The 896082-nt window shown below is 73.4% G+C and carries 825 protein-coding genes, 11 tRNA genes, 2 rRNA genes, 1 other RNA gene, 13 pseudogenes and 2 riboswitches (2 of these 854 running past the window's edge); of the genes and pseudogenes, 522 read left to right on the top strand and 330 right to left on the bottom strand.

Features of this window, described 5'->3' with window-relative positions; translation table 11 throughout:
- The 3 genes from ACQ452_RS27340 to ACQ452_RS27330 all read left to right on the top strand — a co-directional run.
- Positions 1-1724, top strand: a 23S ribosomal RNA gene (locus ACQ452_RS27340) (it extends 1383 nt beyond the left edge of the window).
- A gap of 85 nt (positions 1725-1809) precedes the next feature.
- Positions 1810-1926, top strand: a 5S ribosomal RNA gene (gene rrf, locus ACQ452_RS27335).
- A gap of 180 nt (positions 1927-2106) precedes the next feature.
- Entirely contained in the window at positions 2107-2844 is a 738-nt protein-coding gene (locus ACQ452_RS27330) for a hypothetical protein (protein WP_433388547.1), read from the top strand.
- A 123-nt stretch (positions 2845-2967) separates the two neighbouring features.
- On the opposite strand, the gene ACQ452_RS27325 is transcribed toward ACQ452_RS27330, so the two are convergent.
- Positions 2968-4800: a VanW family protein gene (locus ACQ452_RS27325; RefSeq protein ID WP_433394445.1), complete on the bottom strand. Its 1833-nt coding sequence runs from the start codon at positions 4798-4800 to the stop codon at positions 2968-2970.
- A gap of 156 nt (positions 4801-4956) precedes the next feature.
- Here ACQ452_RS27325 and nudC (ACQ452_RS27320) point away from each other — a divergent pair, with 156 nt between their 5' ends.
- Positions 4957-5877 (top strand): NAD(+) diphosphatase, encoded by a 921-nt coding sequence (nudC, locus tag ACQ452_RS27320; protein WP_433388545.1) that lies wholly within the window; start codon positions 4957-4959, stop codon positions 5875-5877.
- 9 nt (positions 5878-5886) lie between these two features.
- Here the strand turns inward: nudC (ACQ452_RS27320) and ACQ452_RS27315 are convergent, their stop codons facing one another.
- On the bottom strand, positions 5887-7116 hold the full coding sequence (locus tag ACQ452_RS27315; protein ID WP_433388544.1) for a polysaccharide biosynthesis protein: 1230 nt from the start codon (positions 7114-7116) through the stop codon (positions 5887-5889).
- 183 nt (positions 7117-7299) lie between these two features.
- Here ACQ452_RS27315 and ACQ452_RS27310 point away from each other — a divergent pair, with 183 nt between their 5' ends.
- The gene (locus tag ACQ452_RS27310) at positions 7300-8055 is read left to right on the top strand and encodes an FkbM family methyltransferase (protein ID WP_433388542.1); all 756 of its coding nucleotides are present in this window, start codon (positions 7300-7302) and stop codon (positions 8053-8055) included.
- A 15-nt stretch (positions 8056-8070) separates the two neighbouring features.
- On the opposite strand, the gene ACQ452_RS27305 is transcribed toward ACQ452_RS27310, so the two are convergent.
- Entirely contained in the window at positions 8071-9966 is a 1896-nt protein-coding gene (locus tag ACQ452_RS27305; RefSeq protein WP_433388541.1) for a hypothetical protein, read from the bottom strand.
- Positions 9967-10073: 107 nt separating this feature from the next.
- On the opposite strand from ACQ452_RS27305, the gene ACQ452_RS27300 reads away from it, so the two are divergent.
- The gene (locus ACQ452_RS27300) at positions 10074-11813 is read left to right on the top strand and encodes a hypothetical protein (RefSeq protein ID WP_433388540.1); all 1740 of its coding nucleotides are present in this window, start codon (positions 10074-10076) and stop codon (positions 11811-11813) included.
- Positions 11810-11977, top strand: coding sequence for a hypothetical protein (locus tag ACQ452_RS27295; protein WP_433388538.1), 168 nt, complete (start codon positions 11810-11812; stop codon positions 11975-11977). The genes ACQ452_RS27300 and ACQ452_RS27295 overlap by 4 nt, the downstream gene beginning before the upstream one ends.
- Positions 11978-12028: 51 nt before the next feature.
- On the opposite strand, the gene ACQ452_RS27290 is transcribed toward ACQ452_RS27295, so the two are convergent.
- Complete coding sequence (locus ACQ452_RS27290) at positions 12029-13186, bottom strand: glycosyltransferase family 4 protein (protein ID WP_433388536.1); 1158 nt, start codon at positions 13184-13186, stop codon at positions 12029-12031.
- 250 nt (positions 13187-13436) lie between these two features.
- On the opposite strand from ACQ452_RS27290, the gene ACQ452_RS27285 reads away from it, so the two are divergent.
- The 5 genes from ACQ452_RS27285 (at position 13437) to ACQ452_RS27265 (ending at position 22990) form a co-directional block, all read left to right on the top strand.
- On the top strand, positions 13437-15104 hold the full coding sequence (locus ACQ452_RS27285) for a substrate-binding and VWA domain-containing protein (RefSeq protein ID WP_433388534.1): 1668 nt from the start codon (positions 13437-13439) through the stop codon (positions 15102-15104).
- Positions 15101-19333 (top strand): alpha-(1->3)-arabinofuranosyltransferase domain-containing protein, encoded by a 4233-nt coding sequence (locus tag ACQ452_RS27280; RefSeq protein WP_433388533.1) that lies wholly within the window; start codon positions 15101-15103, stop codon positions 19331-19333. Before ACQ452_RS27285 ends, ACQ452_RS27280 begins: the two co-directional genes overlap by 4 nt.
- Positions 19330-20157 (top strand): class I SAM-dependent methyltransferase, encoded by an 828-nt coding sequence (locus tag ACQ452_RS27275; RefSeq protein WP_433388531.1) that lies wholly within the window; start codon positions 19330-19332, stop codon positions 20155-20157. Before ACQ452_RS27280 ends, ACQ452_RS27275 begins: the two co-directional genes overlap by 4 nt.
- A 65-nt stretch (positions 20158-20222) precedes the next feature.
- The gene (locus ACQ452_RS27270) at positions 20223-21329 is read left to right on the top strand and encodes a DUF3068 domain-containing protein (RefSeq protein WP_433388529.1); all 1107 of its coding nucleotides are present in this window, start codon (positions 20223-20225) and stop codon (positions 21327-21329) included.
- A 356-nt stretch (positions 21330-21685) separates the two neighbouring features.
- Complete coding sequence (locus tag ACQ452_RS27265; protein WP_433388528.1) at positions 21686-22990, top strand: hypothetical protein; 1305 nt, start codon at positions 21686-21688, stop codon at positions 22988-22990.
- 136 nt (positions 22991-23126) lie between these two features.
- Here the strand turns inward: ACQ452_RS27265 and ACQ452_RS27260 are convergent, their stop codons facing one another.
- Positions 23127-24797 carry a DUF885 domain-containing protein gene (locus ACQ452_RS27260; RefSeq protein ID WP_433388526.1) on the bottom strand — a complete coding sequence of 557 codons (1671 nt, stop codon included), beginning with the start codon at positions 24795-24797 and terminating at the stop codon, positions 23127-23129.
- A 161-nt stretch (positions 24798-24958) separates the two neighbouring features.
- Between ACQ452_RS27260 and ACQ452_RS27255 the strand changes: the two genes are divergently transcribed.
- Entirely contained in the window at positions 24959-26053 is a 1095-nt protein-coding gene (locus ACQ452_RS27255) for a DMT family transporter (RefSeq protein ID WP_433388524.1), read from the top strand.
- Positions 26054-26109: 56 nt separating this feature from the next.
- Here ACQ452_RS27255 and ACQ452_RS27250 read toward each other — a convergent pair whose 3' ends face one another.
- The 3 genes from ACQ452_RS27250 to ACQ452_RS27240 all read right to left on the bottom strand — a co-directional run bounded on the left by ACQ452_RS27250 (position 26110) and on the right by ACQ452_RS27240 (position 31122).
- The gene (locus tag ACQ452_RS27250; protein WP_433388522.1) at positions 26110-27177 is read right to left on the bottom strand and encodes a PHP domain-containing protein; all 1068 of its coding nucleotides are present in this window, start codon (positions 27175-27177) and stop codon (positions 26110-26112) included.
- A 65-nt stretch (positions 27178-27242) separates the two neighbouring features.
- On the bottom strand, positions 27243-30167 hold the full coding sequence (locus tag ACQ452_RS27245; RefSeq protein WP_433388521.1) for a glycosyl hydrolase: 2925 nt from the start codon (positions 30165-30167) through the stop codon (positions 27243-27245).
- A gap of 172 nt (positions 30168-30339) precedes the next feature.
- Positions 30340-31122, bottom strand: coding sequence for a M23 family metallopeptidase (locus tag ACQ452_RS27240; RefSeq protein WP_433388519.1), 783 nt, complete (start codon positions 31120-31122; stop codon positions 30340-30342).
- 361 nt (positions 31123-31483) lie between these two features.
- On the opposite strand from ACQ452_RS27240, the pseudogene ACQ452_RS27235 reads away from it, so the two are divergent.
- From ACQ452_RS27235 to ACQ452_RS27220, 4 genes and pseudogenes are all read left to right on the top strand, one after another.
- Positions 31484-31846, top strand: a pseudogene (locus ACQ452_RS27235) (hypothetical protein); the annotation flags it as partial.
- Positions 31847-31964: 118 nt separating this feature from the next.
- On the top strand, positions 31965-32168 hold the full coding sequence (locus tag ACQ452_RS27230) for a hypothetical protein (RefSeq protein WP_433388518.1): 204 nt from the start codon (positions 31965-31967) through the stop codon (positions 32166-32168).
- Positions 32169-32289: 121 nt separating this feature from the next.
- Positions 32290-32817, top strand: a complete 528-nt coding sequence (locus ACQ452_RS27225) for a tRNA adenosine deaminase-associated protein (RefSeq protein ID WP_433388516.1) — start codon at positions 32290-32292, stop codon at positions 32815-32817.
- 184 nt (positions 32818-33001) lie between these two features.
- Positions 33002-33454 (top strand): nucleoside deaminase, encoded by a 453-nt coding sequence (locus ACQ452_RS27220; protein ID WP_433394443.1) that lies wholly within the window; start codon positions 33002-33004, stop codon positions 33452-33454.
- Between the two features lie 73 nt (positions 33455-33527).
- Here the strand turns inward: ACQ452_RS27220 and ACQ452_RS27215 are convergent, their stop codons facing one another.
- The 3 genes from ACQ452_RS27215 to deoD form a co-directional block, all read right to left on the bottom strand.
- Complete coding sequence (locus ACQ452_RS27215) at positions 33528-33995, bottom strand: acyl-CoA thioesterase (protein WP_433388514.1); 468 nt, start codon at positions 33993-33995, stop codon at positions 33528-33530.
- Positions 33992-34630 carry a TetR/AcrR family transcriptional regulator gene (locus ACQ452_RS27210; RefSeq protein ID WP_433388513.1) on the bottom strand — a complete coding sequence of 213 codons (639 nt, stop codon included), beginning with the start codon at positions 34628-34630 and terminating at the stop codon, positions 33992-33994. The genes ACQ452_RS27215 and ACQ452_RS27210 overlap by 4 nt, the downstream gene beginning before the upstream one ends.
- A 118-nt stretch (positions 34631-34748) precedes the next feature.
- A complete protein-coding gene (gene deoD, locus ACQ452_RS27205; RefSeq protein WP_433388511.1) occupies positions 34749-35456 on the bottom strand; it encodes a purine-nucleoside phosphorylase in 708 nt (235 codons plus the stop codon).
- A gap of 75 nt (positions 35457-35531) precedes the next feature.
- Here deoD and ACQ452_RS27200 point away from each other — a divergent pair.
- Positions 35532-35618: transfer RNA gene (locus ACQ452_RS27200), tRNA-Ser, on the top strand.
- 184 nt (positions 35619-35802) lie between these two features.
- Here ACQ452_RS27200 and ACQ452_RS27195 read toward each other — a convergent pair.
- Positions 35803-36120 carry a hypothetical protein gene (locus ACQ452_RS27195; protein ID WP_433388510.1) on the bottom strand — a complete coding sequence of 106 codons (318 nt, stop codon included), beginning with the start codon at positions 36118-36120 and terminating at the stop codon, positions 35803-35805.
- 253 nt (positions 36121-36373) lie between these two features.
- Between ACQ452_RS27195 and ACQ452_RS27190 the strand changes: the two genes are divergently transcribed.
- The gene (locus tag ACQ452_RS27190) at positions 36374-37555 is read left to right on the top strand and encodes a glycosyl hydrolase family 28-related protein (RefSeq protein WP_433388508.1); all 1182 of its coding nucleotides are present in this window, start codon (positions 36374-36376) and stop codon (positions 37553-37555) included.
- Between the two features lie 171 nt (positions 37556-37726).
- Here the strand turns inward: ACQ452_RS27190 and ACQ452_RS27185 are convergent, their stop codons facing one another.
- The 6 genes from ACQ452_RS27185 to ACQ452_RS27160 all read right to left on the bottom strand — a co-directional run bounded on the left by ACQ452_RS27185 (position 37727) and on the right by ACQ452_RS27160 (position 43278).
- Positions 37727-38278 (bottom strand): DUF5872 domain-containing protein, encoded by a 552-nt coding sequence (locus tag ACQ452_RS27185; protein WP_433388506.1) that lies wholly within the window; start codon positions 38276-38278, stop codon positions 37727-37729.
- A gap of 102 nt (positions 38279-38380) precedes the next feature.
- Positions 38381-40927: a hypothetical protein gene (locus tag ACQ452_RS27180; protein ID WP_433388505.1), complete on the bottom strand. Its 2547-nt coding sequence runs from the start codon at positions 40925-40927 to the stop codon at positions 38381-38383.
- 139 nt (positions 40928-41066) lie between these two features.
- Positions 41067-41561: a hypothetical protein gene (locus tag ACQ452_RS27175; RefSeq protein WP_433388503.1), complete on the bottom strand. Its 495-nt coding sequence runs from the start codon at positions 41559-41561 to the stop codon at positions 41067-41069.
- 32 nt (positions 41562-41593) lie between these two features.
- A complete protein-coding gene (locus ACQ452_RS27170) occupies positions 41594-42208 on the bottom strand; it encodes a hypothetical protein (RefSeq protein WP_433388502.1) in 615 nt (204 codons plus the stop codon).
- Positions 42209-42328: 120 nt separating this feature from the next.
- Positions 42329-42520 (bottom strand): DUF397 domain-containing protein, encoded by a 192-nt coding sequence (locus tag ACQ452_RS27165; protein WP_433388501.1) that lies wholly within the window; start codon positions 42518-42520, stop codon positions 42329-42331.
- Positions 42511-43278, bottom strand: coding sequence for a DUF5753 domain-containing protein (locus tag ACQ452_RS27160; RefSeq protein ID WP_433388499.1), 768 nt, complete (start codon positions 43276-43278; stop codon positions 42511-42513). The genes ACQ452_RS27165 and ACQ452_RS27160 overlap by 10 nt, the downstream gene beginning before the upstream one ends.
- A gap of 310 nt (positions 43279-43588) precedes the next feature.
- Here ACQ452_RS27160 and ACQ452_RS27155 point away from each other — a divergent pair, with 310 nt between their 5' ends.
- Both ACQ452_RS27155 and ACQ452_RS27150 read left to right on the top strand, forming a co-directional pair.
- A complete protein-coding gene (locus tag ACQ452_RS27155) occupies positions 43589-43837 on the top strand; it encodes a flavin reductase (RefSeq protein ID WP_433388498.1) in 249 nt (82 codons plus the stop codon).
- Positions 43838-43923: 86 nt separating this feature from the next.
- Positions 43924-44286 (top strand): SCO4402 family protein, encoded by a 363-nt coding sequence (locus ACQ452_RS27150; RefSeq protein WP_433388496.1) that lies wholly within the window; start codon positions 43924-43926, stop codon positions 44284-44286.
- 161 nt (positions 44287-44447) lie between these two features.
- Here ACQ452_RS27150 and ACQ452_RS27145 read toward each other — a convergent pair.
- A tRNA-Ser gene (locus ACQ452_RS27145) sits at positions 44448-44532 on the bottom strand.
- 82 nt (positions 44533-44614) lie between these two features.
- Here ACQ452_RS27145 and ffs point away from each other — a divergent pair.
- The 9 genes from ffs to ACQ452_RS27100 all read left to right on the top strand — a co-directional run bounded on the left by ffs (position 44615) and on the right by ACQ452_RS27100 (position 55386).
- An RNA gene (gene ffs, locus ACQ452_RS27140) (signal recognition particle sRNA small type) lies at positions 44615-44704 on the top strand.
- A 107-nt stretch (positions 44705-44811) separates the two neighbouring features.
- Positions 44812-47766 (top strand): DNA polymerase III subunit gamma and tau, encoded by a 2955-nt coding sequence (locus ACQ452_RS27135; protein ID WP_433388495.1) that lies wholly within the window; start codon positions 44812-44814, stop codon positions 47764-47766.
- Positions 47767-48015: 249 nt separating this feature from the next.
- Positions 48016-48324, top strand: coding sequence for a YbaB/EbfC family nucleoid-associated protein (locus ACQ452_RS27130; RefSeq protein WP_433394441.1), 309 nt, complete (start codon positions 48016-48018; stop codon positions 48322-48324).
- Positions 48325-48331: 7 nt separating this feature from the next.
- Entirely contained in the window at positions 48332-48925 is a 594-nt protein-coding gene (gene recR, locus ACQ452_RS27125) for a recombination mediator RecR (RefSeq protein ID WP_433388493.1), read from the top strand.
- Positions 48926-49246: 321 nt separating this feature from the next.
- Positions 49247-50911 carry an ABC transporter substrate-binding protein gene (locus tag ACQ452_RS27120; protein ID WP_433388491.1) on the top strand — a complete coding sequence of 555 codons (1665 nt, stop codon included), beginning with the start codon at positions 49247-49249 and terminating at the stop codon, positions 50909-50911.
- A 77-nt stretch (positions 50912-50988) separates the two neighbouring features.
- Positions 50989-51993: an ABC transporter permease gene (locus ACQ452_RS27115; RefSeq protein WP_433388489.1), complete on the top strand. Its 1005-nt coding sequence runs from the start codon at positions 50989-50991 to the stop codon at positions 51991-51993.
- Complete coding sequence (locus ACQ452_RS27110; protein WP_433388487.1) at positions 51990-52949, top strand: ABC transporter permease; 960 nt, start codon at positions 51990-51992, stop codon at positions 52947-52949. Before ACQ452_RS27115 ends, ACQ452_RS27110 begins: the two co-directional genes overlap by 4 nt.
- 182 nt (positions 52950-53131) lie before the next feature.
- Positions 53132-54286: an ABC transporter ATP-binding protein gene (locus ACQ452_RS27105; protein WP_433388485.1), complete on the top strand. Its 1155-nt coding sequence runs from the start codon at positions 53132-53134 to the stop codon at positions 54284-54286.
- Entirely contained in the window at positions 54283-55386 is a 1104-nt protein-coding gene (locus ACQ452_RS27100) for an ABC transporter ATP-binding protein (RefSeq protein ID WP_433388483.1), read from the top strand. Before ACQ452_RS27105 ends, ACQ452_RS27100 begins: the two co-directional genes overlap by 4 nt.
- Before the next feature lie 50 nt (positions 55387-55436).
- Here ACQ452_RS27100 and ACQ452_RS27095 read toward each other — a convergent pair whose 3' ends face one another.
- Both ACQ452_RS27095 and ACQ452_RS27090 read right to left on the bottom strand, forming a co-directional pair.
- A complete protein-coding gene (locus ACQ452_RS27095; protein WP_433388482.1) occupies positions 55437-55883 on the bottom strand; it encodes a hypothetical protein in 447 nt (148 codons plus the stop codon).
- Positions 55880-56527 (bottom strand): HNH endonuclease family protein, encoded by a 648-nt coding sequence (locus tag ACQ452_RS27090; RefSeq protein WP_433388480.1) that lies wholly within the window; start codon positions 56525-56527, stop codon positions 55880-55882. Before ACQ452_RS27090 ends, ACQ452_RS27095 begins: the two co-directional genes overlap by 4 nt.
- Before the next feature lie 107 nt (positions 56528-56634).
- Between ACQ452_RS27090 and ACQ452_RS27085 the strand changes: the two genes are divergently transcribed.
- Complete coding sequence (locus tag ACQ452_RS27085) at positions 56635-58071, top strand: MFS transporter (protein ID WP_433388479.1); 1437 nt, start codon at positions 56635-56637, stop codon at positions 58069-58071.
- Between the two features lie 62 nt (positions 58072-58133).
- Here the strand turns inward: ACQ452_RS27085 and leuA are convergent, their stop codons facing one another.
- The 3 genes from leuA to ACQ452_RS27070 form a co-directional block, all read right to left on the bottom strand.
- The gene (gene leuA, locus ACQ452_RS27080) at positions 58134-59885 is read right to left on the bottom strand and encodes a 2-isopropylmalate synthase (RefSeq protein WP_433388477.1); all 1752 of its coding nucleotides are present in this window, start codon (positions 59883-59885) and stop codon (positions 58134-58136) included.
- A 238-nt stretch (positions 59886-60123) separates the two neighbouring features.
- Positions 60124-60678: a nitroreductase family protein gene (locus ACQ452_RS27075; RefSeq protein ID WP_433388476.1), complete on the bottom strand. Its 555-nt coding sequence runs from the start codon at positions 60676-60678 to the stop codon at positions 60124-60126.
- 86 nt (positions 60679-60764) lie between these two features.
- The gene (locus tag ACQ452_RS27070; RefSeq protein ID WP_433388475.1) at positions 60765-61589 is read right to left on the bottom strand and encodes a hypothetical protein; all 825 of its coding nucleotides are present in this window, start codon (positions 61587-61589) and stop codon (positions 60765-60767) included.
- A gap of 225 nt (positions 61590-61814) precedes the next feature.
- Between ACQ452_RS27070 and ACQ452_RS27065 the strand changes: the two genes are divergently transcribed.
- Together ACQ452_RS27065 and ACQ452_RS27060 are read left to right on the top strand one after the other, a co-directional pair.
- Positions 61815-63080, top strand: coding sequence for an aspartate kinase (locus ACQ452_RS27065; protein ID WP_433388474.1), 1266 nt, complete (start codon positions 61815-61817; stop codon positions 63078-63080).
- 5 nt (positions 63081-63085) lie between these two features.
- Entirely contained in the window at positions 63086-64147 is a 1062-nt protein-coding gene (locus tag ACQ452_RS27060) for an aspartate-semialdehyde dehydrogenase (RefSeq protein WP_433388472.1), read from the top strand.
- 12 nt (positions 64148-64159) lie between these two features.
- On the opposite strand, the gene ACQ452_RS27055 is transcribed toward ACQ452_RS27060, so the two are convergent.
- Complete coding sequence (locus ACQ452_RS27055) at positions 64160-65581, bottom strand: diguanylate cyclase (protein ID WP_433388470.1); 1422 nt, start codon at positions 65579-65581, stop codon at positions 64160-64162.
- 213 nt (positions 65582-65794) lie between these two features.
- On the opposite strand from ACQ452_RS27055, the gene ACQ452_RS27050 reads away from it, so the two are divergent.
- The 3 genes from ACQ452_RS27050 to ACQ452_RS27040 all read left to right on the top strand — a co-directional run bounded on the left by ACQ452_RS27050 (position 65795) and on the right by ACQ452_RS27040 (position 68019).
- The gene (locus ACQ452_RS27050; protein WP_433388468.1) at positions 65795-66574 is read left to right on the top strand and encodes a phosphodiesterase; all 780 of its coding nucleotides are present in this window, start codon (positions 65795-65797) and stop codon (positions 66572-66574) included.
- 24 nt (positions 66575-66598) lie between these two features.
- Positions 66599-67231, top strand: coding sequence for a histone deacetylase (locus tag ACQ452_RS27045; RefSeq protein WP_433388466.1), 633 nt, complete (start codon positions 66599-66601; stop codon positions 67229-67231).
- 332 nt (positions 67232-67563) lie between these two features.
- Positions 67564-68019, top strand: coding sequence for a lamin tail domain-containing protein (locus ACQ452_RS27040; protein ID WP_433388464.1), 456 nt, complete (start codon positions 67564-67566; stop codon positions 68017-68019).
- Between the two features lie 80 nt (positions 68020-68099).
- Here ACQ452_RS27040 and ACQ452_RS27035 read toward each other — a convergent pair whose 3' ends face one another.
- The gene (locus ACQ452_RS27035) at positions 68100-69383 is read right to left on the bottom strand and encodes an MFS transporter (RefSeq protein ID WP_433388462.1); all 1284 of its coding nucleotides are present in this window, start codon (positions 69381-69383) and stop codon (positions 68100-68102) included.
- Positions 69384-69516: 133 nt separating this feature from the next.
- On the opposite strand from ACQ452_RS27035, the gene ACQ452_RS27030 reads away from it, so the two are divergent.
- Positions 69517-69990: a hypothetical protein gene (locus ACQ452_RS27030; RefSeq protein WP_433388461.1), complete on the top strand. Its 474-nt coding sequence runs from the start codon at positions 69517-69519 to the stop codon at positions 69988-69990.
- A 483-nt stretch (positions 69991-70473) separates the two neighbouring features.
- On the opposite strand, the gene ACQ452_RS27025 is transcribed toward ACQ452_RS27030, so the two are convergent.
- The gene (locus ACQ452_RS27025; protein WP_433388459.1) at positions 70474-70746 is read right to left on the bottom strand and encodes a hypothetical protein; all 273 of its coding nucleotides are present in this window, start codon (positions 70744-70746) and stop codon (positions 70474-70476) included.
- A gap of 3 nt (positions 70747-70749) precedes the next feature.
- The gene (locus tag ACQ452_RS27020) at positions 70750-71088 is read right to left on the bottom strand and encodes a hypothetical protein (RefSeq protein ID WP_433388457.1); all 339 of its coding nucleotides are present in this window, start codon (positions 71086-71088) and stop codon (positions 70750-70752) included.
- Between the two features lie 147 nt (positions 71089-71235).
- On the opposite strand from ACQ452_RS27020, the gene ACQ452_RS27015 reads away from it, so the two are divergent.
- Complete coding sequence (locus ACQ452_RS27015) at positions 71236-72651, top strand: helix-turn-helix domain-containing protein (protein ID WP_433388455.1); 1416 nt, start codon at positions 71236-71238, stop codon at positions 72649-72651.
- 3 nt (positions 72652-72654) lie between these two features.
- Here the strand turns inward: ACQ452_RS27015 and ACQ452_RS27010 are convergent, their stop codons facing one another.
- Entirely contained in the window at positions 72655-73221 is a 567-nt protein-coding gene (locus ACQ452_RS27010; protein WP_433388453.1) for an NUDIX hydrolase, read from the bottom strand.
- 132 nt (positions 73222-73353) lie between these two features.
- Positions 73354-73752: a hypothetical protein gene (locus tag ACQ452_RS27005; protein ID WP_433388452.1), complete on the bottom strand. Its 399-nt coding sequence runs from the start codon at positions 73750-73752 to the stop codon at positions 73354-73356.
- A gap of 406 nt (positions 73753-74158) precedes the next feature.
- On the opposite strand from ACQ452_RS27005, the pseudogene ACQ452_RS27000 reads away from it, so the two are divergent.
- The 3 genes and pseudogenes from ACQ452_RS27000 to ACQ452_RS26990 form a co-directional block, all read left to right on the top strand.
- Positions 74159-74434 (top strand): annotated as a pseudogene (locus ACQ452_RS27000) (tyrosine-type recombinase/integrase); the annotation flags it as partial.
- 495 nt (positions 74435-74929) lie between these two features.
- Entirely contained in the window at positions 74930-76042 is a 1113-nt protein-coding gene (locus ACQ452_RS26995) for a DUF262 domain-containing protein (RefSeq protein ID WP_433388451.1), read from the top strand.
- The gene (locus ACQ452_RS26990) at positions 76039-76680 is read left to right on the top strand and encodes an MAE_28990/MAE_18760 family HEPN-like nuclease (RefSeq protein ID WP_433388449.1); all 642 of its coding nucleotides are present in this window, start codon (positions 76039-76041) and stop codon (positions 76678-76680) included. Before ACQ452_RS26995 ends, ACQ452_RS26990 begins: the two co-directional genes overlap by 4 nt.
- A 179-nt stretch (positions 76681-76859) precedes the next feature.
- On the opposite strand, the gene ACQ452_RS26985 is transcribed toward ACQ452_RS26990, so the two are convergent.
- Genes ACQ452_RS26985 through ACQ452_RS26975 form a run of 3 tightly spaced genes read right to left on the bottom strand, consistent with a single transcriptional unit; the run spans position 76860 to position 79926 of the window.
- Entirely contained in the window at positions 76860-78146 is a 1287-nt protein-coding gene (locus ACQ452_RS26985) for a hypothetical protein (RefSeq protein WP_433388447.1), read from the bottom strand.
- Between the two features lie 60 nt (positions 78147-78206).
- Positions 78207-78755 carry a cysteine hydrolase gene (locus tag ACQ452_RS26980; RefSeq protein WP_433388446.1) on the bottom strand — a complete coding sequence of 183 codons (549 nt, stop codon included), beginning with the start codon at positions 78753-78755 and terminating at the stop codon, positions 78207-78209.
- Between the two features lie 4 nt (positions 78756-78759).
- Positions 78760-79926 (bottom strand): hypothetical protein, encoded by a 1167-nt coding sequence (locus tag ACQ452_RS26975; protein ID WP_433388444.1) that lies wholly within the window; start codon positions 79924-79926, stop codon positions 78760-78762.
- 718 nt (positions 79927-80644) lie between these two features.
- Between ACQ452_RS26975 and ACQ452_RS26970 the strand changes: the two genes are divergently transcribed.
- From ACQ452_RS26970 to ACQ452_RS26895, 16 genes are all read left to right on the top strand, one after another.
- Positions 80645-80893: a DUF6284 family protein gene (locus ACQ452_RS26970; RefSeq protein ID WP_433388442.1), complete on the top strand. Its 249-nt coding sequence runs from the start codon at positions 80645-80647 to the stop codon at positions 80891-80893.
- Positions 80893-81267, top strand: coding sequence for an RRQRL motif-containing zinc-binding protein (locus ACQ452_RS26965; protein ID WP_433388441.1), 375 nt, complete (start codon positions 80893-80895; stop codon positions 81265-81267). The genes ACQ452_RS26970 and ACQ452_RS26965 overlap by 1 nt, the downstream gene beginning before the upstream one ends.
- Before the next feature lie 26 nt (positions 81268-81293).
- Positions 81294-81611 carry a hypothetical protein gene (locus ACQ452_RS26960; RefSeq protein ID WP_433394439.1) on the top strand — a complete coding sequence of 106 codons (318 nt, stop codon included), beginning with the start codon at positions 81294-81296 and terminating at the stop codon, positions 81609-81611.
- Positions 81608-82288, top strand: coding sequence for an NUDIX domain-containing protein (locus ACQ452_RS26955; RefSeq protein WP_433388439.1), 681 nt, complete (start codon positions 81608-81610; stop codon positions 82286-82288). Before ACQ452_RS26960 ends, ACQ452_RS26955 begins: the two co-directional genes overlap by 4 nt.
- The gene (locus tag ACQ452_RS26950) at positions 82285-82464 is read left to right on the top strand and encodes a hypothetical protein (RefSeq protein WP_433388436.1); all 180 of its coding nucleotides are present in this window, start codon (positions 82285-82287) and stop codon (positions 82462-82464) included. Before ACQ452_RS26955 ends, ACQ452_RS26950 begins: the two co-directional genes overlap by 4 nt.
- On the top strand, positions 82461-83447 hold the full coding sequence (locus tag ACQ452_RS26945) for a DUF2637 domain-containing protein (RefSeq protein WP_433388433.1): 987 nt from the start codon (positions 82461-82463) through the stop codon (positions 83445-83447). Before ACQ452_RS26950 ends, ACQ452_RS26945 begins: the two co-directional genes overlap by 4 nt.
- Positions 83448-83538: 91 nt before the next feature.
- Positions 83539-84006: a DUF3307 domain-containing protein gene (locus tag ACQ452_RS26940; protein ID WP_433388431.1), complete on the top strand. Its 468-nt coding sequence runs from the start codon at positions 83539-83541 to the stop codon at positions 84004-84006.
- A 28-nt stretch (positions 84007-84034) separates the two neighbouring features.
- Entirely contained in the window at positions 84035-84205 is a 171-nt protein-coding gene (locus ACQ452_RS26935) for a hypothetical protein (protein ID WP_433388428.1), read from the top strand.
- Positions 84206-84293: 88 nt separating this feature from the next.
- Positions 84294-84491 (top strand): hypothetical protein, encoded by a 198-nt coding sequence (locus ACQ452_RS26930; RefSeq protein WP_433388426.1) that lies wholly within the window; start codon positions 84294-84296, stop codon positions 84489-84491.
- Positions 84492-84585: 94 nt separating this feature from the next.
- Complete coding sequence (locus tag ACQ452_RS26925; RefSeq protein ID WP_433388425.1) at positions 84586-86739, top strand: cell division protein FtsK; 2154 nt, start codon at positions 84586-84588, stop codon at positions 86737-86739.
- Positions 86740-86875: 136 nt separating this feature from the next.
- Positions 86876-87151 (top strand): hypothetical protein, encoded by a 276-nt coding sequence (locus tag ACQ452_RS26920; RefSeq protein WP_433388424.1) that lies wholly within the window; start codon positions 86876-86878, stop codon positions 87149-87151.
- Positions 87148-87447, top strand: coding sequence for a hypothetical protein (locus ACQ452_RS26915; RefSeq protein ID WP_433388423.1), 300 nt, complete (start codon positions 87148-87150; stop codon positions 87445-87447). The genes ACQ452_RS26920 and ACQ452_RS26915 overlap by 4 nt, the downstream gene beginning before the upstream one ends.
- 179 nt (positions 87448-87626) lie before the next feature.
- Complete coding sequence (locus tag ACQ452_RS26910) at positions 87627-88586, top strand: bifunctional DNA primase/polymerase (RefSeq protein ID WP_433388421.1); 960 nt, start codon at positions 87627-87629, stop codon at positions 88584-88586.
- Positions 88583-90142 (top strand): hypothetical protein, encoded by a 1560-nt coding sequence (locus ACQ452_RS26905; RefSeq protein ID WP_433388419.1) that lies wholly within the window; start codon positions 88583-88585, stop codon positions 90140-90142. Before ACQ452_RS26910 ends, ACQ452_RS26905 begins: the two co-directional genes overlap by 4 nt.
- Before the next feature lie 429 nt (positions 90143-90571).
- Entirely contained in the window at positions 90572-90787 is a 216-nt protein-coding gene (locus ACQ452_RS26900; protein ID WP_433388416.1) for a helix-turn-helix domain-containing protein, read from the top strand.
- Complete coding sequence (locus ACQ452_RS26895; protein ID WP_433388414.1) at positions 90787-91950, top strand: site-specific integrase; 1164 nt, start codon at positions 90787-90789, stop codon at positions 91948-91950. Before ACQ452_RS26900 ends, ACQ452_RS26895 begins: the two co-directional genes overlap by 1 nt.
- A gap of 65 nt (positions 91951-92015) precedes the next feature.
- Here ACQ452_RS26895 and ACQ452_RS26890 read toward each other — a convergent pair.
- A tRNA-Pro gene (locus tag ACQ452_RS26890) sits at positions 92016-92092 on the bottom strand.
- Positions 92093-92255: 163 nt separating this feature from the next.
- Positions 92256-93149 (bottom strand): metallophosphoesterase, encoded by an 894-nt coding sequence (locus tag ACQ452_RS26885; protein WP_433388412.1) that lies wholly within the window; start codon positions 93147-93149, stop codon positions 92256-92258.
- A gap of 25 nt (positions 93150-93174) precedes the next feature.
- Between ACQ452_RS26885 and ACQ452_RS26880 the strand changes: the two genes are divergently transcribed.
- Complete coding sequence (locus ACQ452_RS26880) at positions 93175-93630, top strand: GatB/YqeY domain-containing protein (protein WP_433388410.1); 456 nt, start codon at positions 93175-93177, stop codon at positions 93628-93630.
- 81 nt (positions 93631-93711) lie between these two features.
- On the opposite strand, the gene ACQ452_RS26875 is transcribed toward ACQ452_RS26880, so the two are convergent.
- Positions 93712-96132 (bottom strand): penicillin-binding protein, encoded by a 2421-nt coding sequence (locus tag ACQ452_RS26875; protein ID WP_433388409.1) that lies wholly within the window; start codon positions 96130-96132, stop codon positions 93712-93714.
- A gap of 403 nt (positions 96133-96535) precedes the next feature.
- Here ACQ452_RS26875 and ACQ452_RS26870 point away from each other — a divergent pair, with 403 nt between their 5' ends.
- Positions 96536-96856 (top strand): WhiB family transcriptional regulator, encoded by a 321-nt coding sequence (locus ACQ452_RS26870; protein WP_089003040.1) that lies wholly within the window; start codon positions 96536-96538, stop codon positions 96854-96856.
- Positions 96857-96862: 6 nt separating this feature from the next.
- On the opposite strand, the gene ACQ452_RS26865 is transcribed toward ACQ452_RS26870, so the two are convergent.
- The 3 genes from ACQ452_RS26865 to ACQ452_RS26855 are packed head-to-tail and all read right to left on the bottom strand — an operon-like array spanning position 96863 to position 99689.
- Positions 96863-98014: an ArsA family ATPase gene (locus ACQ452_RS26865; RefSeq protein ID WP_433388408.1), complete on the bottom strand. Its 1152-nt coding sequence runs from the start codon at positions 98012-98014 to the stop codon at positions 96863-96865.
- A gap of 53 nt (positions 98015-98067) precedes the next feature.
- Positions 98068-99045 (bottom strand): ArsA family ATPase, encoded by a 978-nt coding sequence (locus ACQ452_RS26860; protein WP_433388406.1) that lies wholly within the window; start codon positions 99043-99045, stop codon positions 98068-98070.
- Positions 99046-99071: 26 nt separating this feature from the next.
- Positions 99072-99689, bottom strand: a complete 618-nt coding sequence (locus ACQ452_RS26855) for an Rv0361 family membrane protein (RefSeq protein WP_433388404.1) — start codon at positions 99687-99689, stop codon at positions 99072-99074.
- A 309-nt stretch (positions 99690-99998) separates the two neighbouring features.
- On the opposite strand from ACQ452_RS26855, the gene ACQ452_RS26850 reads away from it, so the two are divergent.
- The 7 genes from ACQ452_RS26850 to ACQ452_RS26820 all read left to right on the top strand — a co-directional run bounded on the left by ACQ452_RS26850 (position 99999) and on the right by ACQ452_RS26820 (position 107898).
- On the top strand, positions 99999-100481 hold the full coding sequence (locus tag ACQ452_RS26850) for a hypothetical protein (RefSeq protein WP_433388402.1): 483 nt from the start codon (positions 99999-100001) through the stop codon (positions 100479-100481).
- A 47-nt stretch (positions 100482-100528) separates the two neighbouring features.
- Positions 100529-100684, top strand: coding sequence for a hypothetical protein (locus tag ACQ452_RS26845; protein WP_433388400.1), 156 nt, complete (start codon positions 100529-100531; stop codon positions 100682-100684).
- Positions 100685-100748: 64 nt separating this feature from the next.
- On the top strand, positions 100749-101210 hold the full coding sequence (locus ACQ452_RS26840) for a RidA family protein (protein WP_433388398.1): 462 nt from the start codon (positions 100749-100751) through the stop codon (positions 101208-101210).
- Positions 101211-101331: 121 nt separating this feature from the next.
- A complete protein-coding gene (locus tag ACQ452_RS26835) occupies positions 101332-102159 on the top strand; it encodes an MBL fold metallo-hydrolase (RefSeq protein ID WP_433388395.1) in 828 nt (275 codons plus the stop codon).
- On the top strand, positions 102156-105740 hold the full coding sequence (locus ACQ452_RS26830; protein WP_433388393.1) for an adenylate/guanylate cyclase domain-containing protein: 3585 nt from the start codon (positions 102156-102158) through the stop codon (positions 105738-105740). Before ACQ452_RS26835 ends, ACQ452_RS26830 begins: the two co-directional genes overlap by 4 nt.
- A gap of 132 nt (positions 105741-105872) precedes the next feature.
- Positions 105873-106343, top strand: coding sequence for a hypothetical protein (locus ACQ452_RS26825; RefSeq protein ID WP_433388390.1), 471 nt, complete (start codon positions 105873-105875; stop codon positions 106341-106343).
- Positions 106344-106374: 31 nt separating this feature from the next.
- On the top strand, positions 106375-107898 hold the full coding sequence (locus tag ACQ452_RS26820; RefSeq protein WP_433388387.1) for a protein kinase domain-containing protein: 1524 nt from the start codon (positions 106375-106377) through the stop codon (positions 107896-107898).
- Here ACQ452_RS26820 and ACQ452_RS26815 read toward each other — a convergent pair.
- The gene (locus ACQ452_RS26815) at positions 107875-108219 is read right to left on the bottom strand and encodes a hypothetical protein (protein ID WP_433388385.1); all 345 of its coding nucleotides are present in this window, start codon (positions 108217-108219) and stop codon (positions 107875-107877) included. The genes ACQ452_RS26820 and ACQ452_RS26815 overlap by 24 nt on opposite strands.
- Positions 108220-108509: 290 nt before the next feature.
- Here ACQ452_RS26815 and ACQ452_RS26810 point away from each other — a divergent pair, with 290 nt between their 5' ends.
- Positions 108510-110309: an alpha/beta hydrolase gene (locus ACQ452_RS26810; protein ID WP_433388383.1), complete on the top strand. Its 1800-nt coding sequence runs from the start codon at positions 108510-108512 to the stop codon at positions 110307-110309.
- Between the two features lie 247 nt (positions 110310-110556).
- On the opposite strand, the gene ACQ452_RS26805 is transcribed toward ACQ452_RS26810, so the two are convergent.
- The 9 genes from ACQ452_RS26805 to ACQ452_RS26765 form a co-directional block, all read right to left on the bottom strand.
- A complete protein-coding gene (locus ACQ452_RS26805; protein WP_433388381.1) occupies positions 110557-111747 on the bottom strand; it encodes an acyl-CoA dehydrogenase family protein in 1191 nt (396 codons plus the stop codon).
- A gap of 16 nt (positions 111748-111763) precedes the next feature.
- Positions 111764-113740 (bottom strand): biotin carboxylase N-terminal domain-containing protein, encoded by a 1977-nt coding sequence (locus ACQ452_RS26800; protein ID WP_433388379.1) that lies wholly within the window; start codon positions 113738-113740, stop codon positions 111764-111766.
- Between the two features lie 49 nt (positions 113741-113789).
- The gene (locus tag ACQ452_RS26795) at positions 113790-115391 is read right to left on the bottom strand and encodes an acyl-CoA carboxylase subunit beta (protein WP_433388377.1); all 1602 of its coding nucleotides are present in this window, start codon (positions 115389-115391) and stop codon (positions 113790-113792) included.
- Positions 115388-116527, bottom strand: coding sequence for an acyl-CoA dehydrogenase family protein (locus ACQ452_RS26790; RefSeq protein WP_433388375.1), 1140 nt, complete (start codon positions 116525-116527; stop codon positions 115388-115390). Before ACQ452_RS26790 ends, ACQ452_RS26795 begins: the two co-directional genes overlap by 4 nt.
- Entirely contained in the window at positions 116524-118254 is a 1731-nt protein-coding gene (locus ACQ452_RS26785; protein WP_433388374.1) for an acyclic terpene utilization AtuA family protein, read from the bottom strand. Before ACQ452_RS26785 ends, ACQ452_RS26790 begins: the two co-directional genes overlap by 4 nt.
- A complete protein-coding gene (locus tag ACQ452_RS26780) occupies positions 118251-119081 on the bottom strand; it encodes a TIGR03084 family metal-binding protein (protein ID WP_433388372.1) in 831 nt (276 codons plus the stop codon). Before ACQ452_RS26780 ends, ACQ452_RS26785 begins: the two co-directional genes overlap by 4 nt.
- A 26-nt stretch (positions 119082-119107) precedes the next feature.
- On the bottom strand, positions 119108-119710 hold the full coding sequence (locus ACQ452_RS26775; protein ID WP_433388371.1) for a TetR/AcrR family transcriptional regulator: 603 nt from the start codon (positions 119708-119710) through the stop codon (positions 119108-119110).
- 442 nt (positions 119711-120152) lie between these two features.
- The gene (locus tag ACQ452_RS26770) at positions 120153-120896 is read right to left on the bottom strand and encodes a metallophosphoesterase family protein (RefSeq protein WP_433388369.1); all 744 of its coding nucleotides are present in this window, start codon (positions 120894-120896) and stop codon (positions 120153-120155) included.
- Between the two features lie 221 nt (positions 120897-121117).
- A complete protein-coding gene (locus tag ACQ452_RS26765; RefSeq protein WP_007466162.1) occupies positions 121118-121795 on the bottom strand; it encodes a Crp/Fnr family transcriptional regulator in 678 nt (225 codons plus the stop codon).
- Between the two features lie 217 nt (positions 121796-122012).
- On the opposite strand from ACQ452_RS26765, the gene ACQ452_RS26760 reads away from it, so the two are divergent.
- From ACQ452_RS26760 to ACQ452_RS26735, 6 genes are all read left to right on the top strand, one after another.
- Complete coding sequence (locus tag ACQ452_RS26760) at positions 122013-122675, top strand: adenosylcobinamide amidohydrolase (RefSeq protein ID WP_433388367.1); 663 nt, start codon at positions 122013-122015, stop codon at positions 122673-122675.
- A 56-nt stretch (positions 122676-122731) separates the two neighbouring features.
- On the top strand, positions 122732-123886 hold the full coding sequence (locus ACQ452_RS26755; protein ID WP_433388365.1) for a CapA family protein: 1155 nt from the start codon (positions 122732-122734) through the stop codon (positions 123884-123886).
- Positions 123887-123919: 33 nt separating this feature from the next.
- A complete protein-coding gene (nth, locus tag ACQ452_RS26750; RefSeq protein ID WP_433394437.1) occupies positions 123920-124738 on the top strand; it encodes an endonuclease III in 819 nt (272 codons plus the stop codon).
- Positions 124735-125355 (top strand): TlpA family protein disulfide reductase, encoded by a 621-nt coding sequence (locus ACQ452_RS26745; protein WP_433388363.1) that lies wholly within the window; start codon positions 124735-124737, stop codon positions 125353-125355. Before nth ends, ACQ452_RS26745 begins: the two co-directional genes overlap by 4 nt.
- On the top strand, positions 125352-126044 hold the full coding sequence (locus tag ACQ452_RS26740; RefSeq protein WP_433388361.1) for an NUDIX hydrolase: 693 nt from the start codon (positions 125352-125354) through the stop codon (positions 126042-126044). The genes ACQ452_RS26745 and ACQ452_RS26740 overlap by 4 nt, the downstream gene beginning before the upstream one ends.
- A 63-nt stretch (positions 126045-126107) precedes the next feature.
- Complete coding sequence (locus ACQ452_RS26735; RefSeq protein ID WP_433388360.1) at positions 126108-127286, top strand: MarP family serine protease; 1179 nt, start codon at positions 126108-126110, stop codon at positions 127284-127286.
- Between the two features lie 4 nt (positions 127287-127290).
- Here ACQ452_RS26735 and ACQ452_RS26730 read toward each other — a convergent pair whose 3' ends face one another.
- From ACQ452_RS26730 to eccCa, 3 genes are all read right to left on the bottom strand, one after another.
- On the bottom strand, positions 127291-128055 hold the full coding sequence (locus ACQ452_RS26730) for a phosphatase PAP2 family protein (protein WP_433388359.1): 765 nt from the start codon (positions 128053-128055) through the stop codon (positions 127291-127293).
- A gap of 30 nt (positions 128056-128085) precedes the next feature.
- Positions 128086-129480: a type VII secretion-associated serine protease mycosin gene (gene mycP, locus ACQ452_RS26725; RefSeq protein WP_433388357.1), complete on the bottom strand. Its 1395-nt coding sequence runs from the start codon at positions 129478-129480 to the stop codon at positions 128086-128088.
- A gap of 74 nt (positions 129481-129554) precedes the next feature.
- Positions 129555-133538, bottom strand: coding sequence for a type VII secretion protein EccCa (gene eccCa / locus ACQ452_RS26720; RefSeq protein WP_433388355.1), 3984 nt, complete (start codon positions 133536-133538; stop codon positions 129555-129557).
- 101 nt (positions 133539-133639) lie between these two features.
- Between eccCa and eccD the strand changes: the two genes are divergently transcribed.
- On the top strand, positions 133640-135040 hold the full coding sequence (eccD, locus tag ACQ452_RS26715; protein ID WP_433388354.1) for a type VII secretion integral membrane protein EccD: 1401 nt from the start codon (positions 133640-133642) through the stop codon (positions 135038-135040).
- Positions 135041-135071: 31 nt separating this feature from the next.
- Here eccD and ACQ452_RS26710 read toward each other — a convergent pair whose 3' ends face one another.
- Positions 135072-135578, bottom strand: coding sequence for an inorganic diphosphatase (locus ACQ452_RS26710; RefSeq protein ID WP_433388352.1), 507 nt, complete (start codon positions 135576-135578; stop codon positions 135072-135074).
- Between the two features lie 541 nt (positions 135579-136119).
- On the opposite strand from ACQ452_RS26710, the gene dacB reads away from it, so the two are divergent.
- The 4 genes from dacB to ACQ452_RS26690 all read left to right on the top strand — a co-directional run bounded on the left by dacB (position 136120) and on the right by ACQ452_RS26690 (position 141407).
- Positions 136120-137559, top strand: coding sequence for a D-alanyl-D-alanine carboxypeptidase/D-alanyl-D-alanine endopeptidase (dacB, locus tag ACQ452_RS26705; protein ID WP_433388350.1), 1440 nt, complete (start codon positions 136120-136122; stop codon positions 137557-137559).
- 69 nt (positions 137560-137628) lie between these two features.
- Positions 137629-138693, top strand: a complete 1065-nt coding sequence (locus tag ACQ452_RS26700) for a zinc-dependent metalloprotease (RefSeq protein ID WP_433388348.1) — start codon at positions 137629-137631, stop codon at positions 138691-138693.
- A 16-nt stretch (positions 138694-138709) separates the two neighbouring features.
- A complete protein-coding gene (tilS, locus tag ACQ452_RS26695) occupies positions 138710-139702 on the top strand; it encodes a tRNA lysidine(34) synthetase TilS (RefSeq protein WP_433388347.1) in 993 nt (330 codons plus the stop codon).
- A 70-nt stretch (positions 139703-139772) separates the two neighbouring features.
- Complete coding sequence (locus ACQ452_RS26690) at positions 139773-141407, top strand: gamma-glutamyltransferase family protein (RefSeq protein ID WP_433388345.1); 1635 nt, start codon at positions 139773-139775, stop codon at positions 141405-141407.
- Positions 141408-141444: 37 nt separating this feature from the next.
- Here the strand turns inward: ACQ452_RS26690 and ACQ452_RS26685 are convergent, their stop codons facing one another.
- Positions 141445-142404: a GlxA family transcriptional regulator gene (locus ACQ452_RS26685; RefSeq protein ID WP_433388343.1), complete on the bottom strand. Its 960-nt coding sequence runs from the start codon at positions 142402-142404 to the stop codon at positions 141445-141447.
- Positions 142405-142446: 42 nt separating this feature from the next.
- Between ACQ452_RS26685 and ACQ452_RS26680 the strand changes: the two genes are divergently transcribed.
- From ACQ452_RS26680 to folE, 4 genes are all read left to right on the top strand, one after another.
- On the top strand, positions 142447-142692 hold the full coding sequence (locus ACQ452_RS26680; protein WP_433394499.1) for a hypothetical protein: 246 nt from the start codon (positions 142447-142449) through the stop codon (positions 142690-142692).
- 100 nt (positions 142693-142792) lie between these two features.
- Positions 142793-143368 carry a hypoxanthine phosphoribosyltransferase gene (gene hpt / locus ACQ452_RS26675; RefSeq protein WP_433388341.1) on the top strand — a complete coding sequence of 192 codons (576 nt, stop codon included), beginning with the start codon at positions 142793-142795 and terminating at the stop codon, positions 143366-143368.
- Between the two features lie 524 nt (positions 143369-143892).
- Positions 143893-145920 carry an ATP-dependent zinc metalloprotease FtsH gene (gene ftsH / locus ACQ452_RS26670; RefSeq protein ID WP_433388338.1) on the top strand — a complete coding sequence of 676 codons (2028 nt, stop codon included), beginning with the start codon at positions 143893-143895 and terminating at the stop codon, positions 145918-145920.
- Between the two features lie 38 nt (positions 145921-145958).
- Positions 145959-146624, top strand: a complete 666-nt coding sequence (gene folE / locus ACQ452_RS26665) for a GTP cyclohydrolase I FolE (RefSeq protein ID WP_433394435.1) — start codon at positions 145959-145961, stop codon at positions 146622-146624.
- 19 nt (positions 146625-146643) lie between these two features.
- On the opposite strand, the gene ACQ452_RS26660 is transcribed toward folE, so the two are convergent.
- Both ACQ452_RS26660 and ACQ452_RS26655 read right to left on the bottom strand, forming a co-directional pair.
- Positions 146644-147396 (bottom strand): hypothetical protein, encoded by a 753-nt coding sequence (locus ACQ452_RS26660; protein WP_433388337.1) that lies wholly within the window; start codon positions 147394-147396, stop codon positions 146644-146646.
- A complete protein-coding gene (locus tag ACQ452_RS26655; protein ID WP_433388335.1) occupies positions 147393-149942 on the bottom strand; it encodes an FtsK/SpoIIIE domain-containing protein in 2550 nt (849 codons plus the stop codon). Before ACQ452_RS26655 ends, ACQ452_RS26660 begins: the two co-directional genes overlap by 4 nt.
- A 186-nt stretch (positions 149943-150128) precedes the next feature.
- Here ACQ452_RS26655 and ACQ452_RS26650 point away from each other — a divergent pair, with 186 nt between their 5' ends.
- Positions 150129-150692 carry a hypothetical protein gene (locus ACQ452_RS26650; RefSeq protein ID WP_433388333.1) on the top strand — a complete coding sequence of 188 codons (564 nt, stop codon included), beginning with the start codon at positions 150129-150131 and terminating at the stop codon, positions 150690-150692.
- Between the two features lie 4 nt (positions 150693-150696).
- On the opposite strand, the gene ACQ452_RS26645 is transcribed toward ACQ452_RS26650, so the two are convergent.
- The 7 genes from ACQ452_RS26645 to ACQ452_RS26615 are packed head-to-tail and all read right to left on the bottom strand — an operon-like array spanning position 150697 to position 159096.
- Positions 150697-151299 carry a hypothetical protein gene (locus ACQ452_RS26645; protein WP_433388331.1) on the bottom strand — a complete coding sequence of 201 codons (603 nt, stop codon included), beginning with the start codon at positions 151297-151299 and terminating at the stop codon, positions 150697-150699.
- A 13-nt stretch (positions 151300-151312) separates the two neighbouring features.
- On the bottom strand, positions 151313-152482 hold the full coding sequence (locus tag ACQ452_RS26640) for a M23 family metallopeptidase (protein ID WP_433388329.1): 1170 nt from the start codon (positions 152480-152482) through the stop codon (positions 151313-151315).
- Positions 152479-153036 carry a hypothetical protein gene (locus ACQ452_RS26635; RefSeq protein ID WP_433388327.1) on the bottom strand — a complete coding sequence of 186 codons (558 nt, stop codon included), beginning with the start codon at positions 153034-153036 and terminating at the stop codon, positions 152479-152481. Before ACQ452_RS26635 ends, ACQ452_RS26640 begins: the two co-directional genes overlap by 4 nt.
- Positions 153033-154985 carry an MFS transporter gene (locus ACQ452_RS26630; RefSeq protein WP_433388324.1) on the bottom strand — a complete coding sequence of 651 codons (1953 nt, stop codon included), beginning with the start codon at positions 154983-154985 and terminating at the stop codon, positions 153033-153035. The genes ACQ452_RS26635 and ACQ452_RS26630 overlap by 4 nt, the downstream gene beginning before the upstream one ends.
- A gap of 1 nt (position 154986) precedes the next feature.
- Positions 154987-158355 (bottom strand): ATP-binding protein, encoded by a 3369-nt coding sequence (locus ACQ452_RS26625; protein WP_433388322.1) that lies wholly within the window; start codon positions 158353-158355, stop codon positions 154987-154989.
- 49 nt (positions 158356-158404) lie between these two features.
- Positions 158405-158767, bottom strand: a complete 363-nt coding sequence (locus tag ACQ452_RS26620) for a hypothetical protein (protein ID WP_433388320.1) — start codon at positions 158765-158767, stop codon at positions 158405-158407.
- 14 nt (positions 158768-158781) lie between these two features.
- Entirely contained in the window at positions 158782-159096 is a 315-nt protein-coding gene (locus tag ACQ452_RS26615; RefSeq protein WP_357094713.1) for a hypothetical protein, read from the bottom strand.
- A gap of 345 nt (positions 159097-159441) precedes the next feature.
- Between ACQ452_RS26615 and folP the strand changes: the two genes are divergently transcribed.
- The 7 genes from folP (at position 159442) to ACQ452_RS26580 (ending at position 164046) form a co-directional block, all read left to right on the top strand.
- On the top strand, positions 159442-160362 hold the full coding sequence (gene folP, locus ACQ452_RS26610) for a dihydropteroate synthase (protein WP_433388318.1): 921 nt from the start codon (positions 159442-159444) through the stop codon (positions 160360-160362).
- Positions 160359-160724, top strand: a complete 366-nt coding sequence (gene folB, locus ACQ452_RS26605; RefSeq protein WP_433388316.1) for a dihydroneopterin aldolase — start codon at positions 160359-160361, stop codon at positions 160722-160724. Before folP ends, folB begins: the two co-directional genes overlap by 4 nt.
- Positions 160721-161248, top strand: a complete 528-nt coding sequence (gene folK, locus ACQ452_RS26600) for a 2-amino-4-hydroxy-6-hydroxymethyldihydropteridine diphosphokinase (protein ID WP_433388314.1) — start codon at positions 160721-160723, stop codon at positions 161246-161248. The genes folB and folK overlap by 4 nt, the downstream gene beginning before the upstream one ends.
- Positions 161245-161787: a DUF3180 domain-containing protein gene (locus tag ACQ452_RS26595; RefSeq protein WP_433388312.1), complete on the top strand. Its 543-nt coding sequence runs from the start codon at positions 161245-161247 to the stop codon at positions 161785-161787. Before folK ends, ACQ452_RS26595 begins: the two co-directional genes overlap by 4 nt.
- 120 nt (positions 161788-161907) lie before the next feature.
- Positions 161908-163119: an ABC transporter permease gene (locus ACQ452_RS26590; protein WP_433388310.1), complete on the top strand. Its 1212-nt coding sequence runs from the start codon at positions 161908-161910 to the stop codon at positions 163117-163119.
- A gap of 54 nt (positions 163120-163173) precedes the next feature.
- Complete coding sequence (locus ACQ452_RS26585) at positions 163174-163488, top strand: hypothetical protein (RefSeq protein WP_433388309.1); 315 nt, start codon at positions 163174-163176, stop codon at positions 163486-163488.
- A gap of 60 nt (positions 163489-163548) precedes the next feature.
- On the top strand, positions 163549-164046 hold the full coding sequence (locus tag ACQ452_RS26580) for a hypothetical protein (protein WP_433388307.1): 498 nt from the start codon (positions 163549-163551) through the stop codon (positions 164044-164046).
- A 10-nt stretch (positions 164047-164056) separates the two neighbouring features.
- Here ACQ452_RS26580 and ACQ452_RS26575 read toward each other — a convergent pair whose 3' ends face one another.
- The gene (locus tag ACQ452_RS26575) at positions 164057-165058 is read right to left on the bottom strand and encodes an ABC transporter ATP-binding protein (RefSeq protein WP_433388305.1); all 1002 of its coding nucleotides are present in this window, start codon (positions 165056-165058) and stop codon (positions 164057-164059) included.
- 2 nt (positions 165059-165060) lie between these two features.
- Here ACQ452_RS26575 and ACQ452_RS26570 point away from each other — a divergent pair, with 2 nt between their 5' ends.
- From ACQ452_RS26570 to ACQ452_RS26555, 4 genes are all read left to right on the top strand, one after another.
- Positions 165061-165747: an ABC transporter permease gene (locus tag ACQ452_RS26570; RefSeq protein ID WP_433388303.1), complete on the top strand. Its 687-nt coding sequence runs from the start codon at positions 165061-165063 to the stop codon at positions 165745-165747.
- Complete coding sequence (locus ACQ452_RS26565) at positions 165744-166466, top strand: ABC transporter permease (RefSeq protein ID WP_433388301.1); 723 nt, start codon at positions 165744-165746, stop codon at positions 166464-166466. Before ACQ452_RS26570 ends, ACQ452_RS26565 begins: the two co-directional genes overlap by 4 nt.
- A 319-nt stretch (positions 166467-166785) precedes the next feature.
- The gene (locus tag ACQ452_RS26560; protein WP_433388299.1) at positions 166786-167790 is read left to right on the top strand and encodes a glycine betaine ABC transporter substrate-binding protein; all 1005 of its coding nucleotides are present in this window, start codon (positions 166786-166788) and stop codon (positions 167788-167790) included.
- A gap of 87 nt (positions 167791-167877) precedes the next feature.
- A complete protein-coding gene (locus ACQ452_RS26555; RefSeq protein WP_433388297.1) occupies positions 167878-169359 on the top strand; it encodes a hypothetical protein in 1482 nt (493 codons plus the stop codon).
- Between the two features lie 81 nt (positions 169360-169440).
- On the opposite strand, the gene ACQ452_RS26550 is transcribed toward ACQ452_RS26555, so the two are convergent.
- Together ACQ452_RS26550 and ACQ452_RS26545 are read right to left on the bottom strand one after the other, a co-directional pair.
- Complete coding sequence (locus ACQ452_RS26550) at positions 169441-170610, bottom strand: NADH-quinone oxidoreductase subunit D (RefSeq protein ID WP_433388295.1); 1170 nt, start codon at positions 170608-170610, stop codon at positions 169441-169443.
- On the bottom strand, positions 170607-171683 hold the full coding sequence (locus tag ACQ452_RS26545) for an SAM-dependent methyltransferase (protein ID WP_433388294.1): 1077 nt from the start codon (positions 171681-171683) through the stop codon (positions 170607-170609). Before ACQ452_RS26545 ends, ACQ452_RS26550 begins: the two co-directional genes overlap by 4 nt.
- Before the next feature lie 512 nt (positions 171684-172195).
- On the opposite strand from ACQ452_RS26545, the gene ACQ452_RS26540 reads away from it, so the two are divergent.
- The 11 genes from ACQ452_RS26540 (at position 172196) to ACQ452_RS26490 (ending at position 185525) form a co-directional block, all read left to right on the top strand.
- A complete protein-coding gene (locus tag ACQ452_RS26540; RefSeq protein ID WP_433388291.1) occupies positions 172196-173149 on the top strand; it encodes a Rossmann-like and DUF2520 domain-containing protein in 954 nt (317 codons plus the stop codon).
- A gap of 50 nt (positions 173150-173199) precedes the next feature.
- A complete protein-coding gene (gene panC / locus ACQ452_RS26535; RefSeq protein WP_433388288.1) occupies positions 173200-174048 on the top strand; it encodes a pantoate--beta-alanine ligase in 849 nt (282 codons plus the stop codon).
- A gap of 36 nt (positions 174049-174084) precedes the next feature.
- The gene (panD, locus tag ACQ452_RS26530; protein ID WP_433388285.1) at positions 174085-174510 is read left to right on the top strand and encodes an aspartate 1-decarboxylase; all 426 of its coding nucleotides are present in this window, start codon (positions 174085-174087) and stop codon (positions 174508-174510) included.
- 105 nt (positions 174511-174615) lie between these two features.
- Positions 174616-175509 (top strand): septum formation family protein, encoded by an 894-nt coding sequence (locus ACQ452_RS26525; protein WP_433388282.1) that lies wholly within the window; start codon positions 174616-174618, stop codon positions 175507-175509.
- A gap of 108 nt (positions 175510-175617) precedes the next feature.
- Positions 175618-177312, top strand: coding sequence for an L-aspartate oxidase (locus tag ACQ452_RS26520; protein ID WP_433388281.1), 1695 nt, complete (start codon positions 175618-175620; stop codon positions 177310-177312).
- A complete protein-coding gene (nadC, locus tag ACQ452_RS26515; RefSeq protein ID WP_433388279.1) occupies positions 177309-178205 on the top strand; it encodes a carboxylating nicotinate-nucleotide diphosphorylase in 897 nt (298 codons plus the stop codon). Before ACQ452_RS26520 ends, nadC begins: the two co-directional genes overlap by 4 nt.
- Positions 178206-178237: 32 nt before the next feature.
- A complete protein-coding gene (locus ACQ452_RS26510; RefSeq protein ID WP_433388278.1) occupies positions 178238-178996 on the top strand; it encodes a type III pantothenate kinase in 759 nt (252 codons plus the stop codon).
- A 162-nt stretch (positions 178997-179158) separates the two neighbouring features.
- Entirely contained in the window at positions 179159-180667 is a 1509-nt protein-coding gene (gene lysS, locus ACQ452_RS26505) for a lysine--tRNA ligase (protein ID WP_433388276.1), read from the top strand.
- Positions 180668-180776: 109 nt separating this feature from the next.
- A complete protein-coding gene (locus ACQ452_RS26500) occupies positions 180777-181127 on the top strand; it encodes a histone-like nucleoid-structuring protein Lsr2 (RefSeq protein ID WP_433388274.1) in 351 nt (116 codons plus the stop codon).
- Between the two features lie 460 nt (positions 181128-181587).
- On the top strand, positions 181588-184119 hold the full coding sequence (locus ACQ452_RS26495) for an ATP-dependent Clp protease ATP-binding subunit (RefSeq protein ID WP_433394433.1): 2532 nt from the start codon (positions 181588-181590) through the stop codon (positions 184117-184119).
- A gap of 764 nt (positions 184120-184883) precedes the next feature.
- The gene (locus ACQ452_RS26490; RefSeq protein WP_433388272.1) at positions 184884-185525 is read left to right on the top strand and encodes a C39 family peptidase; all 642 of its coding nucleotides are present in this window, start codon (positions 184884-184886) and stop codon (positions 185523-185525) included.
- Between the two features lie 119 nt (positions 185526-185644).
- On the opposite strand, the gene ACQ452_RS26485 is transcribed toward ACQ452_RS26490, so the two are convergent.
- Positions 185645-186577 carry an A/G-specific adenine glycosylase gene (locus tag ACQ452_RS26485; protein ID WP_433388271.1) on the bottom strand — a complete coding sequence of 311 codons (933 nt, stop codon included), beginning with the start codon at positions 186575-186577 and terminating at the stop codon, positions 185645-185647.
- A 133-nt stretch (positions 186578-186710) separates the two neighbouring features.
- Here ACQ452_RS26485 and ACQ452_RS26480 point away from each other — a divergent pair, with 133 nt between their 5' ends.
- The 3 genes from ACQ452_RS26480 (at position 186711) to ACQ452_RS26470 (ending at position 188656) form a co-directional block, all read left to right on the top strand.
- Positions 186711-187223 carry a glycine cleavage system protein R gene (locus tag ACQ452_RS26480; RefSeq protein WP_433388269.1) on the top strand — a complete coding sequence of 171 codons (513 nt, stop codon included), beginning with the start codon at positions 186711-186713 and terminating at the stop codon, positions 187221-187223.
- The gene (locus ACQ452_RS26475; RefSeq protein WP_433388267.1) at positions 187220-187798 is read left to right on the top strand and encodes a peptide deformylase; all 579 of its coding nucleotides are present in this window, start codon (positions 187220-187222) and stop codon (positions 187796-187798) included. Before ACQ452_RS26480 ends, ACQ452_RS26475 begins: the two co-directional genes overlap by 4 nt.
- A gap of 135 nt (positions 187799-187933) precedes the next feature.
- The gene (locus ACQ452_RS26470) at positions 187934-188656 is read left to right on the top strand and encodes a hypothetical protein (RefSeq protein WP_433388266.1); all 723 of its coding nucleotides are present in this window, start codon (positions 187934-187936) and stop codon (positions 188654-188656) included.
- A 120-nt stretch (positions 188657-188776) separates the two neighbouring features.
- Here the strand turns inward: ACQ452_RS26470 and disA are convergent, their stop codons facing one another.
- The 4 genes from disA to ACQ452_RS26450 all read right to left on the bottom strand — a co-directional run bounded on the left by disA (position 188777) and on the right by ACQ452_RS26450 (position 193377).
- Positions 188777-189958 (bottom strand): DNA integrity scanning diadenylate cyclase DisA, encoded by a 1182-nt coding sequence (disA, locus tag ACQ452_RS26465; RefSeq protein ID WP_433388265.1) that lies wholly within the window; start codon positions 189956-189958, stop codon positions 188777-188779.
- Between the two features lie 141 nt (positions 189959-190099).
- Positions 190100-191554, bottom strand: a complete 1455-nt coding sequence (radA, locus tag ACQ452_RS26460; RefSeq protein WP_433388263.1) for a DNA repair protein RadA — start codon at positions 191552-191554, stop codon at positions 190100-190102.
- Between the two features lie 88 nt (positions 191555-191642).
- Positions 191643-192398: a hypothetical protein gene (locus ACQ452_RS26455; protein ID WP_433388261.1), complete on the bottom strand. Its 756-nt coding sequence runs from the start codon at positions 192396-192398 to the stop codon at positions 191643-191645.
- Positions 192399-192537: 139 nt separating this feature from the next.
- On the bottom strand, positions 192538-193377 hold the full coding sequence (locus ACQ452_RS26450; protein ID WP_433388259.1) for a UbiA family prenyltransferase: 840 nt from the start codon (positions 193375-193377) through the stop codon (positions 192538-192540).
- A gap of 45 nt (positions 193378-193422) precedes the next feature.
- Between ACQ452_RS26450 and ACQ452_RS26445 the strand changes: the two genes are divergently transcribed.
- The 4 genes from ACQ452_RS26445 (at position 193423) to ACQ452_RS26430 (ending at position 197274) form a co-directional block, all read left to right on the top strand.
- The gene (locus ACQ452_RS26445) at positions 193423-194181 is read left to right on the top strand and encodes a methyltransferase domain-containing protein (RefSeq protein ID WP_433388258.1); all 759 of its coding nucleotides are present in this window, start codon (positions 193423-193425) and stop codon (positions 194179-194181) included.
- A 43-nt stretch (positions 194182-194224) separates the two neighbouring features.
- On the top strand, positions 194225-195391 hold the full coding sequence (locus ACQ452_RS26440; RefSeq protein ID WP_433388255.1) for an acyl-CoA dehydrogenase family protein: 1167 nt from the start codon (positions 194225-194227) through the stop codon (positions 195389-195391).
- 88 nt (positions 195392-195479) lie between these two features.
- Positions 195480-196538, top strand: coding sequence for a type III polyketide synthase (locus tag ACQ452_RS26435; RefSeq protein WP_433394431.1), 1059 nt, complete (start codon positions 195480-195482; stop codon positions 196536-196538).
- Positions 196539-196569: 31 nt separating this feature from the next.
- Positions 196570-197274 (top strand): hypothetical protein, encoded by a 705-nt coding sequence (locus tag ACQ452_RS26430; protein ID WP_433388254.1) that lies wholly within the window; start codon positions 196570-196572, stop codon positions 197272-197274.
- Positions 197275-197340: 66 nt separating this feature from the next.
- Here the strand turns inward: ACQ452_RS26430 and ACQ452_RS26425 are convergent, their stop codons facing one another.
- Positions 197341-198027, bottom strand: coding sequence for a hypothetical protein (locus tag ACQ452_RS26425; protein ID WP_433388252.1), 687 nt, complete (start codon positions 198025-198027; stop codon positions 197341-197343).
- Positions 198028-198354: 327 nt separating this feature from the next.
- Between ACQ452_RS26425 and ACQ452_RS26420 the strand changes: the two genes are divergently transcribed.
- From ACQ452_RS26420 to ACQ452_RS26405, 4 genes are read left to right on the top strand one after another with little or no spacing between them, the layout of a single operon-like run.
- Positions 198355-198840 (top strand): CarD family transcriptional regulator, encoded by a 486-nt coding sequence (locus tag ACQ452_RS26420; protein WP_091626665.1) that lies wholly within the window; start codon positions 198355-198357, stop codon positions 198838-198840.
- A gap of 54 nt (positions 198841-198894) precedes the next feature.
- Positions 198895-199590, top strand: coding sequence for a 2-C-methyl-D-erythritol 4-phosphate cytidylyltransferase (gene ispD, locus ACQ452_RS26415; protein ID WP_433388250.1), 696 nt, complete (start codon positions 198895-198897; stop codon positions 199588-199590).
- A 16-nt stretch (positions 199591-199606) separates the two neighbouring features.
- Positions 199607-200089, top strand: a complete 483-nt coding sequence (gene ispF, locus ACQ452_RS26410) for a 2-C-methyl-D-erythritol 2,4-cyclodiphosphate synthase (protein ID WP_433388248.1) — start codon at positions 199607-199609, stop codon at positions 200087-200089.
- Between the two features lie 10 nt (positions 200090-200099).
- Complete coding sequence (locus ACQ452_RS26405; protein ID WP_433388246.1) at positions 200100-201125, top strand: tetratricopeptide repeat protein; 1026 nt, start codon at positions 200100-200102, stop codon at positions 201123-201125.
- 354 nt (positions 201126-201479) lie between these two features.
- Here the strand turns inward: ACQ452_RS26405 and ACQ452_RS26400 are convergent.
- A pseudogene (locus ACQ452_RS26400) lies at positions 201480-201980 on the bottom strand (alpha/beta hydrolase); the annotation flags it as partial.
- 484 nt (positions 201981-202464) lie between these two features.
- On the opposite strand from ACQ452_RS26400, the gene ACQ452_RS26395 reads away from it, so the two are divergent.
- Positions 202465-203589 (top strand): sensor histidine kinase, encoded by a 1125-nt coding sequence (locus ACQ452_RS26395; protein WP_433388244.1) that lies wholly within the window; start codon positions 202465-202467, stop codon positions 203587-203589.
- A complete protein-coding gene (locus ACQ452_RS26390; RefSeq protein ID WP_433388242.1) occupies positions 203586-204230 on the top strand; it encodes a response regulator in 645 nt (214 codons plus the stop codon). Before ACQ452_RS26395 ends, ACQ452_RS26390 begins: the two co-directional genes overlap by 4 nt.
- 127 nt (positions 204231-204357) lie before the next feature.
- Here ACQ452_RS26390 and ACQ452_RS26385 read toward each other — a convergent pair whose 3' ends face one another.
- A complete protein-coding gene (locus ACQ452_RS26385; RefSeq protein ID WP_433388239.1) occupies positions 204358-205524 on the bottom strand; it encodes a homogentisate 1,2-dioxygenase in 1167 nt (388 codons plus the stop codon).
- Between the two features lie 95 nt (positions 205525-205619).
- Here ACQ452_RS26385 and ACQ452_RS26380 point away from each other — a divergent pair, with 95 nt between their 5' ends.
- The 5 genes from ACQ452_RS26380 to ACQ452_RS26360 all read left to right on the top strand — a co-directional run bounded on the left by ACQ452_RS26380 (position 205620) and on the right by ACQ452_RS26360 (position 210162).
- Complete coding sequence (locus ACQ452_RS26380; protein WP_433388237.1) at positions 205620-206489, top strand: hypothetical protein; 870 nt, start codon at positions 205620-205622, stop codon at positions 206487-206489.
- Between the two features lie 76 nt (positions 206490-206565).
- Positions 206566-207765 (top strand): fumarylacetoacetase, encoded by a 1200-nt coding sequence (gene fahA, locus ACQ452_RS26375; RefSeq protein ID WP_433388236.1) that lies wholly within the window; start codon positions 206566-206568, stop codon positions 207763-207765.
- A gap of 240 nt (positions 207766-208005) precedes the next feature.
- The gene (locus tag ACQ452_RS26370; RefSeq protein ID WP_433388234.1) at positions 208006-208215 is read left to right on the top strand and encodes a DUF397 domain-containing protein; all 210 of its coding nucleotides are present in this window, start codon (positions 208006-208008) and stop codon (positions 208213-208215) included.
- Positions 208216-208317: 102 nt separating this feature from the next.
- A complete protein-coding gene (locus ACQ452_RS26365) occupies positions 208318-208791 on the top strand; it encodes an SRPBCC family protein (RefSeq protein WP_433388233.1) in 474 nt (157 codons plus the stop codon).
- 117 nt (positions 208792-208908) lie between these two features.
- A complete protein-coding gene (locus tag ACQ452_RS26360) occupies positions 208909-210162 on the top strand; it encodes a PQQ-binding-like beta-propeller repeat protein (protein ID WP_433388231.1) in 1254 nt (417 codons plus the stop codon).
- Positions 210163-210341: 179 nt separating this feature from the next.
- On the opposite strand, the gene hisC is transcribed toward ACQ452_RS26360, so the two are convergent.
- From hisC to hppD, 4 genes are read right to left on the bottom strand one after another with little or no spacing between them, the layout of a single operon-like run.
- A complete protein-coding gene (hisC, locus tag ACQ452_RS26355; protein WP_433388229.1) occupies positions 210342-211445 on the bottom strand; it encodes a histidinol-phosphate transaminase in 1104 nt (367 codons plus the stop codon).
- On the bottom strand, positions 211442-212479 hold the full coding sequence (locus ACQ452_RS26350) for an RDD family protein (RefSeq protein ID WP_433388227.1): 1038 nt from the start codon (positions 212477-212479) through the stop codon (positions 211442-211444). The genes hisC and ACQ452_RS26350 overlap by 4 nt, the downstream gene beginning before the upstream one ends.
- Positions 212480-212501: 22 nt before the next feature.
- Positions 212502-213257 (bottom strand): RDD family protein, encoded by a 756-nt coding sequence (locus ACQ452_RS26345; RefSeq protein WP_433388226.1) that lies wholly within the window; start codon positions 213255-213257, stop codon positions 212502-212504.
- A gap of 11 nt (positions 213258-213268) precedes the next feature.
- Positions 213269-214474 (bottom strand): 4-hydroxyphenylpyruvate dioxygenase, encoded by a 1206-nt coding sequence (gene hppD, locus ACQ452_RS26340; RefSeq protein WP_433388225.1) that lies wholly within the window; start codon positions 214472-214474, stop codon positions 213269-213271.
- A gap of 150 nt (positions 214475-214624) precedes the next feature.
- On the opposite strand from hppD, the gene ACQ452_RS26335 reads away from it, so the two are divergent.
- The 3 genes from ACQ452_RS26335 (at position 214625) to ACQ452_RS26325 (ending at position 218367) form a co-directional block, all read left to right on the top strand.
- Positions 214625-215113 (top strand): Lrp/AsnC family transcriptional regulator, encoded by a 489-nt coding sequence (locus ACQ452_RS26335; RefSeq protein WP_433388224.1) that lies wholly within the window; start codon positions 214625-214627, stop codon positions 215111-215113.
- 115 nt (positions 215114-215228) lie between these two features.
- Entirely contained in the window at positions 215229-216632 is a 1404-nt protein-coding gene (locus ACQ452_RS26330; RefSeq protein ID WP_433394430.1) for a PQQ-binding-like beta-propeller repeat protein, read from the top strand.
- Positions 216633-216699: 67 nt separating this feature from the next.
- Positions 216700-218367: a fumarate hydratase gene (locus ACQ452_RS26325; protein ID WP_433388222.1), complete on the top strand. Its 1668-nt coding sequence runs from the start codon at positions 216700-216702 to the stop codon at positions 218365-218367.
- Between the two features lie 60 nt (positions 218368-218427).
- On the opposite strand, the gene ACQ452_RS26320 is transcribed toward ACQ452_RS26325, so the two are convergent.
- Positions 218428-220296 carry a hypothetical protein gene (locus ACQ452_RS26320; RefSeq protein WP_433388220.1) on the bottom strand — a complete coding sequence of 623 codons (1869 nt, stop codon included), beginning with the start codon at positions 220294-220296 and terminating at the stop codon, positions 218428-218430.
- A gap of 182 nt (positions 220297-220478) precedes the next feature.
- Here ACQ452_RS26320 and ACQ452_RS26315 point away from each other — a divergent pair, with 182 nt between their 5' ends.
- Positions 220479-221888 (top strand): class II fumarate hydratase, encoded by a 1410-nt coding sequence (locus tag ACQ452_RS26315; protein ID WP_433388218.1) that lies wholly within the window; start codon positions 220479-220481, stop codon positions 221886-221888.
- A 349-nt stretch (positions 221889-222237) separates the two neighbouring features.
- On the opposite strand, the gene ACQ452_RS26310 is transcribed toward ACQ452_RS26315, so the two are convergent.
- Positions 222238-222783: a CGNR zinc finger domain-containing protein gene (locus tag ACQ452_RS26310; protein WP_433388215.1), complete on the bottom strand. Its 546-nt coding sequence runs from the start codon at positions 222781-222783 to the stop codon at positions 222238-222240.
- Positions 222784-222857: 74 nt separating this feature from the next.
- Between ACQ452_RS26310 and ACQ452_RS26305 the strand changes: the two genes are divergently transcribed.
- Together ACQ452_RS26305 and ACQ452_RS26300 are read left to right on the top strand one after the other, a co-directional pair.
- Positions 222858-223823: an EamA family transporter gene (locus tag ACQ452_RS26305; protein WP_433388213.1), complete on the top strand. Its 966-nt coding sequence runs from the start codon at positions 222858-222860 to the stop codon at positions 223821-223823.
- 130 nt (positions 223824-223953) lie between these two features.
- Positions 223954-225642 (top strand): S8 family serine peptidase, encoded by a 1689-nt coding sequence (locus ACQ452_RS26300; RefSeq protein ID WP_433388212.1) that lies wholly within the window; start codon positions 223954-223956, stop codon positions 225640-225642.
- Positions 225643-225719: 77 nt separating this feature from the next.
- On the opposite strand, the gene ACQ452_RS26295 is transcribed toward ACQ452_RS26300, so the two are convergent.
- Positions 225720-226823 (bottom strand): hypothetical protein, encoded by a 1104-nt coding sequence (locus ACQ452_RS26295; RefSeq protein WP_433388210.1) that lies wholly within the window; start codon positions 226821-226823, stop codon positions 225720-225722.
- Positions 226824-226949: 126 nt separating this feature from the next.
- The gene (locus ACQ452_RS26290) at positions 226950-227597 is read right to left on the bottom strand and encodes an IclR family transcriptional regulator (RefSeq protein ID WP_433388208.1); all 648 of its coding nucleotides are present in this window, start codon (positions 227595-227597) and stop codon (positions 226950-226952) included.
- A 63-nt stretch (positions 227598-227660) separates the two neighbouring features.
- Here ACQ452_RS26290 and cysS point away from each other — a divergent pair, with 63 nt between their 5' ends.
- Together cysS and rlmB are read left to right on the top strand one after the other, a co-directional pair.
- Positions 227661-229076, top strand: a complete 1416-nt coding sequence (gene cysS, locus ACQ452_RS26285; protein WP_433388207.1) for a cysteine--tRNA ligase — start codon at positions 227661-227663, stop codon at positions 229074-229076.
- Positions 229076-230224, top strand: a complete 1149-nt coding sequence (gene rlmB / locus ACQ452_RS26280) for a 23S rRNA (guanosine(2251)-2'-O)-methyltransferase RlmB (protein WP_433388206.1) — start codon at positions 229076-229078, stop codon at positions 230222-230224. Before cysS ends, rlmB begins: the two co-directional genes overlap by 1 nt.
- A 77-nt stretch (positions 230225-230301) precedes the next feature.
- On the opposite strand, the gene ACQ452_RS26275 is transcribed toward rlmB, so the two are convergent.
- Positions 230302-231393 carry an ABC transporter ATP-binding protein gene (locus ACQ452_RS26275; RefSeq protein WP_433388205.1) on the bottom strand — a complete coding sequence of 364 codons (1092 nt, stop codon included), beginning with the start codon at positions 231391-231393 and terminating at the stop codon, positions 230302-230304.
- Positions 231394-231723: 330 nt separating this feature from the next.
- On the opposite strand from ACQ452_RS26275, the gene ACQ452_RS26270 reads away from it, so the two are divergent.
- Positions 231724-231800, top strand: a tRNA-Thr gene (locus tag ACQ452_RS26270).
- A 401-nt stretch (positions 231801-232201) separates the two neighbouring features.
- On the opposite strand, the gene ACQ452_RS26265 is transcribed toward ACQ452_RS26270, so the two are convergent.
- Both ACQ452_RS26265 and ACQ452_RS26260 read right to left on the bottom strand, forming a co-directional pair.
- Positions 232202-233095, bottom strand: a complete 894-nt coding sequence (locus tag ACQ452_RS26265; RefSeq protein ID WP_433388203.1) for an IS5 family transposase — start codon at positions 233093-233095, stop codon at positions 232202-232204.
- Between the two features lie 366 nt (positions 233096-233461).
- Positions 233462-233833 (bottom strand): MerR family transcriptional regulator, encoded by a 372-nt coding sequence (locus tag ACQ452_RS26260; protein ID WP_433388201.1) that lies wholly within the window; start codon positions 233831-233833, stop codon positions 233462-233464.
- Positions 233834-233884: 51 nt separating this feature from the next.
- On the opposite strand from ACQ452_RS26260, the gene ACQ452_RS26255 reads away from it, so the two are divergent.
- Positions 233885-234784, top strand: a complete 900-nt coding sequence (locus ACQ452_RS26255; RefSeq protein ID WP_433388199.1) for a polysaccharide deacetylase family protein — start codon at positions 233885-233887, stop codon at positions 234782-234784.
- A gap of 98 nt (positions 234785-234882) precedes the next feature.
- Here the strand turns inward: ACQ452_RS26255 and ACQ452_RS26250 are convergent, their stop codons facing one another.
- The 3 genes from ACQ452_RS26250 to ACQ452_RS26240 form a co-directional block, all read right to left on the bottom strand.
- The gene (locus ACQ452_RS26250; protein WP_433388197.1) at positions 234883-235179 is read right to left on the bottom strand and encodes a PIN domain-containing protein; all 297 of its coding nucleotides are present in this window, start codon (positions 235177-235179) and stop codon (positions 234883-234885) included.
- Between the two features lie 105 nt (positions 235180-235284).
- Positions 235285-235485 (bottom strand): hypothetical protein, encoded by a 201-nt coding sequence (locus tag ACQ452_RS26245; RefSeq protein ID WP_433388196.1) that lies wholly within the window; start codon positions 235483-235485, stop codon positions 235285-235287.
- An 86-nt stretch (positions 235486-235571) separates the two neighbouring features.
- Positions 235572-235877, bottom strand: a complete 306-nt coding sequence (locus ACQ452_RS26240; RefSeq protein WP_433394497.1) for a hypothetical protein — start codon at positions 235875-235877, stop codon at positions 235572-235574.
- Positions 235878-236278: 401 nt separating this feature from the next.
- On the opposite strand from ACQ452_RS26240, the gene ACQ452_RS26235 reads away from it, so the two are divergent.
- The 3 genes from ACQ452_RS26235 to ACQ452_RS26225 all read left to right on the top strand — a co-directional run bounded on the left by ACQ452_RS26235 (position 236279) and on the right by ACQ452_RS26225 (position 237856).
- On the top strand, positions 236279-236725 hold the full coding sequence (locus tag ACQ452_RS26235) for a helix-turn-helix domain-containing protein (RefSeq protein WP_433388194.1): 447 nt from the start codon (positions 236279-236281) through the stop codon (positions 236723-236725).
- 10 nt (positions 236726-236735) lie between these two features.
- Positions 236736-237155 carry a VOC family protein gene (locus tag ACQ452_RS26230; RefSeq protein WP_433388193.1) on the top strand — a complete coding sequence of 140 codons (420 nt, stop codon included), beginning with the start codon at positions 236736-236738 and terminating at the stop codon, positions 237153-237155.
- A gap of 71 nt (positions 237156-237226) precedes the next feature.
- Positions 237227-237856 (top strand): histidine phosphatase family protein, encoded by a 630-nt coding sequence (locus ACQ452_RS26225; protein ID WP_433388192.1) that lies wholly within the window; start codon positions 237227-237229, stop codon positions 237854-237856.
- Positions 237857-237940: 84 nt separating this feature from the next.
- Here ACQ452_RS26225 and ACQ452_RS26220 read toward each other — a convergent pair whose 3' ends face one another.
- A complete protein-coding gene (locus ACQ452_RS26220; RefSeq protein WP_433388190.1) occupies positions 237941-238870 on the bottom strand; it encodes an SMP-30/gluconolactonase/LRE family protein in 930 nt (309 codons plus the stop codon).
- Positions 238871-238946: 76 nt separating this feature from the next.
- Here ACQ452_RS26220 and ACQ452_RS26215 point away from each other — a divergent pair, with 76 nt between their 5' ends.
- Positions 238947-239939 (top strand): ArsR/SmtB family transcription factor, encoded by a 993-nt coding sequence (locus ACQ452_RS26215; RefSeq protein WP_433388188.1) that lies wholly within the window; start codon positions 238947-238949, stop codon positions 239937-239939.
- Here ACQ452_RS26215 and ACQ452_RS26210 read toward each other — a convergent pair.
- From ACQ452_RS26210 to ACQ452_RS26200, 3 genes are all read right to left on the bottom strand, one after another.
- The gene (locus ACQ452_RS26210) at positions 239917-240480 is read right to left on the bottom strand and encodes a TetR/AcrR family transcriptional regulator (protein ID WP_433388186.1); all 564 of its coding nucleotides are present in this window, start codon (positions 240478-240480) and stop codon (positions 239917-239919) included. The two genes, ACQ452_RS26215 and ACQ452_RS26210, sit on opposite strands and share 23 nt — an antisense overlap.
- On the bottom strand, positions 240477-242099 hold the full coding sequence (locus ACQ452_RS26205; RefSeq protein ID WP_433388184.1) for a succinic semialdehyde dehydrogenase: 1623 nt from the start codon (positions 242097-242099) through the stop codon (positions 240477-240479). The genes ACQ452_RS26210 and ACQ452_RS26205 overlap by 4 nt, the downstream gene beginning before the upstream one ends.
- A 121-nt stretch (positions 242100-242220) precedes the next feature.
- Positions 242221-242727 (bottom strand): hypothetical protein, encoded by a 507-nt coding sequence (locus ACQ452_RS26200; protein ID WP_433388182.1) that lies wholly within the window; start codon positions 242725-242727, stop codon positions 242221-242223.
- A 182-nt stretch (positions 242728-242909) separates the two neighbouring features.
- Here ACQ452_RS26200 and ACQ452_RS26195 point away from each other — a divergent pair, with 182 nt between their 5' ends.
- The 3 genes from ACQ452_RS26195 to ACQ452_RS26185 all read left to right on the top strand — a co-directional run bounded on the left by ACQ452_RS26195 (position 242910) and on the right by ACQ452_RS26185 (position 246916).
- Entirely contained in the window at positions 242910-245303 is a 2394-nt protein-coding gene (locus ACQ452_RS26195) for a M4 family metallopeptidase (protein ID WP_433388180.1), read from the top strand.
- Positions 245304-245427: 124 nt separating this feature from the next.
- Positions 245428-246198, top strand: a complete 771-nt coding sequence (locus ACQ452_RS26190) for an enoyl-CoA hydratase/isomerase family protein (RefSeq protein WP_433388179.1) — start codon at positions 245428-245430, stop codon at positions 246196-246198.
- 109 nt (positions 246199-246307) lie between these two features.
- Positions 246308-246916: a hypothetical protein gene (locus ACQ452_RS26185; RefSeq protein WP_433388178.1), complete on the top strand. Its 609-nt coding sequence runs from the start codon at positions 246308-246310 to the stop codon at positions 246914-246916.
- A gap of 85 nt (positions 246917-247001) precedes the next feature.
- Here ACQ452_RS26185 and ACQ452_RS26180 read toward each other — a convergent pair whose 3' ends face one another.
- From ACQ452_RS26180 to ACQ452_RS26165, 4 genes are all read right to left on the bottom strand, one after another.
- On the bottom strand, positions 247002-247445 hold the full coding sequence (locus ACQ452_RS26180; protein ID WP_433388176.1) for an HNH endonuclease: 444 nt from the start codon (positions 247443-247445) through the stop codon (positions 247002-247004).
- Between the two features lie 247 nt (positions 247446-247692).
- Positions 247693-248868 carry a hypothetical protein gene (locus ACQ452_RS26175; RefSeq protein ID WP_433388173.1) on the bottom strand — a complete coding sequence of 392 codons (1176 nt, stop codon included), beginning with the start codon at positions 248866-248868 and terminating at the stop codon, positions 247693-247695.
- A 102-nt stretch (positions 248869-248970) separates the two neighbouring features.
- Positions 248971-250530, bottom strand: a complete 1560-nt coding sequence (locus ACQ452_RS26170) for a hydroxysqualene dehydroxylase (RefSeq protein ID WP_433388171.1) — start codon at positions 250528-250530, stop codon at positions 248971-248973.
- Between the two features lie 83 nt (positions 250531-250613).
- On the bottom strand, positions 250614-251102 hold the full coding sequence (locus tag ACQ452_RS26165; RefSeq protein ID WP_433388169.1) for an MSMEG_6728 family protein: 489 nt from the start codon (positions 251100-251102) through the stop codon (positions 250614-250616).
- 91 nt (positions 251103-251193) lie between these two features.
- Between ACQ452_RS26165 and ACQ452_RS26160 the strand changes: the two genes are divergently transcribed.
- Entirely contained in the window at positions 251194-252984 is a 1791-nt protein-coding gene (locus ACQ452_RS26160; protein ID WP_433388166.1) for an NAD-binding protein, read from the top strand.
- A gap of 39 nt (positions 252985-253023) precedes the next feature.
- On the opposite strand, the gene ACQ452_RS26155 is transcribed toward ACQ452_RS26160, so the two are convergent.
- Together ACQ452_RS26155 and ACQ452_RS26150 are read right to left on the bottom strand one after the other, a co-directional pair.
- The gene (locus ACQ452_RS26155; RefSeq protein WP_433388163.1) at positions 253024-254262 is read right to left on the bottom strand and encodes an APC family permease; all 1239 of its coding nucleotides are present in this window, start codon (positions 254260-254262) and stop codon (positions 253024-253026) included.
- Between the two features lie 9 nt (positions 254263-254271).
- Positions 254272-255039 (bottom strand): phosphatase PAP2 family protein, encoded by a 768-nt coding sequence (locus tag ACQ452_RS26150; RefSeq protein WP_433388161.1) that lies wholly within the window; start codon positions 255037-255039, stop codon positions 254272-254274.
- Between the two features lie 113 nt (positions 255040-255152).
- Between ACQ452_RS26150 and ACQ452_RS26145 the strand changes: the two genes are divergently transcribed.
- Positions 255153-256382, top strand: a complete 1230-nt coding sequence (locus ACQ452_RS26145; RefSeq protein ID WP_433388158.1) for a DUF4032 domain-containing protein — start codon at positions 255153-255155, stop codon at positions 256380-256382.
- Between the two features lie 199 nt (positions 256383-256581).
- On the opposite strand, the gene nagA is transcribed toward ACQ452_RS26145, so the two are convergent.
- From nagA to ACQ452_RS26130, 3 genes are read right to left on the bottom strand one after another with little or no spacing between them, the layout of a single operon-like run.
- Positions 256582-257691: an N-acetylglucosamine-6-phosphate deacetylase gene (nagA, locus tag ACQ452_RS26140; protein ID WP_433388155.1), complete on the bottom strand. Its 1110-nt coding sequence runs from the start codon at positions 257689-257691 to the stop codon at positions 256582-256584.
- Positions 257691-258623: an ROK family protein gene (locus tag ACQ452_RS26135; protein ID WP_433388154.1), complete on the bottom strand. Its 933-nt coding sequence runs from the start codon at positions 258621-258623 to the stop codon at positions 257691-257693. The genes nagA and ACQ452_RS26135 overlap by 1 nt, the downstream gene beginning before the upstream one ends.
- A complete protein-coding gene (locus tag ACQ452_RS26130; protein WP_433388152.1) occupies positions 258620-259549 on the bottom strand; it encodes an SIS domain-containing protein in 930 nt (309 codons plus the stop codon). The genes ACQ452_RS26135 and ACQ452_RS26130 overlap by 4 nt, the downstream gene beginning before the upstream one ends.
- A gap of 192 nt (positions 259550-259741) precedes the next feature.
- Between ACQ452_RS26130 and ACQ452_RS26125 the strand changes: the two genes are divergently transcribed.
- From ACQ452_RS26125 to ACQ452_RS26085, 9 genes are all read left to right on the top strand, one after another.
- The gene (locus ACQ452_RS26125; protein ID WP_433388150.1) at positions 259742-260527 is read left to right on the top strand and encodes a DeoR/GlpR family DNA-binding transcription regulator; all 786 of its coding nucleotides are present in this window, start codon (positions 259742-259744) and stop codon (positions 260525-260527) included.
- A gap of 274 nt (positions 260528-260801) precedes the next feature.
- A complete protein-coding gene (locus tag ACQ452_RS26120; RefSeq protein WP_433394428.1) occupies positions 260802-261725 on the top strand; it encodes an ATP-binding cassette domain-containing protein in 924 nt (307 codons plus the stop codon).
- Positions 261722-262738: an ABC transporter permease subunit gene (locus ACQ452_RS26115; protein ID WP_433388147.1), complete on the top strand. Its 1017-nt coding sequence runs from the start codon at positions 261722-261724 to the stop codon at positions 262736-262738. The genes ACQ452_RS26120 and ACQ452_RS26115 overlap by 4 nt, the downstream gene beginning before the upstream one ends.
- 245 nt (positions 262739-262983) lie before the next feature.
- On the top strand, positions 262984-263556 hold the full coding sequence (locus ACQ452_RS26110) for a DUF3263 domain-containing protein (protein ID WP_433388144.1): 573 nt from the start codon (positions 262984-262986) through the stop codon (positions 263554-263556).
- Positions 263557-264323: 767 nt separating this feature from the next.
- Positions 264324-265016: a hypothetical protein gene (locus ACQ452_RS26105; protein ID WP_433388141.1), complete on the top strand. Its 693-nt coding sequence runs from the start codon at positions 264324-264326 to the stop codon at positions 265014-265016.
- Complete coding sequence (locus ACQ452_RS26100) at positions 265013-265405, top strand: phage holin family protein (RefSeq protein ID WP_433388139.1); 393 nt, start codon at positions 265013-265015, stop codon at positions 265403-265405. The genes ACQ452_RS26105 and ACQ452_RS26100 overlap by 4 nt, the downstream gene beginning before the upstream one ends.
- Positions 265406-265426: 21 nt before the next feature.
- The gene (locus ACQ452_RS26095) at positions 265427-266068 is read left to right on the top strand and encodes a DUF3618 domain-containing protein (RefSeq protein ID WP_433388137.1); all 642 of its coding nucleotides are present in this window, start codon (positions 265427-265429) and stop codon (positions 266066-266068) included.
- Complete coding sequence (locus ACQ452_RS26090) at positions 266037-266930, top strand: hypothetical protein (protein ID WP_433388135.1); 894 nt, start codon at positions 266037-266039, stop codon at positions 266928-266930. Before ACQ452_RS26095 ends, ACQ452_RS26090 begins: the two co-directional genes overlap by 32 nt.
- Before the next feature lie 167 nt (positions 266931-267097).
- Positions 267098-267607, top strand: coding sequence for a GNAT family N-acetyltransferase (locus tag ACQ452_RS26085; protein ID WP_433388132.1), 510 nt, complete (start codon positions 267098-267100; stop codon positions 267605-267607).
- 45 nt (positions 267608-267652) lie between these two features.
- On the opposite strand, the gene ACQ452_RS26080 is transcribed toward ACQ452_RS26085, so the two are convergent.
- Genes ACQ452_RS26080 through ACQ452_RS26050 form a run of 7 tightly spaced genes read right to left on the bottom strand, consistent with a single transcriptional unit; the run spans position 267653 to position 276101 of the window.
- Positions 267653-269998: an AAA family ATPase gene (locus ACQ452_RS26080; protein WP_433388130.1), complete on the bottom strand. Its 2346-nt coding sequence runs from the start codon at positions 269996-269998 to the stop codon at positions 267653-267655.
- A 22-nt stretch (positions 269999-270020) separates the two neighbouring features.
- The gene (locus ACQ452_RS26075; RefSeq protein WP_433388128.1) at positions 270021-270566 is read right to left on the bottom strand and encodes a hypothetical protein; all 546 of its coding nucleotides are present in this window, start codon (positions 270564-270566) and stop codon (positions 270021-270023) included.
- A gap of 42 nt (positions 270567-270608) precedes the next feature.
- Complete coding sequence (locus tag ACQ452_RS26070) at positions 270609-271346, bottom strand: GTP-binding protein (RefSeq protein WP_433388125.1); 738 nt, start codon at positions 271344-271346, stop codon at positions 270609-270611.
- Complete coding sequence (locus tag ACQ452_RS26065; RefSeq protein ID WP_433388124.1) at positions 271324-271797, bottom strand: DUF742 domain-containing protein; 474 nt, start codon at positions 271795-271797, stop codon at positions 271324-271326. The genes ACQ452_RS26070 and ACQ452_RS26065 overlap by 23 nt, the downstream gene beginning before the upstream one ends.
- Entirely contained in the window at positions 271794-272264 is a 471-nt protein-coding gene (locus tag ACQ452_RS26060) for a roadblock/LC7 domain-containing protein (RefSeq protein WP_433388122.1), read from the bottom strand. The genes ACQ452_RS26065 and ACQ452_RS26060 overlap by 4 nt, the downstream gene beginning before the upstream one ends.
- Complete coding sequence (locus ACQ452_RS26055; RefSeq protein WP_433388120.1) at positions 272261-274990, bottom strand: nitrate- and nitrite sensing domain-containing protein; 2730 nt, start codon at positions 274988-274990, stop codon at positions 272261-272263. The genes ACQ452_RS26060 and ACQ452_RS26055 overlap by 4 nt, the downstream gene beginning before the upstream one ends.
- A complete protein-coding gene (locus tag ACQ452_RS26050) occupies positions 274977-276101 on the bottom strand; it encodes a hypothetical protein (protein WP_433388118.1) in 1125 nt (374 codons plus the stop codon). Before ACQ452_RS26050 ends, ACQ452_RS26055 begins: the two co-directional genes overlap by 14 nt.
- Before the next feature lie 404 nt (positions 276102-276505).
- On the opposite strand from ACQ452_RS26050, the gene ACQ452_RS26045 reads away from it, so the two are divergent.
- Both ACQ452_RS26045 and ACQ452_RS26040 read left to right on the top strand, forming a co-directional pair.
- On the top strand, positions 276506-279361 hold the full coding sequence (locus ACQ452_RS26045) for an alpha/beta fold hydrolase (RefSeq protein WP_433388117.1): 2856 nt from the start codon (positions 276506-276508) through the stop codon (positions 279359-279361).
- Positions 279358-280233: an ABC transporter permease gene (locus ACQ452_RS26040; protein ID WP_433388116.1), complete on the top strand. Its 876-nt coding sequence runs from the start codon at positions 279358-279360 to the stop codon at positions 280231-280233. The genes ACQ452_RS26045 and ACQ452_RS26040 overlap by 4 nt, the downstream gene beginning before the upstream one ends.
- On the opposite strand, the gene ACQ452_RS26035 is transcribed toward ACQ452_RS26040, so the two are convergent.
- The 5 genes from ACQ452_RS26035 to ACQ452_RS26015 all read right to left on the bottom strand — a co-directional run bounded on the left by ACQ452_RS26035 (position 280230) and on the right by ACQ452_RS26015 (position 283535).
- The gene (locus ACQ452_RS26035; protein ID WP_433388112.1) at positions 280230-280847 is read right to left on the bottom strand and encodes a DUF4232 domain-containing protein; all 618 of its coding nucleotides are present in this window, start codon (positions 280845-280847) and stop codon (positions 280230-280232) included. The two genes, ACQ452_RS26040 and ACQ452_RS26035, sit on opposite strands and share 4 nt — an antisense overlap.
- Before the next feature lie 128 nt (positions 280848-280975).
- Positions 280976-281557 (bottom strand): hypothetical protein, encoded by a 582-nt coding sequence (locus tag ACQ452_RS26030; protein ID WP_433388111.1) that lies wholly within the window; start codon positions 281555-281557, stop codon positions 280976-280978.
- Entirely contained in the window at positions 281554-282195 is a 642-nt protein-coding gene (locus tag ACQ452_RS26025; RefSeq protein ID WP_433388108.1) for a hypothetical protein, read from the bottom strand. Before ACQ452_RS26025 ends, ACQ452_RS26030 begins: the two co-directional genes overlap by 4 nt.
- Positions 282196-282338: 143 nt before the next feature.
- A complete protein-coding gene (locus ACQ452_RS26020) occupies positions 282339-282602 on the bottom strand; it encodes a hypothetical protein (RefSeq protein ID WP_433388106.1) in 264 nt (87 codons plus the stop codon).
- A gap of 189 nt (positions 282603-282791) precedes the next feature.
- Complete coding sequence (locus ACQ452_RS26015; RefSeq protein WP_433388103.1) at positions 282792-283535, bottom strand: hypothetical protein; 744 nt, start codon at positions 283533-283535, stop codon at positions 282792-282794.
- 179 nt (positions 283536-283714) lie between these two features.
- A riboswitch (SAM riboswitch) is annotated at positions 283715-283850 on the top strand.
- A 10-nt stretch (positions 283851-283860) separates the two neighbouring features.
- Between ACQ452_RS26015 and thrC (ACQ452_RS26010) the strand changes: the two genes are divergently transcribed.
- Positions 283861-285147, top strand: coding sequence for a threonine synthase (gene thrC / locus ACQ452_RS26010; RefSeq protein WP_433388100.1), 1287 nt, complete (start codon positions 283861-283863; stop codon positions 285145-285147).
- 580 nt (positions 285148-285727) lie between these two features.
- Here thrC (ACQ452_RS26010) and ACQ452_RS26005 read toward each other — a convergent pair.
- Both ACQ452_RS26005 and ACQ452_RS26000 read right to left on the bottom strand, forming a co-directional pair.
- On the bottom strand, positions 285728-286240 hold the full coding sequence (locus ACQ452_RS26005; protein WP_433388098.1) for a hypothetical protein: 513 nt from the start codon (positions 286238-286240) through the stop codon (positions 285728-285730).
- A 2-nt stretch (positions 286241-286242) separates the two neighbouring features.
- The gene (locus tag ACQ452_RS26000) at positions 286243-286791 is read right to left on the bottom strand and encodes a M57 family metalloprotease (RefSeq protein ID WP_433388097.1); all 549 of its coding nucleotides are present in this window, start codon (positions 286789-286791) and stop codon (positions 286243-286245) included.
- Positions 286792-287006: 215 nt separating this feature from the next.
- Between ACQ452_RS26000 and paaN the strand changes: the two genes are divergently transcribed.
- On the top strand, positions 287007-288680 hold the full coding sequence (paaN, locus tag ACQ452_RS25995; RefSeq protein WP_433388095.1) for a phenylacetic acid degradation protein PaaN: 1674 nt from the start codon (positions 287007-287009) through the stop codon (positions 288678-288680).
- Positions 288681-288761: 81 nt separating this feature from the next.
- On the opposite strand, the gene ACQ452_RS25990 is transcribed toward paaN, so the two are convergent.
- Positions 288762-289295, bottom strand: a complete 534-nt coding sequence (locus tag ACQ452_RS25990) for an N-acetyltransferase family protein (RefSeq protein WP_433388093.1) — start codon at positions 289293-289295, stop codon at positions 288762-288764.
- A gap of 210 nt (positions 289296-289505) precedes the next feature.
- Between ACQ452_RS25990 and ACQ452_RS25985 the strand changes: the two genes are divergently transcribed.
- The 3 genes from ACQ452_RS25985 (at position 289506) to groL (ACQ452_RS25975) (ending at position 292800) form a co-directional block, all read left to right on the top strand.
- Positions 289506-289709, top strand: a complete 204-nt coding sequence (locus tag ACQ452_RS25985; protein ID WP_121656584.1) for a cold-shock protein — start codon at positions 289506-289508, stop codon at positions 289707-289709.
- A gap of 89 nt (positions 289710-289798) precedes the next feature.
- Positions 289799-290902, top strand: a complete 1104-nt coding sequence (locus tag ACQ452_RS25980; RefSeq protein ID WP_433388091.1) for a hypothetical protein — start codon at positions 289799-289801, stop codon at positions 290900-290902.
- A gap of 272 nt (positions 290903-291174) precedes the next feature.
- Positions 291175-292800: a chaperonin GroEL gene (gene groL / locus ACQ452_RS25975; protein WP_433388090.1), complete on the top strand. Its 1626-nt coding sequence runs from the start codon at positions 291175-291177 to the stop codon at positions 292798-292800.
- A 57-nt stretch (positions 292801-292857) separates the two neighbouring features.
- On the opposite strand, the gene ACQ452_RS25970 is transcribed toward groL (ACQ452_RS25975), so the two are convergent.
- From ACQ452_RS25970 to ACQ452_RS25960, 3 genes are all read right to left on the bottom strand, one after another.
- Positions 292858-293034 carry a hypothetical protein gene (locus tag ACQ452_RS25970; protein ID WP_433388087.1) on the bottom strand — a complete coding sequence of 59 codons (177 nt, stop codon included), beginning with the start codon at positions 293032-293034 and terminating at the stop codon, positions 292858-292860.
- An 89-nt stretch (positions 293035-293123) separates the two neighbouring features.
- Positions 293124-294050 (bottom strand): GNAT family N-acetyltransferase, encoded by a 927-nt coding sequence (locus ACQ452_RS25965; RefSeq protein WP_433388085.1) that lies wholly within the window; start codon positions 294048-294050, stop codon positions 293124-293126.
- A 45-nt stretch (positions 294051-294095) separates the two neighbouring features.
- The gene (locus tag ACQ452_RS25960) at positions 294096-296552 is read right to left on the bottom strand and encodes a S8 family serine peptidase (RefSeq protein WP_433394426.1); all 2457 of its coding nucleotides are present in this window, start codon (positions 296550-296552) and stop codon (positions 294096-294098) included.
- A 263-nt stretch (positions 296553-296815) separates the two neighbouring features.
- Here ACQ452_RS25960 and ACQ452_RS25955 point away from each other — a divergent pair, with 263 nt between their 5' ends.
- The gene (locus tag ACQ452_RS25955) at positions 296816-298648 is read left to right on the top strand and encodes a glycerol-3-phosphate dehydrogenase/oxidase (RefSeq protein ID WP_433388083.1); all 1833 of its coding nucleotides are present in this window, start codon (positions 296816-296818) and stop codon (positions 298646-298648) included.
- A gap of 9 nt (positions 298649-298657) precedes the next feature.
- Here ACQ452_RS25955 and ACQ452_RS25950 read toward each other — a convergent pair whose 3' ends face one another.
- Positions 298658-300058, bottom strand: coding sequence for an FAD-binding oxidoreductase (locus tag ACQ452_RS25950; protein WP_433388082.1), 1401 nt, complete (start codon positions 300056-300058; stop codon positions 298658-298660).
- A 192-nt stretch (positions 300059-300250) separates the two neighbouring features.
- Between ACQ452_RS25950 and ACQ452_RS25945 the strand changes: the two genes are divergently transcribed.
- Together ACQ452_RS25945 and ACQ452_RS25940 are read left to right on the top strand one after the other, a co-directional pair.
- Positions 300251-301435, top strand: a complete 1185-nt coding sequence (locus ACQ452_RS25945; protein ID WP_433394424.1) for an FUSC family protein — start codon at positions 300251-300253, stop codon at positions 301433-301435.
- 118 nt (positions 301436-301553) lie between these two features.
- Positions 301554-302969: a PrsW family intramembrane metalloprotease gene (locus tag ACQ452_RS25940; protein WP_433388080.1), complete on the top strand. Its 1416-nt coding sequence runs from the start codon at positions 301554-301556 to the stop codon at positions 302967-302969.
- Between the two features lie 71 nt (positions 302970-303040).
- On the opposite strand, the gene ACQ452_RS25935 is transcribed toward ACQ452_RS25940, so the two are convergent.
- Positions 303041-303208: a hypothetical protein gene (locus ACQ452_RS25935; protein ID WP_165947924.1), complete on the bottom strand. Its 168-nt coding sequence runs from the start codon at positions 303206-303208 to the stop codon at positions 303041-303043.
- A gap of 94 nt (positions 303209-303302) precedes the next feature.
- The gene (locus ACQ452_RS25930; RefSeq protein ID WP_433388078.1) at positions 303303-303641 is read right to left on the bottom strand and encodes a GroES family chaperonin; all 339 of its coding nucleotides are present in this window, start codon (positions 303639-303641) and stop codon (positions 303303-303305) included.
- A gap of 122 nt (positions 303642-303763) precedes the next feature.
- On the opposite strand from ACQ452_RS25930, the gene ACQ452_RS25925 reads away from it, so the two are divergent.
- Positions 303764-305122, top strand: a complete 1359-nt coding sequence (locus ACQ452_RS25925; RefSeq protein ID WP_433388076.1) for an AI-2E family transporter — start codon at positions 303764-303766, stop codon at positions 305120-305122.
- A gap of 194 nt (positions 305123-305316) precedes the next feature.
- On the opposite strand, the pseudogene ACQ452_RS25920 reads toward ACQ452_RS25925, so the two are convergent.
- Positions 305317-306006, bottom strand: a pseudogene (locus tag ACQ452_RS25920) (ATP-dependent DNA helicase); the annotation flags it as partial.
- 123 nt (positions 306007-306129) lie between these two features.
- Positions 306130-307556 (bottom strand): annotated as a pseudogene (locus ACQ452_RS25915) (ATP-dependent DNA helicase); the annotation flags it as partial.
- 69 nt (positions 307557-307625) lie between these two features.
- On the opposite strand from ACQ452_RS25915, the gene ACQ452_RS25910 reads away from it, so the two are divergent.
- The 3 genes from ACQ452_RS25910 to ACQ452_RS25900 all read left to right on the top strand — a co-directional run bounded on the left by ACQ452_RS25910 (position 307626) and on the right by ACQ452_RS25900 (position 310107).
- Positions 307626-308132 (top strand): DUF402 domain-containing protein, encoded by a 507-nt coding sequence (locus ACQ452_RS25910; RefSeq protein WP_433388075.1) that lies wholly within the window; start codon positions 307626-307628, stop codon positions 308130-308132.
- A gap of 339 nt (positions 308133-308471) precedes the next feature.
- Positions 308472-309098 carry a DUF47 domain-containing protein gene (locus tag ACQ452_RS25905; RefSeq protein ID WP_433388074.1) on the top strand — a complete coding sequence of 209 codons (627 nt, stop codon included), beginning with the start codon at positions 308472-308474 and terminating at the stop codon, positions 309096-309098.
- Positions 309099-309102: 4 nt separating this feature from the next.
- Positions 309103-310107, top strand: coding sequence for an anion permease (locus ACQ452_RS25900; protein WP_433388072.1), 1005 nt, complete (start codon positions 309103-309105; stop codon positions 310105-310107).
- 44 nt (positions 310108-310151) lie between these two features.
- Here the strand turns inward: ACQ452_RS25900 and ACQ452_RS25895 are convergent, their stop codons facing one another.
- The gene (locus ACQ452_RS25895) at positions 310152-311120 is read right to left on the bottom strand and encodes a Gfo/Idh/MocA family protein (protein ID WP_433388070.1); all 969 of its coding nucleotides are present in this window, start codon (positions 311118-311120) and stop codon (positions 310152-310154) included.
- 71 nt (positions 311121-311191) lie between these two features.
- Between ACQ452_RS25895 and ACQ452_RS25890 the strand changes: the two genes are divergently transcribed.
- Positions 311192-312025 (top strand): NUDIX hydrolase, encoded by an 834-nt coding sequence (locus ACQ452_RS25890; protein ID WP_433388068.1) that lies wholly within the window; start codon positions 311192-311194, stop codon positions 312023-312025.
- Between the two features lie 4 nt (positions 312026-312029).
- Here ACQ452_RS25890 and ACQ452_RS25885 read toward each other — a convergent pair whose 3' ends face one another.
- Positions 312030-312986 carry a helix-turn-helix transcriptional regulator gene (locus ACQ452_RS25885; RefSeq protein ID WP_433388066.1) on the bottom strand — a complete coding sequence of 319 codons (957 nt, stop codon included), beginning with the start codon at positions 312984-312986 and terminating at the stop codon, positions 312030-312032.
- Positions 312987-313047: 61 nt separating this feature from the next.
- Between ACQ452_RS25885 and ACQ452_RS25880 the strand changes: the two genes are divergently transcribed.
- Positions 313048-314235, top strand: coding sequence for an epoxide hydrolase family protein (locus ACQ452_RS25880; RefSeq protein ID WP_433388065.1), 1188 nt, complete (start codon positions 313048-313050; stop codon positions 314233-314235).
- A gap of 90 nt (positions 314236-314325) precedes the next feature.
- On the opposite strand, the gene pstB is transcribed toward ACQ452_RS25880, so the two are convergent.
- From pstB to ACQ452_RS25845, 7 genes are all read right to left on the bottom strand, one after another.
- On the bottom strand, positions 314326-315102 hold the full coding sequence (gene pstB, locus ACQ452_RS25875; RefSeq protein WP_433388063.1) for a phosphate ABC transporter ATP-binding protein PstB: 777 nt from the start codon (positions 315100-315102) through the stop codon (positions 314326-314328).
- A 20-nt stretch (positions 315103-315122) separates the two neighbouring features.
- Positions 315123-316211 (bottom strand): phosphate ABC transporter permease PstA, encoded by a 1089-nt coding sequence (gene pstA / locus ACQ452_RS25870; protein ID WP_433388062.1) that lies wholly within the window; start codon positions 316209-316211, stop codon positions 315123-315125.
- Positions 316208-317299 (bottom strand): phosphate ABC transporter permease subunit PstC, encoded by a 1092-nt coding sequence (gene pstC / locus ACQ452_RS25865; protein ID WP_433388060.1) that lies wholly within the window; start codon positions 317297-317299, stop codon positions 316208-316210. The genes pstA and pstC overlap by 4 nt, the downstream gene beginning before the upstream one ends.
- Before the next feature lie 44 nt (positions 317300-317343).
- A complete protein-coding gene (gene pstS, locus ACQ452_RS25860) occupies positions 317344-318438 on the bottom strand; it encodes a phosphate ABC transporter substrate-binding protein PstS (protein ID WP_433394422.1) in 1095 nt (364 codons plus the stop codon).
- Between the two features lie 223 nt (positions 318439-318661).
- Positions 318662-319588 (bottom strand): mycothiol synthase, encoded by a 927-nt coding sequence (mshD, locus tag ACQ452_RS25855; RefSeq protein WP_433388058.1) that lies wholly within the window; start codon positions 319586-319588, stop codon positions 318662-318664.
- A gap of 58 nt (positions 319589-319646) precedes the next feature.
- Entirely contained in the window at positions 319647-320519 is an 873-nt protein-coding gene (locus ACQ452_RS25850; protein ID WP_433394420.1) for a polysaccharide deacetylase family protein, read from the bottom strand.
- A gap of 149 nt (positions 320520-320668) precedes the next feature.
- Positions 320669-321388, bottom strand: a complete 720-nt coding sequence (locus ACQ452_RS25845; RefSeq protein ID WP_433388056.1) for a winged helix-turn-helix transcriptional regulator — start codon at positions 321386-321388, stop codon at positions 320669-320671.
- Positions 321389-321634: 246 nt separating this feature from the next.
- On the opposite strand from ACQ452_RS25845, the gene ACQ452_RS25840 reads away from it, so the two are divergent.
- The 6 genes from ACQ452_RS25840 to ACQ452_RS25815 all read left to right on the top strand — a co-directional run bounded on the left by ACQ452_RS25840 (position 321635) and on the right by ACQ452_RS25815 (position 326090).
- Entirely contained in the window at positions 321635-322696 is a 1062-nt protein-coding gene (locus tag ACQ452_RS25840; protein ID WP_433388054.1) for a hypothetical protein, read from the top strand.
- Between the two features lie 81 nt (positions 322697-322777).
- A complete protein-coding gene (locus tag ACQ452_RS25835) occupies positions 322778-323572 on the top strand; it encodes an LmeA family phospholipid-binding protein (protein WP_433388053.1) in 795 nt (264 codons plus the stop codon).
- Between the two features lie 83 nt (positions 323573-323655).
- Positions 323656-323733, top strand: a complete 78-nt coding sequence (locus ACQ452_RS25830; RefSeq protein WP_342672298.1) for an Ms5788A family Cys-rich leader peptide — start codon at positions 323656-323658, stop codon at positions 323731-323733.
- A 201-nt stretch (positions 323734-323934) separates the two neighbouring features.
- Entirely contained in the window at positions 323935-324783 is an 849-nt protein-coding gene (locus ACQ452_RS25825; protein ID WP_433388052.1) for a sulfurtransferase, read from the top strand.
- A 3-nt stretch (positions 324784-324786) separates the two neighbouring features.
- Complete coding sequence (locus ACQ452_RS25820) at positions 324787-325110, top strand: DUF1416 domain-containing protein (RefSeq protein WP_433388050.1); 324 nt, start codon at positions 324787-324789, stop codon at positions 325108-325110.
- A gap of 125 nt (positions 325111-325235) precedes the next feature.
- The gene (locus tag ACQ452_RS25815) at positions 325236-326090 is read left to right on the top strand and encodes a hypothetical protein (protein WP_433388049.1); all 855 of its coding nucleotides are present in this window, start codon (positions 325236-325238) and stop codon (positions 326088-326090) included.
- A gap of 40 nt (positions 326091-326130) precedes the next feature.
- Here the strand turns inward: ACQ452_RS25815 and ACQ452_RS25810 are convergent, their stop codons facing one another.
- Positions 326131-326505 (bottom strand): DsrE family protein, encoded by a 375-nt coding sequence (locus tag ACQ452_RS25810; protein ID WP_433388047.1) that lies wholly within the window; start codon positions 326503-326505, stop codon positions 326131-326133.
- Between the two features lie 12 nt (positions 326506-326517).
- Here ACQ452_RS25810 and mtfM point away from each other — a divergent pair, with 12 nt between their 5' ends.
- Both mtfM and ACQ452_RS25800 read left to right on the top strand, forming a co-directional pair.
- Entirely contained in the window at positions 326518-326622 is a 105-nt protein-coding gene (mtfM, locus tag ACQ452_RS25805; RefSeq protein WP_267897534.1) for a small membrane protein MtfM, read from the top strand.
- 55 nt (positions 326623-326677) lie between these two features.
- Positions 326678-327271 carry an FABP family protein gene (locus ACQ452_RS25800; protein WP_433388045.1) on the top strand — a complete coding sequence of 198 codons (594 nt, stop codon included), beginning with the start codon at positions 326678-326680 and terminating at the stop codon, positions 327269-327271.
- Positions 327272-327307: 36 nt separating this feature from the next.
- On the opposite strand, the gene ACQ452_RS25795 is transcribed toward ACQ452_RS25800, so the two are convergent.
- Positions 327308-328156: an aminotransferase class IV gene (locus ACQ452_RS25795; RefSeq protein ID WP_433388043.1), complete on the bottom strand. Its 849-nt coding sequence runs from the start codon at positions 328154-328156 to the stop codon at positions 327308-327310.
- Positions 328157-328267: 111 nt separating this feature from the next.
- Here ACQ452_RS25795 and ACQ452_RS25790 point away from each other — a divergent pair, with 111 nt between their 5' ends.
- The 5 genes from ACQ452_RS25790 to ACQ452_RS25770 all read left to right on the top strand — a co-directional run bounded on the left by ACQ452_RS25790 (position 328268) and on the right by ACQ452_RS25770 (position 332586).
- Positions 328268-328696 carry a Fur family transcriptional regulator gene (locus ACQ452_RS25790; RefSeq protein WP_433388041.1) on the top strand — a complete coding sequence of 143 codons (429 nt, stop codon included), beginning with the start codon at positions 328268-328270 and terminating at the stop codon, positions 328694-328696.
- Positions 328693-329805: a YgfZ/GcvT domain-containing protein gene (locus tag ACQ452_RS25785; protein ID WP_433388039.1), complete on the top strand. Its 1113-nt coding sequence runs from the start codon at positions 328693-328695 to the stop codon at positions 329803-329805. Before ACQ452_RS25790 ends, ACQ452_RS25785 begins: the two co-directional genes overlap by 4 nt.
- 93 nt (positions 329806-329898) lie before the next feature.
- Positions 329899-330741: a 3-keto-5-aminohexanoate cleavage protein gene (locus ACQ452_RS25780; RefSeq protein WP_433388037.1), complete on the top strand. Its 843-nt coding sequence runs from the start codon at positions 329899-329901 to the stop codon at positions 330739-330741.
- A 96-nt stretch (positions 330742-330837) separates the two neighbouring features.
- Positions 330838-331797, top strand: coding sequence for an asparaginase (locus ACQ452_RS25775; RefSeq protein ID WP_433388035.1), 960 nt, complete (start codon positions 330838-330840; stop codon positions 331795-331797).
- 144 nt (positions 331798-331941) lie between these two features.
- Positions 331942-332586, top strand: a complete 645-nt coding sequence (locus ACQ452_RS25770) for a dihydrofolate reductase family protein (protein WP_433388034.1) — start codon at positions 331942-331944, stop codon at positions 332584-332586.
- 55 nt (positions 332587-332641) lie between these two features.
- Here the strand turns inward: ACQ452_RS25770 and ACQ452_RS25765 are convergent, their stop codons facing one another.
- Positions 332642-333439, bottom strand: a complete 798-nt coding sequence (locus ACQ452_RS25765) for an alpha/beta fold hydrolase (protein WP_433388032.1) — start codon at positions 333437-333439, stop codon at positions 332642-332644.
- Positions 333440-333482: 43 nt separating this feature from the next.
- Positions 333483-334157, bottom strand: coding sequence for a GNAT family N-acetyltransferase (locus tag ACQ452_RS25760; RefSeq protein ID WP_433388031.1), 675 nt, complete (start codon positions 334155-334157; stop codon positions 333483-333485).
- 175 nt (positions 334158-334332) lie between these two features.
- Here ACQ452_RS25760 and ACQ452_RS25755 point away from each other — a divergent pair, with 175 nt between their 5' ends.
- The 4 genes from ACQ452_RS25755 to ACQ452_RS25740 all read left to right on the top strand — a co-directional run bounded on the left by ACQ452_RS25755 (position 334333) and on the right by ACQ452_RS25740 (position 337023).
- Positions 334333-334968, top strand: coding sequence for a helix-turn-helix domain-containing protein (locus tag ACQ452_RS25755; RefSeq protein ID WP_433388029.1), 636 nt, complete (start codon positions 334333-334335; stop codon positions 334966-334968).
- Positions 334965-335756 carry a hypothetical protein gene (locus tag ACQ452_RS25750; RefSeq protein ID WP_433388027.1) on the top strand — a complete coding sequence of 264 codons (792 nt, stop codon included), beginning with the start codon at positions 334965-334967 and terminating at the stop codon, positions 335754-335756. Before ACQ452_RS25755 ends, ACQ452_RS25750 begins: the two co-directional genes overlap by 4 nt.
- 68 nt (positions 335757-335824) lie before the next feature.
- Positions 335825-336139, top strand: coding sequence for a DUF2516 family protein (locus ACQ452_RS25745; RefSeq protein WP_433388025.1), 315 nt, complete (start codon positions 335825-335827; stop codon positions 336137-336139).
- Entirely contained in the window at positions 336136-337023 is an 888-nt protein-coding gene (locus ACQ452_RS25740; protein WP_433388023.1) for an alpha/beta fold hydrolase, read from the top strand. The genes ACQ452_RS25745 and ACQ452_RS25740 overlap by 4 nt, the downstream gene beginning before the upstream one ends.
- Positions 337024-337065: 42 nt before the next feature.
- On the opposite strand, the gene ACQ452_RS25735 is transcribed toward ACQ452_RS25740, so the two are convergent.
- Positions 337066-337968 (bottom strand): GNAT family N-acetyltransferase, encoded by a 903-nt coding sequence (locus ACQ452_RS25735; RefSeq protein ID WP_433388020.1) that lies wholly within the window; start codon positions 337966-337968, stop codon positions 337066-337068.
- Positions 337969-338238: 270 nt separating this feature from the next.
- Entirely contained in the window at positions 338239-338994 is a 756-nt protein-coding gene (locus ACQ452_RS25730) for a nucleotidyltransferase domain-containing protein (RefSeq protein ID WP_433394418.1), read from the bottom strand.
- A 76-nt stretch (positions 338995-339070) separates the two neighbouring features.
- On the opposite strand from ACQ452_RS25730, the gene ACQ452_RS25725 reads away from it, so the two are divergent.
- The gene (locus tag ACQ452_RS25725) at positions 339071-339985 is read left to right on the top strand and encodes an SDR family oxidoreductase (protein ID WP_433388018.1); all 915 of its coding nucleotides are present in this window, start codon (positions 339071-339073) and stop codon (positions 339983-339985) included.
- On the opposite strand, the gene ACQ452_RS25720 is transcribed toward ACQ452_RS25725, so the two are convergent.
- Positions 339931-341001 carry a helix-turn-helix transcriptional regulator gene (locus tag ACQ452_RS25720; protein WP_433388016.1) on the bottom strand — a complete coding sequence of 357 codons (1071 nt, stop codon included), beginning with the start codon at positions 340999-341001 and terminating at the stop codon, positions 339931-339933. The two genes, ACQ452_RS25725 and ACQ452_RS25720, sit on opposite strands and share 55 nt — an antisense overlap.
- Before the next feature lie 154 nt (positions 341002-341155).
- Here ACQ452_RS25720 and ACQ452_RS25715 point away from each other — a divergent pair, with 154 nt between their 5' ends.
- Positions 341156-341947 (top strand): EI24 domain-containing protein, encoded by a 792-nt coding sequence (locus ACQ452_RS25715; protein WP_433388015.1) that lies wholly within the window; start codon positions 341156-341158, stop codon positions 341945-341947.
- Position 341948: 1 nt separating this feature from the next.
- Positions 341949-342464, top strand: coding sequence for an O-acetyl-ADP-ribose deacetylase (locus ACQ452_RS25710; RefSeq protein ID WP_433388013.1), 516 nt, complete (start codon positions 341949-341951; stop codon positions 342462-342464).
- A 72-nt stretch (positions 342465-342536) separates the two neighbouring features.
- On the opposite strand, the gene ACQ452_RS25705 is transcribed toward ACQ452_RS25710, so the two are convergent.
- The 8 genes from ACQ452_RS25705 to ACQ452_RS25670 all read right to left on the bottom strand — a co-directional run bounded on the left by ACQ452_RS25705 (position 342537) and on the right by ACQ452_RS25670 (position 350828).
- On the bottom strand, positions 342537-343433 hold the full coding sequence (locus tag ACQ452_RS25705; RefSeq protein WP_433388011.1) for a GNAT family N-acetyltransferase: 897 nt from the start codon (positions 343431-343433) through the stop codon (positions 342537-342539).
- Between the two features lies 1 nt (position 343434).
- Positions 343435-343884: a RidA family protein gene (locus tag ACQ452_RS25700; protein WP_433388010.1), complete on the bottom strand. Its 450-nt coding sequence runs from the start codon at positions 343882-343884 to the stop codon at positions 343435-343437.
- A gap of 323 nt (positions 343885-344207) precedes the next feature.
- The gene (locus ACQ452_RS25695) at positions 344208-345215 is read right to left on the bottom strand and encodes a LacI family DNA-binding transcriptional regulator (RefSeq protein ID WP_433388009.1); all 1008 of its coding nucleotides are present in this window, start codon (positions 345213-345215) and stop codon (positions 344208-344210) included.
- Positions 345216-345234: 19 nt separating this feature from the next.
- Positions 345235-346614 carry a GH1 family beta-glucosidase gene (locus ACQ452_RS25690; protein ID WP_433388007.1) on the bottom strand — a complete coding sequence of 460 codons (1380 nt, stop codon included), beginning with the start codon at positions 346612-346614 and terminating at the stop codon, positions 345235-345237.
- Positions 346611-347444, bottom strand: coding sequence for a carbohydrate ABC transporter permease (locus ACQ452_RS25685; protein ID WP_433388006.1), 834 nt, complete (start codon positions 347442-347444; stop codon positions 346611-346613). Before ACQ452_RS25685 ends, ACQ452_RS25690 begins: the two co-directional genes overlap by 4 nt.
- On the bottom strand, positions 347441-348451 hold the full coding sequence (locus ACQ452_RS25680; RefSeq protein WP_433388005.1) for a carbohydrate ABC transporter permease: 1011 nt from the start codon (positions 348449-348451) through the stop codon (positions 347441-347443). The genes ACQ452_RS25685 and ACQ452_RS25680 overlap by 4 nt, the downstream gene beginning before the upstream one ends.
- Before the next feature lie 73 nt (positions 348452-348524).
- Positions 348525-349829 (bottom strand): ABC transporter substrate-binding protein, encoded by a 1305-nt coding sequence (locus tag ACQ452_RS25675; protein ID WP_433388003.1) that lies wholly within the window; start codon positions 349827-349829, stop codon positions 348525-348527.
- Positions 349830-350066: 237 nt separating this feature from the next.
- A complete protein-coding gene (locus ACQ452_RS25670) occupies positions 350067-350828 on the bottom strand; it encodes a maleylpyruvate isomerase N-terminal domain-containing protein (RefSeq protein ID WP_433388002.1) in 762 nt (253 codons plus the stop codon).
- 69 nt (positions 350829-350897) lie between these two features.
- Here ACQ452_RS25670 and ACQ452_RS25665 point away from each other — a divergent pair, with 69 nt between their 5' ends.
- Positions 350898-351989, top strand: coding sequence for a UDP-N-acetylmuramate dehydrogenase (locus tag ACQ452_RS25665; RefSeq protein WP_433388000.1), 1092 nt, complete (start codon positions 350898-350900; stop codon positions 351987-351989).
- An 18-nt stretch (positions 351990-352007) separates the two neighbouring features.
- On the opposite strand, the gene ACQ452_RS25660 is transcribed toward ACQ452_RS25665, so the two are convergent.
- A complete protein-coding gene (locus ACQ452_RS25660; RefSeq protein WP_433387998.1) occupies positions 352008-352808 on the bottom strand; it encodes a class I SAM-dependent methyltransferase in 801 nt (266 codons plus the stop codon).
- A 23-nt stretch (positions 352809-352831) separates the two neighbouring features.
- Complete coding sequence (locus ACQ452_RS25655; RefSeq protein ID WP_433394417.1) at positions 352832-353593, bottom strand: SDR family NAD(P)-dependent oxidoreductase; 762 nt, start codon at positions 353591-353593, stop codon at positions 352832-352834.
- A gap of 206 nt (positions 353594-353799) precedes the next feature.
- On the opposite strand from ACQ452_RS25655, the gene mshA reads away from it, so the two are divergent.
- The 3 genes from mshA (at position 353800) to ACQ452_RS25640 (ending at position 356844) form a co-directional block, all read left to right on the top strand.
- A complete protein-coding gene (gene mshA, locus ACQ452_RS25650) occupies positions 353800-355164 on the top strand; it encodes a D-inositol-3-phosphate glycosyltransferase (protein ID WP_433387997.1) in 1365 nt (454 codons plus the stop codon).
- A gap of 50 nt (positions 355165-355214) precedes the next feature.
- A complete protein-coding gene (locus ACQ452_RS25645; protein ID WP_433387995.1) occupies positions 355215-355781 on the top strand; it encodes a YbjN domain-containing protein in 567 nt (188 codons plus the stop codon).
- Between the two features lie 73 nt (positions 355782-355854).
- Positions 355855-356844 (top strand): hypothetical protein, encoded by a 990-nt coding sequence (locus ACQ452_RS25640; RefSeq protein ID WP_433387993.1) that lies wholly within the window; start codon positions 355855-355857, stop codon positions 356842-356844.
- A 400-nt stretch (positions 356845-357244) separates the two neighbouring features.
- On the opposite strand, the gene ACQ452_RS25635 is transcribed toward ACQ452_RS25640, so the two are convergent.
- Positions 357245-358534, bottom strand: coding sequence for an MFS transporter (locus ACQ452_RS25635; protein WP_433387991.1), 1290 nt, complete (start codon positions 358532-358534; stop codon positions 357245-357247).
- Between the two features lie 100 nt (positions 358535-358634).
- Complete coding sequence (locus ACQ452_RS25630) at positions 358635-360011, bottom strand: MDR family MFS transporter (RefSeq protein ID WP_433387989.1); 1377 nt, start codon at positions 360009-360011, stop codon at positions 358635-358637.
- A gap of 150 nt (positions 360012-360161) precedes the next feature.
- Here ACQ452_RS25630 and ACQ452_RS25625 point away from each other — a divergent pair, with 150 nt between their 5' ends.
- Positions 360162-360929 carry a phosphoglyceromutase gene (locus tag ACQ452_RS25625; RefSeq protein ID WP_433387988.1) on the top strand — a complete coding sequence of 256 codons (768 nt, stop codon included), beginning with the start codon at positions 360162-360164 and terminating at the stop codon, positions 360927-360929.
- Between the two features lie 60 nt (positions 360930-360989).
- Here ACQ452_RS25625 and phoU read toward each other — a convergent pair whose 3' ends face one another.
- The gene (gene phoU, locus ACQ452_RS25620) at positions 360990-361643 is read right to left on the bottom strand and encodes a phosphate signaling complex protein PhoU (RefSeq protein WP_433387987.1); all 654 of its coding nucleotides are present in this window, start codon (positions 361641-361643) and stop codon (positions 360990-360992) included.
- 190 nt (positions 361644-361833) lie between these two features.
- On the opposite strand from phoU, the gene ACQ452_RS25615 reads away from it, so the two are divergent.
- Both ACQ452_RS25615 and ACQ452_RS25610 read left to right on the top strand, forming a co-directional pair.
- Positions 361834-363084, top strand: a complete 1251-nt coding sequence (locus ACQ452_RS25615; protein WP_433394415.1) for a sensor histidine kinase — start codon at positions 361834-361836, stop codon at positions 363082-363084.
- Between the two features lie 22 nt (positions 363085-363106).
- Positions 363107-363790 (top strand): response regulator, encoded by a 684-nt coding sequence (locus tag ACQ452_RS25610; RefSeq protein WP_433387986.1) that lies wholly within the window; start codon positions 363107-363109, stop codon positions 363788-363790.
- Positions 363791-363843: 53 nt separating this feature from the next.
- Here the strand turns inward: ACQ452_RS25610 and ACQ452_RS25605 are convergent, their stop codons facing one another.
- Positions 363844-364653: a hypothetical protein gene (locus tag ACQ452_RS25605; protein ID WP_433387984.1), complete on the bottom strand. Its 810-nt coding sequence runs from the start codon at positions 364651-364653 to the stop codon at positions 363844-363846.
- A gap of 74 nt (positions 364654-364727) precedes the next feature.
- On the opposite strand from ACQ452_RS25605, the gene ACQ452_RS25600 reads away from it, so the two are divergent.
- Both ACQ452_RS25600 and ACQ452_RS25595 read left to right on the top strand, forming a co-directional pair.
- Entirely contained in the window at positions 364728-365684 is a 957-nt protein-coding gene (locus tag ACQ452_RS25600) for a Ppx/GppA phosphatase family protein (RefSeq protein WP_433387983.1), read from the top strand.
- Between the two features lie 217 nt (positions 365685-365901).
- Complete coding sequence (locus ACQ452_RS25595; RefSeq protein WP_433387980.1) at positions 365902-366708, top strand: sugar phosphate isomerase/epimerase family protein; 807 nt, start codon at positions 365902-365904, stop codon at positions 366706-366708.
- Between the two features lie 18 nt (positions 366709-366726).
- Here ACQ452_RS25595 and ACQ452_RS25590 read toward each other — a convergent pair whose 3' ends face one another.
- Genes ACQ452_RS25590 through ACQ452_RS25580 form a run of 3 tightly spaced genes read right to left on the bottom strand, consistent with a single transcriptional unit; the run spans position 366727 to position 368756 of the window.
- Positions 366727-367299, bottom strand: a complete 573-nt coding sequence (locus tag ACQ452_RS25590; RefSeq protein WP_433387979.1) for a CGNR zinc finger domain-containing protein — start codon at positions 367297-367299, stop codon at positions 366727-366729.
- Positions 367300-367318: 19 nt separating this feature from the next.
- Complete coding sequence (locus tag ACQ452_RS25585; protein WP_433387978.1) at positions 367319-368485, bottom strand: glutathionylspermidine synthase family protein; 1167 nt, start codon at positions 368483-368485, stop codon at positions 367319-367321.
- 1 nt (position 368486) lies between these two features.
- Positions 368487-368756 (bottom strand): hypothetical protein, encoded by a 270-nt coding sequence (locus ACQ452_RS25580; RefSeq protein ID WP_433387977.1) that lies wholly within the window; start codon positions 368754-368756, stop codon positions 368487-368489.
- Positions 368757-368887: 131 nt separating this feature from the next.
- On the opposite strand from ACQ452_RS25580, the gene ACQ452_RS25575 reads away from it, so the two are divergent.
- From ACQ452_RS25575 to ACQ452_RS25550, 6 genes are all read left to right on the top strand, one after another.
- Positions 368888-369808, top strand: coding sequence for a proline dehydrogenase family protein (locus tag ACQ452_RS25575; RefSeq protein ID WP_433387976.1), 921 nt, complete (start codon positions 368888-368890; stop codon positions 369806-369808).
- Positions 369809-369848: 40 nt separating this feature from the next.
- The gene (locus ACQ452_RS25570) at positions 369849-371252 is read left to right on the top strand and encodes a hypothetical protein (protein WP_433387975.1); all 1404 of its coding nucleotides are present in this window, start codon (positions 369849-369851) and stop codon (positions 371250-371252) included.
- 373 nt (positions 371253-371625) lie between these two features.
- Positions 371626-371835 carry a helix-turn-helix domain-containing protein gene (locus ACQ452_RS25565; protein ID WP_007465625.1) on the top strand — a complete coding sequence of 70 codons (210 nt, stop codon included), beginning with the start codon at positions 371626-371628 and terminating at the stop codon, positions 371833-371835.
- Positions 371836-372051: 216 nt separating this feature from the next.
- Positions 372052-372153, top strand: a complete 102-nt coding sequence (locus tag ACQ452_RS25560; RefSeq protein WP_007465623.1) for a 30S ribosomal protein bS22 — start codon at positions 372052-372054, stop codon at positions 372151-372153.
- Positions 372154-372275: 122 nt separating this feature from the next.
- Entirely contained in the window at positions 372276-373349 is a 1074-nt protein-coding gene (locus ACQ452_RS25555; RefSeq protein WP_433387973.1) for an NAD-dependent epimerase/dehydratase family protein, read from the top strand.
- A 38-nt stretch (positions 373350-373387) separates the two neighbouring features.
- Entirely contained in the window at positions 373388-374272 is an 885-nt protein-coding gene (locus ACQ452_RS25550) for a lysophospholipid acyltransferase family protein (protein WP_433394413.1), read from the top strand.
- Between the two features lie 78 nt (positions 374273-374350).
- On the opposite strand, the gene ACQ452_RS25545 is transcribed toward ACQ452_RS25550, so the two are convergent.
- From ACQ452_RS25545 to ACQ452_RS25535, 3 genes are all read right to left on the bottom strand, one after another.
- A complete protein-coding gene (locus ACQ452_RS25545; RefSeq protein WP_433387972.1) occupies positions 374351-375226 on the bottom strand; it encodes an HAD family hydrolase in 876 nt (291 codons plus the stop codon).
- A gap of 136 nt (positions 375227-375362) precedes the next feature.
- On the bottom strand, positions 375363-376256 hold the full coding sequence (locus ACQ452_RS25540) for a DUF5667 domain-containing protein (RefSeq protein WP_433387970.1): 894 nt from the start codon (positions 376254-376256) through the stop codon (positions 375363-375365).
- Positions 376257-376538: 282 nt separating this feature from the next.
- Complete coding sequence (locus ACQ452_RS25535) at positions 376539-377498, bottom strand: ECF subfamily RNA polymerase sigma factor, BldN family (RefSeq protein WP_433387969.1); 960 nt, start codon at positions 377496-377498, stop codon at positions 376539-376541.
- A gap of 556 nt (positions 377499-378054) precedes the next feature.
- On the opposite strand from ACQ452_RS25535, the gene ACQ452_RS25530 reads away from it, so the two are divergent.
- Genes ACQ452_RS25530 through ACQ452_RS25520 form a run of 3 tightly spaced genes read left to right on the top strand, consistent with a single transcriptional unit; the run spans position 378055 to position 380686 of the window.
- The gene (locus tag ACQ452_RS25530; protein WP_433387967.1) at positions 378055-379770 is read left to right on the top strand and encodes an AMP-binding protein; all 1716 of its coding nucleotides are present in this window, start codon (positions 378055-378057) and stop codon (positions 379768-379770) included.
- Positions 379763-380014, top strand: coding sequence for a glutaredoxin family protein (locus ACQ452_RS25525; protein ID WP_433387965.1), 252 nt, complete (start codon positions 379763-379765; stop codon positions 380012-380014). The genes ACQ452_RS25530 and ACQ452_RS25525 overlap by 8 nt, the downstream gene beginning before the upstream one ends.
- A gap of 21 nt (positions 380015-380035) precedes the next feature.
- Positions 380036-380686, top strand: coding sequence for an HAD family hydrolase (locus ACQ452_RS25520; protein WP_433387964.1), 651 nt, complete (start codon positions 380036-380038; stop codon positions 380684-380686).
- 16 nt (positions 380687-380702) lie between these two features.
- Here the strand turns inward: ACQ452_RS25520 and ACQ452_RS25515 are convergent, their stop codons facing one another.
- Together ACQ452_RS25515 and ACQ452_RS25510 are read right to left on the bottom strand one after the other, a co-directional pair.
- The gene (locus tag ACQ452_RS25515) at positions 380703-381356 is read right to left on the bottom strand and encodes a response regulator transcription factor (protein ID WP_433394411.1); all 654 of its coding nucleotides are present in this window, start codon (positions 381354-381356) and stop codon (positions 380703-380705) included.
- 85 nt (positions 381357-381441) lie between these two features.
- Entirely contained in the window at positions 381442-382743 is a 1302-nt protein-coding gene (locus ACQ452_RS25510; RefSeq protein WP_433387961.1) for a sensor histidine kinase, read from the bottom strand.
- A gap of 397 nt (positions 382744-383140) precedes the next feature.
- Between ACQ452_RS25510 and ACQ452_RS25505 the strand changes: the two genes are divergently transcribed.
- The 6 genes from ACQ452_RS25505 to ACQ452_RS25480 all read left to right on the top strand — a co-directional run bounded on the left by ACQ452_RS25505 (position 383141) and on the right by ACQ452_RS25480 (position 390435).
- Positions 383141-383911 carry a redox-sensing transcriptional repressor Rex gene (locus tag ACQ452_RS25505; protein ID WP_433387959.1) on the top strand — a complete coding sequence of 257 codons (771 nt, stop codon included), beginning with the start codon at positions 383141-383143 and terminating at the stop codon, positions 383909-383911.
- Positions 383908-385329, top strand: coding sequence for a glutamyl-tRNA reductase (locus ACQ452_RS25500; RefSeq protein WP_433387957.1), 1422 nt, complete (start codon positions 383908-383910; stop codon positions 385327-385329). The genes ACQ452_RS25505 and ACQ452_RS25500 overlap by 4 nt, the downstream gene beginning before the upstream one ends.
- Positions 385326-386321 (top strand): hydroxymethylbilane synthase, encoded by a 996-nt coding sequence (gene hemC, locus ACQ452_RS25495; protein ID WP_433387956.1) that lies wholly within the window; start codon positions 385326-385328, stop codon positions 386319-386321. Before ACQ452_RS25500 ends, hemC begins: the two co-directional genes overlap by 4 nt.
- A complete protein-coding gene (locus ACQ452_RS25490) occupies positions 386318-387898 on the top strand; it encodes a uroporphyrinogen-III synthase (RefSeq protein ID WP_433387954.1) in 1581 nt (526 codons plus the stop codon). The genes hemC and ACQ452_RS25490 overlap by 4 nt, the downstream gene beginning before the upstream one ends.
- A 25-nt stretch (positions 387899-387923) precedes the next feature.
- A complete protein-coding gene (gene hemB / locus ACQ452_RS25485; protein WP_433387952.1) occupies positions 387924-388907 on the top strand; it encodes a porphobilinogen synthase in 984 nt (327 codons plus the stop codon).
- A 1003-nt stretch (positions 388908-389910) separates the two neighbouring features.
- Positions 389911-390435 (top strand): helix-turn-helix domain-containing protein, encoded by a 525-nt coding sequence (locus ACQ452_RS25480; protein ID WP_433387951.1) that lies wholly within the window; start codon positions 389911-389913, stop codon positions 390433-390435.
- A gap of 70 nt (positions 390436-390505) precedes the next feature.
- Here the strand turns inward: ACQ452_RS25480 and ACQ452_RS25475 are convergent, their stop codons facing one another.
- The 3 genes from ACQ452_RS25475 to ACQ452_RS25465 all read right to left on the bottom strand — a co-directional run bounded on the left by ACQ452_RS25475 (position 390506) and on the right by ACQ452_RS25465 (position 396355).
- Complete coding sequence (locus ACQ452_RS25475; RefSeq protein WP_433387950.1) at positions 390506-393784, bottom strand: lamin tail domain-containing protein; 3279 nt, start codon at positions 393782-393784, stop codon at positions 390506-390508.
- Between the two features lie 96 nt (positions 393785-393880).
- Positions 393881-394897 carry a GNAT family N-acetyltransferase gene (locus ACQ452_RS25470; RefSeq protein ID WP_433394409.1) on the bottom strand — a complete coding sequence of 339 codons (1017 nt, stop codon included), beginning with the start codon at positions 394895-394897 and terminating at the stop codon, positions 393881-393883.
- A 72-nt stretch (positions 394898-394969) separates the two neighbouring features.
- Positions 394970-396355, bottom strand: coding sequence for a lytic murein transglycosylase (locus tag ACQ452_RS25465; RefSeq protein ID WP_433387948.1), 1386 nt, complete (start codon positions 396353-396355; stop codon positions 394970-394972).
- A gap of 56 nt (positions 396356-396411) precedes the next feature.
- Here ACQ452_RS25465 and ACQ452_RS25460 point away from each other — a divergent pair, with 56 nt between their 5' ends.
- Together ACQ452_RS25460 and ACQ452_RS25455 are read left to right on the top strand one after the other, a co-directional pair.
- Positions 396412-396630, top strand: coding sequence for an FmdB family zinc ribbon protein (locus ACQ452_RS25460; protein WP_433387946.1), 219 nt, complete (start codon positions 396412-396414; stop codon positions 396628-396630).
- Between the two features lie 186 nt (positions 396631-396816).
- Positions 396817-399618, top strand: coding sequence for an ATP-binding protein (locus ACQ452_RS25455; protein ID WP_433387945.1), 2802 nt, complete (start codon positions 396817-396819; stop codon positions 399616-399618).
- A 205-nt stretch (positions 399619-399823) separates the two neighbouring features.
- On the opposite strand, the gene ACQ452_RS25450 is transcribed toward ACQ452_RS25455, so the two are convergent.
- Positions 399824-401485 (bottom strand): glycoside hydrolase family 10 protein, encoded by a 1662-nt coding sequence (locus ACQ452_RS25450; protein WP_433387944.1) that lies wholly within the window; start codon positions 401483-401485, stop codon positions 399824-399826.
- Between the two features lie 311 nt (positions 401486-401796).
- On the opposite strand from ACQ452_RS25450, the gene ACQ452_RS25445 reads away from it, so the two are divergent.
- The gene (locus tag ACQ452_RS25445) at positions 401797-403335 is read left to right on the top strand and encodes an amino acid permease (protein WP_433387943.1); all 1539 of its coding nucleotides are present in this window, start codon (positions 401797-401799) and stop codon (positions 403333-403335) included.
- Positions 403336-403365: 30 nt separating this feature from the next.
- Here the strand turns inward: ACQ452_RS25445 and ACQ452_RS25440 are convergent, their stop codons facing one another.
- The 3 genes and pseudogenes from ACQ452_RS25440 to ACQ452_RS25430 form a co-directional block, all read right to left on the bottom strand.
- Positions 403366-404091 carry a methyltransferase domain-containing protein gene (locus ACQ452_RS25440; RefSeq protein WP_433387942.1) on the bottom strand — a complete coding sequence of 242 codons (726 nt, stop codon included), beginning with the start codon at positions 404089-404091 and terminating at the stop codon, positions 403366-403368.
- A gap of 142 nt (positions 404092-404233) precedes the next feature.
- Positions 404234-404479, bottom strand: a pseudogene (locus ACQ452_RS25435) (hypothetical protein); the annotation flags it as partial.
- Between the two features lie 38 nt (positions 404480-404517).
- The gene (locus tag ACQ452_RS25430) at positions 404518-406155 is read right to left on the bottom strand and encodes an ABC-F family ATP-binding cassette domain-containing protein (RefSeq protein ID WP_433387939.1); all 1638 of its coding nucleotides are present in this window, start codon (positions 406153-406155) and stop codon (positions 404518-404520) included.
- A gap of 355 nt (positions 406156-406510) precedes the next feature.
- Here ACQ452_RS25430 and ACQ452_RS25425 point away from each other — a divergent pair, with 355 nt between their 5' ends.
- The 3 genes from ACQ452_RS25425 to ACQ452_RS25415 all read left to right on the top strand — a co-directional run bounded on the left by ACQ452_RS25425 (position 406511) and on the right by ACQ452_RS25415 (position 408249).
- Positions 406511-407281: an ROK family protein gene (locus ACQ452_RS25425; RefSeq protein ID WP_433387937.1), complete on the top strand. Its 771-nt coding sequence runs from the start codon at positions 406511-406513 to the stop codon at positions 407279-407281.
- Positions 407282-407388: 107 nt separating this feature from the next.
- Entirely contained in the window at positions 407389-407757 is a 369-nt protein-coding gene (locus tag ACQ452_RS25420; RefSeq protein ID WP_433387935.1) for a tetratricopeptide repeat protein, read from the top strand.
- 237 nt (positions 407758-407994) lie between these two features.
- Positions 407995-408249, top strand: a complete 255-nt coding sequence (locus ACQ452_RS25415; protein WP_117664998.1) for a Smr/MutS family protein — start codon at positions 407995-407997, stop codon at positions 408247-408249.
- Positions 408250-408322: 73 nt separating this feature from the next.
- Here ACQ452_RS25415 and ACQ452_RS25410 read toward each other — a convergent pair whose 3' ends face one another.
- Positions 408323-410698, bottom strand: a complete 2376-nt coding sequence (locus tag ACQ452_RS25410; protein WP_433387933.1) for a M28 family peptidase — start codon at positions 410696-410698, stop codon at positions 408323-408325.
- Positions 410699-411003: 305 nt separating this feature from the next.
- On the opposite strand from ACQ452_RS25410, the gene ACQ452_RS25405 reads away from it, so the two are divergent.
- The 7 genes from ACQ452_RS25405 to ACQ452_RS25375 all read left to right on the top strand — a co-directional run bounded on the left by ACQ452_RS25405 (position 411004) and on the right by ACQ452_RS25375 (position 419739).
- Entirely contained in the window at positions 411004-412182 is a 1179-nt protein-coding gene (locus ACQ452_RS25405; protein ID WP_433387931.1) for a PP2C family protein-serine/threonine phosphatase, read from the top strand.
- A complete protein-coding gene (locus ACQ452_RS25400; RefSeq protein ID WP_433387930.1) occupies positions 412179-413939 on the top strand; it encodes a sensor histidine kinase in 1761 nt (586 codons plus the stop codon). Before ACQ452_RS25405 ends, ACQ452_RS25400 begins: the two co-directional genes overlap by 4 nt.
- Positions 413936-414388: a response regulator gene (locus tag ACQ452_RS25395; protein WP_433387929.1), complete on the top strand. Its 453-nt coding sequence runs from the start codon at positions 413936-413938 to the stop codon at positions 414386-414388. Before ACQ452_RS25400 ends, ACQ452_RS25395 begins: the two co-directional genes overlap by 4 nt.
- Positions 414381-415193: an inositol monophosphatase family protein gene (locus ACQ452_RS25390; protein ID WP_433387927.1), complete on the top strand. Its 813-nt coding sequence runs from the start codon at positions 414381-414383 to the stop codon at positions 415191-415193. The genes ACQ452_RS25395 and ACQ452_RS25390 overlap by 8 nt, the downstream gene beginning before the upstream one ends.
- 180 nt (positions 415194-415373) lie before the next feature.
- Entirely contained in the window at positions 415374-416387 is a 1014-nt protein-coding gene (locus ACQ452_RS25385) for a coiled-coil domain-containing protein (RefSeq protein WP_433387925.1), read from the top strand.
- 36 nt (positions 416388-416423) lie between these two features.
- Positions 416424-417977 (top strand): fused MFS/spermidine synthase, encoded by a 1554-nt coding sequence (locus ACQ452_RS25380; RefSeq protein WP_433387924.1) that lies wholly within the window; start codon positions 416424-416426, stop codon positions 417975-417977.
- Positions 417978-418047: 70 nt separating this feature from the next.
- Positions 418048-419739 carry a protein kinase domain-containing protein gene (locus tag ACQ452_RS25375; protein WP_433387922.1) on the top strand — a complete coding sequence of 564 codons (1692 nt, stop codon included), beginning with the start codon at positions 418048-418050 and terminating at the stop codon, positions 419737-419739.
- 11 nt (positions 419740-419750) lie between these two features.
- Here the strand turns inward: ACQ452_RS25375 and ACQ452_RS25370 are convergent, their stop codons facing one another.
- The 3 genes from ACQ452_RS25370 to ACQ452_RS25360 all read right to left on the bottom strand — a co-directional run bounded on the left by ACQ452_RS25370 (position 419751) and on the right by ACQ452_RS25360 (position 422770).
- Complete coding sequence (locus ACQ452_RS25370) at positions 419751-420419, bottom strand: potassium channel family protein (protein ID WP_433387920.1); 669 nt, start codon at positions 420417-420419, stop codon at positions 419751-419753.
- Positions 420409-421743, bottom strand: a complete 1335-nt coding sequence (locus tag ACQ452_RS25365) for a TrkH family potassium uptake protein (RefSeq protein ID WP_433394407.1) — start codon at positions 421741-421743, stop codon at positions 420409-420411. The genes ACQ452_RS25370 and ACQ452_RS25365 overlap by 11 nt, the downstream gene beginning before the upstream one ends.
- Before the next feature lie 193 nt (positions 421744-421936).
- Positions 421937-422770, bottom strand: coding sequence for a hypothetical protein (locus ACQ452_RS25360; RefSeq protein WP_433387919.1), 834 nt, complete (start codon positions 422768-422770; stop codon positions 421937-421939).
- A 97-nt stretch (positions 422771-422867) separates the two neighbouring features.
- On the opposite strand from ACQ452_RS25360, the gene ACQ452_RS25355 reads away from it, so the two are divergent.
- A complete protein-coding gene (locus tag ACQ452_RS25355; RefSeq protein WP_433387917.1) occupies positions 422868-425003 on the top strand; it encodes a DEAD/DEAH box helicase in 2136 nt (711 codons plus the stop codon).
- A gap of 118 nt (positions 425004-425121) precedes the next feature.
- Positions 425122-426141 (top strand): hypothetical protein, encoded by a 1020-nt coding sequence (locus ACQ452_RS25350; protein ID WP_433387916.1) that lies wholly within the window; start codon positions 425122-425124, stop codon positions 426139-426141.
- 27 nt (positions 426142-426168) lie between these two features.
- Here the strand turns inward: ACQ452_RS25350 and ACQ452_RS25345 are convergent, their stop codons facing one another.
- The 3 genes from ACQ452_RS25345 to ACQ452_RS25335 all read right to left on the bottom strand — a co-directional run bounded on the left by ACQ452_RS25345 (position 426169) and on the right by ACQ452_RS25335 (position 429961).
- Positions 426169-426585: a helix-turn-helix transcriptional regulator gene (locus ACQ452_RS25345; RefSeq protein ID WP_433387915.1), complete on the bottom strand. Its 417-nt coding sequence runs from the start codon at positions 426583-426585 to the stop codon at positions 426169-426171.
- Between the two features lie 132 nt (positions 426586-426717).
- Positions 426718-427899, bottom strand: a complete 1182-nt coding sequence (locus ACQ452_RS25340) for a class I SAM-dependent methyltransferase (protein ID WP_433387914.1) — start codon at positions 427897-427899, stop codon at positions 426718-426720.
- Positions 427900-428233: 334 nt separating this feature from the next.
- Positions 428234-429961, bottom strand: a complete 1728-nt coding sequence (locus tag ACQ452_RS25335) for a DEAD/DEAH box helicase (protein WP_433387913.1) — start codon at positions 429959-429961, stop codon at positions 428234-428236.
- A 315-nt stretch (positions 429962-430276) separates the two neighbouring features.
- Between ACQ452_RS25335 and ACQ452_RS25330 the strand changes: the two genes are divergently transcribed.
- Entirely contained in the window at positions 430277-430921 is a 645-nt protein-coding gene (locus ACQ452_RS25330) for a ferritin-like fold-containing protein (RefSeq protein WP_433387911.1), read from the top strand.
- Between the two features lie 71 nt (positions 430922-430992).
- Here the strand turns inward: ACQ452_RS25330 and ACQ452_RS25325 are convergent, their stop codons facing one another.
- Positions 430993-431220 carry a DUF3107 domain-containing protein gene (locus tag ACQ452_RS25325; protein WP_433387910.1) on the bottom strand — a complete coding sequence of 76 codons (228 nt, stop codon included), beginning with the start codon at positions 431218-431220 and terminating at the stop codon, positions 430993-430995.
- Positions 431221-431285: 65 nt separating this feature from the next.
- Positions 431286-431924 (bottom strand): TetR/AcrR family transcriptional regulator, encoded by a 639-nt coding sequence (locus ACQ452_RS25320; RefSeq protein WP_433387909.1) that lies wholly within the window; start codon positions 431922-431924, stop codon positions 431286-431288.
- A 1749-nt stretch (positions 431925-433673) separates the two neighbouring features.
- On the opposite strand from ACQ452_RS25320, the pseudogene ACQ452_RS25315 reads away from it, so the two are divergent.
- The 5 genes and pseudogenes from ACQ452_RS25315 to moeZ all read left to right on the top strand — a co-directional run.
- Positions 433674-435074: pseudogene (locus tag ACQ452_RS25315) on the top strand (hypothetical protein); the annotation flags it as partial.
- A 51-nt stretch (positions 435075-435125) separates the two neighbouring features.
- Positions 435126-436100, top strand: coding sequence for an alpha/beta fold hydrolase (locus tag ACQ452_RS25310; protein ID WP_433387907.1), 975 nt, complete (start codon positions 435126-435128; stop codon positions 436098-436100).
- Positions 436101-436243: 143 nt separating this feature from the next.
- Positions 436244-437092, top strand: coding sequence for a DUF3152 domain-containing protein (locus ACQ452_RS25305; RefSeq protein WP_433387905.1), 849 nt, complete (start codon positions 436244-436246; stop codon positions 437090-437092).
- Between the two features lie 119 nt (positions 437093-437211).
- The gene (locus ACQ452_RS25300; RefSeq protein WP_433387904.1) at positions 437212-438063 is read left to right on the top strand and encodes a DUF3152 domain-containing protein; all 852 of its coding nucleotides are present in this window, start codon (positions 437212-437214) and stop codon (positions 438061-438063) included.
- Between the two features lie 40 nt (positions 438064-438103).
- Entirely contained in the window at positions 438104-439354 is a 1251-nt protein-coding gene (moeZ, locus tag ACQ452_RS25295) for an adenylyltransferase/sulfurtransferase MoeZ (protein WP_433394405.1), read from the top strand.
- Between the two features lie 75 nt (positions 439355-439429).
- Here the strand turns inward: moeZ and ACQ452_RS25290 are convergent, their stop codons facing one another.
- From ACQ452_RS25290 to proB, 8 genes are all read right to left on the bottom strand, one after another.
- Entirely contained in the window at positions 439430-439945 is a 516-nt protein-coding gene (locus ACQ452_RS25290; protein ID WP_433387902.1) for an SUKH-4 family immunity protein, read from the bottom strand.
- A gap of 70 nt (positions 439946-440015) precedes the next feature.
- Entirely contained in the window at positions 440016-440636 is a 621-nt protein-coding gene (locus ACQ452_RS25285) for a hypothetical protein (protein WP_433387900.1), read from the bottom strand.
- Complete coding sequence (locus ACQ452_RS25280; protein WP_433387898.1) at positions 440633-441250, bottom strand: hypothetical protein; 618 nt, start codon at positions 441248-441250, stop codon at positions 440633-440635. The genes ACQ452_RS25285 and ACQ452_RS25280 overlap by 4 nt, the downstream gene beginning before the upstream one ends.
- Entirely contained in the window at positions 441243-441737 is a 495-nt protein-coding gene (locus tag ACQ452_RS25275; RefSeq protein WP_433387897.1) for a hypothetical protein, read from the bottom strand. The genes ACQ452_RS25280 and ACQ452_RS25275 overlap by 8 nt, the downstream gene beginning before the upstream one ends.
- A 27-nt stretch (positions 441738-441764) precedes the next feature.
- Positions 441765-442091, bottom strand: a complete 327-nt coding sequence (locus ACQ452_RS25270) for a WXG100 family type VII secretion target (RefSeq protein WP_433387895.1) — start codon at positions 442089-442091, stop codon at positions 441765-441767.
- 2 nt (positions 442092-442093) lie between these two features.
- Positions 442094-442492, bottom strand: a complete 399-nt coding sequence (locus ACQ452_RS25265) for a YbaB/EbfC family nucleoid-associated protein (protein WP_433387894.1) — start codon at positions 442490-442492, stop codon at positions 442094-442096.
- Positions 442493-442574: 82 nt separating this feature from the next.
- Positions 442575-443816, bottom strand: a complete 1242-nt coding sequence (locus ACQ452_RS25260; protein ID WP_433387892.1) for a glutamate-5-semialdehyde dehydrogenase — start codon at positions 443814-443816, stop codon at positions 442575-442577.
- An 11-nt stretch (positions 443817-443827) separates the two neighbouring features.
- The gene (gene proB, locus ACQ452_RS25255; protein ID WP_433387891.1) at positions 443828-444985 is read right to left on the bottom strand and encodes a glutamate 5-kinase; all 1158 of its coding nucleotides are present in this window, start codon (positions 444983-444985) and stop codon (positions 443828-443830) included.
- A gap of 13 nt (positions 444986-444998) precedes the next feature.
- Here proB and ACQ452_RS25250 point away from each other — a divergent pair, with 13 nt between their 5' ends.
- From ACQ452_RS25250 to ACQ452_RS25240, 3 genes are read left to right on the top strand one after another with little or no spacing between them, the layout of a single operon-like run.
- A complete protein-coding gene (locus tag ACQ452_RS25250) occupies positions 444999-445310 on the top strand; it encodes an MGMT family protein (protein WP_433387889.1) in 312 nt (103 codons plus the stop codon).
- 32 nt (positions 445311-445342) lie between these two features.
- The gene (locus ACQ452_RS25245) at positions 445343-446812 is read left to right on the top strand and encodes an MFS transporter (protein ID WP_433387887.1); all 1470 of its coding nucleotides are present in this window, start codon (positions 445343-445345) and stop codon (positions 446810-446812) included.
- A complete protein-coding gene (locus tag ACQ452_RS25240; protein ID WP_433387885.1) occupies positions 446809-448311 on the top strand; it encodes a pyridoxal phosphate-dependent decarboxylase family protein in 1503 nt (500 codons plus the stop codon). The genes ACQ452_RS25245 and ACQ452_RS25240 overlap by 4 nt, the downstream gene beginning before the upstream one ends.
- A 40-nt stretch (positions 448312-448351) precedes the next feature.
- Here ACQ452_RS25240 and ACQ452_RS25235 read toward each other — a convergent pair whose 3' ends face one another.
- A complete protein-coding gene (locus tag ACQ452_RS25235) occupies positions 448352-449539 on the bottom strand; it encodes a hypothetical protein (protein ID WP_433387883.1) in 1188 nt (395 codons plus the stop codon).
- On the bottom strand, positions 449532-450098 hold the full coding sequence (locus ACQ452_RS25230) for a SigE family RNA polymerase sigma factor (RefSeq protein WP_433387881.1): 567 nt from the start codon (positions 450096-450098) through the stop codon (positions 449532-449534). Before ACQ452_RS25230 ends, ACQ452_RS25235 begins: the two co-directional genes overlap by 8 nt.
- 210 nt (positions 450099-450308) lie before the next feature.
- Here ACQ452_RS25230 and ACQ452_RS25225 point away from each other — a divergent pair, with 210 nt between their 5' ends.
- Positions 450309-450899, top strand: coding sequence for an NADH-quinone oxidoreductase subunit B (locus ACQ452_RS25225; RefSeq protein ID WP_433394404.1), 591 nt, complete (start codon positions 450309-450311; stop codon positions 450897-450899).
- Positions 450900-450954: 55 nt separating this feature from the next.
- On the top strand, positions 450955-452271 hold the full coding sequence (locus ACQ452_RS25220; RefSeq protein WP_433387879.1) for a DUF2252 domain-containing protein: 1317 nt from the start codon (positions 450955-450957) through the stop codon (positions 452269-452271).
- Positions 452272-452277: 6 nt separating this feature from the next.
- Here ACQ452_RS25220 and ACQ452_RS25215 read toward each other — a convergent pair whose 3' ends face one another.
- Positions 452278-453324 carry a glucose 1-dehydrogenase gene (locus ACQ452_RS25215; RefSeq protein WP_433387877.1) on the bottom strand — a complete coding sequence of 349 codons (1047 nt, stop codon included), beginning with the start codon at positions 453322-453324 and terminating at the stop codon, positions 452278-452280.
- A 103-nt stretch (positions 453325-453427) separates the two neighbouring features.
- Between ACQ452_RS25215 and ACQ452_RS25210 the strand changes: the two genes are divergently transcribed.
- Positions 453428-454198: an NADH-quinone oxidoreductase subunit C gene (locus ACQ452_RS25210; protein WP_433387875.1), complete on the top strand. Its 771-nt coding sequence runs from the start codon at positions 453428-453430 to the stop codon at positions 454196-454198.
- Complete coding sequence (locus tag ACQ452_RS25205; RefSeq protein WP_433387873.1) at positions 454198-455160, top strand: complex I subunit 1/NuoH family protein; 963 nt, start codon at positions 454198-454200, stop codon at positions 455158-455160. The genes ACQ452_RS25210 and ACQ452_RS25205 overlap by 1 nt, the downstream gene beginning before the upstream one ends.
- Positions 455161-455188: 28 nt before the next feature.
- Here ACQ452_RS25205 and ACQ452_RS25200 read toward each other — a convergent pair whose 3' ends face one another.
- Positions 455189-456247, bottom strand: coding sequence for a glutathione S-transferase family protein (locus ACQ452_RS25200; protein ID WP_433387871.1), 1059 nt, complete (start codon positions 456245-456247; stop codon positions 455189-455191).
- Between the two features lie 200 nt (positions 456248-456447).
- On the opposite strand from ACQ452_RS25200, the gene ACQ452_RS25195 reads away from it, so the two are divergent.
- The 9 genes from ACQ452_RS25195 (at position 456448) to ACQ452_RS25155 (ending at position 466080) form a co-directional block, all read left to right on the top strand.
- Positions 456448-456882, top strand: a complete 435-nt coding sequence (locus ACQ452_RS25195; RefSeq protein ID WP_433387869.1) for an ester cyclase — start codon at positions 456448-456450, stop codon at positions 456880-456882.
- 106 nt (positions 456883-456988) lie between these two features.
- A complete protein-coding gene (locus tag ACQ452_RS25190) occupies positions 456989-457606 on the top strand; it encodes a NuoI/complex I 23 kDa subunit family protein (RefSeq protein ID WP_433387867.1) in 618 nt (205 codons plus the stop codon).
- Complete coding sequence (locus ACQ452_RS25185; protein ID WP_433387865.1) at positions 457603-458190, top strand: NADH-quinone oxidoreductase subunit J family protein; 588 nt, start codon at positions 457603-457605, stop codon at positions 458188-458190. The genes ACQ452_RS25190 and ACQ452_RS25185 overlap by 4 nt, the downstream gene beginning before the upstream one ends.
- Entirely contained in the window at positions 458187-458510 is a 324-nt protein-coding gene (nuoK, locus tag ACQ452_RS25180) for an NADH-quinone oxidoreductase subunit NuoK (protein WP_132230874.1), read from the top strand. Before ACQ452_RS25185 ends, nuoK begins: the two co-directional genes overlap by 4 nt.
- Positions 458507-460468 (top strand): NADH-quinone oxidoreductase subunit 5 family protein, encoded by a 1962-nt coding sequence (locus ACQ452_RS25175; protein ID WP_433387862.1) that lies wholly within the window; start codon positions 458507-458509, stop codon positions 460466-460468. Before nuoK ends, ACQ452_RS25175 begins: the two co-directional genes overlap by 4 nt.
- The gene (locus ACQ452_RS25170; RefSeq protein WP_433387860.1) at positions 460465-461970 is read left to right on the top strand and encodes a complex I subunit 4 family protein; all 1506 of its coding nucleotides are present in this window, start codon (positions 460465-460467) and stop codon (positions 461968-461970) included. The genes ACQ452_RS25175 and ACQ452_RS25170 overlap by 4 nt, the downstream gene beginning before the upstream one ends.
- A 76-nt stretch (positions 461971-462046) precedes the next feature.
- Positions 462047-463648: an NADH-quinone oxidoreductase subunit N gene (locus ACQ452_RS25165; protein ID WP_433387858.1), complete on the top strand. Its 1602-nt coding sequence runs from the start codon at positions 462047-462049 to the stop codon at positions 463646-463648.
- Between the two features lie 155 nt (positions 463649-463803).
- Positions 463804-464679 carry a zinc metalloprotease HtpX gene (gene htpX / locus ACQ452_RS25160; protein ID WP_433387856.1) on the top strand — a complete coding sequence of 292 codons (876 nt, stop codon included), beginning with the start codon at positions 463804-463806 and terminating at the stop codon, positions 464677-464679.
- A 141-nt stretch (positions 464680-464820) separates the two neighbouring features.
- Entirely contained in the window at positions 464821-466080 is a 1260-nt protein-coding gene (locus tag ACQ452_RS25155; protein WP_433387854.1) for an MFS transporter, read from the top strand.
- Positions 466081-466545: 465 nt separating this feature from the next.
- Here the strand turns inward: ACQ452_RS25155 and ACQ452_RS25150 are convergent, their stop codons facing one another.
- A complete protein-coding gene (locus ACQ452_RS25150; protein ID WP_433387852.1) occupies positions 466546-467040 on the bottom strand; it encodes a YajQ family cyclic di-GMP-binding protein in 495 nt (164 codons plus the stop codon).
- A 148-nt stretch (positions 467041-467188) separates the two neighbouring features.
- On the opposite strand from ACQ452_RS25150, the gene ACQ452_RS25145 reads away from it, so the two are divergent.
- From ACQ452_RS25145 to ACQ452_RS24845, 61 genes and pseudogenes are all read left to right on the top strand, one after another.
- Positions 467189-467272 (top strand) — tRNA-Tyr (locus ACQ452_RS25145).
- A 781-nt stretch (positions 467273-468053) separates the two neighbouring features.
- On the top strand, positions 468054-469388 hold the full coding sequence (locus ACQ452_RS25140) for an MFS transporter (RefSeq protein WP_433387851.1): 1335 nt from the start codon (positions 468054-468056) through the stop codon (positions 469386-469388).
- Between the two features lie 201 nt (positions 469389-469589).
- Positions 469590-470120, top strand: coding sequence for a GNAT family N-acetyltransferase (locus ACQ452_RS25135; protein ID WP_433387849.1), 531 nt, complete (start codon positions 469590-469592; stop codon positions 470118-470120).
- A 434-nt stretch (positions 470121-470554) separates the two neighbouring features.
- The gene (locus ACQ452_RS25130) at positions 470555-470728 is read left to right on the top strand and encodes a hypothetical protein (RefSeq protein ID WP_433387847.1); all 174 of its coding nucleotides are present in this window, start codon (positions 470555-470557) and stop codon (positions 470726-470728) included.
- A 62-nt stretch (positions 470729-470790) separates the two neighbouring features.
- A complete protein-coding gene (locus tag ACQ452_RS25125) occupies positions 470791-473319 on the top strand; it encodes a putative bifunctional diguanylate cyclase/phosphodiesterase (protein WP_433387845.1) in 2529 nt (842 codons plus the stop codon).
- Between the two features lie 96 nt (positions 473320-473415).
- Positions 473416-473488: transfer RNA gene (locus tag ACQ452_RS25120), tRNA-Thr, on the top strand.
- A gap of 25 nt (positions 473489-473513) precedes the next feature.
- Positions 473514-473586: transfer RNA gene (locus ACQ452_RS25115), tRNA-Met, on the top strand.
- 132 nt (positions 473587-473718) lie between these two features.
- A complete protein-coding gene (gene rpmG, locus ACQ452_RS25110; RefSeq protein ID WP_013288652.1) occupies positions 473719-473886 on the top strand; it encodes a 50S ribosomal protein L33 in 168 nt (55 codons plus the stop codon).
- Between the two features lie 128 nt (positions 473887-474014).
- A complete protein-coding gene (locus ACQ452_RS25105; protein WP_433387843.1) occupies positions 474015-474461 on the top strand; it encodes an FAS1-like dehydratase domain-containing protein in 447 nt (148 codons plus the stop codon).
- A gap of 1 nt (position 474462) precedes the next feature.
- Complete coding sequence (locus ACQ452_RS25100; RefSeq protein WP_433387841.1) at positions 474463-474855, top strand: MaoC family dehydratase; 393 nt, start codon at positions 474463-474465, stop codon at positions 474853-474855.
- Between the two features lie 128 nt (positions 474856-474983).
- Positions 474984-475056, top strand: a tRNA-Trp gene (locus ACQ452_RS25095).
- 213 nt (positions 475057-475269) lie between these two features.
- Positions 475270-475677 (top strand): preprotein translocase subunit SecE, encoded by a 408-nt coding sequence (gene secE / locus ACQ452_RS25090; protein ID WP_433387839.1) that lies wholly within the window; start codon positions 475270-475272, stop codon positions 475675-475677.
- A gap of 38 nt (positions 475678-475715) precedes the next feature.
- On the top strand, positions 475716-476438 hold the full coding sequence (gene nusG / locus ACQ452_RS25085; protein ID WP_433387838.1) for a transcription termination/antitermination protein NusG: 723 nt from the start codon (positions 475716-475718) through the stop codon (positions 476436-476438).
- 187 nt (positions 476439-476625) lie between these two features.
- Positions 476626-477057 (top strand): 50S ribosomal protein L11, encoded by a 432-nt coding sequence (gene rplK, locus ACQ452_RS25080; RefSeq protein WP_433387836.1) that lies wholly within the window; start codon positions 476626-476628, stop codon positions 477055-477057.
- Positions 477058-477141: 84 nt separating this feature from the next.
- A complete protein-coding gene (rplA, locus tag ACQ452_RS25075) occupies positions 477142-477858 on the top strand; it encodes a 50S ribosomal protein L1 (RefSeq protein ID WP_433387834.1) in 717 nt (238 codons plus the stop codon).
- Positions 477859-477934: 76 nt separating this feature from the next.
- Positions 477935-478789: an ATP-binding cassette domain-containing protein gene (locus ACQ452_RS25070; RefSeq protein ID WP_433387832.1), complete on the top strand. Its 855-nt coding sequence runs from the start codon at positions 477935-477937 to the stop codon at positions 478787-478789.
- Positions 478786-479475, top strand: a complete 690-nt coding sequence (locus ACQ452_RS25065; protein WP_433387830.1) for a hypothetical protein — start codon at positions 478786-478788, stop codon at positions 479473-479475. The genes ACQ452_RS25070 and ACQ452_RS25065 overlap by 4 nt, the downstream gene beginning before the upstream one ends.
- Positions 479476-479859: 384 nt before the next feature.
- Entirely contained in the window at positions 479860-480405 is a 546-nt protein-coding gene (rplJ, locus tag ACQ452_RS25060; RefSeq protein WP_433387829.1) for a 50S ribosomal protein L10, read from the top strand.
- Positions 480406-480459: 54 nt separating this feature from the next.
- Positions 480460-480846 (top strand): 50S ribosomal protein L7/L12, encoded by a 387-nt coding sequence (gene rplL, locus ACQ452_RS25055; protein ID WP_433387827.1) that lies wholly within the window; start codon positions 480460-480462, stop codon positions 480844-480846.
- 585 nt (positions 480847-481431) lie between these two features.
- Positions 481432-484863, top strand: a complete 3432-nt coding sequence (locus ACQ452_RS25050; protein WP_433387825.1) for a DNA-directed RNA polymerase subunit beta — start codon at positions 481432-481434, stop codon at positions 484861-484863.
- An 84-nt stretch (positions 484864-484947) separates the two neighbouring features.
- On the top strand, positions 484948-488835 hold the full coding sequence (locus ACQ452_RS25045) for a DNA-directed RNA polymerase subunit beta' (protein ID WP_433387824.1): 3888 nt from the start codon (positions 484948-484950) through the stop codon (positions 488833-488835).
- A gap of 111 nt (positions 488836-488946) precedes the next feature.
- Positions 488947-489318 (top strand): hypothetical protein, encoded by a 372-nt coding sequence (locus ACQ452_RS25040; RefSeq protein WP_433387822.1) that lies wholly within the window; start codon positions 488947-488949, stop codon positions 489316-489318.
- Between the two features lie 427 nt (positions 489319-489745).
- Positions 489746-490093, top strand: a complete 348-nt coding sequence (locus ACQ452_RS25035; RefSeq protein ID WP_433394402.1) for a hypothetical protein — start codon at positions 489746-489748, stop codon at positions 490091-490093.
- A gap of 512 nt (positions 490094-490605) precedes the next feature.
- Complete coding sequence (gene rpsL / locus ACQ452_RS25030) at positions 490606-490980, top strand: 30S ribosomal protein S12 (protein ID WP_014440718.1); 375 nt, start codon at positions 490606-490608, stop codon at positions 490978-490980.
- Between the two features lies 1 nt (position 490981).
- Positions 490982-491452 carry a 30S ribosomal protein S7 gene (gene rpsG, locus ACQ452_RS25025; protein ID WP_433387820.1) on the top strand — a complete coding sequence of 157 codons (471 nt, stop codon included), beginning with the start codon at positions 490982-490984 and terminating at the stop codon, positions 491450-491452.
- Positions 491453-491527: 75 nt separating this feature from the next.
- Complete coding sequence (fusA, locus tag ACQ452_RS25020; protein WP_433387818.1) at positions 491528-493624, top strand: elongation factor G; 2097 nt, start codon at positions 491528-491530, stop codon at positions 493622-493624.
- Positions 493625-493840: 216 nt separating this feature from the next.
- The gene (gene tuf, locus ACQ452_RS25015; RefSeq protein ID WP_433387817.1) at positions 493841-495034 is read left to right on the top strand and encodes an elongation factor Tu; all 1194 of its coding nucleotides are present in this window, start codon (positions 493841-493843) and stop codon (positions 495032-495034) included.
- A 349-nt stretch (positions 495035-495383) separates the two neighbouring features.
- Positions 495384-495692, top strand: coding sequence for a 30S ribosomal protein S10 (gene rpsJ / locus ACQ452_RS25010; RefSeq protein ID WP_007073037.1), 309 nt, complete (start codon positions 495384-495386; stop codon positions 495690-495692).
- A gap of 11 nt (positions 495693-495703) precedes the next feature.
- Positions 495704-496369: a 50S ribosomal protein L3 gene (rplC, locus tag ACQ452_RS25005; protein WP_433387815.1), complete on the top strand. Its 666-nt coding sequence runs from the start codon at positions 495704-495706 to the stop codon at positions 496367-496369.
- A complete protein-coding gene (gene rplD / locus ACQ452_RS25000; RefSeq protein ID WP_433387813.1) occupies positions 496366-497016 on the top strand; it encodes a 50S ribosomal protein L4 in 651 nt (216 codons plus the stop codon). Before rplC ends, rplD begins: the two co-directional genes overlap by 4 nt.
- Entirely contained in the window at positions 497013-497315 is a 303-nt protein-coding gene (gene rplW, locus ACQ452_RS24995; protein ID WP_088998352.1) for a 50S ribosomal protein L23, read from the top strand. Before rplD ends, rplW begins: the two co-directional genes overlap by 4 nt.
- A gap of 12 nt (positions 497316-497327) precedes the next feature.
- On the top strand, positions 497328-498167 hold the full coding sequence (gene rplB / locus ACQ452_RS24990) for a 50S ribosomal protein L2 (RefSeq protein ID WP_433387811.1): 840 nt from the start codon (positions 497328-497330) through the stop codon (positions 498165-498167).
- A 12-nt stretch (positions 498168-498179) separates the two neighbouring features.
- Positions 498180-498461 (top strand): 30S ribosomal protein S19, encoded by a 282-nt coding sequence (gene rpsS, locus ACQ452_RS24985; RefSeq protein WP_088647003.1) that lies wholly within the window; start codon positions 498180-498182, stop codon positions 498459-498461.
- A gap of 40 nt (positions 498462-498501) precedes the next feature.
- The gene (gene rplV / locus ACQ452_RS24980; protein ID WP_433387809.1) at positions 498502-498960 is read left to right on the top strand and encodes a 50S ribosomal protein L22; all 459 of its coding nucleotides are present in this window, start codon (positions 498502-498504) and stop codon (positions 498958-498960) included.
- On the top strand, positions 498960-499817 hold the full coding sequence (gene rpsC / locus ACQ452_RS24975; protein ID WP_433387808.1) for a 30S ribosomal protein S3: 858 nt from the start codon (positions 498960-498962) through the stop codon (positions 499815-499817). The genes rplV and rpsC overlap by 1 nt, the downstream gene beginning before the upstream one ends.
- A 3-nt stretch (positions 499818-499820) precedes the next feature.
- Positions 499821-500246, top strand: a complete 426-nt coding sequence (gene rplP, locus ACQ452_RS24970) for a 50S ribosomal protein L16 (protein ID WP_007465292.1) — start codon at positions 499821-499823, stop codon at positions 500244-500246.
- Positions 500246-500482 carry a 50S ribosomal protein L29 gene (rpmC, locus tag ACQ452_RS24965; protein WP_074472523.1) on the top strand — a complete coding sequence of 79 codons (237 nt, stop codon included), beginning with the start codon at positions 500246-500248 and terminating at the stop codon, positions 500480-500482. The genes rplP and rpmC overlap by 1 nt, the downstream gene beginning before the upstream one ends.
- Complete coding sequence (gene rpsQ, locus ACQ452_RS24960) at positions 500479-500757, top strand: 30S ribosomal protein S17 (protein WP_433387805.1); 279 nt, start codon at positions 500479-500481, stop codon at positions 500755-500757. The genes rpmC and rpsQ overlap by 4 nt, the downstream gene beginning before the upstream one ends.
- Positions 500758-500854: 97 nt before the next feature.
- Positions 500855-501223 carry a 50S ribosomal protein L14 gene (gene rplN / locus ACQ452_RS24955; protein WP_007465279.1) on the top strand — a complete coding sequence of 123 codons (369 nt, stop codon included), beginning with the start codon at positions 500855-500857 and terminating at the stop codon, positions 501221-501223.
- Positions 501220-501540: a 50S ribosomal protein L24 gene (gene rplX / locus ACQ452_RS24950; protein ID WP_433387803.1), complete on the top strand. Its 321-nt coding sequence runs from the start codon at positions 501220-501222 to the stop codon at positions 501538-501540. Before rplN ends, rplX begins: the two co-directional genes overlap by 4 nt.
- Positions 501540-502109 (top strand): 50S ribosomal protein L5, encoded by a 570-nt coding sequence (gene rplE, locus ACQ452_RS24945; RefSeq protein WP_433387801.1) that lies wholly within the window; start codon positions 501540-501542, stop codon positions 502107-502109. Before rplX ends, rplE begins: the two co-directional genes overlap by 1 nt.
- A 1-nt stretch (position 502110) precedes the next feature.
- Positions 502111-502296 carry a type Z 30S ribosomal protein S14 gene (locus ACQ452_RS24940; protein WP_433387799.1) on the top strand — a complete coding sequence of 62 codons (186 nt, stop codon included), beginning with the start codon at positions 502111-502113 and terminating at the stop codon, positions 502294-502296.
- 118 nt (positions 502297-502414) lie between these two features.
- Complete coding sequence (rpsH, locus tag ACQ452_RS24935; protein WP_091451909.1) at positions 502415-502822, top strand: 30S ribosomal protein S8; 408 nt, start codon at positions 502415-502417, stop codon at positions 502820-502822.
- Between the two features lie 16 nt (positions 502823-502838).
- Entirely contained in the window at positions 502839-503381 is a 543-nt protein-coding gene (rplF, locus tag ACQ452_RS24930) for a 50S ribosomal protein L6 (RefSeq protein ID WP_433387797.1), read from the top strand.
- Positions 503378-503767, top strand: coding sequence for a 50S ribosomal protein L18 (gene rplR, locus ACQ452_RS24925; protein WP_433387796.1), 390 nt, complete (start codon positions 503378-503380; stop codon positions 503765-503767). The genes rplF and rplR overlap by 4 nt, the downstream gene beginning before the upstream one ends.
- Before the next feature lie 33 nt (positions 503768-503800).
- On the top strand, positions 503801-504415 hold the full coding sequence (gene rpsE, locus ACQ452_RS24920) for a 30S ribosomal protein S5 (protein ID WP_132230907.1): 615 nt from the start codon (positions 503801-503803) through the stop codon (positions 504413-504415).
- Positions 504415-504597 carry a 50S ribosomal protein L30 gene (rpmD, locus tag ACQ452_RS24915; RefSeq protein WP_074314584.1) on the top strand — a complete coding sequence of 61 codons (183 nt, stop codon included), beginning with the start codon at positions 504415-504417 and terminating at the stop codon, positions 504595-504597. Before rpsE ends, rpmD begins: the two co-directional genes overlap by 1 nt.
- Complete coding sequence (rplO, locus tag ACQ452_RS24910; protein ID WP_433387794.1) at positions 504597-505040, top strand: 50S ribosomal protein L15; 444 nt, start codon at positions 504597-504599, stop codon at positions 505038-505040. Before rpmD ends, rplO begins: the two co-directional genes overlap by 1 nt.
- A 234-nt stretch (positions 505041-505274) precedes the next feature.
- A complete protein-coding gene (secY, locus tag ACQ452_RS24905) occupies positions 505275-506603 on the top strand; it encodes a preprotein translocase subunit SecY (RefSeq protein WP_433387792.1) in 1329 nt (442 codons plus the stop codon).
- Complete coding sequence (locus ACQ452_RS24900) at positions 506604-507257, top strand: adenylate kinase (protein ID WP_433387790.1); 654 nt, start codon at positions 506604-506606, stop codon at positions 507255-507257.
- Positions 507258-507348: 91 nt separating this feature from the next.
- Positions 507349-508200, top strand: coding sequence for a type I methionyl aminopeptidase (map, locus tag ACQ452_RS24895; protein WP_433387788.1), 852 nt, complete (start codon positions 507349-507351; stop codon positions 508198-508200).
- A 124-nt stretch (positions 508201-508324) separates the two neighbouring features.
- Positions 508325-508870 (top strand): annotated as a pseudogene (locus tag ACQ452_RS24890) (DUF1707 SHOCT-like domain-containing protein); the annotation flags it as partial.
- 585 nt (positions 508871-509455) lie between these two features.
- Complete coding sequence (infA, locus tag ACQ452_RS24885; RefSeq protein ID WP_007073013.1) at positions 509456-509677, top strand: translation initiation factor IF-1; 222 nt, start codon at positions 509456-509458, stop codon at positions 509675-509677.
- Positions 509678-509770: 93 nt separating this feature from the next.
- Positions 509771-509884: a 50S ribosomal protein L36 gene (gene rpmJ, locus ACQ452_RS24880; RefSeq protein ID WP_012184307.1), complete on the top strand. Its 114-nt coding sequence runs from the start codon at positions 509771-509773 to the stop codon at positions 509882-509884.
- Between the two features lie 266 nt (positions 509885-510150).
- A complete protein-coding gene (rpsM, locus tag ACQ452_RS24875; RefSeq protein WP_433387786.1) occupies positions 510151-510531 on the top strand; it encodes a 30S ribosomal protein S13 in 381 nt (126 codons plus the stop codon).
- A 17-nt stretch (positions 510532-510548) separates the two neighbouring features.
- Entirely contained in the window at positions 510549-510956 is a 408-nt protein-coding gene (rpsK, locus tag ACQ452_RS24870) for a 30S ribosomal protein S11 (protein WP_020513613.1), read from the top strand.
- Between the two features lie 13 nt (positions 510957-510969).
- Positions 510970-511596 carry a 30S ribosomal protein S4 gene (gene rpsD / locus ACQ452_RS24865; RefSeq protein ID WP_433387784.1) on the top strand — a complete coding sequence of 209 codons (627 nt, stop codon included), beginning with the start codon at positions 510970-510972 and terminating at the stop codon, positions 511594-511596.
- Between the two features lie 98 nt (positions 511597-511694).
- A complete protein-coding gene (locus ACQ452_RS24860) occupies positions 511695-512717 on the top strand; it encodes a DNA-directed RNA polymerase subunit alpha (protein WP_091079335.1) in 1023 nt (340 codons plus the stop codon).
- A 34-nt stretch (positions 512718-512751) separates the two neighbouring features.
- Positions 512752-513330: a 50S ribosomal protein L17 gene (rplQ, locus tag ACQ452_RS24855; RefSeq protein ID WP_433387783.1), complete on the top strand. Its 579-nt coding sequence runs from the start codon at positions 512752-512754 to the stop codon at positions 513328-513330.
- Between the two features lie 67 nt (positions 513331-513397).
- Positions 513398-514228, top strand: a complete 831-nt coding sequence (gene truA / locus ACQ452_RS24850; RefSeq protein ID WP_433387781.1) for a tRNA pseudouridine(38-40) synthase TruA — start codon at positions 513398-513400, stop codon at positions 514226-514228.
- Between the two features lie 91 nt (positions 514229-514319).
- On the top strand, positions 514320-515372 hold the full coding sequence (locus ACQ452_RS24845) for a P1 family peptidase (protein ID WP_433387780.1): 1053 nt from the start codon (positions 514320-514322) through the stop codon (positions 515370-515372).
- A gap of 52 nt (positions 515373-515424) precedes the next feature.
- Here ACQ452_RS24845 and ACQ452_RS24840 read toward each other — a convergent pair whose 3' ends face one another.
- A complete protein-coding gene (locus ACQ452_RS24840) occupies positions 515425-516537 on the bottom strand; it encodes a hypothetical protein (RefSeq protein ID WP_433387778.1) in 1113 nt (370 codons plus the stop codon).
- 128 nt (positions 516538-516665) lie between these two features.
- On the opposite strand from ACQ452_RS24840, the gene ACQ452_RS24835 reads away from it, so the two are divergent.
- From ACQ452_RS24835 to ACQ452_RS24820, 4 genes are all read left to right on the top strand, one after another.
- On the top strand, positions 516666-517271 hold the full coding sequence (locus ACQ452_RS24835) for a class I SAM-dependent methyltransferase (protein ID WP_433387776.1): 606 nt from the start codon (positions 516666-516668) through the stop codon (positions 517269-517271).
- A 41-nt stretch (positions 517272-517312) separates the two neighbouring features.
- A complete protein-coding gene (locus ACQ452_RS24830) occupies positions 517313-518992 on the top strand; it encodes an ABC-F family ATP-binding cassette domain-containing protein (protein ID WP_433387775.1) in 1680 nt (559 codons plus the stop codon).
- Positions 518989-519786, top strand: coding sequence for a nucleotidyltransferase domain-containing protein (locus tag ACQ452_RS24825; RefSeq protein ID WP_433387773.1), 798 nt, complete (start codon positions 518989-518991; stop codon positions 519784-519786). The genes ACQ452_RS24830 and ACQ452_RS24825 overlap by 4 nt, the downstream gene beginning before the upstream one ends.
- 193 nt (positions 519787-519979) lie before the next feature.
- Positions 519980-520942 (top strand): aldo/keto reductase, encoded by a 963-nt coding sequence (locus ACQ452_RS24820; protein ID WP_433387771.1) that lies wholly within the window; start codon positions 519980-519982, stop codon positions 520940-520942.
- A 228-nt stretch (positions 520943-521170) separates the two neighbouring features.
- Here the strand turns inward: ACQ452_RS24820 and ACQ452_RS24815 are convergent, their stop codons facing one another.
- Positions 521171-521443 (bottom strand): hypothetical protein, encoded by a 273-nt coding sequence (locus ACQ452_RS24815; RefSeq protein WP_433387769.1) that lies wholly within the window; start codon positions 521441-521443, stop codon positions 521171-521173.
- A gap of 209 nt (positions 521444-521652) precedes the next feature.
- Positions 521653-521763, top strand: a riboswitch (TPP riboswitch).
- Here ACQ452_RS24815 and thiE point away from each other — a divergent pair.
- The 7 genes and pseudogenes from thiE to ACQ452_RS24780 form a co-directional block, all read left to right on the top strand.
- Positions 521758-522384: a thiamine phosphate synthase gene (gene thiE / locus ACQ452_RS24810; RefSeq protein ID WP_433387767.1), complete on the top strand. Its 627-nt coding sequence runs from the start codon at positions 521758-521760 to the stop codon at positions 522382-522384. Its footprint overlaps the riboswitch before it by 6 nt.
- A complete protein-coding gene (gene thiO / locus ACQ452_RS24805; protein ID WP_433387765.1) occupies positions 522378-523487 on the top strand; it encodes a glycine oxidase ThiO in 1110 nt (369 codons plus the stop codon). The genes thiE and thiO overlap by 7 nt, the downstream gene beginning before the upstream one ends.
- Positions 523478-523678: a sulfur carrier protein ThiS gene (gene thiS, locus ACQ452_RS24800; RefSeq protein WP_132230919.1), complete on the top strand. Its 201-nt coding sequence runs from the start codon at positions 523478-523480 to the stop codon at positions 523676-523678. Before thiO ends, thiS begins: the two co-directional genes overlap by 10 nt.
- A 4-nt stretch (positions 523679-523682) precedes the next feature.
- Positions 523683-524453, top strand: coding sequence for a thiazole synthase (locus tag ACQ452_RS24795; protein ID WP_433387764.1), 771 nt, complete (start codon positions 523683-523685; stop codon positions 524451-524453).
- Between the two features lie 107 nt (positions 524454-524560).
- A complete protein-coding gene (locus ACQ452_RS24790; RefSeq protein WP_433394400.1) occupies positions 524561-525196 on the top strand; it encodes a thiamine phosphate synthase in 636 nt (211 codons plus the stop codon).
- Positions 525193-525981: a bifunctional hydroxymethylpyrimidine kinase/phosphomethylpyrimidine kinase gene (gene thiD / locus ACQ452_RS24785; protein WP_433387762.1), complete on the top strand. Its 789-nt coding sequence runs from the start codon at positions 525193-525195 to the stop codon at positions 525979-525981. The genes ACQ452_RS24790 and thiD overlap by 4 nt, the downstream gene beginning before the upstream one ends.
- A 16-nt stretch (positions 525982-525997) precedes the next feature.
- Positions 525998-526245, top strand: a pseudogene (locus ACQ452_RS24780) (phosphomethylpyrimidine synthase ThiC); the annotation flags it as partial.
- A 159-nt stretch (positions 526246-526404) separates the two neighbouring features.
- On the opposite strand, the gene ACQ452_RS24775 reads toward ACQ452_RS24780, so the two are convergent.
- The 4 genes from ACQ452_RS24775 to ACQ452_RS24760 form a co-directional block, all read right to left on the bottom strand.
- Complete coding sequence (locus ACQ452_RS24775; protein WP_433387760.1) at positions 526405-528777, bottom strand: hypothetical protein; 2373 nt, start codon at positions 528775-528777, stop codon at positions 526405-526407.
- A gap of 76 nt (positions 528778-528853) precedes the next feature.
- Positions 528854-529156: a cupin gene (locus ACQ452_RS24770; protein ID WP_433387758.1), complete on the bottom strand. Its 303-nt coding sequence runs from the start codon at positions 529154-529156 to the stop codon at positions 528854-528856.
- Positions 529153-530103 carry an LLM class F420-dependent oxidoreductase gene (locus tag ACQ452_RS24765; RefSeq protein WP_433394398.1) on the bottom strand — a complete coding sequence of 317 codons (951 nt, stop codon included), beginning with the start codon at positions 530101-530103 and terminating at the stop codon, positions 529153-529155. The genes ACQ452_RS24770 and ACQ452_RS24765 overlap by 4 nt, the downstream gene beginning before the upstream one ends.
- Before the next feature lie 2 nt (positions 530104-530105).
- Positions 530106-530891: an ABC transporter ATP-binding protein gene (locus tag ACQ452_RS24760; protein WP_433387756.1), complete on the bottom strand. Its 786-nt coding sequence runs from the start codon at positions 530889-530891 to the stop codon at positions 530106-530108.
- A gap of 266 nt (positions 530892-531157) precedes the next feature.
- Between ACQ452_RS24760 and ACQ452_RS24755 the strand changes: the two genes are divergently transcribed.
- Both ACQ452_RS24755 and ACQ452_RS24750 read left to right on the top strand, forming a co-directional pair.
- The gene (locus tag ACQ452_RS24755) at positions 531158-532189 is read left to right on the top strand and encodes an ABC transporter substrate-binding protein (RefSeq protein WP_433387754.1); all 1032 of its coding nucleotides are present in this window, start codon (positions 531158-531160) and stop codon (positions 532187-532189) included.
- 97 nt (positions 532190-532286) lie between these two features.
- Complete coding sequence (locus tag ACQ452_RS24750; protein ID WP_433387752.1) at positions 532287-533144, top strand: ABC transporter permease; 858 nt, start codon at positions 532287-532289, stop codon at positions 533142-533144.
- 57 nt (positions 533145-533201) lie between these two features.
- Here ACQ452_RS24750 and ACQ452_RS24745 read toward each other — a convergent pair whose 3' ends face one another.
- Complete coding sequence (locus tag ACQ452_RS24745; protein ID WP_433387751.1) at positions 533202-534383, bottom strand: ABC transporter substrate-binding protein; 1182 nt, start codon at positions 534381-534383, stop codon at positions 533202-533204.
- A gap of 446 nt (positions 534384-534829) precedes the next feature.
- Here ACQ452_RS24745 and ACQ452_RS24740 point away from each other — a divergent pair, with 446 nt between their 5' ends.
- From ACQ452_RS24740 to ACQ452_RS24725, 4 genes are all read left to right on the top strand, one after another.
- Positions 534830-537991, top strand: a complete 3162-nt coding sequence (locus ACQ452_RS24740; RefSeq protein ID WP_433387750.1) for a nitrate- and nitrite sensing domain-containing protein — start codon at positions 534830-534832, stop codon at positions 537989-537991.
- A complete protein-coding gene (locus tag ACQ452_RS24735; RefSeq protein WP_433387748.1) occupies positions 537988-538395 on the top strand; it encodes a roadblock/LC7 domain-containing protein in 408 nt (135 codons plus the stop codon). The genes ACQ452_RS24740 and ACQ452_RS24735 overlap by 4 nt, the downstream gene beginning before the upstream one ends.
- Positions 538396-538484: 89 nt before the next feature.
- On the top strand, positions 538485-538850 hold the full coding sequence (locus tag ACQ452_RS24730) for a DUF742 domain-containing protein (RefSeq protein ID WP_433387746.1): 366 nt from the start codon (positions 538485-538487) through the stop codon (positions 538848-538850).
- Positions 538831-539454 carry a GTP-binding protein gene (locus tag ACQ452_RS24725; RefSeq protein WP_433387745.1) on the top strand — a complete coding sequence of 208 codons (624 nt, stop codon included), beginning with the start codon at positions 538831-538833 and terminating at the stop codon, positions 539452-539454. The genes ACQ452_RS24730 and ACQ452_RS24725 overlap by 20 nt, the downstream gene beginning before the upstream one ends.
- 27 nt (positions 539455-539481) lie before the next feature.
- Here the strand turns inward: ACQ452_RS24725 and ACQ452_RS24720 are convergent, their stop codons facing one another.
- Positions 539482-540570, bottom strand: coding sequence for a uroporphyrinogen-III synthase (locus ACQ452_RS24720; protein WP_433387743.1), 1089 nt, complete (start codon positions 540568-540570; stop codon positions 539482-539484).
- On the bottom strand, positions 540571-540714 hold the full coding sequence (locus ACQ452_RS24715) for a hypothetical protein (protein ID WP_433387741.1): 144 nt from the start codon (positions 540712-540714) through the stop codon (positions 540571-540573).
- Positions 540715-541036: 322 nt separating this feature from the next.
- Here ACQ452_RS24715 and ACQ452_RS24710 point away from each other — a divergent pair, with 322 nt between their 5' ends.
- The 5 genes from ACQ452_RS24710 (at position 541037) to glmM (ending at position 544229) form a co-directional block, all read left to right on the top strand.
- On the top strand, positions 541037-541294 hold the full coding sequence (locus ACQ452_RS24710) for a DUF6364 family protein (RefSeq protein ID WP_433387739.1): 258 nt from the start codon (positions 541037-541039) through the stop codon (positions 541292-541294).
- Positions 541284-541577: a type II toxin-antitoxin system PemK/MazF family toxin gene (locus ACQ452_RS24705; RefSeq protein ID WP_433387738.1), complete on the top strand. Its 294-nt coding sequence runs from the start codon at positions 541284-541286 to the stop codon at positions 541575-541577. Before ACQ452_RS24710 ends, ACQ452_RS24705 begins: the two co-directional genes overlap by 11 nt.
- A gap of 253 nt (positions 541578-541830) precedes the next feature.
- Positions 541831-542274: a 50S ribosomal protein L13 gene (rplM, locus tag ACQ452_RS24700; protein WP_433387737.1), complete on the top strand. Its 444-nt coding sequence runs from the start codon at positions 541831-541833 to the stop codon at positions 542272-542274.
- 20 nt (positions 542275-542294) lie between these two features.
- Positions 542295-542759 carry a 30S ribosomal protein S9 gene (gene rpsI / locus ACQ452_RS24695; protein WP_433387735.1) on the top strand — a complete coding sequence of 155 codons (465 nt, stop codon included), beginning with the start codon at positions 542295-542297 and terminating at the stop codon, positions 542757-542759.
- A 114-nt stretch (positions 542760-542873) separates the two neighbouring features.
- The gene (gene glmM / locus ACQ452_RS24690; protein WP_433387734.1) at positions 542874-544229 is read left to right on the top strand and encodes a phosphoglucosamine mutase; all 1356 of its coding nucleotides are present in this window, start codon (positions 542874-542876) and stop codon (positions 544227-544229) included.
- 172 nt (positions 544230-544401) lie between these two features.
- Here glmM and ACQ452_RS24685 read toward each other — a convergent pair whose 3' ends face one another.
- Together ACQ452_RS24685 and ACQ452_RS24680 are read right to left on the bottom strand one after the other, a co-directional pair.
- Positions 544402-545148, bottom strand: a complete 747-nt coding sequence (locus tag ACQ452_RS24685) for an ABC transporter ATP-binding protein (RefSeq protein WP_433387732.1) — start codon at positions 545146-545148, stop codon at positions 544402-544404.
- Between the two features lie 2 nt (positions 545149-545150).
- Entirely contained in the window at positions 545151-547979 is a 2829-nt protein-coding gene (locus ACQ452_RS24680) for an FtsX-like permease family protein (RefSeq protein ID WP_433387730.1), read from the bottom strand.
- Between the two features lie 97 nt (positions 547980-548076).
- On the opposite strand from ACQ452_RS24680, the gene ACQ452_RS24675 reads away from it, so the two are divergent.
- Positions 548077-548682: a helix-turn-helix transcriptional regulator gene (locus ACQ452_RS24675; protein ID WP_433387729.1), complete on the top strand. Its 606-nt coding sequence runs from the start codon at positions 548077-548079 to the stop codon at positions 548680-548682.
- 64 nt (positions 548683-548746) lie between these two features.
- Here the strand turns inward: ACQ452_RS24675 and ACQ452_RS24670 are convergent, their stop codons facing one another.
- Positions 548747-549937 (bottom strand): pyridoxal phosphate-dependent aminotransferase, encoded by a 1191-nt coding sequence (locus ACQ452_RS24670; protein ID WP_433387728.1) that lies wholly within the window; start codon positions 549935-549937, stop codon positions 548747-548749.
- Positions 549938-550141: 204 nt separating this feature from the next.
- Here ACQ452_RS24670 and glmS point away from each other — a divergent pair, with 204 nt between their 5' ends.
- A complete protein-coding gene (gene glmS / locus ACQ452_RS24665) occupies positions 550142-552055 on the top strand; it encodes a glutamine--fructose-6-phosphate transaminase (isomerizing) (RefSeq protein ID WP_433387726.1) in 1914 nt (637 codons plus the stop codon).
- Positions 552056-552111: 56 nt separating this feature from the next.
- Here the strand turns inward: glmS and ACQ452_RS24660 are convergent, their stop codons facing one another.
- Both ACQ452_RS24660 and ACQ452_RS24655 read right to left on the bottom strand, forming a co-directional pair.
- Positions 552112-553872 (bottom strand): alpha/beta hydrolase, encoded by a 1761-nt coding sequence (locus ACQ452_RS24660; protein WP_433387724.1) that lies wholly within the window; start codon positions 553870-553872, stop codon positions 552112-552114.
- The gene (locus ACQ452_RS24655) at positions 553869-554165 is read right to left on the bottom strand and encodes a type VII secretion target (RefSeq protein WP_433387723.1); all 297 of its coding nucleotides are present in this window, start codon (positions 554163-554165) and stop codon (positions 553869-553871) included. Before ACQ452_RS24655 ends, ACQ452_RS24660 begins: the two co-directional genes overlap by 4 nt.
- Positions 554166-554340: 175 nt before the next feature.
- Here ACQ452_RS24655 and ACQ452_RS24650 point away from each other — a divergent pair, with 175 nt between their 5' ends.
- The 13 genes from ACQ452_RS24650 (at position 554341) to ACQ452_RS24590 (ending at position 567947) form a co-directional block, all read left to right on the top strand.
- Entirely contained in the window at positions 554341-554709 is a 369-nt protein-coding gene (locus ACQ452_RS24650; protein ID WP_433387722.1) for a holo-ACP synthase, read from the top strand.
- A gap of 52 nt (positions 554710-554761) precedes the next feature.
- On the top strand, positions 554762-556231 hold the full coding sequence (locus ACQ452_RS24645) for an NAD(P)H-hydrate dehydratase (protein ID WP_433387720.1): 1470 nt from the start codon (positions 554762-554764) through the stop codon (positions 556229-556231).
- 156 nt (positions 556232-556387) lie between these two features.
- The gene (gene alr, locus ACQ452_RS24640) at positions 556388-557506 is read left to right on the top strand and encodes an alanine racemase (protein WP_433387719.1); all 1119 of its coding nucleotides are present in this window, start codon (positions 556388-556390) and stop codon (positions 557504-557506) included.
- Positions 557503-558606, top strand: coding sequence for an alpha/beta fold hydrolase (locus ACQ452_RS24635; protein ID WP_433387717.1), 1104 nt, complete (start codon positions 557503-557505; stop codon positions 558604-558606). Before alr ends, ACQ452_RS24635 begins: the two co-directional genes overlap by 4 nt.
- Positions 558591-559073: a tRNA (adenosine(37)-N6)-threonylcarbamoyltransferase complex ATPase subunit type 1 TsaE gene (tsaE, locus tag ACQ452_RS24630; RefSeq protein ID WP_433387715.1), complete on the top strand. Its 483-nt coding sequence runs from the start codon at positions 558591-558593 to the stop codon at positions 559071-559073. The genes ACQ452_RS24635 and tsaE overlap by 16 nt, the downstream gene beginning before the upstream one ends.
- 104 nt (positions 559074-559177) lie before the next feature.
- Positions 559178-559879 (top strand): uracil-DNA glycosylase, encoded by a 702-nt coding sequence (ung, locus tag ACQ452_RS24625; protein WP_433394396.1) that lies wholly within the window; start codon positions 559178-559180, stop codon positions 559877-559879.
- A 310-nt stretch (positions 559880-560189) separates the two neighbouring features.
- On the top strand, positions 560190-560867 hold the full coding sequence (gene tsaB / locus ACQ452_RS24620) for a tRNA (adenosine(37)-N6)-threonylcarbamoyltransferase complex dimerization subunit type 1 TsaB (protein ID WP_433387713.1): 678 nt from the start codon (positions 560190-560192) through the stop codon (positions 560865-560867).
- Positions 560864-561331: a ribosomal protein S18-alanine N-acetyltransferase gene (rimI, locus tag ACQ452_RS24615; RefSeq protein WP_433387711.1), complete on the top strand. Its 468-nt coding sequence runs from the start codon at positions 560864-560866 to the stop codon at positions 561329-561331. Before tsaB ends, rimI begins: the two co-directional genes overlap by 4 nt.
- Positions 561324-562370, top strand: a complete 1047-nt coding sequence (gene tsaD / locus ACQ452_RS24610) for a tRNA (adenosine(37)-N6)-threonylcarbamoyltransferase complex transferase subunit TsaD (RefSeq protein ID WP_433387709.1) — start codon at positions 561324-561326, stop codon at positions 562368-562370. Before rimI ends, tsaD begins: the two co-directional genes overlap by 8 nt.
- Positions 562371-562388: 18 nt before the next feature.
- The gene (locus tag ACQ452_RS24605) at positions 562389-562643 is read left to right on the top strand and encodes a hypothetical protein (RefSeq protein ID WP_433387707.1); all 255 of its coding nucleotides are present in this window, start codon (positions 562389-562391) and stop codon (positions 562641-562643) included.
- Between the two features lie 111 nt (positions 562644-562754).
- Positions 562755-564455, top strand: coding sequence for an ABC transporter transmembrane domain-containing protein (locus ACQ452_RS24600; protein ID WP_433387706.1), 1701 nt, complete (start codon positions 562755-562757; stop codon positions 564453-564455).
- Positions 564455-566224 carry an ABC transporter ATP-binding protein gene (locus ACQ452_RS24595; RefSeq protein WP_433387704.1) on the top strand — a complete coding sequence of 590 codons (1770 nt, stop codon included), beginning with the start codon at positions 564455-564457 and terminating at the stop codon, positions 566222-566224. The genes ACQ452_RS24600 and ACQ452_RS24595 overlap by 1 nt, the downstream gene beginning before the upstream one ends.
- 145 nt (positions 566225-566369) lie before the next feature.
- A complete protein-coding gene (locus tag ACQ452_RS24590; RefSeq protein WP_433387703.1) occupies positions 566370-567947 on the top strand; it encodes a Na+/H+ antiporter in 1578 nt (525 codons plus the stop codon).
- A 34-nt stretch (positions 567948-567981) separates the two neighbouring features.
- Here ACQ452_RS24590 and ybaK read toward each other — a convergent pair whose 3' ends face one another.
- Together ybaK and ACQ452_RS24580 are read right to left on the bottom strand one after the other, a co-directional pair.
- The gene (gene ybaK, locus ACQ452_RS24585; RefSeq protein WP_433387701.1) at positions 567982-568461 is read right to left on the bottom strand and encodes a Cys-tRNA(Pro) deacylase; all 480 of its coding nucleotides are present in this window, start codon (positions 568459-568461) and stop codon (positions 567982-567984) included.
- 97 nt (positions 568462-568558) lie between these two features.
- Positions 568559-569800 (bottom strand): THUMP-like domain-containing protein, encoded by a 1242-nt coding sequence (locus ACQ452_RS24580; protein ID WP_433387699.1) that lies wholly within the window; start codon positions 569798-569800, stop codon positions 568559-568561.
- Positions 569801-570050: 250 nt separating this feature from the next.
- On the opposite strand from ACQ452_RS24580, the gene groES reads away from it, so the two are divergent.
- The 3 genes from groES to ACQ452_RS24565 all read left to right on the top strand — a co-directional run bounded on the left by groES (position 570051) and on the right by ACQ452_RS24565 (position 573775).
- A complete protein-coding gene (gene groES / locus ACQ452_RS24575) occupies positions 570051-570365 on the top strand; it encodes a co-chaperone GroES (RefSeq protein WP_433387698.1) in 315 nt (104 codons plus the stop codon).
- A gap of 70 nt (positions 570366-570435) precedes the next feature.
- Complete coding sequence (gene groL, locus ACQ452_RS24570) at positions 570436-572082, top strand: chaperonin GroEL (protein ID WP_433387696.1); 1647 nt, start codon at positions 570436-570438, stop codon at positions 572080-572082.
- A 115-nt stretch (positions 572083-572197) separates the two neighbouring features.
- On the top strand, positions 572198-573775 hold the full coding sequence (locus ACQ452_RS24565; RefSeq protein WP_433387694.1) for a molybdopterin-dependent oxidoreductase: 1578 nt from the start codon (positions 572198-572200) through the stop codon (positions 573773-573775).
- A gap of 88 nt (positions 573776-573863) precedes the next feature.
- On the opposite strand, the gene ACQ452_RS24560 is transcribed toward ACQ452_RS24565, so the two are convergent.
- On the bottom strand, positions 573864-574247 hold the full coding sequence (locus ACQ452_RS24560) for a WhiB family transcriptional regulator (protein WP_433387692.1): 384 nt from the start codon (positions 574245-574247) through the stop codon (positions 573864-573866).
- 252 nt (positions 574248-574499) lie between these two features.
- Between ACQ452_RS24560 and ACQ452_RS24555 the strand changes: the two genes are divergently transcribed.
- Positions 574500-575318, top strand: coding sequence for a response regulator transcription factor (locus tag ACQ452_RS24555; protein WP_433387691.1), 819 nt, complete (start codon positions 574500-574502; stop codon positions 575316-575318).
- Between the two features lie 72 nt (positions 575319-575390).
- On the opposite strand, the gene ACQ452_RS24550 is transcribed toward ACQ452_RS24555, so the two are convergent.
- A complete protein-coding gene (locus tag ACQ452_RS24550; RefSeq protein WP_433387689.1) occupies positions 575391-575801 on the bottom strand; it encodes a DUF5319 domain-containing protein in 411 nt (136 codons plus the stop codon).
- A 186-nt stretch (positions 575802-575987) separates the two neighbouring features.
- Between ACQ452_RS24550 and guaB the strand changes: the two genes are divergently transcribed.
- The 4 genes from guaB (at position 575988) to ACQ452_RS24530 (ending at position 581754) form a co-directional block, all read left to right on the top strand.
- The gene (gene guaB / locus ACQ452_RS24545) at positions 575988-577550 is read left to right on the top strand and encodes an IMP dehydrogenase (RefSeq protein ID WP_433387687.1); all 1563 of its coding nucleotides are present in this window, start codon (positions 575988-575990) and stop codon (positions 577548-577550) included.
- Between the two features lie 28 nt (positions 577551-577578).
- The gene (locus ACQ452_RS24540) at positions 577579-578697 is read left to right on the top strand and encodes a GuaB3 family IMP dehydrogenase-related protein (protein WP_433387686.1); all 1119 of its coding nucleotides are present in this window, start codon (positions 577579-577581) and stop codon (positions 578695-578697) included.
- 49 nt (positions 578698-578746) lie between these two features.
- A complete protein-coding gene (locus tag ACQ452_RS24535; protein WP_433387685.1) occupies positions 578747-580156 on the top strand; it encodes a M1 family metallopeptidase in 1410 nt (469 codons plus the stop codon).
- Between the two features lie 134 nt (positions 580157-580290).
- On the top strand, positions 580291-581754 hold the full coding sequence (locus tag ACQ452_RS24530; RefSeq protein WP_433387683.1) for a M1 family metallopeptidase: 1464 nt from the start codon (positions 580291-580293) through the stop codon (positions 581752-581754).
- Positions 581755-581760: 6 nt separating this feature from the next.
- On the opposite strand, the gene ACQ452_RS24525 is transcribed toward ACQ452_RS24530, so the two are convergent.
- A complete protein-coding gene (locus ACQ452_RS24525) occupies positions 581761-582879 on the bottom strand; it encodes an LCP family protein (RefSeq protein ID WP_433387681.1) in 1119 nt (372 codons plus the stop codon).
- A gap of 136 nt (positions 582880-583015) precedes the next feature.
- Here ACQ452_RS24525 and ACQ452_RS24520 point away from each other — a divergent pair, with 136 nt between their 5' ends.
- Positions 583016-584713 (top strand): FAD-dependent oxidoreductase, encoded by a 1698-nt coding sequence (locus ACQ452_RS24520; protein ID WP_433387679.1) that lies wholly within the window; start codon positions 583016-583018, stop codon positions 584711-584713.
- A gap of 135 nt (positions 584714-584848) precedes the next feature.
- Complete coding sequence (guaA, locus tag ACQ452_RS24515) at positions 584849-586402, top strand: glutamine-hydrolyzing GMP synthase (RefSeq protein ID WP_433387678.1); 1554 nt, start codon at positions 584849-584851, stop codon at positions 586400-586402.
- Between the two features lie 6 nt (positions 586403-586408).
- Here guaA and ACQ452_RS24510 read toward each other — a convergent pair whose 3' ends face one another.
- Complete coding sequence (locus ACQ452_RS24510) at positions 586409-586687, bottom strand: PspC domain-containing protein (protein ID WP_433387677.1); 279 nt, start codon at positions 586685-586687, stop codon at positions 586409-586411.
- Between the two features lie 144 nt (positions 586688-586831).
- Between ACQ452_RS24510 and ACQ452_RS24505 the strand changes: the two genes are divergently transcribed.
- The 3 genes from ACQ452_RS24505 (at position 586832) to ACQ452_RS24495 (ending at position 590083) form a co-directional block, all read left to right on the top strand.
- Positions 586832-587779: an NUDIX domain-containing protein gene (locus ACQ452_RS24505; protein ID WP_433387675.1), complete on the top strand. Its 948-nt coding sequence runs from the start codon at positions 586832-586834 to the stop codon at positions 587777-587779.
- Positions 587780-587829: 50 nt separating this feature from the next.
- Positions 587830-588798: an NUDIX hydrolase gene (locus tag ACQ452_RS24500; protein ID WP_433387673.1), complete on the top strand. Its 969-nt coding sequence runs from the start codon at positions 587830-587832 to the stop codon at positions 588796-588798.
- A 364-nt stretch (positions 588799-589162) separates the two neighbouring features.
- Entirely contained in the window at positions 589163-590083 is a 921-nt protein-coding gene (locus tag ACQ452_RS24495; RefSeq protein ID WP_433394394.1) for a CDP-alcohol phosphatidyltransferase family protein, read from the top strand.
- 58 nt (positions 590084-590141) lie between these two features.
- On the opposite strand, the gene ACQ452_RS24490 is transcribed toward ACQ452_RS24495, so the two are convergent.
- From ACQ452_RS24490 to ACQ452_RS24480, 3 genes and pseudogenes are all read right to left on the bottom strand, one after another.
- On the bottom strand, positions 590142-591395 hold the full coding sequence (locus ACQ452_RS24490; RefSeq protein WP_433387671.1) for a phosphatidylserine decarboxylase: 1254 nt from the start codon (positions 591393-591395) through the stop codon (positions 590142-590144).
- 540 nt (positions 591396-591935) lie between these two features.
- A pseudogene (locus tag ACQ452_RS24485) lies at positions 591936-592119 on the bottom strand (hypothetical protein); the annotation flags it as partial.
- A complete protein-coding gene (locus ACQ452_RS24480; protein WP_433387669.1) occupies positions 592116-593738 on the bottom strand; it encodes a PspC domain-containing protein in 1623 nt (540 codons plus the stop codon). The pseudogene ACQ452_RS24485 and the gene ACQ452_RS24480, both read right to left, overlap by 4 nt.
- Before the next feature lie 241 nt (positions 593739-593979).
- Here ACQ452_RS24480 and ACQ452_RS24475 point away from each other — a divergent pair, with 241 nt between their 5' ends.
- The 8 genes from ACQ452_RS24475 (at position 593980) to ACQ452_RS24440 (ending at position 603647) form a co-directional block, all read left to right on the top strand.
- Positions 593980-595176, top strand: a complete 1197-nt coding sequence (locus ACQ452_RS24475; protein ID WP_433394392.1) for a PspC domain-containing protein — start codon at positions 593980-593982, stop codon at positions 595174-595176.
- The gene (locus ACQ452_RS24470) at positions 595176-595862 is read left to right on the top strand and encodes a response regulator (RefSeq protein ID WP_433387667.1); all 687 of its coding nucleotides are present in this window, start codon (positions 595176-595178) and stop codon (positions 595860-595862) included. Before ACQ452_RS24475 ends, ACQ452_RS24470 begins: the two co-directional genes overlap by 1 nt.
- Before the next feature lie 188 nt (positions 595863-596050).
- Positions 596051-597241, top strand: coding sequence for a Cys-Gln thioester bond-forming surface protein (locus tag ACQ452_RS24465; protein WP_433387665.1), 1191 nt, complete (start codon positions 596051-596053; stop codon positions 597239-597241).
- A gap of 664 nt (positions 597242-597905) precedes the next feature.
- Entirely contained in the window at positions 597906-599546 is a 1641-nt protein-coding gene (locus ACQ452_RS24460) for a peptide ABC transporter substrate-binding protein (RefSeq protein WP_433387663.1), read from the top strand.
- A 149-nt stretch (positions 599547-599695) separates the two neighbouring features.
- Positions 599696-600622 (top strand): ABC transporter permease, encoded by a 927-nt coding sequence (locus ACQ452_RS24455; RefSeq protein WP_433387661.1) that lies wholly within the window; start codon positions 599696-599698, stop codon positions 600620-600622.
- Positions 600615-601592: an ABC transporter permease gene (locus tag ACQ452_RS24450; RefSeq protein WP_433387659.1), complete on the top strand. Its 978-nt coding sequence runs from the start codon at positions 600615-600617 to the stop codon at positions 601590-601592. The genes ACQ452_RS24455 and ACQ452_RS24450 overlap by 8 nt, the downstream gene beginning before the upstream one ends.
- A gap of 26 nt (positions 601593-601618) precedes the next feature.
- Positions 601619-602641, top strand: a complete 1023-nt coding sequence (locus ACQ452_RS24445) for an ABC transporter ATP-binding protein (RefSeq protein WP_433394390.1) — start codon at positions 601619-601621, stop codon at positions 602639-602641.
- The gene (locus ACQ452_RS24440; protein WP_433387657.1) at positions 602634-603647 is read left to right on the top strand and encodes an ABC transporter ATP-binding protein; all 1014 of its coding nucleotides are present in this window, start codon (positions 602634-602636) and stop codon (positions 603645-603647) included. Before ACQ452_RS24445 ends, ACQ452_RS24440 begins: the two co-directional genes overlap by 8 nt.
- Before the next feature lie 104 nt (positions 603648-603751).
- On the opposite strand, the gene ACQ452_RS24435 is transcribed toward ACQ452_RS24440, so the two are convergent.
- Both ACQ452_RS24435 and ACQ452_RS24430 read right to left on the bottom strand, forming a co-directional pair.
- Positions 603752-604144, bottom strand: coding sequence for a chorismate mutase (locus tag ACQ452_RS24435; RefSeq protein WP_433387655.1), 393 nt, complete (start codon positions 604142-604144; stop codon positions 603752-603754).
- Between the two features lie 282 nt (positions 604145-604426).
- On the bottom strand, positions 604427-606277 hold the full coding sequence (locus tag ACQ452_RS24430; RefSeq protein WP_433387653.1) for a bifunctional metallophosphatase/5'-nucleotidase: 1851 nt from the start codon (positions 606275-606277) through the stop codon (positions 604427-604429).
- A 211-nt stretch (positions 606278-606488) separates the two neighbouring features.
- Here ACQ452_RS24430 and pcrA point away from each other — a divergent pair, with 211 nt between their 5' ends.
- Positions 606489-608894, top strand: coding sequence for a DNA helicase PcrA (gene pcrA / locus ACQ452_RS24425; protein WP_433387651.1), 2406 nt, complete (start codon positions 606489-606491; stop codon positions 608892-608894).
- A gap of 115 nt (positions 608895-609009) precedes the next feature.
- Here pcrA and ACQ452_RS24420 read toward each other — a convergent pair whose 3' ends face one another.
- Positions 609010-609894 carry an NAD(P)-dependent oxidoreductase gene (locus ACQ452_RS24420; protein ID WP_433387649.1) on the bottom strand — a complete coding sequence of 295 codons (885 nt, stop codon included), beginning with the start codon at positions 609892-609894 and terminating at the stop codon, positions 609010-609012.
- A gap of 49 nt (positions 609895-609943) precedes the next feature.
- Here ACQ452_RS24420 and ACQ452_RS24415 point away from each other — a divergent pair, with 49 nt between their 5' ends.
- Positions 609944-610360: a MerR family transcriptional regulator gene (locus ACQ452_RS24415; protein ID WP_433387647.1), complete on the top strand. Its 417-nt coding sequence runs from the start codon at positions 609944-609946 to the stop codon at positions 610358-610360.
- A 127-nt stretch (positions 610361-610487) separates the two neighbouring features.
- Here ACQ452_RS24415 and ACQ452_RS24410 read toward each other — a convergent pair whose 3' ends face one another.
- Positions 610488-611267 carry a M23 family metallopeptidase gene (locus ACQ452_RS24410; RefSeq protein ID WP_433387645.1) on the bottom strand — a complete coding sequence of 260 codons (780 nt, stop codon included), beginning with the start codon at positions 611265-611267 and terminating at the stop codon, positions 610488-610490.
- A gap of 273 nt (positions 611268-611540) precedes the next feature.
- Positions 611541-612257, bottom strand: a complete 717-nt coding sequence (locus ACQ452_RS24405) for a M23 family metallopeptidase (protein WP_433387643.1) — start codon at positions 612255-612257, stop codon at positions 611541-611543.
- A gap of 415 nt (positions 612258-612672) precedes the next feature.
- On the opposite strand from ACQ452_RS24405, the gene ACQ452_RS24400 reads away from it, so the two are divergent.
- From ACQ452_RS24400 to ACQ452_RS24385, 4 genes are all read left to right on the top strand, one after another.
- Positions 612673-613077, top strand: a complete 405-nt coding sequence (locus ACQ452_RS24400; protein ID WP_433387641.1) for a cobalamin B12-binding domain-containing protein — start codon at positions 612673-612675, stop codon at positions 613075-613077.
- 482 nt (positions 613078-613559) lie between these two features.
- Complete coding sequence (gene sucC / locus ACQ452_RS24395; RefSeq protein ID WP_433387639.1) at positions 613560-614738, top strand: ADP-forming succinate--CoA ligase subunit beta; 1179 nt, start codon at positions 613560-613562, stop codon at positions 614736-614738.
- Between the two features lie 2 nt (positions 614739-614740).
- On the top strand, positions 614741-615628 hold the full coding sequence (sucD, locus tag ACQ452_RS24390; RefSeq protein ID WP_433387637.1) for a succinate--CoA ligase subunit alpha: 888 nt from the start codon (positions 614741-614743) through the stop codon (positions 615626-615628).
- A gap of 228 nt (positions 615629-615856) precedes the next feature.
- Positions 615857-617113, top strand: a complete 1257-nt coding sequence (locus ACQ452_RS24385; protein WP_433387635.1) for a cell division protein PerM — start codon at positions 615857-615859, stop codon at positions 617111-617113.
- A 60-nt stretch (positions 617114-617173) separates the two neighbouring features.
- Here the strand turns inward: ACQ452_RS24385 and ACQ452_RS24380 are convergent, their stop codons facing one another.
- A complete protein-coding gene (locus tag ACQ452_RS24380; protein ID WP_433387633.1) occupies positions 617174-617803 on the bottom strand; it encodes a DUF4190 domain-containing protein in 630 nt (209 codons plus the stop codon).
- 20 nt (positions 617804-617823) lie between these two features.
- Positions 617824-618123, bottom strand: coding sequence for a CD225/dispanin family protein (locus tag ACQ452_RS24375; RefSeq protein WP_433387631.1), 300 nt, complete (start codon positions 618121-618123; stop codon positions 617824-617826).
- A 180-nt stretch (positions 618124-618303) separates the two neighbouring features.
- On the opposite strand from ACQ452_RS24375, the gene purN reads away from it, so the two are divergent.
- Together purN and purH are read left to right on the top strand one after the other, a co-directional pair.
- A complete protein-coding gene (gene purN / locus ACQ452_RS24370; RefSeq protein WP_433387629.1) occupies positions 618304-618924 on the top strand; it encodes a phosphoribosylglycinamide formyltransferase in 621 nt (206 codons plus the stop codon).
- Positions 618921-620492: a bifunctional phosphoribosylaminoimidazolecarboxamide formyltransferase/IMP cyclohydrolase gene (gene purH, locus ACQ452_RS24365; protein WP_433387627.1), complete on the top strand. Its 1572-nt coding sequence runs from the start codon at positions 618921-618923 to the stop codon at positions 620490-620492. The genes purN and purH overlap by 4 nt, the downstream gene beginning before the upstream one ends.
- A gap of 47 nt (positions 620493-620539) precedes the next feature.
- Here purH and ACQ452_RS24360 read toward each other — a convergent pair whose 3' ends face one another.
- From ACQ452_RS24360 to ACQ452_RS24340, 5 genes are all read right to left on the bottom strand, one after another.
- The gene (locus tag ACQ452_RS24360; RefSeq protein ID WP_433387625.1) at positions 620540-621568 is read right to left on the bottom strand and encodes an ABC transporter ATP-binding protein; all 1029 of its coding nucleotides are present in this window, start codon (positions 621566-621568) and stop codon (positions 620540-620542) included.
- Positions 621552-622589, bottom strand: coding sequence for an ABC transporter ATP-binding protein (locus ACQ452_RS24355; protein WP_433387623.1), 1038 nt, complete (start codon positions 622587-622589; stop codon positions 621552-621554). Before ACQ452_RS24355 ends, ACQ452_RS24360 begins: the two co-directional genes overlap by 17 nt.
- 231 nt (positions 622590-622820) lie before the next feature.
- Positions 622821-623777, bottom strand: coding sequence for an ABC transporter permease (locus ACQ452_RS24350; RefSeq protein WP_433387621.1), 957 nt, complete (start codon positions 623775-623777; stop codon positions 622821-622823).
- 17 nt (positions 623778-623794) lie between these two features.
- Complete coding sequence (locus ACQ452_RS24345; protein WP_433387619.1) at positions 623795-624733, bottom strand: ABC transporter permease; 939 nt, start codon at positions 624731-624733, stop codon at positions 623795-623797.
- 84 nt (positions 624734-624817) lie between these two features.
- Positions 624818-626422 carry a peptide ABC transporter substrate-binding protein gene (locus ACQ452_RS24340; RefSeq protein WP_433387617.1) on the bottom strand — a complete coding sequence of 535 codons (1605 nt, stop codon included), beginning with the start codon at positions 626420-626422 and terminating at the stop codon, positions 624818-624820.
- Between the two features lie 430 nt (positions 626423-626852).
- On the opposite strand from ACQ452_RS24340, the gene ACQ452_RS24335 reads away from it, so the two are divergent.
- Together ACQ452_RS24335 and ACQ452_RS24330 are read left to right on the top strand one after the other, a co-directional pair.
- Complete coding sequence (locus tag ACQ452_RS24335) at positions 626853-627713, top strand: bifunctional methylenetetrahydrofolate dehydrogenase/methenyltetrahydrofolate cyclohydrolase (protein WP_433387615.1); 861 nt, start codon at positions 626853-626855, stop codon at positions 627711-627713.
- A 187-nt stretch (positions 627714-627900) separates the two neighbouring features.
- Entirely contained in the window at positions 627901-628851 is a 951-nt protein-coding gene (locus tag ACQ452_RS24330) for a malate dehydrogenase (protein WP_433387613.1), read from the top strand.
- A gap of 58 nt (positions 628852-628909) precedes the next feature.
- Here the strand turns inward: ACQ452_RS24330 and ACQ452_RS24325 are convergent, their stop codons facing one another.
- Entirely contained in the window at positions 628910-629716 is an 807-nt protein-coding gene (locus ACQ452_RS24325; RefSeq protein ID WP_433387611.1) for an MBL fold metallo-hydrolase, read from the bottom strand.
- A 137-nt stretch (positions 629717-629853) separates the two neighbouring features.
- On the opposite strand from ACQ452_RS24325, the gene ACQ452_RS24320 reads away from it, so the two are divergent.
- Complete coding sequence (locus ACQ452_RS24320; protein WP_433387609.1) at positions 629854-631071, top strand: NADP-dependent isocitrate dehydrogenase; 1218 nt, start codon at positions 629854-629856, stop codon at positions 631069-631071.
- A gap of 506 nt (positions 631072-631577) precedes the next feature.
- Here the strand turns inward: ACQ452_RS24320 and galT are convergent.
- Both galT and cysC read right to left on the bottom strand, forming a co-directional pair.
- Positions 631578-632654, bottom strand: coding sequence for a galactose-1-phosphate uridylyltransferase (gene galT / locus ACQ452_RS24315; RefSeq protein ID WP_433387607.1), 1077 nt, complete (start codon positions 632652-632654; stop codon positions 631578-631580).
- Positions 632655-632896: 242 nt separating this feature from the next.
- Positions 632897-634426: an adenylyl-sulfate kinase gene (gene cysC / locus ACQ452_RS24310; RefSeq protein ID WP_433387605.1), complete on the bottom strand. Its 1530-nt coding sequence runs from the start codon at positions 634424-634426 to the stop codon at positions 632897-632899.
- Between the two features lie 216 nt (positions 634427-634642).
- Between cysC and ACQ452_RS24305 the strand changes: the two genes are divergently transcribed.
- The 5 genes from ACQ452_RS24305 to ACQ452_RS24285 all read left to right on the top strand — a co-directional run bounded on the left by ACQ452_RS24305 (position 634643) and on the right by ACQ452_RS24285 (position 638844).
- On the top strand, positions 634643-635557 hold the full coding sequence (locus tag ACQ452_RS24305; protein ID WP_433387603.1) for an ABC transporter ATP-binding protein: 915 nt from the start codon (positions 634643-634645) through the stop codon (positions 635555-635557).
- The gene (locus ACQ452_RS24300) at positions 635550-636434 is read left to right on the top strand and encodes an ABC transporter permease (protein ID WP_433387601.1); all 885 of its coding nucleotides are present in this window, start codon (positions 635550-635552) and stop codon (positions 636432-636434) included. Before ACQ452_RS24305 ends, ACQ452_RS24300 begins: the two co-directional genes overlap by 8 nt.
- Positions 636431-637387: an ABC transporter ATP-binding protein gene (locus ACQ452_RS24295; RefSeq protein WP_433387600.1), complete on the top strand. Its 957-nt coding sequence runs from the start codon at positions 636431-636433 to the stop codon at positions 637385-637387. Before ACQ452_RS24300 ends, ACQ452_RS24295 begins: the two co-directional genes overlap by 4 nt.
- Before the next feature lie 4 nt (positions 637388-637391).
- The gene (locus tag ACQ452_RS24290) at positions 637392-638102 is read left to right on the top strand and encodes an ABC transporter permease subunit (protein ID WP_433387598.1); all 711 of its coding nucleotides are present in this window, start codon (positions 637392-637394) and stop codon (positions 638100-638102) included.
- Between the two features lie 91 nt (positions 638103-638193).
- The gene (locus tag ACQ452_RS24285) at positions 638194-638844 is read left to right on the top strand and encodes a hypothetical protein (RefSeq protein WP_433387597.1); all 651 of its coding nucleotides are present in this window, start codon (positions 638194-638196) and stop codon (positions 638842-638844) included.
- Positions 638845-638867: 23 nt separating this feature from the next.
- On the opposite strand, the gene ACQ452_RS24280 is transcribed toward ACQ452_RS24285, so the two are convergent.
- Positions 638868-639368, bottom strand: coding sequence for a methylated-DNA--[protein]-cysteine S-methyltransferase (locus tag ACQ452_RS24280; protein WP_433387595.1), 501 nt, complete (start codon positions 639366-639368; stop codon positions 638868-638870).
- The gene (locus ACQ452_RS24275; RefSeq protein WP_433387594.1) at positions 639365-640888 is read right to left on the bottom strand and encodes a DNA-3-methyladenine glycosylase 2 family protein; all 1524 of its coding nucleotides are present in this window, start codon (positions 640886-640888) and stop codon (positions 639365-639367) included. The genes ACQ452_RS24280 and ACQ452_RS24275 overlap by 4 nt, the downstream gene beginning before the upstream one ends.
- Positions 640889-641029: 141 nt before the next feature.
- Here ACQ452_RS24275 and ACQ452_RS24270 point away from each other — a divergent pair, with 141 nt between their 5' ends.
- From ACQ452_RS24270 to ychF, 3 genes are all read left to right on the top strand, one after another.
- Complete coding sequence (locus ACQ452_RS24270) at positions 641030-641512, top strand: hypothetical protein (protein ID WP_433387592.1); 483 nt, start codon at positions 641030-641032, stop codon at positions 641510-641512.
- A 22-nt stretch (positions 641513-641534) separates the two neighbouring features.
- The gene (locus tag ACQ452_RS24265) at positions 641535-642302 is read left to right on the top strand and encodes a Type 1 glutamine amidotransferase-like domain-containing protein (protein WP_433387590.1); all 768 of its coding nucleotides are present in this window, start codon (positions 641535-641537) and stop codon (positions 642300-642302) included.
- 258 nt (positions 642303-642560) lie between these two features.
- The gene (ychF, locus tag ACQ452_RS24260) at positions 642561-643646 is read left to right on the top strand and encodes a redox-regulated ATPase YchF (RefSeq protein ID WP_433387588.1); all 1086 of its coding nucleotides are present in this window, start codon (positions 642561-642563) and stop codon (positions 643644-643646) included.
- A gap of 109 nt (positions 643647-643755) precedes the next feature.
- Here ychF and ACQ452_RS24255 read toward each other — a convergent pair whose 3' ends face one another.
- Both ACQ452_RS24255 and ACQ452_RS24250 read right to left on the bottom strand, forming a co-directional pair.
- Positions 643756-644121, bottom strand: a complete 366-nt coding sequence (locus ACQ452_RS24255) for a hypothetical protein (protein WP_433387587.1) — start codon at positions 644119-644121, stop codon at positions 643756-643758.
- A 113-nt stretch (positions 644122-644234) separates the two neighbouring features.
- Positions 644235-645167: an MBL fold metallo-hydrolase gene (locus ACQ452_RS24250; RefSeq protein WP_433387586.1), complete on the bottom strand. Its 933-nt coding sequence runs from the start codon at positions 645165-645167 to the stop codon at positions 644235-644237.
- A gap of 140 nt (positions 645168-645307) precedes the next feature.
- Here ACQ452_RS24250 and ACQ452_RS24245 point away from each other — a divergent pair, with 140 nt between their 5' ends.
- Positions 645308-646957: an FAD-binding dehydrogenase gene (locus ACQ452_RS24245; RefSeq protein WP_433387584.1), complete on the top strand. Its 1650-nt coding sequence runs from the start codon at positions 645308-645310 to the stop codon at positions 646955-646957.
- Between the two features lie 6 nt (positions 646958-646963).
- Here ACQ452_RS24245 and ACQ452_RS24240 read toward each other — a convergent pair whose 3' ends face one another.
- Positions 646964-647299 carry a YnfA family protein gene (locus tag ACQ452_RS24240; RefSeq protein ID WP_433387583.1) on the bottom strand — a complete coding sequence of 112 codons (336 nt, stop codon included), beginning with the start codon at positions 647297-647299 and terminating at the stop codon, positions 646964-646966.
- A gap of 66 nt (positions 647300-647365) precedes the next feature.
- On the opposite strand from ACQ452_RS24240, the gene ACQ452_RS24235 reads away from it, so the two are divergent.
- From ACQ452_RS24235 to ACQ452_RS24220, 4 genes are all read left to right on the top strand, one after another.
- A complete protein-coding gene (locus tag ACQ452_RS24235) occupies positions 647366-648415 on the top strand; it encodes a hypothetical protein (protein WP_433387582.1) in 1050 nt (349 codons plus the stop codon).
- A gap of 7 nt (positions 648416-648422) precedes the next feature.
- Positions 648423-648938, top strand: a complete 516-nt coding sequence (locus ACQ452_RS24230) for a pyridoxamine 5'-phosphate oxidase family protein (protein ID WP_433387580.1) — start codon at positions 648423-648425, stop codon at positions 648936-648938.
- 99 nt (positions 648939-649037) lie between these two features.
- Complete coding sequence (locus tag ACQ452_RS24225; protein WP_433387579.1) at positions 649038-649373, top strand: YciI family protein; 336 nt, start codon at positions 649038-649040, stop codon at positions 649371-649373.
- The gene (locus ACQ452_RS24220; protein WP_433387577.1) at positions 649366-650655 is read left to right on the top strand and encodes an RNA polymerase sigma factor; all 1290 of its coding nucleotides are present in this window, start codon (positions 649366-649368) and stop codon (positions 650653-650655) included. The genes ACQ452_RS24225 and ACQ452_RS24220 overlap by 8 nt, the downstream gene beginning before the upstream one ends.
- A 26-nt stretch (positions 650656-650681) precedes the next feature.
- Here the strand turns inward: ACQ452_RS24220 and ACQ452_RS24215 are convergent, their stop codons facing one another.
- From ACQ452_RS24215 to ACQ452_RS24205, 3 genes are all read right to left on the bottom strand, one after another.
- Positions 650682-651416 carry a class I SAM-dependent methyltransferase gene (locus ACQ452_RS24215; RefSeq protein WP_433387576.1) on the bottom strand — a complete coding sequence of 245 codons (735 nt, stop codon included), beginning with the start codon at positions 651414-651416 and terminating at the stop codon, positions 650682-650684.
- Between the two features lie 206 nt (positions 651417-651622).
- Complete coding sequence (locus tag ACQ452_RS24210) at positions 651623-651985, bottom strand: PH domain-containing protein (protein ID WP_433387574.1); 363 nt, start codon at positions 651983-651985, stop codon at positions 651623-651625.
- 87 nt (positions 651986-652072) lie between these two features.
- On the bottom strand, positions 652073-652957 hold the full coding sequence (locus ACQ452_RS24205; protein ID WP_433387572.1) for a LysR family transcriptional regulator: 885 nt from the start codon (positions 652955-652957) through the stop codon (positions 652073-652075).
- Between the two features lie 85 nt (positions 652958-653042).
- Here ACQ452_RS24205 and ACQ452_RS24200 point away from each other — a divergent pair, with 85 nt between their 5' ends.
- Together ACQ452_RS24200 and ACQ452_RS24195 are read left to right on the top strand one after the other, a co-directional pair.
- Complete coding sequence (locus ACQ452_RS24200; RefSeq protein ID WP_433387571.1) at positions 653043-653171, top strand: hypothetical protein; 129 nt, start codon at positions 653043-653045, stop codon at positions 653169-653171.
- Entirely contained in the window at positions 653168-653560 is a 393-nt protein-coding gene (locus ACQ452_RS24195) for a VOC family protein (protein ID WP_433387569.1), read from the top strand. The genes ACQ452_RS24200 and ACQ452_RS24195 overlap by 4 nt, the downstream gene beginning before the upstream one ends.
- 69 nt (positions 653561-653629) lie before the next feature.
- On the opposite strand, the gene ACQ452_RS24190 is transcribed toward ACQ452_RS24195, so the two are convergent.
- The gene (locus ACQ452_RS24190) at positions 653630-653932 is read right to left on the bottom strand and encodes a hypothetical protein (protein WP_433387567.1); all 303 of its coding nucleotides are present in this window, start codon (positions 653930-653932) and stop codon (positions 653630-653632) included.
- Positions 653933-654114: 182 nt separating this feature from the next.
- Positions 654115-654420: a 4a-hydroxytetrahydrobiopterin dehydratase gene (locus ACQ452_RS24185; RefSeq protein WP_433387566.1), complete on the bottom strand. Its 306-nt coding sequence runs from the start codon at positions 654418-654420 to the stop codon at positions 654115-654117.
- Between the two features lie 182 nt (positions 654421-654602).
- Between ACQ452_RS24185 and ACQ452_RS24180 the strand changes: the two genes are divergently transcribed.
- Positions 654603-655040 (top strand): (deoxy)nucleoside triphosphate pyrophosphohydrolase, encoded by a 438-nt coding sequence (locus ACQ452_RS24180; RefSeq protein ID WP_433387564.1) that lies wholly within the window; start codon positions 654603-654605, stop codon positions 655038-655040.
- 130 nt (positions 655041-655170) lie between these two features.
- Here the strand turns inward: ACQ452_RS24180 and ACQ452_RS24175 are convergent, their stop codons facing one another.
- From ACQ452_RS24175 to ACQ452_RS24165, 3 genes are read right to left on the bottom strand one after another with little or no spacing between them, the layout of a single operon-like run.
- Positions 655171-656268: a succinate dehydrogenase/fumarate reductase iron-sulfur subunit gene (locus ACQ452_RS24175; RefSeq protein WP_433387563.1), complete on the bottom strand. Its 1098-nt coding sequence runs from the start codon at positions 656266-656268 to the stop codon at positions 655171-655173.
- A 4-nt stretch (positions 656269-656272) separates the two neighbouring features.
- Positions 656273-658222, bottom strand: a complete 1950-nt coding sequence (locus ACQ452_RS24170) for a fumarate reductase/succinate dehydrogenase flavoprotein subunit (RefSeq protein WP_433387561.1) — start codon at positions 658220-658222, stop codon at positions 656273-656275.
- Positions 658223-658235: 13 nt separating this feature from the next.
- Positions 658236-659042 (bottom strand): hypothetical protein, encoded by an 807-nt coding sequence (locus ACQ452_RS24165; protein WP_433387560.1) that lies wholly within the window; start codon positions 659040-659042, stop codon positions 658236-658238.
- Positions 659043-659598: 556 nt separating this feature from the next.
- On the opposite strand from ACQ452_RS24165, the gene ACQ452_RS24160 reads away from it, so the two are divergent.
- The 5 genes from ACQ452_RS24160 to ACQ452_RS24140 all read left to right on the top strand — a co-directional run bounded on the left by ACQ452_RS24160 (position 659599) and on the right by ACQ452_RS24140 (position 665671).
- Positions 659599-660654, top strand: coding sequence for an ABC transporter ATP-binding protein (locus ACQ452_RS24160; protein WP_433394388.1), 1056 nt, complete (start codon positions 659599-659601; stop codon positions 660652-660654).
- A 114-nt stretch (positions 660655-660768) separates the two neighbouring features.
- Positions 660769-661818 (top strand): ABC transporter ATP-binding protein, encoded by a 1050-nt coding sequence (locus ACQ452_RS24155; protein WP_433387558.1) that lies wholly within the window; start codon positions 660769-660771, stop codon positions 661816-661818.
- Entirely contained in the window at positions 661815-662819 is a 1005-nt protein-coding gene (locus ACQ452_RS24150) for an ABC transporter permease (RefSeq protein WP_433387556.1), read from the top strand. Before ACQ452_RS24155 ends, ACQ452_RS24150 begins: the two co-directional genes overlap by 4 nt.
- A 12-nt stretch (positions 662820-662831) precedes the next feature.
- Entirely contained in the window at positions 662832-663818 is a 987-nt protein-coding gene (locus ACQ452_RS24145; protein WP_433387555.1) for an ABC transporter permease, read from the top strand.
- A gap of 107 nt (positions 663819-663925) precedes the next feature.
- The gene (locus ACQ452_RS24140) at positions 663926-665671 is read left to right on the top strand and encodes an ABC transporter substrate-binding protein (RefSeq protein WP_433387553.1); all 1746 of its coding nucleotides are present in this window, start codon (positions 663926-663928) and stop codon (positions 665669-665671) included.
- Between the two features lie 178 nt (positions 665672-665849).
- On the opposite strand, the gene ACQ452_RS24135 is transcribed toward ACQ452_RS24140, so the two are convergent.
- Positions 665850-667985: a prolyl oligopeptidase family serine peptidase gene (locus tag ACQ452_RS24135; protein WP_433387551.1), complete on the bottom strand. Its 2136-nt coding sequence runs from the start codon at positions 667983-667985 to the stop codon at positions 665850-665852.
- Between the two features lie 87 nt (positions 667986-668072).
- On the opposite strand from ACQ452_RS24135, the gene mshB reads away from it, so the two are divergent.
- The 3 genes from mshB to ACQ452_RS24120 all read left to right on the top strand — a co-directional run bounded on the left by mshB (position 668073) and on the right by ACQ452_RS24120 (position 670003).
- Entirely contained in the window at positions 668073-668999 is a 927-nt protein-coding gene (gene mshB / locus ACQ452_RS24130; RefSeq protein WP_433387550.1) for an N-acetyl-1-D-myo-inositol-2-amino-2-deoxy-alpha-D-glucopyranoside deacetylase, read from the top strand.
- Between the two features lie 17 nt (positions 669000-669016).
- Positions 669017-669457, top strand: coding sequence for a hypothetical protein (locus ACQ452_RS24125; protein ID WP_433394386.1), 441 nt, complete (start codon positions 669017-669019; stop codon positions 669455-669457).
- 78 nt (positions 669458-669535) lie between these two features.
- Complete coding sequence (locus ACQ452_RS24120; protein ID WP_433387548.1) at positions 669536-670003, top strand: hypothetical protein; 468 nt, start codon at positions 669536-669538, stop codon at positions 670001-670003.
- Between the two features lie 116 nt (positions 670004-670119).
- On the opposite strand, the gene ACQ452_RS24115 is transcribed toward ACQ452_RS24120, so the two are convergent.
- Positions 670120-671076 (bottom strand): GNAT family N-acetyltransferase, encoded by a 957-nt coding sequence (locus ACQ452_RS24115; RefSeq protein ID WP_433387547.1) that lies wholly within the window; start codon positions 671074-671076, stop codon positions 670120-670122.
- Between the two features lie 79 nt (positions 671077-671155).
- Between ACQ452_RS24115 and fdxA the strand changes: the two genes are divergently transcribed.
- From fdxA to ACQ452_RS24080, 7 genes are all read left to right on the top strand, one after another.
- Positions 671156-671482, top strand: a complete 327-nt coding sequence (gene fdxA / locus ACQ452_RS24110; protein WP_091422126.1) for a ferredoxin — start codon at positions 671156-671158, stop codon at positions 671480-671482.
- Positions 671479-672585, top strand: a complete 1107-nt coding sequence (gene dapC, locus ACQ452_RS24105) for a succinyldiaminopimelate transaminase (protein ID WP_433394385.1) — start codon at positions 671479-671481, stop codon at positions 672583-672585. The genes fdxA and dapC overlap by 4 nt, the downstream gene beginning before the upstream one ends.
- Before the next feature lie 160 nt (positions 672586-672745).
- A complete protein-coding gene (locus ACQ452_RS24100; protein WP_433387544.1) occupies positions 672746-673726 on the top strand; it encodes a prephenate dehydratase in 981 nt (326 codons plus the stop codon).
- Between the two features lies 1 nt (position 673727).
- Positions 673728-674339 (top strand): hypothetical protein, encoded by a 612-nt coding sequence (locus ACQ452_RS24095; RefSeq protein WP_433387543.1) that lies wholly within the window; start codon positions 673728-673730, stop codon positions 674337-674339.
- Complete coding sequence (locus tag ACQ452_RS24090; protein WP_433387541.1) at positions 674339-675364, top strand: prephenate dehydrogenase; 1026 nt, start codon at positions 674339-674341, stop codon at positions 675362-675364. The genes ACQ452_RS24095 and ACQ452_RS24090 overlap by 1 nt, the downstream gene beginning before the upstream one ends.
- 68 nt (positions 675365-675432) lie before the next feature.
- Positions 675433-676080, top strand: coding sequence for an SIMPL domain-containing protein (locus tag ACQ452_RS24085; RefSeq protein ID WP_433387539.1), 648 nt, complete (start codon positions 675433-675435; stop codon positions 676078-676080).
- Entirely contained in the window at positions 676080-676727 is a 648-nt protein-coding gene (locus ACQ452_RS24080) for a nucleoside/nucleotide kinase family protein (protein ID WP_433387537.1), read from the top strand. The genes ACQ452_RS24085 and ACQ452_RS24080 overlap by 1 nt, the downstream gene beginning before the upstream one ends.
- A gap of 4 nt (positions 676728-676731) precedes the next feature.
- Here ACQ452_RS24080 and ACQ452_RS24075 read toward each other — a convergent pair whose 3' ends face one another.
- Together ACQ452_RS24075 and ACQ452_RS24070 are read right to left on the bottom strand one after the other, a co-directional pair.
- Entirely contained in the window at positions 676732-679341 is a 2610-nt protein-coding gene (locus ACQ452_RS24075) for a hypothetical protein (RefSeq protein WP_433387535.1), read from the bottom strand.
- A 114-nt stretch (positions 679342-679455) separates the two neighbouring features.
- Positions 679456-680013: a sugar O-acetyltransferase gene (locus tag ACQ452_RS24070; RefSeq protein WP_433387534.1), complete on the bottom strand. Its 558-nt coding sequence runs from the start codon at positions 680011-680013 to the stop codon at positions 679456-679458.
- A gap of 98 nt (positions 680014-680111) precedes the next feature.
- Here ACQ452_RS24070 and ACQ452_RS24065 point away from each other — a divergent pair, with 98 nt between their 5' ends.
- Positions 680112-683492, top strand: coding sequence for a S8 family serine peptidase (locus ACQ452_RS24065; protein ID WP_433387532.1), 3381 nt, complete (start codon positions 680112-680114; stop codon positions 683490-683492).
- A gap of 51 nt (positions 683493-683543) precedes the next feature.
- On the opposite strand, the gene dapD is transcribed toward ACQ452_RS24065, so the two are convergent.
- The gene (gene dapD, locus ACQ452_RS24060; RefSeq protein ID WP_433387530.1) at positions 683544-684500 is read right to left on the bottom strand and encodes a 2,3,4,5-tetrahydropyridine-2,6-dicarboxylate N-succinyltransferase; all 957 of its coding nucleotides are present in this window, start codon (positions 684498-684500) and stop codon (positions 683544-683546) included.
- Positions 684501-684606: 106 nt separating this feature from the next.
- Between dapD and dapE the strand changes: the two genes are divergently transcribed.
- Complete coding sequence (dapE, locus tag ACQ452_RS24055) at positions 684607-685680, top strand: succinyl-diaminopimelate desuccinylase (protein ID WP_433387529.1); 1074 nt, start codon at positions 684607-684609, stop codon at positions 685678-685680.
- Positions 685681-685794: 114 nt separating this feature from the next.
- Here dapE and ACQ452_RS24050 read toward each other — a convergent pair whose 3' ends face one another.
- The gene (locus ACQ452_RS24050) at positions 685795-685956 is read right to left on the bottom strand and encodes a hypothetical protein (protein WP_433387527.1); all 162 of its coding nucleotides are present in this window, start codon (positions 685954-685956) and stop codon (positions 685795-685797) included.
- A gap of 213 nt (positions 685957-686169) precedes the next feature.
- Here ACQ452_RS24050 and ACQ452_RS24045 point away from each other — a divergent pair, with 213 nt between their 5' ends.
- The 7 genes from ACQ452_RS24045 to ACQ452_RS24015 all read left to right on the top strand — a co-directional run bounded on the left by ACQ452_RS24045 (position 686170) and on the right by ACQ452_RS24015 (position 696949).
- On the top strand, positions 686170-687030 hold the full coding sequence (locus ACQ452_RS24045; protein WP_433387525.1) for a TIGR00730 family Rossman fold protein: 861 nt from the start codon (positions 686170-686172) through the stop codon (positions 687028-687030).
- Position 687031: 1 nt separating this feature from the next.
- Entirely contained in the window at positions 687032-687577 is a 546-nt protein-coding gene (locus tag ACQ452_RS24040) for a TIGR00730 family Rossman fold protein (protein WP_433387523.1), read from the top strand.
- Positions 687578-687637: 60 nt separating this feature from the next.
- The gene (locus ACQ452_RS24035; protein ID WP_433387521.1) at positions 687638-691183 is read left to right on the top strand and encodes an ATP-dependent helicase; all 3546 of its coding nucleotides are present in this window, start codon (positions 687638-687640) and stop codon (positions 691181-691183) included.
- 16 nt (positions 691184-691199) lie between these two features.
- Entirely contained in the window at positions 691200-694646 is a 3447-nt protein-coding gene (locus tag ACQ452_RS24030) for an ATP-dependent helicase (RefSeq protein ID WP_433387520.1), read from the top strand.
- Positions 694647-694844: 198 nt separating this feature from the next.
- On the top strand, positions 694845-695048 hold the full coding sequence (cspE, locus tag ACQ452_RS24025) for a transcription antiterminator/RNA stability regulator CspE (RefSeq protein ID WP_007464836.1): 204 nt from the start codon (positions 694845-694847) through the stop codon (positions 695046-695048).
- Between the two features lie 221 nt (positions 695049-695269).
- On the top strand, positions 695270-696568 hold the full coding sequence (locus ACQ452_RS24020; RefSeq protein WP_433387518.1) for a DEAD/DEAH box helicase: 1299 nt from the start codon (positions 695270-695272) through the stop codon (positions 696566-696568).
- 192 nt (positions 696569-696760) lie between these two features.
- Positions 696761-696949, top strand: coding sequence for a hypothetical protein (locus ACQ452_RS24015; protein ID WP_433387517.1), 189 nt, complete (start codon positions 696761-696763; stop codon positions 696947-696949).
- Positions 696950-696982: 33 nt separating this feature from the next.
- Here ACQ452_RS24015 and ACQ452_RS24010 read toward each other — a convergent pair whose 3' ends face one another.
- From ACQ452_RS24010 to ACQ452_RS23995, 4 genes are read right to left on the bottom strand one after another with little or no spacing between them, the layout of a single operon-like run.
- Positions 696983-697234 carry a hypothetical protein gene (locus ACQ452_RS24010; RefSeq protein ID WP_433387516.1) on the bottom strand — a complete coding sequence of 84 codons (252 nt, stop codon included), beginning with the start codon at positions 697232-697234 and terminating at the stop codon, positions 696983-696985.
- Positions 697235-697254: 20 nt separating this feature from the next.
- The gene (locus ACQ452_RS24005; RefSeq protein WP_433387514.1) at positions 697255-698139 is read right to left on the bottom strand and encodes an ABC transporter permease; all 885 of its coding nucleotides are present in this window, start codon (positions 698137-698139) and stop codon (positions 697255-697257) included.
- Positions 698129-698908 (bottom strand): ABC transporter ATP-binding protein, encoded by a 780-nt coding sequence (locus tag ACQ452_RS24000; protein ID WP_433387512.1) that lies wholly within the window; start codon positions 698906-698908, stop codon positions 698129-698131. Before ACQ452_RS24000 ends, ACQ452_RS24005 begins: the two co-directional genes overlap by 11 nt.
- A complete protein-coding gene (locus ACQ452_RS23995; RefSeq protein WP_433387511.1) occupies positions 698905-699969 on the bottom strand; it encodes an ABC transporter substrate-binding protein in 1065 nt (354 codons plus the stop codon). The genes ACQ452_RS24000 and ACQ452_RS23995 overlap by 4 nt, the downstream gene beginning before the upstream one ends.
- A 263-nt stretch (positions 699970-700232) precedes the next feature.
- Between ACQ452_RS23995 and ACQ452_RS23990 the strand changes: the two genes are divergently transcribed.
- From ACQ452_RS23990 to nudC (ACQ452_RS23980), 3 genes are all read left to right on the top strand, one after another.
- Entirely contained in the window at positions 700233-701543 is a 1311-nt protein-coding gene (locus ACQ452_RS23990) for a M16 family metallopeptidase (protein WP_433387509.1), read from the top strand.
- A 116-nt stretch (positions 701544-701659) separates the two neighbouring features.
- Positions 701660-703012, top strand: coding sequence for a M16 family metallopeptidase (locus ACQ452_RS23985; protein ID WP_433387507.1), 1353 nt, complete (start codon positions 701660-701662; stop codon positions 703010-703012).
- Positions 703009-703947 (top strand): NAD(+) diphosphatase, encoded by a 939-nt coding sequence (gene nudC, locus ACQ452_RS23980; protein WP_433387505.1) that lies wholly within the window; start codon positions 703009-703011, stop codon positions 703945-703947. Before ACQ452_RS23985 ends, nudC (ACQ452_RS23980) begins: the two co-directional genes overlap by 4 nt.
- A 164-nt stretch (positions 703948-704111) precedes the next feature.
- On the opposite strand, the gene ACQ452_RS23975 is transcribed toward nudC (ACQ452_RS23980), so the two are convergent.
- The 3 genes from ACQ452_RS23975 to ACQ452_RS23965 all read right to left on the bottom strand — a co-directional run bounded on the left by ACQ452_RS23975 (position 704112) and on the right by ACQ452_RS23965 (position 705917).
- Complete coding sequence (locus ACQ452_RS23975; RefSeq protein ID WP_433394383.1) at positions 704112-704414, bottom strand: hypothetical protein; 303 nt, start codon at positions 704412-704414, stop codon at positions 704112-704114.
- Between the two features lie 212 nt (positions 704415-704626).
- Complete coding sequence (locus ACQ452_RS23970) at positions 704627-704863, bottom strand: DUF397 domain-containing protein (RefSeq protein WP_433387503.1); 237 nt, start codon at positions 704861-704863, stop codon at positions 704627-704629.
- Positions 704864-704936: 73 nt separating this feature from the next.
- Positions 704937-705917 (bottom strand): helix-turn-helix domain-containing protein, encoded by a 981-nt coding sequence (locus ACQ452_RS23965; RefSeq protein ID WP_433387501.1) that lies wholly within the window; start codon positions 705915-705917, stop codon positions 704937-704939.
- Between the two features lie 222 nt (positions 705918-706139).
- Here ACQ452_RS23965 and ACQ452_RS23960 point away from each other — a divergent pair, with 222 nt between their 5' ends.
- Positions 706140-707462, top strand: coding sequence for an MFS transporter (locus tag ACQ452_RS23960; RefSeq protein ID WP_433387499.1), 1323 nt, complete (start codon positions 706140-706142; stop codon positions 707460-707462).
- 60 nt (positions 707463-707522) lie between these two features.
- Here the strand turns inward: ACQ452_RS23960 and ACQ452_RS23955 are convergent, their stop codons facing one another.
- Positions 707523-707765 carry a mycoredoxin gene (locus ACQ452_RS23955; RefSeq protein WP_433387497.1) on the bottom strand — a complete coding sequence of 81 codons (243 nt, stop codon included), beginning with the start codon at positions 707763-707765 and terminating at the stop codon, positions 707523-707525.
- A 91-nt stretch (positions 707766-707856) separates the two neighbouring features.
- Between ACQ452_RS23955 and ACQ452_RS23950 the strand changes: the two genes are divergently transcribed.
- The 3 genes from ACQ452_RS23950 (at position 707857) to ACQ452_RS23940 (ending at position 710903) form a co-directional block, all read left to right on the top strand.
- Positions 707857-710019 carry an ATP-dependent DNA helicase UvrD2 gene (locus tag ACQ452_RS23950; protein ID WP_433387496.1) on the top strand — a complete coding sequence of 721 codons (2163 nt, stop codon included), beginning with the start codon at positions 707857-707859 and terminating at the stop codon, positions 710017-710019.
- Positions 710020-710146: 127 nt separating this feature from the next.
- Positions 710147-710404, top strand: coding sequence for a hypothetical protein (locus ACQ452_RS23945; RefSeq protein WP_433387494.1), 258 nt, complete (start codon positions 710147-710149; stop codon positions 710402-710404).
- Positions 710405-710537: 133 nt separating this feature from the next.
- On the top strand, positions 710538-710903 hold the full coding sequence (locus tag ACQ452_RS23940) for a WhiB family transcriptional regulator (protein WP_433387492.1): 366 nt from the start codon (positions 710538-710540) through the stop codon (positions 710901-710903).
- 359 nt (positions 710904-711262) lie between these two features.
- Here ACQ452_RS23940 and ACQ452_RS23935 read toward each other — a convergent pair whose 3' ends face one another.
- The 3 genes from ACQ452_RS23935 to ACQ452_RS23925 all read right to left on the bottom strand — a co-directional run bounded on the left by ACQ452_RS23935 (position 711263) and on the right by ACQ452_RS23925 (position 714172).
- Positions 711263-712609 carry an ABC1 kinase family protein gene (locus tag ACQ452_RS23935; RefSeq protein WP_433387490.1) on the bottom strand — a complete coding sequence of 449 codons (1347 nt, stop codon included), beginning with the start codon at positions 712607-712609 and terminating at the stop codon, positions 711263-711265.
- Between the two features lie 68 nt (positions 712610-712677).
- Entirely contained in the window at positions 712678-713730 is a 1053-nt protein-coding gene (locus ACQ452_RS23930; protein ID WP_433387488.1) for a hypothetical protein, read from the bottom strand.
- A gap of 274 nt (positions 713731-714004) precedes the next feature.
- Positions 714005-714172, bottom strand: a complete 168-nt coding sequence (locus ACQ452_RS23925) for a DUF5679 domain-containing protein (protein WP_012014940.1) — start codon at positions 714170-714172, stop codon at positions 714005-714007.
- Positions 714173-714688: 516 nt separating this feature from the next.
- Between ACQ452_RS23925 and ACQ452_RS23920 the strand changes: the two genes are divergently transcribed.
- Both ACQ452_RS23920 and ACQ452_RS23915 read left to right on the top strand, forming a co-directional pair.
- The gene (locus ACQ452_RS23920; protein ID WP_433387486.1) at positions 714689-715219 is read left to right on the top strand and encodes a M48 metallopeptidase family protein; all 531 of its coding nucleotides are present in this window, start codon (positions 714689-714691) and stop codon (positions 715217-715219) included.
- 97 nt (positions 715220-715316) lie between these two features.
- Positions 715317-715931 carry a hypothetical protein gene (locus tag ACQ452_RS23915; RefSeq protein WP_433387484.1) on the top strand — a complete coding sequence of 205 codons (615 nt, stop codon included), beginning with the start codon at positions 715317-715319 and terminating at the stop codon, positions 715929-715931.
- A 158-nt stretch (positions 715932-716089) separates the two neighbouring features.
- Here ACQ452_RS23915 and ACQ452_RS23910 read toward each other — a convergent pair whose 3' ends face one another.
- Positions 716090-717394 carry a zinc-dependent metalloprotease gene (locus ACQ452_RS23910; RefSeq protein WP_433387482.1) on the bottom strand — a complete coding sequence of 435 codons (1305 nt, stop codon included), beginning with the start codon at positions 717392-717394 and terminating at the stop codon, positions 716090-716092.
- Between the two features lie 113 nt (positions 717395-717507).
- Between ACQ452_RS23910 and ACQ452_RS23905 the strand changes: the two genes are divergently transcribed.
- The 5 genes from ACQ452_RS23905 to ACQ452_RS23885 all read left to right on the top strand — a co-directional run bounded on the left by ACQ452_RS23905 (position 717508) and on the right by ACQ452_RS23885 (position 723207).
- Positions 717508-718521 carry a YlbL family protein gene (locus ACQ452_RS23905; protein WP_433387481.1) on the top strand — a complete coding sequence of 338 codons (1014 nt, stop codon included), beginning with the start codon at positions 717508-717510 and terminating at the stop codon, positions 718519-718521.
- A gap of 190 nt (positions 718522-718711) precedes the next feature.
- A complete protein-coding gene (locus tag ACQ452_RS23900; protein ID WP_433387480.1) occupies positions 718712-721747 on the top strand; it encodes a UPF0182 family membrane protein in 3036 nt (1011 codons plus the stop codon).
- Between the two features lie 247 nt (positions 721748-721994).
- A tRNA-Met gene (locus ACQ452_RS23895) sits at positions 721995-722071 on the top strand.
- A gap of 668 nt (positions 722072-722739) precedes the next feature.
- Positions 722740-722816 (top strand) — tRNA-Met (locus ACQ452_RS23890).
- Between the two features lie 142 nt (positions 722817-722958).
- Positions 722959-723207 (top strand): hypothetical protein, encoded by a 249-nt coding sequence (locus ACQ452_RS23885; RefSeq protein WP_433387478.1) that lies wholly within the window; start codon positions 722959-722961, stop codon positions 723205-723207.
- A gap of 129 nt (positions 723208-723336) precedes the next feature.
- On the opposite strand, the gene ACQ452_RS23880 is transcribed toward ACQ452_RS23885, so the two are convergent.
- Complete coding sequence (locus tag ACQ452_RS23880; RefSeq protein ID WP_433387477.1) at positions 723337-724668, bottom strand: ABC transporter substrate-binding protein; 1332 nt, start codon at positions 724666-724668, stop codon at positions 723337-723339.
- Between the two features lie 165 nt (positions 724669-724833).
- On the opposite strand from ACQ452_RS23880, the gene ACQ452_RS23875 reads away from it, so the two are divergent.
- Positions 724834-725667, top strand: coding sequence for a phosphoribosylaminoimidazolesuccinocarboxamide synthase (locus ACQ452_RS23875; RefSeq protein ID WP_433387475.1), 834 nt, complete (start codon positions 724834-724836; stop codon positions 725665-725667).
- An 80-nt stretch (positions 725668-725747) separates the two neighbouring features.
- Here ACQ452_RS23875 and glpK read toward each other — a convergent pair whose 3' ends face one another.
- Positions 725748-727232, bottom strand: a complete 1485-nt coding sequence (gene glpK, locus ACQ452_RS23870) for a glycerol kinase GlpK (protein WP_433387473.1) — start codon at positions 727230-727232, stop codon at positions 725748-725750.
- 89 nt (positions 727233-727321) lie between these two features.
- Between glpK and ACQ452_RS23865 the strand changes: the two genes are divergently transcribed.
- Positions 727322-728260 (top strand): ribose-phosphate diphosphokinase, encoded by a 939-nt coding sequence (locus tag ACQ452_RS23865; protein ID WP_433387471.1) that lies wholly within the window; start codon positions 727322-727324, stop codon positions 728258-728260.
- Positions 728261-728301: 41 nt separating this feature from the next.
- Here the strand turns inward: ACQ452_RS23865 and ACQ452_RS23860 are convergent, their stop codons facing one another.
- On the bottom strand, positions 728302-728769 hold the full coding sequence (locus tag ACQ452_RS23860) for an ATP-binding protein (protein ID WP_433387469.1): 468 nt from the start codon (positions 728767-728769) through the stop codon (positions 728302-728304).
- Positions 728770-728885: 116 nt separating this feature from the next.
- On the opposite strand from ACQ452_RS23860, the gene macS reads away from it, so the two are divergent.
- Positions 728886-730010: a MacS family sensor histidine kinase gene (gene macS, locus ACQ452_RS23855; protein ID WP_433387468.1), complete on the top strand. Its 1125-nt coding sequence runs from the start codon at positions 728886-728888 to the stop codon at positions 730008-730010.
- Positions 730007-730672: a response regulator gene (locus tag ACQ452_RS23850; protein WP_433387466.1), complete on the top strand. Its 666-nt coding sequence runs from the start codon at positions 730007-730009 to the stop codon at positions 730670-730672. Before macS ends, ACQ452_RS23850 begins: the two co-directional genes overlap by 4 nt.
- A gap of 49 nt (positions 730673-730721) precedes the next feature.
- Here ACQ452_RS23850 and ACQ452_RS23845 read toward each other — a convergent pair whose 3' ends face one another.
- The 3 genes from ACQ452_RS23845 to ACQ452_RS23835 all read right to left on the bottom strand — a co-directional run bounded on the left by ACQ452_RS23845 (position 730722) and on the right by ACQ452_RS23835 (position 733188).
- Positions 730722-731294, bottom strand: coding sequence for a DUF5709 domain-containing protein (locus ACQ452_RS23845; protein WP_433387465.1), 573 nt, complete (start codon positions 731292-731294; stop codon positions 730722-730724).
- A 107-nt stretch (positions 731295-731401) separates the two neighbouring features.
- The gene (locus tag ACQ452_RS23840) at positions 731402-732130 is read right to left on the bottom strand and encodes an ATP-binding protein (RefSeq protein WP_433387464.1); all 729 of its coding nucleotides are present in this window, start codon (positions 732128-732130) and stop codon (positions 731402-731404) included.
- Positions 732131-732189: 59 nt separating this feature from the next.
- Positions 732190-733188 (bottom strand): SDR family oxidoreductase, encoded by a 999-nt coding sequence (locus tag ACQ452_RS23835; protein ID WP_433387462.1) that lies wholly within the window; start codon positions 733186-733188, stop codon positions 732190-732192.
- 204 nt (positions 733189-733392) lie between these two features.
- Between ACQ452_RS23835 and ACQ452_RS23830 the strand changes: the two genes are divergently transcribed.
- Entirely contained in the window at positions 733393-734592 is a 1200-nt protein-coding gene (locus tag ACQ452_RS23830) for a glycosyltransferase (protein ID WP_433387461.1), read from the top strand.
- On the opposite strand, the pseudogene ACQ452_RS23825 reads toward ACQ452_RS23830, so the two are convergent.
- The 4 genes and pseudogenes from ACQ452_RS23825 to aroA form a co-directional block, all read right to left on the bottom strand.
- Positions 734547-735489, bottom strand: a pseudogene (locus ACQ452_RS23825) (hypothetical protein). The gene ACQ452_RS23830 and the pseudogene ACQ452_RS23825 overlap by 46 nt on opposite strands.
- Positions 735490-735548: 59 nt before the next feature.
- Complete coding sequence (hisN, locus tag ACQ452_RS23820; protein ID WP_433387460.1) at positions 735549-736367, bottom strand: histidinol-phosphatase; 819 nt, start codon at positions 736365-736367, stop codon at positions 735549-735551.
- A gap of 25 nt (positions 736368-736392) precedes the next feature.
- Positions 736393-737514 carry a ribosome small subunit-dependent GTPase A gene (rsgA, locus tag ACQ452_RS23815; protein ID WP_433394381.1) on the bottom strand — a complete coding sequence of 374 codons (1122 nt, stop codon included), beginning with the start codon at positions 737512-737514 and terminating at the stop codon, positions 736393-736395.
- Between the two features lie 18 nt (positions 737515-737532).
- Entirely contained in the window at positions 737533-738834 is a 1302-nt protein-coding gene (gene aroA / locus ACQ452_RS23810; protein WP_433387459.1) for a 3-phosphoshikimate 1-carboxyvinyltransferase, read from the bottom strand.
- A 102-nt stretch (positions 738835-738936) separates the two neighbouring features.
- Between aroA and ACQ452_RS23805 the strand changes: the two genes are divergently transcribed.
- The 5 genes from ACQ452_RS23805 to rsrA all read left to right on the top strand — a co-directional run bounded on the left by ACQ452_RS23805 (position 738937) and on the right by rsrA (position 742351).
- On the top strand, positions 738937-739647 hold the full coding sequence (locus ACQ452_RS23805) for an SOS response-associated peptidase (RefSeq protein WP_433387457.1): 711 nt from the start codon (positions 738937-738939) through the stop codon (positions 739645-739647).
- A 194-nt stretch (positions 739648-739841) separates the two neighbouring features.
- Positions 739842-740234: a WhiB family transcriptional regulator gene (locus ACQ452_RS23800; RefSeq protein WP_433387456.1), complete on the top strand. Its 393-nt coding sequence runs from the start codon at positions 739842-739844 to the stop codon at positions 740232-740234.
- A 158-nt stretch (positions 740235-740392) separates the two neighbouring features.
- Positions 740393-741007, top strand: a complete 615-nt coding sequence (locus ACQ452_RS23795; RefSeq protein ID WP_433394379.1) for an alpha/beta hydrolase family protein — start codon at positions 740393-740395, stop codon at positions 741005-741007.
- A 230-nt stretch (positions 741008-741237) separates the two neighbouring features.
- The gene (locus tag ACQ452_RS23790) at positions 741238-742062 is read left to right on the top strand and encodes a sigma-70 family RNA polymerase sigma factor (protein WP_433387455.1); all 825 of its coding nucleotides are present in this window, start codon (positions 741238-741240) and stop codon (positions 742060-742062) included.
- A 1-nt stretch (position 742063) separates the two neighbouring features.
- Positions 742064-742351 (top strand): mycothiol system anti-sigma-R factor, encoded by a 288-nt coding sequence (rsrA, locus tag ACQ452_RS23785; RefSeq protein ID WP_433387453.1) that lies wholly within the window; start codon positions 742064-742066, stop codon positions 742349-742351.
- Positions 742352-742493: 142 nt separating this feature from the next.
- Here the strand turns inward: rsrA and ACQ452_RS23780 are convergent, their stop codons facing one another.
- The gene (locus tag ACQ452_RS23780; RefSeq protein WP_370461611.1) at positions 742494-742568 is read right to left on the bottom strand and encodes a 50S ribosomal protein bL37; all 75 of its coding nucleotides are present in this window, start codon (positions 742566-742568) and stop codon (positions 742494-742496) included.
- Positions 742569-742787: 219 nt separating this feature from the next.
- On the opposite strand from ACQ452_RS23780, the gene ACQ452_RS23775 reads away from it, so the two are divergent.
- Both ACQ452_RS23775 and ACQ452_RS23770 read left to right on the top strand, forming a co-directional pair.
- Positions 742788-743009: a biotin/lipoyl-binding carrier protein gene (locus ACQ452_RS23775; protein WP_433394377.1), complete on the top strand. Its 222-nt coding sequence runs from the start codon at positions 742788-742790 to the stop codon at positions 743007-743009.
- Entirely contained in the window at positions 743006-743515 is a 510-nt protein-coding gene (locus ACQ452_RS23770; RefSeq protein WP_433387451.1) for a GNAT family N-acetyltransferase, read from the top strand. Before ACQ452_RS23775 ends, ACQ452_RS23770 begins: the two co-directional genes overlap by 4 nt.
- Here ACQ452_RS23770 and ACQ452_RS23765 read toward each other — a convergent pair.
- Positions 743502-745310: a tetratricopeptide repeat protein gene (locus tag ACQ452_RS23765; RefSeq protein ID WP_433387449.1), complete on the bottom strand. Its 1809-nt coding sequence runs from the start codon at positions 745308-745310 to the stop codon at positions 743502-743504. The two genes, ACQ452_RS23770 and ACQ452_RS23765, sit on opposite strands and share 14 nt — an antisense overlap.
- A gap of 189 nt (positions 745311-745499) precedes the next feature.
- Here ACQ452_RS23765 and ACQ452_RS23760 point away from each other — a divergent pair, with 189 nt between their 5' ends.
- Together ACQ452_RS23760 and ACQ452_RS23755 are read left to right on the top strand one after the other, a co-directional pair.
- The gene (locus ACQ452_RS23760) at positions 745500-746531 is read left to right on the top strand and encodes an SIS domain-containing protein (RefSeq protein ID WP_433394375.1); all 1032 of its coding nucleotides are present in this window, start codon (positions 745500-745502) and stop codon (positions 746529-746531) included.
- A 25-nt stretch (positions 746532-746556) separates the two neighbouring features.
- Positions 746557-748143: a histidine kinase N-terminal domain-containing protein gene (locus tag ACQ452_RS23755; RefSeq protein WP_433387448.1), complete on the top strand. Its 1587-nt coding sequence runs from the start codon at positions 746557-746559 to the stop codon at positions 748141-748143.
- Positions 748144-748288: 145 nt separating this feature from the next.
- Here the strand turns inward: ACQ452_RS23755 and ACQ452_RS23750 are convergent, their stop codons facing one another.
- Entirely contained in the window at positions 748289-749755 is a 1467-nt protein-coding gene (locus tag ACQ452_RS23750) for a glycosyltransferase family 39 protein (RefSeq protein ID WP_433394374.1), read from the bottom strand.
- Positions 749756-750379: 624 nt separating this feature from the next.
- On the opposite strand from ACQ452_RS23750, the gene ACQ452_RS23745 reads away from it, so the two are divergent.
- The 4 genes from ACQ452_RS23745 (at position 750380) to ACQ452_RS23730 (ending at position 753907) form a co-directional block, all read left to right on the top strand.
- On the top strand, positions 750380-752095 hold the full coding sequence (locus ACQ452_RS23745; RefSeq protein ID WP_433387447.1) for a nitrite/sulfite reductase: 1716 nt from the start codon (positions 750380-750382) through the stop codon (positions 752093-752095).
- On the top strand, positions 752092-752250 hold the full coding sequence (locus ACQ452_RS23740) for an IS1 family transposase (protein WP_121399684.1): 159 nt from the start codon (positions 752092-752094) through the stop codon (positions 752248-752250). Before ACQ452_RS23745 ends, ACQ452_RS23740 begins: the two co-directional genes overlap by 4 nt.
- Complete coding sequence (locus tag ACQ452_RS23735) at positions 752247-753032, top strand: phosphoadenylyl-sulfate reductase (protein WP_433387445.1); 786 nt, start codon at positions 752247-752249, stop codon at positions 753030-753032. The genes ACQ452_RS23740 and ACQ452_RS23735 overlap by 4 nt, the downstream gene beginning before the upstream one ends.
- A 134-nt stretch (positions 753033-753166) precedes the next feature.
- A complete protein-coding gene (locus ACQ452_RS23730; RefSeq protein ID WP_433394373.1) occupies positions 753167-753907 on the top strand; it encodes a sirohydrochlorin chelatase in 741 nt (246 codons plus the stop codon).
- Between the two features lie 96 nt (positions 753908-754003).
- Here the strand turns inward: ACQ452_RS23730 and ACQ452_RS23725 are convergent, their stop codons facing one another.
- Complete coding sequence (locus tag ACQ452_RS23725; protein WP_007072794.1) at positions 754004-754261, bottom strand: WhiB family transcriptional regulator; 258 nt, start codon at positions 754259-754261, stop codon at positions 754004-754006.
- Positions 754262-754710: 449 nt separating this feature from the next.
- Positions 754711-755661 (bottom strand): diacylglycerol/lipid kinase family protein, encoded by a 951-nt coding sequence (locus ACQ452_RS23720; RefSeq protein ID WP_433387444.1) that lies wholly within the window; start codon positions 755659-755661, stop codon positions 754711-754713.
- Positions 755662-755704: 43 nt separating this feature from the next.
- Between ACQ452_RS23720 and ACQ452_RS23715 the strand changes: the two genes are divergently transcribed.
- On the top strand, positions 755705-756094 hold the full coding sequence (locus ACQ452_RS23715; protein WP_433387443.1) for a hypothetical protein: 390 nt from the start codon (positions 755705-755707) through the stop codon (positions 756092-756094).
- Between the two features lie 28 nt (positions 756095-756122).
- Here ACQ452_RS23715 and ACQ452_RS23710 read toward each other — a convergent pair whose 3' ends face one another.
- Both ACQ452_RS23710 and sodN read right to left on the bottom strand, forming a co-directional pair.
- Complete coding sequence (locus ACQ452_RS23710; RefSeq protein ID WP_433387441.1) at positions 756123-756533, bottom strand: anti-sigma regulatory factor; 411 nt, start codon at positions 756531-756533, stop codon at positions 756123-756125.
- A gap of 181 nt (positions 756534-756714) precedes the next feature.
- Positions 756715-757119, bottom strand: coding sequence for a superoxide dismutase, Ni (sodN, locus tag ACQ452_RS23705; protein ID WP_088998581.1), 405 nt, complete (start codon positions 757117-757119; stop codon positions 756715-756717).
- An 87-nt stretch (positions 757120-757206) separates the two neighbouring features.
- Here sodN and ACQ452_RS23700 point away from each other — a divergent pair, with 87 nt between their 5' ends.
- The 3 genes from ACQ452_RS23700 to ACQ452_RS23690 all read left to right on the top strand — a co-directional run bounded on the left by ACQ452_RS23700 (position 757207) and on the right by ACQ452_RS23690 (position 759901).
- The gene (locus ACQ452_RS23700; RefSeq protein ID WP_433387439.1) at positions 757207-757557 is read left to right on the top strand and encodes a S24 family peptidase; all 351 of its coding nucleotides are present in this window, start codon (positions 757207-757209) and stop codon (positions 757555-757557) included.
- A gap of 141 nt (positions 757558-757698) precedes the next feature.
- Complete coding sequence (locus ACQ452_RS23695; RefSeq protein ID WP_433387437.1) at positions 757699-758874, top strand: NAD(P)-dependent malic enzyme; 1176 nt, start codon at positions 757699-757701, stop codon at positions 758872-758874.
- A gap of 64 nt (positions 758875-758938) precedes the next feature.
- Positions 758939-759901 carry a zinc-binding dehydrogenase gene (locus ACQ452_RS23690; protein ID WP_433387436.1) on the top strand — a complete coding sequence of 321 codons (963 nt, stop codon included), beginning with the start codon at positions 758939-758941 and terminating at the stop codon, positions 759899-759901.
- A 164-nt stretch (positions 759902-760065) separates the two neighbouring features.
- Here ACQ452_RS23690 and ACQ452_RS23685 read toward each other — a convergent pair whose 3' ends face one another.
- The 11 genes from ACQ452_RS23685 to ACQ452_RS23635 all read right to left on the bottom strand — a co-directional run bounded on the left by ACQ452_RS23685 (position 760066) and on the right by ACQ452_RS23635 (position 774425).
- Positions 760066-761070, bottom strand: a complete 1005-nt coding sequence (locus ACQ452_RS23685) for a poly(ethylene terephthalate) hydrolase family protein (protein ID WP_433387435.1) — start codon at positions 761068-761070, stop codon at positions 760066-760068.
- A gap of 321 nt (positions 761071-761391) precedes the next feature.
- Positions 761392-761925, bottom strand: a complete 534-nt coding sequence (locus ACQ452_RS23680; RefSeq protein ID WP_433387433.1) for a nucleotidyltransferase domain-containing protein — start codon at positions 761923-761925, stop codon at positions 761392-761394.
- A 445-nt stretch (positions 761926-762370) separates the two neighbouring features.
- The gene (locus tag ACQ452_RS23675; protein WP_433394372.1) at positions 762371-763252 is read right to left on the bottom strand and encodes an alpha/beta hydrolase family protein; all 882 of its coding nucleotides are present in this window, start codon (positions 763250-763252) and stop codon (positions 762371-762373) included.
- A gap of 279 nt (positions 763253-763531) precedes the next feature.
- Positions 763532-764695, bottom strand: coding sequence for an acetate/propionate family kinase (locus ACQ452_RS23670; RefSeq protein WP_433387432.1), 1164 nt, complete (start codon positions 764693-764695; stop codon positions 763532-763534).
- Positions 764692-766764 carry a phosphate acetyltransferase gene (pta, locus tag ACQ452_RS23665; RefSeq protein WP_433387430.1) on the bottom strand — a complete coding sequence of 691 codons (2073 nt, stop codon included), beginning with the start codon at positions 766762-766764 and terminating at the stop codon, positions 764692-764694. The genes ACQ452_RS23670 and pta overlap by 4 nt, the downstream gene beginning before the upstream one ends.
- A gap of 130 nt (positions 766765-766894) precedes the next feature.
- A complete protein-coding gene (locus ACQ452_RS23660; RefSeq protein WP_433387429.1) occupies positions 766895-767074 on the bottom strand; it encodes a DUF6104 family protein in 180 nt (59 codons plus the stop codon).
- 153 nt (positions 767075-767227) lie between these two features.
- Positions 767228-770968, bottom strand: a complete 3741-nt coding sequence (locus ACQ452_RS23655) for a multifunctional oxoglutarate decarboxylase/oxoglutarate dehydrogenase thiamine pyrophosphate-binding subunit/dihydrolipoyllysine-residue succinyltransferase subunit (protein WP_433387427.1) — start codon at positions 770966-770968, stop codon at positions 767228-767230.
- A gap of 308 nt (positions 770969-771276) precedes the next feature.
- Positions 771277-772089, bottom strand: a complete 813-nt coding sequence (locus ACQ452_RS23650) for an ABC transporter permease (RefSeq protein ID WP_433387425.1) — start codon at positions 772087-772089, stop codon at positions 771277-771279.
- Positions 772086-773021 (bottom strand): ABC transporter ATP-binding protein, encoded by a 936-nt coding sequence (locus ACQ452_RS23645; protein ID WP_433387423.1) that lies wholly within the window; start codon positions 773019-773021, stop codon positions 772086-772088. Before ACQ452_RS23645 ends, ACQ452_RS23650 begins: the two co-directional genes overlap by 4 nt.
- Positions 773022-773149: 128 nt before the next feature.
- Positions 773150-773812: a hypothetical protein gene (locus tag ACQ452_RS23640; RefSeq protein WP_433387421.1), complete on the bottom strand. Its 663-nt coding sequence runs from the start codon at positions 773810-773812 to the stop codon at positions 773150-773152.
- On the bottom strand, positions 773802-774425 hold the full coding sequence (locus ACQ452_RS23635) for a TetR/AcrR family transcriptional regulator (RefSeq protein WP_433387419.1): 624 nt from the start codon (positions 774423-774425) through the stop codon (positions 773802-773804). Before ACQ452_RS23635 ends, ACQ452_RS23640 begins: the two co-directional genes overlap by 11 nt.
- Positions 774426-774548: 123 nt before the next feature.
- Here ACQ452_RS23635 and ACQ452_RS23630 point away from each other — a divergent pair, with 123 nt between their 5' ends.
- The gene (locus tag ACQ452_RS23630; RefSeq protein WP_433387417.1) at positions 774549-775463 is read left to right on the top strand and encodes an SDR family NAD(P)-dependent oxidoreductase; all 915 of its coding nucleotides are present in this window, start codon (positions 774549-774551) and stop codon (positions 775461-775463) included.
- A gap of 134 nt (positions 775464-775597) precedes the next feature.
- Here the strand turns inward: ACQ452_RS23630 and ACQ452_RS23625 are convergent, their stop codons facing one another.
- Both ACQ452_RS23625 and ACQ452_RS23620 read right to left on the bottom strand, forming a co-directional pair.
- The gene (locus ACQ452_RS23625; protein WP_433387415.1) at positions 775598-775798 is read right to left on the bottom strand and encodes a DUF397 domain-containing protein; all 201 of its coding nucleotides are present in this window, start codon (positions 775796-775798) and stop codon (positions 775598-775600) included.
- Positions 775789-776586 carry a helix-turn-helix domain-containing protein gene (locus ACQ452_RS23620; RefSeq protein WP_433387413.1) on the bottom strand — a complete coding sequence of 266 codons (798 nt, stop codon included), beginning with the start codon at positions 776584-776586 and terminating at the stop codon, positions 775789-775791. Before ACQ452_RS23620 ends, ACQ452_RS23625 begins: the two co-directional genes overlap by 10 nt.
- A 307-nt stretch (positions 776587-776893) precedes the next feature.
- On the opposite strand from ACQ452_RS23620, the gene ACQ452_RS23615 reads away from it, so the two are divergent.
- From ACQ452_RS23615 to ACQ452_RS23590, 6 genes are all read left to right on the top strand, one after another.
- Positions 776894-777232, top strand: coding sequence for a hypothetical protein (locus ACQ452_RS23615; RefSeq protein ID WP_433387411.1), 339 nt, complete (start codon positions 776894-776896; stop codon positions 777230-777232).
- Between the two features lie 53 nt (positions 777233-777285).
- Positions 777286-777669 (top strand): hypothetical protein, encoded by a 384-nt coding sequence (locus ACQ452_RS23610; protein WP_433387410.1) that lies wholly within the window; start codon positions 777286-777288, stop codon positions 777667-777669.
- Between the two features lie 80 nt (positions 777670-777749).
- Entirely contained in the window at positions 777750-778451 is a 702-nt protein-coding gene (locus ACQ452_RS23605; RefSeq protein WP_433387408.1) for a response regulator transcription factor, read from the top strand.
- Positions 778448-780004: a sensor histidine kinase gene (locus tag ACQ452_RS23600; RefSeq protein WP_433387406.1), complete on the top strand. Its 1557-nt coding sequence runs from the start codon at positions 778448-778450 to the stop codon at positions 780002-780004. Before ACQ452_RS23605 ends, ACQ452_RS23600 begins: the two co-directional genes overlap by 4 nt.
- A gap of 66 nt (positions 780005-780070) precedes the next feature.
- Positions 780071-781642 (top strand): trypsin-like peptidase domain-containing protein, encoded by a 1572-nt coding sequence (locus ACQ452_RS23595; protein WP_433387404.1) that lies wholly within the window; start codon positions 780071-780073, stop codon positions 781640-781642.
- Positions 781643-781895: 253 nt separating this feature from the next.
- Positions 781896-782954, top strand: a complete 1059-nt coding sequence (locus tag ACQ452_RS23590) for a glycosyltransferase family 4 protein (protein ID WP_433394370.1) — start codon at positions 781896-781898, stop codon at positions 782952-782954.
- 7 nt (positions 782955-782961) lie between these two features.
- Here the strand turns inward: ACQ452_RS23590 and ACQ452_RS23585 are convergent, their stop codons facing one another.
- Positions 782962-784590, bottom strand: coding sequence for a protein kinase domain-containing protein (locus tag ACQ452_RS23585; RefSeq protein ID WP_433387403.1), 1629 nt, complete (start codon positions 784588-784590; stop codon positions 782962-782964).
- Between the two features lie 158 nt (positions 784591-784748).
- Between ACQ452_RS23585 and ACQ452_RS23580 the strand changes: the two genes are divergently transcribed.
- Positions 784749-785471, top strand: a complete 723-nt coding sequence (locus tag ACQ452_RS23580) for a VOC family protein (RefSeq protein WP_433387401.1) — start codon at positions 784749-784751, stop codon at positions 785469-785471.
- Positions 785472-785490: 19 nt separating this feature from the next.
- Here the strand turns inward: ACQ452_RS23580 and ACQ452_RS23575 are convergent, their stop codons facing one another.
- Entirely contained in the window at positions 785491-785925 is a 435-nt protein-coding gene (locus tag ACQ452_RS23575; protein WP_433387400.1) for a VOC family protein, read from the bottom strand.
- Positions 785926-786200: 275 nt separating this feature from the next.
- On the opposite strand from ACQ452_RS23575, the gene ACQ452_RS23570 reads away from it, so the two are divergent.
- From ACQ452_RS23570 to ACQ452_RS23550, 5 genes are all read left to right on the top strand, one after another.
- Positions 786201-787034 carry a patatin-like phospholipase family protein gene (locus tag ACQ452_RS23570; RefSeq protein ID WP_433387399.1) on the top strand — a complete coding sequence of 278 codons (834 nt, stop codon included), beginning with the start codon at positions 786201-786203 and terminating at the stop codon, positions 787032-787034.
- On the top strand, positions 787034-788050 hold the full coding sequence (locus ACQ452_RS23565; protein WP_433387398.1) for a 1-acyl-sn-glycerol-3-phosphate acyltransferase: 1017 nt from the start codon (positions 787034-787036) through the stop codon (positions 788048-788050). Before ACQ452_RS23570 ends, ACQ452_RS23565 begins: the two co-directional genes overlap by 1 nt.
- 9 nt (positions 788051-788059) lie before the next feature.
- On the top strand, positions 788060-788380 hold the full coding sequence (gene cutA / locus ACQ452_RS23560) for a divalent-cation tolerance protein CutA (protein ID WP_433387396.1): 321 nt from the start codon (positions 788060-788062) through the stop codon (positions 788378-788380).
- Positions 788381-788427: 47 nt separating this feature from the next.
- Positions 788428-792201: an SCO7613 C-terminal domain-containing membrane protein gene (locus tag ACQ452_RS23555; protein WP_433387394.1), complete on the top strand. Its 3774-nt coding sequence runs from the start codon at positions 788428-788430 to the stop codon at positions 792199-792201.
- 148 nt (positions 792202-792349) lie between these two features.
- On the top strand, positions 792350-793399 hold the full coding sequence (locus ACQ452_RS23550; RefSeq protein ID WP_433387393.1) for a fatty acid desaturase family protein: 1050 nt from the start codon (positions 792350-792352) through the stop codon (positions 793397-793399).
- Positions 793400-793463: 64 nt separating this feature from the next.
- On the opposite strand, the gene ACQ452_RS23545 is transcribed toward ACQ452_RS23550, so the two are convergent.
- The gene (locus tag ACQ452_RS23545; RefSeq protein WP_433387391.1) at positions 793464-794237 is read right to left on the bottom strand and encodes a hypothetical protein; all 774 of its coding nucleotides are present in this window, start codon (positions 794235-794237) and stop codon (positions 793464-793466) included.
- A gap of 193 nt (positions 794238-794430) precedes the next feature.
- On the opposite strand from ACQ452_RS23545, the gene ACQ452_RS23540 reads away from it, so the two are divergent.
- Positions 794431-794724: a 4a-hydroxytetrahydrobiopterin dehydratase gene (locus ACQ452_RS23540; protein ID WP_433387389.1), complete on the top strand. Its 294-nt coding sequence runs from the start codon at positions 794431-794433 to the stop codon at positions 794722-794724.
- Positions 794721-795872: an FHA domain-containing protein gene (locus ACQ452_RS23535; protein WP_433387388.1), complete on the top strand. Its 1152-nt coding sequence runs from the start codon at positions 794721-794723 to the stop codon at positions 795870-795872. The genes ACQ452_RS23540 and ACQ452_RS23535 overlap by 4 nt, the downstream gene beginning before the upstream one ends.
- Positions 795873-795933: 61 nt before the next feature.
- Here the strand turns inward: ACQ452_RS23535 and rocD are convergent, their stop codons facing one another.
- From rocD to ACQ452_RS23520, 3 genes are all read right to left on the bottom strand, one after another.
- Positions 795934-797148, bottom strand: coding sequence for an ornithine--oxo-acid transaminase (rocD, locus tag ACQ452_RS23530; protein ID WP_433387387.1), 1215 nt, complete (start codon positions 797146-797148; stop codon positions 795934-795936).
- Positions 797145-797966 carry a dimethylargininase gene (gene ddaH / locus ACQ452_RS23525; RefSeq protein ID WP_433387385.1) on the bottom strand — a complete coding sequence of 274 codons (822 nt, stop codon included), beginning with the start codon at positions 797964-797966 and terminating at the stop codon, positions 797145-797147. Before ddaH ends, rocD begins: the two co-directional genes overlap by 4 nt.
- Positions 797967-798464: 498 nt before the next feature.
- Positions 798465-799388 carry a thrombospondin gene (locus ACQ452_RS23520; RefSeq protein WP_433387383.1) on the bottom strand — a complete coding sequence of 308 codons (924 nt, stop codon included), beginning with the start codon at positions 799386-799388 and terminating at the stop codon, positions 798465-798467.
- 138 nt (positions 799389-799526) lie between these two features.
- Between ACQ452_RS23520 and ACQ452_RS23515 the strand changes: the two genes are divergently transcribed.
- Positions 799527-800366 carry an Fpg/Nei family DNA glycosylase gene (locus ACQ452_RS23515; RefSeq protein WP_433387381.1) on the top strand — a complete coding sequence of 280 codons (840 nt, stop codon included), beginning with the start codon at positions 799527-799529 and terminating at the stop codon, positions 800364-800366.
- Positions 800367-800634: 268 nt separating this feature from the next.
- On the opposite strand, the gene ACQ452_RS23510 is transcribed toward ACQ452_RS23515, so the two are convergent.
- The 4 genes from ACQ452_RS23510 to ACQ452_RS23495 all read right to left on the bottom strand — a co-directional run bounded on the left by ACQ452_RS23510 (position 800635) and on the right by ACQ452_RS23495 (position 804361).
- The gene (locus ACQ452_RS23510) at positions 800635-800775 is read right to left on the bottom strand and encodes a hypothetical protein (protein ID WP_433387379.1); all 141 of its coding nucleotides are present in this window, start codon (positions 800773-800775) and stop codon (positions 800635-800637) included.
- 69 nt (positions 800776-800844) lie between these two features.
- Positions 800845-801780, bottom strand: a complete 936-nt coding sequence (locus tag ACQ452_RS23505; RefSeq protein WP_433387377.1) for an aminoglycoside phosphotransferase family protein — start codon at positions 801778-801780, stop codon at positions 800845-800847.
- A 103-nt stretch (positions 801781-801883) separates the two neighbouring features.
- Positions 801884-803302: a WGR domain-containing protein gene (locus ACQ452_RS23500; RefSeq protein ID WP_433387375.1), complete on the bottom strand. Its 1419-nt coding sequence runs from the start codon at positions 803300-803302 to the stop codon at positions 801884-801886.
- A 105-nt stretch (positions 803303-803407) separates the two neighbouring features.
- Positions 803408-804361, bottom strand: a complete 954-nt coding sequence (locus ACQ452_RS23495; protein ID WP_433387373.1) for a helix-turn-helix transcriptional regulator — start codon at positions 804359-804361, stop codon at positions 803408-803410.
- A gap of 64 nt (positions 804362-804425) precedes the next feature.
- Here ACQ452_RS23495 and ACQ452_RS23490 point away from each other — a divergent pair, with 64 nt between their 5' ends.
- Entirely contained in the window at positions 804426-805580 is a 1155-nt protein-coding gene (locus ACQ452_RS23490; RefSeq protein WP_433387372.1) for an epoxide hydrolase family protein, read from the top strand.
- 46 nt (positions 805581-805626) lie between these two features.
- Here ACQ452_RS23490 and ACQ452_RS23485 read toward each other — a convergent pair whose 3' ends face one another.
- The gene (locus ACQ452_RS23485; RefSeq protein WP_433387370.1) at positions 805627-807003 is read right to left on the bottom strand and encodes an FAD-dependent oxidoreductase; all 1377 of its coding nucleotides are present in this window, start codon (positions 807001-807003) and stop codon (positions 805627-805629) included.
- A 13-nt stretch (positions 807004-807016) separates the two neighbouring features.
- Positions 807017-808168 (bottom strand): carboxylate-amine ligase, encoded by a 1152-nt coding sequence (locus ACQ452_RS23480; RefSeq protein WP_433387368.1) that lies wholly within the window; start codon positions 808166-808168, stop codon positions 807017-807019.
- A gap of 202 nt (positions 808169-808370) precedes the next feature.
- On the opposite strand from ACQ452_RS23480, the gene ACQ452_RS23475 reads away from it, so the two are divergent.
- The 3 genes from ACQ452_RS23475 (at position 808371) to ACQ452_RS23465 (ending at position 810991) form a co-directional block, all read left to right on the top strand.
- Positions 808371-808670: a DUF6412 domain-containing protein gene (locus ACQ452_RS23475; RefSeq protein WP_433387366.1), complete on the top strand. Its 300-nt coding sequence runs from the start codon at positions 808371-808373 to the stop codon at positions 808668-808670.
- Positions 808671-808766: 96 nt separating this feature from the next.
- The gene (locus tag ACQ452_RS23470; protein WP_433387364.1) at positions 808767-809510 is read left to right on the top strand and encodes a YidC/Oxa1 family membrane protein insertase; all 744 of its coding nucleotides are present in this window, start codon (positions 808767-808769) and stop codon (positions 809508-809510) included.
- Between the two features lie 62 nt (positions 809511-809572).
- Positions 809573-810991 carry a chitinase gene (locus ACQ452_RS23465; protein WP_433387363.1) on the top strand — a complete coding sequence of 473 codons (1419 nt, stop codon included), beginning with the start codon at positions 809573-809575 and terminating at the stop codon, positions 810989-810991.
- Between the two features lie 57 nt (positions 810992-811048).
- On the opposite strand, the gene ACQ452_RS23460 is transcribed toward ACQ452_RS23465, so the two are convergent.
- A complete protein-coding gene (locus ACQ452_RS23460; protein WP_433387361.1) occupies positions 811049-811717 on the bottom strand; it encodes a DedA family protein in 669 nt (222 codons plus the stop codon).
- 85 nt (positions 811718-811802) lie between these two features.
- Complete coding sequence (locus tag ACQ452_RS23455; protein ID WP_433387360.1) at positions 811803-812405, bottom strand: DUF1349 domain-containing protein; 603 nt, start codon at positions 812403-812405, stop codon at positions 811803-811805.
- 183 nt (positions 812406-812588) lie between these two features.
- Between ACQ452_RS23455 and ACQ452_RS23450 the strand changes: the two genes are divergently transcribed.
- The 3 genes from ACQ452_RS23450 to fabG all read left to right on the top strand — a co-directional run bounded on the left by ACQ452_RS23450 (position 812589) and on the right by fabG (position 816554).
- The gene (locus tag ACQ452_RS23450; protein WP_433387359.1) at positions 812589-813929 is read left to right on the top strand and encodes a M23 family metallopeptidase; all 1341 of its coding nucleotides are present in this window, start codon (positions 812589-812591) and stop codon (positions 813927-813929) included.
- Positions 813930-814042: 113 nt separating this feature from the next.
- Positions 814043-815695 carry an alpha-amylase family protein gene (locus tag ACQ452_RS23445; protein WP_433387357.1) on the top strand — a complete coding sequence of 551 codons (1653 nt, stop codon included), beginning with the start codon at positions 814043-814045 and terminating at the stop codon, positions 815693-815695.
- A gap of 100 nt (positions 815696-815795) precedes the next feature.
- Positions 815796-816554, top strand: a complete 759-nt coding sequence (gene fabG, locus ACQ452_RS23440; RefSeq protein WP_433387355.1) for a 3-oxoacyl-ACP reductase FabG — start codon at positions 815796-815798, stop codon at positions 816552-816554.
- Here the strand turns inward: fabG and ACQ452_RS23435 are convergent.
- Positions 816527-817012, bottom strand: a pseudogene (locus tag ACQ452_RS23435) (hypothetical protein). The gene fabG and the pseudogene ACQ452_RS23435 sit on opposite strands and share 28 nt — an antisense overlap.
- The gene (locus tag ACQ452_RS23430) at positions 817005-817400 is read right to left on the bottom strand and encodes a hypothetical protein (RefSeq protein ID WP_433387353.1); all 396 of its coding nucleotides are present in this window, start codon (positions 817398-817400) and stop codon (positions 817005-817007) included. Before ACQ452_RS23430 ends, ACQ452_RS23435 begins: the two are co-directional and overlap by 8 nt.
- A 206-nt stretch (positions 817401-817606) precedes the next feature.
- Between ACQ452_RS23430 and ACQ452_RS23425 the strand changes: the two genes are divergently transcribed.
- Both ACQ452_RS23425 and erm read left to right on the top strand, forming a co-directional pair.
- Positions 817607-818512, top strand: a complete 906-nt coding sequence (locus ACQ452_RS23425) for a Gfo/Idh/MocA family protein (protein WP_433394368.1) — start codon at positions 817607-817609, stop codon at positions 818510-818512.
- A 436-nt stretch (positions 818513-818948) separates the two neighbouring features.
- On the top strand, positions 818949-819746 hold the full coding sequence (gene erm / locus ACQ452_RS23420; RefSeq protein ID WP_433387351.1) for an ErmE/ErmH/ErmO/ErmR family 23S rRNA (adenine(2058)-N(6))-methyltransferase: 798 nt from the start codon (positions 818949-818951) through the stop codon (positions 819744-819746).
- 97 nt (positions 819747-819843) lie between these two features.
- On the opposite strand, the gene ACQ452_RS23415 is transcribed toward erm, so the two are convergent.
- Positions 819844-820035, bottom strand: coding sequence for a DUF2795 domain-containing protein (locus ACQ452_RS23415; protein ID WP_433387349.1), 192 nt, complete (start codon positions 820033-820035; stop codon positions 819844-819846).
- Positions 820036-820160: 125 nt separating this feature from the next.
- Here ACQ452_RS23415 and ACQ452_RS23410 point away from each other — a divergent pair, with 125 nt between their 5' ends.
- On the top strand, positions 820161-821417 hold the full coding sequence (locus tag ACQ452_RS23410) for an erythromycin esterase family protein (protein ID WP_433387348.1): 1257 nt from the start codon (positions 820161-820163) through the stop codon (positions 821415-821417).
- A gap of 142 nt (positions 821418-821559) precedes the next feature.
- Here ACQ452_RS23410 and ACQ452_RS23405 read toward each other — a convergent pair whose 3' ends face one another.
- The 4 genes from ACQ452_RS23405 to ACQ452_RS23390 all read right to left on the bottom strand — a co-directional run bounded on the left by ACQ452_RS23405 (position 821560) and on the right by ACQ452_RS23390 (position 825438).
- Positions 821560-823767: an MMPL family transporter gene (locus tag ACQ452_RS23405; RefSeq protein WP_433387346.1), complete on the bottom strand. Its 2208-nt coding sequence runs from the start codon at positions 823765-823767 to the stop codon at positions 821560-821562.
- 39 nt (positions 823768-823806) lie between these two features.
- Entirely contained in the window at positions 823807-824352 is a 546-nt protein-coding gene (locus tag ACQ452_RS23400) for a TetR/AcrR family transcriptional regulator (RefSeq protein ID WP_433387344.1), read from the bottom strand.
- 214 nt (positions 824353-824566) lie between these two features.
- On the bottom strand, positions 824567-824947 hold the full coding sequence (locus tag ACQ452_RS23395; protein ID WP_433387343.1) for a YccF domain-containing protein: 381 nt from the start codon (positions 824945-824947) through the stop codon (positions 824567-824569).
- A gap of 62 nt (positions 824948-825009) precedes the next feature.
- Positions 825010-825438, bottom strand: coding sequence for a winged helix-turn-helix transcriptional regulator (locus ACQ452_RS23390; RefSeq protein WP_433387341.1), 429 nt, complete (start codon positions 825436-825438; stop codon positions 825010-825012).
- A gap of 78 nt (positions 825439-825516) precedes the next feature.
- Between ACQ452_RS23390 and ACQ452_RS23385 the strand changes: the two genes are divergently transcribed.
- Positions 825517-826968, top strand: coding sequence for an MFS transporter (locus ACQ452_RS23385; RefSeq protein ID WP_433387339.1), 1452 nt, complete (start codon positions 825517-825519; stop codon positions 826966-826968).
- A 113-nt stretch (positions 826969-827081) separates the two neighbouring features.
- Positions 827082-828035 (top strand): annotated as a pseudogene (gene ligD, locus ACQ452_RS23380) (non-homologous end-joining DNA ligase); the annotation flags it as partial.
- 163 nt (positions 828036-828198) lie between these two features.
- Here the strand turns inward: ligD and ACQ452_RS23375 are convergent.
- The gene (locus tag ACQ452_RS23375; RefSeq protein WP_433387337.1) at positions 828199-830424 is read right to left on the bottom strand and encodes a PQQ-binding-like beta-propeller repeat protein; all 2226 of its coding nucleotides are present in this window, start codon (positions 830422-830424) and stop codon (positions 828199-828201) included.
- A gap of 438 nt (positions 830425-830862) precedes the next feature.
- On the opposite strand from ACQ452_RS23375, the gene ACQ452_RS23370 reads away from it, so the two are divergent.
- Positions 830863-831402 (top strand): hypothetical protein, encoded by a 540-nt coding sequence (locus tag ACQ452_RS23370; RefSeq protein ID WP_433387335.1) that lies wholly within the window; start codon positions 830863-830865, stop codon positions 831400-831402.
- 69 nt (positions 831403-831471) lie between these two features.
- Here ACQ452_RS23370 and ACQ452_RS23365 read toward each other — a convergent pair.
- The 4 genes from ACQ452_RS23365 to ACQ452_RS23350 all read right to left on the bottom strand — a co-directional run bounded on the left by ACQ452_RS23365 (position 831472) and on the right by ACQ452_RS23350 (position 834344).
- Positions 831472-831546: transfer RNA gene (locus tag ACQ452_RS23365), tRNA-Arg, on the bottom strand.
- A gap of 351 nt (positions 831547-831897) precedes the next feature.
- The gene (locus tag ACQ452_RS23360; protein WP_433394367.1) at positions 831898-832590 is read right to left on the bottom strand and encodes a winged helix-turn-helix domain-containing protein; all 693 of its coding nucleotides are present in this window, start codon (positions 832588-832590) and stop codon (positions 831898-831900) included.
- A gap of 237 nt (positions 832591-832827) precedes the next feature.
- Positions 832828-833493 carry a DUF305 domain-containing protein gene (locus ACQ452_RS23355; protein ID WP_433387333.1) on the bottom strand — a complete coding sequence of 222 codons (666 nt, stop codon included), beginning with the start codon at positions 833491-833493 and terminating at the stop codon, positions 832828-832830.
- 8 nt (positions 833494-833501) lie between these two features.
- The gene (locus ACQ452_RS23350) at positions 833502-834344 is read right to left on the bottom strand and encodes a DUF3105 domain-containing protein (protein WP_433387331.1); all 843 of its coding nucleotides are present in this window, start codon (positions 834342-834344) and stop codon (positions 833502-833504) included.
- 102 nt (positions 834345-834446) lie between these two features.
- On the opposite strand from ACQ452_RS23350, the gene argS reads away from it, so the two are divergent.
- From argS to ACQ452_RS23305, 9 genes are all read left to right on the top strand, one after another.
- Complete coding sequence (argS, locus tag ACQ452_RS23345) at positions 834447-836111, top strand: arginine--tRNA ligase (RefSeq protein WP_433387329.1); 1665 nt, start codon at positions 834447-834449, stop codon at positions 836109-836111.
- 57 nt (positions 836112-836168) lie between these two features.
- Positions 836169-837581, top strand: a complete 1413-nt coding sequence (gene lysA / locus ACQ452_RS23340) for a diaminopimelate decarboxylase (RefSeq protein WP_433387327.1) — start codon at positions 836169-836171, stop codon at positions 837579-837581.
- A gap of 8 nt (positions 837582-837589) precedes the next feature.
- On the top strand, positions 837590-838903 hold the full coding sequence (locus ACQ452_RS23335) for a homoserine dehydrogenase (RefSeq protein WP_433394366.1): 1314 nt from the start codon (positions 837590-837592) through the stop codon (positions 838901-838903).
- Positions 838904-839049: 146 nt separating this feature from the next.
- Entirely contained in the window at positions 839050-840099 is a 1050-nt protein-coding gene (thrC, locus tag ACQ452_RS23330; protein ID WP_433387325.1) for a threonine synthase, read from the top strand.
- A 158-nt stretch (positions 840100-840257) separates the two neighbouring features.
- Positions 840258-843563, top strand: coding sequence for an efflux RND transporter permease subunit (locus tag ACQ452_RS23325; protein ID WP_433387323.1), 3306 nt, complete (start codon positions 840258-840260; stop codon positions 843561-843563).
- A 117-nt stretch (positions 843564-843680) separates the two neighbouring features.
- The gene (locus ACQ452_RS23320) at positions 843681-844913 is read left to right on the top strand and encodes an MFS transporter (protein ID WP_433394365.1); all 1233 of its coding nucleotides are present in this window, start codon (positions 843681-843683) and stop codon (positions 844911-844913) included.
- Positions 844914-845088: 175 nt separating this feature from the next.
- On the top strand, positions 845089-846033 hold the full coding sequence (gene thrB / locus ACQ452_RS23315) for a homoserine kinase (protein ID WP_433387321.1): 945 nt from the start codon (positions 845089-845091) through the stop codon (positions 846031-846033).
- Positions 846034-846328: 295 nt separating this feature from the next.
- Positions 846329-848554, top strand: coding sequence for a transcription termination factor Rho (gene rho, locus ACQ452_RS23310; protein WP_433387319.1), 2226 nt, complete (start codon positions 846329-846331; stop codon positions 848552-848554).
- Positions 848555-849058: 504 nt separating this feature from the next.
- Positions 849059-852553, top strand: a complete 3495-nt coding sequence (locus tag ACQ452_RS23305) for a phosphodiester glycosidase family protein (protein ID WP_433387318.1) — start codon at positions 849059-849061, stop codon at positions 852551-852553.
- Between the two features lie 110 nt (positions 852554-852663).
- On the opposite strand, the gene ACQ452_RS23300 is transcribed toward ACQ452_RS23305, so the two are convergent.
- Positions 852664-853560: an AAA family ATPase gene (locus ACQ452_RS23300; protein ID WP_433387317.1), complete on the bottom strand. Its 897-nt coding sequence runs from the start codon at positions 853558-853560 to the stop codon at positions 852664-852666.
- 299 nt (positions 853561-853859) lie between these two features.
- Here ACQ452_RS23300 and rpmE point away from each other — a divergent pair, with 299 nt between their 5' ends.
- Together rpmE and prfA are read left to right on the top strand one after the other, a co-directional pair.
- On the top strand, positions 853860-854084 hold the full coding sequence (rpmE, locus tag ACQ452_RS23295) for a 50S ribosomal protein L31 (protein WP_088998650.1): 225 nt from the start codon (positions 853860-853862) through the stop codon (positions 854082-854084).
- A gap of 93 nt (positions 854085-854177) precedes the next feature.
- Positions 854178-855266: a peptide chain release factor 1 gene (gene prfA, locus ACQ452_RS23290; protein WP_433387315.1), complete on the top strand. Its 1089-nt coding sequence runs from the start codon at positions 854178-854180 to the stop codon at positions 855264-855266.
- 54 nt (positions 855267-855320) lie between these two features.
- Here prfA and ACQ452_RS23285 read toward each other — a convergent pair whose 3' ends face one another.
- On the bottom strand, positions 855321-856871 hold the full coding sequence (locus ACQ452_RS23285) for a GGDEF domain-containing protein (protein ID WP_433387313.1): 1551 nt from the start codon (positions 856869-856871) through the stop codon (positions 855321-855323).
- Positions 856872-856953: 82 nt separating this feature from the next.
- Between ACQ452_RS23285 and prmC the strand changes: the two genes are divergently transcribed.
- The 4 genes from prmC (at position 856954) to ACQ452_RS23265 (ending at position 861376) form a co-directional block, all read left to right on the top strand.
- Complete coding sequence (gene prmC, locus ACQ452_RS23280) at positions 856954-857892, top strand: peptide chain release factor N(5)-glutamine methyltransferase (RefSeq protein ID WP_433394363.1); 939 nt, start codon at positions 856954-856956, stop codon at positions 857890-857892.
- On the top strand, positions 857892-858536 hold the full coding sequence (locus ACQ452_RS23275; protein ID WP_433394361.1) for an L-threonylcarbamoyladenylate synthase: 645 nt from the start codon (positions 857892-857894) through the stop codon (positions 858534-858536). The genes prmC and ACQ452_RS23275 overlap by 1 nt, the downstream gene beginning before the upstream one ends.
- A complete protein-coding gene (locus ACQ452_RS23270; RefSeq protein ID WP_433387311.1) occupies positions 858537-859148 on the top strand; it encodes a phosphotyrosine protein phosphatase in 612 nt (203 codons plus the stop codon).
- Positions 859149-859264: 116 nt separating this feature from the next.
- Complete coding sequence (locus ACQ452_RS23265; RefSeq protein WP_433387310.1) at positions 859265-861376, top strand: transglycosylase domain-containing protein; 2112 nt, start codon at positions 859265-859267, stop codon at positions 861374-861376.
- A 12-nt stretch (positions 861377-861388) separates the two neighbouring features.
- Here the strand turns inward: ACQ452_RS23265 and ACQ452_RS23260 are convergent, their stop codons facing one another.
- Positions 861389-862879 (bottom strand): SDR family oxidoreductase, encoded by a 1491-nt coding sequence (locus ACQ452_RS23260; protein ID WP_433387308.1) that lies wholly within the window; start codon positions 862877-862879, stop codon positions 861389-861391.
- 35 nt (positions 862880-862914) lie between these two features.
- Between ACQ452_RS23260 and ACQ452_RS23255 the strand changes: the two genes are divergently transcribed.
- The 13 genes from ACQ452_RS23255 to ACQ452_RS23195 all read left to right on the top strand — a co-directional run bounded on the left by ACQ452_RS23255 (position 862915) and on the right by ACQ452_RS23195 (position 872777).
- Complete coding sequence (locus ACQ452_RS23255) at positions 862915-863115, top strand: hypothetical protein (protein WP_433387306.1); 201 nt, start codon at positions 862915-862917, stop codon at positions 863113-863115.
- On the top strand, positions 863112-863543 hold the full coding sequence (locus ACQ452_RS23250) for a hypothetical protein (RefSeq protein WP_433387305.1): 432 nt from the start codon (positions 863112-863114) through the stop codon (positions 863541-863543). Before ACQ452_RS23255 ends, ACQ452_RS23250 begins: the two co-directional genes overlap by 4 nt.
- Positions 863544-863707: 164 nt before the next feature.
- Positions 863708-863929 carry a hypothetical protein gene (locus tag ACQ452_RS23245; RefSeq protein ID WP_433387304.1) on the top strand — a complete coding sequence of 74 codons (222 nt, stop codon included), beginning with the start codon at positions 863708-863710 and terminating at the stop codon, positions 863927-863929.
- Entirely contained in the window at positions 863930-864751 is an 822-nt protein-coding gene (gene atpB / locus ACQ452_RS23240; protein WP_433387303.1) for a F0F1 ATP synthase subunit A, read from the top strand. It abuts the gene before it with no gap.
- 90 nt (positions 864752-864841) lie between these two features.
- Positions 864842-865069 carry an ATP synthase F0 subunit C gene (atpE, locus tag ACQ452_RS23235; RefSeq protein ID WP_088998660.1) on the top strand — a complete coding sequence of 76 codons (228 nt, stop codon included), beginning with the start codon at positions 864842-864844 and terminating at the stop codon, positions 865067-865069.
- A 31-nt stretch (positions 865070-865100) separates the two neighbouring features.
- On the top strand, positions 865101-865628 hold the full coding sequence (locus tag ACQ452_RS23230) for a F0F1 ATP synthase subunit B (protein ID WP_433387302.1): 528 nt from the start codon (positions 865101-865103) through the stop codon (positions 865626-865628).
- Complete coding sequence (locus ACQ452_RS23225) at positions 865628-866449, top strand: F0F1 ATP synthase subunit delta (RefSeq protein ID WP_433387301.1); 822 nt, start codon at positions 865628-865630, stop codon at positions 866447-866449. Before ACQ452_RS23230 ends, ACQ452_RS23225 begins: the two co-directional genes overlap by 1 nt.
- 90 nt (positions 866450-866539) lie before the next feature.
- The gene (gene atpA / locus ACQ452_RS23220) at positions 866540-868183 is read left to right on the top strand and encodes a F0F1 ATP synthase subunit alpha (protein ID WP_433387299.1); all 1644 of its coding nucleotides are present in this window, start codon (positions 866540-866542) and stop codon (positions 868181-868183) included.
- A 10-nt stretch (positions 868184-868193) separates the two neighbouring features.
- A complete protein-coding gene (locus ACQ452_RS23215; RefSeq protein ID WP_433387297.1) occupies positions 868194-869123 on the top strand; it encodes a F0F1 ATP synthase subunit gamma in 930 nt (309 codons plus the stop codon).
- Entirely contained in the window at positions 869123-870577 is a 1455-nt protein-coding gene (gene atpD / locus ACQ452_RS23210) for a F0F1 ATP synthase subunit beta (RefSeq protein WP_433387295.1), read from the top strand. Before ACQ452_RS23215 ends, atpD begins: the two co-directional genes overlap by 1 nt.
- A gap of 215 nt (positions 870578-870792) precedes the next feature.
- On the top strand, positions 870793-871935 hold the full coding sequence (locus ACQ452_RS23205; RefSeq protein ID WP_433387293.1) for an LCP family protein: 1143 nt from the start codon (positions 870793-870795) through the stop codon (positions 871933-871935).
- 89 nt (positions 871936-872024) lie between these two features.
- Positions 872025-872309: a F0F1 ATP synthase subunit epsilon gene (locus tag ACQ452_RS23200; protein WP_433387291.1), complete on the top strand. Its 285-nt coding sequence runs from the start codon at positions 872025-872027 to the stop codon at positions 872307-872309.
- A gap of 12 nt (positions 872310-872321) precedes the next feature.
- Positions 872322-872777 carry a DUF2550 domain-containing protein gene (locus ACQ452_RS23195; RefSeq protein WP_433387289.1) on the top strand — a complete coding sequence of 152 codons (456 nt, stop codon included), beginning with the start codon at positions 872322-872324 and terminating at the stop codon, positions 872775-872777.
- Positions 872778-872999: 222 nt separating this feature from the next.
- Here ACQ452_RS23195 and ACQ452_RS23190 read toward each other — a convergent pair whose 3' ends face one another.
- Positions 873000-873572: a cob(I)yrinic acid a,c-diamide adenosyltransferase gene (locus ACQ452_RS23190; protein ID WP_433387287.1), complete on the bottom strand. Its 573-nt coding sequence runs from the start codon at positions 873570-873572 to the stop codon at positions 873000-873002.
- Here ACQ452_RS23190 and murA point away from each other — a divergent pair.
- Entirely contained in the window at positions 873571-875013 is a 1443-nt protein-coding gene (gene murA, locus ACQ452_RS23185; RefSeq protein ID WP_433387286.1) for a UDP-N-acetylglucosamine 1-carboxyvinyltransferase, read from the top strand. The two genes, ACQ452_RS23190 and murA, sit on opposite strands and share 2 nt — an antisense overlap.
- 145 nt (positions 875014-875158) lie before the next feature.
- Positions 875159-876007, top strand: a complete 849-nt coding sequence (locus tag ACQ452_RS23180; RefSeq protein ID WP_433387285.1) for a 3-hydroxyacyl-CoA dehydrogenase family protein — start codon at positions 875159-875161, stop codon at positions 876005-876007.
- Between the two features lie 48 nt (positions 876008-876055).
- Here ACQ452_RS23180 and ACQ452_RS23175 read toward each other — a convergent pair whose 3' ends face one another.
- Complete coding sequence (locus ACQ452_RS23175) at positions 876056-876901, bottom strand: ABC transporter permease (protein WP_433387284.1); 846 nt, start codon at positions 876899-876901, stop codon at positions 876056-876058.
- Positions 876898-877746, bottom strand: coding sequence for an ABC transporter ATP-binding protein (locus ACQ452_RS23170; protein ID WP_433387282.1), 849 nt, complete (start codon positions 877744-877746; stop codon positions 876898-876900). The genes ACQ452_RS23175 and ACQ452_RS23170 overlap by 4 nt, the downstream gene beginning before the upstream one ends.
- 152 nt (positions 877747-877898) lie before the next feature.
- Between ACQ452_RS23170 and ACQ452_RS23165 the strand changes: the two genes are divergently transcribed.
- Positions 877899-879929, top strand: a complete 2031-nt coding sequence (locus tag ACQ452_RS23165; RefSeq protein ID WP_433387280.1) for a protein meaA — start codon at positions 877899-877901, stop codon at positions 879927-879929.
- Here the strand turns inward: ACQ452_RS23165 and ACQ452_RS23160 are convergent.
- Entirely contained in the window at positions 879914-880216 is a 303-nt protein-coding gene (locus tag ACQ452_RS23160; RefSeq protein WP_433387278.1) for a DUF1540 domain-containing protein, read from the bottom strand. The genes ACQ452_RS23165 and ACQ452_RS23160 overlap by 16 nt on opposite strands.
- A 60-nt stretch (positions 880217-880276) precedes the next feature.
- Positions 880277-881218 carry a polysaccharide deacetylase family protein gene (locus tag ACQ452_RS23155; protein WP_433387277.1) on the bottom strand — a complete coding sequence of 314 codons (942 nt, stop codon included), beginning with the start codon at positions 881216-881218 and terminating at the stop codon, positions 880277-880279.
- A 645-nt stretch (positions 881219-881863) separates the two neighbouring features.
- Between ACQ452_RS23155 and ACQ452_RS23150 the strand changes: the two genes are divergently transcribed.
- Complete coding sequence (locus ACQ452_RS23150) at positions 881864-882451, top strand: hypothetical protein (RefSeq protein ID WP_433387275.1); 588 nt, start codon at positions 881864-881866, stop codon at positions 882449-882451.
- Positions 882452-882552: 101 nt separating this feature from the next.
- On the opposite strand, the gene ACQ452_RS23145 is transcribed toward ACQ452_RS23150, so the two are convergent.
- On the bottom strand, positions 882553-883170 hold the full coding sequence (locus ACQ452_RS23145; RefSeq protein WP_433394359.1) for a DUF4126 domain-containing protein: 618 nt from the start codon (positions 883168-883170) through the stop codon (positions 882553-882555).
- 71 nt (positions 883171-883241) lie between these two features.
- Here ACQ452_RS23145 and nucS point away from each other — a divergent pair, with 71 nt between their 5' ends.
- Entirely contained in the window at positions 883242-883901 is a 660-nt protein-coding gene (gene nucS / locus ACQ452_RS23140; protein WP_433387273.1) for an endonuclease NucS, read from the top strand.
- Positions 883902-883945: 44 nt separating this feature from the next.
- Here nucS and ACQ452_RS23135 read toward each other — a convergent pair whose 3' ends face one another.
- Complete coding sequence (locus tag ACQ452_RS23135) at positions 883946-884623, bottom strand: methyltransferase domain-containing protein (RefSeq protein WP_433387271.1); 678 nt, start codon at positions 884621-884623, stop codon at positions 883946-883948.
- 68 nt (positions 884624-884691) lie between these two features.
- Entirely contained in the window at positions 884692-886188 is a 1497-nt protein-coding gene (locus tag ACQ452_RS23130) for an aldehyde dehydrogenase family protein (RefSeq protein WP_433387270.1), read from the bottom strand.
- A 215-nt stretch (positions 886189-886403) separates the two neighbouring features.
- On the opposite strand from ACQ452_RS23130, the gene ACQ452_RS23125 reads away from it, so the two are divergent.
- The 6 genes from ACQ452_RS23125 to ACQ452_RS23100 all read left to right on the top strand — a co-directional run bounded on the left by ACQ452_RS23125 (position 886404) and on the right by ACQ452_RS23100 (position 891736).
- Complete coding sequence (locus ACQ452_RS23125; RefSeq protein ID WP_433387268.1) at positions 886404-886856, top strand: FHA domain-containing protein; 453 nt, start codon at positions 886404-886406, stop codon at positions 886854-886856.
- Positions 886857-887092: 236 nt separating this feature from the next.
- A complete protein-coding gene (locus ACQ452_RS23120) occupies positions 887093-888883 on the top strand; it encodes a 3-hydroxyacyl-CoA dehydrogenase family protein (RefSeq protein WP_433387266.1) in 1791 nt (596 codons plus the stop codon).
- 40 nt (positions 888884-888923) lie between these two features.
- Positions 888924-889418, top strand: coding sequence for a SigE family RNA polymerase sigma factor (locus ACQ452_RS23115; protein WP_433387265.1), 495 nt, complete (start codon positions 888924-888926; stop codon positions 889416-889418).
- Positions 889415-890467 (top strand): hypothetical protein, encoded by a 1053-nt coding sequence (locus tag ACQ452_RS23110; protein ID WP_433387264.1) that lies wholly within the window; start codon positions 889415-889417, stop codon positions 890465-890467. The genes ACQ452_RS23115 and ACQ452_RS23110 overlap by 4 nt, the downstream gene beginning before the upstream one ends.
- A gap of 66 nt (positions 890468-890533) precedes the next feature.
- The gene (locus ACQ452_RS23105) at positions 890534-890860 is read left to right on the top strand and encodes a hypothetical protein (protein WP_433387262.1); all 327 of its coding nucleotides are present in this window, start codon (positions 890534-890536) and stop codon (positions 890858-890860) included.
- Positions 890861-890926: 66 nt separating this feature from the next.
- On the top strand, positions 890927-891736 hold the full coding sequence (locus ACQ452_RS23100) for an alpha/beta hydrolase (protein WP_433387260.1): 810 nt from the start codon (positions 890927-890929) through the stop codon (positions 891734-891736).
- A 73-nt stretch (positions 891737-891809) separates the two neighbouring features.
- Here ACQ452_RS23100 and ACQ452_RS23095 read toward each other — a convergent pair whose 3' ends face one another.
- The 3 genes from ACQ452_RS23095 to ACQ452_RS23085 all read right to left on the bottom strand — a co-directional run.
- Positions 891810-893120, bottom strand: a complete 1311-nt coding sequence (locus ACQ452_RS23095) for an AI-2E family transporter (RefSeq protein ID WP_433387258.1) — start codon at positions 893118-893120, stop codon at positions 891810-891812.
- Between the two features lie 485 nt (positions 893121-893605).
- Positions 893606-895891, bottom strand: coding sequence for a hypothetical protein (locus ACQ452_RS23090; RefSeq protein WP_433387256.1), 2286 nt, complete (start codon positions 895889-895891; stop codon positions 893606-893608).
- 175 nt (positions 895892-896066) lie between these two features.
- Positions 896067-896082: the 3' end of a cell division protein DivIVA gene (locus ACQ452_RS23085; protein ID WP_433387255.1), read on the bottom strand. 1247 nt of this gene lie beyond the right edge of the window; only the last 16 of its 1263 coding nucleotides appear in the window; its start codon lies beyond the right edge, outside the window; the stop codon is at positions 896067-896069.

Below are 896082 nucleotides of genomic sequence, written 5' to 3'. Positions count from 1 at the left end.
TAGCGAAAGAAGGGTGAGAAACCCTTCCGCCGGATGACCAAGGGTTCCAGGGCCAGGCTAATCCGCCCTGGGTGAGTCGGGACCTAAGGCGAGGCCGAGAGGCGTAGTCGATGGACAACGGGTTGATATTCCCGTACCCGCGAAAGAGCGTCCCTGATGAATCTCGTTGTGCTAACCACCCAAACCAGTTTCGGCCTTCGGGTTGAGGTTGGGGAGCGTGGGAACCTGGCGGGTAGTAGTCAAGCGATGGGGTGACGCAGGAAGGTAGCTGAGCCCGGCCGGTGGTTGTGCCGGGGTAAGCGTGTAGGCCGTACCATAGGCAAATCCGTGGTGCATGAGGCTGAGACGTGATGCCGAGCCGATTCAGGTGAAGTCAGTGATCCTATGCTGCCGAGAAAAGCCTCTAGCGAGTTCTTAGCGGCCCGTACCCCAAACCGACACAGGTGGTCAGGTAGAGAATACCGAGGCGATCGGGCGAACTGTGGTTAAGGAACTCGGCAAATTGCCCCCGTAACTTAGGGAGAAGGGGGGCGGAGACGTGAAGCCCCATGCGGGTGGAGCGTTGTATGGCCGCAGAGAGCAGGGGGAAGCGACTGTTTACTAAAAACACAGGTCCATGCGAAGAAGTAATTCGATGTATATGGACTGACGCCTGCCCGGTGCTGGAACGTTAAGGGGACCTGTTAGCTCTTCGGGGCGAAGCGGAGAACTTAAGCGCCAGTAAACGGCGGTGGTAACTATAACCATCCTAAGGTAGCGAAATTCCTTGTCGGGTAAGTTCCGACCTGCACGAATGGCGTAACGACTTCCCCACTGTCTCAACCACAGGCCCGGCGAAATTGCATTACGAGTAAAGATGCTCGTTACGCGCGGCAGGACGGAAAGACCCCGGGACCTTTACTATAGCTTGACATTGGTATCCGAATTAGTTTGTGTAGGATAGGTGGGAGCCGGTGAAGTCCATACGCCAGTATGGGTGGAGGCAATCTTGAAATACCACTCTGGTTGATTTGGGTATCTAACTTCGGACCGTTATCCGGTTCAGGGACAGTGTCTGGTGGGTAGTTTAACTGGGGCGGTTGCCTCCTAAAAGGTAACGGAGGCGCCCAAAGGTTCCCTCAGCCTGGTTGGCAATCAGGTGTTGAGTGCAAGTACACAAGGGAGCTTGACTGTGAGACTGACAGGTCGAGCAGGGACGAAAGTCGGGACTAGTGATCCGGCACTTGCGAGTGGAAGCGGTGTCGCTCAACGGATAAAAGGTACCCCGGGGATAACAGGCTGATCTTCCCCAAGAGTCCATATCGACGGGATGGTTTGGCACCTCGATGTCGGCTCGTCGCATCCTGGGGCTGTAGCAGGTCCCAAGGGTTGGGCTGTTCGCCCATTAAAGCGGTACGCGAGCTGGGTTTAGAACGTCGTGAGACAGTTCGGTCCCTATCCGCCGTGCGCGTAGGATACTTGAGAAGGGCTGTCCCTAGTACGAGAGGACCGGGACGGACGAACCTCTGGTGTGCCAGTTGTCCCGCCAGGGGCACGGCTGGTTAGCTACGTTCGGAAGGGATAACCGCTGAAAGCATCTAAGCGGGAAGCTTGCTTCAAGATGAGGTATCCCACCCACTTTGTGGGGTAAGGCCCCCAGCTAGACGACTGGGTTGATAGGCCGGAAATGTAAGCCCGGTAACGGGTTCAGTTGACCGGTACTAATAGGCCGAGGACTTGACTACTAAGCTGCTACGCGTCCACTGTGCAACTCTAGACAAACGAACAACACACCCCTGTGTGTGGTGTTGTTTGATATGTCTATAGAGTTACGGCGGTCATGGCGGAGGGGAAACGCCCGGTAACATTCCGAACCCGGAAGCTAAGCCCTCCAGCGCCGATGGTACTGCACTCGGGAGGGTGTGGGAGAGTAGGACACCGCCGGACAACTTTTCGGTTCAGGGTCACCCTTCGGGGTGGCCCTGAACTGCGTTACGGACCCTTTTCACGGCTCACAGGGCCGGAAGAAGGCAGCCGACCCTACGGAGAAACCGAACACCACAAACGGAACACGCCGACCTGTCGACCAGCGGCAAGGACGCGCGGGACCGTCGCGGAGAGGGCGCTGTGCGGACCGTCGTGGAACCCCTGAAGGCCCGGCCGCGGCCTGACGACCAGATGCAGCGGCTGTTCTCCGGTGGCTGGCCGGCCTTCATCGGCGCCGACCGGGAGGCGGGTCGTCATCTTGGCCGCGTACGAGAGGTGTTCGCCGACCTGGAACTGGTGCTGCTCGACGGCGACGACCAGTTGGTGGCCGCGGGATGGGGTGTGCCGATCCGCTGGGACGGCGACCCTGCGCGGCTGCCCGAGGGATACACCGGCTCGCTGCGGCAGGCTCTCAGCGGCCACGACAGCGGCGAGAGCCCCGACACACTGGTGGTGACGGCCGCCCAGGTCCGCCCCGACCTACGCGGCCGAGGGCTGGCCGGTGACCTGCTCACGGCCCTGCGGTCGCTGGCCGAGCAGCGGGGTTGGCCGCGGGTCGTCGCCCCGGTGCGGCCCACGCTCAAGGCCCGCTACCCCCTGACCCCGATCGAGCGGTTCGCCACCTGGACCCGCGAGGACGGCGCCCCGCTCGATCCCTGGGTGCGTACACACTGGCGCCTCGGCGCCCGGCTGATCGCCACGGCACCCCGGTCGCAGACGATGACCGGCACCGTCGCCGAGTGGGAGCAGTGGACCGGCATGGTCCTCCCCGACAGCGGCGACTACGTCATCCCCGACGGGCTCGCCCCGCTGCGGGTCGACCGCGAACTCGACCAGGGCACCTACACCGAACCCAACCTGTGGTTCCGGCACCGGTAGGGCAGGCGTAGGTACCGGCCGTGGCACCCCACGGAGGCCGCCACGCGATGCGCGTACGACAGGGGGAAGCCCCGCCGGCGACCTGGCCGGCGGGGCTTCCCCGAGCGTGGGGTCAGGCGGCCGTCAGGAGGGCTCGGGACCGCAGATGAAGCGCGGCTCGGCGGAGTAGCGCCAGGTGAACTTCTCCCGCTTGACGACCTTGCCGTCCTTCTTGATGACCCGGAAGGCGTCCTGGGTGAAGCCCTGGCTGCCGCTGGCGGGGATGCAGGTCGGGCCCGGTTCCAGGTAGACCGTCTTCGGCTGGGTGATGCCGCGCCGGGGGCCGTACTCGGTCTTCACGCTGTCCCAGATCTTGGTGCTCCAGATCGAGACGGTGATGGAACTGGAGGTGTAGGACGTGTCGATCAGGACGCCGTGCTGGGTGTTGTTGCGGAACTTGAAGTCCAGGTCCGGCCAGAAGATGGTCGACTCGATGACCGCCGGGTACCGGCTGAACCAGTACGAGTGCGGCTTGTGCTCGACGTCCTCCAGCCCGGCGTAGTACGAGGCGTTGAAGAGCGTGGTGGTGAACTGCGAGGTGCCGCCGCCCACCCCCGGGACCAGCTTGCCGTCGAGAATGACCGGCGCGTCCCGGTAGCCCTGGGCGTAGCCGCGCTCGCCGGTGTGCCCGTTGAGCGAGAACGTCTCGCCGGGCAGCACGACCGTGCCGTCCACGTCCTTGGCGATGGTGACGATGTTCTGGCTGCGCGGCGAGGAGAGCCCACCGGTGAACCGCGTGGTGAAGGTGGAGACCCGCTCCTTGATGCCCAGACCGGCCAGCTTCTCGGCGGTCAGCTCCGGCTGCGCCGGCTTCAGCTCGCCGGTGACCCTCCGGTCGTCGGCTTTCGGCAGGACGGAGAGCAGGTCACGGCCGAGGGCCGCGCCGTCGAGCTGCTGCCCGGGCCTGCCGTCGACGACCTTCGGCTTGCCGCCGGAGATGGTCATCCGGGCGTCCCTGGGCGGCTCCTCGATCTTGGTCAGGTCGTCGCCGAGCGCGGTGCGCAGCCGCTTCACGTCGACCTGCGGCGTCAGCTTGCCGGCCTTGTCGGCGGTGAACCGGAGACTGCTCGCGATCGCCTTCGGCGGGATCCGCACCGAGCCCTTGCCGGTGGTCAGCGTGACCGGCGCGGCGACGGCCGGCTTCGCCAACTCGGCGACGAGCCGATCCACCTCCTCGGCGGTGGTCGCCGGGTGCCGCTCGACCAGCGGTACGGTCACCGGCTGGTCGCCCAGCCAGCCCTCGCGTACGGCCTGCGCGGAGCGCTCCGGATCCAGCGCGAGGCTCGGCTTGGGGTGCACCGCCTTCGGCGTGGTGCCCTTCCAGGTGATCGCCGGCATGGTCATCCTGCGGCCCTGGTCGCCGACGATCTTCTCGAGGGCGGCGTCGAGCCGGGCGGCGTCCACGGTCACCACGGGTTGCACCACCCGGGACCCGACGAGCCGGTCGACCGCGTGTGCCTCGGCCTCGGCCGCCGCGGCCACGGTGGCGTCGATGTCGACGGCCAGACCGACGGCGGCGGGGTCGATCGTGGCGCTCCGCTCGCCCACGCGTACCGACAGCGGGGCGGTCAGGGCCGCGGCGCGGCGTTCCAGCTCCGCCCGCAGCTCCCGGGTGGCGTCCGCGCGGCTCCGGCCGCCGAGCTCCGTGCCGAGCACCGTCGTGCCGCGCGGCACGTCACCGGCGTACGTGTAGGCGCCCACCCCCACCACGGAGGCCAGCACCACCGTGGTGACCCCGGCGGCCAGCAGCAGCCGGACCCGGCGCGACCGTGACCCGCCCGAGCCACCCGAACCGGCCGGGCCGCTCGCCGGCACGGCCGGCTCCGGCTCGTCGCCGGGCCAGGTCACAGCCTTGACCCGCACGGTGGGCCGGTCGTCGGCGGGTGGAGTCTTGTCGCCGTACAGCGTCACGGTCACCTCGATCGGACGTGCCACAACGGGGGAGTGCGCCTCCGCCCGGGAAGACAACTACGGTAACCGGCGCTCCGGCGGGACGTGCACCTGCCGCCGCACCGCGTGTCCGGGGACATCAGCCGGTCGTGACGTGACGGTCGGGTGTGACACGGTGGGGACATGCGGGCGGACGAGGCGGTTCTGGCGTACGGGGGCGGTTGGCTGGACCGGACGGGCGGCCTGCGTGACGATCCGGAACGGATCGCCGCGCTGCTCGCGGACCCGGCGAGCACCCTGCTGCCGCTCTGGCGGGACCGCTGCCTGGTGGCCGGCGACGTGCCGGTGCGCCTGACCGGGGACCGGAAGGCCGAGGCGATCGCCGTCGCCGACGAGACCGTCTTCCTGGGCATGGGCGAGGGCTCCGCCGTATTCGCCGTGGACCTCTCCGGGCTGCCCGAGGCCGCCGCCGTCGAGGTGGCGCGGGCGGGTGCCGCCGTGGACGTCCGGGCGTTGGTCGGCCGGCTCGACCCGGCCGAAGCCGCCGTCCAGGCGTACGCCCGGGGGCTGCTGCACTGGCACCGCCAGCAGCGCTTCTGCGGCACCTGCGGGGCACCGACCGTGGCCCGGGGCGGCGGACACGTCCGGTCGTGTGCGCGGGCGGACTGCGGCCGGCTCCTCTTCCCCCGGATCGAACCGGCGGTCATCGTGCTGATCGAGGCGCCCGGGGCCCCGGACCGTTGCCTGCTGGCCCGGCACGCGGGCGCGCCCGAGGGGGCATACTCCACGCTCGCCGGCTTCGTCGAGGTCGGCGAGAGCCTGGAGGACGCCGTCCGGCGGGAGATGGCCGAGGAGGCGGGGGTGACCCTGACCGACGTGGCGTACGTGGGGTCGCAGGCGTGGCCGTTCCCGGCCGGTCTGATGGTCGGCTTCCGGGCCACCGCCACGTCCGAGCAGGTGCGGGTGGACGGCGAGGAACTGTTGGAGGCGCGCTGGTTCACCCGGGACGAGCTGCGCCAGCGGGCAGCGGCGGGCCGGCCGCTGGGCCGCGCCGACTCGATCGACCATCACCTCCTGCGTTCCTGGCTCGCCGCCGGCGACTGACCCGCGCCGCTACGGCGTGCCGGTGTCGCCGGGCGCCGGGGCGCGGAAGGTCAGCCAGGCCATCACCGAGGCCGTCACGACGGCGGTGCCGAGCGCGCAGAGCAGCACGCCCTCGACCGTGCGCGGGGCGACGAGCAGGGCGGCCCCGGCGAGGCCGGCGGTGGCCACCCACAGCGGCGCGGCAGGCCACCGGGCACCCGTCGCCACCCGGTCGTTGACCAGCATGAACACCACCGCGTAGAGGGCGCCGACGGCGGCGAAGAGCGGCGCGACGCCGGCCAGGTGCAGGTAGCCCGCGCCGCCGGCGAGGCGGAACGCCAGCTCGCCGGCGAACCCGGAGGCGCCGACGAGGACCGCCCCGCTGGCCAGGATCAGCGCCAGCGCGGCGATCCGGGCCCGCCGGTCGCCGCGGGCGAGACGGGGCAGCACCAGCACGGTGACCACCTGAGGTGCCCAGAGGGCGCCCTTGGTGAGCACCGACCCGACCGCGTACCCGCCGGAGGCGTCCCCGGAGAGTAGTTGCCGGGCGAGGAGCAGGTCCGCGTACGAGATGGTGAGCATCGCCAGCGACGCGCCGCACGCCGTCATGACGTGCCGGGCGGTGAGGCGGCGCTCCACCGCACCGCCCGGGGCGGGTGCGGTGGCGGGCGCGGCCGGGCGGGCGAGGCGGGCCAGCAGGGGCAGGACGGCCAGCCCGGTGAGCGTGGCGAGCAGCAGGCAGCCCACCGGCCCCCGGCCGAGGGCCAACCCGAGGACGAGCCCGCCGTAGCGGCCGGCGGCGAGCACCGTCATCGCCGTGGACAGGCGCAGGAACCGCTGGTCGCCCTGGAGTTCACCGAGCCACCGGCCGGCCAGCACGGTGGCGAACGTGGTGGCCGCTAGCAGCAGGGTCAGCGCCACCGGAAGCCGCAGCGCCGCGCCGAGCAGCGGTGCGGCCAGCGCCGTCACGCCGGCGGTGAGCGCGGCGGTGCGCACCGCCAGCCGGGTGGTGCCGCCGCCGCCCCACCGGGCGCGGTGCGCGGCCACCGCGATCTGCAGGCCGAAGCCGGGCACCGCCGCGATGGCGGCGAGGGCCAGCACCGTCGCCAGCGCGCCCAGCTCGGCGGGGGCCAGCCGGCGGGCGCCGAGCACCGGAACCAGGTACGCCAGCGCGTTGGTCAGCATGGTGGCGACGGTGACGGCGGCACCCGCCGCACCGAGCCGGATGGCCCCGGCGTCCCTGCCCGTGGTCCGGGTCATGTCACCCCACGTCCCGCTGCTTTCCGCGCTCCCGTCGCACGCGTGCCCCGCCGCGGGCCGTGGCCGGCGGCGCGGCCGGGACCCGGCCCGACCGGGGTGACGGTACCGGTCGGCCGGTCGGCTCGTCAGCCCCGCTGCCGTGCCCCTGCCCACCGGGCCGGAAAACGTCTACTGTGCTGGGCCATGGCGTCGACGCGCGTGGCCTCCGCAGCCACCTCCGGTCTGGCAGCGGTCCTTCCCGAACGGTTCGTCGCGGCCGCGATCCGGCGGGTCTACCCCCGGGTCGAGCCGGAGCTGGCCCGGCTGGCCGGGTTCGTGCCGCGCGGCGGCACGGCCGTGGACGTCGGCGCCTGGTACGGCCCGTGGACGGCGCGGCTGCTGCGGCGTGCCGACCGGGTGGTCGCGGTGGAGCCCACCCCGCCGCTGGCCCGGCAGCTGCGGGCGGCGTTCCCGACCGTCGAGGTGGTGGAGGCGGCCGTGTCCGACCACGACGGCACCGCGTCGCTCTATCTCCCCCCGGGCGGGGCGATCGTCGGCACCTCGTCGCTGGAGGATCCGCGGCAGGGCGACCCGCTGGAGGTGCGGCGGATCACCCTCGACTCGCTCGGCCTGACCGACGTGCGCTTCGTGAAGCTGGACATCGAGGGGCACGAGCTGCCGGCGTTGCGGGGCGCGGCGGAGACGGTCCGCCGGGACCGGCCGGTGCTGCTCATCGAGGTCGAGGAGCGCATCCAGCCGGTGGGCCCGCTGCTGGAACTGCTCGGGGGCTGGGGCTACCGGGGCCACGTGCTGCCGGGGCGGGACTGGGTGCCGCTGGCCGACTTCGACCTCGGCGGTCACCAGCGGGCGGCCATCGCCCGGGTCGGCCAGAGCTTCGCCCGCCGGGTGCTCTGGCCGCGCCCCCGCTACGTCAACTCGGTGCTGTTCCGCCCCGAGTGACGGCACCGCCCCGGCTCACTGCTGCGGCATCGGGGTGCCGACGACGACCTCGTTGGTGCAGACCGTCACGCCGTGGCTCGGTAGGGTCAGCTCGACGGTGTCGCCGCCGCCGGTGAACTCGAAGAAGTACTGGTGCAGGCCCTGCTTGACGGGGAACTCCCGGGACGTGTCGCCGAGCCGGAAGACGGCGGTGGTGTCCGCGGAGCTGAGGTAGCCGACCCGCACCACCCAGAACCAGTCGTCGCGGGGCGCGCTGAGCGGCATCCGTACGGTCCGACCGCCGACGATCTTGTAGCCGCAGCCCTCCTCGGGACCGGGTCGCACGGCCGGGCCCACGACGCGGACCGGCGCGACGTGGCCGCTGGCGTCGAAGATCGAGGGCGCCTCCGCCCCCGGGACGAAGACCGGGCCGTCCGCCATCGCCTGGAAGAACTTCGACTGCCGGTTGTACGGGGCGGAGAGCGCCGGCACCACGTCGCCCGGCACCGGCTGGTCGAGGAAGACCGTCCCGGGCGGGGCGGCGGCCAGCTCGGCCCGCGCCGTCTCCAGGAAGGCCCGGCCCCGCTTCACCGCCCACTCGTCGCCGTAGCGGGCCGTGCTCCAGGCGGCGCCGAGACCCCCGGCGAACAGCACGACGACCAGCACCGTGCTGACCGTCTCGCGGTGCCGGGCCAGCACCGCCGGCGGCGGCGGATCGCCCGCGTCCGGGTCGTCGGGCGTCCCGCCCGCGCCCTCCGGCGGCCGGCCGGCGGCGGGGGCGGCCAGGCCGAGCAGGGCGACGCCGATGCAGAGCGCGGCCACCACGACCACGTCGCTGACGTACCGGGGCACGGTGCCGGCCACGGCGCTGTAGATCGAACCCAGCCGGGTCGCGCCCAGCAGCGCCATGACCAGGACCAGGTACGCCCCGAGCAGCACCCACGCCCGCGCGGCGACGCGACGCATCCGGACGGTCGCCACGACCAGGGCCAGGAAGACGGCCCAGGAGAGCCAGCGAGCCAGCTCCGGCGGGGCGGTGACCGGGGCGCCGTCGTCCGCCGGCATCCACCGCAACGGCCCGCCGAGCAGGCCCGGCACGACCGTCGATCCGATCAACTGCCACAGGAACGACAGCACCTCGCCCAGGGAACCCGGCTGGCGCAGGGACGACTCCGAGCGGGTCAGGTAGAGCCCGGCGAAACCCAGCGACACGGCGGTGAGCACCGCCCACGACGGCCAGTAGCGACGCACCGTCTCCCACACCGCCCGCACCGGTGGACCGCCGACGAGCAGGCACGCGGTGAGCAGGAAGACCAACGGCACCACCAGCAGGGCCTTCTCGAAGAAGAGCAGCCCGAACACCACCGCCGCGCCCAGGCTGACCAGGTGCCGGCGGCGGCCGGTGCGGACGTACCGGAGTTGGGCGCCGACGGCCAGCACCATGGCGATCTGCATCGGCAGCATGTTGACGCCCACCGCCCACCAGGACGTCGCCTCCAGGGTGAGCGGGCTGAACAGGAGGACCGCGAGCGGCACCAGCAGCGCCCAGCCGGGCCGGACCAGGGTGCGCAGCAGCCGGAAGAAGGTCACGGCCAGCACCGCCTGGCCGGCGGTCATCAGCAGGACGTACGGCCAGTAGGCGAGGCCGACCACCCGGGTCACCAGCCAGGTGATCAGCAGGGCCGCCGGCATGAAGTGGTTGTTGTAGAGGGTGAGCAGGAAGCCGGGCGTGAGGTCGGACTCCGCCGCCCGGCTGATCAGCACCCAGTCGTCGACCGCGAGGTGACCCCGGGACGCGAGCTGCGCCCGCCAGGCCACGCTGGCCACGATCAGCACGATGCCGATCGCCCGCACCGGGTCGGCGCGTACCCAGCCGCCGATCAGCCCGCTCTCGTCACGCTGGGCGGTCACCTCGGACCCGGTCGATGCCATGGCGGGAAGACTGCCACACCGCCGGGTGGTGCTCCAATAGGTCGACGGGTGGTCCGGGTGGCGTGCCGTCCGCGTACAGTGGCCGCCACCAGCGCGGCGGTTCGTCGGTGTGGGCAGTGGTGGGGGCGGGCATGCGGGAACGGCTGGTGCCGCACGGCGTGGCCGCCGCCGTGACGGCGCTGGTGCTCGCCCCGCTGGCCCTGCCCGGCTACGTGCTCCGCTACGACATGCTCTTCGTGCCCCGGGCGGTGCTGAGCTGGGAGTCGATCGTCCCGGCCTCGGCGCTGCCCCGGGCCGTCCCGCAGGACGCCGTGGTGGCGCTGGCCGGTCAGGTGGTGCCCGGCTGGCTGCTGCAACGGCTGGTGCTGGTCGCGATCCTGTACCTGGCCGCGCTGGGCGCCGCCCGGTTGGTGCCCACCGACCGGGTCGCGGTGCGGGCCGTTGCCGCTGTCGGGTACGCGTGGACGCCGTACCTGGCCGAACGGTTGCTCGTCGGGCAGTGGGGGCTGCTGATGGCGTACGCCGCGTTGCCCTGGCTGGTGCGGGCGGCGCTCGACGTGCGGGCGGGGCGGTCCGGCGGGCTGCGCCGGCTGCTGCTCGCGGCGGCGGCGTCGGCGATCACGCCGACCGGGGGGATGCTGGCCCTGGTCGTGGTCGCGGTGCTGCTGCCGGGGCGGTATCCGGCGGCGGCCCGGTCGACGTGGCTGGGTGTGGGGCTGACGGTGCTGCTCAACGCGCCGTGGCTGGTGGCGGGCGTCGTCAGTGGCGACGCCGGCCGGTCCGATCCGGCCGGGGTGGCGGCGTTCGCGGCGCGCGCGGAGAACTGGGCCGGTCCGCTGGTGGCGCTGGCGGGCACCGGCGGGATCTGGAACGCGCAGACCACCCCCGCGTCCCGGGCGGTGGTGCTGGTGCCGGTGGCCACCGTGCTGCTGCTGGCCGTGGCGGGGTACGGCGTGCCGCTGCTGCGGCGGCGCTGGCCGTCGGTCGCCGGCCGGTTCGGTGCGCTCGCGGCCGGTTCGTGGCTGGCGGCGGCGCTCGGGGTGCTGCCCGGCGGCGCGGAACTGCTCGGCTGGCTGGTCGCCGCCGTGCCCGGCGCCGGCCTGGTCCGCGACGGGCAGAAGCTGCTGGTGCCGTACGCGCTGGCGCTGGCGGTCGCCGGCGCGCTCGGCGCGGAGCGGCTCGCGGGGCGGCTGGCGGACCGTTTCGACGCGACGACGGCGGGGGTGGTGCTGGTCGGGGCGGCGCTGCTGCCGGTGGCGCTCCTGCCCGACCTGGCCTTCGGCGGCGCCGGCCGGCTGCGGCCGGTGCACTGGCCGGCGGACTGGGCGACGGTGGCCGGGCTGACCGCCGGTCGGCCCGGGGAGGTGGTCTCGCTGCCGTTCCAGGAATACCAGAGCCACCCCTGGAACCACGGCCAGGTGGTGATCGACCCGGCACCCCGGTATCTCGCCGTGCCGGTGCTGATCGACGACACGCTGCGGGTCGGCGGGCTGGCGGTGACCGGCGAGGATCCGCGCGCCGCCCGGGTGCGGGAGGTGCTCGCCGCCGGCGCGCCCCTGTCGACCACGGGTGCGCGGTGGGTGCTGGTGCAGCGGGCGGCCGGCCCGGCGCCGCACCCGGCGACGCTGGCCGGGTTGCGGACCGTCCACGCGGGACCGGAGCTGACCCTCTACGAGAACCCGCACTGGTCGCCGCCGCCGACGTCGGCGCGGTCCGGGCCGGTGGGGTTGGCCCACCTGTCGGCCGCGGCGGTGGTGATGATGATCGTTCTTTCGGGCGCTGCGCGGGCAGGCTACCGCGTGGTAGCGTCCCGGCACGCGAGTCCCGCGGAAGGAGAAGGTGGATGAGAAACCTACCCGCGTTCGTCGCCGTCGGGGTGCTCGGGGTCGTGCTCGGCCTGCTCGGGAGCGTCGGACTGGCGAATGTGCTGAGCCCGTCCGCCCAGGAGGCCGCCAACAGCACCACGGTGAGTGAGCAGGGGACCGAGGCTCCGCTGTACGGCACGCGCTGAACCACCACCCGAAAGGCACCCGCGACGCGGGTGCCTTTCGTCGTTCCCGGCTCAGCCGCGGGCGGCCACCTGCGTCACCAGGCGGGCGAAGCGGGCACCGGTCGCCGCCCAGGTGAAGCGGGCCGCGTGCGTCAACGCGGCCTCGCCCATCGCCTTGCGCCGCACGTCGTCGGCCAGCAGTTCGCGTACGACGTCGGCGAACTGCGCCTCGTCGTCGACGAGCAGGCCGGTCTCGGCGTCGACCATCGCCTCCGCCACGCCCCCGGCGTAGCGGAAGGCCACCGTCGGGGTGCTGCGGGCGGCGGCCTCCACGATGGTCAGCCCCCACCCCTCCTTGAGCGAGGGGGTGAGCGCGACCCACGCCGAGCAGAGCGCCGCGTGTTTCTCCGCCTCGCTGATGAAGCCGGTGAACCGGACGTGGCCCGCGATGCCCAACGATTCGGACAGCTCCCGTAGCGGCTGCTCCCACCAGCCGTGGCCGGCCACCACCAGCTCCAGCTCGGGCAGCTCGGCGACCAGCCCGGCAACCGTGCGCAGGGCGATCTCCACCCGCTTGTGCGGCACCAACCGGCCGAGCACCAGCAGCGACGGGTGTGCCGTGCGCGGCAGTGACGGGCCGGTCACCGGCGGCGTCCCGTTCGGCACCACGTCGATGCGGTCCGCGTCGACCCCCAGGGCGGCCAGCTCCGCCCGGCTCGCCTCGGAGACTGTCACGTAGCGGCAGCGGCGGTAGAGCCGGACCGCCAACCACGACTCGATCCACCAGCCCAGCCGGGCCATCCACGGGCCGAAGACCACCGGCCACTGCTCCCGGTGCACGTGGTGCACCAGGGCGAGCACCGGGCGGCCGGCGTAGAGGGGGGCGAAGAACGGCACCCCGTTGCAGACGTCCACGACCACGTCCGGCCGGCCCAGGCCGCGCCGGCTCAGCGGGCCGAGACCGAGCCGCCCGGCGAGGCAGGTCAGCGCCGCCCGCGCGTAGACCGTCATCCGGGAACCGCGCCGCAGCACGCGTACGCCCTCGGGGGTCGTCGCGGCCGGGCCGCCGTTGTCGTGTGCCGCGCAGAGCAGCGTGACCCGGTGGCCGGCGGCGACGAGTTCGGCGGCGATGCTCTCGACGTAGACCTCCGAGCCGCCACCCTCCGGATTGGCGGTGTCGCGCCAGTTGAGGAACAGGACGTGGCGCGAGGGGGTGCCGGAGATGTCCACGCTGCTCCTACCGAGGAGTAACTGAGCACGATCGCGCCACCTTAGGGCGACGTGGGTCACATTCGCAATGGGTGCTCCGCCGGTGGCAGGCCGGGGACGCCTGCCCGTACGGGGGGTTTGCCGGCGGCGGGAAACCTTGGCAGGGTGTGCAGCGCGACCGCGTACGGTGTCCGGCGTCACCCGGCGCGGGGCGGCGCTGCCCGCGGCCGGACGACCGGCGTTCCCGGTGACGACGAGGAGGTGAGCGGCCGTGCTGCGCGACGGTTCCGCAGCGCTGCGGCGTCTGTTCCGGCGGTCGCCGGTGGTGCTGCTCAGCGCGGCGCTCGCCCTGCTGCTGGCCGGCTGGGCCACTGTGGCGTACGTGCGGTCGGACCGGGCCGTCCCGGAGTGCCGGGACCGGGCCCGGCTGCGGGTGGCCGCGGCCCCGATGGTCGCGCCGGCCCTGGACCGGATCGTGCGGGCCAGCGTCGGCGCCCAGCCCTGCGTCTCGATCGAGGTCCGCGCCCGGGATTCCGCAGCCGTCGCCACTGAGGTGGCCAATGGTGTGGACGTCGCCGACGCCTGGGTGCCGGAGTCCACGTTCTGGTTGCGCCGGGCCCGTGCCGCCGGCGCGTTCGAGGTGCCGGCCGAGGGCACGTCGGTGGCGAGCACCCCCGTCGTGCTGGCGGTGACCGAGCCGCTGGCCCGCCGGCAGGGGTGGCCGGCGAAGCCGCTGACCTGGCGGTCCCTGATCGGCCCGAAGGCCCGCGGCGTCCAGGTGGGACTGCCCGACCCGGCCGTCGACCCGGCCGGTGTCGGGGCGGTGCTAGGGGTGCGCGCACTGGCCACCGGCGAGCGCGACCCCGCCGGGTCGGTCGCGGCGGTGCTGCGCCGCCTCGCCGACCGGACGTTCACCCCCGGCCCCGGCGGAAGCCTGCCAGCCGGAGCGGGGCTGCCGGGCGGGGTCGACGCGGTGGCGATCGGCGAGCAGGCCGTGCTCGGGCACAACGCGCTGGCGGGCGGCGGCAAGCTCGTCGCCGCGTACCCGGAGGTCGCGGTCCCCGCGCTGGACCTGCCGTACGTGGTGCTGCCCGCCGCCCGTGGCCCCGTCCGCGACGCCGCCGGTGGCTTCCTCGCGAACCTGCTCACCGTGGCGGCCCGGGAGGCGCTCAGCGGGTACGGCTTCCGCACCGCCGCCGGCTTCCCGCCGGCGGTGCCCCGCGACGGCCGGCTGTCGCCGGAGGTACGCGAACCGGCGCCGCTGCCCGCCGAGGAGACCGTCACCGAGGTGCTGACGGGCTGGAGTGGCGTGCAGCGCAGCGCCCGCATCCTCACCGTGCTCGACATCTCCGGCTCGATGGCGGCCCAGGTGCCCGGCTCGGCCGAGACCCGGCTCAGCGCCACGCTCAAGGCCGCCCAGGAGGGCTCCGGTCTGCTGCTCGACAACAGCGAACTCGGGGTGTGGGTCTTCTCCACAAAGGTCGACGGCGACCTCGACCACCGGGAGATCCTGCCGGTCGGGCCGCTGGGCGCGCGGCGGCAGCGGCTGGCCGAGCGGCTGGCCGCCGTGCGGGTGAAGCCCCGGGGCGGCACCGGCCTGTACGACACGACGCTGGCCGCGTACCGGGACGCCCGGCGGAACTGGACGCCCGGCCGGATCAACCTGGTGCTGATCATGACCGACGGGCGTGACGAGGACGAGGCGACCGTCGGCCGCTCCAGGCTGCTGGCCGAGTTGGCGGCCCTGCAGGACCCGCGCCGGCCGCTGCCGATCGTCTTCATCGGACTGGGCCGCGACGTCGACCCGGACGAGTTGAGGACGATCGCCGAGGTCACCGGCGGTCAGGTGTTCCGCACCGAACAGCCAAGCGGGATCCGGCAGATCTTCTTCTCCGCGCTCGCCGACCTGAGCTGCCTGCCCCCGGAGTGCCAGCGGTGAGCCCGGTGCGCGGCCTCGTCCGGTCGGTGCGCGCGGCCCCGGGCACGGCCCTGTCGCTGCTGCTGCTCACCGTGCTCGCCTTCGTGCAGCGGCCCGGCCAGGTCACCTTCGACACCAAGCTCGACCTCGCCGCCAACCCGGTGCACTTCATGGCCCGCTCGCTGCACCTGTGGAACCCGGAGGCCACCTCGGGGGAACTGCAGAACCAGGCGTACGGCTACCTGTTCCCGATGGGGCCGTTCTTCGCCGGCGGGCAGCTGCTGGGCGTACCGCCGTGGATCACCCAGCGGCTGTGGACGGCGTTGCTGCTCGCCGCCGCGTTCTACGGCCTGCTGCGGTTGGCCCGGGCGCTGGGCGTCGGCACCGAACCGACCCGGTACGCGGCGGCGCTCGGCTACGCGCTGGCCCCCCGGATCCTCACCGAGATCGGTGCGCTCTCCTCCGAGACGCTCTCCGCCGCGATGCTGCCCTGGGTGTTGCTGCCGCTGGTCCTCGTGCGCCGGATCGGGTCCCCGCGCAGGGCGGCCGCGCTCTCCGCGCTGGCCGTGCTCGGCATGGGCGGGATCAACGCGGCGGTGGTGCTGCTCGTCCTGCTGCTGCCCGGCGTCTGGCTGCTGACCCGCCGCTGGGACCGCGAGCACCTGCGGCTGGTGGGCTGGTGGTGCCTCTGCGTCGTCGGGGTCTGCCTCTGGTGGATCGTGCCGCTGCTGCTGCTCGGCGAGTACAGCCTGCCGTTCCTCGACCACATCGAGTCGTCCACCACCACGACGGCGGTGGCGTCGCTCTTCCAGGCGGTGCGCGGCACCAACCAGTGGGTCGCGTACATGGTGCAGGGCGACCCGTGGTGGCCGGCCGGCTGGCTGCTGATCGACGAGCCGGTGCTGATGACGCTCACCGCGGTGATGGCGCTGGCCGGGCTGGCCGGGCTGGCCGGCAACCTGATGCCGCAGCGGCGGTTCCTGGTGCTGGGCTTCCTCACCGGGCTGACCCTGCTCACCATGGGCTACGTCGGCAGCCTGGACAGCCCGCTCTCGGCGCAGGTGCGGGACCTGCTGGACGGCCCGCTCGCGCCGTTTCGCAACGTGCACAAGCTGGACCCGGTGCTGCGGCTGCCGCTGATGCTCGGCTTCGCGCACGGCGTCGACGCGTGGGTCACCCGGCTGCACCGGGCCACCGTCCGCCGCCGCCCCGCCCTCAGGTTGCGTCCGCTGCTGTTCGTGCCGGTGCTGCTGCTGGTGCTGGGGGCCGCCGCGCCGGCCTGGCTGGGCCAGTTGCGGCCGGGGCCGGGCTGGTCGGACCTGCCGCCGCACTGGCGGGCGGCGGCGACGTGGCTGGCCGAACGGGACGCCGTGGCCCGCACCCTGATGGTGCCGGGCTCCGGCTTCGGCCAGTACGAGTGGGGACGGTCCGTCGACGAGCCCCTGCAGGCCCTGGCCGGCGCGCCCTGGGCGGTGCGCTACCAGATCCCGCTGGGCTCGGCCGGCAACACCCGGATGATGGACACCGTCGAGTCCGTCCTGTCCCACGGTCGGGGCTCGACCGGCCTGGCCGACTTCCTGGCCCGGTCGGGGTTCCGGCACGTGCTGCTGCGCAACGACCTCGACCGTACGCAGGTGGAGGCGCCGCCGGTGGCGGTGCTGCGCCGGGCGCTCGCCGCCTCGCCGGGCATCACGCGGGTGGCGACCTTCGGCAGCACCAGCTCCTTCGGCCGCACGCCGGGCAGCCCCGTCGACGAGGCCACCGGCCCGCTGCCGGCCATCGAGGTGTACGAGGTGCAACGCCCGGTGCCGGCCGCCTCGGCGGTGCTCGCCGCCGACGTGCCGACGGTCAGCGGCGGACCGGAGTCGCTGCTGCCGCTGCTGGAGCAGGGGCTGGTGGAACGGGACCGGCCGGTGGTGCTGGCCGGCGACCGGGCCGGTTTCCGCGACGGCGGCGACGGGCCGTGGATCGTCACCGACGGGCTGCGCCGCCGGGAGCGCGACATCGGCCGGGTCCGGGACAACCTCAGCCAGACGTTGACGGCGGACGAGGCGGGCCGCCAGGGCCGGGTCGCCCTGGACCTGCTGCCGTTCCCCGGCGACGAACACCAGACGGTCGCCACCTACCAGGGCGTACGCCGGGTGACGGCCTCCACGGCGGCCAGTTTCGTGGCCAACCTGTCGGCGGCGGACATGTCGTACCTGCCCTTCGCGGCGGTCGACGGCGACGACCGCACCGCCTGGCGGTCCGCGCCGCTGGCCGGGCCGGTCGGCCAGTGGGTCGAGGTGGACCTGGACACCCCGCGCGCGGTCGACCGCGTCACGCTGGCCTTCGTCGACGACCTCGGCGTGGGGTGGCCGGTGACCCGGTTCCGGCTCACCACGGACCGGGGGTCGGTGGACCACGAGGTCGCCCGCACGTTGGGCGCGCACGCCTACTACGTGCTGCCGGGCTCCACCAGCCGGGTGCGGGTCACGGTCCTGGCGGTGGCCGGTGGGCGGCTCGACGGCGGGGTCGGCGTCCGCGAGCTGACCATCCCCGGCACCACCGCGCGCCGGGCGCTGCGCACCCCCGCCGACGTGCCGGCGGGCTTCGCCGGCCCGGTCGCCTGGTCGTTCAGCCGGGGGCCGGCCGACCGGCCCGCCTGCTTCCCGGTCGCCGCCGACTCCGGCTCGGACGCGGCACCGGCCACGGGCTCCGGCCCGCGGCCGGCCGGGACGGTGATCCGGTGTGACCGGTTCCTGGCCCGCGTCGGCGAGGAACCGCTCGGCGTGGACCGGCTCTTCGACAGCGCGACACCGGGGACGTTCCGGTTGGCCCTGACCGCCGTGCCCCGGGCGGGCGGCCGGTGGACGCTGCCCGGGGTGCCGGTGCGGGCCGACGCCTCCTCCCACCTGGCCGGCGACCCGGCCGTGGCCGCGTACGCGGCGGTCGACGGCGATCCGGGGACGGCCTGGCTGGCCGACACCGGCGACCTGCTGCCCACCCTGCGGCTGAGCTGGTCGGGGCCGCGACGCATCTCCGAACTGCGGCTGCTTCCGGCGGAGCTGCCCGTCGGCTCCCTGCCGGAGTCGGTCGAGGTGCGCACCCCCGGTGCCGAACGGGTGCTGCCGGTCGGCGCCGACGGCGTGGTCCGGTTCCCAACGGTGCGGACGGACCGGATCGAGATCGTGGTGCGCGGCTCCGCGGAGCGGGTGGCCGACCGGCGCGGCAACGGGTGGACGGCGACCCCCGGCATCGCCGAGGTGCGCATCCCCGGCCTGGACGGCCTGCTCCGCCCGCTCACCGGCACGACGCGCGTCGTCGAGCCGTGCGGCTCGGGGCCCACCGTCGAGCTGGACGGGCTTCGCCATGACACGTCCGTCGCCGGCACCCTCGCCGACGTGCTCGCCGGCCGGCCGCTGCCGGTCACCGTCTGCGGTGGCACCGGCGCGGTGGTGGACCTGCCGGCCGGCCGGCATCGCCTGGCGACCACGCCGTCGGCCGGCTTCGTCGTGCAGGACGCGGCGTTGCGTCCGGAGGCGGCGCCCGCCGCGCCCCGGCATCGCGACGTGACCGTGCTCGCCTGGGAACCGACGGACCGGCGGGTGCGGGTCGCCGCCGGCGAGGAGGCGTTGCTCGTGGTGCCGGAGAACGCGAACGCCGGCTGGACGGCCACCGTGGCGGGTCGGCCCCTGCGGAGCACCCGGGTCGACGGCTGGCAGCAGGCGTGGGTGCTGCCAGCCGGTGGGGGCGGGGAGGTCCGCCTGGTGTTCACCCCGGACGGGACGTACCGGGGCGGGCTGGCCGCGGGGGCGGTGACGGTGCTCGGGGTGCTGCTGCTGGCGGTCCTGCCGGTACGCCGCCGGGTGCCGGCCGCCGTCGCCCCGGCCCCGCCGGACGTGCTCCCGGCCGAGGGCCCCGCCTGGGTTGCCGGCGTCCTGCTGGTGGTGCTGCTCGCCGCGCTGGGCGGCGTGCTGCCGGTGGCCGTCGTGCTGGCCGCGATGCTGCTGCGGCAGTTCGTCCGCCGGGCGCTTCCGGTGGTGGTGTTAGGCGCGCTGACCGTCGCCACCGTGACGTCCGTGGCGGGGCGGTTGCGGGGCCACGGGCAGGAGTGGGCGTACGGCCCGTGGGTGCAGGGCGCGATGCTCGTCGCCGTCGCCGCGGTGGTCGCCGGGGTGCTTCCCGTGCCCGGTGTCCCGCCGGATCCGCCGGGCGGCGGGGGCGGGCGGCCGACCAAGGATCTCGACGAGGAAGGGACGGCGGCATGAGGGGTGCGGCGCACGACGGGGCCGGTGGGCGGGCGGCCCCGCGCCGGTTCGCCACGCTGGGCCGGTCGGTGGCCCTGTTCCGGGCCTTCCTGGTCGAACAGAGCGACCCGGACCGCTTCTACGGCCTGCTCGCCGACGATTCCGTACGCCAGGTGTCCGGTTACGCGGCGCTCGCGGGACGGACGGTGCTCGACGTCGGCGGCGGTCCCGGCTACTTCGCGGCGGCCTTCCGCGCCGCCGGGGCCCGTTACGTGGGACTCGACCCCGACGTGGGTGACTTCTCGGCGGCCGGGGAGCAGATCGCCGGCATGTTGCGGGGCAGCGGCACCGCCCTGCCGGTCCGTTCCGGCGGTGTCGACGTCACGTTCTCGTCCAACGTGCTCGAACACGTCTCGGAGCCGACCCGGATGCTCGACGAGATGGTCCGGGTGACCCGGCCGGGCGGGGTGCTCTTCGTGTCGTTCACCCCGTGGCTCTCGCCGTGGGGCGGGCACGAGACCGGCCCGTGGCACTACCTCGGCGGCGATCGGGCCCGGCGGCGCTACCAGCGCCGCCACGGTCGGCCCCCGAAGAACCGGTTCGGGGAGACGCTCTTCGCGACCTCGATCGCCCAGACGCTGCGGTGGGCCCGGGACAACGACGCGGTGGAGTTGCTGGACTACCTGCCGCGCTACCACCCGTGGTGGGCCCGCTGGGTCATCCGGCTGCCCGGTGTCCGGGAGGTCGTGGCATGGAACTTCCTGCTCGTTCTGCGCCGCGCCGGGGCGGATGCGGGCGGCACGGTGGAAAAAACAGAGCTGACCGGGGGTCGCGTGGCTATGTGACTAGGTAGTAACCTCGCGGCCAACTCATCGACAGCGGCGAAACTGAGCTCCTCCAGGGAGGAAACATGAAGCACCGCGCCATAGGTGCCGTGCTGTTCGGCGGCGGCGCACTGCTCCTGGCGCTTGCCGCCGGGCTTGTGTTCGTGGTCAAGCCTGCGATGGCCAAGCTGCCCTACGATCTGGAGGCGTCGACCTCGGTCGCCGAGGCGCGGGGCGCGACCTTCCTCCAGATCACCAACGGCACCATCGCGATCAACCGTGCCGACCTGAGGTCCACCGTCCGGGTGTCGCCCAATGCGAAGACGACCGATGAGCTCTCCGGTGACCTCGACGGCAAGGCCGTCGTCTGGCAGGTCGGGCAGACCGTGGAGCGCACGGACACCAAGGAGCTGATCAACGCCTACGGCGCGGCGCTGGCGCTCGACCGGGTTTCCGGTGCCGCGCTCGGCTGGAACGGCCAGTACCTCGACGACACCGGTACGCGGGAGAAGGTGCAGTTCTCCGGCCAGATGTACAAGTTCCCGTTCGGCGCGGAGAAGAAGACCCACGAGATCTACGACCGTGACCTGCGTGCCGTGCGACCGGCGCAGTTCAAGGGCACCGAGGACGTCAAGGGCATCGAGTCCTACCGCTACGAGCAGGTGATCACCGACGAGCAGCTCAACCTGCCGGCGGAGCGGGTCTCGCTGCTGCTCGCCCCGCTGGCGCCGGGCGCGACGTCCGGCCGGGTCGTCTACAGCAACACGCGGACCGTCTGGATCGACCCGGTGACCGGGTCGTTCCTCAAGGTGCGTGAGGTCCAGCGCAAGACCCTGATGCCGGACGTCGGCGCGCCGGCGACGCTGCTGGATGCCGACTTCTCGTACACCGAGGACACTGTCGCCGCCTCGGTGAAGCGGGCGGAGGAGAGCCGGCGGAGCCTGACCATGCTCAGCGTGTACGCGCCGGTCGGCCTCGCCCTGCTCGGCCTGGTGCTGCTGGCGGCCGGTCTGCTGGTGGTGCGGCGCGGCGAGGGTCGGGTGGCTACGGACGCCCGGCACCGGGTCGACGCCACCGCCGAGCAGCCGACCGTCGCGGACCGCGACGCGGTCCCGGCATCGGCGGACCGGCGTGCCGACGGTCCGTCGGTGCCGGGTCAGCGACCTGCGCCCGGCGAGGTGGACCAGCGCTGACCGTGCGGTGAGTGGGACGCGAAGGGGCGGGCCGGATGGGCCCGCCCCTTCGGCGTCTCCGCATCCGACGCCGCCGTTATCAAATCGTGATACATGGATGTGCTGATACCGAAGGTGATCGATGTCCGCCGGATCGCTCGATTTGCGGGCTTCGTCCCCCGGCGCGGGCCACTTTCCGTGACGCTGCGGCCCTGCCGGGTGAACCGGCTGTTACCGGCGGGTAGTCCGGGTCTTGTGACCCGCGCGCCACGGGGGCAGCATCATCGGCAGTTCGCTACCCGCCGGTAATGGGGCGAGGGTCGAGGTGCCGCCCGTCGGCGACCGGCCGCCCGCGCGACACCCCCTGAGGAGGAACCGTGCACGATCGGTTCGACCACCAGGGCCGGACCCGGGAGGCGCGGCGCGGCCTGCTCCGGGAGCAGCCGCCGGCGGCTGCCGGGCCGCGCGATCCCCGAACGTACGCGGCGCTCGCGGTGCTGCTCGGTCTTGCCGCCGCGATGGCCCTCGTCGCGCCCGGCCTGGCGCCGGTGCACGCCGCCCCACAGGCGTCGGCGCCGGCCTGCCCGACCGCGATCCCCACCCCGACCGCGATCCCCACCCCCACCGCGACGCCTGCCCCGACCGCGACCCCCACCGCGAGCCCCGCCCCGGCCGCGACCTCCACCCCGAGCGGGCCGCCGCCCTCGCGGCCGGGACCGACCGACGCGCCGAGCCCGACGCCGGTCAGCGCGCCCCCGGCCCCGGCCGGCCCGACGGCGGCGACGCCGTCGCCGTCGGCTCCGGCCAGGGCGGTGCCGGTCCAGGCCGGTCCGGTCCGGCCCCCGTCGGCGGCTGTCGGGCGCATCGTCGTCACTGACGTCGCGTACCACGTCGGGGACCTGTTCGGCGGTGGTCGCAGCGACGGCGAGGAGCGCGCGGCGGCGGTGCCGGTCGCGCCGGGCGCCGGCCCCTCGGCCGCCCCGGCCGCGCCGGCCGTGCCGACCGTCGACCCTTCGGCCACGCCGACCGCCCGCGCCTCGGCCACGCCGACCGCCCGCGCCTCGGCCGCGCCGACCGCCTCGGCCCCGCCGACCACCGCCGGCCCCACGGTGGAGCCGAGCGTCCGCCCCACGGCCACCGGCCCGTCCGGTGGCCCGTCGCCCACGCCCGGGGCGTGTGCCCCCGCCAGCCCGGAACCCGACCGCCCCGGGGACGTGGTGCCGGGCAGGCCGCTGCCGCGGATCCCGGCCGATCCCGGGCAGCCGTGGGTGGCGCCGGTCCCGTCCGAGCTCACCGCTTCGAAGGTGACCATGACGCGGCTGCGGTTCGAGGGCATCGTCGATCTGCCCACGGCCGGGGGCAGCCTCAGGGCGTTGAAGTTCACGATGGACCAGGCGGTGAACGACGACTTCCTGCTCCGCTCGCCGGCGTCCAACGGGCGGACGTCGCGGTTGGCCACCGAGCAGTTGACGGTGAGCGGGGACGTCGCCTTCTATGCCACCCGGTTCGTCGGGCGGCTCATCGGTGTCAAGATCACGCTGACCCCGGAGCTGCCGTTCCCCGACGGGCTCCCGATCACGTCGCCGGTGCCGATCGCCTTCACCGACGTGGTCATGGACCTGGCCTTCGTCAGCAGCGACGCGCTGACCGCCTCGTCGGGGCTGAAGCTGACCCTCCCCTGAACCGCCCCCGCGCGACGCGAGTGCGGGGCCGCATACCTGAGCCACCCGCGCCGAACCTTCGCCACCCCGCGGCGACACCGGTCCCCGCAGAGGCTGGGCCGGACCGGGCTGTCCGCCCGGCCCGGCCTCCGCACCGTCAGAGGCGGGCGAGCGCCTTACGCAGCGGGTCGAGCCCCAGCGAACCGAGGTCGAGCGCCTGGCGGTGGAACTCCTTGAGGTCGAAGTCGGCACCCTTGCGGGCCTTCGCCTCGTCGCGGGCCTGCAACCAGATGCGCTCGCCCACCTTGTACGAGGGGGCCTGCCCCGGCCAGCCGAGGTAGCGGTTGAGTTCGAAACGCAGGTTCTCGTCCGGCACCCGGCAGTGCGCCCGCATGAACTCCCAGCCCAGCTCCGGCGTCCACCGCTCGCCGGGGTGGAAGCCGAACGGGTTGCCCTTCGGGATCTCCAGTTCCAGGTGCATGCCGATGTCGACGATCACCCGGGCCGCGCGCATGGCCTGACCGTCCAGCATGCCGAGCTTGTCGCCCGGGTCGTCCAGGTAACCCAGCTCGTCCATCAGGCGCTCGGCGTACAGCGCCCAGCCCTCGCCGTGCCCGGAGACCCAGCAGAGCAGGCGCTGCCAGCGGTTGAGCAGATCGGCCCGCATGGCGGTCTGCGCCACCTGGAGGTGGTGACCCGGGACGCCCTCGTGGAAGACGGTGGTCACCTCGCGCCAGGTGGAGAAGTCCGTGATGCCCTGCGGGACCGCCCACCACATCCGCCCCGGGCGGGAGAAGTCCTCGCTGGGGCCGGTGTAGTAGATCGCGCCGTCGCTGGTGGGGGCGAGGCAGCACTCGATGCGGCGTACCTGCTCGGGGATGTCGAAGTGGGTGCCGTGCAGGTCACCGATGGCCCTGTCGGCGAGCGCCTGCATCCAGTCCCGGAACGCCTCCTTGCCCCGGATGGTGCGGGCCGGGTCGGCGTCCAGCGCCTCGACCGCCTCGTCGATGCTCGCGCCGGGGCCCGCGATCCGGCCGGCCACCGCCCGCATCTCGGCCTCCAGCCGGGCCAGCTCCTCGAACCCCCAGGCGTACGTCTCGTCGAGATCGACGCGGGCGCCGAGGAAGTACTGCGACGCCAACTCGTAGCGTTCGCGACCCGCGGCCTGCTTCTCCCGCCCGAGCGGGGCCAACTCGGCGCGGAGGAACTGACCGAACTCCGCAGTCGCCGCAGTCGCCGCCGCCGCGCCCCGCCGCAGCTCGGCGCCGAGGGTGCCGTGGGCGTCCAGCCGCTCGACCAGCCCGTGGAAGAAGTTGTCGCCGTCCGGGTCGACCCAGACGTCGCACTGCTTGGCGACCTCGGTGAGCTGCACCCGGGCGCTGACGTGGCCGGCGGCGGCCGCCTCGCGCAGCGTCGTCTTGTAGCCCTCCAGGGTGCCCGCGAAGCGGTTGAGCCGGGCGGCCACGTCCGCCTTCGCGTCGTCGCTGTCGGTCGGCATGAGGTCGAAGACCATGCGGACCTCGTGCAGGCCGCTGGAGATCACGTTGACCTCGCTGCTCGCCTCGCCGGCGTCGTAGCGGGCGAGGTCCAGGCCGAGCCGCTCCTGCATGGCCTCCTTGGCCGTCCGCTCGGCCTCGGACTCCGGCTCGGTCACCTCCAGGTCGGTCAGCGTCCGCCGGATCAACTCCGCCCGGGCGACGTAGCCGTCGGGTGACAGGTCGTCGAGCTGGTCGTCGTAGCCGGTGATGCCGACGTAGGTGGCGCCGATCGGGCTCAGGGGCGCCCACTCGGCGACGTACCGGTTCGCGAGGTCATCGATTCGTCCCACGTTGCGACCCTACGTGACCGGGCAACCAGCCTGCCGACCCCGTGTTCGCCGACGGTGGCCCGCCCCCGTGGGAGGCGCCGGTCGGCCCGGCCATCGTGGCGCCCGACACGTCGCCGGAAAATCGGGGGACATTGTCGTACGGCTGCCGCAGAGTGTCATGGGTGGACCCCGAATTGACTCCTGACCGGGCGGCGCTGCGAAGCTGGCTGCCCGGGTTCCTGGCGCTGGCCGCTATCTGGGGCTCCAGCTTCCTGTTCATCAAGATCGGCATCGGCGAGCTGCACCCGCTGCACCTCACCCTCTACCGGGTCGGTGCCGGCGCGGTGACCCTGCTGCTGGTGCTCGCCGTGCTCCGCGTGCGGCTGCCCACCGAGCCCCGGGTCTGGGCGCACCTGACGGTGGTCGGCGCGTTCGGCGTCGCGGTGCCGTTCACCCTCTTCGGCTACGGCGAGCAGCGCGTCGATTCGATGCTCGCGGGCATCTGGAACGCCACCACCCCGCTCGTCGTACTGCCGCTGGCGGTGCTGGTGTTCCGCACGGAGCGGCTGACCGCGCGCCGGGCGGCGGGGATGGCGTTGGGCTTCGCCGGGGTGCTGGTGGTGCTCGGGGTCTGGCAGGGGGTGGGCGGGACGCACTTCACCGGGCAGCTCATGTGCCTGGGTGCGGCGGCCTGCTACGGCGTCGCCATTCCTTACCAGAAGAGGTTCCTCGCGGGCACCGCGCACTCCGGGCTCTCGCTCTCGGCCGGGCAGTTGTTGACCGCTACCGCCCAGCTCGCGGTGGTCGCGCCGCTGGTGGCCGGGGCGCCGCCGGCACCGACCGGCCTGTCGGCCGAGGTGCTCGCCAGCGTGCTCACGCTCGGCGCGCTCGGCACCGGGCTCGCCTTCGTCATCAACATGCGCAACATCCGGGTCGCCGGGGCGAGCGCCGCCTCCACCGTGACCTACCTGATCCCGGTGTTCGCGGTGCTGATCGGCGTCCTGGTCCTCGATGAGCGGCTCACCTGGCACCAGCCGGTGGGTGCGCTGATCGTGCTGCTCGGCGTCGCCGTCTCGCAGGGCCTGATCGGCCGCCGCCGCCCGCCGACCGCCGTCGCTGTCCCGCCGCCCGCCGCGGACGTCCCGTCCACTGTCGCCGGACCGTCCACTGTCGCCGGACCGTCCGCTGTCGCCGGACCGTCCGCTGTCGCCGGACCGTCCGCTGTCGCCGGACCGTCCGCTGTCGCCGGACCGTCCGCGCCGTCCGCCCTGCGCTGAGCGGTTCGCGGGGCCGGCGGGGCCGGCGCCACCCGGGGCGTGGCGACCCCGCCGGCTCAGCGCCCCCGCGCCCAGTCGACCAGCCGGTCGGCGGACCAGGTGTTGACCACCCGGTCGGCGGGCACCGCGCACAGGGCGGCGCGCTCGCAGCCGAAGCGCTGCCAGTCGAGCTGGCCGGGGGCGTGCGCGTCGGTGTCGATGGCGAAGTGGCAGCCCGCCTCCAGCGCCCGGCGGATCAGCCGCTTCGGCGGGTCCTGCCGCTCCGGCCGTGAGTTGATCTCGACGGCGACCCCTCGTTCGGCGCACGCGGCGAAGACGGCGTCCGCGTCGAAGTCGCTCTCCGCCCGGGTACGCGGCCGGTGTGCCCGGTCGCCCGGCCCCTTCACCCCCGCCGGGCGGGACGCCACCATCCGGCCCGTGCAGTGGCCGAGGATGTCCAGGTGCGGGTTGGCGATCGCGGTCAGCATCCGGCGCGTCATCTTCGCCCGCTCGTCGTTCAGGCCGCTGTGCACCGAGCCGACCACCACGTCGAGGCGGGCCAGCAGCTCGTCGTCCTGGTCGAGCGACCCGTCGGCGAGGATGTCCACCTCGATGCCGGTGAGGATCCGGAAGCCCTCCGGCAGCGCCTCGTTGACCTTCGCCACGTGGTCGAGCTGCCGGCGCAGCCGGTCGGCGGTCAGACCCCGGGCCACCTTGAGCCGGGGCGAGTGGTCGGTCAGCACCACGTACTCGTGGCCCAGCTCGACCGCCGCGAGCGCCATCTCCTCGATCGGTGAGCCGCCGTCGGACCAGTCGGAGTGGGTGTGGCAGTCGCCGCGCAGGGCGGTACGTAACGCGGTGGCCGCCGCGTCGAGGTCGGTGCCCTCCGTGGCGAGCAGCCGGCGCAGGTAGACCGGCTCCTCGCCGGCGAGGGACTCGGCAACGCAGCGGGCCGTGACGTCGCCGACCCCGGGCAGCTCGGTGAGCTTGCCGGTGCGGGCCCGCTCGGTGAGTTCCCCAGCCGGCAGGGCGGCCAGGGCCGTGGCCGCCGACCGGAAGGCCCGCACCCGGTAGGTCGCCTCGTTCGCCCGTTCCAGCAGGAAGGCGATCCGACGCAGGTCGGCGATGGGGTCGCGGGCGCTCATGCCTTGGAAAATACGCCTGTGCGCCGCCGGTCGGGAGACGACCGGCGGCGCACAGGCGCACGGGATCAGGAGTGCGGCAGCCGCACCAGCGACCGGTCGCCGATGCCGAGCGTGCTCGGGTGGTTCCCGATCGCCGACCAGACCTCCACCCGCACGGTGCCGTTCGACAGGTTGCCGAGGGTGCCGGTGGCGGAGTGCAGGCCGCTCTGCTGGGTGTAGCGCTCGTAGCCGGGGACCGGGTCGGTGGCGAAGTAGCGGTAGGTCTCCACCCGCTCCCAACTGCCGTTGCCGGTCAGGTCGTAGGAGATCCGCACCTGCACCCCGTTGCCGACGGCGCTGCCGGCGTCCAGGGAGAGGTCGAAGGCGCTCTGCCCGCCGCCGTACGTCAGGTCGAGGCCCGTCGCGGTGAACACCTGCGGGTTCGTCGGGGTGCCGTCGCGGTTCGTGCCGCCCGCACCGGCGACCGTGCTGGTCGCCGGGCCGCCGGCCGCGCCGAGTCCGCCGCCGGGCAGCAGGTACCGGGTGGGGAGGTCCGACGAGGGCGGCGGGGTGGTGGGCGGCGGGGTCGTCGGCGGGGCGGTGGTGGGCGGCGGGGTGGTCGGCGGGGGCGTCGTGGGCGGCGGGTTGCCGATGACCCCGCCGGTCGCGGTGCCGCCACTCCAGGCGTACGCCCCGCTGGTCGCCGTCTTCCCGGCGGGCACGTCGAGCCGGGTGCCGTCGGAGAAGGTGACCGTCAGCGGCGCGGCGGTGATGTTGCTCGCCACGTAGGTGCGGGCGCCGTTGCGCTGGAACACCGAGGCCAGCGGGTGGTTGGCGGTGATCCCGGTCTGCACCAGCCCGAGGGCGGCGAGGTTGCGGACCCAGTGGAAGGTGTGCGCCCGGCTCTCGCCCTCCTCGGGGGTGTAGCCGGGGTTGGCGCGCAGCTTCGCCAGCGCCGCGTCCGGGTCGCCGAGCGCCAGGAACTGCCAGAGGATGTCCTGCCACACGGTCGGTTCCCCGCCGTTGTTGCGTACCAGCTCCTGGTAGTTCGCCCGGTTGGAGGCGGGGTGGTGGCCCAGGTAGAGGTGCCCGCCGGTAACGGGGAGCATGTTGATGCCCTGGATCATCTCCGGGTCGGCGCTGAACCAGGTGGAGTACGCGCCGCCGTCGCCCCAGACCATGCCGACCGTGGAGTGCCCGAACGCCGCCGGGTAGTTCTCGTCGGTCACGTCGAACCAGTACTCGTGGATCGCCGCGGCCTGCGTGGTGTGGATGAAGATGCCGGCGTCGCGTACGGCGGTGTTGCCGGTGGCCTGCCCCCACTGGATGAGGGCGTTGGCGAAGTTCATCCCCTCGGACGAGGACTCCTGGTTGTTGCCGGCGTGGAACGAGCCGTGCCCGGCGGCCCAGTCGTGCCCGGCGTAGATGTCGAAGTCGCGCAGGTACGGGAAGCGGTTGTCCGCGCGGTCGTAGTTGTTGGCGTCCCGGATCAGCAGGTCGATCATGCCGCCGTACTGGTCCTGCCGGGCCCAGGTCGGGTCGAACTTGGCCAGGGTCGCGGCGGCGGCGATGTAGTAGCCGTAGTGGAAGTGGTGGTCGTTGAGTTCCTGGTCGGAGCCGTAGGAGGCCGGGTAGCCGATCAGGGTGCCCCAGTTGCGGTCGTAGTGGAAGACGCCCTCGGTCTCCCCGGGGGTGGCGGTGAGCCAGTCGTTGAGCGTGCCGCGGATGGCGTTCAGCGCGGCGGTACGCGTCTCGGCGTCGCCGACCTGGTCGGCGATCTCGGCGAGCCGGGCGGCCCGGCCCAGGCCCTTGCCCGTCCAGTAGGTGTCGCCACCGCGCTGGTCCATCGGGTTGCCCCGGACCGCTGCCAGCTGGCTGCGCAGCGTCGTCAGGTCCGCGCCGTTGCCGGTGGCGACGGCGGGGACCTCCGGCAGTACGCCCTGGAACTTCATCGAGGTGCGGAACTGGTCGACGCCGGCGAGCACCTTCATCCGGCCGCGCGCCGACGGGTAGGTGGGCGTCAGCGGGGTGGCGCCGGTCAGCGCCCGCCACTGGTGCGGGTAGAGGCTGACGACCGTCCGGTTCGCGCTGCCCTCCCGGGCGGTGGTGGTGAAGGCGTACGTGGTGTTCACGGTGCTGCTCGCCGGGTCGTACGCGTACGCGACCCGGGTGCCGGTGACGTGGGCGTGGGCGTACTGGCCGTAGGTGGCGGCCAGTTCGGCGCGGGCCGTGGCGCCGGTGCTCGGCGTGGTGGGCAGCAGGGCGACCGAGAAGTAGCCCCGCCCGGCCAGGTTGGAGGTGATCCGGGTGCCGTTGACGGACCAGGTGGCGCCCGTGGGCGCGTACGCGACGTAGTCGTGGCCCCGGACGGTGAAGCCGATCGTGGCGCCGCTGTTCGACCAGACCGTGGCGCCGCCGCCGGTGGCGTTGATCAGGGCGTCGCCGCCGCTGGTGCGGAAGTACGCGAACGGCAGGCCGTGGCCGATGGTGGCCCGCATGGTCCGGGGGCCGTCGTTCCAGTACGGGGTGACGGTCCAGTCGGTCCAGCCGTCGACCTTGACGACGGGGGCGGCGAGCGCGGCGATGCCGACGCGGATGTCCTCGGCGTAGGCGTACTTGTATTCGCCGACGCCGGTCGCGGTGCCGCTGATGGTGGGGGTGGAGGTGGCCGAGAGGCCGAGGCCGTCGCCGAAGGGCTGGTAGGAGACCGGGTGCGCGTGCAGCGGCTCGCTGTAGGTGCAGTTGGTCCGCTTCCACAGCAGCGACGACCACCAGTCGTTGGTGGGGATCGCCCCGGCGGGGGCGTCGGCGGTGGCGAACTGCCGGGGGTTGTTGGTCATGTCGCCGCAGCCGGTGGGCAGGGGGCCGACGCGGTCGGTGGTGTAGCTGCCGGCGCCGACGGTGGCGGCCTGCGCGGGGGTGGTGGTGACGACGGCCAGGCCGCCGAGGGCGAGGGCCAGGGCGGAGGTGGCCGCCACGGCCCAGGTGCGGCGTGTCGCGCGAGGTGTCACAGTGCCTCCGGTCGGGGAGCGCCGGTCGGGGCCGGGCGCGATCTTCGGGGGTTTTGTGAGGAAAGTTGCGTCAGAGAGCGCTCTCTTCGGACGGGACGCTAGCCGAGCGTCGAGACATCCGTCAATGTTTCCCCGCGATGAACCACTGATGACGACAAATGGGCGCGGTTCGTCAGCCGTTCGCGGGCGCCTTCGGGCAGCCGTGCCGCCGGTGCCAGGCGGCCACCTCGGCGGCCGGTTCCTTGTTGCCCTTGCGCCGCCACGAGTTCAGGTACGGCGCCGGCCAGACCACGCCCCGCCGGATCCACCAGCCGTCCCGGCCGTCACACGGCGGGGAGATGCCGAAGTGCAGGTGACAGACGTTGTTGGCGTTCCCGGTCCGGCCCACCTCGCCGAGCCGCTGCCCGGCACGCACGCGCACCCCGGCGTCGACGCCGTCGGCGATCCGGCTCAGGTGCGAGCCGTAGTAGCGCACCCCGTCGTCGCCGAGCAGCGACACCGACAGCCCGCCGTTGTGCGGCCCGCGCGGCCCGCGCCTGTCGAACCGGTCGACGCGGCTGACCTCCAGGAGCACGCCGTCGGTCACCGCCACGACCGGCTCGCCGCAGTCGGCGAAGATGTCCGTCCCCGGGTAGGCCGAGTGCGTCGGGTGGTAGTCGACGTTCGTCGCGCGTACCGGGAAGACGTGCGGCAGCCCGGCGCGTGCCGGCGAGCCGGTCGGTGCGGCGGCGCCACTCGGTGCGGCGGTGCCACGTGGGTCGGCGGTGCCAACCGGGCCGGCGGCGCCGCCGGGGGTCGCCACCGGCTGCCCCGCCGTCGCCGGCGGGCTCGCGCCGGCCGCGTCGGGCGCCGGCCGGGGCCGGGTCGTCGCGCAGCCGGCGGCCAGCACCGGCAAGAGCAGCAGCAGGACGGGGTACGCCGCCCGCGCGCGGCGTCCGATCGTCGGCGAGGGCATCCGGTCATCCTGACAGAGTCGGTACGGTGGGACGAGGCCGACGGCAGGAGGGGGATCGGTGACGACCGGACGGTACGCCTTCCCACCCGACGGATCCCGGCCACCACCGCCCGCCGGGCTCCCACCGGCACCGCCCGGCCACCCGGCCAACTTCCCGCCCGGACACCCGGCCAACTTCCCGCCCGGCCACCCGGCCAACTTCCCGCCCGGCCACCCGGCCAACTTCCCGCCCGGCCACCCGGCCAACTTCCCGCCCGGCCACCCGGCCAACTTCCCGCCCGGCCACCCGGCCAACTTCCCGCCCGGCCACCCGGCCAACTTCCCGCCCGGCCACCCGGCCGGACTCGCGCCGCCGCCGTTCGACCCGTCCGCCGGGTTCCGGCCGCTCCCGCGCGTCCCCTCGGGGCTCTTCCCGTCCGGCCCGCCGACCCGGCCCACCTACCGCGAACCGCACCCCGTCACGGGCGCGGGCGTCGCGACCGGCGCCGTCATGGCCACGGCCTGGCTGGTCCTGTTCGGGCTGCTCGGCCACGGTGTGTCCGGCTACGCCTGGTGGACGCTGGTGGGCGGGGGGCTGGCCTGGTTGGCCGCGCTGCTGCTGGTCCGCGCCGGCGACCGGGGCGTCGCCACCGGGGCCGCCATCGTCACCGCCGGCGGGTGGAGCATCGCCGCCGCCATCGTGGCGGCACGGTGGGCGTCGAGCGGAGACTGGCCGCTCTGGTGAACGCCTTCCCCCGGCCAGCCCTCCCGCCGGGCGAAGGCGGGGCGGGAGCGCTTCGGCCCGGTTGCGCCCCATTGGCCGCTGCGCTGAGTGGTGGGCCGGCTGCGCAGCGGATCGCGCCTTGACGTGGCCGCCCGAACTCGGCACCCTCGGCGGTATGGCCTGGACCGTTCCGCGGCTCGACCCCGAGCGCAATCGTCGTCGCCAGCAGCTCCTCGCCGAGTTGGCGGGAGCGCGGGCGGTACGCCAGCGCGTACGGCCGCACCGGGTGCGCAGCGAGCGGCTGCGGGAGTTGATCGCCACCCGCCGCCGGGTCGCCGGCTGACGACCGGCACACTTTCCCCAGGATTGACCGGCCCTTCGGGGCGTTGACCGGTCACCCGCCGACCCGACGGGCTAACGTGCACGCGTAACGGGTCGGCCTGCCGAGGCATTTTGGGGGAACGGTGTCGTACTTCGCTGCGGCCGTCGTGCGTGACGAAAGTGGTTGGACGGCCGCCGAGGTGAACCTACGCGGCGTCACCGACATCGAGGACGTCGCCGACCGACTGCGCGACGTCGACCAGGACGCCGACCTGTCGCTGCTCTTCGTCGAGGCGGACGACGCGTACCTGGTGATCATGCGCCTGGACGAGGGGGAGGACCTGCGGGTCTTCGGCTCCGACTCGGCCTTCGCCGAGGAGTCCCGGCTGGGCGCGCTGCTGGTCGGCGACCTGAAGACCTCGGTGACGGGGCTGGACGACGTCGAGGAGCCCCGCCCGGCCGGTCGCGGCGACGAGGACACCGAACAGCCCGCCGTCGACCCGGAGGCCGACCCCGTCGGCGAGGCCGACCTCCTGGCCGACCTGGGCATCCCCGCGCAGAAGCTGCTCAACCTCAGCGCGCAGGAGGGCATGATGCCGGCCGACGTCACCATCGAGGTGTGCCAGGTGCTGGGCTGCGTCGACCAGGTCGAGGAACTGCGTGAGGTCTGAGCCCACCGGTCCGGGCCGGGCGGGGGCGGGCGGTGCCGAGCCGGCCGACGCCACCGACCTGACGCTGGGCACCGTACGCCCCGGGCAGCCGACCCCGGGCGCGCCCGGCCGGGCCGGCCCCGGCGCCAGCGAAGGGCTGGCCGACCCGGACGGCGAAGGCCGGCGACAGCGGCACGAGCTGTGGATGCGCCGCGCCCTGACGGTCGCCGTGACCGGCCCGGACAGCCCCGGCGGCGCGGGCCCCGACGGCGTCGACGACATCCCCGTCGGCGCCGTGCTCTACGGCCCCGACGGCACGGAACTGGCGATCGGCCGCAACGAGCGGGAGCTGACCGGCGACCCGACCGCGCACGCCGAGGTGCTGGCGTTGCGCCGGGCCGCCGAGCGGCTGGGCCGCTGGCGACTCGACGGCTGCACGCTGGTCGTCACCCTGGAACCCTGCACGATGTGCGCGGGCGCGTTGGTGCTGGCCCGCGTGTCCACGGTGGTCTTCGGCGCGTGGGAGCCCAAGACGGGGGCCGCCGGCTCGCTGTGGGACGTGCTGCGCGACCGCCGGCTCAACCACCGCCCGGAGGTCTACGGCGGCGTCCTGGAACCGGAGACCGCCGCCGTGCTGCGCGCCTTCTTCCGGGCGTAAGGAAGGGCACCTTGTCAACTTCTGCGGTATGCGAAGGTGCCCTTCCTGACACCTCGGGCGGGGCGCTCGGCGCTCAGGCGCTGGTCGGGGCGGGCCGGAGCAGGGTTGCGGCCACCGCGCAGGCGGTGTCGGTCCACGGGGCGGGGCGCAGGGTCGCCGGGTCGAGCCGGACGATCGCCCGCACACCCTCCGCGTGCACCGTGCCCCCGTCCACCGAGTGGAACCGGTAGCCGTAGCGGGCGCTGCTGGTGCCGAAGTGGTCGAGCCAGAAGTGCACCGCCACGGGCCCGGTGCCGGTGACCGGGGTGTGGTAGGCGATGGTGAACTCGCGTACGGCGTGGAACACGTCGGGAGAGCTGCGCCGCCCGCCCTGGAAGGAGACGCCGTGCTCCGCCCAGTATCCCGTGAGGGCCCGTTCGAGCAGCACCGCGTACCGGGCGTTGTGCAGGAGGCCGAACGCGTCGAGGTCGTCGAAGTGCACGGCGACGTGCGCGACGCGACCGAGCTCCACGGCGGGCTGGTCGACGGTGGCAGGGTTCATGAGATGCCTTCCGGTAGCAGGGTCGGATCGGGGCACAGCGCCCGCAGGCGGTTCAGCAGACCCTGGCGGGCGTGCCGGTAGGCGGCGTCGGGGTCCAGCAGCCGGGAGCGCACCGCGGCGGCCATCCCCAGCGCGTCGATCTCGTACGCCAGTTGCGGGACGTCCACGTCGGCGGGCAGCTCGCCGGCGGCGACCGCCTCGCCGACGAGGTGTTCGAGGAAGGCGGTCCATCGGCCGAACACGTCGGCGAGCCGGTCCTGGACCGGGCCGGGCCGGGCGTTGTACTCGAAGTCGGCGCTGGCGAAGAAGCAGCCGCCGGGAAGCACCCGGGCGGCGAAGAAGTCGATCCGGGCCTCGTGCAGTGCCCACAGCCGCCGTACGCCCCGGGGGGCGCGCAGGGCCGGTTGGATGATCCGTTCCTGCTGCTGCTGCACCGCCCGCTCGACCGTGGCGAGCTGGAGGGCCTCCTTGGACCCCCAGTGCGCGAAGAGGCCGGACTTGCTGACCCCGAGCGTGTCGGCGAGCTGGGCGAGGGAGAGCCCGTGCAGGCCGACCTCCGTGGCGAGGACCACGGCGGTGTCCAGTGCGGCGGCGCGGGTCCGGTCGCCCCGCGCGACGCGTCCGTCGACTGTCATGGGGTGAGGCTAATAAAAAAGAACGACCGTTCGTATTTATTCAGGAGTGACGTCGGTCACGAAACAGGACGCCGCCCGCCATCGCAGGATGACGGGCGGCGACGAAGCCGACGACGGGTCAGGCGATGATCGTGTCCAGGGCGATCTCGACCATCTGGCTGAAGGTCTGCTCACGCTCCTCGGAGGTGGTCTTCTCGCCGGTCTTGATGTGGTCGCTGACGGTCAACAGGGTCAGCGCGCGGGCCTTGAACCGGGCAGCGATCGTGTAGAGCGCCGCCGACTCCATCTCCACGGCCAGCACGCCGTACTCGGCGAGGCGGTCGTAGAGATCCGGGCGGTCGGTGTAGAAGGCGTCCGCCGCCAGGATCGGCCCGACCCGCATCGAGATGCCGCGCCGCTCGGCCACCTCGACCGACGTACGCAGCAGCCCGAAGTCGGCCACCGGGGCGTAGTCGATCAGCCCGTCGAAGCGCATCCGGTTCATGTTGGAGTCGGTGGACGAGCCGATCGCGGCGATCACGTCGCGCAGCCGCAGATCCTCGGTGAGGGCGCCGCAGGAGCCGACCCGGATCAGGCTCTTCACGCCGTAGTCGTTGACCAGCTCGTGGGCGTAGATGGAGGCGGAGGGCATGCCCATGCCGGAGCCCTGGACGGAGACCTCGACGCCGTTCCAGCGGCCGGTGAAGCCCAGCATGCCCCGGACCGTCGAGTAGCACCGCGCGCCCTCGAGGTAGGTCTCCGCGATCCACTTGGCCCGCAGCGGGTCGCCCGGCATCAGGACCCGCTCGGCGATCTCTCCCGGCTTTGCGCCGATGTGCGTACTCATGGCAACGATCCTGCCAGGCCGGTGCCGGGCATACCGGTTCGGCGTCCGAACCCGGGGTCCTGTACCCTTCTCGGCGGTGGCGTGTCCGAGTGGCCTAAGGAGCACGCCTCGAAAGCGTGTGAGGGTTAACGCCCTCCGAGGGTTCAAATCCCTCCGCCACCGCCGCTAAACAGGCTAAACGCCTGGCAGTCCCGAACGGGCCTGCCAGGCGTTCCGTCTTGTGGCCTGAGTACGGTCTCGGTCGTGGTCTACGCCAGCAGGGCCTAGCCGCGGATCCTATGGCGCCCCTGCACTGCCGGCTGCGATCGGCCCCGAAGTGCGCCGTAAGCGGCCCTGCCGACTGCCGTCAGGGCAGCAAGCGGCGCAGGGTGGGCGCAATGGCGGTGGCGATCGTGCTGTCATCCGGCTGGTGAACTGCCCAGTTGAGCGCACCCAGTGCCACGGTCGGCTCGCCTGTGGCCGCTGCCGTGGTGATGCTCGACTCAGGCAGCGTGGCCAGCAGTCGACGTACGAGCGCGCCTTCTCCCCACAGCGCCTCCGTGGGATACGGAAGTCGCCCCAGCCAGTTCAGCAGCGTGTCAGCGCGGGCACGTGGATCTGGTTCGGCGCCCGCGAGGTTCCGCGCGAGCGCGCGCACTCGGACGGTCAGGGGCCGCTCCAGCACTGGTCGTTGTCGGTGTCGACGTTGGCACGGCGAGCCAACTCCGGTTGGGCGAGGGACACACGGATCGTCGATTCATTGCAATGATGACCTCCGATGGCGCCCGAGACGGCGTCTCCACGGGGGAGTCCAGACGGAGATGGCACCACCCACCCCCGGCGCACGCGCCGGGGGTGGTCGTCGGCCGCTCCGCTTTCTCGTGCCCATCCTCACTTCGACCTGCCTGAACGAGGTCGGTCCACCCTCAGGAGGAAGCATGCAGGAGAAGCGTTCACAGCGCCGCCAACTGTTCCGGGCCGCGGCGGTCACCGCTGGTGCGGCCGTGGCCGCGCCGATGCTGGGAGGCGTCACGCCCGCCCAGGCCGCCGCTCTCGCCACCACCGGCGCCATCCCCTGGGTCGGCCCGGCGGGCTCCGGTGCCACGTTCGAGGTCGACGAGACCTTGGGCGCCCAGGCCGCCATCAACGCGGCGCTGGGCACGAGCAGCCGGCGGGCCGTCTACGTCGCCCCCGGCAGCTACGCCCTCAAGGCCCCGGTGGTGCTCGGTGACAAGCAGGCCCTGATCGGTGCCGGTCCGCTGGTCACGTTGCTGACCGCGGCCGCGGGCTTCAACGGGGCGGCCCTGGTGGTCAACCCGTGGTCCGGCACCCACGCGGGCGCGAGCCGGCAGTGCGTGACCGACATCGGGCTCGACGGCGTGAACCGGGTGGCCAACGGGGTCAACTTCCAGATGAACGCCGAACCGGCCTCGTACGGGCCGGACCCGGCACCGTGGCTGACCCGGGTCTTCGTCACCCGGACCACCGGCGACGGGTTCTTCCTCGGCGGCACGTACGCGGGCGGGCAGCGGGAGTTCAAGATCACCGACTGTCGGGTCGAGAAGGCCGGTGGCTGGGCGTACAACTTCCAGGCGTCGGACGGATTCGTCAGCGGATGCTCGGCCCAGGGTTGTGCGGGCGGCGGTTACCTCCTCGGGGGTGGCAACATCAAGATGTGGGGCAGCAAGGCGTACGGCATCGGCACCGCGGCCGCCTCCGCCCCCGCGTTCCGGATCGACTCCGCGCGTGCGACAGTCGTCGGCTGCGAAGCCCAGGACACCATCGGCAACGGCTTCGAGATCCGCGCCGCCAACGCGACGCTCTCCGGCTGCACCGCCGACTCGACCGGGCGCGGCAGCACCGGCACTGACTCGGAATCTGCCGGCTTCTACGTGGCCGCCTCCGCGGTGAGCCTGGAGGGTGGCGCGTTCCAGCGGTCCAACGGTGGCGCGAAGTGGATCGTGAGCACGGATCCGGGCATGCGGTGCGCCCTGTACCTGGCCGCCGGCGTCGACTTCCTCTCCGTGCGGCTGGTCACCGGAGCGGGCCGGCCCACGCCGTTCCAGCGCCTGATCACCGGCACGGTCGGCGCCGGTTCGTCGGTCTCGGTCCTCGGCTGACTGGGTAGGTAGGTCGAAGGGCCGACCCGGTGGGGTCGGCCCTTCGACCGCACGACGACCCGCGGGGGCGGTCCAGCAGACGAGGTGCCTGCCGGAAGTTGCCCCGGTCTGGGTGGGGGCCGCACCGGCGCTGCGCGGGGCCGGCCAGGGTGCGGTGGCTTCCGACGCCGGTCAGCGCCGGGCGAGGGTCGACTCCAGCCGCTGGATGAGCGTCTTCCGTGCCTTCCCGTCGCGTTCCTGCCGCAGCGCCGTCCTGAGCTGGCCCGTGTCGAGGCCGCCGACGAGCTTGGCCGCCTCGGCGACCGGCAGTTCCGAGAGCCGTTCGGCCGACGTGGCGTTGCGGCGGGCGCGTTTGGCCGGCCCGGTGTTGGCGACGTACTGCTTGCCGGACTTCGACGCCTTCCGCTTCTTGGCGTCGGTTTCGCGCCGTTGCTTCTCGGAGAGCTGGTCCCAGGCCTTTTCGGGCAGGTAGCGGCCCGTCTCGCCCGCCTTGCGCGCGCGGGCGTCGCCGTCCCTGGTCTGCCAGTGCTCGTTGCCCCAGCGTTGCAGGGACTTCTGGCGTTCGTCCTTCGGGCCCTCGAAGCCGCCGCCGCGCTTCTTGTACTCCTGGGTGAGCAGTTGCGACTTGCGCGCCGACCACTGCCCCGGTCTGCCGCCCTTGTCGGAGGCCTTGATCTCCTCCTTGACCTGCTCCCTGAGTTCGGGCTTCGTGTATCGCGCCATGTCCGGCGGTTACCCGGCGCCGGGAGGGCCATGCGGCCGGCGACGTGACCCGCCCGGGGGTGCGGCTGACGGGCCGGCCGGGTTGGCCGGCCCGTCAGCGGGTCATGCGGTCGGCGGGGTGCCGTCGCGGTGGGTGAGCTGGTAGGTGGCGTCGACGCCGTCCGTCTCCAGCAGCACAGTCACCGGGCCCACCGGCAGCGTGCAGGTGATCGTCCGGGTGACGGCGTAGCCGGTCGGGCCGCAGTAGCGCACGCCGGTCGCGTCGAGGACCGACAGGCGGGCGCGACCGGTGCCCGAGGTCCGGGTCCAGGTGAAGGTCTCCTGGGCCGCGTGCTGGTCGGCGGGGATGGCGAAGCAGGCCGCGAACGAGCCCGCACCCGTCGTCACGTCGGTGCCCGTGGCGTCCTGGGGGAGCACCGGGCAGGCCGGCGGGCCGTCGACCCGCGCGAAGCCCACCGCGTACGCGCCGGTCGGGGCCTCGCCGGGGGCGCTGAGCACGGCCGAGAACGGCGCGGTACCGGTCAGCTCGCAGCTGTACTGGCGCAGGCTGTAGATGTCACAGACGTAGGCGCCGGTGGCGTCCACGACGGTGATCTCCGGGCTGGCCGCTCCGGTCGCGTCGCCGGCCTGTAGGCGTACCACGCGGGCGCCGGCCGGGCTGGGCAGTTGCAGGCAGTCGTACTGACCGGCGGCGGCGAAGGTGCCCTGGTGCGGGGGCTGCCCGTGGGCGTCGGAGACCGGCGTGCAGCCCGAGGGGGCCTTGGGCAGCAGGGCGACGGCGTACTCGACGTCGTTGTCGATCACCCTGGTCGTGACGTTGCCGGCCAGCACCATCGTGTAGCGGCCGGGCGCCCCGAACTGGCAGTGGGCGTTCGCGCAGACCCGCAACCCGGCGGCGTCGTACACCTGGGCGTAGTCGGGTCGGTTGTCGGCGCGTACCGCCTGGACGAGGTAGTCGCCCGCCGCCGCGATGTCCAGCGTCCGGCAGCGGATGCCGCCGAGGGACCCGGCCGGCGCCGCGCCGTAGCTGCCGGGCGTGATCGTCGGGCAGCCGACGGCCGCCGACAGCCGGCGGACCTGGAGCGCGTACGTCAGGTCGGTGCTGTCGGTCTCCCACCAGTGCAGGAAGCTGACCATGCGGTACGTGCCGGTGGCGGGCAGCACGCAGCCGTCCTCCTCCGACCACTCCGTGCACAGCGGGGTGCCCGCCTGGTCGACCAGCCACATCGACAGGTCGTTGTAGGCGGTCGGTGCCCGGTATGCGATGACCCGGTCGCCCGCCTCGCCCTGGAACGGCTGGCAGTTGGTCTGCACACCCGAGGTCTGGTGCACCAGGAGGGCCGGCTGCTCCCAGGTCGTCGCGGTCGTCGCGGCGCACCGGGCGGCACTGTGCAGCGCGGTCACCGCCACCTGGTAGGTGAAGGCCTCGTGCGAGTCGTTGTCGTTGCTGACCAGCAGCGTGTAGGAACCCGCGGCGGGCAGCGGGCAGTGCCGGGAGTTCGTGTACTCGTCGCAGATCTGCTGGCCCGCGGCGTTGTGGACAGCCCAGTTGAGGTACTGGTCGTGGTATCGGTTGAAGCGGACCGCGACCGCGCCGGCGGTGGTGGTCGTCAGCTTGTGGCAGGCGTAACCGTCGTGCTGGATGGTCGCGGAGCCGACGGCGGCCCCCGGGTCACCGAAGGCGACCAGCGGCACCACGGGGCAGCCGACCGGGTTCGAGAGCCGGGGCATCCGCAGCGTGTAGTTGCTCTGCGCGCCGTAGAACTCCTGGAGGAAGAGCCGGTACGGTCCCGGTTGGCTCAGGGTGCACTGGTTGGTGCCGTCCGCCCGGCAGATCGGCTGGTGGGCGGCGTCCAGGATCTCCCCCCGGATGTCGCCGCTGCCGCCCGGGTCCATGATGTGCAGCACGGTGCCGGTGGGCTGGTTGAACGAGAAGCAGCGCGCCGCCAGGCCGGCCGGCAGGGTGCCGGTGCGGCCGGTGGAGGCGAAGGAGAAGACGCTCGTTGGCAGGGCCGTGCACGTCGACGGCCGCCGGGTCGACTCGACCGAGAGCCGGTAGCTGCCGGTGCCCGAGCCGTAGTACACGTACGCGGTGATCGTGTAGGTGCCGGCGGCGGCGAGGCGGCACTCGCTGCCATAGCTGGAGAGGTAGCAGTGGTAGGTGCCGTCCGGGCCGTGCAACTCGGCGCTGACGCCCTCCCCGGACACCTGGGTCAGCCGGCCGATGACCAGGTCAGAGGCCACAGTGGTGGTGAACGACCAGACGTTTCGCTCCTCGCCGGAGACGGCCGGGCAGGTCACGATCCTGCCGAGGGCGAGCGTGCCGCCGCAGCCACCGGTCCCGGTGGTCGACGCCGCGGGGCGGCCACCCGGGCGCGTGGACCCGTTGGTGGCCGGGGCCTTCGGCGCGGCGGACGTCTCGGGGGCCTTCGGCGCGGCGGACGCTTCCGGGGCCGGGGCCTTCCGGGCGGCGGGCGTGGGCGGGGCGGGGGCCTTCGGCGGGGCGGTCGGCTCGGCGACGGTCGGCGTCGGACCGGCGTTGGCCGGTGTCGCGGCGGCCGGGTTCGGCGCCGGGGCCGCCGAGGCCGCTCCCGGGCCGATCAGGACGGTGGCGGCCAGCGCGGCGACAGCCGCCCCGACCAGGGCCAACCGTTTCTTACTGGGACTTTTCGGGCGCGCAGGCAGGGATGATCTCACGTCGACTCCCCCGTGTGGTGCCGTGCGATCTGCGCGGCAGCCAGATGATTCCACGGGCATCGATGACCGGGCAATCAGCTTCCCGGGCGTGTCAGCAGGGGCTGTGGCCCTCGTGGAAGAGGCGCTGGGCCCAGTCGGCGTATCCGACGATGATCTTCTTGACCGCCCGGCCGTCGTGCAGGAAGAGGTACGCGCGGTCGCCGTGCCGGGCCAGTAGCCCGTCGAGCCGGTACATCCCCTGTGGGGCGTCCAGCTCGCGGGCGGCCGGATACCGGGCGCGGGCCTGTCCGATCGCCATGCCCGCGGTGACCCCCTGCGGGGTGCGCGTCGCCTCGCCGAGCCAGAGCAGCACCAGCCGGTCGCCGACGAAGATCGGGCTGGTCGCGTCGTACCCGACGAGCGTCGGGCCGCAGGCGTCGACGTCGGAGCGCAGGATGCCCCGCCGGCTCAGCTCGGTCTCGGTGTCGCCGAACTCGACGTCGCGCAGGCCGTTGAGGTCGACCACCTCGACGACCCCGACGGGCCGGCCGCCCAGCCCCGTCGACGGCGGGTGCGCCCCGCTGCCCGAAACCCAGGCAGCCGTCATCAGCGCCGCGATAAAAGCAAATTGTCGCAATTTCATGGAATCCCCCAGTCCCCAACGGGACCGGGGCGCTCAGGTTGCTGCCCACCGGCAGATTGCCGGTTTTCCCATTCCTCGGCCAGCTCGTCCCAGTAGTCCGCGCTCAGCCGCCGGCGCCCGTGCGCCAGCCATCCGGCGGTGCTCCGCTCGACGTGCAGGCCCAGCTCGGCGAAGGGGTCGATCCACGCGCCGGGCTCCACCCCGAGCCGGATGAGCGCGGCGTTGACCGGCCACTGTGGGCGCGGCCCGTCGAGGCGGTGGTCGAACGCGGGCCCCCAGCTCACCCCGCCGCCGAGCCACACCAGCGCCGACTGGTAGCCGGCCCCGCCGGCGAACTCCGCCTCCAGGTATGCCACCGGGCCCGACCGGGACCAGCGCGCGAGGACCTCGGTGAGCGCCGCCGAGAACACCAGGCCGAACGGCTCCTCCGCCGACCGCTCCGTCACCGAGTAGTCGGGTGGCGCGCCGGTCAGCTCCTCGACCAGTTGCGGGGTGGCCGGCAGCAACGCGAAGTCCTGACGCAGCTCACCGAGGACCGCGTGGTCGAGGTCGGCGGTCTGCTCGCGGAGCAACTCGGCGTCCGCGACCACCGCGCTGAGCTGGTAACCCATGGAAGCCCTCCGCCGTCCACAGCCTGTGGATGGAACATGTGTACGACGTCCGGAGCGGGCCGGCGTGCGGGCTGCTCCCGCCGCCGCGCCGGGCGCGTCTCTGACGTCGGCGGACCCAGGTCAGGGGCGCTCGGCGACGGTGGCGACGAACGCGCGCCACGCCGCCGGTGCGAAGGCGAGCGCCGGGCCGGCCGGGTCCTTCGAGTCCCGCACGGCGACGACGCCGGGCAGGTTGTCGGCGACCTCGACGCAGTTGCCGCCGTTGCCGCTGCTGCGGGTGCTCCTGCGCCACCGCGCGCCATTCAGCTCCATGACTCCGCCACTTCCGTGATGAGATCGACAGACTGCCAGTGGGAGAGCGCCTCGCCGCGCACGTTCTCCCACGCAGTCATCATGGCGGCAATGTCGCCCGGGTCGCTAACCAGTTGGCCCTGGAGCTGGTTGTCGAGGTAGCCGGCGAGGCGGTGGTCGCGGCTGTCGGCGAGCACGAACGGCCCGTTCAGGCCGGCGTACGCGCCGACGGACGACGGCACCACGTGCACCCGGACGTGCGGCTCGGCGCACGCCGCGACCAGGGCCCGGAGCTGCTCGCACATGGTGGCCCGGCCGCCGACCGGCCGGCGCAGCACCGCCTCGTCGATCACCGCCGTGAACAGCGGCGGCTCGTCCTGCCGGAGGATGCCCTGGCGGGCGAGCCGGGACGCCAGGTGCCGCTCGACGTCGCCCCGGGGGAAGAGGCCGCCGCCGGTCAGCACGGCCCGGCCGTAGGCCTCGGTCTGGAGCAGGCCGGGCAACACCACCGACTCGTACGACCGCAGCGACACCGCCTCGCGCTCGATCTCCTGCCAGGGACGGAACCAGATCGGGTCACGACGTCTCGAAGTGTCCGGCCAGATGTCCGAAACGTCCCGACGGAGGGCCTCCGCCGCGGCCAGCCGGTGCCGGGCGTGCGGGATGCGGTCCTCGGTCAACCAGCGCCCGACCGTCTTGGGGTCGACACTGACGGTCCCGGCGAGGGATTCGATCGTGTGCCCGGTGTCGCTGAGCGCCACCCGTAGCGCGTCGTTCACGGGTCCTCCCATCGGACGTCCCAAATATCTGGGCACCATAGCCCTACGGGCTGTATCTGTCTGCTTACTACCGGCATGTTGGGGTGCGAAGACGGCGCGGCCGGTGGAGGCGAAGGAGCCCGGCGGTCGGCGTCAGTCGTGGGCCGCCCCGGCGGGGAGGACGGGGGCGGCCCGCTCCAACCCCCTCCCGTCCCCACCGGGACCCCTGCCGAGCCGCCGAGGAGGTACCGCCCGTGCGTACCCGTCGCACCCCAGTCCCGAGCAGCGAGCCGGCGCCCACCGGCGTCGACCCGGGCGGGTCGGGGTCGCGGTGAGCCGCCGCCGCGAGCACACGCCGAGCCGGCCGACGTGGCGCTGCCGGGTGTGCGGCATCGCGTGGCCCTGCTCGGCGGCGAAGCTACGCCTGCTCGGCGAGTACCGCCACGACCGCGCCGCGCTCACCGTCCACCTGGCGACCCTCCAGGCCGAGGCCGTCGAGGAACTCGCCGCGCTGGATCCCGACGTGAGCCCGGCCCACCTGGCCGACCGGTTCCTCTCCTGGGCGCGCGCCCGCGCGTGACGACGCGCTAACCCCGACGGCGCGGCGTCTCCGGGCACGCCGTGACGGGCATCATGGCTGGTGCAGAGGGGTAGGAGCTGACACACATGACTGCCATCGCCCGGCCTGACCGCAGGTCCGACATCATCAATGCCCTGTCCATCCTCGCGACCCTGCAGCCCCACGGTGTCAGGTCGTGGCCCGGTCTGACCGAAGCCGTGCACTGGCTCGTCGACGACACGTTCTGGGACGACCGCCACCCCCGCGACGACATCGGAACTGTCCTCGCCGACACCAGCGGGGCCGAGGCCGTCAGCGCAACACTCGAGCCCCTGCTGGCCATCCTCGACGAACTCGGCCCCACCGCCCCCGACGAGCACTACCTGACTCACCCCAGATGGCCCGAACTCGCCCAGGCCGCTACCGGAACTCATCAACTCATGGCCGGCAGAGCCCCAGCCCGACCCTGAACGGGAACAGCGGTCCACGGCTCTACACCCACGGGACGCGGCCACCGAGCGGCGGGCAGCTGGACGGGCCGGAGCGGCGCAGGTGCGACGAGAGCGACCGTAGGGACGACTCAGGGCCGGTCCCCGTGGGGCCGACCCTGTCGTTCGTGCTGCTCAGCGAGCGGAGGATACGAGATTCGAACTCGTGAGGGTGTAAACCCAACACGCTTTCCAAGCGTGCGCCCTAGGCCTCTAGGCGAATCCTCCGCAGACGAGGATACAGGTCCCGGGCGGACCGGCCACCCCACCACCCCCTGAAGATCGACCGGCCGTCGGGTAGGGTGGGGATCACCTCCCGTGCGGCGGTATCTCGTGAACCTCCCCAGGGCCGGAAGGCAGCAAGGATAAGCGGGCTCTGCCGGGTGCACGGGAGGCCTTTTTGTCTCCGGGGCCAGGTAACGTCCCTGCGGGCCGGGTCACGGGGTGGTGGGTGGTCACCCGCGCCCGACCGGCGCAGAATGGCTCGGTCGAGAGGAGGCGGGACGAGTGGCACTGGCGCTCTACCGCAAGTACCGGCCGCGTACCTTCGCCGAGGTCATCGGGCAGGAGCACGTCACTGAGCCGCTGTCGCAGGCGCTGCGCAGCGGGCGGCTCAACCACGCCTACCTCTTCTCCGGCCCACGCGGCTGCGGCAAGACCTCCAGCGCCCGGATCCTGGCCCGCTCGCTCAACTGCGAGCAGGGCCCCACCCCGGAGCCGTGCGGGCAGTGCGACTCCTGCCGCGAACTGGCCACCGACGGCGGCTCGATCGACGTGCTGGAGATCGACGCGGCCAGCCACGGTGGCGTCGACGACGCCCGCGAGCTGCGCGAGAAGGCGATCTTCGCGCCGGCCAAGAGCCGCTTCAAGATCTACGTCATCGACGAGGCCCACATGGTCTCGTCGGCCGGCTTCAACGCCCTGCTCAAGCTGGTCGAGGAGCCGCCGGAGTACGTCAAGTTCATCTTCGCGACCACCGAGCCGGAGAAGGTCCTCGGCACGATCAAGTCGCGGACCCACCACTACCCGTTCCGGCTGATCCCGCCGAAGGTGGTCCGCCCCTACCTGGAGCAGCTCTGCGAGACGGAGGGGGTCGCCGTCGAGCCGGCGGTCTTTCCGCTGGTGGTGCGCGCCGGTGGCGGCAGCATGCGGGACAGCCTCTCGGTGCTCGACCAGCTCATCGCCGGGGCCGGCCCGGAGGGGGTCACCTACTCCCGGGCCACCGCCCTGCTCGGGGTGACCGACGCCGCCCTGATCGACGAGATGTGCGACGCGCTGGCCGCCGGGGACGGCGCGACCGCGTACGCGACAGTCGACCGGGTCGCCGAGGCGGGGCACGACGCGCGCCGGTTCGCGTCCGACCTGCTGGAGCGGCTGCGCGACCTGATCGTCCTCCAGCAGGTGCCGGACGCCGCCACCAAGGGCCTGATCGACGGCCCGTCCGACCAGATCGAGCGGATGGCCGCCCAGGCCCAGCGGCTCGGCCCGGCGACGCTGTCCCGCTGCGCCGACATCGTGCACAACGGCCTGGTGGAGATGCGCGGCGCCACCGCACCCCGGCTGCTGCTGGAGCTGATCTGCGCCCGGATGCTGCTGCCCGGTGCCGACGACTCCACCGGTGGCCTGCTCCAGCGCCTCGAACGCATGGAGCGCCGGCTCACCCTCGCCGGCACCGACGCGCCGCCTGCCGCCGCCGGCCCCGCGCCGGTCGCCGCTCCTCCTGCCGTACGCCCCGACCCCGCCCACCAGGCGTATGCCCCCGGTGGATCGGCCGACGTCGCCGGCGCGCCCGCCTCCACGGGATCCGCCGGCAGCCCGGACGGCGCGGCGACGGCCACTCCGACGTCCCCTGCGGGCGCGGGCGGTGCTCCGCCGTCCCCGGTCGGTGCGGGCGGCACCCCGACGTCCCCCACCGTCACGGGCGGTGCTCCGGCGTTCCCGGCCGCTGCGCCGGTTTCGCCGGCGGTGGCCGAACCGGCTGCTGGTGCGCCCCACCGGGTGGTGCCGTCACCGTCGGCGGTGATGCCCGACCCGGCCACTCCCGCCCCGCCCCGGCCCGGGGCGCGAGCGACAGGTGAGCTGGACGCCGTCGCGGTACGCCGGGTCTGGCCCGAGGTGGTCGGCAAGGTCAACCGGACCAACAAGCGGATCGCGGCGCTGATGCGCGACGCCGTGGTCCGCGACCTCGACGGCGACACGCTCGTGGTGACGGTGAAGTCGTCGGTACTGGCGAAGATGATGGCCGACCACGCTCAGGTGCTCACCGACGCGCTCTACGAGGAGTTGGGCGGGCGCTGGCAGATCCGCTGCGAGGTGGCCGGCGAACGCGGTGGCGTGTCACTCGGTGGGCCCGCCCGCTCCGCCGCAGCCCGTCCGGCGTCCCCGTCGCCCACGGCCCCCACCCCGCAGCCGCCGGCCGGCGCGACCGGTGGCGGCCCGAGCGGGGATCCGCCCGGCGGCCGGAGCCACCCGCAGGGTGGCCCGCCCGCTGCCGGCCCGGACACCGGTGCCGCGCCGCACGGCGGGGCGCCCGACGGCGCTGCATCTCCGAACGGTGCTGCGTCTAGCGGCAGTGCTCCGAACATCGGCGCTTCCCAGGGCGCTGCTTCGAACGGCGCTGCTTCGAACGGCGCTGCTTCGAACGGCGCTGCTTCGAACGGCGGTGCTCCGCGGGGCGGGGTGGCCGGCGGGTCTGGTGGCCCGGGTGGCGACGGCGTGGACGGCGGTTTCGCCGGTCCGGGTGGTCCGGCCAGTGGTGGTACCGCAGGGGGATCGAGTCGCCCGGCCGCAGGTGCGGGGTCTGCCGCTGCTGCTGTCGCCACCGCTGCGGCCGAGGACTGGCCCGAGCCGGCCCGTCCCGGTGGTGCCGCCGACGGTGACGAGAGCTGGCCGGAGGCGGCCCGCCCGGGGGGCGCCGCGACCGCTGCGGCCAGCGAGGACGACTGGCCGGAGCCGGCCCGACCGGGCGGCACGGCGGCCACCGACACGTCCAGCAGCGGCACGTCGTCCACCGCTCCGACCGTCGGCAGGTCCGCCGCGTCGTCGGCCGGCCGGCCGACGGCCACCGGCGCGCCCGCCGTACCGAAGCCGGCTGGTCCCTCGGCGGAGCCGCAGCGGGCCGCGCCCGCCGGGCCTCCGGTGAGCAGTGCCATCGCGGCGGCGCGGGCCGCTGCCGCCGGACGTGGCCCGCGTGCGGGGCAGGCGGCCCGCAGGACCGCGGATGCCGACTGGGCCGGTGAGCCGCCCTACGACCCCGACTTCGACGGCCCGGTGCGCGGCGGTGGCGGGCGTCCGGACGCCCGGCCGGCGGCTGCGAACCTGGAGGGCTTCGACCCGGGCGACGAGCCGCTGGACGAGGTGCTCGACGAGCGGACGGCGCGGGAATCCAGCGAGGAACAGGCGGTACGGCTGCTCCGCGAGGTGTTCGGCGCCGAAAAGATCAACGAGGTCGACGCCCGCTGACCCGTGCCTGACCCCACCACGGTGGCGGACGCCTGCCGGGTGACGGGTACGGGCGGAATCTTGGTGCGAGACGGCCCCTCCAGGGGCCTTTCCCCGTTTCGCTCCGGTCGTCCCCGCGATCGCCCGGGTGGCCGGCGGAGCAGGGAAGTACCGGGCGGGGCGAGGCTGCTTACAGCGGATAGGCTCAGTGGCGGCCGAGCAGACGAGTGCGAGAAGGAGCCATCCGTGCGCCCAGGTGGACAGCCGAACATGCAGCAGATGCTGAAGCAGGCGCAGAAGATGCAGCAGCAGATCGCCACGGCGCAGGCCGAGCTTGCCGAGGCGGAGCTGACCGGCACCGCCGGCGGTGGCCTGGTGACCGCGACCGTCGCCGGCACCGGCGAGCTGAAGTCGATCAGGATCGACCCGAAGGCGGTGGACCCGGAGGACGTGGAGACCCTGGAGGATCTCGTCGTCGCGGCCATGCACAACGCCGCCGAGGCGGCGAAGGAGCTGACCGAGAAGAAGATGGGTCCGGTCACCGGCGGCATGGGCGGCCTCGGCCTGCCCGGTTTCTGAGCGGCAGATGTACGAGGGCGCCATCCAGGATCTGATCGACGAGTTGGGCCGGCTGCCGGGCGTGGGCCCGAAGAGCGCCCAGCGGATCGCGTTCCACGTCCTGTCCGCCGACCCGGCCGACGTCAACCGGCTGGCCGGCGCGCTGCGCAAGGTCAAGGAGCTGGTGCGGTTCTGCACCAGTTGCTACAACGTCGCCGAGTCCGACCGGTGCCGGATCTGCCGCGACCCGCGCCGCACCGACGAGGTGCTCTGCGTGGTCGAGGAGCCGAAGGACGTGGTGGCGGTCGAGCGGACCGGTGAGTTCCGTGGCCGCTACCACGTGCTCGGCGGGGCGATCAACCCGCTGGAGGGGATCGGGCCGGACAATCTGCGCATCCGCGAGCTGATGACCCGGCTCAGTGCGGGCACGGTGCGGGAGTTGATCCTGGCGACGGATCCCAACACCGAGGGCGAGGCCACCGCGACGTACCTGGCGCTGATGGTCAAGCCGATGGGCATCGCGGTGACCCGGTTGGCGAGCGGCCTGCCGGTGGGCGGCGACCTGGAGTACGCCGACGAGATCACCCTCGGCCGGGCCTTCGAGGGGCGTCGCGCCGTCTGAGTGGCCGCACGGCCGGCACCGGGACTCCCGGTGCCGGCCGTCGTCGTTTCCGGGTCTCCGCGCCCCCGGGTGTTCTGACATGTGGACGATTCCGGCGACGATCGATGTAACAAATCCGCAACGGACAATTGCGGCGCAAACGCGTCATTGGCGGCGGTCTGGAGCGGCCTTCGGGGCGCGGCGCTTCGCTTAAGACACGATCCGATACCAACCGGTTCCTCGATGGTTTCCCGTCGGTCCGAACGGGGGCTAAGGTCACGGCGTTCGGTGACCCCTGTCACCACGATTGTTCGTACCCCGAAGGACGAGGTGAAGCACCCCATGCGTGCATCCAGGCCGAAGGTTGCCATCGCGGCCATCGCGGTCGCGGCTCTCGCGGTAGCAGGCTGCGCCGAGAGCGACCGTGGCGACAGCTCCGGCGGTAGCAAGAAGGACACCATGGTCTTCGGCGTCGCCGGAGACCCGAAGGTGCTCGACCCGAGCTTCGCCAGCGACGGTGAGTCGCTGCGCGTGGCGCGTCAGGTCTTCGAGACCCTGGTCCGCCCGGAGGAGGGCGGCACCAAGGTCACCCCCGGCCTGGCCGAGACCTGGACCCCGGACGCCGCGGGCACCACGTGGACCTTCAAGCTGCGCTCGGGCGTCAAGTTCCACGACGGCACCGAGTTCAACGCCGAGGCGGTCTGCAAGAACTTCGACCGCTGGTACAACGCCAAGGGCCTCATGCAGAGCCCGGACGTGACGCCGTACTGGCAGGACGTCATGGGTGGCTTCGCCAAGAACGAGAGCGCGGACCTGCCGCCGAGCCTCTTCAAGTCCTGCACCGCCAAGGACGCGGCCACCGTCGACCTGGCCTTCACCCGGGTCTCCAGCAAGATCCCGGCCGCGCTGATGCTGCCGTCGTTCTCGATCCACAGCCCGACCGCGCTGGAGAAGTACGACGCCAGCAACGTGGGCGGCACCGCCGAGGACATCAAGTACCCGGCCTACGCCACGGCGCACCCGACCGGCACCGGCCCGTTCAAGTTCAAGTCCTGGGACGTCGCCAACAAGACGCTCACCATCGAGCGCAACGACGACTACGCCGGCGACAAGGCGAAGCTGAAGACCCTCATCTACAAGACCATCTCGGATGAGAACGCCCGCAAGCAGGCGCTGCGCTCCGGCGACATCCAGGGGTACGACCTGGTCGGCCCGGCCGACGTCGAGCCGCTCAAGGGCGAGGGCTTCAACGTCCTGACCCGCCCGGCGTTCAACATCCTCTACCTGGCCATCAACCAGAAGGGGAACCCGAAGCTCGCCGACGTGAAGGTCCGCCAGGCCATCGCGCACGCGCTGAACCGGCAGGCTCTCGTCGACTCGAAGCTGCCCCCGGGCGCCAAGGTCGCCGACAACTTCATGCCGGACACCGTCGAGGGCTGGAACGGCGACGTCACCAAGTACAACTACGACCCGGCGAAGGCCAAGGCGCTGCTGGCCGAGGCCGGCGCGACGAACCTGACCCTGCGGTTCCACTACCCCACCGAGGTCACCCGGCCGTACATGCCGAACCCGAAGGACATCTTCGAGCTGCTCTCGGCAGACCTCAAGGCGGTCGGCGTCACCGTCCAGGCCATCCCGCTCAAGTGGAGCCCGGACTACCTGAACGCCACCACCGCGGGCAACAAGCACGACATCCACTTCCTCGGCTGGACCGGTGACTACGGCGACGGCTACAACTTCATCGGCACCATGTTCGACCGCCAGAAGGCCGAGTGGGGCTTCAACAACCCGGCCCTGTTCGACCAGTTCAAGGACGCGGACGCCACCGCGGACGTGGCAGCCCGCACCGAGAAGTACAAGGCCCTCAACAAGGCCATCATGGACTTCCTGCCCGGTGTCCCGGTGTCGCACTCGCCGCCGGCGATCGTGTTCGGCAAGGACGTGACCGGGGTCAAGGCGAGCCCGCTCACCGACGAGCGTTTCGCCACCGCCGAGTTCAAGTCCTGACCTGACGCTCCGACCGCGGGCGGGCGCTGTTTCGACAGCGTCCGCCCGCGACCCTCCGTACCCCTTTCGAGGCCGCCGTGTTCCGGTTCATCGTCAGACGCCTGCTTCAGCTGATACCGACGCTGTTCGGGCTCTCCCTCCTGCTCTTCATCTGGCTTCGCCGACTGCCCGGTGGTCCCGAGACCGCCATCCTCGGTGAGCGTGGGACGCCCGAGATGCGCGCCGCGATCCGGCGCAACATGGGCCTCGACGAGCCGATCCTGGTGCAGTACGGCCGGTTCGTCCGGCGGCTGCTCCGCCTGGACCTGGGCACGTCGACCTCCACCAAGCGCAGCGTCGTCACCGAGTTCATCGAACGGTTCCCCGGCACGGTGGAACTCTCCGTCACGGCGATGCTGATCGCGGTCGGGCTCGGCATCCCGCTGGGCTACCTGGCGGCCCGCCGCCGCGGCCGGATGCTGGACCATCTCTCGGTCGGCGGCTCGCTGATCGGCATCTGCATCCCGGTCTTCTTCCTCGCGTACGTGTTCAAGGCGATCTTCGCGGAGAACCTCGGCTGGTTCCCGGCGAGCGGCCGGCAGGACCCGACGCTCGGCGCGACCCGGGTCACCAACTTCTTCGTCCTCGACGGGCTGATGACCCGGGAGTGGGACGCCGCCGCCGACGCGCTCTGGCACCTGGTGTTGCCGGCCGTGGCGCTGGCCAGCATCCCCCTGGCGATCATCGTCCGGATCACCCGGGCCAGCGTCCTGGAGGTGCTCAACGAGGACTTCGTCCGCACCGCCGAGGCGAAGGGGCTGACCGAGCGCACCGTTCGCAGCCGGCACGTGCTGCGCAACTCGATGCTGCCGGTGGTCACCTCGATCGGCCTGCTCACCGGTGGCCTGCTCTCCGGTGCGGTGCTCACCGAGACCGTCTTCGCCTTCGGTGGCATCGGCGCCTTCATCTACGAGGCGATCAGCCAGCGTGACTATCCGGTGCTGATGGGCTTCATCCTGATCATCGCGGTGGTGTATGTGCTGGTGAACCTCCTGGTCGACCTCTCCTACAGCCTGATCGACCCGAGGGTGAGGGTCCGATGACGATCACCAGTAGCAAGAAGGAAAAGATCGACCGGCTCTCCGAACTGGCGGCCCGGGACGACGAGCGTGGCGTCAGCCTCTGGAAGGAGGCGTTCCGCCGGCTGCGGCGCAACCCGGCCGCGATCGTCGGCGCGGTGATCCTGAGCCTGTTCCTGCTGGTCGCGCTCGTCGGGCCGTTCCTCGTCCCGTACGCGCCGGACGCCCAGCTCTGGAAGGGCGAGATCCGGGACAACATCGGTTACTTCCCCGGCCCCCGGGCCGAGAACTGGTTCGGCGTCGACCACATCGGCCGCGACGAGTTCAGCCGCATGATCGTCGGTGCCCGGCAGACCCTGCTGGTCGGGGTGATCTCGACCCTGATCGGCCTCGCCGTCGGCTCGCTGATCGGCGGCGTCGCCGGTGCCGCCGCCGGCCTCGGCGGCCGGTGGGGCCGGGCGGTCGACAACGTGCTGATGCGCTTCATCGACATGCTGCTGGCCATGCCGAGCCTGCTGCTGGCGATCAGCATCGCCGCGCTGCTCGGCTCCGGCCTGACCACGGTCATGATCGCGGTCGGCGTGGTGTCGGTGCCGGTCTTCGCCCGGCTGCTGCGCGGCTCGATGATCTCCCAGGCGAACAGCGACTACGTGCTGGCGGCGGTCTCGCTGGGCGTGAAGAAGCCGAAGATCGCGCTGACCCACGTGGTGCCGAACTCGCTCGCCCCGGTCATCGTGCAGGCCACCCTCACCCTGGCCACGGCGATCATCGAGGCTGCGGCGCTCTCCTTCCTGGGGCTCGGCAACAACGACGCCTCCATCCCCGAGTGGGGTGTGATGCTCGCCGACGCGCAGCGCTACATCGATGCCGCGCCCCGGCTGGCAGTCCTGCCCGCCCTCGCCATCATCGTCACCGCCCTCGGCTTCACGCTGCTCGGCGAGGCGATGCGCGAGGCACTCGATCCGAAGCTGCGGAAGTAGGTCCCTTCGATGTGTGAAGCGCGAGGAGTGAGCTTGCGAGCCCCGCAGTCGCGAACGAAGGGTCGGTTGTGTGAAGCGCGAGGAGTGAGCTTGCGAGCCCCGCAGTCGCGAACGAAGGGTCGGTTGTGTGAAGCGCGAGGAGTGAGCTTGCGAGCCCCGCAGTCGCGAACGGAAGGTCGGTAATGGCACTGCTCGATGTGGACGACCTCTCCGTCACGTTCGCCCGGCGCGGTCAGCGCACCGTGCACGCCGTCGACGGGGTCTCCTTCTCCGTCGACTCCGGCGAGGTGGTCGGCCTGGTCGGTGAGTCCGGCTGCGGCAAGAGCGTCACCTCGCTGGCGATCATGGGCCTGCTGCCGAAGCAGCCGGGCCTGCGCGTCGGCGGCAAGGCGGTCTTCGACGGCACGGACCTGCTCCAGCTCGACGACCGGTCGCGGCGGGACATCCGTGGCCGGGACGTCGCGATGATCTTCCAGGATCCGCTCTCGTCGCTGAACCCGGTGATCCCGATCGGGTTGCAGGTCACCGAGGTGCTCACCCGGCACCGCGGCATGAAGGGGGCGGCGGCCGAGAAGGAGGCGGCGGCGCTGCTGGACCGGGTCGGCATCCCCGACCCGAAGCGGCGGCTGAAGGAATACCCGCACCAGCTCTCCGGCGGCATGCGGCAGCGCGCCCTGATCGCCATGGCGGTGGCCTGCCAGCCCCGGCTGCTGATCGCCGACGAGCCGACCACGGCCCTGGACGTCACCATCCAGGCGCAGATCCTGGAGCTGCTCAAGGAGCTGGTCCGGGAGTCGGGTACGGCCCTGGTCATGATCACGCACGACCTGGGCGTGGTCGCCGGCATGTGCGACACCGTCAACGTGCTCTACGGCGGCCGGGTCGTGGAGACCGCCCGCCGCCGCCCGCTGTTCCGTCAGCCCCGGCACCCGTACACCGTGGGGTTGCTCGCTTCGGTGCCGCGCCTGGACGCGGGGCGCGGCGAGCGGCTGAACCCCATCCCCGGCTCGGTCCGCGACCTGCTGCCCTGGTCGGACGGCTGCGCGTTCGCGCCGCGTTGCGAGCGGCGGGTCGACGAGTGCGTGGGGGAGCCGCCCGCGCTGGTGCTGGCCTACGACGGTCGCAGCTACCGCTGCGTCAACCCGGCGCCGACGCCCGGCGCCGAGCCCGCCCCGGCCGCCACCGGTCCGGCGACGGGCGCCCCGCCCGCCGGCGAGCCGGCGGTCAGCGACCCGGCACCGGCCGCACCGGCCGCGACCGGGCCGGCCAGCACCGGTCCGGCGACGGACGGGACCACGGGCCAGGTGCCCGCCCCGCGCGAGGAGGAGAAGCCGTGACCGAGAGCGACATCCTCGTCGAGGTCCGCGACCTGAAGGTGCACTTCCCGATCCGTCGGGGGGTGGTCTTCGACCGGACGGTCGGCCACGTGAAGGCCGTCGACGGCGTCGACCTGAGCATCGCCCGCGGGAAGACGTACGGCCTGGTCGGCGAGTCCGGCTGCGGCAAGTCGACGCTGGGTCGGGCGCTGCTCCAGCTCAACCCGCCCACCAGCGGAGAGGTCAGGTTCGACGGCGTCGAGCTGACGACGCTGCCGGCGGGCAAGCTGCGGTCGATGCGCCGCCGGATGCAGATGATCTTCCAGGACCCGATGTCGAGCCTCGACCCCCGGCAGAACGTCGAGTCGATCCTCACCGAGGGCCTGCAGGCCCACGGGATCGGCGGCGACCGGGACGAGCGGCGGCGGATCATCGGCGAGACGCTGGACGCGGTGGGGCTGCCGCGCTGGGCGCTCTCCCGCTATCCGCACGAGTTCTCCGGCGGGCAGCGGCAACGCATCGGCATCGCGCGGGCGCTGGTGCTCGGGCCCGAGCTGATCGTGGCCGACGAGCCGGTCTCCGCGCTCGACGTCTCGATCCAGGCCCAGGTGGTGAACCTCCTCGACGAGCTTCAGGAGAGCCTCGGCCTGACCTACCTGGTGATCGCGCACGACCTCGCGGTGGTGCGGCACATCTCCGACACCGTCGGCGTCATGTACCTGGGTGCGCTGGTCGAGGAGGCGCCGAGCGACCGGCTCTACACCGAGCCGATGCACCCCTACACGCGGGCGCTGATGTCGGCGGTGCCGGTGCCGGACCCGGACGTGGAGGACCGGCGGGAGCGCATCCTGCTCGCCGGCGACCTGCCCTCGCCGGCCAACCCGCCCTCGGGCTGCCGGTTCCACACCCGCTGCCCGTGGGCGCAGCCGACCCGCTGCGCCGACGAGCGTCCCGTGCTGCGGGAGATCCGCGGCAGCAGGGTCGCCTGCCACTTCGCGGAGCCGATCGCCAGCGGGGAGTTGCGCCCCCACAAGGTGAGCGTGCAGCTCACCCGCCCGATGGGCGAGGGCGACGACCCGCACGTGGTCTCCGCGCCCAGCGAACCCGGCTCGTACGTCTGATCCGTGTCACGGGCGCGGCCCTCGTCCGGGGGCCGCGTCCGCCGTGGCCGTCAGCCCTCGGGGCGGTGCAGCAGGGCGACGGCGACGCCGTGCACCGCGTCCAGCCCGGCCGGATCGGCCAGCGCCACCCGGCCGCCGGTGACCGCGTACCACTCGTCGGCCTCCCGGTATTGCACACTCAGCGTCACCTGGCCGTCCTCGTAGCCGGTGCGCAGGGTCAGCTCGCCGGTGACGACACCGACCTCGTCGGTCATCACCCCGCCCGGGCCGGGCACGATGTCGGCCGTGCGCTCCCGGGTGACGCCCGACGCGCCCCCGGCGTCGGCGGACATCCCCGCCCCCGGCACGCCGGCGGTCGTGCCGGCCGCGCCGTCCGCCGTCATGCCGGCCGTGGTGGGCCCGGCCGGTGCGCCGCCCGGCGCCGCCGGGTCCTGCCCGGTGGCGGCCGGCGTCGGCTCGGGGGCGGGTGCCGCCCCCGGCGCGGCTGTCTCGCTCATCTGCAGCCCTCCAGCATGTCGGTCAGGGCGGCCTTCTCGGCGGTGGTCACCGTGAGCCGCCAGTGGTGCTTGACCGTCACCCAGTTGTCGGCGTACTGGCACCAGTGCGACTGGTTCGCCGGCTTCCACTGGGACGGGTCCTGATCACCCTTTGCCCGGTTGGAGGAGGCGGAAACCGCGAAGAGCTGCGGCCGGTCCAGGTCGTTGGCGAACTCGCCGCGCTTCGTGTCGTCCCACTCGTCGGCGCCCGAGCGCCACGCGTTGGCCAACGGCACCATGTGGTCGATGTCCACGCCCGACGGGTCGGTGAAGGCCCGGCCGTCGTAGACGCTCTCCCAGCGACCGCCGACCACGTTGCAGCCGGAGAGCTTGATGTCCTCCCCGTCGCGCTGTAGCACGCTGTCGCGCACGTCGCAGTTCTTGCCGGTGTCCCGCCAGTGCGGGAAACGCTGCCGGCTGTAGCCCTTCATCGACCCCGCGCCGGCCACGGTGAGTTGCCCCAACTTCTGCGCGGCGTTGCCACCGCCGTCACCGGGCGGCGGGGCTGGCGGCTCGTCGACGGCGGCACAACCGGCCGCACCGAGGGCCAACGCCGCGGCGAGCGCGGCCGTCACAGCGGCAAGCGGTCCTGATCTGGTACGCACAGACGACACCTCTCCAGCTTGCGGGCTTCCGGCGATCCCGCACAGTACCCGGGGGTGGTTTTGGCATTTCGTGGCGTCTCTCATACCGGCCGGGCAGATTGGACGCCATGACCGACACCGCACCCGCGCTCCGCCTCGGCACCACCCGCGGGCGGGGCACCCTGCTGGCGGCCGTCCTCGCCTCCGGGATGGTCTTCCTGGACAGCACCGTGGTCAACGTGGCGCTGCCCCGCCTCGGCGCGGACCTCGACGCCACCGTCGCGGGTCTCCAGTGGACGGTCAACGGCTACCTGTTGACGCTCGCCGCCTTCGTGCTGCTCGGCGGCGCGCTCGGCGACCGGTTCGGACGGCGGCGGGTCTTCCTGCTCGGGGTGCTGTGGTTCACCGCGGCGTCGCTGCTCTGCGGCCTGGCCCAGGACACCGGGTGGCTCATCGCGGCCCGGTTCCTCCAGGGCGCCGGGGGCGCGCTGCTCACCCCCGGCTCGCTGTCGGTGCTCCAGGCCAGCTTCCACCCCGACGACCGGGGGCGCGCCATCGGCGCCTGGTCGGGGCTGTCCGGCGTCTCGACCGCGCTCGGCCCGTTCCTCGGCGGCTGGCTGATCGACGCGCTCTCCTGGCGGTGGATCTTCTTCCTGAACCTGCCGCTGGCCGTGCTGGTGGCGCTGGCGGCGCTGCGCTGGGTGCCGGAGAGCCGGGACGAGGCCGCGTCCCGCACGCAGGGGCCGGGGCGGGGCCGCCGCCGCTTCGACGTGGCCGGGGCGCTGCTCGGCGCGCTCGCCCTGGCCGGCGTCACGTACGCGCTGATCGACGCCCCCGTCCGGGGCCTCCGTTCGGTGCCGGTGCTCGTCGCCGTGCTGGCGGGGGTGGTGGGCGCGGTCGCCTTCGTGCTCGTCGAGCGGCGCCGGGGGGACACGGCGATGCTTCCCACCGGCCTGTTCGGCAGCCGGCTCTTCTCCGTGCTGAACGTCTTCACCGTGCTCGTCTACGCGGCGCTCGGCGGTTTCACCTTCTTCTTCGCCGTCTACCTGCAGAACGTCCTCGGATGGTCGGCCCTGCTCACCGGGGTCGCGCTGCTGCCGATGACGGTGCTGCTGCTGGTCGGCTCGGCCCGGGCCGGCGGGCTGTCGGCGCGGATCGGGCCGCGGCTGCCGCTGACCGTCGGGCCGCTGGTCGCCGCCGCCGGGCTGGTGCTGCTGCGCGGCGTCGGCCCCGACGCGTCGTACTGGCGGGACGTGCTGCCGGGGGTGGCGCTCTTCGGCGTCGGGCTGACGTTGGTGGTGGCGCCGCTGACGGCGTCCGTGCTGGCGGCCGTCGACGACCGGTTCGCGGGGGTGGCGAGCGGCTTCAACAACGCCGCGTCGCGGGCGGGCGGCCTGCTGGCGGTGGCCGCGCTCCCGTTGCTGGTGGGGCTCACCGGTGCCGGCTACGCGCAGCCGGCGGAGCTGACCGGCGCGTACCGGGGCGCGATGCTCTGGTGTGCCGGCCTGCTGGTGGCCGGGGCGGCGCTGGCCGCCCTGCTCATCCACCGTCCGCCCCGGCGCTGAGGGCCGCCGGCCGGCAGGGTCCCCGCCGACATCAGGTGTCGGCGGGGAGCCCGCCCGCCAGCTCAGGCGCGGGCGCGGTTGACGGCGCTGGTGACGGCCTTGATCGAGGCGGTGACGATGTTGGCGTCGGTGCCGACGCCCCAGACGGTACGGCCGTCGACGTCGCACTCCACGTACGCGGCGGCGTGCGCGTCGCCGCCGGAGGAGAGCGCGTGCTCGTGGTAGTCGAGCACCCGTACCGCCACGCCCACCGACTGGAGCGCGTTGACGTACGCGTCGATCGGGCCGTTGCCGACGGCGGCCAGCGGGCGCAGGTCCCCGCCCAGGCCGACGCGGGCCTCGATCTCGACCTTGCCCTCGGTGGTGCCGATGGTGTACCCGGCCAGGGTGAGCGCCGGGTCGACCTGGTGGTCGAGCAGGTAGTGCCCGGCGAAGATCTCCCACATCGTGGCGGGGCCGACCTCACCGCCGTCGTGGTCGGTGACCTGCTGCACCACGCCGGAGAACTCGATCTGGAGCCGGCGCGGCAGGTCGAGCTGGTGCTCGCTCTTCATGATGTACGCGACGCCGCCCTTGCCGGACTGCGAGTTGACCCGGATGACCGCCTCGTAGGTGCGGCCCAGGTCCTTGGGATCGATCGGCAGGTAGGGCACCGCCCAGGTGTGCTGGTCGATCGGCACCCCGGCCGCCGCCGCGTCCCTGGCGAGCGCGTCGAAGCCCTTCTTGATGGCGTCCTGGTGCGAGCCGGAGAAGGCGGTGTAGACGAGGTCGCCCGCGTACGGGTGGCGCTCGTGCACCGGGAGCTGGTTGCAGTACTCGACGGCCCGCCGTACCTCGTCGATGTTCGAGAAGTCGATCATCGGGTCGACGCCCTGGGAGAAGAGGTTGAGCCCCAGCGTCACCAGGTCGACGTTGCCGGTGCGTTCGCCGTTGCCGAACAGGCAGCCCTCGATCCGGTCCGCGCCGGCCAGCAGCCCCAGCTCGGCGGCGGCGACGCCGGTGCCCCGGTCGTTGTGCGGGTGCAGGCTGAGCACCAGGCTGTCGCGCCGGGGCAGGTGCCGGTGCATCCACTCGATGGAGTCGGCGTAGACGTTCGGCATGGCCATCTCGACGGTGGCCGGCAGGTTGATGATCAGCTTGCGGTCCGGCGTCGGGTCGATCACCTCGATGACCTTGGTGCAGACCTCCAGCGCGTACTCCAGCTCGGTGCCGGTGTAGGACTCGGGCGAGTACTCGTAGTGGATGTCCGTGTCCGGGGTGTGGATCTCCGCGTACTTGCGGCAGAGCCGCGCGCCCTGGGTGGCGATGTCGGCGATGCCGTCGCGGTCCAGCCCGAAGACCACCCGACGCTGGAGGGTGGAGGTCGAGTTGTAGAAGTGCACGATGGCCCGGCGCGCGCCGCGCAGCGACTCGAAGGTGCGGTCGATCAGGTGCTCCCGGCACTGGGTGAGCACCTGGATCGTGACGTCCTCGGGAATCAGGTCCTGCTCGATGAGCTGCCGCACGAAGTCGTAGTCGGTCTGGCTGGCCGAGGGGAAGCCGACCTCGATCTCCTTGTAGCCCATCTGCACCAGCAGCTGGAACATCCGGCGCTTGCGCTCCGGCGACATCGGGTCGATCAGCGCCTGGTTGCCGTCGCGCAGGTCCACCGCGCACCAGCGCGGCGCGGCCTCGACGTGCCGGGCCGGCCAGGTGCGGTCGGGCAGGTCGAGGCGGAACTGCTGCTGGTACGGCTGGTACCTGTGGTGAGGCATCCGGCTGGGGCGCTGCCGGGCGATCGGGTCGGTCTCAGTGCCGGTGACGGGTTGAGCCATGACGGAGTGCTCCCTGGAACATGTGGCGTCAGCAATCGGAAGGTGTCGGGCGGGTGCCGGGCGACGGTGCCCGGGCGGTTGCCGATGGGATGGTTCGGATGTGCTGGACGGCGCGGTTCGACCCCGCGACGAGGTGCCGGCCTTCAGGCCTCGTCGCGGCGAACAAGGAGAAGCTGCGCCCGCCACATGACGAGGTAACCCTACGTGGTGGGGCGGGGCGCGGGAAGGTGGGTCCGGACTATGGGACGTACCTCGCTGCCCGGCCGGTCAGCAGGAGCGCGGCCAGGGGGAGGCGGTGGCGCAGCCCGGTCTCGGCGCGCAGCAGGTCGGCGGGGAGGCTGAGCGGGTCGCCGAGCCGCCCCACGGCGATCACCACGTGCGGGCGTACGTGCGCCGGCAGGTCGAGGTCGGTGACCAGGCCGGCCCGGTCGAGGTCGCGCAGTTGGCGTACGTGCAGGCCGAGCGCGGTGGCCTGCACGGTGAGGTGGGCGACGGCCTGCCCCAGGTCGTAACCGGCCCGTTCCGCGTCGCCGCCGGCCCGCGCGGCCAGCACCAGCGCGGCGGCGTGCCGTGCCCAGCGCTGGTCGCCGCCGGGGAGGCTGACCAGGATCCGCTTCCAGGTGTCGTCGTCGCGGTGCCCGAGGGCGAACCGCCAGGGCTGGGAGTTGTCGGCGGAGGGCGCCCAGCGGGCGGCCTCCAGCAGTGCGGACGCGTCCTGCGGGGACAGTTCCGCGGTGTGGTCGAAGGCCCGGGGGCTCCAGCGGAAGGCGAGCAGCGGGGTGAGGTCGGCCATGGGGGTCAGTGTCCCCTAAGGGCGATTAGGCACTTAAGGGAGGGATGTCCGGATGTGGGGAACGGCACCCGTAACGTCACCCGGGGTCACGGCGTTGCCGCGTCCGGGCTCGCGGACCCCCCGGTCGGCTCCGGTTCCGCCGTGCCCAGCGGCTCGCCGGCGACCACCGGCCCGGCCAGCCGCACGGTGGCCGGCGCCGGGGCGGGCGTCCCGACCAGGAGCAGCGTGCCGAACGCGGTGTGCACCGCCGTGGGCGTGCCGTCGGGGCCGTAGCAGTAGATCCCCACGTCCAGCGGCGCGTTGATCGACGCCGAGGTGGTCTCGACCGAGTAGCAGGCACCGGACGCGCCGGTCGGCGGCTGGGCGGGCGACACGGCGAGCGGGGCCCGCCGGTCGGTCAGCACGGCCAGCCAGTCCGTGAACGGGTGCTGCACCCGGGGATCGAGCCGCCGGGGCACGGCCTCGTCGCGGTCGCCGAGGCGTACGCAGGTCGCCGGCTCGGGCCGCGCGGCGGAGGGCAGGGCGCACTGGAACAGCCCGTCGACGGTGGCGGCGAGCGAGACGTCCACGGTCCCGCCCAGCGCGCCGCCCGGCACGTCGACCCGCCAACTGCCGTCGTCCGCGCTGGTCACCAGGATGGTGCGGTCCGGGGCCCCCGGGGCGCGCAGCGTGTAGCTGGCGACCAGGTGCCGGTCCCGCGCGGCGGCGGCCAGCGCGGCAAGTTCGTCGCGCGCCGCGTCCAGCCCCGCCGGGACCGGCCTCGCGGTGGGCGTGGGCCGGGCCGCCGGCTGGTCGGCGGTGCAGGCGGTGACGAGGAGCGCCGGCAGGACGAGCGCGAGCGGGCCGGCGAGGCGCCGGCCCGGACGCGCGGGCCTCGCGGCGGGGCCGGCTGGGCGGAGGTGGGCGTGCACGGAGCCATTCTGCGGCCCGCGGGGACGCGCGCGGGGCCGCACGGCGTGCGACGCCCCGGCGTGTCGCGGGGCACGCCTGGCGCGGCGGCCGGGCCGGATCGTGGGATCACCCGACCCGGCCGGACCCGGCGACCGATACCCTGGGTGCGTCTGACACCCGCCGTCGGTTGAGATGCCGGCGGCGTCGGCACGCTCAGGGTCGTCGCTGGGAGGGAGCGCACCGTCGTGGCACTCGTGGTGCAGAAGTACGGCGGGTCCTCCGTCGCCAACGCGGAGCGGATCAAGCGGGTGGCCGAGCGCATCGTCGCCGCGCGCAAGGCCGGCGACGACGTCGTCGTGGTGGTCTCCGCCATGGGAGACTCGACCGACGAGCTGCTCGACCTGGCCAACCAGGTCAGCCCGCTGCCCCCGGGCCGCGAGCTGGACATGCTGCTCACCGCCGGGGAACGGATCTCCATGGCGCTGCTCGCCATGGCGATCCACAACCTGGGATACGAGGCACGCTCGTTCACCGGTTCGCAGGCCGGTGTGATCACCACGTCGGTGCACGGCCGGGCGCGGATCATCGACGTCACGCCGGGCCGGCTCAAGGGCGCCCTCGACGAGGGCGCGGTGGTCATCGTCGCCGGCTTCCAGGGCGTCTCGCAGGACACCAAGGACGTCACGACGCTGGGCCGGGGCGGGTCCGACACCACCGCCGTGGCGCTCGCCGCCGCGCTGCACGCGGACGTCTGCGAGATCTACACCGACGTCGACGGCGTCTTCACGGCCGACCCGCGGATCGTGCCGGACGCGCGGCACATCGCCCGGATCACCTACGAGGAGATGCTGGAGCTGGCCGCCTGCGGCGCCAAGATCCTGCACCTGCGCAGCGTGGAGTACGCCCGCCGGGCGGACTTGCCGATCCACGTCCGTTCGTCATACTCGACCAACACCGGCACGATGGTCACCGGATCGATGGAGGACCTTCCCGTGGAGCAAGCACTGATCACCGGGGTCGCCCACGACCGCAGTGAAGCGAAGATCACGATCGTGGGGGTGCCCGACGAGCCGGGAGCCGCCGCGCGGATCTTCGACACCGTGGCCGGCGCCGAGATCAACCTCGACATGATCGTGCAGAACGTCTCCACCGAGGGCACGGGCCGCACGGACATCTCCTTCACGCTGCCCAAGGCCGACGGCCCCACGGCCATGGCCGCCCTCAGCAAGATCCAGGAGCCGGTCAAGTTCAAGGGCCTGCTCTACGACGACCACGTCGGCAAGGTCTCGCTGATCGGGGCAGGGATGCGCTCGCACCCCGGCGTGGCGGCCGGCTTCTTCGCCGCCCTCGGCGCGGCCGGGGTCAACATCGAGATGATCTCCACCTCGGAGATCCGGGTCTCCGTGGTCTGCCGCGACACCGACCTCGACGCCGCCGTGCGCGCCATCCACGAGGCCTTCGACCTCGGTGGCGACACCGAGGCCGTCGTCTACGCGGGGACGGGACGGTAGCCACCGTGTCGCCGCTGCCCACCCTGGCCGTGGTCGGGGCGACCGGTGCCGTCGGCACGGTGATGTGCGAGCTGCTCAGCGGGCGGAAGAACGTCTGGGGCGAGATCCGGCTGTTCGCCTCCGAGCGTTCCGTCGGCCGGCGGCTGCGCTGCCGGGGCGAGGAACTGACCGTGCAGGCGCTGACCCCCGAGGCTTTCGACGGGGTCGACGTGGCGATGTTCGACGTCCCGGACGAGGTCTCCGCCCGGTGGGCGCCGATCGCGGTCGGTCGCGGCGCCGTGGCGGTGGACAACTCCGGCGCCTTCCGGATGGACCGCGACGTCCCGCTGGTGGTGCCTGAGATCAACCCCGAGCATGTACGCAACCGCCCGAAGGGCATCATCGCCAACGCCAACTGCACCACCCTCGCGATGATCATCGCGATCGCCCCGCTGCACCGCGAGTACGGGCTGCGCGAGCTGGTCCTCGCCTCCTACCAGGCGGCCTCCGGCGCGGGCCAGCCCGGCGTGGCCGCCCTGCACGACCAGCTCGCCAAGGTCGCGGGGGACCGCGTGCTGGGCTCCCGCCCCGGCGACGTGCGCCAGGCGGTCGGCGACGACCTGGGCCCGTTCCCCGCGCCGCTGGCGCTCAACGTGGTGCCCTGGGCGGGCTTCCTGGCCGACGCGGGATGGTCGTCCGAGGAGATGAAGCTGCGCAACGAGTCGCGCAAGATCCTCGGGCTGCCCGACCTGAAGGTCTCCGCCACCTGCGTACGGGTGCCGGTGGTGACCGGCCACTCCGTCGCGGTGCACGCGGTCTTCGCCACCGAGGTGGCCGCCGAGGGCGCCCGCGAGGTGCTGCGCAACGCCCCCGGCGTGATCCTGGTCGACGACCCGGCCGCCGGCGAGTTCCCGATGCCCATCGACGCGGTCGGCACCGACCCCTCCTGGGTGGGCCGCATCCGCCGCGCCGTCGACGACCCCCGCGCCCTGGACTTCTTCGTCACCGGCGACAACCTGCGCAAGGGCGCCGCCCTCAACACCGCCCAGATAGCCGAACTCATCGCCAAGGAACGCCGCGCCCGCTGAGCCGGGGTCCCGTCAGGCGGCGGCCAGGCGGACGCCGTCGCGACCGTGCCGCTTCACGCCGTAGAGCGCCTGGTCGGCGCGGCGCAGGGTGGCCTCGGGAGGCTCGCCGGAGCGCGGGAGGGCCACCCCGACGCTGATCGTGCGGCCGATGAGCCGCGCCGCCTCGGCCAGGCGCTCGGCGATCCGGACCGCCTCCTCGGGGCGGCTCACCTCGATCACCGCCACGAACTCGTCGCCGCCGATGCGGTACAGCTCGTCGCCGTGCCGCAGCGCCCCCTCCAGGGCCCGGGCCAGCCGGACGAGCACGCGGTCGCCGGCCTGGTGGCCGTACGTGTCGTTGACGGTCTTGAAGCCGTCCACGTCGATCGCCAGCAGGGCCGTACGCCCCGGGGTGGCCGCCGCGATCCGCCGGCCGAATGGCCCCGTGTGCCGCAGCCCGGTCAGCGGGTCCGAGTTGGCCCGTTCGTGCAGCCGGGCCAGGGTGCGCAGCCGGTCCAGGCAGGTCCACGCCTGGTTGGCGAGCAACTCCAGCAGGTTGACGGTGGTCGGGTCGGGGCGCAGCAGCAGTTCGTCGGCGACCAGCAGCACGCCGCCGCCGTCGGGCGGGCCGAGCGGCACCGCGACGAGGGTGCGTACGCCGGCCCGGGTCAACGGCCGGTGCTCGGGGATCGCCGGGTGCCCCGCCTCGCCGAGCGTGTGACCCACGCCGTGGCGGTGGGCGCGGCCGACCAGCCGGCCCAGCGCGGCCGGTCCCGACTCGATCAACTCCGCCCGGATCCGGGCCTCCAGGTCGTCCGGGGTGGCCGCCGGCGTCGCCAGCCGGGGCCCGTCCGCACCGGCGAGGACCAGCACCGCGGCGGTGAGGGTGGAGACGTCCCGGGCCGCGGCGATCGCGGCGGCGAACAGGTCCGACTCCGTCGACGCGGAGGTCAGCGCGGCGGCGTGCCGCAGGAGCTTCTCGCTGCGGCTCTCCGGCGGCGGTCCGCCCAGGGCCACGATCCGGGCACCGAGCCGGGTCGCCAGCCGTTCGGCGGTGTCGCGCCACGGGGCCAGGTCGGTCGGGCCGCACCACTGGAGATCGAGTACGCCGATGGGCCGGCCCGCCGGGTCGAGCACCGGCACGCACACCTCGGCGGTGACGTCGGGGCGTACCGGGATGTAGTCGGGGTCCTCGGCGACGTCGGGGACGACGGCGCTCCGGCCGGCGGCGTACACCCGGCCCACGATCCCGGCCTTCGGCGGCACGGTGGAGAAGACCTGCCAGGAGCCGGTGGCGGCGACGCAGCGGAGCCGGTCGTGGACCTGGAGCAGGACGGAGATGGTGGCCGGCGCGTGCCGGGCGAGCGCGGCGACGGCCAACTGGCACGCCTCCACCACGGTCGACGCCATGGGGAGGCGGACCGTGACGTCACGGATGACTCGCTCGTGATCCACAGGGCACGTCGTTCCAGGTAGGGAGGGGTGCGGCCGGCGGACGGCCCGCGATCAAGCGTACTCAGCGGGGCGCGGAACCGCCTGCGTGCAAGATCACCGAAAGCTTCGTACACACGTGCTATCCACAGGCTGTGGACAGCGCCTGTGGGTTGAGCGCACCCCGCGCGGGGGCGCGCGGCGATAGCGTGGGGATCCCGGTCGAGTGGAGGCACGATGCTCATCGCCCAGCTCAGTGATCCGCACCTGACCACCGGCGTGCTGGCCGCCGAACCGGCCGCCGGCCTGCACCGGGCCCTCGGCCGGGTGCTGGCGCTCGACCCCCGGCCCGACTGCGTGGTCATCACCGGCGACCTGGCAGACCGGGGCCGACCCGACGAGTACGCGGCCCTGCGCGAGATCATCGGCCGGTTTCCGCTGCCCCTGCACCTGGTCGCCGGCAACCACGACGACCGGGAGTCGCTGCTGGACGCGTTCGGGGGCACGCCGTGGCTCGGCGGCGGCTACTCGGCGCACTACCACGTCGACCACCCGGAGACGACCGTCGTGGTGCTGGATTCCCTGATGGCGGGCAGCAGCGCCGGCTGCCTCGGCGCCGACCAGCTCGGCTGGCTGGACGGGGTGCTGGCGGGTCGCCCCGACGTGCCGGCCGTCGTCTGCCTGCACCACCCGCCGGCACCCGTCGGCATCCCGGCCGCCGACGATGTCCGGCTGACCGACGGCGACGAACTGGCCGAGGTGATCGCCCGGCATCCACACGTCGTACGGGTGATCGCCGGGCACGTCCACCGGGCGGTCACGGTGACCTTCGCCGGCACGGTGCTCAGCATCGCGCCGAGCACCTGGCGGCAGAGTTCGTTCACCACCAGCGCGGACGAGCAGACCGGTTGGGTCGCCGAGCCGACCGGCTTCCTGCTGCACCGCCTCGCCCCGGGCGGCTGCGCGACGCACCTGGTGCAGGTCAGTCACGCCGCCGGCATGGTCTGCGGGTTCTGATCGCCCCGGGGGGACGTGTCGACGGTGACGGGCGAGGTCTGGTACGTCGCGTACGGGTCGAACCTGCACGCCGCCCGGCTCGGCTTCTACCTGGCCGGTGGCTGCCCGCCCGGCGTACGGCGGACGTATCCGGGCTGCCGGGACCCGCGACCGCCGCGGCGGACCGTGCCGGTGTCGCTGCCCGGCGGCGTCTACTTCGCCGGCGAGTCCCGGGCCTGGACCGGCGGGATGGCGTTCTACGACCCGACGCTCCCCGGCGCGGCGGCGGGCCGGGCCTACCTGCTCGACGTCGGGCAGTTCGCCGACGTGGCCGCCCAGGAGATGTACCGGGAGCCCGGCGCCGATCTCGACCTGATCGGCGCGGCCGTCGCCACCGGCAGGGCCACCCTCGGTCCCGGCCGGTACGAGACGCTCATCTGCCCCGGCCGGCTCGACGGGCTCCCGCTGCTTACCTTCACCGCCGGCTGGACGGCGGCCGACGTGCGGTGGCGAGCCCCGGCCCCCGCCTACCTCGCCATGATCGCCCGTGGCCTGCGCGAGTCGCACGGCTGGGACGCCGACCGGATCGCCGCCTATCTGGGCGGCCGGCCGGGAGTCGACGGCGGATGGGAGCGGGACGCGCTGGTCCCGCTGGTGCGTCAGGCCGTCGCGGGCTGACCCGCGCTCCGGGCGGTCGGATCGTCGTCGGGGGCCGGTGGGTCGGGCCCGCGATCCGACATGTCTGCCACACCGTCCGGCTGCGGGCACCGAAAGCGGGTGGGAGTGGAACGGTCGGGTCCCGCGCCACGCCGCCTGGTTCCTGCGGCGGTCGGTCGGAGGACCGGGGCCGGTCCCGCCGGACGGGAGCTGATCAACCAGGCGTACGCAATTGCCGATGCCGCCGTCGAACCGTCCACTTTGGTCGCCGAAGATCGATAACCTCAGCCGGCCGTGCACGTACGCGGCTCATCCGCCGGCTCCACGTCCGGCCGTCCGTGTGGGGGAATCGCATGAGAAGAAGGCTTATCGGTCTCGCGGTGACGTGCGCCATCACGGTGGGAGTATCGCTGAGCACCGCCGGCCCGGCCCAGGCCGCCACCCCCGCCGTCCAGATCACGAAGGTCTACTACAACTCGCCGGGCACCGACAACCGCTCGAACTCCAGCCTGAACGCCGAGTACGTCAAGCTGACCAACCGGCGGTCGACGGCCGTCAACCTGAAGAACTGGACGCTGCGCGACAAGTCCAACCACGTCTACAAGTTCTCCGGCAACGTACGGCTCGGCGCCCGCGCCAGCGTCTACGTCCACACCGGGAGGGGCGGCAACACGTCGACCCACCGTTACTGGGGATCGGGCGCCTACGTCTGGAACAACACCGGCGACAAGGCGTACCTGCGTAACTCGGCCGGCACCTTGATCGACTCCTGCTCCTGGGGAAGCAAGGGCAGCTACACGAACTGCTGAGATCGGCGCCGGCCCCGGGCGACCGGGGCCGGCGACGCGGCGGGGGCCGTCCGCCGGCCCGCTCGCGGCGTCCGATCGGGTCAGGCCTTGGCGGGGGCCGCTTCCGTGGTGGCCGGCGTGGGCGGCACGCGACCGTCCTGGGCCGGGGTGAGCAGCCGCCGCAGGGAGAGCGCGACGAGCGACGCCACCAGACAGCCGCTGACGACCACCACCACCCAGATCCGGCCGTTGGCCGCTCCGATCAGCGGACCCGCCGTCACCGGCCCGATCACGCCGCTGATGCCGAAGATCATCGAACTCATGGCGTTGTAACGGCCGCGTAGCGCGTCCGTGGCGAGCGCGTTCGTCAGCGCCGGCATCACCGGCGACAGCAGCGTCTCGCCGAAGCCGAAGATCGCCGAGCAGGCCACCACGCAGAGGGCGGCGGCCAGCGCGTTGCCCGGACCCACCACGCCCCCGGCCCCCAGGACCAGCCAGGCGAGGGCGAAGACCCCGCCCACGACCGCCAGCGCGCCCGTCCGGCTGCGCCCCTCCATCCGCCGGATCACCAGCAACTGCGACAGCACGATCATCACCGTGTTGCCGGCCAGCGCCCAGGCGACCACGCGCGGCGTCACCTCGGCCACCCGGATGGCGTACGCGGTGAAGCCGACCTCGATCTGCGCGTAACCGCAGGTGGTCAGGACCAGGCCGAAGATGACCAGCCGCCGGAACGGGCGGTCCCGCAGCACGGTCAGGTAGCCGCCGGCCGACGTCCGCTCCTCGGCCGGCCCGGCGGCGACCCGGCGGCCCACGTGCGGCAGGGTCAGCAGGATCAGCGCCGGCATCAGGTAACTGATCGCGTCGAGCACGTAGATCGCCTGGAAGGTGATCTCGCGGGCGGTGTCGACGATCGCCCCGGAGGTCAGGCCGCCGAGACCGATGCCGAGATTGAGCAGGGCGAAGTTGAGCCCGAAGACCCGCTGCCGCTCATCGGCGTCGGTGAGTGAGGCGAGGATCGTGTTCTGCCCGGACCAGATGACGGAGCTGCCCATCGCGACCAGCGTCATCACCCCGAACGCCGAGGCGGTCGAGTCGACCAGCGCCAGCGACCCGGTGCCGACCGCCTCGAGCAGCAGACCCGGCAGCAGGACCCGGCGCGCGCCGAACCGGTCGATCAGCGTGCCGCCGACCGGCGACAGCACCAGGGTGACCACGCCGTACCAGCCGATCACCAGGCCGGCGCGGGCGTCGGTGAGGCCCCGCACGTCGGTCAGGTAGATGAACAGGAACGGCAGGGTGAGGCCGCGCCCGATCGCCGACAGCAGCGTGCCGACGAGCATCCGTCGGGCTTCCGGTCGGCGGGGCAGGGCGCGACTGAGCATCCCCCGATTCTCTGCTCTGGGTGTGACACGACGCGAGCCCATTTGCCCCCGGGTTTCACAACTGTCGAACGCCCGGCAGCACGTCGCCGACGCGCGCGGCGGGACGTCGTACCCCTCTGGGATGCTGGACGGGATGACCACCACCTGGCGGCACCTGCCCGCGCCGGCCCGCGAGATCGCCACCGCCGCCACCGGGGCGGTCGCCGCCGCGCGCGAGCGCGACCCCGTGGCGTACGACGTCGCGGTGGCCCGGCTCGCCGCGGCCGAACGCTCCGGCCTGGTGCTCGGCGCGGTGGTCCGCCTGCTGCTGGAGGAGACCCACCCCGACGGCCTGGACGGCGACGATGTCCGTCAGGTGCTCGAAGGCTGCGTCCGTGGGGCGGCACCCTGGCAGCCCGACGTCGACCCGCACGTGGTGCTCGTCCTGCTGGCGGGCGCCCTCGGCGTCTACGAACCGGGCGACGACGAGTCGCCCCCCGACCCGACCGCCGTGGCGCGGCACGCGCCGCTGCTCGTCGCCGACCTGCTCGCCGGGACGGGCCGGCCCCTCGACGGCTACCTGAGCGCCGCGTTCACCGAGATCGCCCGCACCGAGCGGCAGGACTGAGCCGCCCGGTAGCCCCTCGGCTGGTGCGTCCTCCCTGCGTTGGCCGGATGATCGGCATCCGCGCGGGTGGCCCGCCGGGTCGAGGAGCCGCCCGCGGGACGCTACGGAGCTGATGTCGTAGACGATTCACCGGCCGGCCGGCCGTGCCCACGGCGGCCCACAGCACAGCCATCGCCTGATGTCGTAACCGATTCAGCTCCAAAGCGTGCGCACAAGGACTGGACGTTCCGGCACCGACGATTCATCGCCAGGGGCGCCGCAGGGCGCCACCGCCGATGACGGAGATCTATTCGCAGGCGTCCTCGGACGCCACCCGCGACGCGCTCAAGCGCCTGGGGGCCCGCAGTGACCGCCGCTGCTGTACGAATGCATCAGGGGCCACTCTCATCGATGGAGAGTGGCCCCTGACCTCGGTCGGGGTGGCCGTATTCGAACCGACGACCTCTTCGTCCCGAACTGGCGGCAGGCCGGTCGGATCGGGTGTCATCCGAGGTCATCCGGCCTGCTGGGGTCGCGCTGGGTTGGGTGTGGTCGGCTCGGTTGCTGTACTTCGTTGCTGTACTGCTCGTCGACGAGGAACTGCCGGAAGTGGGTGCGCATCTCCAGCCAGTGGCGGTGTTCGTCGCAGGGGTGGAGTCGGCCGCAGCGGCACAGGCTCAGGGTTGACTCGGCGTGCTTGGTCAGCAGGATGTCCGCGTAGGCCACCTGGGCTTTGGCGTACTCCTGGAAGGCTGCCGAGGTGTAGAGGGCTCCCATTGGTCACCGCCCTGCCCTGGGGGTGTGGCGGCGGTGCCAGAGGGCCTCGGCGACGGCGTCCATGGGGTCGATCTCGCCGGTGGCCAGGCGCTCGCGGATGACGGCGATCCAGGGCGGCGAGGCGTTGGTGGCTTCGCCGCAGGCGGTGCGCATCCCCTCCTGGGCGAGTCGGGCCAGTCGGCAGGGGTCACGCTGGTTCGTGTGCCAGCAGCCGGTGGCTACGCAGAAGCCGGTGCTGTCGGGCCTATGTGCTTCCCAGAGGGCGCGGGCCAGTCGCCACAACAGACGGTGCTGGCAGTCGGCGGGTGGCTCTTCGGGCGGGTTGTCGACATCGAAGGACATGCGCCGACCATCGCGTCCGACGGCGGGCCGTTCCATGGCCAGCGGTCATGTCACGGTGACATGGGACGGCTCGACCAGCGCGAATGGTCGCCCTAGGCTGTCGACCTGAACACCTTGAGTAGTCGGAACGCGACGCTGGGAGCTGCCGTGCTGCTCGATCCGCTGCGGATTCCGGAGGATGCGTGGTCGCACGGCGAGGTGCTGGCCGTCCTGGCCGCCCGCGACATCGGCGGGCTGTTCCGCTGGATCACGAACCTCACCGGGGCGAGTCAGAGCCGGATCGGGGCCGCTGTCGGGCTGGAACAGGGCTACGTCAGCCGGATCATGGCCGGACGCAAGGTCACCTCGATCGACGTGCTGGAACGGATCGCCGACGGATGCCGGATGCCCGACCAGGCGCGCACCACGATGGGCCTGGCACCCCGACAGGCCGCACCATCGGCCGCCGCCCCCAGTCGGCGCGTTCCCGACGCGCCGCCTTTGCAGCGGACCTGGCGCGATGACGTGCGCAGTGCCGCAGAACTTTGGCGAGGTGACGTGAACCGTCGAGACGTACTCCGGGAGGTGGCTTTCAGCTCCGCCGGCTACACACTGCCGGCGCTGCGTTGGTTTACCGCCCCCGCCCCGGCTCCGGTCACCCAACCCGGTCGCAGCGCGGTCGGTCAACCCGCGATTGACACCATCCGGGCGATGACGGCGACCTACCGCCAGTTGGACAACCAGTACGGCGGCGGGCACGCCCGCGACACTGTCGCCCGCTACCTCCACCAGGAGGTGACGCCGCTGCTCACCGACGGCCGCTACGATCATGGCACCGGCCAACGGCTGCTCAGCGCCGCCGCCGAACTGGCCCAACTCGCCGGCTGGCAGGCGTATGACACGGCCGAGCACGGCATCGCCCAGCGGTACCTCACCCTTGCCCTGGACTTCGCCCACGCTGCCGGAGACGACGGCCTGGGCGCGGAGATCCTCGCCGCGATGAGCCACCAGGCCACCTACCTCGGCCACACCGCCACCGGCCTCGACCTCGCCCGCGCCGCCGGCCGGACCGCCCGCCGTGCCGGGGTTGCCGTCCTGACCGCCGAAGCTCACGTCATGGAAGCCCACGCCTTGGCCAAGGCCAACGACGAACGGGCCTGCGCTGCCGCCCTGCATCAGGCGGAACAGGCTCTCGACCGAGCCGACCGCAGCAGCGACCCGCAATGGCTCAGCTACTTCGATGAGGCGTACCTCTCGGCCAAGTTCGGCCACTGTTTCCACGCCCTCGGCCGCACCACCCACGCCGAACGCTTCGCTGCCCGATCGCTGCACATGGACAACCGGTACGTACGCGGCCGAGCCTTCAACCTGGCCCTGCTCGCCAGCGTCCACGCCCAACAGGGCGAACCCGACCGGGCCTGCGCTATCGGCGCGGAAGCCCTGACCCTGACTAACCAGCTTCGTTCGGCCAGGGCCAGTCGCTATGTCCGCGATCTGCAAGCGCAGCTCGCCCCACATCGGCGGCTACCCGCCGTCCGGCACTTCACCGGCCGCGTTGATGCCACCCTCGGCCCCCGACGCTGACCGTCACAGCTCTCCCCGGGCCTTGCGCGCCACCAACTCCAGCACAGCGATCACCGTCCCGGCACCGACGATCTCACCCCGGGACACCAGCGCGTATGCCTCTTCGAGCGGAATCCAGGCGACCTGCTCGGCCTCGTTCACGTCCGTGGGTGTGCCGATGTGTTCGGCGTGCCGGGCCAGGAAGAGCAGGTTCTCGGCGTCGGCAGTGCCGACCCAGGGTTGGAAGGACAGCAACGGCTCCACCGCCTGGAGTCGCCAACCGGTTTCCTCCTCGACTTCCCGCACCGCGCACGCCGCCGGCTGCTCATCGTCGTCGACGTAACCGCCAGGCAGCTCCCATACCCACCGGTCGAACACGAAGCGGTGCCGTCGCATCAACAACAGCCGCCGCTGACCGTCGAGCACGGCGACCATGGCCGACTGGGGAGCCCGGATCACGTACTGCTCGAAACGGACCCCGTCCGGCAACTCCACCTCGGCGATGCTCAGCCGTGCCCGGCGGGTGTCGTCCACCACGCGCTCGCCGTGGATGGTCCACCGGGTCAACTCCGTCGCCTGCTCCTCCATCACCCCGCCAGTATCCGCGCCGAACCTCACCATGCGCTGCGGACCCGATGCGCGCCGGGTAGAGAGCTGAACGGCCCGAGCGCATCCGTTCTGGAAGACAAGGACCTACCCTGCACCTGCTCGCCGCATAGTTGGTCAGGCCTTCCCAGCAAACTGCCCAGCAACGCTGATCGCCGTGGCCGCGATCGCCGAGAGCATCCCCACGATCGCGCCCAGGGTCGTCAGTCCTTCCCTAGGCGAAGCCCAAAGCCCACGGTTCATCTGACGCCAGGCATGCGGAGCGATGGTCATCTTGAGCTTCTGCCACTTGTGCTGCCGCTTGCTACATCCGAGTAGAAGGCCAGCCGAGTTGTTTCGGCACAGGGTCCCGTCCCGGTTGACGGCGCAGCACCACACTGGAGCTTGAAACAGGAAGAAGCTGGTCACCAGCAGCGACAGCACCAGCAGCGCCACCGGCCCCACAGAGCGAGTCCACCACGCCGTAACGAGGATGATGAACGCCAGATAGCCCCAGTATCGCCCCAGATCCTTCATGGTGATCGAAAGTAGCGGACTGCCCGCCCACAGTAACCACCATCTGTCCGGCACCCGACTCGCAGCCCGCCAGCCGCCACTTGGCGTTGAACTGGCACGGGATGCCAGGCGAACCGGACAACGGTCGCCGATCATTAGCCTGATCTGCACAAACACTCGGCATCGAGTGTCGTCGTTAGTCTCCGCTGGTTGACGTCCTACGGCCTGGCGACGGCCTGAGCCAGCCTCGCCAATGGGGCGCTTCGACCCCTCGCTTGTAAGCTCTGCGCGCTCCGTCCGGGCGCGTCCGCGCACGTCTCTGACGTCGAGCGTTGATCTGTCGCCGGCCGGCTTCGACTCTCACCTCCGCCAGCAGACGAGGAAGAACGACCGTGATCAGGCGGGCATCGCCTGGCAGGGCTCCCGGCTGCTGTTCACCACCCGCTACGGAACGCCGGTCGAGCCGCGCAACTTCAATCGCTCCTGGGACGCCCGCTGCGCCCGCGCCGGGGTCCGGAAGATCACCGTGCACGACGCCCGGCGTACCTGCGCGACCCTGCTCGTCGACCTGGACGTGCACCCGCGCGTCATCATGCAGGTGCTTCGGCACGCGGAGGTGTCGGTCACGATGGAGATCTACTCGCAGGCGTCCTCGGACGCCACCCGCGACGCCCTCAAGCGCTTGGGGGAGAGCCTGCGGTGACCGCCGCTGCTGTACCCGGCTGCTGTACGAATGCATCAGGGGCCACTCTCATCGATGGAGAGTGGCCCCTGACCTCGGTCGGGGTGGCCGGATTCGAACCGACGACCTCTTCGTCCCGAACGAATAATCATGGCCGACCGGCCAGCCAGCATCGCGCGTTCTACCTCGGTATGGAGTCCCCAACAGTTCGGTAGCGTCCGCTGGTGTGCGTGCCGGTTGTCACTCACTTGGTCACGCAGCGAGCGCTTCGGCTTGGGCAGCATGAGACACCACCTGGCATGCCTGCCCCAGCTGCCTTCACACGCTTTCGAGGTATGTGTCCCACGGTCACCGTGATGCCCCTTGCCACTGCCTTCTTGGACCGGTGCGGCTGTCACCAGGCGGTCGGCATGCCCTCGTGCACCTTGGCGTCCCGATGTCCGGCATAGCTCACCGCGGCGACGTGCCCTAGGCTGGTTGCGACACGCAAATACGTCAGTACGGGACGGACTCAGGATGACCAGTCTTCAGGAAGAAATTGAGGAGGGGCGGTCCACCGTCAAGGCCGATGCCCTCTCGATGTCAATCGGCGAACTGGTGAATCTCTACAAGAGCCGCGAGTTGGTGATTCGCCCGGAGTATCAGAGGCTCTTCCGGTGGCCTCTCGAGAAAAAGTCGAGGCTGATAGAGAGTATATTGCTCGGAATTCCGCTTCCATCGATATTTGTAATGCAGCGCCACGATGGTATTTGGGAAGTAATCGACGGACTGCAGCGGATCTCAACGATCCTGGAATTTATGGGCGAGTTGATTGACGAAACTACCGGCGAGGCATTTCCTGCGAGTTCGCTGACGGCGACAAAGTACTTACGTTCGTTGGCTGGCATGACTTTCGAATCCGCCGAGGAGCCAACGCTGACACCCGGGCAGCGGATCGGTCTCAAGAGAAGCAAGATAGACGTGAAGATTTTGCTGCCGGAAAGTGATGACAGGGCGAAATATGAACTCTTCGATAGACTAAATTCCGGTGGAGAGAGCGCATCGGACCAAGAGGTCAGGAATGTTCAACTCCTGATGGCCGATCGCTCCTTCTTTCAATGGCTTACCGAGCTTAAAGAGAACGATGACTTCAAGGAGTGCACGCTCGTCACCAGCAGGCAGGGCGAACACCAGTACGATCTCGAACTGGTGTGCCGATTCCTTGCCCTGCTGGGCAGTTCTCAAGACGCACTGAAAGGAATGCTAGACGTCGATACCTTCCTCACCGAAAGGATGCTTGCGTTTGCAACCGATGCATCTTATGATCGGGATTCTGCGGCGGATACCTTTTCTGGGACGTTCGCTCTCTTGAATGAGGCGCTCGGTGCCGAGTGTTTCCGGCGGTACGACTCAACGAAGGGGCGCTTCGTCGGAGGGCTTTCTGTGTCTGCATTCGAAGCCGTAACCACCGGAGTCGCCTCGAATCTTGAAGCCTGGCGCGCAAACAGGGACCATAAAGCGGAATTGCGCCAGAAGGTCACGGAGTTGTGGGGGCTTTTGGAGTTCAGAAACCAGGCACGTGGTGGCGTGAGAGGAACTACTCGGATAGCAGCCGTTGCGCCCGTAGCGAGGGCTCATTTTCGGCCATGAAGATCCGCACGCTCGCCGAATTGGATGGTGCGATTTCAACAGACCTGGCATGGCGGAAGAAGGAACTGTCGGTCTTCCGGAACCAGGTTCATGGGGCGGAAAGTATGGTGCAGCGGGCGTTACTTCGCGGAGCAGTGGCATTGCTTTATGCCCATTGGGAGGGATTCGTGAAAAATTCCGCCCATGCATATCTGTCCTATCTTTCCCGGCAGAATTTAACCTGGGGTCAACTGCGGCCAGAAATCGCTGGCCTAACGATGCGCGCAAGCCTGACTGAATTCGGCCAGACATACCGCTCGCGTTTCCATGCCGAGGTAGTCCGCCAGATGAGGGAAGGAGCATCCGAGCTAGCACGCATTCCCGATACGCGGGACGCAGTCAGAACAATGGCAAATCTGAACTATGAGCGCCTAGAAGACATCCTCGTGTCAATCGGCTGCAAGTGCGACGGCTACGAAAAGTATCGAGACATGATCGACGAGCAGCTCCTCGCCTCCCGGAACCGTATCGCACATGGCGAGCAAGACTTCATCGCACTCACGGACTGGGTGGACCTCCGCACAGAGATTTTAAGCATCATGGACGACATCTACAGACAGATATCCAATGCTGCAGCTCTCAAGGAATACCGCATCTAGACAACGTACGGACAGGGCTGCAGTGGGCTGTAGCCCAGCCGTCTACCATCTGCCAGGGCTGCCGCCCCCTCCAGCAGCAGCTCTGGCAGAATGGAAAGAGATGGCCGCGTGCCCCTCAAAGATGTCTGTACAAGGCCACCTGGCTCCGTTGAGAGCCTGTAGCCAAGAACCAGCCAGAATTACTGCGATGTCTCACCGCCCGCGGAGGCTTCTTTGGTCCCGTCTCTGTCAGCAACCGAGCTATCCCACTCTGGCTCTCCACTATCGTGACCCACAAGGACATCATCCGCTGTCGCTGCCATAGCGTCGCCAAGTCCTAGGACTGTCGTAAGGAGGGTTGTGCTAACGGCGGACCATGGCAGTCGGCGATCGCGCCGATAGATCTTAACATCCCATTTCTGGGTCAGCGCATATTCCACTGACCTTTCGATGCGGCCGACTGTACTATTCGCGGCCTGCTTGCGGGTTACGCCGCCTCGTTGAAAGTAGGCAGCGCTATCTTTTACGGCCCGCCAGATGAAGTTATATAGTGCGCCGAGTGCGAACGACTGTAGCGCGCCTGAGAGGACGTCCCTCGTGCGCTCCCCTGGAGAAAACTCAAACTTGTACTCTTCCATGCATAGCTCAAGATAGGCGAGCGCCTCTTCGAGCATCACTCGATCCCACTCGTCCGCCCACCCCAAACGCCATGAGTCAGGCCAAGGGCGCGCCAGCGCACTCTTAATGCTTTTGACCAGGGCGGAATTTACGGATCCAGTTGCACCGCTGCCGCAAGCGGTCCATCGGACGCGATCGACGTAAATCCCGGGCCTCTCATCGCCGTCGGCCTGTACGGCCCAGCCGAAAGCACTTGATTGGGTGGACGGGTGAACAGCAATCCTGCCAGCATTCCAAAGCTCGGTTAATCTGTCGCGCCCATCTTGTGCGCGCGCCGAGAAAGAGCTTCCCGTCCAAGAGTTAAGTGGTATAGAACAGGTGTAGTTTTCGTCGATGGGGTTCCGGAATAGCGCTAAGAGCGAAACTGCATCGCGCAGGCTGAGTTGAGCGATGTCTACCGGGTCTCCATCTCGGTATCCGAAACGAGCAGTGACTTCATCGATAAGGCGTTGCTGGCGCTCTGCTGCTGCGGCCTTTTCTGCTCGCTCGTTCTCTAAGCGGCAATCCTTGCAAACTAGGTGAGTGGTTGCAGCGAGTCGCCTGTTCTGATCGAATTCGGTGCGGCTGGCTACGATCATGGCAAGGCCGCACTCGTCACAGGAGACTTCGGGGTCACGTGCTACAACAATGTTCCGAAGTCGTTGATTGAGGGACAACTGGGTGATGTTGGCCTGGGCTGCCACCTCCTTCACGAGATGCTTCCAACTGCCGTCGTCGTTTATTGCCCAATAACTACGGGCGACTTGCCTATCGGCAGACTCTTCACTGATGAATTCCAGTTCAACGGCAGTGGGGGCTTCGTCGGTCACTAGGTCACCCTACGAGAAGTATGCTCAGCATGGAAGGAGTGGTCAGTGTCGCTACGCCACTCAACTGCGGTTCAGCAGCTCAACGGGAATCTGGGCTGAGGTGATGACCTGTCTAGGGCCGATGAAGCGTCGAGCTACCAAGAGTCCGGCTTCATGCGCCTCCGGCCCGGCATGGCTGGCCGAGGCATCGGCGATTAGCCAAGGTGTCAGGTTGCGCTCGAACGCATCTACTGCACCCTTCAAGACGCAACTCTCAGTTGCAATTCCGCAGAAGTAGAACTCTCTCCAGCCGCGCTGTTGGAAGAGCTTAATGCCGTCCGAGGTAAAGGGACTGTAGATCACCTTATCTAGCACGATTCCTCGATCAACATATGGCGTTAGGTCGGCCACAATATCTGTCTCGGGAGAAGATTGCAATCGGTGCCAGCCGAAAAAGCGCTCGAAAGGGCTGCCTGGATAGTTTATGTAGCGGGTAAAAAGTGTCTCGCCACCCGCTTGTTGCCAACGTCGAACCACATCGACAATGATTGGCACGACATGTGCCGACTGCTCTCGGACGAAGCCGTTCTGCACGTCGGTAACCACCAGCACTGGCCGGTCCGTCGCCATTGCCTCAACCTCGATCCGTGTCGCGTAGGGTTTCGATGGCTTGCTCTAGCGCTGGCATGAGGTCGCTTGTTTGCAGGATCGCTCTCCGCATAGCTTGGTGCTGCCCAGTCTCTCGCGGGCGAGAGGTCGTTAGCCGGGAGCGGGCTCCCCGAAGGTGGCGCCAACCGTATATCGGCGGCACCTCCGGATCCTTGCCCTGTTCAATCTGGCGAGTGATCGCGTCGGTGTATACCCACATGGACTGAATTGCCAACCCGCACGCGACCAGTTCGGACTCCGTCAAGGAGCGGTCAACGGCGACTGGGTGATAGACGACCCCCGACCATGACGCGTATCCGGACGAGATGCCGCGTATACCGAAAGATTCGATGCCGCCGTGGTCGTATGCCTCCGAGAGCAAGGATTGCTCGATCAACTCGGCGTGGGCCAGGTGCTCGTCATCCATGGCGCGGTCTCGGTGCAGCAGTACCGAAGGCGTCGCCATGATGCGCAAGGCCGCCTCGGTCAGCTCGGCCGGCCACGCCGGTTCGATAACCCAATGCGCTCCGAAGACATACAGTGTCGATTCGTCAAGGTCGGGCACGACGCGGGAGATGTAGCCAGCTGCCCACCGGATGTTGTCCCCGTAGGAGATCTTGCGCCAGAAGGCGAGAGCGGCAATGGTCGAGAACTCCACGGATTCGACCAGGTGGAAGACCACCGAGCCGCACGGCCACACGTAGAGGGTGCATCCGCCCTCGGGGTGCTCGACCGGGGTCGAGTAGCAGGGGTGCCACTGTTCGGTGGCCGGGGTGCAGCCGGCGCTGTCTCGCAGTAACGCCGCGCCCTCGGCGCCCACGAACGCTGGCACGAACTTATGCGACCGCACCGAGAAGTGCGGCCGGTCCTCTGCACCGTTGGTCAACTCACCAAACAGGTCGTGAGGCTTTGCGTCGTACGCCAGGCAGTAGAGCTGCCGGTAGACCGGGTCGGTAACGGCCACCCGCCCTGTCTCGTGCCGGTACATCGCCTTCTCGATGGCCTCGACCGTGGGCGTCTCTCGGATGCCGCGCTGTAGGCCGACGCGGTGCAGCTCCCGCGCGGCGCGTTTGCGCGACTCCCAGCCAGCGGCCTTGCGACGGTTCACCAGCACGAGGTTGGGCTTGAACTGCCGAGGGACCTCAGTGGACACGGGCCACGTCCTTCATGTCCGTGCGTAGTACCTGCCCGAATCGCCGCCCGGCCGGCAGTCTCATTGGCAGGCGAGCACGATGCCGCCGGAGATCGAAGCCGAAGACGGGAGGCACCAGGTGGTCCGCGTTACTCGACGGGTGTGCCTCGACGGGGCCTCTCGGCCTGCCACTTTTGAATGGTCCTGGGCTGCCAGGCCGGGGACCGGCCAAACATCCGGTCGGGCGCGGGAGCCTGCCCGCGTGACACGTAAGAGGCCCAGGTCGCGCGGCTGATCGGAGCGCCTACCGAAGCCAGGTAGGTACGCACGTGCTCAGTGGTCCACCAGTCGGTGGGCAGGTCAGCAGCAGTCATCAGTACAAGCCTACGCGGTAAAGGTGCTTGCGCGAATACAACGTCGCGCTGTATCTTCCGAATACAACGTCAAGTTGTAGCCGGCCGGATGGCCCGGGGAACGGCGGCACACCGTTGCCGCGCGCCCATGGGACGCCGGATCAGGTCGATTTTTCTCAACTCCAGAGCGACAGGAACAAGCGCGCGAGAGCCGTCAAGCGGCATCCCTGCATTGAGCCACCAGGTGGCCGACCCCGGTAGATCCCGGGCGAGCGGGGCGAGTGAAGACGGCTAGCGCGCGCTGCACATCCCCCACTTCTGGTGCGGCCGTGCGGGGCCGAGACGGCCCGCGCCGCCGCTTCCCATCGACTATCCGGAGGTTTCCCGTGAGGAAGCACCTCGCCCCCGTCACCACCGAGCCGGCCGCCGCCGACCTGGCTGCGATCGAATCGGAGTGGCCGTTGATCGCGGCCGAACTGGACGTGCTCGACGCCGAGATCACGATGTTCTACGCCGAGGAGCACGGCGGGCCGACCGCGCTGGACTGGCGGCGGCTGCGCCGGGCCGAGGCTCGCGTTACCCGCACCGCCGCCGAGCTGGCCGCCGGCATCGCCGGTCCGCACCGCGCGGCCTGATGTCACGCATCCGCGCCGCCTACTGGGACCCGGACGGCATGCGGTACGGCATCCCCACCTACTGGTGGCGCGGCGCCCCCGCCGGCTACGCCACCCGCCGTCAACTGACCGCCGCCGGCCTGCGCCCCGGTGGTCAGCCGATCGCCGCTCAGGTGCTCTGGCGCGGCGTTGGCGGTACCCGCGCCGCCTACCTGTACCGGGTCGACCTGGCCCGCCCCAAGCGCACCGCCACCCCCGCCCAGCGCGCCGCCATCGGCAAGGCGCTGACGGCCCGCCGCACCTGCGGCGTCTGCGGTCAGGTGCGGCCGTACTACATCCCGCGCTCGCTCGGCGAGTGCCTGACCTGTTCCGACCTGATCAAGGAGCCCGCGTGAGCATCCGTAAGAACCGTCGTGCCGTGATGGCCGAACTGCTGTTGCTGGCCAACCCGACCGCCGTCCGCGCCCGCGGTGACGGCATCTCTCTCGACGTCGACTTCGACAGCATCGCCGAGCTGCGCTCGTGGTTGCACCTGGCCGGGTTGAACAGCCCCGACTTGCTCGTCAGCCCGGAGCGCGAGAGCACCAACGCCGACGGTCGCCCGTACCGGGCGCTGAACGCCTACCCGACCTGGCACGGCTGGGAGATCTACGCCCACGCCGTCGAGTACACCGACAGCGGCGAGCGCCTCGACGCGCAGACCGCCGAGCAGCTTGCCGCCCTGGCGGTGGCGGCATGACCGATCGCACCTACACCGACCCGAGCGTGTTGGACGGCATCGCCGCCGGGGCGTCGTGGGCCGACCCGACCATGGACCCCGCCGCCATCGACTGGACCGCCCGCCGGGCCGCCGCCGCTCTGCCGTTCCCACTGGTCGACGGACGGCCGGTCAACCCGTACGCGCCGACCGGGATCCGCTACGGCCGCAACCAGCTCGGCCACTGGGGCGAGGCGCAGTGCGCCGACGCCATCGTGACCGCCACGACCACCCACGGGTCGCGGTGGCTGCTGATGATCGAGCGCGGCGACGGACACGGGTGGGCGCTGCCCGGCGGTCACGTCGACCCGGGCGAGGACCCGGTCGACGCCGCGTACCGGGAGCTGGCCGAGGAAACCGGCCTGGACGTCGAGCGCCGCAGCGGCGGGTTCACCGCGTGGCCGGCCCGCTACGTGCCCGACCCCCGCGCCTCCGATGAGGCGTGGATGGTCACCACCCCCGTGCACATCGGCATCGGCTACGACTACCGCCGTCTGCCCGCCGTGACCGGCCGCGACGACGCCCGCCGCGCCGCGTGGGTGCCCGCCGTCGACCACGACAGCCTCACCCGCCACCTGGCCGAGGTCTACGGCGGACAGGTGTTCGCCGCCCACCGCGACCTGCTCGCCGACATCTTCGGCCACAAGGGCACCCGGTGACCGCCCGGCAGCCGCAGCGCACCCGCAAGCCGGTCTCCGGCAGTCCCGACGTGTTCAAGTCCGCCGGCTCCGGCGGCTTCACCGGCTCCGCGAAGGCGGGCCGCACGTGGGGCGTCAGCGAGCACCGGCCCCACCCGACCCCCCGACCCGCTACCCGAAAGGACACCACCCGATGACCGCCCCCACGATCAACGGCACCCGCTACCCGCAGCCCGTAAGCGAACTGCTGCCGAAGGCACGCACCCTGCTCGCTGAGCTGGGCGAGGTGCCGTCGCGAAACAAGCTGATGACGGAGTTCCGTATCGGTGCCCCGAAGGCCACCGACCTGCGTAACCGGCTGATCGGGGAGCTGAGCGGCCAGTTCGGCTACACCCCGTTCAACGGGCAGGGCGACAAGGGCGAGCCGGATCCCTGGCTGACTCTCGACGTGCCGCTTACGGACCCGGCCGCCGACCTGTGGGACTACGCCGAGCCGATCGGCCCGGACCCGGCACCGGAGCCGGCCGAGACGACGGAGCGGGCCGAGACGCTGCGCGCGGCGATGATCGCCCGGGGGGCGCTGCTGCCGCCCGCCGGCACGTCCTGGACGGACCCGGCCGTACCCGGGTCCGGGCCGGTCCCGACCCCCGCCCCGGCGGCCCCTGTCGCTGAGGCGGCCGAGCAGGTCACGGTGGTCGGTCACCCGGGTCCCAACATCACCACCGCCCCGGCCGCCACGCGGTCGGCGGGGCGTGGATGGGCGTACGTCGGGGTGATCCTCGGCGGGGTGGTGTCCATCGCCGCGAACGTGGCCCACACCTACCTGCCGAAGCCGCCCGAGGGCGCACCCGCCGGATGGACCCCGGCCCCGGACTGGTCCCCCTCACCGTTGGCGGTGGCGTTCTCGGTGTTCTGGCCGGTCGCCCTGTTCGTCGCGGTCGAGATCCTGACCCGCATCCCGTGGGGCGAGGGCCTGCGCTGGTTCATGGCCCGCATCGTCGGCGTGCTGCCCGTCGCCCTGGTCGCCGCCGTCGTGTCCTACCGGCACCTCGCCGGGCTCCTGGAGCACTTCGGCGAAGACCCCCTCACCGTCGCCATCGGCCCCCTGGCCATCGACGGCCTGATGGTCATGGCATCCGCCGCCCTGCTCGCCACCAACCGCCACCGCAACCGCACGTAGCCCCGCCCGGCGGCACAGCCCTACGGCCTGGAAACCAGTGCTGTGCCGCCGGCCTCACCCCTCAGCCAAACCGACCTCAGGAGAGGTACCCATGTTCGCAGACCCCACCGGCCACCACGCCGCCGCGTTCGCTGCCGTGTACGTCGCCCTCTACGTCGCCCACCAGGTGGGCGACCACTGGGTGCAGACCCAGCACCAGGCCGACTGCAAGGGCCAGCCCGGCTGGCCGGGCCGCGTCGCCTGCGCCGCGCACGTCGCCGCCTACACCCTTACCGCCCTGGTCGCGCTGCTGTTCCTGGTCGCCGGTACCGGCCTGCGGCTGAACCCGTGGGGCGTGGCGGTCGGGCTGACCATCTCGGCGGCCAGTCACTACATCGCCGACCGGCGCACCCCGCTCAAGCGCATCGCCGCCGCCCTCGGCTCGGCCCGCTTCTACGCCCTCGGCACGCCTCGCCCCGGCCGTGACGACAACCCGTCGCTTGGCACCGGCGCCTACGCCCTCGACCAGTCCTGGCACATCGGCTGGCTGTTCATCGCCGCCCTCTTCTGCGCCGCCTAACCCACCCCCACACAAAGGAGAACCCCTGATGGCAAGCACCTCGATCGGCTCCACTGGCGGACGCATCACCACCGGCAACTCGCAGTTGTGGTGCCCGGCCTGCGGCAACGAAAGCAACTGGCGTGACATCACCGCCGACAACCAGCGCACGCACGCCACCTGCGGCGACTGCGGCAACCGCATCTCCGTCAAGAGCTGACCGCTCCCGTCGTCACCGGCTCATCACCCGGTGACGTGCGGAAGCCGCCAGACCCCCTGGACGGCCCAACCAAAGGAGCACCACCGCTATGGGCAAGCGCAACGTCGCCTCCGGCACCGACCGCATCGCCGTGCAGGCCGGTGAGGTCACCGGCCGTCGCGACACCAGCAAGCCCCCCAAGGACACCGACACCAAGCCGGGCCGGACCGAGAACACCGTCACCGGTAACGCCCGCGTCGGCATCCAGGCCGACACCGTGACCGGCCCCATCCGCATCCGCTTCTGACCCGGCCCGGCGGCGCGGCCCCTGGCGACCAACCCGCGCCGCGCCGCCGGCCTCAACCCCCGACCCTGACGGATCAGTTGGAGGAACCCCCATCATGACTGCCCCTGATGAGAACCGTTTCGACTGGCAGGCCGCAGAGGCCGACCTCACCGGCCCGGACGCCGAGGTTGTCGACCTGGACGACGCCCGCGCCCGCCGGGCGACCTCCCGGCCCCGCCCGGCGGGTGACACGCACTTTGACATGCCGTTGGACGAGACGCCGCAGACCGGCGGGATGCCGGTCGATCCCCCGGCGGCTGGCGCGTCCGGGCGGCGGCCGATCATTCCGGCGGGGTGGTCGGGCTGGCGCAACATCCGGCACAGCGTCCGCGAGTTGGCCGAGGTGACCGCGTATCGGGTGGGGTTCCACGCGGTGCGTGCCCCCTGGTACGCCACACAGGCCGCGTTCTGGTCGACGGTCGGGGTGTTCCGCCTGACCGGCCGTCAGTTGCGGTGGTGGTGGGTCAGTGAGCAGACCGGGTTGCGGCAGGCCGCCGCCGACGCGGGCGACGCGCAGACCTGGCACAAGCTGCACCGAGAGGTCAAGGCCACCCGCGCGTGGCGCGCCCTGGTTCTCACCGCGGAGGCGCTGACCCTCGGCATCGGCGGGCCGATCGCGTGGACGCTCGCGCCATGGTGGGCGCTGACCGCCGGGGCTGGGCTGGCGGTGGCCTACCTGGCGCACGTCGGCCGCCCGGACGACCGGCCGATCATCACCCCGGCGACGGTGGCGGGCCGCTTCCGGCGGGTCAACCCGGACATCATCCTTCGCGCGTACTACGCGGCGGGGTTGGGTCACCCGGACAAGGCACACCAGCAGGTGGAGTTCGGCTCCACGATGGCCCGCGACCCGTCCGGTACCGGTTCTCAGGTGTCGATCGATCTGCCGTACGGCAAGACGTTCGATGACGCGGTGAAGGCCCGCGGTGCGATCGCCTCCGGCCTCGACGTGGCGGTGTCGCAGGTGTTCATCACCCGCGACCCGTCGTCGCACCGGCGGCACACGTTGTGGGTGGCCGACCGTGACCCCCTGGCGGCCGGTGCCGGGCGCACGCCGCTGTTGCGGTGCAAGCCGACCGACATTTGGCAGCCGGCCCCGTTCGGGCTGGACGAGCGCGGCAACAAGGTCGCCGTTGATCTGATGTGGAACAGCGTCCTGATCGGGGCGCAGCCCCGGCAGGGCAAGACGTTCGCCGCCCGCCTGTTGGCCCTCTACGCGGCGTTGGACCCGTACGTGAAGCTGACCGTCCTCGACGGCGGCGGCAAACCGGACTGGCGCAAGTTCGCGTTGGTCGCTGACCGGTGCGCGTTCGGGCTGGCGATGACCCGCGACGGCGACCCGGCCGAGATCGTGCTTGAGGCGTTGCGGGAGATCAAGGCCGATGTGCAGGACCGATACGAGCGGCTGTCGAAGCTGCCCGCCGATGTCTGCCCGGAGGGCAAGCTGACCCGCGAGATCGCCCGTGATCCGAAGTACCGGATGCCGGTGCGGGCTGTGTTCCTGGACGAGTTTCAGGAGTACTTCGACCTCGGCGAGATCAGCAAGGAGATCGCGTCGCTGTTGGTGTACCTGGTCAAGGTCGCTCCGGCGGCCGGGGTGATGTTCGTCGACGCCACGCAGCGCCCCTCGGGGGTTGGTGGGGGGCAGGTCGCTACCCAGTTCATCAGCTTCCGCGACAACCACCAGGTGCGTTTCTCCCTGCGTACCGGGTCGTGGAACGTGTCCGATCTCGTGTTGGGGGCCGGGGCGAACTCCGAGGGCTACGACTCCTCGACGCTGCTGCCCAGCTACAAGGGCGTTGGCATCCTGCGTGGCGCGTCCGATGCCACCCCGACGGTGCGGACGTACCTTGCCGACGCCGACGACGCGGAGAAGATCCTGATCGCGGCGCGGAAGCTGCGTGAGGCGGCCGGCACCCTGACCGGCATGGCGGCCGGGGAGGACATCGCCCGGGAGTCGCGGGACGTGCTCGCCGACGTGCGGGCGCTGTTCGGCCCGAACGAGCGCGGGTTGCAGTGGGAGGACATCGCCGCCCGCTTGGCCGAGCGGATGCCGGAGTACTACGCCGACACCACCGCCGAATCGATCTCCGCTCAGGTCCGCGCGTTCGGTGTACAGAGCGTAGATGTCAAGCGCGCCGGTAAGGCCCTCAAGGGAGCCAAGGCCGACGCCATCGACGCCGCGATCGGCCGCCGCAAGACCGCCTGAACGGTCGCGGCCTGTCCGCGACCGGTCGCGTTGACGCGACCCGACCCGCGACCGGCCTGGTCAGCCCAGACATTGGCCGGTCGCGGGTCGCGTCGCCCACCTCCCACGCCCGAAAACCGCCTCAGGAGGGCTCATCGTGTCCCACCTCGCCGCGACCGCGACCACCGCCGGCACCACCGCCGGCCTGATCCTGCTCACCCTCGCCGCCGTCACGCTCAGCTACCTAGCCGTGTGCTGGGTGCGTCCGTTCCGGCGCTGCCGACGCTGCCAGGGCACCGGCCGCCGCCGCTCCCTGATCCTGCGCACCGGCCGCACCTGCTACCGCTGCGACGGCAACGGCGAGCACCTACGCCCCGGCCGCGCCGCCCTCAACTACCTGCGCCAGCTACACGACAAGGGCACCCCACGATGACCCGCCGCGCCGGCCGCGCCGGTCACACCGACTGGTGCGGCCGGGATCACCGCTGCAACCTCGGCGAGCACCGCTCCGACGAAATCGTGGTTGACGCCGGCCACGCCCGCGCCGTGCTTGTCAGGGTGCGTACCGCTGCCGGCCGGGAGCACGCCGAGGTGCGCGTCAGGGTCGCCCTCGCTCCCGGCGAGATCGCGGCCCGTCGCCAGTTGGTGGGGTTGCTCGGCGACGTGCGCCAGGCCGTGACCCGCGCCGCCATCGCGGCCCGACCTCGACCCGGGCGGGCCGCGCGGTGACCGGCGAGCGGTGCGGCCACTGGATCGGCACCGCCGCCCGGCACTGCCACACCCCGAACAATCTCCGGCCCTACCTACAAGGGCTGCGCTGCCCCGCGCACACGCCCTCAGCGCTCGCGGGGCGGCCGGAGCCGCCCTCTACGCCCCTGTGTTCGCCATCGACCGAAGGAAGGGACCTCATGCCCGACCCTGGCCTGTTGGCCGCTGCCCTTGCCCACGTCGCACGCGGATGGCACGTCTTCCCGCTGCGCCCCGACGACAAGCGGCCCGCATTCCCCGACCACACCGCCGAGAACTGCACCCAGGCCGACCCGCGCTGCCGCGCCGCTGGCCTACACCTCGGCTGGGAACCCCGCGCCACGACCGACCCGGACCGCATCCGGCGGGCGTGGTCGACGCGCCCCTACGGCGTCGGCATCGCCTGCGGCCCGTCCGGGCTGGCGGTGGTCGACCTCGACGTGCCGAAAACCGCCGACGACACCCCGCCCGCCGCGTGCGCCGGTGCGCGTGACGGCCTGGACGTGCTCACCGCCCTAGCTGACCGCCATGGCGGCAGCATCGACACCACGTACACCGTGACCACCGGTCGGGGTGGAAGCCACCTGTACTACCGCCACCCGACCACCGGGCCGGAGCTGCGCAACACGACCGGAGACCGGGGCGGGTTGGGGTGGAAGGTCGACACCCGCGCCCACGGCGGCTACGTCGTCGCCGCCGGCAGCACCGTCGCCGGCCGCCCCTACGCGGTGGCGCTGGGCTGCGAACCGGCGCTGCTGCCCGCGTGGCTGGCAGGGCTACTCACCCCGGCCCCGCGACCGGCCTACCGGCCCGCCCCGGTGGCGCTGCCGGCAGACCGGCACGGCCCCTACGTCGCGGCGGCTATCCGCCGCCAGGTCGCCCACCTCACCGCCGCCCCCGACGGGCAACGCAACCACGCCCTGTTCACCAGCGCGGTTGCCCTCGGCCAGCTCGCCGCCGGAGGGGCGCTCACCGACGACGACGTGACCGCCGTCCTGGAACCGGCCGCGCTGTCGGTCGGGCTGCGGGCCGGTGAGGTCGCCCGCACGATCGCTTCCGGCCTGCGCACCGGGGCACGCAATCCGCGCAGTCTCGCCACCATCGGAAAGGCAGCGGCATGACCACCCGCCTACAGATCGGCTCCGGGCCGGAAACCATCCGCGTGCTCAAGGCCGCGCTCGTCGACGGGCTGTTGCCCGACACCTACGTGTCGGCCGGCGCACTGGTGCACATGGAGGCCGTCTCCGGTGGGCTCGCCACCGCCGCCGACGAAGACTCGCCGCTGCCGGTGTCGGCGAGCATGGTCAACCCCGCCGGCCTGGCCGGGCTGCTCGCCGAGCACGCCTACGTCTACCGGCTCAAGACCCGCAAGAGCGACACCGGCGACCCGGAGATGTTCGAAGAGGAGGTGACCCCGCCCCGCGACATCCTGTCCTCGGTGCTGGCCGGCAAGACATGGCCGGGCGTGCCGCCACTGCGCGGGATCATCGGCGCTCCGGTGCTGCGCCGCGACGGCACCCTGTTGCAGCGGCCCGGCTACGACCCGGCCACCGGCCTCTACCTCGCGTCCAAGGTGGCGCTGCCGCCCGTGCCGGACGAACCCACCGCCGAGCAGGTAGATGAGGCGCGTACGTTCCTGCTCGGCCGGTTCCTGCGCGACTTCCCTTGGGCCAGTGCCGCTGATCGGGCTAACTACGTGGCGCTGCTGGCAACGCCGATCCTGCGGCACTTCACCCGATCCCTGACCCCGTTCGCGCTCATCGACGCGACCATGCCGTCATCGGGGAAGACGATCCTGACCGCCGGGCCGGGAATGCTTTACGGGCAACGCGTCATGACCTGGGCCTACTCGGATGAAGAGCTGCGTAAGAGCATCACCGCGGTTCTGGCCGAGCAGGTCGGGGTGGTGATCTGGGACAACCTGGCTGAGGGCACCGTCATTGACTCCGCTGTGCTCGCCCAGCTTGTCACCTCCGGCGTGTGGTCCGATCGGCAGTTGGGCGCGTCGCGCAACGTCGCCACCGTCAACGACCGGCTGTGGATGGCCACCGGCAACAACCTTCAAGTTGGCGGGGACATGGCGTCTCGCACGGTGCGGGTGCACCTCGACCCGAACATGCCCCGCCCCGAGCTGCGCGACCAACGCGGGTTCGGCATCCCCCACCTCGACCAATGGATCACCGACCCGGCCAACCAACTCACCGTCCTGTGGCACCTCCTGGTCCTCGTGCTCGACTGGACCCGCCGGGGAGCGCCCCGGGTCACCGGCCTGTCGATGCGGCAGTTCACCCCGTGGGCGCAAGCCCTCGGCGGGTTCCTCGCCCACCACGGCATCGACGGGTTCCTCACCAACGCCGCCGACATCCGTGAGATCGATGAAGACGAAACGCGCTGGCGCGCGTTCCTCACCTGCTGGCACGACCGCCACGGCGGCCGTGCGATGACCGCCGCCGAGCTACGTCAGGACGCCGAGCCGATGCACCTTGGTAGCGATGTCAACGACCCGTGGGATGGGCAGTTCATCACCACCCACAACGGCCGCCTACCCAACCCCCTCCAGCTCGGCCGGCTGCTGACCGGGCAGGCCGGACGGTGGCGCGGCGATCACGTCATCCGGGCCGGCAAGAACGACCGCGGCGACCGGTCGGTGTTCTGGGTCGAACGCCACGAGGGGTAAAACCCGCTGAACCATCTCCGCATCTCCGCAACGCCGCAGCAACGGCGCTCTACCAGGGGAAACACTCTGCGGAGATCAGAACCTCAAGGATCATCGATCTCCGCATCTCCGCAACCTCGCTGCGGAGATGACACCCCCTTTGCGGAGATGACCCCTCAGCAGCACTCCGCATCTCCGCAAGCATTCGCCCAGCTCACAGCCATGTTTGCGGAGATGCGGAGATGCGGAGATGGTTCAGCCCTCCCGCGCAGCAACGCACCAACCACCCGCCGCCGACCCACGTGGCCGGCCCGCTGAGAGCCGCACAGACGGTTTGGCGCATGTCCTAACACCAGCCGCCCGGAAATCTTGGCTCAGTGGCGTTCTCAAGCCCCGTCTCTAAAGCTCTCTGCCGAGATGGCCCCCGCACACTTTCCCCGTCGTCAGTCAATGAGCAGAAAGGCGCTCAGCGTGCGAATCAAAGCCCTCTACCGCATCCCTGAGGCAATGGCGCTGCTCAGCATGAGTCGCACCGTGATCTATGAACAGCTCCGATCCGGTCGTCTCCGGTCAGTCACTCAGGGGCGTGCTCGCCTCATACCCGCCCAAGCGATCGCTGATTACGTCGCGCTACTTGAGCGCGAAAGCATGAAGGAGGCTGCCTGATGACCAAGCGCCGAGGTCGCGGAGATGGCGGCCTGCACTGGGACGAGTCACGACAGCGGTGGATCGCGTCCGTCACCACCGGCTACACCCCGGCTGGTAAGCGCATCGTCCGCCGGGGAAGCGGCAAGACTAAGACAGAAGCCAAGAACAAGCTCAAGGAGGTGCTGCGCGACCACGAAGACGGGCTGGTCATCGCTCCCCAGGGATTTACCGTCGCGGACGCCGTCAACGACTGGCTTGCCTACGGGCTGAGCGGAGTAGCGAAGGGCACGGCTGACAAGTGCGGCTACCTCTGCCGTGGACACATTCTTCCTGAGTTGGGCGCGCGGAAACTGCGCGATCTCAGCGCGGAAGATGTTGACCGGTGGCTAGCCGACAAAGCGGCAACCCTCAGCACCCGCACCCTACGCGAGTTGTACGCCTGCCTGAATCGGGCGGTGAATCGGGCAATGGCTCGCGACAAGGTGAAGCGAAACGTGGTAGCTCTCTGCTCGATACCCAAAGGCCAGGAAGGGCGGCCCTCGAAATCGCTCACGCTTGACCAAGCCAAGGCGGTCCTTAGCGCCGCTGAGGACGGGCGTCTCTACGCCTACGTGGTTTTGTCCCTGCTGACGGGCGCGCGCACCGAGGAACTGCGGGCGCTGACGTGGGAGCATGTCGACCTGGCCGGGCGGCCTGACGATGATCCGCCCGTGCCGCCGTCTATCGCGGTGTGGCACTCGGTCCGAGCCGGTGGGGACACCAAGACCAGGAAGTCACGTCGCACGCTCGCGCTACCGCTCCGGTGTGTGGTCGCCCTCCGTCGTCACCGGGAATTGCAACAACGCGACCGGGACAAGGCCGGCAAGGATTGGCAGCCCCGGAACCTCGTGTTCGCCAGCGCGACCGGCAGCGCGCTGGACGCCGCTAACGTCCGGCGAGCCTTTCGCAGGGTCGCTGCCAAGGCTGGCCTGACCGCCGGCGAGTGGACACCCCGGGAGTTGCGGCACAGCTTCGTCTCGGTGCTGTCCAGCAGCGGTGTGAGTCTGGAGGACATCGCCGACCTGTGCGGGCACTCCGGCACCACGGTCACCGAGAAGGTCTACCGGCATCAGCTGCGGCCGGTGCTGCTGAGCGGAGCGGTCGCCATGGATCGCATCTTCGCGCTGACCCCGGAGCGGTAGTCACTCAGTTAGTCACCCAGGAAGCACTAGAGGGCACATCCGTCGATAGGATGTGCCCTCTTACCTGGTCGGGGTGGCCGGATTCGAACCGACGACCTCTTCGTCCCGAACGAAGCGCGCTACCAAGCTGCGCCACACCCCGAGGCGTGCGGACAAATACTAGCCCACCCCGCTCGGAGGTCAAACTCGGTACCCCACCGTCGTGGCGGCCCGCCAGCCCCTCGCGTTGAGCCGTCGTGTCGGGGTGCCGCCGGGCCGCCGCCCACGCCCCGGCGGCCCGGCGATCAACGGTGCGGGCGTACGGGTCAGCGGGGGACGAGGGTGAGCACGCTCGCCTCCGGCCGGCACGCGAACCGGACGGGGGCGGTCGGGTGGGTGCCGAGGCCGGCGGAGACGTGCAGCCAGGAGTCGGATCCGGGCCAGCGGTGCAGGCCACGGGCCATGGAGCGGGGCAGGCCGCAGTTGGTGACCAGGGCCCCGACCCCCGGTACGCAGACCTGGCCGCCGTGGGTGTGCCCGGCGAGCAGCAGCCCGAAGCCGTCGGCGGCCATCCGGTCGAGCAGGGCCGGCTCGGGGGAGTGGGTGAGCGCGATCGACAGGTCGGCGGCGGGCGACACCGGCCCGGCCACGGAGTCGTAGTCGTCCCGTTCGACGTGCGGGTCGTCCACCCCGAGCAGTTCGACGGCCCGGCCGCCGGCCTTGACGGTGGTGCGGGCGTTGTTCAGGTCCGTCCAGCCGGCGCCGACGAAGACGTCGCGCAGTTCCTCGTGGGGCAGCTCGACGCCCTCGGTGTACTCCCGGTCGGGCAGGAAGTAGGTGAACGGGTTCTTCCAGACCGGCCCCGTGTAGTCGTTCGAGCCGAAGACGAAGGCGCCCGGGTAGTCAAGCAGCGGTTGGAGGGCGCGCAGCACTCCGGACACGGCGTCGGGGTGTGCCATGTTGTCCCCGGTGACCACGACCAGGTCGGGGTCGAGCCCGGCCAGCGAAGCCACCCAGCGCTGCTTGCGGCCCTGGTCGGGCGTCATGTGCAGGTCCGACAGGTGCAGGATCCGCAGCGGCTCGGCGTCGGCCGGCAGGACCGGCACGTCGTACCGCCGCAGGGTGAACATGTTGCGCTCGACGAGTGACGCGTATGCCAGGGTGGCCGCGCCGAGGGCGGCGGTCCCGGTCGCGAGTCGGAATAGTGTGCGCTTTCGCATGGCGTTCAGGGTAGTTTCACCGTCCATGAGCACGCTGAAGGACCGTCTGACCGCTGACATGCGCGCCGCCATGAAGGCGCGCGACGAGCTGACCACCTCCACGCTGCGGATGGCGCTCGCCGCCGTCGGCGTCGCCGAGGTCGCGGGGAAGGCCAAGCGCGAGCTCACCGACGACGAGGTGCTCGCGGTGCTGACCAAGGAGGCGAAGAAGCGTCGGGAGGCCGCCACCGCCTTCGGCGACGCCGGTCGCACCGAGCAGGCCGCCAAGGAGGTCGCGGAGGGCGAGGTGCTGGAGCGCTACCTGCCGCGGCAGCTCCCCGACGCCGAGCTGAGCGAGCTGGTCGCGGGGGCGCTCGCCGCGGGCGGCTTCACCGGCAGGACGCAGCTGGGCCCGGCCATGAAGGCGGCCCAGGCGGCGGTGGCCGGCCGGGCCGAGGGCGGCCGGGTCGCCGCCGAGGTCCGCCGCCAGCTCGGCCTCTGACTCCGGCACACACCCGACCGGGTACGCGAAACGGGCGGGCACCCCACGAGGGGTGCCCGCCCGTCCGGTTGTGCGGCCGGCTCAGCCGCCGGGTCTGCCCGGCGGGCGACCGGGGTTGTTCGGTGGGTTGCCCGGTGCGGTGCCGCCGCCGGAGCTGATCTGGATGGTCACCACGCCACCCTTGATGGTCCGGCCGTCGGGGCTGGTGCCGGCGGCCTTGCCGACCGGGCAGCTCGACGGGACCTTGATGTCGGAGATGACCGCGTCGAAGCCCTCCGCCTCGATCCGCGACTTCGCCTGCTGCGGGTCCAGGCACTTCACGTCGGGGATCCGGCGCTGGTCACCCTCGGAGATCTTCTGGCCCGGGGGCTCGAAGTTCTTCCGGTCCTTGCCCTTCATGGCGTCGCGCAGCGTCTCGTAGACCGGCGGGTTGATGCCGTCGCGCTGGCCGTGCTTCATCTTGACGTTGGTCTGCGGCCAGTCCGGGTCGGCCATGATGCCGGCCACCGCGTACTGCCTGGTCATGGCGACCAGGGCCGCGCTCTTCTCGGAGTCGGTGGTGCCGGACTTGCCGGCCACCGGGGCGTCGACGATGCCCCGCACGTTGGCGGCCGTACGGCTGCCGCCGCACTTGCTGGTGGAGGAGTTGTCACCGACCGGGCAGCGGGCGGCATCGACGGCGGCACGGGCCACCTCGGTGCTGACCCGCTTCTCGCAGCGCGGGTTGGCGATGTCGAGCTTCTTGCCCTCCGGGTCCTTGATCGACTGCACCGGGATGGGCTCGCAGTACCTGCCGTCCGCCGCGAGGGTGGCGTAGGCGTTGGCCAGTTCCAGCGGGGTGGTGTCGGTGACGCCCAGGGTGAACGAGCCCCAGTCGTGGGCTGCCGACTTGTCGTTGGCCCACGAGTTTTCCTTGCTGACCCGGAACTGGATGCCGAGCCGCTTGGCCACGTCGACCACGTTCTCCGCGCCGACCTGCTGCTGCAGCGGCACGAAGTACGTGTTGACGGAGGAGGCGAAGGCGCTCCACATGTTCTGGAGGCCACCGGCCTTCTTGCCGGAGTTGGTCGGGCAGTACTTGTTGGTCCCCGGGCAGGCCGCGGGGCTGCCGGACTCGACGATGTATTCCGACTTGAACGTCTGCGGGGCGTTGATCGGGTAGCTGAGCGGGATGCCCTTCTCGAGCGCCGCCACGATGGTGAAGATCTTGAAGGTCGAGCCGGCCTGGTAGCCCGTGATGCCGTCGCCGCCGGTGAGCAGCGGGTTCACGGTGTTCGGGTAGTTGCCGAGCTTGCCCTTCTTGCGCTGCTTCGGCTCGCTGTGCGGCTTGTTGGCCGGCTTCTTCGGGTCGTCGAGCTTGAAGGTGCGGTTCACTGCCAGCGCCCGCACCCGGCCGGTGCCCGGCTCGACGACCGCCACCATGGCGGCTTCCTTGCTCTTCTCCGGCTTGGCCTTGCGGACGGCCTTGTCGGCGCCGCGCTGGGCCTGCGGGTCGAGCGTGGTGACCACGCTGTAGCCGCCGCTCTTGAGCCGCCGCTCCCGGTCGTACGAGGTCGAGCCGAACGTCTCCTGTCCCATCCACCAGCGGTAGAAGTAGTCGCAGAAGAAGCCCCAGCCCTTCTCGTTGGTCGAGACGCAGCCGTTGGGGGCCCGCTTGCCGGTGACCACGAGCTTGGTGGCCTTCGCGGCGTCCGCCTCCTGCTGGGTGACGGCGCCGGTCTCGACCATGTTCTGGATGACGTAGTCGCGCCGGGCGAGGGCCGCCGCGTGGCCGCTCTTGGTGGTCGGGTCGTTGGTGCTGGGCGCCTTCACCATGCCGGCGAGCATGGCCGCTTCCTCGGTCTTCAGCTTGCTCGGCGGCTTGTTGAAGTAGACCTGGCTGGCGGCGTAGATGCCGTACGCGCCGTTGCCGAACGCGGCGATGTTCAGGTAGCGCTCCAGGATCTCGTCCTTGGAGAGCTCCTTGTCGATCTGGAGGGCGTAGCGCATCTCGCGCAGCTTGCGGGCGCTGGTGTCCTCGGTGGCCGCGACCACGTCCGCCGGGTGGCTCGCCGAGTAGGCGATGGCGAGCCGGACGTACTGCATGGTCAGCGTCGAGGCGCCCTGCTGGCTGGACGAGTTGGACTGGTTGTTGACGAAGGCCCGGGCGATGCCGTTGAGGTCCACGCCGTTGTGCTTGTAGAAGTCGTGGTCCTCGGCGGCGATGATCGCCTTCTGCATGATGGGCGCGATGTCCTTGAGCTTCACGTCGCGACGGTTCTCGTCGTACATGGTCGCCAGGGGGGTCTTGCCGTCCGAGGCGTACAGGTAGCTGATCTGCGGGGCGCGACCCACCGTCAGCTCCTTGGGCAGCGCGCCGAAGGTTTCCGAGCCGGCCTTCGCTGCCAGCCCGGACATCGCCACTGCGGGGAAGGCCGCGGCTGCGACCACCACGCCGGCCAGTAGGCCACAGATGAGTAGCGATGCGGCGTTGGTCAATACATTGTGGTCACGTTTCCGCATCCAGGTCACTCCAGCAGGGTACGCGAGTAGGGAACGAGGGGCGCCGGGGCGTTCTTTCCCCATTTCCTGCGCGCGCCGGCCTCGTTGTGTTAAACGCACGACCCCCGGTGGGTGGTTGCGTGGACCCGGCGCCGAGTCTCCCTCCTGCCGGAGGGACCCGCAGCGTTTTCACGGACTTCGGCGGGGTAACCGGCGGGCGCAAGGCCCGGGAAGCCGGGAGTGTCCGGAATGATGGATTTCGCCGACAACGTTGCGTAATCAGTCGACTACAGAGCATGATGATGGCGGCGACAACGCCACATGTCGTCCGTGCCGCCTTGGGGAAGGCGGGACGGGCGGTCGGGGGGAATTGCCGGCTGGTCCGCGACGGGGTCGGTAGTACTGCAAGGGGGGACGTGTACAGATGGGCATGATCACTGACTGGCCGTCGCTGGCGGCGTGTCAGAACGGGGACCCGGACGCGTTGTTCGTACAGGGCGCCGAACAGAACGTGGCGAAGCGGATCTGCCGGAGCTGCCCAGTTCGGTACGAGTGCCTGGCCGACGCGCTGGACAACCGGATCGAGTTCGGCGTCTGGGGTGGCATGACCGAGCGCGAACGCCGTGCGCTGTTGCGTCGCCACCCCCAGGTGGCGAGCTGGCGCAAGATGTTCGAGGCCGCGATGAAGAAGAACGCCAAGGACAAGGCCGGCAAGGACAAGATCCTCGTCACCACCGCCGGCTGACCGCCGTCACGGCCGGCTGATCGCCGCGCCGATCGTCCGCAGCCCGTCGACGTCGTGCACGTCGGCGGGCTGCGCCGTCACCGACACCGCCGGCACCGCCGGGAACGCCTCCGTGAACCGGGCCGCCACCTGCCGCTCGCGTACGGCCTGCTGGGCCAGCGCGGCGTGGGCCCGCAACACGTCGACGGTGCCCTCGTGCCCGCCGAGGCCGGCCAGCCGCTCCGCGGCGGCCAGGCTCTGCGCCGCGTCGAGGCCGGGCACCGCGGGGCTGTGCACCCGGTTGAGCACCAGGCCCGCCAGCGGCATCTTCTCCTCACGCAGCCGGCCGGCGAAGTAGGCGGCCTCCCGGACCGCGTCCGACTCCGGCGTCGCGACCAGCAGGAACGCCGTCTCCCCCGCCTGGAGGATGCGGTACGTCTGCTCGGCGCGCTGCCGGAAGCCGCCGAACATCGAATCCAACGCGGCGACGAAGCCGGACAGGTCGGTCAGCAGCTGGGCGCCGAGCACCTTCTGCACGACCTTGGAGAACATCCCGAACGAGGCGGTGACCAGGCTGAACATGCTGCGCCCGCCGGTCCGCGCCGGGGCCAGCAGCAGCCGCAGCATCCGCCCGTCGAGGAAGCGGGACAGGCGGGCCGGGGCGTCCAGGAAATCCAGCGCCGAGCGGGACGGTGGGGTGTCCACCACGATCAGGTCCCACTCGCCCCGGGCGTGCAACTGGCCCAGCTTCTCCATCGCCATGTATTCCTGCGTGCCCGCGAAGGTGGAACTCATGGCCTGGTAGAAGGGGTTGGCGAAGATCTCCGCCGCCTTCGCCGGATCGGTGTGTTGCAGCACCACGTCGTCGAAGGTGCGCTTCATGTCGAGCATCATGGCGTGCAGCTCGCCGCCGCTGACCTCGACGTCGATCCCCTTGACCTGGCGGGGGGTGTTGTCCAGCTCGGTCAGCCCGAGGGACTGGGCCAGCCGGCGGGCCGGGTCGATGGTGAGCACCACCGTGCGCCGGCCGTGCCGCTCCGCGGCCCGCAGCGCGAGCGCGGCGGCCGTGGTCGTCTTACCCACCCCGCCCGCCCCGCAGCACACCACGATCCGGACGCCCGGATCGGCGAGAATCTGGTCGACGTCCAGCTGCGGCGCCGCGTCTTCGGAAGGCACCAATCGAGCGTATCGGGCCGACCCGCTCCGCGCGCCGTGCCGGGGCCAGGTGTGAGTCAGTCCGCCCCGAGCAGGGTCGCGGCGAAGCGGTCCAGGCCCGCCCGGTCCACCCCGCCCGGCAACAGCGGCAACTCGGTCATCGGCAGCCCCAGCTCCACCAGGTCGGTGCGCAGCGAATCCTCCAGCTCCCGGCGGACGGCCTGGTCACGTGCCTCGGCGGCCAACCCGGCGACGGTGCCCCGGTCGGCGCGCAGGCCGGCGGCGCGCAGGCCCCGCTCCAGCTCCGTGGCCGACACCACCCGGCCCGCGGGCACCGGCGGACGGGCGCCGTTGACGATCACCCGCCCCACCGGGAAGCCGAGCTGGGTCAGCTCGGCGATCGCGTCGAGCGTCTCCTGGACCGGCATCTCCTCCAGCAGGGTGACGACGTGCACGGCGGTGATCGGGGAACGCAGCAGCGCGGCGACGCCCTCGCTCTGGGTCTTGATCGGGCCGACCTTCGCCAGCCGGGCCGTCTCGGCGGTGACGTTGAGGAACCGGCCGATCCGCCCAGTGGGTGGCGCGTCCAGCACCACCGCGTCGTACGCCCGGCGCTGACCGCTGGTGCGGGTGGTGGCCTCCTTCACCTTGCCGGTGAGCAGGACGTCCCGCAGGCCCGGGGCGATGGTGGTGGCGAAGTCGATCGCGCCGAGCTTGCGCAGCGCCCGGCCGGCCGCGCCGAGCTTGTAGAACATGTCGAGGTACTCCAGCAGGGCCAGCTCGGCATCCACCGCCAGGGCCCGCACCTCCCCGCCGCCCGGGGCGTCGGTCAGGTGCCGCTCCTCGTACGGCAGCGGGTCGGTGCCGAAGAGCTGGGCGATGCCCTGCCGCCCCTCGACCTCGACCAGCAGCGTGCGCCGGCCCCCGGCGGCCAGGGCCAGGGCCAGCGCCGCCGCGACGCTGGTCTTGCCGGTGCCGCCCTTGCCGGTCACCACGTGGAGGCGTGCCGGCCACTGTGTGCCGGCCGGATCGGCCGGCGACTCTGCTGCTCGCACCCGTCGAGCCTATCCAGCCCGTGGAGTCAGGCGACCTCGCAGACCCACCAACCGGTCTTCTTCACCACCGTGAACCGCAGGTCCTGGTCGGCGGTCTTCTCGTCGGCGGTGGTCATCGTGAGCCGGGTGGTGACCGTGGCGCGCTCGGCGCTCTGGTCGTCCACCTTCGGGCTGCTCCACCGGAACCGGGGGTTCTGGTGGGCCGAGACGTGCTTCTCGACCTCGGCCACCTTGGCCTTGATCTTCTTCTCGTCGCGGGCCCCGGTGCAGACCAGGCCGGCCGCCCGGTCCGCGTCGCGGTCCTCGTAGACGGCCTTGAGGAACTCGTCCACCGCGACCGCCGGTTCCTTGGCGCCCTCGCCGCTCTCGACGTCGCGCAGCGCCAGGAACGCGACGACGCCGCCGCCGACGCAGAGCAGCAGGACCACGGCCAGGACGACCGAAACGATGATCACCCCGCGCTTCTTCCTCGGCGCGGGAGCCGGCTGGTAGGGCGGGTGACCGGCCGGGGGAGGCGGAACCGCCGGGCCCGGGAAGCCGCCGGGTCCGGCGGGCGGGCCGGGGGCGGCGTCGGGCGTCGCCGGGGCGTCCGGCCGGTCGGCCGGCGAGCCGACGGGGTCGCCGCCGCTGGGTGGTTGGGTCATCTCATCCCTCGGGGGTGCGACGTCGTCGCCTGCCCGGCGACGCGCGTGATCGAGCTGGCGGGGAGCTGGCGAGCGCCCGTCCGACCGGAAGGGTAGCGGTCGGCCCGCCACCCCGGGGGGCGGCGGGCGCCGTCGGATTTCCTACCGACCCTGTGTCGCATATGTGACTCGAGGTGACCAATCGTGCGCGTCCTGTTGGCCGAACGGTCCCCCCGGATCTAGGTTCTCAGCGGCGCGGGGGGCGGGCCGGGCGGTGGGCCCGAGTCCACAGGTGGTGACGTGACCAGGCACGACGTCCGGAGGCAAGGCATGCGCGACGTGGACAACAATCCTCGAGCCCAGTTCCCGGCGGGCGACCGGGCGCGGCGGCCCCGGGGCGGCCCCTCAGGCGACGCCGAGGGCGGCGGCCTGCCCATCAACGAGCGGTCGTACCGGCGGTTCGCCGAACCCGTCGAGGTGGGCCCCCCGGCCGGACGCAGCGGCCCGGCGGGGCGGGACGAGGAGGAACCCGGATACGTCATCCACCTGCCGATCCGGGTCGCCGGGTTGAGTGCGGCCACCGCGCTGGCCGACACCGTCGCCACCTCGCTGAGCTTCCTGATCGAACTGGACGCCGGCGAGACCACCGTGTCCAGCACCGACGACCAGAACAACCGGCACCGGGTCTTCTGCGACCTGCTGCTGCCGGACCGCTCCCGCTGCCCCCAGCCGTACGGGCACGGCAGCCCCTGCGGGGAGGCGCCGACGCCCCCGGAGCAGCGTCCCGCGCCCCCGACCGCCGGCGAACCGTAGGCTGGGGCCCCGAAGAGTCGAACTCCATTCGAGGGAGCCCTCCACCAATGCAGAAGTGGGAATATTCCACGGTCCCGTTGCTGGTCCACGCGACCAAGCAGATCCTCGACAACTGGGGTGAGGACGGGTGGGAACTCGTCAACGTGGTTCCCGGTCCCAACCCGGAGCAGCTCGTCGCCTACCTGAAGCGGCCGAAGGCATGAGCGACCGGAGCGGGGGAGCCGTCCCGGTGTCCCGTGGCGTCGCCCGGCGCGGCGAGGTGGCCGGATGAGCGGGGGTCCGCACGCGAAGCTGGCGGAGCTCGGGCACGCGTTGCCCGAGGTGGCCGCGCCGGTGGCCAGCTACGTGCCGGCCGTCCAGTCCGGGCAGCACGTCTATGTCTCCGGGCAACTGCCGATGGCCGAGGGGAAGCTGCTCGCCACCGGCAAGGTCGGCGCCGGTGTCTCCGTCGAACAGGCGAAGGACCTGGCCCACCGGTGTGCCCTGAACGCGCTGGCCGCGATCGACTCGCTGGTCGGCCTGGAGAACGTGGTCAAGATCGTCAAGCTGACCGGTTTCGTGGCCTCCGCGCCGGGATTCACCGGCCAGCCGGGCGTGATCAACGGCGCCTCCGACCTGTTCGGCACGGTCTTCGGTGAGGCCGGCCGGCACGCGCGCAGTGCCGTCGGCGTCGCCGAGCTGCCCCTGGACGCCCCCGTCGAGATCGACGTGATCGTCGAGGTCGCCTGACCCGCGTCGCCTCCCCGCGATCCTGCGCGCCGGCCTCGGCAAAAGCCGTGAAGTGGGATGTTCCACGGGCCGAAAGCGCATGATCGCGGGGCGCGGCCGGCGGGGCCGTACGATCGCAGCCATGACCGGGCACTTCACCGCGCCGGCGGCGGCACTCGCCGACGAGCTGCCGGGCTGGGTGACGCTGCTGCGCGCCCCGAACCCCGGGCCGATGACGCTCGACGGCACCAACACCTGGGTGCTGCGCGCCCCCGGCCGGGAACACGCCGTCGTCGTCGACCCGGGCCCGGCCGACGAGGGGCACCTGGCGGCGATCGCCGCGCGGGGGCCGATCGGCCTGGTGCTGGTCACCCACGGCCACCCCGACCACACCGACGGCTCGCGCCGCCTGCACGAGCTGCTCGGCGGGGTGCCCGTACGCGCCGCCGACCCGGCGCACACCCTCGCCGGGGAGCCGCTGGCCACGCCCGGCGAGGAACTGGGCGGGCACGGCCTGCACGTCCGGCTCGTGCCGACCCCGGGGCACACCGGCGACTCGGTCTGCTTCCTGGTCGAGCACGGCGACGAGCGGGTCGTCCTCACCGGCGACACGATCCTGGGCCGGGGCACCACCGTGGTCGCCCATCCGGACGGGCACCTCGGGGACTACCTGGCCAGCCTGGAGCTGCTCTCGGCGTACCGGGGGATCCCGGCGCTGCCGGGGCACGGCCCGGCGCTGGCCGACTGCGCCGCCGCCGCGGACTTCTACCTGGCGCACCGCCGTGCCCGGCTCGACCAGGTCCGGGCCGCCGTCGCCGGGGGCGCCAGCACCGCCGCCGAGGTGGTCGCGACGGTCTACGCGGACGTCGACCGGTCGCTGTGGTGGGCCGCCGAGTGGTCGGTCCGGGCCCAACTCGACCACCTGGGCCGGGAATCCGGCGGAGGTGCCGCGGGGTTGGAGCAAGCGTGACCTGCCCGGTGTGCGGAACCGTCGCCGTGCCCGGCGCGCGCTTCTGCCACAACTGTGGGGCCGCGCTGCCGGCCGCCGCCACGCTGCCCGCGGCCGAACGCCGCGTGGTGACCGTCCTCTTCGGCGACCTGTCCGACTTCACCTCCTGGTCGGAGGATCTCGACCCGGAACGCGTCGGCGCGGTCACCGACCGGGTGCTCGCGGCCCTGGCCGGGGCGGTGAAGACGTTCGGCGGGCACGTCGACAAGCTCACCGGCGACGGCATCATGGCGGTCTTCGGCGCCCCGGTCGCCCACGAGGACGACGCCGAGCGGGCCGTGCGCGCCGCGCTGTCGATGCAGCGGGCGGTCCGCCGGGTGCTCGACGACGAGCGGGGCGGTGGCGCGCCGCTCGGCCTGCGGGTCGGGCTCAACACCGGCGACGTGATCGCCGGCATCCAGGCCGCGATCGAATACACGGTCATCGGCGACACCGTCAACACCGCCGCCCGGCTGGCCGACGCCGCCGCCGTCGGCGCGGTCTACGCGGGGGCGCGGACCTCCGCCGCCACCCGGCACGTCGCCTCCTGGCGGACGCTGCGACCGCTGCGGCTCAAGGGCAAGCGCGAACCGGTCGAGGCGTACGAGCTGCTCGGCCTCCTGGACGCCCCGGGCACCCGCTCCGGCCTCGGTGACGAGGCGCCCTTCGTGGGCCGGGAGACCGAGGTCGGCCGGGTCGCCGGCCGGCTGGCCGAGGTGATCGACCGGGCCGAGCCCCGGGTGCTGCTGATGACCGCCGAGGCCGGCATCGGCAAGTCCCGCTTCGCCGCCGAGGTGGAACGCCTCGCCGCCGGCTACGACGTGGGGCCCGGCCGGTACGCCGCGCACACCGGCGCCCGGGTGCTCTCGGTGCGCTGTGCCGCGTTCGGCGAGCGGCGCCGGCTCGCGCCCCTGGCCGACCTGGTCCGGGCGGCGGTCGGCCTGCCCAACGACTCCGCCACCGCGCTCACCCGCCCGGCGGTCGAGGAGCGCCTACGCCGGCTCGGCCAGCGGCTCAGCCGCACCGGGCAGCCGGCGTCGATCGCCACCGACCAGCTACTGGCCCTGCTCGGGTATGCCGAGCTGCCCTCCGGTGGCGCGGCCGATCAGGGCGAATGGGGCACGGCCCACCCGGCCGACGCGGACGCCGTGCCGAACGCCGTCGCGGACCTGCTCACGGGGCTCGCCGGGGAGGCGCCCCTGGTGATCGTCGTCGACGATCTGCACGACGCCACCACCGAGACCATCCGCGCGCTCGGGCTCACCCTGTCCCGGCTCGCCGGCCCGGTGCTGGTGCTGCTGCTGGGCCGGCCCGAGCTGGTGCGTACCGCCGGGGCGCTGACCCGGGTCGCGGACGCCGAGGTGCACGGGCTGCCGCCGCTGCGCGGCGCCGACGCGGCCCGGCTGCTCACCACCTACCTCAACGGCGGGCGGCTGCCGCAGGCCGACGCCGACCGACTGCTCGCCACCGCCCAGGGCAACCCGTTCTACCTGGCGGAGCTGGTCACCCTGCTGATGGAGCGGGGCGCGCTGACCGCCGTCGCCGACCGGAACGCCCCGGCCCCGGGCGGCTGGCGACTGGTGCCCGGCTCGCTCGGCAGCCGGCTGCTGTCCCGGGACCTGGCCGCGGTGCTCGCCGCCCGCATCGACGCGCTGCCGGCGGAGGCCCGCTCGGTGCTGCGGGACGCCGCGGTCGTCGGCGACGCGGTGCCGGCCGGGGCGCTGGAGGCGCTGCGCGAGCAGCGGGCCGGCCGCGACGGGCGGCCGGCGGCGGTGGTCGCCGTCGAACTGGAACGTGCCGTCGAGGAGCTGCTGCAACGCCGGATGCTGCACCGCACCCGCACCGGCTACGCCTTCGCGACGCCGCTGATGCGCGAGGCCGCCTACGCGGGGGTGAGCAAGGCCGAGCTGGCCGAGCGGCACGCCGCGCTGGCCCGCTGGGCCGCCACCGAACCGCCCTCGGGGGCGGGCGCGCCGGGCGGCTTCACCGAGGCGGCCCGCGACGTCTTCGTGGCCCAGCACGTGGAGCGGGCCGCCAGGCTGGCCGACGCGGTCGGGCTGCGACCGGACGCGCCGGCGCGCGCCGTGGTGCCGCTGGGCGTCACCGCGCTCGGCGAGGCCGCCCGCCGGTCCCTGCAGGCCAGTGAGCCCGCGATGGCCGTGGAGTACGCCGAACGGGCCGCGGAGCTGGCCCGCGACCGCGTGCCGGCGGCCGACCGCGTGGTGCACGCCCGGGCGCTGCTCCAGATCGGCCGCTCCGCCGATGCCCTCGCCTTCGCGGAGAAGATCGCGGCCAACGCCGGCGACGAGTCCGCCCTGCGGACCAGCGCGCTGCTGCTCGCCGGGCAGGCCCACCAGACCCTGGGCGACCAGGCGCGCGCCGTGGCCTGCTGGCAGGAGGCGTTGCAGGTGGCCACCGACGCCGGCCTGCCGACGCTGCGCGCCTCGGCGATGCGCCGCCTCGGCATGGCCGACTTCGTCGCCGGGCGGCTGGGTCAGGCCAGCAGCCGGCTCGCCGCGTCGTACCAGGTCAGCCTCCAGGCGCAGGACCGCCCGGGGCAGGCGTGGTCGTTGCAGAACCTGGCCTGGGTGACCACGACCCGGGGCGACTTCGCCGGCACCGATGCCGTGCTCGGCCGGGCCGCCCGGCTCTTCGCCGAGCTGAAGGACCCGTACGGGCGGGCCTGGCTGCGCGGCACCACCGCCTTCGCCCGGCTGCTGGCCGGCCGGCTGCGGGAGGCGTGCCGGATGGCGCGGGTCTTCCTGCCGTTCGGCGAGCGGGTCGGCGAGGCGTGGGCGGTGGGCACGCTGCGCGCGGTCGAGGCGTTCGCCGCCGCCGAGCTGGGCGAGCTGGCCGAGGCGGACCGGGGGGCCCGGCAGGCGTACCGGGAGTTCGCCGCCGCCTCCGACGACTGGGGGCGCGGGTTCGCGCTGGTCGTCCGGGGGGTCGTGGCCCGGGGCCTGGGCGAGCCGGGGCACGCCGTCGACCTGCTCACCGACGCGCTGTCGTACGCGGAACGGACGTCGCACCCGTTGCTCACCGGGATGGCCGGCACGCTGCGCGGGTTCGTGGCGTTGGACCTGGGCGACTGCGACACGGCCGAGCGGGACGCCCGGTCGGTGCTGACCGCCGTCGAGCCGCACAATCCGCAGGCGCCCGCGCAGGCGGGTCCCCGGGTGCTGCTGGCCACCGCCCGGCTGGCCGCCGGTGACTCCGCGACCGCCGTCGGGTTGCTCGCCCCGGTGGCCACGGCCGCCGCCACCGTGCCCTCGCTGCTCTTCTCCCGCCGTCAGATCATGGCCCGGTACGCGTCCGCGCTGCTCGCCCACGGCCAGTGCGACCAGGCGCTGGCCTGGGCCGGCCGGGCCGTCACCGCCCCGGCGCAGGACGTGCGCAGCCAGGTGGTCGGCGCGAGCGTGCTCGCCGAGGCGCTCGCGGCCTGCGGCCGGCCGGCGGAGGCGCTGGCCAGCGCGGAGGAGGCGGTCCGCCTGGCGTACGCGACGGAGCAGCGCAGCGAGCGTGCCGCCGCCGACGCCCTGCGCGCCCGCCTCGCCACCCCCTAGTCCTGTGTGGAGCCGGTCCGGGTCGCGGAAGGTCTGGCGGTTCCGGGGATGCGGTGTGTCGGGGGTGGCCGATAGCGTGTCAGGTCCGAGGGGCGGTCGGTCGTGCGACCGCGTCGGGTCTGGGGGTTCGCGATGAGGTTGCCGCGTTCGGCTGCGGGATGGACGATCGCGGTCTTCGGCGTGCTGGCCCTGGTGATGGGGGCGGTCGGGCTGGTCTGGCCGGAGGCGCTGCTGCGCCTGCTCGGCTTCGAGGTGCCGGCGACCCGGGCGGTCGGCGACCACACGGGCACCTTTCTGACGGCGTCCTCGATGGCCTCGTTCAACATGGGTGTCTACTACCTGCTCGCCACCGCCACCGAGTGGCGGCCGTTCTTCCGCTTCACCGTGGTGTTCCGGCTGGTCACGTTCGCGGTCTTCAGCATCGCGGTGTTGGCCGGCATCGCGCCCGACCGGTTCTTCGGGGTGGCGGCCTGGGAGGGCCTCGGCGCGGTGGCGACCGCCGTCGGTCTCTGGTGGGACGGCCGCCGCGCGGGTGCGGAAACGGTGGGCGATCCGGGCGGCTCGGTCGCCGGTGCCGTCCCCGCCGCTGATGCGGTTCACTGAGCCGCCGGTCCGATTGGGTATTTTCGAAGCTGTGACCGCGACCCCGCCCGGTGCCCTGCCGCTGCCCATTGTGCCCGGTCTAACCGATTTGCGCGTGTTTGCCAGGGGTGGGTACGCGACCATCTACCAGGCGACCCAGATCTCGGTCGGGCGCGAGGTCGCGGTCAAGGTGGAGAATCGCACGCTCGACAGCGAGCACGACCAGGCCCGGTTCCTGCGCGAGGCGCGGGCCGCCGGGCGGATGTCGTCGCACCCGCACGTGGTCGACCTCTTCGACGTCGGGGTGACGATCGACCAGCATCCCTACCTGATCATGGAGCTGTGCGACGGCTCGTACGCGGAGCGGATGCGGACCTCGCCGCTCGGGCCGGCCGAGGCGCGCGACCTCGGGGTGAAGATCGCCGACGCGATCGCCCACTCGCACGCCGCCGGCGTGCTGCACCGCGACGTCAAGCCGGCCAACATCCTCCACTCGCACTTCAACCCGGCGGTGCTGGCCGACTTCGGGCTCGCCGTGGTGGCCGAGATGCGCGACGCCACGGTCGCCCTGGAGGTGCTCACCCCGGCCTACGCGCCGCCGGAGATGTTCAACCACAGCCCGCCGTCGCCCGCCGTCGACGTCTACGCCCTCTGCGCCACCCTCTACGCGGTGATGCACGGCCGTCCGCCGCGCTGGCAGTCCGAGCGCAACCCCAGCCTGGTCACCGTGCTGGAGATGTTCCACCAGCCGGTGCCCGCCCTGCCCGGTGTGCCCGGGGCGATGATCGACGTGCTGCGGGTCGGGATGTCCAACGATCCCGGCGAGCGCCCCTCGGCCATCGAGCTGCGCGACCTGCTGGCCGGCCTGGCGTTGGGTGCCGACGGCTCCTCGCCGGGCGGGGCGGGTGTGCCCTGGGTCCCGGTCGGTGGCGGTGCCGCCCCCGCCGGCCCGTACCCCGTCGACCGGGCCTCCGGGCCCGCCCCACGACCGCCGGTGGAGGATCCCCACCCGACGGTGCCCACGGTCGGTCAGCGGCGTCGGCGGCGCTGGTTCCTCGGCGGCGCCGGGATGGTCGCGATGGCCGCCTCGGCCGGCGCGGGAGCCTGGCTGGCCGGCGCGGCGTCCACCCCCGGCCCGACGCCGACGGCCGACGCGGCCACGACGAGCGTGGCGGCGACGAGCGTCGTGCTGCCCGCCTGTGCCCTGACGGCCGGGCTGCCCGCCGGCGCGGGCTGCGCCGACGAGTTGGAGTGCTTCGGGCCGATGGAGGTGCGCGGCGCGCGGGCCCGCGCGGCCCGGGTGCCCTGCGCCGGCCCGCACACCTGGGAGAGCTACGCCGAGGGCCTGCTCCCCGACGCCCTGGTGGGGGCCGGCCACGACCTGGTCAGCGCGGACGCGGCGGTCCGCCGGGTCTGCAACGAGACCACCTTCCGGATCACCAGCGGGATCAGCTACCCGGACGGCTGGAACCTCGAGGTGCTGCCGCCGGCCGGGGCGGACACCGACCGGACCTACCGCTGCCTGGCCGGGCGCGGGCTCGACGCGCTCGCCTCACCCACCCTCACGGGCCGCTGAGCCGCCGCGCCCCCGGTGGCGTTCCCGCATGGCGCGGACCGCCTCCCGGTGGTCGAGCGACTCCAGCGTGTCGGCGTCGACGCCGTACAGGCCCTCGGGCGGCCCCGCAATGCCCGGCGGGGCCGCCGGCTGCGCGTCCCCCTCCTGCCGCGCGGCCGCCACCGACACCGCCGCGATCATCGTCGACAGGACGCAGAGCAGCGCCAGGACCACCCCGACCAGGTCCTGCCGCCCCCACACGATCAACGTCACCAGCAGGGCGACGGCGACCAGCGCCGCGACGACCGCCTTCGCCCGCGCGTCGGGCCTCGGAATGCTCACCCGTCCAAGCATGTCCGCGCGGGGGCTGCTGTCAACCGGCGGAGTCGCCACCGGTGACCCCGCCTGGGCGGTCGCGGGCCCCGGCGCCCGCCAGTCGGGCCGGCCCGGGCGAGGGCGGTGAGGGCGGTGAGGGCGGGCAGTAGCGTCGACAATGAATTCTTCGTTACGGACCCCGCGGGATTGTCGGATATATGGCCACACGCCGGCCCGTATTCATGTTCCGTGCTCCCTAGAGTGACGGTGGTCGAGCCCTGACTCGATGCTCCTGTCGCCCACCGGAAGGCGTCCACATGCCAAGACGAAACCGGTCCCTCGCCGCTGCGGGAATCGCCGGCGTCCTCCTAGCCGGCGCGGCGGTCGCACCCGCCACCGCCGCACCGTCCCCCGCCCGCGGCGACCGTCCGGTCACCTCCGACCGGACCAGCCCCCAGGAGGCCCGCCGGGTCGACCGGGTTCCCACACCCGACCTCGACTGGTACGCCTGCTACGACTACGCCGAATGCGCCACCGTCCAACTGCCGTTGGACTACGACCGGCCGAACGGCCCGACGACCGAGGTCGCCCTGCTGCGGGTCAAGGCGCGCGACCAGCAGGCCAGGATCGGCAGCCTCTTCGTCAACCCGGGCGGCCCCGGCGGCTCCGGCACCGACATCGCGCTCGCCGCGCCGTACTTCCTCGGCGACGAGGTGCTCGACCGCTTCGACATCGTGGGCGTCGACCCGCGCGGGATCGCGGCCAGCCAACGGGTCAAGTGCTTCCCGTCCGTGAAGGAGCAGAGCCGGGCGTACGCCGGGCTGAACGTGGCGTTCCCGTGGACGAAGGCCGAGGAGAAGGCGTACGTGGCCTCCTCGAAGGCGGTCGGCAAGGGCTGTTCCACCACGGGCAAGCCGCTGACCGGCGCCATGTCGACGGCCGAGGTCGCCCGGGACATGGACGTGCTGCGCCGCGCCGTGGGCGACCCCAAGCTCACCTACCTCGGCTTCAGCTACGGCAGCGTGCTCGGCCAGTACTACGCCAACATGTTCCCGGACCGGATCCGCGCCCTGGCGATCGACGGGGTGCTCGACCCCGACGAGTGGGTCGGCCAGGGTGCCGCGCGCAAGCTGTCCCAGGAGGACCGGATGCGCAGCGCACAGGGCGCGTACCGGGCGCTGCGGGAGATCCTGGCGCGCTGCGACCGGGCCGGCGCGCAGGCGTGCCCGCTGGCCGCCGGTGACCCCGTCGCGTCGTTCGAGCTGGTCGCGAAGCGGCTGCGGGCCAAGCCGGTGGTGATCGAGGACCCCGACTTCGGCTCGGTCACCATCACGTACGCCGACTTCGTCTCCGCCAGCCTGGGGGCGCTCTACGGGCCGGTGGGCTACTCCGACATCGTCGACATCACCACCACCCTGCTGGTGCTCACGGACCCGGCGTCGTCCCCGGCCGCCCGCCGCCCGGCGTCGGCCACGCTGGCCCGGCACGCCGCCAAGGCCCGCGAGCAGGCACGACGGTACGACTTCCCGTACGACAACGGGCTGGAGACCTTCCTCGGGGTGGACTGCACCGACGGGTACCACCCGAAGGACGCCGGCTCGTTCCCGGCGCTGGCCGCGAAGGCCGACAGGCGCGACCCGTACTTCGGTCGGCTCTGGACGTGGGGCACCGCACCGTGCGCCCGCAAGACCTGGACGGTGCGCGACTCCGACGCCTTCACCGGGCCGTTCAACCGGCGCACCGGCGCACCAGTGCTGGTGGTCGGCAACTACTGGGATCCGGCGACCAACTACCGGGGTGCGGTGAGCTCGGCCCGGCTGCTGCCGAACAGCCGCCTGCTCAGCAGCGACAGCTGGGGGCACACCGCGTACGGCACGTCGGCCTGCGCCACCGGCGCGATCGACGCGTACCTGCTGCGGGGGGCGTTGCCGGCCAACGGCAAGGTCTGCGTGGGCGACATCCAGCCGTTCGTCGACCCGCCGGCGGCGGCGAGCCGGCGGGCGGAGTCGTCGAAGAGCGCGCTGTCGGCCCAGGGGGCCCCGGGCCGGGGCGAGCCGAAGCGGCTCCCCCCGGTCGTGGCTCCGCTGCCGGCGGTCGGCACGCTGACCGTCCGCTGAGGACCGGGGGTGCGGTGGGCGATCGGCCACCCGCCGCGCCCCCGGTCGGTCACGGGCGCCCCCTTAGGCGGGTGCCCGTGACCGCGTCACCTCCGACGCCACGGCTGGCCGTCCCCGGGAGATCTCGGCAGCAGAATGCCCAGGTAGGGGCCGCGGTGGCAGCAGCCGGCGGTGAATCGTCTGCGACATCAGCTCGAAAGCGTCCCACGGGTGGAGCCCCGCCGGCCGAAACCCCTCCGCCGGCCCCTCAGTAGGACTTGTCCTGGCCGAGGACGTGTTGGGCGACGAAGTTGAGGATCATCTCGCGGCTGACCGGGGCGATCCGGCCGGCGCGCACGGCCCCGAGCAACGTGGCGACGCCGTACTCGGTGGTCATGCCGGCCCCGCCGAGCACCTGCACGGCGGTGTCGACGGCCAGCGCGGCGGCCTCCCCGGCGGCGTACTTGGCCATGTTGCCGGAGACCCCGGCCTCCAGGTCGCGGCCCTCGTCGTAGAGGGTGGCCGCCTTGTGGATCATCAGGCGGGCCAGCTCGACCTGCACGGCCGCGTGCGCGAGCGGGTGGGCGACACCCTGGTGGGAGCCGATGGTACGGCCGCCCCAGACCTTGCGGGTGGCGGTGTAGTCCGAGGCCCGCTCGATGGCGTACCGGCCGGTGCCGGCGCCCATCGCGGCGACCGTGATCCGCTCGGGGTTGAGCCCGGCGAAGAGCGCCGGCAGGCCGGCGTCCAGCGACTCGCCGACCAGCGCGTCGGCGGGCAACCGCACGTCGTCGAGGTAGAGCAGGAACTGGTTCTCCGGGGACAGGATCTCCATGTCCAGCTTGGAGCGGGTCATCCCCGGCGCGTCGGTCGGCACGATGAACAGCGCCGGCTTCAGTTTCGGCGGGGCCGTGCCCCCCGCGCCGGGCCGGTCGTCCTCGACAGCGACCCGGGCCACCACCAGCACGTACGACGCCTCGTCGACGCCCGAGATGTAGCACTTACGGCCGGAGACCAGCCAGTCGTCGCCATCGCGGCGGGCCACCGTGCCGAGCCGGTGGAAGTTGGAGCCGGCCTCCGGCTCGGTGATCGCGAAGACCACCTTCAGCGAGCCGTCGGCGAAGCCGGGCAGGAAGCGCTTGCGCTGCTCCTCGGTGCCGTGCCGGGCGATCACCGTGGCCGCGATGGCGGGGGAGACCACCATCAGCAGCAGCGGGCAGCCGGCCGCCGCCAGCTCCTCGCAGACGATGGACAGCTCGGTGATCCCGCCCCCGCCGCCGCCGTACTCGGTGGGGACGTTGACCCCCAGGTAGCCCAGCCGGCCGGCGTCGGCCCACAGCTCGGTGGTGTGCTCGCCGGCCTTCGCCTTCGCGACGAAGTACTCGTGGCCGTACCGCCGGCCCAGCGCGCGCACGGCGTCGCGGAGCTGGTCCTGTTCGGGGGTGAGGTCGAAGTTCATCAGGGGGCCTCCAGGATCATTCGGGGTTGACCACGGCCAGCACGGCGCCCGTGTCGACCTGCCCGCCGGCCGCGACCGGCAGCTCGGCCACCACGCCGTCGGACGGGGCGAGCACGGGGTGTTCCAGCTTCATCGCCTCCAGGGTCAGCAGCAGGTCGCCTGCCGCCACCCGCCGCCCGACCTCGACGTGCAGCCGGGTGACCGTGCCGGGCAGCGGCGCGACCAGCGACCCGGCGGCCAGTTCCACCGTGGGCTCCCCGAAGCGCGGCAACCCGATCAGGCTCACCGCCCCGTCCGGGCCGTCCACGAAGACGCCCGAGGACACCCGGTGCACGCGGTACGCCCGGCGCACCCCGTCGACGTCGAGCACCACCCGGTCGGGGGTGGCCGACACCAGCGCCACGCTCGGCGGCCCGGCGTCTCCTGCCGGGGTGGTGGCCCACTCGGCGAGCGCGCCCGCGCGGTCCAGCCGGTAACGGACCTCGATCTCGCCCCCGTCCGGGCCGGCGAAGCGGGTGACCTGCGCGAACGCGGGCACGTTGCGCCAGCCGGACGGGAGGCCGGCGAGCACCGGCGCGTCGGCCCGCCGGGCGGCGGCACAGGCCAGGGCGGCGGCCAGGGCGGCGAGCGGCAGCCCGCCGGCCGGCAGCAGCGGGGCGAACACCTCGGGATGCCGGTCGAGGAAACCGGTGTCGATCGCGGCGGCCCGGAAATCCCCGCTGCGCAGCACCCGGACCAGCAGGTCCCGGTTGGTGGCCACGCCGTGCAACTCGGCCCCGGCGAGCGCCCCGGCGAGCGCCCGGGTCGCCTCCGCCCGGGTCTCGCCGAAGGCGATCAGCTTCGCCAGCATCGAGTCGTAGTGCACGCCGACCGTCGAGCCGTCGACCACGCCGGAGTCGAGCCGCAGGCCCGGCCCGGCCGACGCCCCGAACTCGGTGACCACCCTCGGCACCGCGAACCGGTGCAGCGTCCCCGTCGCCGGCCGCCAGCCCTCGGCCGGGTCCTCCGCGCAGAGGCGCACCTCGATGGCGTGGCCCCGGGTCGGCGGCGTCGCCGCCAGCGGCAGCGCCTCGCCCTCGGCGACGAGCAGTTGCAGGCGGACCAGGTCCAGCCCCGTCACCGCCTCCGTGACCGGGTGTTCGACCTGGAGCCGGGTGTTCATCTCCAGGAAGAAGAACTCACCCGTCGGGGCGAGCAGGAACTCCACGGTCCCCGCGCCCACATAGTCGACGGCCCGGCCGGCGGCCACCGCCGCCTCGTGCAGCCGCTCGCGCAACCCGGCCGGTACGACCGCCGGGGCCTCCTCGACGATCTTCTGGTGCCGGCGCTGGATCGAGCACTCGCGCTCGCCCAGGGCGAGCACCGTGCCGTGCGTGTCGCCGAAGATCTGCACCTCGACGTGCCGGCCGCGCTCGACGTACCGCTCGACGAAGACCGTGCCGTCGCCGAACGCCGCCGCGGCCTCGCGACGCGCGGAGGCGACGGCCTCGGCGAGGTCGGCGGCGGCGCGGACGATCCGCATGCCACGCCCACCGCCGCCCGCGGACGCCTTGACCAGCACCGGAAAATCGGTGATCTCGTCGGCGTCACCCCAGGTGGGCAGCATCGGCACGCCCGCCTCGGCCAGCAGCGCCTTCGCCGCCATCTTGTCGCCCATCGCGGCGATCGCCTTGGCCGGCGGGCCGACCCAGCTCAGCCCCGCGTCCGCCACCGCCGCCGCGAACTCGCCGTTCTCGGCGAGGAAGCCGTAGCCCGGGTGCACGGCGTCCGCGCCGGACCTGCGGGCCGCGTCCAGGATCAGATCGATCCGCAGGTACGTCTCGGCGGGCGTGTCACCGGGCAGCCGGACGGCGTGGTCGGCCTCGGCGACGAACGGGGCGTCGGCGTCGGCGTCGGAGTGCACCGCCACCGTCTCGACGCCCAGCGCCCGGCAGGTCGCGAAGACCCGGCGGGCGATCTCGCCCCGGTTCGCCACGAGCAGTCGGGTGATCATCAGGCTGCCTGCCTCTCGGTCACGGCTGGGGGATTCGTGCTCACGGGGGTCACATCCGGAAGACGCCGAAGCCGTCGGCGCCCCTGACCGGTGCGGTGTGGATCGCCGACAGGCAGAGCCCGAGGACCGTGCGGGTGTCCCGGGGGTCGATCACCCCGTCGTCGTAGAGCCGGCCGGAGAGGAAGAGCGCCCCGGACTGCGACTCGATCTGCTGCTCGACCATCATCCGCATCGCCGCGTCGGAGTCCTCGTCGTAGTCGCGGCCCCGGGCGGCGGCGGCCTGCCGGGCCACGATGGAGAGCACGCCCGCGAGCTGCGCCGGCCCCATCACCGCCGACTTCGCGTTCGGCCAGGTGAAGAGGAACCTCGGCTCGTACGCCCGGCCACACATCCCGTAGTTGCCGGCCCCGTACGACGCGCCGAGGTTGACCGTCAGGTGCGGCACCGTCGAGTTCGACACCGCGTTGACCATCAGGGCGCCGTGCTTGATGATGCCGCGCTGCTCGTACTCGGTGCCGACCATGTAGCCGGTGGTGTTCTGGAGGAACACCAGCGGGGTGTCGGCGGCGTTGGCGAGCTGGATGAACTGGGCCGCCTTCTGCGCCTCCTCGCTGAACAACACGCCCCGGGCGTTGGCCAGCACCCCGACCGGGTAGCCGTGCAGCTCGCCCCAGCCGGTCACCAGGGCGGTGCCGTACGCCGGCTTGAACTCGTCGAACTCGCTGCCGTCGAGCACCCGGGCCAGCACCTCGCGCGGATCGAACGGCACCTTCAGGTCGGCGCTGGCGATGCCGAGCAGCTCCTCCGGGTCGTACCTCGGCGGCTGCGGCGACGGGTTGCGCGGCGGCGGGCCCTGCTTGCGCCAGTTCAGCCGGCGTACGCACTGCCGGGCCAGCCGGATGCCGTCGCGCTCGTCGGAGGCGAGGAAGTCGGCCAGGCCGGACGTCGAGGCGTGCATCGCCGCCCCGCCCAGGGACTCGTCGTCGGTGACCTCACCGGTGGCCATCTTCACCAGCGGCGGCCCGGCCAGGTAGACCTGCGACCGGTCCCGGATCATGATCACGTGGTCGGACATCCCCGGCACGTACGCGCCCCCGGCGGTGGCGTTGCCGAAGACCACGCTGACCGTGGGGATCTTCGCGGCCGAGAGCCGGGTCAGGTCGCGGAACACCCGGCCGCCCGGAATGAAGATCTCCGCCTGGGTGGGCAGGTCCGCGCCGGCCGACTCGACCAGGTTCACCATCGGCAGCCGGTTGGCCAGGGCGATCTCGCCGGCCCGACGCGTCTTGGCGAGCGACCACGGGTTGACCGCGCCGCCGCGTACCGTCGGATCGTTCGCGACGATGAGGCACTCGACGCCCTCGACGACGCCGATGCCGGTCACCACGCTCGCGCCCACGGGAAAGTCGGTGCCGTGCGCCGCCACCGGGGACAACTCCAGGAACGGGGCGTCCGGGTCGACCAGCAGCTCGATGCGCTCCCGGGCAAGCAGCTTGCCCCGCCCGTGGTGCCGGGTCACGTACTTGTCGCCGCCTCCCGCGCGGGCCTGGTCGAGGGCGGCCTCCAGCTCGGCGAGGCGCTCCAGCAGGGCCTCCCGGTTGGCCCGGTGCCCCGGCGAGGTCGGGTCGGTCGCGCTGCGCAGAATGCTCACAGGCCGATGCCTTTCGCGATGATCTCGTTCATGATTTCGGTGGTGCCGCCGCCGATGCCGAAGATCCGGGCGTCCCGGTAGTGCCGCTCCACCTCGGCGGCGCGCAGGAAGCCGTAGCCGCCGTGCAACTGCAACGCCTGGTCGACCACCTCCGCGCAGGCGGCCACCGCGACGTTCTTCGCCATCGCCACCTCCGTCACCACCGGCTCGCCCGCCGCCACCCGCGTCGCGACCTGATGCACGTACGCGCGGGCCGCCTCGGTGCGGGTGTGCATCTCGGCCAGCCGGTGCCGGAGCAACTGCCGGCTGGCCAGCGGACGGCCGAACGTGGACCGGTCCCGGCACCAGTCGACCGCCAGCTCCACGCAGCGCTGCGCGGTCGCGTACGCCTGGGTGGCGAGCGAGAGCCGCTCGGCGGCGAAGTTCTGCATGATCGACAGGAAGGCGGTGTCCTCCGCGCCGACCCGGTTCGCCACCGGCACCCGGACGTCGACGAAGGACAGCTCGGCGGTGTCCGAGCAGTGCCAGCCGAGCTTCTCCAACGGGGGCCCGACGGTGAAGCCCGGCGTGCCCTTGTCGATGACCAGCAGGGTCAGCGCACCGGAGCCCGGCGGCAGGGTGCAGACGGCGGTGGTCACGAAGTCGGCGCGCACACCGCTGGTGATGTAGGTCTTCGACCCGTTCACCACGTAGTGGTCGCCGTCGCGGTCCGCGCGGGTGCGGATGCTCGCGACGTCGGAGCCGCCGTCGGGTTCGGTGATCGCCAGCGCGCCGATCGTCGTGCCGGCCAGCGTCGGCCGGACGTACCGCTCGATCAGCTCCGCGTCGCCGGAGGCGACGATGTGCGGCAGCGCGATGCCGTGGGTGAAGAGCGCGGCGATCAGGCCCGACGATCCGCCGGACCGGATGATCTCCTCGGTGACGACGATCGAGTCGAGCAGGTCCCCGCCGCTGCCGCCGACCGCCTCCGGGAAACCGATGCCGAGCAGGCCGAGTTTGGCGGCGGTGGCGTGCAGGTCGCGGGGGATCGCGCCGGCCCGCTCCCAGTCATCGAGGTGCGGCAGCACCTCCCGGGTGACGAAGGCCCGGGTCAGTTCGCGTAGCTGTCGGCGCTCCGGCGTGTCCACGATGGTCATCGCCCCGCCCCGGGCGTCGGGTGCGCCGGCAGGTCGACATGGCGGGAGCGGAGCAACTCGCCGAGCGCCTTGGCCTGCGGGTCGAACCGGGTGGAGGCGGCCACCCCCTGCCCGAGCAGCCCCCGGATCACGAAGTTGACCGCCCGCAGGTTCGGCAGCTCGTACCGCTCGACGTCCAGCGGGGCGGTCTCCGGCAGCAGCTCGCGCAGCCGGTCCTCCGTGAGCCAGCCACGCAGCCACGACCAGCTCGCGTCGGTGCGGGCCCAGACGCCCAGGTTGGCGTCGCCACCCTTGTCGCCGGAGCGGGCACCGACCAGCTCGCCGAGCGGTCTCCGCCGGGTGGGGTGGCCTGCCGGCGTGGCCGGTGCCGGGCCGGCCGGCGGCACCGGCCGGCGGGGCGATTCGGCGGGGGGTGCGTCGAGCGGCTCGTCGGGTGGGCCGGCGGTGCGCGCCGGCGGCGGGATCGGCACCCGCGCCCCGGAGGGCAGCACCGCGACGTGCGGCACCGCCTCCTGCGGCACGGCGTCGGCGGTGAACACCCCGTAGGGCGTCGCGTCGCCGGGCAGCGTGGTCAGCGTGCAACCGGGATAGGAGGCCAACGCCAGCTCCACCGCGGCGGCCGAGAAGGCCCGCCCGGCCCGCGCCTTGTCGCTGTCGCGCAGGTGTACGTGCAGCAGCGCGCTCGCCGACTCGGTGTCGGCCGCGTCCGCGTGGTCGGTACGGGCCAGGGTGAACTCCAGCCCCTGGGTGCCGACCGCCGCCTCCACCTGGCCCCGGACCAGGGCCGCCTTGGCGGGGATGTCGAGCCCGCACAGGACGAAGGTCATCGAGTTGCGGAAGCCGCCGAGGTTGTTGACGCCGACCTTCAGGGTGTCCGGCGGGGCTGCGCCCCGGACCCCGCTCACCCGCACCCGGTCCGGCCCGTCGGCGCTCAGCTCGACCGTGTCCAGCCGGGTCACCACGTCCGGCCCGAGGTAGTCCGGCCCACCGATCTCGTAGAGCAGTTGGGCGGTGACCGTCTCCACGGTTACCGCGCCGCCCGTACCGGCGTGCTTGGTGATGACGCAGGAGCCGTCGGGGTGCAGCTCGGCGACCGGGAAGCCGGGGCGTCGCCCGCCGTCGGGCAGTTCGGTGAAGAAGCTGAAGTTGCCGCCGGTGACCTGCGCCCCGCATTCGAGGAGGTGGCCGGCCACGGTCGCCCCGGCCAGCGCGTCCAGCTCGTCGCGGCCCCAGTCGAAGCGGGCGATCGCCGGCCCGACCACCAGCGACGCGTCGGTCACGCGGCCGGTGACCACCACGTCGGCCCCGTCGGTCAGGCAGGCCGCGATGCCGTACGCGCCCAGGTAGGCGTTGGCCGTCAGCGCGTCGGGGCGGGCGAGGGCGTCGCCCTCGACGTGTCCGACCCGCACGGTCAGGCCGAGCCGGTCGGCGAGCGACCCGATGGCGGCGGCCAGGCCGGCCGGGTTCAGCCCGCCGGCGTTGGTCACGATCCGTACGCCACGCTCCAGTGCGGTGCCGAGGCAACCCTCCAACTGCCGCAGGAAGGTCTTCGCGTAGCCGAGGGACGGGTCGCGCAGCCGGTCCCGCCCGAGGATCAGCATGGTCAGCTCGGCCAGGTAGTCGCCGGTCAGGACGTCGAGTTCGCCGCCGTCGAGCATTTCCCGCCAGGCGCTGGACCGGTCCCCGTAGAAGCCGGAGGCGTTGCCCACACGCAGTACGCGGCTCATGCCGCCACCCCGCCCGCCGGCCCGGTGAGGCCTGTCGCGCCGGAGTGGGCGGCGAGTGGCGGGCGACCGGGGCCGGGCGGGCCGGCGAAGGCCTGCGCCACGTCCAGCCAGGCGTCGGCGACCGGGCCGGCCGCCGTGAGGGACAGGTCCGCGCGGTGCCGTCGCTGGGTGACCAGCAGGCAGAAGTCCAGCGCCGGGCCGGTGACCCGGTCTGCGGCGTCGGCCGGGCCGTACGTCCAGGTGGCGCCGTCCGGTGCCCCCAGCTCGACCCGGACCGGCACCGTCGGCGCCGGTCGGCCGTGGGCGGCGAAGCTGTGTCCGAGGGTACGGAAGCCGAGGTGCGCGACGTGCCGCAGCCGGGCCGTGCCGGTGCGGGTGACGCCGAGCGCGTCGGCCACGTCGGTGCCGTGCGCCCAGGTCTCCATGATGCGGGCGGTGACCATCGAGGCGGGCGACATCCGCGTGCCGAACCAGGGCAGCTTGCCCCCGGCCGGCACCCGCGCCAGCGCGTCGGCGAGGGCCGCCCGCCCGGCCCGCCAGCGGGGGAGCAGCTCGGTCGGCGGGGCGAGGAACTCCTGTGCGCCGGCGTCGACGAGCCGGGCGGGGTCATCGGCGGCGAGCACGGCGGCGAGGAACGCCTCGGCGTCGGTGGCGGCGAGCAGCGCCACGTGGTCGGTCCAGGCGAGGTGGGCGACCTGGTGCCCGACGCTCCAGCCCGGCGACGGCGTGGCCGACCCCCAGTCGGCGGGCGGCGGGCCGGCCACCATGTCGTCGAGTTGGGCGGACTCGTCGGCCAGATCCGCGAGCAGGTCCTTGAGGTCGACCATGGTGCCTCCCGGGGCTGGGCGGGCGGTCAGGGGGTGAGCAGGGTGGCGAGCTGACGTTTCCAGGTGTGCAGCAGGGCGGTGCGGCGGGCCGAGTCGTCGTTGAGCAGGTTGGCCACGCCGAGCCCGCGGAGCAGGTCGAGCGTCGCCTGCACGGCCTCGCGCACGCCGGGGCGGCGTTCGTCCACGTCGAGCAGTGCGACGGTGAGCCGGTGCATCTCGCGGCCGACCCGGGCCTCCAGCGGGACCAGGGCGTCGCGCAGCTCCCGGTCGGTGCGCGCGGCGACCCACAGTTCGAGGGCGGCGACGAAGAGCGGGCCGGTGAAGGCCGCGCCGAGCAGGTCGATCACCCGGTCGAGTCGTTGCGGGCCGGGCGGCAGCGCCTCGGCCTCGGTGCGAAGCTCCGCGGCCCGCCGGTCGGCGAGGTGGGCGACGGCGGCCGTGACCAGCGCGGCCTTGGTGGGGTAGTGGTGCAGTTGGGCTCCGCGCGAGACGCCGGCGCGGGCCGCGACGACGGTGGTGGTGGTGCCGGACCAGCCGTGCTCGACGAGGCACTCGACGGTCGCCTCCAGCAGCCGGGCCTGGGTGGCGCGGCTGCGCTCCTGCTGAGGGACGCGGGTCGATGGGGGCACGGGGACAGCGTGCCGCGCCAGAAACAAACAGTCAAGACTGACTTTTTTGTGTCCCAGCGCGGCGGGCCGGAGTCGCCGGTGCCTCCCTTTGGAGCTGATGTCGCAAACGATTCACCCGTCCCCACCCGGCCCGGGGGGTCCCGGTCGCGCTCCTTGAAGACCTTGGGACGCAGCGTCCCTGGTCGCGCTCCTCGAAGACCTTGGAGCGCACCGGCCCCCGGAGGGGCCGTTTCTTGCCAAGATCTTGTGGGCGGTCGTGGTCGGCGCGGATGGGGGCGGCTCCGGGACCTCCGGGATCCCCGCTGACGTCGCGGCCGGCCCCGGCTCGGAGAGGGACGTGGTGGCGCTCGGCCGGATCATGGTGGTGGTCGGCCGGCTCGGCCGGATCGTGGTGGCGGCCGGCCCGGCTCGAAGGGTCGTTGTGGCGACCCGCCGGCCACGCTCAGCGGCCGTCGCGTGGGCCGAACGTCGCGAGCGCGTCGGCGTCACTGTGCCGGGAGCGCAGGTACTCGTCCGCCCACGCGGCGGCATCCGGGAAACCCGACTCCGAGGCCACCCGGGCGCAGGCGGCGTCCACGTCGAAGGGGGTACGCCGCAGGTGCGCGCCGGGCCCGAGGAGGGCCCAGTAGGCGCCGGGGCCGCCGTAGGGCATCCCGACGCTGCCCGGGTTGACGATCAGCCGGCCCTCCGCCAGCCGGGTGAACGGCATGTGGGTGTGCCCGCAGACCACGGTTGTCACCTCGGCCGGCAGATCCGCCAGCACCTCGGCCCAGCGCTCCACCCGGGAGTCGACGAGCACGACCTCCTCGTCGTCGCGGGGGGTGGCATGGCAGAACAGCACCGGGCCGAGACCGGCGACCTCCAGCGTGACCGTCAGCGGCAGCGCCGCCAGCCGGGCCACCTGGTCGTCGCGGAGCTGGTCCGCCGCCCAGTTGGAGACGTCGTACGGGCAGGGGTGGCCGGAGCGCACGGCTACCAGTTCGCGGTCCGCGTTGCCCCGCACCCAGCAGACCCGCTCACCGAGATCGGCCAGCACGTCCAGCACCTCGACCGGCTGCGGGCCGGCCGCGATGTCGCCGGTGAGCACGATCAGGTCGGCGGCGGCGACGTCCGGCTCGGCCAGCACGGCCTCCAGCGCCGGGAGCGCGCCGTGGATGTCGGAGAGGACGGCGACCCGGTTCAGCATCGTTCCACCGTGCCCACCGGTCGCACCGGTGTCCAGCGATTCTGCCGCCGGCAGACGGCGGCGCGGGCGGACGGCATGGGCAACCGGCGGCACGGCCGGACGGCGCGGGTAGACGGCAGCGCCGGAGCGCACGGACTGATGCGGCAGCCGGCGGCGCGGACGGACGTGCACGCCGGCGGGCAGCCAATCGGCCCGCGCCGGTCGGTCGGGCCGGGCGGGCGTCAGACGCGGGCGCGGCGGGCGAGGCGCTCCGGGTCGAGGATGATGATGCTCTTGCCGTCCAGGCGCAGCCACCCACGCGAGGCGAAGTCGGCCAGCGCCTTGTTGACGGTCTCCCGGGAGGCGCCGACGAGCTGGGCGATCTCCTCCTGGGTGAGGTCGTGGGTCACGCGCAGCACGCCACCGTCGCGGGTGCCGAAGCGCCCGGCCATCTGCAGCAGGTTCTTGGCGACCCGGCCGGGCACGTCGGTGAAGATCAGGTCGGCGAGCGAGTCGTTCGTCCGGCGCAGCCTGCGGGCCAGCACCCGGAGCAACTGCTCGGCGATCTCGGGCCGGTTGTTGAGCCACGGGCGCAGGGCCTGCTTGCGCAGCCGGACCAGGCGGGTGTCGGTCACCGCGGTGGCGGTGGCCGTACGCGGCCCGGGGTCGAAGAGCGACAACTCGCCGACCATGTCCGACGGGCCCATCACCGCGATCAGGTTCTGCCGGCCGTCGGCCGCCCGCCGACCGACCTTGATCTTTCCGGACAGCAGAATGTAGAGGCTGTCGCCGGGCTCGCCCTCGTTGAAGACGATCTCGCCCTTGCGGACCTCGATCGTCTCCATCTCCTTGGCGAGCGCCTCGGCAGCCTCCGGGTCGACGCCCTGGAAGATTCCACTGCGGGCCAGTACCTCATCCATCGCGCACCTCCGCCAGCGCGTGCCGTCCGTCGGCCGGGTCCGCCGTCCGCTGATCCCTCGCGCGTCGCCAGTCTAGGCGCACGTGAGCAGCAATCAGAGGAGCACCCCTGGAATCTTGATCCTTGGGCGTAACCCGCCCGGCCTGGCCAAGCAGTAAGATCGCGCGCCCGATCGGGTGCCGGCCGGCCCGCCGACACCCGGGTCGTAGGGTCACCGCGTGCTGAGTGAACCCGTGTTGACCACCCGTCGGGAGGACGGTCGGGACGTCCCGCTGCTGGTCTGGCGTGCCGACCGCCCGCTGCGCGCGGTCAGTTCCGCGCCGCTGGGCGGCGGGATCGGCGTCCGGCACTGGGTCGTCAACGCGACAGTGCCCATGTCGTACGACCGGGACGACCCCGCCGCCCACCTGGCCGAACTGGCCGACCGGCTCGACCTCGACGGCCCCGGGGTGGGCCTGCTGACCGGGGTGGACGTGGCCGAAGTGGTCGCCCGGACGGACACCGGCGTGCGGGCCTGGGCGACGGTCGGCCTGGGCACCCCCGTGCGGGCCGCGGAGCCCGCCCCGGCGGCGCTGGCGCAGCGGGTCGGCACCGTCAACATCGTGGTGTACGTCCCCGCCCGGCTCGGCGACGCCGCCCTGGTCAACGCGGTGGCCACGGCCACCGAGGCGAAGGCGCAGGCGATCGGGGAACTGGGCGTGCCCGGCACCGGCACCCCGACGGACGCGGTCACCGTGCTCTGCCCGGTCGACGGACCCGAGTCGGCGTACGGCGGCCCTCGGTCGACCTGGGGCGCCCCGCTGGCCAGGGCCGTGCACGCCGCCGTGACGGCCGGCGGGGCGGGCACCGTGGTCCCCTGGTCGGATCGACCGAAGAGCTGAGAGTTCGTCCGATCGGCTCTCGTGTCGGCGTTGCGCAACCGATAAGGTCGCGCTCGATGTACGCTGCCGCCTCTCCTCTGCGCCGCCGCGCCGCGCTCGCCGTCGGCGTGCTGCTGGCCGTCCTGCTCACCGCCGGCTGCGGGGGGCCCGGCTCCGGGGCCGACCCGGTCTGGCAGCCCGGCGCGGGTGGCGGCGGCAGCGGTGCCCCGGTCCGCTCGGGCGAACCCACCCGGCCCGCGGAGCAGGCGATCTCGCTCTCCGCCACCGGCGACATCATCATCGGCAACGCGCCGAACCGGCTGCCCCCCAACGGCGGGAAGGGCTTCTTCGCCTCGGTCGAGGAGGCGCTCGCGGCCGACCTGGTGATGGGCAACCTGGAGGAGCCGCTCACCGTCGACACCGGCACCGGCAAGTGCGGCCCCGACTCCACCCGCTGCTTCCAGTTCCGGGCCCCGCCGGAATACGCCGCCCACCTGCGCGACGCCGGCTTCGACCTGCTCAACCAGGCCAACAACCACGGCTACGACTTCGGCCCCAAGGGCTACGAGAACACCCAGAAGGCGCTGGAGAAGCACGACCTGGCGCACACCGGGGCGCCCGACCAGATCACCGTGGTGGACGTCAAGGGGGTCAAGGTCGCCGTCGCGGGCTTCTCGTCGTACGTCTGGTCCAACAGCCTCACCGACATCGCCGCGGCGAAGAAGGTGATCACGAAGGCGGCCGGCATGGCCGACGTCGTCGTCGTGCAGGTGCACATGGGCGGCGAGGGGGCCGAGAAGACGCGGGTACGACCGGGCACCGAGATGTTCCTCGGCGAGAACCGGGGCGATCCGGTCAAGTTCTCGAAGGCGATGATCGACGCCGGGGCCGACCTGATCGTCGGGCACGGCCCGCACGTGCTGCGCGGCATGGAGTTCTACCGGGGCCGGCTGATCGCGTACAGCCTGGGCAACTTCGCCGGCGGGGGCAACTCGCTGAGCAACGCCGGCCGGCTCGGCTGGGGCGGGGTGCTGAAGGTGTCGCTGAAGCCGGACGGCAGCTGGGCCGGCGGCTCGTTCGCCTCGACGTACATGAACTCGACAGGCAAGCCGACAATGGACCGCGACGACCGCGGGCTGGGCCTGGTGAAGCAGCTGACCAAGAGCGACTTCCCGGAGACCGGCGCCCGGTTCGACGACTCCGGCGCGATCACCGCGCCGGCCGGCGGCTGACCCGGGCGGCACCACGGGTGGGACCGGGGCCGGCTGTCCGCCCGGCGACGTAGGCTGGCCGGCGTGACCACGAGTTCCGCCGAGTTCACCGAGACCGATCTCGGGCGCACCCGCCGCGCCCGGCGGATCGGCCGGATACTGACCGAAACCCACCCCGACGCGCACTGCGAGCTGGACCACTCCAGCCCTCTGGAGCTTGCCGTCGCGACGATCCTCTCCGCGCAGTGCACGGACAAGAAGGTCAACGAGGTCACCCCGAGGCTCTTCGCCCGCTACCCGACCGCCGCCGACTACGCGGGGGCGGACCGGGCGGAGCTGGAGGAGCTGATCCGGCCCACCGGTTTCTACCGCAACAAGACCGACTCGCTGATCAAGCTCGGTCAGGCCCTCGTGGCGCGCTACGACGGCCAGGTCCCGGGCCGGCTCGCCGACCTGGTGACGTTGCCCGGCATCGGCCGCAAGACCGCCAACGTCATCCTCGGCAACGCCTTCGACGTTCCCGGGATCACCGTCGACACCCACTTCCAGCGGCTGGTGCAGCGCTGGCGGCTGACCGCCGAGACCGACCCGGTCAAGATCGAGCACGCGATCGGGGCGCTCTTCCCGCGGCGCGACTGGACGATGCTGTCGCACCGGATCATCTTCCACGGCCGCCGGGTCTGCCACGCCCGCAAGCCCGCCTGCGGTGCGTGCCCGCTGGCGAAGCTCTGCCCGTCGTACGGCACCGGGCCGATCGAGCCGGCCGCGGCCGCGAAGCTGCTCAAGGGCCCCCGGGCCCGGGACCTGGCGGTGGCCGCCGGGATCGACCCGGAGCTGGTGCCGGTCCAGGCCGTCGTGGCGGAGGCACCGTGAGGCGTCGACTCGCCGCCCTGCTCGTCCCCCTGCTGCTGGCCGCCGGATGCACCGCCGGCACCGAGGAGAAGGAGGCCGGCCCGTCCGAGCGGCAGAAGGCCGCCGCCAGCCGCCCGTCGCCCTTCCAGGACTGCGCCGCCCTCGGCACGCCGCCCGCGTCCGCCGCACCGGCCACCCCGTCGGGCCGCGGGGGGCAGGCGCTGCCCGAGCTGACCCTGAACTGCTTCACCGGTGGCGCCCCCGTCGCCCTGCGGGACCTGCGCGGCCCAGCGGTCGTCAACGTCTGGGCCTCCTGGTGCCCGCCCTGCCGCACGGAGCTGCCGGCCTTCCAGCGGCTCAGCGAACGGTCCGCCGGCCAGCTCCGGGTCATCGGGGTCAACAGCCAGGACGGCCGGGAAGCGGCCCAGGCCATCGGCGAGGACCTGGGCCTCCGCTTCCCGGTGCTGGTCGACCAGGGGGAGAGCCTGAAGCGGGAGCTGAACCGCAAGGGCATTCCCCTCACCGTCTTCGTCGACGCGCAGGGCCACGTCCGGCACGTCGACTCCTCCGGCGCGCTCGACGACGCCCGCCTGGCGGAGCTGGTCCGTCAGCACCTCGGCCTGACGGTGCCGGCGTGAGCCGGCGACCGCCGGACTGGTTCGAGCCGCTGCTGACCCGGCTCGGCACCGCGCGCAGCGAGGACTTCACCCGGCTCGTCACCCCGCAGAGCGGGGGTCGGGAGAGCGCGGTGCTGGTGCTGCTCGGCGAGGAACCCGGCACCGGCCCGGACGTGCTGGTCCTCCAACGGGCCGCCACCCTGCGTAATCACGCCGGTCAGCCCGCCTTCCCCGGCGGTGCGGCCGACCCGGAGGACGCCGACGTGCGGGCGACCGCGCTGCGTGAGGCGAACGAGGAGGTCGATCTCGACCCCGCCAGCGTCACAGTCCTGGCCGAGCTGCCGAAGCTGTGGATCCCGGTCAGCGACTTCGTGGTCACCCCGGTGCTCGCCTGGTGGCACGCCCCGCACCCGGTGCGCCCGAAGGAACCGGCCGAGGTGGCGCACGTGGCCCGGCTGCCGGTCGCGGAGCTGGTCGACCCGGCCAACCGGATGCGGGTACGCCACCCGAGCGGCTGGATCGGCCCGGCCTTCTCGGCGCGCGGCATGCTGGTCTGGGGCTTCACCGGCGGGGTGCTGTCGGCATTGCTGGAGATGGGCGGCTGGGCCCGGCCGTGGCCGCGCGACCGGGTCGTGGACCTGCCGCCGACCGGCGCCACCCCGGCGCCCTCGGCCGGCACCGACGCCGTCGACGAGACCCCGGTGCGCTGACCGGTCGGTCACCTTCCGCAACCGATGGTCATCTCGGGAGCGCGGTGCCCGTACGCTTGACGCGTGTCCGCCGTGGATCTCGTACTGCTGCTGCTCATGCTCGTGTTCGCGATCAGCGGATACCGTCAGGGCTTCGTCACCGGGGCGCTGTCGTTCCTCGGGTTCTTACTGGGTGCGCTGGTGGGCCTGCAGGTGGGGCCGCTGCTGGCCCAGCAGTTCGCTGCCAGCGGCACCCGGGTGCTGATCTCCCTGGTGGCGATCTTCGGGCTGGCGGTCGTCGGCCAGGCGCTGGCCGGCTGGGTCGGCTCCCACCTGCGCCAGGTGATCACCAACAGTGTCGTCCGGCGGGTCGACGACGTCGGCGGGGCGTTCGTCTCGCTCGTCGCCGTGCTGTTGGTCGCCTGGCTCGTCGCGGTGCCGCTCGGCTCGTCCTCGCTGCCCTGGCTGGCCTCCGCGGTACGCAACAGCGCGCTGCTCACCGTGGTCGACCAGGTCCTGCCCGACGAGGCGCAGCAGCTCTCCACGGCGCTGCGGGACACCGTCGACACCAACGGCTTCCCCGACGTCTTCGGCGACCTGGCACCCACCCGGGCCCGGCAGGTGTCCCCGCCCGACCCGGCGCTCGCCGGCTCCCAGGTGGTGGTCAACAGCCAGCGTTCGGTGGTCAAGGTGCTCGGCTCCGCCCCGAGCTGCTCGCGCCGCATCGAGGGCTCCGGCTTCGTCTACGCCGACGACCGGGTGATGACGAACGCCCACGTGGTCGCCGGGACGCGCTCCACCGTCGTCGAACTCAACGGTGACCGGTACGACAGCAAGGTGGTCGTCTACGACCCCGACCGGGACCTGGCCGTGCTGCACGTGCCCGGGCTGCCCGGGCCGTCGATGCGGTTCGCCGCCGGCAACGCGGGCAGCGGCGCGGACGCGATCGTGCTGGGTTTCCCGCTCGACGGGCCGTACAACGCGCAGTCGGCGCGGATCCGGGACGTCGACCGGATCACCGGGCCGGACATCTACTCCGCCGGCAACGTGACCCGGGAGGTCTACACGATCCGGGCGCTCGTGCAGAGCGGCAACTCCGGCGGCCCGCTGGTCTCCTCGAACGGGCTGGTGCTCGGGGTGATCTTCGCGGCGGCGGCCGACGACCCGAACACCGGCTTCGCGGTCACCGCGGCCGAGGCCCGTCCCGTCGCCCTGGCCGGCGCCGAGCGGACCCGCTCCGTCGGCACCGGCGAGTGCACCTGACCGGTCAGCCTCCCCGGCCCGCCGGCCCGACACCGGCGTACGGCCGGCGGGGCGGGTCGGCCCGCCAGACGGTGAGAGCCGCGGCGGTCGCGGCCACCACGGCCGCGCCCAGCAGCCAACCGGCCAGCACGTCACTGGTCCAGTGCACGCCGAGGGCCACCCGGCTGAACCCGGCCACCAGGGCGAGCAGTGGGGCGAGCGTCCACACCACCGCCCGCGTGGCCGGCCGGCCGCGCGGGAGGAACACCACCAGCAGCACCCCGGCGGCGAGAGCGCCGTTGAGCGCGTGCCCGGACGGGAAGGCGAGGCCCGGCGCCTCGGCCACCGGGTCGGGCAGGTCCGGCCGGGGCCGACCCACGAGCAGCTTGAGCAGCGGGCTGAGCAGGCCACCGACCGTCATGGTGACGGCCACCCAGACCGCCAACCGCCGGGCCCCCCGGTGGAGCAGCCAGAGGACCAGGACCAGGGCGCCGACGCGCAGCGGCAGCGGGGCGAACACGTCGGTCCAGAGGGTCATCAGGCGCACCCACGCCGGGTGGTCGGCGGCGTAGCCGGCCAGCGAGTCCGTGACCGTCGTGTCCAGCCGACGCAGCGGCGGCCAGTCTGCCAGCACCAGGAGCGCCAGCAGCGTGACCGGCACCGCCACCAGGAAGGCGGCGGTCACGGCCAGGGTCAACCGCAGGCCCCGAGGGTCGCCCGGGTGCAGGCGGCGGTCACGCCACGAGGAACGCGGCGGGGCGGCGAGCGTACGTGGGCCGGACGGGCTCATGACAGTGCTTCTACCCCCCGCCCGGTCCGGTCAGACCTGGGTGCGCCCCCGTCGACCCCCGAGCCGGGGCGGCCAGCCGGTCCGGGCAGTCCGGCTGCGCAGCAGCAGCGCCCCGGTCAGCAGGGCGGCGAAGAAGGCGGTCGCCGTCCACCACGGCACCGGCGCGGGATCCTGGGTCGGGGTGCCCGCCGACTGCGCCGCCCATCCGGAGCGCTGGTGCGGGCCGGAGAAGCCACGCGGTTCGCCGCCCGCCCCCGCGGCATCCGGTCGGGTCGCACCCGGAGCCGGACCGAACCCCACCACGCCCGGCGAGGAATCGTCGTCCAGCGGGTTGCGGCCCACCGGGCTCACCGGGGCGTCCAGCGCGGCGACCGGGTCGACCATCCCGTACCCGAAGCGGTCGTCACGGCCGTCGGGGCCGATGTCGCGGGCGGTGGTGAGCAGCCGGTTGACCACGTCGCCGGCGGACATCTGCGGGTAGCGGGCCCGCACCAGCGCGGCGGTGGCGGCGACCAGCGGCGCCGCGAAGCTGGTGCCCTGCACCCGCCAGTAGCCGCCCGGCCGGGCGCCGACCAGGCCGGTGGCGGGGGCGGTGAGCACCGTGGCCCGTCCGGTGATCGAACCGGACCAGAGGTTGTCGGTGTCGCGCTCCGACCCGGCGACCGCGATGACGCCCGGCTCACGGGCCGGGTACCAGACCTTCGCGTTGGACGAGGTGTCCAGGTTGCCGGTGCAGGCGACCACGACGACGTCCCGGGCGAAGGCGTAGTCGAGCGCGGCGGCGAGGGCGGGGCTGTCGCCGCCGCCGCCGAGGGACAGGTTGATCACCTGCGCGCCGTTGTCGACGGCCCAGCGCACACCTTTGGCGACGATCAGCGCGTCGTCGTAGCGGTTCTCGGCGTCGAGGACGCGGACGGGGAGGATCCGGGCGTCCGGCGCCAGGCCGACGGCCCCCCGCTTGTCGTCGTTGCGGCCGGCGATCAACCCCGCCACTGTGGTGCCGTGGCCGACCGGGTCGGGGTCGTCGGCCGAACCGGCGGAGACGACCAGGTCGTAGCCGGGCAGCACCTGGCCGGCCAGGTCGGGATGGGTGGCGTCCACGCCGGAGTCGACCACCGCGACCGTGACGCCGCGCCCGGTGGAAATGCGCCACGCGGCCTTTGCCCCCAACGCGTCGAGCTGCCACTGCTCGTCGCGGACCCGGTCGGGGCGGTCCTTGCCGCCGGGGGCCGCGAGCGGCACCGGCACGGCGGCGACCGGGCGCGCGAGCACCCGGGCGGCGGGCTGCCGGGGGGCGGCGCCGGCCGCCGTGACCGGAACCGCGACCGACACGACGGCGACAGCGACACCGAGCAACGCGGGTCCGGCGATCCGCCGAGCCACTGGCGGACAGCTGTGCCGCACGGTCGTCACATCCTCAGGCATTGATCGCGACGCAAACATGACGATCGGAGATTACCGGTTCCTCCCACGCGACGGGGCTGTTCCAGGGACACCGGTCACGGCGACGGCAGGTGGGCCAACTGGACCAGGCGCACGCCCTCGCGTCGGGTGACCAGCCGGCCCCGTCCCGGGGGCAGCGGGCCGGGCTTGACCGGACCGACCAACGCCCCCTCGTCGGGGCTGCCCGCCATCACCAACCCCGCCGTGGAGAGCTCGCGCAGGCGCTGCACGAGCGGCTCGTACTGGGCCCGCCCGGCACCGCCCGAACGGCGGACCAGCACCAGGTGCAACCCGACGTCCCGGGCGTGCGGCAGATGCTCCTCCAGGGCCCGCAGCGGGTTGACCGGCCCGCTGGCGACCAGGTCGTAGTCGTCGACCAGCACGAACAGCTCCGGCCCGGACCACCAGGACCGCTGCCGCAACTGGGCGGGCGTGACCTCCGGCCCGGGCGCCCGGGCCGCCATGTAGCCGGCGGCCGACTCGATCAGGTCTGTGGTGTGCGCGGCGGCGGAGCCGTACCCGATGAGGTGCGGCGACGCCGACTCGGTGAAGTCGACCAGGCTGCGGCGGTAGTCGACCAGGATCACCCGGGCCTGCTCCGGGGTGAACCGGGTCGTGATCGAGGTGGCCAACGCCCGCAGGAACGACGACTTGCCGCACTCGGCGTCGCCGAAGACCACGAAGTGCGGTTCGGTGGCGAAGTCCAGCACCACCGGGCGCAGGTCCGCCTCGGCGATCCCCACCGGGATGCGCAGGCCGCCTGTCGCCTCCAGGTCCAGCTCGGCGTACGGGAGCACCGGCGGGAGCAGCCGCACCGGCGGCGCGACCGGGCCGCTCCAGCCCTCGGCGGACCGCCTCACCAGCTCCGTCACGTCGCCGCCCGAGGCGGCCAGCTGCGGCAGCGCGGTGAGGAAGTGCAGGCTCTGCGCGGTGATGCCCCGGCCAGGGGTCTTCTCCGGCACGTTCGCCGCCGCCCGGCGGGCCACCAACGAGTCCGCCGGGTCGCCGAGGCGCAACTCCAAGCGGGAACCGAAGAGGTCCCGGATGGCCGGCCGGAAGTCCAGCCAGCGCACCGCCGTCGCCACCACGTGCACCCCGTACGACAGGCCCCGGGTGGCCAGGTCGGTGATGAGGGGCTCCAGGTCGTCGTACTCGCCGCGCAGGGTCGTCCAGCCGTCCACCACCAGGAACACGTCGCCGAACGGGTCGGCACCGGGCTGGTCGGTGCCCGCCAGCGCGGCCCGGCGCTGCCGCCAGGCGGCCATCGACTCCACGCCCAGCTCGGCGAAGCGCCGCTCCCGGTCGACCAACAGGGTGGCGATCTCGCCGACCGTGCGCCGGACGGCCGTCGGGTCCGCGCGCCCGGTGACCCCGCCCACGTGCGGCAGGTCGCGCAGCGCGGGCAGCCCGCCGCCACCGAAGTCGAGGCAGTACACCTGCACCTCGGCGGGAGTGTGGGTGAGCGCCAGGGCACAGATCAGCGTGCGCAGCGCTGTCGACTTGCCGCTCTGCGGCGCCCCGATCACCGCGACGTGGCCGGCGGCGCCGTCCAGCGCCAGCCAGAGCAGGTCGCGCCGCTGCTCGAAGGGCTTGTCGACCACCGCGACCGGCACCTGGAGGGCGCCGTGCAGCTCGGGGTTGCCGAAGGTGAGGCCCCGCGCCGGATCGACGCCGATCGGCCCGAGCAGCTCGTCCAGCGCCGGCGCCCGGCCGAGCGGCGGGAGCCAGACCTGGTGGGCCGGCGGTCCCTGCCCGGCCAGCCGGTCGACCATGAGCTCCAACAGGCTCTGCGTGCCGGCCTCCTCGGCGGCGGCGGGCAGGGCGGGCGGCCCGACCGGCTCCGGCTCGGGCACGAGGTGGGTGGAGAAGGCGAGCAGGCGCGGGGCCCCGGCGCCACCCGCACCCGTTGCCGTGCCGCGCCGGCGCAGCGCCCCCGAGACGTACGCGGCCCTGAACCGCATCAGTGGTTCGGTGCCGAAGCGCAGGTAGCCGTGGCCGGGGGAGCGGGGCAGTTCGTGCGCGTCGGGCACCCCGAGCACCGTGCGCGACTCCAGCGCCGAGAAGGTCCGCAACCCGATCCGGTACGACAGGTGGGTGTCGAGTCCGCGTAGCCGCCCCTCCTCCAGCCGCTGGCTCGCCAGCAGCAGGTGCACGCCCAGCGACCGGCCCAGCCGACCGATCTGCACGAACAGGTCGATGAAGTCCGGCTTGGCGGAGAGCAGCTCGGAGAACTCGTCGCAGATCAGCAGCAGCGACGGCAGCGGGGCGAGCGGGTTGCCGGCGGCGCGGGCCCGCTCGTAGTCGCGCAGGCTGGCGAAGCTGCCGGCCCGGCGCAGCAGCTCCTGGCGGCGCATCAGCTCGCCGTTGATGGCGTCGACCATCCGGTCGACCAGCGGCAGCGCGTCGGCCAGGTTGGTGATCACGGCGGCGGTGTGCGGCAGCCGGTCGAAGGAGGCGAAGGTCGCGCCGCCCTTGAAGTCGACCAGCACGAAGTTGAGCTGCTCCGAGCTGTGCGTGGCGGCCAGCCCGAGCACCAGGGTGCGCAGCAGCTCGGACTTGCCGGAGCCGGTCGCCCCGATCAGCAGGCCGTGCGGGCCCATCCCGTCCTGCGCCGACTCCTTCAGGTCCAGCTCGATGGCGCCGCCGTCGGCGCCCACCCCGATCGGCACCCGCAGCCGCTCCCGGGTGGACCGGGGCGTCCAACCCTGCTCGGCGGTGAAGCTCTCCGGGTCGCCGAGACCGAGCAGCTCGGGCAGGCCCGGCTCCGCGCCCGGCGGGGCGTCCGGGCCGCGTGCGGCGGTGGCCAGCCGCAGCGGGGCCAGCCGCCGGGCGACGGCCTCCGCGTCGACGGGGTCGAGCCGGTCCGCCGTGCCGACCTCGGCGTGCCCCTGCGCGGAGTGGGAGTGCAGCCGGTCGCGGCGCAGCTCAAGCAGCAGCGCGAACCGGTCCAGCAGGCGCGGCGGCGGGGTGTCCAGGTCGATGATCGTCACGGCGTCGATGCCGCCGTCCCCCGTCAGGTCGGTGGCCCCCGTCAGGTCACCCCCGTCGAGCACCACCACGACGTGCGGGCCGTCGGTGGCCGCGCCGGCGGGGCTGAACCGGGACCGGCTGGCCAGCACGTCGTCCAGCAACGCCTCCAGTTCGGCGCCCGCGCTCGTGACCAGCCGGACCGGGCCGAGGGCGTCGGTGCGGGTGGGGTGGTGGGCGTGCGGCAACCACTTGACCCACTCCCAGGCGGCCCGCCGTTCCGGGCCGGCGCAGACGGCGACGAGCAGCTCGTCCGGGGCGTGGAAGACCGCGAGCTGGGCGAGCATCGCCCGGGCCAGTGCCTGGGCGGCCGTCGGGTCGGCGGGTCGGCCGTCGGTGGCCGGGACCGCGGTGGCGTCACGGACGAAGACCCGGGCGAAGCTGCGCAGCGAGAGGGCCACCGGCAGGTCGGGCACCACGGAGTACGCGTCCAGGAACCGGCGCAGCGCGCCGGCGGTCATCGGTTCCAACTCCTCGAGCGGGCGGGTGACCGGCGGTACCAGGGGGGTGGCGAGGGTCTGCGGGCCGACGGCGACCCGGACCACAGCGAAGTCCGGGTCGGCGGGGCGGCGTTCCCAGACCCGGTGGCTGTCGACGGTCGACCAGAGCCGGCCGGGATCCGGGTGCCGGTAGTAGAGCCCGGCGCGCTGCCGGCCGGCGGTCTGCCGGACCCGGCGCCGCAGCACGGCCAGGTGCCGCAGGTACTCCCGGCGGGCGGCCATCATCTCCGACTTCTTGGGGGTGCCGGAGGAACTGCCCCACGAGGTCATCAGCATCGCCAGCGAGGAGAGCCCGAACATCCCACCGACGACGTAGGAGTATGCGCCCCCGCCCCGGCCGAACATCATCGCCATGGCCACCGTGCCGCCGAGCATGGGCAGCACCATGAGCAGCTGCTGCCAGCGTCCGCCGGCGACGGCGGGGATCTCCGGCGGGGCGTCCACCGGCAGCTCGCCCACCGGGATCTCCGGCGCGGGTCGGCGGGGTGGCCGCTTGATGACGACGGTGGACACTCGACCTCCTGACAGCGCTCGGTAACCCGAGCCTGGCTCATGGTAGGTAAAGTCCTGTCGTCCGCGCAGCCACCAACGCCGCCGAGGATGGAGATGAGTCGATGACGATCGGGCTTGCCCGGGTCACCATCAGCGCCCCCCAGCGGCGCGTGGACGTCGCCCTGCCCGAGCAGGTGCCCCTCGCCGAGCTGCTGCCCGAGGTGCTGCGTCACGCCGGCGAGGGGCTCGCCGACGACGGCGAACGGCACGGCGGCTGGGTGCTGCGGCGCACCGACGGGGCGGTGCTGACCACCGCCCAGGCGCTGCTGCCGCAGGGGGTCCGCGACGGCGAGGTGCTGCACCTCGTGCCGGCCCGCGCCCAGTGGCCCGAGCTGGAGTACGACGACGTGGTCGAGGCGATCGCCGACGGCGCCCGGCGGCGCGGCGGGGCCTGGTCACCGGCCGCCACCCGGGCCGCCGCCCTGGCCGGGGCGGCCGTGCCGCTGGCCGTCGGGCTGCTCGCCGTCACCCTCGGCGGGTCGGCGCGCGAGGCGGCCTGGCCGGTCGCCGCCGTGGTGGCGCTGCTGCTCACCCTCGCCGGGGTGGTGGCGTCCCGCGCCCACGCCGACGGCCCGGCCGGCGCGACCCTGGGTGGCTACGCCCTGCCGTACGCGGCCGCGGCGGGCGCCCTCGCGGTCAGCTCCGGCGACCCGGTCGGGCCACTGCCGGGGCTGCGCTGGATCGGGGCGCCCGAGCTGCTGGCCGGCTCGGTGGCGCTGCTGCTGGTGTCGGTGCTCGGGCTGGTCGGCGTGGCCGCCCGCCTCCGGGTCTTCGTGGCGGGCGCCACCACCGGGTTCGTCGGCGCGCTGGCCGCGCTCGGCGGCCTCCTGCTCGGTCCGGCCGGCACGGCGGCGGTCCTGCTCTGCGTGCTGGTCTTCGCCGTGGGGGTGGTGCCGCTGCTGGCCATCCGGCTCGGCAAGGTGCCGCTGCCCCCGATCACCCTGCCCACGGGCGAGCTGGAGGGCGCCGACCGGGCCCGCGACCTGCCCGACCGGGACCGGGTCTACGCGGCGGTGGCCCGCACCGAGGAGATGCTCACCGGGATGCTGCTCGGGCACGCCGTGCTGACGGTCGGCACCGCCGTGGTGCTGGGGCTCTCCGGCGGGACGGCCGGCCGGCTGCTGGTGGCGGTCGCCGGGGCGGTGCTGCTGCTCCGCTCCCGGCTGTTCGTGTCCCTGCGGCACCGGGTGCCGACCGTCGTCGCCGGGCTCGCCGGGTTCGCCGTGCTGGGCGCGGTGCTCGTCGGCCGGTCCGGGCCGACCGGCCGCCTCGCGCTGGTCGTCGGCGGGCTGGCGTTGGCTCTCGTGACGGTGACCGCCGGAGCCACGTACGCCCGCCGGCCGGTGTCGCCGTACGTCGGGCGGGTCGCGGACCTGACCGACACGGCCCTGGTGGTGTCGGTGGTGCCCGTCGCCTGTGCCGTGCTCGGCCTGTACGAACGGGCCCGGGGGCTGCTCGGCTGAGCGGCCCCCGGGCCCGTCGGCGTCCGGTGGGTCAGTGCGCGGACTCGCCGCGCGCCTCGGCGTCCCTGGCGCGCTGGTACGACGCCACGACCTCCGCCTCGGCCTCGATCCGCCCCACCCACGTGGCGCCCTCGACCGACTTGCCGGGCTCCAGGTCCTTGTAGACCTCGAAGAAGTGCTGGATCTCCAGCCGGTCGAACTCGCCGAGGTGGTGGATGTCGCGCAGGTGCTCCTGGCGCGGGTCCTCGTAGGGCACGCAGAGCACCTTGTCGTCGCCGCCCTTCTCGTCCGTCATCCGGAACATGCCGATGGTGCGGCACCGGATGAGGCAACCCGGGAAGGTCGGCTCGGGCACCAGCACGAGCGCGTCCAGCGGGTCGCCGTCCTCGCCCAGCGTGCCCTCGATGAAGCCGTAGTCGGCCGGGTACTGGGTGGAGGTGAAGAGGGTGCGGTCCAGCCGGATCCGGCCGGTCGCGTGGTCGACCTCGTACTTGTTGCGGTGACCCTTGGGGATCTCAACCGTCACGTCGAAATCCATCTGCACGCTCCCTCGTCTGCCCACGCTGGCCAACGGAAACCAGCGGCCCGCCGTCCCGTGGGGGTGTTTGCCCACCCGCAGGCTCCGGCCGCCGCATAGTGTTCGGACCGAAGTAGTGTCACCCAAGCAGATTTTCGCGGGGGAGGAGGGGGTCGTGGGGAGGGAAGATTCACACTATCGTCCGGGTTCCGATGCCGGGGCGGCTTCCGGGCGATCCGCTCCCGGCGGCGCCACCGGGCGGTTCCCGGTGCCCGGCACGCACCCCTCCCGCCCGCCCGCGCCCCCGGCCGGCGGCCCCCCGCCCGGCCCGGTCCCCGGCGGCGACCTGACGCCCGCCCCTCCTGGCGGGCGGGGCCCGACGCCCGGCTCCCCGCCGGATGAGCGGGGCCCGTCGGCCGGCCCGCCCCCGGGCGACGGTGGCCGGGCCCAGCCGGGCGGTGGAGACTCCCCGCCCGGGACGACCGACCTCTGGGCCGCCGCCGCGGCCCGTCCCGCCGGCGGGGTTTCCCGCCCCGGCCAGGCCCCGGCTCCTGCCGCCGCCGTGCCGCGCCGCCGGGCCCTGCCGGTCGTGCTGGTGGCGGCGCTCGTGCTGGTCCTGGCCGCCGTCGGGGTCGCCGTGGTCCGGCCGGGCCCCGTCGCGGGCTGGCTGGGCGCCGAGCCCGCCGGCCGTGGGACCACCGCCGAACAGCCGGCCGAACCGGCGCCCTCGGCGGTGCTGGCCGGCGCGGACCCGAACGCACCGATGCCCACCCCCGAGGGCGTACGCGCCGCGCTCGCCCCGCTCGTGGGCGTGCCGGCCCTCGGCGACCGGGTCCACGTCTCGGTGGCGGATGTGACCACCGGCCAGCCGCTGTTCGGCCGGGGCGAGGACGACGGCACGGTGCCCGCCTCCGTGACCAAGCTGGTCACCGGGGTCACGGTGCTCGCCGCGCGCGGTCCGGCGTACCGCATCCCGACCCGGGCGGTGGCCGGCGTGGCGCCGGGCGAGGTGGTGATCGTCGGTGGTGGCGACCCCACGCTGGCGGTGGACAAGAAGGGCTTCTACCCGGGCGCGGCCCGCCTGGACGACCTGGCCGGCCAGGTGCGCGACGCGCTGGGCGGCACGAAGCCGACGAAGGTGACCGTCGACTCGTCGCTCTACTCCGGCCCGGTGTTCGAGCCGGGCTGGGACGACGACATCCCCACCGGCGGCTACGGCGGCCCGATCACGGCGCTGATGACCGACGGTGCCCGCAGCGACGTGACCCGGGCCAGGAAGGACCACGCGGCCGGCAACCACTGGGCCGAGCGGGTCTCCCAACCCGACCTCGCCGCCGGCCGGGCCTTCGCCCGGCTGCTGGGCGTGCCGGACGCCGCGGTGAAGCGCGGCACCGGCCCCGCCGCCGGCGCCGCGACCCCCGGGCCCGGCGCGGAGCTGGGCAAGGTGGAGTCGCTGCCGATGGTCCGGCTCGTCGACATGATGATCAGCGACAGCGACAACATCATCGCCGAGGCGCTGGCCCGGCAGGTCGCGCTGGCCCGCGACCGGCCCGCCTCGTTCGTCGGCGCCGGCGCGGCGATGGACGCGGTGGCGGCGGAACTCGGCCTGCCGGCCGACGAACTCACCCTCGCCGACGGCAGCGGCCTGTCGCGCAGCAACCGGATCAGCCCCTCACTGCTCACCGACCTGCTCGCGGTCGCCGGCGACGGTGGCCGCCCGGAGCTGGCCGCGATCTTCGGTGGCCTGCCCGTCGCCGACTGGTCCGGCACCCTCGCCGGCAGGTACTCGACGGCGGCGACGAAGGCGGGCGCCGGCGCGGTCCGCGCCAAGACCGGAACGCTGACCAAGGTCCACGCCATCGCCGGCCTCGTCAGCACGGCCGACGGGCGGCTGCTCACCTTCGCGGTGCTCACCGACGACGTCCCCCCGGACGGGCTGAAGGACGCCCGGGCGGCGCTGGACCGCATCGGCGCCGCCCTGGCCGGCTGCGGCTGCCGCTGACCCGCGACCGGGGTCGATCGCCGGGCGGCAGCCCGGCCGGGGTGTCGCCGCGCGGGTACGGTGGGGTGCATGGCGCAGTTCGTGGACTGGGATCTGGCCGCCGCTACCGCGGGGGCGCTGAGCAAGTCGGGCCCCCGGGTGACGTACACCGAGGCCACCGACGTGGTCGGTGAACTGCGGCGGCTGACCGACGAGGCGGCGGGGCACGTCGCGGACTACACGGGCCTGCACGCCCAGGTGTCCCACCCGCCGGTGCGGGTGGTCGACCGGCGGGACTGGGCGGCCACCAACATCGCCGGGCTGCGCGAGGTGATCACCCCGCTGGTCGGCCGGCTCACCAGCGACAAGCAGCCGGGCGCGTTGACCGAGGCGATCGGCTCCCGGGTCACCGGCGTGCAGACCGGCACCGTGCTGGCGTACCTCTCCGGCCGGGTCCTCGGCCAGTACGAGGTCTTCTCCGCCGACCCGGGGCAGTTGCTGCTGGTCGCGCCGAACATCGTCGAGGTGGAGCGCAAGCTGGGCGTCGACCCCCGGGACTTCCGGCTCTGGGTCTGCCTGCACGAGGTGACCCACCGCACCCAGTTCACCGCCGTGCCGTGGCTGCGGGCCTACTTCCTCAGCGAGGTCCAGGCCTTCGTGGACGCGTCGTCGAACGGCGGCGAGCACCTGCTGGAGCGGCTGCGTCGCGGCGTGAGCACCCTCTCCGACGCGGTGAAGGACCCGGAGAGCCGCACCAGCGTGCTGGACATCGTCCAGACCCCGGCGCAGCGGGCCGTGCTGGACCGGCTCACCGCGCTGATGACCCTGCTGGAGGGGCACGCCGAGTTCGTGATGGACGGCGTCGGCCCGCAGGTGGTGCCGAGCGTCGAGCGGATCCGGGCGGCGTTCACCCGCCGCCGGCAGGCCGGCAACCCGCTGGAGAAGGCCATCCGCCGGCTGCTCGGCATGGAGGTCAAGATGCGCCAGTACGCCGAGGGCCGCAAGTTCGTGCACAACGTGGTCGACCGGGTCGGCATGGCGGGCTTCAACAAGATCTTCGGCTCGCCGCTCACCCTGCCCCGGCTCGAGGAGATCGAAGACCCGGACGCCTGGGTGGCGAGGGTGCACGGGCCGGTCGGCCCGGTCGTCGGCTGACCGGGCGACGACGCCCGTGGCCGCACTCGCCCCGCCGGTGGCCGCGATCCGGGTCGCGGTCCGCCGCGCGCTGACCGACCTGACGCCCTCCGGTCCGGTGCTGGTCGCCTGCTCGGGCGGGGCCGACTCGCTCGCGCTGGCCGCGTCCGTCGCGTTCGTGGCGCCCCGGCTGGGTCGCGCCGCGGGTCTCGTGACGGTCGACCACGGCCTGCAGGAGGGCTCGGCGTGGCGGGCCGCGGCGGTGGTCACGTGGGCCGGCGAGGCCGGCCTGTCGCCGGCCGAGTCGGTGCGGGTCGAGGTGGCCGGGCGGCCGGGCGGACCCGAGGCGGCAGCCCGCGAGGCCCGCTACCGGGCGCTGGCGGAGGTGGCCGACCGACTCGGCGCGGCGGCCCTGCTCACCGGGCACACCCGGGACGACCAGGCGGAGACCGTGCTGCTGGCGCTCGCCCGGGGTGCCGGCCCGCGTGGCCTGGCCGGGATGCCCGCCCGGCGGGACCTCGACGGGGTGCCGCTGCTGCGTCCGCTGCTCGAGGTGGGTCGGGAGCAGACCCGCGCGGCGTGCGCGCTGCTCGGGCTGCGCCCCTGGGACGACCCGCACAACGCCGACCCGTCGTACGCCCGGGCCCGGGTCCGGGCCGACGTGCTGCCCGCCCTCGTCCGCGCGCTCGGGCCGGGGGTGCTCGACAACCTGGCCCGGACCGCGCGGCTGGTGGCGGCGGACAACGCCGTCCTCGACGAGGCAGCCGACGCCGCCCTGGCCGACGCCCGCCACCCCGACGGCGGGCTCGCGGTGCGGGCGCTTGCCGGCCTGCCGCCCGCCGTGCGCGGCCGGGTGCTGCACGCCTGGGCCCGGGAGCTGGGCGCCCCGCCCACCGCCCTGTCGCACCGGCACGTGACAGCCCTGGACACGCTGGTCACGGGCTGGCGCGGGCAGGGGGCGGCGCACCTGCCGGGCGGGCTGCGGGTGCTGCGCCGCGACGGCCGGCTCACCTGCGTCGATCCCCGCTGACCGTCGGGGCGCCGGAGCAGAGGTGGGGTGCGGGGCCGCGGGAGCCGCCGCGAGGCGGTAGACATGGCGCATGGCGTACCCCCGACAGCCGCTCTTCGCGCCGCACGGAGCGGTGGCGACGAGCCAGCCGCTGGCCGCGGCCGCCGGCCTGGCCGTGCTGCGTCGCGGCGGCAACGCCGTCGACGCGGCGCTGGCCACCGCGATCACCCTCACCGTGGTGCAGCCCCCGTCCAACGACATCGGCGGCGACCTCTTCGCGATCGTCTGGGACGGCGAGCGGCTGCACGGCCTGAACGCCTCCGGCCGGTCCCCGGCGGCCCTGACCCGCGAGCTGGTGCTCGCCGCCGCCGGGGAACGCGGCGCGGCCCCGGTCGAAGCGCTGGGGGGCGCGCAGCGGGCCGGGCCGGCGATGCCCGCCCGGGGTTGGCTGCCGGTGACCGTGCCCGGTGCGCCGGCCGGCTGGCGCGACCTGCACGACCGGTTCGGCTCGCTGCCCTTCGCCGAACTCTTCGCCGACGCCATCGGCTACGCCGAGCACGGGCACCCGGTCTCCGCCGGCGTGGCGGGGATCTGGTCCCGTGCGCTCGCCGCACCGGCCGGGGGGACCGGTGCGGAGTTCGACCGGGTCTTCGCGCCCGGCGGTCGGGCGCCGCGGGCCGGACAGCGGTGGCGCAACCCGGACGCGGCCCGGACCCTGCGGCTGATCGCCGACACCGGCGCGGAGGACTTCTACCGGGGCGGCATCGCGGCGGCCCTGGCCGCGCACGCGGCCCGCACCGGGGGCCTGCTCACCGGCGACGACCTGGCCCGGCACACCTCGACCTGGGTGTCTCCGGTGTCAGCCCGCTACCGGGATCACGAGGTGTGGGAGCTGCCCCCCAACGGGCAGGGCGTCGCCGCGCTGCTGGCGTTGCACATCCTGGCGGGGACGGACCTCGCCGGGCTGTCGCCGGCGGAGCGCCTGCACCGGCGGATCGAGGCGATGAAGCTCGGCTTCGCCGACGCGCACGCCCACGTCGCCGACCCGGAGCGGGTCGCGGTCCCGACGGCGGCGTTGCTCTCCCCGGCGTACGCGGCGGCCCGGCGCGCGCTGATCACGGAGCGGGCCGGGGAGCCGACGGCCGGCGACCCGGAGCGCGGCGGCACCGTCTATCTCTGCACGGCCGACGCCGGCGGCATGATGGTCAGCCTGATCCAGTCGACCTACCTGGCCTTCGGCTCGCGCGTGGTGCTGCCCGGGCACGGTTTCGCCCTGCAGAACCGAGGGCTGGGGTTCCGCCTCGACCCTGCCCATCCGAACGTCGTGGGGCCGGGAAAGCGGCCGTTCCACACCATCATCCCCGGCTTCCTGACCCGGGACGGCCGGCCCGTGGGTCCGTTCGGGGTGATGGGCGGGCACATGCAGCCGCAGGGGCACGTGCAGTTGGTCTCGGCGACCCTGGACGACGGGCTCGACCCGCAGGCGGCCCTCGACGCGCCGCGCTGGTACTGGCACGCCGGCCGTTCGGTGCTGGTCGAGCCGGAGCTGGTCGCCACCGCCGAGGGGCGGGCGGTGCTCGCCGAGTTGCGGGCCCGGGGCCACGAGGTCGCGGTGGCGCGGGAGCCGGCGGTCTTCGGTCACGGGCAGGCGATCTGGCGGCTGCCGGACGGCGGGTACGCCGTCGGCTCCGAGCCTCGGATAGGCGGTGGGGCGGCCGGCTGGTGACCCGTTCCCCGGCCGGCGGCCGGTCGTCGATCCCCGGTCAGGCCCGCGCCCGGTCGCGGAACGTGTTTCGGTAGACGTGCGGGGTGGCGCCGACCCGGCGGGCGAAGTGGTGCCGCAGCGCCGCCGAGTCGCCGAAGCCGGCCCGGTCGGCGACGGTTTCGACGCTGAGCCCGGTCTCCTCCAGCAGGCGTCGGGCCAGCAGCACCCGCTGGTTGGTCAGCCAGTCGTGGGGCGTGGTGCCGGTCTCGGCGCGGAAGCGCCGGGCGAACGTGCGCGGTGACATCTCCGCCCGCGCGGCCAGCTCGTCGACGGTGACCGGGCGGTCCAGGTGCCCCATCAGCCACTCGAGCACGGGCTCCAGGGTCGGCGCCTGCGGGGTCCTGGGGATGGGCGCCTCGACGTACTGTGCCTGCCCGCCGTCGCGGTGCGGGGGGACGACCATCCGGCGCGCCAGCCGGGTGGCGGTCGCCGAGCCGTGCTCCTGGCGGACCAGGTGCAGGCAGGCGTCGATGCCGGCCGCCGTGCCCGCGCTGGTGAGCAGCCGCCCGTCCTGTACGTAGAGCGAGTTGCCGCGGACCCTGGCGCTCGGGTGGCGGCTCTGCAGTTCGTCGACGTAGCGCCAGTGGGTGGTGCACTCCCGGTCGTCGAGCAGGCCGGCCTCGCCGAGCACGAACGCCCCGGAGCAGACGCTGAAGATGTAGGCCCCCCGGTCGGCGGCCCGGCGCAGCGCGGCGAGCGCGGCGGCCGGCACCACGGTGCCGTGCTGGTGGGCCGGCACGGCGACGAGGTCGGCGTCGTCGAGCGGGCCGAGGTCCGCGTGCGGGGTGAGGTGGAAGCCCGATGACGTGCGGACCTGGGCCCCGTCGGGGCCGCACACCTGGAAGCGGATCTCGGGGAATCCGTCGGCGGTGCGGTCGGTCCCGAAGACCTCGGCGAGGACGCCGAGCTCGAACGTGGCGACCCCGTCGAGGGCGAGGACGGCGACCGATCTGAGCATGTGACGAGGGTAACCGCGCGGGTGGCAGGAAATCGAGGGCGAGTGGCGTTCCTGCCGCTGTCCGGGTGGTGGGAGGCGGCGGAAACTGGTGTCAGCCCGGTGCGCACCGGCGGCGAAAACGACATCAACCACGCGAAAGCGAGCGCCGCCATGGAGATCCTGCTCTTCGTCCTCTTCCTCGTCGTCCTGGCCGTGGCCTCGGCCGCCGGCATCACCACCGACAGCCGGGACTCGGCCGACTGGAAGCCCTCCGAGGACGGCCGCCGCTGGCGGTCACGTGCCTGCTGAGGTGATTGACGCACTGCGTAACTTTTGTCCGGGGTGGGACCGTGCCCAAAAGGGGCGGCCCCGCCGACGGAGACCATCCGGCGTACGGCAGGCTAGGAGCATGGCTGACGGCTCCTGGTACGACGCCGACATCGACCACGTGATCATCTCCGAGGCGCAGATCCGCGAGAAGACCGCGGAACTCGCCAAGCAGGTCTCGGCGGACTACGCCCACGTCGATGACGGGCTCCTGCTGGTCTGCGTCCTCAAGGGCGCGGTGATGTTCATGGCCGACTTCGCCCGGGCGCTGGGTCGCAGCGGGCCGCCCGCCGAGCTGGACTTCATGGCCATCTCGTCCTACGGCCAGGGCACCACCTCCTCGGGGGTGGTCCGCATCCTCAAGGACCTGGACCGGGACATCGCCGGACGGCACGTGGTCGTGGTCGAGGACATCGTCGACTCCGGCCTGACCCTGTCCTGGCTGCTGCGCTACCTGGAGTCCCGCTCGGCCGCGAGCGTCGAGGTGGTCGCGCTGTTCCGCAAGCCCGACGCGGTCAGGGTGCCGGTGCCGGTGAAGTACGTCGGCTTCGACATCCCGACCGAGTTCGTCGTCGGCTACGGCCTCGACTTCGGCGAGCGCTACCGCGAACTGCCCTACGTCGGCGTGCTCAAGCCCGAGGTGTACGCCCGGGCCTGAGCCCCTCCCCACCCGGGCCGGGCCCTCCCGCTCCGGCCTGAGCCGCGCTCGCATCGGCGATCATCGAGCGGACGTTCAGCGGGCTCCCAGCGAACCGGTCTACGGTATAGCCGGTGGCGTGGAGGCTTTCTCCGCACCCGACCCCCCGAACCCGCCCCGCAGGGCGGACGGGAGGACGGGTGGGAGTTCCCGTCACACCGGTTGGACCCGGTTCGCCCTACGCGTAATTGTTGGGCTCGCAGGCCCGCTCCGCGCGCGCGGGATGTTCGCATCGTGCGTGGTCGCGGGGTTGGTGGGCTCGTGCGGTGCGCGCACAGCTGTACCCTTTGTGCGCGACTGCGGGGCTCGCAAGCTCACCGCTCGCGTACACGGTGTACCGTCGAATGACCGCGGTGCGGCAGTTTCGTGCCTCGGGGTCGAGCCGGCCCGCACGGCGGCTCCGCCCGCCGCCGCAGGCGGCGACACCATCAGACGGTCAGGACGTCGATCAGGAGGATGCGGGCGCCTCGGCGCTCGACAACAGTATGGAACGTACGCGTTTCTTCCGCCGACCGGTGGTCTGGATCATCCTGATCATCCTCGGCGCCCTTGTGCTCAGTCAACTGTTCACCGCTGGTCCCAGCTACCACCGGGTGGACACGTCCATTGCGCTCGACCAGCTCAACAAGGGCGGCATCGACAAGGTCGTCTTCCAGGACAAGGAGCAGACGCTCCGGCTCGACCTGAAGGACAAGGCCAAGTTCGGTGACACCGACACCGACCGGATCGAGGCGCAGTTCCCCTACGAGGTCGGCGGCGAGGTCTGGAACGAGGTCCTCGAGGCCAAGGCGAACAACCGGGTCACCGGCCCGGCCGACGCCGAGGTGTCGTCCGACAGCATCTGGGTGAGCCTGCTGGTCAACCTGCTCCCGATCGCCCTGCTGGTGCTCCTGCTGCTCTTCTTCATGTCGCAGATGCAGGGCGGCGGCTCCCGGGTGCTCAACTTCGGCAAGTCCAAGGCGAAGATGATCACCAAGGACACGCCGAAGACCACGTTCGCGGACGTGGCCGGCGCCGAGGAGGCCGTCGAGGAGCTGCACGAGATCAAGGACTTCCTGCAGAACCCGGCGAAATACCAGGCCCTCGGTGCCAAGATCCCGAAGGGCGTCCTGCTCTTCGGCCCGCCCGGCACCGGTAAGACGCTGCTGGCCCGCGCCGTCGCCGGCGAGGCCGGTGTGCCGTTCTACTCGATCTCCGGGTCGGACTTCGTGGAGATGTTCGTCGGTGTCGGCGCGAGCCGGGTCCGCGACCTCTTCGAGCAGGCCAAGACGAACGCCCCGGCGATCGTCTTCGTCGACGAGATCGACGCCGTCGGCCGCCACCGCGGCGCCGGCATGGGCGGCGGTCACGACGAGCGTGAGCAGACGCTCAACCAGCTGCTCGTCGAGATGGACGGCTTCGACACCAAGGGCGGGGTCATCCTGATCGCCGCCACCAACCGGCCGGACATCCTCGACCCGGCGCTGCTGCGTCCGGGCCGCTTCGACCGGCAGATCCCGGTGGACGCCCCCGACATGGAGGGCCGCAAGGCGATCCTGCGGGTGCACGCCAAGGGCAAGCCGTTCGCCCCCGACGTCGACCTCGACGCGGTGGCCCGGCGCACCCCCGGCTTCAGCGGCGCCGACCTGGCCAACGTGATCAACGAGTCCGCGCTGCTCACCGCACGCAAGGACGAACGGGCGATCACCAACGACTCCCTCGAGGAGTCGATCGACCGGGTCATCGCCGGCCCGCAGCGCCGGACCCGGGTGATGAGCGACCAGGAGAAGAAGATCACCGCGTACCACGAGGGTGGGCACGCGCTGGTCGCCTGGGCGCTGCCGCACGCCGCGCCGGTGCACAAGGTGACGATCCTGTCCCGCGGCCGGTCGCTGGGGCACACCCTGGTGCTCCCCACCGAGGACAAGTACACCCAGACCCGCGCCGAGATGGTCGACACCCTGGCGTACGCGCTGGGTGGCCGGGCCGCCGAGGAACTGGTCTTCCACGAGCCGACCACCGGTGCCGGCAACGACATCGAGAAGGCCACCCAGCTGGCCCGCGCGATGATCACGCAGTACGGCATGAGCTCCAAGCTCGGCGCGATCAAGTACGGCACCAGCGGCGACGAGCCGTTCCTCGGCCGCAACATGGGCCACGAACGGGACTACTCCGACGTCGTCGCCGCCGAGATCGACGGCGAGATGCGGGCACTGATCGAGCTGGCCCACGACGAGGCCTGGGAGATCCTGGTGGAATACCGGGACGTCCTGGACAACATCGTGCTGGAGCTGATGGAGAAGGAGACCCTCTCCACCGCCGACATGGCCCGTATCGGTGCCCGGGTGGTCAAGCGGCCACCGATGGCGCCGTACAACGGCTTCGGCAAGCGCCAGCCCTCCACGGAGCCGCCGGTGCTCACGCCGGCGGAGAAGGACGCGCTCAAGGTGCAGGCCCAGGCCGACGGCGTCCAGGCCACGGTGGGCGGGGGCAACACCCCCGACAGCTCCAACAACTCGGACGGTACGCACTGAGCACCGACCCGACGGCCAGTTCCCGGGAGCACCGGGAACTGGCCGTCTCCGCGACCGAACCCGACGGTGACGACGCCCTCGACTACGTCGCCGCGCGACTGATCAGCGGCAAGCTCACCGGTCGGCCCGTCGAGGAGACCATGGACCTCGGGCGGATCGAGAAGGCGGTCCGCGAGATCCTCATCGCCGTCGGGGAGGACCCGGACCGCGACGGGCTCCAGCAGACCCCGGCCCGGGTGGCCCGCGCGTACGCCGAGCTCTTCGCCGGCCTGCGCGTCGACCCGGCCCAGGTGCTGAGCACGACCTTCGAGGCCAACCACGAGGAGTTGGTGCTCGTCCGGGACATCGACGTGATGAGCCTGTGCGAGCACCACCTGCTGCCGTTCCGGGGCAGCGCCCACGTCGGCTACATCCCGGGGCCGGACGGCCGGATCACCGGCCTGTCCAAGCTGGCCCGGCTGGTGGAGGTCTTCGCCCGCCGGCCGCAGGTGCAGGAAAGGCTCACCTCGCAGGTCGCCGACCTGCTGATGGAGCGGCTCGCGCCGCGCGGCGTGGTGGTGGTGCTCGAATGCGAGCACATGTGCATGGCGATGCGCGGCATCCAGAAGTCGGGCGCCAAGACCATCACCTCGGCCGTGCGGGGCACCCTCCAACAGGACGCCAAGTCCCGCGCCGAGGCGATGGCGTTGATCATTCCCCGCTGACGCGGGGTCGCGGCGGCGGTCAGCCGGTCAGCATGGCGAGCAGCAGGCCCGCGCTGACCAGCACCGCCGGGACCAGGCACACCAACGCGCCGAGCCGGGCCGTGCGGTCCACCCGGCCGCCCCCCGGCGGGGGGAAGAGCCGCCCGACGCCGATCCAGCCCGCGGCGAACGCCACCGCCGGCATCGGCAACCCACAGAGCAGGGCGGCCACGCTCGCCGCCCCGGTACCGGTCGCCACGAAGAGCGCCACCTGGATCGCCGGCACCAGCAGCGCCAGCGGCCCGTACACCAGCAGGTTCCGCGGGCGCGGCGGCCAGCCGGCCAGCCGGGGCAGCCCGCGCGCGGCGAGCGCCGCGTCCGCCGCGTCCGCCCGGCCCCGGGCGGCGCGCAGCCCCGCCAGCACCGCCGCCGGCCCACCCGTCATCGACCGCGCCGCCTCGGTCAGCTCCGGCGGCGTCGGGACCAACGAGATCGGCGGTACGCCCCGCTCACGCAGCCGGGTCTCCTGCGACGCCAACCGGGTGCGTACGGCGGTCAGCTCCTCGCGGGCGGCCTGCACCGACCGGGCCTGCTCGCCGGCGGCGGTGGCCGCGTCGCGGCGTACCCCGTCGAGCTGGCGGGCGGCGGCGAGGTATTCCGTCCAGGCCCCCGGCAGCGCCTCGACGCCCATCTGCCCCGGCGCGTCGGTGCCCTCCGACGCGGGATCGGCACCGGACCGCTGCCGCCCCGGAGGCGCCTGCCCCGTCACGGTCGACGTCCCGCCGGCGGTCATGCCGCCTCCCCCTCCTCGGCGAACGGGACCAGCACGGTGCCCTGCTCAGCCGCGCCGTCCCAGAGCATCGCCCGGCCGGGCCGGGGCCGCCACTGCACCGGCCGACCGAACACCGACGCGAGCTGCGCGCCCGGCAGGTCCACCACGGCGACGGCGGTGAGCTTGTCCACCTCGCCGTCCGGTGCGAGCAGTGCCGCGAACGCCGGCACCGTGCGCCAACGACCCAGCAGGTGCCGGCCGGCGGGCGGACCCTCCCGCAACAGCGCGCGCAGCCGCTCCGGAGGAAGCTGCTCCGGGGTCGGCACGTCCAGGCCGAAGACCACCAGGTAGGCCGGCGCCGCGTCGTCCACGGCGGCGAGCAGGCCGGCGAGGTCCACCGTGTCCACCCGGTGCCGTCCGGCCAGTTCGGCCGCCAACGCCCCGGCCAACGGCCGGCAACCCTCATCCGGCGCGCAGAGCACGAAGCGGGCGGTGCCCGGGGCGTGGTGCGCGGCGGTGCTGCGCGCCGCGGTCGCCAGCAACCGGGCCGCCTCCGACCCGGGGCCGAGCACGGCGAGGTTACGTCCCGGAGCCGGACCCAGCGACACCGCGACGGTGCTGCGGGGCACGTCCACCGCCCGGCCCAGCAGGGCGGCCGGACCGGGCGCCTGCCCGGCCAGCGCGGCCCGGTGCCGGGGGTCGTTGCGCAGCAGCGGGCGGGCGTAACCGGCGAAGACCACGGGCGGGACGGCCCCCTTTGGGCGGGCCGACCAGAGCCGGCGCCGTAACCCCGCCACCGTGTCGGGATGGTCCTGCGGATCCGGGAACCGGACCATCCGCTCGTGCCCCCGGGTCGCCCCCCGGGGCCCCCCGAGCCCGCCGGCGGTGTTCACCACCGCACTGCCCACCGGCAGCCCGGCCGCCGAGTCGTTCGTCGGTTCCAGCACGGCGCCCCCACCGGGCAGCGCCACCCGCACCGGGAACTGACCGAGCACCGAATCCCGGTCGGTACGCGAGCCCAACCCCAGGTCGCCCTCGCCGGCCAGGACCAGATGCACCCCGTACGCGCGCCCAGTGCGGGCCAGCGCGTCCAGCCGGGCGGCGGCGTCGGCGGCCAACTGGTCCCGTTCGGCGAAGAGCAGCGGAAGGTTGTCGAGCACGCAGACCACGCGCGGCATCACCCGGTGCTGCCGCAGCTCGGCGAAGCGCTGCCCGCCGGCCCGCCCACCGGCCTCCGCGCGCCGGCGCACCTCCGCCACCAACTCGTCGAGCAGGCTCAGCACGTATTCCCGGTCGGCGGCCATCGCGGCGGCCCGCACCTGCGGGATCCACGAACGGTCCCGGTCGGTCTGCAGGAACTCCACGAAGGACTCGGCGTCCGCGAGATCCGCCAGGTACAGGGCCAGCTCGTCGGGGCCGTACCGGGCGGTCAGGCCGAGCAGCGCGGTGCTGAGGAACGTGGACCGCCCCCCGCCCGAACGTCCGCTGACCAGCCAGTGCGGCGTCAACTCGGTGAAGCCGAGCGACACCGGCCGGCCCCCGGCGTCGCCGACGGTCGTGGTCAACCCGCCCGCCCCGCTCGCCGCCCAGAGCTCCTCGTCGGCCGGCGGCAGCAGATCGGTCAGCGCCAGCCGGGAACCCGCCTCCACCTGCGCGGCGAGCCGGCGACACACCGCGTCGAGGAGTTCGGCCGGCGGATCCGCCTCGATGAAGACCGGCGAGTTCAACCCGCCCGGGGGTTCGGCTCCCGGGCCGGCGAACGAACCGCCCGGCGGGTCACCCAGCAGCGCGTACGCGGTGCGGACCGACAACGTCGTCGCCTGCGGCAGCGGGCCCCGGTCACCCGCCGGCGGCCAGCCCGCCACCACCAGGTACAGGCCGGCGGACCGACCCGACTCGGCCAGGGCCACGACCCGGGCCAGATCGGTGGGGCCGGTCGACTCCGGCAGCGCGGCGATGACCAGCAGCAACGTGCGATCGTGGCGCCGACGCCCACTCGTCCCCGGTGCCACCCACTGCTCGGCCTCGGTGAGCACGGCCCGCAGACCCGCCACGTCCACAGCCGGGGGTGGCAACAGGCCGGCGTCCGCGAGCGGCGCGAACGGCGCGAGGGCCGCGCCCGTCGCGTCCACCGCGCGGACCAGCAGCGCCCCGGCCGGGGTCGCCGCCAACAACCGCAGCAGTACGCCCCGGAGCAGCCCCGCCACGCGGGCATCCCGGGCGTCGACGTCCACCGACAGGTGCCCCGTGCCGAACAACGGCACCAGCGCCGGAAAGCGGGCGTCGTCCAGCGGCGCCGCCGTACCGACCCGGACGAAGGGGGGCGGTCCCTCCCCGGCCGGGGAGGTCGGCGCCGTCGCCTCCAGGAGCGCACCCGCCCAGCCGGGAGCCAGCACCGTCGCCGCAGAGCGGAGCCGGTCGGCAAGTTCGTACTGGCGGCGCTGGTCGGCGGGGACGGGCCGGATGTCATCGAGGACGCCGCCGGCGGCGGCCGCGGTGGCGGCGACCCGCCGATGCAGGGCGACGGCGCGGTTGGTGCGTCCCTTCGGACCAACCACCGTGCCCACCCCCTCCGTCCGAGGTCGACAACCCTTCCCCGCGCAGAGACCGTAACCCAGGCGGGCCGACTCGTCCGGGATGCGCGACGGGACCGCGTCGGTGATGTCGTGGATCTCACCGGTGGGGCGTAATCCGTCACGATCCGCGATATCTGAGGCATTGGGTCTGCCGCGCCCAGCCGCTAGCCTCAAGGGGTGGAATCAGTGCAGCCCCCCGCCGGTTCCCAGGTCTCCCGCGTACCGGCGCAACGGCCTCCCTCCGAGCACCTCGCGCCGCCCTCGCCCGCCCCGGTGCCGCAGCAGCCACGGCGGCGGCTGCGCACCGTGCTCACCGTGGTCGCAAGCGTCGTCGTGTCGCTCTGCCTCGGCGGGGTGGCTGCCGGATTCGTGCTCTACAACCGGGCCGCCGCACCCGACCGGGGTTCTCCAGACGTCGCGGTCGTCAACTATCTGCAGGCTGCGCTTGTTTCGCGTGATCAGAACCGGGCATTGCTCTTCACCTGCGGTAACTCTCTACAGCCGGTTGAGAATCTGCGTGCTCAGGTCGAACGACGCGAACAGGAACTAAGCGTCAGCTTTTCGATCAATATCGAGAACGTTGTGGTTACCATGAACGGCCCAACGGTAGCCACAGTCGCTGCGGTGATTCGTCGTAGCGCTTCCGTTGATGGGGTGCAGCAGAGCCTCACCGACCCGTGGCGTTTTCAGGTAGAGGACAGGGACGGCTGGCGAGTCTGTGACGGGGCGCCGGCGAACTGATTCGTCACTCGACCCAGACCAGGTGTACTGGGACCTCCAGCGTGGTCGGTGGCTGGCCTCGCCAGGCCCAGCGGTACCAGTCCATCTCGGGGGCCACCCGCACGCAGATGTCGCCTTCCGCACCTGAATAGGTTTCGGTGACGGCCCGCAGGTCCCGGTGTTCGACCGAATCCACGACGTGCACCACCCGGCGCCCGGCGACGGCATCCGCCTCGAAGACCGGGGTCGGTGCGCGGTGCGCCGGCGTGTCCAGGGAGACCAGGCGGACGCCCGTCCCGCGATCCCCCGCCGGATCCGGTCGCCGGGGACCCACCGTCTCCACCCAGACCCGCTCCACCGGGACCAGCGGCGCGAAGACCTCCACCTGGTCGGACTCCGCCCGGTACCACTCGTGCTCGGGGATGACCGGCACGTACGTTCGACTGCCCTGCACCACCCGATCGTCAGCACGAAGGTCGCCACGCCAACCCAGGCCGGGCAGACCGACCAGCACGCGCTGCCCGCGTAACTCGACGCGACCGGTGGCCGGCACGATCTCGATCGGTCGGGGCGGTCGGGGTGCCCAGTCCGGCTGGTCGGCGAACGGGTCGGGAAACGGCTCGTTCATGACGGCCGGCGTCTCATTCCGCGTCCTTGAGCGGAGCGCCGCGCGACCGCATGAAGGGCACCGGGTCGATGGCACCCCGACTACTGCGATCCTCGTCCTCATGCACCTCGAAGTGCAGGTGTGGGCCGGAGGAGTTGCCGCTGCTGCCCACCTCACCGATGACCGCCCCGGCCTCGACGACCTGGCCGGCCTTGACCCGGGGCCTGCTGACCATGTGGCAGTAGCGGGTGATGAACCCGCCTGCGTGCAGGACATCGACGAACCAGCCGCACCCGCCCTTGTTCGGCCAACCGTCCACGTTGCAGGTGAGCCGACCGCGATTGTCCGGATCGCAGCGGGACACCAGGACGCGTCCGGTGGCGGCGACCCGGATGTCGGTGCCCTTCCGGGCGCCGATGTCGACGCCGTTGTGGCTGGGTCGGTGCGCAGTCTGAAAGCCGGAGCCGACGCCGCCCGGTATGGGGGCCGTCCAGCCGGAGGCGGCGATCTGCCCCCCGTCCGCGTTGTCGCAGGCCTGCCTGCCACCGATCAGCGCGATCCGGGCGGCCCCGCCGGCCAACGCGTTGACGATCCGGGCGGCGGTTTCCTCGTGCTTGGCGTATGCGTCTGGGAAGGCACTGACCTGCACTTTCTGCGCGGCCCGCGTCAGCGACATCTCTTCCCAGCCGGAGACCTTGAGTAGTTTCTCGTAGAACTTCCGGGCGGCGTACTCGGGCGTCATTCGCTGCTTGACCGTGCCCCAGCCCGCCCGCTGCTGAAAGAGGCCGACGGAGTCGTGATCGGCACCGATGCCCTCGTTGGGAATTCCCTCGGAATCCCTGACGGTCCGGTTCGCCAGGTTGAGGAGTCTGGACTCCTGCATGGCGGTCGCCACGGCAATGACCCAGCCGCGAGGCGGCACCTTCATCTCCTGCCCGACCTTGATAATTCTCGCGGCGTTTCGAAGCTGGCGATCTCCGTACTGGGGTACCTGAGGCATCTCGCCTACTACCGTGACTTGGTAATTCTCCTTACAATCCTGGCTGGCAAGGGCCATACCGGTATCGGTTTCGCCGCCCAGTTCGGTCAGGAAGAAGGCTCCGGCGCCACCCGTGCAGCAGAGCAGGGCGAGCGTCGCCGTCAGCGCGGTGGCCAGTGCGCCGAGTCGGAGCTGCCGACGGCGGGGCGGGGTCTCATCGCTCATGCCTGCTCCCAGTCCACCGCGTCCACCAGCCACCGCCCTTCGGGCGCCACCAGTTCGAGGCGGAGTCGTCCCGTGTCGAGCGGAACGAGCACCTCGACGAAGTTCTCGGCCCGCGGCCTGAGCGTGACGTCGCCGTCGACACGTGCCGCCGGGACTCCCGACGGATCGACGCCGGCAAGCTTGTCGGTCAGTGCGGGAGTCGACAGGGGGCGAGTACCCTCCTGCCACTGTTCAGCCGTCATGCCTGGCTTGCCGAGCCAGGCCGCGACGAAGCGCGTGGCGGTCTGCTCGGGTGTGAAATCGCCGGGGCGGGTGACCGGTGTGGGCGGAGGACCCGTCGAGAACGCGCCGTCGTCACCGGCGGTCGGATCCACCGTCGTGATCGGTTGGCTCGGCCTGTTGCTGAGCCCGGAGGTCTGATCGCCGGGGCTGGACACCAGCCGCGCCGCCCCGATGACCCCGAAGACGAGGACGGCGATGCCGAGCGCGACGCCGAGGCGGGACCGCAGCACCCGGGTGACGAGGAACTCGACCGCGCGTCGCATCGCACTCACCGCGCCTCTGAGCGGATCCGCGGAGTGGGCCGGTCGGGCTCGCGCTCGGCGGACCCGGGCCGGTAGATGACGAACGAGGGATTTTCGTCCGGCACGTCCGGCTCCGTCCAGGCGGCCGGTTGCCGCCGGGGGCGGGGCGCCACCGGCCGCGAGGTGCCCGCATCCTTGCTGGGCGCCGCAGGCGCCTCCTCGACGGCTTGCTCGCGACCATCGGGCCGCTGCGGCTGCCGCTGCCGCTCCTTGCCGGCGCCGGTGCTGGCGTGTGCCGGATCTTCGCGCCGGGCCTCTGGCCGGAGGGTGGTCTGCTGCGGCATGACGCCGCGACGCTGGCCCACGGTCGGTTCGGTGGTGCCGCCGGGTTCCGCCACGTCGAGCCGGGCAGCCGTACGCATGTCCCGGAAGAAGCGCCGGTGCCACGAGCCGGCCGAACTGACCGCCTCGCTGCTGTCCTTGCCGCCGAGCTGGGTGATCCGCCGGTAGGGCCGCAGCAACAGCCAGCCGACGACGCCACAGAGCCAGACCAGCACCACCTGGAGCCAACCGGGTAAGGTCGGTGTGCTCATGATGAGGTCGACCGCGAAGAGGTAGATGGCGGCGCCGGTGCCGAAGATGGCGATGTTGAAGACGGCCGCCACCACCGCGTTCGCCAACCGTCGCAGCCCCGCGCTGGCGGGCCGCATCAATCCCACAGTGCCGAGGATCGGCGCGGCGATCACCGCCCAGCGGAAGATCAGGAAACCCAGCAGGACCAGCAGCGAGGCGGTCAGGTCGAACATCGCGAAGAGCACGGCGGCCAGCACCGCGATGAAACCCGCACCCACCCGGTCCATGTCCCGGACACCCTGGAGGTACTCGTACGCCTCCGGGTCCTCATCCTTGATCTGCTCTGCCACCTTCATCCACTGCTGCTGCTTCGCCTCCAAGGCGGCCTGACGTGTCGCTGGATTGGCGCGGATTGACTGCGCTTCGCCCCAGGTCAGCGATCGCGCATCGTAGAGCGCGGGGCCGTATTTCTGGGCGGTCTCGCTATCAGCCGATCCAAGAACGCCCCGCAGCCAATTCCGGTACAACATCGATTCGGTAGCGGTGTCGCTGGCGCGAATGGCAGGCGGACGGTTGTCCTTGCAGCGCTCCGGGTTAGGGTCGATGCATCGGCCCGGCGCAGGTTCCTCCATTTGTGGTCCGACCGCGTCGTGCACCACGCCCAGCGTGGTGATGAGGGTACTGTCGGCGATGTTTGCCGACTTGACCGGCCACGCCGCGAGGGCGGTCACCGCCACCATCACCAACAGGGCCCAGCCCGCCGTGGTTATCGCGTTGCTCATGTCCGACTGGCGGGAGCGCCAGAGCAGGTATAGGCCCACCACGCACAGCGTGACGATGCCGAAGACGCCGAACACCTTCTGGTAGACGGCCTTTGTAGCCTGGTCCACCAGCGGATCGGCCCAGCCCCACATCGATCGGGGGTCCCAGGAGCGCTCCCGCAGCGCATTGGAAGCACCAATCACCGCAGTGGCTATCATAAATTCACCGTTGGCGATTGTGGTGGTGAATTTGTAGTCCGGGTGGAGCACGGTGGAGGCGCAACCAATGTCATAGGTCGTGTAGCTGTATCCCGCGTATCCGTAGAGGCTATATCTGCCGGCGATGCCGGTTGAGGAACCCGGCGGAGAACTGGCAAACCAGCCGGCCAATCCCGCGTCGGGGGCCCCGGGTGTTGGAGGCTCGAGGCACTCCGCCCGAGCTGTCGATACTTCCTTGAGTTTGGCGACGCAGGCGCGGAGATCGGCCTGCCACTCCGGTGTGGTGCAGAGGTCGGCTCTCGCCTGGGCGGTCAGCGGCGCCGGGCCGGCCGCCGTGGCGCCGACGGCCGGCCAGCCGATCGTGGCACCAGCGAGTACGCCGAGCGCGAGCAGGAACGCCACCATCCGTGCCCGGGCTCGCGCCATGTCACGCCTCCATGTTCGGCAGGATGGCCGGCAGTACCCCGGCCGCGCTGGCGATGGCGGCGGGGGTGGTGTCGAGGTGGTCCAGCAGCCCGTCGACGTACGAGACGTCGACCCTGATCTTCTGTACCCGGCCGTCGACGTCGCGCATGACGAATTCGCGGAAGCCGAGCCGGGCGGCGCTGGTGGCGTCCGCCGTGGAGAGGGAGGCCAGGGTGGCCTCGTAGCCGTCGTTGACCGGTACCCGCAGCAGGCGCAGTGCCTCCGAGGCGATCTCCGTGTCCTCGGCGATCCGGCCGACGAAGACGGTGGAGACGAGGTTCTGCACGTCGAGGCCGAGGATGTCGCGCGGGTTCTGCGAGGCCACCAGCGCAGCGAGGTTCCACTTACGGGAGTCGCGTGCGAGCCGGACCAGGAACGACCGCCCGGAACGCCACCCCTCCATGAAGTGCGCCTCGTCCAGGCCGACCAGCTTCCTGGAGGACATCGACCCGCCGTAGCAGCGTCGGACGGCGAGCCGGTGCGCGGTGTGCAACATCGGTAGGGCCAGCGACTCCTCGGCGGACCAGTACTCGCGTTCGATCTTCAGGTCGGGCAGCCGCAACCCGGCCATGGTGATCACGGTAAGCGCGGCGTCGGCCCCGAGCAGGCCTTCCGGCGGCCGGCCGAAGAAGAGCATGGCCAGCGGCATCTCCGCCGTGTCGAGCAGCAGGTTGGCCAGTTCCTTGCCGGCGTGGTCGTCGAGTTGGCTGAGGCAGGCGACGACGTCGTCCAGGGTGGACGTCTCCTCGGCCGGCACCTGGCGTACCGCGTGCCGGAAGAGGGTGGCGGTGGACGCCTCCCGGGCGACCTGCGGGGGCACCAGCATCATGCAGATGTCCTGGACCAGCATCCGCCGCTCGGCGCGGGCGTTGGAGACCGCGATCTCGAACTCCCGGTCGCCGGGCGCCCCGGTGCCGAACTCGCTGCGCAGGGGGGTCGGAATGAGCGAGTACGGGGCCAGGGTGCCGTGCTCGGAACCGGTCAGGTTCAGCACCCGCGCGTACGGCCGTAGTTCCGGCATGGCGCAGAGCCGGGCGAGCGGGCCGGACGGGTCGAGCAGCGTCACCTGCACCCCGCGCCGGGCGGCGAGGTAGCCGAGCGCGCCGAGCAGGGTGGACTTGCCGCCACCCGGTTCGGCGACGAAGACGGCGAGCCCGGAGCGTTCGCGTACCTCCATCGGGAAGTGCAGGTCGAGGAAGACGGGTCGGCGGCAGGTGCCGGCGGTGCGTCCGATGAGGTCGCCGCGCCGGTCGCCGACGGTGGAGGCGGCCTGCGGGAGCGCGGCGGCGAGCAGGTTGACCGGCATCCGCCGGACGTAGCCGGTGTTGGCGATCGGCTCGCCGGGGATGAACTCGCGGGCCAGCCAGTCCTGGTTCTTGGGGTGTTGCAGCGAGATCCGCAGTTCGCGGGAGTAGAGCTGGATCAGCCGGCGGGCCCGCTCCAGGCATTCCTCGCGGTTGCGTCCGCCGACGGCGATCCGGTGCCAGCCGTGTGCGCGGGCGGAGTCGACCGGCAGCCCGGTCGTCATCTCGTCGCCGATCACCAGGGCGCGCTTGGCCAGCCGCTCCAGCTCGGGCGGGGCGTCGATGCCGTGTTCGGCGTAGTCGAGTTGCTGGGAGCGGATCATCCGCAGCCGGTGTTCCAGGTTCCGGAAGGAGTCGCTGGAGCCGAGGATGTCGACCCGGGTGGAGATTTCCATCGGCCATGGCAGTCGCTCGTGGAAGTGCAGCCAGGGCTCGTGCCGTTCGGGAATCTCGAGCGGCTCCATCCGGCCGACCGCCAGTACGGCGACGTGCCGTTCCTCGCCGGTCATCCGGTTGACCAGCTTGACCGTGGAGCCGTACGGGGTGCGGTAGCGCTCGACCTGCTCGGTGAGGGCGAGCAGGTCGCCGCGTTCCCACTGACCGTCGGTGAGTGGGGAGAGCCGGCCGGGCGGCGCCATGCAGAGCGCCACCGAGCGGTAGAGCAACCACTCCAGTTCCTGTGCGGTGACCCGCCGCCCCCGCATGCCGAACGCGCCCAGGACCTCGTCGAACTGTTCGACCGTGCGGCCGAGCTTGCGCCGTTCCCCCTCGGCGACGCCCCGGTTGAAGGTGCGCAGCACCCGCTCGGTGAGCGAGTCGCCGAGGGAACGCCGGGCGAAGGTGACACCGAGGTAGGTCTGCCCCTCGGCGTGGTTGACCGAGAGCAGGTGCCGTTGCGCGGCCACCAGGTGATCGGCCCAGCCGGTGGTGCCGGAGACGTCGGGCAGCGGTGCGGCGGTGTGCGCGTCGATGGTGCGGGCCCACTCGTCGGCCGGGAAGGGCCGGGTGGTGCGCCGCAGGTGCAGTCGGAAGCCGGCCAGGCCGGCGTACTGCTCGGAGATCGCCGACAGCAGCGCCTCCCGTTCGGCGTCCGGCCGGAAAGCCCAGCGCACCTCGGGCAGCCAGTACCAGGCGGTGACGGTGTTGGGGGTGAAGGTGAGGTGGCCGGCGATCTCGGTGATGGCCAGTTCGACCGACGGGTCCCGGTCACCGAACTTGATCTTCGGGGCCTTGACCCGGGCCGGCTTGGCGGGTTGGTTGCGTCGGCCGGCGTTGCGTTGCCGAGGTGGGGTCGCCTTTGCACCGACGCGCTCCGGCAGCAGTTCCCCGGTGGGCCGGGGCGCCGGGTCGGCCGGTGGCGGGTCGAGCGCCACCGGGGGCAGCGGCACCGGGGGCAGCGCCACCGGGTGGGGCGACGGCGGTGCCGTCGCGACGGGTGGCGTGCCGGCCGGTGGTTCCTCCGCCGGTGGGCGGGGCGGGGGCAGCCGGTCCCCGCTCTGGTGCGGCACCCGGGACCGGGACACCCGGGTGGGCGGCTCGTAGGCGACGACCGGCGACCGGCCCTCGGCGGGCGTCCCGGTCGAGGGCGTGTGGTCGGTCGCGTCGGCCGGATGGCCCGGGTCGGCCGGGTGGCCCGCCCGGGTGGGCGGCGGCGGAAGCGCTTTCGGAGCCGGCGTGGTGACTGCCGGTTGCGGCGGGGCGGCGGTGGGCTCGCGCCCGATCGCCCGCTGCGGGGGCGGTGCCGGCCGGGTGACGCCGGGGCGCGTGCCACCGAACAGGTCGAGGAAGGGCGAGTCGATGTCGGCGCTGTCGACGGGAGGCGGCTCGGCCGGCGGCGTCCGGCGGGGTGCGGGCCGGGGCGCCTGGAACACGCCGATGCCGCCGTGCCCGGGCGTCGTCACCAGGGCCGGATCGAGGGCGACCTCGTCCGCCTCGGGGGTGTCAGGGTAGTCGAACGACCGCGCACGGTTACCGTGCGGGACGGCCGGACGTCCTGCCGGGGAACCCGGCGTGGAACTGCGATTCATGCGACCGCCTCACCCGTGTCGTTCGACTGCCTGATCGGCGTGCGACCGGTCATGCCAGTTCCTCCCGGATCCTGATCCGGCTGCCGACCAGGCGGGGGTCCCGCTGCTCGGTGGCCGGCTCCCGGGTGCGTCGCCAGTCGGTCAGCGCGGTGCGGATCACCATGCGCGCGGGCCGGTCCGGGTCGACGTGCCGGAAGATGAACGAGGTGCTCACGATGGCGAGCGCGATCTCCCAGGCGGGAAAGAGCTCGACCTGCAACGTGAACAGCCAGTGGATGAACATGTAGAGGGGGACGAGCAGCATGAACAGCCCGTACTGGGCGTACGGCAGGTGGACGGGAAGGGTGTAGCCGGGCGGCCCGAGGTAGACCAGGCGAGCCCGGTAGATGTCGTCGTCGGTGCGCAGCCGCATCTCGTGCCTCGCGCCTATTCGAAGATCAGGTCGATCAGGTAGTCGCCGATGAAGAACAGTGTGGCGGCTCCGGCGATGAAGGCGAGCCCGACGATCGCGATCGCCGAGCTGGTGAGGACCTTGGAGATCTCACCCCGGCTGGCCCGTCCGATGAAGATGACGCCCAGCACGGCCAGCAGGATCGGGGCGATCTTGCTGGCGAAGAATGTGACGACACCGTTGGTGTCGATGCCCTTGGGCGCCGGCTCGGCGAGTGGAGTCGACGCCAGGGTGGAGAGCGTGTGGGCGGCGGCGGACGTGGCCGTCTCCATCAGCTCGATGGCGATCACTGGAACCTCCCCAAGTCGCGGCCGACGGCGCCGCGGTGGTGCAGTAGGCAATGCCGGGCGGGAGCGGTGCTCCCTGTGCGCAGCGTCGGCGACCCTGCGTCAGTCCTTCGCCACGGAGGGTGGCGAGCTTTGGGCGGATTTACCCGCTTCGGCCCTCCCTCCCAGACTTCGCCACTTCGATGCCGGGCAGTTCCAAAGCGTACGGGCACCCACTGTTTGCGACAAGCGGCGAGGAGTCTGCCTGATCCGGCCCGGACGACCGATCGTACACCCGTTCGAACGCGCACGTCATGCCCCTCGACCCGGCCCGCCCGGGGCGCTCCCGCCGACCGGTACCGTCTAGCCGTGACCGATCTGGTACGGGCCGCGGCCCCGGTGGTGATGGGCGTCCTCAACGTCACGCCCGACTCCTTTTCCGACGGCGGACGGTACGCCGACCTCGGTTCCGCGGTCGGACACGGCGTGCGGCTGCGGGCCGATGGCGCCCACCTGGTGGACGTCGGCGGCGAGTCCACCCGCCCCGGCTCCGACCGGGTGCCGGCGCGGATCGAGGCGGGCCGGGTGGTCCCCGTGATCCGGGAGCTGACCGCCGCCGGCGTGCCGGTCAGCATCGACACCACCCGCGCCCGGGTCGCCGAGGCGGCCCTCGCCGCCGGGGCGGTCGTCGTCAACGACGTCTCCGGCGGCCTCGCCGACCCCGACATGGCCCGGGTGGTCCGCGACGCCGGCTGCCCGTGGGTGCTCATGCACTGGCGTGGCCACTCCCGCGAGATGGGGGAGCTGGCCCGTTACACCGACGTGGTCGCCGACGTGCGCGCCGAGCTGTCCCACCGCGTCGACGAGGCGCTGCGCGCCGGCGTCGCCGCCGACCGCATCGTCGTCGACCCGGGACTGGGCTTCGCCAAGACGGCCGCGCACAACTGGGCGCTGAGCAGTCGCCTGTCCGAGCTGCTGGACCTCGGCTTCCCGCTGCTCTTCGCGTCCAGCCGCAAGTCGTACCTGGGGCGGCTGCTGGCCGGCCCCGACGGCACCCCGCGCCCCACCGACGACCGCGACGTGGCCACCGTCGCCACCAGCCTGCTCGCGGTCGCGGCCGGCGCCTGGGGCGTACGCGTGCACGACGTCCGGGGCACCGTGGACGCCCTCGCCGTCTGGCGGGCCACGGGCGCGCCCCGCCTGGCGTGCGCGCCCACCGATTCCGCCCGCCCGGCCCCCGTGAAGGCCGGCCGGGCGGGCCACACCACCGAGCAAGGAGGACCCCGATGACCGACCGGATCGAGCTGACCGGCCTGCGGGCGCACGGCCGGCACGGGGTGTACGACTTCGAACGCGCCCAGGGGCAGGACTTCGTGGTCGACGCGGTCCTCGAGCTGGACCTCGCGCCGGCGGCCCGCTCCGACGACGTGGGGGACACGGTGCACTACGGCGAACTGGCCGGGCGGCTGGTCGAGGTCGTGACCGGGGAGCCGGTCAACCTCATCGAGACGCTCGCCGACCGGCTGCTGGCTGTCTGCCTGGCCGACCCCCGGATCGAGGCCGCCACGGTCACCGTGCACAAGCCGGAGGCGCCCGTCGGGCACGCCTTCACCGACGTGGCCGTCACGATGACGCGGCGGCGGGACCGGTGACCCGCGCCGTCCTCTCCCTGGGCAGCAACCTTGGTGACCGGCTGGCCCACCTGCGCTCGGCCGTCTCGGCGCTCGGCGACAGCGTGCTGCTGGTCTCCGGCGTCTACGAGACTCCACCGTGGGGGGACGCGGAGCAGCCCGCGTACCTGAACGCCGTGCTGCTCGCCGTGGATCCCGCCGCGACCCCGTACGACTGGCTGCACCGGGCCCGGGCCGCCGAGCGCGCCGCCGGGCGCACCCGCGACCCGCGGCGGCGCTTCGGACCGCGCACCCTGGACGTGGACGTGATCGCCGTGTGGACCGACGGCGACGAGCCCGTGCTCAGCGACGACCCCGAGTTGACCCTGCCGCATCCCCGGGCCCACCTGCGGGCCTTCGTGCTGCGACCGTGGCTCGACATCCAGCCGTACGGGCGGCTGCCCGGGCACGGTTGGCTGACCGACCTGCTCAACGCCCCCGAGCTGGCCGACGACGCGGTGGAGCTGCGCCCCCGCCCCGATCTGGCGATAGAGTCGTCGGCATGACCCAGGCGCAGTCCCCACGACCGGGTGGGTCGGGCCCCGACCGGTCCCGGATGGGGCCCACCCGACTCTCGACCCTGGTGGTGGCCGGTCTCGGTGCCGCGGCGGTGGCCTGGTTCGTGGTCAGCGCCCTCTACTACGACTACCTGCCGGACCTGCCCTGGCTGCCGGCGGTCACGCTCGCCGCGCTGGCCGTGCTGGAGGCGTACGCCGCCGTCAACACCCGGGGGCGCGTCGAGCGCAGGCCGGGCCGGGACCCGGTCAACCCGCTGCTGGTGGCCCGGTTCGTGGTGCTGGCCAAGGCATCGGCGCTGGCCGGGGCGATCTTCGCCGGTTTCTACGCCGGGCTGGCCGGCTGGCTCCTCGTGGAGACCACCGACGCCGCGGCGGGCGACCGGCCGGTCGCCGTCGCCAGCCTGCTCAGCGGGTTGGCACTGGTGGCGGCGGCGCTCTTCCTGGAGCGGTCCTGCCGGGTTCCCGAGCGCGACGACGACGAGGACCGTGAGCCCGGCGACCGGGAGGGCCGGATCGGCCCGCGCTGATCCGAGGGGTTACGCCCGGCCTCCCGCACGGGTACGGTGCCTGCCACCGGAGAGCAACGCCGCCCCGGTCCGCCCGCACGTGGCGCCTGGCTGGACGGCGGCCACGTGGGAGGCGGCGTCATGCGCTACGACGAACCGGGGCGGGGGGCGTCCCCAGAGCCCTCGTCGGGCATCCCCGCCTCGGTCCTGGAGAACGTCTTCGACGACCCCGCCCACGGCGAGCCCGGCCGTGACCGGTTCGCCGTCCACGTCGTCTGGGAACTGCTGCTCCTGGCCGGGCTGGGCGTCCTGACGTACCTGCTGTGGCAGGAGGAACCGGCCGCGCTGCGCGGCGACGCGCTGCGGTCGCTGCTCCTCGACGTGGTGATGCTCGGGCTGCTGACGCTGGCCGCCGGCCTGACCCTGCGTACCGCCGCGGTGAACCTGGCCGTCGGCCCGGTGGCGGTCGCCGCCGCGCTGCACGTCGCCGAGCAGGGCGACCGGGGCGTCGGCACCGCCGTCGGGCCGGCCCTGGCGGTCGCCGCGCTGGGCGGGCTCGTCCTGGCTCTGGTCGTGGTGGTCCTGCACGTCCCCGGTTGGGCGGCGTCGCTCGCCGGCGCGGCGGCGGTGGTCGGGTACGTCGAGCAGCGTTCCGCGCCGGTCGTGCCGCAGGGTGACTTCGACCCGGGTCCCGACGCCCTGCTCCTGTTCGTCGGGTTCGCGGCCGTCGCGGTGCTCGGCGGGTTGTTCGGCGCGGTGCGGACCGTCCGCCGGGTGGTCGGCCGGTTCCGCCCGGTCGTCGACCCGGCCCGCCGCCGTGGGACGGTGGCCGCGGTGGTCACCGCCGCCGCGCTCGTCGGTTCCACCATGCTGGCCGCGCTGGCCGGCATGCTCGCCGCCAGCCGGGGCGCCGCCCCCGTCGCGCCCGATCCGGGGCTGGCCTGGACGGTGCTCGCGGTGGGCCTGGCGATGCTCGCCGGCACCAGCGTCTACGGCCGGCGCGGCGGCGTCTTCGGCACCCTGCTGGCGGTCTGCCTCTTCGTCGTCTTCTCTGCCTACGCGCAGGCCCGGGGCTGGACGGTGAACCGGTGGGCCCTCGGCGCCGCCGTGCTCGGCATCGGGCTGCCGGTCTCCCGGCTGGTCGAGGCGTACGGGCGGCCGGCGCCGGGGGCGGTGGACCCGGTCCCGGCGGCGGACCGCCGGATCGGCGCGGGCTGGACGACGCCCCGGGCGGACCCGGTCGGCGACTGGCCACCCGCCGTGCCGGCCGGGCCTCCCGAGGGCCCGGTGGACCCCTGGATCGACCCCCGGTGGGAGAGCGGCCCGCGCCGCTGGGACGAGAGCGGGCGGTGAGCCGGGCCCGCGTCCGACGGGCCGGAAGTGATCTCGCCGGTTAGGCTCGGCGACATGACCGACACACCATCGACCTCCGCCGGCCCGTCGTTCGAGGAACTCGACGCGCTGTCCACCGAGGAACTGCGGGAGCGGGCGTTCGCGGTCGCCCGGGAGCGCCGCGACGTGCGCTTCTTCTGGTCGGTGCTGCGGCACCTGCCGAACGCGGACGAGGCCGCCGCGCTCGACGGCGCGCCCAACTCGGTCGGGCCGACGATCGACGAGGCCGCCGCGCTGTGGCGGGAGCTGACCGGGCACGGCTACGAGGAGTCCGCGCCGCTGCTGCGGGCCGCGTTCATCGACTACCTGATGACCCACCCGCGACGGTGACGGCGACCGGCGGCCCCGGTCAGGTTTGCCCCCCGTGGTCCGCCGGGAACTGATCCGATCATGGCGCTCACCAACCCGCCCCGCACCGGCGGTCGCTACGGGACGGCGGCGGGCACGGGTGCGCTCGCCGCGCTCCTCGTGGTGGCGGTCTGCGGCAGCCCGACGTACGTCGGCTGGGCCGCGGGCACCGACCCGAACTCGGCCGGCGGCTGGTACCTGCAACTGCTCTCCTGGCCGGCGTGGCAGTTCGACGTCGAGGGGGCGACCGGCAACCTGCTCGTGGCGAACCTGCGGGCCGTCCTGCTCGTCATCCTCGCGGCGCTCTTCCTCTACCTGCTGCCCACCTCGCAGGTGGCCCGGGTGCAGGGATCGGGGACGCAGTTCTTCTCCGGCTGGGCGGCGTACGTCCTGGCCAGTGGGTCCGCCTCGCTGCTCGCCGCGTTCCTCGGCCCGGAGCCGTCGCTGCTCACGGCGATCCAGGCGGGCGGGACCGGCGCCAGCTACGGCTTCCTCGCGGGCTGGATCATCGGCGTGGCGAGCCTCGGCGGCCGGGCCTGACCCGCGCGCCTCACCGCTCGGGCGCGCCGAGTCGGAGCAGCCGGGCGCGGCTGAGCACGCCGACCGGCCGCCCACCGTCGGTAACCACCACCGAGTCGGCGGCCGCGGTCAGCAGCACCCCCAGCGCGTCGTACGCGGAGCCGCCGAGCGGCATCGTCGGTAGCTCGGCCACCCCGGTCTCCGGTAGCGGCTCGACGGCGTCGCCGGTGACCGGCGTGACCGCCAGCCGGCGGATGCCCCGGTCGGCACCCACGAACTCCCGGACGAAGGGCGTGGCGGGCGCGCCGAGCACGGCGGCGGGGGTGTCGTACTGCTCCAGGCGCCCGCCCTCGGAGAGCACGGCGATCCGGTCGCCCAGCCGGACCGCCTCGTCCAGGTCGTGGGTGACCAGCACGATGGTCTTACGCACCTCGGCCTGCAACCGGAGGAACTCCTCCTGCAACCGGGTCCGCACGATCGGGTCGACGGCCGAGAACGGTTCGTCCATCAGCAGCACCACCGGGTCGGCGGCCAGCGCCCGGGCCACCCCGACCCGCTGCCGCTGCCCGCCCGAGAGCTCGTGCGGGTAGCGCCGACCGAACGTCGCCGGGTCGAGCCCGACCAGTTCCAGCAGCTCGTCGACGCGGTGGCGGCTGCGCTGGCGGGGCCAGCCGAGCAGCCGGGGCACGGTCGCGACGTTGGCGCTGACCGTCTGGTGCGGGAAGAGCCCGACGTTCTGGATCACGTAGCCGATCCGGCGGCGCAGCCGGACCGGGTCGACCCGGGTCACGTCCTCGCCGCCGAGCAGGATCCGGCCGCCGGTCGGTTCGATGAGGCGGTTGACCATCCGCAGCACCGTGGACTTGCCACAACCCGACGGTCCGATCAGCACCGCCAGCTCGCCGGCGGCGATGTCCAGGCTCAGTTCGCGTACGGCTTCGGTGCCGTCCGGGTACCGCTTGCGGATGCCCTCCAGCGTGATCGACGCGGCGCGCGGCTCGGCGGGGCCGGTGCCCCCCGGGGTAACGTCCACACATGTCCTTCCGCCTGAGCTACCGGGCCGATCCGGGTAACCCGTGGTTCTCCTGGCAGTACGTACGGGACAACTCTGACACGATCCTCGCCGCCGTGCGTGAGCACGCCTCGCTGACGGGCCGCGCGGTGCTGATCGCCGCCGTGATCGCGCTGCCGCTGGCGGTGGTCGCCTACTGGTACCGCTCGCTCGCCGGGCCGGTGCTGGCCCTGACCGGGGTCCTCTACACGGTGCCGTCGCTGGCGCTCTTCGCGTTCATCGCCCCCTATCTGGGCATCGGCGTGGCGACCGCGCTCATCGTGGTGGTCCTCTACGCGCTGCTGGTCATCGTCCGTAACGCCGTCGCCGGGCTCAACCAGGTGCCGCCCGAGGTGCGCGAGGCGGCCGAGGGGATGGGGTACGGCCGTTGGGGCCGGCTGTTCCGGGTCGAGTTGCCGCTGGCGCTGCCGGGTATCCTCACCGGGCTGCGGCTGGCCACCGTCTCGACGGTGGCCCTGGTGACAGTGGGCGTGGTGATCGGGCGTGGCGGTCTCGGGCAGTTGATCTTCGCCGGCTTCCAGAACAACTTCTACAAGGCGCAGATCATGACGGGGACGCTGCTGTGCGTCCTGCTGGCGCTGGCGCTCGACCTGGCGCTGGCCGGCGCGGGTCGGCTGCTGACCCCCTGGCTGCGGAGAAGGACGCCGTGAACCCCGTCGAGGCGGCGCTGGTCTGGCTCAACGACCCGCTGAACTGGACGAACCCGGGCGGGATCGTGGATCGGCTCGGCGAGCACCTGACGATGTCGGCGGCGGCGGTGGCGCTCGGCTGCCTGGTCGCCTGGCCGATCGGGCTCTGGCTCGGGCACACCGGCCGGGGTGGCGGCCTGGTGGTGCTGGTCTCCAACGTCACGCTCGCCGTTCCCACGCTCGCCCTGCTCACCATCCTGCCGCTGACGTTCCTCGGTTTCGGCCAGCCGTCGGTGGTGGTCGCGCTGGCCGTCTTCGCGGTGCCACCGCTGCTGGCCAACGCGTACACGGGGGTGCGGCAGGCCGATCCGGAGGCCCGGGACGCGGCACGCGGGATGGGTTTCTCCGGATGGCAGCTGCTGCGCCGGGTGGAGCTGCCGCTGGCGGTGCCCTACCTGGCGGCCGGGTTCCGCACGGCGGCGGTGCAGGTCGTGGCGACGGCCGCGCTGGCGTCCTTCGTCAACGGCGGCGGCCTGGGCCAGATCATCCGGGCGGGTTTCGGGTTGGACATCGCCGCCGGGGGCGGTCAGATCCTCGCCGGCGGCGCGCTGGTGGCGGGGCTCGCCATCCTGCTGGAGCTGGTGTTGGCCCTGGTCGAGCGGCTGGTCACGCCGCGTCCGCTGCGTGCCGACCGGCGACGGGCGAACCGCCGGGCGACGCAGGCGGTGGCCGGCGGCTGACCGGCCGCGCCCGCCCGGCCGGCGCGTGCGGCTCGTCCGGCGCGTCCGGCGCGTCTCGCCCTCGCCATCGCCGTCGGGCGCTCGGGGTCGTGTCCGCCGGGCCGTGCGCGCCGCCGTGAGGCCGGCTCACTTCAGGTGACGATCCGGTGACGAAACCTGCCCCGGGTTGTCGGACCGGAGGTGAAAGATGTTGGGTGGTAGGCCGGGCGGCCGGTGCGGAAGCCGCCCGGAACAGACAGCGGGCGGCCGAACGAGATCGCCCGTCGGACACGCGGCCGGCCCGGCAGGGGCCGCGCCGGGACACGGGAGGCGGGCACTGATGCGCGCACGTAATCGTCTGGCGATCGGCGCGGTGGGAGCCCTCGCCGCGGCGGGGCTGCTGACCGGCTGCGGCGACGCCGGTTCCTCCGGCACGGACGCCCCGGAGCAGGCGGCCACCGGGGCCGGCTGCGCCCCGGTCGCCGGTGACCAGTTCCTCGTCCTGGAGGACGACAAGAAGCTCCAGAACACCGACAACGTCATCCCGGCGGTCAACGCCAAGGTGGCCCAGCCGCAGCTGATCGCGGCGCTGGACAAGGTCTCGGCAACGCTCGACACGCCGAAGTTGATCCAGCTCAACAAGGCCGTCGACGTGGACCGCAAGACGGCGGCGAAGGCGGCGGAGGAGTTCGCGGCGGCCAACGACGTCACCGCCGGCATCGCGAAGGGGCCGGGTGGGCCGATCGTGATCGGCGCGGCCAACTTCACCGAGAACGAGATCCTCGCCGAGCTCTACAAGATCGCGCTGACCGCCGCCGGCTACGAGGTCAAGGTGCAGCAGATCGGCAACCGGGAGCTCTACGAGCCGGCCCTGGAGAAGGGCGAGATCCAGGTCGTCCCGGAGTACGCGGCGACCATGGCCGAGTTCCTCAACACCAAGGCCAACGGCAAGGACGCCCAGCCGGTGTCGTCGCCGGAGCTGGACAAGACCGTCGCGGCGCTCAAGGCGGCCGGCGACAAGGCGGGTCTCGTCTTCGGCACGCCGGCCGCGGCACAGGACCAGAACGCCTTCGCGGTGACCAGGGCGTTCGCCGACAAGTACGGCGTGCGCACGCTCTCCGAGCTGGCCGCCAAGTGCTCCGGCCAGGCCACCGTGCTGGCCGGGCCGCCGGAGTGCCCGCAGCGGCCCAAGTGCCAGGCGGGGCTCGTGCAGGTCTACGACTTCAAGGCCGGCTCGTTCAGCTCCCTGGACCAGGGCGGCCCGCAGACCAAGAACGCGCTGAAGACCGGTGCCGCCAGCGTGGGCCTGGTGTTCTCCTCGGACGGCGCACTGGCCGAGGCCTGATCCGGCCGGACGGCGAAGGGGCGAAGGGGTCGGCGACGGTTCCTTCGCCCTTTTCCGTGCGGGTGGGCGTCGGTAGGCTCCGGACCCATGCCAGCCTCGGTCGCCCCCACCGACACGCGCAGTCGACAGCCGCTCGCCGCGTTGTTCTGGACCGGTGTCGCCCTGGCACCGGTGGCGGTGTTGATTCTGCTCGTCGCCGACTCCAACGGCCCGCTGCGGATCGCCGCCGTGCTCGCCATCGTGGCGGTGGTGCTGATCGGGCTGTCGATCGCCCTGCGTACCGACGGGGCGGGCCCCGACCGGAGCGAGGAGTTGCTGGACGAGATCGCGCAGCTCCGCCGCGAGTTGCGGGGGGAGATCGTGGCCGCCGCCCAGCGTGGCAACGAGGCACTCGACCACGCCCAACGGGCCCGGGAGGAGGCCGCCGCGCTGCGTCGGCGGCTGGACGCGACGAGCGCCGCACTGGCCGGGGCCGAGGCCCAGGCCGGTGCCGGCCGGGCCCGGGTGCCCGTCGGGGACGCGGCCGTCGGGCGGGTGCCGGGCCAGGACGACGGAGCGCCCCGCCGGCGGTCCGCGGACCGGGACGAGGAGGAACACGTCCGCCGCCCGCAGCCGGCTCCGCGCGCCGAGCGATCCGCGCCCGGACCGGCCGGCGGATACGCCTCGGTCGGCCCGACCGGCGGGTACGGCCCGGATCAGCCGGCGGTCGGCGAGCCGGCCGGGGCGTACGGGGCGGGCCGCCCGGCGGAGCAGGGTGGCCCACCGGGCCGCCCGCTGGGGGTGGTGCGGCACACGGAGACCGTGCACGTCACCACCCGGCACACCGTCGTGGACGGGTCGGGTCCCGTGCCCGGCGACCGGGGCGCCAGCTACGACGGCGACCACCCGGGGCGCTGGTCGCCGGTGCCGCAGGAGCGGCAGTGGCCGGCCGAGCCGGCGGACCGGGAGCGGGCCGGGCGGCGCGGCGAGCGCGGACAGCAGTGGGACGAGCCGGGTGACGCGGGCGGGCCGGACTGGGTGGCGCCGGTCGGGCAGCCCGGACGTGGCCGGTCGTACCAGCCCGAGGAGGCGGGGCCGGGCGGCGAGTACTGGCCGCAACTGCGCGCCGGGGACCGCTGGGCGGCCGTCCGCGACGACGACCGGGGCCGGGAGTTGCGGGTGGGGGAGCGGCGTGCCGAGGTGCACGCGGACGCGGCCGGCACCGAGTACCGGGTCGAGGACCGTTGGGCGGTCCGGCGGGACGAGCCGCGCCGGGACCGGACCGACGACGGGTGGCGCGGCGGCTGGTCGGAGCCGGACGACGTTCCGGCCCTGCCGGCCGGCGGGGTGCCGGTGCCCGACGAGTGGAGTCCGCCCCGGCAGCGGGGGCACCGGGCAGCGGCGCAGCACGACGCCCACCAGTTCGAGGCCCACCAGTTCGAGGCCCACGAGCCGGAGGCGTACCACGCCCGCCGGGCGGAGCCCGGGCCGGAGCGGTACGGCCGGCGGCGGGAGGAACGCCACGGGCACCCGCCGCAGGACGACGCGCCGCGTGCGGGCGGTGCCCGCTCCGCCGACCGCTGGCGCTGACCAGCGCCGCCACCCCGTTGCGTCGAGCGCGCGGTGCCGTTGCGCGCAGGGGCCGGGCTCAGCGCGCGGGGAGCCGGCGGCTCACTTGTCGATGTCGCCGACCACGAAGAACATCGAGCCGAGGATGGCGATCAGGTCCGGTACCAGGCAGCCGGGCAGCAGGGTGGCCAGCGCCTGCACGTTCGCGTACGACGCGGTGCGCAGCTTCAGCCGCCACGGCGTCTTCTCGCCGCGGGAGACCAGGTAGTAGCCGTTGATGCCGAGCGGGTTCTCGGTCCAGGCGTAGGTGTGCCCCTCGGGGGCCTTGAGCACCTTCGGCAGCCGGGTGTTGACCGGCCCGGTGAGCCGGTCGACCCGGTCCAGGCACTGCTCGGCGAGGTCGAGTGAGGCGTACACCTGGTCGAGCAGCACCTCGAAGCGGGCGTGGCAGTCCCCGGCGGTCTTCGTCACGACCGGCACGTCGAGCTGGTCGTAGGCCAGGTAGGGCTCGTCGCGGCGCAGGTCGAGGTCGAGGCCGGAGGCCCGGGCGACGGGCCCGGACGCGCCGAACGCGGCGGCGTCCGCCGCGGAGAGCACCCCGACGCCGACGGTGCGGGCCAGGAAGATGTCGTTGCGCCGGATGAGGTTGTCCAGGTCCGGCATCCGCCGCCGGACCTCGGCGATGGCGGCCCGCGCCCGGCCGGTCCAGCCGGCGGGCACCTCCTCCTTGAGCCCGCCGACCCGGTTGAACATGTAGTGGATCCGGCCGCCGGAGACCTCCTCCATCACGGCCTGGATGGTCTCCCGCTCCCGGAACGCGTAGAACATCGGCGTGATCGCGCCGATCTCCAGCGGGTAGGAGCCGAGGAACATGAGGTGGTTGAGCACCCGGTTCAGCTCCGCCAGCGCCATCCGCAGCCAGGTCGCCCGCTCGGGAACCTCCATGCCCATCAGCCGCTCGACGGCGAGCACCACGCCCAGCTCGTTGGAGAACGCCGAGAGCCAGTCGTGCCGGTTGGCCAGCACGATGATCTGCCGGTAGTCGCGTACCTCGAAGAGTTTCTCCGCGCCCCGGTGCATGTAGCCGACGATCGGCTCGCAGGCCGTCACCCGTTCGCCGTCGAGCACCAGCTTCAGCCGGAGCACGCCGTGCGTGGAGGGGTGCTGCGGCCCGATGTTGAGCACCATGTCGGTGCCGAGCTGCTCCCCGCCGGCTCCGGTGCCGACGGTCAGCTCGCGGAGGTCGCCGGCGTCCGTGGTCATGACGGTCATCGTGCCATGAACGGGCCGGGGTCGACGCCGACCGGTTGCCGCAACCACCAGTGCCCGCCCAACCCGGCCGGGTCGGTCAGCTCGGCAACCGCCGACGCGGCGGCCAGGGCCCGCACGTACCCGGCCGGGTCCTGGGCGGCCAGGCTCAGCGGCGGTCGCCCGCCGTCGGCCCCGAGCGCCCGCAGCGCCTCCCGCTGCGACCTGAGGTCGTACGCGCACCGGGCGACCCGCGCACCGGCGGAGGCGACCGAGTCGACGGCGACGTGCGCCGTGACGTCGCAGGATCCGTCCGGCACCGGCGGCACCTGTCGCCCGTTGCGGTAGCCGGTCAGCGTGCCGTCCACCGGCCGGCCGCCGCGCAGGTGCCCGTAGTCCACGGCCAGCGCCACCCCCCGGTCGACGTGGCGCACGGCGTCGGCCCAGGCCTCGTCGCGGGGCCGGCCGATCTCTGCTCGCGACATCGCCGGGAGTTCCGATGCGGCCCCCCGGCGCTCCGGTCCGTCCGGGCCGGCCCCCGTCGCCGGCCACCACCGGGCCAGCCAGTCCGCGTCGGCGGCGTCGACCGGGTCGCCGATGGTCTCCGTGCCGCCGGCCGGGTCGACCAGCAGGTAGCGCCAGCCGTCGGCGGTCTGCGTCACCGCGTCGAGCGGCACGTTGTCCAGCCACTCGGTGGCCACCAGCAGCCCGGTGATCCCGGTGGGGATCTCGTCGGCCCACCCGATCCGCTCGGGGAGGCCGTCGGCCCGGGCGGCCTTCTCGACGGCGGTGAGGCGTACCCGGGAGGCGAGCGGGGCCGGCGTGCGAGCCGGGGGGGCGACGGACGGCGACCTCAACGCCGCCCAGAACGCGCGCAGCAGCTCACCGCGACCGGCGCCCACGTCGACCACGTCGAGCCTCTCCGGGTGGCCGAGGGCGACGTCGACCTGCGCGAGGAGCCGCAGCAGTGCGGCGGCGAAGGCCGGCGACGCGTGCGCGCTGGTGCGGAAGTGGGCGGCGGGACCGGAGCCGGCGACGAAGAAGCCGCCCGGCCCGTAGAGCGCACCCTCCATGGCGTGCCGCCAGCGGATCGCCATCAGCTCTTCCCCCGTTCGGCTGCCGTCATCGTGCCGACCCTACGGTCAGCCGTGGGGAGATTCCCCGGCGCCGGCTCGCCGGGCGGCGCGGGGCGCCCGCCGATCTGAGCCCGACTCGGTCACCGGCAGTGAGCAAGGCTTCGGTGGCGATCGTTGCTGTCGGTAATCGGCCGCTTTCCGATCCGCCTCCACCATCTGGTCCCCGCGCGCCGTCGACCAGGGGAATCTCGCGCCCTCCGATCGCCACCGCCACGTCCCCTCACCGCCTTTGCTCTGCATGGCGATACGCACCGGTGACGCCGGGTGATCGGTGCGGATAGGGATGCAGAGCAAAGGGCGGCGGGGTGGGCAGCGGGGTCGCAGCGGGGTCGTCACGCTCCGCGACGGCGCGGGCGGACCGTTGGCGACCCCCGGCGCCGGTGAACGTTTTCACACCTTCTTGTCGAGCCTCCGTCGCTGCGGCGCATACTTGCGATCGACCGGTACCCCTTCTCGAGGACTGGATCGTCGCCATGAGCGCACCGCCGTGCCCACGCCCGGCCGCCCCGCACGGGGCCGCCGTACCGCCGGCCGTCATCCCCCGTCTCCTCACCGTCGGCGTCGTCGGCTCCGGTCGCGTCGGCGCCGTGCTGGGCGCCGCCCTCGCCGCCGCCGGCCACCGGGTCGTGGCCGTCGCGGGCGACTCCGGTGCCTCCCGGGCCCGGGCGGCGCTGCTGCTACCCGGCGTTTCCCGCCGTAGCGCCGCCGCCGTGGCGCGGGCGGCCACCGACCTGCTGCTGGTCGCCGTGCCCGACGACGCACTCGCCGGGGTGGTGTCCGCGCTGGCGGGCGGCGGCGCGCTGCGCCCCGGCCAGGTGGTCGCGCACACCTCCGGCGCGCACGGGCTGGCCGTGCTCGCCCCCGTGGTCGCGGCCGGCGCCCGGCCGCTGGCCCTGCATCCCGCGATGACCTTCACCGGTACGCCGGACGATCTCGCCCGCCTGGCCGGCATCTCGTACGGGGTGACCGCGCCACCGGAGCTGCGCGCCCTGGCCGCCCGGCTGGTCGCCGACCTGGGCGGGGTGCCGGAGTGGGTCGGTGAGGCGGACCGGCCGCTGTACCACGCGGCGCTGGCGCACGGCGCCAACCACCTGGTGACCCTGGTCAACGAGGCGGCCGACCGGTTGCGCGACGCCGGGGTGGCCCAGCCGGAGAAGGTGCTGGCCCCACTGCTGCGGGCCGCCCTGGAGAACGCGCTGCGCCTCGGCGACGACGCGTTGACCGGGCCGGTGTCGCGGGGCGACGCGGGGACGGTCGAGCGGCACCTGGCCCGGCTCGCCGCTGTCGCACCGGAGTCGATCGCGCCCTACCTGGCCCTGGCCCGGCGTACAGCCGACCGGGCCATCGCGGCGGGCCGGCTGCGGCCGGCCGACGCGGAGTCGCTGCTCGGCGTGCTCGCCGGCAGCCGCCGGGAGGTGGCGGCGTGACCCGGCCGTCCGGAGCTGCGGGCGGGCCGGCGCTGAACGGAGGGAACCGCGTGCCGGAACTGGTGCACGGCCGCGCCGAGCTGGCTGCGGCGCGGGCCGGGCTCAAGGGCACTGTCGGGGTCGTGATGACCATGGGCGCGCTGCACCCGGGGCACGAGACGCTGCTGCGGGCGGCCCGGGAGCGGGCCGACCACGTCATCGTCACGATCTTCGTCAACCCGTTGCAGTTCGGCCCGAACGAGGACTTCGACAGCTATCCGCGCACCCTCGACGCCGACCTGGAGATCTGCCGACGGGCCGGCGCGGACGTGGTCTTCGCCCCCGCGGTGGCGGACATGTATCCCGACGGGGAACCCCGGGTGCGGGTCAACCCGGGCCCGCTCGGTGAGGACCTGGAGGGGCAGACGCGTCCCGGATTCTTCCACGGGGTGCTCACCGTGGTGCTGAAGCTGCTCCAGCTCACCCGTCCCGACCTGGCGTTCTTCGGCGAGAAGGACTACCAGCAGCTGACGCTGGTGCGGCGGATGGCGCGGGATCTCGACGTGCCGGTCGAGGTGGTCGGCGTACCCACGGTGCGGGAACCGGACGGACTGGCCCTGTCCAGTCGCAACCGCTACCTCTCCCCGGCCGAACGGGAGGTCGCGCTGAGCCTGTCGGCGGCGCTGCGGGCCGGGGCCGGGGCCGCCGACGCGGGTGGCGACGCGGGCGCCGTGCTCGCCGCCGCGCACACTGCCTTCGGCGCCGCTCCACCCGGGGCGCGGCTCGACTACCTGGTGCTCACCGATCCGGATCTGGAACCGGGGCTGGTCGCCGGGCCGGCGCGGCTGCTCGTCGCCGCCTGGGTGGGGACCACCCGGTTGATCGACAACGCGGCGATCCGGCTCGATCCCCGATCCTGAACCCGTTCCCCACCTTTTTTCGCGAAGGGCACTCCGATGCTGCGCACCATGCTGAAGTCGAAGATCCACCGAGCCACGGTGACCCAGGCCGACCTGCACTACGTCGGCTCCGTGACCGTCGACGAGGACCTGCTGGACGCCGCCGACCTGATCCCCGGGGAACAGGTGGCGATCGTGGACATCACCAACGGGTCGCGGCTGGAGACGTACGTGATCCCGGGCGAGCGGGGCAGCGGCGTGATCGGCATCAACGGTGCCGCCGCCCACCTGGTGCACCCGGGTGACCTGGTCATCCTCATCTCGTACGGGCAACTGGACGACGCCGAGGCCCGGGCGTACCGGCCACTGGTCGTGCACGTCGACGGCGACAACCGGATCGTCGAGCTGAACAGCGACCCCACCACCGCCGCCCCCGGCACGGCCGGTGCCCCGATCCCCAACCCCCTCGCCGCGGCCGTCTGACGCGCTCCGGGCGGAACTGGGCATGCGTGCGGTCTGTCACCGGACGGTCGTCGCTGGGTAGTCTGGGTGCCCGTCGAGAGACGCGGGTGGCTTGGGGAGGCCGCGATGCGCCGTGCGATGACCACCCTGCTCGCGGCCGTCGCCACGGCCCTCCTGCTGGCCGGGTGCGCCGGGTCCGGTGGCCTGGACGGTGACCTGGTCGACGACTGGGCGGCGCCGCCCGCTCCCGGGCCCTTCGTGCCGGCCGCCGGGGTGTGTCAGGCCGCCGACTTCACCGAGGTGGTGACACTGGCGGCGTACGCGCCGGTGGACTGCGCCGGGCCGCACCGGGTCGAGACCGTGCACGTGGGGGCCTTCCCCGCCGGGCGGCCCGCCCCGCCGCCGGGCGGCTCGGCCGAGCTGCGTGGCGCCTTCGCCGACTGCGACACCCGGGCCACCGCGTACGTGGGCGCCGAGTGGCGCACGGGGCGGCTGCGGCTGGCCGTGGCGGTGCCGTCCGCCCCGGGCTGGGCGGCCGGCGCCCGCTGGTACCGGTGCGACCTGGTCGAGGTGAGCACCGTCGAGGCCGGTGCCACGGTGGTGGTCCGCTCCGGCAGCCTCCGGGGCGTCCTGGGGACGTCGTCCCCGCTTCGCCTGGGCTGCCAGGAGGCCCGCTCCGTCGGCGGGTCGGTGCGGACGCTGCTCCCGGTCGACTGCCGTACCCGGCACGACGCCGAGTTCGTCGGGGTGTGGCGGGCGCCCGACCGGCCGTACCCGACCCGGCCCGCCGACTGGGCTCCCCTCTATGCCGGCTGCCGCTCCGCGCTCGGCCGCTACGTGGGGGTGCCCGACGACGACGAGCTGCGTTTCCGCAGCGGGGTGGTGGTCCGCCCGCCGGGGGCGGGCCGGTGGCGCGTCGGCGACCGTGGCGTGCGCTGCTACCTCTGGCTGGACGACCGTACGGTGACCGGCTCGCTGCGTGCCGCGGGCCCGGCGGCCCTCCCGGTGCGCCAGCGGTAGCGCCGGGGCCCACGACGGCGGTGCGTCGGGGAGTCCGGACGCCATGGCGCAAAGCACTCGTCGCGCCCCCGCCGCCCCCCGCGAGGATCGTTCGGGTTGACTGTGGGCATGGACCTCGCGACCGCCGACCTGCCGGGCCTGCCCCGCCTGCTGGCCGCCCCCGCACCCGGCTGGGTGGAGACCACCGACGTGATCGTCGTCGGCTCCGGGGTGGCGGGGCTGACGGCCGCGCTGCACCTGCGCGAGGCGGGGCTGCACGTCACCGTGGTCACCAAGGTCAACATCGACGAGGGGTCGACGCGCTGGGCGCAGGGCGGCATCGCCGCCGTGCTCGACCCGCTCGACACGCCCGCCGCGCACGCCTCGGACACGGAGATCGCCGGCGTCGGGCTCTGTGACCCGGCCGCCGTGCGGGTGCTGGTCGAGGAGGGCCCGACCCGGCTGCGTGAGTTGATGCGCATCGGGGCGGAGTTCGACCGCAACCCGGACGGTTCGCTGATGCTCACCCGCGAGGGTGGGCACCGGGCCGACCGGATCGTGCACGCCGGCGGCGACGCCACCGGCGTCGAGGTGCAGCGGGCCCTGCACGCCGCGGTCCGTCGCGACCCCTGGATCCGGCTGGTCGAGCACGCCCTGGTGCTGGATCTGCTGCGCGCCCCGGGCGACGGCCCGGACGGGCTCGGCCCGGCCTGCGGCATCACCCTGCACGTGCTCGGCGAGGGCAGCGAGGACGGCGTGGGCGCCATCCTGGCCCGCGCGGTCGTCCTGGCCACCGGCGGGATGGGCCAGATCTACGCGGCCACCACGAACCCGGCGGTGTCGACCGGGGACGGGGTGGCCCTCGCGGTGCGGGCCGGCGCGGCGGTCACCGACGTCGAGTTCGTCCAGTTCCACCCGACCGCGCTGATCACCCCGGCCGGCGTCGGCGTGCCCGGCGCCGGGCACGCCCAGCAGCCGCTGGTCTCCGAGGCGTTACGCGGTGAGGGCGCCCACCTGGTTGACGGGGACGGCAAGCGGTTCATGGTCGGGCAGCACGAGCTTGCCGAGCTGGCGCCCCGGGACGTGGTGGCCAAGGGCATCCACCGGGTGCTGCTGGCCACCGGCGCGGAGCACGTCTTCCTCGACGCCCGGCACCTGGGTGGCGACTTCCTGGCCCGGCGCTTCCCGACCATCGTGGCGTCCTGCCTGGCCATCGGGGTCGACCCGGCGACCGACCTGATCCCGGTCGCCCCGGCCGCGCACTACGCCTCCGGTGGCGTCCGCACCGACCTGCGCGGGCGCACCTCCATCCCCGGGCTGTACGCGTGCGGCGAGGTCGCCTGCACCGGTGTGCACGGCGCGAACCGGCTGGCCAGCAACTCGCTGCTGGAGGGGCTGGTCTTCGCCCGGCGGATCGCCGAGGACGTCGCGGCCGGGCTGCCCGAGCAGGCCCAGCCGGCACCGACCGGCGCCTGGGTGGGCGGCGAGGGCTGGGTGGTGCCGGCCGAGGCGACGCCCACGCTGCAACGGGCGATGACCCGGGGCGCGGGCGTGCTCCGCTCGGCGGACACCCTCGCCGGGACCGCCGCCGTACTGACCGGGCTCGGTGCTGGCCGAGGGCGGCCCCGGACGGCCGACTGGGAGGCGACGAACCTGCTCACCGTGGCGTCGACGCTGGTCGCCGCCGCGTACGCCCGCCGGGAGACCCGGGGCTGCCACTGGCGGGAGGACTTCCCGACGGCCGACGAGCGGTGGCACGGCCACCTGGTCGGCGCGCTCGGGGCGCAGGGCCGGCTGACGCAAGCGTGGGAGGGGACCCGATGACGGAGTCGACGGAACGGGCACTGCGGGACGCCGGCCTGGATCCGGCGCGGGTGCGGCAGACGGTCGAGGCCGCGCTCGCCGAGGACCTGGGGCCGGACTTTCTGGACGTCACCAGCGTCGCCACCATCCCGGCCGACCAGACCGACACCGCCGACCTGGTGGCCCGCGCCGACGGCGTGGTGGCGGGGCTGGCCGTGGCGGCGGCCGTGTTCGAGCTGGTCGGCGAGGCGACCGGCGCCGGCCGTACGGTCGAGGTGTCGGTGCTGGCCCGCGACGGCGCGCGGGTGGCGCGCGGCGACGTGCTGGCCACGGTGGCCGGCCCGACCCGGCTGCTGCTCACCGCCGAGCGGACGGCGCTGAACCTGCTCTGCCGGATGTCGGGGGTGGCCACCCACACCCGGGCCTGGGCGGACGAGCTGGACGGCAGCAAGGCGATGGTGCTGGACACCCGCAAGACCACCCCGGGCCTGCGCGCCCTGGAGAAGTACGCGGTCCGCGCCGGTGGCGGCACGAACAAGCGGATGGGCCTGCACGACGTGGCCATGATCAAGGACAACCACAAGCTGGCGGCGGGCGGCATCACGGCGGCCTTCCGTCGGGTCCGGGAGGCCTTCCCGGACGTGCCGGTGCAGGTCGAGGTGGACACGCTCGCCGAGGCGGTGGAGGCGGTGGAGGCCGGGGCGGACTTCCTGCTGCTGGACAACATGACCCCGGAGCTGCTGACCGAGGTGGTCGCCGCGGTGGGGGACCGCGCGGAGCTGGAGGCGACCGGCGGGCTGACGCTCGACGTGGCGGCCCGGTACGCGGCGACCGGCGTGGACTTCCTGTCGGTCGGGGCGCTGACGCACTCCTCGCCGATCCTCGACATCGCGATGGACCTGCGCACCGGGTGAACGGGCGGCCGGCCGTTGTCTAGGCTGCGTGCGTGCTGCTCTGCATCGACATCGGAAACACGAACACCGTGCTGGCGACCTTCGACGGCGACACGCTGGTGCACTCCTGGCGGATCAAGACGGATGCGCGGGCGACGGCCGACGAGCTGGGCCTGATGTTCCGGGGCCTGCTCGCGGGGGACGCGGTCGAGATCACCGGGGTCGCCGCCTGCTCCACGGTGCCGGCCGCGCTGCGCTCGCTGCGCAACATGCTCTCCCGCTACTACGCGGACCTGCCGAGCGTGATCGTCGAGCCCGGGGTGCGTACCGGGGTTCAGCTCGCCATCGACAACCCGAAGGAGGTGGGCGCCGACCGGGTGGTGAACACCCTGGCCGCGTACACCCTCTACGGCGGCCCGTCGATCGTGGTGGACTTCGGCACCACCACCAACTTCGACGTGATCAGCGGCCGGGGTGAGTTCCTCGGCGGCGCCTTCGCGCCGGGCATCGAGATCAGCTTCGACGCGCTGGCGGCGCGGGCCGCGCAGCTTCGCAAGGTGGAGGCGACCAAGCCGCGTTCGGTGATCGGCAAGAACACCGTGGAGTGCCTCCAGTCGGGTCTCTACTTCGGTTTCGCTGGGCAGGTGGACCGGATCGTCGAGCGGATGATCGAGGAGCTGGGCGGGGTGAGCGCGGTGATCGCCACCGGCGGGCTGGCCTCGCTGGTGATAAACGAGTGCCACACGATCACCCACCACGAGCCGATGATCACCCTGATCGGCCTGCGGATGGTCTACGAGCGCAACCACTGATCCCCGGTGTCGGCGCGCCGGGCACGGCCGGGGCGGCGACCCGACGGGAGGGGCGTGGGTGGGGCCGGCCGTGGCGGGCGGGTCATCCCGTAACGCCTCGCGGGAGCCTTGAGTACGCTCGGGCCTGACCCCGCCCGAAATCTTCTTCTGAGGAAGCGTGCCGTGACCGAGCAGAACCCCGTCCCAGTCGATCCCGCCGACGACCTTCCCGAGCAGATGAAGGTCCGCCGGGAGAAGCGGGACCGGATGCTCGCGGCGGGCGTGGAGCCCTACCCGATCGGCTTCCCCCGGACCAGCACCCTGGCCGGGATCCGGGCGAAGTACGCCGAGCTGCCCACCGACACCCCCACGGGCGACCGGGTCTCGGTCACCGGCCGGGTGATCTTCGTGCGTAACACCGGCAAGCTCTGCTTCGCCACGCTGCGCGACGGCGACGGCACGGAGTTGCAGGCGATGCTCTCCCTCGACCGGGTCGGCGCCGACCGGCTGGAGGACTGGAAGCGCCTGGTCGACCTCGGTGACCTCGTGGGGGTGACCGGCGAGGTGATCACCAGCCGGCGCGGCGAGCTGTCCGTGCTGGTCGAGCAGTGGGCCGTCACCGCGAAGGCCCTGCGCCCGCTCCCGGTGGCGCACAAGCCGCTCGGCGAGGAGGCGCGGGTCCGGCAGCGCTACGTCGACCTGATCGTCCGGCCGCAGGCCCGCCAGATGGTGCGTACCCGGGCCGCGACCGTGCGCAGCCTGCGCGACTCGCTGCACGGCCGGGACTTCATCGAGGTGGAGACCCCGATGCTGCAACTGCTGCACGGCGGCGCGGCGGCCCGGCCCTTCGTCACGCACAGCAATGCGTTGGACACCGATCTGTATCTCCGAATCGCCCCGGAACTGTTTCTCAAGCGGGCCGTCGTCGGCGGCGTCGACCGGGTCTTCGAGATCAACCGCAACTTCCGTAATGAGGGTGTCGACTCTTCGCACTCGCCGGAGTTCGCGATGCTCGAGGCATACGAGGCGTACGGCGACTACGACACCATGGCCGAGCTGACCCGGAGTCTGGTGCAGCAGGCGGCGATCGCGGTCAGCGGCTCGACGGTCGTGACGCACGCCGACGGCAGTGAGTTCGATCTGGGCGGCGAGTGGCGCTCGGTAACGCTCTTCGGGGTGCTTTCCGAGGCACTCGGCGAGGAGGTCACGGTCCGCACCGAGCGCGCCCGGCTGGTGGAGTACGCCGACAAGGTGGGCCTGGCGGTCGACCCGAAGTGGGGGCCCGGCAAGCTGGCGGAGGAACTGTTCGAGGAACTCGTCGTGCCGGGCCTGCGGGCGCCCACCTTCGTCCGGGACTATCCCGAGGAGACGAGCCCGCTCACCCGGGCGCACCGCAGCGAGCCCGGGCTGGCCGAGAAGTGGGACCTCTACGTGCTCGGTTTCGAGCTCGGGACCGCGTACTCCGAGCTGGTGGACCCGGTCGTGCAGCGGGAACGGCTGGTGGCCCAGGCGCAGCTCGGTGCCCGGGGCGACGACGAGGCCATGCGGCTGGACGAGGATTTTCTCCGGGCGATGGAGTACGGAATGCCGCCGGCCGGGGGTATGGGAATGGGAATCGACCGGCTGTTGATGGCGCTGACCGGCCTGGGAATTCGGGAAACCATCCTCTTCCCCCTGGTTCGCCCGGAGTAGTCGCGCATCTCCACAGGGTCGTTACGGCATCCTATTGACGCGACAAGCGTCGCACGGGTTATCGTGCTCTTAGTTTGCAGGAACACCCTGCTCGAAAGGAATGTGGGACGTGGCCAAGCAGATCATTCATAAGCTGGTCGATGACCTGGACGGCGGGGACGCTGACGAGACTGTCAAGTTCGCGCTCGACGGCGTTCAGTACGAGATCGACCTGTCTAGCTCGAACGCCGAGAAATTGCGCGAAGCATTCGCCTCGTACATCGCCCACGGCACGAAGGTGGGCCGGGGCGGCGTCGTCGTCGGCGGCCGGGCCGCGCGGGGCCGTGGCGGCGCCACCGCCGACCGGGAGCAGAACAAGGCGATCCGCGCCTGGGCGAAGAAGGCCGGCAAGGACATTTCCGACCGGGGTCGGATCCCGCAGGAGATCGTCGACGAGTACCACGCGAAGGCCGGTCACTGACCGCGACCGTCGACGGGCGACACCGACGCCGGGCCGGAGCACGACTCCGGGCCGGCGTCGCCGTATCCGCCCGGGGGCGGGCCCGGGCGGGAAGAATTCCGTCCCGACGGTGGTTGTCCACAGCCGGTGGAGACCCTGTCCACAGCCTGTGGACGAGTCCCCGCCGGCCCGGATCCGGGCCGCGCCGGCACCGGCACGGCCCGCGCGAGGGGTTCGTGACGGCGCCCGAATTTCGCTCTGCGCGTACAGGCTGGGGGCCCGGAACACCCCCTGAGCGCGGACGGTTGGGTAAAACGACGCGTACACGGCCTCCCGCGGGGACACACGACCTCAGCGGAGTCGGTTCGCGGCGATAGAGTATGGAGGCACGGACGCCGTCCTGGTCGTCCGCGCACCGGCCCCGCCACGACTTCTTGACCATCAAGATCGAGTGCGCACGGCACGTGAGGAGCACGAGGGCATGTTCGAGCGGTTCACCGACCGAGCGCGACGGGTTGTCGTCCTGGCCCAAGAAGAGGCCCGGATGCTCAACCACAACTACATCGGTACGGAGCACATCCTGCTGGGCCTGATCCACGAGGGTGAGGGCGTCGCCGCCAAGGCTCTGGAGAGCCTCGGCATCTCCCTGGAGGGCGTGCGGCAGCAGGTCGAGGAGATCATCGGCCAGGGTCAGCAGGCGCCGAGCGGGCACATCCCGTTCACGCCGCGGGCCAAGAAGGTGCTCGAGCTGTCCCTGCGCGAGGCGCTGCAGCTCGGCCACAACTACATCGGCACCGAGCACATCCTGCTCGGCCTGATCCGCGAGGGCGAGGGCGTCGCCGCCCAGGTGCTGGTCAAGCTCGGCGCCGACCTCAACCGGGTCCGCCAGCAGGTGATCCAGCTGCTCTCGGGCTACCAGGGCAAGGAGCCGGCCGCCGCTGGCGCCGCGCCGGGTGAGGCCGCGCCGTCCACCAGCCTCGTGCTGGACCAGTTCGGCCGCAACCTGACCCAGGCCGCCCGCGAGGGCAAGCTCGACCCGGTCATCGGGCGCGAGAAGGAAATCGAGCGGGTCATGCAGGTGCTCTCCCGCCGTACCAAGAACAACCCGGTCCTGATCGGTGAGCCCGGCGTCGGCAAGACGGCCGTGGTGGAGGGGCTGTCCCAGAAGATCATCAAGGGCGAGGTGCCCGAGACGCTCAAGGACAAGCAGCTCTACACGCTCGACCTCGGTGCCCTGGTCGCCGGTTCCCGCTACCGCGGTGACTTCGAGGAGCGCCTGAAGAAGGTGCTCAAGGAGATCCGCACCCGCGGCGACATCATCCTCTTCATCGACGAGATCCACACCCTGGTCGGCGCGGGCGCCGCCGAGGGCGCGATCGACGCGGCGAGCATCCTCAAGCCGATGCTGGCCCGCGGCGAGCTGCAGACCATCGGCGCGACCACGCTCGACGAATACCGCAAGCACCTGGAGAAGGACGCGGCCCTCGAGCGCCGTTTCCAGCCGATCCAGGTGGGTGAGCCGTCGCTGGCGCACACCATCGAGATCCTCAAGGGCCTGCGTGACCGCTACGAGGCACACCACCGCGTCTCGATCACGGACGCGGCCCTCGTGGCCGCCGCGACCCTGGCCGACAGGTACATCTCCGACCGCTTCCTGCCGGACAAGGCGATCGACCTGATCGACGAGGCCGGCGCCCGGATGCGGATCCGCCGGATGACCGCGCCGCCAGACCTGCGCGACTTCGACGAGCGCATCGCCCAGGTGCGTCGCGACAAGGAGTCCGCGATCGACGCGCAGGATTTCGAGCGCGCCGCCCAGCTGCGCGACAAGGAGAAGCAGCTCCTCGGCCAGAAGGCGCAGCGGGAGAAGGAGTGGAAGGCCGGTGACCTGGACGTCGTCAGCGAGGTCGACGACGAGCAGATCGCCGAGGTGCTCGGCAACTGGACCGGCATCCCGGTCTACAAGTTGACCGAGGAGGAGACCTCGCGCCTGCTGCGCATGGAGGACGAGCTGCACAAGCGCGTCATCGGCCAGGAGGACGCGGTCAAGGCGGTCTCGAGGGCGATCCGGCGCACCCGGGCCGGCCTGAAGGACCCGAAGCGCCCGTCGGGCTCGTTCATCTTCGCCGGCCCGTCCGGCGTGGGTAAGACCGAGCTCTCCAAGGCGCTGGCCGAGTTCCTGTTCGGCAGCGAGGACGCCCTCATCCAGCTGGACATGTCCGAGTTCCACGACCGCTACACGGTCTCCCGGCTGGTGGGTGCCCCTCCCGGCTACGTCGGTTACGACGAGGGTGGCCAGCTCACCGAGAAGGTACGGCGTCGGCCGTTCTCGGTGGTCCTCTTCGACGAGATCGAGAAGGCCCACCCGGACGTGTTCAACACGCTGCTCCAGATCCTGGAGGACGGTCGGCTCACCGACGGTCAGGGCCGCATCGTGGACTTCAAGAACACGGTCATCATCCTGACGACCAACCTGGGCACGCGTGACGTCGCCAAGGCCGTCTCGATCGGCTTCCAGCAGTCGGAGGACTCCGAGTCCACCTACGAGCGGATGAAGCAGAAGGTCAACGACGAGCTCAAGCAGCACTTCCGGCCCGAGTTCCTCAACCGGATCGACGACACGATCGTCTTCCACCAGCTGCGTGAGCTGGAGATCCTGTCGATCGTCGACATCATGATCCAGCGCATCGAGGGTCAGCTGCGCAACAAGGACATGGGTCTGGAACTGACCGACAACGCCAAGAAATACCTGGCGAAGAAGGGCTTCGACCCGGTCCTCGGTGCCCGTCCGCTGCGTCGCACGATCCAGCGCGACATCGAGGACACCCTGTCCGAGCGGATCCTCTTCAACGAGTTGGTTCCGGGGCAGATCGTGGTGGTTGACTGCGAGGGCGACCCGGAGAACATCGACAAGTCCAAGCTCATCTTCACGGGCGCCGAGCGGCCGGAAGCCGTGCCGGACGCTGTGCCGGCCGACCTCAGTGGCACGGCCACCGCGGGCGCGGACGAGTAGGACAGCTAAGCACGAAGGGCGGCGGCCCGGTGGCACCAGCCACCGGGCCGCCGCCCTTCTGCGCGAGCCAGAAGGGTGGCGGCCCGGGTGTGCCGCTGCGGATCCAGGCCGTGCGGGGCAGGCTCGTCAGGACGCTTTGGAGCTGAATCGTCTACGACATCAGCCGCTCGATCCGGCACCGCCCACCGGGGCTTTCAACCCCACCACCATGGCCCCCACGGGGGTTCGATTTCCGGGTGCTGACCGGCTGGGGCAGCGGTCGCGGGAGGACCGGCTGTGGCTGGCGGTCGCCGCTGAACTGAATCGTTTACGACATCAGCTCGAAAGCGTCTGCCGGGTAGGTCCGTCCGGCAGCGCGGGCGGGCCTTGCCCTGCCTCGCAGGGGTCATAGGCAGCGATGCGGGACGTAACGGACATCCGCCGTACGCCGTCGAGTGCAGGAGGGGACACCGCTGGGTGGCCGAGCAGGCACGGTGTGCCCGGTTCGTGTGCGTTTGAGGTGACGCGCGGCACTCAGCGTGCGGGCATGGACCGGGGTGGGGGGTCGTTGTAACCATCGTGGCCACGTGAAGCGAGGCCCGCCGGCCGCTGACAACGAGCGGCCACCCCGTGGAATGCGGGCCGGCCCGGCGCGGTTACATCCCCCGCAACCCAGGCCCCGGCCCCGCCGGGACGCCCCCTGAGTTTGACCTTTCCCTTCGCCCGCGACGCCCCCACCCCCCTTGGTGGGTGTCGCGTACCCCCGATCGAAAGGTGCCACCATCATGCGTACCGACATCTTCCGCAGGACCGCACTGACCGTGGCCGGGCTCGCCGTCACCGGCGGCGCCATCGCCGGCCCCGCCACCGCCTTCGCCGCACCCGCCGAGGCCAAGCCCGTCACCCAGGACCGCAAGCAGCACGAGCGGGAACTGGGCGTGCGCTACGAAGCCCAGCCCAACTTCTACTACTGCGGCCCCGCCGCCGCCCGCAACGCCCTGAGCGTGCAGGGCAAGAACATCGACGTACACGGCATGGCCCAGCGCATGGGCACCACCGAAGCCGGCACCGACTCCATCAACGACATCACCCCCATCCTGAACAAGGAAACCGGCAAGGACGCCTACCAGTCCGTCGAGATCCCCGGCACCAAGGCCGACGACAAGCAGACCGACAAGCTGCGCACCGACATCGTCACCGCCATCGACGAAGGCCACGCCATCGTCGCCAACATCGCCGGCACCGCCACCGACACCGACGGCACCACCCACGCCTTCGAAGGCGGCCACTACATCAGCGTCGTCGGCTACCGCGACAACGGCAACACCGTCACCATCGCCGACTCCGCCAACCCCGACCAGGCCTCCTACCGCATGAGCGTCAACAACCTCGCCGACTGGATCGCCACCCGCGGCTACACCGCCTGACCCACCACACGCACACGACGAGGGCCGGCCCCCACCCCGGGGGCCGGTCCTCGTCGTGTCAGGCCTGATGCGGCCCTGCCGCAGGGCGTTCGTCTGCGGCGGTCGGGCCGGGGGCGCTGTCAGTGCGCCTGCGGACCCTCGTCGACGTCGTACGCGGGCACCGGGACCGGCGGGCCGTCGCCGACGAGGCGGAACGCGGCTTCGCCGACCGGCTCCACGAGACCGTCGCGTACCAGCCCGGACAGGGCCCGGGAGCGCTGGACGTCCTCGCTCCACACCTGGTCGAGCCGTTGCCGCGGCACCGGCCCGGTCGACTCGCGCAGCACAGCGAGCAGCAGCCCGCGTACCTGTCGATCGGTGCCCGCGTACCGCTGGGGGCGGCGCGTCGGACCCGCGGGGGTCTCGCGGCCGGACGCGCGCCAGGCGCAGACCGACTCGACGGGGCAGGCGCCGCAGCGCGGCGACCGGGCGACGCAGACCACCGCGCCCAGTTCCATGAAGGCCGCGCTGGCCAGGGCGGCGGCGGCCGGTTCGGCGGGCAGTAGCTCCTCGGTGGCGACGAGGTCGGCCGGGCGGGTCGCGGGGCCGGCGTCGGGTTCGCCGGCGATGGCCCGGCAGACGACCCGCCGCACGTTGGTGTCGACCACCGGGTGCCGCTGGCCGTACGCGAAGGCGGCCACCGCCCGGGCCGTGTACGTGCCGACGCCCGGCAGGGCGAGCAACAGCTCCAGCCGGTCGGGGACCCGGCCGCCGTGGCGTTCGACCATCGCCACGGCACAGTCCCGCAGCCGGACCGCCCGGCGGGGGTAGCCGAGCCGTCCCCACATCCGGATCGCCTCGGCGGGGCTGTCGGCGGCCAGCGCGGCGGGCTCCGGCCAGCGCGTCAGCCACGCCTCCCAGGCCGGGAGCACCCGGACGACCGGCGTCTGCTGGAGCATGACCTCGCTGACCAGGATCGCCCACGGGCTCACGTCGGGTCCGCGCCACGGCAGGTCGCGGGCGTTCTCCTCGTACCACCGGCTGACCAGGGTGGCGAAAGTGGGTTCAGGCATCGCGCCGCCGATGATGTCACGTGGCTCGCCGCAGGGGCGGCGCGGGCGGCCGGCTCCGTCGTGGCGTCCCGGTTGCTGGGCGGTCCGGGCGGGGCGGTGCGGCGGCGGCGGCCGGGTCGGGCAGAATGCCCGAATGAGCGAGCTTGCGATCACCGTCATCGGCCGGGACCGGCCGGGCATCGTGGCCGACGTGGCCGAGGTGCTCGCCCGGCTCGGCGCGAACCTCACCGACAGCACGATGACCCGGCTGCGGGGCCACTTCGCGATGACCCTGATCTGCGTCGGCCCGGCCGCCGCCGACGTCGAGGCCGCGCTGGCGCCGCTCTCCGCCGACGGTCAACTGCTGGCGACCGTACGCGCGGTGACTCCCGACGGCGAGACGGCTCCGGCCGGCGAGCCGTACGTGTTGGCGGTGCACGGCGCGGACCGGATGGGCATCGTGGCGGCCATGACCCGGCTGCTCGCCGACGTGGGCGGCAACGTCACCGATCTGAGCACCCGGCTGACGGGTTCGCTCTACGTGGTGGTCGCCGAGGTGGAACTGCCGTCCGGCACGGCCGACGGGTTGGCCGCCCGGCTGGCGGCGACGGCCGCGGAACTGGGTGTCGGGGCGACCCTCCGGCCGGCCGACCCGGATCTGCTGTGACCGGGCCCGACCCGGAGGCCGAGGCGTACGCCGGTCTCGGTGACTGGAGCCGGGCGGCCCTGGCCGTGCCGGGGGAGGTGCGGCCGGTGGTGTCCGCGCCGGAGGGCGTGCTCAGCCGCGCCGGCGGCGAGGTGGACCCGACGGCGCGGGAGACGGTACGCCTTGCCGCCGACCTGATCGCCACCATGCGGGTCTCGCCGGGCTGCGTCGGGTTGGCCGCCCCGCAGGTCGGCGTGGGCGCGCAGGTCTTCGCCGTGGACGTGACCGGCCACCCGAAGGCGCTCACCGTGCACGGCGCCTTCGTGCTGTGCAACGCCCGGGTCGTGGAGGCGAGCCGCTGGAAGGTGGCCCGCGAGGGGTGCATGTCGGTGCCCGACCTGACGGGGGACGTCAAGCGGGCGAGCCGGCTGGTGGTGCAGGGGGTGCTGCCCGGTACGGGCCGGGCGGTGCGGCTGGTGACGGACGGGTTCGAGGCGCGGGCCATCCAGCACGAGATCGACCACTGTGCGGGTTTGCTCTTCCTGGACCGGGTCGCCGGCGCCCACGCCGTCTACCAGCGCAAGGTGTACCTGTGAGGGTCGGCGCGGCGCGGCGACCGGGGCCGTCGGCGGGTGTGGCGGTCGCTTGTGGAGGGTGGGTCCGGTGAGCTGCCGGCGATTCGGCGCGTCGCGTGGGGCTGTCGCGCCCCGCGCCGCTACGGTGGGGACATCATGCGTCTGACGGTCGGCCCCCTGGCACCCGCCGTTTACTGGCGGCGTCGCGCCGTCGTACTCGGAGCGGGGCTTCTGTTCCTGATTGTCCTGCTCTATTCGTGCACCGGTTCGGACCGGAACGCGAACAAGAGCGGCGACGCGCAGCCCACACCGGGCGCGACGTCGTCCGCTGCCACGCCGGAGCCCACCGGCTCGGTGCTCGACCCGCAGGCCGGGGCGCCCTCACCGGGCGCCGCCGGCGGCCCCGCCGCCGGTGATCCGTCGGGTGAGCCCACCGGCACCGACTCGCCGCCGGTGGCGCCGGTCGTGCCGGCCGTCGATGACGGCACCTGCACGGACACGGAACTCACGGTCATCCCGGTGGTCCAGCCCGCCTCGGTCGTCCGGGGTGCCGTCGCGAACCTCCAACTCAAGATCAAGAATCGTTCCGAGCGGACGTGCAGCCGCGACGTCGGCGCCGACGCGCAGGAACTGTTCATCAAGTCGGGGGCCGAGAAGATCTGGTCGTCCGACACCTGCGGCACCGGCAAGGGCTCCGACGTGCAGTCCTTCACGCCGGGCTTCGAACGCTCCTACCAGGTGGGCTGGAATGGGCGCGACACCACCCGATGCGCCGACGGGGTGGCGGCGGGCCCGAACCTGCCGGCGGGGTCGTACCAGGTCTTCGCCCGGGTCGGCACCAAGCACAGCGAGCCGGTCAAGCTCACCGTCACCGGCTGAGCGGTCGCAGGCGTAAGCCGACCAGGACGACCAGCGCGCGAGCGGCCGGGTGCGGTAGGACCGCCGGACTGGCCGGCGGCGCGACCCGCACCCGCTCGCCGACGCCGTGCCGGCTGCCGGTCAGACGTAGCGCTCGAGGATCGACGCCTCGGCGAGCCGGGACAGCCCCTCACGCACGCCCCGGGCGCGGGCGTCGCCGACCCCCTCGACGGCCTGCAGATCCTCGACCGTGGCGCCCAGGAGGCGCTGGAGACTGCCGAAGTGCACGACGAGACGGTCGACCACGGTCACCGGCAGCCGGGGCACCTTGGCCAGCAGCCGGAAGCCGCGGGGGCTGACCGCCGCGTCCAGCGCGTCGGTCGCGGCGGGGTAGCCGATGGCCTTGGCGACCGAGACCAGGTCGATCAGCTCGGTCGCGCCGAGCAGATCGAGCTCCACCAGCGCCTCGTCGAGGGTGCGGGGCCGGCGGCCGGCCGGCAGGTAGTCCCGGATGACCAGGGTGCGGTCGGCGTCGACGCCGGCCATCAGCTCGTCGAGTTGCAGGGCCAGCAGGCGGCCGTCGGTGCCCAGCTCCACCACGTAGCCGGCGATCTCGTCGGCGATCCGGCGGACCATCTCCAGCCGCTGCACCACGGCGACCGCGTCCCGCACGGTGACCAGGTCCTCGATCTCCAGCGCGGAGAGGGTGCCGGAGACCTCGTCCAGCCGGAGCTTGTAGCGCTCCAGCGTGGCGAGGGCCTGGTTGGCGCGCGACAGGATCGCCGCCGAGTCGTCCAGCACGTGCCGCTGGCCGTTGACGTAGAGGCTGATGATCCGCATCGACTGGCTCACCGAGATCACCGGGTAGCCGGTCTGCCGGCCGACGCGCTCCGCCGTGCGGTGCCGGGTGCCGGACTCCTCGGTCGGGATGCTCGGATCGGGCATCAGGTGCACGGCGGCCCGCACGATCCGGGTGCCGTCGCTGGAGAGCACGACCGCGCCGTCCATCTTGCACAGCTCCCGGACCCGGGTCGCCGAGAACTCGACGTCGAGCGCGAAGCCGCCGGTGCAGAGGCTCTCGACGACCTTGTCGTAACCGAGGACGATCAGCGCGCCGGTGCGGCCACGCAGGATGCGTTCGAGGCCGTCGCGCAGCGCGGTGCCCGGGGCCATCAGAGCCAGGTTCGCCCGCAACGGATCGCCGGTGCTCCCGGAGCCCCCGGTGACGTTCACGCTGATCGGGCGGGTAGGCGAGCCCACGGCACCGGTGCGGGCATGGGGCGTCGCGCCGGCGGGCTTGGTGGTGTCGCGGTCGATCGGCACGGGCACAGTCTACGGACTGCCCTGCGGTGGGTGCTGTCGTGGTTACTGTGATGGGTCACGATGCCTGCCTCGCCCGGGCCGCCGGCCGGCGTCGGGAACGTCCGCCGCCGGGTCGGGCGCCCTCTCGACTGCCACCGGCGCTCACTCGGCGGAGGCCCGGGCGACGGCCTGGAGCGCCGAGCGCACGTCGGTCACCTCGATCACCCGCATGTGCTCCGGCGTGACGCCGGTGCTCTCGGGACCGCAGCCGGTCGGCACCAGCGCGAGCCGGAACCCGAGCCGGGCCGCCTCGGCCAGCCGGCGCGGCACCGCCCCGACGCGACGCACCTCGCCGGTCAGGCCCACCTCGCCGATCGCCACCAGGTTCGGTGCGATGGCCAGGTTGAGCCCGCCCGAGGCGACGGCGAGGGCGACGGCGAGGTCGGCGGCCGGTTCCACCACCCGGATGCCGCCGACGGTGGCCGCGAAGACCTCCCGGTCGTGCAGGGTCAGGCGTTCGGTGCGCCGCTGGAGCACGGCCAGCACCATCGCGAGCCGGGCCGAGTCGAGCCCCGAGACCGTCCGGCGGGGCGATCCGGCCACGGTCGCGCCGATCAGCGCCTGCACCTCGGTGACCAGCGCCCGGCGCCCCTCCATCGCCACCGTGACGCAGGTGCCGGGCACCGGCTCCGCATAGCGGGTGAGGAACAGCCCGGACGGGTCGGCCAGGCTACTGATGCCGCCCTCGTGCATCTCGAAGCAGCCCACCTCGTCGGCGGCGCCGAACCGGTTCTTCACGCCGCGCACCATGCGCAGCGACGAGTGCTTGTCGCCCTCGAAGTGCAGCACCACGTCGACCAGGTGCTCCAGCACCCGGGGGCCGGCCACCTGGCCGTCCTTGGTGACGTGGCCGACCAGCACGGTGGCGATGCCGCGTTCCTTGGCCACCGAGACCAGGGCGGCGGTGACCGCCCGCACCTGCGTCACCCCGCCGGAGACGCCCTCGGCGCCGCTGGTGGAGATCGTCTGCACCGAGTCGAGCACCAGCAGGCCCGGCTTGACCGCGTCGAGGTGACCGAGCACCGCGCCGAGGTCGCTCTCGGCCGCGAGGAAGAGCTGGTCGTGCAGGGCACCCATCCGCTCCGCGCGCAGCCGGACCTGGCTGACCGACTCCTCGCCGCTGACCACCAGGGAGGGGCTGCCCGCCCCGGCCGCCCACTGCTGGGCCACGTCGAGCAGCAGGGTGGACTTGCCGACGCCCGGCTCGCCGGCGAGCAGCACCACCGCGCCGGGGACCAGCCCTCCGCCGAGGACCCGGTCGAGCTCGCTGACCCCGGTGGCACGGGCCCGTGCCGGTGCGGCGCTGATGGTGGCGATCGGCCGGGCCGGCTCGGCCGGGATCCGGGAGCTGACCACCTTGCCGGAGACCGTCGGGCCGGTGACCGTGCACTCGACCACCGAGCCCCACTGGCCGCACTCCGGGCAGCGCCCGACCCACTTCGGCGGCTGGTGGCCGCAGGCGTCGCACTCGTAGGCGGGCCGGGGCTCACGGGCGCCCGTGCGCGCGCGCCCGCCGGCCCCACCGGCGCGGGGGGAGGTCGATCGGGAGGTGGTCACACCGGGACGTTAGCCCCCCGGTGTGACGAAGACACCGTCGGCGTGGTGGTCACCACGCCGACGGTGTCGTCGATCAGCGGAACGGGGGTCAGTGCCCGCCGTCCTCGAAGCCCTCGTAGCCGCCCTCGCGCTCGATGATCGGCGACGGGGGAGCAGCGGGGGTGAGCGGCACGGCGACCGGCGCCGGGCCGGTGATCGTGACGCCGTTGCCGAAGTCGAAGGTCAGGAAGACGTTCTGGCCGGAGCGCAGCGTCTCGTTCAGGCCGATGAGCTGGAGGACCCGGTCGGACTCGGTGTTGAGCTGCACGTAGCTCAGCGGCGGGATCTCGATCCGGGCCGGCTCGCCGGCCGGCGCGGCCGGGCTCTCGGGAGCCGACGGGCTCTCCGGGGCGCTCGGGCTGGCCGACCCCGACGGGCTGCCGGAGGTCTCCGGGCTGGGCGACGGCGACCCGGTCGGGGTGGACGACGGCGACTCGGACGCGGGGCCGCTCGGGGACGCCGACCCGCTGGCTGCCGCCGCGGTGCCGGTGATCACGACCTCGCGGGCGTTGTCGCTGGTCACGGTCACGGTGACCGGGGCCTGCGAGTCGTTGTAGATCACGGCGTTCAGGACGGCGTTGTCACCCGCCCGGTAGCCCTCCGTGCCGGGGAAGCCGACCAGCAGGCCACGGACGAGGAAGTCGCCGTTGCCAGCCGACAGGTTGACGCCCTGGACCGACGGCTCCTTGTTGGCGGTCTCCGAGACCTGGCCGGCGCCGCAGCCGGACAGCAGCAGCCCGGTCGCCGCGGCCATCCCGGACAGCAGCAGGGCCGCCCGCCGGGAACCCCTGATCGAGCGCGTCACGTCGGTCCTCCTCGTCACGATCCCACCCGGTGCTCACGCCGGCGGTGGTGGCCATGCCCGCGCAGACCGCGTCCCAGGGTAGTTGGGCCTGATCCACCCGCGCACGCCGACCCGGGCGTGCCACCCGCGGGGGTTTCCCTCATACCAGCCGACCACTCGTGACCAGCAGGACGACGTCGATGAGGGCGACCAGCAGCACGGCCCGGAAGGCGGCCACCTGCCGGCCTCCGGCCCGGGCGGCGGCGCGCCCGCCGTACCAGCTCAGCGGCGGCACCACGACGGCGGTCGCGACCGCGGCGAGGCCCACGCCCGACGGTGGCCCCGGCGGCCCGAGGACCAGCGTGGCGGTCGCGGCGAGCAGCAGCAGCGCGGCGGCGGCGCGGCTGCCGGCGGGGCCGAGCCGGTGCGGCAGCCCGCGCACCCCCGTCCGGGCGTCGTCGGCCAGGTCCGGCAGGACGTTGGCGAAGTGCGCCCCGGCGCCCAGGCAGGCCGCGGCGGCGACCAGCCAGACCGGCGGGAGCACCCCGCCGGGCAGCGCCAGCACGACGAAGGCGGGAAGCGCGCCGAAGGAGACCGCGTAGGGCAGCACCGAGACCGGAGTCGACTTCAGCGGCCAGTCGTAGAGCAGCGCGCAGACCAGCCCGAGGGTGGCGCAGAGCGCGGCCGCCGGGCCGGTGGCGAGCGCCAGCGCCGGGGTGGCGAGCGCGGCCACCGTCGCGGCCACGGCCGTGGCGCGCCGGCCGACCGCGCCCGTGGCGACCGGCTTGTCGGTACGCCCCACCGTGGCGTCCCGGTCGGCGTCGAGCGCGTCGTTGGCCCAGCCGACGGCGAGCTGGCTGGCCGCCACCGTGAGCACCACGGCGAGGATCCCGACCGGCCGGTGCCCGACGCCCCACGCCAGCAACCCGGCCACCGTGGTGACCGCGGCGGCCGGCTCGGGGTGACTCGCCCTGACCAGCCCTAGCACCGTTGGCGACATGAGGGAAGTCTGGTCGTTACCGGTCAGTCGTGCCACGCTCGGTCCATGCCAGACGCGGGCCGCACCCTGCCACGCAACGATCCGCGCCAGTACGACGACCTGGCCGGCGAGTGGTGGCGGCCGGACGGTGCGTTCGCGATGCTGCACTGGCTCGCGGCGGCCCGCGCGGCGCTGGTGCCGCCCGCCGCCCGCCCCCGCGCGCTCCTGGTCGACCTCGGCTGCGGTGCCGGGCTGCTCGCCCCGCACCTGGCCGGCAAGGGCTACCGGCACGTCGGTGTCGACCTCACCCGGTCGGCCCTGGCGCAGGCCGCCACGCACGGGGTGGGCGTCGTCAACGGCGACGTCACCGCCGTGCCGTTGGCCGACGGCTGCGCCGACGTGGTCGCCGCGGGCGAGCTGCTGGAGCACGTGCCCGACTGGCGGCGCGCGGTGGCCGAGGCGTGCCGGCTGCTGCGACCCGGTGGCCTGCTCGTCCTGGACACGCTGAACGACACGGCGCTGAGCCGGCTGCTCGCCGTACGGGTCGCCGAGCGGCTGCCCACGGTGCCGAAAGGCATTCACGATCCGCGGTTGTTCGTGGACGCCCGGCAGTTGGTGGCCGAGTGCGCCCGACACGGTGTCGACCTGCGGCTGCGGGGCATCCGACCGGGCGTGCCCGGCCTGCTCGGGTGGTTGCTGCGCCGGATCCGCGCCGCCGGCCGCCCGTACGCGGGCGCCGGTGCGGCCGGCGGCCCGGCGCCACGGATCGTGCCGACCTGGTCGACAGCCGTGCTCTACCAGGGCCGCGGTACCCGCGGCGGATAGCGGAGCCGGTCCCTGGGTAGGGAGTGGACGAGAAGGGGGCTGTATGACGCAGCACGCGTTGGAGGCGGCTCGCCGCCTGGCACCGAGACTGGCCGCCCGGGCGGCCGAGCACGACCGGGACGGCTCGTTTCCGGTGGCGGATTTCCGCGACCTGCGTGAGGCCGGGCTCTTCGGCCTGATGGTCCCCACCGCGCTCGGCGGGATGGGTGCCACCTTCGCCGAGTACGCCGCGGTCGCCACCGAGCTGGCCCGGGGCAACGGCGCGACCGCCCTGGTCTTCAACATGCACGCCTCGGTCACCGGTGCGCTCGGCGCGGTCACCGAGGAACTGGCCGAGGCGCTCGGGGTGCCGGACGAGGCGCTGGCCGCCCGGGACCGGCTGCTCACCGCCGCCGCCGGGGGCGCCTGGTACGCCGTGGCGATGAGCGAGCGCGGCACCGGTGCCCGGCTCTCCCAGCTCAGCACCGGCTACGAGCCGGTCGACGGCGGGTGGCACCTCAAGGGCAGCAAGACGTTCTGTTCCGGGGCGGGGCACGCGGACGGCTACCTGGTGGCCGCCCGCAGCGCCGCCGACCAGTCGGTGGTCTCCCAGTTCCTGGTGCCGGCGGGTGCCGGGCTGACCGTCGAGCCGACCTGGGACTCGCTCGGCATGCGCGCGACCTCCTCGCACGACCTGCACCTGGACGTGACCGTGCCGGCCGACCGGCTGCTCGGCGGGGTGGAGGGGCTGGCCCTGGTGATTGCCCAGCTCATGCCGCACTGGCTGGTGGCCAGCTACGCCGCCGTCTACGTGGGGGTGGCCCGGGCGGCGGTGGAGTCGGCGGCGGAGCACCTGAACGCGCGTGGTCTCGCCGGCCTGCCGGCGGTCCGGTCCCGCCTCGGCCGGGCCGACGCGGCGGTGGCGGCGGCCCAGCTGGTGGTCGCGGAGGCGGCCCGCCGGGTGGACGAGGCGCCGGGCGACGCGGAGACCAACCGCTGGGTCTGGCGGGCCAAGCTGCTCGCCGGCACGACCGCGGCCGACGTGGCGGCGTCCATGCTGGAGGCGGCCGGCACGTCCGCGACCCGGCGGGGGCATCCGCTGGAGCGGCTCTACCGGGACGCCCGCTGCGGCTCGCTGCACCCGGCGACGTCGGACGTGTGCGCGGACTGGCTCGGCGTGGCCGCGCTGGGCGGCGACCCGGACCGCGACGCGACGGTCCCTCGTTGGTGAGCGTGGGGAGTCCGCCGGGGCGGCGGACGTGGGGGCCCGCGCTGCGCGGGGCCTGCCCGGGGACGGGGTACGCGAGGGCGGACGAGAGGTGGGCATCGTGGCCGTACCGGTGATCGCGGGGCTGGGGACGGCGCACCCGCCGTCGGCCGCGCAGGACGACCTGTGGGAGGGCTTCTTCTCGAAGCACTTCTCCGGCAGCACGCGGGCACTGGCGCAGCGGATCTTCGCGCACTCGGGGGTGACCCGTCGCCAGGCCGCCGTGAACCCGCTGCTGGAGGACGTCTCCGACTGGCCGACGGAGCGGCGGATGCGCCGCTATCTGGTCGAGGCGTTGCCGCTGGGCAAGGAGGCGGTCAGTCGGGCGTTGACCGCCGCCGGGCTCTCGGCCGGCGACATCGGGCTGTTCCTGGTCTGTTCGTGCACCGGGTACGCCACCCCGGGGCTGGACATCCTGCTCGCCCGGGACCTGGGCATGGCACCGGACACGCAGCGCATGTTCGTGGGGCACATGGGCTGCTACGCGGCGCTGCCGGGGCTGGGCGCGGCGAGTGATTTCGTGACCGCCCGGGGCCGGCCGGCGCTGCTGCTCTGCGCGGAGCTGACCAGCCTGCACATCCAGCCCTCCAGCGCCCGGGTGGACACCCAGCAGATCGTCTCCCACGCGCTCTTCTCGGACGCCGCGGTCGCCGCGGTGCTCGTCCCCGGCGGCCGGGGGTACGCGCTGCGCGAGGTCGCGTCCGTGACGGACACCTCGACGGCCGACCACATGACCTGGGACGTCACCGACACCGGTTTCCGGATGGGGCTGTCGCCGAAGGTGCCGCAGGTGCTCTCCCGGCACGTGCGGGATCTGGTCGACGGCCTGCTGGCCCGGCACGGCGCCGAGCTGTCCGAGGTGGACGGCTGGGCGGTGCATCCGGGCGGTCCCCGCATCCTGAACGTCGTCGAGCGGGAGCTGGTGCTGCCGCCGGAGGGGCTGGCGGCGTCGCGGGCGACCCTGGACGAGCACGGCAACTGTTCGTCGCCGACGGTGCTGCTGATCCTGGACCGGTTGCGCCGGGCCGCGTCGCCGCCGCGCTGGGTGGTGATGCTGGCGTTCGGCCCCGGCCTCACCCTGTACGCCGCGTTGCTCGAACGACGGGAGTGATCCGCTCGCGCGGTGCGGTTACCCTCTGGTAATGAACGTCGATGGGGCAGATCGGCCGGAAGCCGGGCCGGACGCCGGCGAGCGCCCTGCTTCCGGCGTCGACGACCGGCTGCGCGCCGTCGTGCTGGCCGTGGCGGGGCTGGTGGCGCTGGCCGGGGGCGGCTGGTGGTGGCAGGCGCAGGCCCCCGTCGCCGGTCCCGTGGCGGGCGCGCCGGGCGTCGCGCCGCAGGCCGGGGCCACACCCGCGGCCCGTGTCCGGGCCGTCGTGCCGGAGGGGGCCGGGCGGCCCACCGTCTTCCGGGTCGATCCGAGCAGCGGTGCCATGTTCCGGGCGGACCCGAGCGGCGGGGTCACCTTCCGGTTGGACGGCGACGTGCCGGAGCCGCGCCGCGCGCTCGAGGGCCTGCTCGACGAGCGCGCGCGAGGTGGCGGGCTGGACAGTCGGCCCGGCACGGTCTGGACCGTCCGGGCCGCGCTCGGCCCGGCGCAGGGGCTCGTCAGGGACGCCTCCGCCGTGCCCGGCGCCGACTATCTGCTCCAGTACCGCTGCCGCGGTCCGGGTGAGCTGCGGATCGTGATCGTCGGGGCCCGGGCGGCGGGTCCGCTCACCAGCGCCTGCGACGGGTCGGTCACCTCGGTGGGGATCGTCGGCAGGGGCGGCCCGCTCAAGGTCTCGCTGTCCAGCGCCAACGCCGAGCCGCTGCGGGTCGAGGCCCAACTGGTCGCCGCGCACTGAGGGTGGCCGGGGCGGTCCGCGCGCCGCGGGGCCGTCAGCGGGGGCCCGCCGCCTCGCCGGTGCGGCTCAGGCGGCGAGGCGGGCCAGGTCGGCGCGGTAGTCCTCGGTGGAACGCACCTCGGGCACCACCTTGACGAGGATGCCGGCCCGGTCCACCAGCAGCGCGGTGGCGGTGCCGGGGCGGGCGGGCAGGTGCAGGAAGGCGCGCAGCCCGCCGGCCGGGTCGGCGAGTTCCCGCGGGGCGGCCCCGCCGACCGGTGGCGTGGCGGGTACGGCCCGGTGGGCGGCGACGGTGACCAACGTGACGCCGGGGGGCGCCAGGGCGGCGGCGTCGGCCACCTCGCTCCGGCAGGGGCAGCCGTCGATCATGATGATCATCGCTGGGACCAACCCGCGCAGGGGCACCGGTGACTGGCCCGCGTCGACGAGGTCCAGCGCGGGCAGCGGCCGGCCGGACGGCGGGCTGTACGGGGTCGCGAGCGGCTCCGGGGTGGCCCGGCCGGACCGGGGCCAGGTGACCGCCGCCAGCCCGGCGAGGGTGGTCAGCACCGCCACCAGCAGGACCACCAGCGGCAGCGCGAGCGAGGGCCGGCCCCGCACGACTCCGCCGGCCCGGCGGGGCGTCGCCCGCAGCTCCCGGCGGAGTCGTGCGGCCTCGGCCGCCAGGGCGGAGGCGTCGTCCGGCACGACCACCCGACCCCACTCCGGTGGCAGGTCGGGCACCTCGGGGCCGTCTGCGTCGGGCTTGCCCATCGGACCCCCAAGTCGTCTGGAAGAGCGGACGGCGGCTCTACCCCCAGCCTCCCGCACGGGTCGGGCTGCCGCTACACCTGGGCGCGTACCCGGCCGGCGGGCTACCATGGGAAGAGCGCATAGCCCTTGATCTCGACGTTCACGCCAGCCCGCGCCAGGGTGTCATCCAAGCATCACGGAGCGTGGTCAAACCATTGTCATGGCGGTCTGTCAAGCGGAAGAAATACCTCTCACAGGGCCCCTGAGCTGCGCCAACGGTCAGGACAGCGGTGAGACATCGGTGCCTGAGCGTGTTACCCTAGACACAGCGAAAGGGGTTTCGAACCTATGGTTTTCAGTGTCGGCGAGACCGTTGTTTACCCCCACCACGGGGCCGCACTCATCGAGGCAATCGAGACTCGGGTCATCAAGGGCGAGCCTAAGCAATACCTCGTCCTGAAGGTGGCACAGGGTGACCTGACGGTCCGGGTGCCCGCCGAGAACGCCGAGATCGTGGGCGTTCGCGAGGTGGTCGGCGAAGAGGGCCTCGGCAAGGTCTTCGACGTGCTCCGTGCACCGCACACCGAGGAGCCGACCAACTGGTCGCGGCGTTACAAGGCGAATCTGGAAAAGCTGGCTTCCGGTAACCCGCTGAAGGTCGCCGAGGTCGTCCGCGACCTGTGGCGCCGGGAGCGGGAGCGGGGCCTTTCCGCGGGCGAGAAGCGCATGCTCGCCAAGGCCCGTGACATTCTCGTCGGCGAGGTCGCGCTGGCCGAGAAGAGCACCAAGGACGAGGCGGAGACGTTGCTCGACAAGGTCCTCACCGAGGCCTAGTCCGCACAGCATCGTCGTACCCGATTCGTAGTGAACAAACCCGAGGACCGCGACGTGACCGCGCAGCTGAATCCGCGCGGTGACGTCGCGGTCCTCGTGCCTGCCGCCGGTGCCGGCGTACGCCTCGGTCCCGGCCTCCCCAAGGCCCTGCGCCTGCTCGCCGGGGAACCCCTGCTCGTGCACGCCGTGCGCCGGCTCGCCGCCGCGCCGTCGGTGCACACCATCGTCGTGGCCGCCCCGGTCGCCGAGGTGACGGCGGTACGTGACCTGCTCGCCCCGGTCGCCCCGGTGACGGTGGTGCCCGGCGGCACGGAGCGGCAGGCATCGGTGGCCGCCGCCCTCGCGGCCGTGCCCGCCGGCCCGCAGATCGTCCTCGTGCACGACGCCGCCCGGGCGCTGACCCCGCCCGAGCTGGTGGAATCCGTCGCGGCGGCCGTCCGCGCCGGGCACGACGCGGTGATCCCGGTGCTCCCCGTGGTCGACACGATCAAGGAGGTCGGCGCCGACGAGGTCGTCCTCGGCACCGTCGACCGCTCCGCGCTGCGGGCGGTGCAGACCCCGCAGGGCTTCCGCCGGTCGGTGCTGACGGCCGCGCACGCCGCCGCGCACGATTCGCTCACCGACGACGCCGGCCTGGTCGAGAAGCTCGGCGTGCCGGTGTGCTGCGTTCCCGGCTCCGAGTACGCGCTGAAGGTCACCCGCCCGTTCGACCTGGCGTTGGCCGAGCACCTGCTGTCCACCGGCCTGTGACGCGTACCCTCTTCGCATGATCGTTCCTCGGGTGGCCATCGGCACCGACGTGCACGCCTTCGCGGCGGGCCGCCCGTGCTGGGTGGCCGGTCTGCACTGGCCCGGCCAGGACGGCCTGGCCGGGCACTCGGACGCCGACGTGGTTGCCCACGCCGCCTGCAACGCGCTGCTCTCGGCGGCCGGCCTCGGGGACCTGGGGGCGAACTTCGGGGTGGACCAGCCCGAGTGGGCCGGCGCGTCGGGGGTCGCCCTGCTCGTCGAGAGCGCCCGCCGGGTGCGGGCCGCCGGCTTCGCCATCGGCAACGTGTCCGTGCAGGTCGTCGGCAACCGCCCCAAGATCGGGCCGCGCCGCGAGGAGGCCCAGGGGGTGCTCTCCGAGGCGGTGGGCGCCCCGGTGACAGTCTCCGCGGCCACCACCGACGGCCTCGGTTTCACCGGACGCGGCGAGGGCCTCGCCGGCATCGCGGTGGCCCTGGTGTACGCGGCCCCGGCCGCCTAGGCTCGCCGCGATGTCCAGCGACGCCACCTCCGACCGGTCCGCCGCCGACGGCTACCTCCAGCGCGCCCAACTCCTCGCCGAGCTGGGCCGCTACGACGAGGCCGCGGCCGAGGCCTCCTACGCCCTGGCCCTGGACCCGGCCGACGCCGCGGCGTTGACCATGCTGTCCCGGGTCCACCTGGCGGCCGGCCGCCCGGCGGAGGCACGCACCGCCGCCGACACGGCGGTGGCTGCCGCCCCGGACAGCGTCCCGGCGTTCTTCGCCCGGGCCCTCGCACTGGTCGAGCTGGAGGAGTACGCGGAGGCGGCCCGGACCGCCGACCGGATCCTGGCGCTCGGCCCCGACGACGCGTACGCGCAGAGCAGCGCGGCGGGGATCCTGGCCGTCTCCCGCAACGGGCAGCCGGCGCTGAACGCGGCCTGGCGTGGGATCGAGCTGGCCCCCGAGGCTCCTCGGGCGCACCTGGTGCTCGGGTTGGTCGCGGCGAACATGCGACAGTTCGACATGGCCGAGCGCGCCTACCGGGAGGCGCTCCGGCTGGACCCGCAGCTCGCCGAGGCCTGGCACGACATCGGGGTGCTGCGGCTGGAGCAGCGGCGCTGGAGCGAGGCGCTGGCGCACCTCGCCGAGGCCGCCGCCATGAGCCCCGGCCGGGTCGACTCCCGTCGCACCATCTCGGCCGGCCTGCGGCAGCTAGTGGTCTACGGCGCGGGCTGGACGATGATCACCGCCGTGCTGGTCGCCTGCATGGCGCCGGGCAGCGCGGGGCTGTCCCGCGTCGCGGCCGCCTTCGCGGCGCTCGGCGGGGCCCTGGTGCTCTGGCGCTTCGCCGCCAGGCTGCCGGGGCTGGCCCGGACCATCCTGCCGGGCCTGTTGCGCTCCGACCGCACCCTGGCGCTGGCCGTCTACGCGGCGGCCGCCGCCCCGGCGCTGGTCCTGCTCTACGCCCTGGTCGGCACCCCGTGGCCGCTGGTGCTCGCCATCGCCGCCGGGACCGCCGCCGAACTCGCCGTGCTGTCCCGCAGCGAGTTCTGACCGCCCGCCGGCCGGGCGGTCACCCGGTGCGGCCCCGGCCGCCGGGGAAGCCGACGACGGGACCCCGGTGGCGAAGGCGCGCACGGCGTTGATGACGGCTTCGAAGCGCAGCGAGTGGAACAGGTCGAACGCGTGCTGCCCGCCGGGCAGTTCGATGTGGATGACCGGCTGGGTCGACCGGCTGCGCAGGCGTTCGGCGAAGAGCCGGGAACTCCCGGCCGGCACGAGGGTGTCGTGGGTGCCGTGGGCGAGGAGGAACGGCGGCGCCTCGGGCCGCACATGGGCCAGGGGCGAGGTGCGCGGGTCGGTGCCGTCGTACGGGCCGTAGTAGCCGCCCAGGCCGATCACGGCCGCGACGGAGGTGTCCACGCCCGCGAAGCCGGGCTGGAGGCCGGGGTCGTCGGCGGTGAGAGCGGCCAGGGCCGCCAGGTGGGCGCCCGCCGAGCTGCCGGCCAGGAAGATCCGGTCGGGATCCGCGCCGTAGCCGGGGCCGTGCTCCCGCACCCACGCGATCACCCGCTTGGCATCCTCCAGGTGGCCGTGCAGGGTCGTCACCTGCGGACGCAGGCGGTAGTTGGCGCTGACGCACACCCAGCCCTGGCTGGACAGGCGGTGCAGCAGGGGCAGGGACTGGCTGTTCTTCCGGCCCCCGGTGAAGCCTCCGCCGTGCAGGTGGATCAGGACCGGCGCCCCGGTGGGCCGGGAGCGGTGGCGGTAGAGGTCCAGGCGGTGACGCCGACCCGCCGGCCCGTACGGCAGGTCGGCGATCCGCTCGACGGCGCGGGGCCGGTGGGGGAGCGGACGGAGCAGGATGCGCCCGTACGGCAGGCGGTGCGACACGGGCACCGCCCCCATGGCGCGCCGCACCGCGGGCAGCGCCTGGCGGCCCCGCCAGGCCAGCCGGAGCAGTCCCGCCAGGGTCAGGGCCGCCGCCCCGAGGGTGATGGGCGAGGTGAGGTCGCCCTCGACGAGGGCGAGGGCGGTGGCGGCCAGGAGCCAGGCGCAGGCCACGAAGGGCAGCTCGTTGATGGCCAGGCCGAGGTGGAAGCTCAGTCTGGCCAGCGGTCGGGGCCGGCGCGGCGCGACCAGTGCGAACAGGGCGCAGACCGCGAGAAGGCCCACCGTGGACAGGTATCCGTAGGGCAGGTTCATCGGCGCGCCCGTCCGGGGGCGGTGCCGGTGGGTGCGCTGTGCGCGGCGGGGTTCATGCCGGTCAGCCTCGCCGGGTCGCCCGGGCCGGCGCATCGGCCGGCTGGCCGCGCCGGGTCCCGCCTCGGCAGGGGGCGGGTCCGACTTTGGTAGGTGCCGGACCTGCCGCGCCGGCAACTAGCCTGGCCAGGTGAGCGGCATCCCGTCCCCGCGTCCGTTGGCCGTGGCGAGCGTGATCCTCGGCGCGGGCGCGCTGAGCGCCCTGTCGCTGTGGGGGCAGGCCGGTGCGGGCATGTGGTGGCTGGACGTCACGGTCGCGGTGCTGAGCCTGCTCACGGCGCTCGCCCAGCTCCGCTGGCCGGGCACCGGCGCGCTCGCCGCCACCCTCCTCGCGGCCCTCTCCCCGGTGGCTACGCCGGCGGCGACGATGGGGGCTTTGCAGGTGGCGCGGCGCAGGCGGTTCCCCGTCGCCGCGGCCGTGGCGGCGGCGGGCGTCGCGGCGCACCTGGCCCAGGGCCGGTGGCGGCCGAACTCCGGCATCTCCCTCGGCTGGTGGCTGATCCTGATCTGCGCCGCGTACGGCGCGCTGCTCGGTTGGGGCGCGCTGGCCCGATCCCGGCGCGCCCTGCTCGTCTCGCTGCGCGAACGTGCCCGCCGCGCGGAGGCCGAGCAGGGCAGGCGGGTCGCCGAGGCCCGCCTGGCCGAGCGGCACCGGCTGGCCTGGGAGATGCACGACGTCCTGGCCCACCGGCTGTCCCTGGTGGCCACCCACGCCGGCGCACTGGAGTACCGGCCGGACGCCGCCCCCGAGAAACTGGCCCGGGCCGCCGGGGTGGTTCGGGTCGGGGTGCACCAGGCGCTGGAGGAACTGCGCCAGGTGATCAGCCTGCTGCGCGAGGACGAGGAGCACGACAGGGAACCCCTGCCCACCCTGGCCGACCTGCCCCGCCTGGTCGCCGAGGCGGGCGCGGCAGGGCAGCCGGTGCGGCTGCGCGACGAGGTCGTGGATGCCGCCGCCCTCCCGGCGGTCGCTGCCCGGGCCGCGTACCGCGTCGCACGGGAAGGGCTGACGAACGCGCGCAAACACGCCCCGGGCGAGCCCGTCGACGTGCGGCTCAGCGGCGCCCCGCGTACCCGTTTGACGATCGACATCTCCAACCCGGTGCCCGCGACGGGCGCGGCCCCGGTCGTGCCGGGCGGCGGCCTCGGCCTGGTCGGCCTCACCGAGCGGGTACGCCTGGCCGGCGGGCAACTGGATCACCAGGTGGTCGGCGGGCGGTTCCGGCTGCACGCCTGGCTACCGTGGCCGGCATGATCCGCGTGCTGCTGGTCGACGACGACGCGATGGTCCGTGCCGGCCTGTCGATGATGCTGGACGGCGTCGCCGGGATCGTCGTGGTCGGCGAAGCGGCCGACGGCCAGGAGGCCGTGGTCGCCAGCGACGCGCACGCCCCCGACGTCGTCCTCATGGACATCCGCATGCCGCGGGTCGACGGCATCACCGCCACCCGGCGGCTACGCGCCCGCGCCCACGGGCCGGAGGTGATCGTGTTGACCACCTTCGACACCGACGAGAACATCCTGCACGCGCTGCGCGCCGGAGCCAGCGGGTTCCTGCTCAAGGACACCGCGCCCCCGCAGGTCGTCGAGGCGGTCACCCGGGTCGCCGCCGGGGAGCCGATCCTGTCCCCCCGCGTCACCCGCCGGCTGATGGATCGCACGGTCACCCAGGCCGGGGCCTACGCGCGCGCCCGTGCCGCGCTCGCCGCCCTCACCCCCCGCGAGCACCAGGTGGCCCTGGAGATCGCCCGAGGTCGCACGAACGCGGACATCGCCACCGAACTCGCCATGGCCCTCACGACCGTGAAGGCGCACGTCTCCAGCATCCTCACCAAGCTCGGCCTGGACAACCGTACCCAGATCGCGTTGCTCGCCCACGACGCCGGCCTGGCCTGAGCGGGGCCGCCGACCGCAGCTTCTTCCGCGCGCCGCGGGCTGCGATCGTGCCCGGCGGCGGCAGCCGCGCACACGGCCGGTGGGACGCGCCCCTCATCCGCGCACGCCGGCCCGCGGGACGCGCCCCTCAGGGGCGGCGGGCCCAGGTCCAGGCGTAGCCGTCGTCCTCGCAGGCGGTCGCGGCGTCGCAGAGGTCCAGCGGGCGGAACGTGTCGACCATGACGGCCAGCTCGTCGAAGAAGTCGGCGCCGATGGAGCGCTCGGCGGCGCCCGGCTGCGGGCCGTGGGTGAAGCCGGACGGGTGCAGCGAGATCGAGCCCTGCTCGATGCCGGAGCCGCGGCGGGCCTCGTAGTTGCCGCCGGTGTAGAAGAGCATCTCGTCGGAGTCGACGTTGTGGTGGTTGTACGGCACCGGGATCGCGTCCGGGTGGTAGTCGACCTTGCGGGGCACGAAGGAGCAGATCACGAAGTTGGGACCCTGGAAGGTCTGGTGCACCGGCGGCGGCTGGTGGATCCGGCCGGTGATCGGCTCGAAGTCGTGGATGGAGAACGCCCACGGGTACATGTGCCCGTCCCAGCCGACCACGTCGAACGGGTGGTGGGCGTAGACGTAGCGGGTCCAGCCGCGCCGGTGCCGGACCAGCACCTCCACGTCCTCCCCGTCGACCAGCAGCGGCGCGTCGGGGCCCCGGACGTCGCGCTCGCAGTAGGGGGAGTGCTCCAGGAACTGGCCCCGCACCGAGAGGTAGCGCTTGGGCGGGCCGATGTGGCCGGCCGCCTCGACGGCGAGCAGCCGCGTCGGCTCGTCGCCGGTCGGCACGAGCCGGTGGATGGTCGAGGTGGGGATGACGACGTAGTCGCCGGCCACCGCGTCGAGCACGCCGAACGTGGACTCGACGCGCAGGGTGCCCGACTCGACGTACAGGCAGTGGTCGCCGGTGGCGTCGCGGAACAGCGGGGACGGCCGGTCCGCCAGCACGTACGCGATGCGCACGTCGTCGTTCGCGAGCAGGTAACGCCGACCGAGCACCGGGTCGGCCCCGCCGCCGTCGAGCTTGTGGGTGCGCAGGTGCCGGGGCTTGAGCGGCAGGTTCGGCGCCCGGGTGAACGCCGGCGGGGTGAACTCCTCGGCCGCCACGATCGCGGTCGGCGCGTGCCGGTGGTAGAGCAGGGAGGAGTCGGAGGAGAAGCCCTCCTGGCCCATCAGCTCCTCGGCGTAGAGGCTGCCGTCGGGCTGGCGGAACTGGGTGTGGCGCTTGCGCGGCACCTCGCCGACGCTGCGGTAGTACGGCATCTCGCCTCCCGGTTCGTCCCGTGCACCGATGCACCGGCGTCCGATAATCGGACGCTGTTGTCCGTTCCTCGTAGCGTCCCGTAGATTCTTGTCTCGTGTCAACGCAGGTGCCCGCGCTCCTCGACGGCCTCGTCGACGACGCCGCCGTCTTCCCGCCCGGCAGCGCGTCGCTGCCCGACGCCCTCGCCGCGCACCGGCGGCACCGGGCCTCCTGGCACGCGGGCCTGGTCGGCCCGCTCCTGGTCCCCGCCTCGGCCGTCTCGGCGGGCGAACTGAGTGGTCTCGTCGACCCCGCCGAGGGCCTCGTGATCGGGCTGATCGGCGACACCGGGATCGAGAGCCTGCCGTTCGCGCTGTCGTTCCTGGCCCCGGCCGGCGTGACGGCCCGCCAGGTCGAGGTGGCGGTGGCGAAGCGGGGCGAGGACCCGCTGCCCGGGGTCACGGGCCTGCTGCGGCTGGTGGACAAGCTGGACGGCGTCGAGGCCGTCCACGCCGAGCTGCCGCTGACCTTCGGGCTGATGGGGGTGCTGGACGCGCTCGCCGCCGCCCGCGCCGACGGGGTGCCGGTCACCGCGAAGTTCCGCACCGGCGGGCTGGCCGCCGAGCTGTTCCCCACCCCGGCGGAGCTGGCCGCTGTGATCTGCGCCTGCCGCGACCGGGGCCTGCCGTTCAAGCTGACCGCCGGGCTGCACCAGGCGATCCGGCACCTGGACCCGGAGACCGGCTTCACCCACCACGGCTTCGTGAACGTGCTCGCCGCGACGCTGGCCGCCGCCGGGGGCGCCCCGGTGGCGCGGGTCGCCGAACTGCTCGCCGCCACCGACCCGCGCCCGCTCGTGCAGCAGGCCGAGGCCGGGCTCGCCAACCCGCGCCCGCTGTGGATCGGCTTCGGCTCGTGCAGCATCCTGGAACCACTGACCGATCTGATCCGGCTGGGGCTGGTGAACGGGGGCTTCGACGCATGAGCGAGCGGCAGCGAGCGAGTCATCTCGGCGGGCCGGTGACGCCGCAGGGCGGCCCGGGGCGAAGCGGAGGGCCGGCATGACCTGGGTGCCGGGTGCCGACGGCTCGCCGTACGGCGTGAGCAACCTGCCGTACGGGGTGTTCCGCCACGACGGGCGAGCGCCGCGCGTCGGCGTACGCGTCGGCGACTTCGTGCTCGACCTGGCCGGCGCGGAGGAGGCCGGCCTGGTGCTGGCCGCCGGGACGCTGGGCCGGCCCACCCTCAACGACTTCATGGCCCTCGGCCGCCCACAGTGGACCTCGGTCCGGCAGCGGGTGACCGAGCTGCTCACCGACGCCGCCCACCGGCCGGTGGTGGAGCCGCTGCTGGTGCCGCTGGCCGAGGCGCGGATGGTGCTGCCGTTCGAGGTCGCCGACTACGTCGACTTCTATTCCTCCGCGCACCACGCGTCGAACGTGGGCCAGATCTTCCGCCCCGGGCAGCCGCCGCTGCTGCCCAACTGGAAGCACCTGCCGATCGGCTACCACGGCCGGGCCGGCACCGTGGTCGTCTCCGGCACCCCCGTGGTGCGCCCGCGCGGGCAGCGGGCGACCCCGCAGGGCCCGGTCACCGGCCCGTCCGTACGCCTCGACATCGAGGCCGAGGTCGGCTTCGTGGTCGGCGTGCCCAGCGTCCTGGGCGACCCCGTCGGCACCGACGACTTCGCCGACCACGTCTTCGGTGTCGTCCTGGTCAACGACTGGTCGGCCCGCGACATCCAGGCCTGGGAATACCAGCCGCTCGGCCCCTTCCTGGGCAAGTCCTTCGCCACCTCCGTCTCGGCCTGGGTGACCCCGCTGGACGCGCTCGGCGACGCCTTCGTCCCCGCCGGCGACCAGGACCCGCCGGTCGTCGACTACCTGCGCGACGTGCCGCACCTCGGGCTCGACCTGCGCCTGTCGGTGCGGTGGAACGGCGAGCTGGTCAGCGAGCCGCCCTTCGCGACCATGTACTGGACGCCGGCCCAGCAGCTCGCCCACCTCACGGTCAACGGCGCCTCGCTGCGCACCGGCGACCTCTACGCCTCGGGCACCGTCTCCGGGCCGGAGCGGGGGCAGGTCGGCTCGTTCCTGGAACTCACCTGGGGCGGCGCCGAACCGGTGACGTTGGCCGGCGGCGAGACCCGCACCTTCCTGGAGGACGGGGACACCGTCACCGTCACCGCCACCGCGCCCGGCCCGGACGGCACCACCGTCGCCCTGGGCGAGGTGACCGGAACGGTCCTTCCCGCGCGCTGACCCGCCTTCCGCCCACGGGTTCCGCCGCCCGCCGCCCGCCCGGGGAGCCGAGCGCTTCCACCACCGGCCGGCCGTCTTCCGGACGACGGTCCGCGGTCGCACCGACTGTGCGATCACGGGCCGTCGTTCGCGCGTTGATCGTCCGGATCCTCGCTACGCCGCGCCGGGCCGGCCGGACGCCGCCGTCCGCTCATCGGCCCGGCCGTCGGTTGGCGTACCGACGACAGGAAGGTGAAGACGATGAACGAATTCCCGGGCGCGGTCTGGCGTACCAGTAGCCGCTCCAACGACCAGGGACTCTGCGTGGAGGTGGCCGACAACCTGGTCGACGTCCTCGGCGTGGTGGGCCTGCGCGACTCCAAGGACCAGGCCGGTCCCACGCTGGCGGTCAGCCCACCGGGGTGGATGGCCTTCGTCGGCGCGATCCGGGCCGACCAGTTCGGTCGCTGACGGTTCGACCACTGCGGGTCGGGGCTCCCGGGGGTGCAATTTCCGCTCCGGGGGCCCCGTCGCGTCCTCACCCGGCGTACCGTCGACGCCACGGGAGGTGGCATGTCGACGGTGGCGGTCTCGCAGTTCGTGCAGGCGCACGACGTCGACCTGTGGCGGTTGCTGACCGACCTCACGACCCGGACGCGGCGCTTCGCCGGCCCGGTGCAGGTGCTCACCGACGGTCGGTTCGGCCCGGGCACCGCCTGGCGGGAGACCAGGTCCCTGCCGGACGGCACCGCACTGGTGGAGGAGTTCGTCGTCCTGGAGACCGAGCCGCCGCGACGGCTGGTGCTCGGTTCGCGGGGCGCCGGGGTGGACTACCGCATCACCTGGACGTTGCGGCCGGTCGAGCGGCGTCGCCGGGGTTGCACCGCCGTCACCGTCGCACAGCAGGCGATGCCGACCGCGGCGTACAGCCGGGTGATCGCCCTGCTGTTCGGTGGGCTGGCGGCCCGGGCGGTCGAGCGCGCGTTGCGGCAGGACCTCGCCGACCTGGCCGCGGCGGCGACCGCCGGCGCGGCCGAGGCGGCCTGAGGGCGACCGCCGGCGCGGTGCCGCCGCCGGCGGGGCGGCACCCGGCACCGGGTGCGCCGGTGACCTGACAGGGCCGTGACCGGCCGCGCTGGGTAGGGTGCCGGGCGGAGGTGTGGCATGGGGTTCCCGAACGGCCGGCGGCGGATCGCGGTGGCGGTCGCGGCGCTGCTCGCCACCGCCGCCGTCGCGGTGACGGTCTACCGGGTGCTCGCCCCCGCCGAGGTCAGCACGCCGGCCCGGGCCGGATATCCGCCCGCCGCGTCGCCCGCTCCCGGCGTGGTCGGCCGGCTGCCCGTCGCCCCGCTGATCGTGGACGACCGGCTGCGGGTCTACGCGGCCCACCGCCAGGTCTACGCCGACCGGCCCGTCGACGGCCGGCACCGCACGACGCCGTTCTGGTCGTACCGCCGCTGGCCGGCGGCGCTCGACGCGGTGGTGGCGAGCGGTACGACGGTCGTCACCCGCTGGTCGGACGGGCGGCTCGTGGCCCTGGACGCGCGTACCGGCCGGGTCGCCTGGCAGTCGGACGGACCGCCGCCGGTGGGGGAGCGGACGGTCCGGCGCACCGGCGCGGCGATCACCTGGGATCCCCGGGGGCTCCTCGTGGCCCACGCGCCCGACGGCCGGCAGGCGGTGGTGGCCGTCGGGGCGGACCGGACGCGGGCCGTGGACCTGGCCGACGGCCGCGAGCTGTGGCGGGCCGAGGTGGGCGCCGGTTGCCGCGAGGCGGTCGGCGGCACCGCGTCGGGGCAGGTGGTCAGCGTGGACTCCTGCGTGGGGCCGGCGACGCTGGAGTTCCGCGACGCCGCGACCGGCGCGGTCAGCCTCCGCTGGCGGCCACCGGACGCCGGCGACGAGCTGGTGGCGACGCCGGTGGGATGCGGGCCCGGCCGCAGTGGATGCGCCGGCCTGCGTACGAGCGTGCCGGGCGACGACGCGGGCCGGGGCTGGCTGCTCGGCGCGGGTGAGCCGACCGCCGCCGCGGCACTGGACCGGCGGGACGCGGAACTCGTCGACGGTACGGCCGTGGCGGTGGTGGACGGGGTGGCGGTCGGCAGCTCGGCGCGTACGGGAGCGTCGCTCTGGCGCCGTCCGGACCTGCCGGGGGCGCGACTGCTCGCCGTCCAGCCCGGCCGGGTGCACCTGCTGACGGAGACGAACGACCTGCTGACGCTGGACCCGGCGACGGGGGCGCAGCGGTCCTTCTTCGCGCTGAACGCGGGCTCGGACGGGGTCGGCTGGGCGCCCGGCGCGGTGTACGCGGCCGGCGGGTTCGTGGCCGTGGAGCGGCTCCGCAAGCCGGTCGACCCGGCGGGCGACGACCAGCGCTACTACCTGACCTCGGAGCCGGTGATCCTCGCCGCGACGTGAAACGCCGGGCCAGCCCGGTCGCTCGCAAAACGGACATAAGTTACTTATAGTTGCGTTGTGCGCAGCCTTGGTGCTGCTTGCGGTCTACGCGTACGGCCGCCGGGTCCGGCAGCCGGCGCCGGCGGCCTGAGACGTCCGGTCCGGTCCGCAGGGGGATGGCGGACCGGACCGGCCCCGGCTCAGGCCAGCGCGGACTCCGCGGCGGCCAGGAAGGCGTCGTTCTCGGCCGGGGTGCCGATGGTGACCCGGACCCCGTCGCCCGCGAACGGTCGGACGATCACGCCCCGCGACTCGCACGCCTTGGCGAAACCCACCGCCCGGTCGCCCAGCGGCAACCAGACGAAGTTGGCCTGGCTGTCCGGCACGTCGCCGACGAGCTTGCGCAGCGCCTCCGTCACCCGGTCACGCTCGGCCACCACGAGGGCGCACCGCCGCCGTACCTCGTCCTCCTGGGCCAGCGCGGCGAGCGCGCCCGCCTGCGCGGCCATGTTGCTGGAGAACGGCGTCACGACCTTGCGCACGGCCGCCGCCACCGCCGGCTGGGCGACCAGGAAGCCGATCCGCAGGCCGGCCAGCCCCCACGCCTTGGAGAGCGTCCGCAGCACGACCACGTTCGGCCGGTCGAGGTAGGTGAGGCCGTCGGGGACCTCCGGGTCCGTGACGAACTCGCGGTACGCCTCGTCGATCACCACGAGCACGTCCTCGCCGACCGCGTCGAGGAACCGGTCCAGCTCGGCCCGGCGCACCGACGTGCCGGTGGGGTTGTTCGGGTTGCAGACCACGATCAGCCGGGTCCGGTCGGTCACCGCCGCCGCCATCGCCGCCAGGTCGTGCCCGTGCCCGGCGTCGTTGGGCACCCGCACGCTGGTCGCGCCGCTGGTCGCCGCGATGATCGGGTACGCCTCGAAGGAGCGCCACGCGTAGAGGAACTCGTCGCCGGGCAGGCAGGTCGCCCGGACGAGGTGCTCGGCCAGCGCCACCGAACCGCAGCCCGTGGCGATCCGCTCGACGTCCACGCCGTACCGCTCGGCCAGCGCCTCGCGCAGCGCGAGCACACCCATGTCCGGGTAGCGGTGCGCCCCGGCGACGGCCCCGGCGACGGCTTCCACCACGCCGGGCAGCGGCCCGTACGGCACCTCGTTGCTGGCCAGCTTGATCGCCTCGGGGAGACCCAGCTCGCGGGCCAGGTCGGCCGGGCTGCGGCCGGGTACGTAGTTGGGCAGCGCGTCCAGGTCGGCGCGGGTCAGCCGAAGCGCCGGCTGCTGACGTCCGGGACTGGTCATGGGGTCTCTCCCGAGGGGTGGGTGCGGTCGTCGGGGGTGCTGTCGCGCGGGGTCCTGCTGTCGTTCGGGGTGGTGGTGGCTCCCGGGGTGGTGCTGTCGGTGGCGCCGTCGGTCGGGGCGCTGCGCCCTGCGGGGCCGGTGCGGCGGCTGCGGGGGAGCTGGACCACCACCGTCTGCGCCCGCTTGTCGTGCAACGCCTGACGCAGCGGGTGGTCGAAGAGCGGGGAGAGCGCGTCGACGAGCTGGAACAGCAGGCCGATGCCGCAGCAGTACCAGGCCAGGGTGGGCAGGCCGAGAGTGTTCCACCGGCGCAGCGCGCGGCCGAACCCGAGCGGTTCGTTCGCGTTCGTCGGCACGACCTTGACGCCCACGAGCCGCTTGCCGAAGGTCTGCCCGCCGGAGGACATCGCCGGCACCTCGTACGCGAGCCAGAGCGCCGTGGCGATCAGCAGGATGACGACCTGTAGGCCGCCGGCCTGGTCGCTGGGCTGCGGCAGCCCCTCGGTGGAGCTGTCGCCGGCCAACGCCCGCCGGAACACCTCCCCCCAGTACGGCGTCATCTCCTCGATCAGCCGCCAGACGAACCAGCCGTTCACCACGGCGTTCAGCGCGAAGACGATCGCGAAGTCGATCAGCCGGGCGACCAGCCGGGCGCCGAATCCGGCCAGGGGGAGCCCGTGCGGGCGAGGCTCGGGCGGGCGCCCGGGCCAGCCGTTGGGCGGCCAGCCGGGCGGCGGTGTCCCCTGCCCGGTGCCCTGCGGCGGCTGCCAGGGGTAGGGATGCCCCGGGTGCGGCTGCGGCTGGCCCGGGTGCGGCTGGCCCGGCGAGGGCTGGCCGCCTGCGGGGGCGCCGGGGGTGGCGACCCCAGCCGTGGGCGGGGCCGGGGCGGGCGCCGGGGGCGGCTCCGCCGGGGGCGGGCCGTCGGGTGGGGTGGCGTCGACGGGAATCGGCGCACCGATCCAGCCGCCGCCGTCCCAGTAGCGTCGGGTGTCCTGATCGGCCGGGTCGACGTACCAGCCCGGTTCGACGCTCATGACCTGGCCTCGCTGCGCTCGCTCACGCAGCCACCTTAACGACGACGGTGCCGGCGAACTTGTCGTGGAGGCACTGCTGCCAGGGCTTGTCCCACAACTGCCACAGCCCGTCGAGGTAGTTGAGGCCGGGCAGGAAGCCGGCGGCGAGGTGCTGCACGGCGTACCGCCGGCCGGCCATCCCCCGGCCGAGGGTGGCGGCCGGGTCGAGCGGTACGACCCGCAGCTTCATGATCCGCTTGCCGAGCGTCTGCCCGGTGCGCTTCATGTATTCCACGTGGTAGAGCCAGTAGAGCCCGAGCATCGCCACCATCAGGCCCAGTGCGAGCAGGAGCATCAGCAACAGGAAGTCGCCGATCATCGTGGGGGACTGCGGCCCGGCCGTGCCGTCCGGGTTGACGCGGGTCAGTTCGGACACCATGTCCCACCACAGGATCAGGTACGGCGGCAGGAAGAGGACCATCGCCACCAGCCCGCTCAGCGCGCCGTCGATCAGCGCGGCGAGCAGGCGGTCGCCGAAGCTGGCGAGCGGCTGGCCGTTCGGCGCGAGGATCGGCCGGGGCGGCCCGGTCCAGCCCGGCGGCGGCCCGGTCCAGCCCGGCGGCCCGGTCCAGCCGGGCGGCGGCCCGGTCCAGCCCGGCGGTGAGGGCTGGCCGGGCGGGGCGTGCTGCGGCGGCACCGCGTACCCCTGACCGGCGGGACCGGATGGCGGCGCGAAGCCGCCGGCGGCGGGCGGCGGCCCACCGGCCGGCGGCGTCGGGTGTGGCGGAGGCTGAGTCACGCTCGCCAGTGTTACAGGTTGCCGCGCGCTTCCTGCTCCCGCTCGATGGCCTCGAAGAGCGCCTTGAAGTTGCCCTTGCCGAAGCCGAGCGAGCCGTGCCGCTCGATCAGCTCGAAGAAGACCGTCGGGCGGTCCTGCACCGGCTTGGTGAAGATCTGCAGCAGGTAGCCGTCCTCGTCGCGGTCCACCAGGATCTTGCGGGCCTTCAGCTCCTCGATCGGCACCCGCACCTGGCCGATCCGGCCGCGCAGCTCCGGGTCGTCGTAGTAGGAGTCCGGGGTGTCCAGGAACTCGACGCCCGCGGCGCGCATCGCGTCGACGCTGCCCAGGATGTCGTTGGTGGCCACGGCGATGTGCTGGGCGCCCGGGCCCTGGTAGAACTCCAGGTACTCGTCGATCTGCGACTTCTTGCGGGCGATGGCCGGCTCGTTGAGCGGGAACTTCACCTTGCGGGTGCCGTTCGCGACGACCTTGCTCATCAGCGCCGAGTAGTCGGTGGCGATGTCGTCGCCGATGAACTCGGCCATGTTCGAGAAGCCCATGACCCGCTTGTAGAACTCGACCCACTCGTCCATCCGGCCGAGCTCGACGTTGCCGACCACGTGGTCGACGGCCTGGAAGAAGCGCTTCGGCTGGAGGCCGGCGGCGATCATCGGCTGCCGGTCCACGATGGGCGCACGCGCCACGAAGCCGGGCAGGAACGGGCCGGTGTAACGGGACCGGTCGACCAGGGTGTGCCGGGTGTCGCCGTACGCGGCGATGGCGGCCAGCCGGACGGTGCCGTGCTCGTCGCTGACGTCGTGCGGATCGAGCAGGCCGGTGGCGCCCTGCGCCGTGGCGTGCGCGTACGCGGCGTCGACGTCCGGGACCTCCAGCGCGATGTCGGAGACGCCGTCGCTGTGCCTCGCCACGTGCTCGGCGCCCTCGGCGTCGGGGCGCACCGCGCCGGTCAGCACGAACCGGGCCGAGCCGCTGGTCAGCACGTACTGGGCGTGGTCCCGGTAGCCCTGCTCCGGGCCCCGGTACGCCACGCAGGTCATGCCGAACGCGGTGGAGTAGTAGTGCGCGGCCTGCTTGGCGTTGCCCACCAGGAAGTGCACGTGGTCGAGGCCCTTGACCGGGAACGGGTCGCGGCTGATGTCGTGGTCGACGGCGCCGACGAGCACGTCGACGTCCACGTCCTCGGTCGCCTGGGGTCGGTCGATCGCCTGGGTCATCGCGGTCTCCCTACAAGTGCCGGTCGGCCCCGTGGCCGCCGCCGTTGGTCCTGTCCGTCCTGCTGAGGGGAGGATCGCGGTGCGGCGGTGCACTGGGCAACTGTCGCGTCCAGGCCTGGTCAGGTTGCACATTTGGTAGGGTGGGACCGCGTGAATGCTGGTCAAAGTGTACGGCTGGACGCCCTCGACGCCCGATTGATCGAACTGCTCACCGAGGAACCCCGGATCGGGGTGCTGGAATGCTCCCGGCGCCTCGGCGTCGCCCGGGGCACGGTGCAGGCCCGGCTGGACAAACTCGTCGGGCGGGGCGTCATCGGGGGGTTCGGGCCGGAGGTCTCCCCGGCGGCGATCGGGTTCGGGGTGACCAGCTTCGTCACCCTGGAGATCAGCCAACGGCACGGGCACGACCTGGTCGCCGCGCACCTGGCCGCCATCCCCGAGGTGCTGGAGGCGCACACCATCACCGGATCCAGCGACCTGCTCTGCCGGATCGTGGCCCGCTCGAACACCGACCTGCAGCGGGTCATCGACCAGATCGTCTCGTACGAGGGCATCCGCCGCGCCTCGACGATCATCGCCCTGGCCGAACAGATCCGCTACCGCACCCTGCCGCTCGTCCGCTCCGCCGCCGACGGGTGAGCAGGGGCACCGGCGGCGGGAGAAAGGGTGGCGACACGGGGGCGCGGGACCACGGGAGCGAGGTGCTCGTCGCTACCGTGTGCGTGTGGCGAAGGCGGGAGGATGGCGGGGCGGGCTGCTGCTCGCGCTCGTCGCGGTCGTCGCGCTCGCCGCGACCGGGGTGTGGAACCCCTTCCCCGCGGTCTGGGAGTGGGTCGACCGCAGCGAGCCCATCTCCGAACCGGACGTCGTCTGGCAGCAGCGCGTCGGCGGCACCCCGCGCAGCGTGACCATCGCCGGCGACAGTGTGGTGGTCGAGCAACGCACCCGGGTGGAGGCGCGCAGCCTCGCCACCGGCGCCCAGCTCTGGGAGCGCAAGGCCGACTGGTCCGCGGTGGCCGGCGGCGACCGCGACCCGGTGGTCGTCGTGGGCAAGCTGCTGGTCAAGGGGTACGAGGTGCTGGACCCGGCGACCGGGGCCACCCGGCGGCGCAACGGCGACGCGGTGGCCGTCTGGACCTACCGCAACCTGCTCGTCGACGCCCGCTGCGTCGACGCCACCGACTGCACGCTGAGCGCCTGGGACCCGCGCGGCACCGCACCGCTCTGGACGGCCTTCGTGCCGGGGGTACGCAGCGGGCTGCTCGGCGACAACCCGGGCCTGCTCGACACCCGCCGGCTCGACGCAGTCCGGATCGACGAGGAGGTGGCCGGCCCGGAACCGGTACCGCCGCTGCTCGGCTTCCCCATCGACGGCCGGGTGCACGTCCTCGACACGGCCACCGGACGGGTGCTCCAGGACGTGGAGCCGGGCCGGGACGAGCGGCTGTCGGTGGTCGGCGGCCGGCTGCTGCGGATCACCGCCCGGTCCGAGGACGGCACCTGCTACTTCACCATCTCCGGCCGGGACCCGGCGACCGGCCAGGAGACGTGGCGGCGCACGGGGATCAACCTGCGGACCGCCGACAACGCCGGCTGCGTACAGCGGGAGGACCCGCACGGCGCGCGCAACGTGCTGATCGGGGTCGCCCCGGACGCCCGGGAGGTGGTCCTCGACGGCTACGACGGGCGGCTGCTGGTGGTCACGGCCGCCGGGGAGCGGCTGCTCGCCGTCGACGACCGGTACGCCCTGGTCCGGCCGGCCGGCAAGGGTGCCGTGGTCGGCCGGGAGCTGAGTGCCGGGCGGGTGCGGTGGACCCGTCCCACCGGCGCCAAGGCCGGTGCCGCACTCACCCCGTACGCGGCCGTGATCGCCGACGAGAAGCCGTCCCGGCTGGTGGCGCTGGACCCGCGTACCGGGCGGGAACTGGCGAGCCTGCGCACGTCCGCCAACATCCTCGCGGTCGGCCCGGCCGGCATGGTCATCGGCGAGGGGCGGGAGATCGGTTACGTCCGCTTCGGCGGGGCGCCGGGTGCGCCCGGTGACGACGGCCCGGGTGGCGTTCCCGGCCCGGGTGGCGTTCCCGGCCAGGGCGACCCGACGGGGGTGCCCGGCCCGGCGGAGAGCTGCGGCCCGAAGCGGGAACTCTGCCCCGGATGAGAGGGTCGTCCCAGGACCCACCCGGCGGGTGGGACTGATCAACGCTTCTGCCCTAGGCTTTCCGCTCATGAGCAGTGCCGCCGCGTTCTCGTACGCTCCCTTGCTGCCGACCGGCCCGGACCAGACGGAATACCGGCTGGTCACCGACGAGGGCGTCGACGTCGTCAACGGTCCCGGGGGTCGCCGGTTCCTCACCGTGGAGCCGACCGCGCTCACCGCGCTGACCGCCGAGGCGATGCACGACATCGCGCACTACCTGCGCCCCGCGCACCTGGCCCAGCTACGGTCGATCATCGACGATCCGGCGGCCTCGCCGAACGACCGGTTCGTCGCGCTCGACCTGCTGCGCAACGCCAACATCGCGGCCGGCGGCGTGCTGCCGATGTGCCAGGACACCGGCACCGCGATCGTGATGGGCAAGCGCGGCCGGCACGTGCTCACCGACGGCGGCGACGCCGAGGCCGTCTCGCGCGGCGTCTACCAGGCGTACACCCGGCTCAATCTGCGCTACTCCCAGCTCGCCCCGCTGACCATGTGGGAGGAGCGCAACACCGGCAGCAACCTGCCGGCGCAGGTCGAGCTCTACGCGGAGGACCCGGACGGGCAACCCGACGCCTACAAGTTCCTCTTCATGGCCAAGGGCGGCGGGTCGGCCAACAAGTCCTACCTCTACCAGGAGACCAAGGCGCTGCTGAATCCCACCCGGATGATGCAGTTCCTGGAGGAGAAGCTGCGCCTGATCGGCACGGCCGCCTGCCCGCCATACCACCTCGCCGTCGTCATCGGCGGCACCTCCGGCGAGTACGCGCTGAAGACCGCCAAGTACGCCAGCGCCAAGTATCTCGACGCGCTGCCCACCTCCGGCTCGATGAGCGCGCACGGCTTCCGGGACCTGGAGCTGGAGGCGGAGGTGCTGGAGCTGACCCGCAACTTCGGCATCGGCGCCCAGTTCGGCGGGCGCTACTTCTGCCACGACGTGCGGGTGGTCCGGCTGCCCCGGCACGGCGCCTCCTGCCCGGTGGCGATCGCCGTCTCCTGCTCGGCCGACCGGCAGGCGGTCGCCAAGATCACCCCGTCGGGCGTGTGGCTGGAGCGTCTCGAAACCGACCCGGCGCGCTACCTGCCCGACGTCACCGACGAGACGCTCGACGCGTCCGAGGTGGTCCGCGTCGACCTCAACCGGCCGATGGACGAGATCCGTGCCGAGCTGTCGAAGTACCCGGTGAAGACCCGCCTGTCGCTGACCGGCCCGCTCGTCGTGGCCCGCGACATCGCGCACGCCAAGATCGCCGAGCGGCTGGACGCCGGCGAGCCGATGCCGCAGTACCTGCGCGACCACGCGGTCTACTACGCCGGCCCCGCCAAGACCCCGGAGGGCTACGCGTCCGGCTCGTTCGGCCCGACCACCGCCGGCCGCATGGACGCGTACGTGGAGAGGTTCCAGGCCGCGGGCGGCTCGCAGGTGATGCTCGCCAAGGGCAACCGGTCCGCCCAGGTCACCCGCTCCTGCCAGCAGCACGGCGGCTTCTACCTCGGCTCGATCGGTGGGCCGGCGGCCCGGCTCGCGCAGGACTGCATCAAGCACGTCGAGGTCCTCGAATACGCGGAGCTGGGCATGGAGGCGGTCTGGAAGATCCAGGTGGAGGACTTCCCGGCCTTCATCGTCGTCGACGACAAGGGCAACGACTTCTTCGCCGAGGTCACCAAGCCGGTGCTGACGGTCGGCCGCCGCTGACCCGCGGTACGCGAGGGGGCGCCGGGCAGTCGCCCGGCGCCCCCTCGTCGTTGCCCTACGTCAGCTCGCCCGGCTGGCGTAGAAGGTGCCGCTGAAGGTCTCCGAGACGGTCCCGTCGCCGGTCCGCGTGTGGACGCTCACCCGGTGGATCCCGGCGGTCGTCGGGGTGTAGCCCACCGACGCGGACCCGTCGGCGCCCGCCGCGACCGTCTGCGCCGGGCGGCCGTCGAAGGAGTAGACGAACTCCGTCACCCCGGGCATGCCGGCCTGGAGGACGAACGTCCCCGGCGTGCCGGCGACCGCACCCTGGACCTTGTTGATCGGGTACTCGACCGAGCCGACCGTGGGCTTGGTCGCCAGGTGGAACCGGTAGGTGGCCTCGCCGGAGGGCAGGCCACCGGCCGTCCGGCTGCCGACGTACACGTCGTTGTAGCCCGGCTTCGCCGGCGTGATGGTGACCGTGGCGGTGCCGTCGGCCGCTGCGGCGACGGTCTGCTCCGGCCCGTCGTTGAGCCGGTAGGTGTACTCGACGACGTCCTCCATCCGGGGCGCGAACGTCAGGGTGCGCGGCTGGCCGTAGCCGGCCGTCGGGTTGGCGTCGGTGATCGTCGGGCTGGTGGTGCGTACCCGGAACACGTAGCTGGTGGCGGGGGAGCGGTTGCCCGCGAGGTCCACCGCCTCGACGGTGAGCGTCCTCGGCCCGTCCCGGTCGGGGGTGAGGGTGACGGTCGCCGAGCCGCCCGGGGCGTCGGCCGCCACGTCGGTCGTCGGCTGGCCGGACAGGCTGTAGCGGAATCGCACCGCGTCGGTGTCGCCGCCGGCCGAGAAGGTGAACCGGCCCGGGACGCCCGGTCCGCCGTACCAGCCGTCGTCGGCCGGGTAGTCCGTGGAGCTGACCGTGGGCTGGGCGGGGCTGGTGGTGTCGACGGCGAACCGGCACTGCGCCGACCAGGCGGAGGTGTTGTGCCGGTCGGCCGCGCGGACCGCGAAGGCGTACGTCCCGTCCACCAGCCCGGCGCTGATGTCGTACCGGAAGGGCGACCCGGCGGCCTTGGCCGGGGATGTCCACTCGGTCCGGCTGGCCGGGTCGCTCACCGGCCACCAGGCGAAGGTGGCGGTCACCGGCTCGGCGTTCGGCGGTCCCGCGTCCGGGTCGGTGACCTGCGCCATCAGGTACGGCGTGGTCGTGCCGACGTGCAGCTCGTCGGTGCAGGGGAACCCGTTGATTCCCAGGTTGGTCGGCACGTCCGGGGGCGTGTTCGCCTCGATGGAGATGCCGAGTTCCCTGATCCAGCGGCCGTAGGGCAGCTTGGTCTCGTGCTCGCCGGCGATCCGCGTCATGAGGGTGATCGAGGTCTGTCCGGCTGCGACCGACTGCTGTACCGCCTCGGTGAGCAGCACTTCGAGCTGCCCCAGGCAGGGAGCGGTCGGCGCGATGTCAGCAATCTTCTCCCGAACCGTGGGTGGCGTCGCCCAGGTCGGTTCGCTGGTCGGTACGTCGGTCCGCCACAGCTCGATTTCGCGTGGCTTCGAGCAGTCGTTGACCGCCGTCTCCTCGCTGACACCGAGAGCACGGATGATGTGCTTGCCCTGGAACGGAGTGAGGTCGTAGGTGAAGTAGGCCCGCGAGGTGTGCTTGTCATCGTCGGAATTCCAGGTGCCGACCGGCACGGTGCCGTCGGTCTCCGGAAAAACGGTCGACGGCTGACGGGCGTCGGTCCAACTGCCGCTGACCGGGAGGATGAACCGGCTCGGCCCGGCGCTTGCCGGGGCGGCGGTCATGACCAGGGCGCTGGTGGCGGTGAACAGGGCGGCGAGGCCGGTGGCCAGGAGCCAGCGCGAAACGCGCCGGCGGCGGGTGAGGCGCACGGCGGTGGAGCCCCCGTTGATGTGCAAGACGAACCCTCCATAGGAGATGAGAAGTTCCATGAGTTTAAGTTCCTGGATCAATGGGCGCGCTCGACTTTCGGCCGAGATGGCTGGCCTGGCCGACCGATGAACCTCCGGGCTGGCACGGTGCCGCGGCCGCGCCGCCGGCGGAGTGGAGCGCTGCCACTGGTCACCAGGCTGGACCGCGCGATCACCTGCGAGTCCCCCGTCGAGGCGGCAGGATGGTACGCGTGACGACTCCAGAGGCGACGGGTTACCGGATCGAACGCGACTCGATGGGCGAGGTGGAGGTGCCCGCCGAGGCGCTGTGGCGGGCGCAGACCCAGCGTGCGGTGCAGAACTTCCCGATCTCCGGCCGGGGCATCGAGCCGGCCCAGATCCGGGCGCTGGCCCAGATCAAGGGGGCGGCGGCCGAGGTCAACGGCGAGCTGGGCGTGATCGACGCGAACGTGGCCGCGTCGATCGCCGCGGCGGCGGCGCACGTGGCCGACGGCGGCTACGACGACCAGTTCCCGATCGACGTGTTCCAGACCGGTTCCGGCACGTCGTCGAACATGAACACCAACGAGGTCATCGCGACGCTGGCCGGCCGCGAGCTGGGCCGCGACGTGCACCCGAACGACGACGTGAACGCCTCGCAGTCCAGCAACGACGTCTTCCCGTCCTCCATCCACCTGGCGGCCACCGAGGCGGTCGCGCGGGACCTGCTGCCCGCGCTGACCCAGCTCGCGCAGGCGCTGGAGGGCAAGGCGGCGGAGTTCGAGACCGTCGTGAAGGCCGGGCGTACCCACCTGATGGACGCCACCCCCGTCACCCTCGGGCAGGAGTTCGGCGGGTACGCCGCCCAGGTCCGCTACGGCATCGAACGGCTGGAGGGGGCGCTGCCGCGGCTGGCCGAGCTGCCGCTGGGCGGCACCGCTGTGGGCACCGGCATCAACACGCCGCTCGGCTTCGCCGCGCGGGTCATCGAGAAGCTGCGCGCCTCGACGGGGCTGCCGCTGACCGAGGCGCGCAACCACTTCGAGGCGCAGGGCGCCCGGGATGCGTTGGTGGAGACCTCCGGGCAGCTCCGTACCGTCGCGGTCGGTCTCTTCAAGATCGCCAACGACATCCGCTGGATGGGCTCCGGCCCCCGTGCCGGGCTGCGCGAGCTGCGCATCCCCGATCTCCAGCCCGGCTCGTCGATCATGCCGGGCAAGGTCAACCCGGTGGTCGCCGAGGCGATGCGCCAGGTCTGCGCGCAGGTCATCGGCAACGACGCCGCGGTCGGTTTCGCCGGCTCCCAGGGTGACTTCGAGCTGAACGTCATGCTCCCCGTGATGGGCCGCAACCTGCTGGAGTCGGTGCGTCTGCTCGCCGCGTCCAGCCGGCTCTTCGCCGACCGCCTGGTGGTCGGCCTGGTCGCGGACGCCGAGGTCTGCCTGGCGTACGCGGAGGGCTCGCCGTCGATCGTCACCCCCCTCAACCGCCACCTCGGTTACGACGAGGCCGCGTCGATCGCCAAGGAGGCGCTGGCGAAGCAGCTCTCGATCCGGGAGGTGGTCATCTCCCGCGGCCACGTCGACTCGGGCAAGCTGACCGAGACCCAGCTCGACGAGGCGCTCGACCTGCTCCGGATGACTCACCCCTGAGCCGCCGCGCCCGGCGTCGCGGTGACGACCAGGCGGAGGCACCACGTCGGGCTGGTCGCGGCATGGTGCTTCCAGCCCTTTCGAGCTGAGTCGGTTACGACATCAGGCTGAGTCGTTCCCGACATCAGCTCGAAAGGCGCCGGGCGGCAGGGCCCTGCCACGGCCGTGCCCTGCCGTGGAACGCGAACTCGCCACGGTCGTGCCTGGCCGTGGAGCGGCAGGAGGCCGTCGGCGTGCTCGTTCTTCCGGTCGTCCTCGCGTGGTGACCGGCCCGCGTCGGCGATCGCCGGGGCGGCGGGGGGTGGGGCGGCGGGGCGGCGGGGGGCGGCGAACAGGACCTCCGCGTCCGTCAGCGCTGGTCGGCGGCCTTGCGGGCGCGGTAGGCGGCGACCGCGGCGCGGTTGCCGCAGCCCGCGTCGCAGAAGCGGCGGGACCGGTTCTTCGAGAGGTCGACCAGCACGTTCTCGCAGCCCGGGTGGCGGCAGATCCGCAGCCGGCCCAGCTCCCCCGCGCGGACGAGATCCGCCACCGCCATCGCCGCCTCGACGGCCATCCTGGTCGCCAGCGGCGCGTCGCGCGGCACGGCGTGGAAGTGGTACGGCTCGTCGTCGTGCCTGATGAGCTGCGGCAACGCGTCGTTGTCGCGGAGCAGTCCGTTGACTGTGGAGACGATCCCCTCGGTGTCGGCGTGCCAGATCCGGCGCAGCCGGGGCCGGAGGGCGCGTATCGCCCGCAGTTCGTCGTCGGTGTGTTCGTGTCGCCCGGTGTAGGAGTGGGCGACGAAGAACGCTGCCAGGGCGGCGACGTCCGGCAGGCCCTCACCGTCGCGACCGTCGGTGTTGACCAACGCGGCCACGGCGATCAGGGCGCAATCCGTGTCATGGGTGAAAAGCAACTTGACTCCCGTCGGAGGCCGACCTAGCGTCACAAGCATACTGGCCTTTCACTTATGACCGTGGGAGTGGATCGATGCGTCAACCGCCCGCTGCCAGGCTCGGTCTCGGCCTTGCCCTGCTCTCCGCCGTCACCTTCGCCACGTCGGGCACGTTCGCCCGCTCCCTCATCGACGCCGGCTGGTCGGCCGAGGCGGCCGTGGTCGTGCGGGTCGGCCTCGCCGCGCTGGTGGTGGCGATCCCGGCCGCGCGGGCCCTGCGCGGCAGGTGGGGCGTGCTGCGCCGCAATCTGGCCGCGATCGGAGTGTTCGGGCTGCTCGGGGTGGCGACGGCCCAGGTCTGCTTCTTCAACGCGGTCCGCTACCTGCCGGTCGGCGTCGCGCTGCTGCTGGAGTACCTCGGCATCGTCCTGGTGGTGGGCTGGATGTGGTTGGTCCACCGGCAGCGTCCCCGCCGGCTGACCGTCGCCGGCTCGGTGGCGGCCCTCGCCGGCCTGTTCCTCGTCCTGGATCTGACCGGCGCCGGCCGGCTCGACCCGGTGGGCGTGCTCTGGGGGCTCGGTGCGGCGGTCGGCCTCGCCGGCTACTTCGTGCTCGCGGGGCGGGTCGACGAGGAGCTGCCGTCGGTGGCCCTCGCCAGCGGCGGCATGGCCGTCGGTGCCGCCGTGCTGCTGCTGCTCGGCGCGATCGGGGCGTTGCCGCTGCGGGTGACGCTCGGCGCGGTCACCTTCGCCGGTCAACGCACCAGTTGGCTGGTGCCGGTGCTCGGCCTGTCGCTGATCGCGGCCGTCGTCGCGTACCTCGCCGGGATCGCGGGGACCCGCATCCTCGGTGCCCGGATGTCGTCGTTCGTCGGGCTGACCGAGGTGATGTTCGCCGTCCTGATCGCCTGGCTGATGCTGGGTGAGCTGCCCACCGTGGTGCAACTGCTCGGCGGCGCCCTGATCGTCGCCGGTGTCGCCCTGGTGCGCGTCGACGAGCTGCGGTCCCCCCGCGCCGAGGACCGCGCGCAGCCGCGCGCCGCCGAGCCCGCCGTGCCGTGACGTCCCGTGCTGTCGCATCGTCCATAGCGGATGAAAACGAGATTCGCGCCATAGCCGACGCTCCCCTGGCGGAAAGCGCCGCGGTGTTGTGTGATGGCTGCCACGTCCCTCAACGAGAGGATTCCATGTGGTGAGCAAGCGCTTCACCGCCGGTGCTGTCGCCTCCGCGGCCGTCCTGGCACTTGCGGTGGCAGGCCTGAGCGTGCCGGCCAGTGCCCAGCCGAGCAATGCCCGCACCTTCACCGTCGTCGCCGAGGACGGCGTCTCCGCGGACGCGGCCATCGCCGCGATCCGGTCGGCCGGCGGCACGGTGGTCTCCCGCTCCGACGACGTCGGCATGTTCCGGGTGACCAGCGACCGGGCGGACTTCGCCGCGAAGGCCACCGCCGCGTCGACGCTGGTCGGCGCCACCGAGCAGAAGGCCATCGGCCGCAAGCCCAAGCTCGACCGGGTCGAGCAGGAACACCTGCTGGCGGCCGCCGCGGCCAAGGGCACGGGCGCCCAGCGTGGCAAGAAGATGGACCCGCTGGACGACAGGCTCTGGGGCCTGGAGATGATCCGGGCCGACCAGGCCCGCATGGTCGAACCGGGCGACCGGCGGGTCACCGTCGGCGTCCTGGACACCGGCGTCGACGCCAGCAACCCGGACATCGCTCCCAACTTCAACTGGGCGCTGTCCCGCAACTTCGCCCCCGACATCGTGGACGTCGACGGTGCGTGCGAGGTGGCGAGCTGCCTCGACCCGGTCGGCACCGACGACGGCGGGCACGGCACCCACGTGGCCGGCACCATCGGCGCCGCGGCCAACGGCTTCGGCCTCTCCGGGGTCGCCCCGAACATCTCCCTGGTCGAACTCAAGGGCGGGCAGGACTCCGGCTACTTCTTCCTGGAGCCGGTGGTCAACTCCCTGCTGCACGCCGGGAGAGTCGGCCTGGACGTGGTCAACATGTCCTTCTACGTCGACCCGTGGCTCTACAACTGCACCGCCAACCCGGCCGACTCCCCGGAGCACCAGGCGGAGCAGCGGGCGATCATCAAGGCCATGAAGCGGGCACTGACCTTCGCCCACGACCGGGGCGTCACCCTGGTCGGCGCGCTCGGCAACAGCCACGTGGACCTGGGCGACCCGGGCACCGACACGTCGAGCCCGGACTACGGCGACACGGCGCCGTACCCGCGTGAGATCGACAACGACAGCTGCTGGGACCTGCCCACCGAGGGCCCGAACGTGATCAGCGTGTCGGCGGTCGGTCCGTCCGGAAAGAAGGCGGACTTCTCGAACTACGGCACCGAGCAGACCGCCGTGGCGGCGCCCGGCGGCTGGTTCCGTGACGGCTTCGGCACGGACACCTACCGCACCGACGCCAACATGATCCTCTCGACGTACCCGAAGAAGGTGCTCCAGGAGGAGGGGTCGGTCGACGCGAACGGCAACATCGTCGCCGGCTTCGAGGAGACGGTCTTCAAGGCGTGCAAGGCCAACGGTGAGTGCGGGTACTACACCTACCTGCAGGGCACCTCGATGGCGGCCCCGCACGCCTCCGGCGTCGCCGCGCTGATCGTCAGCAAGCACGGCAAGAAGGACCGCCGAGGTGGCTTCGGCATGGCGCCGAAGCTGGTGGAGCAGCACCTCTACCGGACGGCCGCCGAGCGCGCCTGCCCGGAGCCGCGCCTGCAGTCGTACGCCAACGAGGGCCGCGACCCCAGCTACGACGCCTACTGCGCCGGTGGGCCGAACTTCAACGGCTTCTACGGCTACGGCATCGTCGACGCGTACGCGGCGGTGAAGACCCCGGTCAAGCCGAACGCCCGCCCGTAACGACGGACGATGAGGGGCCCGGCCGACCCGTTCGGCCGGGCCCCTCGTGCGTCGGGCGCCCGGCGGGAGCGGCGCGGTCACGGGCGCCAGCCCCGCACGGTGAGTGCGGCCTGAACCTCGCGCAGGACGCCAGGGAAGTCCTGGCGCAGCCGCCTGTCGGTGACGGGCAGCACGAGCCAGCCGGCACCGACGAGCTGGGCGATCCCTTCGAGGTGCCCCGCCGCGGTGTGCGGGCCGCCGTGGGCGACGGCGTGCGGGTCACCACGGACGATGGCGTGCGGGTCGGCGTGGGCGACGGCGACCCGGTACGCCGGCCACGCGAGGTCGGCGTACCGGAGCAGCCCGGAGGCGACCCGGACCGGGTGCCGGGCGACGGGGCGCGGCAGCCCGGCCAGCACCAGCCGCGTCCGCAGCTCGGATTCGGCGGGCGAGCGGGCACCCGGATCCGCCAACGTGAACACCCAGCGCGCCCGCCGGCCGCCGGGCCGGTCGGCGTTGCGGTCGGCCACGTCGGCGAGGGCCGCGCGGCTGGTCAGCCCCTGCCGGAGCAGCGTGTCCACGATGCCGACCGCACGCAGCGGGTCCAACCAGACCGCCGTTTCCCACGCCGCCCCGGCCGGATCCGTGCTGGCCGGCGGTCCGGCGGTCCGCAGCTCCGCCACCCGCAGGCCACCCGGGGGCGGGCGGAGCGCCACGCCCATTCCGCCCGCCGACGTGCGGGCCGCCAAGCCGGTGCCGTCGGTGGGCCGGTGGGCCGCAGCGCCGGCGCCGCCCGCCGGCGGACCGGACGACGAGCCCGGCCCGCCGGCCCGTCCGGGCGGGCGCGGCGGCGTGGTCGGGCCCGTGGAGTGCACGCGCAGGCCGCGCTGCGGGCCGAGCCGCATCGCCCTCGGGACGAGGACGTGCACGTCGTCGGTGAAGGTGGCGGCGTGTGCGACGCCGTGCAGGTAGGCCGCCGAGGGGCCGGCGACGACCGCCTCGGGCGGCAGCCGCAGGGCGGCGGCCCGGCAGGCCAGGGCGTGGTCGCGGGCCAGCCGCGAGTCGGCGTAGACGTCGTGGCGCAGGCGCGTCCAGGCCGAGCTGCGTAGCTGGTGCTCGGTGATCAGGTCCTGCCGGATCGCGTCGGAGCCGCGGAAGACCTGCCAGGCCAGGACGCCGGGCCGGTGCGGTGAAGGTGGCATGTCGGCAGCGTGCCCGCCCCCGGGGCCCGCCCGACACCCCTGTGGACGACCGGGCTCGCCCCGCGTGGCGCCACCTGTGGACAACCGGTCCGGCGACCGGCGGGTGTGGTAAAGGAGGGTGGTGGTTCAGGACAGGGCGGCGGCGATGGCGGTGGCGGCGGCGAGGACCTGCCCGCCGACGGCCTCGGCGTCCAGTGGGGCCAGCGCCACCACCCCGACGCTCGCCTCCAGGCCCGGCACACCGAGCACCGGGGCGGCCACCCCGTACGCGCCGGGCTGGAGCTCCCCGGCGGTGCTCACCGGGCCGGCGGCGCCCGCCCGGCCGCCGAGGATGGCCCGCCCGGCCGCCCCGCGCCCGAGCGGGTGCCGCGCCCCCGTCCGGTACGCGACGTGGAACGACGTCCAACTCGGCTCGACGACGGCCAGCGCCACCCCCTCGTCGCCCTCGACCACGGTCAGGTGGGCGGTCGCGCCGGCCTGCTCCGCGAGCCGGCGCAGCGCGGGCAACGCCCCCTCGGCCAGCAGCGGCTGGGCCCGGCGGGCCAACTGGAGCACCCCGGCGCCGAGGCGCAGCCGGCCGGCGCCGTCGCGGCGCAGCATGCCGTGCGCGGCGAGCGCGCCGACCAGCCGGTACACCGCCGCCCGGCCGACACCCAGCCGGTTCGCCGCCTCGGTGACGGTCAGCCCGCCCGGCGCGTCGGCGACCAGGTGCAGCAGGCGCAACCCCCGGTCCAGCGTCTGCGCCGTCTCCCCGCCCCGCGCCGTGGTCTCCACGACCAGCAGCGTACGACCCGGCTCCGGCCGACCCGGGAATGTGGGGACGGCTACCCTGGTGCCGTGACGCTACGCCTGTATGACACCGCCACCCGATCGGTGCGGGACTTCGTCCCGCGGGAAGCCGGCAAGGTGGGGGTCTACCTGTGTGGTCTCACCCTCCAGGCCCCGCCGCACATCGGTCACCTTCGCTCCGGGGTCAACTACGACGTGCTGCGCCGCTGGCTGCTCGCCACCGGTTACGAGGTCACCTTCATCCGCAACGTGACCGACATCGACGACAAGATCCTGGTCAAGGCGATGGAGCGGGGCCGGCCGTTCTGGTCGATCGCGTACGCCAACGAGCTGATCCTGACCGAGTCCTACCGGGCGCTCAACGTGCTGCCCCCGACGTACGAGCCGCGGGCCACCGGGCACATCCCGGAGATGCACGAGCTGATCGCCAGGCTGATCGCCGACGGGCACGCCTACCCGGCGACCGACGGCTCCGGTGACGTCTACTTCGACGTCTGCTCGTGGCCGGCGTACGGCGCCCTGTCGGGGCAGTCGCCGGACGCGATGCAGTCGGCCGGGGACGCCCCCGACCGGGGTAAGCGCGACCCGCGCGACTTCGCGCTCTGGAAGGGCGTCAAGCCCGACGAGCCGGCCGACGCCTACTGGCCCTCGCCGTGGGGACGGGGCCGGCCGGGCTGGCACATCGAGTGCTCGGCGATGTGCCAGCGCTACCTCGGCGCCGAGTTCGACATCCACGGCGGCGGGCTCGACCTCACCTTCCCGCACCACGAGAACGAGATCGCCCAGTCGCAGGCCGCCGGGTTGCCGTTCGCCCGCTACTGGGTGCACCACGGGCTGCTGAGCATCGGCGGCGCCAAGATGGGCAAGTCGCTCGGCAACGCCCTCGACCTGGCGTACGTGGGCTCGCTCGGGGTGCGCCCGGTGGAGCTGCGCTACTACTACGCCGCCGCGCACTACCGCTCCCGGATCGACTACTCGGAGGAGGCGCTGGGCGAGGCGGCGGTCGCATACCGCCGGATCGAGGGGTTCGTGCAGCGGGCCGTCGAGCGCGTCGGCCCCGGCCAGTTCGGTGAGCTGCCGGGGGCGTTCGCGGCGGCGATGGACGACGACCTGAACACCTCCGCCGCGTTCGCCGTCCTGCACGAGGTGGTCCGCGACGGTAACACCGCGCTGACCGCAGGTGACGATGTGACCGTCCGCACGGCGCTGGCCGCGACCCGCGCCATGCTGGATATCCTCGGTGTCGACCCCCTCGACCCGGCCTGGATCGTTGGTGGCCGCGCGGACGACCTGCGCGGCGTGGTGGACTCGCTGGTCGCGCTGGCCCTGGAGCAGCGCGCACAGGCCCGCGGTCGCAAGGACTGGGCCGCCGCCGACGCCGTACGCGACCAGCTCAAGCAGGCTGGTGTGCTGGTCGAGGACACGCCCCAGGGCCCCCGTTGGACTATTGGAGAGCAGGACTGATGGCCGGCAACTCGCAGCGCCGTGGCCGGCGTCTGACGCCGAAGGCGGGAGCCCCGAAGGGCTCCGGTGGCAAGAACAAGGACAGCCTCACCGGCCGTGGCAAGACCCTGCCCGCCGACGAACGCCCCTGGCACAAGGCCTACTCGGGCACGGAGAAGCTGCCGCAGCGCACCGCCTGGAAGCAGGACAAGGAGCGCCGGGCGGCAGCCGAGGACGGGCGGGCCCCGAAGATCGGCCAGCCGGGCAGCAAGGACACCACCTGGGGCAGGGGCGGTGGCCGGGGCGTACCGGCGGGTGCCGGGCGCGGCGCCGGCGGTGCCCGCGGCACGGGCGGGGGCGGCCGGCCCACCGGTCGCGGCGGTCCCCGGGTCGCCCCGGGCCGCAAGTCCAACCCGTCCAAGGACACCCCGGAGCTGCTGGTCGGGCGCAACCCGGTGCTGGAGGCGCTGCGCGCCCTGGTGCCGGCGACCGCGCTCTACACCGCCCAGGGCATCGACGTCGACGACCGGGTCAACGAGATCATCCGGACGGCGGCCGACCGCGGCATCGCGAACCTGGAGATCAGCCGGGCCGAGCTGGACCGGATGACCGGCGGAGTGCTGCACCAGGGCGTCGGCCTCCAGGTGCCGCCGTTCGCGTACGAACCCTTCGAGGACCTCGTCGCGGCGGCGCTGGAGCAGTCCGCCCCGCTGCTGGTCGCGCTGGACGGGGTGACGGACCCGCGCAACCTCGGCGCGGTGATCCGGTCCGCCGCCGCCTTCGGCGCGCAGGGCGTCTTCGTGCCGGAGCGGCGGGCCGCCGGGATCACCGCGACCGCCTGGCGCACCAGCGCCGGCGCGGCGGCGCGGGTGCCGGTCGCCCAGGTCACCAACCTGACCCGGTCGCTCAAGGCGTGCCAGGAGGCCGGCTTCATGGTCGTGGGCCTCGACGCCGACGGCGACACCGACCTCTACGACCTGGCGGCCGCCGTCGGCCCGCTGGTCGTGGTGGTGGGCTCCGAGGGCCGGGGCCTCTCCCGGCTGGTCGGCGAGACCTGCGACCTGACGGTCAGCATCCCGATGATCTCCGAGATCGAGTCGCTCAACGCCAGCGTCGCCGCCGCCGTCACCCTCGCCGAGGTGGCGCGCCGCCGGGCCGCCGAGGGCTGATCGGCACAGACCCGAAGAAAGGGGCGGTCCGCCGATGGCGGGCCGCCCCTTTCGCGTACGTCAGAACAGGCCGTGCGTCAGATGCGCTTGCCGGTGCTCGCGTTGAACACGTGGTTGCGGCCCTCGCGCGGCCGGACGAACACGGTGTCGCCCATGTTCGGCATGGTGCGCCGGTCGGTACGGACCACGAAACGCTCGTTGTTGCCCTCGAGCGCGGCGTGACCGTAGATGTTGGCGTCCGAGCCGAGGTCCTCGACCAGCTCGACGACGACCGGCATGCCGCCCTCGGTGGGGCTGACCAGCTCGCAGTCCTCGGGACGGAAGCCGACGGTCACCTTGTTGTCGCCACCGTCGGCGCGGGCCGCCTCGACCTGCTCGCGGGTGAGCGGGATGAGCAGGTCTGCGAACGCGGCGCCCCGGTCGTCCAGCGGCACGGTCTTGATGTTCATGGCGGGGGAGCCCATGAAGCCGGCGACGAAGACGTTGGCCGGGGTGTCGTAGAGCGCCCGCGGGGTGTCCACCTGCTGGAGCTCGCCGTCGAGCATGACCGCCACCCGGTGACCCATGGTCATGGCCTCGACCTGGTCGTGGGTGACGTAGACGGTGGTGACGCCCAGGTTCGCCTGCAGCGACGCGATCTGGGTACGGGTCTGCACCCGCAGCTTCGCGTCGAGGTTCGACAGCGGCTCGTCCATGAGGAAGACCTGCGGCTCGCGGACGATCGCCCGGCCCATGGCCACCCGCTGGCGCTGACCGCCGGAGAGGGCCTTCGGCTTGCGGCCCAGGTATTCCTCGAGCTGGAGCAGCGCCGCCGCCTCCTTGACCCGCCGGTCGATCTCGGACTTGGAGGTCTTGCGCAGCTTGAGCGCGAACGCCATGTTCTCGTACACGGTCATGTGCGGGTAGAGGGCGTAGTTCTGGAAGACCATCGCGATGTCGCGGGCCTTCGGCGGCAGGTGGGTGACGTCCCGCTCGTCGATGTGGATCGAGCCCTGGTCGACGTCCTCGAGGCCGGCGAGCATGCGCAGGCTGGTGGACTTGCCGCAACCGGAGGGGCCGACCAGGACGAGGAACTCGCCGTCGCCGATCTCCAGGTCGAGCTGGTTGACGGCGGGACGCTCCTGGCCCGGGTAGATCCGGGAAGCCTTGGAGTAGGTGACCGTAGCCATGGTGGGGTGGTCCTTTCACCGGCAGGAACGTGCCGGACGATCCGAGTGAAAGAGCGGCCGGCGCGGGGGAGCGGCGGCCCACGGGCGACCTCTCGATGATCGAGATGTCGTCCGTGTCACTGCACGGTAAACGGCTTTTCGCCACCTGCCAAGGCGGGGAGCGCGGGATGGGACGGGCCGCATAGACATTCCGGTCAGTCGGGCACGGGCAGACATCAATCGACCGCGACTGCCGGGCGGCTCGGCGGGCCGGCGACGTTTCCGGTGGTCGGGGGGCCTGCCGAGGGTGAAATCCGGACGTCAGTCGCTATGCTGGCGTCGGCACCACACGCCCCTGTAGCTCAGCTGGCCAGAGCACTCGCCTTGTAAGCGAGATGTCGCCGGTTCGATCCCGGCCGGGGGCTCCAATTCCATCAGGCGTTTCGCGCCGGGCGTTGTCGTGAGCCGGCCGGTTGTAGGGATCAAGGCGCCGCGCAAGCGCGGCGCGCGCTCGCAGGCGCCCGCCGGCCTGCTGGCGGCCTCCGGCCGGGCATCGGCCGCCGGGCGGCGCAGTACGCAAGGCTGGGAGACTGCCAGCGTGCACGAAAAGGCATCCCAGCTCACGTTGACGCCACGCACTCACGAGTTACTCAGTCGGCGTGCTGCCGCTCGTTGGGCAGCGGACCGCCCGAAGCCGGTTCTCCAGGTGCTCGATTTCCTGGTTGACGGAGTCTCGCTGTTGGACATGATCCGAGCACAGCTGTCAGGATTCCTGCTCGTCTCGCCGCTCTGGGTCGGTTCACCTCTAGGCCGTGTTTCATAGCTCGGGTCAGAGCCACTCGTTGATTGCGGCGACGTGGAGTGTGGCCTGGTAGCGCACGGCGAGCTTGTCGAACCTGGTTGCCAGGGCTCGGTGGCGTTTGAGCTGGTTGATGCCGCACTCCACGGCGTGACGCTGCCGGTAGGTGTGGGGGTCGAAGGTTGGTGGCCGGCCGCCCTTGGATCCCTTCTTGCGGCGACTGGCAGCTTGGTCGATCTTGATCGGGATCGTGGCCGGGATGCCGCGTCGGCGCAGGTGCTGCCGGTTGGCGCGGGAGCTGTAGGCCTTGTCCGCGAGGACCCGGTCGGGTCGGGTGCGGGGCCGGCCGCCGTCGGGCCGGGGCACGCGGATGCAGGCAAGGACCCGGGTGAACTGCGGGCTGTCGCCGCGCTGCCCGGCGGTCAGCAGCATCGACAGCGGCTTGCGGCCCTGCTCGCAGGCCAGGTGCAGCTTGGTGGTCCAGCCACCCCGCGACCGGCCCAGAGCATGATCGGCCGGCTCGTCCTCGACCCCGCCGGGTGGTTCCTTCTGCCGCTCGGGCTGGGTGCGGGCGCCAGCGGCGTGCCGATGCACCCGTGTGATGGTCGAGTCGACGCTGACGTCCCAGGTGATCAGACCAGCGGCGTCGGCGCGGGTCTGGAGTCCGGTGACGATCCGCTGCCACACCCCGGCGCGTTGCCAGCGGCGGAACAGCCCGTAGACCGTCTGCCAGGGCCCGTAGCACTCCGGAACGTCCCGCCAGGGCGAGCCCACCCGAACTCGCCACCGGATGCCGTCGATGAGCTGTCGCTTGCTCCACTTCAGCGGTCGTCCTGGCTTCTTGCCCCTGGGCAGCAACGGTTCCAGCGCCGCCCACGCAGCGTCGGTCAGATCGTGCCGCCTCGTCACCGGTATGGTGGCCACGAGGTCTCCGGTTTTCAGGTTCTGCTTGGTCGCTGAACCATCTACCGGAGACCTCACTGCGTATCGATCACCGACACGCCGGGACCACAGACCGGACCGAGCGGGCCTGCCCAGCTATGAAACACGGCCTAGGCGCTGGTGTGCTCACCGGAAGGATTGGCGCCAGTGGTGCGCTGGCAGGGTTGAGCGACACCGCGGCTTGGGGACAGCCCGACATGGTCAAGATGTGTCGCACTGCCCCTTATGAGACGCCGAGCGGGCCTGCTTCATCACCGCTCGTGTAGGTTCCCGTTCGAGTTGGCGGCGGCCCAGGGCGTTGACCTGCGGGCGGCTGTCATTTCTCACCGAGATGGCGGCGTGGTTTTCTCAAGGGTTGGCGCTTTCTTGGTGCGCCGCCTTGATCACCTCGTCGAGCACGCCGCGGGAGTTGGCCAGTTCGGTCATCATTCGGTCGATGCGGTCCCGTTCGGCGGCCAGATCGGCAACCAGTTGCGGGGTGGCGATCTCCGAGGGGCCGCCGTCGGCGTCCCGCATGCACGGAAGCAACTGCGCGATCTTCTTGCTGTGCAATCCCGCGGCGAACAACTCCTGGATGCGGATGACCCGGTCGACCGCCCGCTCGGGATATTCCCGCTGACCGCCGGGCGTGCGGTCGGCCGCCAGCAACCCCTGCTGCTCGTAGTAGCGCAGCGACCGCTCGCTCACCCCGGTGCGCCGCGCCAGCTCACCGATCCGCATCACACCCCCAGGCTTGAACCTGACACCGATGTTAACTTCTACCGTGTCGGCATGACGAACACCAGCATGACCGACACCGTGGAAAACAAGCTCTTTGACTACAGCCCCATCACCGAACGTCCACCGGTCCGCTGGCCCGGCGGTGCCAGAGTCGCCGCGTACATTGGGCTGAACATCGAGCACTTCCTGCTCGACCGCCCGTCCACCAGCATCTGGTCCGGCACGGCGGACCTGGTCCCCGACGCGCTCAACCACGGCTGGCGCGACTACGGCACCCGGGTCGGCATCTGGCGCACGATCGACAGCCTCGACCGGCACGGTATCCGGGCGAGTGTGTTGCTGAACTCCGCCGTCGCCGACCACTACCCCCAGATCATCAAGGCCGGTCTGAGCCGGAACTGGGCCTGGCTCGCGCACGGGCGGACCAACTCGATCCTGCAAGCCGGCATGTCCCTCGACGAGGAACGCCGTTTTCTCACCGACGTCGTCGACACCATTGCCGCTGCCACCGGACAGCGGCCGCGCGGCTGGATGGGACCGGGGCTGACCGAGACGTTCAACACCCCGAGGCTGCTCGCCGAGCTGGGGCTGAGCTATCTGCTGGACTGGACCAACGACGACCAGCCGTACCGGCTGAACGTACCCGGCATGATCAGCGTCCCGTACTCCGTCGAACTCAACGACCTGCTCCTGTTCGGCAAGGGCACCATCGGGCCGGAATTCGTCCAGATCGTTAAAGACCAGTTCGAGCAGCTGCACGCCGACTCCGAACACAGCGGCCGGGTCATGGCGCTGGCCCTGCACCCGTTCGTGACCGGCCAGCCGTTCCGGGCCAAGTACCTGGACCAGGCGTTGGCGTACCTAGCGGCGCAACCCGACATCTGGCTAACCACCAGCGATGAGATCGCCGAGCACTACCAGGGCGCGACCGCGTTGTGTGGACTGACGTAGCGCAGGGTTGGCCCAATCTCGCTGGTATCGGCCCTTTCGTCTTCAAGGCGGACGAGTACGAGCGAGCCTTGCGCCCACTGACTTGGACAGAACGGCCGCTAGGAGACGTCGAAAAGCCGGAGGCCGTCATATTCGGCGAAGTCGGCGTAGCCCTTGCCGTTGAAGGTCGCCAGCGGTAGCCGGTCGACGAGGCAGCAGGCCGCGATCCACGAATCGTTCGTCGGCCGGGGCCGCCCGCGATGCTGTGCCCGCGCCTGGAGGTGGCCCCAGGTCGTCGCCACTGCCTCGTTGAAGGGCAGCAGGACGACGCCGGAGCGCCACTGGGCGAGATCAGCCAGCTTGCGAGGTCCCCAGCTTCGTAGCGCCGTCCACTTGGTCAGCTCCCCGAGCGTCACGTAGGTGATGCACAGGGTCTTACCGGCCAGACGGGCACGGAGGCGGTCATGCAGCCGCCCCCCGGAGGATCGTTGACGCGACGTCAGTGTCCAGAACAACCAGGCTCACGCGGCGCCAGCCCGCCGGGAGGCGTAGAGGTCGGCGAGGAAGTCATCCAGTTCGTCGTCCGACTCGAAGAGGTCGGGTCGAGCCAGGTCGTCGACGGTGGCAATTGGCCGGATGCCCTGACGACGTGCCAGCTCCTCAGCTGGTACGTGCTCAGCTGTCGGCCACTCGGGCATCTGCTCAGCGTTGCTCGACGTCACGGCTCACCTCCTGCGTCTCGGATCGGCGTCTATTCTCGAACCTCTGACGCCGAGATGCCGCACGCCACCGCCGACCGTCAGGCACTTCACCCGCCGTGCGGAGTACGGGCAATGATCTTGATTGACGATTCGTCGACGAGGCCTGCTATGAAGGTCTCGAGGTCGAAGTCGAGGGCGAGGACGGTGACCCGGTAGTCCCACTCCTGGTCGACGTGCACGACGACGGGCTTGCCGGGCCATCGGTAGTCAAGGGCGACGGCGGCACTCTGACGAGCGCTGGCATGGGCGAGGCTTCGAGCGTGCAGCCGCTCCCGGACCTGCGCGGACGCGGTGCACAGAGCTTGTAAGCGAGATGTCGCCGGTTCGACCCTGGCCGGGGGCTCCAATTTCATCTCGGTAGCTCGGAGGACGATCTGCAGGGCGGCCTGGGCGGGAGTGACGTGACCGCGACCGGGCGGGCGTAGCGGCGGGGCTGTCGGCCGGCCGACGTGCGCGGGGGGTCGCGCCGGCCGAGGTGGGTCCACCCGGGGGGCGCTGTCGAGCTGATGTCGTAGACGATTCACCCGCTCGGGTGCCCCGTGGCGCCGAGCCGCCGCCTGAGGTCGCAGACGACTCAGCTCCAGAGCGTCCGAGAACCACAACTCCCGCGGTCCGCACGGCGACTCTCGCCGCCATCCTGTCCGCCGCGCCGCGGTAGCGGGCCCGGCGCGGCGCACCACCAGCCGGTCCACGAGCGCCGGCCCAGGCAGGCGGCAGGGCCGAGGCAACCCGGCCAGCGCCTATGCTGGCCGGCGTGAGCAGGGCGACGGAGGAGTCGAACCGGGCCATGCTGCGCGCCCGCGACGCCATGGACCGGGCGTACGACCGGCCGCTGGACATTCCCGCCCTGGCCCGGATCGCGTACGTCTCCGAGGCGCACTTCATCCGCACCTTCCGGGCCACCTTCGGCGAGACCCCGCACCGCTACCTGCAGCGGCGGCGCGTGGAGCGGGCCATGTACCTGCTGCTGCACACCGACCGGGACGTCACCGACGTCTGCTACGCGGTCGGCTTCGCCAGCCTGGGCACGTTCAGCCGCACGTTCCGCCAGATCGTCGGGGAACCGCCGTCGGAGTACCGGCGGCGCAAGCCGCCGGCCGCCGCTGTGCCGACCTGCTTCACCAAGGCCTGGACCCGACCCAGCAGCTTCGGGGAGCAGAGATCAGTTTTGGATAAGCAGCAGGCCAGGCCCGGCCCGTAGCGTTCCGGGCATGACGATGAACGCGATCAGCCGCTCCCAGATCTACGTCCTCGACCAGGACGAGGCCCTCGACTTCTATGTGGGAAAGCTCGGCATGGAGGTCAGCAGCGACCAGGACCTCGGCTTCATGCGCTGGCTGACCGTCAACCTCCCCCGTGACCCGGAGCGCGAGATCCTGTTGGAGAAGCCCGGTCCGCCGGCCCTCGACCCGGCCACCACCGAGCAGGTCCGCGAGCTGCTCACCAAGGGGGCGCTGGGCGGGTTCCTCTTCATGACCACCGACGACGCGCACAAGACGTACGAGGACCTGGTCGCCAAGGGCGTCGAGATCACCGACGAGCCGATGGAACGCCCGTACGGGATCGACTTCGGCATCCGCGACCCGTTCGGCAACAAGATCCGCGTTGGTCAGATGTTCCCCAGGGGCTGACCTGACGGGAGGCTGTCATGATCGGAAGGCGTGCCGCCGGCGGTGCGCCTCCGACCTCCTGGGGGACTGACATGGGCACCCGCCTGCTCTACCTGGCCCGGCACGGCGAGCAGGACCGGCCGGCGGGCACTCCGCCCGACGCCGACCCGCCGGAGACCGGCCTGTCCGACCGGGGACGCCGGCAGGCGACGCTGCTCGGCGAGCGGCTGCGCGACGTCGGCCTCGACGCCGCGCACCACGGCCCGCTGCCACGCGCCGCCGAGACCGCCGAGCTGGTCGCCGCGTCGCTGCCCGAGGTCCCGGTGCAGGTCGCCGAGGAGGCCGGCGACCACCTGCCACACGACACCGACCCGACCGGCCTGCCGGCCGCGTACGCCCGGCTGCTGGCGGGTTTCTCCCCGGCGGAGCGGGCCGGCGGGCCGCGACTGACGGCGGCGGCCGTGCGGCGCTTCGCCACCGCGCCGGTGGGCGGGGATCGGCGGGACCTGGTCGTCACCCACACGTTCCTGATCGGCTGGTTCGTCCGGCATGCGCTCGACGCGCCGGAGCGGCGCTGGCTGGGGTTCAACGCCCAGCACTGCGGGCTGACGGTCATCCGTTACCGCAGCGGCGGCCCGCCGACCCTGCTCGCCGTCAACGACGTGGCCCACCTGCCGCCCGAACTGCGCGGCACCGGCCTGCCGGCGGACTACCGGTTCTGACGAGCCGGCAGGCCGGTGACCAGGGGTGCCGGCGGGCGGGCCGGCAATCGATGCCGCGTGGGCGGTGACCGGCGGCTGCGGGGCTCAACGGAGGCCACGCACCACGGTGACGGTGAACGGTGGGGCCGGCGACGGGTTGTTGAGCTGGCTGTGCACCCAGAGCAGCCGGGAGCCGTCCCGGGCGATCGTCGTCGGTGACCGGTCCAGCGATGCCGGGGCCGACCGGCGGATCACCCGGGCGGTACGCCGGTCGGCGTCCAGGATCGCCAGGTCGACCGCGAAGGCCACCTCGCCCGCGCCGGACGGGAAGTTGACCACCCCGTAGAGGCGGTTCCCCTCCAGCAGCAGGCCGTCGGCGGCCATCCGCCCGCCGGCCACCTCGACCACGCTCGCCTTGCGGCGGGGCAGGTCCACCCGGTACAGGCGTTCGGTGCCCTGGTCGGCGACGAGCGCGACCCGCCCGTCGACGACGATGCCGTTGAGGAAGCCGGGCGCCTGCGGGAAGTCGGCGGGCGTGAGCCAGGGGGTCAACTCGCCGACCCGCGGACCGGTCGTCGTGGCCCGCCACAGGGTGCCCGTGCCCGAGTCGGTGACGTAGACCGCGTCGTCGGTGACGGCCAGGTCGTTGAGGGCGGCGCCGGCCAGCGGAGCCACCCGCTTGGCCACCAGCGAGCCGTCCGGGTGGTAGACGAACAGGGTCCCGGTGTCCCAGCCGGCCACGAAGATCCGTCCCCGCCCGTCGAGGTGGATGCCCGCCGCCCGGGTCCGTCCGTCCGTCCCGGGTGGCAGGAAGGGCGTCAGCTCCGTCGAGCGGGTGTTCCCCCGGTAGACGGCCCCGGTGCCGGCGCTGGTCACGTACATGGTGCCGGCGGGGGTCACGGCGATGCCCTCGGGCAGCACGCCCTCGGCCCGCGAGACGACGTACGTGTCAGGACGGGCGGTGGCGGCCATGGCGGGCAGCGACGGGGCGACGGTCGACGCGAGTACGACGGCGGCGGCGATCAGTTTTCTCATCCGGGAAGGGTCACCCGCCCCCGGCCGCGTCGCCACGCCTTTCACAGCTGCCTGAAGGGCGGCTACCGTCAACGGCGTGCTGACCCTGCACCTGAATGTGGCGGACCTCAGTCGTACGGTGATCCGGCCCGTCCCGTCGGTGTCGCTGGAGTTGGCGGCGGCGGGGCAGCGGCTGTTCCCGCCGACCGTCCCCGGGCACCTGGAAGGATGGCGGGCCCGGACCCGGGCGGCCCTGCGCCCGGTCATGCGCCCCTACCTCGACCTGTGCCGCGTGCCGTGGTGGCTGCCGGACTTCCTCACCCCGATCGGTGCGGACCCGGACGTCGCCGCCGCCCTGGACCGGGTGTCCACCGCGCCCGCCGCGACCCTGCGCGCCGAACTCGGGCCCCGGGTGGACGCCGGCGACCTGCCGCCCCGGGTCGGTGAGCTGGCCGCCGGTGCGCCCGGCGCGCGGCAGCGGCTGCGCGCCGCGATGGAGGCGTTCCACGCCGTCGCGGTCGCCCCGTACCGGGCGGAGATCGACGCCGCCGTGCACGCTGACCGGGCCAACCGTGGGCACACGCTGACCGAGGCCGGGATCGACCGGGTCCTGCGTGACCTCAGCCCTTACCTGCACTGGTCGTCGTCGGGTGGGGCCTACCGGCTGTCCTACGAGTGCGCGTACGGGACCCGGCTCGACGTCGCGCCGACCGGCCGGGGCGTCACTCTCGTGCCGTCGTACTTCCTGCCGCAGCCGTGCGTCCTCGACGACCCGGCGGGCCCGATGATCCTGGCCTACCCCGTCGAGCGGAAGCGCCGTGAGCTGACCACCAGCGCACCCCTGGCCGACCTCCTCGGTCGTACCCGCGCGGCCGTGCTGGGCGCGGTGGCCGGCGGCCGGAGCACCACCCAGGTCGCCCACGACGTCGGCGTCTCCGCTGCCTCGGTGAGCCAGCACACCGCGGTCCTGCGCTCGGCCGGGCTGATCACGACCCACCGGGCCGGCTCCGCCGTGCGGCACGCGCCGACCCCGCTGGGCGAGCACCTGCTGGGGGCCGGCGCGACCGTCAGCCCGTTCGCAGGCCGGTGAGCAGGGTGTCGACCAGGGCCTCGGCGTCGGCGGGCGGCAGCGCGCGGTGGGTGACCACCGCCCGCAGCCAGACCGGCCCGAGCAGCAGGTCGGCCAGGAGCGCGTCGTCGACAGGCCCGGCCAGCTCGCCCCGGGCGCGCGCCCGCCCGGTCACCTCCCCGACGTGGGTGCGGTGCTGGCCGAGGAGTTCGTCGGCGAGCCGGGCCAGTTCGGCGTCGGCGCCGGTGTGGGCGAGCACGTCGGCGGCGAGCCGCCCCGGCCCGTCGGCGAAGAACGCGGCCTTCGATCGGAGCAGGGCGGTCAGGTCGCCGCGCAGGGTGCCGGTGTCGGGCACGGGCAGGTCCCGGGCGATGGCGTGCCGGAACGTCGCCGCTACCAGGGCCGGCTTGGCGGACCACCACCGGTAGAGGGTGGTCTTGTTGATCCCGGAGCGCCTGGCCACCCCCTCGACGGTCAGCGCGGCGTACCCGTCGGCGGCCAGCAGGTCCAGCACGGCGGCGTGGATCGCCTCGGCGCCGCGCGGGCCGCGCGGGGTGCTCACAGCCCGGTGCGGCGCAGCAGGCGCAGCGCCGTCGTCATCCGCCGGGCCCAGGCCGCGCTCCGCGCCCCCGGCCGGTGGTACGCGGGGGCCAGGTCCAGCCCGCGCTGCCGGGCGACGGTCTTGACGCGGGTGAACCGGAGCAGTCCGGCGCCGCCGTGCCGGCCGCCCAGCCCGGAGTCCTTCCAGCCGCCCATCGGGGCGTCGATGCTGCCCCAGACGGCGCTGTAGCCGTCGTCGACGTTGACGGCGCCGGCGTCGATGCGCGCCGCGACCGCCTCGCCGCGCGTCCCGGAGCCGCTGAACACGCTGGCGTTCAGCCCGTACGCGGTGTCGTTGGCCAGGGCCACCGCCTCGTCGTCGGTGTCGAAGCGGTGGACCGCGACGACCGGGCCGAAGGTCTCCTCGGCGTACATCCGCATGCCGGGGACGACGCCGGTGAGCACGGCCGGTTCGAAGACGTACGGGCCGATGTCGGGGCGGTGCCGGCCGCCGGTGTGCAGGGTGGCGCCCCGCTCGACGGCGTCGGCGACGTGCGCGGTGACGGTGTCGAGCTGCCGGGCGGAGGCCAGCGAGCCGAGGTCCGCCTCGAAGTCCCCGCCCACGCCCAGCCGCAGCGTCGCGGTGCGGGCGACGAAGCGGCGCAGGAACTCGTCGTGCAGCCGGTCGGCGACGTAGACGCGTTCGATGGAGACGCAGAGCTGCCCGGCGCTGGCGAAGCAGGCCCGGATGGCGCCCTCCACCGCCCGGTCCAGGTCGGCGTCGTCGAGGACGAGTAGCGGGTTCTTGCCGCCCAGTTCCAGCGACGACGGGACCAGCCGGCGCGCGGCCCGGGTGGCGACCTCCCGGCCGACGCGGGTGGAGCCGGTGAAGCAGACCAGGTCGGCCCGGTCCGTGATCAGCGGCCCGAGGTCGGCGCCCTCGCCGGCGACGATCTGCCAGAGGGCCGGGGGCAGCCCCGCCTCGACGGCGAGGGCGCGCAGCCACAGCGCGCTGAGCATGGTCGCCGGGTCGGGTCGGTGCACCACGGCGTTGCCGGCCGCCAGGGCGGGCAGCGCTTCGGACGCGGCCAGTGAGAGCGGGTAGTTCCAGGGCGAGACGACGCCGACGACGCCCACCGGGAAGCGCAGCTCCCGGGCGCGGGTGAGTACCGGCAGCGCCCCGGCGCGGCGGCGGGGGCGCAGCAGCCGGGCGGCGGCGCGGGCGTAGTACCGGGCGTTGATGGCGGCGTCGAGGACCTCCTCGACCGCGTGCCGGCGGGCCTTGCCGGCCTCGAGCTGCACCAGGTCCAGCCCTTCGGCCTGGCGGTCGAGCACCAGGTCGTGCAGCCGGAGCAGGACGGCAGCCCGGCGGGCGGTCGGGAGCCCGGCCCAGGAGCGCTGGGCGGTGCGTGCGTCGGCGAAGGCGTCGTCGACGTCGGCGGGGGTGCTCGACGGTACGTCGACCGTCCGGTCGCCGGTCAGCGGCGAGGTGGCGGTGAGCGCCGGTCCGGTGCCGCGTACCTGCCCGACGAGCGCGGCGGCCCCGGCGGGCAGCGCCGGGGGGCGTCCGGCGACGGCCGGGTTGCCGGTGGCCGGGCCGCCCGTCGGGTCGGCGGGCGGGGGGAGCGCGGTGGTGGTCATGCCCCCACGGTAACGCAACGCGACGTTGCGTTGCCATTCCCGCCCGTCCCGCCGTCGCCGCGCCCGCCGGGCGCCCGGGTGTCGGTCGCCCGGCGGGCTCCCGGCGGCCTGGCTGGGGCGGTCAGCCGGTGGCGGCCATCAGGAGCTCCACCGCCGCGCGGGTCTTCGTCGGCGCGGCGCCGTCGGCCGGGCAGTCCACGTGGGTGGCCCGCACCGCGCCGACGGTCAGTTGGTAGCTGTAGGCGTCCTGGCAGGCGGTGCCGGCCGGCGGGGAGCCGGCCTCGGCGGCGAGCGCCGGGTCGGCGACGAGCCGGCGCAGCCGGTCCAGGTCCGCGTCGGAGAGTCGGCCGGTGCGGCGCGACCCGGCGCGGTCCACGGCGGTCCACCGCCCGTCGGGTTCCACGGTCAGGGTGTCGCCCCGCCCGGCGAACCCGCCCGAACGGGTCAGCACGACCCGGACCGCGCTGGCCCCGGACCCGGTGGTGGGCGGCGGGAGCGTCGGCCCGGCGGCGGGCGGTGCGGACGCGCTCGCCGGGCCGCTCCCCGGCGGGGACGGTCGGTCCGCAGGTGGCGTCGTCGCGCAGGCGGAGAGGATCGTCGCCAGCACCGCGATCTTGACTCCGGCCATCGAAGCTGATCTCATTCCGGTCGGACGCACGGGGTGCCGGCGGGGTTCCCGCCGGCCCGGGTTCCACCGAACGGTCAGTGTCCGGGGCGGATTTTGGATCACCCCTTCTCTTTCGGGTCGTTACATCGTTATATCTACATGCGTGACTACACCTGTCACGCACACCCTGTTCAGGAGGGCACGTGAAAAGACCCCTTGCTGCCGTCGGTACGGCCCTGCTCGCCAGCGGCCTGCTGACCGGCGTCGCCACCCCGGCGCTCGCGGCACCAACCGCCGCCCCCGCCCCGGGTGGGCCTGCCGCCGCCGCGGCGAGCGCCCTGCGGACCAACCCCGGCGCCGTCCAGGGCACCGGCGCCGAGTCCTACCAGGTGCACAGCACCAAGGTGGACGCGACCGGCGCCGCGCACACCCGCTACACCCGGACCTACCAGGGCCTGCGGGTGTACGGCGGTGACTTCGTCATCCACACCGCACCGAACGGCGGGTACGCCGGGTCCTCGGTCGGCCTGGACGCCCCGCTGACCCTGACCACCGCGGCGAAGGTCCCCGCCGCCGCGGCGAAGAAGGCCGCCCGCGCCGAGTTCTCCGGCACGCTCACCGCCGTGGGCGCGCCGGAACTCTTCGTCGACGCCAGCTCCGGCAAGGGCCGGCTGGCCTGGGAGACCGTCGTCACCGGCTGGCAGCCGGACGGGCAGACCCCGTCGAAGTTCCACGTCATCACCGACGCCAGCTCCGGCAAGGTCATCGGCTCGTACGACGAGATCGAGGCCGTCGCCGGCACGGGCAACAGCGTCTACTCGGGCACGGTCACGGTCGACACCACGCTGTCGGGCAGCACCTACTCGATGGTCGACCCCACCCGCGGCAACGGCTCGACGTGCGACATGAACAACGGCACGTCGACGTGCACCACGGTCACCGACGCCGACAACACCTGGGGCACCGGCGCCGCCACCAACCGGCAGTCCGCCGCCGTGGACGCGCACTTCGGCGCCGCCAAGACCTTCGACTACTTCAAGAACGTGCACGGCCGCAACGGCATCTTCGGCAACGGCCAGGGCGTGCCCAGCCGGGTGCACTACGGCAACAACTACGTCAACGCCTTCTGGGACGGCTCCCGGATGACCTACGGTGACGGCTCGGGCAACGCCAACCCCCTGGTCTCCATCGACGTGGCGGCCCACGAGATGAGCCACGGCGTCACCGAGAACGTCGTCCCCGGCGGCCTCACCTACTCCGGCGAGTCCGGCGGCCTCAACGAGGCCACCAGCGACATCTTCGGCAACATGGTCGAGTTCTACGCCAACACCGCCGCCGACCCCGGCGACTACCAGGTCGGCGAGAAGATCGACATCAACGGCGACGGCACCCCGCTGCGCTACATGTACAACCCGTCGCTCGACGGCTCGGGCGACAGCTGCTGGTCCACCAGCACGAAGAACAAGGACGTGCACTACTCGTCCGGGGTGGCCAACCACTTCTTCTTCAACCTCGCCGAGGGCACCGGCGCCACCCCGTACGGCACCTCGCCGATCTGCGGCTCCGCCCCGGCGGTGACCGGCATCGGCCGCGTCAAGGCCGAGAAGATCTGGTGGCGGGCGCTGGACGCGTACTTCACCTCCAACACCTCGTACGTGAACACCAGCAACCCGGCGAACACCGCGCGGGCGTACAGCCTGCGCGCCGCCACCGACCTGTACGGCAGCTGCTCCACCGAGTACCGCACCGTCCAGGCGGCCTGGACCGCGGTGAACGTGGCCGGCAACGACGCGCCGTGCTCGACCGGCAACGACTTCTCGGTCTCGCTCTCGCCGACCTCCGGCGCGGTGAACCCGGGCGGCTCGGTCTCCACCACCGTGGCGACCGCCACCACCAGCGGCTCGGCGCAGACCGTGACGCTGTCGGCCACCGGCCTGCCGAGCGGCGCGACCGCCTCGTTCAGCCCGGCCTCGGTGACCTCGGGCGGCTCGTCGACCCTGACCGTCGCCACCACGGCCGGTACGCCGGCGGGCACCTACACGATCACCGTCAACGGCGCCGGCGCGGTCACCCGCACCGCCACCTACGCGCTGACCGTGAACGGCGCGGGCGGCGGCTGCACCAGCCCGGGTCAGAAGCTCGGCAACGCCGGCTTCGAGTCCGGGGCCGCGACCTGGACGCAGAGCTCGGGTGTGATCGGCCAGCACGGCACCGCGCAGCCGGCCCGCACCGGCACCTGGAGCGCGTGGCTGAACGGGTACGGCAGCACCCGCACCGAGACGCTCGCCCAGTCGGTGAGCCTGCCGGCCGGGTGCACGTCGTACAACTTCAGCTTCTGGCTGCACATCGACTCGACGGAGACCACCACCAGCACCGCGTACGACACGCTGCGGGTGCAGGTGCTCAACTCCGCCGGGACGGTGCTGGCGACCCTGGCCACGTACTCGAACCTGAACAAGGCCGCCGGGTACAGCCAGAAGTCGTTCTCGCTGGCCGCGTACAAGGGGCAGAGCGTGACCCTGCGGTTCACCGGCACCGAGGACTCGTCGCTCAAGACCTCGTTCGTCGTGGACGACACCGCGCTCAACGTCTCCTGAGCTGAGTGCTCCCGGGGCCCGGCGGCCACCCCACCAGGGTGGCCGCCGGGCCCGCGCCGTTATGGTCGCCGGGGCGACGTGCCGCCGCTCCCGGCGGCGGAGGGCGGGACACCCGGAGGAGTTGGTGACGGTGACGGACGCGGAACTCCTCGTCGAGGTGACCGGGCCGGTGGCGACGATCGTGATCCACAACCCGGCCCGCCGCAACGCGATGACCGCCGGGATGTGGCGGCGGCTGCCGGGGCTGCTCGACGGGCTGGCGGCCGACCCCACCGTCCGGGTGCTGGTGCTCACCGGCGCCGGCGGCACCTTCTGCGCCGGCGCCGACCTGGGCGACCTGGACGAGCTGCTGGACGCCGGCGACGCCAGCATCGCGGTCGCCGCCGAGCAGCGGCTCGCCGCCTTCGCCAGGCCGACGGTCGCCGTCGTGCGGGGCGCGTGCGTCGGCGGCGGCTGCCAGCTCGCCGTCGCCTGTGACCTGCGCATCGCCGCCGACGACGCGCGCTTCGGCGTACCGCCGGCCCGGCTGGGCCTGGTGTACCCGGCGCCGACCACCCGCCGGCTGGCCCGGCTGGTCGGCCCGGGCGCGGCCAAGCACCTGCTCTTCACGGCCGAGCTGATCGATGCCGAACGGGCGCTGCGGGTGGGCCTCGTCGACGAGGTGCTGCCGGCCGACCGGCTCGCCGCCCGGGTGGACGACCTCACCGCCGCGATGGTCGCCCGGTCGCAGCTCAGCGTCGCGGCGGCCAAGGAGATCGTGGACGACCGGGCGGACGACGACCGGATCGCCTGGTGGCACGGGCAGGTCCGGGCCAGCGGCGAGGCCCGCGAGGGCGTCGCCGCCTTCCACGAGCGCCGCGCACCGCGCTTCGGCTGGACGCCCGCCCGGCCCTGACGGCGGTCTGCCGCGGCTTCCGGGCGACGACCGTCCGCACGTTCGTCAGACAGAGTTGCCCGAGGGGAACGCAGGTATGAATGACACCGGGATCGGCGAAGGGGTCACTGTGGAAGGCGCAGAGTCTGAACAGTCACGGATCCGGCGAGGCCGCCGCCGGTTCCTGCTGCTGAACGTCGGCGTGGCGCTGTTCGGCACCCTCGCGGGCGCGGGGCTGGTCGCGCTCGGCATCGAACTCGATCTGGACGTGCCCGCCTGGGGCGAAGCGCCGGGCTGGGCGACGGTGCTCGGGCTGGTCCTGGTCGGCGCGGGGGCCCTCGTCCTGTTCGGCGGCGCGCTGTATCTCGTCAGGACCGGTCGCTACCGGCGCAACGCGCGCTCCCCGCTGTGGGGGGAGAACCGGTCGCGCCGGCGGGAGCTGGTCCGGCAGGCGCGGGGTCTGCTGCCGGTGCGGGACGAGGACCTGCCGCTGGTGCGCCGGGTGGCCGCGCAGATGGACGGCCAGTGGGCCGGGTGGATTCCGCTGTCCGGGGTGGTCCTGGCGCAGGTCGGGCAGGCCTTCGTCCAGTGGGGCCCCGGGTGGCTGGCGCTGGCGCTGCTGTTGGCCGTGGCGATCGGCCTGCCCGCCGCGCTGACCGCCCGGCACGAGCGGCAGGCGCGGGCGTTCCTGCGCGCCCACCCCGAGCCGCAGGTGTCGACGGGAGAGCCGGCCGGGTGAGCCGTTCACCGGACCGGGGGCCGGCGGGCGCCGCGCCGAGGGGCGTACCCCCCGACGCGACCCCCCGATCCCGCCGGCCGGCCCGTCACCGCCCGGTCAGCGACGCCCAGCTCGGGGGCGCCGGTTCGCGCCGCAGCGGCATGCCCGCCTCGGCGGGTGTCCGGTCGCCCTTGCGCTGGTTGCAGCCGTAGCAGGCGGCGGTCGTGTTCCGCCAGGTGTTCCGGCCGCCGCGCGAGCGGGGCAGGACGTGGTCGACGGTGCCGGCCGACCCGCCGCAGTACGCGCAGCGGCCCCCGTCGCGCCGCAGCACCCCCGCCCTGGACCAGGCCGGGCCGGCGCTGAACCGCCACCGGGTCACCACGTAGCGGACGAGGCGCACCACCCGGGGCACGGGGAAGACCCCGATGAGCCGGTCCGGCTCGGCCTCGTGGATCTCGGCGACCCGCCGGCAGAGCATCCGGATGGCGTGTTGGACGGTGACCCGGTGCAGCGGGCCGAGGTCGGCGTTGACGACGAGGACGGCGTCCACCGGTGTCTCCCTTCGTGGCGGTGCCGGCCCGGCCCGGGCAGCGGAAGAGCCGCCCGGCCGGCGTGTGCGGGGGCGGCTCGAGGTCGTGCGGGCACGCGTCAGTCGGGCCGGCCGCCCCCGGGGCGTTCGGCTCGGCGTCCGCCGCCGCTCGCCGGCGATGCCGGACGCGTGGGCAGGTACGACGGCACACAGGTGGTGTGCGACATCGACATGACCAGCTCCCGCGGCGGTGGTTGACCTTGCGCGATCACGGTAGGTCGGCGGGGGACAGCGGAGCAACGGGTTTCGATCGAGGTCCCGGCTCGTCGGGGCGACGCTGCCGGCGTGCGCGGCCGGCGGCCCGCGCGGCGGCCAGCGGCCGGTCGATGCGGACGGCCATCCGGGCGGTCAGTTCGCTCTCCAACAGCGGCCGGTTGACCTCGCCGGCGACGGCGAGCGCCGGGCCGGAGACCGTACGCCAGATCGCGGCCAGCCCGGCGCCGAGCCCGAGCAGGGCCACGGCGGCCCGGGTCACCGGTGTGCCGCCGGCGGCGAGCGCGCTCACCCCGACCACGGCGAAGAGCACGGCGAGCAGCGGCACGAGCACCGGCCAGAAGATCCCCCGGACGGCCTGCACCACCAGCTTGCGGTCCCGGATGATCAGGTTCCGGGCGACGATCGCGTAGTCCTCCTCGTCCAGCAGGTCCCTGGGGTGCAGCCCGCCGGTGAGCACCCCCTGCCACAGCTCGCCCTGGTTGCGCAGTTCCCGGGCCAACTCGGGCAACCCCGCCTCGGTCGGGTCGCCCACGCCCGCCCGGGTGACCGCCGACGCCCACGCCGACAGCGACCGGCGGACCACGGCGGCCGAGTACGGGGGCAGCACGGTGGCCAGCTCGCCCAGCCAGCGCCCGATCTCGATGTGCCGGCCGCCGAAGCGGCGGGTCACCTGCTCGGCGTCGCCGCGCCGGACGGTGTCGGCGAGCGAGCGTCCCAGCCGGTAGGCCAGCCCGACGCGCTGGTTGGTGGCCATCGTCCAGCGCAGCAGCTCCACGTTGAGGTCGTCGAGGGCGAGCAGCAGCGCGTCGGCGTCCATGGCCGGGTCGGCCAGCCGGGCGTGGGCGTCGGCGGTGGTGGGCACGGGTCCGACGCGCCGGGTCAGCTCGGCGATCTGGGCGAGCGCGACCTCCACGCCGTCCAGGTACATCCGCATCCGCCGCCGCCCCGACATCTCGGTCAGGTTGGACAGCTTCGCCGGGGCGCCCGCCGGCCGGTTGGCCCCAGTGTCGCCCAGCTCGACGGTCTGCGCGTGGTGGTAGCCGTCCGCCATCCACCAACCGAGCCGCAGGGCGGTGACGATGCAGGCCCGTTCGTCCCGGATCAGCGGATACGCGTCGTCGCGCGGCACGTCGGCCGTGAGCGGGCCGTAGTCCGTGTGCGGCGACATCCCGCTCACCTCCCGGCTCACCCCAGTCGAGGATCAGCCTAGGCGAACCAGGCGTACCATTTGCCCGCTTTCGTCACTCTCGTGCGGTGCGCGGCAGCGGCCTCATCCACGCCCGGCGCGCCCCGCGACGCCGCTCCGGCCCGCGAGCAGCCCCCGGGGCCGGATCGAGCGGACCGGCTCGGCCGCGCCACCCTCGGCCCGCAGGATGTGGTTGGCCGCGACGATCCCCGTGGCCGCCGACCGCTCCATCAGCGCGCTCGGGAAGTCCGTCCGGATGCCGTCGCCGGCCAGGTAGAGCCCGTCCGCATCGGTGCGCACCCCCGGCCGCCAGGAGTGGCTGCCCGGCGTGAACGCCGGTGCCTGCGCCTCCACCCGGGCGCGCAGTTCGCGGACGCGCAACCGGGCCGCCTCCGGCCAGAGCGCAACCAGCTCGACCCGCATCCGTTCGGCCAACTCCTCGGCGGGCACCCCCTCGTCGCAGGCGTACGCGTGCAGCTCCACCACCGAGCCGCCGGTGCCGGCCGCCCAGCGGCGCGACTCGTTCTCCAGCCGGTGGTAGAGGGTCACCGAGTCCAGGGTGGGCTGCCGCGACACCCCGCTGAACACCGCCCGGTCCGCGCCCACGTCCCCGTCGCACCAGTAGCGGGCCACCGCGTACGGCGGGCCGGGCCGGCCGTACGCGGGCATCCGCGCCGCCAGCCGGGGCGCGTGCCCGGCCAGGCCGGGCGAGGCCCCGACGAGCGCGGCCAGGGCCGGCGGGTCGACGGCGAGCACCACGTGCCCGGCGGCGTACGACGTGCCGTCCGCCGTCGCCACCCGCCACCCGTCGCCGTCGCGGGTCACGGCGGTGACGGCGGCACCCGTGACCACCCGGCCGCCCTGCTTCTCGACGTGCCGGGTCAGCGGCTCCCAGATGGCCGACGCGTAGTCCTCGTCGGGGCAGTCGAAGGCCAACCCCTCCGGATTGCCCAGCAGGTAGAAGTGGAACTGCGCGATCATCTCGGCGGCCGACATCTCCGCCTCGTGGTTGAAGAACGAGTGGGAGAAGACCTCGAAGAGCATCGCCCGGGCCCGGTCCGGCAGCCGCAGCGAGGTGAGCAGCGCGTCGGCGGTGGTGTCGTCGAACTCGGCGTAGGTGCGCCGCGCGTCGTAGGTCAGCAGCGGCAGGGCCGCGTCCCGGTCCATCCCGCGCAGGTCCCCGAGGCGCAGGCTGGGGCTGCGCAGCAGCAGCGCCAGCAGGTTCGCCGGCGGCGCGGGCGGCAGCCGGCCGAACTCCTCGGTGGGCCACTGCTCGCTGAGGATCGGATAGCCGGGCACCGGCCGCAGGAAGCCGAGCCCCGGGTCGACGCGGCGCAGGATCGACCGCCAGTTGTAGTACTGTCGGAAGAACGCGTGGAAGCCGTGCTCGTTCATCTGCCGGGTGCCGTCGGCGAGCGTCTCCGGCCACGCCCCGAGGCGTCCGCCGAGCGTCGGCGCCGCCTCCAGCACCGTCACGTCCACGCCGCGTTCGGCCAGCACCACCGCCGCGGACATGCCGGCGATGCCGCCGCCGACCACCACGGCCCGCACCTGACGCGGCACGCGGGGGGCGCCGCCACCGCCCGGGTCCACCTCGTGCTCGCGTACGCCGATGAGCCGACCGACCATCTTCGACAGCGCCATGTGCACCTTCCCGCCCGATGAGCCTCCAGTCTGCCCCCGCAGGCGGGGAAGCGCTCCGTCCCGTACCGCGACGGCCCCCGGTCTCAGGCCGGCGGCAGGCAGCGGCGCTCGCGGTCCGAGGCGGGCCAGACGTACTCCAGGTCGGGCGGGACGTCGGCGCCGAAGACCGGCCCGTAGTGCCCGGGGTCCTTGCGCAGCAGCGACGAGCGGTGACTCAGGTGCACCTCGTCGCGGCCCAGCCACGGCGGCAGCTCCCCGGCCTCGGCCAGCTCGGCCTGGGTGCGGACCCGGGTCAGGCCGCAGGCGGCGGCCAGGTCGGTGGTCATCGTGGCGGCGCAGGTGTCGGCCCGGCCGGGCTCGCACCAGACCGCGCAGACGTCCAGCCCGTAGCGGGTGAGGGCCTCCTCGTATCCGGCCCACATCTTCACCGCCGGGTGGTTTCGCCAGCCGTACGTGGGCCAGGTCAGCCCGCGCAGCACCTGGATGGCCTCCACCCGCTGCTTGCCGAGCCGCTTCTGGTCCAGCGTCCGGGCGCTGGCCAGAAAGTCCGGGTACGGCAGGAACGTCTGCATGCGGCTGCTCTACCCGTCGCCGCGCCGGACATGCCGGCACGACCAGCGCCCATGATCAGGGGGCTGCGTGCGGCGCGACCGGCTGACTACGATGCGGCACATGCCGGAGCCCCTGCTGGATCGTGCGCGGCGTGCCAGCCGGCGGCTACGGGTCAACGGGGACGCACGGGCGGCGCACTACGTGGTCTGTGGCCGCGACGCCCTCGCCTACTGGGTGGTGCGGGCGCTGCTCGCCACCGAGTTGCAGGCCGGCCGCGTCCGGATCACCCTGGTCGTCCCCGAACGGCCGAGTTCCGACGAGCCCGACGGGCGCGACCTGCAGGGCGTCGAGGTGGTACGCGCCGACCGGCTCGACGAGGTCACCTTCCGCCGGGCCGGGCTGGCCGGCGCCGACGGGCTGGCCCTGCTGCACCAGGACGACGTCGGCAACATGCACGCCGCGCTGTGCGCCCAGGAGGTCGAGCCCCGGCTGCGCCTGGTGGTGCGGATGTTCAACACCGGCCTCGCCAACGGGGTGCGGCAGATCTTCCCCGACTCGGCGGTGCTCTCCGACGCCTCCATGGCCGCCCCGGCCTTCGTGGCCGCCGCGCTCGGCGAGGTCGCCCCCACCCACTTCCGCCACGGCGGGCGCACCCTGTACGTGGCCCGCCGCGAGGACGTCCGCCCGACCGACGTGGTCTGCGGGGTGGCCGACACCCGCGACCCGCAGCAGGTCCGACTGCTGCCCGCCGCCGAGTCCTCGGCCGACCTGGTGATCGCCGAGGCGACCGGGACGCCGCCCGGCACGGAGCTGGCCGCCCGCCGGCTGAGGCGGGCCCGCCGGCGTCGCCGGCCGCTGACGGTGCTGCTGCGCGCCGTGCGCAGCTTCGCCACCCGCAAGATCGGCATCGCGGTGATCGTGCTGCTGGCGGTGATCGGCGCGCTCGGCTGGCTCAACGGCTATGCCGCGCACGAGGAGGACTGGGGGGACTCGCTCTACCTCACGCTGGTGACCACCCTCACCGGGCAGGATCCCGACCCGAACAAGTCGGCCGCCGAACAGGTCATGCAGGTGGTGCTCAACCTGGCCGGGCTGGCGCTGATCCCGCTGATCACGGCCGTGGTGGTGGACGGCGTCGTCAACGCCCGGCTGGCCCTGCACTCCGGCCGCATCCAGCCCGAGCGCTCCGGGCACGTGGTGGTGGTCGGGCTCGGCAACGTCGGCACCCGGGTGATGGCCCAGCTCTGTGACTTCGGCGTCGAGGTGGTGGCGATCGACAAGCTGCCCGAGCCGCGCGGCGGCGCGCTGGCCCGGCGGCTGGGCGTACCGCTGATCGTGGGGGACGCCGCCCTGGAGGAGACCCTCCAGTCGGCGTCGGTGGGCGCCTGCCAGGCGCTGGTGGTGGTCTCCACCGACGACGAGACCAACCTCCAGGCGGCGCTCAACGGCCGGGCCGTCAACCCGGAACTCCAGGTGGTGCTGCGCCTCTTCGACGGCCACTTCGCCGAACGCATCCAGCAGGCCTTCGGGATCGGCGTCTCGCGCAGCGTGTCCTACCTCGCGGCGCCGTCGTTCGCCGCCGCGCTGGTGGACCGCGCCGTGATCGCCACGATTCCCGTCGGCCGGCACGCGCTGCTGGTCACCGAGGTCTCCGTCAACGCCGGCTCGTCGCTGGACGGCCGGCCGCTCGCCGCCGTCGGGCGGGCCGAGAGCGTACGCCTGCTGGCGCACGCCCGGGCCGGCCAACGCCTCGACTGGACGCCCGACGCGCGCCTGGTCATCGTCGCGGGCGACCGGCTGACCGTGGTGGCCCGCCGGGCCGCCCTGAGCGCCCTGCTCCGCGAGGCCGCGCCCCCGCCGGAGGACCCCGTCGCGCCCACGCCCCGCCAGCCGGAGGAGTGACGGCGCCCGGTCCGCCGTGCTGCGCGCCCCGGAAGGGCGTCAGACCCGGTGGGGGCGCAGGGCGTACCAGAGGGCGCCGACGGCGAGCACGGCGGTGCCGGCGAGCACGCTGGCCGGCGGCAGGTTGACCGCGAGCAGCAGGCAGCCGGCCAGCCCCAGCACGGCCAGCGCGCGCACCGGCAGCCGCCGGCCGGGGTCCCGGCCCAGCGTCAGCGCGGCCGCGTTGGTGATCGCGTAGTAGACCAGCACGGTGCAGCTGGAGAAGCCGATCGCGTCGCGCACGTCGCCCAGCAGCACGACCGCCACCACCACGGCGGCCACGGCCAGCTCAGCCCGGTGCGGCACCCGGTGCACCGGGTGCACGGCGGCGAGCGCCCCCGGCAGGTCGCCGCGGCGGGCCATCGCCAGCGCGGTGCGGCCCACCCCGGCGAGCAGGGAGAGCAGGACCCCGGTCACCGCCACGGTCGCCCCGGCCCGCACCAGCCACGCCAGCCCGGGCAGCCCGGCGGCCGTCACCACGTCGGCCAGGGGCGCGGCGGATGCGGCCAGCCGGTCGGCCCCGAGCACGCCGACAGCCACCACGGCGAGCAGCAGGTAGACCGCCAGCACCACGCCGAGGGCCAGCGGGACCGCCCGGGGAATGGTCCGCGCCGGGTCGCGTACCTCCTCGCCGAGGGTGGCGATCCGGGCGTACCCGGCGAAGGCGAAGAAGAGCAGCCCGGCGGCGGTGAGCACGCCCCGCCCGCCGCCGTCGAGGTCGCCGAGCCGGTCGAGCGAGACGTCGCCGCCGGCCGCGCCGGCCACCGCGACCAGGGTCAGCACCGCCAGCACCACGCCGACCAGCACCTTCGTCGCGGTCGCGGTCCTGCCGATGCCGCGCAGGTTCACGGCGGTAACCGCCGCCACCGCGCCGACGGCGACGAGCCGGGCCTGCCCCGGCCAGAGGTACGCCCCGATGGTCAGCGCCATCGCCGCGCAGCTCGCCGTCTTGCCGACCACGAAACCCCAGCCGGCCAGGAACCCGGCGAACGGGCCGAGCCGCTCCCGCCCGTACACGTAGGTGCCGCCGGACTCGGGGTAGCGGGCCGCGAGCCGGGCCGAGCTGGTCGCGTTGCAGAAGGCGATGGCGCCGGCCAGCACGAGCGCCGCCAGCAGCCCGGCCCCGCCGGCCACCGCCGCGGCGGGCGCGAAGACCACGAAGATGCCCGCGCCGAGCATCGACCCCAGGCCGATGACCACCGCATCCGCTACGCCCAGGCGGCGCGCCAGTTGCTCCACGGCGAGACCCTAGGGGGCGGAGATGAACGGGCGGTTCCAGTCCCGCAACGCCCCCGGCAACGGCAGGTCGTCCCAGGGCACCCGGTGCACCAGCCGGTCGAGGAGAAGTCCCAGCAGTAGCCCGGCGACCGAGTCGGTCAGCCAGTGCCAGCCCAGGTAGGTGGTGGTGCAGAGCACCACGAGCGGCGGCACCACCCGGACGACGGTGACCAGCCGGGGCGGCACCGTCCGGCCGTACGTGCGCAGCAGCGGGACGAGCAGCAGGGCGATGACGCCGTACCAGAGGATGGCGTTCGCGACGTGGCCGGAGGGGTAGGACTGGGCGAACCGCAGTGGCAGCTCGTCCTGGAACAGCGGGAGGGTCTGCTCGGCGGGCAGGAAGGGTTTCTTGACGCTCGCGCTGGGCGCGGGTCGGGCGGTCCACACCTTGAGCGGGCCGATGGTCAGGTAGCTGAGGGCGAAGGCGAGCACCGGCGGCAGCACCGGGCGGACGGATCTCAGCCGCACCGCGAGCAGCACCCCGAGCCCCAGGGCGATCAACGTCAACGGGGTGCCCTGGCCGAGGTAGTTGAGGACCACCGCCGTCCAGTGCGCGGCCGTGGGCCGGTGCGCCTGCGACCAGTCGGCGATCGCACGGTCGATCCCGAAGAGCCGCTCGTCGGCGAGGGCCACGGTCAATCCGACGAGGGCGGTGAGCAGCAGCGCGTCGAACCACCAGCCGGCCGGCCGGACCGGCCGGAGCTGCGCCTTTCCCCGTACCGTCGTGGTCTCCCGCACCCCGTCACGCTACCGGCCCCGCTCGGCGCCGGACCGGGACGGGCCGGGGCCGCCCTGTGTGCCGAGCCACGAAGGGAGGCGCTCGGCGGGGGGAACCCGTCAGACTTGTCCCCGTGCGGATCACCTCGGCCCTCGTGGACCCGGCGCTGCTCGACCTCCCCTGGTCGACCCCGCTGGAGGAGTGGCCTGCGCAACACCTGGTGGCGTTGCCCCAGGGCATCTCCCGGCACATCGTCCGCTTCGTCCGGCTGGGTGAGTACGTCTACGCGTTCAAGGAGACCCGCGAGCGGATCGCCGAGCGGGAGTATGACCTGCTCCGCGCCCTGGAGCGGATCGACTTCCCGTCGGTCGAGGCGGTGGCGATCGTCGCCGACCGGCAGACAGAGGACGGGGAACCCCTCGAGTCGGTGCTGATCACCCGGCACCTGCAGTTCTCGCTGCCCTACCGGGCGCTCTTCTCGCACACCCTGCGCCCGGAGACGATGGGCCGGCTGCTCGACGCGTTGGCCGCGCTGATCGTCCGGATGCACCTGACGGGCTTCTTCTGGGGCGACTGCTCGCTGTCGAACACGCTGTTCCGGCGGGACGCGGGGGCGTTCGCCGCGTACCTGGTGGACGCCGAGACCGGGGCGCTGCACCACTCGCTCTCCAACGGCCAGCGCGGCGAGGACCTGGAGATCGCCCGGGTCAACATCTTCGGTGAGGCGCTCGACCTCCAGGCCGCCGGGCTGCTGCACGAGTCGATCGACCCGGAGACGGTCTGCGAGGAGGTCGTGCAGCGCTACGAGCGGCTGTGGCACGAGATCACCTACGAGCAGCAGATCGAGCGGGAGGCCCGGCACGACATCGAGGGGCGGATCCGCCGCCTCAACGAGTTGGGCTTCGACGTCGCCGAGGTGGCGATGTCCACTATCGACAACGGCCGCTACCTGGTCCGGCCCAAGGTGGTCGACGCCGGTTACCACACCCGGCGGCTGCTGCGCCTGACCGGCCTCGACGCCGAGGAGAACCAGGCCCGCCGGCTGCTCAACGACCTCGACGCCTACCGGGCCGAGAGTGACCTGACCGACGAGCAGCAGGCCGCGCACCGCTGGTTGACCGAGGTCTTCGAACCGGTGGTCCGGGCCGTGCCCGCGCACCTGCGCCGCAAGCTGGAGCCGCAGGAGGTCTTCGCGCAGATCATCGAGCACAAGTGGCTGCTCTCCGAGCGGGCCGGCCGGGACGTGGGGATGGCCCCGGCCGTGCAGTCGTTCCTCTCGGACGTGCTCGTGCACCGCCCCGACGAGCAGGCGGTGCTCGGCGACGAGGTCCCCGCCCCCCACGGCCTGGCACCTGACGCCTGACGCCCGCCCCGGGGCGCAGCGCGGGCCGGCGTTCCTCCTCGGGTGGTGGGTTGTCTCGGCCCTTTCGAGCTGATGTCGTAGACGATTCAGCTCGACAGCGACAGCGACAGCGACCCGGGGGCCCCGGCGGGACCGGACGTGGCGCGACCGGTCCGGCAGGTCCGGTCGCGTCCGGACCTGCCACGTCCCGGTCCGGCGGTCACTCCACCCAGGAACCGCCGCGCATCACCCGGACCACGTTCAGGTCGTCGTCGAGCATCACCAGGTCGGCCCGGAGCCCGACCTGGAGCGCGCCAAGCTGGTCGCCGAGGCCGATGGCGCGGGCCGGCGTGGTGGCGGCCATCCGGACGGCGTCCGCGATCGGGATCCCGGCGGCCACCGCGTGCCGCAGCGCGGCGTCCATGGTCAGGGTGCTGCCGGCGATCGCGCCGTCACGGGCCAGCCGGGCCACGCCGTCGGCCACCGTGACGGCCTGGCCGCCGAGGTCGTACTCGCCGTCGGGCATGCCGGCGGCGGCCATCGCGTCGGTGATCAGGGCGGCCCGCTCGGGGCCCGCCGTCGAGGTGGCGAAGGTGAGCATCCCGTCGTGCAGGTGCACGCCGTCGGCGACCAGCTCGCAGACCACGTTCGGGGCGTCGAGCAGGGCCACCACCGGGCCGGGCTCGCGGTGGTGCACCGGCCGCATCCCGTTGAACAGGTGGGTGCCGACGCTCGCGCCCGCCGCGACGGCGGCGCGGGTCTCGTCGTACGTGGCGTCGGTGTGGCCGACCGCGGCGACCACCCGGTGGGCGGTGAGCAGCTTGATCGCCGCCAATGCGCCGTTCCGCTCGGGGGCGAGGGTCACCATCCGGACCGCCCCTTCGCCCAGCTTGATCAGCTCGGCCAACTCGTCCGTCGACGGGTCGCGCAGGTACTCGGGATTCTGTGCGCCGCAGCGGGCGGAGGAGAGATAGGGGCCCTCGAAGTGGATCCCGGCCAGCACCCCGTCGGTGACCAGCGGGGCGAACGCCTCGGTGGCCGAGCGCATGAGGTCGAAGGGCGAGCTGACCAGGCTGGCGAGCAGGGTGGTGGTGCCGTGGCGCAGGTGGAAGTCGGCGACCTGTCGGGCCTGCCCGGCGTCGCCGGTGGTGAAGGTGTGCCCGCCGCCGCCGTGCGTGTGCATGTCGACGAAGCCGGGCACGATCCAGTGTCCGTCGTGGACCGACGGGTACTCCGCCACCGCCCTGATCCGGCCCTCGTCCAACTCCACGCAGCCCTGCCGGATCACGCCGGTCGGAGTCACGACCTTGCCGTTCACCCGTTGGGACATCACTTCTCCAGACTGTCGAGGGCGAGCAGGGCGGCGCCGAGGCAGCCGGCCTCGTCGCCGAGGGCCGCCGCGACCAGGCGCGGCTCCCGGTGGAACGTCATCCGCTCGTGCAGCGCCGCCCGCAGCGGGTCGAACAGTCGCGCGCCGGCCCGGGCCAGCCCGCCACCGAGCACGACGGTCTCCACGTCGAAGAGGGCCTGGCCGGTGGCGAGGCCGTCGGCGAGCGCCTCGATGGCCTTTCGCCAGACGTCCACCGCCAGCGGCTCGCCGGCCGCCGCCCGCTCGGCGACCTCGGCGGCGGTCACCGGCACGCCCACCAGCGCCGAGTAGCGCCGCCCGATGGCGGCGGCGGAGGACACCGCCTCCAGGCAACCGGGACGGCCGCAGCCGCAGCGCGGCCCGCCGGGGCGTACCAGGATGTGGCCGATCTCGCCCGCGGCGCCGTGCGCGCCGGTGGCGGCGGTGCCGGCGACCACGTGGGCGGCGGCGATGCCGGTGCCGATCGCGACGAAGAGGACGTGCCCGCCGTCGCGGCCCGCGCCGAGCCGGGCCTCGGCCAGGCCGCCGGCGCGCACGTCGTGGCCGAGCGCCGTCGGCAGGCCGAGCCGCTCCCGGGCCAGCTCCCGCAGCGGTACGTCCCGGAAGCCCAGGTTCGCGGACCAGACGGCGACCCCGCGCGACTCGTCGATCACCCCGGGCACCGCGATGCCGGCCGCGACCGGTTCGAGCCCGTCGGCGCGCGCCTTGCCGGCCAGCCCTTCGGCGACCGCCAGGACGGTCTGCACCACGGCGTGCGGGCCGCGCCCGGCGTCGGTGGTGTGCCGTTCGGTGTGCAGCACGGCCCCGTCCGCCCCGACCAGGGCGCATTTCATCCCGGTGCCACCGACGTCCAGCGCGATGACGACGTCGGTCGACCCGTGTCCCGCGCTCACGCCAGTACCACTGACCGGGTCAGGTGCCGGGGCACGTCGGGGTCGAGGCCCCGGCTGGTGGCGAGCGCGACGGCGAACCGCTGCGCCAGGATCAGGTCGGCCATCGGGTCGACCGGCGTACGGCCGGCGGCCCAACTGCCCAGCACCGTGCGGCAGCCGTGGGTGCGGCTGTGCACGAACGCCGCCCCCGTCGCCGCCACGTCGGCCGGCAGCCCCTCGGGCAGCTCGCCGAAGGCCCAGACCAGGCGGCCCGGCGCGGCGATCGAGATCGGCCCGTGCCGGTAGTCCATAGCCGGATACGCCTCGGCCCAGAAGGTGGCCGCCTCCCGGCACTTCAGCGCCGCCTCCTGGGCGAGCCCGACGGTCCACCCACGGCCGAGGAAGGTGGCCTGTTCGATCCCGGCGGGGTCGATCGGCAGCGGGGCGCGCACGGCGACCTCCGCGTCCGCGGCGAGCGCGTCGATGTTGTCGCCGAGGTGGGCGCGGAGCAGGGTCAGCGCGGTGGTCGCGAAGCGGGTCTGCACCACCGAGCGCTCGTCGGCGAAGGGCAGGGTGACCGCCGAGTCGGCCAGCGCGACGGCGGGGGAGCCGGGGTCGCCGACCAGGACGGTGCTCGGCATCCTTCCGCGCAGGGCGGCGAGCAGGTCGGTGACCTCGGTGGTGGTGCCGGAGCGGGTGATCGCGACGAGCCGGTCGTAGCGCCGCCCGGCGGGGAACTCGGAGGCCTGGAAGGCGTCGGTCTCGCCCTGGCCGAGGTGCTCGCGGCGGGCCGCGTACGCCATCGCCATGAACCACGACGTGCCGCAACCGACGACGGCGACCCGCTCGCCGGGGCGGGGGAGCCGGTCGGTCACGGTGGCGGCCAGCCGCGCCGCCTCCCGCCAGCAGTCGGGCTGGCTCGCGATCTCGGCGTCGACGTACGACATGAGAACTCCTACGCAGGCAGCGGTGCGCAATACGGCTCGTAAGAGCCGCCTTTCGCGCGTTATTCTGCGCGAAAGGCGCTGGCCGTGGCAACCAGCCCCGTATCGCGCACGTCGGTGTTTTGCGCCCGCGTAGTTTCGCGCACTACTGTGCACGCATTCAATCACCGACCGCGCAGTAACGGGAGGGTCCGGGTGGACCGGTACGCCAGATGGAACGCCCTGCTCGAGATGCTGACCGACAGCGGCCGGGTCAGCGTCGAGGAGGCCGCCTCGCGACTGGACGTCTCCCAGGCCACCATCCGGCGCGACTTCGACCAGCTCGCCCAGCAGCAGATGATCACCAGGACCCGGGGTGGCGCGGTCGCCAACGGCGTCTCGTACGACCTGCCGCTGCGCTACAAGACCGCCAAGCACTCGGCGGAGAAGCAGCGCATCGGGGCCGCCGCGGCGGCCCTGGTCACCCCCGGCACCGTGGTGGGCCTCAACGGCGGCACGACCAGCACCGAGGTGGCCCGGGCCCTCGCGGTCCGGCCCGACCTGAACACCAACGCCGAGGGCGCCCAGCTCACCGTCGTCACGAACGCGCTGAACATCGCCAACGAGCTGCTGGTCCGCTCCCGGATGAAGGTCGTGGTGGCCGGCGGCGTGGTCCGCCCGAAGTCGTTCGAGCTGGTCGGCCCGCTGGGCGGGGCGCTGCTGCGCGAGGTCACCCTGGACGTGGCCCTGCTCGGCGTGGACGCCATCGACCCGCAGCTCGGCGCCGCCGCCCACCACGAGGGCGAGGCGGCGATGAACAACCTCATGGTGGCCCGCGCCAAGCGCGTGGTGATCATCGCCGATTCGTCCAAGCTGGGCGGTCACGCCTTCGCCCGGATCTGCCCCGTGGACCGGGTGGAGACGCTGGTCACCGACTCCGGGGCCGACCCGGAGGTGGTGGAGGGTTTCCGCGCCGCCGGCGTGACAGTCATCTGCGCCTGAGTTCCACGGCGGGCCGGGCTGTTCCTCCCGCGCGCGGGGTCGGTGGTCACCCGGCCCGCCCTCTCCCGGCGCCGTGTCGCGGGCCGCTGTCCGTCCGAATCGGCGTGTCGTTGCATACCGGGTATTGCGGGGCACTGCATACCGCGTATGGTGTCGCGTGTCATAGGCCCATCGGGGGAGGTGCAGCTTGCCAGCTGTCCTGGAGATCGAAGGTCTCCGCAAGACGTACAAGAGCCGTCGGCGCGGCACCCGCAACGCGCTGGACGGTTTCGACATGCGGGTCGAAGAGGGGCAGGTACACGGCTTCCTGGGCCCCAACGGCTCCGGCAAGACCACCACGCTGCGTACGCTGCTCGGCCTGATCCGGCCCGACGGCGGCCGGATGGCCATCCTCGGACACGAGGTGCCCGCGGCGCTGCCGACCGTCGCCGGCCAGGTCGGCGCCATCGTGGAGAGCCCGCAGTTCTTCCCGCACTTCTCCGCGCGGGACACCCTGTCCCTGCTCGCCGGCGCCGGTGAGGTGCCGCAACACCGGGTCGACGAGGTGCTCGAACTCGTCGGGCTGCGCGACCGCGCCGGCGAGCGGGTCAAGACCTACTCGCTCGGCATGAAGCAGCGCCTCGCGGTCGCCTCGGCCCTGCTCAAGAACCCCAAGCTGCTGATCCTCGACGAGCCGGCCAACGGGCTCGACCCGGGCGGCATCCGGGAGATGCGCACGCTGACGCGCAACCTCGCCGAGTCGGGCATGAGCGTGGTGCTCTCCAGCCACATCCTCGGCGAGATCCAGCTGATCTGCGACTCGGTCACCATCATCTCGCTCGGCCGGCGGGTGTCCTACGGACCCGTCGAACAGGTGCTCGCCCAGCACTCGTCCGGCTCGGTCCGGGTGCGGCTGGAGGCGGTCACCGACCTGCCGGTCGCCACGGAGGCGCTCACCCGCGCCGGAATCCAGGTGGACGGTCACCCCGACCACCTGATGCTCGCCGGGGTGGACAAGCCCGCGACGGTGACCCGGCTGCTGGCCGAGCAGGGCCTCTACGTCAGCGAACTGGCCCCGGTCGCCGTCGACCTGGAGAGCGTGTTCCTCGAACTGACCGCCACCGCGCCGGTACCCGGCCAGCACCGGCAGGTCGACCAGTCCACGAAGGTCGGTGGAACGGCGCAGCCCGGTCCCACCGGAGGAGGGTGGGGCGCGTGAGCCTCTACCGTACGGAGCTGCGCCGGCTCGCCAAGCGGCGCTTCACCCGATGGATGAGCCTGCTGGGCCTGCTGGTGCTGGCAGCGGTGGTGGTGGGCATCTTCGTCACCAACGAGAAGATCGACGCCGGCACGCTGGCCAAGGCCGAGCGCGCCGCCGAGCAGCAGTGGCAGCGGGACGTCCAGCACAACGCGCAGTACCGGGCGGAGTGCGACAAGGCGAAGGCCGCCGGTACGGGCAACGACGACCAGTTCCCGGAGGACTGCGCGGCCATCCAGCCGCCGCCACGGGACGCGATCCAGGCGGAGTGGTACCTGCCCTCCACCTTCGAGTTCCGCAAGGACTTCGGCGCCGCGCTGCTGCCGCTCGCGGCGATCCTGGCGCTGGTCGGGTTCGTCGTCGGCGCCTCCTTCGTCGGGGCGGAGTGGAACACCGGCGGCATGATGAACCTGCTGCTGTGGCGGCCGAAGCGGCTGACCGTACTCCTGACGAAGCTGGCGGCGCTGCTCACCGGGATGGTCGTCCTGGCCGTACCCGCGACGGCGCTCTGGTTCGGCAGTTTCTGGCTCGTCGCCACCCTCCACGGCAACACGGAGAAGATGACCTCCGGGGCGTGGCAGTCCTTTGCCCTCACCGGGCTGCGCGGGCTGGTGCTCGCCCTGGTCGCCGCGACCATCGGCTTCGCGCTCGCCTCGCTGGGGCGGCACACCGCGATGGCCCTGGGCGGAGCGATCGCCGTGATGGTCGTCGGGCAGTTCGGCCTCGCCATCCTGCTGGAGATGGCGGGAGTGCGCTTCGCCGAGGCGTGGCTGCTGCCCACCTACGCCCTGGCGTGGCTGGACAAGAAGGTGACGCTGCAGAACTACGACGCCTGCCAGGTCAACTACTTCGGCAACTGCGAACCCGCCACGTTGGACATCACCTGGCAGCAGTCCTCGGTGATGATGGCGGTCGGGCTCACGGTGATCCTCGGTGCGGCCCTCTGGACGATGCGCCGGCGCGACATCGCCTGATCGTGGGGCGGCACGACCGGCGGCCCTCCCCGGCCCCCGGTCGCGCCGCCGCCGTGCCGGGCGGCACGCGCGCCGCCGCGGGCTGCCGGCGGCGTGCGGCGAGCGGCCGGGCGTGGGCACGGGATGAACCGGGGTCGTCACTTTGTGGCACCGTCGTCCGATGCGAACCCAGGTCGGCCCTGGTTAGGCTGGTGACCCCCCGGGCCGGCGTCGTGGTGTGCCGCCCGCAGCCCACGAGGAGCGCCATGCAGCCCGCCGACTCCGCCCCGGCCGCCACCGAGCCGCCCACGGCGGGCGGGCACGGCGAGCCCGCGGTGGCGCGGGACGCCGCAAGGGTCGTCCCCCAGCCACGTACCAGCCCCGCCGCCGGTGCGCCAGCCGTTCCGCAGCCCCGCCCGGCGGCGGACCCGGACGCCGCCTCGGCGCCGCCCTCCCCGGCCCCCGCGCCAGCTCGTGACGCCGCCGTGGCGGCCGCTCACGTCACCGCCCCGACAGGTGACGTCGAGGCCGGTGTCCTGCCAGGTGGCGTCGAGGCCGGTGCCGTGTCCGGTGACGTCGGCGTTCAGCCGGCGGATGCCCGGACGGGCGGCGGCCTCGCTGAGCGGGAACGGGGCATCCTCGCCTTCGAACAGCAGTGGTGGCGGCACGCCGGCGCGAAGGAACAGGCCATCCGGGACACCTTCGGAGTCTCGGCGACCCGCTACTACCAACTGCTCAACGCGTTGCTCGACAACCCGGCCGCTCTCGCCGCCGAGCCGGTGCTGATCGGCCGGCTACGCCGGTTGCGGTCCTCCCGGGCCCGCAACCGCCGTCGCTGACCCGTCACCTGGTATGAACCCGAAGGCGGCCGTTGGTCGAGAACGGGGGAAAATGATAAGAATGGGGGCTTATCGGGCCGTCGCGCTGCCAGCAACCGCAGCCGACTACCGAGTGCTCTGCCAGGCAGCCGGGGGTGGGTCCGGCGGCGGCAGGCTGGCCTCGACCTCGACGCATTCACCCAGGGGTGTAGGTCGTGCGGACGCTTTGGAGCTGAGTCGTTTGTGACATCAGGCGATGTTGGTGCGGTGCGGTGTCTGAGGCGCCGTGGCATCGGCTGGGGCGGGCGGGTCTGAAACGCTTTGGGTCGGCGGTGGTGCCGGGCGTCTGAGGCGTCTTGCGTCGGCGCTGGTGCCTGGGGTGCCGCGGCATCAGCGGGCCGGTGAATCGTTTACGACATCAGCTCGAAAGCGTCTCGTGGGCGGATCCTCCGCCGTCCGGCACCTGGGCGGATCCCGCTCACCGATCAGCGAGGACGAGCCAGGATTCACCCGACCTTGGTGACGAATGGCCCCTGGAGGGGGCCGCTCCGCACCAAGGTTTCGTTCTGATCCGCGACGGGCGGCGCAGCCGTGCCCCGCAGCCGGCAGCGCAGCCGTGCTGAGCGTTCGCACACGTCGCCCGGCGAGGCCGGCCCCTTCCGGGGTGCCCGCGACGGAATGCCGGCGATCCGTACGGGTACCCGGGTGTCGTTCCGGGCCGCGTACTCGCGGCCGGTTCACGTTCCGGGCCGTGACCTGCGGCCCGGGGCCGACGGAGGGGAGCGGCGATGACGCAGATCAACCCGAGCCGGCCACCGGACGGTGCGAACGGCACCGGACAGCGGGCCCGGCAGGAGGCGTCCCGGGTCGGGCACCAGGCGACCCAGGCCGGCGGGCAGGTCGCGCACGCAGCCGCCGAACAGGGCGGGCACGTGGCGTCGGAAGTCCGCCGGCAGGCACACGACCTGACGGGTGAGACCCGCACGCAGTTGCACGACCAGGTCCGGACGCAGCAGCACCGGGCCGCCGAAGGGCTGCGCGGCATCGGGCGGGAACTCGGCTCGATGGCGGAGCGCAGCGAGGACTCCGGCATGGCCAGTCAGGCGGTCCGCCGGGTGGCGGACGCCGCCCAGCAGGCGGCCGGCTGGCTCGACGAACGCGAACCCGGGGCGGTGGTCGACGAGGTGCGGGCGTACGCGCGCCGGCACCCGGGCACCTTCCTGGCGGGAGCGGCCGTGGCCGGCGTACTGGTCGGGCGGTTCACCCGGAACCTGACGGCCCCGGGCGACGGGGCGCGCACGGCGGGCCGGCCGGAGAGCCAGCCGACGGGTGCGGCCGGCCGGAGTGGGCCGCAGCCGTACGAGCGCACGGTCGAGGCGCCGTACGTGCCCGAGGAGGCGTACACCGGCACCGCCCGGGTGCGTAACGCCTCGCCGCCCGGCCGACCCGGGCAGGACATACCGGGCGGGGTGGCGCCGTGAGTGCCCCGGAGAAGGAACGGAACCAGTCGGTCGGCGACCTGCTGGGCGACGTGACCCGCGACTTCTCCACGCTGGTCCGCAAGGAGGTCGAACTGGCCAAGGCGGAGCTTCGCGAGGAGGCGGGCCAGGCCGGCAAGGCCGGCGGGATGTTCGGCGGGGCCGCGCTGGCCGGCTTCCTGACGGTGCTGTTCGTGTCGTACGCGCTGTGGTGGGGGCTGTCCAACGTGATGGACCAGGGCTGGGCCGCGTTGATCGTGGCCGTCCTCTGGGGGATCGTCACGGCCGTCCTGCTCGCCAACGCGCGGACGAAACTGGCGCAGCTACGGTCGGTACTGCCTCGGACGAAGCAGACGGCGCGGGAGATGCCGAACGCGGTGCGAGGCCGCTGAACCAGCCGGGAGGAGCAGATCATGTCCAACGATCCGGACCGGATCCGGTGGGAGATCGAGAACACCCGGAACGAACTGAGCAGCGACGTCGACGCGCTGACCGACAAGGTCAACCCGCGCCGGGTCGCCGGTGAGCGGGTCGGCCAGGCCCGTGGCGCGCTCACCCGGGCCAGGGAGAAGGTGATGGGCGTGCAGTCGGACGGTCACGGCGCCGCGGAGCGGGGCTCGCACGCGGCCGGGCAGCGGGTGTCGTCAGCGGCCGGGTCGGTACGGGAGGAGGCCCGCTCGCTCGGGCAGCAGTCCCGCCAGCAGGCGCAGGGCAATCCCCTCGCCGCCGGCCTGATCGCCTTCGGCGCCGGGTTGCTGGTGTCGTCGTTGGTCCCGCCCAGCCGACCCGAACGACAGTGGGCCGGGCAGGCCAAGGGCCTGGTGGACGAGCACTCCGAGCAACTGCGCGCGCAGGCCGGACACCTGCGGGAGCAGGCCGGCCAGGTCGGTCAGGAGTTGCGCGACAACCTGCGCGAGCCGGCGCAGGAGGCGGCCCAGGCGGTACGGTCCACCGCCGCCGGGGGCGCGTCCACCGTCCGGGAACAGGGGCGGTCGGCCGCCCACCAGGTGCAGGGGCAGGCGCATGAGGCCGCCGACGACCTCCGTCGCCGCTGAGGCGACCCGGGTGGTCGGGGCGGCGCGGACGATGCGGGTACGTTCCGCGTCCGCGCCGCCCCCCGGCCGGCCGGTCAACGAGGACCTGGTCTTCCGGTTCGGGCCGCTGGCCGGCCTGCTGGACGGCGCAACCGTGCCGGAGGGCTTCGACACGGGCTGCGTACACGGGCCGTCCTGGTATGTGCGGCACCTAGCGGCCCGGCTCGGGTTGGCGGAGGCCGCCCGACCGACGGCGACGCTGATGAGCAACCTGGCGGCGGCGATCCTCGCCGTGCGGTCCGACCACGGGGACGAGTGCGACCTGGACCACCCGGGCACCGTGTCGAGCACCGTCTGTCTGCTGCGCGACGGTGGCGACCACCTCGACTACCTGGTGCTCTGCGACAGCCCGCTGGTGCTCGACGCCGGCGGTGTCGTCGGCGTGGTCACCGACGACCGCCTGGAGACCGCGATGGCCGGCCTGCGCACCACGCTCGCCGCCGTGCCGGCGGGCGCCACCGACCCGGTCGACCGGTTCCGGCGGGCGGTCGGCGTGCAGCGGGAACGGATGAACCGGACCCACGGCTACTGGGTGGCGGCGGCCGATCCAGAGGCGGCGTTCCACGCCGTGACCGGGACGGTGCCGTTGCGCGGGCCGGGCGCGGTACGCCGGGCGGCGCTGCTCAGCGACGGCGCGTCGGCCCTGGTGGAGCAGTTCGGTCTGCTCGACTGGGCGGGGCTGCTGGACGTGGCGACCGCCGACGGGCCGGGCGCGTTGATCGACCGGGTGCGCGTCGCGGAGCGCGACCATCCGGACCGGCTGCGCCGGCGCAAGCGCGCCGACGACGCCTCGGTGGTGCTGTGCGAGTTCGACGCCGAGTGACCCCCCGCCCGGCCGGCCGGCACCGGTCGCCGCCGTCGGGCGGACGGGCGACAGCGGAGCGTGAGCCGGAACACGATGCCCGCTGACCGGCCGGTACCTGCCGCCGGATCGCCAGTCGACGCCGGTCGGGGTGGACTCGGGCCGGTGGGGGCGGCAGACTGCGGCACGTGGCGGGAACGGTCCGGCTGGAGCCGGTGGACGAGCGAAACCTGGAGCCGTTGCTCTCCGTAGCGGCTGCTGAGGCGGAGCCCGGCGACGTGATGCCGCCGGTGGAGGCTCCGGCGGGGTGGTCGCATGCCCGGCGGGAGGCGTTCCGGGAGTTCCACCGGGCGAGCTTCGGCGGTCTGGACGGCCCGACCGGCACCCGGATGTACGCGATCCTGGCCGGCGGCGAGGTGGTCGGCGTGATCCGGATGCGTCGACGCGACGAGCCGGGCACCGTCGAGACCGGGATGTGGCTGGGCCGTTCCGCGCGGGGCCAGGGGATCGGCGTGGCCGCCCTGCGGGAGTTGTTGAACGAGGCGGCGGCGGCCGGGATGCGGCTCGTGGTCGCGGAGACCACCGTCGACAACCACGGCGCGGTTTCGGTGCTGGGCAGGTGTGGCGCGAAGCTGCGCGAGGACGGCGGCAGGGTGCACGCCGAGATCTGCCTGGACTCGACGCCACCGCCCCCGTGATCTCGGCCCGGTCGTCCCCGACGTGACCGGCCCGGGCGGGACGGCTCAGCCGGCGCGCTTGTCGGCGTACGCGGCGAGCCAGGCGACCTGCGCCTCGTCGAGGGACGGGCGGACCCGGGAGCGGGCCGCCGCCACGTGCGCGGCGGTGACCGTGGACGCGGTCAGCGACTCCCGCATGGCCGCGAGCGCCGCCTGCCGCACCAGCGCGGCGCAGTCCGCCGCCGAGAAGCCGTCCAGCTCCCCGCCGAGCGCCGCGAGGTCCACCTCGGGTGCCAGCGGCACGTTTCGCGAGGCGGCGCGCAGGATCTCCGCCCGCGCCGGCCCGTCCGGCGGCGGCACGTAGACCAGCCGCTCCAGCCGTCCCGGGCGCAGCAGGGCCGGATCCACCAGGTCGGGCCGGTTCGTCGCACCGACCACCACCACGTTGCGTAGCGCCTCCACCCCGTCCAGTTCGGTCAGCAGGGCGGCGACCACGCGGTCGGTGGTGCCGCCGTCGCTGGCCTGGCCGCGTACGGGGGCGAGCGCGTCGACCTCGTCCAGGAAGATCAGCGTGGGCGCGGCCTCCCGGGCCCGGCGGAACAGTTCGCGGACCGCGCGTTCGCTCTCGCCGACCCACTTCGACAGCAGTTCCGCGCCCTTCACGGAGAGCACGTTCGCCCGCCCCGAGCCGGCCAGCGCCGTGACGAGGTAGGTCTTTCCGCAGCCGGGCGGCCCGTAGAGGAGCACCCCGCGCGGCGGCTGCACGCCGAGCCGGGCGAAGGTGTCCGGGTAGGTCAGCGGCCAGAGCACCGACTCGGTCAACGTCTCCTTGACCTCCGCGAGGTCGCCCACGTCGTCGAGCGTCACCGAGGCCAGCTCAAGGGTGGACGCCGCCATCGTGGTGGGGCGGACCACCTCCCGCGCGGCGGTGAAGTCGGCCATCGACACCGTCGGCGTCTCGGCCGACTTCTGCCGCAGCGCCGCGCGTACCCCGGCCTCGCGGACCAGCGCGGCCAGGTCGGCGGCGACGAATCCGGGGGTACGCCCCGCGACGTCGTCGAGCCGCACGTCGTCGTCGAGCGGCACCTGCCGGGTGAGCACCGTCAGCTGTTCCCGGCGCAGGGCCGCGTCCGGCAGCGGGACGCTGATCCGCAGCGAGAGCAGGTCGGGGGCGCGCAGCGCCGGATCGACGGCCTCGGGCCGGCCGGTGGTGCAGACGACCGCCGCCCCCGCCCGTACGGTCTCGGCGAGCACCTGCCGAAACACGGTGGCGACCGGCCCGGGTTCGTCAGCGGGGGCCAGCGCCTCGACGTCGGTGACCAGCAGCACGCCGGGGTCGCCCGCGCGGGCCTCGGCGGCGGCGGCGCGCAGCCGCTCGGCGGCGGCCTGGTTGGTCAGGGCGGCCAGCTCGGGGGCCCAGAGCGGGCTGACCCGGGCGCCGACCCGGGCGGCCACGGCGCGCACCAGGGCGGCCTTGCCGGATCCGGCGGGACCGGCGATCAGCACGCCGAGTGAGACGGTGGTGCCCAGCCGGCCGAGTACCTCCTGGTGGTGGAAGCCGAGGTCGAGCAGTTCGGTCAGCTCCTCGGCCTGCGCCCGCAACCCGGGCAGCTCGTCCACGGACGGCGGGGCCGCCGCCGTGGCGCTGTCGGTTCCGGCCGCCCGGTCGGTGAGGTCCACGACGGTCCGCTCGCCCCCGGGTCGCCGGTCGGCGCGTGGGCGCGGCCGGTCGGTGGTGTGCCCGTTCTCGGCGTGGCCGGGACCCGCCGCCCCGGCCCGCCGGCCGGCGCTGTCGAAGGCGTCGGTGCCCGCGGTCGTGCCGGCGGAGCCGCGGGTCGCCTGGCCGTGCTCCCAGCCGACGACGGTGTCCATGGTGACCAGGGCCCCGGTGTCGGGCTCGGCGGCGACCACGGCGAGCAGGGTGCTGGTCCAGGCGTACCCGACGCTGTTGGAGAGGCTGCGCCGGGCGGCCTCCACCAGGCTGCGTACCGAGGCGTCCGGCAGCACGTCCTGCGGTAGCAGCGACACGTCGTCCCCGGTGGTGACGACCTTGCCCAGCAGGGCCAGCCGGAGCATCTCGGGGGAGACCACGGCGGCGATCTGTGCGGGGCCGGCGAGGAGCACCCGGCTGGCCGGTCGGACCGGCAGGCGGCTCACCGTGACCTGGCCGCCGTCGCGCAGCCCGAGGTTGCCCAGCATCAGGTCGTCGGCGTAGAGCAGCGCGGTGCTCGCGGTCGGCTCGGCGGGCGCGACGACGCCGGCCGTCACCCGCCGGCCCGCCAGCCGCACCGGGTCGCCGGGGCGCAGTGCCAGCGCGGTGAGCACCTCCGGGTGCAGCCGGACGATGCCCCGTCGGGCGTCCAGGGCCGCCGGCCGCATGCTCGCGGTCAGGGTCAGGTCGGGTTCCGCCACGGCCCGACCCTAGCCGCCCCGGTCACGCCGCGCCCGAGCCCGGTGTCTTGCGGGCTTCCCGGTGCGGCGCACCGTCGCTGAGCAGGGACGGGTCGCGGCGGATCAGCGCGGCCAGCCGCGCCGCGGAGCCTGGCCCGTCCTGGCCCGGCGGCAGGGGCGGCGTGGGCCTGGTGGAGGCCGGCCGCACCGGGGGCGGCGCCGCGGCGGCCGGGGCGTGGACCGTCACGCCGGTGTCGGTCCAGGCGACCCGCAGCGGGTACGCCTGCCCGCCGTGTTCGATGCGCACGTCTACGGTGGTGCCGGGGTGGCCCGCCACCACCCGCCGGACGGCGTCGGTGATCTCCGCGACGGGGTCGCGGGGCTCCGCGCCGCGCCGGGTGTCGGCCCAGCCGGGTCCGGCGTTGCGCCCCTCGCCCCGGGAGTCGGCGCGGTCCGTGCCGGGGCCCTCCGGTGGCCCGCTCGGTGCGGCGTGCCTGCCGTCCTCCGCCCCGGCCTCGGTGGCCCGCCGCCGCAGCGCCTCCTCGCGGCGGGCCATCCGGGCGAGTGTCTCGTCCAGTCCACCTCTCACGCGACCACCCCTTCTCGTGAAACGGGTCGAACCGCCGGGTCGTCAGGCCTTCCGCTCCCGGGTGGCCCGATCGAGTGCGCGGTCCAGGACGACCAGCAGGGCGTCCCGCACCGAGCGTCGGTCCCGGGCGTCGAACTGCACCAGGGGGACGTGGTCGCCGACGGCCAGCGCCCATCGGATGGCGTCGAGGTCGTGCGCCAGCCGTCCGTCGAAGGCGTTCACCCCGACCACGAAGGGCAGGCCGGCCCGTTCGAAGAAGTCGATCGCCGGGTAGCAGTCGTCCAGCCGGGCGCTGTCCACGACGACGAGCGCGCCGAGCGCGCCGCGGGCCAGATCGTCCCACATGAAACCGAACCGGGCCTGCCCGGGCGTGCCGAACAGGTACAGCTTCAGGCTGCGGTCGATGGTGACGCAGCCGAAGTCCATCGCCACCGTGGTGGTGGTCTTCTCGGAGCGCATGCCGGGGTCGTCGATGCCGATCCCGGCGGTGGTCATCTCCGCCTCGGTGGTCAGCGGGGCGATCTCCGAGATCGCGCCGACGGTGGTGGTCTTGCCGACCCCGAAGCCGCCGGCAATGAGGATCTTGACGGGGATCGGTGGCGCGGTGGCCGGCGCGGGCCGGGGCACGGAGGCCACCCCGGTGGCCGGTGACCGGTGCGTCGGCGGCGCGGGCGGGACGGGTTGCGGCCCGGTCGGGGAGCCGTACCGGGTGCCGGCGTTGTTGGTGGCGATCGCGCCCAGCGGGGCGACCGGCCATTCAGGAGATCGCACGGAGTCCATCAATCACTCGCAGGATGATGTCGGGGTCGAGGACGTCGGCACCGTCGTGCACGTCCAGGTGGCCGGCGGCGCGGAGGTCGCCGACCAGCACCCGGGTCACGCCGAAGTGCAGCCGGGCCCGGGCGGAGATCTCGGCGACCGAGATGGGTTCGCCGCAGAGCGAGACGATCACCTGTAGTTCGGGCGCCAGCCGGGCGAGCGCCCCCGCCCGTTCGGTCGTCGCGCGGGCGGTCACCTGCGTCTCCAGCCCGATCGCCGGATCGGCGCCGGTCACCCGCCCGGCGGTGAGCACGAACGGGCGTGGACCGGCCGGCCCGTCCTCACTCGCGGCAGCGGTCCCGGGCGCCGCCGGGCCGGGCCCGCCGTCGTACGGCGACGACGCGCGCAGGTAGGGCCGGATCCGGAACGTGGGCTCCGGATCCGGCTCCGCACCGGCGGCCTCGGGGTTCACTGCTGAACGGCGTTCTTCAGCTCGGCGATCAGTCTCGGGGTGAGGGCGCCACCGGCCCGCCCGGCGAAGAGGGTCATCTCGTAGGCGACGGTGCCGAGGTTCGCCGACCGGTCGGCGACCACCCCCAGCACCGAGCCGCTGCTGATCGCGCTGATCAGCAGGTAGCCCTCGGCCATGTCGACGACGACCCGGTTGAGCCCGCCGAGGGAGTACCAGCTCGCGGCCCCGCCGGCGAGGCTCGTCATGCCGGAGACCACCGCGGCGAGCCGCTCCGCGTTGGACCGGTCCTTGATCGCCGACATGGCCATCAGCAGCCCGTCCGACGAGACGGCGATCGCCTCCAGCACCCCGGCGGTGCTGGAGGTGAAGGAGTCCAGCAACCAGTTGAAGGTGCGCACCTCCGCGCTGAGGTCCCCGGTGCCCGGGTGCGGGTGCTCGACGTTTTCGTGCGGGAAGGTGCTGGTCACCGTGATGTTTCCTCTTCGTAGCGGTGGTCTTGGCTGACTTCTCGCTGAGCGCGGGCGACGCCCGCCTCGAACTCGGTGAGGAGGGCCCGGACCTCGTCCGGCTTGCCCAGCGACGGGCTGTCGGGCTGTCGGGCCGGCATGACGGTCAGGTTCGCCCCGGGCACCCGTCTGTTCAGCCGCGTGACCGCCGCGCCGGCCGGTGCCCGGCCCAGCTCCGCCCGGCGTACGCCGGATTCGACCGCCTCGACGAGCGCGCGGGCGGCGGCCGGGTCCGCGCCGGTGTCCGCCGCCGGTGCGGTCGTCGGCGGGCGGACCGGCGGCCCAGCCGGTGGCAGCGCGGCGCCCGGCACCCGCCGCCGGATGCCCATCGCGGCGGTACCGGCGGGGGCGGGGCCCGCGGTGGTGGTCGGGGCGGGCTCCGTGGTACCGGCCGGGGCGGGGCTTGCGGTGCCGGCGTCGGCCGGGGCGGGGCCGGTGTCGGCCGGGGCGGGGCCGGTGTCGGCCTGCGGGCCGCCGCCCGCGCCGAAGGCGTTCCAGGGTGCGCCGGACTCCATGCTGCGGCTGGCACGGCTCAGCAGCGCCGGGTCGAACACGGTCGGCGGCCCCTCGGCCGCCCTACCTGCCACCCGGGCCGTGCCGTCTGCCACCTGAGCCGTGCCGTCTGCCACCTGAGCCGTGCCGTCTGCCACCTGAGCCGGCCTGCCTGCCGCCTCGGCCGCGCTGTCCGCCGCCTCGACCGTCGTGCCGGGCGCGGTAACCGCGCCGGTCGGTGCCGGCGCGTCGGGCCCTTCGGCGTCCCGCGCGTCGCCGGGCGAGCGCCGGTCCCGGGTCGGTACGGCGGCCCGGGCCACGGTCACCCCGGCCCGCTCGGCGGGGTGGATCACCAGCGACGTCTCCGGGACGTCCAGGTACGCGCTGACCCCGCCGCCGGCGGTCGGCGTCAGCCGCACCGTCCACCCGTGCCGGCGGGCCAGCCGGCCCACCACGAAGAGCCCCAGCACCTCGCTCGGGGCGAGGTCCAGGCGCTCCCGTCGGGTGAGTCGGGCGTTCTCCTCCGCCAGCCGCTCCGGCGCCATGCCGATGCCCCGGTCCACGACGATCAGCCGCGCCCCGGATGCGGTCGGCTCGCCGCCCACGGTGACCCGGGTGTGCGGCGGGGAGAAGACGGTGGCGTTCTCCATCAGTTCGGCCAGCGCCAGGACGAGGTCGCCGACGGTGCCCGGCGCCACCGACACGCCCGGCGGGACCTGCACGTCGACCCGCGTGTAGTCCTCGATCTCGCCGAGTGCCAGCCGGACCACGTCGCCGAGCGGTACCGGCGCCACGTGCGGGTCCGCGCCGGGCGAGCCGGAGAGCACCACCAGGCTGCCGGCGTTGCGGCGCAGCCGGCTGGAGATGTGGTCGAGCCGGTACAGGTGTTCCAGGCGGGCGGGGTCGGCCTCCTGCCGTTCCAGCCGGTCGATCAGCGCGATCTGCCGGCCGACCAGGTTCTGCGTACGGCGGCCGACGTGGCCGAACATCTGCGCCACGTTGCGCCGGCCGGCGACCTGCCGTTCGACGAGCCGGGCGGCGGTGCTCTGCACCCGGTCGAAGGCGCGGGCCAGGTCGCCGATCTCGTCGCGGGCCCGCACGTCGACCGGGTCGAGGCCCACCGACGCGGTGCTCTCGGCCTCGTCGTCGGCGACCCGGGTCAGTTCCGCCTCGGCGACCCGGGCGACCCGGTCGGCGGAGCGGGTGAGGCGGGTCAGCGGCCGGGTCACGCTCCGGGCGACGACCGCGCTGAGCACCATCACCACGGCGAGGATCAGGCCGGCGAGCCCGCCGACCAGGTACGCCTCGTTGAGTGCCCGGCGCTGCTGCGCGGTCACCTCGGCGATGACGTCGGCGACGATTTTCTTCTCGATGAACTGCCCGAAGGTGATCATCGAGAGGACCGACGGGAAGAGCGCCTCCAGCGACGTGCTCCTGGTCGCGCCGATCGGGTCCAGCGCGCTCCTCGTGAGGAAGTCCGCGCTGGTCCGGGCGGCCACCGCCGCGTCGTTCATCGTCACCAGCGCCAACTGCTCCGCCGTGATGAGGTCGCGGAAGCCCCCGTTGTCCGCCCGCAGCGCCGCCATGCAGGCGACGTACGTGGTGGCCACCCGGGGGGAGCTGGTCGCCTTGACCAGCAGGAGCAGGGCGGAGCAGCCGCCCATCGCCTCGTCGACGCGCAGCAGCCCGTCGAGGGCCAGCACCTGCCGCCCGGCCGTCGTGCCGGTGTCCACCCCGAACGGCAGGCGCAGGGCGTCGATGAGCCCCTTGCTGACCGGCCCGTACGCGGCCACTGCCTGTTCCGGGGTGGCGGTGCCGGCGAGCACGGCGGCCCGCAGGTCGGTGAGCCCGCGAACGCCCTGCAGGGCCTCGGCGACCTGCGGCGTCAGCAGGCCGCCGGGGGTGGCCCGCAGGTCGGCGACGCGGTCGTCCACACCGGCCGCCCGCTGCATGAGTTCGGTGCGGGTGACCCGGCCGAGCAGCAGTCCGACGGAGAGGACGCGCTCCTGTTGCAGGTCCTGGACGAGGCTGCCGATCCGGCTGGCGACGCGTACCCGGTCGGCGATGTCGTGGGCCCGTTGCGCGGCGTCCACCCGGTCGAGGACCGCCGGCACGGCCAGGGCCACCATGCTGAGCAGCGGGATGACGACGAGCAGTGCGAGCTTGCCCCGGATGCGGAGCCTAGCGAGCAGCATCGAAGCGCCCCCACTGGGTGGTCCCGGCTTCGCGGGCGGCGCCTGCCGGCTGGAGTCGGCGCGGTTCCGCGTCGGTGGGCGGCCACGGCGTGTCCTCGGGTGGGACGGCGGCGGGTTGCGCCCCGTCCCGGGGCCGTGCCGGGCGGCGCCGGGCGGCGGCGAGCCATCCCCCGACGAGGCCGGCCCACAGCAGGGCGGCCAGCACCCCGGCGGCCACGGTCAGCCGGCGGTCCCGGTTCGACGCGTCGATGCGCTCGGCGAGCAGGGTGTCGAGTTCGTCCAGCACGAGGGGCAGGAGGCGGTTGGCGGCGGTCTGCGATTCGCGTCGGGCGTCGACGACCTGCGCCTGGTTGGCGGCGGTGGCGCGGCCGGCCGGCGCGGAGTGGGCCGCCAGCGCCTCGACGGAGCGCTGGTAGGTGTCGAGCGGGGCCAGCACGATCGAGCCGAGGTCGGCGCTCTGCGAGTTCTCCACGGCCGCCCGCAGGTCGGTGACCAGGTCGTCGGCGGGGACGAGGACGGACACCCGCAGGGCGGCGGCCTCGGCGGTGGTGCGGTTGCGGTCGGCGGTGGGGCGGTCGGCGGCGAGCACGGTCAGGTCGGCCAGTCGCCCGGCCGCGACCACCGCCTCGGGCAGGTCCCGGGCGCCATGCTGGAGGAAGAACGAGTCCGGCCGGGGGTCGCGGATCAGCCCGGAGGTCTCCCGGACCTTGCCGTGCAGGGCCAGCAGCAGGTCGGTGGCCTCGCCGTACGCGGCGAAGGCCGCCTCGGGGTCGGCGGGGCCGCGTGCGCTCAGCGCCTCGATCCTGGCCCGCAGGCCGGCCCAGCGCTCCCGGGTGCGCAGTTCGTCGCCGACGCGCGCGTCGACCGAGGCGGCGGCCTCGACCGCGTTGGTCAGGGCCGCGCTGGTGGCGGGCCGGGCGGCGACGGCGGCGGACTGGGCGTCGACCAGGGCGTGGGTGACGGGGGCGAGGGCGCGCAGGTACTCCACGCCCAGCCGCTCCCGGTCGGCCAGGTCCCGGTCGTCGGCGGTGAGCCGCCAGGCCTGGACGAAGAGCAGGGTCATCGGCGCGAGCAGGGCGACGAGGAGGAGCAGCGGTAGTACGCGGCCCACCGCGAGGGGCCGTCGACGAGCCGGTGGCGCGGGGACTGTCATGGCTGTCTCCTCCGGCGGGAGCACGGGATCGGTGAGGTGGGCCGGGTCGGCGGTCAAGTCCCGTGCACCGGACCGGAAAACTAGCGGACTGTATGGAGCCGTTCCGCTCGCCGAACAGTCAGCTTTGCGTCATGAAGCCCGATGTGACCGCCACGTGACCCGGTCGACACGGTGCGTACCGACCCGGAGTGGGGCATGGATGGATCAGAGTGGATTTCTGACGAACATCGGAATTGACGTGATCCGAATTCATGCTCATGGAACGGACTGGGTCGCGCCGACCGGACACCGATCGGCGCAACCGGACGGACGTACGGACGATCTCAGCCAACGCTCAGCATCCGGGCCGTACCGTGTGCCCAATGAGATCGCCGTCGCCGGCCGCGTGGATCCGGCGTGCCCTGCCCACCCGTCGGCGCGCGGTCGCCGCGACGGCTGTCGTCGTGCTGCTCGCCGCCGCCGTGACCTGGGCGGTCGTGCCGAAGGGGCCGGACGTCCGCACGGCGGCGGCGGTCGTGAACGTCCGCTCCGGGCCGGCCGGGGACGAGCCCGTCGACCTGGACACCACGCTCTACCTGCCCGGGGACGCCTCGGCGAGGAACAAGGTGCCTGCGGTGCTGCTGGCGCACGGCTTCGGCGGCACCAAGGACTCCGTGCGTGCCGACGCCGAGGAGTTCGCCGGCCGCGGCTACGCGGTGCTCACCTGGACGGCGCGGGGCTTCGGCCGCAGCGGCGGGCAGATCCACCTGGACCACCCGGACTACGAGGTCCGCGACGCGCAACGCCTGCTGGACTGGCTCGCCGGGCGGCCCGAGATCCGCACCGACGCCGCCGGTGACCCGAAGGTCGGCGTCGTCGGTGGCTCGTACGGCGGCGCCCTGGCGCTGCTGCTCGCCGCGCAGGACCAGCGCGTCGACGCGATCGTGCCGATGATTACCTGGAACGACCTGTCGCGCTCCTTCCTGCCGGAGAGCACCGGGAAGGAGCCCACCGAGGGCGTGTTCAAGTCCGGCTGGGCGGGGCTCTTCTTCGGCGGCGGTGGCAACGTCGGCTCCGGGCCGGCCGGGCTCTCCGGGACCAGCGCCGCCGAGCCCGAGGGGGCCCCCGCCTCCGCCGGCCCGCCCGGCCCGGGGCCGGGCGCCGGCCCGGGACGGGCGCCGGCCGGGGCCGGAGACCCGGCGTGTGGCCGGTTCGCCGCCGACATCTGCGCCGCGTACCTGCGGATCGCGACCACGGGCCAGGCCGACCAGGCCGCCGTGGACCTGCTGCGCCGCTCCAGCCCGGCCGGCGTGCTCGACCGGATCAAGGCGCCGACCCTGCTGGTGCAGGGCGAGGCGGACACGCTCTTCCCGCTCGGCGAGGCCGACGCCAACGCGCGCGGCATCGCCGCCGCGGGCACCCCCGTGCGGGTGGCCTGGTTCACCGGCGGGCACGACGGCGGCGAGGGCCCCAAGACGGACTCGGACCGCGTGAAGTTCCTGACCGTGCAGTGGCTCGACCACTACGTCAAGGGCGAGGGCGAGGCCCCGGGGGACGACTTCACCTTCTCCCGCATCGCCGGCTTCGACGCCCTCGACCGGGGTCTGGTGGCCACCGGCTACCGCTACGCCGACTATCCCGGCGTGGCCGGCACGGCCCGTCGGGACGTACCGGTCGCCGGCCCCGCCCAGCCGGTCGCGAACCCGCCGGCCGGCAACCCGGCCGCGATCTCCTCGGTGCCCTTCGCCGGGGAGTTGTCGTCGCTGCTCGGCGGCGTGGCGGGGGACATTCCCGGCCAGCACGCCCGGTTCGAGTCGGAGCCGCTGGCCGAGGCGGTGGACGTGGTGGGTGCGCCGACCGTCGACATCCGGGCGGCGTCGCCGACCGGGGAGGCGGTGCTGTTCGTGAAGCTCTACGACGTCGACCCCAACGGCGCGGCCACCCTGCCCAACGGACTGGTCGCCCCGGTCCGGCTCACCGGCCTGCCGCCGACCATCGACGCGGCGCGACCGGTGACCGTCACCCTGCCGGCGATCGTCCGGCGGTTCGAGGCCGGGCACCGGCTGCGCGTGGTGGTGGCGACCTCCGACCAGGCGTACACCACGCCCGTCGAGCCGGCCGTGCACACCGTCGAGGCCGGCGGTGGCGCGGTCAGCCTGCCGACCGTCGCCGGCGACCCGATCCCCACCGCCGCCGTCATGTGGCGCTGGGTGCTGGCCGGGCTGGTCGCGGCGATCGTGATCGGGCTCGTCCTGGTCGTCGCACTGGTCCGCCGCCGGCACCGCCGCCAGGACAGCTCCGTGCACCCGGCGTACGCGGGCGTCCCGCTGGCCGTGCGGCAGCTCCGCAAGGAGTACGCGGACGGCTTCGTCGCCGTCTCGAACGTCGACTTCGAGGTGCACCCCGGTCAGGTGGTCGGCCTGCTCGGCCCGAACGGCGCCGGCAAGACCACCACGCTGCGGGTGCTGATGGGGCTGACCCAGCCCACCGCAGGCGAGATCTACGTCTTCGGGCACCGGCTGGTGCCCGGCTCGCCGGTGCTGTCCCGGATCGGCGCGCTGGTCGAGGGGCCGGGCTTCCTGCCGCACCTGTCGGGGCTCGCGAACCTGACGGCGTACTGGCGGGCCACCGGGCGGCCGGCCGAGGAGGCGCACTTCGACGAGGCCCTGGAGATCGCGGGCCTGGGCGACTCGGTGCACCGGAAGATCAGAAACTACAGCCACGGCATGCGGCAGCGCCTCGCCATCGCGCAGGCCATGCTGGGCCTGCCCGAGCTGCTGGTGCTCGACGAGCCGACCGACGGGCTCGACCCGCCGCAGATCGCGGAGATGCGCCGGGTGCTCCAGCGCTACGCCACCGACGGCCGGGCGGTGCTGGTCTCCAGTCACCTGCTGGCGGAGGTGGAGCAGACCTGTACGCACGCGGTGGTGGTGAACAAGGGCCGCATCGTCGCCTCGGGACCGGTCGAGGAGATCGTCGGCGAGTCGCCCAGCGTGCTCTTCGACGTGACCGACCCGGAGGCCGCCCGGGTGGTGCTGGCGGGCCTGCACGGGGTGCGGGTGCTCCCCGACGGCGAGGGTCAGCTCGTGGTGGACACCAACGGCACCGCCCGCAGCGAGGTGGTCGCCGAGCTGGTCCGGGCCGGCATCGGGGTGGACCGGGTGGTGCCCCGGCGCCGCCTGGAGGACGCGTTCCTCGCCCTCGTGGGCGAGAACTCTCGGGGAAGCGGGGACCGATGATGGCGGGCACGTCACCCACGGCTGGCGCGGCGGCCGGCTACCGGCCGTCGGCGACCCTGCCGTTCGGCGCCGAGTTCCGTCGGCAGGCCTCCCGGCGGCGTACGCAGCTCGCGCTCGGGTTCATGGTGCTGCTGCCGCTGATCATCCTGATCGCGTTCCAGTTCGACACGGGCGACGACGAGGACAACGGGCGCGGGGAGTTCGGCAGCCTGGTCGAGTTCGCCACGTCGGGCGGGCTGAACTTCACCCTCTTCACCATCTTCGTCTCGGCGTCGTTCCTGCTGGTCGTGGTGGTGGCGCTGTTCTGTGGCGACACGGTGGCAAGCGAGGCGAGCTGGGGCAGCCTGCGTTACCTGCTGGCGATTCCGGTGCCCCGAGCCCGCCTGCTGACGGTGAAGCTGCTCGTCGCGCTCGTCTACTCGGCCCTGGCGTTGCTGCTGCTCGCGGGCACCGCCCTGCTGATCGGGACGCTGCGCTACGGCTGGGAGCCGCTGCGCAGCACGGTGGCGGCCCAGCTCGAACCGGGCGAGGGCCTGCTGCGGCTGCTGGGCGTGCTCGGCTACCTGGCGGTCGTACTCCTGGTGGTGGCCGGCCTGGCGTTCCTGCTGTCGGTGGTGACGGACGCCGCGCTCGGCGCGGTCGGCGGCGCGGTGCTGCTCTGGATCCTCTCCGGCATCCTCGACCAGATCACCGCCCTGGGCGCGCTGCGCGCGTTCCTGCCGACGCACTACAGCACGGCCTGGCTGGGGCTGCTGTCGACGCCGGTGCAGACCGACGACGTGGTACGCGGCGCGATCTCCGCGATCAGCTACGCGACGCTGTTCTGGGGGCTGGCGTTCTGGCGCTTCACCCGCAAGGACATCACCAGCTAGGACGCCTGTTTCTGCCAGGCGCTGACGCCGAGCCGGCCCGTGTTGCCGAGGTCGATCGGCCCGTCCAGGCCGACGACCTGCGCGGGCCGGCCGGCGACGGGCGCGACCTCCAGGCGCTCGCCGTCGGTGGCGACGACCGTCGGGTCGGTGACCAGGTTGCGCCAGAGCACGGCGGCGCCGGCCCGTTCGCCGGGGCGCAGGGTCAGCGGCTCCGGCGGGGCGTCGAAGCCCGACGTGATCCCCTTGGCCCCGTCGACCACCTGGACCGTTATCGGGTTGCCCTCGCCGTCGAGCAGGCGCGGCACCGGGTAGCCGTCGAGCGGGTAGGGCCGCGTGCCGCAGTTGACCAGTTCCAGGCCGAGGGCCCGCAGTCCCATCGCGGCGCTGACGCCCGGCGAACTGATCCGTACGCCGGATTGCGGGCAGTCGCTCGTGGGCGTGACCCCGGCCGTCGGCGCGGCCGGTGGCGTGGTGGGGACCGGGCCGGCCGCCGGGAGGCCGCTCGCCGGGGTGCAGGCGCCGAGCAGGGCGAGGCCGGCGACCGCGAGGCCGGTGGCTCGACCGGGGAACCGGTCGCGGGAGTGCGGTGCGCGTCGGGGCGCCGGGCCTGCCATCGTCCGATCATCGCACCCGCCGGCGCGGGTCCGGGAACGCTGTCGAGCTGAATCGGCTACGACATCACCGGCTTGGTCGAGAGGCGGCCCAGCGGGCTTGATGGCAACCCCTGATCAGGCGTGGCCGCTCAGATGGCCCGTAGATAGCGGCGGAGGTTGTCCTTCGACTGCCGCAGCAGGGTGCAGGCATCCTCGACTGACCTGCGGGCGCCGGTCAGCTTTCCGTTCACCTGCTGCATGAGGGCTGGACTTGCCCCGGTGACCACGGTCATCAGCCAGCTGTGGTTGGTGCCGATGCGATCCAGCACGCCGATCAGGCCCTGCTGGTTGCGTTCGATGTGCGCGATGATCTGCTGGATCTCCGCGGCAAGGCTGCCGACGCTCGCCGGCCCGCCGCCGGCGGCGCTGCCTCGCCGTTCCTGGCGGCGCGCCTTGACGGTGTCGAAGGCCGAGGTCACCATCGCCTTGGCGGCTGCTCCCGAGGCTGCTCCCAGAACCAGCCCCGACCCTGCCAGCACTGCCGGTGACAGCCGGACCCCCTGTCTGGCGACGGCGGTGGCCGCGGCCAGTCCGGCGGCGGCACCGCCCCATTCGCTCAACTTCTCCAGCAGCTTGCCGAGGCCCTCCTTGGGTGCCTCGTAGCGGAGACTGCGCAGGTAGCCGTCCTGTTGCCGGGACCCGCTGCGGTATCCCCGCCGCCGGTAGCTCATAGCGCCGCTACGGGATCCAGGAAGGCACACTGGGTGGCGATCATCATCGGCAGGTTCACCGCCACCTCCCGGGCGACTCCCTCGGGTGTCAGGCCGATCGGGTCCTCACCCGCCGCCAACTCCTCCTCGTCGGCCCGGGCGAAGTAGGCGCAGGCCTCCCACAGGTTGGCGTGCAGGAAGGAGAACGCCCACATCACGTAGGCGTCGTTCTGCAGTGCCACCAGGGGGTGGTTGTGGTGGCCCATGCGGTGGTAGTGGGGCTCCTCGGCTGTCGATCCCATGCCCTCGGCGGTGGGGAAGAGGCGGTAGTGCCGGAACACGTCTTCGAGCGGGCCTTCGGGGTCGAACTCCAGCAGCAGACCCCGGTTGACCAGAGCCTCGACCAGTCGCGCGGCGTCGGGCTGTGGCTTCGGGGCGGTCAGCAGCGACTCCACCAGCCGTGCCCGGTCCACGCGCAGCTCCGAGTGGCCCTCGACGTCCAGGAAGACGGCCCCGTAGACGCCGACCTCGTCCTCGCTGAGGTCGACCATGTCCGCGCCGAGGTGGATCTCCCACGACTCCGGCGTCGGGTCGGCGGGGCGCACATACCGGTGTTGTGGTCCGAGGCTGAAGCCCACCGGGATGATGACGCGAGGCATCGGCCGTCCCTTCGCCATTGCGGGTGCCGTCGACCCTACCGAAGACAGGCACTGTCCGTCACCCCGAAACGCCAAGCGGTCACATCATCTTATGTCGATGCAGATGGCCTCCTCGTCTGCGCCGACACGCGGCCCGGAGGCGGTCAGCCGAGGAGGTTCATGTAGTTGCGGGCCGCCGCCGAGCTGCCCTGGATCAGGTCCATCGCCTCGGCCAGTCGTTGCTTGCTCTGCTCGGCCCGGGCGATGGCCTCGCCGATGGCCGGATGGCTGGTGCCGGCCGCGACCGCCCGCATCCGGGCCAGCGTCTGGTCCGTGGCCTCGACGGCGGCCCGGATCTGCATGAGCGTGGCATTGCCCTGCTCCGCGGCCTGCGCGAGGGCTGCCTTGACTTCCTCGATGCTCGCCATCCGACCCTCCGGCGCATCAACGTGAGGCGATGTCGCTCCACGTGTCTGTCCGGACACTATCGGAGACGGCCGGGTCACCGCACTCCCGACAGCCGCGCCGGGTCGGGATGCCGACATCTACAGTGCACACTCCCCGCGCCGCCGCGCGCGGGGAGTGTCGTGCCGCGCGCGGCGGCCCGGTGGGAGCCGTCAGCGGGAACGGGACTTGCGCTTGCGGGTGGGGGAGTTGCCGTCGGGGACCGTGCCGTCGTCCGGTGAGTCGGCGGTGCCGCCGCCGTCGGTGGGGGCCTCGGTCGCCCGGGCGTCGGTGTGGCCCAGCTTGGTCAGTGTCGTGCCTTTGAGCTGGTAGACGGCAGAGCGCCTGATGTTCAGCTCCGCCATCGGGCTGCTCGGCGAGCGGGTCAGGTAGACCACCGCCGCCCTGCCGGCCTGGAGGCTGATGCTCTGCACCGGGGTCCGGTCGCCGAGGTCGAGCTGGGCCTGGTAGACCGGTTCGCCGTCGACACCGCGCCAGACGGCGAGGGTGAAGAAGCGGCCGGTGCCGCCGCCGTCGAGCATCAGCACGCCGATCGCGTCGTCCGCCCCGTCGCCGTCGAGATCGCCGACGGCGCACGGCCGCTGCAACTGCACAGTCGTGCCGTCGCGGTCGGACCAGCGGCCGTCGGCGAGGCGGATCGGGGCGGCGTACCCCCGGTAGCGGACCTTGCCGCTGCCGACGCGGGCGCCGCGCAGTTCGAGGCAGGTGAGCTGGTCGTTCGTGCGGCGCGGGGTCGCGGTCGGGCTCGGGCGTGCGGGCGGATCGCTGTCGCTGCGCTCGCTGACGGTGTCGCGCTGCCGCTTGCGCTCCTTGCCGTTGCCCGTGGAGCAGGCGGTGGTGGCCGCCAGCAGGCAGGCCATGGCGAGCGCCACCACCGGGACGAGCTTGCGACGCATTGCAGGATTCCCTTCCGTCGATGAGCCCGCACGGTAGCGGTCCCACGCCAGCCCGGTGGCGGCGGTCGGTCACCGCGTTCGGGGTGCCGACGGGGCGGTACGCGGCGACGTGCTCACAGCGTGGGATCCCTGGTGGGCGGGCCCGGGAAGTCCGCCTAGACTCGGCGGCACAACTGCATACCTCATCCAGAGGGGCTGAGGGATACGGCCCGACGACGCCCCGGCAACCACCCCGCGCGCTCATTGCAGAGCGCCCCGCGGGGCAGGTGCCAATTCCGTCCCCGCCGCAGGGTGCGATGCGGGGAAAGATGAGAGGACCCTCGACATGACGTCGACGTTCGTCCCCGCCGGCATCGACACCACGGCCAGCCCTGCCCGCGCCCTGGCCTGCCGTGCCTGTTCGGCCCGCTACCCGCTCGCCGCCCAGCACGCCTGCTACGAGTGTTTCGGTCCGCTGGAGGTCGACTACGACACCGCCGCGCTGGCGGCGGTCACCCGGGAGCAGATCGAGGCCGGTCCGCGCAACATCTGGCGGTACGCGGCGCTGCTGCCCGCCGGTCAGGACCCGGCGACCCGGGTCACCCTCGATCCGGGCCTCACCCCGTTGGTGGCCGCCCCGCTCCTCGCCGCCGAGTTGGGCCTCACCGCCCCGCTCTGGGTCAAGGACGACAGCGCCAACCCGACCCACTCGTTCAAGGACCGGGTGGTCTCGGTGGCGTTGACCGCCGCCCGCGCGCTCGGCTTCGGCCGCTACGCCTGCGCCTCCACCGGGAACCTGGCCAACTCGGTCGCCGCGCACGCGGCCCGGGCCGGCGTGCCGTCGGTGGTCTTCATCCCTGGTGACCTCGAGCAGGGCAAGGTCATCACCACCGCCGTCTACGGCGGTGAGCTGGTCGCCGTCGACGGCTCGTACGACGACGTCAACCGGCTCTGCGGCGAGCTGGTGGAGACGGACGAGTTCGAGGACACCGCCTTCGTCAACGTCAACGTGCGCCCCTACTACGCCGAGGGCTCGAAGACGCTCGGCTACGAGGTGGCCGAGCAGCTCGGCTGGCGGATCCCCGCGCAGGTGGTGATCCCGATGGCCTCGGGCGAGCTGCTCACCAAGATCGACAAGGCGTTCGCCGAGCTGGTCGAGATCGGCCTGGTCGAGGCGCCGGCCGGTGGCTGGAAGGTGTTCGGCGCCCAGTCGGCCGGCTGCAACCCGATCGCCACCGCGCTGCACGCCGACACCGACACCATCGTCCCGGTCAAGCCGACCGGCATCGCGAAGTCGCTGAACATCGGCGACCCGGCCGCCGGCCTCTACGCGCTCGAGGCGGTGCGCCGTACCGGGGGCTGGATGGAGTACGCCGACGACGACGAGATCCGCGCCGGCATCCGGCTGCTGGCCCGGACCACCGGCGTCTTCGCCGAGACCGCCGGCGGGGTGACCGTGGCCGTGCTGGGCAAGCTGGTCGAGTCCGGCCGCCTCGACCCGACCGCGGAGACCGTCGTGTTCAACACCGGCGAGGGGCTCAAGACCCTCGACGCGGTGGCCGGCCAGGTCGGTCCCACCCACCGCATCAAGCCCTCGCTGCGCGCCGCCCGCGACGCCGGTCTCCTCGGCTGACCCCACCCCACCCACCCTGGTCCGCGCCCGTCCTCCGCGTCGATCATGAGGTTGGTCGCGAAGTCGATCGCGAACAGTGCCGCCAACCTCATGATCGGCCTCGGGCCTCGGGCTCGGAAGGCTGGGCCTCGGGGGTCGGGGGTCGGGTTTCGGGGGCCGGGAGATGGCGTGTCTAGGGGGTTGCGGGCAGGAGGGTGGGGATTCGTTCGGTAACTGGGTTTTCGCTGTGAGTGCGGAAAACGCGCCGACAAGGACTTGACGGCAGGAACCGGACGGCGCAAGATGCTCCGTGCGGGAGGGCGTTTCGCCGGAGACTTTCAGTTCTTGCGACCCAACGCCGAAGGCGTTGTGCGAGCGTCCCTCCCGACCAACCTCCGATCGGGCCAGCGGTTGATCCGCTGGCCCGATCGTCGTCGTGCGGCACACCCACGCCAAGCGGGCTGACCGACCGCGTCGATCCCCACCGCCGACCTGACCGCGTCCAGCGGGTTGCGGTCAGGTCGGCGACCGAGGGTGGGGGGTCCGGCCGGGCTTTCTGCCGATCGGATCGGGGCCGGGCGCCCTGCGGTGTCTGCCCGAGCTAGGACACCGTGGTGTCCTGGTTCGCCACCGCCTGGGTCCAGACGTGCACGCTCGCGCCGGACGTGGTGACCGGTGCCAGCGTCGGGGTCAGCACCAGGACGTGTTCGTCGGACCCGTTCCGGCTGGTGAGGGGCAGGACGTACGCGGAGCCGACGGCGAGTTGCTGGACGCCTTCGACTGTCCAGGTGGCCTTCCCGCGGGTTCCGCCGAGTTGGTCGACGAGGATGGTGTCCCCGACGTCGCCCTTGAGCTTGTCGGAAACGGCGACCTTGAAGATCGTGTGGGGGGCGCCGCGCTCACCCTGGCGTACCTCCGCTACGCCAGTGACGGTCCCGACCACGACCGCATCGGCGTAGCCGGCGACCTTGGCGCGGTTGGTGGTGTCGAACGCGAAGCTCACCGAAACCGGGTGGGTCTGAGCCGGGCGAAGCTGTTGGTAGGTGAACCAGCCGCCGACGGCCAGGACAAGGGCGACCAGCCCGACGAACGGGGCCTTCAGTCGGTGGTTCATCGTCAGTACCCCCATTTGCTGTGATAGGTGCTGATGTCCCATGATTGCAAATTGTTGTTCATGTTCGGGTTGTAGTCGGTCGAGTAGGGGTCCATGACCGCCACCTCAGGACCGTGGTCGAGACCGATGGCGTGCCCGAATTCGTGGGTCATCGCGGCGTGATCACGTGAGGTGCTGTAACTGTCGAGATAGTGCGTGTTCATGACGATGTCGTCCGCGCCGCCTACGCAGGAGTAGTAGGCGACCGTGCCGTTCCCGCCGTCATTGCTGTCGCTGACGTCGACGTCGGAATAACTCCAGGCGTCGTCCGCTCTGACGTTGATGGGATTGAGCGCGTTCCACTGGTTGACCGCGTGATTGAGCGAGTCGTTGTACTTGGTGAAGTCATCGTAGACGAGCTCCCCGCCGTCGACCGCGTTGCAGGCGCTTCCGGCAATTCCCACGTCAGCCGCGGCAGGGGTCGCGAACAGGGCGGACGCGGCGAGCATCCCGGACGCCATCAGCATTGTCCAGGCCGGCCGGCGACGGAAGGCAGACTCTCGTTGCTCCACAGAACCCCCTCGAGATAGATAGAAGGTCGTCACTGTATCTGACCCGAGGCATTCGATGTGACCCGAATTCCGCGGAGCCCGGTCCGCCCCCGAGGGGGGTGCGGGCGTGCGGCGACGCCGTCGCTGCCTCGGCGGCTGGACGGACTGGCAGCTCACCATCTGAGTTGTGACACGGGCCTACTGATCTGAGGGGTTGCTGTTGCATGATTGCGGGCATGACGGAGACCCCGCACCCCCTGTACGACAGGCACGCCGACACCCTCAACCGTGCGCTGACCGCGATCACGGAGCGCGGGTACTGGTCCGCCTACCCCGAGTCGCCCAGCCCCCGGGTCTACGGCGAGACCGCCGCCGCCGACGGCAAGGCCGCCTTCGAGGCGTACCTCGGCGGTGACTTCCCCCTCGACCAGCCGGGCGCGGCCGACCGGGTCGCCACCGAGACCAGCCCGTTCGGCGTCGAGCTGAACGTCCGCTACCCGCACGCCGGCGCCGACGAACTGGTCGCCGCGGCCTCCGCCGCCCTGCCCAGCTGGCGCGACGCCGGTCCGCAGGCCCGGGCGGGGGTCTGTCTGGAGATCCTCGACCGGCTGCACAGGCACATCTTCGAGCTGGCCAACGCGGTGCAGTTCACCAGCGGCCAGGCCTTCGTGATGGCCTTCCAGGCCGGCGGCGCGCACGCGCTGGACCGCGCGCTGGAAGCGGTCGCCTACGCGTACGCGGAGATGACCCGGCACCCACGGACGGCGGCCTGGGAGAAGGCGGCCGGCAAGGGCGACCCGCTGCGGATGACCAAGACCTTCCACGTGGTGCCCCGGGGCGTGGCGCTGGTCATCGGCTGCAACACCTTCCCGACCTGGAACTCGTACCCGGGGCTGTTCGCCTCGCTGGTCACCGGCAACCCGGTCCTCGTCAAGCCGCACCCGCGCGCGGTGCTGCCGCTGGCGATCACGGTGCGGTACGCCCGGGAGGTGCTCGCCGAGGCCGGCTTCGACCCGAACCTGGTGCTGCTCGCCCCCGAGGCGCCCGGCGAGAAGCTCGCCTCCACGCTGGCCCTGCACCCGGCCGTGAAGATCATCGACTTCACCGGTTCGACGGAGTACGGCGACTGGCTGGAGGCCAACGCCCGGCAGGCGGCCGTCTACACCGAGAAGGCCGGGCTGAACACGGTCGTGATCGACTCCACCGACGACTTCGCCGGGATGTGCCGCAACCTCGGCTTCACGCTGACGCTCTACAGCGGCCAGATGTGCACCACCTCGCAGAACATCCTGATCCCCGCCGGCGGCATCGCCACCGACCAGGGGCACAAGAGCTTCGACGAGGTGGCCGGCGGGATCGCCGCCGCCGTCGGCAAGCTCACCGCCGACCCGGCGCGCGGGGTGGAGTTCACCGGGGCGATCGTCAACGACGGGGTGCTGGAGCGCCTCGACGAGGTCACCAAGGTCGGCGAGGCGGTGCTGGAGTCGCGTACGGTCGAGCACCCGGCCTTCCCCGGCGCGGTGGTCCGCACCCCGACGCTCGTCCGGCTGGGATCCGGCGACTCCGCGACCTACTCGCGGGAGTGGTTCGGGCCGATCTCGTTCGCCATCGCGACCGACTCCACCGCTCACAGCCTGGAGATCCTGCGCTCCACGGTCGGCGAGAAGGGCGCGCTGACCGCGGCCGTCTACTCCACCGACGACGCTGTCCTGGACGCGGCCGAGGCGGTGGCGATCGAGGTCGGGGTGCACCTGTCCGGCAACCTGACCGGCGGGGTCTTCGTGAACCAGTCGGCGGCCTTCTCCGACTTCCACGGCAGCGGCGCCAACCCGGCGGCCAACTCGGCGCTGACCGACGGCGCCTACGTGGCCAACCGGTTCCGCGTCGTGCAGTCCCGCCGGCACGCGTGATCGTCGCGGCTGCCCGGGTCGGTCGCGCGTGGCGCGGCCCGGGCAGCCGCCGGTCGGTGGGGCGGCCCGGGGCGTCGCCGGTCAGGCGGGGCGGCGCATCTGGAGTTCGGTGAGCGCCGGCACGGTGGGGTGCGGGACGCGTACCCCGGTGTCCGCGAAGCCCAGCCGACCGTACGCGCGGCAGGCCCGGTCGTTGCCGACCACGACCTCCAACATCAGCTCGGGGCGCCCGCAGGCCCGCGACCAGTCCGCGACGGCGTCGACCAGGTCACCGAGGAGCCCGGTGCCCCGCCGCGACGGGGTGACGTAGACGGCGTACACCACGGTCAGCCCCGGCTCCCCGGGGGCGGCCATGCCGCCGGCGTGCCCGACGAACCGTCCGCCCGGGTCCGCGACGAACTGCGCGGTGCCCGTCCCGGCGGAGACGGCCGCGATCCGGGCCGCGTACTCGGCGTGTGGGCGGGCCGCCGCGTCGGCGAGGGTCTCCAGGAAGGCCAGTGGGGCGTCGGCGAGCATCTCCAGCCGCAGGGCCCGCATCCGGGCGGCGTCGTCCGGCCGCACCCGCCGGACCTCCGCCCGCCGCGCCGGCCCCGACCCCTCGGGCGTGCTCGTCATGCGCAATGCCTACCACAACGATGATCACCGATGGCATCCGGTCGAAGCGTGCCCGATTTGTGGTCGTGCGCCTTCGTCACGCTTCGTGTAGCGTGCGATTTCGGTCACCGTTTCAGCGGCCCTCATCGATCGCCGATCCGGTGATCCTCCGGTGCCGGTCCGCCCGGCCTCCGGGGTGGTGGAACGCCGCGCAGAGTGAGGAAGTGCACCGTGGCACAGGGCACCGTGAAGTGGTTCAACTCCGAAAAGGGCTACGGCTTCATCGCCGTCGACGGCGGGCAGGACGTCTTCGTCCACTTCTCCGCGATCGAGATGGACGGCTACAAGGCGTTGGACGACGGCCAGCGGGTCGAGTTCGAGGTCGCCCAGGGGCAGAAGGGTCCCCAGGCCGAGCGGGTGCGCGTCATCGCCTGACCGTCCGCCCGCCGCGCGGGCGGGATTAGGCGCGGTTGCGCCGGCAGGGAAGGATCGAGAGCCGTTCCAGCAATCGCTGAGGAGGGTTCATGTCCGACCAGCCACCCCAGGCCGCGCCACCCCCGGGGCGTCCCGACCCCGTGCCGGGTTCCGACGGGCCGGGCGGGCCGGGCGATGCTGCGCCGGCCGGCCCCCCACAGTCGCAGGACTGGGTCTTCCCGCCCACGGGCGGGTTCCCGGCCGGCTCCGGCCCGTACGGCGGGCAGCCGTGGTACCCGGGCGCCCCGGTCGTCTACCCCGGGCAGGGCGGTCACCCCGGCCAGGGGTGGTACCCGCCGGGCCACGGCCTCGACCCGGCCGACCCGCTCGTCACCCCGCCCGGCGCCGGCGTCAGCGGCTGGTTCGACCGGTGCGTCGGCGCGGTACGCCGGGGCTGGCGGCTGCTGCTGCCGATCCTGCTGCTCACCCAGGTGCTGCCGGCCGTGGCGGTGTCGGTGCTCTCGCTGGTCGTCGACCCGTCCGCCCGGTGGGAGACCTCGACGGCCGCCGATCCCACCGCGCTGCCCGACACCTTCGCGGCGGACCTGGGCGTCCTGCTGGCCGTGGTGCTCGGCGGCTCCTTCCTCTTCGGCCTGGTGCAGAGCGTGGGTTGGGCGGCCGGGAGCTGGGTGATCGCCCGGCAGGCGGTCGGCGAGCAGGTGAGCCTGGGCGCGGCCCTGGCCTACGGCGCGCGTCGGGCGCTGGGCCTCTGGGGCTGGACCCTGTTGACCAGTGTGATCATCGGGCTCGGTCTCTGTCTCTGCGTGCTCCCCGGCATCTACTTCGCCTTCGCGCTGAGCATGGTCGGCCCGGTCTACCTCTTCGAACGGCACGCTCCGATCGGCCGCTCGTTCCGGATGTTCCACGACCGGCTCGGCCTGATGCTGGGCCGGGTGGCGCTGGTGGCGGCGGCGGTGATCGTCGGCGGCGGGCTCGCCGGGCTGGTGGAGAGCATCGGGGCGCTGCCGTTCGGCACCGCCCCGCTGGAGTCGCCGGGCTCGGCGGTGGGCGTGCTCACGGTGACGCTGGTGGGCGGGGTGCTCGCCCTGCCGACCTACCTCGCCCAGTTGGTCGGTCTGCTGGTCACGTATGCCGAGCAGCGCGCCCACGAGGGGCCGGTGGACAGCGCCCGGTTGGCCGGTGAACTGGGCTGAGCGGGGCGGTCGTGCTTGCACTCGGCAGGGGAGAGTGCTAAACAAGTCATTGGCACTCGCATACCGTGAGTGCCAATGGTCGGGGCGGTAGGGCCACGGCCGGGCCGGCGTCCACACGCGGGTTCGGCACATGGCCGGTCGTCGCGGGCTATCCGGCCCGGCCGAGGAGACGTCGTCGTCGCCAGGTGGCGACGTCCCAAGGTGCGTACACCAGGCGGCCCATCCGGGAGACACTCCGGGTGGCCCGTGAGTGTCCAGGAGGACAACGCCGTATGGCCAAGATGATCGCGTTCGACGAAGAGGCTCGCCGCGGCCTCGAGCGGGGCATGAACCAGCTCGCCGACGCCGTGAAGGTGACCCTCGGCCCCAAGGGCCGCAACGTCGTGCTCGAGAAGAAGTGGGGTGCCCCCACCATCACCAACGATGGTGTGAGCATCGCCAAGGAGATCGAGCTCGAGGACCCCTACGAGAAGATCGGCGCCGAGCTGGTCAAGGAGGTCGCCAAGAAGACCGACGACGTCGCCGGTGACGGCACGACGACGGCGACCGTCCTGGCCCAGGCCCTGGTTCGCGAGGGCCTGCGCAACGTGGCGGCCGGTGCCAACCCGATGGCCCTGAAGCGGGGCATCGAGGCCGCCGTGGCCAGCGTCTCGGAAGAGCTGCTCAAGCTCGCCAAGGACGTCGAGACCAAGGAGCAGATCGCCTCCACCGCCTCCATCTCCGCCGGTGACAACACCGTCGGCGAGATCATCGCCGAGGCGATGGACAAGGTCGGCAAGGAAGGCGTCATCACCGTCGAGGAGAGCAACACCTTCGGGCTGGAGCTGGAGCTCACCGAGGGCATGCGCTTCGACAAGGGCTACATCTCGGCCTACTTCATGACCGACCCGGAGCGCATGGAGGCCGTCTTCGACGACCCCTACCTTCTGATCGTCAACAGCAAGATCTCGTCGGTCAAGGACCTGCTCCCGATCCTCGAGAAGGTCATGCAGTCGGGCAAGCCGCTGCTGATCATCTCCGAGGACATCGAGGGCGAGGCCCTGGCCACCCTGGTCGTCAACAAGGTCCGCGGCACCTTCAAGTCGGTCGCCGTCAAGGCGCCGGGCTTCGGTGACCGTCGCAAGGCCATGCTGGCCGACATCGCCATCCTCACCGGTGGCCAGGTCATCAGCGAGGAGGTCGGCCTCAAGCTCGACGCCGTCACCCTCGACATGCTGGGCCGCGCCCGCAAGGTCGTGGTGACCAAGGACGAGACCACCATCGTCGACGGTGCCGGCGACGCCGAGCAGATCCAGGGCCGGGTCAACCAGATCCGGGCCGAGATCGACAAGAGCGACTCCGACTACGACCGCGAGAAGCTGCAGGAGCGGCTGGCCAAGCTGGCCGGCGGCGTCGCGGTGATCAAGGTCGGCGCGGCCACCGAGGTCGAGCTGAAGGAGCGCAAGCACCGCATCGAGGACGCCGTTCGCAACGCGAAGGCCGCCGTCGAGGAGGGCATCGTCCCGGGTGGTGGCGTCGCGCTGGTGCAGGCCGGCAAGACCGCCTTCGACAAGCTGGACCTGGTGGGCGACGAGGCCACCGGCGCGAACATCGTCAGGGTCGCGCTGGACGCCCCGCTGCGGCAGATCGCCGTCAACGCCGGCCTCGAGGGCGGCGTCGTGGTGGAGAAGGTCCGCAACATCGCGGCGGGCCACGGCCTGAACGCCGCCAACGGCGAGTACGTCGACCTGCTGGCGGCCGGCATCATCGACCCGGCCAAGGTCACCCGTTCGGCGCTGCAGAACGCCGCCTCCATCGCGGCGCTCTTCCTCACCACCGAGGCCGTCGTGGCGGACAAGCCGGAGAAGACCCCGGCCGCCCCGGCTGGTCCGGGTGGCGGCGGAGACATGGACTTCTGAGTCCAGTTCCCACGCCGGAAGGGGCGGGCCGCGTCAGCGGCCCGCCCCTTCCGCTGTTCAGGTCGGCAGCGGTCGCCGGCCCTGCGGCTGCGGGATCTGCACCGGCTCGTCGACCAGCGTCACCGGCTCGTCGGCCGGCTCGTCGACACCGGCCATCTCCGCCCGCTGCTCCGCGTCGCCGTAGTCGAGCCGGTCGAACGGCAGCGGGCCGGGGCGTTCGTCGTCCGTCGTCATGGCTGCCTCCTCTACCCGAAACGGTAGGGCGCGACGATCACCGATGCGGGCGAATGGCGCTATAGGGATCGATGTCCCGTTCGTCCCCGTCAGGCCCCGACCGTCCTGCGGTAGAGGAAGAAGACGCGCTCGATCCGGGCCCCCGCGCTGCCCGAGTAGAAGGGCACCGGCCCCACCCAGCCGATCTGCGCCGCCGTCACCCCGGCCGCCCGCTGGTCGCGCAGGCACCGGCGCAGGAGTACCCCGCCGATCCCCGATCCCTCGGCCGCCGGGGCGGTCCCCATGGGGCCGAACCAGCTCGGCCGGGACGACCCGTACGCGGCGAAGCCCAGCACCTCGCCGTCGCGTTCGGCCAGGTGACAGCCCGCCCCCTCCCGGCCGACCGACCCGGCCAGCTCGGCGTCCCAGGCGCCGCCGAACGTGGCGCGGGCGAACCGCGTCAGCGCCGGCAGGTCACCCGCCTCGGCCCGGCGCACCGTCACGCCCCGCCCGGCCAGCCGCTCCTGGGCGGCCTCCGTCGGGCGCAGCGCGGGCGAGGCCTCGTACGACAGGTCGGCCGTCATGTTCCACGCCGTGCGGTCCTGCCGGTAGCCGAGCGCCAGCGCGGCGCAGACCGCCGGGGTGTAGCGCACGTCGACGCCGGGCCAGGCGTAGTACGGCGGGTTGCCGGCGAGCAGCACCTCGGCCGCGCCGAGACCGGCGAGGACGCGTTCGGCGGCCGACAGCAGCGCCCGCCCCACGCCCCGCCGCCGGTGGGCGGGCTCCACCGCCACGAGGTCCACGTGCCCGAGCCGGGCGTCGCGGACGCCGACGGAGCAGACCAGCACCCCGACGAGGTCCACCCCCCGGTACGCGCCCAGCGCGACCACCGGCCGGTCGGCCGCCGCCCGGGTCCAGAGCGCGGCCACGACGTCCGGCGCCTCGGCCGCGTCCTCGGGCAGGTCCAGCGCCCGGCGGCACAGCTCCACCACGGCGGGCACCCGGTCGGCGGTCAGCTCGACGATCTCCGTCTCCATGGTCGCCGACCCTAGATCACCGGCCGCGGGGAGGACAGGAGCGGATCACCCACGGGCCGCCCGCACCGCCGCGTACGCGTCGACCAGGCCGGCGCCGGTGATGTTCGCGTCGCCGCCGCAGGTCTGCGTCCGGGAGGCGTACGTCGGCTGGGCCGTGGTCGCGGTGTCCCGCAGGATCTGCCGGGTGCGGGGCAGGTCGCCGACCAGCGCGGGGTTGGCCGACCACATCAGCGCCACCACGCCCGCCACCTGCGGGGTCGCCATGGAGGTGCCGCTGAGCCGGGCGTAGCCGCCGCCCGGCATCGCCGAGAGCACCTCGTCGCCGGGGGCGACCAGATCGGGCTTCGTCGCCCCCGGCACCGGGCCCCGGGACGAGAACGAGGTGACCCGGCGCTGCCGGTCCACCGCGCCGACGGTCAGCACGTCCGCGTACGGGGCGGGCGGGTCGTCGATGGAACCGCAGCCCGGCCCGGTGTTGCCGGCGGCGGCCACCACCAGGATGCCGGCGGCCTCCAGGGCGGCGGTGGCCGGTTGGAGGACCCTCGGGTCGCAGCCCTCGATCGGCGGGCAGCCCCACGAGTTGGTGAGGATCTCCGGGGCTCGTGCCGGCCGGCCGTCGGTGAACGGGTCCCCGCCCGCCGGGAAGGGCGCCAGCATGAACTGGAGGCAGTCCAGGTAGTACGCGGGGTTCCCGAGGTTGCGGCCCAGGTTGACGCAGCCGACCCAGCCGGCGCCCGGGGCGACCCCGATGCCGTTCCCGCCCACCGCGCTGCCCGCCGTGTGGGTGCCGTGCCCACCCCGGTCGGTGGGGGTCCGGGTGCCGTTCCACGGGTCGTACCAGGAGTCGTCGCCGCCCCGGAACCCGCCGGCCAGCGCGGGGTGCCCGCCGTCCACGCCCGAGTCAGAGCTGCCCACGACGACGCCGGAGCCGTCCACCCCGAGCCGCGACCACACCCGGTCCGCGCCGATCATCCGGACGTTCCACTCCGGCCCGGTGGGTGCCGCCGCGCTGCCGCTGCCCTGGCCGGCCGGCGCGGGCAACGGTCGTACCCGCTGGTTGATCAGCACCCGGGCCACCTCGGGCCGGCGCGACAACCAGGCCCGCACCCCCGGCCCGCCGTCCACCTCGAGGGCGTTCACCAGGTAGTAGGGGGTGTGGTCCAGCCGTAGCCGGCGCAGATCCCGGCGCAGGTCGGCCTGGGTCCGCTCGGCGGTCGCGACCAGCCGCCGGTGCACCTCGCCGACCCGGGCGTCCCGGCCGGCCCGGCCGGTCGCCGCCGGCACGCCACCGAGGTCGGCCTGCTCGCGCAGCACCACGAACAGCCGCTCGCCGTGCAGGCCGGGCTGGCCCGCGCCGACGGCCACCACACCGACGGCGACCAGCAGGGCCGCGGCGGTCACCCCGGCGACCCGCCGGCCCGGCCCTCGGCCCCGGGTCAGCAGCACGCCGTACGCGACGGCGAGCACGGCCGCGACGGCGAGCCCGACGCCGGCGGCGGCGGCCACCCAGAACGGCACGTCGCGGGCGTCGGCCAGGACGAGGGTGATCTCCTCGGGGTCGGTGCAGGCCAGCGGACCGAACACGGCCAGCCCGACCAGCCAGCGGGTGGCGGTGCGGCCGCTGGAGCAGCCGTTCGACGGGTCAGTCGGGGCACCTGTCGACGGGCGGGCCGCCGCGTACAGGGCAGCCAGCGCGAAGCCGGCCGGCGGCAGGGTCAGCAGCAGGGGGAGCTGGGCCCCGGACTGCCCGACCCCGGCGGCGAGCAGCAGCAGCGCGACGCCGGCGACCAGCCCTCCGACCAGCACCAGCCGGACCGGCCGGGGCGGCTCGCCGCCGGTGAAGCGGGACCAGAAGGCCTCGTCCAGCAGCGCCCCGGCCAGCGCGCCCAGCGCGGCCGCCGCGGCCCCGGCGAGCACCGTCTCCAGCAGCCCGCCGAGCGCCCCCAACCAGACCCAGGGCAGCAGCAGCGCCAGCCCGCCGGCCACTCCGAACAGGGTGGCGGCGGCCGGTGCGCTCCGCCGGGGCGTCGCCGGGGCCGGCGCGGGCCCCGGGGGCGTAACCGGGATCGGCGCGGACGCGGCGGGCGGTGGCGGCGCGGAGGCGGCGGGCGGTGGCGGCGCGGAGGCGGCGGGCGGTGGCGGCACGGAGGCGGCGGGCGGTGGCGGCACGGAGGCGGCGGGCGGTGGCCCGGCCGGCGCGGGCGGCCCCGACGGCCCGGGGTCCGCCCGGCGGGCGAGGGCCCGCAGCACGAGGGCGGCCAGCGCGGCGGTGACGGCCAGCGCGGCGAGGTACGCCTCGTGGTGCACCGGCGGGAGCGCCCGGAGCAGCCCCAGCGCGCCGAGCCCGAGCGCGGCAGCCAGCCAGGCCCGGCCGGCGGCCCGGACCGCCACCGAGCGGGGCAGCAGGGCCAGCGCCAGGGCGGGCGCGCCGACGAGCAGCACTGTGACGAGCGCCGTCGCCGGCCAGAGCCAGAGCACCCGGTCCAGCCCGGAGGCCAGCATGATCTGGTCGGCCAGCCAGCCGCCGAGCTGGCCCACGACGACGACGCCGACGGCCCAGCAGCCGGTCACCGCCGCCGCCGCCACCGCCCAGGGGTTGGTGGGGCGGTTGCTGAGCGGGGTGGGGAAGCTCCGGTCGGGACGCGCGGCCTGCATTGGAGAACAGTACGACCCGCGCCGGAGCCGGGAGGTCACCCGTTCGCGATCGGGGATCGCGGCGCGGACGCCGTGTGTCGGCCGGTGCCGGCGGCGGCTACCGTGAACGGGTGCGTGAGCCCAGCGTCTCCCGAACCACGGCCGGTCAGCTCTCCCCCGAGCGTCGGGCCACCGATCTGCGCCGGCTGCGGTCCGAACGCTTCGACGTGCTGGTCATCGGCGGTGGTGTGACGGGGGCGGGGGCCGCCCTGGACGCGGCCTCCCGGGGGCTCAAGGTCGCCCTGGTCGAGGCGCGCGACCACGCCGCCGGCACCTCCAGCCGGTCCAGCAAACTCATCCACGGTGGCCTGCGATACCTGGAGCAGTTGGAGTTCCACCTGGTGCACGAGGCGCTCACCGAGCGCGGGCTGCTCGCCACCCGGCTCGCCCCGCACCTGGTCCGGCCGGTGCCCATCCTGATCCCGCTGCCCGGTGGCCGGGGCGTGCGTGACCTGCCCGGCCGGCTGTTCCGCCGCGCCTACTACGGCGCGGGGGTGGCGGCGTACGACGCGTTCGCCGGGGTCTTCGGCGGCGGCCGGGGCATGCCGCTGCACCGGCACCTGACCCACGAGGGCACCCGCCGGGTCTTCCCCAGCCTCAAGGCCGACGCGGTGGCCGGTGCGATCCGCTACTACGACGGGCAGGTCGACGACGCCCGGCTGGTGGTGACCCTGGCGCGCACCGCGGCGAGCCTCGGCGCGACCGTGGTGACCAGCGCCCGGGCGGTCGGGCTGATCCGGCAGGCCCGCGAGGTCACCGGCGTGCGGGTCCGCGACCTGGAGGCACCGGCCGACTCGCCGGACGCCGAGTTCGAGGTACACGCCCGCACCGTCATCGCCGCCACCGGCGTGTGGAGCGACGACATGTCGCGCATGCTGAACGACGTCGGGCTGCGCCCCGGCATCCGGGTGCGGGCCTCCAAGGGCGTGCACCTGGTGGTGCCCCGCTCGGCGATCACGGGCGAGGCCGGGCTGATCCTGCGTACGCCCAGCAGCGTGCTCTTCGTCATCCCCTGGGGCGGGCACTGGATCATCGGCACCACCGACACCGACTGGCGGCTCGACCGGTCCCACCCGGCGGCCTCCGCGCGCGACATCGAATACCTGCTGGAGCAGGTCAACACGGTGCTCGACCGGCCGCTCACGACGGCGGACATCGAGGGCGTCTACGCCGGGCTGCGGCCGTTGCTGGCCGGCGAGGCCGACTCCACCTCCAAGCTGTCCCGCGAGCACGCCGTCTTCGAGCCGATGCTCGGCCTGCTGCTGGTCGCCGGCGGCAAATACACGACGTACCGGGTGATGGCCGCCGACGTGGTCGACCGGGCCGCCCACCGGCTCGGCGCCGTACGCCCTTCGCGCACCGCCGACCTGCCGCTGCTCGGCGCCGACGGCTACCCGGCGATGTGGCGGGACCGGGCGGACCTGGCCCGCCGGCACGGGATGCCGGTCGGGGTGATCGAGCACCTGCTGGAGCGCTACGGCACCCTGACCCGCGACCTGCTGGCGCTGATCGACGCGGACCCGCTGCTCGCCTCCCCGCTGGCCGGCGCCCCGGAATACCTGGCCGCCGAGGTGACGTACGCGGCCCGGGCCGAGGGGGCGCTGCACCTGGAGGACGTGCTCACCCGGCGGACCCGGATCTCCTTCGAGACCGCCCACCGGGGCCTGGAGTCGGCCGGCCACGCGGCCGAGCTGATGGGGGCGGTGCTCGGCTGGGACGAGGGCACCCGGGCCCGCGAGGTGGAGCACTACCGGTCCCGGGTGGAGGCCGAACGTCAGTCCCAGCTCATGCCCGACGACGCGACCGCCGACGCGGCCCGGCTCGGCGCGTCCGACGTGCGGGGCTTCGCGGCGGACCGCGGCGCGGACGACGACCCGGCCGAGGTGTCGTCCTCGTCGCGCTGACCGGCGCGGTCAGAGGACCTTGCCGGGGTTGAGCAGGCCGGCCGGGTCCAGGGCGGCCTTGATCGCCTGGTGCACGCGGACGCCCACCGGGCCGATCTCGCGGGCCAGCCAGTCCCGCTTGAGCAGGCCCACGCCGTGCTCGCCGGTGCAGGTGCCGCCCAACTCCAGGCCGAGGCGCATGATCTCGTCGAACGCGCGCCGGCCGCGCGCCAGGCTGGCCGGGTCGGCCCGGTCCACCACGATGTTCGGGTGCATGTTGCCGTCCCCGGCGTGGCCGACCACGCCGATCGGCACGTCGCACTCCACCGCGATCCGGGCCACCCCGTCGAGCAGCGCCGCCAGTGCGCCCCGGGGCACCGCCACGTCGTCGATGATCAGGCCGCCGTTGCCACCGGGGTAGGTCTGCGCCGCGAACCTCTCCATGGCCGGGTGCGCGAGGCGGCGGGCCTGCAACAGGGCCGCCGCCTCCGCGGCGTCGGTGGCGGCGTAGACCTCGTCGGCGCCGGCCTCCCGGCAGACCGCGGCGAGACCGGCCAGGTCGTCGGCCGCCCGCGAGCCGGTGTCGGTGGCGGCCAGCAGCAGCGCCTGCGCGTCCGTGCGCAGCCCCATCGGCCGGTACGCCTCGATCGCCCGCAGGTGCGTCCGGTCGAGCAGTTCCAGCAGGCTGGGGGAGTGCCCCCGGGCGGCGATCTGGGCGACGGCGGCCCCGGCGGCGGCGGTGGACCCGAAGACCGCCACCATGGTCAGCGACTGTGCCGGGGCGGGCCGCAGCGCCACGGTCACCTCGGTGATGACGCCGAGGGTGCCCTCGGAGCCGACGAACAGCCGGGTGAGGTCGTACCCGGCGACGCCCTTGGCGGTGCGCCGGCCGGTGCGCAGCACCTCGCCGGAGGCGAGCACCACCTCCAGGCCCAGCACGTACTCGGTGGTGACGCCGTACTTGACGCAGCACATGCCGCCGGCGTTGGTGGCGACGTTCCCGCCGATCGTGGACGACTCCCACGAGCCCGGGTCGGGCGGGTACCACAGCCCCCGCTCCGCCACGGCGGCGGCGAGCGCCGCGTTGACCACGCCGGGCTGCACCACGGCGATCCGGCTCACCGGGTCGATCTCCAGGACGGCGTCCATCGCCACGGTGCTCAGCACCACCGCCCCGGCGACGGCGTTCGCCGCGCCGGCCAGCCCCGTGCGCGCCCCCTGCGGCACCACCGGCACGCCGTGGCGGGCGGCCGTCCGCAGTGCGGCGGCCACCTGCGCGGTGCTGCGGGGACGGACCACGACCAGGGGCGTACCGGCCGCACAGAGGTCGGCCTCGTCCCGTTCGTGCATCCGCAGCAGGTCCGGGTCGGTCAGCACGGCGTCGTCGCCGAGCGCCGAGCGCAGGTCGTCGAGGAGGGGGGAACCGGCCATGTCGCCGAGGCTACGGTCGGCGCGGCGCGATCACCAACCGGCCGGCTCCACCCACCGCAGCAGGATTCACCCGACGTGGCACGGGTAGTCCCCGCCATGGCCGTGGCCCGGGACCGTCGACCCTCACTGGTGCGACGCGCCATCCTGCGGGATCGGGCCACCGACCCCGACGCGCCCCGGGTCGCCGAGGCGATGGCGCGGCTGCGGCACCGCTGCAAGGTGACCCTGCGCGACCGCCTGCACCGGGTGCGGATGGCGGGGGGTCTCGCCGTGCAGGCCGGCCTCGCCGCCGGGTTGGCCTGGTTGGCGGCGCACGAGTTGCTGGGCAACCCGCAGCCCGTCTTCGCGCCGATCTCGGCGGTCGGCACCCTGGCGGCCTCGGTCGGCCAACGGTTCCGCCGCACGGTGGAGCTGATCGCCGGGGTGGCGGTCGGGGTCGCCGTCGGCGACCTGCTCATCTTCGCGCTCGGCACGGGGCCGTGGCAGCTCGGGCTGGTGGTCACCCTGGCGATCCTGCTGACCATCTTCGCCGGCGCCAGCGTGGCCATCGTCATGCAGGCGGCGGCGACGGCGGTGCTGATCGTGACGCTGAGCCCGTCGACAGCGGACCTGGAGATTCCCCGCTTCGTCGACGCGTTCATCGGTGGCGGCATCGCGCTGCTGGTCACCTCGGTCCTGCTGCCGCTCAATCCGCTGCGGGTCATGAACCGGGCCGCCCGGCCGGCCCTGGACCTGCTCGCCGCCCAGCTCGACGCCACCGCGGAGGCCCTGCGGGAACGGGACCGGGACAAGGCGCAGCGGGCCCTGGACCGGCTGCGCGACAACCAGGAGGAGCTGTCCATCTTCACCGAGGCCGTCCAGGGGGCGAAGGAGACCGCGTTGCTCTCGCCGGCCCGGTGGCACCGGCGCGACGAGCTGACCCACTACGCCGAGGCCGCCGACCCGATCGACCGGGCGATGCGCAACAGCGGAACGCTGACCCGGCGCGCGGTCACCCTGATCGAGGACGGGGAGCCGATTCCGCAGCCGATGCCGGAGGCGGTGGCCCACCTCGCCGAGTCGGTACGGCGGCTCAAGCACGAGTTCGCCGTCGGCGAGGAGCCCGAGGAGGCGCGGGAGCAGGCGCTGCGCGCCGTCAGCGAGGCCGGCCGGGCGTACGCCGAGGGGGTGGGCTTCTCGGGCAACGTGGTGATCGCGCAGGTGCGGACGACCGCCAGCGACCTGATGGTGGCCTCCGGCCTCACCCAGGAGGACGCGAACCGCGGGGTCCGGCAGTCCTTCGGCGACCGGGACCCGTCGGGCGGCCCGAAGGACCGGGGCGACGATCCCGAGCCCGCCGGCGCCCAGAACCTGCCCGCCGCGTCGCCGCCCGGCTGACCCGTGTGCACGGCCCGTGTGCGCGGCTCACGCCGCAGTGGGGTGGGGGGTGGTCGACCGGTACGCCCGAGCGCCGAGCACTCCCGCGCGGCCCGGCGGGGATGGCTACGCTGACCGCATGGCCGACATCCCGCCCGGCGCGCCCCTGTCGCCGTCGCCGACCGCGCCCGCCGTCCCGCAGCCGGGCGGAGGCGGGGCCCGGATGCCGTCGCGCCGGCTGAACTGGCTCCGGCTCCTGGTGCTGGCCGGGACCGTCCTGTTCATCGCGGCCTGCGCGTTGTTCATGGTCTTCCGGCTGGGCGAGAACCTGGGCGTCGAGGCGCTGCTGATCGGCCTGGTCGCCGCGATCCTGCCGGTTCCGGTGCTGGTGGGTTGTTTCCTGTGGCTGGACCGCTACGAGCCGGAACCGCTGAGATACCTCATCTTCTGCTTCGCCTGGGGTGCCTTCGTCTCCACCGCGGCGTCGCTGACCGTCAACAACTTCGCGGCGGACCGCTTCGAGGGCTGGGGCCTGCCGAGCGCGCTGACGGCGGTGCTGGTCGCGCCGTTCATCGAGGAGCTCACCAAGGCCATCGGGCCGGTCCTGCTGCTGCTCTTCCGCCGCCGGGAGATCTCCGGCATCACCGACGGCCTGGTCTACTGCGGGCTCAGCGCCGTCGGGTTCGCCATGGTCGAGAACATCCTCTACCTGGGCGGTTACGGCTACGCCACGGGCGTGGAGCAGTACGGGCCGGCGACCGGCACCCAGCAGGTCATCGCCATCTTCATCGTCCGGATCCTGCTCTTCGGCTTCGCCCACCCGCTGTTCACGTCGATGACCGGGGTGGGGCTGGGCATCGCCGCGCGCGCCGCCAGCCGGTGGGTCCGGGTGCTCGCCCCGCTCGCCGGCCTGCTGCTGGCGATGATGCTGCACGGCCTGTGGAACCTGCTCCCGACGCTCACCCAGGCCACCAACCAACCGCTGATCATGCTGTACGGCTTCGTGGGCCTGATGGTGCCGTTGTTCTTCGGCATGGTCGGGCTCGCCCTGTGGCTGCGGGCCTGGGAGGGGCGGATCACCGAGCGGATCCTGCCGGACTACGTCCGGGCGGGCTGGTTGACCCCGCCGGAGGTGGCGGCGCTGGGCAGCCTGGGCCGGCGGCACGCGGCCCGGGCGTGGGCCAAGCGGGTGTCGGGCGACGCCGGGCTCCGGGCGATGCGCGGTTACCAGTTCGCCGCGACCCGGCTGGCGCTGCTGCGCGACGGCGCGCTGCGCGGCCTGGACCGTCGGCCGGCGGACCGGGAGCGGACGGCGCGGGAGGAACGGGAGCTGCTGGAGGCGATCGGCGCGTACCGGTCGTTCTTCGTGGGCCGGGATCCGCAGGCGCCGGCGGGAATCTGGGACGGCCACCGCTACCACCTGCGGTTCCCGGACGGCACGCAGCGTTCGGTCGAGGCGCCGGACGAGCCCGTCGTGCCGATCCCGGTGGTGCTCGTCGCGCCCCCGCCCCCGCCGCCGCCCGGGTTCGGCCCGCCCGGCTGGCACGCCCGCTGACCGCTGACGCACGAGCCGACCCGGGCGCCGGGCGGGGCCACCCCTCGGGGTGGCCCCGCCCGGCGGCGTGGTCAGGTCATCAGGCTGGTGAGGAAGTCACCGAGGCCCTGCGCCATCGCCATCAGTCCCGCCCCGATGGCCTTGAACATCTCCGCCGCGCCCTCCGGCCGGAAGGCCATGAAGTAGATCAAGAACGCGACGCTGCCCCAGAGCAGAATCTTCTTCACGAGTACCGGCATCGCGTCCCTCCCCAGGGCCGGTGGTGCGGTTGGCTTCCCGGCGGGGAGCAACGCAAACGACACCGACGCCCTGATCCGGGCGGGGCGGGATGGATCAGAGGTAGAGGCCGGTGGAGTCGTTCTCCACCCGCTCGGCGGCGACGGCGTGCACGTCGCGCTCGCGCAGCAGCACGTAGCCGCGGCCGTGCAGCTCGACCTCGGAGCGTTCGTCGGGATCGAAGAGGACCCGGTCGCCGGAGACGATGGCGCGTACGTTCGGCCCCACGCCGACGGCCGTGGCCCAGGCCAGGCGCTTGCCCACGGCGGCGGTCGCCGGGATCACGATGCCCGCGGTGGAACGTCGCTCACCCTCGCTGCCCTCCATCCGCACCAACACGCGGTCGTGCAGCAGGCGGATCGGCAGCCCGGAGTCGAGATTCTGGTCGACGGTCACGGCGGAGACGCTACCGTGTCCCGATCGGCTCCCCGTGGGCGGTTACGCGCCCCGGCCCGGGGGCAGTGGGTGGTGGACCTGGCCTACGGTGGCGTCGTCGGACGTATCCTGTCCGCCCACCGGTGTGGGCCCGCCGGTTCTCTTGCCAGGAGGTGCGCTTGAGCCGCTTCGAGCGGATACGCGGACGACTGCGTCACGCGTACGAGTCGGGCCGGGAGTCGGCGCGCGTGCGCCGTACGGACCCGGCCGACGGCGGGGGGGCGGCCGGCGTGGCCACGCCCACGTCCCCCGGGCCGATGGCGGCGCCCTCCGCGACCGTGGTCGGCGCGGCACCGCCCGCGGCCATGCACAACTCCACGTCCAGCCGGGACGACGCGGACGTGCCGCACGGACTGCGGATCGCCGCCGCCTGGTCGTGGCGTCTGATCGTCATCGGTGTCGTCGCGTGGGCGCTGCTGAAGGTCGTCGGCACCGTCAAGATCGTGGTCATTCCGCTGGCCATCGCGCTGCTGCTCTCGGCGCTGCTGGCGCCGGCGGTCGGCCTGCTGCTGCGGGTCCGCCTGCCCGGGGTGCCGCGGGTCCGCGTCCCGCAGTCCCTGGCGACGGCGGTGGTGCTGGTCGGCGGCCTGGCCGCGGTGGTCGGCACGCTGACCCTGGTGGTCAACGAGTTCATCCAGGGCGTGCCGGAGCTGAGCAAGAAGTCCTCGGAGGGCGTCCGGCAGATCCAGGACTGGCTCAAGACCGGCCCGCTGCACCTCTCGGACGGCCAGCTCGACAACTACATCGACGAGGGCCAGAAGTGGATCAACAACAACACCGAGAGGTTCACCAGCGGGGCGCTCTCCACGGCCTCCACGCTGGCTGAGGTGCTGACCGGCACGCTGCTGGTGCTCTTCGCCACCTTCTTCTTCCTGCGCGACGGCAGCAGGATCTGGCGCTTCCTGGTCCGGCTGCTGCCGGTGGCCGCCCGCTGGAAGGTCGACGACGCCGGCCGGGCCTCCTGGGAGACCCTCGTCGCCTACGTGCGGGCGACCGTGCTGGTCGCCTTCATCGACGCGGTCGGCATCGGCATCTTCCTGGTCTTCTTCGACATCCCGTTTGCCTTCCCGCTCACCGCCCTGGTCTTCCTCGGGGCGTTCATCCCGATCGTCGGTGCGACCCTGTCGGGCGTCGTCGCCGTCCTGGTCGCGCTCGTCGACAGCGGCCCGGTGACCGCGCTGATCATCCTCGGCGTGGTGGTCGGGGTGCAGCAGATCGAGGGGCACCTCCTCCAGCCGCTGATCATGGGCCGGGCGGTGGCCATCCACCCGCTGGCGGTGATCATCGGAATCGCGGCCGGCATCGTCCTCGCCGGGATCACCGGCGCGCTGGTCGCGGTGCCGCTGATCGCCGTGCTCAACACGGCCGTCCGCCGGCTCGCCGCCCGCACCGTTCCGGACACCCCGCCCGACGCCGTCGTGGTCGCCTCCCAGGCCCCCTGACCCGCCGCCACGCCCGCACGAAAGGGCGGCCTCCCCGACCCGGGAGGCCGCCCTTCGCCGTCGCGGGGCACCGGAACGCGCGGGCCGGCACGGCCCTGCCCCTGGGCGGCAGGGCCGGACCGCCACCTGCGCCCAGGCGGTCCGAGCACCGGGAAGGGCCGGGCCGGCGCCGGACGGCGGGGCCGGGCACGGGGTCAGGACCCGGCGAGGCGCTCCAGGGCGCCGCGGGCGACCTCGGGCCGGGTGGTGTACCAGAACGGCGGCAGCGAGCGGCGCAGGAACGCCCCGTAGCCCCGGGCGGTCTCCAGCCGCGAGTCGAGCACCGCGACCACGCCCTTGTCGCCCGTCGAGCGGATCAGCCGCCCCACCCCCTGGGCCAGCCGCATCGCCGCGATCGGCACGCTTACCGCCGCGAACCCCGAGCCACCGCCGGCGTCCACGGCCGCCGCCCGGGCCGCCGCCAGCGGCTCGTCCGGCCGGGGGAAGGGCAGCCGGTCGATGACCACCAACTGGCAGGAGTCGCCCGGCACGTCCACGCCCTGCCAGAGCGACATCACCCCGAACAGGCAGCTCGACTTCTCCTCCCGGAACCGGCGTACCAGCAGCGGCAGCGCCTCCTCGCCCTGGAGCAGGACCGGCAGGTCGGTGCGCGCGCGCAGCAGCTCCGCCGCCTGCTGCGCGGCCCGTCGGGAGGAGAAGAGGCCGAGCGTACGCCCGCCGAGCGCGGTGACCAGCGCGAGCAGCTCCTCGCCGGCCGCGTCGGGCAGCCCGGAGACGCTGGGCCTCGGCAGGTGCGCGGCGACGTACAGGATGCCCTGCCGCGCGTAGTCGAACGGCGAGCCGACGTCGAGGGAACGCCACCCCGGCCCCGAGGTCGCCGGGATCCCCGGCGTGCCGCTCACCGGGCCGGCCGCGCCGGTGGCGCCGGTGGCTGTCGCCGGTGCGGTGTCGGCCCTGCCGCCGGCGGAGCGGGCCGCCAGGGCGGCGGCGGCAGGTGACGGCGGGTCGGCCACGGGCGCCTCCAGGCCCAGCGCCCGGGCCACCGTGTCGAACCGGCCGCCCAGCGTCAACGTGGCGGAGGTGGCGACCACGGTGCGCTCGTCGTACAGGTGGGTGGCGAGCGTGCCGGCCACCGAGAGCGGCGCGACCACCAGCGCCCGGCGGCCCGTGTTGTCGTTCCTCTCCACCCAGGCCACGTCGTGGTCGGCCTCCTCCAGCAGCCGCTGCGCGGTCGCGGAGAGGTCGTCGAGCGCCGCCTTGGCCTGCTGCTTGCGCACCGGGTCGGGGTCGTCGGCCTTGACGTCGCCGATGGCGTCGAGTGCGGCCCGGGTGGCCGCGTCGAGCAGGGTGCACGCCTCGCGCAGGGGGGACGGCAGCCCCGAGGTGATCCGCCCGGCCGGCGCCTCGGCCAGCCCGACCGTCAGGGCGTCGCCCGCCGCGGTGAGCGAATCGGCGGTGTCCGGGCGCAGCAGCGGGCGGGCCCGCTTGGCGCAGCGGTCGATCAGCTCCGGCACCAGCTCGGCCTGGGCCGCGGAGGAGACCCGGTCGGCCAGCTCGTGCGCCTCGTCGACGACGAGCAGCTTGTGCGGCGGCACGATGTGCCGGCCGGCCAGCATGTCCACCGCGAGCAGGCTGTGGTTGGTGACGACGATGTCGGCCTCCCGGGCGCGGGCCCGGGACGCCTCGGCGAAGCACTCGGCGCCGAACGGGCAGCGGGCCGCGCCCACGCACTCCCGGGCCGGCATGGAGACCAGTCGCCAGGCCTGTTCGTCGACGCCCGGGTCCAGCTCGTCCCGGTCGCCGGTGTCGGTCTTCTCCGCCCAGTCGCGCAGCCGCTGGACCTGCTTGCCGAGCCGCCCGGCCTCGCCGAGCCACCGCGTCGTGCCGCCGGGGCGGGCCGCCGGCTCGTCGAAGAGGGTGTCCCCCGGCTCGTCCTCGGTGGAGTTGTCCAGCCGGGCCAGGCAGAGATAGTGGTGTCGGCCCTTGAGCACCGCGAAGGTGGGCCGCCGGCCGAGCACCGGCTCCACGGCGTCGGCCAGCCGGGGCAGGTCGTGGTCGACGAGTTGGGACTGCAACGCCAGGGTGGCCGTGGAGACCACCACGGGGCCGTCCACGGTCAGCGCGGGCGTCAGGTAGGCCAGCGACTTGCCGGTGCCCGTGCCGGCCTGCACGAGCAGGTGCTCCCGCGCCTGCACGCACTCCTCGATGGCGGTCGCCATCTGCTGCTGGCCGGGGCGGGCCGACCCGCCCGGCACCGCGCCGACGGCGGCGGCGAGCAGCTCCACGCCGCTCGGCCGGGCGCCGCGCCGCCGACCTCCGGTGCGGGGCGAGGGGGCGGCGGAACCGGTGGCGAGGCGCGGAGTCACCGTGCGACGGTACCCGTCGGCTGCGACGCCGGTGGCGTCGATGCGGGCGTGGCGTCGTCACGGTACGGTCTCCCGTCGACCGCGTCCGGTTACTTCCGTACGGCGAGGGATGGGCGGTATCGGTTAGGGTGCGACTCATGCCGAGCGACGTGGTCCGCGTGATCTACCGCAAGTACGACGGCAGCGCCCACCGTGACTATCCGGCCCGCCGCCTCGCGGAGGACGACCTGGGCGTGTGGCTCGGCGTGACCGAGGGCACCAGGTCGGTCTACCACGGTCGGCCCTCGGTGGAGCAGATCCCCTTCGTCCTGCTGGTGCCGCACCACGCATGGTGGACCGGCATGTTCAACCCGCCGCCGCGGACCAGCGAGGTCTACTGCGACATCGCCAGCCCGGCCCGCTGGGAGAACGACGACACCGTGCACCTCATCGACCTCGACCTGGACGTGGTGCGCCGCCGGACGACCGGCGCCGTGGAGTTGCGCGACGAGGACGAGTTCGCCGAGCACCGGGCCCGCTTCGGTTACCCGCCGGACGTGGTGGCGCCGGCCGAGGCGGCGGCCCGGTGGCTCCTCGGCGCTCTGGGCGACGGCACCGAGCCGTTCGCCACGTCGTACCGGAAGTGGCTGGCCCTGGTGGTGTGATCCGCCGGCGCGGCGGCCGGGGTTCCCGGCCCCCCCCCCCGCGCAACCTCGAACTGCGCTGTCAGGTCCCACGTCCCGCGTCAAGCTTCCGTCGGCCGGAGAGACGTTCGACACCCTGCATCGCGGGTATCCGCCTGCCGGTTTCGACGTCCGGCGGGAACGGGAGCGGCTGCTGGTATCGGAGGGATTGCCGTAGATGAACGGCAGGTGAACGACTGGTGAATGCGGCCCGACCAGGGGGAGGCCGCCGCATCCCCGGTTCCGCCGTTTCCTAGCATTCCCAGGCGGGCACCCTCCGGGCGACCGTCACCCTTCCACCGACACGACGAGGTCCGTGCTGTGAAGTTTTCCTTTCGCCCGAACGAGGGCGCCTTCTACGAGCTCTTCACCAGGGCCGCGCAGAACCTGGTGAAGGGCACCGCACTGCTCAACGAGCTGTCCCTGCCGGGGGTGGAGGTGCAGTCGGTGAGCGAGCGGCTCACCGAGGTGGAACACGACAGCGACCAGATCACCCACGAGCTCTACAAGAAGATCAACTCCACGTTCATCACGCCGTTCGACCGGGAGGACATCTACCGGCTGGGCTCGCTGCTCGACGACGTGATGGACCACCTCGAGGCGGTCGGCAACCTGCTCTACCTCTACGGCCTGACCAAGCTGCCGTCGCTGCCCCGTGAGATGCACGAACTGGTCAACGTCCTGGACGCCCAGGCGAAGCTGACCGCCGACGCGATGCCGCGGCTGAAGTCGATGAAGGACCTCGAGGACTACTGGATCGAGTGCAACCGGCTGGAGAACGACGGCGACCAGGTATACCGGATGCTGCTGGTCCGCCTCTTCTCCGGCGAGTACGACGCGCTGACCGTGCTGAAGATGAAGGAGGTCGCCGACGAGTTGGAGGCCGCCTGCGACGCCTTCGAGCACGTGGCCAACACCGTCGAGACCATCGCGGTCAAGGAGTCCTGAGCCTGTGAGTCCCGAACTCATCGCCGTGCTGGCGGTGATCGCGGTGGCGTTGGTCTTCGACTACACCAACGGCTTCCACGACGCCGCCAACGCGATCGCGACCAGCATCTCCACCCGGGCGCTCACCCCCCGGGTGGCGCTGGCCATGGCGGCCGTCGGCAACTTCATCGGCGCCCACTTCGGCGCCGAGGTGGCCAAGACCGTCGGCAGCGGCCTGGTGCAGCTACCCACCGGCACCGCCAGCCTCGGCATCGTCTTCGCCGGGGTGATCGGCGCGATCGTGTGGAACCTGGTCACCTGGTACTACGGCCTGCCGTCGTCCTCGTCGCACGCGCTGATCGGCGGCCTGGTCGGCGCGACGGTCGCCGCGTCCGGCACGGTGCTGTGGGACGGCATCGCGAAGAGCGTGATCATCCCCATGGTCCTCTCGCCGATGATCGGCTTCGTGCTCGGCTACATCGTCATGATCGCCGTGCAGTGGATCTTCCGGAAGGGGCACCCGGGCAAGCTCAACCGCGGCTTCCGCTGGGCGCAGACCGCGTCGGCCGCCGCCATGTCGGTCGGCCACGGCATGCAGGACGCCGCCAAGACCATCGGCATCGTGGTGCTCGCCCTCTACGTCGGCGGATACCAGGACAACGCGAGCCACATCCCCGAGTGGGCGTTCTGGACCTCGGCCGCCGTGCTGGCGGCCGGCACGTACTCCGGCGGCTGGCGGATCATCCGGACGCTCGGCCGGAAGATCATCGACCTGCGCCCGCCGGAGGGCTTCGCGGCCGAGACGGTGGCCAGCGGCGTGCTCTACTTCAACGCGCTCGTCCTCGGCGCGCCGATCTCGACGACCCACACCATCACCTCGGCGATCATGGGTGTCGGCGCCACCAAGCGGCTCTCCGCCGTCCGGTGGGGTGTGGCCGGCAACATCGTCGGCGCGTGGATCCTCACCTTCCCCGCCGCCGGCTCGATCGGCGCCCTGATGTACTTCCTGGTCCGCCCGCTGTTCAGCTGAGAAGACGGGGAGGGGCCCCGGCGTCGACCGGGCCCCTCCCGCCGTCAGGCGTAGGAGACGCCGATCTGGGCGCGGACCGCGTCCAGGAGCGCCATCACCTCAAGCGTGGCGGCGTGCGGGACCAGAGGGCTCTCCACCAGGCCCCCGGCGAGACAGCGCTGGACCTCGGCGGCCTCGTACTGGTAGCCGCCGCCGACCAGCTCGTCGGTGATCGTCTCCGGCTCGGCGCCCGCGCGGTGCAGGGTCGCCGAGCCGGGGCGGAAGAACGGCTCGGGCAGGTCGATCCGGCCGGTGGTGCCGGTGATCGAGGCGGCCGGCGCCGTCGCACCGACCATGCCGCAGCTCAGCGTGGCGACCGCCCCCGAGTCGTAGCCGAGGACGATCCCGGTGTTCTCGTCCACCCCCTCCGGGCTCAGCTTCGCCCAGGAACGCACCTCGTCGGGCACGCCGAGCAGCAGGTGGGCCAGGCTGACCGGATAGATGCCGAGATCGAGCAGGGCCCCGCCGCCGAGGGTGCGGGCCCGCAGCCGGTGCTCGGGCGGGAACGGCCCGGCCAGCCCGAAGTCGGCCCGCACGCCGGTCACCGTGCCGATCGCGCCGTCCCCGACCAGGGCACAGACCCGGCGTACGAGCGGGTTCGTCCGCATCCACATGGCCTCCATCAGGAAGACCCCGGCCGCGCGAGCGGTGTCGACCAGCTCGACGCTGGTCGCCAGGTCGAGGGTGAACGGCTTCTCCAGCAGCACCGCCCGGCCGGCCGCGAGGCAGGTCAGGGCCGCCTCGTGGTGCGCCGCGTGCGGGGTGGCGACGTAGACGACGTCCAGTTCGTCGTCCGCGGCGAGTTCCGCCCAGGAGGCGTACGCCCGGGGCACCCCGTGCCGGGCCGCGAACCGCTGGGCGCTCTCGGCGGTGCGTGAGCCGACCGCCGCGAGTTCCGCCCCCGGCACCAGCCGCAGGTCCTCGGCGAAACGGGCGGCGATGTGGCCGGTGGCCAGGATGCCCCATCGAGTCATGCCGGCCACGCTAGCGAGGAACCCCGTACCGCAGGGCGGGCGGCCCATCCGTCGGGAACTAGGCTCGGCGCATGACGATCGACGCCGACGGTTTCCCCGCACCCCCGGCGCTCGTGGAGCACGCCCGCCGGTTCCGCGCCGAGGGCGGCACCCCGGCGGTGCCCCGGGTGGCGGCCACCGTGCTGCTGCTGCGCCCCGCCGCAGACGACTTCGAGGTCTACCTGATCCGCCGGGTCGCCGCGATGACCTTCGGCGGGATGTACGCCTTCCCGGGCGGCGGCGTCGACCCCTCGGACTCGCAGGCGCACCTGGACTGGGCCGGCCCGACACCGGCGGGGTGGGGTGAGCGGCTGGCGTTGACCCCGCAGGCCGCCCAGGCGGTCGTCTGCGCCGCGGCCCGGGAGGTGTTCGAGGAGGCCGGCGTCCTGCTCGCCGGCCCCGACGCCGCGACTGTCGTGGGCGACGTGAGCGGTGACGACTGGGAGGCCGACCGGGTGGCGCTGGAGCAGCGCCGGGGCGGCTTCGCGGACCTGCTCGCCCGGCGCGGGCTCACCCTGAGGTCGGACCTGCTGCTGCCGTGGAGCCGGTGGATCACGCCGGAGTTCGAGCCGCGCCGCTTCGACACGTACTTCTTCGTGGCCCTGCTGCCGGCGGGGCAGCGGACCCGGGACGTCTCCGGCGAGGCCGACCACACCCTCTGGGCCCGCCCGGCCGACGCCCTGGCCCGGGTCGCGGCGGGCGAGCTGACCATGCTCCCGCCGACCCTGGTCACGCTCGGGCAGGTGGCGGGCGCCGGGGGCCTGGCGGGCGTCGCCCGCGCGTCGGCGGGCCGGGACGCCGCCACCCCGGTCGCTCCCCGGCTGGAGTTCGCCGACGACACCACGGCCCGCTTCGTCCTCGGCTGACGTCTCACGCTCCCGCCCGCAGGTAGCGGTCGGCGATGGTGCGCAGGAGGGCGGCGAGCTCCGGTGGCTCCTGGACGGTGAAGTCGGCGTCGAGCAGGCCCAGCCAGACCGCCACCGTCTCCAGCCGGTCGGCGCCGGTGTGCAGCAGGCAACTGTGCGCGTCGACCGGCTCGACGGTGCCGACGGCCGGGTTGATCCGTTCGGTGACCACCTCGGCCGGCGCGTGCACCAGCACCCGGGCGCGGTGCCGCCAGGCTGCCGAGGAGACGCCGTGCCGGACCCGGTCCACCACGTCGTCGGGCAGCTCCCGGGCGGGGAAGCGGGGGCCGGTGGGGGTGCGCGGGGCGATCCGGTCCACCCGGAACGTCCGCCAGTCGTCCCGCTGCGGGTCGAAGGCCACCAGGTACCAGCGGCGCCCCCAGTTGACCAGCCGGTAGGGCTCGACGTCGCGCCGGTCGGCGGTGCCGTCGTGGCGGACGTAGTCGAAGCGCAGCCGTTCCCGGTCCCGGCAGGCCGCGCTCATCGTGGCGAGCGTCCGGGCGTCCACGGTCGGGGCGGGCGCGTCGTGCGGCACCCGCACGGTGTGGGTGTGCAGCGCGTTGACGCGGCGGCGCAGCCGGTGGGGGAGGACCTGTTCCAGCTTCGCGAGCGCCCGCAGCGAGGTCTCCTCGATGCCGGCGACGCTGCCCCCGGCGGCCGTACGCAGCCCGACGGCCACCGCCACCGCCTCCTCGTCGTCGAGCAGCAGTGGCGGCAGCGCGGCACCCGCCCCGAGCCGGTACCCGCCGACCGAGCCCCGCGTGCCGTGCACGGGGTAGCCCAGGGTGCGCAGCCGCTCCACGTCGTTGCGGACCGTGCGGGTGCTCACCGACAGCCGCTCGGCCAGCTCCGTGCCGGTCCACTCGCGGGGGGTCTGCAACAGCGACAGCAGGCGCAGCAGTCGAGCCGAGGTCTCCAACATCGCCTCATTCTGCCCGGCCATTAGGAACGGACTCTTCCTAATTGGTCCCTACCGTAAGGGCATGGCTGACAACACCGCGATCGTCCCGTTCCGCATCGACGTCCCGCAGGCAGACCTCGACGATCTCGCCGACCGGCTGGCCCGCACCCGCTGGGCCGAGGAGCTGCCGGCCGACCCCACGGCCACGCCTGAGGGGCCGGTCCAGCCCGGCTGGGAGTACGGCGTCCCGGTCGCCTACGTCGAACGCCTCGTCACGCACTGGCGCACCGCGTACGACTGGCGGGCCTGGGAGGCGAAGCTCAACGCGTACCCGCAGTTCACCACCGAGATCGACGGGCAGAACGTGCACTTCCTGCACGTCCGGTCGCCCGAGCCGGACGCCACGCCGCTGATCCTCACGCACGGCTGGCCGACCACCGTCGTCGAGTGGCTGGACGTGATCGGGCCGCTCACCGACCCCCGGGCCCACGGCGGGGACCCGGCGCACGCGTTCCACCTGGTCATTCCGTCGGTTCCCGGCTTCGGCTTCTCCGGCCCGACCCGGCAGCGGGGCTGGAACCGGTTCCGGGTGGCCCGGGCCTGGGCGGAGCTGATGCGCCGCCTCGGCTACGACCGGTACGGCTCGGCCGGGAACGACCTCGGCGCGTTCATCGCCCCGGAGGTGGGCCGGGCCGACCCGGAGCACGTCATCGGCGTGCACGTCACGCAGGTCTTCGCACTGCCGTCCGGGGACGCCGACGAGCTGGCCGCCCTCTCTGAGGAGGATCGGGGCAAGCTGGCGTTCGCCGACCTGCACGTGCAGCGGCACGGCGGCTACGACCGGCTGCACTCGACCGAGCCGCAGAACGTCGCGCACGCGCTGGCCGACTCACCGGCCGGCCTGCTCGGCTGGCTGGCCCAGCTCATGGGCGAGCAGCTCGACCCGGAGTACGTGCTCACCAACGCGACGATCTACTGGCTGACCAACACCGCCGCCTCCTCGGCCCGCTACTACTACGAGGACGCGGAGGTGCTCCCACCCGCCCAGAAGGTCAACGGTCGTGGCACCACGTCCCCGGACCCGACCGTCGTGCCGCTGGGCCTGGCCAACTTCCCCTGGGACTTCCAGTCCATCCGCCCGCTCGCCGAGCGGGACCACAGGAACATCGTCTCCTGGCGGACGTACGACCGCGGCGGCCACTTCGCCGCGCACGAGGTGCCCGACCTGCTGGTGGCCGACCTGCGCCAGTTCTTCGCGGCGCTGTCCTGAGCCGCGGCGACGGGCGCTGCGCCGCCCGCCGGACCGGTTGACGCTGCGGGGTGCCGGTCGACACGACCGACGCCCCGCGAACCGGCCCGCTCAGCCGAAGCGGCCGGTGATGTAGTCCTCGGTCCGCTGCTCGCCGGGGTTGCTGAAGATCTTCTGCGTGTCGTCGTACTCGACGAGGCGGCCCGGGTCGCCGGTCTTCTCGATCGAGAAGAAGGCGGTACGGTCCGAGACGCGGGCGGCCTGCTGCATGTTGTGCGTGACGATGATGATCGTGAACTTGTCCTTGAGCTGGAACATCAGGTCCTCGATGGCCAGCGTGGAGATCGGGTCGAGCGCCGAGCAGGGCTCGTCCATCAGCACCACCTGCGGCTCGACGGCGATGGTCCGGGCGATGCAGAGTCGCTGCTGCTGGCCCCCGGAGAGGCCGGCGCCGGGCTTGCCGAGCCGGTCCTTCACCTCGTCCCAGAGGTTGGCCGAGCGCAGTGCCCGCTCGGCCGCCTCCGCCAGGATCGACTTCCCGCGCACCCCGTTGAGCCGCAGCCCGGCCACCACGTTGTCGAAGACGCTCATGGTGGGGAACGGGTTCGGCCGCTGGAAGACCATGCCGATCGTGCGCCGGACGGCGGTGACGTCCACGTCCCGGTGGTAGATGTCCTGGTCGTCGATGGTGAGGCTGCCCTCGACCCGGGCGCCCGGAAGCACCTCGTGCATCCGGTTGACCGACCGCAGGAAGGTGGACTTGCCGCAGCCGGACGGGCCGATCAGGGCGGTCACCGTCTTCGGCTCGACCGTCAGGGTGATGTTCTCGATCGCCTTGAAGGCGCCGTAGTAGGCGGTGACGTTTTCCGCTTCGATGCGCCTGGCCATGGTGGTGCCACCTCCGGGGTTCATCGGCCGAGCCGGTTACGGCGGGCCAGCAGCTTCGCCGCTACGGTCAGGATCAGTACGAGGGCGACCAGGGTGAGCGCCGCCGTCCACGCCCGTGCCGGCGCGTGGCTCGACGCGTCGCCGGCCTGCTGGTAGACGAAGAGGGCCAGCGACGACTGGTTCTCCGCGAACGGGTTGAAGTTGATCGCCGCGCCGCCGCCGGCGACGAGCAGCACCGGGGCGGTCTCGCCGGCCGCGCGGGCGACGGCGAGCATCACGCCGGTGACGATGCCCGGTAGGGCGGTCGGCAGCACGACCCGCAGGATCGTCTTCCACTTCGGCACCCCGAGGGCGTACGCCCCCTCGCGCAGCGGCGCCGGGACGAGGCGCAGCATCTCCTCGGTGGAGCGGACCACGGTGGGCAGCATCAGCACGCTCAGCGCGAGCGCGGCGGCGAAGCCGGAGAAGGCGGGCCGCCCGTCGTTGAACCACGGCGACACGACCAGCACCCAGAAGGCCAGCACGAAGAGGCCGGCGACGATCGACGGGATGCCCGTCATCACGTCCACGAAGAACCGGACCGTGGCGGCGAACCGGCCCCGGCCGTACTCGACGAGGTAGATGGCGCAGAGGACGCCGAGCGGGACGGTGATCAGGGCGGCGATGCCGACCTGCTGGAGGGTGCCGACGATCGCGTGGTACGCGCCGCCGTTCGCGTCCCGCGCGCCGATGTTGTTCATCGAGGTGAGGAAGAAGTTCGCGTCCAGCCGCCCGACGCCCCTGCTCACCAGCGTCCAGACCACCGAGGCCAGGGGCAGGACGGCCAGCATGCACGCGGAGTGGATCAGCGCGCTCCAGGTGCGGTCGCGGGCCGACCGCCGCCCCTCGACCCGGTCGGCGGCGACGAACAGGCCGACCAGGTGGAGCAGCGCGCCGACCACCACGACCAGCACCGGGCCGCCGGTGCCGGTGCCGTACACGAGGGCGGCGGCCACCGACAGGGCGGCTGACGCGATGGCCGGCGCGGCGTACCTCGGCAGGCGTCGGGCCCGCAGCGTGGGCGCCTGGGCCGGCGGGCGGTCGCGGGGGGCGGTGACGGTGGTGGTCATGCGGCCGACTCCGTGAACTCCCGGCGACGGTGGACGATCGCCCGCGCCGTGATGTTGACGATCAGCGTGATGGCGAAGAGCACCAGGCCCGAGGCGATCAGCGCGCCCCGCCCGGTGTCGTTCGCCTCGCCGAACGTGTTGGCGATGTTGGCGGCGATGGTGTTGCCGCCGCTGGTGATGAGGTTGAACGAGATGCCGAAGGTGATGCCGAGGGTCATCGCCAGGGCGATGGTCTCGCCGAGCGCCCGGCCCAGGCCGAGCATCACCGCGGCGACGACGCCGGGGCGGCCGTACGGCAGCACCGCGGTGCGGATCATCTCCCAGCGGGTGGCGCCGAGGGCGAGGGCGGCCTCCTGGTTGGCGGTCGGGGTCTGGAGGAACACCTCGCGGCAGAGCGCGGTGACGATCGGCAACACCATGATCGCCAGGACCAGTGCGCCCAACATGATCGACTTCCCGAAGGGGCCGTCGCCGCCGAAGATCGGGATCCAGCCGAAGTACGTGTTCAGCCAGGCGGAGAAGTCGCGCACCGGGCCGATGAAGACGTCACGGCCCCAGAGGCCGAAGACCACGCTGGGCACGGCGGCCAGCAGGTCGATCAGGAAACCCAGCGCGGTGGCGAGCCGGCGCGGCGCGTAGTGGGACAGGTAGAGGGCGATGCCCAGGGCCACCGGCACCGCGATGAGCAGGGCCAGGGCGGAGCTGAGCACGGTGCCGAAGGCGAGCGCCCCGATGCCGAAGCGCGGCTGGGCGTCGTTGGGGAACCAGCCCGCGAAGGTCCAGAAGCTCTCGGTGTTGGCCCGCAGCGCCGGCACCGCCCTGGCGACCAGGAAGAGCGCGATCGCCGCGATGACGGCCAGGACGGTGCCGGCGGCGGCCACGGCGAGCGCGCGGAACGCCCGTTCGGCGCCGAACGCGCGGGCCCGGGGCAGCGCGCCGCCGCCGCCCAACCCGGCTCCGCCCGGCGTACGGGTGCTGTCTGTCGCCTCGGCCGCACGCGCCGAGGCGCCGGCGGGCCGGTCGTGACCTTCGATCACGCGCGTCCCGCCGGTGCCGGCGTGGGCCGAGCGGTGCGGGGTTTCACCCATCTGCGCTCGCTTCGAGTTGAGGTGGTGGTGTGGGTGCGGCCGGCTCAGGCGAGGTTCGCGACCGCGGCCTCGACCTTGGCGCGGACCGATTCGGGCAGCGGGGCGTAGCCCAACTCGGTCAGGTCGGCCTGGCCCGTGGTGCTCACGGCGTGCCCGAGGAAGCCCTTGACCAGCGGCAGCTTGTCGGCGGCGAGGCCCTTGGCGCAGACGATCTCGTAGGTCACCAGGACGATCGGGTAGGCGCCGGCCTCCCGGGTGTTGTAGTCGATCTTCATCTTGAGGTCGTCGCCCTGGCCGACCACCTCGGCGGCGGCGACGGTCCTGCCGGCCGACTCGGCGGTCAGCTCGGCGAACTCGCCCGCCCCGTTGCCGACCTTGGCGGTCCGCAGGCCGCCGTTCTCGGCGTACGACCACTCCACGTAGCCGATGGTGCCGTCCTGGCCCTTGATCGCGCTGGCCATGCCGTCGGACTTCGCCGCGCCGGTGCCGCCGGGGGCCTTCCACTCCTTGGCCTTGCCGAAGGTCCAGTCCGACGCGGCGGTCCGGCTGAGGAAGTCGGTGAAGTTGTCGGTGGTGCCGGAGGAGTCCGAGCGGTGCACCGCGTTGACTGCGGTCGACGGCAGCGTGACGCCCGGGTTGTCGGCCTTGATCGCCGGGTCGTCCCACCTGGTCACCTTGCCGGCGAAGACCTTCGCCAGGGTGGCCGGCGTGAGCCGGAGGTCGTCCACGCCGGCGACGTTGTAGGCGATGGCGACCGGGCCGATCACCATCGGCAGGTTGATCGCGGCGCCGCCGACGCACCTGCCGTCGGCCTGCGGCTGCTCCTCCTCCTTGAGGGCGGAGTCCGAGCCGGCGAAGTCGGCGGTGCCGGCGACGAAGGCCTGGATGCCGGCGCCCGAGCCGGACGGCTCGTAGTTGATCCTGGCACCGGCGCACTTCTGCTGGTACGCCTTGATCCACTCGTCCATGGCGTTCTTCTGCGCCGACGAGCCCTGGGCGTTCAGGGTGCCGGTGGCGCAGTTGGCGGCCGGGCCGGAGGCGCCGCTCGCGGGCTCGTCGTTGTCCGAGCCGCACGCGCTGAGAGCGAGCGTCGCGGTAAGAGCGAGGCAGGCGAGGGTGCCGTGCCGCTGGAGCTTCACCTGAGGGGTTCCCTTCACGTCTGACTTCGCACCTGACCCGGGGGAGCCCGGGCACCGGCGCTGACCGGCTGATCCAAAAGCTAGGAGCGCCAGGTGGCCGGTTCGGCGGTCGGACGTGAACGGGGGATGAACAGCAGCGGCAGGGCAGGTGACAGGTCGCGGGAGTGCGCCGTCGGGGCGGCGGCCCCGGTCCCGGGCCGCCGCGGCCCGGGACCGCCCGGCGTCAGGCCGACTGGTAGTTGACGTGCGCCGACCAGCGGGCGAAGCCGAGCCGTTCGTAGAGCGCCACGGCGGCGGTGTTCGAGTCGTCGACGTAGAGCATGACCCGGTCGAGGCCCCGCCGGTCCCGCAGGTGCGACAGGCCGGCGGCGGTCAGCGCCCGGCCCAGCCCGCCCCGGTGCGCCGTCGGGTCCACGCCGAGCACGTAGACCTCGCCGATCCGGGCCGAGCCGGGCCGCTCGTGGACCTTCGTCCAGTGGAAGCCGAGCAGCCGGCCGGTGGCCGCGTCGACGGCGAGCAGGAAGCCCTCCGGGTCGAACCACGGCTCGTCGAGGCGTACCCGCAGGTCGGCGTGGGACCAGCGGCCCTGCTCCGGGTGCTGGGCGAAGGCCCGCGCGTTGAGCGCCAGCCACTCGTCGTCGTCGGCCCCCGGCCGGTACGCGCGCAGCGTCACGCCGTCCGGCAGCCCGGGATCGGGGATCGGCGCGGTCAGCGGCCGGCGTAGCTGCCAGAGCACCCGGGCCCGGCGCAGCCCCAGGTCGACGGCGAGCGCGGCGGCCGAGGGGTGATCGCCGTGCGCCCAGGCCCGCAGGGGGCCGTCGGCCGCGGCGAGGACACCCCGGGCCAGCGCCCGTCCCGTCCCGCGCCGCCGGTACGCCGGGTGCACCGCCAGTTCCACGCCGACGCCCGTGGCCGCGTCGGTGGTGTCCAGGTGCGCGTACCCGACCAGCGTGCCGTCGTCCGCCTGGGCGGTCAGGTGCACCGCGGGCGCGTCCGGGTCACGGAGCCGCAGCAGGACGTGCTCGTCGAACGGGTCGGCCCCGTCGGCGTCGCCGGCGACCCGGGCGAGGGTCGTCACGGCGTCGATCTGCGCGGGGCTGAGGCGGTCGGCGCGGGTCACCCGGCCGCTGCTCGGTTCGGGGTTGCTCATGGCGTCACCGTAGTCGGGTGGGCGGGCGGTGTCCGGCGTGCTGTCGGCGCGTACCGGGTCACGCGGAGCCGTCGGGCAGCGCCTCCACCTCGAAGCCGGCCAGGGCCGGCAGGATGCGGTGCAGCGCGTCCACGGTGCCCTGCCGGTCGCCGCCGGCGTCGTGCAGCAGCACGACCGAGCCGGCCACGACGCCCGCGACGACCGTCGCCGCTATCCGGTCGGCTCCCGGTGTCGTCCAGTCGGACGGGTCCACCGTCCAGTGCAGCGGGACCATGCCGAGTTCCTGGGCCATCGACACGACCTGCCCGGTCCAGGCGCCGCCGGGTTGGCGGTAGTACGCAATCGACGCGTCCGGCACCGCCGCCCGGATCGCGTCGCTGGTGCGCAGCAGGTCCGCGCGGATGGCGTCCGGCGACCGCCGGCCGAGGGCGACGTCGTGGCTCCAGCTGTGGTTGCACAGGCTGTGCCCCTCGGCGGCGATGGCCCGGATCAGGTCCGGGTGGGCCTGCGCGTTCTCGCCGACCACGCAGAAGGTGGCCCGCACCTGGTACTGGCGCAGCAGGGCGAGCACCTGCGGGGTGTACCTCGGGTCCGGCCCGTCGTCGAAGGTCAGCGCGACCCGCGAGGTGCCGCTGGTGGTCTGCGCGCCGAAGAGCCCGTCGGGCTGGGCCGGTGACGGCGTGCCGCCGGGAGTCCCGCCGTCCTGGCCGGCCTCCGCCGGGGCACTGCCCGGGGCGCTCTCCGGGGCGCGAGGGGCGTCGTCCGCCGGTGGCTGGTCGGCGTAGTGCGGGCCGGCGGCGCCGGTCACGTTGGTGGGGGCGGCCGGCGGGTCGGGGACCATCCCGCGCCCGAGGGCGTACGCGGAGCCGAGCAGCGCGGTGACCACCAGCGCGGCGAGACCGATGGTGCGGGCGGGAGAGGGCTCCCGGATGGGCTTGCCCCTCCGTGTCGATCCACCGCCGCCCCCGTGGTCGATGCGCACCCCGCCGCCCCCTTGTTGTCACAAACCTGGCAGTCAGAATAGAACTGGCAAGCTGCACAAAAAGGGCATATCCGGAACAGCGCCCGGGAGAAGGGGGGTCAGACCGAAAGGGGCGCGGGCTCGCTCTCCGGCAACGACCGGGAGGGCGGCACCACGAACTTGTAACCCACCTGCCGCACCGTGCCGATCATCGACTCGTACTCCGAGCCGAGCTTGGCGCGCAGCCGCCGCACGTGCACGTCGACCGTGCGGGTGCCGCCGAAATAGTCGTAACCCCAGACCTCGCGCAGGAGCTGGTCGCGGGTGAACACCCGGCCCGGGTGCTGCGCCAGGAACTTGAGCAGCTCGAACTCCTTGTAGGTCAGGTCGAGCGGCCGGCCCTTGAGCTTCGCGGCGTAGGTGTCCGGGTCGATGGTCAGCTCGCCGGCGCGGATCGAGCCACCCGCCCCCGAGGACGAGCTGGTCAGCCGCCCGACGGCGAGGCGCAGCCGGGCCTCCACCTCGGCGGGGCCGGCGCCGGCGAGGATCACGTCGTCGACGCCCCAGTCGGCGTGCAGCGCGATCAGGCCGGCCTCGGTGACCACCGCCACCAGCGGCACCCCGAGCCCGGTGGCGTGCAGCATCCGGCAGGTCGCCCGGGCCTCGCTCAGCTCGGAGCGGGCGTCGACCAGCACCGCGTCCGGGCTGGGCCCGTCGACCAGGGTCCGCACGTCGCGGGGCGCGGTGCGGACCGAGTGCGGCAGCAGGTCGAGCGCCGGCAATACTGCGGACGGCTCGCCTGCGCGCGCGGTCACCAGCAGCAGGATCTCCACGATCACCTCCGTCCCGGCGGCCGTCGGCCGCGCGCGACCAGCGCACCCGGAGGCGGGGCGGGGCGCTGATGAACTTGCGTGGGTCCCGGCGTCGCTGACGGGCGGGTAGCGGCTAGAGCCTAACCGATCACCCCGGCCGTACCCCCGCGTCCTATCCCGTTTTGCCCGGCTTGCCCGTGATCGCGCCGCAGGTTTTAACGTTGCCGAAACCGTGACCCCCGCGCCGGCCGGCGGGTCTGGCACGATCGGGACGTGTTTCCCTCCAGCTCGCCCGAGACCGGCCGCGACCAGTGGCCCGACGGGCCCCGCCCCGGGCCGACGGGCCCGTCCCGTGGCCAGCCGCCGGCCGCACGCACCGGGCCGGCCCCCGACGACGACGGCGAGCGCCGGGAACGCAGCGGACCGCGCCGTGCCCGCCGCTCCGGCGAGCCGGCCCGCCGCGCCGACGACGAGCCGGACGTCGAGCCGGACGAGGAGCCCGTCGAGCCGGTCGAGGTGCGCCGCCCGCTCGCCCTGGCCGTCGCCGGGTTCGCCACGCTGGTCGGGGTGGGTCTGGTGCTCGGGGCGCAGACCTCCGGCCCCGGGCACCGGCTGCCCTTCGCGGTCGTCGTCCTCGGCGTGCAACTGCTCTTCATGCTGGCCTGGACGATGGCCCTGCGGCCACCCGCGCTGCGCCTGGTCGCGCTGGTCGGCGTCGGCGCCGCCGTGGCGGCCGACACCGCGGCCGTGCAGACGGACGTCGCCGGCCTCGCGCCACTGGGCTACGTGGCGGTCGGCGGGTTCGCCCTCGCGGTGCTCAGCCAGCTCGTGCGGCGCGTCGACCGGGTGCGGGTGACCGACTCGCTGCGCGGCACCCTGCTGATCGTGCTCGGGGTCGTCGCCTTCGCCACCCTCATCGTGCTGAGCCGGATCCCGGCGGGCACCCAGACCATCACGGTGTGCCTCACCGCCGGCGCGGTCGCGCTCGCCGTGGCCAGGCTGACCGACGCGGTGGCGCCGTGGCCTCGGCTGGCCCCCCAGGTGCCCCGGGGCGCGGCCGGCGTGGTCGTCGGCGCGATGGTCGGCACCCTGGTCAGCGCCGGCCTCGGCAGCTACCTGGTGACACCCTTCACCCCCACCCGGGCCGCGATCGTCGGGCTGGTCGCGGCCGTCGTCGCCGTGCTGGCCGACCTCGCCGTCGGCTACTCCGAGGCGGGCCGGCAGATGGCGGGGGAGGCGCCCACGATGTGGGTGGCCCGCCACATGCAGGGGCCACTCGGCGGCCTGGCCCTGGCCGCGCCGGCGGCGTACGCCATGTGCAAGCTCGTGCTCTGACGGCGATTGAGGCTTTTCGCGTTCGGGTACCACAGTTGGGCCGCGGCGCGGCACCCTCGGCAGTGACGAGAAGGAGACGGCGTGGCGCAGCACGACACGTACGACGAGCGGCCCCGACCCCGGCGGCGCGGGCGCAGGGTGCTGATCACACTCGTCGTGCTGCTGCTGGTCCTGGGCGGTGTGGTCGTGCTGGCCGACCGGATCGCGGTCGGGGTGGCCGAGCGTGCCATCGCCGACCAGGTGCGGCAGGAGATCTCCAAGCAGGGGGCGCAGTCCTCGGCGCCCGAGGTGCGGATCGGCGGGACCCCGTTCCTCACCCAGGTGCTCGACGGCCGCTACGAGCGCATCTCCATCGCGCTGCGCGACGTGCAGGGCTCGGTGCAGGGCGAGGCGGTCGCGCTGCCGAAGCTCGACGTGGACGCCCGCGACGTACGCGCCTCGCTGGACACCATCCGCTCCGGCCAGGGCGACGTGGTCGCCGAGACGGTCAACGGGACGGGCATCATCGGCTACGACAGCCTCGCCAAGCTGCTCGACCGGCCGGGCCTGACCCTCGGCGAGCAGAACGGCCGGCTGGCCGTCACCGCCCCGATCGACATCCTCGGCCGGCGGCTCACGGTGACCGGCACAGCGGACATCACGGTCGGCAAGGAGGGGCAGGTGGCGCTGCGCTTCAACGACCTCAACGCCGACGGCCTGCCGAACCAGCCGTTGGCCCGGACGCTGCTCAACAACTACGCCCGCGGCATCTCGATCGACGTGCCGCTGCCCGAGCTGCCGTTCCAGCTCACCGTCCGGAAGGTCCAGCCGCTGCCCGAGGGGCTGGCCGTCACCGCGGACGCCAGGAACGTGCCGATCAACTCCGCCGCCGGCTGACCGGCCACCCGGGCCCCGGGGGACGTCTCGGATGCTGGTCGGGGCGGTGGCGTTTCCCGGCTTCGCTGGTAGGGTCCCTGCTCATGGGGATACTCCTCACCAAACGGCGCGCGGTCGACCTGTGCCGCGTGGCCACCTGCCTGTGTCGCCCCGTCATCTGACGGCGGGGCTGTTCCCGGTCGCCTGACGGCCACCGGCACGCAGGGGCCTTTCCTCCCCACGCTCTCTCGCAACGCCCGGCAGCGGCGCCGTCGCACGAACCCGTGATCCGTCCAACGGTGGATCCCGCACGGGGCGCGGCCGTCACGACTCTCGGTGCCCTCGTGCTGGTTCACCATTCATCCTCACCAGGGAGTGATTCGATGAGTCGCGACACCGCACTCGTCTCGGCCGAGTGGGCCGAGAAGAACCTCGACGCCCCGGGCGTCGTCTTCGTCGAGGTCGACGAGGACACCTCGGCGTACGACACCGGTCACCTCGCCGGCGCGATCAGGCTCGACTGGAGGACCGACCTCCAGGACCAGGTGCGCCGGGACTTCGTCAACAAGAGCCAGTTCGAGGCGCTGCTCTCCGAGCGGGGCATCAGCAACGACGATACCGTCGTGCTCTACGGCGGCAACAACAACTGGTTCGCCGCGTACGCGTACTGGTACTTCACCCTCTACGGCCACCGCGATGTGAAGCTGCTCGACGGCGGTCGCAAGAAGTGGGAGCTGGACGCCCGCCCGCTGGTCACGGACGCGGTGACGCGCCCCGCGACGCGGTACGTGGCACAGGAGCCGGACACCTCGATCCGGGCCTTCCGCGACGAGGTCGTGGCCGCCATCGGCACCAGGAACCTCGTCGACGTGCGCAGCCCCGACGAGTTCGCCGGCCGGCTGCTCGCCCCCGCCCACCTGCCGCAGGAGCAGGCGCAGCGGGCCGGGCACATCCCCACGGCGATCAGCGTGCCGTGGTCGAGGGCGGCCAACGAGGACGGCACCTTCAAGTCCGACCACGAGCTGCGCAAGATCTACGCCGACGCGGGGCTGGACGACGGCCGCGAGACCATCGCGTACTGCCGGATCGGCGAGCGCTCCTCGCACTCGTGGTTCGTGCTCCAGGAGCTGCTCGGTCACCGCAACGTGAAGAACTACGACGGATCGTGGACCGAGTACGGCTCGCTGGTCGGCGTGCCGGTCGCGCTCGGCGACGAGCCCGGGGAGGCGTGAGCCATGACCGCACCCACCGCCGCCGGCTGCGCGGCCCCCGACCAGGCCGCCCCGCTGCCCGCGAGCCTGGACCTGGAGAAGGAAACCGTGATCACGGGCGTGGTACGCGCCGCCCCGGGCGAGGTGGTCCCGGGCGCGTACGTCCGGCTGCTCGACTCGACAGGTGAGTTCACCGCCGAGGTGGTGACGTCGCCGGCCGGTCAGTTCCGGTTCTTCGCCGCGCCGGGCACCTGGACCCTGCGGGCGCTGTCCCGGCACGGCAACGGCGACGCCGCCGTGACCGCCGCCCGGGGCGTCAACGAGGTCGTCGTCACCGTCGCCTCCTGACCCACGTCCTGACCGGCCCGTGGCCCGTCCCCCGCACCGGGGCGGGCCACGACCGTGTCCGGACGACGGTGGTGGGCGCCACCGCCGTCCGGGCGCGCCGGGACGGGCGTGACACGATGGCCCCCGTGAACGGCGTGGAAGCGGCGGGGTACGCCCCGCCTACCGGTCCCGGAAAGCCGGCGTCCTCCCGGCGGTGGTGGCGTCTGCTGCTCGCCGCCACCGTGGCGTGGGCGGTGCTGCTGGCGGCGCTGACCTGGATCTCGGTGCGCAACGACCCGCCGACCGTCCGCGAGCAACGCAGCCTGGCCGAGGCCGGGCCGGTGGTCGACGGCGCGGTCGGCGAGCTGGTCGCGGCGGCCGGTGACACCGCCGTGCTGACCCCGCCCAGGATCGAGCGGGGCTGCCGGATCACCCCGTTCGCCGACGGTGCCGACCTGTCGCGCGGGGTGGACGTCTTCGTCGTGGCGGGCGGGGAGCGGGCCCTGCTGGAGCAGGTCGCCGACCGGTTGCCGGCGGCCTGGCGGGCCGGGGTGCGGGCCACCTCGGACGGCCCTCGGCTACGCGCCGACGCGGGTGAGTTCGTGACCGTCGACGGCGGGGTCGAGGGGGACGGCCGGGTCCGGTTCACCGTCGACAGCGGCTGCCGGCCGGTCGGCGACGGTCACGTCGTACCCGGCACGGGCGCGGCCGGCGCGGAGGCCGACGCCCTCGCGGAGGCCCTGCGGGCCCTCGGCGCTCCGGCCGATTCCATTCCCGAGCTGGTCACCGCGCCCTGTCCCGGTGGCGGCACCGCCCGTAGCGCCCGTTCGCCCGGCGTCGTGGCCACGTCCGCCCCGGTCGCCGCGCTGGCTCCCGTCGGCGGCGCCCCGGTGCTGCGGGACCTCGCGGCGTACGCCTACCGGCGCGGCCCGGTCACCGTCGTCGCCGACCTCTCCGGCGACCGCGTGGTGCTCTCCGCGACCACCGGCTGCGCGGCCTGACCCACCGGTCGGCGGCGCGGCGGGCGGCGCCGGGCGGCGGTCAGTAGACCAGGGCCTGTGCGCCCTCGGCCATCGTCTCCTCGACGAAGACCGCGGCGCCGGCGATGCGCACCCCCGGCAGTACGTCGTCCGGGCCGATGTCCCGCCGGGCGGCGCACTGCGTGCAGGCGGTCACCGTGCCGGTGGTGAGGATCACGTGCAGCAGCTCGGCCAGCGGGGCGGAGTGCGGCAGCTCGAACTCCTGCGCCCGGCCGGGCAGCGCGAACCAGGTCGACTCCCCGGTCAGCCAGAGCGACACGGGCACCCCGGCGGCGGCCGCGGTGGCGGCGACGGTGAAGGCCTGGGCGCACCGCTCGGGGGCGTCCGCCCCGGCGGTCGCCTTGACGACGAGATTGCGGGCCATGGGACCCAGCATAGGATGGTCGCGATGGTTACCGAGATCGGGTTCGTCAGCCTGCTGGTCGCCGGTCTGGGCGCGCTCGCCGGTGGCCTGGTCTACCTGGCTGTACGCATATCGAGAGGGCGCTGGTGAGTGTGAGGAGTGAGCCGGGTTTGCGAGCCCCGCAGTCGCGAACGAAGGTGACCCGGTGAGCGACGAGAATCCGATGCAGCCGCCGCCGTGGCTGAACGCGCCGCCGGTCGAGCCGTACCCCTTCGAGGAGAGTCACGACCTGCGCGCCGGTCCGAAGCTGCACCCGGCGTTGGACGGCCTGCTGCCGTACGTCGGGGTGTGGCGCGGCCGGGGGCGGGGCGGCTTCCCCACCATCGACGACTTCGACTTCGCGCAGGAGATCCGGATCAGCCACGACGGCCGGCCGTTCCTCTGCTACGAGTCGCGTGCCTGGATCCTCGACGAGCAGAGCCGACCGGTCCGCCCGGCGGGCCGGGAGATCGGCTGGTGGCGGCCGGTGATGGACGGCGACAAGGCCACCGACGAGCTGGAAGCGTTGATGAGCGTGCCCACCGGGGTGATGGAGCTGCACGTCGGCAAGCGCACGGGCGCCCAGATCGAGTTCGTCACCGACGCGGTGGTCCGCACGTCGACCGCCAAGGAGGTCACCGCCGGGCACCGCCTCTTCGGCATCGTCGAGGGTGCCCTGCTCTACGCGCAGGAGATGGCGGCCGTGGGTCATCCCCTCTCCCCGCACCTCTCCGCCCGCCTCATCCGGGTGGCCGGCTGAGCCCTGCCCGGTCTCTGCGCCGCCCCGGGCACCCCGTCATGGGGCGGGGAAGCCCAGCAGGGCCTGGAGGGCGGGGGTGTGCGGGCAGCGGCGCAGCGGCACGGCGTCCAGGGCGCGGACTTCCACGAGGCCGCGGACGGACGAGCTGAGCCACACCCCGTCGGCGGTCCGCAGCCCGGCCGGGGTGACCAGGCGCTCGGCGGCGCGCAGGCCCAGTTCGTGGGCGTGTGCGAGGAGCCAGGCGGCGGTCACTCCCGGCAGGACGCCGGTCTCGGCGGCGGGCACCGTGCAGAGGGTGTCGCCGGCCAGCCAGACGAGGTTGGCGGTCGGCCCCTCCAGGGCGTACCCGTCGGTGGAGAGCCAGAGCACGTCGTCCACCCCGGTGCGGGCGGCCCACCGGCGGGCGGCGGTGCTGACCGCGTACGAGGTGGACTTGATGCCGGCCGGCAGCCAGTCGAGTGCGGGGCGGGCCCGCGCCGCGACGCCGAGCGGCAGGGTCGCCGCGGTGATCCCGTCGCGGCGGGCCGCCCGGGCCGCCGCCGGCACCTCGCCCAGGGTGGCGTAGGCGGTGGGTGGGCCGCCGCCCTCCGGGCCCCGGGTGCAGACGAGCCGCAGCGCCCCCTCCACCTCGGCGGGCCAGCCGGCGCGGACGGCGTCGAGCAGCCCGACCAGCACACCGGCGGCGGGCAGCGTCAGCTCGACGGCCGCCGCCGCCCTGGCCAGCCGGGCCAGGTGTGCGTCGCGCAGCCACGGCCGCCCGCCGCGCAGGTGCATGGTCTCGAAGAGCCCGTCGCCGTGCAGCACGCCCCGGTCGTCGCCGCGCAGCACCGGCTCCCCGGGCGGCAGCAGCCCGCGCCCCGGCACGGCGATCCTCGACGCCACCACGGTCGTCGAGCCTAGCGGCGTCGTCCGCGGCGGGCCGGGTGCGACCCGGGTCTCCCGGCGGTGGCGAGGCCGAGGGGCGGCGGACGCCGCGCGGCGAACTATGATCGGACGGTGTCCGAATCCTCCCTCGCGGAAATACTCCGCGCCCGTGGGCTGCGGCTGACGGCGCAGCGGCAGTTGATCCTCCAGGCCGTGCTGGATCTGGGCCACGCCACCCCGGAGCAGGTGCACACCGCCGTCCGGGAGGTGGCCGCGGGAGTCAACATCACCACCATCTACCGCACGCTGGAACTGCTGGAACGGCTCGGCCTGGTCACCCACACCCACCTCTCCCACGGCTCGCCGACCTACCACGCGGCCGGTGAGGACCAGCACGTCCACCTCGTCTGCCGGGACTGCGGCACGATCGACGAGATGGATCCGGAGCTGCTGCGGCCCCTGGTCGACGAGTTGGCGAGCCAGCGGGGGTTCCGGGTGGACATCGGCCACGTCTCGTTCTTCGGCACCTGCGTGCGCTGCGAGAACGGGGACCGGAAATGATCGACATCGCGGGTGCGGTGAGCGTCGAGAGCATCGACGAGGCCAGCCGGGACCAGCCCGATGCGGCACACGCGGCGGCCGGTGTGCGGGGAGTCGCGGCACACTACGGCGACCCGATGCGCGAGCAGCGCACCCTCGACACGGCTGTCGGCCTGGTCGACCGCTCGCACCGGGGCGTCGTCGCGGTGCCGGGCGAGGAACGGATCGGCTGGCTGCACACCCTCACCACTCAGCACCTGGCGCAGCTCGTCGCCGGCCAGGGCACCGAGCTGCTGGTGCTCTCCCCGCACGGGCACGTCGAGCAGCACGCCATGGTCGCCGAGGACGGCGGCACCACCTGGCTCGACACCGAGCCGGGTGCCACCGCCGGCCTGCTGTCCTACCTGGAGCGGATGCGGTTCTTCAGCAAGGTCGAGCCGCGCGACGTGACCGCCGGGCACGCGCTGCTGTCCCTGGTCGGGCCGGAGGCGACCGCGGCGGTGGCGTCGCTTGGCGTGACGGGGCTGGCCGACCCCGACGTGGTCGCGGTGCCGGGTCCGAAGTTCCGCTCCGGCGAGGTGCCGCCGCGGCCGACCGCGCTGTACGACGTGCGCCCGCTGCCCGCCGGCGGCTGGGCGCGTCGGGGTCCGCTCGGCGTGGACCTGCTGGTGCCCCGGGCCGCGATGGAGCAGGTGGTCACCGGTCTCCGGAGCGACGGCGTGCCCGTCGCCGGGCTGTGGGCGTACGAGGCGGTGCGGGTGGCCGCCCGGCGGGCGCGGGTCGGGGTGGACACCGACCACCGGACCATCCCCGCCGAGGTGGACCTGATCGCCCCGGCCGTGCACCTGGACAAGGGCTGTTACCGGGGCCAGGAGACCGTGGCCCGGGTGCACAACCTGGGCCGGCCGCCGCGTCGGCTCGTACTGCTGCACCTCGACGGGGTGACCACCGACCAGCCGCCGGCCGCCGGCACGCCGGTGACCCTCGACGGCCGGACGGTCGGCTTCGTCGGCACGGCGGTGCACCACCACGAGCTGGGCCAGGTCGCCCTCGCCGTGGTGAAGCGCAACGTCGCCGACGACGCCCGGCTCCTCGTCAACGAGACCGCCGCCGCGATCGATCCGGCCTGACCGCCCGTTGGCGAAAGAATCTCCCTTTCGTGGCGCTGGGGCCGCAAGAGTTCCGGTCGACTGGCTCGCCGGCCTCGGTCTAGGATCGCCGGCATGACGACAGGGACGTTGATCACGGTTGCCCCCACCGGCGCGGAGTCGACCAAGGCGGAGGTGCCGGCGCTGCCGGTGACGCTGGACGAGCTGCTGCTGACCGCCAAGGAGTGCGAGGCGCTCGGCGCCGCCGTGATCCACGTGCACCTGCGTGACGACGAGGCGAAGCCGACCCTGGACCAGGGGCGGCTGCGGGAGACCGTGGCGGCTCTGCGGGGGAGCACCGACCTGATCGTGCAGCTCTCCTCCGGCGGTGCGGTGACCGACCCGGAGGCCGACCGGCTCGCCGTGCTCGACGCCGGACCGGACATGGCCTCCTGCACGATGGGCACGCTCAACTTCGGCGACGACGTCTTCCTCAACCGCTGGGACTTCATCGTCGACCTGCACACCCGGATGCAGGAACGCGGCATCGTCCCCGAGTACGAGATCTTCGACCTGGGCCACCTGACCGCCCTGCAACGGCTGCTCGGCAGGTACGGCCTGCCGGCCGGCGGGCACGTGCACGTCGACTTCGTGATGGGCGTGCCGGGCGGTATGCCCGGCACCACCTCGACGCTGGTCTCCGCCCACCAGGCGCTGCGCGACCTGCCCGAGGGCACCACCTTCGCGGCCACCGGCATCGGCCGCAGCACGATCCCGGTCATGCTCGCGTCGCTCTCGGCCGGCGGGCACCTGCGCGTCGGCATGGAGGACACGGTGACCTACGCCAAGGGCCGCCCGGTCGAGTCCAACATGCAGCTCGTCGCCCGGGCCGTCGGCTTCGCCCAGCTCGCCCAGCGGCCGCCCCTGACCACCGCCGAAGCGCGCGGGCTGCTCGGCGTGCCGGCCGCCGCCCGGTAAGCGGCGACCCGGCCGGCGCTGCTGTACGCCGGGCGGCAGACCGCCTGCTCACCCGCCTGCCGGGCAGCGGGCCGCTGCTGCCGGTACCTTCCACCTGTGGCAAAGACGTACGAGGGCGGTTCGCCGCTCGCCGAGGTGGTCCGGTCGGGGTTCGTCGAGGGCGTGCACCGGGGGTCCGTGGTGGTGCTGGACGCCGCGGGCGCGACGGTGGCCGGAGCCGGGGACGTGACCTCCCCGGTCTTTCCGCGCTCGTGCAGCAAGCCGATGCAGACGGTCGGGATGCTGCACGCCGGGTTGGCGTTGACCGACCCCGCCGACGTGGCGCTGGTCTCGGCCAGCCACGCCGGGGAGGAGTTCCACCTGGCCCGGGTGGGCGCGTTGCTGGCCCGCGCCGGGCTGGACGAGTCGGCCCTGGGTTGCCCGCCGGAGCTGCCCGTGGGCGACGAGGCCCGCGCGGCCGTGCTGCGCGCCGGCGGCGGCCCCAGCCGTACGCAGATGAACTGCTCCGGCAAGCACAGCGGGATGCTGCTGACCTGCCTGGCGGCCGGCTGGCCGCTCGACGGCTACTGGCACCCGGAGCACCCCTTGCAACAGCGGCTGCGGGACGCGATCGAGGAGTTCACCGGCGAGCCGGCGGCGGCGGTCGGGGTGGACGGCTGCGGCGCGCCGGTGCTCGCGGTGTCGCTGACCGGCCTGGCCGGGGCGTACCTGCGGTTGGTCTCGGCGGAGCCCGGCTCCGTGCCCCGGGCGGTCGCCGACGCGATGCGCGCGCACCCGGACCTGGTCGGCGGCACGCTGGCCGACGACAGCCGGCTGATGCGCGGGGTTCCCGGGCTGCTCGCCAAGATCGGTGCCGAGGGCGTGCTCGCCGCGGCGATGCCCGGGGTCGGGGCGGTCGCCCTCAAGATCGACGATGGCGCGGGCCGCGCCCGGACGCCGGTGCTGGTCTCCGCCCTGCGCCGGCTCGGCGTGGACGCCCCGGTGCTGGCCGAGTACGCCGAGACGCCCCTGTTCGGCGGCGGCCTGCCGGTCGGCGCGATCCGCCCCCTCTGGTAGCGGCCCGCCGGTGGTCCGCGGTGACGACGGGCCGGCAGTCGTCCGGCGCGGACGCGGCCTGTCATCTATCGTGAGCGGGGAGTGCCGGCGCGGCGTCCCGGGTCTGCCTCCCGACCGAGACCACCGAGTCAGTGGGAGCAGGGCATGGGCCTCATCCACATCGAGCTGTTCGCCACCCTCGACCTCGTCGGGCAGTCGCCCGGGGGCCCCGAGGAGGACCCGGCGGGGTTCCGGTTCGGCGGCTGGCAGGCGCCCTTGCTGGACGAGGTCGCCGGGGCGCAGGTCGGTGCCGCGTACGAGGGGACGGACGCTCTCCTGCTCGGCCGGCGGACCTATGACATCTTCGCCGCGCACTGGCCGCAGCAGGAGGGCGGCGAGGACGGCGAGATCGCCGCGCTCTTCAACAGCGTCCCGAAGTACGTCGCCTCGCGTGGGCGGCCCGACCTCTCGTGGGCCGGGTCCACGCAGCTCGGCCCGGACCTGGCGGGCGCGGTGCGTGAGATCCGGGACCGGCACGAGCACGTGAAGGTGGTCGGGAGCCTGAATCTGGTGCAGACCCTGCTGCGCGAGAGGCTCTTCGACCGTCTCGACCTCTGGGTGCACCCGATCGTGCTCGGCGTCGGCAAGAAGGTGTTCGACGGTGGCGCGGTGCCCGCCAGTCTCACCCTGCTCGAACCGCCGGTGGCGAGTCCGACGGGCACCGTTTACCTGCGCTACGCGCTGGCCGAGGGGACGCCCGGCACGGGGGACATGAGCGCGCCCGGCCGCGGTGCCGGACGCGACGACTGAAGCCACCCCCGCGCCAGGCGGGTCCTTGTCGTCGGTCCGGCCGGTGGTGGCGGCGTCAGGGGAGGAAGCCGAGCAGGGCGGCGTTGACCGGGGCGGGGCGCTCCAGCGGCAGCAGGTGCCCGGCGTCCGGCACGTCCGGCAGGCGGGTCGCGTGGGGCGCCTCGGCCGCGATCCGGTCGGCGAGGCGGCTGATGTCGGGTACGTCGGCGGCGCCGGCGCCGACGAGCACGGGCATCCGGAGTTCGCCGAGGCGTCCGATCGCGGGCGGGTCGAGTTCGGCGATGTCGACCGCGCTGAGCGCCAGTTCGGCGGCGAGCGCCCGCAGGTCCATCTCGTGGGCGAAGGCGAGCAGCCCCGGGTCGATGTCCTCGGGTTCACGGTGCGGGCCGACCACCCAGAACCGCACGTCGCCGGTGGCGCTGGCGGCGACGTCCTCCGGGTCGACCTCTCCCACCAGGCTGTCCCAGAGGTCGTTTGCCTCCTCCGACCATTCGTGGCCCGAGGCGGCGGTGCCCAGGAGGGCGAGCGCGGTGACCCGGTCCGGGTGGGCCAGCGCGGTGTCGATCGCCACGGCGCCGCCGAACGAGCAGCCGACCAGGGCGGCCCGGGGGAGGTCCAGCGCGTCGAGCAGCCCGGCCACGTCGTCGTGGTGGGCGAACGGGGCCGGCGGGAGTTCGGATTCCCCGTAGCCGCGCAGGTCGAGGGTGATCACCCGGTGCCGCGCGGCGAGCGGGCCGACCTGTTCGCGCCACATGCGGCGGTCCGCGATGCCGGCGTGCAGCAGGACGACCGGGCTGCCGCTGCCGGTGTCGTCGTACGCGAGCAGGGCGCCGTTCACTTCGATCTTGGTCACTGTGGAAAGGTACGCAGGGGGCGACCGGGACGCAACCGGCTTGTTACGGCGCGGGCTGGGCGGTGCGGGGCTCCGGTCGGAGACCGAACATCGGCAGGCAGGCCGCCACCCCGTGGACCGTCACGGCGGGCCGGTCCTGCCGGCTCCACTTCTCGCGGGTGAGCCGGAGGCGATCTGACACGAGGGCCTCGTCGCCGCGGGCGTCGACGGAGATGCCGTCGTGCTCGTAGCCGAGCTTGCGGGAGACCCCCTGGGACGAGTGGTTGTCCTGGAAGACCTCGGTGCGTGCGGCATCGGCGCCGAGGTGGTCGAAAGCCAGCGTGAGCAGGCCGGCGCGGGCCTCGGTTCCGTAGCCCCTGCCCTGGTGGTCGACCCCGAGCCACGCCGACGTCGTGACCTCCCGGACCACCAGGAAGTCGCGTGCGGCGAGCGTGACCACACCGAGCGGCTCGTCATGCCGGAAGACGCCGAGGCCGAGCCGCCACGCCGAGTGGCTCCAGCCGCCGAGCCTGTCCCAGTGCCCCTGCAACACGCCGAGCGCCCGGTCCTCCGGGTCGCCGTCGGTCCACGGCGTCAGGAACGGGCGTTCGCCCGCACGGTGCACGCCCCGGCCCGCGAGCTGGGCGAGGTCCGCCAGTTCCTCCTCGTGGGGCAGGCGCAGTTGGAGCCGGGGTGTGGAGATGGTGAGGCCGTACTGGGGCCACAGGTCGACGAGCACGAGCTCGATCGTGGCGGGCCGGACGCCGTCGCGCCACCGGTTTATCGGCGGCGATCACTCTGGCGGCCGGCCGGCCGGGCGTGGCCGGGGTCGGCAACAGCCGGGCGGTGAGACGTCGCTAACTCTGGTTAGCGTTTTGCTTGCAGTAGCTAGCAGGGCGGGTTAGCGTCGGGTCATGGCCACTGGTAAGGAGCTTCCCGACGTCGGCGGGTTCATTCGCGACCTGCGCCGCAACGCGAAGATCTCACTCCGGCAGCTCGCCGAGCAGGCGGGGGTCAGCAACCCCTACCTCAGTCAGATCGAACGCGGCCTGCGCAAGCCGAGCGCCGAGGTGCTCCAGCAGCTCGCCAGCGCGCTGCGGGTCTCCACCCCGGCGATGTACCTGCGGGCCGGGCTGCTCGACGACAAGGAGGGTCAGGGCGTGCTCGCGGCGATCACCGTCGACCCCGACCTGACGATGGCGCAGAAGCAGTCGCTCACCCAGATCTACGAGACGTTCCGCCGGGAGAACGCGCGGCTCGCCGAGGCGACCGCGGCGGCCACCGGCGCGACACCCGCCACTGGCCCCGCAGCCGCCGAGCCGGGGGCCACCGCCGGCCCCGTGCCCGGGGCGACCGCCGGCCCGTCGGATTCCGCCGAGGCGGCGCCCGACCTGGCGAACCTCGCCGCGACGGGCCCCACCACGCCGCAGGGGACCCCGACCGAGGCCGTCCTGGAATCGGTCGCCGTCACCGAGGCCGGTGCCGCCCCCGCTCCGATCGACACCCCCGTGAAGAAGAAGGCCGCCGACGCGGCCGAAGAGGAGAAGTGATGACCCAGCCGAAGACCAGCCGCATCCCGGCCCCGATCTACGCCGCCGCTGGTGCCGGCGAGCTCGCCCTCCAGCAGCTTCGCAAGCTTCCCGCCGTCGTGACCGACCTCGGCACCAAGGTCGTCGCCGACCTGGGCGGCAAGGCCGTCGTCACCGGGGTCGAGCTGCGCCAGAAGGCCAACGACACCCTGCGTACGGCGAACCTGACCGCCGGCGGCCTGCGCGAGAAGGCCGTCCCGGCGGAGCTGGACCTGAAGCGCCTGCGTGAGGTCGCCGACCTCGAGAAGCTGCGCGTGGTCGCCGACCTGGACCGGCTGCGCGTCGTGGCGGCCCGCAACGCCGCCGTGATGGTCGCCGGTGCCCAGGCCGCGCAGGAGCGGGCGCAGGCCGCGTACGTCGCGCTGATCGCCCGCGGCGAGCGGGTCGTCGGCGCCGGCGTGCTGGAGGCCGCCGAGACCGTGAACGCCGACATCGAGGCGACCGGGACCGAGGCCGCCGTCGCGACGTCGACCACCGCCGTCGCGACGCCGGCCACCGCGACCGCGACGCCGGCCACGGCGACCGCGACGCCGGCCACGGCGACCGCGACGCCGGCCACCGCGACCGCCGCCGAGGTGCCGACCCCGGCCGACGTGGCCGAGGTGCTGGAGGCCAAGCCGGCCACCGCCAAGAAGGCGACCACCCGGGCCACCAAGGCCGCCGCCACCAGGGCCGCCGCGAAGCCGGCCGCCGCCCCGTCGGCGAAGCTGCCCCGGGCCACCAAGCGGGCCCGCCCGGCCGCCGAATAGTCCGCTGCGCCGATGGCCCCGCTGCGTCCTGTCGGACGGATCGGGGCCATCGGCATAAGCTTGCCGACATGGCCTACGCCGCGCCGCTCTTCGCCTTCGATGTTCGCTACGTGACCGAGCTGATCCTGCTCGTCTTCGCGTTGATCGTGCAGGGCATCGCCCTGGTCCACGCCATCACCCAACGCTCCGACGCCTTCTCGGCCATCGGCACGCTGCCCAAGGGCGGCTGGATCGCGATCCTTGCCGTCTGCCTGGTGCTCACCCTGCTCGGCTTCGGTCCGATCAGTCTCTTCGGGCTCGTCGGCATCGCCGCCGGTCTGATCTACCTGCTCGACGTCCGGGTGGGGCTGCGCGACCTGAGTGACGGCAAAGGGTTCTGGTGAGGGATTTCCGCTGGCCGCCCCCGCCGGACGGAGGGCCCCGCACCTGGGGCCCCGGCCCGGGTGGCCCGCGTACCGGTCGGCCGGCCCTGCCGGAACCGGAGACCGAGCTGGTCGCCACGCCGCACGGCGTACACCTGGAGCAACTCGTCACCGGCACGGGTGACCCGGTCACGGTCTTCGCCCACGGGCTGGGCAACGGCATCGCCACCACCCGGCCGTTCGGCAGCGGGGTGACGGGCCGCAAGCTCTTCTTCCAGTTCCGCGGGCACGGCCGCTCCGACGCGCCGCCCGGTCCGTGGAGCTACCTCGACCTCGCCCGTGACCTGCGCGCGGTCGCCGACCTCGGCGGCGCCAGCCGGGTCTTCGGCGCCAGCCTCGGCGCGGGCGCGCTCTGCCGGCTGCTGATCGAGAGCCCCGACCGCTTCGAGCGGCTCGTCTTCTTCCTGCCCGCCGCGCTCGACCGGCCCCGCGGCGAGGCCGCCCGGGCCCGGCTGACCGCGCTGCTCGACGCGGTGGAGGCCGGCGACGCCTCCGCCGTCGCCGACGTGGTCCAGGCCGAACTGCCACCCGGGGTACGCAACACCCCGGCCGGCTGGGCCTACCTGCGCCAGCGCCTCGACCAGCTTCTGCGCGACGGGCTCGCCCCGGGGTTGGCGGGCCTGCCGGGGCAGGCGCCGCTGCGCGACGCCCGGCCGCTGGCCGCGGTCACCGCGCCGGCCCTGGTGATCGGCTGCACCGGCGACGACCTGCATCCGGTCGAGGCCGCCGAGCAGCTCGCGGCCGTGCTGCCCCGGGCCACCCTGCACGTGTACGACCGGCCGGGCGTGCTCTGGAGCGAACGCGCCGACCTGCGCAGCCGGGTGTCTACCTTCCTCAACGGGTGACGCGACCACCGGCGTCGGACACCGACGCCGGTGGCCGGCCCGTCACACGAGGTCGACGCGTTCCCGTTCGATCGGGTAGCCGGCCCGGGCGAAGGCGGCGGCCATCGGGTGGTTCGGCTGGTCGGTGGCCGCCACGATCTCCTCCGCCCCCGCCTCGACGAGCAGGTGGGTGGCCTCGACCAGCAGGTCGTACGCGTAGCCGCGCCCGCGCTGTCCGGGCACGACACCGACGAAGCCGACGACCGGGTCGCTGTGGTTGCGGGCCGGGACGGTGACGCCGACCAGTTCACCGGTCGGCGTCCAGGCCAGCCGCCACCAGTCGCGCGGGCTCGGCAGCCAGCGCAGCAGGTCGAGTTCCTCCCGGGCCGCCGCGTCCGCCCCCTGCCCGGCGGTGGTGTGGCGGTTGTGCGCGTCGAGGCTCCCCTCGCCGATCTGGCGCAGCACGTCGAGGACCACGGCGTCGTCCGGCTCCGGGCGGAACTCCAACCGGCCGGGCCGGGCGGGCAGCCCGCAGCTCGGTGTCCAGCGGTACCGGTACCGCTCGACGAGCACCGACATGCCGGCGGCGGTCGCGACCGCTATCCGGGCCTCGGCCTGCGCGCGGACGGCCGGCTCGCAGCGCCAGCCGGGCGGCAACGACAGCGTGTACTCGGCCCGCAGCGGCGCGGCCCGCAACAACCGCACCGCCGCCTCCTGATCGGTGAAGTCGAGCCAGTCGAGGGCCAGTGGCGCGTCGTCGTCCGGCCCCGCCCACCAGGCGGCGCGGGCGACCACCACGCCGTCACGCAGGGCGACCCAGCTCCACTCGGGACGGTACTGCCCGTCGGCGGCCATGTCGGAATAGTTCTCGCCGAAAGCGGCGCGGCCGACCAGCCGGGGGTCGGGCAGTGAATCGAACAGTGTTACCTCGCCCGCGGTGATCGGGCGGATGACCAGGTCGGTCATGGGGATCCTTCCGGGTGTGACGTGCTCCCGGATCAGGACCGCGGCGTCCTCGGGGCCGGGTGGGAGCACGACGATGTCATGACGGACACGGTGCCCACCTCCTTCCCGAGATCGAGGACGCCTGAGGACGCTAGCCGCAGCCTCCGCGCCGACAAACCGTATTTCGGGTGACGCGGCGGCGGTGAGCCGCGAGCACCCGCGTTGTGCCGCTCGCCTGACCGGTCGATCTTGGCACGAAACGGCCCCTCCGGGAGGCTCCAGGGCACTTTCCTACCAAGATCCGCCGGAGCCGGAGCCGGAGCCGGAGCCGGAGCCGGAGCCGGGGCCGGAGCCGGGGCCGGAGGCGGAGGTGGGGAGGTGGGCGGCGCGGACGGCGAGCAGCCAGCGTTGCACCGTCGTCTCGTCCGAGCGCTGCGGCAGCGGGGTGCGGACGCGGTCGAAGTCCCGTTCCGCCTCGGCGAGCAGCGTGCGTGCCTCGTCCAGGGCGCCGCCGGCCACCCGCTCGCCGAACCCCCGGAACCACTGTGGGTCGGCGAGCCGGATCTCCAGCACGCCGGTGGCGTGCAGCACCCGGCCCTGGTGCAGCAGCCGGGCCAGGTGCCGGGCGTGTTTGGCGACCCGCCGCCGGGTGTCGGCGGAAGCCGTCCCGTCGCCCCGGGACTCCAGCTTGCGGAACTGCTGGCCGGCGTACCCGAGGTAGGCGGCGCGTACGCGGGGCGCGCTGAGGAACGCCGAGCGGATGGCGATCAGCCGGTCGCCGAACTCCGTACGGGTCTCGTAGCAGTCCTCCGGCAACCAGGCCAGCTCGGTGGCGGTCGGGTTGCCGCTCAACGCCAGGCGGCACCACTTCGCCGCCTCGTGCAGGGTGATGTCCGGGTCGGTGGTCACCACCGACTCGCGGGGCGGACGCAGGCCGTGGAACGCGACGGTGGGCGCGGCGAACACGCCGAGCCGGTCGACGTCGGAACCCGGCCCGGCCAGCCCGTACGCGACCGAGCCGACGATCCCGGAGAGCAGCAGGTGCATGCCGGCGAGCATGACGCACGACACGGCTTCACGAAACCGGACTTCGGTTGTCAGGTATCGCTGACAGGCTCGCCGCATGACGACACCACTGACAGGGAAGGTCGCGCTCGTCGCCGGGGCGACCCGGGGCGCCGGGCGGCAGATCGCGATCCAGCTCGGGGCCGCCGGCGCCACGGTCTACGCCACCGGCCGCAGCAGCCGGGCCGGCCGCTCCGAGATGGACCGGCCGGAGACCATCGAGGAGACCGCCGAACTGGTCACCGCCGCCGGCGGCACCGGCATCGCCGTGCGGGTCGACCATCTCGTATCCGAGCAGGTCCGCGACCTGGTCGCCCGGATCGACGCCGAGCAGGGCCGCCTCGACGTGCTGGTCAACGACATCTGGGGCGGCGACCCCCTGACCACCTGGGAGAAGCCGGTCTGGGAGCAGCCGCTGGAGGCCGGCTTCCGCAGCCTGCGCCTGGCGATCGACACCCACATCATCACCTGCCATCACGCCCTGCCGCTGCTGATCCGCCGCCCGGGTGGCCTGGTGGTCGAGGTCGGCGACGGCACGCGGGAGCACAACGACGCCAACTACCGGCTCTCGGTCTTCTACGACCTGGCCAAGACGTCCGTGAACCGGCTCGCCTTCAGCTGGGCACACGAGCTGAAGCCGCACGGCTGCACCGCCGTCGCGCTGACCCCGGGCTGGCTGCGGTCCGAGGCGATGCTGGAGCACTACGGCGTCACCGAGGAGAACTGGCGCGACGCCGCCGCCAAGGAGCCGCACTTCGTCATGTCGGAGACGCCGGCCCTGGTCGGCCGCGCGGTCGCCGCCCTGGCCGCCGACGGTGACCGGGCCCGCTGGAACGGCGCGTCGCTCGACAGCGGCGGGCTGGCCCAGGTGTACGGCTTCACCGACCTGGACGGCACCCGGCCGCACTGGGCGCGCTACTACACGGAGGTGGTGGAGCCCGGCCGACCGGCCGCCGAGACCGGCTTCCGCTGACCCGGCCCCGGCCCCGGCTCGGGTTGCGGCTCGGGCTCCGGCTGCGGCCCGGCGTAGCGGCGGGTCATCCGTTCGGCCGCCTCGGCCAGCCTCGCCCGCAGCTCCGGCGGGTCGAGCACCTCCACCTCCGGGCCCAGCCCCAACAACTGGTGGTACGCGACGTCGACGGACTCGACGGGCAGCCGGGTCACCACCCAGCCCTGCCCGTCGGGCCCGCCGGCGCCGGCGACCGCCTCGTCGTACGCGAAGGGGGCGTCCGCCAGGTGCCGGAGCTGGCGCAGGCCGGCGGGGCTGAGCCGGACGGTGGCCCGCTCCCGCAGCACGCCCCGCTGGAACGCCTCGGCCCGCTGCCGCCAGTGCCCGGCCAGGTCGAAGCCCTCGTCCCGGTCGAAGGTCTCCCCGCCCACCGCCACGCCGGTGACCCGGTCGACCCGGTAGGTGCGCACGTCGTCGCCGACGCCGCCCACGAGGTACCAGACGCCGTTCTTGAGCACCAGCCCGTACGGCCGCACGCCGCGCGTCACCTCGCGGTCGCCGCGCCGGTAACGCAGCTCGACCACCCGGTCCCGCCAGACGGCGCCGGCCAGTTCGGTGAGCCACGGCGGCGGCCCCGCCTCGCGGAACCAGCCCGGCACGTCCAGGTGGAACCGCTGCCCGGTGCGGGCCGGCGCGTCGCGCAGCGCGGGCGGCAGCGCCGCCAGCACCTTCAGTTCGGCCGAGGCCACCGCGTCGGCGAGTCCCATGTCGCCGGCCGGGCCGGGCAGCCCGGCCAGGAAGAGCGCCTCCGCCTCGTCCCGGGTCAGCCCCGTCAACCGGGTCCGGTAGCCGCCGAGCAGCCGGTAGCCGCCCGCCCGGCCCCGGTCGGCGTAGACGGGCACCCCGGCGGCGGAGAGCGCCAGCACGTCCCGGTAGACGGTCCGCTCGGAGACCTCCAACTCGCGCGCCAGTTCCACCGCGGTCATCGTCTCCCGGGCTTGCAGCAGCAGGACCAGGGAGATCAGCCGGGATGCGCGCACCCGTCCATCCTGCCCGGCGGGCTCAGCGTCCGTTCGCCGGTGCGCGGGCCCGGGTCGTAGGCACGGCCGCGACGAGCAGGTCGGGGGCGCCTGTACGCCGGGCACCGGTCGGTCGCGGCCGGTCGGTGCGCCGGCGGCCACTAGGCTCTCCGTCGTGAACGCACCCCGCATCGCCGCGCCCGTGACCGGCGCCGCCGGCCGGTTCTTCGCCGGCGTGGGCCTGCTCCTGCGCGGCCTCGGTCTCTACGTCCGCAGTCCCGGGATGATGCTGCTCGGCCTCATCCCGGCGCTGATCTCGGGCGCGCTCTTCGTGGCCGCGTTCGCCACCCTGGCGTACTTCGTGGACGACCTGGCCGCGCTGGTGACCCCGTTCGCCGACGACTGGTCGACCACCGCGCGCAGCCTGGCCCGGGTGATCGCCGGGCTGGCCTTCCTCGGCATCGGCGGCCTGCTCGCGGTGGTCAGCTTCACCGCCGTCACCCTGGTCATCGGCGACCCGTTCTACGAGAAGATCTCCGAGCGGGTCGAGGAACGCCTCGGCGGCACGCCCAACGCGGTCGACGTGCCGTTCTGGCCGTCGCTGCGGCGCAGCCTCGCCGACTCGGTACGGCTGGTGGGCCTGTCGATCCTCTTCGGCATCCCGCTCTTCGCCGCCGGCTTCATCCCGGTGGTCGGCCAGACCGTGGTGCCGGTGATCGGGGCGGCGGTCGGCGGCTGGCTGCTCGCCGTGGAGCTGGTCGGTGCCCCCTTCTACCGGCGCGGGATGCGGCTGCCGCAGCGGCGCGCACACCTCAAGGCGGACCGCCCGACGACGCTCGGCTTCGGGGTGGCGGTCTTCGTCTGCTTCCTGATCCCGCTCGGCGCGGTGCTCGTCATGCCGGCCGCCGTCGCCGGGGCGACCCTGCTGGCCCGTCGGTCGCTCGGCCAGTCCACGGCGGAGGGCTGACGTGGAGATTACCCTGGTCGAGGGGGACATCACGACCCAACGGGTGGACGTCGTCGTCAACGCCGCCAACTCGTCGCTGCTCGGCGGCGGGGGAGTGGACGGGGCCATCCACCGGCGGGGCGGTCCGGCCATCCTCGACGAGTGCCGGGCGTTGCGCGCCTCCCGGTACGGCCGCGGCCTGCCCACCGGCCAGGCGGTCGCGACCACCGCGGGGAACCTGCCGGCGCGCTGGGTGGTGCACACGGTCGGGCCGGTCTGGTCGGCCGGGAAGGACCGCTCGGCGCTACTGCGCGACTGCTACGCGAACAGCCTGCGGATCGCCGACGAGCTGGGTGCGGCCAGCGTGGCGTTTCCGCTGGTCTCGGCCGGCGTCTACGGCTGGCCGGTCGAGGACGCCGTCCGGCAGGCCCTGTCGGTGCTCCGCCCGGCTGCCCCGACGCACGTCACCGAGGCCCGGCTGGTACTCTTCGGCGCCGACACCCTGACGGTCGCGCAGCGGGTGTCTGCCGCCGGCTGACCGGCGGGCGGGCCGACGGCGGATCGCTGGCCGGCGGGCGGGCCGACCACGCGAGGGTGGTCGGTGGCCGGGTCAGGAGAGGTCGCGCAGGCAGGACCAGCTCGACCCGACCGGGCGGTAGCCGAGCTTGACGTTGATCGCCAGCATCGGCGCGTTCGCCTCGTCGTTCGAGGTGTAGGCGACGCGTACCCCGTCGGCGGCGGCGCGGTGCAGCGCCGCCGTCTTGGCGAGGCGGGCAAGCCCACGCCGCCGGTGCGCCGGCACCGTACCGGTGTAGTCCGACCACATCCGGTCGCCGTCGCGTATGACGAGGCTGAACGCCGCCACCTCGCCGCCCGTCTCGGCCGCCGTGCTGGCCGCCCGGTCCAGGCCCAGGTTCTCCCACACCTCGTGGCGCCAGGCGTCATAGCTGATCGAGTCGGCCGGCACGTCCTCCGGTTCGTCGGCCGCCGCCGCCGTCTCGGCCAGGTGGAGCCGACGCGGGTCGACGTCGGTCAGCGGGAGCAGCCGTACGCCCGGCGGCGGCTGCGGCATCGGCGGGGCCGGCCGCAGGTCGAGCGCCGAGTAGCGCAGCTCGCGGCTGGGCGTGAACCCGTGCCGGCGGGCGAACGGCAGCGACTCCGGCAGCGCCCAGGTGCGCACCCGACGGGCGCCGATGTCGCGCAGGTGCCCCAGCGCGGCGGTCAGCAGCGCGGTGCCGGCGCCGCGGCCCCGGTGCTCCGGGTGCACGTGCAGGGTGGCGACCTCCCCGACGTCGGGCTCGGACGTGTGGGCGTTGCGGTACGCCGACACCCAGCCGACGACGGCGCCGTCCACCTCGTGGACGTACGCCGTCCAGGCCTCGTCGGGCGGCGGCTGGGCGATCATCCGGCGGGTCGACTCGACACCGCGTACCAGGTAGGGGTGCACGATGGCGCGCAGCGCCACCACGGCGGGCGCGTCGTCGGGGCGGGCCGTCCGGATCGGCATGTCAGTTCCCGTCGCGGGCGACGGCCTCGACCTCGACGGCGGCGACGGCCTTGACGGCGGCGACGGCCTCGACCTCGACGAGCTGCTCGGGGTAGCCGAGGACGGTCACTCCGAGCAGGGTGCTGGGCGGCTCGTGGTCGCCGAAGGCGTCCCGGACGACCTCCCAGGCGGCCACCAGGTCGGCCTGGCGGGACGAGGCGACGTACACGGTGGTCCTGACGACGTCGGTGAGCCGGGCACCGGCCGCCGCGAGGGCGGTCTCCAGGTTCGCCATGACCTGCCGGGCCTGGCCGACCGGGTCGCCGGGTGCGACGGTCCGCCCGTCGGCGTCGAGCGGGCAGGCGCCGGCGGTGAACACCAGCCGGGCGGGCGGGACGACCGTGGCCGCGTACGCGTACTCGGCGACGTCGGAGAGCGCGGGTACGCGGATGAGCTGGGCCGGTTCGGTCACAGCGGGGACCATAGTCGCGGGCCCGGGTGCCGACCACCGGATTACCGGCCCGGAGGGCGAGGCGGGATTCGAGGACGATCCCCGCTCGGGGGTGGTTGGTGGCGGCGTGCCGTCGCCGGTGGGGGCGGCACGGGTCGGGGCACAGGTACGCGTGGGAGATCCTGGTGGGAAACGGCCTCTCCGGGGGCCGTTTCCCACCAGGATCTACGACCGTCCCAGAAAGCGGAACCAACCTCCCGGCACTCGGGCGGGAGCCCGGGGAGGGCGGCCAGCGCGGCGGGAAGGGGCTTGCGGGGGCGGCCCGGTCGTGGTCGGGCCGCCGGTCAGGCCGACTCGCGGACGATCAGCTCGGTCGGCAGCATCAGCGCCTGCTCGACCTGCTCGCCGGCCGCGATCCGCAGCAGTTGCCGGGTCATCGCCCGCCCCAGTTGCACGATCGGCTGGCGGACGGTGGTCAGCGGCGGCTCGGTGTACGCGGCGGTCTCGATGTCGTCGAAGCCGATCACCGCCACGTCGTCCGGCACCCGCCGCCCCGCCTCGCGCAGCGCCCGCAGGGCGGCGTGCGCCATCAGGTCGGAGGCGGCGAAGACGGCGTCCAGGTCGGGATGCTCGGCGAGGAGCTGCCGCATAGCCGTCGTGCCGGACTCGCGGGTGAAGTCGCCGGTCGCCACGAGTTCCGGCAGGCCGGCGTCGGCGACCGTGTTCCGGTAGCCGGCCAGCCGTTCGATGCCGGCCACCATGTCCTGCGGGCCGGCGATCGTGGCGATCCTGCGGCGACCACTGTCGAGCAGGTACCGCACCGCCCTGGCGACCCCGCCGACGTGGTCGACGTCGACGTAGGGCACGTCGGCGCCGTCGAGCGGCCGGCCGCTGCACACGACGGGGATGCCGAGGCGGGCCAGCCGGCCGGGCAGCGGATCCTCGCCGTGCAGCGAGGCGAAGAGCACCCCGTCGACGTGCCGCCCCGTCGTGTAGCGCTCGACCCGGTCGTGTCCGGCGGGCGAGCCGGCCAGCATCAGCACGAGCTGCTTGTCGGCCGCCTCCAGCTCCTGCGCCGCGCCCCGGATGATGCCGGGGAAGACCTGGTCGTCGGAGAAGACCCGGGTGGCGGCCTCGGGCAGCACCAGGGCGACGGAGTCGGTCCGCTGGGTGACCAGGCTGCGGGCGGCCAGGTTCGGCACGTACCCCAGCTCGGCCACCGCCTGGTGGACCGCCTCCCGGATCGGTTCGGCGACGGTCGTGGAGCCGTTCACCACCCGGGACACGGTGGCCCGTGAGACGCCCGCCAGCCGGGCCACCGCCTCGAGTGTCGGCCGCTGCGCCGTCGTCATCCCCGTTACCACCGCCTCGTCACAGCCCGTTCCGGGAGATCACCTCCTGGTACCACCGGGCACTGGACTTCGGTGTGCGTCGTTGCGTCAGGTAGTCGACGTGGATGATCCCGAACCGTCGACGGTAGCCCTCGGCCCACTCGAAGTTGTCCAGCAGTGACCATACGAGATAGCCCCGCAGGTCCACGCCCCGGGAGATCGCCTCGTGGGCGGCGCGCAGGTGCCCGTCGAGGTAGGCGATCCGATCGTCGTCCAGCACCTGCCCGGCGCCGTTCGGGGCGTCCGCGCCGGCCTTGTCGGGAAACGCCGCGCCGTTCTCGGTGATCATCATCGGTACGCCGGGATAGTCCGTGGCGATGCGCTCCAGCAGCCGGGTGAGCCCGGCCGCCTCGATCATCCAGCCCATGTCGGTCAGTGGCCCCACCGGCGGGAGGAACTCCACCGCACCGGCGGTGCCCGGGTAGGCGGCGCTGCCCGCGCCGTCGGCCCGGCCGGCGACGTAGGTGGGCTGGTAGTAGTTGATCCCGAGCAGGTCGATCGGGGCGGCGATCAGCTTCTCGTCGCCGTCGCGCAGGAATGTCGGCTCGACGATGCGGGCCACGTGCTCCCGCACGTCGTCGGGGTAGGCGGCCCGCAGCAGCGGATCGAGGAAGATCCGGTTCTGTAGCCCGTCGACCAGGTGTGCCGCCGCCACGTCCGCGGCGCTGTCCGCGTCGGCGGGGCGCACGTCGGCCGGGTTGAGGGTGATCCCGACGGTCTGCGCGCCGCCCGCGCGCAGCGCGCGGGCCGCCAGGCCGTGCCCGAGCAGCAGGTGGTGCACGGCGGCGAAGGCCGCGCCCGGGTCCTGCTCGCCGGGGGCGTGCACCCCGTTGCCGTAGCCCAGGTACGCCGAGCACCACGGCTCGTTGAGCGTCGTCCAGGTGCGGATCCGGTCGCCGAGGCGGCCGTGCACCGCCGTGGCGTACGTGGCGAAGTGCTCGGCGGTCTCCCGGTTGGTCCAGCCGCCCCGGTCCTGCAGGGTCTGCGGCAGGTCCCAGTGGTAGAGCGTGACGATCGGGTCGATGCCCCGGGCCAGCAGCGCGTCGGTGAGCCGGTCGTAGAAGTCCAGGCCGCGCGGGTTGACCGGGCCGGTGCCGTCGGGCTGGATCCGGGGCCAGGCCACCGAGAAGCGGTACGCCGCCAGCCCCAGCTCCGCCATCAGCGTCACGTCGTCGGCGTACCGGTGGTAGTGGTCGCAGGCCACGTCGCCGGTGTGGCCGTGGTGGACCTTGCCCGGCGTACGGCTGAAGGTGTCCCAGATCGACTGGCCGCGGCCGTCGTCGGTGGCCGCGCCCTCGATCTGGTACGCGGCGGTGGCCGCCCCCCAGACGAAGTTCTCGGGGAATCGCAGAGTGCTCACGCCTTGATCGCACCTTCCATGATGCCGCCGATGATCTGGCGGCCGAACAGGACGAAGACCAGCAACAGCGGGAGGGTGGCGATGGCCGTCCCCGTGAACACCTGGGACATGTCGGTGTAGTACCCGTCGGACAGGGTGCGCAACGCCAGCTGCACGGTGGGGTTCTCCGGGTCGTTGAGCACCGCGTACGGCCAGAGGAAGTCGTTCCAGGTGGTCATGAACGTGAGCAACCCCAGCACGGCGGCGGCCGGGCGCAGCGCCGGCAGCACGACGTTCCAGTAGATCCGCGCGGTGTTGCAGCCGTCCACCCGGGCGGCCTCGATCAGCTCGGTGCTGACCGCCTGGCCCGCGTACTGCCGCATCATGAAGACCCCGAAGCCGGTGACGAGGGCCGGCACGATCACCGCCGGCAGCCGGTCGTTCCAGTTCAGCTTCGTCATCAGCATGTACAGCGGGATGACGCCGAGCTGGGTGGGCACCATCATCGTCGCGATGATCGCCATGAGCAGCGCGTTTCGACCCCGGAAGCGCAGCTTGGCGAAGGCGAACCCGGCCAGCGTGGAGAAGAGGACCACCGAGACGGTGACGGTGCTCGCCACGATCGCCGAGTTGATCAGCCCGGCGACGAAGTACGCGTCGGTGTTGCCGAGCAGGCGGGAGATGTTCGCGCCGAGGTTGCCGCCGGGGGTGACCGGGGGCGGTAGCTGGCCCATCGCGTCGTTGGAGCGGCTCGCCACCACGAACATCCAGTAGATCGGGAAGATCGACAGGATTCCGGCGGCGATCAGCGCCGCGTAGGTGAGGCGGCTGGCGGCCCAGAGCCGGCTCATCGCGCGCCCCCCGTCGACTTCGCGTCCTCCTTCGGGGGCTTCCCGCCACCGAGCCGGCGCAGGAGCAGCACGTTGACTGCCGCGACGACGGCGATCAGCGCGAAGAGCAGCCACGCCACCGCCGAGCCGTACCCGAAGTTGTAGTGGGGTGCGAAGGCGTTCTCGAACATGTACATGGTCACGGTCTGCGACTCCCGTAGCGTCCCGCCCCGGATCGGGTTGGTTCCGGAGTGGAACAGCCGGGGCTCGGTGAAGAGTTGGAGCCCACCGATTGTGGAGATGATGACGGTGAAGATGATCGTTGGCTTGAGCAGCGGGACGGTGATCGACCAGAACTGCCGGACCCGGTTGGCGCCGTCGATGGCGGCCGACTCGTAGAGGTCGCGGGGGATGGCCTGCATGGCGGCCAGGAAGATCAGCGCGTTGTAGCCGGTCCACCGCCAGTCGACCATGGCGGAGATGGCCACCCAGGACGCGACCCGGTTGGACTTCCACTCGATCGCGTCGATGCCCACCAGGTCGAGCAGCCAGTTGATCATGCCGAACTCGCGGCCGAAGAGCACCCCGAAGACGATCGCGACCGCGGCGGTCGAGGTGATGTTCGGGATCAGCACCGCCATCCGGAACGTGGTCCTGGCCCGGAGCTTCCGGTTGAGCAGGTTCGCCAGCCAGAGCGCCGCCAGCAGTTGCGGAACCGTGGAGATGACGAAGATGCCGAAGGTGTTGACGACGGCGTGCCAGAAGTCGGTGTCGGCCAGCAGTTGGCTGTAGTTCTGCAGCCCGACGAACGGGTGGTCGCTGCCGAGCAGGTCCCAGTCGTGCAGGGAGACCCAGAAGGTGTAGGCCAGCGGGTACGCCCCGAACACCCCGAAGAGCACGAAGAACGGGGCGACGAACAGGTAGGGCGAGTATTTCGTGTCGAGGCGGCTGAACCGCATCGTCGGCGGACGCCGGCCGGTGCGGGGCGCCGGCGCGACCGGCGGGCGCGCGTCGAGCTGGACGGTCATGCCCGGACCACTCCTTTCCCGGGCGCGGGCGGGAGAGGCGCCACGGCACCCTCCCGCCCGCGCTCCCGGCGGGCTACTTGGCGGCGGCCTTCTTCGCGTTGTTGACCGCGTCGGTCCAGCCCTGTTCGGGTTTGCGCTGGCCCAGTTCCACCGTCCGGACGGCGTTCTCGACCTCCGTGCGGACGGCCTGGTTCTTCGGCCCCATGTAGACGGGCTTCAGGGTCTTGGCGCCCTCGGCGAAGATCTGCCCGACGGGGGCGTCGGAGAAGTACGCGTTCTTGGCGTCGACGATCGCGGGGTCGGCGAGCGCCTCCGGCGAGGAGGGCATCTGGCCCTTGGCCTTGAACGCGCCGATCTGGCCCTTGGCGCTGGTCAGGAACTTCGCCAGCTCGATCGCCTCGGCGCGGTGCTTGCTCTGGGCCGGCACGGCGAGCCACGACCCGCCCCAGTTGCCGCCGTCGCCGGGCACCCGGGCGATGTCCCACTTGCCCTTGGCCTCGGGGCCGGCGTTGCCCTCGATGACGCCGGTCATCCAGGCGGGGCAGGCGATGGTGGCGAACTTGGCCTGTTTGAAGGCCGACACCCACTCCTCGGACCAGGAGCCGTACTTGCCGGAGAGGCCCGAGTCGACGATGTCCATCGTGGTGTCCCAGGCCTGCCGGACCGCCGGGTTGCTGTCCACCACCAGGTTGTCGCTGGTGTCGTAGTAGTGGTAGCCCTGCGCGTTGCCCGCGGTCTGGAGCACGAGGGTGTTGAAGATGTTGGTCGCGGCGTCCAGGAAGGAGGCGCCGGTGTTCTTCGCCTTGAACTGCTCCCCGACCTTGATGTACTCCTGCCAGGTCGGCCAGAGCTTGGACACCGCCTCGCGCTCGGTGGGCAGGCCGGCCTTGGCGAACAGGTCCTTGCGGTAGCACATCGCCATGCCGCCGACGTCGGTGCCCAGGCCGATCACCTTGCCGTCCTTGGTGGTGGCGCCCTTCCACTTCCACTCCAGGAAGTTGCCCTGGAGTTCGGCCCCGCCGTGGTCGAGCAGGTTGACGAAGTTGTCGGGGTTGGCCTTGTATTCGACCATCAACCCCTCTTCGATGGCGACGATGTCGCCCGCGCCCTTGCCGGCGGCGAGCCACTGGGTCAGCTTCGGCGAGTAGTCGTCGAGGTTGGTGCCCGTGCCACGCTCAACGATCTTCACGTTGGGGTGGCTGGCCTCGTATTCCTTGTAGAGCTCTTCGTAGCCGAACTGGCTGAACACGTCCACGGTCAACGTGATCTTGCCGTCCCCGGCGGGCTCGTCGTCGCCGGCGCAGCCGGCGGTGGCTAGCAGTGCGGTGGCGGTGGCGAGGGCCACCGCCGCCAGGCGGCGGCGCGGATTGACACCCATATCGGTCGGACCCCTCTCAGGTCGTCTGAGGTGGTGAGGCAGGTGGTGGAGCAGAGCTGAGAGAGCGCTCTCACGACAGGGTGGTGGCTGACCCGGGCGCTGTCAAGAGAGCGCTCTCCACCGGCCGCCGGGGAAGCCCGGACGCGAACGAGAGTGGCCGCCCGGGCACGGGCGGCCACTCTCGTCAGGCGTACGGGTGCGCCGCGCGCGGCCCTCGGCCGGCCGCGCGGCCACGGATCACCCGACCCGCAGCCCCTCCAGCAGGGCGCGGTCGCCGGCCACGTCCAGCGTGTCGAGGCCCAACCGGCCCCAGAGCGCCAGCAGCAGGTCGCTCGCGGTGCCGCTGACCTGCGCCCGGGCGTGGTGGTCGTCGTGGTCGAAGAAGGTGTCGGTGTCGAGCAGGGCCACCCCCTCGCCTCGCAACCGCAGGAACCACTCCTGGTCGGCGTCGACGGCGCGGAGGTGGACCACCCCGTGCCACTGACCCACCGTGCGGCGCCGGCCGGCCGGCAGCCAGGTGTCCAGGATCTCGCTCACCCCGTCGGCGGCGAGCTTCGCCTCGACCGGATCGCCCGCCGCGATGGCGAGCTGGGCGTCCCAGCGGTGCACCGCCGTCTCGTGCGCCATCCGACGGGGCCAGAAGCCCGCCCGCTTCGGCTGCGGGGCCCAGTTCCAGGCCGGAGCCTCCGCGTCGAGGCCGTCGAAGAGGACCATCAGCTGGTCGTACGCCTGCTGCCAGAGCTGCAGCGGCGGCACTCCCGGCTCCGGCTCGACGGGTGCGGCGTTGCCGGGCGACGGGGTCGCCGAACCCGAGCCCGCGAACGAGTGCACCCAGCGGTAGAGGGAGGTGAGGTGGAGGGTCAGGTCGGCGACGGTCCAGCCGGGACAGGACAGCACCGGTGTCTCCGGCGGCGCCTCGGCCACGGCTGCGGCGAACGCCGGGCCCTCCGCCCGGAGAGCGCCCATCCAGAAGTCCTTGGTGCCGTGCAGTCTGCTCATGCCATCCTCCCGGGGGTGACCGGGCCACCAGTGGGCGCCGCGGCTCCCCCTCAGCCTAGGGTGAAAGGCGTGTCAGACGTCTACGCCCAGCCGACAACCGGCACCGAACCCGCCACGACGACCGAACTGGCGCGCTACACCACACTGCGCCTGGGCGGCCCGGCCGGGCGCGTCGTCGCCGGCACCGACGCGGACGAGATCGTGCGGGCGGTGCGGGACGCGGCCGGCCGCGACGAGCAGATCCTGATCCTCGCCGGCGGCAGCAACGTGGTGATCGGCGACGCCGGCTTCCCCGGCACCGTTGTCCTGGTGCGCTCCCGGGGCCTGCGGGTGGTCGCCGAGGACGCCGACACCGTCACCGTACGCGTCGAGGCCGGCGAGCCCTGGGACGACCTGGTCGCCACCACAGTCGCCAACGGCTGGTCCGGCCTGGAGTGCCTCTCCGGCATCCCCGGCTCCACCGGCGCCACCCCGATCCAGAACGTCGGCGCGTACGGCCAGGAGGTCGCCGAGACCATCACCGGCGTACACGTCCACGACCGGGTAGGGAACGCCAACCGGTGGATCGCCGCCGCCGACTGCGGCTTCGCGTACCGCTCCAGCGTCTTCAAGCACGCCGACCGCCGGATCGTGCTCTCCGTCGACTTCCGGCTCGCCCGCTCGCCCCTGTCCGGCCCCGTGCGCTACGCCGAGTTGGCCCGGGCGCTCGGCGTGCGGGTGGGCGACCGGGTGCCGCTGGCCGACGCCCGGGCCACGGTCCTGCGGCTGCGCGCCGGCAAGGGCATGGTGCTCGACGCGGCCGACCCGGACACCCGCTCGGTCGGCTCGTTCTTCACCAACCCGGTGCTCGACACGGCCGCCTACGAGCTGCTGCGCGCACGCGCCGCCGACATCGGCGAGCCCCCCGGCTGGCCGGGCGCGGGGGACGTGGTGAAGGTCAGCGCGGCCTGGCTGATCGACAAGGCCGGCTTCGGCAAGGGCCATCCCGGGCCGCAGGGCGTCGCCATCTCCAGCAAGCACACCCTCGCCCTGACCAACCGCAGCGGGACCGCCAGCACCGCCGCCCTGGTCGAGCTGGCCCGGGAGATCCGCGACGGCGTGCACCGCCGGTTCGGCGTGACCCTGCACCCCGAACCGGTCCTCGTCAACTGCGCCATCTGATCCCGCGCCCCGGCCGGCTCAGGTGACGGGGGCGACCCGGGACCAGGCGACGGTCACCTCGCCGTGGCGCCAGCGGCGGGGACCGTCGAGGATCGGCCAGCCCGCCCCGCGCACCTCGGACACCGCGCGCAGCCAGCGTTGGCGGGGACCGTACGGGGCGTAGCCGGCGGCGGCCTGCCAGGCGTCGTCGAGGGCCCGGATCAGGTCGTGGACCCGCTCGCCGGGAACGTTGCGGTGGATCAGCGCCTTGGGCAGCCGTTCGGCCAGCTCCGCCGGGGTGCCCAGGGTGGTGAGCCGCGCGGCGAGGGTGAGCGTACGGGGGCCGTCGGCGTCGATCAGCAGCCAGCCGCCGAGGCGCCCCAACTCGTCGCAGGTGCCCTCGACGAGCAGCCCGCCCGGCGCCAGCCGGTCGGTCATCGTGCGCCAGGCGTCGGCCACCTCGCGCTCGTCGTACTGGCGCAGGACGTTGAAGGCGCGCACCAGGGCGGGCCGCAGCCCGGCCAGCTCGAACCCGCCCCGGGCGAAGGTGAGCCACGGCGGGTCGGCGGACGGCTGGGCGGCGGCCACGCGTACCGGATCGATCTCCAGCCCGACGACCTGCAGGTCGGGGCGGACCGCGCCGGCCAGCCGGGCGCGCAGCTCGACGGCGGTCACCGGGCTGGCGCCGTAGCCGAGGTCCACCACCAGCGGGTCGGCCGCCTCGCGCAGCGTCGCCCCGCAGGTCTCGACGATCCAGTTGTCCACCCGGCGCAGCCGGTTCGGGTTCGTCGTCCCCCGGGTCACCACGCCGAGCGGCCGATTTCGCGCGGGGCCCGCCACCGTCGAAGACCGTCCGGGCCGGCTCAGCCGACCCGGTGCACCTTGTGCTGGGCGGCCTGGGCCAGCGGGCGCACCACGAGGCGGTCGACGTTGACGTGCTGCGGACGGGTCGCGCACCAGGCGACGCAGTCGGCGACGTCCTCGGCGACCAGCGGCTCGGCGACCCCGGCGTAGACCGCCGCCGCCTTCCCGGCGTCCCCACCGAAGCGCACCAGCCCGAACTCGTCGGTCCGCACCATGCCGGGGTCGATCTCGATCACGCGCACCGGTCGGCCGCAGAGTTCGAGCCGCAGGGTGCCGGCGATCGCCGTCTGGGCGTGCTTCGCGGCGGTGTAGCCGCCCCCGCCCTCGTAGACGGTGAAGCCGGCCGTCGAGGAGACCACCACGATGGTGCCGGCCCCGGAGGCCTCCAGCGCGGGCAGCAGCGCCTGGGTGACGCGCAGCGTGCCGAGCACGTTGACGTCGTACATCCACTGCCAGTCGTCGACCGAGCCGGACTCGACCGGGTCCAGGCCGCGCGCGCCGCCCGCGTTGTTGACCAGCAGGGTGACCGGTCCCAGGGCTGCCGCGGCCGTGGCCAGGCCGGCCACCGACTCGTCGGAGGTGACGTCGCAGGCGACGGCGGTGGCCGCGCCCCCCGCCGCCTCGATCTCGGCCACCAGCGCGGCCAACCGGTCGGTACGCCGCGCGGCGGCGAGCACGTGGAACCCCTCGGTGGCGAGCCGGCGGGCCGTGGCGGCCCCGATCCCGCTGGACGCTCCGGTGACGACGGCGACAGAGCTCATCGGGCCATTCTCCCCCCGCGCCCCCGGGGCGCGACGACGAGGTCCGCCACCGCCGCGACAGGCGGCGCGACGAATGGCGTCCGTCACGCCGGCGGGTCGTCCCGGCGCATTACCGGTGCGCAGTGGGGAAGATGACACCCGCCGCGGACGTTGTCCGAAAAGCGCCGGGCGTGCCGACGGCATCCACCGTGACAGAGGGAGCGGACGTGGCGGAGTTGCACACCGGTGTGGGGCGTCAGCGCGGTGCCTGCCCGGCACCCCACCCCCGGCGCATCGCGACGCTCTCGGTGCACACCTCGCCCCTGCACCAACCGGGCACCGGGGACGCCGGCGGCATGAACGTCTACATCCTGGAGGTCGCCCGCCGGCTCGCCGAGGCGAACGTCGAGGTGGAGATCTTCACCCGGGCCACCTCCGGTGACCTGCCCCCGATGGTCGAGACGTCGCCCGGCGTGCACGTCCGGCACGTCACCGCCGGCCCCCTGGAGGGGCTCACCAAGGAGGAGCTGCCGGCGCAGCTGTGCGCCTTCACCGCCGGGGTGCTGCGCGCCGAGGCGTCCCGTCCGCCCGGCCACTACGACCTGATCCATTCCCACTACTGGCTCTCGGGGCAGGTCGGCTGGCTGGCCAAGGACCGCTGGGGGGTGCCGCTGGTGCACACCGCGCACACCCTGGCGAAGGTCAAGAACGCCCAGCTCGCCGCCGGGGACCGGCCCGAACCGAAGGCCCGCGTCATCGGCGAGGAGCAGGTGGTCGCCGAGGCCGACCGGCTGGTCGCGAACACGGCGGTGGAGGCCCGCGACCTGATCGCCCGGTACGACGCCGAACCGGCCCGGGTCGCGGTGGTCGAGCCCGGCGTGGACCTGGACCGGTTCCGCCCGGCTCCCGGGGACGGCGACCGCGTCAGCGTCGAGGCCCGTCGCCGGCTGGGGCTGCCGGCCGCCGGCTACGTGGTGGCCTTCGTCGGCCGCATCCAGCCACTGAAGGCCCCGGACGTGCTCATCCGCGCGGTGGCCGCGCTGCGCGCGCACGACCCGGTGCTGGCCGACGAGGTGACCGTGGTGATCTGCGGCGGCCCCAGCGGCAGCGGTCTCGACCGGCCGACCGCCCTGATGGAGCTGGCCGCCACGCTCGGCGTCGCCGACCGGGTGCGCTTCCTGCCCCCGCAGACCGGCGACGACCTGCCCGCCCTGTACCGGGCCGCGGACCTGGTCGCGGTGCCGTCGTACAACGAGTCCTTCGGCCTGGTCGCCCTGGAGGCGCAGGCCTGCGGTACGCCGGTGGTGGCCGCCGCCGTCGGCGGCCTGGTGACCGCGGTGCGCGACCAGGTCAGTGGCGTGCTGGTCGACGGCCACGACCCGGTCGACTGGGCCGGCACGCTGGGGCGTCTGCTGCCGGACCGGCACCGCCGCGCCGAGCTGGGCCGGGGCGCCGCGCGGCACGCCCGCAACTTCTCCTGGCAGCGGACCGCCTCCGGGCTGCTGGCCGTGTACGGCGAGGCGATCGCCGCCCACCGGGCCCGGCTCGCCTCCGAGCTGGCCGACTGCCCGGCGATGTCGCGCTCCTGGTGACGGCCGTCGCCGGCCGGTGCCGGGGTGGCGACGGTCGTAGAGTGGATCCGATGAGCGGAAAGAGTGACCTTGCGGCCCTGATCGAGTCGGTCTGCGACGAGCGGAAACTGGCCTGGGAGTCGACCGGCCCGGGATCGTACGCGGTCACGCTGCCGGGCACCCACAAGCTGAAGACGGTCTGCAACCTGATCGTCGGGGAGCACGCGCTGCGGGTCGAGGCGTTCGTCATGCGCCAGCCGGACGAGCGGCGCGAGGAGCTGTGGGCCTGGCTGTTGCAGCGCAACGCCCGCATGTACGGGGTGTCGTTCTCCGTCGACGCCGTGGGCGACGTCTACCTGACCGGTCGGGTCAATCCCGCCGGGGTCGACGCCGACGAGCTGGACCGGCTGCTGGGCTCGGTGCTCACCTACGCCGACGAGTCCTTCGACACGATGTTGGAGATCGGCTTCGGCAGCTCGATCCGGCGGGAGTGGCAGTGGCGGGTCAAGCGGGGCGAGTCCACCGCCAACCTCGCGGCGTTCGCGCACCTCTTCGAGCCGTCGGGCGGCGGGGCCGCCGGGTCCTCCGGGGGCGCGGCGGACACGGGTGCCCCGGTCGGAGGTTCGGACCGTTCCTGACGGGTATGCCGCACCGCGCGGCACCGGGACCCGCCGCGCGCCGAGGACCAACTGTCGAGGAGCGTGAGCGTCCATGGCTCAGCGGAACAGCTCAGGTCGCGGCGGGACTGCGACCAGGACGGGACGGCAGGCGGGAAACCAGACCCCGAACACCCCGACGATCTCCGAGTCCGACATCTCCCGGATGAAGGTCGACGAGCTGCGGGGCCAGCTCCGCAGACGCGGCGTCGCCGGCATCTCGGCGTTGCGCAAACCGGAGCTGGTGAAGACGCTGACGAAGACCCTGCGGGCGGAGCGCCCCTCGGGTGGCGCGGCGCGCCGCAGCACCGGGCCGGCCGGCCGGGCGACGGGCACGCGGGCATCGGCCGGCCGGGCCGCCGCCACGAAGAAGGCGGCGTCGAGCCGCGCGCCGGGCAGGTCGGCGCCGGGGCGCGCGGCGGCGAAGAAGGCGGCCCCGGCGAAGAAGGCGGCCCCGGCGGCGAAGAAGGCCCCGGCGAAGAAGGCCCCGGCGGCGAAGAAGGCCCCGGCGAGGCGGGCTCCGGCGGCGAGGAAGACCGCGCCGGCGAAGAAGTCCGCCGCGAAGAAGGCCCCGGCGGCGAAGAAGACGACGGCGGCGGCGGCCGGTAGGTCCGCGGCGGCCCGACGACCCGCGTCGACGTCGGCCCGGGGCACGCGCGGCGGCGCGGCGACCGGGGTCCGCACCGGGCGGGGCAGTTCCCGGTCGGTGCGTTCCTCGCAGCTCATCTCGTCCACCGCCGACCGCCCGGAGCGCCCCGGTCGCAGCCTGGTGACCACCAACCACGACGTGATCCGGCGCTGGGCGGCGGACCGTGGGGCCCGGCCGGCGACGATCGCGGGCACCGAGCGGGAGGGCCGGGCCGGCGTGCTCACCTTTGACATGCCGGGCTACCGGGAGAGCAGCCGGATGCGCGAGATCACCTGGGACGAGTGGTTCCGGACCTTCGACGAGCGCAAGCTGAACCTGATCTACCAGGAGCAGTTGCGCGACGGTCGGCAGAGCAACTTCTTCCGCACGGAATCGCCCGATCGTGAGGACGGCTGACGTGTTTGGGGGAATGGGCGGCGGGTATGCGCTGTTGGCCATGACCGAGACCCGAATCGGTCACAGTGTGGTGGAACACGAGCGCTGTGACCGGCGAGACATACCCTCCAGGTTGTCTTCGCAATACCGGGCGAACTAACTTTATTGCACTGCGTCACGCTCGTAACCGTTCGGGGGAGCGGTGGATCGATCAGATCCGTGCACGAGTGAGACGCAGGGGACGGGTGGACCAACACCGTTGGGGGACGGTGTCCACCTGTTTGGACCGGCGGCGTGAGCAGGCGACGCCTACGGGGGTGGGCCTCGCCCGCCGCCGCCGGTCATACGGTGCGGGCGCCCATCGCGATCACGAGTCGCGGTGGGCGTTCTGCTGCCCTCGCGTGGCGCCGGCAACTGCCGCTCAACGTCCGGGCACGGGGGCGGGCTCCGGCGTCGGGGTCGGCAGCGGGTCGGCGCGCCGCCGCAGAGCGGCGACGCGGCGCTCGCGGGGCGGGCCGGCGAGCAGGTGGCCGCCGGCCGCCAGCAGCCCCAGCCCGCCCACGATCAGCCAGTGGCGGTCTCCGAGATGTTGCAGGCTGATCCCGCCGAGGGTGGGCGCGACGAACGAGGCCGCCGGGAACGCCAGGTAGAACACCGACTGGTAGCGGGCCCGCAGCTCGGGTGGGGCGAGGTCGGCGTTGATCTGCGCGTTGGGCGGCGCGGCGAGCATCTGGCCGACGGTCCAGACCACCGCCGCCGCCAGATAGACCGGCACGTCGTCGGCGAACGCGAGGGCGGCGAAGCCGAGGGCCAGCAGCGTGGTGGAGACCGCCAGGACGCGGTCCCTGCGGTGCCGCTCGATCAGACGCGGCACGAAGAGCTGTCCGAGTACGATCAGCACCCCGCCGAGCGCGACCACCGCACCGTACGCCGAGGGCCGCAGGCCGTCCGACCGCATCGCCAGCGGCATGATCGTCGAGGTCTGCATGGTCAGCACGGCCAGCACGAAGGTCAGCGCCACGAAGGTGAGGAAGGTGCGGTCGGTCAGCGCGGTGTGCAGCCCGGGCTGTCGCGGTCGCCCGGGTTGCCGTTCTGCCCGCCGTGGCGCGGGGTGGGGCCGGCGGGGAAGGGTCTCCGGGACCTTCCAGGCGATGACGGCCGCCGCGAGCAGGGTGGCGGCGGCGTCGACCAGGAAGAGCGCGACGAAGCTCGCCTCGGCGAGCAGGCCGGCCAGCAACGAGGCCACGGCCATGCCCAGGTTGAACGCCCAGAACTGCAGGTTGAAGGCCCGGGAGCGACGCTGTTGCGGCACCACGTCGACGATCGCCGCCACGAAGGCGGGGCTGGGCATCGAGTGCGCCACCCCGACCAGGGCGGCGAGGATCGCGATCAGCATCAGGTGCCGGCTGAAGGCCAGCCCGACCATCAGTACGGCGGTGGCCACGTGGGCGGCGAGCAGGGTGGCGCGCCGCCCCCACCGGTCGGCCAGGATCCCGCCGAGCAGCACGCCGCCCGCCCCGCCCAGCCCGTACGCGCCGACGACCGTCCCGGTGAGGGCCTCGCTCGCGCCCCGCGCCGCGGTCAGGTAGAGCGACAGGAAGAGCATGGCGAAGGCGCCGGCCCGGTTGATCAGCAGGCCGGCCCAGAGGTACCAGAAGGTGGCGGGAAGCCCGCCCGCGGTGTCGTGCAGCCAGCGGCGCAGGGTCCGCATCCGTCCTCCCGACAGTTTTGTTTCCTAACCGAACCGCCCCCGACCGTAGGAAGCCGCGGGCCGCCGCGCCAGCGTGTCGCTGGTCACCGCGCTCCGCTGGTCACCGCGCTCCGCTGGGCTCCGCCGCGCGCCCCGGGTCGCCGGCCGGCGCGTCCACCGGTTCGGCGGCGACCGTCGCCGCCTCGGCCACCTGCGGGACGGGCGGTTGGATCGTCACCGCCGGTACGACGGGACCGCCGGCCGTCCGCAGGCTGGCGGCGCGGCGCTCCCGGGCCGGGCCGGAGAGCAGGTGGGCGACGGCCATCAGCCCACCGACGACGGCGCAGCCGAGCCAGAGCGGGGCGTTGCCGGCCTGCTCCCGGACCAGGCCGCCGAGCACCGGCGCGATCGCGGCGGCGCCCTGCCAGGAGAGCGAGAAGACGCCCTGGTAGCGGCCCCGCAGCGCGGCGGGGGAGAGTTCGGCGACGAGGGTGGCGTTCGACGGCGAGTTGAGCATCTCGCCGATCGTCCAGATCAGCACGGTCAGGGCGTAGAACCAGGCCACGTCCGCGAAGGCGGTGAGCCCGAACCCGACGCCCATCACCACCGAGGCCAGGGCGAGCACGTGGGACCGGTTGCGGCCCTTGACCAGCCGGGGTACGAAGAGCTGGCCGAGCACGATCAGCACCCCGTTGAGCGCGATCACCGAGCCGTAGGTGGTGGGGCTGAGGCCGGAGTCGCCCATGGCGATCGGCAGCATCGAGATGTGCTGGAGGAAGACCAGCGCGGCGAACAGGTTGAGCGTCACGAAGCCGAGATAGACCCGGTCGCGCAGGATGGTGCGCAGTGCCCCGGCCGGGGCGGGGGCGTCCCCGGGTGCGCCCGTGGGTGCGCCGGCCGGGGCGGGGGCCTGCCGGGTCTCGCCGACCTTCATGAAGATGATCAGCGCGGTGATCACGGTGGTGGTCGCGTCGACCACGAAGAGCAGCAGGTAGCTCGCCTCGGCCGCGAGGCCGGCGAGGATGGCCGCGCTGGCGAAGCCGAGGTTGATCGCCCAGTAGTTCAGCGAGAAGGCGCGCAGCCGGTCCTTCTCCGGGACCACGTCGATCATCATGGCCCCGAACGCGGGCCGGGCCGCCTCGGCGAACATGCCGAGCAGCAGGGCGCCGAGCGCCACGGCCCACAGCTCCCGGGCGAAGCCGAGGGCGAGCATCATGGTGGCCGCGCCGAGGTGTGCGGTGAGCAGGGTGGGCCGGCGGCCCCAGCGGTCGCACAGCGTGCCGCCGACGGTGGTGCCCACCGCCCCGCCGACGCCCCACAGGCCGAGCACCAGTCCCGCCTGCGACGGGGAGAAGCCCCGTTCCTGGGTGAGGTAGATGGCCAGGAAGACCAGGACGAACGAGCCGAGCCGGTTGATCAGCGTGCCGGCCCACAGGTACCAGAAGGTGACCGGCAGCCCTCCGGTGGTGTCCCGGAACCAGCCCTGCATCGTACGCACGTCGGTGCCCCCGCCCCGTAACGACCGTCTTGAATATTGCGCCTTACAACCTAGTGGTGGGCCGGACGTCCGGGCAGCGCATTTTCCACGTGGTGGTCGTCACGAGCACCGCCCGCACGCCAACCGGCGGCGTGCGGCAGGATGATCGGCATGACTGCTAGCGAGGGGCCCACCGTCGGGACGCTGGTCCTGCTGCGGCACGGCGAGAGTGACTGGAACGCCAAGAACCTCTTCACCGGCTGGGTCGACGTCGACCTGACCGAGAAGGGCGAGAACGAGGCGCGTCGCGGCGGCGAACTGCTGCGCGAGCACGGACTGCTGCCGGACGTGGTGCACACGAGCGTGATGCGCCGCGCGATCCGCACCGCCGAGCTGGCGCTCAACGCCGCCGACCGGCACTGGATCGCCGTGCGCCGCTCGTGGCGGCTCAACGAGCGGCACTACGGCGCCCTGCAGGGCAAGAACAAGAAGCAGACCCTGGAGGAGTACGGCGAGGAGCAGTTCATGCTCTGGCGTCGCTCGTACGACACCCCGCCGCCGCCGATCGCCGACGACGACGAGTACTCGCAGGCCGGCGACCCGCGCTACGCGCTGCTGCCGAACGAGCTGATGCCGCGCACCGAGTGCCTCAAGGACGTCGTCGAGCGGATGCTGCCGTACTGGTACGACTCGATCGTGCCGGACATCCTGGCCGGCCGTACGGTGCTGGTGGCCGCGCACGGCAACTCGCTGCGCGCCCTGGTCAAGCACCTCGACCAGATCTCCGACTCCGCGATCGCCAAGCTGAACATCCCCACCGGCATCCCGCTGCGCTACGACCTGGACCCGCAGTTGCGTCCGCTCACCCTGGGCGGCACGTACCTGGACCCGGCCGCCGCCAAGGCCGCCGCCGCCGCGGTCGCCAACCAGGGCCGCTGACGAAGGTGTGCCGGGCCTCCTCCCCGCGCCGGGCGTGGGGAGGAGGCCCTTCCCCGCGCCTCAGCCCGCGGTGGGGGCCGGCGCGCCGGTGATCAGGTAGACCACGTGCTCGCCGGCGTTGACGGCGTGGTCGGCGAAGCGCTCGTAGAAGCGGCCGAGCAGGGTGGCGTCGATGGCGGTCTCCACCCCGTAGGGCCAGTCCTCGCCGAGCAGCAGCCCGAAGAGGTTGCGGTGCAGGTCGTCCATGGCGTCGTCGTCGCCGTCGAGTTCGGCCGCGAGGTCGGCGTCGGGCCGGGCGAGCACCGCGCCGATCTTGATGGCCATCCGGTCGGCGGTGGCGGCCATGCCGGTGAAGGTCGGCCGCAGCTCGGCCGGCACGGCGGGCGACGGATGCCGGCGCAGGGCGGTCTTGGCGACGTGTTCGGCCAGGTCGCCCATCCGTTCCAGGTCGGCCGCGACGTGCAGCGCGGTGATCATCGCGCGCAGGTCGGAGGCGACCGGGGCCTGTCGGGCGAGCAGGTCGCAGACCCGCTCCTCGACGTGCCGGTAGAGGTCGTCGATCTCGGCGTCCCGCGCGATCACCGTCTCGGCTGCCCCGCGGTCCGCCGTGAGCAGGGCGTGGGTGGCCTGCCGCATCGCGGCCCGGGCCCCCTCCGCCATGTCCACCAGCAGTTGGCTGACGATCTGCAGGTCAGCCCGGAACTCGTCGCGCATGGTCACGTCCTGTGGTCGGTGGGGGAGCGGGTGCGCCGCCCACCGTAGGTCGGGCGGGCGGACCGGAGGTTAACGCCGGTGAACGGTGCCGGGCCTGGAAGTGAACATTCCCGGAAGTGAAGGTGATTCATACCATTTGCGGGGGTTGCCGCGCTGATGATGACCCTACGATCGCCGGGTGGAATGGGCGGTGGCGGCGGCGGTGGCCGTGGGACTGGCGGTCGGGCTGATCGCCGGGGCCCTGCTGCCCCGGCGCGGCGCGACGCGCCGCGGGCGCGGCGGCCTCCCCGTCATCGGGAGGCTCCCGGCGGCCGAGCATCCGCACTCCGAAACCGGTCGCCGGGCGATCGACTCGCTGCGGGCCGGCGTGGTCGTGCTCGACCCCGACGACCTGCCCGTCCTGGTCAACCCCGCCGCCCGCGCGATGGGGCTGCTCCGCGCCGGCCCCACCCCCGGCTCGATCGCGGCCCACCCGCTGATCCGTACGCTCGCCGGGCAGGTCCGGCGCACCGGCGTGCGGCGCGAGATCGAGCTGGACCTGCCCCGGGGCCGCGACGACGCCGGCACCGACCCGCTCGGGGTGCACCTGCGGGCGCTGGGCATCGGGGCGGGCCTCGTCGCCGTCGAGGCGACGGACGTGACCGACTCACACCGGCTGGCCCGGGTCCGCCGCGACTTCGTGGCAAACGTCAGCCACGAACTCAAGACCCCGATCGGGGCCCTCCAACTCCTCGCCGAGGCGCTGCTGGACGCCACCGGGCCGGCCGGTACGGGCGCACCCGGCCTCCCCGCGGACCCGGGCGCCGCCCGGCGGTTCGCCGAGCGCATCCAGCACGAGTCGACCCGGCTGGGCCGCCTGGTGCAGGAACTGCTGGAGCTGACCCGGCTCCAGGGCGCGGAGCCGCAGCCGTCCCCGGAGCCGGTCGCGATCGACTGGGTGATCGCCGAGGTGATCGACCGGACCCGTACCTCCGCCGCCGCCCGGCGGATCGGGGTGAGCGTCGACGCCGAGTGGGACCTGACCGTGCACGGCAGCGCCACCCAGCTCGCCACGGCCGTGGCCAACCTGCTGGAGAACGCCGTCAACTACTCGGGCGAGGGCACCACAGTGCGGATAACCGCCCGCAGGACCGACGAACACGTGGAGATCTCCGTCGCCGACCAGGGCATCGGCATCGGCCCCACCGACGTCGACCGGATCTTCGAGCGGTTCTACCGGGCCGACCAGGCACGGTCCCGGTCGACCGGCGGGACCGGCCTGGGGCTCGCCATCGTCAAACACATCGCCGGCAACCATGGCGGGCGGGTGGAGGTGTCGAGCACTCTTGGTGGTGGGTCGACGTTCACCCTCCGGCTGCCCACCGGCCCCCCGCACGACGCCCCGACGACACCGTTCCCCGCCGGGACCGAGCCCGGTCCCGGCGGGCTCCGGCAGGTCTGACAGCACCGAAAGGAAGTCCCCGTTGAGCCGCGTACTGGTGGTCGAGGACGAGGAGTCCTTCTCCGACGCCCTGTCGTACATGCTCCGCAAGGAGGGTTTCGAGGTGTCCGTCGCCGCGACGGGAACCGCCGCCCTCACCGAGTTCGACCGTAACGGCGCCGACATCGTGCTGCTCGACCTGATGCTGCCCGAGATGTCGGGCAGCGAGGTGTGCCGCCAGCTCCGGCAGCGCTCGCACGTGCCGATCATCATGGTCACCGCCCGGGACAGCGAGATCGACAAGGTGGTCGGCCTGGAGATCGGTGCCGACGACTACGTCACCAAGCCGTACTCGCCCCGGGAACTCGTCGCCCGGATCCGGGCGGTGCTGCGCCGGCGCAGCACCGAGGCCGCCGAGTCGAGCGGCCCGACGCTGGCCGCCGGGCCGGTCCGGATGGACATCGAGCGGCACGTGGTGACCGTCGGCGGCGCCCCCGTCCAGCTTCCGCTCAAGGAGTTCGAGCTGCTGGAGCTGCTGCTGCGCAACGCCGGCCGGGTGCTCACCCGGGGGCAGCTCATCGACCGGGTCTGGGGCGCCGACTACGTGGGCGACACCAAGACCCTCGACGTGCACGTCAAGCGGCTGCGCTCCAAGGTCGAACCGGAGCCGTCCGCGCCGCGCTTCATCGTCACCGTGCGGGGGCTGGGCTACAAGTTCGAACCCTGACCGGCGTACGCACGACGGGGCCCGCGTGCCACGCGGGCCCCCACGGCGGTCGGTCAGCCGCCGTCGGCGGGGTGCGGGGCGACCATGCCCTGCCGGCCGCGGGCCCCGCAGACCTCGGCCAGCTTCGCGTACGCGGGGGCGCCGATCAGCGCCGTCAGCTCCGGGCCGTACGAGACGTACATCGGCTCGCTGCCGACGTGCGCGTCGGTGGAGGACGTGCACCACCAGTCCAGGTCGTGCCCGCCGGCACCCCAGCCCCGCCGGTCGAACTCGGCCAGCGTGGAGACCAGCACCTTCGTGTTGTCCGGCCGCTTGACCCACTCCTGGTCCCGGCGGACCGGTAGCTGCCAGCAGACGTCCGGCTTGTATTCCAGCGGGTGCACCCCGTCGCGCAGTGCCTGGGCGTGCAGCGCGCAACCGGCGCCGGCCGGGAAGTCGGCGTCGTTGAGGAAGACGCAGGGGCCGTCCTCCCCCTGGACCGCCGTACGACGGGCGGAGTTCTTGCCGTCGACGGTGTCGTTCTCGGTCCAGTTCTTGAACCCGCGCCGGAAGTGCTGCCACGTCTGCGGGGTGAGCCGCTTGACCGCGGCCCGGACCCGCTGCTCGTCCTCCGAGTCGGTGAAGAACGCGCCGTGCGAGCAGCAGCCGTCGGCGGCCCGGCCGGCGACGATGCCGTGGCAGCCCCGGCCGAAGATGCACGTCCAGCGGGACAGCAGCCACGTCAGGTCGGCCCGGATGAGGTGGTTGTCGTCCGCCGGATCGGCGAACTCGATCCACTCCCGGGGAAAGTCCAGGGGCACCTCACGACTGCGCGGGTCGTCGGGGTCGTCCACGAGCACGCGGAGTTCGATCTGGCCTGTCACCCGGCCCAGCGTACGCGCGGCACCCCCGCGGGTCCGGCGAGCCGCGCAAACCGAAAGCCCCTAGGGTCTTCGGCATGCGACTGGGTGTGCTCGACGTCGGTTCCAACACCGTGCACCTGCTGGTGGTCGACGCCCGCCCCGGGGCGCACCCCTGGCCGGCGCACTCCGAGAAGGTGGTGCTGCGGCTGGCCGAGCAGATCGGCCCGGACGGCGCGCTCACCCGGTCCGGCGCGGACGCCCTGGTCGAGGCGGTCGGCGCGGCCAGGGCGGCGGCCACCCGGCTGGGTGCCGAGGACCTGATCGCCTTCGCCACCTCCGCCGTGCGCGACGCCACCAACGCTGCCGACGTGCTGGCCCGGGTCCGCGACGAGACCGGCGTACGCCTGGAGGTGCTCCCGGGCGCGGACGAGGCGCGGCTGACCTTCCTCGCGGTGCGGCGCTGGTTCGGCTGGTCGGCGGGCCGCCTGCTGGTGCTGGACATCGGCGGCGGCTCGCTGGAGATCGCGGCCGGCATCGACGAGGACCCGGCCCTCGCGGTGTCCCTGCCGCTCGGCGCCGGCCGGCTCACCCGGGACCGGCTTCGGCTGGAACCCGGCAGCGCGGTGCCGCCGCCGGCCGAGGCGGTCGACGAACTGCGGGCGTACGCCGACGAGCTGCTCGACCCGGTCGTCGCGCGGCTGACCGACGAGGGCTGGCAGCGGCCCGTGGCGACCTCGAAGACGTTCCGGACCCTGGCCCGGCTCGCCGGGGCGGCGCCCTCCGGCGCGGGCCTGTGGGCACCCCGCCGGCTGACCCGCGCCGGGCTGCGGCAGGTGCTCGGGTTCGTCCGGCACATCCCGCCCACCCGGCTCGCCGAGCTGGATGGGGTCAGTGCCGGCCGGGCCCACCAGCTGCTCGCCGGGGCGGTCGTCGCGGAGGCGGTCCTGCGCAGGCTGGACGTCGCGGCGCTGGACATTTGTCCCTGGGCGCTGCGCGAGGGCGTGATCCTGCGCCGAATGGACCAGCTCGGTCCGGGTGAGTGCGAGGAGTGAGCTTGCGAGCCCCGCAGTCGCGAACGAAAAGCGGTCCGGGTGAGTGCGAGGAGTGAGCTTGCGAGCCCCGCAGTCGCGAACGAAAAGCGGTCCGGGTGAGTGCGAGGAGTGAGCTTGCGAGCCCCGCAGTCGCGAACGAAAGGCGGTCTGGCGTGATCTGGGCGGTTTGCCGGCTCTCGTCACGGCATGTCAATCGATCCCGGCTACCCTCGATGGTGTGACTTCCCCCGTCCCGGTGCTCCTGTCCACGTCCTCGGTCTTCCCCGAACGGACCGCGGCGGCGTTCCAGCTCGCGGCGGCGCTCGGCTACGACGGCGTCGAGGTGATGGTCTGGACCGACGCCGTCAGCCAGGACGCCGGCGCGTTACGCGGGCTCGCCGAGCACTACGGCGTGCCGGTGCTCTCCGTCCACGCCCCCTGCCTGCTGGTCACGCAGCGGGTGTGGAGTCCCGACCCGTGGGAGCGGCTGCGCCGGTCGGCGGAGATGGCGGCGACGCTCGGGGCGCCGACCGTCGTGGTGCACCCGCCGTTCACCTGGCAGCGGGACTACGCGCGCACCTTCGGCGAAGGGCTGGCGGCGATCGCCGCCGAGTACCCGGACCTGCGTTTCCCGGTGGAGAACATGTATCCGGTACGGATGGCGGGGCGGCAGTTCGTCCCGTACGTCCCGGGCTGGGACCCCACCGAGACGGGGTACGCCTCCTACACCCTCGACCTGTCGCACTGCGCCGCCTCGCACACCGACGCGCTGGAGATGGCCGACCGGATGGGTGCCAACCTGGCGCACGTGCACCTCGGCGACGGCACCGGTGAGGGCCGCGACGAGCATCTGGTGCCGGGGCGCGGCAACCAGCCCTGCGCCGGGCTGCTCTCCTCGCTGGCCGGGCGGGGGTTCACCGGTTCGGTCGCCGTGGAGGTCACCACCCGGGGCGCGAAGAGCCGCGCCGTGCGGGAGGCCGACCTGCGTGAGTCGCTGGAGTTCGCCCGCCAGCACCTCGGCACGCCGTCCCCCGTCGACGCCTGAGCGCCGCCGGGCCGGGCGTCAGACGGGGGCCGGCAGGGATTCCTTGGTGGCCGCACCGGCCTGCTCGCCGACGGCCGCGCGCTTGCGTGCCCGGTGGGCGGCCACGTGCGAGCGGGTGGCGCAGCGTTCCGAACAGAACCGCCGGCAGCAGTTGGACGAGGTGTCCAGGTAGACGTTGCCGCAGCGCTCGTCGGCGCAGAGCCCGAACCGGGCGCTGCCGTACTCGCAGAGCCAGACCGACAACCCCCAGACCGCGCCGGCGAGGTACTCGGCGCTCACCGAGGCGCCCCGGCTGGTGACGTGCATGTGCCAGTCGCTGGATTCGTGCCCGGAGATGCGCGGCTGCACCGGGTACGCCTCCAGCAGCGTGTTGAGCTCGGTCACCGCCCGGTTGTCCCGCCCGGAGGTGCCGTACTCGAAGACGTCGCGCAGTCGCTTCTGCGCCCGCCGGAAGGTCGCGAGGTCCCGCTCCGCCACCTCGTCGCGCATCCACGTGTTGTCTTCGGGGAAGAGGGCCCGCAGGTCGTCGAGGTCGTCCAAACGGGCGTTGACGAGGTCAACGCCGGTTCGGGCGTACGCGTCGAAGTTCACGCCGACAACCGTAGACGACTCACGGGTTACGCGTCGCGTCGATGTAGTGCGGCAGGAACCGCGCGTAGCCGTCGGTGATGAGGCTCGCGCTCTCCCGCACGCCCACCCCGGCGGACTCGCCGTCGACGATCCAGCTGCCCAGCACCATCCGGTTGCCGGCGAACTCCGGCAGCGCCCGGAACTCCTGGTAGCACCAGCCCTCGTCGCCGTAGATCCCCGGGTTGCTGATCTCGGTGTCGCCGGTGACGATCCGCACCGAGCCGCCCTCCCGACCGAGCAGCGGCTTCGCCACGTACTCGGTCATCCCGCGCGGCGAGTCGAGGTACGCCGGCAGCAGCAGCTCGTGGCCGGGGTGCAGCTCCCAGAGCACGGCGAGCAGCGCCTTGTTGGACAGCAGCAGCTTCCACGCCGGCTCGATCCAGGTCGTCGGGGTGCCCGGCTCCAGCGCCGCCGGCCCGTAGGGCTCGGCGAGCATCCACTCCCAGGGGTAGAGCTTGAAGCAGGTGGTCACCGGCTGGTCCGCCGCGTCGACGAAGCGTCGGCCGTCCCAGCCGAGGTGCTGGATGGGCTCAAGCGTCACCTCCAGCCCGGCCTGGCGGGCGGTCTCGGCGAGGTAACCGGCGGTCATGTGGTCCTCGCCGGACTCCTCCTCGTTCGACCAGACCACGTGCACCCGGCGGTCGTGCAGCCCCGCGCCGATCTTCGCCCAGGCGCCGACGAGGCGCTCGTGCAGGCTGTTCCACTGGTCCAGCTCGGGTCGGGTGTCCTCCAGCCAGTACCACTGGATGATGCTCGCCTCCACCAGCGCGGTGGGGGTGTCGGCGTTGTATTCCAGCAGCTTCGGCGGCCAGGTGCCGTCGTAGGCGAGGTCGAAGCGCCCGTAGAGGGTGGGTGGCGCCTCCCGCAGCGACCGCGCCACGGCCTCCGCCGCCCAGGCGGGGATGCCGAAGTCGGCATGGCGGTTACGCGCGACGACGTGTTCGGCGGCGGCGACCGACATCCGGTGCAGCTCCTCGGTCGCCTCCTCCAGCCGCAGCACCTCGTCCAGCTCGAACGCGTACGCGGCGCTCTCGTCCCAGTACGACATGATGCCGCCGTCGGGCAGCTCGGTGTCGACGTATACCAGGCCCTGCGAGCGGATGGTGGCGTCCCAGCCCGGGCGGGGGGTGACCGTCTGCCGGCGCACCTCAGCCGCCGCAGGCGGCGAGGTGGGTGCCGAAGCCGCCCCGGTCGGGCACCGCCGCGGCGGTCGGTTCGCCCGTGGTGCGCCAGGTGGTCGCCGTCGGTGACTGCCACGCCAGGGCCACGGTCTCGCCGCCGCCCACCGGGCCGAGGGCGCAGTCGTCATCGTCGTCGTCGGAGGTGGTGTTGCAGCCGGAGAGGGCGAGCGCGAGGACGGTGAGCGCGCCGAGCTGCACGGAGGCCGACCGGAGCCGGCGGCGGGGACGTTGTTCCACCCCATCGTTGTAACCGATGGGGGCCACCGCCGTCCGTCCGTGTCCGGTGCCTGTGACGTGGTTGGAACCTGGCTTCCGAGGCTGCGCCGGTGCCGCCGCGCGGGCTCGGCGGCGGGCGTTACGCTCGATCCATGCTCCGTACCGTCATCCTCGCCGCCTCCCGGTCATCCCAGGTCGAGCGGCTCGTCGCGACGGCCCCGGTCACCCGGGACCTCGTCCGCCGGTTCGTCGCCGGCGCCAAGACCGACGACGCGTTGCGCGCGACCCGCGAACTCGTCGCCGACGGTCTCGCGGTCACCCTCGACAATCTCGGCGAGGACACCGTCACCGGCGAGCAGGCGACCGCCATCCGGGACGAGTACGTCGGGCTGCTGAGGCTGCTCTCCGGCGCGGGGCTGACCCCCGCCGCCGAGGTGAGCGTCAAGATGTCGGCGCTCGGTCAGATGTTCGACGAGCAGCTCGCCTACGACAACGCGCGGGCGATCTGTGTCGCCGCCGAGGCGGCGGGCACCACGGTCACCCTGGACATGGAGGACCACACCACCACCGACTCGACCCTGGACATCCTCGCCAAGCTGCGCAAGGACCACCCGTCGACCGGGGCGGTGCTCCAGGCGTACCTGCGCCGCACCGAGTCCGACTGCCGCGAGCTGGCCACGGCCGGTTCCCGCGTGCGGCTGTGCAAGGGCGCGTACAAGGAGCCCGAGTCGGTGGCCCACCAGTCCGCCCGCGAGGTGGACAAGTCCTACGTGCGCTGCATGAACATCCTGATGTCCGGCGACGGCTACCCGATGCTGGCCACCCACGACCCGCGCCTGATCGCCATCGGGGAGGACCGGGCCCGCTGGTTCGATCGCGGCCCCGACCGCTTCGAGTTCCAGATGCTGCACGGCATCCGCCCGGAGGAGCAGGCCCGGCTGGTCGGCGAGGGCTACACGGTGCGGACCTACCTGCCCTACGGCGACGACTGGTACGGCTACCTGATGCGCCGCCTCGCCGAACGCCCGGCCAACCTGATGTTCTTCGGCCGCGCCCTGATGTCGAAGAAGTGACCGCACCGGCGGGCCGGCCGGTGGTCGTACCCTTCGGCGGGTGACTGACGGGCAGCCCGGGACGGACGACCGACCGGTGACGGGCGGCGCCCCGCCCACCGCGACAGGCGACGGCCCGGCGGACGCGGACGCAGCGGGTGTTCCACCGGCTGTCCCCGAGCCCGCCGCTGCCGTACCGGCGGCGGGTCCCCGCCGGCCGTCGTGGCGGATCCGGCCGCTCGGGGTGGCGCTGGCGGCGGTCGTCCTGCTGCTGGCGTGCGGCGGCCCCGCCGCGCTGGTGGGCGGCCTGGTGCGCGCCGGCGACCGGCCGGACCCGGGCTCGTCCGCCGCCGACCCGGCCACGGTGGCCGCCCGCCAGCTCGGTGAGCGGATGACGGCGGAGCTGGCCCGGCAGTCCGCCGCCCTGCTCGGCGGGGACCGCGCCGGGTTCCTGGCGGTCGCTGAGCCGGCCGCCCACCCCGACCTGCGCCGCCGCTACGCCGCGCTGCGCGCGCTGCGGGTGACCGCCTGGCAGGCCGCCGCCAGCGGCCCGCCCACCCCGGTCGAGGGCCGGCCCGGCGAGTGGCGGTTGCCGGTCGAGTTCCGCTACTGCTTCGTCGCGCCGGAGTGCCGCACCAGCGCTGTGCTGACCGGCACCCGCTGGCGGGACGGGGAACGGCCCCGGCTGCTCGCCATGGAGCCGTCCGGCCCGGCCGAGACCGGCGCCCGGCCCTGGGAGGTCAGCGAGCTGGCCGTGGCCGTCGGGCCGCGTACGCTCGTGGCCACCACTTCCGCCCTGCGCGGGCGGCTGCCGGGCCTGCTCGCCCAGGCGGAGGCCGCCGCCCGGATCGCCGACACGTACGCCGTCGGCGGTCGCGCCCCGGACCGGTACCGGATCTTCTACGCCGGTCGCGGCGAGTGGCAGCGCTGGTACGGCGGCGGCCGGCCCAGGTGGACCGGCGGGTACGCGGTCACGGTCGGCGGCGGCCACCACGAGGTGGTGCTCAACGCCGACGGACTCGTCGCCGGCGGGGTGGACGACCTGCTCCGCCACGAGTTGACCCACGCCGCGTCGCTGCCCGAGCGCGGCTACCCGGGCGGCGACGCGTGGTGGCTGGTCGAGGGGCTGGCCGAGTACGCGGGTGCCGACGGCGAGCCGATCGACCGGTACGCCGGGCTGGCGGAGGTGCGGGCCCTGCTCGGCGGCGGCTGGGACGGCCGGCTCGACAGCCTCAGCCCGCCCGGGGACGCCCCGGCCGAACGGGTCAGCGGCAGCTACGGCATCTCCTACCTGGTGGTCCGGCACCTGGCCGACCGGTTCGGCCCGCAGCGGCTGCTCGCCTTCTTCGCGGCGGTGGTGCACGAACGCACGCCGGTGGACCGGGCGGCCGAGCAGGTCCTCGGCGAGCCCTGGCCCACGCTGCACGACGAGTGCGTCGAACATGTCCGCGCCCTGGTCGGCTGACGGGCCGAGCGGCGTCGTGGGCTGCGGCGGCGACGGCCCGGGCAGGCCCGCGGCATTCATGATCGACCGCTGTTGGCCGGCGCCGGACGACCTGACACACTGGTGTCCGCTCCCAGCGCGGAGCCCCGGTCCGCGTCCGGAAGCGGCTCGGGGCACCCGCCCGGTGGCTCCGGTGGCGCCGCCGGAGCCACCGGGCGCCTTCCGCGCGGGTGACCGGTCGAGTGGGGACCGGCGAGAATTGCGATCAGTTGCCCGAAGGGATCGCGCCGGTCACAGCCGTCCCGCTACCGTACTGGTAACACGCGCGTCGCCGGTCCGGGCGGGACGAACCCGTCCGGTGGCACGCGCCGGGCATGGGATTGGTCGGTGAGCCATGGCCGGGTCGCAGTCCGACGGTCGGCTGTCGGAGGTCAAGTTCCTGACCGTCGCCGAGGTGGCGACGGTCATGCGGGTGTCGAAGATGACTGTCTACCGCCTGGTGCACAGCGGTGAGCTCACCGCGGTCCGGGTGGGCCGGTCGTTCCGGGTGCCCGAGCACGCGGTGCACGAATACCTGCGGGGCGCGTTCCAGGAGACCGCCTGAGGCTCTCCCGAGCCGCCCGAGTGCGACGTAACGGGCATCGACGGGGGCGCGTTGGTCCTGCTGACGGTCTACGGCTACCCTGGACCTCGACCGTGACCGCAGGTGCGCCCCGCCGCATACCCCGCCGGCCGGTCCGTTGTCCGCACGCGGTCGTCGACGCCACAGGATTCGTGGCGTCATTCGGTCGTCCCGCACGTTGCATCGAAAGGCTTTCGTATGGGCTCGGTGGTCAAGAAGCGCCGCAAGCGCATGGCTAAGAAGAAGCACCGCAAGCTGCTGCGCAAGACCCGCGTCCAGCGTCGCCGTCTCGGCAAGTGACCGGAGCCGGGTCCCCGGACCCGGCTCCCGTCGTCACTTGCCAACTGTCGACCCTCGGAGGCTCAGGTGATCACGCCGCGGATGTCCCGGCTCGGTCCCGCCTGCCGAGGGAGGTACGCGACATGACCCCCGGTGGCACCCCAGGTGCCCCGGGGGTCGTCGTCGTCACCGGGGTCAGCCGTTACCTCGGGGCGCACGTCGCCGCCCGGCTCGCCGCCGACCCGCGCATCGAGCGGGTCATCGGGGTCGACCAGCCCGACCCCGGCGCCGAGTTCACCGACCTGCTCGACCGGGTCGAGCGCGTCCGCATCGACGCCGGCTCGCTCGGTGGCCTCCTCGCCGACCTCGACGTCGACGCGGTGGTCCACCTGGCCCTGGTGACCGCGCCGGACCCGCAGCACGGCGGTCGTTCGGCGATGAAGGACCAGAACGTCATCGGCACCATGCAACTCCTCGCCGCCTGCCAGCGCGCCCCCCGCCTGCGCAAGCTCGTGGTCCGCTCCTCGACGGCGGCCTACGGGGCGTCGTTCCGGGACCCGGCCGTCTTCACGGAGGAGACCGAGCCGCGCGAGGTGCCGCGCGGGGGGTTCGGCCGCGACATCCTCGACATCGAGGGGTACGTCCGCGGCTTCCGTCGCCGCCGTCCCGACGTCACGGCGACGGTGCTGCGCTTCGCGCCGTTCATCGGCTCGACCGCCGACACCACCCTCACCCGCTACTTCTCCCGACCGGTGGTGCCCACCGTCTTCGGGCGGGACCCCCGGTTGCAGTTCCTGCACTTCGACGACGCGCTGGAGGTGCTGCACCGGTCGATCGTCGAGGACCATCCGGGCACCTACAACGTGGCCGGCCCCGGCGTGTTGTCGCTGTCGCAGGCGATCCGCCGCGCCGGGCGGGTCGCCGTGCCGGTGCTGGAGCCCGGCCTCTCCAACGCCGCCGCCATCGCCCGCAACCTCGGCTTCGGCCGCTACGGCCTCGACCAGGTCGACCTCTTCGTGCACGGCCGGGTCGTCGACACCGGCCGGCTGGAGCGGGAGTACGGTTTCACGCCCCGCTCCACGGCCGCCGCCTTCGACGACTTCATCCGCGCCCACCACGGCGGAGTAGTGGTGGGCCGCGACCAGTTGGCCGCGGCCGAGCAGTTGGTGCTGGACGGCATCCGGCAGGTCCGGTCGGCCCTGCGGGAGGAGTCGTGAGCGCGCTGCCGGAGCAGCGGCCTGACGGCCGCCACGACGTGCCGCCCCGCGCGGCCGGGCCGGCGGTGCCGGACGGGCCGGGCGACCAGTGGGACCGCAGGGTCGCCAAGGGGCTGGCGTTCCTGCGTCGGCGGCTCTCCGGCGACTACGAGGTGGACGAGTTCGGGTTCGACCCCGACATCACGGAGTCGGTCTTCCACCCGCTGCTGCGGGTGCTCTACCGGGACTGGTTCCGCACCGAGGTGACCGGCCTGGAGCACGTGCCCGCCGAGGGCGCCGGCCTGGTCGTCGGCAACCACTCCGGCACGGTGGCGTTGGACGCGCTGATCCTCTCGGCCGCCCTGCACGACCAGCACCCGGCCCACCGCTATCTGCGGCTGCTCGGCGCCGACCTGGTCTTCCGGATGCCGGTGGTCTCCGAACTCGCCCGCAAGACCGGCGGGACGGTCGCCTGCAACCCGGACGCCGAGCGGCTGCTCGGCAACGGTGATCTGGTCGGCGTCTTCCCCGAGGGCTTTAAGGGCGTCGGCAAGCTCTACTCCGAACGCTACAAGCTGCAACGCTTCGGCCGTGGCGGGTTCGTCTCGGCGGCGCTGCGCACCGGCACCCCGATCGTGCCGGTCGCCATCGTGGGGGGCGAGGAGACCTATCCGATGCTCGCCGACATCAAGCCCCTCGCGCGGCTGCTGAAGCTGCCCTACTTCCCGGTCACCCCGACCTTCCCCCTGCTGGGGCCCTTCGGCGTGGTGCCACTGCCGAGCAAGTGGTTGATCGAGTTCTGCCCGCCGATCCCCACCGCGCACCTGACCGACTCCGCCGATGACCCGCTGGTGGTGTTCAACCTCGCCGACCAGGTGCGGGAGACCATCCAGCAGACCCTGCACCAGTTGCTGGAGCGGCGCCCGGACCCGTTCGGTCCGTAGGACCCACGCCGGTGGCCGCGGCGTCCTCGGCTGCCGCGGGTGGTGTGTCTGGTGTGTCGTCGGCTGGGTGGTGTGTCGTCAGCCGTCGCGGCGGCGCCGGTGCAGTGCCAGCCCGGCGCTGACCGCCCCGGCGACCAGGCCCACCGCGGCGGTGGACGGCACAGCGATCTTGACGGCGCGTCGGCCGGTGCGGAAGTCGCGCACGTCCCAGCCGCGCTGCCGCGCCACCCTGAGCAGGGCCGGGTCCGGGTTGACCGCCACGCCGCGCCCCACCGTCGAGAGCATCGGCAGGTCGTTGTACGAGTCGCTGTAGGCGGCGCACCGGCCCAGGTCGAGCCCCTGCACGCTGGCGAGTTGGGTGACCGCCTCCGCCTTGGCCGGGCCGTGCATCAGGTCGCCGGCCAGCCGGCCGGTGTACGCGCCGTCGACGATCTCGGCGACCGTGCCGACCGCGCCGGTCAGGCCCAGCCGGGCGGCGATCACCCGACCGATCTCCACCGGGGCGGCGCTGACCAGCCAGACGCGCTCGCCGGCATCGAGGTGACGCTGGGCGAGCTGGCGGGTGCCGGCCCAGATCCGGGGCGCCATCAGCTCGTCGAAGATCTCCTCCGCGAGGCGCTCCACGTCGTCCACCCGCCAGCCCTCGATGAAGGCGAGGGCGGCGTCCTTGGCCTGCGACATGTCCCCGGCGTGCTCGGTGGCGAGCAGCCGGAACCGGAGCTGCTGCCAGGCGAAGCGGGCCAGGTCGGCGGTGGTGAAGTAGTTGCGCGCGGCGAGGCCCCGCGCGAACCAGTAGATCGACGCGCCGCGCATCATCGTGTTGTCGACGTCGAAGAAGGCCGCTGCGGCCGGATCGTGCTCCGGCGGTGTCAGGGGAGCCAGGTCGGTCTCCGCCCAACCGGCGGTGTGCCCGTGGGCGTCGGTGCTGACCGTCACCTTGCGGCTGCGGGCCACGCGACCTCCCTCCGCTCGACCGGGCGCGACGTGTGCCTCCCGCGAGGGTATCCGGGTCCCGGTGACGCCCGGCCCGCCGACGGCGAAATGTGGCGCGGACGTCTGCCCCGGCCGGAGCCGGGAGACGGCGGGCCGGTCAGCGCTCGCCGGGGCAGGTGGCCGGGGCGGGGCCGAGGGCGTCGCTGCCGGCGGGCGCGGGCAGCCCGCAGGCGATCGCGGCGCGTAGCGCGTCGGAGCGCTTGCGGGCCGCGTCGAGCAGGGCGAGCGAGCGGCGGGTGCGCTCGCGGTCGGCCCGGCTGGCGTCGTCGAGGAGCCCGCCGACCGCCCGCCGCTGCCCGGTGAGGAAGGAGTTGACCGCGTCCAGGGCCGCCGGGTCGGAGCGCTGCGTGGCGGCGGAGGCCAGCAGGCGTACGCCCTGTCGGGTGTCGGCGTCCATGTCGTCCAGCACCGCGCTGTAGCCGTCCTCGTCCCCGCGCAGCGCGTCGGCCTCGGCGAGCCGGGTCCGGGCGAAGTCCAGGAACAGCTGGCCCCGGCTGACGTCCGAGTTGGCCAGCGCGAGCTGGGCGCGCTCGGTGGAGCGCTTCATGCCGTACAGCGCGTCACCGGGGACGGCGTTCTCGCTGGCGGCCGAGATGCCCGAGAGGGCCACGGCGCCGGCCGCGACCCCGACCAGGATGGCGCCGCGGGCGCGTGCCCGGCGGGCGGTCACCGCCGGCAGCAGCCGGTTGCGTCCGGATTCGGCGGAGCGGCGCACGACCGGCTCGGCCGTGGCGGCCACGCTCGGGGCGCCGATGCCCTCGCGCTCGGCCGTGGCCAGCAGCATGGCCCGCAGGCCGGTGCGGAACTCCGGGTCCGCCCCGATGGCGGGCGGGGCCGTGTGCAGCCGCTGCCCGACCGCGACGAGTGCGGCCAACTGATCGTCGGCCCGGGAACGGACGTGGTGTCGCCGGCCCCCGTTGGCCTCGTCGAGAAGCTGCGCGAAGCGCTCCGCGCGCCGGCGGGAGAAGAGGTTGTTGTCCACCGCGGGCACCTCCTCTCGCTGGTCGCGGCCGGTCGGCCGCTGTCGTAGCCAGCGACCGGTGACGGCGTGACACCACGGAGGACCACGGTGTCCGGCTGCACTGCCGGACGTCGGGGCCCGGGGGATGCCGGGACTACCACCGGTCGCACCCGGAGAAACGGTCCGCACCGGACCTGGGTTACGGGGCCGGCGGAGGCGAAATCACGCAAAGTGATTGCCGACACTGGCGAGGCGGCCCCTGAGCTGCGCGTACGCCGGTTGGCGTAGCGCAGCCCCCGACCGCGACCGGGGTCACGGCCGGAAGCCGTCCGGCAGCAGCCGCGCCAGCGCTCGCACCGCGCGGTACTGCAGTGCCTTGATCGCGCCCTCGTTCTTGCCCATCGTGCGGGCCGTCTCGGCCACGGAGAAGCCCTGCAGGAAGCGCAACACGATGCACTCCTGCTGCTCCGGGTTGAGTTGCTTGACGGCGCTGAGCAGGGCCACGTTGGTGATGTGCTCGACGACCGCCGCCTCCGGGCTGCCCTCGGGACCCCGGTCCTCGCGGTCGGCGTCCAGCACGTCCCCGGTGGTGACCTCCAGCCGGTAGCGGCCGGACTTGAAGTGGTCCGCGACCAGGTTGCGGGCGATGGTGACCAGCCAGGCGCCCAGGTCGCGTCCCTGCCAGGTGAAGCTGCCGATCCGCTTGAGGGCGCGCAGGAAGGTGTCGGAGGTGAGGTCCTCGGCGAGCTGCCGGTTGCCCACCCGGAAGTAGACGAACCGGAACACGGTGTCGACGTACCGGTCGTAGATCAGCCCGAACGCCTCGGACTCGCCGGCCTGGGCCCGCTCGACGAGCCCCCAGACCTCGGTGGCGGGGTCGGACGGGTCCGGGCGGCTGGGAAAGCCCGTCGAGGTGTTGACGGGCGCGGCGGCGGCCGGCACCACCGGGAGCACCGCCGTCTCCGTGCCCGACTCGTCGGGCGCCCTGGCCGGTTCCGTGGTGCGCCGGCCCTGCGCGGGCATGATGGGCCGGGCGGGTACCGCGACCCGCCCGCCGGCCGCTTTCGCGTTGCCCCCGGGCGTCGCCGAGCGCGGCGGCGGCTCGTTCTGGTGTGGCCGGTTGCGGGTGCGGTTGGACGCGCTGTCGCGTGGGGCGGCGAGGCCGCCCACGTCGTCCAGCGGGCTGCGGGCGGCGGGCCGTTCGTTGACCGGGCCGCGGGGCGCCGGACTGGGCAGACCGATCGGGCGGTCCGCGTATCCGAAGGTGGTCACCGTGCGGCCTCCGTCCTGCCGGCCGACGAGGCCGACCGGCGCGTCGCCGTCGTGGCCCGGCCGTCGCGGGCGGGCAGGGCTGGTTCGGGGTGCGCCGACGGGCGGCAGAACCCCTTGAGGTGCTGGTCCAATGCGCTCACAGGCACGGGAGCCTCCTCGGGCTGAGGGGTGTCGACTCACGGCAAATGGGGTGAGCCGACCCGAGTGATGATAGGGCCAACGTCACCCACGCGTGGCAAGTCCGTTACACAGGGCGGAAGTATTCCGGCTGCCGGGGGCGGCTGGCGGACCGGTTGTCCGTCGGGTGCGGTTGACTTTCGGATTGCGCCGTGATTGCGAACAAATCGCAGGTCAGTGCGTTTGGCGTCGGTGTCGTAGGCGGTGCCGGCGCCCCCGTGGGGGGCGGGACCGACCGGCGCGCGCACCCGTCCCGGCCTGTCTCGTGCGCGAGACGATTCGTGTGCCGTCGGCGTGTCGCGCCCATCCCGTCCGTGGGACTTGCGCGGATCGATGTTCCCGCCGCTGTGGGCGATGCGCCGTCGCACCCCACGAGGGCATGGCCCGCGGGCCGTGCGCTGTGCCAGACTCGGCCACTGTGCAGGACGCGACGGACAGCTCCGCCCCGACCCTCGGCGAGCGGCTGCGCCGCGCGGCCACCGCCCACGGCCACCGGCCCGCGCTGCACTGGCGCGGACAGACGCTCAACTGGTCCCAACTGGACGCCTCGGTGACCGCCACGGCCCACGCCCTGGCCCACGCCGCGGCGCCGCCGCGCGGCGCCGGCCCGACCGGGGGCGAGGGGCACCCGCCCCGGATCGCCGTCGCGCTCGGCAACTCACCGGACTTCGTGATCGGCTGCCTGGCCGCGCTGCGCGCCGGGCTGGTGGCGGTGCCGGTCAACCCCGGCCTCGCCGCCCCCGAGCTGCGGCACGTGCTCGCCGACTCCGGCGCCTCGGTGCTGATCGGCACCGAGCGGGTACGCGAGCTGGCCGCCGGCGTCGCCGCCGACCTGCCCGCGCTCGTCGCCGTGCACGCCGCGCCACCGACCGCCGACGCCGGCCGGCCGTTGCCGAAGCGGGGCGGCGACGACCTCGCGCTGCTGCTCTACACCTCCGGCACCGAGGGGCGGCCGAAGGGCGCGATGCTGACACACCGGGCACTGGCGGCCAACCACGAGCAGGTCGGTCGCATCGACCCGCCCGTCGTCGGCCCGGCCGACACCGTGCTGCTGGCGCTGCCGCTGTTCCACGCGTACGGGCTGAACGCGGGGCTGGGCGCGGTCGTCCACCATGGCGCGACCGGGGTGCTCGTCGACGACCTCGGCGCCGACGCGGGGTTGGCCGAGATCGTCCGGCACCGGGTCACCGTGCTGGTCGGCGTACCGTCGATGGTGGCCGCCTGGTCCACGGCGGACGCCACCGCGGCCCTGGCGTCGGTCCGGGTCGTGGTCTGCGGCGCGGCGCCGCTGGAGCCGGCCGTCGCCGCCCGCTTCGCGGAGACCACCGGCCACCCCGTGCACATCGGGTACGGCCTGACCGAGACCGCGCCGGTGCTGACCTCCACCCTGGTCGGCGGGGAGCCGAAGGCCGGTTCGATCGGCCGGCCGCTGCCCGGCGTCGAGCTGCGGCTGGTCGGGGCCGACGGGGCCGACCTGTGGCGCGACGGCGTGGCCGAGCCGGACGACGACGCCGACGAGCTGGACCTCTCCGCCGGCACGCCCGGCACCGACCCGGGCCAGGTCGTGGTGCGCGGGGCCAACCTGTTCTCCGGCTACTGGCCCGACGGGCGGGGCGGCCCGGACGCCGACGGCTGGTGGGCCACCGGCGACGTCGCGTACGCCGACTCCGACGGCGACCTCTTCCTGGTGGACCGGATCGGCGAGCTGATCCTGGTCAACGGGTTCAACGTGTACCCGCGCGAGGTCGAGCTGGTGCTCGACGCCCACCCGGGGGTGGCCGAGTCGGCGGTACTGGGTGTGCCGCACCCACGAACCGGCGAGACTGTCCGGGCGTACGTGGTGCCGGCGCCGGGGCGTACGGTCACCGGCGAGGAACTGCTCGCCCACTGCGCCCGAAACCTGGCCCGGTTCAAGTGCCCGACAGCCGTCGAGTTCGTCGACGGGTTGCCGCACTCGGTGATCGGCAAGGTGCGCAAGACCCTGCTCCGGCCGGTGTCGTCCCCGGCGGCCCCCGTGCCGCCCCCGGCGACGTCGCCGGAGGCCCGCCCGCCGGCCCCGGCCGGCACCAGCACGACGGAGGAGACCGATGCGTGAGCCCCGACTCACCCTGATCACCCGACCCGGCTGTCACCTCTGCGAGGACGCGAAGGTCGCGCTGGAACGGGTGGTGGCGGTCACCGGCGACCGGTGGATCGAGAAGGACGTCACCGACGACATCGAGCTGGAACGCGAGTACGGCGACCGGCTGCCCGTGGTGCTGCTCGACGGCAAGGAGCACGGCTACTGGCGGGTGGAGGAGGAGCGGCTGCTCGGGGACCTGACCACGCCCCAGCTCTGACCCCGGCGCTATGGTGCTGCGATGACCCCTGCGCGCGGCCACCTGGTGTGGGACTGGAACGGCACCCTGCTCAACGACCTCAGCCTGGTGGTGGCCTCCACCAACGTGGCCTTCGCCAGCGTCGGCGGGCCCGCCGTGACGGCCGACGAGCACCGGGTGCGCTTCCGCCGGCCGATCGCCGACTACTACGCCGAGGTGCTCGGCCGGGCGGTCGACGACGAGGCGTTCGGCCGGCTGGACCGGACCTTCCACGACGCGTACCGCACCGGGCTGACGACCTGCGAGCTGGCGCACGACGCGGGCGTCGCGATGGCGGCCTGGCCGGGCAGCCAGTCCCTGCTGTCGATGTGGTTCCACGAGGAGCTGGTGCCGACCGTGCACACGTACGGGCTCACCGGCCACTTCACCCGCGTGGACGGGCTGCGGGCGAGCGTCGGGGGCGACCGCAAGGCGGAGTCCCTCCGGGCGCACCTGGCGGAGCTGGGCGTGCACGGGCGGGACGTGGTGCTGATCGGCGACTCCGTGGACGACGCCGACGCCGCCGTGTCCGTGGGAGGCCGGGCCGTCCTCTACACCGGCGGGTTCACCGACCCGGCCCGGCTGCGTGACTCCGGCCACCCGGTCGCCGACACCCTCACCGAGGCCGTGACGCTGGCGGCCACGCTGCCCTGACCGGGCCGGTCGCGGGTCAGTTGCGCAGGTAGGCCAGGACGGCCAGGACCCGCCGGTGCTGCTCCGTGTCGGGCGGGAGCTGGAGCTTGGTGAAGATGTTGCGCACGTGCTTCTCGACGGCGCCGTCGGTGACCACCAGGGTCTTCGCGATAGCCGTGTTGGAGCGGCCCTCCGCCATCAGCGCGAGCACCTCGCGCTCGCGCGGGGTGAGCTCGCGCAGGGGGTCGTCGCGCCGGCGCCGGGCGAAGAGCTGGCCGACCACCTCGGGGTCGAGGACCGTGCCGCCGGCCGCCACCCGGTCCAGCGTGTCGAGGAACTCGTCGATCGCGGCCACCCGGTCCTTGAGCAGGTAGCCGATCCCGCCACCGCCGCCGCCGGTGGTGTCGAGCAGGTCGTCGGCGTACGACACCTCGACGTACTGCGAGAGGACCAGGATCGGGCTGCGGGGCACCAGCCGGCGGGCCTCCACCGCGGCGCGCAGCCCCTCGTCGGTGTGCGACGGCGGCATCCGGACGTCGACGATCGACACCTCGGGCCGGTGGGCGACCACCGCCGCCACCAGCGCCTCGCCGTCGGCCACGGAGGCCACCACCTCATGCCCGTGCTCGGTGAGCAGGCGGACCAGCCCCTCCCGGAGCAGCAACGCGTCGTCCGCGATCACGATCCGCATGCTGTTGTCTACCACGTGCGGATCACCGTGGGGGTTCCCCGCCCGGCGCGTGACCTGCGGCGCGCGCCGGGAGCGCGCGGGCCGCTCACAGCGGCAGTTCCGCGCGGACCGTGGTGGGCCCGCCGGCCGGGCTGACCACGAGGAGCCGGCCGCCTGCGGCGCGGACCCGGTCGGCGATGCCCACGAGCCCGTGCCCCTTGGCCAGGTGGGCGCCGCCCTGCCCGTCGTCCTCGACGTCGACGGCCAGCCGCCCGTCCTGGCGGGCCACTGTGACCCGGCACTCGGTCGCGCGGCTGTGCTTGGCGACGTTGGTCAGCGCCTCGGCCACCACGAAGTAGGCGGTGCTCTCCACCGTCGGGTCGAGCCGGCCGGCGGGGCTGGCCAGCTCCGGGTCCACCCGCAGCTCGATCGGGATCAGGCCACGCCCCGCCAGGGCCGCCAGGGCGCTGGGCAGGCCCCGGTCGACCAGGATCGGCGGCGCGATGCCGCGGGACAGGGCGCGCAGCTCGGCGAGCGTCTCCCGGGTCTGGGTGACCGCCTCGTCGAGGGTGCGCCCGGCGGCCTCCGGGTCGGTGGCGAGCTGCTGGCGGGCCCGGCTGAGATCCATCGCGAGGCGGACGAGGCGCTGCTGGGGGCCGTCGTGGATGTCGCGTTCCAGCCGGCGCAGCGCGCTGGCCTCGGCGGAGACGGCGGCCCGCTTCTGCTCCTCCAGCACGGTGATCCGGTTGCGCATCTCGGCGACGCCGGTCAGCAGGGCCCGGCCGAAGCCGGCCTGGAGCAGCGCGCAGCCGCGGGCCACGATCGGCAGTGTGATCAGGAAGAACAGCCCGATCGCGGTGTGCAGCCCGATCCGCGCGACGGTGGTGTCGCCCAGGCCGAGGAGCTGGTGCAGGCCGACGTTGTCCGGGTCGCCGTTGGGCAGCGCCCAGTCGTACGCCCAGTAGAGGGTGCCGGCGACGGCGCCGGCCCACCAGACGAGCGTCACCACGAAGGTGATGATGGCCACGATCAGCTTGAGGATGCCGTGCGCCAGGTCGAGCCAGGACTGCGCGTCCCCCATCGGCAGGAAGATCCGCCGCCAGGCGCTCGCCCCGGGCTCGGGGAGCCGGTACTGGGGGCGGATGCGGGACTGGTGGAGCACGGCGGGGAGGCGGAGGCGCTCGATGTCGGCGAGGCCCCGGGCGGCGTACAGGGTGCCGCTGAGCACGGGCAGACCGATCACCGTCACCACCAGTCCCACCCCGGCCACCAGACCGACCAGCAGGACGACGAAGCTGGCCAGGGCGAGCGGGAAGCCCAGCAGCACGTAGCCGGAGTCCAGCAGGAGCTGCCGGGAGATGGGTGGCGCCGCAACGGGCTGGTGGGTGGCGACGGGTACGGCGGTCATGCCACGAGGCTAGGCAGCGCCGGGATGCCGGACCATCCCGCCGACCCGCGTCCCGGGCGTAGGGCTGGCCCTACCGTGACCGGACGGTGAGCGAGCCGTGGCCGCGCGATTGGTCAGAGAAGTCGTAATTGAGCAATAATCGGCGCGGCAGCGTCGTCGGCGCCGCCCGGAGGTCGGGCGGCGACCCGCGGAACCGCTGGATCGATCTTGCGGAATGGAGAGCCTGGTGGAGCCGCGTCGCGTGCTTTCAAGATCGCGATTTGTGCACTTCTTCACAAGCGCCTACTCTGTAGTTCCGACGCGCCCTGCTAGCACAGCCGGCTATCTCTGTCGCCAGCGGGAGTCCCGAAACGGCCGACGGCCCGAGTTGGCCGAGGATCGCACCGCACGGAGTCTCATGAGTCAGCACCGTCACCCTGGTACGCCCCGGCGCGCCGGTGCCGTACCGACGCTCCCGGATCTGCCGGAGGCGACCGTCGCGCGGCTCCCGGAATACCTCCGCGCCCTGCACAACCTGGCCGAGGCCGGTCACGACACCGTGTCCAGCGAAGGGCTGGCCAGCGCGGCCGGCGTCAACTCCGCGAAGCTGCGCAAGGACCTGTCGCACCTCGGCTCGTACGGCACCCGCGGCGTCGGCTACGACGTGGCGTTGCTGATCGAGCAGATCGAGTACGTGCTCGGCCTCACCCACCGGCGGGCCGTCGCCCTGGTCGGCGTGGGTAACCTCGGTCACGCCCTGGCCGGCTACGACGGGTTCGCCAGCCGTGGTTTCCGCATCGCCGCGCTCTTCGACGCCGACCCCGCACGGGTCGGCGAGGAGATCAACGGGCTGGTCGTCCGGCACATCGACGAGCTGACCCGGGTCGCCGTCGAGGAGGCCATCGCCATCGGCGTGATCGCCACCCCGGCCCCGGCCGCCCAGGCGGTGGCCGACCAGCTCGTGGCCGTGGGCGTGACGAGCATCCTCAACTTCGCCCCGTGCGTACTCTCGGTGCCGGAGGGGGTCGACGTGCGCAAGGTCGATCTCGCCATCGAGCTGCAGATCCTGTCCTTCCACGAGCACCGCAAGGCGTCACTGACCGCGCTTCCCGCCACCGGCGGGTCCGCCCTCACCGCCCTGCCCGGGGGGCTCGCCGTCACCGACCCGCAGGAGGCGATCGGCACGTGAAACTGCTCGTCGTCGGCGCGTCCTACCGCACCGCTCCCGTCGCCACGCTGGAGCAGCTCGCGGTCGGCCCCGCGGACCTCACCCGCACCCTGGACCGCCTGGTCGCCCAGCCGTACGTGACCGAGGCCGTGATGGTCTCCACCTGCAACCGGGTGGAGATCTACGCCGCCGTGTCCGGTTTCCACGGCGGTCTCGGCGACATCTGCGCCGTCCTGGCCGAGCAGGCCGGCTGCCCGCCGGCCGCGCTCGCCAACAACCTCTACGTGCACTTCGACGCCGCCGCCGTGGACCACGTCTTCCGGGTCGCCGCCGGGCTCGACTCGATGGTGGTCGGCGAGGCGCAGATCCTCGGCCAGCTCCGGGACGCCTACCACTCGGCGACCGGTGCCGACACCGCCGGGCGCCTGCTGCACGAGCTGATGCAGCAGGCGCTGCGGGTCGGCAAGCGGGCCCACGCGGAGACGGGGATCGACCGGGCCGGCCAGAGCGTGGTGACGGCCGCGCTGGACCTGGCCGCCGAGCACCTCGACGGCGACCTCGCCGGCCGCCCCGCGCTGGTGGTCGGCGCGGGCGCGATGGGCTCGCTGGGAGTCGCCACGCTGTCCCGGCTGGGCGCCGGGCCGCTCACCGTCACCAACCGGGGCGCCGACCGGGCCGTCCGGCTGGCCGAGGCGTACGGCGCCGGCGCGACGCCGATGGCGGAGCTGACCGACGTGCTCTCCACAGTGGACATCGTAGTCGCCGCCACCGCGGCCACCGAAGCGGTCCTCACCCGCGAGGTGGTGACCCGGGCGCTCGCCCGGCGCGATCCCGGCCGGGGGCCCCTGGTCCTGCTCGACCTGGCCGTACCGCGCGACGTGGCGGCCGGCGTCGCCGAGCTGCCCGGCGTCGAGGTGATCGACATCGACCGGATGGCGGCGCTGCTGGCCGGCGGCCCCGCCGCCCACGACGCCGCCGCCGTCGAGCAGATCGTGGCCGGCGAGGTCGACGCCTTCCTCACCTGGCTGCGGGGCGCCGACGTCGCGCCCACGGTCGCCGCCCTGCGGGGCCGCGCCCACGACGTGGTCGGTGCCGAGCTGCGCCGGCTCGCCCAGCGCCGCCCCGACCTGAGCGACGACCAGCGCGCCGAGGTGGCCCGGACGGTCCACCGGGTCGTGCAGCGGCTGCTGCACCAGCCCACCGTGCGGGTCCGCCAACTCGCGGCCGAACCCGGCGGCGACCAGTACGCGGCCCTGCTGCGCGAGCTGTTCGACCTCCAGGTGCCGCAGACGTCCCCGGTCGACGACGTCCCCGACATCATCGACGGTGACGCCGCGTCGCCGTTCGGTCCCGCCGACCTCCCGCCGCCCTTCGGCCTGAGCGGCAACCCGACGTCGACGGGCTCCGTCGACATCCCGCCCATCGGAGGTGAGCGATGAGCACGCCCCTGCGCCTCGGTACCCGGGGCAGCAAACTGGCGATGGCCCAGTCCGGCCACGTCGCCGAGGCCCTGACCGCCGCCACCGGCCGGCCCGTGGAGCTGGTCGAGGTGGTCACCGCCGGCGACCGCTCGTCGGCGCCGGTGCACCGGCTCGGCGTCGGCGTCTTCGTCTCCGCCCTGCGTGACGCGCTGACCGCCGGCACCATCGACTTCGCGGTGCACTCCTACAAGGACCTGCCCACCGCGCCGGCCCCCGGGCTGCACGTGGCGGCGGTGCCGGTCCGGCAGGACCCGCGCGACGCGCTGGTCGCCAGGGACGGCCGTACGCTCACCGAACTGCCCGCCGGCGCGACCGTGGGCACGGGCGCGCTGCGCCGCATCGCACAGCTGCACGCCCTCGGGATGCAGTTGGAGGTCACCCCGATCCGCGGCAACGTCGACAGCCGCCTCGCGCGGGTGCTCGGCCCGGAGGCCGACCTCGACGCGGTCGTCCTGGCCCGTGCCGGGCTGGCCCGGATCGGGCGGGCCGACGTGATCACCGAGACGCTCGACCCGATGCTGATGCTGCCCGCGCCCGCCCAGGGCGCGCTCGCGGTGGAGTGCCGGGCCGACGACCTGGACCTGGTCGAGCTGCTCGCCGTGCTCGACCACGCACCGTCCCACGCCGCGGTCACCGCGGAACGGGCGCTGCTGGCCACCCTGGAGGCCGGATGCTCCGCTCCGGTCGCCGCCTACGCCGTCATCGCCGAAGGTGAGCCAACCGGCTCGGATGCCGAGGGCGATGTCGTCCAGGAGATCTATCTGCGCGGGGCGGTGATCAGCCCGGACGGTATGAGAGACATCCGGCTGTCCCGCACCGGAACGCCCGCCGACGCGGCGGAGATCGGCAAGGCACTCGCCGCCGAACTCCTCGACCTCGGCGCCGACTCGATCCTCGGCCACGATGGACACTCCGGCCCGGGGACCCAGCAATTTGGGAGCACAGAATGACCCGCACCCGTAAGCCCGTAGGCCGCATCGCCTTCGTCGGGGCCGGTCCCGGCGACCCGGGCCTGCTGACCCGCCGGGCGCACGACGCCCTGGTCGACGCCGACCAGGTGGTGTACGACCGGGGAGTCCCCGAGTCGCTGCTCGACGTCATCCGCGCCCAGGCCAGGCAGGACGCCCAGTTCACCCCGGCGGAGGGCGCGCCGGGTGACGTGGCGAAGGTGCTGATCTCGGCGGCCCGTTCCGGGCTGAACGCGGTGCACCTGGTTGCCGGCGACCCGTTCGGCCACGACTCGGTGGTTAAGGAGGTGCAGGCGGTCGCGCGTACCGCCGCGCACTTCGAGGTGGTCCCCGGCGTCGGCCAGGCCGAGGGGGTGGCGACCTACGCGGGGGTGCCGCTGCCGGGCGTACGGACGGCGGCCGACGTCGAGGACGTCAGCACGCTGGACTTCGACGCGCTGGCCGCGGCCGTCGGCCGGGGCTCGCTGGCCCTGGCCGTGGACGCCGGCGACCTCGCCGCGATCCGCGACGGGCTGCTCGCCGCCGGGGTGGAGGGCACCACAGGCGTCGGGGTCACCGGGGACGGCACCGGTGAGACGCAGTACACCACCACGTCGACCGTCGACTCGTTCGTCGCGGCGGCGCTCGGATTCACCGGCCGGGTGGTGCTGACCGTCGGCGAGGGCGTCGGGCAGCGGGACAAACTGAGCTGGTGGGAGAACCGGCCGCTCTACGGCTGGAAGGTCCTGGTGCCCCGCACCAAGGAGCAGGCCGGCGTGATGAGCGCGCGGCTGCGCGCGTACGGGGCCATTCCCTGCGAGGTGCCGACCATCGCGGTCGAGCCGCCGCGCACCCCGGCGCAGATGGAGCGGGCGGTCAAGGGCCTGGTCGACGGCCGGTACGCCTGGGTGATCTTCACGTCCGTCAACGCGGTTCGCGCGGTCTGGGAGAAGTTCGCCGAGCACGGCCTGGACGCCCGGCACTTCGGCGGCGTCAAGATCGCCTGTATCGGCGAGGCGACCGCCGACGCCGTCCGCGCGTTCGGCATCCAGCCCGAGCTGGTCCCGTCGGGGGAGCAGTCCTCCGACGGGCTGCTGGCCGAGTTCTCGCCGCACGACGAGATCCTCGACCCGGTGGGCCGGGTGCTGCTGCCGCGCGCCGACATCGCCACCGAGACCCTCGCCGCCGGCCTCACCGAGCGTGGCTGGGAGGTCGACGACGTGACCGCGTACCGGACGGTCCGGGCCGCCCCGCCGCCCGCCGAGATCCGGGACGCGATCAAGTCGGGCGGCTTCGACGCGGTGCTCTTCACGTCCAGCTCGACGGTGCGCAACCTGGTGGGTATCGCGGGGAAGCCGCACGCCCGTACGGTTGTTGCGGTTATCGGGCCCAAGACGGCGGAGACCGCGACGGAGTTCGGCCTGCGGGTCGACGTCCAGCCGCCGCACGCCTCGGTCCCCGACCTGGTGGAGGCGCTCGCCGACTACGCCGTCGAGCTGCGCGAGAAGCTTGCCGCCATGCCGGCCAAGCAGCGTCGTGGTTCGAAGGTGCAGGGGCCGACAGCCCTGAGGTTCCGGTAGTCGTAGTCGTAGTAGGAGGCCCGTGATGCCGTACCCCGAGATCCGGCCCCGCCGGCTGCGCCGCAACGCGGCCGTGCGGCGGCTGGTTTCCGAGACCCGTGTCGACCCGGCCGACCTGGTCGTGCCGATGTTCGTCAAGGAGGGGCTGGCGGAACCGCGGGCGATCGCGTCGCTCCCGGGGGTGCTCCAGCACTCCCGGGAGTCGCTCCGCAAGGCCGCCGCCGAGGCGGTGCAGGCGGGGGTCGGCGGCATCATGCTCTTCGGCGTGCCCGAGCGGCGGGATGCCACCGGGTCCGGCGGAATCGACCCGAACGGCATCCTCAACGTCGCGATCCGCGACGTCGTCGCCGAGGTGGGCGACGCCACGGTGGTGATGAGCGACCTCTGCCTGGACGAGTTCACCTCGCACGGGCACTGCGGCCTGCTCACCCCAGGCGGCGACGTCGACAACGACGCCACCCTGGCGGCGTACGCCGAGATGGCGGTCGCCCAGGCCGCCGCGGGCGTCGGGATGGTCGGGCCGTCCGGGATGATGGACGGCCAGGTCGGCGTGGTACGCCGGGCGCTCGACGCCGCGGGCCACCAGGACGTGTCCGTGCTGGCGTACGCCGTCAAGTACGCCTCGGGCTTTTTCGGCCCGTTCCGGGACGCGGTGGAGTCGGCCCTCGAAGGCGACCGGTGCACCTACCAGCAGGATCCGGCGAACCTGCGGGAGTCGCTGCGCGAGGTCGAACTGGACGTCGCCGAGGGCGCCGACCTGGTGATGGTCAAGCCCGCCCTGCCGTACCTCGACGTGGTGTCTGCGGTCCGCGCGGCGGTGGACGTCCCTGTCGCCGCCTACCAGGTCTCCGGCGAGTACGCGATGGTCGAGGCGGCCGCGGCGAACGGCTGGATCGATCGGGACCGGGTGATGCTGGAGACGCTCACCTCCATCCGACGCGCCGGCGCGCAGATCATCCTCACCTACTGGGCCGTCGAGGCCGCCCAGCTCCTCCGGCAGCGCTACTGACGGCCTGCCCCGCCCCCATAAACCGCCGCCTTCCGGACAATGGCCTCCGTACCGCACACCTGGCCGTGCCGTGCTTGGCCGTGCGGCGCTTGCCCGTGCGGCGCCGGGCTGCTGCCGGGCCGGGCTGCTGCCGGCCGGAGGCGTGCCGGCTGGCGCCGGCACCGAACGGCCGCGCCGATCGAAGCCGATCGAGTCGACCACGCGCCGCTGCCTGGCACCGCGCTGGACAGCGCCAGCATTGGTAGCGCACCGTAGTCGATCGGTGGTCGGAGCACGCCCGCCCTCCAGACCCTTTGCTCTGCATCCTCATCCGCACCACTAACTGTGGGTACCCGTTGCGTATGCGGGTGCAGAGCAAAGGGCCGGCGAAGTTCAGCTGCCGCTGGCGAGGGCGCTCGCTAGATGTCCTGGTGGTGGCGTTGTGGGCGTTCCTGGTGCCGGGACGGGCCGCCGCGAGGTCAAAGATTCGTTACTGTCCGTAGCGACTGGTGATGGCCTGCGTATCGTTGCTGAGGGTTACCGGCTGTGGGATGGGGTGCGCCTGGCAGCGGAGGCCGGTGCCCGTCAGACAGCGGGGCCGGGACCCGCCAGGCGGCGGGACGGGTCGTGCCGCCAGCCCGGGCCACGAGCGCGCCGCCGGCGCGGCGGGCGGATCCGTGGGGGTTATCCACAGGAGGGCCAGCATTGTCCACAGGCGAGGCGGGTGGGGTTGCGTAAGGGCAGCGGCGCCCGGGAGGGTGGCGGGATGGCCGACGTTCCCGCCGAACCGACTAGCGACTGCCTGGATCCAGATCACCTGCCGGCTCCAGACCACCTGCCTGGCTCCGCCCCGATGTGGGGTTCAAGCCACCTGCCGGGTTCAGGCGGCCTGCCGTGCTCAGGCGGGCTGGCGGCTTCGGACGATTCGGCGGGCTCGGAGGATTCGGCGGGCTCGGACGGTTCGGCGGGCTCGGCTGAGCCGCCAGGCTCCGGCCGGCCAACGGGGGTGCGGGAGCAGCCCGTGATGTTGACCGAGCCGTTCGACACTCCGTGGCCGGCTGCGGGCATCGTCCGGGCCGTGCGACGGTACGCCAGCCTGAGCCAGCGGGAACTGGCCCGGTGGTCCGGGGTCAGCCATTCGACGGTCGGACGGATCGAGGCGGACCGGCTGGTGCCGAGCATCCTGCTCCTACGCCGCATCATCGGGGTCGCGGGGTTCCGGCTGGCCGTCGTCGACGAGTTCGGGCGGGTACTGAAGCCGATGCGGGACTGGCAGGACACCCGCGACGGCGCGGGGCGTCGCTACCCGTCGCACCTGGACACCATTCTCGACCCCGAGCCGGGCGAGTGGTGGGCGGACATCTACGGGTTGGCCCGCCCGCCGGAGACGTTCTACCGCGACCGCCGGGTCCGCGACGCGCTGCGGCGGCGCAGTCAGTGGGAGGTGCGGGTGGCCAAGTATCGCAGCGTGCCTCCACCGCCGCGGGCCTCCTCCCCGCGTTTTCCCCGTGCGGACGGCCCGCCGTCGGGGCAGCTCGGCCCGTGGTGAGCGGACGGCCCGCCGGCCAGGGGAACTCCTGGGCGACGGGCCGTCGGGACGCGCTCCGGTGGGATGTCGGTCAGTCGTCGTCGGTGATGGTGCCGGCGCCGAGGGGGTCGGCCAACCGCAGGCCCGGCGCGCCCGCCACCAGCAGGTTCACCTTCTCGTTCGCCTCCCGCTTCCGGTCACCGCGCACGGCCACCGGGAACGCCATCGAGGTCTGCCCGGCAGCCAGGACCCGGCAACCGACGTACGGGTCGTAATCGGACCCGGCCTGGGCCGTGCCGCCGTGGGTGGCGGCGCAGAGCAGCACCGGCTGGGACAGTGGCCGCGAGACGGTGACAGTGAAGGTCAGCGGCCGGGTGTCCCGGTCGCCCTCGACCACCGACGCGTCGCTGACGCTCAACGACGCCCGGGAGCGGAAGCGGGCCACCTGCGGGTCGTGGTCGCTGGAGCCCCGGCTGCCGTCGGCGGCGTGGTCGGCCGGCCAGTCGGCGTTGATGTGCGCGGCCCGCATCTGCACCAGGTCCCGGTGCAGCGCGCCGTTGACGAACAGGTGATCCAGTGTCTGCGCCTGCCCCTCGAAGCTGTACGAGTAGGCGGACGACGGCGCTTCGGCGAGCAGGTCGTCCCACAGGTTGCGCATCCCGGCCCCGTACAGCGGTCCGAGCTGGTCCGACCCGGTGGGGTCCGCCGCCGTGGCGATGGGGTCGTCGGGGCGGGGGAAGACGTTGAGGTCCCCGCCGTACACCACCCGCGCGTGCGGGTCCGAGGCCTCGATCGCGGTGACGATCGCGGCACCGTACGCGGCCTGCTCCCGGCGCTGCCCGACGCGGCTGTCCGGCCCCGACGAGTAGTGGTTGCTCGCGGCCCACAGCGTGTAGCGCTCGGTGGAGCCGGGCGCCGCCGCGACGGTGAACCTGCCGAGCTGCGGCGCGCGGGTGAAGACGTTGTCGCCGTCCCTGCCGGTGGAGGTGTCCACGTCGGCGGGGAGCACCGCATTGAGCGCCTTCGGGTTCTGCACGTCCGCGTTGCCCGGCAGGCCCGTGCCCCGGTAGCGCACCGTGGGTGCCGAGCCCAGCAGCGGGTCGTCGGCGGTGGGCGCCGCCAGCGACACCCGGTCGGTGCGGAACAGGAACGCCGCCGTGATGCCCCGGGCGTCGGCCCCGGTCCGGTCGTACGCGGCCTGGTAGGCCGGACCACCGGCGGCGGCGATGGCCAGCGTCAGATCCTGGAGGCTGTCCGGCGCGCCGTCCGCGTCGTCCGTGCTGCCGCAGACCAGCGCCCCGCCGGAGACCGAGCAGATGTCCTGGTCCTCGGCCTCCTGCACCAGGATCAGGTCCGGCGAGTGCAGGTCGGTGGTGATCTGGTCGGCCAGTGCGGCGAGCTGCTCGCGGTACTCCTGCTCGCTGCCCGGGACGTAGTCGAACGGCGGGCGCACCCCGGTGCAGCCGGCGTTGCCGGCGAAGTCGCAACCGTCGAAGGGGTCGTCGCGGAAGTCGTACAGGTTCTCGACGTTGTAGGTCGCCACCGCGAGTTCCTTCGACCGGTCGGCCGGCTTCGGCGGGTGGTTCGTCGACGGGTCGGCCCCGCCCCCGAACGTCGCCGCCTCGACCTGTACCCCGTACTTCTCGAACGAGTAGTAGAGCCCGCCGACCGCGTCGCCGCTGAGCGTGTCGAAGGTGCGCGCCGGCGGGAGCAGCGCGGCGCTGTCGCCCGTGGCGCCCTTGACGCCCATGCTGCCGAGCAGGATCCGCTGCCCGTTGCCGTCGTCGAAGCGGCGGCCCGGGTCGTTGTCCAGCGGGTGCGCGTCCCGGAACACCCGGCGGGCGTAGACGTCGGCGCGGTCGAGCAGCGGGTCGTCCCGGTCGATCACGAAGATCTCCGCGTCGGCGGTGGCGGCGAAGACGTTGCGCCCGCTCACCGCGCCGCTGCCGGCACGCACCCGCAGCCGGGCGCCCTCGTGCCGCTCGAAGAAGCGCTGCGCCGCCGCCACCTCGACCGGCGGCACCGCGTCGGTCACCGCGACCTCGGCGTTCACGTCCACCCCCGCGGCGATGCGGCGGACCAGCGACGCCCCGGAGAGCTGGGTGAAGTTGAAGTACTCGGAGACCCGCGCGCGCAGCACCACCTCGTCGCCGACCGTCGGCACGTAGCCGCCGATCAGCGAGGTGAACGAACCCATGAAGACGAAGATGCCGTCCGAGCTGGTCGGGTCGCCGTCGGTGGCGTCCGCCCGGCTCTGCAGGAAGAAGCCGTGCTGGTCCCGGCCCGCCGAGTCGCGGGCCAGGGTGAGCTGGGTGATGACGCCGCGGACGTCGTACGCCAGGGTGCTGGCCGCGTTGCCGGAGGCCGGTGCGAGCGGCGACCGGTCGGCGGGGCCGGACTCGGCGTCGGTGGTCGGGCCCTGCACCTCGCCGACGGTCAGCTCCCGGGTGACCTGCACGGCCAGGGTGCAGGTCGCGGTCGCGCCGCCCGCGTCGGTGGAGGTCAACACCACGCTGTACGCCCCGGCGGCGAGGTCGGCGCTCGTGCCGACCGTGGCCCGGGCGGTGCCGCCGACGGCGTCGGCGGGGGTGAACGCCGAGCGGCCGATCGAACCGGTGACCGGGGCGGGGCTGACCGAGGTGACCGCCAGGTCGACGATCCGGTCGTCGGCGTCGCCGGCGGTGACCTCCCGGGTGGCCGCCGTGCCGGCAGAGGTGACCAGCGCCGGGCCGCAGGTGAGCGTGGCGGGGGCGTCGACGGGGCCACCACCGTCGACGGTGTGCGTGCCGAGGCCGTCGAACGTGTCGACGGGGAAGCCGGCCCACTGGGCGGTCGGGTCGTACGCGTCGGAGGGGTCGGTGTCGCCGGCGGTCACGGCGGCCGACCGGCGCAGCGTGTTGTCGGCGGTGCTGGTGACGCCCGTGCCCCACTCGGTGCCCGGGTCGACACCGACCTGGCCGATCGAGTCGAGCACGGCGCCGCCCCGGCGCAGCACGATCGCGTCGTCGCCGTTGAACAGGCTGGCGGTGGTGGTCTGGTCGGCCCGGTCCAGGATGCCCGGCGCGGCCGAGGCGGCGGCGAGGACGAAGGCGTCGCCGGCCGCGACGGTGCCGCTGAGGGCCAGGTTCGTCGGCGTGGTGGAGCCGTTGAAGTGCAACTGGAGCTGGTAGCCGCCGGCGGCCAGGTCGACGGCGGCGCCGGTGCCGTTGAACAGCTCGATCGCCTTGTTGTTCGACGAGCCTTCGACGTACTCGGAGATGAAGAGGTCGGCGGGCGCGGCGCTGGCCGCGGTGGGTGCGACGCCGACGGCCGCGACGGTCACGGCGGCGGTGACGGTCGCGAGCGCGGCGAGAGTGCGGCGCGGGCGCATGGGGCCTCCACGATGGGTGGACGGGAACTACCGCACGTTAAGGGTCGGCCCTGACCGCCGTCCATCCCTCACCGGACACTTTAGTGAACTCTCCGGTCAACGTCCGGCGTCGAGCCGGTGCACCAGCTCGCCCACGTCGATGCTGTATTCGCGCCACTCGCGGTCCGGGCGGTACCCCAACTCGGCATTGACCTTGAGCATGGCCTCGTTGGACTGCGCGTTCCAGGTCTGCACCTCGATCAGCTCCGCCTCGGCCGAGCGCAGCTCCATCAGCATCCGGGCCTTGATCGCCCGGTCGATGCCGTAGCCCCGGTGGTCCTGCGCCACGATCGTGTCGTACTGGTCGGCGCGGGTGGGGTGCTGCACCGGCACGACGACCTCGGTCAGCCCGGCCACCTCCCCGGTCTGCTCGTGCAGGGCGAGCACGATGTAGGGGCGCATGCCCCGCCGGTGCAGGCAGTCCAGGCTGTCGCGCAGCCGCTGCGGGTCGTAGGAGCTGGGGCGCAACTCGCCGTCCTCCACGTCGCGCACCTCCGCCTTGGCCCGGGCGTACGCCTCGATCAGCTCGTCCGGGGGGCCACCGGGGTGGAACTGGAGGTGGTAGCCCGCGCCGATGCCGGTCGCCATCCCGGCCAGCTCGGCCCAGTGCACCCCGGCCAGGTCGAGCACGCTGCGGGTCTCGACGTATTCCTTGGAGAAGCCGAGCGACTCGTAGAAGGCGACGGCCGGCGTGTCGCCGACGACCTCCACCCCGATCGACTGGAAACCCTCCTGGTAGACCCGCCGGGCGGCGGTCAGGACGAGATTCCGGCCGAGGCCCGAGCGCCGCACCGAGGGGTGCACGAGCACTTCCAGCACGCCGATGTCACCGAGCAGCAGCACGTGCACGTGGCCCAGGATCGCCCCGGTGCCGCCACCGGCCGCCGGCGCCGCCTGGGCGACCCAGGAGATCCGCCGCTCGCCGGGCATCACCTCGGCCAGATATTCCCGCACGGAACTGTCCCGCCACGGCGGATCTCGCGGCAGATCGGTTGCCAGCACCGCGTTGAGCGTCTCCAGCAACGACGCGATCTCGGCGGACGACGCGGTCCTGGGGTCCCACTCGCGCACCATCACCCGTCTAGCTTGCCGCTAACGGCTGTCGGGGGGAAGTGTCCAGTGCTCCAATGTATGCGGACGATCACTTCACGTGCGGCTGGCCTGCCCGTACCGGTTGGCGGTGTCGTGGACGTCCTGAGCGTACCGACGGACGTCGTTGTACGACAGGATCGCGTTCCACCAGTCGGCCGGGATGGTCAGGTTACGGCTGGCCTTGCACAGGTAGTTGCCGGCGGCGAGGGCGGCGTCGTCCAGGTCGTGCGGGTCCTTGACGCCGTCGTTGTCGGCGTCGGCCCCGATCTCCTGCCAGGTGGTCGGGATGAACTGCATCGGCCCCACCGCCCGGTCGAGGACGGTGTCCCGGTCGAGCACGCCACGGTCCGTGTCGGCGATGCGCATCCGGCCGCCCTGCCCGTCCAGCGGCAGACCGATGATCTCGGGCAGCGCCTTGCCGTCCAGGCCCAGCTTGGCGTTGTTGGCCTGGCCGTGCCCCGACTCGACGAACCCGATGGCCGCCAGGGTGGTCCAGCTCAGCCCGCAGGCGCGGTTGGTCTGGGCGAGCACCAGTTCGGCGTAGCCGTAGGCCTGCATGGCCACGGGCGCGATGCCGACCTTCGGCCCGACCTGGGCGGCCCAGCCGGCGAGCGCGTCCGAGGGCCGGCCGGTGATCCCGCCGACGGGTGGACCGGTGATCCCGCCGACGGGGGGGCCGGTCGGCACCGAGCCGAGCGGCGGCACCGTCTGGCCGGGCAGCGGTGTCTGCCCGGGCAGCGCGCCGGGGTCGGTGCTGCTCGGCGCGGTGGGGGTGGGATCGGCAGCGACCGGACGGGGCTCGCGGGCCGTCGCGGGCACCAGCAGCGCGCCCGCCGCCGCCGTCGCCGCGACCAGGGCGAACAGGAACGCCCCGGGCAGGGTGAGCCGGCCGCTGGGCCGCCGCGACCAGTCCCGGGTGGCGCGGGCCGCGGCCATCGCGACGCGGTGCGGCGGCCGGCGTACGGCGTGCGCGAACTGCACCCGGCGCCGCCGGGCCCCCGTGGCCGGTCCCGTCGCGGGCAGGTCCACCTTCGTCCGCGCGGGGTCGTCCTCGCCGGCGGCGTCCCCCGCCTTCGCCCCGGCCGCCGCGCCGTCGTCGGGCTTGGTGTCCGTGGCGCTCTGGTCGTCGGGCTTGGTGTCCGTGGCGGGCTTGCCGTCGGGCTTGGCGTCCGTGGCGCTCTGGTCGTCGGGCTTGGTGTCCGTGGCGGGCTTGTCGCCGGCCGCCGGCTCGTCGCCGGGGTTCGCGTCCGTGGCGGGCTGGTCGCCCGGCCTCGTCTTCGTGGTGGGTTCGGCGCCGCCGCCGAACCTCAGCCAGGGGCGGCGGGGACGCGGGAGCCGTGTCGGGACCTCGGGCGTGGCGGTGGAACCGGCGGGCTGCCCGTCGATCGGGACCGCCGGCCGCAGGGGCTGATTGGTCGTCCTGTCTTCGCCGTCGGCCACAAGTTGAGTATCACCCATGTTCCCCTGTACGTCAGGACCGGTCGTAGGCTGATGTCATGCCCCGGTACGAGTTCCGTTGCCGCGCCTGCGGTGACACCTTCGAGGTCAACCGTCCGATGGCGCGCGCCGCTGAGCCGGCGTCCTGCCCGCAGGGGCACGCCGACACGGTCAAGCTCCTCTCGACGGTCGCGGTCACCGGCCGTGGCGGCGGTGCGGCCGGCGGCTCGCCGGTCCCGTCGGGCGGCGGTTGTTGCGGTGGTGGCTGCGGCTGCTGACCGGCCCGTTCGTTCCCGGTGCCGCACCGTCCGCCCCGCGGCCGACCGGCCCCTCGTCGGGCGTGCACCGCGCGGGTCGCCGAGGTCGGGCGGTCCCAGGGTCCGGCACCGGCCGACCGTTCTCACGATGCGTGATGGCCCGGTATCAGGCAGCATGAGTCCGACGTCACGGGCGGAGGTTCCACCATGTCGCCACGGATCCATCTCCCGAGCGGGTTGGTGACCTTCGTCTTCACCGACATCGAGGGCTCCACCCGCCTGGCCCGGCTGCTCGGCCCGGGCTACCGACCGGTGCTGTGGGAGCACCGTCGCCTGCTGCGCCGGACGATCGCCGCGACCGAGGGCGCGGAGCTGCTGACCGAGGGGGACTCCTTCTTCCTCGCCTTCGGCGACGCGACCGCCGCGCTGACCGCCTGCCTGACCGCGCAACGGGCGCTGGCCAGCCACGAGTGGCCCACGGCGGAGGCGGCGCCCCGGGTCCGGATGGGGCTGCACACCGGCTGGGCGGAGCCGCGCGACGGCGAGTACGCAAGCATGGAGGTGCACCGGGCGGCCCGGATCGCCGCCGCCGCACACGGCGGTCAGGTGCTCTGCTCGGCATCGACGGCACGGCACGCGCAGCCGCTGCCGCCCGACGCGTCCCTGGTCGACGTCGGCCTGCACCGGCTGCGCGGCTTCGACGACCGGGAGCGGCTCTTCCAGCTGGTCGCGCCGGGCCTGGAACGACAGTTCCCGCGGCCCCGCACCGCCGACGCGTCCGCGCACAATCTGCCCACCCCGGTCACCTCGTTCGTCGGCCGGCACACCGAACGCGCCGAGCTGAAGCGGTTGGTGCAGGCGCACCGGCTGGTCACCGTTCTCGGCGCGGGCGGGGCGGGCAAGACCCGGCTGGCCGTGGAGCTGGGCGCCGACCTGGTGGAGTCGCACCCGGACGGCGTCTGGTTCGTCGATGTCGCGTCGGTCACCGATCCGGGCCTGGTCGCGTTCGCGGTCGCCGACGTGCTCGGTCTGCGTCCCGAGCCGGGTCGCCCCATGGTGGACACGCTTGTGGAGTACGCCGCCGCGCGCCGGATGCTCGTCCTGCTCGACACCTGCGACGCCCAGCCGGCGGCCTCGGCCGACGTGATCTCCCGGCTGCTCGCCGGCGGGGTGGGCGTCCGGGTGCTCGCCACCAGCCGGGAGTCGCTCGGCCTGCCGGGCGAGGTGGTCTGGCGAATCCCGCCGCTGTCGGTCGACCCGCCGGCGGACGGGACGGAGAGCGACGCGGTCGCGTTGCTGCTGGACCGGACGGCGGCGGCCCGGGGCGGCCGGCCGCCGGACCCGACCGAGTCGGCCGACCTGCGCCGGGTGGTACGGCGCCTGGACGGGCTGCCGCTCGCCATCGAGCTGGCCGCCGCCCGGCTGCGGGTGCTCTCCGTCGGGCAGCTCGCCGAACGCCTCGACGATGTGCTGGGCACCCTCGACGCGGGCCGGGACGACCCGGAGCCGCCCCCGAGGGAGCCGGGCGACCGGCAGGGCCCGGTCGCGGGGGCGGCGTCGGCCGACCCGAGCCTGCGGGGGGCGCAGCGCTCCGCCGCGGAGCGGCACCTGACCATGCAGGCCACGGTCACCTGGTCGTACCGCACGCTGGGGCCGCCCGCCGCCCGGCTGCTGCGCTGGCTGGCGGTGTTCGCCGGCCCGGTGGACCTGGCGATGGTGGAGTGGCTGCTCGACGATGACCCGCTCGACGCGCTCTCGGTGCTTGTCGACAAGTCGATGGTGTTGGCGGAGCCGCACGCCTCGGGCAGCACCTACCGGATGCTCGACCCGATCCGGGCGTACGCGGCGCGGCGGCTGCTGGAGGCGGGGGAGCAGCAGTCGGCCCGCAACCGGCACGTGGCGTGGTCGGCGCACGCTCTGGAGCGGGCCCACCTCGGCCCCGACGGGCGGCCGGTGACCCTCTCGCTCTACGCCCTCGACCCGCTCGCGGGTGAGCTGCGTGCCGCGCTGCGCTGGTGCGCCACCGGCGGCAGTGCCCGGGCGGGGCTGCGGTTGGCCGGGGGCCTGGACCAGTGGTGGCGGGAGCGGGGCCTGGCCCGCGAGGGGCGGCTCTGGCTGTTCCGGCTGTACGGGCGGATCGCCGAGACAGGGGAGCGGATACCGGACGCGGAGCTGGCGGCGGCTTACCACATGCACTCGTTGCACGCCGGCGCGGACGGCGAGTTCGCCGAGGAGCTGCGCTATTCCCAGCGGGCGGAGGCGGCGGCCCGGCAGGCGGGCGACAGCGGCCTGCTCGCCCGGGTGCTGGCCGGCCGGGCGGCCCTGCTTGTCGACATGGGGCAGTTCGCGGAGGCGGAGCGGGTCTGCCGCGAGGTGATCGAGTGGGCGTCCGGCCAGGAGGTGCTGGGCGACGCGCTGCTCGGGGTGTTCAGCCTGGCCGAGTTGCTCTGGCGGCGCGGTGCCCTGGACGAGGCGGCCGAGCTGCTGGGCGCGGCCCGCCCGGTGGAGGCGGCCCGCCCGGTGGAGCGGGGGCGACGCTCGGCCGACATGCTGCTCGGGATGGTCGCCCTGGCCCGCGGCGACCTGGTCGCCGCGCACGAGCACCTCCAGGTGGCGCTGCGGTCGCGGATGAGTCACGGCTTCCACGGCCGGGCCTGCGACACGCTCAACGCGATGGCGGTGCGCTGCGCGGCGGGCGGTGACGGCGCGACGGCGGCCCGCCTGTTCGGTGCGGCGGGGGCGATCCGGGCGAGCCTGCGCCGCGCCCCGGGCGTCTACGGCGGCTACTGGGCGCAGCGGCAGGAGGAGCTGCGCCGGGAGCTGGGTGACGCGGCCTTCGACGGCGCGTACGGCGAGGGGGCCGAGCTGGGGCTGGAGGAGGCGGCGGGGATGGCGCTCGCCGTCGAGCACCCGGACCTGGGGGCGGGCTCGGCGAGGTTCGGGGCCCGGGTGGCTACCCGCCAGCCCGTCACCCCCGATCGCCGCCGGCACCACACCGGCCGCGGCTGACGCCGGCCCCGGCCGAGGCGTCCGCGCCGGCCGGGGTCCCGTGCCGGCTGGGGCGGACGCTTCGACCGGGGCGCGCTGGGCCCGGGTGCCGGCCCCGGGGCTCGGCTGCGGCCGGAACCGCGTGCCGGGCGGGGTGTCCGTACCGGTCGGGGTCCGCGTCGTCACCCGGGCGGGTGACGACGCGGACCCCGGCATCGGTCGGACGTCAGCGGACGAAGGCCGGCGGGCTGGCCGGGCTCTCGTTCGCCAGTCGGTCGAGCGCGGTCACGTGGTAGGTGTACCGCTTGCCGGCCTCGGCGGTGGTGTCCACCCAGGACTGGATCCGGGTGCCGGGTACGGCGCGGACCGTGTCGACGAGGTGCGCCGCGTCGGCGAAGTCGCACCGGCCGGGCAGGCCGATGCCGTCGAAGCGGTAGATCGCGTACGACGTGGCGGTGCCGAGCGGGCCCCGGCCGTCGGCCGGCTGGAGCCAGTTGAGGCGGACCCCGTCGTCCTGCCGCTTGGCCGTGGTGACCACCGGCAGCAGCAGCGGCTTCTTCGGCAGGTGCGACATGGTGGGGATCAGCGCCGGGCGGGAGTAGTGCTCGGCGGCGTAGATGTCGGTCGCGCCGAGCCGGTTGGCCCGCACCTGGACGGCCGAGAAGTGGATGTTGCCCTGGACCTCGGGGTACGCCCGGTTGAGCGTCAGGTGGTCGGACAGTTCGCTCGGCTTCTGCCAGAACGACCCGTAGGCCGGGTCACCGCTCTTGTAGTCGGCCTGGCCGATGTAGAGCTGCACGCGGGTGCCCTTCACCACGTCCGCCCACCACGGCACCAGCCGGGCGTAGTCGGCGGCCGGGTACTGGCCGATGTACCAGTAGAGCTGGGGCACGATGTAGTCGACCCACTCCTCCTTGACCCACTTGCGGGTGTCGGCGGAGACGGTGTCGTACGCCTGGCTGCCGCTGGTGTCGGAGCCCAGCGGGTCGACCGACTGGTTGCGCCAGATGCCGAACGGGCTGACGCCGAACTTGACCCACGCCTTCTCGGCCTTGATCTTGGCGTTCATCTCCTGGATCAGCAGGTTGATGTTGTCCCGCCGCCAGTCGGCCTTGTCGGTGATGCCGCGGTTGTGTGCGGCGAAGGTGGCGTCGTCGGGCACCTGGTGGGTGCCGCTCGGGTAGGGGTAGAAGTAGTCGTCGAAGTGCACGCCGTCGACGTCGTACCGCTTGACGGCGTCCATCATCGCGGTCTGCACGAACTCGCGGACGGCGGGGATGCCGGGGTTGTAGTAGAGCCGGCTGCCGGCGACCCCGGCCGGCGGGTAGGCGAAGGTCCACTCGGGGTGCTCCCGGGCGGGGTGGTTCGGCGCGAGCTTGTCGAGGTCGGCGCCGGCGCCGTCCGGCATCGAGATGCGGTACGGGTTGAACCAGGCGTGGAACTCCAGGTTGCGCTTGTGCGCCTCCTCGACCACGAACTTCAGCGGGTCCCAGCCCGGGTCCTGCCCGCGGACTCCGGTCAGGTATTCCGACCAGGGCTCGTACGGCGACGGCCAGAACGCGTCGGCGGTCGGCCGGACCTGGACGACCACGGCGTTGTGGTTGAGCCGCTCGGCGAGGTCGAGCAGTTGGCGGTATTCGGCCTGCTGGGTGGCGATCCGGTCCGGCGAGCTGTGGGACGCCTTGCTCGGCCAGTCGATGTTGACGACCGACGAGATCCACATGGCCCGGAACTGCCGCTTCGGCGTGGCCGGGTCGGTGACGCAGGTGGTGCTGGGGGCGGTTGTGGTGGTCGCCGAATCGGGCGCCGCGCTCGCGGGGGTGGCGGCGACGAGCGCGCCGAGCAGCGCGGCGGCCAGCCCGGCGGCTCCGAGCCGAGTTGCCTTCATGCGGTGTGTCCCTTCGTTGGGGCTCCCGTGACGGGGTCCATCGCGGCCCAGACGGCAAGATTCGCCGCTGCCTATCTGCCGCTGGTAGGAAATTTTCACACCGCACAGGCTTCGCGCAAGGGCCTGGGCGTGATCGATCCGTTCGGCGCCCACGATCGCCCGCTGTGGCCGGACTCACCGTACCGCCAGTGACGGGAAGCACACTTTGCGCGCTGGCCGGGATCGGCGGGGCGCGGCGGATTGAGCGGGTTCCGCCCTGGGTAGCAACGCCCGTCAGCGGCCGTCACGGGGCGGTCCGGACGCTGGGAGGGGTGAGCGCGGTGTCCGTGCTGCGCACCAAGCCGATCGCGGACGTGATCGCGCAGGGCGAGGCCGACGGCAGCGACGGCGGGCCCGGCCTGAAGCGCCGCCTCGGCGCCCGCGATCTCACCGGCTTCGGCATCGGCATCGTGATCGGCACCGGCATCTTCACGCTCACCGGCATCGAGGCCCGCGACAGCGCCGGACCCGGCGTGGTGATCTCGTTCGGCATCGCCGGACTGGTCGCCCTGCTCGCCGCCCTCTGCTACGCGGAGCTGGCGTCGAGCGTGCCGACCGCCGGCAGCGCCTACACCTACGCGTACGCGACCATGGGCGAGATCGTCGCCTGGATCATCGGCTGGGACCTGCTGCTGGAGTTCGCGCTCGGCGCGGCGGTGGTGGCCCGCGGCTGGTCCGGCTACCTCGCCGAACTCGTCGGCCTGCCCACCGCCTGGTTCGGCGAGGAGGGCAGCGTGGTCAACCTCGGCGCCATCGGCATCGTGCTGCTGCTGGGCATCGTGGCGATCGTCGGCATCCGCGAGTCCGCCCGGGTGACGAACCTGCTCGTGCTGGTCAAGGTCGCCATCTGCGTCTTCATCGTGATCGCCGGCCTGTTCTTCGTGAAGGCCGCCAACCTCACCCCGTTCATCCCGGCCGCCGAGCCCGCCGGTGGGGGCGAGGACGGTATCAAGCAGCCCGTCACCCAGGCGCTCTTCGGCCTGGAGCCGTCCGTGTTCGGCTTCGCCGGCGTGCTCAGCGCCGCCGCGGTGGTCTTCTTCGCGTACACGGGCTTCGAGGCGGTGGCGAACCTCGGCGAGGAGACGAAGCGACCCCGCCGGGACCTCACCCTCGGGCTGCTCGGCACGCTGCTGGTCTCCACCGTGCTCTACATCGGCGTCTCGCTGGTCGTGGTGGGCATGGTGCCGTACACCGAGATCGACCGGGGCGCACCGATCGCGGCGGCCTTCAACGCCGTCGGCGCCAACTGGGCCGGGGTGCTCGTCTCCATCGCCGCCGTCGCCGGCCTGACCAGCGTGATCCTCGTCGACCTGGTGGCCATGGGCCGGATCGGCTTCGCCATCAGCCGGGACGGGCTGATCCCGCCGTCGATCGCGAAGGTGCACCCGCGGTGGGGCACCCCGTACCGGATCTCGGCCATCATGACGGTGGCTGTCGCGCTGCTCGCCGGGTTCCTGCCGCTGTCGGCCCTGGCCGACCTGGTCAGCATCGGCGCGCTCGCCGCGTTCGTGCTGGTCTCCGTCGCGGTGCCGATCCTGCGCCGCAAGCGTCCGGACCTCGACCGGCCGTTCCGGGTGCCGTTCTCCCCGGTGCTGCCGATCGTGTCGGCGCTGGCCTGCCTCTACCTGATGCTGAACCTGTCGGTGGAGACCTGGCTGCGCTTCGCCGCGTGGATGCTGCTCGGCATCCTGATCTACTTCGGCTACGGCTACCGCCGCAACCGCCTGGCCGGCCGTCCGCAGCCGACCGGCCCGCGGCCCGCCGGCCCGCCGGCCGCCGATCCGCCGGCGAAGGAGTCAGCCGCCGCCTGACCCGCGCCGCCGACACCTCCACCGGCGCTGTCAGTCGAAGAACCTGGCCAGGTGGGCGGGGGCGGGAGCGTCCGCGTCCGGGGGCAGCGGGGTGAGGTCGGCGAAGATCGACGCGCCGTCGCAGCCGACGTGCAGCGGATACCAGCGCGGGGTGCCCGGCGGGCGCTGGAGGCAGATCCCCTTGACCGTCTGCACGTCCAGCAGCCGCACGTGCGTCGGGTCGGCGACGGCGTTCACGTGCCGCCACCACGGGCTCATCACGTGCAGCACACCGCCCGGCCGGAGCACCCGGTGACACTCGTCGACCAGCGGCAGGAAATCGATCAGGTGCTCCAGGATGTGCACCGCGAAGAACACGTCCACCGAGTCGTCGGCCAGCGGCAGCGCACCGGAGAGGTCCGCCACCGCGTCCACCCCCGGGGCCGGGAAGATGTCCAGCCCCAGGTTGCCCGGCCACTGCTTGGTGGGACCGCAGCCCAGGTCGACCACCACCGGGTCGCGTCCGGCGACGCGTATCCGGCACCAGACGCCGTGCACGCCCGCGAGCCGGCCCACCCGGTCCCGCAGCAGGCGCAGCTCGGCCGGCCCGGCGACCTCACCGCGCAGGTGGGCCACCCCCCGGTCGAAGCGCACCTCGACCGCGAGGTCGCGCAGCCGGTCGTCGTGCCGGGCCTGGTCGGCCCACGCCTCGGCGAGGAATCCGTCGATCGCCCGCAGCCGCTCGGCCGAGGGCGGGCTCTGTGCCAACGCGACCATCCGGCCACCTCCCGCCGGCCGTTACCCGGATCGCCGCCCGATATGCCCGCGCCGGGGCCGCGATCGCGGGTCAGCCGGTGATCGTCCGCCGGGGGCGCCCGCCGCCGCGCATCCGCTGCCGGGGCGTCGGCTCCGCCGGTTTGGGCCGCTTGAGGTGGTAGCGGTGCAGTTCGTTGTTGCCGGGCAGGGACGGATCCTCGCTCATCGCCACCAGTTCCCAACCCTGGTCGCCGGCCCGGTTCAGGTGCGCCAGGGCGGTGTCGCCGTAGGGCGTCACGTCGACCATGGAGCCGTCCGGGCCGTACCAGACGAAGACGATCTCCCAGCCGACGTCGGTGGTGGCGGCCTGTCGGCGGCGGACCAGCAGCGCGTACTCCCACTTGAGCATGGGGTCATTCTCACCCGCCGTGGGCGGGTCGGCACGGATCAATCCTCGGCGATCCGCCCGGCGGCCACCCGCAGCCGCCGGTTCGTGGTCACCGCCTGGAGCATCCGCCGGTCGTGGGTGACCAGCAGCAGGGTCCCCGGGTAACTGGCCAGCGCCGACTCGAGCTGCTCGATGGCGGGCAGGTCCAGGTGGTTCGTCGGCTCGTCCAGCACCAGCAGGTTCACCCCGCGCCCCTGCAACAGCGCCAGCGCCGCCCGGGTCCGCTCGCCCGGCGACAGGGTCGCCGCCGGCCGCAGCACGTGCCCCGCGCGCAGGCCGAACTTGGCCAGCAGCGTCCGCGCGTCCGCCGGTGACAACTGCGGCACGGCGGCGCCGAACGCGTCGATCAGCGGCACGTCACCGAGGAACAGGCCCCGGGCCTGGTCCACCTCGCCGACCACCACGCCCGGGCCGAGCGCCGCGTGCCCGGAGTCGAGGGGAAGCCGGCCCAGCAGGGCGGCGAGCAGGGTCGACTTGCCGGAGCCGTTGGCCCCGGTCACCGCCACCTTGTCGGCCCAGTCGATCTGGAGGGTCACCGGGCCGAGGGTGAAGTCGCCCAGGCGTACGACGGCGTCGCGCAGCGAGGCCACGACGGCGCCGGCGCGGGGCGCGGCGGCGATCTCCATCCGCAGCTCCCACTCCTTGCGCGGCTCCTCGACCACCTCCAGCCGCTCGATCAGCCGTTCGGTCTGCTTGGCCTTGGCCGCCTGCTTCTCGGTCGCCTCGGCACGGAACTTGCGGCCGATCTTGTCGTTGTCGGTGGCCTTGCGGCGGGCGTTCTTGACGCCCTTCTCCATCCAGGCCCGCTGGGTGCGGGCGCGCGACTCCAGCCCGGCCCGGGTGTCTGCGTACTCCTCGAAGTCCTCGCGGGCGTGCCGGCGGGCCACCTCGCGCTCCTCCAGGTAGCCCGCGTAGCCGCCGCCGTAGTGCCGGGTCTGCTGCTGGTGCAGGTCCAGCTCCAGCACCCGGGTCACGGTGCGGGCGAGGAACTCCCGGTCGTGGCTGACCAGCACCGTGCCCGCGCGCAGCCCGGTGACGAACTCCTCCAGCCGCTCCAGGCCGGCCAGGTCCAGGTCGTTGGTCGGCTCGTCGAGCAGGAAGATGTCATAGCGGCTGAGCAGCAGCGACGCCAACCCGGCCCGGGCCGCCTGGCCGCCGGAGAGGCCGGTCATCGGGTGGTCCAGGTCGACGGTGAGACCCAGCTCGGCGGCCACCTGCTCGGCCCGTTCCTCCAGGTCCGCGCCGCCGAGGGCGAGCCAGCGCTCCAGCGCCTCGGCGTAGGCGTCGTCGGCACCGGGCGCGCTCTCGGTGAGCGCCGTCGTCGCCACGTCCAGCGCGGCCTGCGCGGCGCTGACCCCGGTGCGCCGGGCCAGGAAGTCCCGCACGCTCTCGCCGGGCCGCCGCTCGGGCTCCTGCGGCAGGTGCCCGACGCTCGCCGTGGGCGGGCTCAGCGTGACGCTGCCGGCCTCCACCGGCAGCAACCCGGCGAGGGTACGCAGCAGCGTCGACTTGCCGGCCCCGTTCGGCCCGACCAGCCCCACCACGTCTCCCGACGCGACCACCAGGTCCAACCCGGCGAACAGCGCCCGGTCCCCATGCCCCGCGGCCAGCCCCTTGACGATCATCGTCGCGCTCATCAACCCGGACCCTATCCCGCCCGCCTCCGGCCCCCCGTGACGCCCGCGCTGCCCGCCCGCCCCGCCCTCCCGTTCCCGGCCCCTGGTGGCTCCCGCGCTGCCCGCCCCGCCCTCCCGGCCCCTCGTGGCTCCCGCGCTGCCCCCCGGCGCTTCGTCCCCGACTCCTCGTGACGCCCGCCGCTGCCCGCCCGGCGTCTCGTCCCCGGCCGGCATGCCCGTTCGCGCTCCGGCGATTCGCCCGCCCGCGCCGTGACCACCCGGTTCCTGCCCGGACATGCGTGACGAAAGCCGCGAACGACGGGCCGAAACCGCAAGATCGCGAACAGCCCTCGGAGGTACGCGGCACACTGCTCGGGTGGTGACCACTCTGGCTATCGACTGCGGCGGCGGCGGCATCAAGGCGTCCGTGCTGGACGGGGCGGGCACGATGCGCGCCCGACCGCTGCGGGTGCCCACCCCGTACCCGCTGCCGCCGGCACTCTTCGTCAAGACGCTGCTGGAGCTGAGCGGCCGGCTGCCGGCGGCGGACCGCCTGACGGTCGGCCTGCCGGGCATGATCCGGCACGGGGTGGTGGTCGCCACCCCGCACTACGTGACCCGGGCCGGCCCCCGCTCGAAGGTCGACCCGGGCCTGGTCGCCCAGTGGTCCGGGTACGACGCGCGCACCGCGCTCGCCGAGGCGTTCGGGGTGCCGGCGCTGGTGCTCAACGACGCCGAGGTGCACGGTGCCGGGGTGGTCGCCGGGACCGGCTGCGAACTGGTGCTGACCCTCGGCACCGGCCTGGGCAGCGCGCTCTTCGACGGCGGGGTGATCGCCCCGCACCTGGAGCTGTCCCACGCCCCGGTGCGCTGGAACACCACCTACGACACCTACGTGGGCGAGCCGGAGCGACGCCGGCTCGGCGACGCGTTCTGGTCCCGCCGGATCCGCCAGGTCGTGGACGGGCTGCGCCCGGTGTTCCGCTGGGACCGGCTCTACCTGGGCGGCGGCAACTCCCGACTGATCCGCCCGGAGCAGCTCGCCCGGATGGGCGACGACGTGGTGGTGGTGCCCAACACCGCCGGCATCGTCGGCGGCGTCCGGGCCTGGGAGTTGGCCGCCGGCCGGCACGGCGCCGCCACCTGAGGCCGCCCCGACCGGCCCGATCGCGTGCGTTTCCCCGGGGAACAGTCGCGCTGCGGCGGGTGTTGTGCCAGCGTCGGAACAGTGGCGCGACAGGAGGGGTGGGTCGGATGGACCTTCTGGAGGAGTACCGACGGGCGACCTTGTTCTTCGAGGCCGGCGACCCGACCGGGGCGGCGCGGCTGCTCGAACCGATCGTCGAGGCCGAGCCGGGCAACGCCTCGGTGCGACAGTTGCTGGCCCGCGCGTACTTCCAGTCGGCCCAGCTCGTCCGGGCCGAGACGCAGCTACGGGAGCTGGTTGACCGGGATCCCAGCGACCACTACGCCCACCACGTGCTGGGCCGCACGCTGGAGCGGCTCAACCGGCCCGCCGAAGCGTTGCGGCACCTGCGCATCGCGGCGGCGATGCACAACGGCAACGACGACTACCGCGCCGCCCTGGACCGGGTGCAGCTGCGGGTGGCGGCCGGCCGCTGACGACAGCGGGATCGACGCCCGCGCGCGGGCACACGGACGGGGCAGCCCTGCCGGGCTGCCCCGTCCGTTGTGTGCCAGCCGCCGGGTAGCTCCCGTGGCGAGTGGAACGCCATGGCTGTCAAACGGGCCCGATGACAACCGTGGTGTTCCACCCGTGCGGGTCGGCGTCCGTCGCGGTCCACACCGTCGGCGGCCTACCATCGGCGTCATGGGACGTGAGCTGCCGACGGGTGCGCGATGAAGCTGAAGCTGGATCTGCACGACATCTTCAACAAGGGCCAGGACATCGACCGGGCCCTGCGCGGGATCATGGACGAGGCGGTGGCCAAGAAGGCCACCCTGGTCGAGATCATCCCGGGTAAGGGGTCCGGCCAGCTCAAGAAGCGGGTGCTGCGGTTCCTCGACCAGAAGGACGTCAAGCAGCTCTACCACCGGGTCGAGAAGGACTCGAAGAACTTCGGCCGCCTCTTCATCCACTTCCGCTGGAAGTAGCGCCCGCGCGGCTCACCGGGTGGACCGCGCCCCCGGCGACGGCCCGGCCGTCGCCGGGGGCGCGCCGAGTGGCTCAGAGCGGATAGGTGCGGGCCACGGCCAGCATCTCCGAGCTGTGCGAGCCGACGATCCCCACGTCCGGCGGGCGGGGCCGGAAACCGGGCAGGTCGGCCAGGCCGTCGCTGGCGTCCATCGCGCGCAACGCCACCTGTCCCGCCTTCGGCGTCACGGTCAGCGTCACCTCGACACCCTCCGGCGGCGGGGCGTGGAAGACCACGCCGAAGCCCCAGCGGCCCGAGCCGCCCTCCACCGGGACCGCGCGGCCGGCCACCTCCGCCCGCAGCACCGTCGCCGTCCGGGTGTCCACGTGCAGGGTGGTCAGGCGCACCTGCCGCTGGGGGAGCAGCCGCAGGCGCAGGGTGCGCTCGGTGCCGGCGGTGGTGTCGGCGAGCACCTCCAGCTTCGGGGCGGGCAGGTCCGCCGCCTGCGCGGGGCCGCCACGCAGCTCGGGGTCGCCCAGCCCGGGGAAGTCGGCGACCTCGGCCGTCCCGTCGACGTAGCCGTCCGTCCAGGGCTGCGGGTCCTCCTCGCGACTGAGCCAGCGGGCCTGGCCGGTGCCGGCGTCGAGGGCGTACATGAGGTGGCTGGGCGTGGGGTGCGCGGCGTCGAAGCGGTCGACGGCGAGCCCGACTCCCGCGAACACCACGGCCACCAGCGCGGCGGCGGCGGCCGGCAGCGTGCCGAGCCGGCGCGCGCGCAGGGCGAGCACCCCGCGCTGACCGCCGGCCTGCGGGTGCAGCAGGTCGAGCACCGGCAGCGCGGCCAGGCCCAGCAGCACCGCGACCAGCGCGGCGACCCCGCCCATCTTCATGCCGAGGGCCGGGAAGAGCAGGACGACGGTGGGCAGCAGGACCACCACGGCGACGGCGGCGGCAAGGACCGACGCGACGACCGGCCAGGGACCGTCGATCCGGGTGCTCAGCGCGACCAGCCCGGCCAGCGCGCCCGCCAGGGCCGGGATGGTGACCAGGTACGCCCCGCCGGGCACCAGCACGGCGAACAGCACCCCGAGCACGGCCAGCCAGCCCAGCCCGCCGATCGCGAGTGCGGCGGGGCCGATCCGGCGGCGCAGCAGCGCGTACCAGGTGAGCAGGACGGCGGCGGCGAGCGCCACCACGGCCAGCCGGTACCAGACCGGCCGGTACGGGTCGAGCAGCTCGGCGTAGCCGGGCCGGATCGCGGTGACCGCCGCCCAGAGCAGTTGCGCGGCGAGCGGAGCGAGCACGATCGGCAGCAGCGCCAGCCCGAAGCCGGCGGCGAGCCGGCCGGCGGTGACGCGTCCCCGCCGGCGGGCGAGCCAGCCGAGGGCCGCCACGGCGACGAGCGCGAGCAGCGCCAGGGGCAGGACCAGCCAGCCGGGGTAGCGGGCCAGCCCGCCCGGGACGGGGAAGTACGTGGCGTCGTGCCCGGCGTCCAGCGCGGCGAGGTCGACCCGGCCGAACTCGCGGGCGAGGCCGAGGGCGTTGTCGCCGTGGTGCTGGAGGCTGGCCCGGTCCATGGCGGCCGGGGTGTCCAGCGGCGTGTGGTAGATCGCCCCGCCGTCGATGTAGGCGGAGTTCAGCCCGACGAAGTCTTCGCCCAGGAACGCGGTGAAGTCGGTGTCGTTGGGCAGCGCCCGGTAGATCTCCACGGCGAACGAGGTGCCGACGGGGTGCGGTGCGCCCCGGCCGAAGGCGTCCACCAGGGCGGCGTTGTCGCGCGAGGTCTCGAACATGATCACGGGACCGGTGGAGCCGCGTGCCTCCAGGTTGAGCACCACGCCGCCGTCGGCGGCCAGCGGGTGGCTGGACGCGAACGCCGCCGCCCCGCACAGGCACGCCTCCTCGGCGTCGGTGAGCACGAAGACGATGTCGTTGCGGGGCCGCGGGCCGGCGACCAGCGCGCGGGCGGTCTCCAGGATGGTCGAGGTGCCGGCGGCGTCGTCGTTGCCGCCCGGCCCGGACTGCACCGAGTCGTAGTGCGCGACGAGGAAGACCTTGCCGGTGGGGTCGGTGCCGGGCAGCCGGGCCACCACGTTGCGTACCCGCGCCAGGGTTGCCCCGCCGGCCGCCCCGCTGAGCTGGCCGGCCTCGGGTGCGACGGTGTCCTGCACCTCGGTCTCCAGGCCGAGGCCGCGCAGCACCCCCTCGACGTGCGCGCGGACCTGGTCGTTGGCCGGGCTGCCCGCCGGGTGGGTCCGCGCGGCGACGACCTCGACCTGCTCGTATGCCCGGGCGGCACTGAACTCGCCCGGCGGCGCGTCGGCCGGGCGGGGTGCGGGGGTGCGCAGGTCGAGCAGGGTGCCGCCGCCGACGGCGGCGAGCGCGGCGAGCGCCGCGACGGCGGCGGCCAGCCGGCGGCGGGGTCGGGCCAGCGCGCGGTCGGCGGGGCGGGCGGGGGGTGGGCCCACGGGGTCTCCTCGGTACGGGGCGGGTGGGGCACCATCCTGCACCTCAGCGGCCCCCGGCGGCACTCCGGCCGGCGGCGGGAGGACACGCCCGTCCGTGCTGCCACCCGCCGGGCGGTGACCCGGCCCATGCCCGCGCGTACGGTGTCCGTCGTGTTGTGTGCGAACGTTGTGTAATACAGGATCAGCAGGGCACTCGGAAGGAGCCCGACATCACCAGCGATCTCCCGCGTCTCGCGGCGGTGGCCCGGCCGCACCGGGGAACCGGCCGGTCCGGTTCCTCCGTCGTGCCGTACCCGCACGGCGGCATGGGACGTCATCCCAACCTGCCCCCGGGTGAGCGGCTGCGGGTGCTGCTGGTCGAGGACGACGAGGGCGACGCCTTCCTGGTCGGCGAGCTGCTCGCCGAGACCAACTCGATGATCGAACTGCTGGTGGCGACGAGCCTCAGCGAGGCCCGCAAGCGGGTGATGGGCGTCGACTGCGTCCTGCTCGACCTGGGCCTGCCCGACGCGCAGGGTCTCGACGGCCTGCGTCAGGTGCTGGAGATGTCCAGCAACGCCGCCGTGTGCGTACTGACCGGGCGCTCCGACGAGCACCTCGGCATCGTCGCGGTCGCCGAGGGCGCCCAGGACTACCTCGTCAAGGGCCAGGTCGACGGGGTGCTGCTGACCCGGGCGCTGCGCTACGCGGTGGAGCGCAAGCGCGCCGACGAGAACGCCCGGCGGCTGCGCGAGGTCGAGCTGCGCCAGGCCGAGTCCGCCCGCCTGGAACGGGGGCTGCTGCCCCAGCCGTTGATGACCACGGATCAGGTCGCCGTGCACACCTTCTACCGGCCCGGCCGGTACGCGGCCCTGATCGGCGGCGACTTCTACGACGTGGTGCAGACCCGGCCCGACCGGCTCGACCTGATCGTCGGCGACGTCTGCGGCCACGGCGTGGACGAGGCGGCCCTCGGGGTCGAACTCCGGGTCGCCTGGCGGGCGCTGGTCCTCGCCGGCGTGGCCGACGACGAGGTGCTGCCGGCGCTGGAGCAGGTGCTGATGAGCGAACGTCGGCTCCAGGAGATCTTCGCGACCGTCGCCACCGTGCGGCTGCACCTCGACGCCAACCGGGCCACCGTCCGGCTGGCCGGTCACCCGCCGCCGCTGCTGCTCGCCGGGGGCGAGGTGGTCCCGGTGCCCGCGCCCGGTGGCCGGCTGCTCGGCGTACGACCCCGCCGGCCCGTTGCCTACGACCTGGAGTTCGACACCGATGACTGGTCCCTGTTGATGTACACCGACGGCCTGATCGAGGGCCGGATCGGCGAGAGCGACGAGCGCCTCGACGTGCCCGGCCTCACCGGACTGCTCGCCGACCCGGCGACCCTCCCCGTGCCGCTGGCCGAGCTGCCGGCCTGGCTGGTGGGCCGCGCCGAGCAGATCAACGGCGGTCCGTTCGCCGACGACGTCGCCATGCTGCTGGTCAGCCGGGGCGGTGGCCGGTGAAGGGTGTCCTCGAGTGGACCCTGCGCCGGCGGGTCGTCACGCTGCTCACCGTCGTCGCCATCCTCCTGCTCGGCCTGGCGGCCGGCGAGGTGGCCCTGGCGGCGAAGAACCGGACGCACATCGACGCGATCCTCAACAAGACGGGCCCGCTGCGCGTGCAGGCGCAGGAGCTGCTCAACGCCCTGCTGGACCAGGAGACGGCGGTACGTGGCTACGCGGTCAGCGGCAGCCCCGCCGAGCTGGCCCCCTACGACGCCGGCCGCAAGCGCGAGCAGGACCTGACCGCCTCGATGCGGCGGCTGGCCGTCGACTACCCGGGGCTGCGGGAGGAGATCCAGGTCGTCGAGCAGCGGGCTGAGGCGTGGCGGCAGGCGGTGGCGGTGCCGGTGATCACCACCACGGACCAGAACGGCACCGCCGCCGGCCAGGCGCTCGTCACCGACGAGGCCCGCGAGCAGTTCGACGAGGTCCGGGGTGCCGTCGACCACCTGCAGCAGGAGATCTTCGAGACCCGGCAGAGCAGTGCCGAGGACGTCCGGCGGACCAGCAACCTGCTGGTGTTCCTGCTGATCGTCGCCGTCGCGGTGGTGCTCGTCGCGGGCACCATGATGCTGGTCTCGCTGGACAAGATGGTGATCCGCCCGCTGACCCGGCTCGCCGACCAGGTGCGGGAGGTGGCCGAGGGCGACTACCAGCACGGCATCGCCGGCGAGGGCCCGCCCGAGTTCGTCCAGCTCGCCGAGGACGTGGACGCGATGCGACGCAAGATCGCCAAGGACCTGGCCGAGGTGCGGGAGGCCCGGGAACGCATCGAGTGGGTCAACAGCCAGCTCCAGAAGCAGGCCGAGGAGCTGACCCGTTCCAACCGCGACCTGGAGCAGTTCGCGTACGTCGCCTCGCACGACCTGCAGGAGCCGCTGCGTAAGGTGGCCAGCTTCTGCCAGCTCCTGCAGCGCCGCTACGCCGGGCAGTTGGACGAGCGGGCCGACCAGTACATCGCGTTCGCCGTCGACGGCGCGCAGCGGATGCAGCGGCTGATCAACGACCTGCTCGCCTTCTCCCGGATCGGCCGGCTCACCACCGGCTTCACCGAGGTCGACCTCAACAAGGTCATGGGCGACGTGGCCGCGCAGACCGAGGCGGGCCGGCAGTACGCCGACGCCGAGCTGACCTGGGACGAGCTGCCGGTGATCCGCGGCGAGGAGCCGTTGCTGACCAACCTGCTGGCCAACCTGGTCAGCAACTCGGTCAAGTTCCGCCGCCCCGACGTGCCGTCGAAGGTGCACGTCTCGGCCCGCCTGGTGGGCGACGAGTGGGAGATCAGCTGCCGGGACAACGGCATCGGCATCGAGCCGGAGTTCGCCGACAAGATCTTCGTCATCTTCCAGCGGCTGCACGCCAAGGACGCCTACCCGGGGACCGGGATCGGGCTGGCGATCGTCAAGAAGATCGTCGAATACCACGGCGGCCGGGTCTGGGTGGACACCGACGTCGAGGAGGGCACGGTGATCCGCTTCACCCTTCCGTCGCTGCCCGAGCAGGCCGCGGGGACGGCGACCGACGCGGCGGCGACCGACGCGGCCGAGGGCGGCGACGAGCCCGCCGGCGGGGCCGGGGACGACGGGCCCGCCGGGAACACCGGCACCGGCCTGCCCGCGCAGGTCGGCGGCGATGCCGCCGGGACGGACGCCACGGACGGGCCGGGCGGGGCGCCGGAAGGCGGTAGAACGGGTGACATGAGGGAGACGGTGGGATGACCGCGCCGGCGGACGGTAAGAGCCCGATCGAGGTCCTGCTCGTCGAGGACGACCCGGGTGACGTGTTGATGACCCAGGAGGCGTTCGAGGAGCACAAGCTCCGCAACCGGCTGACCGTCGTCTCCGACGGCGCCGAGGCGCTGTCGTACCTGCGGCGCGAGGGTCGGTACGCCGACGCGGTGCAGCCGGACCTGATCCTGCTCGACCTGAACCTGCCCCGCCGTGACGGGCGGGAGGTGCTGGAGGAGATCAAGTCCGACGAGCAGCTCTGCCGGATCCCGGTCGTGGTGCTGACGACGTCCCAGGCCGACGAGGACATCCTGCGCAGCTACCAGCTGCACGCCAACGCGTACGTGGCGAAGCCGGTGGACTTCGATCGCTTCATCACTGTGGTCCGGCAGATCGACGAGTTCTTCGTCAGCGTGGTCAAGCTGCCGCCGCGTGGCTGACACCCTGCTCGACGACGTCGGTGCTCTGCTGCGCGAGACCGCCGACCAGGTCGTGCTGCCACTGTTCCGCAAGCTCGACGACGCCGACGTCAGCGAGAAGGCGCCGGGGGAACTCGTCACGGTCGCCGATCGCCGCGCCGAGGAGATGATCTCGGCGGCCCTGCGCCGGCTGCGCCCCGGCTCCGTGGTGGTCGGCGAGGAGGGGGTCGCCGACGACCCGACCCTGCTGGAACACCTGGGCGGTCGCGCCGACGTCTGGCTGGTCGACCCGATCGACGGCACGTCGAACTTCGTGGCCGGCCGCCAGCCGTTCGCGCTGATGGTGGCGTTGCAGACCGGCGGCGAGCCGGCGGCCGCATGGGTGCTCGACCCGCTCGCCGGGACGCTGGCCGTGGCGCGGGCGGGCGAGGGGACCTGGCTCGACGGCCGGCCGCTGCGCACCGGCGACCGCGCGCCCACGCTGGACGCGCTGCGGGGCGCCGCGATGTCCCACGCCCTGCCGCCGGCGGCACGGGCGCGGGTCGAGGCGGGTGGCGCGCGACTCGGGGAACTGCTGCCCGGCCAGCACTGCGCCGGCCGCGAATACCTGGACGTGCTCACCGGCGACCAGGATTTCGTGCTCTTCTGGCGCACCCTGCCCTGGGACCACGCCCCGGGATCCCTGCTGGTCCGGGCCGCCGGCGGGGTCGCCCGGCGGTTCGACGGCGCCGACTACCACCCGGCGGGCGAGGGCCACGGCCTCCTGGTCGCCGCCAGCGAACGGATCTGGACGGCGGCACGTGAGGCGCTGCTCGGCGCTGGGTGACATCGATGCGACACGGTGTCGATGTTGGGTTGCCGGAGGGCTCACGGGCCCGGCCGGGCCCACCGCGTCCGGTATCCTGACCGCCGGTCTCCGCCAGCAGGCCGCCGACCGGCGCCCGGCGGGGGCCGCCGCCGCGCCGTGCTGTCGTCCGGGGCCGGCGGCCGACGGAAGGATGCTTTCGTGCGCAGGACCAGGCCCGTCGGGCGGCGTGTCCGCCGTCCGCTGATCGCCCTGTTCGCCGCCGCGGCGCTGCTCCTCGGCGGTGGTGTGCCGGCGTACGCGGAACCCGACGAGGGCGGCACCAAGAAGCTCCGGGACGCGCTGGCGGCCACCGCCAAGGCGCACATCGAGGCCAAGGGCAAGCTGGACAGCTCCAAGGCCCGGCAGAAGCAGCTGACCAAGCAGTTGGCCGCGGTGGAGGTGCGGCTGGTCGAGCTGACCGCGCAGGTCGGCGAGGTCGCCGCCCAGTCGTACCGGATGGGCCGGCTGACGCCCACGGCGATGCTGCTCAACAGCGCCTCGCCGGAGGAGTTCCTGGACCGGGCGGCCAGCCTCGACCTGATGGCCCAGCGCGACGGTAAGCGGCTGCGCGGCCTGGCCGAGGTACGCGAGCAGGCGCGGCAGGCCAAGGTCGCCGTCGACACCGAGGTCCGGGAGCAGCAGAAGCAGGTCGCCGTGATGAACAACAAGAAGAAGGAGGCGGAGGCGGCGCTCGCGGAGGTCAGCTCAGGCAGCAGCGGCGGCTTCAGCGGCGGCAACTCCGCCTCGGCGAGGCCGGCCCCCCGCAACTCGGACGGCTCCTGGCCGTCGGAGTCCTGCTCGCTGAACGACCCGACCAGCTCCGGCTGCATCACCCCGCGCACCCTCAACGCCCTCAACCAGACCAAGGCGGCCGGCTACAAGCGGTACGTCAACTGCTTCGACAACCGCCCCTCCGGCGAGCACCCCAAGGGCCGGGCCTGCGACTTCTCGGCCGCCGCCGGTGGGTTCGAGAACAGGAGCGCCACCGGCGGGGACAGGGCGTACGGCGACAGCCTCGCCGCCTGGCACGTGCGCAACGCCAACCGGCTGGGCGTGCTCTACGTGATCTGGTACCGGCAGATCTGGCATCCCGGCACCGGGTGGCGGTCCTACGGCGGCAGCGGCAGCCCCGCCGCCGACCACACGAACCATGTTCATCTCTCGATGTACTGATCCGCCCGCCCAGTTTCACTGCGTACCATCGCGCTGGTGAGCTCCCCAACCTCCGATGTCACGGTGCCGCCCGCCCAGCCCGCGGCGCCCACGGCCCTGGCCCTGCCCAACGGTCTCGCCGCCTTCCTGGTCTTCTTCTCCAGCGGCGCCGTCCTGGTGCTGGAGACCGCGGCCCTGCGGCTGGTCGGGCCGTACGTCGGGGTGACCCTCCAGGTGACCAGCTCGGTCATCGGCATCGCCCTGGCCGCCATCGCCTACGGCGCGTGGACGGGCGGCTGGTTGGCCGACCGGCGCAACCCGCGCACCCTGCTGGCCCCGGCGCTGGTGCTGGCCGGCATCGCCACCGCGATCACCCTGCCCGTCGTCCGGTACGCCGGTGAGGTGCTGCGCGGCGGGGCGGCCTCGGCCATCCTGCTGCTCGTCGCGCTCGCCGTCTTCGTGCCGGCGGCCCTGCTGTCGGCGGTCACCCCGCTGGTGGTCAAGCTTCAGCTCGCCGACCTGCGGCGCACCGGCCAGGTGGTCGGCCGGCTCTCCGGCATCGGCACCCTGGGTGGGATCACGGCCACGTTCGGCACCGGCTTCGTGCTGGTCGCCGCGCTGCCCAGCACCGTCATCCTGTTCGCCCTGGCGGCCTCGCTCGGGCTCACGGGGCTCGGCCTCGGGTTGTGGCTGCGCCGGCGGGACTCCGCACGGGTGCCCGGCCCCGCCCGCGCCAGGGCCGCCCTGGCGGTGCTCGGTCTCGCGGGCGCCGGGCTGACCACGGTGGCGCCGAACCCGTGCGACATCGAGACCGCCTACCACTGCGCCAGCGTGCAGGCCGACAGCGACCGGGAGTCCGGCCGCACCCTGCTGCTCAACTCGGCGCAGCACTCGTACGTGGACCTCGCCGACCCCACCCACCTGGAGTACGCGTACACCCGGTGGATCGGGGCGGTGGCCGACGTGACGGCCCCGAAGGGGCAGCGGCTCGACGCGCTGCACCTGGGCGGCGGCGGGTTCACCGTGCCCCGCTACCTGACCGCCACCCGCCCCGGCACCGACAACGTCGTCTTCGAGATCGACGGCGGGCTGGTGGAGCTGGGCGAGCGGCAGCTCGGCGTACGCCAGGGGCCGGACCTGCGGGCGGTGGTGGGCGACGCCCGGATGCTGGTCGCGGGGGAGGGCACCGACAGCCGCGACCTCGTGGTCGGCGACGCCTTCGGGCACCTGGTGGTGCCCTGGCACCTCGCCACCCGGGAGATGGCCGCCGAGGTGCGCCGGGTGACCCGGCCGGGCGGCGTGTACGTGCAGAACGTCATCGACTATCCGCCGCTGCGCTTCATCCGCAGCGAGCTGGCCACCGTGGCCGCCGAGTTCCGGCACGTCGCGTTGATCGCCCCGGCGGCGGCGCTCGCCGGGCGGGAGGGCTCGAACTTCCTCATCGTCGCCTCCGACGCCCCGCTTCCGCTGGCGGCGGTCCGCACCCGGCTGACCGAGCTGCGGGAGGACGTCAGCCTGCTCGCGGACGCCGAACTCAGCGCGTTCGTGGGTGACGCGCTGGTGCTGACCGACGACTACGCGCCCGTGGACCAGCTCCTCGCCACCGCCTGATCGGGTGAACCGCTGACCGATTCCGACCGCGCAGGTGTAGCCGGGGCGGTCCCGGGCAACAACGACCACCATGGGCGGAGCGATCCGGGACGGCGCACAACTGCTGGGTGAGCGGTACCGGCTGGTCGAGCAGCTCGGGGCGGGCGGCATGTCCGTGGTCTGGCGCGGCTACGACGAGGTGCTCGGCCGCCAGGTGGCGGTCAAGGTGCTCGCGTCGCGGCTGGCCGCCGACCGCGCGTTCCGGCACCGCATCCGGGTCGAGGCGCAGGCCGCCGCCCGGCTGTGCCACCCCAACATCACGAACGTCTACGACTACGGCGAGTCCGAGCAGGTCGGCCTGACGGTGCCGTACGTCGTCATGGAACTGGTCGACGGCGAGTCGCTGACCGGCCGGCTGCGCCGGGGCAGCCTGCCCTGGCGGGAGGCGGTGACGATCGGCGCGGAGGTCAGCTCGGCGCTGGCCACGGCGCACGCCCGCGGGGTGGTGCACCGCGACGTCACCCCGGGCAACGTGATGCTGACCGCCACGGGCGTGAAGGTGGTCGACTTCGGCATCTCGGCGCTGGTGGGGGAGAAGGAGAAGGGGCCGGACGGCACGCTGCTCGGCACCCCCGCGTACTTCGCCCCGGAGCGGCTCGACAACGGCCAGGTCTCCCCGGCCACCGACGTGTACGCGGTCGGCCTGCTGCTCTACCGGATGCTCACCGGCCGGCTGCCCTGGCAGGCGAGCACCACCACCCAGATGCTGCGCGCACACATGTACGACGCCCCGGAGCCCATGGCACCGGTGCCGGGACTGCCCGACGAGGTGCCCGAGCTGGTGGGACGCTGCCTGGCGAAGCGCCCCGGGGACCGCCCCGCCACCGCGGAGGTCGCACGGACGCTGGCGGGGGCCGCCGGCATGATGGCCGCGATGCCGGTCTCCCCGGCGGGTCCCGTGGACGAGGCCACGCTGGCCGCCGCCGGCACCACCATCCTGCCCTGGTCCGCCGCGACCGACGCGCTGCCGTTCTCCCGTACTCGCGGGCGGCGCGCGGTGGCCCGGCGTCGTCGTATCGAGGCGGGGGTCGCCGCCGCCGGCCTGGTGGCGGTGACCGCAGCGGTATGGGGGGTGACCTCGCACAGCCCGGCCAGCGGCGGCATCGACGAGCCGACCGAGGCGCGGATGGGGGCCCCGGCGCCGACGTCCTGCCAGGTGACGTACACGTTGCGCGCGGACTCCGGCAAGGACTTCGCCGCCGAGCTGACCCTGACCAACACGGACGTGCGGGAGCTGCGCGACTGGCGGCTGAGCTTCGCCTTTCCCGGCCAGCAGACGGTGACGAAGGCGGCGCCGGTTCCGGTGCGCCAGCAGGGGCGCACGGTGCTGTTGGAGCCGGCCCCGGGAAAGGCCGCGCTGGCACCCGGGGCGGCGCAGACGCTCACCCTGACCGGCCGCCACACCGGCGTCAACCCGCTGCCGCTGGAGTTCCGCGTCGGTGACGAGACCTGCGGGGCGCAGGTCTCCGGGGTGGCCGGTTCGGCGCCCCGCGTCGCACCCGCCAAGCCCCCGGACGCGAAGCCGACGACCGCCAAGTCCCCGGCCGGGAAGCCGGCGACGGGCAAGCCCCCGGCCGCGAAGCCGCCGGCGGCCAAGGCCCCGGCGAAGAAGGCCGGCGGTTCCGGCGGGGCCAAGGCCAAGCCCGACAACTCCGGCAAGGGCAAGGGGGCGGTCGGTGGAAAAAAAGCCAGCGGGGAAAGGGAGGGCGAGGACGATGACTGAGCCCGCCGGGTTCAGCTCAGCGCCGCGAATCGTTGCACCTGCTCGATGTCGCCCTCGATGATCAGCATGCTGTCCGGGGCGATCACGGTGGCGTCCGTGGCGTACCGGAAGCGCTCGCCGGGCAGTTTGACGCCCACCACCCGCACCCCGTAGCGCTCGGTGGGCGCCAGCTCCACGAGGGGCCGGCCGACCATCGCCTGCGGCGTGCACACCTTGGCGATGGCGAAGTCGTCGCCGAACTCGATGAAGTCGAGCATCCTGCTGACGATCAGGTGGGCCACCCGCACACCGGTGTCGGCCTCCGGAAAGATCACATGGTGCGCGCCGACGGAGTCCAGGATCTTGGCGTGCTTCGTCGAGGTGGCCCGGGCCCAGATCTGCGCCACGCCCAGCTCGGCCAGCGCCAGCACCGTCAGCACGCTCGCCTCCACCGAGGCGCCGATGGCGACCACCGCCCGGCCGAAGTCCGCCACGCCGAGCTGCCGCAACACCCCCTCCTCCGTGGAGTCGGCCTGCACCACCCGGTCCAGCTGCGCCGACCACCGCTGCACCTGCTCCGGGCTGCGGTCGATGGCCAGCACCTCGTGGTTCAGCGCGGCCAGCCCGCCGGCCAGGTGGCAGCCGAACCGGCCCAGCCCGATCACCACGACGCCGCCCGCGCCCTTCCTCCTAGCCGACAATGGGTTGCTCCTCCGCGTATCGGTACCGCCGGCGGCGGGTGTTCAGGGCGATCGCCGACCCGAGGGTCAGCGGCCCGATCCGACCGACGAACATGAGGACGACCAGGACGAGCTGGCCGTTCGCCGGCAGCCCGGCGGCCACCCCGACGCTGAGGCCGGTGGTGGTGAGCGCCGAGGTCACCTCGAACAGCGCCGCGTAGAGGGGGATCCCCTCGGTGAGGAAGATCAGCACCACGGTCCCGGCGGCCACCAGCGCGACGCTGAGCAGCGCGACGGTGATCGCCTGCCGCTGGCTGGCGGTGGCCACCCGGCGGTGCCCGACCGTCACGTCCGGCTCGCCGCGTAGCTCCGCCCACAGCACGAAGGCGAGTAGGAAGAAGGTGGTCACCTTGATCCCACCGGCCGTGCTGGCGCTGCCGCCGCCGATGAACATCAGGCCGATGACCAGGGGGTAGCTCTCCTCCGCCAGGCCGCCGACGTCGACGACGTTGAAGCCGCCGGTGCGGATGAAGGAGTTCTGGGCGAACGCCACCACGAGTTTGTCGGACCAGGCGTGACCGCCCAGGGTGCGGGGATTCGCCCACTCGACGACCAGCAGGCCGAGGAAGCCCACCGCCAGCAGGGTCAGGCTGCCCCAGACGGTCAGCTTGGTGGCGACCGCCCACCGGGTCGGCTGCCGCCACTCCCGGACCGCCTCGAAGAGCGCCGGGAAGCCGAGCCCGCCGAGAATGGTGCCGGCGGCCAGCGGCAGCGTCACCCAGGCGTCGGTGGCGAAGCCGATCAGGTTGTCGGTGTGGAGCGCGAACCCACCGTTGTTGAAGGCCTGGACGGCGTGGAAGACGCCGCTGAAGAGGGCCCGCCCGAACGGGTAGTCGTAGGCCGTCCACAGCCGGACGGTCAGGACCGCGGTCATGACCGCCTCGCAGACCAGCGCGAGGCCGGCGATGCGCAGCAGCAGCCGGCGTACGTCGCCGATGCCGAACTCGGCGGTCTCGGCCTGCACCAGCAGCCGGCTGCGCAGTCCCAGCCGGCGGGCCACCACCAGGATCACCAGGGTCGCGCCGGTCACGATGCCGAGGCCGCCGACCTGGGTGAGCACCGTGATCATCACGAGCCCGAACCCGTTCCAGTAGGTCGGGGTGTCCACCACCGCCATCCCGGTCACCGAGACCGCCGAGGTGGCGGTGAACAGCGCGGTCAGGAACGGCGTGTACCGCTCTGTGCTGCTGGCCCAGGGCAGCATCAGCAGCCCGGTGCCGACCATGATCGTCACCAGGAAGCCGAGCGGCACGAGCCGGACGGGGTGGCGAAGAAGCCGGCGCACCAGACAATCTTCCTTTTCCACCGCATCCAGGGTGCGAAAACCGACATCCCGGCCCCCCACCCTCGACCCACCCACCCACCCACCCACCCTCCCCCCACCTCCGTGATCATGAAGTTGTTGTTGTGACACGCCGTAGCGGAGGGCAATAACTTCATGATCGACGGAGGTGGGGTGGGGGTTGGGGGGGTGGGGGTTAGCCGTTCAGCATTTCGTAGGCCGATGCGGGGGCCTTTTGGACCTGGGTGCCCGTTGGGGCGGTCAGCTGTGGCGTGTTGCCGAAGTTGGAGTACTTGACGACGTACTTCGTGGCCTTCTGCTTGCCGGCCGCCGGGATGTTCACGGTCAGCGAGGCGAGGTTCCCGTCCGGGCCGACGGCGGCCGTGAACGGGACCTGCTTCGCCGCGTCGCCGAGCCCCGGGACGTCCACACCCTCCAGCGCCTCAGCCACGTTCGGGTCGTCGGTCAGGTCGACGGTGCCCGTGTACTTTCCGCCACCCGCCTCCGTCACGGTCTGCGCCGCCTGGATGATCGCCCCGGTGTTGCCCGGGTCGGCGCCCTCGTACGAGGGCACCCCGGCCGGGTCCTTGATCTTGGTCGGATCGAGTTCCATCCACCGCTTCGGCAGCTTCAACAGGGTGCTGAGATCCTGCTCGCCCGCGAAGCTCACCTTCATCCAGGAGCGCTGCTCGATGAGGCGGAACGTCAGCTTCATGGTGAAGTCGAGTTCCTCGTCCTTCTCGGTGACGGTGAGTTCCAGAGCCTTCCCCGCCGGGTCCACCACGCCGGTGACGGCACCGGACAAATCGCTTCCGCTGAACCGGAAGGCCGGGTCCTCCTCGGTGGGCACCGCGGCCAGGAGCGTGTCCTTCGGGCTGGGCGGCGGGGAGACCGACGGGGCCGCCTGCGTCGGCGTACCGTCGGGTCCGTCGCCGCCGCATCCGGCCACCATGGCGGTCACGGCCAGCAGGGCGGCTGCGACCGTCGCGCCTCGCCCGACCCTGCCGGCGGCGCCGGTTCGCTGCGTCATGTGTGTGACTCTCTTCCATCGACGGACTGTTGCCGTCGCAGATCTTGACACGTTTCCGGCCGGCGGGAGTGCCCGCCACAGCTGGTAGAAATGCCGGATGAGTCAGAATCGGACGGCGGTACGGGAGCGGGCCGAGGCGGTGCTGCGGCGACTGGCCGGCGAGCACGCCCGGCTCCGGGAGGACCAGTGGCGGGCGATCGAGGCGCTGGTCGTCGACCGCCGCCGGGTGCTCTGCGTGCAGCGCACCGGCTGGGGCAAGTCGGCGGTCTACTTCGTGGCCACCGCGCTGCTGCGGGACCGGGCGGCGGCCGGCGACGGGGACGCCACCGGCCCGACCGTGATCGTCTCGCCGCTGCTGGCGCTGATGCGCAACCAGGTCGAGGCGGCGGCCCGCGCCGGCATCCGGGCCCGCACCATCAACTCCGCCAACCTGGACGAGTGGGACGAGATCACCGCCGAGATCCACGCCGGCGCGGTGGACGTGCTGCTGATCAGCCCGGAGCGGCTCAACAACCCCGACTTCCGGGACACCGTCCTGCCGCGGCTCGCCGCCACCACCGGCCTCCTGGTGGTCGACGAGGCGCACTGCGTCTCCGACTGGGGGCACGACTTCCGGCCGGACTACCGCCGGCTGCGTACGTTCCTGGGCAACCTGCCCGAGCGCACCCCCGTGCTGGCCACCACGGCCACCGCGAACGCCCGCGTCACCGCCGACGTGGCGGAGCAGCTCGGCGACGCCCTGGTGCTGCGCGGCAGCCTGGACCGGGAGTCGCTGCGCCTCGGCGTGGTCGACCTGCCGAACCCGGCGCAGCGGCTGGCGTGGCTCGCCGACCACCTGGACCGGCTGCCCGGCTCGGGGATCGTCTACACGCTCACCGTCGCCGCGGCGGGGGAGACCGCCGAGTTCCTGCGCGCCCGGGGTTACGCCGTCGCCTCCTACACCGGCCAGGTCGAGGACGCCGACCGGCGGGCCGCCGAGCAGGACCTGCTGGACAACAAGATCAAGGCCCTGGTCGCCACCAGCGCCCTCGGCATGGGCTTCGACAAGCCGGACCTCGGCTTCGTGGTGCACCTCGGCGCACCGCCGTCCCCGATCGCCTACTACCAGCAGGTCGGCCGGGCCGGCCGGGCCGTCGCGCACGCCGAGGTGCTGCTGCTGCCCGGCGCCGAGGACGCCGCGATCTGGCGCTACTTCGCCTCGCTCGCCTTCCCGCCCGAGGAGCAGGTCCGCGCCGTCCTCGCCGCCCTGCACACCGACCGTCCGCTCTCCACCCAGGCCCTCGAGCCGATCGTCGACCTGCGCCGGGCCCGGCTGGAGCTGATGCTGAAGGTGCTCGACGTCGACGGCGCGGTCCGCCGGGTGCGCGGCGGCTGGCTCGCCACCGACCAACCCTGGACGTACGACGAGGCCCGGCTGCGCCGCGTCGCCGAGGCGCGCACCGCCGAGCAGCAGGCCATGCGGGAGTACGCGCGTACCCCCGGCTGCCGGCTGCGCTACCTGCGCGAGTGCCTGGACGACGTCGGAGCCGGCGACTGCGGTCGCTGCGACCGCTGCGCCGGCCCGCTCTTCACGCCCGACGTGTCGGACGTCGCGCTGAGCGCCGCGCAGACCTTCCTCGGCCGGCCCGGTGTCGAGATCGCGCCGAAGAAGCTCTGGCCGACCGGGCTGGAGGCGGTGGGCGTACCCCTGAAGGGGCGGATCGCCCCCGCGGAGCAGGCGCTGGCGGGGCGCGCGGTGGGCCGGCTGTCGGACCTGGGGTGGGGCGGCCGGCTACGCGACCTGGTCGGGCCGGAGGCGGCGGACGCCGCCGTTCCCGACGACGTGGCCGCCGCCGTGGTCGAGGTGCTCAAGGCGTGGGCGCACGGCGACGAGAAGTGGCCGCGCCGGCCGGCGGGTGTGGTCGCGGTCGGCTCGCGCCGCCGGCCCCGGCTGGTCGGCTCCCTCGCCGAGCGGATCGCCGCCGTCGGCCGGTTGCCGCTGCTCGGCCAGGTGGCACCGGCCGGCGCGCCCGCCGGCGGCCCGCGCGGCAACAGCGCCCAGCGGGTACGCGCCCTGCACGGCGCCTTCGCCGTGCCCGAGGAGCTGGCCGACGCCCTCGCCGGGCTCGCCGGGCCGGTGCTGCTGGTCGACGACCTGGTCGACTCGGGCTGGACGATGACGATGGCCGCCCGGGAACTGCGCCGCGCCGGTGCCCCCGACGTGCTCCCCCTCGCGCTGGCCGTGGCCGGCTGACCGGGCGGCACTGCGACCGTCGCCACGCCGCGCCACGGGCGGGGCGGGCCGCCGCCGACGGGCGGTAGCGTGGGCCGCATGACCGATGAGCAGCCCGGCCCTGAGCGGGACGGCGACGGTGCCTGACCACGTGTCGGCCGCCGACCAGGCGTCGGCCGCCCCCGATGAGGCGTCGGCTGTGCCGGCCGGGCGCGATGAGGCGTCGGCCGTGCCGGCCGGGCGCGATGAGGCGTCGGCCGTGCCGGACCGTGGCACCGTCCGGCTGGCGCTTGTCGTCGGCGGGCTGGTGCTCGCCGTCCTGCTCGGCTTCGGCCTCGGCCGGATCGACGCCGGCGGCCCGTCCGCCGCGGCGGGAGCGGAGAGCGCCCTCACCGGTCACAGCCACGCACCGGGCACTGGCGCCCACGAACACGGCGCCGACCAGGCCGCGGCGGCGCAGGCCGGCGGCCTCTCGGTCAGTTCGGCGGGCTACACCCTGACCCCGGTGGCCGCCGCGTTCACCGCGGGCCGGCCGGGCGAGCTGCGCTTCCAGGTGCGCGACGCGCAACGCCGCCCGGTGAGCAGGTTCGCGGTCGTGCACGACAAGCCGATGCACCTGATCGTGGTGCGCCGCGACCTGACCGGCTACCAGCACCTGCATCCGACCATGGCGGCGGACGGCACCTGGTCGGTGCCGCTGACCCTGCCGCAGCCGGGCGTCTGGCGGGCGTACGCCGACTTCACGGCGCTCGCCGACGACGGCCGGCAGACCGCGGTGACCCTCGGGGTCGACCTGACCGCGCCGGGCGGCTACCAGCCGAGGCCACTGCCGGCGCCGGCCTCCTCGGCGACGGTCGACGGGTTCGCCGTCAGCTTCCGGGGCACCCCGCAGGCGGGTGTGACCGTGCCGCTGACCTTCCGCGTCGACTCGCCCGGGGGGCCGGTGACGCTGGAGCGCTACCTGGGCGCGTACGGGCATCTGGTCGCCCTGCGCGAGGGGGATCTCGGCTATCTGCACGTGCACCCGGAGCCGCAACCGGTCGACGGGGCGGTGACGTTCTGGCTCACCACGCCCGATCCCGGCCGGTACCGGCTCTACCTGGACTTCCAGGTCGGCGGCGTGGTGCGGACCGCCGAGTTCTCGGTCACCGTGTCCTGACCCCCGCCGGGCGGCGGGGACGGGCGCTCAGCCGGCGCGGTGGATGGGGCGGCGGGCCAGGTAACGCAGCAGGTCACGGATGTGGTGCTTCTCCTCGGCGGGCACGGTCGGGTCGGCCAGCCGTTGCAGGATCACCCGGACGTCCGCCTCGACGGGGCCGTCGTCGGCGCGCCGGCGGGGCGCGGGGCCGGCGTCGGGTAGGCCGAGCGCGCGGAACGCGGCCGCGACCGGCAGGTCCAGCGCGGCGCAGAAGCCGCGCACCTTGGCCAGCTCGGGGTAGTCCTGCCAGTCACCCGCGAGCCAACGGAACACGGTCGACCGGCCGACGCCCGTGTGGGACGCCAGGTCCGTGACGGTCCAACCGCGTTCGGCACGGGCGTCGTCGATGGCACGCCGCACGAAGCGTGCGAAGGCCATCTGCGGAGAAACCTCTACGGAGCCCATTCCTGCGGGTCTACCCTCCTGACCAGCACCGACGGTGCGCACCCGAGGGTAGTACGGAAAGGTGTGCAAGCAGCTGACTGATCGGCCAGACCGTCCCGTGGGCGGGTTCCACCCCGGAGGGAATGGCGGGGATCACACCTCGGCCGGCGGGTCGCCCGGGGTGGGGGCGGCCGGTGCCGGCAAGAGCGCCTCCAGTCGCGGGGTGACCGCCCACTGGTCGACCAGTTCCCGGTACTCCGCCCGCTGGCCGGCGGTCGGGGCGGTGCCGGTGCGTCGCGCCCGGATGAGCAGGTTGCGCGGGGTGTGCTGGGAATCGACGAACTCCACCACCTCGGCCCGGTAGCCGTGCAGCCGGAGCAGCCCGGCGCGCAGCGCGTCGGTGAGGACGTCCGCGAAGCGCTCACGGAGGATGCCCTGCCGGGTCAGCAGCTCGTACGGCGTCGGGGTTGGCCGGGCACGTAGCTGGGCCGCGACGTCGTGGTGGCAGCAGGGCGCGGCGAGGACCCAGCGGGCCTGCCAGCGCACCGCCCTGGCCAGCGCCTCGTCGGTGGCGGTGTCGCAGGCGTGCAGGGCCAGCACCAGGTCGGGGGCGGGCGTCACGACGGCGTCGGCGATCGTGCCGGCCACGAAGCTGACCCGGTCGGCCCAGCCCAGCCGCTCGGCGAGTGCGGTGTTGCGCCGCCGCTGGTCCTCCCGGACGTCCACGCCGACCAGCTCGACGTCGATCCCCCGCTGGGCCAGCCACCGGTACGCGGCGAAGGTCAGGTACGCGTTGCCGCAGCCCAGGTCGACCACCCGCAGCGGGCCGGTCAGGTCGTCGGGGAGGGTCGCCGCCAGTGCGCGCAGGAACGCGTCTACCTGGCGTCGTTTCGCGGCCGAGCCGCCGATCTCGGCGAAGATCGGGTCGCCGGGGTCGAGCAGGTACTCCTTCGCCCGGTCGTGCCCGCCCGGCCCGGCGGCCGGCCGGGCCGCGGCGGCCCGGTGCACCTGCGCCTCGCCGGACTTGGTGACCCGCACCTGGATCGTGGCGTCGGCGGTCTCCACGTGCCAGTTGCCGAACGGCTCGGCCAGCAGGGCGTCCACGGCCGCGTCCGCCTCCGGGCCGGGGGCCACGTTGCGGGTGTGCGGGCGCGCACCGTCCGAGGTGAGGATCTGCAACCGGGAGCCGGCCTTGAGGGCGACCGGCCGCAGTTCGGCGCGGAGCACCGAGGGCCGGTGCCCTCGTCGGCGTCCGGCGGCCACCGCTCGGGTGAGCGCAGGGTCGAGCAGCAGCGCCCGGACCTCGGTCAGGGCGGCGTCCAGCGGTTCGGGCATTGCTCCATCTTCCTGGTCGATCGGCGGCTCGCCGACGCGCGGTCGGGCGCGGGCGGGTGACGACGGGCGGGACCGGGCGTTCCGGCGGCGGCGTCCGGTGCGGGACACGGCTCGATCCGGTGCCGGCAGCCTCCCGAAGGCACCCCGCCTCCCCTTTGCTCTGCGCTCACCGGCGCACCGGTTACCGTGCGTGGCTGTTGCCTGGGCATACGCAGAGCAAAGGGAGCGCGCGGTGCGGTGTCGCGTTCGCCGGCAACCCCAGGTCACCGCCCGGACGGCGAGATCCCCCGGCACCGTATGACCGGTCCGGGGGATCTCAAGTGACGCTACGTGATCAGTCGGCGGTCGCCTCGGCCGGCGTACCGGCGGCGCCACCGCCACCACGACGGCGCCGGCGGCGGCGCGGCTTCGACGCTTCGCCCTCGGCGGCGGCGACGGGGGCGTCGCTGGACACCTCGCCGGCGTCCACGGCGGCGGCCGGTTCGCCCGCGACGGTCTCGCCGGCCCGGCGACGCCGGCGGCGGCGCGGGATGCGGGCGCCCTCCTCGGCGGTGTCGGCCGGCCCGTTCGCCGCCGGCGCGTCGGTCGTGTCACCGGCACGGACCGGACGGCCCTCGCCGCGACCGCGGCCCTCGTCCCGACCGCGGCCCTCGTCCCGACCGCGGCCCTCGCCGCGACCGCGACCCTCGTCCCGGCCCTCGCCGCGCCGGGAGCCCCGGCCGCTCTCGCCCCGGCGGGACCGGCCGCCGCCGAGGTCCTCCTCGATCTCGGCCGACAGGCCGGCGCGGGTGCGCTCGGCGGTCGGCAGGGTGCCGGAGACCTCGGTGGAGATGTGCAGGTCGGTGTAGAGGTGCGGAGACGTGTGGTACGTCTCCAGGGGCTCCGGCATCTCCAGGCCCAGCGTCTTGTCGATGATCCGCCAGCGGGGCATGTCGTCCCAGTCGACGAAGGTCACCGCGACACCCGTCGCTCCGGCCCGGCCGGTACGACCGATCCGGTGGGTGTAGGTGTCCTGGTCCTCGGGGCAGTCGTAGTTGATGACGTGGGTGACGCCACTGACGTCGAGCCCACGCGCCGCCACGTCGGTGGCGACCAGGATGTCGATCTTGCCGGCCCGGAACGCCCGCAGCGCCCGCTCCCGCGCGCCCTGCCCGAGGTCACCGTGCACGGCGGCGACCGCGAAGCCCCGGAAGTCGAGGTCCTCGGCGACCCGGTCGGCGGCCCGCTTGGTGCGGGTGAAGATCATGGTCAGCCCGCGCCCCTCGGCCTGCAGGATGCGGGCGACGATCTCGACCTTGTTCATCGAGTGGGTGCGGTAGACGAGCTGCTCGGTCTGCGGCGACGGCCCCGTCTCGGCGGTGTGGCCGGCGTGGATCGTCATCGGCTGGCGCAGGAAGCGCCGGGAGAGGGTGACGATCGGGTCCGGCATGGTCGCCGAGAAGAGCATCGTCTGCCGGTCCTCCGGCAGCATCGCGAGGATCCGCTCGACGTCGTCGAGGAAGCCCAGGTCCAGCATGCGGTCGGCCTCGTCGAGGACCAGCGCGTGCACCCTGTCCAGCCGCAGGTGCTTCTGCTTGGCCAGGTCCAGCAGCCGGCCGGGAGTGCCGACCAGGATCTCCACGCCCTTGCGCAGCGCGTCGACCTGCGGCTCGTAGGCCACGCCACCGTAGATCGGCAGCACCCGCACGCCCCGGGTCCGGCCCGCGGCGGCGAGGTCCTTGGCGACCTGGATGCCCAGCTCGCGGGTGGGTACGACGACAAGCGCCTGCGGCACGCCGTCGCTGCCCTCGTTCGGCGCGAAGACCCGCTCCAGCAGCGGTACGCCGAAGCCGAGGGTCTTGCCGGTGCCGGTGGGGGCCTGGCCGATCATGTCGGTGCCGCGCATCGCGATCGGAATCGCGTACTCCTGGATGGCGAAGGCGCGGGTGATACCGGCCGCGGCCAGCGCCTCGACGGTCTCCGGGCGCGCGCCCAGCTCGGCGAAGGTGGGTGCCTCCGGGCGCACCGGAGCGGTGGCGGCCAGTTCCTGGCCGTCCATGAGGTCTTGAGTCAGCTCGCTCATATGGATTTGGGGGTGCCCTCTCGTGGGTGCGCCCCGTCATGTCCTCAGGGCGCGTTCGGTGTGGCGCGGGCCACACGGTCGGCGGCAGACTGCCTTGCCGGACCGGGCCGCACGCGCGCCGCGGGCCTCACACTTCGACCGGGCCGGCTGATCGGTTGGACCATCCTGGCCAGGTCGGCGCCCACGGCAACTGCTCTATGTTACCTGAACCGACCCGAGGGCGTCCTGATTCCGCACGTGGGCGCCGTGCCGGAAGCGGATCGTGTGGCGTGGGTCACGCCGGTCCGGGCCGCCGGCGCGCGGTAGCCTGCGCTCGTGCCCGCGCCCGAGCTGCCCGACCGCGCCGTCGTCGACCTGCTGGGTCTGGTGGCCCTCGGCGAGCTGCTCGCCTTCGAGCGGATGGCCGTCGACGCCCGGCTCGCCCCCGACCTGCGCCGGCGCGCCGCACTGGGCGAGATGGCCGCCGCCGAGATCGCCAACTACCGCCGGCTCGCCGACCGGCTCGCCGCGCTCGGCGTGCCGCCCGACGACGCCATGGCGCCGTACGCGGGGCCGGTGCAGGCGTACCACGACTCGACCGAGCCGCGGGACTGGGCGGAGGCGGTGACCAAGGCGTACGTGGGCGACGCCATCACCGACGACTTCGTCCGGGAGATCGCCACGACCCTGGCCGAGCCGGACCGCCAACTCGTGCTCGACGTGCTGCACGACTCGTCGTACGCCGACTTCGCCGTCGCGGAGATCCGGGCGGCCGTCGCGGCCGACCCGAGGGTCGCCGGCCGGCTCTCGATGTGGGCGCGGCGGCTCGTCGGCGAGGCGCTGTCGCAGGCCGGTCGGGTGGTTGCCGCCGAGCGGGGGGCGTTCACCGCGCTCGGCGCGCAGGTGGACGTGCCGGGGCTGTTCCGACGGCTGACCGAGGCGCACACCGCTCGGATGGCCGCAGCCGGGCTGAACAACTGACCGGACCGGCGGCCCCGCGTGCGGTCCGCGACGGGCGACCCTCGGTCACCCGTCGCGGCCGGCGGAGCCGCTCAGCGGACGGTGAAACCGACCGAGCGCGGCGACGCCTCGGCGATCTCGACGTAGGCGACCTTGCTGACCGGCACGATCACCCGCCGGCCCTTCTCGTCGGTCAGGGAGAGGGTGCCTTCGTCCCTGCCGAAGGCGTCGGTCACGATCTGCTCGATCTCGGCCGGCGACTGCGCGCTCTCCAGGACCAGCTCACGGGGCGCGTACTGCACGCCGATCTTGACCTCCACTGTGCCTCCTCATTCGGGCGAAAGAGCCGCCGAGGGGAAGGCTATCCGATCTCCGGGCCGGATGTTCAGGCTGACTCGCCTTGCAGCGGGAAGCTGGCGATGCCCCGCCAGGAGAGCGCCGCGACCAGCGCCTCCGCCTCGGCCTTCGGCAGTTGCCGGCCACGGGCCAGCCAGAACTGCGCGGCGGTCTCGGCCGCGCCGACCAGGCCGGAGGCGAGCAGTTCGGCGTGCGCCCGGCTGATCCCGGTGTCGGAGATGATGGTGTCGGTGATCGCCGCGATGCAGCCCTGCTCCACCCGCTCGACACGCTGACGCACCGCCGGGTCGTTGCGCAGGTCCGACTCGAAGACGAGGCGGAAGGCCTCGCTCTCGTGGTCGACGAAGTCGAAGTATGCGCGCACCGACGCGCCGACCCGCTCCTTGTTGTCGTTGGTGCCGCGCATCGCGTCGTTCACCTTCGCCAGGATCGCGTCACAGTGCGTGTCCAGCAGGGCGAGGTAGAGCTCCATCTTGCCCGGGAAGTGCTGGTAGAGCACCGGCTTGGAGACTCCCGCCCGCTCGGCGATGTCGTCCATCGCGGCGGCGTGGTAGCCCTGGGCTACGAACACCTCCTGGGCCGCGGCGAGCAACTGCTTGCGGCGCGCGGAACGCGGCAGGCGGGTGGGCCGGCCGGTGGTCTGGGCACCGTTCCCCACAGCGGGCATGGGAACCTCCGAGTTTCTTGTACGAGCCGGCATATCACCCGAACCGGTCGGGGCCGAGGCCCGTCGCGGAATTGGCCCGCCGCTGTAACTTATCGCCACTGTCACCACACGGTAGCCTCAGCGGGGGCGACCAAGGAGCGCGCGGTGAGTGAAACAGGGCAACCCGGTGCCGCCACCCCGGGAGAGCACGGCGACGGGACGGGTCCGCAGGACGACCTGGCCCGTCCCGGCGACGGGTGGGCGCCTCCGACGGCCGGCTGGCCCCGGGGTGGAGAGACCTCCGTCTCCCGCGAGCCGGCCTCGTCGTGGGGCCCGCCCGACCCGGCTGCCGGCTGGGCCGCCGCGTCGGCGCGACACGGCGACCTGCCGTCGCCGCTGCCCGGCGGGGCGGAGCCACCGCCCGGCCCGCCGGCCGAGCCGCAGGCCCGGCTCAACGGCCACCGCGTCAACGGCGTGGCGCACCCCGGCGGCGACGCGCCGGTCAACCGCCAGGCCCCGGTGAGCGCACCCCCCGGCCCGCAGGGCGAGCAGCGCCGCGACCCGGGCAGCGACCGGCTGATGGTGCCCGCGCAACGCCCGGCGCCGACGGCCCAGCAGCCGTCGCAGCGCTTCCCCGATCCCGAACCCGGTCCGGCCCGGCGCTCCGCCGACGAACCGTCCACCGGCCGGCCGAGCCGCTGGTCGGAGCCGGGCCTGCCGACGTCGGCGCCCCCGGCCGTCCAGGTCCCGCCCGTGGGGACCGCCCCCAGCGGCTTCGAGTTGCCGCCCGGCTTCCGCGCCCCGGCGGGGGACCGCGCCGACGCGGCGCAGGGCCCGTCGGCGGCCGGCACCACGCGCGGCTGGGGTGACCACTTCCCGCCGGAGCCACCGGCCGTCGACCCGAGCCCGTTCCCGCCGACCGTGGACCGTCCGGCGGTGGACCGCCCGACCGACGCCGGCGACCGCGCGACCGGCGGCGACCGCGCCCCCGGCGCGGACCGGCTGGTCACCGGCGACCCCGTGGCCGGCGGCGACCGCGCGCCGCGGGCCGCCGGGCCCGAACAACCCGGGCGCGGCTTCGGGCCGGGCGGGCAGCGGCCGCCGGATACCGATCCGACGGCCGGCGCCGAGCGCGCCGACCGGGAACCGCAGCCGACCCCGGAACCGGGCGGCCCGCGGCAGCCGGCCGCGGAGTGGCCCCCGTCGACCGAACCGGACTGGAGCGGCCCGAACTGGAACCGCCCGAGCTGGGGTGCCGCGTGGGCGCCGCCCTGGTCCCGGGACGAGCCCGAGGCACCGGGCCGCCGCTCCCGCGAGGAGGAGGCGACCGACCGGCGCTCCCGCGAGGAGCCCGCGCCGCAGGCCCGCCGGGCGCGCGAGGAACCCGCTCCCGATCCATTCGGCCGCCGATCGCGGGAGGAACCGCCGCCGGCCTGGGCGGAAGAGCCACACCGACCGTACGAGCCGGTGCGTCCTGAGCCTCCCCGGCCCTACGGCCCGCCCCCCGAGCCGGGCCACCCCTACGACGTCGTCGCCCACACCCCGGCGGCGCCGTACGAGCGCCCACCCGTCCCCGGCGGCCCGCCGGCCGGCCCCGAGGCGGAACCGCCGGCCCCGACCGGGCAACCGGCGTGGGCGGCGGGCGGTACGGTCGCCGCCCCGGCGAGCGCGCCCCCGCTCGCGTACGCCCCGGAGGCCGTCGCGCCCCGCGCCGAGGACGCCCCGGACCGGACCGCCCGGCCGTTCCGGCTCCGGCCGGAGAGCGCCGAGCCGGCCCCGTGGTCTCCCGACGGGCCGCAGTCCGCCGCCGAGTCCGCCGCCGGCTTCGGCCGCCGCGAGGACGCCCCGCCCGGGCCCGCCCCGACGAGCGCACCCCCCTACGCGGCCCGCCGGTCCGCGCCCGAGGCGGACCGCGCGGCCCAGCCGGGCCCCGTCGACCGCGCGCCGGAGCCCGCGCCGCCGGTGCTGCCGCAGCGCGTCCCTGCCGAGCCGGACGTGCCCGTCGTGCCGGAGCCGCCAGCCGTTGGTCCGCCCGCCGAGACCCCCGAACTCGCTCGCATCGCCACCCACCTGCGTCGTGACGACGAGCCCGCCCCGCTGCGGGAACGCCCGGAGGGCTTCGACGTCAACGCCATCCTGGACGCCGTGCGTGGCGTGCCCGGCGTCCGCGACGCCGCGCTGCGCCGCACCCCGGCCGGCGCGCACAGCCTGCGGCTCGACCTCTCCGACGGGGCCGACCCGGCGGAGGTGAGCCGGCAGGTCGCCCGCCTGCTGCAGGACCGGATGGGGCTGGCCGCCGCGCCGCAGAACGTGCCCGGCATGCCGAGCGCGCCCGCCGCCCCGCCGGTGCGTCGCCGGGCGGCGCCGCGCGCCGGCGACGCCAGGTCACCCGCCGCCGCGCGACCCGCCGAGCCCCGGGTGCCCGGCAGCCCGCCGGAGGCGTCGCCCGCCCGTGCCGAGGCCGGCCCCGCCCGCGCCGAACCGCGCCCCGAGGCGTCGCCGGCCCGTGCCGAGGCCGGCCCCGCCCGCGTCGAGCCCCGTGCCGAGGTGACGCCCGAGGCCCCGCGTCGACGCCGGCAGCCCACAGTCGCGCACCGGGGTCGGGCGACGGTCGAGGAGCCGGGCTCGGTCTCCGCCGCGCCGGGCGGGACCTCGGCCGGCGCGCAGGCGACCGCCGGCACGTCGTACTCCGGTGGGCAGGTGACGACGACGGAGACCGCGCCGCCCCGGCCGCTGGACACCGGTGGCGTCACGGGCCCCCGGGTGGTGATCGACCACGTCCAGGTCAGCACCTTCGGGCTCGACGCCAACGTGGAGGTGCACCTGCTCGCCGGCGCCCGGAGCGCCGCCGGCCACTCGACCGGGCCGGCCGTCGACGGATACCTGCTGCGGCTCTGCGCGGTGGCCGCCGCGGCGGCCGTGGACGAGTTGCTGCGCGGCGGGGAGAACGGCCCCGGGGCCGGCCCCGACCGCGGGCGCTGCTTCGTGGAGCACGCCGCCGTGGTGCCCTTCGGCAACTGCGACGTGGCCACGGTCGTGGTGCTGCTGGTCTGTGACGGCTGGGTGGAGCAACTCGTCGGCTCCGCACTGGTCGCCGGCGATCCCCGCCAGGCCGTCGTCCGGGCCACCCTGGCCGCGGTCAACCGCCGGATCGAGGCGCTGCTGGCCTGAGCGGGCGTCCGGCGGGCTGCCGGTCGGGGCGGCACCGGGCAGACTGGAATCATGAAGCGTGCGACCCTCCGGCCGGACCACCTGCTTCCCGAGCCCGCCGTCCCACCGCCCTGGCCGGGACGGGAGGTACGCCTCGACGGCACGGTGACGTACGTCCGGGACACGCCGGCCACGGCGCCCGGCGCGGAGCCGGCGCTCTACGTGCACGGCCTCGGCGGCTCGTCGCAGAACTGGACCGACCTGGCGTACCTGCTCGCCGACCACCTCGACGGGCAGGCCATCGACCTGCCCGGGTTCGGCCGCAGCGAGCCGAGTCGCCGGTACACGGTCCCGGCGTTCGCCGACCGGGTGATCCGCTGGATCGAGCATTCCGGTCGCGGGCCGGTGCACCTGTTCGGCAACTCGCTGGGCGGGGCGATCTCGGTGCAGGTCGCGGGGGTGCGACCGGACCTGGTCCGGAGCCTGACCCTGATCTCGCCGGCGCTGCCGTTCCTGGACTTCCGGCGCTCGTTGCAGGGCCGGATGCTGCCGCTGCTGGCGATTCCCCGGGGTGAGCGCCTGGTCGCCTGGCACCTGGCCCAGCTCGCGCCCGAGGTGATGGCCCGGCAGGTGATGGAGGCGTGCGTCGCCGACCGCAGCCGCATCTGCGAGCAGCGCCGGGAGGAGGCGCTGGAGGAGATCCGCCTGCGGCACGCGGCCGAGCACCACGCCGCCGCCTACTTCCGCACGTTCCGGGGGCTGGTCTCCACCTTCCTGCGGTCGTACCTGCCGGGGCCGGGGTCGCTGTGGCGGCTGGCCGGGGCGGTGCAGGCGCCCACCCTGGTCGTCGGGGGGCGGGCCGACCGGCTGGTGGACGTGCGGGTGGCGCCGCAGACGGCCCGGGTCGTCCCGGACAGCCGGCTGCTGATGCTCGACGGGGTCGGCCACGTGGCGCAGCAGGAGGTGCCGCGTCTGGTGGCCCGGGCCGTGCTGGACCTGCTCGCGGAGGCGGGGCTCGCCGCCCGGCGTTTCGATGTGACAGGCTGAGCGCGATGCCCCCCACCCGTCGCCACTCTTCGGCTCGTGTCACTTCGGCCCACGTGGCCCCGGCCGGCGTCACCTCGGCGCGGCACGCGCAGGCCCCCGCCGACGGCCGCCGTGCCCCTTCGCGTTCACCGGCGGAGGGCGACGTGGACCTGACCCGCCCGCGGCACCGCCGCCCGGGGCACCGCCGGCGGGTGGCGACGCTGGCCGCGCTCGTGCTGGCCCTCCTGATCGCGGTCGTGGTGGCCGTGGTGGTGGTCGCGCAACGGGGGGGCGCCGCCGGGGGGACGGAGACGCTCACCGCCGACCGGCTCGCTCCCGTGCCGCTGCTCACGCCGGCGGCGGCCTCGCCGCTGCCGGCAGCGGCGGCCAGGACGCCCGCGCCGGCTCTGCTCCGGCTGCCCGGGCCGGTGCCGTCGACGGGCCGGGGCGCCTTCGGTTACGACGACCGGACCGGCCCGGTGCTCGGCGGGTCCGGGCCGTTGCGCCGTTACCGGGTCGCCGTGGAGTCGGGTGCCGACGAGGAGGCGCGCGGGTTCGCGTTGGCGGTCGAGCGGGCGCTCGCCGGGCCGGGAAGCTGGGTCGACGGCGGGCTGCGGTTGCAGCAGGTACGCCCCGACAGCCGGCACGACTTCACGGTCTACCTGGCCACGGCCGGCACGGCGGGGCGGCTGTGCGCCGCCGGAGGGGTGAACATCCGGGTCGACGGGCGGCCCTACACGTCGTGCCGGGCCCCGGGCAAGGTGATCATCAACTTGGAGCGCTGGCGGCTGTCGGTGCCGCACTACGTCAGCGCGAAGGTGCCGCTCTCGGTCTACCGGACGTACGTGGTGAACCACGAGGTCGGGCACCAGCTGGGGCACCGGCACGAGCGCTGCCCCGGCAGGGGCCGGGTGGCGCCGGTGATGATGCAGCAGACGCTCTTCCTCGACGGCTGTGTGGCGAATCCCTGGCCGTATCGCGACGGTCGCCGGTACGCGGGCCCGTCGCTCTGACCGCACGGCCCGCTCGTCCGGCGCCGCCGGGGGAGACCCGTCGGGTCGCCGAGCGCGGACGCGAGCCTGAATCGCGTTGAACGAGCGCTTATGTCTTATTAGCGTGGCATGCTCGTTTCATGACGTCGTCGTACCCTTGCGACCCGCTCGGTCCGTCGTCGCACCGCTCGCCGCCGACGCCGGACCCGGCCCCGGGGGAGTCGTCCCGGTCGTGGCGGCTGCCGGCCCTGCCCCGGGGCCGCCGCCTCGTGCCACTCGGCCTCCTGCTGCTGCTCGCGCCCGCCACCACCGTGACGCTGGCCCGGCCCGCCGACCCGGTGCCCGCCCCGGTCCCGGACGGCCGGGGCCACAGCTCGCAGGAGGCGGGGCCGGTGGAGCGGGAAACCCTCCCCGCCTATCCCCGGGCGGGCACGGGCGACTTCACTGCCGCGCCCGGCGGCTCCCCGGTGCGGGGCGCCGACGGGCCCGTCCGGCGCTACCGGGTGGCCGTGGAGCAGGGTGCCGGCCAGGACGCCGCCGCCTTCGCCGCCACCGTTGACGAGGTGCTGGCGGACCGGCGCAGTTGGATCGCCTCCGAACAACTGCGGGTGCAGCGGGTGGCGGAGGCGGCCGACGCCGACTTCACCGTCTACCTCGCCACCGCGGACACCTCGGAGCGGATGTGCGCGGAGGGCGGGCTGCGCACCGAGGGCTACACCTCCTGCCGGCTCCCCGGCCAGGTGATCATCAACCTGGCCCGCTGGCTGGAGGCGGTCCCCGACTACGGGGCGCCGCTGGAGCTCTACCGCGCCTACGTGGTCAACCACGAGGTGGGCCACGAGTTCGGCGAGCAACACCAGGCCTGCCCGGCCCCCGGCGAGCCGGCGCCGGTGATGCAGCAGCAGACGTACGGCCTGGACGGCTGCGCCGCCAACGCCTGGCCGTACGTCGACGGCTCCCGGTACGACGGCGAGGTCGTTCCCGGCACCTGAGTTATTCCCTTCCCGCAGTGCGGGCGACGTGTCCCCGCTCATGGCCGACCGGGGTGCGTGCGGGCGACAATGGCCCGGTCCGCCCTCAGCCGATCCCGGGGAGTCCACCGTGTCGTTGCCCCCGCTCGTCGAGCCCGCCGCCGAGCTGACAGTTGACGAGATCCGCCGCTACTCGCGCCACCTGATCATCCCGGACGTCGGGGTCGAGGGGCAGAAGCGGCTCAAGAACGCCCGGGTGCTCTGCGTCGGCGCCGGCGGTCTCGGCTCGCCGGCCCTGATGTACCTCGCGGCGGCCGGTGTCGGCACGCTCGGCATCATCGACTTCGACACCGTCGACGAGTCCAACCTCCAGCGTCAGATCATCCACGGCGTCTCCGACGTCGGGCGGTCCAAGGCCGAGTCGGCCGCCGCCTCGATCCGCGAGATCAACCCGCTGGTCGCCGTGGAGATCCACAACACCGCGCTGGACCGGGAGAACGTCCGCGACATCTTCTCCCGGTACGACCTGATCGTCGACGGCACCGACAACTTCGCCACCCGATACATGGTCAACGACGCGGCGGTGCTGCTCGGCAAGCCGTACGTCTGGGGATCCATCTACCGCTTCGACGGCCAGGCGTCGGTGTTCTGGGCCGAACACGGCCCCTGCTACCGCTGCCTCTACCCGGAGCCCCCGCCGCCCGGCATGGTCCCCTCCTGCGCGGAGGGCGGCGTGCTCGGCGTGCTCTGCGCGTCGATCGGTTCCATCCAGGTCAACGAGGCGATCAAGCTGCTCGCCGGCATCGGGGAGCCGCTGGTCGGCCGACTGATGGTCTACGACGCCCTGGAGATGGAGTACCGCAAGATCAAGGTCCGGAAGGACCCGAACTGCGTGCTCTGCGGCGACAACCCCACGGTCACGGACCTGCTGGAGGACTACGAGGACTTCTGCGGCGCGGTGTCGGTGGAGGCCCAGGAGGCGGTGCTCGACGCGACCATCACCGCCCGGGAACTCAAGGAGTGGCAGGACGCGGGCAAGGACGTCTTCCTCGTCGACGTCCGCGAGCCGGCCGAGTACGAGATCGTCCGGATCCCCGGCGCGACGCTGATCCCCAAGGGCGAGATCATCTCGGGCGAGGCGCTCGCCCGGCTCCCGCAGGACCGGCAGATCGTGCTGCACTGCAAGTCCGGGGTCCGCTCGGCGGAGGCGCTCGCCGCGCTCAAGGCGGCCGGCTTCCGCGACGCGGTGCACGTGCAGGGTGGCGTGCTCTCCTGGATCAAGCAGGTCGACCCGGCGCTGCCGGCCTACTGACCGCGTCGGCCGAGGTCGCGTTGGGCCTGCCCGCCGCGACCTCGGCCCGACCGGCCTGCCGACGCCGTCGGGGCGTCACCTGAGCTGGCTGATCACCAGCGGCCACCAGGCGTCCGGGGCGAACGCGGCCCGGTCGATGCTCTCCAGGACCATGCGTAGCGTCTCCGCGCGCTCGGCCCGGCCCGGCTTGCCCTCGTCGGCCTCCACGAAGAGCGCGAACTGGTAGAGGAACTCGACGAAGGTGCGGAAGTTGCTGTTGACGGCCTGGACGTCCTGCTGCTTCAGGTCGAACTGGAGGATCTCGCCGGTCCTCGGGTCCAGCACGTAGAGCAGGTCGTGGTTGTCGGCGACCGCGCCGACCACGATCAGCCGGAGGTCCAGCGAGCCGTCCTCGGTGCTGAGCTGGATCGTGTCGAACAGCTCGATGTCGCCTTCGAGGAAGGCGGTGTAGACGACCGTCACGTCGAGCGGGATCTCGTCGCCGGTGGGCAGCAGCTCGGGGTCGAAGCCCCCCTCCAGCCATGCTTCGCGCGGGTACGGGATGAGCTCGTCCTCGCTCCACAGCGAGCGGAACCGGGGGTCAGCGGCCATCGTTGGTCCTTCGCGTCTCGGGATGCGGCCGGCGGCCGGCGCGGGAGGCGGCGCCGGGAGCCGGAGTGGGTCAGGACGCCAGGTCGGCGGCGATCAGCAACCGGCGCCAGTTGTCGGCGTACTCGCCGGCGTGGGGGCCCTTGCGGAGCCGCTGGTCGCGCACGCCGGGGCCGAGCACGACGGCGACCAGCTCCGGGTAGGCGGGACCGAGCACGTGCTCGTCGAAGAACGTGGCCACGTCGGGCGCGAGGGCGGTGAACTCCACGTCCTCGTCGGGGTGCTCGTACTGGAAGACGTAGTCGTCCGGCTCCATCCAGTACACGTCGAGGTCCTCGGTGTCGAGGTAGATCGGCGCCCCCGCCCCGATCTCGCCGCGCAACCGGGGCGGGATGCTGTGCACCTCGTGGCCGACCGCCAGCGGGCTGCCCATCGGGTCGTTCTCGTCCACCCGGCGGGCCGCCCAGGCCGCCGGGCTGCGGATCTCCTCTGGTGGGCCGAACCGGAAGTTGTCGCCGGCCAGCCGGTCGAAGAGACCGTAGACCTCGGCCACGCCGGGCAGGTCGGGGATCGGCTCCAACGGGACGGGCTCGCCGATGACCACGCCGAAGCCCCGCTCGGCCTCCAGCCGCCGCAGCAGCGCGAGCTTCTCGTCGATGCGGCCCAGGCGGGCCCGGTCCAGCGGGCCGGTCACGGGATCACCTTCACGATGACCGGGGTGCCCTCGGGAACGTCCCGCAGCGCGACGGAGATGTCGCTGCCGAGCTGGCGATTCGTCCAGGCGTCCATCGGCCTGAGATTATCGTACGTGTCCGTTCCGTCCAGTTGCAGCTCCTGGATGTGGTCGGGGTCGTAGCCCTGGCCCCGGGCCGTGATCGGCCCCTTGCCGGCGTAGAGGCGATCCACCACGTTCTTGTTGGCCAGGTATTTGTTGGTCTCCGGGGTGCCCATGTCCTGGGTGAGGCGGCCGTCCTTGGTCAGGCTGCGGATCATCCGGTCCCGGTAGACGTTGGTGCGGGTGCGGCGCTTGCCCGTCGCAGGGTCGTAGACCTTGTTGCTGTCCCGGTCCGACGGCGCCTTCTTCAGCGCCCCGTCCTGGCCGAGCCGTTGCAGGTCGCGGGCCTTGCGGTCGAAGTCGCGCCTGTCGAAGTCCGGCCGGTTCTTCAACACCAGCACGGCCGGGCCCTGCGGCTTCGTGCCGGCCGACTTGGCGGTGCGGAAGACGTCGGCGTTCTCCAGGTAGGCCGAGACGACGCGGGCGCCTCTGGCCTGCGTCTGCCGGGGCGCGCTGGTCCGTTTCCTAGCCATTGAGCACCGTCTCCACGGCCATGCCGATGAGCTGGTCGATGATGAAGCCCGTGATCATCTTGAAGATCGGGATCTGGAGGAGGGACGCCCCGAAGGTGACCGCCGCCGTGATGATGGCCTGCGCGATCTGGATCGCCAGCAGGGCCAACTGGATGATCACCTGGATCTTCAGGGCCAGCACCACGCCCGCCGCGACCATCAGCCCGACACCGATGACGGTGGCCGGCCGCGCGACGTCGGCGACGTTGCGCGCCGCCGACTCGGCGTCGTTCCACTCGCCCGCGAAGGCGGTGAAGCTCTCGCCCCGGTTGTTGTCGAGCACCGTCCGCGCCGCCGACTCCAACTGCGCGACCGAGCCGGAGATCTGGCCGGCCATGCCGGTCCACTCCCCGGCGAGCTGGAAGATCGCCGTCTCGTCGGACTGGGGCCACTCGTAACCGAGCATCGAGAGCAGGGAAGCGAGCTCACCCGGGATCGTCAGGCCCACCGCGGCTCCTTTCGTAGGCGGGTTGGCTCAGCCACCCAGCGAGCCGAAGATCGAGCGGAAGGACGCGGACGCGTTCTCCTCGGCGGCGCGGTAGCCGTCGGCCATTCCGCGCAACCCGTCGACGTAACTCTCCAACTCGGTGACGTTGGTGCCGAGGCACTCGGCCAGGGCGTCCACGCACGCCTGGTGGGCGATGCCCAGCAGCGACCCGATGTCGTCGCCACCGAAGGCCGCCGCATAGCCGCCGACCGCCGCCTGGAAGCCCTCGAAGACCTGGCGGACGGACTCCTTGGCCTGTTCGAGCTCGTTCGCGCCGCGACCCAGCGCGTCGATGTCGACGTCGAGGCTCTCCACGCTCAGCTCCTGTGCAGTTTCCGCATGGTCTCGCTGACGGTCTGGCTGATCTCGCGCATCTGCCGCAGGCCCTGGTCCTGGAGGCGTTCGACAGTGGCGCTCAGCGCGGCCAGGTCGGGCATCGGCTCGACCGCGTCGGCCCCGTCGTCCTGACCGTCGAGCGCCGAGTTGACCGCCCGGCGCAGCTCGGCGGCGAGGTGTTCCGAGCCCTCCCGGAGGACCCGGGGGTCGATGTCGACGGCGCTCACCCGGCCGTCGGTGCCCACGGTCACCCGGATCCGGCCGTCGGCGGCCTCCGCCACCGACTCCGCCCGTTCCCGGGGCGCGGCAGCACCGCTCACCTCGCGCAGCGCGGCCCGCGCCTGCGCCAGTTGCTGTTCCAGGGCGACTTCGCCCAGCATGCCGCCTCCCCAAGACAAGCCCTGCCGAACCCGTTCCAGACTAACGGTCATCCGCCATCCGCCGGTGTCCCGGCCGGGACCCTCAGCGCAGGTGGCCGTTCCCGGTCACCACGTACTTGGTGGAGGTCAGCTCGGGCAGGCCCATCGGGCCACGGGCGTGCAGCTTCTGTGTGGAGATGCCGATCTCGGCGCCGAAGCCGAACTCGCCGCCGTCGGTGAACCGGGTCGAGGCGTTGACCATCACGGCCGCCGCGTCCACCCGGGCCACGAACTCCCGGGCGGCCCTGGTGGAACCGGTGACGATCGCCTCGGTGTGCCCGGTGCCGTAGCGCCGGATGTGCGCCACCGCCGCGTCGAGCGAGTCGACGACGGCCACCGAGATGTCGGCGGAGAGGTATTCGGTGGCGAAGTCCTCGTCGGTGGCGGGCCGCACCGCGGCGGAGTGGGCGGCGACCCGCCCGTCGCCGTGCACCGTGACGCCGGCCTCGGCGAAGGCGGCCAGCATCGGCGGCAGGAAGGCGTCGGCGACCGCCGCGTGCACGAGCAACGACTCGGCGGTGTTACAGGTGGACAGCCGCTGCGTCTTCGCGTTCAACGCGATCGCGACGGCCTCCGACAGGTCGGCGGCGGCGTCGACGTAGACGTGGCAGTTGCCCACGCCGGTCTCGATCACCGGCACGGTGGACTCCTCCACCACCGTGCGGATCAGGGACGCGCCGCCGCGCGGGATCAGCACGTCGACCAGGCCCCGGGCGCGCATCAGCTCCTTGACCGACTCGCGGCTGCTGGCGTCGAGCAGCTGCACCGCGTCCGCCGGCAGGCCGGTGCCGGCCACCGCGTCGCGCAGCACGGCGACCAGGGCGGCGTTGGAACTGGCCGCCGACGACGAGCCACGCAGCAGCGCCGCGTTGCCGGACTTCAGGCAGATGCCGGCGGCGTCGACCGTCACGTTCGGCCGGGCCTCGTAGATGATGCCCACCACGCCGAACGGCACCCGGATCTGGCGCAGCTCCAACCCGTTGGGCAGGGTCGAGCCCCGGACCACCTCGCCCACCGGGTCCGGCAGCGCGGCCATCTGCCGCAGCGCGTCGGCGATGCCGGCCACCCGCCCCGCGTCGAGGGCGAGCCGGTCCAGCACGGCCGCGCTCAGCCCGGCCTCGCGCCCGGCCGCCAGGTCCGTGGCGTTCGCGGCGAGGATCTCCGGCGTACGCGCCACCAACGCGTCGGCCATCGCCACCAGCGCGGCGTCCTTGGCCGTACGCGTGGCGACGGCCAGCGCCTCCGCCGCCGTACGCGCCCGTCGGGCCTGCTCGCTCACGCTCATCGCCGCACTCCTCACAGCAGGACGAGGTCGTCGCGGTGGACGACCTCCCGTTCGTACGCCGGGCCGAGCGCCGCGGCGAGTTCCGTGGTGGAACGGCCGAGCAGCCCGGGCAGCTCGACCGCGTCGTAGTTGACCAGCCCCCGGGCGACCGGTGCGCCCCCCGCGTCCACCAGGTCGACGGGATCGCCGGCGGTGAACGCCCCGTCCACGGCCGTGATCCCGGCGGGCAGCAGCGACTTGCGCCGGCCGACCACCGCCGCGACCGCGCCCGGGTCGAGGTGCAGCCGCCCCCGGGGCGAGGTGGCGTGGGCCAGCCAGAACAGCCGGGCGGTGGGGCGGCGGCGGCTCGGGTGGAACAGGGTGCCGACGGGCTCGCCGGCCAGCGCCGCGCCGGCCAGCGGCGCGGCGGTCAGCACCACCGGGATGCCGAAGCCGGTGGCGATCCGGGCGGCCTCCACCTTGGTCACCATGCCGCCGGTGCCCACCCCGGCCCGGCCCGCGCCGCCGATCTCGACCCCGGCGAGGTCCCGCTCGTCGTGCACCTCGGCGATGCGGTGGGAGCCCGCCCGGGCCGGGTCGCCGCTCCAGAGGGCGTCCACGTCGGAGAGGAGCACCAGCAGGTCGGCGTGGACGAGGGCGGCGACGAGGGCGGCGAGCCGGTCGTTGTCGCCGAACCGGATCTCCTCGGTGGCGACCGTGTCGTTCTCGTTGACGATCGGCACGGCCCGCAGGTCGAGCAGCTTGCGCAGGGTGCGGTACGCGTTGCGGTAGTGCGCCCGCCGGGTCACGTCGTCGACGGTGAGCAGGACCTGCCCGACGGTGCGGCCGTGCCGGGCGAAGGCGGTGGCGTACCGGCCGATCAGCAGGCCCTGCCCGACGCTGGCGGCGGCCTGCTGGGTGGCCAGGTCGCGCGGGCGCCGGGGCAGCCCCAGCGGGGTGAGGCCGGCGGCGATCGCGCCGGAACTGACGAGCACGACCTCCCGGCCGTCGGCGGCGAGCGCGCCGAGGGTGCCGACGAGCGCGTCGACCCGCTCGTCGTCCAGCCCGCCGTCGGGGGTGGTCAACGAGGAGGATCCGATCTTGACGACGACCCGCCGGGCCGCCGTGACTACGTCGCGCACCCGCCTATTCTGCGTGGTCGGTCGGGGCGCGCCCCGGCGCGTTCTCATATCGTGGCGGGTCGTGACACCTGACGAGTACGTGGAGGCGGTGCTGGAACTGGTCGAGCGGATCCCGCCCGGCCGGGTGATGTCGTACGGGGCGGTGGCGGACGCGCTGGCCGAACGCTCCGGGCGGGCGTCGGCCCGGCTCGTCGGCTCGATCATGGCGCGGCACGGCGGGGGCGTGCCCTGGCACCGGGTGGTGAACGCGGCCGGCCGCCTGCCGCCCGGTCACGAGCGGGAGGCGCGGGCCCGGCTGCGCGCCGAGGGGACGCCGCTGCGCGGTGCCGGGGTGGACCCGGCGGCGAACTGGTCCCCGCCGGAGGGGATGTGACGCGCGCCATAACGTGAGTAACATTCGGCGGCATGGACGCGCCGCCGGGTGGACCCGGTTCGCCAGGCCCCGCCGCGCCGCCCGGCCCGTCCGCGCCGGGCGTGCTGCCGCGCCGGGTGCACGCCGGTTACGCGCTCGGATCGCTGGCCACCGGGGCGTTCGGCACCGTGCCCGGGCTGCTCCTGCTGCCCTACCTGACCGACACCCTCGGCGTCGCGGCGGGCGCGGCGGCCCTGCTGGTGCTCCTGCCGAAGGCGTGGGACGTGCTGGTCAACCCGGTAGCGGGCCGCATCTCCGACCGCACCCGGTCGCCGTGGGGTGCCCGTCGGCCGTACCTGCTGGGCGCCGGGCTCGCGCTCGGCGTGCTCTTCGCCGCCATCTTCGCCGCGCCGTTCGGCTCCGGCCCGGCCGCCGGGGCGTACGTGGCGGTCGCCTTCCTCGCCACCGCCACCGCGTTCGCCTTCTTCCAGGTGCCGTACGTGGCGATGCCGGCCGAGCTGACCGGCGACTACGCCGAACGTACCCGGCTGATGAGCTGGCGGATCGCGGTGCTGGCGCTGGCCATCCTGGTCTCCGGCGCGGTGGCCCCGCTGGTGCGCGACGCCGGCGGCGGGGGCGTGGCGGGGCACCGCTGGATGGGGCTCTTCGTCGCCGGGCTGATCGTGCTCGGCGCGCTCGGTGCGTTCCTCGGCACCCGGTCCGCGCCCGCCGTGCCGGTGGGGCACAGCGAGCCGACGCTGCGCGCCCAGCTCGCCGTCGCCGCCCGCAACCGGCCGTTCCGGGCGCTGCTGGTCTGCTTCGTGGTGCAGTCCGCCGGGGTGGCCACAGTCCTCGCCGGGGTCAACTACTTCGCCGACCAGATCCTGCGCGACCCCGAGGGCGGGCCGACCGTCCTGTTCGCCTGCTTCGTCGGGCCGGCGCTGCTGGTGATGCCGCTCTGGACGCGGGTCGGTGCGCGGGTCGGCAAGCTCGCCGCCCTGGTCGCCGCGTCGCTGATCTTCGCGGTGGGCGCGCTGGCCCTGGTCGCGGCCCCGGTGCTGCCCCCGCTCGGGATCTACCCGCTGGTCGCGCTGATCGGCGTCGGGTACGCCGGGCAGCAGGTCTTCGCCCTCGCCATGCTCCCGGACTGCATCGCGTACGACACGGCACGCACCGGCCGGCGCCAGGCGGGCGTGTTCACCGGCCTCTGGACGGCCGGCGAGACCTTCGGGCTGGCCCTCGGGCCGGGCATCTTCGGCCTGGTCCTCCAGCTCGGCGGCTACGTCTCCTCCGACACCGGCACGGCGGCGGCCCAGTCCGACACCGCGCGGCTCGGCATCCTGCTCGGCTTCACCGTCCTGCCCGCCCTCCTGGTCGGCCTGGCGGTCGTCCTGCTGCGCTCCTACGACCTGACCCCCGCCCGGCTGGCCGCCGCCGAGGCCGGGGCCGCGTCCCGCCCCACCGGTGGCGTGGTCGCGGTCGGGGCCGCCGAATCCCACGAGAAGGGCACCACGACTCCATGATCGACGAGGAAGCTGACCGGCGGGCGCTGCCCGGCAACGGGTTGCCCGCCGAGCGGGTGCTGGCGGAGGTACGCGCCCTGCGGGCCGCCGACCGGCCCACCCACGGGGGGCGGCTGTTCGCCTACGTCTACGACCCGGCGGTGCCGGGGCTGGACGAGCTGGCCGCCGCCGCGCACGCCGGCAGCGCCCACGTCAACGGGCTCGACCCGACCGCCTTCCCGTCGCTGCTGGCGATGGAGAACACGCTGGTCGGGGCGGCGGCCCGGCTGCTCGGCGGCGGCCCCGGCAGCGCCGCCCCGGACGTCGTCGGCAGCGTCACCAGCGGCGGCACCGAGTCGCTGATCCTGGCCGTGAAGGCCGCCCGGGACGCCCATCCGGAGATCACCGAACCCCGGATCGTGGTGCCGGCCAGCGCGCACGCCGCGTTCGCCAAGGCCGCGCACTACCTGCGGGTCGCGGTGGACCAGGTGCCCGTGTCGGCGCGGACGCTGCGGCCGGCCGCCGCCGAGGTGGCCGCCGCCATCGGCCCGGACACCGTGCTGGTGGCCTGCTCCGCCCCCTCGTACGCGCACGGCGTCATCGACCCGGTCGCCGAGATCGCCGGGGCGGCGGCCGCCGCCGGGGTGCGCTGCCACGTGGACGCGTGCTTCGGGGGCTGGACGCTGCCGTACCTGCGCCGCCTCGGGGCGGACGTGCCGCCGTTCGACTTCGGCCTCGCCGGGGTCACCTCGATCTCGGTGGACCTGCACAAGTACGCGTACGCCCCGAAGGGCGTGTCGGTGCTGCTGCACCGCGATCCGGCGCTGCGCGCCCCGCAGTACTTCGCGTACGCGGACTGGCCCGGCTACACGATGGTGAACCCCGTCATCGCCTCCACCCGCTCCGGCGGCCCGATCGCCGCCGCGTACGCCACCCTGCGGCACCTCGGGGACGACGGGTACCTGCGGCTCGCGGCGGTCACCCGGGACGCCGTGGCCGGCCTGGCCGACGCCGTGCGGGCGGTCGACGGGCTGCGGCTGATGGCCGAACCGGAGTCGACTGTCGTCTGCTTCACCGCCACCGACCCGGGGCTCGACCTCTTCGTCCTGGTCGACGAGCTGGCCGCCCGGGGCTGGCACACCCAGCCCCAACAGTCGTACGCGGACCTGCCGCGCAGCGTGCACCTGACGGTGACGGCCGCGGTGGCGCCCCGGGTGGCCGAGTTCGGCCCGGACCTGGCCGTCGCGGTGGCCGCCGCGCGGGCCGCCGGGCCGGTCGCGCTCCCCGCCGAGCTGCGCGCCCTCGCCGGCACGCTGACCCCCGACGCGCTCACCCCCGAGCTGGTCGCCGGCCTGGCCGCCGGGCTGGGCCTGACCGCCCCGGACGAGGCCGCCGCCCCGGCCGGGCCGCTGCCGGGGCGGATGGCGACGGTGAACACCCTGCTCGACGCCGCGCCGCCCGCGCTGCGGGAACGGCTGCTGGTGGAGTTCGTCGGCCTGCTGCAACGCCCCACCTGGTGAGTGGCGGCGTCCACCGGGCGAGGTGGACGCCGCCGTCGGATCACCCGCGTACGCGGACGTCGGCCTGGTTGTCCCCGGGTCTCAGGTCCGGCCAGCCGCGACGGTCGGCGCTGTGATGGACCACCAGTGCCGACCCGGCCGCCCCGGGGCCCGCCGGTCCGACCCGGAAGCGGAAGGTCCAGCTCCGGCTCCCACCGGCCGGCACCCCGTCGAGCAGGCACGACGACTCTTCCGGTGCTGCCCGGTCCGGCTCGCACCGGTCCCAGCCGCCGCCGGCCGGTGTGCCGATGCCCTCCAGGCCGGTTAGGGCGACGCGGTCCGCGTCGACAGGTCCCCGGTTGGTCACGGTCAACGTCACCGTGCCCTGCCGCCGGCCGAGCTGATCGGCCTCCCCGAGGACGAGCGGCCCGGCGGTGAGCGCGAGGTCGGTGAGCCGGGGGTCCCGCCCCCAGGTGGTCGGGCCGCCGGTCTGGGCGAACCCCTCGCCGCCCCAGCCGTACGTCCGCCACTGCTCCCGCGCCCAGTACGCGGGGATGCTGCAACAGGGCTGGATGTCGGCGACCTGGACGCGGACCCTCCCGGCCGCCACGGTGACGGCGCGGACGTCCTCGAAGCCGCCGTCACCCTCCTCGTGCGTCCGCGCCACCCGCCCGAGCGTGACGATCCGTCCGGCCGCGTCCCGGTCGAAGGCGACCACCTGCTTCGCCGACGCCTCGCCGAACCGGCAACCGAGCAGGGCCAGCGTCTCGGTGGCCCCGTCGGCGTCGACGTCACCGTGCGTGACGCTGATCAGGTAGGGCCGGTTCGTCTCGTCCGTGGTGGCCGGCAGCAGGGTGACCCGGGTGGTGTCGGCGCAGCTCCGGCCGGTCCACGCCGGCAGGTCGAGGGCGGCGGCGCGCAGTTGCCGCCCGGTGATCCGCCCGTCCGGCGTGGCCGGCGCGGCCGGTGACCGCGACGCGTCGGGCGAGGGCCCGGGCGACGGCGGCGAGGTCGGGCCGGCCGTCGGCGTCGACGCGGGCGGTCCCGGCGGCGACGCGTCCCGCAGCGCCGCGCCCGCCGCGATCGGGGCCACCACCAGCGCGACGGCGAGCGCCCCGGTCGCGGCGGTGGCGCGGCGGCGACGCCGCAGCGTGCGCCGGGCCGCATCCGGGCCCGGACCGTCGATCCGGTCCGTCAGATCTCCGCGGTACGCGGCGAAGCGCGCCCGCAGCGGGTCCTGCTCAGGCATGACCGACTCCCTCCGGGTTCTCGTCGAGCAGGGTGGCCAGGACGGCCCGGCCCCGGTGCAGCCACGACTTGACCGTTCCCTCGGCCACCCCCTCCTGCGCCGCGATCTGGGCGACGGACAGGTCGGCCAGGTAGTGCAGGACGACGGCCCGCCGGTGGTTCGCCGGCAGCGCCCCGAGCGCCCGCTCGATCGCCACCCGGTCCGGCGTCGGCCCCGGCACCTGCGTCTCCACCCGCCGCTGCCGCAGCAGGTGGGTGCGGGCGGTACGCAGCCGCCGCCACCGGCTGCGGGCGAGGTTCCAGGCGACCTGCCGGATCCAGGCCACCGGGTCGTCGTAGCGGACCAGCCGGTCCCACCGGGCGAGCGCCCGGCAGAACGCCTCCTGGGCCAGGTCCTGGGCCTGGCCCAGGTCCCCCGTGTACGCGCAGAGCTGGGCGGTCACGCTGCGGAAGTGCGCGTGGTAGAAGTCGTCGAAGGTGATCGCCGCAGTGCCACCGCCGGCCGGCGGGCCGACCGGCGGAGGTGGCTCGTCGGCGCGGGCCCCCATCGTCACTGTCACTGTCCCCTCCCCGTTCGAGCCCGTCGTGGGTGTCTGGCGGCGGTAACACTCCATCGGGCCGCGACCGGTTGCGGCCCGCGCCGTCGTGGATCCGACGGCGGGCGGGCGCCGACGGGTCGAGCGGGACGGGGGTGGCGCCGGACCGAGCGACCGGTCGGCGTCGACGGCGGCTGTGGTTGACTGGTGGCGGTGCTCGGGAAGGGGGCGGTCGTGCAGGTGCCGGGAGTGCTCGGTGAGCCGATCCGGTTCGTGCTGAACTGGGGCCGCCGCTACTCGCTCTGGGTCTTCAACTTCGGCCTGGCCTGCTGCGCGATCGAGTTCATCGCGACCAGCATGGGCCGGCACGACTTCATGCGCCTCGGCGTGATCCCGTTCGCGCACGGGCCCCGCCAGGCCGACCTGATGGTGGTCTCCGGGACGGTCACCGACAAGATGGCCCCCGCCATCAAGCGGCTCTACGACCAGATGCCCGAGCCGAAGTACGTCATCTCGTTCGGCGCGTGCTCCAACTGCGGCGGCCCCTACTGGGACTCGTACTCGGTGACCAAGGGCGTCGACCAGATCATCCCCGTCGACGTCTACGTGCCCGGCTGCCCGCCCCGGCCCGAGGCGCTGCTGCACGGCATCCTGCGGCTGCAGGAGAAGATCGCCGCCGAGCAGTCCGGCGTGGGCGGCGTGCCCCGGCCCGACGCGCTCGCCCCGCCCGCCGACGCCGCGCCGGCCGACGCCGGGTCCACCGGCGCGTCCGGGCGCACGGCGGAGTCGCTGACCGCCCCGCCGGTCCGCCCGCCCACGGTCTGAGCCGTACGGTCCGTCCGACCCCGCTGGGTTGGCCGTCGGGGCTAGCCTGCGCACCATGAGCCACTCCGCCGACCAGCGTTCCGCCCGCATCGCCGCCGTGCTCACCGAGGAGTTCGGCGCGTCGATGGCCTCCGACCCGGCCGCCTTCCGGCGCAAGTTCCGCAAGATGGCCGCGTCGCCGTTCGCCTTCTACCGGGGCAGCGCCTCGCTCTTCTACGCCGACCAGGTCGGTGACTTCGCCGACGACCGGTTCCTCGACGAGCGGACCAGCCGGGTGTGGATCCACGGCGACCTGCACGCGGAGAACTTCGGCACGTACATGAACGCCTCCGGGCAGCTCGTGTTCAACGTCAACGACTTCGACGAGGCGTACGTGGGGCCGTTCAGCTGGGACCTGAAGCGCCTGGCGGCCAGCGTGGCGCTGCTCGGCTACGCCAAGGCGCTCTCCGACCGGGCGATCGGCGACCTGGTCGCCGGCTTCGCGGCGTCGTACCTGACGGAGTTGCGCGCCATCGCCGCCGGTGGTGACGACGCGATCGGGTCGATCACCCTGGACAACGCCGACGGGGTGCTGCGCCGGGTGCTCCAGCAGGCGCGGCTCAACACCCGCGTCGACCTGCTCGCCACCCAGAGCACCATCGACAACTACGAGCGCCGCTTCTCGCTGGGCGACGGCGTCCACGAGGTGGACGCCGAGACCCGGGCGCGGGTCTGCGCCGCGTTCGAGGACTACCTCGGCACGCTGCCGCCCTCCTCCGCCCGGCTCCGGCCGGTGGCCACGCACATCAAGGACGTGGTGCTGCGCAAGGGCGTCGGCATCGGCTCGGCCGGGCTGCCGTCGTACAACCTGCTGCTGGAGGGGCACACCCAGGCGCTGGAGAACGACGTCGTCATCTACATGAAGCAGGCCCAGGTGCCGGCCGTGGCCCGGCACATCACCGACGAGTCGGTCGCCGGCTACTTCCAGCACCAGGGGCACCGCACGGCCGAGTCGCAGCGCGCACTCCAGGCGCACGCCGACCCGTGGCTGGGCTTCACCGAGCTGGACGGCGTCGGCCAGCTCGTCGCCGAGGTCTCCCCGTACGCGGCCGACCTCGACTGGGCCGACGTGAACGAGCCCGAGGAACTGGCCGGGGTGCTGGCCGACCTGGGCCGGGCGGTCGCCCGGATGCACTCGGTGGCCGACGACGAGTCCAGCCACGACCTGGTGGACTACTCCACCGAGGAGGCCATCGTGGCGGCGGTGGACGCCGACGAGGCGGGCTTCGTGACGCATCTGGTCGACTTCGCCCACGCGTACGGGGTCCGCGCCCGCCACGACCACCAGCTCTTCGTCGACCTGTTCCGCAACGGCCGGCTGCCCGGTCTCTGAGCGGGGTCAGGAGCCGAACTCCAGCACCACCTTGATGTCGTCCGGCTCGGGGGTGTACGCCCCGGCGTACGCCTCCACCGGCACCCGGCGGGTGATCAACGAGCCGAGCCACGACGGGTCGGCCCGGGCCAGCGCCGCGGCGGCGAGGTCCCAGTGCCGGCGGTTGGCGTTGACCGAGCCGAACACCACGTTGTTCTCCAGGACGATGGAGCGGTTGAGCGCCCCGGCGTCGAAGTCGATCATCCGCCCGCCGCTGGAGACGCCGGTCATGCAGACGATGCCGGCGGGCGCGGCCTGGTACATCACGTCGAGGACGACGGCCGGCGCCCCGGTGCACTCCAGCACCACGTCTGGTTCGAAGTCGAGTTCGCGCACGGACCCGGTGTGGTAGGTCGCCCCGAGCCCCCGGACCAGCTCCGGCTTCGGCCCGGTCGTGTTGCGGTCCAGCACGTGCACGAGGAGCCCGCGCTGCGTGGCCAGCAGCGCGGCCAGCAGGCCGATCGGCCCGGCCCCGGTGACCAGGGCCGTCTGCGGCTGCCACTCGGCGCGGGCGCCGATGCGCTCGATGTGCTCCCACGCCTTCGCCACCACGCTCGTCGGTTCCAGCAGCATGCCGACCGGGGCGAGGGACCGGTCCAGCCCCACGGCGAAGCGGGGGTGCAGCCGCCAGCGGTCCCGGGCGAAGCCGGGCAGGGCCTTGATGCCGTGCTCCGTGAACCGGCCGTTGCGGCACATGTCCCACTCGCCGACCGCACAGTTCGGGCAGGGCACCGGGTCGGGGTGCCGCACGATGCCCGCGACCAGATCACCGGGGCGCAGGGTGCCCGACGGGTCCTCCAGCACCCGGCCCAGGGACTCGTGCCCCAGCACCAGCCGGTCCGTGCCGGGGGGCGCCTCGCCGTACCCGCCAGAGATGATCTCGTGGTCGGTGCCGCAGATCCCCACCGCCAGCGCCTCGACCAGGATCGGGCCCTCCTCGGGCGGCGGGTCGGGCTGGTCCTCGACCAGCCGCAGGGAGCCGGCGACACCCGGGGTCACAGTCACAGCGCGCACGGCCTCATCCTTCCCGGTGGGCCGGTCCGCCGCCGGGCAAAGCGGCCAGATCCCCTCGGATCGGTGCGGCGGGCGGCGTGGGGCAGGCCCTAGGATCAGCGGCATGACTCCGGAAGAGGTCGGCCAGCGGATGGTCGCGCTGCTCGCGCCCGCCGAGGCGACCCCCTCGGTCTCCGGCGGCCAGGCGCACGCCCGCGCCACCGTCGACGTACCGCCGGCGAGCTGGCCGGACGCGCTCCGCGCCGCCCGCGACGACGCCGACTTGCGCTGCGACTACTTCGACTGGCTCTCGGCCGTCGACGAGCTCGCCGACGGCTTCGACGTGGTGGCCCACCTCTGGTCCACCGCCCACCGCCACGGGCTCCTGCTGCGTACCCGGGTGTCCCGCGCGGCCCCGGCGGTCGCCTCGGTGGTCGACGTCTACCCGGGTGCCGCGTGGCACGAGCGGGAGACGCACGAGATGTTCGGCATCGACTTCCCCGGCCACGGCAGGCTGGCGCCCCTGCTGCTGCCGCCGGAGTTCGAGGGGCACCCGCTGCGCAAGGAGTTCGTGCTCGCCTCCCGGGTGGCCAAGCCCTGGCCGGGCGCCAAGGAACCGGGCGAGTCCGAGGCCGGCGGTGGTCGCCGGCCGATCCGCCCACCGGGCGTGCCCGCGCCGGGGGAGTGGGGGACGACGCCGACGCCGGCCGGCGCGGGCGGGGTCGGCGAGGGGCCGCGCGGCGGCACCCCCGCGCGGCCGGCCCGCGAGCGGCCCGCCCGGCCGGCCCCGGGGGCCCGCCCACCCCGTGCCGCCGCACCCGCCGACGACCCGGCCCGCGGCGACGACCCGGCCCGCGGCGACGGCCCGGCCCGCGGCGACGGAGGGACGCCCTGATGCCACTGTGGTTGGAGTTGGTCATCCGGATCGGTGGGGTGCTTGTCGCCTTCCTCGTCCTGCCACTGCTCGTCGGGCAGGCCGAGCACAAGGTGATGGCGCACATGCAGGGCCGGCTCGGCCCGATGTACGCGGGCGGTTTCCACGGCTGGGCCCAGCTCGTCGCCGACGGCGTGAAGTTCGTGCAGAAGGAGGACGTCACGCCCCGCGAGGCGGACCGGGCGGTGTTCCGTCTCGCCCCCGTGGTCGCCCTCCTGCCCTACCTGCTGGTCCTGCTGGTGATTCCGCTCGGCCCGGACGACCTGGTCGGGCAGCCGCTGGACATCGGCCTGTTCTACGTGCTGGCCGTCGTGGGCGTGGGCGTCGTGGCGGTGCTGATGTCGGCGTGGGCGTCGGCCAACAAGTACAGCCTCCTCGGCGGGTTGCGCGGGGCCGCCCAGCTGCTCGGCTACGAGCTGCCGCTGGTGCTGGCCGCCGCGTCGGTGGCGATGGCCGCCGGCACGCTCAGCCTCTCCGGGATCGTCGAGGCGTGGCAGCCGTGGTGGCTGCTCTGGCAGGCGCCCGCCATGGTGGTCTTCTTCCTCGCCGGGCTCGCCGAGATCCGCCGCCCGCCGTTCGACATGCCGGTCGCCGACTCGGAGCTGGTCTTCGGCTACATGACGGAGTACACGGGCCTGCGGTTCGCGTTCTTCCTGCTCGCCGAGTACGTCGGCATCGTGGTGATCGCCGCCCTGACCACCGTCCTCTTCCTCGGCGGCTGGCAGGGCCCGTTCGCCGACGCGCAGCTCGGTTGGCTGTGGACCCTGCTGAAGGTCTTCGCCGTCTCGTTCCTGATCATCTGGATCCGGGTGTCGTACCCGAGGCTGCGCGAGGACCAGCTCCAGCGTCTCTGCTGGCTCGTCCTGGTGCCGGTCTCCCTCGGCCAGCTCGTCCTCACCGCCGCCGTCCGGGTGGCGTCGTAGGAGCGCTCCCCGGGTCGGGCCCGGCGCGTCAACGCAGCGGGGTGTGGGCGGGGTCGACGCGCTCCGCGGGCGGGGGTGGCGGGGGCGGGGTGCCGTCGCCGAAGGGGCGACCGCCGAGGGCCTCCCGGCCGTGCGGGTCGAGCCAGTTCGCCAGGTCGGGGCCGAGCGGCACGATCCCGGTCGGGTTGATGTCGCGGTGCACCTCGTAGTAGTGCCGCTTGATGTGGTCGAAGTCGACGGTGTCGCCGAAGCCCGGCGTCTGGAACAGGTCCCGGGCGTACGCCCAGAGCACCGGCATCTCGGTCAGCTTGCTGCGGTTGCACTTGAAGTGGCCGTGGTAGACCGGGTCGAAGCGGACCAGGGTGGTGAACAGCCGGATGTCGGCCTCGGTGATGGTGTCCCCGACCAGGTAACGCTGCCCGGCCAGCCGCTCGCTGAGCCGGTCCAGCCGGTCGAAGAGCCGGTGGTACGCCTTGTCGTAGGCCTCCTGGTCGCCGGCGAAGCCGCACCGGTAGACGCCGTTGTTGACGTCCCGGAAAAGCACGTCGATCATCTCGTCGATCTCGCCGCGCAGCGCCTGCGGGTAGAGGTCTGGCGCACCCGCACGGTGGTGGGCCGTCCACTCGGTGCACAGGTCGAGGCTCATCGGCCCGAAGTCGTTGGTGACCACCTGCCCGGTCGGCACGTCCACGATCGCCGGCACGGTGATGCCCCGCTCGTAGCCGGGGAACCGGGCGAAGTAGGCGTCGGCCAGCCGTTCGATGCCGAGCACCGGGTCGCGCCCGCCCGGGTCGAGGTCGAACGTCCAGCTCCGCTCGTCGTGGGTCGGACCGGCCACCGCCATGGAGATCACGTCCTCCAGCCCGAGCAGCCGCCGCACGATGATCAGGCGGTTCGCCCAGGGGCAGGCGCGGCTGACCGCCAGCCGGTACCGGCCGGGTTCCACCGGCCAGCCGTCGCGGGCGTCGGCGGTGATCCGGGTGGCGATGTAGCGCTGGTCGCGGGTGAACTCGCCGCCCGGCTCGACGTACTTTCCGCCGCCCGCGGTGCCGTTCCCGGTCGTGTCGTTCCCGGTCGTGCCGCCCATGTCAGCCCTCTCCGCCGTCGCCCGTCGCTCGTCCCATCATGGCGGCTGGGGTGACATCGGGCGCGCCGAGTGCCGACCTGGGCCGCCCTCCGGCCGGGCCGCGGACCGGGTCCGGCGCCGGGCGGGAGGGCCGTCGGCCGGTTTCGTCGCCGCCGGGGCGGACCCGGTGACCCGGCCGGGCCGGCGGCTATCCTGCGGCGATGATCGACGTGGAGGCGGCGACCCGGCGCCTGATCGCGGACGTGTGGAACGCCCGGCGGGAGGAGTCCGCCTACGAACTCGTCGGGCCGCAGTGCCCAGGGCTGGGCGGGGCCGGCCCGGAGGCGACGCTGGCGTGGCACCGGGAACGGCGCGCCGCGTTCCCGGACCTGCGCTACAAGATCGTGGACGTGGTGGCGGCCGGGCAGCGGGTGGCGGTGCACTGGCGGGCCGCCGGCACCCACGCCGGGCAGTTCGGGCCGGTGCCGCCGACCGGGCAGGTGGTCAGCTACTCGGGGGCGAGCTTCCTGCGCTTCGACGACGCGGGCCGGATCGTCGACGTGTGGAGCTGCAACGAGCTGTTCCAGCTCCTGACGCAGCTCGGCGTCGAGATGCTCCCGCCCGCGGCGGCTGGGCTCAACGAAACCGGGGCGTGATCCTGCCGGGCGCGGCGGGCCTTTCCGGTGCGTCGTTTCTCCCCACGGTCCCGGTACGGCGGCCAACCCCGGGTGGTGGTCGCGCGCGCCGCGGCCACAGGGCAGGATGGTCGGCATGAGCGAGCGCAGCGAACCGGGCGAGGCGGGCGCAGATCGTGGCCTGCCGGGCGCGGGCCTGGTCAAGGGGCTCGCGGTCACCTTGAAGACGATGACCCGCCGCTCGACCACGCAGCAGTACCCGGACGTCGCCCCCGAGCTGCCGCCCCGCTCGCGGGGGGTGATCGCGCTGCTGGAGGAGAACTGCACGGTCTGCATGCTGTGCGCCCGGGAGTGTCCGGACTGGTGCATCTACATCGACTCGCACAAGGAGGAGGTGGTGGTGCCCGGCGCGGCCCGCCCCCGCCAGCGCAACGTGCTCGACAAGTTCGACATCGACTTCTCGCTCTGCATGTACTGCGGCATCTGCGTGGAGGTCTGCCCCTTCGACGCGCTGCACTGGTCGCCGGAGTTCGAATACTCCGAGTACGACCTCAAGGACCTGCTGCACGACAAGGACCACCTCGGGCAGTGGATGGGCACCGTGCCGCCGCCGCCCGCGCACGACCCGCACGGTGAGCCGGCGAAGGAGGAGACCGCCGCCGCGCGCAAGGCCGCGGTCCCGGCCGCGCCCGCCGCCCGTCCCGCCGCCCCGCCCGTACGCCCCGAGCCCGAGGCCGGCGCATGACCGGTGCGGACGTGCTGCTGCTCGCCCTCGGCGCGCTGGCGGTCGGTTCGGGGGCGCTGGTGGTGGCGACCCGGCACCTGGTCCGGGCCGGCCTCTACCTGGTGCTCTGCCTCGGCGCGCTGGCCGGGATGTACCTGGTGCTCACCGCCGAGCTGGTGGCCTGGGTGCAGGTGCTGATCTACGTCGGCGCGGTGGTGGTGCTGCTGCTCTTCGCGGTGATGCTCACCCGCGCACCGATCGGCGCCTCCGACGACCTGGACCGGCCCGGCTGGGCGGCGGCGCTGGTCGGCGGCGGCGCCGGGCTGGGGCTGGCCGCCCTGCTGGTCGACGCGTACCGGTGGACGGCCGTGGAACTGCCCGACGCGGGCACCGCGGAACGCCTCGGCGACCAGATCTTCCGCAGTTGGGTGCTCCCGTTCGAGGTGCTCTCGGTGCTGCTGCTGGCCGCCCTGGTCGGCGCCATCGTGCTCTCCCGCCCCGACATCGGCCGGCCGAAGGCCGGAGGGCCGGACCCGGCCCGGTCCCGCACCGGCGGGCCGGGCGCCGGTGGGCGTCCGGGCGGCGACGGCGGGCGGTCGCGGTGAGACCCGTCATCCCGTACGTCACCGCCGCGCTGCTGTTCGGCCTCGGCGTCTACGGCGTGCTGCGCCGGCGCAACGCGGTGCTGGTGCTGATGGCCGTCGAGTTGATGCTCAACGCGGTCAACCTGATCCTGGTCACCGCCGACACCACCGTGCGCGCGCAACTGCCGCACGGCGGGCAGGTCTTCGCGCTGTTCGTGATCGTGCTGGCCGCCGCCGAGATCGGGGTGGGCCTGGCGATCGTGCTCCAGCTCTACCGGCTGCGGGCCACCGTCGCCGTCGACGAGGTGCCGCTGACCGAGCGCCCGGAGGGGGAACGGTGAGCACGACCACCCTGCTCGGCGCGCTGCTGCCGGCCGTACCGCTGGTGGCGGGTCTGCTCGGCCTGCTGCTGCCGCCGGCCCCGGGTTCTGCCGGCGGGCCGGCGGCCGGGGAGCCCCGGACCGGCGGGGACGGGGCCCGGCGGGCGGCGATCGCGCTCGGCGTAGCGGGTGCGGCCGGTGCGCTGGCGCTCGCCGTGGCCCTGCTGGTCACCCTCGACCGGCCCGCCGAGGCGTCCACCACCTGGGTGGACCTGGGCGGGCTGACGGTGAGCCTCGGGGTGCGGCTGGACGGCGCCGCCGCGCTGGTCGCCGTGGCGGTCACGGCGGTGGCCCTGGCCGTGCAGGTCTACTCGGTCGGCTACCTGCGCCGGGGCCCGCACGACGACGTCGACACCGACCACCGCTACCCGCCGTACGCGGCGCAGATCAGCCTCTTCACCGCCGCCATGCTGCTGGTGGTGGTCGCCGGCGACCTGATCATGCTGCTGGTCGGCTGGGAGGTGATGGGCATCTGCTCCTACCTGCTCATCGCCCACGACCGCCGGCTGCCGGAGGCGCCCGCCGCCGCGACGAAGGCGTTCCTGGTGACCCGGGTCGGCGACGTCGGCTTCCTGCTCGGCATCGCGCTGCTCGGCGTGTCGGCCGGCAGTTTCCGGATCGCCGACGTGCTCGCCCACGACCACGCCACCGGCACCCTGACCGCCGCGTGCCTGCTGCTGCTGGCCGGGGTGGCCGGCAAGAGCGCCCAGTTCCCGCTGCACACCTGGCTGCCCGACGCGATGGCCGGCCCGACGCCGATCTCGGCGCTGATCCACGCCGCCACCATGGTCGCCGCCGGCGTGTACGCGGTGACCCGGCTCTACCCGCTGTTCGAGGCGACCCCGGTGGCGCTGGCCGTGCTCGGCGTCATGGCCTCGGTGACCCTGCTGCTCGGCGCGTTCGCCGCGACCGCCCAGGACGACCTCAAGCGGGTGCTGGCCTGGTCGACGGTGTCGCAGATCGGCTACATGACCGGCGCACTGGCGGTCGGTTCGCCGCCGGCCGCGCTGTTCCACCTGCTCACCCACGCCGCCTTCAAGGCGTTGCTCTTCCTCGCGGCCGGCGCGGTGATCCACGCGGTCGGCACCACGCTGATGTCCCGCATGGGCGGGCTGCGCCGGGGGATGCCGGTCACCTTCTGGTGCACGGTGATCGGGCTCGGCGCGCTGGCGGGGGTGCCGCCGTTGTCGGGCTTCTGGAGCAAGGACGGCGTGCTCACCGTCGCGGGCGACGCCGCCCGGCACGGCACCGGCCCGGCGGCGTCCTGGGTGGGCTGGTTGGTCTGGCTCGCCGGGCTGGTCGGCGTCGCGGTCACCGCCTGGTACGCCACCCGCCTGCTGCTGCGCACCTTCTTCGGCGAGGCGCGGATGCCGCTGGTCCACCCGCACGACCCGCCCGCCGTGCTGCGCTGGCCGCTGCTGCTGCTCGCCGTGCCGGCCGCCCTGCTGGGTCTCGCCGGTTTCGACCAGGCCTTCGCCCGCCGGCTGCTGCTGACGCCCACCTCCGGCGCGCCGGCCGGCGAGCACCTGCTGATCCACGTCGGCCCGGAACTGCTGCTGCCGCTGGCGCTGCTGGCCGTCGGGGCGGGGCTCGCCTGGCTGCGCTGGCGGCGGGACCGGGCCGCCGACCCGGCGACCGCGCTGGGTCCGCTGCGGCCGGTCCTTGCCGCCGGGTTCCGGCTCGACGACGTCCAGCGTGCCCTGGTCGTACGCCCCACGGTGGCGCTGGCCCGGGCGGCGCGTACCGCCGACGAGGTGGTGGTGGACGGCGCGGTCGAGGGCAGCGGCCGGGCCGCGCTCGGCCTCGGCGGCGGCCTGGCGGCGCTGCACCGGGCGGCGCTGCCGCGCGCGGCGGTCGCCGTGCTGGCCGGGACGCTGCTGATCGGCCTGGCCGCCGTGCTGATCGGAGCAGTCGCATGAGGTTCGGGCAGTTCCTGCTGGTGGCGGTGCTGGTGCTGCCGGCGCTCGGCGCGCTCGTGGTGGCCGCGACGCCCCGGGACCGGGCGGCCCGGGCGGTCGGCACGGTCGTCGCCGCGCTGACCCTGGTGGTCGCCGCGCTGCTCTTCGTCGGCGACCGGAGTTGGACCACCTACGCGGCCGGCACCCCCGCCGTGCGCCCGTGGCACCGGGTCGACCTGCCCTGGGTGCCGGGCCTCGACCTGCGTTTCCACCTCGGGGTGGACGGCATCTCGTGGCCGCTGGTCGTGCTGACCGCCCTGCTCACCCTGCTCTGCTGCGCGTACACGCTGTGGCGGGTGCCCGACGGCGGCAGCGGGCGGGCGCTGGTGGCGCTGCTGCTGGTCGTCGAGGTCGGCATCCTCGGCACCTTCCTCGCCCTCGACCTCGTGCTCTTCTTCGTCTTCTTCGAGGTCGTCCTGCTACCCATGTACGCGATCATCGCCGGCTGGGGTGGCGCGGAGCGGCGGCGGGCGGCGGCGAAGTTCGCCCTCTACACGCTGCTCGGCTCGGTGCTGCTGCTGGTCGGCGTGTACGTGGTGGTGGCCGCCGCCGGCACGGCCGACGTGGTGGCGCTGACCGGCGGAACGGGGCTGTCCCGGGGCACCCAGCTCGCCGCGTTCACGCTGTTCGCGCTGGCCTTCGCGGTGAAGAGCCCGCTCTGGCCGCTGCACTCCTGGCTGCCCGACGCGCACACCCAGGCACCCACGGTCGGCAGCGTCGTCCTGGCCGGGGTGCTGCTCAAGATGGGCACGTACGGGCTGATCCGGATCGCGGTCGGGGTGGCGCCGGAGGGCGCCCGCTGGGCCGCACCGGTGCTCGGTGTGCTGGCGGTGGCGGCGATCCTGGTCGGGTCGCTGGTCTGCCTCGCCCAGCGGGAACTGAAGCGGCTGATCGCGTACTCCAGCGTCGGGCACATGGGTTTCGTGCTGCTCGGGGTCGCCACGCTCACCGCCACCGGCATCCAGGCGGCCCTGATCGGCAACGTCGCGCACGGGGTGATCACCGGCCTGCTCTTCTTCCTCGCCGGCGCGATCAAGGACCGTACGCACACCGGCTCGCTGGACGAGCTGTCCGGGCTGCGGGAGACCGCCCCCCGGCTGGCCGGGCTGCTCGGGTTCGCCGCCGTGGCCTCGCTCGGGCTGCCCGGGCTGGCCGGCTTCTGGGGCGAGGCGTTCGCCGTGGTCGCCGCCGTGCAGGCCGGCGGGGCGCTCTGGACCACCCTGGGCGTGCTCGCCGCGGTCGGCGGGGCGCTCACCGCCGCGTACCTGCTGCGGCTGCTGCGACGGGTGACGCACGGGCGGCCCAGCCCGGCCGTCGCCCGGCTGACCCCCGGCCTGGCCGGGGTGGAACTCGTCGCGTGGGTGCCGCTGGTGCTGCTCGCGCTCGCGGTCGGCCTGGCGCCGACCCTGGTGCTCGGCGTCGCCGAGGCACCCGTCGACGCCCTGGTGGAGGTGCTGCGGTGAGCGAGCGGAGCGAGCGAATCATGGGGCTCAGCGCTCTGGTGCCTCATGCCGGCACGCAGCGGAGCGGAGTGCCGGCATGAGCGTGGTGCAGAGCGTCGACAACGTGGCGCTGCTCCCGGCGTACCTGGCCGCCGGCACGGCCGTGCTGGTGCTGCTCGCCGACCTGCTCGTGGCCCGCGCCCGGGTGACGCTGACGGTGGCCGCCGCCGGCGCGGCGGCCACGGCGCTCGGCGCGGGGCTGGTCGGCGCCGGGGGCGAGCGCCGCACGTTCTGCGTCGGCCCCGACTGCTCGTACGTCTTCGGCGGCCGGGCCGCCCTGGTCGCCGTCGTCGTCGCCCTGCTGACCCTCGGCGTGCTCGCGTTGTCCGGCCCGCTGCTGCGGGCGGGGCAGTCGCCGGCCGGGGAATACTGCTTCCTGCTCGCCTGCTCGATGACGGGCGGCGTGGTGCTCGGCGCGGCCGGCGACCTGATCACCCTGATCGTGGCGCTGGAGACGCTCACCCTGCCGCTCTACGTCCTCGTCGGGCTGCGCCGGGGCAGCCTGGCCAGCGCCGAGGCGGCCGTGACCTTCTTCGTGGTCAGCGTGGTCGCCACCACCCTGACGCTGCTCGGGGCGGCGCTGCTCTACGCGGCCACCGGCGGGCTGCACCTGGGCCGGATCGGCGCGATCCTCGCCGACCGGCCGGACCTGCTGGACCTGCCACTGACCACCGCCGCCGTGGCGCTGGTCGTGCTGGGGCTGGCGTTCAAGGTGGCGGCGGTGCCGTTGCACGCCTGGGCGCCGGCCACCTACGACGGCGCGCCGCTGCCGGTGGCGGCCTACCTCTCCACCGCCTCCAAGCTGGGCGGCGTCGTGGCCCTGCTCGCCGTCGTGCAGTACGCGCTGCCGGCCGACGTGACCGGCCCGGTGCTCGCCCTGTTGGCGGTGCTGACGATGACCGTCGGCAACCTCGTGGCGCTGCGCCAGCGGCGTACGGTCCGGCTGCTCGCCTGGTCCTCGGTGGCGCAGGCCGGCTACATCCTCGCTCCGCTCGGTGCGCTGGCGCTGACCGCCGGACGCACCGCCGACGCCCGCACCGCCGCGTACGCGGCCGCCGTCGCGTACGCCGTCTTCTTCGTGGTGCTGGAGCTGGCGGCCTTCGCGGCCCTGGTGGCGCTGCGTCCGGCGGGCGCGGACGGCGGCACGGTCGACGACCTGCGTGGGGCGGCCCGGCGGCACCCGTGGCGGGCGGCGGCGCTCGGGCTGGCGTTGGTCGGGCTCGCCGGCCTGCCGCCGGGCCTGGCCGGCCTCTTCGCGAAGGTGACCGTGGTCCGTTCGCTGCTGGACGGCGGCGCGGGCTGGCTGGCCGTGGTGGTGGCCGTGAACGCGGTGCTCGGCCTCGCCTACTACCTGCGCCTCACCGCCGCCCTGTGGGCCGCACCGGCCGTCGCCGCACCGGCCGTCGCCGCACCGGTGGTCGCTGCCGCCGTCGCACCGGCCGAGGGAGCGGCCGCCGCACCGTCCGGCCCGGCCGGGCTCGCGGCGGGCGGGGATGCCGCGCCGGGCGTCGGGTCGGACGGCGCGGTGGCCCACCCCGTGCGGGCCCGGACGGTCGGCGTGGTGCTGGCCGTGGCGACGGTGGTGGCGCTGCTGCTGGGCCTCGCCCCGCAGCTCGTGCTGGACGTCGCGGCCCGCTAGGCCGCCCATTTCCCGATTTTCGGTGTGACACTCCCAACGGGCACTACGGACATCTCAGGCAACTCTCAGCCATGAGACGGATGGTTGGCGGGTACCGGGTTGTTGGACCGGTCAGCGGATCCCGCGTGCGTCCGTGCTGCACCGAAGGAGTGATCGTGCACCACAACCGTCTGAAGACCGTCGCGCTGCTCGGCCTGCTCACCTCGCTGATCCTGGCGGTGGGCTACTGGTTCGGCGGCAGTGGCGGCCTGGTCATCGCCGTCGTCATCTCGCTGGTGATGAACGGCGTCACCTATTTTTACTCCGACAAGCTCGCGTTGCGCTCGATGCGGGCGCAACCGGTCAGCGAGGCGCAGTTCCCCGAGCTGTACCGGATGGTCCGGGAACTGGCCACCGAGGCCGGGCAGCCCATGCCGCGCCTCTACGTGAGCCCGACGCCGCAGCCCAACGCGTTCGCCACCGGGCGCAACCCGAAGAACGCGGCGGTCTGCGTCACCCAGGGCATCACCGAGATCCTCGACTACCGCGAGCTGCGCGGCGTGATCGGGCACGAGCTGTCGCACGTCTACAACCGGGACATCCTCATCTCCAGCGTGGCGGCCGGCCTGGCCGGCATCATCACCATGCTGGCGAACATCGCCTGGTTCATCCCGCTCGGCGGGGGCGACGACGAGGACTCCCCGAACCCCGCCGTGCTGCTGCTCACCATCATCCTGGGCCCGATCGCGGCCACCATCATCCAACTCGCGATCAGCCGCAGCCGGGAGTTCCAGGCGGACGCCTCCGGCGCCAAGCTCACCGGGGACCCGCTGGCCCTCGCCAGCGCCCTGCGGAAGATCCACATGGGTGCCCAACGCCGGCCGCTGCCGGCCCAGGGGCAGCTCACCAGCACCGCGCACCTGATGATCGCCAACCCGTTCAAGGGTGGCGGCGTCGCCACGCTCTTCGCCACCCACCCCAAGATGGAGGAGCGGGTCGCCCGGCTGGAGCGGATGGCCGCGAACAGCGGCCCCGTGCAGTTCCAGCGCTGAGACGCTGAGCACGTTCCGCCCGCGCCCGGTCCATCCGGCGCGGGCGGAATGCCGTGACGAGCGCAATAACCGCTGCTTTCGTTCGGCCCCCGGCGTTAGGGTCGCAAGGTTCCCCACCCGTTACACCTCTGGAGGTCGACCGTGGCCGGACTGCGCCAGTACCTGGGCGTCTGGCGAATCCCCGGAGCGCCGATGCTGCTGCTCACCGGCATCGTCGGCAGGCTCGGAATCGGCATGACGCCGCTGGCGTTGCTGCTGGTCGTCGAGCAGGTCACCGGCCGCTACTCGTTGGCGGCCGTCGCCGGCGGCATCTACGCCCTCTCCGGCGCCGCGCTGAGCCCCGTCGCCGGTCGGATCGCCGACCGGATCGGCCCCACCCCGGTGCTCGTCGCCACCGCCGTCGCCCACCCGTTCGCCCTGCTCGGCCTGCTCTGGTCCGCCCGCTCCGACACCGGCAACCTGACGCTGATCTTCGTGGCCTCCGGGGTCGCGGGGGCCACCTACCCGCCGCTGACCGCCGCGATCCGGGGCGCCTGGAACGACCTCACCTCGCCGGCCTCCGGCCGACGGCACCTGCGCAACACCGCCCTCGCCGCCGAGACCACGCTCTTCGAGATCGTCTTCGTGCTCGGCCCGCTGCTGGTCGCCGGCTTCATCCTGTTCGCCGACGCCGGGGCCGCCCTGGTCGGTGCGGCCGTGGTGACCCTGTTCGGCACCCTGGCGGTGGCCTTCGGCCGGGTGATGCGCGGCTGGCGGCCGCACCCCACCGGGCACCAGACCCGGGGGCTCGGCCCACTGGGCGTACCCGGCTTCATGGCACTGCTGCTCTGCGTGGCCAGCATCGGCATCGCCTTCGGCGCGGCCGGCGTGACCGTGCCCGCGTTCGCGACCGCCTACACCGCCGACGACCCCGACAGCCTCGCCGGCGTGCTGCTGGCCGTCTGGGGCGTCGGCAGCGCCGTGGGCGGCTTCTGGTTCGGCATCCGCAAGCCGTCCCGGAACATGACCCGACTGTTCTCGCTGTTGCTCGGCGGGGTGGCCGCCAGCTTCGCCGTCTTCGCGGTGATGCCCAACCCGGTGGCGCTGGGTATCGCCCTGGTGATCGGCGGCGCCACCATCGCCCCCGCGCTGACCCTGGAGAACACCCTGGTCGGCCGGATCTCCCCGACCAGCATGCTGAACGAGGCGTACACCTGGGTGGTGACCATGTCGGTGGGTGCCAGCGCCGCCGGCGGCGCGGTCGCCGGCCTCATCGTCGACCACGGCGGCGGGGTGCCCTGGGCGTTCGGCTTCGCCGGCGCCGCGGTCGCCGTCGGGGCCGGGATCGCCGCCCTACCCGCCGGGCCCATCGCCCGCGCGGAGGCCACGGCGGTACGCGGCGAAGAGCTCCTGCCCGCCTGACAGTCCCGGCCCGGCTGCGGGGTTTCCGTCCCGCAGCCGGGGTACCACCCGGACATGTTCCTCTTCTTCTCCAACCGGACGGGCTGCCTCGGCTCCCTGCTCATCAGCGCGATCCTGACGGTGATCCTGGTGCTCGTCTTCTCCCGCTGAGCCGGCCTCCCGCGCCCGGTGTCGGACCGGCGCGTCAACCTCCGGCAACACGACCGGGGAGCGTCATGGGGTTCTGGGGGACGTTGATCGTCTGCCGCGCGGACGTGCCGCTGCCAGCGGCGCCCGAGGTGCGGGCCCTCGACCAAGGCCGTCGAGGCTGGGAGTGGAGCTGGCGGGCCGGCTGGCAATGCCTGCGACACACGGCTGCTGGGCCGGTCGACGCGGCGGGCCGAGCGCCCCCCGCACGCACCCACGGCCACCTGTCGGCCCTGCCGCCCGGTCGGCCCTCACACGGCAGGGCCGACCGGGCAGCCGTCAGCGGTAGTTCGTGAACTGGAGTGCGACGCCGAAGTCCTCGCCCTTGAGCAGCGCGATGACCGCCTGGAGGTCGTCGCGCTTCTTGCCGGTCACCCGGAGCTGGTCGCCCTGGATCTGGGCCTGGACGCCCTTCGGCCCCTCGTCGCGGATCTTCTTGCTGATCGCCTTGGCCTTGTCGGAGTCGATACCCTGGATCACCTTGCAGTCGAGCTTGAAAATCTTGCCAGACGACCGGGGCTCGCCAGCATCCAGCGACTTCAGCGAGATGTTCCGCTTGATCACCTTCTCCTTGAAGACCTCCAGCGCCGCCCGCACCCGCTCCTCGGTCTCCGCCTGGAGGCTGATCGCCTCCTCGCCCGACCAGGAGATCTCGGCGCCGGTGCCCCGGAAGTCGAACCGCGTCGCGAGCTCCTTCTCCGTCTGGCGGAGAGCGTTGTCGACCTCCTGGTGCTCGACCTTGCTCACGATGTCGAACGACGGGTTCGCTGCCATGCTCATGCTCCTGCTGTCCGGCGGTCTCTGGTCCTTCGTCCCCCGCTGACCAGCGGTACGACCCCCTGACGGTACCCGCTTGCGATCCTGCCGGGGTGAGCCGCTATCCTTGCTTCCGCCGCCGCGTTACGACGCGGTGGGGTGCCCTGGCGGGTTGCCCGAGCGGCCAATGGGAGCGGACTGTAAATCCGTCGCGAAAGCTTCAGAGGTTCGAATCCTCTACCCGCCACCAGGTGCAGACACGGCCCCTGACCAGCAGGAATGCTGATCGGGGGCCGTTGTCGTTTTGTCTGGCCGCCGACGCGGTGGCCGCGCTCTGGCTGAATACCGGGCGTCCCGCCGACCGTGGTAGCCCGCCGCCTGGGCGCGGCGTAGCCGGCCTGCTCCGCAGCGACGCCAACTGCGTCGACGGGGAGACGAAACCATGAACGACAAGAGAGTCAGTTTGTGGAGTGGGCAGCCAGGGCGGCGTAGCCGGTGACGGTCAAGCGTCGGGCTGAGGCAACACCGCGAGCGTCGATCTCCGCTTCGGTCTCCGCAGTACTCCAGCGTGTCGTACGCATCGTCGAGCATGACCGACTCCTCGGCGAGGGGTGTGCCGTCATGTCCGATGGCCGAGTGGGTCCAGCGAGCCAACTCGCGCGGGGGAGAGGGTGCCGGCGAGAAGCTTGGTAGCCATGATGCGTACGGCGGCGTTCTCGAGCTCTTCACCGCCTTTGCGTAGAGGGCCAGGCCAAGCTCGTCGAGACACTCAGGTATACGGCCCCCGCGAGGATGTGGGCGCCGGTGACGATGAACCGCTGACGGCCGTCGACCCGCTTCCCCGGACACCCCCCCCGCCGCGTCGCCAGCGGCCGGAGCCGACCGGCGGCGACACCAGGGACGGCCTGACGGCACCGCCCGGGGCCGCGTCGGGAATTGCGCCGCATCGAAGCGATGGCGTCCGCCCCATCACCCGCTAGGGTGTGGAAACAGCGTTTCCATTCATGCCACAGCAGGGCAGAGGGAGCCTCGTGCATCGCAGCCAGGAAGACGCCGCCGCGCCGGAGGCCGGCGAGCAGAGCGCCACGTTCGGCCCGCTCCGGCTCTCTCCGGGTACGACCCGGACCAACATCAGCGGGTACTACTGGCTGGCGCTGACGTCGATCATGACGTTCACGTTCGTCCCGGCCGCGCAGACCGCGCTGCTCACCTCCGTCCTGGGCGTGCCCAAGGGCGAGCAGGGTTCGATCGTGGGCACCGCTGGGCTGATCAGCGAGATCGTCCTGATCGCGGCAGTCGGCCTGGCCGGCGCCTGGTCCGACCGCCTCGGACGGCGCCCGATCGTGGTCGGCGGCTACGTCCTGCTTGGCCTCGGCGTCGGCATGGCACCGTTCCTCGGCTCGGTCCTGCCCTACTACCTGGCGCGGGGTGTCGCCGCCGTCGGCATAGCGATGGTCACCGTGATGCTCACGGCCGTGGTCGCCGACTACGTCCGGGACACCACCCGCGGCAGGGCCAACGGCATCCTCGGCTTCTGTAACGGTCTCGGCGCCCTCGTCACGTTCTTCGTGCTGATCAAACTGCCCGACATCTTCGAGGGCGTCGGGATGGACACGATCGCCGCGCTGCGGGTGACCTACCTCATCGTCGGTGGGCTGGCCCTGCTCACCGCGATCCTGATGCGGCTCACCCTCCGGGGCGGCCTGGCGACGACGCACTCCGCGCGCATTCCGATCTCCAGGCTGCTGCGCGAGGGCGTCGCCGAGGGCCGGCGTCCCGGCGTCTCCTTCGCCTACCTCAGCGCCTTCGTCGCCCGGGCCGACCTGGCGCTCGTCGGCGCCTACCTGACTCTCTGGGCGCAGCAGTACGGCACTCAGCACCTCGGGCTCAGCGAGGCCGAGGCGCTGGCGAAGGCTGGCCTGTTGCTGGGGGTGGCCAACGGCATCGCGCTGATCGGGGCGCCGGCCATCGGCATCATCGCCGACCGGCTGTCCCGCACCGACGCGGTGCTGATCTCCCTGGGCACGGCCGCCCTCGGCTACACCGCCACGATCTTCGTCGGAGACCCGTTCAGCCTGCTCGGCTACGCCGTCGCCGCGCTGATCGGGCTCGGCCAGGTCAGCGCCGTCATCTCCAGTCAGGTGCTGATCGCCGAACAGGCTCCCAGCCGTACGCGGGGCTCGGTCATCGGAACGTTCGCGCTCAGCGGCGGCATCGGTATCATGATCGCGTTCGCCGCCGGTGGCACCCTGTACGACAACTGGCGCCCCGCCGGACCGTTCGTCCTGTTCGGCGTCCTGGCCGGGCTGGCCTGCCTGTACGGCCTGGCCGTCCGGTCGCGGATCCCCAACCACCCGGTGGACTGAAAGCCCCCACCCGCGGGCTGCGCCGGGCTCGGCGGACCGAACCGGCGGGCCGTCCTGCGGCCTCAGTGACGACGGGTGCGGCCGCCGATGCTCCGAGCGGGCCCGCGGGCGGCGGAGGGAGGGCGTCGCGCTGGGCCCGGCGGCGCCTTCGCCGTGATCCCAGGTGCCTGGGTGACCGGGGTCCCGGTGGAGGATGAGCCGATGGGCACCGGGTCGGGCGAGGCACTGCTGAGGACGGAACGCCTCCTACTGCGGGAGGTCCGGCGGTCCGACCTGCCGGTGCTCGAGCGGATGTGGCAGGACCCGGTGATGCGGCGCTACCTCGGCGGCCCGGTGTCTGACGCGGTGGCGACCGAACGGTCGGCGGGCGACCACACGGGCGGGATGATGGTGGCGCGGGGTTCCGGAGAGGTCGTCGGCTGGTGCCACCTCGGCCGGTACCGCACGGGAGACCTGGAACTGTCGTACGTCTTCCTGCCGGAGTGGTGGGGACGTGGGTACGCCCGGGAGGCGTGCGCGGCGGCCCTCGATCTGGCCGTCGACCGGTTTCCGGACGACGTCCGCCTGATCGCTGTCACCCAGGAGGCGAACCTCCGATCGGTGCGCCTCCTGGAAGCCCTCGGCATGGTCCGGGTCGACGCGTTCGAGGAGTTCGACGCGCGTCAGGTGCTGTACGCGATCGACCGCCCGTGGCAGCGCGGCGCGGATGGCGGGCCCGGGGCGTCGCCCTGACCACACTGGAGGGACACCGCGCGGGCCCCCGTCCGGTGCGCCCTCGCCGGTCACGGCTCCGGGCGCGACGGGAGATTTGTCAGCCATCGTCACAGCCCTGGCATGTCGGCGCAGAACGAGTATGGTGGTCGATGTTCGGTCGCTCCCCCTCCTGCCCGTGGGGGGCATCCACGGTGAAGGCGCGTACGCCCGGGGGTGAGTTCCCCCGACCCTCCACGAATTGCGTGGAAGGTCGTATTCCGCAATGTGCGAAGTGCACGATGGCTGCTCAGGGCCGTGATCAGGGCACGGTCGGGGCGACGCCCGAGCCGAACGGCGGAACCTCGTCGGCGCATCGGCTCAGCGGTGTTCTCGCCGCTTTTCTGGATACCTGCCGTGTGGCACGATCGTGGAACCTCCACCATCCCCGTGACACTTCCCCGACAGGAGCAAACATGTCTGGTCGAAAGCTGGGCCGACTGAGTGGCTCGCTCCTCGTGCTTGCCGCCGCCGTGCTCATCGGCCTCTTCGACGTGGTCGCCGACCTCCAGACCGGTGACCTGATCTGGACCGGTGACCTGATCTGGACCAGCAACCCAGAGGTCGCCCCCATCAGCGACGCGCGCTGAGCTCTGCTCCATGACGTCGCCGGCCCGGCCGGCGGAGGCCGGACCGGCACGTAGGGAGCCCGATGGCCCAGCGTGAACATGTGCGTCGCCGATCGACACACCATGCCTGGTTCATCACGGGCCCGCTGGCGTTCGTCGCCGTAGTCTGTTCCACCCTGACGAGCCTCGTCGCCGACCCGGCGTTCGGCGAATGGTGGCTGGCGGCGGCGCTGCTGGGCGTGATGGTCGGGTTCGGCATGCCGGTCCTGAACTTCGTCGTCCGGCGGCAGTCGTTCGGCGCCACCCTGACCGAGATCCCCCTCGTCATCGCGTTCTACCTCCTGCCGCCCCTCACCGTGGTGATCATCTACACGGTGGCGTCGGCGGTCACCCAGACCCGGCACCGCTTCGCCCCGGCGAAGTTCTGGTTCAACGTGGCCAAGGCGGCAGCGGGGACGTCCCTCGCCGGGCTCGTCCTGCAGGCGCTGCCGCCGATGCAGAACGTCGGCCCCGGCACCTGGCCGATCCTGTCCGCCGCGGTGGCCGCGGTCTTCCTCGTCAGCCTCGCGGGAATCGTGGGCGTGCACACCCTGCTGCAGGGGTGGCAGGCCGGGCGCGACGCCCTGCGTACGGTGCCACCCGCGCTGCTCACCGCCGCGATCAACGTGTGCCTGGGCCTGATCATCCTGATCGCGGTCACCGAGACGTACTGGTCCGCGGCGTTGCTGGCGGCGCTGGGCGCGGCGCTCATCCTGGTCTACCGGTCGTACGCGCAGTTCTTCCGCCAGCACCGCACGCTCTCCGAGATGTACGACCTCACCCGCGCGATCGGGGAACGGGGCCAGGACGGCGCCCTTGTCGACGCGCTGCTCGGTCGGGTGCGCGCCCTGATGCAGGCCGAGTACGCCACGCTCTGGATGCCGGCCCAGGGCCGGCACCCGGAGGTCCTGCTCACCGCCCGGGTGGACGACCCCGGGCTGTTGGACGTCGTGCCCACCCCGCAGGAGCTGCGTGACCAGGCAGCGAACGAAGGCCGCACCGTCACGGTCGGCCGGGCCTTCGAGGGCGGGCAGGCGGCCCGCCGCGCGCTGAACAGCGGCAAGATCAAGGACGTCATCGTGGTGCCGCTGCGCTCCGGGCAGGCCGTGATCGGCACGCTGGAGGTCGCCAACCGGCTCAGCGACGTCGGCCACTTCACCGGTAGCGACATCCCCGTCTTCGAGACGGTGGCGGCGCACGCCGCGGTGGCGCTGGAGAATTCGCGGCTGGTCGACCGGCTGCGGCACGACGCGTACCACGACACGCTGACCAAGCTGCCCAATCGGCGGCGGATCACCGGCGCGCTGGAGGAGGCCGTCAAGATCCGCGCGCCCGGCGAGGTGGTGGCACTGCTGCTGTTCGACGTCGACCAGCTACGCCAGGTCAACGAGTCGCTCGGGCACGCCGCCGGCGACAAGGTGCTGGTGGAGGTCGCGGACCGGCTGCGTTCCTGCGTACCCTCGTCGGCCCTGGTGGGGCGGGCCGGCGGGGACGAGTTCCTGGTGACGTTGCGGTTGGAGAGCGCGGTGGCGGCCATGGAACTGGCCGCGCAGCTGCGCGAGCAGATCCGCGACGAGATGGTCTTCGACGCGCTCACCCTCGACGTGGACACGGCGGTCGGTGTCGCCGTGCACCCGGACCACGGCAGCGACGCCGCGTCCCTGCTGCAACGGGTGGACCTCGCGGCGACGGCGGCCAAGTCCGTACCGGGCAGCGTGCAACTCTTCAGCCCGACGATGGAGTCCCGCTCGCTGCGGCGGCTCGGCCTCGCCGCGGACCTGCGACGCGCGCTGGACGAGGGCCAGCTGGAGGTCTACTTCCAGCCCAAGGTGACGCTGCGGGAGCGCCGGTTGCTCGGCGTGGAGTGCCTGGCCCGCTGGGAGCACCCGGCGCACGGCACTGTCGCCCCGGAGGATTTCGTGGCGGTGGCCGAGCACACCGGTCAGCTCGGCAGGTTCACCGAGTTCGTGCTCCGCGAGGGGCTGCGGCGCAGCCGGGACTGGACGCACGCCGGCCAGCCGCTCGCCGTCGCGGTCAACCTCTCCGCCCGTACGCTCACCGACCAGCACTTCCCGGCCCGCGTCCAGGAACTGCTCGACGAGTACGGCGTGCCGCCGCAGCGGCTGACGCTGGAGATCAAGGAGGCCGGGGTGCTGGACGGTACCGACCGGCCCATCCCGACCCTGCGACGCCTGCGGGACCTCGGCGTACGGCTGTCGGTGGACGACTTCGGCACCGGCGACTCGTCCCTGGCCCATTTGCGCCGGCTGCCGGTGCACGAGGTGAAGGTCGACCGCTCCTTCGTGCAGGGCATGGCGACGGATCCGGGCGACCTGGCGATCGTCAACGCGGTGGTCACGCTCTCCCAGCAGTTCGGCCTGGCCGTGGTCGCCGAGGGCGTGGAGAGTGAGCTGACCCTGGAGCTGCTCCAGGACATCGGCTGCGAGATCGGCCAGGGCTTCCTGTTCAGCCGGCCGTTGCCGTACGAGCGGCTGGAGGCTTGGTTCGGCGCCCAGGTGGATCCGGAGACGATCTCACCGGGCGAGCTGCCCCGGCTGCGGGTCGTGCCCTGATCTGCGGAAACGCCCTGGTGGGGGATCCGATTTCTGCTCCGCCGCGTCGCCGTGTAATGTATCCCCTGCGCGTCGCCCCCCGGGGAGATCGCGCAGGCCCCCTTAGCTCAGTCGGCAGAGCGTCTCCATGGTAAGGAGAAGGTCTACGGTTCGATTCCGTAAGGGGGCTCAGAGGGTCCGGCTGGACCCGCCACGGCGGTGTAGCTCAGGTGGTAGAGCAAGCGACTCATAATCGCTGTGTCGCCGGTTCAAGTCCGGCCATCGCTACTCTCGTCCACCGGGCTGGTTCCCGGCGGCCGGTGGGTTGGGCGCCCTGGGCGCCCACTTTGCATGTCCGCGTCATCAGCGCGTAGGCTGATGCGCTGTAGTTGTTACCCGTAGCGAGGAAGGCACTCCGCCGTGGCGAAGGCGACCGATGTTCGGCCGAAGATCACTTTGGCGTGTGTGGAGTGCAAGGAGCGCAACTACATCACGCGTAAGAACCGTCGTAACGACCCGGACCGCATCGAGCTGAAGAAGTTCTGCCCGCGGGACGGCAAGCACACGGTGCACCGCGAGACCCGCTGACTGACGGCCGGCACCCGCCGGCCCGCTCCGCTTGCACTTCCCGATCGCCGGTCTGCAGGGACGGCGCGGCTCCATGCCGCCGCCGACCGTGCGGATCGGCGATCGTCGTCTGCGTGTAGGTTCGCGGCATGTCCCTGGACCCGTCCTTCGTCGGCCGGAGTTATCCGCCGACCGCCCCCTACCAGGTGGGCCGAGAAAAGATCCGCGAGTTCGCCACCGCGATCGGCGCCACCGACCCGGCCCACCACGACCCGGTGGCGGCCCGTGCTCTCGGCCACCCCGACGTGGTCGCCCCGCCGACCTTCCCCATCGTGCTGACCATGGCGGCGAACCAGCAGATCATCGACGACCCGGCCCTCGGCGTCGACTACAGCCGCGTGGTCCACGGCGACCAGCGCTTCGCCTACACCCGTGCGGTGGTCGCGGGGGACGAGCTGGTCTGTGTCAGCGTCATCGACGACGTGAGCAGCCGTGGCGGGCACGGCTTCCTGACCACCCGCACCGAGGTCGCGACCGCCGCCGGCGAGCCTGTCGTCACGGTGTGGTCGAAGCTCGTCGTACGCGGGAAGGGCTGAGATGGAACTGCCAGCCAGGACGTTCCGGGTGACGCGCGCGGACCTGGTCCGCTACGCCGGCGCCTCGGGGGACTTCAACCCGATCCACTGGAGCGACCGGCGGGCCACGGAGGTGGGTCTGCCGGGCGTGATCGCCCACGGCATGTTCACCATGGCGCTGGTCGGCCGCGCGGTGACGGGGTGGGCCGGGGCGCCGGACGCGGTCGTCGACTACAACGTGCGCTTCGCCCGGCCGGTGGTCGTGCCGGACGACGACGAGGGCACCGAGATCGAGGTGACGGCGGTGGTCCGGGAGGTCACCGACGACGGCCTGACCCGGTTGGACGTGACCGCGACCTGCCGGGGGGAGAAGGTGCTCTCGCAGGCGCGCGCGACGGTCAGAGCGGCCCGCTGACCAGGCTCCCGACGCGCAAGGGGCGGACCGGTTGGGAAAGTGGTGCCGCTACCCGTACACTGGTCCGCCGTGGGGCAAGTAACCCCTGCACGGTCGTGCACGACCGCGTGGGGTGAGCGTTGCCGCACAGGGGTGTAGCTCAATTGGCAGAGCAGCGGTCTCCAAAACCGCAGGCTGCAGGTTCAAGTCCTGTCACCCCTGCGCCTCAGGCCTGACCGTTCCCGTGGGTCGCGCCGCCGTATGGCGGCGTCCGGCCCGTGGTGGTGGCATCGGCGGGGTGGCTCCGAGGCATTCGGGCCCTCTCGGCTGATCCGCCGGCCGCGGCCCGTCGCGGGACGGTTGGTCCGGCCGGCGTGACCACACGCCGCGCACGCCCTCAAGCGTGCGACCCGACATCCCGCGACGGAGGGCGAAGTGGCCGACAAGAAGCGGCGCGGCGAGGACGCTGGCGACGATCGTCTACCTGACGAGATCGTCGACGGCGTGGCCGACGACGACGCCACGGACGACGACGCCTCCGACGCCGAGGAGCCGGTCTCCCGGGGCGGCACCGCGACGCGTTCGCGGGCGAAGGCGGACTCGGCGGACAGCCAGCCGAAGACCAAGGCGGAAACCGACCGCGTGGGGTTCTTCGGCCGCATCGCCCGATTCATCCGCGAGGTCGTGGCTGAGCTGCGTAAGGTCATCTGGCCGACCCGCAAGGAGCTGCTGACCTACACGGCCGTGGTGGTCGTCTTCGTCGCGGTGATGCTGACGATCGTGGCCGGCCTTGACTTCGCCTTCGCGAAGGGCGTGCTGTGGGTCTTCGGCAACCCCAGCTGACCGGCCGACTGAGCCGATAGTGACGGAAGTGAGCGAGCGTGCCTGAGTACGACGAGACCGCCGAGACCACGGGCGAGCAGTCCACGGTGGCGACGGCGGCTGGTGACGAGTCGATCGAGGCCGCCAGCGAGCCGGAGTTCCCCACCACCGAGCCCGCACCGGACGAGGACTACGACCCGGTCGCCGAGCTGCGCCAGAAGCTGCGCTACGCGCCGGGCGACTGGTACGTGGTGCACTCGTACGCCGGCTACGAGAACAAGGTCAAGACCAACCTCGAGACCCGGATCACGAGCCTCGACATGGAGGACTACATCTACCAGGTCGAGGTGCCGACCCGGGAAGAGGTGGAGGTCAAGAACGGGAAGCGGTCGCAGGTCCAGGCGAAGGTCTTCCCGGGCTACATCCTGGTCCGGATGGAGCTGACCGCCGAGTCCTACTCCTGCGTGCGCAATACGCCGGGGGTCACCGGCTTCGTGGGTGCGACGGACCGGGCCGACCGTCCGGCCCCGCTCTCCCTCGACGAGGTGCTGAAGTGGCTGGCGCCGGCCGTCGAGACCGAGCAGAAGAAGGCCAAGCCCGAGATCAGGGTCCTCGACTTCGAGGTCGGCGACTCGGTCACCGTCACCGACGGTGCCTTCGCCTCGCTGCCGGCGACGATCAGCGAGATCAACGCCGACCAGCAGAAGCTCAAGGTCCTGGTGTCGATCTTCGGCCGCGAGACGCCGGTCGAGCTGAACTTCAACCAGGTCGCCAAGATCTGACGTCCGGATCGCCGGCGGTGGGCAGCGGCCCGCCGCCGGCGTACCCGTTGCGCCCTCCCGCCCGACCTCGGCGCGGGGGGCGGCGGGATGCTGCGCTACTCTAGAACGTCGTCGCTGTCGCATCGCGCTGACCGTGCGCGTCTGCGACCGGCACCTTTCGTCCCAGTTCCAAGCCCCAGGAAGTGACATGCCTCCGAAGAAGAAGCTAGTCAAGACGTTCACGCTTCAGCTGAAGGCCGGTCAGGCCACGCCGGCGCCGCCGGTCGGCCCCGCGCTCGGTCAGCACGGCGTGAACATCATGGAGTTCTGCAAGTCCTACAACGCGCAGACCGAGTCCCAGCGGGGCGACATCGTCCCCGCCGAGATCAGCGTCTTCGAGGACCGCAGCTTCACCTTCGTCCTGAAGACCCCGCCCGCCGCCCGGCTGCTGCTCAAGGCCGCCGGTGTCGACAAGGGCTCGGGCGTCCCGCAGAAGGACAAGGTGGGCTCCGTGTCGCAGGCCCAGCTGCGGGAGATCGCCGAGAAGAAGATGGTCGACCTCAACGCCAACGACGTCGACCAGGCCGCGAAGATCATCGCTGGCACCGCCCGGTCGATGGGCATCGTCGTCAACGACTGACGTCGTCTCAGCACTGACCCGAACAGTTCGTGGGAGGGCGCGCGAACACCGCGGCCCGCCATAGACCACAGGAGTACGCAGAACATGCAGCGCAGCAAGAGCTACCGTAAGGCCGCCGAGGTCATCGACCGGGCGAAGCTCTACACCCCCGCCGAGGCCGTGAAGCTGGCCAAGGACACCACCACCGCCAAGTTCGACGCCACGGTCGAGGTCGCCATGCGCCTCGGCGTCGACCCCCGCAAGGCGGACCAGATGGTCCGCGGCGTGGTCAACCTGCCGCACGGCACCGGTAAGACCGCCCGCGTGATCGTCTTCGCGGCCGGCGCGAAGGCCGAGGAGGCCGTCGCCGCCGGTGCGGACGAGGTGGGCACCGACGAGCTGGTCGCCCGCATCCAGGGTGGTTGGCTCGACTTCGACGCGGCGATCGCCACGCCGGACCAGATGGCCAAGATCGGTCGGATCGCGCGGATCCTGGGCCCGCGCGGTCTCATGCCGAACCCGAAGACCGGCACGGTGACCATGGACGTCACCAAGGCCGTCTCGGACATCAAGGGCGGCAAGATCACCTTCCGGGTGGACAAGCACTCCAACCTGCACCTGATCATCGGCAAGGCCTCGTTCTCCGAGACCCAGCTGGTCGACAACTACGCGGCGGTCCTCGACGAGGTCCTGCGGGCCAAGCCGTCCGCCGCGAAGGGCAAGTACCTCAAGAAGATCACCCTCACCACGACCATGGGCCCGGGCGTTCCGGTCGACCCCAACGTGGTGAAGAACCTGCAGGAGGGCTCGGCCGACGCCTGAGCCTCCGTACCCGGAACGGGGCGTCGCCACATCGTGGCGGCGCCCCGTTCCGTGTCGGTTGTGGCATGCTCGGCCGGTGCGCCTGGAGAACGTCTGGCTGCGTTACCGACGGCGGGGCCCGTGGGTGCTGCGGGCGGCCGGGGTGCGGGTCGGCCCCGGCGAGGTGGTCGTCGTGCTCGGCCGCAACGGCGCGGGTAAGTCAACCCTGCTCCAGGTGGCAGCCGGGGTGCTGCGGCCGAGCCGGGGGCGGGTCACCGGTCGACCCCGGCACGTCGGCTGGGTCCCGGAGCGCTTTCCGGCCGACCAGCCCTTCACCGTCGAGCGCTACCTGACCGCCATGGGACGTGTCGCCGGTCTCGACCCGACGGCTGCCGGCCGCGCGGTCGACCACTGGACCTCCCGGCTGGGCCTGTCCGGGTTCCGCCGGGTCCGGCTGCCGGAACTGTCCAAGGGCACCGCCCAGAAGGTCGGCCTGGCCCAGGCGGTGCTGCGTCCGCCCGGCCTGCTGGTGCTCGACGAGCCGTGGGAGGGCCTCGACGCCGTGACCCGGGACCTGGTGCCCGCGGTGATCGACGAGGTCGCGGCGGCGGGCGGGTCGGTGCTGGTCAGCGACCACCGCGGCGAGATCGGCCGGTTGCCCGGAGCCCGCAGGTGGACGGTGGCGGACGGCACGGTCGTCGCCAGCGCCCCGTCGGCCGACCCGGCGCTGGCGGTGGTCGAGATCGCGGTCCCGGCGGCACGGGTCGACGGCACCGTCGCCCGGCTGCGCGCCGACGGCCACCAGATCCTTCGCGTACGTCCGCCTGCCTCGGTCGGCGTGGTCGCCCCCGACGACGCCGGGAGGCCGCCGACGGGGGCTGCGGACGCCGGTGTGGCGCCCGTGGCCCGGGCACCGGAGGCCACCGGCGGGATCACCGGCGGACCGCGGTGACCGCGCTGCTCCGGCTGCGGTTGGCGGGCTTCCTGCGTACCGGACGGGCCCTGGCCCCGCTGCTCGCCGGCCTGGTGGCCCTCAGCGTCCTCTACGGCGGCGGCCGGGCACAGCCGGGGGAGGCCTACGGCGTCTCGGCGGTGGTGCTCTTCCCGGTGCTGGCCTGGCAGGCCAAGGTGTTGCTGGACGTCGAGCCGGACGTGCAGCGCCGGCTGGCCCGGGCGCTGGTCGGGGCGCGCCGGGAGCGCCTGGCCGGGCTGCTCGCGGCCGGCGTGGCAGGGCTCGGCACGGTGGCCGTCGCGCTGGTCTTCCCGTGGCTCGTCGGCGGAATCGCCGGCTCGGTGGAGCCGGGCGACCGGTCGGTGCCGGTGGGCATCGCCGTCGGGCTGTGGGCGCACCTGCTGGCCGTACCCGCCGCGGTGGCGCTCGGGGCGTTGGCCAGCCGCGCCTCGACGGGTGGTGCCGGTTACGGCGTCGCGGTGCTCGCCCTCGGCGGGGTCGGGGCGGTCGTCCTCGGCCTGAGCGACTCGGTGGCGCCCTGGCTGGCACCGCCGGTCATGGCTACCGCGCGGGCCGCCGCCGGCGACCTGGCCGCGTCGACGGTCGTCCTGCTCACCGCCTGGGCCGCCGTCTGGAGCGCGACGGCCGGCGCCGCATACCTGTGGTGGCGCCGTTTCCGGCCCTGACGGCCGCCGCTTCCGGTCGGGCCGTCCGGCGCGGCCCGGACGCCGGCTGGAGGGCTCCGGCCCTTCGTGACGGGGCAGTGACCTGGCACACCAGGGGGCGATTTGGTGGTGGCGGCCCCCTCGCGTAACCTTGGCCCCGAAGTTCCACCCAGAGACCGCTGGTCACCGTGCTCCGGCACGGTCGAAGGTCCGCGACGACGGGCGACCCGCGCAGGGCGGTAAGCGAAATTTCGGTGTCCAGCATGGTCCGCCGACCGTGCCGTGTTCCGGCCCTCGCCCCGCGCGCCCTGCGCCGGGGCTTTTTCGTTGTCGTGGCACCTGCGCCCCCGTCGAAGGCTTCGGCCGACGACGGTGACCGGCCTCGAGTAACGAGAGAGGAGGGACATGGCGGACAAGCCGATCCGGGCCGACAAGGCCACGGCCGTCGCTGAGCTGACCGAGAACTTCCGCAACGCGGGCGCCACGGTGCTCACCGAGTACCGCGGTCTGACGGTTTCCCAGCTCACCCAGCTGCGACGCTCGCTCGGCGCGGAGACCAGCTACACCGTCGCGAAGAACACGCTCGCGAAGCGTGCCGCGACCGACGCTGGCATCTCCGGTCTCGACGAGATGTTCACCGGTCCTACCGCGCTGACTTTCGTTTCGGGCGACGTCGTCGAGGCGGCGAAGGGTCTTCGCGACTTCGCGAAGGCCAACCCGAAGCTCGTCATCAAGGGCGGCGTCTTCGAGGGCAAGGCCATCACCGCGGCCGAGGTCACGAAGCTCGCCGACCTGGAGTCCCGCGAGGTGCTGCTGGCCAAGCTGGCCGGCGCGATGAAGGGCAACCTGAGCAAGGCCGCGGCCCTGTTCCAGGCCCCGCTGTCGAAGACCGCCCGTCTGGCGGCTGCCCTGCAGGACAAGCGCGAGAAGGAGGGCGCCGAGGCGGCCTGAGGCCCCCCGGCGCACCCAGTTCTTACCTAACAGATTCAGGAAAGGACGCCAGCTATGGCGAAGCTCAGCAACGACGAGCTGCTCGACGCGTTCAAGGAGATGACGCTGATCGAGCTCTCCGAGTTCGTGAAGCAGTTCGAGACGACCTTCGAGGTCACCGCCGCGGCTCCGGTCGCCGTCGCCGGCGCTGCCGGCCCGGCCGGCCCGGCTGCCCCGGTCGAGGAGGAGAAGGACTCGTTCGACGTCATCCTCGAGGCTGACGGCGGCAAGAAGATCCAGGTCATCAAGGTCGTGCGCGAGCTGACCGGCCTGGGCCTCAAGGAGGCCAAGGACCTGGTCGAGGCCGCTCCGAAGGCCGTTCTGGAGAACGCCAACAAGGAGACCGCCGACAAGGCCAAGGCCAAGCTCGAGGGCGAAGGCGCCAAGGTCACCCTCAAGTGACCTGAGCACCACCAGGCGCACGCCGGCTCACCTGAGCGGGCAGATCGCGTCACGGCGGGCGGTGATCCGACACTGGATCGCCGCCCGCCGTCTTGGTGCGTACCGGACCTGGCGGGTTCGCCCGGCAGGGCGGTGAGCAGGTCGGCGGCACCCGTACGGGGTGTCGGCCGGGGTCCCGGCGGTAGCCCGTCGGTGGGAAAGAGGCGGCGACCCGGATGCCGGGCCTTGACGCGGCCCCGGGCTGACAGGCACGCTGACACCAGCAAGACCTTCCGCGCTTGCAACGGCCACCACTTGGGTAATGGCAGCGGCGACACCATCGGCTGCGGCACCCGAGCGGCCCGGCAGGAACGTCGCGTTCCGAGCGGCCCGGTGAGACCCCGTCAGAGGGGCCCCGAGGCACGTTCCGCGACTACCTGCGGGGTGGGCTGGACAGCGGTTAGCCTCTCGGCTACACTGCTAGTTTGCGCTGCCTTCCGACTTGACCCCTGCCCGGAAATGTCCGTTTACGGATATTTCCGGTGGGGTCATTGGAGTGCACGCGTACCAGCCGTTCTGCAGCACCGGTCCTCGGAAGGACGCATCTTGGCAGCTTCCCGCCCTGCGAAGACCAGTCGTACGTCGAGCGCATTCGCTCCCCGCCGAGTTTCATTCGGCAGGATCACCGAACACCTCGAGGTCCCCAACCTCCTCGCCATTCAGAACGAGTCCTTCGACTGGCTCGTCGGCAACGAGGCTTGGCAGGGCCGGTCGGCGGACGACCCGCACGCACGCTCGGGTCTCGCGGAGATCCTCCATGAGATCAGTCCCATTGAGGACTTCTCCGGCACCATGTCACTCTCCTTCTCCGCCCCGCGCTTCGACGAGGTCAAGGCCTCGATCGAGGAGTGCAAGGAGAAGGACCTGACCTACTGCGCCCCGCTGTTCGTGACCGCGGAGTTCACCAACAACACCACCGGCGAGATCAAGAGCCAGACGGTGTTCATGGGTGACTTCCCGATGATGACGCCGAAGGGCACCTTCATCATCAACGGCACCGAGCGCGTCGTGGTGAGTCAGCTCGTCCGGTCCCCGGGCGTCTACTTCGACAAGCAGCCGGACAAGACCTCCGACCGCGACCTCACCAGCGTCAAGGTCATTCCCAGCCGGGGCGCCTGGCTGGAGTTCGACATCGACAAGCGCGACACGGTCGGTGTCCGCATCGACCGCAAGCGCCGGCAGGCCGTCACGGTCCTGCTCAAGGCCGTCGGTTGGTCGGCCGAGCGGATCCGCGAGCGGTTCGGCTGGTCCGAGCTGATGATGACCACGCTCGAGAAGGACCACATCGCCGGCGCGGACGAGGCGCTGCTAGACATCTACCGCAAGCTGCGCCCTGGCGAGCCGCCGACCCGCGAGAACGCCCAGACCCTGCTCGACAACCTCTTCTTCAACCCGAAGCGGTACGACGTCGCCAAGGTCGGTCGTTACAAGTTCAACAAGAAGCTCGAGCTGCAGGTGCCGATCACCACCGGCACCCTGACCGAGGACGACATCGTCGCCACCGTGGAGTACCTCTGCCGGCTGCACGCCGGTGAGGACAGCTACGAGGCCGACGACATCGACCACTTCGGCAACCGGCGCCTGCGTACCGTGGGTGAGCTGATCCAGAACCAGGTCCGGGTCGGTCTGTCCCGGATGGAGCGCGTCGTCCGCGAGCGGATGACCACCCAGGACGTCGAGGCGATCACGCCGCAGACCCTGATCAACATCCGCCCGGTGGTGGCGGCGATCAAGGAGTTCTTCGGCACCTCGCAGCTCTCCCAGTTCATGGACCAGACCAACCCGCTGGCGGGCCTGACCCACCGGCGCCGGCTGAGCGCGCTCGGCCCGGGTGGTCTGTCCCGGGAGCGGGCCGGCTTCGAGGTCCGCGACGTGCACCCGTCCCACTACGGCCGGATGTGCCCGATCGAGACGCCGGAAGGCCCGAACATCGGCCTGATCGGCGCGCTGTCCACCTTCGCCCGGGTCAACCCGTTCGGCTTCATCGAGACGCCGTACCGGAAGGTCGTCGAGGGTCGGGTCACCGACCAGATCGACTACCTGACCGCGGACGAGGAGGACCGGTTCGTCAAGGCCCAGGCCAACGCGCCGCTGAAGGCCGACGGCACCTTCGCCGAGGACCGGGTCCTGTGTCGCCGTAAGGGTGGCGAGACCGAGGACGTCGTGCCGGGCGCCGTGGACTACATGGACGTGTCGCCGCGGCAGATGACCTCGGTCGCGACCGCGATGATCCCGTTCCTCGAGCACGACGACGCCAACCGGGCACTGATGGGCGCGAACATGCAGCGCCAGGCGGTGCCGCTGGTCAAGGCCGAGTCCCCGCTCGTCGGCACCGGCATGGAATACCGTGCCGCCGTCGACGCCGGTGACGTGGTGGTCGCCGAGGTCGGCGGTGTCATCGAGGACCTCTGCGCCGACTACATCACCATCCACCAGGACGACGGCCACCGCCGCACGTACCTGCTGCACAAGTTCCGCCGCTCCAACGCCGGCTCCTGCGTCAACCAGAAGCCGGTCGTCTTCGAGGGCGACCGCGTCGAGGCCGGCCAGGTCATCGCCGACGGTCCCTGCACGGACGAGGGCGAGATGGCGCTCGGGCGCAACCTGCTCGTGGCGTTCATGTGCTGGGAGGGTCACAACTACGAGGACGCGATCATCCTGTCGCAGCGCCTCGTGCAGCAGGACGTGCTCACCTCGATCCACATCGAGGAGCACGAGGTCGACGCCCGGGACACCAAGCTCGGCCCGGAGGAGATCACCCGCGACATCCCGAACGTCAGCGAGGAAATGCTCGCCGACCTCGACGAGCGCGGCATCATCCGGATCGGTGCCGAGGTCGTTCCCGGTGACATCCTGGTCGGCAAGGTCACGCCCAAGGGCGAGACCGAGCTGACCCCGGAGGAGCGGCTGCTCCGTGCGATCTTCGGTGAGAAGGCGCGCGAGGTGCGCGACACCTCGCTGAAGGTGCCGCACGGCGAGACCGGCACGGTCATCGGCGTGCGTACCTTCTCGCGCGAGGACGGCGACGAGCTGCCGCCGGGCGTCAACGAGCTGGTGCGGGTCTACGTCGCCCAGAAGCGGAAGATCCAGGACGGTGACAAGCTCGCCGGCCGGCACGGCAACAAGGGCGTTATCTCCAAGATCCTGCCGATCGAGGACATGCCGTTCCTGGAGGACGGCACGCCTGTCGACATCGTGCTCAACCCGCTGGGTGTGCCGTCCCGGATGAACATCGGCCAGGTGCTGGAGACGCACCTCGGCTGGGTGGCTAAGACGGGGTGGAGCGTCGACGGCGACGACACCGAGTGGAAGCGCCAGCTTCGTTCCATCGAGGCGCACGAGTCGGAGCCGGACACCAACGTGGCCACGCCGGTCTTCGACGGCGCCCGCGAGGAGGAGATCTCCGGTCTGCTCTCGTCGACCCTGCCCAACCGGGACGGCAAGCAGCTGATCGGCTCCAGCGGCAAGGCGCAGCTCTTCGACGGCCGCTCCGGTGAGCCGTTGCCGGACCCGATCGCGGTCGGCTACATCTACATCCTGAAGCTCAACCACCTGGTCGACGACAAGATCCACGCACGGTCGACCGGTCCGTACTCGATGATCACGCAGCAGCCGCTGGGTGGTAAGGCGCAGTTCGGTGGTCAGCGCTTCGGTGAGATGGAGTGCTGGGCGATGCAGGCGTACGGCGCCGCGTACGCCCTGCAGGAGCTGTTGACGATCAAGTCCGACGACGTCCTCGGCCGGGTCAAGGTCTACGAGGCGATCGTCAAGGGCGAGAACATCCCGGAGCCGGGCATCCCGGAGTCGTTCAAGGTGCTGCTCAAGGAGCTGCAGTCGCTGTGCCTCAACGTCGAGGTGCTGTCCAGCGACGGCGTGGCCCTGGAGATGCGCGAGACCGACGACGAGGTGTTCCGCGCCGCGGAGGAGCTGGGCATCGACCTGTCCCGGCGCGAGCCGAGCTCGGTCGAAGAGGTCTGAGGTGAGTGGTCGGGGGCCGGCTTGCCGGCTCCCGACCTCCACCCACTAGCTAGCTAGCAGTACAGACGACGCATAGGGGACATAGTGCTCGACGTCAACTTCTTCGACGAGCTGCGTATCGGCCTCGCCACCGCCGACGACATCCGTCAGTGGTCGCACGGTGAGGTCAAGAAGCCTGAGACGATCAACTACCGCACCCTGAAGCCGGAAAAGGACGGGCTCTTCTGCGAGAAGATCTTCGGTCCGCAGCGGGACTGGGAGTGCTACTGCGGTAAGTACAAGCGGGTCCGGTTCAAGGGCATCATCTGCGAGCGCTGCGGCGTCGAGGTGACCCGGTCGAAGGTGCGGCGCGAGCGAATGGGTCACATCGAGCTCGCCGCGTCGGTGACCCACATCTGGTACTTCAAGGGCGTGCCGAGCCGGCTGGGCTACCTGCTGGACCTGGCCCCCAAGGATCTCGAAAAGATCATCTACTTCGCCTCGTACGTCGTGACCAGCGTGGACGCCGAGTCGCGTCACCGTGACCTCTCGACGATCGAGAACGAGATCCTCGCCGAGAAGCGGCAGGCCGAGAACAGCCGCGACTCGGAGATCGAGAAGCGCGCCACCAAGCTCGAGGCCGACCTGGCCGAGCTGGAGGCCGAGGGTGCCAAGGCGGACGTCCGGCGCAAGGTCAAGGAGGGCGGAGAGCGCGAGATGCGCCAGATCCGCGACCGGGCCCAGCGCGAGATCGACCGCCTGGACGAGGTGCTGGACACCTTCCGCAAGCTGGAGCCGAAGCAGCTCGTCACCGACGAACTGCTCTACCGCGAGCTGCGGGACCGCTTCGGCGAGTACTTCACCGGCGGCATGGGCGCCGAGGCCATCAAGGCGCTGGTGCAGAACATGGACCTCGGCGCCGAGGCCGAGAACCTGCGCGAGACCATCCGCTCCGGCAAGGGTCAGCGCAAGATCCGCGCGCTCAAGCGGCTCAAGGTCGTCGCGGCGTTCCTGAACACCCGCAACTCGCCGCTCGGCATGGTGCTCGACTGCGTCCCGGTCATCCCGCCGGACCTGCGCCCGATGGTGCAGCTCGACGGCGGTCGCTTCGCGACCTCCGACCTGAACGACCTGTACCGCCGCGTGATCAACCGGAACAACCGCCTCAAGCGGCTGATCGACCTCGGCGCCCCCGAGATCATCGTCAACAACGAGAAGCGAATGCTCCAGGAGGCCGTCGACGCGCTGTTCGACAACGGCCGCCGCGGCCGGCCGGTCACCGGGCCGGGCAACCGCCCGCTGAAGTCGCTCTCCGACATGCTCAAGGGCAAGCAGGGCCGGTTCCGGCAGAACCTGCTGGGCAAGCGCGTCGACTACTCCGGCCGTTCGGTCATCGTGGTCGGCCCGAAGCTCAAGCTGCACCAGTGCGGCCTGCCCAAGCAGATGGCGCTGGAGCTGTTCAAGCCGTTCGTGATGAAGCGGCTGGTCGACCTCAACCACGCGCAGAACATCAAGTCCGCCAAGCGGATGGTCGAGCGGCAGCGGCCGGTCGTCTGGGACGTGCTGGAAGAGGTCATCGGCGAGCACCCGGTCCTGCTGAACCGGGCGCCGACCCTGCACCGCCTGGGCATCCAGGCCTTCGAGCCGCAGCTCGTCGAGGGCAAGGCCATCCAGATCCACCCGCTGGTCTGCACCGCGTTCAACGCCGACTTCGACGGTGACCAGATGGCGGTGCACGTGCCGCTGTCCGCCGAGGCCCAGGCCGAGGCACGGATCCTGATGCTGTCGTCCAACAACATCCTCAAGCCGGCCGACGGCAAGCCGGTCACCATGCCCACCCAGGACATGGTCATCGGCCTCTACCACCTCACCCACCTCACCGCGAGTGAGAAGGGCGAGGGCCGGGCGTTCAGCTCGGACGCCGAGGCGCGGATGGCGTACGACAACGGCGAACTGCACCTGCAGGCCCCGGTGAAGATCCGCCTGCGGGGCGTGGTCGGGGTCGACAACGGCGCCGGCGCCGAGGCGTGGACCGCCCCGGAGGGCTGGACCGAGGGCGAGGCGCTGACCGTCGAGACGACCCTCGGCCGGGTGCTGTTCAACGAGACGCTGCCGCAGGGCTACCGCTTCGTGAACTACGAGATCCGCAAGGGTCAGCTCTCCGCGATCGTCAACGACCTCGCCGAGCGCTTCCCCAAGGTGGCGCTGGCCGCCACCCTGGACGGGCTCAAGGAGGCCGGCTTCCACTGGGCCACCTGGTCCGGCGTGACGATCGGCATGGAGGACGTCATCGCGCCGCCGCGCAAGCGGGAGATCCTGGCGCGGTACGAGAAGGAAGCCGACCAGATCGACAAGCAGTACCAGCGCGGTCTGATGACCTCGGAGGAGCGTCGCGGCGAGCTCATCCAGATCTGGACCAACGCGACCAACGAGGTCGCCAAGGAGATGGACACCGCGCTGCCGCAGGAGAACCCGCTGTGGAAGATGATCCACTCGGGCGCCCGCGGTAACCTGCTCCAGCTCCGGCAGATCGCGGCGATCCGTGGTCTGGTGGCGAACCCGAAGGGCGAGATCATCCCGCGGCCGATCAAGGCCAGCTACCGGGAGGGTCTGTCCGTGCTGGAGTACTTCATCTCCACGCACGGTGCCCGTAAGGGCCTCGCGGACACCGCCCTGCGGACCGCCGACTCGGGTTACCTGACCCGTCGTCTGGTGGACGTCTCGCAGGACGTCATCATCCGCGAGGAGGACTGCGGCACGGACCGGGCCATCCCGATGCAGATCGGTGACCGGCGCGACAGCAAGCTGGTGGTGCACGAGCACGCGGAGACCAGCGTGCACGCCCGTACGCTGGCCGACGACATCAAGGGGCCGGACGGCGTCGTCGTCGCCGAGCGGGGCCAGGACCTCAACTCGATCCTGGTCGACAGGATCGTCGCCGCCGGGACCGAGACGGTCCGGGTGCGCAGCGTGCTGACCTGCGAGTCGAAGCTGGGCGTCTGCGCGGCCTGCTACGGCCGGTCGCTGCCGACCGGCAAGTCGGTCGACATCGGCGAGGCGGTCGGCATCATCGCCGCCCAGTCGATCGGTGAGCCGGGCACGCAGCTGACGATGCGTACCTTCCACACCGGTGGTGTCGCGGGTGAGGACATCACCCAGGGTCTGCCGCGTGTCCAGGAGATCTTCGAGGCCCGGGTCCCGAAGGGCAAGGCGCCCATCGCCGACACCCCCGGTCGGATCCGGATCGAGGACGGCGAGCGGTCGCGGAAGATCATCGTGGTGCCGGACGACGGCAGCGACGAGATCGTCTACGACAAGATCTCGAAGCGGGTCAAGCTGCGGACCCACGACGGCGGTCACGTCGCGGTCGGCGAGAAGCTGACCGAGGGCACCATCGACCCGCACGAGCTTCTGCGGATCATGGGACCGCGGGCGGTCCAGGTCCACCTGACCAGTGAGGTCCAGGAGGTCTACCGCTCGCAGGGTGTGCTCATCCACGACAAGCACATCGAGATCATCATCCGCCAGATGCTCAAGCGGGTGACGGTGATCGATTCCGGCGCGACCGAGTTCCTGCCGGGCGTGCTGGTCGACCGGGCGCTGTTCGAGTCGGAGAACCGCCGACTCGTCTCCGAGGGCGGCGAGCCCGCCGCCGGCCGCCCGGTGCTCATGGGTATCACCAAGGCCTCGCTGGCCACCGATTCCTGGCTCTCGGCGGCCTCCTTCCAGGAGACCACCCGGGTGCTGACCGACGCGGCGATCAACTCGCGCAGCGACTCGCTCGTCGGCCTCAAGGAGAACGTGATCATCGGTAAGCTCATCCCGGCCGGTACCGGCATCAGCAAGTACCGCAACGTCCGGGTGGAGCCGACCGAGGAGGCGAAGGCCAAGGTCTACTCGATGACCGGCTACCCGGAGACCGACTACGGCTTCGGGCCGGCCAGCGGCCAGGCGGTTCCGCTGGACGACTTCGACTTCGGGTCGTACCGCTAGGCAGCACGATCGACGAGGCCCCCGGCATCCGCCGGGGGCCTCGTCGTGTCCGGGGGTCGGGGTGGGCCGTGCGGGCGCGGTGGCGGTGCGCAGCGGGGCATGATGGGGGGCATGACGACCGCACCCGGGCAGGCGCCCGTCGCCCCGCCGGGGCCGCCCCGCCACCCGCTCGACCCCGACCCGGCCCGGGCCACCAAGGCGCGGGCGGTCTTCGCACTGGGGCTGATCGGCGCGTTGACCGGTCTGTTCGTCGGCGGCGTGGTGCCGGCCACGCTGGCCCTCCAGCTGGCCCGTCAGGCGCGCCGGGAGGCGTACGCCTCGGGGGGTTTCCTGACCGGTTCGGCCTGGCTGCGGCGGGGGGAGCGGCTGGCCTGGACGGGCCTGGTGCTGGTGGCCGTGAGCGTGGTGACCGCGGTGGTGCTCGGGGTGGTCCGGCTCGCCGACACGCCCTACGGGCAGGACTTCGCCCCGAACGTGGACTGACCCGCCGCCGCAGGGACGGTTCACGCCGGGCGCGGGCGGTCGGCCCGGCGGCGGTAGCCTGGCCGGTGTCCCTCGCGCGGCGGTGGACGCCGAGACGTCGACAGGAGGACCCGTGACGGATCCGGCGCGCTACCCGGGCGGCGATCCCGTGGCGCACCCCGCCGCGAACCCGCAGGCCGCACCGCCCGGCCAGCCGGGCTGGACGCGACCCGACGGGGGGCGGGACACCCCGTCCCCGGGGTATCCGCCGCCGGGACCGTCGTGGGGCGCCCCGCCGCCGGTTCGGGTGACGCACCCGGGTGCCGGCTGGGGTGCCGCGCCCGCGGGCCCGTCGCCCGCCGGCTGGGGCCCGGCCCCGCCGCCGCCCCCGCGCGAGGCCGCCCGGCCGCCGAAGCGGGTCGACCCGGTCGCGGGCACGCCGTTCGGTGTGGTGCAGCTCGACGTGCCGCCGGTCACCTCCGGCCTGGCCCTGGGTTCCCTGGTGGCCGGCGTCGTCTCGACGCTCGTCGCGCTCCTGGTGATCTGCCTCGGGGCGGTCGCCAGCTCGGGCGGCGCCTGGGCTGCCGGCGCCGTCACGGTGCTGGGCGTGCTGACCGGCGCGGGAGCGGGCGTGGCCGGACTGCTGGGGCTGCGGCAGATCCGCCGCCCGGCGGGGCCGCCGGCGGTCCGGTTCACCGGGCGTGGCCTGGCGGTGGCCGGGATCAGCTGTGGCGCGGCGGGGCTGCTGCTCAGCCTTCTCGGCCTGGGGCTGGCGTTGCTGTTGGCGCTCGGCTGACCCCGGCGGCCCGCACGCGGGCGTGACGGGGTCGACGGGGCCGGTCCGTACGGAAGCCGGTACACTTGCCCCGGTAGGTGCCCATCACGGGCGGGCTCGGGCCCGGTAGGTGCCCACCACGGGCAAGTAGGCGCTACGGGTTCGATCGGCGGGCGGTGGACGTCCCGCCAGCCGCTCCGTTTTGACCTGTGCGGTTGTGGTAGGTACTCTTTCCCCTTGCGCCCGGGCGTGCCCGGGCGACTCGTGCGTGCGCTGGATCCGGTGAGCCGGAGATCGCGTGGGAGCACGACAAAGCCACAGACCCGGCGCGCGGCCTGCCGTGCACCGGGGCAGGACCCGGTCGACACGCGCAAGCGTCGGCGCCGGGACCGTGACTCGGGCGACACGCCCGACCGCGGGTGCCGGGACGCCGCGAGGCGGCCCTGGCCGAAATGTAGGAGAGTCGGCTATCAGGTCGGCTACGGCAGACGGCGCGGCCGCCACCAGGCGGTCGAAGGGAGCGGAGAAACCCGGTGCCCACGATCCAGCAGCTGGTCCGAAAGGGCCGCCAGGCAAAGACGAGCAAGACCAAGACCCCGGCGCTGAAGGGTTCCCCTCAGCGGCGCGGCGTGTGCACCCGCGTGTACACCACCACCCCCAAGAAGCCGAACTCGGCGCTGCGCAAGGTCGCTCGTGTCAAGCTCAGCAGCCAGATCGAGGTGACCGCCTACATCCCGGGCGTCGGCCACAACCTGCAGGAGCACTCGATCGTGCTCGTCCGCGGCGGCCGGGTGAAGGACCTCCCCGGCGTGCGGTACAAGATCGTCCGCGGTTCGCTGGACACCCAGGGTGTCCGCAACCGCAAGCAGGCGCGCAGCCGTTACGGCGCGAAGAAGGAGAAGAGCTGACATGCCGCGTAAGGGACCCGCTCCGCGGAATCCGCTGGTCGCTGACCCGGTGTACAACTCGCCGCTGGTCACCCAGCTGGTGAACAAGATCCTCATGCGCGGTAAGCGTCAGCTCGCCGAGCGCATCGTCTACGCCGCCCTCGAGGGCTGCCGCGAGAAGTCCGGCACCGACCCGGTCGTCACCCTCAAGCGGGCGATGGACAACGTCAAGCCGACCCTCGAGGTCCGTAGCCGCCGCGTCGGTGGCGCCACCTACCAGGTTCCGGTCGAGGTGCGCCCCTCCCGGGCCACCACCCTGGGCCTGCGCTGGCTGGTCACCTACTCTCGCGCCCGCCGCGAGAAGACCATGATCGAGCGGCTGATGAACGAGCTGCTGGACGCGAGCAACGGTCTGGGTGCCGCCGTCAAGCGGCGCGAGGACACGCACAAGATGGCCGAGTCCAACAAGGCCTTCGCGCACTACCGCTGGTAACACCCTGGTTCCGGCGCCCTCGTGGCGCCGGAACCGCCACCAGTTGTGTCGAGACGACGATAAGTAGGGATTGAAGTGGCCGCCGCAGACGCGCTCGCCAACGTACGCAACATCGGCATCATGGCGCACATCGATGCCGGTAAGACCACGACCACTGAGCGGATCCTGTTCTACACCGGTATCACGTACAAGATCGGTGAGGTCCACGAGGGCGCTGCCGTCATGGACTGGATGGAGCAGGAGCAGGAGCGTGGCATCACCATCACCTCCGCTGCCACCAAGTGTGAGTGGAAGGGCCACACGATCCAGATCATCGACACGCCCGGCCACGTCGACTTCACGGTCGAGGTCGAGCGGTCGTTGCGGGTGCTGGACGGTGCGGTCGCGGTCTACGACGGTGTCGCTGGCGTGGAGCCCCAGACGGAGAACGTCTGGCGCCAGGCCGACAAGTACAACGTCCCTCGGATGTGCTTCGTCAACAAGCTCGACCGGACCGGTGCCGACTTCTTCCGCTGCGTGCAGATGATGATCGACCGGCTCAACGCCACGCCGCTGGTGCTCCAGATCCCGATCGGTGCCGAGTCCGACTTCATCGGCGTGGTCGACCTGGTCGAGATGCGCGCGCTCACCTGGCGCGGGGAGACCCAGAAGGGTGACGACTACGCGATCGAGGAGATCCCGGCCGACCTCGCCGACTCCGCTGCGGAGTGGCGCGAGAAGCTGGTCGAGACCCTGGCCGACGTCGACGACGCGGTGATGGAGAAGTACCTGGAGGGCGAGGAGATCTCCGTCGAGGAGATGAAGGCCGCCATCCGCCGGTCCACCATCGCCGGCAAGGCCAACCCGGTCCTCACCGGCACGGCCTTCAAGAACAAGGGCATCCAGCCGATGCTGGACGCGGTCGTCGCGTACCTTCCGTCGCCGCTGGACATCCCGGCGATCGAGGGCCTGGCCACCGACGGCGAGACCCCGCTGGTGCGTAAGCCGTCGGCCGCCGAGCCGTTCGCCGGCCTGGCCTTCAAGATCCAGACAGACAAGCACCTCGGCAAGCTCACCTACGTGCGGATCTACTCCGGCACGCTCGAGTCCGGCTCCCAGGTGGTCAACTCCACCAAGGACCGCAAGGAGCGGATCGGCAAGATCTACCAGATGCACGCCAACAAGCGGGAAGAGCGCGCCTCGGCCCAGGCCGGCGACATCATCGCGGTGCAGGGTCTGAAGCAGACCACCACGGGTGACACCCTCTGCGACCCGGCGAAGCAGGTCATCCTGGAGTCGATGACCTTCCCGGAGCCGGTCATCGAGGTCGCCATCGAGCCGAAGACCAAGGCCGACCAGGAGAAGCTCAGCACCGCCATCCAGCGGCTGGCCGAGGAGGACCCGACCTTCCGCGTCAAGCTGGACGACCAGACCGGTCAGACGGTCATCTCCGGCATGGGCGAGCTGCACCTGGACATCCTGGTCGACCGGATGCGCCGCGAGTTCAACGTCGAGGCCAACATCGGCAAGCCGCAGGTGGCCTACCGCGAGACCATCCGCCGCAAGGTGGAGAAGGTCGAGTACACCCACAAGAAGCAGACCGGCGGTTCCGGCCAGTACGCCCGGGTGATCATCGCCCTGGAGCCGCTGCCGCTGGGCAACGACGCCCCGACCTACGAGTTCTCGAACGCCGTGACCGGTGGCCGCATCCCCCGGGAGTTCATCCCGTCGGTGGACGCGGGCGCGCAGGACGCCATGCAGTACGGCATCCTCGCCGGCTTCCCCCTGGTGGGCGTCAAGCTCACCCTGGTGGACGGCCAGTACCACGACGTCGACTCGTCGGAGATGGCGTTCAAGATCGCCGGCTCGATGGCGATGAAGGAGGCGGCCCGCAAGGCCGACCCCGCGCTGCTCGAGCCGATGATGGCTGTTGAGGTCACCACTCCGGAGGAGAACATGGGTGACGTCATCGGCGACATCAACTCCCGCCGCGGCATCATCCAGGCGATGGAGGAGCGCAACGGCGCCCGCGTCGTCCGGGCCCTGGTGCCGTTGTCGGAGATGTTCGGCTACGTCGGCGACCTGCGGTCGAAGACCCAGGGCCGGGCTAGCTACAGCATGCAGTTCGACTCCTACGCCGAGGTTCCGTCCTCGGTCGCGAAGGAGATCATCGCCAAGGCGACGGGTGAGTGACCCTCACCTGAAGTGAGCGACGATCCGGGGCGGTCGCGGGAGGATTTTCCCGCCCGCGACCACCTCGGTCGGGATGCGTGAGACCGGGCCTGTAGGCTTCATCGCCGCAGAACCCACCAAAGCTCTCCGGCCGCAGGCCGGAAAGGCTGTCGACAGAGTCCTAGCGCCGACCGGCGCGCCGGGGCGAACGAACCAAGAAGTCCACAGGAGGACCCAGTGGCGAAGGCTAAGTTCGAGCGGACTAAGCCGCACGTCAACATCGGCACCATTGGTCACATCGACCACGGTAAGACGACGCTGACGGCGGCCATCACCAAGGTCCTGCACGACCAGTACCCGGACCTGAACCCTTACACGCCGTTCGACGAGATCGACAAGGCGCCGGAGGAGAAGGCCCGCGGCATCACGATCTCGATCGCACACGTCGAGTACCAGACCGAGTCGCGGCACTACGCGCACGTCGACTGCCCCGGTCACGCCGACTACATCAAGAACATGATCACCGGTGCCGCGCAGATGGACGGCGCGATCCTGGTGGTCGCGGCGACCGACGGCCCGATGCCGCAGACCCGCGAGCACGTGCTGCTGGCCCGCCAGGTCGGCGTGCCGTACATCGTCGTGGCGCTCAACAAGAGCGACATGGTCGATGACGAGGAGCTCCTGGAGCTCGTCGAGCTCGAGGTCCGTGAGCTGCTCTCGGCGCAGGAGTACCCGGGTGACGACCTGCCGGTCGTCCAGGTCTCCGCGCTGAAGGCGCTCGAGGGCGACCCGGTGTGGACCGAGAAGCTGCTCGAGCTGATGAACGCGGTCGACACCGCGATTCCGCAGCCGGAGCGCGAGACCGAGAAGCCGTTCCTCATGCCCGTCGAGGACGTGTTCACGATCACCGGTCGTGGCACCGTCGTCACCGGTCGCGTCGAGCGCGGCGTCCTGCTCCCGAACGAGGACGTCGAGGTTGTCGGCATCCGGGAGAAGGGCTTCAAGACCAAGGTCACCGCGATCGAGATGTTCCGGAAGACCCTGGACGACGCCCGCGCAGGTGAGAACGTCGGCCTGCTGCTGCGTGGCACCAAGCGCGAGGACGTCGAGCGCGGCATGGTGGTCGTCAAGCCGGGCACCACGACCCCGCACACCGAGTTCGAGGCGACCGTCTACATCCTCGGCAAGGAGGAGGGCGGCCGGCACACGCCGTTCTTCCAGAACTACCGTCCGCAGTTCTACTTCCGGACCACGGACGTCACCGGCGTCGTCACGCTGCCCGAGGGCACCGAGATGGTCATGCCGGGCGACAACACCACCATGACGGTGAAGCTGATCCAGCCCATCGCCATGGAGGAGAACCTCAAGTTCGCGATCCGCGAGGGTGGCCGCACCGTCGGCGCCGGGTTCGTCACCAAGATCATCAAGTGAGCTAGGTAACCCCGATTAGGCCTGCCGCCGGTCGTGCGGCATACTAGTCAGGTTGCGTAACGACAGTTCGCTGCCCGTGTTCGGCTCGCGCTGAACCTCCGGGTGGCAGGCAGTCGAGCGTAGGGTGGTTGGCGGCCCGTTCGCCAACCACCCTCGCACGGCGTTCAGGTCGCGGTAGGTGCGATCGGCGCCTTGACCCACGCGCGGTCAGAGTCGCTCCGGAGTCCCGGGGCGGAGCCTGGTCCGAGGGCGCGACACGCCCGACCGCGGGGGTCGGCGAAGTGGGCCTGTGCCAGCCGGTGCAGGCGCCCGCAACACAGCGGCATCGAGAGAAGGAACAGAAGCCACCATGGCGGGACAGAAGATCCGCATCCGGCTCAAGGCCTATGACCACGAGGTCGTCGACTCCTCGGCTCGGAAGATCGTCGAGACGGTGACGCGTACCGGGGCGCAGGTCGCGGGCCCGGTGCCGCTGCCCACGGAGATCAACCGTTTCTGCGTCATCCGCTCGCCGCACAAGTACAAGGACTCGCGCGAGCACTTCGAGATGCGCACGCACAAGCGGCTGATCGACATCATCGACCCGACCCCGAAGACGGTCGACTCGCTCATGCGCCTCGACCTGCCGGCTGGCGTCGACATCGAGATCAAGCTGTAGGGACCGGACAAATGGACAGGCAAGTCAAGGGGATCCTGGGCGCCAAGCTCGGCATGACCCAGGTCTGGGACAACAACCGTGTTGTCCCGGTGACCGTGGTCGAGGCCGGCCCGTGCGTCATCAGCCAGGTTCGTAGCGCCGAGAAGGACGGTTACTCCGCGGTCCAGCTCGCGTACGGCACGATCGACCCGCGCAAGGTCAAGAAGCCGATCAGCGGGCACTACGCGAAGGCCGACGTCGCGCCGCGCCGGCACATCGTCGAGTTGCGCACCAGCGACGCCGGCGAATACTCGCTCGGCCAGGAGATCACGGTCGAGGAGTTCCCGGTCGGCGTCTCCATCGACGTGACCGGCAAGACCAAGGGCAAGGGCTACGCCGGCCCGATGAAGCGACACGGCTTCCACGGTCTGCGCGCCAGCCACGGTGTCGAGCGCAAGCACCGCTCGCCGGGCTCCATCGGCGCCTGCGCCACCCCGGGTCGTGTCTTCAAGGGCACCCGGATGGCCGGCCGGATGGGTGGCGTGCGCTACACCGTCCAGAACCTGACCGTCCAGGCGGTCGACACCGAGAACAACCTCCTGCTCGTCCGTGGTGCCATTCCCGGCCCCAAGGGCGCGCTGGTCCTGGTCCGTGCCGCGGCCAAGACCAAGGCGAAGAAGGGCGGTGCGGCCAAGTGACCACCGTTGACGTCCTCACCGTCGAAGGCTCCAAGAGCAGCTCGGTCGAGCTGCCCGCCGACATCTTCGACGTCCAGGCCAACCTCGCGCTGATGCACCAGGTCGTGGTGGCGCAGCTCGCGGCGGCCCGGCAGGGCACGCACAAGGTCAAGACCCGCGGCGAGGTCGCCGGTGGCGGCAAGAAGCCGTACAAGCAGAAGGGCACCGGTCGCGCCCGGCAGGGCTCGATCCGCGCGCCGCAGTTCGCCGGCGGTGGCGTCGTGCACGGCCCCGTGCCGCGCGACTACAGCCAGCGGACCCCGAAGAAGATGAAGGTCGCCGCCCTGCGTGGCGCCCTCTCCGACCGGGCCCGCGCCGGGCAGGTGCACGTCGTCGAGGCGTTCGTCTCGGGTGAGAAGCCGTCGACCAAGGCCGCCCTGGCCACGCTGGCGAAGCTGACCGAGGCCCGTCGGGTCCTGGTCGTGCTGAGCAGCACCGACGAGCTGAACTGGGTGTCGCTGCGCAACGAGCCGCGGGCGCACCTGATCGAGGCCGGCCAGCTCAACACGTACGACGTGCTGGTGGCCGACGACGTGGTCTTCACCAAGGACGCCCTGGACGAGTTCCTGGGTGTTCCCGCCGAGACCACCGAGGAGGGTGGCAAGTGAGCACCATCGCCGACCCGCGCGACATCATCGTGGCGCCGGTCGTCTCGGAGAAGAGCTACAGCGAGCTGAACCGGAACTGGTACACCTTCCTGGTGCACCCGGACGCGAACAAGACCGAGATCAAGATTGCGATCCAGCAGATCTTCGATGTCCGCGTCCTGACGGTCAACACGCTCAACCGCCAGGGCAAGCGCAAGCGGACCAAGACCGGTTTCGGGCAGCGTAAGGCCACCAAGCGGGCGATCGTGAAGCTGGCTGACGGTGACCGTATCGAGGCCTTCGGCGGCCCGGTCAGCTGAGGGGTGTAGACAATGGCTATTCGTAAGTACAAGCCGACGACGCCGGGCCGGCGTGGCTCCAGCGTCGCCGACTTCGCTGAGATCACCCGGTCGACGCCCGAGAAGTCGCTGCTGGCTCCGCTGCCGAAGAAGGGCGGGCGTAACGCCCACGGCCGGATCACCGCGCGGCACCAGGGTGGCGGACACAAGCGCCAGTACCGTCTGATCGACTTCAAGCGGGTCGACAAGGACGGCGTGCCGGCGAAGGTCGCGCACATCGAGTACGACCCGAACCGCACCGCGCGCATCGCGCTGCTGCACTACGCCGACGGCGAGAAGCGCTACATCCTCGCGCCGAAGGACATCAAGCAGGGCGACCGCGTCGAGTCCGGTCCCGGGGCGGACATCAAGCCGGGCAACAACCTGCCGCTGCGCAACATCCCGGTCGGCACCACGATCCACAACGTGGAGCTGCGTCCGGGCGGCGGCGCCAAGCTGGCCCGTTCGGCCGGCGTCGGCATCCAGCTGCTCGGCCGCGAGGGCGTGTACGCGACCCTGCGTATGCCGTCCGGCGAGATCCGGCGGGTCGACGTCCGCTGCCGCGCGAGCGTCGGCGAGATCGGCAACGCCGACCAGTCGAACATCAACTGGGGCAAGGCCGGCCGGATGCGGTGGAAGGGCAAGCGCCCGACCGTCCGTGGTGTCGCGATGAACCCGGTCGACCACCCGCACGGTGGTGGTGAGGGTAAGACCTCCGGTGGTCGCCACCCGGTCAACCCGCAGGGTAAGCCCGAGGGCCGTACCCGTCGTAAGGGCCAGCCGAGTGACCGGCTGATCGTCCGCCGTCGCTACGCCACGCGTAAGCGCGGCTGAGGGAGATAAGACATGCCTCGCAGCCTGAAGAAGGGCCCGTTCATCGACGACCACCTGCTCAAGAAGGTGGAGACGCAGAACGACAAGGGCTCTAAGAACGTCATCAAGACCTGGTCGCGGCGCTCGACGATCATCCCGGAGATGCTGGGTCACACGATCGCCGTGCACGACGGACGCAAGCACGTCCCGGTGTTCGTGACCGAGGCGATGGTCGGGCACAAGCTCGGCGAGTTCGCGCTGACCCGCACGTTCAAGGGTCACGAGAAGGACGACCGGAAGAGCCGTCGGCGCTGACGCCGCGGGCATACGGATAGAGGAACAAGGGGTTACAGCGATGCCAGGAAAGGGCGACGCTCCGGTGCTTCCGGGCGCGCGGGCGGTTGCGCGGCACGTGCGCATCTCGCCGATGAAGGCGCGCCGGGTGGTCAACCTCGTCCGCGGCCTGCCCGCGAAGGAGGCGCTCACGGTGCTGCAGTTCGCGCCGCAGGCTGCGAGCGAGCAGGTATACAAGGTGCTCGCGAGCGCGATTGCCAACGCGGAGAACAACGAGCGGCTGGACCCCGACGCGCTGCTCGTCAGCGAGGCGTTCGTCGACGAGGGCCCGACCATGAAGCGGTTCCAGCCGCGGGCGCAGGGCCGGGCGTACCGGATCCGCAAGCGCACCTGCCACATCACCGTCGTGGTCGAGGCGGTGGCGCCGGCAGCGCCGAAGAAGGCGGCCGCCAAGAAGGCGGCGCCGGCGAAGCAGGCGGAGCCGGTCGAGACGCAGAGCAAGACGGAGGGCGCCGAGTAATGGGTCAGAAGGTTCACCCGCACGGGTTCCGGCTCGGCATCTCGACCGACTGGAAGTCCCGCTGGTTCGCGGACAAGCTCTACAAGGACTACATCGGCGAGGATGTCAAGATCCGCCGCATGATGTCCACGGGGCTCGAGCGTGCCGGCATCTCCAAGGTCGACATCGAGCGCACCCGCGACCGGGTCCGCGTCGACATCCACACCGCCCGGCCGGGCATCGTCATCGGCCGTAAGGGTGCGGAGGCCGACAAGATCCGCGGCAAGCTCGAGAAGCTGACCGGCAAGCAGGTCCAGCTGAACATCATCGAGGTGAAGAACCCCGAGTCGGACGCGCAGCTCGTCGCCCAGGGTGTGGCCGAGCAGCTCTCCAGCCGGGTGAGCTTCCGTCGGGCGATGCGCAAGGCCATGCAGTCCGCGATGAAGAACCCGGTCTGCAAGGGCATCCGGGTCCAGGTCTCGGGTCGTCTCGGCGGCGCCGAGATGAGCCGGACCGAGTTCTACCGCGAGGGCCGGGTGCCGCTGCACACGCTGCGGGCCAACATCGAGTACGGCTTCTTCGAGGCCCGTACGAGCTTCGGCCGGATCGGCGTGAAGGTCTGGATCTACAAGGGCGACGCGGTGCCGGGTCGGGAGACTCCGGCCGAGGCTCCGTCGCGCCCGCGCCGTGACCGTGGCGACCGTCCCGAGCGTCCGCGCCGTGGCCGTTCCGGCTCGTCCGGCACGACCGCCGGCGGCACCGAGGCCGGCAGGGCCGCCGCCGCGACGACGATCGCGCAGCAGGCCGAGACGCCGAGTGGTGACGCGGTGGATCCCGCCGCCGTCGCCGCCGCGGCAGAAACGCAGCAGGAGGGCTGACAGATGCTGATGCCGCGCAAGCCCCCGAAGGGCTTCCGCAAGCCGCACCACCCGGACCGCAGTGGCGCGTCCAAGGGTGGTAACCGGGTGGTGTTCGGCGAGTTCGGGATCCAGGCTCTCGAGCCGGCGTACGTGACGAACCGCCAGATCGAGTCGGCGCGTATCGCGATGACCCGCCACATCAAGCGTGGTGGCAAGGTCTGGATCACGATCTTCCCGGACCAGGCCCTCACCAAGAAGCCGGCCGAGACCCGGATGGGTTCCGGTAAGGGTTCGCCCGAGTGGTGGGTCGCCAACGTGAAGCCAGGGCGGGTTCTCTTCGAGATGTCCTTCCCGAACGAGCAGATCGCGCGAGAGGCTATGCGTCGCGCGATCCACAAGCTCCCGATGAAGTGCCGCATTGTTACGCGCGAAGTGGGTGAATCCTGATGGCAGCGGGCGTTAAGGCCTCCGAGCTGCGTGAGCTCTCCGAGGAGGAGCTGGTCACGAAGCTGCGCGAGGCCAAGGCGGAGCTGTTCAACCTCCGCGTGCAGGCCGCGACCGGCCAGCTGGACAACAACCGGCGGCTGCAGGTCATCCGTCGGGAGATTGCCCGGATCTACACGATCATGCGTGAGCGCGAGCTGGGTCTCTCGGTCGCGCCGACTGAGGTGACTGCATCATGAGCGAGAACACCACCACCGCCGACGCGCGGGCCCGCCGTAAGGTGCGTGAGGGCCTCGTGGTCAGCGACAAGATGGACAAGACCGTCGTCGTCGAGGTCGAGGACAGGGTCAAGCACGCGCTCTACGGCAAGATCATGCGCCGTACGCGCAAGCTGAAGGTCCACGACGAGCAGAACGCCGCCGGCACCGGCGACCGGGTCATGATCATGGAGACCCGGCCGCTGTCCGCCACGAAGCGGTGGCGGATCGTGGAGATCCTGGAAAAGGCCAAGTAGCGAAGGCTCGAGCTCGTCCGGCGTCAGCCGGGCGCGGGTTCCGCCAGGCTCCGGCCGCCGTGCGCGGCCGGAGAACCGGCAGACATAGGAGATAGACGTGATTCAGCAGGAGTCGCGACTGCGCGTCGCCGACAACACGGGTGCCAGGGAGATCCTGTGCATCCGGGTTCTCGGTGGCTCCGGTCGGCGCTACGCGAGCATTGGCGACGTCATCGTGGCCACCGTCAAGGACGCTATCCCGGGTGCCGGTGTGAAGAAGGGCGACGTCGTCAAGGCGGTCGTCGTTCGCACCGCCAAGGAGAGGCGGCGGCCGGACGGTTCGTACATCCGCTTCGACGAGAACGCCGCCGTCATCATCAAGGACGGCGGGGACCCGCGCGGTACCCGTATCTTCGGCCCGGTGGGTCGGGAGCTGCGGGACAAGCGGTTCATGAAGATCATCTCTCTCGCGCCGGAGGTGTTGTGACCGTGAAGGTCAAGAAGGGCGACACGGTCGTCGTCATCGCCGGCAAGGACAAGGGTGCCAAGGGTAAGGTCATCACGGCCTACCCGCGGCAGGACAAGGTCCTGGTCGAGGGCGTGAACCGGGTCAAGAAGCACACCCGCATCAGCACCACCCAGCGTGGCGCCAAGACCGGTGGCATCGTCACCCAGGAGGCCCCGATCCACGTCTCGAACGTGCAGGTCCTGGACTCCGACGGCAAGCCGACCCGCGTCGGTTACCGGATCGACGAAAACGGCCAGAAGGTCCGCATCGCGCGTAGCACCGGTAAGGACCTGTGATGACCACGGCTACGGAAAGCAAGACCATGCCGCGACTCAAGGAGCGGTACCGCAACGAGATCGTGGCCAAGCTGCAGGAGCAGCACAGCTTCGGCAACCCCATGCAGGTGCCGCGGCTGGTCAAGATCGTCGTCAACATGGGTGTCGGCGAGGCAGCCCGGGACGCCAAGCTGATCGACGGCGCCGTCCGGGACCTGGCCACCATCACCGGCCAGAAGCCGCAGGTGCGTCGGGCGACCAAGTCCATCGCGCAGTTCAAGCTCCGCGAGGGCATGCCGATCGGTGCGAAGGTGACCCTTCGCGGCGATCGGATGTGGGAGTTCCTGGACCGGCTGCTGTCGATCGCGCTCCCGCGTATCCGTGACTTCCGCGGCCTGGACGGGCGCAAGCTCGACGGGCACGGCAACTACACGTTCGGCCTGACCGAGCAGTCGGTGTTCCACGAGATCGACCAGGACAAGATCGATCGGCAGCGGGGCATGGACATCACGGTGGTCACGACCGCCACGACCGACGACGAGGGCCGGGCGCTGCTCAAGCTTCTGGGCTTCCCGTTCAAGGAGAACTGAGATGGCCAAGAAGGCGCTGATCCACAAGGCGGCCGCGAAGCCGAAGTTCTCGGTTCGCGCCTACACCCGCTGCCAGCGGTGCGGGCGTCCCAAGGCGGTCTACCGCAAGTTCGGTCTCTGCCGGATCTGCATCCGGGAGATGGCCCACCGCGGTGAGCTGCCGGGCGTTTCCAAGGCATCCTGGTAAGGGCGACCGCGTCCCGGCCGTCGGGCCGGGACCCCTTGCACCGATCACGTATTGCTCTTCGCCGTAGGCCCGGGGCGGAAGGCCCCGGGAACCCCGGCGAGAAAGGCTGACGAAATCCATGACGATGACCGACCCGATCGCAGACATGCTCACGCGTCTGCGTAACGCCAACCAGGCGTACCACGACCGGGTGACGATGCCCTACTCGAAGATCAAGGCGAACATCGCCGAGGTCCTCAAGGCTGAGGGCTACATCGCCACCTGGTCGGCCGAGGAGCCCGAGGAGGGTGCCGTCGGCAAGCGACTGGTCGTCGAACTGAAGTATGGCCAGAACCGGGAGCGGAGCCTGGCCGGCATCAAGCGTGTGTCCAAGCCCGGTCTGCGGGTTTACGCCAAGTCGGACGGGCTCCCGCGGGTGCTCGGCGGGCTGGGCGTGGCGATCATTTCGACGTCCCAGGGGCTGCTCACCGACCGGCAGGCCCGCAAGCGGAGCGTTGGCGGGGAAGTCCTCGCCTTCGTCTGGTAACGGGAGACAGGTAGAAATGTCGCGTATTGGACGTAAGTCGATCCCGGTGCCAGCCGGCGTCGATATCACGATCGACGGGCAGACCGTCAAGGTCAAGGGCCCGAAGGGCGAGCTCTCGCACACCCTGGCCGAGCCGATCACGGTCGACCGGGCCGAGGACGGGCAGCTGAACGTCAACCGCCCGAACGACGAGCGCAAGGCCAAGGAACTGCACGGCCTCAGCCGTACCCTGGTCGCCAACATGATCGTCGGTGTCACCGAGGGCTACCGCAAGAGCCTGGAGATCGCCGGCACCGGTTACCGCGTGACCGCCAAGGGCAAGGACCTGGAGTTCGCGCTCGGGTTCTCGCACCCGGTGCTGGTCCCGGCCCCGGACGGCATCACCTTCACGGTGGAGAAGCCGACGGTGTTCCACGTGGCCGGCATCGACAAGCAGCTCGTCGGTGAGGTCGCCGCCAACATCCGGAAGATCCGCCCGCCGGAGCCCTACAAGGGCAAGGGCGTGAAGTACCAGGGCGAGGTCATCCGCCGCAAGGCCGGAAAGGCAGGTAAGAAGTGAGCGCCACGCTGCTCAAGCGCCGCCGCGGCGTCGCCGCCAAGCGCGCCGTCGGGCGTGCGCGCCGACACTTCCGGGTCCGCAAGAACGTCAGCGGCACCGCCGAGCGTCCCCGCCTCGTCGTCACCCGTTCCCTGCGGCACATGGTCGCCCAGATCGTGGACGACACCAAGGGTCACACCCTTGCGTCGGCCTCGACCCTGGACGCCTCGCTGCGCGGCACGGAGGGCGACAAGCGGGCCCTGGCCGGCAAGGTCGGCGCTCTGCTCGCCGAGCGGGCCAAGGCCGCGGGCGTCGCCAAGGTCGTCTTCGACCGCGGTGGCAACCGGTACGCGGGGCGCGTCGCCGCGCTTGCCGATGCCGCCCGCGAAGCCGGGCTCGAGTTCTAGAAACCCCGTCACGAGAGATAAGGAAGGCTGCTGATGCCAGGTCAACAGCGCCGTGGCGGCGGGTCCGGTGGCAACGAGGGTGGTCGCCGCGACAACCGCCGTGAGGGCGGCCGCGGAAACGCGCCCGTCGAGAAGACCCCGCACCTCGAGCGGGTCGTCGCGATCAACCGCGTCGCCAAGGTCGTGAAGGGTGGTCGTCGCTTCAGCTTCACCGCCCTGGTGATCGTGGGCGACGGCGACGGCACCGTCGGTGTGGGCTACGGAAAGGCCAAGGAGGTGCCCGCGGCGATCGCCAAGGGCGTCGAGGAGGCCAAGAAGCACTTCTTCAAGGTTCCGCGGATCGCCGCGTCGATCCCGCACCCGGTGACGGGTGAGGCCGCGGCCGGTGTGGTGCTGCTCAAGCCGGCTTCCGCCGGTACGGGTGTCATCGCCGGTGGTCCGGTGCGTGCCGTGCTGGAGTGCGCGGGCATCCACGACGTGCTCTCCAAGAGCCTCGGTTCGTCGAACCCGATCAACATCGTGCACGCCACTGTGGCGGCGCTGAAGGGGCTCGAGTCCCCGGAGGCTGTCGCGGCCCGTCGTGGCCTGCCGGTCGAGGACGTCGCGCCGGCCGCCATGCTGGCGTCGCGGGCGGGGGTGGCATCCTGATGGCTCGCCTGAAGGTCACCCAGGTCCGGTCCGGGATCGGGACCAAGCAGAACCAGCGTGACTCGCTGCGTTCGCTCGGTCTCAAGCGGATCAACGACGTGGTGGTCAAGGAGGACCGTCCGGAGATCCGCGGCATGATCTTCACGGTCAACCACCTCGTGAAGGTCGAGGAGGTCGAGTAATGACGATCAAGGTCCACCACCTGCGCCCGGCGCCCGGTGCCAAGACCGCCAAGACCCGTGTGGGTCGCGGTGAAGGCTCCAAGGGCAAGACCGCCGGTCGCGGTACCAAGGGTTCCAAGGCCCGCAAGAACATCTCGGCGGCGTTCGAGGGTGGGCAGATGCCCATCCACATGCGCCTGCCGAAGATGAAGGGCTTCAAGAACAAGTTCAAGGTGGTCTTCCAGGTGGTCAACCTGGACCGGCTCGCCGAACTGTTCCCGAACGGCGGCGAGGTCGGCCCGCTGGAGCTCGTCGAGTCCGGCGCGGTCCGCAAGGGTCACCCGGTCAAGGTCCTCGGCACCGGGGACCTCGGCGGGATCGCCCTCCAGGTGTCGGCGCACGCGTTCAGCGCGTCGGCCAAGGAGAAGATCGCCGCTGCCGGTGGCTCCGCCACCGAGCTGTAGGCACGTATCACCCGTGGCGCCCGCTCAGTTGTCGCAACTGGGCGGGCGCCATGCTCTGCCCGGCGGATGTGCTCCGGGTAACATCGGATTCGGTTTATGTAGCCGGGCACATCTGCCCGGACCGGGATCGGGCTGTTAGAGTCCCTTCCCAGCCACGGATATCGGGCGCTCGCCCGGTGTCCACCCCGACCGCCAGGGATCACCGGCGGCCCGCCTCGCGCAGGAGGAAGAAAGTTGCTGTCCGCCTTTCTCAGTGCGTTCCGTACGCCTGACCTGCGCAAGAAGCTGCTGTTCACAGTAGGCATCATTGCGGTCTACCGGCTCGGGGCGACGCTGCCCAGCCCGGGCGTCTCGTACGGCAACGTCCAGAAGTGTCTCGACACCCTGCAGGACGGCTCCACCGGGGTGTTGAACCTGCTCAACCTCTTCTCCGGCGGAGCGCTGCTGCAGCTCTCGGTCTTCGCGCTGGGCATCATGCCCTACATCACCGCGTCGATCATCCTGCAGCTGTTGACCGTGGTGATCCCCCGGCTGGAGCAGCTCCGCAAGGAGGGCCAGTCCGGCCAGGCCAAGATCACCCAGTACACCCGCTACCTGACGCTGGGCCTCGGTGTCCTGCAGGCGTCGGCGTTCGTGGCGCTGGCCCGCTCCGGGCAGCTCTTCAACAACCAGTGCGACCAGTTCCCGATCATCCCCACGGGGACCGGCATCCCGGACTGGCTGACGCTGACCCTCCTGGTCATGACGATGACCGCCGGCACCGGCATGGTGATGTGGCTCGGCGAGCTGATCACGGACCGCGGCGTCGGCAACGGCATGTCCGTCCTGATCTTCACCTCGATCGCCGCCCGGCTCCCCAGCGAGGGCTGGCAGATCAAGCAGACCGGCGGCTGGGGCAAGTTCCTGCTCGTCATCGCGCTGGTCCTGGTGGTCATCACCGCGGTCACCTTCATCGAGCAGGCGCAGCGCCGCATCCCGGTGCAGTACGCCAAGCGCATGATCGGCCGGCGGATGTACGGTGGCACCTCGACCTACATCCCGCTGAAGGTCAACCAGGCGGGTGTCATCCCGGTCATCTTCGGTTCGTCGCTGCTCTACCTGCCGCAGCTGGCGCTGCAGTTCTTCGACCAGAACGACCCGGGCAAGACCCAGGCGTGGATCCAGAACAACCTGGTCGACCCGACCAGCCCGATCTACATCGTGGTCTACTTCCTGCTGATCATCTTCTTCACGTACTTCTACGTCTCGATCACGTTCAACCCGACCGAGGTCGCGGACAACATGAAGAAGTACGGCGGCTTCGTGCCGGGCATCCGCCCCGGCAAGCCGACCGCCGACTACCTCGACTTCATCCTCAGCCGCATCACGCTGCCGGGCGCGCTCTACCTGGGCATCATCTCGATCCTGCCGAACTTCTTCTTCATCTGGCTGGACAAGCAGCAGTACCTGAACTTCCCGTTCGGCGGCACCGCTGTGCTGATCATGGTCGGCGTCGGTCTGGAGACCACGAAGCAGATCGAGAGCCAACTGATGCAGCGGAACTACGAAGGGTTCCTGCGGTAGATGAGACTCGTTCTGGTTGGCCCGCCGGGTGCGGGCAAGGGCACGCAGGCCGAGTTCGTCGCCGCGCACCTCTCGGTCCCGAAGATCTCGACCGGCGACATCTTCCGGTCGAACGTCACGCAGGGCACCCCGCTGGGGGTCGAGGCGAAGCGCTACATGGACGCCGGCGAGCTGGTGCCCGACGAGGTGACCATCAACATGGTCCGGGACCGGCTCGCCGAGCCGGACGCCGCCGAGGGCTTCCTGCTCGACGGCTTCCCGCGCACCACGCCGCAGGCCGCCGCGCTGGACAAGCTCCTCGCCGACCTGGGCACCGCGCTGGACCTGGTCCTGGAGCTGGTGGTGGACGACGACGAGGTGATCCGGCGGCTCTCCGGCCGGCGCACCTGCCGGGGCTGCGGCAAGATCTGGCACGTCGAGTTCGACGCCACCTCCCGCGAGGACGTCTGCGACCGGTGCGGCGCCGAGCTGTTCCAGCGTGACGACGACAAGCCGGAGACGATCGCCACCCGCCTGCGGGAATACACCGACAAGACCGCGCCGCTGGTCGACTACTACGGCGCCCAGGGCAAGCTGGTGGGCATCGACGCCACCGGCCCGGTGGAGGACGTCACCGTCCGCGCCATCGACGCCCTGCGCTCGTACGGCGGCTGACGCCCGGCGTTGCACGCGGATAGAGTGCGAAGAGCGGGGTACGTCCGACGTGCCCCGTTCTTCGGCTTCGGCAACGAAAGGTAACGGCTCCATGCGTCGTCCCCAGCTGGACATCCAGCTGAAGACCCCTGATCAGATCGAGAAGATGCGCGCCGCCGGGCTGGTGGTCGCCGAGGCGCTGCGGCGCATGCGGGAGGCGGTCGCTCCCGGGGTCAGCACCGCCGACCTGGACGCCATCGCCGAGTCGACCATCCGCGAGGCCGGCGCCGTGCCCTCGTTCAAGGGCTACCACGGCTTTCCCGCGTCGATCTGCTCGTCCGTCAACGAGCAGGTCGTGCACGCCATCCCGTCGGCCACGCAGGTGCTCCGCGACGGCGACGTGATCTCCATCGACTGCGGTGCGGTGCTGGACGGTTGGCACGGGGACGCGGCCATCACCGTGGCGGTGGGCGAGGTCGACCCGGCGCTGCTGACGATGACGGCGGTCGCCGAGGACGCCATGTGGGCGGGTATCGCCGCCGCCGCCCGGGGCGCGGCCAGCGGCAAGGGCCGGCTCACCGACATCTCGCACGCCGTGGAGAGCGCGGTCCGCAAGGGCGGCCGGTACGGCATCGTCGACGGCTACGGCGGGCACGGCATCGGCACCGAGATGCACCAGGACCCGCACGTGCTCAACCACGGGCGACCGGGCAAGGGTCCCCGACTGGTGCCGGGCATGGCGCTGGCCATCGAGCCCATGATCACGCTTGGCTCGCCCCGGACGGTCGAGTTCTCCGACGGCTGGACCGTCGTCACCCGGGACCGGTCGATGGCGGTGCACGTCGAGCACACGATGGCGCTGCTCGCCGACGGCGTCTGGGTGCTCACCGCGCCGGACGGCGGCCGGGGCCGGCTCGGCGAGCTGGTCACCTCCCGCCAGCCGGCGGACTCGTCGACCCGCTGAGGTCGCGCTGAGGGCGTTCGCGCCCTGGGCTGCGGTCCGTGCCCGGGGCCGCGTGTCCCGGGCCGCCTGGGGCCCGGGTGAGGGCGGGAACCCGTACTGGTGGGGCGGTGGCATGCTGGCGGGTATGCGGGAGAGCGACGGAATGCGGGCCGCCGACGCGGACCGTCAGGTGGTGGCCGAGCGGCTGCGGGTGGCCGTGGACGAGGGCCGGCTGGACCTGCACGAGTACGACGAGCGGCTGCAACGGGCGTACGCGGCGCGCACGTACGGCGAGCTGAACGCCGTGGTCCGCGACCTGCCGGCGCCGGCGGGTCCGGCCGCGTCGGAGCTGGCCACGCTGCCGGGCCTGCCGGCGCCGGCCGTCGTGCCGGCGTCGACCTCGTCGGCGACCGCCCGTTGGCTGGCCGAGGTCTGGTTCCCCTACCTGCGCACGATCGCGATCGTGGTGAGCGTCTGGGCGGTGACCTCCGCGCTCTCCGGTGAGTTGTTCTACTTCTGGCCCGCCTGGGTGGCCGGGCCGTGGGGCGCGGTGCTGCTGGTGCGCACGGTCGCCGGTGTCACCGGGGGTGAGCCGCGGCGGTGGGCGGAGAAGCAGGACCGGCGGCGTGAGCGCCGGCTGGCCAAGCGGGCGCGCAAGCGTGAGCTGGCCGCCGCCGAGGCGCAGGGACAGCGGCGGGAACCGGCTTCCGCCGAGGGGGCCCGGGACCGGGAGTCGGTTCCCGCCGACGGGGAAGCGCCACGGCGGGAACCGGCCGGGGCGGGGGAGCAGCAGCCCGCGCCCCCGCCGGCGGACGCCCCCGCCGGGCGACTCCGGGAGCGGGATCAGGCCACGGAGGCCCCGCTCCGGGAGCGGGATCAGGCCACGGAGGCCCCGCTCCGGGGGCGGGATCAGGCCACGGCCGGCGGGGAACCTCAGCTCCGGGAGCGGGAGCCGGCCGGGGCCGGTGAACTGCGTGAGGAGCCGGGGCGGGGCACGCCGGGGGCCGGGCGGAGACGCCGGGGCGGGACGCTCGACGCCGGGGTGTGAATGGCCGGTTCCAGCCGGTTCGACGCACCGATCGCCGGCCGGTTTGGCGGCGGCCCTCGGGCCGGCGTACACTTTCTGATCGGCGCACAGCGTCCACTCCGGCATGCCCATCCTGCGCTTCGGTGGGAGTCGGAGCCGCGGCTGGCGCGGGCCCCCCGATCTTGATCGGTGGCCCGTGTAAGACGTTGTGGGCCGTCCGGAGTAACCGACGTCAGGACAGCGGAGGACATGCCGAAAAAAGACGGAGCCATCGAGATCGAGGGTCGAGTCATCGAGCCCCTGCCGAACGCCATGTTCCGGGTGGAGCTCGCGAACGGCCACAAGGTGCTGGCTCACATCAGTGGCAAGATGCGGCAGCACTACATCCGCATCCTGCCGGAGGACCGGGTCGTCGTCGAACTCTCGCCGTACGACCTGACCCGCGGGCGCATCGTCTACCGCTACAAGTAAGCCTGACGGCGGCCGGGTCGTCCCCGTGTCCGTCTTCGACGTCCGGTGTCGCGCCTCGGCGCGTCGTCGGGCCAGATGGGAAGTAAGGCAACCGTGAAGGTCAAGCCGAGCGTCAAGAGGATCTGCAACAAGTGCCGGGTCATCCGACGGCACGGCCGGGTCATGGTCATCTGCACCGACCCGCGCCACAAGCAGCGCCAGGGCTGAACCAGTAACGACCGACCGGGTGACAACGGTCGGTGGGCACCGGTCCGGGTCGCAGATCCAGACAATGAATCACATGCTCGTTCCAGCCGCGGGCGGTACGCGTCGCGTACCTGTGCGTGGTTGACCCCCGGTCGGAGGCCGGGGCCCGCTCGGGCAACGACCGATCCCGGTCGCCGGCGCTGACAGCGTCGGAAAGACGGGACGGCCGGTAGCGGGGTGGGACGGGTCCACACCTCCGCCACACATCACGAGGAGTACGCCCGCACATGGCACGTCTAGCCGGCGTGGATCTCCCCCGCGAAAAGCGGATGGAGATCGCGCTCACCTACATCTTCGGCGTGGGTCGTACCCGCGCCCTGGAGACGCTCGCCGCCACCGGCATCTCGCCGGACAAGCGCGCCCGGGACCTCACGGACGAGGAGCTGGTCCAGCTCCGGAGCCACATCGAGGGCAACTACAAGGTTGAAGGCGACCTGCGCCGCGAGGTCGCCGCTGACATCCGCCGCAAGGTCGAGATCGGCTGCTACGCCGGCATCCGGCACCGCCGGGGTCTGCCCGTGCGCGGGCAGCGGACCAAGACCAACGCGCGGACCCGCAAGGGCCCGAAGCGGACCGTCGCCGGCAAGAAGAAGCCCGGCAAGAAGTAATAGGAGCGCACAGACTTATGCCACCGAAGGCTCGTGCCGGAGCCGCCGTCAAGAAGGTCCGGCGCAAGGAACGCAAGAACGTCGCCCACGGGCAGGCGCACATCAAGAGCACCTTCAACAACACCATCGTGTCCATCACGGACCCGACCGGTGCGGTCATCTCCTGGGCCTCGTCGGGCCAGGTGGGCTTCAAGGGCTCCCGCAAGTCGACTCCGTTCGCCGCGCAGCTGGCCGCCGAGGCCGCCGCGCGTCGGGCCATGGAGCACGGCATGCGCAAGGTCGACGTGTTCGTCAAGGGCCCCGGCTCCGGCCGGGAGACCGCGATCCGTTCGTTGCAGGCCGCCGGGCTGGAGGTCGGCCAGATCGCCGACGTCACCCCGCAGCCGCACAACGGGTGCCGTCCGCCGAAGCGTCGCCGGGTCTGAGAGGTAGAGAGAGATGGCTCGTTACACCGGTGCTGACTGCCGCCGTTGCCGGCGGGAGAAGATGAAGCTGTTCCTCAAGGGCAGCAAGTGCGATGGCCCGAAGTGCCCGTTCGAGTCCCGGCCGTTCCCGCCCGGACAGCACGGCCGTGGCCGGACCAAGGAGACGGAGTACCTGCTCCAGCTCCGCGAGAAGCAGAAGGCCCGTCGCGTGTACGGCGTGCTGGAGAAGCAGTTCCGCGGCTACTACGAAGAGGCCGTGGGCAAGAAGGCCAAGACCGGCGAGGTGCTGCTGCAGATCCTCGAGTCGCGGCTGGACAACGTCGTCTACCGGGCCGGCTACGCCCACTCGCGGGACATGGCCCGCCAGTTGGTCAAGCACGGTCACTTCACGGTGAACGGCAAGAAGGTCGACATCCCGTCGTACCGCGTCAAGGAGCACGACATCATCGAGGTTCGGGGCAAGAGCAAGGAGCTCACCCCGTTCATCGTCGCGCAGGCCCAGGCCGGCGCGAAGACGGTTCCGGCGTGGCTTGAGGCCATCCCGAGCCAGATGAAGGTGCTCGTGCACTCGCTCCCGGCGCGTCAGGTCATCGACACGCAGGTCCAGGAGCAGCTGATCGTCGAGCTCTACTCCAAGTAGTCGGAGCTCGTTGCGGTGGCCCGCCCTGTCGGGGCGGGCCACCGGAACAGTTTGTCGTGGGCGTCATATAGCGGGCGTCCCGGAAGAGAAGAGAAGACATGCTCATCAGCCAGCGACCGACCCTCTCCGAGGAGTCGATCAACGAGACCCGGTCCCGGTTCACCATCGAGCCGCTGGAGCCGGGCTTCGGCTACACCCTGGGCAACTCGCTGCGGCGTACGCTGCTGTCGTCGATCCCGGGTGCGGCGGTCACCTCGATCAAGATCGACGGCGTGCTGCACGAGTTCACCACGATCCCCGGTGTCAAGGAGGACGTGGTCGAGCTCGTCATGAACATCAAGGAGCTCTGCGTCAGCTCCGAGCACGACGAGCCGGTCAGCATGTACCTGCGCAAGCAGGGCCCCGGCGACGTGACCGCGGGCGACATCCAGCCCCCGGCCGGTGTCTCGGTGCACAACCCGGACCTCAAGCTCGCCACCCTCAACGGCAAGGGCCGGCTCGACATGGAGCTGACCGTCGAGCGGGGTCGCGGCTACGTCACGGCGGCGCAGAACAAGCAGGCCGGCGCCGAGATCGGCCGGATCCCGGTCGACTCGATCTACTCGCCGGTGCTGAAGGTGACGTACCGCGTCGAGGCGACCCGGGTCGAGCAGCGGACCGACTTCGACCGGCTGATCATCGACGTCGAGACCAAGCCGTCGATGGGCCCGCGTACCGCGCTGGCCTCCGCCGGTTCGACGCTGGTGGAGCTGTTCGGTCTGGCTCGGGAGCTGGACGAGACCGCCGAGGGCATCGACATCGGGCCGTCCCCGCAGGACGCCCAGCTCGCGGCGGACCTGGCGCTGCCGATCGAGGAGCTGGACCTGACCGTCCGCTCCTACAACTGCCTCAAGCGCGAGGGCATCAACTCCGTTGGTGAGCTCATCGGGCGCACCGAGGCAGACCTCCTCGACATTCGCAACTTCGGTCAGAAGTCGATCGACGAGGTCAAGATGAAGCTCGCCGGGATGGGTCTGGGGCTGAAGGACTCGGCCCCCAACTTCGACCCGGCGCACGTCGTGGACACGTTCGGCGAGGCCGACTACGACACCGACGACTATCGCGAGACCGAGCAGCTCTAGTCCGCGCTGCCGCCACACCTGAGGAGCACCAAGCATGCCCACGCCCACCAAGGGCCCCCGCCTCGGCGGCAGCCCCGCGCACGAGCGGCTGATGCTGGCCAACCTGGCCACTGCGCTGTTCCAGCACGGCAAGATCAAGACCACCGAGACGAAGGCCCGGCGGCTGCGTCCGCTGGCCGAGCAGCTCATCACCAAGGCCAAGCGCGGTGACCTGGCCTCGCGGCGGCGGGTGCTGGGCGTCGTCAAGGACAAGGACGTGGTCTACGCCCTGTTCGACCAGATCGCGCCCCGGTTCGCCACCCGCAACGGTGGTTACACCCGGATCGTGAAGACCGGTCCGCGCAAGGGTGACAACGCGCCGATGGCGGTCATCGAGCTGGTCGAGGAGCTTCAGGTCGCCGAGCCCAAGGCGAACAAGAAGACCGCCGCCCGCAAGGCCGCGCAGCAGGACAAGGTCGAGGCGCTCGCCCCGGCTGAGGACGCCCCGAAGTCGGACACGGGCGACCAGGACGCCGAGGCGCCCGTTTCGGCGTCCGGTGACACCGCCGCCGCCCGCGAGGACAGCGACGAGGCCGGCGAGAACGACAAGGCCGGCGAGAACGACAAGGCCTGATCCAGGCCACCGTCGGGCCCGGCACCCCCTGGGGGTGCCGGGCCCGACCCGTGAGGCGGAGGTACGAGTGGACGAGCGCACCCGGCTGCGGCTGGACGTCGCGTACGACGGATCGGGTTTCTCCGGCTGGGCCGCCCAGCCGCAGCGGCGCACGGTCGCCGGGGTGCTCGTGCAGACCCTCGACGTGGTGCTCGGCGCGGGCACGGCGACCGGGCTGACCGTGGCGGGCCGCACCGACGCCGGGGTGCACGCCAGCGGGCAGGTCTGTCACCTGGACCTGCCGACCGCCGTGTGGCGGGAGCACGAGGGGCGGCTGCTGCGCCGGCTGGCCCGGCTGCTCCCCGCCGACGTCCGGGTGCGGGCGATGACGCAGGTGCCGGCGGACTTCGACGCCCGGTTCTCGGCCACCTTCCGCCGCTACGAGTACCGGGTCACCGACGCGCCCTGGGGCGCGGAGCCGCTACGCCGGCACGAGATCCTGGCCTGGCCGAGGCCGCTGGACGGGGACGCGTTGAACGCCGCCGCGGCGAGGCTGGTGGGGGAGCACGACTTCGCCGCGTACTGCCGGCGCAAGGAGAACGCCACCACCCTGCGGGAGGTGACCCGGCTGGACTGGCGACGGGAACCGGACGGGATCCTCGTGGCCACCGTGCAGGCCGACGCGTTCTGCCAGGCGATGGTGCGCAGCCTGGTGGGCGCGATGCTGGCCGCCGGCGACGGGCGCCGGCCGGTCGAGTGGCCGGGCAGCCTGCTGACCCACCGGGAACGCTCCAGCGAGGTCACCGTGGCGCCCGCGCACGGCCTCACCCTGGTCGCCGTCGGCTACCCGGAAGACCCGGCCGCGTACGCCCGCCGCGCCGACGCGACCCGCCGGCTGCGCGTGCCCGTGCAGGGCTGACCGCCCGCTTGCTTCCGGCCGCCGGCTGCCGGATCGTCGGGCCCGGCTCTCGCGCCCGCCGGAGCATCGTCGACGTCAAGGAGTGGACGCCGTGCAGGAACCTCGCCGTGGCCGGGACCTCGGCATCGTCGTCGGGACGATGCCCACGGGACCGGTGAACGCCGTCACCGACGTGCCCGGTGTGCGGGTGGGCCACACCACGCTGGTGGTCGGGGAGAGCATCCGCAGCGGGGTGACGGCGATCGTCGCCGACCAGTTGGCCGACCGGCGGTCGCTGCCGGCGGGGCTGTTCGTGGGCAACGGGCACGGCAAGATGGTCGGCTCGACGCAGGTGGCCGAGCTGGGCGAGATCGAGTCTCCCGTGGTGCTGACCGCGACGCTGTCGACGTTCCGGGCCGCGGACGCCCTGGTCACCTACCTGCTGCGGCAGCCGGGCCGGGAGACGGCCGAGTCGCTGAACCCGGTGGTCGCGGAGACCAACGACGGGTTCCTCTCCGACATCCGGGCCCGGCCGGTGCGCGCGGAGCACGTCCTCGGCGCGCTGGAGGGCGCCCGTGGCGGGCTGCCCGCGGAGGGTGCCGTCGGCGCGGGTACGGGGACGGCTGCCCTCGGCTTCAAGGCCGGCATCGGCACGTCCTCGCGGCTCGCCGCCACGTCCCGCGGCCCGGTGGCCGTGGGGGTGCTGGTGCAGTCCAACTTCTCGGGCGTGCTGCGGGTGTCGGGGGTGCCGATCCGGCCCGAGCGGGTGGGCGTGCCGACCCTGTCGCCCCGGCACGAGCCCGAGCAGCCGGGCAACTCCTGCGTCATCGTGGTCGCCACGGACGCTCGCCTGGACGCGCGGCAGTTGGGTCGGGTCGCCCGGCGGGCGGTCTTCGCGATGGCGCTGGTGGGTTCGGACTTCGCCGGTGGCAGCGGCGACTACGCCCTGGCGTTCTCCACCGCCGACCCGCAGACGCCGACGGCACCGGAGTCCGACCTGGAACCCGTCTTCGCGGCGGTGCTGGAGGCCGTCGAGGAGGCGCTGCTGAACTCGCTGTTCATGGCGCGTACGACAGTCGGATTCAAGGGGCGCGTCAAGCATGCGGTCCCGCACGACCGGATGCTCGACCTGCTGCGCACGTACCGGGTCGAGCTTCGGACGTGAGACGCGCGCGACGGGCGCGCGGGGCGTGGCCCACGCGCCCGTCGCGGTCGGGTCACCGGCCCCCGTCCTGCGTGCCGGTGTCACCCGCGCCCTCGTCGGTCGGCTGCCCCGCCGTACCGCCGTCCGCCCGGCGTTCCAGCACGCCCCGGCTGAGGTGCAGTTCGATCATGTCGAAGAGGATCTCCCGGGCCTTCGTGTCGCCGGACCTGATCCTCTCGCCGTCGGCGCGGACGACCACCGCGTACGCGAGGTAGTGGCCGCGTACCTGCCAACCCACGCGGGCGGGTGCGGTGGCGATCGCGGCGCTGTCCCTGTCGGCCGCCATGCCCCGGAACCGGCCCTCCCGCTCGTCGAGCAGCGGCCGGATCCGGTCCCGGGCGCGTTCGGCGTTCGGCCGGTCGGTCAGGTTGAACAACCCGGCGGTGACGAGGTGGCCGCCGTCGGACGTGCGCAACGTGGCCCGGACCACCTGGGTGCAGCCGAGGCGGACCAGCAGGTCGGCGACCTCGCCGGTGGCCGCCACCGGGCAATTGGCGCTGGACTGGGTCTTCAGCACCCGGTAGGCGGGCTCCCCGTCGGCGACGGCGAACTGCTTGCCGGGGAAGAGTTCCTTGGCGGTCAGCGGCGCCTGGTCGGTGTCCCGGGAGTCGAGGAACTGTGTGTCGACGGCTGCCGACTCGGCGGCCCCGGGTTGCGCGGTGGGGGGTGTCTGCGGCGTCCTGTCGCGCTCGGACAGCAGGGCGGCGGCGCCGAGGCCGCAGAGCGCGAGCAGCACGAGCACGGCGGCGCCGCCGATCATGACCTGCCACAGCCGGCCGCCCCCGCCCCGCTGTGGCGGTGCGGCGGACCGGTGCGGCGCGGCCGGCGGCGGTTCCGCCGCCGGTGGGGCCGGCTGCACCTCGGCGCGAATCCGTACGTAGGTCGGCTGCGCCTCGGCGGGGGTCCCCAAGTGGGGCGGGTTCGGCGTCGCCAGCGGCGCTGCGCGGACCCGCTCCGGGGCGGCGGACGGCAGCGCGAGCTGGTTGGCTCGCGACAGCGACGGCGGCGGGAAGCGGGAGGGGGAGGGCCCGGCCGGGGGAGGCGGACCGGCACCGAGCACCGACCGGTCGGATTCGGGCCCCGGGTCCATGAATGCGTCCTGATCGGACTCGTACCGATACACCATGTCGCCCAGAGTAGGAGGCATTGTCCCTTTAGGCGTGAATAATGGGAAATTGTGCGCGGGTTGTTTCGCGCCGTGCTGCACCCGAGCCGCGCGAAGCCGGGCCGGGCGGCGGTGCGAGAATTACCGGCGTGACCGGCGACCACTACTTCACCGCTGAGCCCTCGACCGCCGCCAACCCCCGCGAGGTCGAGTTCTCCGTCGCCGACCGCGACTACGCCCTGGCCTCCTCCGCCGGCGTCTTCTCGGCCGCCCGCCTCGACCCCGGCACGGCGGTGCTGCTGCGCAAGGCCGACCTGCCGGCCCCCGCGACCACCGGCGCCCTGCTCGACCTCGGCTGCGGCTTCGGGCCGATCACCTGCGTACTCGCCACCTCGGCGCCCTCGGCCACCGTGTGGGCCGTCGACGTCAACGAACGGGCCCGGGAACTCACCGCCGCCAACGCGGCGCGGATCGGCGCGGCCGACCGGGTACGCGTCGCCGCGCCGGACGACGTACCCGCCGACGTGAGCTTCGCCCAGCTCTGGTCCAACCCCCCGATCCACGTCGGCAAGGACGAACTGCACGCGATCCTGCTGCGCTGGCTGCCCCGGCTCGCCCCGGACGGCGTCGCCTGGCTGGTGGTGGCCCGCTACCTCGGCGGCGACTCGCTACAGCGCTGGCTGGTCGAGCAGGGCTGGCAGGCGGGCCGGCACGCCAGCCAGAAGGGCTACCGGGTGCTGCGGGTCACCCGGTAAATGGGTGGGCCGTCCGGCCCGTACTCGGGGAGGATGCCGACGTGGGATACGTGGACGTCGCATCGGTCGGGCACATCCTCCCCGACGGCCGGGAGCTCTTCTCCGACGTGTCGTTCCGGGTCGGGGAGGGCGCCAAGGTGGCCCTGGTCGGGCCCAACGGCGCCGGCAAGACGACCCTGTTGCGGATGGTCGCCGGCGACCTGCCGGTGCAGACCGGCGCGATCGCGCGGGCCGGCGGGCTGGGCGTGATGCGCCAGTTCATCGGCATGATCGGCGACGAGTCCACGCTGGCCGACCTGGCGCTGTCGCTGGCCCCGCCGGCGCTGCGCGACGCCGGCCGCCGGCTCGTCGAGACCGAGGCGGCCATGCGCGCCGCCGAGATCCGCGGCAAGTACAGCACCACCGCCGGCAAGGCCCAGCTCGCGTACGCGAACGCGCTCGCGGCCTGGGGCGAGGCCGGCGGGTACGACGCCGAGGTGCTCTTCGACACGGTCACCACCATCGTGCTCGGCCTGCCCTGGGACAGCGCCCGCGAGCGGCCCGTCCGCACCCTCTCCGGCGGTCAGCAGAAGCGCTTCGCCCTCGAACTGCTGCTGCGCGGCCCCGACGAGGTGCTGCTCCTCGACGAACCGGACAACTTCCTCGACGTGCCCGGCAAGCGCTGGCTGGAGGGGCGGCTGCGCGAGTCCACCAAGTCGGTGCTCTACGTCTCGCACGACCGGGAGCTGCTCGCCCACACCGCCGGCCGGGTGGTCGCCGTGGAGGGCGGCAGCGCCTGGGTGCACCCCGGCGGCTTCACGAGCTGGCACTCCGCGCGGGTGGCCCGTCACGCCCGCCTCGACGAGCTGCGCAGGCGGTGGGACGAGGAACACCAGAAGCTGCGCGAGCTGATGCTGATGTACAAGCAGAAGGCCGCGTACAACGACGGGCTCGCCTCGCGCTACCAGGCCGCGCAGACCCGGCTGCGCAAGTTCGAGGAAGCCGGGCCGCCGCCCGTACCCCCGAAGGACCAGGACATCCGGATGCGGCTGACCGGCGGGCGGACCGGCAAGCGCGCGGTCGTCTGCGAGAAGCTGGAGCTCGACGGCCTGACCTACCCGTTTGACCTGGAGATCTGGTACGGCGACCGGGTCGCGGTGCTCGGCGCCAACGGCACCGGCAAGTCGCACTTCCTGCGGCTGCTGGCCCGGGGCGGCACCGACCCCGACCCGGCGAACCGCCCGGTCGACGCCGCCGCCGCACTCACCCCCGTGGCGCACGACGGGGTGGCGCGGCTCGGCGCGCGGGTACGCCCCGGGCACTTCTCGCAGACCCACGACCGGCCGGAGCTGACGGCGAAGACCCTCGTCGAGGTGCTCTGGCGGGGCGACGAACACCGGGCCGGCATGGACCGGCACGCCGCGATGGCGGCGCTGAGCCGCTACGAGCTGGCGGCGCAGGGCGACCAACGCTTCGGCACCCTCTCCGGGGGGCAGCAGGCCCGCTTCCTCGTGCTGCTGCTGGAACTCTCCGGCGCGACGCTGCTGCTGCTCGACGAGCCCACCGACAACCTCGACCTGGCGTCGGCCGAATCGCTGGAGGCCGGGCTGGCCGCCTTCGAAGGCACCGTGGTGGCGGTCACCCACGACCGCTGGTTCACCCGATCCTTCGACCGGTTCGTGCTGTTCGGCAGCGACAACGAGGTGACCGAGACCCCCGAGCCGGTCTGGGACGTGGGGTGATCCCCACCGACCTGGCCGACCGCCTCTGCGCGGTCGACGGGATCGTCGCCGTCACGCTCGGCGGCAGCCGCGCCCGGGGCGAGCACCGACCCGACTCCGACTGGGACCTCGGGCTCTACTACCGGGGCGAACTCGACGTGCCGGGGCTGCGCGCCGTCGCCACCTCGGTCGCCGACCCAGCGGCCGAACTCACCCCGCCCGGCGGCTGGGGGACCTGGGTCGACGGCGGCGGATGGTTGCGCATCGGCGGGACGGCGGTCGACTGGATCTACCGCGACCTCGACCGGGTCCACCGGAGCTGGGCCGACTGCCGGGCCGGCACGTACGAAATCGGTGTGCAGGCCGGACACCCACTCGGCTTCTACTCGTCGGCCTACCCGGGCGAGGTGGCGCTCTGCCAGGTGCTCGGCGACCCGACCGGCGAGCTGACCGCGCTGCGGGCGGAGGCCAGGGCGTACCCACCCGCGCTCGCCGCCGCCCTGACCGCCGGCGGATGGGAGGCCCGGTTCCTCGTCGACGGCGCGGCCAAGGCGGTCGCGGCCGGCGACAGCGGGTACGTGGCGGGCTGCCTGTTCCGGGCCGTCGGCGTGCTCGTGCAGGTGCTGCACGCCCGGGCCGGGCGATGGCTCGTCAACGAGAAAGGCATGATCGCCTCCGCCGGGCGGCTGCCGGACGCGCCACCCGACTTCGCCCGCCGGGCGCAGGCACTGCTCGGCGCGCTCGGGCACACACCTGACGAACTGGCCGGCACGCTCGCCGCCGCCCGTCGACTCGTCACCGACGTACTCGACTGACGGCCGGCGGCGGGTGCCCCGGCCGGCCTGGCCGTCGGTCGAGCACGTCGGCGTCCTCGGGCGGCCCGGCGGATGCCCGGGTGGCGTGGTGGCGTGCGGTGGCGTCGGTCGGGCGGCGTGGCGGGGGCCGGGGTGGCCCTGTTGGTGTGCGGTGGTGCTGGTGGGCGGCTGGTGCCGGCGGGGCCGGCATAGGGTGGATGTCGTGACTGAGATGACATACCGCCGGTTGGGTGACTCCGGGCTCGTGGTGTCCGTGGTCGGCATCGGCTGCAACAACTTCGGCCGCAAACTCGACCTCGACGGCACCCGGGCGGTGGTCGACGCCGCCCTCGACGCCGGAATCAACTTCTTCGACACCGCCGACATCTACGGCGAACCGCAGGGCGGCTCCGAGGAACTGCTGGGCCAGGCACTCAAGGGGCGACGCGACGACGTGGTCGTGGCCACCAAGTTCGGCATGGACATGCACGGATTGAACGGCCCCGACTTCGGCGCCCGGGGCGCGCGGCGCTATCTCACCCGGGCGGTCGAGGCGTCGCTGCGCCGGCTCGGCACCGACCACATCGACCTGTACCAGATGCACGAGCCCGACCCGGGCACCCCGATCGACGAGACCCTCGCGGCGCTCGACGACCTCGTCCGCGCCGGCAAGGTCCGCTACCTGGGCAACTCCAACTTCGCCGGCTGGCAGATCGCCGACGCGGACTGGGTGGCCTCGTCGAACGGCCGGTCCCGGTTCATCAGCGCGCAGAACCACTACAGCCTGCTGGAGCGCGGCGTCGAGGCCGAGGTCGTGCCGGCGTGCGAGCGGTTCGGCCTCGGGCTGCTGCCGTTCTTCCCGCTGGCCAACGGGCTGCTCACCGGCAAGTACCAGCGGAACGAGACCCCGCCCGCCGGCAGCCGCCTCGCCGGTGGTGGCCGGTACGCCGAACGACTCGCCGCCGCCGACTGGGACACCATCGAGGCGATCGAGACGTACGCCGCCGCACGCGGGCTGTCGATGCTCCAGGTGGCGATCGGCGGGCTGGCGGCCCAACCGGCGGTTACCTCGGTGATCGCCGGCGCGACCACGCCGGAGCAGGTGGCCGCCAACGCGGAGGCGGGCATCTGGCAGCCCACCGACGAGGACCTCGACGCCCTGCGCGCCATCCTCTGAGCTGGCGGCCCTGCGGGGGCCGCCCGCCCTGCGATGGGTGGCACACCAGGGCCCTCTCCGGCGGCGGGAGACAGCCCTGGTGTTCCACCGGTCGCCGTCGCTCGTGCCTGGGCGGGCGCTCGGTGGGCGCGTGCCGGACGGGTGGGCGTCTGCGGGACAGGGTGGGCGTCTGGCGGAGGGGGTGACATCTTGTCGGAGCGTAGGTGCGGCGGGGGTCCGTCGAGGCTGTCACCGGGGGTGGATGTGGGCCCTGCTGTCTCGCTCGTCGGCGTGCTCGCGGAGGGCGGCGGTGACGAGGCGTACCGTGCGGTCCCGGTGTCGGAGCACGTCGTCGGCGGTGCAGCGGAGGACGATCCAGCCGGCCGCGCGCAGGTCGAAGGCCGTCCGCAGCGGGGTGGTGACCGGTAGGCCGGCGAAGCCGGTCAGGTCGCCTTCCGGCAGCTTCGAGCGGGTGACGGACAGCCCGGGCAGCAGGCGTTGCCAGGTCGCACCGCGCAGCATGGCGCGGGTCAGGAGGCCGTCGGCGATCGCGGCGCTGGCCCGGAACGGTTGGCAGGCGGGCGGGGCGGTACCCGGGCGGCGGAGGGCATCCCTTCAGCATGGCGTGACGGAACGGCCACGTGTCGCCCCGGGCGCCGGGATCGGGCGGTCGGGGAAAATCCGCGTCCCGACCTTGGCGGATCCGGCGATCCGTCGTACGGTGACACCCGCAAGTGACCCACGGGAGTCCGGTGCCACCGGGCTGAGAGGGGGGCTGTGAGCCCCCGACCGTCGAACCTGATCCGGATAATGCCGGCGCAGGGAGGAGTGTTGCCGTGCCGTCCCTCGGGCGACTGCATCTCATCACCGACACCCGACCCGGGCGGGATCCCCTCGCCGTGCTGCGGGCCGCCCTCGCGGTGGCCCGCGCGGAACTGGTCGTGCAGGTCCGGGTGACCGACGACGCCACCGACCGGGAGGCGTACGACCTGGCCCGCCGGGTCGTCGCGCTCTGCGCCCGGTACGACGCGACCTGCCTGGTCAACGACCGGCTGCACGTGGCGCTGGCGGTCGGCGCCGCCGGTGGGCACGTCGGCGCGGACGACCTGCCGGTCGGGGCGGCCCGCCGGGTGCTCGGCGCGACCGCCGTGCTCGGCGCCACCGCCCGCGATCCGGGCACGGCCGCCGAGGCGGTCGCCGCCGGGGCCGGCTACCTGGGCGTGGGCCCCTGCCACGCCACCAGCACCAAGACGGGGCTGCCGGCGCCGATCGGCCCGGCCGGCGTACGCGCCGTCGCCGACGCCGTCGACGTGCCGGTCGTCGCGATCGGCGGGGTGACCGCCGCCGACGTGCCCGCGCTGCTGGCCGCCGGGGCGTACGGGGTGGCGGTGGTGGGGGCGCTCTCCGGGGCGGCGGACCCGGCGCGGGCCACAGCGGAGCTGCTGGGAGCCCTGGGGTGCTGAACCGGCCGGACGTCGCCGTGGTGGGGGCGGGACCGGTCGGGCTGGCGATCGCCTGGCGCTGCGCGCAGCGCGGACTGCGCGTCGTCGTGCACGATCCCGCTCCCGGCTCCGGCGCGTCCCACGTCGCCGCCGGGATGCTCGCCCCGGTCGCCGAGGCGTACTTCGGCGAGCACGAGTTGACCGCGTTGCTGAGCGCCTCCGCCGCCCGCTGGCCGGCGTTCGCCGCCGAGCTGACCGCCACCACGGGCGTGGACGTCGGCTACCGCACCGAGGGCACCCTGATGGTCGGGCTCACCGCCGACGACCTGGCCGAGGCGCGCCGGCTGTGGGCGTACCAGCAGGGGATCGGACTGCCGGTGACGCCGCTGCGGCCGTCGGCGCTGCGGGAGCGCGAGCCGGCGCTGGCGACCCGGGTGCGCGGCGGCGCGCTCGCGGCCACCGACCACCAGGTCGACCCGCGCCGGCTCGTGCCGGCGCTGCGCACGGCCGCCGAGCGGGCCGGCGCCACGCTGCTGCCCGCGGCGGTGCGCCGGCTGTCCGACGTGGACGCCCGCGTCACGGTGGTCGCGGCCGGCTGCGGCGCGGCGGTCCTGACGGGGCTGCCGGTGCGACCGGTGAAGGGGCAGGTGGTCCGGCTGCGCGCGCCCGGCGGCGGCGCGCCGGGCTTCCGGCACGTCATCCGGGGGTACGCCGACGGCGAGCACGTCTACCTCGTGCCGCGCCGCGACGGGGAGGTGGTGGTGGGCGCCACCGTCGAGGAACGCACCGACACCGACGTCTCCGCCGGGGCGGTGCTGCGCCTGCTCCGCGCCGCCGTCGACCTGCTGCCGGAGCTGGCCGAGTACGACCTGGTCGAGACGCTAGCCGGCCTGCGCCCCGGCACCCCCGACAACGCCCCGATCCTCGGCCCGCTGCCCGGCCGGCCCGGTGTGCTCGCCGCCACCGGGCACCACCGGCACGGCATCGTGCTCACCCCGATCACCGCCGACCTGATGGCCGGACTGGTCGCCACGGGCGCGACGGACCCGCTGCTCGCCCCCTTCGCCCCGGCCCGGTTCGGTCGCGACCCGTCCGCACCCGAGGAGGAGCACACATGGAACTGACGGTGAACGGCGCCGGGCGCAGCCTGCCCGGCGGCTCGACCGTGGCGGACCTGGTCCGCGCGGTCACCGACCAGCAGCGCGGCCTCGCCGTCGCGGTCAACGGGGAGGTGGTGCCGCGTACGGGCTGGCCGGCGACCGTGCTGCGCGACGGCGACCGCGTCGAGGTGCTCAGCGCCGCCCAGGGCGGGTGACGCGGTGAGCCTCGACCTGGGTGGCGTGCGCTTCACGTCCCGGCTGATCCTCGGCACCGGCGGCGCGGCCAACCTGCGGGTGCTGGAGGACGCGATCCGCGCCTCCGGCACCGAACTGGTCACCCTGGCGCTGCGCCGCGTCGACACGGCCCCCGGTGCCGCCGGCGGGCTGCTGGACCTGCTGGACCGCTGCGGCGTGCGGCTGCTGCCCAACACCGCCGGCTGCCACACGGCGGGCGAGGCGGTGAAGGTGGCGCACCTGGCCCGGGAGGCGTTCGGCACCGACTGGGTGAAGCTGGAGGTGATCGGCGACGAGCGCACGCTGCTGCCCGACGGGGTGGAGCTGCTGCGCGCCGCCGAGGAACTCGTCGCCGACGGGTTCGTGGTGCTGCCGTACACGTCGGACGACCCGATCCTGGCCCGCCGGCTGGCCGACGTGGGCTGCGCCGCGGTGATGCCGGCGGGGGCGCCCATCGGCTCCGGCCTGGGCGTGTCGAACCCGCACCACATCCGGCTGATCCGGCAGGGCGTCGACGTGCCGGTGATCCTGGACGCCGGCATCGGCACCGCCTCGGACGCCGCGCTGGCGATGGAGCTGGGCTGCGACGCGGTGCTGCTCGCCAGCGCGGTCACCCGCGCCGCCGACCCGGTCGCGATGGCCACCGCGATGCGGTACGCGGTCGAGGCGGGTCGGCTCGCGTACGGGGCGGGCCGGATCGCCCGGCGCTTCCACGCGCTCGCCTCCACCCCCGACGAGGGGCGGCCGGACCTGTGACCCGGCCCGCCCCCACCGTCCCGCCCGCTTCGGCACCGGCTTCGACTCCGGCCTTGGCTTCGGCTCTTGGTGCGAAAAGGCCCCTGGAGGGGCCGTTTCCAGCCAAGATCTCGCGCGCGCCGACCGGCGTCGTGCTGTTGACGGACCGGCGGCAGGCGCGGCGGTCGTTGGCCGACGTCGTGGCGGGGGCCGTCGCCGGGGGAGTGCGGTGGGTGGTGCTGCGGGAGAAGGACCTGCCCCGGGCCGAACGCGCGGCCCTCGCCGCCGAGCTGCGCGCGATCCTCGCCGAGGCGGGCGGAACCCTGATCGTCGCCGGCCCCGACCCGCTCGGCGGCGACGCCGTCCACCTGCCCGCCGCCGGCCCGTACCCGCCGCCGAGGCTCGGCCTGGTCGGCCGCTCCTGTCACGACCGTGCCGAGCTGGCCAGGCTCACCACGGAGGGCTACGCCACCCTCTCGCCCGTCTACCCGACCAGCACCAAGCCCGGCTACGGACCACCCCTGCGACCGGACGGGCTCGGCGCGCTGATCGCGGCAAGCGCCGTGCCGGTCCTGGCGCTCGGCGGAGTGCAGAGCCCGGACCAGGTGGCCGCCTGCGTCGAGGCGGGAGCCGTGGGGGTGGCGGTGCTGGGTGCCGTCATGCGCGCCGACGACCCCGGGGCCGCGGCAACCGCCCTCACGGCAGCCGCGACCGCGCAGGGCCGGCCCAGGCTCCCGTCCGCCGCCACGGAAGAGGAACGATGACCCCGACCACCGTGCTCACCATCGCCGGCTCGGACTCCGGCGCGGGCGCCGGAATCCAGGCCGACCTGAAGGTCTTCGCGGCCCTCGGCCTGTACGGCACGAGCGTGCTCACCGCCGTGACCGCGCAGAACACGAGGGGCGTCGACGCCGTGCTGCCGCTGCCGCCCCGCACGGTCACCCAACAGCTCGACAGCGTGCTCGCCGACTTCACCGTCCGCGCCGTCAAGACGGGCGTGCTCGGCACCCCGGCGGTCGCCGACGCGGTGGCCGAGGCGGCGAAGGACGGGCGGCTGCCGCACCTCGTAGTCGACCCGGTGCTCGTCGCCACCAGCGGGCACCGGCTGGGCGTGGTGGCCGCCGTCGAGCGGCTGTTGCCGTACGCGCAGGTGGCGACGCCGAACTGCGCGGAGGCCGCCGCCCTCACCGGACGCCCGGTGACCACGGTCGAGGAGATGGTGACCGCCGCCGAGGCGCTGGCGGCCGGCGGGCCGGCGTACGTGGTGGTCACCGGCGGCGACGTGGACGCGGACGGCCAGGCGGTCGACGTGCTGCGCGGCGGGGGCGTCACCACCCTGCTGCGCGCGCCCCGGGTCGACACCCGGCACAACCACGGGACCGGCTGTTCGTTCTCGGCGGCGATCGCCGTCCGGCTGGCGCTCGGTGATCCCGTGCCGGCGGCGGTCGCCGCCGCGAAGGAGTACGTCCTGCGCGCGCTGACCGGCGCGCGCGACTGGGAACTGGGCGCGGGACGCGGCCCGCTCGACCACTTCGGCTGGTCCGTCTGATCACCGGGAGGCTGTCATGCAGGCAGGTCGCAAGGTGTACGTCGAGGGGCCCGGCCGGACGTGCGGGTGCCGTTCGCCGAGGTGGAACTGACCGGCGGCAATCCGCCGCTGCGGCTCTACGACACCTCCGTGCCCGGCTCCGACCGGAGGCCGGGCTGCCGCAACGCCAACATCGGCACCTCGGCGGTCGCCGGGGAGGTGGAGAAGCTGACCTGGGCGACCCGGTGGGGCGCGGACACGGTGACGGACCTGTCGACGGGCAAGCGGAGTCGGAGGAGTTCCTCTCCTCGGGCGGCCACGTCTACCTGCCGCTGGCCTCAGGGCGCGACCGCCGCCGGGGCGACCCCCGTCCGAGCGACGCCCCGGAGGACGGTGCCCGCGGCGAGGACCGCGTCCGAGCCGGCTTCGCGGGAACGCGTCGGGTCAGTCGCGGTGGTGGCGGCCGCTGGAGCGCAACGACCGCCGGCCGCTCTCCTGCTCGGGCTCGTTGTCCGGGACCGGGCGGCTCAGCCCGGTGACCCAGTCCACGTACTCCTCGTCCTGCGCCGGCAACGCCTTGGGCTCCGGTTCGGCCGGGACCTCCTCGGCCCGGGGCCGGTTGCGGCGGAACATGCCCAGCCGGCCCCGACCCCGCCCGGCGGGCTGCTCGGTCTCGTCCGGTGACGTGGATCCGGGTGACGTCTCCGCCCCGGCGGCGGGGGCGTCGTGCTCCGGCGCGGCGTCGACGGACGCGGGGACGGGACCGCCCCGGCGCGCGGTGGCGAGCGCCTCCCAGTTCGCGGCGCGGGCCAGATCGGGCATCGGCGCGCGGTGGCGGGGACGGGGCGTGGTCTCGGACGCGGGCTCCGTGGCGGACCGCGCGGCCTCGTCGGCGTTGGCCTGGGGCCGGGACGGGCCCGGCCACGCCGGCGCGGGCGGTGGCATGGCGCCGGGCGAGGGGGCCGTCGTGCTGTTCGCGGCGGTCGTGCCGGTCTCGGCGGCGGCCGTGCCGAAGAGATCGGCCGGACCGGCGGACGGGGCCGGTTCGGCCCTCGAAGGCGGCGTGTCGGCCGGGGACGGCGGTGTGTCGGCCGGGGACGGCGGCGCGTCGGCCGGGGACGGCGGCGCGTGCACGGCGGCACGGGACGCCGCCGGGGAGGCCGGACCGACCGGTCCCGGTGCCACGGGAGCGTCCGGGGACGCCGTGCCGGGCGTGGTCGATCCCGCCACGGGTGCGTCCGAGGCGACGGGCGTCGGGTCCCCGGTCACGGGCGTCGGGTCCGCGGCGGTGGGCGTCGGCTCCGCGCCCTCGGGCGTCGCCGCGGCGGCCACCTGGCGTGTCGACCGGGGCTTGCGGGTGCGGCGGGGCTTGGGCGGGCTCGGGGCGCCCTGCTGTCCGGCGACCGTTCCTGCCGGCTGCCCGGCGGGCGAGGGTGCCTCGACCGGTCGCACGGGGGGCGTCGGCCCTCCGGCGGGCGTTGCCCCCCCGCCGGGCTGGGCATCGGGTGTCGCTTCGCCGGCCGGTGTCGCTTCGCCGGCCGGTGTCGCTTCGGCGGCGGGCGTCGTTTCGGGGACGGCCGGGGCCGTCGGGGCGTGGGCGGCGGCGTCGTTCCGCGTGCTGGCGGGCTCGGGCTTCACCGGGCGCTCGGGCGCGGCCGGCGGGTCGGTCGTCCACCGCGGCTCCGCGCCCGTCCGGGAGTCGGCGGCGGGAGCGGGAACGGTTCCCCCCTCGGCCGGCCAGTCCCAGTGCGGGGGGACGGCCCGGGCCGCCGGGGCGTCGCCGCCGGTGACCACGTCGGAGCCCGTACCGCCGGCCCGGTCGGCGGTGACCAGGGTGGCGCCGGCCAGGTCGGCGGTCGCGGGCTCGCCGGCGGCGCTGGGCGTCGGGGCGTGCGGCAGGGCCGGGCCGGTCGGCAGCGGACGCAGGATGTCGGTCGGCTCGACGGCCCCGGTGGGGGCGGTGCGCGCGACCAGCGGCCAGCGCAGCAGCGCGGCGGCGGCCGAACCGAGGGCGCCGGCGGCCACCGCGAGCAGCGCGGCGTAGTACGGCGTGAGCTGGTAACGGTCGGCCGTGTCGCCCTGGCCGGCGGTCAGGTAGGCGAAGGTGAGCAGCACCGGCCCGGCCACCCCGGTCGCGCCGCTGACCAGCGGCGGGTGGCCGCGCCACCGGGCCAGCCCGCCGGTCGCCGCGCCGACCAGCAACGTCACCAGCGGCATGATCACCAGGGCCAGCCGCTGCGCCGTCCCGGCGTCGAGCGACGCCGGCTCCAGCACCCCGAGTCGTACGGTGCCCGTCGGCCCGGTCGAGACCAGCGACGGCGCCACCGAGACCAGGGCCAGCAGCCAGAGCCCGCCGGCGACCGCCGCGATGTTCCATCCGGCCGGCGGCTGGAGGAGTACGGCGAGCGCGGCGCCCGCGCCGACCAGCGCACCGATGACGGCGCAGATGCCGACCGCCCAGACCGGATCCACCGAGACGAGTTCGGCGGCCCGGGCGGGCTGCATGCAGAGCGGCGCGACGACGGTGGCGCCCAGTGCGGCGGTGCCGGCCACGGCGAGCAGGCGTCCGGTGCCGGCCAGCCCACCGTCGCGGCGGGCCAGGCGTTGCGTGATCACCGCGCCCACCACGGCGGCGTTCGCCGCGAACCAGCCCACCCAGACGAGCTGGGCCGGCCACTGGTTGACGGTGCCGCCGGTGAAGGTGCCGGTGAAGCGGACGATGCCGAAGCCGAAGGCGACGCCGAGCTGACCGGCCCCGGCCAGCAGGCTCACGCCGAGCGCCGTGAGCAGCAGTCTGCCCCAGGTCCGAAAGGCCATGTCCGGCACGTTACGCACCTGTTGACCGGGCCGCCACCGGCGCGCCGCGCGCCGGGCCCGACCCGCCGGCCAGCGGTTACTTCAGTTCGACCAGCCGCGCCAGGTATGTGGTGTCGCCCACGTTGGTCAACATGTGCACGGCGCCCGGGTCCCGGTAGACCACCCCGCCGGTCGGCTCGTCGGCGTCGATGAGCGTGCCGTCGATCGTCTGTACGACGTTCTTCGCCCCCTGGATCGCCACCACCAGGTACGGGTGGTCGTGCCGGTGCAGCGGCTGCCGCTCACCCGGCTCCAGGCGGATGTGCCACACCCGCACCCGGTCGTTCTCGTACACGATCTCCTGGCCCACCGGGCCGAGTTCGGGCTGCGTGTCGGTCATCGGTGTCCGTCCAGTCGGGGGAGCACCTCGGCGGCGATGAGCTCCAGGTGGTCGAGGTCGGCGAAGTCGATCAGCCGCAGGTGCACCCGGGTGGCGCCGATCGCGGCGAACTCGCCGATGCGGTCGACGAGCTGCGCGGGCGAGCCGACCACCGGGTCCTCCGGCGGCAGTGCGCTCTTGACGTGCAGTGGTGCCGCCCGGCGCTGCGCGTCGGCGTCGGTACGACCGATCGCCACCACGATTCCGGCGGAGAGCGTCAGCGGGGCCCGTCCCGACTCGGCCCGGCCGGCCCGGTCGCAGGCCTCCCGGACCCGCTCGTACGCGGCGGCGGTCTCGGCGACGGTCTTGAACGGCATGTTGAACTCGTCGGCGTAGCGGGCCGCGAGGTCGGGGGTGCGCTTGGGGCCGCGCCCGCCGACGATGATCGGCGGGCCGGGGACCTGCACGGGCTTCGGCAGGGCGGGGGCGTCCACCAGGCGGTAGTGGTCGCCGGTGAAGCTGTACGTCTCGCCCGGCGCGGTCCGCCACAGCCCGGTGAGGATCTCCAACTGCTCGGCCAGCCGGTCGAAGCGTTCGCCGACGGCGGGGAACGGGATGCCGTAGGTGGTGTGCTCGCGTTCGTACCAGCCGGCGCCGATGCCCAGCTCGACCCGGCCGCCGCTCATCTGGTCGACCTGGGCGACCATGATCGCCAGCGGGCCGGGCAGCCGGAAGGTGGCGGAGGTGACGAGGGTGCCGAGCCGGATCCGGCTGGTCTCCCGGGCCAGTGCGGCCAGCGTCAGCCAGGCGTCGGTCGGGCCGGGCAGCCCGGCGTCGGCGCCCATCGCCTGGTAGTGGTCGGCGCGGAGGAAGGCCTCGAAGCCGCCGTCCTCGACCAGCCGGGCGAAGCGGAGCTGGTCGTCGTAGCTGGCGCCGCGGTGCGGCTCCGTGAAGACGGTGACCCGCATGCTCATCGTCCCTCCGCGCCGGCCGTCGCCGGCAGGTCCCGCTCCATGAGGAGTTCGTGCAGGTCGGCGCTGACCCGGGCGACGTCCGCCAGGTGCGCGTTGCGGCCGAGAGTGCGCGGTCGCGGAATGTCGACGTCGACCACCTTGCGGATGCGTCCCGGCCGGGGGCTGAGCACGACCACCCGGTCGGCCAGCAGCACCGCCTCGTCGATGGAGTGGGTGACGAAGACGATGGTGGCCTTGGACTCCATGTGCACGCGCTGCAACTCGCCGGAGAGTTCCTCGCGGGTCAGCGCGTCGAGCGCGGAGAACGGCTCGTCCATCAGCATCACCCGGGGCTCGCCGATCAGCGACCGGCACAGCGAGACCCGCTGCTGCATGCCGCCGGAGAGCTCGTGCGGCAGCCGCTTCTCGAAGCCGCCCAGCCCGGCGAGTTCCAGTAGCTGCCGGGCCCGGTCGCGGTGCTTCGCCCGCTTCCAGCCGAACATCTCCACCGGGAGCAGGACGTTGTCCAGGACCGTGCGCCAGGGCAGCAACGCCGGCCGCTGGAAGAGCATCGCGATGTCGCGGCGCGGCGTGGTGATCGGCGTGCCGGCGACGGTGATCCGGCCCTCGCTGACGGGAAGCAGGCCGGCGACGAGGCGCAGCAGGGTGGACTTACCACATCCGGAGCGGCCGAGCACGGCGACGAACTCGCCCTCGGCGACGTCGAGATCGATGCCGCGCAGCGCCTCGACGCGACCGCTGCGGCCGTCGAAGGTACGGGACACCCCGGAAAGCTGGATCATCTCCGGCGGCCTCCTGAGTCGACGGTCAGTAGTTGCCGCCCAGCGTAACCGGCTGTTGTGGACCGCCGGGCAGCCGGGGTGGACGGGAGGTTTCTTCGTTACGAATCACCACACACCTGGGTTCACCACGGTCGTTGTCTCGTACGCTGTGCCCGCGAACAGTCCCCTAAAGACGGTGGCGCTGGCCTCACCCCCTCGGCCGGCCACCCCAGACAACCCCCTCCGGGGCGACATTCCGCTCCGGTCGGAAAGGACATGGTGCACTGATGAGAAGGCTGACCCGTACGGTCGCTGCCGCTGCGCTGGCCACCGCCCTCGCCCTGGTCTCCGGGTGCAGCGGCGACTCGGACTCCGGCGCCGACGCCAAGGGCGGCAGCGGCGGGGCGCTGGAGAAGGTGACCTACCTCACCTCGTTCGGCAACTTCGGCCGTGACTCCTACGCCTGGGTCGCGAAGGAGAAGGGCTTCTTCAAGGATGCCGGGTTCGACGTCGACATCAAGCCGGGTCAGGGCACCAACGCCGTGATCGGGACAATCGTCGGCGGGCAGGCGCAGTTCGGCCCGATCGACCTCACCGGCGGTCTGCTCCAGGTCGGCAACGGCGTGGCCAAGGACTTCGTCGCGGTGGCCGCGATCCAGCAGCGCACCATGGCCGCCATCGCCACGGTCGAGGGCAAGGGCATCGCGTCGCCGAAGGACCTGGAGGGCAAGAAGCTCGCCGACACCCAGGGCTCCGTCGTGCGCAACCTCTTCCCGACGTACGCCCGGATGGCCGGCGTGGACGCGACCAAGGTGGAGTGGGTAAACGGCGACGCCCAGACCCTGATGGGCACCCTGGCCTCCGGCCAGGTGGACGGCATCGGCCAGTTCGTCGTCGGCCAGCCCACCATCGAGGCGGTGACCAAGAAGAAGGCCGTCATGCTGCCGTACAGCAACGTGATGCAGGACCTCTACGGCAACGTGCTGATCACCAGCTCCAAGATCGCCAAGGAGAAGCCGGAGATGGTCAAGCGCTTCACCGCGGCCCTGATGAAGGGCCTGGACTACGCGCTGACCAACCCGCAGGAGGCGGGTGACCTGCTGAAGAAGAACGTGGACGCCGCCAACCCCGCGGCGGCCGCCGCCGAGCTCCAGCTCATGGCCGGCTACGTGCGCTCCAGCAACTCCGGCACCCAGCTCGGCACCCTGGACAGCGGCCGGGTCGCCAAGAGCATCGCCATCCTGCAGGGCGCCGGCGCGCTCAAGCAGAACATCACCCCCGAACAGGTCATCGACTTCAGCCTCGCGCCGAAGGCCTGATCGACGCAGACCGTGCCACAGGGGTGCGGTCCACCGGGACGACCGGGGGCCGCACCCCTGTCACGTGCCGGCCGCGGCCGGCAGGAGAGGAGAACCCGTGACGGAGACGACCGGTACCCGGCCCGGTGACCCGGCGACGCAGCCGGCGGGCGTCGGTGCGCCCCGCCCCGCGCCCACCCGCCGATTCACCGTGCAACCGTCGGCCGTCGGCCTGCCACTGCTCGGGGCGGTGATCACGCTGGCCGTGTGGTGGCTGGTCACGTCGGGGCTGGAACTGGTGCACCCGGTGTCGCTGCCGCCGCCGCAGGCGGTGTGGAGCGCGCTGACCGCGGGCACCGACGTGCTGGTGCCGGCGCTGGGCCTGACCACCACGATGACGCTGGTCGGTTTCCTGCTGTCGGCCGTCGCCGGGGTGCTGATCGGGATGGCGCTGGCCGCGTCCCGGCGCGTCGAGCGGATGTTCGCACCGCTGCTGGTGGCGGTCAACGCGGTGCCGAAGATCGCCCTCGGGCCGCTGCTGGTCGTCTCGGTCGGCTGGGGCTCCAAGCCGATCCTGACCATGGTGTTCCTGCTGTGCTTCTTCCCGATCGTGCTCTCCACGGCGACCGGTCTCACCACCGCCCCGGCCGACCTGGCCGAGCTGGCCCGGTCGTTGAACGCCTCGTGGTGGCAGGCGTTCAGCAAGGTGCGTTTCCCCGCCGCGCTGCCGCAGATCTTCGTCGGGCTCAAGGTGGCGATGCCGCTGGCCGCGATCGGCGCCGTCATCGGGGAGTTCTACTCCGACAAGGAGGGCCTGGGTTATCAGATCCTCCAGTACAACGGCGTCGGCGACACGGCCACCGCCTGGGCGGCGATCGTGCTGATCGCGTTGATGAGCATCGGCCTGTACAGCGCGTTGTCGCTGGTCGAGCGCCTCGCGCTGCCGTGGGTCCGGGCCACCACGTCGGCGCGCTGACCAGGGCGGACCAGTCGGGGGTGTGGCCCGCCGGGCGCGGCGGGCCACACCGTCCGGTCATCCCGCGAGGCGCCAGCGCCCGTTGCGCGCGACCAGGGTGGTGAGGGCCTGGGGCATCAGGCCGGAGTGGTTGTCCGGCGTGATCCGGATCGGCCCGGAGAGACCGTCCATCTGGATCGTCTCCAGCACGTCGCGGATGCCGTCGCGGTTGACCTGGCCGGGCTCGCCGCCCGCGCGCAGTTCGGCGTCGGCGATGAGCTGCACGGCGTCGGCCGCGAACGAGGACGAGCCGCTGTAGTCGCCGAAGCGGGCGGTGTAGCTCTGGAACCACTGCCGGCGGGCCGCCTTGGCCGGCGTGGTGGCGATGACGTCGTCGATCACCATGGTCTGGGTGAAGACCATCGTGGTGCGTTCGGTCGCCCCCGACGCCGCGCCGAGGAACAGGTCACCGGCCGCTGCGGCGTCGAAGAAGAGGTCGCCCTCGAACTTGGCCTCCTTCGCGGCGGTGGCGGCGAGGGTCGCCTGCTCCGCCGGCGTCCAGACGACGAGCGCGTCCGGCTTGGGCTTGACCACGTCCCGGATCTGCCGGCTGACCTCGGTGTCGGTGCTGCGTACGGCCTCCGCGCGCAGCAGTTTCACACCGGCCTTCGCGAACTCGGCGCGCAGCACGGTCAACCCCTCGCGGCCGTAGGCGTCGTCGCTGTGCAGCACGCTCGCTTTGCGGACGCCCTTGCGGCGCATCTCCGCGGCGAGGGCGCCGGCGCTGTCGGCCGCGTTCGGAGAGAGCTTGAACACATATCGGCGTTCCGCGACGGGACTCGACACCCCGCTGGACGGGGCGAGCGCAATGGTGGGAATACGCTTCTCGTCGATGGTGCGTACGGCCCCGACGGCGCATTCGTCGCAGCCGCCCATGATAAGGGCACTGACTTGGGAATCAGCGCTGAAGTCGCCGATGTTGCGCAGCGACTCGCTCGCGTCCGACCGGTTGTCCTTCACCCTCAGCTCGACGTTGCGGCCGTTGAGCGCGCCGGAGGAGTTCAGCTGCTCGACCTTCAGTTCCAGCGCCCGCTGGTACGCCTTGCCGGCGCTTGCCGCCGCACCGGAGAGTTCGAGGTCCGCGGCGATGACGATGGGACTGGTGTCCTGCTCGTCCGCGCCGAACTGGCAGCCGGTGAGCGTGGTGGCCAGGACGGCCGATGCGAGCGCCGCGGCGGTCGCGGAGCGGATGGGGCTCAACTCAGTCCTCCAGATGCGGCCCGGGCAATGCCCGGTCACCGCCGGGTTGTCCGTCCTCAGTAGAGGAACGGGATCGGTCTGCCGTACGGTGTGCGCGAAGCCTGCAAAACCTTGCCAACGCCGGGCCCTGCGGTCAAGCGGAGCGCCGTAAGCGTTTCGGGACGCGTATCCCACATGGTGGGGCAACGGAAACTTTGCCAGCGCTCACTAATACGACACGGCCGACCACTCTGGAGTCACATGCCCTGTTCACGGGGCATGGAGAATTGAAGGTATTAGTTGACCGGATCACGGGATGCGTGCCCTCCGACCGTTTCCTACCTCACCGCGACTTCCCAAACAGGATCACTTCTGATGAAATCGCGGCCGTGCCGCGTGTGGCGCAGTCCGCTGCACCGGGCGCGAGTCGGCGGGGCAGGCGTGGAAGAAACGACGGAGGCGATGTCGTGAGCACCGGACCGACGACCCTGCCCGCCAGTGGCGAAGCCGATCAGCCGAAGCGGCGCCGGCTACCGCGGCTCCGCGACGTGCGGATCCGCTCCAAGCTCGCGCTGATCCTGGTCGTGCCAGTCGCCGCGGTGCTCGCGTTGGCCACGGTCCGTCTCGTCGCCGTCGGCGAGAACACCCTCGACGCCACCCAGGCCCGCGGGCTCACCGCGCTCGCCCTCGACGTCTCCGCGCTGACGCAGGACCTGCACGCCGAGCGGATGGCCGCCGCCAACTTCCTGTCCACCCCGCAGCAGAAGGCCGACGCCTACAACCTGCGGGTGCGCAGCACCGACCAGCGGGTCGAGGCGTACCGCTCGGAGCGCGGCCGGATCGGCGAGGTGCCGACCGCCGTGAAGGAGCGGCTGACGACCATCGACGAGCATCTCGAGACGCTCGCCAGCACCCGGCAGGAGGTGCTGGACCGTCAGCAGATGGCGGTCGCCGAGGCGGCCCTGCGCTACGGGGTCATCATCACCGACCTGGTCGCGTACGGCGACGGGCTGGCCCAGCTCCCCGGCGAGGAGCGGCTCTCCGACGCCCGGCGCGCGGTCGCCGCGTTCGCCCGCGCGAAGGCGGCCGTCGCAGAGGAACAGTCGGTGGTCTACACCGCGCTCACCGCAGGCCAGCTCGACGAGGAGCAGTTCTCCTCCTTCGTGGCGACGCTGACCAGCCAGCAGGAGGCGCTTGTCACCTTCTCCCTGGCCGCCGACCCGACCCAGCGCGCCCTGGTCGACAGCACCGTCGCCGGCGACGCGGTCACCCTGGCCGACCGGGTGGCCGCCGACATCACCCGCTCGGTCGGGCAGCGATCGCTGGTGACCGCCCAGGACGCCACCGCCGCCATCGGCGCGGTCAACGACCTGATGCGGTGGGCCGAGATCCGACTCCAGGACCGGCTGCTCAGCCAGGCCGACGAGGCCCGCTCGGACGTCATCCGGCAGGCCATCATCGAGACGGCGCTGGTGCTGTTGACCCTCATCGTCGCGGTGACCCTCGCCGTGGTGCTGGCCCGCTCGCTCAACCACTCGCTGCGCCGGCTGCGGGAGGGCGCCCTCTCGGTGGCCAACCACGACCTGCCGGACGCGGTCAAGCGGCTGCAGAACGTCGGCGAGGTCGGCGACGGCGGCGTCGAGGAGATCGTCCGCCAGGTACGCGACCCGATCCAGCTCAACACCCGTGACGAGGTGGGCCAGGTGGCGCTCGCCTTCAACGTGGTGCACCGCGAGGCGGTCCGGGTGGCGGCCGAGCAGGCCGCACTGCGTACGAGCGTCTCGACGATGTTCCTCAACCTGGCCCGGCGCAGTCAGACCCTGGTCGACCGCATGATCGGTGAACTTGACGCCATCGAGCGCGGCGAGGAGGACCCGAAGCGGTTGGCGCAGCTCTTCGAGCTGGACCACCTCGCCACCCGGATGCGCCGCAACGACGAGAACCTGCTCGTCCTGGCCGGCGCGGACTCGGCCGTGCCGCGCCGCGACGACGCCCTGCTGGTGGACGTGCTGCGGGCCGCGCAGTCCGAGGTGGAGCTCTACAACCGGATCGAGTTCGGCACGGTCGACACCGACATCTCGGTCGCCGCGCACGCGGTCAACGACGTCGTCCGGCTCGTCGCCGAACTGCTCGACAACGCCACCCGCTTCTCGCCGCCGACCACCAGTGTGGTCGCCGACGGGCGGCGGATCCGCGACTACGTGCTGATCCAGGTCGAGGACCGGGGCCTGGGCCTCACCGACGAGCAGCTCCACTCGCTCAACCGGCGACTGGCCGCCCCGAACGTCGACGTCGCGGCCTTCCGCCTGATGGGTCTGGCCGTGGTCAGCCGCCTGGCCTCCCGCTACTCCATCCGGGTGGAGCTGCGACGCAACGTGGAGGGCGGCACCGTCGCCCAGGTGACGCTCCCGGCCGCGACGGTGGTGCTGCCGCCCGTGCACAGCCGCGACCCGCAGATCACCCGGCCCCGGCAGCCGCTCGCCGTCGAGCAGGCCCCGCTTCCCGCGGCCGGTCTCGCCGGGTCGGCCGCCGGTGCGGGGCGTACCTCCTCGGCCACCCTCGCCGAGCAGTGGCGCTCCGCCGCCCCGGCACCGTGGCAGGCCCCGGAGCAGGCGCGCGACACCATGCCGCCGGTGCGGACGACCGGCCTGCCGGCGGCACCCCCGACCCAGCCGACCTTCGCCGGAGCGGGCGCCTCGGTCGGTACGCCGACCGTCGCGTATCCCACCGTCGACCCGCTGCCCAAGCGGGTTCCCGGCGGGGACGCCCAGGCGCCGGGCGCACCGGCCCTGCCGGTCGGCCCGATCGCCGGTTCGCCGTCCCCCGGCGGGCTGTCGGCGGGCCTGGCCGGGACCGCCCGGTCCACCGGCTTCGGCACCGACCCGGCCGGGACCGCCCGGTCCACCGGCTTCGGCACCGACCCGGGCGCGGGCCGTGGGCTCGGGGCGGGACTGGCGGCCACGGCCCCGACCGCTCCCGCCCCCGCGGCGCCGATCACCCCGCGCGCCGAACTGCCGGCCGAGGCGCCGATCTTCCGCGAGATGGAGGCGGTGTGGTTCCGGTCGCACGGTAACGACGCCACGGCGATCTTCACGCGTCCGGACTTCAACCAGCCGCCGGCGGCCCCGCAGGCCACCGCGGCGCCGAGCGCCGGCGCGCCGGTCGCGGCCAGGCCGGCCGCGGGGGAGCAGCGCGGGCCCCGGCTACCCACCCGGACCCCCGGCACCACCCCCACCTCGGCACCCGCGCAGTCGGCGACGCCGGCGTACGCCCCGCCGCCCGCGGCGCGGCCCACCACGCCGGAGCCGCGGCCCGCGGCGCCGGTCGCGGAGCAGCCCCCGGCGGCGGGCGCGGACGCCTGGCGCACGGCGGCCGACGACGGCTGGTCCCGGGCCAGCCGGGCGGCGGAACCCGCCACCGCCGGCACCACCCGATCCGGGTTGCCCAAGCGGCAGCCGCAGGCGCAGCTCGTGCCCGGCGGGATCGAACCCCGCAGCGGCCGTGACCGCAGCCGGCGCACCCCGGACGAAGTACGGGGCCTGTTGTCCGCCTACCACCGCGGCGTGCAGCGCGGCCGGGCGGCCGGCACGGACCAGGACAGCACCTCGACCAAGGAGACGAGTCGATGAACAGGCCAGCGGCCATGCAGGACATGAGTTGGTTGCTCACCAACTTCGCCGACAGCGTGGCGGGAATCGCCCACGTGGTGGCGGTGTCCGCCGACGGGCTGCTGCTCGCCTGCTCGCGGGACCTCCCCGCGGACCGGGCGGATCAGCTCGCCGCGATCACCTCGGGCGTGGTCAGCCTCACGGAGGGCGCCGCGCGGATGTTCAGCGCCGGTGGTGTGCTCCAGACGGTCATCGAGATGGACAGCGGTTACCTGTTCCTGATGTCGATCAGCGACGGCTCGTCGATGGCCGTGCTGGCGGCCCGGAGCTGCGACGTCGGTCAGGTGGGTTACGAGATGGCGCTACTGGTCGAGCGGGTGGGTGCGGCGCTGGTGCCGCTTCCCCGGGACGCGGTGCGGTCCTGACGGGGCGCGACGCGCGGACCGCGCGTCGCGGGAGCTGACAATATCCGGTGCCCGGCCAGGGGCCCGGCCGGGAGAGGAGGTGATCGTCGATGGACCAACGGCGCGTGGACCCACGTGGTGCGCTGGTGCGACCGTACGCGGTCACCCGCGGCCGGACCGAGGCCCGAATGGAGATCGCCCTGGAGGCGGTCCTGACGGCCAGCCCGACCCAGGCCGCGGAGGCCCGCTTCGCGGGGCACGACAAGTACCGCATCGCCACCGTCTGTGAGGGCCGGGCGCAGTCGCTGGCCGAGATCTCCGCGTACACCCGGATGCCGCTGGGCGTCACCCGGGTGCTGGTCGCCGACATGGTGGCCGAGAGCCTGCTGACGCTACACACTGCCGCTCCCGCCGAGGGGTTCGAGGAGCGGATGGAAATCCTTGGAAGGGTGCTAAGTGGACTTCGCAGGCTATGACCCAGCCGGGGCCCGCCAGAACCGGGGAATCATCTCCGCGAAGATCGTGGTCGCGGGTGGCTTCGGCGTGGGCAAGACGACCCTGGTCGGCGCGATCTCGGAGATCACTCCGCTCAGGACCGAGGCGGTGATGACCGCGGCCGGTGTCGGCATCGACGACCCGTCCAAGGTGCCGGGAAAGCAGACCACCACGGTCGCCATGGACTTCGGCCGGATCACGATGGCCGAGGACCTGATCCTCTATCTCTTCGGCACACCTGGCCAGACCCGGTTCTGGTTCATGTGGGACGAGATCATCAAGGGCGCGGTCGGCGCGGCCGTGCTGGTGGACACCCGGCGGATCACCGACGCCTTCGCGCCGCTCGACTACTTCGAGAACCGCAGGCTGCCGTACGTCGTGGCGTTGAACCGCTTCGACGGCGCCCCCCAGTACGAGCTGGAGGAGGTCCGCGAGGCGCTGGCCATCTCCCCGGACGTGCCGCTGGTGCTGACGGACGCCCGGCACCGGGACGCGGTCAAGCAGGTGCTGGTGACCGTCGTGGAGCACGCCATGCTCCGCCTCGAGTCCGAGCAGGGCCGGGGCTATCCCGCGCCGGTCGGCTGAGCGGGGCGGCTACCGCAGCCGGGTCGGTCAGTCGACCCGGAGGCGGTAGCCGCGCTTGATGACGGTCTGCACCACCCGGGGCGTGCGCAACCCGACGCGCAGCCGGGCCACCGCCATCTCCACGGCGTGCTCGTCGGCACCGCGTGGCAGCGTCCGCAGCAGGGCGGTGCGTGACAGCACCTGACCGGGTGGGCTGGCCAGCGCCCGCAGCACCGCCATCGGCGCCGGCGCGAGCGGGCGTAACTCGCCGTCGACCACGGCGGCGTGCCCGCGCAGCGTGAGCAGGTGACCGGCCGCCTTCAGGGTGACCGTGCGGCGCGGCAGCTCGTCGACGAGGGCCCGGACCACCGCACCCAGGCGGGCCCTGGCCGGCGTGCTGACCGGGACCCCGCGCCGCAGCAGCGGCTCGGCCGTGACCGCGCCCACGCAACTGGCCAACACATGGGCCCGGAACGCGTCGAGCACCGCGTCGCAGCGGTCCCCGGCGGCGCGTAGCAGCGCCTCGGCCGCCGGGGCGGAGGTGAAGGTGACCGCGTCGACCAGGCGGCCGACGACCAGGTCGATGAGCCGATGCAGCGGGGCGGGGTCGGTCGGCGGCGCCCAGCCGTGGACGGGCACCTCGATCACCCGCGCCCCGGCCGCCGCCAGCGCCAGCGTGCACTCCGGCTGCCGCCCGCCGGGCAGTTGCACGGCGACCACCTGACCGGTGATCCCACGCCGGCGCAGGTGCGCGATCACCTCCGCGTAGCTCTCCGAGCCCGGCGACCACTGCTCGGGCAGGCCGGCGGCCCGGACGGCCGCGCGCGTGTCGGGCCCCCGCGCCACCACGTACGCGCCGGCGAGCGCGCCGCGCAGGGGCTTGGCCAGTCCCCAGCCCTCGGCGGCCTCCAGCCAGCCGCGCATGCCGACGCCGGTGTTCGCCAGGAGCACGTCCGGCGGCCGGTCGAGGCAGGCCCGCGTGGCCTCGCGCAGGTCGGTGTCGTCGGCCAGCGGCACGATCCGCAGGGCGGGGGCGACCACCACCCGGGCGCCCCGCTGCCGCAGCAGCGTGGCGAGTTCGTCGCGCCGGCGCTCGGTGGTCACCCCGATGGTGAAGCCGGCCAGTTCGTCGCGCATTCACCCCTCCTGCCGCAGCCGCGCCCCGGCCAGGCCGTCCGGGCGACGCACCTGGTCGTCGACGGCGGACGGCCGGACGGTGGTGCGGGAGGAGGTCGTCCGCACGCGGCCGCGGGCGTCGCTCCCCGACGCGTACGCCGCCACGGTCCGGTCGTCCCCCGTGCACCGTCCGTCATGTCGGCACAGCGTGCCGGTGGGCGGTTTCCGGCCCACGTCCCGTCTGTTTCGGCCCTGTCACGAGCCGCGTACCCGCGTCGGGTTCCGGCGTCGACGAGATCGCCGCCGCCGAGGGGCGGATGGCCTACGACCGGCCGGCGCAGGTCCCCGTGCAGTGCCGGTGGCTGGCCGGGGCCGGTCTGGTCGACGTCGACTGTTTTTTCAGGCGGTTTGCCGTGTTCGGCGGCCACGCGAAGAGCCGGCCCCGACGGGATGACTGCCGGTCATACCGCTGGGTAGTCTGCGTGGCATGACTGCCAAGGTGACCCTGTCGTTCTCGGACGAGACGATCGAGGAGGCCCGGCGGTTCGCCAGCCGCGAGGGCCTCTCCCTGTCGGCGTGGATGGACCAGGCGGCCCGGGAGAAGGCGCTGCGCGAGGTCTTCACCGCGCACGCCGCCGCCGTCGGCCGGGCCGGGCTCGACCTCGAGTCCGCCGCCCTCGCCGACGCCCGTGAGGTCGGCATGGTCCACGACGTGCTCTTCGGCCGGCGCCCGCGTGCTGCGTAGGGGCGAGGTCTGGCGCATCGACGGCGCGCGGGAACGGCTCGGCCTGGTCGTCAGCTCCGACGTCTACAACTCCACGGACGTGCCGATCGTGATCGTGGTCGAGGTGGTCGAGGAGTCGCTGCTGCGCGACTCGCCCCTGGCGGTGCCGATGGGCGCGTACGTGGTGATGCCCGACCGGATCTCCGCGCCGATGAAGCAGTGGTTCACCGGGTGTGTGGACGTCGCCGACGCGGCGACGATGCTCAGGGTGGGCCGGGCGCTGCGCATCCTGCAACAGCTCTGACGTCTCTCCCGCGCTCCGGGCGCCCCGCGAAGGGCGCCCGCCCGCGGGCAGGGGCCGCGTCGGCCGCCAGGTATCATGGGGCGGGTCAGGTGGGCGATACCCCGTTTTGACCTGCCGCCGGGGCGGCGGGTATCGTTGCCTGCTGTTGTACGACATCCAGAGGCGTGCCGCCTGAGGTACGCTTGGTCGTTCGCGCGCGCCTCGGTTAATCTCGGCGCGCGACCCCAGACCGACGACGAGACAAGGTATACCTGTGCGTACGTACAGCCCGAAGCCGGGTGAGATCGAGCGTCAGTGGCACGTCATCGACGCCTCTGATGTCGTGCTGGGCCGCCTGGCCACCCACGCCGCCACGCTGCTGCGGGGCAAGCACAAGCCGACTTTCGCGCCGCACGTCGACATGGGCGACTTCGTCGTCGTCGTGAACGCGGGCAAGGTCGCGCTGACCGGCAACAAGCGTCACACCAAGGTCGCCTACCGCCACTCCGGTTACCCGGGTGGCCTGAAGCAGGTCGGCTACGACGAGCTGCTGACCAAGCGTCCCGAGCGGGCCATCGAGCTGGCCGTCAAGGGCATGCTCCCGCACAACAAGCTCGGCCGTCAGCTCATCAAGAAGCTGAAGGTCTACGCCGGTGCCGAGCACCCGCACCTCGCGCAGCAGCCGGTGCCGTTCGAGATCAAGCAGATCGCGCAGTGAGCGCGGGCGAAGGAAGCAGCATGACGGACATCACCGAGACCGAGGTCGCCCCCGAGGCCACCGAGGCGCCCGCGCCTGTCGCCCGCGCGCCGCGTGGTGACCGCCCGATCCAGACCGTGGGTCGGCGCAAGGAGGCCATCGTCCGGGTGCGCATCGTTCCCGGCACCGGCAAGATCACCTGCAACGGTCGCGAGCTCGAGGCCTACTTCCCGAGCAAGGTGCACCAGCAGCTGATCAAGGACCCGATGGTCACGGCCGAGAAGCCGGAGATGTTCGACGTCATCGCCAACCTGCGTGGCGGCGGCACCACCGGCCAGGCCGGCGCGCTGCGGCTCGCCATCGCCCGGGCCCTGATCGTCAACGAGCCGGACGACCGCCCGGCGCTGAAGAAGGCCGGTTTCCTCACCCGGGACGCCCGGGTCAAGGAGAGCAAGAAGTACGGCCTCAAGAAGGCCCGTAAGGCTCCCCAGTACTCGAAGCGCTGATCTTCAGCAGCGAGTTGTACTTCTGACGGACGGCCGGTCCGCCTCCCCTCGCCGGGAGGTGGGCCGGCCGTTCCGCTTTCTCCTCATCGGCAGTGTCATCGGAGGTTGGCGGGTATGGGTCGGTTGTTCGGCACGGACGGCGTACGCGGGCGGGCGAACGTGGATCTCACCCCCGAGCTGGCGTTGGCGGTGGCCGTCGCCGCCGCCCACACGCTGGCCGAGACGGACCGGAGCCATCCGCCGCTCGCCGTGGTCGGCCGGGATCCCCGGGCCAGCGGCGAGATGCTGGAGGCGGCCGTGGTGGCGGGCCTGGCCAGCGCCGGTGCGAACGTCGTGCGGGTGGGCGTGCTGCCCACCCCGGCCGTGGCGTACCTCACCGCTGAGGCCAAGGCGGACCTGGGCGTCATGCTCTCCGCGTCGCACAACCCGATGCCCGACAACGGGATCAAGCTCTTCGCCGCCGGCGGGCACAAGCTGCCCGACGAGATCGAGATGCGGATCGAGGCGGCCGTCAAGGCCAACGCCACCACCGCCTGGGACCGCCCGGTCGGTGCCGGCGTCGGCCGGGTGCACGACCTGCTCGACGGCGCCGACCACTACGTGCGGCACCTCAGCGGCACGGTGCCGCACCCGCTGGACGGGATCAAGGTCGTGGTCGACTGCGCGAACGGCGCCGCCGCCGAGGTCGCCCCCACCGCCTACCGGGAGGCCGGCGCCGAGGTCATCGCGATCCACGCCGAGCCGGACGGCCTGAACATCAACGACGGGTGCGGCTCCAACCACCTCGACGCGCTGCGCGCCGCGGTGGTGGAGCACGGCGCCCACCTGGGCATCGCGCACGACGGCGACGCCGACCGGTGCCTCGCGGTGACCGCCGACGGCGACGAGGTCGACGGCGACCAGGTGATGGCGATCCTGGCCCTGGCCATGCGGGAGGCCGGCACGCTCACCGGGGACACCCTGGTCGCCACGGTGATGAGCAACCTCGGCCTGCGGCTGGCCATGTCCGCGCAGGGCATCCGCCTCCTGGAGACCAAGGTCGGCGACCGGTACGTGCTGGAGGAGCTGCGTGCGTCCGGCCTCGCGCTGGGCGGCGAGCAGAGCGGGCACATCGTGATGCCCGCGTACGCCACCACGGGCGACGGCGTGCTGACCGGCCTGCACCTGATGTCCCGGCTGGCCGCCACCGGCAAGTCCCTCGCGGAACTGGCCGCCGTGGTGACCAGGCTGCCGCAGGTGCTGATCAACGTCCCCGTCGGCGACCGTACGGTCGGCGCGGCCGCACCCGCCGTCCGGGCCGAGGTCGAGCGGGCCGAGGCGGAGCTGGGCGAGACCGGCCGGGTGCTGCTGCGTCCGTCCGGCACCGAGCCGCTGGTCCGGGTCATGGTCGAGGCGGCCACCGAGCAGGTCGCCCGAAGCGTCGCCGAGCGCATCGCCGAGCAGGTCCGCACCGCCAGCCCGACCGCCTGACCTTTCGCATCGGACCGGGCCCGCCATCGGCGGCCCGGGCCGTCGCCTTTCCCGGACCGGTCCGGCGACCGGGTGCCGCGCAGCCCCCGCGTCGGCACCGCCGACGTCCGGGACCGGCCATGGCGCCGCCGACGTCCGGGACCGGCCACGGTGCCCGTCCCGGCCGGCCGGTCTACAGGCGCAGGCCGGCGGCCCGCCGGAAGGTGGCCGCCGAGTCCTCGCCGTCGGTGAGGTCCACGTCCTCGACGATCCGCCCGTCGCCGAGGCGGATCAGCCGGTCGCACCGGGCGGCCACCGCCCGCTCGTGGGTGGCGAGCAGGACCGTCATGCCGTGCCGGTCGCGCAGGTCCAGCAGCAGGTCGAGGATCTGCCCGCCGGTGGCCGAGTCGAGGTTGCCGGTCGGCTCGTCGGCGAGCAGCAGCCCGGGGGAGCCCATCAGCGCCCGGGCGATCGCGACCCGCTGCTGCTGGCCGCCGGAGAGCTGGGCCGGCAGGGCCCGCTCCCGCCCGGCCAGGCCGACCGCGTCGAGCAGCTCCCGGGCCCGGGCGGCGTGGTCGGCCCGCCCTCGGCGGGGCAGCACCGGCACGACCACGTTGTCCAGCACGGTGAGGGCGGGCAGCAGGTGGTAGCGCTGGAAGACGAAGCCGACCCGCTGCCGGTACCGGGTCAGGGCGGACCGGCCGAGCGCGGTGATCTCCTGCTCGTCCACGGTGATCGTGCCGGCGTCCACCTGCTCGATCGCGCCGATCATGTGCAGCAGCGTCGACTTCCCGGAGCCGCTGGGCCCGGTCAGCGCCACCACCGCCCCCGCCGGAATCTCCAGGGACACGTCGTCGACCGCGGTCACCTGCTGCGGGCCGGCCCCGAACCGTCGGGCCAGCCCGGCGACCCGGACCGTGCTGCCCGTCGTCGTCTCCATCGTCACTCCTCCGCAAGCAGTCGGGCGGTCGGCAGCCGGCGCAGCAGCGCGGCCGGGACCAGGGCGGCCACCGAGGTGACCAGGACACCGGCCACCGCCACGAGCGCGGCGACCATGACCAACGTGTCGGGTAGGGCGCCGACCAGCCAGGCCGCCCCGGTCAGCCCGAGGCCGGCGCCGGTGACCGCGCCGAGCAGACCCAGGGCCAGCCCCTCGTAGGCGATGAGGCGGCCCAGCGCGGCGTCGCTCCAGCCGACCGCGCGCAGGGTGGCCAGCTCGGCGGCCCGGTCCCGGATGTTCAGGTAGAGCACGTCGGCGACCGCGGCGGCACCGAGCAGCACCGTCGCGACGGCGGCCATGGTGTCCGCGCCCCGCACGCTCAGCGACACCGTGTCACCGAGCAGGCTGCCGACGATGGCGCCGCGGAACGCGTAGCCGGCGGCGGCGACCAGGGTCAGCGCGGCGACCCCGATGGCCAGGGCGCCGGCCCCGAGCAGGGTGCGGCCGGGCGTGCGGGCCAGGTTGGCCAGGGCCAGGCCGACCAGGGTGCGCGGCCGGCGTACCCACCGGGCCGTCGCCACCGCCGGGCGCAGCGCGGCGGCCGGGTGGGCGCGCGCGGCCCGCAGGGCCGGCGTCAGGCCCGCGAACAGCGCCAGCAGCAGGGCCACCGGTACGGCCAGCAGCGCCCGCCGCCAGCCCACGTCGATACCGAGCGCGGCCCCGAGCGGGACGGCCAGCGCCAGCGCGAGCAGCCCGGCGGCCAGCCCGAGGGCGGCCACCTCGCCGAGGATCAACGCGCCGATGCGTCGGGCGGGCCAGCCCAGGCAGGCGAGCACCGCCAGCTCGGACCGGCGGTCCCGGACGGCGGCGGCGACTGCGTTGCCGAGGAAGAGCGCGCAGACCACCAGCACCAGTACGAAGAGCGCGACGCTCTTGCGGTCCACCGCCTTCGTGATCACCGAGGCGACCCCGAGCGCCGACCACTCCTCGGTCAGCCGCAGCGCCGGCCGGCCGAACGACCCGGCGGGCAGCTCCACGGCCTGCGGGGCGGGGGACGAGCCGAGGGTGATGTCGACGTCGAGCCCGGTGACCTGGGCGATCCGCTCGGCGACCAGCCGGACCTGCTCGGCGGCGCGGTCGCTGTAGCCGCCCACGTCGGCGACCCGGACCCGGATCGCGCTGATCGGGGCGGCGAGTTGCGGACTGCCGCCGCCCGCCAGCAGCTTCGGCACGCTGGCGAGGCTGGTCAGCAGCAGCGGCGGGGCGGAGAGGTGACCGGCCGGGTTGCCGCCCGGCTCCAGCGGCCGGCCGCCCAGGGCGTCCCGGCTGGCGGCGTCCGCGCCCTGCGCCGACGGCGGCTCGTACGTCTCCAGCGGCACCCGCCCGACGTCGCTGAAGCCGGTCAGCTTCGCCGGGTCGAAGACCCCCACGGCCCGCCAACCCCGGTACAGGGTGCCGGGCACGGCCTTCTTCAGCGGAAGCCTGCGCAGCGACCGTGCTCCGGTGTCCTCCGCAAGCCAGGGACGCGGGTAGGGGTTGAACGTGGCCTGGTCGCCGTAGACCGCTGGATCGGCCGCCGGCAGGGCGCCGACCCGCAGGGTGCCGTCGGGCAGCCGGTCGTACCGGGTCGGTCCGGCCTGCACCATCGTCTGGAGCTGGCCGAAGCAGCAGCCGTCCGGGGAGAGACCCGTGGCGAGCCGGTTACGCCAGCCAGCGGTGACGTCGTGGCGAGCCTCCCCGGCGGGGAGGGCGGGACCACGCCCCAGGGACTGTTCCAGCTCGGCGAGTCCGACCCCGGCCGGGCGGGCGGCGGGCAGCCGGGTGAAGCTGGCACGCAGTTCCTCGTCGACGAAGGGGCTGCTGGTGGCGAGCACCGGCACCGTGTGCATCTCCGCCCCGCCCGCCCGTTTGACGGCGACGGCGTCGTCCTGGCCCAGCGCGCGCCCGTCGACCAACGCGCCGCCGAGACCCACGAGGCGGTCCTCGGCGGCCGGGTCGACGGCGGCGAGCAGGAGCGGCACCGTCAGGCCGACCGCGATCCGCAAACGGTCGGAGGTGGACGAGGATTCCGTCCCGGCGTCGGCGAGGACGCCCCCGCCGGCCTCGAACCGACCGTCCGGGAGCAGCCGTACGGCCACCAGCGACCACTCCTCGCGCTCGGAGTACGCGCCCGGGCTGCCCAGGGTGGAGCGGGGGTCGCAGACGGCCTGGGTGCGGCCGTCGGGCAGTACCTCGCGGGGTGCGGCCCACCCGCACGCGGCCCACGGATAGCTTCGACCGTCGGTGTACGGGGTGGAGTCGCTGGGCTGGGCGACGTCGGTGCGGGGGTAGATCAGCGGGTGGGTGGTGACATACACGAAGCGGGGCCGGCCCGGCGTGCCGGAGAGCCCGCGCTCGGCGACGAACCGGGGATCGACGCGGATGACCTGCCGGTCGAGCGAGGGGTCGACGGCGTCGGTCAGGTCCAGCGGGGTCGGCACCGGGGCGGTGGAATAGCCGAGCATGGCGATGGGGGCGGCGACGTCCACCCCGGTGACCGCCTTCACCTGGTCGTACTGCGCCATCGTGATGCCGCCGAACAGGCCGGAGAGGTAGTTGGGCTGGACCAGCCTGCGTTCGGCCTCCAGCGGGGTACGCGTGCCCTTCGGGCGAACCAGGATGTCGTAGGCGGCGTCGGTGTTCCGCTCGACGGAGCCCGTGACGTCGAGGCGGGAGGTGGTGGTGGCGCCGGTCAGCACGACGAAACCGGTGGTCGCCACCAGTACGCCGAGCAGGAGCGCCACCGACCGTCCCGCACGGCCGCGAAGCTGTCTCCAGATGATGTCGAGCATGTCGCGCCTCCCCGTGTGCTGAGCACACTGTGCGCGATACATTGTGACAATGCAAGGCCCGGTGGCGGTCAGCCTCCGGGTCGGATCGGAGTAGACGGTGGCGATACAGCACGCGGTCCTGGCCCTGCTCGCCAGCGGCCCCAGCTACGGCTACGAGCTGAAGGGCGCCTTCGAGGAGGCGGTCGGCCCGCAGTGGGGGCCGCTCAACATCGGGCACCTCTACCAGATCCTCGACCGGCTCTCCCGCGACGGCCTGGTGGTGGCCGAGCGGCAGCCCCAGCCGGTCAAGCCCGACCGGGTTGTCTACGAGATCACCCCGGAGGGTCGGGCCGAGCTGGACCGTTGGCTCGGCGAGCCCAGCCCGCGCAGCGGTGGGTTCCGGGACGACTTCTTCCTCAAGGTGACCGCCGCGGCCCGGTCCGGCGAGCCGGCGACCGTGCGCACGGTGCTCGGCAACCAGCGCGGTCACCTGATGCGGGAGCTGCACAACCTCGACGGGCTGCGCCGCCGGGCCGACGACCCGGTGGTCGGCCTGCTGCTCTCGGCGGCGAGTCGACACGTCGAGGCCGACCTGGCCTTCGTCGACGACGCCGAGCAGGTGCTGCTCGCCGGCGGCGGCGCGGCGCTCGCCCGGCTCCGGGCGCCCCGCTCCGAGGCGGTGCCGCCGGAGCGGGGGACCGGCCCGACCCGGGCGGCCGGCTGACGCTCAGGTACGCGTCGACCGCCGTGGCGCGGACGGCGTCGAGCGCGGCCGGCCGCCGGGAAGCTCAGGTCGCGGACAGCCGGCGCAGCCGGGTGACGGCCTCGGTCAGCACCTCGGGTCGCTTGCAGAAAGCGAATCGGATCAGGTGCCGACCGGCCTCGGCGTCGTCGTAGAAGACCTGCGTCGGCACGGCGACCACCCCGCACCGCTCGGGCAGGGACCGGCAGAACTCCACCCCGTCCCGCCCGCCCAGCGCGCTGACGTCGGCGGTGACGAAGTACGTGCCCTCCGGCGGGAGCACCTCGAACCCGGCGTCGGTGAGCCCGGCAACGAGCTGGTCGCGGCGGGCCTGCATGCCGTCGCGGAAGTCGGCGAAGTAGGCGTCCGGCAGGGCCAGCGCCACCGCGACCGCCGGCTGGAGCGGCGCGGCGTTGACGAAGGTGAGGAACTGCTTCACCCGCAGCACCGCCGAGACCAGCGCCGCCGGCCCGCTCACCCAGCCGACCTTCCAGCCCGTGCAGGAGAACGTCTTGCCGGCCGACGAGATGCGCAGCGTCCGCTCCCGCATGCCGGGCAGCGTGGCCAGCGGGACGTGCGGGGTGGACGCGTCGGTGAAGACCAGGTGCTCGTACACCTCGTCGGTCACCGCGTACGCGCCGTGCTCCCGGCACAGCTCGGCGACCAGGGCCAGCTCGTCGGGGGTGAACACCTTGCCGGTCGGGTTGTGCGGCGAGTTCAGCAGCACCAGCCGGGTGCGCGGGCCGAACGCGGCGCGCAGGGCGGCCGGGTCGAAGGCGTACCGGCCGTCGGCGGCGGGACGCAGCGTGACCGGGCGCCGGACCGCGCCGGCCAGCGCGACCGAGGCGGCGTACGAGTCGTAGTAGGGCTCGAAGCAGACGACCTCGTCGCCCGGCTCGCAGAGCCCGAGGATGGCCGCCGCGATCGCCTCGGTGGCGCCCGCCGTCACCACTATCTCGCCGTCCGGGTCGTACTCCAGTCCCCAGAACCGGCGCTGGTGCGCCGCCACCGCCGCGCGCAACGCCGGGACGCCCGGGCCCGGCGGGTACTGGTTCTGCCCGGTGCGCAGCGCCTCCGCGGCGGCGTCCAGCATCTCCGGCGGCCCGTCGGTGTCGGGGAAGCCCTGACCGAGGTTGACCGCGCCGGTGCGCACGGCGAGGGCGGACATCTCGGCGAAGACGGTCGTCCCGAACGGGCGCATCCGGGCCACCAGCGGATCCACGTCGGCGGTCGTCACGCCCGCCAGCCTACGGACTCCCGGCGCGGCTTCAATCCCCCGGAGCGCGGCCGTCGACCGCCCGCCCGCCCTCGGCGGCCGTCCCCTGGCCGGGTGGGGATTCGTCACGGCCGGTGCCGCCTCGCCCCGTTCGCTCAGAGTCAATGATTGTTTACCCCGCTTTCGAGCACGCACATTGAGCGAAACTCGGTTAGGCTCCGAGACATGTGTGGAATCGTTGGTTACGCCGGCGCGCGCCCGGCGCTCGGCATCGTGCTCGACGGACTGCGGCGGCTGGAATACCGCGGCTACGACTCGGCCGGCGTCGCCATCGTCTGCGACGGCGCGCTGCTGACCGAGAAGAAGGCCGGCAAGCTGGCCAACCTGGAGAAGGTGCTCTCCGAGCGGGCCGCCGAGGATCCCACGTCCTGCGCGGCCAGCCCCATCGGCATCGGCGACGGCACCACCGGCATCGGGCACACCCGCTGGGCCACCCACGGCGGTCCGACCGACCGCAACGCCCACCCGCACCTGGCCCCCGACGGCCGCGTCGCCGTGATCCACAACGGCATCATCGAGAACTTCGCCAAGCTGCGCGCCGAGCTGGAGGCCGACGGCGTCCAGTTCACCAGCGACACCGACACCGAGTGCGCCGCGCACCTGCTCTCCGCCGCGCTGGCCGACCTGCGCGCCGCCGGCCACCCCGACGGGCCGCAGTTGCTCGCCGCCGGCATGCGGGTGGTCTGCCAGCGGCTGGAGGGCGCCTTCACGCTGCTCGCCGTCGACGCCGCGGTGCCCGGCGCGGTCGTCGGCGCCCGGCGCAACTCGCCGCTCGTCGTCGGGCGGGGCGACGGCGAGAACTACCTGGCCAGCGACGTGGCCGCGTTCATCGAGCACACCCGGGAGGCGGTGGAGCTCGGCCAGGACCAGATCGTCCTCATCACCGGCGACACCATCGAGATCACCGACTTCGCCGGCCAGCCCGCCGGCGGCAAGGACTTCCACATCGACTGGGACTCCTCCGCCGCCGAGAAGGGCGGCTACGACTGGTTCATGCTCAAGGAGATCGAGGAGCAGCCGCAGGCCATCGCGGACACGCTGCTCGGCCGGCTCACCGACTCCGGCGAGATCATGCTCGACGAGGTCCGCCTCAGCGACCAGGACCTGCGCGACGTCGACAAGATCTTCATCGTCGCCTGCGGCACCGCCTACCACTCCGGTCTGGTTGCCAAGTACGCCATCGAACACTGGACCCGGATCCCCTGCGAGGTGGAGCTGGCCAGCGAGTTCCGCTACCGCGACCCGGTCCTCGACCGGTCCACGCTGATCGTGGTGATCTCGCAGTCCGGCGAGACGATGGACACCCTGATGGCGCTGCGGCACGCCAAGGAGCAGAAGGCCCGCGTCCTGTCCATCTGCAACACCAACGGCTCCACCATCCCGCGCGAGTCCGACGCGGTCCTCTACACGCACGGCGGGCCGGAGATCGCCGTCGCGTCCACCAAGGCGTTCCTCACCCAGCTCGTCGCCTGTTACCTGATCGGCCTGCACCTGGCCCAGGTGCGCGGCATCAAGTTCGCCGACGAGGTGGCCGCCGTGGTCGCCCAGCTCCAGGAGATGCCGGGCAAACTCCGTGAGCTGCTGGGCCGCATCGAGCCCGTCCGCGAGCTGGCCCGCGAGCTGAAGGCCGAGCCGACGGTGCTCTTCATCGGCCGGCACGTGGGCTACCCGGTGGCCCTGGAGGGGGCGCTCAAGCTCAAGGAACTGGCGTACATGCACGCCGAGGGCTTCGCCGCCGGCGAACTGAAGCATGGCTCGATCGCGCTGATCGACAAGGGCACCCCGGTGATCTGCATCGTGCCGTCCCCGGTCGGCCGGGGCATGTTGCACGACAAGGTGGTCTCCAACATCCAGGAGGTGCGGGCGCGCGGCGCCCGGACCATCGTGATCGCGGAGGAGGGCGACGAGGCGGTCGTCCGCTACGCCGACCACCTGATCCGCGTGCCGCGTACGCCGACCCTGCTCGCACCGCTGGTCACCACCGTGCCGTTGCAGGTCCTGGCGGCCGAGATCGCCGCCGCCCGGGGGCACGACGTGGACCAGCCCCGCAACCTGGCCAAGTCCGTCACCGTCGAGTAGGCCAACGACCCCGTCACGGCCCCGCCCATCGCATCGACGGGCGGGGCCGCCGCGGCTCAGCGGCCGAGCACCACCCGGGCCATTCCGTCCAGGGCCGGGTTGTCGGCCGCCCAGTAGCCGGTGTGCCCGTGCCGACCGCTGGGAAACGTACGCCCACCGAAGCCCGGGTGGGACGGGTCCTGCCCGAACCACAGCTCGCGCTCCGGCACGCCGAGCAACCGGCCGATGGCGGGGCCGACCGGTGACGCGTCCAGCAGGGCCCGCCGGGCCAGCTCGTCCGGCGGGCGGGCCAGCCGGATCACGTCGTCCGGTGCGGTGCTCGCCCAGACCTGCCCGGGTGGCAGGCCCAGCTCGCCGGCGTGTGCGACGCCCACCCCCGGTGAGCCGACGAAGACCAGCGCGCCGGCGGCCAGGCCGTGATCGCGGGCGGCCGTGCCGACCACCAGCGAGCCGTAGCTGTGCCCCAGCACGGTCTGCCGGCCCGGTGGCCCGTCGTGGGTCTCCCGCAGCCCCTCCTGGAACCGGTGCAGCGCCGGGCCGGCGTCGCGGGCCTGGCCCGGCCACGCCGCCTCGTGCAGGGAGTCGGGGGCGTCGTAGTCGAGCCAGAGCACCGCCGCGCTCTCCTGCTCGGGGGCCAGCGCGGCGCAGCGGGACAGCACCCGGGCCGCTCGGCCCAGCTCGCCTGTCGCGTCGCCGAGGCCGGCGGTCATCCCCGGCACGTAGGTCAGCACCCGCGCCGCGCGGTCCGGGTTGCCCAGCGCCACGACCGCCCGTCCCTCGCCGGCGGTGCCCAGCCCCAGCAGGTAGGCGCGGGGCTGCTCGTCGCCCGCCAGGCGGGCGGCCAACGCGTCCAGCCCCGCCAGGGACGTCCCGACGCGCAACAGCCCGGCCAGCTCGACCGGCCCGCGGGGCACCCGCTCCAGCAGCCGTCGCCGCGCCGCCGCCAACTCCTCCCGCCGCGCCCCGAGCAGCAGCCGGTTGGCCTGGTCGCGGGCGGCCACCGGCACCCCGTCGAGGCGGCCGACCAGCCCCGGCTCGTACGCGACCAGCCACCGGCGCTGCGCGGGCGTCAGCCCGGCCCACCACGCCCGCACCGCCGCCGGGCCGGCGCCGTCGGGCGGCCGGTCCGCCGGTGGCGCGACGGCCCAGCCCGCGCGGGCGTCGGCGGCCAGCGCGTCCAGCCGACCCGCGGCCTCCCGGTCCGCCGCGCCGGCCAGCTCCAGCGCCACCCTGATCGCCGTGCCCGCCTCGACCACGGCAGCCCCGCGGCGGGCGGTCGCCGGCGTGCGGGCGGGGTCGGCGGTCACCCGCCCCTGCCGGTCGACCAGCAGCCCGGCCGTGTCCGCGCCGGCCACCGCGGCGGCGAGGCGGGCCCTGGCCGTGCCCAGCCGGCCGGCGAACTCGGCCAGCACCTGGTCGGCCTCGATCAGGGCGGGGGCGGCCGAGGTCAGCTCGGCGCGCAGCGCCGCGAGCCGGGCGTCGGCGACGCCGGCCGCCCCGCCCGACCAGTCGGCCCGCAGCGCCGCCGCGCCACCGGCCAGCGCGTCGGCCCGGCCGGCCACCAGCCCGGTCAGCCCCCGCCAGGCGACCCCGGCGGCCCGCCACGCGCCGGGATCGGCCGCCCAGAGCTGCCGGTAGCCCACCGTGCCGGCCCGCTCGGCGGGGTGCCTGGGCCGGCCGGGTGGGCCCGCCCCGGCCGGTCGGGAGGCGGCGCGCGCGGGCCGGCCCGGTGGGCCCGCCCCGGCCGCCGGTCGGGAGGAGGGCGGTGCCGGGTGCCCGGCCGCAACCGTCGGGCCGGCCGCCGCGGGCGCGGTCACCGGTGCAGCCTCCCGAGTCGGCCGGCCGCCCGGTCGTCCACCGCCTCGTACGCCCCGGCGGCGGCCCGGACCGCCCCGGCCGTGACGGCCACCCGGGCACCGAGCCCGCCGCACCAGGCGTGCACGGCCGACTCCAGCCCGCTCAGCGCCGCCCCGGCCGACCACTGCGGGGCCGGCACCACCAGCCCGGGCGCCCCGGCCAGCACGTGCGCCAGCCGGTACGCGTCGTCATCGAGCCCGCTCGCGGCCCGGCGCAGCGCGCCGGGTCGTACGGTCAACGGCTCCTCGGTCATGCTCGGCCCCCCGCCTCGCGCGGACTTCGACGACGGCGACGCTAGGCGTCGTCCACAGCCCCGCGCACGGCCTGTGGACAACTGTGGTCGCCACGTACCGCCGGTCGTCCACAGGCGTTGCCCCGCGCGGAATCGGCGGCTAATCTGCGCCGCCCGGCGCCGGTAGGGTGAGTGGATGATCGTCGCTGTCGGCATCGACGTCGTACCCGTCGAGCGCTTCGCGGGGGCCCTGGCGCGGACCCCGTTGCTCGCCGACCGGCTCTTCACGGCGGCCGAGCGCCGCACCCATTCCGGCAACCCGCGCTCGCCCGAGTCGCTGGCCGCCCGCTTCGCGGCGAAGGAGGCGGTCGCCAAGGCACTCGGCGTCCCGGCCGGCCTGAGCTGGCACGACTGCGAGATCGTGACCGACCCGGACGGCCGTCCCTGGTTGACCGTCGCGGGCACGGTCGCGGCGGCGGCCACCGAATGCGGGGTGAACCGCTGGCATCTCTCGTTGTCCCACGACGGCGGGATCGCCTCGGCGATGGTGGTCGCGGAACGGTGATCGGGAGCGGGCCGGGTCGCGGCCCGCCGGGTAGCGGACGGGACGGGATGGCATGAGACAGGTGTGGCGGGTGGCGGACGTACGCGCGGCGGAGGCGGGCCTGCTGGCCACGTTGCCGCCCGGAACGCTGATGCGGCGCGCGGCGGCCGGGCTGGCCCGCCGCTGCGCGTTGCTGCTCGCCGACCGGGGCGGGGTCTACGCCGCGCGGGTGCTGCTGCTGGTCGGCTCCGGTGACAACGGTGGCGACGCGCTGCTCGCCGGCGCGCGGCTGGCCGGGCGGGGCGCGGCCGTGTCGGCGCTGCTGCTGACCCCCGGGCGGGCCCACGCGGAGGGCCTGGCGGCGCTGCGGGCCGCCGGCGGGCGGGTCGTCGACCGGCTGCCGGGGACCGTCGACCTGGTGCTGGACGGGATGGTCGGGATCGGTGGGCGCGGTGGGCTCCGGGACGCCGCCGAGCGGCTCGCCGCCGGCCTCGCCGGGCAGCGCGGGCGCGACGGTGCGCCGGCCACCGTGGTCGCCGTGGACGTGCCGAGCGGGGTCGCGGTGGACACCGGGGACGTGCCGCTGACCGCCACCGGCAGCCCCGCCGCGGTGCGGGCCGACGTGACGGTGACCTTCGGTGGGCTGAAGCCCGCCCTGGTGGTGGGCCCGGCCGCCGCGCTCGCCGGCGCGGTGGAACTGGTCGACATCGGGCTGGGGCCGTGGCTGCGGGGCAGCCCGGCGCTGGGCGTCACCGAGTGGTCGGACGTCGCCGACTGGTGGCCCCGCCCCGGCCCGGCCGCCGAGAAGTACAGCCGGGGCGTGGTGGGCCTCGCGACCGGCTCGGCGACCTACCCGGGAGCGGCCGTGCTCTCCGTCGCCGGGGCGCTGGCCGGGCCGACCGGCCTGGTCCGCTACGCCGGCTCGGCGCGGGCGGACGTGCTGCGCCGGCATCCGTCGGTCATCGCGACCGGGCGGGTCGCCGACGCCGGGCGGGTGCAGGCGTGGGTCTGCGGATCGGGTCTCGGCACCGGCGAGGAGGCGACGGCCGAGCTGCGGGCGGTGCTCGCCGCCCCGGTGCCGGTGGTGCTCGACGCCGACGCGCTGACCCTGCTGGTCGACGGCTCGCTCGCCGACCGGCTGCGCGGTCGGGACGCCCCGATCGTCGTCACGCCGCACGACCGGGAGTTCGCCCGGCTCTGCGGGGAGGAACCGGGCGCCGACCGGGTGGGCGCGGCCCTGCGGCTGGCCGCCTGGATGAACGCGGTGGTGCTGCTCAAGGGCGACCGCACGGTGATCGGCACGCCGGACGGCCGGGCGTACGTCAACCCGACCGGCACCCCCGCGTTGGCCACCGGGGGCACCGGCGACGTGCTGGCCGGGCTGCTCGGCTCGCTGCTGGCGGCCGGGTTGCCGGCGGAGCGGGCGGCGGCCGCCGCCGCGTACCTGCACGGGCTGGCCGGCCGGGAGGCGGCCCGGGGCGGGCCGGTGACGGCGGCCGACGTGGCCGCCGCCCTGCGTCCGGTCGTCGCCCGCCTCGGCTGAGCGTTTCGTGCCGGCCGGGCGGTCCGTGCCCGGTGGTGCCGTTCGTGCCGGTCCGGCGGTGGTTCGTGCCGGATGGTGGGAGCTGCGGGCCGCGACCGCCGTGCCGTCTGCGCCGGCCTCGGCCGGGCAGATCCGGGTGGAAAGTAGGCTGGGGGCATGTGGCAGGCCGAGGTGCGCGTGGATCTGGACGCGATTCGCGAGAACGTGAGCAGGCTGAGGTCCGGCACTGGCGCCGAGCTGATGGCGGTGGTGAAGGGCGACGGTTACGGGCACGGCATGGTGCCGTCCGCCCGTGCCGCCCTCGACGCCGGGGCGGACTGGCTGGGGGTCTGCACGCTGGACGAGGCGCTGACGCTGCGCCGCGCCGGGATCACCGCGCCGGTGCTGGCCTGGCTGCTCGCCCCCGGGCTGCCGCTGCACGAGGGTGTCGCCGCCGGGGTCGACCTCGGTGCCGGCAGCCTGTCGCAGCTCGACGAGATGGTCGAGGCGGGCCGCGCCGCCGGCCGGCCGGCCCGGCTGCATCTCAAGATCGATACTGGGTTGGCCCGGGGCGGCGCGACCGTCGCCGACTGGCCGGCCCTGCTCGACGCCGCCGCCAAGGCGCAGGCCGACGGCCTGGTCGAGGTGGTGGGGGTGTGGAGCCACTTCGTCCACGCGGACTCGCCCGGCCACCCGACAGTCGACCGCCAGCTCGCCGTCTTCCACGAGGGGCTGGGCATGGTCGAGCGGGCCGGCCTGCGCCCGCGCTACCGGCACCTGGCGAATTCGGCCGCCACCCTGACCCGCCCGGACACCCACTTCGACCTGGTCCGCCCCGGGGTGGCCGTCTACGGCCTCTCCCCGGTGCCCGGCGAGCGCTTCGGGCTGCGCCCGGCGATGACCGCCCGGGCCCGGGTGATGCTCACCAAGCGCGTCCCCGCCGGCGCCGGCGTCTCGTACGGGCACACCTACACCACCGAGCGGGCGGCGAACCTGGCGGTGGTGCCGCTCGGCTACGCCGACGGGGTGCCCCGGCACGCCTCGAACAGCGGTCCCGTGCAGCTCGGCGGCAGGCGTCGGACGATCTCCGGCCGCGTCTGCATGGACCAGTTCGTGCTCGACTGCGGCGACGACCCGGTGGCCGCCGGCGACGTGGTCACCCTCTTCGGCAGCGGCGCCGACGGCGGGCCCACGGCCGACGACTGGGCCGAGGCGGTCGGCACGATCAACTACGAGATCGTCACCCGGTTCGGCAGCACCCGGGTGCCCCGCGTCTACGACGGCGAGCGCCCGTGAGGGCCCGCCCCCGCATCCCGTTGCCGCGTACCGCGCACGCCCGGGCGGCCGTCGGCGCGCTGACGGCCGTCGGGGTCGCCGCCGCCGGGCTCGCGGCCGGCGTCGCCACCGAGCGGGCCCTGGTCCGCAAACTCAAGTCCGACCCCGCCGACCGGTACGCCGGGGAGCCCTTCGGCGAGCAGCGCCACGACGAGTCGTTGCGGCTGGAGATGCCCGACGGCACCGACATCCACGTCGAGGTGGTGGAGCCGACCCGGCCCCGGCCCGGCAACCCGACGGTGGTGCTGGTGCACGGCTTCTGCCTCGACATGGGCACCTTCCACTTCCAGCGCAAGGTGCTCGCCGAGCGCGGCGAGCACCGCATCGTCGCGTACGACCAGCCCGGGCACGGCCGCTCGGGGCGGCTGGAGACCGGCGAGTACGACCTCACCGCGCTCGGTCGGACGCTGCGCGAGGTGATCGACCGGGTCGCCCCCGAGGGGCCGTTGGTGCTGGTCGGCCACTCGATGGGCGGAATGACCATCATGGCCTTCGCGGAACTCTTCCCGGAGCTGTTCGGCGACCGGGTCGTGGGCACCGTGCTGATGGCCACCTCGGGCGGCCTGCTTGCCGAGACCAAGCTGGTGGCGCCGGCCCTGCTCGGCCGGGTCGGTGCGCCGATGCTGCACATGGTCGGCAACGTGACCCGCTACGGGGGCCCCGTCATCGACCGGGCGCGCAGGTCCACCACGAACGTGGCCTGGCTGCTCACCCGCAGGTACGGCTTCGGCACCCGGCACCCCAGCGCGGCCCTGGTGTCGTACGTGGAGACGATGAACTCGCGCACGTCGGCCGACACGGTGACCCGCTACCTGCGGACCCTGGCGACGCACTCCCGGTTCCCGGCGCTCGCCGCGCTGGCGGCCACCCCCGTGCTGGTGGTCGTCGGTGACAAGGACATGCTCACCCCCGTGACGCACTCCGAGGAGATCGTCCGGCGGCTGCCGCACGCCGAGTTCGTGAAGATCCACGACAGCGGGCACGTGGTGATGCTGGAGCACGCCGACGAGGTCAACGAGGCGCTGCTGCGGTTCCTGGAGGCGCTGTGCGCCACGTCGTGACGCTGCCGACGGCCGACGACACGCACGAGTTCGGGCGGCGGCTGGCCGGGGCGCTGCGCGCGGGGGACCTGCTGCTGCTGACCGGGCCGTTGGGCGCCGGCAAGACCGCGCTGACCCAGGGCATCGGGGCCGGGCTCGGGGTGCGCGGGGACATCACCTCGCCCACCTTCGTGATCGCGCGGGTGCACCGGCCCGACCCGGACCGGGGTGGCGCGGTGGGGCTGGTGCACGCCGACGCGTACCGGCTGGGGGACGCCGCCGACCCGCGTGCCGAGATCGACGACCTTGACCTGGACGCCTCGGTGGACGAGTCGGTGACCGTGGTCGAGTGGGGCGAGGGCCTGGTGGAGCAGCTGGTCGACGCCCACCTGCGGGTACGCATCGACAGACGCGACGACGACACCCGGGTGGTCGAGCTGGAGCCGGTCGGCGGCGACTGGGCGCGGCGGCTGGCGGCCCTGAGCTGATCGGCACGGTCCCCGCCCATGCGGCCCGTTTCCGCCGCTCCCGGTGCCGTGCGCTGTCGGTGGCGACTGGTAGGAAGGTGGCGATCGACTACGAAAGGTTGCCGATGCCCGACGACGCCCCCACCCTGGACCTGCTGGCGCTGTTGCCGGAGAGCTGGCGTGCCGTGCTCACCCCGCACCTCGACCCGGACCGCACCGCCGCGCTGGCCGAGTTCGTCGCGGGGGAATACGCGACCCGCACCGTCTTCCCGCCGGCCGAGGACCTCTTCTCGGCCTACCGGCTCTGCGCGCCGGCCGACTGCCGGGTGCTGATCCTCGGGCAGGATCCCTACCACAAGGCGGGGCAGGCGCACGGGCTCAGCTTCAGCGTGCGCGACGGCGTGAGCGTCCCGCCGTCGCTGCGTAACGTCTTCAAGGAGCTGGGCGAGGATCTCGGTGTGCCGAAGCCGCGCGGCGGCGACCTGAGCGGCTGGGCGGCGCAGGGCGTGCTGCTGCTCAACTCCGTCCTCACCGTCCGTGAGGCCACGCCCGGTTCGCACGCCAACCGCGGCTGGGAGGAGTTCACCGACGCCACCATCCGGGCGCTCGACGCACTGGACTCCCGGGTGGTCTTCCTGCTCTGGGGCGGCTACGCGCGCAAGAAGGCCGCCCTGGTCACCAACCCGCAGCACGTGGTGCTGGAGGCCGGGCACCCCAGCCCGATGAACCCGCGCGGCTTCCTGGGCAGCCGCCCGTTCAGCGCGGCCAACAAGGCGCTTGCCGACGCCGGCCTGCCCACCGTCGACTGGGAGCGTTCCGCCGGCTGAAAGTCGCGCACTTTCGCGGTTATCGCGCGGTGACCGGCCGGCCTCTGCGCCCACCTGGTCAACGAACTGCTCATCCACGGCCACGACGTCGCCCGCGTCGCCGGCCGGCCGTGGTCGCTGCCCGGCCGGGACGCCGCTGTTCCTGGAGCTGTTCCTCGCCGGGGTCATCCGGCACGGCTACGGGCGGCTGACGTTCGCCGCTCCCGACGGTTCCTGCGCAAGTTCCGCACCCCGAGCTGACCCCGCCGGCCCGTGCCGCCGCCCGGGGCGTGACCGGGGGTGACGACCGGGGCGACTAGGCTGGCTCACCGTGCTCGTACTGGTGGTGGACAGCTCGACCCCCGCGGTGACCGCGGCGTTGGTGCGGGTCACGGCGGACGGCGTCGCGACCCGCGCGTACCGCCGCACGGTCGACGCCCGCGCCCACGGTGAACTGCTCGCCCCGCAGGTCGACGCCGTGCTGGCGGAGGCCGGCGCCCGCCCGGGTGACCTGGGCGCGATCGTCGCCGGGCTCGGCCCCGGCCCGTTCACGGGGCTGCGGGTGGGGCTGGTCACCGCCGCCACGATGGGGCAGGTGCTCGACGTCCCCACGTACGGCGTCTGCTCGCTGGACGCCATCGGTCACCCGGCGGTTGCCGGCGAACCGGTGCTGGCGGCGAGCGACGCGCGCCGCCGGGAGATCTACTGGGCGGTCTACGACGGCGCTGGCCAGCGGATCGTCGGGCCGGAGGTGTCGACGCCGGCGGTCGCCGCCGAGCGCGCCCGCGACCTGGCCGTCACGGCCGCGGTCGGCGACGGCGCGCACCGGTACGCGGACGCCCTCGGCCTGCCCGTGCGCGACGAGCCCCGCTACCCGGACCCGGGCGTGCTGGCGACCCTGGCCGCCGAGCGCATCCGGGCCGGCGCCCCCTCGGAGACGCTCACCCCGCTCTACCTGCGCCGCCCGGACGCCGTGGCGGCGACCGCCCACAAGCCGGTGCTGCCGTGAGTGCGGGCGTTCGTCTGGAGCGGTTCCGGTGGTGGCACGTCGACGAGGCGCTGCCGATCGAGGCGGACCTGTTCGGTGCCGAGCAGTGGTCGGCGGCCATGTTCTGGAACGAGCTGGCCAGCGGACACTCCTACCTGGTCGCCGCCGACGACGCCGGCACGGTGCTCGGCTACGCCGGGCTCGCCGTTGCGCCGCCCGACGAGGCGTGGGTGCAGAACATCGCGGTGCGCCGGGACGCCCAGCGGCGCGGCGTCGGCCGGCTCCTGCTGGCGGCGCTGCTGGCCGAGGCGGCCCGGCGGGGGGCCCGCAGCACCCTGCTGGAGGTCGCGGCGGACAACGCCCCCGCCCAGAAGCTCTACGCGGCGTACGGCTTCGAGCCGGTCGGCGTGCGGCGCGGCTACTACCAACCGAGCAACACCGACGCGCTGGTCATGCGGCGCACGCAGGATGTGAGCGATGACTGACGAACCGCTGGTCCTCGGCATCGAGACCTCCTGTGACGAGACCGGGGTCGGCATCGTGCGCGGGCACACCCTGCTGGCCGACGCGCTCGCCTCCAGCGTCGAGCAGCACGCCCGCTTCGGCGGCGTGGTGCCCGAGGTGGCCAGCCGGGCGCACCTGGAGGCCATCGTGCCGACCATGGACCGGGCGTTGCGGGAGGCGGGGGTGACGCTCGCCGACGTCGACGCGATCGCCGTCACCTGCGGCCCGGGGCTGGCCGGCGCGCTGCTGGTCGGGGTGGCCGCCGCGAAGGGCTACGCGCTCGCCGCCGAGAAGCCGGTCTACGGCGTCAACCACCTGGCCGCGCACGTCGCCGTGGACACCCTGGAGCACGGCCCGCTGCCCGAACCGGCGATCGCCCTGCTGGTCTCGGGCGGGCACTCCTCCCTGCTGCTCGTCGACGACCTGGCCCGGGGCGTCACCCCGCTGGGCGCCACCATCGACGACGCGGCCGGCGAGGCGTTCGACAAGGTGGCCCGGCTGCTCGGGTTGCCGTTCCCCGGCGGCCCGTACATCGACCGGGAGGCCCGGGCCGGCGACCCGGCCGCCATCGGTTTCCCGCGCGGCCTGACCGCCGCCAAGGACCTCGTCGCCCACCGCTACGACTTCTCCTTCTCGGGCCTGAAGACGGCGGTGGCCCGCTGGGTGGAGGCGCGGCAGCGGGCCGGCGAGGCGGTGCCGGTCGCCGACGTGGCCGCGTCCTTCCAGGAGGCGGTCTGCGACGTGCTGGTACGCAAGGCCGTGGACGCCTGTCGGAGCACCGGCGTCGGGACGCTGGTGATCGGCGGGGGCGTGGCGGCCAACTCCCGGCTGCGGGTGATGGCCGAGGAGCGGGCCGGCGCGTACGGCATCCGGGTCCGGGTCCCCCGGCCCGGGCTCTGCACGGACAATGGCGCGATGGTCGCCGCCCTCGGTTCGCACCTGGTCGCCTCGGGTGTCGCGCCGAGCCGGCTGGACCTGCCCGCCGACTCCGCCATGCCGCTGACCACGGTCAGCGTCTGAACCCCGAGGATGGCCGACGTGATCGTGCGGATGTGGGAGGCGCGGGCGGAGCCGTACGGCGCCGCGGACCTGATCACCTGGGTCTGCGACACGGGGCTACCGGAGTTCGAGCACGACCCCATGCACCTCTCCAGCGAGGTGTTCTCCTCCACCGACCACCGGGTGGTGGTGATCTCCAAGTGGCGTAGCAACCCGCGCCCGCTGCCGGAGCCGCCGGCGATGCTGCTGGCCCGCCCGCCGCACTCCTGGGACTTCACCCAGGTCGACCGCTGAAGCGGGGCCGGGCGGCGATCCCGCCCGGCCGGGCGGGGACGTGAGCCGCGGCACGCCGACGCGGTAATTGGTTGGCGGAACGGTCTGCCCGGCACCTAGCGTCGACGGGCCATGCGCTTTCCACCGGCCGGGGACCCCGGCGTGCCCGACATCCGCTCGGCGACCCGCTACCTCGTGTGGCTGGCCGGGCGGCAGCGCATGCTGCTCACCGTCGGCATCCTGCTGGGCGTCGTCTGGATGGTCGCCCAGGCGCTGGTGCCGGCGGCCGTCGGCCGGGCCGTCGACGGGCTCACCCGCCGCGACGAGGACGCCCTGCTCACCTGGGGGCTGGTGGTGCTCGGGCTGGGCGTGCTCCAGGCGGTGGCGGGGATCCTGCGGCACCGCTGCGCGGTGCACAACTTCCTCGCCGGGGCGTACGGGACGGTGCGGTTGACCGTGGACGCCGCGAACCGGCTCGGCGCCGCGCTGCCGCGCCGGGTCGCCGCCGGCGAGGTCGTGAGCATCGGTACGGCCGACATCAGCCAGATCGGCTCGGCCATCGACATCACCGCCCGGGGCACCGGCGCGATCGTGGCGATCGTGACCGTCGGGGTGATCCTGCTCGACGCCTCCGTGCCGCTCGGGCTGGTCGTGGTGCTCGGTGTGCCGCTGCTGATGGCGGTCGTCGGGCTGCTCATCCGGCCGCTGCACCGCCAGCAGCAGGCGTACCGGGACTCGGAGGGGGCGCTGACCACCCGGGCGGGGGACATCGTCTCGGGGCTGCGGGTGCTGCGCGGCGTCGGCGGTGAGCCCGTGCTCTCCGCCCGCTACCGGACGCGGTCGCAGGCGCTGCGCGCCGACGGCCTGCGGGTGGCCCGGATCTCCTCGCTGCTGGAGGCGGCCCAGGTGCTGCTCCCGGGCGCGTTCCTGGTGCTGGTCACCTGGCTCGGCGCCCGGTTCGCGCTGCGCGGCGAGATCACCGCCGGCCAGCTCGTGGCGTTCTACGGCTACACCGCGTTCCTGGTCAGCCCGTTGCGGCAGCTCACCGAGGCGGTGGACAAGCTGACCCGGGGGCACGTGGCCGCCCGGCGGGTGGTGCGGCTGCTGCGGCTCACCCCGGAGCTGGTCGACCCGGCCCGCCCGGCCGTCCTGCCGGACGGCCCCGGCGAGCTTGTCGACGTGGCCTCCGGCGTGACCCTGCGGCCGGGCGGGTTCACCGCGCTGGCCGCCACCGCGCCCGAGGACGCGGTGGCGATCGTGGACCGCCTCGGCCGGTACGTCGACTCGGAGGCCACGCTGCACGGCGTACCGCTGCGGGAGGTGGCGCTGGCGACGGTGCGGGAGCGGATCCTGATGGCCGACAACGACGCGCATCTGTTCACCGGCCCGCTGCGCGTCGAGCTGGACCCGCACGACCGGGCCGGCGACGCGGCGATCGCGGCGGCGTTGGCGGCGGCGAGCGCGACGGACATCGTCGAGGCCCTGCCGGCGGGGCTGGACAGCGTGGTCGCCGAGCGCGGCCGGGAGTTCTCCGGCGGCCAGCAGCAGCGGCTGCGGCTGGCCCGGGCGTTGGTCGCCGACCCGGAGATCCTGCTGCTGGTCGAGCCGACCAGCGCGGTGGACGCGCACACGGAGGCCCGGATCGCGGGCCGGATCGGGGCGGCCCGGGCGGGCCGGACCACCCTGGTCTGCACCACCAGCCCGCTCGTGCTGCACCAGGCCGACCGGGTGATCTTCGTGGAGGACGGCAAGGCGGTGGCCGAGGGGGCGCACGCCGCGCTGCTCGACGGCGAGCCGCGCTACCGGGAGACGGTCAGCCGGGGGGAGGTCTGATGTCCACGGCGCTGCCGGTCGCCGACGCGCGCCAGGTGCGCCGTTACGCCCGCACGCTGGTCCGCCGGCACCCGAGGGCGCTGGGGGTCGCGCTCGGCCTGCACGCGCTGGCCGCCGCCGCCGGCCTGGTCGCGCCGTGGCTGCTCGGCGACCTGGTCGAGGGGATCGCCCGGGGCACCTCCGGCGTCACGGTCGACCGGATCGCCCTGCTGATCGCCGGGTTCGTGCTGGTGCAGTCGGTCCTGGTCCGCTTCGCCCAGCTGGCGTCGGCGCGGCTCGGCGAGGGGGTGCTGGCCGAGCTGCGCGAGGAGTTCGTCGACCGGGTCCTGGCGCTGCCGCTATCCACAGTGGAACGGGCCGGCACGGGCGACCTGCTCACCCGGACGTCCCGGGACGTCTCCGCGTTGTCGCGGACGGTCCGGTTCGCGGTGCCGGAGACGCTGATCGCCGTCGTCACCGGCTGCTTCATCGTCGGCGCGCTGCTCCTGGTCGACCCGCTGCTCGCGCTGCCCTGCCTGCTCGCGGTGCCGCTGCTGTGGGCCGGCACCCGCTGGTACCTGCGCCGCGCCCCGGACGGCTACCTGCGGGAGAACGCCGCCTACTCCGACATCACCGACGGCATCAGCGAGACCGTCGAGGGTTCGCGGACCACGGAGGCGCTGCGGCAGCAGCCGCGCCGCCTGGCCCGCACCGACGCCGACATCCGGCGGTCGTACGCGGCCGAGCGCTACACCCTGCGGCTGCGCACGGTGTTCTTCCCGATCGCCGAGATCGGTTACGTGCTGCCGGTGGTGGCGACGCTGATCGTCGGCGGCTGGTTCTACCTGAGGGGCTGGGTGAGCCTCGGCGAGGTCACCGCCGCCACCCTCTACGTGCAGCAGCTGATCGACCCGGTCGACCGGCTGCTGGGCTGGCTGGACGAGTTGCAGGTCGGCGGCGCCTCGATGGCGCGGCTGCTCGGGGTGGCCGACGCGGACGTCCCGGCGAAGCCCGCGACGACCCCCGGAGCCCGCAGCGGTTCCGCGCCGGCGGGGGAGCGGCGGCTCGCCGCCCGGGACGTCCGGTACGCCTACCGGGAGGGTCGGGACGTCCTGCACGGGGTGACCCTGGTGCCGGAGCCGGGGGAGAAGCTGGCCATGGTGGGCCCCTCGGGCGCCGGCAAGTCGACACTCGGCCGGCTGCTGGCCGGGGTGCACGCGCCCCGCTCCGGCTCGGTCACCGTGGGCGGCCGGCGCCTCGACGAGCTGCCCCTGGCGGAGCTGCGTACCCACGTCGCCCTGGTCACCCAGGAGCACCACGTCTTCATCGGCACGCTGCGGGAGAACGTGGCGATGGTGCGGCCGGGCGCCGACGAGTCGGCCGTGGAGTCGGCGCTGGCGGCCGTCGACGCGTTGGACTGGGCGCACGGGCTGCCGGACGGGCTGGGCACGGTGGTCGGCTCGGGCGGGCAGCCGCTGTCGCCCGCGCAGGCTCAGCAGTTGGCGCTGGCCCGGCTGGTGCTGGCCGACCCGCACACCCTGGTGCTGGACGAGGCCACCTCGCTGATCGATCCCCGGGCCGCCCGGCACCTGGAACGCTCCCTCGCGGCCGTCCTGGAGGGCCGTACGGTGGTGGCCATCGCGCACCGCCTCTTCTCGGCCCACGACGCCGACCGGGTGGCGGTGGTGGAGGACGGCCGGATCACCGAGATCGGGTCGCACGACGAGCTGGTCGCCGCCGACGGCTCCTACGCGGCCCTCTGGCGATCCTGGCACGGCACCGGCACCTGACCCGTGCGGGCCCCGGCTGCCGACCGCGCCGGGTGGCAGCCGATTGCGGGGTTCGGCGGTGCCGGGTCCGGCCGCCGTACCACGATGGTGGAGCGGCCGGCGCGCGCACCTGTCACCGCGGCGGCGCCGGTGACGGGGGTGCTGCGTGGGCGGTCTCGAACTGATCGTGGTGCTGGTGCTCACGGTGCTCGTCGGCACCGTCCTCGGCGGGCGGTACAGCGTGGCGCCCCCGGTGCTGCTCATCACGATGGGCGCGCTGCTGGCGCTCCTGCCGCCGCTGTCGGACGTGGTGCTGGAACCCGACGTGGTGCTGCTGCTGTTCCTGCCGGCGATCCTCTACAAGGAGAGCATCAACACCAGCCTGCGCGAGATCCGCAGCAATCTCCTCGCGATCGCGTTGCTCGCGGTGGGGCTGGTGGTGGCGACGATGGTCGCGGTGTCGCTTGTCGCCCAGCGTCTCGGCGTGGACCCGGCCGCCGCCTGGGTGCTCGGCGCGGTGCTCGCGCCGACCGACGCCGCGGCGGTCGCCGGCCTGGCCAAGCGGATGCCGCGTCGGATCCTGACCACCCTGCACGCGGAGAGCCTGATCAACGACGGCACGGCGCTGGTGCTCTTCTCCGTCGGGGTCGGGCTGATCGTGGGCGGCACCGAGCCGGGGGTGCTCGGACTGACCGGGCGGTTCGTCGGGGCGTCGGCCGGCGGGGTGGCCGCCGGCCTGCTGGTCGGCGGGGCGGTGATCCTGGTCCGGCGACGCCTCGACGACCCGCTGCCCGAGGGGGCGCTGAGCGTGCTCACGCCGTTCGTCGCCTTCCTCCTCGCCGAGTTCGTGCACGCCAGCGGCGTCCTGGCGGTGGTGGTCGCGGGCCTCATGCTGTCGTACGCGGCCCCCCGGGTGGTCCGGGCCCGTTCCCGGGTGCTGGCGTACGACTTCTGGGACCTCGCCACGTTCCTGATCAACGGCGGGCTCTTCGTGCTCCTCGGGATGCAGATCCCGCGCGCCCTGCGTGGTGTGACCAGCCTGTCGGTGACGCGGGCGCTGGTCATCGCGGTGGTGGTGACCGGCGTGGTCGTGCTGACCCGGATGCTGTGGATCCACCTGGCGGCGTTCGCCTTCCTGGTCGTCGACCGCCGGGCGGCGCAGCGGGACGAGCGGGTCGACTGGCGGGTGCGGACGGCGGCCGGCTGGGCCGGGTTCCGGGGCGCGGTCTCCCTCGCCGCGGCCCTCGCGGTGCCGGTGACCACGGCCGGTGGCGCCCCCGTGCACGAGCGGGACCTGATCATCTTCGCCACCGCCGTGGTGATCATGCTGACGATGCTGATCCAGGGCACCACGCTGCCCGCCGTCGTCGGCTGGGCGGGGCTGGTCGGCGACACCCGGCGCCTCGGCGAGCTGCGGCTGGCCCGGACCCGGGCCGCCGAGGCCGCGCTGGCGGCGCTGCCCGGGATCGCCGACCGGCTCGGTGCGCCACCCGACGCCGTGCAGCGACTCCGGGCGGACCACGAGCAGCACCTCGACGACGTCCGCCGCGCCGACGAGGGATCCTCGGCGCAGCGGGACCGGGAACTCGACCGGCGGCTGCGGCTCGCCGTGCTCGAACACCAGCGCCGCGAGATCACCCGGTTGCGGGACACGAACGAGATCGACGACATCGTGCTACGCGAGTTGCAGGCCGTCCTCGACGTCGAGGAGATCCGGCTGTTGGGGCCGGCGGCCGGCGGGTAGTGCGGCGGGCCGTCACGCCCGGGCAGGGCGCGGCTCAGTGGGCGGCCAGCGGTGCCGTGGCCGCACCGGTGAGGGCGACCAGATCCTGCGGGGCGAGCTGGAGCTGGAGGCCGCGCCGCCCCGCCGAGACGTAGACGGTGGGATGGTCGAGGGCCGACGAGTCGAGCACCGTGGGCAGCCGCCGCCGCTGGCCGAGCGGGCTGATTCCGCCGCGCACGTAGCCGGTGGCCCGTTCGGCCGTCGCCCGGTCGGCCATGGCGGCCCGCTTGCCGCCGACCGCCCCGGCGAGCGCCTTGAGGTCCAGTTCGCCGGTGACCGGCACGACCGCCACTGTCAACGCGCCGTCGACCTCGGCGACCAGCGACTTGAACACCCGTTCCGGTGGCACCCCGAGCGCCGCCGCGACCAGCGCGCCGTAGTTCGGCGCGTCCGGGGAGACGTCGTACGGATGGGTGCTGTGGGCGATCTTCCGCTTCGTCAGCAGCGCGGTCGCCGGAGTGCCCTGTCCCGCCATGACCGCCAAGATAACCCGGTACCGCGCCGCGACCGGGTATCGCGCGAGCGGCCCGGGACGGCGCGGCCCGCCGCCGGAGGGCGGGGCGGCCCGCGAGCTACCCGACCGGCCGGCAGATCAGCGTCGTCGGCGCCCCGGCGACCCGGGTCAGCACCAGGCTGGCCGCCTCGCCGCCGGCCAGCCTCAGGTCCCGGCGGAGCTGCTCCGGCTCCAGCGCGGACCCGCGCTTGAGGATCTCCACTCGGCCGACCCGGCGCTCGCGCAGCAGCGCCCGCAGCCGCTTGAGCGAGAACGGCAGCACGTCGGTGACCTCCAGGCAGCGGGCGAACGGCGTCGGTGTCGTGGTGTCCGCGTAGAGGTAGGCGATGCTGGGATCGGCCAGCGTCGCGCCCAGGGTGTCGGCGAGTTCCGCGACGAGGTGCGCGCGGACCACCGCCGGGTCCGGGTCGTACAGGAAGCGGCGTGTCGGGCCGAGGGTGGCCTCGGCCTGCCCGGACCCGGTGAGCTGCCAGGCGTGCCCGAGCCGGTCGCGCTGGTGGGAGGGGTCACCCACGGCGTCGCGGGCGGCGACCGGGTCGCCCCGCAGCACGGTGGCCCGGCGGGGGACCTCGGCGAGCTGGCCGCACCACAGGGCCGCCTCGACCAGGTCGCCGTCGACGCTGACCCACTCGGCCTCGGCGCCCGCCGGGAGCAGCGCGTGGTCGATGCCGGGCGCCACCTTCACGACGGTGTGCGGCACCCGCCCGGTCAGCCCGACCACGAAGTCCCAGGGCGGTGAGTAGGCGTTCGGGTCGAAGATGCGCCGCCCGGTGCCGGCCCGGCGTCGCGCCGGGTCGCAGAACACCCCGTCGACCCGGCCGACGTCGAACGCCGTGGCGTCGCCGCACTCCACCGTGAACAGTTCGGCCAGCCCGGCCGCCTCGGCGTTCGCGGCGGCCATCGCGGCGGTCACCGGGTCGGCCTCCACGCCGTACACGCGGATGCCGGCCCGGGCGGCGGCGAGCGCGTCCGCGCCGAGGCCGCAGCCGAGGTCGGCGAGGGTGCGCACCCCGGCGGCCCGCAGCCGCCCGGCCCGGCGCGCCGCGACGACGCCCCGGGTGGCCTGTTCCAGCCCGGCCCGGGTGAGGAACATCCCGGCCGCCGCCGGCCCGAACTTGCCCACCGCCCGGCGCCGCAGCTCGGCCTGGGTGAGGGCGGTCGCCGCCAGTGTGGCCGGCAGGCCGGACCGGCGCAGGGCGGTCGTCGCGGTCAGCGGGTCGCCGCCGGCCAGCCGCGCGGCCGCGTCGAGCGCGGCCGATCCCTCGGGTGTGCGGAGGGCGGCGAGTTGGTCGAGGTCCACCGGGTCATTGTGGTCGGCGGGTCCGACTCGCCGGGCGGCGGGCTGGCACTCTCCTTGACGGAGTGCTAGCCGAGGAATAACCTGCGATTAGCACTCTCACCCTGAGGGTGCCAGCTTCCGGGCCTCGTGGCCCGGGCGCTGAACGCCAGGCGGACCGGCACCCGCGACGACGGCCCCGCCCGGTGGCAGTTGGCAGATTGACACTGGCCGGCTTGCTGGCCGGTAACGAAACCCAATACCCCGGGAGGGTATGCCCGTGACTACCGCGACCAAGGTTGCGATCAAGCCGCTCGAGGACCGCATCGTGGTCCAGGCGAACGAGGCTGAGACCACCACGGCGTCGGGCATCGTGATCCCCGACACCGCCAAGGAGAAGCCGCAGGAGGGCACCGTCCTCGCTGTCGGCCCGGGCCGGATCGACGACAAGGGCAACCGGGTTCCGGTTGACGTCTCCGTCGGCGACACCGTCATCTACTCGAAGTACGGCGGCACCGAGATCAAGTACGCCGGCGAGGAGTACCTGGTGCTCTCCGCCCGCGACGTCCTCGCGGTCATCGAGAAGTAGACAACCGATCAGTGTCGTCGCCCCGGTCCGGCTCGCCGGGCCGGGGCGACGTCGCTTCGAAGGGACATACATGGCGAAGATCCTGAGCTTCTCGGACGACGCCCGGCACCTGCTGGAGCACGGTGTCAACGCCCTCGCGGACACGGTCAAGGTCACCCTCGGCCCGCGCGGGCGCAACGTCGTCCTGGACAAGAAATTCGGTGCGCCCACGATCACCAACGATGGCGTGACCATCGCCAAGGAGATCGAGCTCACCAACCCCTACGAGAACCTCGGCGCGCAGCTGGTCAAGGAGGTGGCGACGAAGACCAACGACGTCGCCGGCGACGGGACCACCACCGCCACCGTGCTGGCCCAGGCGATGGTCCGCCACGGCCTGCGCAACGTCACGGCCGGCGCGAACCCGGCCGGGCTCAAGCGGGGCATCGACGCGGCGGCCGCCAAGGTCTCCGAGGCGCTGCTCGGCCGCGCGGTCGAGGTCGCCGACAAGGAGTCGATCGCGCACGTCGCGACCATCTCCGCGCAGGACGCCACGATCGGCGAGCTGATCGCCGAGGCGATGGAACGGGTCGGCCGCGACGGTGTCATCACCGTCGAGGAGGGCTCCGCCCTGCACACCGAGCTGGACGTGACCGAGGGTCTCCAGTTCGACAAGGGCTTCATCTCGCCGAACTTCGTGACCGACATGGAGTCGCAGGAGTCGGTCCTCGAGGACCCGTACATCCTGATCACGACGCAGAAGATCTCGGCGATCGAGGAACTGCTGCCGCTGCTGGAGAAGGTCCTGCAGAACAGCAAGCCGCTGCTGATCATCGCCGAGGAAGTCGACGGCCAGGCGCTGTCGACGCTGGTGGTCAACTCGATCCGCAAGACCCTCAAGGTCTGCGCGGTCAAGGCCCCCGGCTTCGGCGACCGCCGCAAGGCGATGCTGCAGGACATGGCGATCCTCACCGGCGCCGAGCTGGTCGCGCCCGAGCTGGGCTACAAGCTCGACCAGGTGGGCCTGGAGGTGCTCGGCACCGCCCGGCGCGTCGTGGTCGACAAGGAGAACACCACTGTCGTCGACGGTGGCGGCCAGTCGGCCGAGGTCGCTGACCGGGTGGCGCAGATCCGCAAGGAGATCGAGGCCTCGGACTCCGACTGGGACCGCGAGAAGCTCGCCGAGCGGCTGGCCAAGCTGTCCGGCGGCATCGCGGTCATCAAGGTCGGCGCCGCGACCGAGGTCGAGATGAAGGAGCGCAAGCACCGCATCGAGGACGCGATCGCCGCGACCAAGGCCGCGGTCGAGGAGGGCACCGTCCCGGGTGGCGGCGCCGCCCTGGTGCAGATCCTGCCGGCGCTCGACGACGACCTGGGCTTCACCGGCGACGAGAAGGTCGGCGTCTCGGTGGTGCGCAAGGCGCTGGTCGAGCCGCTGCGCTGGATCGCCCAGAACGCCGGCCACGACGGCTACGTCGTGGTGCAGAAGGTGGCCGAGAAGGAGTGGGGCCACGGCCTCGACGCGGCCACCGGCGAGTACGTGGACCTGGCGAAGTCCGGCATCATCGACCCGGTGAAGGTGACCCGCAACGCGGTCACCAACGCCGCGTCGATCGCCGGCCTGCTGCTCACCACGGAGAGCCTCGTGGTGGAGAAGCCGGAGAAGGCCGAGCCGGCCGCCGCCGGTGGCCACGGCCACGGCCACGGTCACGGCCACCAGCACGGCCCGGGCTTCTGACCCTAGTCGTACGCCTCGTCGGGGCGCACCGTCCACGTGACGGTGCGCCCCGATGCCGTTGCGTGTGCCGGGGGCGGGGCTATCGCTCTGCCGCTGCTTCGGAAACACTGGCCCGATGAGCCGTACGACGCGCCGGTACGCCGCCCTGGCCGGGGTCACCGCAGCAGCGGTGGCGATCGGCTCCGCCGAGCTGGTCGCGGTGCTCACCGGCCCCCGTTCGGCGCCGCTGGTCGCCGTCGGCGGGCTCGTCGTCGACACCGTGCCCGAGCCCCTCAAGCAGCTCGGCATCGCCCTCTTCGGTACGTACGACAAGATCGCGCTGCTGGTCGGGACGGGCCTGCTGCTGGCCGCCTTCGCGGCGCTGCTCGGCGTGCTGTCCCTGCGCCGGTTGGCGGTCGGGTTGGCCGGGATCGTGGCCTTCGCCGCCCTCGGTGTGGCCGCCGCCGTGACCCGGGCCGGCGCGGGGCCCGCCGACGCGCTGCCCGCGCTGATCGGTGCCGGGCTCGGGGCGGCGGTGCTGTGGGCCTTCGTCGCCGGCCCGTGGGAACTCGACCCGTGGCCCTGGTCCCCGCCCTCCCCGCCGTCGGGCGCCGAGCCGCCCGCCGGGCCGCTGGAGCCCAACGATCCGGCCTCCCGGCGACGGTTCCTGGCCGGGGCCGGGGCGCTGCTCGGCGCGGCCGGGGTGGCCGGGCTCGGGGGCCGGTGGCTGTCCGGCCGGCGGGGGGTGTCGGCGGCCCGGGAGGCCGTGGCGCTGCCCGCGCCGGCGGTGCCCGCCCCGGCGGTGCCGGCCGGGGCCGACCTGTCGCTGGCCCAGCTCGCCCCGTACGTGACGCCCAACTCCGGCTTCTACCGGATCGACACCGCGCTGGTGGTGCCGCAGGTGGACCCGGGGACCTGGCGGCTGCGCATCCACGGCCGGGTACGCGACGAGATCGAGCTGAGCTTCGCCGACCTGCTCGCCCGCCCGATGGTCGAGCGGTACGTGACCCTCGCCTGCGTCTCCAACGAGGTGGGCGGCGACCTCGTCGGCAACGCCCGCTGGCTGGGCGTGCCGATCCGGGAGCTGCTCGACGAGGCCGGGCCGCTGGAGGGCGCCGACCAGGTCGTCGGCCGCTCGGTCGACGGGTGGACCTGCGGCACGCCGACCGCCGTGCTGCGCGACGGGCGCGACGCGCTGCTGGCGGTGGGGATGAACGGCGCGCCGCTGCCGGTGGAGCACGGCTTTCCGGTGCGGATGGTGGTGCCCGGCCTGTACGGGTACGTGTCGGCCTGCAAGTGGGTGACGGAGCTGGAACTGACCAGCTTCGCGGATTTCGACGCGTACTGGGTGCCGCGCGGGTGGTCGGCGCAGGGGCCGGTGAAGACGCAGTCCCGCATCGACACGCCCCGCCCACGCAACCGGCTCACCGCCGGCCTGATCACGGTGGCCGGGGTGGCCTGGGCGCCGCACCGCGGCATCCGCCGCGTGGAGGTGCGCGTCGACGACGGGCCGTGGCGCGAGGCGGCACTGACGCGGGTGGTCTCGGTGGACACCTGGGTGCAGTGGTCGTGGCGGTGGGACGCGACCCCGGGGAAGCACACCCTCGCCGTCCGGGCGACCGACGCCACGGGCGAGACGCAGACCGGTCGGCGGCAGGGGGTCGTCCCGGACGGGGCCACCGGCTGGCACACCGTCACCGTCACGGTGCGCTAGACCGCCGCCGGCCTTCGCGGGAGACGCCACGACGCCGCGTCCCCGGGGCGGGGGCGCGGCGTCGGGTGGTCTTCTGGGGGTCGGCGGCTCAGGCGATCTTGCGCTGGGCGGGGACCGTCGATCGGTGCGGTTGGCCCAGGCGGGCCTCCAGCCGGGCCACGTCGACCCGGCTCTGGCGGCGGTCGGCCAGGTCCTCCCAGCCGACGGCGAGCAGTCGCAGCCGCTCCGACTCGCTGAGCCCGCCCCACACGCCGTACGGCTCGCGGACGGCGAGGGCGTGCGCGGCGCACTCGGCGCGTACGGGGCAGGCCCGGCAGACGGCCTTGGCGCCGGACTCCCGGCGCAGGCGGGACGAGCCACGCTCCCCGTCCGGGTGGAAGAACTGCGCGCTGTCCCGGCCCCGGCAGGCACCGAGCCGCTGCCAGTCCCAGAGGTCGACGATGGGTCCGGGCAATCTGCGTACGTTCGACATCAGCACCCCTCCTCCCGCGCGGCACCGCGCAGATCCTGGTGAATCGGCGTCCGGGCGACGGTCCGCGCAGGCGCGCCGTTTCCGGCCTGGGGCCTCCGTACCCGGGCGGTCGCCGACTCACACACCTGTGATCGAAAACTTCCAGCAAATTGCGTCATATGCCCTACTTGTCGGAAGTTTTCGGAGGATTGCCCGAACCCCCTCCCGACGCGACCCGGTCATGGTCTGCTCTTGGCGGAGAGGAGACCCACAGTGCGTACGGTTCTCGTTTGCGTTCGAACACCGCTCGCGGCGCAGCAACTGGCGTCCGCGGCGGCACGGCTCGGTCTGTCCGCCGTGGTGCGGACGGCCGTCTCCGATCCCGAGGTGATGCTGCGGCTGGCGGAGCGGCCGGCCGACGTGGTGCTCGCGGACACGGCCCTCACCCGGCCGGACAGCGCGGGCTTCGTCCGGCGGGTGCTCGCCCGCGCGCCGCAGGCCTTCGTGCTGCTGCTCGGCAGCGAGGAGTCCGAGGCCGCCGCCGCCACCATCAGCGCGGGTGCCCGGGGCCTCATCCAGGGCGTCGACCACGACCTCACCAGCGCGGTGGCCAAGGCGCTGCTGCTGCTCTCGGCCCCCGGCCGGGCGACGCGACGGCGGATCACCGACCCGGCCCGGGACACGGCGTCGGTCGGCGGTCCCGGCCGCGCCACCCCGGCCGATCGGCCGCCGGCCGAGCCGGGCCCCGCCTGGCCGTCGTCCCCCGACGGTGCGAACGGGCCGACGGTCGTGCCGGCACAGCGCGGCGACGACCCGGCCGAGCCCGCCGACGAGCCGGCGGAGGCCGCGCCCGCGGGGCGGCGGGGCGGTGCCGGCGCGCGCGGCGGCCGTTCCCAGGTCGGGCTGACCGAACGCGAGCTTCAGGTGCTGCTGGGCATGGCGGAGGGCAAGAGCAACGCCGAGATCGGCCGGGAGCTGTTCGTCTCGGAGGACACCGTGAAGACCCACGCCCGGCGGCTGTTCCGCAAGCTCGGCGCCCGGGACCGCGCGCACGCCGTGGCGGCCGGCTTCCGTGCCGGGCTGGTGGCCTGAGCGGCGACCGACCCCGCGGGGGCGTCCGGGCGCCGGGTGGGGCCGGCCCCGGGCGGCATCCGCAAGGCCGCCTCAGCCTTCGGAGCCGGGCTCCTCGTCGGTGCCCTCGGTGAGGGTGTCGTGCACCCCGTCGGCGTAGCCGCGGGCGTAGTCCCAGGTGACGTAGTGGTCCGGGTCGGGGTCGTAGGCCGGCTCGTGCACCCGGGGACGCCCCGAGCTGAGCAGGTGCCGCAGGTTGCCCCGCAGCAGGTCCCAGTCGAAGTAGTGCGGCTCCCGGCAGTCCTCGCACTCGATGACCAGCCCGCGCACCCCGATGGGGGCCAGCAGCGCCTGGTAGATCTCCAGGTCAGCCAGGTCCTCCAGCACGTCCTGACGCTCGACGTCGGTCAGCGGGTCGAGTGGGGCGTCGTCGCCCGGATCGTGCAGGCCGGCGGCCGGGTCGGCCGGGTCGCCGTTGAAGGGGTCGATGGGATCGTCGTGCACCCCCTCACCGTAGACCCAACGCGGATACCGCGCCCGCCCCCGCCCACCGGTGACCTGCGCCGCCACCGGCCGGGGACCGTCCGGGTCGGTGGGTACGATGAGACGACGCGCCCGTCGCCCGCCGTGTGCCGGTGCCCGCCCGCGCCACCTCGCTGAAGCCCGTCCGAGCAGCTCAGGGGAGCAATCGTGGAGTTTTCGCCCAGCACCGATCCTTCTGCCGACGCCGACAACGGCGAGCTGGGCGGCCATCTGCCGGAGCTGCCCGCCGGCTCCGCCCGGGTGGTCCCGCTCGGGTTGACCTTCGACGACGTGCTGCTGCAGCCGGGCGAGTCGGACGTGGTGCCCAGCCGGGTCAACACGGTGACGAAGCTGACCCGCAACATCGACCTGTCCATCCCGCTGCTCTCCAGCGCGATGGACACGGTGACCGAGGCCCGGATGGCGATCGCCATGGCCCGCCAGGGCGGCATCGGCGTGCTGCACCGCAACCTCTCGCTGGAGGACCAGGCGCTCCAGGTCGACCTGGTGAAGCGCTCCGAGTCGGGCATGATCACCAACCCGGTGACCGCCAGCCCCGGGGACACCCTGCGCGACGTGGACGCCCTCTGCGGGCGCTACCGCATCTCCGGCGTGCCGGTCGTGGACGGCGAGGGCCAGCTCGTCGGCATCGTCACCAACCGCGACATGCGCTTCGTCTCCGACCCGGCCACCCCGGTCCACACGATCATGACCCGGACCCCGCTGATCACCGCCCGGGTCGGGGTGAGCAAGGACGACGCCCTCGACCTGCTGCGCCGGCACAAGGTCGAGAAGCTGCCGATCGTCGACGACTCCGGCCGGCTGCGCGGCCTGATCACCGTCAAGGACTTCACCAAGAGCGAGCAGTACCCGGACGCCACCAAGGACGACGCCGGCCGGCTGCGCGTCGCCGCCGCCATCGGGGTGGGCGACGACGCCTACAAGCGGGCCCGGGCGCTCGTCGACGCGGGCGTCGACGTGCTGATCGTGGACACCGCGCACGGCCACCAGCGGGCGGTGCTGGACATGGTCCGCCAGCTCAAGAAGGACGTCACGATCGACATCGTCGGCGGCAACGTCGCCACCTACGCCGGGGCGAAGGCGCTCGTCGACGCCGGCGCCGACGGCGTCAAGGTCGGCGTCGGGCCGGGCGCGATCTGCACCACCCGGATCGTCGCCGGGGTGGGCGTACCGCAGATCACCGCGATCATGGAGGCGGCGCGTGCCGCGCGGCCGGCCGGCGTCCCGGTGATCGGCGACGGCGGCATCCAGTACTCGGGCGACATCGCCAAGGCGATGGTCGCGGGCGCCGACACGGTGATGCTCGGCAGCCTGCTGGCCGGCTGCGAGGAGAGCCCCGGCGAGCTGATCTTCATCAACGGCAAGCAGTACAAGGCATACCGGGGCATGGGCTCGCTGGGCGCCATGCAGTCCCGGGGCCAGGCGAAGTCCTACTCGAAGGACCGCTACTTCCAGCAGGACGTGACAAGCGACGAGAAACTGGTCCCGGAGGGCGTCGAGGGCCAGGTGCCGTACCGCGGCCTGCTCGCCCAGGTCGCCCACCAGCTGGTCGGCGGGCTGCGGCTGGCGATGGGGTACGCCGGCGCGGAGAACATCTCCGATCTGCACCAGCGCGGCCAGCTCATCAGGATCACGGCGGCCGGGCTCAAGGAGAGCCACCCGCACGACATCCAGATGACGGCCGAGGCACCCAACTACCACTCCCGCTGACCATCCCCTGCGACAACTGGAGTCCCCCATGCGTGACGTGGTCGAGATCGGGCTGGGCAAGACCGCGCAGCGCGGCTACCACCTGGACGACATCGCCATCGTGCCGAGCCGCCGGACCCGGGACGTCGACGACGTCTCCACCGCCTGGCAGCTCGACGCGTACCAGTTCGGCATCCCCTGCGTCGGGCACCCCTCGGACGCGACGATGAGCCCCGCCTCCGCCGTCCGGCTCGGCCAGCTCGGCGGCCTCGGCGTGCTCAACGTCGAGGGTCTGTGGACCCGCTACGAGAACCCGACCAAGATCCTGGAGGAGCTGGCCGGGCTCGACGAGGACGCCCGCGCCACCAAGCGGCTCCAGGAGGTGTACGCGGAGCCGATCCGCCCCGACCTGATCGCCGAGCGCGTCCGTGAGCTGCGCGCCGGCGGCGGCACGGTGGCGGTGCGGGTGTCCCCGCAGCACACCCTGGCGCTGGCCCCGGTGATCCTCGACGCCGGCGTGGACATCCTGGTGATCCAGGGCACCATCGTCTCCGCCGAGCACGTCTCCACCACCGACGAGCCGCTCAACCTCAAGGAGTTCATCGCCGACCTCGACCTCCCGGTCATCGTCGGCGGCTGCACCGACTACAAGACCGCGCTGCACCTGATGCGCACCGGCGCGGCCGGCGTGATCGTCGGCATCGGCGGCGACGAGTGGTCCACCACCGAGTCGGTGCTGGGCATCCGGGTGCCGATGGCGACCGCGATCGCCGACGCGGCGGCGGCCCGCCGCGACTACCTCGACGAGACCGGCGGCCGGTACGTGCACCTGATCGCCGACGGCGACGTGCAGACCTCCGGCGACATCGCCAAGGCCCTCGGCTGCGGCGCGGACGCGGTGATGCTCGGCGAGCCGCTGTCGCTCTGCGCGGAGGCGCCGGCCGGCGGCGCCTGGTGGCACTCCGCCGCCAGCCACCCGTCGCTGCCGCGCGGCGCGTTCGAGACGGCCGGCGAGCCGATCGGCTCGATGGAGCAGTTGCTCTCCGGCCCGGCCGACGAGCCGGACGGCCAGCTCAACCTCTTCGGCGGGCTGCGCCGCGCGATGGCCAAGTGCGGCTACCGCGACCTCAAGGAGTTCCAGAAGGTCGGCCTGGTCCTCGACCGCTGACCTGCGCAACCCGCACCAACCGCACCGGCCGCGCCGATAGGCTCGGCCGGTGCGTCGTACCCACCGCCGGTTCCGCTCCGCGCTCGCCGTCGCCGTCGTCGCGGCGCTGGTGCTGCCGGCCTGCACCGGCGGCGACGGGCGGGGTGACCTCCGGCCGGGGGCGGCGGACCTCGGCGACCCGTACGTCCCGGGGGCCGGCAACGGCGGCTACGACGTCGCGGGCTACCGGCTCGCGGTGCGCTACGACCCGGCCACCGACCGGCTCTCGGGGCGGGCCGCGCTCACGGCCACCGCGACGAGCGGGCTGTCCCGGTTCAACCTGGACCTCGCCGGGCTGGAGGTGTCGCGGGTGGCCGTCGACGGCCGGCCGGCCGGGTCCGTACGCGACGGCGACGAGCTGGTCGTCACCCCGAGCGGCGGCCTTCCCCGGGGGACCCGCTTCACTGTCGAGGTCGACTACGCCGGCGTGCCGGTCGCGCGGGCCGACGGGCAGCTCGGCAGCGGCGGCTTCCTGCACACCGCCGACGGCGCGATCGCGCTCGGCCAGCCCTGGTCCGCCGCCACCTGGTTCCCGGTCAACGACCACCCGGCCGACAAGGCCACCTACGACATCGAGGTGACCGTCCCCGGCGGGCTGGCCGCGTTGAGCAACGGGGTGCCGGGGCAGCGCACCAGCGCCGGCGGCTGGACCACCTGGCGGTGGGCCGAGCGCAGCCCGATGGCGAGCTACCTGAGCACCCTGGTGATCGGCGACTACCGGGTGCGGACCGGCACCCACGCGGGCCGGCCGATGGTCACGGCCGTGCCGGCGAGCCTGCCGGCGACCGGGCCGCAGGCCGCCTCGCTGGCCCGCACCGGCGAGATCGCGGACTTCCTGGCGAGCCGGTTCGGGCCGTACCCGTTCGACTCCTACGGCGGCATCGTGGTCACCGACGACCGCGTCGGCTACGCCCTGGAGACCCAGTCCCGACCGGTGTACGGGCCGGGCTTCTTCCGAAGCGGGCGGCCCAACCCGGGCGTGGTCGCGCACGAGCTGGCACACCAGTGGTTCGGCAACAGCGTGGCGCTGAGCCGGTGGAGCGACATCTGGCTCAACGAGGGCTTCGCCAGCTACGCGGAGTGGCTGTGGGAGGAGCACGACGGCGGCCGTACCGCGCAGCACGCCTTCGAGCTGAAGTACGCGGGCACCGACTGGTCCCGGCCGTCGGTCGACCCCGGACGGTCCCGGCTGTTCGGCGCGGCCGTCTACGAGCGCGGCGCGCTCGCCGTGCACGCGCTGCGCCGCGCGGTCGGCGACGACGTGTTCTTCCGTATCCTGCGGACCTGGACCGCCGAGCGGCGCGACGGCAACGCCACCACGGCGGACCTGGTCGCACTGGCGGAACGGGTCGCCGGCCGGCCCCTGCGACAGCTCCTCGACGCCTGGCTGGTCGGCGCCAGCGCCCCGGCACTGCCCTGACGCGGATCGGGCCGCGCTCGGTAGGCTGCCGCCGGAGTCCGGCCGTTCGGATGCGCTCGGGGGCGAGCGGCACCGGCCGGGCAGGGACCACGGGCCGCCGGCGCGGCGGCCGGTGGCAGGGAGGGGACGAGGCGATGACGTTGTCGCGGCGGGCGCTGGGCGCGGGCGCGGGACTGCTGCTGGCCGGGACGCTCGGGCTGACCGGTTGCGGGTCGGCCGACGAGGCGGCCCCGACCGCGAACGGGGCCACCGCCTCGCCGGGCGCGTCCCGCCAGTTCACACCGGGCGCGGCAGGCGTCGGCGACGACTACTTCCCGACCTACGGCAACGGCGGGTACGACGTCAGCCGCTACAGCGTGAAGGTGCGCTACGACCCGGAGCGGGACCGGCTCACCGGCACCACCACCGTGCAGGCGGCGGCGACCGGCGACCTGTCGGCGTTCAACCTGGACCTGGCCGGGCTGACGGTGCGGTCGGTGACTGTGGACGGGGCCCCGGCGAAGCACGGCCGCAAGGGCGACGAGCTGGTGGTCACGCCGGCGCGCGGCCTGATCGCCGGCAACGGCTTCGTCACCGAGGTCGCGTACGAGGGCGTGCCGGAGCCGCTGCGCAACGAGGCCCTCGGCGTGGGGGGCTTCCTGCACACCGACGACGGGGCGATCGCGCTCGGCCAGCCCGAGTCGGCGAGCACGTGGTTCCCGGTCAACGACCACCCCTCGGACAAGGCCGCCTACGACTTCGAGATCACCGTGCCGAAGGGACTGACGGCGGTCAGCAACGGGGTGCCGGCGGGCAAGAGCACGACCGGCGGCTGGACCACCTGGAAGTGGACCGAGCGCAGCCCGATGGCGAGCTACCTGAGCACCCTGGTGATCGGGAAGTTCCGGATCACCGAGGGCGAGCACAAGGGACGGCCGGTGTTCCACGCGGTCACCACCGGCCTGCCGAAGGGCGCGGCGGACCGGTCGATCGCGGGCACGGTCGAGGTGGCCGACTACCTGGAGAGCGTGTTCGGGCCGTACCCGTTCGGGGCGTACGGCGGTGTGGTGGTCGCCGATCCCCGGATCTCGTACGCCCTGGAGACGCAGAGCCGCCCGGTCTACTCCGCGAGCTTCTTCGCGGCCGGGGAGAACACCGGGGTGGTCGCCCACGAGTTGGCGCACCAGTGGTTCGGCAACAGCGTGTCGCTGGCGCGGTGGCAGGACATCTGGCTCAACGAGGGCCTGGCCACGTACGCCGAGTGGCTGTGGGCCGAGCACGACGGTGGGCGCAGCGCCCAGCAGGCGTTCGACGTCCGGTACGCCGGCTCGTCCGGTCAGCTCTGGCGCACGCCGCCGGGCCGGCCGGGGGCGACGAACCTGTTCTCGGAGTCGGTGTACCAGCGCGGCGCGATGACCGTGCACGCGCTGCGGGTGACGGTCGGCGACAAGGCGTTCTTCGAGCTGCTGAAGACCTGGGCGGCGCAGAAGCGCGACGCCAACGCGAGCACTGACGAGTTCGTCGCGCTGGCCGAGCGGGTCGCTGGCAAGCAGCTCGACGACCTGTTCGAGGCGTGGCTGTACGGCACGCAGCGACCGGACCGTCCCGGGCGCGGGTGACGACGCTCAGCGCGTGATGCGCAGCTCCGGGTGGGCGGCGAGGTAGGCGTCCGCCCGGCCGGCGCGCAGCTCGGTGACGAACTTGCGGCCGGTCGAGGTGAGCTGCTCGCCCCGGTAGCCGCTGCCCTTGCCCACGCCCGCGCCGGGCAGGTCGACCGACACGAACCGGTCCGGCGTGAGCCCGCCGAGGGCGTACGCGATGTCCACGATGCGCGGCCCGCCCGCGTAGACCAGCGTGTCGCCGAGGGTGTCGACCACCTGCTGCACGCGTTCCGGCTGCCGGGCGAGGTCCTCGTCGAGGATCTTCGTCACCAGCGCCTTGATGAGCTGCTGCTGGTGGCGCTGTCGGGCGTAGCCGCCACCGGTGACGTAGCGCTGTCGGGCGTAGTCCAGCGCCTGCCAACCGTTGAGGTGCCGCTCGCCCTTCTCGTAGACCATCTGCGGCCCGACGTAGCCCCCGCCGCCGGGCGCGCCCTCCCGGTGCCGGCCGTCGGGGCGGCGGTGCAGCGAGACCACCCGCTGGTCGATGTAGAGGTCGACCCCGCCGAGGGCGTCCACCAGCTTGTCGAAGCCGTTGAAGGTGAGGACCGCGCCGGCGTCGATGCGTAGCCCGGTGTAGCCGCTGACCGTGCTGCGCAGCAGGTCGTACCCCTGGCTGGTGCTGGGCTGCTTGGGTTTGCCGGGCACCCGGCTGCCGTAGCTCATCGCGTGGGTGAGCTTGGTGTTCCCGCCGCGGTAGCCGGCCTTCGGGAAGGCCGGGATGTCGACCAGCAGGTCGCGGGGGAGGGAGAAGAGGTACGCGCGGTCGAGGCCCTTCGGCACGTGCAGCACCAGCACGGCGTCGCCGTGCGGTTCCCAGCCCGGCACGCTGACCCGGGTGTCCACCCCGACGAGCAGGAGGTTGAGCGGGCCGGTGATGCCGGCGCCGGGTGGCGCGGTCGGGCTCGGGGTGGGGCTCGCCTGCGGTGTGCGGGTGGCGCCCGCGGGCCCGATGGCGCGCTGCGGCCCGTCGTCGCGGACGATCCGGGTGACCACCAGCGCGCCGACGGCCACCAGGACCACGACCACGAGGGCGGCCAGCCCCCACATCCGTCGTGGGCGTGGCGCCCCTGTCCGCTGAGTCATGCGACACCCCCGTGTTGACAACTGCCGAACGGGGGCCCCGGGTTGCGGCCGGGGACCCCCGGGATCGGCGACCGTGAGCATAATGGCGCAAAAACGGGTGCTGGCGCGATTGCTACCGGTCGGTAATGATGCGGTGATGCGGTACGACGTGCTCGTCATCGGCTCCGGTTTCGGCGGCAGTGTCACCGCCCTGCGGCTGGCGGAGAAGGGCTACTCGGTCGGGGTGCTGGAGGCGGGGCGCCGCTTCGCCGACGACGAGTTCCCGCAGACCTCCTGGCGGTTGCGGCGGTTCCTGTGGGCGCCCCGCCTCGGCTGTTACGGCCTGCAGCGGATCACCCTGCTGCGCCCGGCCGACCGCAAGGCCGGCGGCGGCGTGCTGGTGCTCTCCGGCGCGGGGGTCGGCGGCGGCTCGCTGGTCTACGCCAACACCCTCTATGAGCCGCTGGACGCGTTCTACGTCGACCCGCAGTGGCGGGACGTCACCGACTGGCGCGACGAGCTGGCCCGCCACTACGACCAGGCGAAGCGGATGCTGGGGGTGACCACCTACCCGGTCGTCACCCGCGCGGACCGGGCGATGCGGGCGGTGGCCGACCGGATGGGGGTGGGGCACACCTTCCACGCCACCCCGGTGGGCGTGTTCATCGGCCGCCCGGGCGAGCGGGCCGCCGACCCCTACTTCGGCGGCGCCGGGCCGGAGCGCACCGGCTGCACGCACTGCGGGGGGTGCATGACCGGCTGCCGGCACGGCGCGAAGAACACGCTCGTCAAGAACTACCTCTGGCTGGCCGAGCGGCTCGGCGCGCGGGTGCATCCGCTGACCACGGTCACCGCCGTCCGCCCGGCCGACGGCGGCGGGTACGCGGTGCACACCGTGCGCACCGGGTCCTGGTTGCGCAGGCGGCGGCAGGTGATCCACGCCGACCAGGTGGTCTTCGCGGCCGGTGCGCTCGGCACCCAGCGGCTGCTGCACTCGATGCGGGCCGAGGGGGCGCTGCCCGGGCTCTCGCCCCGGCTCGGCGAGCTGACCCGGACCAACTCGGAGGCGATCCTGGGCGCCTCGGTGCCCGGCCGGCAGGCCCGCGCCGCCGGGCTCGACTTCACCGAGGGCGTGGCGATCACCAGCTCGTTCCACCCTGATCCGCAGACCCACATCGAGCCGGTCCGCTATGGCCGGGGCTCGAACGCGATGGGGCTGCTCCAGTCGCTGCTGGTCGACGGCGGGCCGCGCCGGATCCGTCGCTGGCTGGGTGTCCTGCTGAGCCAGCCCGGCACGGCGGCCCGGCTGCTGTCGGTGCGCGGCTGGTCGGAGCGGACGGTGATCGCCCTGGTCATGCAGTCGGCCGACAACTCGCTGACGACCCGGCTGCGGCGCGGCCCGTTCGGTCGGCGCCTGGTCTCGGGTCCGGGCCACGGAGCGCCCAACCCGACGTGGATCCCGGCCGGCAACCAGGCGGCCCGGCTGCTGGCCGAGGAGATCGGCGGCACGCCCGGCGGGTCGCTGACCGAGCCGTTCGACATTCCGATGACCGCGCACCTGCTCGGTGGCGCGGCGATCGGCGCCACCCCGGCCGACGGCGTGATCGACCCGTGGCACCGGGTCTTCGGCCACCCGGGACTGCACGTGGTCGACGGGGCGGCGGTCTCGGCGAACCTCGGGGTGAACCCGTCGCTGACCATCACCGCCCAGGCGGAACGGGCGATGTCCTTCTGGCCCAACAGGGGCGACGACGACCCGCGGCCGGCCCTGGGGTCGCCGTACCGTCGGCTCTCCCCGGTGTCGCCCCGGCATCCGGCGGTCCCACCCGGCGCCCCGGGCGCACTGCTCGACTGAGCGCCGCCCGGGTGGGCGGGTGCCGGCGCCGAGCGGACCACCCGCTCCGGGGCGCGCTGTCGCGCGGACCGCCCGGGTGGCGGATGGGGGCGGCCGGCTGCCGGGTGCTGGTGACGGTCGGTAGGATTTCTGCACATGAGCACGCCTCGCCCCGTCCTCGTGGTGGACTTCGGAGCCCAGTACGCCCAGCTCATCGCGCGTCGGGTGCGTGAGGCCAAGGTCTATTCGGAGGTCGTGCCGCACTCGATGCCGGTCGCCGAGATGCTGGCGAAGAACCCGGCCGCGATCATTCTCTCCGGCGGCCCGGCCAGCGTCTACGCGCCGGACGCCCCGCAGATCGACGCCGGCATGTTCTCCGCCGGGGTGCCGGTCTTCGGCATCTGCTACGGCTTCCAGGCGATGGCGCAGGCCCTCGGCGGCACGGTGGCCCGCACCGGCAACCGCGAGTACGGCGGCACCCCGCTGCGCGCCCGTCCGGAGGCCGGCGTGCTGCTGCGCGAGCTGCCGGACGACCTGCCCGTCTGGATGAGCCACGGCGACTGTGTGACCGAGGCCCCGGCGGGCTTCACGGTGACCGCCGAGTCGGCGGGCGCACCGGTCGCCGCGTTCGAGGACGTCGTGGGCCGCCGGGCGGGCGTGCAGTTCCACCCGGAGGTCGGGCACACCGCGCACGGCCAGGAGATGCTGCGTCGCTTCCTGCACGACATCGCCGGCATCGAGCCCACCTGGACGCCCGAGAACATCATCGACGAGCAGGTCGCCCGGATCCGCGAGCAGGTCGGCGACAAGGAGGTCATCTGCGGCCTGAGTGGCGGGGTCGACTCGGCCGTCGCCGCCGCGCTGGTGCACGAGGCCGTGGGTGACCAGCTGACCTGCGTCTTCGTCGACCACGGCCTGCTGCGGGCCGGCGAGGCGGAGCAGGTGGAGAAGGACTACGTCGCCGCCACCGGCATCAAGCTGAAGGTGGTCGACGCGCAGGAGCGGTTCCTCGACGCCCTGGCCGGGGTGACCGACCCGGAACAGAAGCGCAAGATCATCGGGCGGGAGTTCATCCGGGTCTTCGAGACCGCCGCGCGGGAGGTCGCCGCCCACGGCGACGTCGAGTTCCTCGTCCAGGGCACCCTCTATCCCGACGTGGTGGAGTCCGGCGGCGGCACCGGCACGGCCAACATCAAGAGCCACCACAACGTCGGCGGTCTGCCGGAGGATCTGAAGTTCGCCCTGGTCGAGCCGCTGCGCACGCTGTTCAAGGACGAGGTCCGGGCGCTCGGTCTCCAGCTCGGCCTGCCCGAGGCGATGGTCTGGCGGCACCCCTTCCCGGGCCCGGGCCTGGCCATCCGGATCATCGGCGCGGTCGACCGGGAGCGGCTCGACCTGCTCCGCCGGGCCGACCTGATCGCCCGGGAGGAGCTCTCCGCGGCCGGCCTGGACCGGGGGGTGTGGCAGTTCCCGGTGGTGCTCCTGGCCGACGTGCGCAGCGTCGGCGTGCAGGGCGACGGCCGCAGCTACGGCCACCCCGTGGTGCTGCGGCCGGTCTCCAGCGAGGACGCGATGACCGCCGACTGGTCCCGGCTGCCCTACGAGGTGGTGGCCCGGATCTCCACCCGGATCACCAACGAGGTCGCCGAGGTCAACCGCGTGGTGCTGGACGTGACGAGCAAGCCGCCGGGCACGATCGAGTGGGAATGACCTCCCTCATGCCGTCGGCGGCCAGGCCGGTGGCGCCTGCTGCGTGGGCCGTGGCCAGGCGGGCGCGCCGGCCGGCTCCTCGGGCATCAGGAACCACATGATCGGGTACGCGAGCAGCGCGATCCCGCCGGTGAGCAGGCCGGTGACCGCGAACAGCACCCGGACCAGGGTGGGGTCGACGGCGAAGTAGCGGCCGAGGCCGCTGGCCACGCCGGCGACCATGCGGTCCGTGACGGGGCGGCGGAGCTGCTTGTACGGGGGCTGGGTGGGGTCGGTGTGGGTCATGTCTCCACGGTCCGCGCCGGCCGCCCGGTCGTCCTCGGTGACCGCCCGGATCAATACCCTGACCCGCCCCTGAGGGGCGAGCAGTTAGTCAGGAATCTGACTCTTTTCGATGGAGGTAACCCGGGCCGGGGAGAATTTGGTTCCGTGACCACCATGCTGGAGCCGCTCCGCAGGATCGCGGCATACGCAGTTTGTGCTGATTCAGTCGGCCGGGTGTTGCTGGTCCGCGCATCGGAGCGCTCCGGCACCCCCGGCACGTGGTCCCTGCCCGGTGGGGCGGTCGACCACGGCGAGGACCCGCACCACACCGTCGTCCGGGAGACCGCCGCCGAGACCGGCCTCTCCGTCACCGTCGCCGGCCTGCACGACGTGCTCGCCGACATGCGGGCGCTGCCGGAGCGGGGCATCACCATCCACACCGACCGCCTGATCTACCAGGTCTCGGTCCGGGGCGGGACGCTCACCGACCGGGTCGACCGGCCGACCGACCTGGCCCGCTGGCTCACCCCGGCGGAGGCCCGCGAGCTGCCGCTGCGCTCGTTCACCGCGCGGGCCCTGGGGCTGCCCGCCTCGTCCGCCGACATCGTGCCCGACGAGGCGCCCGAGTTCCCCTCGTTCTACGCGGTGCCCGGCCCCGACGGGCTGCACCGGGCCCAGCGCTTCGCCGCGTACGCGGTGGTGACCGACCCGGACGACCGGGTGCTGCTCACCCGGGTCTCCGACGGCTACCCGGGGGCGGGCTGCTGGCACCTGCCGGGTGGCGGCACGGACTACGGCGAGCAGCCGGGCGCGGCCCTGATCCGGGAGCTGGTCGAGGAGACGGGGCAGACCGGCCGGCTCGTCGAGTTGCTCGGGGTGGCCAGCCACCGCGACGCCGCCTCCCTCGGTCCCGAGGGCTACCCGATCGACTGGCACGGCGTACGCGCCTTCTACCGGGTGGTCGTCGACAAGCCCGCCCCGCCCACCGTCGCCGACGTCGGCGGCTCCACCTGCGAGGCCCGCTGGTTCGCCCGCGAGGAGCTGGGCGCCCTGCCCACCGACCGCCTGACCGAGGTGACGGCGGAGGCCGTCCAGGCCGCCCGGCTGACCTGATCCCCACCCGTCCCGACCGGGCCGCGCGCCGGCTCCGCTGCGCTAGCCTCATGATCGACGTACGGGGTCGGCACGGGCGGGGGAGTGCGGCGGTGCAGCATCGGCGGCGGGTCGGCGTGTACGGGGTGTGTCGACGTTCGGACGGGCGGGTGCTGCTGGCCCGTGGCTCGGGCTCGTGCCCGTTCCCGGGCGTCTGGCGGCTTCCCGGGGGCGGGGTCGAGCACGCCGAGCACCCGGCGCACGCGGTGGTCCGCGAGTTCGCCGAGGAGACCGGCCGCACGGTGGAGGTGACGGGGCTGCGGGCCGCGCTCGCCGACGTGACGACCTTCCGGGCCGCCGGCGTCGCGGTGCACACCGACCGGCTGGTCTTCGACGTCGTCGCACGCGGCGGTGAGCAGCGACCGGAGCAGGCCGGCGGCAGCGACGAGCTGGGCTGGTTCACGGCCGACGAGGCGGCGGCGCTGCCACTGATGCCGTTCACCGCCGAGCTGCTCGGCCTGCCCGGGTCGCCCCTGCCGCCCGATCTGCCCCGTTCGTCGGCGACCGAGCCCGCCGCCGCGCCCCCACCCGACCGCAGGCGGCGCTTCGGGGCGTACGGGCTGGTCACCGACCCCGCCGGCCGGGTGCTGCTCACCATGATCGCCGACGGTTACCCGGGCGCCGGCCGGTGGCACCTGCCCGGCGGCGGGACGGACCACGGCGAGCAGCCGGTCGCCGCGCTGCTGCGTGAACTGGTCGAGGAGTCCGGCCAGCTCGGCCGGGTGGTCGAACTGGTCGGCGTCGACAACCTGCACAACCCGGCCGCGCTGGGTCCGGAGGGGCGCCCGCTCGACTGGCACGGCATCCGGGTGGTCTACCGGGTGGCGGTCGACGTGCCGACCGAGCCTCGGGTCACGGAGCTGGCCGGCGGCTCCACCGCCCGGGCCCGGTGGTTCGAACCCGATCGCCTCGCCGGGCTGCCGTGTACCGAGATCGTCGCCTTCGCGCTGGCCGCGGGCGGCGGGGACGGCCGTCGGTGACCGGCGTCGGGGTGCCCGGACGCCGGGCTCGCCGAGCCGACGGGGCCGGGGTCCGGTACATTCAAGACAAGGGATGGTGAAGGAAACGGGCGATGGAGCCCGAGATGGGAATAAGAAAGCGGTTTGCGCGGTTAGACCAGATATAAGTACCGCCGGCAGCTATCGCCCAACCCCCGTTCCCTGTGCGATGGTGTACTCCGCAAAACGGCTGCCGGGCCAGAAAGGTCCGGCACGAGACAGCCGGACACCCGCCCTCGCGGCGGACAGCCGATCCGGTGATGGAGGAAACGTGCCGAGAGCCCCATGGCGCCGGCGTCGTACCACTGACAGTCCGCGTCCCGCAGGACGTCGCTGGGCGGGCCCACTGCGCCGCAGCAGCACGCTCGCCCGGCAGGTACTGCTGGTCCGGGTGGGTCGCCGCCACGGCGACCTGCACGCGGCAGGCGACCTCGTACTGCCCGAGCACCGCTACACCGACCGGCCGCGCCGCCGCTACGGGTCGACCCGCAGCGAGCACGCCGAGGTCGCCTCGATCATCCCGATCAGCCCCGCCGTCGGCCCCACGACACCCGTCGACGAGCCGGAGGCGAGGTCGATCCCGCTGCTGCCCGGTGAGCGGACCGTCGCGCGCCGGTTGAAGTTCGCGGTGGTCAACGCCTGCACGCTCAGCAGCCTGATGCTCGGCATGTTGGCGATCTTCCTGGCCATGCAGGGCCAGGTACGCATCGCCGCGCTCTGCCTGATCGCCTGCGTCATCTTCGACGGCCTCGACGGCGCGCTCGCGCGCAGGTTCGGCGTGGCCAGCCCGTTCGGCGCGCAGATGGACTCGCTGGCCGACATGTGCTCGTTCGGGCTCGCCGCCCCCGTGGTGGTCTACGCCTCGTTGGTCGGATCGGTCTCCACGGCTGCCGCCGGGGTGGCCTGCGCCCTCGTCGCGGCGTGCGCGGCGGTCCGGCTCGCCCGGTTCAACGTCTCGCCGAAGGACGGCAGGTTCTTCTGCGGCGTGCCCACCACCATGGCGGCCGCCGTGCTCGCCCTGACCGTCGCCATCGGGCTGCCCGTGCCGGGCATCGTCCAGGTCGCCGGCGTGGCGCTGCTCGCCTTCGCCATGGTCTCCAGCTTCCCCTACGCGAAGCTCGCCCGGCTGGTGAAGCTGCCGCCGTGGCTGTGGCTCGCGCCGGTGATCGGCGCGTTGATCGACATCCGGCTGACCTTCGCCCTGATCGTGGTCGGCTACCTGGTCAGCGGCCCGGTGCTCTGGCTGCGTCAGCGCCGCACCGCCTGAGGCACGGACACGAGGAAGGGGCGCCGCGATCCGCGGCGCCCCTTCCTCGTGTCGTCCGTCAGCGCCAGCGGGCGATGACGCTCGCGCCCCCGATGACCTTGTCCCCGGGGCCGACGAGCGGCTCCGCCGAGTCGGCCGGCAGGTAGACGTCGGTGCGGGAGCCGAACCGGATCAGGCCGAAGCGCTCACCCCGGGCCAGCAGCGCACCGATCGGCGCCCGCTGCACGATCCGCCGGGCGATCAGGCCGGTGCGCTGCGCGACGACCACCGTCCCGTGCGCGGTGTCCAGCACCGTGTAGGCGGCCACGTTGTGCTCCGCCGCCGGCTTCATGGCGTTGGCGAAGCCGCCGTCGGCGACGAAGTAGTCGACCACCTTGCCGGCGACCGGAGCGCGGTTGACGTGCACGTCCAGCACCGACAGGAAGACCGCGATCCGCAGCCACTCGCCCGCGCCGAAGCGCTCGTCGTGCAGCCGCTGCACGGAGAGCACCCGCCCGTCGGCCGAGGCGACCACCGCCGACGGGTCCTCCGGCACGTCGCGCTCCGGGTCCCGGAAGAAGGCGGCCACCGGGGCGGCGGCCAGGGCCGGCAGCAGCCAGAGCTTCGACTTCGGCCGGGTGAGCCGGGCCACCGCGGCCAGGCCCAGCGCGATGCCCGCCGCGGCCACCCCGTTGGAGTCGAGGTGCATGCCGCGGGTCACCGGGACGCTCGACGTGCGGTACGCCGGGGTCAGCCGGGCCGCCGAGGCGGCGTCGGCCGGGGTGAAGCGGAGCCGGTGGACCCGCAGCGGCGGCGTGTTGCGCAGCACCAGGTCGGTGCCGACGCCGTACAGCGCGCCCTGCCGGTCCAGCTCGCCGGCCGCACCCGCGGTACGCCCCGGCGTGGCGGTCGTGGCCACGCTCAGCACCGCACCGTCGGCGAGATGCTTCGTCAGGCTCTCGACGGCGTCGCGGGCCTCGTCGGCCGTGCCGGTGAGCGGCTCCCCGGCGACGACCACCGCGGCGGGCTCGGCCTCGGCGAGGGTGTCGACCACGCGGACCCGGTCGGCCACCCAGCGGCCCTGGCCGTGCACGTGTTCGCGCAGGGCCGCCGAGGAGGTCGACCCGGCGGGCACCAGGGTGAGGGTGTCACCGGGCAGCAGCGCGTCGATCGCCGCCGCCAGCACCGCCGACTCGGGCGTCGCGCCGACCAGCAGCGCGGCCTTCGGGTCGTTGATCCGGGCGAGTTCGGAGACGAGGGTACGGGCGGCGCGCTCGCCGATGCGGACCGGACCGGAGCGGCCGGAGGTGCGCACGGCGGGGGACTGCGTCATGTCGGACGGACTCCTGACGGGTAGACGGGAATCGCGGCGGAACCGCCACGGCGCGGCCATATCGGCACGGCGGCCGGATCGGCGTGGGCCGGCCGGCGGAGGCGAGTTCTCCACCGGCCAGCATAGGCCGCCGCCGAGGCCGGCCGCACCGCTGTGGTCAGCCGCGCGGGCGCTCCTCGTCGACCGGTGGCGCCTCCGCCCGCCGGATCGGGGCCTCCGCGTCGGTGCCGCGGTCCTCGACGGCCCCCGGCAGCACGTCGGTGTCGGCCTCCTCCGCCGGCCAGTCGTCGACCTCGGTGGCCCGTTGCCGCCTCGCCCCGTCCGTCGCGTCCGGGGCCGGCGCGCTGGTGCCGGGTCCGACCAGGCCGTGGGCCGCGTCGGCGTCGGTGGTGTCGGGTCCGACCAGGCCGTGGGCCGCGTCGGCGTCGGTGGTGTCGGGTCCGACCAGGCCGTGGGCCGCGTCGGCGTCGGTGGTGTCGGGTCCGACCAGGCCGTGGGCCGCGTCGGCGTCGGTGGTGTCCGGGCGGGGGTCGGGGGCGGGCCGCCCGGAACGCAGGGCGCCCAGCAGACCCAGCAGGCCGATCAGGATCAGCGCGCCGGCCAGGAACCAGCCGACCGGCGGGACGGCGAGCGCGAGCAGTTGGGCGAGCAGCCACCAGGCGGCGAGGCCCAGGAAGATCAGCCCGAAGGCGAACGACACGACGTCGGTGCGGTGGGCCTTCACCGGGTCACCTCCAGGTTGCCGGCGTTGACGTGGACGTAGAGGCGCAGGCTGCCGCCGCCGGGGCCGTCCGGGCCCAGGTCGGCCGTCTCCCGCAGCTCGCCGACGATGCCGCCGGAGCGCTCGCCGAAGATGACCGCCTCGCCGGCGTTGACCTCCGCCACGGTGGTGACGTCGACGTTCGGCGGCACCACCACCGTGCACTCGCCGAAGTTCACGGAGACGGTGATCTCGGTGTTCTTCTTGTCGAAGTCGACCGCGCGCAGGTCCAGGACCGTGTCGCCGAAGCTGTTCTCGTACCGCAGGGCCAGGTCGCGATGGTTGGCCGGCGACCACGTGACGTTACCGTCGACGCCCCGGATCCGGTCGTAGGACCCCGTCACGGTGGCCACCCCGAGCGCGGCGGCGGCCACCAGGCCGAGCGCGATCAGCCACCGGGCCCGCCCGAACCAGGTGCCGACCAGCAGGCCGAGCCCGATGACGGCCAGCGTGGCCGCGAAGTACGCCGAGGCGCTGACGTCGAAGGCGTCGAGCATGTCCACGACGGTGACGACGCCGAGGGCGAGGAAGACCAGCGAGAACGTCACCGGGCCGAGCGGGGAGCGCTCGCGCGGTGGCTTCGGTGGTTTCGGGGGCTTCACCGGTGGCCTCGGCGGCGCCATGTGCCCGGCGTACGGGCCGTGCGGGGCGAAGGGCGGTCGGTAGCCCGGGGGCAGGGGTGGCGCGAGCGGGCGGCCCGGTGCGGGTGCGCCCGAGGTCGTGCCGGGCCAGCCGGAGGTGGGCGGGGCCGGCCAGCCGGCGCTCGGCGGGCCCGTCGTGGGCCCCCCGGGCGGAGTCGGGGCGGCCGGCGGCCAGGTGGGTCCCTCGGGAACCGGGGCACTCCAGGCGGCGTGGACGCGGGCCACCGGCGGCGGGACCGGACCCGGCGCGGGGGGCACGGCCACGGTCGGCGGGGCCACGTACGCGGCCGGGGCGGGATAGCCGACCGGCGGCACCGGCCCCGGCGAAGCGGCGGGCGGACCGGGTGGGACGGGTGGGCCGACCGGCACGCCCTCGGCGCCCCTGTTGTCGCGGTTCAGCATCAGCGCACCGCCCACCAGGATCGTGGCGCCGAGCAGCACCGCCCGGAACGCGTCCGTGACGATGTAGGCGAAAATGGTCGCGACCAGGATGCCCAACACGATCACGGTGACCGGGGACATGCTGGCCCGCCCCCGGCCCAGCATCGACTCGACGGGGGAGGCGGTGTCCCCCTCGCCCGGAATGATCAGCCAGGCGGTGACGTAGATCAGGATGCCGATGCCGCCGAAGAAGCCGAGCACCGCCAGCAGCACCCGCCACAGGACCGGGTCGGTGTTGGTGGCGCGGCCGATCGCCGCGCAGACGCCGGCCAGGTAGCGACCGTTGCGGGGGCGCACCAGCCCGTACCGTGAGGTGAAGCCGGCGCCGCCGAACGGCGGCTGCGCCCCGGTGGGCGGCGCGGTCCCGTCCGTCGCCGTGGCGGTGGGCGGCGCCCCCGGGGGGCCGGCGGGCGGGTGACCGCCGGGCGGCGTCGCGGTGGGGGGTGGCCCGCCCGGCTGTGCCGCCTCGGCGGCGGCGGAGTGGGCAGCTTCCTCGGTCATGTCTCGATCCTGCTGTCCGGACCCGCCGCACGGCCTCAGGAGCCGACCCTGAGCGCACCCTGAGATCCCGGTGGCCCGAATGTCGGGGGCGTCCCCGTGGCCGGGCGGCCCTACGCCGTGTGACGATCGGTTCCGGCGCCCGCGACGACCGTCGTCCGCTCCGAGCCCACCCGTGAACAGGGAGTTTCCGATCAGTGCCGTGACCCAGCCACCCCGTCTCTACCGCGCCCCGCAGCATCGGATGGCCGCTGGGGTGGCCGCCGGCATCGCCGATCACCTCGGCATCTCCGTGCTGCGGGTGCGGGTCGCCTTCATGGTGCTGCTCGGGCTGAGCGGGCTCGGCCTGCTGCTCTACGCGGCCTTCTGGGCCGTCGTGCCGCTGCGTCCGGGCGACACCGGCGTACCGCCGCGCAGGGACGTGGCCCAACTGCTGCCGTTCGTGGTGATCGGCCTCGGCGTGCTGCTGGTCCAGGTGATGGTCTTCGACTCGATCGGCGCGGCCGGCACCGCCGGCTGGCTGGTCGCGATCATTGCGGTCGGCGCCGGGGTGATCTGGCACCAGTCGGCCCCGGAGCGGCGCCAGCAGCGCGGCGACACCATGCCGGTGCCCTGGCTCAGCGCGGTGGTGGAGGAGAACGACCGGCGCGCCTTCGTGCTCCGCTTCATCGGCGGCGGGGTGCTGGTCGCGGTCGGCATCATCGGCGTCGTCGCCGTCTACTCCCCGGCGCAGAACTTCGACGCCGTGCTCAACGGCGTGATCTTCGCCCTGGTCGGGCTCGCCGGGGTCGGGGTGGTGGCCGCGCCGGTGCTGTGGCGGACGTACAACCAGCTCCGGTCGGAGCGCGAGGGGCGCATCCGCGAGCAGGAGCGGGCCGAACTGGCCGCCATGGTGCACGACCAGGTGCTGCACACCCTGGCCCTGATCCAGCGCAACGCGAGCGACGTGAAGACCGTCCAGCGGCTTGCCCGGGGGCAGGAACGCTCCCTGCGCAACTGGCTCTACAAGCCCACCGGCTCGCCCACCGAGCGCTTCGCCGCGGCCCTGGAGCAGGCCGCCGCGGAGGTCGAGGACACCTTCGCCATCACGGTGGAGACCGTGGTGGTCGGCGACCGGGAGACCGACGAGCGGGTGGGCGCGCTGGTCGCGGCCGGCCGCGAGGCACTCGTCAACGCGGCCCGGCACGCCGGGGTGCAGACCGTGTCGCTCTATGCCGAGGTCGAGCCCGAACAGGTCAGCGTCTTCGTCCGGGACCGGGGGAAGGGCTTCGACCCGGATACGGTGGAGGACCACCGGCACGGGGTGCGGGGCTCGATCGTCGGACGGATGAAGCGGCACGGCGGCCGGGCGGAGATCCGCTCCGGGCCGGGGGAAGGAACCGAGGTCCGGTTGATCCTGCCGATCACCCGGGACGCGGCAACGGCGGAGAGGGACAAGTGATGACCGAGCAGTCGACGCGACCGGTCGAAGGGGCGGCGGAGCGCGCGGAGCGGCTGCGGGTCTTCCTCGTCGACGACCACGCCATGTTCCGCGCCGGGGTCAGAGCCGAGTTGGGCGCGCATGTCGAGGTGGTGGGCGAGGCGAGCACCGTCGGTGAGGCGGTCACCCGCATCGCCGCCACGCTGCCCGACGTGGTGCTGCTCGACGTGCACATGCCCGACGGCGGCGGTCGGGCGGTGCTGGAGGCGATGCGGCGTACCCACCCGCAGGTCAGGTTCCTGGCGCTGAGCGTCTCGGACGCGGCGGAGGACGTGATCGGGCTGATCCGGGCCGGTGCGCGGGGCTACGTCACGAAGACGATCTCCCCGGACGAGTTGGCCGCGGCGGTCCGCCGGGTGGCCGACGGCGACGCGGTGTTCAGCCCCCGGCTGGCGGGGTTCGTGCTGGACGCGTTCGCGGCCCGTCCCGACGCCCCGGTGGCCGACCCCGAGCTGGACCAGCTCACCAACCGCGAGCGCGAGGTGCTGCGGCTGCTCGCCCGGGGGTACGCCTACAAGGAGATCGCCAAGGAGCTCTACATCTCCATCAAGACGGTGGAGACGCACGTGTCCAACGTGCTTCGTAAGCTCCAGATGTCCAACAGGTATGAGTTGTCCCGCTGGGCGGCCGACCGCCGGCTCGTGTGACCCGGTTTCCCCCTGCCATTCCGGGCGGAAGTCATGAAAGTGGCCGACAGGGGGTGACAACCGACCAGCTTTCATCTCATAATTCCCCGTCGCGTTTCCGCGCGTGGGTGTGCGCATCCCGCGGGAACGGCGGCTTCACGCAACCCGCCGTGTGCGGGTCACCCCTGGGGAGAGGTGCACGAATCTTGATGTTCGGACAACGAGGACGACGCTGGGCGCGGATCGCCCTGGCGACCGTCGCAGGTGGCGCTCTGGCGCTCGGCTCCGCCGGTCCGGCCGCCGCCGCTCCGGCCACCGGCGTGGCCAAGTCGGTCGCGGGCTCGAAGGTCACCCTGAAGCTCAACGGCAGCAAGAAGACCGTGTCGCAGCTCCAGTTGGAGATCGACGGCAAGCGGGTCACGGCCTTCTGCATCGACTACCGCACCAACGTCAAGATCGACGGCAGGTACGCCGAGGACACCTGGTCCGAGTCCCGGGTGCCGAACCTGGGCAAGGTGCAGTGGGTGCTGACCCACGGCCACCCGAACGCGGACCCGGCGAAGCTGCTCACCGCGGCCGGCGCCGCCCTGCCGCAGGGCGTGACCGGTGCCGCCGCCGACAACCTGCTCTACTTCGGCACGCAGACCGCGATCTGGCACTTCAGCGACCAGGTCACGCTGAACGGCTGGGAGCCGGGGCTGCTCTCGCAGGCCGGCGCGAACGCCGAGCAGTCGTACGCCGTCGTGAAGAAGGTCCACGACTACCTGGTCGCCAACGCCACCGACCAGCCCGAGCCGAAGGCCGAGCTGAGCGTCGACCCGGCCAGTGCCAAGGCGGCCGCCGGTGAGAAGGCCGGCCCGTTCACGGTCAAGGGCCCGGCCGGTGAGATCACCGTCGCGGCCAGCGGCGGCACGGCGGTCGACGCCGAGGGCAAGCCGGTCACCGCGACCACCAACGGCGGGCAGTTCTGGCTGACCGCCGACGGCGCCGGCGAGGTCGAGGTGACCGTCTCCGCCAAGGACTCGGTCTCCTTCGGCCGGGTCTTCCTCTTCACCGGGCAGCAGGCGGCGCAGAAGTTGATCCTCGGTGGCAGCACCGGCGCGACCGTGACCGCCAAGGCCGGGGCCGCGTTCGCCGCCGCCCCGACCGAGCCGCCGTCGCCGAGCGCCCCGGCGGAGACGCCCTCGCCGAGCGCCCCGGCCCAGTCCCCGTCGCCGAGCGCTCCCGCGGAGTCGCCGGCCAGCCCGGCCCCGTCGACCTCGCCCGCGGGCAGCGGTGGCGACCTGCCGCTGACCGGCTCGCCGATCGCCGCCGCGCTCGCCGGCGGCGTGGCGCTGCTGGCCGCGGGTGCCGTCGCCGTGCTCCTGTTCCGCCGTCGCAAGCTGCGCTTCACGGCCTGACCGACGTCTGTTCCACGGCCCCGGTACCGCCCCGCGCGGTGCCGGGGCCGCTCGCTGTCCGGCCCGTCCGGTGCGGAGCGGGCCGGGCGCGCGCAGACGCGACGCGTTGGCGCCCTCCTCCGGCCAGGTGGCGTTGGCGCCTGCACAGCCGAATCGGGCCTCGTCCGGACGGGTGGAAATGGCCGACGGCCGGGCGGCGTCGGCGAGGCCCGGAAGTCAGGGCGGGAAAGCTCACAGTCGCCCGGCCCGACCCCGGGTCGACACCCTGCCGAACCGTGTCTTTCCTGCTCAGAGCAGTACGACCCGCGTAGATCATGATCTTTTTTCAGGTATCGGTGACGTGGCGACCAACTAACGGCTTGATAACGGCACCTTCACGGAACGGGCCGGTGGGTGTCACAGTGGCAGCACCTCACCCCTCATGTGAGGCGCCCGTACGGCTTGACGACCATGGGATTCCGCCTGTCGGTGGCGCTCCGTGGTGGTCTCGTACGCGCGGTGCCAAGCGCGGTGGGCGAGGTGGCCCGGCGGATCGGTGCATTGTTCTTGTCCCGAATTCACTGCGGTGAAACCGACTCCCGCCCCGCGGACGGTCGGACGTGTCACCCCCCACGTGCGTGAAACCCACGACGGAACCAGGTTCAGAAAGAGGAGGCCCCTCGGAATGAGAGTCTCGAAGCGGGCAAGCAGCGCGGTCGCGCTGGGCGCGGCGTTCGCGCTCGTCGCGTCCGGTTGCTCGAACACCGACAGCGACGGCGGCGACGCCGGCGCCAGCAAGGACGGCGCGATCACCATCAACGGTGTTCAGCCCGAGAACCCGCTGGTTCCGTCGAACACCACGGAGACCGGTGGTGGCAAGGTCATCGACTGGCTGTGGACCGGTCTGGTCGAGTATCCGAACGATGGCAGCGCGCCCCGTAACGCGCTGGCGGAGTCGATCGACACGACCGACTCCAAGGTCTACAAGATCAAGATCAAGCAGGGTACGAAGTTCCACGACGGCACCGAGGTGAAGGCGAAGAACTTCGTCGACGCCTGGAACTGGGCCGCCTACTCGCCGAACGGCGCGCAGAACGGCACCTTCTTCTCCGACATCCAGGGCTACACCGACGTCCACACGACGGACCCGGACGAGGACGGCCCGAAGAAGGCCCCCGTGCCCACGGTCGAGAAGATGTCCGGCCTCAAGGTCCTCGATGACTGGAGCTTCGAGGTCACGCTGGCCGCGCCGACCGCCGTCTTCCCGACCAAGCTCGGCTACAGCGCCTTCATGCCGCTGCCGGACGTGTTCTTCACCCAGAAGCCGGACGAGTTCGGCCGCAAGCCGATCGCCAACGGCCCGGTGAAGTTCGTGTCGTGGGAAGACGACGTCCAGATCAAGCTGACGCGCTTCGACGACTACAACATGCGCGACAAGATGAAGATCAAGGACGTCACGGTCAAGCTGTACCAGGACGAGAACGCGGCGTACAACGACCTGCTCGCCAGCAACCTGGACTTCATGACGCCCATCCCCACCTCCGCCCTCGCCGGCGAGAAGTGGAAGCAGGACCTGGGCGACCGTGGGATCTCCTCCACCACGCCGTCGACGGCGTTCATCGCCTTCCCGATGTACGACAAGCGCTTCCAGGACGTGAAGCTGCGCAAGGCCATCTCCCTGGCCATCAACCGGCAGGAGATCTCGGAGAAGATCTTCTTCGGCACCCGCAAGCCGGCCGACAGCTGGGCGAACCCGCTGACCCCGGGCGCCAAGTCGGGCAACTGCACCGTCTGCCAGTTCAAGCCGGACGAGGCCAAGCAGCTCCTCGCCGAGGCCGGTGGCTTCTCCGGTGAGCTGGTCATGTTCTACAACGCCGACTCCAGCCACAAGGAGTGGATGGACGCCGTCGCCCAGCAGGTCAAGACCAACCTGGGCATCAACGCGCGCGCCGAGGGCATCCCGACCTTCGCGGTGCTGCGGCAGTCCATCAACGCCCGCAAGATGACCGGCATGTACCGTGCCGCGTGGCAGCAGGACTACCCGGACATCGAGAACTGGGTGAACCCGCTCTACGTCACGGGTGGCTCCTCGAACGACGGTCTCTACAGCAACAAGCAGGTCGACGAACTGGCCAAGCAGGCCAGCGCCGCCCCCAGCCTGGAGGCCTCGCACGAGCAGTTCGCGAAGCTGCTGGAGCTGGTCGACCAGGACATTCCGACCATCCCGGTCTACTTCTACGGCCAGCAGTCCGGCCACTCGGAGAAGATCAAGAAGTTGGAGCTGACCAACGTCACCGAGCTCGACCTCAGCTCGGTCGAGCTCTGATCCGACAAGCGGTCTGACCCTGGGTCGGGTTCACCTACCGGTGAGCCCGACCCGGGCCGTTCCGTGAGGAGATGCCACCGCATCCCCTCGCCACGTCTGTCATTTCCGTGTCGGCCGTCCGACGCGCCCCCTGTCTGGAGGACCACCCCATGGGCCGTTATCTGTTGAGACGGCTGCTCCAACTCATCCCGGTCTTCATCGGGACGACGTTCCTCATCTACTGGCTCGTCTGGTCGGTGCCGGGCGATCCCTTCGCCGGCAAGTGCGGTGAGCGTCCGTGCCCGGACAGCTATGTCGCGATGATGACCGAGAAGTTCAAGCTCGACCAGTCGGTCTGGGTGCAGTACGCCAGCTACATGCAGAACCTGTTCCAGGGTGACTTCGGGCAGACCTTCGGCGGCCGGGAGATCGGCGACATCATCGCCACCGCGTACCCGAACACGCTGAAGCTGGCCCTCGTGGCCCTGGCCTTCGAGGCGGTCATCGGCCTCACCGCCGGCGTGCTGAGCGGCCTGCGGCGCAACGGCTTCCTGGACAACCTGGTCCTGGTGTCCACCCTGTTCCTCATCGCGCTGCCGATCTTCGTCATCGGCTTCGTGCTGCAGTGGGTGCTCGGAGTGCAGTGGGGCATCATCAAGCCCACGGTCTCCAGCGAGATGCGGCTCTCCGAGCTGATCGTCCCCGGCCTGGTGCTGGGTAGCGGCTCGATGGCGTACATCGCCCGGGTGGCGCGGACGAGCATCGCGGAGAACCGGCGCGCCGACTACGTCCGGACGGCGATCGCCAAGGGGCTGCCGATGCGCCGGGTGGTCGGGGTGCACCTGCTGCGCAACTCGCTCATTCCGGTGGTGACCCTGCTCGGCACGGACCTCGGTGCCCTGATGGGTGGCGCGATCGTCACCGAAGGCATCTTCCAGATCAACGGGATCGGTCGCCAGGTCTTCCGGGCGATCATCACCAAGGAGAGCGCTACCGTTGTCTCCATCGTGGTGGTCCTGGTGCTCGTCTACCTGCTGATGAACCTGCTGGTCGACCTGCTCTACGCCGCCCTGGACCCGAGGATCCGCTATGAGTGACCCGTCTGCCGCGTCGATCGTCAGCACCCCTCCCGCCGAGCAGCCGACCGAGCTCGGCGCCCCGACCAACGCTGGTCTGCCGGAGAACGCCCGTAAGGAGAAGCCGCGCGGCCTGCTCGGCGACGCCTGGCGCGACCTGCGCCGCAAGCCGCTGTTCTGGATCCCCGCGTTCTTCATTTTCGTCTTCCTGCTGATGGCCGCGTTCCCCGGGCTGTTCGCCGCCGGCGACGCCGAGAACGGCAACCTGCAGAACAGCCTCGTCGGCCCGTCGTCGCAGGCCTGGTTCGGCTACGACTTCCAGGGGCGCGACGTCTACGCCCGCGTGATCTACGGTGCCCGCGCGTCGATCGTCGTCGCCGTGCTCTCCGTTCTCGGCACGTTGCTGATCGGCGGCACGATGGGCATCATCGCCGGTTACCGGGGCGGCTGGGTGGACGCTCTGCTCTCCCGCATCGCCGACGTCTTCTTCGGCATGCCGTTCGTGCTGGGCGCCATCGTCATCCTGACCACCTTCAACGGGTCGGGCACGAGCAACAGCAAGGCAGAGATCATGGCCCTCGTGATCATGTCCCTGGTGGTGCTCAGCTGGCCGGTCGTGATGCGGTTGATGCGTTCCTCGGTGCTGGCCACCAAGGAAGCGGACTACATCGTCGCGGCGCGCGCGTTGGGCGCCGGCACCGGCCGGATCATCCTCAAGCACCTGCTGCCCAACTGCCTCGCCCCGCTGATGGTCTACGGGACGATCCTGGTCGGCTCGTTCATCGGTGCTGAGGCGACGCTGTCCTTCCTGGGCGTCGGTCTGAAGAGCCCGGTGGTGTCCTGGGGCATCATGATCAGCGAGGCGCAGAACTTCATCCGCGTCTCGCCGTTCCTGCTCTTCTTCCCCGCCGGGTTCCTCGTCACCGCCGTGCTGAGCTTCGTGATGCTCGGTGAGGCTGTCCGCGAGGCCCTCGATCCGAAACTCCGCTAGGGGAGATTCAGTTGTCCGACATTCTCGTGTCCGAGCAGTCCGCGGCCGGTGCGTCCGGCCGCCCCTCGGGCAGGTTGCTAGAGGTCGAAGACCTGCGGGTGGAGTTCCGTACCCGGGACGGCGTCGCCAAGGTCATCAACGGGGTCACGTACCACGTCGACGCGGGGGAGACCCTCGCCGTGCTCGGCGAGTCCGGCTCCGGTAAGAGCGTCACCGCGCAGACCATCATGGGCATCCTCGACACGCCACCCGGCTTCGTCACCGGCGGCGAGGTCCGCTTCCACGGCAAGGACATGCTCGCCATGTCCTTCGAGGAGCGGCGCCGCATCCGCGGCGAGGGCATCGCGATGATCTTCCAGGACGCGCTCTCGGCGCTGAACCCGGTCTTCACCGTCGGGTTCCAGATCGCCGAGCAGTTCCGGGTGCGGCGCGGCATGAGCCGCGCCGACGCCAAGAAGCGCGCGATCGACATGCTCGACCAGGTCAAGATCCCCAACGCCAAGGGCCGGTTCGGCAGCTACCCGCACCAGTTCTCGGGCGGTATGCGGCAGCGCGCGATGATCGCGATGTCGCTCGCCCTGGACCCGGAGGTGCTGATCGCGGACGAGCCGACCACCGCGCTCGACGTGACGGTGCAGGCGCAGATCATGGACCTGCTCGCCGAGGTCCAGCGCGAGCGGCAGATGGGCCTGATCCTCATCACCCACGACCTCGGCGTGGTCGCCGACGTCGCGGACCGGATCGCGGTCATGTACGCGGGCCGGATCGTCGAGGAAGCCAACGTCTACGACCTGTACGCCAAGCCGGCGCACCCGTACACGATCGGCTTGATCAACTCGATCCCGCGGCTCGACGAGCGGGGGCAGCAGCTCCGGACGATCAAGGGCCTCCCGCCGAACCTGATGAACATTCCGCCGGGCTGCCCGTTCAACCCGCGCTGCCCCATGGCGCAGCCGATCTGTCGGGAGAAGGTCCCGCCGCTGCTGCAGGTCGGCTCCGGCCGGGCCAGCGCCTGCCACTTCGCCGAGGAGCTGGTGAACCGTGACTGAGCACATCCTCGAGGTCCGCGACCTGGTCAAGCACTATCCGGTGACCCGGGGCGTGGTCTTCAAGAAGACCGTCGGTCACGTCAAGGCGGTCGACGGGGTCTCCTTCAACCTCCAGTCCGGCGAGACCCTGGGCGTGGTCGGTGAGTCGGGCTGCGGCAAGTCGACGCTGGCCCGGGTCCTGATGAACCTGGAAAAGCCGACCGGTGGCAGCGTCCACTACAAGGGCCAGGACATCTCCAAGCTCTCCGGCCCGGCGCTGCGCCGGCTGCGCCGGCAGATCCAGCTGGTGATGCAGGACCCGTACACCTCGTTGAACCCGCGGATGACGGTCGGTGACCTGATCGGCGAGCCGTTCGAGATCCACCCGGAGGTGGCGCCGAAGGGCAGCCGCCGGGGCAAGGTCATGGAGCTGCTCGACCTGGTGGGCCTCAACCCGGAGCACATCAACCGGTATCCGCACCAGTTCTCGGGCGGTCAGCGGCAGCGCATCGGCATCGCCCGGGCGCTCGCCCTGCGGCCCGAGATCATCGTCTGTGACGAGCCGGTCAGCGCCCTGGACGTGTCGATCCAGGCGCAGGTGATCAACCTGCTGGAGAAGCTCCAGGACGAGTTCGGCCTGTCGTACGTCTTCATCGCGCACGACCTGTCGGTGGTCCGGCACCTGTCGAGCCGGGTCGCGGTGATGTACCTCGGCAAGATCGTGGAGATCGGCACCGAGGACGAGATCTACGAGCGGCCGACTCACCCGTACACCCAGGCACTGCTCTCGGCCGTGCCGGTGCCGGACCCGACCGTCCGGGACAGCAAGGCGATCATCCGCCTCACGGGCGACGTCCCGTCGCCGGTGAGCCCCCCGTCGGGGTGCCGGTTCCGCACCCGCTGCTGGAAGGCGCAGGACGTCTGCGCCGAGCAGGTCCCGCTGCTGGAGCTCCGCCCGGGGTCGGACCACCCGAGCGCCTGCCACTTCGCCGAGAAGCGCGAGATCGTGCACACGCACGAGGCCTGACCGCCACGGAACCGCCCGCCGACGTCACCGCGACGACGGCGGGCGGTTCCGTCGTTTCCGGGCCGCCGGGCGCCAGGCCCGGCGGCCCGCTGCCGGCGTACGCCTCACAGGGGGCCGCGGCCCGCGCGGAGCAGCAGCAGCGCGAGCTGCGCGCCGTCGGCGCCGAGGGCGGCCCGGAAGCGCTCCAGGATCTCCCGTTCCCGGGAGAGCACCAGCCGGGTGCCGCCGGAGGCCATCCGGGTCACCCCGACCTCCTGGGAGAGCGCGGCGCGCTCCTGCCACAGCTCGATCAACGTGCGGTCGATCTCGTCGATCCGCTCCCGGATCTCGACGATCCGGGCCGCCGCGGTCGGCTCCGGGGTGCCGGTGCGCGCCTGCGCCCCCGCGCCGCCGGTCGGTGCCGGCGCGTCGACCGGAGACCCGGAGGCGGCCGGGTCGGGCCGGCCCTCCCCGGGCCGGGTCAGACTGCCGTTGGACTCCACCACGCCTGTCATCATCGGGTACCTCTCGCCCTCAGGTGCCCGGTGCCCGGATCCCGGGACGAGAAAGCCCCGGGCTCCAGGAGCCCGGGGCTTTTCGTAGGTCTGGTTGATCAGACGCGACCTACGGCTGCCGGACTCCCGGTGCCGTAGTAAAAGTAGAAGCGCTGATCGAACATGCCGTCGAGTATGCCGACCTCGGGCCGACCCGCGCAAGGACTCGGCGCAACACGTGCCCGACCCGCGGCGGCGACCGGCGGGCGGCCCCGGCGCCGTCGCGACGCCGGGACCGCCCCCGCCTCAGCCCAGGCGGGTGATCCGGTCGGCGGTGCCGGGGGCGACCGGTGCCCCGGCACCCAGGTAGGCGACGAACGCGTCCACGTCGAACCCGGGGGCGGTGCTGCGGGCGGTGCCGGCCTGCAACTCCGTGAAACCGTCCCCGCCGTTGGCGAGGAAGTCGTTCGTGGTCACCCGGTAGCTGGCGGCCGGGTCGACCGGCGCGCCGTCGAACTCCAGGACACTGACCCGCGAGCCCGCCGGGGCCGTGCTGTCGTAGGAGTAGGTCAGCCCGGCGGAGACCTGGAGGATCCGCTGGGTGCTCTGCCCCTTGAAGCCGACGAACTGCTGCTCCAGCACGTTGCGCAACTGCGCGCCGGTGAGGGTCTGGGTGACCACCAGGTTGTTGAACGGCTGGACGGTGAACGCCTCGCCGTAGGTGACCTCGCCAGGGTCCTCGTCGCCGGGGGAGGCCGCGTACGACAGGGAGGCCCGGATGCCGCCCGGGTTCATGAGCGCGATCTGCGCCCCGGCCGACCGGGTGTACGCGAGCTGCGCGTCGGCGATCACGTCACCCAGCGGGCTCTCCCCGTTGGGCCGGACGTCGCGGACGATGTCGGCCGAGATCCGGCCCACCACCCGGTTGGCGATGGGCGCGACGGCCGCGCGGTACTTGTCGGCCAGCGCCTTGGCGCCCGGGTCCACCAGGTCGGGGTTGCGCACATACGTTCCCGGCGCGCTCTCCTGCCAGCCGCCGTCCGGCTTGCGCACGCCGTTCTCGACGACGACGTTGCGGGCGGTGATCCCGGTGAAGCGGCCGGTACGCCGGTCCAGCGAGTAGTCCACGTCCGTGACGATCTGGCCGTTGTTGCCGGCGCTGGTGACCACGCTGCGGGCGCCCGCGGAGTTCGGCAGCGAGCAGGAGTAGAAGCGGTGGGTGTGGCCGGAGACGACCAGCCCGAACTCCGGGCGCAGGCCGCGGACGATGTCCACGATCGGGCCGGAGAAGTTGGCGCAGTCCGAGACGCCCGGGGTGGCCGGCGGCGGCGACTGGGCGCCGCCCTCGTGCACCAGCAGGACCATCGCCTTGACGCCGAAGAGCTTGAGCAGACCGGCCCACTTGTTGGCGGTGGCCACCTCGTCGGTGAACTTCACCGAGGCGATGCCGGCCGGGTTGACGATGTCCGGGGTGCCCTCCAGGGTCACGCCGACGAAGCCCACCGGCACGCCACCGACGAACCGCACGTCGACCGGGGGCAGGACCGGCAGGCCGGTCTTCCGGCTGACCGTGTTGGCCGCCAGGTAGGTGAACTTCGCGCCGGCGAAGCCGTCCCCGTCCTGGCAGCCGTCGACCGGGTGGCAACCGCCCTTGTTGATCCGGATCAGCTCGTCGACGCCCTCGTCGAACTCGTGGTTGCCGACGGAGCTGACGTCCAGGCCGATCTCGTCCATCAGTTCGATGGTCGGCTCGTCGTGGAAGGCGGCGCTGACCAGCGGGGTGGCGCCGATCAGGTCGCCGGCCCCGACGGTGGTCGTGACGCGCCCCTCGGCCCGGGCCTCGGCGCGCAGCTTCTTCAGCCAGGTGGCGAGGTACTCCACGCCGCCGGCGGGGGTGCCGTTGACCGCCGCGCCGCTGCCGCCGGGCGGGTCGATGGCGCCGTGGAAGTCGTTGTAGCTCAGGAAGTTGCCCTTGACCTCGCCGCCGGTGGGGGCGGCGTAGGAGACCGAGACGGGGGTGAGGCCGGCGCCCCGGTCGTCGGCGGGGGCCGGCGCGGGCCGGGAAGCGGTGGACAGCGTGGCGGCGACCGCCAACGCGAGGGCGGGCGCGGCGAGGTGCCGCAGCGCCCCCCGACCGCGCGAACGCGGCTGAGTCATGGTCGTTCTCCCAGTCGTGTACGGGGGAGGAGCTGGATTTTCACCGTCATCGTTCTGCATGGGGGACGATGACGCCAGACGCGACAGGGTGACATCTTCGTCTCAACCGGGCGGGGCGGGGGCCGGTCGGACCGCCTGGCCGGCGGCTCGGTCGGGCGGGGGGTGCGCGCGGCGGGGAAGTGTCCGCCCGGCGGCATAGAATCGCCCTGCGATGCATCCTCTCTTCGACATCCCCGTGTCCCCGTCCGCGCCGGCGCCCGCCCCGACCCCGCCGCACCGGCCCCGGCCGGCGGCTGTCCACCTCGATCCGCAGGAGTTGGTGGAGGGTCTCAACGGGCCGCAGCGTGACGCCGTCACCCATGCCGGCTCCCCGTTGCTGATCGTGGCCGGTGCGGGCTCGGGCAAGACCCGGGTGCTCACCCACCGGATCGCCTACCTGCTCGCGGCCCGCGACGTGCACCCCGGTGAGATCATCGCGATCACCTTCACCAACAAGGCCGCAGGCGAGATGAAGGAGCGGGTCGCCAACCTGGTGGGCGCGCGGGCCCGCCTGATGTGGGTGTCGACGTTCCACTCCGCCTGCGTGCGCATCCTGCGCGCCGAGCACGAGCACGCCGGGCTGAAGTCGACCTTTTCGATCTACGACGCCGACGACTCCCGCCGGCTGATGCAGATGGTGGCCAGGGAGCTCGACCTCGACCCGAAGCGCTACCCGGCGCGCGGGCTGGCCGCCCAGGTCTCCAACCTGAAGAACGAGCTGGTCGACCCGGAGGAGTTCGCGGGCCGCGCCAAGGGCCCCAACGAGCGGGCGCTGGCGGAGGCCTACGCGCTCTACCAGCGCCGGCTGCGCGAGGCACACGCGCTGGACTTCGACGACCTGATCATGACGACGGTGCACCTGCTCCAGTCGCACCCGCACGTCGCGGAGGGCTACCGCCGGCGGTTCCGGCACGTGCTGGTGGACGAATACCAGGACACCAACCACGCGCAATACACGCTGATCAAGGAGCTGGTCTCCGGCACCGAGGGAATCGAGCCGGCTGAGCTCTGCGTGGTCGGCGACGCCGACCAGTCGATCTACGCGTTCCGGGGCGCCACGATCCGCAACATCCTGGAGTTCGAGCGCGACTTCGGCAACGCCCGGACGATCCTGCTGGAGCAGAACTACCGCTCCACCCAGACCATCCTCAACGCGGCCAACGCCGTGATCGACCGCAACACGTCGCGTAAGCCGAAGCGGCTGTGGAGCGAGGCGGGCGCCGGCGAGCCGATCGTCGGCTACGTGGCCGACACCGAGCACGCCGAGGCCGACTGGGTGGCCCGCGAGATCGACCGGCTGGTCGACGCCGACGAGGCCCGGCCCGGCGACGTGGCCGTCTTCTACCGCACCAACGCCCAGTCCCGGGTCTTCGAGGAAGTGTTCATCCGGGTCGGCCTGCCCTACAAGGTGGTCGGCGGGGTGCGCTTCTATGAGCGCAAGGAGGTCCGCGACGCGCTGGCCTACCTGCGCGCGGTGGTCAACGACGACGACACGGTCAGCCTGCGCCGGGTGCTCAACACCCCCCGCCGCGGCATCGGCGACCGGGCCGAGGCGTGCGTGGAGGCGCTGTCCAGCCGGGACCGGATCTCCTTCGGCGCGGCGCTGCGGCGGGCCAGGGACGCCCCGGGCATCTCCAGCCGGGCGGCCAACGGCATCACCGACTTCGTCGCACTGCTCGACGGCGCCCGGGAGCTGGCCGAGACGGGCAGCCCGGAGGAGGTGCTGGAGGCGCTGCTGACCCGCTCGGGCTACCTCACCGAGTTGGAGGAGAGCCTCGACCCGCAGGACGTGGGGCGGGTCGACAACCTCCAGGAGCTGGTCAGCGTCGCGCGCGAATACACCGAGCGGATCGAGGCGCTCGGCGAGGAGGGCGAGCGGGCCACCCTGGCCGGCTTCCTGGAGCAGGTCGCGCTGGTCGCCGACGCCGACCAGCTGCCGACGGACGACCCGGAGCACCAGGGCGTGGTCACCCTGATGACGCTGCACACCGCGAAGGGGCTGGAGTTCCCGGTGGTCTTCCTGACCGGCCTGGAGGACGGCGTCTTCCCACACCTGCGTTCGTTGGGCGACTCGGGGGAGCTGGAGGAGGAGCGCCGCCTGGCCTACGTCGGCATCACCCGGGCCCGCCAGCGTCTGCACCTGTCCCGGGCGGTCACCCGTTCGGCGTGGGGGCAGCCGGCCTACAACCCGCCGTCGCGGTTCCTGGAGGAGCTGCCGCCGGAGCTGGTCCGCTGGGAGCGCACCGAGGGGTCGTACACCTCGTGGGCCGGCGGGGGCGGCGGCGTGGGTGGCCGCGCGGACCGCGTGCCCGGCGGGCGCGGGGGCTTCAACGGCGGTACGCCCAAGGCGGCGCAGCTCGCGAAGCGGCTGGGGGTCGACGCCAGCCGGCTGAGCACGGCGAGCGAGCTGCCGCAGGGGCCGAAGGTGGCCGTCGGCGACCGGGTCAGCCATCAGCGCTACGGCCTGGGTCGGGTGCTCGCCGTGGAGGGGCACGGCCCGGGCGCGCGGGCACAGATCGACTTCGGTGACCAGGCGATGTGGCTGGTGCTGCGGCACGCCCCGATCGACAAGCTTTGAGGCACGCGGGTGCCCGGTCGGCGGCGACGTGACCGGCGGCGCGTAGCCCGGCCCGGCAGTACGCCGGACCGGGCCGTTGTCGTGATAGGGGACCCGCTGGATTGCGCCGGGCCGGTCAGTCGGTACGGGGCCGGCTGAACTCTTCGATCAGCACGGGATACTGCTCCCCACCGTGCCCGGCGGCGATCGCGCGGTCGGCCATCGCTTTGATCAACTTGGGCAGTTCGGCGTTGACGCCCACCGCCTCGCTCTCCTCGATCAGGTGTGCCATCGCCCGCGCGTCGGTCTCCAGGGCCGACACCTCGGCGGGGAAGGAGCCGCTGTCGATCTGCTCGGCATAGCCGGGCAGCCATCCGGCCACCTCCGTGACGATCTGCCGCGCGAACGGCGCATACGTCACGGCGTCCACACCGGCCGTCCTGAGCAGGGCGGTGCCCTGGAGCCAGGCGTTCAGGACGCTCCACATCATGGCGAGGCCGGCCACGTCGTACAGCGAAGCCAGCCCGTGGTCCGGACCAAGATAGGTGACCGTACCGAGCGCGCCCAGGGTCGACCCGTGTGCCTCGAGGTGCGAACCCGGCCCACTGAGCAGGATCACCGCCTCCGCGGTTCCGATCGCCGGCGGGACGGCCATGATGGCACCGTCCAGGTAGTGCGCGCCGCGCTGCTCAGCCCACCGGGCCGTCTCCCGGGCCTGGGCTGAGTCGCCCGAGGTCAGGTTGATCAACGTCGTGCCGGCCAGCTCCACCCCGGTCGCGCGGAGCAGCTCGTGCACGCCGTGATAGTCGGTGACGCAGATGATGGTCAACGGGCTCGCCCTGAACGCGTCGCCGATCGTCGGCGCCAGCCGGGCGCCCTCGGCCACCAGTGGGTCGGACTTGGCGGTCGTACGGTTCCACACGGTGGTGGCATGCCCGGCCCGCATGAACGCGCCGGCCAGTGCCTGGCCCATCAGTCCGAGTCCGATGACTGTCACGGCTGTGTCGGTCTTGTTGTTCATGGCAGCATCGTCGACGTTGATACCGGTGTGAAGGTCAAGCGAGGTCTCGATGCGGATCGGTGAACTGGGTCGCCGAACGGGCGTCAATCCCCATCAGTTGCGCTACTACGAGGCCCAGGGTCTGCTGGAGGCGGAGCGCGGCGCGAACGGTTACCGCGAGTACGGCGACAGCGCCGTGCTGCGGGTGAAGCAGATCCGGCACCTGCTCGGCGCGGGCCTCTCTTCCGAGGACATCGCCTACCTGCTGCCCTGTGCCGTCGGAGAGGACCCGGAACTGCTCGGGTGCCCCGAGCTGCTGGCCGCGATGCGCTCCCGGCTAGGGCGACTGGACGACCAGATGAGCCGGCTCGCGAGATCCCGCGACGCCCTTGTCGACTACATCGACGCGGCCGAGCGTACGGGCAGCGCAAGCTGTCCGCCCTTCGACGAAGCCGGCGTGGGACCGGCGGTCATCGTCGCGGGATGAGCCGTGCGGGAGCAGCGGACCCTCGCCCGCGTCAGGGGTGCCCTGGATCGGTTGGCGCAGCGGCTGTCCGACCAGGCGGGCGCTGCCCTGGCGGCACCATCCGGCAGTCGATGGTGCCGCCAGGCGGTCAGCAGGCCACGTCGATGCCCCGGGCGCGCAGGAACGGCGCGGGGTCGATCTGGTTCCACATCTGATCCTGGTGCACCTCGAAGTGCAGGTGCGGGCCGGTGGAGTCGCCGGTGGACCCCTCCAGGCCGATGGTCTGCCCGGTGGTGACCGTCGCGCCCACGCCCACCTTGGCGGTGCTCAGGTGGGCGTAGTGGGTGAGGTAGCCGTTGCCGTGGTCGACGACGACGGAGATGCCGTACCCGTCGCCGACGTCGCCGGCCTTGGTGACGGTGCCGCCGAAGGCGGCGTGGACGGCGGTGCCGGCGGGCAACGCGAAGTCGATGCCGGCGTGCTGGGTGCCCCAGCGCGGGCCGTAGCAGGAGGTGATCGCCGCGCCCTTCATCGGGATGACCCAGCCGGACTTCGGCTTGCTGGCGCTTGTCGGCTTCGGCTTCGGCTTCGGTTTCGGCTTGGCGGTGGTGGCCTTCGGGCTGGGCTTCGGCGTCGGGCTGGCGGTCGTCGCGCTGGGCGTCGGGCCGGCGGTCGGCGGGCCGGCCGGGGCGTCGGACTCGCGGGCGGAGCGGTCGGCGCGTTCGGCGGCCTCCGCGCGGGCCTGCGTGTCGACGGCGGCGGCCGGCACGGCGGGTTCGTCGTTGCCGGTGGCCGCGAGGGCGGCTCCGCCGAGCCCGATGCCGGCCAGGGCCACCGCGGCGATGATCACGCGGGTACGGCCGGCGATGCGTCGCCGGGACGGCGCGGGTGCGTCGGGGGTGTTCTCGTTCCGAATGTCTTCCTGCACGGCGGACCTTCACTGATCGAGGGGGCACTTGACCTCGAAATACTGGTGTCGGCACGCGGCGTGACGGGTAGCGGGACCGGGCGCCGGTCGGCCGGTGGCGGCCGGGTCGGCCCGTTGCGTCCCGGTTCGGGGGCTTTGATGGCAAAGGTGATCATGGGCCGGGGTGGCGTCGGCCACAGTCGCCGAGATGACCCGGCTCACTGCCGGCGGCGGCGGGCAACGAAAAACCGCCCGGATCGACTGATCCGGGCGGCCAACGGGCGATGCGTAGCGTCAGGACGCGGCTACGTCGCTGTAGTGCGCCTCGATTTGCACCTGGATGTCCACCCCGCGGTCCTTGAGCCATGGCACCGGGTCGAGTGGCTCGCCCTTGACATGCAGCTCGAGATGCAGGTGGGAGCCGTAGGAGTGGCCGGTGTTGCCGACGAGGCCGAGCTGGTCGCCCACCTTCACCTGCTGCCCCTCGCGCACGCTCAGCGCGGAGGAGTGACCGTAGATCGCCTCGCTGCCGTCGGGGTGCTCGACGATGACCGTGTAGCCGTAGCCGCCGAACCAGCCGGCCTTGGTGACGGTGCCGCCGTGGATGGCGCGGTAGGGCGTGCCCTCGGGGGCGACCAGGTCGACGCCGGTGTGCAGCTTGCCCCAGCGCATGCCGTAGGGCGAGTGGAACTCGTAGTCCTGCAGGGGGAGCAGCCAGACGTCCGGCTCGGCGGAGTCCCCGGCCTTGGTCCGGTCGTTGTCGCGCGTCGCGCGGTCGGCGGCGTCGGCGCGGTCCGCGGTGTCCTGGTTGACGGTGGAGGCGGCCTTGAGCTCGTCGAGGACCGCCGGGCTGACGCTCTTGGCGTCGGGCAGGGCTCCCGCGCCGATGGCGACGATGCCGGCGCCGACCAGCGCGGTGGTGACGACGGCCGCGTAGCGGCTGCGTGGGGGGGTGGGTACGCGGCGGCGACCGCGATATCGATCGGGCTCAGACGACAGGCGCTGGCGCACGCACACCCTCCGTTGTCGGGGATCCGAAGCGGCTTCCTCGACGTCCGTGTAACACGGTGAACGTCGGTTGGCCGCGTCGTCACCCGTCGGTGGACCTGATGACAACCGTGGACACGGTAGCCAACGACCAGGCCGGTCACAAGCCGAAGCGCCGAACTGCCGTTGCGATCTGTCCCTTTCCGTCCGCGATTGTCATGGCTAGTACCCCTCGAACGGTGCCCCCCTAACTGCCCGTTCGTCGCGCACCGTGACCGAACGGCGGAGTCGTCCTGCTTGACGACGCAGGTGGTCGGGGTAAGGCGTACCGCCTGTCCGGGGCGGGCCGTGGGCGGTTCGCCGCCCGGATTTCCCGGGCCGGGCCGGGCGGGTTACCGTTCGTTCAGGAAGCCGCGGAGCCGGTGAAAGGGATGCGCTGATGAGCTCTCGTGTTCGGGTCGTCGTCGCCAAGCCGGGCCTGGACGGCCACGACCGCGGCGCAAAGGTCGTCGCGCGCGCCCTTCGGGACGCCGGCATGGAGGTCATCTACACCGGCCTGCACCAGACCCCGGAACAGATCGTGGAGACCGCGATCCAGGAGGACGCCGACGCGGTCGGGCTCTCCGTGCTGTCCGGGGCGCACATGACGCTGTTCCGGCGGGTGGTGGAGCTGCTCGGTGAGCGCGACGCCCGGGACATCGTCGTGTTCGGCGGCGGCATCATCCCCGACGCCGACCTGCCGGAGCTGGAGCGGCTCGGGGTCGCCAAGATCTTCACGCCGGGTGCGACCACCCGGTCGATCGTCGAGTGGGTCCGGCAGAACGTCGCCCAGCCGGTCGGCTGAGCCGCACCGCGGGCCGACGCGCGCGAGCCTTCGCCGGGGTGACCCGGTGGATGCGGCGACGGGTGTCGGTCGGCGGCTGACTCCGGGCAGGGGGAGGGGCCGGACGCACCCCTCACACGTCCGGCCCCTCTATGCACGATGCCCCGCCGCCACCCCTCGACCGACAGGGCATCGGCCGCTTCCCGTCGCCACGCTGCATCAGCGCTCCGACACCTGACTCAACGACGCCCCCCGAAAAGGGGTTACGCCGCCCCGGCAACATCCCCCGGACGGCTGAAATCGGCCCGAAGTCGCGGAAAGCCCCCGCGCCGCCGTGGACTGTGCAGTACCACACAACGCGCACCCGCTCGGTTGCCGGCGGTGTCCATCTCGCTAGGCTGCGCCCAATGGCCTGTTTCAACTGATGACAGGCGTCAAACTGTTTTCATAACGCTGGTGGCGGCGCGACGGCGCGCCGCAGAGACGGGACGGGACGCGCAAACGTGGACCTGTACGAGTACCAGGGGCGGGACCTGTTCGAACGGCACGGCTTGCCCGTGCTCGCCGGCGGCGTCGCCACGACCCCGGAGGAGGCCCGCGCGATCGCCGAACGCCTCGGCGGTCGCGTGGTCGTCAAGGCGCAGGTGAAGGTCGGTGGCCGGGGCAAGGCCGGCGGCGTGAAGCTGGCCGAGGGCGCGGAGGAGACGGTGGCCCGTGCCACCGACATCCTCGGCATGGACATCAAGGGCCACACCGTCCACAAGGTCATGATCACCGTGACCGCGGACGTGGCCGAGGAGTACTACTTCTCCTACCTGCTCGACCGGGCGAACCGCACCTTCCTCTGCATCGCCAGCGTCGCCGGCGGTATGGACATCGAGCAGGTCGCCGCCGAGACCCCGGAGAAGGTCGTCAAGGCCCCGATCGACGCCAACACCGGCGTCGACGAGGCGAAGGCGCGCGAGATCGTCGCCGCCGCCAACTTCCCGGCCGAGGTCGCCGACCAGATCGTCGAGATCGCCGTGGGCCTCTGGAAGGCCTTCGTCGCCGAGGACGCCACGCTGGTCGAGGTGAACCCGCTGGCGAAGACCGGCGAGGGCAGGATGCTGCTGCTCGACGCGAAGATCACCCTCGACGAGAACGCCGCGTTCCGGCACCCGGACCACGAGGCGCTTGTCGACCAGGCCGCGGTGGACCCGCTGGAGCAGGCCGCCAAGGAGAAGGACCTCAACTACGTCAAGCTCGACGGCGAGGTCGGCATCATCGGCAACGGCGCCGGCCTGGTCATGTCGACCCTCGACGTGGTCGCGTACGCCGGTGAGCGGCACGGCGGCGTCAAGCCGGCCAACTTCCTCGACATCGGCGGCGGCGCGAGCGCGGCCGTGATGGCGAACGGGCTGGAGATCGTCCTGTCCGACCCGTCGGTGAAGAGCGTCTTCGTCAACGTCTTCGGCGGCATCACCGCCTGCGACGAGGTCGCCAACGGCATCGTGCAGGCGCTGGCCCTGCTGGAGCAGCGCGGCGAGCGGGTCACCAAGCCGCTGGTCGTCCGCCTCGACGGCAACAACGCCGAGGCCGGCCGGGCGATCCTCGACGACGCGAACAACCCGCTGGTCCAGCGGGTCGACACGATGGATGGCGCGGCCGAGCGGGCCGCCGAGCTGGCGGCTGCGGGGGTCTGACAATGGCTATCTGGCTCACCAAGGACTCGAAGGTCATCGTCCAGGGGATGACCGGTTCCGAGGGTTCCAAGCACACCCGGCGGATGCTCGCCGCGGGCACCAACGTCGTCGGCGGCGTCAACCCGCGCAAGGCGGGGCAGACGGTCGACTTCGACGGCACCGAGCTGCCCGTCTTCGCCGGCGTCGCGGACGCCATGGCGCAGACCGGCGCCGACGTGACCGTGATCTTCGTGCCGCCGCAGTTCACGAAGGGCGCGGTCGTCGAGGCGATCGACGCCGGCATCGACCTGGCCGTGGTGATCACGGAGGGCGTGCCGGTGCACGACACCGCCGCGTTCTGGGCGTACAACGTCGCCAAGGGGGAGCGGACCCGGATCATCGGGCCGAACTGCCCGGGCATCGCCTCGCCGGGCGCCTCCAACGCCGGCATCATTCCGGCCGACATCACCGGCGCCGGCCGCATCGGCCTGGTCAGCAAGAGCGGCACGCTGACCTACCAGATGATGTACGAGCTGCGTGACATCGGCTTCTCGACCTGCGTCGGCATCGGTGGTGACCCGATCATCGGCACCACCCACATCGACGCGCTCGCCGCGTTCGAGGCCGACCCGGAGACCGACGCGATCGTCATGATCGGTGAGATCGGCGGCGACGCCGAGGAGCGGGCCGCCGAGTTCATCAAGGCGAACGTGACCAAGCCGGTGGTCGGCTACATCGCCGGCTTCACCGCGCCCCCCGGCAAGACCATGGGGCACGCCGGCGCGATCATCTCCGGCTCGGCGGGCACCGCCGACGCCAAGAAGAGCGCGCTGGAGGCCGTCGGCGTCAAGGTCGGCAAGACCCCGACCGAGACGGCCAAGCTCATGCGGGAGATCATGTCCGCGGGTTGAGCCGACCGACGTACGACCGGAGGGCCGACCGTTCGCGGTCGGCCCTCCGGGGCGTTGACGGGGTGGGCGGGCCCCGGCCGCACGTGCGGCGGGTGACCGCCACCGCCGGCCCGGCCGACGATGTCGAGCAGCCGATCAGGGGCGGAGGACGGTGGATCATGCAACTCGTCGCCGTTGCGGGGCGGTATCGGACTGCCACCGCCGCCCCGGCGTGCCAGAGTAGACGCGATGTCCTCCGTCACCCCTGATCAGCCCAGCCGCCCCGGCGTCCGGCCGGCCGCGCCCGCGGGGCGGGGCCGGCGGGCGCCCACGGCGCGGGCCGGCGAGCCGCGCCGCAGCCACGCCCCGCTCGCCGTCGCCGCCGGGGTCGCCGCCGGCTGGGCGGCGCTCACCTCGTGGCTACCGGTCGTGGTCGTGCTCTGGCTGTTCCAGCTCAGCGAGGGCGCCGCCTCCGTGCCGGGCGCGCTGCGCGCCGGGCTGGCCGGTTGGCTGCTCGGGCACGGCGTACCGCTGGACACCGCCGCCGGCCCCCTCCGGCTGGCGCCGCTGGCGCTGACCGCGCTGGTGCTCTGGCGGCTGACCCGCGCCGGCGTGCACGCCAGCCGGGCCATCGGCGCGCGGGGCGGACGCTCGCCCCGGCAGGCACTCCTCGCGGCCGGCGCGGTCGGCGTCGCGTACGCGCTGCTCGGGGTGCTCGCCGCGGTGCTGGTCGGCGCGGCACCGGTGCGCGCCGGGCTCACCCTCGCGGTGCTCGGCACGCTCGCGGCCCTGGTCGGCTCGGCGCGGACGACGCACGCCGCCCGGCTGCTCGCCGCGCGGTCCCCGGCGGCGGTACGCGACGGAATCCGCACCGGGCTGGTGGCCGGGCTGCTGCTGTTCGGCGCCGGGGGCGCCGCGGCGGGCCTCGCCGTGGCCATCGGCGGCGGGGACGCCGCCGACCTGATCGGGGCCTACCGCACCGGCGTCGCCGGCCAGGCCGGGATCACGCTGGTCAGCCTCGCCTACGCGCCCAACGCCACGATCTGGTCGGTCAGCTACCTGCTCGGTCCGGGTTTCGCCGTCGGCGTCGACACGGCGGTACGCACCAGCGAGGTCTCCGTGGGGGCGCTGCCGGCCGTACCGCTGCTGGCCGGGCTGCCGCGCGGGCCGGTCGACGGGCTCGGGGCGGGGCTGCTCGCGGTGCCGGTCCTCGCCGGGATGGCCGCGGGCTGGCTGCTCGCCCGCCGGCTGCTCCGGCTCGCCGCCAGCGACCGGGCACCGCTGCGCTGGGGGCCGCTGCTCGCCCCGGCGGCGCTCGCCGGCCCGGTCGCCGGCCTGCTGCTGGGTGCCGCCGCGGCCGCCTCCGCCGGTTCGCTCGGCGGCGGCCGGCTGGCCCAGGTGGGGCCCGTCGCCTGGCAGGTGGCGGCCGTGGCGACCGCTGTGGTCACGGCCGGGGCGCTGATCGGCGCCGCCGCGACCCGGGCGCTGTCCCGCGCGCCCCGCTGAGGGGCCGCCGACGGCGAGGGGCGCCCCGGCCGAAGCCGGGACGCCCCTGTCGCCCGACGATCAGAGCTGGTTGGGCAGGCTGCTGAAGGCGCCGCCGACGAACAGGACGATCTGGAGCAGGCCCAGCACCACACCGATGGCGCCGCAGATCAGGCCGGCGACGGCCTGCCCGTTGTTGTCGGCCAGCCCCTGGGCGGCCTTCTGCTTGCCCAGCCACCCGGTCACCAGCGCGCCGATGCCCAGCGGGATGCCGAGATAGCAGCAGACCAGCGGGATCGACGCGATGCCGAGGATCATCGACACCAGACCGAGGGTGTTCTGCTGCTGCCCCGGCCCCTTTCCGACGAATCCCGCGTTCGGGTACATGGGCGGCGGGTAGGCCTGCTGCCCGTACGGGGCCTGGTACGGCTGCTGCTGCGCGTACGGATCCTGGTACGGCTGCTGGCCGTAGGGCGGACCGGACGGCTGCTGGCCGTAGGGCGGACCCGACGGCTGCTGGCCGTAGGGCGGACCGGACGGCTGCTGGCCGTACGGGTCCGGCTGGCCGTACGGGTCCGGCTGCCCGTACGGGACCTGCGGCGCCGCGTACGGGTCGTTCGGCTGACCGTACGGCGCCGCCGGCGGCGGCGTGTGCGGGTCGTGGTGCGGCTGCTGGCCGTACGGATCCTGACCAGGGTGACCGGGCTGCATGCGACTCCTCGTCCGATCTGTCAGTAGCTGCTGGTGGAGGTGTCGCCGCCCATCAGGCCGGCGAGCCCGCCGAGCAGGCAGCACACCAGCACGATCACGTACCAGCTGATGCCGACGATGAGGGCCCACTTGGACCACTTCTTCGACTCGGCGGCGGCGGCCTGGGCCCCGGCGTAGTCGCCCTGCTGCAGCGCCGGGTTCACCTTGGAGGCATTGATGATCGCTGGAATGGCCAGCGGCCAGAAGAGGAAGATGGCGACGATCGACATCGTCATGTTGTTGTCGACGTGCGGGGGCTGCTGGTGGTATCCGGGCTGCATCTCGGCGTCTCCTCATTCCACTCGGCGCCCCTGCGGGGGGCCGGATCACTGACGGGTGCGGGCCGGATGTCGCCGGGCCCGAGCGACCGGCAGCGTACCTGGTCCGGGCCATTCCCGTCGTCGGTGAATGTCGCAATGCCCAGCGTTCGGACCCGCCGGCGAGCCCGATAGGGTGACCCGGTGACCGAGCCCGCGTCCGTCGCCCGCATCGTCGTCCTCGTTTCCGGCTCCGGGAGCAACCTCCAGGCACTGCTCGACGCGAGCGCCGATCCGGCGTACGGGGCCCGGGTGGTGGCCGTGGGCGCCGACCGCGACGGCATCGCTGGCCTGGACCGGGCCGCGGCGGCCGGGGTGACGTCCTTCGTCGAGCGGGTCGCCGCGCACCCGACGCGCGAGGACTGGGACGCCGCGCTGACCGCCCGCGTCGCCGAGCACCTGCCCGACCTGGTCGTCTCCGCCGGTTTCCTGAAGCTGGTCGGCCCGCGCTTCCTGGCCGCCTTCGGCGACCGCTACCTCAACACGCACAACACTTTGCTGCCGGCGTTCCCCGGCATCCACGGCCCGCGTGACGCCCTCGCCTACGGCGTGAAGGTCACCGGGGCCACGCTCTTCTTCGTCGACGCCGGTATGGACACCGGCCCGATCGTCGCGCAGGTGGCCGTGCCGGTGCGCGACGACGACGACGTCGAGACGCTCACCGAGCGCATCAAGGAAGCCGAGCGGCGCCAGCTCGTCGAGCAGGTGGGCCGCCTCGTCCGCGAAGGTTGGACGATCACCGGAAGGAAGGTCACGGTTCCGTGAGTTCCACTCAGGACGAACGCCGCCCGATCAGGCGGGCGCTGGTCAGCGTCTACGACAAGACCGGCCTCGTCGAGCTGGCCCGGGCGCTGCACGCCGCCGGGGTGGAGATCGTCTCTACCGGCAGCACCGCCACGGCCATCGCCGGGGCGGGGGTGCCGGTGACTCCCGTGGAGACCGTGACCGGCTTCCCGGAGATCCTCGACGGCCGGGTCAAGACGCTGCACCCCAAGGTCCACGGTGGGCTCCTCGCCGACCTGCGCAAGGACTCCCACGTCGCCCAGCTCGACGAGCACGGCATCGCCGGCATCGACCTGCTGGTGTCCAACCTCTACCCGTTCCAGGCCACGGTCGCCTCCGGCGCCGGTGTCGAGGAGTGCGTGGAGCAGATCGACATCGGCGGTCCGGCCATGGTCCGGGCGGCGGCCAAGAACCATGCCTCGGTCGCGGTGGTGACCGACCCGGCCGCGTACCCGGCGCTGCTCGCCGCGCTCGACGAGGGCGGCTTCACCCTGGCCCGGCGGCGGATGCTGGCGGCCCGCGCCTTCGCCGTCATCGCCGAGTACGACGTCGCGGTGGCCGAGTGGTGCGCCGCCACGCTGGCGCCCGAGGAGGACGGCTGGCCCGGCTTCGCGGGGCTGTCGCTGCACCGCTCGGCGGTGCTGCGCTACGGCGAGAACCCGCACCAGCCGGCGGCGCTCTACGCCGACCCGGCGAGCCCGGCGGGGCTGGCCCAGGCCGCGCAGTTGCACGGCAAGGAGATGTCCTACAACAACTACGTCGACGCCGACGCCGCGTGGCGGGCGGCCAACGACTTCGCCGACCAGCCGGCGGTGGCGATCATCAAGCACGCCAACCCGTGCGGCATCGCGGTCGGCGCCGACGTGGCCGAGGCGCACCGCCGGGCACACGCCTGCGATCCCGTGTCCGCGTACGGCGGGGTGATCGCCGTCAACCGGCCGGTCTCGGTCGAGCTGGCCCGGCAGGTCGCCGAGATCTTCACCGAGGTGCTGGTGGCGCCCGGGTTCGACGAGGGTGCGGTGGAGATCCTCCAGGGCAAGAAGAACATCCGGCTGCTGCACGCGCCGGCCTTCGACCCGCTGCCGGCCGAGTGGCGGCAGGTCACCGGCGGCGTGCTGGTGCAGCTGGCCGACCGGATCGACGCCGCGGGCGACGACCCGGCCGACTGGCGGCTGGCCACCGGCGAGCCGGCCGACGAGGCGACCCTGCGCGACCTGGTCTTCGCCTGGCGGGCCGTGCGGGCGGTGAAGAGCAACGCGATCCTGCTGGCCAGGGACGGCGCGACCGTCGGCGTCGGAATGGGCCAGGTCAACCGGGTCGACTCGGCGCAGCTCGCGATCAGCCGGGCCGGGACGGAGCGGGCCCGGGGCGCGGTCTGCGCCTCGGACGCGTTCTTCCCGTTCGCCGACGGTCCGAAGATCCTCATCGACGCTGGCGTGCGCGCGATCGTGCAGCCGGGCGGCTCCATCCGCGACGAGGAGGTGATCGCCGCGGCCAAGGAGGCCGGCGTCACCATGTACCTCACGGGCACCCGGCACTTCTTCCACTGACCCCGACCCGCCCCACCCCCGCGCGGTAGCGGGGGTGGGGCGGGTCGTCAGGGTGCGGGCCGCAGCTCGGCGAAGTGGCAGGCCGAGGGGTGCGGGTCCGCCGCGCGGGGCACCGCGTGGGGCTCCTCGATCGCGCAGACCTCCTGGGCCTTCCAGCAGCGGGTGCGGAAGTGGCAGCCGCTCGGCGGGTCCGCCGGGCTCGGCACGTCGCCGGTGAGCCGGATCATGGTGCGCTGGTCGCGGGCCTCCGGGTCGGGCACCGGCACGGCCGAGAGCAGTGCCTGGGTGTACGGGTGGGTGGCCCGCTCGTAGATCTCGTCCTCGGTGCCGATCTCCACGATCTTGCCGAGGTACATCACCGCGACCCGGTCCGAGATGTGCCGGACCACCGACAGGTCGTGGGCGATGAAGACGTACGACAGGCCGAACTCGTCCTGGAGCTTCTCCAGCAGGTTGATCACCTGCGCCTGGATCGACACGTCCAGGGCGCTGACCGGCTCGTCACAGACGATGATCTCGGGCCGCAGGGCGAGCGCCCGGGCGATGCCGATGCGCTGCCGCTGACCGCCCGAGAACTGGTGCGGATACCGGTTGATGTGCTCCGGGTTGAGACCCACCACCTCCAGCAGCTCCCGTACCCGCTGCTGGCGGCTGCCCTTCGGCGCCACGTCGGGGTGGATCTCGAACGGCTCGCCGATGATGTCGCCGACCGTCATCCGCGGGTTCAGCGAGGTGTACGGGTCCTGCATCACCATCTGCATGTTGCGCCGCAGCCGGCGCAGCTCGGCGCCGGAGGCCCGGAGCAGGTCCCGGCCCTCCAGGGTGACCCGGCCCGAGGTGGGCGTCTCCAGCCGCATCAGCAGCCGGGCCAGCGTCGACTTGCCGCAGCCGGACTCGCCCACCACGCCCAGGGTCTCGCCCCGGCGCAGCTCGAAACTGACCCCGTCGACGGCCCGGACGGCACCGACCTGCTTCTGCAGCAGCACGCCCTGGCGGATCGGGAAGTGCTTGACCACGTTGTCGACGGCGAGGATCGTCTCGCCGCGCACCTTGGTGGGGCTAGCGGGCGCTGTCATCACGGACCTCCTGGGCGAAGTGGCACGCGCTGGTCCGGCCGTCGCCCAGGACCAGGTCGTGCGGCACCACGTCGACGCAGACCTGCTGGACGTACGGGCACCGGGGATGGAAGGGGCAGCCGGACGGGATCCGCATCAGGTTGGGCGGCAGCCCCTTGATCGTGGCGAGTTCCTGACCCCGCACGTCCAGCCGCGGGATCGACTCCAACAGCCCCTTCGTGTACGGGTGGGCCGGCGCCCGGTACAGCGAGCGGACGTCGGCGTGCTCGACGATGCGCCCGGCGTACATGACCGCGATCCGGTCGGCGACACCGGCGACCACGCCCAGGTCGTGCGTGATCAGGATCATCGCCATGTCGAGGTCGCGGCGCAGGTCGGCCAGCAGGTCCATGATCTGGGCCTGCACGGTGACGTCCAGGGCCGTGGTCGGCTCGTCGGCGATCAGCACCTTCGGGTTCATGGCCAGCGCCATCGCGATCATGACGCGTTGCCGCATGCCGCCGGAGAACTGGTGCGGGTAGTCACTGAGCCGGCTCGTGGTGCCCGGGATCCGTACCAGGTCCATCAGTTCGATGACCCGCCTGCGGGCATCGGCCTTGGACATGCCCTCGCGCTGGCGCAGCGTCTCGCCGATCTGCCAGCCCACCGGGAAGACCGGGTTCAGCGCGGAGAGGGCGTCCTGGAAGATCATCGCGATCTCCTTGCCGCGCACCCGCCGGCGCTGCTCCTCTGGCAGCTTCAGCAGGTCCCGCCCCTGGTAGCGGATCTCGCCGGAGCGGACCACGGCCGGGGGAGTGTCGAGAATGCCCATGATCGCCTGGGCGGTGACCGACTTGCCGGAGCCCGACTCGCCGAGCACGGCGAGCGTCTCGCCGGGGTCCAGGTGGTAGGAGACCCCATTGATGACCTTGGCGACCCCCTCGCCGGTGCGGAACTCGATGTGCAGGTCCCGCACGTCCAGCAGGTGCCCGCCCTCGGGCGTCGGGGACGCCGGCGTCGGTGAAACGGCGGACTGACTCACGGTTCCTGCCTTTCGCTCGCGACTGCGGGGCTCGCTTCGCTCACTCCTCGCGCTCGCGGGGGGTCCTGCCTTTCGCTCGCGACTGCGGGGCTCGCTTCGCTCACTCCTCGCGCTCGCGGGGGGTCCTGCCTTTCGCTCGCGACTGCGGGGCTCGCTTCGCTCACTCCTCGCGCTCGCGGGGGGTCCTGCCTTTCGCGTGCGGCTGCCGGGTTCGCTGCTCGGGTCCGCATGTCAGCGCAGCTTCGGGTCGAAGGCGTCGCGGATCGCGTCGCCGAGCATGATGAAGGCCAGCACGGTCAGCGCGAGGAAGGTCGAGGGGACCAGCAGCGGGGTGGCGGACTCCCGCATGTGCACCCGGCCCGCGTCGATGTCGATGCCCCAGGAGATGGTCGGGGCCCTGAGCCCGATGCCGAGGAAGCTCAGCGTCGCCTCGGCGGCGATGAACGAGCCGAGGGCGATGGTCAGCACCACGATCGCCGGGGCCAGCGCGTTGGGCAGGATGTGCCGCAGCATGATCCGGCCGTGGCCGGCGCCGAGCATCCGGGCCGCCGCGACGTAGTCCTGCTCCTTGGCGGTGATCACCGACGAGCGGACGACGCGGGCGGCGGTGGTCCAACCGAGGATCGCCAGCACGAAGATCACCGCACCGATCCGGATCGCCGTGCTGTCGCTGTTGACCCGCTTGAGCAGCACGATCGCGGCGAGCAGGAGCGGGATCCCGAGGACGATGTCGATCAGCCGGGAGAGCACCGCGTCGACCCAGCGGCCGAAGTATCCCGCCAGCATTCCCACGGCGAGCGCGATCAGGCCGGTGAGCAGCGCGGAGATCGCGCCGACCAGCAGCGAGGCGCGCGCGCCGTGGACCGCCCGGGAGTACGTGTCGCAGCCCTGGAAGTCGTACCCGAAGATCGCTCCACCCGACGGGCCGGCGTGCTGCCGGGACAGCATGCAGTCGCGCGGGTCGTTCGCGGTGAACAGCCCGGGAACGGCGGCCATGGCGGCGACCAGCACCACCAGCACCAGGCTGATCCAGAAGATGGGTTTGCGGCGCAGGTCCCGCCAGGCGTCGCCCGCCAGGCTGCGGGGCTTCTGCGGCACGCCGGCCTGCCCCGGGGCGCCCGGCTCACCCGACGGTCCCCGCCGGGCGGCCTGGTTCTCGCTCGCGGCGACAGTCTCGAAGTCACTCATGCCGGCACCTCGCGCGCTCACTCATAGCGGATCCTCGGATCGAGTACGGCGTACAGGACGTCCACCACCAGGTTGGAGACGAGGTACACGACGACGAGCACGCTGACGATGCCCACCACCAGGGGCCCGTCCTCGGTGCGGATGCCGCGGTAGAGGTTGAAGCCGACCCCGGGGATGTTGAACACGCCCTCGGTGATGATCGCGCCGCTCATCAGGTTGCCCATCTCGACGCCGAGGAAGGTGATCACCGGGATGAGCGAGTTGCGCAGCACGTGCACGCTGACGATCCGTCGCTTCACCAGGCCCTTGGACCGGGCGGTACGCACGTAGTCGGCGCGCAGGTTCTCGGCCACGGACGTCCGGGTCAGCCGCAGCGCGGTGGCCAGCGAGAGCGAGCCGAGCACGATGCCCGGCAGCAGGAGCGCGTACAGGTCCGGGTCGGCGCCGGCGGTGGGCGGGAAGAACTGCCACTTGACGCCGAGGAGGTACTGGGCCAGCGGCGCGAGCACGATCGTCGGGATGCCGAGCACCAGCAGGGTCAGCAGCAGGGTCGAGTTGTCGAAGATGCTGGCCCGCCGGATGCCGGCGAGCACACCCGCGGTGACCCCGATGACGATGGTGACCGCCATGGCGATCAGCGCCAGCTTGATCGTGACCGGCCAGGCGGCGGCCAGGATGTCCCCGATCGAACGCCCGGTGAGGGACTGTCCGAGGTCGCCCTGGAGCAGGTTCTTGAGGTAGTCGAAGTAGCGGTAGAAGAAGCCGCCGACGCCGGTCCGGTCGAGGTGGAACTCCTCCGTCAGGTATGCCCGCTGTGCCGGGGTGACCGGGCGTTCGCCGGCGAGCGCCTGGATGGGGTCGCCCTGGCCGGCGAACATCAGGGCGTAGACGATCAGCGTGGTCCCGAAGAACGCGAGGACCATCTGGAGCAGACGCCGCAGGATGAAGCGGAACATACTTGGCAGTCTCTCTGAAAAAGGGCGAAGAGGTGCCGGGTCGGGCCACCGTCCGCCGATGGCCCGACCCGTCGTGCCGTGGTGTTACTTGACTGCCTCGATCTGCAGCAGGTCGATCCGGTCGAAGAGATCCATCTCCACGTTGGTGACCTTGGTCGAGTGGCCGAAGTTGTTCTGGCCGTACCGCAGCGGGATCACCGGCAGGTCCTGCGCCAGCAGATCCTCCGCCGCCTGGTACTTCTTGACCGCCTCTTCCTCGTTGGCGGCGCGGGCGCCCTCGGCGAGCAGCTTGTCGAACTCCGGGTTGCTGTAGCCGTAGTAGTTCGACGAGCCGGCGCTGCTGTACAGCGGGCCCAGGTAGTTCTCCATCGACGGGTAGTCCATGACCCAGCCCATCCGGAACAGGCCGACCGGCTGCTTGTCCTTCAGCTTGGTCAGCAGGTCCGCGAACTTCGGCTCGGCGGTGCCCACGCACTCCACGCCCAGGTTGGCCTTGAGCTGGTTGCAGGTCGCGTCGATCCAGTCCTTGTGGCCGCCGTCGCCGTTGTAGGACAGCTCGATCTTCGCCGGGCCACCCGCGGCCTGGTACAGGGCCTTGGCCTTGGCCGCGTCGAACTCGCCGGCCTCGCCGATGGTGTTGTCGCGGTAGCCCGCGACGACCGGCGAGACGAACGAGCGGGCCGGCTGCTGCGAGTCCTTGAAGATCGACTTGGTGATCTCGTCCCGGTCGATCGCCATCGAGATCGCCTTGCGCACGTCCGGGTTGCTGAACTCCTCCTCGAACGTGGGGAAGGAGAGCACCTGCAACGACGAGGCGGAACTCTGCTTGAACCGGTCACCCAGGTCGGTGGTGGCCGTCGAGAGGTTCTCGGTCGGGATGGTCTTGATCACGTCGAGGTTGTCCGAGAGCACGTCCGCGTACGCGGCGGTCGGCTGCTGGTAGATCCGGAACTCGACGCCGGCCACCTTCGGCTGCTCGCCGGGGAAGGCGTCGTACTTCTCGACCTCGACCTTGGCGTCGTGCTGCCAGGTGCCCTTCATCTTGAACGGGCCCTGACCGATCGGCGCCTGCTCGTAGCCCTCGGCCAGCACGCCGGGCGCGGAGAACGCGGCCTTCGGCATCGGGTAGAAGGCGGTGTAGCCGAGCATGGTCTTGAACTCGCTGTACGGCTGGGACAGCGTGACGGTGAAGGTGCGGTCGTCGACCTTCTTCAGCCCGGTGAGCGTCTTCGCCGTCGGGTCCTCGCCCTGCATGTCCTCGTAGCCGGCGATCTTCTCGAAGAAGTAGCTGGAGTTCTGGCCGTTGGGGGCGTAGGCGCCGTAGTTCCAGGCGTCGAGGTAGTTGTCGGCGGTGACCTTCTCGCCGTTGTGGAAGGTGTAGCCGTCCTTCAGCTCGACGGTCCAGGTGACGTTGTCCTCGGAGGTGACCGACTCGGCCGCCACCTCGTACGCCTTGTTGGCCTCGTCATAGTCGACCAGCGGGCTGAACAGGGCGCTGAGCACCTGCGAGCCGCTCGTCTCGTTGGTGTTGGTCGGCAGCAGGTGCTGCGGTTCGGCGATCTCGATCCGCACCGACGCGTCAGGGTTGCTCTCGCCGGATCCACCGTCGCCGCCCGAGCCGCAGGCCACCAGGCCCAGGGTCACCGCGAGCGGGAGGGCGGTCCAGGTAGCGAGCCTACGAACACGCATTATGGCCTCCTCGTCTCCTCACGCTGTGCAGCCGGGCCCGACGCTGGGTTTACGCTGCGCAACGTTGGGCAACGGTAGGTCGCGGGTCGGCCATCGGCAACGGACGGGTTGCGAACCGGTAACGGAGTAGGCCTCGATGGCTTGCCCGCGCGGGCCGGATCTGATATGTGCTCTGCGCGGGGAAAGCGGCGCTGGAATGCGGGAACTCCCGGGCACCTCCGGGCTGTGCCGCGACCGCTGTGCCGTGCTGCGGCGTCTCGCGCCGCCGGGGGTGGCCGTCCCGCGGGCCGCCCCGACGTCCGGTTCCGCCGGGGCCCACGTCGGCGACCAAGTAACTCACAGTGATGAAGAGCACGTAACTCATCGTGATCGCGGGCTGGCTGCCGCCGGTCCTCGGACCATCGGCCGCGGCGCGTGAGACGATCTGGGCGTGACGGCGACGCTTCTGGACGGCAAGGCCACCGCGGCCGAGATCAAGGACGAGTTGCGGGCGCGGGTCAAGGCCCTGGCGGAACGCCGCATCACCCCCGGGCTGGGCACCGTCCTGGTCGGCGCGGACCCCGGCTCCCAGGCGTACGTCAACGGCAAGCACCGCGACTGCGCGGAGGTCGGCGTCGCCTCCATCCGCCGGGAGCTGCCCGCCGACGCGACCCAGGCGCAGGTCGAGGCCGTGCTCGCCGAGCTGAACGCCGATCCGGCGTGCCACGGCTACATCGTCCAACTGCCGCTGCCGGCCCACCTCGACACCCAGCGGGTGCTGGAGCTGATCGACCCCGACAAGGACGCCGACGGCCTGCACCCGGTCAACCTCGGCCGGCTGGTCCTCGGCTACGACGGTCCGCTGCCCTGCACCCCGCGCGGCATCGTCGAACTGCTGCGCCGGCACGACGTGGCGCTGCGCGGCGCCACGGTCGCCGTGGTCGGCCGCGGCAACACCGTCGGCCGCCCGCTCGGCCTGCTGCTCACCCGGCGCAGCGAGAACGCCACCGTGACCCTCTGCCACACCGGCACCCTCGACCTGGCGGCGCACACCCGGGCCGCCGACATCGTCATCGTGGCCGCCGGGGTGCCGGGCCTGCTCACCGCCGACATGGTCACCCCCGGCGCGGTGGTCGTCGACGTCGGCATCACCCGGGTGATCGGCCCGGACGGCAAGGGCCGCTACACCGGTGACGTCTCCCCGGAGGCCGCCGAGGTGGCCGGCAAGCTGGTGCCCATGCCGGGCGGCGTCGGTCCGATGACCCGCGCGATGCTGCTGACCAACGTCGTGGAACGAGCCGAACGCGCCTGAGGTGTGCCGAAGGGCACCTTCGTGCCGCCCGCGGCGACAGCGGCCTCCTTCCTGCGCACCTCAGGGGTCGGGCGGGGCCCGCGGAGCGTGCCCGTGCGAGGCCATAACCGTCCGCCCCTGGCCGGTTCGGTGCCAGGATGACTGATACGGTCCGGAAAACCGACTGGTAGCAGGGAGTGGGACGACCATGGGTAAGAAGGTCACTGTCGTCGGGGCCGGCTTCTACGGCTCCACCACCGCACAGCGCCTGGCCGAGTACGACGTCTTCGACACCGTCGTGATCACCGACATCGTGGAGGGCAAGCCCGCGGGTCTCGCCCTGGACCTCAACCAGTCGCGTGCCATCGAGGGCTTCGAGACCAAGGTCGTCGGCGCGACCACCGGCCCGAACGGCGAGGGCTACGAGGCGATCGAGGGCTCGGACGTCGTGGTGATCACCGCCGGCCTGCCGCGCAAGCCGGGCATGAGCCGGATGGACCTGCTGGAGACCAACGCCAAGATCGTCCGCCAGGTCTCCGAGAACGTCGCCAAGTACGCCCCGAACGCCGTCGTCATCGTCGTGTCCAACCCGCTGGACGAGATGACCGCGCTGGCCCAGCTCGCCACCCAGTTCCCGCGCAACCGGGTGCTCGGCCAGGCCGGCATGCTGGACACCGCCCGGTTCACCAACTTCGTGGCCGAGGCGCTCGCGGTGCCGGTGAAGTCGGTGAAGACGCTGACCCTCGGCTCGCACGGCGACACGATGGTGCCGGTGCCCTCGCAGAGCACGGTCAACGGCAAGCCGCTGCGCGACGCGATGCCCGCCGAGCAGATCGAGGAGCTGGTCGTCAAGACCCGCAACGGCGGCGCCGAGGTGGTCGCCCTGCTCAAGACCGGTTCGGCCTACTACGCGCCGTCCGCCGCCGCCGCCCGGATGGCCAGGGCCGTCGCGGAGGACTCCGGCGAGGTCATGCCGGTCTGCGCCTGGGTCGACGGCGAGTACGGCATCGCCGGTGTCTACCTGGGCGTCGAGGCCGCCATCGGCGCCGAGGGCGTCAAGCGGGTCGTCGAGACCGACCTGGACGCCGACGAGCTGGCCAGCCTCAAGGAGGCCGCCGAGGCCGTCCGCGCCAAGCAGGGCGACGTCGCCTCCATGTGATCCGTGACGTCGAAGGGGCACGCCGGTCCGCCGGCGTGCCCCTTCGACGTCGCCCGGCCTACACCGTCACGAACGCCGCACCCAGATGCGGGGTGGCGAGCACCGTGGCACCGCGCGCGGCCAGGTCGCGCAGCAGCCCCACCCGCGAGGCACGCGCCGCGACCGTGTCCTCCTCGTGGGCGTACGCCAGCTCGGGGTCGACCAGTTGCACGGCGTGCACCAGCAGGTCGCCGGTGAACAGCAGGCGCTCGTCGTCGACCTCCAGCAGCACCGACTGGTGCCCGGGCGTGTGTCCCGGCGTCGGCAGCAGCCGTACGCTCGGATCGAGCCTCTCCGCGCCGTCGACCACCCGGAGCTGGCCGGCGGCGCGCAACGGCGCGACCAGGCCGGCCGCCAGCTCCGGGTTGAGGTGCCCCACGGCGGCCAGTTCGGCCCGTTGGAGCAGGTAGTCGGCGTTCGGGAAGTACGGCGTGCCCGGCGAGCCCGTGACCGCCCAGCCGACGTGGTCGGTGTGCAGGTGGGTGAGCACCACCGTGCGTACGTCGGCCGGGTCGATGCCGGCGGCGGCGAGTTCGGCCGGCAGCCGGCCGGGCACCGGCGCCCAGCCCGAGGCGGGGGAGCCGGCCGGGCCGATGCCGGCGTCGATGAGGGTCACCGGCCCGTCCCCGGCGCGGACCGCGAAGCTGCGGAACGGCAGCCACCACCGTCCGTCGGCGGTCACCGTGCCCGGGTCCCGCCGGTCGGCCGCGCGCCAGTGCTCCGCCGTGGCGCCGGGGAACGCGTGCGCGCGGGGCTGGAAGAACGGCCCCTCGCCGTCGGTGAGGGCGGTGACCGTGATAGACCCGAGGATGCGGTTCGCCGGCATCCGGCGATCATGTCAGCGGCCCGCGGCGCGGCGCGCACCCTTTTTCCGGCCCGACCGAGGCCGGCTGGGAAGGCCCGGCCTGTTTCCAGTACGCTCGTACTGCTAGAGCACGTGTCCCCCGAGAGGAGCGCCGGTCGATGGCGAAGATCAAGGTAAACAACCCGGTCGTTGAGCTCGACGGCGACGAGATGACCCGGATCATCTGGAAGCAGATCCGGGAGCAGCTGATCCTGCCCTACCTCGATGTCGACCTGCACTACTACGACCTTTCGATCCAGCACCGCGACGCCACCGACGACCAGGTCACCGTCGACGCCGCCAACGCCATCAAGGAGCACGGCGTCGGCGTCAAGTGCGCCACCATCACCCCGGACGAGGCCCGGGTCGAGGAGTTCGGCCTGAAGAAGATGTGGCGGTCGCCGAACGGCACGATCCGCAACATCCTCGGCGGCGTCGTCTTCCGCGAGCCGATCATCATGTCGAACGTGCCGCGGCTCGTCCCCGGCTGGACCAAGCCGATCATCATCGGCCGGCACGCCCACGGCGACCAGTACAAGGCCACCGACTTCGTCGTGCCCGGCCCGGGCAAGGTGACCATCACCTACACCCCGACCGACGGCGGCGCCCCGATGGAGATGGAGGTCGCCAACTTCCCCGGCGGCGGCATCGCCATGGGCATGTACAACTACGACGAGTCGATCCGGGACTTCGCCCGCGCGTCGTTCCGCTACGGCCTGGACCGCAACTACCCGGTCTACCTGTCCACCAAGAACACCATCCTCAAGGCGTACGACGGCCGCTTCAAGGACATCTTCGCCGAGGTGTTCGAGAACGAGTTCAAGGCCGAGTTCGACGCCGCCGGCATCACCTACGAGCACCGGCTGATCGACGACATGGTCGCCGCCGCGCTCAAGTGGGAGGGCGGCTACGTCTGGGCCTGCAAGAACTACGACGGTGACGTGCAGTCCGACACCGTCGCGCAGGGCTTCGGCTCGCTGGGTCTGATGACCTCCGTGCTGCTCTCCCCCGACGGCCGCACCGTCGAGGCCGAGGCCGCGCACGGCACGGTCACCCGGCACTACCGGCAGTACCAGAAGGGCGAGAAGACCTCGACCAACCCGATCGCGTCGATCTACGCCTGGACCCGGGGCCTGGCCCACCGGGGCAAGCTGGACGGCACGCCGGCGGTCACCGAGTTCGCCAACACCCTGGAGCAGGTCATCGTCGACACCGTCGAGGGCGGCCAGATGACCAAGGACCTCGCGCTGCTCATCTCGCGGGACGCCCCGTGGCTGACCACCGAGGAGTTCATGAACGCGCTGGACCAGAACCTGGCGCGCAAGCTCTCCGCCTGACCCGTACGCCCCTCGGGGACGCACCGGAGCCCGCCGGCAACCACCGGCGGGCTCCGCCGTCCCCGCTGTCTGCGCTGGCCCGCCTTTGCGTCGTCCCGCTTCTTGGCCGTGCCCGGCGGCTTCGCCGTAGATCTTGGTGAGGAATGGCCCCTCCGGGGGCCGAATTCTTCCAAGAATCAACTGGCTGGCCGGCCGAGGGGGATGGGGGCGGCAGGTCTCCGGGGGACGCGCCGGTGGCGTGACCAACCTCGACGCACCTCGTTGACCTGGGTGGACGAGATGCCAGTCGCGTCCAGGAAGGCCGACCGCGGTCGCCTCGCGGCAAGCGTGCCGACCAGCCAGCCTTCCCGGCTGTCACGCACAGCCAGCCGTTCCTTCCCTGCGGGGGGCCCTGTCCCGGGCCCCCCGCGCCCTCTCCGCCGCCACCGCGCATCCCGCCCGGCGCCGTCACGGACGTCGGGCGGGGAGCCGTGCCACCTCGGGCCGGGCTGCGGGATCCGGCGCTCTCACCGGCTGCGGAGGAGCACGGCGGCCTGTTCGGGGGCGATGTCGTTGATGAAGACGCCCATCCCGGACTCCGAGCCCGCCAGGTACTTCAGCTTGTCCTTCGCGCGCCGGATGCTGAACAACTGCAGGTGCAGGTGGCCCAGCTCGCGGTCGATGCGTACGGGCGCCTGGTGCCAGGCGGCGATGTAGGGCATCGGCATGTCGAAGAGCCCGTCGAAGCGGCGCAGCAGGTCCAGGTAGAGCGGCCCGAAGGCGTCCCGCTCGGCGTCGTCGAGCGCGGGGATGTCCGGCACCGGCCGGTGCGGTGCCACGTGCACCTCGAACGGCCAGCGGGCCGCCGCCGGGACGTATGCCGTCCAGTGCTCGTTGGCGGCGACCACCCGGTCGCCCGCGGCCCGTTCGGCGGCGAGTACGTCGGCGTAGAGGTTGCGCCCGCCCGTGCGCTCCGCGTGCCGGCGGGCGGCGGCCAGCAGCGCCCGGGTCCGCGGGGTCACGAAGGGGTACGCGTAGATCTGGCCGTGCGGGTGGTGCAGGGTCACGCCGATCTCCACGCCCCGGTTCTCGAAGCAGAAGACCTGCTCCACGGCGGGCAGTTCGCCGAGCGCCGTGGTGCGGTCGGCGAGCGCGTCGAGGACGGTGCGTACCCGACGCGGCGGGAGGGACGCGAAGGAGGCGTGGTGGTCGTCGGTGAAGCAGACCACCTCGCAGCGGCCCCGCCCGGGCCGGACCGGAGTGAACGGGGTGATCTCGGCGGGTTCGTCGGCCACCCGGCCGCTCAGCGAGGGGAAGCGGTTCTCGAAGACGGCGACGTCGTACTCGGGCGCGGGGATCTCGCTGAGCCGGCCGTCCCTGCTGGGGCAGAGTGGGCACTCGTCCGCCGGCGGCAGGAAGGTGCGGGTCTGCCGGTGCACGGCGACGGCCACCCACTCGTCGGTCAGCGGATCGAGGCGCAACTGCGACGCGGGCGGTGGTGGGGGCAGCTCGCGGCGGTCCGGTTGGTCCCGGACTGCGTCGTCGCGTTCGTCGAAGTAGATCAGCTCCCGGCCGTCGGCCAGCGTGATCGCGGTGCGTCTCACCTCGTCGTCCCCTCACCTGTCGTCGTGGCCGCCCGTCGCGCGCCGGCACGGGCACGACCACCGCGTCTGGTGCGGGCACGACCACCGGGGCGCGGTCGGTCTGCGCCCCCGTCAGGTGCGGGGTTCGCCGGCGCGGCCGGCGACGGCCGCCTTCGCCGCCGCGTGCCCTCACCCGGTCGAACGTGTTCGCACAGGGATGAACACTAGCGTCCCGGCGGGGCCGCGGCGGGCGACAGCCGGGATCAGGTGGACTGGAGCCGGGGCTCGACCCATCCCGTCTCGGTCAGGTGGTGCAGGACGGCCTCCACCGTCTCCTCGATCGTGACGTGGCTGGTGTCGACGACCAGGTCGGCGTCGGTGGGCTCCTCGTACGGGTCGTCGATGCCGGTCATCCCGGTGAGCAGGCCGGCGCGGGCCCGCGCGTAGAGGCCCTTGCGGTCGCGTTGCTCGCAGACCTCCAGCGGGGTCGCCACGTGCACCAGCAGGAAACCCGCACCGGCGGCCAGGGCCATCTCCCGGGCCGTCGCCCGGGCCTGGGCGTACGGGGCGATCGGGCAGCAGATGCCGACACCGTGGTGCCGGGCCACCTCGGCCGCCACCCAGCCGATGCGTCGGACGTTGAGGTCCCGGTCGGCCTTGCCGAAGCCCAGCCCGGCCGAGAGTTCGCGGCGGACCACGTCCCCGTCGAGCAGCGTGACAGTCCGGTCGCCCTGCTCGCGCAGCACGTCGGCCAGGCCCCGCGCGATCGTCGACTTGCCGGAGCCGGAGAGGCCGGTCAGGAAGATCACCAGGCCCCGGTGCCGGCGCGCCGGGCGGGCCCGGGCCAGCTCCTTCGCCACCGCCGGCGGGGTGTGCCATTCGGGCAGCGGGAAGCCCCGGTCCAGCAGGTCGTCGATCTCCGGCTGGGTCATCGCCAGCCGCCGGTTGCGCGGGGGGATGTCGTCGCGCCCGCGCCACTGCCCGTCGCGGTTGTCGTAGGCCAGCTCGCGCGGCACCAGCACCCGCAGGCCGGGGCCGGAGAGCATCTCGCCGGTGGCGAGCAGGTGCGTGACGCCGTACGCCGCCGCCACCCGGGCCCGCAGCAGCGCGTCGCTGATCTCGTCGTGCCGGCGCGACAGCGGTACGGCCACGAGCGTCGCCGGCGGCATCCGGTCCCGGGCGGCGAAGACGCTGCGTACGAGCGCCTCCGGGGGCAGCCCGCCGAGGCCATCCTCGCCGACGGGGATCATCACCAGCAGGTGGGCGCCGAGCGTGCGGGCCGCGTGGGCGATCTGGGCGAGCTGCGGCCGGTGCAGCGGACGGTCGGTGACCACCCCGAGCACCCGTCCGGCCGGCAGCAGCGGGCGTACCTCCTCGGGGGTGCGGCGCAGCCGCTGGAAGGGGCCGTGCCCACCGTCACCGAGCCGGCGCACCGCGCCCCCGACGCCGGCCACCCCGTCGCGGACCTGCCACACGTCGGCGACCTCCAGGGCCGCGACCGGGGCGCCCTCACCGTCGGTGAGCACCAGGGCGCGGCGTGCCCCGTCGCGCGGGTCGAGGCCCTGGGCGAGCGCCGTGGGCACCTGCAGGGCCACCGCCACCGGCCACGGCGAGCCGTCGGCGAGCCGCCCCCGGCGGCTCACCGAGACCAGGTCGGCGCGGGTCATGAAGCCCACCAGCGGGGCGTACGCCCCCGTCAGCAGCAGCTCCAGGTCGGCCAGCTCGCCGGGACGCGGCGTGTATGCCGGCGCGTCCCGGAGCACCTCGTCGGGCAGCACCCAGCCGTTGCTCATCCATCCCCCAAACCCCACTGGCCGGCACACAGTTTCTCAGCCGGTCGGCGATCGGTCGAGAGCGCCACTCCCGGCTCGCCCGTCGGGCGCGCCTCGGCGGCGCACGTCCGAGGGCGGTACGGCCCCGGACCTTAGGGGAACCGGCCAGGAAGATCAGGGACCCGCCGGGGGCGGGCCGCCGCCCACAGGTGGTCCCAACTCCCTACGCTGTAGGACGTGACACTCATCGCGACCGAGTCGCTGACCAAGACGTACGGGGGTGGGGTCACGGCGTTGGCCGACCTGACCGTCGCGGTCGAGCCGGGGATAATCGGGCTGGTCGGCGCGAACGGCGCCGGCAAGTCGACCCTGATCAAGATCCTGCTCGGCCTCCTCGCCCCGACCAGCGGCCGGGTCTCGGTGCTCGGCCTCGACCCGAGCACCGACTCCGCCCAGGTCCGCGCCCGGGTCGGCTACATGCCCGAGCACGACGCCCTGCCACCGGACCTCTCCGCCGCTGAGCTGGTCACCCACCTCGGCCGGGTCAGCGGCCTGCCGCGCACGGTCGCCCGGGAGCGGGCCTCGGAAGCGCTGCGCCACGTCGGGCTCTACGAGGAGCGCTACCGCCCCGTCGGCGGCTACTCCACCGGCATGAAGCAGCGGGTCAAGCTCGCCCAGGCCCTGGTGCACGACCCCGACCTGCTGCTGCTCGATGAGCCGACCAACGGCCTCGACCCGGCCGGCCGCGACGCCATGCTGGCGCTGGTGCACCGCATCGGCACCGAGTTCGGCATCTCCGTGCTGGTCTGTTCGCACCTGCTGGGCGAGGTGGAACGGATCTGCGACACCCTCGTCGCCATCGACGGCGGGCGGCTGCTGCGCGCCGACCACATCTCCGCGATGACCTCCGCGACCGACGTGCTCGCCGTCGAGGTCAGCGAGGGCACGGAGGAATTGGCCGCGCGGCTGACCGCGCTCGCCCTGCCCGTGCGCCGGGACGGCCGGCTGCTGCTCGTCGAGCTGATCGACGACGCCACCTACGACCTGATCCTCGGCGCGGTCGCCGAGCTGGACCTGCCGCTGCACCGGCTGGACCAGCGCCGGCACCGGGTGGCCGAACTCTTCGCCACGAGGGAGCCGAGCCATGCCTGAGCCGACCGGCGTCATCCACGACATCGGCTACCAGCGCTACACCGGCCCCCGGCTGGGTCGCCGGGCCGTCTTCGGCGCGCTCTACCTGCACGGCCTGCGGACGGCGTTCGGTCTGGGGCGCAGCGCGAAGGCCAAGATCTTCCCCTGGCTGGTGGTCGCCATCGTCACGGTGGTGGCCGCGGCCCTCACCGCGGTGCGCAGCCAGGTCGGCGAGGCGGTGATGACGTACGCCCAGTTCGCCGACAACATGAGCTGGCTGGTCATCTTCTTCGTCGCGGTGGTCGCGCCCGAACTGGTCTCCCGGGACCTGCGCAGCGGCGTGCTGCCGCTCTACTTCTCCCGGCCGCTGCCGCGCTCGGACTACCCGCTGGCCAAGCTGCTGGCGCTGGCGACCGCGCTGTGGTTGCTGCTCGGCGGGCCGCAGTTCGTGATGTTCCTGGGCGCCGCCTTCACCGGCGGCGACGGCATGCGCGGGGTCTGGAACGAGCTGCTCGACCTGCTGCCGGGCCTGCTCTACGCCGGGCTCTGGGCCGTGGTCTTCGCCTCGGTCGGCCTGTTGGTCGCCTCGCTCACCGGCAAGCGGGCGTTCGCGGCCGGCGGGATCGTGGCCGTGTTCCTGATGACCACCCCGATCGTCGCCACCCTGTTGATCATGCCGTCCCAGGCGGTCAACGAGCTGGCCTTCCTCGCCTCACCGTCGACACTGGTGGCCGGCGTGGGCACCTGGGCGCTCGGTGACCTGCTGGTGCCCGAGGGGCAGGGCAACGGCATACGGCTCGGCGACTTCGGCCCGGTCTACGCGGTCGCCGCCGTGCTGCTCGTCGCCGGCTGCGTCGCCCTGCTGATGCTGCGATACCGGAAGGTGGCCGCCCGATGACCACGATCAGCGCCGACCAGGCGACGGGGACACCGACCGCCGCCAGCACCCTCGACCTCGCCGGCGTCTCCCGCTGGTACGGCAACGTGGTGGCGGTCAACGACGTCAGCATGAGCCTCGGCCCGGGCGTGACCGGCCTGCTCGGCCCGAACGGCGCCGGCAAGACGACCCTGCTGCACATGATGGCGGGCTTCCTGGCCCCCTCACGCGGGGCGGTGAGCCTGGACGGCCGTCCCACCTGGCGCAACCCGGAGGTCTACCGCCGGCTCGGCCTGGTCAGCGAGCGGGAGGCGGTGCACACCTTCCTCAGCGCGTACGAGTTCGTGCTGGCCAGCGCGAAGCTGCACCGGCTGCCGGATCCGGCGGCGGCGGCCCGCCGGGCGATCGCCCTGGTCGAGATGGAGGGCGCGCAGGACCGCCGGATCGGCACCTACTCGAAGGGCATGCGGCAGCGTGCCCGGGTGGCCGCCGCGCTGGTGCACGAGCCGCAGGTGCTGCTGCTCGACGAGCCGTTCAACGGGATGGACCCGCGCCAGCGGTTGCACATGATGGAGCTGCTGCACCGTCTCGGCGACGCCGGCCGCACCATCCTGTTCAGCTCGCACATCCTGGAGGAGGTCGAGCAGGTCTCCGGCACCGTCCAGGTGATGGTCGCCGGTCGGCTGGCCGCCTCCGGCGACTTCCGCACCATCCGCCGGCTGATGACCAACCGGCCGCACGTCTTCACCGTGCGCTCCACCGACGACCGGGCGCTCGCCGTGGCGCTGATGTCCGAGGCGTCGGTGACGGGTGTCGAGCTGGACCGCACCGGGCTGACGGTGCGGGCCGGCGACTATGGGGCGTTCACCCGCGTCCTGCCGAAGATCGCTCTCGCGGAGGGCATCCGGGTGCGGCAACTGGTGCCCCAGGACGAGTCCCTGGAGAGCGTCTTCTCCTACCTGGTGGAGGCCTGAACCCATGTCTACCGTTTCCTGGATCACCGTGCGGGGGCTGTTCGGGCGTCGCCGGTTCCTCCTGCTGCTGCCGCTGCCCGCGGTGCTGGTGCTGCTGGCCGTGCTCTCCCGGTCGCTCGGCGTGGACCCGGGCGAGTGGGGCCCGCCGGTGCTGGTCGGCCTCGGCCTGGCCGTGGTGCTCCCGGTGGTCGCCCTGATCGTCGGCACCGGCGTGCTGGGGGCCGAGATCGACGACGGCACCGTCGTGCACATCCTGACCAAGCCGCTGCCGCGTTGGCAGATCGTGCTGCCCAAGCTGGCGGTGGCCACCGCCGTCACCGCGGTCACCGTCGCCGTCCCGCTCTACGTGGCGGGCGTGCTCGCCGACTCCGTACGCCTCGGCCTGGCGCTCGCCGTCGCGTCGGCGGTCGGTGCGCTGGCGTACTCGGCGCTGTTCCTGGCGCTCAGCCTGCTCACCCGCCGGCCGGTGCTGCTCGGCCTGGTCTACGTGCTGATCTGGGAGGGGCTGCTGGGCAGCGTCGTCAGCGGCACCAAGGTGCTCTCCATCCAGCAGTACGTGATCACCCTCGCCGACCGGATCGCCCCCACCGGGTTGTTGCAGGGTGACGTGTCGGTGCCGGTGGCGGCGGTGATGAGCGTGCTGATCAGCGTTGGCTTCACCGTGCTCGCGATCGACCGGCTCCGCTCGTTCAGCGTGGCCGGCGAGACGAGCTGATCCCACCCGCGACGGTTCTCCGGGTGGCCCGACCCGCGAAGGTAGGGCTGCCCGGATGGACCGGGCCGGGCGGCCTTGCGAGGCTGACGGGGTGAGTGTGGAGACGGGGCTGTTGATGGCGCGAGAGTCCGATCCGGGTGCTGGCCGGCACCGGATGATCAGCCTGGCGGTGGCCGGGCTGGCGGCGGCGGCGACCACCACGACCGCCCAGTCCAGCGGGCACTTCCACTGGTGGGCGAGCTTCGTGCTGATCCCGGGCGCGCTGATCGCCGCCGCCGGGGGGCCGCTGCTGGCCCGCGACGGCGGGCGGGCCTTCGCCGGCTACGTGGTGGCCTGCCTCGGCGTGCTGGTGTTCACGGTCGGCGCGTTGCTGATGTTCGGCGTGTTCGGGCGGGGCTGGCCCCTGATGGTCGTCCTACCCTGCCTGGCCGTCGCCGGCACCTACCACTGGCGGCTGGTCCACCCGCTGGCCCGGGGGCTGCACCGGGCCGTCTCCCTGCTGGCGTTGGCCGGCGCACTGCTGCTGGGCGGGACGCTCCAACTGGACCGCGTCGGGCTGGTCGACGTGGGGGCCGCCCCGATGTGGGGCGCGTTCCTGATGCTGGCCGGGATGATCGTGCTGGGCAACGCGGTGGAGCTGACCCGGCACCGGATGCCGTACCGCCTCCAGGCGATCACCCTGCTGGCCGGCCCCGCCGTCGTCGCCTTCCTCCTCGGTCTGCGCCTGCTGCGCGGCTGGTGACCGCCGCGCGGCGGCCCCCTCCGTCAGCGCCGCTCGTGACCGAGCAGCCACCGCTTCACGTCCAGCCCCCAGCGGTAGCCGCCGAGCGTCCCGTCGGTGCGCAGCACCCGGTGGCAGGGGACGAAGAGGGCGGCGGCGTTACGGGCGCAGGCCGCCGCCGCGGCGCGTACGGCGGCGGGCCGCCCGGCCAGCCCCGCGTACGCGGTGTAGGTCACCGGGTCGCCCGGCTTCACCTCGCGCAGCACCTGCCAGGCGTGCCCCATGAACGCGCCCTGCGTGTGCTGCCGCACCGGCACGGCGTCGATCGCGGTCAGCTCGCCGTCCAGGTAGGCCGCCACGGCGGCGCTGACGGGGCCGAGGTCGGCCCGGTGCCGCAGCGGCGCCCGCATGCTCGGGTGCACCAGGGGGAGCAGGCTCTCCGGGTCGCCCGTGAAGCCCGCCGCCCGGACGGCGCCGTCCGGGCCGACCATGATGCTGAGCGGGCCGGCGGGGGTGTCGATGACGGTGCTGTCGTTCATGCTCATGCTGCTCTCCAGAGTCGGATCACCGCGTACGAGCGCCAGGGGCGCCAGCGGTCGGCGTACGTGTCGAGGGTCTTCGGGTCGTCCGGCAGGTCGAGGGCGGCGGCGCCCCGGCGCACGGCGAGGTCGGTGGGGAGGAGGACGTCCGGGTCGCCGAGGGCGCGCATCGCGACGTAGCCCGCGGTCCACGGCCCGACGCCGGGCAGCGCCAGCAACCGCCGGACGGTCTCCTCGCGGTCCCCGCCGGGGGCCAGGTCGAGCGACCCGTCGGCGACGGCCCGCGCCAGTCCCCGGATGGTCTCCCGCCGCCCCGCCGGCATCCCGAACACCTCGTCCGGCACCCCCGCCACCTCCTCGGCGGTGGGGAACCCCCGCAACCACCCGCCCGTTCCCTCCACCCCCTCGGCCGGTCGACCGGGAGGCTCGCGGTCCGGTGGAGCGCTGCCCAGGACCTCCTGGCCGGCACCTGCGGGGCCGGGGCGGGATGGCCGGGCGAGGTGGGTCAGGAGCCGGGTGAGGGTGGTGCGGGCGGAGCGGACGGAGACCTGCTGGCCGACGATCGCGCGCACCACCATCTCGAAGCCGTCGACCGAGCGGGGGAGCCGGATGCCCGGCTCGGCGGCGACCGCCCCGGCCAGCGCGGGGTCGGCGGCGAGGGCGCCGTCGACGGCCGTCGGATCGGCGTCGAGGTCGAGCAGGCGGCGGCAGCGGGCCACCGCCGGGGCGAGGTCGCGCATGTCGGTCAGCCGCAGCGTCGCCGTGACGTGCCCGTCCGCCGGGGTCAGGGCCGCCTCGCCCGCGCCGTGCGGCAGCCGCAGACCCCGCCGGTACGTCCCGTCGCGTACCTCCTCGACGCCGGGCAGCGCGCGCAGCGCGAGGAAGCCCAGCAGCGCCTGCGCGTGCAACGGCGGGCGGTACGCGAGCCGCAGCGTGATCGTGCCCGCCCCTGTCGGAGCGGGGCTGCGGCGGGCGGCGCGCAGCTCGGACGGGGCGGTGCCGAACACCTCCCGGACCGTGTCGTTGAACTGCCGGACGCTGCCGAAGCCGGCAGCGAACGCGACCTCCGCCATGCCCAGCCCGGTGGTCTCGATCAGGGTGCGGGCGGTGTGCGCGCGTTGCGCCCGTGCCAGGGCCAGCGGACCGGCGCCCAGCTCGGCCCGCAGCATGCGGTGCAGGTGCCGCTCGGTGTAGCCGAGCCGGGCGGCCAGCCCCGGGATGCCGTCGCGGTCGACGACCCCGTCGCCGATCAGTCGCATCGCCCGGCCCACCACGTCGGCCCGGACGTCCCACTGGGGGGAGCCCGGCGCGGCGTCCGGGCGGCAGCGCCGGCAGGCCCGCAGGCCGGCCGTCTGGGCGGCGGCGGCCGAGGGGAAGAACCGGACGTTCTGCCGCTTCGGGGTCGTCGCCGGGCAGGACGGCCGGCAGTAGATCCCGGTCGACGTGACACCTGTGTAGAACCAGCCGTCGAATCGTTGGTCGCGGCTGTCGACCGCCCGGTAGCACCGCTCGAAGTTCAACTCCACACCACCGATGATGCTCCTGCCCGGAGCCCCGGGCTGGCGGGAATCGGACCTGGCCGTGCGGGTGCGAACGGGACGTCCGGCGCGGAAAGTGTCGGTTGGGGCCGGTACCGTCCGGCCACCAACTCAAGAAGGGGCGCGGTCATGGCGAGCGTGGCGGGTCGGGAAGCGGCGTCGACACGGGACGGGCACCCTCCGCTGGACGGCGCGGTGGTGCAGGGCTTCTACGACCGGATGCGGGCGGTCGCCCCGGCCGCCGTCGGCGCGATCGAACGGGACCGGGCCGGTGACCCGGGGCGCGCGTTCGGCGACACCGCCTGCGGCCGGCTCGTGCGCTCGCTCGACGCTGACGGCGTCCGCGCGTTGGGCATGTGGGTGCACCACTGGTGCATGCGGTTCTACGACGACGACACCCGGGTGGGGTTGCGCCTGGTCCGGGAGATCGCCGGCCGGGGCGGGCTGGGCTGGACGGCCGACGAGGTGCGCTGGATGCTGCGCGAGTCGTACGCGGCCGGTCCCGCCGCGGAGGCCCGGTTCACCCTGCCGCTGGCCGGCGCCGGGGAGCTGGCCCCCGGGACCCTGCGCATCGAGGCGGTCGTCCCCCGTCAGGCCGGGCCCCGCGACTGACCGGCCGGCGGGCCGGGGCAGGATGGGCACCGCCGACCCCGACGGAAGGACGACCGTGCCTGCCAGCGAACCGACCATCCTCGCCACCAGCATGGGCATCTACGCGCCGCGCCACGAGGGCGGGGTGCGGCGGGTCAACCCCGTCTTCGACCTGGCCGCCGAGCTGGCCGAGGCCGGGCCGGAGCCGAGGATCTGCTTCCTCAACCAGGCCGAGGGGGACCAGCCGGCCACGCTGACCCGGGTCTACGAGGCGTTCGCCGGCAGCCGGTTCCGGATGACGCACCTGGCGCTGTTCCCGATGCCCAACGTCGACGACGTGCGCGCGCACCTGCTCGCCCAGGACGTCGTCTGGGTGGGCGGCGGCAGCGTCGCCAACCTCTGCGCGGTGTGGCGGGTGCACGGCCTCGGCGAGATCCTGCGTGAGTGCTGGGAGTCCGGCGTGGTGCTCGGCGGCGTCTCCGCCGGCTCGATCTGCTGGCACGCCGGTGGGGCGACCGACAGCTTCGGCACCGACCTGCGCGGCTTCACCGACGGGTTGGGCTGGCTGCCCTACGGCAACGGCGTGCACTACGACAGCGAGGGTCAGCGTCGGCCGCTGATGCACCGGCTGGTCGGCGACGGCACGCTGCCGACCGCGCACTGCACCGACGACGGCACCGGCCTGCTCTACCGGGGCGAGCGGCTGGTCGAGGCCGTCGCGGACCGGCCGGGTGTCTCGGCGTACGAGGTCAGCCGCGGCCCGGACGGCAGTGTGCGGGAGACCCCGATCGGCCCCCGCCTGCTCCCCTGACCCGCCCCTCCCGGAGCCCCTCCCGGAGCCCCTCCCGGAGCCCCTCCCGGAGCCCCTCCCGGAGCCCCTCCCGGAGCCCCTCCCGGAGCCCCTCCCGGAGCCCCTCCCGGAGCCCCTCCGGGGGCTGCCGACGGATCTTCGGCTCCGAAGGATCTTGGTGGGTCTGTGCCCCTCCGGGGGCCGTTTCCCGCCAAGATCTGGTTGGCGTACCGCACCGCGTGCCCGGGGCGGGACGGCATCGGCGTAAGCTGGCCCGTCGTGAGTCTCACCATCGGCATCGTCGGCCTGCCCAACGTCGGCAAGAGCACCCTGTTCAACGCGCTGACCAAGAACGACGTGCTCGCGGCGAACTACCCGTTCGCCACGATCGAGCCCAACGTCGGCGTCGTCGGGCTGCCGGACGAGCGGCTGCAGAAGCTCGCCGAGATATTCAGCTCGCAGAAGGTGCTGCCCGCCCCGGTGTCGTTCGTCGACATCGCCGGCCTGGTGCGCGGCGCCTCGAAGGGGCAGGGTCGGGGCAACGCCTTCCTGGCGAACATCCGCGACGCCTCGGCGATCTGCCAGGTCGTCCGCGCCTTCTCCGACCCGAACGTGGTGCACGTCGACGGCAAGGTCTCACCGGCCGACGACATCGAGACGATCAACACCGAGCTGATCCTCGCCGACCTCCAGACCCTGGAGAAGGCGCTGCCCCGCATCGAGAAGGAAGCCAAGCTCCGCAAGGACCGGGCCGCCGCCGTGGCCGCCGCCAAGCGCGCCGTCGAGCTGCTCGACACCGGCGTCACCCTCTACACGGGCGCCAAGGCCGCGGGCATCGAGCTGGAGCACCTGCGCGAGCTGCACCTGCTCACCACCAAGCCCTTCCTGTACGTCTTCAACGTCGACGAGGCCGAGCTGGGCAACGCCGCGTTCCTCGACGAGCTGCGCGCCCTGGTCGCCCCCGCCGAGGCCGTCTTCATGGACGCCAAGATCGAATCCGAGTTGGTGGACCTGCCCGAGGACGAGGCCCGCGAGCTGCTGGAGTCGATCGGGCAGTCCGAGCCGGGCCTGGACCAGCTCGTCCGGATCGGGTTCCGCACGCTCGGGCTCCAGACGTACCTCACCGCCGGCCCCAAGGAGGCGCGCGCCTGGACCATCCCGGTCGGCGCGACCGCACCGGAGGCCGCAGGCGTCATCCACTCCGACTTCCAGCGCGGCTTCATCAAGGCCGAGGTGGTCTCCTTCGGCGACCTGGTCGCGGCCGGCTCGATGGCGGCGGCCAAGGCCGCCGGCAAGGTCCGGATCGAGGGCAAGGAGTACGTCATGCAGGACGGCGACGTCGTGGAGTTCCGCTTCAACGTCTGATCCCCGGAACGTCTGCCCAGTTCGAACGGGTTGGCCCTCCGTCGTGAGGGCGGTGCAGCGAGTAGGTCACCGCCGCACCGCGCACGACCCGGCACGGCTCGCCCGGCCCTCAGCCGGCCATCCGCAGCGGCACAGCGATGACGACGCCGGCCGCGACGACGGCCAGCAGGACGCGCGGCACGCGCAGACCGCGCCACCAGGGCAGCAGCCAGAGCAACAGCCACATTCCGGCGGCAACCACCAGGTGCGCGCCCAGCAGGGTCAGCGTCGCCTCCTCGCAGCCGTTCTCGGGGCGTACCTGCTCGCACAGGGCCGGCGGCTGATCGGCGCCGAGCAGGGCGACCATCGCGGTGCAGCCGGCCAGCACCGGAGTCACCAGGAGGGTGACGAGCGGGGTCAGCAACCATCCGGCCAGATCACGACGTCGGTCCAGCCGGCCGGTGCGGCCGGTCCCGGCGTTGCCAGCTTGCGACATGGCGAAGACGGTACGGTCCCGGCCCGCCCGCCGTTGCCCCACCTGTGGGAGCGACCGGGTGGCGGGCGGCGACCCGACAGCGGCCTACGGCGACGGTCGCCGGGTCGGTCGGGTCACCGCAGGCCCACCCAGGGATCCTCCCGGCGCCACAGCGTCGGCAGGTGCAGCGCGATCCCGTCCTGATGGGCCAGTCGACCGAGGACCCGCATGGTGACGTCGAGGTCGTCGCCCGCGTACGGCAGGGCGCGCAGCGGCCGGTCGAGCGGGCGGAAGAAGTCGTCCCAGTGGACGAGGACCACGCGCCGCGCCCCGACGGCGCGCACGGTCTCGGCCCAGTACGACCGCAGGTACCGCTCGTCCTGCCGGCCGAGCTGACCGACGCCCAGGTAGGCGACCTCCGCCCGGTGCCCGTCGAGCGCGCCTGGCCGGTAGCCGGCGCTGCCCTGGACCAGGGCGCTCCGGCCGCCCGCGTGCGCGACGAGCACCGACCAGGCCTCGCCGCAGCGGTAGGCGGACGCCCGGGCCGGGGGCACCACGGGCGCGGTGATTTCGCCGGGGAACCGATCCGGTGGGCAGTGCTCCGACTCGACGAACGTGAGCGTGAAGGTGCCCAGGGTCATCGGCTCGTGTGGGGTGACGACGCGGATGCGGTCGTCGGCGAGGCCGGCTCCCCGGCCGGCGTTGACCGCCGATCGGCCGCCGGCGAGCACCGCGCCGGTGCGTAGGGCGACGGTCGCGGAGTCCAGGACGTGGTCGAAGTGCGTGTGCACGGGGATCACGGCGGCCAGGCGGCGGCCCCCGTGGTCGAGTCCCAGCCGGGCGAGCGCGGAGCCGATGCGGGCGTCGTCGGGTGCGAGCCGGCCGAGGGCGACCCTGAGCAGGGACGGCCGGGAGAAGAACCCGTCGGTCAGCACCGCCGTGTCGCCGTCGTCGAACAGCAGGCTGGAGACGCCGAGGAACGTGACGCCGAGGTCCGCCGCCGCCGGCGGCACGTCGAACCGATCGGCGTACGCGGCCAGGTCGGGGCGGCCGAACTTCAGGCGCATGGCGCGACGCTACCTCCCGCCGGGCGGCCACCCGTCCCGGCAGGCCAATGAATACTTCTCGCAATCGGGTGGCAGGATGCGTCCTCATCCGCTGCGGTCCCGGATCGCCAGCGAACACGACGGTGGGGAGAGTGCCTGTCATGGACGCAGACGTGATCGTTGTCGGGGCCGGGCTGGCCGGGCTGGTCGCCACCGCCGAACTCGCGGACGCGGGCCGCCGGGTGATCCTGCTCGACCAGGAGCCCGAGGCCAACCTGGGCGGGCAGGCGTTCTGGTCCTTCGGCGGCCTGTTCCTCGTCGACTCGCCGGAGCAGCGCCGGATGGGCATCCGGGACTCGCGCGAGCTGGCCCTGCAGGACTGGCTGGGTACGGCCGGGTTCGACCGGCCCGAGGACGAGTGGCCGCGCCGGTGGGCCGAGGCGTACGTGGACTTCGCAGCCGGGGAGAAGCGGCCCTGGCTGCACGCCCGGGGCGTCCGGCTCTTCCCGGTGGTCGGCTGGGCCGAGCGCGGCGGGTACGGGGCCACCGGGCATGGCAACTCGGTCCCGCGTTTCCACATCACCTGGGGCACCGGGCCGGGGGTCGTCGCGCCGTTCGCCCGCCGGGTCCGCGACGCGGTGGCGAAGGGCCTGGTCACCCTCGCGTTCCGGCACCGCGTCGACGAACTCGTCGTGACCGACGGCACGGTGACCGGCGTACGCGGTGCCGTCCTGGAGCCCAGCGACGCCGCTCGCGGAGTGGCCAGCAGCCGTACGGTGGTCGGCGACTTCGCGTTGGCCGCCCAGGCCGTCCTGGTGTCCTCCGGCGGCATCGGCGCCGACCACGACCTGGTCCGAAGGAACTGGCCGGCCCGGCTCGGCACCGCCCCCGAGCACATGATCACCGGCGTTCCCGCCCACGTGGACGGGCGGATGCTGCGGATCACCCAGGACGCCGGCGGCAATGTCGTCAACCCCGACCGGATGTGGCACTACGTCGAGGGGGTGCAGAACTGGAACCCCGTCTGGGCCGGGCACGGCATCCGCATCCTGCCGGGGCCCTCCTCGCTGTGGTTCGACGCCACCGGCAAGCGGCTGCCCGGGCCGCTGTATCCGGGGTTCGACACCCTCGGCACGCTGGCGCACCTGCGGGCCACCGGCCACGACCACAGCTGGTTCGTGCTCACCCAGAAGATCATCGAGAAGGAGTTCGCGCTCTCCGGCTCTGAGCAGAACCCCGACCTGACCAACAAGTCCGTCCGGCAGACCCTCGGCCGCATCCGTCCCGGCGCGCCCGCACCCGTCGAGGCGTTCAAGCAGCACGGCGCGGACTTCGTCGTCGCCGACACCCTCGACGAGTTGGTCGCCGGCATGAACGCGCTGACCGGCACGCCCCTGCTCGACGTCGAGGACATCCGGCGCGAGGTCGTCGCCCGCGACCGGGAGCTGGCCAACGCGTTCACCAAGGACGGCCAGGTCGCCGCCATCCACAACGCCCGCCGCTACCGTGGCGACAGGCTGGTGCGTACGGCCACCCCGCACCGGATCCTCGACCCGAAGGCCGGCCCGCTCATCGCCGTCCGGTTGCACGTGATCACCCGTAAGACCCTCGGTGGCCTGCACACCGACCTGTCGGGGCGGGTGCTCGACCCCGACGCGACCCCGGTCCCCGGCCTGTACGCCGCCGGCGAGGCGAGCGGATTCGGCGGGGGCGGGATGCACGGGTACCGCTCCCTGGAGGGCACCTTCCTCGGCGGGTGCATCTTCTCCGGCCGCCAGGCCGGCCGCGCCATCGCTCAGGCGACCGCCTGACGCCGATCAGTCGGCGCGTGGGGCGTACATGATGATGGCGACCCCGACCAGGCAGATGGCCGCGCCGACGATGTCGTAGCGGTCGGGGCGGAACCTGTCGACGAGCATGCCCCAGGCCAGGGAGCCGGCGACGAAGACGCCGCCGTACGCGGCCAGGATGCGGCCGAAGTTCGGATCGGGCTGGAAGGTCGCGACGAAGCCGTAGCAACCGAGGGCGATGACCCCGGCCGCCACCCAGAGCAGCCCCCGGTTCTCGCGCCAGCCCTGCCACACGAGCCAGGCCCCGCCGATCTCGAACAGCGCGGCCAGCACGAAGAGCAGGATGGAGCGGAGCACGGTCATGGGTGGGACGGTAGCCGCAGCGGCACGCGGGCCACGGGCGGCCGGCCGGCCTCCTATGATCTCGCCATGATCACTGCGCCCCTGCCGCCCGAGGCGCTCGCCCGCTATCCCGGGCTGGAACGGCTCGGCCGCACGACGACCCGGCTGCACCCGAGACCCGGGGCGGTCACGCCCGCCGACAGCCACGTCGGCGGGCCCCTGCGCTGGCCGGCCGACGAGCCGTGGCCCACCTGCGACGTGCCGTACATGGTCCACGAGGAGGTGCCGATCCCGGCGGACCTGGCGACCCGGATGAGGACGGCGGAGCGCGGGCGCACGCGGGCGAACGTCCTGACCGACGACGAACTCGATCTGCACCGGGAGATCGCCGCCCTGGTCGGGCCCGGTTTCAGTGGCTGGGGCTCACGCAACGACGGCCCCCTCTTCGGCCACCGGTACGTGCCGCGACCGCATCCCGTGCCCAACCCGATGGTCGCGCTGGCGCAACTGCGCGCCGCGGACATACCCGACCTTCCCCGCCCCGGCGGTGCGGACCTGTTGCAGGTGCTGTGGTGCCCGTTCGAGCACTCCGAGGCCCCGTGGGGCCCGACGGTGCGGCTGCGTTGGCGGCGGGAGGCGGAGCTGACCGACCTCCTCGCGGAACCGCCGCGCGGCGAGGTCGGCACCGACAGGTATGTGCCCCGGCCATGCCGGCTGCACCCGGAGCAGGTCGTCGAGTATCCGTACCCCGACGAGCTGCCGGACGACCTGCGGCGGCTGGTCGACGAGGACGACGACGAGGACGACGAGGAGGCCGACGAGGAGGCCGAGGAGGAGGCCGAGGAGGAGGCGGCCGACTACGTCGCCACCTTCATGGCGCCCGGCTGGAAGGTCGGCGGCTACGCCAACTGGAGCCTCACGGACCCGCGCCCGACGCCGTGCCCCCGCTGCGCCGGCCCCACCACGCTGACCCTCGTCGTCGACTCCTGGGAGCGGGGCGCCGCGCGGTGGCAGCCGCCGCCGTCGGACGGCGACCCGGACGAGGCGACCGGGGTGGTCGTCGGCCGGCACGGTGCGCTGCGTGTCTTCGCGTGCCTGAGCTGCCCGGACGTGCCGTTCCTGCTCGACCAACAGTGAGGTGAGGATGCCATCGACGAACCCGTGGCTGTCCGGACCCACGCCCACCGGCCGCCTGCCCCGCGACCGCCTGGAGGAGCGCATCCTCAACCTGCTGTCGTCGCAGAACATGTGCGTCCTCGCCACCGCCGGCCCGGACGGGCCGATCGCCACGCCGGTGCGCTACTACCCGCTGGGCTTCGCGGTGCTGTTCACCACCGCGCCGAGGTCGCCGAAGATGCGCAACCTCGCCGCCGACCCGAGGGTGTCGGTCGGGATCTTCGCTCCGCTGGTCGGCCTGGCCAGCAGCCGTGGGGCACAGGTCTTCGGCACGGCCCGGGTGCTCGCCCCGGATGATCCTGACCGGGCGCGGCACTGGGCGGCGTTCCGCTGGGAGAACGAACACGTCGAGCGCGGCAGGTCGCTCGCCGAGCCGCCCCGGGACACCCTTGTGGTCGTCGAGGCGGAGCGCATCGTCTACACCGAACACTGGCTGCGACGCGAGGGCTTCGCGCCCCGCCAGTTCTGGCGGCGCGAAGGCTGAGCGCTCGTGGCGGATCGACGAGGTTTCCCGGCGCGACGTGTCCGGAACCCGGCGGCCCGTTCGTCATCCTGGTGACGACCCGACACCGAGGAGCGCCGAATGAAGTACCTGATGCTCGTCTGCAGCGACAGCGAACCGGACACCGACCGGACCGACTGGCCGGACATCGAGGCGTGGGTCGCGGAGAACGACGCGCGGGGCCGACGGCTGACGGGCGACGCGCTCGCGGAGACGTCGGCGGCCACCACTGTCCGCGTCCGCAACGGGGAGCTGCTGCTCTCCGACGGCCCGTTCGCCGAGACCAAGGAGGTGATCGTGGGCTTCGACCTGCTGGAGTGCGCCGACCTGGACGAGGCGATCGAGGTGGCGCGCACCCACCCGATGGCCCGCGAGGGACGGCTCGAACTGCGTCCGGTCGCCCGCCTGGATGGCTGACAGCCCCGCCGACCCGCTCGCGGTGGCGGCGGCCGTCGCCACCGCGAGCGCCGGGTCGTACGCCCGGATCGTCGCGACGCTGATCCGGGTGACCGGCGACTGGACCCTGGCCGAGGACTGCGCCCAGGAGGCGTCGGCGCTCGCGCTGACCCGGTGGCCGGCCGAGGGTGTGCCCGCCAACCCGGGCGGCTGGTTGATGACGGTGGCCCGCAACCGCGCGGTCGACGTGCTCCGGCGGGCCTCGGTGGAGCGGCGCAAGCTGCGCGAACTGGCCGTCCTCGCGCTGACCGGGCCGGGGCCGGTGGTCGAGCCGGAACCCGGGGTACCGGGGGAGGGGGAGATCGTGGACGACCGGCTGCGGCTCGTCTTCACCTGCTGCCACCCGGCCCTGGCGTTGGCGGCGCGGGTCGCCCTGACGCTGCGTACGGTCTGTGGGGTGCCGACCGTCGACATCGCGCGGGCCTTCCTGGTCAGCGAGTCGACCATGACTCGGCGACTCACCCGGGCCAGGGCGAGGATCGCCGCCGCCGGCATCCCCTACCGGGTGCCCGGCGGGCCGGCGCTCGCCGAGCGGCTGCCCGGCGTTCTCGCCGTGCTCTACCTGCTCTTCACCCGGGGCTACGACGCCGACGGCGAGCCTGCCTTCGCCGAGGAGGCGATCCGCCTGGCGCGGTTGCTCGACCGGCTGATGCCGGCCCAGCCCGAGGTGGCCGCCCTGCTGGCCCTCTTCCTGCTCCAGCACTCCCGGCGCGACGCCCGGCGCGATCGCGACGGCAACCTGCTCACCCTCGACCGGCAGGACCGCACCCGCTGGGACCACGCCGCCATCGCCGAGGGCGTCGGCATCCTGACGAGGATCACGGCGGACGGCCCGTACGCCCTCCAGGCCCGCATCGCCGCGTGCCACGCCACCGCCGCCTCGGCCGCGGCCACCGACTGGGTCGCGGTGGCCGAGGGGTACGACCGGTTGGTGGCACTGCAGCCGTCGCCGGTGGTGGCGCTGAACCGGGCGGTCGCGCACGGCTACGCGTACGGGCCGGCGGCGGGGCTGGCGCTGCTCGCCGTGGCCCGCCGCGACGGGGCACTCGACGCGTACCCGTCGGCGCTCGCCGTGGAGGCGGACCAGCTCGCCCGGCAGGGCGACCACCACCGGGCCGCCGAGCTGTTCCGGCGGGCGGCCGAGGCGCACTCCGGCGCCGAACGGCGGGCCCTGCTGGAACGCGCCGCCGAACTGCCCCGCCCTTCCCGGGTCACGACAGCGGGGGAGCAGCGGCCGGATTAGCCGCCCCGCGTGCCGCCGGGTGCGCCCTACCGGGTGCGGTAGACCGAGATGTGCGCGGGGCTGTCCGCCACGAAGGGCGACCGGTGCCAGTCGGCATACCGCTCGGCGAGCCGCAGGCCGGCCCGCTCCGCCAACTCGTCAATCTGCTCCGGCCAGAGATAACGCATCGCGAAGGGACGCAGGTGCACACCGTCCCGGTCGAACATGATGGTCTGCCGGACGAACGTCTGCGCCGCCCGGTCGTACTGGTGCAGACGGATGGTGGCCGAATCCTCGGTCACGGACCGCATCTGGACCTGCTCGTCCCGGTCGAAGTCGGCCGGGTCCGGCACGAACGTCTCGATGACGAACGCACTGCCCGGCGCGAGCACCCGCGCGACGTTGCGGAAGCAGGCCGCCTGCCGCTCGCTGTCGACCAGGTTGAACAGGGTGTTGAAGACCAGGTATGCCAGCCGGTAGGGGCCGCCGGTGACCGGCACGTCGGCCATGTCCCCGATGACGACCGGGATGTCGTCGCCGCCGGGCTTGGCACGCATCTTCGCCACCATCTCCGGGGACGCCTCGACCCCCTCGACGGCGACGCCCCGCTCGGCGAGCGGCAGCGCGACCCGGCCGGTGCCGATGGCTAGCTCCAGGGCGGGGCCGCCGTCGGCGAGCCCGGCGAGGAAGTCGACCGCCGGAGCCGGGTCCGGGTTGCCCGGGGCGTCATAGGTGTCGGCCCACAGCCGGCCGAAGAGACCGGGATCGTCGAAGACAGACATCACCGGCCTCCCCGGGTGGTGCGGTCGGCGGCGCGCTCCGGCGCAGGGGGTGTGCAGATGCAGGTGCTCACGAAGCCTCGATCCCGTGGGGTGGGGTCCCTGCCTGGACGGACCTCGACGCATCGGACATCGTCGTCTCCGTTCGCTCGACCTGCCCCCCACCCAATCGCCTGCCGACCCGCACCGGCAACCGCTTTACGGCTGGCTCAGCTGATGTGGTGCAGGATCACGTTGTGCACGTGGTGGCTCTTGTCGGCGCCCCGGAACTCCACCTCGTAGGTGTGCGTGCCGACGTGGATCGCGATGGCCCCGGTGGAGAAGAACGAGCCGCCCCACGACTTGTTGCTGACCACGCTGACGCTGGTGACCTTCGAGTAGGGGATGCTGGTGATGGCGAACCGCTTCCCGACGAAGGAGCGGTCCTGGATGATCACGCGCCGGTCGGTCAGGCCGATGAAGCCGGTGCCGGTGCCGACGGCGTCGTAGACGGCGATGATCTGTTCCCCCTGGAGCAGGCCGCTCTGGATCTGCTGGAACTGTTCCTTGCGGTCGTACGTCGGGTTGGCCATGTCCCCACGGTAGGCCGGGCGCGCCAACCGGAGATCACTGCCGGCGGGCGGGGACGAGGAAGGCTGCGGAAACGGGGCGGGTGCCCGTCAGGCCGTGTTCGCGTCGGTCGCGGCCCGGACGAACTCGTGGACCCGGGCCGTGCCGTTGCTCTCCCGCCAGACCAGGCCACGCCGGATCGGTGGCGCGTCGTGGATCGGCACGTACGCCACGTCGGGGCGCGGGTGGTAGCGGCGGGTGTGCTCGCCCACCGGCAGCACCCCCCGCCCCATCGCGACAAGCGTCAGCATCTCCGAGAACGTGTTGCCCGCCGGCCCCTTCGGCACCGGCCGCCCCGACGGGGTCCGCTCGGGGGTGCGGTCGCACTTGAACTCCGCCGAGGTCACGGCCGGGTACTGCACCACCGGGTGGTCGCCGAGCGTCTCCAGGGAGACGGACTCCTCCCGGGTCAGCGGGTGCCCGGCGGGCACCGCGAGCAACCGCCGCTCCTGCGTCAGCGCCGGCCCGCAGGCCATCCCGTCGAAGGGGTACGCGGCCAGCAGGACGTCGACGGAGCCGTCGAGCAGGCTCTGCCGGGAGGTGAGGAGCTGCGCCTCCCGCACCTCGACCCGGCAGTCGGGGTGGCGTCGGGAGAAGAGGGCGACGGCCCTGAGCAGCGTCGGGGCGGTCCACTCGCCGAGGAAGGCGACCCGCAACCGCCCGGTGACGCCCCGCCCCGCATCGACGGCCCGGCGTACGGCGTCGTCGATGCCGGCGACCAGCGGCGCCAGGTCGTCGGCGAGCCGCCGTCCGATCGGGGTGAGCTGCACGACCCGGCTGGTGCGGGCGAAGAGCGGGGCGCCGACGCGGCGTTCCAGCTTCCCGACCACCTGGCTGATCCGCCCGGTGGTCACCCGCAGGCGCTGCGCCGTCCGGCCGAAGTGCAACTCCTCGGCGAGGGTCAGGAAGGTCTCCAGCTCGTGTCGTTCCAGCACGTCCCGCCCATCGTTGAGTCCGGCTCAACGATGGTAGTGCGATCGTGTCTTGGTCGGGCCCGCCCGCCGGGGGATCGTGAGGGGCATGGAAACCACGACAGTCACCGACCACCTGGCCGCCCTCGACGCCCGCTGCGAGAGGTCGGCGAGAAGCTCCGCCCCGTCATCGTTCACCGACTGGCTGTGCCAGGCCCACCCCCTGGAGGCGAGGTGAGCGCGGTGCGGGTCACGGGCTTCGACCACCTCGTGCTCAACGTGACAGACGTCGAACGCGCGCTGGGCTTCTACTGCGACCTGCTCGGACTGGCCCCGGTGCGGGTCGACGAGTGGCGGGCCGGGCAGGTCCCGTTCCCCTCGGTACGGGTCGACGCGGGAACCATCATCGACCTCGTCCACCGGCACCGCGGGGAGTCCAACGTCGACCACTTCTGCCTGGTGGTGGAGCCGCTGGACTGGGCGCAGGTGCTCGCCTCGGGTGCCTTCGCGGTGATCGAGGGCCCGGTGGGCCGGTTCGGGGCGCGCGGCGACGCCACCTCGGTCTACGTGCGGGACCCGGACGGCAACCCGGTGGAACTGCGCTGGTACCCCCAGGACGCCGCCTGAGGGGGCCGTCGCCGCGAAGCCCCGCCGGCGCATCGAGGGGACGCGGGCGGGGCTTCGGGCGCGGTGCGACTAACGGTTGGTGCGCGGGTCGTTGTCGCGGCTGCGGCTGCCGGACTTGGCCAGGCCGCGGCTGATGAGGTAACCGATGGTCAGCAGGGTGATGTACCACCAGGCCTTGTCGGCCGCGAAATAGTCGCCGCCGTTGTCGGCGGCGCCGTCGCCGACGGCGTTCGAGGCGATCAGCACCCCGATCACCGAGAGCAGGTAGACGGCCAGCTCCGTGGTCTTCCAGGACGGCTTGGTCTCGTCGCCGGGCCGGTGCGTGTGCCGGACGTCGTGGTCGGTCGCGCGGTTCACGGTGGGGGTGGTCATGTCAGCTCCCAGAAGTGCGATATCAGATGATCAGTCCGGTACGGGGGCAGTTGTCTGCTCCCGTACCGGACTGATACCCGCGTCCCTTTCAGGGAAACACCAGCTTCCCCGGCCCTTCTCATCCGATCCGCCGCCGCGTCGACCGCCGGAAACCGGGCGCGTCGACGGCGGGTGGCGGGGGCTCAGGGCTGGGTGACCGCGCGGAAGGCATCCTCGATGCGGGCGGCCAGCAGGACCTCGCTCTCGGTCAGCGGAGCGTTGCCGTGCCCCACCCGGATCTGGGTCTGGTCCGCCCGGCGGGTGATCTCCGGACGCAGGCGCAGCGCGTCGGCGATCACCTTGACCCGCTCGGTGAGGGCCGCGTGCTGCGTGTCGTCGATGGCGAGGGTCCGTCGGAGCTGTTCGTCCTCACGGATCCAACCGGTCAGGAGGGTGAGGGCGTCGCTGAGGTAGTCGTGCTTGGATCGACCGCTGAACAGCGCGCGCATCACCGCACCTCCCAGGCGCCGTTGCCGGCCTGTGGCCAAATCGTCGCCGTCCCGTGTCTTGTCGGTGCCTCTAGTCTGTCGCCGCGTCCTGGGTGTGTCCACGCCCACACTTCCGGGTTCTCCTGCCCTGACGGTCGGCCACGGTACCCAAACCGCCGATTGATCTGGCACGCTGGACGCCCGTGCGGACCGAACGGGCTAATGGCGGCGGGCAGGCCGAACGACGGGACCTCAGGGTGATCGTCGGAGCGGCGATCATCAGGGACGGCCGGGTGCTCGCCTGCGCCCGTTCCGCCCCGCCCGAGGTGGCGGGCATGTGGGAGTTTCCCGGCGGCAAGGTGGAGCCGGGCGAGAGCGAGACCGCGGCGCTCGCCCGCGAGTGCGCCGAGGAACTGGCCGTACGCGTGGAGATCGGCGACCGGGTCGGCCGCAACGTCCGGATGGCCCACGGCCGCTGGGTGCTCAAGGTGTACGCGGCCCGCCTGCTGCACGGCGACCAGCCGCAGGCCCTGGAACACTCGGCGCTGCGCTGGCTCTCCGCCGACGAGCTGGAGACCGTCACGTGGCTGCCCGCGGACGCGCCCATCGTCACCGCCCTCCGGCCGATCCTCTCGCCCTGAACGGGAGCCGACACCCGAACGGAAGCCGACACCCGAACGGGAGCCGACACCCGAACGGAAGCGGGCAACCGGGCGGAAAGGGGACGGGGGCCGGCGGCATCAGCCGCGGCCCCCGTCGTCGTCAGCGCGCTCAGTGCTTGTCCTGCTCCGGGTGGGCGAAGTTGAGGTGCTCCGGGGGTAGCGGGAAGGTCACGTCGTCGCCGAACGGGGACGGCGCCGCCGCCCGGTCGAACGTGAGCTCCGTCAGCGGCAGCTTGCCGTGGTCGTCGACGGCCGGGGCGGTCGGCCTCGGCACCTCGCGGTCCCAGTTGACGCCCTGCTGCGCCTGCCTCTCGGCCTTCGGGTCGTGCGAGCCGCCGGCGTGCGAGTGCACACCACCGTGGGCCGCGCTGGCGCGTACGGCACCGCTGACGTGCCCGCCGGTCACCATGGTCTGAGGCACCTGACCCCTCCGGAAGATCTTGCTACCAAGCCACACCAGGGGATCGTACCTGCGGTCGACGACCCGTTCCTTCATGGGGATGATGCCGTTGTCCGTGATCTTGATGTGCTCGGGGCAGACCTCGGTGCAGCACTTGGTGATGTTGCAGAACCCGAGGCCCTGCTCGGCCTGCGCGTACTCCTTGCGGTCGGCGTTCGTGTCCAGCGGGTGCATGTCCAGCTCGGCGGCCCGGATGAAGTACCGCGGCCCGGAGAACGCCTGCTTGTTCTCGTCGTGGTCGCGGATGACGTGGCAGACGTTCTGGCACAGGAAGCACTCGATGCACTTGCGGAACTCCTGCGAGCGTTCCACGTCGACCTGCTGCATCCGGTACTCGCCGGGCGCCAGGTCGGCCGGCGGCGCGAACGCCGGCGTCTCCCGGGCCTTCTCGTAGTTGAACGAGACGTCGGTGACCAGGTCCCGGATCACGGGGAACGTGCGCAGCGGGGTGACCGTGACCGTCTCGTCCTCCGTGAAGGTCGACATGCGGGTCATGCAGCTCAGCCGCGGCTTGCCGTTGATCTCCATGGAGCAGGAGCCGCACTTGCCGGCCTTGCAGTTCCAGCGGCAGGCCAGATCCGGGGCCTCCGTCGCCTGGAGCCGGTGGATGACGTCGAGGACGACCTCGCCCTCGTTCACCTCGACCGCGTAGTCCTGCAGGTCGCCGCCGGTCTCGTCGCCGCGCCAGATACGGAACTGGCGCTTCGCGCCCGGCTTGCCGGGCGCCGGAGAGTCCTGGGTACCCATGTCGTCAGCGCTCCTTCTCGGTCTCGACGTCGGCGGCGGAAGCGTCGAACTCGGCGAGCTCCTCCTCCGTGAGGTACTTGGCCAGCTCCGCGCGGTCGAAGAGGCCGATCAGCTCCGGGCGCATCCGCGGCAGCGGCTTGCGATCCAGCCGCACCGTGTCGCCGTCGAGGGCACAGACCAGGTTGACCCGGCGCCACGCCGGGTCCATCGCCGGGTGGTCCTCCCGGGTGTGCCCGCCGCGCGACTCGCGCCGCTCCAGCGCCGCCTTCGCGGTGCACTCCGAGACCACCAGCATGTTGCGCAGGTCGAGCGCCAGGTGCCAGCCCGGGTTGTAGCGCCGGCCGCCGCTCGCGCTGACCTTCGCCACCCGCTCCCGCAGCTCCGCCAGCCTGATCAGCGCGTCCGCCAGCTCGCCCTCCCGGCGGATGATGCCGACCAGATCCCCCATCACCGCCTGGAGGTCCTGCTGGAGGGTGTACGGGTTCTCGCCGGTGTCGCGCTGCAACGGCGCGAGGGCCGTCTCCACCGCGGCCTCCACGTCGGCGATGCCCACCTTCGGGCGCGCGGGCAGGCCGTCGGCGTACGAGGCGGCGTGGCCGCCGGCACGCTTGCCGAACACCAGCAGGTCGGACAGGGAGTTGCCGCCGAGCCGGTTGGAGCCGTGCATGCCGCCGGAGACCTCGCCCGCCGCGAAGAGCCCCCGCACGTGGCCGAACGCGGCCCCGCTGTCGGGATCGACCTCGACGCCACCCATCACGTAGTGGCAGGTGGGCCCGACCTCCATCGGCTCCCTGGTGATGTCGACGTCGGCCAGCTCCTTGAACTGGTGGTACATCGACGGCAGGCGGCGACGGATCTCCTCCGCCGGCTTACGGGAGGCGATGTCGAGGAACACGCCGCCCGAGGGGGTGCCCCGCCCGGCCTTGACCTCGCTGTTGATCGCCCGGGCCACCTCGTCGCGCGGCAGCAGCTCCGGCGGGCGCCGGTTGTTGTCCGGGTCGGTGTACCAGCGGTCCGCCTCCTCCTCGGTCTCCGCGTACTGCTTGCGGAAGACGTCGGGGACGTAGTCGAACATGAACCGCTTGCCGTCGGAGTTCTTCAGCACGCCGCCGTCGCCGCGCACCGACTCGGTGACCAGGATGCCCTTCACCGAGGGCGGCCAGACCATGCCGGTCGGGTGGAACTGGAGGAACTCCATGTTGATCAGGGTCGCGCCGGCCCGCAGGGCCAGCGCGTGCCCGTCGCCCGTGTATTCCCAGGAGTTCGAGGTGACCTTGTAGGAGCGTCCGACGCCGCCGGTCGCCAGCACCACCGCCGGCGCCTCGAAGAGGATGAACTCGCCGGACTCCCGGTAGTAGCCGAACGCGCCGGCGATCCGGTCGCCGTCGAGCAGCAGCTCGGTGATGGTGGTCTCGGAGAAGACCTTGATCCGGGCGTCGTACGAGCCGTGGTCGCGCTTGTCCTCCTGCTGCAGCGACACGATCTTCTGCTGGAGGGTGCGGATCAGCTCCAGGCCGGTGCGGTCGCCGACGTGCGCCAGCCGGGGGTACTCGTGGCCGCCGAAGTTGCGCTGCGAGATCTTCCCGTCCTTGGTGCGGTCGAAGAGCGCGCCGTACGTCTCCAGCTCCCAGATGCGCTGCGGCGACTCCTTCGCGTGCAGCTCGGCCATCCGGAAGTTGTTGAGGAACTTGCCGCCGCGCATGGTGTCGCGGAAGTGCACCTGCCAGTTGTCCCGGCTGTTGACGTTCCCCATCGCGGCGGCGGCGCCGCCCTCGGCCATCACCGTGTGCGCCTTGCCGAAGAGCGACTTCGAGATGATCGCGGTCTTCTTGCCGGCGAGGCGGGCCTCGATCGCCGCGCGCAGGCCGGCGCCGCCGGCGCCGATCACGACGACGTCGTAGTGGTGTCGTTCGATCCGCGTGGTAGCGCTCGTCTGGTCGTGAGAATTGGTCATGTCAGGGGGCCCTCTAGTTGATGAACCGCAGGTCGTTGAACCACCCGGCCGCGAGCGCCATGACGTAGAAGTCCGTCAGGGCCAGCGTGCCGAGGGTGATCCAGGCGAGCTGCATGTGCCGGACGTTCAGGGCGGAGATGAAGGTCCAGGCCCGGTAGCGCACCGGGTGCTTGGAGAAGTGCTTGAGCCGCCCGCCCATGATGTGCCGGCACGAGTGGCAGGAGATCGTGTACGCCCACAGCATGACCACGTTGACGAGCAGGATGATGTTGCCCAGCCCGAACCCGAAGCCCTTGGGGGAGTGGAAGGCGAGGATCGCGTCCCAGGTGTTGATCAGCGAGATGATCGCGGCGGCGTAGAAGAAGTAGCGGTGCAGGTTCTGCCCGAGCAGCGGGAACCGGGTCTCGCCGCTGTAGGACTTGTGCCCGTCCGGCACGGCGCAGGCGGGCGGCGACAGCCAGAACGAGCGGTAGTACGCCTTGCGGTAGTAGTAGCAGGTGAGCCGGAACAGCAGCAGGAACGGCAGCGTCAGCGCGGCGTCCGGGATGATCCACCAGTCGGGCAGGAACCGTCCGAAGTGCGCGGCCTCCGGCAGGCACCGGTCGGTCACGCAGGGGGAGTAGAACGGGGTCAGGTAGTGGTAGTCCTCGACCCAGTAGAAGTCGTGCATGAAGACCCGGACCGTCGCGTACGCCACCCACGCGCTGAGCCCGATCACGGTGATCAGCGGGGCGAGCCACCAGCGGTCGGTGCGCAACGTCTTCGCCGCGATGGCGGCGCGCGCCCGCGCCCCCCGCGGCCTCGTTGCCGTTGATGTCATTCGAGTCGTCTCCCTGACAGGACCCGCACGGGCGGATCAAGTTCCGGTCGGCACGCGGACCGGCGACCCCGTGCCCGCTGCCACGTCTTGCGCACGCCAACGACCGCACCGGCACGGCGCAGCTAGGTGACATACGTTACGCCGATCTTCGCGAGCCGTCCGCGCAAGGCAGTGTCCCGTGTGTCCCCGCTGGTGGGAACCCCTGGACGATGATCGATGTCCGGATGTTAAGAACCTCACGGCACGCCTGTCCCGGATATCGCGGCCGCTCACCCGGAAGCGTCGTCGGCCGCCCGCGCGCCGACGTCCGCCGCGCGGGGCGGAGGGTGGGGCCGTGGGCGGGCGGCGGGGCGCGCGTTCCAGTCGTGGCCATGGATGTGCTGGTAGGGGCTGTTCACACCCGTTGCAGAGTCGTTACGCTGTGGCCCGCTGACAGCCCCGTCCATGTAGCTTACTTTCACCCTCAGCGGTTTCTTGTAAGTTCTCTTCGTTGCTGAGGGAGGCGGTCGTGGACAGGCCGGAGTCGGCGCCGTCCGGGGAACCGGGCCGTCCCAGCGTGCCGGAGCAGCGCTCCGATCAGGATCCCTACCTGCGGGTCAGCGACCTGCGGGTCCGGTTCGACACCGAGGACGGCGTGGTGCGGGCCGTCGACGGGGTGTCGTTCGAGGTGGCCCGTGGACGCACCCTCGGCATCGTCGGCGAGTCGGGCTCGGGCAAGAGCGTGACCTCGCTGGCCATCCTCGGACTGCACAGCACCAAGCGGGCCAGCATCACCGGGGAGATCTCCGTCGGTGGCCGCCAGCTCGTCGGCCTGCCCGACGAGGAGATACGCCGCCTGCGCGGCCGGGACATGGCGATGATCTTCCAGGATCCGCTGTCCGCCCTGCACCCGTACTACACCGTGGGCAAGCAGATCGCCGAGGCGTACCGGGTGCACCACCCGAAGGCCGGCCGGCGCGAGGCACACCGACGCGCGGTGGACATGCTGGGCCGGGTCGGCATCCCGCAGCCGGCCCGCCGCTTCGACCAGTACCCGCACGAGTTCTCCGGCGGCATGCGGCAGCGGGCGATGATCGCCATGGCGCTGGTCAACGACCCGGACCTGCTGATCGCCGACGAGCCGACCACCGCCCTGGACGTGACCGTGCAGGCGCAGATCCTCGACCTGCTGGCCGACCTCCAGGCCGAGTTCCACTCCGCGGTCATCCTGATCACCCACGACCTGGGCGTGGTCAGCCGGGTCGCGGACGAGGTGCTGGTCATGTACGGCGGGCGGGCCGTCGAACACGGCAGCGTCGAGCAGGTGCTCCGCCGGCCGCAGCACCCGTACACCTGGGGTCTGCTCTCCAGCGTGCCCTCGCTGCACGGCGACGCGGACGCGGACCTGGTGCCCATCCGGGGCAACCCGCCGAGCCTGATCAACCTGCCGCCCGGCTGCGCCTTCCACCCGCGCTGCCGCTACGCCGACCGCAACGGCGACCGGTCCCGCACCCAGGTCCCCGAGCTGCGCCCGGCGGGAGCGCCCGGCCACCTGGTCGCCTGCCACCTCTCCGCCGACGACCGCACGCGGCTCTACGCCGAAGACATCGCCCAGGTGGGAGTGGCCCGGTGAGCGCGAGGAACGCAGCGCAGCGGAGTACCGCAGTCGCGAACGAAGGTGGGCTCCGGTGAGCGCGAGGAACGCAGCGCAGCGGAGTACCGCAGTCGCGAACGAAGGTGGGTTCCGGTGAGCGACGAGACCGTGCGGGCCACGGACACCGTGGAGCCGTTGCTGCGGGTGCGTGGGCTGGCCAAGCACTTCCCGGTCCGCAACGGCCTGCGGCGCGGCGGGCTGGTCCGGGCCGTGGACGGGCTGGACTTCGACGTGCGGCCGGGCGAGACCCTGGGCCTGGTGGGCGAGTCGGGCTGCGGCAAGACGACCACCGGGCGGATGCTCGTCCGGCTGCTGGAGCCGACGGCCGGCAGCATCGAGTTCGCCGGGCGGGACATCACCCACGCGGGCCGCCGCGAGCTGCGCGCGCTGCGACAGGACCTCCAGATCATCTTCCAGGACCCGTACGCCTCGCTGAACCCCCGGCACACCGTCGGTGGGATCGTGGCGATGCCGTTGCAGGTCAACGGGATCAACCCGCCGGGCGGGGTGAAGAAGCGGGTCCAGGAGCTGCTGGAGCTGGTGGGGCTGAACCCGGAGCACTACAACCGCTACCCGCACGAGTTCTCCGGCGGCCAGCGGCAGCGCATCGGCATCGCCCGGGCGCTGGCGCTGCAACCCAAGCTGATCGTCGCCGACGAGCCGGTCTCCGCCCTCGACGTGTCGATCCAGGCGCAGGTGGTCAACCTGCTGCGCGACCTGCAACGCGACCTGGGCCTGGCGTTCGTCTTCATCGCCCACGACCTGGCCGTGGTCCGGCACTTCTGCCAGCGGGTCGCCGTCATGTACCTGGGCAAGATCGTGGAGATCGGCGACCGGAACGACATCTACGAACGGCCGCAGCACCCGTACACCCGGGCCCTGCTCTCGGCGATCCCCGACGTGACCCAGCTCGGCGCGCCCGGGCGGATCCGGCTCTCCGGGGACGTCCCGACGCCGCTGGACCCGCCGTCGGGTTGCCGCTTCCGCACCCGGTGCTGGAAGGCGCAGGAGCGGTGCTCCACCGAGGAGCCGGCGCTGGTGCCGCGCGACGGCGACCAGGCCACCGCCTGCCACTTCCCGGAGACGGGCCCGGTCGCCGCGACGGGCGGGGCCGGCACGAGCGCCGAGGAGGTGTCGAAGTGAGTCTGTCCCCCGTCGAGGGCACGGCGCTGGCCGAGATCGAGTCCGGCGGTGCCGCCGCAGGCGAGCAGCAGGCGATGGTCGGCCGTTCACCCGGCCAGCTCGTCCGCAGCCGGCTGCGCAATGACCGCACCGCCCTGGTGAGCGGCGTGGTGCTGGTCTTCTTCGTGCTGCTGGCGATCGGTGCGCCCCTGGTCCAACGGCTCTACGGGGTGTCGCCGAACCAGCAGTTCGGCGACCTGCTGGACAGCACGGGGATGCCGCTGGGCTACGTCGGCGGGATCAGCGGCGACCACTGGTTCGGCCTGGAGCCCGGCCTCGGCCGGGACATCTTCGTCCGGATGATCTACGGCATCCGCACGTCGCTGCTCATCGCGCTCGGCGCCGCCGTGATCACCACGACGATCGGCGTGGTCCTCGGAATCCTCGCCGGCTACCTCGGCGGGGTGGTGGACGCGGTGATCAGTTGGATCACCGACGTCGCCCTGGCGATGCCGTTCCTGATCTTCGCGCTGGCCGTGGTGCCGACGTTCTCGCTGCGCTTCTACGGCCCGCGCGACGAGGTGCCGACCTGGTTCGCGGTCACCACGCTGATCGTGGTCTTCACCGCGTTCGGCTGGACCAGCACCGCCCGGCTGGTGCGCGGGCAGGTGGTGTCGCTGCGCGAACGCGAGTTCGTCGAGGCGGCGAAGGCCAGCGGCGCGGGGCTCGGGCACATGCTCTTCCGGCAGTTGCTGCCGAACATCTGGGCCCCGGTCCTGGTGTCGTTCTCCCTGCTGGTGCCCTCGTACGTGACCAGCGAGGCGGCGCTGTCCTTCCTCGGCGTGGGCCTGCCCGAGTCGGTGCCGAGCTTCGGCCGGATGATCTACCGGAGCATCGACTACCTGCAGACCGACGCGGCCTACGTCTTCTTCCCCGGCATCACGATCTTCGCGCTCGTGCTGGCGTTCAACCTCTTCGGCGACGCGTTGCGTGACGCGCTCGACCCGAAGTCGTCACGGTAAGGGGTTCTGCGCATGGTGCGCTTCCTGCTGAAGCGGGTGCTGCAGGCGGTCTCGGTACTGTTCGCGGTGAGTGTGGTCAGCTTCCTGCTGTTCTTCGCTCTCCCCGCCGACCCGGTGACCGGCATGTGTCCGAAGAACTGCAACGCCGAGCGACTGGAGCGGGTGCGTACCGAGCTGGGGCTCAACGACCCCAAGGTGGAGCAGTACGCCAACTACATGAAGGGCATCTTCGTCGGCCGCGACCTGGGCACCGCCCAGGGCGGCGAGTGCGCGGCGCCCTGCCTCGGCTACTCGTACGTCAACAGCGAGGCGGTCAGCGACACCTTCGCCCGGGTGCTGCCGGTGACGCTGAGCATCGTCCTGCCGGCGGCGGTGCTGTGGCTCGCCATCGGGGTCGGGCTCGGCATGGTCTCCGCCCTGCGGCGGGGCTCCCTGCTGGACCGGATCTCGATCGGTCTCACCCTGACCTTCGCCTCGCTGCAGCTCTACTTCGTCGGCGCGGTGCTGCTGCTGATCTTCGTCTACACCCTGAAGATCCTGCCCACGCCCCGGTACACGTCCCTGTTCGAGAATCCGGTGGAGTGGGCGCGGGGGCTGGTGCTGGCCTGGGTCACCCTGGCGTTGCTCTTCTCGGCGATCTACGCCCGGCTGTCCCGGGCCCAGATGCTGGAGACGCTCTCGGAGGACTACGTGCGCACGGCCCGGGCCAAGGGCATGCCGAAGCGGCAGGTGTACGGGCGGCACGCGTTGCGCGCGGCCATCACGCCGATCGTCACCATCGCCGGCCTCGACGTGGGCACGGCGCTCGGCGGCACGGTGATCACCGAGACCACCTTCGGCATCCAGGGTCTGGGACGCACGGCGGTGGAGGCGGTCAGCCAGGGGGACCTGCCGACCATCATGGCCACCGTGCTGATCTCCGCGCTGTTCGTGGTCGTCGCCAACATGGTCGTCGACCTGCTCTACGCGTTCATCGATCCCCGGGTGCGCCTCGGCTGACCCGCCGTGACCCGGTGTCGATCGTTGCGGCCCCGTTATCTGATCGAAATCTACCGACCAGGGAATCTGAGCGAAGCTTTCCTTCATCGTGATCCGGAGGAGTAAGTATGCGAGCAAGGCGCGTCACCGCCCTGGGCGGTGCGATAGCACTGATGGTCTCCCTCGGTGCGTGCAGTGAGAACACCGGCGACGACACGGGCGGCGTGGACACCACCAAGCCCCGCTCCGGTGCCATCGCCACGGACCCCAAGGACTCCCTCGGCCCGGCGCCCGAGGTGCCCGGCGCCGCCAAGGGCGGCACCTTCTACATCCTGCGCGAGAACAAGATCTCGCACATGGACCCGCAGCGGGCCTACTCGTTCGCGGGCCTGATGGGAAGCCAGCTCTACGCCCGCTTCCTCACCACGTTCAAGGACGACGGCAAGGGCAACGTGACCCTGGTCGGCGACCTGGCCGAGACCCCCGGGACCAACGTCAACAACGACTGCAAGGTCTGGGAGTTCAAGGTCAAGCAGGGGGTGAAGTTCGAGGACGGCCGGCCGATCACCAGCAAGGAGATCGCGTACGGCATCGCCCGGTCCTTCGACCCGGACCTCACCGGCGGCCCGACCTACCTGCAGGAGTGGCTGACCGACAGCCCGCAGTTCGACACCAAGTGGGACTTCAAGGCCAACAAGACGTCGCTGCCGCCGGGGCTGACCACGCCGGACGAGCGGACGCTGCGCTTCGAGTTCAACAAGCCCCGCTGTGACCTGCCGTTCGCCGTTTCGCTGCCGGCCACCGCGCCGCTGCCGGCCGACAAGGACACCGGCGTCAACCTGGACAACCAGCCGTTCTCGTCGGGCCCGTACAAGTTCACCAAGCACACCCCGGGCGTCGAGATCGTGCTCGAGCGCAACGAGCACTGGGACCCGGCCACCGACGCCGTGCGCCACCAGTACCCGGACAGGTTCATCTGGTCGCTGGGCGCCGACCAGGCCGCCCAGACCAACCGGGTGCTCGCGGGCACCGGCAACGACGCGGCGGCGGTCGCCACCGGCGGTGTCCCGTCGGAGCTGATCGCCAAGGTCACCGGCGACCCGAAGCTCAAGGAGCGGATGATCGTCGCCGCCACGCCGAACGCGTACCGGCTGAGCATCAACACCGCCCGGGTCACCGACCTGTCGGTGCGGCAGGCGATCAACCACGCGATCGACCGGACCAGCATCACCAAGAACCTCGGTGGCCCCTACGGCGCCGTGCCGCTGACCACGCTGCTGCCGCCCACCACGCTCGGCTACAAGCAGTTCGACGCGTACCCGGCCGGCGACAGCGGCAACCCGGAGAAGGCCAAGGAACTGCTCGCCGGCAAGGCGCAGAACCTGGTCCTGCTCACCTCCGACGTGACCAGCTCCCAGGAGCGGGCTGCCCAGATCAAGAACGCGCTGGAGAAGGCCGGCTTCACCGTCACGATCAAGACGATCCCCGAGGACGGCTACCTCGACACGGTGAAGAAGAAGGACAACCCGTACGACATCTGGGTCGACTCGTGGGCCGCCGACTGGCCCAGCGGCGCCTCGATCCTGCCGGTGCTCTTCGACGGCCGTGGCCTCAAGGCCGAGGGCAACAGCAACAGCTCGCAGCTCAACAACGACGCGCTCAACGCGGAGTTCGACCGCGTGCTCGCGCTCGACCCCGCCAAGCAGGCCGAGGAGTGGAGCAAGATCGACGAGCGACTGATGAAGGAGTCGGCGCCCGCCGTGCCGCTCTACACCGAGGTGGTCTCCATCGCCCACGGTGAGAAGGCCGGCGGCGTCTTCGTCGGCAGCATCTTCGGCTGGCCGAGCTTCGTGGACGCCTACGTCAAGCAGTGACACCACCCGCACGCCCGTAGTACCGAACGGACCGGCCCCCGGTCGACAACGCCGTCGACCGGGGGCCTCCGTGCAGGTGCCGCCCCCGACCATTACCCGCTCGGCGATCTGGCACTTCGTGCCCTCGGCCTGCGGCAGGCGCCCCTTTCGCCGGAGCCGGAGCCGGGGCGGGGGCGCGTCAGAGGTGTTGGCGGATGAAGTCGAGTTCGAGCCTGAGCAGGCGTTCGGCGGTGCCGCCGGCGGCCATGTGGGTGGCCCCGGTGAGCGGGAGCACCGAGTGCGGCCGGCCGGTCGCCAGCAGCGCCGCCGACAGGCGCAGGGTGTGCGCGGCCACCACGTTGTCGTCGGCCATCCCGTGCACCAGCAGCAACGGCCGGGCCGCCGCCGGCCCCGACACCGGCTCGCCGGCCAGCTCCACCAGCGAGTGGTGCGCGTAGATGTCCGTGCCGTCGTCGGGCAGGCCCAGGTAGCGCTCCGTGTAGGCGGTGTCGTACAGCGCCCAGTCGGTGACCGGCGCCCCGACGACGCCGCACCGGAACAGCTCCGGATGCCGCAGCACCGCCAGCCCGGCCAGCCAGCCGCCGAACGACCAGCCGCGCACCGCCACCCGGTCCATGTCCAGGTCGGGATGCTTGCCGGCCAGCGCGGTGAGCGCGTCGACCTGGTCGAGCAGGACGACGTCGGCCACCCGCCGGTGGATCACCTTCTCGAAGGAGGGGGCCACGCCCGGCGTACCGCGGTTGTCGATGGTGACCACCGCGAAACCGGCGTCGGCCCACCACTGCCGCTCCAGCCACACCGCGCGGGCCGCTAGCACCTCCTGGTGCCCCGGACCGCCGTAGACGTCCAGCAGCACCGGCAACCGCCGGCCGGTGACGTGGTCGTCCGGATAGAGCACGGCCGTCGGCAGCCGCCGGTCGGTGACCCGCTCCAGCAGCGGCAGCGGGGCGTACGGCGGGGTGGCGGCGAGCGAACGCAGCACGGCCACCTCCCGCTCGCCCCGCCACACCGTCCAGCGGGTGCCCGCGTGGTCGAGCGAGGCGCTGCCCACGACCAGCACGTCGCCGCCCACGGCGGCGGTGTGCCAGCCCGGGTCGGTGGTGATCCGGCGGGCGTCCACCCCGCCGCCGATGGTGGTGCGCACCCGGAACAGGTGCCGCTCGCTCGGTTCGCCGTCGCTCGCCTCGACCAGCAGGTCGGCGGGGCCGCTGCCGTCGGGCAGCCGGCCCACCACCCGCCGCACGTAGAGCGACGGCGGGGTGAGCAGGGTCCCGTCGGCGAAGAGGCAGCGGGCGTCGTACCCGTCGTGGGCGAGTTCGCCGCCGACCAGGACCCGGCCGTCCGGCAGGTGCGCCGGGGTGCCGGGGACCGGCTCCACCCAGCGCGGGTCGGCCAGCTCGGCGTGCACCTGGGTCTCGCCGGTGCGCGGGTCGACGGCGAGCACCAGGCCGTGCTGCTGCGACCGGCGCAACACGGTGATCAACGGCCCCCCGTCGGCCCAGTCCACGCTGGTCAGGTAGGGGTAGGTCTCCCGGTCCCAGTGCACGTCGACCCAACCGTCGTCGAGGTCCAGCAGGTGCAGGCTGACCTCGGCGTTCAGGCCGCCGGCCGGGGGGTACGCGACAGTCGTCGGCGGGCTCGCCGGGTCGGCCGGGTCGTGCAGGTACCAGCGCTGCACCCGGGACTCGTCCACCCGGGCGGCCAGCACCGAACGACCGTCCGGCGCCCACCAGTAACCGCGGAACCGGTGGAACTCCTCCGCCGCGACGTGCTCGGCCAGCCCCCAGGTCACCCCCGAGTCCTCGCCGGCCAGCAGGGTGTCGGTGCCGTCGTTCTCGACCACCCGCAACTGCCCCCGCCGGACGCCCTCGGCGGCGTCGGTGACGTATGCCAGGCGCTGCCCGGTGGGGTCGGGCCGGGGATCGAGCACCGGACCGAACGTGGCCACCTCGACGACGTCACCGTGCACCAGGTCGGCCCGGAACAGCCGGCCGGCCAGCGCGAACACCGCCACCCGGCCGGCGCCGTCCAGCACGTACGAGCCGATGCCGGAGGCGCTCAGCCGCAGCCGCTCGCGCAGCGCGCGTTCGCCCGGACCCAGCGTCTCGCCGTCGGCGCCGAGCAGCGCCGCCGGATCGGCGACCAGCCGTTCCTCGCCGGTCGGCACGTCGAGCAGCCAGAGCGCGTCGGCCGGGTCCTGCGGGCCGGCGGAGCGCAGGAAGACCACCCGGGAGCCGTCGGCGGCCACGGTGACGGCCCGCGGCGCTCCGCGGCTGAACCGGCGGGTGCGGGCGGCCAGCTCCGGAAAGTCCACAGCCCGAATCGTAGAGCGGCGAGCGGGGGTGATGTGGCCGACCTGGGCGGACGCGTCGGGGCCGGCGCAGCGGAACCGCCGGTTAGAGTGACCGGCGTGACGACGCTGCCTGACCGCCGCCTCCTGCTGGTCCACGCGCACCCCGACGACGAGTCCATCGGTTCCGGCTCGACGATGGCGCACTACGCCGCCGACGGCGCCCACGTCACCCTGGTGACCTGCACGCTCGGCGAGGAGGGCGAGATCCACGTGCCGGCGCTGGCCCAGCTCGCCGCCGCCGAGGCCGACCAGCTCGGCGGCTGGCGGATCGCCGAGCTGAACGCCGCCTGCGCCGCGCTCGGCGTCACCGACCACCGCTTCCTCGGCGGGGCCGGCCGCTACCGGGACTCGGGCATGATGGGCCTCGCCACCAACGAGCACCCCCGGGCCTTCTGGCAGGCCGACCTCGACGAGGCCGCCGGGCACCTGGTGGAGATCATGCGGGAGGTACGCCCCCAGGTCATGATCACGTACGACGACAACGGCTTCTACGGGCACCCGGACCACATCCAGGCGCACCGGGTGGCGATGCGCGCGTACGAGCTGGCCCGCGCGGAGGGCTTCGCCCCGGCGAAGGTCTACTGGACGGCCATGCCGCTGAGCGTGCTGGAGGCCGGCCTGACGCACTTCGCCGAGTCGACGGACAACCCCTTCGCCGGCGTCCAGGACCTCTCGGAGCTGCCCTTCGGCACCCCCGACGCGCAGATCGCCGCCCGCATCGACGCCACCGAGCAGCACGCGGCCAAGGAGGCGGCGATGCGGGCGCACGCCACCCAGATCCCCGACTCGTCCTGGCTCTACTCGATCGCCGGCAACTTCGGCAGCGAGTTCATGGGCGTGGAGTACTACACCCTCGCGGTGGGGCGGAAGGGGCCGGGCGGCGGCCCGTACGGCTGGGAGGACGACCTCTTCGCCGGGCTCGACCGCACCGACGGCCCGGACCGGTCCCCGGCCGCGGCGGTCGGTTCCCGGTGACCCTGCCCGTCGTGTCGATGTCGGCCGCCCCGCAGGAGACACCCGCGCCGCCCTCCGGGCGGCGGTTCCGGCGGGCGCTCGATCTCGCCCTGCGGGTGGCCGGCGGGCTGGTCGCCGTGCTCGGCGGGACGCTCACCGCGGTGCTGGAGCTGCTGCTGGCCACGCTCCGGGTCGGCGGGCAGCTCATCGGCGTCTCGGTGCTCGTCGCCGTCGTCGCGAACATCGCCCTGAGCTGGTTCGCGCACGAGGCGGTCGGCCGCCGCTGGGCGGTGGTGCTGCCGGCGACGCCCTGGTTCGTCCTGATGGCGGTCGCGGCGGTCCGCACCGCCGAGGGGGACCTGCTCGTCTCGGGCGACAACTGGGTCGGGCTGGCGATGATCGTGGCCGGCGCGATGACCTTCGCGGTGATGGGTTTCCGGCAGATCCTGGCGCCACCAACGGTCCGCACGGGGGACTGACGGGGCACAGCTCGCGGTGGTAGACATTCCTGCCAGGAAGCCCGCCACCGGAGCGGGCGGTACGGCGGGAGGCGTGCGATGAGTGAGCGGTGGCGCGTGACCGGGGTGCTTGCGGTCGCGCTGTTCGCGGTCAACGTGGTCGCCCGGCTGGTCACCCGGTTCGGCTTCGACGGCGACGAGACCGCCGCCGCCGACCGGGTGTCGCTGGGGATGTTCGTGGTGATCGGGCTGGTCCTGGCGGCGGTCGCCTTCGTGTGGGGCAGGCGTCGGCCCGTCTCGGCCTGGGGCGCGGACGTGGCCGCCGCGGTCGGGATCGCGCTGCTGCTGACGATGCTGGTGGGGCCGCTGCTGGTCGGCGACAGCCCGTTCGACGGCGGCGCGGGCACCTTCTTCGCCCAGGTCTGGCTCTACCTCGCGGCGGCCGGCGGCGGCGTGCTGCTCGGCTACCTGCTGCTCGCGGCGCTCGGCCTGGACCACCGCTCGCAGTCCCTCAAGCGGTACGCCGACCTGCGGGCCACCAAGCCCCGCCGCACAGTCCGCCGCTGACCCCACCCCGCGACGTCGATCATGAAGTTAGCGCCCTGGAACGCGCTTTCCGGGGGCAATAACTTCATGATCGACGACGGCAGTGGGGCGGGGGGTGGGGGTGGGTCAGAGGGTGGTCAGGGGGGTGGGGTGCGGGTCAGGTAGGTGTGGTGGGTGGTGAAGCCGAGGGAGCGGTAGAGGGCCACGGCAGGGGTGTTGCGCTGCTCGACCTGGAGGAAGGCGCGCGAGGCACCGGCCGCGACGCCCCAGTCGACCAGGGCGCGGACGATCCGGCCCGCCAGGCCCTGCCGCCGCGCCTCGGGCAGCACCTCGACGAGGCTGAGCCCCAGCCAGCGCCCCGGCCCGGTGACCGTGCCCCGGCCGATGGCGAGCAGGGTGCCGTCGGCGTACACGTGGGCGAAGCGGACCTGTTCCACGGCGGTGAGCACGTGCCGGGCGGCGTCCGGCAGGCCGCCCTTGCGGCCGGCGGCGACGGCGAGCCAGTCGTCCGACGGCGCGGCGGCCAGCTCGACCGGCGGCCCGGCGTGCTGCGGAGCGGCCGGCGGCAGCGCGGCCAACGGCACGGTCTGCACCAGCACGGGAGGCCGGCCGTCCCAGCCCCGGGCGTCCAGCTCCGCGCCGACCGGGGCGGCGAGCGGCAGCGGGGTGTTGACCAGCGGGGGTAGGCCCCGTTCGGCGTACCAGCGCTGCACCGCGTCGAGCGCGGCGGGCAGGGGCCGGTCGGGGTCGCCCACGGGCAGCGCCGAGTTGGCCCGGCCGGTCCAGCCCTCGGCGGCGCGCAGCCGCCAGTCGCCGAGCCGCCCCTGGACCGGGGCGGGCCAGGCCTCGTCGGCGGCCAGCTCCAGCTCGATGACGGCTGCGGCGGTGGGTCGGCGGGTCGGCGGCACCCGCTTGGCCCGGTGCACCTCGGCCACCGGGACCCGCAGCCGCCCCTGCGCGGTGGCGAGCGTGAGATGGCTCTCGCTCAGCTCGACCAGCTCGCCGAGGGCGTCCGTGAAGAGCGGCCGGCCGTCGCGCAGCCCCACCACCCGGCGGACCACGATCCGGTGTCCCACATCCTGCTGTCGGAGCACGATCGACCCCCTCCCCGGCGAGATACTAGGCTCTTACCGTCGCGGGTGATCGCGGCGTGTCTTGCGGAGGAGAAGACCGGTGACCTACATCATCGCCGAACCGTGCGTGGATGTGCTCGACAAGGCCTGCATCGAGGAATGCCCGGTTGACTGCATTTACGAGGGCAACCGGATGCTCTACATCCACCCCGACGAGTGTGTCGACTGTGGTGCCTGTGAGCCCGTCTGCCCCGTCGAGGCGATCTTCTACGAGGACGACGTCCCCGAGCAGTGGAAGGACTACACCGGCGCCAACTACGAGTTCTTCGAGGAGTTGGGCTCGCCGGGTGGTGCTTCGAAGATCGGCAAGGTGGAGAAGGACGCGACGTTCGTCGCCGCGCAGCCGCCGCGCGGGGAGGGTCACTGAACGGGCCGGCGCCGGTCTCGGCGCGGTTGCCCGAGTTCACCTGGGACGCCCTGGACGCCGCGGCCGCACTGGCCGCGGCGCACCCTGAGGGCCTGATCAACCTCTCCATGGGTACGCCGGTCGACCCGGTTCCCGAGGTGATCCGGCGGGCGCTGGCCGACGCGTCCGACGCCCCGGGCTATCCGTTGACCGCCGGCACCCCGGCGCTGCGGGAGACGATCGCGGCCTGGGCCGCGCGGGCCTGCGGCGCCGACGTCGACGGGCTCGGCGTGCTGCCGACGATCGGCTCCAAGGAGCTGGTCGCCTGGCTGCCGACCCTGCTCGGGGTCGGTCCCGGCGACGTCGTCGTGGTGCCGTCGATCGCCTACCCGACCTACGCCGACGGGGCCCTGCTCGCCGGCGCCACCGTGGTGCGCGCCGACTCGCTGACCGCCGTCGGCCCCACCTCCCGCGTGCGTCTGGTCTGGGTCAACTCCCCGGGCAACCCGACGGGGCGGGTGCTGCCGGCGGCCCACCTGCGCAAGGTGGTCGACTGGGCCCGGGAGCGCGGCGCGGTGGTCGCCAGCGACGAGTGTTACCTGCCGTTGGGCTGGTCCGCCGAGCCCGTCTCGGTGCTCTCGCCCGACGTCTGCGGCGGGTCGTACGACGGCGTGCTGGCCGTGCACTCGCTCTCCAAGCGGTCCAACCTGGCCGGCTACCGGGCGGGCTTCGTGGCGGGCGACCCGGCGCTGGTGGCGGAGCTGCTCAAGGTCCGCAAGCACGCCGGGATGATCGTGCCGGCGCCCGTGCAGGCGGCGATGGTGGCCGCGCTGCGCGACGAGCGGCACGCCGACGCGCAGCGGGAGCGCTACCGGGCCCGGCGGGACGCCCTGTACGCCGCGTTCACCGGCGCGGGCTTCACCGTCGAGCACTCCGAGGCCGGGCTCTACCTCTGGCTGACCCGGGGCGAGGACGGCTGGGAGACGGTCGACTGGCTGGCCCGGCGGGGCATCCTGGCCGCCGCGGGCGCCCTCTACGGCCCGGGCGGCCGGTGGCACGTCCGGGTGGCGCTGACCGAGTCCGACGAGCACGTGGCGGCGGTGGCCGGCCGGCTGCGCGCCTGAGCGCCCGCCGGCGGCGCCACCCGGCCCTCGCAACGACGTGCTCCGATCGACCGGGGGTCCGCCGATCGGGTCCCCGGGCGGTATTCTGCATCCCCGGACGCGTGCGGGCCGAGCACCTGCGGTCGTGCGACCCGCCGGTCGAGGGCGTGGGGAGTGGGCGGTGGACGGTGGCGGCGAGCGGCTCCCCGGTGGTCGGCCGGTGATCGGATTCCTCGGGCCGGAGGGCACCTTCACCCATCAGGGCGCGCGGCTCCTGCACGGGCCGGGCGCCGACCTGCGGGCCGCCGCCAGCATCCCGGCGGTGATCGCCGGGGTCGCCGACGGCAGTTACGACTTCGGCGTCGTCCCCATCGAGAACACGGTCGAGGGCATCGTGACGGCGAGCCTGGACGGGATCGTGTTCCGCGCCGACCCCGTGCTGATCCTGCGGGAGGCATCCGTCCGCATCACCTTCGACGCGTACGTCTCGTCGGCGGCCGACGCCCCGCTCACGGCCATCGGCAGTCACCCGCACGGCATCGCCCAGTGCGCGCGGTACGTCGGCGGCACCGGCCTCGCCGTGGAGCGGTTCCCGAGCACCGCCGCCGCCGTCCGGGCCGCCGCGCAGCGGCCGGGGCTGATGGCCATCGGTGCCGCCGGCCTGCAGGAGACGTACCCCGTGCGGGTCCACGACCGCGCGGTCGAGGACCACCCGGGGGCGTACACGCGGTTCGTCTGTCTCGGTCTGTCCGGTGGGCCCGCGCTGCCGCCCGCGCACGCCGCCGGGCTGACCTGGAAGACCAGCGTCGCGTTGACGCCGAGCTGGTCGCACCCGGGGGTGCTCGCCGAGCTGTGCACCCAGTTCGCCGACCAGGGGATCGACATCGTCTCGTTGGCCTCCCGGCCGTTGCCCGGCTTCGCCGGCCGGTACGTCTTCGTCGTCACCGTCGACCGGGACCGCCACGCGGCCAGCCTCGCCCGGGCGGTCCGTTGCCTCCTGCACGACGGCATCCGGGTGAAGCACCTGGGCAGCTACCTGTCCGACCACGACACGGCCGGCGTGGACTCCCGGCAGGCGCTGGTGCCGCCGCCCGGCAGCCTCGGGCTGGCCCACCTGGACGAGGTCACGCAGATCTTCCCCGGTCACGTGCGGGCGCTCTGACGTGCGCTACCTCCACCTCCTGCTGCGGGACCGCAACATCGACGGGGTGCGGCAGGCCTCGCTGGCCACGGCCGCCGTGATCTTCGGTGTGCTCAACGTGATCATCTTGCAGAGCGCCGACCTGCGCGACACGCGGACCAAGGCGGTCATCGTCCTGCTCTCGGCGTTCAGCCTCGCGGTCCTCGCCGGCCTCGTGCAGCGGCTGTTCCTGCTGATCTGGGCGCATCCGGTGCTCGGTGAGTGGATCTACAGGTCCTCCTCGGGCAACTGGGGGCTGGCCCGCATCGACCTGCGCGGGGGCGAGTTGTCCTATTCGGTGCAGCTCTACCGGACGGAGCAGGACGCGCAGGCGGCGGTCCGGGGCGAGCCGGGTTTCGTGACCCGCTGCTTCGCCACGGTCTCCTCCGTGGGGGTGACGTACGAGAAGGGCCAGGTCGAGTTGATCTACAAGATCGGCGACGCGCACGAGGACTACGCCACCCGCAGCGGCATGCTGACCCTCCGGCCGCTGGGCGAGGGCGCGATGAAGGGGTACTGGAAAAGCGATATCCTCGGCGCCGAGTCGAGTCGGGGCGTTCTCGACATGTACCGACCGAACCGCCGAGGTGCGTGATGCTCGACAGTCCCCACGGGCAGCTCCGGGTCGCGGTGGTGGGCACCGGTCTCATCGGCGGTTCGATCCTGCTCCGGCTGCACGAGGCGGGGCTGGACGTCGCCGGTTGGGACCCGGACGGCAGCACCCGGGCGAGTGGGCGCGAACGCGGGGTGCCGTTCCCCGACGACCTGGGCGAGGCGGTCCGCGACCGCGACCTCCTCTTCCTCTGCGGCCCGCTGCCGAGCCTGCCGGACACCCTGCTCACCGTCGCGAAGCACGCCGGCGACGGCTGCGTCATCACCGACGTGGGCAGCACGAAGGGCGCCGTGGCCGCGTTCGCCGTGGCCCACGGGCTGACCGACCGCTTCGTGCCGGGCCACCCGATGGCGGGCACCGAGCGGTCCGGGATCACCGCCGCCGTGCCGGCGCTCTTCGAGGGGGCGGCGTGGGTGCTCTGCCCCGCCCCCGAGGGCATCAGGCCGTTCCGGATGCTGTCGGGTCTCGTCGTGGACGTCTTCGCCGCCCGGGTGGTGCCGATGTCGCCGGAGGTGCACGACTCGGTGGTGGCGCTCTCGTCCCACATTCCCCACCTGCTCGCCGGCAGCCTCGCCGGCGCGGTGGCGGGCTCGGAGGTCAGCGACGCGGTGCTGGGGCTCGCCGCGGGCAGCTTCCGGGACGGCACCCGGGTCGCCGGCACCCCGGCCAGGCGCACCGCCGACATGCTGTTCGACAACCGCGGGCAGGTGATGCGACAGCTCGGCCAGGTCCGTGCGTTCCTCGACGGGCTGGCGTCCGCGCTGCGCGGTCAGGACAGCGACGCCCTGGTCGCTCTCTTCCAGCGGGCGCGGGACCTGCGCACCGCCCTGCTCGACCGTGACCTGCTCGCCCACCGGCGGGAGTTCCCGGCCGGTGGCGACCACCGCGCCGAAATGGCGTACCTGCTGGAGTTGGGGGCCGCCGGCGGCTACCTGACCGGGTGTCGGCCCGACGCCGAACGGGTGGGCTACACGGGTCACCGCCCGACGACGGCCGACGCGGCCTGACCGGGCGGCGGGGGCCGGGCGACGCGCATCGGCGGGCGGGCCGGTGGGCGCGCGGCTAGGCTGAGGGCATGGTGGACGGACCGGTGGTGACCGTACGCGGCGAGGCCTACCGGGAGGTCGCCCCGGAAATCGCCCGGTTCGAGGTGACCGTCACGGCCCGCGACCGGGACCGGGAGACCACCCTGACCCGGCTGGCCGAGCGGGCCGCCGCCGTCCGGGTGCTGCTCGACGCCTCGGATCCCGCCGTCGACCGGCGGCAGACCGGTGAGTTGCGGGTCAGGCCCGAGACCCGGCGCTCCGGCGAGCGGGTGGTGGCATACCGAGGCAGCGTCAGCACCACCGTGACGGTCAGCGACTTCACGGCGCTCGGCGAGCTGATGCTGCGCCTGGCCGACCAGGACCAGGTGGAGGTGGCCGGGCCGTGGTGGTCGTTGCGGCCGGACAGCCCGGCCAACCGGGAGGCCCGGCACGCCGCGATCGCCGACGCCCTGACCCGGGCCCGGGAGTACGCGCAGGCGCTCGGCGCCCAGGTGACCGCCCTGATCGAGCTGGCGGACGCGGACGCGACGGAGCAGCCGATGATGAGCCGGATGGCGTACGCCGCCGGCGGTGGCGTCGAGGGCGTGGCGCCGGAGCTGGAGCTCGACCCGCAGCCGCAGACCGTGCACGCCGCGGTACGGGCCCGGTTCGCCATCAGCGAGCCGGTCCTTGACTGATGGTCGCCGCCCGGGTCGTCGGGGTCGACGAGTTGGTGGCGCGGGCGCGCACCCTCGCCGAGGCCGGCCCGAGGCAACTGCTCGGCATCGCCGGAGCGCCCGGCGCGGGCAAGTCCACGCTGGCGGAACACGTGGTGGCGGCAGTCGGCCCGACCGCCCGGCTGGTGCCGATGGACGGCTTCCATCTCGCCGCTGCCGAGTTGCGCCGGCTGGGCCGGGCCGACCGCAAGGGGGCGGTGGACACCTTCGACGCCAACGGCTACGTCTCGTTGCTGCGTCGCCTGCGCCGGCTGGAGCCGACGGCCGTCTGGGCGCCGGTGTTCCGCCGGGACCTGGAGGAACCGGTGGCCGGCTCGATCGAGGTGCCGCCGTCGGTGCGGCTGGTGGTCACCGAGGGCAACTACCTGCTGCTGACCGGGGCGCCCTGGGACGAGGTGCGGCAGTTGCTGCACGAGGCGTGGTTCCTCGACCTGGACGCCGAGCTGCGGCTGCGCCGGCTGACCGCCCGGCACGAGGCGTACGGGCGGCCGGCCCACCAGGCGCGGGAGTGGGCGACGGGCAGCGACGAGGCCAACGCCGCCCTGGTCGCCGGCACCGCGGGCCGCGCGGACCTGGTCGTGCGCCTGGCCGGGGCGCCACCGCGCTGACGGGTCAGCCGGAGCCGCGCCGGGGCGCCGGGACACCCTGGCGCAGCAGCCACGCCACCCGTGAGCGCTCCCGCAGAAACTCGGACGACTCCGGGTAGCCGCTGTGGTTGCGGATCGGTGGGTCGGCCACCTCCCCGTCGCTGGGGTGCAGGGCCTCCGGGTCGCGTACGACCAGCTCCCGTTCCCCGGCCGGCACCGGCCAGCCGAGCGGGTCGGTGTCGCGCCAGAAGTTGGTCCAGCGGATCCGGCCGCCCGGCGGGGTCAGGGCCTCGGCCAGCACCGGCAGCCGATCGGGGCCGAAGTAGCCGGGGAAGACCCGCCCGTAGAGCCGGGTGAGCTGGCTGCCGTACGAGAAGAACCAGATCCGCCGGCGGGCCCGGGCGGGCAGTTGGAGGAGCACCGCCGCGCAGATCACGGTGCCCTGGCTGTGCCCGGAGAGGATGATCCCGTCCACGCCTCGGGGGTCCTGTTCGGCGAGTGCCAGCAGCCCGGCGGTGCGGGTCTGCATCTCGGGCACGGCGCGCTCGGCGTAGCTGGGCGGGGCCAGCGGGTGGGCGGTCCGGGGCCAGAAGGTGCCCACGTCCCAGATGACGCCCACCGAGCGGCGGACGAGGTCGTTGCGGTAGACCAGCAGTCCCACCGTGGCGATCAGCAACGGCAGCCAGCCGAGCATCCGGTGGCCCGCCGTGGAGATCCACTCGACCACCGCCGCGCCGCCGGTGGCCTCGGCGGGGTGCGGGCGGTTTCCGGAGAGCACGGCGGCGCAGCCGAGGGTGGCCAGCACGGCCGCCACTACGGCGTGCTGGCCGACCAGCCGAAGGGCGTGCTCGCCGACCAGCCGGTGCAGCGCCCGCCACGAGCTGACGTCGTGTCCGCGCCGCAGGTCGTGTGCGGAGAGCGGGCCGTCGGCCGACGACACGAGCTGCGCGTACTCGTGCCGGCGGAGGCGGAGGAAGATCAGGCCGGCCTGGGCGGCCGTGGCGGCGAGCGCGATCGGCACGACGGCGAAGGCGAGCCCCGCCCACAGCATCGGCGCGGGGGTCAGCACTGTGGCGCTCGCGCCGCCGTTGAGCCGGCCGGCGACCCAGTAGACCAGCCCGGCGCCGTTGGCGACGCAGAGCAGCCAGCCGAAGCCGGCGAGGACCGCCGGCGCCCGGCCGCCCCAGGCCACGTCGGTGTGGGGCCCCGGGGTCCGCCGCGCGGCCGGCGACGCGACCCGCGGCAGCAGCAGGCCGGTGGCGGCGAGGGCGACGACCGGAACGACGATCATCCAGAACGCCAGCGGCGCGGGCGGGGGCGGCAGCCCGGGCAGCCAGCCGGTGAACCACGCGAACCCGAGGGCGAGCAGCGGGACGGCCGTGCCTGGCGCGGCGAGCGCCCGCCGCCCCGACCGGGCGACCGACCCGATCGCGATCAGCAGCAGCAGCTGCCCCGTGCCCAGCCAGGCGATGATCCAGTGCAGCCCGGGCAGCGGCCGGCCGGCGGGGCAGGGCGTCGTGCCGGTGGGTCCGGCGCAGCCGGGCGCCGGGCGCAGGTCGGCCAGGGGGGTGCCGGCGGGGCCGTCGGGCAGCAGCAGGAGCAGCACCGTGCCGGCCAGCCCGGCGCCGGTGAGGGCGGCGACCGCGACGATCCACCCGCCGAGCGGGGTGGCCCCCACCCGTCGGGTCAGCGCGGGCTGCGCGAGCGCCACGACCGCGACCAGCACGACGGCGGCGAGCGCCGCCACGGTGGGCCAGGCGAGCGCGGCCCGGCCGCCGCGGGGTGGATCCATCGCGAGGACCGCGCCCAGCGGTACGGCGGCGGCCACGACGACGCCGGTGCACAGGTGCAGCACGGCGCCCCTGCGCAGTTGCCCCTCGCCGGTCCAGAAGGTGTGGTCCTGCAACGGGTTGCCGGGCGGCTCGGGGGGTGCTTCGGGCGCGGGTGGGTCCGCGTCGGGTTGTCCCGGGCCGTCGACGGAGGATCCGGTCGGCTGCCGGGGGACGGGCGGCGGGCCCGCGTCGGCGGGCATCTGCGCCTCGTACTGGTAGGTGCGCCAGCTCACCAGCCCGAGCAGGGCCAGCGCGCCGAGCGGCAGGAGCAGGCCGACGGCGAGCGATCGGCTGCCCTCGCTCCACCAGCCGCGGCCCAGGAACTCCCAGGGGCCGGGGAGCCGGCGCAGGCAGGCGTCGTCGACGCACTGCCAGCCGATGAGGTCGACCCCGACGCCGGTGAGGGTGAGGGTGAGGGTCGCGGTGAGGCTCAGGCAGAACAGCCGGAGCAACCAGGTGGTGATTCCCGAGGCGCTGTGCCAGCGTCCGGAGTCGGGATCGGCCGGGATGGACGGCCGGGCGTGCAGCGCGACGTTTGCGAGTGTGAACGGCAGGAGCAGGGTCCACAGTGCGCGCTCCACGTCCCGTGCCGTCCGCGCGCCGGAGGTGAGCTGCCCCCAGCTGTACGCCTCGACGACGATCGGGGCGTCCGGCTCGGTGTCGGGGGAGCGGTAGAAGCCGGTGACCGGGCCGCCCGCGACGAGCCACGGTCGGGGCGGCGCGTCGGCCCCCGGGGCCGGACGCAGGCCGAGGACCTGCCCGGGGGGCGTGTTGGAGACCCCGTGCACGCGAAGTTCGAGCACCCGACCGACCATCCCAGCCTCCCGGTGACGACGTCACTACTCACAGTGCCGTGAGTCGGGGTCGCAGCGCCAGGGGTGCGAGGGTGTTTGTGCAGGTGGTGGGCTTGATGGTGGTCAGTCGAGCCGGCGTACGACGCGGGCCGGGTTACCCACGGCGACGACGTTCGACGGCAGGTCCTTCGTCACCACGGCGCCGGCGCCGACGACTGTGTTCTCCCCGATGGTGACGCCGGCGAGCACGATGGCCCCGCCGCCGAGCCAGACGTTGTCGCCGATGGTGATCGGCTTTGCCGCCTCCCACTTGTCGCGGCGGGGTCCCGGCTCGACGGGGTGGGTGGGGGTGAGCAGCTGCACGTTAGGCCCGATCTGGACGTCGGCACCGATGGTGATCGGGGCGACGTCGAGCAGGACCGCGTTGAAGTTGACGAAGCTGCGCGGGCCGATCCGGATCTGCCAGCCGTAGTCGACGTAGAGCGGTGGTCGGACCGAGGCGCCCTCGCCCACCTCGGCGAGCAGCTCGCGCAGGGCCGCGAGCCGGGCCCCGGGGTCGGCGGCGGGGCTGGTGTTGAAGCGTTCCATCAGTCGGGCCGCCCGGTCCAGGTCGGCGGCGATCGCCGGGTCGTCGGCGAGGTAGGGCTCGCCCGCCAGCATGCGTTCCTTCATGGAGGTCACCGGCAGATCATCTCCGAGGGCGGGGCCCTTTCGTTGGCTGGTCTGTCATCTTCGTGTCTTCATTTTGCATACCCGGTATGCAACTCTGATAACCGTCAATGCGTCTCTCTCCACAGGTAGTAACGCCCGACGAGGAGGATCCGTTGCAGCGAAGAAGAAAACTGGTCGGTCTCGGTCTCGTGCTCGGCATGGTGCTCGGCACCCCCGGCATGGCCGCCGCCCAGGCACCCGCCGACCCGGCCGCCCGTCCCGGCCCGACGGCCGGCCGCACCGCGCCACCCCCCACCGGAGCGGACGACAGCCGCACGGCCACCGTCACCCTGCTCACCGGCGACCGGGTCACGGTCACCGGCGCCGGGGCCAGCGTGCGCCCCGGACCCGGGCGCGAGGACGTCCGGTTTCTGACCCGGCGCGACCGGGGCCACCTCTCGGTGGTGCCCGAGGACGCCCTGGCGCCGATCCGGGCCGGCCGCCTCGACCGGCGGCTCTTCGACGTCACCGAACTGGTCGCGGCCGGCTACGACGACGCCCGGCGCGACAACCTGCCCCTGCTGATCACCGCCGGCACCGGCGCGGTCCGGCGCTCGGCCGTGCCCGGCGGGCTGACTGTCACCCGCGAGCTGCCCGCCGTCGGCGGGCTCGCCGCGACGGCCAGCAAGCGGCGGGCCGCGCAGGTCTGGGCGGCGGTCACCGCCGCCGACGCGAGGGTCGGCGTGGCAGGGGGCGCCGACCGGATCTGGCTCGACGGCCGGCGGCAGCTCACGCTCGAGCACAGCGTGCCGCAGATCGGTGCGCCGGAGGCCCACCGCAACGGCTGGACCGGCCGCGGTGTCCGGGTCGCCGTGCTGGACACGGGGGTCGACGCCACCCATCCGGACCTCGCCGGTCGGGTGGCACAGGCGCGGAACTTCACCGAGGAGACCGCGCCGGGCGACGTCGTGGGGCACGGCACCCACGTCGCCTCGACCATCGCCGGCAGCGGCGCCGCCTCCGGCGGCCGGCACCGGGGCGTGGCACCGGACGCGACGCTGCTCGACGGCAAGGTCTGCGAGACGTACGGCTGCACCGAGTCGGCGATCCTCGCCGGCATGCAGTGGGCCGCGGTCGAGCAGCAGGCCCACGTCGTCAACCTGAGTCTCGGCGGCTTCGACACCCCGGAGGTCGACCCGCTGGAGGAGGCCGTCAACACGCTCACCGCGCAGACCGGCACCCTCTTCGTGATCAGCGCCGGCAACTCGGGCGACTTCGCCCCGGTCAGTTCCCCCAGCACCGCCGACGCCGCCCTCTCGGTGGGCGCCGTCGACCGTAACGACGACCTGGCCGACTTCTCCAGCCGTGGCCCCCGCACCGGCGACGACGCGATCAAGCCCGACATCACGGCCCCCGGGGTCGGGATCGTGGCGGCGCGCAGCCGCGACGGGGTGATCGGCGACCCGGCGGGGGAGGGGTACGTGGCGCTGTCCGGCACCTCGATGGCCGCCCCGCACGTCGCCGGCGCGGCGGCGCTGATGGCCCAGCAGCACCCCGACCACAAGGCCGGCCGGCTCAAGGCACTCCTGATGTCCTCGGCGAAGCCGCACCCGGAGCTGACCGCGTACGAGCAGGGGGCCGGGCGGGTCGACCTGGCCAAGGCGACCTGGCAGCACCTGACCAACGACCCGCCGAGCGTGTCGTTCGGGCGGGCACTCTGGCCGCACGGCGACGACACCCCGATCACCCGCACGGTGACCTGGCGCAACGACAGCTCGGACGCGACGGACCTCGAACTGGCCGTCGAGGCGACCGGCCCGGACGGCGCGCCCGCGCCGGCCGGCATGTTCACCCTCGGCGCGACCCGGATCACCGTCCCGGCCGGCGGCACGGCGAGCACCACCGTCACCGCCGACACCCGCCTCGGCGGCCCCGACGGCCACTACACCGGCCGGATCGTGGTCCGGGGCGACAACGCGGTGGCCGGCGTCCCGCTGGCCGTGCACCGGGAGGTGGAGAGCTACACCGTGACGGCCCGGCACCTCAACCGCGCCGGTGCGCTCACCGGGGAGCACAGCACCATGCTGGTCGCGCTGGACGGATTCGACGTCTACGACCTGTACGACGCGGACGGCGTCGCGGAGCTGCGACTCCCCAAGGGCCGCTACGGGCTGGTCAGCTACGTGTACGAGCTGGCCGGCGACGAGTACGTCGGTACCACCCAACTCGTCCAGCCGGAGCTGGCGGTCGCCGGGGACACCCGGATCACGGTCGACGCCCGACAGGGCAAGCCGGTCCGGATGAGCGTCCCGCGGCGCTCGGCCACCCCGGCGCTCGTCGTCACCGAGGCGAGCTTCCTCGCCGACGAGGGCTCCTACACCTTCGGCATGCTGGCCTCCGACTTCACCGGCCTGTACACGGCCGGGCTCGGCCGGGCGGTCTCCGGGGAGCGCTTCCTCGCCTCGATCAGCAGCCAGTGGGCCGACCTGGAGGCGGCGAGCAGCCCCTACCTGTACGCCCTCAGCGAGGGCATGTCCGGCCGGATGCCCACCGGCTTCGTGCGGCACTACCGGGCGAGGGACCTGGCGACCGTCACCCACCGGTTCGACGGCGGCAGCCCGGGGCTGCTCACCGACCGCCTGGTCTTCCCGCACCGGGATCCCGACCTGGGCGGCTGGGCGGCCGGCCTGCGCACCGCCACGCCGGGGCAGCGGGTCGAGCACTACAACACCCGGGCCGTGCGCTGGTCCTCCGAGCTGGACTTCGGGGTGCCCACCGACGACGGCTGGCTCGACCTCAAGGCGATCCTGTTCGCCGAGGAACGGAGCCTGCGCGCCGGGCGGCACTACCGGGAGAGCTGGAACAGCGCGCCGTACGGGCCGTCGTTCCCGGCGGCGGGGATCACCCGCCAGGGCGACCGCATCGAGGTCGACCTGCCGCTGCACAGTGACGCCGAGGGACACCCGGGCGGCTCGGTCGCCGACTCCGCCCGCACCGCCCTCTACCGCGACGGAGTGCTGGTCGGCCAGACGCCCGACCCGGCGTACGGCGGGTTCGACGTGCCGCCGGGCGCTGCCGACTACCGGCTGGAGGTGTCGTCGAAGCGGAGCTTCACCGACCTCTCGACCGAGGTGTCGGCCACCTGGACGTTCCGGTCCCGGCACGTCGCCGGGGACGACCCGGCGGCGCTACCGGCGTCGGCGATCCGGTTCGCGCCCCGACTGGACCGCGACAACGCCGCCCCGGCGGGCCGGAGCTTCGTCATCCCGGTGACGGTGCAGCGGCAGCCGGGCGCGCCCTCGGCCCGGGTCGCCGAGCTGGGCGTGGAGGCCTCCTACGACGGCGGGAAGACCTGGCAGCGGGCCCGGGTCCGCCCCGGCGGTCACGGCTGGACGGCCACCGTGCAGCACCCGGCCGGCGTCGGACACGTCTCGCTGCGGGCCACCGCCCGGGACACGGCCGGCAACACGGTGACCCAGCGCGTCATCCAGGCGTACCGGCTGCGCTGAGGCGTACCCCCGTCGGGTCCGTGGGCGACCGCGGACCCGACGGGGCGACCGTCAGTCGTTGGCGTGCAGCGCGGCGTTCAGTTCGATGCCCCGGCCGCTGCGCTGCCTCGCCTCCAGCGCCCCGGTGACCGAGTTGCGCCAGAACAGCAGGCCGTCGACCCCGGAGAGCTCGCGGGCCTTGACCACCCGGCCGTCCGGCAGCGTGATCTTGGAAGCGGCGGTGAGGTAGCAGCCGGCCTCGATCACGCAGTCGTCGCCCAGCGAGATGCCCACGCCGGCGTTCGCGCCGACCAGGCTGCGCTCGCCGATGCGCACCCGGTCGGTGCCGCCGCCGGAGAGGGTGCCCATGATCGAGGCGCCGCCGCCGATGTCGGAGCCGTCGCCGACCACCACGCCCTGCACGATGCGCCCCTCGACCATCGAGGTGCCGAGCGTGCCGGCGTTGAAGTTGACGAACCCCTCGTGCATGACGGTGGTGCCGGCCGCCAGGTGCGCGCCGAGCCGCACCCGGTCGGCGTCGGCGATCCGCACGCCCGACGGCACCACGTAGTCGGTCATCCGGGGGAACTTGTCCACCCCGTACACGGCCAGGTGGCGACCGGCGGCCCGCTCGACGACCCGCAGCTCGTCGACCCGCTCCGGCGGGCACGGCCCGGCGGACGTCCAGGCCACGTTGGCCAGCTTGCCGAAGATGCCGTCGAGGTTGAGCCCGTTGGGCCGCACCAGGCGGTGGGAGAGCAGGTGCAGCCGCAGGTACGCGTCGGCGGCGTCGGAGATCGGGTCGTCCAGCGAGCCGATCACGGTGACCACCTGGACGGTACGCAGCCCGGGCAGCGCCCGGTCGCCGACCGCCCCCGGCGGCAGGTCCAGCACGTCCGCCTCGTCCTCGCCGGCGACCAGCGGCAGCTTGCCGAGCCCCAACTTGCCGGTCGGGTACCAGGTGTCGAGCACCTGGTCGTCAGCGGTCACGGTGGCCAGGCCGATGCCCCAGGCGGATTCGGACGTCACTGGTTCGCCTCTCGTTCGTGCTGCTCCGCGCGGCCGCGTCCCACCCGGGCCGGCGGTGGAAAGCGCGTCCCGTGCGCGCGCCGGATCTGACGGTACCGTGCGGAGCATGGAGAACCCGCTGACCCCCGAGGTCCTCGCCGATCCGGTGGCTCTGACCCGTGTGCTGGTCGACATAGAGTCCGTGTCCCTCAACGAGAAGGCGATCGCCGACTGCGTGGAGCAGGTGCTGCGGGGTGTGCCGCACCTGAGCACCCACCGGCACGGCAACACGGTGATGGCGCGTACCGACCTGGGCCGTGACCAGCGGGTGGTGCTCGCCGGTCACCTGGACACGGTGCCGCTGAACAACAACTTCCCGTCCACCACCCGCGGCGACCTGATGTACGGCTGCGGCACCTCCGACATGAAGTCCGGCGTGGCGTACGCGCTGCACCTGGCGGTGCACCTGGCGGACCCGCGCTACGACGTGACGTACTTCTTCTACGAGGCGGAGGAGATCGAGCAGAAGTACAACGGCCTCTTCCTGGTCGCCGAGGCGTACCCGCAGTGGCTGGAGGCGGACTTCGCGGTCCTGCTGGAGCCGACGCACGGCATCGTGGAGGCCGGCTGCCAGGGCACCATGCGCTCGGTGGTCACCACCACCGGCGTACGCGCCCACTCGGCCCGGTCCTGGCACGGGGTGAACGCGATCCACGCGGCCGGCGAGGTGCTCGACCGGCTGGCCAACTACGAGGCGCGCCGGGTCACCATCGACGGCTGCGACTACCGGGAGGGCATGAACGCGGTCCGCATCCAGGGCGGGGTGGCCGGCAACGTGGTGCCCGACCGGTGCGAGGTCGAGGTCAACTACCGGTTCGCGCCGGACCGCACCCCGGCCGAGGCCGAGGCGCACCTGCGGGAGGTCTTCGCCGGCTTCGAGGTGCGGATCACGGATTCGGCCGCCGGTGCCCGGCCCGGGCTGGAGGCGGCCCCGGCCAAGGAGTTCCTCGCGGCGGTGGGTGCCGCGCCGATCGGCAAGCTGGGCTGGACGGACGTGGCCCGGTTCGCCGCGCTGGGCATCCCGGCGCTGAACTTCGGCCCCGGCGACCCCAACCTGGCCCACCACCCCGACGAGCACGTCGAGATCAGCAAGATCCGGGCCGGCGCCGACACCCTGCGCCGCTGGCTCGCCGCCGCCTGACGGACGCGGGCGCGGCGAGGCGTCCCCCGGCCCGTAGGGAAGGTCCGCGTCGACCGACGCGGACCTTCCCTACGGGGGCGCCGGGGCCGAGGTCGGCGAGGCCGTCGGTGCGGGTCAGACGGTCGCGGACGTGTCGGCCGTGGGCCGGGCGTCGGGCTGGCCGTCCTGGTCGGTGGCCGGTTCCATCAGGCGGTCGCGGCGGCGCTCGGCCACCACGTCGCGGATGCGGCGCTGCATCTGCCGCCGGATCCGGATCATCTCGGTGTTGCTGATCACGCTGACTCCTCCCCCGAAGGCGCGCGCCGGGCATACCCGGTATGTGAATAGTAAGACGTCCGGGCCACCGAATTAGTTGCCCATGATCCGGAAAATCTTTCCGGCCGTCGGGGTGCGGCCGGGTCCGCTCGCCCTGCCCGCGGGCCCGGCCTTCGGCCCTGCCGGCTCGCGGTGCCCGCACCCGGCGGCGGCCGCTCCACTACGGTTGCTCCCATGGGTCAGAGCAACGGGCGGGAGGCCGGCCGCGAGCCGGGACAGGAGCGGCACCGGGGTGCCGTGACGCTGCGCAGGCAGGCGATCACGGGCAGCACCGCCGACCAGCGCCTGCTCGATTCTCGCGGGCGCGGCGACTGGAAGACCAAGGACGCCTGGCGGGCGCTGCGCATCCTCTCCGAGTTCGTCGAGGGCTTCGACACCCTCGCCGACCTGCCGCCGGCGGTCAGCGTCTTCGGGTCCGCCCGCAGCCGGCCGGAGAGCCCGGAGTGCCAGCTCGCCGAGGCGCTGGGCGGGGCCCTGGCCCGAGCCGGCTACGCGGTCATCACCGGCGGCGGGCCGGGCGTGATGGAGGCGGCGAACCGGGGCGCCAGCGAGGCCGGCGGGCTCTCCGTCGGCCTCGGCATCGAACTCCCCTTCGAGCAGGGCCTCAACGACTGGGTCGACCTGGCCGTCGACTTCCGCTACTTCTTCGCGCGCAAGACCATGTTCGTCAAGTACGCCCAGGCGTTCGTCGTGCTGCCCGGCGGGTTCGGCACCATGGACGAGCTCTTCGAGGCGCTGACCCTGGTGCAGACCGGCAAGGTCACCCGGTTCCCCGTGGTGCTGATGGGCGAGAGCTACTGGGGTGGCCTGCTCGACTGGCTGCGCGACACCATGGCCGCCGACGGCAAGATCGGGCCGGTCGACCTGGAACTGATCCGCGTGACCGACGACGTCGACGCGGCGGTACGGCACATCGTCGCGGCCGAGGCCGCCCTCAACGTCGAGCAGGAGGCGGTCCGCGAGGAGGCCGTCGCCGTCGCCACCAGCGAGCGGCGGGCCGCCGCCGAGGCGGGCGACGAGAACGGGGAGCGCTGAGGTGGCGGCGATCTGCGTGTTCTGCGCCTCCTCCCGTACCCTCGACCAGCGCTGGCTGGACCTCGCGGCCGGGACGGGCGCGGAGATCGCCCGGCGCGGGCACACACTCGTCAGCGGCGGCGGGTGCGTCGGCATGATGGGCGCGCTGGCGGACGGGGCGCGGGCCGCCGGCGGCCGGACCATCGGGGTGATCCCGCAGTCGCTCGTCGACCTGGAGGTCGCCGACCTGGCGTCGGACGAGCTGCTCGTCACCGACTCGATGGCCAGCCGCAAGACCCTGATGATCGACAAGTCGGACGCGTTCCTCACCCTGCCCGGCGGGCTCGGCACCCTGGACGAGCTGTTCGAGGTCTGGACGACCGCCACCCTGACCCTGCACACCAAGCCGATGGTGCTGGTCGACACCGACGGCTTCTACCGCCCGGTGCTCGACTGGCTGGGCGCGCTGGCCGACCAGGCGTTCCTGAAGCCCGCGGGCCTCGGCCTGCTCACCGTGGCCGACACGGTCCCCGCCGCCCTGGACGCCCTGGAACTCCGCCTGGCCTGACGCCCGTCGCCGGCGGGGTGGCGGGGCCAGGGTGTCGTACCGGCGTGATGGGATGGACGAATGCAGGCGTACCGGCTGGTGCGTCGGCCTGCCGAGGTGGCCCGGGGGGACCACCGCGTCGGCGGGCCGGCCCGGGGGGACGGTCGGTCCGGCGGGCCGACCGGGGACGAACGGCGTGCCGGCGAGGGCGCGCGTGACGGGGCGTGGCGGGGCGATCCACGCCAGGCGGAGATCGTGGCGCACACCGACGGGCCGATGCTGGTGCTCGGCGGGCCGGGCACGGGCAAGACCGGCACGCTGGTCGAGGCCGTCGCCGCGCGGGTGAGCGAGGGCGTCGACCCGGAGCGGATCCTGGTGCTCACCTTCGGCCGCCGGGCCGCCACCGCGCTGCGCCAGCGGATCGAGGCCCGGGTCGCCGAGGGCGGGCACCGCGTGCTGCGCGAGCCGCTCGTGCGGACCCTCCCGGCGTACGCCTTCGGGCTGCTGCGCCGGGCGGCGGCCGAGCGGGGCGAGCCGTCCCCCCGGCTGCTCACCGGGCCGGAGCAGGATCTGATCATCCGCGAGCTGCTCGACGTGGTCGGCGAGGCGCCCGACGACGACCCGGTCGGGTGGCCGGAGGACCTGCGCCCCGCGCTGCGCACCCGGGCCTTCGCGGCACAGCTACGCGACCTGCTGATGCGCGCCGCCGAGCGGGGCGTCGGCCCCGTCGAGCTGGCCCGGCTGGGCGAGAAGCTCGGCCGCGCCGACTGGCCCGCCGCCGCGCGCTTCCTGCGGGAATACGTGGCGGTGCTCGCGCTGCGCGACGTCAGCAACCGGGGCTCCGTCGCGTACGACCCGGCGGAGCTGGTCCGGGCCGCCACCGGGATGCTGCTCGACGACCCCGAGCTGCTCGCGGCGGAGCGCCGCCGCCTGGCGTACGTCTACGTCGACGAGTTGGCCGACACCGACCCGGCGCAGCAGGAACTGCTCGCGACGGTGGCCGGGGGAGGCAAGCCACTTGTCGCGTTCGCCGACCCGGATTCCTCCACCTACGCGTTCCGTGGCGCGGACCCGGCGGGGGTGACCACGTTCCCGCACCGCTTCCGCACCGCCTCGGGGGCGCCCGCCGCACAGGTGGTGCTCAGCACCTCCTACCGGGCCGGCTCCGGGCTGCTCGCCGCGTCCGGCCGCCTCGCGCGGCGGCTGCGCGGCCCGGCGGCGCACCGGCGGCTGCGTCCGCTGCCCGACGCGCCGCCCGGCTCGGTCGAGGTGCACACCTTCCGCTCGGCCACCAGCGAGGCGGCCTGGCTGGCGCACGCGCTGCGCGAGGCGCACCTGCTCGACGGCGTGCCCTGGTCGGAGATGGCCGTGCTGGTGCGCTCCACCGGGCGGCAACTGCCCTCGCTGCAGCGCGCCCTGCACGCCGCCGGGGTGCCCACCGTCGTGCACGGCGAGGACCTGCCGCTGCACCTGCAACCGGCGGTCGCGCCGCTGCTGCTCCTGCTGCGCTGCGCCCTGGAGCCCGAGCGGCTCGACGAGGAGGCCGCCGTCGCCCTGCTGCACTCGCCGCTCGGCGGCGCCGACCCGCTGGCCGAGCGGCGGCTGCGCCAGGGGCTGCGCGCCCTGGCGCTGGCCGGCGGCGATCGTCGGCCCTCCGGTGAGCTGATCGTGCGGGCACTGCGCGACCCGGCCGAGCTGGCGGCGATCGAGCGGCACTGGGCGGAGCCGGCGCAGACCGTCGCCGGCCTGCTGGCCGTCGCCCGGGAGACCGCCGCGCGGCCCGGCGCCACGGCGGAGGACGTGCTCTGGGCGGTCTGGCGGGCCAGCGGGCTCGCCGAGCTGTGGTCCGCGGCGACCGGCCGTGGTCAGACGGTGGCCGGCGAGGGCGACGTCGCCCGGCGTCGCCGCGCCGAGGCGGCCGACCGTGACCTCGACGCCGTGATGGTGCTCTTCGACGCGGCGGCCCGGTTCACCGACCGGCTGCCCGGTGCGCGCACGGAGGTCTTCCTCGACCACGTCCTCGGCCAGGACCTGCCGGCCGACACCCTCGCCCCGACCGCCGACCGGGGGGAGGCGGTGCGGCTGCTCACCGCCCACGCCGCGAAGGGCCTGGAGTGGGACCTGGTGGCGGTCGCCGGGGTGCAGGAGGGGGTCTGGCCCGATCTGCGGCTGCGCGGCAGCCTGCTCGGCTCGGAACGCCTGGTCGACGTGCTCGCCGGCCGGGCGGCCGGTGCCGGTGCGGTGGCCGCCCTGGTCGGGCAGACCTCGGCGCTGCTCGACGAGGAGCGCCGGCTGTTCCACGTCGCGGCCACCCGGGCCCGGCGGCGGCTGCTGGTCAGCGCGGTCGCCTCCGCCGCCGTGGGCGGCGACGACCACGAGGAGCAGCCGAGCCGCTTCCTGTACGAGTTGGGCCCGACCGCCCCGCCCGCCCCCGGCGACGATCCGGACCCCGACGGGCCGCCCCCGGGTGGGGCGGGTCCCGACGGGCCGCCCTCCGACGGGGCGGATTCGGCGGTCACCGGTGCGGCGGGGCCGGAGGGGGACGTGCGGCGGCGGGCCGGGGATGGCGGTCCCGGCGGGGCCGGGGAGCAACCGGACCGGCCGGGCGCGCTGCCGGTGAGCCGCCCGCCCCGGGCGCTGACCCTGCCGGCACTGGTGGCGGAGCTGCGTACCGCCGTCGGTGACCCGGCCGCGCCCTACGCCCGGCGGCAGGCGGCGGCGGCGGAGCTGGCCCGGCTCGCCGCCGCCGGGGTGGCCGGCGCGCACCCGGACGACTGGTGGGGGCTGCGGCAGCTCTCCGACGACCGCCCGCTGGTCGACGAGGGCGAGCCGGTCCGGGTCACACCGTCGGCGATGGAGAGCGCGCTGCGGTGCAGCCTGCGCTGGCTGCTGGAACGGCACGGCGGCAGCCCGCCGGCCAGCGCCGCCCAGGGCGTCGGCAACCTGGTGCACGCCGCCGCGATGCTCGCCGAGGACGCCAGCGCCGACCGGGGCGCCCTGCTGGACTACGTGGCCGCCCGGTTCGACGCGATCGAGCTGGCCGCCCGCTGGATGGTCGGGCCGGAGCACAGCCGCGCCGAGGCGATGGTGGACAAGCTGCTGCGCTGGCTGGCGGCGAACCCGCGCCGGCTGCTCGCCATCGAGCACGAGTTCGCGGTGCGCCTCGACGACCCGCACCGACCGGTCGAGCTGGTGGGCCGGGTGGACCGGCTGGAGATTGACGAGGACGGCCGGTTGGTCGTGGTCGACCTCAAGACCGGCAAGTCCACCGCCGTCACGGCCAGCGACCTCGCCGAACACCCGCAGCTCGGCGCCTACCAGGCGGCGGTGGAGGCGGGGGGCTTCGCCGACTTCGGCGCGGAGTCCGGCGGGGCGGCCCTGGTGCAGCTCGGCACCGGCGCGAAGGACGCGAAGGAACAGAGCCAGTCGCCCGCCGGCGAGGGCCCGGAGGCCGGCTGGGCGACCGCGCTGGTGCGCCGCACCGCCGATACGATGGCCGCCGCCACCTTCGCGGCGGTCGCCAACTCGAAGTGCCGGGTCTGCCCGGTGCGGACGAGCTGCCCGGTCTCCGGGCAGGGCCGCCAGGTGGTCGAGCCACCGACCCCCCGCCGTCCGGAGCACCCGTGAGCTTGCGAACCCCGCAGTGACGCAGCCCGCCCTGTTCAGCAGCGCGACCCCCGCGCCCCGGGCCGCCACCGTCGGCCCCCGGTACACCCCGGTGGAGCTGGCGAAGCTGCTGGGCCTGCCCGTGCCGACCCGGGAACAGGCGGCGATCATCGCCGCCCCCGTGGAGCCGCTGCTGGTGGTAGCCGGCGCCGGGTCGGGCAAGACGGAGACGATGGCCGCCCGGGTGCTCTGGCTGGTCGCCAACTCGTACGTGCGCCCGGAACAGGTGCTCGGGCTGACCTTCACCCGCAAGGCCGCCGGGGAGCTGGCGCACCGGGTGCGTACCCGGCTCGACCAGTTGGTGCGGCGGCTCGGGCGGCGGGGGCGCGACCCGCTCGACGACCCGCTGGCCGGGGAGCCGACCGTCTCCACCTACCACTCGTACGCCGGCCGGATCGTCACCGAGCACGGGCTGCGGGCCGGCTACGAACCGTCCACCCGGCTGCTCACCGAGGCGTCCCGCTGGCAGTTGGTCGATCTGCTGGTGCGCAACTACGACGGCGACATGTCGGGGGTGGACCGGATGCCGAGCACGGTCACCGACGCGGTGCTGGCCCTCGCCGGCGAGCTGGACGAGCACCTGGTCGATCCGGACGCGCTGGCCGCGTGGACGGGCCGCTTCTACGCCGAGGTGCAGGCGCGTCCCGGGCGGGTCTACGCCGACGTGCGCAAGGCGCTGCACCTGCAGCGGACCCGGCTGAAGCTGCTTCCGCTGGTGCGCGCGTACGCCCGGCGCAAGGAGGACTTCGAGGCGATGGACTTCGCCGACCAGCTCGCCCGGGCGGCCCGGGTGGCCCGGGACCACCCGGCGGTCGGCGCGATCGAGCGGGACCGCTACCGCGTGGTGCTGCTGGACGAATACCAGGACACCAGCCACGCCCAGGTGGTGCTGCTCAACGCGCTCTTCGGCGGCGGCCACCCGGTGACGGCCGTCGGTGACCCGTGTCAGTCGATCTACGGCTGGCGCGGGGCGAGCGCCGGCACCCTGGACCGCTTCCCCGCCGAGTTCGCCCGCACCGGGGGCACGCCGGCCGAGGTGCTCACGCTCACCACGAGCTGGCGCAACCGGCCGGAGATCCTCGGCGTCGCCAACGCCCTGGCCACCCCGCTGCGCGCCGCCGGCGCCCGGGTGCCGGAGCTGCACGCCGCGATGAGCGTCAGGGACCCGGTGCCGCACCGCAGCGCCCGTGGCGCCGCCGGCGGCACCGTGCACTGCGCCCTGCTGCGGACGTACGCCGACGAGGCCGACTGGATCGCCGACAGCGTGCTGAACGCGTGGCGGGGGGCGGCCAGGATGCCGGGCGTGCTGCCCGAGCACATCCCGGTGCCACAGCGACCCACGACCGCGGTGCTCGTGCGGTTGCGCAGCCAGATCCCGGCGATCGAGTCGGCGCTGCGCGAGCGTGGCCTGCCGGTCGAGGTGGTCGGCCTGGGCGGCCTGCTGGACACCCCCGAGGTGCGGGACGTGGTGTGCACGCTGCGGGTGCTGGCCGACCCGACGGACGGGGCGGCGCTGCTGCGGCTGTTGACCGGTGCGCGTTGGCGGATCGGGCCACGCGACCTGGTGGCCCTGCACCGCCGGGCGAAGGCCATCGCGGCGGCCCGGCGCAAACTCGCCGACGACGGCACCCCGGAGATCACCCCGGACCTGCTCGACGAGGCGACCCTGGTCGAGGCGCTGGCGGATCCGGGCCCGGCACAGGCGTACTCGGCGGAGGGCTACGCGCGGCTGCGGGCGTACGGCCGGGAGCTGGGCCTGCTGCGCTACCGGCTGGACCAGTCCCTGCCGGAGCTGATCGCCGACATCGAGCGGACGATCGGCCTGGACGTGGAGGTGGCGGTGCGGGCCGGCCGGGACGGGGCCGGGGACGCCGGCCTGGCCCGGGGGCACCTGGACGCGCTCGGTGACGTCGCGGCGCGGTTCAGTGGCGAGACGCCGAGCGCGACCCTGTCGGGTTTCCTGGCCTACCTGGCGGCGGCCGAGGACGAGGAGCGCGGCCTCACCCCGGGCGAGGTGGAGGTGGTCGAGGGGGCGGTGCAGATCCTCACCGCGCACGCCGCGAAGGGCCTGGAATGGGACGTGGTCGCGGTGGCCGGGCTCACCCGGGGCGTCTGGCCGGGGCCGGTACGCAACTCCGACCACTGGCTCGGCGGCCTGGGCGTGCTGCCGTTCCCGCTGCGCGGCGACGCCGACGGGCTGCCCGAGCTGGGCCTGGCCGAGGCCGAGGACCAGCGGGGGGTGGCCCGGGCGCTGGAGGATTTCACCGACGCGTGGCGGGCGCACGACGAGCGGGAGGAGCGCCGGCTGGCGTACGTGGCGGTGACCCGGCCCCGGCGGCTGCTGCTCTGCTCGGGCTACTGGTGGGGGGAGGGCACGAAGCGTTCGCGCGGCCCGTCGGTGCTGCTGCGGGAGGTGCACGACGCCTGCCTGGCGGCCCGCGCGGGGCACCTGGTCGACGAGTGGGCGCCGGAGCCACCGGGCGACGCGGTCAATCCGACGACCGAGGTGGTGCTGCGGGCGGAGTGGCCCGCCGATCCGCTGGGCGCCAGCCGGCCGACGCTGGCCGAGGCGGCGGCCCTGGTCCGCCGCTCCCTCACCGGTGGCGACGCCGCCGGCCGTCCGCCTGCCGGCGCCGAGGGGGCCCGCGGCTCCGCTGCCGACGGCGACGACGCCGGGCAGGGCCCGCAGGGTGCGGTCGACGACCCGGACGTGGCCCGGTGGCGGCGGGAGGCCGATCTGCTGCTCGCCGAGCGGGCCGAGCTGACCCGGCAGTCCGGTGCGGTGGAGGTGGCGCTGCCCGGTCAGCTGTCGGTGACCCAGTTGGTGGCGCTGCGCCGGGATCCGGCGGCGCTGGCCCGCGCGCTGCGCCGTCCGTTGCCCACGGAGCCCAACCCGTACGCCCGCCGGGGCACCGCCTTCCACACCTGGTTGGAGCAGCGATTCGGCGCCGACCGGCTGCTCGACCTGGACGAGCTGCCGGGTGCGGCCGACGCGGACGCGGCGCCGGACGAGGCGCTGGCGGAGCTCCAGGAGCGCTTTCTGGCCAGCGAGTGGGCCGACCGGGTGCCGGTCGAGGTGGAGGTGCCCTTCGCCACGGTGATCGCCCGGGTGGTGGTCCGGGGGCGGATGGACGCCGTCTTCGCCCGGCCGGGCGGTCGGTTCGACGTGGTCGACTGGAAGACCGGTCGGCAGCCCGTCGGCCCCGCCGCCGACGTGGCCGCCGTGCAGCTCGCGGTCTACCGGCTGGCCTGGGCGGAGTTGGCGGGTGTGCCGGTGGAGCGGGTGGGCGCGGCGTTCCACTACGTGCGGGACGGGGTCACGGTCCGCCCGGCGGACCTGCTCGACGCCGACGGGCTGACCGCGTTGATCGCCGCCCTGCCGGAAATCCCGGCAGGGGGTGCCTCGGCGGCGGATACGTGCTAGGTTGGTCGCGTTGCAGTTATGGTTCCCAGAGACTCTGTGTGCGCCTGGAGGATTGTGGCCCAGGCGCTCTTTGTTGTGTCCGGAGTTCTCCGGGCGGGGCGACCAGAAGCGACAAGCGAGCCAGGCAGTTCCGCTGGCGCGCTCCTTTCGAGCCCACAACAGGTGTGGGTTCGACGTTCCGTCAAGGAGACGAAACAAATGGCTATTGGCACCGTCAAGTGGTTCAACGCTGACAAGGGCTTCGGCTTCATCACCCCCGACGGCGGCGGCGCCGACGTCTTCGCCCACTTCTCGGCGATCCAGTCCTCCGGCTACCGGAGCCTGGACGAGAACCAGCGGGTCGAGTTCGAGGTGACCCAGGGCCAGAAGGGCCCGCAGGCGGAGAACATCCGCCCGCTCTGATCTTCGGATCTGACGTAACACCCACCGCGCCCTTCCGGGCGCGGTGACGGGACCGGTCCGCCCCACCGTCGACCTGCGTGAGCAGGCGGCGGGCCGGCGGCGGGCCGGGCCCCGTAACCCTTTCGGTTCGTGCTTGTGAGTCATCCGCGGTTCGCCCGCCGGTGACAGCGCCCTCTCGGCGCCCTCCCTCGACACGTGCCGCCGTCGAGGAAGGCTTCCGCATGACCACTGTCATTCCGTCTTTTGCCCATACCGGGCTGGCCCCGGCGTTGCTCGCCGAGCTGACCGCCCAGGGCATCACCGAGCCGTTCCCGATCCAGTCGGCGACCCTGCCGGACTCGCTCGCCGGCCGCGACGTGCTCGGTCGGGGCCGTACCGGCTCCGGCAAGACGCTCGCCTTCGGGCTTCCCCTGCTGTCGCGCACCGCCGGCCGGCGGGCCCGGGCGGGACGGCCGCTGGCCCTGGTGCTGGTGCCGACCCGTGAGCTGGCCCAGCAGGTCACCACCGCACTCGAGCCGTATGCCCGGGCCGTCGGGCTGCGTTGCGCCACGGTCGTCGGCGGCCTGTCCCTGCAACGCCAGGCGGACGCCCTGCGATCGGGTGTCGAGCTGGTCGTGGCCACCCCCGGGCGGCTGCACGACCTGATCAACCGTGGCGACGCCCGGTTGGACCAGGTCGCCATCACCGTGCTCGACGAGGCCGACCAGATGGCCGACATGGGCTTCCTGCCGCAGGTCACGAAGCTGCTGGAGCAGGTCGCCCCGGACGGCCAGCGGATGCTCTTCTCGGCCACCCTGGACGGCGGCGTGGACCGGCTGGTCCGCCGCTTCCTGAGCAGCCCCGTGACCCACTCGGTGGACCCGGGCACCGCCACGGTGACCGCGATGACCCACCACGTGCTGCACGTCGACGCGCTGGACAAGCCGACCGCGCTGACCTGGATCGCCGCCCGCGAGGGCCGGACCATCCTCTTCATGGGCACCAAGCACCGCGCCGACCGGCTGGCCCGCCAGCTGCTGTCGAAGGGCGTACGCGCGGCAGCCCTGCACGGCGGCAAGTCGCAGCCGCAGCGCACCCGGATCCTGGAGCAGTTCCGCACCGGGCAGGTGACGGCGCTGGTCGCCACCGACGTGGCGGCCCGGGGCATCCACGTGGACGGCCTGGACATGGTGGTCAACGTGGACCCGCCCGCCGAGGCGAAGGACTACCTGCACCGGGGTGGGCGTACCGCCCGGGCGGGGGAGTCCGGCGCGGTGGTCACCCTGGTCCTGCCGGAGCAGCGCCGGGACGTGTCCCGGCTGATGTCGACCGCCGGCATCCGGCCCGAGTCCGTCCAGGTGCGTTCGGGCGACGCGGCCCTGGCCCGGGTGACCGGTGCCCGGGAGCCGTCCGGTGTGCCGGTGACGATCGCGCTGCCCGCGCCGCAGGCCGGTTCCGCCGGTCGCGCCGGTGACGGCGGCCGGGCACCGCACCGCGCCTCGGGCCGCCCGCGCCGGCCCCGTCGGCCGCGCGCCTCCTGACCTACCTTCCCCGCTTCATCCGCCGGGTCCGGGCACTTGTGCCCGGGCCCGGCGTTTCACGTCCGCCCCCTGTCGAGTCCGGAATCAGCGGACTTTGCGTCCGATCGGCGACTGTTTCCGCCGTGGCGTGTGGTGAAGGCTGTGGGGCGGGGGAAGAACCGGGCGGCATCGCCCGGCGGGGGAGGGGTGACCATGGCGGGCGACGCCAGTTCGGGCGCGGCACGGGAACTGCTGCTGGTGCTCGCGGTGGCGTTCGCCGGGTTGCTGCTCGCCCTGGTCGCGGTCTTCACCCCGTGGCACACCACGCCCGACGGGGCCGCGCCGGCGGCTCCGGTCGAGCTGCGCACCCCGACGGAGCGGCCGGGCACCACCACCGGCTGAGTCGCGCCGCGACCGGGGCTCCGCCCCTCCGGCTCAGCCCGGGTGGCTCTGCTCGGCACCGGCCGGCCGGTGTCCCGCGCGGAGCAGATCGGCGAGGGTGGTCCGGTCGACGCTGCCCCGGTGGCTGACCAGCAGGCCGGCCCGGCACAGGTCGACCAGGATGCCCCGCAGGAAGCTCAGCGGGATGCCCTGGCTGTCGGCCAGGGCGCCGGCCTTGACCAGCTCGCCGCCGCCGACCGGGGAAGGCGGTGGCGACGACGAGCATGGCCCGGAGCGCGTAGTCACTGCGCGCGGAGACGTACACGTCACTGGCCCGCCTGGTCGAGGACGCCCCAGCGGCGCCGGATCGCCCGGTCCGCCGCCCCGAACGCGGCGTCGACCGCCAGGCCCAGCACCAGGATCACGATCATCGTGGCGATCAGCCAGGGGGAGTCGGAGAACTCCCGCGCGTAGGTGAGCTGCGCGCCCAGCGAGGTCTGCGAGATGCCGACCACGATCAGCTCGCCGGCCATCAGGCTGCGCCAGGAGAACGCCCAGCCCTGCTTGAGCCCGGCCACGATGGCGGGCAGGGCGGCGGGCGCGATGACGTACCGGTACAGCTTCCACCCGTGGGCGCCGAGGTTGCGGCCGGCGCGCAGCAGCAGCGGTGGGACGTAGTCCACGCCGGCGATGACGCCGTTGGCGATGGACGGCGCCGCGCCGAGCACCACCACGAAGAAGATCGCCTTCTCGCTCAACTCGAACAGCAGGATCGCCAGCGGGAACCAGGCGATCGAGGGCATCGTCTGCAACGCGGTGATCATCGAGCCGATCGCGGCGCGCAGGAACCGCGACCGGGCGACCGCGAGACCGAGCAGCAGGCCGACGGCGACCGAGAAGAGGTATCCGAGGGCGGCCCGGCGCAGGGTGGTGGCCAGCCCGTCCCAGAGCTGGACGCCGCCGAGCTGCCGGAGCAGTTCCTGCCCCACGGTGACCGGGCCGGGTAACGCGTACGCGGGCTTCCAGCCGGTCCAGACCAGCACCTGCCACACGCCGAGGGTCAGGGCGAGGGCGGCCAGCTTGGGCCAGGTCGCCGCCCAGAGCCGGCTCGCCCGGGGGCCGCCCTCATCCCGGCCGGCCAGTTCCAGGGCGTCCAGCCCGGAGATCTCCGCCCCGGTACGCGGCACGGTGGTGAGGGTGTCACCGGCCATGGCGGCCCACCTCCCTGCGTAGGCGGTCGGTGACCTCGGCGGCGATCGCGGCGACCTCGGGGGAGTCGATGCGGCGCGGCCGGGGCACATCGACCGGCGTGGACCAGATGATCCGGCCGGGGCGGCTGGAGAGCAGGATGATCCGGTCGGCGAGCCGGGCCGCCTCGCGGACGTTGTGGGTCACGAAGAGCACGCTGAGCCGCCGTTGCGTCCAGATCCGTTCCAGCTCGTCGTGCAGGATGTCCCGGGTCATCGCGTCGAGTGCGCCGAACGGCTCGTCCATCAGCAGCACCGGCGCGTCCAGGGCGAGGGTGCGGGCCAGCGCGACCCGCTGGCGCATCCCGCCGGACAGCTCGTGCGGGCGCTTGCGACCGAAGTCGGCCAGGTGCACCGTGGTGAGCAACTCGGCGACCCGCTCCCGGCGGGCGGCCCGGGGCAGCCCGCGCAGCTTGAGCGGCACCTCCACGTTGCCCTCGACGGTCAGCCAGGGGAAGAGGGCCGGCTCCTGGAACATCAGCCCCGGCTCGACGCCCTCGTCGAGGGCGATCCGTCCGCCGCTGGGCCGGTCGAGGCCGGCGACCAGGTTGAGCAGGGTGCTCTTGCCGCAGCCGGAGGCTCCGACCAGGCAGACGAACTCGCCGGGCGCGACGTCGAGGGAGACCCCGTCCAGGGCGAGGACGGCGTTCGTGCCGCGCCCGTACACCTTGGTGACGCCGTGCAGGGCGACCGAGCCGGTGGCGCCGCGCGGCGTCGTCGTGGTCGACGTCATGGCTGGGCGACCTCGGGCCCGCCCTGGGCCCTGAGCACCTCGTTGAGGTGACTGAGGTCGTAGAGCCCGTCGAGGTCGACCGGTTGGGTGAGCCCGACGGCGACGGCGTGGTCGAGGCCGGTCTTCAGCGACGAGGCGATCGGGTCGTTGGTGAACTCCAGCGTCGGCCAGGCCTGCTTGATCAGTGTGAGGTCGAGCGGCTTGCCGCTGATCTTCCCGATGTGTTCGGAGATGGCCTGGTGTGCCTCGTCGGGTCTGCCGTTGACGAACTCGTTGGCGGCCACCTGCCCCTCGACCAGCTTCTTCACCACGTCGGGGTGGGCCTTGAGGAACTTGGTGCTGACGATCAGGTTGGTGATCACGAACTTCCGGTCCGGCCAGAGGTCGCGCTCGTCGACGAGCACCTTGCCGCCGGCGTTGACGAGGCGGGACGCGAACGGCTCGGGTACCCAGGCGCCGTCGATGGCCCCGCTGCCGAACGTCTCCACCGTCTGGGCGTTCTCCTGTGGAACGATCTTGACGTCGCCGCCGCCCTCCTTGGTCGTCGTGAGGCCCTTCTCCCTGAGCCAGTGGCGCACGGCCACGTCCTGGGTGTTGCCGAGCTGCGGGGTGGCGATCTTGCGGCCCCGGAGCTGTTCCACCGAGGTGATCCCGGGCTTGACGACGAGCGCGACGCCGCCGGAGGCCGCGCCGGAGATGACCCGGACGGCCTCGCCCCTGGACTTCGAGAAGGCGTTCACCGTCGGGTTCGGCCCGATGTACGTGGCGTCGAGCGCGCCGGAGAAGATGGCCTCGATCGCGGCGGGGCCGGCGTTGAAGGTCTTCGTCTCCAGCTTGACGCCGTCGCCGAGCTTCCCGGCGAAGATGCCCTTCTCGACGCCGACCACGGCCGGCGCGTGGGTGATGTTGGGGAAGTAGCCGAGCCGCAGGGGCGTCGGGCCGGAGCCGCCGCCCGCGTTCCCGCTGTTGTCGCCGCAGGCGGCGGCGGTGCCGAGGGTCACCGCACCGACGGCGGCGAGGGTGGCCAGGGACACCCACCGGCGCCGGGGAAGCCGTCTCATGGTCCGTCCAATCCGCAGTATTCCTACTTGGTTGGTAGGAAGAGTGGTCTCGCGGCTGAGCTGCCGTCAAGGGTCGACCACATGCCGGGACCTGCGTTCCATAAAAGACGGCAATCTCTACCGGTTGTATGCGGTTTGCGGCCCGCTTCGCCGACACCGCCCCCGGGGGCCGGGTGGCCCGGGCGCCCTCGCCCGTGCGGCGGTCGGGGCGACTGGCCGCAGCTCGCCCGTCACCGCAGTGCCGACGCGCTAGGGTCGATTCCGTGGCGGCCCGGAGATCGAGAATTCCAGCGACGAAATACCCGGTCGAGCGGTTCACCCTCGACAACGGCCTGCGGGTGGTCCTGACCCCCGACCGCAGCGCCCCGGTCATCGGGGTGGCGGTCGTCTACGACGTCGGCATCCGCTCGGAACCCGAGGGGCGCACCGGCTTCGCGCACCTCTTCGAGCACCTGATGTTCCAGGGCTCGGAGAACCTGGAGAAGCTGGCCCACTTCCGGCACGTGCAGGGCGCCGGCGGCTCCTTCAACGGCTCCACCCACCTGGACTACACCGACTACTACGAGACCCTGCCGAGCAACGCCCTTGAGCGGGCGCTGTTCCTGGAGGCCGACCGGATGCGCGGCCCCCGGCTGACCGAGGAGAACCTGCGCAACCAGGTCGACGTGGTCAAGGAGGAGATCCGGGTCAACGTGCTCAACCGGCCGTACGGCGGCTTTCCCTGGCTGACCCTGCCGCCGGTCATGTTCGACAGCTTCCCGAACGCGCACGACGGCTACGGCTCCTTCGTCGACCTGGAGTCGGCGACCGTCGCCGACGCCGCCGACTTCTTCCACCACTACTACGCCAGTGGCAACGCGGTGCTGGCGGTCAGCGGTGACCTCGACGTCGCCGAGGCGACCACGCTGATCGAGCGGCACTTCGGCGACGTGCCGGCCCGGCCCGCACCGCAGCGGCCCGACTTCGCCGAGCCCGACCTGACCGCCGAGCGGCGCACCTCGTACACCGACGCGTTGGCCCCGTTGCCGGCGGTGGCCGGCGCCTGGCGGGTACCCGACCCGATCGCCGACTTCGCCGGCTACCTGCCGTACGTCGTGCTGGCCGAGGTGCTCACCGACGGCGACGCCTCGCGGCTGGTCGAGCGGCTGGTCCAGCGGGACCGGGCGGTGACCAGCATCGGCGGCTACGTCGGCTTCATGGGTGACCCGTTCGACGTGCGGGACCCGACGGCCCTGCTGCTCCAGGCCCACCTGCCACCGGACGGGGACGTGGACAAGGTGCTGCGCACCGTCGACGAGGAACTGGACCGGCTGGCCGCCGACGGCCTGGCCGAGGAGGAACTGGCCCGCACCCAGGCCCGGATGGCCACCCACCTGTTGCGCGACACCGACGCGGTGCTTGGCCGGGCGTTGCAGATGGCCGTGCTGGAGCAGCAGCGCGGCGAGCCGGGGCTGCTCAACGACCTGCCCCGGCTCGTCGGCGAGGTCACCGCCGAACAGGTCCGCGCCGCCGCGGCCACCCTGCGGCCGGAGCGCCGCGCGTCTATTGAGGTCATCGCGGGAGGTGCCAGGTGAGCGCGAGGAGTGAGCCGGGTTTGCGAGCCCCGCAGTCGGGAGCGCAGGAGGCTCAGGTGAGCGCGAGGAGTGAGCCGGGTTTGCGAGCCCCGCAGTCGGGAGCGCAGGAGGCTCAGGTGAGCGCGAGGAGTGAGCCGGGTTCGCGAGCCCCACGGACGCTGCCGCCGCTCGGTCCGACCCGCGATCTCACGCTGCCCCAGCAGGCGGAGCGCACGCTGGGCAACGGGCTGACCGTGATCGCCGTACGCCGGCCGGCGGTGCCACTGGTGGAGTTGCGGCTCTGGATGCCGTGCGGCCGTACCCACCTGGCCCGGGGGGCGATGCTCGCGCAGACCCTGCTCTCGGGCACCGGGACCATGTCCAGCGTGCGGATCGCGGCCGAGTTGCAGAAGGTCGGCGGCGGGCTCTCCGCCGGAATCGACCCGGACCGGCTGATGCTCTCCGGCGCCGGGCTGGTCACCGGGCTGGACCGGATGTTGGAGATCCTCGCCGAGGTGCTCACCGACGCCAGTTATCCGAACGACGACGTGGCGATGGAACGGGCCCGGCTGGTCGACCGGATCCACGCGGCGCGCAGCCAGCCGGCGTACCTGGCCCGCACCGCCCTGCTCCGGCGGGTCTACGGCACCCACCCGTACGCGGTGCAGACCCCCGAGCCCGAGGCGGTCCGGGCGGTCCGGCCGGGCATGCTCAGGTCCCTGCACGCCGAGCGGGTGCATCCCGCCGGCGCGGTGCTGGTGCTGGTCGGCGACGTGCAGCCGGACCGGACGCTGGACGTGGCCGAGAAGGCGTTGTCGGGCTGGAGCGGCGCCGGGCACACCGCCGTCCTGCCGCCCGCCCCGCCGCTGGAACCCGGCCCGCTGCTGCTGGTCGACCGCCCGGGGTCGGTGCAGTCCTCGTTGCGGATCGCCCTGCCGGCGGTGCCCCGCAGCCACCCCGACCACGCCGCGCTGCAACTGGCCAACCTGATCTTCGGCGGCTACTTCTCCTCCCGGTGGGTGGAGAACATCCGCGAGGACAAGGGCTACACGTACGGGGGGCACTCCGTCGTCGAGCACTCGGTGGCCGGGTCGGTGCTGGTCGCCGCCGCCGACGTGGCCACCGAGGTCACCGGGCCGGCGCTGCTGGAGACGACGTACGAGCTCGGCCGGCTGGCCACCCTCGCGCCCCGGGAGGACGAGCTGGAGCAGGCCCGTCAGTACGCCCTCGGCACCCTCCAGCTCGGGATCTCCACCCAGGCCGGCCTCGCCTCGCTGACCAGCGCGTACGCGGGCAGCGGTCTGCGCCTGGAGTTCCTGGCCGAGCACGCCGCCCGGCTGGCGAAGGCGACCGTGACCGACGTGGCCGAGGTGGCGGCCCGGCATCTCGCCCCGGCCCGGGCGGTCACCGTGGTGCTGGGCGACGCCGAGCGGATCGCGCCGCAGTTGGCGACGCTGTCCCCGGTCGTGACCGAGCCGGCGCGGTCGTGAGCGGGGAGGAGGCACCGCCGCTGGCCCGTTCCACACTCGACCGGGCGGCCCACCGGCGTACGGACCCGCAATGGTTGGCGCAGGCGTGGCGCGAGGCCCGGGTGCTGGTGCTCGACTCCGCCGACGAGGGCCGGGCGTTGGTGCGTACCGACGCCTCGATGCCGACGTTGGTGCTGGTCGACCCGGCCACGGTGGCGGAGCCGACGGCGCCGATGTTCCTCGGCGTCGAGCCGGACGGGGTGCCGGTCTTCGTGGTGGACGCCCCGCTGCCGAAGGTGCCCGGGGCGAGGGCGACGCACCTGCGGGAGGTCGGCCACCTGCTTCTCGACCGCGACGCCGGGCTGTTCACCAGCGCGGTGGCGTTGCTCAACTGGCATCTGCGGCACCGCTACTCGCCGGCGACGGGGCACCCGACGCAGGTGGCCGAGGCCGGCTGGTCCCGGGTCGGCCCGGACGGGGAACGGATCTGGCCGCGTACCGATCCCGCGATGATCGTGCTGGTGCACGACGGCGTCCCGGGTCTGGACGGCCGCTGCCTGCTGGGCAACAACTCCACCTGGCCGCGCACCGCCGGGGAGCGCCGGTTCTCGTGCCTCGCCGGCTTCGTCGAGCCGGGGGAGTCGGCCGAGGCCGCGGTGTTGCGGGAGGTCCGTGAGGAGGTGGGCGTCCCGGTCGGGGGCATCGCGTACGCGGGCAGCCAGGCATGGCCGTTCCCCGGCTCGCTGATGCTCGGCTTCCTCGCCACGGCGGACCCGGAGCACCCGGTGCACGTGGACCCGACCGAGATCGCGTACGCGCGGTGGTTCTCCCGCCGGGAGATCGGCCGCGCCCTGTCGGGGCGGCCGGTGGAGGTCGGTGGGGCCCGGCTGGTGCTGCCGCCGCCCTCGTCGATCGCGCTCTTCCTGATCCACCGCTGGCTCGACGGGCACTGCTGATCCGGTGCCGCTCGCGGCGCACGCCCCCGGTGGTGGGCGCGGCCCCGGCCCGTGGCCGTCGTTGCCGCGACGGTCACGGGCCGGGAACACGGGCCCGTCGTGGTCGGCTGGGCAGGGAGCACGGCGGGGGAGCCGGTCCGACCACGACGGACGTCTGGGTGGGGTCAGCCGCTGCGGTCGTCGGGTGTGTCCCGCGGGCCGGGGGCGTCGGGGCCGGCCCGCCGGCGGCGGCCCGGTTCGTCGAGCGGGAGCACCTTGACGCGTTGCTTGCCGCAGCGGACCGCGCCCACCGCGGCGAGGGCCCGGGCCAGGAGCAGCGCGGCGTCGCGTTCCTCGGCGTGCACGATCTGGCGGCGTGGTTCGGGCGTGGTGGTCTCGTCCCGCAGGCGGCCACCGCACGCCCAGGCGGCGGCGATGTCCACGTCGGCGGCGGCGCGGATGTCGGTGCGGACGATCAGGAAACGCATGGGGGTCTCCGGATGGGTCGCGACGGTGGAGAACGGGTGGAAGTTCCACGTCACTTGCCCGCCATGCTACGCCTGACGGGCGTCTCATCAAGTGAAACGCGACGATCGGTCCGCAGCCTCGTCCGATCATCGGATGCCTGGTGGGGGCGGTCGGGTGCGGACGCGACGGGGCCGCCGGCAGGATGCCGGCGGCCCCCAGGGCGATCGATGGATCAGGTCAGGTCGAACTGTCCGTTCTTTGCGCCGGCGATGAAGCCCAGCCAGCCCGCCCGGTCGAACAGCAGCACCGCACCGCCCTGGTCCTTGCTGTCCCGCAGGGCCACCCCGGTCGGCCCGGTCCCCAGTGGTGCGACCTCGACGCAGTTCGAGGTCTGGCTGCGTGTGCTCTTACGCCACGGGGCGTGCGTGAGCTGGGCGAGTACGGACGGCGTGTTGCGGAATTCGTTCATCGTGCCACTCCTGAGGTGAACTGCTCCGATGGAACGAGTGGTGCCGCACGACCCGCCGGTGGTCCTCCCCTGCTCACCGCTCCGTCAGGCGCCCGGAAGGCCGGCGGCGTTGGGTCGGCGCCGTTGCCGACCCGTACGCCAGCGCGGACGCGGTCGCCGGGCCGGGCAGCCGTCCCGCTGCCTCAAGGAGCCAGGAGATGGTGTCCGGTTCGGAGAGCGCCGCCGTGCGTAGCCACTCGAACACCACTTTATAGTGATTTAGGGTGTTTACCTCGGTCGACATGACGTCGGTGAACCCCCCTTCGATCGCGAGCGTCTCCGGATCGAGCGGATCCGCGAACCGGTAGACCGAGAACGCGGTCGGCGGGAGGTAACCGTTGCCGATCTGGGCGTCGCGCGGCAGCACGCGCAGCGTGATGTTCGACAGCATCGCCAGGTCGTGGAGCTGCACGAGCTGCTCGCGCAGCACCGCCGGCGGCCCGGCCCGGCCGCCGAGCGCGGCCTCGTCGAGCACCGCCGTGTAGCGGGGCGCGTCGGCCCCCCGGGTGAGCAGCGCCTGGCGGGCCTGCCGGGCGCGTACCTCGGTCTCGATGTCCTCCCCGAGTTCCGGGTCGCCGGCCTCCTCGCCGACCTGCCGGGCCGACGCGATCCGCACCGACGCATAGCCGGGCGTCTGGAGCAGGCCCGGCACCAGCGCGGCGTGGTATTCCAAGATCTCCGCACAGCCCGACTCCAGCTCGGCGAAGGCGCGCTGCTGCTCGGTCATCACCGGGAAGTTCCGTAGCCAGCCGCGGATGTCGCCGGCCTCCTGGGCCATGCCGAGCAGCTCCCCGTGCAGCGTCTCGTCGGCGGCATAGAGATCGAGCAGCGCGCGTACGTCGGCCGGGTCGGGGCGGCTGCGGCCATTCTCCAACCGGGACAACTTGGATGCGGATGCCCAGCCGATCCGCTCGATGACCTGGTCTCCCGTGAGGCCAGCGACCTCGCGCAGTCGGCGTAGCTCGCCGCCCAACCTGCGGCGACGCAGAATGGGGCCGGGTGAGGCAGGAGGCACGACGTCCCCTTTTCCGGTGGTCCGCCGCATACGCGACGGTAACTGTATGAAATTCGCCCCCCACGGTCAGTATGGACGGCGCGACTCCCGCCGGTGGCCCCGGTGGGGGCGTGTCTCGCAGAAAAGAGGACCGTGGAGGGGCGCGGCGTTCCGCCCGGACGCCGTCGGCCCGGCCGCGTCACCGACCGCGCCACCCGCGCACCACCCCGCCGGAGGGACCCCATGCGCAACATCCTGCGCCGCCCGGATTTCCGCCTGCTCTTCGGCGGCCTGCTCGCCAGCATGGCCGCCGAGTCGATCCTGCTGCTGGCCCTAGCCATCTGGGTGAAGGACCTGACCGGGTCGAACGGACTGGCCGGCGCCACCATCTTCGCGGTCATCGCCCCGATGACCCTGGCCCCGCTGGTCGGGTGGATCGTCGACCGCTACCCCCGGCGCCCGTTCTTCGTGGCGGCGAACCTGGCGACGGCCGTGCTGCTCACCCCGCTGTTCGCGGTGCGGGACCGGACCGACGTGTGGATCATCTACGTGGTGGCGGCCCTGTACGGCCTGTCCTGCATCACCCTCGGCGCGGTGCTCAGCGGCCTGCTCCGTCAGCTCGTGCCGGTCGAGTCGCTGGCCGACGCCAACGGCCTGCTGCAGACCGTGCGCCAGGGGCTGCGGCTGGTCGGCCCGCTGGCCGGCGCCGGGCTCTACGCCACCGTCGGCGGCTGGACGCTCGCGGTGATCGGGATGGCCGGCTTCCTGTCCGCGGCCGTCGTGGTGGGCCTGATCCGGACGACGGAACCCCCGCCCGCCGGGCGGGCGCGGCGCTGGACGGCCGAGCTGAGCGCCGGGCTGCGGCACCTGACCGGGGAACCCGCGCTGCGCCGGGCCCTGGTCGGCTACGGGCTGGGATCCCTGGCGATGGGCTTCAGCGAGTCACTCATCTTCGCGTACGTCGACCAGGGGCTCCGCCGCGACGCCGCGTTCGTCGGCGTGCTGGTCGCCGTGCAGGGCGTCGGCGGGCTGGTCGGCGGGCTGCTCTCCCCGGCCGTGGTGCGCCACGCCGGGGAGGTCGGCACCCTCGCCGCCGGGGTGGCGTTCTTCGGCCCGGCCTCGCTGGCACTGGTGTACCCGAACGTCTGGCTCGGCTTCGTCGCGGTGCTGCTGGCCGGGGTGTCGCTGCCGCTGACCATGGTCGGGCTGCACACGCTGATCCAGCGGCGTACCCCGCCGGGGCTGCTCGGCCGGGTCGCCTCGGCCTCGGCGGCCCTGATCAGCGGCCCGCAGGCGATCTCCATCGGGGCGGGGGCACTGCTCGTCGGCGTGCTGGACTACCGCGTGCTGTTCGCCCTGATCGGGGTGGCCACCCTGCTCGCCGGCGGCTACCTCTGGCACGGCCGCAGGCTCAGCCCGCCGCCGTCCATCCGGATCCCCGCCCCGCGCCGGCCCGCCGACGGCCTCGTCCCCGTCGTCCGGGCCGACGCCGCGGCCCAGGGGGTCGGGGGCGCGACGCCTCCCGGCGGGGTCGTGGGCGCGACGCCTCGCGGCCCGAGACGGTGAGACCGCCGGAGACGCGACGAGCGGCCGGCCCGGACGGGCGGCCGCTCGTCGGTGCGCGGGTCAGGCGTCGATCGTGGCGAGGTGCTGCTTGACCTGGTTGATCGTCGGGTTGGTCAGGGCGCTGCCGTCGGCGAAGTGCAGCGTCGGGACGGTCTGGTTGCCGCCGTTGACGCTCATCACGAACTCCGCGGCCTTCGGGTCCTGCTCGATGTCGACCACCTCGTAGCCGATGCCCTCCCGGTCGAGCTGCGACTTCAGCCGGTGGCAGTAGCCGCACCAGGGGGTGGAATACATCGTCAGCATGATCAGATCCTCCAACGGTCCGCGCGGCGGCTTGCCGATCAAGCCAGGCTAACCGCTGCAACGTCCGGCGGAGCTGAGACAATTCCTCGCTGTGGTGGTTCACTCAGCATCCGTTCGCGTGCTCGCCGGGCTCGACCCCGAGCAGCGGTCGGCCGTGACCGCTCCCGCCGGCCCCGTCTGCATCCTGGCCGGCGCCGGCACCGGCAAGACCCGTGCGGTCACCTCCCGGATCGCCTACCGGGCGCTCTCCGGGGACATCTCCGCCCGGCACGTGCTCGCGGTGACCTTCACGGCCCGCGCCGCCGCCGAGCTGCGGGCCCGGCTCGCCGCGCTCGGCGTGGGTGGCGTGCAGGCACGCACGTTCCATGCCGCCGCGTTGCGTCAGGTGCGCTACTTCGCGCCCCGGCTGCTGCACGGGCGGGCCATGCCCGAGCTGCTGGACAGCAAGGTCCGGCTGGTCACCCAGGCCGCGGCCAGGAGTGGTCTGCGGACCGACCGCGCTGCCGCCCGGGACCTCGCCGGTGAGATCGAATGGGCCAAGTCCTCGCTGGTGGAACCCGGGGAGTACGTCGTGGCGGCGGCCAAGGCGATGCGGGACACCCCGCACGAGCCGGCCCGGGTCGCCGAGGTCTTCGTGGCGTACGAGCGGCTCAAGCGGTCCGGCGGGGTGATCGACTTCGAGGACATGCTGCGCGCCGCGGTCTGGGGCATCGAGGAACACCGGGACGTCGCCGAGCAGGTCCGCGCCCAGTACCGGCACTTCGTCGTCGACGAGTACCAGGACGTCAACCCGCTGCAACAGCGGCTGCTGGACGCGTGGCTGGGCGGGCGGGACGACGTGACCGTGGTCGGCGACGCCAGTCAGACGATCTACTCCTTCACCGGGGCCACCTCGTCCTACCTGGTCGACTTCCCGCGCCGGTACCGGGGGGCGACGGTGGTCCGGCTGGTCCGCGACTACCGCTCCACCCCGCAGGTCGTCGGGCTGGCCAACGCGGTGATCTCGCAGGCGCGGGGCGCCGAGGCCCGGCTGCGCCTGGAACTGGTCGGCCAACGCCCGCCCGGCCCCGAACCACAGCTGCGGATCTTCACCGACGAGCCGGCCGAGGCCAACGCGGTGGCCGCCCGCTGCCGCGCCCTGGTCGACGCGGGCACCCCGGCGAAGGAGATCGCCGTGCTGTTCCGCACCAACGCGCAGTCCGAGGCGTACGAGAAGGCGTTGACCGAGGCGCAGGTGCCGTACGTGCTGCAGGGGGCGGAGCGGTTCTTCGAGCGTGCCGAGGTCCGGCAGGCGATGGTCGCCCTGCGGGCGGCCACCCGGTCGATCCCCGGGGAGACCCCGCTGCCGGCCGCCGTGGTCGAGGCGCTCACCGCGGTCGGTTGGGCCCCCGACGCCGCACCGGCCGGTGGCGCCGCCCGCGAGCGGTGGGAGGCGCTCGCCGCGCTGCGGCAACTCGCCGAGGAGTACGCGGCCACCACGCAGGTGCTGCCGATCGGGCCCGCCGCCTCGGTCGAGCGCCCGGCCACCCTGGCCGACTTCAACGACGAACTGGCCCGCCGGGCCGCGGCGCAGCACGTGCCGACGGTCGACGGGGTGACGCTGGCCTCGCTGCACTCCGCCAAGGGGCTGGAGTGGGACGCGGTCTTCCTGGTCGGTCTCTCCGAGGGCACCCTGCCCACCACGTACGCCAAGACCGTCGAACAGGTCGAGGAGGAGCGCCGGCTGTTGTACGTCGGCCTCACCCGGGCGAGGGAATGGCTCTGGCTGTCGTACGCCTCGGCCCGCGCCCCCGGCGGGCGGGCCCGGCGGCCCTCGCGGTTCCTGCCGCAGCTCGACCGCTCGGGCGGCGCGGAGCGGGCCGGGGCGGGGCCGGTGGCCCGCCGCCCGGAGCGTCGCCGGAGCCAGATCGTCTCCTGCCGGATCTGCGGCGTCACCCTGCTCGCCGGGCCGGACCGCAAGCTCGGCCGCTGCCCGACCTGCCCGTCGGACATCGACGAGGAGCTGCACGAACGGCTGCACGAGTGGCGTCGACGGGTGGCCGACGCGCAGCGGGTACCGGCCTATGTGGTCTTCACCGACGCCACGCTGGTCGCGCTCGCCGAGCGGCGTCCCGGGCGGCCGGAGGAGCTGATCGCCATCGCCGGCATCGGGCCCCGCAAGCTCGGCCTGTACGGGGAGGCGGTGCTGGCCCTGGTGGCGGGCGCGGCGGTCGCCGATGTCTGCCCGGAGAAAACTTTCCAAATTCCGTCGTAAATTCGTTTGCCCTCGCCCTGCGGCGAGGAATAGCCTCATGACACACCTCGCGAGCGGCGCCATTTCGGCTGCTCACGAGGGGTAGAGACCGTTTCGGCACGAGTGAACGTCAGAGGAGGTGGCCCCAATGGAGAGCATTTACGTCTACGAGCGTCCGGCGGCGCTGCCCGCTGCCGTCGCTTCGATGTCGGCTGTCCCGGTGGCCTTGGCCGCTGCGCGACCGTCGGGTTCCCAGGTGCACCAGGTCGAGGCTCAGGCCGAGCTGATCCTCGCCGGCGCGCCGAACGGAACCGAAGGCACCAGTGGCTTCCCGGTCAAGGGCGTCGATGCGGCCAAGCGCCGGACGGACGTCCGCGGAGTTCCACCTCGAGGTAGACCGGTCTGATCATCAGACCAACCGGCTCACCTCGAGGCCGCGGAACCCGCTACCGGGATCCGCGGCCTCAGTTTTTTGTCCGCCCGAAGTACGTCGGAAGACGATCCACGAGATCGAAGTGTGAGAGAGAGGTGACCGGGCGATGAGTCTGGCGTTGGCCCCGCTCGACGTGAGCGTCGACGTGGAGGCGAACCTGCCCTGCCGGAAGTTCGACCCCGACCTGTGGTTCTCCGACTCGCCCGCCGAGCTCGAGCTGGCCAAGTCGCTCTGCGGGGACTGCCCGCTGCGCGTCGAGTGCCTGGCCGGGGCGGTGGAGCGGGCCGAGCCCTGGGGCGTCTGGGGCGGCGAGATCTTCGAGCGTGGCGCGGTCGTCCCGCGCAAGCGGCCCCGTGGCCGTCCGCGCAAGGAGGACCTCGCCCGCGACGCCGCACTGCGGGTCGAGGCCGAGGCGCGACTGGCGGCCAGTGGGCTGTCCGAGTCGCGTACCGCAGTCCGGCTGGCAGCCTGACATGCACCCGATCCGTTCCACCCACGCCGGTGTCACACCGGCAACGAGAGAGCTGACCATGATGTTGAACGTTCTGGACGGAGTCACCGAGATGCAACTACTTCACGAAGCGTTGTCCCGGGCTCGAATGCGCCGGCCTCAGGCCGGTCGTACCTCCACGCGCACTGAGGCAACCCTTTCCGCCCGTACCGTCGCCATGAACAGCCGCAATCAGGCGGCCCGCGACCTGGGCGTTCTCTAGTTCCCGACGAATGCCGAGGGGCGGTGGCCGGATTCCGGCCACCGCCCCTCGGCGCTCTTCGCCCCCGCCGGGCCGTCCCGGCGAAGGCCCGGCCGCCCGCCGCTCAGCCGCCCGCCGCTCAGCCGATCGGAGCGAAGCCGGGCAGCCAGCGTTGCAGGACGCCCCGGTAGGGCGCCTTCGCCTCGAGCTGGCAGAGCACGCCGATCGACCCGAGCGTCACCCGGTGGATGAGCAGGTAGGACGGCGGCAGGTTGAGCTGCCGGCTGAGCTGGTAGGCGGGGGAGCGGGGGCTGGCCAGCCGGGCCGCCTCCGCGCGCAGCCAGGCCCGGGTGAACCGGAACTCCTCGACGGCGATGGGCTCCAGCATCGGACGGAGGAAGTCGAGCACCGCCGGGGCGTCGATCTCCTCGGTCGCACCGATGAAGCCCTCCGACCGCAGCCCCGCCACCACCCCGTCGGCGTCGCCCCGCAGCGCCAGCGCGGCGATGCGACCGATCGGTTCGGGCGTGCCCTCCGGCATCCGGGCCACCGCCCCGAAGTCGATCACGCCGAGCCGGCCGTCGGCCAGCAGCCGGAAGTTGCCGGGGTGCGGATCGGCGTGCAGCAGACCTGCGCGCTGCGGCGCGGACAGGTGCAGGACGGCCATCAGCCGGCCGGCCTCGTCGCGCTGTTCCGGCGCGCCCTCGCGGATGATGTCGGCCAGCGGGGTGCCCTCGACCCACTCGGTGACCAGCACCCGGGGCGCCGCGAATACCACCGCCGGGATGTGGATCTCCGGATCGCCGGCGTACGCGGCGGCGAAGGCGCGCTGCGACTCCGCCTCCAGCTCGTAGTCGAGTTCCTCCGTGATCCGTTCGCGCAGCTCCGCCAGGAGCGGCTTGACGTCCAGGCCGGGCTGGATCGCCCGGAACATCCCACCGAGCCGGGAGAGCTGCTTGAGGTCGGAGAGCAGCGCGTCGCCGGCACCCGGGTACTGGATCTTGACGGCGACGTCGCGGGTGTGCGGAGCGCCGGCGGGGCCGTAGCCAGGATCCCGCCACACCGCCCGGTGCACCTGGCCGATGCTGGCCGCGGCGGCGGGGGTGTCGTCGAACTCCACGAACCGGTCGCGCCAGTCCGGGCCGAGCTGCTCGGCGAGCACCCGGTGCACGCTGGCCACGGGCAGCGGCGGCGCGGCCTCCTGGAGCTTGGTCAGGGCCTGCCGGTAGGGGGCCGCCACCTCCTCGGGCAGGGCGGCCTCGAAGACCGACAGGGCCTGGCCGAACTTCATCGCCCCGCCCTTGAGCTGCCCCAACACGCTGAAGAGCTGCTCGGCGGTGCGTTGCTGGATCTCCGCGGAGATCACGTCGGAGGCGAGCCCGGTGACGCGCTTACCCATGCCGAGGACGGTCCGACCGGCGAAGCCGAGCGGCAGAGCGGCGAGCTTGGCGGTCCGGGACACGGCCCGGCGCGGGATGTCGGTCACCCGGTCATTGTTACCGACGCCGGGGGTCCCCGGCTGCTCTGCCGGCGGGCTGGGTGCCGGTGGACCGGTCATCGGTGTCGCCGGGAGCATCCGCAGGACGGGTGCGGCGGCCAGATCCGGCGGCGGAACCGCCCTGCGCCGCTGATCTCCACCGCGCAGCCCAGCGTCTCCGGGGTGCCCCCGTCGAGCTGGACCAGCGCCTCGGCCGTCGCGTACGCCCCGGCGGCCAGGAGCGTCGTGGCGGCGCCCGCCTGCTCGCCGGGGCCGGCGGCGAGCTGCGCGGCCAGCGCCGGCCAGTCCGGGTCCCGGTCGGTCCGGTGCAGGTCGAGGCAGTTCAGGCAGGGGCCGGCGGGCGGGCGGACGAGCGGGCCGACCACCGGCACGCCCTCCCGCAGGCCGAGCAGCAGGTGCGGCTGGCGGCGCTGGGCGTGACCGGCGGCGAGCAGGGCGGCGGGCCGGTCGGCGCCGACCTGGACGACGAGGTCGACCCGGTTGCGCCGCAGCGGCCCCGTGTCCGTGCCGGGAGCGGCGCGCTCGACGGCGTCGCGTACCGCCGGGGCCAGCGGGCGGCCGAGCGCGGCGGCTGGGATGCCGGTGCCGACCAGGTCCGCCGGTCGCACCGGACCGGCCAGGTCCGGATACACGTGCCCCACCCCGGCCTGGGCCAGGGCGAGGGCCACCGCCGCGCCGAGGTGCCCGGCGCCGCTGACCACCACCCGGGCGACCCGTCGGCGCCGCAGCACCTGGGCGGGCGTGCCGGGCAGCCGGGCGGCGGCCAGGGCGAGCGCCCCGGCCTCCGCGGTGAGCCGGGCCCGGGGCGGCCCCGCCAGGTCCCTCGGCAGCAGGGTGTGCGCGGGGACGACCAGGCCGGCGGCCCGCAGGGCGTCGAGCAGGGTACGGGCCTCGTCGGGGGCCACCTCGTCGGCGACGGCATGCGCCAGGACGAGCCGTTCGCTGCGGGTGCCGTCGAGCAGGTCGAGCAGCCGGGCGGCCCGGGGATCGGAGATCTCCAGCAGCACGGCGCGGCCGGGCCCGACGCCGAGCTGGAGGGTGTGCCGGTCCCGCCAGAGCCGGGCGAGGCCCGGCAGCAGGGTTGGCCGGGGCGACGTGACACGGGGCATGGCACGACCCTGACCCGGTGCGGGCGCGACAGTCGCCGTCGTCCACAGGCAGCCGGTGCCCCGACCGGCGCTGTCCACAGGAAATCCCCGGATATCCACAACCCGCCGGTAACCATGTCGGCGAGCCGACAGTGCGGGGGGAGCGTCGCGGCCCGGCCACCCGAGCCGGACGGCGTCCGGAACCAGGGCGTACGGCGGTCGGGACCGGCGGGTCAGGCGCCGGCAAACGGAAGGGGGTGGCCGACGGCCACCCCCTTCCGCGCATCCGTACGGGTCAGACCTTCGCCTTGCCCAGGATGCGGTTCACTGTTGTGCCGCATACCGGACACTTGCCCTTGGCCATGTTCATCCCGGTCTTCGAGACCTCGACGCGGCCCTCGAAGTCCCGCTTCTCCTTGCACTTGACGCAGTAACCGTTGTAGGTCTGGGCCTGGTCGGCCACGGTGCCCTCCTCGTCTCGTCCGCCGGCCGATGCCGTCCCGGCGGGGGTTCCCGACGGCGGGGCCACTTCGGCCACCGGCGCCGGGTCGTTCTCTGCGGTCACGCTCGTGACCGCTGGTCCGCGGACCCTACCCAGGTGCGGGGGGTTCCATGTCAGCTGTGCTTCGTCACTGTGAGCAAGTCGACGTCGAGAGTGTGCATGGCGGATTAGGTCGGATAAGTCAGTTTGGCGGGGACACGCCGACCGAACCCGGCCAGATGCCCCGTGCGGGCACCCCGAGCTGCGCCGGCCGTGGTGGTCGCCTACGGTGGAAGTTCCGCCCTCGCCGCGCGGCGCGCAGGCCGCCACGAAGGGTGACAGCGGCGGATCGCCGCGACGGGCGGAGATTTTTAAGGGACTCCCGCCGACCAATCACCACTTTTCGGGCGGGTGTCGGAGTGTTGACCCTTGCGGATCCCTGGTCAGTACGCATTAGCTTTCCTTCGTGGCAGGAATCCGAGGCTGCGCGGCCCACTGATGGCAGGGACGCGTAAGCCGGTCGTCGAGGTGCGGCGCAGCCAGCGCCGGCGACGTACGGTGTCCGCGTACCGCGACGGCGAGCGGGTCGTCGTCCTCATCCCGGCCCAGTTCTCCCGGGCCGAGGAGAGCGAGTGGGTCGACCGGATGCTCGCCCGGCTCGCCGCCCGGGAGGGGCGCCTGACCCGCTCCGACGCCGAACTGCTCGCCCGGGCCACCCGACTGATCAAGCTCTACCTCGCCGAGCACGGCACCCAGGCCGTGCCGACAAGCGTCCGCTGGGTCAGCAACCAGAACGGCCGGTGGGGCTCCTGCACCCCCGCCGACGGCACGATCCGCATCTCGCACCGCATCCAGGACATGCCCGACTGGGTGATCGACTACGTGCTCCTGCACGAGCTGGCCCACCTCATCGTGCCCAGCCACAACGCCCGGTTCTGGGCGCTCGTAGCGCGCTACCCGAAGTCCGAGCGGGCGCGCGGCTACCTGGAGGGCGTCGCGGCGGCCTCCGGCACCCCGCTGCCGGACTGACCCCGCGGTGACCTGGCCATCCCGCACCAGGATCTGAACCGCTTTCCCGGGCAGTGCGTGCCCGGCGTGATGTGACGTGTCCCGCTAGGGTCGTGGGGTGGCCCGACGTGTGGTGGTGGCGTTGCTCGGACCGGTGGCCTGGGCGCCGCCCGGTATCGACCCGGTGGACTGGCGGGCCGCACTCGCCGAGGACGTGGTCGACCTGCTCGCCACGCTCAACGAGGTGGAGACGGCGATCGCCGTCACCCCCGCCGACCGCTGGCTGGCTGACGCGGTGGTCTGGCCGGGCACGGCCGTGCACGAGGTGCCCGAGGCGACCCCGAACGCCGTCTTCGCCGCCCTCGCCGGCGGCGGCTACGACCAGGCGGCCGTACTCGCCGGCGATGCGCCCGACGTGCCGGGCCTGACCATCGGCAAGCTGCTGCGCCCGCTCACCACCCGGCCGGTCGCTGTCGCCCCGGTCGAGGGCGACGGGCCGGGGCTGCTCGGCGTGGCCGCGCGGCTGCCCGTACCGGCGTGGTTGCCGGCGCTGGATCTGGACACCGCGCGTCCCGCTGCCGTGCGCGCGGCGGCGCCAAGCCCCGGAGACCTGGCCGTCACCCCCGCGTGGCGGCGCCTGCGCGGGCCCGGCGACCTGGCCTTTCTCAACCCGGCGGTGGAGGGCTGGGAGACCACCCGCGCCCTGCTCTCCGGCACCGCCCGGCCTGGCTGACCGGCCCGCCGACGGGGCCGGCCGCTCACCGACCGGCCCCTGCTGCGGGGCCAGCGCCGGTCGAGCCCACACCTGCCCGGTCGACTGAGCGCGGCGCCGGGTCGGCTGAATGCGGTGCAGGGCCGCCCGATGTGGGCGACCCTGCGACGTCGGGTGGGTCAGGGGCGGGCTTCGCCGCCGTCGGTGTCGTCGTCCGGCCGCCGCTGCTCCGGCTCACCCGGTGCCTTCTCCTCCGGGCCACCCGGCGCGCTGAAGTCGAAGCTCTCCAACTCGCCGAGATCGAACTCGGACATCGCGAAGGCGACCGGGTCGGCGAAGTCGTCGTCGGAGGGCAGCAGGTCGGGGTGGCCCCACAGGGCGTCCCGGCCGGCGATGCCCCGGTGCTCGGTCAGCGCCGCCCAGAGCGCCGCCGCCTCGCGCAACCGGCGGGGACGCAGCTCCAGGCCGACCAGCGCCGCGAACGTCTGCTCGGCCGGGCCACCGGCGGCCCGGCGGCGGCGGAACGCCTCGCCGAGGCTCACCACGTTGGGCAGCCGGCCGCTGGCCGCGCTGTCCACCACGTGGCACACCCAGCCCTCGACCAGGGCCAGGGCGGTCTCCAGCCGGGCCAGCGACGCCTTCTGCGCCGGGGTGTCCTCCGGCGTGAAGATGCCCTCCAGCGCGATCGCCTGCATCGACTCCGGGTCGGTCGGATCGACCCGGCCCATCGCCTCCTCGATCGCCTCCCGGTTGACCCGGATGCCGGCGGCATACATCTCCACGGCGTTGAGCACGTGCCCCCGCAGCCACGGCACGTGCTGGAAGAGCCGCTGGTGGGCGGCCTCGCGCAGGGCCACGTAGAGGCGTACCTCGTCCTCCGGCAGCTCCAGGCCCTCGCCGTACGCCCGGATGTTGGCCGGGATCAGCGCGGCCGTGCCGGCCGGGCCGAGCGGCAGCCCGATGTCGCCGGCCGAGACGACCTCCGCCGCGAGCGAGCCGAGCGCCTGGCCGAGCTGGCCGCCGAAGAGCGCGCCACCGAGGGTGGCGACCATCGACTGCATGGGGCCGAGCTGGGCGCGTGCCTCCGGCGGCACCAGGTCACCCATCGCGCCGACCATCCGGCTGGCCACCGGCTCGCAGAGCTTGCGCCAGACGTCGAGCGTCTTGTAGATCCACTCGTTGCGGTTCCAGGCCACCGACGCGCGGATGCCCGAGGGCAGGGCGGAGGCCGGCTCCAGCCACAGGTCGGCGAGGCGCAACGCCTCCTCCACCGCGTTGCGCTCGAAGGGCGACACCGCCGGGTCGCCCGCGGCGGCGAGCTGGCTGGCGGCCACCTGCCGGGCGAGGTCCCAGTTGACCGGCCCGCTGCCCGTCGCGGAGAGCAGGTGCTGCAACTGCGACATGAACTGCTGCATCTGCGCGGGATCGTTGGGGTCTGGTGGTTGCCCACCCGGGAGCGCGAAACCGAACGGAATATCAGGCACGACGTCTACGGTACGCGCGCCGCGCCCCAGGTGGCCGCCGCTGGCGTTGCGCTGAGGGCGAAGTCGCGATTCGCCCGCCGGAGGCCCCGTCCCCGGTCGGTACTCTCTGCCGCATGAGACGTCGTGGCGTGACCGTCCTGCTCGGTGCTGTGCTCACCGCGCTGCTCAGCATCGGCGTGCTCGGCACGCCCGTCCCGTACGTGGTGCTCGGCCCCGGGCCCACCGTGAACACGCTGGGCAAGGAGAACGGCAAGGAGGTCATCCAGGTCGCCGGCCGGGAGACGTCCAGCTCCGCCGGCCAGCTCCGGCTGACCACGGTGGGGGTGCAGCCCACGGTCAAGCTGCGCTCCGCCATCCAGGGCTGGTTCTCCGACGACGAGGCGGTGGTGCCGCGGGAACTCGTGTACCCGCCGGGGGAGAGCCGCGAGAAGGTCGACGAGCGCAACGCGGAGGACTTCAAGGCCTCGCAGACCAGCGCGGAGACCGCCGCGCTGCGCGAGCTGGGCTACGCGGTGCAGGTGGTGGTCAAGACCGTCGTCGCCGACGGCCCGGCGGCCGGCGTGCTCAAGCCCGGCGACGTGCTGACCTCCGTCGACGGGCAGCCGGTGCCGCTGGCCTCCCGGCTCACGGAGCTGATCAGGGCCAAGCCGGCCGGGACCGCCCTGAACATCGGCTACACCCGCGACGGCGCCGCCGCGACGGCGACGGTGACCAGCCGGGACGAGGCCGGCCGGCCCCGCATCGGCGTCGAGATCGAGCAGCGGCAGCCGCACCCGTTCACCCTGAGCATCGACCTGGCGGACATCGGTGGGCCGAGCGCCGGCCTGATGTTCGCCCTCGGCATCGTGGACAAGCTGACCCCGGACGACCTGACCGGCGGAAAGATCATCGCCGGCACCGGCACGATCGACGACTCCGGCAAGGTCGGCCCGATCGGCGGCATCCCGCAGAAGCTGGTGGGCGCGAAGGACGCCGGCGCGGTGGCGTTTCTGGTGCCGGCGGAGAACTGCGCGGAGGCCGTCGGCAGCCCGCAGCCCGGTCTGCCGCTGCTGAAGGTCGGCTCGTTGGACGAGGCGCTGACCGCGCTGGAGACGCTGCGCGCCGGGGGCCAGCCGACCCGCTGCTGACCGCCGCCGGCCGGGCGGCCCGGGTGCGGGAGGAAGCCTCGGCGGCACCCGAACGGGCCGTACGTCCATCGACTTCTCCCGCGCCCGGTGCGGCACGGGCTGACCGTGGGCCGAAACGTTCAGGAACACCCCGTACTCTGGGTGCCTGGTCGGAGCCGATCACATCGAGCGTGCGGAGCCAACAGTGGTCATGCGTAGCAGCCCCCTACCAAGGATGAGCCGACGCGGACGCGTCACGATCGGTGTCCTGGTCGGGGTGTTCGTCCTCTTCACCCTGCTGGGCTGGGGTGTCCAGGCGTGGACGGACTGGCTGTGGTTCGACGAGGTCCGCTACACCGGGGTCTTCACCGGCGTGCTGACGACCCGGCTGCTGCTCTTCTTCGCCGTCGGCCTGGCCATGGCGTTGATCGTCGGCGGAAACCTGTGGCTGGCCCAGCGGCTGCGTCCCCGGCTACGCCCGCACTCGCCGGAGCAGGCCACCCTGGAGCGCTACCGGATGCTGCTGAGCCCCCGGCTCGGCCTGTGGATCGTGCTGCTCGCCGCCGTGGTCGGCATCTTCGCCGGGCTGTCCTCGCAGACCCGCTGGGACCAGTGGCTGCTCTTCCGCAACGGCGGGGACTTCGGCGTGAAGGACCCCGAGTTCGGCATCGACATCGGCTTCTACGTCTTCCAGCTGCCGTTCCTGCGCTACCTGCTCGGGGTGGGCTTCACCGCGGTGGTGCTCTCCGTGATCGGCGCGCTCGCCGTGCACTACATCTTCGGCGGCGTCCGGCTCCAGGGCGTCGGTGACCGGATGACCAACGCCGCCCGGGCCCACCTGAGCACGCTCGTCGCGGTCTTCGTCCTGCTCAAGGCGCTCGCCTACGTGCTGGACCGGCGGGCGATGCTGCTCGAGTACGGCGACGGCCCCGTCTACGGCGCCGGCTACGCCGACGTCAACGCGCTGCTGCCGGCCAAGGAGATCCTCGCCTACATCTCCATCGTGGTGGCCATCGCGATCATCGTCTTCTCCAACGCCTGGATGCGGAACCTGGTCTGGCCGGGCATCTCGCTCGCCCTGCTGGGCGTCTCCGCCGTCGCCATCGGCGGCATCTACCCCTGGGCGGTGCAGACCTTCGAGGTCAAGCCCAGCGCGAAGGAGAAGGAGGCGCCGTTCATCGAGCGCAGCATCACGGCCACCCGCGCCGCGTTCGGCCTGACGGCGGCCACCACCACGCCGTACGCGGCGAGCAACCTGACCCCGCCGGCGAGCCTGGCCACGGACACCTCGGTGGTGCCCAACATCCGGCTGCTCGACCCGCAGCTGGTCTCCGAGACGTACACCCAGCGCCAGCAGGTCCGGCAGTTCTACGACTTCGGCGAGAAGCTGGACGTCGACCGCTACGGCGTCAACGGCAAGGTGCAGGACTACGTGGTCGGCCTCCGCGAGGTCAACTACCGGCAGTTGACCCAGCAGCAGAACACCTGGATCAACCGGCACACCGTCTACACGCACGGCTACGGCCTCGTGGCGGCCCCCGGCAACCGGGTGGTCTGCGGCGGCCAGCCCTTCTTCGTCTCCGGCTTCCTGGGCGACCCGCAGGAGCAGCAGAAGGAGCAGGGCCAGCAGACGAGCGAGCAGTGCGCCTCGCAGACCGAGCAGATCGCGGCGAAGCAGCCGCGCGTCTACTACGGCGAGCGGATGGACGACAGCGACTACGCGATCGTCGGCCAGACCGACCCGGAGCGGAAGGCGGAGTTCGACCGCCCGGTCGGTGAGGGCGGCGAGTCCTACACCTACACCGGTGAGGGTGGCGTGGAGATCGGCTCGTTCCCGCGCCGGCTGCTCTACGCGATCAAGGAGCAGGAGTCGAACTTCCTGCTCTCCGACGCGGTCAACGACGACTCGAAGCTGCTCTACGTGCGCAACCCCCGCGACCGGGTGGAGAAGGTCGCCCCGTTCCTCACCCTCGACGGCGACCCGTACCCGGCGGTGGTTGACGGCCGGATCCAGTGGATCATCGACGGCTACACCACGGCCGCGACCTACCCGTACGCCGAGCGGGTCAACCTCCAGGAGCAGACAGCCGACGAGCTGACCGGTCGGGGCACCTTCCAGCTCGCCCGGGAGAACGTGAACTACATCCGCAACTCGGTGAAGGCCACGGTCGACGCGTACGACGGCACGGTCCGGCTCTACGAGTTCGACGAGACCGACCCGGTGCTCAAGGCGTGGAACAAGGCGTTCGGCGGTGACCTGGTGGTGCCGAAGGCGGAGACCCCGACGGAGCTGACCGAGCACTTCCGCTACCCGAGCGACCTGTTCAAGGTGCAGCGCAACCTGCTGACCCGGTTCCACGTGACCGACCCCGGCGCCTTCTACTCCGAGACGGACTTCTGGCAGGTGCCGAACGTGCCGGACGCCCCCGACACGGGCCAGAAGCAGCCGCCCTACTACCTCTACACGCAGTTCCCCGGCCAGGAATCGGCCCGCTTCCAGCTCACCTCGGCGGTCACCCCGAACGGCCGGGAGAACCTGGCCGCACTGATCTCCGGGTCGTACGTGGACGGGCAGCCGAAGCTGGAGGTGCTCGACCTGCCCGACCAGACCCGGGTCTCCGGGCCGGTACAGGTGCACCAGTCGATGACCAACAACGCCAACATCCGGCAGCAGCTCAACCTGTTGCAGTCCCAGCAGGCCCAGGTGCAGTACGGCAACCTGCTCTCCCTGCCGTTCGGCGACGGCATGCTCTACATCGAGCCGGTCTACGTGAAGACCGCCGCGCAGAACGCGCCGCCGCTGTTGCAGCGGGTGCTCATGTCGTACGGCGACGGCGGCTCCTACGTGGTGCTGGCCAACAGCGTGGGCGACGGCATCAAGCAGCTCGTCGAACAGGGCAAGCAGGCAGCCGCCACGCCGGGCACGCCGCCGCCGGCCGGTGGGACCCCGCCCGGCGGCACCCCACCGGGTGGGACCGCGCCCCCGATGACCGGCGAACTGGCCGAGGCCGCGAACCGCGTCCAGACCGCGATCGTGGAGCTGCGGGCCGCGCAGACCTCGGGCGACTTCGAGCGGTACGGGCGCGCGTTGAAGGCGCTGGACGACGCGCTGAGTGCCTTCCAGCAGGCGCAGCGGGCCGCCACCCCGGCCGCCGGGGGGAACGCGCCGGCGTCCCCGTCGCCGGGTGCCAGCGCGCCGGCGTCCCCGGCGGCCAGCGGAAGCACCACCCCGACGTCGGGCGGCTGACCCGCGTCAACCTGGACAGCGCCCCCGGCGGACGGACCGATTCCGGTCCCGGCACCGGGGGCGCTGTCGCGTTCGCGCCCGACCGGCCGGGGGCGGGGTTGCCGAGGCCCGTGTCCGTCCTGCGGCGGCCGTGTCCGTCCTGCGGCGCCCGCGTCCGTCCCGCGGCGGCCGGGGTTAGGTCTCGGCCGGCCGGCCACGGGGTCGTTTTGCGGCGTCGGGGGTCGGTGGGCTACGGTATACAAGGCGACGCGGGGTGGAGCAGCTCGGTAGCTCGCTGGGCTCATAACCCAGAGGTCGCAGGTTCAAATCCTGTCCCCGCTACCACGTCGAAAAGGCCCCGGAGTTTTCTCCGGGGCCTTTTCGCATGTCCGGTTCGCATGTCGGGGGCCTTTTCGCTCGTTCCGGGTTCTTTCGCTCAATCCGGTGGCGCTCCGGCCCCGGCCGGGGCCGAGGAAAGGGTCAACTTGGGGGGCCCGGAGGGGCCGGGGCCCGCGTTGCGGGGATGTGCCGACGCGGGGTCCGGCCGGCATTCCGGCCGTCGCCCAGGTGCCGCCGTTGACTACGCTCAGCCAAAGGTGATCAGGACGCCATGTACCTCAAATTGGCCGAATAACGTCCATGAGGTCCTGATCACCAGCCGCTGCCTCGCGCCCGCCCTTCCTGACCCGACCGTGGAACCAACTGGTGGTGGCCCAGCCAGTTCCGTGGCGGCGGCGCGGTGGTGCGGCGGCGTGGTGCGGCGGGGCGGCGTGGTGCGGCGGGGCGGCGTGGTGCGGCGGGGCGGCGTGGTGCGGCGGGGCGGCGTAAGTGCGGCGGCGAGGTGCGGCGTGCGGCGGCGAGGTGCGGCGTGCGGCGGCGGGGGTGCGGCGGCGGGACCGGAGTCCGGCTTGCTGGTCCGAGGCGGGAAGTTTCCCTGTTCGGGGCGGCTTCCCGGCGGAATCGGGGGCCCACTGATCATCGTGCCGCCGGGTGCGCTACAGTTATCAAGTCGACGCGGGGTGGAGCAGCTCGGTAGCTCGCTGGGCTCATAACCCAGAGGTCGCAGGTTCAAATCCTGTCCCCGCTACCACGTCGAAAAGGCCCCGGAGTTTTCTCCGGGGCCTTTTCGCATGTCCGACGCCCGGCGTCGAGGTGCGCGCCAGCGAGCCGCTCGCCGGTGTGTTCCCACCGACCGACGTGCCGATGTTGCGGCTGTCGGCGAGGATGTGGGTATGTCTTTCTTTGGTAAGTGGTGGGGCCGGTCGGCCGCCGTGCTCGGTGCGGTCGTGCTGGCGGTGTTCGTGCCCGTCGCGGCCTGGGCGTCCACAGGCACGGGTGAACTTGTCGTGGAGGCCGCGCGGCGGCGACGCGGTGGTGGCTTCGGCTTCATCGGCCTGCTCTGCTGCCTGGTCGTGGTCGGCGGCGTCGTGTTGCTGTTGCTGCGCATGATGCGCAACCGCCGGGGCGGCCCGCCGCGCTGAGCAGCCGGGGCGGCCCGCCGCGCTGAGCAGCCGGGGCGGCCTGCCGCGCTGCGCAGCCGCCGCACGGCACCTGTGAGGCAGCGGCTGGCAGTCGTCGGGTCGCGAGCGTCAGGGTGCCGTCCGGCGGTCCTAGCCGGCCAGTGCGGCGTTCGCCCGGGCCACGAAACGGGTAGCGGCCGCCCGGGTGCCGGTCCTGCCGCCCCGGACGCTCTCGGCGGCCTCCATCAGCAGGGTCCGCACCCGGGGATGGCCCTGCGGCGGTGGGCCGGGTGCCGGTCCCAGCCGGTCGGCCAGCGCGACGCCGAGGGCCGCCGCGCGTTGCTGGGCCGGGTCGGTGATGCTGCCCTGGACGTAGCTGCGCACGGCCAGGCTGGGGTTGAGCCCGCGCTCGTGGCCGAGCAGCACCCCCGCCTCACCGTTGCCGGTCAGAAAGTTGATCACGTCTGCGACGAGGCCGGGGTGCCGGGTGCCGCGGAAGGCCGCCCAGTACATCGACGCCCGGTGCCACTGTGCCTGCGGGGGGCCCGGCACGGCGGCCAGGCCGAGTTCGGTGCCGGTGAGCCGCTGGAGTTCCGGTAGCTGGTGCGACCAGGCGAACGAGGCGGCCGTGGCGCCGGTCACCACGAGCTGCCGGGCCGGCTCGCCGCCGTCGGCCTGCTCGACGAGGGCGGCGCTGGGGGTGGCCCGGCCGGCCCGGGCCCGCCGCCACAGCTCGAACCACTCGACCAGCGCGTCGGCGTCGACGCCGAGCTGTCGCCCCCGGTAGAGCTCGCCGCCCTGGCCGCGTAGCCAGATCCAGAACGCCCGGTAGTCGCCGGACGGGTCCATCGTGCCGGCCACCCGGCCCTCGCCGGCGCGGGTGACCCGTCGCGCCCACGCGACGTACTCCGCCCAGGACATTCCCGTGCTCGGCTCGGGCAGCCGCAGTCGGCGCAGCAGCGTGCGGTCGTAGACCACGGCGGCGGCGGTCTGTGCCGCGGCGACGCCGACGGTGCGCCCGTCGACCTGCCCGTAGCGGACCAGGCCCGGGGGCAGGGTGCGCAGGTCGAGGCGGTGGTCGGCGACGTGGTCGTCGAGGTCCAGGATGATCTCGCGGCGGGCGTACTCGGTGAGCATGCCGTCGTCGAGCTGGATCAGGTCGGGCACGTTACCGCCCGTGGCCTGGGTGGCGAGCCGGTCGTAGTAGCCGGCGGCGCCCTGCCAGGTGACCCGGAAGCCGACGCGCGGGTTGCGGTCGGTGTAGAGGCGCAACGCCCGCTCGGTCAGCTCGGCCCGCCTCGCCCCGCCGTACCAGAACACCGACAGCTCGACCGGCCCCGTCTCCACCGGGGCCACCGGGTCCTCGCCGCACCCGGTGAGCCCGCCGGCGGCGAGCACCGGCGTACCCAGCAACGCGGCGAGCACCCGACGCCGGCCGGGGTCCGCCACGGGGCGGAGCGGCGCGGGTCGGGCAGCGGGCACGGAAACTCCTGGTGAACCGGTGGGGCGGGCGGCCGGACCATTCACGCAGGCGGCGCGGAGGGTGTCAACGTCCGTCCGGCCACACCCCCACGCCCCAGCCGTACGCATCGATGCGCCCGAGGACCGGCGCGGCCCGTACGGGGTCCGCATGGTGTACTAGGGCGCGTGGAACTTCTGCACTCGGGCAAGGTACGGGACGTCTACGCCGACGGCGAGGACCTGATCCTGGTCGCCTCCGACCGCATCTCGATCTACGACGTGGTGCTGCCGACGCCGGTCCCCGACAAGGGCAAGTTGCTCACCGCGCTCTCCCTGTGGTGGTTCGAGCAGCTCGCCGACCTGGTGCCCAACCACGTCATCTCCGCCACCGACGTGCCGGCGCGGTTCGCCGGCCGGGCGATCCGCTGCCGCCGGCTGGAGATGGTGCCCGTCGAGTGTGTCGCCCGGGGCTACCTGACCGGCGGCGGCCTGACGGAGTACCAGCGCACGGGCGCGGTCTCCGGCGTCGAGCTGCCGCGCGGCCTGGTCGAGGCAGCCATCCTGCCGGAGCCGATCTTCACCCCGTCGACCAAGGCGCCGGTGGGGGAGCACGACGAGCCGATCACCTTCGCCGACGTGGTGGACAAGGTCGGCGCCGAGACCGCCGAGCGGCTGCGCCGGATCACCATCGACGTCTACCGCCGGGGCGCCGAGCTGGCCGCCGACCGGGGCATCCTGGTCGCCGACACCAAGCTCGAGCTGGGCTGGGCGTCGGACGGCACCCTGATGGTCGGCGACGAGCTGCTGACGTCCGACTCGTCCCGGTTCTGGCCGGCGGAGTCGTACCAGCCGGGCCGGGCGCAGTTCTCCTACGACAAGCAGTACGTCCGGGACTGGGCCGTGCGCAGCGGCTGGGACAAGCAGGCCCCGGCGCCCGAGGTGCCGGCCGAGGTGGTCGAGGCGACCCGGGCCCGCTACGTCGACGTCTACGAGAAGCTCACCGGCAACCGCTGGGGCTGAGCCCGGTCGCCCGCGCCGGGGGCCGCGACGTCGGGCCCGGGGCCGAGCGGTCGCGGCCGACGCGGGCCGGGGCGTGGCGGTCAGTCCACCCAGTCGAGGGTGCGCTGGACGGCCTTGCGCCAGTTGCGCAGCTCCCGCTCCCGGTGCGCCGGCTCCATCGTCGGCTCCCACTGCGCGTCGGAGCGCCACTGGGCGCGCAGTGTCGCCAGGTCCGGCCAGAAGCCGACCGCCAGGCCGGCAGCGTAGGCCGCGCCGAGGCAGGTGGTCTCGGTGATCCGGGACCGGACCACCGGCACGTCGAGCACGTCGGCGAGGAACTGCATCAGCAGCCCGTTGGCCGTCATTCCGCCGTCGACCCGCAGCCGGCGCAGCGCCACGTCGGAGTCGGCGTTCATCGCGTCGACCACCTCACGGGTCTGCCAGGCGGACGCCTCCAGCGCCGCCCGGGCCAGGTGCCCCTTGGTGATGTAACCGGTCAGCCCGGCGATCACCCCGCGCGCGTCGCTGCGCCAGTGCGGGGCGAACAGCCCGGAGAAGGCCGGTACGACGTAGCAGCCGCCGTTGTCGTCGACGGTGCGGGCCAGCTCCTCCACCTCGGCGGCGCTGGAGATCAGCCCGAGGTTGTCGCGCAGCCACTGCACCAGCGAACCGGTGACCGCGATCGCCCCCTCCAGCGCGTACGCGGCGGGCTGGCCGTGGATGCGGTAGGCGACGGTGGTGAGCAGGCCGTGGGTGGAGGGGACGGGGCTGGCGCCGGTGTTGAGCAGCAGGAAGCTGCCGGTGCCGTAGGTGCACTTGGCCTCGCCCGGCTGGAAGCAGGTCTGCCCGAACAGGGCGGCCTGCTGGTCGCCGAGCGCGCTGGCCACCGGCACCCCGGCCAGGACCCCGGTGGCCTCGCCGTAGACCTCGGCGGAGCTGCGGATCTCCGGCAGCATCGCGGCCGGCACGCCCATCGCGTCGAGCAGCTCCGGGTCCCAGTCGAGGGTGGCCAGGTCCATCAGCAGGGTGCGGCTGGCGTTGGTGACGTCGGTGACGTGCCGGCCGGTCAGCTTCCAGATCAGCCAGCTGTCCATCGTGCCGAAGAGCACCTCGCCGGCCTCGGCGCGCCCGCGCAGACCGTCGACGTGCTCCAGCAGCCAGCGCAGCTTGGGCCCGGCGAAGTAGGTGGCCAGCGGCAACCCCGTGCGGGCGCGGAACCGCTCCTCGCCGTACGCCTGGTCCAGCTCGCGCAGCAGCGGCCCGGTGCGGGTGTCCTGCCAGACGATGGCGTTGGCCACGGGCCGGCCGGTGGCCCGGTCCCAGACGAGCGTGGTCTCCCGCTGGTTGGTGATGCCCACGGCGGCGAGGCCGGCGGCGTCGGTGCCGGCGGCGTGCAGCGCCTCCCGGACCACCCGCTGTACGTTGTCCCAGATCTCCTCGGCGTCGTGCTCCACCCAGCCCGGCCTGGGGAAGATCTGCCGGTGCTCCCGCTGGGCCACGGAGACGATCTCTCCGGCCCGGTCGAAGACGATGCACCGCGAGGAGGTGGTGCCCTGGTCGATGGCGGCGACGTACTGGGGGGTCACGGCAGCACCGTACCCGGACGGGGCACCGTGCGCCGGCCGGCGGCCCCGGCGCGGAGCGGGTCCCGGTCGCGTCCGTACGATGTGCGGACGTGCGTGACATCGCCGTTTTCAGTGGAACCGCCCACCCCGAACTCGCCGCCGAGATCTGTGCCCACCTCGATGTGCCGTTGCATCCGGTGCGGGTGTCCCGGTTCGCCAACGACTGCCTGGAAGTGCAGTTGCAGGCCAACTGCCGGGAGCGCGACGTCTTCCTGATCCAGCCGCTGGTGCCGCCCGTGCAGGAGAACCTGGTCGAGCTGCTGCTCATGATCGACGCGGCCCGGGGGGCCTCAGCCGGTCGGATCACCGTGGTGCTGCCGCACTACGCGTACGCCCGGTCGGACAAGAAGGACGCGCCCCGCATCTCGATCGGCGGGCGGCTCGTCGCCGACCTGCTCACCTCGGCGGGCGCGGACCGGGTGCTGGCGATGACCCTGCACTCGCCCCAGGTGCACGGCTTCTTCAGCGTGCCGGTCGACCACCTGCACGCGCTGCGCGAGCTGGCCGAGCACTTCTCCCGCCACGACCTGAGCAACACGGTGGTGGTCTCGCCGGACCTCGGCAACGCCAAGGAGGCGGCGGCGTTCGCCCGGCGCCTCGGCACCCCGGTGGCCGCGGGGGCGAAGCAGCGGTTCAGCGACGACCGGGTCAAGATCAGTGCGGTGATCGGGGACGTGGCCGACCGGGACGTGATCGTGCTGGACGACGAGATCGCCAAGGGCAGCACGGTGATCGAGCTGATGGAGCACCTGCGGGAGCGGCGGGTCCGTTCGATCCGGCTGGCCTGCACGCACGGCCTCTTCTCCGACGACGCGTTGCGGCGGTTGAGCGCGCAGGAGGGCGTGCTGGAGATCGTCTGCACCAACACGGTGCCGATTCCCGTCGACAAGCGGGTGCCGAAGCTGGCGGTCCTCTCGGTGGCGCCGGCCCTGGCCGAGGCGATGCGCCGGATCCACAACGGCGAATCGGTGAGCGCCCTCTTCGCCTGACCCCGGGCGGCCGGTCTCGCGCCGCCGGCCCGGCACCGGGTTCAGGCGCGGTGGTGGCGGACGCTGTGTCGCGGGGCCGTGGCGGCGGTGCCGATGCGGACCGTCGTGCCGTTCGCGCCGCTCTCGACGGCCATGCTGTCGCTCAGTTCGCGGGCCAGCCAGAGGCCCCACCCGCCGGCGGTGTCGGCGGCGGGGCGGCTGCGGTCGTCCAGCCGCTGCGAGCTGATGCCCCGCCCGTGGTCGGAGACCTCGCAGAAGACCTCGCCCGACTGCCGCCAGAGCCGCAGCCAGCCCCGGCCCCCGCCGTGCCGGACCGCATTGGTGATCAGCTCGTTGACCGCCAGCACGAAGTCGTCCAGCCGCTGCCCGCTCAGTCCCGCCGCGTGCGCGCAGGAGGTGACCGAGTGCCGAAGCTCGGTCACCTGGGCCTGGTCGAAGGCCTCGGCGATGAGGAGGGAAGGTTCGATGGGCACAACCGTACGCTGTGCACCGGCCCCCACATTCGTCATGGCCCTGCCCCGACGACGGATCGCTGGGGTTTAGCGGCTTTTCTGCCCTACGTCCGGTATTTCGGGCGTGCTGCCGGCCCGCCGGCCGCCTCGGCGACTGTGGCATGGTGGCGGGCGTGCCGACGCCGTCCGGTGGTTTCGAGGTCCCGCTCTGGCGGGCCATCGCGGTGTTCCGGGTCGCCTCCCTCGCGTACGTCTGCGGGCTGGCGCTGCGCGACGCCGACCGCTACGCCCACCCGATCGCGGCCGGCGGCCTCGTCCTGCTGATGGCGGCCTGGACCGGCGTGACGGCCGTCGGCTACGCCCACCCGGCCCGCCGGGGCTGGCCGCTGCTCCTGGCGGACCTGGGGGTCGTCCTCGCCATCCTGCTGGTCACCCCGTGGGTGATCGGACGGGCGGCGCTCGCCGCCGGCGTACCGACGCTGGCGGTGGCCTGGCTGGCCGGCCCGGTGCTGGCCTGGGCGGTCTCCGGCGGCCGGCGCCGGGGCGTCGTCGCGGCCCTCGCGCTCGGCGCGGCGGACCTCGTCACCCGGGAACGGATCGGCCCGTCCACGCTCACCGGGGTGACCCTGCTGCTGCTCGCCGGCGTGGTGGTCGGGCACGTCGCCCGGCTCGCCGTGACCGCCGAGGAGCGGCTGCACCGGGCGGTGGAGCTGGAGGCCGCCACCCGGGAGCGGGAGCGGCTGGCCCGCGACATCCACGACTCCGTGCTCCAGGTGCTCGCGCTGGTGCAGCGGCGCGGCGCCCACCTCGACGGCGAGGCCGGGGAACTGGCCCGGCTCGCCGGGGAACAGGAGGCCGCGCTGCGTGCCCTGATCGGCGGCGTCGCGCCGGTCGGTTCCGCCACCGGCGGGCCGGTGGACCTGCGTGGGCTGCTCGGCCGGTACGCCTCGCAGACGGTCTCGCTCTCCGCGCCGGCCACCCCGGTGCCGCTGCCCGCACGCGTCGCCCACGAACTGGCCGCCGCGACCGCCGCCGCCCTCGACAACGTGGCCCGGCACACCGACGGGCGGGCCTGGGTGCTCGTCGAGGACGAGGGGGCCACGGTGACCGTGTCGATCCGCGACGAGGGGCCGGGATTCGCGGCCGACCGGCTGGCGCGGGCCGCCGCCGAGGGGCGGATCGGGGTCGCCCGGTCGATCCGGGGCCGCCTCGACGACGTCGGCGGCACCGTGCGGATCACCTCCGCGCCGGGCGCCGGCACCGAGCTGGAACTGACCGTCCCGAGGGAGGGGCCATGACCGTGCGGGTGATGGTGGTCGACGACCACCCGATGTGGCGGGAGGGGGTGGCCCGGGACCTCGCCGAGGCCGGCCACGTCGTCGTCGCCACCAGCGGCGAGGGCCGGCAGGCCGTCCGCGTCGCCGCCGCCGCCCGGCCCGATGTGGTGGTCCTCGACCTGCAACTGCCGGACGTCTCCGGGGTGGAGGTCATCCGCGGCCTACGCGCCGTGCTGCCGCAGGTGCGGGTGCTGATGCTCTCGGCCAGCGGCGAGCAGCAGAGCGTGCTGGACGCGATCAAGGCCGGCGCCACCGGCTACCTGCTGAAGTCGGCCGCCCCGGCGGAGTTCCTGGCGGCGGTGCGCCGCACGGCGGGGGGGGAGCCCGTCTTCACGCCCGGCCTGGCCGGGCTGGTCCTCGGCGAGTACCGCCGGCTCGCGGCCGACCCCGCCGGCCCCGCCCCGGCGACCCGGGGCATCGGCCCCGCGCCCCGGCTCACCGACCGGGAGACCGAGGTGCTGCGCCTCGTGGCCAAGGGAATGTCCTACAAGCAGATCGCCGAGCGGCTCGGGCTGGCGCACCGCACGGTGCAGAACCACGTGCAGAACACGCTCGGCAAGCTCCAACTGCACAACCGCGTCGAGCTGACCCGGTACGCGATCGAGCGGGGCCTGGACGACTGAGGGGCCGCCGGAGCACCCGGAGGGTTCCCCGACAGCCCCGCGGGCCGCCTCAGACGGAGTGCGGCGGGCGCGTCTCGTGGATCGCCAGTTCCTCGGCGCTCGCGCCGCCCCCGGCCGAACCGGCGTCGTACGCCACCGAGTCGGTCTCCTGGTCGGTGTGTGCCCCCTCGTCCGGTTCGACGAGGCGGCCGACCTGGCCGTCGGCGACACTGCCGAGCTTGCCGTGGTCGTAGACGGAGACCGGCGAGTCCGGGTCGGAGGTGGGGCCCGGGTCGAGCACGTCCGCGTCGAGCTGGGCCTGCGCCGCGGCCTCCGCGCTGTCGGCCTCGGCGGCGATGCCCGGGTCGACAGGGGCGGCCAGCGGGTCGTCGGCCGCGCGCTCGTACTGCTCGCGGTCGAGCTTGTAGTCCAGCGACTCGCCGTCGAGCTGCTCCTCGGCCGTGGTCCCGAACCGGTCCACGGCCACCGGCGTCCGGTCACCCGGCAACTGGGCCGGCTCCGGGCCGTCCGCCTCGCGCCCGGTCAGGACGTCGTCGTTGGCGGTCGAGTCGTCGTCGGCGGTGTCGGGCAGGCCCTCCGCCTCGGGATCGGAAACGGGGGTCGGGTACTCGTCGTCGCGCATGACAGATCACTACCCACTGCCCTCCCGGCATAACCGGTACCGGCCGTGGCCATCCGGGCGGAAAGGGGCACGTCGGGGGCACGGGGCGCCGGATCGGCCGCGGTGGCTCAGCCCCGGTGGGCGGCGGCCTCGTCGTCGGCGTGCAGCACGCACCAGACGACCTTGCCGTCCGGCACCCGGCTGCTGCCCCAGCTCCGGGCGACGGTGTCGATCAGCAGCAGGCCCCGGCCGCCCGCCGTGTCGACCGGGGCCGCCCCGGTGAACGCCGGCTGCCCGGGTGAGTGGTCGCGTACCGCCAGGTGCAGAGCGCTGCCCTGGGCGGCCAGGCGCAACGTCATCGCGGTGCGCGCGTGGGCGACCACGTTGTTGACCATCTCGGTGACCGCGATGCAGGCCGGCTCGACCAACTCGGGCAGGCCCCAGCGGTCGCATCCCCGCGCCACGAGCTGCCGGGCCTGCCGGGCGGCCCCCACGACGGGCGGGAGGTCGGCGTCGAGCACGGTGGACGGCGGCGCGGCGGCCAGCCCGGCCTCGGCGGCGGTCAGGGTCGGCCAGGCCGGCACCCCCTCGACGGCGCCGGCCGGGTCGCAGAGCAGCAGGTCGGCGGCGGGCCAGTCGTGCACCTCCCGGCGCACCTCGGCGAAGACGTCCCCGGCGACCGGATCGGCCACCCGTAGGCCGGTGAGGTCGACCAGCAGCGGGCCGGGCCGCTCACAGAGCAGGGCGAGCAGGCCGTCGCGGACCACGTCGACGGCGGCCCGGTCGAGCACCCCGGTCAACCGGACCACCCCGGAGGCCTCGTCCGTCTCCACCCGGCAGCGCACGTCGGTCGGCATGATCGCCTCATTGTGCATCGCCGGCCCGGATCGCGCATCCGACCGCCTGGTCCCCGGCATCAGCGGTCCGTCCGCGCTCGACGGCTCATCGCGGCCACCGTCCCGACCGCCGTCCCCGCCGCCGCCAGCCCGAAGGCGGCGCTCATCCGCACGAGCTGCCGGCGCCGGCCCTGCCAACCGCCGTCGGCCCGCGCCGCCGCGTCGGCGGCGAAGACGTTGCCGGGGCCGTCGGGGTGCGGGGCGGGCCCGAACTGGGCCCGGTGCGCGTACCAGCCGAGGACCCGCTCGGCGAGCGCCGGGGCGAGCCGCCACTGCAGGCCGATCAGCCGGGCGGCCCCACCGGCGTACGCCTCACGCCGGGGGCGGCGCAGCAGCCGCACGATCGTCTCGGCCACCACCTCCGGCGGGTAGACCGGGGGCAGCGGGAGCAGTTCCCGGCCGCTGTGGTTGGCGGCGTGCCGGTAGAACGGGGTGTCGATGGTCGCCGGCAGCACCGTGCAGATCGAGACGTGGCGCCGGTCGGTGAGCCGCATCTCCTGCCGCACCGTGTCGGCGAGCCCACGCACGCCATGCTTCGTGACGTTGTACGCCGACTGGTAGGGCATCGCCACCTCCGCCAGCACCGAGGCGTTGTTGACCAGCACTCCGCCGCCCGCCGCGCTCAACCGGGGCAGGGCGGCCCGCATGCCGTACGCGGCGCCGAGCAGGTTGACCTCCAGCACCCGGCGGAACTCCGCCATCGGGATCTCGTCGAAGAGCCCGACGACGGCGACCGCGGCGTTGTTGACCCAGCCGTCGATCCGGCCGAACTCGTCGACCGCGCGGGCGGCCAGCCGCTCGACGGCCGCCGGGTCGGTGACGTCGGTCGGCGCCACCAGCGCGCGTCCGCCCAGCTCCCGGCACCGCACGGCGACCTCTTCCAACGCCACCTCGCTCCGGGCGGCCAGCACGACTGCGGTGCCGCGCCGGGCGAGGGCGTACGCGGTGGCCGTGCCGATGCCGCTGGAGGCGCCGGTCAGTACCACGGTGGCGTCGGCGAGGCTGCGCGTCAGAGGCATTCTTCGGCGGTACCCCCGGGGCCAGGGGTCATGCGGCAGAATCCGGTCGAATCCCCGGGCGCCCGCCCCGGGGGGCGAAGGTTGTCCTCGCGCAAGCATCCGCCGGGCTCTTCCCGATCTGCCAGGTTTCGGCTCCCCGAGGTTCGGTTAATGGGACCCTCTGACCGAGGACCACCGTCTAGGAAGATCGCGTGGAGGTGACCCATGCGCGTCGGCCTCGTCTGCGCGCACGCCGGCCCACCCGGTGCCGACGGCCCGACCGTCGGCACCCACCAGCACATCGCCCGGGTCGCCGCCGAACTCGCCGTACGGGGCCACGACGTCCGGCTGTACGAACGCCGCGAGGACCCGGGCCTGCCGGAGACGGCGACGGTCGACGGCTACCGGGTGGAACGGGTGCCGGTGGGCCCGCCCCGCCCGCTGCCCACCGCCGAGCTGGTGCCGCACGTGCCCGCGTTCGGCGCCTGGCTGGCCGACCGGTGGGCGGGCGACTGGCACCCCGAGGTGGTGCACGGGCACTACTGGGTCGGCGGGCTGGCCGCCGCGCACGCGGTCCGCGAGACCGACATCCCGGTGGTGCAGACCTTCCACTCCCTCGGCGTCGAGCAGCTACGCCACCTCGGCCGGCAGTACGACGGGCCGGGCGAGCGGATCCCGCTGGAGCGGGCGCTGACCCGCGCGGTGGACATCGCGGTCGCCCAGTGCAACGACGAGGTCGACGAGCTGACCCGGATGGGGCTGCGCCGCGCCGCCGTGGCGATGGTGCCGGCCGGCGTCGACACCACCTGGTTCCAACCCGACGGCGAGGCGGCCCCCCGCGACCGGCGGGCCCGGATCCTCTCCGTCGGCGGGCTCTCGCCCGGGCACGGGCAGGAGGACCTGATCCGCGCCATGCGGCTGGTCGGCGACGCCGAACTGGTGATCGCCGGCGGCCCGCCCGCCGGGCAGCTCGCCCACCACGCCGAGGCCCGGCGGCTGCGCGAGCTGGCCGAGCGCAGCGGGGTGGCCGAACAGGTGAAGCTGGTGGGCGCGGTGCCGCACGACCAGATGGCCACCTGGTACCGCTCGGCGGACGTGGTCGCCTGCACCCCGCACTACTCCTCGGCCGGCCGGGTGTCGCTGGAGGCGATGGCCTGCGGGGTGCCGGTGGTCGGCTACGCCATGGGCGGGATCGCCGACGCGGTGGTCGACGAGGTCACCGGCCGGCTGGTGCCGCCCGGCGACGTGCGCGCGCTGGGCGTGACGCTGCGCCGGCTGCTCGCCGACAACGCCGGGCGGTTCGCGTACGGGCACGCCGCCGTGGACCGGGTGCGGAGCAGCTACACCTGGGACCGCACGGCCGGCGCGCTGGAGCGCCTCTACGAGCGGGTGGTGAGCCGGCGCAAGCCGGTCGAGGCGGCCTGAGGGGCTCCGGGTGACCGCCGGCCGGTGGGCCGGCTACAGCGGACGACCGGCCGCCCCGACGCCCAGCATGTCCCGCTCGCGTTGCCGGGCGACCGCGTGGTGGTGCTGGGGTTCGGCGTACCGGGTGAGCCCGATGACCGCGGCGAGGGTGACCAGGAACCCGACTGCGGCCAGCCACTCCCGCCCGGGCCAGATCTTGTCGTTGAGCAGCAGCAGGCCGACGATCGCGGCGGGCACCGCCCCGGCGGCGTCCATCGCCGCCACGGCGGCCGTGGTCGAGCCGCGCTGCATGGCCAGGCCGAGCAGCAACTGACCGACGACCGAGTGGGCGATCAGCAGGTAGAGCAGCGGATCCTGGAGGAACGCCGCCGGCGTCGCGGCGGAGGCGAGCGGCCGGGCCGCCACCGCGGCGGCGGAGAACGCCAGGCCGGCGAGCGCGCCGAGCGCCACGGAGCCGGGCGCCCCGTGCAGGCGCACCGCGAAGAAGCCGACCACGGCGATCACCCCGAGCGCGATCGCCAGCACGATCATGCCGGCCGTGCCGAGCGGCTTGGCCGGCGCGGGCTCGGCCGAGAGCACCAACGCGGTGATCCCGGCGAAGAGCAGCACCAGCAGGGCCACCTCGGCGGCCGGCAGCCGCCACTTCAGCACCAGCACGCCGAGCAGGGCGGTGACCCCGAGCCCGGCGGCGACGCTGGACTGCACCAGGAAGAGCGGCAGGTCCCGGCGGGCCAGCAGGGCCAGCACGAACCCGGCCACCTGGCAGCCCAGCCCGACGAGGTAGGTGCGGTGGCTGACCAGTCGCAGCAGCAGCGCCGGGTCGAAGGTGTGGTGCACGGTGGTGCGGGCGGCGGCGACCGACTGGAGCAGGTTGGCGACGCCGTACGCGACGATCATCGCCGCGAGGAAACACCAACCGGAGGAGACCACGTGGCGAGGATAGAGGCTGCCGGAGGTCAGTGCTCGGTTGGCCGACCCAGCCGGGAGAGGATGTCGGCGTGCAGCGCGCCGTTGCTGGCCACGGCGCTGCCCCCCGTGCCGGCGTCGTCGCCGGGGGCCGCCCGGCCGGCCAGGTCCGTGAACGTCCCGCCCGCCTCGGTGACGATCGGCACCAGCGCGGCGACGTCCCACAGCGACAGTTCCGGCTCCACCATCACGTCCAGCGCGCCCTCGGCCAGCAGCATGTAGCCGTAGAAGTCGCCGTACGCCCGGCTGCGCCAGGTGTCCCGCATGAGCTGGAGCATCGCGTCGAGCCGGCCGGCGGACTCCCAGCCGGCCAGGGACGAGTAGCAGAAGCTCGCGTCCGCGAGGTCCCGGACCGCCGAGACCCGGATCGGGGCACCGCTTGCGGCGTCCCGGCCCGCGTACGCGCCCTCGCCGAGCGCGCCCCACCAGCGGCGCCCGAGCGCGGGCGCGGAGACCAGCCCGACGACCGGGCGGCCGGACTCCAGCAGCGCGATCAGGGTCGCCCAGACCGGCACGCCACGGATGAAGTTCTTCGTGCCGTCGATCGGGTCGACCACCCAGCGCCGCCCGCCGGGGCCGCCGGCGGGCTCCTCGCCGTACTCCTCGCCGAGCAGGCCGTCGGCCGGCCGGTGCGCGGCCAGCAGCCGGCGGATCTCGCGCTCCACCGCCGTGTCGGCGTCCGAGACCGGCGTCAGGTCGGGCTTCGCCTCGACCCGCAGGTCGAGCGCGCGGAACCGGGCCGTGGAGACCGCGTCGGCGGCGTCCGCGAGCAGGTGGGCGAGGGCGATGTCGTCGGCGTACCCGGGCATGCCCCAGACGGTAGCGACGCCGGGCTCAGGACCCGGCGAGCGGGTCGCCCGGATTCCGCTGGTCGGGCTCGCCGCGCGCGTCACCCTCGCCGGACCGGGAGGCCAGCAACCGGCGGTACGAGGCCAGCCGGCGCCCGTCGGCCTTGCCGGCGGCCACCCACGCGTCCAGCCCGCAGTCGGTCGCGTCGGGCGTGTGCGGGCAGTTGGCGGGGCAGTCGGCCGTCCCCTCGACCAGGTCGGGGAAGCCGTGCAGCAGGCTGTCGGCGGAGACGTGGGCCAGCCCGAAGCTGCGCACACCGGGGGTGTCGACGATCCAGCCCGCGGCGGCGGACGCGCCCCGCCGGTGTTGCCGGGCGTCGTCGTCGTGCCCCGGCAGCCGGGGCAGCCGCAGCGCCACCGCGCTCGTGGAGGTGTGCCGGCCCCGGCCGATCGCGCTGACCGTGCCGACCGCCCGGGCGGCGTCGGGCACGAGGCGGTTGACCAGCGTCGACTTGCCCACCCCGGAGTGCCCCACCATCACCGACACCCGCCCGGCGAGCAGGGCGCGCAGGGCGTCGAGGTCGGCCTCCGGGCGGATCAGCACGTAGGGGAGTTCGAGTTCGGCGTAGTAGCCGAGCACCGTCTCGGGGCCGGCCAGGTCGGCCTTCGTGAGGCAGAGCAGCGGCTCGATGCCGGCGTCGTACGCGGCCACCAGGCAGCGGTCGATGAACCCGGTGCGCGGGGGCGGGTCGGCGAGCGCGCTGACGATGACCAGCTGGTCGGCGTTGGCGACGACGACCCGCTCCAACCGCCCCTCGGCGGTGGTCTCGTCGTCGTCGGCGGTGCGCCGCAGCACCGACGTCCGTTCGGTGATCCGGACGATCCGGGCCAGCGCCCCGGCCGCGCCGGAGGTGTCCCCGACCAGGTCGACCCGGTCGCCGACCACCACCGACTTGCGGCCCAGCTCCCGGGCCCGCATCGCGGTGACCAGGGGCGTGTCGGGCCCGACGTCGAGCAGCACGCACGTGTAGCGGCCCCGGTCGACGGCGATCACGAAGCCGGGCACCGCGTCGGAGTGCAGGGGCCGGGTGCGGGTACGCGGGCGCGACGACCTGCCGGGCCGGACCCGGACGTCGTCCTCGTCGTACTCCCGTTGTCTGGTCGTCAGGACCCGTCCCCCGTCGTGTCAGCTCTTGCCGGTCACCATCGCCGACCATAGTGCCGGAAACTCCGGCATGGTCTTCGAGGTGCAGGACACGTCGCTCACCTCGACGCCCGGCACGGCCAGGCCGGCCACCGCGGCGGCGTGCGCCATCCGGTGGTCGTGGTAGGTCTCGAACACCCCGCCGTGCAACGGCCGGGGCCGGATCTCCAGCCCGTCGGGAGACTCGGTGATGTCGGCGCCGAGCGCGGTGAACTCCCGCGCCAGCGCGGTCAGCCGGTCGGTCTCGTGGCCCCGGATGTGACCGATCCCGGTGAACTGCGACGGCGAGTCGGCGAGCATGGCCAGCGCGGTCAGCGCCGGGGTCAGCTCGCTGACGTCGGAGAGGTCGGCGGTGAGGCCGTGCACCGCGCCGGTGCCCCGGACCGTCAGCCCGCCGGTGGAGAGGGTCACCTCGCCGCCCATCCGTTGCAGCAGCGAGCGGAGCCGCTCGACGGGCTGGGCGCTGCTGCGCGGCCAGCCCCGCAGGGTCACCACCCCGCCCGTGACCATGGCGGCGGCGAAGAACGGCACGGCGCCCGACAGGTCGGGCTCGATCTCCCAGCCGCGCCCGGTCAGCGGGCCGGGCTCGACCACCCACACGTCGGGGGTGCCGTCGTCGACCGCCGCGCCGGCGGCCCGGAGCATCTGCACGGTCATCCGCAGGTGCGGCGCGGAGGGCACCGGCGGACCCACGTGCCGGACCACCACGCCCCGGTCGAAGCGCGCGGCGGCGAGCAGCAGCCCGGAGACCAGCTGGCTGGAGGCGGAGGCGTCGATCACCACCTCGCCGCCGGCCATCCGCCCGGTGCCGAGCACGGTCAGCGGCAGGCTGCCGGTGGCGGGGGCGTCCACGCGGGCGCCGAGGGAGCGCAGCGCCCCGATCAGCGGGCCGAGGGGCCGGGCGCGCGCCTGCGGGTCGCCGTCGAAGGTGATCCGCCCGTCGGCGAGCCCGGCGACCGGTGGGACGAAACGCATGACGGTGCCGGCCAGGCCGACGTCGACGTGCGCGGGGCCGGCCAGGGGGTGGGGGCGGACCAGCCAGCGGTCGTCGTCGCTGATCGACACGTGCGCGCCCAACGCGCGCAGCCCGGCGGCCATCAGCTCGGTGTCGCGTGCGCGCAGCGGCCCGGCCAGGGTCGACGGGCCGCTGGCCAGCGCGCTCAGCACCAGGGCGCGCGCGGTCATCGACTTGGACCCGGGCAGGCGCAGCGTCGCCGCGACCGGGTCGGAGGCGGTCGGAGCGGTCCACGGCTGCGGCGGCCGGGTCGCGATCAGGTTCCCCACGGTTACATTCTGCCGCCTCGGGGGGCGGGCGAGGCCGGGTGCCACGCGTCCTCCCGGTCAGCGGGACAGCCGGGCGGCGCGCGGCGGGTTAGCGTGTGCGACATGTGCGGGAGGTACGCGACGACCCGGAGCGCGGGCGACCTGAGCGCGCTGTTCGAGTCCCACGACGAGACCGGCGGCGGGGTCGACGCCGACCACAACGTCGCGCCCACCGACCGGGTGCCGCTGGTGCGCCTCGCCCCGGCGGGTCACCGCGCGCTGACGCTGGGCCGCTGGGGGCTGCTCCCGTCCTGGTCCCGGTCGCCCGCCGGCGCCGCCCGCATGATCAACGCGCGTGTCGAGACGGTCGCCACCAGCCGGGCGTACGCGGGGGCCTTCGCCCGCCGCCGCTGCCTGGTCCCCGCCGACGGCTGGTACGAGTGGGTCCGCTCGGCGGACGGGCGCAAGCAGCCCTACTACCTGACCCCGTCGGACGGCTCGGTGCTCGCCCTCGCCGGCATCTGGTCGGTCTGGGAGGGCTCCGGCGAGCCGTTGCTCACCTTCAGCGTGCTCACCACCTCGGCGCTGGGCGAGCTGGCCGAGGTGCACGACCGGATGCCGCTGCTGCTGCCCCGGGACCGCTGGGGGCCGTGGTTGGCGTCGACCGACGAGCCGGAGCGCCTGCTCGCCCCGCCCGCGCCCGGCCTGCTCGCGGGCCTGGAGATCCGCCCGGTGGGCGCGGCGGTGGGCAACGTACGCAACAACGGGCCGCAGTTGACCGCGCGCGTGCCGCTCACCGGCGCCGACGCGGCGAAGGAGACGACGCTTTTCTGACAACCTGACACATAGTCGGGAGTGATTTGCCAGAGTTATGGGTGAAACGTCGCATCGTCGATCACTCATATTTGCCGCGAAGCCTTGTCCCGGCGTGCTCAAGTGCGATAGAACACAGCGCCGGTAGTGGGCGCGACTCGCACGGGGCGGACGACGTTCACCGATCTTGCCGGTCCCACGGGGGAGGTGGGTGGATGACACGGGCACGTATGCCTCGATCGCACGAGGTGGCCGCCGCACGACGGGATCCGCGACTGTTGCGGGCGCTGCGGGAGCGGCAGGAGGACGAGGCCTGGCGCACCAGGGGGACCTGCCGCAACGTCGATCCGGAGACGTTCTTTCCGGCGCCGAACGAGCCGGCCGACGCGGCCGTCGCGCTCTGCCGCAGTTGTGACGTGCAGGGTTCCTGCCTTGCCTGGGCGCTGGACGTGGGCGACTGCCACGGCGTCTGGGGCGGCACGACCCCGCGGGAGAGGCGGGCGATGCTGGTCGCCTGGCGCGACGAGGTGCAACCGGATCCGGAGGCCACCGGCGGGGCCGGTCCGCCGGTGCGGGACCGGCTGCTCACCCTCGTGCCGTTGAGCTGACCTCGGCCAGACCGGTCACAGCCGGCCCGCCGACGCGGCGGGCCGGCTGTCCGCCGTGCCCGGGGACCCGCAGGATGGCCGGTGCCGCCCAGCGGGCTCCGGCCCCGGAGAATGGGCCGATGACGCCCGCCGCGCCCCGGACCCCGCAGGACGGGCCGATGCCGCCCGACGACGAACTGCCCACGCCGCGCGGCCCCGCCCGGGTCGACACCGACCTGCCGGTGGGGCCGCCGAGCGCCCTGCTGGTGCTCGGGCACGGCGCGGGCGGTGACGTGGACGCCCCCGACCTGCGCGCGCTGCGGGACGCGGCGGTGGGCGACGGGCTGGTGGTGGCCCGGGTGACCCAGCCCTACCGGGTCGCCGGCCGGCGCGCGCCGGCCCCGGCGGGGCACCTCGACGAGGCGTGGACCGCCGTGCTCGCGGTGCTGCGGCGGCGCCATCGCGGCGTACCCCTGCTGGTGGGCGGGCGGTCCAGCGGCGCGCGGGTGGCGTGCCGCACCGCGGTGGCGGTGGGCGCCGCCGGGGTCGTGGCGCTCGCGTTTCCGCTGCACCCGCCCGGCCGCCCGGAGCGGTCGCGGGCCGCGGAACTGGCGACCGGCCTGCCGACCCTCGTGGTCAACGGCGACCGGGACCCGTTCGGGGTGCCACCGTCGGGGCCGGGCCGGCGCGTGGTGACCCGCCCGGGGGAGCGGCACGACCTGCGGGGCGACCCGGCCGGCACGGCCACGGTGGTGCGCGACTGGCTGCGCGGGCAGGGCTGGGCGCGAGGCTGAGCGCCGTCGCCGTCGCCGCCGGCCGTGTCCGGTGGCCGCGGCGGGTCGTTGCATCGAGTGGCGCCGGACACCCGTTCGGGTGGACGGCACCGGTCCTCCCAGGCCCTTCCTGGTCCCGACGCCGGCCACCGGCCCGCCGGGACCAGGAACGGGGGGAGGCCAGCGGAATGTCCCGCCCGGTCGAGGGCGTTGCACCCCCCGGAGGACATTTCTGGCGAGGGGGGAGACCGGTGCCGACCGAAACGCGGGTCCGGGAACGGGACGAGCGGGGAGCACGGCAGGTGCGGCGGCTGCTGGGCGGCCAGGGGTGGCCCGCGGCGGTGCCGCCGGTCGGCCCGCGAACGGTGAGCACGAGCACACCCGCCGGAAGTGAATTCGCTGGCACGTCCGTACGCGTATCCTCGGCGGGAAAGCATCCGACGCGAGGGGATGTGCGGTTGACCACCGAGAAGACGGACGAGCGCAGGGCCCGCTTCGAGCGCGACGCGATGCCCTTCGTCGATCAGCTCTACGCTGCCGGGCTGCGGATGACCCGCAACCCGGCGGATGCCGAGGACCTGGTCCAGGAGACCTACCTGAAGGCGTACGCCGCCTTCCACCAGTTCGAGCAGGGCACGAACCTGAAGGCCTGGCTCTACCGGATCCTGACCAACACCTACATCAACACCTACCGCAAGCGGCAGCGCCAGCCCATCCAGGCGCCGACTGAGGAGATCACCGACTGGCAGCTCGCGGCGGCCGAGTCGCACACCTCCAGCGGGCTGCGTTCGGCCGAGACCGAGGCGTTGGACCGGCTGCCGGACAGCGACGTCAAGCAGGCCCTGCAGCAGTTGCCGGAGGACTTCCGGCTGGCCGTCTACCTCACCGATGTCGAGGGCTTCTCCTACAAGGAGGTCGCCGACATCATGGGCACGCCGATCGGCACGGTCATGTCGCGCCTGCACCGGGGCCGTCGTAATCTGCGCAAGCTGCTCGAGCAGTACGCCGCCGAGCGGGGCTTCAGCGCCGCGGCGTCCAAGAAGGGCTCGACCGCTGCTGCCAGCCGGGAGGTCTGACATGAGCTGTGGGGATCCGCACGAGACCGACTGCCGAGAGGTCATCGCGGAGGTCTACCTCTACCTGGATCTCGAGTGCGGCACGGAGCGGCGCACGCTGATCCGGCAGCACCTCGACGAGTGCGGGCCGTGCCTGCGCGAGTACGGCATCGAGCAGGAGGTCCGGGCGCTGGTCGCCCGCTGCTGCGGCAACGAGACCGCGCCCGACGAGCTGCGGGAGCGGCTGCGGCTGCGCCTCACCGAGCTGGTCGTCTTCGAGAGCACCGAGTCGAAGGAACTGGCCGACTGAGGCCGGTGCGCCCCTCGCGCGGCCGGCAGATCGCACAACGGTGGCCGGCAGATCGCACAACGGTGGCCCGGGTCGGGACGACCCGGGCCACCGGCGTTTGCGCTGACCGCTCGACGCCGGGCCGTGGGGCCCGGCGCACCGGTCAGGAGTTGGGGCGCTTGCCGTGGTTCGCAGCGCTCTTCTTCCGGGCCTTCTTCTTCCGGGCCTTCTTCGCCATGTGACCTCCTCCGTGATGGTCGGATCCGCCTGCGCACGAACTCGGCGCGGTGCCCGCACCGGTCCGCCCGGCGCCAGGATCCGACCCGCTGATGGTAGTGCGGCCGGCACCAGGCGCCCTCCGCCGGGGCGACCGCCCGTACGCCGCGCGGCGTGACCCGCCGTCGGGCGACCCCCGCATGATTGGATACGTCGGCAGTCAGTCGCGAGAGGGAGGGCCCTGAAGATGGCCGAGGAGATCCGCGCCGAGATGGTGGCGAACGTCTGGAAGGTCGTCGCGTCGACCGGGGACACCGTGTCCGAGGGGGACACGCTGGTCATCCTGGAGTCGATGAAGATGGAGATCCCGGTCGTCGCCGAGTCCGACGGTGTCGTCACGCAGCTCGCGGTCAACGAGGGTGACGTCGTGCAGGACGGGGACCTCATCGCGGTGATCGGTTGAGCGGCCTCACGGTCCGCCGGGCCGGGCCGGGCGACTTCGCGGCGGTGGCCCGGCTGACGGTCGCCGCGTACGAGGCGGACGGCCAGCTCAAGGGCGAGCACGGCTACGCCGCCGTGCTCGCCGACGTGGCGTCCCGGGCGGCCGACGGGGAGGTGCTCGTGGCCGCCGACGACGCCACCGGCGAGCTGCTCGGCTCGGTGACCTTCGTCCTGCCGGGCACCCGCTACGCCGAGCTGTGCCGGCCGGGCGAGGCGGAGTTCCGCATGCTGGCGGTGGACCCGGCCGCGCAGGGGCGGGGCGTCGGCGCGGCGCTGGTCGAGGGCTGCGTGTCGCGGGCGGTCGAGCTGGGCCGCAGCGCCGTGCTCATCTGCGTACGCCGGGGCTTCGCGGCCGCCGCCCAGCGGCTCTACCAGCGTCGCGGGTTCGTGCGGGTGCCCGAGCGGGACTGGACGCCCCTGCCCGGGGTGGAGCTGCTCGGTCTCCGGCTGGAGCTCACCGGCGGGTGAGGCGCCGCCAGAGCCGGCGCAGGCGGGAACGGGGCCGCGGGATCGGCCGGGTGCCCGCCAACGAGCGGGCCAGGGCCGCCGTCTCCGGGTCCAGGGCCGGGCTGGCCAGGGCCAGGTGTGCCAGGGACGGCGCGATCGGCACCACCCGGGTCCGGGCGACCGCCGCCACGTCGGCCAGCCGCTCGGTGACCACCCGGGCCACGTCGGGGCGTACCGCCGGGTCGACCCAGGCGGCGGTGACCAGCGCGAACAGGGCGGCCTCGGTGACCCAGTCCTCGACCCCCCAGACCAGGTCCAGCAACACCCGGCGCCGGGTCGACTCCGGCCACGGCTCGTCGGTGCGGTGGTGCAGCAGGCCGAGACAGGCCCACACCTGGACGCTGCGTACCCAGAGCGAGGGATCCTGCGCGAGCACCCGGCCCAGCGCGGTGGGCGGTAGCTGCGGGGGGTGCGCCAGCGCGCCGAGCAGGTCGGTCAGTTCCAGGGTGGCCAGGCCCACCGCCGCGTCGTACGCCGCCGGCGGGTGCGGCCACGCGGGGTGGGCGAGCTGCCGCAGCCGCGCCACCGCCTCCGGCGAGGGTTCCGGCACGGCGGGCGCGACCGTCGTGTCGTCGTGGTGCCAGAGCGGCGAGGCGACCGCCCGCCGGGGTTCGCGCGGGTCCGGGTCGGGCACGCCGGCCACCTCGATCCGCAGCCCGGGTGCGGCCGTCGCGGCGGTGCGCGTCGCGCTGGGTGGCGCGGGCGCCTCCAGCCGTACGGCGCCGAGGCCGACGTGCTCGTCGGTGACGGCCTGACGTAGCGCTTCCACGACCGGTCCCGTGGCCGGGGTGACCTGACCGAGCCAGGGCCGGCCCCGGCAGCTCTCGGCCAGGTCGCCGTGCTCGTGGGTGTCGTCGGGGTGGTCGCGGACGAAGTCGGCGAGCGCGACCAGGTGCGACACGTCGCCGTCGCGCTGGTGGCGCAGCCGGTACGCGGTGTGCACGGCGCAGTCGAAGGAGGGGTCGCGGGCCAGGGCCCGGTCCGTCCAGTCGAGGGCCTCGTCGAGCCGCCCGTTGTCGGCGAGGGTTCCGGCGATGTCGGCGTAGACGGTGAGGTCGTCGGGGTCGTGTGCCACGGCTCGGCCGAGGGCCGCCAGCGCCTCGCGGGTGCGGCCGGCGCTGCGGTACGCGTACCCGAGCCACACCTCGCCGATCTTCGACGGCGCCGCGCGTACGCCCCGGGCGGCCCAGCGGATCGCCAGCTCGACCTCGCCGAGTCGCCTGGCCAGCGCGGACGCCGCGCCCAGCAGCAGCCCGTGCCCAGGGTGGGCGGTGACCGCGTTGCCGGCCAGCGCCAGGTAGGGAGCCAGTGCCGCCCGGCCGGCCCGGGGCACCGGGTCGGGCACGGCGGCGCAGACCTGCATCAGGATCCGTGCGGCGCGCTCCGGGTCGAGGCGTCCGGGGAGCTCCGGGGTGGTCACCCACGGCACCCCGGCCCAGTCCGTGCCCGGCGCGTGGGCGGTCGCCGCGACCAGCAGGTCCAGCCCCTCCTCGGGGCGGCCGGCGGCGGCGAGCAGGTGGGCGCGGGCGACCACGGCGCCGACGAAGGCGTGCCCCCGCAGCGGGAAGAGGTCGAGGCCGCCGCCGCTGGCGGCGGCGAGCCGGGTGAGCAGTTCGTGCGCCTCGGGCAGGGTCGGCGCCTGGGCCAGCGCGGCGGCGACGTGCCGGGCCGCGTGCGGCAGGTCGCCGCCGTCGAGGGCGAGGCGGGCCAGGGTGAGTTCCTCGGCCGCGGGCAGCGGCCGGTCGTTCTCGGGCACGTGGTCCTCTCGCTCGTCGGTGCTGCGGTGGGGCCGGGCAAGCCTAGGTGATGTTGCGCCGAGATGGTGATCATCTGCGCACTCCTGCTCGTTCGATTGCCCGCGCCGAGCCAACCGTGCAAAAATGAGCAGCAAACGCGCGGCAATCGCGCAGTGGGAGGAGCTTCCGTGACACGTGCAGGGGCCGGTATGGCCGCCGACATCGACGAGCAGCCGGCGGGCTACGAGCGGCTGCTCGCCGCCGGGCCGGCCGGGCAGATCGCCCGGGTGGCGGCGGTCATCGCGCAACGCCGCCCCCGGCACGTGGTCTTCACCGCCCGGGGCACCTCCGACCACGCGGCCCTCTACGGGGCTTACCTGACCGAGATCCGCCTCGGCCTGCCCGCCGGCCTCGCCTCGCCCAGCGTCGTCACCCTCTACGACGCCAGGCCGGACCTCTCCGACGCGCTGGTCGTCGGCGTCAGCCAGAGCGGCGGCTCCCCCGACCTCGCGCAGGTGCTGCGCACCGCCCGCGCCTCGGGCGCGCTGACCCTCGCGGTCACCAACGCCCCCGACTCCGCGCTCGCCGAGGCCGCCGAACTCAGCGTCGACATCGCCGCCGGGCACGAGCGCGCCGTGGCCGCCACCAAGACCTACACCGCCGAGCTGCTCGCCCTGCTGATGCTCGTCGAGGGCGTCCGGGCCGGCGACGGCGTGCTGCCAGCCGCCGAGCGCGCGGCGCTCGCCGCCCTGCCCGAGCTGGCCGCCCGCACCCTGGCCGACCCCACGCCGACCCAGCTCGCACCCCGCTACCGCTTCGCCGGCCAGCTCGTCACCACGGGGCGCGGGTACGCGTACCCGACCGCCCGCGAGGCCGCGCTGAAGCTGATGGAGACCTCCTACCTGCCGGCGCTCGCCTTCTCCGGCGCCGACCTGCTGCACGGCCCCCTCGCGATGACCGACCCGGACGTGCCGGTGCTCGCCGTCGTCGGCTCCGGGCCGGGCGGCCGGTCGATGGGCGAGGTGCTGCCCCGCCTCGGCGAGCGCCGTGCCGACGTGGTGGTGGTCGGCTCCGCCGACGTCGAGGGCGCCACCCGGATGGCCGTCCCCGAGGTCGACGAGCGGTACGCGCCGCTGCTGGACATCCTGCCGTTGCAGCGCCTGGCGCTGGCGCTGGCGCTCGCCCGGGGCGAGGACCCGGACGCGCCGCGCGGACTGAAGAAGGTCACCGCGACGATGTGACCACCGGCGTGGCACGCTGGTCGGCGTGTCCACGCTGCGCAACCTCGCCGAGGAGCACACCCACCTCCGCCCGGCCGACATCGACCACCTGCACCGGATCGCCGGCGACTGGCAGCTGCTGTCCGATCTGTCCTTCGCCGACCTGCTGCTCTGGGTGCCGGTGGACGCAGACGGGACGTTCCTCTGCGTCGCCCAGGTCCGGCCGACGACCGCACCCACCGCGTACCTGGACGACCAGGTGGGGCGGATCGTCGGCGGGCCCGAGGTGGCCCACCTGGAGGTGGCCCACCGGCAGGGCCGGATCTGGCGGGAGGGCGACCCGGTCTGGTATGGCGACGTGCCGGCCCGGCACGAGGCGGTCCCGGTCCGGCTGCGCAGCACCGACGGCGAGGCCGGTGAGGTGATCGCCGTGGTGGGGCGGGACACCAACCTGTCCACCGCGCGCACCCCGAGTCAGCTCGAGCTGAACTACCTCACCACCGCCGACGACCTGGCCCAGATGATCGCCGACGGGACCTTCCCACCGCCGCGCCATCCGGGGGAGACCACGTCGGCCCCGCGCGTCGGCGACGGGCTCGTCCGGCTCGACGCCGGCGGCAAGGTCACCTACGCCAGCCCGAACGCGCAGTCGGCGTACCGCCGGCTGGGCTACGCCTCCCATCTGGTGGGCGAGGACCTGGCGGTGCTGCACCGCCGGCTGGCCGGCGACCCGCTGGAGGGCACGGACGCGGCGAACGGCATCCTCGCCGCGCTGCGCGGCGAGGCGCCGCCCCGCCGGGAGATCGACGCGCGCGGCGCGACGATGCTCACCCGGGCGCTGCCGCTGATGCCCGCCGGCGTGCCGATCGGCGCGCTGGTGCTGGTCCGCGACATCACCGAGGTACGCCGCCGCGACCGCGCCCTGATCACCAAGGACGCCACCATCCGCGAGATCCACCACCGGGTGAAGAACAACCTCCAGACCGTCGCCGCCCTGCTGCGCCTCCAGGCCCGCCGGGTGTCCATGCCGGAGGCCCGGATCGCCCTGGAGGAGTCGGTACGCCGGGTCGCCTCCATCGCCCTGGTGCACGAGACCCTCTCCATGTCCAGCGACGAGGCGGTCGAGTTCGACGGCATCGTCGACCGGGTGGCCAGCGCCGCGACGGAGGTGGCCGCGACCGAGTCGACCGTCGGCATGCGGCGCGAGGGCAGCTTCGGGGTGCTCCCCGCCGAGGTGGCCACGTCGCTGGTGATGGTGCTCAACGAGTTGCTGCTCAACGCCGTCGAGCACGGCTTCCCGCCGCCGGCCGGTGCGGTCGCGCCGCCGTTGTCGGTCGTGTCGGGGCCGGCCGGTGCGGTCGTGTCGGGGCCGGCCGGTGCGGTTGCGCCGGAGGTGGTGGTGTCGGTGCACCGGTTCCGCAAGATGCTGCACGTCTCGGTCACCGACAACGGGCGCGGGCTGCCGCCCGGCTTCGACGCCGAGGGAGGCGGCAACCTCGGGTTGCAGATCGTCCGGGCGCTGGTCACCGGCGAACTGCGCGGCACCATCGAGCTGCGCGACGGTGCGAAGGGTGGCACCGAGGCGACGCTCGTCGTCCCGCTGGTCCGCAACGAGGGCCGCTCCGCCGGCTGACCCCGCACCGGTCGCGGGCCGCGGGCCGAGGCCGCGCCGGAGCGGCCATGATCATCTGACGGTGAACCGGCCCGGGACGGGCCGCCACCCCGGTTCACCGTCAAACGATCAGGTGGGGCCGGTGAGTGAGCCCGAGGTGGGCGGGTCAGCGGGTGAGTAGGGCGACCGTGAGTCCCGGGCGCGGCCAGACCCGTTCGACGGTGAAGTCGGCCCGCAGCGCGTCGCCCTTGGCGCCGGGAACGGCGGCCAGCGGCTCGTCGCGGCGCCCGGCCACGATCAGCCAGACCCGATCCGCGCCCGCCAGGCACCCGGCCGGGTGGGCGCACTCGGCGGCCCACAGGTCGCCGCGCCGCGCCTGGTCCTCGGTCGCCAGCACGTCGCGGGGCCGGCGGTCACCCAGGTGGTACGCGAGCCCCAGATCCAGGAAGAGCCAGCTCTCCCGGGGCGCGTACACGACCGCGTCGCCCGGGCGCTGGCGGTCGGCCACGATCCGGGCCACGCCCCGGTAGTCCACCGTCGCGCTGCGCGGCCACTCGTGACTGCGCCGCAGCGCCGCCTGGTCGGGCAGCCCGAGCAGCCCGGCCAGGGCGACGACGGCCAGGGCGGGCGGCAGTGGCACCGCCGCGAGCGCCGCGCCGGCCAGCAGGCAGCCGAAGGGCACCACGAAGACGAGGTACCGGGGCACCCAGAGCGGCACGAGCAGCCCGGCGGCGAAGACCAGCAGCACGGGCAGCAGCACGGCGAGCCCGGGCAGCAGCGCGCGCCGGCCCAGCCGCGCCGCGCCGAGCGCGGCGAGACCCACCAGCAGGCCACCCACCACTGCGCTCTGTGCCACCCCGCCCGCGAGCGCGGTCAGGTCGTCGGGGCCGGCGGTTCGCACCCAGCCGAGCTGTCGGGCGCGTTGCTCCCGGGCGAGCAACGCCAGCGGGGTCAGCAGCAGCGCCGCCGGCACCAGGGCCAGCACCCAGCGCAGCACGGGCTTTCCCGGCCCGCCGCCGGCCCCGTCGCGCCGCGCTGGCGTACCGGCTGCGCCGGCGCTGTCGTCCCGCCCCCGTCCGGCCGGGTGGCCGGCGGCGAGCACGGCCACCGCGTGCGCGGCGAGCAGGGTGAGCGCGACCAGGTGGACGAGCCCGAGCGCGGCGACGGCGGCGGCGTACCCGGCCCAGCGCGTCCACCCGGGTCGGGCCGTGGCCTGGATCAGCAGCAGGGTCGCCAGCACCGCCAGGAAGCTGGCCAGCGCGTACGGGCGGGCCTCCTGGCCGTAGCGCGAGGTGCCCGGGAGCACCGCGAGGAGCAGCCCGGCGAGCAGCCCCGCCCGGGCGCCGGCCAGCCGCCGGCCGAGGACCGCGGTGAGCCCGGCGGTGGCGGCCATGGCCAGCGCGGCGGGCAGCCGCAGCGCGGTGACCGAGTCGCCGAAGAGCACGACCCAGGCGTGCATGAACAGGTAGTAGGGGCTGGTGGCGGCGTCGATGGTGCCGGCGAGCCGGACCAGGTCCCCGGGCGAGCGGCTCGCCGCGCTCCAGGTGGCCAGCTCGTCGCGCCACGGCTGCGCGTTGCCGATCCCGGTCAGCACGACGGCCAGGGTGACCACCGTCGGCACGATCCAGATCACCCGGTCCGGGCGGCCCGTCCCGCCCGCTGCCGTGGCCGCCGGCGGGACGCGGTCGCCGGGCGGAGCAGCGGAACCGGTCACATCCCGCAGCGTCACACGGGCCCGCCCGTCCGGTGCCCCGATCCGCCGATCACGTGCCGCCGACCCGCCTCGGCCGGCCCCGCGCAGGCCGGACCCGGGTAGCCCGGACCCGCGTCGGCCCGCTGGCCGGACCCGCGTCGGCCCGCTGGCCGGACCCGCGTCGGCCCGCTGGCCGGACCCGCGTCGGCCCGCCGGCCGGACCCCGATCGGCCGGGGCCGCGCCGATCGGGGTCGACGACGGTGGCCGGTACGTGGGCCCGTGATGTGGGATCCCGCACGCGCTCGTTGGCCGGCCGCCGAAGGGTGTGGCAGCATGACGGGCATGAGTGCCGCTGTCGTCCGTCGCTTCGTGGCCCGCCGCCACGTCGACTACGGCCGCGTGCGCAGCGCCATCTGTCCGGCCCACTGACGACGCCCGACCAATCTGTCTCGGGCGCGCCGCGCGCCGGCTGTCCCGACACCGTTGTCGCCAGCCCGTTCCGAACGGGCCGGCCGCGCGCCCTGCGTGTCATCGAGGCACCGCAGACAACGGAGGACGCCGCCATGGCGGTCAGCAGCATCCCGGCTCGGGCCGGAGATCCGACATCCCCCCGACCGGCCCGGCCCCCGCGCCGGCCCCGTGGGGAGGGGCAGTGGGCGCTCGGTCACCGCGAGCCGCTCAACGCCAACGAGCGGATCAAGAAGGACGACGACCCGCTGAACGTGCGGGCCCGGATCGAGAACATCTACGCCCACCAGGGTTTCGCCTCGATCGACCCGCAGGACCTGCGTGGCCGGTTCCGCTGGTGGGGGCTCTACACGCAGCGCAAGGCGGGCATCGACGGCGGGCGCACCGCCGTGCTGGAGCCGCACGAGCTGGAGGACGAGTTCTTCATGCTCCGCGTCCGGGTGGACGGGGGCGAGCTGAGCCTGGCGCAGCTCCGCGTGGTCGCGGACATCTCCCGCGAGTTCGCCCGGGACACCGCCGACCTCACGGACCGGCAGAACATCCAGTACCACTGGATCCGGGTCGAGGACATGCCGGAGATCTGGCGTCGGCTGGAGTCGGTCGGCCTGCAGACCACCGAGGCGTGCGGCGACTGTCCCCGGGTGGTGCTGGGCAGCCCGGTTGCCGGGGTGGCCCGCGACGAGTTGCTCGACCCGACGCCGGCGGTCGACGAGATCGTCCGCCGGTATGTGGGCGACCAGGCGTACTCGAACCTGCCGCGCAAGTTCAAGACCTCGATCTCCTGGCTGGCCGACACCCCGTACGAGACGAACGACATCGCCTTCCTCGGTGTGGACCACCCGGAGCACGGCCCGGGCTTCGACGTGTGGGTCGGCGGCGGGCTGGCCACGAACCCCATGCTGGCCAAGCGTCTCGGTGTCTGGGTGTCGCTGGCGGAGGTGCCGGACGTCTGGGCGGGGGTGGTCGGCATCTTCCGTGACTACGGCTACCGCCGGCTGCGCAACCGGGCGCGGTTGAAGTTCCTCGTGGCCGACTGGGGCGTGGAGAGGTTCCGCGAGGTGTTGGAGAAGGAATACCTGGGGCGGGCGCTGCTCGACGGCCCGGCGCCCCGGCTGCCCGACCGGCCGGTGGACCACATCGGGGTGCACCCGCAGCGCGACGGTCGCCACTGGGTGGGTGCCGCCCCGGTGGTGGGCCGGGTCTCCGGCGGGCAGCTCGCCCGCCTGGCCGACGTGGTCGAGGCGCACGGCAGCGGGCGGGTGCGGCTCACGCCGTACCAGAAGCTGCTGGTGCTGGACGTGGCGCCGGAGCTGACCGACTCGCTGGTGCGTGAGCTGCGTGGGATCGGCCTGGCGGCGCGGCCGTCGGCCTGGCGGCGCGGCACCATGGCCTGCACGGGCATCGAGTACTGCAAGCTGGCCATCGTCGAGACCAAGGCGCGCGGCGAGGAGCTGGTGGCCCGGCTGGAGGAGCGGCTGCGCGACTTCGACGCCGACATCTCCATCCACCTCAACGGCTGCCCCAACGCGTGCGCCCGCACCCAGGTCGCCGACATCGGCCTCAAGGGTCAGCTCGTGGTGGGCCCGGACGGCCGCCAGGTGGAGGGCTTCCAGGTGCACCTCGGCGGCGGGCTCGGCATGGCCGAGGGGCAGACGGCCGGCTTCGGCCGCAAGCTGCGCGGTCTGAAGACCACCGCCGACGAGCTTCCGGCGTACGTGGAGCGGCTGGCCCGGCGTTACCTGGCCGGCCGGGCGGCGGGGGAGACGTTCGCCAACTGGGTGATCAGGGTCGACGAGGAGGAACTCCGATGAGCGAGACCCGTTCCGCGCCGCTGTACTGCCCGTACTGCGGCGAGGAGGACCTGCGGCCGAGTGAGGCCGGCCACGGCGCCTGGGAGTGTCACGCGTGCGCCCGGGTGTTCACGGTGAAGTTCACCGGCCTGCTAGGCCGGGCGGTGGCCCGGTGAGCGGGGGCACGGGCGACCGGCCCGGCCTCGTCTCGGCGGTGGGCCTGGGGCTGGTCGGGCCCGGTGGCCCGGCGCCGGCGGAGGCGGCCCGGCGCGGGCACGCCGAGCTGCGGGCGCTGGCCGAGGAGGCGGGTCGGGAGCTGGCGGACGCCCCCGCGCTGGAGATCGCCCGCTGGGCGGCCGGCACCTTCGGCGACCGGTTCTGCGTCACCAGCTCGATGGCCGACGGCGTCCTGGCCCACCTGGTCTCCCGGGTAGCACCGGGCGTGGACGTGGTCTTCCTCGACACCGGCCTGCACTTCCCGGAGACGCTGCGGGTACGCGACGAGGTGGCCCGGACGCTGCCGGTGAACGTCCGCTCGATCCGGCCCCGACTGACGGTGGGCCAGCAGGACGGCCAGTACGGCCCCCGCCTGTTCAACAAGGCCCCCGACGACTGCTGCGGGTTGCGCAAGGTGGAGCCGCTGGAGCGGGCGCTCGCCGGCTACGACGCCTGGGCGGCCGGGCTGCGCCGCGACGAGTCGCCGACCAGGGCGAACACGGCGGTGGTGACCTTCGACGCCCGCCGGGGCAAGGTCAAGGTCAACCCGATCGCGGCGTGGCGGCAGGCCGACGTGGACGCCTACGTCGCCCGCTGGAACGTGCCGGTCAACGAGCTGCTCCGGCAGGGCTATGGCTCGATCGGCTGCTGGCCCTGCACGCGGCGCACGAAGGCGGGGGAGGATCCCCGGGCGGGCCGCTGGGCGATGTTCGAGAAGACCGAGTGCGGTCTGCACGGCTGACCCGGCCGGTCCCGGGCGCTCCCGGGCCGGGAACGACCGGGTGGCCGGCAACGCCGTCGACCGCGCCCCGGCCGGGGGTGTCGGCCGCCCGGTGGGGCGCGATCCCGCCGGGGGTGTCGGGGGCGGTCGAAGCGGTGGTCCTGGTCGCGCACGGCAGCCGGGATCCGCGGGCCGCCGAGGCGACGCGGGCGCTGGCCCGGGCCGTGTCGGCGGCCCGGCCCGGCAGGTCGGTGCTGGCGAGTTGGCTGGACCACACCGAGCCGGGGCCGACGGCGGTGCTGCGGGACCTGGCCGCCGCCGGTCACCCCCGGGCGGTGCTGGTGCCGTTGCTGCTCACCGCGGCGTACCACCGGCGGGTGGACGTGCCGGCGGCGGTCGCGGCGGCCCGCGCGGCGGGGGCGGCGATCGAGGTACGCGTCAGCGACGTGCTCGGCCCCACCGGCGAGGAGGTGGACGCCGCCCTGCTGGCGGGGCTGCGGCGCAGGTTGGCCGAGGCGGCGTCGGGGTCCTTCGACGGGCTGGTGCTGGCGGCGGCGGGCACCAAGGATGTGCAGGCGCGGGCGTCGGTGGGGCGGATGGCCGCCGCGCTGCGCGCCGGTCTGGGCGTGCCGACCCGGGTGTCGTACGCGTCGGCGGCCCCGCCGGCCGTGGCGGCGGCGGTGGCGCGGCTGCGGTCCCGCGGCGCCCGCCGGGTGGCGGTGTCGGCGTACTTCCTGGCCCCGGGACTGTTCCACGACGCTGTCGCCGTGGCGGCGCGGGGTGCCGGCGCGGTGGCGGTGGCCGCCCCGCTGACCGACGCGCCGGAGCTGGTCGACCTCGTGCTGCGGCGCGTGGACGTCGCCGCCCGGGTGGCCGGGCTCACGGCCGGCGCATGATCGAATTGGTGCCGGCCGGGGTACCGGGACGGGGTGTGGACAGCAGCGAGCCCCGGCGGGGTCTCCCGCCGGGGCTCGCTGGCTGGTTCGTGGGGATCAGGCGGAGTGAGCGCGCAGCACCCGGAGGCCACCGCGGCGCTTGACGGCGCGCCGCTCCTCCTCGCTCATCCCGCCCCAGACGCCAGCGTCCTGACCGGATTCCAGCGCCCACTGCAGGCACTGGTCGGTCACGGAGCAGCGTCGGCAGACGGCCTTGGCCTGTTCGACCTGCAGGAGAGCCGGCCCGGACGTCCCGATGGGGAAGAACAGCTCCGGGTCCTCGTCGCGGCAGACAGCATGGTGACGCCAGTCCATGGCGGCAACACTCCTCATTCTGGGTGGGTGGCAGATAATGCTTCCGTTGCTTTTCCTATATGCATCCGCAGCGCCGATCGTGACGGTTCGCGCCCGACTATTCGGCAATGCGTGAGCAGGCTGTGTCAGCCCCGCGGACCTGCTGGAACAGCTCAACCTGACGAGCATATCCAGGCGATGTCCCGGTAACTCAAGTTCGCTTGTGAATACTTTCACGAACGCCTGGGATGTCAAGGGGTGACGCTCGGAAAAACTCCGGGCGGTGAGCAAGCCCACAACCCCTTTGTCCGGATTCCAGCGCGTTCCTGGTTACCCGGCGTACCACTGTCGTGGATCAATATAGTACAGTCCGCGTGACATTGCTGACATTTCCGGCACCTGCTCCTCGGTGTGGCGGCCGTCGCAGGGGGTGGCGCGCGACCGCGTCGACCTACCGCAGTACCCGAGACCTAGCAGATTACTCTCAGTGCGGCGGGAACGGATGTGAATCTGACTTTCTCCCGCTCGCCAAGGTAGTCGCCGTCGAGCTGAAACGCCTGCGGCCGCGCCGAGACCAGGGTGAATTCGGCGACATCGTGCAGCCGCAGGACCTGACGGCCGCGCGGATCCGGCGTCGGCGAGAAGAACTGCGTCACCGTACGTGTCGTGCTGGCCACCCGGAGCTGCCGCAGGGCCAGCACGTCCAGGCCCAGATCGAACGACGCCTCCGGGTTCGGGTTGACCTCCCGGTCGCCCAGGAACGTCCACGGCGCGGTGTTCTGGATGATGGCCGTGGCCAGTTCGCCCTCCGGCGGCTCACCCAGGCGCTCCAGCCGGATCGCCGGGTGCCGGCGGTCGGAGTTGAGGAAGTACTGGGCGAAGGTGGAGCGGAAGTAGAGCGAGGGCGTGGAGACCCGACCCCGCCGGCGGGCCTGCTCCACCCGGTGGATGACGGCCGCATCGACCCCGAAACCCGCGCAGAAGGTGAAGTAGCGGTCGTCGGCCCGGCCCAACCCGATCGTCCGGTACCGGCCCAGCCGCAGGCCCTCCAGGATCATGCTGGTGCCGTCCGGCCAGTCCCGGGGCAGGCCCAGCGCCCGGGCGAAGACGTTCGTGGAGCCCCCCGGCACGGTCGCGAGGGCGGGCAGCCGATCCGCCGACGTGGCGCCGGTCGACAGGGTCGGCGGCTGCGCCGTCAGCAGACCGTTGACCACCTCGTTGACCGTGCCGTCACCACCCAGCGTGACGACGACGTCGACGCCCTCCTCGGCCGCCTCGCGCGCCAGCGCGGTCGCGTGACCCCGCCGCCGCGTGTAACGCACGGAGAGGTCGACTTCGCTGCGCAACGCCCGGACCAGGACGTCCCGGCTGCGCTCGCTGGTGGTGGTGGCCTTCGGATTGACCACCAGGACGGCCCGCATGGGCGGCACTGTACCGCGCGTGACCACGGGTATCGTGGCGCGCGTGACCATCGACTCCGACCCGATCCCCGCCACCCTGCGCTGGGCGGTCCGGCTGCTACGGGCCGAGGCGGTCGCCGTCGGGCTGGTGGCCGCCTGGCTGCTCTGGGCCGATCTCACCGCCACCAGCACCGACCTGCCGTCGGCGTTGCTGGTGACCGCCTTCGCGGCCGTCTCGGCGGCGGGGCTCTGGGTGGTCGGCGGCGTGCTGGCGCAGCGGAAGCCGACCGGCCGGGCCCCGGCGATCGTGCTCCAGTCGTTGCTGCTGCCGATCGGCTGGTTCATGATCCAGGGCGGGCTGGCGTGGCTCGGCGTACCGCTGATGGCCCTCGGTCTCGGGGTGATCGCCCTGCTGGTGAGCACCCCCACCAACCGGGCCCTCGGCTTCGGATGATGCCCGGCACGGCCGCCGGGTGCGGCGGTCAGTAGCCGGACGCGCGCCGGGTGAGCAGCGAGATGGTGGCCCGGCCGCCGACGGCCGTCGCGGACGCCGACGTGGTCAGCGCGGTCAGCACCTTCCAGGCGAAGGACGACTCGGCGGGCAGCGTCGCACCCCGCACGGTCGGCACGGTCACCTCGACGGTGAGCGCGTCGTCGGTCACCGCGAAGCGGCAGTCGAGTTCCGCGTCGCGCGTCGCGATGGCGAGCAGCATCGCGCACGCCTCGTCGACGGCGATACGCAGGTCCTCGATCTCGTCGAGGGCAAACTGGAGTCGCGCCGCCAGACCCGCGGTGGCGGTGCGCAGCACCCCGAGGTAGCCCCCGTCCGCGGGCACGGTGAGGTGCACGATGTCGTCGTCGTCTGTCGTCGGCTGCCCGGTCAGTTGAGTCACCACTCATCCCCCCGGTCGGGGACTCTACCCGCTCGGCCGTCGGGACGTGTGGGGACCGCCACGTGCCGCGCGGTGGAACCGCCCGGGGCGTCCCCGCCGCAGTGCTGGGGACCCCCCGCTACGACGGCGGCCGGCACGCCCCGAGGACGCGCCGGCCGGATCGTCGGTGGACCGCTGAGGGTCACGCCTGCTTGGTCTCCCAGAAGATCTTGGAGATCTCGTCGATCTTCTGGAGCAGCTCGTCGGCCTTGGACGGGTCGGTGCCGCCCTTCGCGCCGGCGGCACCCGCCAGCTTGGTGGCCTCGTTGAACAACTGGTGCAGGTGCGGGTACTTCTCGAAGTGGGCCGGCTTGAAGTAGTCGGTCCAGAGCACCCACAGGTGGTGCTTCACCAGATCGGCGCGCTGCTCCTTGATCAGGATGGCGCGGGTGCGGAACTCGGGGTCGGTGTTGGCCTGGTACTTCTCGCAGATCGCCTTCACCGACTCGGCCTCGATCCGGGCCTGGGCCGGGTCGTAGACGCCGCAGGGCAGGTCGCAGTGGGCGCTGGCGGTCACGCGCGGCGTAAGGATGCGCGGAAGTCGCATCAGGGAGCCTCCATGGGAAGTTTGCGATGATCCAAGACGACATTACTCCTGGACGCGCTCCGGGGAGGCTGGGTGGAGGGGAAACCGATGGGAACCGATCACCCACCGGCGGCGCACCGGCTGCGGTGGCCGCTGACCGCCGTGCTGGTGACCGGCCCGTCCATGTCGCCCACGCTGCGTCACGGCGACGCGGTGCTGGTCCGCCCGGGTGGCCGGGCCGTCCGCCCCGGCGACGTCGTGGTCGCGGTCTTCCGCAGCCGCCCCGACCTGCTGGTCGTCAAGCGCGCGGTCCGCGCCCAGGACGGCGGCTGGTGGCTGCGCGGCGACAACGACCTGGTCACCGACGACTCCCGGGTGTACGGGGTGGCCGACGTGCGAGGTCGCGTGGTGGCCCGCTACTGGCCCCGGCCGGGACGGGTGCGCGCGGCACCGATATGACCCCGCTCACATCGGCGTGACGGTGGCGTAACTATGCTACGAATCGTGCCCGGGTGACCCCCCGCACCGCGTGCCGCCGCCCGACGCCCACCTCGCGCCCGCGCCGGCCGCTCCGTCTGCTCGACAGATCCTGGAGTCACCATGTCACCCTCCACCGTGGACCCCGCCGACCCCGTCTTCCGGCTGCACCGCGGCGGCAAGATGGCCGTCGCCTCGACCGTCCCGCTGACCAGCAGGGAAGACCTCTCCCTCGCGTACACGCCGGGGGTGGCCCGGGTCTGCGAGGCGATCGCCGCCGACCCGACGCTCGCCGACGACTACACCTGGGCGGGGCACACCGTCGCGGTCGTCACCGACGGATCGGCCGTACTGGGGCTGGGCAACATCGGCCCGCGCGCGGCCCTGCCGGTCATGGAGGGCAAGGCGGTGCTGTTCAAGCAGTTCGGCGGCGTCGACGCGGTGCCGATCTGCCTCGACACGCAGGACGTGGACGAGATCGTCGCGGTGGTACGGGCGTTGGCGCCGTCGTTCGGCGGGATCAACCTGGAGGACATCAGCGCCCCGCGCTGCTTCGAGGTGGAGCGCCGCCTCGACGAGGCCCTGGACATCCCGGTCTTCCACGACGACCAGCACGGCACCGCGATCGTCGTGCTCGCCGCCCTGCGCAACGCCGCCACGCTGCTCGACCGGAAACTCGGTGACCTGCGGGTGACGGTCAGCGGCGCCGGTGCGGCCGGGGTCGCGGTGACGAAGATGCTCATCGCCGGCGGCGTGCACCCCGACCAGGTGGTGGTCTGCGACTCCAAGGGGATCATCGGCCGGCACCGGCCGGAGCTGACCGGCACCAAGGCCGAGTTGGCGGCGGGCACCAACGCCGACGGCCGCGTCGGCGACATCACCGAGGCGCTGCGCGGCGCGGACGTGCTGATCGGCGTCTCGGGCGGGCAGATCCCCGAGGTGGCCGTCGCCGGCATGGCCCCCGGCGGCATCGTCTTCGCGCTGGCCAACCCGACGCCCGAGGTGCACCCCGAGGTGGCGGCCCGGCACGTGGCGGTCGTCGCCACCGGCCGCAGCGACTACCCCAACCAGATCAACAACGTGCTGGCCTTCCCGGGCGTGTTCCGGGGCGCGCTGGACGCCCGCGCCACCCGGATCACCCCGGGGATGAAGGTCGCCGCCGCCGACGCCATCGCCGGCGTGGTGGCCGGCTCCCTCACCGCCGAGGCGATCGTGCCGTCCCCGCTCGACCCCCGGGTCGCCCCCGCGGTGGCCGAGGCGGTGGCGGAGGCCGCCCGCCGCGACGGCGTCACCCGCTGACCCGGCAGGAAGAAGCCCTTCCTTTCGCGGCGCGCCCTTCTGGTCGGCGGCTCGGCTTGTTACCGTGCCGATCATGCGTGCCGCCTTCGTTTCCCGCTTCGACGACACCGACCCGCTCGCCGCGCTCACCGTCGGCGAGCGGCCCGAGCCGACCCACCCGGCCGACGACTGGGTGACGGTGCAGGTGCGGGCCAGCTCCCTCAACCACCACGATCTGTGGTCGCTGCGGGGGGTCGGGCTGCGCGCGGAGCAACTGCCGATGATCCTCGGCTGCGACGCCGTGGCGGTGGACCCGGACGGCAACGAGGTCGTCGTCTACCCGGTCGTCCCCACCGCCGGCGACCCGCGCGGCGTCACCATCCTGTCGGAGTACCACCCCGGCACACTGGCCGAGCGGGTCGCCGTACCCCGGGCCAACCTGCTGCCACTGCCGGCGGGCCTCGCGGCGACCGACGCGGCCTGCCTGCCGACCGCCTGGCTGACCGCGTGGCGGATGCTGACCACGCGGGGCCGGGTCGACGAGGCCGACGCCGTGCTGGTGCAGGGCGCCGGCGGCGGCGTGGCCACCGCGGCCGTCGCGCTGGCCGCCGCGATGGGCAAGCGGGTGTACGCGACCAGCCGCGACGCCGGCAAGCGGGAGCGGATCACCGCGCTGGGCGCCACCGCCGTGGAGCCCGGCGCCCGGCTGCCGGAGCGGGTCGACGTGGTCGTCGAGACGGTCGGCGCGGCCACCTTCGACCACTCGCTGAAGTCCGCCGCGCCGATGGCCCGCATCGTGGTCTCCGGTGCCACCTCCGGGCACGAGCCGACCGTCAACCTGCGCCGGGTCTTCGCCATGCAGTTGGAGATCCTGGGCACCTCGATGGGCACCCCCGACGAGTTGGCCGCCCTGCTGGCGTTCTGCGCCGAACATGGCGTGCGCCCGGTGGTGGACACCGTGGTCCCGTTCGGCGGGGTCGCCGACGCCTTCGCCCGCCTGCACTCCGGCGACGTCTTCGGCAAGGTGGTCGTCGACCACACCGCCTGACCCTCGACCACACCGCCTGACCCTCGGGCATCCGGCCTGTCGGTCCGCAGCTCGTCGGCTGGTTCGGCGGTCGCTGTTCTGCCCGTCGGCCCGCCGGCCCGCCAGGCGGGCGCGGGTCACCGCGGCGGCGCGGTCGTCGGGCTAGCCGCGCGATGCCGGGGGAGTCAGAGGCGGTTGTCGAGGGTGGCGATGTCGTTGCGGGCGGCGTCGGCGGGGATGCGGCTCTTGGCGGACGCGTCGCCGTAGAGCGACCAGCGCAGGAAGTTGACAGTGGTGTCCGAGACCACCCGCAGCGCGGCCCCGTCGCTGAGCAGCGCCCGGCCGTGGTCGCCCTTCGGCAGGCTCAGCATCGCCTTCGGCCAGGGCACCTTGTCGTAGACGGCCTTGCCGGCGGCGTACCCGACCACCTCGTCGGCCTCGCCGTGCACGAAGAGCTGCGGGGCGGCGGCGCCCGCGAACGCGGTGCCGACGCCGAGCGCCGTGCCGGCGAAGACGACCCCGGCGTCCAGGCGCTCGTCCCGCCGGGCGGTGAACAGGCCGATGGTGGTGACCCCACCCGCGGAGTGCCCGGCCGCCGCCACCCGGTCGGCGGCCAGCCGGCCGCGCAGCGGGTCACCGGCCCTGGCGTCGAGGGCGAGCACCTTGGTCAGCACGTACGACACGTCGGCCGGCTGGTTGAGCACGTCGAGCGCGTTGCCGTCGCCGCCCCGCGAGGTGTGCGGGAAGGTCGGCGCGGCCACCACGAACCCGGCCGCCGCCCAGCGGGTCAACAGCGTCTGGTAGTCGGCCGGCCGGGCGTTCAACCCGTGGCTGAACATGACGACGGGAAACTTCCCGCCGGCGGCGTCCGCCGACCGCTCCGGCTGCCCACCGGCCTTCCCGGCTGCCGGGTACCACAGGGTCACCGGCAGGGGTCGCGTCCCGTCGCGGTTCAGCTTGAGCTGGCGTACGCCGACGGCGAAGGCCCTGTCAGGCGCGGTGCCGGCGGGCACCCGCGGCGCCGGGATGGCGCCCTGCCCGGGTGCGGCGGTGGCCTGGGTTGGTGGCGTCGGGGCCGTCACCTGCGGGCCAGCCGCCTGCGGGGCCGGCCCGGTGTCGCCGGAGCAGCCGGCCACCGCAACGGTGAGTAGTGCGGTGGTGAGCAGGGCGGAGGCGACACGACGTGGCATGCGACTGATTCTGCCCCCCGGCGGGCTCCCGCCCGCAGGGTACCGGCACCCTGTCCCGTCGGTCGCCGACGCACTGCGTGCGCCCGACTGCTGCCCGGCTGCCTCCGGCTGCGTCCGCTGGTCGGGCTTCACCGTGGGCGCGTCCGCTGCGTCCGCTGGTCCGGCTGCGCGTGGGCGTGTCCGCTGGCCCGGCTGCTGTCCGGCTGCGCCGACAACGTCCGGTGATCAGGACCCCATGGACGTTGTCCGGCCGTTTTAGGGTCCATGGCGTCCTGATCACCATTGACCCGTACCCCGTCTGGCCGGGCGAGCGTCAACCGATCACGGCTGCTTCTCGCAGACGCCGGTGGGGCGGAGGCGGGCCAGGTCGGCGGCGTCCTTTGCCCGCCGGGGCCGGTCCGGCATCCAGACGGGGAACATCTTCTTGAACTCGATCTGGGCGGCCACCGAGATCATCGGCACGGTCAGCGGGCCGATCCGACCGGGCGGGCCGCCCAGCATCCCGCCCGGCAGCGCCGTGCCCGCCCAGTCGCCCGCGCCCACCACCACGCGACCCGCCCCATCCCGGGCGAGGTACGCGACGCTCATCTCGACGTCCGCGCGGACCAGGTCGAGCTGCACGTCGACGGGCATCGCCGGGTCGGGCCGCCAGCCGTGCGCGCGAAGGAGGCCACCCAGCCGGCCGGCGTCGGCCCGCCAGCAGTACCAGTCGACGTCCACGTGGGGCCTCGTCACCTCGCCCAGGTGGAAGTCCATCGCCCAGCCGCCGCGCAGCCACACCTCGATGCCGGCCGCGGAGGCCAGCCGGGCCAGCTCGGCGATGCTGTCCAGTTGCCGACTCGCGAGACCGTCCACGGCCGGCACCCTAGCCGGGTGGCTATCGCCGCGCCACACAGTTGTCCGTTGCGCGTGGGCCGCCCTCGCGCACGTCCCGGCGATCCCCTTGGACAGCGGGCAGACCGCGATCCGGCCCTTCGCCGGGCGCTACGGTCAGTAACAGATGTTTCGGCCCTCGTGGCCGAGCTGCGGCACCGCCAACGGTCACAGCACTGTCACCAGGGCATTCTGCGAGCGACCGTGCCCGAGGGAGGTGAGCCCTCGGCGCCCTTTGCTCTGCATCCCCATACGCAACGGGCACCCTCGGTCACCGGTGCGCATGGGGATGCAGAGCAAAGCGTCCGCAGGGCGGCCCGGCCCGGCCCGGCCCGGCCCGGCTCGGCTCGGCCCGGCTCGGCCCGGCTCGGCCCGGCTCGGTCTGGCTCGGCCGGGTCCTGGCCTCGGTGGGGTCGGTCACCTGGCGCTATGCGGGAGCGCGGCCGAACTGGTCGGCGGGGCGGGTCTCGAAGGTTGTCACGCCGGGGTGGCGGGCGTCACCGGGCAGGCGGCGGCCGGCGGCCTGGTCGCCGTAGAGCGTCCAGCGGAGGAAGTCGACGGTGGTGGCGAGAACCTGGCCGAAGCCCGGCAGTCCGGGGTTCAGGTACTCGCCGTGGCCCTGGCCGAGCAGGCTCAGGAAGGCGGCCGGGCCGGTCGTGCGGTGGTATGCGGCGCGGCCGACGGTCGCCGGCACGATCCGGTCCGCCGTGCCGTGCACGAACAGCAGCGGTGCCGGCGGCCCGGCGAAGCTGCCGGCCGTCCCGCCGCCCGCGATCACGATGCCGGCGCGCAGCCGCCCCGAGCGTCCCGAGGTGAACATGCCGGCCGTGGTGAAGCCGCCCGCCGAGTGGCCGGCGGCGGCGACCCGGGCGACGTCGAGGTGTCCGGCGAGCGGGTCGCCGCCCCGGGTGTCGAGCCGCACCAGGTGCCGGATCAGCCGCCACCCGTCGGCCGGCTGGTGGCGTACGTCGGCCCGGTCGAACCGGGTGGCGCCGCGTCGGGTGTGCGGGTAGGCCGGCGCCGCCACCACGAACCCGGCGGCGGCCCAGCGGGCGGTCAGCCCGGCGTGCAGCTCGGGCAGGCTGTGCAGCCCGTGGCTGTAGATCACCACGGGGAACCGCCCGGCGGCCACCGCACCGCCGACGGACGGGTACCAGACGGTCACCGGCAGGGGACGCGCCGAGGCGGGGTCGAGGGTGAACGTACGCATGCCGACGGCGTAGGTCGTCCCGGGCGCCGGGCGGGCCGGCGGCGGTCCGCCGGGGGCGGCGGTGGCCGTCGGGGCGCAGCCGACCAGCAGAGCCGTCATCAGTACGGCGACCAGCCGCTTGATCCACACGAGTCAACGGTAGGTGCCCGGGGACCCGGATCGTCCCCGCCGTCCGGGCGGGACGCCCCGCCACCCGGCCGGATCGTCTCCACCGGCCGGCTCGACCGTGCCCGCCGCCCACCGGGCCGGACCCCAGACGGCCTCCATCCACGCGCCGGGCCGGCGGTGCGGCGGTCCGGACCCGCGCCGGGCGGCCGGGCGGCGGCCCGCACCCGCGCCGGGGCGGTCAGCGCGTGGTGCGTGCCCGTGTCGGGCGGGTCAGCTCGTGGCCTGCACCACCGCGCGGGTCTGGAGGGCGATCTCGCGCTCCTCGTCGGTGCCGACGACGCAGACCGTGACCTCAGCGCCCGTCGGCGAGATGACCCGGTCGCCGGTGGCGGCGTTGCGCTCCGGGTCCACGGCGATGCCGAGCCTTTCCAGGCCGGCCAGGGCAGCGGCGCGCACCGGCGCGGCGTGCTCGCCGACGCCGGCGGTGAAGGTGACCGCGTCGACCCGACCGAGCAGGGCGTAGTACGCCCCGACGTAGCCGGTGATGCGCCGGCAGTAGACGTCGAAGGCCAGTGCTGCTGCCGGGTCGCCGTCCGTGCGGCGGGTGAGCACCTCGCGCATGTCGTTGGCGCCGGTCAGTCCGAGCAGGCCGCTGCGGTGGTTGAGCAGGTCGTCGATCTCGTCGACGGAGAGCCCGCCCTCCCGGCGCAGGTGGAAGATCACGGTCGGGTCCAGGTCGCCGCTGCGGGTGCCCATCACCAGGCCCTCCAGGGGGGACATCCCCATCGAGGTCGCCACGCTCCGGCCGCCGGCCACCGCGCAGGCGCTCGCGCCGTTGCCGAGGTGCAGGGTGATCGTGTTCACCTGCGCGTACGGGCGGTCGAGCAGCTCGGCGGTGCGCCGCGACACGTACGCGTGGGAGGTGCCGTGGAAGCCGTAGCGGCGGATGCCGTACCGCTCGGCGGTGTCCCGCTCGATGGCGTAGGTGGCGGCGGCCTCGGGCAGGGTGTGATGGAACGCCGTGTCGAAGACGGCGACCTGCGGCACGTCCGGCAGGGCCGCCCGGGTGACCTCGATGCCCGCCAGGTTGGCGGGGTTGTGCAGCGGTGCGAGCGGGATCAGATCGCGGATCGCGGTCAGTACCGCGTCGTCGATGAGCACCGGCTCGCCGAACCGTTTCCCGCCGTGCACCACCCGGTGCCCGACGGCGGTCAGGCCGGTCAGGTCGAGGGTGTCGAGGATGCCCCGGACGGCCGTCTCGTGGTCGGCCGGGCCGCCGCCGGCCTCGCCGACCCGCTCCACGGTGCCCTTGTCGACCACCCGGTCGCCGTCGAAGAGCCGGAACTTCACCGACGACGACCCGCAGTTGAGGACGAGGACGCGGCCCGCCGGCGGGTCCTGGGTGGCGGCGGCACCGCCGGGCGGCGCGGTCATGACGGCTCCTCGCTGGTCGCGGCCTGGATGGCGGTGATCGCCACGGTGTTGACGATGTCGGCCACGGTGGCACCCCGGGACAGGTCGTTCACCGGTCGACGCAGGCCCTGCATGACCGGGCCGACGGCCACCGCCCGCGCGGAACGCTGCACCGCCTTGTACGTGTTGTTGCCGGTGTTCAGGTCCGGGAAGATGAAGACCGTGGCGCGGCCGGCGACCTCGCTGCCGGGCAGTTTCGTCGCCGCCACCGCCGGGTCGATGGCCGCGTCGTACTGGATGGGGCCCTCGACGAGCAGTTCGGGCCGGCGCTCGCGGACCAGCTTGGTGGCCGCCGCGACCTTCTCCACGTCGGCGCCCGCCCCGGAACTGCCGGTGGAGTAGGAGAGCATGGCGACCCGCGGTTCGATGCCGAAGCGGGCCGCGGTGTCCGCCGAGGAGATGGCGATGTCGGCGAGCTGGGCGGCGTCCGGGTCGGGGTTGACCGCGCAGTCGCCGTAGACGAGCACCCGGTCGGCGAGCAGCATGAAGAAGACGCTGGAGGAGACCGAGACGCCCGGTACGGTCCGGATGATCTCGAAGGCGGGACGGATGGTGGCGGCGGTGGTGTGGGTGGCGCCGGAGACCATCCCGTCGGCGTGTCCCGTCTGCACCATCAGGGTGCCGAAGTAGTTCGGCTGCGCGACGATGTCGTGGGCCACCTCGAGGGTGACGCCCCGGTGGGCGCGCAGCTTCGCGTACGTGGCGGCGAACTCGTCGCGCCACTCGCTGGCGACGGGGTCGACGACCTGCGCGCCACCGATGTCGATGCCCAGCTCCCGGGTGCGCCGGGCGATGTCGTCGGGGCGGCCGAGCAGGGTGATGTCGGCGACGCCCCGGCGCAGCAGGATCTCGGTGGCCCGCAGGATCCGTTCCTCCGCCCCCTCGGGCAGCACGAGCCGCCGGCGTCGGGTCCGGGCGCGGTCGATGAGGTCGTACTCGAACATCATCGGGGTGACCCGCTCGGAGCGGCTGACCCGCAGCCGGCGGGCCAGGTCGTCGGTGTCGACGCAGCGCTCGAACGCGCCGAGCGCGGCCTCCACCTTGCGCGGGTTGGCCGCGCTGGGTCGCCCCTCGATGCGGCTGGACGCGGCGACCGTGTGGTAGCTGTCGCCGGGTACGGAGATCACCGCGAGCCCGGTGTTGAGCCCCTCCACCAGTCGCATGGCCCGCGGGTCCGGCTGCTCGCCGAGGGTCAGCACCAGCCCGGAGACCGAGACCTGCCCCGCCACGTGCGCGGCGCTCGCCGCCACCAGCAGGTCGGCCCGGTCGCCGGGGGTGATCACCAGGGCGCCCTCGGTGAGGTGGTCGAGCAGCGTCGGTACGTGCGCCGCCCCCACCACGTAGTCGAGCACGTCGCGGCTGAGCGCGTCGTCGTCGCCGGCGAGCAGCGTGCCGCCGAGGGCCGCGGCCACCTCGGCCACCGTCGGCGCCGACACGCTCGGCACCTCCGGGATGGCGTACGTGGGCACGGGCAGTTCGGGCATCGTCATCGGGCCGGGCACCCGGTTGGCGATGACCGCCAGCACCGTCGCGCCCAGGTCCTCCAGATCGTGGTACGCCCCGCGTGCCGCCGCCGCGATGGCCGCCGGGTCCTGCCCGAAGCCGTCGATGACGGGCACCACGACGCTGCCGAACTCGGTGGCCAGCCGGGCGTTGAAGGCGAGTTCGCGGGGGCCGGCCCCGTCGCCGCCGTCGGCGAAGTCGCTGCCCACCACGACCACGGCGGGGCAGCGCCGCTCGACCTCCCGGTAGCGTTCCACGATGCCGCCGACGAGTTCCTCGCGCCGCCCGTCGGCGACCAGCGCGGTCGCCTCGGCGTAGCTGGTGCCGCTCAGGTCGGCCAACGGCAGGTCGATCCGGTAGCGCTCGCTGAGCAGGGCGAGGATCGGGTCGGGTTGGTGCCCGCGGACCAGCGGCCGGAACACGCCGATCCGCTCGACCTGCCGGGACAACAGTTCCGCGAGTCCGAGGGCGATTGTCGACTTGCCGCCGCCGGATCCCACGCTGGTCAGGTACACACTGCGCGCCACGCACCCACCCTAGAAGATCGCCGTGGACCGGACCCGGGTCCTTCGCCCCATTCTGTGATCATGAGAGCGTCGTCACGGCGCGTGCCGGTCGGGCCGGCGGGCGTTTTCGTGGTCGACGGGGTGGGTGGGCCTACTCGTCGTCTTCGTCGTCGAGGCGGGCCAGCCAGGTGGCGAAGCGCTCGATGGGGGTCTCGAAATCGGGGTTCAGGTCGACGAAGTCGCGCAGCCGTTCCCCGAGCCACTCGACGCTGACGGACTCCTCGCCGCGCCGCTGCACCAGCTCCTCGATCCCGCGGTCCGTGAAGTACATGCTGTCTGTTCCTCGCTCGTGTGTGTGGTGGGCCGGCCTGGTCGTGCGGGCCGGGGCGACGCCGGGTGGGCCGGGGCGGGTGGGGTGGATGCCGAGCGGGGCAGAGCCGTCGTGGCGACGGTCCCTGCCCCGCTCGGTGGTGCGGTGCTCAGGTCACGGGCGGGGCAGGGCCGCCTCGACCAGCGCGGCCTGCTCGACCTCGTGCGTCTTCGCCGAGCCGCCCGCCGGGGCGGCGGCGGCCGGGCGGGAGATCCGGCGCAGCCGGACCTCCGACAGGTGCTCCAGCAGGTTGAGTGCGACGAACGACCAGGCGCCCTGGTTGGCCGGCTCCTCCTGCACCCAGGCGAAGTCCTCGGCGTTCGGGTACGCCGCGAGGGCGGCCCGGATCTCCTCGACCGGCATCGGGTAGAGCTGCTCGATCCGGATGATCGCGGTGTCGGTGACGCCGCGGTCGTTGCGGGCCTGGAAGAGGTCGTAGTAGACCTTGCCCGAGCAGAGCAGCACCCGCTTCACCTGCTCCGGCGCCGGGGCGCCCGAGTCGGGCAGCACCGGCTGGAAGGTGCCGGTGGTGAAGTCCTCGACCGGGGAGACGCAGAGCTTGTGCCGCAGCAGCGACTTCGGCGTGAACACCACCAGCGGCTTGCGCTTCGGCGAGAGGGCCTGGCGGCGCAGCAGGTGGAAGTAGTTCGCCGGGGTGGTGGGGATGGACACCCGCATGTTGTCCTCGGCGCACATCTGCAGGAACCGTTCCGGGCGGCCGGAGGTGTGGTCCGGGCCCTGGCCCTCGTGGCCGTGCGGCAGCAGCAGGGTGACGGCGGAGCGCTGGCCCCACTTCACCTCGCCGGAGGAGATGAACTCGTCGATCACGAGCTGGGCGCCGTTGACGAAGTCACCGAACTGCGCCTCCCAGCAGACCAGCGCGTCGATGTTCTCCACCGAGTAGCCGTACTCGAAGCCCATCGCCGCGTACTCGCTGAGCAGGGAGTCGTGCACGAAGAACCGGGACCGTTCGCCGTCGCCGGTCAGCGACTGCAACGGCAGGTGGTCCTCGCCGGTGCGGGCGTCGACCACGGAGGCGTGCCGCTGCACGAAGGTGCCCCGGCGGGAGTCCTGACCGGCGAGCCGGACGGTGACCCCGTCGTTGAGCAGCGAGCCGAACGCGATGATCTCGCCGAAGCCCCAGTCGATGTTGCCCTCGACGGACATCTTGGCCCGCCGGTCGAGTAGCTGCTGGATGCGCTTGTGCGGGGTGAAGCCCTCGGGCAGGGCGACGTGCGCCTCGCCGATGGCCCGGACGACGGCGGCGTCGGTGGCGGTGTCGACCCGCGGCTCCGGCTCGTCCTCCCGCTTGGGGCGGCTGAGCTGCCGCGGCGTGGTGGCCGCGTCCCGGGTGGCCTTGAAGACCCGTTCGAGCTGCGACTGGTAGTCGCGCAGCAGCTCTTCCGCGTCCTCCACGGTGATGTCGCCGCGCCCGATCAGCTCCTCGGTGTAGAGCTTGCGGACCGACCGCTTCGAGTCGATGATCTTGTACATCTGGGGGTTGGACATCGACGGGTCGTCGCCCTCGTTGTGCCCGCGCCGGCGGTAGCAGACCATGTCGATGACGACGTCCTTGTTGAACGCCTGCCGGTATTCGAAGGCCAGCCGGGCGACCCGGACGACGGCTTCGGGGTCGTCGCCGTTGACGTGGAAGATGGGCGCCTGGATCATCCGGGCCACGTCGGTGCTGTAGAGGCTGGAGCGGCTGTATTCCGGGGCGGTGGTGAAGCCGACCTGGTTGTTGACCACGACGTGGACGGTGCCGCCGGTGCGGTAGCCGCGTAGCTGCGAGAGGTTGAGCGTCTCGGCGACCACGCCCTGGCCGGCGAAGGCGGCGTCACCGTGCACCGACAGCGGCAGCACGGTGTAGCCCTCGAGCTTGAGGTCGATCCGGTCCTGCTTGGCGCGGACGATGCCCTCCAGCACCGGGTCCACGGCCTCCAGGTGCGACGGGTTCGCCACGACCGAGACCTTGACCGCGTGACCACCGTCGGGCGTGCTGAACTTGCCGTTCTGGCCCAGGTGGTATTTCACGTCGCCGGAGCCCTGGGTGGAACGCGGGTCCAGGTGCCCCTCGAACTCCGAGAAGATCTTCTCGTACGGCTTGCCGACGATGTTGGCCAGCACGTTGAGCCGGCCCCGGTGGGCCATGCCGATGACGACCTCGTCCAGCCCGCCCTCGGCGGAGGACTCCAGCACCTCGCCGAGCAGCGGGATCAGCGACTCGCCGCCCTCCAGCGAGAAGCGCTTCTGCCCGACGTACTTGGTCTGGAGGAAGGTCTCGAACGCCTCGGCGGCGTTGAGCCGGTTGAGCACGTGCTTCTGCTCGTCGGGCGTCGGTTTCTCGTACTTGCGCTCGATCCGTTCCTGGATCCAGCGCCGCTCCTCCGGGTCCTGGATGTGCATGTACTCGATGCCGACGCGGCGGCAGTACGAGTCGCGCAGGACGCCGAGGATGTCGCGCAGCTTCATCCGCTGCTTGCCGGCGAAGCCGTTGACCGGGAACTCGCGGTCGAGGTCCCAGAGGGTCAGCCCGTGCTGGAGCACGTCGAGGTCGGGGTGCTTGCGGATGGTGAACTCGAGCGGGTCGGTGTCGGCCATCAGGTGCCCGCGCACCCGGTACGCGTGGATCAGCTCGTGCACCCGGGCGGTCTTGTTGATCTGACCCTCGTTGTTGACCGCGACGTCGCGTACCCAGCGCACCGGCTCGTAGGGGATGCGCAGCGCGGTGAAGATCTGGTCGTAGAAGGCGTGCTCACCGAGGAGCAGCTCGTGCATGACCTTGAGGAACTCCCCGGACTGGGCGCCCTGGATGATCCGGTGGTCGTACGTGCTGGTGATGGTGATGACCTTGCTGACGGCCAGCTCGGCCAGGGTCGCCTCGGACATGCCCTGGTAGGGGGCCGGGTATTCCATCGCGCCGACGCCGATGATGGCGCTCTGCCCCTGCATGAGCCGCGGGATCGAGTGCACGGTGCCGATGCCGCCGGGGTTGGTGAGCGAGATCGTGGTGCCGGAGTAGTCGTCCATGGTCAGCTCGTTGCGGCGAGCCCGCCGGACCACGTCCTCGTACGCCTGCCAGAACTGCCGGAAGTCCATCCGCTCGCAGCCCTTGATGGAGGGGACCACCAGGTTGCGGCTGCCGTCGGGCTTGACCAGGTCGATCGCGATGCCGAGGTTGACGTGCTCGGGCCGGACCATGGCCGGCTTGCCGTCGACCTGGGCGAAGGAGTTGTTCATCTCCGGGTGGGCGACCAGCGCGCGGACCATCGCGTACCCGATGAGGTGGGTGAAGCTGACCTTGCCGCCGCGCCCACGGGTGAGGTGGTTGTTGATCACGATGCGGTTGTCGACCAGCAGCTTGGCCGGGACGGCCCGCACGCTGGTGGCGGTCGGCACGGCCAACGAGGCGTCCATGTTCTGGACGATCTTCGCCGCCACGCCGCGCAGCGGGGTGCTCTGTGGGCCGGCGGCGGTGGGCTTGGTCTCCGGGGCCCTGGCGGGGGCCGCCTTCGCGGGGGCCGGCTTGGCCTTGGCGGCGGGCTTCTCGGCCTTGGCTTCCGGTTTCCTGCCGGCCGGCTTCGGCGCCTGGGCGACAGCGGCGGCGGCCTCCTGCTGGCCGGCGGGTTCCGGCTCGGCGGTGGGCTTCGGCTCGGCGGTGGGCTTCGGGGCCTGCTCAGCTCCGCGCGGCTTGCCGGCGCCGGGCGCCGGGCGGTAGTCGGCGAAGAAGTCGTGCCAGGCCGAATCGACGCTGGTGGGGTCGGCGAGGTAGCGCTGGTACATCTCCTCGACGATCCACTCGTTCGGACCGAAACCCGCCAGGGGGTTCTCCTGCGAAGTCTGCTGGGTCGACACGGCCGGTAATCGCCTCTTTCACGCGGGTTTGTGTGTCACGCGGTGTCCGGTGACGCCCAGCCTGCGAGCGCACACGAGACGACTCCCAGGCTACGCCGTGCGGATGCCACAGGCATTTCCGCCTCCGACCCGTGGCCGGTTTCACAGAAGATGCCATAACTCCGCCAAACGCGGCGGGCGCGCCCCGGCCGCTGGTAAGGCCCGGTGCGCGGCGGCCCGTCCGCGCCGGGCGGGGGAGGTGCGGGCACCACCCCCGCCCGGCGCGCGGGACACGCCGGCAGGACACGCCCCGCGTGGACGTGGACGTGTCAGGAGATGTCGCGCCGCCGGGTGATCAGGACGCCGGCCACCCCGCTCACCACCGCGTAGCCGATCAGCACGAGCGCGCCGACCCACCACGCCGGGGTGAAGTCCGTCTGTCCCTCGCTGACCATCACGGTCGAGGCGACGGCCGGCCAGATCACCTGCCACTTGATCACGGCCTGGCTGTCCAGGAGGTTCGCCAGCAGCACGAACAGCAGCCCCACCACCTGCGTGCCGACCAGGTAGAGCACCGCGGCGGTGATCACCGCGCCGAGCTGGTTGGTGATCAGGGTGCCGATGCCGATGCCGAGGACCGTCCAGATCGCGTACGCCAGCAGGTTGAGCAGCAGCGCCCGCTGCACGGCCCACTCGCCGAGCATGGTGCCGTGGTCGTTGGCCGACAGGAACACCGCGCCGGCGGCCAGGTCGATGAGCGTGGTGACCAGCCAGAACCCGAAGCCCAGCAGGCTGGCCGCGACCAGCTTGCTGACGATCACCGCCGTCCGCCGTGGCGTGGCGAGGAACGTGGTGGTCGCCGTCTGGTGGAAGAACTCGTTGGTGACCATCAGGATGCCGATCAGCATCACGAACATCAGGCCCAGGTACTGCCCGGAGGTGTAGAGGTTCGCGGCCTGCGCCGCCGCGGACGCGGAGTCCCCGGTGACGCCCAGCTCGTCGCCCTTGCCGCTCAACGTCTCGTTGGCCACCCAGGCGTTGAACGCGAAGGCCAGCACGATCGACAGGAACGCGGCGATGGCAAGCCACCACCACGCGCTGGTGGTGCGGATCTTGAGAAGCTCCGACCGGACGAGGTTCATCGGATGCCCGCCTTTCCGGCCGTCAGCTCCAGGAAGACCCGTTCCAGATCGGGTCGTTCCGTGGTCAGTTCGTGCAGCTCGACGCCGGCGGTCAGGGCGGCCCGGCCCACGGTCGGGGCGTCCACCCCGCCCACCAGCAGGACGCCGTGCTCGTCGGTGTCGACGGTGGCCGGCCCGTCCTTCAGGGCGGCGCGCAGCGCGTCGGCCTGCGGGGTGCGGACCCGTACCCGCACGCCCTGCGCCATCGAGCCGATCACCTGCTCGACCGTGCCCTGCCGGACGAGCTGCCCGGCCGCGATGATCACCACGTCGTCGGCGAGGAGCTGCATCTCCGAGAGCAGGTGGCTGGAGACCAGCACCGTGCGGCCCTCGTGCGCGAGGTTCTTGAGGAACCCGCGCATCCACCGGATGCCCTCCGGGTCGAGCCCGTTGGCGGGCTCGTCGAGGACCAACACGCGGGGGTCGCCGAGCATCGCGGCGGCGATGCCGAGCCGCTGCTTCATGCCCAGCGAGTAGCCCTTGAACTTGCGCTTCGCCGCCGGGGTCAGCCCGACCAGCGCCAGCACCTCCTCGGCGCGCTGCTTCGGCAGCCCGGCCGCCGCGGCGATCACCCGCAGGTGGTTGATGCCCGTGCGGCCCTTGTGCGCGCTGGACGCCTCCAGCACGGCGCCGACGTGCCGCAGCGGGTCGGGCAGGTCGGCGTAGCGCCGCCCGCCGATGGTGGCCACGCCGTTGGTCGGCGTGACCAGACCCAGCAGCATCCGCAGCGTGGTGGTCTTGCCGGCGCCGTTGGGCCCGAGGAAGCCGGTCACCCGCCCCGGTCGGACGGTGAACGACAGGTCGTTGACGGCCCGGACGTTCTTGTATTGCTTCGTGAGGCCGGACACCACGATCTGACCGTCATCGGTGGGGCTTCTCTGCCCGTCAGTCATTGCTCTCCTTCGTGCGGTGGCGTAGAGGTGCGCCGTGACACAGCGTGGCGGGCGGGTGCAACCAGGTCAATCAGGCGCACTTGCTAGCCGCGCCTCCGTCTCAGGCGGGAGGCCGTCATCCCCAGGGACTATCCGGTGCCGTCCGCGACGGCGATCCAGGTCGCGCGGGCCCAGGCCAGCAGCGTGCCGTCCGGGGCGTACAGGCTGGTGTGCACGAGGGCCTTGCGGCCCTCGCCGCCGACCGCGACGCCGGTCACCACGCACTCGTCGCCCGGCTGCGGCAGCGCCGCGACCACCGCCGCGATCCGGCCGAGGACGTATGGCCGGCCGGGGGCGATCACCGCCCAGCCGCCGGGGCAGTCCAACGCGGCCCAGACGGTGGGTGCCGTGACGGAGCCGGGCACGCGGAACGGCGCGGCCGTCCGCCCGTCCGGCAGCCGCCCGGGGAAGATCCGCAACCCGTCGGCCCGGTCGGGGCCGCAGACGTAGCAGCCCGGGAAGGGGTGGTCGACGAGCCCGGCGTACGCCGCCGAGGCGGCCCGCGCGGCCGGCAGGCCCACCGACGGCACCACCGCGCGGGGGTCCTGCGTGGGGCGGACCTGGGCGACGACCAGCCCCTGCGGGTCGCGGACCTCGCCGTCGGCGAGAGTGAGCGGGCTCTCCAGCGGGGGCGGGCGACGCAGCGTCACCTCGACCGGCCCCGGGGTGCCGGACGCGGCGGCGAAGACCCCGGCGCTCCAGCCCCCGTTGCCCGAGCCGGGCGGCCCGTTGAAACGCGACTCAATGATCATCAGGGCCCCGATCATACGGGCGCAGCCCGGCGAGCGCGGTCTCCACCAGCGCGTCGGCGTACTCCTCGGTGAGCGGGCCGCTGCGCGTCAGCCAGCGGTTGAGCAGTGGCCCCCAGAGCAGTTCGACGGCGAGGTCGAGGTCGAGGTCGGTGCGGAGTTGCCCGGCCCGCTGGGCGCTGCGCAGCCGCTGCTTCTTCAGCTCCTTCATCGGCGCGTCGAGGCGTTCGGCGTAGCTGGCGGCCAGGGCCGGGTCGTTGAGGATCTCGATGTTGAGGGCCCGCATGGGTTCGTCGTACCGGCGGTCGTGCAGTTCGGTGACGGTGCTGCGGAGCACCAGCTTCAGGTCGGCTTCGAGGTCTCCGGTGTCGGGCAGGGCCGACTGCTCGTCCGGGCCGGTGGTGAGCATGAGGAACGCGTCGAAGAGCACGGCTCCCTTGGAGGGCCACCAGCGGTAGATCGTCTGTTTGCCGACGCCGGCCCGCGCGGCGATCCCCTCGATGCTCAGCCTGGCGTAGCCGACCTCGCCGACGAGGTCGAAGGCGGCGGTGAGGATGGCCTGCCGCGACGCCTCGCTGCGCCGGGTCGGGCCGGGGTGTCCCTGTCGCGTCGTCACGACCGAGAGCATAGCCGTCGTCCGAGACGAGACGGTCCGTCTTGACAGCGGCCCGCGCGGGCGGGAATAGTCGGTCCCGCAAGACGAGACGGACCGTCTCGTAAGCGCGGAGAGCGGAGTCCCATGACCATTGCATCCACCACCGACGGCCGGGTCTGGTTCATCACCGGGGCCAGCCGTGGGCTCGGCCGGGCCTTCGCCGAGGCGGCCCTCGCCGCCGGCGACCGCGTCGTCGCGACCGCCCGCGACCTCGCGGCCATCGAGGAACTGTCCGCCGGCCACGACGGCCGGCTGCTGGCCCTGCCGCTGGACGTCACCGACCGGACCGCGGTCGGCGCCACGGTCGCGGCGGCCGTCGCGCACTTCGGCCGGCTCGACGTCGTCGTCAACAACGCCGGAATGCTCTCCATGGGCATGATCGAGGAGTTCACCGAGGCCGAGGCGCGCGCCCAGATGGAGGTCAACTTCTTCGGCGTGCTCTGGGTGAGCCAGGCGGTCCTGCCACACCTGCGCGCCCAGGGATCCGGCCACATCGTGCAGGTCTCCAGCATCGCCGCGCTGGGCGGGTTCCCCTCCACCGGCATGTACAGCGCCAGCAAGTTCGCGCTGGAGGGGATGAGCGAGGCGCTGGCGATGGAGGCCGCGCAGTTCGGCGTGCAGGTCAGCATCGTGCAGCCCGGCGGCTACTGGACCGACCTCTACGCGAGCGCCCGCGCGACCACCCCGAGGGACGAGTACGCGCCGATGCGGGCCGAGCTGGAGAAGCAGTGGGCCGAGGGCTCGATCGACAGCGAACCCCGGCTCGCCGCCGAGGCGATGATGAAGCTGGTCGACAGCGACGACCCGCCGTTGCGGCTGCTGCTCGGCAGCATGGTCTACGACCTGGCCTTCGACATCTCCCGGCAGCGCATGGCGACCTGGGCCGGCTGGGAGCAGGTCAGCCGCGCGGCCGAGCACGCCGTGCCGGCACCGACCGCACCGGCCGGCGGGGCGGCCACGGAACGAGGCGCGCAACCCGGCACGCCGCCGGCCGCGTGACCGGCTGAGGCGGTCCGGGCGTCGCCCCGGAGCGCCGCCCGCCGCGTGACCGGCTGAGCGGTCCGGGGCAGCGGCGACGCGAAAAGGCCCCCGCGGGCGGGGGCCTTTTCTGCGTCTCGTCGCGGGAGGCGGGGTCAGCCGAGAGGGCCGACCCGCTTGGCCAGGCCGACGAACGACAGCCACGCCCGGGAGTCGAAGTGCAGGGTGCCGCCCTCGCGGTCCTTGGTGTCGCGCACCAGCACGACGCCCGGCATGTTGTCGGCCACCTCGACGCAGGACCCGCCGTTGCCGCCGGACCTCGTCGACTTCCGCCACTGCGGGGTCATCAATTCCATGACTTCGCCACTTCCTTGATCAGCTTGGTTGACTGCCGGCGGGGGAGAGCCTCGTTGCGCACGATCTCCCACGTCTTCGCCAGCCTAGCAACGTCGGCCGGCGCATCGACGATCTGCGCGTTGAGCTGGTTGTCCGCGTGGGTGATCCGGGTGCCGTCCGGCAGCTCGGCGATGATGAACTGGCCGGCCAGACCGAGATACATGCCGGCGTCGACCGGGACGACGTGGAGCTGCACGTGCTCCTGCGCCGTCACGGCGACCAGGTGGTCGAGCTGTTCGGCCATCAGCCCCGGCTGGTCGAGCACCGGCCGGCGCAGCACCGCCTCGTCGACGACGGCGATGAGCTGAGGCGGGCGCTCCCTGCCCAGGACCGCCTGACGCTCCAGTCTGGACGCCACGATGCGCTCGACCTCGTCGGCCGTGAACCGGCCGCCGGAGAGCGTGGCGCGGGCGTACCGCTCGGTCTGGAGCAGACCCGGCACGTACGCCAGCTCGAACCAGCGCAGCGTCGTCGCCTCCCGTTCGAACTCGATCCACTCCCGCAGCCAGGCCGGCGTCGCATCCAGCCGGGCCAGCTCGCGCAGCATCCGGCCGAACCGGTCACCCGTCCCGTGCTGGTCGTCGATGGCCTTCATGTACTCCCGGGTCGGCGGGCGGCCGCCCGTCTCGACCGAGCTGACGTGCGACCCGGAGTAGCCGATCGTCCCGCCGAAGTCGTCCTGGCTGAGGCCGAGTTGGGCACGGAACGTGCGCAGCTCGCCCAGCACGTAGTTGGTGGCGGTCCCCATCGGCTCCCCAATCTCTGCCCGGTTTCGCCGGCGCGTCTCCCGTGCCCGCCCAGCCAGGGCACTGACCTGCGCGGATGCGGCGAGCATGTGTCGACGGTAGTGCTGTCCTCACCAGACTGTCACCAGGCGGACCCGCTTGTTGTCGGAGCAGGACGTGGGCGGGTCCCCGCCGGGGCCGCCCCGCTTTCCCGTGGCGGGGCGGCCCACCTCGACAGCGGGGTGGGGGAGATCTGCGGCATCGACCCGACAACCGTTCCCAGGACCGACGAACCGCGAGGCGGACGGCCTCGCCCGGAGGGTGGCCTCGATGATCTCCACGCAGCTTCCGCAACCCCGGCCCGGCCCGCGCCCCGAGCGGCCCCGGCACCGCGATGCGGACCGGCCGCCGCACACGCCGCTGCGACCGCACTGGGCCTGCCGCTCGTGCGGCCAGCCGTGGCCCTGCGCGACCGCCCGGCTGCTGCTGACGGCCGAGTACGACGCCGAGCGGCACGCCCTGTCGATCTACCTCGCCGGCCTCATGTACGAGGCGATGCGCGACCTCTACCACCTCAACCCCCACGACGGGCCCAGCCCTCGGCGCATGTTCGACAGGTTCGTGGCCTGGGGTCCGTACCGCCGGGCGGTGCCCGGGCCGCCGCCGTGAGACGCCCGGGACGCCGGCCCCGCGACCGGCTTGTCACATCGCGATGTATCGCGTTGGTCTCGTCCCGTTCGACGCGCCGACGGTGTGGCGCGTCGCGGGAGCTGCGCGAGGCGACCCGGCAGACCCGGGGTCCCCGCTGGGCGACGCCCCCGGCCCCCGCCCCGGAACCCGGTCCGCCCCCGGAGTCCGGTCCATCCCCGGAGTCCGGTCCATCCCCGGAGTCCGGTCCATCCCCGGAGTCCGGTCCATCCCCGGAGTCCGGTTCGTCGTCGGGGCCCGACGCGTCGGCGCCCGCCGAGTTCGACAAGCGGCTGGCGGCCTTCGCCGTCCAGGCGGGCGCCCTCGTACGGGCCCGACCGCTCAGCGACGCGCAGCTACGCACCGCCGTCCGGCTGCTCGACGGCGCGCTCGACGATCTGCGTCGGCTGCTGCGCTGACCCCGGTCCGACCGTCGCCACACAGGTACTTTCCAGCGAGTGTCCAGCGCGGACGCAGCGAAAGCACGGATGATGGCGGCATGGCCGCTACCCAGACCGAGGCGCGACTGCTCGTCGTCGAGGACGACCCCAACATCCTCGAACTGCTCTCCGCAAGTCTGCGCTTCGCGGGCTTCGACGTGGCCACCGCGACGAGCGGCAGCGCCGCCCTCAGCGCCGCCAAGGACCACCGGCCCGACCTGGTGGTGCTCGACGTGATGCTGCCCGACCTGGACGGCTTCGAGGTCATCCGGATGCTGCGCGAGGGCGGCACCCGTACGCCGGTGGTCTTCCTCACCGCCCGCGACGCCACCGACGACAAGATCCGTGGGCTCACCCTGGGCGGGGACGACTACGTCACCAAGCCGTTCAGCCTGGAGGAGCTGACCGCCCGGATCCGGGCGGTGCTGCGGCGCACCAGCAGCGGCGAGCAGGCTCCCTCCCGGCTCACCTTCGCCGACCTGGAGCTGGACGAGGAGACCCACGAGGTGCACCGGGCCGGCCAGCGGGTGCAGCTCTCGCCGACCGAGTTCAAGCTGCTGCGCTACCTGATGCTGAACGCCAACCGGGTGCTCTCCAAGGCGCAGATCCTCGACCACGTGTGGAACTACGACTTCCGGGGCGACGACAACATCGTCGAGTCCTACATCTCGTACCTGCGCCGCAAGGTGGACAACACCCAGCCCCGACTGATCCACACGCTCCGTGGAGTCGGCTACGTGCTGCGCAAGCCGGCGGCGTGAACCCGCTCGACCAGGGCAAGGCGCGACTGCGAGGCGTACCGCTCCGGGTCAAGCTGGTCGCGTCCGTCCTCGCCCTGGTCACCGGGGCCCTGGTCGTGATCAGCGCGTCGACCACCTTCTTCCTGCGCAGCTACCTCGAGGGCCAGGTCGACGACGACCTCCGGCTCGCCGAGAGCACCCTGTCGCGGGCCGTCGACCTGGTCCTACAGGGCAAGAAGACCCAGGTCGGCCTGCCCAGCGAGTTCATCGTGCTGGCGGTCGACGTCAACGGCGTGCCCAAGGACGACTACTTCAACCCGACGATCCGCCCCGAGGACCTGCCGCCGTGGCCGACGACGGAGCAGGGCTTCGCGGACCTCGTCGGGGAGCCCTTCACGGTCCCTTCGCGCGACGGCCACAGCCGCTGGCGGATGCTCTACACCCAGCTACCCAACGGCCAGATGGGTGCGGTGGGACTGCACCTCACCGACGTGGACCTGGCCGTCAGGCGCCTGGTCTGGATCGACGTGCTGGCCGGCACCGCCGTGCTGATCCTGCTCGCCTCCATCGGCGCGGGCATCGTCCGGACCAGCCTGAAACCGCTGGTGGAGATCGAGCGCACGGCCGCCGCCATCGCCGGCGGCGATCTCACCCGGCGGGTCCCCGACCCGGAGGAGGGGCAGACCGTCCCGACCTCGGAGCTGGGGCGGCTATCCCGCGCCCTGAACGCGATGCTCACGCAGATCGAGGTGGCCTTCACCGCCCGGGCCGCGTCGGAGAGCGCCGCCCGCTACGCCGAGGCCGCCGCCCGGGACGCGGCCGGCTCCGCGCGGGCCTCCGAGGCGCGGGCCCGGCACTCCGAGGAACGGATGCGGCAGTTCGTCGCGGACGCCTCGCACGAGCTGCGTACGCCGCTGACCACCATCCGGGGCTTCGCCGAGCTCTACCGGCAGGGCGCGGCGAGCGCGCCGGAGCAGACCGCCGACCTGCTGCGCCGCATCGAGCAGGAGGCGGCCCGGATGGGGCTGCTGGTCGAGGACCTGCTGCTGCTGGCGCGGCTGGACCGGGAGCGACCGCTGGCCCTCGCGCCGGTGGAGCTGCCCGTGCTGGCCAGCGAGGCGGTCGAGGCCGCCCGCGCGGTCGCGCCGGAGCGTCGCGTCGAGCTGGAGGTCATGCCCGGCTCCGGCCCGCTGGTGGTCTACGGCGACGACGCCCGGCTGCGTCAGGTGATCGGCAACCTGATGACCAACGCCCTCACGCACACCCCGCCGGACGCCTCGGTGACCCTGCGACTGCGTACCGAGGCGGGGCACCTGGCCGTGATCGAGGTGGCGGACACCGGCCCGGGGCTCACCCCGGAGCAGGCGGAGCGGGTCTTCGAGCGCTTCTACCGGGCGGACGCGGCGCGTTCCCGGCGGGCCGGCGGCCACACCGGCACCGGGCTCGGCCTGGCCATCGTGGCGGCGCTGGTCGCCGCGCACCACGGCACCGTCGAGGCGGCCGGCACCCCGGGCGGGGGAGCGACCTTCCGGGTCCGACTTCCGCTCGTGCCGGACGTCGACGGAGATGCCTGAGTGACTTTCAGACAATATTCAGGTTAGTTCCAGGCGCATCGCAGTGCCGCGCGGCAAGGTGGAGGCATGACCGAGCACGAGTCCGACCCGCAGCGCCGGCCGGCCCACCCCGACGCCGAGCCGTCGTACCCCCCCGCCGAGCTGCCGCGCGCCGAGCGCGCGCAGTCCGACTCCGACCCGTCCGCCGAGCCGGCCCGCGCCCCCGGGGACGCCGGCACGACGGCGCCGCCGGGTCCCTTCGCGCCAGCCCCGGCCGCGCCGCAGCACCCGGTCTCCGGCCACCCCCACGCCGCCGCCCACCCCGGCCACCCCCACCCCGCTGGCCAGTCGGGCTACCCGCAGGCCGGCGGCCAGTCGGGCTACCCGCAGGCCGGCGGCCAGTCGGGCTACCCGCAGGCCGCCGGTCAGCCCGGTCAGCCGCAGGGTGCCGGTCAGTCCGCTGCCGCCTGGTACGGCCAGCAGCCCGGCTTCGGTGGTGGCGGCCAGCCCGGCCAGCCCTACGGCCAGCAGCCGCAGCACCCCGGCCAGCCGCACCCCTCCGGTCAGCCGCTGCCGCCCTGGGCGGCGCCGCAGACCGCCGGACCCCGGCCGAGCCGGATCGCCAAGTTCGCCGGTGCCGGCGTCGCGGTGTTCGCGCTGATGCTCGGCTCGGGCGTCGCCGGTGGAGCGCTGGCACTGGCCGTCGACGGCGATCCGGGCATCACCCGCACCTACTCCGCCGCGCCGGTCATCAACGGCGCCGACCTGCCCCGGATCGCCGCCGCCGTGCAGCCGAGCGTCGTCTCGATCGCGACGGACAACGGCGAGGGCTCCGGCGTGATCCTCACCGGCGACGGTTTCGTCCTCACCAACAACCACGTGGTCTCCTCCGGCAGCGGCGACAGCGTCGTGGTGACCTTCGCCGACGGCAAGACCGCCCAGGCCCGGATCACCGGCACCGACCCGAAGACCGACCTGGCGGTGGTGAAGGCCGAGGGCGTCAGCGACCTGAAGGCCGCCACCTTCGGCGACAGCGACGCGATGCAGGTCGGCGACCAGGTGCTCGCCCTCGGCAGCCCGCTCGGCCTGCAGGGCTCGGTGACCGCCGGCATCCTCAGCGCCCGGGACCGCACCATCCAGGCCGGCGGCGGCCAGCAACAGCAGCAGCCCGACCAGGGGGCCAGCACGATCGCCGGGCTGCTCCAGACCGACGCGCCCATCAACCCGGGCAACTCGGGCGGCGCCCTGGTCAACACCCGCGGTGAGGTGATCGGCATCAACACCGCGATCGCCACCGCCGGACAGGGCAGCAGCGGCAACATCGGCGTCGGCTTCGCGATCCCCAGCAACAAGGCCGAGGACGTGGCCGGCAAGCTCCAGCGGGGCGAGAAGGTCAGCCACCCGTCGCTCGGGGTCAGCGTCACCGCCGCCGAGGGCGGCGGCGCGCTGGTCGCCGCCGTCACCCCGGGCAGCCCCGCCGAGAAGGCCGGGTTGCGGCGCGGCGACGTGATCACCAAGTTCGGCGACAAGCCGGTCAACGACTCGGACGACCTGGTCGGCGCCGTGCAGGCCGGCAAGGTGGGCGACCGGGTCGAGGTGACCTACAAGCGCAACGGCGCCGAAGCCCGGGCCGACGTGACGCTCGCCGAGACGTCGTAACCGGTAACCGAAGACATTCCTCCTCCCTCCGGCGGCGGGTGGCGGGGCCAAGGGGGTTGGCCGCGTCACCCGCCGCTCAACGTCGACGGCGGTTCACCCGGTCCGGGTGAGCCGCCGTCACCCGTCCTGCCGGCACCGTCGACAGGCAGCACCCCGGCGAGGCGTACGGAGGGTGTGTTGACCGACGGGAGGAAACGTGGCCGTGCACCAACTGCCACCCGGCCGATCGGCGCAGCGGCCGTTGCGGATCGCGATGGTCGTCCCACCCTGGCTGTCGGTGCCACCGCCCGGCTACGGCGGGCTGGAACAGGTGGTGACCGGCCTGGTGGACGGGCTGGTGGACCGGGGCCACGCCGTCACCGTCCTCGGTGCGGGCCGGGAACACGGCACCCGGGGCGCGTTCGTCTCCACGGTGCCCGAGTTGCAGTTCGAACGGCTCGGCGAGGCGCTGCCCGAACTGGCCCACCTGGCCCGGGTCAACCACCGCGTCCGGGCCGCCGACTTCGACATCGTCCACGACCACACCACGATCGGCCCGCTGATCGCCGGACGCCGGGCCGTGCCGACCCTGGCCACCGTGCACGGCAACCCCGTCGGCGAGTACGGCGACGTGCTCGGCGAGACCGACCGGGGGGTCGGGCTGGTCGCCATCTCGCACACCCAGCGCCGGCTCAACCCGGGGCTGCCCTGGGTCGGCACGGTGCAGAACGCGATGGACGTGCAGGGCATCCCGCACAAGAGCACACCGGGGCAGGGGCCGGTGCTCTGGCTGGCCCGGTTCAGCCCCGACAAGGGTCCGGACGTCGCCATCAGGGCCTGCCGGGCGGCGGGCCTGCCGCTGGTGCTGGCCGGCAAGTGCAACGAGCCGGCCGAGCGTCGGTACTACGAGCAGGTGATCCGGCCGTTGCTCGGCGACGACGTCCGGGTGGTGCTCGGCGCCGACCGGGCCGAGGCGCTGCGGCTGCTGGTCGAGGCCCGATGCCTGATCATGCCGATCCAGTGGGAGGAACCGTTCGGCATGGTGATGGTGGAGGCCATGGCGACCGGCACGCCGGTGGTGGCGCTGCACCGGGGCGCGGTGCCGGAACTCGTCCGGTCCGGAACGACCGGGCTGATCTGCGAACACGTCGACGAACTGCCCGGGGCGTTGCGCGCGGCGACGGAACTCGACCCGGCGGCCTGCGTCGCCCACGTGGCCGAGAACTTCTCCACCCGACGGATGGCCGCCGGCTACGAGGAGGCGTACCGCCGGTTCCTGGCGGCGGTCCCCGCCGCCGAGGCCCGGGTGCCGGTGGGGGCGCGGGCCCGCTGACCGTCGGTCAGAGCCGCGCCGTACCGAGCGCGGTGATCGCCCCGTCCAACTGGCGGGCGTACGCGGCGGTGACGGCGCCCTCGCCGTGCCGGATCGCGACCTTCTCGCGCAACCGGGCGATGCGTTCACCCAGGTCACCCGAGCGGGCGCGGGCCGCGTCGGTCAGGTTCCGCAGCTCGTTGCGGAGGTCGAGACCGACGTCGGCGCGGATCCCCCCGTCGTCGAGACCGGTGCCGATCAGCCCCTCGACCCGGTTGGCCGCCTCGACGAGATCGCCGACCCGCGGCGGCGTCCGGGTCGGCCGGGACCCGGCGGGCGAGGTGGGCGCGCCGGGCCCGGCGGGCGAGCGGGGCGGGGCGGTCGTCGGGACGGGCGGGGCCTCGGGCGTCGGCGCGGGGGACCCCGGCGGCTGGGACGGACCCGTCGCGGGCAGCGACCGGGGCGGAACCGTGTCCTCCTGACGGATCGCGGGCACGGCCAGGACCACCCCGACGACCAGCACCACCGGCACGATCAGCACCGGCCGGGGCAGCCGGCGTCGACGGCGTTCCCGGGCCAGCCGGGTGCTGCGCGACTCCGGCCCCCCGCCCGGCGCTGGTTCGGTGGCCGGTCCCGTCGTCCCGGTCGGTTCGGTGGCCGGTCCCGTCGTCCCGGCCGGTTCCGTCGTTCCGGCCGGCGCGGGCAGGGCGGGACCGGCCGGGGGCTCCGCGGACCCCGCCGGCGCGGCGGTGGCCGCCGGCGGCACGACCAGGGTCGGCAGGGTGACCGTCGGCGCGAGCATGGTGGCGGCCTGCGGATCGGCGGGGAGCAACTGGTCACGCAGGACGGTGGCGACCTGCCGGGCCGTGGGCCGCTCGCGCGGGTCCCGCGCCAGACAGCGCCGGCAGGTGCGGGCCACCTCCGGCGGCAGCCCCGGCCAGTCGGCCAGCGGGGGCGGTTCGTCCCCGGCGAGCGCCTCGCTGAGCTGCTCCCAGGTGTCCGCCGGGTACGGCACCTGCCCCGTCAGCGCCTCGTAGAGCAGCACACCGAGGGAGTAGACGTCGGTGGCCGGCTGGGTGGGCGCCCCGTCGAGCCGCTCCGGGGCCACGTACGCGGGCGTACCGAAGGTCTCCCCGTCCTCGTCCTCGTCCGGCGCGCCGATCCGGCTGGCGATGCCGAAGTCGAGCACCTTGACCCCCGCCCGGGTCATCATCACGTTGGCCGGCGTGATGTCCCGGTGCACGATGCCCAGCCGGTGCGCGGCGGCGAGCGCGTCCGCCACCTGGGCCCCGATCCCGACGGCCTCGGCCCACGGCAGCGGCCCCTCGGTGAGCCGCACCTCCAGCACCTCGCCGGCCAGCAGCTCCATCACCACGAACGACGTGATCGACCCGTCCGGCGCGACGGTCTCGCCGTAGTCGTGCACCGAGGTGACGTGCGGGTGTACGAGCTGGGCGGCGGCGCGGGCCTCCGCGCGTACCATGTCGCGGAAGCGGGCGTCGGCGGCCAGGGACGGGGCGAGCACCTTCAGCGCCACCACCCGGTCGAGCACCTCGTCCCGCGCCCGCCAGATCACCGACATGCCGCCGGCGCCGATCTGGTCGATGAGCCGGTACCGGCGGGCCAGCAACCGGCCGGGGTGCAGCGCTGGCTTCACGGAACGCACCTGCCTCGCTGTGGGAGCGGTATCAGGTTGCGCGAATGTCTCCAACCTGTCAACGCCACCGCACGCTCCGTTCATCATCCCGGCGCGGGGGCGGGCGTCTGTCGTACCGGTGCGCGAGCATGTGTCGACGCCCAACGGAGGGAGAAACGATGATCGGCGCCCTGCGGTCCGTCGTACTGGACGCGCGCGACATCACCGGCCTGGCCCGCTTCTACCAGGAGCTGGCCGGCTGGACGCACAGCTACGCCGACGACGAGTGGATCTCGATGACCACCGACGACGGCTGGCGGGTGGCGGTGCAGCTCGCACCCGACCACGTGGCACCCCGGTGGCCGGATCCCGCCCACCCCCAGCAGGCCCATCTCGACCTGCGGGTGCCCGACCTGGCGGCGGCCACCACGCGGGCGCAGGAGCTGGGCGCGACGCTGCTGCGCCGCGACGAGCGGTGGCACACGCTGACCGACCCGGCCGGCCACCCGTTCGACCTGTGCCTCAACGCCGACGATCCGCGCACCACACTGTCGGGCCTGATGCTGGACTGCCCCGACGCCGCGGCGCTGAGCGTGTTCTACGCGGAGCTGCTCGGCAAGCCGGTGACCTACGCGGGCGACGGCATGGCGATGATCGGCGAGGACGGGGCCCAGCCGCTCATGTTCCAGCAGGTGGCCGACTACTCGCCGCCACGCTGGCCCGACCCGGCCCACCCGCAGCAGTTCCACCTCGACGTGCGGGTCGACGACGTGGCCGAGGCCGAGCCGGCGGCGCTCGCGCTCGGTGCCACCCGGCTGCCGGGCGAGGGGGAGAACTGGCGGGTGTACGCCGACCCCGCCGGCAAGCCCTTCTGCTTCGTGTGGGACCTCGACCAGGGCTGAGGGGGCATCCGGGGCGCGCTCAGTCGAGGCAGAACTCGTTGCCCTCGACGTCCCGCATCACGAGGCACGACTCGTTGACGCCATCGGCGCGCAACAGTCGCACGCGTACCGCGCCGAGCGGGACCAGCCGCGCGCACTCGGCCTCAAGCGCGGCCAGGCGTTCCTCACCGACGAGGCCGGTGCCGACCCGCACGTCGAGGTGCAGCCGGTTCTTGACGACCTTGCCCTCGGGGACGCGCTGGAAGAACAGTCGCGGGCCCACGCCGCTGGGATCGACGCAGGCGAGATCGGCGCCCTGGTGCTCCGGCGGCAGCGCTCGACCGGCATCGCCTGACGCGGCGGACCCAGGCGGTGGTGGCGGCACGACGTACCCGAGCACGTCGCACCAGAAGCGAGCGACGCGCTCGGGGTCCGCGCAGTCGAAGGTGACCTGGAACTGTCTGACCGCCGCCATCGGTCCACTATAGACGTGGGTCTCTCGACGGCTGCGGCGAGCGCACGCGCCCGGGGCGGGCCGGCCCTGCTGGTGGGGCCGTCCTGCCGGTGGGGCCGTCCTGCCGGTGGGGCCGGCCTGCCGGTGGGGCCGGCCCTGCGGTGGGCGGTCGCGGTCGGGGCCGACTCTGTATTCGGCGCGCGCCGGACGCGGGCCACCTGGCCTCGAAGACGCGGATCGGCGGCCGGGCCGGAGCCGTGGAGTGGGTCTTTCAAGGGCGTGCCAGGATGGGGCTCATGGGGCGGGCAACTGTGGCGTTCGTGCTCGGGGGCGGTGGAGTCCTCGGCGCGGTCGAGGTGGGCATGCTGCGGGCCCTGTTCCGGGCCGGCATCCGGCCGGACGTCGTGCTCGGCACCTCGATCGGGGCGGTCAACGGCGCGCTGGTCGCCGCCGAGCCGTCCGAGGCCGTCACCGACCGGCTGGTCCGGCTCTGGGCCTCACCCGAGGCGAGCGAGGTGTACGGCGACTCGGTGGCCCGCCAGCTACGCCGGTTCGCCGCCCGCACCCACCTGCACTCGCCCCGCCCGTTGCGCAAGCTCCTGGAGGCCGAGCTGGGTGCGCAGACCACCTTCGCCGACCTCAAGGTGCCGTTCCGCTGCTGCGCCGCCAACATCGAGCGGGCCGCCGAACACTGGTTCGACAGCGGCCCCCTGGTGCCGGCCGTGCTCGCCTCCGCCTCGGTGCCCGGCCTACTGCCGCCGGCCCAGCTCGACGGCCAGCACTACATCGACGGCGGCATCGTGAACTCGATCCCGATCGGCGAGGCGGTGGCGGTGGGCGCCACGCGGATCTTCGTACTCCAGGTGGGCCGGATCGAGCGGGAGCTGAGCCCGCCCCGGCGGCCCTGGGAGATCGCCCAGGTCGCGTTCGAGATCGCCCGCCGGCACCGGTTCGCCCGGGAGATGGCGGCCCTGCCCGACGGGGTGGAGGTGCACGTGCTGCCCACCGGCGGGCTGGACCCACGTGACGACACACCGTGGGCGTACCGGGACATGGCGGCGGTGGGGCGGCGGATCAGCCGCGCCTACACGGCCTCCCGGCGTTACCTGGCGACGCAGTTGGAGCACTGATGCCCCTGCCGCCGCGGTGGGTGCGCCGATTGTTCCTGGCCCCCGGCGTGGTGCTGCTGGCCTTCCTGGTGGTGACGACCCTGCCGATCTGGGCGCTGCTCGCGGCGGCCGCGTCGCCGCTGGTCCCGGGCCGGCTGCGCCCGCTGCGCCTGCTCTGGATCGGCTGCTTCTACCTGGTCTGGGACGCGGCGGCGCTGCTCGCGCTCTTCCTGCTCTGGGTGGCGTCCGGCTTCGGCTGGCGGGCCCGGTCGCCGGGCTTCCAGCGGGCGCACTACGTGCTCGCCGGCTGGTTCCTGCGGGTGTTCTTCTGGCAGGCCCGCTGGACGCTGCACCTCAACATCGACGTCGTGGGCACCGACCCGGACACGGCGCTGCCCGGCCGGCCGGAGCTGGTGCTCTGCCGGCACGCCGGCCCGGGAGACTCCTTCATCCTGATCCACGCCCTGGTGAACTGGTTCAACCGGGAGCCGCGGATCGTGTTGAAGGACAGCCTCCAGTGGGACCCGGCGATCGACGTGCTGCTCAACCGGCTGCCGAGCCGCTTCCTCGCGGCGGGTCCGGACGGCCGGGGGTCGGTCGCCGAGCAGGTCGGGCACCTGGCCCGGGGCCTGGACGACGACGACGCGTTCGTGATCTTCCCCGAGGGCGGCAACTTCACCCCCGGCCGCCGGCTGCGGGCCATCGAGAAGCTACGCGGCCTCGGGCTGGAGCGGATGGCGCGCCGCGCGGAACGCATGCGCCACGTGCTCGCCCCGCAGCCGGGCGGGATGCTCGCCGCCCTGGACGCCGCGCCGGACGCCGGGGTGATCTTCGTGGCCCACACCGGCCTGGACCGGATGCTCACCGTCGCCGACGTGTGGCGGGAACTGCCGATGGACAAGCGGATCATCATGCGCTTCTGGTCCGTGCCGCCGGAGGAGGTGCCGGTCGACAGGCAACAGCGGATCGACTGGCTTTTTGACTGGTGGGCGCGGATCGACGAGTGGATCGCGGCCAACCGGGACGGTGCCGCGTAGGGTGCGCTGGTGGACCAGATCTGCGTGGTGACGACGGTGGTGGACGCCCGCTCGGTCGCTGACGTGCTGGCGGCCGCCGCCGTCGCCGGTCGGCTCGCGGCCTGCGCACAGGTGGGCGGGCAGGTGGACAGCACCTACTGGTGGCGTTCCGGGGTGGACACCAGCACCGAGTGGTCGGTGCAGTTCAAGACGGCGCCGGACCGGGCCGCCGCCCTGGTGGAGCAGATCCGGGCCAGCCACCCGTACGAGGTGCCGGAGATCCTGGTCAGCCGGGTGGAGAGCGGAGACCCCGGCTACGCCACCTGGGTGCACGAGCAGACCCGGCCCTGAGTATCCGCACTCTGGTCAGGTGATCTTCCAGCCACCATGATGGCCGGGTGCAGAACAGCGGCTATCCCTGTCCCGCCTGCGGCGCGCCGGCCGATCTCGGCTCCGGCTGCTCCGGTTGTGGCCGGCCGCCGTATCCGGCCGCCGCCGAGGTGGTCCGGCTGGACCGGGAGATCGTGGCGCTCGACGGCGAGGTCGAGCGGGCCCGCGCCGCGTACCAGGGGCTCGCCGGCCGGCTGGGCGCCGCCCGGCACCGTCGGGCAACGCTGGCCGCCGCGATCCGGACGCAGTTCCCCGTCGCGCCCCCGACGGCCCCCGCACTCCGGGGCCCGGTCGGCCCCGCGCCGGTTCGTCCCGCACCCGCCGGTCCCGCGCCGGTCCGTCCCGCGCCGGCTGGCTTCGCACCCGTCCACCCCGCACCCGCCGGTCCCGCGTACGCCGCACCGGCGCTGCCGGCGCTGCCGGCGTGGCCGGGCGCGGCGGTCCCGGGCTCGGCCGGGGCGGGCGGCGGTGGGGCGGGCGGCGGTGGGGCGGAGACCTCCACGCGGACGGTGCAGGGCCTGCTCTTCGTCCTCGGAGGGCTGCTGCTGGGCACCGCCGCGGTGGTCTTCACGGCGGTCGCCTGGGCCACGGTCGGGGTCGCCGGCCGGGCCCTGATCCTGCTGGCGTTCACCGCGCTCGCCCTGGCCGCGCCGCTGGTGGCGGTGCGGCGCGGGCTGCGGGGCACCGCGGAGACCTTCGCCGCCGTCGGGCTGCTGCTGGTGCTCCTCGACGGGTACGCCGCCTGGTCGGTGGACCTGGCCGGGGTGGCGCAGTGGCCGGTCACGCGGTACGCCGCGCTGGCCGGGGGGGCCAGCGCGGCGGTCGCCGCCGGGTACGCCCGGCTCAGCGGGCTGACCGTGCCGTGGTTCGCGGCCCTGGTGATCGCGCAGCCGGTGCTGCCGCTGCTCGCCGCCGGAGCCCGACCGGACGCCGCCGGCTGGGCGGTGACGTTCCTGGGGGTGGCGCTGCTCGACCTGGCGGTGCTTGTCGCGCTGCGTCGGCGGACCGGTCCGCCCGCCGGTGCCCCGCCCGCCGGTGCCCCGCCCGCCGGTGCCCCGCCCGTCGATGCCCCGGTCGCCGGGGGCACGGCACCGGCGGGGTCGGCGCCCGCGCCGGTCGGTGCGCGTCCGGCGGTCCTCGCCGGGCGGGTCCTCGCCTGGGTCGGGCACGCCGGCGCGCTGCTCGTGGCCGCGAGCTGCGCGCTGGTGCCGCTGATCATCGGCCGGGCCGCCGGCGTGCCGGTACTGGCCGGGGTGCCCCTGCTGCTGGTGGTGTCGGCGCTGCTCGGCACCGCGCTGCTCACCGGCGGCGCGGTGTTCCGTGCCGTGGCCGCCGCGCTGCTGGTCCCGGCGTTGGCCGGGGCGGTGCTGCGCCCGATCGCGGAACTGGGGCTGGCGCCGCTGCTGACGGCGCTGGTCGTGGTGGCGCTGGCCGGCGCGGTGCGGCTGCTGCCCGCCGGCTGGCGGAGCGGTCCCCGGGCCGGCGCGCTGGCGGTGGCCGCCGGGACGGCCCAGTTCGCCGTGCTGCTGGCCGTCGCGCTCGCCGGGGCCGCCGCCGGACGGTCGCTGCCGCCGTGGCGGGGGGCCGCCGGCGGGCCCGACCTCGAGCAGGGATGGCAACTTCCGGTGGTGGTCGCGCTGACCGTGGCCGCCCTGGCGCTCCTGCTGCCGAGGGCCGCCCGGCCGGCGCTGGCCGCGCTCGGCGTGGCGGCCACCGTGCTGGCGGTGCCCGCCGGCTGGCCGTCGCCCTGGCCGGCGGTGGTGGCCCTGGACCTGGCGGCGGCGGTGGGGCTGCTGGCCGGCGCGGTGCGGCGGCCGGGCGTCCGGTCCTGGACTGTCGTGACCTCGGCGGTGGCCGGGACCCTCCTGCTCGGGCACGGCCTGCTGGTGGGGTTCGCCGCGCCCGCCGGGGCGGGCACGGCGCTGGCGGTGGTCGTGGTTGCCGGGGCCGCCGTGGCGGCGGCCGGTCGGCGTGGCAGCGCCACGCAGCGCGCCGTCGCGGGGCTGGCGCTGGCCGTCGTGCCGGTCGCGGTGCCGGGGGCCGCGGCCGTCGCCCTCATCGCCGCCGGTGCGCCGGCCTGGTGGCAGGCGCGGGCGGCCCTCGCCGCCGTCGCGCTGCTGCCGGTCGGGCTGCTCGCGGTCCGCCGGCACTGGCCCGACCTGCGCGCGTACGCCGGCGTGGGGGTCGCCGTCGCGGTCGTGGCGCTCGGGTTGGCGCCGGTGGTCGTACCGACCGACGAACCGGTGGTGCTCTACGCCGCGCTGGCGGTCCTGGTGGCGGCGCTGGGCGGCGCGGCGTGCTCCGGCGTAGCCCTGCGGGTGGCCGGCGTCGGGCTGCTCGTGGTCGCCGTCGCCGCCGCCGTGCCGGTGACCCTGACGGCGTTCCTCGCCCCGTACGGCGAGGTGTCGCCCTGGTCGGGGGCACCCACGGTCGCCGCCGATGCGGGTGTGTTCCCGGTGGGCCTGGCGCTGGCCGCACTGGCGGTGGCCGGGCTGCTGGCCGGCCGGCCGGTCCGGGCCGCCGGCACCGCCGTCGGGCCGGTGGGCGCCCTGCCCGCCGCCGCGCCCGCCGTCGGGCCGCTGCCTCCCGCCGCCGCGCCCGCCGTCGGGCCGGCGCGGGCCGGCTGGTGGCGGGCCGCGCTCGTCGCGTTGCCGTTCGCCGCGGGCGCGTTGCCCGTGCTGCTGGTGGCCGCCGGCGTGCCGTGGCCGGTGCTGCCGGCGGTCATGCTGCTCGGCGGGGTGGCCGTGGTGCTGGTCGCCGCCACGACCCTCCCACGCCCGCTGCTCGCCCCGGTCGGGACGCCGGTGGGACTGGTGCTGGCGGCCTCCGGGCTGCTCGGGCTGCTGGCCACCCGGGCGGGCACGATCGTCGGCCTCGGTGTGCTGGTGGTCGCGGCGACACTGCTCGCCGCGGCGGCCCGCCGCGACGAGGCACGGCTCGGCGGGGCGCTGGTCGCGGTGGTCGCCGCGACCAGCCTCGCGGTCGTCGCGCCACTGGCCGGCGGGTTGCCGCTGCGCGTGGCCGCGTTCGGCGTGCTCGCCGTCGCGGCGCTCACCCTGGCCGTCGCGGCGATGCTCGCCGGCCCCCGGACGCCCGCCGGAGCGGTGCGGCGGGGGCGGGGCACGGCGGTGGCGCTGGACGCGGCGGCCCAGGCGGTGGCGCTGGTCGCGTTGCTGCTCGCGGTGGGCTCGCTGCGCCACGCCGCGGCGGTCTGCCTGCTGTGGGGCGTCGCCGTCGCGGCGCGCGTGCTGCGCCGGGGTGAGTCGGCGGGCCTGCGGTGGACCTTCGCGGGCATCGCCGGCGGCAGCGAACTGCTCGGTGGCTGGCTGCTGCTGGTCGCCGGGGACGTGGCGGCGCTGGAGGCGTACACGGTGCCGGCGGCGGTGCTGGCCCTCGTGGCGGGCACGGCGGCGCTGCGTACCCGGCCCGGCCTGACCAGTTGGCTGGCGCTCGGCCCGGGGCTCGTGGCCGCGCTGCTGCCGAGCCTGGTGTCGGTGCTGGTGGCCGCCGACCCCCAGCCGTGGCGGCGGCTGTTGCTGGGCGCCGCCGCGCTCGGCGCGGTGCTCGCCGGGGCGACCCGCCGCTGGCAGGCGCCGGTGCTGCTGGGCGGGGCGACCCTGGTGCTGCTCGCGCTGCACGAGCTGGTCCGTGGCTGGGACCTGCTGCCCCGGTGGGTCTTCCTGGCCGTCGGCGGGTTCGCGCTGATCGGGCTCGCCACCACCTACGAGCGGCGACGCCGGGACCTGGCCCGCATGCGCAGCGCCGTCGGTCGGATGAGCTGACCGGCACCCGGGTCGGGTGGCAGGGTAGTGCTTGCCCTACCCCCGACCCGGGTGCGGGCAGGGTTACCGGCCCGGGTCGTCGACCGGAGACTGGAGGGTGGGGCCGTGCCGACCGGCGCGATTCTGGGAACGAGGAACGGGAGCCGCGATGGTGCTCGGAGCGGTGGCAGACCCGCCGGCACGGCGGGGCAGTGACTACGCGCAGTTGTCCCGGCGGATCAGCGGGGCGGGGCTGCTGGAGCGGCGTCCGGGCCGGTACGTGACGCGGATCGTGCTCACCCTGGGTGTCTTCGCGGCGGGCTGGGTCGCGGTCGGGCTGGTCGGCGACTCGTGGGCGCAACTGCTGGTGGCCGTCTTCCTGGCCGTCGCCACCACCCAGGTCGCGTTCCTCGGCCACGACGCCGGGCACCGGCAGATGTTCCGCCGGCGCGGCCCGAGCGAGGCGATCGGCCTGCTCGCCGGCAACCTGGCGGTGGGGCTGAGCTACGGCTGGTGGGTCGACAAGCACAACCGGCACCACGCCAACCCCAACCACGAGGACGAGGACCCGGACGTCGGGGCGGGCGCGCTGGTCTGGACGTACGAGCAGGCCGCCGCGACGCGCGGGATCGGTCGGCGGCTGGCCCGCCGGCAGGCGTGGCTGTTCTTCCCGATGCTGCTGCTGGAGGGGATCGCCCTGCACGTGGCGAGCGTGCGGGCGATCGTGGAGCGGGACGCCGACGGCGGGTTCCGCACGCCCATGCGGCGACGCGGGGTGGAGGCGCTGCTGCTGGCCCTGCATGCCGTGGGCTACCTCGGCGCGCTGCTGCTGGTGATGTCGCCGATGAAGGTGCTGCTCTTCGTCGCCATCCACCAGGGCCTGTGGGGCTTTTACATGGGCTGCTCGTTCGCCCCGAACCACAAGGGCATGCCGATGCCCACCGCCGACGACGACCTGGACTTCCTGCGCAAGCAGGTGCTCACCGCCCGCAACGTGCGGGGCGGCCGGCTCATCGACGGCGCCCTGGGCGGGCTCAACTATCAGATCGAGCACCACCTGTTCCCCAACATGCCCCGGGCGAACCTGCGCCGGGCCCAGCCGATCGTCCGCGCCTACTGCGCCGAGCAGGGCATCCCGTACGCGGAGACGGGGCTGGTCGAGTCGTACCGGCAGGCGCTCGCGCACCTGCACGAGGTGGGCCGGCCGCTGCGCGGCTGACACCCGGTCGGACGAGGCGGGGGCGGCACCGGTCGGTGCCGCCCCCGCTACTGCGCGCGGTGGATCAGGAGCCCATGGACTCGATCAGCTCCTGCGGGGCCTCCTGCGTGTCGCTCGCGGGCGGCTTCTGCACCTTGACCGGGGCGCCGAAGTCCGAGTAGGTGGTGACCATCGTGCCGAGCGACTCGTGCAGCACCTGGGTGTCGATGGCGATCTCGACGAGCCGCCCCTGGTCGTCGACCCGGGCGGTGAAGGGGACGGCCTTGGCCTTGTCACCGAGGGCCTGGACGGCCTTGTCGTCGGGCTTGGTGCGGGTGTAGTCGAGGACCCCGGAGTAGCTGCCGGGGCCGGTCTTCTCGACGTCCACCACGCTGTCGATCATCTGCTTGGCGCCGCCCGGGTCGCCCTCGGGCATCAGGTTGAGCTGGCCGCTCTTGCCGAGCTTGGTGGCGTCCATGTGCAGCCACTTCTTGGGCATCCCCGTCATCCCGGTGATCTTCAGGTAGGCGTCGTCGCCGAGCATGAGGACCCGGAAGGTGCCCTCGGCGCCCATCTTCATCGTCATGTCGCCGGTCCTGGTGGCCGGGTCCATCATGCCGCTGCCGTTGAGCACCGACGACTGGAGCTGCATCTTGACGCTCTGCTGGTTGAGCTTCTGCGCGGCGGCGCCCAGTTCGGCGCGGGCGTCGGCGGGGGCGCTGCTGGCCGGCGCCGCGCCGGTGCTGCCCGCGCTGCCGGCCGGAGCGTCGGCGTCCCGCTCCGTGGCGCACCCGGTGAGACCGAGAGCGAGCGCGGCGACGAGCGCGACCCCCGTGGTCGTCAGCCGTCGAGTGTTCATCGTGGAATCTCCTCACGCAGGGTGGGCCGGGCGCGACGCGGTCGCGGCCCCGACCGGGCCATCGATCAGCCTAACCCCCGGGCGCACAGCGCCCATCTATGCCGTGGCGGCCCCGGAGCGCCGCGCTACCGGGTCGGCCACACCTCGCGCCGCTGGTCCGCGTCGTCGCGACCGGCCCCGGTAGGGTCTCCTCATGGCAGACGTGCTCACCGCCGAGGCGGTGCGAGAAGAGCTGGGTGGCCTGGCGGGCTGGTCGGCCGGCCCCGCTGGGCTCACCCGCACCGTGGAGCTGACCGACTTTCCGGAGGCCATCGCGGTGGTCGACCGGGTCGCCGTGGCGGCGGAGGAGATGGACCACCACCCCGACATCGACATCCGCTGGCGCACCCTGACCTTCCGCTGCGTCACGCATTCGGTGGGCGGGGTCACCCGGCGCGACCTGGAACTGGCGCGACGGATCGACGAAATCGTGGGGAGCCTCCGATGAGATTCGAGATCAGTAAGGTGCTGGACGCCATCGAGGGACGGGCCAGCACCGACCCGTCGCTGGCGCGGGCCGTCGTCGACCTCGCCGAGGTGATCCGCTACCAGGATCTCGACGGCGGCCGGCCGGCCAGCCTGCTCCGCCTCGGCATGGTGATCGACGCCCTCGCCCGCGAGTTGGAGGAGGACAGCGTCCCGGTCTACGCGGTCGTGCACCGGGCCCTGCTCTCCGACGCCGACCTCACCTCCAATGAGCGCATGGTGGTCCGCCGGTGGGCGGACGACGGGCTCGTCGAGGTGCTCGACAACCCGGGCGACCGGGTGCTGGAGGTGGCGGACCTGCTCGGGCTGCCCGTGCTGACCCGGGTGCGGGCCGAGGGCCTGCGCGGGCGCTACCCGTGGCTGGTCGAGCAGCCCGGTCGGGTGGTCGCCCCGGTGCCGGGCGCGGGCGGTCCGGCCTTCGTCGCCCACGTCGGTGGTGGCCACACCCCGGTCGCCGGTGACCGGTCCCCGGCCGGGGTGAAGCTGCTCGCCCGGCAGTGGCGCTGCGGGGAGTCCAACTGCGCGCTGTTCGGTGGTGGCGGGGGCGGCGGGGCCTTCGCCGACCTGTCCGGGGTGGTGGACCGCAGCCCCGCCGGTCAGCCGCCGCCCACGCTGCGCGGTGGCGTGCCCACCTGCCCCCGGCACGGCACCCGGCTCGGCGACGCCGGTCCACGACCGCGCAGCGCAGTCCTCGCGGTGCGGGTGGGCGGGCTGATCCGGCGTCGCTTCGTGCTCACGGAGGAGGAGCCGGTGGTGGTGGGCCGGGCACCCGAGCAGGCCGGCGCGATCGTGCTCGGGCAGTGGCTCAACGACGAGGCCCGACGCTGGATCAGCCGCAACCACGTCCGGTTCGAGCTGCGGGTCGGCGAGGTGATCGTGACGGACGTCAGCACGAACGGCTCGGGCATCCGGCCGGGTGGGTCGATGGCGGAGGCCGACCGCCTCCCGCTGGCGCCGCAGCAGTCGCGGGTGCTGGCCGAGGGCGACATGGTGGAGCTCTACCCCGGGGTGCAGATCGGCCGGCCGGGCGAGCTGCCCGCCGGGGCCTCCTACACGCCGACGTCGGTGATGGCCGAGGCCCCCACGATGGCGATGCGCCTGCCCCGCTGATCCGGCGGGAACGACGGCGGGCGCCGGGACCGTGGTCCCGACGCCCGCCGCCGTACGCGGCTCAGCCGGCCAGCACGGCGGCGAGCTGGGCCACCGCGTGGTCGATCTCCGCCTCGGTGATCACCAGCGGCGGGGCGAGCCGGATGGTGGCGCCGTGGGTGTCCTTGGCGAGCACCCCGCGCTCGGCGAGCCGCTCGCATGCCTCCCGGCCGCTCATCAGCGTCGGGTCGATGTCGAGGCCGGCCCACAGGCCCCGGCCCCGTACCGCGACGAGGCCCCTGCCGAGCAGCGAGCGGAGGCCGGCGTGCAACCGGTCGCCCAGCTCGGCCGAGCGGCGCTGGAACTCGCCGGTGGCCAGCAGCCGGACGACCTCGGTCGCGACGGCGCAGGCCAGCGGGTTGCCGCCGAACGTGGAGCCGTGCTGGCCCGGCCGGAGCACGCCGAGCACGTCGGCGTCCGCGGCCACCGCGGAGACCGGCACGATGCCGCCGCCGAGCGCCTTGCCCAGCAGGTACATGTCGGGGACGACGCCCTCGTGGTCGCAGGCGAAGGTGGCCCCGGTCCGGCCGAGGCCGGACTGGATCTCGTCGGCGATGAAGAGCACGTCCTGCTCGGTGCAGACCCGGCGCACCCCCGGCAGGTAGCCCTCCGGCGGCACGACGACGCCCTGCTCGCCCTGGATCGGCTCGATCAGGACCGCGACGGTGTTCTCGTCGATCGCGGCGGTCAGCGCGGCCAGGTCGCCGTAGGGGACCACGGTGAACCCCGGGGTGTACGGCCCGAAGTCGGCCCGCGCGTCGGCGTCCGTGGAGAAGCTGACGATGGTGGTCGTACGGCCGTGGAAGTTGCCCTCGGCCACCACGATGTTGGCTCTGCCCGGCGCGACTCCCTTGACCTGGTAGCCCCACTTACGGGCGACCTTGATGCCGGTCTCCACCGCCTCGGCGCCGGTGTTCATCGGCAGCACGAGGTCCTTGCCGCACAGCTCGGCCAGCTCCCGGCAGAAGTCGGCGAACTGGTCGTGGACGAACGCCCGGCTGGTGAGGGTCAGCCGGTCGAGCTGGGCGTGCGCGGCCGCGATCAGCGTCGGGTGCCGGTGGCCGAAGTTCAGCGCCGAGTAGCCGGCCAGGCAGTCGAGGTAGCGGCGGCCGTCCACGTCGGTCAGCCAGCAGCCCTCGGCGGAGGTGATGACCACCGGCAGCGGGTGGTAGTTGTGCGCGGTCCACCGCTCCGCGTCGCGGATCGCCTCCGGCGTCCGCAGCATGTCGTCGATCACAGGCTCGCCTTTCCCTGACGGAGTCGCAACGTGCAGCACTTCGGCCCGCCGCCGGCCTTGCGCAGCTCGGACAGGTCGACACCGATCGTCTCGTAGCCCCGGTCCCGCAGTTTCGCGGCGAGGCCGGTGGCCTGCGCCGGCAGCACCACGTGCCGGCCGTCGCCGACCGCGTTGAGCCCGAAGACCTCGGCGTCGGCGAGGGTGGCGTGCACCGCGTCGGGGAAGAGCCGGCGCAGCACGGCCCGGCTGCCGGGCGAGAACGCCTCCGGCAGGTACGCCACCGTCCGCTCGTCGAGGACGGTGAGCGCGGTGTCCAGGTGGTAGAAGCGGGGGTCGACGAGCTGCATGGTGACCACCGGGTAGCCGAAGGTCTCCTGGAGCTGGGCGTGGGTGGCGTGGGCGGTGCGGAAGCCGGTGCCGGCGAGCAGGACGTCGCCGGCGAGCAGGATGTCGCCCTCGCCCTCGTTGACGTGCTTCGGGTCGTACACCTCGAAGCCGGCGGCCTCGAACCAGGCGCGGTACGCGGGGGCCTCGTCGGCGCGCTGCGGGTCGCGGAACTGCACGGCCATCGCCTTGCCGTCGATCACGGTGCCGCCGTTGGCGGCGAACACCATGTCGGGCAGGCCGGGCAGCGGGGTGATCTCCTCGACGGTGTGGCCCAGGTCCCGGTAGGTCTGCCGCAGCCGCTCCCACTGCCGCACGGCGAGGTCGGTGTCGACCGGCGCGCTCGGGTCCATCCACGGGTTGATCGCGTAGTCCACGGCGAAGTACGTCGGCCGGCACATCAGGAAGCGCTGGCTGGTGGCGTCCGTCGTCATCTGTCCTGCTCCCAGGGTCGGGCGCGCCCCGGCCACCTTCGGCCCACGGGGCTGGCGCCGTTGCTCAACGCTATGCGGCCCGGGCGGCATCATCCACCGGTGAGGCTTGCGTGGACCGGCTGATCGTTGCGTATCTGGGGCAGTGTGGGCGTGATCTGTTGCGTCGGGCCGCCCCGGTTGGCCGGCGTGCCCCCAGCGGGGCGGCCCGACCGTCGCCCGTCAGTCCTGTTCCACGCCGACACGGGTGTGCCGGTGCCGGGGCGACACCGGGACGAGCTGCTCGACGCGCGGGAGGGCGTGGTCCCGGCCGCTACCGCGGACTGAGCCGGCCCCCGGCCCCGGGCCAGGCCACCGTCGCCTCGGGAGAAACACTTCGGGGGCGGCGATACCGCCGCCCCCGAAAAGGGTTGCCCGGCTGGTGAACCACCAGGCTGGTCGGGCGCCGCCGGTGAACCACCGGCGCTGCCGGCGCATCGCCGGCGAGTCGGACAGTGCCCGCTAGAAGCGGTCCACAAACTGTGAGTCGAGCCACTCCCGGAACCGCTGCACCCAGTCGCCGTCGGTGCTCGGCCAGTCGAACTGGCCGGTCATCGCCAGCACGCCGAGCACCACCGCGCCGAGGCCCAGCACGATGCCGAGCAGGGCGTCGGTCTTGCCGGCGATGTGGCGGCGGCGGGTGGCCATCAGGCCGAGCACCGCGAGCACCGCGCCGACCGCGCCGAGCCCGATGCCGTACCCGGCGAGGGTGCCGGTGAGCACGAAGAGCGCCCCGGCCACGCCGACGACCAGCCCGAGCGTGGCGAGCATGCTGGCCCGGGGCTTCGGGCCGACCGCCACCGACGGGTCCCGGCGGTCGGGCACGCCGTCGCCGTCGCGGTCGACGGTGCGCTCGGCGTCCAGGGTGCGGTCGGCGGTTGCGGTGCGCTCGGCGTCCACGGCGCGGGCGTCGGTCACCGGGCGGTCGGCGTCCGTCCCGGGGCGGGGGTGCACCGCGGGTGCGGCGGCCACCGCGTGGTCGCGGTCCGTGCGGGCGACGCCCGCCGCCGCGTCCCGGTCCGCGTCGGTCGTCCGCGCGCCGGTGGGCTGTTCGAGGGTCGGGTCGGTGCCGGTGGCCCGGGAGGTACGCCGGGACCCGTCGTCGGTCGGCCGGGCCGTGGCCGCCCGCGCGACGGCCGCCCGCTCGGCCGCCCGCTTCTCGGCGGCAGCGTCGCGCCCTTCGGTGGACGACGCCGCACTGCTGCGGTAGGTGGTCTGCTCGCTGTCCCGCTCCGTCACCACCGGCTGGTCGGGCCCGCCGCTGCGGTCCACGCCGGCCTGTGCCGGGCCGGCCTGGCCAGTCCCCGCCGCCACGGCGTGACCGTCGACGTTCTCGTCCCGGTTCTGCGCCTCTTCCGAGCGGCGCAACAGCGAAGGAATCTTCACCACAACACACCTCCTGGGGAAAGCGTGGTGGCCGATGAAACGAACGCCGCCCACGCGGTACACCTCCGCAATACCCAGCCGGCCCTTCTCCGACACGGGTCCGGGGCGCGCCGGCCGCGCTGGCTATCCTTGGCACCCGTGCCAGAGGGACACACCATCCACCGCCTGGCGGTGCGGCACGCCGACCTCTTCGTCGGGGACGAGCTGCACGCCGCCAGCCCGCAGGGCCGCTTCGCCGACGGCGCGGCCCGGCTCAGTGGCACCGTCCTGGAAGACACCGAGGCGTACGGCAAGCACCTGCTGCACCACTACGCCGACGACGTGACCCTGCACGTGCACCTCGGGCTCTACGGCAGGTTCACCGACGGCGCCGGGGAGCCGCCGGAGCCGGTCGGTCAGGTCCGGCTGCGGCTGAGAAGCGACCGGCACTGGCTCGACCTGCGCGGCCCCACCGCCTGCGAACTGCTCGTCCCGCCCGAGGTGGCCGCGCTGCGCGCCCGGCTCGGCCCCGACCCGCTGCGCGCCGACGCCGACCCCGACCGGGCGTACGCCCGGATCTCCCGCAGCCCCACCCCGTTGGCCGCGCTGCTGCTCGACCAGTCGGTGGTGGCCGGCACCGGGCTGATCTTCGTCACCGAGGCGCTGTTCCGGGCCGGACTGCCGCCGACGCTCCCCGGCCGAGGGTTGACCCGCGCCGGCTGGGACGCGCTCTGGGCCGACCTGGTGGCGCTGATGCGGCTCGCCGTCACGCGTGGCCGGATCGACACCGTCCGCGACGCGCACCTGCCCGAGGCGATGGGCCGGGCCGCCCGCGTCGACCGGCACGGCGGCGAGGTGTACGTCTACCGCCGCCCCGGCGAGCCCTGCCACGCCTGCGGCGACCCCGTCAGCCGAGGCGAGCTGGCCGGCCGCAACCTCTACTGGTGCCCCACCTGCCAACGCCTCCCGAGCCACCCGTCCTGCGCGGTGGCCGGGTGACCGGCATCCGCCCCGCCGCCCGTCGGGCTGAGGTTGCGCCCGCCGGGTTGGGGATGTGCCGCCGGGCTGGGGATGCGCCCGAGGGACGCTGTCGAGCTGATGTCGTAAACGACTCACCGGCCGTCCGTGCCCGGGGCGGTCCTACCGCCATGGCCATCGCCTGATGTCGTAACCGACTCAGCTCCAAAGCGCGCGCACAAGGACTGGAAGTTCCGGCACCGACGATCATCGACGTGTCCGACCCCGCATCGGGAAGCAGCCGCCACGGTCATGCTCGACCGCACTCCGGGGAGACCGGCTCGCGTAGCGCGTCCGCCAACAGCTCGTAGGTCTCCCGCACCGCCCCCACCACCGTCCCCGGACGCAGGCGTACGACCTCCATCAGGTCGTCGTGCATCGTTGCGAGCACGACAGCGGCGACTCTGCGAGCCGCGTCCGTCAGCTCACCGGCAGGAACGACATAAGTGGCAGAGGGGCCTCAGGGTGCTTCTACCGGCGGCACCTGGGGCCAGGTTCCTGGCGCTTTGCGGCGGTGCGGCCCGGTTTCGAGCAGCCAGCGGACCACCTCGACCTGGCGGGGAAAGACCTGACCGCCGCCGATGCTCCAGGCCAGCGTCTGGCCGACCGCCCAGCCCCGTACCCGCTCCCGGTCGAGGCCCAGCTCCGCGCTGAGCCGGTCCAGCCGGTGCCGGACCGCCTGCGGCGAGTGCCCCAGCTCCCCGCCCCGCACCAGCGCCACGACCCCGAACTCCCGCTCGCCGGTCAGGGGCTTCGGATCGATCACCAGCCACGGCTCGCGGGTCGCGCGCAGCACGTTGCCGGCGTGTAGGTCCTGGTTGACCAGCACCTGCTCGCCCTGGCTGTCGACGAGATCGGCCAGTAGCCCGAGCGCCGCGTCGAGCAGTGGCCGCTCGTACGGCCGGCCGGCCCGCTCCCAGTTTCCGGGCAGCCGCGCCATCCAGCCGGCGGCCTCGCGCGCGAGCGGCCTGAACGGCGGGCCGGCGGGCCGCCACAGCCGGGGCAGCAGCCCGACCGCCGCGTCCAGCGCCGCGTCGGCGCTCAGCGCGTGCAGCGGCGTGCCGGGCACGCACCGCTCGACCAGCAACGCGCGCCGGCCCGGGTCCTGCGCCAGTAGCCGGGCCGCACCCGCCCCGGCCCAGCGCCGCAACGCCGTCGCCTCGTGGACGCTGTCGGGGTCCGGGAACTGGAGCTTGAGCACCGCCGGCGTGCCGTCGGGCAGCTCGGCCGGCAGGGCCAGCGACGCGAAGGCGTACGGGAAGGGTGGCCCGACCCGCAGCGACCAGCGCTTTGTGCAGGCGGCCAGCCGCTCCGGCAGCGTCGCCAACCACTCCCGCCCCGCCGGCGTGCCCCGCACCCAGCCCAGCCCGTCGGGGATCGTGAGTTCGAAATCCACCCGGCCATCCTGGACCGTGCCCGTCGTGCCCGCACCGCCGATTTCCGGCCACCGCACCGGGCCCGGCGGGTGGGCTGGGCGGGGTCGGTGCGGGTGGCGCGGGTCAGCGGAGGCGGCGGATGTCGCCGTGGGCGCGGTAGAAGCCGCCCCGGCCGGACTCGCGGACCTGGGTGACCAGGTAGCGCGCGCCCGGCTCACGGATGCCCTTGGGGAACTGCACCGACCAGTCCCGGTGATAGCCGGGGGAGAGCACGTGCACGCGCAGCCGGCCGTGGTCCTCGACGCACTGGACGACCACGCCGCCGCCGACGTCGCTTGTCACCTCGACCGTCGTCCATGCCACCGGCTCCGGCACCCGGCTCGGGGCCTTGACGTCGACCACGTCCGGAACGCTGCCGGCCTCCGCCGCCCGGATCGCCGGCTCGCTGGCGTCGATGCAGGCCAGGTGGCCACTGGTGGTGACCACGTAGAGCCGCTCGTCGTGGTATTGCATGGAGTAGGCCGAGCCGCAGCCGGTGCCGAGCTTCCACAGCCGGTTGCCGGCCGCGTCGAAGCAGTAGATCGAGGACTGGCTGTCGCCGGCGAAGACGTACCTGCCGCCCTCGGCCGTGGCGCAGGAGAAGACCGGGGCGTCGCACCGGTAGCTGCGCTCGGTGCGGCCGTCCTTGGCCAGGCGCACCACCTCCCGGGTGCCGGTGCCGGCGAACACCGCGTCGCGTTCCTGCCAGCCGAAGAGCACCGAGCCCGTGGGGGTGTGCCACAGCTCGCGGCCCGTACGCCAGTCGTAGCCGGTGACGCCCTGCGAGTGGCCGTGGTAGAGCGCGTCGGCGTCGCAGCGCACCATCCACGCCGCCCGGCCGCGACCCTGCCGGCGCCAGAGGAACTCGTCCTCGTGGTCGACGGCGACGATGCCGCCGCCCGCGTCGGAGACGCCCAGCACGCCGTCGTGGATGTCCAGCCAGTAGATGTCGATCTCCGGCGCGATCTCGTAGGCCACCCGGGGCACCTTGCCGGAGAGGTCGTAGACGTTGCCGTCGTCGCAGCCCGCGTAGACCCAGGCGTCGTCGGCGACGATGCACTTCACCCCGTCGGGGAGGCGGACCTGCTGGAGCACCCGGGCGTCGTGGCCGAGGGTGGTGATGACTCCGCGCTCGTTGCCGACGATGCAGCTCTGCCCGTCGACGAAGATGCCGAAGGCCGGGGCGCCCGAGTCGTAGCGCCACAGCACCGGGGCGGTGCGGGCGGTGGACCGGGTGCTGACGATCTGCCGCCGGGAGACGGTGCGTTTCTGCCGGACCCCGGGCACCGCCGGGGCGTACCCCTTGCGGATCTTCTCGCCGATCTTCTTCGCCGCCGCCGCGCGGGCCTTGGCGTTGTCGGGGTAGGCCGCGGTCTTGACCTGACCCTGGTCGCCGATCCGGCCGTAACGAACGGTCAGCGCACAGTCGTCGACGACGACCTCGTAGAACTTGTGCGCACCGTCCACTTCGGACAGTTCGAGGTAGGTCGTCTCCTGCGACATGGGGCCCTCCGAGGGGGTCAGCGACCGGCCCGACGTGGCCGACGCGGCGACAGCGGGCACACGCTAACCCCCACCCCCGACAAAGCCCACCGCAGTGCGCGGCCGTCACCGAGGCGACGCGTCGGCGAGCCGGGCTGCCAGCGCCCTGACGTGCTCGACGAGCTCCGGAGGTTCGTGCACCTGGAAGTCGAACCCCTTGGACGCCACGTAGATGGCCAACTCGTCAAGCGAGTCGGACCCGGTTCGCAGGGTGCAGCTCCGTTCGTCGACCGGCTCCAGCGCCCCGGTGGTGGGGGCGATCCGCTCCGCCGCGGTCTCGGCGCTGACGTGCAGGGTGAACCGGGCCTGGTACCGGTAGGCCGACGTGGAGATCGCCCGCGAGGTGTAGCCGCTGATGTCGGGGTCCGGCGGGGTGCGCGGGGTGAACCGGGGGCCGGTGGGCGTACGCGGGTCGAGGCGGTCCACGCGGTAGGTGCGCCAGTCCCGGCGGTCGACGTCCCAGCCGACGAGATACCAGCGCCGGCCCGTGTGCACCAACCGGTGCGGCTCGGTCGTGCGGACGCTGCTGGTCCCGTCGTGGGTGCGGTAGTCGAAGCGCAGGCGCAGCGAGTCGCGGCAGGCGGCGGCGATGGCGGTGAGGGTGCCCGGGTCGACGGTGGGGCCGGCGTTGGCCATCGGCACCGTCACCGACCGGAGGGCGTTGATCCGGTGGCGCAGCCGGGACGGCAGTACCCGTTCGAGCTTGGCCAGGGCCCGCACGGAGGTCTCCTCGATGCCGGTGATCGACCCGCCGGCGGCAGTGCGCAGACCCATCGCGACCGCGACTGCCTCGTCGTCGTCGAGTAGCAGCGGCGGCACGTCGGCGCCGGCGCCCAGCCGGTAGCCGGCGGTGCCCGCGGTGGACAGCACGGGGTAGCCGAGGCCGCGCAGCCGGTCGATGTCGCGGCGCACGGTGCGCGGAGTCACCGCCAGCCGCTCGGCCAGTTGGGCGCCGGACCAGTCGCGTCGGGTCTGCAGGAGCGAGAGCAGTCGCAGCAGCCGCGCCGAGGTTTCCCACATGGTCCGGGAGTCTGCCAGTCAGCTAGGACCGAACTTGACCTAACCGGTCCCTAGGCTCATCGGCATGGCGAACAACAGCGGGATCCGGCCCTTCACGATCGACATTCCCCAGGCCGACCTGGACGACCTGCGGGACCGGCTCGCCAGGACCCGGTGGACCACGGACCTGGCCGGTGTCGGCTGGAGCCGCGGGGTGCCGGCGAGCTACCTCAGAGGGCTGGCCGAGTACTGGCGCGACGGCTACGACTGGCGCGTGCACGAGCGGGAGCTGAACAGGTATCCCCAGTTCACCACCGAGATCGACGGGCAGAACATCCACTTCCTGCACGTACGCTCGCCCGAGCCGGACGCGTTGCCGCTGATCATGACCCACGGCTGGCCCGGCTCGATCGTGGAGTTCCTGAACGTCATCGGCCCGCTGACCGACCCGCGGGCGCACGGCGGCGACCCGGCGGACGCGTTCCACCTGGTGATCCCGTCGATCCCCGGCAGCGGGTTCTCCGGGCCGACCGGCGAGGCCGGCTGGGACACCAACCGGGTGACCCGGGCGTTCGCCGAGCTGATGGACCGCCTCGGCTACGACCGCTACGGCGCGCAGGGCGGCGACACCGGCGCGGTCGTCTCCCCGGGGCTGGGCCGGCTCAACCCCGACCGGGTCGTCGGCGTGCACGCGAACGGGCTCTCCGCGTTCACGGAGGTCGACCCGGACGAGGTGGGGGAGCTGACGGAGGCCGAGCGGGCGCGACTGGAGCACCTGGCGTACCTGAGGACCGAGCAGTCCGGCTACACGATGATCCAGATCAGCCGGCCGCAGACCCTGGCCCACGCGCTGCACGACTCCCCGGTCGGGCAGTTGGCCTGGATCGTGGAGAAGTTCAAGGAGTGGACCGACCCGGCCGCCGAACTGCCCGAGGACGCGGTGGACCGGGAACTGCTGCTCACCAACGTGATGCTCTACTGGCTGACCGGCACCGCCGGGTCCTCCGCCAACAGCTACTACGAGACCGCGCACGCCGGAGCCTGGGGCGCGAGCGCACGCTCCACGGTGCCCACCGGGGTCGCGGTGTTCCCCATGGACGTGTCGATCCGGCGCACCGTCGAGGGAGAACACACGGTCGTGCACTGGTCCGAGTACGGGCGCGGCGGCCACTTCGCCGCCATGGAGGCCCCCGACCTGCTCGTCGGCGACGTCCGCGGGTTCTTCCGCAAGCTGCGCTGAGACCACCGCGGCGCCGGCCCCGACCAGGTTGGCGCCGCGGTGCGCGCTACCGGGCGGCGGCCAGGGCGTCGACGGCCTTGCGCGCGGCGATCAGCACCGGGTCCCAGACCGGGGCGTACGGCGGCGCGTAGCCGAGGTCCAGCCCCGTCATGTCGTCCACCGTCATGCCGTTCCACAGCGCCACGGCCAGGGTGTCGATGCGTTTCGCCGCCTCGGACCAGCCGACGATCTGCGCCCCGAGCAGCCGTCCGCTGGGTCGCTCCGCGATCAGCTTCACGGTGATGGGTCGGGCGCCCGGGTAGTAGCCGGCGCGGCTGGTCGACTCGGCGGTCACCGACACGAACTCGAACCCCGCCGCCGCGGCGTCCCTCTCGCGCAGCCCGGTGCGCCCGACCTCCAGCTCACAGACCTTGGTGACGGCGGTGCCGACCACCCCGGCGAAGGTGGCGTACCCGCCGCCGATGTTGATGCCGGCGACCCGGCCCTGCTTGTTGGCGTGGGTGCCCAGCGGCACGTGCACCGGCAGCCCGGTGACCCGGTGCACGGTCTCCACGCAGTCGCCGGCCGCCCAGACGTCCGGCACCCCCGGCACCCGCATCCGGCGGTCGACGCGGATTCCGCCGGTGTCGCCCAGCGGCAGGCCGGCGGCCTCCGCGAGCGCGGTGTTGGGGCGTACGCCCAGACCGAGGACGACCACGTCGGCGTCGATGGGCCCGTCGGCGGTGAGCACGGCGGACACCCGGCCGTCGGTCTCCGCCAGGCCGGTCACCCCCACCCCCGTGCGGATGGTGATGCCGATGCCCCGCATGGCGTCCGTGACCAGCGCGGCCATGTCCGGGTCGACGGTGGCCATCGGCTGCTCGGCCTGCTCCACGAGGGTGACGGCGAGCCCGCGCTGGATCAGCGCCTCGGCCATCTCCACGCCGATGTAGCCGCCGCCGACCACCACCGCGCGGCGCGGCCGGGGTTCGGACTCCAGCCAGTCGCGCAGCGCCGCGCCGTCGTCGAGGGTCTGCATGCCGAAGATCCCCCCGGCGTCGGTGTCCGCCCAGTCGGGCTTCTTGGGCACCGCGCCCGTGGCGTACATCAGGGTGTCGAAGCGTTCCCGGACCTCGCCGCCGCCGTCCAGGTCGCGCGCGACGATCTCGCGCCGGTCGAGGTCGATGGCGGTCACCTCGTGCCGCAGCCGGACGTCGATGTCGAACTTCTCCCGGAACGTCTCCGGGTCGCGGGCGATCAACTGGTCCCGCTCGGGGACCAGCCCGCTGATCCAGTACGGGATGCCGCACGCCGAGTACGACGTGAAGTGCCCCCGCTCGAAGGCGACGATCTCCAGGTCGCCACGGTCGCGGCGGCGTCGCGCCTGGGACGCCGCCGCCATCCCCGCGGCGTCTCCACCGATGACGATCAACCGTTGCGCCACGGGCACCATCCTGTCACGAGCGGTTCGTGCCGCGGGTCTGCCGCGCGACGTCCTGCACCACGTCCACGAGCTTGCCCGTCCGCGCGAAGACGGCGCGCTGCCGGGCCGCCCCGGTGCCGTGCCGGCGCAGCCCGGCGACGAGGTCGGTCACCTCGTCGAGGTCACCGTGCCGCTCCAGGGCCGGGCGCAGCCGCGCGACGAGCTGGTCGAACAGGTCCCAGGCCGGCCGCAGCTCGCCGTCGGTCAGGTCGACCCCCTGGCCCTCCAGCCCGTCGTGGGACGCGCGCCAGTGCGCGGCGACCAGCAGGTGGTGGTCGGTGCGCACGGCGGGCCGGCCGTGGGCGATGTCGTGCATCGCCGTCGCCACCATGGCCCGGACCAGGGCGGCGACGAGCACCGCGTCGTCCACGGACGGGCAGACGTCACCGATGCGGATCTCCACCGTCGGGTACTTGGCGGAGAGCCGGGCATACCAGTACAGCATCCCCTCGTCGAGCATCACGCCGCTGGAGATGAGCTGCCGGATCAGCCGTTCGTAGTGCTCGTGCGACTCCAGGAACGGGGTGGGCGCCACCGACGGCCAGCGCTCCCACTCCACCGAGCGCCAGCTCGCGTACCCGGTGTCCTCGCCCCGGGAGAAGGGGGAGTTGGTGGTGACCGCGTGCAGCACCGGCAGCCAGGGCCGCACGTGGTTGAGCACCTGCACCCCGGTGTCCGGGTCCGGCACCCCGACGTGCACGTGCATGCCGTTGTTGCCGGGGCCGGGAACCAGCAGGCGGAACCGTTCGATCATCCGGTCGAAGCGGGGCTTGTCGACCACCGGCGGCACCGGCCCGTCGACCGGCCCGGTGCCGATGGCGAGCAGCCGTACGCCGGCCCGCTCGGCCGCGTCGGCGAGGGCGGCCCGCAGCACGCCGAGGGAGTGCCGGATCGAGGACAGCTCCAGGCCGGGCGGGCTGCCGATCTCGATCTGGCTGGTCTGGAACTCCCGCTCCACCTGACCGCGTAGTTCCGGCGGCACCTGCTGCATGACGAGGTCGACGGCGGGCACCGCGGCCCCGGTGTGCGGGTCGACGAGCAGGAACTCCTCCTCGACACCCACCGTGAGCAGATCATCGCTCGCCTCGCCCGCAGCGTTCGGAGCCTGCGCCACCTGGCCGGTCATCGCCACCACCGTCCGTCCGCGCCCGGCGGCGGTCCGTCCGCACCGGGTCGGTCAGTGGTTACCCAGGGTGCGCGGGCGGGAAAACGCGGCCCGGCGTGTCGCGGGGCTCGCCGCCGTCGCCTCCCGCACCGGTACGCGGATTTGGGCGGGCTGTGGCGAGAACGCGTCGGGTGGCGTGACAGCGGGTCCTAGGCTGGGCGGCGTGCCGGGACTGCTGGGGATCGTGTGGGGGGCGTGGGCGTACGCCCACGCCCACGCCCACCTGACCCTGGTCGCCGACCGCCCGGCGGGGCTGCTGGCCGGGGCCGCGCTCGCCGCCGTGGCGCTGCTCGCGGTCGCGCTCGCGGCACATCCGGCCGGCGCCGTCGACGCGCCCCGGGCGGGGCGCGCCGCCGCCCTGCGCGCCCGGGCCCGCCGTCGCCGCGTGTCGCGGCAGGTCGATCCGGACGCCGCCGGGCGGCCACGCCCGCGCGCCCCGGGGGCGCACCCCTCGGCCGCGTAGCAGCACCGCGCGGCCGATTCCGCCGTCATCCGCCCGTGCGGCGGGCTGTCCCGCCCACCGCAGGGGCCTCCGGAATCGGACCGAGGGGTCTCACCCATGCTCGCCTTCGCACCTCTGCACGACGCCGTCGGCGCCGCCGGCCGCGCGCTCTCCTGGTTCACCGCCCTGCTCGAACCGCTGGCCGGCGACGCGGCCACGGCCGCCGCCGTCGTCGTCCTCACCGTCGTCGTGCGGTTGCTGATCTCGCCGCTGACCCTCGCGCAGGTCCGCGGGGAGCGGCGTCGTGCGGCGCTCGCCCCCGAGGTCCGCGAGCTTCAGCGGCGGTACGCGGACGACCCCGCCCGGTTGCAGAGCGAACTCTTCGCGCTCTACCGGGCGCACGGCGCCAACCCGGTGTCGGGCTGCCTGCCGGTGCTGCTCCAGGCGCCGGTCCTGCTGGTGATGTACCGGCTCTTCACCACCGCCGAGGGCGGCACGGGTCTGCTCGACGAGCGGTTGGCGGGCGTGCCGCTGGGCCACCACCTCGGCGACGGCCTGGGCGGCGGCGCGCTGCCGCTCTTCGGTGCCCTGCTGGCCGCCCTGCTCGCGCTGGCCTGGTGGACGTCGCGGCGGATGCGGCGCGCGGCGGCGGCGACGGGGACGGTGGCCGGCACGCCGACGCAGGGGCCGGGCGCGGCGGTGCTCGGCCGGCTGCTGCCGCTGCTGCCGTACACGACGGTGCTGGTGGCGGTGGTGCTGCCGCTGGCCGCGGTGCTCTACCTGGTCACCACCACCGGCTGGTCGGCGCTGGAGCAGGCGGTGCTGCGTCGACCGGGGCCGGCTCTGGACAAGAACAGTTAACACTCCTAATAATAAGCCTCTATGTCGATGTCGGTGGATGCCACCGCAGTGTGGAGGACGTCGTGAGCAGATCGAGGTCTCTGGTGTTGACGCTGGTCGCGGCCGTGGTGGCGGCGCTCGGCGCGGTGTGGGTGGCGATGCCGGCGTTCGCCGCCGGGGTGAGCGCCAGCTTCGTCAAGACGGCCGACTGGGGAGCGGGCTGGGAGGGGAAGTACACGATCACGAACGGCGGCGGGTCCACGGTCGACGGCTGGAGCGTCGCCTTCGACCTGCCGGCCGGCACCACCCTCGGCAGCTACTGGGACGCCCTGCTGACCTCGTCGGGGCAGCGGCACACCTTCACCAACCGGTCCTGGAACGGCAGCATCGCCCCGGGCGCCTCGGTCTCGTTCGGCTTCCTCGGCGCCGGCCCGGGTTCCCCGGCGAACTGCCGGCTCAACGGCGCGTCGTGCGGCGGCGACACCCCGCCCACCACGCCGCCCCCGACGACGCCGCCCCCGACGACGCCGCCCCCGACGACGCCGCCGCCCACCACGCCGCCCCCGACGACGCCGCCGCCCACCACGCCGCCCCCGACCACCGGCCTGCCGAAGCACATCCTGACCGGGTACTGGCACAACTTCGACAACCCGGCCGTCGAGTTGCGGCTGCGTGACGTGCCGGCCGAGTACGACGTCGTCGCGGTGGCCTTCGCCGACGCCACCGCCACCCCCGGCGCGGTCGGCTTCGCGGTCGACCCCGGCCTCTCCGCCGCGCTCGGCGGCTACACCGACGCCGACTTCTCCGCCGACGTGCGTACCCTCCAGGCCCGGGGCAAGAAGGTGATCATTTCGGTCGGCGGCGAGACCGGCCGGGTGGCGGTCAACGACGCCGCCTCCGCCGCCGCGTTCAGCGACAGCGTCCACGCGCTCATCCAGCGGTACGGCTTCGACGGCGTCGACATCGACCTGGAGAACGGGCTGAACCCGACCTACATGGGCCAGGCGCTGCGCTCGCTGCGGGCCAGGGTGGGCGCCGGGCTGATCATCGCGATGGCCCCGCAGACCATCGACATGCAGTCCCCCGGCGGCAGCTACTTCAAGCTGGCGCTCGACATCAGGGACATCCTCACCGTCGTCAACACCCAGTTCTACAACTCCGGGGCGATGCTCGGCTGCGACCGCAACGCCGCGTACCCCCAGGGGACGGTGAACTTCATCGTCGCGCTGGCCTGCATCCAACTGGAGGCCGGGCTGCGCCCGGACCAGGTCGGCCTCGGCCTACCGGCCGGCACCGGCGCGGCCGGCGGCGGCGTCGTCGCACCCGCCGTGGTGAACGCCGCGCTGGACTGCCTGGCCCGGGGCACCAACTGCGGCAGCTTCCGCCCGCCGCGCACCTACCCGGGCATCCGTGGCGCGATGACCTGGTCGGTCAACTGGGACGTGACCAACGGCAACGGCTTCGCCCGCACGGTGGCCCCCCACCTGGACACCCTTCCCTGAGCCGTCACCCTCGCCACCGCCTCCCCTCGCCCCCGGGCGGGGGAGGCGTGCGGCGGGTCAGTGGGGGGTGCTGGCGTGGTCGTGCTGGCGGGAGCGGCGGCGGCGGGACTTCTTGACCGCCCACAACGCGATCATCACGACGAAGATGGCGATGATGCCGTAGTCGAACCACTTGCTGTACTGCTCGATCTGCTGCCAGCGGGAGCCGAGGGCGTAGCCCAGCCCCACGAAGAGCGCGTTCCAGATGCCGCTGCCCAGCGTGGTGAACGCGATGAACTCCAGCAGCGGCATCCGGTTGGCCCCGGCCGGGATGGAGATCAGGCTGCGGACCACCGGCATCATCCGGCCGAAGAGCACCGCCCAGCGGCCGTGCCGCTCGAACCAGCGGTCGGCCTTCTCCAGGTCGTCGAGGTCGACCAGGGGCAGCCGGTCCAGCCAGCGCTTGAGCCGGTCCTCGCCGGCCGCCGCGCCCAGCCAGTAGAGGACGAGCGCCCCGCCAAGGGAGCCGGCGGTGGCGGCGAGCCCCACCACGACCACGTTGAACCGGCCCTCGCTGGCCAGGTAGCCGGCCATCGCCAGGACGATCTCGCTCGGGATCGGCGGGATGATGCTCTCCAGGGCGACCAGCAGGGCCACCCCGAGCGCGCCGGCGGCGTCGATGATCCCCGCCACCCAACCGGTAAGGCCACCGAGTTCGGTCGGGTCGACGTTCTCGGCGAGTGCCATCGCGATCCTTTCGGCCGGTACCGGGATCAGGTCTATCTACCCCGCGACCGGGCCGCCACACCTGCCGGTGAGTGGGGCCACCGGTTCACTCCTGCGGGTGCAGCGCCGCGTCGGCCGGCCCGCGCCGCCACCCGGTGAAGCGGACCCGCAGCCCAGCCCGGGTGGGGGAGCAGCAGTAGGGGCCGGCGCTGGCCGCCGCCTCCGGCGCGAGCGGGGCGAGCCGGACCAGCCGCCACGGTTCGTCGTCGGCCCTGGCCCGTACGGTGAGCGCGTCCCCGTCGCGACTGACCCGGATGCTGACCCCGCGCCCCGCCCACGTCGGCACCGGGGCGACCGACCAGTCGGACACCTCGCGGGTCACCACGGCGCCGACCTGCGGCTGGCCGTCGCTGAACTCGACGCCGGCCTTGACCCAGTTGCGCTCGTCCACCCGCACCAGCACGCCGGCCTGGTCGAACTGCCGGTCGTAGTCGAGGTGGAAGTCGACCTCCATCGCCTGGCCGGCGGGCAGTGGCGCGAGCAGCGCCGGGGCGTCGTCGTGCACGAAGCCGTACGACGTGTGCCGCCACAGGTCGCTGCCGCCGGCCGGCTGCACCAGCAGCGTGCCCGCCGCGGCGCCCTCGGCCCGCACCGGCTCGTTGCACCACTCACCCTCGGACCAGTCGACCGTTCGCTGTGCGTCACCCATGCGGCGACGGTACCGGTGCCGCTCCGCCGCCCGCTGTGCCGTGCCGCATCGACGCCGGTCATATTTCACCTGACTTGACTGGTTCCGGGATCGCGCCGAAGGTGGGCATCGACCGGGGTCGGGCATGTTCGTCTATGCCTTGGCGGTCTTCCGGTGCCGACAGGACCGAGCGAAGGGCGTGGCGTGACGGGAATAGTGGTATGGAGGAGGCTGCGGGCGCTGATGGTCGCCGCCGTGGTCCTGGGTGGGCTCGCGCTGGTGCCGGCGCAGCCGGCGTCCGCGCAGGTCGGAGCGATGATCCAACCGGTGGGCGGGCGGGTCACCGGGGTGCTGTCGAGCAGGTGCGGCAGCATCGACAGCGATCACTACGGGGTGGACATCGCGGGAAACAACGGGATGGCGATCGGGGCCGCCTACCCGGGCACCGTCGTCACCGCCGGTTGGGTCTCCGGTGGGGGCAACATGGTGACGGTCTCCCACGCCGGCGGCTACCAGACCAGATACCTGCACATGATCCAGCAGCCCTCGGTCGTGGTCGGGCAGCAGGTCGGGCAGGGGCAGTTGCTCGGGTACGTCGGCAGCACCGGCAACTCCACCGGCCCGCACCTGCACTTCGAGATCCGGCGCCACGGCGCGGTGTACAACATCGCCCCGGCGTACTCCTGCGGCGGCACGGTCACCAAGGGTGCGGTCATCAACCTGTCGTTCCCGGACCTGGCACCACCGGCCGACCCGGTCCTCGACCGGTTCGCGTTCGTGAGTTCGGCGGGTGTGTTGTACGCGAAGGACGGCGCGTACTCGTCGTGGCAGGCGGTGAATGCCGGTGGGGCGTCGAAGGTGGCGCTCGGCGGCAACTGGATCGGCTGGGTGCAGGGCGGCAACTTCTATGTCAAGGACGGCGTCTACGGCGAGTGGCTGACGCTGGCCGGTGGTGGGCAGGTGCGCGACATCGCGGTGAGTGGTAACCGGTTCGCGTTCGTGAATTCGGCGGGTGTGTTGTACGCGAAGGACGGCGCGTACTCGTCGTGGCAGGCGGTGAATGCCGGTGGGGCGTCGAAGGTGGCGCTCAGCGGCAACTGGATCGGCTGGGTGCAGGGCGGCAACTTCTATGCCAAGGACGGCATCTACGGCGAGTGGCTGACGCTGGCCACAGGTGGGCAGGTGCGCGACATCGCGGTGAGTGGTAACCGGTTCGCGTTCGTGAATTCGGCGGGTGTGTTGTACGCGAAGGACGGCGCGTACTCGTCGTGGCAGGCGGTCAATTCCGGTGGGGCGTCGAAGGTGGCGCTCAGCGGCAACCGGATCGGCTGGGCGCAGGACGGCAACTTCTACGCCAAGGACGGCATCTACGGCGGCTGGCTCGCCCTGGCCACAGGCGGGCAGGTCAGCGACATCGCGGTCAGCGGTCACGACTGGTTCGCGTTCGTCGGCGGCGGGAACTTCTTCGCCAAGCAGGGCATCCATGCCGGGTGGCTGACGATGGGCAGCGGCGGGCAGGTCGGCGACATCGACATCACCACCTGACGGACGACGCGTCCCCACCGGGCGGCGAGGGGCACGCCCGCGCCGCCCGGTGGGCGTCGAGCCGTCCGGCCCCGGGGTTTGCCGCGGGCCGGGATCGGAGACATAAGCCAGACATGGCTGACAGGTGGTACTCGGAGGCGGTCGTCTACTGCCTCGACATCGACACGTACGCGGATTCCGACGGCGACGGGGTCGGTGACATCCGGGGGCTCATCGGCCGGCTGGACTACCTCGCCCGGCTGGGTGTGACCTGCCTCTGGCTGCATCCCATCCACCCGTCGCCCAACCGCGACGACGGCTACGACGCGACCGACTTCTACAACGTCGACCCGCGCTTCGGCACCCTCGGCGATTTCGCGGAGCTGCTGCACCAGGCGCAGAACCGCGGCATCCGGGTGATCATCGACCTGGTCGTGAACCACACCTCGGACGAGCACCCGTGGTTCCAGTCCGCCCGTTCCTCGCCCGACTCGCCGTACCGGGACTGGTACGTCTGGTCCGACCACGAGCCGAGCGACCGGTACCAGGGCATGGTCTTCCCCGGCGAGCAGCACGAGACCTGGAGCTACGACCGGACGGCCAAGGCCTGGTTCTACCACCGGTTCTACAAGTTCCAGCCGGACCTGAACTTCACCAACCCCGCCGTCCGCGAGGAGATCAAGAAGATCGTCTCGTTCTGGCTCCAGCTCGGGGTCTCCGGTTTCCGGATGGACGCGGTGCCGTTCATCATCGAGCTGACCGAGCCGGGCAACCCGAACTCGCCGAAGGACTTCGAATACCTCACCGAACTGCGCCAGCACGTGCAGTGGCGCCGGGGCGACGCCATCCTGCTCGCCGAGGCCAACGTCGAACCCGACCAGTTGCCGACCTTCTTCGGCGACGGCGGCGGCTCGGGCAACCGGCTGCACATGCTCTTCGACTTCATGCTCAACGGGCGGCTGATGCTGGCCCTGGCCCGGCAGGACCCGGAGCCGATCATCGAGGCGCTACGGGACACCCCGGCACTGCCCGAGGGCGGGCAGTGGGCCACCTTCCTGCGTAACCACGACGAGATCGACCTCTCCCGGCTCACGGCCGAACAGCGCAACCAGGTGTACGCGGAGTTCGGCCCGGACGAGGACATGCGCATCTACGACCGGGGCATCCGCCGCCGGCTCGCCCCGATGCTCGGCAACGACCGCCGCCGCATCGAGCTGGCGTACGCGTTGCAGTTCTCGCTGCGTGGCACGCCGGTGCTGCGCTACGGCGAGGAGATCGGTATGGGCGAGGACCTGTCGCTGCCCGGCCGGGAGGCGATCCGTACCCCGATGCAGTGGTCGTTCCAGCCGAACGCCGGCTTCTCGACGGCCGACGCGGAGAAGCTGGTCCGCCCCGTGATCGACAAGGGCGAATTCTCGTACGAGAAGGTGAACGTGACCGCCCAGCGCAGCGACCCGAAGTCGCTGCTCGCCTGGTTCGAGCGGATGATCGGCACGCTGCGCGAGGCCCCCGAGGTGGGCTCGGGCTCGACCACCCACATCGACGTGGCGATGCCGCCGGGGGTGCTGGCGCACCGGGCCGACGGTCCGACCGGCACGATGGTCTTCGTGCACAACCTCGGCACCGACGACGCCGAGCTGGACCTCAGCACGCTGGAGCCGGAGGCGAACGGGCCCATCGACGTGCTGGCCGACCGCAACTACGGCGACGTCGGCAAGCTGGACCGGCTCAAGGTGGCCGGCTACGGCTACCGGTGGATCCGCCTCTGCCGGGGGCGTGGCGTGTAGGGGCGGTCAGGGCCAGCCGCCCAGCGGTCCGCGCCCGGCCGGCACGGCGTACGGCTGGGTTAAGCTCCTTCGATCGAACGCAGGTTACCGGGAGGTAGGCATGTCGGAGGAGCAGCGGGTCGCGATCGTCACGGGCGCGGCGCGGGGGATCGGGGCGGCCACCGCCCGCCGGCTGGCCGCCGACGGCCTCGCGGTCGCCGTGGTCGACATCGAACGGTCGGCGACCGCGGAGACCGTGGACGCCATCACCGCCGCCGGTGGCCGGGCCTTCGGCGTCGGCGCCGACGTCGCCGACCGGGCCCAGGTCGAGGCGGCCGTACAGCGGGTCGCCGCCGAGCTGGGCGCACCGACCGTACTGGTCAACAACGCCGGCGTGCTCCGCGACAACCTGCTGTTCAAGATGAGCGACGCCGACTGGGACACCGTCCTGGGGGTGCACCTGCGCGGCGCGTTCCTGTTCAGCCAGGCCGTCCAGAAGCACATGGTCGAGGCGCGGTGGGGCCGGATCGTCAACCTCTCCAGCACCTCCGCGCTGGGCAACCGGGGCCAGGCCAACTACTCGGCGGCGAAGGCCGGCCTCCAGGGCTTCACCAAGACCCTCGCCATCGAGCTGGGCCCCTTCGGCGTGACCGTCAACGCGGTCGCGCCCGGCTTCATCGTCACCGACATGACCGCCGCCACCGCCGCCCGGATGAAGGTCGACTTCGAGGCGTTGCAGAAGCACGCCGAGTCGGAGATCGCGGTGCGCCGGGTCGGCCGCCCCGAGGATGTCGCCCACACCATCGCGTTCCTGGCCAGCGAGGGCGCGTCCTTCGTCTCCGGCCAGGTCGTCTACGTCGCCGGCGGCCCCAAGGACTGACCCCCGCGCAACGCCCCGGCGGGCGCCGCCCGCCGGGGTCAGGCCGGCTCGGCGCGGGTGCGCCAGAGCCAGAGCAGGCCGAGCACCGGCAGGACCAGCGGGATGTAGCCGTACCCGCTGCCGAACCGCGACCAGACCGTCTCGTCGGGGAAGAGTTCCGGGTCGACGAGGCTGAGGGTCCCCACACCGAGCACCCCGACCAGCTCCACGGCACAGCAGGCCAGGGCGACCCGCCGCCCGGCGGCACCGGCCCGGGCCAACCCCACCGCCGCGACGATGTAGATGGCCGCGGCGAGAGCCGAGAGCGAGTACGCCACGGGCGCCTCGTCGAACTTCGTGGCGATCTGGAGGCCGGCGCGGCTCGTCGCGGCGATCGCGAAGATCAGGTAGACCGCGATCAGCAGCCGTCCCGGACCCGCGTTGGTGCGCATGCGTTCCCCGGCGCGTACGTCAGCCACCCAGCACCTCCCACGTCTGCTGGAGCCGTACGACGACCACCGGCGTGACCAGGCAGACCGCGCAGACGATCGCCGACCCCCAGCGCGTGGGCTCCATCCGGGCCAGCACCCAGGCCAACGGCGGCAGGCAGACCACCGTCGCCACGTACCCGAAGAAGGCCCCCGGCTCGTCCGGCCGCTCGCCCCCGCCGAGGGCGACCAGCGCCACCACCGTGAGCGCGAGCACGGCCGCCTCCACCACGGCCAGGCCGGCGAACTGCAACCGGTCCGGTGCGCGATGGCGCAGCGTGGCGACCAGCGCCCAGGCGGCGACGAGGAGCGACGACACGATCGAGGCGGTCGCGAGCAGCCCGTCCACCGGCGAACCCGCCGTGGCTGCGCTGGTCATCGGGGCCACCCTGGGCGCGGTTCGGTCACCGGCACAGCCTACTAACCCGCGTAGTACACCCCGCCACCCGCCGCCCAGGGGCACCCGGCGGCCGTACGCGCGGTTGCCGGGGGCTTCGTCGGGTCGTGCGGGTGGGCGGCGCAACGGGCGACTAGCGTGTACTCCGGCCGTGGGTGCGGTGGTATGACGACGACGTGGGGGTTCGCGTGGTGCGGTTCGGGTTGTTCGGTACCGGTCACTGGGCGGCGGAGACGCACGGCGCGGCGCTGCACGCGCACCCGGAGGCCGAGTTCGCCGGCGTGTGGGGCCGGGATCCGGGCAAGGCCGCCGCCCTGGCCGACCGCTACGGGGTGCCGGCGTTCACCGACGTCGACGCCCTCGTCGAGGCCTGCGACGCGGTCGCCGTGGCGCTTCCGCCCGACATCCAGGCCGACATCGCGGTCCGCGCGGCGACCGCCGGCCGGCACCTGCTGCTGGACAAGCCGCTCGCGCTGAGCGTCGCCGACGCCGACCGGGTGGTCGACGCCGCGCAGGCGGCGGGCGTCGCCTCGGTGGTCTTCTTCACCGGCCGTTACCAGCCGGACATCGCCGCCTTCCTCGCCTCGACGGCCGCCGCCGGCGGGTGGCACACCGCCGAGGCCGTCCGCTTCGGCTCCATCTTCCAGCCCGGCAACCCGTACGGGGCCTCGCCGTGGCGGCGCGAGCACGGCGCGCTGTGGGACGTCGGGCCGCACGCGCTGTCGATCGTCCTGCCGGTGCTGGGCCGGGTCACCCACGTCGCCGCGATGGACGGTCCGCGCGGGATCGTGCACCTGCTGCTCCGCCACGACGGGGGCGCCACCAGCACGGTGTCGCTGACCCTGGACGCCCCGCAGGAGGCGGTGAGCCGCAAGTTCGTCTTCTACGGCGAGAACGGCGTCGAGACCGTCCCGGCCGGCGAGGGCGACCCGGCGACCGCGTTCGGGGTGGCGATCGACCAGTTGCTGGAGGAGATCGCCTCGGGCACCCGGGACCACCGCTGCGACGTGCGGTTCGGCCGCGAGGTCGTCGCCGTGCTCGCCGCCGCCGAGACCGCCCGCGCCGAGGGCCGCACCGTCGACCTGCCGCGCTGAGGGGGGCGGCAAAAGCGGTAGCCCCGCCCGGGGCAGCGGGGCTAGGGTCGCCGCATGTACGCGCACGCACTGATCGAGGGGGCCGTCACGTCGGCCGCCTCCGGGCCGCTGCTGGTGGCCCGCCCGCGAGTCCGGCGTCCGGCCCTGGCCGGCGCGACCCGCGACTGACCCCGCACCGCACCCGCGGCGCCCCCGCACCGGCTGTCCCGGGCGGCGCGCCGCCCCCGCCACGCTCCCGGGAGCCGTCCCGGGGCTGAGCGCCGCCCCGCCGGCGCCGCCCCGCCCGCCACCGGAAGAGTGGCGGACCGCCGTGCGCCACCACACCCGCGTTCCGCGTCCCGCCCAGGGCCGTCCGAGTCCCCGACCACTCGGACAGGCCCCGCTCGCGGCTGCCTGTCCGTCCCGTCGCCGTCGGCGACAGACAGGACGACGACCCATGGCACCCCGCCGTACCCGCGCGACCGAACGCGACCGGTCCCGTCGCGTGCTCTCCCAGAACTTCCTCGCCGACCCGGCCGCCATCGCCCGGGTGGTGCACGCCGCCCGCCCCGGGCCCGACCGGCTCCTGCTGGAAGTGGGCGCCGGCCGGGGACAACTCACCCGGCCGCTCGCCGCCCGCTGCCGGCACCTGACGGCGTACGAGGTGGATCCGGCCGCCGGCACCGAGCTGGCCCGGGTCTGCGCGGCCCTGCCGAACGCGACGCACCGGCAGGTCGACTTCCTGACCGTCGCGCCACCGCCGGAGGAGTTCGACGTGGTCGGCAACATTCCCTGGTCGCTGACCTCGGCCGTGGTGCGCTGGTGCCTGACCGCGCCGGGCCTGCGGGCGGCCACCCTGCTCACCCAGTGGGAGTACGCCCGCCGGCGCAGCGGCGACTACGGCCGGTGGACCCGGCTGACCGTGCTGACCTGGCCGGAGTACGGCTGGCGGCTCGCCGGGCGGGTCCCCCGCACCGCGTTCCGCCCGGTGCCGGGGGTGGACGCCGGAATCCTGCGCGTCGAGCGCCGGCCGGAGCCGCTGCTGGCCGTGGGGGCGCTGCCGGCGTACCGCCGGATGGTGGAGATCGGCTTCGACGGGGTCGGCGGCTCGCTCGCGGCCTCGCTGGCCCGCCACCACCCGCGCGCGCGGCTGTCGGCGGCGCTGCGGGCGACCCGGCTCGACCCGGCGACCCCGGTGGGGCACGTCTGGCCCGAGCAGTGGCTGGTGCTGTTCCGGTTGCTGCACGCCCGCTGATCTCGGCGCCGGCCGAGTCGCCGCAGGCGCGGTTCGGCCGGTTCGCGGCGCGGCCCGGCGGCCGGTACGCGGGCCGCCGGGCCGCACCGGTCTCCGCTCAGGCCAGCGTGTCCAGGGCGTCGCTCAGCTCGGCCGGCGAGGCGAACTCCTCCACCGGGAGGGCCCGCAGCGTCTGGAGCGTCTCGGTGCTGACCCCGTTCTCCTGGCCCCAGCGGACGAGGTCCTCCCGGGAGACCGGGTAGTCGAGCCCGGCCAGGTACTCCCGCAACTGCACGCCGGTGACGGTCATGCCGCCCGGCTACCCGCTCAGCCCGTCGGCACACCGCGCGGCGGGGTCCGGCCGGGCCGCCCACGCGCCGACCGCCGATCGACGGCCGGCGGTTTGCCCGGCGACGCGCCGGGTAGCCGCCCGCCATGCTGGTTCAGCGGCTCGGCGCGCCGAGCGACTTCGACCCGTTGCTGGAGCGCGCGCGGGACGCCCGGATCGTGATGATCGGCGAGGCGACGCACGGCAACCACGAGTACTACCGGCTACGCGAGCAGCTCACCCGCCGGCTGATCGCCGAGTGCGGGTTCTCCTTCGTCGCGGTGGAGGGGGACTGGCCCGACTGCGAACGGGTGCACCGTTCGGTGACCGCCGCCCCGGGCGGGGCCGCGGAGCCGCGTACCGCGCTGGAACGCTTCGAGCGGTGGCCGACGTGGATGTGGGCGAACGCCGAGGTCGCCCGCTTCTGTAGCTGGTTGCGGGCCTGGAACATCGAGCGGCCCGAGGGTGCCCGGGCCGGCTTCCACGGTCTGGACGTCTACAGCCTCTGGGAGTCCATGCAGGCGATCTTCGACTACCTCGGCGAGGAGGACCCGGCGTCGCTGGAGGCGGCGCAGGACGCGTACCGCTGCTTCGAGCCGTACGGCAAGCGGATCGAGGAGTACGGCGCGGCCAGCCGGTTCGTCTCCGCCCGCTGCGAGGAGGAGGTCGTGCGGCTGCTGGCGCGTACCCGCGAGCAGGTCGTCGCGGACGGCCCGGACAGCTTCTCGGCCTGGCAGAACGCGGAGGTGGTGGCCGGCGCGGAGCGCTACTACCGGGCGATGGTGCGCGGCGGGCCGGAGTCGTGGAACATCCGGGACACGCACATGGCGGACACGCTGGACCGGCTGCTGGAGCGCTACGGCCCCGGCGCGCGGGGCATCGTCTGGGCGCACAACACGCACATCGGCGACGCGCGGGCGACCGACATGGCCGCCGACGGCATGATCAACATCGGCCAGTTGGCCCGCGAGCGGCACGGGGCCGACGAGGTGGTCCTGGTGGGCCTCGGCGGCTACCGGGGCACGGTGACCGCCGCGCCCCGCTGGGGCTCGCCGGCCGAGGTGATGGCGGTGCCGCCGGCCCGTCCCGGCTCGGTCGAGCACCGGCTGCACGAGCTGCTGCCGGAGCGGGCCGTGCTGGTCTTCGGCGGCGACGACGAGCCCGGCTGGGTCACCGGGACCGCCGAGCACCGCGCGATCGGGGTGGTCTACGACCCGTCGTTCGAGTCGTGGGGCAACTACGTGCCGACCCGGCTGGGGGATCGCTACGACGCCTTCGTCTGGTGCGACGAGACGACCGCCCTGCAACCGCTGCCCGCCCTGAGCGCCCCGGGCGAGATGGAGACCTACCCGGCCGGCGTCTGACCCACCGACACCCGGGGTGGCGGGCGGTCGAGGCCCGGTTCGGCGACGACTGACCGGTCGACCGGAAACGGGGCGGGCCCGCCCGGCGTCACTCTCGACGCCGGGCGGGCCCGTCGGCGCGACCCGCCACCGGGGCACGCCCTCAGCCGCGCGGGCCCACCGCCGCCTTCTCGTCGAGGTGGGCGCGCAGGCCCTCGCCCTCGATGTCGACGTTGGGCAGGGCCTTGTCGAGCCAGCGCGGCAGCCACCACGCCCGCTTGCCGAGCAGCGACATGACCGCCGGCACGATGGTCATCCGGACCACGAAGGCGTCGATCGCGACCCCGATGGCGAGCGCGAAGCCCATCGACTTGATGACCGGGTCGTCGAGGAAGACGAAGCCGCCGAACACCGAGATCATGATCAGTGCGGCGGCGGTCACCACCCGGGCGCCGTGCCCCATCCCGTTGATCGTCGCCTGGTGCGCGGTGTCGCCGTGCACGAAGTCCTCCCGCATCCGGGAGACCAGGAAGACCTCGTAGTCCATCGCCAGGCCGAACAGGATGCCGATCAGCAGGATCGGCAGGAAGCTGACCAGCGGGCTGGGCGTGTCCAGACCGACCAGGTCGGCGAGGTGGCCCTGCTGGAACACCGCCACGGTGATGCCGAAGGTGGCGGCGACGGTGAGCAGGAAGCCCAGCGCGGCCTTGATCGGCACCAGCAGCGAGCGGAACACCAGCATCAGCAGCAGCACCGACAGGCCGACCACCAGCAGCAGGTAGACCGGCATGGCGTCGGAGAGCTTCTCGGACACGTCGATGCCGACCGCGGTCGCCCCGGTCAGCAGCACGTCGACGCCGGGAAGCCCGCCCACCGCCCCCCGGACGTCGTTGACCAGGGTCTCGGTGGCCTCCTCGGTCGGGCCCGTCGTCGGCACCACCCCGAGCAGCGCGGTACGACCGTCGGGGCTGAGCTGCGGCGGGGCCACGGCGAGGACGTTGTCGGTGCGCTGGATCAGCGCGGTGACCTGCGGGATCGCGGCCGAGGTCGCCTGCGGGTCGTCCCCGGCGACCACCACCGCGAGCCGGCCGGTGAAGCCCGGCCCGAAGCCCTCGGTGATCAGGTCGCTGGACTCCCGGGCCGGCGAGCCGACCGCCGCGGTGGACGGGTCGGGCAGCGCGAGCCGCATGTCGGGCGTGGGCAGTGCGAGCAGCCCCAGGCCGACGACCCCGACCAGGATGGCCGGCACCCGGAACCGGGTGACGAGGCGTGCCCAGCGGAACCCGAAGCCCGACCGGTCCTCGGCCGCCTCGGCGGCCTCGACCGTCCGCTCCGTGCCGTCGCCGACCTGCACCGCCGAGCGCAGCTTGCGGGGCAGCACCCGTCGGCCGGCGAAGCCGAGCAGGGCCGGCTGGAGCGTGATCGCGACCAGCACCGCGACGGTGACCGTGCCGGCGGCGGCCAGACCCATCACCGTCAGGAACGGGATGTTCACCACGGCCAGTCCGGCCAGCGCGATGACCACGGTGGCGCCGGCGAAGACCACGGCCGACCCGGCGGTGCCCACCGCGCGGCCCACCGCCTCCTCCGGTTCGACCCCTTCGATCAGGTTCTGCCGGTAGCGGGAGGTGATGAAGAGCGAGTAGTCGATGCCGACCGCGAGGCCGAGCATCAGGGCGAGGATCGGCGCCGTGCTGCTCAGGTCGACCACGCTGCTGATCGCGAAGAGGCCGGCCATGCCGACGCCCACGCCGATCAGCGCGTTGAGCATGGTCATCCCGGCCGCCACCAGCGAGCCGAACGTGATCACCAGGACGATCGCGGCGACCGCGACACCGATGATCTCGGTCGAGCCGATCTCGGGCACGGCGCTGAGCACCTCGCCGCCGGGCGAGACCTGCCAGCCCTGGGCCTCGGCCCGCTCACCGACCCGCTCGTACGCGTCCCGCTGGGTGTCGGTCACCTCGTCGGCGCCGGTCGCGAACTGGACCTGGACCAGCGCGTACCGGCCGTCGGGGGAGACCGCCCCCACCTGGAACGGGTCGACGGCGCCGACGACGCCGGGCAGCGTCGTGGCCTCCTGGGTGATCTCCTTCACCACGGCCTGCCCCTGCGGGCTGGCGAGCGCACCGTCGGTGGGCGCCTTGACGGCGATCGTGCCGGTCGCGCCGCTGGCCGCCGGGAACTGCTCGGCGAGCAGGTCCAGGGCGCGCTGCGACTCCGTGCCGGGCATGGTGAAGTTGTCGGCTATCGGGCCGCGCAGGGTGCCGGCGGCGAGGCCGAGACCGGCGAGTACGACGAGCCAGATCGCCGCGACGAGTCGCCGCCGACGCATCGAGCCCCGGCCGAGCCGGTAGAGCAGGGTGGCCATGAGTTCCTTGTCCTCGGTCGTGGATGGTGTGGGAACGGATCAGTCGACGGGCTCGAGCGCCCGCCGGGAGATCGCCAGCAGGGCGGCGCGCAGCTCCTCGTCGGGCACGTCGGCGAAGGTCCCGCAGGTCTCGGAGATGCCGGCCAGCAGCACCAGCGCGGCGATCCGGGCGGCCGGGCGTTCCGGGTGCCCGGCGAGCGCGTCGGACAGCCGCTCGGAGATGCGCTGGATGTGCGCGAAGGCGGGCTGCTGGAGCAACTCCGGGAACTCTCCCCGGAGCAGGGCGATCTCGCGCCGGAAGCGGACCGCGAGGTCCACGAAGCCCTCGGCGGCGACCCGCTGGGCGGCCGCGCCGCGATGCGCGCAGATCTGCTCGTCGAGCGCCCGGAGGGCGCCGATCGCCGGGGCCATCAGCTCGGTGAGGATGGCCTCCTTGTTGGCGAAGTGGTAGAACACCGTCGCCTTGGAGCAGCCCACCTCGCGGGCGATGTCCTGCAAGGAGGTGCCCCGGTAGCCGGTCGCCGCGAAGCGTCGGGCCGCCGCCGAGAGGATCTCGTCGTGCGTCTCCGGAACCATCCGCGCCATGCCGGCCCACCTCCCCGACCAGCATGCCTGACCGATCGGTCAGACCCTGACCGATCGGTCAGATCAGTGCCGTGGCCTTCCCCACACCGGCCTGATGTTTAACCCGCGATCGTCCCCTCAATCTCCTGATCATGCGGTTGCCGCCGGACGGAGCGCGTTCGCCGCCGGTGGCGGGCGTTCTCCGTCGGCGACAACCGCATTGATCGGCCGACCGTCAGGGGGCGGGGACCACCTCGCGTCCCAGCGGCCAGAAGGCGGCCGGCACCAGCTTGAAGTTGGCGATGCCGAAGGGGATGCCGATGATCGTCAGGCAGAGGGCCACGCCGGCGGCGATGTGGGACAGGGCGAGCCACCAGCCGGCCAGCACCACCCACAGGACGTTGGCCAGCCCGGAGGGGGCGCCGGCGCCGGGCCGGGGCACCAGGGTCCGGCCGAAGGGCCAGAGCGAGTACACGGCCAGGCGCAGCGAGGCCACGCCGAAGGGGATGGTGACGACCAGCAGGAAGCAGACCAGCGCGGCGAGACCGTAACCGGCGGCCAGGACGATGCCCCCGCCGAAGACGAGCCACAGGACGTTCAGTACGAAACGAATCACCCCTCCAGGATGCCCGCGTCGCGCCACCCGGCGGCCGTCCCCGTTCCGCCACCCGGCGGACGTCAGCGGGGCGGGTGGGTCCGGTCGTACGTGGCGCGGGCGTCGGCGACGGCGCCACGGTGCCGCTCCGCCCAGTCCGTCAGGGCGACCAGCGACTGGTAGAGCTCCAGTGCGATCGGCGTGGCTGTGTACTCCACCTTCGGCGGAACGGTCGGGTGGACCGTGCGGTGCAGCAGCCCGTCGCGTTCCAGGTTGCGCAGGGTCAGGGTGAGCATCCGGCGGCTGATCCCCTCCACGCAGCGTTCCAGCTCCGTGAAGCGCACCGGGCCCGGGGAGGCGGCCACGAGGATGCCGATGCTCCACTTGCCGCCCACCCGGTCGAGCACCTCACGCACCGTGCACGCCTTGGCCTGACCGGGGGTGAAGAGCCCGCCCGCCCCGCACGCCTGCGGCGCCCGGCCAGCGGTCACCTCGCTGTTCCCCTGGGACATGAAAGTGCCTCCTTACGCTCCGCCTGATGGTCACAGAGGATGACCCTGGTAACAAACCGTGCACCTAGGAGGCGCGCCGTGTCCACCCGTACCGTCGAGTCCCGCTGGCCGGCGCTGCTCCTGCTCTGCGCCGGCAGCCTGATGATCATTCTGGACGGCAGCATCGTCGCCGTCGCACTGCCGGCCATCCAGCGGGACCTCGGCTTCACCGCCACCGGGCTGGCCTGGGTGGTCAACGCCTACCTGGTCGCCTTCGGCGGGCTGCTGCTGCTCGCCGGTCGCCTCGGTGACCTGCTCGGTCGCCGCGCCGTCTTCCTGGCGGGCGTCGCGCTGTTCACCCTGGCCTCGATGCTCTGCGCGGTCGCGACCGGGCCGGCAGGGCTCGTCGCGGCCCGCTTCCTGCAGGGCGCGGGCGGGGCGCTCACCATGGCCGTCAGCCTCGGCATGATCGTCCGGCTCTTTCCCGCCCCGGCCGAACGGGCCCGGGCGATCGCCGTCTTCAGCTTCACCGGCGCCGCCGGCTCGTCCATCGGCATGCTCGCCGGGGGTGTACTCACCGACCTCGCCGGTTGGCCCGCCATCTTCGGAATCAATCTGCCGATCGGGTTGATGATCATTCTGGGTGCCGTACGCCTGATCGGGGCCGACCGCGGCATCGGGTGGCGGGCCGGGCTGGACCTGCCCGGCGCGGGACTGGTCACCGCCGGCCTGATGCTCACCGTGCTGGCGATCGTGGGCACCGCCGAACACGGCTGGGCCTCGGCCCGGACGCTCGGGGCCGCCGGGACCGCAGCGGCCCTGCTCACGGCGTTCGCGCTGCGCCAGCGCGCCGGTACGACCCCGTTGCTGCCGCCCCGGGTGCTGCGCATCCCTGACCTGGTCGCCGCCAACGTCGTGCAGTTCCTGATGGTCGCCGCGTTCTTCGGCTTCCAGTTCCTGCTCGCGCTGGAACTACAGCTGGTGCTCGGCCTCGACGCGGCGGCCACCGGGCTGGCCTTCCTGCCGACTCCGGTGACGATCGCGGTGGTCTCGCTCGGCCTGGCCGGCCGGCTGACCACCCGGTACGGCGCCCGCCCGGTGCTGCTCGCCGGGCTGACGCTGGCCGTGGTCGGGTTCCTGCTGCTCGCCCGCCTCCCGGCCGACGGCCGCTACCCGGCCGACGTGCTTCCCGCGCTCCTCGTCTTCGGTGTCGCCGCCGGGCTGTGCCTGCCGGCGGTCACCACCCTGGCGATGGCCGGCGCCGACCCGGCGAACGCGGGGCTCGTCTCCGGGCTGGTCAACACCACCCAGCAGGTCGGCGGCGCGCTCGGGCTGGCCGCGCTCGCCACCCTGGCCGCCAGCCGCACCGAGGGCCTGCGGGGTGCCGGTCGGGTGGCGGCCGACGCGCTCGCCGCGGGTTACCGGAGCGCGTTCACAGTGGCCGCCGCCCTCGTCGCGACCGCCCTCCTCGTGGCCCTGACCACCCTGCGCTCCCGCCCGGCCCCCGCCCCGGCGATCAGCCGGAGCGCAGGACGCGGGGCAGGGCGGTGAGGACGGCGGGGAAGGCGCGCCCGACGTCGTCCGGGCCGCTGGCGGTCCGTTCGGCGCGCGTCGCCCCGCCGCGTCCGGTTGACCGCCGGCCCCCGGCCCGCGAAGGTGGTCGGATGAGTGGCGCCGACGAGACCCGCGACGGGGTGTCGCTGACCAACCTCGACCAACCGCTGTTCGACGGGGCCGACGCGACCAAGCGGGACCTGGTCGACTACCTCGACGCGGTGCGCGAACGGATCCTGCCGCGGCTGCGCGGCCGGCCGCTGTCGGTGATCCGGGTCCGGCCGGGACAGCCGCCGTTCATGCAGAAGAACCTGCCGAAGTACACCCCGGACTGGGTGCCCCGCACCCCCGTCTGGGCCGAGGCGTCGCACCGCGAGATCTCGTACGCGCTCTGCGACGACCGGCGCACCCTGCTCTGGTTCGCCAACCAGCGGGCCGTGGAATACCACCCCACCCTGGCCACGGTCGACGACCTGCACCGCCCCACCGACCTGGTGCTCGACCTCGACCCGCCGGAGGGCGACTCCTTCGCGCTGGCGGTCGCCGCCGCCCGGCTGGTCCGGCAGGCGCTGGCCGACGCGGGGCTCGACGGCGCGGTCAAGACCAGCGGGGCCAAGGGCGTGCACGTCTTCGTGCCGGTGGCGGAAGGCACCAAGGTGGAGGACATGGCCGCCGCGACCCGGGCGGTGGCGGCGCGCGCCGAACGGCTGGACCCGGCGCTGGCCACCACCGCCTTCATCCGCGAGGACCGGGGCGGCAGGGTGTTCGTCGACTCGACCCGCTCCGGCGGGGCGACCGTGGTGGCCGCCTACAGCCCCCGGCTGCGCCCGGGCGTGCCGGTCTCCTTCCCGGTCGACTGGGCCGACCTGGGCGACGTCACCCCCGCGGACTTCACGATCCGTACCGTCCCGGCGCTCGTCGCCGACCGCGACCCGTGGGCCGAGCGGCTGCCCGCGCCGCAGCGGCTCCCGGAGGACCTGGTCGCGCAGGGGCACACCATCCCGGTCGCCCGGGTGCAGGCCATGCACGAGGGCAAGCGCCGGGCCCGCGCCCGCCGCGCCGCCGACCAGGGCTCCGGGTCCGACCCCGGCCCGGCCGCCCACCCCACCGGCCCGGGCGGGAGCGGCACCGGCTGACGAGGGTGCGGCCGGGTGCCGGGCGTCGCGGAACGCCCCGGCACCCGGCCGACGTCGAGGTGGGGCCGGCCGTCGGCGGCACCCCGGTTCGTCAGCCCACGGCGATGCCGTGCAGGAAGCCGTCCTGGTCGCCGACCATGAGCATGTCGCCGATGACCACCGGCGGGCTGTAGCAGTACGCGCTGGTGGTCAACTGCAACCGGGTCCGGACCGAGCCGGTGGTGAGGTCGACCGCGACCACCAGGCCGGTGGTGGTGGGGATCCACGCCACACCGTTGTGGATGGCCGCGCCGGTGCTGACCGGGCGGGCGCCGAGGCCGGTGGTCCACCGGGCCCGGCCGGTGGCCGGGTCCACCCGGGAGGCGGTACGACCACCGTCGTCGAACATCACCACGTCGCCGTTGTCGAGCAGGAGCTTCGGGGCGTAGATGTAGGAGCCGGCCATCGACCAGCGGAGCTCGCCGGTGTCAGGGTCCAGCGCGTACGCACTGGTCACGGTGGACACCAGGACCAGGCCGTTGGACAGCACCTCCAGGTTGTCCGCCCACGGGCCGTAGATGAGGCGGCTGTAGACGGTGGCGCGGGTGGTGGTGGAGAAGGACCACAGCACGGCACCGGTGCGGGCGTCGTGGGCGTAGACGTTCCCGTCCCCGGCTCCGGCGTAGACGCGGATGCCGTCGCTGGCCGCGCGCCCGGCGAACATGCCCTTTCCGGCCACGTTCCAGACCGTGCCCCCGGTCCGGGCGTCGATGACCTGCCGGGTCTCCCCGGCGGAGAGCGCCACCACGGTACGACCGTCGACCGTCGTCACCAGCGGGCTGCCGAGCACCGGGGCGCCGGCGTCGTGGGTGAACCGGCGCCGGCCGGTGGCCGGGTCGAGGGCGTAGAGGCGGTGGTCGTCGGAGGGGACGTAGAGGGTCCTCCCGTCGGGGGCGAACGCCGGTCGGCCGTGCACCGGGCCGATCCGCTCCCGCCAGCGCCGGGACAGCCCCCGCCGGCTGGGCCGGGCGCCGATCACGGTCCCGTCGGTGGTGGCGGCGACCAGCAGATCGTCCCGGACTGCCAGGCCGGCCTGCACAGGCGCGCCGAGCTGTTCACTCCAGCGCAGCCGGCGGGCGGTGTCGGGGAGTTCGAAGGTGCGGGTCTGTTCGTACCAGGCACCGTCGGCGTCGGTGACCCGTACGGTCATCCGGTGCTCGCCCGGCGGCAGCGACGTGAGGTCCAGGCCGCCGGAGAAGCGGCGGCCGGCGCCGTCGGAGGCCAGGTTCCGCCACTGGCCGTCGTCCTTGAGCCCGTATGTGTGCTGCGGGTAGAGCTGGGCCTTCACGTTGGCGGCCCGGACGTGCGGAGCGAGCCGCACCGACACGCCCAGCCCGGCGCCGGCCGGGTCGAGCGAGACCGCCTGGGGCCGCTGCGCGATGGCGGTCCGCGGCCCGCTGATCGGAATGTCCAGCACCGACCGGGACTCGGCGCTGCCGTCGGCGCCCCGCTGTACGGCCGTCACCTTCAGCACCTGGCCGTCGGGGCCGGCCGTGCGCTGCACCCAGTAGTAGATCGCCGAGCCGCGGGTGTCGTCGACCGCCAGCTGGGTCACTCCGTTGAACCGCTGCACCTGCTCGGCGTGCACGTGCCCGGCGAACACGGCCCGTACGTCGTAGCGGTCCAGTAGCTCCAGCAGCCGCTCCTGGTCGGAGACGTAGTAGTTGTCGCCGCCGAACGGGAAGTGGCACAGCAGGATGATCGGCACCCCGGGCGCGACCCGGTCCAGGTCCCGGGTCAGCCACCGGATGCCGGACTCGCCGAACCCGCCCGGTTCCTGGAGCAGGTGGCTGGGGTCCAGCGCGACGAAGTGCAGGCCGTCGAAGTCGAACGAGTACCGGCTCGGCCCGAACAGCTTGCCGTACCGCTCGCCGGCGGTGTTGTCCCATCGCCAGTCGTGGTTGCCCGGCACGTGCCGGATCTTGGGACGTAGCCCCACCGGGATGGTGCCGACGTAGGTGTCGTACTCGTCCACGGAGCCGTGTTCGACGATGTCCCCGACGTGGCAGACGATCGACGGGTTCCGAGCGGCGATCTGCTCGTACGTCCAGCGCACTCCCTCGGTCCGCTCAGGAAGGTCCACGTCGATCTGCGTGTCACCCAGCAGCGCGAACCCCGCAGACCACGGTCCACCGTGTACGGACGGGCCGGCCACCGCGGGCGAACCGGCGGCCACCGCGCCGGTGGCCGCCGCGGCGACGGCACCGACGCCCAGGCCGAGCAACCGGCGTCGGTCCATCGAGAGAGGTGCGTGGTCAGGGGCGGGCAGCGATGGCATGGCCTTTTCCTTCCGGCAGGTTCTCGCGGAATGCCGGAGAGTTTGGCACGGCTCCAGGCGCCTGAACAGCGGGTCTCTAGCATATTCGCGGCCGATCCGAAGGAAAACGTCAACCTGACGGTGTGGATGGTCCATAACTTGCACCTGCGCGGGGTTCCGTCCTGGGCCGGCGCGGCAGGGTCGGTGTAACGCCGCGCCGCCGCCGGACCAAGAAAGGGTGCAACGGCGAACCGAGGAGAGGACGGCCTGTGAGTAGTTCGAGCCCGAAAGGGGAGGCTCTCGTCCCGATCGGTACGGACCCGGCGGCGTTCGAGGCGTTCTACCGCCGGCACGTGGAGACGATAGTTCCTCTTCACCGAATGGCGGCTCACCCGGCGGCTCACCCGACCGGAGCACCCGGAGTCCGGCCCGTACCTGGAGGAGCGGCTCCAGCGCTGGGTGCCGGTCGGCGACGCCCCGACCTGGCAGCAGCGGCGGCGACCGGAGGCCCGGCCGGACGAGTGGCGGACCGACGATCTCTCAGGCCATCCTCGACGGGCTGGCTACGTCACGGACCTGCCCACCGACCCGGAGCAGATGCTCCGTTACCTGCGGGAGCAGCCGGATCCCGTACCGCTGCCGGCCGGTGCCGACCGGGAAGCTCTCCGGAACGACCCGTGGTGTTGCTTCAACGTCGGCGCGTGGCTGCTCGAGGGCTACCTGCCGCCGCAGTCGCGCGGCGCGCTGTTCCAGGCGCTGGCCCAGTTTCCCGGAGCCGCGGTGGTGCCCGGGGAGGTGCGGGACGCCGCCGGCAGGCGGGGGGTGGCGCTGCGGTGGCCCGGCGTGACCGGTGCGCACTGGGACCTGATCTTCGATCCGGCGACCCACGCCTACCTCGGCAACCGGGTCGTGCTGGTACGCGACGGCAGGGAGTCGCTCGACTGGAGCACCGCCGTCGTCCGGATGGCGATCGTCGACCGGTCGGGGCAGGCTCCCTGACAGCGCGGATCACGAGAAAGGCCACTGACCGGGACAACCCTGGTCAGTGGCCTTTTGTGTGGCTTGTGGTGGTGCCCCCGGCAGGATTCGAACCTGCGCCACCGCCTCCGGAGGGCGGTGCTCTATCCCCTGAGCTACGGGGGCTCAGCGACTGGAGAAGACTAGCAAACGCCTTCCCGGAATGCCGAATCGGTATCCTGCACCTCCCCCTCGTGCCGCCCGCGCCCCGGGCCGCCTGCGCCTCACGCCGCGCCGCCTGCGCCTCACGCCGACCGGGGCGGAATGGCGGAAGCGGGTACGCGCGCGTCCTGCGCACGAGTGGAACATCACGGTTGTATCCCACCCCGGGAGACAACCCTGGTGCTCCACTCGTCAACTCCCGTGAAGGTCTCCGGGACGCACCTGACCGCCCCGTCGCCATCCGGCCGTGTCGGCCTGAGTGCATCGCTGCCGGTGTCGGCCGGGCGACGAGGCAGCCGAGCGGCGGCGGTGCGGTCAGGCGGCGACGGCGCGGCCGCAGCTCGGCAGCGGGTGCAGCACGACGCGTCGGGGCAGGCGCCGGGGCCACTCGTTACGGGGCCAGGAGCCGTCGATGATCAGGTGCACGGTCCGTTGCTCCTCGCCGCTGAGCCGCAGCACGAAGTCGCGGGGGAGGGGCGGGTCGACCGACGGCGTGGTGATCATGAAGCGCACCCGGCCGCGGGACGAGACCGCGGAGATGACGTCCGCCGCCGGCATGGTACCCCGCAGGCGTACCCGGCCGATCCAGTAGACCTCGGCCAGGTGCTCCTGGGCCGAGCGGGTGATGGCCGGGTACTCGCTGCGCACCCAGCGTTCGACCGCGCCGACGCAGAGCCCGCAGGCCCTTTCCCGGGGTTCCCGCGGCCCCAGCCCCCAGGCCCGCAGGTACGCCCCGACCGCTCCGGCGTCCATCGGCGTCTCGAAGCGGCGGTGGATGAGGGTGTGCAGGCTCTGCCGCGTCCACAGCTCCTCGTCCAGGCCCAGTTCGTCGGGGTAGACGCCCCGCAGCACGTCGATGAGTTCGAGTTCCTGTTCGCGGCTGAGCGTTCCCGGCTCGCCCTGCCGCTGTCCGCGACGGGCGGCTGCCACCGCCCCGTCACCGCCGATGGTGTGGCGCCGGCACCAGCTGGTGACCGAACGCCGCGCGTCTCTCAGTGCGACACCCACGTCCTGCGCAACGAGCCCGAATCGCAACTGGTCACGATATGTGCGGAGAAAACTCTCTTAGCGTAGTAATCGGTCGTACCACGTAACTAACCCCTGTAGCCGGCTAAACCGGACAGGGTGGCGCCGGCAGGCCCAGCCGGTGCGGGACCGGGGCGCGGGGGCGGAAACGTCGGGAGGCCCGCGTCGGGCCGGGGAACCGGTGGCGACGCGGACCTCTCGACGGGTGGCGCGGGTGGCTCAGCCGCCCAGGCGCTGCAACGCGTTCTGCAGGTTGGTGATGTCGTTGCGCTGGGTGTTCTTCATGGTCTGCGCCGTCCTGACCACGTCGGGCTCGTCGCTGACGTCGAGGATGCCGTCGATCATGTGGATGCCGCCCAGGTGATGGTCGATCATCAGTTGCAGGAACAGGACATCCAGCTCCCGGCCCTCGGCCGTGCGCAGCTTCGCCATCTCCTCCGGGGTGGCCATGCCCGGCATCAGCCCGTCCTTGACCAGGCCCGCGCCGTCGGGCATCCACGACATCGCCGGCTCGCTGCCCGCCGGGTCGAGCCCCCACGAGCGCAGCCACGTGTGCATAATGCCGCTCTCGCCCTGCTGGGCGATGGCGATGTCGCCACCGATGCTGCGGACCTCCTGGTCCGTGCCCCGGTCGAAGGCGGTCATGCCCATCTCCACCGCCTGCGCGTGGTGGGCCAGCATGTCCCGGGCGAAACCCGCCTCCGCCGAGGCGTCGCCCGGCCGGGTCAGCCGGGGCGTCAACAGGCCGCCCGCGTACCCGAGGAGCAGGCCGACCACGACGGCGAGGGCCAGCGCGGCGGTGCCCCAGCGGCGCGCGGAAGGCCGCCGCTCCTCCGGAGCCGGGTTGGCCGGCTCGCTGGTCTCGATCACGGTCGGGGTGCTCATCGCTCTCCTCAGCCCTGCGGCATCTGCGGGGCGTCGTCCCGCGGCGTGGTGCCGGTGGCGGTGATGCCCTGGCTGCACAGCGCGGTCGGGCCCTCGACCGAGGCGTTGACCCGCAGCGTCTGGATGAACTCGTCGACCCGGCTGTCGTCCGGGTTGTCGACCTTGAGCTGGTAGCCCCAGGCCTGCAGGGAGATCGGCTTGTCCAGCCCCTCGAACGGGCTGAGCATCAGCTTCTCCTTGCCCTGCACCTTCTCGGTGAGCTTCGCCACCTGGTCGGCCGGCAGGTCGGGGCGGTAGGTGATCCACACCGTGCCGTGCTCCAGGCTGTGCACCGCGTGCTCGTTGGCGATCGGGGCGGCGTAGACGTCGCCCATGCAGTTCTGCCAGCTCGCGTTGTGCGGCCCGCCGACGGGCGGGAGCACCTCGTAGGTGACCGGCCCCGCCTTGTGGTTGCCGCCGGTGACGAGTTCCTTGTCCTGCTTGCGGAAGTTGACGATGCCGTCGATCGCGTCCGCCCGGTCCTCCCACGGCTTCGCGCCCTGGAACGTCGCCCAGGCGCCGTAGCCGAGGATCGACACGGCGAGCAGGCCCACGGCGGTGAAGAGCGCGATCGGGCCCCAGGCGCGGCCCTGGCTCACCTTCACCGGAGTGATCGGCTTGCGGCCCTTGCCGCCGGCTCCGGGGCGGGAGCCCTTCGGGTTGCCGGAGGCGGACTTGGCGCCGGCGGAGCCGCTCTTGGCGTCGCCAGACCCGGACTTGGCGCCGGCGGCCGGCCGGCCTGCCGCCGGCTTCTTGCCGGTGCTGACCACGGTCGGGCGGCGCTCGGGGCCGCCCGGGGTGCTGATGCTCATGGTGCCTCGTCAGGTCGGTCGGTCAGGGGGTCCGGCGGGCCGGTCTCACGCGCACTGGGTCGCCGCCGCGAGTGCCGAGTCTACCCCCGATAACATGGATCGGTGACTCCCGCAGAACTCGCCGAGGTCGTCCTCACCGCAGCCCACGCCGTCTTCACCGAGCGGGGCCTGGACCGTTCCGCCCTGCCGGAGCGCACGGTGATGGAGCGACCCCGCAACCCCGAGCACGGTGACTACGCCTCCACGCTGGCGCTCCAGCTCAGCAAGAAGGTGGGCGTCCCGCCGCGTGAGCTGGCCACGGCCCTCGCCACCCAGCTCGGCCGGGCCACCGGGGTCAGGTCCGTGGAGATCGCCGGCCCGGGCTTCCTCAACATCCGGCTCGACGCGGCCAGCGCGGGCCAGCTCGCCCGGACGATCGTCGAGGCCGGCGAGGCGTACGGACGCAGCGACCGGCTCGCCGGCCAGCGGATCAACCTGGAGTTCGTCTCGGCCAACCCGACCGGCCCGGTGCACCTCGGCGCCGTCCGCTGGGCGGCCGTCGGCGACGCGCTCAGCCGGCTCCTGCGCGCCACCGGCGCCGACGTCGGCACGGAATACTACTTCAACGACGCGGGCTCCCAGATCGACCGTTTCGCCCGCTCGCTGCTGGCCGCCGCGAAGGGCGAGCCGGTCCCCGAGGACGGCTACGCCGGGGCGTACCTCACCGAGATCGTCGACGCCGTGCGGGAGATCCGCCCCGACGTGCTGGAGCTGGACGACGCCGCCGCCCAGGAGGTCTTCCGCGTCGAGGGCGTGGCGCTGATGTTCGCCGAGATCAAGTCCTCGCTGCGCGCCTTCGGGGTGGAGTTCGACACCTACTTCAACGAGAAGAGCCTGCACGAGCGGGGCGAGCTGGACCTGGCCCTCGAGCGGCTGCGCGCGCAGGGCCGGGTGTTCGAGTCCGACGGCGCGACCTGGCTGCGCACCACCGACTTCGGCGACGACAAGGACCGGGTCCTGCGCAAGTCCAACGGCGAGTGGACCTACTTCGCCGCCGACTGCGCCTACTACCTCGACAAGCGGGAGCGCGGCTTCGAGCGGGTCGTGATCATGCTGGGCGCCGACCACCACGGCTACATCGGCCGGATGAAGGCGATGGCCGCCTGCTTCGGCGACGACCCGGAGCGCAGCCTGGAGATCCTGATCGGCCAGATGGTCAACCTGGTCCGCGACGGCGCACCGGTGCGGATGAGCAAGCGGGCCGGCACCGTCGTGAGCCAGGGGGACCTGGTCGACGCGATCGGCGTGGACGCCTCGCGGTACGCGCTGGCCCGCTACTCCAGCGACTCCCCGATCGACATCGACCTCGAACTGTGGACCCGGGCCACCCGCGACAACCCGGTCTACTACGTGCAGTACGTGGCGGCCCGGACGGCCAGCGTGGGCCGCAACGCCGCCGAGGTGGGGTTGACCCGGGGCGACGCCGAGGCGTTCCGCCCGGAGCTGCTCGGCCACGAGAAGGAGAATGAGCTGCTCAAGACGCTCGCCGAGTTTCCGGCCGTGGTCGCCACGGCGGCCGAGCTGCGGGGCCCGCACCGGGTGGCCCGCTACCTGGAGGAACTGGCCGGCACCTACCACCGTTTCTACGACGAGTGCCGGATCCTGCCGCGCGGCGACGAGGAGGTCACCGACCTGCACCGCGCCCGGCTCTGGCTCAACGACGCCACCCGCACCGTCATCGCCAACGGCCTGCGCCTGCTCGGCGTCTCGGCCCCGGAACGGATGTAGGCGGCCGGTGCGCGTGCGAGGAACGAGCCTGTCGGCCCAGCGAAGCAAGGAGCGGTGATGCGTGCTCACGAGGCCGGTGCGTTGCACGGCGACATGGGCGGTCGGGGGCCGGCGTGGCTGCGTACCCCGCCCGACGTCAACGCCCTGATGCCGCAGCTGTGGCCGCGCACCGTGGCGCGCGGCGCCGACGGCGCGCTGACCGTCGCGGGCCTCGGCGTCCGCGACGTCGCGGCCGAGTTCGGCACCCCGGTGTACGTCCTCGACGAGGACGACCTGCGCTCGCGCTGCCGCGACTTCCGCAGCGCCTTCGACGGCGTCGACGTCTACTACGCCGGCAAGGCGTTCCTCTGCCGCGCGGTGGTCCGGATGATCGCCGAGGAGGGCCTGCGCCTCGACGTGTGCACCGGTGGTGAGCTGGCGACCGCGTTGTCGGCGGGGATGGCGCCGGAGCGCATCGGTTTCCACGGCAACAACAAGTCGGTGACCGAGCTGACCCGGGCGCTGGACGCCGGGGTCGGCCGGATCATCCTCGACTCGTTCGACGAGATCGACCGGCTCACCGCGCTCGCCCGCGAGCGTGGCGTACGCCCCCGGGTGATGATCCGGGTCACGGTCGGCGTGGAGGCACACACCCACGAGTTCATCGCCACGGCGCACGAGGACCAGAAGTTCGGCTTCTCGCTCGCGGGCGGCGCGGCGGCCGAGGCGGCCTTCCGGGTGCTCGACGAGGGCGTGCTGGAGCTGCGCGGCCTGCACTCGCACATCGGCTCGCAGATCTTCGACGCCAGCGGCTTCGAGGTCTCCGCCCGCCGGGTCATCGCCCTGCAGGCGCAGATCCGCGACGCGCGCGGGGTGGAGCTGCCGGAGCTGGACCTGGGCGGCGGCTTCGGCATCGCGTACACCACCCAGGACGACCCGACCGCGCCGCCGGAACTCGCGAAGCGGCTGCGCCGGATCGTCGAGTCCGAGTGTTCGGTGGAGCGGCTGACGGTGCCGCACCTGTCGATCGAGCCGGGCCGGGCGATCGTGGGGCCGGCCGTGTTCACCCTCTACGAGGTGGGCACGGTCAAGTCCGTGCCGGTGGGTTCCGGCGGCGACACGGCCGACGGGCGGCGCGTCTACGTCAGCGTCGACGGGGGGATGAGCGACAACATCCGTACCGCGCTCTACGACGCGTCGTACTCCGCGACGCTGGCGTCCCGGGCGTCGGCCGCCGCGCCGGTGCTCGCCCGCGTGGTGGGAAAGCACTGTGAGTCCGGGGACGTCGTGGTGAAGGATGAATTCCTGCCCGCCGACGTGCAGCCCGGAGATCTTGTCGCGGTGCCCGGCACCGGCGCGTACTGCCGGAGCATGGCCAGCAACTACAACCACGTGCCCCGTCCCCCGGTGGTGGCGGTGCGTGACGGCCAGCCGCGCCTGATCGTCCGGCGGGAGACCGAAGAGGACCTGCTGGCATTGGATGTGGGATGACGTCACCTGTGCGCCTGGCACTGCTCGGCTGCGGCACGGTCGGTAGCGAGGTGGTCCGGCTGCTGCACGAACAGGCCGCCGACCTCACGGCCCGGATCGGCGCCCCGCTGGAGATCGCCGGCATCGCCGTACGCCGGCTCGGCCGCGACCGGGGCGACCTGCCCGTCGACCCGACCCTGTTCACCACCGACGCGCTCGGCCTGATCAAGCGCGACGACGTGGACGTGGTCGTCGAGGTGGTCGGCGGCATCGAGCCGGCGCGGGGCTGGCTGGTCGAGGCGCTGCGGGCCGGCAAGAGCGTGGTCACGGCCAACAAGGCGCTGCTCGCCGAGGACGGCGCCGCCCTGCACGACGCGGCGGCCGAGGGCGGCGGCGACCTCTACTACGAGGCATCCGTGGCGGGGGCGATCCCGCTGCTGCGCCCGCTGCGCGAGTCGCTGCACGGCGACCGGATCAACCGGGTCACCGGCATCGTCAACGGCACCACCAACTTCATCCTCTCGGCCATGGACGCCACCGGCGCCGGCTTCGCCGAGGCGCTGGAGGAGGCCACCGAGCTGGGCTACGCCGAGGCCGACCCCACCGCCGACGTGGAGGGCTTCGACGCGGCGGCGAAGGCGGCCATCCTCGCCTCGCTGGCGTTCCACACCCGCGTCGGCGCGGCCGACGTGCACCGGGAGGGCATCACCGAGGTCAGCGCGGCCGACGTGGCCAGCGCCAGGGCCATGGGGTGCACCATCAAGCTGCTCTGCATCGCGGCCCGGGGCGCCGACGCCGCGGGCCGGGAGACGGTGAGCGTGCGGGTGCACCCGGCGATGATCCCGCTGAGCCACCCGCTGGCCAGCGTCGGCGACGCGTTCAACGCGGTCTTCGTCGAGGCCGAGGCGGCCGGGCCGCTGATGTTCTACGGCCGGGGCGCGGGCGGCGCGCCGACCGCCAGCGCGGTGCTCGGCGACGTGGTCGCGGTCGCCCGCAACCGGCTCGCCGGGGTGCGTTCGGCGAGCGAGAGCGCGTACGCGGACCTGCCGGTGCGGCCGATGGGGGAGGCGCTGACCCGCTACCACGTCAGCCTGGACGTGGCCGACCGGCCGGGCGTGCTGGCGGCCGTGGCCGGGGTCTTCGCCCGGCACGGCGTGTCGATCGCCACCGTGCGGCAGGGGCCGGCGGGCGGCGGCGCGGCCGGCCGGGGCGAGGACGCCGACCTGGTGATCGTCACCCACGTGGCGCCGGACGCGGCGCTCGCCGCCACCGTCGGCGAGCTGCGCGGGCTGGAGATCGTCCGCGCGGTGGCGAGCGTGCTGCGGGTGGAGGGCGGGCTCTGAGCGGCCGGCCTTCGCCCCGGCGGGGCGGACGCTCGCGCGTCTCGCCTGGTGGTTAACTGCGGATGCGCCGGCGGGGGACCGGAGATGCTGGTCCAGGCTGGAGGCGCACCCGGCTCGACGCCGGCGGTGAGGCGAGGGAGAGCGACATGTGGCGGGGTCTGATCGACGCCTACCGGGACCGGCTGCCGGTCACCGACGCCACCCCCGTCGTGACGCTGCACGAGGGGAACACCCCGCTGCTGCCGGCCCCGGTGCTCTCCGCCCGGCTCGGCTGCGAGGTGTACCTGAAGGTGGAGGGGGCCAACCCGACCGGCTCGTTCAAGGACCGGGGCATGACGCTCGCGGTCTCCAAGGCCGTCGAGGCCGGCAACAAGGCGATCATCTGCGCCTCCACCGGCAACACCAGCGCCTCCGCGGCGGCGTACGCGGCCCGTGCCGGCCTGACCTGTGCGGTGCTCGTGCCGCAGGGCAAGATCGCGCTGGGCAAGCTGGCCCAGGCGCTGGTGCACGGCGCGAGGCTGCTCCAGGTCACCGGCAACTTCGACGACTGCCTCGCGCTGGCCGCGAAGCTCGCCCAGGACTACCCGGTCGCCCTGGTCAACTCGGTCAACATCGACCGGCTGCACGGCCAGAAGACCGCCGCGTTCGAGATCGTCGAGGCGTTGGGCGACGCCCCCGACATCCACTGCCTGCCGGTCGGCAACGCCGGCAACATCTCCGCCTACTGGCTGGGTTACTCGGAGGACCTGCGGGACGGCAACGCCACCCGGGCTCCGAGGATGTACGGCTTCCAGGCCGCCGGCGCCGCCCCGATCGTCAGCGGGCAGGTGGTCCGCGAGCCGTCCACGATCGCCACCGCCATCCGGATCGGCAACCCGGCGAGCTGGACCAGGGCGCTGGACGCCCGGGACTCCTCGGGTGGCCTGATCGCCGCCGTCACCGACCGGGAGATCCTGTCCGCGTACCGGCTGCTGGCCCGCGAGGTCGGGGTCTTCGTCGAGCTGGGCAGCGCGGCGAGCGTGGCTGGTCTGCTCCAGCAGGCCGCGGCCGGCCGGGTGCCGGCCGGCTCGACGGTGGTCTGCACGGTCACCGGGCACGGCCTGAAGGACCCGGAGTGGGCCATCTCCACCGCGCCGGTGCCCACCACCATCGCCAACGATCCCCTGACCGCCGCCCGCTGCCTCGACCTCGCCTGACGGGGCCGGGCCGGCAGCGGCGGGCGGTATCGACGCAGGGCAGGGCGTACGAGCGCCGGTTGCGTCGGTTGGCGGCGGGGCCGGCCGGGGGCGGCCGGGCCGGGTGGGGGAGAATTCGTACCCCGCCAGTTCGCCTTTTTCAGGAGTGAGTCACGCCGATGTCGCTGCTCGCCAGATTCAGCCTCGCCAACCGAGGGCTGATCGCCCTCATCGCGGTGGTGACCACGGCGTTCGGACTGTTCGCCGTACCGTCACTGAAGCAGCAGCTCCTGCCGTCGCTGGAGTTCCCGGGTGCGTTCATCGTGGCGGCCTACCCCGGCGCCGGGCCCGAGATCGTCGAGTCGCAGGTCACCGAACCCATCGAGAACAGCATCCAGGGCATCCCCGGGCTGGACAAGGTCATCTCGACTTCCCGTGAGGGCTCCGCGACCGTCCAGGTGCAGTACGAGTTCGGCACCGACCTGGACGACGCGGTCAACAAGATGCAGACCGCCCTCACCCGGATCGGCACGCAACTGCCGCAGGGGGTCGAGCCGCAGGTCATCGCCGGCAGCACCGACGACCTGCCGGCGGTGGTGCTCGCCGCCTCCGGCGGTGCCGACCAGCGCGTCCTCGCGGAGAAGCTGCGCGCCGCCGTCGTGCCCGAGCTGGAGGCGATCGAGGGGGTGCGCACGGTCGACCTGACCGGCGCGCAGGACGACGTCGTGGTCATCGTCCCGAATCCGGCCAGGATGGCGGCGGCGAAGCTCCAGCCGACCGCCCTCGGGACGGCGTTGCAGACCAACGGCGTGACGGTCCCGGCCGGCGCGGTGACCGACGGCACCCGTGCGCTGCCCGTGCAGGTCGGCACCCGACTCGCCACGCTGGACGACCTGCGTGGCGTGGTGGTCGCGCCCGCGGTGGGCCGGGCGGCCCCCGTGCGCCTGGCCGACGTGGCCACCGTCGAGCAGCAGCTCGCCCCGGCCACCGCGATCACCCGCACCAACGGCAAGGACAGCCTGGGCATCGCGATCACCGCCTCCCCGGACGGCAACGCGGTGGAGATCTCCCACGAGATCCGCGACCGCCTCGCCGACCTGCGGGAGGCCTCGGGCGCAGAGCTGACAGTCGTCTTCGACCAGGCGCCGTTCGTCGAGAAGTCGATCGAGAGCCTGACCACGGAGGGCCTGCTGGGCCTGGTCATGGCCGTCGTGGTCATCCTGGTGTTCCTGCTCTCCGTCCGCTCGACCGTGGTCACCGCCGTCTCCATCCCCCTGTCGGTGGTGGTGGCCCTGATCGCCCTCTGGATCGGCGACTACTCGCTCAATTTGCTCACCCTCGGCGCGCTCACCATCGCGGTCGGCCGGGTGGTCGACGACTCGATCGTCGTGCTGGAGAACATCAAGAGACATCTGGAGTACGGCGAGCCGAAGCGGGAGGCGATCCTCGCCGCCGTCCGGGAGGTGGCCGGCGCGGTGACGGCGTCCACCCTCACGACGGTCGCCGTCTTCGCGCCGATCGCGCTGGTGGGCGGCTTCGTCGGGCAGCTCTTCGCGCCGTTCGCGATCACCGTCACGGTGGCCCTGCTCGCGTCGCTGCTGGTCTCGTTGACCGTCATCCCGGTGCTCGCGTACTGGTTCCTGCGGCCCCCCGGCGGCACGGCCGACGACGCCGCGGTGCGCCGGGAGGCGGAGGAGAAGGAACTGCGCAACCCGTTGCAGCGGGCGTACCTTCCGGTGATCAACTTCGCCACCCGCAAGCGGGCCACCCGGTGGATCACCCTGGGACTCGGCCTGGTCGTGCTGTTCGGCACCTTCGGCCTGTCGCGTCAGTTGGAGACCAACTTCATCGACGACTCCGGCCAGGACACCCTCAGCGTCACCCAGGAACTGCCGGCGGGCACCGGGCTGGCCGCCACCGATGCGGCGGCCCGGCAGATCGAGGCGGTGCTGGGGCGCACCGAGGACGTCGAGACGTACCAGGTCACCGCGGGTGGCGGGGACAACCCCTTCGCGGGCGGCGGCAACAACGTCGCGAGCTGGTCGCTGGCCCTCGGCGACGGAACCGACGCCCAGGAGATGCGGGAGAAGCTGCGCCGGGAGTTCGACGCGCTGGGCGCGGGCGTCGGCGAGGTCAGCTTCGGCGCCGCCCAGGGCGGGGCGGCGACCAACCAGATCGAGGTGATCGTCCAGGGCGCCGACCCGGAGGCCCTGACCCGGGCCGCCGAGGAGGTCCGGTCCGCGATGGACGGGCTGGCGGGCGTCGAGGACGTCGCCACCAGCCTCGCCGCCCGGGTGCCGCGGGTCGACGTCACCGTCGACCGGGTCGCCGCCGGGCGGGTCGGGCTCACCGAGGCCGCCGTCGGCCAGCTCGTGGCGCAGGCGTTCCGGGGCACGCCCCTGGGGCAGGTCACGCTCGACGCGGGGCAGCGGGACGTGGTGCTGCGGTTCGCGGGCAAGCCGCCGACCACCATCGAGGAGCTGCGCGCGATGCCCGTCGGTGCGGTCAAGCTCGACGACATCGCCGACGTCACCCAGGGCGAGGGCCCACAGCAGGTACGCCGGATCGACGGCGAGCGCAGCGTCTCCGTCACCGGCACGGCCACCGGCTCGAACCTCGGGGCCATCACCAAGGAGTTGCAGAAGAAGCTGGATGGCATCGACGTGCCGGGGGCGACCTTCGCCGTCGGTGGCGTCAGCGCCGACCAGGAGGAGGCCTTCGCCGACCTGCTCCTGGCCGTGCTCGCGGCCATCGCGATCGTCTTCCTGATCATGGTGGCGACGTTCCGCAGCCTGGTCCAGGCGCTGATCCTGCTGATCTCCATCCCGTTCGCGGCGACCGGCGCGATCGGCCTGCTGCTGGTCACCGGCACCCCGCTGGGCGTGCCGGCGATGATCGGCGTGCTCATGCTCGTCGGCATCGTGGTGACCAACGCGATCGTGTTGCTGGACCTGGTCAACCAGTACCGGGCACAGGGCATGGGGGTCCAGGAGGCGGTGGTCGAGGGCGGCCGGCGTCGCCTGCGGCCGATCCTGATGACCGCGGTCGCCACCATCTTCGCGCTGCTGCCGATGGCGTTCGGCCTCACCGGTGAGGGTGGCTTCATCTCCCAGCCGCTGGCGATCGTGGTGATCGGCGGTCTGCTCAGCTCGACGCTGCTCACCCTGATCCTGGTGCCGACGCTGTACGCGATGGCGGAGAACGCCAAGGAGTCGCTGCGGAACTGGCGGGCCCGCCGCTCCGGTGCCGCGACCCCGACCGCCGTGGCGGGCGACGGCGACCCGGCCGGCGACGAGGCCGACACGGCCGTCGGCGAGTCGGTCGGGGTGTCCGCCGCGGGCTCCGGGTCGGCCGCGCGTACGCAGGCGACCCAGCCCCCGGCGGCCACGTCGACGCCGTCCGGCGCGCTGCTGGACGGCACCGACCAGTTCGAGGTGCTGCGCCTGCCGAAGAGCCGCAGGTCCCCGCTGCCGCCGACCGAGTAGCGGTACGTGCGCGAACGCCCCCGACGGGTCCCGCCCGCCGGGGGCGTTCGCGTCCGATCAGGTGTCCGCCGTGCGCCCGCCGCGCCGGCCGGTAGGGTCCCGGGCGTGGCGTCCACCATGTCGGTCCTCACCCGCAACCGGAGCTTCCGCAACCTCTTCCTCGCCGAGCTGGTGGTCTTCGGCGCCGACTGGTTCGTCATGGTGCCGCTGCTGGTGCTGCTGCCGAAGCTGACGGGCAGCGGCGTGTGGGGCGCCCTCGTGCTCGCCGTCGACACCGGCATCGTGGCGTTGCTGCTGCCCTACACGGGCACGGTGGCCGACCGGTTCGACCGGCGGAAAATCATGATCATTTCGAACCTCGCGGCCCTGCTCGGCGTGCTCATGCTGCTCGGGGTGCGCAGCGCCGGGACGGCCTGGCTGGCGATGGCGGGGATCGGCGTGGTGGCGGTCGCCAAGGCCTTCTACTCCCCGGCGGCCCAGGCGGCCCTGCCCAACGTGCTGGACCCCGACGAGTTGGCCGCCGGCAACGCCGTCGCAGGTTCGGCCTGGGGCACCACGACCGTCGTCGGCGCCTCCCTCGGCGGCCTGCTCAGCGCCGCCGTCGGCCCGTACGCCTGCTTCTGGGTGGCGGTGGCGGGGCTGGTGGTCGCCGCGGGCCTGGCCGCGCTGATCCGCCGGCCGTTGCAGGCGCCCCGCGACGCCCACGCACCGCCGCAGCGGACCTGGCCGGCGATCCGCGAGGCCCTGGGCTACATCGGGCACCGGCCGAGGGTGCTGGCGCTGGTCACGGTCAAGTCGGCGGTCGGGCTCGGCAACGGCGTACTGACGGTCTTTCCACTGCTCGCAGCCGTGTACGGGGTGGGGCCGGTCGGCACCGGGCTGCTCTTCGCGGTCCGTGGGGCGGGGGCCCTGGTCGGACCGATCCTGATGCGCCGGGTGCTGGCCAACCGGGCCTGGCTGCTGCCCGGCCTGGCGCTGTCCATGTCCCTCTACGGCCTGGCCTACCTCGGCACCTCGGTGGCGAACTGGTTCCCGCTGGTGCTGGCCCTGGTCTTCGTCGCCCACCTCGCGGGCGGCAGCAACTGGGTGCTGTCGAACTTCGCCCTGCAGGGCGAGGTGCCGGACCGGCTGCGCGGCCGGGTCTTCGCCACCGACATGATGCTGGCGACCCTGGCCGTTTCGGTCAGCCAGCTCGCGGTGGCCGCCGTGGTGGACACCCTGGACGAGCGGGTGGTGCTGGCGAGCTGCGGCCTCGTCACGGTGGTCTACGCGCTCGGCTGGCGGATCGCCACCCGTGGGCTCTCGCTCACGCAACCGGCGGGACAGCCGGCCCCGAGCGCCGCCCACTGACCCGCCGGACGCGGGCCGCCCTCTCGGCTGGCCGCTAACCGGCTGGCCGCTGACCGGCTGGCCCCTGACCGGCTGGTTGCGCGGCGCCCGGCCGGTGCGCGGCCCGGGGCCTACGGCCCGTCCCACCCGGCGGGCGGCGGCCCCTGCCGTCGCCGCGGAGCCCTAGCATGGGCCCGTGCCGACGAACTTCACCACCGGCCCGGTCCGGGTCCGGGTCCCCGCCACCAGTGCCAACCTGGGGCCGGGATTCGATGCCCTCGGGCTCGCCCTGTCGCTGCACGACGACGTGGCCGCCGAGGTGACGGCAGCGGGCGTCACGGTGACGGTGACGGGGCAGGGGGCCGGGGAGCTGCCGGCCGGCGACCGGCACCTCGTCGTACGCGCCATGCGGGCGGCCTTCGACGCGCTCGGCGGTCAGCCGCCGGGGCTCGCGGTGGAGTGCGTCAACCGCATCCCGCAGGCGCGCGGGTTGGGTTCCTCGTCCGCGGCGATCGTCGCCGGGGTGCTGCTGGCCCGAGCACTGGTCGGCGACGGCGAGGCCCGCCTCGACGACGCCGCCGCGCTACGGCTCGCCGCCGAGATCGAGGGCCACCCGGACAACGTGGCGCCGTGCCTGCTCGGCGGCTTCACCCTCGCCTGGACGGAGGCGTCCGGTGCGCGGGCGGTGTCGCTGCCGGTCGCCGACCGCGTACGACCGACGGCCTTCGTGCCGGCGGAGCGCGGCCTGACGGCGACCGCGCGGGCCGCGCTGCCGGCCATGGTGCCGCACGCCGACGCGGCGCTGAACGCCGGCCGCGCCGCGCTGCTGGTGCACGCGTTGACCGCCGAGCCGGCGTTGCTGCTGCCGGCCACCGTCGACCGGCTGCACCAGGACTACCGCGCCGATGCGATGCCGGGCAGCGCCGCCCTGGTGAAAGCGCTGCGTGAGGTGGGTGTGGCCGCCGTGATCAGCGGGGCGGGACCGACCGTCCTGGCCCTGACCGCCCCACCCGGGGGCTTCGTGGCGGGAACAGGCTGGCGGGTCCTGCCGTTGGACCCAGACGGGCGCGGAGCACAGGTTGCCCGGGGTAGACTGGGACACGCAGAGCGGGGCCCTGTTGCCGCAGGTCGGAAGAGTTGATTACGCTCTAGACTTAGCACAGCCGCGAAGCATGCGATCTCCCTGCGGGTCGGCGCACCCCCGAAGCTCTCGGCGGTAAGCCCGTCATCCCTGCCTAGGCCCACGCCGCACCGCAGTATTCACGGGTCGCCGCAGACGGCGAGACCTGCTCACCGACCTTTGGTGAGTCGGTAATCCGCTGGTTGCTGTGTTACAGACTCCCGCGACGCGTCCATGCGAGGCGGGTGCACCGAGGCCGCCCGGCCACCTTGTTTTCGACTCCGGGCAGTCCCGGCCTATCGAGGGAAGGAATCCATTGAGCGACACCACCGACGTGACGTCGGATGTTTCCAACGTCGCTGGCGATGCCACCACCGCCGCCCCCGCCCGTCGTCGGCGTAGCGGCACCGGCCTGTCGGCGATGCTGCTGCCGGAGCTGCAGAGCCTGGCCGCCTCGCTCGGCATCTCGGGCACGGCCCGGATGCGCAAGGGCGAGCTGATCAGCGCGATCTCGGAGCGGCAGGGCGGCGCCGCCGCCGGGACCCCTCGACCGCGGGCCGAGGTCGCGACCGCGGCCGCGACCGTCCGTGAAGAGGCCCGCGAGACCACCGAGCGGCCGGCGGCCGAGCGGCGTACTGCTGGGCAGGCTTCGGCGGAGCCGGCGGTGGCCGGGACCGAGCCCCGTAGCCGGACCCGGCGCAGCCGGGCTGCCACCGCCGAATCGCGGGCCGTCGAGGCCCGACCGGCGGAGGCCCGTCAGGCAGAGACGCGTACGGACGAGGCCCGTCCGGTAGAGGCTCCGGTGGAGACCCGTCCGGCGGAGACCCGTCCGGCGGAGACCCGTGCGACGGAGACCCGTCCGGAGGAGGCGGCGGGCGGCGAGCGTGCCGACCGCGGCCGTGACCGTGCCGAGCGCGGTGACCGTGCCGAGCGGGGTGACCGTGCCGAGCGGGGTGACCGTGCGGAGCGTGGCGAGCGTGCCGAGCGGGGTGACCGTGCGGAGCGCGGTGACCGTGCCGAGCGGGGTGACCGTGCGGAGCGCGGTGACCGTGCCGAGCGGGGCGACCGCAACGAGCGGGGCGACCGCAACGAGCGGGGCGAGCGTGCCGACCGGGGCGACCGCGCGGAGCGGGGCGAGCGTGCCGACCGGGGCGACCGCAACGAGCGGGGCGACCGCAACGAGCGGGGCGAGCGTGCCGACCGGGGCGACCGCAACGACCGGGGCGACCGTAACGAGCGCGGCGACCGGGGACAGCGCGCCGAGCGTGACATCGACGGCGACGACGACGAGAGTGGCGGCCGTCGCGGGCGGCGCAGCCGGTTCCGGGATCGCCGCCGGGGTCGCAGTGACCGTCCCGAGGGCGGCGGCGACAGTGGCGGCCGCGAGCCGCAGGTCGGCGAGGACGACGTGCTCGTCCCGGTGGCCGGCATCATCGACGTGCTCGACAACTACGCCTTCGTGCGGACCACCGGCTACCTGGCCGGCCCGAACGACGTGTACGTCTCGATGTCGCAGATCAAGAAGTACGGCCTGCGTCGCGGTGACGCGATCACCGGCGCCGTACGCGCGGGGGCGTCCCGCGACGGCGAGCAGCGGCGGGACAAGTACAACCCGCTGGTGCGGCTGGACACCATCAACGGGATGGAGCCGGACGAGGCGAAGCACCGGCCGGAGTTCTACAAGCTCACTCCGCTCTACCCGCAGGAGCGCCTGCGGTTGGAGACGGAGCCGCACATCCTGACCACCCGGGTCATCGACCTCGTCATGCCGATCGGCAAGGGCCAGCGGGCACTCATCCAGTCGCCGCCCAAGGCGGGTAAGACGATGGTGCTCCAGGCGATCGCCAACGCGATCACGCACAACAACCCGGAGTGCCACCTGATGGTGGTGCTGGTTGACGAGCGGCCCGAAGAGGTCACCGACATGCAGCGGTCGATCAAGGGCGAGGTCGTCGCGGCCACGTTCGACCGTCCGCCGCAGGACCACACGACGGTGGCGGAGCTGGCGATCGAGCGGGCGAAGCGCCTGGTCGAGCTGGGGCACGACGTGGTCGTGCTGCTCGACTCGGTGACCCGCCTCGGCCGGTCGTACAACCTGGCGGCGCCGGCCAGCGGCCGGATCATGTCGGGTGGTATCGACTCCACCGCCCTGTACCCGCCGAAGCGCTTCCTCGGCGCGGCTCGCAACATCGAGAACGGCGGCTCGCTGACCATCATCGCCACGGCGCTGGTGGAGACCGGATCCATGGCGGACACGGTCATCTTCGAGGAGTTCAAGGGCACCGGCAACGCGGAGCTCAAGCTGGACCGGAAGATCGCCGACAAGCGCACCTTCCCGGCCATCGACGTCAACCCGTCCGGCACCCGTAAGGAAGAGGTGCTGCTCGCGCCGGAGGAGCTGGCCATCCTCCACAAGCTCCGCAAGGTCCTGCACTCGCTGGACTCGCAGGCGGCGATGGACCTGCTGCTCGACAAGCTCAAGAAGACCCGCACCAACATCGAGTTCCTGATGCAGATCGCGAAGTCCACGCCGGGGGAGTGACCCTTCCCAGGTGAGGCGAGCGAGAAGGGCACGGCCGGTGGCCGTGCCCTTCTCGCGTCCGCGCGCCGCGTTGCCGTCGGGGCCGCGTTGCTCCACCTGCGCCGATTCGTATCCGGTGCTGACTCTCGGTGAGACCCGGAGTCTCAGACCCGGCCTCACTCTGTGTAGCTGATTTTTCCCCCCAGGACGCCGGCCGATTCGGGTCAGCGTTGCCGATGCCTGCTGACCAGGCGTTTCTCCGGCGACCTCGAGCCGAGCCTGGCACCCCTGCGGCCCCTTTGCTCTGCAGCCACCGACGCACCGCTGACGCAGGGTGTGCGGTGCCGATATGGGTGCAGAGCAAAGGGGGCGGCGTGCAGGTGCGGAGCACCGATTCCCGGTCACGATCCGTGACGCCAAGCGGGCATCGTCGCCTTCCCGCCGCACCACAGTTGGCTGGAGTTTTCCTTCGCGATGTGCGGCGGGTATTGAAACTTCTATTCACCGTCCGGTTGACTGTCGCCCATGCGTACCCGCAGACGTTCCTCCCGGCTCGCAGGCGTCCTCCTGCTGACGCCGCTGCTCACCCTGGTCGGCACAGTGCCGGCGACCGCCGGTGCGCCGGCACCGGCCACCGACCCCTTCCAGACCGCGGCCGAGGACGCACCGCGTGCCTCCTCGCACCCCGCGGGCTCCGTGACACTCGCCGCCGATCCGGCGGCGAGCACGTCGGCCGCGGCGCCGACCGGCGTGGCGCCGGCCGGCGGGCTGGAGACCGCGAAGACCACCCGCCCGGTCGCGCCGGGCCTCGCCCTGACCTCCTTCGACCGGTACGACGCCGACGGCTGGCTGCGCGCCGACGCGCTCACCGCCGACCTCGACGGCGGCCTCACCGTGGACTATGTCAACGCCGGCGCCGTCAGCCGCGCCGAGCCGCTGCGCGGCACCATCGACGAGGCCCGCGCCGTCGCCGCGGTCAACGGCGACTTCTTCGACATCAACAACTCCGGTGCCGCCCAGGGCGTCGGCATCCGCGACGGGCAACTGGTCCAGTCAGCGGTCAGCGGTCACCGCAACGCCGTCGCGATCACCACCGAGGGGCTGGGGCGGGTGATCGAGGTGAACTTCGACGGCACCGCGACGCTGCCCACCGGACCGGTGACGTTGACCCAGTTCAACAACATGATCCAGGCGAACGGGATCGGCGTGTTCACCGCGCTCTGGGGGTCGTACACCCGGGAACGGGCGGTCAGCGGCGCGGACCGCGTCACCGAGGTCACGGTGGTCGACGGTCGTGTCGCCACCGTCGGCCCCACGGCCGGAACCGGACCGATCCCGGCCGGCACCACCGTGCTTCTCGGCCGCGACGCCGGCGCGGACGCCCTCGCCGGGCTGCGCCCCGGCGATGCGGTGACGGTCGCCTGGCAGCCCAAGCCGACCGACGGCAGCAACCTGCACGCGGCGGTCGGCGGCGGCAACGTGCTGGTCCGCGACGGAGTGGTGCAGAGCATCGCCGACGCGTCGCTGGCCCCGCGCACGTCCGTCGGCTTCTCCGCCGACGGCCGCCGCATGATCATGATGACCGTGGACGGCCGGCAGGTCGACAGCCGCGGTGTTACCCAGACCGAGATGGGCCGCATGATGGCCGAACTCGGCGCGCACCACGCGCTCAACCTCGACGGCGGGGGCTCCTCCACCCTGCTCGCCCGGGAGCCGGGCGCGGCGGCCGTGCAGGTCGAGAACAGCCCGTCCGACGGCAGCGAGCGTGCCGTGCCCAACGGCCTGGCCATCTACGCGCCCAAGGGCAGCGGCCGGCTCACCGGGTACTGGCTGGAGACCGCCAGCGACCCGACCACCGCCCCCGGCGTGGCGCCGGTGCGCGGCGGCCGACCCGACCGCGTCTTCCCCGGCCTCACCCGCCGGCTCACCGCCGCCGGCCACGACGAGACGTACGGCCCGGCGGCCGGCGCGCCGACGTGGCGGGCCAACCCGGCGCTGCACGGCGTCGTCGACAGCAAGGGCCGCTTCCGGGCCCTCCTGCCCGGCAGCACCACGGTCACCGCCTCACGGGGCACGGCCCGGGGCACCATCGACCTGACCGTGCTCGGGCCGCTGGCCCGCATCGACTCCACCGTGGACCGGGTCGGGCTGACCGGTGCGGACGGCAGCGCGCTCTTCGGTGTGGTCGGCTACGACGCCGAGGGCAACACCGCCCCGATCGAGCCGGCCGACCTCAAGCTCGACTACGACAAGGACCTGCTGAAGATCGCTCCGACCGCCGACGGCAACCTCGCCGTCACCGCGCTGCGGGGCACCGGCTCGGCGCTGGTCACCGTCCACGTCGGCCGCAGCAGCACCGTCCTGCCGGTCACCGTCGGGCTCACCGACGTGCCGGTGGCCGGCTTCGACGACGCGGCGAGCTGGAAGTTCAGCCAGGCCCGGGCCAGCGGCGCGGTCGCGCCCGCGCCGGGCCACACCGGCACGGGCCTGAAGATGACGTACGACTTCAGCCAGTCCACCGGCACCCGGGCCGCGTACGCGGACCCGCCGGCCTGGATCACGGTGCCCGGCCAGCCGCAGGCCTTCGGCATGTGGATCAACGGCAACGGCACGGGGGAGTGGCCCAGCCTGCACCTGCACGACGCGCAGGACACCCAGCACGTGCTGCGCGGCCCGCTGATCGACTGGACGGGCTGGAAGTACGTCGAGTTCGCCGTGCCGGCGGGAGTGCAGTACCCGGTGCGGATCCGCCGCTTCTACGTGGCGGAGACCAACGCCGCCGCGCAGTACCGCAGCGAGGTGGTCATCGACGACCTGGTGGCCAAGGTGCCGCCGACGGTCGACGCGCCGGCCGAGACGCCGCGTACCGACCGGGTGGTGCTGCGCGACGGCACTGTGGACGGTGCGCCCTGGCGCTTCGCGGTCATGTCCGACGCGCAGTTCGTCGCGGCGAACCCGGACAGCGACCTGGTCGCCCAGGCCCGCCGTACGCTGCGCGAGGTCAAGGCCGCGAAGCCGGACTTCCTGGTGATCAACGGCGACTTCGTGGACACCGCGTACCCGGCGGACTTCGCGCTGGCCAAGCGGCTGCTGGACGAGGAACTCGGCGGAGAACTGCCGTACTACTACGTGCCTGGCAACCACGAGATCATGGGCGCCCCGATCGCCAACTTCCGGGCCGCCTTCGGCGACACCGAGCGGACCTTCGACCACAAGGGCACCCGGTTCGTCACGCTGAACTCGTCGGCCGGCTCGCTGCGCGGCGGCGGCTTCGACCAGGTGCGGATGCTGCGCGAGGCGCTCGACTCGGCGGCCGGTGACCCGGCCGTCGGCTCGGTGGTCGTGGTGCACCACCACCCGCCGCGCGATCCGAGCCCGGCCAAGGCCAGCCAGCTCGGCGACCGGAAGGAGGCGGCGCTGCTGGAGCAGTGGCTGGCCGACTTCCAGCACCGCACCGGCAAGGGCGCGGCGTTCGTCGGCGGGCACGTCGGCACCTTCCACGCCGACCGGGTCGACGGGGTGCCTTACCTGATCAACGGCAACTCGGGCAAGAACCCCTCGACCCCCGCCGCCCAGGGCGGCTTCACCGGGTGGACGGAGTTCGGGGTCGACCCGGTGAGCCCGGCCGAGGCCGACCGGGCCCGGCGCAACCCCCTCGTCGAGGGCCCGCGCTGGGTCGCCGCCGAGTTCCACGCGCACGTCGACACGCTCGCGTTGGCCGCACCGGCCAGCGTCGCGGTCGGCACCCCGGCGACGGTCACCGCCACGCTGACCCAGCCCGGCGGGCGTACGGTGCCGGTGGCGGCGCCGGTGAGCGCAGACTGGTCCGCCTCGCCGAACGTGCACATCGGCTCGATCCTCGGACTGAAGCCCTGGCACGTGGCCCGCTTCGACCCGGCCACCGGCAAGCTCACCGCCCTGCGCCCCGGCGCGCAGGTCAAGCTGGCCGTCGACGTCAACGGCGCGCGCGCCGAGGCCACCGTCACCCTGACGGCGGCCGCCGCGGCCCCCGCCGCCTAGCGGGAAGTGAGGAAGGGCCCCTTCCCCGACGCTCGGTGCGTTGGGGGAGGGGCCCTTCTCCGACGCCTGTGTGAGACCGCACGGCCCCGCGCCGGTGACCGGTGCGGGCCTCAGAAGTCGCCCTCGGCCACCTGGAAGACGGTGAGGCCGAGGGCGCGCCACATCCGCACCACCTGCTGGCGGTCGTCGAAGACGCCGACCACCCGGTAGCGGTCGGCGATCTCGCGCTCGTAGATCTCCCGCTTGACCACGGAGTCCTTCCGGTTGTCGCCGACGGCTCGCAGGTGCAGCCCGAGGTGGGGGACCCGGACGTGCCGGCCCAGCCACGCCTCGGTGGCGGCGCGGGCGGTGGCGTCCCGGCCCGAGCAGAACACCACCCCGTACCCGGCGGCGTGCATCGCCCGGACCGCCGCGATCACCGCCGGGTTCGGTTCGTCCTCGCCGACCCGGGTCATGTCGTACGGGCTGCGCGAGACGTTCAGCGCGACCGTGCCGTCGATGTCGACCAGCACGATCTCCGGCGGCTCGCTCGACGGGGTGTGCACCGTGGCGGGCCGCCCCGTCCGGGCCTGCGGCACGGGCAGCGGCAGCGTACGACCCTCCAGGTAGCGCTCGTGCAGCCGGCGGATCCACGCCTCGCCGACCCGGTCGGCCCCGGGGCGGGCGGCGTCGCGGCGCAGGCACTCCGCGAGCGGCACGTCGGTGAAGTCGTGCACCTCGAACTCGGCGCCGTGCCGGGCGGCCAGGTCGGCCCAGTCGCGCAGGGTCCGCGACCGCAGGTTGGTGTCGTCGACGCAGACGTCGGCCCGGACCCGCAGCAGCGCCTCGACCTGCGCCCGCTGCACGACGGTGACCTGCCACTCCGCCCACTGGGTGAACAGCCGCTCGCCGTGCAGCATCCGGCGCAGGTCGTCCCGGTTGACGCGGACCACGGACGGCTGGAGTGTCCGCGCGAACGTGGTCTTGCCGGAGGCGGGCAGTCCCCGGGTGGCGATCAGGCGGGGCATCAGGTCCTCCGTGTCGTAGGTCGTCGGCGGTCCCGCCGGCCACCGGTGTCGTGCCCCGCCCGGGGCACGACGCCAGCGGCGGCCGTGGCGGGATGAATGCCCGGCCGGGCGTCGGGAATGCGGGAGGTGCGGCGTGCGTTGTCGAAGCCGGACCAGCCGTGCGGCCCGACTGCCGGGTCGGCGTACGCCCATGGCACACTGGTCAATCGGCCACCGGTTCCGGTTCACGCCCGCCCGTCGCAGGCCGCGACGGACACCCACGGCGACCCGGCGACCATCCACGAGAGGACCGAGGCGAGATGAAGTCCAACATCCACCCGGAGTACGTGACCACCGAGGTCAGCTGCTCCTGTGGTAACACGTTCACCACCCGCAGCACCGCCAAGGGCGGCTCGATCCACGTCGAGACCTGCAGCGCCTGCCACCCGTTCTACACCGGCAAGCAGCGCGTTCTGGACACCGCGGGCCGGGTGGCGAAGTTCCAGCAGAAGTACGCCAAGGTTCAGGCCAAGAAGGCCAAGTAGCTCCTCGTTCGGCGCCCGCGTCCGGTTTCGTGCCGGGCGCGGGCGTCGTCCGTATCTCCCCGGATCCAGCCCTCGTCGAAGGAGCCCTCCCGCATGAGCAGCGAGCGTCTGGCCGCCCTCCTCGACGAGTACGCCGAGCTGGAGAAGCGGCTGGCTGATCCGGCCATCCACGCCGACCAGGGCACCGCCCGCCGGGTCGGCCGCCGGTACGCCGCGCTGGTGCCGCTGCACAAGGCGGCCGGGGAACTGGAGCAGGCCCGCGCCGACCTCGCCGCCGCCCGGGAGCTGGCCGCCGAGGAGGCGTCCTTCGCCGCCGAGGCCGAGGCGATCGCGGCGAGCCTGCCGGCGCTGGAGCAGCGGCTGGCGGAGTTGCTGATCCCGCGCGACCCGCACGACGCCAAGGACGTCATCGTCGAGATCAAGGCGGGCGAGGGCGGCGAGGAGTCGGCGCTGTTCGCCGGCGACCTGCTGCGGATGTACACCCGCTACGCCGAGCGGCGCGGCTGGCTCACCGAGGTGCTCGACGCGCAGGACTCGGATCTGGGCGGGGTGAAGGACGTCTCGCTGGCGATCAAGACCAAGGGCGTGCCCGAGGGCGGCAACGGGGTGTGGTCCCGGCTCAAGTGGGAGGGCGGCGTGCACCGGGTGCAGCGGGTCCCGGTCACCGAGTCGCAGGGCCGCATCCACACCAGCGCCGCCGGGGTGCTGGTGCTGCCGGAGGCCGAGGACGTCGACGTCACCATCGACCCGAACGAGCTGCGCATCGACGTGTTCCGTTCCTCGGGGCCGGGCGGGCAGTCGGTGAACACCACCGACTCGGCGGTGCGGATCACGCACGTGCCGACGGGCATCGTGGTCTCCTGCCAGAACGAGAAGTCCCAGTTGCAGAACCGGGAGCAGGCGATGCGGATCCTGCGCGCCCGGCTGCTCGCGGCGGCCCAGGAGCAGGCCGACGCGGCCGCCTCGGACGCCCGCAAGGCGCAGGTGCGCACCGTCGACCGCTCCGAGCGGATCCGCACCTACAACTTCCCGCAGAACCGGATCACCGACCACCGCATCGGCTACACCGCGTACAACCTGGACCTGGCGCTGGCCGGCGACCTGGACGGGGTGCTCGACGCCCTCGTCGAGGCGGACCGTGCCGCCCGTCTCGCCGGCGACACCGAGCTGACCCGCCGCTGACCCGGCCCCGCCGGGGCCCCACGCGGGCCGTCTGTGGCTGAATCGTTTACGACATCAGGGGGTGCGGGGTCGGGTCTTGGCGCGCAGCATCTCGCGGTCGGCGGCCTCGAAGGCGGTGCTCAGCGCGTCGCGCAGGCCCCGGCCGCTGGCACCCACCTCGGCGAAGCCGACGCTGACCCCGACCGGGGTGCCCGGCACCAGCGACTCCCACTCCTCGGCGTGCACCGCGGCGTCGATCCGGCGGCCCACCTCGGCCGCCTCGGCCATGCCCGCACCGGGGAGCACCACCACGAACTCGTCCCCGCCGTAGCGGGCCACGAAGTCGCCCCGGCGCATCACCCGGTTGATCACCCCGGCGATGCGCTGGAGCACCAGGTCGCCGGAGTGGTGCCCGTGCCGGGTGTTGACGGCCTTGAAGCCGTCCAGGTCGCACACGCCGATCACCGCCCGGTCGCCGTGGGCGACGAGCGTGGCGATGTAGCGCTCCAGCCGCCGCCGGTTCGGCAGCCCGGTCAGCGGGTCGGTCAACGCCTCGCCCTCGAAGCGGGCCGCCTCGCGGCGCATCTCCTCGTGGTCGATGCGGGCGGCGATCCCGTCGATGTAGACGTCCCGGAGGCGGTCGTTGCGTTGGGCGGCCAACCGGAACGCGAGCCGGTCGGCCCGGTGCGCCCCGGCGTGGTCGCCGGCCCGCGCCAGGGCGATGCTGCGCAGCCGGGCCGGTTCGGCCGCGCCCAGCGTCTCGGTGGAGACCCGGACGGTGTCGAGCCGGGTGACGGCCTCGATGGGGCGTCCCTCGGTGACGGCGAGGCAGATCTGGCCGAGTTGGCGCATGTCCCGGGCCCGGGCGCTGTCGCCGCCGTGGCCGAGCATCCGGGTCGGGGTGGCATCGGGGTCGACGTCCAGCCGGTCGCCGAGGGCCGCCCGCCGGGCGGCGGCGTAGCCGTACGCGGCGAGGCTGCTCGGGCGCAGTTTGCCGGCCCGCCCGCTGCGCAGGAACCGGTCGAGGTCGGCGGCGACGTCCCGCAGCACCCGCAGGCAGCCGTCGCTGTCGCCGTTGTGGTCGAGCGCCACCGCGTTGCGCAGCCGGATGCCGGGGGCGGCGAAGGTCTCCGCCGGGATGCCGGCGACGGTGCCGAGCTGCCGGGCACGTTCGATGGCGCCGAGGGCGTAGCCGTGGAAGCTGAGGTACGAGTAGGCCATCGCCAGGTCGTGCCAGCCCCACGCGGTGTCCCGGTCGGGCCCCTCGACCGCGCCCAGCGCCCGGGCGGCCTTCACGAGGTGGGTGACGCAGCGGTCCAACGCACCCTGGTGGTGCGCGGCGAGCGCGGCCAGCGCGTTGAGGTGCCCGAGCAGGTAGGGCTCGGCGAGATCGCGGACGGCGGTGGAGGCCTCCTCGACGGCCCGGGTGTATTCGGCCGTCCGGCCCAGATTGATCACCGCGGAGAGGCGCTGCACCAGGGCGTCGGCCCGCGCGTACGGGTCGGTGGTGGTGCTGGCGACCCGGTCGAGGATCGCGTACGCCTCGGCGGAGCGGCTGGACTCCTGCAGCAACCGTGCCCGGGTCAGGGCGTCAACCTGGTCGGTGACCCTGTCGAGCCAACCCACCGCGACCTCCCTGCCGGTGTGCGTCCGGACGCATCCGCTCGTGCTGCCCGGCGCGACACCTCATGATTATCTCGTGACCACCGTGCCGCAACACCCGTCCGAAGGGACGAGACGGCGACGCCCCTCCGTGGCGTTGGCGCACGCGTCCCGGGCCCTCGCCGAGGCCGGGATCGGCAGCGCCCGCGCCGAGGCGGAGCAGTTGGCCGCGTACGTGCTCGCCGTGCCGCGGGGGCGGCTGGCGCTCGCCGACGACTTCACCGCCGAGCAACTGGACCGGTTCGACGGGCTGGTGGCTCGGCGGGCCGGACGGGAGCCGTTGCAGCATGTCACGGGCAGCGCCGGCTTCCGGCACCTGGAGCTGGCCGTGGGGCCGGGCGTCTTCGTGCCCCGGCCGGAGACCGAGCTGCTGGCCGGTTGGGGGATCGCGCAGGCCCGGCACCTGGGCGCCGGGCTGGTGGTGGACCTGTGCAGCGGCTCGGGCGCGATCGCCCTGTCGGTGGCCCAGGAGGTGCCGGCGGTCCGGGTGGTGGCGGTGGAACGGGCGGCGGCGGCGCTGCCCTGGCTGCGGCGCAACGCGGCGGCGCGGGCCGCCGCGGGGGACCGGCCGATCGAGGTGGTGGTGGCCGACGTCACGGCGGCCGACCTGCTCGCCGACCTGGTGGGCCGGGTCGACGTGCTGCTCTGCAACCCGCCGTACGTGCCGTCGGGCGTGGTCGTCCCCCCGGAGGTGGGCCGGCACGATCCGGCGGACGCGGTCTTCGGCGGCGCGGACGGGCTGGCGGTGATCCGGCCCGTGGTCGACCGGGCGGCGGCCCTGTTGCGACCGGGCGGGGTGGTCGGCGTCGAGCACGACGACACGCACGGCGCGGCGGTGCCCGACCTGCTCGCCGGGGACGGCCGGTTCGCGGCGGTGACCGGTCACCGGGACCTGACCGGGCGGCCCCGCTTCGCGACCGCGTCCCGGCGGCCGGACGGCCCGCACGCCGCCGCCGGCGCGACGTGGCAGACTGACTCCCCGTGATGCTCTACGACTGCCGGTCGACCGCCGACCGGGACCGCGGCATCGCTGCGGCCATCGAGGCGGTCAAGAACGGCGAGCTGGTCGTCCTACCCACCGACACGGTCTACGGCATCGGCGCGGACGCCTTCACCCCGTACGCGGTGAAGGCCCTGCTGGACGCCAAGGGCGGCCCGGCGACGGCGCCGCCGGTGCTGATCGGCTCCCGGCACACCCTCGACGGCCTGGTCTACTCGCTGCCCCAGGCGGCCCGGGACCTGGTGGAGGCGTTCTGGCCCGGTGCGCTGACCATCATCGTCGCCCACTCGCCGAGCCTGCGCTGGGACCTCGGCGACACGTCCGGGACGGTGGCGGTGCGGATGCCGCTGCACCCGGTGGCGCTGGAGGTGCTGCGCGAGACCGGTCCGATGGCGGTCGCCTCGGCCAACCTGGCCGGCCAGCCGGCGGCCCTCACCGCCGAGGAGGCCCGCAACCAGCTCGCCTACTCGGTGCGGGCCTACCTGGAGGCCGGGCCCTGCCCGGACCCGGTGCCGAGCACGATCGTGGACCTGACCGGCGAGGTGCCGCGGGTGCTGCGCCAGGGCGCCGTCGCGCTGGAGAAGCTCCGCGACGTGGTGCCGGACATCCTCACCGGCCAGGGGGTCTGAGTGCCGCCGTTCACCGTGTTGCACGTCTGCATGGGCAACATCTGCCGGTCCCCGATGGCCGAGCGGCTGCTGGCCCTCGCGGTGCGGGAGCGGCTGGTCCGCCGCGGGGTGGAGCCGGGTCGCGCCGACGAGCTGCTGCACAGCCACAGCGCGGGCACGGGTGGCTGGCACGCGGGGGAGGACATGAACCCGCCAGCGTCGCGTCAGGTGACGGCCCGGGGCGGCAACGTCGAGGGCTTCGCCGCCCGCAAGCTGCGCTCCGACCACATCGACGCCGCCGATCTCGTCCTCACCGCCACCGCCGACCAGCAGGAGTACGTGGTGGCGCTGCGGCCCGACGCGGCGGCGCGCACGTTCGTGCTGGGCGAGTTCGGCCGGCTGCTCGCCGGGGTGGACGCCGCGGGGCTGCCGGTGGCCGAGGCGACCCCCGAGGGGGTGTACGCGCGCGGTGTGGCGCTGGTGCGGGCCGCCCACGCCACCCGCCCGGGCGCCTCCTCGCTGCCGACCGACGATCTCGACGACCCGTGGGGGCGTGGCGACCAGTGCTTCAGCCGGGTCGCCGACGAGATCGAGGAGACCGTTCAGCCGCTCGCCGCCGCGCTCCTGCCGTAACCCGCGCGAGGTACCCCGGCGTGTGAGTTTCCTGCGGGTCTGGGGGAAAGGGGCGGCCAAGAGGGCCTTTCGGGTCATTCTGGGTGGGTCCTGACCGGCTCCTGCGGGGAGAGCTGATGACCCGGGCACGCCTCGACAAAGTGTTCACCGTGCTGATCGCCGGCGTACTGGCCGGGCTGGTGCTCGCGGTGGCGGCCCTGCCGGCCGCGCTGGTCTTCGGGATCGGTTTCTCGGCGCTCGCCGCGCCCTACTCGGAGCTGCCGAACACGCTGCGCGCGCCGCCCACGGCCCAGCGTTCGAACCTCTACGCCAACGACGGCACCACCCTGATCACCTCCTTCTACCAGGAGGACCGGGTGGACGTGCCGCTGGCCGAGGTGACGCCGGTGATGCGGCAGGCGATCATCGCCGCCGAGGACGCCCGGTTCTACGAGCACAGCGGGGTCGACCTGCGCGGGGTGGTGCGGGCCTTCACGGTCAACCGGCGCGACGGCACGACCCGGCAGGGCGCGTCCACGCTGACCATGCAGTACGTCCGCAACGTGCTCAGCAACGACCCCCGGCTCAGCGAGCGGCAGCGCGCCGCCGCCAGCGAGCTGACCACCGCCCGCAAGGTCCAGGAGATGCGGTACGCGCTGACCCTGGAGCGGGAGCTGACCAAGGACGAGATCCTGGCCCGCTACCTCAACATCGCCTACTTCGGCGCCGGCGCGTACGGGGTGGCCGCCGCGAGCCGGCGCTACTTCTCCAAACCGCCGACGCGGCTCACCCTGGCCGAGGCGGCGCTGCTGGCCGGCCTGGTGCGGTCCCCGCACACCGACGACCCGATCAACGGCGACGCGGACGCCGCGCTCGCCCGCCGGGCGTACGTGCTCGACCGGCTGGTGGAGTCCGGGCAGGTGTCGGCCGACGCGGCGGCCCGCGCCGGTGCCGAGCAGTTGCGGCTACGACCGCGCAACACGCCCAACGACTGCACGGCGGTGCCGGTGCAGCACAACGACTGGGGTTTCTTCTGCGACTGGTTCACCCGCTGGTGGAACGACCAGCCGGCGTTCGGCACGACGGTCGACGAGCGGCAGCTCACGCTGCGCCGGGGCGGGTTCTCCATCGTCTCGTCGCTCGACCCGGCGGTGCAGCGCGTCACCGCCGAGCAGGTCCGCCGGGTCTACCCGGTGGGCGATGAGCGGGCGGCGCCGACGGTGGTGGTCCAGCCCGGCACGGGCCGGGTGCTCGCGATGGCGGTGAACCGCCACTACGGCGTGGAGGCCAATCCGGGCGGGCAGAAGAACCACCCGAACACGGTCGTCCCGCTGGCCGCGGGGGGCGGTGCGATCGAGGGCTACCAGGCCGGTTCCACGTTCAAGGTATTCGCGATGCTGGCCGCCCTGGAGTCGGGCCTGCCGCTCAACACCGAGTTCGACGCGCCGGAGCAGCTGCTCACCCGCTACTCGGTGACCGGGGCGGCGAGCTGCGACGGGTACTGGTGCCCGCACAACGCCAGCCCGACCATGAACGGCCGGCACAGCATGTGGACCGCGTTCGGCCAGTCGGTCAACACGTACTTCGCGTGGCTGACCGAGCGGGTCGGCGCGGACCGGGTGGTGGAGATGGCGGAGCGGCTCGGGATTGTGTTCCGGTCGGAGCAGGACGCGCGGCTGGCGCGCCACGGCGCGCAGGAGTGGGGGCCGTTCACCCTCGGCGTCTCGGCCACCACCCCGCTCGACCTGGCCGGCGCGTACGCCGCGCTGGCGGCCGAGGGTACGTGGTGCGCGCCGCTGCCGGTCGTCTCGATCGCCGACGCGGCCGGTCGCCCGGTGGCCGCCGCGCGGCCGGGCTGCCGGCAGGCGGTCGACGCGGACGTGGCCCGGGCGGCCACCGACGCGGCCCGCTGCCCGGTCGGTGACCAGTCGATGTACCGGACGTGCACCGGCGGCACCGCCCCGGGGCTGCGCCAGCAGCTCGGTCGGCCGGTGGCGGGCAAGACGGGCAGCTCCGACGGGTACGCGACGGAGACCGTGGTCGCCTTCACCCCGCAGTTGGCGGTCGCCTCGATCGCCGCCAACCCCGACGATCCGCGCGACCCGGTCGGTCAGCGGGTGCAGCAGCAGCTCGTGGCGGCGGTGGGGGAGGTGCTCGCCGCCGCGCTGCGCGACGAGCCGGTGCGTGACTTCGTGCCGCCCAGCCAGTCGACCGCGTTCCAGCTCACGGGCGTGCGGGCCGGCAACTGAGCCGGGGTCGGCTCAGGGGCGCGCGGCGGGGGCGGGCCGGCCGGCGGCCTGCTCGGCCTGGCGGGCGATGTTGCGGGCCATCCCGCCGAACACGACGGCGTGGAAGGGTGCCACGGCCCCCCAGTACGCGTGCCCGGGCAGCCCGCGCGGCAGGAACACCGCCCGCTGGTGGTAGCGGCTGCCCGCGCTGTCCACCCGGACGACCCGCATCTCCAGCCAGGCGCGGCCGGGCAGTCGCATCTCGGCGCGCAGCCGCAGCAGCTCGCCGGGGACGATCTCCTCCACCCGCCAGAAGTCCAGCGCCTCGCCGACCTGGAGGTGGTGCGGGTCGCGCCGGCCGCGGCGCAGCCCCACCCCGCCGATGAGCCGGTCCAGCCAGCCGCGCACCGACCAGGCCAGCGGGAACGAGTACCAGCCGTGCTCGCCGCCGACGCCCTCGACGACCCGCCACAGGGCGTCCGGCGGTGCGTGCACCGCCCGCTCGCGGATGTCGGTGTAGGCGGTCCCGCCGGACCACTCCGGGTCGCTGGGCAGCGGCTCGGCCGGCGCGTCGGAGCCGCTCGCGGTCGACCAGCGGGTCTCCACCGCGCCGTCGCGGACCTTCGCGAGTGCCGCCGCGACCGCCTGGTCGAAGCCGGTCAGCCCCTCCGGCGGGTCGGGCACGTACGCGGCGATGTCGTGCTCGTGGGCGACGGCCTCGTGCACCAGGCTCTCCACCAGGGGCCGGGCGATCGCGTTCGGCACGGGGGTGACCAGGCCGACCCAGTGCGAGGAGAGCGACGGCGTCAGTGGCCGCACCGGCACGATGGTCCGCCGGCGCAGCCCGGCCACCCGCGCGTAGCGCTGCATCATGTCCTCGAAGGTGAGGATGTCCGGCCCGCCGATGTCGAAGGCGCGGTTGACCTGCGGCGGCAGGCTCGCGCAGCCGACCAGGTAGCGCAGTACGTCCCGGACGGCGATCGGCTGGATCCGGTTGCGTACCCAGCGGGGGGTGACCATGGCCGGCAGCCGCTCGGTCAGGTAGCGCAGCATCTCGAAGGAGGCCGAGCCGGACCCGATGATCACCGCGGCCCGCAGCACCGCCGTCGGTACCCCGCTGCCGAGCAGGATCCGTCCCACCTCGGCCCGGGAGCGCAGGTGCGCCGACGGGACCTCCCGGTCCGCCGCCGGTTCCGGCCCACCCAGGTAGACGATCCGGCGTACGCCGGCGGCCCGCGCGGCCGTGGCGAACCCGGTGGCGGCCTCCCGGTCGGCGGTTTCGAAGCCGGGCTGTCCGAGCGAGTGCACGAGGTAGTACGCGACGTCCACGCCCTCGAACGCGGCGGGCAGTGTCTCCGGCCGGCGCAGGTCGCCCTCGGCGATCCCGGTCCGCGCCGCCCACGGCACGTCGCGCAGCCGTCCCGCCTTGCGGGCCAGGCAGCGCACCTCGTGCCCCTCCGTCAGCAGCCGGGGCGCCAGGCGCCCGCCGATGTAACCCGTCGCTCCCGTGACCAGGCATCTCACGGCCTCCAGTGTGCGGCCCAATAGACTCTGGCGCTGTGGCTACTGAGACGAGCACCTTCCGGGGGCGGGACTTCGACCAGCTCCGCGCTACCGACCCGCGGATCGCGGCAGGGGTGCTCGGCGAGCCGGACCGGCTGGGTGGTGGCCGGCGACGGGGCGCCGGCGGGAGCCCCACCTCGCCGGCGGTGCCGGCCGCGCCCGGCTCGACCGTGGCCGTCCCGGCCGCGACCCGATGAGCGAGCCGCGCGCGGGCGAGCCGGGCGCCGTCCGGGCCCGGCTGCCGCACCTGCGGTTGCCGCTGCTGGCCTGTGGGGTGCTGGCGCTCGTCGCGGTGCCCGTCGCGGCGGTGCTGCGCGGGGCCACCGGCGCGGCCGGCGTGGCCGCCGGGATCGCGCTCGTCATCGCCAGCTACCTCATCTCCGGTGTCTCGGTGGCCTGGGCGGACGCCGTCAACCCCCGGATGATCATGTCGGTGGGGCTGGTCACCTACGCCACGAAGATCGTGGTGCTCGGGGTGGCGATGGCGGCCGTGGCGGCCACCGGCTGGCCCGGCCTGCCCGACATGGGGGTGGCGATCATCGCGGCCGTCGTGGTCTGGACGGGTACCCACCTGGCGTGGGCCATGCGCTCGCCGCTGCCGACCTTCGAGCGGCGCGATGAGTGAGCGCGATACCGGGCCCGCGTCCGGCATTTCGGGCTGCCGTGAGGGGCCGCACGGGAGTAGCCTGACCAACGAATTACGCGCCCGCACCATCGCCCGCACGCTGCCCGCAGTGTGGGGGGTGCCGCACACTCCCGCGCGTCCCTGCTGATATTGTTCGCGACGTCATGGCCGAAGACCCACCCTCCCGAAGGTCCGACGAACACTCGTCGGAGGGCGCGGCAGGGGCCGTTCTGGGCTACCTGCTCGCCGGCATCGTGGTGTGGGGTTTCCTCGGTTGGTTGGCGGAGCGATTTCTCGATCTGCGGACCGGCATCGGGGTCGCCGTCGGCATGATCTTCGGCGCGGCCGGAGCGATTTACCTGATCATGAAGAGGCTCAGTGCTTGAGTGCCAGCACGCGCGGGTCTGTCGAGTGCGGAGGATGACACGGTGAGCGGACAGCTGGTCGTCGCCCAGGAGCTTCCCTGGCCCCCCAGCGTCGGAGATTTCTATCCGCCGGACGTGGCCGGGCCCTGGGTCACCAAATTCGGGATCATGATCTGGCTCGCGGTGGCGCTGCTGATCATCTTCTTCATGCTCGCCTACCGGAAGCCCAAGCTGGTCCCCGGCCGGCCCCAGTTCTACGCCGAGGCGGTCTACGGCCTGGTCCGGGACAACATCGCCAAGGAGCAGATGGGCGCGGCGGGCGTCCGCTTCGCGCCCTACTTCACGGTGCTGTTCAGCTTCATCGTGCTGACCAACCTCTTCAGCATCGTGCCCGGGTTGCAGATCTCGCCCAACTCGCACATCGCCTTCCCGATCGTGCTCGCGATGATCTCCTACGTCATGTACCTCTACATCGGCGTCCGCAAGCACGGCCTCGGCAAATACCTCAAGATGAGCCTGATCATCCCGAACGTGCCGTGGCCGATGCACTTCCTGCTGATCCCGATCGAGCTCATGCAGAACTTCATCGTCCGGCCGGTCACGCTGGCGCTGCGGCTCTTCGCCAACCTGTTCGCCGGCCACCTGCTGCTGCTGGTCTTCACCGTCGGCGGCTTCGTGATGCTCAACTCGAGCAGCATCTTCATCCAGGCGACCTCGGTCCTCTCCTTCCTGATGGCGATCGTGATGGCCTTCTTCGAGGTGCTGGTCGCCGTGCTGCAGGCCTACGTCTTCGTCACGCTCAGCGCGAACTACATCGGGACGTCGCTCGCCGACGAGCACTGATCAGCTCGGCGGGTCACCCGGCCCGACCAAGCTTCTGGTACACCGCGTAACGCGTGAGACCTCACGCGTCGAACAGGAGGAATACCCGCAATGACTGTTCTTGCCGAAATCGGCGGCAGCGTCAACACCATCGGCTACGGTCTCGCCGCCATCGGCCCCGGTATCGGTGTCGCCCTGGTCTTCGCGGCCTACATCCAGTCGAGCGCGCGCCAGCCGGAGTCCGCCGGCTACAACCGGACCTGGCTGATCCTGGGCTTCGCCCTGGTCGAGGCGCTCGCGCTCTTCGGCCTGGTGCTCGCCTTCGCCGTCGGCGGCTGACGAGAGCTCTCTCCCGACCCGGAGGTCTGACATGTTCCTCGCCGCCGAAGGCGCGCACAACCCCATCCTGCCGATCTGGCAGGAGATGGTCATCGGGACGATCTCCTTCGCCCTGCTCTGCTTCGTCCTGCTGAAGTTCGTCATGCCCCGCATGGAGGCGATGTACCAGGCGCGGGTCGACGCGATCGAGGGTGGCCTCAAGCGGGCCGAGGCCGCCCAGGCCGAGGCGAACCAGGTGCTGGAGCAGTACCGGACCCAGCTCGCCGAGGTACGCAACGAGGCGGCCCGGATCCGGGACGACGCCCGAGCCGACGCCGAGGGCATCCGTCAGGACGTCCTCGCCAAGGCGCGGGAGGAGTCCGACCGGATCATCGCGGCCGGCAAGGAGCAGCTCGCCGCCGAGCGGGCCACCATCTCGCGCGAACTGCGCACGGAGGTCGGCACGATCGCGGTCGAACTGGCCAGCAAGATCGTTGGCGAGTCCCTCGCCGACGAGGCCCGTCGCAAGGGCACCGTCGACCGGTTCCTGAGCAACCTCGAGAGCGCGGGGGCCCGCTGATGCAGGCCGCCAGCCGGGAGTCGTACAAGATCGCGGCCGAGCGCCTCGACGCGTACGTCCGCGGCACGGAGCCGTCGGCGGTGGCCACCACCGCCGCCGACATCCTCTCCGTCGCCGACCTGCTGCGGCGCGAGCCGCGGCTGCGCCGGGCGCTCTCCGACCCGGCGCGCTCCGGTGCCGACCGGGCCGCCCTGCTCGGCGAGCTGCTGCGCGGCAAGGTCGGCGCCGAGGCGCTGGACCTGGTCGCCTCGCTGGTCGCCAACCGCTGGTCGGCGCCGTCGGAGCTGCTCGGCGGCACCGAGCGGCTCGGCGTGGAGGCGCTGCTCGCCAGCGCGGACACCGCCGGCGACCTCGGTGAGGTCGAGGACGAGCTGTTCCGCTTCGGTCAGGTGGTCGCCGGTCAGCCCGCGCTCTCCAACGCGCTGGCCGACCCGATCGCCCCGGTGGGGCAGCGGGCCGCCCTGGCCCGCGAGCTGCTCAGCGGCAAGGCCCGCCCGGTCACCGTCGGCCTCGTCGAGGTCGCGCTGAGCGGGTTCGGGGGACGCTCCTTCGTCGGGGCGCTCACCCGGCTGGTCGAGCTGGCCGCCGACCGGCGGGACCGGCAGGTGGCGTACGTGACCGCCGCGGCCCCGTTGAGTGAAGACGACGAGCGCCGGCTGGGCGCGAGTCTCTCCGCGATATACGGTCGAGAGGTCTCCGTCAAGCAGACGGTGGACCCCTCAGTTCTCGGTGGCGTGAGCGTGCGGGTCGGCTCCGACCTGTACGACGGCACCGTCCTGCGCCGCCTCAACGAGAGCCGCAACGCGCTCACGAAGCGCTGAGGCGGCACCGCCGCCCAGCGCCCTGATAGACGCCATTCGGACCGGTCGGTACTAGGTATCCCGGGCCCCTGAAATTTAAGGAAGCAGAGGATGGCCGAGCTGACCATCTCGACGGAGGAGATCCGCGGCGCCCTGGAGCGCTACGTCTCCTCCTACTCGTCCGAACTCTCCCGCGAGGAGGTCGGCACCGTCGCCGACACCGGCGACGGCATCGCCCACGTCGAGGGTCTCCCCTCGACCATGACCAACGAGCTCCTGGAGTTCGAGGACGGCACCCTGGGTGTGGCGCTGAACCTCGACGTCCGGGAGATCGGTGTCGTCGTTCTCGGTGACTCCGCCAAGCTCGAAGAGGGCCAGCGCGTCAAGCGCACCGGCCGGGTGCTCTCCGTGCCGGTCGGCGACGCCTTCCTCGGCCGCGTGGTCAACGCCCTCGGCGAGCCGATCGACGCGCTCGGCGACATCCCCAACGAGGGCTTCCGCGAGCTGGAGCTTCAGGCCCCGAACGTGATGTCGCGGCAGTCGGTCAGCGAGCCGCTGCAGACCGGCCTCAAGGCCGTCGACGCCATGACCCCGATCGGCCGTGGCCAGCGTCAGCTGATCATCGGTGACCGGAAGACCGGCAAGACCACCGTCGCGCTGGACACCATCCTCAACCAGCGGGACAACTGGCGCTCCGGCGACCCGAAGAAGCAGGTCCGCTGCATCTACGTCGCCATCGGCCAGAAGGCCTCCACGGTCGCCTCGATCAAGGGCGTCCTGGAGCAGGCGGGCGCGATGGAATACACCACCATCGTGGCCTCCCCGGCCTCCGACCCGGCCGGCTTCAAGTACCTCGCCCCCTACACCGGTTCGTCCATCGGGCAGCACTGGATGTACGGCGGCAAGCACGTCCTGATCGTCTTCGACGACCTGAGCAAGCAGGCCGAGGCGTACCGCGCGGTGTCCCTGCTGCTGCGTCGCCCGCCGGGCCGTGAGGCGTACCCGGGTGACGTCTTCTACCTGCACTCCCGCCTGCTGGAGCGCTGCGCGAAGCTCTCCGACGAGCTGGGTGGCGGCTCGATGACCGGTCTGCCGATCATCGAGACGAAGGCCAACGACATCTCGGCCTTCATCCCGACCAACGTCATCTCCATCACCGACGGCCAGATCTTCCTCGAGACCGACCTGTTCAACCAGGGCGTCCGGCCGGCCATCAACGTCGGCACCTCGGTCTCCCGGGTCGGTGGCGCCGCCCAGGTGAAGCCGATGCGGAAGGTCGCCGGCTCGCTGCGGCTCAACCTGGCCCAGTTCCGTGAGCTGGAGGCGTTCGCCGCCTTCGCCTCCGACCTGGACAAGACCTCCCGGGCCCAGCTCGACCGGGGTTCCCGCCTGGTGGAGCTGCTCAAGCAGGCGAACTACTCGCCGTACCCGGTGCAGGAGCAGGTCGTCTCGGTCTGGGCCGGCACCGAGGGCAAGCTGGACGACATCCCGGTCGGCGAGGTCCGCCGCTTCGAGTCCGAGTTCCTCCAGTACCTCCGCCACAAGCACGAGGGTGTGCTGGCCGGCATCGCCGACAACCAGTGGAACGACGACATCGTCGGCTCGCTGGACGCCGCGATCGCCGAGTTCAAGCAGGTCTTCCTCGGCAAGGAAGACGAGCGGCGGATCAACGACGCCCCGGCCGCGCCGCTGGAGGGTGAGGAGAACCGCGAGACGGTTACCCGCTTCCGCGACGGCCAGGCCGAGAAGCGGTAAGGGCTGACTCATGGCGGCCCAGGTACGCGTTCTTCGTCAACGGATCCGCTCGGCGAAGGGGATGAAGAAGATCACCAAGGCGATGGAGCTCGTGGCGACGAGCCGCATCGCCAAGGCCCAGGCCCGGGTGGCGGCGTCCCTGCCGTACGCCCAGGCCGTCACCGGCGTGCTCACGGCGCTCGCGTCCAACTCGCAGATCGACCACCCGCTGCTCACCGCGCGTCCGCGGGTGCGGCGGGCGGGCGTCCTGCTGGTCACCTCCGACCGCGGCCTCGCCGGTGGTTACAGCTCCAACGCCATCAAGATGGCCGAGTCGCTGATCGCCCGGCTGCGGGCCGACGGCAAGGAGCCGGTGCTCTACGTCATCGGGCGCAAGGGTGTCGGGTTCTTCCGGTTCCGCGACCGGCCGATCGAGGCCAACTGGACGGGCTTCTCCGAGCAGCCGACCTTCGCCGACGCCCGCACGGTGGGTGAGACGCTGATCAAGGCGTTCACCGCCGGCGCGGACGACGTCGACGGCGGCGCCGGGGCGGACGGTGTGCTCGGCGTCGACGAGCTGCACATCGTCTACACCGAGTTCCAGTCCCTGATGACCCAGACGCCGGTCACCAGGATCATCGGGCCCATGCAGGTGGAGGACCGCCCCCGGTCCGAGGGCGCGCTGCCGGCGTACGAGTTCGAGCCGGACGCGGAGGCGCTGCTCGACGCGCTGCTGCCGAAGTACATCAACACGCGGATCTACGCGGCGTTGCTGGAGTCGGCGGCGAGCGAGTCGGCGGCCCGTCGGCGGGCGATGAAGAGCGCCACCGACAACGCCGAAGAGATGATCGAGAAGTACACGCGCGAGATGAATTCGGCCCGTCAAGCCGGGATCACCCAGGAGATCAGCGAGATCGTCGGCGGCGCGAACGCGCTCGCCGCGTCGGGAAGTGAAGTGTGATGACTGTATCCGCAGTTGCTGGTGGACCAGCCGAGACCGGGACGGCCACGGGTCGCGTGGTCCGGGTCATCGGCCCGGTCGTCGACGCCGAGTTCCCGCGCGACGCCATGCCGGCCCTGTTCAACGCCCTGCACGTGGACGTGACGCTCTCCGGTGGCGAGAAGACGCTGACCCTGGAGGTCGCCCAGCACCTGGGTGACAACCTGGTCCGCGCCATCTCGATGCAGCCGACCGACGGCCTGGTCCGTGGCGCCGAGGTGCGCGACACCGGGTCGCCGATCATGGTTCCGGTGGGCGACACGGTCAAGGGCCACGTGTTCAACGCCATCGGCGAGTGCCTCAACCTGACCGAGGGCGAGACGCTCCAGCCGGACGACCACTGGGGCATCCACCGCAAGGCTCCGGCCTTCGCGGACCTGGAGCCGAAGACCGAGATGCTGGAGACCGGCATCAAGGTCATCGACCTGCTCGCCCCGTACGTCAAGGGCGGCAAGATCGGCCTGTTCGGCGGTGCCGGCGTGGGCAAGACGGTGCTCATCCAGGAGATGATCACCCGTGTCGCCCGGAACTTCGGTGGCACCTCGGTCTTCGCCGGCGTGGGTGAGCGCACCCGCGAGGGCAACGACCTCATCGCCGAGATGACCGAGTCCGGCGTCATCGACAAGACCGCGCTGGTCTACGGCCAGATGGACGAGCCGCCGGGCACCCGGCTCCGGGTCGCCCTCTCCGCGCTGACCATGGCGGAGTACTTCCGTGACGTGAAGAAGCAGGAGGTGCTGCTCTTCATCGACAACATCTTCCGCTTCACGCAGGCCGGTTCGGAGGTCTCCACCCTGCTCGGCCGTATGCCGAGCGCCGTGGGTTACCAGCCGACCCTGGCCGACGAGATGGGCGAGCTCCAGGAGCGGATCACCTCCGTCCGGGGCCAGGCCATCACCTCGATGCAGGCGATCTACGTGCCGGCGGACGACTACACCGACCCCGCCCCGGCCACCACGTTCGCCCACCTCGACGCGACCACCAACCTGGAGCGGTCGATCTCCGACAAGGGCATCTACCCGGCCGTGGACCCGCTGGCGTCCTCGTCCCGGATCCTCGCCCCGGAGTTCGTCGGCGCCGAGCACTTCGCGGTGGCGACCGAGGTGAAGCGGATCCTGCAGAAGTACAAGGACCTGCAGGACATCATCGCCATCCTCGGCATCGAGGAGCTCTCCGAGGAAGACAAGATCACCGTGCAGCGTGCGCGGCGCATCGAGCGCTTCCTGTCGCAGAACACCTACGCGGCGGAGCAGTTCACCGGCGTGCCGGGCTCGACGGTCCCGATCGAGGAGACCATCCAGGCCTTCAAGAAGATCAGCGAGGGTGAGTACGACCACCTCCCCGAGCAGGCCTTCTTCATGTGCGGTGGTCTGGAGGACCTGGAGCGCAAGGCTGCTGAGCTGATGAAGGGCTGACCAGTCGGTCCTGTGCGAGAGGCCGCCCCGGCACTGCCGGGGCGGCCTCTCGTCTTCGTTTGCGGGGTCGTCCGGGCGGCGCTGCCCGGTTCCGGCCGTTCGGCGATCATGTCGCCAGCGGGGTACCGTCGATCCGCTCGCCCCCGCGTGGGCGTCCAACTGCAACCATTCGGCTGTGTGCGCCCGTCTCCTCATCGTGGGCGTGACGAACGGAGATGATCGTGGGTAAGGCCGGCAAGGGTGGCGGCAGGCCGTCGAGGTGGTCGGGCGTGCCCCGCTGGGCGCGGGTCTGCACCGTGTTCGGGGCCGTCCTCGTGCTCGTCAGCGGCGCCGTGCTGGCCGGCGCCGAGGCGCTGATGACCCGCTACGAGGGCGCCGTCGGCAAGGCCGACCTCTTCGGCGACCAGGCGGCCGGGGCGAAGGAGCGCAAGAGCGACATCAAGGGCCCGCTGAACATCCTGCTGGTGGGGATCGACCCGCGTGAGCCGGAGACGCCGCCGCTGGCCGACTCGGTCATGGTGCTGCACGTGCCGGCGGAACTGGACCGGGCCTACCTCTTCTCGATGCCGCGCGACCTCATCGTGGAGATCCCCAAGTTCAGCCGGGCGGAGTTCAACGGCGGCACCGACAGGCTCAACGCGGCGATGTCGTACGGCAGCCGGGTGCCCGGCGCCAACCCGGACGCCGCCCGCGGCTTCGAACTGCTGGCGTCGACCGTGCAGAACGCCACCGGCATCACGCGTTTCGACGCCGGCGCGATCATCAACTTCAGCGGCTTCAAGAAGATCGTCGACGCGATGGGCGGCGTCACGATGCAGATCGAGCGCGAGGTGCGCTCCGAGCACCGGGAGCCGGACGGCAAGCACCGTAAGGGCAACCCGAACGGTGACGGCTACGTCGGGCCGCAGGCGGTCTACAAGAAGGGCAGCCAGCACCTCAACGGTTGGCAGGCGCTCGACTACGTCCGTCAGCGCTACCCGAAGAACGGCGTGCCCGACGGCGACTACGGCCGGCAGCGGCACCAGCAGCAGTTCGTCAAGGCCATGGCGGGCCAGGCGCTGAGCGCCGACGTGGTGACGAACCCGGTGAAGCTGGACCGGGTGCTGCGGGCGGCCGGGCAGTCGCTGATCTTCAGCGGCCGGGGCAACGGCGTGGTCGACTTCGGGCTGGCGCTGAAGAACATCCGCCCGGAGACGATCCAGATGATCAAGCTGCCGGGCGGGTCGGTCACCGTCAACGGCAGATACCGGGGCGAGAGGTTCGAGCCCGCGGTGGACGATTTCTTCACCGCCCTGAAGAAGGAACAACTCGACGCTTTCCTGGTGGAGCATCCCGACTTCCAGAACAAGGCGAAGTAGTCGTGGCGCAGGTCTCGCCACCCGCCTTGGGTGCTGGCCGGCGGCCCGACTAGACTTTCGACAATCCGCCGCCGCAGCAAGGAGACAGCGTGGCAAAGCAGCTTCACGTCGAGCTCGTAGCCGTCGAGGAGAAGGTCTGGTCCGGCGAGGCCGAGATGGTCGTCGCCCGCACGACCGAGGGCGAGCTGGGTGTGCTGGCGGGGCACGCGCCCCTGCTCGGTCAGCTTGCCGAGCCCGGCCAGGTGCGCATCAAGCTTCCCGGCGGCGAGCAGGTCTCCTACGAGGTCGCCGGTGGCTTCCTGTCGGTGAGCGCCGACGGCGTCACCGTACTGGCCGAGAGCGCCACCCCGGTCTCCGCCGCGCAGAGCCGCTGAGCCGAAACGTCGATGGGGATCGTCGAAGGGATCGGAATCGGCGTCGCTGTCATCCTCGGCGCACTTCTGATCCTCTTCGCCCGGCGGGCCGTCGTCACCCGCAGCGGGGGCATCATCCGGCTCGGCGTACGGACCTCCACGATGCTCGACGGCCGAGGCTGGTCTCCCGGCTTCGGCCGTTTCGTCGGCGACCAGCTCCGCTGGTACCGGCTGTTCAGCTTCGCCATCCGGCCCACCCGGGTGCTCTGCCGCAAGGGGCTGGCCGTCGAGCGCCGGCGGCTCCCCGAGGGGCAGGAGCGCCTGTCGATGCCCGCCGACTGGGTCATCCTCCGCTGTACGAGTGACCACGCCCCGGTGGAGATCGCCATGGCCCGGTCCACCGTCACCGGTTTCCTCTCCTGGCTCGAGGCCGCCCCTCCGGGGGCGGTCTCGCCGCGTATGGCCTCCCAGGACTGGCCCGCAGCCTGACGTCCCGTCCAGTTCGACCTGGTACCCCTGACTGCTCCAGCACCAGGTACGTCGGGCCGAGCCGCCAGGAGCGACCGGTCCGGCCACTCCGGGAACGACGTCCAGCGCAACTCGCCGAGCAGTCAGCCCCAGCAGCGTGTGGCGGCGCTCAGATCGGGCATCCAGACCTCGACGTGGTGCAGCGTGCCCACCGGGTCTCCGGTGGGCACGAGGGCCGCGTGGTCAGCGGTTACCGCCCGGCACCCATAGCACATCTCCGGCCGGATTTGCCGTCCTTGACAGGATGAAGAGCAGGTCGGAGAGCCGGTTGAGATACTTTGCCGGGAGCGGGCTGGTCCGATCGGGGTCGTGCGCGACCAGGGCCCACGCCGCCCGCTCGGCGCGCCGGGCGACCGTCCGCGCCACGTGCAGCAGCGCCGCACCCGCGGTGCCGCCGGGGAGGATGAAGGAGTCGAGCTTGCTGAGGCGTGCGTTGTACTCGTCGCACCAGCCCTCCAGGCGCTCGACGTACGCCTCGGTGACCCGCAGCGGCGGGTACTTCGGATCCGGCTCGACCGGGGTGGCCAGGTCGGCGCCCACATCGAACATGTCGTTCTGGATCGAGGCCAGGACGGCCCGCAGCTCGTCGTCGAGCTGCCCCAGGGCGAGCGCCACGCCGATCGCGGCGTTGCACTCGTCGACGTCCGCGTACGCGGAGATGCGCGGATCGGTCTTCGGCACCTGCTCGTTGTTGCTCAGCCTGGTCATGCCGGCGTCGCCGGCCTTGGTGTAGATGCGCGTGAGGTGGACGGCCATGACGCACAGCCTACGGATACCGGATCTGACGACCCCGGAGCGCCCGAGCGGCGGCACCGCCCGAACGGCGGGGGTGGGCCCCGGCGACGCCGGTGACCCGGCGGTCAACGACGTCGACGTCATCCGGGTACGCGGCGACGCGCGCCTGGCCGGCTCGGTGCACGTCGTCGGCGCCAAGAACTCGGCGCTGAAGCTGATGGCCGCCGCGCTGCTCGCCCCGGGGCGCAGCGTGATCACCAACGTGCCGCGCATCACCGACATCGCGATCATGGGCGAGGTGCTCCGCCGGCTCGGCTGCGGCGTCCACTTCGACGCCGACGATCCGGTCGACCCGATGGTCGCGCGCGGCGGGACGGCCCGGTCCCGGTCGGTCGTCATCGACGTCCCCGAGCAGCCCGGCACCGAGGCGGACTACGACCTCGTACGGCGGCTGCGCGCGTCGATCTGCGTGCTGGGTCCGCTGCTGGCCCGCTGCGGCTACGTGCGGGTGGCCCACCCCGGCGGCGACGCCATCGGGTCGCGGGGCCTCGACATGCACGTGTCGGGACTGACCCGGATGGGGGCCGAGATCTCCGGCGAGCACGGTTTCGTGATCGCGTCGGCGCCGCGAGGGCTGCACGGCGCGGAGATCGCGCTCGACTTCCCCAGCGTCGGAGCTACCGAGAACCTGATCATGGCGGCGGTGCTGGCCCGGGGGTCGAGTCTCATCGAGAACGCGGCCCGGGAGCCGGAGATCGTCGACATCTGCACCATGCTCAACGAGATGGGTGCCCGGATCTCCGGCGCCGGCACCTCCACCCTGCACATCAGGGGCGTGCCGGGGCTGCGGCCGGTGCGGCACGCCACGGTGGGGGACCGGATCGTGGCCGGCACGTGGGCCTTCGGCGCGGCGATGACCCGGGGGGACGTCACGGTGACCGGGGTGGCGCCGGCGTTCCTGGAGGTCGCGCTCGACAAGCTGGTCTCGGCGGGCGGCCTGGTGGAGACCCGGGGCGACGCGTTCCGCATCCGGATGGACGACCGGCCGCAGGCGGTGGACGTCGTCACGCTGCCGTTCCCGGGCTTCGCCACCGACCTGCTGCCGATGGCGATCGGCCTGGCCGCGGTGAGCGACGGGGCCTCCCTGATCACCGAGAACATCTTCGACGGCCGGTTCATGTTCGCCAACGAGATGATGCGGCTGGGGGCGGACATCAAGACCGACGGCCACCACGCGGTGGTCCGGGGCAGGCCCCGGCTCTCCGGTGCGCCCGTGCGTGCCACCGACATCCGGGCCGGCGCCGGGTTGATCATCGCCGGCCTCTGCGCGGAGGGGGTCACCGAGGTCTCCCACGTGCACCACGTGGACCGGGGCTACCCGGATTTCGCGGCCGACCTGCGCGCGCTCGGGGTCGAGGTGGACCGGGGCACCGCGCCCCAGGAGCCGGACCTCGCCATCTAGCCGACCGCCCGACAGCTCGGGCCCTGCGGCCCCGACCGCCCTCGGCGCCACCGCTCCCGGGCGCCCCTGCCGACATGCCTTAGCAGCCGTTCAGGCGGGCCGGTTAGGGTGCTGGCAGGAACTCAACCAGGCGAGGGAGAAACAGATGGCGGGTCGACTCGCGGTCGTCGGGGCCGGGCTGATGGGCTCGGGCATCGCCCAGGTGGCGGCGCAGGCGGGCTGGCAGGTGACGCTGCGGGACCTGGACGACGCGGCCACCGGGCGGGGCATGGACGGCATCCGCAAGTCGCTGACCAGGTTCGCCGAGAAGGGCAGGATCGAGGCGTCCGAGGTCGAGGCGACGCTGGGCCGGATCACGCCGACCACCGAGCTGGAGGCGGCGGCCGACGCCGACATCGTGGTCGAGGCGGTCTTCGAGCGGCTGGAGATCAAGCACGAGGTGTTCCGCGCGCTGGACAAGATCTGCAAGTCCGACGCGGTGCTGGCCACCAACACCTCGGCCATCCCGGTGACCCAGATCGCCGCGGTGACCGCACGCCCGGAGGCGGTCGTCGGCACCCACTTCTTCTCGCCGGTGCCGATGATGAAGCTCTGCGAGCTGGTGCGCGGCTACAAGACCAGCGACGAGACCCTGGCGACGGTGAGGTCGTTCGCCGAGGAGATCGGCAAGACCGTCGTGGTGGTCAACCGGGACATCGCGGGCTTCGTCACCACCCGGCTGATCTCGGCCCTGGTCGTCGAGGCGGTCAAGCTGGTCGAGTCGGGCGTGGTGTCGGCCGAGGACCTGGACACCGCCTGCCGGCTGGGTTTCGGCCACGCCATGGGCCCGCTGGCCACCACCGACCTGACCGGCGTGGACGTGTTGATGCACGCCTCGAAGAACATCTACGCCGACACCGCGGACGAGAAGTTCTTCCCGCCGGAGCTGCTCCAGCGGATGGTCACCGCGGGTGACCTCGGCCGCAAGAGCGGCAAGGGCTTCTACACGTACTGAGCACGTGGCGGACGGGGGCGGCACCGCCGGTGCCGCCCCGGGTTGGGCTCAGCCGTCGCGCTTGGTCGTCCAGCGGAACGTGGTCAGGCAGAGCACCAGGCCGACCACGCACCACACGACGAGCACCAGGGCGACCCGGTCCAGCTCGAACGAGCCGCCCGGCTCGCGGGCGCCGAAGGACTCCGGCAGGAAGACCGAGCGCAGGCCCTGGCACATCCACTTCAGCGGGAAGAGCGCCGCCACCTGCTGCATCCACGTCGGCAGCTCGGTGAAGACGAAGAAGACCCCGGAGATGAACTGGAGCACCAGCGCGACCGGGGTGACCACCGCCGAGCCGCTGCGGGCGGTGCGGGCCAGCGACGAGATGGCGATGCCGCACAGCGTGCAGGCGGTGACGCCGAGCACCGACACCCAGCCGAAGGTCAGCCACTTCGCGGCGGTGCCGGGCAGCTCCAGGTCGAACAGGGCCACCGAGACGGCGAGCAGCAGCACCGTCTCGGCGATGCCGATCGCCACCACCATGAGCACCTTGCCGGCGAACCAGACCCACTTCGGCATCGGCGTGCCCCGGTAGCGCTTGAGCACCCCCCGGTCGCGCTCGATCGGGATCCAGATGCCGAGGTTCTGGAAGCTCACCGTCATCAGGCCGGTGGCGATCATGCCGGTGATGAAGTATTGCGTGTAGCTGATCCCGGGGGCGATGTCGTCGTCGAAGATCGCCGCGAAGATCAGGATCATGATGACCGGGAAGCCCATCGTGAAGACGACGGACTCCCGGCTGCGCAGGAACTGGGTGATCTCCAGCCGGCTCTGGCGCAGCGTGAGGGCGACCGGACCGGGCCGTCGGGACGGTGCCGTGCTGGCCGGCGCGGCCGGCTGCGTCGTGGTGGTCATGCGTGTCCGATCATGCGCAGGTAGATGTCCTCCAGGGTCGGCCGGGTCACCGTCAGGCCGGGGACCTCACCGCCGAAGCGCGCGGCCAGCTCCGCCACCAGCGCCGTCGGCGTCGCGCTCTCCGCCGACTCCCGAGCCCCCTGCGGCGTACGCCAGGAGACCGTGGCGAGGGCCTCCCGCCGGTTGCCCAGCTGGTCGGGCCTGGCCACCTCGATCAACCGACCGCCCGCGATCACACCGACCCGGTCGGCGAGGGCCTCGGCCTCGTCGAGGTAGTGGGTGGTGAGGACGATTGTGGTGCCGGCGGCGGCCAGGTCGCGGATCAGCTCCCAGAACTCCCGCCGTGCCTCCGGGTCGAAGCCGGTGGTCGGTTCGTCCAGGAAGAGCAGATCGGGGCGGCCGACGATGCCGAGCGCCACGTCGAGGCGGCGCTTCTGCCCGCCGGAGAGGGTGTGCGTGCGGGCCTTCGCCTTGTCGGCCAGCCCGACTCGCTCGATGACCTTGCCGGGATCCTCCGCGTCGGCGTAGAAACCGGAGAAGTGGCGCACGACCTCGGCGACCGTCAGCTCGTCGAACTCGCCGGTGCCCTGGAGCACGATGCCCACCCGGGAGCGCCAGTCGGCGGCCGGCCGGGCCGGGTCGCTGCCGAGGACGGCGACGTCACCGGCGTCGCGCCGCCGGTAGCCCTCCAGGATCTCCACGGTGGTGGTCTTGCCGGCGCCGTTGGGGCCGAGGAGGGCGAAGACCTCGCCGCGGTGGACGTCGAGGTCCACGCCGGCCACGGCGACGTTGTCGCCGTACGCCTTGCGCAGCCCCCGTACGGAGATCGCCAACTCGTCATGCATTTGTCAAGTGTGCGACCCGGTACCGGCGGCGGCCCGGCCGGGGGGTGTGGTGTTCGCAACCGTGCCGGACGCGTCGCCCGGGGGGACCGGCCGGATCGAGCTGTGTGGTTTTCCACAGCCCCGGTGACTGGCCGGTAACTTAGACTCCCGCCATGGACGAGATGGCTCTCTCGGGCCGGCTGCCCGAGCGCGACCGCCCGTGGGTGATGCGCACGTACGCCGGGCACAGCTCGGCCGCCGCGACCAACGCGCTCTTCCGCCGCAACCTGGCGAAGGGGCAGACCGGGCTGTCGGTCGCCTTCGACCTGCCGACGCAGACCGGCTACGACCCCGACCACGAGCTCGCCGTCGGCGAGGTCGGCCGGGTGGGGGTCCCGGTGGCGCACCTCGGCGACATGCGGGCCCTCTTCGACGGCATCCCGCTGGCCGACACGAACACGTCCATGACCATCAACGCACCGGCGATGTGGCTGCTCGCCCTCTACGGCACCGTCGGCACGGAGCAGGGCGCCGAGCTGGCCCGCTGCGCCGGCACCACCCAGAACGACATCATCAAGGAATACCTCTCCCGGGGTACGCACATCTTCCCGCCGGCCGCCTCGCTGCGGCTGACCGCCGACGTCATCGCGTACACGCTGCGTGAGATGCCGCGCTGGAACCCGGTGAACATCTGCTCCTACCACCTCCAGGAGGCCGGCGCGACGCCGGTGCAGGAGGTCGGCTTCGCGCTCGCCACCGCCGTCGCGGTGCTCGACGCGGTCCGCGACTCGGGGCAGGTGCCCGGGGAGCGGATGGGCGACGTCGTGCAGCGGATCTCATTCTTCGTCAACGCCGGCGTGCGCTTCGTCGAGGAGACCGCCAAGATGCGCGCCTTCGGCGTGCTCTGGGACGAGATCACCCGCGAGCGCTACGGGGTGGAGAACCCGAAGCAGCGGCGGTTCCGCTACGGGGTGCAGGTCAACTCGCTGGGGCTGACCGAGGCGCAGCCGGAGAACAACATCCAGCGCATCGTGCTGGAGATGCTCGGCGTGACCCTCTCCCGGGACGCCCGGGCCCGTGCCGTGCAGCTGCCCGCCTGGAACGAGGCGCTCGGCCTGCCCCGGCCGTGGGACCAGCAGTGGTCGCTGCGGATGCAGCAGGTGCTCGCGTACGAGTCGGACCTGCTGGAGTACCCGGACCTCTTCGCGGGCTCGCACGTGATGACCGCGCTGGTCGACGAGATCGTCGCCGGTGCCCGGGCGGAACTGGACGGGGTGCTGGAGTCCGGCGGCGTCGTCGCCGCCGTGGAGACCGGCTACCTCAAGAGCGCCCTCGTCGCCTCGCTGGCCGAGCGGCGCCGCCGGATGGAGGCCGGCACCGACGTGGTGGTCGGCGTCAACCGGTTCACCGAGACCGAGCCGTCGCCGCTGACGGCCGCCGGTGCCGAGGCCGTCGAACGGGTCGACCCGGCCGTCGAGGCGGCGGCCACGGCCTCCGTACGCCGGTGGCGGGTCGACCGGGACGACGCGGCTGTCGACGCGGCGCTGGCGCGGCTGTGCGCGGACGCCGCGACCACTGCGAACCTGATGCCGGCGACGCTGGAGTGCGTGCGGGCCGGGGTGACCACCGGCGAGTGGGCCGGCGCGCTGCGGCGGGTCTTCGGCGAGTACCGGGCACCGACCGGCCTGGCCGGCGGCGCCGGGGCCGGCGGCGACGCCACCCTGGTCGCGGTCCGGGCGCGGGTCGCCGCCACCGCTCGCGAGCTGGGCGGCGGCCGGCTGCGGCTGCTCGTCGGCAAGCCCGGCCTCGACGGACACTCCAACGGCGCGGAGCAGATCGCGGTACGCGCCCGCGATGCCGGCTTCGAGGTGGTCTACCAGGGCATCCGGCTGACCGCCGGGCAGATCGTCGCCGCCGCCGTCGAGGAGGACGTGGACCTCGTCGGGCTCTCGGTGCTCTCCGGCTCGCACCTGGCGGCGGTGCCGGCGGTGCTGGCCGGCCTGCGTGCCGCCGGTCGCCCGGACCTGCCGGTGGTGGTCGGCGGGATCATCCCCGCCGGCGACGCGGAGCAGCTCCGCGCCGCCGGGGTGGCCCGCGTCTTCACGCCGAAGGACTTCGCCCTGACCGGGATCATCGACGAGCTGGTCACCGTGATCCGGGAAGCCAACGCCCCGGACGGAGGGGCGGGTCAGCGGCTGGCGTAGGTCATGCAGTCGGCCAGGTCGTTGTCCGGGCCGACCTTGATCGCCGGCGCGTGGCACTCCAGCTGCTCGTTGTGCCGGCAGTCCGCGCGCTGGCAGGCGCCGACCTGCGCGGTCATGCCGCCGTCCACCCCGACGCGGACCGTGGGCATGTCGACGAACGTGTGGCAGTGCGCGTGGTCCGGGCTGCCGATGGTGATGGCGAAGGCATGGCAGTCGTTCGTGTGGTTGTACGAGCAGGCCGCGACCACACACTCCTGGACGCGGGGCATCTCCGTTGCTGCGGTCATGAGACCTCCTCTAGAGTCCTGCCCCGATTTTAGGCTTTTGCGGCCTTCCGTGAGGCTGGTTCAGCCCGGCCCGAGCACCTCCGAGAGCGGCGCCGGCTCAAGGCCGCGCTCGGCCAGCCCCGCCAGGATGTGCGGCAGCGCCTCGTCCGTCATCGCCGCGTTCGCCTCCGTCACGTGCAGGATGATCACCGAACCGGGGCGCACCCCGTCGAGCGCCGCGCGCACCACCGGCCGCCAGGACTTCGCGAACGGGTCGCCGCTGACCACGTCGCCGTCCACCACGGTCACCCCCAGGGGCGCCAGCGCGGCCAGGGCCTTCCGGTCGTGGCACAGCCCCGGGAAGCGGAAGTACCGGGTCTGCCGCCCCCCGTACGCGGCCACCACGTCGAACGTCCGGGCCACGTCGGCCGTCATCTCCCGATCCGGGATGCGGGGCAGCCCGTAGCAGTCCGGGGTGAAGGCCAGATGCCCGTACGTGTGGTTGGCCAACTCGAAGCGCGGGTTCGCGGCGAGCCGGCGGGTCACGTCCGGGTACTGCTCGACCCACTTGCCGGTGAGGAAGAAGGTGGCCGGCACCCGTTCCCGCTCCAGCAGGTCGATGATCTTCAGGTTCGCGTACGACCGCACCGCCCCGCTGCGCAGTTGCCGCCGCATGGCGTCCGTCATGTCGGCGTCGAAGGTGAGGGCCACCTTGTTCCCCGTGCGAGGCCCATGATCGACGACGGGGGGCCTCGTCCCCACCGGTGTCGCTCCGGCGAGCGCCGCGCCGGGGAGCGCCGCGCCGGGCGTGGCCGGGGCCTGCCCCACCGCCCCCGGCGACGCCGGGGGCGTCGAGGCCGACCGTGCTGTCGAGGGCTGCGCGGCCCCGCCCGGCGCCGCGATCCAGGCGATGCCGGCGTCAGCCGGGGGGCGCAGCGTGGCCGGGCCGACGAGGAGCGCCACGGCGGCAACCCCGACGGCGAGCAGCGCGACGGGCAGAACGCGGGAGATCTTCACCTGCACCGGGGAATGATGTCAGTGCCTCGGACTCCGGTGTGCCCCGCCGAGGCCGCCCGCTGAGGGCCCGCCCCGGTCTCCCTGTGCTGCCCGGTTTCGCCGGTCGCTGTGCTGCTGCCTGGTCGCCGGTCGCTGTGCTGCCTGCTGCCCCGGTCGCCGAGGTTGCCCGACGTTGTCGGGAGATCTTGGTAGGGGAAGCCCCTTCGGGGGCCATTTGCTTCCAAGGTCTCGTCGGGTGCTCAGCGCCGCATGTCACGAGTGGCCGATTTGCGGTCGAATGTCGGTGTCTGTGTGGTGGTGCCTCACGTGGGATCGGGGTGGGTGTCGGGTTTGGGTGTGACCGGGGGCATCGTGGGGGCGGAATCGTGGCGGGGCCGGGGTCGTTACATCTTGCGTACGGCCGAGTACGGGGTGCGCCGCTGGTGCGCCCGGGCCCCCGGGAATGATGGCGGGCCGCCGGTCGTTACACCTGGTCCGGGCGGCGTGAGGGCATCCCCCGTCCCACCGAGCGGCCCGGTTCTCCCCTTCGAAAGCTTTCCCGACGTGTCGTCGGATTCTTGAGTTCGTTTGAGCGCCGGACGGTGCTTGTGTCCGCGCGTGCCGACCCCCCTTGGTGCGTGTGGGTGCCGACCCCCGAATGGAGCGTTTCTGATGAACACGATCATGCGTAAGGGTGTTCTTGGTGTTGCTGGTCTGGCGTTCGCCGGTGGTGTGTTCGCCGGTCCCGTGGCCGCGCAGGCCGCCGCGCCGGTGGACGCCTCCGTGGTGACGGTGCGCGCCGACAAGCCGGTCGTGGACAAGGCGAAGCTCATCCCGCACGGTGTGCAGGGCGAGCAGTCGCGTATCGACCTGTCCGACGAGCAGGTCGCGAACACCAAGTCGATCATCGCCGCGACGAAGAAGGCCGGTATGGACGAGCGGGCCGCGGTGGTGTCGATCGCGACGGCGTTGCAGGAGTCGAAGTTGGAGAACCTGGGTCACCTGGGTGACCGCAACGACCATGACTCGCAGGGCCTGTTCCAGCAGCGTCCGTCCAGTGGTTGGGGCAGTATCGAGCAGATCACCGACCCGGAGTACGCGACGACGGCGTTCCTGAAGGGTCTGAAGCAGGTTGACGGGTGGCAGGACATGCCGCTGACGGAGGCCGCGCAGACGGTGCAGGTGTCGGCGTACCCGGATCACTACGCGCAGTGGGAGCAGCTCGCCGCCGACCTCGTCGCCGAGCACTGGAACAGCTGACCACGAGCAGTCGAGCGAAACGCCGCTGGCCGGCACCCCACCCCGGGGTGCCGGCCAGTCGGCTGTTCGGAGCCCGGAGCCCGGAGCCCGGAGCCCGACGGTCAGACGCGGAAGCCGGCGGCCCGGGCCGCCTGACGTTCCCGCCGGCGTTCGGAGCGCCGGCGCAGGAACCAGAAGAGAAAGGCGACCAGCGCGAGCAGGAAGGCCAGCACCAACACCGGCAGGATGATCGCCACCACCGACATGACCACGCTGGTGGCGTCCTCGGCGGTGCTGGCCACCGGTGCGCCGACGCCGGCCGTGGTCGCGTTGATGACCGGTCGGGCGGCGGACTTCAACAGGTGTACGCCGAGGGCGATCACCACCCCGGTCACCACGGGGACCCACTGGTTGGACGAGAAGAAGCTGCCCGGGTCGCTGACCGTCACCGTCTCCGACGACGAGCCGGCGCCGAAGGCCAGGCCGCCGGCGGTGGGCCGGACCACGGTCTGCACGACGTCGTTGACGTGGTCGAGCACCGGGACCTTGTCGGCGACGACCTCCACGGCCAGCAGCACCGCCAGGATCGCGATCACCCAGCCGTTGCCCAGCCACTGCCACCCGCCGGGCAGGTCGATCAGGCTCGTGTAGCGGGCCAGCAGACCCATGGTGAGCAGGGGGATGTATGCGTTAAGCCCCGCCGAGGCGGCGAGACCCGTACCGGTGAGAACTTCGAGCACCATCTCAGCATGGCACCGGCACGCCAGTGCCGCTCGGTGGCGAGACCCAGGGTCTCGGCTACCCTCATCCGGTGCGGTTGGTCATTGCGAAGTGCTCGGTGGATTACGTCGGACGGCTCTCGGCCCACCTGCCGCCGGCCACCCGGTTGCTGATGGTGAAGGCGGACGGGTCGGTGTCGATCCATGCCGACGACCGGGCGTACAAGCCGTTGAACTGGATGAGCCCGCCCTGTCGGCTGGAGGAGGCTCCCGGCGTCTGGCGGGTCGTCAACAAGGCCGGCGAGGAGCTGCGGATCACCCTGGAGGAGGTCTTCCAGGACACCTCGTACGAGCTGGGCGTCGATCCGGGGCTGCGCAAGGACGGCGTGGAGGCGCACCTGCAGGAGTTGCTGGCGGCCAACCCGGAGACCCTCGGTACGGGATTCACGCTGGTACGTCGGGAGTACATGACGGCCATCGGCCCGGTCGACCTGCTCTGCCGCGACGGCAACTCCGGCGCGGTCGCGGTGGAGGTGAAGCGGCGCGGCGACATCGACGGCGTGGAGCAGCTCACCCGCTACCTGGAACTGATGAACCGCGACCCGCTGCTCGCCCCGGTCGCCGGTGTCTTCGCCGCGCAGGAGATCAAGCCGCAGGCCCGGGTCCTGGCCCGGGACCGGGGCATCCGCTGCGTGGTCGTGAACTACGACAGGCTGCGTGGCATCGAGCGCGACGAGCTCACCCTCTTCTGACGCCGGTGCCGCCGGCTGTCACGGCGGAGGGGTGTCGCCGGCTGTCACGGCGGTGGGCCCGGCGGTCCGTCCGCGCGGACGGCGATCAGCGACTTGGGCAGGCCGGCCGCCCGCTCGACGAGGATGTGCGAGTCGGGGAAGTAGTGCCGCATCTGCGAGCGGTCGAGCAGCTCCGTCCAGAGCACCTGGTGGATGGCAGCCTCATGGGTGCGGGTCGGCTTGTGCCCGAGCGGCCAGCGGCGGGCGAACGCGGTGCGCAGCCGTACCGGAAGGAACTGCATGCCCGGCGCGATCCAGTGCGGCTCGATGGGAAAGTAGCGGTAGGGCGTCTGCACCCAGTGCCGGTCGCCGAGTTTGCGTACGGCGTCGGCGAAGCGCAGCCGCCGCTCGTGCCCGCCGACGTGCTCCAGCACCGAGTTGGAGAAGACCAGGTCGTAGCGGCGCGCGGTGATCCGGGCCGGCAGGTCGCAGGCGTCGGCCCGGTCGACCTCCGCCCACTCCGGGACGTCCGTGGGCGGTCGCTCCAGGTTGACCACGTGTACGCGCGCCGGCCGCACCTCCGCGCGGCGCCAGGTGCCGAGCCGGCCGCCCAGGTCGATGACGTGCATCTTCTCCAGGTCGGGGAAGGTCCGGGCCAGCCACTCCGCACGGCGGCGCCGGTGGCGGGCGCTCCACGACTGGTCGCTGTCGATGAGGTGGAAGCGCAATCGATGGGGGCGCATCTAACGAAATGTACTGCGCGCACCATGTTGGACACACGCCCGGACGTTCATGATCGGCTATCCGACAGTCACCTGCCGTACATGACCTTGATGGCCTTCACGAGTCGGGCGACGTCGGCCGGCGTCCGCTCGAAGGTCGTCGAGGGCAGCAGCGACGGGGCCCGTCGCCGGGTGATTGCCTTGGCGCGGCTGAACTCGCGCAGCCCGTCCTCGCCGTGGATGCGTCCGAAGCCGGAGTCGCCGACACCACCGAAGGGCAGGGTGGACATCCCGGCGAAGGTCAGCGCCGAGTTCACCGACGCCATGCCCGAGCGCAGTTGCCGCGCGATCGCCACCGCGCGCCGACGGCCGAAGACCGAGCCCCCCAGGCCGTACGACAGGGCGTTGGCCCGGGCGACCGCCTCGTCGGCGTCGCGGACCCGGTTGATGGTCAGGGTCGGGCCGAACGTCTCCTCGCGTACGGCGGCGGAGTCCTCCGGCACGTCCACGAGCACGGTCGGCCGCACGTACGGCGGCTGTACGGCGTCCGCACCGCCGAGGACCGCCCGCCCGCCCCGGGCCAGCGCGTCGTCGATGTGCCGGCGGATCACGTCGATCTGGCTCGGCATGGTGATCGGGCCGATGTCGGCGTCGTGGGCGCCGACCGTCAACCGGCCGGCCCGCTCGACCACCTTGCCGACGAAGGCGTCGAAGACCGGCGCGACGGCGTAGACCCGTTCGATGCCGATGCAGGTCTGCCCGGCGTTGGTCAACGCCCCCCAGACGCAGGCCTCGGCTGCGGCGTCCAGGTCGGCGTCGGCGTCGACGATCATGACGTCCTTGCCGCCCGCCTCCAGCAGCACCGGCGTCAGCGACTCGGCGCACTCCGCCATCACCTTGCGTGCGGTCGCCGACGAACCGGTGAAGGCCACCTTGTCCACTCCGGAGCGGCAGAGCGCCGCCCCGACGTCGCCGAGCCCGTGCGTCGCGGTGAACACCGGCCGCTCCGGCACCACCTCGGCGAACGTGTCGACCAGCCACTGCCCGACGGCGGGGGTGTATTCGCTGGGCTTCAGCACCACCGTGTTCCCCGCCGCCAGCGCGTACCCGGCGGAACCGATCGGGGTGAAGACGGGATAGTTCCACGGCCCGATCACGCCGACGACGCCGTACGGCTGGTATTCGAGGTGGGCGGAGAACTCGGCCAGGATGAGCCGGGAGCGGACCCGGCGGGGCCCCAGCACGCGGCGGGCGTTGCGGGCCGCCCAGTCGACGTGCTCGATGGCGGTGACGACCTCGACGACGGCGTCGGCGACCGGCTTGCCGCCCTCGGCGTGCACCAGTTCGGCGATCTCCTCGATCCGCCGGGCCAGGAGGCCGCGCCAGCGCAGCAGGCGCTCCCGGCGCCCGCCGAAGCCGAGCCCGGCCCACCATCCGGCGGCCGTGCGGGCCCGTGCGACGGCGCGCCCGACGTCCTCGGCGGTGGCGACCGGCACGCGTCCGGCCTCCGCGCCCGTCGCCGGGCTCGTCGAGATCAGTAGCCCGCCCTCGATGACCGGAGCGCCCGGCACATTCACAGCCGTCATGACGGAAGTCTAGACCCGGGAGCTACTCGCCGGTAGGGCCGCGGTGTCGGCCGCCGTCTGCCTGACCGGTGATAATTCTGCCGCCGTGGCACACCCGATCTGCCGAGTCGAGGTGTCCGGCCGGTGCGCGGAGTTGACCATGTGGCGGTGGAGGGCGACTACCGTGTGATGGCAAGCTGACGCACGGGGTAACCATGCGGGGAGGCTTACTGTCCATGGAGGAACATCCGGAACTGAGGCCGTTGTTGACGGTGGCCGGTGGGTCGATGCGAGGGCTGAGCTTTCGGGTCGGTCCCGCGCGGCAGGTCATCGGGCGTGGGGTGACCGCCGACATCGCGCTGCACGACGCCCACCTGAGTCGCCGGCACGCCGAGATCTGGTTGACGGGGGACGGGGCCGCCGTGGCGGACCTGGGCTCCACCAACGGCACCTGGTTGAACGACCGGCGGATCACCGGCGTGGAGCGGCTGACCGACGGGGACGTGGTCCGACTCGGCCGCACCGAGTTGCGGGTCTACGACCCGGGCATGGCGCGGACCGATCCTGTCGGGTTCAGCTTCGGCGAGCCGCGCCGGGACCGCCGTCCGACCCTGCCGCTGCCGATCGCCGCCCCGGCCGACACGGGCGCCGACCCGCCGGCGCCGGCGGCGCTGGCCATCCAGTCCTGACCCCGCCGGCAGACCGCCCGCCCGGCTGACCGGTCCGCCCTCCCGCTGACCGGACCGCCCGGCCGGCAGCCGAACGGGCGCCGGGACGCCACAGCACCCGCGGCAGCCGTGCGCGGTCGCGGCGGGCTCGTGAAATTTCCCACGGCGCCTCGACAACGCAGCGTCACGTGGCAGACTCGCGCGCATAGGCTTAGTGGTCGTTAACGCGGCCTCGCGGAGTATTGGGGAGGCAGGTCGTGGCGCGCGATTTCACCAGCGTTGGCGTTGTGGGTCTGGGCACCATGGGCGCCGGCATCGTCGAGGTGTTCGCGCGCAACGGGGTCGACGTCGTCGCGGTCGAGGTCTCGGCGGGCGCGCTGGAACGCGGCCGGGCCATCCTCACCGCGTCGGTGGACCGGGCCGTGGCCAGGGGCAAGCTCGCCGACACGGAGCGGGACGCCCTGCTGGGCCGCGTACGGTTCGAGGTCGGGCTGGACGCGCTGCACTCGGTGGACCTGGCCATCGAGGCGGTGCCGGAGCACCTGGACCTGAAGCAGCGGATCTTCGCCGAACTGGACCGGGTCTGCCGCCCCGAGGCGGTCCTGGCCACCAACACCTCGTCGCTGAGCGTCACGGAGATCTCCGTCGCCACCAGCCGGCCCCACCAGGTGATCGGCATCCACTTCTTCAACCCGGCCCCGGTCATGAAGCTGGTCGAGGTGGTCCGGACGGTGGTCACCTCCGCCGACGTGGTGGCCGACGTGGAGGCGCTCTGCTCCCGACTCGGCAAGGTCGACGTCACCATCAGCGACCGCGCCGGCTTCATCGCCAACGCGCTGCTCTTCGGTTACCTCAACCACGCCGTCGGCATGTTCGAGGCGCACTACGCCACCCGCGAGGACATCGACGCCGCCATGAAGCTCGGCTGCGGCCTGCCGATGGGCCCGCTGGCGCTGATGGACCTGATCGGCCTGGACACCGCGTACGAGATCCTGGACACCATGTACCGGCGCGGCGGGCGCGACCGCCGGCACGCCCCGGTGCCGCTGATCAAGCAGATGGTCACCGCCGGGCTGCTCGGGCGTAAGTCCGGTCGGGGCTTCTACACCTACGAGCGGCCGGGCTCCCCGGTCGTCGTACCCGACGAGCGTACGCCGGTGGCGACGCAGGCCGCGGTCGGCGACGGCGCCCGCGCCACCGCCAAGATCGGTATCGTCGGATCCGGGACGATGGCCACCGGCATCATCGAGGTCTTCGCGAAGGCCGGCTACGAGGTCGTCTCGGTGACCCGGGGCGCGGAGAAGTCGGCCAGGGTCTTCGAGGCGGTCAGGACCTCGCTCAACAAGGGCGTGGTGCGCGGCAAGCTCAGCGAGGCCGACCGGGACGCCGCACTCGGCCGGATCAACTGGTCCGCCACCCTGGAACACCTCGCCGACGTCGACCTCGTCGTCGAGGCGGTGGTCGAGGAGCTGAGCGTCAAGAAGGCCCTCTTCGCCAGCCTCGACGAGATCTGCAAGCCGGGCGTCGTGCTCGCCACCACCACCTCCTCGCTGCCGGTGATCGACGTGGCGATGGCCACCCAGCGGCCCGCCGACGTGATCGGGCTGCACTTCTTCAACCCGGCGCCGGTCATGCCGCTGGTCGAGGTCGTGGAGACCATCCGCACCTCGGCGGAGACCACCGCCACCGCCCGCGCGGTCTGCGCCGCACTGGGCAAGACGGGTGTGGTCTGCGGCGACCGGTCCGGCTTCATCGTCAACGCGCTGCTCTTCCCGTACCTCAACGACGCGGTGAAGATGCTGGAGGCGAGCTACTCCACCGCCGACGACATCGACCACGCGATGAAGCTGGGCTGCGGCTACCCGATGGGCCCGTTCGAGCTGCTCGACGTGGTCGGCCTGGACGTCTCCCTGGCCATCCAGCGCGAGCTCTACCTGGAGCTGCGCGAGCCGGGCTTCGCACCCGCGCCGCTGCTCGAACACCTCGTCACGGCCGGCTACCTGGGCCGCAAGAGCGGCCGGGGATTCCGCGACCACACCCGTCGCTGAACGGGTCAACACCTGGGGCCGGTGACGGCGTCTGAGTGGTGTGACCTTCGAGGAGTACGTCAGCAGCCGAGGCCCCGCCCTGATGCGGCTGGCCCGGCTGCTGACGGGGGACGAGCACCGGGCCGAGGACCTCACCCAGGACGTGCTGGGCCGCGCGTACGTGCACTGGCGGAGGATCGCCAGGGTGGACCGGCCGGACGTGTACGTGCGCCGGATGCTGGTCAACGCCAACAACTCCTGGTGGCGCCGGCGATCGAACCGGGAACTGGCCACCGCCGACTTCGCGGAACGGCCGCAGCACGGCGACCTCGGCGGCGAGACGGCCGACCGGGACGCCATGTGGCGGCTCATCCTCGGGCTGCCGGACCGCCAGCGGGCGGTGCTCGTGCTGCGCTACTACGAGGACCTCGACGACGCGACAATCGCCCAGATCCTCGGCTGCTCGCCGGTCACCGTCCGCACCCACGCAATGCGGGCGCTCACAAATCTCCGGGAGCGCTGCGGCGTCCCGACGACCAACGGGAGCCGACCGTGACCGACCTCGACCAGCGGATCGTACGGGCACTGCGGGAGCGCGCCGAGGGAACGGTCGACACGGACCGGCTCACCGCGCGGGCGGTGGCCCGGGGGCGTGCCCGCCGCCGCCGACGCCGCATCGGCGCGGGCAGCGCGTTGGGGATGGTGGCCCTGCTCGGATTCGCCGGCGCCGGTGCTCTCGGGCCCGTGCCCGGACCACGGTGGCCGGGCGCCGAGCCGCCGGTCGCCGTTGCCGCGCCGGCCCGGGTGCACGGGGTACCCGGCGCCGCCGCCCAGCCCGACCTTGTCGGCAGCGACCCGCATCTGCTGCACTTCACCGTGGACCCGGCCCGGGCCCGCTGGCTCACCTGGCAGTCCGTCGCCGGGGCGGAGGGCGCCCGCCTCGATCTCGGCGGTGGCCGGCAGGTCGCGTTCGACATTGCCCGGACAGCCGCGGCGGTGGAGGACATGCGCCACGAGGGGATGACCTACCCGGCCGCGCCGGCGGGCGCCGACGCCTTCGACGGCCAGGTGCGGCGGGTGCCCTCGCCCGGGCCCGGCGCGCAGCCCGGATGGTTCCTGCGCTGGCAGCCGGTCCCGGGGCTCTACGCCCGGATCTACACGGTGGCCGACGACGGTGCGGTGCTGCGGACGGCACGGTCGGCGCTGCGCCTCGACGCGGTGCACCGGTGCGCGTCCCCGCTGCGGCTGGGCGAGCTGCCGCCGGACGCCTGGCTCGCCGGCTGTGCGGTGAACGCGATCGGCTTCCCGGATTCGCTCGATGTCCTGCTGCGCGTCAACCGACCCGGGGAGCGCTGGATGCAGGTGCGGTTGCAGCACCACCGTGAGATAGCCGGCAGCCGAGACAAGGGAAACCGGACGATCGGCGACCGGGCGGCCTACCTCTACCCGAAGGGGGACGAGCTGGAGCTGCTCGGCTTCCCGAAGGCGCACCTGACGGCCCGCTTCGGCTGGCCGAGCCGGGGCTTCACCGAGGCGGACGCCGCCGTCGTGCTGGGCGGGGCGCAGGTCGCCCCGGACCTCACCGACCCACGGACCTGGGACTGACCGGAGCCGGGGGCCGGCCCGCCCGCCCCGGGCCGCCCCCGCCGACGGCCCGTACGCTTGGCAAGCGTGAGCCCTCGTCGCAACCGACCCCGCCGCGATGACGCCGCGCACCTCGACTCCGACCGGGCCCGCCAGGGGGTCGCCTCGGTGCAGCAGTGGCGCGACGGCGACTGGCAGGTACGCGGGATCAGCGGGGGCGCGTCCACCAAGACGTACCGTTGCCCCGGCTGCGACCAGGAGATCCGGCCCGGGGTGGCGCACCTGGTGGCGTGGCCGGCGGACGGGCGTGGCGACCTGACCGACCGGCGGCACTGGCACAGCGGATGCTGGCGGGCCCGGGACCGGCGCGGGCCGGCCACCCAGCGAGGGCGGGGCGCACCCCGCTACGGCTGAGCGATCTGGATCACGCTGTTTCCGCCCCGTCCGGCGATTCCCGCCCGCACGGGCGAGACTGGTGGGGTGAGCACACCGATCCGCGCGTCCTCCATCCTGCCCGGCCACCGCGAGGACATCGAACTGCACACCGCGGACGGTCTGCGGCTGGTCGGGGAGCTGTCCCGGCCGCTGGAACGCGCGCCGGTCGCCACCCTGGTCTGCCTGCACCCGCTGCCGACGCACGGCGGGATGATGGACAGCCACGTGTTCCGTAAGGCGGCATGGCGGCTGCCGGCCCTGGCCGACGTGGCGGTCCTCCGCTTCAACACCCGGGGGACCAGCAGCCTGCGCGGCACCAGCGAGGGGGCCTTCGACAATGCCGTCGGCGAGCGCTTCGACGTCGCCGCCGCCATCGAGTACGCCGAGTTCGCCGAGTTGCCGGACGTCTGGTTGCTCGGGTGGTCGTTCGGCACGGACCTGGCCCTCAAGTACGGCTGCGACCCGTCCGTCGTCGGGGCGGTCCTGCTCTCCCCGCCGCTGCGCTACTCCGCCCCGGCGGACCTTGAGCACTGGGCGGAATCCGGCAAACCGCTCACCGCGCTGGTGCCCGAGTTCGACGACTACCTGCGCCCCGACGAGGCCCGCGAGCGTTTCTCGGCGGTCCCGCAGGCCGAGGTCGTCGGGGTGCCCGGCGCCAAGCACCTCTGGGTCGGCGACGCCGAGACGGTGCTGGACGAGGTGGCCCGCCGGGTCAACCCGGCCGCCACCGTACCGCTGCCGAGGACCTGGGACGGCCCGATGGAGACCGGCGACGTCAGCGCGTACGCGGACCGCACGGTGGCCTCCTTCGCGGACCGCCCGGTGCCCGGTCCGCCCGCCGGTGAGGCCGGCTGACCGCCCTCGCCCCGCCGCCCGGTCCGGGCGCCGTGCCGCCCTGCCTGGTCCCGTCTCGGTCTGCCCGGCACGGTCAGCGGGACTCCTGCCGGGGTAGCACGACCTCCCGGAGGATGAGCTGGAGCGCGGCCACCGCCGGGATCGCGATCAGCGCGCCCACCACACCCAGCAGGGACACCCCGAGCAGCGCGGCGACCAGGGCGGCCACCTCGTTCACCGACACCGAGCGGCGCATGATCTTGGGGTAGATCAGGTAGTTCTCCACCTGCTGGTAGATCAGGAAGAACACCGCGCAGGCGATACCGACCGGCAGATCCGTGGCGAAACCGACCAGGCTGACGATCACCGCCCCCAGGGTCGCGCCGATCTGCGGGATCAGATCCGTCACCGCGACCACCACGGCCAGCGCGAACGGGTACGGCAGCCCGACGACCAGCGCGAAGACGTACGTGGAAACCCCGGCCAACACCGCGATGGTGAGCGCCCCCACCATGTACGCGCCCACCTTGGTCAGGATCTCGTCCCCGATGAGCCGCACCCGCTCCCGACGGGATCGGGGCACCAGCGAGTAACCCAGCTCGCGGAGCCGGTTGAAGTAGGCCAGGAAATAGATGGTCAGCACCAGCACGGTCAGCCCCCGGAAGACCGTGCCGAAGACCAACTGGGCGCCGCCGAGCACCCCGCCGAGGGCCTGACCGACCGTGTCGGCGTTCACCGCGTTCTGCAGCCGCTGCATCAGGTCGTAGCGTTCCACGAGGTCGTTGACCGCCTCGTTGCGGCGCAACGCCTCCAGGTAGCTCGGCAGTTGGTCGACGAACTGCCCGCTCTGGGTCACGATCGGCGGCACCAGGGCGAACGCGCCACCGCAGAGAAGCAGCACGACGGTCAGCGCGACCACCGCCACGGCCAGCCCGTGCGGCAGCCCCCAGGACCGCAACCGGACGACGGCGGGGTGCAGACCGACGGCGAGGAAGAGCGCGATGACCAGCAGGACCAGTATCCCGGCCGCGTTGCGCAGGCCCAGATAGAGGGCGTACGCCAGCAGCACCCCCGCCGCACCGGTGAAGCCGACCAGGAAGTTGCTGCGCCTGAGCGGGCGCCCCGGCGTACCGAACCGGCTCGACCCGTTCGTCTCGGACGATCCGGGCGACGGCCCGTCCTCGCCCGTCGTGGCCGGCGCCCGGGAGACCACTTCGGCCCGCTTCCGCCCCGGCCCGGTGGCATGCACCGCGCCGGTGCTGTCCGCGCTGCCGGTGGTGTGCTCCGCGCCGGTGCTGTCCGGGTCGGCGCCGTCGCCGGGGCCAGCGGTGCGTTTCGGGTCCGGCTCGTCCGGCCCTGCGGGCTCCCTGCCACCACTCCGCGCCGTCGGTCCGTCTTCTGTCATCGGACCTCCCTGGTCGACTCCAGAGGGCGGCCGGCTCGCAGACCCCCTCGCGGGCTCCGCCGGAGCGTATGCCGCAGACTCGGCTCAATTCGCCCAGCGTGGTCGTGCCTGCCGCACCGGCTGCTGCCCGCCGCACCGCCCGAGCGGCCGAGCGCCTGTGGGCCCACCCGGTCGCATCGGCCCCCGCGGTCGCCGCGCCGGAGGTCGGAAGCAACCTCGCTACCGCCCCCGTCGCCGGCCTCGCCGCTGACCCCGTCGCCGGCCTCGCCGCCCCGGGGCTTTCGGCCGGATCGAACCGTGCCGACGACTCCCGTAACCCCGACTCCGAGATCTTGGCACGAAACGGCCCTCAGAGGGGCCATACCCTTCCAAGATCCCTGCCTGCGCCTGCGCCTGCTGCCTACCGCCTGCTGCCTGCGACTGCCGTCAACGGGGGCGGGGCGGGGCCGGGGGGCCTCGCTTGTCGTGGTGCGGACGGAGGGCGGTCAGTCCTTCTCGACGACGACCTTGCTCGGCTTGGCGCTGCGCTCGTCGGTGGTCGGCTTCGCCGGGCGCTTGCTGTTCTCCCCGGTGCTGGTGATCTTCGTCGGAGTGACGTCCCGACCGCCCTCGCCGGGAACTGCCGCCACGGTCGGTTTCCCGTCCACGCCGGCGCTGGCCGTTCCGCCGTCGACGGTGGTCACGCTCGCGACCTTGCCGTCGTTCGGCTGCCCGGCGTCGGCCGGCTCGATCCGGCCCTTGGCCGGCTGTCCGGCGTCAGCCGGTTCCACCTTGTCGGCGGCGGGCTTCCCGCCCGAGGCAGAGCCGCCCGCCGTGGCGCCCTTCCCCGCACCGGCCGCGACAGTGCCAGCGGCGACAGTGCCAGCGGCGACAGTGCCAGCGGCGACAGTGCCAGCGGCGACAGTGCCAGCGGCGACAGTGCCAGCCGTGCCCGTGCCCGTGCCAGCCGTGCCCGTGCCAGCCGTGCCCAGGTCGGCAGGGGTCCCGTCCGCGTCGGCACGGGGCCGACCGCCGTTCGCCATGGCCGGCGTCGGCTTGCCGCCCGCCACCACCGGGGCCGCCGCGACGGTGCCGCTCAGCCGGTCGGCCGCGGCGTCACCGTCGGAGCCGGTCGGTCGGTCGGTCACGTCGAGCGGGCCCAGCCGCAGCTCCGCCATCTTGCGCTGGAGTTCGTCGGATTCCTGCCGGGACTTCCAGGTCTCCTGCCGCAGGTCGGCGAGCTGCTGCTGGGCCTGGGCGATCTCCAGCATGACCTGGGCGAGCTGCTGGCGGCCGGCTGCGGCCTCCTGCTGCGTGGCGGCGAGGTGCTGCTGGGTGGTGGCGAGGTGCTGCTGCGTCGTGGCCGCGTACTCCTCGAACTGCCGGCGCGACGTGGCCACGTGCTCGTCGGCCTTGCGGCGCTTGTCACCGGCCTCGGACTCGGCCCGGTCGAGCAGCGCCGCGGTCTCCTCCTCGGCCTGCCGGCGCATCGCCAGCGCGTCCCGCTCGGCGGCCTGGCGGATGGCGGCGGCGTTCTGCTCGATCTCGTTCTTGCGGGCCGTGTATTCCGCTTCCAGCGTCGCGCGGCGGGACTCGAACCCGGACTCCAGCTCGTCGTGCCGGTCCTTGTGCTGCTTCTCCAGCTCGGCGAGGCGGGTCTTGTACTGCTGGTCCAACTCGTCGCGGCGCTGGGTGAACTCCTGTTCGGCCGCCGCGCGGCGCTGGGTCAGCTCACGGTCCGCGGCCTCGCGCCGGTTGTTGACCTCCTGCTCCACCCCGGCCCGCCAGGTGCCCAGCTCCTGCTGCGTCTGGGACCGGGCGTGCTGCACGTACGCCTCGGTCTCGCTGCGCATCCGCTGCACGTACGCCTCGGTCTCGGCGCGGCCACGCTTGGCCGCCTCGGCCGTCTGGGTGGTGAGCCGTTCCGCCTCCTGGCGCGCCTTCTCCCGGGTGGCCCGGCCAGCGGTGGAGGCGTCGTCGATGATCTGCTTGGCGTCGCGCTGCGCCTTGGCGTGGGTGGCCCGGCCCGCCTCGGTGGCCTGGTCGACCAGGCGCTTGGCCTCCTGCTGGGCGCCGGCGTGCACCTCCTTGGCCGCCTCGCGGAGCTGGGTGGCCTCCTGCTGGGCCTTGGCGTGCACCTCCTTGGCGGCCTCGCGCAGCTTGGTTGCCTCCTGCTGGGCCCGGTGGTGGATCTCCTTGGCCGTGTCCCGGAGCTGGGTGGCCTCCTGCTGGGCCTTCGCCAGCGCCTCCTGGGCGGCCTTGCGAAGCCGGGCGGCCTCGTCGTTGGCGGTCCTGACCGCCGCGTCGGCCTCGGCCCTGCGGGCGGCGGTGTGCCGTTCCGCCTCGGTCCGGCGGGCGGCCAGCGCGATCTCGAAGTCCTTGAGGGCCGTGGCGGCCTGCGTGCGGGCCTCCTCGACGATGTTCTCCGCAGCGGCCCGGCGCGTCTCGATCTCGTCGTTGGCGGACACCAGGATCGCGTCGGCCTGCTCCTCGGCGAGGGTGAGGATCTGCTCCACCCGCGGGCCGAGGTGCCGGTAGGAGACGGTATCCAGGGCCCCGGAGGACTTGCGTGCCTGGGCGAGGTCCCGCTGGAGCACCTCGACCTGACCGGCCAGCTTGTGGATCTGTGTGTAGGCCTGTTCACGCTCGGCCGCCAGGGCCGCGATCTCGTGCTCCGCGCGAGCGACGTATCGGTCGACCTGTCGTTTCTCGTACCCCCGCAGAGCGGACTCGAAGCTGGGCTCCGTCGTCACGTCCCCGCCGAGAGCGAACAGTTCCTCGCCGTGCGACATACCCCCATCCTCACACGCAACCAGCCCGGCTGGGGCGATAAGGAAGCCCCGGATAGGACCTACTTCACTACTGACATGCCCGGGCAATTCGCTTGGCGGGAAAACGCATACGGCGCGGGGCGCACCGGTCACCCGGTGTCACCCCACGCCGCGCGTCATGCCCCGCTCGGGTGGATCAGTTGGCGGTCTCC

It is taken from the genome of Micromonospora sp. KLBMP9576 (genome assembly GCF_050941805.1).
GTDB lineage: Bacteria > Actinomycetota > Actinomycetes > Mycobacteriales > Micromonosporaceae > Micromonospora.
Note: the sequence above shows the minus strand (reverse complement) of the source record. Positions and strands in the feature narration are given on the sequence as shown.

What these genes read in the sequence shown, in the direction of transcription:
- ACQ452_RS24840 (WP_433387778.1), bottom strand. Translation starts at nt 516,537, where the DNA reads ATGGTGTATCGGTACGAGTCCGATCAGGACGCATTCATGGACCCGGGG.
- ACQ452_RS25820 (WP_433388050.1), top strand. Translation starts at nt 324,787, where the DNA reads ATGACCGCACCCACCGCCGCCGGCTGCGCGGCCCCCGACCAGGCCGCC.
- ACQ452_RS24045 (WP_433387525.1), top strand. Translation starts at nt 686,170, where the DNA reads ATGGGTCAGAGCAACGGGCGGGAGGCCGGCCGCGAGCCGGGACAGGAG.
- ACQ452_RS26160 (WP_433388166.1), top strand. Translation starts at nt 251,194, where the DNA reads ATGCGGCACATGCCGGAGCCCCTGCTGGATCGTGCGCGGCGTGCCAGC.
- ACQ452_RS25320 (WP_433387909.1), bottom strand. Translation starts at nt 431,924, where the DNA reads ATGCCCGCTGTGGGGAACGGTGCCCAGACCACCGGCCGGCCCACCCGC.
- ACQ452_RS23850 (WP_433387466.1), top strand. Translation starts at nt 730,007, where the DNA reads ATGACCGTGCGGGTGATGGTGGTCGACGACCACCCGATGTGGCGGGAG.
- ACQ452_RS24680 (WP_433387730.1), bottom strand. Translation starts at nt 547,979, where the DNA reads ATGCTCGACATCATCTGGAGACAGCTTCGCGGCCGTGCGGGACGGTCG.
- glmM (WP_433387734.1), top strand. Translation starts at nt 542,874, where the DNA reads ATGGGTCGGTTGTTCGGCACGGACGGCGTACGCGGGCGGGCGAACGTG.
- ACQ452_RS23565 (WP_433387398.1), top strand. Translation starts at nt 787,034, where the DNA reads ATGCCCCTGCCGCCGCGGTGGGTGCGCCGATTGTTCCTGGCCCCCGGC.
- ACQ452_RS26440 (WP_433388255.1), top strand. Translation starts at nt 194,225, where the DNA reads ATGACGCAGCACGCGTTGGAGGCGGCTCGCCGCCTGGCACCGAGACTG.
- ACQ452_RS26385 (WP_433388239.1), bottom strand. Translation starts at nt 205,524, where the DNA reads ATGCCGTACTACCGCAGCGTCGGCGAGGTGCCGCGCAAGCGCCACACC.
- ACQ452_RS25770 (WP_433388034.1), top strand. Translation starts at nt 331,942, where the DNA reads ATGGGCCTCATCCACATCGAGCTGTTCGCCACCCTCGACCTCGTCGGG.
- ACQ452_RS24435 (WP_433387655.1), bottom strand. Translation starts at nt 604,144, where the DNA reads ATGATGACAGGCGTGGTGGAGTCCAACGGCAGTCTGACCCGGCCCGGG.
- ACQ452_RS23700 (WP_433387439.1), top strand. Translation starts at nt 757,207, where the DNA reads ATGGGAACCGATCACCCACCGGCGGCGCACCGGCTGCGGTGGCCGCTG.
- ACQ452_RS25680 (WP_433388005.1), bottom strand. Translation starts at nt 348,451, where the DNA reads ATGACCGTCCAGCTCGACGCGCGCCCGCCGGTCGCGCCGGCGCCCCGC.
- fahA (WP_433388236.1), top strand. Translation starts at nt 206,566, where the DNA reads ATGACCTGGGTGCCGGGTGCCGACGGCTCGCCGTACGGCGTGAGCAAC.
- ACQ452_RS26175 (WP_433388173.1), bottom strand. Translation starts at nt 248,868, where the DNA reads ATGTCGCCGCACACGGACTACGGCCCGCTCACGGCCGACGTGCCGCGC.
- ACQ452_RS26625 (WP_433388322.1), bottom strand. Translation starts at nt 158,355, where the DNA reads ATGAATCGCAGTTCCACGCCGGGTTCCCCGGCAGGACGTCCGGCCGTC.
- ACQ452_RS24560 (WP_433387692.1), bottom strand. Translation starts at nt 574,247, where the DNA reads ATGTCGAACGTACGCAGATTGCCCGGACCCATCGTCGACCTCTGGGAC.
- ACQ452_RS23570 (WP_433387399.1), top strand. Translation starts at nt 786,201, where the DNA reads ATGGGGCGGGCAACTGTGGCGTTCGTGCTCGGGGGCGGTGGAGTCCTC.
- ACQ452_RS25460 (WP_433387946.1), top strand. Translation starts at nt 396,412, where the DNA reads ATGCCCCGGTACGAGTTCCGTTGCCGCGCCTGCGGTGACACCTTCGAG.
- ACQ452_RS26785 (WP_433388374.1), bottom strand. Translation starts at nt 118,254, where the DNA reads ATGAGCCGCGTACTGCGTGTGGGCAACGCCTCCGGCTTCTACGGGGAC.
- ACQ452_RS24035 (WP_433387521.1), top strand. Translation starts at nt 687,638, where the DNA reads ATGCAGGCGTACCGGCTGGTGCGTCGGCCTGCCGAGGTGGCCCGGGGG.
- ACQ452_RS24215 (WP_433387576.1), bottom strand. Translation starts at nt 651,416, where the DNA reads ATGTCTGTCTTCGACGATCCCGGTCTCTTCGGCCGGCTGTGGGCCGAC.
- ACQ452_RS27310 (WP_433388542.1), top strand. Translation starts at nt 7,300, where the DNA reads ATGGCGTCGACGCGCGTGGCCTCCGCAGCCACCTCCGGTCTGGCAGCG.
- ACQ452_RS24065 (WP_433387532.1), top strand. Translation starts at nt 680,112, where the DNA reads ATGCGTCTCTCTCCACAGGTAGTAACGCCCGACGAGGAGGATCCGTTG.
- ACQ452_RS23545 (WP_433387391.1), bottom strand. Translation starts at nt 794,237, where the DNA reads ATGAACACTCGACGGCTGACGACCACGGGGGTCGCGCTCGTCGCCGCG.
- ACQ452_RS26770 (WP_433388369.1), bottom strand. Translation starts at nt 120,896, where the DNA reads ATGCTGAACCGGGTCGCCGTCCTCTCCGACATCCACGGCGCGCTCCCG.
- ACQ452_RS27085 (WP_433388479.1), top strand. Translation starts at nt 56,635, where the DNA reads ATGACCGACACCGCACCCGCGCTCCGCCTCGGCACCACCCGCGGGCGG.
- ACQ452_RS26685 (WP_433388343.1), bottom strand. Translation starts at nt 142,404, where the DNA reads ATGCTCAGATCGGTCGCCGTCCTCGCCCTCGACGGGGTCGCCACGTTC.
- ACQ452_RS25475 (WP_433387950.1), bottom strand. Translation starts at nt 393,784, where the DNA reads ATGCGCCCGCGCCGCACTCTCGCCGCGCTCGCGACCGTCACCGCCGCC.
- hemB (WP_433387952.1), top strand. Translation starts at nt 387,924, where the DNA reads ATGCCGTACCCCGAGATCCGGCCCCGCCGGCTGCGCCGCAACGCGGCC.
- ACQ452_RS26365 (WP_433388233.1), top strand. Translation starts at nt 208,318, where the DNA reads ATGTCGACGGTGGCGGTCTCGCAGTTCGTGCAGGCGCACGACGTCGAC.
- ACQ452_RS27030 (WP_433388461.1), top strand. Translation starts at nt 69,517, where the DNA reads ATGACCACCACCTGGCGGCACCTGCCCGCGCCGGCCCGCGAGATCGCC.
- ACQ452_RS26765 (WP_007466162.1), bottom strand. Translation starts at nt 121,795, where the DNA reads ATGGATGAGGTACTGGCCCGCAGTGGAATCTTCCAGGGCGTCGACCCG.
- ACQ452_RS25555 (WP_433387973.1), top strand. Translation starts at nt 372,276, where the DNA reads ATGACCCCCGGTGGCACCCCAGGTGCCCCGGGGGTCGTCGTCGTCACC.
- ACQ452_RS27150 (WP_433388496.1), top strand. Translation starts at nt 43,924, where the DNA reads ATGACTGCCATCGCCCGGCCTGACCGCAGGTCCGACATCATCAATGCC.
- ACQ452_RS26810 (WP_433388383.1), top strand. Translation starts at nt 108,510, where the DNA reads ATGCCAAGACGAAACCGGTCCCTCGCCGCTGCGGGAATCGCCGGCGTC.
- ACQ452_RS23760 (WP_433394375.1), top strand. Translation starts at nt 745,500, where the DNA reads ATGGCCGCCGACATCGACGAGCAGCCGGCGGGCTACGAGCGGCTGCTC.
- ACQ452_RS25600 (WP_433387983.1), top strand. Translation starts at nt 364,728, where the DNA reads ATGCGACTGGGTGTGCTCGACGTCGGTTCCAACACCGTGCACCTGCTG.
- ispF (WP_433388248.1), top strand. Translation starts at nt 199,607, where the DNA reads ATGATCGTTCCTCGGGTGGCCATCGGCACCGACGTGCACGCCTTCGCG.
- proB (WP_433387891.1), bottom strand. Translation starts at nt 444,985, where the DNA reads ATGAGAACGCGCCGGGGCGCGCCCCGACCGACCACGCAGAATAGGCGG.
- ACQ452_RS26690 (WP_433388345.1), top strand. Translation starts at nt 139,773, where the DNA reads ATGGCGTACCCCCGACAGCCGCTCTTCGCGCCGCACGGAGCGGTGGCG.
- ACQ452_RS27025 (WP_433388459.1), bottom strand. Translation starts at nt 70,746, where the DNA reads ATGGGAGCCCTCTACACCTCGGCAGCCTTCCAGGAGTACGCCAAAGCC.
- guaA (WP_433387678.1), top strand. Translation starts at nt 584,849, where the DNA reads ATGAGCACGCCTCGCCCCGTCCTCGTGGTGGACTTCGGAGCCCAGTAC.
- ACQ452_RS26700 (WP_433388348.1), top strand. Translation starts at nt 137,629, where the DNA reads ATGGCGCAGTTCGTGGACTGGGATCTGGCCGCCGCTACCGCGGGGGCG.
- ACQ452_RS25685 (WP_433388006.1), bottom strand. Translation starts at nt 347,444, where the DNA reads ATGAGCCGGCTCTGGGCCGCCAGCCGCCTCACCTACGCGGCGCTGATC.
- ACQ452_RS24765 (WP_433394398.1), bottom strand. Translation starts at nt 530,103, where the DNA reads ATGCGGGTCACCGTCTTCACGGAGCCGCACCGCGGCGCCAGCTACGAC.
- ACQ452_RS24125 (WP_433394386.1), top strand. Translation starts at nt 669,017, where the DNA reads ATGTCGGCCGCCCCGCAGGAGACACCCGCGCCGCCCTCCGGGCGGCGG.
- nagA (WP_433388155.1), bottom strand. Translation starts at nt 257,691, where the DNA reads ATGTCCCAACGGGTGAACGGCAAGGTCGTGACTCCGACCGGCGTGATC.
- ACQ452_RS25730 (WP_433394418.1), bottom strand. Translation starts at nt 338,994, where the DNA reads ATGCACCTGCTGCTCTCCGGGATCGTCGGCTCGGTCGCGTACGGGCTG.
- ACQ452_RS26935 (WP_433388428.1), top strand. Translation starts at nt 84,035, where the DNA reads ATGGCAAGCACCTCGATCGGCTCCACTGGCGGACGCATCACCACCGGC.
- rplB (WP_433387811.1), top strand. Translation starts at nt 497,328, where the DNA reads ATGGCTATTCGTAAGTACAAGCCGACGACGCCGGGCCGGCGTGGCTCC.
- ACQ452_RS24645 (WP_433387720.1), top strand. Translation starts at nt 554,762, where the DNA reads ATGAGACAGGTGTGGCGGGTGGCGGACGTACGCGCGGCGGAGGCGGGC.
- ACQ452_RS23195 (WP_433387289.1), top strand. Translation starts at nt 872,322, where the DNA reads ATGGGGATCGTCGAAGGGATCGGAATCGGCGTCGCTGTCATCCTCGGC.
- ACQ452_RS26960 (WP_433394439.1), top strand. Translation starts at nt 81,294, where the DNA reads ATGGCCGAACTGCTGTTGCTGGCCAACCCGACCGCCGTCCGCGCCCGC.
- ACQ452_RS23590 (WP_433394370.1), top strand. Translation starts at nt 781,896, where the DNA reads ATGGTCGTCCCACCCTGGCTGTCGGTGCCACCGCCCGGCTACGGCGGG.
- panD (WP_433388285.1), top strand. Translation starts at nt 174,085, where the DNA reads ATGCTGCGCACCATGCTGAAGTCGAAGATCCACCGAGCCACGGTGACC.
- ACQ452_RS23905 (WP_433387481.1), top strand. Translation starts at nt 717,508, where the DNA reads ATGAGACGTCGTGGCGTGACCGTCCTGCTCGGTGCTGTGCTCACCGCG.
- atpE (WP_088998660.1), top strand. Translation starts at nt 864,842, where the DNA reads ATGACTGTTCTTGCCGAAATCGGCGGCAGCGTCAACACCATCGGCTAC.
- rpsQ (WP_433387805.1), top strand. Translation starts at nt 500,479, where the DNA reads ATGAGCGAGAACACCACCACCGCCGACGCGCGGGCCCGCCGTAAGGTG.
- ACQ452_RS27170 (WP_433388502.1), bottom strand. Translation starts at nt 42,208, where the DNA reads ATGGGTTACCAGCTCAGCGCGGTGGTCGCGGACGCCGAGTTGCTCCGC.
- ACQ452_RS27175 (WP_433388503.1), bottom strand. Translation starts at nt 41,561, where the DNA reads ATGACGGCTGCCTGGGTTTCGGGCAGCGGGGCGCACCCGCCGTCGACG.
- ACQ452_RS27250 (WP_433388522.1), bottom strand. Translation starts at nt 27,177, where the DNA reads ATGAGCGCCCGCGACCCCATCGCCGACCTGCGTCGGATCGCCTTCCTG.
- ACQ452_RS25235 (WP_433387883.1), bottom strand. Translation starts at nt 449,539, where the DNA reads ATGCCTGAGCAGGACCCGCTGCGGGCGCGCTTCGCCGCGTACCGCGGA.
- ACQ452_RS24420 (WP_433387649.1), bottom strand. Translation starts at nt 609,894, where the DNA reads ATGAACAACAAGACCGACACAGCCGTGACAGTCATCGGACTCGGACTG.
- ACQ452_RS24900 (WP_433387790.1), top strand. Translation starts at nt 506,604, where the DNA reads ATGAGACTCGTTCTGGTTGGCCCGCCGGGTGCGGGCAAGGGCACGCAG.
- ACQ452_RS26640 (WP_433388329.1), bottom strand. Translation starts at nt 152,482, where the DNA reads ATGAGCGATGAGACCCCGCCCCGCCGTCGGCAGCTCCGACTCGGCGCA.
- ACQ452_RS26170 (WP_433388171.1), bottom strand. Translation starts at nt 250,530, where the DNA reads ATGGCGCTGTCGAAGATGGTCGGTCGGCTCATCGGCGTACGCGAGCAC.
- mshD (WP_433388058.1), bottom strand. Translation starts at nt 319,588, where the DNA reads ATGAGCAACCCCGAACCGAGCAGCGGCCGGGTGACCCGCGCCGACCGC.
- ACQ452_RS25205 (WP_433387873.1), top strand. Translation starts at nt 454,198, where the DNA reads ATGCCACTGTGGTTGGAGTTGGTCATCCGGATCGGTGGGGTGCTTGTC.
- ACQ452_RS23835 (WP_433387462.1), bottom strand. Translation starts at nt 733,188, where the DNA reads ATGCCTCTGACGCGCAGCCTCGCCGACGCCACCGTGGTACTGACCGGC.
- ACQ452_RS24015 (WP_433387517.1), top strand. Translation starts at nt 696,761, where the DNA reads ATGGCGGGCGACGCCAGTTCGGGCGCGGCACGGGAACTGCTGCTGGTG.
- rplP (WP_007465292.1), top strand. Translation starts at nt 499,821, where the DNA reads ATGCTGATGCCGCGCAAGCCCCCGAAGGGCTTCCGCAAGCCGCACCAC.
- ACQ452_RS23405 (WP_433387346.1), bottom strand. Translation starts at nt 823,767, where the DNA reads ATGGCCACCCTGCTCTACCGGCTCGGCCGGGGCTCGATGCGTCGGCGG.
- ACQ452_RS25705 (WP_433388011.1), bottom strand. Translation starts at nt 343,433, where the DNA reads ATGCCGATCCGGACGGCCCGCCCCGACGACGCGCCCGCCGTGGTGGCG.
- ACQ452_RS23885 (WP_433387478.1), top strand. Translation starts at nt 722,959, where the DNA reads ATGTCTTTCTTTGGTAAGTGGTGGGGCCGGTCGGCCGCCGTGCTCGGT.
- ACQ452_RS24185 (WP_433387566.1), bottom strand. Translation starts at nt 654,420, where the DNA reads ATGCGCGCGCTGTTCAGCGGTCGATCCAAGCACGACTACCTCAGCGAC.
- ACQ452_RS23625 (WP_433387415.1), bottom strand. Translation starts at nt 775,798, where the DNA reads ATGGAATTGATGACCCCGCAGTGGCGGAAGTCGACGAGGTCCGGCGGC.
- ACQ452_RS24490 (WP_433387671.1), bottom strand. Translation starts at nt 591,395, where the DNA reads ATGACGCAGTCCCCCGCCGTGCGCACCTCCGGCCGCTCCGGTCCGGTC.
- ACQ452_RS26885 (WP_433388412.1), bottom strand. Translation starts at nt 93,149, where the DNA reads ATGCGAAAGCGCACACTATTCCGACTCGCGACCGGGACCGCCGCCCTC.
- ACQ452_RS24525 (WP_433387681.1), bottom strand. Translation starts at nt 582,879, where the DNA reads ATGACTCAGCGGACAGGGGCGCCACGCCCACGACGGATGTGGGGGCTG.
- ACQ452_RS26040 (WP_433388116.1), top strand. Translation starts at nt 279,358, where the DNA reads ATGATGGCGGGCACGTCACCCACGGCTGGCGCGGCGGCCGGCTACCGG.
- ACQ452_RS26105 (WP_433388141.1), top strand. Translation starts at nt 264,324, where the DNA reads ATGACGCAGATCAACCCGAGCCGGCCACCGGACGGTGCGAACGGCACC.
- ACQ452_RS25210 (WP_433387875.1), top strand. Translation starts at nt 453,428, where the DNA reads ATGACTCCGGAAGAGGTCGGCCAGCGGATGGTCGCGCTGCTCGCGCCC.
- ACQ452_RS23745 (WP_433387447.1), top strand. Translation starts at nt 750,380, where the DNA reads ATGGCGGTCAGCAGCATCCCGGCTCGGGCCGGAGATCCGACATCCCCC.
- rpsS (WP_088647003.1), top strand. Translation starts at nt 498,180, where the DNA reads ATGCCTCGCAGCCTGAAGAAGGGCCCGTTCATCGACGACCACCTGCTC.
- ACQ452_RS26110 (WP_433388144.1), top strand. Translation starts at nt 262,984, where the DNA reads ATGCAGCCCGCCGACTCCGCCCCGGCCGCCACCGAGCCGCCCACGGCG.
- ACQ452_RS23495 (WP_433387373.1), bottom strand. Translation starts at nt 804,361, where the DNA reads ATGTGGGAAACCTCGGCGCGGCTGCTGCGACTGCTCTCGCTCCTGCAG.
- ACQ452_RS25895 (WP_433388070.1), bottom strand. Translation starts at nt 311,120, where the DNA reads ATGACTCGATGGGGCATCCTGGCCACCGGCCACATCGCCGCCCGTTTC.
- rpsC (WP_433387808.1), top strand. Translation starts at nt 498,960, where the DNA reads ATGGGTCAGAAGGTTCACCCGCACGGGTTCCGGCTCGGCATCTCGACC.
- ftsH (WP_433388338.1), top strand. Translation starts at nt 143,893, where the DNA reads ATGGAACGTACGCGTTTCTTCCGCCGACCGGTGGTCTGGATCATCCTG.
- ACQ452_RS26540 (WP_433388291.1), top strand. Translation starts at nt 172,196, where the DNA reads ATGAGCGCACCGCCGTGCCCACGCCCGGCCGCCCCGCACGGGGCCGCC.
- ACQ452_RS23660 (WP_433387429.1), bottom strand. Translation starts at nt 767,074, where the DNA reads ATGTACTTCACGGACCGCGGGATCGAGGAGCTGGTGCAGCGGCGCGGC.
- ACQ452_RS23150 (WP_433387275.1), top strand. Translation starts at nt 881,864, where the DNA reads ATGAACACGATCATGCGTAAGGGTGTTCTTGGTGTTGCTGGTCTGGCG.
- ACQ452_RS24250 (WP_433387586.1), bottom strand. Translation starts at nt 645,167, where the DNA reads ATGCGCCTGAAGTTCGGCCGCCCCGACCTGGCCGCGTACGCCGATCGG.
- ACQ452_RS26730 (WP_433388359.1), bottom strand. Translation starts at nt 128,055, where the DNA reads ATGAGCCCGTCCGGCCCACGTACGCTCGCCGCCCCGCCGCGTTCCTCG.
- ACQ452_RS24295 (WP_433387600.1), top strand. Translation starts at nt 636,431, where the DNA reads ATGACCACGATCAGCGCCGACCAGGCGACGGGGACACCGACCGCCGCC.
- ACQ452_RS27210 (WP_433388513.1), bottom strand. Translation starts at nt 34,630, where the DNA reads ATGACAGTCGACGGACGCGTCGCGCGGGGCGACCGGACCCGCGCCGCC.
- ACQ452_RS25340 (WP_433387914.1), bottom strand. Translation starts at nt 427,899, where the DNA reads ATGCCCGAACCGCTGGACGCCGCCCTGACCGAGGTCCGGGCGCTGCTG.
- ACQ452_RS26805 (WP_433388381.1), bottom strand. Translation starts at nt 111,747, where the DNA reads ATGAACTTCGACCTCACCCCCGAACAGGACCAGCTCCGCGACGCCGTG.
- ACQ452_RS23275 (WP_433394361.1), top strand. Translation starts at nt 857,892, where the DNA reads ATGCTCTACGACTGCCGGTCGACCGCCGACCGGGACCGCGGCATCGCT.
- ACQ452_RS23430 (WP_433387353.1), bottom strand. Translation starts at nt 817,400, where the DNA reads ATGACCAGCGCAGCCACGGCGGGTTCGCCGGTGGACGGGCTGCTCGCG.
- ACQ452_RS25245 (WP_433387887.1), top strand. Translation starts at nt 445,343, where the DNA reads ATGGACGCGCCGCCGGGTGGACCCGGTTCGCCAGGCCCCGCCGCGCCG.
- ACQ452_RS27005 (WP_433388452.1), bottom strand. Translation starts at nt 73,752, where the DNA reads ATGAAGGATCTGGGGCGATACTGGGGCTATCTGGCGTTCATCATCCTC.
- ACQ452_RS25290 (WP_433387902.1), bottom strand. Translation starts at nt 439,945, where the DNA reads ATGGCCGCTGACCCCCGGTTCCGCTCGCTGTGGAGCGAGGACGAGCTC.
- ACQ452_RS23695 (WP_433387437.1), top strand. Translation starts at nt 757,699, where the DNA reads ATGTCACCCTCCACCGTGGACCCCGCCGACCCCGTCTTCCGGCTGCAC.
- ACQ452_RS25575 (WP_433387976.1), top strand. Translation starts at nt 368,888, where the DNA reads ATGCTCCGTACCGTCATCCTCGCCGCCTCCCGGTCATCCCAGGTCGAG.
- ACQ452_RS25440 (WP_433387942.1), bottom strand. Translation starts at nt 404,091, where the DNA reads ATGGTCGCGTTGGCACAGAGCCCGCCCTCGGCCGAGCGGCTGCGGGCG.
- ACQ452_RS26370 (WP_433388234.1), top strand. Translation starts at nt 208,006, where the DNA reads ATGAACGAATTCCCGGGCGCGGTCTGGCGTACCAGTAGCCGCTCCAAC.
- ACQ452_RS27130 (WP_433394441.1), top strand. Translation starts at nt 48,016, where the DNA reads ATGCAGCAGATGCTGAAGCAGGCGCAGAAGATGCAGCAGCAGATCGCC.
- ACQ452_RS23860 (WP_433387469.1), bottom strand. Translation starts at nt 728,769, where the DNA reads ATGACGAATGTGGGGGCCGGTGCACAGCGTACGGTTGTGCCCATCGAA.
- rplK (WP_433387836.1), top strand. Translation starts at nt 476,626, where the DNA reads ATGCCTCCGAAGAAGAAGCTAGTCAAGACGTTCACGCTTCAGCTGAAG.
- ACQ452_RS26425 (WP_433388252.1), bottom strand. Translation starts at nt 198,027, where the DNA reads ATGGGCAAGCCCGACGCAGACGGCCCCGAGGTGCCCGACCTGCCACCG.
- ACQ452_RS25450 (WP_433387944.1), bottom strand. Translation starts at nt 401,485, where the DNA reads ATGAAGGCAACTCGGCTCGGAGCCGCCGGGCTGGCCGCCGCGCTGCTC.
- ACQ452_RS27075 (WP_433388476.1), bottom strand. Translation starts at nt 60,678, where the DNA reads ATGGCCGACCTCACCCCGCTGCTCGCCTTCCGCTGGAGCCCCCGGGCC.
- ACQ452_RS25560 (WP_007465623.1), top strand. Translation starts at nt 372,052, where the DNA reads ATGGGCTCGGTGGTCAAGAAGCGCCGCAAGCGCATGGCTAAGAAGAAG.
- ACQ452_RS25980 (WP_433388091.1), top strand. Translation starts at nt 289,799, where the DNA reads ATGTCCGACCAGCCACCCCAGGCCGCGCCACCCCCGGGGCGTCCCGAC.
- ACQ452_RS26025 (WP_433388108.1), bottom strand. Translation starts at nt 282,195, where the DNA reads ATGCCTCGCGTCATCATCCCGGTGGGCTTCAGCCTCGGACCACAACAC.
- ACQ452_RS23125 (WP_433387268.1), top strand. Translation starts at nt 886,404, where the DNA reads ATGGAGGAACATCCGGAACTGAGGCCGTTGTTGACGGTGGCCGGTGGG.
- ACQ452_RS26525 (WP_433388282.1), top strand. Translation starts at nt 174,616, where the DNA reads ATGCGCCGTGCGATGACCACCCTGCTCGCGGCCGTCGCCACGGCCCTC.
- ACQ452_RS23580 (WP_433387401.1), top strand. Translation starts at nt 784,749, where the DNA reads ATGATCGGCGCCCTGCGGTCCGTCGTACTGGACGCGCGCGACATCACC.
- ACQ452_RS25780 (WP_433388037.1), top strand. Translation starts at nt 329,899, where the DNA reads ATGACGACAGGGACGTTGATCACGGTTGCCCCCACCGGCGCGGAGTCG.
- ACQ452_RS25530 (WP_433387967.1), top strand. Translation starts at nt 378,055, where the DNA reads ATGGCCCGCGGGCCGTGCGCTGTGCCAGACTCGGCCACTGTGCAGGAC.
- ACQ452_RS24005 (WP_433387514.1), bottom strand. Translation starts at nt 698,139, where the DNA reads ATGGCCGGTGACACCCTCACCACCGTGCCGCGTACCGGGGCGGAGATC.
- ACQ452_RS24085 (WP_433387539.1), top strand. Translation starts at nt 675,433, where the DNA reads ATGGTGGACGGACCGGTGGTGACCGTACGCGGCGAGGCCTACCGGGAG.
- ACQ452_RS26360 (WP_433388231.1), top strand. Translation starts at nt 208,909, where the DNA reads ATGGGGTTCCCGAACGGCCGGCGGCGGATCGCGGTGGCGGTCGCGGCG.
- rpsJ (WP_007073037.1), top strand. Translation starts at nt 495,384, where the DNA reads ATGGCGGGACAGAAGATCCGCATCCGGCTCAAGGCCTATGACCACGAG.
- ACQ452_RS24455 (WP_433387661.1), top strand. Translation starts at nt 599,696, where the DNA reads ATGGGCCGTTATCTGTTGAGACGGCTGCTCCAACTCATCCCGGTCTTC.
- ACQ452_RS23300 (WP_433387317.1), bottom strand. Translation starts at nt 853,560, where the DNA reads ATGCCCCGCCTGATCGCCACCCGGGGACTGCCCGCCTCCGGCAAGACC.
- rpsG (WP_433387820.1), top strand. Translation starts at nt 490,982, where the DNA reads ATGCCGCGTAAGGGACCCGCTCCGCGGAATCCGCTGGTCGCTGACCCG.
- ACQ452_RS23090 (WP_433387256.1), bottom strand. Translation starts at nt 895,891, where the DNA reads ATGTCGCACGGCGAGGAACTGTTCGCTCTCGGCGGGGACGTGACGACG.
- ACQ452_RS23445 (WP_433387357.1), top strand. Translation starts at nt 814,043, where the DNA reads ATGGCTGACAGGTGGTACTCGGAGGCGGTCGTCTACTGCCTCGACATC.
- fabG (WP_433387355.1), top strand. Translation starts at nt 815,796, where the DNA reads ATGTCGGAGGAGCAGCGGGTCGCGATCGTCACGGGCGCGGCGCGGGGG.
- ACQ452_RS25970 (WP_433388087.1), bottom strand. Translation starts at nt 293,034, where the DNA reads ATGACGACGGACGACGAACGCCCCGGCCCGCTGCCGTTCGACCGGCTC.
- ACQ452_RS26200 (WP_433388182.1), bottom strand. Translation starts at nt 242,727, where the DNA reads ATGGCCGGAGTCAAGATCGCGGTGCTGGCGACGATCCTCTCCGCCTGC.
- ACQ452_RS25885 (WP_433388066.1), bottom strand. Translation starts at nt 312,986, where the DNA reads ATGTTGGAGACCTCGGCTCGACTGCTGCGCCTGCTGTCGCTGTTGCAG.
- ACQ452_RS24245 (WP_433387584.1), top strand. Translation starts at nt 645,308, where the DNA reads ATGGACGCAGACGTGATCGTTGTCGGGGCCGGGCTGGCCGGGCTGGTC.
- pstC (WP_433388060.1), bottom strand. Translation starts at nt 317,299, where the DNA reads ATGGGTGAAACCCCGCACCGCTCGGCCCACGCCGGCACCGGCGGGACG.
- ACQ452_RS24735 (WP_433387748.1), top strand. Translation starts at nt 537,988, where the DNA reads ATGAACAGGCCAGCGGCCATGCAGGACATGAGTTGGTTGCTCACCAAC.
- ACQ452_RS25220 (WP_433387879.1), top strand. Translation starts at nt 450,955, where the DNA reads ATGAGCCACTCCGCCGACCAGCGTTCCGCCCGCATCGCCGCCGTGCTC.
- hisN (WP_433387460.1), bottom strand. Translation starts at nt 736,367, where the DNA reads ATGCCCGGGTACGCCGACGACATCGCCCTCGCCCACCTGCTCGCGGAC.
- ACQ452_RS24760 (WP_433387756.1), bottom strand. Translation starts at nt 530,891, where the DNA reads ATGATCCAGCTTTCCGGGGTGTCCCGTACCTTCGACGGCCGCAGCGGT.
- ACQ452_RS26835 (WP_433388395.1), top strand. Translation starts at nt 101,332, where the DNA reads ATGACCGGGCACTTCACCGCGCCGGCGGCGGCACTCGCCGACGAGCTG.
- ACQ452_RS26325 (WP_433388222.1), top strand. Translation starts at nt 216,700, where the DNA reads ATGAGCAGTGCCGCCGCGTTCTCGTACGCTCCCTTGCTGCCGACCGGC.
- ACQ452_RS25695 (WP_433388009.1), bottom strand. Translation starts at nt 345,215, where the DNA reads ATGACGACGGCGCAGCGGCCGACACTCGAGGCGGTGGCCCGGCTGGCG.
- ACQ452_RS26595 (WP_433388312.1), top strand. Translation starts at nt 161,245, where the DNA reads ATGACCCAGGCGCAGTCCCCACGACCGGGTGGGTCGGGCCCCGACCGG.
- ACQ452_RS24450 (WP_433387659.1), top strand. Translation starts at nt 600,615, where the DNA reads ATGAGTGACCCGTCTGCCGCGTCGATCGTCAGCACCCCTCCCGCCGAG.
- ACQ452_RS26630 (WP_433388324.1), bottom strand. Translation starts at nt 154,985, where the DNA reads ATGGCGCGAGCCCGGGCACGGATGGTGGCGTTCCTGCTCGCGCTCGGC.
- ACQ452_RS24475 (WP_433394392.1), top strand. Translation starts at nt 593,980, where the DNA reads ATGGCCGCTGGGGTGGCCGCCGGCATCGCCGATCACCTCGGCATCTCC.
- rplJ (WP_433387829.1), top strand. Translation starts at nt 479,860, where the DNA reads ATGGCGGACAAGCCGATCCGGGCCGACAAGGCCACGGCCGTCGCTGAG.
- ACQ452_RS27305 (WP_433388541.1), bottom strand. Translation starts at nt 9,966, where the DNA reads ATGGCATCGACCGGGTCCGAGGTGACCGCCCAGCGTGACGAGAGCGGG.
- ACQ452_RS27270 (WP_433388529.1), top strand. Translation starts at nt 20,223, where the DNA reads ATGAAGCACCGCGCCATAGGTGCCGTGCTGTTCGGCGGCGGCGCACTG.
- ACQ452_RS25355 (WP_433387917.1), top strand. Translation starts at nt 422,868, where the DNA reads ATGAGTCAGAATCGGACGGCGGTACGGGAGCGGGCCGAGGCGGTGCTG.
- ACQ452_RS24430 (WP_433387653.1), bottom strand. Translation starts at nt 606,277, where the DNA reads ATGACTCAGCCGCGTTCGCGCGGTCGGGGGGCGCTGCGGCACCTCGCC.
- ACQ452_RS23455 (WP_433387360.1), bottom strand. Translation starts at nt 812,405, where the DNA reads ATGGGTGACGCACAGCGAACGGTCGACTGGTCCGAGGGTGAGTGGTGC.
- ACQ452_RS25195 (WP_433387869.1), top strand. Translation starts at nt 456,448, where the DNA reads ATGATCGACGTGGAGGCGGCGACCCGGCGCCTGATCGCGGACGTGTGG.
- ACQ452_RS26550 (WP_433388295.1), bottom strand. Translation starts at nt 170,610, where the DNA reads ATGACCGTCATGACCACGGACGCCGGCGACCTCCGCGAGCTGACCGTC.
- ACQ452_RS27315 (WP_433388544.1), bottom strand. Translation starts at nt 7,116, where the DNA reads ATGACCCGGACCACGGGCAGGGACGCCGGGGCCATCCGGCTCGGTGCG.
- ACQ452_RS24480 (WP_433387669.1), bottom strand. Translation starts at nt 593,738, where the DNA reads ATGACCGAGGAAGCTGCCCACTCCGCCGCCGCCGAGGCGGCACAGCCG.
- ACQ452_RS24280 (WP_433387595.1), bottom strand. Translation starts at nt 639,368, where the DNA reads ATGAGCATGAACGACAGCACCGTCATCGACACCCCCGCCGGCCCGCTC.
- ACQ452_RS26930 (WP_433388426.1), top strand. Translation starts at nt 84,294, where the DNA reads ATGGGCAAGCGCAACGTCGCCTCCGGCACCGACCGCATCGCCGTGCAG.
- rpmE (WP_088998650.1), top strand. Translation starts at nt 853,860, where the DNA reads ATGAAGTCCAACATCCACCCGGAGTACGTGACCACCGAGGTCAGCTGC.
- ACQ452_RS26900 (WP_433388416.1), top strand. Translation starts at nt 90,572, where the DNA reads ATGAGCAGAAAGGCGCTCAGCGTGCGAATCAAAGCCCTCTACCGCATC.
- cysC (WP_433387605.1), bottom strand. Translation starts at nt 634,426, where the DNA reads ATGAGCAACGGCTGGGTGCTGCCCGACGAGGTGCTCCGGGACGCGCCG.
- ACQ452_RS23685 (WP_433387435.1), bottom strand. Translation starts at nt 761,070, where the DNA reads ATGCCACGTCGTGTCGCCTCCGCCCTGCTCACCACCGCACTACTCACC.
- ACQ452_RS25565 (WP_007465625.1), top strand. Translation starts at nt 371,626, where the DNA reads ATGGCCGGGTCGCAGTCCGACGGTCGGCTGTCGGAGGTCAAGTTCCTG.
- ACQ452_RS26845 (WP_433388400.1), top strand. Translation starts at nt 100,529, where the DNA reads ATGCAGAAGTGGGAATATTCCACGGTCCCGTTGCTGGTCCACGCGACC.
- ACQ452_RS24470 (WP_433387667.1), top strand. Translation starts at nt 595,176, where the DNA reads ATGACCGAGCAGTCGACGCGACCGGTCGAAGGGGCGGCGGAGCGCGCG.
- ACQ452_RS24730 (WP_433387746.1), top strand. Translation starts at nt 538,485, where the DNA reads ATGGACCAACGGCGCGTGGACCCACGTGGTGCGCTGGTGCGACCGTAC.
- ACQ452_RS25150 (WP_433387852.1), bottom strand. Translation starts at nt 467,040, where the DNA reads ATGGCAGCGAACCCGTCGTTCGACATCGTGAGCAAGGTCGAGCACCAG.
- ACQ452_RS25125 (WP_433387845.1), top strand. Translation starts at nt 470,791, where the DNA reads ATGGCCCAGCGTGAACATGTGCGTCGCCGATCGACACACCATGCCTGG.
- ACQ452_RS24415 (WP_433387647.1), top strand. Translation starts at nt 609,944, where the DNA reads ATGCGGATCGGTGAACTGGGTCGCCGAACGGGCGTCAATCCCCATCAG.
- ACQ452_RS25200 (WP_433387871.1), bottom strand. Translation starts at nt 456,247, where the DNA reads ATGGGCGGCACGACCGGGAACGACACGACCGGGAACGGCACCGCGGGC.
- ACQ452_RS26570 (WP_433388303.1), top strand. Translation starts at nt 165,061, where the DNA reads ATGTCCTTCCGCCTGAGCTACCGGGCCGATCCGGGTAACCCGTGGTTC.
- ACQ452_RS26315 (WP_433388218.1), top strand. Translation starts at nt 220,479, where the DNA reads ATGGTACGCGTGACGACTCCAGAGGCGACGGGTTACCGGATCGAACGC.
- ACQ452_RS23900 (WP_433387480.1), top strand. Translation starts at nt 718,712, where the DNA reads ATGCGTAGCAGCCCCCTACCAAGGATGAGCCGACGCGGACGCGTCACG.
- ACQ452_RS25190 (WP_433387867.1), top strand. Translation starts at nt 456,989, where the DNA reads ATGGTCGGCATGAGCGAGCGCAGCGAACCGGGCGAGGCGGGCGCAGAT.
- ACQ452_RS27220 (WP_433394443.1), top strand. Translation starts at nt 33,002, where the DNA reads ATGCGCCGCGCCCTGACGGTCGCCGTGACCGGCCCGGACAGCCCCGGC.
- ACQ452_RS24325 (WP_433387611.1), bottom strand. Translation starts at nt 629,716, where the DNA reads ATGCCGGCGAACCGCATCCTCGGGTCTATCACGGTCACCGCCCTCACC.
- ACQ452_RS26205 (WP_433388184.1), bottom strand. Translation starts at nt 242,099, where the DNA reads ATGACCACCACCGCGCTCCCCCCGCCCGCCGACCCGACGGGCGGCCCG.
- ACQ452_RS25345 (WP_433387915.1), bottom strand. Translation starts at nt 426,585, where the DNA reads ATGGGCTCCGTAGAGGTTTCTCCGCAGATGGCCTTCGCACGCTTCGTG.
- ACQ452_RS26015 (WP_433388103.1), bottom strand. Translation starts at nt 283,535, where the DNA reads ATGCGTCGCAAGCTCGTCCCGGTGGTGGCGCTCGCCATGGCCTGCCTG.
- ACQ452_RS24200 (WP_433387571.1), top strand. Translation starts at nt 653,043, where the DNA reads ATGGAAACCACGACAGTCACCGACCACCTGGCCGCCCTCGACGCCCGC.
- groL (WP_433387696.1), top strand. Translation starts at nt 570,436, where the DNA reads ATGGCGAAGATCCTGAGCTTCTCGGACGACGCCCGGCACCTGCTGGAG.
- ACQ452_RS27185 (WP_433388506.1), bottom strand. Translation starts at nt 38,278, where the DNA reads ATGGCGCGATACACGAAGCCCGAACTCAGGGAGCAGGTCAAGGAGGAG.
- mtfM (WP_267897534.1), top strand. Translation starts at nt 326,518, where the DNA reads ATGGTTACCGAGATCGGGTTCGTCAGCCTGCTGGTCGCCGGTCTGGGC.
- rplV (WP_433387809.1), top strand. Translation starts at nt 498,502, where the DNA reads ATGCCAGGAAAGGGCGACGCTCCGGTGCTTCCGGGCGCGCGGGCGGTT.
- ACQ452_RS27105 (WP_433388485.1), top strand. Translation starts at nt 53,132, where the DNA reads ATGGCACTGCTCGATGTGGACGACCTCTCCGTCACGTTCGCCCGGCGC.
- rpmC (WP_074472523.1), top strand. Translation starts at nt 500,246, where the DNA reads ATGGCAGCGGGCGTTAAGGCCTCCGAGCTGCGTGAGCTCTCCGAGGAG.
- ACQ452_RS25265 (WP_433387894.1), bottom strand. Translation starts at nt 442,492, where the DNA reads ATGCTGGGCGAAGTCGCCCTGGAACAGCAACTGGCGCAGGCGCGGGCC.
- rsrA (WP_433387453.1), top strand. Translation starts at nt 742,064, where the DNA reads ATGAGCTGTGGGGATCCGCACGAGACCGACTGCCGAGAGGTCATCGCG.
- ACQ452_RS26220 (WP_433388190.1), bottom strand. Translation starts at nt 238,870, where the DNA reads ATGAGAAAACTGATCGCCGCCGCCGTCGTACTCGCGTCGACCGTCGCC.
- ACQ452_RS26470 (WP_433388266.1), top strand. Translation starts at nt 187,934, where the DNA reads ATGCGTCTGACGGTCGGCCCCCTGGCACCCGCCGTTTACTGGCGGCGT.
- ACQ452_RS23650 (WP_433387425.1), bottom strand. Translation starts at nt 772,089, where the DNA reads ATGAACCTCGTCCGGTCGGAGCTTCTCAAGATCCGCACCACCAGCGCG.
- ACQ452_RS24710 (WP_433387739.1), top strand. Translation starts at nt 541,037, where the DNA reads ATGACTGCCAAGGTGACCCTGTCGTTCTCGGACGAGACGATCGAGGAG.
- ACQ452_RS25785 (WP_433388039.1), top strand. Translation starts at nt 328,693, where the DNA reads ATGATCGACATCGCGGGTGCGGTGAGCGTCGAGAGCATCGACGAGGCC.
- ACQ452_RS23320 (WP_433394365.1), top strand. Translation starts at nt 843,681, where the DNA reads ATGTCGGTCCTCACCCGCAACCGGAGCTTCCGCAACCTCTTCCTCGCC.
- ddaH (WP_433387385.1), bottom strand. Translation starts at nt 797,966, where the DNA reads ATGACGACGGACGCCACCAGCCAGCGCTTCCTGATGTGCCGGCCGACG.
- ACQ452_RS26995 (WP_433388451.1), top strand. Translation starts at nt 74,930, where the DNA reads ATGACCAGTCTTCAGGAAGAAATTGAGGAGGGGCGGTCCACCGTCAAG.
- ACQ452_RS26320 (WP_433388220.1), bottom strand. Translation starts at nt 220,296, where the DNA reads ATGGAACTTCTCATCTCCTATGGAGGGTTCGTCTTGCACATCAACGGG.
- ACQ452_RS25135 (WP_433387849.1), top strand. Translation starts at nt 469,590, where the DNA reads ATGGGCACCGGGTCGGGCGAGGCACTGCTGAGGACGGAACGCCTCCTA.
- ACQ452_RS23225 (WP_433387301.1), top strand. Translation starts at nt 865,628, where the DNA reads ATGCAGGCCGCCAGCCGGGAGTCGTACAAGATCGCGGCCGAGCGCCTC.
- ACQ452_RS26035 (WP_433388112.1), bottom strand. Translation starts at nt 280,847, where the DNA reads ATGGCAGGCCCGGCGCCCCGACGCGCACCGCACTCCCGCGACCGGTTC.
- ACQ452_RS23215 (WP_433387297.1), top strand. Translation starts at nt 868,194, where the DNA reads ATGGCGGCCCAGGTACGCGTTCTTCGTCAACGGATCCGCTCGGCGAAG.
- ACQ452_RS26240 (WP_433394497.1), bottom strand. Translation starts at nt 235,877, where the DNA reads ATGAAATTGGAGCCCCCGGCCAGGGTCGAACCGGCGACATCTCGCTTA.
- ACQ452_RS25480 (WP_433387951.1), top strand. Translation starts at nt 389,911, where the DNA reads ATGTTGACCGAGCCGTTCGACACTCCGTGGCCGGCTGCGGGCATCGTC.
- ACQ452_RS27215 (WP_433388514.1), bottom strand. Translation starts at nt 33,995, where the DNA reads ATGAACCCTGCCACCGTCGACCAGCCCGCCGTGGAGCTCGGTCGCGTC.
- map (WP_433387788.1), top strand. Translation starts at nt 507,349, where the DNA reads ATGCGTCGTCCCCAGCTGGACATCCAGCTGAAGACCCCTGATCAGATC.
- ACQ452_RS24340 (WP_433387617.1), bottom strand. Translation starts at nt 626,422, where the DNA reads ATGCGTGTTCGTAGGCTCGCTACCTGGACCGCCCTCCCGCTCGCGGTG.
- folB (WP_433388316.1), top strand. Translation starts at nt 160,359, where the DNA reads ATGACCGACCGGATCGAGCTGACCGGCCTGCGGGCGCACGGCCGGCAC.
- ACQ452_RS26490 (WP_433388272.1), top strand. Translation starts at nt 184,884, where the DNA reads ATGCGTACCGACATCTTCCGCAGGACCGCACTGACCGTGGCCGGGCTC.
- ACQ452_RS23490 (WP_433387372.1), top strand. Translation starts at nt 804,426, where the DNA reads ATGGCGAACAACAGCGGGATCCGGCCCTTCACGATCGACATTCCCCAG.
- ACQ452_RS25490 (WP_433387954.1), top strand. Translation starts at nt 386,318, where the DNA reads ATGACCCGCACCCGTAAGCCCGTAGGCCGCATCGCCTTCGTCGGGGCC.
- ACQ452_RS24240 (WP_433387583.1), bottom strand. Translation starts at nt 647,299, where the DNA reads ATGACCGTGCTCCGCTCCATCCTGCTCTTCGTGCTGGCCGCGCTGTTC.
- ACQ452_RS24190 (WP_433387567.1), bottom strand. Translation starts at nt 653,932, where the DNA reads ATGACCACCCCCACCGTGAACCGCGCGACCGACCACGACGTCCGGCAC.
- ACQ452_RS24345 (WP_433387619.1), bottom strand. Translation starts at nt 624,733, where the DNA reads ATGTTCCGCTTCATCCTGCGGCGTCTGCTCCAGATGGTCCTCGCGTTC.
- rplO (WP_433387794.1), top strand. Translation starts at nt 504,597, where the DNA reads ATGACGATCAAGGTCCACCACCTGCGCCCGGCGCCCGGTGCCAAGACC.
- ACQ452_RS25335 (WP_433387913.1), bottom strand. Translation starts at nt 429,961, where the DNA reads ATGAGCGAGCTGACTCAAGACCTCATGGACGGCCAGGAACTGGCCGCC.
- ACQ452_RS26545 (WP_433388294.1), bottom strand. Translation starts at nt 171,683, where the DNA reads ATGGCGATCCGCTGGCGGCACGCCATGGAGGGTGCGCTCTACGGGCCG.
- ACQ452_RS23095 (WP_433387258.1), bottom strand. Translation starts at nt 893,120, where the DNA reads ATGACAGAAGACGGACCGACGGCGCGGAGTGGTGGCAGGGAGCCCGCA.
- ACQ452_RS23960 (WP_433387499.1), top strand. Translation starts at nt 706,140, where the DNA reads ATGCGCAACATCCTGCGCCGCCCGGATTTCCGCCTGCTCTTCGGCGGC.
- ACQ452_RS23720 (WP_433387444.1), bottom strand. Translation starts at nt 755,661, where the DNA reads ATGCGGGCCGTCCTGGTGGTCAATCCGAAGGCCACCACCACCAGCGAG.
- ACQ452_RS23675 (WP_433394372.1), bottom strand. Translation starts at nt 763,252, where the DNA reads ATGACGGCTCTGCTGGTCGGCTGCGCCCCGACGGCCACCGCCGCCCCC.
- ACQ452_RS25510 (WP_433387961.1), bottom strand. Translation starts at nt 382,743, where the DNA reads ATGACCGCCGTACCCGTCGCCACCCACCAGCCCGTTGCGGCGCCACCC.
- groL (WP_433388090.1), top strand. Translation starts at nt 291,175, where the DNA reads ATGGCCAAGATGATCGCGTTCGACGAAGAGGCTCGCCGCGGCCTCGAG.
- ACQ452_RS26840 (WP_433388398.1), top strand. Translation starts at nt 100,749, where the DNA reads ATGAGCGGGGGTCCGCACGCGAAGCTGGCGGAGCTCGGGCACGCGTTG.
- ACQ452_RS26910 (WP_433388421.1), top strand. Translation starts at nt 87,627, where the DNA reads ATGCCCGACCCTGGCCTGTTGGCCGCTGCCCTTGCCCACGTCGCACGC.
- ACQ452_RS26710 (WP_433388352.1), bottom strand. Translation starts at nt 135,578, where the DNA reads ATGGATTTCGACGTGACGGTTGAGATCCCCAAGGGTCACCGCAACAAG.
- ACQ452_RS25910 (WP_433388075.1), top strand. Translation starts at nt 307,626, where the DNA reads ATGCCGAGCGACGTGGTCCGCGTGATCTACCGCAAGTACGACGGCAGC.
- ACQ452_RS23165 (WP_433387280.1), top strand. Translation starts at nt 877,899, where the DNA reads ATGGACGAGATGGCTCTCTCGGGCCGGCTGCCCGAGCGCGACCGCCCG.
- ACQ452_RS25725 (WP_433388018.1), top strand. Translation starts at nt 339,071, where the DNA reads ATGACGACACCACTGACAGGGAAGGTCGCGCTCGTCGCCGGGGCGACC.
- ACQ452_RS27275 (WP_433388531.1), top strand. Translation starts at nt 19,330, where the DNA reads ATGAGGGGTGCGGCGCACGACGGGGCCGGTGGGCGGGCGGCCCCGCGC.
- ACQ452_RS23640 (WP_433387421.1), bottom strand. Translation starts at nt 773,812, where the DNA reads ATGATCATTGAGTCGCGTTTCAACGGGCCGCCCGGCTCGGGCAACGGG.
- ACQ452_RS27110 (WP_433388487.1), top strand. Translation starts at nt 51,990, where the DNA reads ATGACGATCACCAGTAGCAAGAAGGAAAAGATCGACCGGCTCTCCGAA.
- ACQ452_RS26620 (WP_433388320.1), bottom strand. Translation starts at nt 158,767, where the DNA reads ATGCGGCTGCGCACCGACGACGACATCTACCGGGCTCGCCTGGTCTAC.
- ACQ452_RS25670 (WP_433388002.1), bottom strand. Translation starts at nt 350,828, where the DNA reads ATGAGCAGACTGCACGGCACCAAGGACTTCTGGATGGGCGCTCTCCGG.
- ACQ452_RS26350 (WP_433388227.1), bottom strand. Translation starts at nt 212,479, where the DNA reads ATGAGCGTCGAACCGGGCTGGTACGTCGACCCGGCCGATCAGGACACC.
- ACQ452_RS25990 (WP_433388093.1), bottom strand. Translation starts at nt 289,295, where the DNA reads ATGACGAGCACGCCCGAGGGGTCGGGGCCGGCGCGGCGGGCGGAGGTC.
- ACQ452_RS25430 (WP_433387939.1), bottom strand. Translation starts at nt 406,155, where the DNA reads ATGAGCGCGACGATGATCGTCAAGGGGCTGGCCGCGGGGCATGGGGAC.
- prfA (WP_433387315.1), top strand. Translation starts at nt 854,178, where the DNA reads ATGAGCAGCGAGCGTCTGGCCGCCCTCCTCGACGAGTACGCCGAGCTG.
- ACQ452_RS24860 (WP_091079335.1), top strand. Translation starts at nt 511,695, where the DNA reads ATGCTCATCAGCCAGCGACCGACCCTCTCCGAGGAGTCGATCAACGAG.
- ACQ452_RS23940 (WP_433387492.1), top strand. Translation starts at nt 710,538, where the DNA reads ATGAGTCTGGCGTTGGCCCCGCTCGACGTGAGCGTCGACGTGGAGGCG.
- ACQ452_RS26945 (WP_433388433.1), top strand. Translation starts at nt 82,461, where the DNA reads ATGACCGCCCCCACGATCAACGGCACCCGCTACCCGCAGCCCGTAAGC.
- ACQ452_RS27035 (WP_433388462.1), bottom strand. Translation starts at nt 69,383, where the DNA reads ATGCTCAGTCGCGCCCTGCCCCGCCGACCGGAAGCCCGACGGATGCTC.
- ACQ452_RS25960 (WP_433394426.1), bottom strand. Translation starts at nt 296,552, where the DNA reads ATGCTGGCCTCCGGGCTGGACCGGGTGCTCTGGCTCTGGCCGGCGACG.
- ACQ452_RS25040 (WP_433387822.1), top strand. Translation starts at nt 488,947, where the DNA reads ATGACGACCGCACCCGGGCAGGCGCCCGTCGCCCCGCCGGGGCCGCCC.
- erm (WP_433387351.1), top strand. Translation starts at nt 818,949, where the DNA reads ATGGCACCCCGCCGTACCCGCGCGACCGAACGCGACCGGTCCCGTCGC.
- ACQ452_RS24300 (WP_433387601.1), top strand. Translation starts at nt 635,550, where the DNA reads ATGCCTGAGCCGACCGGCGTCATCCACGACATCGGCTACCAGCGCTAC.
- ACQ452_RS25515 (WP_433394411.1), bottom strand. Translation starts at nt 381,356, where the DNA reads ATGCGGATCGTGATCGCGGACGACGCGTTGCTGCTCCGGGAGGGGCTG.
- ACQ452_RS24520 (WP_433387679.1), top strand. Translation starts at nt 583,016, where the DNA reads ATGCGGTACGACGTGCTCGTCATCGGCTCCGGTTTCGGCGGCAGTGTC.
- ACQ452_RS23410 (WP_433387348.1), top strand. Translation starts at nt 820,161, where the DNA reads ATGCTGGTTCAGCGGCTCGGCGCGCCGAGCGACTTCGACCCGTTGCTG.
- ACQ452_RS27050 (WP_433388468.1), top strand. Translation starts at nt 65,795, where the DNA reads ATGCTCATCGCCCAGCTCAGTGATCCGCACCTGACCACCGGCGTGCTG.
- ACQ452_RS23230 (WP_433387302.1), top strand. Translation starts at nt 865,101, where the DNA reads ATGTTCCTCGCCGCCGAAGGCGCGCACAACCCCATCCTGCCGATCTGG.
- ACQ452_RS24940 (WP_433387799.1), top strand. Translation starts at nt 502,111, where the DNA reads ATGGCCAAGAAGGCGCTGATCCACAAGGCGGCCGCGAAGCCGAAGTTC.
- ACQ452_RS23945 (WP_433387494.1), top strand. Translation starts at nt 710,147, where the DNA reads ATGGAGAGCATTTACGTCTACGAGCGTCCGGCGGCGCTGCCCGCTGCC.
- ACQ452_RS23615 (WP_433387411.1), top strand. Translation starts at nt 776,894, where the DNA reads ATGATCTCCACGCAGCTTCCGCAACCCCGGCCCGGCCCGCGCCCCGAG.
- ACQ452_RS23180 (WP_433387285.1), top strand. Translation starts at nt 875,159, where the DNA reads ATGGCGGGTCGACTCGCGGTCGTCGGGGCCGGGCTGATGGGCTCGGGC.
- ACQ452_RS25675 (WP_433388003.1), bottom strand. Translation starts at nt 349,829, where the DNA reads ATGGGTGTCAATCCGCGCCGCCGCCTGGCGGCGGTGGCCCTCGCCACC.
- ACQ452_RS27120 (WP_433388491.1), top strand. Translation starts at nt 49,247, where the DNA reads ATGCGTGCATCCAGGCCGAAGGTTGCCATCGCGGCCATCGCGGTCGCG.
- ACQ452_RS26940 (WP_433388431.1), top strand. Translation starts at nt 83,539, where the DNA reads ATGTTCGCAGACCCCACCGGCCACCACGCCGCCGCGTTCGCTGCCGTG.
- ACQ452_RS25260 (WP_433387892.1), bottom strand. Translation starts at nt 443,816, where the DNA reads ATGAGCGTGAGCGAGCAGGCCCGACGGGCGCGTACGGCGGCGGAGGCG.
- ACQ452_RS25375 (WP_433387922.1), top strand. Translation starts at nt 418,048, where the DNA reads ATGGGCGGAGCGATCCGGGACGGCGCACAACTGCTGGGTGAGCGGTAC.
- ACQ452_RS23470 (WP_433387364.1), top strand. Translation starts at nt 808,767, where the DNA reads ATGCTCGCCTTCGCACCTCTGCACGACGCCGTCGGCGCCGCCGGCCGC.
- ACQ452_RS23250 (WP_433387305.1), top strand. Translation starts at nt 863,112, where the DNA reads ATGAGCGAGCCGCGCGCGGGCGAGCCGGGCGCCGTCCGGGCCCGGCTG.
- ACQ452_RS26905 (WP_433388419.1), top strand. Translation starts at nt 88,583, where the DNA reads ATGACCACCCGCCTACAGATCGGCTCCGGGCCGGAAACCATCCGCGTG.
- ACQ452_RS25735 (WP_433388020.1), bottom strand. Translation starts at nt 337,968, where the DNA reads ATGACCGACCTGGTCATCCGCCCGATCACCGCGGGCGAGGTAACACTG.
- ACQ452_RS24600 (WP_433387706.1), top strand. Translation starts at nt 562,755, where the DNA reads ATGCGCTTTCCACCGGCCGGGGACCCCGGCGTGCCCGACATCCGCTCG.
- ACQ452_RS26560 (WP_433388299.1), top strand. Translation starts at nt 166,786, where the DNA reads ATGCGCGCACGTAATCGTCTGGCGATCGGCGCGGTGGGAGCCCTCGCC.
- ACQ452_RS25280 (WP_433387898.1), bottom strand. Translation starts at nt 441,250, where the DNA reads ATGGCTAGGAAACGGACCAGCGCGCCCCGGCAGACGCAGGCCAGAGGC.
- ACQ452_RS26875 (WP_433388409.1), bottom strand. Translation starts at nt 96,132, where the DNA reads ATGCGGAAACGTGACCACAATGTATTGACCAACGCCGCATCGCTACTC.
- ACQ452_RS26130 (WP_433388152.1), bottom strand. Translation starts at nt 259,549, where the DNA reads ATGTCGTACGTCGACGCCGAGATCGCGAGCCAGCCCGACTGCTGGCGG.
- ACQ452_RS26005 (WP_433388098.1), bottom strand. Translation starts at nt 286,240, where the DNA reads ATGAACCACCGACTGAAGGCCCCGTTCGTCGGGCTGGTCGCCCTTGTC.
- recR (WP_433388493.1), top strand. Translation starts at nt 48,332, where the DNA reads ATGTACGAGGGCGCCATCCAGGATCTGATCGACGAGTTGGGCCGGCTG.
- ACQ452_RS26305 (WP_433388213.1), top strand. Translation starts at nt 222,858, where the DNA reads ATGCGTCAACCGCCCGCTGCCAGGCTCGGTCTCGGCCTTGCCCTGCTC.
- ACQ452_RS26580 (WP_433388307.1), top strand. Translation starts at nt 163,549, where the DNA reads ATGGCGCTCACCAACCCGCCCCGCACCGGCGGTCGCTACGGGACGGCG.
- ACQ452_RS23415 (WP_433387349.1), bottom strand. Translation starts at nt 820,035, where the DNA reads ATGACCGTCACCGGCGTGCAGTTGCGGGAGTACCTGGCCGGGCTCGAC.
- ACQ452_RS25810 (WP_433388047.1), bottom strand. Translation starts at nt 326,505, where the DNA reads ATGCTGGGTCCCATGGCCCGCAATCTCGTCGTCAAGGCGACCGCCGGG.
- ACQ452_RS26430 (WP_433388254.1), top strand. Translation starts at nt 196,570, where the DNA reads ATGAACGTCGATGGGGCAGATCGGCCGGAAGCCGGGCCGGACGCCGGC.
- paaN (WP_433388095.1), top strand. Translation starts at nt 287,007, where the DNA reads ATGACGGAGACCCCGCACCCCCTGTACGACAGGCACGCCGACACCCTC.
- groES (WP_433387698.1), top strand. Translation starts at nt 570,051, where the DNA reads ATGCCCGTGACTACCGCGACCAAGGTTGCGATCAAGCCGCTCGAGGAC.
- ACQ452_RS23205 (WP_433387293.1), top strand. Translation starts at nt 870,793, where the DNA reads ATGATCGTGGGTAAGGCCGGCAAGGGTGGCGGCAGGCCGTCGAGGTGG.
- rpsI (WP_433387735.1), top strand. Translation starts at nt 542,295, where the DNA reads ATGACGGACATCACCGAGACCGAGGTCGCCCCCGAGGCCACCGAGGCG.
- ACQ452_RS25880 (WP_433388065.1), top strand. Translation starts at nt 313,048, where the DNA reads ATGGCTGACAACACCGCGATCGTCCCGTTCCGCATCGACGTCCCGCAG.
- ACQ452_RS26850 (WP_433388402.1), top strand. Translation starts at nt 99,999, where the DNA reads ATGCGCGACGTGGACAACAATCCTCGAGCCCAGTTCCCGGCGGGCGAC.
- ACQ452_RS23390 (WP_433387341.1), bottom strand. Translation starts at nt 825,438, where the DNA reads ATGTCCCAGGGGAACAGCGAGGTGACCGCTGGCCGGGCGCCGCAGGCG.
- ACQ452_RS27095 (WP_433388482.1), bottom strand. Translation starts at nt 55,883, where the DNA reads ATGAGCGAGACAGCCGCGCCGGGGGCGGCACCCGCCCCCGAGCCGACG.
- ACQ452_RS24385 (WP_433387635.1), top strand. Translation starts at nt 615,857, where the DNA reads ATGTCCTCCGTCACCCCTGATCAGCCCAGCCGCCCCGGCGTCCGGCCG.
- ACQ452_RS26090 (WP_433388135.1), top strand. Translation starts at nt 266,037, where the DNA reads ATGAGGCCGCCGACGACCTCCGTCGCCGCTGAGGCGACCCGGGTGGTC.
- ACQ452_RS25640 (WP_433387993.1), top strand. Translation starts at nt 355,855, where the DNA reads ATGGCTCAGCGGAACAGCTCAGGTCGCGGCGGGACTGCGACCAGGACG.
- ACQ452_RS25525 (WP_433387965.1), top strand. Translation starts at nt 379,763, where the DNA reads ATGCGTGAGCCCCGACTCACCCTGATCACCCGACCCGGCTGTCACCTC.
- ACQ452_RS26520 (WP_433388281.1), top strand. Translation starts at nt 175,618, where the DNA reads ATGGACCTCGCGACCGCCGACCTGCCGGGCCTGCCCCGCCTGCTGGCC.
- ACQ452_RS24270 (WP_433387592.1), top strand. Translation starts at nt 641,030, where the DNA reads ATGGCGAGCGTGGCGGGTCGGGAAGCGGCGTCGACACGGGACGGGCAC.
- ybaK (WP_433387701.1), bottom strand. Translation starts at nt 568,461, where the DNA reads ATGGCGGGACAGGGCACTCCGGCGACCGCGCTGCTGACGAAGCGGAAG.
- rplA (WP_433387834.1), top strand. Translation starts at nt 477,142, where the DNA reads ATGCAGCGCAGCAAGAGCTACCGTAAGGCCGCCGAGGTCATCGACCGG.
- ACQ452_RS24360 (WP_433387625.1), bottom strand. Translation starts at nt 621,568, where the DNA reads ATGACAGCGCCCGCTAGCCCCACCAAGGTGCGCGGCGAGACGATCCTC.
- ACQ452_RS23170 (WP_433387282.1), bottom strand. Translation starts at nt 877,746, where the DNA reads ATGCATGACGAGTTGGCGATCTCCGTACGGGGGCTGCGCAAGGCGTAC.
- ACQ452_RS24655 (WP_433387723.1), bottom strand. Translation starts at nt 554,165, where the DNA reads ATGACCGAGGAGCCGTTGACCGTACGACCCGGCGCGCTGCGCCGGGCC.
- ACQ452_RS23620 (WP_433387413.1), bottom strand. Translation starts at nt 776,586, where the DNA reads ATGGGGACCGCCACCAACTACGTGCTGGGCGAGCTGCGCACGTTCCGT.
- ACQ452_RS24685 (WP_433387732.1), bottom strand. Translation starts at nt 545,148, where the DNA reads ATGGAGACGACGACGGGCAGCACGGTCCGGGTCGCCGGGCTGGCCCGA.
- ACQ452_RS24400 (WP_433387641.1), top strand. Translation starts at nt 612,673, where the DNA reads ATGAGCTCTCGTGTTCGGGTCGTCGTCGCCAAGCCGGGCCTGGACGGC.
- ACQ452_RS23830 (WP_433387461.1), top strand. Translation starts at nt 733,393, where the DNA reads ATGCGCGTCGGCCTCGTCTGCGCGCACGCCGGCCCACCCGGTGCCGAC.
- ACQ452_RS26495 (WP_433394433.1), top strand. Translation starts at nt 181,588, where the DNA reads ATGTTCGAGCGGTTCACCGACCGAGCGCGACGGGTTGTCGTCCTGGCC.
- rpmD (WP_074314584.1), top strand. Translation starts at nt 504,415, where the DNA reads ATGGCTCGCCTGAAGGTCACCCAGGTCCGGTCCGGGATCGGGACCAAG.
- ACQ452_RS23970 (WP_433387503.1), bottom strand. Translation starts at nt 704,863, where the DNA reads ATGAACGAATTCCGCAACACGCCGTCCGTACTCGCCCAGCTCACGCAC.
- hpt (WP_433388341.1), top strand. Translation starts at nt 142,793, where the DNA reads ATGGCTGACGGCTCCTGGTACGACGCCGACATCGACCACGTGATCATC.
- deoD (WP_433388511.1), bottom strand. Translation starts at nt 35,456, where the DNA reads ATGAGTACGCACATCGGCGCAAAGCCGGGAGAGATCGCCGAGCGGGTC.
- ACQ452_RS23920 (WP_433387486.1), top strand. Translation starts at nt 714,689, where the DNA reads ATGGCAGGGACGCGTAAGCCGGTCGTCGAGGTGCGGCGCAGCCAGCGC.
- ACQ452_RS26450 (WP_433388259.1), bottom strand. Translation starts at nt 193,377, where the DNA reads ATGTCGCCAACGGTGCTAGGGCTGGTCAGGGCGAGTCACCCCGAGCCG.
- ACQ452_RS24540 (WP_433387686.1), top strand. Translation starts at nt 577,579, where the DNA reads ATGCGTGACGTGGTCGAGATCGGGCTGGGCAAGACCGCGCAGCGCGGC.
- ACQ452_RS25505 (WP_433387959.1), top strand. Translation starts at nt 383,141, where the DNA reads ATGAGTCAGCACCGTCACCCTGGTACGCCCCGGCGCGCCGGTGCCGTA.
- ACQ452_RS26120 (WP_433394428.1), top strand. Translation starts at nt 260,802, where the DNA reads ATGCGGGTCGAAGAGGGGCAGGTACACGGCTTCCTGGGCCCCAACGGC.
- ACQ452_RS24175 (WP_433387563.1), bottom strand. Translation starts at nt 656,268, where the DNA reads ATGGGTACCCAGGACTCTCCGGCGCCCGGCAAGCCGGGCGCGAAGCGC.
- ACQ452_RS23670 (WP_433387432.1), bottom strand. Translation starts at nt 764,695, where the DNA reads ATGACCGCGCCGCCCGGCGGTGCCGCCGCCACCCAGGACCCGCCGGCG.
- glmS (WP_433387726.1), top strand. Translation starts at nt 550,142, where the DNA reads ATGTGTGGAATCGTTGGTTACGCCGGCGCGCGCCCGGCGCTCGGCATC.
- ACQ452_RS25100 (WP_433387841.1), top strand. Translation starts at nt 474,463, where the DNA reads ATGGAACTGCCAGCCAGGACGTTCCGGGTGACGCGCGCGGACCTGGTC.
- ACQ452_RS23645 (WP_433387423.1), bottom strand. Translation starts at nt 773,021, where the DNA reads ATGACTGACGGGCAGAGAAGCCCCACCGATGACGGTCAGATCGTGGTG.
- ACQ452_RS26055 (WP_433388120.1), bottom strand. Translation starts at nt 274,990, where the DNA reads ATGCTGCTCGCTAGGCTCCGCATCCGGGGCAAGCTCGCACTGCTCGTC.
- ACQ452_RS25940 (WP_433388080.1), top strand. Translation starts at nt 301,554, where the DNA reads ATGGCCGACATCCCGCCCGGCGCGCCCCTGTCGCCGTCGCCGACCGCG.
- eccD (WP_433388354.1), top strand. Translation starts at nt 133,640, where the DNA reads ATGACGATCGGGCTTGCCCGGGTCACCATCAGCGCCCCCCAGCGGCGC.
- ACQ452_RS25455 (WP_433387945.1), top strand. Translation starts at nt 396,817, where the DNA reads ATGTCGCCACGGATCCATCTCCCGAGCGGGTTGGTGACCTTCGTCTTC.
- atpA (WP_433387299.1), top strand. Translation starts at nt 866,540, where the DNA reads ATGGCCGAGCTGACCATCTCGACGGAGGAGATCCGCGGCGCCCTGGAG.
- rlmB (WP_433388206.1), top strand. Translation starts at nt 229,076, where the DNA reads ATGGCCGGCAACTCGCAGCGCCGTGGCCGGCGTCTGACGCCGAAGGCG.
- thrC (WP_433388100.1), top strand. Translation starts at nt 283,861, where the DNA reads ATGACGTCGACGTTCGTCCCCGCCGGCATCGACACCACGGCCAGCCCT.
- ACQ452_RS24090 (WP_433387541.1), top strand. Translation starts at nt 674,339, where the DNA reads ATGCTCGACAGTCCCCACGGGCAGCTCCGGGTCGCGGTGGTGGGCACC.
- ACQ452_RS24140 (WP_433387553.1), top strand. Translation starts at nt 663,926, where the DNA reads ATGCGAGCAAGGCGCGTCACCGCCCTGGGCGGTGCGATAGCACTGATG.
- ACQ452_RS26045 (WP_433388117.1), top strand. Translation starts at nt 276,506, where the DNA reads ATGAGATCGCCGTCGCCGGCCGCGTGGATCCGGCGTGCCCTGCCCACC.
- ACQ452_RS23605 (WP_433387408.1), top strand. Translation starts at nt 777,750, where the DNA reads ATGGCCGCTACCCAGACCGAGGCGCGACTGCTCGTCGTCGAGGACGAC.
- ACQ452_RS24170 (WP_433387561.1), bottom strand. Translation starts at nt 658,222, where the DNA reads ATGACCAATTCTCACGACCAGACGAGCGCTACCACGCGGATCGAACGA.
- ACQ452_RS25625 (WP_433387988.1), top strand. Translation starts at nt 360,162, where the DNA reads ATGACTGCTAGCGAGGGGCCCACCGTCGGGACGCTGGTCCTGCTGCGG.
- ACQ452_RS26295 (WP_433388210.1), bottom strand. Translation starts at nt 226,823, where the DNA reads ATGCCACCTTCACCGCACCGGCCCGGCGTCCTGGCCTGGCAGGTCTTC.
- ACQ452_RS26420 (WP_091626665.1), top strand. Translation starts at nt 198,355, where the DNA reads ATGGTTTTCAGTGTCGGCGAGACCGTTGTTTACCCCCACCACGGGGCC.
- ACQ452_RS26790 (WP_433388375.1), bottom strand. Translation starts at nt 116,527, where the DNA reads ATGACCATCGTGGACACGCCGGAGCGCCGACAGCTACGCGAACTGACC.
- rplC (WP_433387815.1), top strand. Translation starts at nt 495,704, where the DNA reads ATGGACAGGCAAGTCAAGGGGATCCTGGGCGCCAAGCTCGGCATGACC.
- ACQ452_RS26895 (WP_433388414.1), top strand. Translation starts at nt 90,787, where the DNA reads ATGACCAAGCGCCGAGGTCGCGGAGATGGCGGCCTGCACTGGGACGAG.
- leuA (WP_433388477.1), bottom strand. Translation starts at nt 59,885, where the DNA reads ATGGCTCAACCCGTCACCGGCACTGAGACCGACCCGATCGCCCGGCAG.
- mycP (WP_433388357.1), bottom strand. Translation starts at nt 129,480, where the DNA reads ATGCCTGAGGATGTGACGACCGTGCGGCACAGCTGTCCGCCAGTGGCT.
- ACQ452_RS24350 (WP_433387621.1), bottom strand. Translation starts at nt 623,777, where the DNA reads ATGAGTGACTTCGAGACTGTCGCCGCGAGCGAGAACCAGGCCGCCCGG.
- moeZ (WP_433394405.1), top strand. Translation starts at nt 438,104, where the DNA reads ATGGCCGACCGGGGTGCGTGCGGGCGACAATGGCCCGGTCCGCCCTCA.
- pstB (WP_433388063.1), bottom strand. Translation starts at nt 315,102, where the DNA reads ATGGCCAGGCGCATCGAAGCGGAAAACGTCACCGCCTACTACGGCGCC.
- ACQ452_RS23840 (WP_433387464.1), bottom strand. Translation starts at nt 732,130, where the DNA reads ATGCCGACCGACGTGCGCTGCCGGGTGGAGACGGACGAGGCCTCCGGG.
- ACQ452_RS24460 (WP_433387663.1), top strand. Translation starts at nt 597,906, where the DNA reads ATGAGAGTCTCGAAGCGGGCAAGCAGCGCGGTCGCGCTGGGCGCGGCG.
- ACQ452_RS23305 (WP_433387318.1), top strand. Translation starts at nt 849,059, where the DNA reads ATGCGTACCCGCAGACGTTCCTCCCGGCTCGCAGGCGTCCTCCTGCTG.
- ACQ452_RS26990 (WP_433388449.1), top strand. Translation starts at nt 76,039, where the DNA reads ATGAAGATCCGCACGCTCGCCGAATTGGATGGTGCGATTTCAACAGAC.
- ACQ452_RS25825 (WP_433388052.1), top strand. Translation starts at nt 323,935, where the DNA reads ATGAGTCGCGACACCGCACTCGTCTCGGCCGAGTGGGCCGAGAAGAAC.
- ACQ452_RS23575 (WP_433387400.1), bottom strand. Translation starts at nt 785,925, where the DNA reads ATGGCGGCGGTCAGACAGTTCCAGGTCACCTTCGACTGCGCGGACCCC.
- ACQ452_RS25170 (WP_433387860.1), top strand. Translation starts at nt 460,465, where the DNA reads ATGAGGTTCGGGCAGTTCCTGCTGGTGGCGGTGCTGGTGCTGCCGGCG.
- ACQ452_RS23500 (WP_433387375.1), bottom strand. Translation starts at nt 803,302, where the DNA reads ATGTCGCAGGAGACGACCTACCTCGAACTGTCCGAAGTGGACGGTGCG.
- hisC (WP_433388229.1), bottom strand. Translation starts at nt 211,445, where the DNA reads ATGACCAGTCCCGGACGTCAGCAGCCGGCGCTTCGGCTGACCCGCGCC.
- ACQ452_RS26780 (WP_433388372.1), bottom strand. Translation starts at nt 119,081, where the DNA reads ATGGTCGACCTCAAGGACCTGCTCGCGGATCTGGCCGACGAGTCCGCC.
- ACQ452_RS23535 (WP_433387388.1), top strand. Translation starts at nt 794,721, where the DNA reads ATGAGATTCGAGATCAGTAAGGTGCTGGACGCCATCGAGGGACGGGCC.
- ACQ452_RS24330 (WP_433387613.1), top strand. Translation starts at nt 627,901, where the DNA reads ATGGGTAAGAAGGTCACTGTCGTCGGGGCCGGCTTCTACGGCTCCACC.
- ACQ452_RS24145 (WP_433387555.1), top strand. Translation starts at nt 662,832, where the DNA reads ATGGTGCGCTTCCTGCTGAAGCGGGTGCTGCAGGCGGTCTCGGTACTG.
- ACQ452_RS26030 (WP_433388111.1), bottom strand. Translation starts at nt 281,557, where the DNA reads ATGAGCTACCGGCGGCGGGGATACCGCAGCGGGTCCCGGCAACAGGAC.
- ACQ452_RS23175 (WP_433387284.1), bottom strand. Translation starts at nt 876,901, where the DNA reads ATGACCACCACGACGCAGCCGGCCGCGCCGGCCAGCACGGCACCGTCC.
- ACQ452_RS23805 (WP_433387457.1), top strand. Translation starts at nt 738,937, where the DNA reads ATGTGCGGGAGGTACGCGACGACCCGGAGCGCGGGCGACCTGAGCGCG.
- ACQ452_RS23265 (WP_433387310.1), top strand. Translation starts at nt 859,265, where the DNA reads ATGACCCGGGCACGCCTCGACAAAGTGTTCACCGTGCTGATCGCCGGC.
- ACQ452_RS24815 (WP_433387769.1), bottom strand. Translation starts at nt 521,443, where the DNA reads ATGCTGCGCGGTGCGACCTGGCAACGCCTGCTGCCCGGGCTGTCCGTC.
- ACQ452_RS25945 (WP_433394424.1), top strand. Translation starts at nt 300,251, where the DNA reads ATGGCGCGGCTGCGGCACCGCTGCAAGGTGACCCTGCGCGACCGCCTG.
- ACQ452_RS23375 (WP_433387337.1), bottom strand. Translation starts at nt 830,424, where the DNA reads ATGCCATCGCTGCCCGCCCCTGACCACGCACCTCTCTCGATGGACCGA.
- ACQ452_RS26660 (WP_433388337.1), bottom strand. Translation starts at nt 147,396, where the DNA reads ATGACCGCCGGCGGGACGTCGACCGTGACGGGGCAGGCGCCTCCGGGG.
- ACQ452_RS25965 (WP_433388085.1), bottom strand. Translation starts at nt 294,050, where the DNA reads ATGGAGACGGAGATCGTCGAGCTGACCGCCGACCGGGTGCCCGCCGTG.
- ACQ452_RS24320 (WP_433387609.1), top strand. Translation starts at nt 629,854, where the DNA reads ATGGCGAAGATCAAGGTAAACAACCCGGTCGTTGAGCTCGACGGCGAC.
- ACQ452_RS27190 (WP_433388508.1), top strand. Translation starts at nt 36,374, where the DNA reads ATGCAGGAGAAGCGTTCACAGCGCCGCCAACTGTTCCGGGCCGCGGCG.
- ACQ452_RS25420 (WP_433387935.1), top strand. Translation starts at nt 407,389, where the DNA reads ATGGACCTTCTGGAGGAGTACCGACGGGCGACCTTGTTCTTCGAGGCC.
- rpsK (WP_020513613.1), top strand. Translation starts at nt 510,549, where the DNA reads ATGCCACCGAAGGCTCGTGCCGGAGCCGCCGTCAAGAAGGTCCGGCGC.
- ACQ452_RS26645 (WP_433388331.1), bottom strand. Translation starts at nt 151,299, where the DNA reads ATGAACGAGCCGTTTCCCGACCCGTTCGCCGACCAGCCGGACTGGGCA.
- sucD (WP_433387637.1), top strand. Translation starts at nt 614,741, where the DNA reads ATGGCTATCTGGCTCACCAAGGACTCGAAGGTCATCGTCCAGGGGATG.
- murA (WP_433387286.1), top strand. Translation starts at nt 873,571, where the DNA reads ATGACGCACAGCCTACGGATACCGGATCTGACGACCCCGGAGCGCCCG.
- ACQ452_RS24775 (WP_433387760.1), bottom strand. Translation starts at nt 528,777, where the DNA reads ATGGCCTTTCGGACCTGGGGCAGACTGCTGCTCACGGCGCTCGGCGTG.
- ACQ452_RS25755 (WP_433388029.1), top strand. Translation starts at nt 334,333, where the DNA reads ATGGCCACTGGTAAGGAGCTTCCCGACGTCGGCGGGTTCATTCGCGAC.
- ACQ452_RS25645 (WP_433387995.1), top strand. Translation starts at nt 355,215, where the DNA reads ATGAGCGGAAAGAGTGACCTTGCGGCCCTGATCGAGTCGGTCTGCGAC.
- ACQ452_RS25655 (WP_433394417.1), bottom strand. Translation starts at nt 353,593, where the DNA reads ATGAGCTCTGTCGCCGTCGTCACCGGAGCGTCCAGCGGGATCGGGGCC.
- ACQ452_RS24565 (WP_433387694.1), top strand. Translation starts at nt 572,198, where the DNA reads ATGAGCCGTACGACGCGCCGGTACGCCGCCCTGGCCGGGGTCACCGCA.
- ACQ452_RS26925 (WP_433388425.1), top strand. Translation starts at nt 84,586, where the DNA reads ATGACTGCCCCTGATGAGAACCGTTTCGACTGGCAGGCCGCAGAGGCC.
- rplF (WP_433387797.1), top strand. Translation starts at nt 502,839, where the DNA reads ATGTCGCGTATTGGACGTAAGTCGATCCCGGTGCCAGCCGGCGTCGAT.
- ACQ452_RS26260 (WP_433388201.1), bottom strand. Translation starts at nt 233,833, where the DNA reads ATGCGGATCGGTGAGCTGGCGCGGCGCACCGGGGTGAGCGAGCGGTCG.
- ACQ452_RS24770 (WP_433387758.1), bottom strand. Translation starts at nt 529,156, where the DNA reads ATGACCGACACGCAGCCCGAACTCGGCCCGGTGGGCCAGGAGATCGTG.
- ACQ452_RS24080 (WP_433387537.1), top strand. Translation starts at nt 676,080, where the DNA reads ATGGTCGCCGCCCGGGTCGTCGGGGTCGACGAGTTGGTGGCGCGGGCG.
- ACQ452_RS25185 (WP_433387865.1), top strand. Translation starts at nt 457,603, where the DNA reads ATGACCGGTGCGGACGTGCTGCTGCTCGCCCTCGGCGCGCTGGCGGTC.
- ACQ452_RS26485 (WP_433388271.1), bottom strand. Translation starts at nt 186,577, where the DNA reads ATGCCTGAACCCACTTTCGCCACCCTGGTCAGCCGGTGGTACGAGGAG.
- tsaD (WP_433387709.1), top strand. Translation starts at nt 561,324, where the DNA reads ATGACTGACGAACCGCTGGTCCTCGGCATCGAGACCTCCTGTGACGAG.
- ACQ452_RS25105 (WP_433387843.1), top strand. Translation starts at nt 474,015, where the DNA reads ATGTCCCTGGACCCGTCCTTCGTCGGCCGGAGTTATCCGCCGACCGCC.
- ACQ452_RS24465 (WP_433387665.1), top strand. Translation starts at nt 596,051, where the DNA reads ATGTTCGGACAACGAGGACGACGCTGGGCGCGGATCGCCCTGGCGACC.
- ACQ452_RS25950 (WP_433388082.1), bottom strand. Translation starts at nt 300,058, where the DNA reads ATGGCCGGTTCCCCCCTCCTCGACGACCTGCGCTCGGCGCTCGGCGAC.
- rplE (WP_433387801.1), top strand. Translation starts at nt 501,540, where the DNA reads ATGACCACGGCTACGGAAAGCAAGACCATGCCGCGACTCAAGGAGCGG.
- ACQ452_RS23480 (WP_433387368.1), bottom strand. Translation starts at nt 808,168, where the DNA reads ATGACCGGCCAGGTGGCGCAGGCTCCGAACGCTGCGGGCGAGGCGAGC.
- ACQ452_RS23800 (WP_433387456.1), top strand. Translation starts at nt 739,842, where the DNA reads ATGACACGGGCACGTATGCCTCGATCGCACGAGGTGGCCGCCGCACGA.
- ACQ452_RS26255 (WP_433388199.1), top strand. Translation starts at nt 233,885, where the DNA reads ATGACGAACACCAGCATGACCGACACCGTGGAAAACAAGCTCTTTGAC.
- hppD (WP_433388225.1), bottom strand. Translation starts at nt 214,474, where the DNA reads ATGACCCAGGCGATCGACCGACCCCAGGCGACCGAGGACGTGGACGTC.
- ACQ452_RS25935 (WP_165947924.1), bottom strand. Translation starts at nt 303,208, where the DNA reads ATGCCGGTACTCGTGAAGAAGATTCTGCTCTGGGGCAGCGTCGCGTTC.
- ACQ452_RS25300 (WP_433387904.1), top strand. Translation starts at nt 437,212, where the DNA reads ATGACGTCGTCGTACCCTTGCGACCCGCTCGGTCCGTCGTCGCACCGC.
- ACQ452_RS23975 (WP_433394383.1), bottom strand. Translation starts at nt 704,414, where the DNA reads ATGCGTTTCCTGATCGTCCGCACCGACATCCGCGCCGCCGCCGACGTG.
- ACQ452_RS26825 (WP_433388390.1), top strand. Translation starts at nt 105,873, where the DNA reads ATGAGGTTGCCGCGTTCGGCTGCGGGATGGACGATCGCGGTCTTCGGC.
- ACQ452_RS24650 (WP_433387722.1), top strand. Translation starts at nt 554,341, where the DNA reads ATGATCGTCGCTGTCGGCATCGACGTCGTACCCGTCGAGCGCTTCGCG.
- ACQ452_RS26390 (WP_433388242.1), top strand. Translation starts at nt 203,586, where the DNA reads ATGATCCGCGTGCTGCTGGTCGACGACGACGCGATGGTCCGTGCCGGC.
- ACQ452_RS26095 (WP_433388137.1), top strand. Translation starts at nt 265,427, where the DNA reads ATGTCCAACGATCCGGACCGGATCCGGTGGGAGATCGAGAACACCCGG.
- ACQ452_RS23190 (WP_433387287.1), bottom strand. Translation starts at nt 873,572, where the DNA reads ATGGCCGTCCACCTCACGCGCATCTACACCAAGGCCGGCGACGCCGGC.
- rplQ (WP_433387783.1), top strand. Translation starts at nt 512,752, where the DNA reads ATGCCCACGCCCACCAAGGGCCCCCGCCTCGGCGGCAGCCCCGCGCAC.
- ACQ452_RS24220 (WP_433387577.1), top strand. Translation starts at nt 649,366, where the DNA reads ATGGCTGACAGCCCCGCCGACCCGCTCGCGGTGGCGGCGGCCGTCGCC.
- ACQ452_RS25890 (WP_433388068.1), top strand. Translation starts at nt 311,192, where the DNA reads ATGACGATCGACGCCGACGGTTTCCCCGCACCCCCGGCGCTCGTGGAG.
- rpsM (WP_433387786.1), top strand. Translation starts at nt 510,151, where the DNA reads ATGGCACGTCTAGCCGGCGTGGATCTCCCCCGCGAAAAGCGGATGGAG.
- ACQ452_RS23355 (WP_433387333.1), bottom strand. Translation starts at nt 833,493, where the DNA reads ATGAGCACCCCGACCGTGATCGAGACCAGCGAGCCGGCCAACCCGGCT.
- pcrA (WP_433387651.1), top strand. Translation starts at nt 606,489, where the DNA reads ATGCATCCTCTCTTCGACATCCCCGTGTCCCCGTCCGCGCCGGCGCCC.
- ACQ452_RS24500 (WP_433387673.1), top strand. Translation starts at nt 587,830, where the DNA reads ATGATCGACGTACGGGGTCGGCACGGGCGGGGGAGTGCGGCGGTGCAG.
- ACQ452_RS24255 (WP_433387587.1), bottom strand. Translation starts at nt 644,121, where the DNA reads ATGTCGCAAGCTGGCAACGCCGGGACCGGCCGCACCGGCCGGCTGGAC.
- pstA (WP_433388062.1), bottom strand. Translation starts at nt 316,211, where the DNA reads ATGACCACCACCGTCACCGCCCCCCGCGACCGCCCGCCGGCCCAGGCG.
- nudC (WP_433388545.1), top strand. Translation starts at nt 4,957, where the DNA reads ATGCGGGCGGACGAGGCGGTTCTGGCGTACGGGGGCGGTTGGCTGGAC.
- ACQ452_RS23245 (WP_433387304.1), top strand. Translation starts at nt 863,708, where the DNA reads ATGGCCGAAGACCCACCCTCCCGAAGGTCCGACGAACACTCGTCGGAG.
- ACQ452_RS26230 (WP_433388193.1), top strand. Translation starts at nt 236,736, where the DNA reads ATGACGATGAACGCGATCAGCCGCTCCCAGATCTACGTCCTCGACCAG.
- ACQ452_RS24530 (WP_433387683.1), top strand. Translation starts at nt 580,291, where the DNA reads ATGACGTTGTCGCGGCGGGCGCTGGGCGCGGGCGCGGGACTGCTGCTG.
- ACQ452_RS24225 (WP_433387579.1), top strand. Translation starts at nt 649,038, where the DNA reads ATGAAGTACCTGATGCTCGTCTGCAGCGACAGCGAACCGGACACCGAC.
- ACQ452_RS27165 (WP_433388501.1), bottom strand. Translation starts at nt 42,520, where the DNA reads ATGGAGCTGAATGGCGCGCGGTGGCGCAGGAGCACCCGCAGCAGCGGC.
- ACQ452_RS23400 (WP_433387344.1), bottom strand. Translation starts at nt 824,352, where the DNA reads ATGGCGCGGATGGTTCCGGAGACGCACGACGAGATCCTCTCGGCGGCG.
- ACQ452_RS24755 (WP_433387754.1), top strand. Translation starts at nt 531,158, where the DNA reads ATGAGAAGGCTGACCCGTACGGTCGCTGCCGCTGCGCTGGCCACCGCC.
- ACQ452_RS25360 (WP_433387919.1), bottom strand. Translation starts at nt 422,770, where the DNA reads ATGACGCAGCGAACCGGCGCCGCCGGCAGGGTCGGGCGAGGCGCGACG.
- ACQ452_RS24120 (WP_433387548.1), top strand. Translation starts at nt 669,536, where the DNA reads ATGAGTGAGCGGTGGCGCGTGACCGGGGTGCTTGCGGTCGCGCTGTTC.
- ung (WP_433394396.1), top strand. Translation starts at nt 559,178, where the DNA reads ATGCCCGACGACGCCCCCACCCTGGACCTGCTGGCGCTGTTGCCGGAG.
- ACQ452_RS23740 (WP_121399684.1), top strand. Translation starts at nt 752,092, where the DNA reads ATGAGCGAGACCCGTTCCGCGCCGCTGTACTGCCCGTACTGCGGCGAG.
- ACQ452_RS23325 (WP_433387323.1), top strand. Translation starts at nt 840,258, where the DNA reads ATGTCGCTGCTCGCCAGATTCAGCCTCGCCAACCGAGGGCTGATCGCC.
- ACQ452_RS24720 (WP_433387743.1), bottom strand. Translation starts at nt 540,570, where the DNA reads ATGCGCGACGAACTGGCCGGCTTCACCATCGGGGTGACCACCGAGCGC.
- dapE (WP_433387529.1), top strand. Translation starts at nt 684,607, where the DNA reads ATGGAGAACCCGCTGACCCCCGAGGTCCTCGCCGATCCGGTGGCTCTG.
- ACQ452_RS23725 (WP_007072794.1), bottom strand. Translation starts at nt 754,261, where the DNA reads ATGGACTGGCGTCACCATGCTGTCTGCCGCGACGAGGACCCGGAGCTG.
- ACQ452_RS26020 (WP_433388106.1), bottom strand. Translation starts at nt 282,602, where the DNA reads ATGGCGAGCATCGAGGAAGTCAAGGCAGCCCTCGCGCAGGCCGCGGAG.
- ACQ452_RS24235 (WP_433387582.1), top strand. Translation starts at nt 647,366, where the DNA reads ATGATCACTGCGCCCCTGCCGCCCGAGGCGCTCGCCCGCTATCCCGGG.
- alr (WP_433387719.1), top strand. Translation starts at nt 556,388, where the DNA reads ATGTGGCAGGCCGAGGTGCGCGTGGATCTGGACGCGATTCGCGAGAAC.
- ACQ452_RS26555 (WP_433388297.1), top strand. Translation starts at nt 167,878, where the DNA reads ATGCCAGCCTCGGTCGCCCCCACCGACACGCGCAGTCGACAGCCGCTC.
- ACQ452_RS23135 (WP_433387271.1), bottom strand. Translation starts at nt 884,623, where the DNA reads ATGCGCCCCCATCGATTGCGCTTCCACCTCATCGACAGCGACCAGTCG.
- phoU (WP_433387987.1), bottom strand. Translation starts at nt 361,643, where the DNA reads ATGCGCGACGAGTTCCGGGCTGACCTGCAGATCGTCAGCCAACTGCTG.
- ACQ452_RS26585 (WP_433388309.1), top strand. Translation starts at nt 163,174, where the DNA reads ATGACCGACACACCATCGACCTCCGCCGGCCCGTCGTTCGAGGAACTC.
- ACQ452_RS23540 (WP_433387389.1), top strand. Translation starts at nt 794,431, where the DNA reads ATGGCAGACGTGCTCACCGCCGAGGCGGTGCGAGAAGAGCTGGGTGGC.
- ACQ452_RS23930 (WP_433387488.1), bottom strand. Translation starts at nt 713,730, where the DNA reads ATGCCCCGTGTCACGTCGCCCCGGCCAACCCTGCTGCCGGGCCTCGCC.
- ACQ452_RS23350 (WP_433387331.1), bottom strand. Translation starts at nt 834,344, where the DNA reads ATGAGCATCAGCACCCCGGGCGGCCCCGAGCGCCGCCCGACCGTGGTC.
- ACQ452_RS25520 (WP_433387964.1), top strand. Translation starts at nt 380,036, where the DNA reads ATGACCCCTGCGCGCGGCCACCTGGTGTGGGACTGGAACGGCACCCTG.
- ACQ452_RS23845 (WP_433387465.1), bottom strand. Translation starts at nt 731,294, where the DNA reads ATGCGCGACGACGAGTACCCGACCCCCGTTTCCGATCCCGAGGCGGAG.
- cspE (WP_007464836.1), top strand. Translation starts at nt 694,845, where the DNA reads ATGGCTATTGGCACCGTCAAGTGGTTCAACGCTGACAAGGGCTTCGGC.
- nadC (WP_433388279.1), top strand. Translation starts at nt 177,309, where the DNA reads ATGACGGAGTCGACGGAACGGGCACTGCGGGACGCCGGCCTGGATCCG.
- ACQ452_RS23460 (WP_433387361.1), bottom strand. Translation starts at nt 811,717, where the DNA reads ATGGCACTCGCCGAGAACGTCGACCCGACCGAACTCGGTGGCCTTACC.
- ACQ452_RS26070 (WP_433388125.1), bottom strand. Translation starts at nt 271,346, where the DNA reads ATGGACTCCGTGCGATCTCCTGAATGGCCGGTCGCCCCGCTGGGCGCG.
- ACQ452_RS24000 (WP_433387512.1), bottom strand. Translation starts at nt 698,908, where the DNA reads ATGACGTCGACCACGACGACGCCGCGCGGCGCCACCGGCTCGGTCGCC.
- atpD (WP_433387295.1), top strand. Translation starts at nt 869,123, where the DNA reads ATGACTGTATCCGCAGTTGCTGGTGGACCAGCCGAGACCGGGACGGCC.
- ACQ452_RS24265 (WP_433387590.1), top strand. Translation starts at nt 641,535, where the DNA reads ATGGGCACCGCCGACCCCGACGGAAGGACGACCGTGCCTGCCAGCGAA.
- ACQ452_RS24230 (WP_433387580.1), top strand. Translation starts at nt 648,423, where the DNA reads ATGCCATCGACGAACCCGTGGCTGTCCGGACCCACGCCCACCGGCCGC.
- ACQ452_RS23130 (WP_433387270.1), bottom strand. Translation starts at nt 886,188, where the DNA reads ATGACGGCTGTGAATGTGCCGGGCGCTCCGGTCATCGAGGGCGGGCTA.
- ACQ452_RS25310 (WP_433387907.1), top strand. Translation starts at nt 435,126, where the DNA reads ATGAAGCGTGCGACCCTCCGGCCGGACCACCTGCTTCCCGAGCCCGCC.
- ACQ452_RS26480 (WP_433388269.1), top strand. Translation starts at nt 186,711, where the DNA reads ATGAGCGAGCTTGCGATCACCGTCATCGGCCGGGACCGGCCGGGCATC.
- ACQ452_RS25130 (WP_433387847.1), top strand. Translation starts at nt 470,555, where the DNA reads ATGTCTGGTCGAAAGCTGGGCCGACTGAGTGGCTCGCTCCTCGTGCTT.
- ACQ452_RS23630 (WP_433387417.1), top strand. Translation starts at nt 774,549, where the DNA reads ATGACCATTGCATCCACCACCGACGGCCGGGTCTGGTTCATCACCGGG.
- ACQ452_RS27040 (WP_433388464.1), top strand. Translation starts at nt 67,564, where the DNA reads ATGAGAAGAAGGCTTATCGGTCTCGCGGTGACGTGCGCCATCACGGTG.
- ACQ452_RS27240 (WP_433388519.1), bottom strand. Translation starts at nt 31,122, where the DNA reads ATGCCCTCGCCGACGATCGGACGCCGCGCGCGGGCGGCGTACCCCGTC.
- ACQ452_RS25635 (WP_433387991.1), bottom strand. Translation starts at nt 358,534, where the DNA reads ATGCGGACCCTGCGCCGCTGGCTGCACGACACCGCGGGCGGGCTTCCC.
- ACQ452_RS26590 (WP_433388310.1), top strand. Translation starts at nt 161,908, where the DNA reads ATGCGCTACGACGAACCGGGGCGGGGGGCGTCCCCAGAGCCCTCGTCG.
- thiS (WP_132230919.1), top strand. Translation starts at nt 523,478, where the DNA reads ATGGAACTGACGGTGAACGGCGCCGGGCGCAGCCTGCCCGGCGGCTCG.
- ACQ452_RS24375 (WP_433387631.1), bottom strand. Translation starts at nt 618,123, where the DNA reads ATGCAGCCCGGATACCACCAGCAGCCCCCGCACGTCGACAACAACATG.
- ACQ452_RS26870 (WP_089003040.1), top strand. Translation starts at nt 96,536, where the DNA reads ATGGGCATGATCACTGACTGGCCGTCGCTGGCGGCGTGTCAGAACGGG.
- ACQ452_RS23595 (WP_433387404.1), top strand. Translation starts at nt 780,071, where the DNA reads ATGACCGAGCACGAGTCCGACCCGCAGCGCCGGCCGGCCCACCCCGAC.
- ACQ452_RS24380 (WP_433387633.1), bottom strand. Translation starts at nt 617,803, where the DNA reads ATGCAGCCCGGTCACCCTGGTCAGGATCCGTACGGCCAGCAGCCGCAC.
- ACQ452_RS23160 (WP_433387278.1), bottom strand. Translation starts at nt 880,216, where the DNA reads ATGACCGCAGCAACGGAGATGCCCCGCGTCCAGGAGTGTGTGGTCGCG.
- rpsH (WP_091451909.1), top strand. Translation starts at nt 502,415, where the DNA reads ATGACGATGACCGACCCGATCGCAGACATGCTCACGCGTCTGCGTAAC.
- ACQ452_RS26855 (WP_433388404.1), bottom strand. Translation starts at nt 99,689, where the DNA reads ATGACCCAACCACCCAGCGGCGGCGACCCCGTCGGCTCGCCGGCCGAC.
- ACQ452_RS25830 (WP_342672298.1), top strand. Translation starts at nt 323,656, where the DNA reads ATGGGGATACTCCTCACCAAACGGCGCGCGGTCGACCTGTGCCGCGTG.
- lysA (WP_433387327.1), top strand. Translation starts at nt 836,169, where the DNA reads ATGCGTGCTCACGAGGCCGGTGCGTTGCACGGCGACATGGGCGGTCGG.
- ACQ452_RS25470 (WP_433394409.1), bottom strand. Translation starts at nt 394,897, where the DNA reads ATGGTGCGCGAGTGGGACCCCAGGACCGCGTCGTCCGCCGAGATCGCG.
- thiD (WP_433387762.1), top strand. Translation starts at nt 525,193, where the DNA reads ATGACCCCGACCACCGTGCTCACCATCGCCGGCTCGGACTCCGGCGCG.
- ACQ452_RS25415 (WP_117664998.1), top strand. Translation starts at nt 407,995, where the DNA reads ATGAAGCTGAAGCTGGATCTGCACGACATCTTCAACAAGGGCCAGGAC.
- ACQ452_RS26405 (WP_433388246.1), top strand. Translation starts at nt 200,100, where the DNA reads ATGTCCAGCGACGCCACCTCCGACCGGTCCGCCGCCGACGGCTACCTC.
- thrC (WP_433387325.1), top strand. Translation starts at nt 839,050, where the DNA reads ATGTGGCGGGGTCTGATCGACGCCTACCGGGACCGGCTGCCGGTCACC.
- ACQ452_RS24020 (WP_433387518.1), top strand. Translation starts at nt 695,270, where the DNA reads ATGACCACTGTCATTCCGTCTTTTGCCCATACCGGGCTGGCCCCGGCG.
- rpsE (WP_132230907.1), top strand. Translation starts at nt 503,801, where the DNA reads ATGCCAGGTCAACAGCGCCGTGGCGGCGGGTCCGGTGGCAACGAGGGT.
- hemC (WP_433387956.1), top strand. Translation starts at nt 385,326, where the DNA reads ATGAGCACGCCCCTGCGCCTCGGTACCCGGGGCAGCAAACTGGCGATG.
- ACQ452_RS25405 (WP_433387931.1), top strand. Translation starts at nt 411,004, where the DNA reads ATGGGACGTCATCCCAACCTGCCCCCGGGTGAGCGGCTGCGGGTGCTG.
- ACQ452_RS26965 (WP_433388441.1), top strand. Translation starts at nt 80,893, where the DNA reads ATGTCACGCATCCGCGCCGCCTACTGGGACCCGGACGGCATGCGGTAC.
- ACQ452_RS24210 (WP_433387574.1), bottom strand. Translation starts at nt 651,985, where the DNA reads ATGGCCAACCCGACGTACGACCGCAAGGAACAGTTCCAGCAGATCCAG.
- ACQ452_RS26445 (WP_433388258.1), top strand. Translation starts at nt 193,423, where the DNA reads ATGCCAGACGCGGGCCGCACCCTGCCACGCAACGATCCGCGCCAGTAC.
- ACQ452_RS25165 (WP_433387858.1), top strand. Translation starts at nt 462,047, where the DNA reads ATGAGCGTGGTGCAGAGCGTCGACAACGTGGCGCTGCTCCCGGCGTAC.
- ACQ452_RS23795 (WP_433394379.1), top strand. Translation starts at nt 740,393, where the DNA reads ATGCCGCCCGACGACGAACTGCCCACGCCGCGCGGCCCCGCCCGGGTC.
- ACQ452_RS26225 (WP_433388192.1), top strand. Translation starts at nt 237,227, where the DNA reads ATGGGCACCCGCCTGCTCTACCTGGCCCGGCACGGCGAGCAGGACCGG.
- ACQ452_RS25395 (WP_433387929.1), top strand. Translation starts at nt 413,936, where the DNA reads ATGACCGCGCCGGCGGACGGTAAGAGCCCGATCGAGGTCCTGCTCGTC.
- rpsD (WP_433387784.1), top strand. Translation starts at nt 510,970, where the DNA reads ATGGCTCGTTACACCGGTGCTGACTGCCGCCGTTGCCGGCGGGAGAAG.
- ACQ452_RS26800 (WP_433388379.1), bottom strand. Translation starts at nt 113,740, where the DNA reads ATGATCACCCGACTGCTCGTGGCGAACCGGGGCGAGATCGCCCGCCGG.
- infA (WP_007073013.1), top strand. Translation starts at nt 509,456, where the DNA reads ATGCCGAAAAAAGACGGAGCCATCGAGATCGAGGGTCGAGTCATCGAG.
- ACQ452_RS26980 (WP_433388446.1), bottom strand. Translation starts at nt 78,755, where the DNA reads ATGGCGACGGACCGGCCAGTGCTGGTGGTTACCGACGTGCAGAACGGC.
- ACQ452_RS24510 (WP_433387677.1), bottom strand. Translation starts at nt 586,687, where the DNA reads ATGACCCACACCGACCCCACCCAGCCCCCGTACAAGCAGCTCCGCCGC.
- ACQ452_RS26275 (WP_433388205.1), bottom strand. Translation starts at nt 231,393, where the DNA reads ATGGCTACGGTCACCTACTCCAAGGCTTCCCGGATCTACCCGGGCCAG.
- ACQ452_RS27295 (WP_433388538.1), top strand. Translation starts at nt 11,810, where the DNA reads ATGAGAAACCTACCCGCGTTCGTCGCCGTCGGGGTGCTCGGGGTCGTG.
- ACQ452_RS26955 (WP_433388439.1), top strand. Translation starts at nt 81,608, where the DNA reads ATGACCGATCGCACCTACACCGACCCGAGCGTGTTGGACGGCATCGCC.
- ACQ452_RS26165 (WP_433388169.1), bottom strand. Translation starts at nt 251,102, where the DNA reads ATGCAGACGTTCCTGCCGTACCCGGACTTTCTGGCCAGCGCCCGGACG.
- ACQ452_RS24290 (WP_433387598.1), top strand. Translation starts at nt 637,392, where the DNA reads ATGTCTACCGTTTCCTGGATCACCGTGCGGGGGCTGTTCGGGCGTCGC.
- sodN (WP_088998581.1), bottom strand. Translation starts at nt 757,119, where the DNA reads ATGCGACTTCCGCGCATCCTTACGCCGCGCGTGACCGCCAGCGCCCAC.
- ACQ452_RS26915 (WP_433388423.1), top strand. Translation starts at nt 87,148, where the DNA reads ATGACCCGCCGCGCCGGCCGCGCCGGTCACACCGACTGGTGCGGCCGG.
- ACQ452_RS25240 (WP_433387885.1), top strand. Translation starts at nt 446,809, where the DNA reads ATGATCGACGAGGAAGCTGACCGGCGGGCGCTGCCCGGCAACGGGTTG.
- rplL (WP_433387827.1), top strand. Translation starts at nt 480,460, where the DNA reads ATGGCGAAGCTCAGCAACGACGAGCTGCTCGACGCGTTCAAGGAGATG.
- ACQ452_RS27020 (WP_433388457.1), bottom strand. Translation starts at nt 71,088, where the DNA reads ATGTCCTTCGATGTCGACAACCCGCCCGAAGAGCCACCCGCCGACTGC.
- ACQ452_RS23995 (WP_433387511.1), bottom strand. Translation starts at nt 699,969, where the DNA reads ATGAGACGGCTTCCCCGGCGCCGGTGGGTGTCCCTGGCCACCCTCGCC.
- ACQ452_RS23550 (WP_433387393.1), top strand. Translation starts at nt 792,350, where the DNA reads ATGGTGCTCGGAGCGGTGGCAGACCCGCCGGCACGGCGGGGCAGTGAC.
- ACQ452_RS24595 (WP_433387704.1), top strand. Translation starts at nt 564,455, where the DNA reads ATGTCCACGGCGCTGCCGGTCGCCGACGCGCGCCAGGTGCGCCGTTAC.
- ACQ452_RS23955 (WP_433387497.1), bottom strand. Translation starts at nt 707,765, where the DNA reads ATGCTGACGATGTATTCCACCCCCTGGTGCGGCTACTGCCACCGGCTG.
- ACQ452_RS24165 (WP_433387560.1), bottom strand. Translation starts at nt 659,042, where the DNA reads ATGACATCAACGGCAACGAGGCCGCGGGGGGCGCGGGCGCGCGCCGCC.
- ACQ452_RS25745 (WP_433388025.1), top strand. Translation starts at nt 335,825, where the DNA reads ATGGCCTACGCCGCGCCGCTCTTCGCCTTCGATGTTCGCTACGTGACC.
- ACQ452_RS26755 (WP_433388365.1), top strand. Translation starts at nt 122,732, where the DNA reads ATGTACGCTGCCGCCTCTCCTCTGCGCCGCCGCGCCGCGCTCGCCGTC.
- ACQ452_RS26880 (WP_433388410.1), top strand. Translation starts at nt 93,175, where the DNA reads ATGAGCACGCTGAAGGACCGTCTGACCGCTGACATGCGCGCCGCCATG.